This window comes from Dysosmobacter sp. Marseille-Q4140, assembly GCA_018228705.1.
Lineage (GTDB): Bacteria > Bacillota > Clostridia > Oscillospirales > Oscillospiraceae > Oscillibacter.
The window spans coordinates 2,616,166-3,300,038 of sequence record CP073694.1 but is presented as its reverse complement, the minus strand read 5'-3'; the positions used below and the strand labels follow the sequence as shown (position 1 = coordinate 3,300,038).

Here is a 683,873-nt window from a genome sequence, read left to right as displayed (position 1 = left end):
CCGGCGGCCCCGGCCTGCACGGCGGAGAGAGCGGTGGTCAGGTTGATCTGGTCAGTTTCCTGGAGGCTGAAATGCTCCGCCCCCTGGCTGGTCTCCACGTCCATGCCCGCCACGATGGCGGCGTTGCAAGCTGCGGAGAGCTCGTCCTCTTTTGCGGCCCGCAGGCCGTCCATCGGGTCCGGCTGGGCAGCCTTCCAGGCCTCCCAGGCCTCCAGATTGGGCGTCACCTTCCAGGAGATCGCTCCGGATCCGTCGGTCTCTTCTTCAATCACCACAAACCCGCTGTATCGCACCACCATGGCGGCCTGTTCGCCCGTCAGTGGGATCAGATCCGGAGCGGGGGTCGACTGCGGGGCGGGATAGGACCCGTCCGCATGGGCAGTCCTGTTCAGATAGTTCATGCTTCACCTCCGGGGATCGTCAAAGCGGCGTAAAAATACGTTTCGCCGGATGCGTTCAGCTGGTTCAGCGCCTGTCCATTGGCGTACCAGCTGACCTCGTTTCCGTTTACTTCGTAGAAAACGGTGACGTTTCCTGCCGATGTACCTCCAACACTTGCCACGGCTTGTGTGCCTCCGGCCAGGAACGGGGTTAAAAGGCCACTTGGGTGATTGAGACGCACGATAAAAACAAGGGCGATCCGATTTCGGAACACCAGCTTGTTTTTCGCGGTTGAATCGTAGGTCCCGGTGCCCGTGTACGCCCCGGTCTCCAAAACCGCGCCGCCGGGCACGAAGGGCGCCAGTTTTTCCAGCGCCTTCCCCAGGTCCCCACCAAACAGCTGCGGCGCTCTGACCGCTTCCGGAATCGTCATCGGCCAAAGGTTTTTCCCGTCCTTTTCCAGCCGGTCGACGGCGCCGCTGTCCGCAAACGCAGGGGCGGTTTTCGTGTAGTTCCATTCCCTGGTCACCGTCACCACGCCGCTGCCGGGGTTGGTGGAAGCCGTCAGGTGAATGGTCCCGCTGCCGACCGGCAGATCCAGCACCGAAATTTTGTTGGCGGCGCCGTTGACCGCCGTAAAGGTCCGCTCATAAACACCGTTGACGGTCTCCGTCACGGTAATGGCGCCGTCTCCGCTGGAGGAGCAGGTATACGCCACGTCGGCGCTCAGTTCTCCCAGGTCCCCGTCGGTTCCGGAGATCACCAGCGCCGACGCGGAAACCACCGGAACCGATGCGCTAGTGGTGTAGTCCCCGCTCACGCTTCCGGGCAGCACCACCTTCACCCGGTACTGCACCGTGCTCCAGTCCCCAGCGGTATCCGTATATCCGGTCTCCGCGCCGGAGTAGATTTGGGTCCAGCTCCCGCTGTCCGCCCGCCGCTCCAGCACGTAGCTCTGCGCGTCCGTAAAGGCGTTCCAGGAGACCGGAATGTCCCGGCCTTCCATGGCGATGGCCGGAACGCTCAGCCCGGTCACATTGCCCAGAACTCCCGCATACTCATACCAATAGTTTCCTGATACGCCACCGTTCGGATAGCCGGAGCTGGAATTGCTGTATGATACGCCCTGCAAATTGCCCTTAGTGTCAGAGAGGGTGTATTCCGTAAAATCTCCGATCAATAGGTCGCCACTGATGACTGCCCAGTCCAATCCTTGATAAATCTGCCGTACATTCTGGCTTGTTTGAGAGATATATTGGCCCCCAACGCTCACGCGGTCACCATTTGTACTGCCTGCTGTATATGTGCCTGCGTAATATCTGCCGACAATGCTTGGCTTGATCGAGGTATAGAAGAAGTTCCTCCAACCGCTCTTTACCTCGCCGGCTTCCACTTGGGCTGCGCAATGAACACTCCGGGTACTCTCCGTCGTCTTGATGGAATATCTGTTCCACTTGTAAACTGCCATGGCTCAGCCTCCCAGGTTATAGCGCTTGATCTCCGCGGAGGAAACAAGGACTCTCTCCGCATACCGTTTCGTCACGGGCTCCATGGGGGTTTCCGGATCACCCGCCAGGTACAGCGGGCCGGTCATGGTATCTCCGGTCCGTACGACATAATCCGTCCCCACAATGGCCTGCGCCCGGTCAGACCAATACTTGGCGTTGTTGGTGTCCTCCCCCTCCCGTGCGCCCGTCCCACCGGCGGCCCAGCTCTCAGAGAGCCGCGCAGCGCGCTGCGCGGCTTCCGCGTCCCCGGCTGCCGCAGCCGCACTGCCTTCCGCGGCCTTGGCGCTTCCGGACGCCGCAGCTGCGGCTTCAGCCGTCTCCGCCGCACATTCATTGGCGGCGGCCGCGGCCTCTCCGGCTTTTTCTGCGCTGTCGGCTGCATCCTGCGCATAGGTTTTCATTCCGTCCTCCACCCTGCCCATCACGGCAAGGACCTGCTGTGCAAAATCCGGTGTCGGCTCCGCCGGGGAACAAACACTGTCGTTTTCCTCCACCTGGAGGAAATCCCGCACACTGAACGCGGCGGAGGCGGGGGTCTGCGCCGCCTCGTCGGCAGCCTGATAGCCCTCCAGCGTGAAGGAGCACCACCCCGGCAGGGCCAGAGCCTCCGCCGGAACGGGCGTTTCATAGACCAGGGTATCCGCCTGTCCGCCGCCATTGGCATCAAACAGCACCAGAGAAACCGGATTTTGCCCCTTGGCATCCCGCCAGATGATCCGCTTGCCGTATCCGGCCCATGTATTATCCAAAGTGATATGCAGCTGCGTGGCGTTCCCCTCGCCCTGAACGCCGCCGTTTTTGCTGTCCTTCTGGACAAACATCCCGTTGATTTTCACATGGATGGTCCGCAAAGCGTACCACCTCGCTTTCTGTCAGATTGAATACGGCGCAGGCATCCCGGGAAAAAGGACGCCTGCGCCGTGTCGCAAACCGATTGCCGTGCCTCGCGGTTATTCCGTTTCCAGGCCCAGGTCTCGCGTCTCCTGAGCGAACTCTGCCGCCATACGGGCCTGCATCTGTCCGGCCCGCTTGTCCTGCGCCATGGAGTGCTCCAGGACCTCGGCGTATTTCCGCTTGATCTTCACGCTCTTTCCCCGGGGGACTTCAATCTTGATGCCGTTGACGATCACCGGCACGGGGTCTTTGTACTTGTCTCCGTCGTAGAACAGCTCCACTTCCACCAGTTCGTCTCCCCGGCGGACCTTCTCCACCTGCTTCGCGTCCTGGGTCGCAGGGTCCTTCTGCGCAGTGTCCTGGGCGGGAGCCTGCTGGGTGTCCTGGGCGGGAGCCTGTTCCAGGCTCTCGGTGTTCTGGGTTTCGTTCGCGGTAGTCTTAGGCATATACTCCTCCTTGTTCCGGGAGCTGCCCCCAGTCAGGGAGCGGCCCGATCAGTTGGCGATATGGTCGTTGACAGAGCTGGTGGTCTCCACGCGCACCATATACTCCTCCACCAGACGGACAGCGGTTTTCATCAGCTTCCAGCCGGCGGTGGCGCGCTGGTTCAGGGGGTCGGCGGTGCCGGCGCTGCCCAGCTGCTTGACGATGGTCTGGAGACCGCCGCCGGTGACCTCCGTCACGCCGTAGGCATTGGCGCCCAGGATCATGGTGGCATACACGTCCCGGCCGGACGCACCGGCGGAGACGAACTTCTTGGCCTCGGTGGTCTCCACGAAGCGGACGCCGCCCACCTCGCCGATCTCCTCGGCGTAGAGATTGCTGGTGTCCTTGTACTGGTGGGGATACTTCCACTCGGGATCGCTCATCAGATCGAACGACGCATCCGGGTGAACGATGCCCACATAGGAGTTGCCGATCCGCTTGGCGTTCTGGTTCTTCAGGGTGCGGGTAGCCATGCGCACGGCCCGCACGGTGAGGTTCATGTTGTCCGTCTCGTCGGTATAGGCCAGCGCAGCGCGGCTGTCCACCTGGCCCTCGGCGTACTGGACGTTGGTTCCGGCCACCATGACCTCCCGGGTGATGGTGTCGGAGGTGCGGGCCGCCTGCGAGGACAGCAGGGTGATGGCCTCCATGAGGTTGTTGTCGATGGCGGTGAGCAGCAGCTGGTCGCTGAGGGTGATGTATCCGCCGTACTGCTTGACCGTGGCCTCGATGGTGGTCACGGTGAGCTTCTGGCCGTCGGGTGTGACGCCCTCGGTCAGCTCCGTCAGCTGCTTTGCCAGGGGCGTATACTTGCGGAACTCGATGGTCTTGCCGCCGTTTTTGGGGATGGGCCGCTTCTGGGCAAACTGATCGTGGACCAGCTCCGGCTCGGCAAGGCGGATCAGCGCCTTGTCGTAGAAGGTTTTCATCTCCTTGCTGAGGCCGCCGTCGGTGGTGACGTTGGTGTTGGGCTCCGCAAAGAGCTGCAGCATGGCGGGAATGGTCATTAACTTCTGGAACATATGGTTGTCTCCTTTCCTTGCGGCAAAGAGACAGGGAAAAAGCGTCAGAAGGAGATGTGCTCTCCCCTCTGCACCCGTCGGATGATCTCGTCGATATCGTCATTGGTGAGGGAGTCCACGTTGTCCTTCACCACCACACCGGGCTGCTGGGCGGCGCCGTTTTCCTTGGGGCGGCGCCCCTTGGATCGGATGTTGTTGACCACATTGGTCTCCGCCTGCCGGGCGGCCCTGCTGGCCGTGTCCTGCATGATGGCGTCCCGGTTGGCGTACTCGTAGATCATCCGCATGGGCACATGGTGTTTGAGATACTCCATGTTCTGGGGATCCTTGACGAACTCCGCCAGGTTGAAATCCGGGTAGTCCTGCTGGAGCTCCGCAGCCTCCCGCTGCCAGGTCTCCACCTGCTGGCGGGACCGCTGGGCCGCCTGCATACGAAGCAGCTGCCCCTGCATCTGGGCGTTGCTGCGGCGCATCTTGTCCACCATGCGGTACTGGTCCACCGTCATACCGGCTTCCTCGGCGGCGGTCTCCCACATGGCGGTGTCGCTGTCCAGCGCCCGCTGGAGGGCGGCGATATCGCCGGGCGGGGTGTTGTACCGGCTGGAGAGCTGGTCCAGCACCACCCGCTGGTTCTCCAGCTGCTCCTGGAGACCGCGGGTCTCCTTGAACCGCCGGTCGATCATCCGCTGGGTATCCTGCTGGTAGAAGTCCTTGAACTCCCCGTTGATGAGTTCCCGATACCGGGCCTGACGCTCTTTGAGTGTCTCTTTGCCGTCTTTTTCGGCATTGGGGGTATTGTTTGCGTCTCCGGCGTCGAGACCTTCCGTGGAGCCTCCGTCCTGCCTGCCATAGAGGACAGTTGGCTGCTCCCCGCCCGAATCATCCGCCTGGCCGCTGGCGGAAGCGCCAAGGGAACCGGCCACCCCGCCGCCGTCACCGGAACCGCCGCCGTCACCGGCGAACAGCTGCAGCCGCGCAGGGAGAAGCGTGAATTTCTGATAGCCCATAGGGGCCTCCTTTCCGCGGGCGTTGTCCCGTGTCCAGTGGGTCCGGAAACCGGATCGGAATGCCCTCCGCCGCTTTTCAGCCCCGCGGAGGGCATCCATCCATGAAGAAGAGGAACGAAATTGATCTCCGGCCACAGATCCAGCGTAACAACGAGCCGTCCAAAAAGCGTCAAATTTCCGAAAAAAATTTTTCAGTGCAGGACTTCACGGGAAATGCGTACGTATTCCGGGTACTCCGCCGCAATGGAGGAAAGGCCTGCGGAGAGCATCTCATACACCGCCCTGGAGCCGGGCGTCCTGTGAAAGAGGAACCGGGCGCTGCCTCCGCTGTCCCGGCTGGCCCAAAGGCAGATCTCCGGATGTGCGGCCAGCCATCCATGCAGGGACAGCGCCAGGGCGGAAACGGCGGCACACACGATGTCCTGCCCCTCCGGCGCATATCCGGCGTGTCCCTCGATCCGCAAGTTGTAGGCGTCCTCCGTCGGATCCGAACACATGTTAATCGTAATCACTTGACAGATACCCCCGATGTACGGCTCATGTCGGGCCTGGACTGCTCCATGAGAACCTGCCCGTAAGGGGTCGTATCGGCTCCATGAGCGGTCTGGGCTGCCAGGGCCTCCGCTCCGATCCCGCGGCCCGTCCCTCCGCCGGATGACGGCGCCGCAGAACTTCCGGCCTGAGCGGACACGGTTCCGGTCCTCTGACCCAGGACCGCCCGCAGCATATTCAATTCCATGGTGGCCTGGGTCAGCATGTTCAGCAGCGTCTGGCCCTGCTGCACCTGCTGCATCACCTGATCGTGCCCGTCGAAGTCCATCATCTGGAGGGCTGCCATGCTCTCCTGTGCCCGTTCCGGGTTAAAAAATCCCAGGGAGTAGAACTCCTTCGCCATCTCGTTCTGAGCCATCTGGGAGAAGGGAGACCGCTTCTGAGCTCTGATATCGTAATCAAAGACCGGCCTGCGGAACATGGGCACATATCCCTCCATGGTCTCTCCGCCGGGAACCGCCGGCGGCAGCTCCTGATCCCGGATGTCGGCGTTGGAGAACCGTTCAAACCGCTCCCCGCCGTTGGGGCCCACGATCCGGAAGGACCGCTCCACATCGTAAAACTGCCGCATCAGCTCCACCACCATGGAGTCGATCTTGCGATAGGCCCGGTAGCTGCCGGAAATGCTGTCCCGGCTGGTCTTGTTTCCCGCCTCCTGGAGAGCGGCGATGGCGGCGGCCGCGGTCACGCCGGATGTGGTGCCGCCGGCGTTGTAATCCCGGTTGGCGGTGGTCTCCTTCAGTTCGTTGATCTTCAGCTGCAACACATCCAGAACGTTCCCCGGCACCTGCTGGACCTCGATCTGCCGCAGGCGCGTCTCGTCCAGAGAAGATCCCTCCACGTCCACGATATCCTGGTTCCAGTCGCAGAACTGCTCCATGTTGACGCCTGTCTGCGCAGAGCGGAAGAACCGGGGCTTGGAGCACATGAGGGCGTTTTGAAGCACCGCGCCGGAGAGCTTGTCGATGTAGAGCTGGGGGTCCTTTGCCACCGCGATATAGCCGAAGCCCGCCGGGGAATCCTTGTCCGGAAACAGCACGTCGAACACCACCGGGTAAAGCCCGTGGTCGTAGAGGCCCGTCTCCCGGTACTCCGGATCATCCTCCGTGGCCTCCAGCACCGTGTCTCCCACGAACTTGCAGTAATGGAGAATGGTCCTGCCGCTTGGACTTTTGACCTTGTAGTACCAGTCCACCACCAGGGCCTTGCTGGCAGTGTCGATGTTCTCGTCGTGGATGTATTCCGACACGGTGATCACCTGGGAATCCATGCTCCCCTTTGCCCTGGGATATTCCTCCGCGAGCAGGTCCTTGTCCACCAGTGACACGATAAACAGGTTCCGGCTGGCCTGGATATCCCGCTTTCCCGGCTCCCAAAAGATGTTCAGAAGGTCGATGTCCCGGACCACCACGTCCCCCAGTCCGTTTTCCTCGTCGGAATCCCAGAACACGCCGTAGACGGCGGTCCCATGCTTCAATTTCTCCCACCAGTTGTCGTTGTAGACCTGCTCGAAATCCGCCCGCTCCAGGACCACCGGCAAAATGTCGGACAGGAGCTGCGCGCTTTGCCGGTCGCTCTCCTCCCGGGGCAGAACCGCAGGCACCGGGAAGTTGTCCATGGCGTCGGCGTGCTTCTGGGCGATGGAGTCAAACAGCCACGCTGAGGTAGGCTCCGGAGTCCGGGCGTCTTTCTCCTTCTTGCGCCGCAGGTACTCCCAGTGGCGCAGCCTGTACCACTGCTCCTCCTCGATCAGGCGGTTCTCCAGGGCCGTCTTGCCGTCCTTGTACTTGGTGAGGGTCTCCCGGGCCCTGGCAAGCCGCTCCTGCGTCATGGTCCGGGTCCGTCCGCTGCGCAGCAGGGACACCCCGGCGGCAGCTGCGGCGCCCACGGGCCCGGCAGCGGGCCCCGCCTGCGCCCCGGGGCCATCCGGCACCCGGTTGCCCTGATTTCGTCCAAATCCAAATAATCCACTCATCATCCGAGCCTCCTGTAAAATTCGTATGGATCGTAGTCCTCCGTGTCAGTGTCCAGCGGGTCGTAGGGCTTCACCGCCGGCGGCTTGTGTACCGGCATGGCCACCGGGAACTCCATGCAAAGATACCGGCACTCGTCGTAAATATGGTCCTCTCCGTCGGTGTCCACATCCTCCACATCCGTCTCGGAGTACACCAGGGCCGGAATGGTGCGGATGAAGTGCCTGCATGTGGAAAACACATAGAGCATGGGCCGCCCGTTCCGGTCGAAGGCAAGCCGGTTGTGGATCTGCATTTTCCCGTTGAGCCGGTCGTGGTTGCCCGCCTGCCAGTACACGCCGCGGCGCTCCATGCTGGCGGCCACGCTCTGCGTTCCGGCATCGGAGAAGATCGCCGGGTCCGCCACACCGATCACGTTCCTCCCTCTGAGATTGGGGTCCTCGCTCTCGATGCGCCGGATCTCGTCAGCCACCTTATCCGGATACCACTTGACGCCCACATTGGGCTCCCCGGTGCATCCGTACAACTCCCGGATCCGGTAGAGGCGTTTGTCGTGGTCCACGGCGTACCAGCCCACGGAAAAGGGCCTGGAATAGCCCCAGTCCATGCTCCGCCAAACAGCCCAGGTCTCCGGGATCCGGAACGGGTCGATCACATGGGTGCCGCGGCGGTCCTTGTAGTGATCCCGGTCGTTTCGCCATTCCATGAACACCTGACCGGCAAAGCTGTCCCAGTTGCCGTAGAGCAGCGCGTCCCGCTCCGCCGCCGGCAGCGAGCCCAGGCGGAACAGATAATCCGGGTCGTTCCGGAGCAGCGCCTGGTTGTCGAACACCGTGGAGGGCACAAAAATGGAGCTGCGGTACCTGGAGCGGACGCTCCCGTCCGGCTCCTGGATCTCCACCCGCTTCCAAACGGTCTGCATGGGCGGCGCCGCGGTGATAAACAGGTCCTTGACCCAGGCGTGCCCCACGCCGCCGGGGTTGGCGGAGGCCCTGGCATACACCCGGGTGCCCGGTCCATTGGGGCGGTTCCGGGAGTGGACCAGAAAATCGTAGATCTCATAGGGAAACTGGGTCAGCTCGTCAAACCCGATGAAGTCGTAGGGCTTTCCCTGGAAATTGTACTTGTCCTTGACGTGAGGGACACTGCCGAAGATGATGACGGCGCCGCTGGGGAACTTCCACACGTGCTTGCTCTCGTTGAATTTCGCCCCTGGGAACGCCTTGGGATACAGCCGCAGCGTCTTTCCGATCAGGTCCTCCAGCTGGGGATAGGTCCTGCGGACGATCAGACCGCGGTAGTAAGGGATATGCACCTGCCGGGTGGCCTCCATCACCAGGGCGTCAGACTTGCCGCCTCCCGCCGCCCCGCCGTAAAGGGCCTCGTCCTCCGCCCGGGACATGAAAACGGCCTGCTTGGGCTGCGGCCGCCAGATCACATTCGTCCTCACAAACTCCGCTCCATTCCGTCCGCCGCATGGCGGCGAACATCCATTCCGCTCCGTTGCTCGTCCTTTCCCCACCGGACCCGCTGACGCTGGGCTCCGGCGGGGGCCCCGTTATCCATCCGGCCCCCCACCTTCCTCAGACGGCGGCTCCAGGGGCGCCACGGCCGGCAGCTCCACCACGCCGGTCTCCATTCCGCCGTCCCCGCCGCCCTGGGAATCGTCAGGCCGGTATTTCCAGCGGTCCCGCCGGCGGTTGGTCAGCCAGAACATGGCGCTGGTAGGATCCGGCGGGATATCCCTGGTGACTTTCTTCGTCAGGGTATGGACCATCCCGTCCCGGTCCAGCTTCTCCTCCACCGTGGTCTCCTCGCACTGATAGCCGCAGGCTCGCTTGTAAAGGGCCGCCTCCACATGATCGTCGGCCACGGCGCACGCCCCCGCGAAAGCCTCCCAAAGCGCCGCATAGCGCTCGTCCCCCTCGCTGCCCAGATCCAGGTACCTTCGCAGCGTGGAGTAGGCAATGCGCAGCTTCCCGGCGATCTCCTTTGCCGTTGCCCCCGCCGCCGCCCACTTGGAGATCTTCTTGATGTTGGGCAGCACGTGGGTGTCGTATTTACTTTTCGCCACGGCCGCCTCCCCCCTTTCAGATCCAGCGTAGCAGTCCGGCGGTAAAAAAGCGTCAAAGGGAGCCGCAGAAACGGACAGATGCTGCAAAGGGCCATCCGCCGCCCCCGCCCTCACAGGATCGATCCTCCCCTGTCATACGCACAAAAGCATGCCCCCCTCTCCTCCCCTACCCTCCCTCTCTCCCCCGCGGGAAAAAAAGCGGGCGGGAGCAGATTTCCCTACTCCCGCCCAAGCCAGGGCTACCCCCCCTGGAAGCACTCCCGGACCGGACCGCCCGGCGTATGGAACTCCACGGTGTGGAACCGCCTCTTTGGATGGATCCAGACCACAGTCCCCTCCACCGTCGGACGGTGCCCGGGCCCCTTTTCCTCCGAGAGCATGAAAGTCACCGGCTCCCGCCGGACCCTATCTCCAATTTCCATCGTTCATATCTCGCGGACCCGCCATCCGCGTTCCTCCATGAGCTTCTTTTTGATCTTGTAGGCCTCTGTGCGGACCCCCTTGACGTCCTCGACAACGAAATTCCACCTGTCGGCCGGACACTGCTCTTCGTACCCCCTCCAGAATGCCGGCATCTCCCAGTATGTAAAATCCGCCTTGTAGGTGATGGCCCGCACGGCGTCCCCATCGCTGTTGACATAGCCCTCCTGAAGGGTGAAGGTGTGCTGGAGCCGGAGATCCCGGATCATGCCGGCGCGCAGCCGGGCGGTCAGTTCGTCGTACCGGCGGGCCTCCTTCTGGCTGTCAAACCGCCGCAGCTCCCCGTTGGGCATCATCCGTACGGCCTTGCGGCTGCCGTACTTGCTCTCCCGGGCCTTGACCACCAGCATCTTGCTGAGGACCTGCCGCTGGGCCTCCGGTCCCAGACGGCTCACATCAATTCTCATCGGCATACCTCCAGATCACCCCCCGGTAGGGGATCCCCGTCCGGCAAGCGGCGGAAATGCGGGCAGCCTGCCCGCCGGTCCGCTCCGCCGCCAGGGAGACGGATGGGTACCCCGTCTCCGTCCCATCCGGCGGGCGGCGGTCATAGTAGTCGCATACTCTTGGATCTCGGATACACTGTGAACATGGTGTATAACAATCAGGTTCTCCTTGCATAGTACATCCATCACATGTCAGCGGCTCGTTCGGCGGGGTGAGGGCGGCGCTTTCATACGTTTTGGCGAAGATGTCCGGCTTGCAAGGATAAAATTCCCCGTTTACGCCCTTGATGATGTAGTCACCTGGGCTTGCATGGTGGTCGCCCTCGAGGGTGTGAATAACAAGTCCAACTCGAGGGATGATTTCAAATACTTCCGGGTCGATAAACTCACACATTTCTGCGTGGTTTTCTCCTGTCCACTGTGCAGCCTCAACCACAACAGGCTTTTTTCTATACGCCCTTTCCATCTTTCAGCGCCTCCAATCTCTCCAACTGCCCTTCCTGCGCTGCCAGTGTAATGGGACGTCCACAGTTTGGGCAATACTGCATGTTACCAGATACATCAATAGACCCTTCAAAAGGTCCGTAAAACTGAACCTCTCCAATCGCTAAACCTGCGTTTTTACAGGCCTCGCACCCAGGCCACACCTTCTCCACCTTCTCCCGGCTGACGGGGCGGAGGGCGGAGAGGGCAATGTCTATGGCTTGTCTTATCATTCCGTCTTTGCTGATGTACGTTTTGGCGAACTCAATCGTTTTGATTGCTTCTTCCCGCGTCATGGTTGAGCCCCCTTTCCCTCGACAATTTTGGCTTTGCACTCCAAAAACCGTTTCAGCCACATGCCGCACGAACAGCATAACTCGCTTTTATTTTCAAATGCATTTGCGTTTCCATTCTGAACAGTGACAAATACCGCACTTCCAGAAGGATTTATAACTGATCCGCATCTATCACATACATGCTGTATCATTTTACCCCCTCCAGCATCTCCATCTCCTCCGCGCTCAGAATCGGGGCGCGGGTGTTCCAACGCTTAATCCCTATGATCGTGTGGTTTTCTATCGGAACATTTCTAACTGCGCCTTGAATAAGTTCTGCTTTTTTGCTTGAGCTGTACAAAGATAATCCGCATTTGTTACAACGAATAATCGTCCCGCTAAGTCCATATTCAACTTCTTGCACTTTCGTTGTTGGGCCGCATCCGCAGCAAGGGCACGGAAGCAGCTCCCCGCGCTCTGTGATACGATCCGCTGCGGCGCGGTCGCCTAATAGGGCAAGTGTGCAGTCATCCATCATACTGCCACCGACTTTTCAAATTCCGCCATCGTGGTAATGGCCTTTTTGCACCATTCCGGAAAGTTCGCCCTCACCAATGCGGTTGCAAACGGCGGGGGAACCGCGTTCCCGCAGCGGGCCACCTGCTTGCTTTTCCCGTAAACATTTCCCTTGTAATCCCGGTCAATTTTGTAATCGTCCGGGAATCCGTTTGCCCGGTATAGCTCCCGGGGAGTCAGCATACGCAGGCCAATGTCTGCCAGGAAATAGGCCGCGCTGTCGATTTCAAACAGGATCACGTCCTCCGGCCCCAGGTTATACCCGCAGTAGGTGTTCAGCAGGTCCCGGATCTCCGGCCAGTGTTGAAGATCCGCGCCCGGTTCTGCCCGGACCACCGTTGTCTCCACAACACCGTGGTGCGCTCCGCTGGCGGTTACGGTGGAGAGCGGCCGTCCCATGGGTTCTCCAAACTCTGTCCCGTAGAATTTCGCCATATGCGCCAGGGTAAGGCCCTCCCGGTCCCTCGCCATGACCGTGTGAAGCGGGTCCCGGATGTTCTGCCCGTGCCGGGCGCTGCCGTAGTATTTGAGCAGACCGGCTGCTGTCAGACCGTAGCGGTTAGCGGCGTCGATGGTCATGACCGGCCCGGTGACTTCCTGCCCACGCAAATATTCCGACTGCTCCGTGTGATATTGGATCAGAGAGGGTGCTACAAGGCATTCTTCCGCTTTTGACACCTGCGTGTGCGTCGGATCCGTGACCTTTCTTCCCCGTTCTCCGCCGCCGGTCTGTCCAATGGCTGCCAGCGTCGGCGTAATCATCATTTGATTGCCTGCCGTTGTCACGGTATGAACCGGAGCGTCCGCTCCCGCCCCTATGCTGTTTGTGGTGTTTGTTGCAGTCAGCGGCGCCATGACCGGCTCCGCGACACCGTACCCGTGTTTTGCGGTAACGGTGTGCAGTGGTTCTCCCGTCAGCTGCCCGCGGAATGCCCCTGAATGGTTCACCTGAACCATGTATGGCTGGCAACCCCCGTGTTTCCCGGTCCCAACCGCCGTCGGAATGGGTGCGTCTATATCGTGTACGCGCGGGAGCTGCCCCGACGCCTCTCCATACCCCACTGGCACAATGAATGGCCGAGAGGACTTGATCACGAACTTGTCCACCCCCCGGGCCACCCGCCACATGGTGTTGGGCCGAAGAGGCCGCTGCGCGGACAGTCCATACTTCTCCCGGATCTGTTCCCGCGTGTCGAATACAGAGGGGCAAGGGAGACTCCAGTCGATGATCTCTGCCGCACTTTTCCACGGCTTTTTCCGTCCCTCCAACACCTCCCGGCTGTCCGCCGGGGCGTGGGTGGCTTCCGGCCAGACGATGGGACGCCCGTCGCACCTGGCGATCAGGAAAAACCGCTTGCGTGTGGTGGGAGCGCCGTAATCCGCCGCCACCAGTTCCCGCCATTCGACGGCATATCCCAGGGCATCCAGCTGTCCAATGAACCGACGGAACGTCTCCCCGGATCTCGACTTCACAGGCCGCCCCCGGCGAACCGGACCCCAAGTCTGAAATTCCTCCACGTTTTCCAGGATGATGACCCGGGGGCGCACCGTTCCGGCCCAGCGCAGGACGATCCACGCCAGCCCCCGGATCCGCCTGTCCACTGGTTTTCCGCCTTTTGCCTTGGAAAAGTGCTTGCAGTCCGGAGAGGCCCAGAACAATCCTACTTTTCTTCCCCGGCAAACTTCTCTTGGGTCCACGTCCCAAACGCTTGCCTGATAGTGCATGGTGTATGGATGATTGGTCTTGTGCATCAGGATGGCGTCCGGATCGTGGTTTATCGCGGCGTCCACCACCCGCCCCGTTGCCAACTCAATCCCAGTAGAAGTCCCGCCTCCCCCGGCAAAACTGTCCACGATGATCTCCTCATCCAGCCTTGTCTGGCCGATATCCGGCAGTGTCATTACCACCGCTCCCCCTTCCACTGTCCGCCCATCCGCAGCGCCACCATCCGGTCCCGGACCAGCTTGTCCATGACGCGCCCGGGCGGGATCTGCTCCATATCGGCCAACCGCTGGAGATTTCCGGCGGTCTGTGCGGTGACCAGGATAGAGATCCGCCGCAGGTTCTTTCCCTTACGCATCGGCGCCCCCCTCTCCGGGAGAGACCAGGCGGCAGACGATCCCTCCATCATCCAGCGCCTGCAAGCCCAGGGCCCTGTCGGCGTGTTTGTGCGCAAAGGGGTAAATGACGATCTCCTCCCGGCCGTCCATGGCAGCCACCATCAGGGCCTCACACATGGCCGTCACGTCCTCCAGGGCCCGTCTGGACGCCTCCCGGACGTTCCGTACCTCCTGGTGCAGCCGCAGGATCTCCTGGACGGAGGCCCTGTCCTTCTTCCGCAGGAGTTCCAGCTCCTTCCGCTTGCTCTTCTGCTTTGCAACGCACTGTTTGTTCATCGGTATTCCTCCGTTGATGTTGATTTTTCATACTGCTCCGTGCAGAACCGGGCAAGGGTACAGTCCCTCCACCCGGAGACGCTGGAGCAGTACCGCCCCGCGAATTCCGCGAACGCGGCACGATCTGTAAAGCGCAGCTGCGCCGCCTGGCAGACGATGCAGCGCTTCTCCTCCCGCACCCAGTAGGGGCATGTCCATGTCCTAGGCATGGTCCGGAACCTCCGCCGGGTCCGGAGCCACAGGGAGAATGTCCTCCCCGTACACAGCCCGGCACCGCCCGATCCAATCCAGCCACGACACGCCCCGGGCCTCCGCTTCGAACCAGGTTTCCAGGCCCGCCGCGTGCATCTGCCTGCGGCGGGCTTCCGCCAGCTCTCCGTAGAACTTCCGGATGTACGGCAGCATATCCGCGGTGAGCCACATACCTTCAGGCGCGGCGGCATCCTCTCCGGCGGCGGACTTCGTCTCCATCGCCAGGCCGCCCGTGATATCCGCGATGTCCGGAAAAAACTTATTTCTCCGGGCCCAGTTCATGGACGCCTCCACCACATCGTCCATGGCGAACGGTGCCAGCGCCACGCGCCAGACCATCTTGATGTTCTCGCTTTTGAGTTTGGCGGCGGAGGCGGGAAACAGGGTGCGGTAGAGCGTCCAGATCTTTTCAAATTCCTCGGTCTGCATAAGTCCTCCCTTCTATCGGCAGAAGGACAGGTATCGTATACCTCCTCCCCCATGTAGAAGTAAAACTATCAGTATCAATATACTCTTAGGTACGGTTAGGTACGGTTACGAGTGGAATTCCGCGTGACTTCCGGCGGATTTCCGCTGTTTTTCCTCTGGAATTCTCCAGGAAGTCCAAAGGACGTCCAGCGGAATTCCGGCGGAACTCCGACGGATTTCATCAGAATGTCCGGGCTGTCACCGCCTCGCCTCCGCTTTCCTCCGGCGGTCACTCTCCCGCTTGTCCATCAGCTTTCCGGCGTAGTCGTACCAGTCGTGGATGTAATAGGAATTCCCACGGACATCCAGGTACCCGCTCTCCACCAGAGCGGCCACACCGGCCTCTCCCTTTTTCCCGGGCGGCAGATCCAGAGCGGACGCAATGTCCCCGGCCTCCAGCCCCGTCAGCTCCCCGTCCTTCCGGGCGGCGGTGAGCCCCCAGGAAAACAGATCGTGCAGAAGCCCGACGGCGTACCGCCGGTCCACCTTCAAAAGCCGGGCCAGCTTCAGCGTTTTCGGGTGTTTCGCCATGGTGTCATGGGCCTCAAACCACGCCATATCGCTCACCACGATCCCGAGGGCGCCTTACGGCGCCCCCTCCGCTCCGGCGCCGTCCAGAACCTCGCCGGTGGCCCCGTCCACCTCGACGCCCTCCGCCTCGATGACGGTCTCGTCAGGCAGGGCGAACATATCGTCGGAGAGGCCGGTCTTGATGGTCTCGTCGGCCGCCGCCTGCCGGACGAACTCCGTGGACAGCGGCGCGTACTTCAAACACCGCTTGAGCACGGTTTTCTTCGCCATCTCCTCAAAATTGGTCTGCCAGGGGCCGTTGCTGAAGGCCTTGGAATACTTCCGGGCATGGGCGCGCACGTCCTCCATGCTCATGACGGAAAAGCCGTAGCCGCCGTCCTTGGTCTGAAACATGGCCCACACGCTGACGGGGTCTCCCCGGTCTGCGGTGAGCAGCGGCTTGAAGATCAGGCGGTCATCGGTGCCATACTCCACCTCGAACACATCGTTCTGATGGACCACCTCCGCCTGGATGGTCCTGACGCTGCCGGAGCGGTAGGCCAGATCGATCAGACCCTTGTACCCCAGCTGGAACTGGCATTCCAGTACGCCGTGGTTCCGATAGGGAATCAGATAGGCCTGCCCCAGGGGCGTATTTGGCTCCAGACCCAGCTGGGCGGCGGTCATCATGGCCCCCAGAAAACTCTTGGGCGTACACTTCGCCAGCGTCGGATTGGTGGACAGCGCCGAGAGGGTGATCCGGGTAAACCGCTCCGGCGTCAGCACGGAGGGCAGCGCCCTGGCGATCTCCCCCTGCATGACCTTGATGTAGTCCTGAATGGTGGCCGGGCCCTTTTTCCCGGCTGCGGCGGCGGTGGCCGCCTGAATGGCGTTCTCCTTCATTTGCCTGCATCCTCCTTCGTGATCTTGAACGGCCGGCTGACGCTGGCCTTGTAGTACCCGCTGAGATCCATACCCGGGTGATCTCTGGCGAACCGCTTGGCGTCAAAGAGCATCCGGGTCTGGTTTTTCCAGGTGACGGAGAACCCCTCACAGGAACCGGAGGCCGCCTGCCCCAGGTCCTCCATGATGGTCTGCTTGATGGCGTCTATCTCTCTTGCTATGCGGTCTGCGGCATATTTCAGGTCAAAATACTCCCGGAAAAGGCCCTCACGGCCCAAAAGCTGGACCTCCCCGCCGTTATCCTCCGCATAGATGGTTTCCAGAGCCTCCGTCGTGGCCCGCTCGCCATGCACCGGCGGCGGGTCATCCCGCTCCACATAATCGGACCAGAACTGCTCCGCCGCGGCGGTCAGAGCCGCGATCTCCTCCGGTCCCACATAGAGACTGCTCTCGCACCATTCCGGCATATCGTCTCCCGGCACCGTGGTCATCTGGTAGATCTGGAACCCCTTTCCCAGAATCAGGACCGCCAGGTACCACCGCCGGTACCCGGTGACCGCCAGATAGGTCACGCACTGGCAGTAGTAGTTCTCCGGGAAGTCCCCGCCGGCAAACCGCCGGGAGGAAAGGGCGCTGGCCGTTTTGCACTCCAGTCCGGAGTCCTCCCCCACTACGTCGCGGTCGATGTTGGCGTGCAGGTGGGGGTAATCGTCGCTGCGCAGGATGGCGTTCAGCCGCCGGACCTTCTTCCCGCTCTTCTCCGTGAAGCGCCGGGCCACATAGTCCTCCAGGTCCCGCCCCTGACGCATGGCCTCATTGTCCTCCTGATCCGGAATACGGCCGGTCTTGTCCGCCCACACAGCGTAGGGGCTGGAATAGCGGTGCATCCCCAGTACCGCCCCCATATCGGACCCGCCCAGGCTCTTGCGGCGCTCGGCCAGCCATTCCTCACGGGTCATGCTCAGGGTCGATGTCTTATGTATCATGCCGGTTCCTCCTCTTCTTGATTGTAAGGGCATTTGCAGACCGGGCAGAGGACTTGCAAAGAGGTCTCCCAGTGCCCCTCCCCGTCCAGATCCTCCCGCCAGCTGACGATCAGGGGCTCGTCAAAGCGCTCCCCGCAGATCTCACAGCGGTGCATCTTTCCGCCTCCTTCCTCCCGGGCCTTCCGGGCCCGGTCGATCATCCTCCCATACCGGAAGGCCATGTCTTTGAGCATCTGGATCTCCACATCCAGGCTTGTCCGCCCGTTCATTCCGCCGCCTCCCCGCCGGAAGGTCCCAGGGGCTGAAAAAGGATCTCCTTCCCGATACCGATCACCTGTTCCAGACATTCCTCAAACGCCTCAGAGGGCCGGCTGTACCCGCCCAGGTAGGCATAGACGGTATCGGGTGAATAGTGGACGGCCTCCGCCAGCCGAACAGCGGTGGTGCCGCTTTCCCGCATCCAGCGGGTGATCTCAGGGTAGATGCAGCGGGCGAAGGGCCGCCGTCTGTTCAGCACCCGCAGAAGGGAATCGCTGACGTTCTCGCCGGTACACCCCATCCGCTCTCCGATCTCCCGGCAGGTGTATCCGTCCAGGCGCATGGTAAACGCCGTGATCTTCTCCTCCCTGGTCATAGCCCGTGATCCCCCGCGCACCGCACAAGCGGCAGGAAATCGCCGCTGTGCCCACCGGGAGCCTCTGTAACGGCTTCTGCATAAACCGGCGGCCCGGCGGATACCGGCACCATCAGAAGCGCCAGAAGCGTCAAAAACGCCGCCAGGAAGAAACAGATCAGCACCAGCGCAGCCATGCAGCGCCGCATCCGGCGGCGGCGTTCCTCCCGGGTCAGGCGCCGTTTCTTCAGCCGCAGGAACCGAGCCCGGTCCCGCACAGCCGCCTCCTCGGCCAGATATTCCTCAAATGATTTCATTTCCGTTCCTCCAGCTTGTCCACCAGACGGAACAGCCACCCGGCTGCCGTCCCTGCTCCGATCAAAACCAACGCAAACTCAAATCCTGTCACGCTTTTCTCCTTTACACCATCCATCCCCGGCGGATCAGTTCTTCGCACTTGCGCACGATGGCCTCCCGCCGTCTCTGCTGAGCCGCCTCACTGATGCAGGGGTCGTAAACCGTCACGCGGGCAACGCCGTTTTTCGGCCCGAAGTCCACGCTGTAAGAGGTGACCCGGTAGGGCTTCCCGTCCTTCATGATGATATTGTCCTCCAAGTCCCTCACCTCCCCTGCATCCTATGGAGGCCCGGCCTTGTCCGATGCCTCCATCACGCCCCCTTTTCCTCCAGGCCAAGGATCTCGTCGACAGCAGCCCGGATCTTGGGCACGTTCAGCTGACCGGTGCTCAGCTTGTAGAGAAGGCTGCTGTCGCAGTACAGCCCGGTCCGTTCCCGGACCTGCTCAATCAGCCACGTCTGGGGCTTGTCCAGTTCGATCAGCCGGATCTTGATCTGCTTCCCATACGGGGTCAGGTTCACGCCTTTCCCTCCTTTCTCCGTCGTTGACATATACCGTTTTGTGTAATATACTTTTGTTAGTAGGACAGCAGCATATCACGCAAAACGGTATCGCTATATTTTTATACTATTACCTTTCCGTGTGATAGTCAAGGCGAAAATTACCGTTTTGTGTGATTTGTTGGATCACACAAAACGGGAGGTCGTTTTATGTCTGTTTTGTCTGACAGAATCGATTTTTTGTGCAAGGAAAAGGGAATAACCGGGTATAAGCTCTGCAAAGACATTGGAATCAGCCCAAATGTGATGACAGAACTCCGAAAAGGCAGAAGATCCGGCCTCTCCGCAAAGAACGCCGATAAGATCGCCTCCTATTTCGGTGTGAGCGTCGGGTATCTCCTGGGCACCGAGCCGGAGCCATTGCTGACGCTGGATCTTGGAAACGCAGCGTTGTCCATGGCTCCGGAAACAGAAAAGGCGCCCGCCCTCCAGCCGGAGGACGAGCGCGAAGCGGAAATTTTGAGATTGTTCAGGGGGCTTTCCGAGGCGGAACAGGAGCGGGAGCTTGCTTTTCTGCGAGAGCGCGCAGGCGGGAAAGATACCTGATCTGCTCCTGCTCTCCCAGGGTACGGAAGATCCGCAGCGCCTCCATGGCTTTCTCGTCGGCCATATCCCTCTCCCCCCTTCCGTTTAATCGAACTTTTGTTCTATAAGCGTATCATACAAAAAAGCTGTAATCAATGTACACTTTTCACAAGTTTCTTGTATTTGATTTTCTGTTTTGATATAGAGAGAAGGAAGGCTCCATGAATTACTACGATGTCCTAGGCATCCCACAAAGTGCTTCACAGGAGGAGATCCGCGCAGCTTACCTGGCACAGATCAAATACTTCCATCCGGATGTCTTTCCGGGAAATCCGGAGATCGCAAAGCTCAAAACGCTCCAGCTCAATGAAGCCTATGCGGTTTTGTATAATCCGGACCGAAGGGCACAATATGATTGGATTTTGCATCAAGCGAGAAATGCTCCCCCACCCCCGCCGCCGGATACCGAGACATCCGCAGATAAAGCCCCTCCCCACCGTGAGTCCAGCCATGCTGCCCATCAAACTCCACGACAGGCAAGCCGCAGAAAGCACGACGATCTGCTCCGCTTCCTGTTGGGTATGGCATCTGTTGCGGTAATCGTTCTTCTGGTCTCTTTGCTCCCGGAAAGCAACACACCGGAACGCAGCGGGGACAATGATCTTCCCCAGATCTCGCAAACCGAGCCTAAAGAGGCCGCCGGTGTTTCGTCAACAGGAGGAAAGCTGGTCCCCCATTCCGAACCTCTCCCTTTCACCGGGCAGATCCTTTATGAAAACGGATGGGACCGGGTGGCGCCATTCGGTGTTGTCACGCGCGGCCAGGAGAATTTCTTTATAAAGCTGAAAGACAGAACCGGTAAAGATGATATTCTTACGTTTTTTGTCCGGGCCGGAGAAACTGCGGAGGTCGATGTTCCACTTGGGACTTATACGCTTTACTACGCAACAGGCGAATTCTGGTATGGAGAAGAAGAGCTTTTTGGGGAATCGACAGCTCGCTTCAGGGCCGAAGAGCTGTTTGACTTTTACGAGGAAGACGGCTATGTAAACGGGTGGACGGTGGAGCTCTACCTGCAAACCAATGGAAACCTGGACACAGTGCCGATCGACCCGGGCGAATTCTAGTAAGGAGGAGGATGACCTATGACCCGTGAAGAACTGTCCACATACCGCGACGCCGGGCGCCCGGTGATCTCCTCCATGTACCTGCGCAAGTCCAGAGCGGAAGAGCATATGAGCCTGGAGGAGACCCTGGCCAGGCACAAGGCTGCTTTGACGGAATACGCCGCCAAATACGGATACCTGGTGGAGCCGGAGGACATTTACGAAGAAGTGGTCTCTGGCGAGAGCCTGTTCGCCCGGCCGCAGATGCTGCGGCTCATGGAGGCGGTGGCGAGCGGAAAATATGAAGCCGTTCTGTGCATGGATATGCAGCGCCTGGGGCGCGGCGGCATGTATGACCAGGGGTTCATCCTGGACACCTTCAAGGCCAGCGAGACCCTGATCGTCACACCGGAGCGGCTGTACGATCTCACAAAGGAGATGGACGAGCAGGCCGCCGAAATGGAGACCTTCCTCTCCCGCGGGGAGTACCGCATGATTACCAAGCGCCTGCGCCGGGGAACATTGCAGTCGGTCCAGAACGGGGCCTACATGGCAAATCCCCCCTTCGGATACCGGAAGGTCCGCATCGGGCGCCTTTCCAGCCTGGAGATCGTTCCGGAGGAAGCGGAGTGCGTCCGGAAGATCTTCCAGCTCTATGCAGACGGAAACGGATGCACCCGCATCGAGCAGGCGGTCAACGCCATGGGGTACCACGGAAGGCGCGGCAGCCGGTTCAACCGGAACACCATCCGCCTGATCCTGGACAATCCGGTCTATATCGGCAAGATCCGGTGGAACAAAACCAGCACCGTCAAGGTAGGCGTGGGAGCCGAGCGGGTGAAGAAAGTGATCTACAACCAGGAGGACAAGATCCAGATCATCGACGGGCGCCACCCGGCGATCATTTCACAGGAACTCTGGGATACCGTCCAGGCCCGCCGGAAGTCCCGGTACTTCTACGTGGACAACAAGCATGTGGCCTCTCCCCTGGCGGGCCTCGTGCATTGCTCCAAGTGCGGCCGGCTGATGAACATGATGGGTAAAAACAAAGGGGTGGCATACCTCCTGTGCCCCACGAAGGGCTGTACCGCCGGAGCCAAATTTGAGTATGTGGAACAGGCCGTTCTGTACCAACTGGGGCAGATGGCCGCCGGCCTGGAGGTCCAGATAGAGGCCGGAACGGAGCCGGACACCTCCGCCCTGGACGCCATTCATGAGAAGCTGGAGGCGCAGCTTCAGAAGCTGGAGGACCGCCGGAACCGGCTCTATACCCTGCTGGAGGACGGCACCTATTCCAAGGACCTGTTCACGGAGCGCATGCAGATCCTCACCGCTGAAGAAAGGCGCCTGCGGGAAGCCCTGTCTGATGTGAACGAAGATCTCCGCGCCGCCAAGTCGCAAAATCAGAAAAAGCAGCTGGAGCAGCTGAAAACCGTTCTGGCCCACTATCAGGAGTCCAGCATACCGGCCAGAAAAGCGCTATTGCAATCCATCATCGCAGATATCCAGTACACCAAAGAGAAAAAGACGAAGCCCGCAGACTTCGCCCTCTCCATCACGCTCGTCGATTTCATTTAAGCACAATCTTCAAAACCGCTCCATGTTGTTCACGGCAGGAATCGAAGATCTTCCTGGTATGGATGCAAACCGCCTCACGGATGCCGCAGGGTTCCCCCACGGGACCGGGCATGACTTTCTCGGGCATTGCAATACCTCCTAAAATAAGTAGCTGGATGAAAGAGTGAGCTCTTTCAATCCAGTGTATGCGCCGCCCGCCGATGGGTGCAGACGGCGGAGCGCCGGACTGGCGCTCCGCCGGAAGTTTCGCCGGTCTCAGCTGACCGTGAGGGTGCTGTCCCGGGGGTTGATGATGCAGATGTAGCTCCTGCCCCGGCCCAGCGCCAGGGGCGTGCCGTCCTCCAGGGTGTAGACGAAGGGGCTGTACCGGTCCGCCCGGCTCCAGCGGATGGGCACGGACCTTCCGCCGCAGAAGAAGGTGCCCTCCCCCTCCCCGGTGAGCTTGGCGGTCATGCGGCCCGCCGAGTCCCCGGCGTTGACATAGATGGAGGTCTCCAGCACCAGCACGTTGACGGCGCTGACCTGGGCGCCGCCGGTCCCGTCGGTGTAGGGTCCGCCGTACTGGCCCGCCAGATACGTGCCGGAAGCAGCGTCGTAGTCGAAGGTACCGGTCTTGTAATAGGAGAATTTCAGGGAGATGTGCTCCGCCGCCGTGCCGCCGGCGGGGGTGCCGTCCTCCGTGAAGGTCAGCCCCTCTTCATATCCAGCCTCGTGCTGCCTGCGGAAGTGGTCCTCCGCCAGATAGCCGAGGATCTTCTCCCCGGAGGTCACCATGCTGTGCTCATAGCCCATGGTCCTGCGCCGGTCCTGGTCCCGCCAGAAGATATCGGCGTCGGACCCGCCGTTGACCCCGTCCATGTTGTCCACGCCCCAGGCGGAGATGTCCCGGTAGGCCTCCGGACTGCCGCCGGCGTGGACCAGCAGGGCGTCGTGGGCCAGGGCCAGCTCCAGGTAGTAAGGCCGGGTGGACCGGACGCTGCCCAGGGTCTCCACCCCCTCCAGGCTCTGGTACAGGGCCAGCATCCGGGTGATGCCGCCCTCGGCGGGGACCTCATAGATGATATCCGCCTGGGAGATACCCAGCTGGGGCTGGGCGGCCTTCAGGTTGTTGAACATCACCGCCACCGGCCGGTCGGACTCGTAAATCTCCTCCATGGGCTCCCCTGTCAGGGGGTTGGTCCCGGCGGGGACGCAGGGCGCTGGCTCCGGCTGAGGCTGCGGCAGTTCCTCCTCCGCTTCCTCCGGGATCTCCTCCGGCTCCTTCGCCGCCTCCCCGCCGCAGGCCGTCAGGCCCGCCAGCAGCAGCGCCGCCAGCAGCGCGCACAGCATCTGTCTGCCCATGCTCCCGCCCCTTTCTCTGTGATGTGAACCTCATGATACCCTGCCCCGGGCCGCCCCGTCAAGACAGAATTCGACAGGCGCAATTTTCGCTCTGTACGGCAGCGGGATTTTGGGGTATAATGGGTTTGAATCATCATCCATTTGGAAAGGAGGTGCCGCCGTGGCCGGCAGGGGTTTTATCCGCGACAAGCTGGAGATCAAGTTCCTCATCCTCTACATCACCGCCCGGGTCATCGAGCCCATTCCCTTTGACACGGTGCTGGATCTGACGCTGTGCGACGACGCCATCGACTACTTCGACTTCTCCGAGTGTCTGGCGGATCTGGTGAAAACGGAGCACCTGACGCTGTCGGAGGAGGGGCTCTACGCCATCACCGAAAAGGGCCTGCGCAACAGCCGCATCTGCGAGTCCAGCCTGCCCTACTCCGTGCGGCTGCGGTGCGACAAGAACCTGGCCGCCTGCAACCGCAAGCTCCGGCGCAAGAGCCAGGTGAAGGCCTCCGTCACCCAGCGTCCCAACGGCACCTACACCGCCGCCTTCTCCCTGGAGGACGACATGGGCAGCGTCATGGACCTGAAGCTGGCCATCCCCCGGGAGGATATGGCCAAGATGCTGGCGGAGCGGTTCCGCAAGAGCCCGGAGCGGCTGTACAGCGAGATCATGCGGGTGCTGATGTCCTCGGACCCCGAGGAGGACAAGGACCAGTGACGCCCGGAGGGGTCCCGCACATTTAAGAATACGCGGTCTGATCGAAAGGAGCGTACGGTATGTTCCCCACGATCCTCGCAGCCCTCATCGGCGCCCTGGCGGGGGCGTTCCTCCGCTTCGACATCCGGAAGGACCCGCGCGCCTGGCTCCTGACGGCGGCGCTGGCCGCCGCCGGCCTTGCCCTGCTGTTTCTGACGCCCCGGGGCCAGGAGCTCTGCGCCATCTGGGCCTTTTTGTTCGCCGCCGCGGCGGCGGGGGCCCTGCTCTGCGGCGCGGGGCTGCGCCTGCGCAGATAAGGAGGACCTATGGGCATCATTCTCTGGAACTGGGCCTGTCTCCTGGCTTTTCCCCTGCTGGCGGGCATCCTTGTCCGCGCCCTTCTGCGAAAGAAACGGCGGGCCTGGATCTTCACCGCCGGCGCGGCGGTGCTGGCCGTGGCCCTGGTGCTGTGGGCACGGACCAACCCCATCCCCGGAAACGAGGGCCCCGCCCTCCGGGCTCTCCAGGCGGTCTTTGTGACCGTCGGTGCCGGACTGACCGGCCTGATCCTCCGGCTGAACCCCCGCGACTGAGACGGAAAAACGCCCCATGTCCAGTGGACACGGGGCGCTTTTTTGTCGGTTTCCGGCGGTCACTTGACCACCACGTTGTCCGCGCCCAGGGTCTCCCGGGCCTCCTCCACCAGGGCGCGGTGCAGCAGGACGCTGGCGGCGTAGACCTTCCGGGTGTCCGCCATGACCATCCGCACCGGCGTGGTGCCGGGGAACATGTTGAACACCAGCTTCATGTGCCGCACAGCCGGGCTGTCGATACTGGGGAATTTCAGATAGAGGGTCTGCCCCTCCAGCAGCTTCTCCCCCTTCGGCGCGGGAGGCGGCGGCGTGCCGCCCTTCACGGTGGAGAGCGGGTACACGCTGTCCGCCATGACCTGGGGGGCCTTCTCGTCCCGGACGGAGAGGCGCCCCTTCACCACCACCGCCTGGTTCTCCTTCAGGTAGGCACCGCAGGCGTCCAGCACCCGGGCAAAGCAGAGCAGCTCCATGGAGGCGGTGTCGTCCTCCACGGTGACGTAGGCCATGAGGGAGTTGTTCTTCGTGGTCTTGGTCTTGCTGGCGGTGACGACGCCGCAGAGGGTGATCCGCTGGTCGTCGGCAAAGCGGGTGGGTCCCCCCTCCTGGGCGAAGTCCTCCAGAATAGAGGCCATGGTGGGGGCCCGCAGGGCCTTCACCTCCTGGCGATACTGGTCCATGGGGTGGCCGGAGAGGTACAGTCCCGTGGTGGCCTTCTCCATGGTCATGAGCTCCTGGGGGGTGAACTCCGGGATATCCGGCATGGGGATCTCCTTTACAGGCGCTGCGTCCTGCTGTCCCATCGCCATGGAGAAGAAGTCCAGCTGCCCCTCCAGGTTCTGGCGGAGGCTGTCGGCCACGGCGTCCATGATGGACTCGTACACCTGGATCAGCTGGGACCGGCGGGCGCCGGTGGAGTCGAAAGCACCGGAGCGGATCAGGTTCTCCACCGCCCGCTTGTTGATGTCTCCCCCGCCCATGCGCTCGCAGAAGTCCTGGAGGGACCGGAAGGGCGCCTTTTTCCGCTCCTCCATCACCGAGAGGATGAATCCCCGGCCGATGTTCTTGATGGCGACCAATCCGAAGCGGATGCCCCCCTCCTCCACGGTGAAGCGGTCGGCGGAGCGGTTGATGTCCGGCGGCAGCAGGGCGATTCCGCACTCCCGGCACTCGTTGATGTAGCCGGCCACCTTATCGGAGTTGTCCAGAACGGAGGTCAGCAGCGCCGCCATGTACTCCCGGGTGTGGTGGCACTTGAACCAGGCAGTCTGGTAGGCCACCACGGCGTAGGAGACGGCGTGGGCCTTGTTGAAGGCGTAGTTGGCGAAGTCGTAGATGTCCTGGTAGATGGCCTGGGCGGTGGCCTCCGGGATGCCGCCCGCCACGCAGCCGGTGATGTTCCGGTCCGGGTCCCCGTGGAGGAAGGCCTCCCGCTCCCGCTCGATGTCCTTGGCCTTCTTCTTGCTCATGGCCCGGCGCACCATGTCCGCCTGGCCCAGGGAGTAGCCCGCCAGCTGCTGGAAGATCTGGATGACCTGCTCCTGGTAGACGATGCAGCCGTAAGTGACGGAGAGGATCGGCTCCAGGGACGGGTGCAGGTACTTGATCTTGCTGGGGTCCTGAGAGCAGGCGATGAAGCGGGGGATGGAGTCCATGGGTCCCGGGCGGTACAGGGCGATGATGGCGGTGATGTCCTCGATGCTGCGGGGCTTGAGGCCCACGCACACGCCGGTCATGCCGGCGGACTCCACCTGGAACACGCCGCTGGTCTTTCCCGCGGAGAGCATGGCGAAGGTCTCCGCATCATCCTCGGGGATGTCCTCCAGCCGGAAGTCCGGCTGGCGCTCCTGGACCATCTTCACCGCGTCGTCCAGCACCGTCAGGTTCCGCAGGCCCAGAAAGTCCATTTTGAGAAGGCCCAGCTCCTCCAAGGTGGTCATGACGTACTGGCAGACCACGGCGTCGTCGTTTTTCGCCAGGGGCACGTACTCGTACACCGGCCGCCGGGTGATGACCACGCCGGCGGCGTGGGTGGAGGCGTGGCGGGGCATGCCCTCCAGGGCCCTGGCGGTGTCGATGAGCTTTTTCACCCGCTCGTCGGTGTCGTACAGCTCCCGCAGGGGCTTACTGAGGCGCAGGGCGTCCTCCAGGGTGATGTGCAGGGCGCCCGGCACCTGCTTGGCGATCTGGTCCACCTCGGCGTAGGGCATGTTCATGACCCGGCCCACGTCCCGGATGACGCCCCGGGCGGCCATGGTGCCGAAGGTGACGATCTGGGCCACGCGGTCGTCGCCGTACTTACGGCGGACGTAGTCCACCACCTCGCCCCGGCGGGTGTCGCCGAAGTCCATGTCGATATCCGGCATACTGACCCGCTCCGGGTTCAAAAACCGCTCGAAGTAGAGGCTGTATTTCACCGGGTCGATATCGGTGATGTGGAGGCAGTAGCTGACCATGCTGCCCGCGGCGCTGCCGCGGCCGGGGCCCACGGGGATCCCGGCGCCCTTGGCGTAGCGGACGAAGTCGGAGACGATGAGGAAGTAGTCGGTGAACCCCATCTTCTCGATCATGTTCTGTTCATAGGTCAGCTGCTGGCGGTGGCTGTCGTCGTCGCCGTAGCGCTCCCGGTAGCCCTCGTCGCAGAGCTTTTTGAGGTAGGTGAAGCTGTCGTAGCCCGGAGGCAGCTGGAATTCCGGCAGGTGGTACTTGCCGAAGGTAAATTCCAGGTTGCACATCTCCGCGACCTTTACGGTATTGTCCAGCGCCCCTTCAAAGCCGTCGAAGAGGGCCCGCATCTCCTCCTCGCTGCGCAGGTAGAAGTTCCGCGGCTCGTAGCGCATCCGGTTCTCGTCGTCGATGGTCTTGCCGGTCTGGATGCACAGCAGCACGTCGTGGGCCTCGGCGTCCTCTTTTCGCAGGTAGTGAGCGTCGTTGGTGCAGACCATGGGGATGCCGGTCTCCTGGTGGATGCGCAAAATTCCCTGGTTCACCTGCCGCTGCTCCGGGATGCCGTGGTCCTGGAGCTCCAGGTAGAACCGCTCCGGTCCGAACAGCTCCGCCATCTCCAGGGCGTAGTTTTTGGCGCTCGCATACTCGCCGTTGCGCAGCCGCCGGGGGATCTCTCCGGCGAGACACGCGGAAAGGGCGATGAGGCCGCCGCTGTGCTGCCGCAGCAGCCCCTGGTCGATCCGGGGCTTGATGTAAAAGCCCTCGGTCCACCCGGCGGAGACCAGGTAGGAGAGGTTTCGGTAGCCCTCCTCGTTCTCGCACAGCAGCACCAGATGGCGGCTCTCGGCGTCGAACTCGTGGACCTTGTCGAACCGGGACCGGCCCTGGGGCGTCACATAGACCTCGCAGCCGATGATGGGCTTGACCCCCGCCGCCTTGCAGGCCCGGTAGAAGTCGATGGCGCCGTACATGACGCCGTGGTCCGTGATGGCGCAGGCGGTCTGCCCCATGTCTTTGACGACCTGGGGCAGGTCCTTGATGCGGCAGGCGCCGTCCAGAAGGCTGAACTCCGTATGCACATGGAGATGGACAAAGGACATGGGCGGTCTCCTTTCCGATAGTTGCGCTGCGGCAGCAGGTCACTTCACCTCTGACCCGCAGCGGGGACAGAACCTGGGCAGCTGGCCGGGCAGGCGCATGCCCCGGCAGAGATTGGCTCCGCAGACCGGGCAGCGCACCCATAGAGAGGCCAGCGAGGCCAGGAGGATGGCACCCAGGGCGAGGCCCAGCAGGACCATGGCCAACTGCTCCCACCAGCAGGCGGCGGCCCAGGCCGGTACCAGCAGTCCCAGGCCGCTGTAAAACACGATCCGGATGGCCCGCATCCGGCGGTGGTTCATGGAATGTCTGTTCACAGGCACCTCACAGCTTTTCTCCGCAGCCGGGGCAGTGGGGAGGCAGGCTCAGGGGCAGACGGCCTCCCAGCATCAGGGATGCCCCACAGTGGGGACAGCGCACCTTCCAGGCGGCCAGGATCAGCCCGGCGATCAGCAGCACCGCCCCGCCGGCCATCAGCAGAGCCGCCAGCGCCCGGGGCGCCGTGCTCACGCACAGCACCAGACCGCCGGCCATCACCAGCAAAAAGCCGCTGAAAAACAGAATATGGGACATCTTCAGCGCCTGACGGCAGTCCCATTCATCCCCCTTTTTCATGGCAGTCCCCTCCTTTTTCAAAGGTCCGGGGAGCAGGGCCGCTCCCCGCTCCGCCGCCCAGCAGGTCCTCCCCGACCCACCGCAGCAAACGCCGGTCCCGGCCCCAGGCGGTGAACATTCGGGGGACCAGCAGCAAAAAGACGGTCATGGCCGCCGGGACCCACCAGGGGGTCATCCGGCCGGTCCGAAGCGAAGCCACGCACGTCAGCGCCGGCGGCGCCAGCGCATCCAGAGCCAGCGACCACAGGGGCGGCGCAAAGACTCCGGTCACGCGGCAGCCCTCCCCCTCCGGCCGTACCCACAGCCGCAGGGGCAGCTGGCCCCGCCCCCGGAATACCGGCAGCTCCGGACACAGCCACAGCCGGTATCCGCCCCGGACCGCCTTCCAGTGAAGGCGCCAGTCCGGCCCGAAGGACCGGGCCCGGGTCCGGATCCGGGCCTGGAACTGCTCCGGCGCCAGGGCGGTATGCCACACATGGAGCACAGGACCGCCTCCGGTCCGTATCTCACTCCGGTCCTTCACACCTGCGCCTCCCCCTCCGGTACGGCTTGACTCAGCCCTGCTCCTCCGCCAGCATCTGCTCCACGATCTCCACGGCGGTGACGACCATGTTGTCGCAGTGGGCGGTGACGCCCAGCCGCTGCGCGGCGGGGTTCTTGTCCGTGACGCCGGGGCGGGCCTTCAGCAGCTCGCCGCAGCGGGTCAGGCCGAACACCTCCTCGAAGCGGCGGCGGAACTCCTTGGTCAGGGCATAGACGGCCGCCTTCCCCGCCCTGTCGGCCCCGTCGGTGTGGGGGTGCAGCAGGCTCAGCACCAGCACGCCGCCGCTGACGGCGCCGCACACCTCCGCGTGGCTGCCGCCCACGCCGCCGCCGAAGCCGCCGGTGGCGGCCATCAGCTGCTCCGGGGCCAGACCCGCCAGATCCGCGAAGGCGCCCGCCACGGACTGGGCGCAGTTGTATCCCTGCTTGTGGTATTCATAGGCTTTTGCACAGCGGTCCATATAAAAATTCTCCTCTTTCTATCTGTTATGTATTTTTACTTTACAGTCACTCCGCCAGCTGCATGATCTTCCGCAGGCGGTGGCTGAGGCAGGACTTGGTCACCGGCGGGTCAAAGGTCTCCGCCAGCTCGGAGAGGCTCAGCTCCGGGTGGGCCTCCCGCAGGGCCGCCGTGGCCTTCAGCTTCTCCGGCAGGGTCTCCATCTGCCCGGAGGCGCGCAGGCGGCGGATGGCCTCCAGCTGCTCCTGGGCCGCCAGCACCGCCTTGTCCAGGTTGGCGCTGTCGCAGTTGAGCCGGCGGTTGACGCTGTTCCGGAGGTCCTTCTCCATCTTGGCGGTCATGACGTTCATGGCCGCCACCGGCGCCCCGATCAGGGTGAGAAAATCCTCGATCTGGTCGCTCTGCTTGAAATAGGTGACGAAGCTGCCGTTGCGTCTGACGCTCTTGGGCGGGTAGCCGCTCTCCCGCAGCAGCACGTCCAGCTCCCGGCTGGCCTGCTGGTGGGAGGTAGTCAGCTCCAGGTGGTAGCGCTTCATGGGGTCGGTGATGCTGCCCCCGGCGAAAAACACCCCCCGCAGGAAGGAGGCCTTGCAGCACTCCTCCTCCAGCAGGGCGAAGTTGATGTGGAGCACCAGGTTCTGCCGCAGGTCGTAGCCCAGCATGTCGGTGATCCGCTCCAGCTTCCGCCGCTCCGTGATCTGGAACACCATCTTCCCCGGCGCCCCCGGCTCCGGCTGGCGGTCAAAGCGGATGCTGAAGGCCCGGTGAAAGAGCTTTGGCAGGCGGGCGGCGAAGTTGGGGTTCTCGGTGACGATGCGCACCTCCGATGCGCTGAAGGTGTTGCAGTAGAGCAGGATGCCGTAGGCCTCCGCCCTGGCGCAGCAGAGCTTCTGCACCGGCAGGCGGCACAGCTCGTTTTTGGCGTCGAAGGAAAAGGACATGGCGTCGCTCCTTTCGTAGTGTTCAGCGGCGGCTCCGCCCCTCCACGTGGGAGGCGCTGCGGCGGAAGTCGTAGCGGTCCCCGGCGATGCGGACGCTGCGCTCGGCGTGGAGCAAAATCAGCTCCCGGGCCAGGTGGTCCGGATGGTGGCGGACGAAGCCCTGCTCCACGGTGGCGATGGGCCGGTCCACCACCTCCACGCCTAGGGCGGCGCACGCCTCCCGGTCGCCGTACAGGGGCGCGGCACCCTCCTGAGCGTACCGGGCGGCCACGTCTCTGGGGATGGGGGAGGAATTGGTCAGGCACAGGTCAAAAAGGCCCGGCGCCGAGTGGGCGAAGAGGGCCGCGATGTGGTCGGAGACGGTGTACCCCTCCGTCTCCCCCTCCTGGGTCATGACGTTGCAGACGTAGATCTTCAGCGCGTTGGAGGCCTGGATGGCCTCGGGGATGCCGTCCACCAGGAGGTTGGGGATGATGCTGGTGTAGAGGCTCCCGGGCCCCAGGACGATCATGTCCGCCTCCCGGATGGCCGTCAGCGCCTCCGGCAGGGCCTTGGGATGCTCCGGCAGCAGCCGCACCTGGCGGATGCGGCAGTCCTCCTTCTTCTTGCAGTAGAAGATTTTGGACTCCCCCACCACGCTGGCGCCGTTTTCGAACTCCGCCTCCAGCCGCACGTCGGCGGTGGTCACCGGCAGCACCCGGCCGGTGATGGCCAGGACCTCGCTCATGCGGCTGACCGCCGCGTCAAAGGTGGGCGAGATGCCGTTGAGGGCTGCGAGAAAGAGGTTTCCGAAGCTCTGGCCCGCAAGAGACCCCTCGGTGAAGCGGTAGCTGAGCAGCTCCCGCATGACCGGCTCGGTGTTGGCCAGGGCCTCCATGCAGTTGCGGATGTCGCCGGGCGGCGGCATCCCCAGGTCCTGGCGCAGTCTGCCGGAGCCGCCGCCGTCGTCGGCCACCGTCACCACGGCGGCCAGGTTCTCCGTGTACTGCTTCAATCCCCGCAGCATGTTGGCCAGGCCGTGGCCGCCGCCGATGACGGCGATCCGGGGTCCGTGGGACCTGGGCAGGCGGTACGGGGCCGGTTGGTATTCCATGGGCACCTCTCTCTCAGCTGCTGCGGGACATGTCCCGGTGGTTTTCCGTCACAGAATAGCCCTGCTGGCGGATGAAGTCCGTCAGGGCGTGGGTCACCGCCACGGAGCGGTGGTGGCCGCCGGTGCAGCCTACGGCGATGGTCAGGGAGGTCTTGCCCTCCTCGGCGTACAGGGGCAATGTGAAGGAGAGAAGATCCTCCAGCTTCTTCATGAAGTCCCGGGTCTGCTGGAAGCTGAACACATAGTCCGCCACCGCCTTGTCCAGCCCGGTCTTGGGCCGCAGGTCCTGAATGTAGAAGGGGTTTGGCATGAACCGCACATCCAGCACCAGGTCCGCCTCCAGGGGCAGGCCGTACTTGAAGCCGAAGGAGGTGACGTTGACGGTCATGGCGCCCCGCTCCTCCCCCTGGCCGAACAGCCGCAGCAGCTCGCCCCGCAGCTGGGCGGTGGAGGTGCGGGAGGTGTCGATCACATAGTCCGCCCGCTCCTTCACCGGCTGCATCATCTCCCGCTCCCGGCGGACCGCCTCCTCCAGAGAGTCCGTCTCCCCCCGCAGGGGATGGCGGCGGCGGGTCTCCTTGTAGCGCTTGATGATGGTCTCCGGCGCCGCCTCCAGGAACAGCATCCGGCAAAGGCCCATGGATTTGAGCTTATCCAGCACGTCGAACAGCTCCGTGAAGGAGCTGGCGGTGCGCACGTCGTACACCAGGGCCACCCGGTCGTACCGGCCGCTGACCCCGGCGCAGAACTCCGCAAATTTCAAAATCATGGCGGCGGGCATATTGTCCACGATGTAAAAGCCCATATCCTCCAGAAAGGAGGCCGCCTTGCTCTTTCCCCCGCCGGAGAGGCCGGAGATGATGAGGATTTCCACAGTATCCACCTCCTGATGGTTCGCCGGAACGCTCAGTTCCGGATGATCTTCACTTCCGGCTCCAGGGCCACGCCGGTCCGGTCCAGGACCCGTCTCTGGATCTCGGCGATCAGGGCCTCCACGTCGGCGCAGGTGGCGCCGCCCCGGTTGACCACGAAGCCCGCGTGCTTCTCGCTGACCTGGGCGCCGCCCACGGTGAGGCCCTTGAGGCCGCACTGGTCGATCAGCGTCCCGGCGAAATGACCCTGGGGCCGCTTGAAGGTGCTGCCGGCGCTGGGCAGTTCCAGGGGCTGGCTGGCCCGGCGGCGGTCCATCAGCGTCCGCATCTTCTGCCGGATGGCCTCGCCGTCCCCCGGCGTCAGGCGGAACACCGCGTGGAGCACCACCGCCTCGGGATGGTCGGTGAGGAGGCTGCGGCGGTAGCCGAAGGCCATCTCCTCCCCGGAGAGGAATTTGACCCCCTCCTCCGGGAACAGCACCGAAACACCGGAGACCACCTGCTTCATCTCTCCGTCATAGGCCCCGGCGTTCATGCACACGCCGCCGCCCACGCTGCCAGGGATGCCGTGGGCGAATTCCAGGCCCGTCAGGCCCTGCTGGCAGGCGAACTCCCCCAGCCGGGCCAGGGACACGCCGCTCTCGGCCAGGATCGTGTCCGGCTCCTCCCCCAGCTCCAGCCGGGAAAGGCCGGAGGTCTCCACCACCAGCCGGTCCAGGCCCTCGTCCGGGCAGAGGAGGTTGGTGCCCCGGCCGACGACCAGGGGCCTTGACCCGCACTCGGCCGCAAAGCTCATCAGCAGCACCAGCTGGGCCCCCGACGTTGGAAACGCCATCCGCCGGGCGGGCCCGCCGATGCGGAAGGAGGTGTGCCGGCTCATGGGCTCCTCCTCCGCGATCTTCAGGTCCGGCAGATAGTCCGCCATCTTCTTGTCAAATCCAGTCCACCAATCCATAGCGTCTCCCTCCGCGCCTCCGGGCGCTCAACGAATCCCGCCGGCCCGAAGGCCGGCGGCTCGATCTTGTTCTCACAGGACCTTTTCCAAAAACGCCGCGCCGATGATGCCGGCGTCGTTGCCCAGTTCCGCCCGGACCACCCGGGTGACCCGGCCGCCGTGGCGGGCGTAGGCCTCCTGCTCCACGATGCGGCGCAGGGGCTCCAGCAGCAGCTGCTCCGGCGCAGCCGCCACACCGCCGCCGATGGCCACCGCCTCCGGCCGCAGGATGTTGATGAGGCTGGTGGTGCCGCCGGCCAGGTACTCCACATACTGCCGGCACACCGCCAGGGCCGTCTCGTCCCCGGCCAGAGCCGCCTGGAAGGCGGTGCGGCCGTCCACGGCCCCCAGGGCCTCCGCCGCGGCGTGGAGGCCGCTCTCCGGGTGGGCCTCCATGGCGGCCCGGGTCTGGGCGATCAGGGCCGTGGCGGAGGCGTACCGCTCCCAGCAGCCCCGGCGGCCGCAGTTGCACAGCTCGCCTCCCTGCATGATCGCCATGTGGCCCGCCTCGCTGGAGGCGGCGCCGCCCTGAAGGCGGCCGTTCAGGATGATCCCGGCGCCGATGCCGGTGCCCAGGGTCACCACCACAAAGTCCCGGCAGCCCCGGCCCGCGCCGCAGAAGAACTCGCCCACGGCGGCGCAGTCGGCGTCGTTGCCCAGGTACACGGGAATATCCAGATGCTGCCGGAACAGCCGCTCCAGCGGCACGTGCTTCAAAGGGATATTGACGGTGTACACCACCTCGCCGCCGTCCACGGCGCCGGGCAGGCCGATGCCCACGGACTCCAGGTCCTCCGGCGCCGCGCCGCCCTGTCGCACCGCCTGGAGGGCCAGCTCCGCAAGATCCGCGGCGAAGGCCTCCGCACCGGAAAAGTGCAGCGGGCGCCGGGCCGCCGCCAGCAGGCGGCCCTCGCCGTCCACAAGGCCGGCCTTGAGGTTGGTGCCGCCCACGTCAATGCCAACAAACATCTCCTCGTTCCTCCGTTCAGCCCTTGGTCTTGCCCTCGGCCCGCAGGTCCACCCGCTGGGCCAGCTCCTGGGCGGCGTTGTAGCCGTACCGCCGGTGGCGGTTGTTCATGGCCGCCACCTCCACGATGCTGGCCAGGTTCCGGCCCGGCCGCACAGGGATGGTGACACAGGGCACCTGGATATCCAGGATATCGATGTAGTGGTCCTCGATGCCCAGCCGGTCGTAGAACTTCGTGTTGTCCCACTGCTCGAACTGGACCACCAGGTTGATCTGGGACTCAGCGCGGATGGCGCTCATGCCGAAGAGCTGGCGCACGTCGATGACGCCGATGCCCCGCAGCTCGATGTAGTGGCGGATCACCTCCGGCGCGGTGCCGATGAGCTGGTTGGAGATGCGGCGGATCTCCACCGCGTCGTCGGCCACCAGCCGGTGGCCCCGCATAATCAGCTCGATGGCGGACTCGCTCTTGCCGATGCCGGAGTCGCCGGTGATCATGACGCCCTCGCCGGAGATGTCCAGCAGCACGCCGTGGCGGGTGACGCAGGGAGCCAGATACCGGTTCAGAAACTCGATGGTGCGGCTGGTGAACTCCACGGTGGTGTCCTCCGTCCGCAGCAGGGTCCGGCCGTGCTCCCTGGCGCTGTCCAGGCACTCCGGGAAGCAGTCCAGCCCCCGGGAGATCACCAGGGCCGGGATATCATAGAGAAAGAGGTCGTCAAAGCACTTGCGCCGCCGCTGCTCCGTCAGCCCCTTCAGATAGGTGATCTCCGCCTTGCCCACCACCTGGAGGCGGCGGGGGTCAAAATAGTCGTAAAAGTCGTGGAACTGGAGGCCGGGGCGGTTCACATCCGTGATGGTCAACAGCATGGTGTCAAAATCGGTGCCCTTGTTCAGCACCTCCAGATTGAATTGAGCCACAAATTCCGACATCTTCAGTCCGCGTTCCTGCATAGCCTTTTCCATTCCCTTTCCGGCCGCCGCACACTCCGGCGCGCCCACTCTGCCGCCTCTTTTTGAAGCGGCGCTATACTGTGTTTATTATATCTTACTTTGCCCGTTTTCGCAACACCCAGCCCCTTCGGCGGGCCCGGAGGAGCCCCGGAAAAAACCTTTGGATTTTTTGAAATTTTTGCTTGCATTTCAGAAAGTTTTCTGGTATGATATTAGCTGTGCCTAAAAAAGGTATGGAAGTACGCAACAGCAAGGAGGTGCAACGGATGGCTAAGTGCGAGTTCTGCGACAAGGGCGTTACCTTTGGCATCAAGGTCTCCCACTCTCATCGGCGTTCCAACCGTACATGGAAGCCCAACGTCAAGCGTGTGAAGGCGATCGTCAACGGTTCTCCCCGCCATGTGTATGTTTGTACCCGGTGTATGCGTTCCGGCAAAGTCACCAGAGCGATCTGACTTGGACAAACAAAGATCCCGGACTTCGGTCCGGGATCTCTTTTTTCCCACGTTCGTAAAGGAGGCTGTCATGGACCACTTCTGCCCCTGCCGCAACACCGCCTGCCGCTGCCACCCTTCCAACCATGACCAGGGCTGCTCCCTGTGCATCGAGAAGGAGCTGCGCAAGCGCGAGATCCCCACCTGCTTTTTCGACCTGGTACTCCGGCCCGGCGAAACCGTGGAGGACTGCTCCATGGAGGCCTTCGCCCGAAGAGTGCTGGAAGCGCAGCGGGATGCCGGATTGTAAATACTCCCAAGCCGGAGGATACACGGAGGGGGACCCAAATTGGGTCCCCCTCCGTTCGTCCGCTCAGGTGGCCCTTCCATAGTAGATCAGCATGCTCAGCTCCGCGGTCTCCTGCCCCGGGTTGCGGTAGGCGTGGGGCGCGTCGGCCAGGAAGTGGATGGAGTCCCCCTTTTCCAGCGCAAAGCTGCGGCCGTCCACGGTGATCTCCGCCCGGCCCGCAAAGACGGTGACATACTCCTCCGACCCGGCCAGGTGGGGCTGGGCGGACAGGGCGCCGCCGGGCAGGATCACGATGCGGTAGGTCTCGAAGAGCTTCTGCTCATCAAAGGCGAACAGCGGGTAGTTCAGATACCGCCCATCGTCCTCGGCCAGGGGCGCCGTCTCCCCCTGCCGCAGCACGGACACCCCGCTCCTCCGGGACTCCACCAGCGACGTGAAGGAGACCTTGTAGCCGTTGGCCATCTTCCACAGCACGGAGATGGTGGGGTTCACCTCTCCCTTCTCGATCTGGGCCAGCATGCTGCGGGACACGCCGGTGGCCGCCGCCGCCGCGTCCAGCGTCAGCTTCTTCTCCTCCCGGATCCGCCGGGCGTTGCCCGCCACCACGTTCGTAATATCCATAGCATTCCCTCTTGACAATATATCGGATTGCTCATACAATATAAAGGAAATCCAAGATATTGTACGATCATATCAGTATCATATCATTCAGAGGGAGGGCTTGTCAAATATGTTTCCCTGGCTCTCGTTTTTGACCTATGCCGTCATCACCGCCGTGACGCCGGGCCCCAACAACATCATGTCCATGTCCAACGGCAGCCGGAAGGGGTTCCGGGGCGCCATGCCCTTCACCTTCGGCATCTGGGTGGGCTTCACCGCGGTGATGCTGCTGTGCACCGCCTTCTGCGGCGCCCTGTCGGCCCTGATCCCCAAAATCAAGCTGCCCATGCTGATCCTGGGGGCCCTGTACATGCTGTATCTGGCCTGGGAGACCTTCCGCAGCTCCGGCGTGGAGGAGGACCACTCCCGGGACGGCTTCCTGGCGGGACTGCTGCTGCAGTTCGTCAATCCCAAGATCTACATCTACTGCATCATGTCCATGGAGGCCTACATCCTCCCCTACTACCACACGGAGCCTTTGCCCCTGGTGGGCTTCGCCCTGCTGCTGGCCTTCATCGGCTACCTCTTCTGCCTGTGCTGGTGCGCCTTCGGCTCCGTGTTCCGCCGGCTGTTCTCCCAGCACGCAAAGCCCGTCAACACGGTGATGGCGCTGCTGCTGGTGTACTGCGCCGTGTCGCTGTTTCTGGCATGAGCGGTCCGCCCGCAGCGGGCAGGATTTGGAAAGCGAGGAATTTTCCCCTCTTTGGCGAAATGATACAGCAGCGCGGACAAGCGCTCTCGCTTGTCCGCGCTGCATGAATTTAAGGGAAAATGCTGCGGGCAGTGTCACGCCGCACAGTCATTTTTTCATCAGATCCGCCAGCGTGATCTTCCCCAAATACCCGTTGACAAGCTGCCCCAGCTCCGTCCACATGGGAAGTGTGCGGCATTCCGCGGCGCGTTTGCACGCCTCTGCGCCGCATTCCAGACAAGACACCGGCGCAAGGCTGCCTTCCGTCAGCTGCAGGATCTCATTGATGGGATAATCCTGCGGGGCGCGGGTAAGGCGGTAACCGCCCCCTTTTCCCTGCACGCCCTCGATCAGATTGGCGGAAACAAGCAGCCGAAGGATTTTCTCCATATATTTCAGAGAGATCTCCTGCCGTTCCGCGACCGATTTCATAGCCATGTATTTGCCGTCGCCGTGTTCCGCCAGGTCGATCATGACGCGCAGGGCGTAGCGTCCTCTTGTGGATACCAGCATGACAGGTTCCCCCTTTGAATCTCATCATAGCACAACGCTCACAAGGCATCAAGTGCCGCCGGCGCTTTGGATCTCACCGCCGCCCAGGACCGTTTCTCCGTCGTACAGAACCGCGGCCTGGCCGGGGGTGACGGCCCGCTGGGGCCGGTCGAACACGATCCGCACGCCGCCGGCTCCCTGCGGATAGACCGTCACCGGCTGCTCCTGCTGCCGTGAGCGTATGTTGGCAAAGCAGCGAAGGGGGAAATCGGGAGTTTTGCCGCAGATCCAGTGAACGTCTGAGAGGATCACGGTCCTGGAAAACAGCTCCTCCCAGTTTCCAACAACGACGGTATGGTCCTCTGCCTGAATTCCGCAGACATAAAGCGGCCTCCGGGAGGAAATTCCAAGTCCCTTGCGCTGCCCAATGGTATAGCGGATGATTCCGCGGTGCCTCCCCAGCACCTCGCCGCTTGTCGTTTGGAATACCCCCTCTGGGCATCGCTTTCCCGTATCGCTTTCGATCACACGGGCATAGTCGCCGTTCGGGGCAAAGCAAATATCCTGGCTGTCCGGCTTGTCCGCATTGACAAAGCCGGCTTCTTTGGCGATTTTCCGCGTTTCGCTCTTGCGGAGCGCTCCCAGCGGAAAGAGCGTTCGGCTCAGCTGTTCCTGCGTCATCGCGTACAGAAAATAGCTCTGGTCTTTGGACGGATCAAGTGCTTTTTTCAGCACATACTCCTTGCCGTTGAATGCAATCCGGGCATAGTGGCCGGTTACGATCCGGTCGCAGCCAAGTACCCGCGCCCGCTCAAAAAGCCGGTCGAATTTTAAATACCGGTTGCAATCCACGCAGGGGTTTGGCGTTCTGCCGGCCTCATAGCTTCTGATGAATTTTTCAAGGACCCTGCTGCGGAACGCATCTTTAAAATTGAACACGTAATACGGCATTCCCATTCTCAGGGCGATGCTGCGCGCGTCCTCCACATCCTCCAGCACACAGCAGCTCCGCCCCCGCGCAGCGCCGTCATCGGGAGCGTCATACAGCTTCATGGTACAGCCGATGCACGCATAGCCCATGCGCTTGGTCAGCAGAGCGGCGACGCTGCTGTCAACGCCGCCGCTCATGGCGATCAGGGCCTTCACCCGCCGCAGTGAGCGCAATGCCCACAGTCCGGAAACAGGCTGGAATCATAGGCGATGCCGCTTTTGTCGTAATAATCCTGGATCGCCTTTTTGATGGCCTCCTCCGCCAGCACCGAGCAGTGCATCTTATGCGCCGGAAGCCCGTCCAGCGCCTGGGCCACGGCCCTGTTGGTCAGCGCGAGGGCTTCGGACAGGGGCTTGCCCTTGATCAGCTCCGTCGCCATGGAGCTGGAGGCAATGGCGCTTCCGCAGCCGAAGGTTTCAAACTTCACATCGGTAATGATCTGATCCGCTATCTTCAGATAGATCCTCATGATATCTCCGCACACGGGATTACCCACCTCACCAACGCCATCGGCATCCTCGATGACGCCCACATTCCGGGGATTGCGGAAATGATCCATCACTTTATCGCTATACAAAGCCATCATATCACCTCTTATTCAGCAAATACATGGGGCCGTTTTCCGTTGACCAGATCCCGCCAGAAGGGGGACATATTCCGCAGGCGGGTCACCACGTCCGTGACGGCCTGAATGATCTCGTCCACATCTGCCTCCGTCATCTCCTCGCCGAGGCTGAGCCGCAGGGAGCCATGGGCCACCTCGTGGGGCCTGCCGATAGCCAGCAGCACATGACTGGGGTCCAGGGAACCGCTCGTGCAGGCGGAGCCGGAGGAAGCGCAGATGCCCCTCTCGTCCAGCAAAAGCAGCAGCGATTCGCCCTCGATGCCCTCAAAGCAGAAATTCACATTCCCGGGCAGCCGGCGCTCACGGTCGCCGTTCAGCTCTCCGTACGGAATCTGCTCCAGGCCGTGAATCAGGCGCTCACGCAGGCCGGTCAGCCGTGCGCGGTGCTCGTCCATGTTTGCACAGGCCTCTTCCAGCGCCGCTGCCATGCCCATGACGGCCGGGATATTCTCTGTGCCCGCGCGTTTTCCGCGCTCCTGGGCGCCGCCGCTGATGATGGTTTCCAGCGCCACCCCCCGCTTGGCATACAAGACGCCGATCCCCTTCGGCCCGTGGAACTTGTGGGCGGAAAGGGAGAGCAGGTCGATGTTCTGCGCCTTCACATCAATGGGCAGATGGCCTGCCGCCTGTACCGCGTCTGTGTGGAACAGGACGCCCTTTTCCCGGCAAACAGCCCCGATTTCCGCGACAGGCTGAATGGTGCCGACCTCGTTGTTGGCGTACATAATGGTCACAAGGCAGGTGTCCTCCCGGATGGCTTCCGCCACCTGCTCCGGCGTCACAAGGCCCGTGCTGTGCACGTCCAGCAGAGTGACCTCATAGCCCTGCTTCTTCAGCTTTTCCAGGGTATGCAGAACGGCGTGGTGCTCAAAGGCCGTGGAGACGATGTGTCGTTTCCCCCTGCGGGCCCCCAGCGCAGCGGCGGTCATGATCGCCTGGTTGTCCGCCTCGCTGCCGCCGGAGGTAAAGGTGATCTCCCTGGGATCGGCGTGCAGGCAGGCGGCGATCCGGCTCCGGGCGTTTTCCAGCGCCTCCCTGGCCTGCTGGCCGAAGGCGTAGAGGCTGGAGGGGTTTCCGTAATACTGTTCCATATAGGGCAGCATGGCATCGACCGCCGCCCTGCTCATTTTTGTGGTCGCGGCATTATCTGCGTAAATCATAGCATACTCCTTGGTATTTAATCTGCAAACATGGGTGTGGAAAGGTAGCGCTCGCCGGTGTCCGGAAGCAGGACCACAATGGTCTTGCCCCTGTTTTCGGGGCGCTTTGCCAGCTGCGCGGCGGCCCATACAGCGGCGCCGGAGGAAATGCCCACCAGGATGCCCTCCTGCCGTCCCAGACGCCTGCCGTAAGCAAAGGCGTCCTCGTCGGATACCGTCAGGATCTCATCACAGATCCCGGTGTTCAGGTTGTCCGGCACAAAGCCTGCGCCGATCCCCTGGATCCTGTGGGCGCCGGCCACCCCCTGAGAGAGGACCGGGGAGGCCGCCGGCTCCACCGCCACGACCTTCACAGCGGGGTTCCGGCTCTTGAGATACTCTCCCACGCCGGTGATGGTGCCGCCCGTGCCCACTCCGGCGACAAAGATATCCACCTCTCCGCCGGTATCGGCCCAGATCTCCGGGCCCGTGGCGGCGCGATGCGCGGCGGGATTTGCCGGGTTCACAAACTGACCGGGAATGAAGCTGTCCGGGATCTCCTTCGCCAGCTCACTGGCCTTGGCGATGGCCCCCTTCATTCCCTTTGCGCCCTCGGTCAGCACCAGCTCCGCGCCATAGGCTTTCATCAGCTTCCGGCGCTCTTGGCTCATGGTCTCCGGCATGACGAGGATGAGGCGATAGCCCCTCGCCGCCGCAACAGATGCCAGGCCGATCCCCGTGTTGCCCGAGGTGGGTTCAATAATGACTGACCGGGCAGTCAGCAGCCCCTTCGCCTCGGCATCGTCAAGCATCGCCTTTGCAATGCGGTCCTTGACAGATCCGGCGGGATTGAAAAATTCCAGCTTTGCCAGAATTCTGGCCTCCAGGTGCTCGGCTTCTCTGATATGGGTAAGCTCCAGCAAAGGCGTCCTGCCGATAAGCTGGTCAGCAGATGTATAAATGTTCGCCAAGGTCATTCCTCCTTAACACTCTGAAACGGTTGTTCCAGGCCTGCGGTACTTCCGTCGATTTGCTTCGCGCTGACGGAAGGGGTCCGACAAGACATCGCTCTGCCCCGCGGTACTCTGCCGCCGGAACAGACGGCACATCCGCCCAAAGCGGAAGTCCTTCCGCACAAATCCAAACCTCCGGCTGTGGCTGGATGCCTCTTTTGCCTACCAATCTGGTATGTGATTGGATCATACCATCATTTGCCTACCAAGTCAAGGGGTAATTAGACAAATTCATCGGTCAGCCAGTCCGCACGGGAATTCACAAAGCAGACATGGCCCGGCAAGTGAACCGCCGCAGGGCTGAAGCTGCGGTTTCATCTGGAATAGCGTGAAAAAAAGGAGGCTGCGTCAAAACGCAGCCTCCCGCAGGAACGAATATGGAGTTATGCAGAGAAGATTTTCACGGAGCGCCGGGAAAGGCCCGCGCTTCCCGGCAGCGGAACGGGAGCACCGTCACAGCCAGGCGGTCTCCAGCAGCTCGTCCTTCTTGGCTCGGGTCATCAGCTCCCCCACTACGGTGTGGACCTGCTTACCCTTGTAGAGAACCTCATACGCACACCGGCAGATGGGCATTTCCACGCCCTCCCGCTCCGAGAGCTGATGGACGCTCTCGGCGGCGTAGTAGCCCTCCACCACGGCGCCCACCTCCTCCATGGCGGCCTGGACGCTCTTGCCCTGGCCGATGAGGATGCCGGCCCGGTTGTTCCGGGAGTGCATGGAGGTGCAGGTGACGATCAGATCGCCCATGCCGGCGAGGCCGCCGAAGGTCAGGCGGGTACCGCCCAGCTTCTCACCCAGGCGGGTGATCTCCGCCATGGCCCGGGTCATCAGCAGCGCCCGGGTGTTGTCCTGGAAGCCCAGGCCCGCGCAGATGCCGCAGCTGAGGGCGATGACGTTCTTCAGCGCCGCCGCCAGCTCCACGCCGATGATGTCGTAGCTGGTGTAGACGCGGAAATAGTCGTTCATAAAGGCGTCCTGGACAAAGCGGGCCGCGTCCCGGTCCGGGCAGGCGGCCACGCACCCGGTAGGCATCCGGATGCCCACTTCCTCTGCGTGGGAAGGGCCGGAAAGGGCTACCACTTTACAGATATTCCCCGTCTCCTCCTGGAGCACCTGGCTCATGCGGAGGTTGGTGTCCCGCTCGATGCCCTTGGATACGGACACCAGGATGCTGTCCCGCCGCAGGTACGGCGCGATCTTCCGGCCCGTCTCCCGGACGGCGAAGGAGGGCGCCGCGGACACCACCAGGTCCGCCCCCTCCAGGTAGGAAAGATCCCCGGTGACGGTCAGGCCATCCGGCAGGGCCACGCCCCTGAGCAGGGGGTTCTCCCGCTTTTCTGCCATTTCCGCCGCCTTGGCGGGGTTGTGGGACCAGAGCGTCACGTCGTGCCCGTTGTCGCACAGCACGATGCTCAGCGCCGTGCCCCAGCCGCCGCTGCCGACCACTACCGCCTTCATTGGGACCCCTCCTTTTTATGATGGAAGCTGAACTTGTTCTCGTTGCCGCGGATGAGCCGCCCGATGTTGGCCCGGTGCTGCCAGACCACCAGACCGCCCAGCACGAAGGCCAGCGCCACGATCACCGGATCGGGATAGCAGTACCAGGAGATGAAGGGAAAGCTGGCCCCGGCCCAAACAGAGCCCAGAGATACGTACCGGGTCAGGATGGCCAGGAGCAAAAAGCCTCCCCAGACCACCAGCGCGATCCGCCAGTCGATCATGATGGCAATGGTGCCGCCGGAGAGGATGCCCTTGCCGCCCTTGAAGTGGAACATACAGGGGAACATATGGCCCAGCAGGCACCACAGGGCCGCCCAGTACTCCGCGAACAGCCTCCAGTGTTCCTCTGTCTGCGCCGCGGAGATGTAGATGGTGTAGCCCGCGAAGAACAGCTGCTTGGCCACCAGGATGGCCACCACCGCCTTGAGCACGTCGGTGAGGATGACCACGAAGGTCAGAGCCCCGCCGAAGGTGCGGTAGAAATTGGTGAGGCCCGCGTTGCCGCTGCCGTGGTTGCGCACGTCGTCCCGCAGGATATACTTGGACACGATCACCGCCCCGTTGAAGCAGCCGCAGAAGTAGGCGATCACCGCCGTGACGGCGATCAGCAGCGGCAGGGGCACGCCGTTGGGAAACAGTCCCAGCATACGCTCACTCCTCCTTGTCGCCCTTCTGCCGGATGGAGAGGATCACCGGGGTGCCCTCCAGGCCGAAGGTATTTCGGATGCAGTTTTCCAGATACCGCTGGTAAGAGAAATGGAACAGCCGGGCGTCGTTGCAGAACACCACGAAGTGGGGCGGCTTCACGCCCACCTGGGTCATATAGTAGATCTTCAGCCGGCGGCCCTTGTCCGTGGGGGGCTGGACCCGGGTCTGGGCATCCGCCAGGACGTTGTTGAGCATGCCGGTGGTGATGCGGGTGGCAGCCTGGTTGGCCACGTAGTCGATCAGCTCGAACAGCCGGTCCACCCGCTGGCCGGTCTTGGCGGAGATGAAGAGGATGGGGGCGTAGGCCATGAAGGCCAGGTCCTGGCGGACCTTCTCCCGCATCCGGTCCATGGTCTTGTCGTCCTTTTCGATGAGGTCCCACTTGTTCACCACGATGATGCTGGCCTTGCCGGCCTCGTGGGCCAGGCCCGCCACCTTGGTGTCCTGTTCGGTGACGCCCTCGGTGGCGTCGATCATGATGAGACACACGTCGCTGCGCTCGATAGCCATGGTGGCCCGGAGGACGCTGTACTTCTCGATGTCCTCGTCCACCTTGGACCGGCGGCGGATACCGGCGGTGTCGATAAAGACGAAAGCGCCCTTGTCGTTTTCAAACCGGGAGTCGATGGCGTCCCGGGTGGTGCCGGCCACGTCGGAGACGATGACCCGCTGCTCCCCCAGGATCTTGTTGACCAGGGAGGACTTGCCGGCGTTGGGCTTGCCGATGACGGCGACCTTGATGGCGTCGTCCTCCTCTTCCTCCTCGTCCTCCGGCGGGAAATACTGCACGCAGGCGTCCAGCAGGTCGCCGGTACCGTGGCCGTGGACGGCGGAGACGGCGATGGGATCCCCCAGCCCCAGGTTGTAGAACTCGTAGTAGTCCGGGTCCGGGGCGCCGGTGGAGTCCATCTTGTTGACCGCCAGGACGATGGGCTTACCGCTGCGCAGCAGCATGTTTGCCACCTCGTGGTCCGAGGCGGTCAGGCCGGTCTTGATATCCGTCAGGAAGATGATGACGGTGGCGTTTTCAATGGCGATCTGGGCCTGATCCCGCATGAAGGCCAGGATCTGGTCGTCGGTCCGGGGCTCGATGCCGCCGGTGTCGATCAGGGTGAAGGACCGGCCGTTCCAGTCCGTCTCCCCGTAGATCCGGTCCCGGGTGACGCCGGGGGTGTCCTCCACGATGGAGAGCCTCCGTCCGATCAGCTTGTTGAACAGCATGGACTTGCCCACGTTGGGGCGGCCCACGATGGCGACGATCGGTTTCATGGGCGCTCACTTCCTTTCTCTTTCCACTCGATCTATATTATAAGCGAAACCCTTCGCGGTACGCAACGGAAAAAAAGAGGAGGGAAGTGTTCTTCCCTCCTCGCCCGATGGCTTCTTATTTCGCGACGACGGACTTCACGGTCTTGACTTCACGGCCGTTGTAAGTACCGCACTCCTGGCACATTCTGTGAGGCAGGTGCAGCGCACCGCATTTCGGGCATTTGACAAGGCCGGGAACCGCCAGCTTCCAGTGGGAGCTGCGCCGCTTGTCGCGTCTTGCCTTGGATACTTTTCCCTTAGGTACTGCCATTGTGACACCTCCTTGATCTTCAAAGGCCCGGAGTTACCGTCCTTAGTATTCCTTATTTGTTCTCCAAAAGCTTGGCCAGGACCGCCAGCCGGGGATCCGTCTCCTTTTGACAGGGGCAGGGGCCCAGATTGAGATCTGCGCCGCACCGGGGGCAAAGTCCCTTGCAATCTTCCGAACACAAAGTTTTCGTGTCCATTCCGAGGAGGAAGGCCGTCCTGGCCAGATCCTCCGCGTCCGCCTGGCCGTTTTCCAGCAGGACGATCTCGTCGTTGTCCTCGTTTTGAAGCTCCTCCGCCAGAAGGCAGCGGAAGGGGATCTCCTTGTCCTGGGCAAAGGCCTTGCCGCACCGGTCGCACACGGCGTCCAGGGTGCTGCGGGCCGTCAGCTCCAGTTCCAGAACACCGGCGGTGTTGCGCACAGTCCCCACCACCGTCACAGGGCGGGAGATGGGATATCGTCCGGCCAGCTCCACATCCGAAAGGTCCAGTTCAAACCGGAAATCCAGATGCTTTCCAGGCTCGTGCAGAATGGGTCTTACATCCAACAGCATAGTCTACCTCGCAATGACACGAGTAGTATTATAAGGGATTGACCACTCGTTGTCAAACAAATTTTTCATTTTTTTTCGTCTTTCTTCCAAAGGCCCCGCCGGAACCCCATCAGAACTCCTCTTCCTCCCGGGATTCCTGCTCCCTGCGGTTGATAAAGCCGCTGACATCGATGCCCAGAATGGTGTTGCGGAACCCGGAGGCCAGCTTCTCATAGGAGGCGATGCGGTAGCCGTCCTTGGGACGCCGGGCGGACCAGGTGTCCCGCAGGGCCTTGGCAAAGGCCACGCCCAGCGGCGCCTCCAGCTCCACCAGCATGGGAGAGAGATACGCCACCATCATCTGCTTTTCATTGATCTGCACGGAGGTCCGGTTCCAGATCCGCTGGCGGCGCCAGCCGGCCTCCAGCTCGTCCATCAGCGATGCCGCCAGGTCCGCAAGGCCCGCCTCTCCGGCGGCGCGGATGGCCTCGGCGTACAGCGGGCCGAAGCGCTCCCCATACTCCCGGAAGGCCTTGTCGTACTGATGGCGGTCAAACCGCTTGAGATAATCCGTCTCCCGCACGGCGGGGGCCAGCTGCTCCAGGCTCATCTGGGCTCCTCCTTCCCCGCGTCCCCGCCCGGGGCTTCCTCCAGGGCCGGCGCGGCCTGGTCCGCTTCCTCCACGGGCTCGTCGGACCAGCTCTCCGGATCGTCGATATGCTCCTGGCCGTACCGGTAGGCCCGCCACTCCCGCAGCAGCATCAGCGCCGCCGCCACCGCGAACACCACGCCGCCGGCAACGTTCAGCACCGGGTTCTCCGCGTCCCCCTTCCACAGCCCGCTGAAGAGCTGGTAGGAAAGATAGATCAGATATCCTCCCGCCAGGACCCAGATGTAATTGACCCGGCCCGTGGGCTTTCTCCCCTGTTTTCCGCTCATAGCTTCAGTTTCTCCTAACTTCCAGAAAAAATTCTTTGCCCCGCCGCCTTTACATTCGCCCCCCGGACGGGTATGATGGATGCAGAAATCCAACACCGGGAGGCCCACCATGCGGGAGATCACCATTGGAAAAAACGACGCCGGACAGCGGCTGGACCGCTTCGTGTCCAAGTCCCTGCCCCTGCTGCCCCCTGCCCTGCTGCAAAAGTACATCCGCCTCAAGCGGATCAAGGTCAACGGCAAGGGCGCCAAGCGGGACGCACGGCTGGCCGCCGGCGATACGCTACAATTATATATCAACGATGAGTTTTTTGACAAGCCCTCCGAGGAAAACATCTTCCTCACCCTGTTCCGCCCCCAGCTGGACATCGTCTACGAGGATGAGAACCTGCTGGTGGTCAACAAGCGCCCCGGCGTGGTGGTCCACGCCGACGAGACGGAGAAGGTCAACACCCTCATCAACCACATCCAGGCGTACCTCTACCAGAAGAAGGAGTGGAACCCCAGGTGGGAGAACGCCTTTGCCCCGGCGCTGTGCAACCGGATCGACCGCAATACCGGCGGCATGGTCATGGCCGCCAAGAACGCCGAGACGCTGCGCATCCTCAACCAGAAGATCCGGGACCACGAGGTGGAAAAATCCTACCTCTGCGTGACGGTGGGCCGCCCCTCCCCGGCAAAGGGCAAGGTGGAGGGCTTCCTCCTCAAGGACGAGGCGAAAAAGCAGGTCTCCTTCCACACCCGGCCCATCCCCGGCGGCAAAACCGCCGTGACGCTGTATCAGACCCTGGAGACCCGGGGAGAGCTGTCCTTGGTGGAGTGCCGCCTGCTCACCGGCCGGACCCACCAGATCCGCGTGTCCATGGCCCATCTGGGCTGCCCCCTGCTGGGGGACGGCAAATACGGCCGGGGCGACGTGAACCGCCGCTACGGCGAGACCCGCCAGGCCCTGTACTCCTACAAGCTCTCCTTCCCCTTCCCCACCGACGCCGGGCTTTTGGAGTACCTCCGGGGCCGCACCTTCACCGTGGCGGAGGTCCCCTTCCGGGACCGGTATTTCCCCCGTGAAAAAACTTCGTAAAAAGGCGGGGAAATCCGCGCAATCCCTTGACTTTTCCCGCTCTTTCCGATATCATTCTTTAATGCTGAATTTCGACGAGAAAGGTTCCCCCTCAACAGAGAAAAGAGGCTGATATTTCCATATAAAATATGTATGAAGAAATGGGGGAGGATACATGTCCAAAGAGTTGATCCGCCTGCGGGATGTCTGCATGGCCTTCGACGACGAGCTGGTTCTCGACCACTTAAATCTTTATTTCAATGACAAAGAATTCCTCACACTGCTAGGGCCCAGCGGGTGCGGCAAAACCACCACGCTGCGGATCATCGGCGGCTTCGCGACACCTACGTCCGGAGACGTCCTCTTTGACGGTGTGAGGATTAATGACGTTCCGCCCCATAAGCGCCAGATCAACACGGTGTTCCAGAAGTACGCCCTGTTCCCCCATCTGAACGTCTTTGAAAATATCGCCTTCGGCCTGCGGATGCAGCGCCGGCCCGACCCCTCCGATCCCACCGGCAAGCGCAAGGTGAAGATCCCGGAAAAGGAGATCCGGGAGCGGGTCATGGAGATGCTGGAGATCATCAGCCTCAAGGGCTTTGAAAACCGCAAGCCGGACGCCCTCTCCGGCGGCCAGCAGCAGCGGGTGGCCATCGCCCGGGCCCTGGTCAACCGGCCCAAGGTCCTTCTGCTGGACGAGCCCCTGGGCGCATTGGACCTGAAGCTGCGCAAGGACATGCAGATCGAGCTCAAGCGCATCCAGCAGCAGGTGGGCATCACCTTTATCTACGTCACCCACGACCAGGAGGAGGCCCTGACCATGTCCGACACCATCGTGGTCATGGACAAGGGCTGCATCCAGCAGATCGGCACCCCCGAGGACATCTACAACGAGCCCAAGAACGCCTTCGTGGCGGACTTCATCGGCGAGTCCAACATCATTGACGGCATCATGGTCCGGGACAAGGTGGTGAAGATGTACGGCCGGGAGTTTGCCTGCCTGGACGGGGGCTTCGGCGAGAACGAGCCCGTGGACGTGGTCATCCGGCCCGAGGACATCGACATCGTCCCCGTGGACCAGGGCCAGCTGGTGGGCACCGTCACCTCCGTCACCTTCAAGGGGATGCAGTACGACATCATCGTAGACTTCCGGGGCTTCAAGTGGCTGATCCAGACCACGGACCACTCCCCTGTCGGCGCCCGCATCGGCATCAAGATCGACCCCGACGGCATCCACGTCATGAAAAAGAGCCAGTACTCCGGTATGTTCGGCGATTACTCCTCCTTCTCCGAGGAGTACGACGAGCTGGACGACGCCACCCTGGTGTCGGAGGATGAGGAGGGAAGCGAGGATGCGGAATAAGCTCTCCTGGTTCGCCGTACCCTACGTGGTGTGGATGGCGCTGTTCGTGGTGGCCCCCATCATCATGGTGGTCATCTACGCCTTCTCCACCGCCGACGGCGGCTTTACCCTGGCCAACTTCACCCGGATGGGCACCTATACGGTGGTGTTCACCCGCTCGTTCAAGCTGGCGCTGGTAGCCACGCTGGTGTGCCTGCTCATCGGCTACCCCATCTCCTATATCATGAGCCGGGAGGGCCGGCAGTTCCAGCGGGTGGGCATGGTGCTGGTCATGCTGCCCATGTGGATGAACTTCCTGCTGCGGACCTACTCCTGGATGTCCATTCTGGAGAACAACGGCCTTTTGAACCAGTTCTTCCAGAACATCGGGCTCATCGATCTCTACAACCAGATCGCCATGCGCCTGGCCGCAGACCCCGCCGCCTATGAGCCCATCACCCACTTCCAGATGCTCAATACCCAGGGGGCCGTGGTGCTGGGCATGGTGTACAACTACCTGCCCTTCATGATCCTGCCCATCTACTCCGTGATCTTAAAGCTGGACCGCTCCCTGATCGAGGCGGCCCGGGACCTGGGCGCCAACACCTTCCAGGTGTTCCGGCGGGTGATCCTGCCGCTGAGCCTGCCCGGCGTCCTCTCCGGCATCACCATGGTATTCGTTCCCTCCGTGTCCACCTTCGCCATCAGCAAAATGCTGGGCGGCGGCACGGAGCTGCTGCTGGGCGATCTGATCGAGCAGCAGTTCATGGGCAACGCCTATAACCCCCAGCTGGGCGCGGCCATCTCCCTGGTGATGATGGTGATTGTGGTGGTGTGCATGTATGTGATGAATCGCTTCGGTGAGGGCGAGGAACAGGCGGTGATGCTGTGAAAAAGAATCACGTGTTTGTCAACCGCCTGTTCATGGCGCTGGTGTTTCTCTTCCTGTACGCCCCCATCATCCTGCTGATCATCTTTTCCTTCAACGCCGGCAACAGCAACACCGTCTGGAAGGGCTTCTCCCTGGACTGGTATCAAAAGCTGCTCCATGACCGGCTGATCATGCAGAGCGTCTACACCACGCTGCTGGTATCCCTGCTGGCCACCGCCATCGCCACCGTGGCCGGCACCTTCGCCGCCATCGGCTTTTACGCCATGCGCCGGCGGGTGCGGGAGCCGCTGATGACCGTCAACAACATCCCCATGATGAACGCGGACATCGTCACCGGCGTCTCCCTGTGCCTGTTCTTCGTGGCCTTCTTCGGCTTCTGGGGGGACTTTGCGGCCTGGTTCAACGGCATACAGTCCCTGTTCCGGCTGCCCACCCGGCTGACCATGGGCTTCGGCACACTGCTCATCGCCCACGTCAGCTTCAACATCCCCTATGTGATCCTCTCCGTCGGTCCCAAGCTGCGGCAGATGGACAAAAACCTGGTGGACGCAGCCCAGGACCTGGGCTGCACCTGGATGCAGGCCTTCTTCAAGGTCATCCTGCCGGAGATCAAGCCCGGCATCGTCTCCGGCGCCCTGACGGCCTTCACCATGAGCATCGACGACTTCGTCATCAGCTACTTCACCGCCGGCTCCTCCGCCTCCACCCTGGCCATGACCATCTACGGCATGACCAAAAAGCGGGTCAGCCCGGAGATCAATGCCATTTCCACGCTGCTGTTCGTGACGGTGCTGATCCTGCTGGCCATCGTGAACCTGCGGGAGGCCCGGCAGGAGCGGCGGCGGGAGCTGCGGCGGATCTGAATGGTCCCACGGCCTTTTGGCCTTGAGATAGAACACTTTCAAACAAACACTGGAGGAATGATCAATTGAAAAAGACGCTTGCCTTGGCCCTTGCCATGATGATGGTGGCCGCCATGACCCTGACCGGCTGCGGAAGCAGCGAAGAGGAGCGGGTCGTCAACGTGTGCAGCTGGGGTGAATACATTGATGAGAACCTGATCTATCAATTCGAGGAAGAGACCGGCATCAAGGTCAACTACCAGACTGCCGAGAGCAACGAGGCCCTCTATTCCCTGCTCAAAACCGGCGCCGGAGACTACGATGTCATCGTCCCCTCTGACTATATGATCGCCCGGCTGATCGCCGAGGACATGCTGGCGGAGCTGGACTACAGCAGCATCCCCAACTATGAAAAGATCGACGCCCAGTACAAGGGCCTGAGCTTCGACCCGGAGAACAAGTACACCGTTCCCTACACCTGGGGCACCCTGGGCATCATCTACAACACCACCATGGTGGACGAGCCCATCACCAGCTGGGACGCCATGTTCGACGAGAAATATGCCGGCAACGTGCTGATGATCCGCAACTCCCGGGACGCCCTGGCCGCCGCCCTGCTGGACCTGGGCTATGACCTGAACACCACCGACGAATCCCAGATCCGGGAGGCCTATGAGCTGCTGGCCTCCGCCAAGGAGAAGGACGTGTACCAGGCCTTTGTCATGGACGAGGTGTTCCAGAAGATGGAGGGCGGCAACGCCGCCATCGCCATGTACTACGCCGGCGATTATCTGACCATGCTGGAGAATAACCCGGACCTGGCCTATGTGGTGCCCGAGGAGGGCAGCAACTGGTTCGTGGACGCCATGTGCATCCTCAAGGGAGCCCAGAACGTGGAGGAGGCCCATGAGTGGATCAACTTCATCGCCTCCACCGAATCCAACCTGGCCAACATGGACTATATCTGGTATGCCTCTCCCAACGCCGAGGCTCTGGAGGGCTACCCCGCCTACTACGAGGAGACCTACGGCGAGCCTCTGGACATGGAGCTCTATGAGATCATGGCCGCTCCCAGCGACGTGCTGAGCCGCTGCACCCTGTACGAGAATCTGCCCGCCGAGACGCTGACGCTGTACAACGACCTGTGGACGGAGTTGGGCATCTGACCCCATGAAAAAAGAACCACGGCGCTGGCTTCCCGGCGCCGTGTTCCTTTTCACAAACTTCATACATCGGAGGAACCCATATGATCGTCATTGGAACCAAATGCCAGCTGCAGACAACCGTGACCGAGTCCCTGACGGCCTCCGCCGTGGGCTCCGGTGCCCTGCCGGTGTTCGGCACACCTTTCATGTGCGGCCTGATGGAAAACGCGGCAATGACCTGCCTCCAGAGCTTTCTGGAGGAGGGTCAGGGCAGCGTGGGCACCCACCTGGACGTGAGCCACGACGCCCCCACCCCCATCGGCATGACCGTCTGGGCCGAGGCGGAGATCACCGCCGTGTCCGAAAACGGCCGGATGGTGGACTTCGCCGTGAAGGCCTGGGACGAGAAGGGCCCCATCGGGTCCGGCACCCACACCCGGGCCATCATCAAAAACGAGAAGTTCCTAGCCAAGTGCAACGCCAAGCTGGACAAGTGACCCATGCAAAGCAAGAGCCGCGCCCCGATCGGGGCGCGGCTCTCAGCGTATCGAAAAAGTCTTTTCGACACTCTGAGCAAGTTTTCTGAACCTTTAAAAGGTTCAGAAAACTTATGATTGAAAACGAAAGGAACCCTTCCTGGGTTCCTTTCGTAACTCTCTTCCTTCCCGTCGCGCAAGTTTTTCTCCTTTTTGGACAAGCTCAAGAGCCGCGCCCCGATCGGGGCGCGGCTCTTCTCTGTTTTCTTACAGCACCAGGGACGGCGCGGAGTAGACCCGTGCGGCCAGCTCGCTGTTGAGCATGTACAGGCTCTTGGGGTCGGAGCCGAACAGTTCCATCTTGGAGATGAGGTCGTTGGCGTTGGTCTCCTCCTCCCCCTGCTCCTTGACGAACCAGTCCAGAAACTGCATGGTGCGGAAGTCCTTCACCTGGTAGGCGGCGGCGTAGATGTCGTTGATGAGGCCGGTGACGTACAGCTCGTGGGCAAGGCCCGCCTTCAGCGCGCCCATGTCGCTCTCCAAAGCCACGTCGGGCTTGGCGATGGCCTCCAGGGTGACGGCGGCGTTGTTGTTGTGGAGGTACTGGTAGAAGAGCATGGCGTGGTCCCGCTCCTCCTGGGCCTGGATCTTGTACCAGTTGGCAAAGCCGTCCAGCCCTCTGGCCGCGAAGTAGTTTGAGAAGTCCAGATACAGATAGGCGGAGTAAAATTCCTTATTCACCTGCTGGTTCAGCAGGTCGCGCACGGTCTCGTTCAGCATAGGGATACCTCCAAAAATAAAGTGATGTATGGAACGCGGCCTCTGCCGCGGGGTTCAAAACAGCGTCAGCTGGCTGGTCTCCGCCATGCCGGCGAAGGCGCCCAGGGCCTTGAGCTGCTCGATGTGGGTCTTGGAGAGCTTGTTGCAGCACATGGCGAACTCCTCGATGGAGATGAACTCCTTCCCCTTCCGCTTTTCCACCGTGTCGATGGCCGCGGCCTCGCCCAGGCCGTGGACCGTGGTGAAGGGCGGCAGAAGGCCGTCCTTGGTCACCTTGAACTTGGTGGCGTCGGACTCGTAGATGTTGATGGTGTCGAAGTGGAAGCCCCGGAGGTAGAACTCGTAGCACACCTCCAGCGTGGTCAGCAAGTTCTGCTCCACGGCGGTGGCGTCCTTGTTGTTCTCGATCTCCCGGATCTTCCGCTTCACCGCGTCCAGACCCGCGCAGCAGTACTCCGCGTCGAAGGCCTTGGCCCGGACGGAGAAGAAGGTGGCGTAGAAGGCCAGGGGCTCGTGGACCTTGTACCAGGCGATGCGGAAGGCCATCATGACGTAGGCCACGGCGTGGGCCTTCGGGAAGAGATAGCCGATCTTAGCCAGGGACTCGATGTACCACTCGGGCACCTCGTGCTCCCGCATAGCCTCCACCCAGCCCTCGTCGAAGCCGCCCTTTTTCACCTTGCCCTTTCGGACCTTCTCCATGATCTTGAAGCTCATCTTGGGGTCCAGGCCCTTGGAGATGAGGTAGAGCATGATGTCGTCACGGCAGCCCACGGTCTCCAGAACGCTTGCCGTGCCGCTGACGATCAGGTCCCGGGCGTTGCCCAGCCACACGTCGGTGCCGTGGGAGAAGCCGGACAGGCGCACCAGGGTGTTGAAGTCCTTGGGCTGGGTGTCCACCAGCATCTGGCGGGTGAACCGGGTGTTGAACTCCGGGATAGCCACGGCCCCGGTGGGGCCCAGGATCTCGTCGTTTTCGTATCCCAGGACCTTGCTGGAGGTGAAGATGGACATGGTATCCGGGTCGTCCAGAGGGATGTCGTGGGGGTCCACGCCGGTCAGGTCCTGCATCATGCGGACCATGGTGGGGTCATCGTGTCCCAGCATGTCCAGCTTCAGGAGGTTGGCCTCCATGGAGTGGTATTCAAAGTGGGTGGTGATGGTGTCGGAGTCATCGGCGTCCGCCGGGTGCTGGACCGGACAGAAGTCCTCCATGTCCATGTCGTCGGGGACCACCACCAGGCCTCCGGGGTGCTGGCCGGTGGTCCGCCGGACGCCCACGCAGCCTTGGGTCAGGCGGTTCTCCTCCGCCCGGCAGGCGGTGATGCCGTTTTCCTCCAGGTACTTCTTCACGAAGCCGTAGGCGGTCTTTTCCGCCAGGGTGCCGATGGTGCCGGCCCGGAACACCTGGGTCTCGCCGAACATCTCGATGGCGTGGCGGTGAGCCCGGGCCTGATACTCGCCGGAGAAGTTCAGGTCGATATCCGGCACCTTGCCGCCGCCGAAGCCCAGGAAGGTCTCGAAGGGGATGTCGAAGCCGTCCTTGACGTACTTCGTCCCGCAGACGGGACAGACCTTGTCCGGCATGTCGGCGCCGCAGCCGTAGGACCCGTCCAGGATGAATTCGCTGTTCTTGCAGTTGGGGCAGCGGTAGTGGGGCGGCAGGGAGTTGACCTCCGTGATGCCGGACATGTAGGCCACGAGAGACGAGCCCACGGAGCCACGGGAGCCCACCAGGTAGCCGTTCTCCAGGCTGCGCTGGACCAGCTTTTGGGCCGACATGTACACCACGTCGTACTTGCCCAGAATACCGCCCAGCTCCACGTTCAGCCGGTCCACGATCAGCTTCGGCGGGTCCTCGCCGTAGAGCCGGTGGACCTTGTCCCACACCAGGGTGTTGAGCTCCTCCTCGGAGTTTTCAAGGCGCGGCGGGAACAGGTCCTTGGGCAGCAGCTCGAAAGACTCCACCATGTCGGCGATCTTCCGGGGGTTGGTGATGACCACCTCGTAGGCCTTCTCCTCCCCCAGGTAGGAGAACTCCCGGAGCATCTCGTCGGTGGTCTTGAAGTAGATGGGCAGCGGCGCGTTGGCGTCCGGGAACTTCTTGGAGGCCAGCAGGATGTGGCGGTAGACCTCGTCCTCCGGGTCCAGGAAGTGGACGTCGCCGGTGGCGCAGACGGGCTTGCCCAGCTCCTCGCCCAGGCGGACGATGGTGCGGTTGAACTCCCGCAGGTCCTCCTCGGACCGGGCGTCGCCGTTGCGGAGCATGAAGGCGTTGTTGCAAAGGGGCTGGATCTCCAGGTAGTCGTAGTAGGAGGCGATGCGCTTGAGCTCCTCCCAGTCCTTGTGGTCCGCCACGGCCCGGAACAGCTCGCCGGCCTCGCAGGCGGAGCCCACGATGATGCCCTGGCGGTGCTCGTTGAGCAGCGTCTTGGGGATGGTGGGCACCCGCTTGAAGTACTTGAGGTTGGAGGCGGAGATCATCTGGTAGAGGTTCTTGAGGCCCACCTTGTTTTGGGCGATGAGGATGATATGCTTGGGGAAGCGGTTGGTCTTGTTCCCCAGGGGCCGCAGCTTCTCCATTTCCTTGTTCACGGCCTGGAGGGTATCCACCCCCCGCTCGTGGAGCATCTTCCAGAAGGGGATCAGCATATAGCCCACGGTGGCGGCGTCGTCGCTGGCCCGGTGGTGGTTGAAGGTGGGCAGCTCCAGCCGGTCCGCCACGATGTCCAGCTTGTACTTCCCCAGGTCCGGCAGCAGGTTCTGAGCCAGGATCAGGGAGTCGATGTAGGTGGGCGTAAAGGGCAGACCCACCTTCTTGCAGCCCGCCCGGATGAAGCCGATGTCGAACTCGGCGTTGTGGGCCGCCAGGGGCCGCCCGCCCACGAAGTCCAGGAAGGCCGTCAGGGCCTCCTTCAGCTGGGGCGCGCCCCGGAGCATCTCGTCGGTGATGCCGGTGAGGCCGATGATCTCCGGCGTCAGGTGGCGGCCCGGGTCCACGAAGGTCTGGAACCGCTCGCAGACCTCCCCATTGCGCAGCACCACGGCGCCGATCTCGGTGATGGCCTCCCGGTCTACCTTCAGGCCGGTGGTCTCGATGTCAAAGCACACGATCTCCCCGTCCAGGGGGCAGTCCTGGCCGCCGTGGACCACCACCCGGTCGTCCAGGTTGTTGACAAAGTACCCCTCCACGCCGTAGAGCAGCTTGATCTTGTCCCCGGCGGCGTGCCAGGCGTCCGGGAAGGACTGGGCCACGCCGTGGTCCGTAATGGCGATAGCCGGGTGGCCCCAGCGGATGGCGGTCTCCACCGCCGCCTTGGTGTCCGTCAGGGCGTCCATGTTGCTCATGCGGGTGTGCAGGTGCAGCTCCACCCGCTTCTCCGGCGCGGTGTCCTCTCGCTTGGGATGGTCCGTGATGCAGATATGGTAGGGGTTGAGCTGGATGTCCTTGCCGTCCCAGGTGGGCTCCATCTTGCCCTGGACCAGCAGCCACATGCCGGGCTTGATGGCCCCCTCCAGCTGCTGGGCCTCCTTCTCCGTCAGGTTCTTCTGGACGGTGACGGAGTTGGTGTAGTCGGTCATGTCGAAGCTCAGCCGCCACATGCCCGGCCGCCGGGTCTCCCGGCACTCGAAGGCAAAGACCTTGCCCTCCACTGTGGCGGTGCCCATTTTCAGGTCCAGGTCTTTCATGGGACCGGGCCGGGACTTGATGGGCTTGCCCATGAGCACCTTGCCGGGCTTGGGGGCCTCCTTCTTCCCGCCGTTTCCGGCGGAGGCCGCCGGGGCGGCAGGCTCGAAACGGGGCTGCGGGGCCTTGCACACGGCCTCCACCTCCACGGTCCGGAAGCCGTAGACCCCGGAGAGCAGGCGCTTCAGCTCCGCCGCCTCCGCCTCCCCCAGTTCGATCTGGGTGGTCAGGTGCAGCTTCAATGCCATGGCGGCCTGGTCGATGGAGGCGCTGTTGATGACGGCGCCCGCCAGGGCCAGGCGCAGCTCACCGGACAGCTGCAGCTCCGTAAACATTTCAAAAAACGGGATATCTCTTGACATGCTTGCCTCTCTTGTACGCGTTCTCTCAAACGGGCCTCCATGGCCCGGTCACAGCTTCTCGATCTCCTCCATCAGCTTGTCCACAAGCTGCTCCTGGGGGACCTTGTAAAGGATCTCCCCTTTCCGGAAGATCAGGCCCTCGCCCTTGCCGCCGGCGATGCCGATGTCCGCGGCGGCGGCCTCGCCGGGGCCGTTGACGGCGCAGCCCATCACCGCCACGGTGATGTTCTTTTCGCAGTTCATGAGCCGCCGCTCCACCTCCTCGGCCATGGGGATCAGATCGATGCGGGTGCGACCGCAGGTGGGACAGGCGATCAGGTTCACGCCCTCCTTCCGCAGGCCCGCCGCCCTGAGGATCTTCTTGGCGGCATAGATCTCCTCCACCGGGTCGGCGGTCAGCGTCACCCGGATGGTGTCCCCGATGCCCATGCACAGCAGGCCGCCAATGCCCATGGCGGACTTCACCATCCCCATAGAGGGCGTGCCCGCCTCGGTGACGCCCAGGTGCAGGGGATAGTCCGTCCGCTCGGAGAGCAGCCGGTAGGCCGCCATGGTCAGCGGCACGTCGGAGCACTTGACGGAGATGCAGATATCGTCGAAGTCGAACTTGTTGAGAAGGGCCACGTGGCCCATGGCGCTCTCCACCAGCGCCTCGGCGGTGACGCCGCCGTACTTGGCCCGCAGCTCCTTTTCCAAAGACCCGCCGTTGACGCCGATGCGGATGGGGATGCCCTTGCTGCGGCACATGTCCGCCACGGCCTTGACCTTGTCCTCCCCGCCGATGTTGCCGGGGTTGATGCGGATGGCGTCGATGCCCCGCTCGGCGCACGCCAGGGCGTACTTGTAGTTGAAGTGGATGTCGGCGATCAGGGGGATGTGGATGCGCTCCTTGATCTTGTCCACCGCCTCCGCCGCCGCCTGGTCGGGGATGGCCACCCGGATGATCTCGCACCCGGCGGCCTCCAGGGCCAGGGTCTGGGCCACGGTGGCGTCCACATCGTCGGTCTTGGTGTTGCACATGGACTGAATGGAAACGGGGGCGCCGCCGCCCACCGGCACAGCGCCCACCATCAGTCGTTTCGTCATGTCCGTTCCTCCTTCAGCAAGGCGTAGACGCAGGCGTCCGTCACCTGCCCGTTTTTGTACACAGCAGCGCGCCGGGTCCCCTCCAGGGTGAACCCGGCTTTTTCCAGCACCCGGCGGGAGCCGGTATTAGGGGCGAACACCTCCGCCTGGATGCGGAGGATGTCCCAGACGGAGAAGGCCAGGCGGCACATCCGCCCCACCGCCTCCGTCATGATGCCCTGTCCCCACCAGGCCCGGCCCAGCCAGTAGCCCAGCTCCGCGCTCCTCCGGCCCACGTCGGTGCCGAGGGTCACGGTGACGCAGCCCACGGCCTCGCCGCCGAGGGCGATGGCCCGGCACAGCTGGTCCCGGCCCTCCCGATCCATGCAGTCCCGGAGGAACCACGCCGCGTCCGCCGGGGTGTAGGGGCTGGGGAACACGTCCCGGAGGTTGGCAGCCACGGCCGGGTCGTCGGCCCAGCGGACCAGGGAGGCGGCGTCCGCCTCCTCCCAGGGCCGCAGCACAAAGTCCGTCACGGCGTCCGCCTCCTCACCGGATCAGCTTGAACACATCCTGGAAGGTGACCACCGCCATGAAGCCCATCAGCACCACGAAGCCCGCGGTATTGACGGCCATCTCGTACTTCTCCGGGATCTTCTTCCGGAACAGGCGGAAGGCCAGGGTGTCCACGATCAAAAAGAAGATCTTCCCCCCGTCCAGGGCGGGAATGGGCAGCAGGTTCATCACCGCCAGGTTCACGGCGATCATGGCGGCGAAGTACAGGATGTTCTCCACCGCGTCCCGGAGGGTGGGAGACTCCGACCCCACCTGGGTGATGGCGGAGACGATGCCCACCGGGCCGCTGAGGTCCTCCATCCCGGCCTCGCCGGTAAAGAACATCTGCAAGCTCAGCCGCACGATCCGCACAAAGTCGATGGTGTTGAGCCAGCTGGTGCGCAGCTTGGCGCCCAGGGTGGCCTTTTCCACACCGATGGTCCAGCCCAGTCCCTGGTACGGCTCGCCGTTTTCGTCGGAGTAGGTGCCGTAGGCCAGGGGGATCTGGCCCAGGTCCACCACCTCCCCGTCCCGGCGGACCTCCATGTCCACCAGACCGTCGCCGTCCAGGCTCAGCAGCAAGCTCACGTCGCTGTACAAATACACCCGCTCGCCGTTGATGGTCCAGAGCTGGTCCCCGGGCTGGAGACCGCCGTCCCCCTGGGCGGGGAACTCCGGCGCGAAGTCCAGGACCTGGGTGGTGTAAAAGGCGGCGGTGCCGCTGTACAGGATCAGCACGATCAAAAGGCCCGTCAGGAAATTCATGATGGACCCGGCGGCGAAGATCAGCGCCTGCTTCCAGAAGCCCTGACTGGTCAGGGACCGCTCGTCGTCAGAGGTGCTGTCCTCTCCCTCCATGGCGCAGAAGCCCCCGATGGGCAGCGCCCGCAGGGAGTACTCCGTCTCCCCCACCGTGCGGCCCCAGATCTGGGGCCCCATGCCGATGGAGAACTCGTTGACCCGCACGCCGCAGAGCTTGGCGGTGATAAAATGGCCGAACTCATGGACGGCGATCAGCACGCCGAAGATCAAAATGGCCGCCAGGATATACAAAATCATGCGCGTTGCTCCTCAAATTCTTAAAATCGTGCCCGGACCACGTCCCTTGCGGCAGCGTCTGCCGCCAGGATATCCTCCAGGGCCGGGTCCTGCCGCACGTCCACCTGTTCCCGGGCCAGGGCCACCAGGCGGGGAATGTCGTAAAAGCCGATCTTCTCCGCCAGGAACAGCTCCACCGCCGCCTCGTTGGCGGCGTTCAGCACGGCGCAGGCGGTGCCGCCCGCCTCCGCGGCCTCCTCCGCCAGCGAAAGGCAGGGGAACACCTCCCGGTCCGGCTGGGCGAAGGTCAGCGGCGGGCAGGTCAGCAGGTCCAGGGGCTCCGCCGGGCTCTCGCCCCGGTTGGGATACGTCATGGCGTAGCGGATGGGCAGGCGCATATCCGGCGTGCCCAGCTGGGCCAGCACGGCGCCGTCCCGGTACTCCACCAGGGAGTGGACAATGGACTGGCGGTGGATCACCACCGACACCTGGGAGAGGGGCAGGCGGTACAGACGCATGGCCTCGATGACCTCCAGGCCCTTGTTCATCAGCGTGGCGCAGTCCACGGTGATCTTGGGGCCCATGGTCCAGTTGGGGTGGCGCAGGGCGTCCGCCCGGGTCATCCGACCCGCCTCTTCCCTGGTCATGCCGTAGAAAGGCCCGCCGGAGCAGGTCAAAATCAGCCGCCGGATCTCCCGGCGGTCGCGGCAGCCCTGAACGCACTGGAAGATGGCGGAGTGCTCGCTGTCCACCGGCACGATCTCCGCCCCAAAGCGGTCCGCCGCGTCCATGACCAGCTGCCCGGCGCAGACCAGGGTCTCCTTGTTGGCAAGAGCGATGCGCTTTTTCGCCTCAATGGCGGCCAGGGTCGGCTTCAGGCCCACCATGCCCACCACGGCGGTGACCACCGTGTCCGCCTCCGGCAGCACGGCGGCCTCCAGCAATCCCTCCGGACCGCCGATCACCTTCGTACCGGTGTCCGCCAGCCGCACGGCCAGATCCCTGGCGGCGGCCTCATCGGTGAGGACCGCCAGGGACGGACGGAATTTCCGCACCTGCTCCTCCACCCGGTCCACGCTGGACCGGGCGGTGATGGCCGCCAGCCGCAGGCCCATCTGCTCCGCCACGTCCAATGTCTGGCGGCCGATGGAACCGGTGGAGCCCAAAATGGAAATCGTTTTGCTCATAGTCTATTCCTCAATGCTGAAAACAATCCTAAAATCCGCAAAGCGTCCCTCAGAGCAGCTGTAACAGCAGCCACACGAAGGGCGCCGCGAAGGTCACGCTGTCGAACCGGTCCAGGATGCCGCCGTGGCCCGGCAGCAGATGGCCGTAGTCCTTGACGCCGAACTCCCGCTTGATGACGGAGAAGCTCAGGTCCCCGATCTGGCTGACGGCGCTGCCCACCAGGCCGAAAAACAGGATCTCCCGGGGGCCCATGAACGCGTCGGTGATGATATGCGCGCCGATCCAGGTCAGCAGCAGCGTGCCCAGCACGCCGCCGATCAGTCCGCCCACGGCGCCCTCCACGCTTTTCTTGGGGCTGACACGGGGGGACAGCCTGTGTTTACCCAGGGTGCAGCCCACAAAGTAGGCCAGGGTATCGCTGCCAAAGGAGACGCAAAGGGGCAGAAAGACCATGATCCGGCCGACGATCTCTCCGCCCTCGCTGCCGTATGCCATCCGCAGCCGCAGCAGGCAGCTGAGCATCAGCGGGAACACCAGCCCGGCAAACACCGCGGCGGTCAGGACGGCAAAGGGCACGGGCCGCTCCCTGTCGTACCGGAGGATGGCCACTACGAACAGCGCCAGCACCAGCACCGCCCCCAGCAGCCCCGTCAGGGGCAGGACCGGCAGGGCGGTCAGCTTCGCATACCGGATGGTCAGCTCCCCGTACACACACACCGGCACCAGCACCGCCGCCAGCACCGTCAGCGGGAGCAGGGGCTTCCCCGCCTCAGCGGCCACGGCGTGCATCAGCTCCCAGGCGCCGACGGCGCACATCAGGGCCAGCAGCACCATGGTCGCCCAGTCCGGGGCCCAGCCCAGCACCAGCAGCAAAAAGGGGATGCCCACCACGGCCACCAGGACCCGCGCTTTCAGAGAACTCATTTTTTCACGCCTCCAAATCGTCTGTCGCGGCTTTGATAGGCCGCGATGGCCCGGTCCAGCTCCGCCTCGTCAAAGTCCGGCCAGAGGGTGTCGGTGTAGTAGAACTCCGCGTAGGCGCACTGCCAGAGCAGGAAGTTCGAAAGCCGCTGCTCCCCGCTGGGCCGGATGATGAGCTCCGGGTCCGGGATGCCGGCGGAGTCCAGATAGGAGGAGAACAGCGCCTCGTCCAGGTCCTCAGGCCGCTTCTCCCCCGCCGCGCACTCCGCGGCAAAGCGCCGCGCCGCCCGGAGGATCTCGTCCCGGCCGCCGTAGTTGAGGCAGACGTTGGCCTGGAAATCATCCCTGGACAGGTGCTCGGTGATCTCGTCGGTCTCCCGGGCCAGGGCCCGCAGCTCCGGGGCGATGGGGGTCATGTCCCCGAAGAAGTGGAGCCGGATGTGGTCCCGCTCCATGGTGTCCACCGCCTCCAGCAGATACTTCTTCAGCAGCAGCATGATGGCGCCCACCTCGCTCTCGGAGCGTTTCCAGTTCTCCGTGGAGAAAGCGTAGACGGTCAGATACTGCACACCTAGTTCCTTGCAGTAGGTGGCGATGCGGCGGAAGGTCTCCGCCCCGGCCTTGTGGCCGGCGGTGCGGGGCAGGCCCCGGCGGGTAGCCCAGCGGCCGTTGCCGTCCATGATGATGGCGATGTGCCGGGGGACCCCCATCTCCTTGGAACAGGGCAGGCCGGCGGCCTGCCCTGTCTCGTTTTGTCTCATACGTTCTGCCATCAGACCGCCATCAATTCTTTCTCTTTCTTGGTCAGCAGGTCATCCAGCTTCTTGCAGCTGTCGTCGGTGAGCTTCTGCAGGTCCTTTTCCACCTGCTTCATCTCATCCTCGGTGATCTCCGCCTTCTTCTCCTGCTTCTTGAAGTTGTCCATGGCGTCCCGGCGGATGTTGCGGATGGCCACCTTGCCGTTTTCCGCGTACTTGCGGATCTGCTTGACCAGCTCCTTGCGGCGCTCCTCGGTCAGCTGGGGGAAGCTCAGGCGCAGGCTGCGGCCGTCGTTCTGGGGATTGATGCCCAGGTCGGAGTTCTGGATGGCCTTCTCAATGGACTTGACGGCGCTGGTGTCCCAGGGCTGGATCAGCAGCGTCCGGGGGTCCGGGGTGGAGATGGCCGCGATCTGCTGGATGGGGGTGGGGCTGCCGTAGTAGTCCACCATGATCCGGTCCAGCACGGCGGCGTTGGCCCGGCCCGCCCGCACGGAGGCGAAGTCGGCAGCCACAGAGTCGATGCTCTTTTGCATCTTGTCCTCGTACTTCTTGTATTCGTCCTTCAACATCCTGTGTTCCTTCCTTTCATGTCGAAAACTTGGGGCAGCGGCGTCGCCGCGTCATTCCTTCACGATGGTGCCCACGTTCTCTCCGCACAGAGCCCGGATGATGTTCCGGGGGTCCTTCAGGGCGAAGAGCAGCACCGGGATGTGGTTGTCCATGGAGAGGGACGTGGCGGTGGAGTCCATCACCATCAGGTGCTGGGCCAGCACGTCGTCGTAGCTGATGGAGTCGTACTTCACGGCGGTGGGGTCCTTCACCGGGTCGGCGTTGTACACGCCGTCCACGTTCTTGGCCAGCAAAATCACGTCGGCCCCGATCTCCGCCGCCCGCAGCACCGCCGCGGTGTCCGTGGAGAAGAAGGGGTTGCCGGTGCCGGCGCCGAAGATCACCACTCTCCCCTTCTCCAGGTGCCGGATGGCCCGGGAGCGGATGTAGGGCTCGGCGATGGCCCGCATCTCGATGGCGGTCTGGACCCGGACGGGGATGCCCTTCTGCTCGCACACATCCGCCACGGCCAGGCAGTTCATCACCGTGGCCAGCATGCCCATGTGGTCGGCCCGGGTGCGCTCCATCTTGCCGCCGCTGTTCTTGGCGCCCCGCCAGAAGTTGCCGCCGCCGATGACCAGACCCACCTGGACGCCCATGTCCAGGCACTCCTTGAGAATATCGCAGACCTGGCTGATGACCTCAAAATCCAGGCCGGAGTGCTTGTCGCCGGCCAGGGCCTCGCCGCTGACCTTCAGCAGCACCCGCTTGTAAACAGGCTTTGCCATGGTAAAATCCTCCCTCTGCTTGCAGTCCATGATAACGGCTATATTTTACCGTATTTTTCGCCGTTTGCATAGGGGGGAACGAGAAGTTTTTCCCGGAAAAAAGCTGGAGCGCCGGGCCGGCCCCTTGGTCCCGAACCAAGCGCGCCCCCGTGGGGCGGGAGGCGGTTTTCCGGCCCGGGGCCGGATTTTTTCCCTCCGCAACCGATATTCGACACCCGGGTGGTGGCCTTTTCCCCGGAAATCTGCTATCCTGGAACCAGCAAAGGAGGAATGTCCATGACGCTGGGACAGCGGATCAGTGGGTACCGAAAGGCCCTGGGCATCTCCCAGGAGGAGCTGGGGGCCCGGCTGGGCGTGAGCCGCCAGGCGGTGAGCAAGTGGGAGACCGGCGCCGCCGCGCCGGATATGGAGAATTTGCTGGCCCTGGCCCGGGAATTCGGCGTCAGCGTGGCGGAGCTGACCGCCACGCCGGAGCCGCCCGCTCCGGCAGAGGCCGCCGGAGGGCCGGAGCCTCCTCCCCCGCCCCGGCGGCGGGGCTGGTGGATCGGAGTGGCGCTGGTCCTGGTGCTGCTGGTCTTCATGACGGGGACGCTGATCGTCCTGGGCCTCCGCTCCACGGCGGGGCAGGTCAGCGACATCCCGGAGCCGGTGGACTCGGCGTTCTATCTCACCTGGCAGGTCCCCCGGCTGGGACATCAGGAGTGGTATGAATACCTGTCCCTGGGTGAGCAGGAGGACTTCTTCCCCTTCGGCACCTCCCTGGTGCTGACGGAGCCGGAGGAAGTCCTGGATACGGACGACTCCCTCTCCACCCTCCACCGGGCGGACTGCGGCGCCGTCCGGCTGGAATACCTCCACACCGGCTATGCCCCGGAGCTGGACCCGGAAACGCCGGAGCGGGAATTCATCACGAAGATCGCCACCATGGTGCCGGGGTACACCACGCCCCGGGGCATCGGCGTGGGCGATACCAAGGAGGATGTCCTGCGCTCCTACGGCGACGAGCTGGTCTACTGCCTCAAGGAGCAGGGCGGCTACACCCTGGTGAAGCACGACTACTATTACGCCTTCCAGACGCCGGAGACCTTCGGACAGAGCCTGTGCCTCTATATACGGGACGGGCTGGTGGCGGGCATCAAGCTGGAGCATATGTTGGACGCCGGGAATACGGCCTACGCCCCCAACAACGTGACCCGCTTCCCCCTGGTGAACGGCGAGCCGGACTTCTCAGCGCGGCAGGAGCCGGAGCGGGAGGAGATCAGTGACACCCGGAGGGTCTACATCGCCTGGAACCGGCTGGTGACCGACAGCAATCTCTCCGCTGAGGAGCGGTACGCCTGCCGGCGGGACGTATTCAGCCTGCTGCCGGACATGGACTGGGGCGAACTGCGGCAGATGGGCAGCGCAGAAAATCCGGACGACGCCATCTTCGGCCTCATGACCTGGCTGGAGGACCAGGCTCCCTACTCCTCCGCCGAGATCCTGTGGGTACAGATGGGCTGCACCGCCCAGGGGCTGGACGGAGCCTATACGGAGGGCTACTGCCGCATCCTCTCCCGCGCCCTCTTCTCCGACCCGGTGACCTTTTCCAAGTCCCTGGCCGCAGAGGGCGCGGATGAGGCCGCAAAGAGCAGCGCCCTCCACCTCACTGCCTACGACGCGGACCTGTACCCGGCGGATCTGGAAAACGCTTTGGATACGCTGGATGCTGCCCTGGCCGGCGGCGTTTTCACCGACGCGGAGCGGGGCTGGGCGGAGCTGCTGCGGCTGTACCTGACCACGCCCCTGGAATCGCGCGGGGATCTCCCCGCTTCTCCGGCGGAACTGGGCTGACCGGCCGGACAGACGGCGCGGGGGAACGGCATTGCCGTTCCCCCGCGCTGTCTTATTGCTCGCCGGCCGCCGTCAGCAGCCGGATCAGGGTGTCCTTCCCCTCCCCCTTCTCCGCGGAGAAGGGCACCAGGGCGTCGGCCTCCGTCAGCTCCAGGGTCTCCCGGATCAGGGCCAGGGCCGGTTCGATCTGGCTCTTTTTCAGCTTGTCCAGCTTGTTGGCCACAATGATCTCCGGGCAGCCGGACTGGCGGAACCAGTCGTGCATGGTCACGTCGTTGGCCGTGGGCTTGTGGCGGATGTCCACGATCAGCACCCCGGCGGTGATGCGGCCGGTCTCCTCCTGGAAATAGCTCTCCATGAGGCGGCCCCACCGCTCCTTCTCCGCCTGGCTGACCTTGGCGTAGCCGTACCCCGGCAGGTCCACCAGATAGGCCCGGCTGTCCACCAGGAAGTAGTTGATCTGGGTGGTCTTGCCCGGGGACGCGCCCACGTAGGCCAGGTTCTTCCGGCCCACCAGCCGGTTGATGACCGAGGACTTGCCCACGTTGGACCGGCCCGCAAAGGCGAACTGGGGCAGGCCGTCCCGCAGGAAGTGGTCCCGGTGGGAGGCGGAGCGGACGAACTCCACTTTGTTGAAATTCAAAGCCATGTACAGGTGTTCTCCTTTACTGCCGCAGAGCGGCGTCTCCCCCGGTTTCCCGGCCGGGCAGGGGCGCGAAGGCGGCCACCGGCCGCTCCTCGTGGACCGGGGCGGAGACCTCCGGGCACAGCGCGGCGGCGAACACCTGGTCCACCGTCTCCACCGGCACGAAGTGCAGCGCGGCACGGACCGTGGGGTCGATCTCCTCCAGATCCCGGACGTTGTCCTTGGGGATCAGGACCGTGCCGATGCCGTTGCGCAGGGCGGCCATGGTCTTTTCCTTCAGTCCGCCGATGGCCAGCACCCGGCCCCGGAGGGTCACCTCGCCGGTCATGGCGACGCCCGCCCGGATCTTCCGCCCGGTCAGGGCGGAGAGCATGGCCGTGGTCACGGCGATGCCGGCGGAGGGGCCGTCCTTGGGCACCGCGCCCTCCGGGAAGTGGACGTGGATGTCCAGGGTCTTGTGGAAGTCGGCGGGCAGGTTCAGCGCCGCGGCGCGGCTGCGGAGGCAGCTGAGGGCCGCCTGGGCGGACTCCTTCATCACGTCGCCCAGGTTGCCGGTGAGCTCCAGCTTGCCGGAGCCCTCCATGACGTTGACCTCCACCTCCAGAATCTCGCCGCCGGCTTCGGTCCAGGCCAGGCCGTTGACCACGCCCACCTCCTCCCGGTCCGTGTGGAGGGCCGGGGGATAGGGCTGGCAGTCCAGCAGCTTGGGAAGGTCGTTTTCCGTAACGGCGATCCGCTTTACATCGCCTGTCAGCAGGCGCATATCGGCCTTGCGGCACACCGCCGCCAGCCGCCGCTCCAGCAGGCGGACGCCGGACTCCCGGGTGTAGTCCCGGATGATGGCGCGGATCACGTCGTCGCCCATGCGCACCGCGCCCTTCTTCAATCCATGGGCGGCCAGCTGCTTGGGCAGCAGGTGGCGCTTGGCGATCTGGAGCTTTTCCTCGTCGGTGTAGCTGCTCAGGCGGATGACCTCCATCCGGTCCAGCAGGGGCCGGGGGATGGTGTCGGTGGTGTTGGCGGTGGTGATGAACAGGACCTTCGTCAGGTCCACGGGAATCTCCAGGAAGTGGTCCCGGAAGGCGTAGTTCTGCTCGCCGTCCAGCACCTCCAGCAGCGCCGCCGCCGGGTCGCCCCGGTAGTCGCTGCCCAGCTTGTCGATCTCATCCAGCAGCAGCAGCGGGTTCATGGACCCGGCGCGGCTGATGGCCTCGATGATGCGGCCGGGCATGGCGCCTATGTAGGTCTTGCGGTGGCCCCGGATGTCGGCCTCGTCCCGGACGCCGCCCAGGGAGAGGCGGGCCAGCTTGCGGTTGAGGGCCTTGGCCACGGAGATGGCGATGGAGGTCTTGCCCACGCCCGGCGGGCCCACCAGGCAGAGGATCTGCCCCTTGGCGTCGGGGTTCATCTGCCGGACGGCGATGGTCTCCAAAATCCGCTCCTTCACCTTTTCCAGGCCGAAGTGGTCCTTCTCCAGCACCTTCCGGGCGGCCTCCACGCTGAGGCGCTCGCGGGTCTCCACGTTCCAGGGCATCTCCAGGCACACGTCCAGGTAGTTGCGGATGACGGCCCCCTCGGCGCTGCCGAAGGGCTGCTTGGAGAGCTTCGTGACCTCCTTCAAAAGGTGCTTCTCCGTCTCCTCGTCCAGCTTGAGGGCAGTGATCTTCTCCCGGTAGGCGGTCAGCTCATCGGTCTCGGTCTCCTCGCTCTCTCCCAGCTCGTTCTGGAGGACCCGGATCTGGGTGCGCAGGATCTGCTCCCGCTGGGAGCGGACCAGCTGGTCCCGGACCTTGCTCTCCATCTCGTGCTCGAAGCCCAGGACGTTGTTCTCCCGGGCCAGGAAGCCGTTAAGCTTGCGCAGGCGGATGTAGGGGGAGAACTCCTCCAGGATCTCCTGCTTGTCGGTGTACCGCAGGCTGATGTTCTGGGCGATGTAGTCCGCCAGGAAGCCGGGGTCCCGGCTGTCCATGACGGTGGAGAGGACCTCGTCGGCCACGCCGCCGGCCATCTGGGCGTACTCCCCGAAGAGGGTGTACGTCTGGCGCAGCAGGGCCTCGGTCCGGGGGCTGCGCTGGAAGGCCTCGGAGTACGTCTCCTCGGGGATGGCCTCCACGTTGGCCTGGAGGTAGGGTGTGGTCTGCCACAGCCGCTTCAGCCGGGCCCGCTGGCTGCCCTCCACCACGCAGCGGACGGTGCTGCCCATCCGCAGCAGGTGGGAGATGTGGGACACGGTGCCGATCTCATAGAGGTCGGCCTCGCCGGGCTCGGCCGTGCCGATCTCCCGCTGGGTCACCAGGAAGATGTCCTGGTCCGTCTCCATGGCCCGCTCCAGGGCGGCGATGGAGATGGGCCGCTCCACATCGAAGGTCAGGTTCATATGGGGGAAAACCGTCAGGCCCCGGAGGGCCAGGACGGGGATGTTCCAGTTGCTCAGTTCCATGGGCGGTTTCCTTTCTTGGAAAAAAGACAGGGGGAAGGGCACCGCGTCCCTTCCCTCTGCGCTTTAAGAAGCCGACGCGGGGGACGAGGAACCGGAGACCGGTTTGCCCTCTCCCTTGCCGGTGTTCAGTTTCACGGAGTAGTTGATCTTCCGGGGGTCGTGGGTCAGGACGGGCTGCCCCTTCCCCTCCACGCAGTCCCGGGTGATGACCACCTTGGCGATGGTGGGGTCGGAGGGCACGTCGTACATGATCTGGGTCAGCATCCCCTCCATGACGGCCCGCAGGCCCCGGGCGCCGATGTTCCGGGCGATGGCCTGGTCGGCGATGGCCTCCAGGGCCTCCGGCTCGAACTCCAGCTCCACGTCGTCGTACTCCATCAGCTTCTTGTACTGCTTGACCAGGGCGTTCTTGGGCTCCATCAGGATCCGCACCAGATCCTCCCGCCGCAGGGCGTTGAGGGGCGCGATCACCGGCAGGCGGCCCACCAGCTCCGGGATCAGGCCGAACTTCAGGATGTCGTGGGGCTGGACCTCGTGGAGAATCTTGCTGATGTCCTTGTCCTTCTTCCCCTGGACGTTGGCGCCGAAGCCGATGGACTTCTGGTCCAGGCGCTTTTCGATGATCTTCTCCAGACCGTCAAAAGCGCCGCCGCAGATGAAGAGGATGTTCTTGGTGTTGACCTGGATGAACTCCTGGTGGGGGTGCTTGCGGCCGCCCTGGGGCGGCACGTTGGCCACGGTCCCCTCCACGATCTTCAAAAGCGCCTGCTGCACGCCCTCGCCGGACACGTCCCGGGTGATGGAGGTGTTCTCGCTCTTGCGGGCGATCTTGTCGATCTCATCCACGTAGATGATGCCGTGCTCGGCCCGCTCCACGTCGAAGTCCGCCGCCTGCAAAAGGCGCAGCAGGATGTTCTCCACGTCGTCGCCCACGTAGCCGGCCTCGGTGAGGGTGGTGGCGTCGGCGATGGCAAAGGGGACCTTCAGGATCCGGGCCAGGGTCTGGGCAAACAGGGTCTTGCCGGAGCCGGTGGGGCCCAGCATGAGAATGTTGCTCTTCTGGAGCTCCACGTCCTCGTCGCCGCCGAAGAAAATGCGCTTATAGTGGTTGTAGACCGCCACGGACAAGGCCACCTTGGCCTCGTCCTGGCCGATGACGTACTGGTCCAGCACGTCCTTGATCTCCCGGGGCGTGGGGAGCTGATCGGGGATATCCTCCAGCGCGCCGCTGCCGCTGTCCTCGAACCCGTCGTTGAGGATGCTCATGCAAAGCTGCACGCACTCGTCGCAGATGCGCACGCCGGGCCCCTGGATCATCCGGTGGACCTGGCTCTCATGCTTGCCGCAGAAGGAGCACCGCAGGGTCTTTTTGCCGTCGTCGTTCATGGTATTACCTCGTTTTCAGGATTTGCGCTTATTTTTTGTTGCGGATGATCTTGTCCACCAGACCGAAGTCCAGCGCCTCCTGGGCGGTCATCCAGTTGTCCCGCTCAGAGACCTCCTTGATCTGCTCGGCGGTCTTACCGGTATTCTGCGCCAGGATCTCATTCAAATTCTTCTTGATCCGCAGGAAGTGCTCCACGTCGATCTCCATGTCCGTCACCTTGCCCTGGGTGCCGGCGGAGGGCTGGTGGATCATGATCTCCGCGTTGGGCAGGGCGAAGCGCTTGCCCTTGGCGCCGGAGGAGAGCAGGAACGCGCCCATGCTGGCGGCCATGCCGATGCAGATGGTGGACACGTCGCACTTGACATACTGCATGGTGTCGTAGATGGCCATGCCGTCAGTGACGGAGCCGCCGGGGCTGTTGATATAGAACTGGATGTCCTTGTCGGGGTCCTGGGCCTCCAGATACAGCATCTGGGCCACCACCAGGCTGGCGGTGGTGGCGTTGACCTCCTCCCCCAGGAAGATGATGCGGTCGTTCAGCAGGCGGGAGAAGATGTCGTAGGACCGCTCGCCGCGGTTGGTCTGCTCCACCACATAGGGTACTAAGCTCATTGGTATAACCTCCTTGAATCTGCGCCGTGTACCGGGCGCGCTCGGACAGGAATATGGCAAAAGCGCCCCCGCCCCTTTCGGGCCGCCGGCGCCCCTGCCAACGCACGTGCCCCTATCCTACTACAAAGGCCGTGCGGGAATCTGTCAAATTCGCGGGAACGCCCCCGGACCATTGGACAGGATACCCGGAATCACTTGGATTCAGCGCTCTCCTCGTCCTCTTTTTTCTCAGCGGCCTTCTTGGTGGACTTGCGGGCGGGCTTCTTCTCCTCGCCCTCGGTCTCCTCGGCCTTCTTCGCGCTCTTGCGGGCGGGCTTCTTCTCCTCGCCCTCGGCCTCCTCGGCCTTCTTGCTGGACTTCCGGGCGGGCTTCTTCTCCTCGTCCTTCTTCTCCGGCTTGGTGGCCACGGCGCTGTCCACCACCACGGCAACGGCCTTCTGGGTGGTGACCTGGTCCTTGACCTGGTCGGCCTGGAGGTACTTCTTCACCATCTCCAGATCCATGCCGTACTGGTCGGCCATCTTCTTGAACTCGGCCTCCACTTCCTCGTCGGAGACCTCGATGTTCTCGGCCTTGATGATGGCGGCCAGGGCCAGATCCAGGCGCACCTGCCGCAGGGCGGGCTCCTTGGCGTCCTCCAGCAGCTTCTGCTCATCCATGCCGGTCATCTTCATGTACTGGTCATAGGGGATGCCCTGCTGGGCAATCTGCATCTTGAAGTTCTCCAGGAACTGACGGGCCTGGCCCTCCACCATGGCGTCGGGCACGTCGGCGGTAATGTTGGCCGCCACCTGCTCCATCAGGGCGTCCTCAAAGGCGCGGTCGGCGTCCTTCTGGCGCTCCTCGGTGATCTTCTTCTTCAGATCGGCCTTCAGGTCCTTGAGGGTGTCGAACTCGCTGACGTCCTTGGCGAACTCGTCGTCCAGGGCGGGGACCTCCTTCTCCTTGACCTCGTGGACCTTCACCTTGAACACCACGGCCTTGCCGGCCAGCTCGGGGGTGTAGTCCTCGGGGAAGGTGATGTCGATGTCCTTCTCCTCGTCGGCCTTCATGCCGACCACCTGCTCCTCAAAGCCGGGCACGAAGCTGTGGGAGCCCAGCTCCAGGCTGTGGTTGGTGCCCTTGCCGCCGTCAAAGGGCTTGCCGTCCAGGAACCCCTCGAAGTCGATGACGGCGGTGTCGCCCTCCTTGGCCTCCCGGTCCACGGACACCAGACGGGTGTTGCGGTCCTGGAGGATCTTCACCCGCTCGTCCACGTCGGCGGCGGTGACCTTCACCTCATCCTTGGGGGCGGACAGGCCCTTGTACTGGCCCAGGGTCACCTCGGGATAGACGGGCGCGGTGGCCTTGAAGGTGAAGCCCTCCTTGGTGCACTCGCCCACCAGCTCCACGGTGGGATAGCCCACGACCTGCAGCTCCTGCTCCTTCACCGCGGCCTCATAGGCCTCGGGGAAGGCGGCGTTGATCGCTTCCTCATAAAACACCTCGGCGCCGTACATTCCCTCGATGATCTTCCGGGGGGCCTTGCCGGGGCGGAAGCCGGGCACATTGATCTTGCGGCGCATCTTCTGATACGCCTTCTCAACGGCGGCCTCAAACTCTGCCGCGCCCACCTCGATGGTCAGCACGACCTGGCTTTTCTCTACTTTTTCGCAGCTTTTCACACTCATGTCGTTTACTCCTCCGTTCATCACCGGTCGGGCGCCGGTGCGAAATGGTATTTTATCATAGTTAGGCCGAAAAAGCCATACTTTTTTACATTATTCACAAATTTTTTTAGGAACAAATCCCAGATGGTCCGCGGAGATCAGGGAGAACTCCGTCTGCCCCCGCCGCCCCTCCATCCTTCGCTTGATGGTGGGCCCGTGGAGGTGGCCGTAGCAGCACAGCTCCACCGGGTACCGCTCCAGCGCCTCCAGGATCTCCGGGCACTGATAGCCCTGGTACAGGGGCGGATAGTGGAGGAAGCAGAAGATGGGCCGCCCCTCCGCCGCCCGGAGGGAGGCCTCCAGCCGTCCCACCTCCCGGTTCAAGACCTTGGCGTTGTGAGGCTTCTGGTCCTCCTCCAGGAACCACCCCCGGGTGCCGCAGAGGGCGTAGTCTCCATAGAGGGCGCAGTTGTTGTGGAGAAAGTCCAGCGTGGTGATGCCCTTCTCGTTGAAAAAGTTCTTCATCTTGGACACCGTGGACCACCAGTAGTCGTGGTTGCCCTTGATGAGGTACTTCTTGCAGGGGAACTGGTCCAGGAAGCGGAAGTCCGCCTCCGCCTGGGGAAGGTCGATGCCCCAGGAGGTGTCCCCCGCCAGGACCAGCACGTCCTCGGCGGTGAGCTGTCCCAGGGACGCCTCGATGCGGCTGACATAGTTCTCCCAGGCGGGGCCGAACACCTCCATGGACTTGTCGGCCGTCAGGGACAGGTGCAGGTCCCCGATGGCATAGAGGGCCATACGCGCCCCTCCCTTCCGTGCGGATCTCTTATTTCAGGAAGTCCAGCACCACGCCGTCCATGCCGGGCTTCTCACAGGTCAGGTCGAAGCGGCGGGCCTTGCCCTTGAGGGCCGCCAGCCGCCGGGGTACGGCGGTGCCGGTGACATCGTGCAGCTGGTCCAGCAGTTCCACGCCGTCGCCCGCGGGGGTCTGGCCGATGGCGGTGAGGACGCTGTCGCAGAACTTGTAGGGGGACGCCGTGGAGACAAAGACCGTGGGGGTCTTGTCGCCGCTTGCGGCGCGGTACTGCTCCATGACGCTGGCGGCCACGGCGGTGTGGGTGTCGATCAGATAGCCGTAGTCCTTGTAGTATTTCGCGATGGCGGCGGTGGTGCCGGCCTCGTCGCAGAAGCCGCCCCAGTACTGCTCCGCCAGGGCCTTCTTGATGGCATCGGACACCTCATAACGGCCGGTGGCCGCCAGAGCGTCCATGTAGCGGCGGACCTCGGAGTCGTTCTCCCCGGCCAGGTCGAACAGCAGCCGCTCCAGGTTCGAGGAGATCAGGATGTCCATGGAGGGGCTCATGGTGGTGTGGAAGGGGCGGTTGCGGTCGTAGACGCCGGTGCGCAGGAAGTCGGTCAGCACGTCGTTGCAGTTGGAGGCGCAGATCAGCTTGCCCACGGGCAGGCCCATACGCTTTGCGTAGTAGGCGGCCAGGATGTCGCCGAAGTTGCCGGTGGGAACGCAGAAGTTCACCTTGTCCCCCATGACGATCCGGCGGTCCCGGACCAGGTCGCAGTAGGCGGAGATATAGTAGACCACCTGGGGCAGGATGCGGCCCCAGTTGATGGAGTTGGCGGAGGAGAGGAAATAGCCCCGCTGCGCCAGGGTCTCCCGGATGGCGGCGTCGGAGAAAATGCGCTTCACGCCGGCCTGGGCGTCGTCAAAGTTGCCCACCACGGCGCACACGCCTACGTTCTCGCCGTCCTGGGTCACCATCTGGGTCTCCTGGACACGGGACACGCCGTCCTTGGGATAGAACACCATGATCTTGGTCTGGGGCACGTCGGCGAAGCCCTCCATGGCGGCCTTGCCGGTGTCGCCGGAGGTGGCCACCAGGATGCAGACGGTCTTGTTCTCCCCGGTCTTGCGCAGGGCGGCGGAGAGCAGCTGGGGCAGCATCTGGAGCGCCATGTCCTTGAAGGCGCTGGTGGGGCCGTGCCACAGCTCCAGGCAGTGGGTGGTCTCGTCCAGGGTGCGGACGGGGGCCACGGCGCCGGTGTCGAACTTCGACCGGCCGTAGGCGTTCTCAGCAAAGGTCAGCAGCTCCGCCTCGGTGTAGTCGGTCAGGTACAGCGCCATGACCTTGGCGGCCCGCTCCTGATAGCGGACGTGGACCAGGCTGTTCAAAAAGGCCTCGTCGATCTGGGGGATCTCGCAGGGGGTCAGCAGTCCGCCGTCCCGGCTCAGACCCATCTCGATGGCCTCCGCCGCGTCCAGGCGGACGGAGCGGTCCCGTGTGCTCAGATACTTCATAATGGCAAAACCTCCACGATTGATTTTTCTATCTCCTCCGCCGGTCACCGGAACGCGTCCGCAAGATACGTCACGCCGGTGATCCGGTGGTTTTCGTCGGTGTAGACCTCCGCCACGTCGAAGCGGGCGGGGGCGTCGATCTCGTGCTGGCTCAGGTACAGCGCCGCGGCGCTGCGCAGGCGCTGCTGCTTCCGGAGGTCCACCGCCTCCCGGGGCAGAGACATTCCCCCCGTTTGGCGGAGCTTTACCTCCACGAAGCAGACGGTGCCGCTGCGGTCCCGGGCCACCAGGTCCAGCTCCCCGTACCGGCAGCGCCACTGGCTGGCCAGCAGCGTGCAGCCCCGTTTGCGCAGATAGCGGGCCACCTCGGCCTCGCCCCGGTTCCCCAGGTCCTTTCGGCCGGTCATGGCTTCCGCGCCTCCCACTTTTTGAGGAACGTCCGCCGGTGGGCGGGACACGGGCCGTACTGGTCCAGCATGGCGTAGTGCAGCTTCGTGCCGTAGCCCTTGTGCTTTGCAAACTGATACTGGGGGTACTGGGCCTCCAGCTCCGTGGACACATAGCGGTCCCGGCTGACCTTGGCCAGGATGGAGGCCGCCGCGATGGAGGCGCTCTTCCCGTCGCCGCCCACGATGCACCGGTGGGGCGCGGTAATAGCCACGGAACTGCCGTGGTCCCGGTTGCCGTCGATCAGGCACAGGTCCGGCGTCTGGGAAAGGCCCGCGATGGCCCGGTTCATGGCCAGCATCCGGGCGTTGAGGATGTCCATTTCGTCGATCTCCTCCGCCTCGACCCGGGCCACACTGTACGCCACCGCCTGGGCGGTGATGAGGCCGTACAGGGCCTCCCGCTTCTTCTCCGTCAGTTTTTTGGAGTCGTTCAGGCCGGGGATCTCGACTTCCCGGGGCAGGATGACGGCGGCGGCGTACACCGGCCCCGCCAGGGGCCCGGCCCCCGCCTCGTCCACGCCGCAGACGGTCTCATACCCCGCGGCCCACTGTTCACGCTCATAGGTCCACAGCTCCACGCTCAACGCTCCTTCAGTCTCCACGTCCGGGCCAGGATCTGATAGACCCCGCCCTCCGTCTGCTGCTGGTACAGATGGTAGTCCGCCGGGTCGAATCGCTCCAGAGGGTCCATACAGTTGGGCAGATCCGCGGGGTCCTCCGCCTGCCAGTCATAGCCGGTCAGGAGGAAATCCCGGCGCCGTCCGTCAAAGTTCTCCTTCAGCAGCCGCAGCTTTTCCTCCTCACCGGCCAGCTCATACAGGCCGAAGAGCTCCGAGCCGGCGGAACTGCCCAGATAGTTCACGGAAAACCGCACCGCCGCCACATCGGAAAATTCCACGTCCGCGGAAACCAGCCGGTCCTCCCGGTCCCAGTACCGCGTGTGCAGCAGCACCCGGGTCCGTTCGCCGTCCGGCAGCACTTCCAGGCGCGGCATGGTCCCGTCAAAATTCTTCAGAAGGCAGACAGCGCTCATAACCCCTCCGGCAGTATTGGTGTAAAGTGTTCCCGCCCGCCGCGCTCACGGCGCGCTTCCCCGGCGGCTGAGCCGGACATACCACAGCAGGTGCGCAAGGCACCAAAACAGCACCGCGGCGGCCCCCACGGCGGCGGTCAGGCCGCTGTTTTCCCAGGGCCAGCCTCCGTAGTACCTGGAGAAGATCTGCCCGTACGGCAGGATGGCGGCGCTGAGCAGCACCAGCAGAATGTCGCCGCAGCCGCCCAGCCACTGCTCGCCCCAGATCATCCAGGCGCCGGCGCACAGCGTGGCCGCCAGCCAGTAGCCGCTCAGGGAGCGGGCGGCCCGGCGGCTGCAGAGACGCCAGAGGGCCCGGTCCAGCTGCCACAGGCAAAGGGCATAGGCCGCCAGCAGGGCAAGCCGCAGCCACGCCCGCTCTTCCTCCCAGCTCAGGCACGCCCAGAGGGTCAGAGTATGGATGCCCAGCATCCAGAAGGCCAGCTTCGCGGACCGTTCGGACCAGTCCGCACTGCCTGTGCGCTCCATGGTCACTCCCCCTTCGTCCGCTTCAAAAACCGGCCGCCGGTGTTGGCGTAGATCGCGCCGCCCAGGGCCGACGCCAGGAACAGTCCGATGCCAAGCCAGTAAAGCCACATCCCGGCCCAGGCCGCGCCCAGACCCATGACCGCCTGACAGGCGGCCAGCAAAAACATCAGCTTGCCCATGAAGCGGCACAGGGCCTTTTCATCGTACCGGGCCCTCTCCGCCGCAGAGGCGGTGTTGTACCCGGCGATCAGAAAGGCGCCCTTTCCCCGGGAAAAGAGCACGCCCAGCAGCACGAACACGGCCGCCATGGCGGCGTTGGCGATCCACACGGTCCGTTCACCTCCTGTGCTCTTACAGGTCCTCCGGCAGCTCCAGGGTAAAGCGTCCCAGCTTGCCGCCCCGGAACTCGTCCAGCAGGATCCTGGCCATCCGCTCCGTGTCCACTTCCCCGCCGGAGATCAAAAAGCCCCGCTTGCGCCCGGCGGCCTCCAGCAGCCGGTAGCCCCAGGCGATGTCGTTCTCCCCATCCTCCCGCGCGGGAAGGGCGGGCAGCTTGTAGGCGGCGGCCAGGGGCTCCGGATAGCGGGTCCCCAGGTAGGCCATCAGGTGGCAGCCCAGGGTCTCCGTGTCTAAGATATCGTCCTTGACAGCGCCGGTGTAGGCCAGGTTCAGCCCTACGCTCTGGTCCTCGAACTTGGGCCAGAGGATGCCCGGCGTGTCCAGCAGCTCCAGGTTCCGGTCGATGGGCACCCACTGCTTGGAGCGGGTGACGCCGGGCCGGTCCTCGGTCTTGGCGGTCTTGCGGCCGGCGACACGATTGATAAAGGTGGACTTGCCCACGTTGGGGATGCCCAGGATCATCACCCGCAGCACCCGGTTCTGGCCCTTTTCCTCGTAGGCCCGGATCTTCTCCGCCAGCAGCTCCCGGACCGCCCCGGCGAACCGGGCGGTGCCCTGGCCGCTCCTGGCGTCGGACTCCATCACCGCGTAGCCCCTGTTCCGGAAGTAGGCGGCCCAGCGGTCCGTGGAGGACCGGTCCGCCTGGTCCACCCGGTTGAGGACCACCAGCCGGGGCTTGCCCGCCGTCAGCTCATCCACGTCCGGGTTCCGGCTGGAAATGGGGATCCGGGCGTCCAGGATCTCGCACACCGCGTCCACGTTCTTCAGCTGCTCGGCGATCATCCGCCGGGTCTTGGTCATGTGACCGGGATACCACTGAATGTTCATGCTTCCACCCCGCCGATCAGGCCGATGCGGCCGAAGTTCCGCTTCCCCGTCGCCTCGTCGGCGCCGGGGAACAGCAAAAACACCGCCCGGCCGATGACATACCGGGTATCCACAGTGCCCAGCTCCGCGTTGCGGCTGTCGTCGCTGCGGTTACGGTTGTCGCCCATGACGAAGATGGACCCCTCCGGCACCGTCAGGGGGAACTCCGTGCCCTCGTCGGTGTAGGTGGGCTCGTTGATGTAGGGCTCGTCCAGAGCCTCGCCGTCCACATAGACGATGCCGTTTGCAAAGTCGATGTCCACGGTCTGGCCCTCCGTGGCGATGACCCGCTTGACGATGGGGTCGCCGTCGGCAAAGGTGCCCTTCTGGATGATGACGATGTCTCCGTAGCGGTACTCGCCGCTGAGCAGCGACGTGGTCACCAGCAGCCGGTCCCCGTCCTGGAGGGTGGGCACCATGGAGTGGCCGTCCACGCCGATCAGCCGGATGACGAAGGTGAACAGCACCACCACCGCCAGCACGGAGCACACCAGGGCCTGGACCCACTCATAGGCCTCCCGGCCGCTCTTTTCCTCCCTGGCCGGTTCCTCCCCGGCGGTCTCCTCCAGGCGCTTGTCCTGCTCGTTTTCGCTCATGTCGTCTCTCCTCGGTCAACGATCCCCCGGGCCGAAGCCCATGGTGATCCAGAATAATCTTATATAGTATAGCAAAGAACCGCTCAAATCACAAGCCAAATCCCGCGGGACGGCGCGATTTCTCCCGGACAACAAAAAAGAGAGGCTTTCGCCTCTCTCTTTGTCTCTCTTAGAGCTTCTCCTTGACCTTGGCGCCCTTGCCAACGCGGCCGCGCAGGTAGTACAGCTTCGCGCGCCGGACAGCGCCGTTGCGGACCACCTCGATGGTGGCGATGGAGGGAGAGTGGATGGGGAAGACCTTCTCCACGCCCACGCCGTAAGAGATGCGGCGGACGGTGATGGTCTCCTCGATGCCGCCGTGCTTCTTGGCGATGACGGTGCCCTCGAAGATCTGGATACGCTCGCGGGAGCCTTCCTTGACCTTCACGTGCACGCGGACGGTGTCGCCGATCTTGACCTGGGGCACTTCGTTTGCCAGAGTCTCTTTGTTCAGTTCCTTGATGAGATCCATGGATGTTCCTCCTAAAAATATAGGTGTTCATGCCGCTTTTCTCCGGCACATGGGCGCATATCGGCGCGTGCACGGCAGAGGACCACCCTTTGTAGCCCTGATAGGATACCACAACCTGGATGCAAATGCAAGCATTATTTCACAAAAACTTCCCGTTCCCGTTTTCGCACAGCAGCTCCCGGCCGCCGGCCATGGCCAGTCCCACCGCCGCCGGCAGCAGCCACAAGCTCCCTCCGCTGCGGACCATCACCCATGCCAGGACCGTGGCTAAAGACAGCGCGGCGCAGCCTCCGATCCAGCGGCACAGGGCCTCCCCCGCCGCCGGCCCCGCCGCCCAGGCCGCAGCCAGATACAGCGCCCGTCCCCCGTCCAGGGGCCGCACCGGCAGCAGATTGAACGCGCACAGCACCAGGTGGGCGCCGGCCGCCGCCGGATATCCCAGCCGGGCCAGGGCAAGCCCTGCCAGCAGGTTCGTCAGCGGGCCCGCCAGCACCGCCGCCAGCTCCCGGCCATAGGACAGCCGCCCGCCCTCCGCCGCCAGCTCCGCTCCGAACACGCTGATCCGCAGGGCCGTGACCGCCCCGCCCAGCAGCCGCAGCGCCGCCAGGTGCCCCAGCTCGTGGAGGGCCGCGGCGGACAGGACCAGCCCCGTCAGATGCCAGCCGTTCACCACGGCGAACCACCCCACCAGCAGGCAGGCGCCCGCGGACACCCGCACCTCCATCTTACGCAAGGGCCACATAGTAGATGGGGTTCAAGTACCGCTCCCCCTGGTGCAGCTCCAGGTGCAGGTGGGGTCCCGTGGCCACGCCGGTCTGGCCCACCTCCGCGATGGTCTCTCCCTCCTTCACCGCCTGGCCGGAGGCGGCGATGATCCTGCTGCAATGAGCGTACAGGGTGGAAAAGCCCCCCGCGTGCTCCACGATCAGATACTTGCCGTAGCTGCTGCTGTCCCCCACGGCGGTGACGGTGCCGTCGGCAAAGCAGCCGATGGCCGTGCCGGTGTCGGCGGCGATGTCGATGCCGTAGTGGAACCGCTCCTCCCCCTCCACCGGGTGCTCCCGGTAGCCGAAGCCGGAGCTGAGGACCCCCATGACCGGCGTGCAGTAGTCAAAGCCCAGCAGGGCCTGCTCCAGGTTCACGTTTTCCGGCAGGTTATTGTCGGAGTAGAGCACATAGGCCAAAGTGGAGACCTCCGCTCCCGTCTCCCCCGCCGTCTCCTCTCCGGCGGTCTGCGTCCCGGCCGTTGCCTCCGGGTCGGCGGCCTCTGCCGCATCGCTGTCCGCCGCCGCTTTGTCCCCGGCGGCAGGGCGGAACACCGTGAGGCTTTCCAGGGCGGAGGGCGTTTCCAGCGCCAGGGCGGGCCCGGCAGAACTGGCGGTCTCCACGGCCTCGCCAGCCTCCTGGGGCTGGAACACGGCCTGATATACCTCCCGCAGGCTGCCGCCCACGTCCTGTTCCCCGGTCACGGCATCCCCCACGGCGGAAAACACCGCCTGCACGTCCATGTTCTGATGCAGCAGGCCGGACAGCCGGGCGTTCACCGCGTCCATCTTCCCCGGCAGCAGCAGCTTGACCGCCACCAGCAGCACGAAGATGGCGCCGCAGGCCACCAGCTGGCCCAGCCGCCGCCTGTCCTTCGGCCCCAGGGGCGCGCTCTTCTGCTTCCCCGACTGCCGCGCTCCGCCTCGCTTTCTCCGGTCCGCGGGCCTGTGTTCCGCGGCGATGGTCCCAATCCGCCGCCCCGCCTGCCGTGAAGTCATGGCGCTCCCCCCTTGTTCAGTCTCTTCCGCAGTGTATGACCGGCCGGCGGGGAATATGCCGGACAGGCACAATTTGCACGGCAGGGGATTTCCCCTTGACATCGGCAGGAAAATTCCGTATAATAATCAAGCTGCATCCGGGTGTAGCGCAGTTGGTAGCGCGCTTGGTTCGGGACCAAGAGGCCGTGGGTTCAAATCCCGCCACTCGGACCAAAAAAGTTACGGTTTTTGCTTATTTTCTGCAAAAATCGTAACTTTTTTGTTATATTCATTCGGCTGATTTTTCCGTTTCCCCGGTGACCACAGTCTGTACCACAGTTGCTTCTCCCCTGCCGGACCGCCGTTTCCCCATCCGAAAGGCGCCGTTTGTGCAAAACGGAGAAGGTGCGGCGCGTTCCGCTTCCGGGACAGCGCCCGGAAAAACACCTCTTTTTCATAGGAAGCACACACCCGCCGGGGCATCCCCGGCGGGTGTTTTTCATGCGCCCATGGCCGCCTTCGCTGCGGCCATCTCCGCCTGCACTTCCCGGATCATGGCCGCCAGCTTTTCCTCACACTCCGCCAGGGAGTGGGCGTAGATGTTGCGGGGGTGCTTCTTCCCGTCGGGCCACTTGGGGGAATACCGGCCCTCCCAGAGATGGTCATTGATCTGGGTGACGCAGCCGGTCCCCGGCCGCCGCCGGGTGCCGGGCTGGGCCTGGAAGTCAGTCATGGTCCTGGCGCTCTGTTTCTTCCGGCGCCGGGCGGCGGGCTTTCCGCCCATCCGGCGGTCGATCTTCTCCGCCGCCTGGGTCCGCATCTGATCGGTGACGTGGGTGTAGATGTCCAGGGTCGTGGCCGCCGACACGTGGCCGATCACCGCCGAGAGGGTCTTGACGTCCATGCCGTGTTCCAGGGCCTCCGTTGCGAAGGTGTGGCGGAGATCGTGGAACCGGACGCGGCGGCATCCGGCCCGCTCCAGGATGGCCTCCAGCTTTTTCCGGCAGCTGGCCGGGTCCCGGGGCGCGTCCTCGTTCTTGGGCGATGGAAACATCCAGCGGGAGCGGACGGAAGCCCGGTACTCCCGCAGCGCCTCCACCACCGGCATCGGCAGCACCAGCGTCCGGACCGACGCCTTCGTCTTGGGCGTGGAAACCGCCAGGTGCCCGTTTGTCCTTGTCACCTGTCGCTCCACCCGCAGCTCCCCGGTCTCCTCGTTCAGGTCCTCCCACTGGAGGGCCAGCAGCTCGCCCCGCCGCAGGCCCGTGGACAGCTCCAGCAGAAACAGCTCGTAGCAGCCCTCCGCCTTGGCCTGGATCAGCAGCCGCTGCAATTCCTCCCGGTTCAGCACCTGCATCTCCCGGCCCTTCTTGGGCGGCAGGCGGCAGCCGTCGGCGGGGTTGGCGGCGATCAGGCCCTCCGCCATCGCCTTGTCCAGGGCCGCCCGGCAGTTGGCGTGGCAGCTGCGGACCGTGCGGTCCGAGAGGCCCGGCCCGTAGAGCTCCCGCCGGATCAGCCGCCCGGAGGTCTTTAATTGTGTGTAAAACTGCTGGAGGTCCAGCTGAGTCAGCTTCCCCAGGGGGATGTTCCCCAGGGCCGGCAGGATGTGCTTGTAGATCATGGCCTCGTAGGCGCTCTGAGTGTTGGGGCGGAGGCCGGGGCGGCAGTAGTTCCGGTACCAGAAGTCCATCCACTCCCCGAAGGTCATGCCCGGTCCCATGGGGCGCTCCTGTTTCTCCGGCGCCTCGCACGACGCCCGCAGGGCCTTGAGCTTTTCCAGGCACTCCTTCTTGGTCCTGGCCAGACAGTTTTTCGTCTTGGGATAGCCCCGCTGGTCGCGGCCCACCACGATGCGGCCCTCCCAGCGGCCGTCCTTTCTCAGGTGGACGCTGCCGCTGCCCCGCTTGTTCTTTGCCATGGTTTCAGCTCCTTTCCAATGTACAGGGAAAGAAAGAGCACATTTTAAAACCCTCAAAAATATAATTCAGAGTTTCGGCCAAACTGAAGCGGTTTGATTTAGCAATCTTGCTGGCAAGTAGCCGCTGTAATACTCCACGCTCTCAAATCTCCCTCTACTTCTTTAGCCGAGAACATTTACATGTGACATAGTTTTGACATAATTTTCGATGGTGTCCGAGTTGTCTCTCTACTTGTATTGGGAAAAATATATCCCACTGACATACATTTGACAGAAAAAACGGAGCGCCTGCTTTGTCGCAGACGCTCCGTTTTCGGTTGGATGATTTACTTGTGTGCTGGTTTCAGCAGCCGGCATGTACCCTCCGCCTCGTCCCGCTCTTTCAGCAGAGAGGCCAGAGCAGAGAAGAATTTCTTTTGCTGATAGTCCACGCTGCCGCGGTTCAGCTGATGGGCATCCGCGTACCTGCGGATGGACAGGCCGTCCACGAACCGCTCCCGGAAATAATTCTGATATGCAGCCAGCACCGTTTTCAGGGCATTGTCCAGAAACTGCAGGTCCTCTTTCAGTCTGGCGAAGTCACTTTTGGTGATGGCAGCGTATCTCTTTTCCTTTACGCAGAGGCGATATTTGTTCCGGTCGAAGTTGTAGTGCTCGCAGAGATCTTTTGCATATGCGTAGTAGGTAAGAGATTGCTGATAATCTCGGGAGTCATAAGCTTCATCCAGTTGCCAATTTTTTCGTTTACGAACCGGTCCCCGAAAGCCCTCTTCCTCCAGCCGCTCTATGGCTTCCCCGGAGGTCTTCATATTGACCAGCCGTTTGTACTTGGTTTTCCGCTCTCCGTTCACTTCCAAAAAAGCACAGAAGGATTTTTTGCTGGAGGTGTAGTATCTGGGGACAGTCGCAAAGGGGTAGGTAGTCCAGATGACCATCTCTTCGCCAGTGTCGGCGTCGGTGGCCGCAGAAATGACATAGATCACCTTGCCGTCATACCGCCGGTAGTACCCGGCACAGATCCGTCTGCCTGCCATGGCCGCACCTCTTCCTTTTATTGTTTATTCCCACGCAGTATTTGAGGGGTATATTCTATTACGCCTGTGGTTCTACCCAAGAGCCAGATCAAGAATCTCTGGGCCAATAAAATATGACTCCCCGGATTCAGAAGTCTCTTTTTCTGCGGCAAAATCTATGCCACGGCGTTGGCGTTGATCCGGTCGATCACACTCTTGATCCCGCTCCACAGCGTGAGGTCCGTAAACACCTCCACGATGCTGCCGCGGTCCGTGAAGGGCGGTTCCTGGAGGACGGACAGATCTTTCATCATGCCGTTTCGAACGATGTACTCCACGATCTGGTTGACGAAGTAGATCTGGCGGCTGTCCAGATTGGTATCATTCAGGTACTGGGCAAAGGCCTCCTTGGCGGCGTTCATGTCAAGGCCCACGATCTCCCGGACAAACTCACCCAGGGGCTTTTGCTGATAGGCCTCCTCGTACTCCTCCCGGGTCCCTACTTCGCTCCAGAGGATCGTCTCCAGGGATCTCACATCCTCCTCCGTCAGCGGGATGTTGGAGCGAAGCTTGGCGATGGCGATGTTGTCCTGGTGCTGGCGTACATAGAACTCCGCCTTGGCCTTGTAGTTTTTCAGGTCGTCGTTTTCCAGTTCCGACTCCTTCCACTCAACGGACAGGATGTCGTCTGTGAAATTGGTGTGATAGATGGCGCCGTCGTGGGGCAGATACTTCATCAGGTTCCGCAGACACTCCCGGATATACTCAAACTCGTTGATCCCGGCGTTGTCCAGGTAATCGGTATGCAGGATCTTTTCAATCAGCTCTGACTGCGCCCGGATCTCCGGAATGTTGGCCACGCTGGCCACGCCGCTGACTTTCTTCACCAGATCCTTCCGGGCCTTCTTGTAGGTCTTCCCTACCAGATAGGCAAGCTCGATCCCGTACATCAGCGCATCGAAGCGCACAGCGCTGGCCTCATCCATATCCGGCTGGAGCAGCGGCGCCACCTCGTCTTTGAGAGAAAGGGTGTCCTCATAGCTGAGAGCCTGGTAACTCTCCGGGTCCGCAAACTTCTCCACGTACCGCAGGTGCTGCCGCACAGCGAAGTTCTCCCGGTCCAGCTCCTGTACCTTGACAAGCATCTCGCTCACCAGTTTTTCCCGGAAGGGGATCAGCTCCTGCGTCTGATAGGCCAGGTCCTGGAACTTATAGACGATCTGGGCTTTCAGATAAAAGATGGCGCTTTGCAGGGCCATCTGGTTGGCGCTGGCCTTGCCTTTGTTCATGCGGAAGAACTCAAAGTTTCCGCACAGGTCGAAGATGTAGAACTTGTTCTTGTCCTCTCCATCGATCAGCCCAGGACACAGCCGGGTGCCCCTGCCAATCATCTGCCAGAACTTCGCCTTGCTCATGACTTTCTTGAAGAACACCAGATTCAGCACCTCGGGCACATCGATGCCGGTGTCCAGCATGTCCACGGAGATGGCGATCTGGGGCAGCTTCTTGGGGTCGGAGAACTCGTCGATGGCACTCTGGGCGTAGGTCATGTAGTTATCAATGACCTTGGCATAGCCGGGCAGATGGGGGTACTCCTTGCCGAACACCTCCAGGATCTTCTCGGCATGGCGGTGGTTCTTGGCGAAGATGATGGTCTTGCCCAGCTTCTCCCCGTACTCGATCTTCAGCCCATTGGTCATCAGCAGGTTCAATGCCAGACGGATGGTGTCCTCGTTGAACAGCCACTCGTTGAGGGCAGAGGACTCGATCCGCTCCGGCAGTTCCCCGTTCTCATCTGTAAAGGTATTTTCGTATACAGCTTTTTCCTCTTCCGGCAGGTCATCGTAGGAGATGCCCTCCTCCAGGAATTTCAGCTTGCTCTCCACGGTGAGGAAGTCCACCAGGAAGCCGTCCTTCACCGCCTGGGCCAGTTCGTAGCCGTAGGTGGGCACGCCGCTCTCCAGCTCAAAGACCTCGTAAGTATTCTTGTCGATCTCGTCCTTGGGCGTGGCAGTGAGGCCCACCAGGGGCGCGTCGAAGTAGTTGAAGATATCCCGGTACTTGTTGTAGATGGAGCGGTGGGCCTCGTCGCAGATCACCAGATCAAAGTGGCCCACGGTGAACAGCTTCCCCTCCCCGTCCTCCACCGAGTCGATGCAGTTCATCATGGTCTGATAGGTGGAAAAGACGCAGTGGGCGGTGTAATTGTCCTTCTCCTCGCACAGGTTGGTTACTGACAGGTCGGGCAGCAGGTTCACAAAGCTGCGCTTGGCCTGGGTGACCAGAGAGTTGCGGTCCGCCAGGAAGAGGACGTTTTTCACCCAGCCGTGCTGGAGCAGCACGTCTACCAGGGCAATGACCGTCCGGGTCTTTCCGGAGCCGGTGGCCATGACCAGCAGGGCCTTCCGGCGGTTCTGGGCCAAAGCCTGACAAGGGGCTTTAATTGCCCCCTCCTGGTAGTAGCGGCCCGCAATATCCCGATTGACCTGGATGTACTTGAGGCTTGTCCGCATGGCCCGGAGATTGAAGAGTTTCTCCAGGTCCCGCTTGGAGTAGAAGGCGGCCACCCGGCGCTCGGGGTAGGCTCCGTCGTCCAGGCGGGTGTCAAAGCCGTTGGTAAGGAAGATCACCGGGCGGCGTCCGTATTTCTGCTCCAGCAGGTCGGCGTACAGCCTGGCCTGCTGACGGCCCTTGGCCGGGTCCACGCAGGTGCGCTTGGCCTCGATAACGGCCAGGGGACGGTGGGCGTCGTCGTAGAGCACATAGTCGGCATAGCCCACCTCGCTCTTGTTGGGCATACCGGGCAGTTCCACCTCGTTGATCCAGTCTTTTCCCTCCGTCCATCCCGCGTCGGTGAGCATGGCGTCGATGTACAGCTTGCGGGTCTTGTACTCGGAGAGGTCCAGGGGCTTGGGGATGTAGCCGGACTGCTGGGCCTCCCGGCGGGCCGTAAGTTCTGCCCGGAGAGCTTCATTTTCTGCCATGAGAGCGGCCAGGTCCACCTCAGGCACGGGAGCGGGAGCCGGGGCGGCGGTCTGCTGCTCCAGCAACGCCGGGTCAAAGGCACCGGCGGTATAAGTCGTGCCGTAGCAGCAGGCGATGAAGTCCATAAAGTACCAGAGGTTTTCCAGACACAGCCTGGCCTGGGCGGAGGTGATTTTCTTCCCGGTGTGGGCGGCGGCGTTGCCCGTCTGGCGGATGTACTTGAGGCGCTGCCACAGGTCCCGGTCCACGATGGCCCGGAAGTCCTCAGTGTCCATGAGGCTGGCCAACCGGTCGTCGTAGGGCATGACCAACCCACCGTCTACGGAGTACATCCATTTAACGGCAAACTCCATCGCCCGGCGGCAGTTCAGCACACAGGCCGCCGGGTCGATATGATAGATCCGCTCCGCCGCGACAGCCATCTCCCCGAAAGCGGTGAATTGTGGGTCGGAGAGGAGAAAATCAAAGTTGGTCATGATATCACCTCATGATTCTCCAGCTTCCATTGCGTCTATTACCCTCTGCGCATTGGGGGACAGTACCTTCACGGATCTCGCGAGGCTTTTGTAAAAAGCCTTCACGTCGGTATCCTGAAGGATATAGAACACCTGACTGTTGTTAACAGCGATCTCAAACAGTGCTTCCCGTTCGTCAGGATTCCACTGGTCAATGTTTTTTAATTCCGCAATGACAGAATGCGTGGTAGCAAAACTGCGGCTGTTCTCCAGCGCAATCAACAGATCGACTTTTCGCCGCTCTTCCTCGCTGCTCTGCCGATCAGCCTGGATGCACTCACGCCTGCACTTATAATAGATGGATTCCAATGCCTCGTTGGTCACTGTGCGGTCAATGATCGCCTTCACCAGCGTGTCAAGTTCCGTCCCCTCGGAGTAGTCTGCGGGCGCGTAGTACCGCACTCTTCCGTCCCGCATCATCTTGTAAACCTTGGCCTTATCGCCTGTCTCCGCATTGTATACGCCAATGGAGTGCCCTCCATAGGTCGTCACCAACTTCATACACGGAATATCGGTATCGCTGTCCCCAATGTAGATCATGTTGCGGAAGGGCACCCTCATCTCCTCCGGGGAAAAAGACTCATTCACCCCAGGATCATTAATATCAAGAACGCCTTTTTCAATTCGGAACAGGAACTGGGTTTTGTTGGTATAATTGACCACCTGCGCAGGCCATTTTGCCACGCCATAGCCATCGTAGTAAAAGGAACTGGCGTAGATTTTCTTAAACGCGCCGTTCTTTGCCACCGCCGTGCCCTCGATCATCTCTTTGAGCCCGGAGGAGATAATATAATGCTCCACAATGACGCCGTGCTCCTCACCATATCTGCGAATCCGCTCAAACCACCCTTCCACACCGGGAAACAGACTTACCTTGGCCCCGTATTCTGCTAAAGTATCTTTTGTAAAGAGAACGCGGCCCTGGGCTTTTTCGATCATTTTATACATATACGCAAGGTTTTGATCCATGTCATTGCACTCCGCGAGGCCGTTGGACTCCACCCAGAAATCCCCGACATCGTACCCCACAGACTGGATATATCCCTGGGCCTGCATATCGTCGGGCGTCAGGGTCTTGTCAAAATCATAGCAGATGGCAATGACCGGCCGGTCTTCTTTTGGCTCTCTTTGATATTTCTGATTGTTCATGACGCCCTCCTCACGATGGTATGCGGTTCCACCTGCGCACAACTATGCTCTCCAGCCCAGTTCTTTCGCGATCTGTTTGACATGTGCAACAAATGCATCGTCTGGTCGTTTTTCCTTTACCGTCCGGTCATCAGTCGATGCCCAGCGGTAAATCTGCTCGATGCTTCCATATCCTCTTCCGAAGATCTTGGCATACTTGATACAGTTGCTCTTTGTCGGCGCGTCCATCAAAACGACCCGCAGTTCTTCGTCCGTCCAGGAATCGCCTTTGTTCGGCCGGTCTCTTTGTTCATCATGCTTGATCTGAAATTCAATAAAATACCGCTCGATCAGCTTCATTTTATCCTCATAGGACACGTCATCAATCTTAATGTCCCACAATTCAAAAAGCCGGGCTTTAAACTCCGTTTTTTTCATAAGAAGCTCCTTTCGTGTTAAACCGATATCCAGCGCTCAGAGGCGCTCCAAACGATCATAGGGACATCAAGCATTCGCGTTACTCACGTATGGTCTTCTCCGGCGGTTTGAACTTATTTTTTATGACAGCATCCACCGTATAGGCAATCTGGTGAGGCAGATCCGGGAATAATTTTCGTTCATTGACGCCCAATATATCCAGCTGCTCCAGAATCGTACTTTTTGCTGACGCAGGAATAATCAGGGTCTCTGATTCATGCCATATTTTTTCAGAGGTTTCAATGTTGGCTGGATCAAAATTGCAATATACCCGACCCGATGTCCCGGAATTTCTGCTTACTTCCCGATTACGGAGGGACATACCAAAAATGAAAAAGGCTCCATCCTGCGCTTCAATCCGCTCATTTGTCTTCGCGGGCATCACGGGAAACGTAGGGATTGTGAGATAATGCAATAGTAAATTTGCATCCTGAGGCATTGACCGATGCAGCGCACTTGCATACTGCTCTTTTACACGTTTCAGCATTTCATCCAAACAGACGTTTTGGGACGGGTAATCAAACACGAAGTCCATAATCAGCTGGACCAAGGGATCCGTGGACCACAAAACCGGCAAATTTGGAAAAATGTAAACCGCTCCGTCACGATCCTTCTGGGTACTGCTTTCACAGGCAAAGTACAAAGCAACCAGGGGATTGGTTGTAGTATCCAGCAGCCGCGTAGGCATCCCAAAGTGCTGCATTTTCACCAAAGCATCAAATCTATTTTCCGGGATCTCACTGGGACAAAGATGACTTATTTCCGTCAGCAAAAGATTCTCTGATTGAAACAATCCACGTCGATAGAGGCTTGGTGAAAGGCTCCAATCCGCGTTTGCCTGTCCGCGGAAAAAAGTAAAACTGCTGACAGTGTATGTCATATTGCGTATCCGCTGTACATGCTCCAAGCGCGCGAGGAATTCTGACACAGAGCGTACGGCTTCCAAAGTCTTCACCTCACCCATTCTATCGCTGTAACGTAACTCTTTCAGTGTTTCAACTGATTCAGTTCCCACCGCATTGCTGCTTTTGACTCAAAACAGCCAAGCAAATTCTCTTACGGAACAGGAAACATCCTGATCTTCGCATGGGTTTGGCGCTCATAGGCCACAAAGAATCCCTTTTCGACAATCAGCTCATAATCCAGCTCAGGTGGTGGGTTCATTCCTTCCCTGCGGATTAATTTCCTGACTTCATCCTTTCTGGCTGACAGCTCCTGCTGCCATGCAGCCAGCCGATTAAAAATTTTGCCTGCTGTCCTGGCCGCCAAAGCGCTGTCGCCTGATGCAACGACGCCCATATTCGTAGGGAACAGCGAACCCTCTCGGAAAGGTATAAAGGAAACCGCCTCTTTCAGCAATTCGTGGACACCCTCGTCAGGGACAGGGAGCGTTGATCTGATATCAGGCCTATAAATCAGTAAATGGGGCCAGTTATCATAGATGATATCGAACAGCCCGCGGTCAAACCACGCCGCGCCCTTTGGGTGGGGCCGTACATCAATAAAATGCACTACTTGTCCCTGGGGCTGGAAAAACAGCAGATTGGGATTCGTGTACCGTTCCGGGGTCTTTTCCAGGTGCAAATGGTAGATATTCCAGTTCTTCAGAAGGAAATCCGACTTCTTTACAGAAATGGCGTGGATGTCCCGGCTCATATAGGGTGTAATCGGTTGGCACGCCTTCAGACGATTCACAATGTCGCGTATCGCCGCCTGTTCCTCCCTGGCCAGAAGCGGCAACTTCTCCCACAGTTCTCTTGAAAACACCGATATATAGGGCACACTGGAATTGAACCAGCGGTGATGGATCTCCAGATACTTCATGCAAACCTGGTAGTCATTCCATTCCTTTGGAACCCCGATGCCTTCCTTATGTAATTCTTTTTTGGAAATCTCAGCGAGGTCGTGGTGGAAGTTCATAGCTCAGTTTTACTGCAACAATCAAAATCCGTCATGAAGTTTTTTATTTGATTCATAAATCTTCCTCATATCGTCTTCATATTTTTTAATGGTACCTTCCAAAGAATAAAAACGAATTGAACCTCTCTCGTTAAGAAACCTCGTACTAATATTTGAAAGAAACCCAGCTACACTTACCACAAATGCTTCCAACTCTTCAGATGGAATTTCCTTTTCTGCATTATTTAGTAGACTTTCAAGATCATAGTGCGCAATTTGTTTGTTTCGCATATCTCTACTTATAATTTTATCGAAGTTCTCACACAAGCGATCCGCTTCTTGATTTATTATTTCTTTTTCTGCTTCAGAAAAAGAAACGCTTTCCTGAATCAGTTCTTTCAAAAGATCAATACTACAATTTTCATTCCCGCAGGTCCTTGCTCGATCGAAAATTTTTGAAATATCCAACAACAGTTGATCCCAAATTGCTTGAAAAGCCACATCTAGAAAATCTGCTGATTTGGAAGCACAACTATTTTCTGCTGTGATTCTTTTGTAGGCTTTTGTTATAGCAACGTATTTCCAAATTTCGTCAGTTAGGACAAGAATCCCCACCCATACACGAAACACCTTATCTTCCGGTTTCATCTTCAGACTCCTTTCACCGGAAATACTTCTGCATTAAGGCTTTTTTTAATATTTCAAGTTTTTCCAAACTGTGGTCAATATTAGCAGCCAATTTTTTTACTTGATCAACGAACAGCGAAAATTCGCGCTGTAACTGAATTGGCGGAATCAAAATTGTTATGTTTTGCAATTCTTGTGCATTTATATTTGCTTGCCCAACAATGGCCTTACACATATCTGCTAAGGTTTTCTTTCCATACTGTGAATTTAAAACAGCGGACAGGTAATCAGGCAAAACTTTGTCATTCACTCTGACACGAATAATATAGCCAGCGATAACCATGGGCTCATCTAAATCAAAAACACAAGTCTTTCCCACTAACTCTTTGCTGTTTGTACGGTTGAATAGCACATCTCCTCTTTTTACTATGCATTTCTCAATTTCAGATTCTGGAATATTAATATATTTTAAATCACTCAAATCTAGATGTCCATCGAAAGTGATATTTCCCATTCGCAAATACTTGTAAGCACCGCCTTCAACCGCCGGTCTGCTTGTTCCGTACTTTACTTCTCTTACAACATCACGAATTCTTCCCGTTTCCCATCCCTTTGGATTGGTATATTGATCCCCAAACATCTCTACAAACCGGGCTTTGACCAGCAGATCCAGCTTGTCCAGCTGCGCCCGGCGCTTGGCGATCAGGTCGCTGACCTTGTCCAGCTGAGCAGCAATACGGCGCTGTTCCTCCAGCGGAGGGAGTGGGATAGTACATTCCTTTACAATGGCAGAGGTTACTGCCGGATAGCTTGCCCCAGTTGCTTGAGCAACCATCTTTTCAATAAAATCAGGTGATTGGCAAAAGTAAAATACATATTTGTTATTAACATTAGGTAAGCACCGCAATACACAATATCCTGTCGATGCAACTAAGGTATTATCTGAGTTCTCTGTCACCAAAGCAACTGCATTTAAATTTGGACGAACCGTTGAAACAAGAATATCTCCCGGAAATACCAGTTGTTTTGCTCTGCTTGGTGCGTCCACGATTGACATGCTCTGTGTTTGTGTAATTTCTTTGCGTTGATTATCAACGGAAGAAATATCAATATAGTCAATATCCCCTTCGTATGTCGCCTTAATTGTATCTACCCTTTTTTCGCAAACATCCCCCAATCTCGCCATCACGCCATCTCCTCCAGCTCCTTCAGCCCCTTGGTGATCTCCTGCTCCAGCTCGTTGAGGTCGGCCAGGATCTCCTGGGTGGAGGGATACTCCACGGGGACATACTCCACCTGCTTGTACTTGTTGATGGAGAGGTCATAGCCGTTCTGGGCAATCTCCTCCTTCGGCACCAGGAAGGACTGCTCGGTACGCTGGCGCGTCTTCTCCCCCTCCTGGTTATGGAACCGCCTGACGATGTCGGAGATGTCGTTTTCCTTCACCTCGGTGCGCTTGTCGTCCAGGGAGAAGCCGTCGGCCTTCATGTCGTAAAACCACACGTCGTCTGTGCCGCCGTGGCCCGTCTTGGTGAACACCAGCACCGCCGTGGACACCCCGGCGTAGGGCTTGAACACCCCGGAGGGCATGGAGATCACCGCCTCCAGCCGATTTGTCTCCACGATCTCTTTGCGGATGGCCTTGTGAGCCGTGGAGGAGCCGAACAACACCCCGTCGGGCACGATGCAGGCGCACCGGCCACCCACCTTCAGCATCCGCAGGAAGAGGGCCAGAAACAGCAGCTCGGTCTTTTTCGTCTTGCAGATCTTCAGCAGATCCGTGGACACGATGTCCGCGTCCAGGCTCCCCTTGAAGGGGGGATTGGCCAGGATGAGGGAATACTTCTCCCGGTCGGTGTTCTGGTCGGAGAGGCTGTCCCGGTACTCGATATAGGGGTTGTCGATGCCGTGGGTCATCATGTTCATGGCCCCGATGCGCAGCATGGTGCGGTCCATGTCGTAGCCGTGGAACATGTGGATCATATAGTGGTCCTTCTTCACCCGGTCGAAGAAAATCTCCTCCTTGCGGTTCTCCTTCAAATACTCGCCGGCGGACACCAGGAAGCCGCCGGTGCCGCAGGCCGGGTCGCAGATCACATCGTCCGCCCGAGGGTCCATCATGTCCACCATCATGCGGATGATATGCCGGGGGGTGCGGAACTGGCCGTTGACCCCGGCGGTAGCGATCTTGGACAGGAGGTATTCATAGATATCGCCCCGGACATCGGTGTCGTGGAGCTGCTCCGCCTGAGCGTAGATCTCATCCATAGCGGTGACGATCTTGTCCAGCATCAGGGGGGTGGGGATCTTGAAAATGGCGTCTCCCATGTACTTGGCGTAGGCGCTGCCCTTGTCGGCGTGGAGGGTCTTGATGAAGGGGAACACCCACTCCTGCATGACGGAATACATCTGACCGGCGGGGAAATCGTGGAACACCGACCACTTGAGCTGATTGCCCGGAACGGTCCGTTCCCCAACCTGTACTTCACCGGCAAAAATGCTCTTGTGGGGCAGGCCCAGCATGGCGCTCTCCCTGGCCCGCTGGTTGTCGGCGGCGTCCAGGTCGTGGATGAACATGAGGTAGGTCATCTGCTCCACCACATCCAGGGGGTTCGTTATGCCGCCGGTCCAGAAAGTCTCCCAGAGGCGGTCGATCTTGTTTTTCAGTTCGCCAGTCACCATGGTTTTTACTCCTTGTCTTGGTTCCAGATATAGGCGGTATAGCGTCCGCCGCTGAGTTTCAGAATTTCCCCGCTCTTTTGCAGGTCAGCCAGGGTGCGCTGTACCGTGATCTGGCTGATATCCGGGCACTGCTCCAGGATCTCCGCCTTGGTGATCTTTCCCAAGGTGCCCTTGATGATCTCCCGGATACGGTCCGGCTTACTGATCCCGCTGACGGACAGAGCCTGTACCCGGGTGGAAAATTCCCGGTAGGCTGCCGCCACCACGCCCAGGGTGTAGCGCACAAAGGGGCCATAGTCGTTGGCCTCCTCCATCCAGCCAATGGAGCTCTGCTGGAGGGCCTCATAGTAGGTCTCCTTGCTCTCCTCGATGAGCTTTTCAATGCTGATATATTTTCCGACGATATAGCCCGCCCGGTAGAGCAGCAGCAATGTCAGCAGGCGGCTCATGCGGCCATTGCCGTCATTGAAGGGGTGGATGCAGAGAAAATTCAGGATGAACATGGGAATCAGCAGCAGCGGATCCATCTCGCCCTTCCCCACAGCTTCCTCATACGCACGGCACAGGCCTTCCACAGCCTCCAGCGTCTCCCAGGCCGGAAGCGGCTGGAAGCGCACGGTTTTATTCCCTTGTGCGTCTGTCTCCGCGATCACATTATCCGCTGTTTTGTACTTTCCGCCGTAGGACATGCCGCTGAATTTATAGAGATCCCTGTGGAGCTGCAGGATCAGAGTGGATTTCGGGGGGATATAGTCAAAGCTCTCATGGATGGTAGCCAGCACATCCCGGTAACCGGCGATCTCCTGCTCATTCCGGGTCCGCGGCGTGGTCTTGTCCTGCACCAGCTTTTTCAATCGCTCATCCGAGGTGTAAATCCCCTCGATTTTGTTGGAGGCCTCCGTGCTCTGGATCTTGGCGATCTCCACCAACCTGGTCAGGGTATCTGTCTTGGCTTCAATGAACAGAGCCTGTTCTCCCTTGTACTCATGGATCTGGGTCAACAGGGCCACGATATCCGGCGTCAACAGCTTTTCGTAAGCTTTGGCAAAGTCATGGGTGCGCATGGTAATTCCTCAAATCGTTCAATTTTATCATTTTTCTCTCTATGATACGATTACAGCATATCAATTACACACACATGTGTCAAGTTTCATTTGCATCATTTTTTAGAAAATGATGCAAATAAACTGCTCAAACGCAGCAATGCCGCCCTGAGAATATCCCAAGGCGGCATGGTTTTGATTGGACTTCAGTCCCAGGTATTGAAAATAATCTCCCCCACTGTCTGGGGGGCCCAGTAGCGGATCTGCTCCAGTTCCTCTGGACTAAGCTCCCCGCAGAGGCCGCACCAGTCCTGGGTCAGCTCGTTGGGGGTCAAAAAGCGCACCGGGCCTTCCGGCAGCTGGAGCCACTCCGGCCGGCTGGTCCAGGCAAATCCGCCGGAGGGGTCCCTTCGGGCAAAGGCCGCGTAGGGGTAGTGAATATTCTGCAAGAGGAAAATGGAAGCGTTATACCGCCGGATCTCGGCAAAGTAGAAGTTCCTTTCAGCAGTGTCCGTATCAACTTCCGCCACTGTTCCGCCGTCTGCCGGGCCTCCTCACAGGAGGGAAACAAGCCGACGAAAAAGCCCTCATGCCTCTCGTTGAACAAAGACAAGCTGTACAGCATGCCGATCCTCCTTTTGCCCGGGTCATCGCCGAAATTCCGGGTCCCATTTCAAAAATGCAACCGTCGGATACTCCTCCGACAGGATGTCTGCCATCAGGTTGGATCCGCAGAGAAAGAAGTGATGGGCGTCTTCCGAAACCAGGTAGTTTTCTTCCCGAAACTTGGTCAGATGCTCGGAGGTCTCGCTGAGATAGAAGGTCCAGAGGGCCCAGTCCGGCGTTTGCTCGGATACCCACAGTTCCGGGCGGTAGCTCTCGTCGGTGACGGTGTAGGAGATGATCTGATCCCACACCAGCCGGAGGGCCTGATCCGACCGCTTCTCCTTCTGGAAATGGTCGGGGCGCAGGAGGACCACGAAGCCATCCTCCTCAAAGCCGATCTCCTCGATGTCATAGACCTCGTCCACATCTTGATGGGGGACCCATTTTCGGAAATTCTCCCAGAAATGATGCTCCAGCATGGCTCTGCGCTCCTTTCTCTAAGTCTCTTTGGACACATTTAATCTCCGAGGCCGGACAATCCGTATCCATGCTCCATGGCTGCATCACAGACATGACCCAATTCATCCGCAAAACGCCGGATCCTTGGGAAGGACAGGCCATATTGCTGAATTACACGGTTTTCTTCTGTGCCATGTTCCTCAAGCCACTTGACGATGGATTGCGAAAAAATCTTGATTGTCGGAACCAGATCCGCTTCCAGTTGGATTTCCCTATATGGATCGAATTGATAATAGCATGTATAGTTTGTGAGTTCGTTTCTGGTATCGTACAGGAAGTCGCCTATTCCTTCCGGTTCTGATACCACGAGATGTCCTGTCGTTTTTTTGGGGGGCATCGACGCAATCTCAAACGCATGGTTAAGGTCTTTGGCTGCAACGATCTCGAGTGGCAACCTCTCATCGTCCTTTCTTTTCGTTATTTTACAGGGTATCCCTTACTCGTCCTCTTCCGGCCAAACCGGCTTGCCCGGCGTGCCGTCCGCGTTGAGATAGCGGCCGTCGACGATGGTCCGCACACCGCCGCCGAAGCTCCAGTGGTTCGCCTCGATGAACGCCAAAAACAGGTCCAGGAACTGGTCCTCCGAAAGCTCCATGGGCACCTCCACGCACCCCTGGAACTCAAACTCCTTGCGGTGCGCCGGATGCAGGTTGTTCCGAGGCGAGTGCTTTTCCGCCGCCGGCTCCATTTCAGCTTCTCGGTTCAGTCGTTTCATCGTCAGATACCTCCGTTTCTTCAAAGGGCAGATGGATGGAATAGAGGTCCAGCACAAAGTGCTCCTCCTCAACTTCCGGATCGGGATGGCGGCCAGAGTGGCCAAAGGACACGTCTCCGATCCGGTGGGTGAAGTCCTCCGGGCAGGTGCCCAGGACCACATACTGACAGACGCAGTATTCCAGATCTCCCTTCTCGTCCGGCTCCAGCGGAGAGGCCTCAAGGGGCTTTTCGATGTCCACCCCTAGGGAATCCAGATACCGGGCCACCTCCGGATAGGCCGCCCTGACTTTGGCGCAGTAGTTCCGGCAGTAGGCACAGTCACAGATGTCTTCCGGGCCCAGCGCACGGTAATAGGCCCTCGTTTTTTCAATGTCCGGCCGCATCACGGCTTCTCCTCTCCTTTTCTCCCAACAGATTTCAGTATCTCCAGACAGCGGAAAAAGGCTCCCAGCCCCAGAAACAGAAAGCCCGCTCTTCGCAGAAGGCTCCGGTCCCCCGGCAGGAAGGCCGCCAGGAACAGGCATACAGTGACCGACAGGAGCAGCGCAGAGGTGAGAAGCAGGCAGAGGATCCGGCTCCGCTTGGAGAGCCGCTCCGAGACCGCCGCGTCCATCGTCCCATGAAACAGCAGATCCCGCACGATTTTCAGCCACATAGTAAGCCCACCCCCCTCACACCAAAAGCCAGTTCTGGCCATCAGGCATGGTGCGGAGGTTCCCCGGGATCCGCTCCAGCACGTCTCCGGTCTCATAATCCCGCACCAGGATCTCCTCCCGGTAGTCCGGGTCCTCGTACCAGACCGAAGTATACAGCCTGTTTCCTTCCAGAAACTCAAAAACCTCATGGTCCTCCACCGCAAAGTACCGGCGCTCCGGCCAGAGGATCTGGAACTGGTTGTCATGGGCCGACCGGGTCAGCAGAAGGGGCGACGCCTCCAGCATCAGGTTGTAGCAGTCCTCCACCATGGTGAGCGGCAGCACCGCCAGCGGCTCCGTGGTCCCGTCTGTCTCGCGGAAGAGCAGGATGCGGATCTCTGCCTTTGGGAAGTCCACCAGCAGCAGTACCACCTGTCCGTCGCGGTACACCGGCCGGCCCAGATACTGCCCCGGTTCCGTGCGGATGGGCTCATAGACCGTGCTCTCCGGGCGATGGACCAGGATAAGCCGGTTTTTCTGAACGGGATGTCCGCTGTGGAACAGCTCCTCCGCCTCGTACAGATCTCCGCTGGCATAGTCGGCGCCCCAGTACCAGTCACAGCTGCCGATCAGCGGCTCCAGATTGGTGATCCCGTTTGTGACGATGCGCTTCATATCAAACCTCCCTGGTGTTTTCTCTTTTTGGATCAGGTCCTGAGAGTATAGCATGGAGAGCATGGGCAAGGCATGAATATTTTTTGAAGTTTTTGCTCCTGGACACAGGGCCCTACTATTGTTTACTGTGGCGCAGCTTTTCGACCTGTTGACAAAGTAGATCCCCCAGAGCAACGGAAGCAGGCAGTGATAGCAAAAAAGACGCCTCACGGCGTCACACGGTCCATTTGATCATCCGCTTCAGGTTCAATGCGGTCGCTGACAAGAGGCAGTGGTCTTCCGCTGCCTCTCGTCCTCGCCGCAGGAGCCGCCCCAACCTGTGCCCCCACTTCTGTGCTGCAAAAGTCCCCTCGCTCCAGATCTGCCGCTTGCGCAAGGCCCTCTGGTACGTCGGGCTGTCCAACTCCCTCAGATCCTCCCGGATCTCTCTCCAGAAGTAGCTGCGTTCCAGGCGTTTGGCCCGTCCCTTTCCCACGCATTGCTCTTTCAAGGGACAGGCGGCGCAGTCGCTCCTGTCCGCGAAATACACCCAGTGCAGTCCGCCCACGCTGCGGTTGAGGTTCCGCAGCCGCAGCGCCTTTCCGCCGGGACAGGTATAGAGATCGTTCTCCTCATCGTAGAGAAAGGGAGACCCGGGAGCTCCGCCCAGGGCCGCCGCGGAGCGGGGCATGGGCCGGACATAAAAGCGGATGCCGTGGTCCCGCAGCACCCGGTGGAACAGCGGAAGATCGTAGGCCGCATCCGCCACGGCCGCCCGGACGGGGAGGATCTCCCGATGGATATGCTCGATCTGCCTCAGATATGGCACCGCGTCGTTCACTTCCCCGGAGGTCACCGCCACATCCAGGATGATGCCGTGATCGCAGTCCACCGTCTGATGAGACAGATAATGGGGCCCCTTTGGCTTTCCGGGACGGTTCAAGTGCCCCGACTCCGGATCCGTGCGGCTGGCCCATTTCCGGTCGTACCGAAGAGGGCTTTTGACCTGCCTGCTCCGTCCCTTCTGCCTCCGTTTCCTGCCCGTCTTTCCCGCCTGGGTCCTCCGGTCCAGTTCCTCCAGCGCTTCTTCCTCATACGCGTCCAGCCGCTCCCAATACGCCCCCGGCTTCTGCACCGCCTCCACCAGGTGCTCCGAGGCCGGGGACGCGTTTGCCTTCACGTGGGTGGAGTCCGTCGCCACCAGCCGCCCGCTTGCCAGACCTTTGCTCACGCACTGCTCCACCACTTCCTCAAACAGCCGCCGGAACACCTTCCGGAAGGATGGTTTCCGTCTGCGAAGCTGCGAGATGGTGCTGTGATCCGGAACCCGATCCAGCAGATCCAGTCCCAGATACCACCGCAGGGCCACATCGGTCTGGATGCGCTGCTCGATCTGCCGCTCCGACGGGATGCCGTACAGGTATCCCACCAGCAGGTACTTTACCAGCATCACCGGGTCGATGGGTGGCCGGCCGTACCGGCGGCTGTACAGCTTTTCCGTCTCACGATATAGGAAGGAAAGGTCCAGTGCCGCCTCCAATTTTCGAAGGAAGTGTTCCTGGGGCACCAGGTCCTCGATGGTCACCATGTGCAGCTTCAGTTGCATCCACCCCACCTCCGATTCCATTTTACCATGGTTTTCGCCGGTGGGCTACTTTGTCAACAGATCGAGCTTTTGAGGGGGCCGGGGCATTGAACCGGCGGTTACTTTTTCCGTCCGTCTGCTTAACGACCAGGCCATTGCTCCGGCTTCCCGGCTCTGGTATCATGGAAGTACCAGAACCGGAGGTGCCGTATGAAAATTGGAGAGATCATTCGGGAAAAGCGAAGGGATCTGTCCCTGACCCAGGAGCAGCTGGCGGACCTGCTGGGGGTGTCCGCTCCGGCGGTCCACAAGTGGGAGAAAGGGACCACCTACCCCGACATCACCACCCTGCCCGCCCTGGCCCGGGTGCTGCATACCGACCTCAACACCCTGCTGTCCTTCCGGGAGGACCTGACGGCTGAGGAGATCGCCCGTTTTACCAACGACTTGGACAAAATGATCCGTGAGGAGGGGTATGAGACCGCTTTTCAGCGGGGGATGGACGAGATCCACCAGTACCCCAACTGTGAGGCACTGATGTATCCGGTCATCTTCTATCTGGACGGGGCCCGCTTTCTCCACGGCGTTCCAAACCCGGACGACTATACGGATCGGCTGATGCCCTTTTATGAGACCATGTCCCACAGCCAGACGCCGGAGATCCGGGATGCCGCCCTCACCATGTGCATCGCTTATCACCGCAACTGGAAGGACTTTGCCCGGGCGGAGGAGCTCATCAACACGATCCCCTCCACCCGCATCGACAGGGAGGAGCAGCTGGCCACCCTCTACACCCAGCAGGAGAAGTGGGAGGATGCCCAGCGGCTCTGGGAGCACCGGATCTTACAGAGCGCCACGGAGCTCCAGACGGCTCTCATCCACCTGATGGAGATCGCGGAACAAGAGGGCCGCCCGCAGGACGCCCAGTTCTGCGCGGACACCTACCAGCAGGTCTCCAGCCTGTTCCATGTGACGCAGTGGATCCCCTACACCGCCAAATTCCAGCTGGCCTCTCTCCGGCAGGACCGTACCGCCTGTCTCTCCGCCCTCCGCCACATCCTGCCCGTGCTGAAGGAGCCCTGGAACCCCCAGGCGTGCCCCCTTTACCACCACATGGGAGACGGGGATCTGACGGCCCTGGCCCGGTCCCTCTACGACCGGATCACAGAGGATCTGGAACACAGCCAGGAGTTCGCCTTCTTCCAGGGCAGCCCGGAATATGAACAGCTGCGCCCGCTCCTGAAAGAGACAGCCGGCGCAAAGGAATGAGCCCCGCGCCGGCAATCTAATACCGGGAGGACCGCGCCCTATTCAGGCGCAGGCCTCCCGGTTTTTCCATATCCTTTCCTCCGCAGGTCCCGGCTCACCGCCGGACCCACTTGCCGAAGAACGTCTTTTTATAGTGGCTCAATTCCTCTTTGACTTCTACATAATCGCCGGCCCTCTGGAGATATTCCACGCCCTTGGCGATGTCCTCCGGAACACCCAGGCCGTTGCAGTACATCTTCCCCAGGAGATAAAACGCCTGAGGGCAGTCCCAGTCGACCTGAACCAGATAGGTAAAGGCTTTGGCGTAATCCTGCTGAGTCCCCTGGCCGTTGGCGTAGCAGGCGCCCAGGTAGTAAAGCATGGCCGGACCACCGTGGTCCTCCGCCCACTTCAAAAGCTGGAAGGCCTTGGCATAGTCCCGCTCCACGCCCCGGCTGTCATAGTAGCACATGCCCAGCCGGTTGGCGGGATTCACTTTTGCCTGGATGGGGGCCGAGAGGGCCTGCTGATAATATTGGGCAGCCTGAGCGTTGTCCTTGGGCACGCCGTCGCCCAGCTCGTAGGAGTAGCCCGCCCAGAAGAAGGCCCGGGGCTCTCCCAGCTCCGCCGCATTCCGGTAGAGGTCAAAGGCCTCGCCCTTTTTCCCCTGGTCGTAGAGCTCGTTGGCATAGTAGAAGAGGCAGGCCGGATCGCCCTGCTCCGCCCCGTAGCGGTACACCTCTACGGCCCGTTCCGGCCGGGGCGATATGAGCCCCGGCTTCCCCTCCCGGTAGAAATTGGCCAGGTTGACGCCGCCGGAGTTTCCGCTGCGCATGGACTTCCACAGCCAGTCCTCGCACTTGGCGTAATTCTCCCGCAGATAGCTCCGGACGGCATCGTCGCTGTCAAAATCCTCCCGGGTCTTGCCCTGGATCTCCGGGAAATCGCCCCAGTAGTAGGCGTTGCCGACGATCATCTGGCACAGGGGCTCCCCGTGCTCCGCCTTGTCCAGCACGGTGTCAAAGGCCTCCTGGAGCGTCATGGGCATGGCCTGGGCCAGCTGCCGGTCCATCACGCCGCAGCGCAGGGACAGCAGCGCCCCAATGGCGCTGCCCTCCAGCACGGAGCGGCGCATGAGTTCGTCGCCCGCCCGCTCGTCCTGGGGGAAATTGTGGCCGGGCCAGGTGTACTCCGGTCCGTACAGGCACCGGGCCAGGAGGCAGCAGGCGTCGGCATCCCCCTCCTGTACCGCCTGCTGGAGCAGCTGAAAGCCCTCCTGCCCCCGTCCGGCGCGCAGGTCGTAGTAGATGTACTTGAGGGCCCGTTCCACCGGGTCGCTGAAAAACCGTCCCATCCGTATGTCCTCCTTCCGCCCTGTCAGGCGTGATCCGTAGACTGCATGGCCTCCAGATTCTTTTTGGCATCCGGGCTGTTCTGAATGACAGCTCCCACCGTCGGGCAGCGCTCCAGCTCCGGGCAGATGCCGCAAGAGGTCACGCCCTTTTGCAGGGCGCACTGGCGGACGGCGCAAAGGTGTTCGCAGAACACCGTCTTGACCCCGTCTCCCCGGCACCCCAGGCAGTTGATGTGCTCCGGCAGGATGGGCGCCTGGTTTAATTCGGACCACAGTCTGGCCGTCTTTTCCCGCAGGGCCTGGTCGTCATGGACCGTGGCGAGATATGCGTCGCAGGCCGCGCAGTCCAGCCCGCAGTATCCGATCCGCTCTTTCATGGTGAGATCCCTCCCGGTCTTGGCGTTCAAAGCACCGTCTCTTGGAACCCGGAGACATCCAGGCTCCCGTGGTCATAGGCGTCGTAGAAATCATCGATGGCCGCCTGCATATCCGGCACGATCTGCGTCCACAGGCGGGAACCCTCCGGCGCGGTGCAGCCGATCTCCACCGAATAGCTGCCCTGGTCCGGGCCCTGCCGGGCCACGGCGCACTGAATGAACCAGCAGGTCTCCGGGGCCTGGGGGTCCTTCTGCTCCAGGATCAGGTAGCTGTCCGCCGCCTGGTCCAGCTCCCACAGGGCCTTTTCCACGTCGCTCCAGTCGAAATCGGACGTACTGCCGGGGTTCCCGCCCACGGTCAGGAACCAGGGCCAGTCCGGATGAGGCTGGGGCGGAGTGGGGGCAGGACCTCTGCTCCGGCGCTCCAGCACCTGCTGCCAGGTGCTGCCGGAGCGCTCCATCTTCGTCCAGTTCTCCAGAGAGGGGATCTGGCCCCGCAGCCAGCCCTGGAGCACCTCCTCCGCCTCGCCGGAGAGCATATCCCGGGTCCAGGCGTACTGTCCGGGCACGCCGGGCGTGCCGGAGAACTCCTCCATCAGAATGCGGGTGGGCTGCGCCATGCCGCCGGCCAGACCCACCAGACGGCTGAAGGTTTGGCCCTGCCCCTGGAAGGGGATGCCGGGCACCAGCTGGAAGGCCGCGGCCTTTCCCGTCTGGTCGGGCTGGCGCAGCAGCTGACGGATGGTGTCCTCGGTGATGCGGGAGGTCACGGAGCCGTCCGGCAGGGTGAGCACCTGGTTCTGGGCCTGCCGCTCCCGCTCTTCCCGCTGCTGTTCCTCGAACCGGGCCTGCCGCTGGCGGTAGGCCCGCTCCTGGGCGTACTGCTGCTCGTCCTCTTCCGTATAGACCAGGTCCTTGTACTCCTTAGAGTCGTAGACGCCGAACACGGCGGCAGGGGCCCGGCGCCGCAGGCAGTCCATGGCCTCCTCCAGCTCCTTCCGGGAACGCAGCGTGGTGACCTGCCGCTTCCGGCGGTCATCCACGATCCAGATCTCGTAAATGTGGACCGCCTGGTTGCGCTTGCCGGCCCGGCGGATGCGGTGCTCCTCCCGGCTGAACACGCCCCGGATGCGGGGGATGGCGGAGACTTCGTCTCCCAGCACCCACTCCCTGCCAACGCCCAGCCTGCCGCACCACTGGCCGTTGGCCTTCAGGTCCTGGTCCACCATGGCGAAGAGTTCCTTTACCGGCGGCGCCTCGTCGGGATAGGGGAGCTGATCGCGGATGGACTGGGCCAGGGCGCTTTTCTCCGGCGCCAGGGCATCCCGCAGGCTCCGGTAGGCCAGGAACAGGCCCACCAGAATGGCAGCCGCGCCCGCCACGGGGATCAGGTAGTAGCCGAAGCTGATCTCTCCTTTCAACCGCTCCATCTCGTAGGGCATGGTCCGGATCGCCAGGAAGAACCAGATGGCAAGTCCGCCGCCGGCCAGACAGAAGGCCGCCCAGATCAGTCCGGTGAGCCGTCCACGGGTCCGCTGGAGGCAGTAGCCTTCCTCCGGCCCGTCCGGCTGCTGTTTTTTGTTCCACCACATTATGAGGAGGATCACCGGAATGGCAAAAATGCGCAGCACCACCACCAGAATGATGTAAACCAGCACATTCCAGGGCCATTTGAGATAAAACCGCTTCTTGGAAGTTTCCTTTGATTCCATGGTGTCCTCCTTCTGCCGGTGCAGGCGATGCGGAGCGTCCCCGCCGCCTGTATCCGTCCTTTTGCGCTCACGGGGAACGCTGTCTTTCATTATAGTGCGTCCCGGAAATTTCTTCAATCCCGGCTTACGGAGCGTCCCTCTGCCCGACGACAGGAAAAGAGGGACAGCCGCTTCTTCGGCTGTCCCTCTCGCGCTGCATCGGGCTATTTTTCAATCGGCTTCCTGCAAAAGCAGGTCTCCTCGTGGGAGTTGACGACCCCCACCGCTTGCAGGTAGGCGTAGATGATGACGGTCCCCACGAACTTCATGCCCCGGCGGTTCAGGTCCCCCGAGACCGCGTCCGACAGCTCCGAGCTGACCCTGCCCGTCTCAAAGACCGTTTTCCCCTCCGTCCAGTGCCAGAGGTAGCGGTCGAAGCTCCCCCACTCCTGCCGGATGGCCCGGAAGATCCTGGCGTTGTTCACGGCGGCGCGGATCTTCAGCTTGTTGCGGACGATGCCGGGGTCCTGCTTCAGCGCCGCCAGCTTTTCCTCGCCGTATGCGCAGACCTTCTCCAGGTCGAAGCCGTCGAAGGCCCGGCGGAAGGCCTCCCGCTTGTTGAGGATGCACTCCCAGGAAAGCCCCGCCTGGAAGCTCTCCAAAATCAGCATTTCAAACAGCCTCCGGTCATCGTGGACGGGGACGCCCCACTCCTCGTCGTGGTATCGGATATAAAGGGGATTTTTAGGGTTGGCCCAGCTGCACCTCTTTTTCTCCATGGCCTGTACTCCCTCCTGTCTTTTCCCTCATCATAGCACAGCGGCCGCCGGAGGACAATCCGCCTCCGTCGCCTGTATCGCTCCCGCTTTTGCGGCGGACCATCCGCCGATCTGTGCAAAGCGCCGGGCGGGGCGCTCTGCCGTCCCGCCGGTTTGACCACATTTTCCGTCACAGACACCGGCGGAGCGGACGGAGTTCCTGCTTCCGGAACGTTCCGGAAAGCACCCTCTCCGGAGCGGAAAGCAGCGGAAACAGCCAAAAAAGATTACAAAAAATCCCCGGGAGCGCTTCGGGACCAAGAGGCCGCGGGTCCAAATCCCGCCACTCGGACCAGTCAGAGTGTCCAGATTTGGGCACTCTGATTTTTTATTCCTGTTTTGTTGCGGCACTCCAAACCGATCTTCCTCCGTCCGTCTGTTGCCGGTTTTGTTCCTTTCAGCAGACGAATATCCCATAACCGCAAGCCAGCTTTCCGGCACACCTGTTTAAAAGCGCTGCATAACTGCGTTCATACCGAAACTTTTCCAGGAAAACACGCTCGATGAAATATATGGAAAGAAAAGGCCTTAAGGTTTGCTAAGATTTGCCCACAAAGCGGCGGGAATATGCTACAATAGGCCGAATTTTGCGGTCATTGCCGCAACAGGAGGTCATTATGGTCAAAAAAACCCCACCGCTGCACAGTCTGACTTGGCTGTGGTGCAGCCTGCTCACGTACAGCTTGCTGTTCGGGCTCCTGCAAAAAATCCTGTTCTTCATTCCCGGAGTGTCGGAGGGCACCGTACTGCTCCTCAGCAGTGCGGTATCATCGGCGGTCCCCTTGATCTGGTCTGCCTCAACAGGCGACGGAACCCCGCCCTTTCCCGCCTCTAAAGCCTCCCCGGGGCTGCTGGTCTTTCTCATGAGCATATCGCTGAGCGGTAATCTGGCCATCTCGCTTTTTACGCCGGTTTTGGAACAAATATGGAATCTGGTGGGATTCACCGCCCTGCCCGCAGGAGATGCAACCGCCACACCGCTGCTGGTACTGTACATCTGCGTGGTCGCTCCTATTTTAGAGGAGCTGGTCTACCGGGGAGTGGTACTGCGCCGCCTGCTGCCGGGCGGAGAACGGCAGGCAATTTTACTGTCGGCTCTGTGCTTTGCGTTCATGCATCACGATCTCTACCAGAGGCTGGCCGCCTTCTGGGGCGGCCTGATTCTTGGCTACGCCGCTCTGCACCATGGGCTGCGGGTCTCTGTCGGCCTGCATGTCGCAGAGAACTCCATCGCCATGGCGCTGACACAGCTGCAGCAGGCCGGCGCTCCCGGCGACCTGGCTGCTCTGGCCGTGGCAGCCGTACCGGTGGTGATTTCAGCCACAGGAATCTGCCGTCTGATGCTGAAGAGACGGCGCCAAAGCCCCGGAACAGGCCCATCCGGCGGGAACGGCGATATATGGCGCAATCCCGCCCTGTGGGCACTGCTGGCTTTCGACACGATCTATCTGTTCGCTGCCTCCTTCTCCCGCCTTTGATCCAATCGTAGGCACAACTCTGCACCGGATGTTGCGCTGCAAAAGGATTGCCCCGCCTGCCGGCGCAGTCCATGGCTTCGCGCCCTCTTTCGGGCATAAAAACCGGGCGGCTGGTCCACACTAGCTTCATCTCAACGAGGGGGCTGAAGTTTCCATGGTTGAACAAGACACCGTCAAGCTGCTGCGGGAATGCGACGCCGGCGTCAAAATGGGCATCGCGTCCCTGGATGACGTTCTGGAGCAGGCGCACAGCGCCGCTCTCCGGCAGTCTCTCATCCAGTGCAAAAGCGCCCACAGCCAGCTGGAAAACGAGATCGAGTCGCTGCTGGACCGCTATCACGACGACGGCAAGGAGCCGAATCCCATTGCCAAAGGGATGTCCTGGATCAAGACCAACGTGAAAATGGGTATGGACAACTCGGATCAGACCATCGCGGAGCTGATTACGGACGGCTGCAATATGGGCGTCAAATCGCTGAACCAGTACCTCAATCAATACAAAGCGGCGGATGAGGTCTCCAAGGACATCGCCAAACGGCTGATCCAGCTGGAAGAGCGGCTGGCCGTGGACATCCGCAAATTTTTATAATGCGCGGAGAGAGCTCCGTCTCTTCTCTCAAAGCAGAATGACAGCCGCGCGCCCGTCGGAAAAATCTTCCGGCAGGCGCGCGGCTGTTGTCAGCACTGGCAGAATCCGGATGCGGACCCTTACGGCAGGATCATGTCGATCCCCTGCTGCAGCGCCTCGGCGCTGAGGGCGCCCACGCCCCGGGCCACGGCGTAGCCCTCGGCGTCGATGAAGTAGGTGGTGGGCAGCGAATAGGCCCCGTAGGCCAGGGCGGCCTCGCTCTCCGTGTCGTAAAACACCGGGAAGGTGAAGCCCTGCTCTGCCACATAGGCCGAGGCGGTGTCCACGGTCTCCCGGGACCCGTCGGTCATGTTGATCATCAGGAACTGGACGTCCTCCCCCAGCTCCTGATGAGCCGCGTCAAAGTCCGGCATCTCGCTCTTGCAGGGGCCGCACCAGCTGGCCCAGAAGTTCAGCACCACCGGCTTTCCCGCGTAGTCGCTGAGCCGGACGGCGTTGCCCTCGGCGTCGTAGACGGTGAAGTCCGGCGCCAGGGGCTGCTCCTCCGTCTCATCGGCCTGACCGGCCTCCTCCGTCTCCTGTGCCGCCAAAGCCCCGGCATCCACTCCGGCGGACAGCCGGCCGTACAGCGCATAGGCGCCGCCCATGACCAGCACCAGCGCCAGCAAAATCAAAAAGAGCGCTCTTTTTCCTCGCATGTCCATTCCTCCTCAGCTCAGCAGGTTCAGCAGACGGCCCATGGTGCCGGTGGCCATCAGGACACCGATGGCGATCAGCAGTCCGCCGCAGATCTTGTTGATGACGCCGTAGTGGCTCTTGATGAAATTCAGCGCGGATTTCAGCCGGTCGATCAGCAGCGCGCTGAGCAAAAACGGGATCCCCAGGCCCAGGGAGTAGACCAGCAGCATCCCCATGCCCTCCAGCACATGGCCCCGCTGGGAGGCCAGGATCAGCGCCGATCCCAGGAAGGCCCCCACGCAGGGGGTCCAGCCCACGGAGAAGATGACGCCGAACAGCATGGCGGAGAAGAAGCCCAGGTCCCGGGTGTCCACGCTCCGGCTGCTGCCCCGGAACAGGTTCACCTTCACAAGGCCCAGGAAGTGGAGGCCGAAGAAAATCACGATCAGGCCGGAGACGATGTTCACCGCCGTCTGGTGACTTTTGAGGAAGCCGCCCACGGTGCCCGCCAGGGCGCCCATGGCCACAAACACGGCGGTGAAGCCCAGCACGAAGCCCAGGGCGTTGGTCAGGGTCCGCCGGGTGCTCCGCTGCCCTCCCCCGGTGAAGTAGGACACGTACACCGGCAGCATGGGCAGCAGACAGGGCGAAATGAAGGTAATGACGCCCTCCAGAAAGGAGATCAGGTACTGCATCTCACCGCTCCCTTCCCGCAGCGGCAAATAACGCGGAGCAAATCCGCAGGAATGATTCGATCTGGCGCATGATGTGGTCCTCCTGTTTGGAATTCCCCGGCGGCGCCGGGGGAGTGTGTTCAGTATATCCGATGAAGCCGGAATCTTCTGTGATGATATCACCTTTTGACATCCCATGCAAATTCCGCTATACTGGCTCCATGAAAAAAGGAGGCGGCAGAATGGAACTTTCCGGAGGATTTCCCATCTGGGACAAACTGACGGCACAGCAGCGGGAGACCCTCACCGCTGCCGCTGCGGTGCGCTTTGCCAAGCGCGGCACCCTGCTCCACGGGGGCAGCGGTGACTGTCTGGGGCTGCTGGTGGTCCGGGAGGGGCAGCTGCGGGCCTATATCCTCTCGGAGGAGGGGCGGGAGATCACCCTCTACCGCCTGTTCCAGCGGGACATCTGCCTGTTCTCCGCCGCCTGCGCCATGGGCTCTTTGCAGCTGGACATCGCCCTGGAGGCGGAGAAGGACACGGAGTTCTTCCTGATCCCGCCGGAGGTGTACCGCTCCGTCATGGAGGCCTCGGCCCCCCTGGCCAACTACACCAACACACTGATGGCGGAGCGGTTCTCCCAGGTGATGTGGCTGATGGAGCAGGTCATGTGGCACAGCTTTGACCGGCGGCTGGCGGCCTTTTTGCTGGAGGAGAGCGCTCTGGAGGGCTCCGCCCGCCTGGAGCTGACCCACGAGCGGATCGCCGCCCACCTGGGCACCGCCCGGGAGGTGGTGACCCGGATGCTGCGCTACTTCCAGAGCGAGGGGCTGGTGCGCCTGTCCCGGGGCGCGGTGGAGCTCACCGACACCGCCGGCCTGCGCCGTCTGAGCGCCTGATGCGCGTCCCCGCCCGCCTTCCTGGCGGACGGGGACGTTTTTTTCCGCCCGGCCCGCTTGGGGCGCTTTTCCTTGACTTCGCCGCCGCCAGGGCGTATCATCGGGCCGGACGGGAGGGATACGCCCCTCCCCTGCTGATGTTGGGAGGCGGTCTCTTGGAGCTCTTCATTCTGCTCGGCGGCAGCTTTTTGGCGGCCATGATCTCCGGCGCCGCGGGCTTCGGCGGGTCTCTCCTGCTGCTGCCGGTGGCCTCGGCCTGCGTGGGCGCCCGGACGGCGGTTCCGGTGCTGACCATCGCCCAGCTGATGGGCAACATCGCCCGGATGAGCGCCGGCTGGAGTCAGATCCGCTGGCGGGAGGCGGGGCTCTTCTCTCTGACGGCCCTGCCCCTGGCGGCCCTGGGCGCCCTGGGCTTCACCCTGCTGCCGCCGGAGGCGGTCAGCCGCTTTGTGGGCGCGGCGCTGATATTGCTGGTGGTGCTGAAGCTGGCGCTGAAGAAGGAGCTGCCCCGGGGCAGGGGAACGCTTTTGGTGGGCGGCGCCCTGACCGGCGGGCTGTCGGGTCTGTGCGGCAGCGGCGGGCCCATCGGCGCGGCGGTGTTTTTGTCCCTGGACCTGCCGCCGGTGGCTTACATCGCCAGCGAGGCGGCCACCGCCACCGCCATGCACATCCTCAAGATCTTCGTTTACAGCAAGCTCTCCGCCCTGGACGGGCGGGCGCTGCTGATTGGCCTTGCCATGGGCGGGTGCATGGTGCTGGGCACCTACGCCGCCCGCCGCTTCATCCGCGGCATGGACAAGGGCCGCTTTCAGCGGTACGTGGCGGTGCTGCTGTGCGCCGTGGGCGTGTACATGGTACTGACCGGCGGCGGCTGAGCCGTTCCATCAAAAGAGCCCCTGCCGGTCCGGCAGGGGCTCTTTTCTCTTCAGTCCCGGCGGAGGAAGTACCGCACGAACACCACACCCAGCAGGGCCGCGATGCCCATGTACGCGTTCAGCAAAAACAGCTCCGCCGTCCCCTTGCCGCCGCCCCAGTTGTCCTGCACGGAATCGTCCCGGTACTCCTCCGTCACGTCCCGGCCCTCCCGGTCCAGCAGCGCGATCTGTGTATACGCCGCCCGGGCCTCCGTCTCCTCCGGGATGCCCAGGTCTTTTTTCAGCTCCGCTTCCCCCAGGAGCCACAGAAAATCCGGCTCCGTCACCGGATAGGTCTTTTCATAGGGGGACAGGGTCTTGGCACCGTTCAGCGCCATGTACCAGGTGACCCGGATGCCGTAGATCTCCCGGCAGGCGTCTCCCGCCAGCAGATAGATCACCGTCCCGTCGCCTGCCGTCAGCTCCGTCTCCAGCACCCCCGCCGTATAGGGGAAGGGGTCCATGGAGGCGCTCAGAGTCCGGTACTTCCCGTTCCACCCTCTCTCCAGGCGGACCACACCATGGACCCGGTCGGCGTTGTCGGCGGCATAGGCCACGTACAGCTCATTGCCCCGCGTCCGGGCAGCCAGGACCCGCAGGGGCGTATCCGGCTCGATGCGGTGGGAGCTGGTGCTCTCCGCCGGTGAGGGGATGTAGTCCTCCACGGCCGCCAGCCAGCCGGCCTCCGTATCGGGATAGTGGTACTCCCGGTCATAGAGCCACCACAAGCACCACAGCGCCACCAGCGTGGACAGCAGCGCGGCGATCAAGCGGGTGCGCCGGACCCGCCTGAGGAACCGCAGCGCCCGCCGGGGCGCCTGCCGCAGGGGGACAGCCTGCCGCATATGGGCCTCCATCTCCCGGCAGGCGGCGCACTCCGCCAGATGGGACCGCACCTGCTCCGCCGTCTCCGGCTCCGTCAGCTCCTCCACATAGGCGGGCAGCAGATCCCGCACCACGCAGCAGTCCAGTTTATTGCCCTCCATGTCCGTCACCTCCCATTTTCCGCGCCAGGGCCTCCTTGCCCCGGTAAAAGCGCACCCGGGCCCATACCTCGCTGCGGCCCAGCAGGTCCCCGATCTCCCGGAAGGAGAACTCGCCTGCCAGGCGCAGATAAATGACCTCCCGGGTCTCCGGATCCAGCCGCTGCATGGCCCGGTACAGGGCCATCCGTTCCTCCCGGCTCTCCAGCTCTGCCGCAGGATCGTCCGGGGCTTCCAGCCGGCTCAGCGCCTCCTCTTCCGGCGGCGACGCCCGCTGGCGGCGCCGGCACTCTGCAAACCACAGCCGCTTGGCAATGGCACACAGCCACACCAGAGGCGTGCAGTCGCCCCGGAAGGTATCCAATCCCCGCAGCGCCTGACAAAAGGTCTCCTGGGTCAGTTCCTCTGCCGTGTCCGCCTCTCCGCACAGGGAAAACAGATACCGGTACACGCTCTGTGCGTGCTGCTCATAGAGGTCCTCCCCCCGGTGGGCCATGTTCCATCACCTCCGTTCTGTCTGTTAGTTGACGGGGCTGTGCATTCGTTACAGCTTTTTTCGCGTCTTTATCGGGTACTGCCGCACATCCCGCAAAAAGCGGGCCGTTCCGTTTGGAACGGCCCGCTTTCAGGCTTTGTAAAGGGAATTTACTTGGCAGCCTTGGCGGCCTTGATGGCCTCGATCAGCATGGGAGTGACCTTGAACAGGTCGCCGCAGATGCCGTAGTCGGCGATCTCGAAGATGGGAGCGGTGTCGTTCTTGTTCACCGCGATGATGCACTCGGAATCCTGCATGCCGGCCTTGTGCTGGATGGCGCCGGAAATGCCCAAAGCGATGTACACCTTCGGATGCACGGTCTTGCCGGTCTGGCCCACCTGGTGGTCGGCAGACAGCCAGCCGGAGTCGATGGTGGCACGGGAGCCGCCCACGACGCCGCCCAGCACCTCAGCCAGCTCCTCAGCCAGCTTGATGCCGCCCTCGACATCCTTGCTGATGCCGCGGCCAACGGACACGATGTAGTCGGCGCCGATCAGGTCCACCAGCTTCTTGGCGGCCTTGACCACCTCGGTGACCTCGGTGTGGATGTCGGCCTCGGTCAGGGAGAAGGCGGGCTTGACGATCTCGCAGGCGTCGGCCTTGGCCTGATCGAAGGGGTTCTTCTTCATGACGCCCGGACGCACCGTCGCCATGCAGGGACGGAAGCGGGGGCAGATGATGGTGGCCATCAGGTGACCGCCGAAAGCGGGACGGGTCATCTTCAGGTTCCGGTCCTCCATGTCCCACTTGGTGTTGTCCACGTCCAGGGTGGAGGACTCACGCAGGAACTGGATGTAGTTGGCCACATCCACGTCCAGGTGGGTGCAGTCAGCGCACAGGCCGGTGTGCAGACGGGCGGCGCAGCGGGGGCCCAGGTCACGGCCGATATTGGTGGCGCCGATCAGGAAGGCCTCGGGCTTCATCTCCTCGATGACGTCGCAGATGACCTTGGCATAGGCGTCGGTGTTGTACACAGCCAGCAGCGGGCTCTCGCACACGATCACCTTGTCGGCGCCGTAGCCGCCCAGCTCCTTGGCAACGCTCTCGATCCCCTCGCCGCCCAGCAGCAGGCCGCACAGGTTCACGCCCAGCTCGTTGGCCAGGTCGCGGCCCTTGGAGATCAGCTCGAAATCGGTGGGCATCAGCTTGCCCTCGCGCTGCTCACAGAACACCCATACGTCCTTGAAAGCAGCGATATCAGCACTGTTGAAATTAGACATCGTTTCTCTCCCCCTTCTCAGATGATGTGCTTCTTGGCCAGGATCTCAGCCAGCTGCTCGCAGGTGGCCTTGTCCGCACCTTCCAGCATCATGCCGGCACCTTTCTGGGGCGGGGTGAAGCTCTTGAAGATGTTGGTGGGAGAGCCCTTGAGGCCGATGGTGGTGGCGTCGATCAGAGGATCGTCCTTCAGAGCCTCGTAATCGTAGGTGGTCAGGGGCTTGCCATAGGCCTCGAACACGCCGCCGACACTCATGTAACGAGGAGTGTTCAGCTCCTTGATGCAGGTGATCAGGCAGGGGGTCTGGACCTTGATGGTCATGTAGCCGTCCTCCAGCATGCGCTTGACGGTGATGGTGTTGCCGTCCTTGACGATCTCGGCGGCGTAGGTCACCTGAGGCAGATGCAGCTTCTCGGCGATCTGGGGACCGACCTGAGCGGTGTCGCCGTCGATGGCCTGCCGGCCGCACATGACGATATCGTCGGCCTCCACGCCGATCTTGTTGATGGCGGCGGCCAGGATCTGGGAGGTGGCGTAGGTATCGGAGCCGCCGAACTCGCGGGCGGACACCAGGACGGCCTCGTCGGCGCCCATGGCCAGAGCCTCACGCAGCATGCCGGCAGCGGGGGCGGGACCCATGGTGACCACGACGACCTTGCAGCCGGTGGCGTCCTTCAGCTTCAGGGCGGCCTCCAGGGCGTTCATGTCGTCGGGGTTGGTGATGGTCTGCATAGACGCACGGTTCAGCGTACCGTCGGGATTCACCGCCACCTTGCCGGAGGTATCGGGAACCTGCTTGATAGAAACAATGATCTTCATTTTAACCTTTACCTCCTATGTTACTTCACGCCCAGGTGGCTGGCGATGACCATGCGCTGGACCTCGGATGTACCCTCGTAGATCTCGGTGATCTTGGCGTCGCGCATCATGCGCTCCACGGGATACTCACGGGTGTAGCCATAGCCGCCGAAGAGCTGGACGGCGCGGCGGGTAACGTCGGAGGCAGCCTCAGCCGCGAAGAGCTTGGCCATGGAGGCGTCCATGGAATAATCCTCATGGAGCTGCTTCTTCATGGCGGCGGCATAGACCAGATACTGGGCAGCCTGCATACGGCAGTGCATGTCGGCCAGCTGGAACTGGGTGTTCTGGAACTGGCTCAGGCGCTTGCCGAACTGCACGCGCTCCTTGGTGTACTTGACAGCCTCGTTCACGGCGCCCTCGCCCAGGCCCAGGGCCTGCGCGGCGATGCCGATACGGCCGCCGTCCAGGGTCATCATGGCGATCTTGAAGCCCTTGCCCTCTTTGCCCAGCAAGTTCTCCTTGGGGACGATGCAGTCCTCAAAGATCAGGTCGCAGGTGGAGGAGCCGCGGATGCCCATCTTCTTCTCGTGCTTGCCGGTGGAGAAGCCGGGGAAGCTCTTTTCCACGATGAAGGCGGAGATGCCGTGGTTGCCCTTGGACTTGTCGGTCATGGCGAACACCACGAAGGTGTCGGCCACGTTGCCGTTGGTGATGAAGCACTTGGAGCCGTTGAGGACGTAATGGTCGCCCTCCAGCACGGCGGTGGTCTGCTGGCCGGAGGCGTCGGTGCCGGCGTTGGGCTCGGTCAGGCCGAAGGCGCCGATCTTGCGGCCGGAGAGCAGGTCGGGCAGATACTTGCGCTTCTGCTCCTCGGTGCCGTGCTCAAAGATGGGGGCGCAGCACAGAGAGGTGTGGGCAGAGACGATGACGGCGGTGGTGCCGCAGACCTTGGCCAGCTCTTCCACGCACATGGCATAGGACAGAACGTCGCCGCCGGCGCCGCCGTACTCCTTGGGGAAGTAGATGCCCATCATGCCCAGCTTCGCCATCTTCTCCACGGTCTCCATGGGGAAGCGCTCCTCTTCGTCGATCTCCTCGGCCAGGGGCTTGACCTCATTCTCGGCAAACTCCCGGTACATCTTACGGAGCATCAACTGCTCGTTTGTCAGATGAAAATCCATTACCATTTACTCCTTTACTTCTTTGCTGAGGCGGTTTACTTGGAATAATCGTAGAAGCCCTTGCCGGTCTTGCGGCCCAGCAGGCCACCGCGGACCATCTTCCGCAGCAGCAGGGCAGGACGATACTTGGAATCGCCGGTCTCGTTGTACAGGGTCTCCATGATGGCCAGGCACACGTCCAGGCCGATGAAATCGCCCAGAGCCAGGGGGCCCATGGGATGGTTGGCGCCCAGCTGCATGGCCTTGTCGATGTCCTCGACGGAGGCGACGCCGGTCTCCACCAGGCCAACGGCCTCGTTGATCATGGGGATCAGGATCTTGTTGACGACGAAACCGGGAGCCTCGGCGACCTCAACGGGGTCCTTGCCGATCTCCTTGGACAGGTTGTAGATGAAGTCGAAGGTCTCCTGGGTGGTGTTGGCGCCCCGGATGATCTCCACCAGCTTCATGCTGGGCACGGGGTTGAAGAAGTGCATGCCGATGACGGGGTGATTCAGGCCGTTGCCCATCTCGGTGACGGACAGAGAGGAGGTGTTGGTGGCGAAGATGGCCTCGGGCTTGCACATGGCATCCAGCTCGCCCAGCAGCGCCTTCTTGGTGGCCATGTCCTCCTTGACGCACTCGATGATGAGATCGGCGTCAGCGCAGGCGGACTTCTCCTCCACCAGCACGTTGGCAAGCAGAGCGTCCACGGCCTCCTGGGTCATCTTGCCCTTGGCCACGCGCTTGGCAAGAGACGCAGCCAGCTTGTCCTTGTGCTTCTGAGCGGAAGCGACGGAGCTCGCATACATCAGGGCGGTGTGGCCCTTGGCCGCAAAGACCTGCGCGATGCCGCTGCCCATGGTGCCAGCGCCAAAAATAGCAACCTTCATGATAATTCCTCCTGTATTTTGTTTCATTTTAAATGGACTGGTTCATGCCATTGGTTTTCCGGGGTTCTGCAGGGGAAATCGAGAGCAAACGCCGACATTGCTAATTTACTCACAATGTCTATTATAGGTGGCCGTAATCCATTTATCAAGTCTAAATTGCTGCCGGACCCCCTGTTTTTTGCTTTTTTACACTTCCGACAAAATACTCGTTAAATTTTATACAATTTTGTTAAGGTATTAACAGGATGCCTCCCGCAAAGCCCGCCGGCAACAGGGGTGCGGGGCGGAAAAATCCATTTACACCGTCCGGTTCCTGTGGTAGAATAGGCGGGACACCACAAGTTCTTGTGGAATATGACGATCTCACCGCCGGCGGGCCGGGAGGGTTCCCCTCCCCTGCTCCGCCGGCGCGCGGACCTGGGAGGGCCCCTTATGCGGATGCGAAAGAAAAAGAACCTGATCCCCCGGATGGAGCGCTGCGGCGACCGTCTGATCCGGGATCCCTACGACCGGCGGGGGCACTGGCGGGACCTGATGCCCCAGGCAAAGGAAGTCTGGCTGGAGCTGGGCTGCGGCAAGGGCCGCTTCACCGCCGGCACCGCCGCCGCGGCGCCGGACGTGCTGTATCTGGCGGTGGAGATGGTGCCGGACGCCATGGTGGTGGCCATGGAGCGGTGCGTCAGCGCCGGGCTCACCAACACCTTCTTCGTGGACGCCAACGCTGACCAGCTGCCGGCCTTCTTCGCCCCCGGCGAGGTGGACCGCATCTACATCAACTTCTGCGACCCCTGGCCCAGCAACCGCCACGCCAAGCGGCGGCTGACCCACGGCAACTTTCTGCGGCTGTACCGCCAGGTGCTGAAGGAGGGCGGCCAGATCCACTTCAAGACCGACAACCGCCCTCTGTTCGAGTTCTCCGTGGAGGAGCTGCCCCGGTTCGGGTTCGAGCTGTCCGAGGTATCCTGGGACCTCCACGCCAACGGACCCGTGGGCATCATGACCGACTACGAGGCCAAGTTCTACGACCTGGGCCAGCCCATCCACCGGTGCGTGGGCACCATGGTGCCCTGGGTGGAGCCCTTTCCCACGGAGATCAAGACGGTGAAAAACCGCTGGCTGGACACCTTCGCCGCCGGCGTGCCAGAAAAGGACCTGGGCGAGCGGGTGCTGGCGGAGGGGAATTTCCTCTGGCACCTGTTCTCCTGGGAGCTGGTCCCCCACTTGACCGGGGACGCCGCCCAAAAAGCCCTGGCGGAGCATGCCGGAGAGGAACTGTACCTCTTCTATTATGAGTACCCGCCGGAGGGCGCGCCTCTGGTGCGGCGCGTCAGCGGTCCGGCGGACCTGCCGCCGGAGCAGGACAGCCTCATCGGCGCGGACTGGTACGTGGTGGACAAGGACTTCACCTGGACCTACGCCCACACGCACGAGGACAGCTGCGGCCCCTATTTCTGCACGGCGCCCCAGGCATAAAATAACGAACGCGCTCCCCCGCCGGGGGAGCGCGCTTTTCATTGCGCAGAAAATGCCCCGCCCCAATACAGGGACGGGGCATGAAACGCCACGGTATGGACTTACGCCTTCTTGGCGATCTCGGTCAGCTGGGTGAAAGCGGCGGGATCGCTGATGGCCATTTCGGAGAGCATCTTGCGGTTGATCTCGATGCCGGCGGCCTTCAAACCGTGCATGAAGCTGGAGTAGTTCATGCCGTTGAGCTTGCAGGCGGCGGAGATCCGGGTGATCCACAGGGAGCGGAAGTCACGCTTCTTCAGCCGGCGGCCGGTGTAGGCGTAGCTGAGGGACTTCATCACCGCCTGGTTGGCAACGCGGAAATGCTTGGACTTGGAACCCCAGTAGCCCTTGGCCATCTTCAGGGTCTTATTTCTTCTCTTGCGCGTCATCATCGCGCCTTTAACTCTAGCCATTGTAAAAGCCTCCTATTTGAAACGTCTCGTTATCTTACTTGTAGGGGATCATCTTGCGGACGGCGTCCATGTTGGTCACGTCCGCATAACCGCCGGCGCGCAGACGACGAGTGCGCTTGGTGTCCTTCTTGGTGAGGATGTGGCTCTTAAAGGCCTTGGCGCGCTTGACCTTGCCGGTCTTGGTGAGGTTGAATCTCTTCTTTGCACCGCTATGGGTCTTCAGCTTAGGCATCGTAATAGCTCCTTCCGTGTGTTTGAAAATCTCAGGTATTATTTGTTGGGCTTGGGAGAGAGGAAAATGGACATCATCCGGCCCTCCAGCTTGGGACTCTTGTCCAGATTGGCGGTCTCGGCACATTCAGCGGCAAAGCGCTCCAGCAGATCCCGGCCAATGTCGGTGTGCGCCATCTCGCGGCCCCGGAAACGAACGGACACTTTGACCCGGTTGCCGTCGGCGATGAACTTCTGCGCGTTCTTGAGCTTCGTGTTGAAGTCTCCAACGTCGATCCCCGGAGACATCCGGATCTCCTTGATCTCCACCACATGCTGGTTCTTTCTGGCCTCTTTTTCCCGCTTGCTCTGCTCGAACCGGAACTTGCCGTAATTCATCAGCTTGCAGACCGGGGGAACGGCCTGGGGCGAGATCTTCACCAGGTCCAGACCCTGCTCATCGGCGATCTTCAGAGCCTCTGCCGAGGACATGATGCCCAGCTGCTCGCCCTGTTCACCGATCAGACGGATCTCCCTGTCGCGGATGTCCTCGTTCAGTTCATGCACTAACTTAGCTATGGTCGAAGCACCTCCATTCAAAAATCACAAAACGCGGATACCATCCTTGGCATCCGCGCAACAACAAACCACCTGTACGGCGGTCTGATAACGACGTTGTTGACCTCTTTGCCTTGGGCGGGAGGTGAGGCGGATGCGATCAGCCTTCTTTGTTTTGCTGATTTAGTATACCAGGGACAGTGCCGTTTGTCAACCATATTTTTTTCCTGGAAGGTGAATATTTTCCGCCGGTCCGGCCAGAATACATCCGTACTCAAACAGGCGAAAGGAGGTGTCCCCATGCCCAACGAGAACCGGAACAACAACCAGAAGGAAAACCGCACCCAGAACCAGCAGCCCCAGAAGGAGAACCGCAATCAGAAGGAGAACCGCAAGTAACCACTCCCCTTCCCTTTTGTGAACAGCGCCCGGAGGCGATGCCTCCGGGCGCTGTCTGTTCGCACTCACCAGTTGAAGCGGATGTTGGCGTCCACCTTGGTGGTCCTGCCGTCGCCGATGCCGGCGATGGCGCAGCTGCTGGAGAACTGCCAGTAGTCCATCCGGTAGTAGAGGGTCGGGTACAGCTTTTCGGAAGAGGCGCTCTTGTACTCGGGATACCAGCTCAGGTACGGCGCCAGGGCGCCCTGGTCGTACTTGACATAGCTGACGTACTGCCCGGCGTAGACCATGGCCTTGTAGCCGGCCTCCTCGATCCGCCGGCAGAAGGCAATGGCGCAGGCGGTGGCCATCTCCGGCGTGGTGCCGTAGACACGGTAGCTGGAGTCGTGCATCTCCCAGTCGTAGGCCACGGGGCCGTTGATCTGGTGGCCCTCCAGCAGGCTCAGTACGAAGTCCGCCTCCTCGATGGCCTCCTCCACGGTGATGGCCTGGGCGAAGAAGTACACGCCGGTCTGGATCCCCGCCGCCATGGCGCCCTCGATGTTCTGCTTGTAGAAGGCGTCGGCATGGATGGCACCGGTGGAGGTGCCCCGCAGGCCGATGCGGACCATGGCGAACTCCACGCCGTCGTTGCGGACGGCCTGCCAGTCGATGGTGTTGTTCTCACACTCCCGGTTCTGGTAGGCGGACACGTCGATGCCGAAGCTGGTGGAACAGGCTCCGCCCACGTACATCAGCCGGTCGGGATGGACCGGATCCCAGATAAAGTCGTTCTGGGCAAAGCGGTTGGGCTCCACGCCCGCATAGACCGGGTACTGCTTGCCGCTGTATGTGATGTACTCCCCGGTGGTGGGAGAGGGGGTGTAGACCTCACTGGGCTGGATGCCGGCGGACGGCTGCTGGCCGGTGGACCCGCCGGGGGTCTGCTCCGGCTTGGAGGTATCGGCGATAACGGTGAGTTCCACATTGCTGAAGTTTCGAACCGTGCCGCCCACGGTCACATATTCCAGCACCACAGGTCCGGTGACGCCCGGCGCCACGATCAGATCGCCGGAGATGGACATACCTTTTAAATAGGCGCCTTCGCTGGCGTTGATCATCAGCGTCCCCTCCACCGGAGCGGAGTAGACGGCGGAGGTCTGCACCAGCACCGTGACCATGTTGTTGAGGATGTTGACGATCTCCGCCCGGGTGATGGGCTCCGTGGGACGGAAGCGGCCGTCGGCACAGTCGGTGATGTAGCCCCGGGCGGTCATCTCCGCCAGCGGCGCCTGAGCATAGGAGGCGATATCGGCGGCGTCGGTGTAGGGCAGCGCCGTGGAGGTGCCGGTGACGCCGAAGGCCCGGGCGATCATGGTCACCGCCTGCTGGCGGGTGATGGTGTCCCCGGCCAGAGCCTGGCCGTTGTTGCCCAGATACACGCCCGCTGCGTGGAGCTTGAGGATCTGCTGCTCCCAGTAGGTCCCGGCGGTGTCGGAAAAGGTCTCCGCCGGGGAGACGGCCTGGTACTTCAAAAAGCGGTCCAGAATACCGGCGAAGGCGCCCCGGGTGATGGAGGCGTCGGGCCGGAAGGTGCCGTCCTCATAGCCGTTGATGATGCCGTACTGCTCGCTCCACTTGGTAATGGCCCCCTCGGCCCAGTGGCCGGCGGTGTCGGTGAAGGCGGCCTTCGCCGGTACTGCCGTCAGCCCCGCCGACAGGGCCAGGGCGGTCAGCGCTGCCAGAATTCGCTTTTTTCTCATGCTCTTCCGTGTCCTTTCGTCATCATTCGACGCTGCGCGCCTGAAAAAAAGGGCTTCTCCCGGAGGAGAGCCCTCATTGGAACTGGTTTACATATTATCATAGCCGCTTTTCCCTGTCAACCGCAGACGCCTCTCCGGCGGAGATTTCCAGGGAAAAGATGCGAAAACGATGCAAAAAGCCGCCCGCGCAGAAAACGCGGGCGGCTTTTGGGCTTACTCCACGGTGACGGACTTTGCCAGGTTCCGGGGCTTGTCGATGTCGCAGCCCCGCTGCAGCGCGCCCCACAAAAGCGACGCTTTTGCGGGGGCCCCGCACGGAACTCAAATCGGCCGAAGTGAATTCGCCCGATTTCAAGGTTTTGCTTCGCAAAACGCTTGACGCGCCACCCGGCGCGCCGTGGCGCTGCGGCCTTCGGCTTACTCCACGGTGACGGACTTTGCCAGGTTCCGGGGCTTGTCGATGTCGCAGCCCCGCTGCAGCGCGCCCCACAAAAGCGCCGCTTTTGCGGGGACCCCGCATGGAACTCAAATCGGCCGAAGTGAATTCGCCCGATTTCAAGGTTTTGCTCCGCAAAACGCTTGACGCGCCACCCGGCGCGCTGTGGCGCTGCGGCCTTCGGCTTATTCCACCGTGACGGACTTTGCCAGGTTCCGGGGCTTGTCGATGTCGCAGCCCCGCTGCAGCGCGCCCCACAAAAGCGCCGCTTTTGCGGGGACCCCGCATGGAACTCAAATCGGCCGAAGTGAATTCGCCCGATTTCAAGGTTTTGCTTCGCAAAACGCTTGACGCGCCATCCGGCGCGCTGTGGCGCTGCGGCCTTCGGCTTATTCCACCGTGACGGACTTTGCCAGGTTCCGGGGCTTGTCGATGTCGCAGCCCCGCTGCAGCGCCACGTAGTAGGAGAACAGCTGCAGCGGCACCACGCCCAGGGAGGGCTGCAGGACCGGATGCACCTCCGGCACGGCGATGATGGCGTCGGCGTTCTTCTCCATCTTGGACCGGAAGGCCTCGGTGGTCAGCGCCAGTACCTCGGCGCCCCGGGCCTTCACCTCCACCACGTTGCTCATGGCCTTGTCGAACAGCGGCGCGTAGGTGCCCAGGGCCACCACCAGTGTCCCCTCCTCGATCAGGGAGATGGTGCCGTGCTTGAGCTCGCCGGAGGCGTAGGCCTCGGAGTGGATATAGCTGATCTCCTTGAGCTTCAGGGAGCCCTCCAGGCCCATGGCGTAGTCCAGGTTCCGGCCGATGAAGAAGATGGAGTTGTGATTGAAGTACCGGGAGGCAAAATAGGGGATGTCCTCGGTGTGGTCCAGGAACTGCTGCATCAGGTCCGGCAGGGTCTGGACCTGGGAGACGATGGTGTCGTACTCCTTGGGATCCACGGTGCCCAGCTTTTCCGCCAGGTACAGGCCCACCAGATCCATCAGCACCAGCTGGGTGGTGTAGGCCTTGGTGGTGGCCACGGCGATTTCGGGGCCGGCCCAGGTGTAGAGCACGTCGTCGGCGTCCCGGGCGATGGAGGAGCCCACCACGTTGACGATGGCCAGGGTCCGGCCGCCCCGGCGCTTGGCCTCCCGCATGGCGGCCATGGTGTCCAGAGTCTCGCCGGACTGGCTGATGACGATGACCAGGGTCTTTTCATCCACCAGCGGGTCGCAGTAGCGGAACTCGCTGGCCAGCACCACCTCCACCGGGCGGCGCATCAGCTTTTCCCAGTTGTACTTGCTGACCATACCCACGTGATAGCTGGAGCCGCAGGCGATGATGAAGATGCGGGAGATCTCCCGGACGTAGTCCTCGGGCATGTGCAGGTCGTCCAGCACCACCCGGCCGTCCCGGATGCGGGGAGAGATGGTCTTGCGGATGGCCTCGGGCTGCTCCATGATCTCCTTGAGCATGAAGTGGGGGTAGCCGCCCTTCTCGGCGGCGGACACGTCCCAGTCCACCTGGCTGTGCTTCTTCTCCACCGGCACCAGCTCGTCGTCGAACACATCCACGGTGTCGGCGGTCAGGACGGCGATCTCGCCGTCGTCCATATAAGTGACCTCCCGGGTGTACTTCAGCACGGCGGTCACGTCGGAGGCGATATAGTTGCCGCCCTTGCCGTAGCCGATGATGAGGGGACTGTCCTTCCGGGCGGCGATCAGGGCGTTGGGATAGTCGGCACAGATGATGCCCAGGGCGTAGGAGCCCTCGATCCGGCGCAGGCAGCGGCCCACGGCCTCCAGCATATTGCCGCACTCGTTGTAGTGGAACTCCAGCAGCTGGGCCACCACCTCGGAGTCCGTGTCGGAGTGGAAGGTGACGCCCAGCTTCTGCAGGTGCTCCTTCAGCTCCAGATAGTTCTCGATAATGCCGTTGTGGACCAGGGCGATCTGGCCGTTCTCGCTGACATGGGGGTGGGCGTTGGCGTCGTTGGGCTCGCCGTGGGTGGCCCAGCGGGTATGGCCAATGCCCAGAGTGCCCTCCAGATCGGCGCCGCCGTGGATCATGTCGGAGAGCACCTGGAGACGGCCCTTGGCCTTTTTCACCTGGAGGCCGCGGGTCTCAGAGCGCACCGCCACGCCGGCGGAGTCGTAGCCCCGGTACTCCATCCGGGCAAGGCCCTCCAGCAAGATCGGGGCGGCCGGCTCCCGGCCCACAAATCCAATAATTCCGCACATATCAAAGAATTCCTCCTGAATATTCAAAACTTCATTTCGCGGGGGCCGGACGCGCAGCCGTCCCTTCCCCTTCCGCGGTCGCGGTCCCTTTGTTGCGCGGTCACCCGCGTTTTTCCGGACCGTGTCACGCGCCCCGCGGGCGCGGAGGGGCATCCGCCGAGTGGTTCGATACTCCCCTCTCCTCGTCATCCTATAAAGGCTTTATCCATTACAGGACCAGGCGCTGTTGATGGGCAAGCCCATAGTCCTCCTTTCCTTCTGCGCTTGTGGTGAGATATGAAAACGCCCCTGTGGGGCCGTATCCCCGTATGGAAATTTCCCGCCGGCACATACTATCCGGCAGGAGGTGACCGCCTGTGATGACCGCCTTTGCCCGCTCCTGCATCCTGTACTTTCTCATCATGATCGGCCTGCGGCTCATGGGAAAGCGGCAGATCGGCGAGCTGGAGCCCAGCGAGCTGGTCCTGACCATGATGGTCTCGGACCTGGCCACTGTCCCCATGCAGGACTTCGGGATCCCGCTGCTGGCGGGCGTGGTGCCCATTTTGACGCTGCTGTCCCTCTCACTCCTGTTAAGTCAACTCTCTTTACACCATTTGCGGCTCCGGGCCTTAATCTGCGGAACGCCCGCCATTCTCATCGAAAAGGGCCGCATCTGTCAGTCGGCCATGCGGAAAAACCGCTACACCCTGGACGAGCTCCTGGAGGAGCTGCGGGAGCAGGGATACAGCCGGGTGGCGGACGTGAAATACGCGGTGCTGGAAAACTCCGGCCAGCTGTCGGTCTTTCCCTGGACGGCCCAGCAGCCCCCCACCGCTCAGCAGCTGGGGCTGGACCTCAAGGACGACGTAACGCTGCCCACGGTGCTCATCAACGACGGCCGGCTCCTCCGGCAGAACCTCGCTGCCTGCGGCCGGGACGAGCAGTGGCTGAAAAAGCAGCTGTCCCGGGAAAAGGCCGCCTCCCCCCGGGAGGTGTTCCTGATGACCCTGGACGAGGACGGCACTGTATTCTGCGTGAAAAAGGAGCCGACGCCATGAAAGCCTACCTCAAGCCTCTGGCGGTGCTGGCGGCCATCCTGGCCTTCGCCCTCTGGAACGGCGCCGCCATGACCGCCCACACGGACCGCTGGCGCGCCCAGGTGGAGCAGGCCGACGCCCTGGCTCAGGCGGAGGATTGGAGCCGGGCCGTGGAGATCCTGGCGGACAGCTACGCCGACTGGTCCGGCAAGCAGACCTACCTCCACATCGTCACGGAGCACGACGCCGTGGACGACGCCGAGGCCATGTACCGGCGGGCCCTGGCCTTTGCCGCCACCCGGGAACTGACGGAGTTCCGGGCGGAGCTGGCGGACCTGCGGGATCAGCTGCGCCTGCTGGCGGAGATGGAACGGCTCAATGTGAAGAACGTCCTGTGACTGTCAGCGGTTGTCGGCCAGGAGCTTGTTCAGCTCCGCCATGAAGGTGTCGATGTCCTTGAACTGGCGGTAGACGGAGGCAAAGCGCACATAGGCCACCTGGTCCACGGCCCGCAGCCGCTCCATGACCTTCTCGCCGACGATCTCGGTACTGATCTCCCGGTCCATGGAGTTTTGCAGGTCCTGCTCGATCTCCGCGGCAATTTTCTCCAACTCCGCCAAGGGGACCGGCCGCTTCTCACAGGCCCGGATCATGCCGCCCAGGACCTTGCGCCGCTCAAAGCTCTGACGGCTGCCGTCCTTTTTCACCACCACCATGGGCAAACTCTCCACCGTCTCGTAGGTGGTGAAGCGCTTGCCGCAGGACAGGCACTCCCGCCGGCGGCGGATGCTGCTGTTCTCGTCGGCAGGGCGGGAATCGATGACCTTGCTCTCACTGTATCCGCAATAGGGGCATTTCATGGCTGACCTCCCGATGTTCGCCGGCGGGCGCCGGCGGTCTCGCTCCGGGACGATCCGGAGCGGCCCGGACCAAGCGGCCGCTCCGCCGGTGGGGCGGAACGCAACATATGGTGGCCGCTTCTGCGTTATTATACCACACCTTTTTTTAATATGGTATACATAATTTGCGTCCGGCACATCTTTTTCCTGATTTTCACAGCACCGGCCGCTCCCGGCTGTCAAAGGCATACACCCAGTACCGCTCACCCCGAACCCGGCAGGGCCTGGCGAAGCAGAACAGGCCCGTCAGCGGCACCGGCCGCCGGGGGTCATAGGGCACCGCCAGCAGCAGCGTCTGCCCCTCCCGCCGCCACAGAAGGCCGGGGACCTCCCGCAGTCCGCGGCGCAGCCAGGGGGAGCGGAACAGCGCCTCGGCCTCCGCGGGAGCCCAGTCCCCCGCCGCCTCCTCCGGCGGCGAGGCGGGCCGCACCTCTCCCCGCAGCAGCCGCCCCGCCGGGGCGGTCATCCGGTGGGAAAAGCGCCGCCGCAGCACCGCCGCGTCCCCCTGGGGCTCCAGGACCCCCAGCCGCAGCTCTCCCCGGTCCCCTACGGCCCAGGCGCACCAAAGTCCCTCCCCCGGCAGGGCGCAGCGGACGGAAAAGCAGGTGTACAGCGCCTCCCGCTCCGCCGTCAGCTCGCCCACGGACCGCTCCTTCCACAACAGCGGAAACTTGTCCATACCCCCGCTCCCTTCCGCGAAAACGCCCGTCTGCGCAATCCTATGCGCAGACGGGCGCGGGTATGCCCACACGCGGTCAGGCGATGGTATAGCTTCCCCGGACCAGCAGCTTGGTGGTGGCGGCGGTGGCCTTGACGCCCCGTCCCTCCACGGTCATCATATACAGGTGGTTCTGCACCAGAGCGGCCCCGCCGGCCAGGGTGGTGGCGGCGCTCTCGTCGATCAGGCCAGGACTGGAGGGCGCCACGCAGGTGGCGGTGCCCACCCGCAGCATCACCTCGCAGCCGATGTCTCCGGTGAGGACCTGGCCGCTGGAGAGGGTCACCACCGTGAAGGCGGAGGCCGTGGTGGTGCCGCCGGAGGTGGTCTGGCCGCCCAGCTGCTGGACGATCTGACTGTTGCGCTGGGCGATCTTGGCGTCCACCTTCTCCAGGATCTGACCCAGGAAGGTGTCGTTGAGGTAGCTGAGGGTCACCAGGGGATCCTGGGAGGACCCGGCCTCCGCCGCCAGGGACACGGTGCAGCTGAGCACCAGGCTCAGCGCCAGCATGGCCGCCATCCGCAGATACCAACGATTTTTCTTCATATGTACCATCCTTTCCGCCCGACGCCGGGCCTGTCCGCCTTTGCGGCAGAAGGCCGCCGCGCCGGGTAGACGCTTATTCTGACGTTCCCCTGAAAAGGGGCCGCCCTTTTCAGGGGAACCATCTCTCAGACCAGCTGGTCGTGAGGCAGTCCGAAGCTCACTGCGATCGCCAGGTCCACCCGTTCCATCACGCCTTCCTCCACATGGCCCATTTTCTCCCGCAGCCGCTTTTTATCCAGGGTCCGCACCTGCTCCAGCAGGACCACGGAATCCCGGCTCAGGCCGCAGCTCTGTTCCACGGGGAGGTCGATATGTGTGGGCAGCCGGGCCTTCCCGGTCTGGGAAGTGATGGCCGCCGCGATCACGGTGGGGCTGTAACGGTTTCCGGTGTCGTTCTGGATGATCAGGACCGGCCGGACGCCGCCCTGCTCACTGCCGACCACCGGGGAGAGATCGGCATAGTAAATATCGCCGCGCTTGACACTCGTATCCACAAAGTTCACACTCCGCCGAAATGAAGTACCCATCACCGGATGCTCTGTCCGGTGAGGCCACTTTCATTCTCCCACGCAGGATCGGAATTTATTCCGTCAAGTGGGTAAAATTCCGGCGTCCTCGCCCCGCAGTATCCTATGCGGCGGCGGTGCGAAGTGTGACTTTACTGGAGGCGCAGGGCCCGTTCCACCACCTGTCCGTCCCGCAGGTAGACCCGGGGCACCCGCTTGCTGACGGCGCAGAGCAGCTCGTAGGAAATGGTGTCCAGCAGCTGTGCCAGATGGTCCACGCTCTGGCGCCGGCCGAAGATCTCCACCTCGCTGCCCACCTTCACGTCGGGCAGGCCGGTCAGATCCACCATGGTCATGTCCATGCAGATCCGACCCCGGATGGGGGCGGGCCCCTGGTCCGTCACCACGGCAAGACGGTTGGAAAGCCCCCGGAACAGCCCGTCGGCATAGCCGATGGGCAGCACGCCGATGCGGGCCTTGTCCGCCGCGCGGTAGGTGCGGCCGTAGCTGATGTCGGTGCCGGGGTCGAAGATCTTGATGGTGGAGACGCTGGACTTGAGGGTCATCACCGGCCGCAGGCCCAGCCGCTTGGCGTCGTCTCCCACGCCGTACAGGGCGATGCCGGGCCGGACCATATCCAGGTACATCTCCGGATACCGGGCCAGGGCGCCGCTGTTGGCGCAGTGGCGGATGGGGAAGGTCCGCCCCCGCTCCGCCAGGGCGTTCACCACCCGCAGGAACAGGGCGAACTGCTCCCGGGTGTAGGCCTCGCTGTCCGTATCGTCCTCGTCGGAGACGGCGAAGTGGGTGAAGATGCCCTCCGCCTCCAGCCCCGGCAGGGCGCAGGAGGCGGCGATGGCCTCCACGCCGCCGTCAAAGTGTTCGTCCCGCACCAGGAAACCCAGCCGGGACATGCCGGTGTCCACCTTGATGTGGACCTTCAGCCTCCCGCCGCAGGCAGACGCCGCGGCATTGTACTCCTCCGCCTTGGCCCGGGCGGACACCGCCTGGGTGATATGGTAGCGGATCAGCTCCGGCACCATCTCCGGCGGGGTGTGCCCCAGGATCAGGATGGGGGCGTCGATGCCGCCGTGGCGCAGCTCCCGGGCCTCGTCCAGACTGGACACCGCCAGGTAGTCGGCCCCCAGCTCCTCCAGTTGGGCGGCCACCTGGATGGCACCGTGGCCGTAGGCGTCGGCCTTCACCACGCCCAGATACCGCACGCCGGGCCCCGTCAGCTCCCTGGCCCGGCGGTAGTTGTGGGCCAGGGCGTCCAGGTCGATCTCCGCCCAGGTGCGCCGTAAGATCGTATCTTCCATACTTGTTGGGTCACCTTCTGACTGTATGTGCCTCTCAGGCGGCGGGAGAAGCCTCCTGCCCCGCCTGATCGTCGGCGTCCATTGTATCATAAAAGAGGAACTCCGTAAAGTCCGCCGTCAAAATGATTTCGTCCTCCACGGCGATCTCCCCCCGGACCGGGGTGCCGTCCTCCGTGCGGAGCCAGACCGTGGAGAGGATCTTCCCATCCTGGGGACCGCTCTGGTCCACGGTCAGCCGCAGGCAGGGCGTGCCGTTCCAGTCCTCGGTGTTCTCCTCCAGCAGCCACCCGTCCCGCAGGGCGCTCATCAGCCGGGGCAGGCACGCAAGAGGGCTCACCTCCTGGGAGCTGAGCGTCCCGGCCCCCAGGCACAGGTCCTCATATTCCAGGGACAGCTCCTCCCCGGTGATGACCGCCCGGACACCGGCGATGGTCTCCGGAGAGAGCACCTCCACCGTGGTCTCCCCGCCGGGGACGTAGGTGCACAGGACCTCCGCCTGCCACAGCTGCTCCCCCTCGCTCCAGGCGATCTCCGCGGTCATCTCGCAGCCTGCCATGTCGGCGTAGGGCCGACGCAGCGACGCCGCGTCGGGCCCGGCTTCCCCGCCCGCTCCGCCGCAGCCGGCCAGCAGCAGGCACAGGGTCATCATTGGTACGCACATCCACTTGCGCACCCGCAAAACCTCCGTTACTCCAAAATCTCCCGGAATGCCTCCGGCAGGGCGGACACCACGTCCTCCGGGGCGGCGCCGTAGGCGGTGAGCCGCCCCTCCGCCACTTCCCCGGCGCGGCCGTGGAGCCACACGGCCCCCGCCGCCGCCTGGACCGCCGGGGCTCCCTGGGCCAGCAGGGCGGCGATGAGCCCCGTCAGCACGTCGCCGCTGCCGCCCTTGGCCAGGGCGGAGGTGCCGGTGGTGTTCACCAGCACGTTGCCCGCCGGCGACGCCGTCACCGTCCGGTGGCCCTTGAGCACCAGCACGCAGCCGTGGGCGGCGGCGAAGTCCCTGGCGGCGCCCACCCGGTCTCCGCCGGTCAGGTCCCCGCCGATCCGGGCGAACTCCCCGTCGTGGGGCGTCAGCACTGTGATCCGGTCCCGCCGGGCGTCCAGTACATCCATATGCCCGGCCAGGGCGTTTATGCCGTCGGCGTCCAGCACCACCGGGCACTGCGTCTCCGCCAGCAGCGCCCGGGCCAGCTCCGCCGCCTCCTTCTCCCGGCTCAGGCCCGGCCCCAGGGCCAGCACGTCGCACGCCTTCACCCGCTCCCGCAGTTCCTCCAGGGCCTTGCGGGACAGCGCCCCGTGCCTGTCCTCCAGGGGGAAGGGCATGGCGCCGGTGCACTTGGCGGCCTCCACGGCCCAGATGGCCGCCGGCACGCCCAGGTACACCAGCCCGGCGCCGCCCCGGACCGCGGCGGAGGCCGTGAGGTACGGCGCGCCGGTATAGCCCACGGCACCGCCCGCCACCAGCACCTTGCCGAAGGTGCCCTTGTGGCCGTCGGCCCTCCGGGGCGGCAGGGCCGCCCGGACGAAGTCCCGCTCCACGGTCTGGGCCGGGCACCGGAGCCTGCGCACCAGGTCCGCCGGGATGCCGATATCGATGACGTCCACCCTGCCGGAATACAATGCCCCGTCCCCCGCCGCCTGACCGATCTTGGGCAGGGTGAAGGTGACGGTCCGGTCCGCCCGGACGGCGGCGCCCAGGATGCGGCCCGTGTCCGCCTCCACGCCGCTGGCGATGTCGGCGGCCACCACGGCCCCCCGGCTTTCGTTCATCCACCCGATGGCGGCGGCATAGGCGCTGTCGGGGGCGACGGGACGGCTGAGGCCCACGCCGAAGAGGGCGTCCACGCACACGTCCGCCCCCAGCACGAAGCGCCGCTGGTCCGGATCCGCCGGATCGAAGGGCTCCAGTTCCACGCCGCACTCACTGAGGCGCCCCGTCTCCTCCAGGGCGTCGGGAGTCAGCTTTTCATAGCTGCCCGCCAGAAACGCCCGGACCCGGACGCCCTTCAAAAACAGATGCCGCGCCGCGCCGATGCCGTCCCCGCCGTTGTTCCCGGCGCCGCACAGCACCGCCGCCGTGCACCGGCCCGGCCGGTCCGGCAGCAATTCCAGCGCCGCGCCGGCCACCGCCTTCGCCGCCCGCTCCATCAGGCCGATGGAGGGGATGCCCCGGTCCTCGATGGCCTGCCGGTCCAGTTCCCGCATCTGGGCGGATGTGGTCAGTTTCATAGGTGGCACCTCCGTTTTTCATGATCGTCTCTGCACACATTATAAAAAAACGGCACTGTCTTTGCAATCCCTCCCGGCCGCCCGGCAAAAATTGACGACGGGGGGATTTTTCTCTTGCATTTCCCAACTTTCTGTGCTATAAGTGGTAATTGTATCAGCGATGAACGGGAAAATGACCGTGAAACGCCGCCAAGAGAGGGTCGGTCACCGGCTGCGAGCCGACCTGCGGAACGTCCGGCCTGGTTCGCCCGGGAGCCGCCGTGGAGACACGGACGGGTGCCCTCCGTTACCGGGGCGTCAAGTGCGCATGGGGAGCCATGCGAATTTGGGTGGTACCGCGGAAGCTTCGCCTTTCGTCCCAACGGGGACGGAGGGCGTTTTTTTGTTGTCCGCCCTTCCCCTCACATCACGAAATCCTTGAAAAGGAGTTATCAGGAATATGAAAGAACAACTGGAAGCCATTCGCAAACAGGCCCTGGCGGACTTTGCCGCCGCCGGCGACGCCGCCGGGCTGGACGCCCTGCGGGTGAAGTACCTGGGCAAGAAGGGCGAGCTGACGGCTTTGCTCAAGCAGATGGGCAAGCTCTCCGCCGAGGAGCGCCCCGTCATGGGCCAGCTGGCCAACGCCGTCCGGGCCGACCTGGAGTCCGCCCTGGAGGCCCGGGCCGCCCAGCTGGAGGAGGCGGCCCTGGAGCAGCGGCTCCGGGACGAGGCCCTGGACATCACCATCCCCGGCAAGGCTCCCAAGCTGGGCCGCCGCCATCCCATGTACCAGGCTTTGGACGAGCTGAAGGACATCTTCATCTCCATGGGCTTCACCGTGCTGGACGGCCCCGAGGTGGAGCTGGCGGAGTACAACTTCGACCGCCTCAACGCCGAGGAGGGCCACCCCTCCCGGGACTGGTCCGACACCTTCTACTTCGATGCCGACAGCCGGGTGATGCTCCGCTCCCAGACCAGCCCCATGCAGGTCCGGGCCATGGACTCCATGGAGCTGCCCATCCGCATCATCGCCCCCGGCCGCGTCTACCGCAAGGATGAGGTGGACGCCACCCACTCCCCCATGTTCCACCAGGTGGAGGGCATGGTCATCGACAAGGGCGTCACCATGGCGGATCTGAAGGGCACGCTGAACACGCTGGTGGAAAAGCTCTACGGCAAGGGCACCAAGACCCGTTTCCGCCCCCACCACTTCCCCTTCACCGAACCCTCCTGCGAGATGGACGTCCAGTGCCACAAGTGCGGCGGCGTGGGCTGCCCCACCTGCAAGGGCGAGGGCTGGATCGAGCTGCTGGGCGCCGGCATGATCCACCCCAAGGTGCTGAAGATGGCCGGTATCGACCCGGAGGTCTACTCCGGCTGGGCCTTCGGCATCGGTCTGGAGCGCACCGCCATGCGCCGGTTCAAGATCGCCGACCTGCGGCTGATCTTCGAGAACGACGTGCGGTTCCTGGAGCAGTTCTGAGATCCTCGAAGGGGAGCAGGCTCCCCCTCGACCTCCCCCACCACCAGTGACATCGGTCACTGGTGCGCGCGCCCCAAGGGCGCGCAGGTCGGGGTATTTTCGCCACGTACACGCCGCGGCGAAAATGATTTGAATTTCTTCGCGCTCCGCGCGAAGTTCCCGGGGCTTGAAAAAGCCGCCGGTCATCTGAGAATGTCCATCCCAATGGAAGGAGTTTCAATATGTTATTAAGCAGAAAGTGGCTCAGCGAGTTTGTGGACGTTGACGCCAATGATAAGGAATTTGCCGAGGCTATGACCCTGTCCGGATCCAAGGTGGAGGTCACCGAGGACCTGGGGGCCGAGATCTCCAACGTGGTGGTAGGCCGGGTGCTCTCCATGGAGCGCCACCCGGACAGCGACCATATGTGGGTGTGCCAGGTGGACGTGGCCCAAGACCAGCCGGTCCAGATCGTCACCGGCGCCTGGAACGTCCATGTGGGCGATCTGGTGCCCGTGGCTCTGCACAAGTCCACCCTCCCCGGCGGCAAAAAGATCGAGAAGGGCAAGCTGCGGGGCGTGGAGTCCAACGGCATGCTGTGCGGCCTGTACGAGCTGGGCCTGGACGAGCGGGACTTCCCATACGCCGCCATCATCCCCGCCGCCCTGCTGAACGACTACAAGCCTCTGGATCCGGCCAAGCCCTCCATCCCCGCCGATGTCCAGCCGGGCCACAAGATCTACGGCCCCGTGGTGGCGGCCGGCGTCAAGGAGGTCATCCCCCACCAAAACGGCTGGACCGTTACTCTGGACCTGGGCGACGGTCACATCGCTCCGCACGACACCGCACTGCCCAACATTCACGCCGGTGACATGGTCGCGTACAACACCGACAAGGCACTGATCTGCACCCTGGCCGATCTCCACGCCCAGCAGGCGGAGTTCCCCCACTGCATCCCCGACGGCATTTTCATCCTCCGCGAGGACTGCAAGCCCGGCGACGACCTCAAGCCCGTCATCAACGCCGACGACCACGTGGTGGAGTTTGAGATCACCCCCAACCGGCCCGACTGCCTCAGCGTCATCGGCCTGGCCCGAGAGGCGGCGGCCACCTTCGACAAGCCCCTGCGGCTCCACGAGCCCGTGGTCAAGGGCGGCGCCGAGGGCGTGCTGACGGACCTTCTGGACGTGGAGACCCCGGACGCGGACCTGTGCCCCCGGTACACCGCCCGGATGGTCCGCAACGTGAAGATCGCCCCCTCCCCCAAGTGGATGCGGGAGCGGCTGCGGAGCATGGGCGTGCGCCCCATCAACAACATCGTGGACATCACCAACTACGTCATGCTGGAGTACGGCCAGCCCATGCACGCTTTCGACTACCGCTATGTCAAGGGCGGCAAGATCATCGTCCGCCGGGCCGCCGACGGCGAGGAGCTGACCACCCTGGACGGCAACGTCCGCAAGCTGACGGGCAACATGCTGGTCATCGCCGACGAGACCCGGGCCGTGGGCCTGGCGGGCGTCATGGGCGGCGAGAACAGCGAGATCGTGGCGGACACCGCCGACGTGGTGTTCGAGTCCGCCTGCTTCGACGGCACCTGCATCCGCAAGACCGCCCTGGCCCTGGGCATGCGGACCGAGGCCTCCGCCAAGTTTGAAAAGGGCCTGGATCCCCTGAACACCCTGCCCGCCGTCAACCGCGCCTGCGAGTTGGTGGAGCTGTTGGGCGCCGGCGAGGTGGTGGACGGCATCATCGACGTGCTGAACTTCGTGCCCCAGCCCCGGGTGCTGAAGCTGGAGCCGGAGAAGATCAACGGCCTGCTGGGCACCGACGTGGCAAAGGACGAGATGGTCCGCATCCTCCGGAAGCTGGACTTCACCGTGGAGGGCGATCAGGTGACCGTTCCCTCCTGGCGCGGCGACGTGGAGGGCATGGCGGACCTGGCGGAGGAAGTGGCCCGGTTCCACGGCTACAACAACATCCCCGTCACCCTCATGCGGGGCCAGACCACCCTGGGCGGCTTCGGCGCCGAGGAGCTGCTGGAGCGCCGCTGCGGCGCCGTGTGCCGCGCCATGGGCTATGACGAGATCATCACCTACTCCTTCATCTCCCCCACCCAGTACGACAAGATTCTCTGGCCGGCGGACTACGCCCGCCGGGAGTCCTTCAAGATCCTCAACCCCCTGGGTGAGGACACCTCCATCATGCGCACCACCACTCTGCCCTCCATGCTGGAGATCCTGACCCGGAACTACAACTACCGCAACCAGGATGTGAAGCTCTACGAGGTGGGCCGGGTCTACCTGCCCGGCGGCGAGGATGGCCTTGCCGACGAGCGCAAGGTCCTGACCCTGGGCGCCTACGGCGGCGATATGGACTTCTACGCCATGAAGGGTACCATCGAGGCCATTTTGAAGGACCTGCGGGTGGACGAGATCCGTTTCCAGGGCCCCACCGGCGCCCCCAGCGACGCCTCCTACCACCCCGGCCGCTGCGCCACCGTCTGGGCGGGCAGCAGCTGCATCGGCATCTTCGGCCAGATCCACCCGCTGGCGGCCCGGAATTACGGCGTGGACACGGAGTTCTACTGCGCGGAGCTGAGCCTGGACCAGTTGAGCCAGGCCCAGGGTCCCGATCCCGAGTACGTGCCCCTGCCCAAGTTCCCCGCCGTGGAGCGGGACATCGCCGTGGTCTGCGACAAAGCCGTCACCGTGGGCGCGCTGGAGGACTGCATCCGCAAGGGCGCCAAGGGCCTTTTGAAGGACGTGGCCCTGTTCGACATCTACACCGGCGCCGGCATCCCCGAGGGCAAGAAGTCCGTGGCCTTCAGCCTGACCCTCCGGGCCGACGACCGCTCCCTGACCAGCGAAGAGGCGGATGCAGACGTGAAGAGCATCCTGGAGACGCTGGAAAAGGACCTGGGCGCCGTGCTACGCTGAGGCTGCCGCCGCCTCTTCGGGGCCCCCGCACCGCGGGGCGCGCGTCAGCGCGTACAAGCGTCCCGGCCTTGCCGGGACCTTGGCGCCAGGCGGAATTCACTTCCGCCGCGCAAGTGCCGATGGGTCCCCGCAAGCACCCCGCGCTTGCGGGACCGGCGGATGCAGACGTGAAGAGCATCCTGGAGACGCTGGAAAAGGACCTGGGCGCCGTGCTGCGCTGAGCGGCATCCCTCTGCGGAAAATCTTTTGTAAATTTCCCCGGGAAACGCTTTACAGCCTTTCAAAAAGCGAGTATACTAGGTCTTGTATTGGGGCTGGCTTTGCCTCACAAGAAAGGCGGTGTCTGCATGGACGATTTTACCCGGAAATTCAATATTGCGATGGAGAAGGACGCGGAACTCCACCAGATCCTGTCCACCGTCTATCAGGCACTGGAGGAGAAGGGCTACAATCCCATCAACCAGATCGTGGGCTATATCCTCTCCGAGGATCCCACCTATATCACCAACCACAACAACGCCCGGACCCTGATCCGCAAGATCGACCGGGACGAGTTGCTGCAAGTGCTGGTGCGGAAATATCTGGGCCAGTGACCGTGTAAGATCCGAAACCGGGGAGGCAGCAGCCTCCCCGGTTTTTCCTGCGGTCCCCTCCGCCCCGTCTGTTTTCGCCCCATGCCCGCCGGCCTGTGCGCCTCCTTGACAGCGCGGAGGACGGCACGCCCCCTCCCGTACCTTTCTTGACATTACTTCCGCAGTGCGGTAAAATTTTTCCACCATCGACACAACAGAGGAGAGAGAAACACAATGGGTTATATCATTGCCATCGGAGCGTACCTGCTCCTGCTGATGATCTACGGCATGGTCATCGCGCACAAGAAAGTCAAGACCGCCGACGACATGGTCACCGGCGGCCACCGCATCCCCTTCATCGTTCTGGTGGGCACGCTGCTGGCCACCTGGTGCGGCGGCGGCGGCATCACCGGCTCCGCCAGCGTGGTGTACACCGGCGGCCCCTGGGTGGGCCTCATCACCTTCGCGGCGCCCCCCATCGGCATCATCCTGCTGTACTTCATCGCCGGAAAGGTCCGCAAGTCCAATAAGGTCACAGTGCCGGAGATCATGGAGGCCCGCTACGGCAAGGCCGCCAGCATCATCTCCGCCCTGTGCGTCATGCTGGCCTACGTGGGCGTGCTGGCCACCCAGCTGAAGGCAGCGGCGGACATCATCGTGCTGCTGTGCTCTTCCAGCGGTGTGGAGATCTCCCACGGCGTGGCGCTGGCCATCTGCACCATCATCATCGCCGTGATCACCGTGGGCGGCGGCCTGGTGTCCGTGGCCTACTCCGACGCTGTCAGCGCCCTGCTGATGGTGGGCGGCTTCTTTGCCGCCATCCCCATCCTGATGGCGGCAGCCTCCGCCCAGGGCGCTACCCTGCCTCCGGAGAAGATGACCATTACCGGCGGCATGTCCGGCTGGGAGCTGCTGGGCTACTTCCTGCCCTCCCTGGCGCTGATGCTGGGTGACCAAAACATGCTGCAGCGGTTCGCTTCCGCCAAGAACAGCGACGAGGCCAAAAAGTCCAACATCGGCATGTTCATCGGTGAGATCCTGGTCATCATCAGCATCGTGCTGATCGTCACCCAGGCGGCCAAGCTGTATCCCACGCTGGAGACGCCCTCCAACGTCATCTTCCAGGTGGCTGTGGATTATCTGCCCCTGGTATTCGGCGCGCTGGTGATGTGCGCCTGCATGGCCTTCATCGTCACCACGGCGGACAGCTACCTGCTCTCCTCCGCCACCAACCTGACCAACGACATCTATGTCAAGTACATCCGCAAGGACGCCACGGACCGTCAGAAGATGCTGGTCCTGCGGCTGACCATCGTGGTGTTCAGCGTCATCGCCGTGGCCCTGACGCTGTACTTCCCCACCGTCCTGGCGCTCCAGATGACCGCCTACACCATGTACGGCGCCGCCATCACCCCCGCCATCCTGTTTGCCCTGTTCTCCAAGCGGGTCACGCCTGCGGCGGGCCTTGCCGGCATCCTGGTGGGCGGCGCGGCCACCATCATCTGGACGCTGATGGGGACCCCCGGCGGCGTGCAGTGCGCCATCGTGGCGGTGCCCGCCTCCGTGGTGGCCATTTTGATCGTCTCTGCCGTCACCAAGGGCAGCGCCCAGCGCTCCCTGGAGGCCCTCTATCAGGAAAACTGAATTCCAGGGGCTGCCGGTCCCTGACAAAATGCCGGAAGCCGGAATGGTTTTCGGCATTTTGCTTGACCGCAAGTCCCGTATTCTCAAGAGAAAGGAAGTCGTTCCCGCCATGGAAGATCCCCGCATCCGCACCTTTGCCCGCTTTCTCATCCGCAGCGCCGTGGGTCTGGAGGCCGGTGAGAAAATCCTCATCGAGCTCCACGGCAGTGAGACGGGCCTGATGAAGGCCCTGGTCCAGGAGGCCTACGCCGCCGGCGGCAAGCCCTTCATCCACATCTTTGACTACACCGTGGAGGGCGCCCTGGTCCAGGGAGCCGACGACGCCCACATGGAGGAGATCGCCGCCTATGAGCTGGCGCGCATGAAGGACATGGACGCCTACATCGACATCCGCGCCACCCCCAACATCAGCGCCTGGCACAACGTCTCCGACGAGGCCCAGCGCCGCTACCGGCAGTTCTACTGGGGTCCCATCCACCTGGCGGAGCGGTGCAACCACACCAAGTGGTCCGTCCTGCGCTACCCCAACGACGCCATGGCCCAGCTGGCCGGCATGTCCACGGAGGAGTATGAGGACTTCTACTTCCGGGCCTGCCTGGTGGACTACGACAAGATGGGACGGGCCATGGAGCCGCTCCAGAAGTGGATGGCCCGAACCGACAAGGTCCATATCCTGGGCCCCGGCACCGACCTGACCTTCTCCATCAAGGGCATTCCCAGCTTCGGCATGCACGGCAACCGCAACATCCCCGACGGCGAGATCTACACCTCCCCGGTCCGGGAGTCCGTCAACGGCCGCATCACCTACAACTGCCCCTCCCCCTACGACGGCTTCTTGTTCCGGGACGTGTGCCTGGAGTTCCGGGACGGAAAGATCGTGGAGGCCACCAGCAACAACACCCCCTACATGAACGAGATCTTCGACATCGACGAGGGCGCCCGCTACGTGGGCGAGTTCGCCTTCGGCGTCAACCCGGTCATCACCAAGCCCATCGGCGACATCCTCTTTGACGAGAAGATCGCAGGCAGCTTCCACCTGACCCCCGGCAACAGCTACGACAACGCCTCCAACGGCAACCACTCCGCCGTCCACTGGGACCTGATCCAGATCCAGACGCCGGAGTACGGCGGCGGCGAGATCTGGTTCGACGACGTGCTGATCCGCAAGGACGGCCTCTTCGTGCCGGAAGATCTGCAGTGCCTGAACCCGGAAAACCTGCTGTCCGACAAAGAATAAGGAGGGACTTCTCGTGGACAATGTTGTGGACCGCCTGATCCGCTACGCCAAAATTTATACCGAGAGCGACTACCACGCCCCCGCCGACGCCGCCCCCAGCACCCGGCGCCAGTTCGATCTGGCCCATCTGCTGGTGGAGGAGCTGCGGGGCCTGGGCGTGGAAAACGCCCGCTGCGACGAGACCTGCTACGTCTATGCCACCATCCCCGCCACGCCGGGCTGCGAGCACCTGCCCGCCATCGGCCTCATCGCCCACATGGACACCACTCCCGACATGACCGGCAAGGACGTCAAGCCCCAGGTGCTGCACTACGACGGCGGCGACCTGGTGCTCAACCGGGAGCAGAACATCGTCATGGAGGCCGCCAAGTTCCCCGAGCTGCAAAAATTCGAGGGCCAGGATCTGGTCTGCACCGACGGCACCACCCTGCTGGGCGCCGACGACAAGGCCGGCGTGGCCATCATCCTCCAGGCGGTGGAGGAGCTTCTGGCCGAGGGCGCTCCCCACGGCAAGCTCTGCCTGGGCTTCACCCCCGACGAGGAGATCGGCCGGGGCACCGACCACTTCGACGTGGCCGGCTTCGGCGCCGACTTCGCCTACACCCTGGACGGCGGCGACATCACCGACTATGAGTACGAGACCTTCAACGCCGCCAAATCCGTGGTCACCATCAACGGCTTCAGCATCCACCCCGGCACCTCCAAGGACAAGATGAAAAACGCCATCCTCATCGCCCAGGAGTTCAACGGCCTGCTGCCGCCTCTGGAGACCCCGGCCCACACCGAGGGCTATCAGGGCTTCTTCCACCTCCAGGAGATGCACGGCATGGCGGAGAAGGCCGTGATGGAGTACATCGTCCGGGACCACAGCATGGAGCGGTTCCTCCAGCGCAAGGCCGCCCTGGATCAGGCCGCGGAGCAGATCGACCGCCGCTACGGCCCCGGCACCGCCGTGGTGGACACCCAGGACCAGTACTACAACATGTATGAGGTGCTCAAGGACCACATGGAGATCGTGACCCTGGCGGAGGCGGCCATGAAGGCCGCCGGCATCGCCCACCCCACCCACTCCCCCATCCGGGGCGGCACCGACGGGTGCATGCTGACCTACAAGGGCCTGCTGTGCCCCAACCTGCCCAGCGGCGGACACAATGCCCACGGCCGGTTCGAGTTCGCGCCGGTGGAGTCCCTCAAGACCGGCGTGCGGACTGTGAAGGCCCTGGTGTCCCCGGCGCTGGTGGAAACTGTGATCTTGAAGAAAGAGGAGAACTGAACCATGTATGAAAAGCGCATCCAGCGGGTTCTGGAGGCCCTGGAGGCCATGGGCCTGGAGCAGATGATCGTCTCCGACCCGGACAGCATCTGGTATCTCACCGGCTACTATGTATACCCCTTTGAGCGGCTTTTCGCCCTGTACCTGCGGCGGGACGGGAACCACAAGCTGTTTTTGAACCGTCTGTTCCCGGTGCCGGAGGCGCCCTGGGAGCAGGTGTGGTTCTCCGATACCGACGATTACCTCTCCATCCTGGCCCAGCACGTGGACGGCACAAAGCCCATGGGCGTGGACAAGGACTGGCCGGCCCGGTTCCTGCTGCCTTTGATGGCGGCCCATCCGGGGTGCCGGTGCGTGGTGGCCTCCGACTGCGTGGACGACGCCCGGGCCTGCAAGGACGCGGCGGAGCGGGACTTGATGCGCACCGCCTCCGCCATCAACGACACCGTCATGGAGCGGACCATAACCTTCATCCGGGAGGGCATGACGGAGCGGGAGATCGCCGACTACATCGTCGCCCAGTACGCCGCCGAGGGCTGTGACGCCGTGGCCTTCCAGCCCATCGTCTCCTTCGGCGCCCACGCCGCCGACCCCCACCACGAGGCGGACCAGACCCGGCTGAAGGCCGGAGACTGCATCGTCATCGACATGGGCTGCCGGAAGGACCGGTACTGCTCCGACATGACCCGCACCTTCTTCTGCGGCCAGCCGGCGGCCAAGCACGCCGCTATCCACGATCTGGTCCGGGAGGCCAACGAGCGGGCCGAGGCCCTGATCCGGCCCGGCGTGCCCCTGCGGGACCTGGACAAGGCCGCCCGGGACCACATCGCCGCCGCCGGCTATGGGGAGTTCTTCACCCACCGTCTGGGCCACTTCATCGGCCAGACCGAGCATGAGAAGGGCGACGTCAGCTCCGCCACGGACCTGATCGCCAAGCCCGGTATGGTGTTCTCCATCGAGCCCGGCGTATATCTGCCCGGCGAGTTCGGCGTCCGGGTGGAGGATCTGGTGCTGGTGACGGAGGACGGCTGCGAGATCCTCAACCACGTGGACAAGCACTGGCGCAGCGTTGGCTGACCGGCACTATTTCAAAAAAACAGCGGACGGCGAAACTGCCGTCCGCTGTTTTCTTTTTTTCAGGCCTCCGACACCAGCCGGTCCAGATCCGCCTGGGCGGCAGAGAGCTGGTGCTCCGCCTCCGCCAGCTCTCCGTTGATCCGGTCCTGGATGCCCCGGATGCGGCTTTGCAGGCCGTACATCTCGTTCTGGGACCGCTGGATCTGATCCCGGACCATCCAGTCGCTGAAAATGTTGTCGAAAAAGATATCCACCGCCTGCATCATGCCGCCGGGCCGGACGTCGAACTGCTCCAGCCGTTCCACATCCGCCAGTTCCGCCTGATAGCGGCGCAGATCGCCCCGCAGAGCTTCGATCTGATTCTGAGCCTCGTCCAGGCGGCTGTACTTCATCATATCCGCCACCAGGCCGCCGCCCAGGAGATCCCAGGTGCTCCAGCCGCCGGCACTGTCCAGCTTGTCAATGGCCCCGCCCAGCCGCTCCAGGACCCGGTCGCCGGCGGTCAGCGCCTCCCGCAGCTCCCGGCGGCGGGCGATCAGGGCGGCGATGCGGTTCTCCAGACTGCCGATCCGCTCCCGCAGATCCGGGTCCGCGGCTTTCAGCGCCTCCTGACGGCTGCGGAGGAAGGCCTCGTACCGCTCCGGACAATCCGCCGAGGCCCGGATGCGGTCCTGGCAGGCCTCCAGTTCCCGCTGCACCTCCTCCAGCTGCCGCTGGGCGCTCTGGTACTGCAAGCGGGCCGCCAGGGCCTCCGCCTCCTCCTGCTCCAGCCGCTCCTCCTTCCGGCCGGTGAGGCTGGCCAGCAGCGCGGAGAGGCTCGCCCCCTCCAGCCGGTCCACGTCGGCCTGCTCCTTGTCCCAGGCCTGCCGCAGCCGCTCCGCCTCCCGGCGGCACTGCCACTCCTGCTGCCGCAAAGTCTCCAGCAGGGCCTGGTCCCGCCGCAGAGCGGCCAGTTCCTCCCGCAGGCGGGTCAGCTCCTGCCGCGGGTCTGTCAGGTGCTCGGTCATCGTCCTCTCCTCCTTGTCGTCCGCTCATCATTTTTCATCCGATTGATTTGACGCTATTGTAGCACTCCGGCAGCTATTTCGTCGTTACAAATCTGTGACAAGCAGATTTTTCCGGCGAAAAAGCGGAATATTCCCCATGGTTCGAGTCAAACTAGGCTCGCGATACCCAGCAAGAACCCAAACAACAAAACCGATGATTTAGGAAAAGGAGAACATCAACATGTCTGCTAAGAATAACAACAAGATCAACGTCCCCGAGGCCCGTGCCGCTATGAACAAGTTCAAGATGGAGGCCGCCTCTGAGGTGGGCGTCAATCTGAAGGAAGGCTACAACGGTGACCTGACCTCCCGTCAGGCCGGCTCCGTGGGCGGCCAGATGGTCAAGAAGATGATCGAGTCCTACGAGAAGAGCCTGTAAGCTCCCTCTGCTCCCAAAAAGGCGGCCCGGCAAATGCCGGGCCGCCTCAGCGCGGCGAAAAAACTTTTCACCGCGCTGAGCAAGTTTTTTGAACCTTCAAAAAGGTCAAAAAACGGATGATTGAAAACGAAAGACACCCCTCCTGGGTTTCTTTCGTAGCTATCTTCCTTCCCGTTGCGTAAGACTTTCTTTTTCCCCCGGATAGACCAAGGCGGCCCGGCAAATGCCGGGCCGCCTTTTCGCATAACCCATACGGGATTCAGTTGGTGGGAGCGGGGCCGATGATGTTGGCCCACCACTCTTCCTGGCTCCCGCCGGTGCCGTCTCCGCTCTCCGGCGTCTGATTGGCCGGATTGTTGGGGTCGTCGTCGATAAAGGGCGCGTCGGGGTCATTGGGGTCCACCGGGACGTTGGGATCCACCGGAACCACCGCCGCGGTGGTGTGGACAGGGCATCCGCCGCTCTCTTCCGCGGCCTTTTCCAGCGAGGAGATGAGATAGGCGTCGTCGTCGGCCTTAATGCTCTCGCCGTAGTCCTCCCGCACATAGTCCAGATAGCCCTTCTGCACCACAGAGGTCTCCGGGCAGAATTCACCGGCCAGGCAGTTGCCCTCGGTGCAGATGTTCACCAGTTTGTGGAGCGTGCACTCCTCTTTTGGCTCTGTCCCGGTAGCCACCGTCACCTGAACGGCCCGGTCACCCCGGGAATCGGCGTGGCAGGCGTCGGTACAGAGCAGGCCGCTGTCGGCACAGATGGTGACCGTGGTCAGGCCGGTAGAGGGCTTGGCAAAGGACTTATTCTCCAAATCGGCGTGGACCTGCTGCATCACCTGCTTCCACAGCGACGCCGCCGGGTTCACAGAGTAGCTGATGCGCTCGTTCTCCTTGTAGCCGACCCAGACCGCCGCCACATAGTAGGGCGTGTAGCCCACGAAGTAGCGGTCGAAGTTGTCGTTGGTGGTACCGGTCTTGCCGGCGATGCTCATGCCGTTGAAGCGGGCGGCACCGCCGGTGCCGTTGCTGACGGCCTTTTGCAGCATGGTGGTCATGAGGTACGCCGTGGACTCCTTCATAGCCACGTGCTGTTCACCGGTGTTCTCCAGGATCACTGTGGAGTTGTCCTCACCCAGTACCTTGAGATAGGTCTTGGGCTCGTTGTAAATGCCGCTGTTGGCGAAGGAGGCGTAGGCCGCCGCCATCTCCACGGTGGAAAGGCCGTAGGTCAATCCGCCCAGGCCCAGAGGACTCACATCCATATCCTCGGGCGACAGACTCAGCCCCAGCTTCTCCGTGGCAAAGGCGTAGGCGTTGGTGACGCCGCCCTTCTGGAGCGCCTGGACCGCGATGGTGTTGATGGATTTCTGGATACCCATGCTGACGCTGGTCCAGCCGGTGTAAGTGTTGGGCGAGTTCTTGGGCCAGGGAGACCCGTTCATCAGCTGGACAGGATAGTTGTCAAAGGTGGTGCCGGGATTGATGGCACCGGAGTCCAGCGCCGGGGCATAGGCCGTCAGGGGCTTGATGGAAGAGCCGGGCTGCTGGATATCCGTGGCGTAGTTCCACAGGAGGTTGCCCTCCTTTGGACCCATATCGCCCACCATGGCCACGATATTGCCGGCATAGGGGTCGATGATGGTGATGCCGGAGTGGATCAGCTGGCCGGAGGCGGAGGTCAGATTGTTCAGACTCCCCCGATCCTCATAGACCGACTCAGCGATGGACTGGATCTCCGGGTCCAGCGTGGTGTAGATGTGATAGCCGCCGTTGTAGAGGAGCGTCTCCGCCTCCTTGGTGGAAATGCCCTTCTCCTCCACCAGGTCCGCCGTCACGTCCCGGATCACCTGATCCACGAACCAGGAGTTATACATGCTCTCTCCGGTGGCCTCCGCCACCACGTCGTCGGCGGAGGTGGAGCCGTCGGTGAACTGGAGGACCTCATCCTTGGCGGCCTGCGCCTGCTCCTCGGTCAGATAGGTGCTCCAGCTCTCCGGGTCGCTCAGGTCATCCTTCATGGTAGCGGGGCCCTTGACCTCCGCCATCTTGTTGAGAATGTTCTCCTGGCGCTCCTTGTTCAGTTCCCGGGGCGTGGTGGTAGTTCCATCCTCCCGGGTGATGGTGATGTCGTACATGGGGCCGTACATGGAGGGGTTGTTGGTGATGGCAATAAGGCTGGCGCACTCCGCCACGTCCAGCTCGCTGACATCCTTGCCGAAGTAGAACTGCGCGGCGGTCTGGACGCCGTAACAGCCCTGACCCAGGTAGATGAAGTTGAGATAGAGCTCCAAAATATCCCACTTGGTATAATTCTTCTCAAACTCCAGAGCGCGGAAGATCTCCCGGACCTTCCGGTTGACGGTGCCGTCGTTGTCCTTGGTCATGTTTTTGAGCACCTGCTGGGTGATGGTGGAACCGCCGAAGGTATCCTTCGTGTCGGTCACCAGGTTCACCGCGGCACCCAGGGTCCGTTTCCAGTCCACGCCGTTGTGCTCGAAAAAGCGCTGATCCTCAATGGCCACCGCCGCCTGCCACAAAGCGTCCGGCATGTCCTCGATGTCCACCCAGATGCGGTTTTCCGTGCCGTGGATGGTCTGATACTCCACCCACTCCCCGCTCGCCTTATCCTGATAATAGATAAAGGAGCTGTAATTCATGGTGTAATCGTCGGCGTTCACCTGGAGCACCGGAGTCAGCGTAGTCTCCGCGTACTTCATAAAAATCCAGGCCATCATGGCCGACGTGCACACGCCGATCAGCACCAGCGTCATCAGGACGAACAAGAACCGCTTGACGATTCTTCCCGCGCCGCCGCGCCGCTTGGGCTTGGGCTCCCGGCGGGGCGGCGTTTTGGGCGCTTCCTCCCGTCTGCCGTGTTCCATGGCGGGCACCTCCTTCTTTCGTGTGATGTTTGCGAAAAAGCGGTCTGCCGCACCGCCGCTCCGGCGGCCGCATAGGCTCACAACTCGCCATAATACTTACTATTGTACCACTGCGTGTCAACACTGAAAAAGTCGCTTTTTATCGGTAAAAAGTTCCCACTCCCTGCAATTTTTTTCTTTTTGGCCTGGAAAATTCCTGCTGATCCATGCATCTTTTCGTCATTTTCCAAAGTTCCCCCCCTTGCAATCCGGTGCGAACTCGTGTAAAATGACAATACCCAAGAAGAGAAGGAGGACCGACCATGAGCGAAGAGTTCGGCCCCACGTTCATCACCGTTACCGACGAGGATGGGAAAGAGCTGGTGCTGGAGTTTGTGGATACCCTGGAGCACAACGGCCAGACCTACCAGGCCTTTTTCCCCGCCGAGACCGAGGGCGAGAATGAGGACGACCCGGACAACGGCCTGGTGATCCTGAAGGTGATCCACGAAGACGGGGAGGACCTGTTCTCCACACTGGACAGCGACGAGGAGATCGACACGGTCTACGAGCTGTTTATGGAGCAGCTGTTTGCCGACGAGGAGGAGGACCCCTCCTGAGCGGAGGATCGTTTTTTGTTGTATGATACCCTGCGGGGTGCGTGATAGGTCTTTTTTTAACCCACATTTCGTTATAAGGGATGCCAGATCAGTTCGTGGTTCGCAGGCCTCCCGGCTGCCGTCTGCGGCTGGAAGTTGGAAGCGATAAAGCGCGCTGGAGGCAACCCACCTGGCCGTGAAGGTGCAGGTTATAACGAGCCCTACACGGCCGCCGCGGGGTGTCTTTATGCGAAGCAGCAACGCTGCTTCATTTTTTTGTCATTTTTCCTCCGCTCCCCCTGCTTCCGCCCCATATTTCCTCGGCTTTCCGCCGGGAATCCACATTTTCCACTTGCACAATGGCGCCATATCCGGTATAATGTGCAAGTGCGTAATTTCCGGATCCACGCCGCCCTTCGCGGCGGCGCACCGTGCACTTGAAAACTTGAGAGGACTGAACACAAATGAGCGCATCGAGAGAAAAGAAGAACCGTCAGGATCAGGCCGGCTCCGGCTGGGTCGATCCCAAGACCGCCCGGGAGGCCAAGCAGCGCAAGGAAGAAAAGCGCAACAACCTCCTCTACGGCACCATTTTTGTGATCTTCCTGCTGGTGGCCGCGGCCGCTATCGTCTGGAAGTCCAACATCATCCAGCGGACTGCCACCGCCGTCACCATCGACGGAGAGAAGTACACCGCCGCTGAGGTGAACTACTACTACCAGAACCTCTACCAGACCTTCCTCCAGAACAATTACAGCTATCTCAGCTATATCGGCATCGACACCACCACCTCCTTGAAGGACCAGACCGTGTCCTCCATGGGCACCATGTTCACCGGCGCTGAGGAGGGCACCACCTGGCACGACTACTTCCTGGACCAGGCCCTGGACCAGATGGCCGACACCCAGGCTCTGGAGGCTGCCGCCGAGGCCGACGGCTACACCTGGACCGATGAGATGCAGGCCAGCCTGGATGAGTCCATGGAGGCTCTGTCCTCCAATGCCGCCACCTACGGCTATACCGAAAAGCAGTATCTCAGCATGATCTTCGGCAGCACCATGACCAAGAGCGTCTATGAGGAGCAGACCAAGCGCTCCATCCTGGTCAGCAGCTATATCACCGACTATCAGAACTCCCTGACCTATACCGAGGACGAGCTGGAGGAGGCCTATGAGGCCGACCGCAACAGCTACGATCTGGTTTCCGCCCAGTATGTCCGCGTCAGCGGCGCCGCTGCCACCACCGACGACGAGGGCAACGAGATCGAGGTCACTGAGGAGATGTCCGCCGAGGCCATGGCTACCGCCAAGGAGATTGCCGATCAGATCTATGCTGACTGGCAGGCTGGCGGCGACCTGCAGGAGCTGGCGGACGCCAGCGAGGGCAGCGCCACCTATACCGACACTGACAGCGCCACCTATGCCAGCTCCACCCTGAACGACTGGCTCTTTGACGACGCCCGCGAGGCCGGCGACTCCGCCGTGCTGGAGGACGAGTCCGGTTCCGCCTACTATGTGGCGGTGTTTGAGAGCAAGTCCCGTAATGACTACGACACCGTGGATGTGCGCCACATCCTGATCCAGCCCGAGGCCAGCGAGCTCTCCAGCGACGACGAGGGTTACGAGGACGATGTGGCCGCCAAGAAGGCCGAGGCTCTGGAGAAGGCCGAGGCCCTGCTGGAGGAGTGGAAGGCCGGCGAGGCCACCGAGGACTCCTTCGCTGAGCTGGCCAAGACCAACTCCTCCGACGGCTCCGCCTCCGAGGGCGGCCTGTACACCGAGGTCTACAAGGGCCAGATGGTGGCCGAATTTGAGGACTGGTGCTTCGATCCCGCCCGTCAGGCCGGCGACACCGGCGTGGTGGAAACCACCTACGGCGCCCATGTCATGTACTTCGTGGGCTATGACACTCCCTACTGGCAGGTCCAGGTCCGGAACAACCTGCGCACGGACGCCGTGAACCAGTGGTACGAGGAAAAGACCGGTGAGCTGACTGTGGAGCAGGGCTCCGGCATCAGCTACGTGGGCTGAGCCTCCGGTCCACCGGGATCAGACAGATGACGACCCGCGGCCGGCTTTGAAGTGTTTCAAAGCCGGCCGCGCTTTTGCCCTTCTCACAGGGCCGAACTCTGGGAGGTATGACCGTGGAACACCCCTTTCTGCGCAATGAAATGATATGGGGCCAGGAGGCTCAGGCGCGGCTGGCCGCCGCCCACGTGATCCTCTTCGGCCTGGGCGGCGTGGGCAGCTACGCCGCCGAGTGCCTGGCCCGCTCCGGCATCGGGGAGCTGACCATCGTGGACAGCGACACCGTGGCCCTGACCAACCTGAACCGGCAGCTGGAGGCTCTCCATTCCACCCTGGGCCAGTCCAAGGCGGAGGCGGTGGGACGGCGGCTGCTGGACATCAACCCCGCTCTGAAGCTCCACGCGGTCCACGGGCTCTACGATGCGGCCCACCGGGACCGCTTCTTTCCGGAGGGCTGCCGGTACGACTACATCGTGGACGCCATCGACCTGGTCAGCTGTAAGCTGGATCTGGCAGAGACCGCCCGGCGGCTGAGCATCCCCCTCATCATGGCCCTGGGCACCGGCAACAAGCTGGACCCGGCCCAGCTGCGTCTGGCGGACATCGCCGAGACCTACGGCTGCCCCCTGGCCCGGGTCATGCGCAAGGAGCTGCGCCGCCGTGGGATTGAACACCAGCGGGTGGTGTTCAGCCCGGAGGAACCCCTGTCTCCCGTCTCCCAGCCGGAGGCACCTCCGCCGGGGCGGCGCAGCGTTCCCGCCAGCAACCCCTGGGTCCCCGCTGCCGCCGGGCTGCTGCTGGGCAGCGCCGTGGTCCGGGACCTGATCCAACAAGAAAGAGAAGATCGACTATGCTGACTGGTACCATCGTCAACGCCCTGGCCATTCTGTCCGGTTCTGCCGCGGGCCTGCTCATCAAATGGCTGGCGGGCAAATTTTCCGGCTCTCTGATTGGGGCCAACAACCTGGGGCTGCGGCTCCAGGACATCATTATGAAGGGCGTGGCCCTGTGCGTGCTGTACATCGGCATCGACGGGTGTCTGGCCGGGGAAAACACCCTGGCGGCCATCCTCTCCATGGTCCTGGGCGCCGTGATCGGCGAACTGCTGGACCTGGACCGGCGGATGCACACCCTGGGCGACCTCGTGCAGAAAAAGACGGAGAACCTGATCCAGCAGGACGGCGGCGCCTCCGTGTCCGAGGGCTTCGTCACCGCCAGCCTCCTGTTCTGTGTGGGGGCCATGGCCATCGTGGGCTCCCTCCAGGACGGCCTGACCGGGGATCACACCACCCTCTTTGCCAAATCCCTGCTGGACGGCATCAGCGCCGTGGTGTTCGCCTGCTCCCTGGGGATTGGTGTGGCCTTCTCCGCCGCGGCGGTGTTCCTGTACCAGGGCGCCATCGCCCTGATGGCCTCCTTCATCTCCCCCTTCCTGGGGGAGGCGGTGATCGCGGAGATGACCTGTGTGGGCTCATTGCTGATCATCGCCCTGGCGCTGAATATGCTGGGCATCACCAAGATCAAGGTCATGAACCTGGTACCCGCCTGCATCCTGCCCATCTTTTTGTGCATGGTCATGTGAGGCGTACATACAGAGAAAAAAGAGACGGCGCTGCCGTCTCTTTTTTTGCGTGGATCAGATGCCGTTGAGGGCCGTCACCAGCGTCTCCCTGGCCAGCTCCGCCTGCCCCGGCAGGTGGAGGACATTGACGGAGTAGAGCGCCTGCCCTCTGGCGAGAAAACCGCAGACCATGCCGCCGTAGCCCTCCCATTCATGGCAAACGGTCTGCGCTGTCTCTCCGCTGTTCAGGGAAACCGCAGCGTACTTCAACTCGCCTCCCGCTAGGTCACGGAAGAAGTAGCGGTCGCCCCGGTCCTCTGTGCAGTGCTCCGTATAGAGGGAGGCTTGATAGGAGACCGTCAGACCTTCTTCCACGTCAAACCCCGCGGATCTGCCGCCGGCGCTCAGGCTCACTTCCGCCAGCCGGCCGTTCTCCAGGGTCAGCGTCACATCGGTCTGACCGGCCGGGCCGGATACCTCCACGCCCACATAGTCTACAGCCTCTTCCCAGGAGTCAAAGGTGTGATACCGGCGGTAAGGGTCCTTTGCCACAGCAGCGGTATCCTCCAGCAGCTGGTCGGAAAACGCCTCTACCGGCGTGTCCTCCACCTGCCCCGCCACCTGAAAGACCGCGTCCGCTCCTGCCGCCATCTTCCCGCGGGACATCACATAGGTCTCCGGGTCCGCCGCATCCAGCATCCGGATCTCCACCCCGCAGAACACCGCCACCGCCGTGCCCGCCAGCAGCAGCGCCGCGCAGGCGGCGATCACCGCTGGCCGTCTCCAGACCCGCCGCTGCCGGGGTGGCTCCGCGGCGGCTTCCAGCACGGCCGGGTCCACACGGCCCAGCGCCTCGTACAAATCCTGCCCCCTCATTGCCAAAGCCCCTCCTCCTGTAAAAATACCCGCAGCTTTTTGCGGGTCCGGTGCAGCGACATTTTCACCTTGCTCTCGCTGACGCCGCAGGTCTTTGCCACCTCTCGCACGCTCTCGGCATACCAATAGCGCCGCAGGAAGAACCGCCGGTTCTCCTCTCCCAGCCCCGTCAGAAAGCGGCCCAGGGCCTCGCTCAGCGCCCGGCTGTCCGCCTCCCGCTCCCGCTGCCGGTCCGGGATGCACTGCTCCAGCTCCTCCGTCAGGGCCACCACCTCGCCCCGCCGCTTGGCGGCCCTCTCCCGCTCCAGGTATGTCAGGGCCTTGTTCCGGCAGATGGCGGCCAGGTAGGCGAACAGATACACCGGCTCCTCCGGCGGGATGGCATTCCAGGCGGCGAGGTACGTGTCGCTGACGCACTCCTCGGCGTCCTGGGGACAGCCCAGCAGCCGCCCCGCCAGGGTCCGCAGCCGGGCGCCGTAGCGCTCCTCCAGCGCCGGAATGGCCCCCTGGTCCCGCTGGCGAAGCAGCGCCAGGATCTCCCGGTCCTCCATGGCCTCACCTCCCTCTCACCCTTATAGACAGGATTTTACCCCGGACAGTCACTCAATGACGCTCAATTTTTTGCAGATTCCTCGCCCTTATGAAGCCGGGGCGTACATCCCGCGACCGCTCGGCAGTGCTCCGTTGACTTCGCATACCGCGTATGATAAGCCGGAGGCAATTACAGACGAACTTGTGAAGGAGGGCTCTGCCATGGGCTTGAAACCCGCCAGAGCCCTTCTGCTTGCTTTTTGCGGTTTGATGTGCATTTCCCTTCTGCTCTGTTCTGCCACCAAGGAAGTCTGGCTGGGATATCTGGGAATCGGATTTGCTATGATGGGCGCAGCCCTCTGGGTGATTTTTGGCCGCTGTCCCAGCTGCGGGCATTTTCTGGGGCGGGCCTATGTGCGATACTGTTCTCATTGTGGGGCGAAGATTCCGTGATAATCCCGCTGTTCTCTCTGACAAAGAAACCCCTCCTGACTGGAATGGCTTCCGTCAGGAGAGTCCTTTTTTTGCAGATTCTATGCTGTCTGCCTAAGTTCAGTTCAACGGGATCTCCACGTCCCCGAAGCGGAGGGCCGCGACTTTGCTCAGGTCCACCGGCATCCGCCAGTACCAGACGCTGCTCCACTGGGTATACGCCTCATCCCGGAAGCGGCTGTTACCGCTGGACCAATTCACCGTACTGCCATCCTCCAGCACCAGGGCACACTTGGAGGGTGTCCATTCCTGATCCTCCGCAGGCTGGACGTAAGAGATATCCGTGGCGGTGATCACGACCTCCCGCAGGGTGACGCTCTTGATCTCCCGGGTCTCCAGCTTCTGGGCGGGTACGGAAATTTCCTCCAGGGTCAACACGCTCCCAAGCTCCCCGGCCTCCAGGGGGAACGTCAGGGTCCAATGCCCCTCCGCCAAGGTCACATCCTCGTCGCCGCTCTCGGTCATATCATTGCAAACCAGGTCGTCCAGTAGCAGCGTGGCCTGCCGGGACTGCGTCAGCAGGGAGGTCTGCCCCGCAAGGTCAATGGTGTACCGGACCAGCAGGGTCAGCGCACCGTCCTCCGTGACGCCGCCGTAGGGAAATTCAAAGCCATACCCGCCGGGGGTCTCCACTTCGTCCGGGTCCGGGTCCAGCGTCAGGTCGATGCTGTCAAAGTGGTATCGGAGGGCGGAGTCCTCCGCATATTCCCCACTGACCTTCAGCAGCATCCAGACCGTGCTGTTCCCCACGGTGACGGAGTCAACCGTCACCGTGGTCCCATTCTGGGTGTCACTGACACCCACGGGCCGCGTCAATTTGTCGATCAGAGCCAGCTGCTCCGCGTCCATGGCCGTCCCGGTGGTCTCCTGCCACTCCTGGGCGAACCAGCCCCGCAGGGTCCCCGGCAAGCCCACGGCGGCCACCGCCGTGCCCGCCAGCACCACCAGCACCGCCGCGGCCAGCAGCGTCTTTTTGGGAAGGCGCCGCCGGGCGGGCCTTTGTTCCATCTTCGTCATCCGCGTTACCTCCTCACGCAAGCGGCTGGAGGAGCGCACCTCGTCAAACATCTCCCGATACTGTCGTTCCATGGTTCATTCCTCCAATTCCTGTTTCAGCTTCGCCCGGGCCCGGGCCAGCCGGGTCTGGACGGTGGAGGGATTCAGCCCCAACAGCTCCCCCACCTCCGCCACGGCGTAGCCCTCGAAGTAGTAGAGGTACAGGGGCAGCCTGTACTTGGCCGGCAGGGCCATCACCGCCTGATAGAGCTCGGACCGCTCCGGTGTGGAAAACGCCGGTTCCCGGCAGCTCTCCAGGGGCACCGTACGCTTGCGCCAGGGGCTTCGGGAGAAGTCCCGGCACACGTTCAGCGTCACCCGCACCAGAAAGCGGCGCAGGTGCTCCTCCCCCTCAAAGGCCGTGTCGATCCGCCACAGCCGCAGCATGGCCTCCTGGGCGGCGTCCTCCGCGTCCTGGGGGTGGCGGAAATAGTTCAGCGCGATGCGGTACACCATGTCCAGGTACCGCTCCGCGGCGCGGTGGAATTCCTGCTCGGTCAGCATGGGCGTCTCTCCTTGAAAAGCTTTTCACCTGTAATACGGAGGGAACGGGAAAAATATCTCACGGAAGTATGCGCGGAACCAAAAAAATTCCCTGCCCGGGTGGACAGGGAATTTTTTCAGGTTATGGAAGTAACTTACTTCAGCTCGACCTTGGCGCCGGCCTCTTCCAGCTGCTTCTTCAGAGCCTCGGCGTCGTCCTTGGACACGCCCTCCTTCAGGGTCTTGGGAGCGCCCTCGACAGTGGCCTTGGCCTCGGCCAGGCCCTGGCCGGTGATCTCGCGGACGACCTTGATGACCTTGATCTTGGCAGCGGCGTCGAAGCCAGCCAGGACCACGTCGAAGGAGGTCTTCTCCTCAGCGGCGGGAGCGGCAGCGCCGGCGGCGGGAGCAGCCATGGCGGCGGCAGACACGCCGAACTCCTCCTCCAGAGCGTGCACCAGCTCGCTCAGCTCCAGAACGGTCAGGGCCTTGATCTCTTCGATCATAGCAGTAACTTTCTCAGACATGTTAGTTAGCCTCCTGATTGTAAAATTTAAAAATAGATGTTGCCGGCCGGATTACTCGGCGGCGGGAGCGGGGGCAGCCTCCTCGGCGGGAGCGGCCTCCTCGGCAGCGGGCTCGCCGTTCTTCTCGGCGATCTGCTTCAGGACAACAGCCAGGCCGGTGATGGGCGCCAGCATGGTGCCCAGGAACTGAGCCTGCAGCACGGGCAGAGCGGGAATGGAAGCCAGGGACTGGATAGTGGCCAGGTCCACGGGCTTGCCCTCCATGAAGCCGCCCTTGATCTCAAACTTGTCGTTGAGCTTCTTGGCGTAGTTGCTCATGACGCGGGCGGGAGAGACGACATCACTGTCGCACAGGGCCAGAGACGTGGTGCCGTTGAGCAGACCGTCCAGCTCGCTCAGGCCGGTGTTGTTGAACGCGAAGCGCAGCAGCGTGTTCTTCACAACGGCGTAGTCGATGCCGTTCTCGCGGCACTCCCGGCGCAGCGCGGTGTCTTCTTCAACGGTAATACCCTTGTAGTCGACAATCACGCCCGCCTGGGCCTTCTGGATCTTCTCGGTCAGCGCGGCGACGATGGCCTGCTTCTCGGATAAGACCTTTGCGTTGGGCATTCTTGTGTTCACCTCCATAGGAATTGTAGGTGCGTTCTAAAAAGGAAACCGTCCTTATGCCGCAAAGACACAAGGACGGATAGCAAATCATGTTTGCCGCCCTCGGCAGGACTTACGAGGGTCACCCCTCACCTGCTGTCTTTGGAACGCATCTGATATTATATTCAAGGGCATCACAAATGTCAACCCTCAAATATCATTTTTCCCCAAAAAGTTCCCGCAAATCGGGAAAAGGGGCCAGGGGAAAACCTACGGTTTTCACCGGTTGATTTGCCGAAGGCAAATCAAGAAATTCAAATCATTTTCGGCAGGACACCCTCCAGAGGGGGCCTCTCTTGCCCCGTTGGGGCAATTCACCTTCTGCGCCTGCCGAAAATACCCCGGCCCGCGCGCCCGAGGGGCGCTCACACCAGTGACCGACGTCACTGGTGGTGGGGTGGTTCGGAGGGGAGCCTGCTCCCCTCCGAGAGTCCTCAGATCAGCTTCGCAGTGTTCATCTTCACGCCGGGGCCCATGGTGGAGGCGGCGACGCAGCTGCGGATATACTGGCCCTTGGCGGCGGCGGGCTTGGCCTTGACGATAGCGCCCATGAGGGCGTTGTAGTTGTCGGTCAGCTTCTCGGGGCCGAAGGACACCTTGCCGATGGGGCAGTGGATGATGTTGGTCTTGTCCAGGCGGTACTCGATCTTACCGGCCTTGACCTCCTTGACGGCCTTGGCCACGTCGGGGGTGACGGTGCCGGCCTTGGGGGAGGGCATCAGACCCTTGGGGCCCAGGACCTTACCGAGACGGCCCACCACGCCCATCATGTCGGGGCTGGCGACCACCACGTCGAAGTCGAACCAGTTTTCCTTCTGGATCTTCTCCACCATGTCCATATCGCCCACGTAGTCGGCGCCGGCCTCACGGGCGGCGTCAGCCTTGTCGCCCTTGGCGAACACCAGCACGCGGACGCTCTTGCCGGTGCCGTGGGGCAGCACGATGGCGCCGCGGACCTGCTGGTCGGCGTGCCGGGAGTCAACGCCCAGCTTCACATGCAGCTCGACGGTCTCGTCGAACTTGGCGCTGGCGGTCTTGCAGATGAGAGCCATGCCGTCGGCAGCATCGTACAGGGTGTTCTTGTCGATCTGCTTGGCACTTTCCTGATATTTCTTGCCTCTAAACAATGTTACTTCCTCCTCATAGTGGTTCTTCGGAATTGTTTCCTCCCACTGTATGGAGCGGCTGGAACCCGCCGCTCATTGGGTTGATGTCAGATCTCAGTCGCCCACCACGACGCCCATGGAACGGGCGGTGCCGGCGATCATGCTCATGGCAGCCTCCAGGCTGGCGGCGTTCAGGTCCTTCATCTTGATCTCGGCGATCTTCTGAACGGAAGCCTTGGAGATGGTGGCCACCTTGGTCTTGTTGGGGACACCGGAGCCGGACTCGATGTTGCACTCCTTCTTGATCAGGACGGCGGCGGGCGGCGTCTTGGTGATGAAGGAGAAGGAACGGTCGGCGTACACGGTGATGACCACGGGGATGATCATGCCGTTTTCATTCTTGGTGCGCTCGTTGAACTCCTTGGTGAAGGCGGCGATGTTCACGCCGTGCTGGCCCAGAGCGGGACCGACGGGGGGCGCGGGAGTCGCCTTGCCAGCGGGGATCTGCAGCTTCACATAACCAGTAATCTTCTGTGCCACTTCAGTAGCACCTCCTAAATCTATAAATGTGGTGTGGGACAGGATGTCCGTCCTTGGCGGGGCTTGAGGCCCCTCCCACTGTTGCCGGGACCGCCCGGCGGCGGCGCCCCGTAGGGCGCGGGATGCTCAAAATTTGCGTCAGCTCTGGACCTCGACCTGGTCCAGCTCCAGCTCCACCGGGGTCTCCCGGCCGAACATGGAGACCATGACGCTGACCCGGTTCTTCTCGGGCTCGATCTCCTCCACCACGCCGGTAAAGCTGGCGAGGGGGCCGTCCACGATCCGGACGTGGTCGCCCACATTATAGTTGACCACGATCTCGTGCTTCTCCATACCCATGGCAAGCACCTCTTCCTCCGTCAGGGGGATGGGCTTGTTGGCGGAGCCCACGAAACCGGTGACGCCGCGGACGTTGCGCACCAGGTGCCACGTGTCGTCCGTCATGACCATCTTCACCAGCACATAGCCGGGAAAGACCTTCCGCTCCACCTCTTTGGTGGTGCCGGACTCCGTGACCTCGGTGACCGTCTCCAGGGGGATCTCGATCCGCAGGATCATATCCTCCATGCCGCGGCCGTTGACGAATTTTTCAATGCTGGTCTTGACGGCGTTCTCATAGCCGGAATAGGTATGAACGACATACCACTTCGCGCTGTCTGACATACCGTCCGCTCCTTAACCCAGAACGCTGATGATCATCTGGACGGCGGTGACCGCCACGAAATCGAAGATCCAGATGCAGGCGCCGATCAGCAGGGAGCACAGCAGCACCGTGCCGGTGTTGGCCATCACGGTCTTGCGGGTAGGCCACACGACCTTCTTCAGCTCGCTTTTCATCTCGCGGAACCAGAGGCCGCGGTCCTTCTTCTTCTTGACTTCTTCTGCCATTTACGTTACACGCCCTTTCCTTTTTTCGTAAGTGGGATCACTTGGTCTCGCTGTGGAGCGTGTGCTTCTTGCAGAAGGGGCAATACTTGTTCAGTTCCAGCTTGTCCGGCGTGTTCTTCTTGTTCTTCATGGTATTGTAGTTTCTCTGCTTGCACTCGTTGCATCTCAAAGTGACTTTCACGCGCATCTAACGGCACCTCCTTATTATTGGTATCCTTCCCGGCTGGCCGGGGATACCGACTGCCTCCCTGCGTTGGAAAAGGCGCCTCTTGCCGCGGCTGAAAAGCGAAAAAAGCGCACAACAAAAAAGCCCTTTTTCACAGGTAACAAAGATTGTAGCACAGTTCCCGCCGCCGGTCAACTGTTTTTTCCGAAAAATTGTCAGACTTTTCAGGGTCTTTCCAGAGGGCCGGAAAAGTCCGCCAAAACCGCCTCTACCTGCGGACGCGGCAGCGTGTCCAGGGGCACCGGCGGCAGCGGAGACGCCCCCCGGGGCGAGAGCTCCCTTACGTACCACAGCACGTCGTGCCAGTCTCCATTTTTATAGCCTGCCCGGTCCTGCACCGCCAGCAAACGAAAGCCCATGGCAGTGTGGAGGGCCTGGCTGGCGGGGTTGGGAGAGGTCACCAGGGCGTGGGCCGTCAAGACTCCCTGCATGGTCAGAAGTTCCATCAGCGCCCCGTACAGCCGCTGCCCCAGGCCCCGGCGGCGGACCGCACGGTCCAGGTACACCGACAGCTCCGCGTTCCACTGGTAGGCCGCCCGCTCCATGTGGCGGTGGGCGTAGGCGTAGCCCAGGATCTGCCCATCCTCCTCCCACACCAGGTACGGGTATATCTCCAGGATGCCCGTGATCCGGGCGGCGAATTCCGCCTCGGTGGGCAGGGTATATTCAAAGGTAATGGATGTATCGATATACTGGCCGTAGATGGCCAGCAGTGCCGCCGTGTCGGCGGCGGTTGCCATGCGGATGCCCATGGGCGGGTCCTCCCTTTCCACACATGAAAATATACTTCCCCGTTTTACCACAGTCCGGCCGCCAATGCAAGCGTCTTGCACCGGGGCGGGGGGTGTGGTATCATGAAACCGACCTACCCGCGCCCACTGGAAAGGAGGCCCGCCATGAGACGGCACATCCTCCCCCTGCTCCTGGCCGCCGCGCTGCTGGCGGCCGGCGGCTGCGCTTTGCGGGCCCCCGCTCCCCCGGAGCCGGAGGAGCCCGCGGAAATCATACAGGATACGCCGGAAATCCCGCCGGAGCCGGCTGATCCCGCGCCGGATGCGCCAGAACCCGGCGACTTCGTGCGGGTCCGGGACTACCTGCCCCAGGTGGGCGTGGACCTGCGCTACGCCGGGACGGACAACTTCACCGGCCAGGTCATCTACGGGTTCACCGACGCCTGCCTCCGGTACGGCACCGTGGAAAAACTCTCCCGGGCCCAGGAGGCCCTGGAGGAACAGGGGTTCTCCCTGCTGATCTGGGATGCCTTCCGGCCCGTGGAGGCCCAGTTCCGCCTCTGGGAAGTCTGCCCCGACCCGGTGTACGTGGCCGATCCTGAGACCGGCTTCTCCTCCCACAGCCGGGGCAACACCGTGGACGTGACCCTGACGGACCTGGAGGGGAACGATGTGGAGATGCCCAGCGGCTTTGACGACTTCTCCCCTCTGGCGGACCGGGATTACAGCGATGCCTCTCCGGCCGCCGCCGCCAACGCAGCGCTGCTGGAGGACGTGATGGAGGAATGCGGCTTCCGGCCGTACAGCGGCGAGTGGTGGCACTTCACCGATACCGACGACTACCCCGTGGAGGAGGACTTCTCCCCGGGCTGAGAAAGGAACGAGCAACTATGCGCATCATGGCCATCGACTACGGCGACGCCCACACCGGCGTGGCCGTCTCTGACCCCACCGGCTTCCTCACCGGCTTCACCACCGTCATTGACGCCTACCGCCCGGAGGCGGTGGCGGAGCGGATCGCCGCCCTGGCGGCGGAGCACGGGGCGGAGGAACTGGTGCTGGGCCACCCCATCAACATGGACGGCACCCGGGGCCCCCGCTCCGAAAAAGCCCATGCCATGAAGGCGCTGCTGGAGCAGGCCACCGGCCTGCCGGTGGTGCTGTGGGACGAGCGGCGCACCACCATCGACGCCCACCAGATCCTGATGGGCGCCGGCAAAAACGCCAAAAAGCGCAAAAAGGTGGTGGACGCCGTGGCGGCGTCGCTGATCCTGGAGGGATACCTCACCTATAAAAAGAGCCACGGATAAGGAAGAGCGGCGGCCCGCTGGGCCGCCGCTCCGTCTGTTTTTGCCCGTACCGCGAGGCTCTCACATCCGCTTCTCATAGTAGAGGTTGGTGCCCAGCAGGATCAAAAACGCCGCCAGCAGCACCAGACACAGCGTCAAAAGCGCCGCGGCCACCAGCTGGGAGCGCCAGAGCCCGTAGGCCGCCATCAGCGCCACCGCCGCCAGCATGCAGCCATCCACCAGCAGCTGATACGCCCGCCAGGCGCTTTTGCGGCTTACCGCCCGGTCCCGCTCGTCAGGCGCCGCGGCACGGCACATCTGCCGGTCCGCGGAGCGGACGAAGTCCGCCCATCCCAGCGCCAGCATCAGCACCATGCTCACCGCCAGCTTCACCGAGACGCCCCGCAGCGCCATGGTCACGCCGCAGGCAGCCGCCAGGATCACGCATATCAGTCCCCCGACAAAGCTCCTGCGGTCACAGATCTTCTTCATATTCCCGGTCCTCCCGTTCCCTGTTCTCCGCCAGGCAGTACAGATCCTCCACCGTGGTGCCGAACAGCTGCGCCATCCGGTAGGCCAGCAGCAGCGAGGGGTTGTACTGCTCCTTTTCCAGGGAGATGATGGTGCGGGCGGACACATGGACTGCATCCGCCAGCTGCTGCTGGGTCATGCCCGCCGCCGTGCGCAGCTCCCGCACGCGGTTTTTCACGGCGCATCCCTCCCCTTTCCCTGTTTATGAAGTTTCCTTCACGTGAAGTTTGCTTCATATTACACCCATACCGCCTTTCTGTCAAGCCCCGGAGCGACGCGGCCGGACAGAAAAAAAGGCCGCCCGGCGGGCGGTCTTTTTCTCTCATGATCTCAGGCGCTCCGGTCCCGCTGCCACAGCAGCGGTTCGAACATCCGCTCCAGGGCCTTCACCGCCTCGGCGCCGCCCTTGACCAGCACGTCTCCCTGCCCCGGCAGGCTGCTGAGCATGACGCTCTTCTCCACGTGCAGGTCCGCCTTGAGCTGCTCCAGCATGGTCTGCCGGGAGGCGGACTTCTCGTAGACCTTCAGATAGCTGAACCCCGGGTACTCCGGCGCCGCGTCCAGCCGCACCTTCACCTGCTCCGTCAGGCCCGCCGCCGCCAGGGCATCGTACAGGGCCCGGATCCTCTCTGTCCGGTCCACGCCCATGAGGTAGAGGATGGGGCACTCCTGAAAGTACTCCCGGCTGACATAGTTGCGGTAGGGGGACACCCGGCACTTCTCGTACACGTCCCGCTCCGCCTCGTTGCGCAGCTCCCCGTAGTAGATCAGCAGCACGTCGTCCTGGACGCCGTTGAGGAAGCAGTGGACCCCCTGCTCCTCAAAGACCCGGCAGCAGGCCATGGCCAGGTCCTGGGGCAGCAGCAGGGTGTGAAGAAAGGTCTTTTTTTCCAGGTCAAACATGGCGGCGCCGTCCATGACGATCACCGGCAGCCGCAGCCGCAGACCCTGGGCCGCCTCCCGGACGGAGGCGGGGGTCCGGACCGTGGACACGGTGAACAGCAGACCGGCGTCCAGCATCCGGTTCAGCCGCACCCGGCTGGCGGGCGCCAGGGTCTCGCCGCCCACATCCATCAGCACCCCGTCCAGCCCGGAGACAAACAGGGTGTCCCGGCACTTGCGCCGGGGCAGCTGGAAGGCGTTGACGCCGATGCCCACGGCGATGCCCAGCAGGGTCTCCACCACGCGGTTCCACACGAAGATCCATGGGTTGGGGTCGGTGATGTGGGTGACGGTGATGCTCAGCAGCACCACGCAGGAGAGGGACGCCGCGTTGGCCGCCTTCAACGCCACGGACCCCCACAGGGTGGGCAGGATCAGCGCCGCGATCAGCACATAGCCCGCCAGGGTCCCCCGGATGTCCAGCAGGTAGACCTCGATCAAAATGGCCAGAGCGCCGGCGGCGGAGCCGATGAAGGTGCCGGTGATCCGCTGGAGAGCCATGCGCCGGGTGTCCTCCACATAGGGCTGGACGCACAGCAGCGCGGCGATGGAGGAGTAGATCCGCATCTCCTCCCGGTTCACCAGCATGGACACCAGCAGGCAGATCAGTACCGCCGCCGCGGACTTCACCATCCGCAGTCCCACATGGGGCAGAGCGTGGTCGTGCATAGGCCCTCCCTTCTCTCAGTCCTGGTCCCGCTCCACCTTCTCCGGCGGCCGGTCCAGCTGCCAGGGGTCGTGGAGCAGGGCGTGGAGGCAGCGCATGGCGGCGGCGTAGTAGAAGCCGTCCACGATGCGCTCGTCGGTGACGTAATTGCAGTCCACATACTTGCGCAGCACCACGGTGCCGTCCCGCCGGGTCTCGTAGACCTTGCGCTTGCGGCCCATGGAGCAGAACACCGGCACGTTGCCGAAGTCATAGAGATGGTGGTAGATGGGCGGGATGCCCAGCGACGCCATAGAGGTGATGTACAGCGACCCGTGGAAGGGGGACAGGTCCGTCAGGGACCGGGGCAGGCAGCCGAAGTAGTCCGCCGTCTGCAAGATCGCTACCAGGGCCTTCAGCGCCAGTCCCGGCACCAGGTTGAAAATGCCTGCCAGGGCGTCGAAAGAGGTGTCCTGGGGGGCGTTTTTCACCTCCAGTACCTTTTCGTGGAACCGGCGGTAGACGGTCTCCGCCGTGTCGGCGGCGTCAAAGGTCACCTTGATGACCGTATCCGGGGAGTCCGTGGACATCTCCTTCTTCACAGTCATGTTCACCTGGATCTCCCGGTCCCGGGCGTAGATCTTCTGCCCGGCGATGAAGCGGTTGAGGCCCGGATAGGCGGCGCAGGTGCGCACGTAGGCCGCCAGCAGCGCGTGGAGCAGGCCGAAGCCCTCCAGTCCCGCCTGGCGCTTTTCCTGGATGTAGCGCTCCAGATTGGTGACCTCCAGGGTGTCCTCCAGGAAGTTCTGGGAGGTGTTGCGGGTCTTCATGATGTAGGGGGACACGGAAAAGATGGGCGACAGGGTCCGCACCCGGCGGCCGTCGCTGCGGTCCCCGAAGCGGCGGACATACTCCCCCTCCGCCGGGATATGGCGCTGCATCCCCAACGAGGCGCACAGCAGCGACGCCATGCAGCACAGCACGCTGACCTCCGGCAGCCACGCGTGGAGGGGCCAGCCCTGCTTGCCCAGCAGGTCCTCCACGATCAGGTGGTACAGCAGCGGCAGGCCGAAGAGGAACCAAAGGGGGATCTGGGTGGGCACCCGGCCCGTCACCGTGGCGGTGTACAGCACGGCCACCAGGGCATACAGGCACAGGCACAGCACCGTGTGGATGAGGGAGGGGAACGTGAACGCCTTGACGGCGAAAAACACGCACCCCAGCCACACCGCCGCGGCGGTGCGGTAGATCCGGTCCCGTCCGGAACCCAGAAGCGTCAGCACGAACAGCACGTTTGCCGCGATAGGCAGGAGGATTTGGAGCCAGAGCGTCGGGCGGGAGACCGCGACCTCCCCGCAGGCCCAGACGATGCGCACCACTGCCGAACAAACCATCAGCAGCGCCGACAGGACCGCCGGGAAACTCTGCCCCGGCAGCCGGTAAACCACTCGTTTCGACATATTCATAAAAGTATTATATCACAATCTGGGAAATTTGGGAAGAAAGGAGAGGCTCCCTCTGGCTTTTTTGCGCCGGGCGCTGTATAATATCCCACGGCGGCCCGCCCCGCCCCTGATCCAAACACCGGAGGGATGACCCATGGATATTCCGCTGATCCTGTATATCTTCATCTGCATCACGGCCGCCTTCATCATCAAGGGCCTGGTGGGCTTCGGCGATCCCCTGCTGTACACGCCGCTGCTGTCGGTGTTCCTGCCCAACAGCACCATCACCCCGGGCATGCTGCCGGTTTCCCTGGTGCTCAATGCCCGGGTGGTATGGAAAAACCGCGCCCACTTCTCCCCCCGGCTGGTACTGCCCATCGCCGCCTTCGTGATGCTGGGCATCATCCCCGGCACGCTGCTGCTGCGCTACGGCTCCCCCTCCGTGCTGAAGCTGCTGCTGGGTCTGGTGATCATCGCCATGGGCGCGGAGATGCTGACCCGGAAGCCCGGGACCGGAAAGCCCAGCGCCCTGCTGCGCAGCGTCATGTCCTTCCTCTCCGGTGTCACCGCCGGGCTCTTCGGCATCGATCTGCTGTTTCTGGCCTATCTGGAGCGGGTAACCCAGCGGCGGGAGGAGTTCCGGGGCAATGTGTGCTTCGTCTTTATCATCGAGGGCGTGTTCCGCACCGTCCTGTACATCTGGAGCGGGATGTTCAGCCGGGAGAGCCTGCTGCTGAGCCTGATCGCCCTGCCGGCCTCCCTTCTGGGCATGGGGATCGGCGCGCTGCTGGACAGACGGGTCAGCGACCGGCTGTCCCACCGGTTCATCATCTATGTGTTCATTCTGGGCGGCGTCAGCACCTCCGTGTACGCTCTGCTGCAGCTGCTCTGATAAAAAGAAAAGAGGGCCCTGCGGCCCCGGTAAAACAGCGCGCCGTTCCGAAAGGAACGGCGCGCCTCTTTTTATTCCTTCACAGTGCCGTCGGCGTTGAACACCGGCAGCTTCTCCAGGAAGCGGATATCGGAGCGGTCCGCCGCGGCACCCTCGGCCAGCACGGCCACCCGGCCGGTCACGGTGCCGCCGGCCTGCTCTACCAGAGCCTCCATGGCATGGAGGGAGCCGCCGGTGGAGATCACGTCGTCCATCAGCAGGACCCGCTTGCCCCGGATCAGGTCCGCATCGTCCCGGCCCAGGTACAGCGCCTGCTCACCGGCGGTGGTGATGGACTTGTCCACCACCCGCAGGGGATCCGGCATATAGGCCTTGGGGCCCTTCCGGGCGATGAAATACTTTGCCGCTCCGGACTGACGGGCCATCTCATGGATCAGGGGGATGCTCTTGGCCTCCGCCGTCAGCATGTAGTCATAGCTGTCCGCCGGGACCAGCTTCAAAAGTTCCCGGGCACAGGCCACGGTCAGCTCCGCGTCGCCGAAAACAATGAATGCACCGATGTACAGATCATCGGTGACCTTACAGATGGGCAGTTCCCGTTTCAATCCCGCCACCGTCATGGGATAGGTATGCATAGCCGATCCTCCCTCAATGTGTTTCCTAACAGAACATAGGGCGCCCGCAGGCTGCCAGAAATATTATACAATGCCTGCCGGGAAAGTCAAGGATGAGCCGTGGGAATCTCACGCAGCCGATGTCTGTTGTCTGATGCCAGCAGATTGCACAAAACAACAGGTTCTTTTTTTCTGCCAAACGGCATGTAATTGTTTGATTTGCCGAAACCAGCCCTTGTTTCCGGTTAAGATTCGTGCTAAACTATCTAATAGAAGGTTACAGGAAAAACGTGCGCGACCAGCAATCGCCAAATTTGAGGAGGTTATCGCATATGAACGCATATCTGTCCAGTGTGATTGAGAACGTCAAGACCAAGCATGCGGGCGAGCCTGAATTTGTCCAGACCGTGGAGGAGGTCTTTTCCTCCCTGGAGCCTGTGATCGAAAAGCACCCGGAGTATGAGAAGGCCGACCTTCTGAACCGGATGGTGGAGCCGGAGCGGATGTTCACCTTCCGCGTGGTGTGGATGGCCGACGACGGCTCCTGGCATACCAATATCGGCTACCGCTGCCAGTTCAACGGTGCCATCGGCCCCTACAAGGGCGGCCTGCGGTTCCAGAAGAACGTATACCCCGGCATCATCAAGTTCCTGGGCTTTGAGCAGATCTTCAAGAACTCCCTGACCGGCCTGCCCATCGGCGGCGGCAAGGGCGGCTCTGACTTCGACCCCGCCGGCAAGTCCGACGCCGAGGTCATGCGCTTCTGCCAGAGCTACATGCAGGCCCTGTACCGCTACATCGGGCCCGACGTGGACGTGCCCGCCGGCGACATGGGCGTGGGTGCCCGGGAGATCGGATATCTTTACGGCGAGTACCGGCGCCTGAAGGGCAGCTTTGAAAACGGCGTCCTCACTGGTAAGGGGTTCTCCTACGGCGGCAGCCTGATCCGTCCCGAGGCCACCGGCTACGGCGCGGTGTACTATCTGGAGAACGTTCTCAAGCACGAGGGTGAGGACATCAAGGGCAAGACCATCGCCTGCGCGGGCTTCGGCAACGTGACCTGGGGCATCTGCAAGAAGGCCACGGAGCTGGGCGCCAAGGTGGTCACCCTCTCCGGCCCCGACGGCTACATCTACGATCCCGACGGCGTGGCGACGCAGGAGAAGATCGACTATCTGGTGGAGATGCGCGGCAGCGGCCGGAATCTGGTGAAGGACTACGCGGACAAGTTCGGCGTGGAGTTCCACCCGGGCGAGAAGCCCTGGGGCGTGAAGGTGGATATCTGCATGCCCTCCGCCATGCAGAACGACGTCCATATGGAACACGCCCAGAAGATTGCCCAGGCCGGCGTGAAGTATTACATCGAGGTGGCCAACATGCCCACCACCAACGACGCGCTGAAGTTCCTGATGGACCAGCCCGGCGTCATCGTGGCGCCCAGCAAGGCCGTCAACGCCGGCGGTGTGGCGACCTCCGCCCTGGAGATGGCCCAGAACAGCGAGCGGCTGGTGTGGACCGCCGAGGAAGTCGACAAGCAGCTCAAGCAGATCATGAACACCATCTATCAGATGAGCGTGGACGCCGCCGAGAAATACGGCCTGGGCTATAACCTGGTGGCCGGCGCCAACATCGCGGGCTTCCAGAGAGTGGCCGACGCCATGATGGCCCAGGGCATCTTCTAAACGCTTCCCCCAAACCTGTTATGGACCGCAGCCGGGCCGCCCCTTTCGGGGCGGCCCGGCTTTTGTACGCCTCTTGTCCGCCGATCCCCCGGGGCGTCCTGTGACTTTGTCACGGTCCCGGACGGAGGCGGGCGCATATAATGGGACCATCAAGTTTGGGAGGGCGTTTATGGAGACGAGACAGCGGAGACGGCGGAAGGCCTTTGTGGAGGAGCGGGACTGCGTGGCCTGCGGGTGCTGCGTGAAGGTGTGCCCCCTGGGGGCCATCTCCGTGCGGCGGGGCGTGGCCGCCCAGGTGGACGTGGAGAAGTGCGTGGGCTGCGGCAAGTGCGCCCGGGAGTGCCCCGCCTCCGTCATTTCCATTCAGGAGGTGCAGGTATGAGCAGGCACTGGTACGACTACCTCTGGATAGCGTCTCTTACTTACCTGGTTTTGGGCTTTTTCAACATTCTCTTCGCCTGGCTGGGACTGCTGTGCTTCTTCATCCCGCTGCTGATCGCCCTGGTCAAAGGCAGCAAGGGCTACTGCAACCGCTACTGCGGCCGGGGACAGCTGTTCGCCCTGCTGGGCGGGCGGCTGGGCCTGTCCCGGAAGCGGGATATCCCCGGCTGGATGAAGAGCAGATGGTTCCGCTACGGTTTCCTCATCTTCTTTTTCATCATGTTCTTCCAGATGCTCTGGACCACGTATCTGGTCTTTTCCGGCGCGGCGGACCTGCGGCAGGCGGTGACGCTGCTGTGGACCTTCCGTCTGCCCTGGCACTGGGCCTATCACGGCACGCTGCTGCACCCGGGCGTCGCCCAGTTCGCCTTCGGGTTTTACAGCGTGATGCTGACTTCCACGGTGCTGGGTCTGGTGACCATGGTGCTGTTCAAGCCCCGCAGCTGGTGCGTCTACTGCCCCATGGGCACCATGACCCAGCTGATCTGCAAGGCAAAGAGCGGAAAACAGTAACGCTCTATACACAACAAGGAAGCGGGCGGTCCGCCGGGGACCGCCCGCTTCAAAAACGCCCCGGGGCGCCTTTGCGTCCCGGGGCGTTCGGTTTATTCCACCACCACGCCGTGCTCGGCGAAGGCTTTGAGCAGCAATTCCATGTCGGAGGGAATGGAGATGGGTTCCCCGGCGGCCTTGATGGCGTTGGCCACGTCCTTGAGGCCGTTGCCGGTGACCACGGACACCACGGTGTCGTCCTTCCCGATAACGCCCTGCTCGCAGAGCTTCTTCACACCGGCGGTGCCGGTGACGCCGGCAGGCTCGCCGAACACGCCGCAGGTCCGGCCCAGCAGCTGCTGGGCGGCCATGATCTCCTCGTCGGTGACGTTGACGGTGAGACCATTGGACTCCCGGATAGCCATGAGGGCCTTGTCGGCGTTGCGGGGCACACCCACGGCGATGGAGTCGGCCAGGGTGTTCTCCTCCATGGGATGCCAGGGCTCCCCGGTCTCGATGGCGCGGTTCAGGGGGCAGCAGCCCGCCGCCTGGGCGGAGATCAGCCGGGGCAGGCGGTCGATGAAGCCGATGGCGTACAGGTCCTTGAGGCCCTTCCAGAGACCGGCGATGGTGCAGCCGTCGCCCACGGAAATGGCGATGTAGTCCGGCACCTGCCAGTCCAGCTGCTCCATGATCTCCAGGGCCACGGTCTTTTTGCCCTCAGAGAGGTAGGGGTTGATGGCGGCGTTGCGGTTGTACCAGCCCCACTTGTCGATGGCCTGCTTGGACAGTTCAAAAGTCTCCTCGTAGCTGCCCTGGACGGAGATGACGGTGGCGCCGAAGGTCATCAGCTGGGCCACCTTCCCCTTGGGGGCACGGGAGGGCACAAAAATATAGGTCTTGAGACCTGCCGCCGCGGCGTTGCCCGCCAGGGACGAGGCGGCGTTGCCGGTGGAGGAGCAGGCGATCACCTTGGCCCCGGCCTCTCTGGCCTTGGCCACGGCCATGGCGCTGGCCCGGTCCTTGAGGGAGGCGGTGGGGTTCTGGCCGTCGTCCTTGACCCACAGCCGCTTGAGGCCCAGCTGCGCCGCCAGACGGGGCTCCTCATAGAGGGGGCTCCAGCCCACCCGCAACGGCGTGGGCTCGGTGGTCTCCTCGATGGGCAGCAGCTCCCGGTAGCGCCACATGGTCCGCTCCGCCCGGGCCGCCAGCTTCTCCTTGGTCAGCTGAGACTTGATGTAGTCGTAGTCGTAGGTGATATCCAGGATGCCGCCGCACTCGCAGGTGGTGAGGTCCGGCGTGGCCGGATAGGTCTTGCCGCACTTGACGCACTTGCCGTATAAGACGTTTTTCATAAGGTTACTCCTCTTTTATAACTCGCTCATCTTCCGGAAAATTTTTGAGTGGATTCGTATGCTGGAAAGTACCATTTCTTATTCTGTAAGCGCATAAATGCGCACCACGCCAAGGCAGGTACCGTCAAAACCAGCCAGCACAGTGCCCCAATCCGGGCCTTATCCTGCTGTTCCTCCGTCGGTACCGATTCAAATGAGCCGTGAAACAACCAAATCAGGCCAAACAGCACCACAAAGCCAACCAACATGATGGAGACATCCCAGAAGGCCCGCTTCCACGGCATTCTCCTCATACATACTCCTTCCTCCAAAAGAAGCAGAGGGCGGGGCAAAAGCCCCGCCCCTGAGGCGTTCTCTGTGCGCTTTTACAGGTTCTTCAGCAGTCCGGTGGCCTCGTTGAACTCGTTGATGAGGTCATCCAGATCCTTGGCCTGCTTGTGGACGGCGTCCCAGGTGCCCTCGGTGTCGTACCACAGGGCGTTGAGCTCCTTCACGTCCCGGGCCTGCTGCTCCACCCAGGTGTAATACTTGAGGTTGTGGACCCGCTTGCGGTCGGCATAGGTCAGCTCCATCAGGTTGTCGGTCTTGAGGCCCAGCATATGCAGGGCGTGGTCCAGGGCCGCCTCGTGGGCGTTGTAGGCACCGTACTGCTCGTTGAGCTCGTCGATGCGGCTGCGGTACATGACCGCGGAGTCGGTCAGGACCGTGCCCACCACATCGTGCTCGGTCAGCTCGTAGTACTTGGCCATCTTGATGCAGCACAGGACATTGGCAATGCCGGAGATGCCAAGCCACGTGAGCTTCTCGATCAGCGCGGGGTCCAGCTTCAGAACATCCTTCAAATAGGCCTGGCCCTCGGGGGTGTTGAACAGGCGCAGCAGGCGCTGGGAGTCCTCGTCGTCGATGGCGATGGCCATGTCGGTGTTCTTGACGTTGTGGATCCAGGGGATGTGCTTGTCGCCGATGCCCTCGATCCGGTGGCCGCCGAAGCCGTTGTTGAGAATGGTGGGGCACTGGAGCGCCTCGCCCACGGCCAGCTTCAGGTGGGGATACTTCTCCTTGAGCAGGTCGCCGGCGCTCATGGTGCCGGCAGAGCCGGAGGTGAAGGCGGCGGCGGCGAACCGGTCACCGGGGCGCTTGATGGCCTCGAACACGTCCGCCAGGGCGTTGCCGGTGACATTGTAGTGCCACAGGGGGTTGCCCATCTCCTCGAACTGGTTGAAGATCATGTACTGGGGATCCTGACGCAGCTCCCAGGTCTTGTCGAAGATCTCCTTGACGTTGGACTCGCAGCCGGGAGTGGCGATGACCTCGGCGCCGATCTCGTGGAGCCAGTCAAACCGCTCCTGGCTCATCTCCGCGGGCAAAATGGCGACACCCTGAGCGCCCAGCAGCGCGGAGTTGAAGGCGCCGCCGCGGCAGTAGTTGCCGGTGGAGGGCCAGACCGCCTTGTGGATGTTCACGTCAAACTGGCCGGTGACCAGACGGGGGGCCAGGCAGCCGAAGGAGGCGCCAACCTTGTGGCAGCCGGTGGGGAACCACTTGCCCACCATGGCAATGATCCGGCAGGGCACGCCGGTCAGCTCGGAGGGCAGCTCGATGTAGTTGGGCACCGCCTGGAAAAGGCCCCCGCTCTCCTTGGCCTCGTTCTTCCAGGTGATACGGAACAGGTTCAGAGGATTCACGTCCCACAGGCCCACGCTCTTGAGCTTTTCCTGGATCTTCTCGGGGATGGTCTCCGGGTGCTCCATCTGCGCGATGGTAGGAATGATGATGTTGTTCTCCTTCGCCTTGGCAAGGTTGTGCTCCAGGCCCGTCTTGTTGATAGTCAGATCGATCATACTTCACTTGCCCTCCTGTTGTTTCGTGTCGATATAGGAATATAAGGTGTACTTGGAGATGCCGAAATACTTGGCGATCTTGTCGCCGGACTTGGTGATGAGGAATGCCCCGTTTTCATTGAGGAACCGGATGGCCTTCACTTTGTCCTCCTTGTTCATCAGCGCCGCGGGCTTGCCCACCAGCGACACCGACTGCTGGATCAGCTCCTCCAGCAGGTCGTTGACGTTGACGATCCGCTCCGGCTCCGGCTGGGGCTGATCCCCCGTGGAGACCAGATCGTGGAGCGCGTCGTCCACCATCAGCAGGCGGGAGATGTCGTAGTTGATGGCCAGGATGCCGGACACCTTTCCCTTGCTGTTGCGGATATAGATGGTGGAGGATTTGAGGATCTTCCCATCCGGGGTCTTGGTCAAATAGCACAGGTGGTCCCTGGGCTGGGGATCGTTGGTGGCCAGCTGTTCGATCACCACATAGGAGGCCCCGTCGCCAACCTTCCGGCCGGTGACGTGCCCGTTCTCGATGGCCACGATGGTATGGTCCGCATGACGGCTCAGGTCGTGGACCACCACCTCGCAGCTGCTGCCGAACTGCGCCGCGATGCCCGCCGCCACCTGCTTGAGCAGTTCCAGTTTTCCGCTTTCTATGGAGCTCCCCTCCTTTCCGTGTTTTTTCGTAAAATACATCCAATAAACCATTTTCATCATACCACAGTTTTTTCGGAAATCAACCACTTTTTCAAAAAAATTTTTTGGTTTTCAAATTTTTTGTTTGACAAGTGAATTTCTTATGCTATGATAGAGACAGATAGAGGAAGAACCAACCAGGGACAAACCATACATACATTATTTTAATGGAGGGCAGCGTTATGGATTTCGAAGCGATCAAGCGTGCGGCAGAGGGCTACAAGGCGGAGATGTCCCGCTTCCTGCGGGATATGATCTCCCACCCCAGCGAGAGCTGCGAGGAGAAGGACGTCGTCATGTGCATCAAGGCCGAGATGGAGAAGCTGGGCTTTGACAAGGTCGAGATCGACGGCCTGGGCAACGTCATCGGCTGGATGGGCGACGGCGAGAAGATCATCGCCATCGACTCCCACATCGACACCGTGGGCATCGGCAACATCAACAACTGGGAGGCCGACCCCTACAAGGGCTACGAGACCGACGACGTGATCTACGGCCGCGGCGGCTCCGACCAGGAGGGCGGCATGGCCTCCGCCGTGTACGGCGCCAAGATCATGAAGGATCTGGGCCTGATCCCCGCCGGCTACAAGATCATGGTCGTGGGCTCCGTCCAGGAAGAGGACTGCGACGGCATGTGCTGGCAGTACATCGTCAACAAGTACTTCTCCAGCAAGGAGGAGGCTCAGAAGAAGATCGAGTTCGTCATCTCCACCGAGCCCACCGACGGCGGCATCTACCGCGGCCACCGCGGCCGTATGGAGATCCGCGTGGACGTGAAGGGCGTCTCCTGCCACGGCTCCGCTCCCGAGCGCGGCGACAACGCCATCTACAAGATGGCCGACATTCTCCAGGACGTCCGCGCCCTGAACGAGAACGACGACGCCGACGCCACCGAGATCAAGGGCCTCGTCAAGATGCTCAACCCCAAGTACAACCCCGAGCACTACGAGGACGCCCGCTTCCTGGGCCGCGGCACCTGCACCACCAGCCAGATCTTCTACACCTCCCCCAGCCGCTGCGCCGTGGCGGACAGCTGCGCCATCTCCATCGACCGCCGCATGACCGCCGGCGAGACCTGGGACTCCTGCCTGCAGGAGATCCGGGACCTGCCCTCTGTCAAGAAGTACGGCGACGACGTGAAGGTCAGCATGTACATGTACGACCGTCCCGCCTGGACCGGCACCGTCTATGAGACCGAGTGCTTCTTCCCCACCTGGATCAACAAGGAGAGCGCCGCTCACGTCCAGGCTCTGATCGACGCCCACCACGCCCTGTACGGCGACGAGCGCATCGGCCACGCCGACGCCGAGCCCAAGTACGACGCCATGCACCTGCGTCACCGTCCCCTGACCGACAAGTGGACCTTCTCCACCAACTGCGTGTCCATCCAGGGCCGGTACGGCATCCCCTGCGTGGGCTTCGGCCCCGGCGCCGAGTCTCAGGCTCACGCCCCCAACGAGATCACCTGGAAGCAGGATCTGGTCACCTGCGCCGCCGTGTACGTGGCCGCTGTGAACCTCTACAAGGAGGAGAACAAGACCGCCGACGTCACCGAGTTCCGCCAGAGCCTGACGGATAACGTCATCCAGTGAGACGTTCTCGAGGGGGAGCAGGCTCCCCCTCGACCTCCCCCACCACCAGTGACGCCGCGTCACTGGTGTGTGCGCCCAAGGCGCACGGGTCAATGGATTTTTGCCACGTACACGCCGCGGCAAAAATGATTGAACTCCCTTGATTTGCCTGCGGCAAATCAACCGGGAGAACCCTTAGGTTCCCCCTGGCCCCCCTCCGGAGAAAACGGGGCGGAGATCCACATACCGGCCATTTGCTGTAATATTCACTGTAATTACATACTTGATAAGGAGAGCTGACTATGTCTAAGACCATCGAGCTGGCCAAGCATCTGGAAACCCTGCACATCAACAACATGTACAAGTCCGACTTCTACTGGACCTGGGACAAGACCGACGAGGAGCTGGACGCCATCTTCACTGTGGCCGATGCCCTGCGGGACCTGCGTGAGCGCAATAAGTCCACCCGGATCTTCGACTCCGGCCTGGGCATCTCCATCTTCCGCGACAACTCCACCCGCACCCGCTTCTCCTTCGCCTCCGCCTGCAACCTGCTGGGCCTGACCGTCCAGGATCTGGACGAGAAGAAGAGCCAGATCGCCCACGGCGAGACCGTCCGTGAGACCGCCAACATGGTCTCCTTCATGGCCGACGTCATCGGCATCCGGGACGACATGTTCATCGGCGAGGGCCACAAGTATCAGAAGACCTTCATGGACGCCGTGAAGGAGGGCTACCGCGACGGCATCCTGGAGCAGCAGCCCACCCTGGTGAACCTGCAGTGCGACGTGGACCATCCCACCCAGTGCATGGCCGACATGCTGCACATCATCCATGAGTTCGGCGGCGTGGAGAACCTCAAGGGCAAGAAGATCGCCATGACCTGGGCCTACAGCCCCTCCTACGGCAAGCCCCTGTCCGTGCCCCAGGGCGTCATCGGCCTGATGACCCGCTTCGGCATGGACGTGGTCCTGGCCCATCCCGAGGGCTATGACGTCATGCCCGAGGTGGAGGAGATCGCCAAGAAGAACGCCGCCGCTACCGGCGGCAGCTACAAGAAGGTCGCCACGATGGAGGAGGCCTTCGACGGCGCCGACATCGTCTATCCCAAGTCCTGGGCTCCCTTCGCCGCCATGGAGCAGCGCACCAAGCTGTATCAGGCCGGTGACCAGGCTGGCATCGACGCTCTGGAGAAGCAGCTGCTGGCTCAGAACGCCCAGTTCAAGAACTGGAGCTGCACTGAGGAGATGATGAAGCGGACCAAGAACGGCAAGGCCCTGTACATGCACTGCCTGCCCGCCGACATCACCGGCCTGAGCTGCAAGGAGGGCGAGGTGGACAACTCCGTGTTCGACCGCTACATCAACCCCCTGTACAAGGAAGCCAGCTACAAGCCCTATGTCATCGCCGCCATGATCATGATGAGCAAGGTGAAGGACCCCGTGTCCGCCCTGATGGCTCTGGACGGCGCCGACAAGCGCAAGCGCTTCTAAGATTCTGAAATATTTTCGAGACTTTTCGGTTTTGGCGGGAATAGCATGCTTATTCCCGCCAAAACTATCAGATAGTCTGACTATGTAAAGGGGATACACCATTATGGGCAAACGGATCGTCATCGCCCTGGGCGGCAACGCCCTGGGCAACAACCTGCCGGAGCAGATGGCCGCCGTGAAGCACACGGCCAAGGCCATCGCCGACCTGATCGAAGAGGGCCACGAGGTCGTGGTGGCCCACGGCAACGGCCCCCAGGTGGGCATGATCAACATCGCCATGACCACTCTGTCCCGCGAGGACAAGAGCCACCCCATCGCCCCCATGTCCGTGTGCACGGCCATGAGCCAGGGCTATATCGGCTACGACCTGCAGAACTCCCTACGGGAGGAGCTGCTGGACCGGGGCATCCACAAGCCGGTGGCCACCATCCTGACCCAGGTCCAGGTGGACCCCCAGGATCCGGCCTTCCAGAACCCCACCAAGCCCATCGGCACCTTCATGACCGAGGAGGAGGCCGAGGAGATGCGCCGCCGCGGCAACGCCGTGATGGAGGACGCCGGCCGCGGCTGGCGCCGCTGCGTGGCCTCTCCCAAGCCCAAGGCCATCGTGGAGATCGAAACCATCCGGGCCCTGGTGGACGCCGGACATGTGGCCGTGGCCTGCGGCGGCGGCGGCATCCCGGTCTACAACACCGAGGGCAACCACCTCAAGGGCGCGGGCGCTGTCATTGACAAGGACTTCGCCTCTGAGCTGCTGGCGGAGGAGCTGGACGCGGACGCACTCATCATCCTCACCGCCGTTGAAAAGGTGGCTGTCAACTTCGGCAAGCCCGACCAGCAGTGGCTGGACCACCTGACCCCGGCCGAGGCCAAGAAGTACGAGGCGGAGGGCCAGTTCGCCCCCGGCTCCATGCTGCCCAAGGTTCAGGCCGCCGTGAAGTTCGCCGAGTCCAAGCCCGGCCGCACGGCCCTGATCACCCTGCTGGAGAAGGCCAAGGACGGCATTGCCGGAAAGACCGGCACCTCGATCTCCCAGTGATCTGCGCCGCCCTCCGGGCGGAAAGGTCGATCTGTGAGATTTCTACAAGGAGAGCGGATCATCCGCTCTCCTTTTTTGTTTTTTCAATTTGTTTTTTGTCGATTTTTAACAAAGGTTAACCTATCTGAACGGATTTTTTATGGTCCATCCAACGATAAAAACCAAAAATTTAGTTGAATTTTTTTCCGGGAACTTGTATGATGTCAGTAGGCAAAGTCATCCCTGTAAGTCCCTACAAGCTGTTCCAACGATTTTGAAGGAGGAAAACAGAATGAAGAAGTTTCTTGCACTGCTTCTCGCCCTGCTGATGGCGCTCTCCCTGGTAGCCTGCGGCGGCGGGGACGACACCGCGACTGAGGAAGAAACCACTACGGACGACACCGCCACCGAGGAGACCGCCGTCGACGTGAAGATCGGCCTGATCTGCGTTCACGACATCAACTCCGGCTACGACGCCGCCCACATCGAGGGCCTGACCGCCGCCTGCGAGGCCATGGGCATCGACGTGGACAGCCAGGTGATCATGAAGTACAACATCGCCGAGGACCAGAACTGCTACGACGCCGCCGTGGACCTGGCGGAGCAGGGCTGCAACATCATCTTCTCCGACTCCTACGGCCATCAGACCTACATGCTCCAGGCCGCCCGTGAGTACAGCGATATCACCTTCGTCTCCTGTACCGGCGACCAGGCCGGCGTTGCGGGCCTGGACAACTTCAAGAACATCTTCCCCTACACCTATGAGTCCCGCTATGTCTCCGGCGTCGTGGCCGGCATGAAGCTCAAGGAGCTGATGGACGCCGGCACCGTCACCGATCCCTATGTGGGCTACGTGGGCGCCTTCCCCTACGCCGAGGTGGTCTGCGGCTACACCGCCTTCCTGCTGGGCATCCAGTCCATCGTCCCCGAGGCCCACATGGACGTGCAGTACACCAACTCCTGGTATGATCCCGTGGCTGAGGGCGAAGCTGCCAACACCCTGATGGCCCGCGGCTGCGTCATCATCGGCCAGCACGCCGACTCCACCGGCGCTCCCTCTGCCGTCCAGGAGGCTCTGGACAAGGGCACCGTGGCCTACTCCGTGGGCTACAACATCGACATGCTGTCCGTGGCTCCCACCGCCGCCCTGACCTCCGCCCAGAACAACTGGTCCGTCCTGTACCAGGCCACTCTGGAGAAGTTCGTGGCCGGCGAGGAGATCCCCGCCGACTACGCCACCGGCATTGCCGACGGCGCCGTCATGATCTCCGCTCTGGGCGAGAGCTGCGCCGAGGGCACTCAGGAGGCCGTCGACGCCGCTTGGGCCGGCATTACTGACGGCAGCCTGAAGGTGTTTGACACCTCCAAGTTCACCGTGGGCGGCGAGACCGTCACCGAGTATGAGGTCAACTTCTCCATCATCGACTTCGCCACCGGCGACGTGGTGTTCGAGGGTCCCACCGAGAACGTCATCGCCGACGGCGCCTTCCAGGAGTCCGTGTACCGCAGCGCTCCCTACTTCGACCTGCGCATCGACGGCATCACCGAGCTCAACAACAACTAAATTCCGACCGAAAAGGGGGCTGCCCTGGGGCAGCCCCTTTTTCCAAACTCCCTTCGCGGCAGGCAGGCCGCCGGGGTCTTTTCCCTTTTCTTTTCCCTCCGGAGGGCACGCCTGAACTAAAAGAAAGGAAGATTCGCTTGGAACAAACCTACGCCATTCAAATGAAGCACATCACCAAGCGGTTCGGCAAGGTGGTCGCCAATGACCACGTCTCGCTGGACATCAAACGAGGAGAGATCCTGTCTCTGCTGGGCGAAAACGGCAGCGGCAAGACCACCCTCATGAACATGCTGGCCGGCATCTACTTCCCCGACGAGGGCGAGATCCTGGTGAACGGCCAGGCCGTCACCATCGCCTCCCCCAAGGACGCCTTCGACTGCGGCATCGGCATGATCCACCAGCACTTCAAGCTGGTGGACGTGTTCACCGCCGCGGAAAACATCGTCCTGGGCCTGGAGGGCAGGCAGAAGCTGGACCTGAAGGCCGCGGCCGCCAGGATCAACGAGATCTGCGACAAATACGGCTTTGTGATCGACCCCAATAAAAAAGTCTACAATATGTCCGTCTCCGAAAAGCAGACCGTGGAGATCGTGAAGGTTTTGTACCGGGGCGCGGACATTCTGATTTTGGATGAGCCCACCGCCGTGCTGACCCCTCAGGAGACGGACCGGCTCTTCGACGTCATGCGCAACATGAAGGCCGACGGCAAGGCTATGGTCATCATCACCCACAAGCTCAACGAGGTCATGGAGGTCTCCGACCGGGTGGCGGTGCTGCGCAAGGGCCAGTACATCGGCGACGTGGCCACCGCCGACACCAATCCCCAGAAGCTGACCGACATGATGGTGGGACACGCCGTCACGCTGAACATCGACCGGCCCCTGGTGGAAAACCGCCATCTGCGGCTGGAGGTCAAAGACCTGACGGTGCTGAGCGCCGACGGGGTCAAGGCCCTGGACCACGTGTCCTTCGAGGCCTTCGGCGGCGAGATCCTGGGCATCGCGGGCATCGCAGGCAGCGGCCAGAAGGAGCTGCTGGAGGCCATCGCCGGCCTCCGCCCCACCCAGCCCGGCTCCCACGTCATCTACCATCCCCCTGCACCCGACGAACCCATCGCCGGCACCCATGCCCCCGTGGACCGCGCGGGCGAAGATCTGCTGGGCAAGACCGCCCGGCAGATCCACAGCATCGGCGTGTCCATGGCCTTCGTGCCGGAGGACCGGCTGGGCATGGGCCTGGTGGGCTCCATGGGCATGGTGGACAACATGATGCTCAAGACCTACCGCTCCGGCGCCGGCCCCCTCCTCAACCGCAAGCCCCCCCGGGAGCTGGCGGAGAAGGTGAAGACGGAGCTGGACGTGCTGACCCCCAGCCTCAACACCCCTGTCCGCCGCCTCTCCGGCGGCAACGTGCAGAAGGTGCTGGTGGGCCGGGAGATCGCCCAGGAGCCCTCCGTGCTGATGACGGCCTACGCCGTCCGGGGCCTGGACATCAACACCTCCTACACCATCTACAACCTGCTGACGGCGGAAAAGCTCAAGGGCGTGGCCGTAGTCTACGTGGGCGAGGATCTGGACGTGCTGCTGGAGCTGTGTGACCGGATCCTGGTGCTCTGCGGCGGACAGGTCAGCGGCGTCGTGGACGCCCGGACTACTACCAAGGAGGAAGTGGGTCTGCTGATGACCAAGTTCAGAAAGGAGGGCGCGGCGGTATGAGCCAGGTCAAGCAACACAAGGAGCCTCTGCTCCGCATCGCCAAGCGGGACGCCATCGCCACGCCCAAGGCGTGGGGCATCCGCGTGATCGGCGTGATTTTGTCCCTGGTGGTCAGCGGCCTGTTCATCTTCGCGGTCACCAAGCTGAACCCCGTGCAGGTGTATGAGGCCATCTTCGACGGCGCCTTCGGTACGGAGCGCCGGTCCTGGGTCACCATCCGGGACGCCATGATGCTGCTGTGCATTGGCGTGGGCCTGGCCCCCGCCTTCAAGATGAAGTTCTGGAACATCGGCGCCGAGGGTCAGATCCTCATCGGCGGCGTCATCACCGCCGGCATCATGCGGGCCTACGGCAGCGCGCTGCCCACCCCCGCGCTGCTGGTGGTCATGGCGGTGGTGAGCCTGCTGTGCGGGTGCCTCTGGGGCGTGATCCCCGCCGTGTTCAAGGCCGTCTGGAACACCAACGAGACCCTGTTCACCCTGATGATGAACTACGTGGCCATCCAGATCACCAGCTACTGCGTGGCCATGTGGGAAAACCCCATCGGCTCCAACACCGTGGGCGTCATCAACCAGATGACCGGCTACGGCTGGTTCCCGGCGGTGCTGGGCCAGAATTACGGGCTCAACGTGATTTTGGTGCTGGCCCTGACCGTGGGCATGTACATCTACCTCAAGCACTCCAAGCATGGCTATGAAATCTCCGTGGTGGGCGACTCCGAGAACACCGCCCGCTACGCCGGCATCAACGTCCGGAAGGTCACCATCCGCACCATGGCCATCTCTGGCGCCATCTGCGGCCTGGCTGGCTTTATGGAGGTGGCGGGCGTCAGCCACACCATCTCCACCGCCACTGCCGGCGGCCGGGGCTTCACCGCCATCATCGTGGCGTGGCTGGCCAAGTTCAACACCTTCGTCATGATCCTGATCTCCTTCCTGCTGGTCTTTTTGCAGAAGGGCGCCATCCAGATCGCCTCTCAGTTCAACCTCAACGACTATGCCTCCAACATCATCACCGGCATCATCCTGTTCTTCATCCTGGGCAGTGAGTTCTTCATCAACTACCGGGTCATCTTCCGTGGCAGAAAGGAGGCCGAGGAAAAATGAATGAAGTGGTCATCCGTCTGCTGCAATCCTCCATCTGCTTCGGCACCGTCATCATGTACGGCGCCATCGGCGAGATCCTGACGGAGAAATCCGGCAACCTGAACCTGGGCGTCCCGGGCATCATGTACCTGGGCGGCATCTCCGGTCTGGCGGCGGCCTTCTTCTACGAGGGCAGCACCGCCTCTCCCTCCGCCATCCTGTGCGTGCTGATCTCCCTGGTGGCGGCCTTCGCGGCCTCGGCCCTGGGCGGCCTGCTGTACAGCTTCCTGACCATCACCCTCCGGGCCAACCAGAACGTCACCGGCCTGACCCTGACCATCTTCGGCGGGGGCCTTGCCAACTTCTTCGGCGGCAGCCTCAACACCATGGCCGGCGGCGTGGGCCAGATCTCCGTCTCCGCCACCAGCGCCGCCTACCGGGCCACCATCCCCGGCCTGTCCGGCCTCGGGGTCGTGGGAAAGCTGCTGTTCAGCTACGGCTTCATGGTGTATCTGGCCATCATCATCGCCGTCGTCATGCACGTGTTCCTCAACCGCACCCGCCGGGGCCTGAACCTGCGGGCCGTGGGCGAGAACCCGGCCACCGCCGACGCCGCCGGCATTGACGTCACCCGCAACAAGTACCTGGCCACCTGTATCGGCGCCGGTATCTCGGGTCTTGGCGGATTGTACTACACCATGGACTACATCAAGGGCACCTGGGCCAACGACGGCACCATCGAGTCTCTGGGCTGGCTGGCCGTGGCCCTGGTCATCTTCGCCACCTGGCGCTCCGTCAACGCCATCTGGGGCTCCTATCTGTTCGGCTTCTTGTTCTGGGTGTACCTCATCATCCCCGGCCTGGCCCGGAAGGACATCGAGCTGTTCAAGATGCTGCCGTACCTGGTCACCATCGCGGTGCTGATCATCACCTCCCTGCGGAAAAAGCGGGAGAACCAGCCCCCCGCCAGTCTGGGCCTTGCCTACTTCCGTGAGGAACGCTGACCCACGCAAAAGAGAGCCGCCGCAAGCGGCTCTCTTTTTTTGCGCCAAAGGGGTTAAAACCGCCGGGCGCCGGGCATCCTCTCTTCAGGACTGTTCAAAACGTTCACAATTTCTTTGCGGATTGTTCACGGAGCCGCCGGAAATCTGTGCTACCGTAGAGAAAAAAAGGAGGGGACACCATGAAACGGCTGCCGGAACGCAGGCTCGCCTATCTGCGGGAGCTGCGCTATGCCCTGTGGGTACCGGTGTATCTAATCTGCTTCTTCCTGCTGGAGCGGCTCATCACCGACGGATACTGGGCCACTCAGCTGCCTCTGGACCGGCTGATCCCCTTCTGCCCGGTCTTTGTGGTGTTCTACTGCCTGTGGTATCCCCTGCTGGTGGCCGTGGGCCTGTATCTGCTGGCGGCGGACCGGGCCGGGTTCCGGCGGTACATGGCCTTCCTGGCGGCCAGCTTTTTCCTGAGCCTGCTGATCTGGTTCCTGCTCCCCAGCGGCCAGGACCTGCGGCCGGACCTGACGGGCCGGACGGATCTCTTCTCCCGCTGGATCGCCGCGCTGTACACCGTGGACACCAACACCAACGTGTTCCCCTCGGTCCATGTGGTGGGGTCCATCGGCGCCGCCTGGGCCGTGTGGGACTGCCCCTCCCTGCGGCGCCGCCGGTGGCCCGGCGTCGCCGCCACGGCACTGGCCGTGTTGATCTGCCTGTCCACCGTGCTCATCAAGCAGCACTCCCTGCTGGACGCCGCGGGCGGCGCGGCTCTGGCGGCGGCGGTGGGCGCGGCGGTCTACCACCGCCAGCTGGTCCGGATCCGGCGGCGGGTCCGCGCCAACCTGCGTCTGCGGCGGGCGGCGGACGGCGCATGACGTCCTCCCCTGTTCCGATCCCGCATCCTGCGGCGGAACGGAGGCTGTATATAGAAAGAAGCGGCTGACGATCTCGTCAGCCGCTTCTTGTTGCCTGTTCTCCCTCACGCCCCGTGATTGCGGGCGGCGGTGAGGATGTTGGCCATCAGCATGGCCCGGGTCATGGGTCCCACGCCGCCGGGGACCGGGGTGATGTAGGAGGCCTTCTCCGCTACGGCGGCGTAGTCCACATCGCCGCAGAGCTTTCCCTCGGCATTGCGGTTCATGGCCACGTCGATGACCACGGCGCCCGCTTTCACCATATCGGCGGTGACCAGGCCCACCCGTCCCACGGCGGAGACCAGAATGTCCGCCTCAAGGGTGACGGCCGCCAGGTCCGGCGTCCGGGAGTGGCAGACAGTCACGGTGCCGTCCGCCTGGGTCAGCAGCATAGCCATGGGCTTGCCCACGATGTTGCTGCGGCCCAGCACCACGCACCGCTTCCCCGCCGGGGAAATGCCGTACTCTCTCAGCATCTCCATGACGCCGGCAGGGGTGCAGGGCAGAAACACCGGTGCGCCGATGGACAGCCGCCCCACGTTCACCGGGTGGAAGCAGTCCACGTCCTTGTCCGGGGCGATGGCGTTCAGGACCGCCTCCTCATCCAGGTGCTTCGGCAGGGGAAGTTGACATAAAATCCCGTCCACCGCATCGTCCCGGTTGAGCCGGTCCACCAGGGCCAGCAGCTCCTCCTGAGAGGTGCCGGCGTCCAGCTTGTGCTCAAAGCTGAGGAAGCCGCACTGGGCGCAGTCCCGCTCTTTTCCGTTTACATAAACACGAGAGGCCGGGTCGTCTCCCACCAGGATCACCGCCAAGCCGGGCCGGCGCCGCAGGCCCTCCGCCGCGGCCGCTGTCCGCTTTTTGACCTTCTCCGCCAGGGCCTTTCCGTCAATGATGGTCGCCGCCATGGGTGCCCTCCTTCTCCCGCTCGTCCGCAGAGTCGGCGGGGATCTCCTCCGCTTCGCTCTCCGGGGCCTCGGAGATCTCCTCCGCGGGGACCGCCGCCTCGCCGGAGATCACCTCTTCTTTTGCAGAGGACGGCTGATCCGCCTGGGTGGAAGTCACCTCCGTCTCTGCAATCACACCGACGGGGTCGTTCTCACCGGCCTCCATGGCTCCGGCCACCTCAGCCTCCAGGGCGGCTTCCTCCGCCGCACGGGCCACCACGTTCACCAGCAGGTCCTCGGCGCTGCGCTTTTTGATCTTGATGTTGTAGAACAGCATCACCGCCGCCACGACCACCATGACCATGCTCAGGGCCTGGGACACCCGGATGGGAGAGCCCATAAAGGTCCAGTCGAAGAGGTACAGGCTGTCGGTCCGCAATCCCTCGATCCAGGCCCGGCCCAGGCCGTACCACAGGAAGTAGAACCAGGTGTTCTCGCCGTCGAACCGGCGGCCCTTGGAGATGATGAACAAAATCAGCATCAGCCCCACGAAGTTCCACAGGCTCTCATAGAGGAAGGTGGGGTGCACCTCGATGGACTGATAGCTGCTGATCCAGATCTTCATCCGCCAGGGCAGGTCCGTCAGTCCGCCGAAGGCCTCCCGGTTGATGAAGTTGGCCCAGCGGCCGATGCACTGGCCCGTCAGCAGTCCCAGCACCGCCAGGTCCGTCATGGCCCAGAATTTCAGCTTCTTGTGCCGGGTGTAGAAGAAGGCCACCAGCACGCCGGCGATGACCGTGCCGTAGATGGCAAGCCCGCCGTCCCAAATGGCGATCATCTCGCCCCAGTTGAGGCTGCCGTCGGCGTTACGGTACAGGTCCAGGTAGAAGATCACGTAGTACAGCCGGGCGCCGATGATGCAGCAGGGCACCGCCCAGAGCACCATGTCCAGCACATTGTCCTCCGTGAGCCCGTAACGCTTGGCCTGCTTCATGCACAGCAGCAGACCCGCCAGCATGGCGATGGCCAGAATGATGCCGTACCAGTAGATCCCGTGGCCGATGTGGATGGCGATGGGGTCCGGATTGAACTCCCAGTCGCCGAATAGGCCCGGGAAACTGATGGGCATGTCCGTTAAACCTTTCAAGATCAAGTTCCTTCTTTCTCTGTGTCTGCGCCGTCTCTGGGCACGATCTCACTGAGGACCGCGCGGTCCTCGGTGATGTTGCGGGCCAGGAAGTCCGCGATGTCCTCCTTGCCGATGGTGTCGAACACCTGGGGGAAGCGGAGGGGATCGTAGCCGTGGAAATAGCCCTCGGTCAGCGTCACGGCGATGTTCTCAAAGGAGTTCAGGCCCCGCAGGTTCTCGCCGAAGGCGGCCTTGCGCACCCGCTGGTAGAAGTCCTCGTCGATGCCCTCCGCGGTGAGCCGCCGGGCCTCCTTCCGGATCTCCGCCGCCACGGTGCGGGCGTCCTTGCTGTCGCCGCCGGCGTAGAGGTAGGCAACACCCGGCATCATCTCGAAGGCGCCGCCGAAGCTGGTGTTGATGAGGCCCTGGTCATAGAGCCGGTGGTACAGGGGGCTGGAGTCCCCCAGCAGGATGTCGCAGGCCATATCGCCGATGGCGGCCAGGCGCAGATACGCCTCCCCCTCCGGCGCCGGATCGCACTTGAAGCCCGTGAGGAACTGGGGCGCGGCCACCTCCATGGCCATGGCCGTCTCCTTCTCCGCCACGGCGGCGGGCTCCTGGCCGTAGTCCCGGGGGATCACGGGGCCGCCCTCCCGGGGCAGGATCCGCCGGGCCAGGTCCACCACGTGGATGGGATCCACGTTCCCCACCACCGTCAAAATCATGTTGGAGGGGGTGTAGAAGGCCTTGTGGCAGTCGTAGAGGGTCTGGGCGGTGATGTGGGAGATGCTCTCCACCGTGCCGGCGATGGACTCCCGGGCGGCGTGGGCCTGATACAGGGCCTTCATCATCCGGGTGTAGAGCTGCCAGTCGGGGTTGTCCTCGATCATGCGGATCTCCTGGCCGATGATGCCCTGCTCCTTGGCCACGCTCTCGTCGGTGAAGTAGGGGATGGAGACGAAGGAGAGCAGGATCTCCAGGTTCTCCTCGAACTTCTCCGTGGAGTCGAAGTAGTAGCCGGTCATGGCGTTGGAGGTGAAAGCGTTGGGCTCCGCCCCGTTCTGGGCCAGCTGCTGGAGGGCGTTGCCCTCCTTGGTGTCGAACATCTTGTGCTCGAGATAGTGGGCAATGCCGGCGGGGGTATCCAGCCACTTGCCGTCCAGGCAGAAGCGGGTGTCCATGCCGCCGTACCGGGTGGCGAAGAAGGCGTACTTCCGGGCGTGCTCCGGCTTTGGCACCACGCAGATCTGGAGGCCGCTCGGCAGCTTCTCCCGGTAGACGGACTCGCCGATCCGCTCGTAAAAGGTCTGCTTCATTCCGCGGCCTCCTTTCCCTTGAGGAAATACACGGTGTCCAGCCCCACGGTCTCCATGGCCCGGAACACCCGCTCGTCGGTCACGTCCCGCAGCTGGGCCGCCAGGTCCTCCGGGGACTCGGTCTGCCCCGTGGCCGCCTGGCCCAGGTAGAAGTTCTCCAGCTTGCCTTGGGAGTCGCCCATGGAGGCGTAGGCATTGAGGAGGGTGGAGCGGGCGCCGCCCATCTCCCAGTCCTCCAGCCGGCCCTTCTGCACCGCCTCCAGCTGGCGCAGAATCTCGTCATAGGCCCGCTGGTAGTCCGCGAACTCGATGCCGGAGGACACGGTGATGAGCCCCTTCTGCCGGTGATAGGCGGAGGAGGCGTAATAGCACAGGGACAGCTTCTCCCGCACGTTCAAAAACAGCTTCGAGTTGCTGCTGCCGCCGAAGAGGGTGTTGCCCAGCAGCAGCGCGGTGTGGTCGCTGCTGCCGCAGGTGAAGCCCATGCACAGCTTGCCCTGGGTCACGTCCAGCTCCTCGGTGATGGTGCGGACCTCCGCCCGGGCCGGGTGAGGCGCGGCGGCGGCGATGTCCCGGATGCCGTCCCGGGGGAGCGTGGCAAAGGCGTTGGCCAGAGCCCGGCGAACCCGCTCCAGCTGGGCGCTGCCGATATAAAAGAGCTCCAGCCGGGCGGTGGAGATCAGCTCCCCGTACTGGGCGTAGAGCTTTTTCATCTGGAGCTTCTCCGCCGTTTTCTCGTCGCCCAGGCGGCTGACGCCGTAGGGCTCCCCGGCGCACATCTCCTGGAGCAGCCGGGCGGCGGCGTAATCCCGCTTGTCGTTGATCTGGCTGCGGATGGCGTCGATCAGGTTGGTCTTTTCGCTGTCAAAATAGGCGCCCACAAACCGGCCCCGCTCGGTGACCGGGTCGCAGATCAGCTCGCCCACCAGGTCCGCCGCAGGCTCCAGCAGCTTCTCCCCGCCGGGGGCGAAGCTGTCGTCGATGAAGCTGGCCACAAAGCCCACGCACTGGTTCTCGCCCTTTTTGCGGATGGTGTACTCCACGCTGGCGCCGTACAGCCGGTCCAGCTGGGCGGACAGGGTCTCCAGGTCCGGATAGCGGACCGTGCCCCGGCGCAGCACCGCCGGCAGCAGCGCCCAGGCGGAGGCAGTCTCCTGCCGCAGGGGCGTCACGAACTGGGCGGAGAGCAGGCTGGTCTTGAATTTTCGCGCCGGCAGGTACGTCAGATAGACGCCGTCCGCCAGCTGCACTCTCGTTGCTTGCAAGGTCTCAACTCCTTTGGGGAGGGAAGGGCCCTCCCGTTTCAACAGGGATTTCAGAACATATAGACGATATTATAGTATATCTTCCCTGATAATTCAAATTCTATTTTTCCGCGTCCCCCGGGGCTTGACGCCGGGCCGGCTTTCCGCTACAATAGCACCCGGGAATGAAGTTCTCCCGCGGCGGGCCGATGGCCCCCGGAACCGCTTTTGAAAGCTGATGACTTCTGTGATGATTTTCGTCGCAGGAGGCATCGGCTTTTTGCGTCGTAAGGGAGGAAATTTGATATGGTCACATCTCTGGCGCTCATCTTTTTGCTGGGCCTTGCCGCGGCGGCGGTCTGCCGCCGGGCGGGGCTGCCCCGGATCATCGGGATGCTGCTGGCGGGCATCGCCCTGGGCCCCTTTGCCCTGGACGCCCTGGCCCCCAACCTGCTGGCGGTGTCCGCAGACCTGCGGCAGATCGCTCTCATCATCATTCTCCTGAAGGCGGGCCTGTCCCTGGACCTCTCAGAGCTGCGGGCGGTAGGCCGGCCGGCGGCCATGATGTCCTGCGTGCCAGCCTCCTGCGAGATCCTGGCCTTCGTGCTCTTCGCCCCGTCCATCCTGGGCGTGGACCGGGTGGAGGCCGCGGTCATGGGCGCTGTGCTGGGGGCGGTGTCCCCGGCGGTGGTGGTGCCCCGGATGGTGGAGCTGATGGAGGCCCGCCGGGGCACCGGCAAGGGTATCCCCCAGATGATCATGGCGGGGGCCTCCTGCGACGACGTGTTTGTCATCGTGCTGTTCTCCACCTTCCTGGGGATGGCCCAGGGCGGCGCCGCCGACCTGGGTGCTCTGGCAGATATTCCGGTGTCCATCGTTCTGGGCATCATCCTGGGCGCCGGAGCGGGGTGGCTGCTCAGCGCCTTTTTCGAGACCGCCTACGCCCGCCGCAACTATGTCCGCAACAGCATGAAGGTCATCATCGTCCTGGGCGCCGCCTTTTTGCTGATGGCGGTGGAGACCTGGGCAGAGCCCGTCGTCTCCGTCTCCGGACTGCTGGCAGTGGTGGCCATGGCCTGCATGCTGCGAATTCGGTGTCCCCAACCGGTATCCCGGCGGCTGTCGGAAAAGTTCGGCAAGCTGTGGCTGGCGGCGGAGGTGGTGCTGTTCGTGCTGGTGGGCGCCGCCGTGGACGTGCGCTATACCCTCGCCGCCGGTCCCGCCGCCCTGGCCATGATCTTCCTGGCTCTGGCTTTCCGGTCCCTGGGGGTGCTGGCCTGCGTGGCGGGCACGGCGCTGAACCGGCGGGAGCGGCTGTTCTGCGTCATCGCCTACCTGCCCAAGGCCACGGTCCAGGCGGCCATCGGCTCCGTGCCGCTGGCGGCGGGCCTGCCCTGCGGAGCGCTGGTGCTGTCCGTGGCGGTGCTGGCCATTCTGGTGACGGCGCCTTTGGGCGCCCTGGGAATGGACATCGGCGCGCCCCGGCTGCTGACGGTCAGCCCAGAAGCCGCAGGAAGTTCTCCCGGGCGATCAGCGCCCGCTCCCGGGCCGTCAGACCCATCCGCTCCAGACAGTCCAGCAGGTTCCTGACCTGCCCGGCGTCCTCCACCCCCTCCGCCGACTCGTTGCCGGGCCCCATGAAGTGGCAGAAGTCGAAGCCGCAGCCCACGTGCTCCACCCCCATCACCTCGATCATGCGGGCCGCGTGGCGGGCCAGGGTCTCCACGGTCTGTCTCTCCCGGTCGGCGTGGACAAAGCCGTGGTAGCTGTTGAGCCCCACCACGCCGCCCCGGTCCCGGATGGCCCGGAGCTGGTCATCGGTCAGGTTCCGGCGGACATCGCACAGCGCCCGGCAGTTGGAGTGGGAGGCGATCACCGGTCCCTGGGCGGCCTCCAGCAGATCCCAGAAGCTCTTCTCCCCCAGATGGGACACGTCCGGCACCATGCCCAGGCGCTCCATCCGCCCCACCGCCTGCCGTCCCAGGGCCGTGAGGCCCGTGTCCGGCGCCCCGGCCCCTGCGGCCAGGGCGTTGGATTCGTTCCAGGTCAGCATGGCGGTGCGGACGCCCAGGGCGGCCAGGCGGTCCAGGCCGCTCAGGTCCGTGCCCAGGGGCGCCAGGCCCTCCACGCCCAGAAAGACGTAGATCTGCCCGGCGGCGCGGGCCTCTGCCGCCTCCGCCGCGGTGCGGACCAGCCGGACCTCCCCGCACTCCGCCATCTCCTCCCGGGCGCAGGAGAGCATCACCTCCAGCCGCTGGGGCGCCGCCTCCGGCGCGGCCCAGGCGGTGTCCCGCCAGAAGGTCTGGCCCTGACCAATTCCCGTCCAGAGGGACAGCACCAGCCCCTCCACCCCGCCCCGGCGGAGCCGGGCCAGATGATACCGCTCCAGCACGCGGCTCTCCCCCGCAAGGCGCCGGCAGGTCACGTCGTACAAAAGATCCGAATGGGCGTCAAATACCATGGTCTCCCCTCCTGTTCCGCTCCATTCTATGCCGCCTCTGCCCTGCCCGCAAGATTTTTTCAGGCGGGCAGAATTTTTTTGGATTTTTCCCCACTTTCCCCTTGACTTTTCTGCCGGTTTCCTGTAAACTGATTGTCGTTGTAAAGCGGTATAACTTTACAGAAGGAGGCGGTCCCATGAAAAATCAGACCTACCGCATGACCATGCTCTTTGATTTTTACGGGGAACTGCTGACCGAACGGCAGAAGGAGTTCTTCGACCTCTATTACAATGAGGACCTGTCCCTGGCCGAGATCGCGGAAAACGCCGGCATCTCCCGTCAGGGCGTCCGGGACGTGATCGTCCGGGCGGAGGGCATCATGCAGGAGGTGGAGGACAAAACCGGCCTCATCCGCCGGTTTGAGGCCCAGCGGGCCCATCTGGACGCCATCGCCGCCGCGGCGGCGGAGATCCGCACCATCAACTACCGCCAGTACGAGGACCAGCGGCTGTCGGAGCTGACGGATCAGATCCTGGAACAGACCAGTGCGTTGAAGGAGTAACCCATGGCATTTGAGGGACTGACCGAAAAACTGAATGCCACGTTCAAGCGCCTGCGGGGCAAGGGCCGCCTGACGGAAAACGACGTCCGGGAGGCCATGCGGGAGGTCCGCCTGGCCCTGCTGGAGGCCGACGTCAGCTACAAGGTGGTCAAGGAGTTCGTCTCCACCGTCACCGAGCGGGCCGTGGGCTCCGATGTGCTGGACAGCCTGACCCCCGCCCAGCAGGTGGTGAAGATCGTCAACGAGGAGCTGACGAACCTCATGGGCGGCGGCACCGCCCGGCTGGCCTCCGCCAATAACGGTCCCACCGTTGTGATGATGGCGGGCCTCCAGGGCGCCGGCAAGACCACCACCACCGCCAAGCTGGCGGGTTTATTGCGGCGGCAGAACGGCAAGCGGCCCTTGCTGGCCGCCTGCGACGTGTACCGGCCCGCCGCCATCGAGCAGCTCAAGGTCGTGGGCGGACAGCTGGACCTGCCCGTCTTTGAGGAGGGCCAGGGAGACCCGGTACAAATCGCGCAGGACGCCCTGCGCCACGCCCGGGACCACGGCAACGACATCGTCTTTCTGGATACCGCCGGCCGTCTCCACGTGGACGAGGAGCTGATGGACGAGCTCAAGCGGATGAAGGCCGCTGTCCATCCCAATGAGATTTTGCTGGTGGTGGACGCCATGACCGGCCAGGACGCCGTCAACGCGGCCGCCGCCTTCGACGAGGCGCTGGGCATCGACGGCGTGGTCCTCACCAAGCTGGACGGCGACGCCCGGGGCGGCGCGGCCCTCTCCATCCGGGCCTCCACCGGCAAGCCCATCAAATTCGTGGGCACCGGCGAGAAGCTGGACATGATTGAGCCCTTCCACCCCGACCGGATGGCCTCCCGGATCCTGGGCATGGGCGATATGCTCTCCTTCATCGAGAAGGCCCAGCAGAACTACGACGAAAAGCAGGCCGCCAAGCTGGAGGAAAAGCTCCGCAAGAACCGCTTCACCCTTCAGGACTACTACGAGCAGCTCCAGCAGCTGCGGGGCATGGGCGACCTGAGCCAGATCGCCGGGATGCTGCCCGGGGGCCTGGGCAAACAGCTCTCCGGCGCCAGCATCGACGAAAAGCAGATGGCCCACACCGAGGCCATCATCCTCTCCATGACTCCCCTGGAGCGGGAAAATCCCCAGATCCTCAACGCCAGCCGCAAGCGGCGTATCGCCGCCGGCTGCGGGCTCCAGGTGGTGGATGTGAACCGCCTGCTCAAGCAGTTCGAGATGATGCAGCAGCTGACCAAGCAGCTGTCCAAGGGCGGCCGGTTCCCCGGGATGCCGGGGCTTGGCAGCCGGATGCACGGCTTCGGCCGGAAGAAGCGGTTGAAATAACAGCGGTCCCCTTTGATACGGATATAAGTGCTCTCGCATTTATAGATACAAAAACTTTTTTACATTTCGGAGGTAACAATCATGGTTAAGATCAGACTGCGCCGCCTGGGCGCCAAGAAGGCTCCTTTCTATCGTGTCGTCGTCGCCGACTCCCGCTTCCCCCGGGACGGCCGCTTCATCGAGGAGATCGGCACCTACAACCCCTGCGTCTCCCCCGCTGAGATCAAGATCGACACCGAGCGGGCTCAGGCCTGGATCAAGTCCGGCGCTCAGCCCACCGACACCGTCAGAGCTCTGCTGAAAAAAGTAGAGGTCCTCTGATCCGGAGGGCGGATCATGAAAGACTTGCTGCTCTATATCGCCAAAAACCTGGTCGACGATCCCGACGCCGTCTCCGTTACGGAGGTCCAGGGCGCGCAGGAACTGACGTTGGAGCTGCGCGTCGCCCCTGACGACATGGGCAAGGTCATCGGCCGGCAGGGCCGCATCGCCAAGGAGATCCGGACGGTGATCCGGTCTTACGCCCAGCGCACCGGCGTAAAGGTTTCCGTGGATATCGTGGACTGAACCAATCTGTCCGGCCCGTTTTCGTCTCAGCCGGACGCGGAAGGAGGGCGCCCCAGGCACCCTCCTTTTCTCACTTTTCCCTGCCGCAGCCGGACCGCACACGCCTCTCCTCCCCTTCCGGCGCGCCCACCAGTTTCCTCCATTACCTGCGGCGAGAGGATCGTTTTTTGAGATCCCCGCCGGATCGGAGGCCCCATTGTCTACTGAAAGAAAGAAAAAATTCATTGTGGATGTCCTGTATCTGGCGCTGATCCTGGCACTGGGCTACCTTTTGCTGCAGTATGCGCTGCCGCTGCTGACGCCCTTTGCCCTGGCGTTCGTCATCGCCTATCTGCTGCGGCGGCCCATCGTGTTTCTGTCCCGGACGCTCCATGCGCCAAAGGGGCTGACGGCGGTGCTGCTGGTGGTGCTCACCTACGGGATCATCGGCCTGCTGCTGACCCTGGCGGGTATTCGGATCGGCATTGCCGTCACCTCCCTGGTCCAGCAGATCCCCTCTCTGTATACCTCCTACATCCTCCCGGAGCTGACCGATATGTTCACCTGGCTGGAGGACCTCTTTGCCCGGCTGGACCCCTCCCTGCGCTCGGCGCTGGAGGAGCTGCAGGCCCAGCTGATGGATGTGCTGTGGCAGCTGGTCTCCGGCCTTTCGGTGCTGGTGATGGGCGGCGTGTCCGCAGCCACCTCCCTGGCCGCCTCCCTGCCGGGCTTTTTGATCCGGCTGCTGCTGATGGTGATTTCCACCTTCTTCATCGCCGTGGACTATGACAGGATCGTGGGATTCTGCCTGGGCTGCCTTCAAAGCAGCACCCGGCGGGTGGTCCTCCAGATCAAGTCCTATGTGGTGGGCACGCTGTTTGTGTGCATCCGCTCCTACGCCCTCATCATGTGCATCACGTTTTTGGAGCTGTCCGTCGGCCTGAGCCTCATCGGCGTGGAGCGGGCCATGCTGGTGGCTCTGCTGATCGCCATTTTCGACATTCTCCCCGTGCTGGGCACCGGCGGCATCATGATCCCCTGGGTGATCCTCTCGGCGCTGCAGGGGAACTTCTCCCGGGCGCTGGCGCTGCTGGTGGTGTATGTGGTCATCACTGTCATCCGCAACATCATCGAGCCCAGGATCGTGGGCAAGCAGATCGGCCTGCATCCGGTGCTGACGCTGATGAGCATGTTTGTGGGCACCCATCTTTTCGGCGTGACGGGCCTGTTCGGCCTGCCGATCCTTCTGTCCCTGCTCCGCTACCTCAACGACACGGGGACCATCTCTCTGTTCCCCGTTTTCGCCGAGGCGGACGCCGCCGGGGATGAGGCTCCCTAGGAAGCGCGCAGGCGGGGCGGTTCGCCCCGCCTGCCGTTGCCTTCCGGGCGCCGCCGCTCCGGCCTCCACCTTTTGTAAAGGAGTATCCCATGAAACTGGAAATCATCAACGTCGGCCGCATCGTCGGCGCCCACGGTATCCGGGGCGAGGTCCGGGTCCAGCCCCGGGACGGGGACCCGGCCTTTCTCACGCAGTTTTCCACCTTCCTGCTGAAGGGCCAGCCCGTCTCCCCCACCGCCAACCACGTCCACAAGAGCCTGGTGCTGATGAAGTTCCCCGGTGTGGACGACATGAACGCCGCTCTGGACCTGCGGGACCAGGACCTGTATATCCGCCGCGCCGACGCCCACCTGCCTGACGGCGAGTGCTTCGACGACGAGTTGCTGGGCATGACCGTCTGCGACGCCGCCACCGGCGAAGCGCTGGGCGAGCTGGTGCGGGTGGACCCCTACCCCGCCCACAAGGTCTACACGGTCCGTGGGACCCGGGAATACCTGATCCCGGCGGTGAAGGGGGCCTTCATCCAGTCGGTGGATCTGGAGCAAAACCGCATGGAGGTCCATGTGTGGGAGGGGATGGCGTCCGATGAGAATTGATATCCTGACCCTCTTCCCCGACTCCGTGGACGCCATGCTGAACGTCAGCATCCTGGGCCGGGCCCAGGAGCGGGGCCACATCGCCATCCAGTCCCACCAGATCCGTGCGTATACCACCAACAAGCAGATGCAGGTGGACGACTACCCCTACGGCGGCGGTCGGGGCGCCGTCATGCAGGCGGACCCCCTGTACCGCTGCTGGGACCACGTGGTCACCACCTACGGTCCCGGCCGGACCATTTTCATGTCCCCCTGCGGCCGGACCTTCACCCAGGCGGTGGCCCGGGAGCTGAAAGAGCGCTACGACCACCTGATCCTGGTGTGCGGCCACTACGAGGGCGTGGACCAGCGGTTTTTGGACGAGTGCGTGGACGAGGAGATCTCCATGGGCGACTTCGTCCTCACCGGCGGGGAGATCCCCGCCATGGCAGTGTGCGACGCCGTGTGCCGCATGGTGCCCGGCGTCCTGCCGGACGAGGAGTGCTTCCAGGAGGAGTCCCACTGGAACGGCCTGCTGGAGTACCCCCAGTACTCCCGCCCCGCCGTGTGGCACGACCGGGCGGTGCCGGAGATCCTGCTCTCCGGGGACCACGGCAAGGTGGCTGCCTGGCGGAAGAAGGAGAGCTACAAGCGCACCATGGCCCGGCGGCCGGACCTGTTCGCCCGGTTTGACGAGAGCCAGCTGACCACCAAGGCGGAGCGGAATATCCTGGCCGAGGCCAAGGCGGAATTTGCCGCGGAGCAGGAAGCAGCGCCGGAAGAGGTCTGATTCCCCCTCTTCCCATCCAAATATTTAAAGAGGCGGAGCCCAATGCTCCGCCTCTTTTTTGTACTAAAATTATTTACAAATATTTAATCGTTTTCTATTAAATTTTCCATATCTTTTCATAAGTTATTGACAGAGAAGCAAAAGAACGCTATCATCAGGGAAAAAGCGCCCCGCGCCGCGGGGCACTCAAGGGATAAAAGGAGGACTCTCCATGGATCAGCAACTCCATCGGATCGGAATATTGACCAGCGGTGGCGATGCCCCCGGCATGAACGCCGCCGTCCGGGCCGTGGTGCGGACGGCCCTGGACCAGGGCATCAGCTGCGTGGGCATCCGGCGGGGCTGGAACGGCCTGATTGCCAGCGACTTCGTGCCCCTGGACGCTTCCAGCGTCAGTCATATCATCGACAAGGGCGGCACCATGCTCTACACCGCCCGCAGCCAGGAGTTCATGACGGAAGAGGGCCGGGACAAGGCCCTGGCCACCTGCAAGCTGCTGGGGCTGGACGCCATCGTGGCTGTGGGCGGCGACGGCACCTTCCGGGGGGCCCTGGCCCTGAGCCGCCAGGCCGCCGCCAGAGGGTACGGCAGCCTCCGGGTGGCCGGCATCCCCGCCACCATCGACAACGACATCGGCTGCTCCCACTACACCATCGGCTTCGACACCGCCTGCAACACCGCCGTGGAGTGCATCGACAAGCTGCGGGACACCATGCAGTCCCACGAGCGCTGCTCTGTGGTGGAGGTCATGGGCCGCCATGCAGGACATCTGGCGCTGTATGTGGGCATCGCCGTGGGCGCCACCGCCGTGCTGATCCCGGAGCGGCCCGTGGACTTTGACGCGGACATCGTGGAGAAGATCCGCCGGGCCCGGCTGGCCGGCACCACCCATTACATGGTGGTGGTGGCGGAGGGCGCCGGCAGCGCCGCCGAGATCGGCGCGCGCATCCACGAGGAGCTGGGTCTGGACCCCCGGGTGACCGTGCTGGGCCACATCCAGCGGGGCGGCTCCCCCACCGTCCGGGACCGGGAGACCGCCAGCCGCATGGGCTACGAGGCGGTGATGGCCCTGGCAGCCGGCAAGGGCAACTGCGTCATCGCCACCAAGGACGGCCGGATCGTGGATCTGGACATGGAGGAAGCCCTCCAGATGAAAAAGCCCTTCCCCATGGAGCGCTACCAGGTCCTGGAGGCCCTGACCCTCAGCGGCAGCCGCTGACAGCGCCATACATAATAAAAAAGGAAGGCCGCGTATGCGGCCTTCCTTTTTTGCGTTCATCAGACGGTGGGATACTCGCCGTCCCACAGTACCTTGCGGAACTTCATGGGGTCGGTGTTGCCCTCGGTGGAGAACAGCAGCACCTGGCTGAACCGGTCCAGGCCCAGGTGATCCCGCAGGTCCTTGTACTCGTCGGTCTCCATGATGGCAGCCAGCAGACCCATGCCCACGGCGCCGGACTCGCCGGAGATGACGGTGGGATCGCCCTTGACAGGCACGCCCAGCATCCGCATGCCCCGGGCGCTGACCCAGTCGGGGCAGGAGACGAAGGCGGAGACGTGGTTGCGCAGGATGTCCCAGGAGAGGATGTTGGGCTCGCCGCAGGCGAGGCCCGCCATGATGGTCTGCAGATCGCCGTCTACGATGCGGGGCTCGCCGTCGCCGGCCAGAGCGCCCTGGTACAGGCAGTCCGCCGCCCGGGCCTCCACCACCACGAACTTGGGGGGATCATTGGGGAACAGGTTGGTGAAGAAGCCCACCACGGCGCCGGCCAGAGAGCCCACGCCCGCCTGGACGAACACGTGGGTGGGGCGGTTGATGCCCATCTGCCGCAGCTGATCGGCGGCCTCGCCGGCCATGGTGCCGTAGCCCTGCATGATCCAGGAGGGGATCTCCTCGTAGCCCTCCCAGGCGGTGTCCTGCACCACCACGCCGTGCTTAGTCTCGGCGGCCTCGGCGGCAGCCATGCGGACGCAGTCGTCGTAGTTGACCTCCTCGATGGTCACCTGGGCGCCTTCCTTGGCGATGTTGTCATAGCGGGGCTTGCTGCTGCCCTTGGGCATGTGGACTACAGCCTTCTGGCCCAGCCGGTGCGCAGCCCAGGCAACGCCACGGCCGTGGTTGCCGTCGGTGGCGGTGAAGAAGGTGGCGTGGCCGAACTCCCGGCGGAAAGCCTCGCTGGTGAGATAGTCATAGGTCATCTCGCTGACGTCCCGGCCCATCTCCTTGGCGATGTAGCGGGCCATGGCGAAGGAGCCGCCCAGCACCTTGAAGGCATTGAGGCCGAAGCGGAAGGACTCGTCCTTCACGAACAGGCCGCCCAGGCCCAGATACTTGGCCATGCCGTCCAGCCGGGCCAGGGGCGTGATGGAGTACTGGGGGAAGCTGCTGTGGAAGAAGCGGGCCTTGGCCACATTGGCCAGAGACATCAGCTCCAGGTTCTTGTCCTCGCTCTTGGGCATGCGGTTGGCGGTCCATTTGATCTGCTCTTTCATCGTCATCACCTGCATACAAAAATTTTTAGCCAGAAAAACTTTTTGTTTGATTTCTTAAGGCCATCATACCACAGTTCCCTTGGAAGTCAAGGGCTTTCGGGAATTTTTCCCGATGGGAGGAGAAGATTTTTCCCGGGGCTTGACAAATACCCCCCAGGGGTATATACTGCGTCTCAGATAAAATACCCCCCAGGGGTATTCCCTGGAGATTGGAGGTCCCCATGCGGGAAGAGCGCTATGACATCAGCGGCATGCACTGCGCGGCGTGCAGCGCCTCGGTGGAGCGGGTGACCCGGAAGCTGCCCGGCGTGGAGCGCAGCGATGTGAACCTGACCACCGGCGTCATGACCATCTGCTACGATGAAACGCAGGTGACGCCGGAGCAGATCGTGGCCAAGGTGGAGAAGGCCGGCTTCGGCGCCGCCCTGAAGCCGGAGCGGCGGGCGGAGGCGGCGGCCGCGGCCCCTGCCAAAGAAAGCAGCGAGGAGGCGGAGCTGAAGCGGCGGAAAACGGAGCTAATCGTCTCCGCTGTGCTGTCCGCGGCGCTGCTGTACGTGTCCATGGGTCAGATGCTGCCCTTTGGCCTGCCGGCCCTGCCCCTGCCGGACATCGTGTCCATGCACACCCACGGCGTCAACTTCGCCCTGGTGCAGCTGCTGCTGGCAGTGCCGGTGCTCTACTGCGGCCGGCGGTTTTTCACGGGCGGCTTCAAGGCGCTGTTCCACGGCAATCCCAACATGGACTCCCTGGTGGCCATCGGCTCCGCCTGCTCCTTTGTGTACAGCGTGGTGATGACCTTCCTGATCTCCGACAATCCCGGGCAGGTCCACAACCTCTATTACGAGTCCGCCGCCGTGGTGCTGACCCTGGTGTCCCTGGGCAAATTCCTGGAGAGCCGGAACATGCAGAAAACCAAGGGCGCTATCACCGCCCTCATGCGCCTGGCGCCGGACACCGCCATCCTGGCGGACACGGGCCGGGAGGTGCCCACCTCCTCCCTCCAGGTGGGCGACGTGGTGCTGGTGAAGCCCGGCGCCCGGATCCCCGCCGATGGCGCCGTCACCGGCGGCGAGAGCAGCGTCAACGAGGCCATGCTGACCGGCGAGAGCCTGCCGGTGGAAAAGGGAACCGGCAGCGAGGTCATCGGCGGCAGCGTCAACCTCAACGGCGCGCTGTATGTGAAAGTCACCCGCACCGGCGAGGACTCCACCCTTGCCCGGATCATCCGCTTCGTGGAGGACGCCCAGGGCCGTAAGGCCCCCATCTCCAAGGTGGCGGACCGGGTGGCCGGGGTGTTCGTGCCGGTGGTCATGTCCATCGCACTGATCGCCGCCGTGGTCTGGGCCATCGCCGGGCAGGAGCTGCCCTTCGTACTGCGGGTGTTCACCTCCGTGCTGGTGATCGCCTGCCCCTGCGCGTTGGGTCTGGCCACGCCCACCGCCATCATGGTGGGCACGGGACTGGGCGCCAAACACGGCATCCTGATCCGCTCCGGCGAGATCCTGGAGATCACCCACAGCGTGGACACGGTGGTGCTGGACAAGACCGGCACCGTCACCGAGGGTACCCCCGCCGTGACGGAGGTGGTGCCGCTGGGCGGCGCGGAGGCGGAGCTGCTGGAGGTGGCCGCGGCGGTGGAGGCCGTCAGCGCCCACCCGCTGGCCGCCGCCATCACCGCCTACGCCCGGGAGAACGGCTTCGTACCGTCCGTCCGTCCGGAGGACTTTGAGAACCTCTCCGGCCGGGGCCTCCGGGCCCGGCTGGACGGCGCGGAGGTCCTGGCGGGCAACCGCCGCCTCCTGGAGGAGGGCGGCGTGGACGTCTCCGCCCTCGCGGAGCAGGCGGACCGCCTGGCCGCCCAGGGCCAGACCCCCATGTACTTCGCCCGGGACGGACGGCTGCTGGGCCTGATCTCCGTGGCGGACCCGGTGAAGGACACCAGCGCCGCCGCCATTGCCAAGATGAAAGAACTGGGCATCCGCACCGTGCTCCTCACCGGCGACAACCGGGCCGCCGCTGACCACATCGGCGCCCTGGTGGGCGTGGACGAGGTGATTGCCGAGGTGCTGCCGGAGGAGAAGGCCGGAGTGGTGGAGCGGCTCCAGGCCCAGGGCCGCACGGTGATGATGGTGGGCGACGGCATCAACGACGCCCCTGCCCTCACTGCCGCCACCGTGGGCTGCGCCATCGGCAGCGGCAGCGACATCGCCATCGAGTCCGCTGATATCGTGCTGATGCGCTCGGACCTCCAGGACGTGCCCCGGGCCCTGCGGCTGAGCCGTCTGACCCTGCGGGACATCAAGGAGAACCTGTTCTGGGCCTTCTGCTACAACACCGTCGGCATCCCCATCGCGGCGGGGCTGCTGGTCCCCTTCGGCGGCCCCCTGCTCTCCCCCATGTTTGCCGGAGCGGCCATGAGCCTCAGCTCTGTCTGCGTGGTGGGCAACGCCCTGCGGCTGGGCCGGGCCAAGCTGTGACGCCGCACCTTGGAGAAAAAAGGAGGTTCACTATGGAACATGAGATCACCGCCCCGGCGGAGGAGTGCCTCTGCCGCCACAAGCACCGCCAGCAGGCGGAATACGACGCCCTGATCCGGCGCCTGAACCGCATCGAGGGCCAGGTCCGGGGCGTCCGGGGCATGGTGGAGAAGGACGCCTACTGCGTGGACATCCTCACCCAGGTGTCCGCCATCCAGTCCGCCCTCAACGCCTTCTCCCGGGAGCTGCTCAGCAGCCACATCCACACCTGCGTGGTGCAGGACATCCAGTCCGGCAAGCTGGAGGTGGTGGACGAGCTGGTGACCACCATCCAGCGCATGATGCGCTGAGCCGCGTTTCACCGTCATTCATTTATTTGATATAGGAGGAATTTCAAATGACTGTCATTTCCGTCCCCGACATGATGTGCGAGAACTGCGTCAAGCGCATCACCAACGCCCTGACCGCCGCCGGCCTGAAGTTCCAGGTGAGCCTGGAGACCAAGACCGTCACCATCGACGGCTGCGACAACTGCGTCAAGACCGCCCTGAGCGAACTGGAGGACCTGGGCTTCACCCCCACCGTGGCCTGACCCGGTCCCTCCTGCCGCCCCGACAGAGTCGGGGCGGCTTTTTTCGTTTCCAGGTGTTATTTTTTTGTTACACTTTTGTATTTTTGTGGAAATCGTTTTTGAGAAGGAATTGTCGAAAAAGTGTCCGAGGTGGGAGACATAACATCTGTTTCCCGGCAAAAACTTGACAAGAGTGGGAGTTGGGTGTATACTAACCCCAGTTTTCCAAACGGTAACAAAAGTTACAAAATGTTTTTTCTCTGAGAGAGCCTTGTATGGGCTCTCCTCATTTGGGAAAAAATGAGAGAGAGGAAGACCATTCAGGAGGTAACACTTTGAACAGAACAAACCTGCTCAAAAAACTGCATCACCTCAAGCGGCGCTATGGCCTGCCCCTGTTTGTGGCGGCCACGGTGGTGAGCGTCAGCTGGATCACCATGGATCACGCCAACGCTCTGTATATTCTCACCGGCGCCGAGGACTCCGCCATCATTCTCGATGACGCGTCCTCCCAGGTCAGGGAGATCTCCTCCCAGCTGGTCTACTTGTCCAGCGGGCAGGAGGGTTACGATCTGACCCTGACCTCCAAGCAGACGGTGGTGGTCCGCCACAACGGCGAGGTCCTCACCACCCAGGCCCGAAGCGAGACCGTCTCCAAGCTGCTCAGCCGTCTTCACATCACCCCCGGCCCCCTGGAAATGGTGGCCGTGGATGTGTCCGGGGATCAGGTGGAGGTCACCGTGGGCTCCGAACTGACCTACTACGAGGAGGTCACGGAGGATGTGCCCTACGAGACCATCCGGGTGGCCAACCCCTCCATGAAGGAGGGCACGGAACAGGTGGTCCAGGAAGGCGCCAACGGCGTGCGCACCTCCATCTATGAGATCGTCTGGTCCAACGGCCAGGAGCTGTCCCGCCAGTTCGTGGAGGAGCTGGACAGCACTGTGGTCAATGAGATCATAGAGTACGGCACCGCCTCTGAGACTGCTGTCAACGTCAATGAGGGCATCGCCAGCGTGGCAAAAAATGCCGACGGCAGCGGTACCCTGACCCTGACGGACGGCACCGTCCTCTCCTTCTCCGGCGTCAAGTCCATGACCGCCACCGCCTACACCGCCGGACACGGCGGAGCGGACTACACCACCGCTACCGGCACCTTCGTGCGGGTGGGCACCGTGGCCGTGGACAAGAGCGTGATCCCGCTGGGTACCCGGATGTATATCGTCTCCAACGACGGCTCGGTGGTCTACGGCCTGGCCGTGGCCGAGGACACCGGCGTCCGGGGCAACATCGTGGATCTGTACTACGAAACCTATCAGGAGTGCATCAACTTCGGTCGGCGGGGCTGTACCGTCTATATCCTGGAGTGATCCTCCCCGATGCAGTTTTCTCCCCGGCAGCTTTGGCTGCCGGGGAGTTTTTCTGTCCGCGGCGCTATGCAACCGGCTCCGTTTCTGGTATACTGTACTCAAACAGTCAACTTTGCGGAAAGGCGGAACCTCACCATGAACCTCTGTGACCGCGACGAGATCCGGGCCCTGCTGGGCCGCCACGGATTTCATTTCTCCAAATCCATGGGCCAGAACTTCCTCATCGACCCGGCGGTGCCCGCCGCCATCGCGGAGGCCTCCGGCGCGGACGGGAGCTGCGGCGTGCTGGAGATCGGCCCCGGCATCGGACCCCTGACGGCGGAGCTGGCCCAGCGGGCCGGAAAGGTGGTGGCCGTGGAGCTGGACCGGACGCTGCTGCCAGTGCTGGCGGAGACTATGGCCCCCTTCCCCAACGTGGAGATCGTGCCGGGCGACGTGCTGAAACTGGACCTCAATGCCCTGGCGGCGGAGAAGTTCGCCGGCCTGACCCCCATGGTCTGCGCCAATCTGCCCTATAACATCACCACGCCGGTGCTGGAAAAGCTGGCACTGACAGACTGCTTCCGCGCCGTCACCGTCATGATCCAGCGGGAAGTGGCCCAGCGGCTGTGCGCGTCCCAGGGCTCCGGCCAGGGCGGCGCCTTCTCCTTGTTCCTCCAATACCGGATGGAGACGGAGTACCTCTTTGACGTACCGCCGGAGAAATTCCTGCCGCCGCCCAAGGTGACCTCCGCCGTCATGCGCTGTGTCCGCCGGGACCAGCCCGCCGTGACCGTGGCCGACGAGGACTTCTTCTTCCGCTGCGTCCGGGGCGGCTTCCTGCTGCGGCGCAAGACCCTGGCCAACTCTCTCTCCTCCGCCCTGCCCGGCATCAGCCGCCAGCAGGTCCAGCAGGCCCTGGCGGAGTGCGGCCTTCCCGCCGACGTCCGCGGCGAGCGGCTGACTTTGGAGGAATTTGCACGTCTATCGGAGATTTTGTCAAAATTTTTGATATAATCACGAAAGCAATCGTTTTTTTGCTTGCATTTTTAGGAAATCCGCTGTATAGTAAGTTTTAACTATCGAATTTCCAAACCTTAGAAGGAGGAGTTGTTATGTCTACCAAAGCCTATTATCCCAGAACCGAGATCGGCCCCGGCAAGGTGGGGTTCTCCAAGACCCGCTCCATCATCGAGGCCCCCTTCTACGGCAACAACGTCATCAAGGTCAACACCCTGCGTGAGGCCTATGAGCTGGCAAAGAACTCCCCCGGCACCGTGGTCACCGACATGCCCGTCTACCGGGGCGAGGAATTCGGCCTGGAGCCGGACGCCAAGGTCCTGCTGTTCAACGACGGCTCCATCACCGGCCGGTACGCCCCTGCCCGTCGGATCACCGGCAAGGAGGGTGTCATTACCGCCGCGCTGGACAAGATCCTCATGGACGCGGTCTACGACACCCGCTGGAAGACCATGTACCACGCCCAGGTCTACATCGGCCTGGACCCGGAGTTCATGGTGAAAGCCCACCTGCTGATCCCCGAGGGGGAGGAGAACCTGCTGTACAACTGGATGCTGAACTTCCAGTACATGTCCGATCAGTACACCAAGATGTACAAGGCCTCCAAGCCCATCGGCGACGGCAAGGAGCCCGACGTGTACATCTTCTCCGATCCCCAGTGGACCGGCGCCCCGGGCCAGGAGGCCGTGTGCGACCCCAAGTGCCTGTGCTACTTCAACACCGATACCAACTGCGCCGCCATTCTGGGCATGCGCTACTTCGGCGAGCACAAGAAGGGTACGCTAACGCTAGCCTGGGCCATCGCCAACCGCAACGGCTACGCCTCCTGCCACGGCGGCCAGAAGGAGTACACCCTGGACAACGGCAGCAAGTACGTGGCGGCGGTGTTCGGCCTCAGCGGCTCCGGCAAGTCCACCCTGACCCACGCCAAGCACGACGGTAAGTACCCCTCCATCAAGGTCCTCCACGACGACGCCTTCATCATCAACACCGATACCTGCGCCTCCATCGCCCTGGAGCCCACCTATTTCGATAAGACCTCCGACTATCCCGTGGACGCGCCGGACAACAAGTATCTGCTGACGGTGCAGAACTGTTCCGCCACCCTGGATGAGGACGGCAAGGTCGTCTGCGTCACCGAGGACATCCGCAACGGCAACGGCCGGGCCATCAAGTCCAAGCTGTGGTCCCCCAACCGGGTGGATAAGATCGACTCCCCGGTCAATGCCATCTTCTGGATCATGAAGGATCCCACCATCCCCCCCATCGTCAAGCTCAAGGGCGCCTCCCTGGCCTCCGTCATGGGCGCGACGCTGGCCACCAAGCGCTCCAGCGCCGAGCGGCTGAAGGAGGGCGTGGACCCCAACGCCCTGGTGGTGGAGCCCTACGCCAACCCCTTCCGCACCTATCCCCTGGCCAACGACTATGAGAAGTTCAAGAAGCTGGTGGCGGAGAAGAACGTGGCCTGCTACATCATCAACACCGGCGACTTCATGGGCAAGAAGGTCCAGAAGGAGGACACTCTGGGGATCCTGGAGGCCGTGGTGGAAGGCAAGGCCCAGTTCAAACCCTGGGGCCCCTTCGAGGATATCGAGATCCTGGAGTGGGAGGGCTTTGTGCCGGACCTCAGCGACAAGGACTATGTGGCCCAGCTGAAGGCCCGGATGCAGGACCGGCTGAACTATGTCACCGGTCTGGAGAGCGCCGAGGGCGGCTTCAACAAGCTCCCTGCCGACGCCGCCGACGCCATCCGCAAGGTGGTGGACGAGGCCAACAGCCTGTAATTCAAACGCCCGCCCCGAGCGCTGCGCGCTCAGGGCGGGCGTTGTGCATACTTTGGACGAAAGAGGGGATCGCCCATGGAATTTCTGAAACGGCCGATCTGGCGGGTACCGCTGGTGCTGTGCGCCACCGGGCTGCTGTGCCGCCTGATCACCTACCTTTACAGCTTCGTTTCCGTGCGGATTCAGATGGCACAGGGACCGGACCCTGTCACCGGCGCGTACAGCATCTCCTCCGGGCACGCCACGGTGGTCCTCAGCGCAGTTGCCTTCCTCCTCTTCTGGGCCGCCGGGTGGAAATTTGTCCGAGGCCTGACCCGGAAGCAGATCTTTCTCTCCGCCACCATCATGGTGGTATGGCTGGGCGTCCTGCTGGCCTGGGAGCAGCTGAGCCAGGCCGCGGGCGGGTACTCCATGTGGGTCTACCGGCTCTATGCCACCCAGGAAGCCGTGACCTGGGCCGTGCAGCTGCTGGTGCGGATCTTCGGTTCGGTCTCCGTACCCGTGGTGCTCCCCTCCATCCTCACGCCCTACTGCTATCTGCTTCTGGGCCGGAAAGAGCCCGCCTCATGAACGAAAAGAGCCGCTCCGGCTTGCGGAGCGGCTCTTTCTGTTCTTTAGGGCTTCAAGCCCCGGCGGCGGTCCGCCGGGCGTCCAGGGCCTGCTCCATCTCCTGGATCAACCGGGCGTGGAACCAGCAGGCGGTGTAGCACACCGTCAGCACCACGTCGAAATCGAACCAGGCCACCAGGCACTCGGTCCCGGCCTCCAGGGTCTCCTCCGCCGCCACCTTCTCCAGGCGGTCGGTCCGGGCCGCGCCAAAGAAAAAACCCGGGCCGGCGCTCTCGCCGGTGTCCAGTCTCCCCGTGCCCCGGAGGAGGCACCCGATGCGGCCCCGGGTATCCCGGCGCTGCCCCGGAGCCAGGGTCTCAAATTCCAGGTCAAAGCAGCTTTGCAGCACCTGGTCCGCCCGCTGGGGCATCCAGGGAAAGCAGCCGCTTGAGGCAAATACAGACGCTTCTTCCATGGCCGCTCCTCACACCCGGTCGGGGAACTTGGCGCAGAGCCGGTCCAGCTCGTCGATCAGTTCCGACAGCTGCTGCCGGGTGAGGACGCACTCGATCTCGGCGGTGTCCTCCCCGTCCATGGTGTTGGGCAGGAAGAAGCGGACCCAGGTCCGGAAGGCGTCCTCTCCCTCCGCCCGGAGGTCCAGGGAGAAAAAGGGCTCCACGAAGTCGCTCTCATAGGCGGTCTTGATGCCCGCCCGGACCACCTTCAGCCCGGCGGTCATCTCCCGCAGCTCGTAGGTCAGCAGACAGCTGTTGGAGTCCTTGCGGATGTCGCCGTCCTCGGTCCAGGTGCAGCGCAGCACCAGCCAGTTGCGGTCGTCACTGTCGGGGGCGCCGCCGTCGGCGGGCATCTCATAGTTGAATACCTCCAGCTTCAAACTGGAGTCCTGATTTTGAAACAGCATGGGGGCTCCTTTCGCGGGTCAGTCGTTGTGGTGGACGGCGTAGAATTCGTCGTAGTCCTTCAGCATCTTCTGCAGCAGGGCCGGGGTGTCCAGCCCGTAGGGGCAGCGGGACTTGCAGGCGTCGCAGTGGATGCAGTTCTCAATTTGGTGCATCTTGGCGTGCCACTCATCGCTCATGTAGGGCTGATAGGGAGAGCGGCGCAGCAGGGCGCTCATCCGGGCGGCCTGGGGGATGTCGATGCCGGCGGCGCAGGGCAGGCAGTAGCCGCAGGAGCGGCAGAAGTCCCCGGCCAGCTCCTGCCGGTCCTTGTCGATGACTGCCTGGAGCTCCGGCGTCAGGGCCGGGGGATCGGCGGCCAGAGCCAGCCACTGGTCCAGCTCCTCCTCCCTCTGGATACCCCAGATGGGCACCACGGTGGGATACTGCTCCATGAAGGCGAAGCAGGCGGCGGCGTTGTTCAGCAGGCCGCCGGAGAGGCCCTTCATGGCGATGAAGCCCATGTCCGCCGCCTTGCACTGCTCCACCAGCTCCAGATCCTGGGGCGCCGCCAGGTAGCAGAAGGGAAATTGCAGCGTCTCAAAATTGCCGGAGGCGATGGCCTCCCGGGCCACGCCCAAGCGGTGGTTGGTGATGCCGATGTGGCGGATGTAGCCCTTCTGCTTGGCCTCCAGCACCACGGAAAAGACGCCGTCGGGGTCGTTGATGTCCGGCAGAACGGCGGGATTGTGAAACTGGAACAGGTCGATGTAATCCGTGCGGAGGCTCCGCAGGCTCTGCTCAATGTGGGCTCGGACCGTTTTCTTATCTTTTCCGGCACTCTTGGTGGAGATCACCACCTGGTCCCGGATGCCGTTCAGGGCCTCGCCCAGCTTTTCCTCGCTGTCGGTGTACATATTGGCGGTGTCGAAGTAGTTGATGCCGCCATCCACGGCCCGGCGGACCAGCTTCACCGCGTCCGCCTTGGGGATCCGCTGGATGGGCAGGGCGCCGAAGGCTGTCTTGGTGACGTACAGCTCCGTGCGGCCCAGTCTGACTTTTTTCATGGTTCTCTCCTCTCTCCGCCGCCGGGCGGCGGTGTTCCCCTCTGGATGCCGCCCTCTCCGGACGGCTGCTTGACAGTTGTTATTCTATCATATTTTTCGGCCTTTGCAAATTGGCCTCCGTGTGATAAGATAAAAAAAGAGCCCGGTCCGGGCGGAGAAAGGGAGGGTATCCCATGGACAAGGACCTGCATCTGAAGCTGACCATCCGCATGTACACCGACGACAACCAGCGCTGCTTCGGCCCCGGCATCGCCACGCTGCTGGAGCGGGTGCGGGTACACAAGTCCCTGCGGGCGGCGGCGGCCTCCATGGAGATGGCCTACTCCAAGGCCTGGCGCATCATCCGCACGGCGGAGGGCGTGTTCGGCTGCAAGCTGCTCTCCTCTACCATCGGCGGCAGTCACGGCGGCGGCGCCGTGCTGACTCCCCAGGCAGAGCGGCTCCTGGCGGCCTATGCGGACTACCAGGCCCAGGTGGAGGCCTTTGCCCAGGAGAAGTTCCGGGAGTCTTTCGCCTTTTACAAGGAACTGGACAAGGATCTGTGACGGCAGAAACGGCCGGCCCTCTTTTGAGGACCGGCCGTTTTTTGTTTTGGGCTGCGCTCAGCCTTGGGTGGGATCCACCTCAGTGGGGCTGGAGATGGGATGCTCCTTATGGGCCACCATAGCCTGGATCAGCTCCACGGTACGGCCGAGACCCAGATAGCTGCTGTTGATGCAGAAGTCGTAGCTGTCCACGGCGCCCCACTTCTGAGAGGAGTAATACTCGTAGTAGGAGGCGCGGCGCTTGTCGGTCTTGATGATCAGCTGGCGGGCCTTCTCCGGCGTCAGGTTCTGACGCTTAGCCACCCGTTCGATCCGGTCCTCCAGAGGCGCGCAGATGAACAGGCTCAGCAGATTGGGATTGTCCGCCAGGGCATAGTCCGCGCTGCGGCCAATGATGACGCAGGGGCCCTGCTCAGCGATGTGGCGGATGGTGTTGAAGGTGGCCAAATACACCTGCTGCTCCAGAGAGTCCCCGGCGCCGGCGCCCGGCAGGGAGAACATATAGGAGTCCATGGCGATGGAGTACAGCAGGCTCTTGGGCCGCTCGTCAAAATTTTCAAAGATCTTCTCGCACAGACCGCTCTTCTTGGCCGCCTCCTGAAGCAGCTCCTTGTCGTAGAAGGGGATGCCCAGCTCCTTGGCCACGCGGATACCCACTTCCTTGCCGCCGCTGCCGAACTGTCTGCCGATGGTGATGATGGTTTTCATAGAGAACCCTCCTCTCTTCAGTTTTATTATAATCCTTTTGGCGGGAGCCGTCAAACAAAAATGGGGAGGCCCCTTCCGGGGGCCTCCCCTGTTGAACCGTTTCAGCTCTGGGGCAGTTCCTTGCCCAGGCGCTTGTACATGGTCTTTTTCACCGCCCGCAGGATGTTCTCATAGCCCGTGCAGCGGCACAGGTGTCCGGAGAGCAGCTTGCGCAGCTCCGCGTCGGTGTACTCCTTCCCGCTCTCCAGGATCTCCCAGGCGGTCAGGATGAAGCCCGGGGTGCAGAAGCCGCACTGGATGGCCGCCTCCTCCACGAAGGCCTGCTGAATGTCGGAGAGCTCGCCGTTGGGCCCCAGAAGGCCCTCCAGGGTGGTGATGTGCTTGCCCTCGGCCCAGACTGCCAGATAGATGCAGGAGTTGAAGGCCTCCCCGTCGATGATGACGGTGCAGGCGCCGCACTCCCCCACCTCGCAGCCCTTCTTCACAGAGGTCATGCGGTAGTCGTTCCGGAGCATATCCGTCAGGCTGGCCCGGACATCCACCGTCCGCTCCACAGCCTTGCCGTTGAGGGTGAAGTGGACCGTCTGATACTGCATCACATGATTTTCCATTACAGCGCACCTCCCGCCCGTTTCACCGCTTCAATAAAGGCCCGCTTGGCGCTCTCCACGGCGATGTGCATCCGGAAGTCTCTGGCGGCGCGCCAGGAATCCCGGGGATTGATGTCCTCCTTCACGGCCTGGCCGAACCGCTCCGCCAGGTCCTCCGAGACCATCTGGCCGGCGGCCAGGGCCTCTGCCGTGGCCGCCCGCAGGGGCACGGGGCCCGCCACGCCGAAGGCCACTCTGGCCCGCTCCACCGTCTTTTTGTCGGCGGAGAGGCGCACGTTGACGGAGGTCCCCAACGTGGCGATGTCCATGGCGTTGCGCATGGCATACTTGATGTAATAGCCGTGGGTATTCTCGTAGCTCTCCCTGGGGATCAGGATGGCGGTCTGGATCTCCCCCTCCCGGATATCCACCTTGCCGGCCTTGATGTAGAAGTCGTGGATGGGCTGGCGGCGGACGCCGTCAGGCCCGGTCAGCTCCACGATGGCGTCATAGGCGTGGAGGGTGGAGGCGGAGTCGGCGGAGGTGACGCCGTTGCAGGTGTTGCCGCCGATGGTACCGATGTTGCGGATCTGGGGGCCGCCCACCTGGTCCACGGCCTCCCCCAGCACCAGCAGGTACTGCTGGATGAGGGGGTCCCGGGTGATGTGGGAGAAGCTGGTGAGCGAGCCGATGCGGATGGTGCCGTCGGCCTCCATGGTCACGCCCCGGAGCTCGTCAAGGCCGTAGATGGAGATCAGCTCCTTGCCGGCCCGCTTGCCCTCCCGCATCTGGACCAGCACGTCGGACCCGCCGGCGATGATCTGGGCCTCGGGATGGGCCAGGCGGAGGGCCACGGCGTCGGCCACAGACTGGGCCTGATATAGTGCTTTCATGTCATACATACGTGGTTCCCTCCCTTATTCTGCAATGAGTCCGGCTTCCTTGAACTTCCGGTACAGCACATGAGGCGTGATGGGGCAGGCGTCGAAGGCAACGCCCGTGGCGTCCAGGATGGCGTTGCGGATGGCCGGCGCCGGCGAGCAGGCCGGCGGCTCGCCCAGGGCCTTGGTGCCGTAGGGGGACGTGGGCTCCGCATTCTCCACGAAGCCCGCCTGGAGCGTGGGGTGGTCCATGAAGGTGGAGAGCTTGTAGTCCAGCAGGTTGTTGTTCAGCGGCTTGCCGGTCTTTTCGTCGAACTTCAGCTCCTCGCTGAGGCCGTACCCGATGCCCATGGACATGCCGCCGTGGACCTGGGCCTCCGCCAGGGCGGGGTTGATGAGACGGCCGCAGTCGTGGACGTTGACGATGTTCAAAAGCTTCACCTTGCACATGGGGATATCCACCTCCACCTCGGCAAGAGAGCAGCCGAAGGAGTAGGCGTTGGACTTGATCTGGGCCGTGGTCTCGGCGGTGATGTGCTGGCTGTGCTCCGTAGAGTACAGGCTCTCGGTGGCCAGGTCTCCCAGGGACTTGAGCACCCGGCCGTCGCTCTTGCGGACGATCTGGCCGTCCACCAGGTCCAGGTTGCTCACCGGCATCCGGGTCTGCTCGTGGGCGATGTCCAGAATCCGCTCCCGCAGGGCCTTGGCAGTCTGGACGATGGAGAAGCCGCCGATGTAGGTCTGCCGGGAGGCATAGGCGCCGGTGCCGTAGGGCGTGATGTCGGTATCCTGGGAGGAGACCACGTGGACGTCGCTCAGGGGCACGCCCACCGCGTCTGCCACCATCTGGGAATAGGCGGTGTCGCAGCCCTGGCCGATCTCCGTCTCGCCGGTCTGGAACTGGAGGGAGCCGTCCTGGTTGAGCACCATGCGGCAGGAGGAGGACTCCAGAGAGATGGGCCAGACAGCGGTGTTATACCAGAACACCGCCATGCCGATGCCCCGGCGGACGGGGCCGGTCTGGTTTTTATACAGTTCATGCTTACGGTGGTAGTCGATGGCCTCCATGCCCTTGTCCAGGCACTGGTTGAAGGTGTCGCTGTACAGCTCGTTCTTGGAGAAGGCGTCAGTGTAGCCCACGGGCATCAGATTCTTCCGGCGGAAGTCCTCCGGCTCCATGCCGATGGCCTTGCAGATATCGTCGATGTGGCTCTCCCCGGCAAACATGGCCTGGGGGATGCCATAACCCCGCATGGCGCCGGCGGCGGGGCGGTTGGTGAACACGCTCCAGCAGTCGCACTCCACATTGTCGCAGGGGTAGAGCTGGGGGAAGGCGCCCATGCCCTTGGCCACCACGCCGTGGCCGTGGGAGGCATAGGCCCCCTGGTTGGAGAAGGCCTCGAACTTCCGGGCCACCAGGGTACCGTCGGGGCGGACGTAAGAGATGATATGGGTGCGGATGGCGTGGCGGACGCGGTTGGAGACGAAGGTCTCCTCCCGGCTGCACTCCAGCTTCACAAGGCGGCCGCCCACCTGGGTGGAGAGCCACGCGCACAGGGGCTCGTACAGCGCGTCCTGCTTGTTGCCGAAGCCGCCGCCGATGTAGGGCTTGATGATGCGGACCTTGCCCCAGGGGATGCCCAGGGCCTGGCCCACCACCCGGCGGACGATGTGGGGGATCTGGGTGGAGGTCACCACCACCACGCGCCCGGCCTCCATATAGGCAAAGCAGCCGTGGTTTTCGATGTGGCAGTGCTGGACGGTGGGGGTATCGTACCAGCCCTCCACCTTGATGAGGCCCGGCTCCTGGCGGGCGGTCTCATAGTCGCCCTTGCGGATGCCGGTGTGGGCCAGGATGTTGTTGGGGTACTTCTCGTGGAGCTGGGGCGCGCCGTCAGCCATGGCCTTCTGCACGTCCAGCACGAAGGGCAGCTCCTCGTACTCCACCTTCAGCGCCCGGACCGCCTGGGCGGCGGCCACCTCGTCCTCGGCCACCACCGCGGCCACCTCGTCGCCGTAATAGCGGACGTGGCGGTTCAGCAGCAGCCGGTCGGCCACATCCTGATGGGCTGGGTCTGTGGACCAGGGATGGCCCGCCGTGGGGAAGGGGATGTCCGGCACGTCAAAGCAGGTGAGGACTTTGACCACGCCCGGAACGGCCTCCGCCGCGGCGGTGTCGATGGACTTCACATAGCCGTGGGCGATGGTGGAGTGACAGATCTTCACTACCAGGGCCTCCCGGCCGCAGAGGTCGTCCATGTACTTGGCGCGCCCGGTGGCCTTTTCATAGGCGTCCACCCGGACGGCGCTTTTGCCGACACTGTTGCTCATAGGGGTTTCCTCCTTTTTCAATGGGAAGTTTCAGCCTGGCCGTTGACTGGGCCGGGCGAAAGCGGATATACTAACACCAGCGAGGTGAGGTACACGATGGAGCAGAGGCTGAAACTGGGCTGCGTGGTCATGGCCGCCGGCAGCGCCACGCGCTTCGGAGCCAACAAGCTGGCCGCCCAGCTGCGGGGCCGCCAGCTGATCCTGCGGAGCCTGGAGGCCGTGCCGCCGGAGGCCTTCTACAAGACCGTGGTGGTAACCCAGTACCCGGAGATCATGCGCCTGGCGGCAGATTTCCACTTTGCGGCCATCCTCAACGATCAGCCCCAGGAGGGCCTCAGCCACACCATCCACTTAGGGCTCACGGCCCTGCGAGACTGCGACGGCGTGCTGTTCCAGGTGTCGGACCAGCCCCTTCTGCGGCGGGAGAGCATCCTGGCGCTGACGGAACAGTGGCGCCTGCGGCCGGAGGGCATCGCGGCCCTGGGCCACGGCGGCGTGCGGGGCAACCCCTGCATCTTCCCCGCCGCCCTCTTTCCGGAGCTGATGGCGCTCACCGGAGACCGGGGCGGCAGCGCCGTGATCCGCCGCCACGAGGAATTGCTGACGCTGCTGGAGGTCGCCGCGCCGGAGCTGAGCGACGTGGACACCGCGGCGGCGCTGGAGGCGCTGGAGCGCAGATCGGTCGATTAAGGGAGCGGACGGGAGGTTTCCGTCCGCTCCCCAATTTTGCAGCTATTCCAGCAGAAGCGACATATAACCGGGGATGCCGGCAAGCACCATGGGAAGCTCCGCCAGAACTGCGATCATATTCACCGCCGCGATCAGCCAGGGCAGCCGGTCCCGTTTCCGGCACCGCCGTCTCATCCTCCACAGCCAGACCGCGCTCATGACCGTCCCGGCACCCATCAGCGGGAGCACCAGGACCGAGAGGACAAACATGCCCTCGCCGTTGGACGCGGCAGACCCGCACAGGAGAAAAAACAGCACCCATGCCAAGGGGACCACGCAGGCGCTGGCCGCTCCCCAGCACAGAAACCCCTTTTGGCTCATACCGGCAGCATCACTTCCGGCTGTACGGCGTCCCCTCCAGAGGCAGGGAGTTGCGGCGGATGCCGTCGTAGCGGTAGTAGGCGTCCGCAATGGCGGGAGCCGTGGGGATGGAGGTGATCTCGCCGACACCGATGGCGCCCATGGCCACGTTCAGTCCGGCCTTCTCCACCACGATGGGGGTCAGCTCGGGGATCTGATTGGCCTTGAACAGGCCCAGCGTACCAAATTTGGCGGTGGGCTTGCAGTCCGTCAGGGGGTATTTCTCCGTCAGGGCGAAGCCCATGCTCATGACCACGCCGCCCTCGATCTGGCCCTCCACGGACAGGGGGTTCACGGCCTTGCCCACGTCGTGGGCCGCCACGATCTGCTTGATGCGGCCGTCGTCGTCCAGGATGCAGACCTGGGTGGCGTAGCCGTAGGCGATGTGGCTGACGGGGTTGGGCACGTCGGCGCCCAGGGGATCCGTCTTGCCCAGGTACTCGGCGTAGAACTCCCGGCCGTTCAGCCCGTCCAGTCCGCCGCTCTCAGCCAGGGCCGCCTTCAGGTCCTGGCAGGCCCGGCGGCAGGCCTCGCCGGTGAACAGGGTCTGGCGGGAGCCGGAGGTGGTGCCGGAGTCCGGCGCAGCGTAGGTGTTGGACCGCTCGTAGACGATCCGCTCCGCGTCAATGCCGGTCTGGTCGTAGACGATCTGGGTCAGGACCGTACCCAGGCCCTGGCCGATGCAGGAGGCACCGGCAAAGATGTGCACCTTGCCGTCCTCCACCACCAGCCGGACGCGGCCGGTGTCGGGAATGCCCACGCCCACGCCGGCGTTCTTCATGGCGCAGGCCAGGCCTACATATTTGTTGGCGTCCACATAGGGCTTCACGGCCTCCAGGGTCTCCACCAAACCGGTGGACTCGTCCACGATCTGCCCGTTGGGCAGCTCCTGGCCGGGACGGATTGCGTTGCGGTAGCGGATCTCCCAGGGGGAGATGCCCACCAGGTCCGCCATCTGGTTGAGGAGGCTCTCGATGCAGAAGCAGGTCTGGGTCACACCGAAGCCCCGGAAGGCGCCGGCGGGGGGATTGTTGGTGTAGAAGGCCCAGCCGTCGATCTCGAAATTCTGATAGTTATAGGGTCCGGCGGCGTGGGTGCAGGCCCGCTCCAGAACGGGGCCGCCCAGGGAGGCGTACGCGCCGGTATCGGCGATGACCTCTGCCGCCACGCCCTGAATAATGCCGTTTTCATCGCAGCCGATGGAGAACTCCATCTCCATGGGATGGCGCTTGGGGTGGATCAGCAGGCTCTCCGCCCGGGTCAGCTTGACCTTGACGGGCCGCTTGGTCAGATAGGCGATCAGGGCGGCGTGGTGCTGGACCGTCACGTCCTCCTTGCCGCCGAAGCCGCCGCCCACCAGGCAGTTGCGGACCTTCACCAGCTCCGCGGGCAGGCCCAGCATACCCATGATCTCATGCTGGGTGTCGTAGGCGCCCTGGTCCGTGGAGAGGACCATGACCCCCTCCCCGTCCGGATACGCCACGGCGCACTCCGGCTCCAGGAAGGCGTGCTCCGTCCAGGGGGTGGAGAAGCGCTGGGTCAGGATGTGCTTGGACTTGGCGATGGCCTCCGCCGGGTTGCCCCGCTGGATGTGCCGGTGGGCCATCAGGTTCCCGTCCCGGTGGACCAGGGGCGCGTCGGTCATCATGGCTTCCCGGGGACTGCGGACCATGGGCAGCTCCTCATAGTCCACCTTGATCAGCGCCTTGGCCTGGGCCAGGATCTCCTGGCTCTCGGCGGCCACCAGGCAGATGGCGTCGCCCAGGTAGTGGGTGATATCGCCCACGGCGATCATGGTGTCCCAGTCCTTTTTCAGGTGGCCCACCTTGTTCTCGCCGGGGATGTCGGCAGCGGTCAGCACACATACCACGCCGGGCAGCGCCTTGGCCTCCTCCGTGTGGATGGCCAGGACCCGGGCCCGGGGATAGGCGCTGCGGACGGCGCTGCCGTAGATCATGCCGTCCAGATACACGTCGTCGGGATAGACGCCGGTGCCCGTGACCTTCTCCCGCACGTCCACCCGGGGGACCCGGGCGCCGAAGGACCAGTCCGAAGAGGCCTGGGGGATCTCCCCGGCCCGCAGCGCCTCCGCCGCCAGCAAAATGGCGTCGATGATCTTCACATAGCCGGTGCAGCGGCAGATGTTGTTGCGGATGGCATAGGCCGCCTCTTCCCGGGTGGGATTGGGGTTGCTGTCCAGCAGGGCCTTGGCGCACATGACCATGCCGGGGATGCAGAAGCCGCACTGCACCGCGCCGGCGGTGCCGAAGGCGTAGGTATAGAGATCCTTCTCAAAGTCGCTGAGCCCCTCCACGGTGAGGACGGTCTTTCCCTCCAGCTTGTCGGTCTGGGGGATGCAGGCCCGGGTGGGCTTGCCGTCGATCAGCACCGTGCAGGTGCCGCAGGCACCCTCGCTGCAGCCGTCCTTGACGCTGGTCAGGTGCAGCTCGTCCCGCAGGTAGCGGATCAGCTTCTGATTCTTCTCGACCGATACGGTTCGGCCGTTTACGGTAAATGTCGCCATGGCAAAATACCTCCTAAACTGCCCGTGCCCGCCCTCGGTCCCACGGTCCTGCTGTTGGAAAGGTCGACCTTTCCTGTGTCCTTATTATACAATAAAACAGGGGGCGATGCAACAAAACTTTGGGCGGTACGCTATTCTATCTAGGGGATAACGTCTCGGCCGGCGGCAGCTGCCATCCCACTGCCAGAGCCCCCTGCCGGACGGTAATCCGGGCCTTGGGCTCCAGGATGTGGTTGCTGACGCCCAGGGGAAACGCCGCCGTCAGCACGGCGTCCCGCAGGGGATACTGGACCCCCTCCTCGTCCACGCCGGAGGCGTCCGCCCCCAGGCAGAAGGCCGACAGCAGGCCCCACTCCACCGTCCGCTCCACAGTCAGGGTCTCGTTTTCGATCACGGTCCAGAGAAAATCCCGGTCGTACATCCACCCCCGGGCACCCCGGCGCCGCAGATACAGCAGCGACTGGAGGTTGGCCAGGGTGTGGTCAAGCCGGACGCCGCCGGTGCCGCCGTAGAGGAACACCTCCCGGCAGCCCTCCTCCAGGGCAGTCTTGACCGCCAGCATGGTGTCCGTGTCATCCTTCTCCACCGGGGAGCGGACCACATTGGCAAAGTCCGCCGGCTGCTCCATGGAGTCAAAGTCCCCCAGCAGCAGATCCGGCGTGATCCCCGCCGCCCGGCAGGCCCGGTAGCCGGCATCGGCGGCGATGACCAGATCGCCGGGTGCAGGGCGCCGGCGCAGGCCGTAAAAGGTGCCCGCGGCGAAAATAAAGCAGCGTCTCATGGCGTCACATCCTTGCATTCCGTTCTTTTGCAACAGTGTACCACAGTTTGTCCGCCGGAGCAATGAAAACGGGCCCCGCCGCAGCGGGGCCCGTCCGGCGCGGGGCTACTGGATGTGCTCTTCGCAGCAGTCGTCCAGCACCCGAAATCCCATTTTCTCCGGCGGAGCCACCGGGAAGGTGGCCACGGAGGCGTCGTCGAAAATGGGGCAAAGCCGCCTTTCCGGCTCCAGCCGCAGACACGGCATCAGTCCGGGGCGTTTTTCCGGTTTCTTCAAGGCACTCACCCCGAAAACAGTGTGCGCCCTTTTTGTCGATTTATACAAAACAGCGCCGGCGGCACAGGAGCCGTCCTGCGCCGCCGGGCACTTCCGGCTCCGGTCTGTTCTCAGGTGCGCTCCATCAGGCGCAGTCCGGCCTCCTTGTCGCCGGCGATCAGCAGATGGGAGTCCTTCTCGAAACGGTAGGCGGGGTCCAGCAGGGGCACCACCTCGTCTCCGGTCTTGACGCCCAGGATATTGACGTTGAAGCGGCGGCGCACATCCACCTCCACCACGGTGCGGCCCTCCCACTGGCTCGGGGTCTCGATCTCGAACACGGCGTATTTGGGCGTCAGCTCGAAATAGTCGAACACATTGTTGGCGGAGAAGCGGATGGCCACCCGGTGGGCCATGTCCATCTCCGTGTGAATCACGTGATCGGCGCCGATCTTCTTCAAAAACTTGATCTGCTGCTCCCGGTCCGCCCGGGCCACCACATACCGGGCGCCCAGGTCCTTGAGGATGGCGGTAGCCTCCAGAGAACACTGAAAGTCATCCCGGACACAGACAAAGCAGGCGTTGAAATTCCCAATGCCCAAAGACGCCAGCACCTGCTCGTCCTGACAGTCTCCCACGCAGGCGGCCGTTACAGTTTTTGCCAGACGGGCCACCCGCTCCTCGTCCCGGTCCAGCACCATCACCTCATTGCCCAGCTCTTGCAGCCGAATCGCCAGATGGCGGCCGAAGCTGCCCAGGCCGATCACCAAAAAGGACTTCATATCTGCTTCCTCCCTATTTTATCCGATCAGGATCTTCTCCGGTACGTTGCGCACCTTGGCCTGGGGCCGGTCCCGGGTCATGGCCATGGCCACAGACAGGCTGCCCACGCGGCCGGCAAACATCAAAAGCGTGATCGCCACCTTGGAGGCGGTCTTTAAGGTGGGCGTCACACCGTGGGTCAGGCCCACAGTGCCGATGGCCGAGACGGCCTCGAACAGGGCGTCGTCCACACGCACCCCCTCCACACACAGCACCAGGCAGCCCAGCAGGCACGTCAGGCCGAAGATGCTGACTGAAGAGAACGCCTGCTGGATGGTATCCTCATCCAGGCGCCGGCGGAACACGTTGACATCGTCCTTGCGCAGCATCCTGGCCCGGATGCCCAGCAGCAGCACCGCAAAGGTGTTGACCTTGATGCCGCCGCCGGTGGAGCCGGATCCGGCGCCGATGAACATCAGCGCCATGCTGATCAGCACGCCCGCCTGGCTCAGGGCCATCAGATCCGCGGTGTTGAAGCCGGCAGTGCGGCAGGTCACTGACTGGAAGGCCGCCATCAGCAGCCGCTGCCCCGCAGGGACGCCGGCAAAAGCGTGGTCTCCCTCCACGACATAAAACAGCGCCGTGCCCACCACCAGCAGCACAGCGGTGCCGGTCAGCACCAGCTTGCTGTGGAGCCGGTAGCGGCGGAAATCCAAGCGGTGGACCAGCACGTCATCCCACACCAGAAACCCAATGCCCCCAGATATGATCAGTGCCATGATCACCAGATTCAAAAGGGGCTCACCGGCCTCCGTGGTCAGAGAGGCGCCGGTACCCAGCAGGTCAAAGCCCGCGTTGCAGAAGGCCGACACCGCATGGAATACCGACATCCAAAGTCCCCGCCCCACGCCGTACCGGGGACAGAACCAAAGGGCCAGCAGCACCGCGCCGCTGCCCTCGCAGGCGCCGGTCACCGCCAGAGCCCGGCGGGTCAGCCGCACCACGCCGCCCACCTGAAGAGCACCCACGGTGTCCATCAGCACGGAGCGCTGATGCAATCCGATGCGCCGGTGAAGCAGGATCGCCACCAGAATGGAGATCGTCATAAAGCCCAGGCCGCCAATCTGAATCAGCAGCAGAATCACCGCCTGGCCGAACAGGGTGAACTGGGTCCAGGTGTCGTAGAGCACCAGGCCCGTCACGCAGGAGGCGGAGGCGGACGTAAACAGCGCGTTGATAAACGGGATGGACTCCCCGGACCTTGAGGAGATGGGCAGCATCAGCAGCACCGCTCCCGCCAGGATCAAACAGGCGAAGCCGATGGTCAATGTCTGAACAGCATTGAGATGAACGCGGCGGCGAATCATAAGCACCTCCGAAAACGCGCAGAGCGCGTGTGGCCCCGATGCGGGGCGCGGGGACGGCGCGGCTATGCCGTCCCCTCTTTACACTGTGGGTATTATATCCCCCCGCGCATGGTTTTGCAATGATGAGACGCGTAAAAAAAACGCTCTCCCGAAGCGGCATATAAAAAAGAGGGCGGCGGGCAAGTCCCGCCGCCCTCCGCAGCTCACGGATCCAGATATTCCGTTCGGAGCAATTCCGTGGGGATCAGCACAAAGGGCGCCTGGTCCGGATCGTCCTGCCAGTATGGCATGCAGCAGATCCCCGCCTGAACGCCGAAAGCCTCCATCTGCGCCGTCAGGCTCCGCAGCTGATACTGGGAAACGCCCCGCACTTCAAAACGGTCCCTGTCGGGCAGCTTCTCCAGTAGCTTTTCCGCCATGGTCCGGGAATAAAAAAGCGGCACCACCGGCGGCTTTTCTCCCGGCAGAGCATAATAGGTCCCGGTGACCTCGTCCTTCCGTACCTCCATCAGTGTCCAAAAGGGCGCGCCGCGAACGGTTTTGTCCGGGAGAAAACCGTTTTTGATCACGCCCGCCACGATGGATGTGAAGGTGGGCAGATCTTTCTCCTCCAGCAGCTCGATCCCCTTTCCCCGGGCGTACTGCCGGGCGCCCGCCTGATAGCCGGACCGGGACACCATCATGCCGGAGACCCGGTTCAAATCCTCCAGCTTTCCGCAGAAATCCCGCACCTCTCCAACGGTGACCGGGGTGCGCCAGTCCTTGCACTCAATGGCCACGGCGTGCTTGAGATTGAGATGGGTAAATTCATAGTAGACGTCAAACTCATGCCGGGCGCCGGTCTTTCCCACAATGGAGACATTGGTGGACACCAGCGTCCCCTCCTCCATGAACTCCAGCAGTCTCTGATAGACGAACTGCACGTAGCTCTCCAGGGATCGTCCCGCTTTCATGGCCGCTCCTTCCCCGGGTCCCATCCGCCGCACTTCGGACGGGCACTCCGATCAAATTTTCTCATAGGCCTCCAGGTGCTCCCGCAGCCGTTCCACAGCGCCGCACATCCGCATCTGGCTCCATCCCAGACTGCTGCGGGCTTCTTCCAGGGAGTCCCGGTCCAGCAGGCAGCGGGCCAGGTCATGGAGGTCCCTGGGCAGACGAAACAGGAAATCCCGAAAGGCGGTGCCGTTGGTGAAATCCCCCTGCACCGGAAGAAAGTCACGGAGCGTGGCGCCTTGCTCCCCCAATGGGGCATCCATGGAGAGCATCTGGTAAAGATAGAGGCTGCGCACCCGCTTTTCCCGCTGGATGGCCCGGTTCATGCGGGAGACAGCACGAGGCCAGAACAGCGCTCCGTTCCAGGGCTGCCTGTGGCTTTGGTGCAGTTCCTCAAAGGCCTCCCAGGCGGCAGAGCGATACTCCGGATCTCTCGGATCAATGCAGTTTTCCGCGCAGAGATCGCTGACCAGACAGTCCACCCACTGGATCTCCAGCTGTGTCAGGCGGCGCATACGTCTCATCTCACGCCTCCTTCTTCTGCCGCTTGGCGGCGGCCTGCCGGGCAGGGCGAACCGGCGGCGCACTGAGCCCGTCATAGACGCCCAGCCACCCGTGCAGATCCTCCCGCCAGACAAACTGGTAGGAGATCGGCGGTTCCAGCTTCCGCTGCCGCAGCAGGTCCCCGAGAGGGTGGTGCATCCGGACACCGTTGGGCGTAAACGTTAAATTATAGGGCTCCTCCAGTCCCAGAAACAGCTGACGGCCGTCGGGGCTGATGCGCAGGCGGAAGCCCGGGCAGTCCTTGGTCTTTTGCCGGAAGGCCTCGTTCTGCATCAGCTGGTCCTCCTTGGAAATGGACAGCCGGCAGATGTTCTGGCAGGACTGGGGCGGCGGGACCTCTTCAAATGCCGAAAGGTCCGCGGGAATATCAAACAGCATATCGCGCAGCGCCTCCTTTCATCCAGAAGTGTAGCAGAGCGTGCGGCTGCGCGATAGGATGATATCGCATAAACTTTGTCAAAATTCCCGGAAAAAGGTCATGAAAAGAGGAAATGTATTTAAAATTTCAGAATTGATATAACAAAATGTTATGCTTTTCCCCTTACCAGCAATTGTCCACTTCCTGCCGTCGGCATATCTCCGGCAAAAATTCCGGGCTTTGTAGCACCGCAGTCTCCCCGCAGGTTTCCCCGCGGAAAAAAGATAAAACTTTTTAAAAAAAGTCCTTGACAAAAAGCTGCATTTCTGTATAATAATATCTGTTCGACAGGACACAGCGGGTTTGTGTAAAGGTAGCACAGCAGACTCTGACTCTGTATGTGAGGGTTCGAATCCTTCACCCGCTGCCAAGTAAGTTGACCGGCTTCGAAAGAAGCCGGTCAACTTTTTTCTGTCCAAAGTCAGGCAGGGCCGCCGGAGGATCCGATGCCCGCGGAAGATCTGTGCACGAGCGCCAAAAATGCCAGGAAGCAGGGAGCAGGGCGATATACGCCTGCTCCCTGCTTCCATTCTGTATGTACCCACTGAAAAAGCGCCGCGATGCGCAATGAAACCGCTTCACCGGTCTTTGCGGCCGCCGCCCAGGAGCCCCCGCAGGAAGCCGCCCTTTTTGCCGCCGGCGCCGGCCAGGCGGTCCGCCGCCTCCCGGGCGCCCTCGTAGTCCTGCTCCGCCGCGGCCGCGTACAGCTCCCGGGCGCGGACCGGATCCTGGGGCACACCCTTGCCGTGCTCATAGCACCAGGCCAGGTTGTACTGGGCCCGGGCGGAACCGGCCTCCACCGCCTGGGTGTACCACTTCACCGCGTCGGCCCAGCTCTGCGCCACGCCTACGCCGGTCTCATAGAGATACCCCAGGTTGCAGGCGCCCACCGGGTCCCCCTGCTCCGCCGCCTTGCGGTAGAGCCAGGCAGCCTTGGCAGTGTCCTTTGCAACGCCCCGGCCGAACTCGCAGCAGACGCCCAGGTTGCACTGGGCCCGGGAATAGCCCTGGTCCGCCGCCGCCTTATACCAGCGGGCAGCCTCGCCCCAGTTCTGCTCCACACCCCGGCCGGACTCGTACAGATAGCCCAGATTGCACTGACCGGCGGCGTCCTCCCGCTCGGCGGCCATCCGGTAGAGCTCCGCCGCCCGGGTCAGGTCCTCCGCCACGCCCTCGCCGTTTTCATAGCACACGCCCAGGTTGCACATGGCGGGGACGGAACCGGCCTCCACGGCCTTTTCATACCACGCCACCGCCTGGGCGGGGTTCCGCTCCACACCGATGCCGCGCTTGGCACACACGCCCATGCAGAACAGGCCCCGGGCGTCCCCCTGTTCCGCCGCCTCGGCGTACCAGTGGACCGCCCGCTTCTCGTTTTTCTCCACGCCCTTGCCGTGCTCGTAGCACCAGCCCAGGTTGCACTGGGCCCGGGGCATCCCCTGGCGGGCGGCGGCGCCGTACCACTTCACTGCCTCCGTCCAGCTCTGCTCCACGCCCCGGCCGATCTCATAGAGGAAGCCCAGGTTGCACTGGCCGGCGGCGTTCTCCCGGTCCGCGGCCTTCCGGTAGAGCTCCGCCGCCTTCTCCCAGCTCTGCTCCACGCCCTCGCCCCGCTCGTAGCACACGCCCAGGTCGCACATGGCGGCTGCGGAGCCGGCCTGGGCAGCCTTTTCGTACCAGCGGACCGCCTCGGCCGCATCCTGCTCCACACCCAGGCCGTAGTCATAGAACCGGGCCACGCTGAACAGGCCCCGGGCGTCTCCCTGCTCTGCGGCCTTTCGATACCACGCCAGGGCCTGGGCAAAATCCTGCTCCGTGCCCTTGCCGTTTTCCAGGCACCAGGCCAGATTGCCCTGGGCCCGGACGGAGCCGGCCTCGGCGCCGCGGCGATACCAGCTCACCGCCTCCGTCCAGCTCTGCTCCACGCCCTCGCCCACCTCGTACAGGTAGCCCAGGCAGCACATGGCGTCCTCGTCTCCCAGCTCCGCCGCGGCGCGGTAGAGCCGGGCGGCCTCAGTCTTGTCCACCGGGACGCCCCGGCCCCGCTCGCAGCAAAGCCCCAGGCACAGCAGGCCACGGGGATACTCCTGCTCCGCCGCGGCCCGGTACAGCCGGACCGCCGCCTCCAGGTCCTGTTCCACGCCCTCGCCGTGCTCATAGCACCAGGCCAGGTTGCACTGGGCCCGGGGATAGCCCTGCTCCGCCGCGGCCCGATACCAGCGGATGGCCTCGGCCCAACTCTGGTCCACGCCCTGGCCGCTCTCGTACAAAAAGCCCAGGCAGCACTGGCCCGGCGCATGGCCCTGCTCCGCCGCGGCGGTGTACCATTTCACCGCCTGGGAAAGGTTCTTTGCAATGCCGGTGCCGAACTCCAGACACCGCCCCAGCTCCGTCTGGGCCGCGGGATACCCCAGCCAGGCGGCAGACTGATACCACTTGGCAGCCTCCTGGTCGCCCTGGTCCACGCCGTCACCCCGGCGATACATCTCCCCCAGCAGGAACTGGGCCCGGGGAAAGCCCTTCTCCGCGCCCTTGCGGAAGCACTCCAGCGCCTTAGCCGGGTCCCGGTCCACACCGGTGCCGCTGAGATAGCAGTAGCCCAGATTCGTCAGGGCGGGCAGATAGTCCCGGGCGGCGGCCTGGGCGTACAGCAGCACCGCCTGGGTGGGGTCCGCCGGCACGCCGGTGCCGCTCTCCAGGCACCAGGCCAGATTGGTCAGGCCCAGCAGGTCGTCCAGAGCGGCGGCACGCTGGTAGCAGGCCAGGGCCTCGGTGCCCTTGTCCTCGTCCACGGCCCGGTTGCCCAGCTGCACCCAGTCGGCACCGGTCAGCTCCTCCTCCGGCAGGGAGAGAAAAAAGGTGCCCCCGCACCGGGGGCACACGTCCGGCTCCTCCTCCGCCATATAGCCGCAGTCGGGATTTTCACAGCGAAAATAATTCATAGACGTCACTCCTCGTTTCCATCGGCGTCCTCCGCCCCGGTCCCGCCCAGGGGATCACCGGGAAAGTTGTAGTAATCCAGGAAAGAATGGGCCGCGCCCCGGTACTTGAAGCCGGGAAAGGTGTCCAGCTGGACGCCGTGGACGGCCCGGAACATACTCTTTTCAATGTTGGGGTTGCCCTGCTTCAGCTGCCGCAGCAGCACCTTCATCTCCTGGCGCTTGCTGTCCCCCACGCCGTCCTCCGCGGCGTCCCGCCCCTCGGTGAAGCGGCAGGCGCACTGGAGGAAGCGCAGGTGGTTGTAGTTCTTCCAGGCGATGATGGCGTCCTCGTGGACGCAGTACAGCGGGCGGATCAGCTCCATGCCGGGGAAGTTCTTGCTGTGGAGCTTGGGGGGCATGGTCTGGAGCTGCGCCCCGTAAAAAAGGCCCAGCAGCGTGGTCTCCAGTACATCGGACATGTGATGGCCCAGGGCGATCTTGTTGCAGCCCAGCTCCCGGGCCTTGCTGTACAAAAAACCCCGGCGCATTCGGGCGCAGAGATAACAGGGGTTCTTCTCCACCTGGACGGTGACGTCGAAGATGTCGCTGTCAAAGATGGTGATGGGAATGCCCAGCCGGGCTGCGTTTTCCTCGATCAGCGCCCGGTTGGCGGCGTTGTACCCCGGATCCATCACCAGAAAGGTCAGGTCAAAGGGCTGCTCTGTGTGGCGCCGGAGCTCCTGCATCAGCTTGGCCAGAACCATGGAGTCCTTGCCGCCGGAGATGCACACGGCGATCCGGTCACCCGGCTCCACCAGCTCGTACCGCTTCACGGCGGCGATGAAGGGGTTCCAGAGGCTCTTGCGGTAGGTTTTGATGAGACTGCGCTCGGCGATCTCCTGAGGGGTCAGTTCTCGGGCCATGAGGTCCTCCGTTTTTCTCAAATCGTTCCCCAGCCCGCGGGCCCGGGGATATTACAGCCAGATGGCGAACAGCCGCAGCAGCGAGGCGAAGAACCGCCGCAGCCAGGGCCGCTTGTTCCACTCCTCCAGAGTGTACTGCGCGCTCTGGGCCATGACCTGGTCCAGATCCTCCAGCAGCTCCTCCACCACCGGCATGTGGTAGAGCAGCACGCCGCACTCATAGTGGAGCTGGAAGGTGCGGTAGTCCATATTGGTGCTGCCGATCAGGGCCACCTCCCGGTCCACCATGACGCTCTTGGCGTGGAGGAAGCCGGGTGTATACCGATAGATGCGCACACCGTGGCGCAGCAGCTCGCCCCAGTAGGTCTCCGCCACCACATAGGCGTACTTCTTGTCCGGCACCGCCGGTACCAGCAGCCGCACATCCACCCCGGCGTCCGCCGCGATGCACAGGGCCTGCTGCATGGACTCCTCCACGGCGTAGTAGGGCGTGGTGATATACAAAAACCGCTTGGCGGAGGAGATCAGCTGGAGATACGTCTCCTCGATGGGGTTGTCCGGATTGTTGAGAGGGCCGTCGGTGAAGGGCTGGCACCAGCCGGGGCCGCCCTCGGCCACGTGGCGGGGGCGGTAGTAGTCGTCCTCGTTGGGCAGGGTGCGGCCGATCATCTTCCACATCTGGATAAACTGGGAGGCAAAGCCCCAGGCGCCGGCGCCCTCGATGCACACGCCGGTGTCCTTCCAGTGGCCGAAGCGCACCACCAGGTTGGCGTACTCGTCCCCCACGTTGATGCCGCCGGTGTAGGCCCACTGCCCGTCGATGACAGCGATCTTCCGGTGATCCCGGTAATTGAAGTAGATTCGGTTTACATAACGATGCACCGGGTTGAATACCTCTACCTCGATGCCCGCATTCTGCATGGCCTGGAGGGTGTCGTCGGACAGCCGGGTGAGATTGCCGAAGTCGTCGAAGATGATGCGGACCTCCACTCCGGCGGCGGCGCGTTCTTTCAATACGGCGAACATTTCGTCCCAGATCCGGCCCTCGGCCAGGATGTAATACTCCAGGAAGATATAGACCTCCGCCCGCTCCATCCGGGCGATCAGGTCCCGGAAGAACTCCGCACCGTCGGAGAAATACCGGGCCCGGGTGTTGCGGTAGAGCAGAAAGCCCCGGCGCTGGAGATAGGAGGCCAGGCGTCCCCAGGCCGGGGACTGGCGGCTCAGGCGGGCCACATTGTTCCCGCTCTCCATCCACACGCTCTCCCGCTCCGTGGGCGGCGCGACCTTGCGCAGGCTCAGATTCTTTGCCTGGTGAGTTCCGCCCCACAGGCAGAAGAGGATCATGCCCGACACCGGCAGCGCCAGCAGCAGACACATCCAGGCCAGCTTGTAGGAGGGGCTGCCCGGCCTCTGGTATACCCGAATGGCCACCAGGGCACCGGCCAGGCCCAGCACGAAATAGGCATAGTTGGCCTGCTCCCGCAGGAACCGGGTCAGCAGCAGCGTGGTGGCGATCTGAGCGATCACCGTCAGCGCGCACATGGACAGGCTGGTGGCGGCGGAGATTCTCCGTTCGGTCCGCTCCTGGGTATGGGGCAGATTTCTATGCATGACCTTCACCTCCCGGTGTGTGCAGTCTCAGCAGCTTATCGTAGTATTATACCGAAAACGACGCTGCTGTTCAACCATGATTCTCAAACGAATCACCCCCGCGGGCCGCAGCATACGCGGTCCGCGGGGGCTCGGTTTCACCGGCTCTGGCGCAGCAGGGCCTGCTTGATGTCCCAGAGCTTCTGGCTCAGGTCCACATAGTAGGTGTGGGGATTCTCAAAGCGCTTCACCTCGTCCCACAGGGCATCCACCTGCTCCCGGCAATAGGCCTGGATCGCCTGGAGGGAGGGCCGCTCATAGACCAGCTTTCCGCCCTGGAACACCGGCACCTGCAGGGGCCGGACGACAAAGTCCGTATAGGTCTTGCGCTTCCAGGTGGCCCGGGGATCGAACAGCTCCAGAGGCTGCTTGTCGTCCACGGTCTCGTCGTACACGGCGATATAATCCGCCTCCGCCTTGCCGGTGACCCGGTCAAAGATGCGGTAGACTTTCTTGAAGTGGGGCAGGGTGATCTTGTCCACATTCTCGCTGACCTTGATCTTGGGAACGACGGTCCCCTTCTCATCCTCCACCGCCGCCAGCTTGTACACGCCGCCGAACACCGGCTCGCTGCGGGCGGTGATCATCCGCTCGCCCACGCCGAACAGGTCGATCTGCGCTCCCTGGCGCAGCAGGTCCTGGATGATATACTCGTCCAGGGAGTTGGAGGCGGAGATCGCGCAGCCGGTCCAGCCGGCCTCGTCCAGCATCCGCCGGGCCTCCCGGGTCAGATAGGCGATGTCGCCGGAGTCCAGCCGGATGCCGCACTTGGTGATACCCCGGGGCCGCAGGACCTCGTTGAAGGCCCGGATGGCGTTGGGTACGCCGGATTTGAGAACATTGTAAGTGTCCACCAGGAGCGTTGCGTTGGTTGGATAGATCTCACAGTACGTTTTGAAGGCCTCGTATTCCGACGGGAACATCTGGACCCAGGAGTGGGCCATGGTGCCGCCGGCGGGCACACCGAAGAGCTGGTCGGAGATGGTGCAGGCCGTGCCCTTGCAGCCGCCGATGAAGGCCGCCCGGGCGCCGGCAATGGCGCCGTCGGTGCCCTGGGCCCGGCGGGAGCCGAATTCCAGCACTGTCCGCCCCTGGGCCGCCCGGACGATGCGGTTGGCCTTGGTGGCGATGAGGCTCTGGTGGTTGATGGCCAGCAGGGTGAAGGTCTCGATCAGCTGGGCCTGGATGGTCGGGGCCCGGACCGTCACCACCGGCTCCCGGGGGAAGATGGGCGTCCCCTCGGGAATGGCCCAGATGTCGCCTGTGAAGCGGAAGTCCTTCAGATAGCGCAGGAATTCCTCAGAGAACAGTCCCTTGCTCCGCAGGAATTCGATGTCCTCCTCGTCAAAGTGGAGATCCAGAATATAGTCGATCAGCTGGTCCAGACCGGCGCAGACGGCAAAGCCGCCCTTGTCCGGCACGGTCCGGAAGAACACATCAAAATAGGTGATCCGGTCCTGGAGGCCCGCCTGGAAATAGCCGTTGCCCATGGTCAGCTCATAGAAGTCGCACAGCATGGTCAGATTCAGCTTGTCTTTGCTCTGCATGGTACGCACCTCGAATTTCTTCAGTGATGGGGATGCTGTTTTCTCGATTATAAGCGGACGGGGCGGGAATTGCAACGCTTTTCCCAAAAAACTCGTCAAAAATTTATCAATTTCCCGTTGACAAGCCCTCTCCCCTCCCCTATGATGAGAGCAGCAACAGGCGGTACAGCCGCCGGAAGGATGGGAATTTCATCATGGATGTGATTTTAGGCATTGACATCGGCGGCTCCACCACCAAGATCGTGGGGCTGGACACCCGGGGGAACGTGCTGTCCATGCTGCGGGTCCGGGCCGAGGACCAGGTCACCAGTCTGTACGGTGCCCTGGGCAACTACCTCACCAGCAACCGCCTGGCCCTGTCGGATGTCAAGCGGGTAGTGCTGACCGGCGTGGGCGCGTCCTATGTGGAGGGAGACATCTACGGCCTGCCCACCTATAAGGTGGACGAGTTTTCCGCCAGCGGCACCGGCGCCCTGGCCCTGTCGGGCCAGTCCTCGGCGGTGGTGGTCACCATGGGCACCGGCACCGCCTTCCTCCACGCGGGACCGGAGGGCGTGCGCCATCTGTGCGGCAGCGGCATCGGCGGCGGCACTCTGGGCGGGCTGTGCCACAAGCTGGTGGGCATGGAGCGCTTCGGCCAGATCAAGCGCCTGGCGGAGTGCGGCAATCTCAAGCAGGTAGACCTGACCATCGCCGATATCTCCAAATCCGCCGCCGACAGCCTCCACCCCGACATGACCGCCGCCAACTTCGGCAACCTGGCCGAGGACGCCTCCCCGGCGGACCTGGCGGCAGGGGTGGTGAACCTGGTACTCCAGGCCATCGGCACCATGACGGTGCTGGCCTGTCAGAGCAGCGGGGCCGATACGGTGGTCCTCATCGGCTCCATGACCACCCTGCCCCAGGCGGAGACCAACTTTCAGCTCTTTGAAAAGCTCTATGGCTTCCGCTATATCATTCCCGAAAACGCCACCTTTGCCACCGCCATCGGCGCGGGGCTGTGCAGCCTGCGGAAAAAGGCGGTGGAGTGATGGAGGAGCCGGGCCTGTGGCCCATCTACCACCCCCGGATCCCGCCGGTGCTGCGGCACCTGTCGGCCACGCCGCCCATGGCGCGGCTGCGCCAGGTGGGGATGAACTGCGGCTGCGAGTACACGGACTTCCCCCGGTTCCGCCATCTCGCCCCCTACTCCCGGTTCCGCCACAGCGTGGGGGTGGGACTCATCGTCTGGCACTTTACCCATGACGCTGCCCAGGCGGCGGCCGGTCTGCTCCACGATATCTCCACTCCGGTGTTCGCCCATGTGGTGGACTTTCTCCGGGGCGACCACCTGACCCAGACCGCCACGGAGCATGGCACCGCCGCCCTGATCGCCGCCTCTCCGGAGATCTGCCGGGTACTGGCGGCCTACGGTCTCACACTCGAGCAGGTCTGCGACTACCACCGCTACCCCGTCGCCGACAACGACGCCCCCCGCCTCTCGGCGGACCGGCTGGAGTATACCCTGGGCAACGCCGTGAACTACGGCTTTCTCTCCATGAACCGTGCCCGGGCCCTGTACCGGGACCTGACCGTGATCCCCAATGAGGACGGCGCGCCGGAGCTGGCCTTCCGCACCCGGTCGGTCGCCTCCGCTTTCACGGCGGCGGCGCTGAACTGCGCCCGGGTGTATGTGGCCGACGAGGACCGCTTCGCCATGGAGGCACTGGCGCGGCTGCTGCGCCGTGCCCTGGACCGGGGCGTACTGGATCCGGCGGACCTGATGGCCACGGAGCCGCAGGTCATCGCCAAGCTCCTGGCCGACCCGGTCTGCGGGCCGTTGTGGAGCCGGTTCCGGTCCTTTGCCCGGCTGCGCCGGGCGGCGGAGCGGCCGGCTGGAGGCGAGTGGTACCAGGTGGCGGCAAAGCTGCGGTGGATCGACCCCCTGGCCGCCGGCGCGGGCCGGGTCTCCCGGTGGGACACGGACCTGGCGGCGGAGATGAAGGCCTTCCGCCGGACGGATTTCAGTCCGTGGCTCTCCGGCGAACCGCAGAGGTAACCCCACATTTAGCAGTCAGCAAACGCAAAAAAGCGGCGGCGCCGAAAGGCGCCGCCGCTGATGGTTTCCGGATTATTCCTCGTCCTCGGGCTCCTGGGTCTCTTCCTCCATGCCGGTCAGATCGAACTCCAGCTTCTCGCCGCAGTTGGGGCAGATCACCTGGCCGTCCTCCAGCACGGACTCGTCGAAGTAGATGGTCTCCTCGCAGGTGGGGCAGGTGGTGGCGTAGCAGTCCTCGTCCTCATCCAGCTCGTCGTACTCGTAGTCGTCCTCATCCTCGTCGTCCTCATCCTCGTCGTCCTCGTCATCCTCGCCGAAGACCACGTCCTCCACGTCCTCCAGATCGTCGCTGACGGCGTCCAGACCGTCGCCCAGCTCCTCCTGAGCGTCCTTGAGATCCTCGATCTCCAGGGCCATATCGTCCAGCACGTCGATGATGGCGGAGAGCAGCTTGCCGATCTTCTTATCGGTATCCAGCTCCATGCCCTCGGCCAGGCCCTTGATATAAGCGACCTTCTCAGTGATTTCCATAGCGGTAGCTCCTTTCATATTCAAGCTTTGCAGGCACTTCGCCTGCGGTGTGGGAAAGGGGGGACGAAAGTCCCCCCTTTTTTACATTACTCCTTGCTGCGGCCCAGATACTCGCCGGTACGGGTGTCGATCTGGATCTTCTCGCCCTCGTTGATGAAGATGGGCACCTTGATCTCGGCGCCGGTCTCCAGGATGGCAGACTTGGTGACGTTGGTGGCGGTGTCGCCCTTCACGCCGGGCTCGGTCTCGGTGACCACCAGGTCCACGAAGTTGGGCACTTCCACGGTGAACACGCTGCCCTTGTAGCTGAGCAGAGAGCACATGGTGTTCTCCTTGACGAACTGGAAGGCGTCGCCCAGCACGTCCTTGTTCAGGGGGACCATGTCAAAGGTCTCGGGATCCATGAAGTAGTACAGATCGCCGTCATTGTAGCTGTACTCGGCGTTCTTCCGCTCCACAGCCACCTGCTCAAACTTGGCGCTGGGGTTGAAGGACTCCTCACGGATGGTACCGGAGATGACGTTCTTGTACTTGGTGCGCACAAACGCGGCGCCCTTGCCGGGCTTGACGTGCTGGAAATCCACGACCAGCATGGGCTTTCCGTCCATCTCAAAGATCATACCCTTGCGAAAATCGCCGGCAGTAATAGTAGGCATTGATTTTTCCTCCTCACAAATCTACGAGAAAACGACCTGCGGGAGGACATTTTCTCTGTTTTTTGATCGTTCTACAAAATACCGTAGATATTTTATCCTATGTTGTCCGCTATTGCAAGTATTTTTCAGCGGTTCTCCCGATTTTTTCCGCCGCTTTTTTCCATCCGGCGGCGGCAGACGGCCTTGAAGGGAGCCTGGAGGGCGTGAAGCACCTTCTGCCAGGCCGTCACGGCGCCGCCGGCAGGCTCCACCATCAGCGCCAGAACGCCGCAGCGGTTGGCGGCCAGCATATCGGTCAGCAGCTTGTCCCCCAGCATGGCAGTGCGGCGCCGATCTGCCCCGGCCCTGCGCATGGCGGCCTCCAGTCCCTTGGGGCTGGGCTTGCGGGCGTGGCCCTGATAGGGCACCCCCAGCTCGGCGCAGAACTCCGTCACCCGGCGGCCGGAGCGGTTGTTGGAGACGATCATGAAATCGATCCCCTCCGCCTCCAGGGCTGCGATCCAGGTCCGCAGGGCCTTGTCCGGCCGGCGGACGGACTTGGGCGCCAGGGTGAAATCCAGATCGCTGAGCAGCAGGGTGATCCCCTGCCGGGACAGCCAGGCGGGATCGACCTGGTCATAGCGGTCGAACAGATGGTCCGGGATCAGAGAAACGGGCATAGGCGGCTCCTTCATCGCATACTCTGCTTGTAGTATACCAGCTTCGCGGAAAAACCACAAGGGGGGAGATCGTTTGCAGGTGTATCTCGCCGTCACGCCGGGACAGCTCCAGGAGGCCGCCCGCCACTGCCGGAACCTGGCCCATGTGGCCTACCGGGTGGGAGAGGGCTCTGTGCTGCTGCGCCAGAGCGTGCTGCTCCAGGCCAGGGGCGGTCTGCTGGCCGTCACCGACCAGGACGCGCCGCCCATCGACGACCCGGAAAAGCTCTCCGCTGCGGCGGTCCGGGAGTGCGGCCGCCGGGGCTATACCGGCGTGCTGCTGGACTTTCAGTCCCGCTCCCCCGACCGCCTGGCCTTCGCCCGGCAGCTGGCCGCGGTCCTGACCCAGACCCGCCGCACGCTGTATGTGCCGGAGGAGTATGGCCCGGCGGTGCCCGGCGCCGTGACGCTGATCTGCACGGCCCTCTCCGGCGGGGACTTCGCCCAGCGGCTGCGGGAGGCGGCCTCCGCCGCCGGCGGCGCCGGGAAGCTGGCTCTGGACGTACAGCGGCTGCGGATGGACTTCACCCTCCCCGCCCGGACCGGTGAGGGCCGGCCTCTGACGGCGGAGGAATTCCAGGCCCTGACAGAACGGGAGGACCCGGCGGTGTTCTTCTCCCAGGAGCTGTGCGCCCGGTACTTCACCTACACCCACGAGGGGCAGACCCATTTCGTCCTCTTTGACGACGCCGGGACCATCCGGAAGAAATTGCAGACCGGCACCGCTCTGGGCTACGCCGCCGCCTTTTTGATGTTTCCCGAGGTCCGGGACCTGCTGGACGATCTGTTTCCCCTCCGTCCCGGGCGCTGAACGCCCGAAGCCGCGGCTCCTTCGGCGGCTCCTGTCCCGGCAGAATGAAACCCCTCCCCGCACTCTGGCCGGTGCGGGGAGGGGTCATTGCATGTATGGTCTCAGCCGTTCATCAGCATACCGCCGTCACAGTTGAGATTTTCTCCCTGGATGAAGCTGGCCGCGTCGGAGGCCAGGAACAGCACCGCGGAGGCCACCTCCTCCGGAGCCGCCGGCCGGTGGAGGGACATGGCCTCCAGGACTCTCTGCTCCTTTTCCTCCGTCAGGATGCTGACCAGGGGCGTCTTGGTATAGGCCGGGCAGAGGCTGTTGCAGTAGATGTTCTTGCCGGAGCCCGCCTTGGCGATGCTCTTGGTCAGGGAGATCACGCCCGCCTTGGCGGCAGCGTAGGCCGCAGTCCCCAGGTAGCCGCCGCCCACCTTGGCGGCGATGGAGGCCACGTTGACGATCCGTCCGCCGCCGTTTTGCGCCATGTGGCGGAAGAGGATCTGGCTGGCCAGGAACACGGCGGTCAGGTCGATGGCGATGACCCGGTTCCACTCCGCCAGGGTCAGCTGATCGAAGTCCGCCACACTGACGATGCCCGCGTTGTTGATGAGGACGTCCACCCGCTGCTCCTCCACGATCTGTCCGAACACCCGGGTCACCTGCTCGGCATCGCCCAGATCCACCGTGTAATACACCGCGTTTCCCAGCTCCTCGCAGGTCTTTTTTGCCGTCTCGGGATTGATATCCACGATGACCGCCTTTCCGCCCAGGTCCACGAACTGTCTGGCGATCGCCTTTCCGATCCCCTGGGCCCCGCCGGTAATGATCCCGGTCTTTCCGGCAAAGGACACGCCGCAAAGATCCATACTGATGCCTCGCTTTCTTTTTGATTGAATGGTTGAACCATTTGACAAAATAGTAGTCCAACATCGTTTCCCTGTCAATGCGCAGAATCCATGATTTCCGTCGTGTTTTCTGCACAAAATCACGAAGATCCGGTGCGAGCTCCCGGCGTCCGCCCCTTCCGCCGCGCCTTGACGGGGTTTGGAAAACATGGTACATTACAAGAAAAACGACGGAGACAGGGGGTAGCGGATACGGACATGCAGGCATTCTCTCCGGCGCAGACCCAGAAGGCGCCCGACGTGATCTATGACCAGATCTACCAGCGGATCGTCAGCGGAAAGCTGAAGCCGGGAGACCGGCTGCCCTCCGAGCGGGTCCTGGCCGAGCAGTTCCAGCGCAGCCGCCACATCATCCGGGAGGCCCTGCGGATGCTCCAGCAGGACGGGCTCATCACCATTGAGGTGGGCAGCGCCGGCGGCGCCATCATCCAGGGCATCTCCATCGACATGCTCTCCGCCCCTTTGAAAAAGTACCTCTCCAGCGGAGACCTGGACCTGCGGGAGCTGACGGAGTACCGCTATCTCAATGATTTCGGCTGTGCCCGTTTCGCCGCCCTCCACCGTACGGAGGCGGACATCCGGGCCATGGCGGAGGCCCTGGAACGGGTGAAGGCCAGCATCGAAAATGACGACGCCTTTTTGCAGCACGACATCGACTTCCACCATGCCCTGGCGGCGGCCAGCCACAACCGCCTGGCCATTCTGGTCAACGACGCCGTCATCCTCCTGGCCACCGAGCGGGTGGAGCGCTCCGTACGCACGGCCTCCCGTCAGCAGCGGGCGGAGCTGAACCGGAAGATCTACGAGAGCCACAACCGCATCTTCCAGGCCGTGGTGGCCGGCGATGTGGCGGAGGCCGGCCGCTGTGCGGACGCCGTGGTGGACCTGTTCCGCGCCCAGTATCCCTCCCCCGCTCAGGACGCTTGAAAATATGCCGGAGCGGCCAAGAAAGACATGGAAAGAGACACGACTTTCGTCGTGTCTCTTTTTTTCGACCTGTTGACAAAGTAGATCCCCCAGAGCAACGGAAGCAGGCAGTGATAGCAAAAAAGACGCCTCACGGCGTCACACGGTCCATTTGATCATCCGCTTCAGGTTCAATGCGGTCGCTGACAAGAGGCAGTGGTCTTCCGCTGCCTCTCGTCCTCGCCGCAGGAGCCGCCCCAACCTGTGCCCCCACTTCTGTGCTGCAAAAGTCCCCTCGCTCCAGATCTGCCGCTTGCGCAAGGCCCTCTGGTACGTCGGGCTGTCCAACTCCCTCAGATCCTCCCGGATCTCTCTCCAGAAGTAGCTGCGTTCCAGGCGTTTGGCCCGTCCCTTTCCCACGCATTGCTCTTTCAAGGGACAGGCGGCGCAGTCGCTCCTGTCCGCGAAATACACCCAGTGCAGTCCGCCCACGCTGCGGTTGAGGTTCCGCAGCCGCAGCGCCTTTCCGCCGGGACAGGTATAGAGATCGTTCTCCTCATCGTAGAGAAAGGGAGACCCGGGAGCTCCGCCCAGGGCCGCCGCGGAGCGGGGCATGGGCCGGACATAAAAGCGGATGCCGTGGTCCCGCAGCACCCGGTGGAACAGCGGAAGATCGTAGGCCGCATCCGCCACGGCCGCCCGGACGGGGAGGATCTCCCGATGGATATGCTCGATCTGCCTCAGATATGGCACCGCGTCGTTCACTTCCCCGGAGGTCACCGCCACATCCAGGATGATGCCGTGATCGCAGTCCACCGTCTGATGAGACAGATAATGGGGCCCCTTTGGCTTTCCGGGACGGTTCAAGTGCCCCGACTCCGGATCCGTGCGGCTGGCCCATTTCCGGTCGTACCGAAGAGGGCTTTTGACCTGCCTGCTCCGTCCCTTCTGTCTCCGTTTCCTGCCCGTCTTTCCCGCCTGGGTCCTCCGGTCCAGTTCCTCCAGCGCTTCTTCCTCATACGCGTCCAGCCGCTCCCAATACGCCCCCGGCTTCTGCACCGCCTCCACCAGGTGCTCCGAGGCCGGGGACGCGTTTGCCTTCACGTGGGTGGAGTCCGTCGCCACCAGCCGCCCGCTTGCCAGACCTTTGCTCACGCACTGCTCCACCACTTCCTCAAACAGCCGCCGGAACACCTTCCGGAAGGATGGTTTCCGTCTGCGAAGCTGCGAGATGGTGCTGTGATCCGGAACCCGATCCAGCAGATCCAGTCCCAGATACCACCGCAGGGCCACATCGGTCTGGATGCGCTGCTCGATCTGCCGCTCCGACGGGATGCCGTACAGGTATCCCACCAGCAGGTACTTTACCAGCATCACCGGGTCGATGGGTGGCCGGCCGTACCGGCGGCTGTACAGCTTTTCCGTCTCACGATATAGGAAGGAAAGGTCCAGTGCCGCCTCCAATTTTCGAAGGAAGTGTTCCTGGGGCACCAGGTCCTCGATGGTCACCATGTGCAGCTTCAGTTGCATCCACCCCACCTCCGATTCCATTTTACCATGGTTTTCGCCGGTGGGCTACTTTGTCAACAGATCGTTTTTTTGCAGGGCAGCAAATATCCGACATTGTGCAGTGATACCGCCGGCGTCGGAGATCTGGTCTCCCGCCGGGGGCCGAGCCGGCGGCCAAGCGGCCCACGGACCCGCCGCAGCCCTTCCCCGGCACCTGCCGAAATATCTGCGGCTCTCTCAGCTCAGCGGCTGCAAAAGCTGTTCCCACGTTTCCGGGTCCATCCCTGCCGTCAGGCGGAGGGAACAGCCGTAAGCGCCCTTTTGCCAAAGCGCCAAAACATACCGGCCATTTTCCCCCTTGAGCACAACGGATGTCCCGTTGATGCTGAGTGTCCGCTCCTCCTCATACTGCGTGTAGTCGCCGGAGGGATCCTCCATCCCCACAGCCTTCCGCAGCACCGCCGTCTCCGTCTCGCCGCAGTATCTGATCTCCGCCATTTCGCTGCCGAAGGCCGTATAGACGGTATCGGTCACCTCAAAAGGCAGTGTCTCCAGCACCTCCACCTCGAACCCCACGGCCGCTTCCAGCTCCGCCAGAGAGGACACCTCCCGGAAGCCGGGAACCGTCTCCACCTGGCCCGGCCGGGGCACGGTGTGCCGAAAATCCAGATACCGCGGCAGCACCGCCGCCCCCGCCAGCAAGAGCGCCGCGCAGGCCGCCGCTGCCCAATACCGGCGGGCTGCAGGGACCTGCGGGACGCTGGCAGAGGGCGCGAAGTCCGTATCTGCCACCCGGGTCAGGATCCGCTGCCGCATCTGTTCCGTGACCGCCACATGCTCCATGATCTCGTCATACGCTCTCCCCAAAGTCATACGCCTCCTTCAGCACACGCCTCAGCTTCTCCCGCCCCCGCATCAGCCGGGAGCGGACCGTAGACTCCTTCTGCCCCAGGATCCCGGCGATCTCCGCAGTGGAAAAGCCCTCTTAATAAAACAAATGGATCACTTCCCGGTCGGAGGACGGAAGGCGCTTCACCGCCTCCCACACGAAAGAGAGGTCCTCCCTTTGCTCCGCGGCCAGGGTCTCCTCCAGCTGGTCCGCGTGCCGCAGCCGGTTATAGGCGATCCGGTTCTTGCTGAGGTTTCCCGCCACCCGCAGAAGCCATGCCTTCTCATGACGTTCATTTTCCAGGCTGGGCGCGGCCTGCAAAAAACGGATCAGGCTCTCCTGCAGGATCTCCTCCGCATCGTCCATGTTGTGAAGGTAGGAATACGCCAGCCGCAGCACGCTGTTTCCATGCCGCTCCAAAAGGCGCTCCGCCCGGGCGTTGATCTCCTCCCGTTCAGCAGCGGACAGGCGGGCCGTTTCCATGGCCTCTGGCCGGGCAAAAACACTGCGCCACCAGGCTATGAGGGCATGGAAAGGACAAGGACGCAGGACGACGTTCCCCGGAAGCCCATATCCGGCTCGCTCCATTGCTTCTTCACCCTCTTCTTAAAATGAATAGGAATCCGCCTGTGCAGGGCTTCCGCACGGGCCTGCCGGATCCTCATCGCACAGCGGCGGCCAGTGCAGTCATCATCTCCGGCTCCACGCCCGGCTCAGCGCTCACTGCATAAGTATAACCGTCTCGCGTCCAGACCGCAACCGCCGCCTTGCCGCCTGTTCCCCTGACCACAACCCGGCAGCCATCCACCGAGCAGACCTTCTCGCTGTCATAGACATTGTATCTCCGCTGATATCCTGGCTGCCGGTGCCCTTCCGAATCACCAGCTCCCGGTCCTGTCCCTCGAACGTCACCTCGATCATAGCAGAGTCCACGGCACGCATCGTAGTCCGCCGGATCCAGTCGGGAAGCTGACCGGGCAGCTCCAGGGAAAAGCCCGCAATCCGCTCCGCTTCCTCCAGGGTTTCGCAGCTGACAAAGGGATTGGCCAGTTCCACGGGCTTCGTTTGAATGGAGATTTTGTTGCCGTCCAGCGTCACGGTTCCCTCCTGATTGCCCAGCAGCGCATGAATCAGCCCCAGGGGAACATAAGTCACGCCCTCAACCACATACGGCGCCGCGCCCAGGGAAAACGGCGCGCTCATCCCCACCAGGTCCTCCCTGCTGGTGGTGATCACGTATCGATCGACACCAATGGTGACTTTTGTGTGGATGATGCCATTGTCCACCAGGACGCTGCCGTTGTCCCAGGTCACCGTAAATCCCAGGGGCTCCGCCACAGCCCGCAGCGGGATCATCACGCAGGCGGAGGCCGCAAGGGCCTCACCGTTGACTTCGATCGGATAGCGGTGGGTCTGATCATGCAGGGTCTCCGATGCTTCCGCGCGCAAAGGCGAAGTCTCCCCGCCTCCCGGCACATTTTCGTTCCGCTCCGCCGCAAAAACCGATACGGTCATGGCTCCCATCACCGCGGCGCAAAGCAGTACAGACATCAGCTTGGTTTTCATAGGATCGTCCTTCTTTCTTCAGATTTCAGCGGCTCATGGGAGGTACTCTCCCTGAACACTCTCTATACAGCCGACGGCCCCGTGTTGTTGCATGTATCCTAACATTTTTTCTCCCCATGGCCTTCCCGCTGCCCGCCGCCGTCCCTCCGGAAAGCCGGGAAATCGCGCAAGCCCCGGAGGCACTGCGGCGCAGCGCCTCCGGGGCTTGTTGAGCGGCTAAGGAGCATACTGGGCAACGCCCGTCTCACATGGCGGCGTTGATGGCGGCGATGGCACCGTCGGCCACGGCAGTGGCCACCTGGCGCACCTGCTTGACCCGGATGTCTCCGGCGGCGTAGACGCCGGGGATGGCCGTCTCCATCTTCTCGTTGGTGGGGATATATCCGTCCTCCAGGGCCAGCTCCGTGTAGAGGGACGTGTTGGGCGTCACGCCGGCGTAGACGAAGATCCCACAGCCGGGGTCCTCCACGGTCTCGATGGTACCGTCGTGCTCATTGGCGATCTCCAGCCGCTCCACCCGGGTCTCCCCATAGACGGCGCGGAGCCGGGAGGCCAGCCGCAGGGAGATGTTTCCGGCGGCGGCCACTTTCTGGCGGAACTCGGCGATGCAGCCCAGCTGGTCCTCGAAGTGGATGATGGTCAGGTGCTTTGCAAAGGAGGCCAGGTACAGCGCCTCCTTCACGGCGCCGTCGGCGCCGCCCACCACGTAGACGTTTTTGCCGGTATAGGCGGCGCCGTCCCGGGCGGCGTTCATGCCCATGCCCCTGCCGGCCAGCTCCGCCTCGCCGGGGATACCCAGCTTCCGGGGCGTGCCGCCATTGGCCAGGATGATCCGTTTGGCTTCATAGGTGCCCTTGTCGGTGACGACGGTCTTGACCTCCCCCGTCAGCGTCACGCCGGTGACGTCGGCGTAGACGATCTCCACCCCGGCCCGGAGGACCTGCTCCTTCATGCGGGCGGCAAAGGTGGCGCCGGTCTCCTGGGTCTCGATGGCGGTGTAATGGGTGACAGTGGACACCTTGCCGATGATGCCGCCCACCTGGGCCTTCTCCAGAACCAAGGCCCGTTTGCCCCGGCTGACGGCGTAAATGCCCGCGCTGATGCCCGCGGGACCCGCTCCGATGATGAGGATGTCGTACATAGCGATCCGCTTCCTTTCTGTTTTTCAGCGATGTGGAAAAGTTTTACAGGAGCCCCTGGAGATGCTGCATGATGAGGCTGGCGCAGGTGATGCCCGCCCAGCAGCAGGCGCCCATGAAGATGGGCTTGCCGCCGGATTTCACCAGCTTGACGATGTCCGTATTGAGGCCGATGGCCGCCATGGCCAGGATGATGAAGAACTTGGACAGCTCCTTGAAGGGCTTGAACACGCCGGCGTCTACGCCGGACATGGTGGCCACGGTGGTGATAACGGAGGCCAGGACGAAGAAGAGGATGAAGAAGGGGAAGATCTTCTTGATGTCGAAGGAGCCGCTGGAGGCGCCGCCGCCCCGCTTGGCCTGCCAGGTCCTCCAGACAGCCAGCACCAGCGTGATGGGGATGATGGCCAGGGTCCGGGTCAGCTTGACGATGGTAGCGTACTCCAGCACCGAGCCGTTGGTGCCGTGGAGAGTGTCCCAGGTGGAGGCCGCCGCCGTGACGGAGGAGGTGTCGTTGATGGCAGTGCCGGCAAAGAGGCCGAAGCCCTCGTTGCTCATACCCATGGCGCCGCCCAGGGTGGGGAAGGACAGCGCCGCCAGGATGTTGAACAGGAAGATCACGGAGATGGCCTGGGCGATCTCCTCATCGTCGGCTCCGATGACCGGGGCGGTGGCGGCGATGGCGCTGCCGCCGCATATGGAAGAGCCCACACCCACCAGCACGGAGATATTGGCGGGAATCTTCATCCACCTGCGCAGCAAAAACGCGATCACCAGAGATATGGTAATCGTGGTGCAGATAATGGGCAGGGACCGGGCGCCCACCTTGGCAATCTCGGAAAGATTCAGTCCGAAGCCCAGCAGGATCACCGCGTATTGCAGGATCTTTTTGGAAGTGAAGGCGATGCCGGCCTGGTAGCGGGTACGGTCCCGCAGGATCAGGGACACCACCATGCCCAGCAGGATGGCGATGACCGGTCCGCCGATCACCGGGAAAGCGCGCCCCAGCAGCCAGCTGGGGATAGCCAGGACCAGGCATAGCAGCAGTCCGGCTCCCGTTTTTCTCAAAAAGTTCATGTGATTCCTCTCTCTTTCTCAGCGTATTGGGCTTGTCTGTTCTTGATTATAGCCCGGTTTATTGATAAAATAAAATGAAGAATTATTATATATCAATAATTTTACATAATAGGTGATGTGCAATGCTGGATCCGCGCTGGAACACATTTCTCACTCTGTGCGAAACCATGAACTATACCCGCGCAGCGGAGCGGCTGTGCCTGACGCAGCCCGCGGTGACTCACCATATCCACTATCTGGAGGCGCACTATGGCTGCCGCCTCTTTTCCTACGAGGGGAAAGTCCTGCGGCTGACAGAGGCGGGGGTCCGGCTGCGGGAATTCACCCGCTCCATGGCCTATAACAGCCGGAAGATCGAAACCGTCATGGCGGCGGCCGCCCCCATCTCCCTGCGGGTGGGCGCCTCCAAAACCATTGGGGAATACGTCATTGCCCCTCAGGTGGAGCGTTTCCTGCGCTCCCAGCCGGAGGCCTCCTTTTCTCTGTTGGTGGACAATACCCAGGTGCTGCTGCAGGCGCTGGAGGAGGGCCGGCTGGACTTTGCTCTGGTGGAGGGCTACTTTGACCGCAGCCGCTACGATGCCCGGCTCTACCGGCAGGAGGCGTTTTTCGGCGTCTGTGCCCCCGACCACCGGCTGGCAGACCGGGCGGTGGCGCTGGACGAGCTGACCGGTGAGCGGCTGATCCTGCGGGAGCCGGGCTCCGGCACCCGGGCCATCTTCGAGGAGGGCCTCCACCGCCGGAACTGTTCCCTGGACAGCTTCCCCGGCGTGGTGACCATCAGCGATTTTTCCACCATCAAATCCCTGGTGGCAAATGGGCTGGGCATTTCTTTCCTGTACGCACCGGTGGCGGCCAGGGAGCTGACAGCAGGAACTCTGGCCCGGTTCGATCTGGCGGAGATCCCTATGAGCGGGGCATTCCACTTTGTGTGTCTCAAGGACAACCTCTTTGCCGCCAACTGGATCCACTGGATGGAGTAAACGCATCCTTGCCGGACCTCGCAGCAGCTGCTCTGCAATCCAGCCGGCGAAATCCCAGATCTTTTAATTTCAAAAGGTATCCTTTGAGATCTCCGGCAGAAAAAGCCATCGCAAGCAGTTTGCTTGCGATGGCTTTTGTTATGTCTGCACGCTCTATAATACGGTCAGCCAAACCCAGTCTCCGCGTGAAGGAGCGCGCTTTTGCGCCGTACAAGCGTTTTGCCCCGCATCTAAGGTCACACAGGCGCTGTCCGGATATGCACCGTATTGCACGGTCCCCGGCTCCAGTTCATAGTATCCGCTCAAAAACACGCTGCAGGAGTCGGCAAACGTCCGCAGCTGATCCCACTTTTCCTCCACGCTGACAGGCCCCGCCGCCTGCTCTATCCAGCAGCTTACAGAGGTCACCAGGCCGGTGGCATCATCCACTGTCAGCCGAACTGAGGAGCCGGTTTCGTCTGAGAGCGTACAGTTCCACACAATGGCCGACGTTCTGGTAGATGTCATGGAAACAGGATCCTCCAGCGGATCGGACTCGTGGAAATCCGCGTCTGCGGCGGAGCCATTGCGGAAGTACAGCAGCGGGGCGGCTGAAACAGGGGAAAACCCCTGTGGGTCGCCGGCAAAAAGGCCGGCTTGCTCCAAGCCGCTCAAAAACGTCTCAGCTGCCTCGTAAACCTGTTCCATACGCATCCGGGCATAGGACGCGGGCAGAGAAAGGGTCGCCCAATCCTCTCCCAGCAGTTTCAGCGTATCTGTGACCTGCCGGGAGGCATAAAATTTTACCGGCGCTGTTTCGTATGTGTCCACTTGGCCGGATAGCTGCTGGTCTTGCAGAGACAGCGCGATCTGGGGCAGCAGCAATCCGATGGCAACAGCCAATGCGGCCGCACAGGCGCTCAGGCACTGGTGTCTTGCTGCAAGGAGGCGAGACACATGAACGAGACCCTGAGATCACTGTACGACCGATTCTACACCCCTCTGCCCTTGGCGGAGTACGAACAGGAAGTCGAGACCTGCCACCGCCAGCTGATCGAGCGGCTGGAAAAGCCAGAGAGGAAACTGGTGTTGCAGATCATCGACACTCAGAACCACATCATCGAAGAGCGGTCCCTGGACAGCTTTCTCTGCGGATTCCGTCTGGCATGGGAATTGGCCGGCGAATTGAATTATTACCAAGAAAACAGGCATCTGTCATCAGCCGAAGAAGCTGAGACAGATGCCTGTTCCGTTTCGTAAAACTTGCCGACAAAATAAACTACCACACAGCACAGGAAGCCTGTCCCTCTCGGGACAGGCCTCCTGCTTTCTCACAGCTCATTGAGTTTTTTCACATACGCTTCCTTGGTCATCTTCCGGGCCGTGAACGCGTCCTTCAGCTCCTGGGCCTGTGCCACCTGCCGGTTCCACTCGTCTACGGTGATCCGGCCTCGCCGCTTCCGTGCCTTCAGGCGGTTATAGGTCCGGTTGTACTCCCGGGCCGCCGTCTCCGTCTTCTGCTTCTCCTTCTCCCGCTCATGGGCGCCCACCTTCCGGCAGGTCTTTCCGTTGGTGCCCGGCACCACCCGGTTGCAGTAGCGGGTATCATATCCGCCCATCGCCAAGAACCACCGGCGGCAGTGAGCGCAGCGCCGGGGTAGATTTCCGGCGGCCATCCCCTTGTACAGGTCCATGTACAAAAAGCCCGGGAGGCTCTCAAAGGTCATCTGCTCCGCCAGCGTCGGCCGGCGGGTCTTCGGGTCCAGAACGGGAACCAGCGAGATGTTCACGGGAAACGTAAAGGAGATCGTGTCCAGATCCACGGTTCGATCCTCCCACTCCTCTCCCTCATCCTCCACGTCCTGCTTTGCCTGCATCGCGTCCTCGATCACATCCCGGTATCGGGCATAGGCCCGGATATAGTCCTGCCGCCTTCTGGACGGCAGTTCCTGAAAGAACTCGTCCAGCATCCACTGCGTGTTTTTGACAAAGGACTGCAGCTCGTCCTCCAGATGCTCCAGCTTCCCCTTCCACCGGATGTATCCCTCGTTGCGGGGCGTCCCCGGCGTCAGCATCTCGTCCAGCAGGTCCTGGTGCCCGCGCAGATAGGGGATCAGGCCGGGCAGCCGGTGGCCCTCCACCATCAGCTTGTTGTACACCGGCAGCTTCCCCAACACTGCCTTCGGCATCTCTTTGCGGGCCGAAGCCCTGCACCCCCTTTTCAGGAAGCCAAAAAAGGAGGATCAACTTGAGCAAGAAACCCAACCGAACGAAATCCGTTCCTCTGACGTTTTATGTGACCGAGGCGGACTCCCGGCGCATCCACCAAAAGGCGGAAGCGTGCGGCGTGAACCTCACCCAATATCTGACCGATTGCGCCGTTGGCAAGGAGATCGTCCGGATCGACGCGCTGGCGGAGTTCATCAAGGCCCTGAAAGCCCAGGGCAACAACCTCAATCAGCTCACCACCCTGGCCAACATGGGACGCATCACCGCCGTGAATGTCTGGGAGGCCTGTGCCCTCTACGCCGACATCCAGCGATCGCTCAAGGCGCTGCTGGAGAGGACGGTGTGACACATGGCCATTGTCACAGCTGTCAACCGTCCCCGTGGGCAGACCCGCGGTGGCATGAGTGCGGTGCTCCAATACGTGATGAAGGAGGAAAAAACCGCTTATCAGGATCGCCATCTGGTGACCGGTGTGAACTGTCAGGCAGACTCCTGCTGCACCGAGTTCATCAGCACCAAGCTGCAATACGGAAAAGACGGCGGCCGCATGTACTATCACTTCGTTCAGTCTTTCCATCCGGAGGAAGCCGTCACGCCGGAGCTGGCACACCGGATCGCACTGGAGCTGGCGCAACAGTGGAAGGACTACGAGGTCATCGTGGCCACCCATACGGACCGCGAGCACATCCACTCCCACTTCATCGTCAACTCCGTCAGCTTCCAGACCGGCAGGAAGCTCCACTTTGAAAAGGCGGACCTGACGCAGCTCCGTCAAGTCTCAGACACGCTGTGCATCCGAAAACGGGGCAGCAGCTATCTCATCGTGGTCTCCATGGGCTACGACTACAAGGGCGCACGCATCAAGCCCCGGCAGAAAACCGTCCATCCCCCCGAAGGGCTGACGCCAAAACAGAGGGAGAAATGGCTCCGGGAGCAGGCGGTGCTCTTCGAGCGCTCCTGCCGGGATACCCCGGAGGAAACCGCAAAGCCCATCACCCTGGCCGCCTACATCGAGCTGTGGCTGCGGGAGATCGCCCCCGGCAAGCTGGCCAAGTCCACCATCCGCCGGAACCGGCAGGACATCGTCCGCATCCTCCCCGCCCTGGGCCACTACAAGCTCACGGAGCTGCGGCCGGAACACTTCCGGGCCTTCTACGCCCAGCTCCGTGAGACCGTCAGCACCGAAACCAAAAAGCCACTCTCCGAGTACACCGTTGAGGGCGTGCACGCTACGCTGTGCAGCATCCTCTCCGATGCCGTGGAGGGTGGCTTTCTGCGTCATAACCCCGCCTGGCGCACCTACCGCTACGCAGGGCGAAAGACAGAGAAGAAAATCGCTGACGCAGAGACGGTGGGGAAAATCATCTCCGCTCTGGAGAACGAGAGCATCAAGTATGAGACCTACTTCAAGCTGGTGATCGCCACAGGCATGCGACGGGGCGAGTGCTGCGCCCTGCAATGGGGCGACATCGACTGGGAGCAGCGCTCCATCCATATCCGCCGGAATGCGGTGAAGGTGACGGACGAGGAGATTTTCACCAAGGCGCCCAAGACCGTCTCCGGGGACCGGTATGTCTTCTTCTCTCTGGAGATGGAATCCCTGCTGAGAGAATACCGTCAGGAGTGCGCATGGGAGACGGAGACCTATGACGGCAGAGAGCTGGAGGACGGGGACTTCCTGTTCCGCCGCAGGGGCTGCCGCCTTCCCATGACGCCCTCCACCTTCACCTGGCGGTTCAAGCTGATCCTGAAAAAGCACGGTCTACCGGAGTATCTGAACGTCCACTCCCTGCGGCACACCAACGCCAGCCTGCTCATTGCAAACGGCACGGACGTGGCCACGGTGGCGGGCCTCCTGGGCCACAGCCAGCCATCCACTACGCTGGACATCTATACCCATGCCTTCGACCAGAACAACCAGGCGGCCAGCAGGGCGCTCCAGGAGGGGCTGGAGATCTGAACATGTGGTCTGGAATGATTAAGAGGCAGGAACCGAATCGGTTCCTGCCTCTTTTTTTGCTGTAATATGAGATGTTCACAGTTCCTCAGCCTTGAAGGCCGTATAGCCCTCATAGTAGTAGCTGTGGTCAATGCCTTTCATATAGACATCCCGGCTGTCGATCTCGTCCGTAAGCGCGTTTTTCAGGATATGCTTGATCTCCGTATCCCGAATCGGGCTGCGTTCCATGGCCAGCAGATAATCCTCTTTATCCACGCGGCTCCAGTCGACCACCTGATGCAGCTGTGCTTTCAGCAGCAGATTCAGCCAGATGCGGGTGCTGCGCCCGTTGCCCTCCCGGAAGGGGGGGGCGATGTTCATCTCCACATACTTCTCGATGATCTCATCAAACGTGGACTGCGGCATCTTTTCAATATTAGAAAGGGCCGCTTCCAGGTACATCACCGGAGCAAACCGGAAATTGCCCTTGGCGATGTTGACGGTACGGAGCTTGCCGGCAAAGTCGTAGATCTCCCCAAAGAGGTACTTATGGATAAACTGCAGAGAGGAAAAAGTCCCCGCCTCCAGCTGATTCAGCAGGCCCGCCTCAAACAGCGCAACGGCCTTCTTTTTGCTGATCCGCTCCTCCTCGCGGGCAAGGTCGGCAGAGGATGTGAGCCTTAATTTATTCTCGAGAGCCATGGCGAAACCTCCTTTGCCCGGATAAAAAACAAAAGACACTTGCTTTCGCAAGTGTCTTTTGTGGTACGCCCGACTGGATTCGAACCAGCGACCTTCAGAGTCGGAGTCTGACACTCTATCCAACTGAGCTACGGGCGCATATCTAATTTTCAGATGTACTCCAGCACATCTCTTGGTAGTATAGCAAGGTTTCCCCAAATTGTAAAGCCCCTTCTCGAAAAAATTTTCTGTCCAAAAGATTGTTAAAAAATTTGACAAGTTGGCTGTTATGGTCTAAACTAGAGATTAAGAAATTTTTAACGATCCTCATGGTTCGTGATTATAGGAGTGATCACATTGAAAAAGGAGAACATCTCCGACGCCGTGATCCGGCGCCTTCCCCGGTACTACCGCCAACTGACAGACCTGTGTGCCCGCGGTGTGGTACGGATCTCCTCCCATTCCCTGGGGCAGGAAATGAATATCACCGCCTCCCAGATCCGGCAGGATTTCAGCTGCTTCGGTGAGTTCGGCCAGCAGGGCTACGGCTACAACGTGGAAGAGCTGCGATCTGAGATCGGCCATATTCTGGGCGTGGACAATGACCACCACCTCATTATGATCGGCGTAGGCAATCTGGGCCACGCGCTGCTTCAGAACTTCCCCTTCTCTCAGACCGGTTTCACCGTAGACGCCGCTTTCGATATCAACCCTCAGCTCTCCGGCACCGTCATCAACGGCGTGCCCGTCTATCCCATGACCCAGCTGGACGAATTTGTCCGCAGCCACAGCGTGGACGTGGTGGTCCTCACCATCCCCCAGTCCGTGGCCCAGGACACCGCCACCCACCTGATGGATCTGGGCATCCGGGGCTTCTGGAACTTCACCAACATGGAGCTGTCCAGCCCCTCCCCCGACGTGAAATTTGAAAACATTCACTTCGCCGACAGTCTGCTGACCCTCAGCTACCGCATCGCCAACCGCTGACGGGAACAGTCCACGAAAGGATACTTCCATGAAGAAAAAACGCTTCCTGCTGCCCGTCCTCTGTCTGCTGATCCCTCTGGCACTGATGGTCTCGGCCCTGGCTGCCGGCGGAGATCTGTCCGATCCCCTGGCCTCGCTGTCCTACCTGACCGGCATCTTCACCGACACGGTGGACAAGCGGGTGGATGAAAAGCTGAACGCCTCCGACCAGGCCCTGCTCTCCGGGAATCTGGAAGCTGTCTCCGGAAGCTCCACCGCCACCTGGACGGAAACCCGCCTGAAAGAGGGCGACGTTCTGACCGGCTCCACCGGCACCAGCGTGCTGGTGCTGGCCGGCGGTGCCCGGGTCACCTTCTCCGGCGCCGTGGTGGACGTGACCACCGGCACCGCCGTCACCAGCGGCAGCGCTCTGGCGGTGAACCACCGCTATCTCGTGGCTGAAAACACCACTGCCGATTTTACCGTTACCTCCAAGACAGCGGTGGTGGACTACCAGGGTCCCTACGCCTTCCGCTATTCCAACGCCACCGATTACAACGCCATCGCCGCCGCCCTCAAAACGCTGAACCTCTTTAAGGGCAGCTTCACCGGCTATGGCGAGGGTTACGATCTGGAGGTAGCCCCCACACGGCTCCAGGCCCTTATCATGTTCATCCGGGTCCTGGGCGAGGAGGACGCCGCCCTGGCCTACACCGGCCCCATGCCCTTCACCGATGTGGCCGCCGGTTCTCAGAGTGAGAAATACGTGGGCTACGCATACAGCAAGGGCTACACCAACGGGTACAGCGCCACTACCTTCCGGCCCAGTCAGACCGTCACAGCGGGGCAGTACATGGAGTTCATGCTGCGGGCCCTGGGATACAGCTCCGCGGCCAACACGGATCTGTCCGGCACACTGGACAACGCCTACGCCAACGGCGTCATCACCTCCGGGGAACTGACCGCTCTGCAAAGCGGAACCTTCCTGCGGGCGGATCTGGTCTATGTCTCCTATTACGCGCTGGACGCCACTATGACCGGTACCGGCATCACCCTGCGGGACACCCTGATGAACAAGGGCACCTTTACCTCCGCCCAGGTAAGTGCGGCTGCCGCTCTGGTCCCCGGCGCGAGAAAATAAGAGGAACCCCTTTCCCGGGGCCGCATACTATGGATTGAGACCGGTTCGGACGGTCTACGAATTCATAGGAGGTTCCGGTATGTGCAATAACGGTTTTGGCGGTGGCAACTGCTGCTGGATCATCATTCTGCTGATCATCATTTGGTGCTGCTGCGGCAACGGCAGCTGGGGTGGTTCCGGCTGCGGCGGTAACTGCGGCTGCAATCCCCCGTCCTGCTGCTGATTTTTCATAAGAGACCCGGCGCCCCGTGTCCTGTGGGACACGGGGCGCCTCGCTGTCTGTCCGGAAAAAAGTCCGCGCCGGCAAGCCTGCCGGCGCGGACCGCGGGAGGGAGGGATCGTCTGCTGCTCAGTCGTCCTCCTCCGGAGCCAGCTCCGTGGTACGGACCTTGGGCGGACAGAGCAGGGAGAACACCAGGAAGAACACCAGGCCCACCACAAGACCGGGGATAATGGGCTGGCTCAGCTTCACGCCGAAGAGTACACCGCCGGAGATCTTCTCCAGATACACCACCACGATGGACCCGGAGATCAGAGAGGCGATGGTGCCCGCCAGGGAGGCGCCCTTCCAGTAGTGGCCCAGCACATAGGGGAAGAAGGCGCCCGCCGCCCGCAAGGTGAAGCAGAACATCAGCAGCGTCACGATACCAGAGGTGTTGAACAGGGCGATGAACATGGATGCCACACCTACGATGCCCATGACGATCTTGGTGACGTTCATGACCTCCTTGCTGGTGGCATCGGGCTTAAGGACTGCGCGGTAAATGTCGTTGGCGAAGATGGAGCCCGCGCCCAGCAGGTCGGAGTCCGAGGAGGACATGGTGGCGGAGATGATGCCGGCGAAGAGCAGTCCGCAGATGACCGCAGGCATAGCCTCCATAGCCAGCACCGGCAGGGCATAGCGGGCGCCAACAGACTCAAAGTCAGCGGCGGAGAACTTGCCCATGGAGATCAGGGCCAGGACGATGACGCCCAGCACCGCCGGAACGAAGGCATAGACAAAGTTCAAAATAGCGGCCAGGACGGAGCCCTGCCGGGCGGCCTTGCCGTCCCGGGCGGCGTAATAGCGGGAGACGGCCTCCTGGCCCACGGTGAAGGTGGCGACGTACATGACCGTCAGGGACAAGATACCCATGGGAGTGTAGCCGGAGAACATATCGAAGGTCTCCGCGGGCACATTGGCCACTACCGCGTCCCAGCCTCCCGCCAGATTGACGGCGAAGGGCACGGCGATGATCATACCGATGATGATGAGGAACACCTGGACAAAGTCCGTCAGCGTCACGCTCCAGAGGCCGCCCATGACGGAGTAGATGGTGACCACCACCGCCACAATGATGACGGCGGTCTTGTAGCCGATGCCCAGCATGGTGGAGAGGATGACGGAAGAGGCAATGAACTGGCCCGCCGTCAGGCCCACCAGGGGCAGCAGCATGATGATCGCGGTGATAAGGCCGGCGCTTTTGCCGTACCGGCGGCGGAAATACTCCGGCACGGTCTTGACCGTTGCCGCCCGGAACTTGGGCGCCAGGAAGGTCAGGATCACAAAGGCGAAGCCCATGGTGATGATGTACCAGGCGGAGCTGATGCCGTAACCGGACATGCCGTTTTCCACGACGCCCAGAGAGCTGCCGCCGCCGATCTCCGTGGCGGCCAGGGTGCCGGCCATCAGGAAGGGTCCCAGCCGCCGGCCCGCCACCATGAAGTCGGTGTTGGAGGTGATCTTGGTGGAGGAATACCAGCCGATGAACAGCATTGCCAGCAGATAGAGCACGACGATGACGGTGACTGTCAAATTGAATTGCATAGCATTCTCCCTTCTTTCTGCACCCGGCCCCGGCCCATCCGGGGCCCTTTGTCTCATCATACAGGATTTCTCTCCAGGTGTAAAGATTTTGTTAAGTTTTTGGAATGGAAAAAGCGCCGGGCAGTGCCCGGCGCTTTTTCGATACGCTTACAGGATCCCCAGGTGTTCCAGCAGAATCTTGGCTCCCAGCAGAATCAGCACGATGCCGCCGGTCAGCTCCGCCCGCTTCTTGTAGCGGGTACCGAAGAAATTGCCAACCACCACGCCGCCCAGGGAGATGCAGAAGGTGGTCACGCCGATGATGGTGACAGCCGGCAGGATCTTCACCCGGAAAAAGGCGAAGGTCACACCCACGGCCAGGGCGTCGATGCTGGTGGCGACGGCCATCATGAAAAGACGCTTGAAGTCCAACCGGTCCGCAACGGCGCAGGCAGTCTCCTCCTCTTCCTCCGGGGACATCGCCTCCCGGACCATGTTACCGCCGATGAGGGCCAGCAGGCCGAAGGCTACCCAGTGGTCCACATTCTCGATGTACCGGGCGAACTGGGAGCCCAGCACCCAGCCCAAAAAGGGCATCAGCGCCTGGAACCCGCCGAAGAACAGGGCGATCACCGTGCCGTGCCGCAGGTTCAGCTTCGGCATACACAGGCCCTGGCACACCGCCACGGCAAAGGCGTCCATGGACAGGCTGACGCCGATGAGAAACAGCTCCAAAATCCCCACAATACCAGACTCCCACTCACAAGATCACCGGCACCGGCCGGCGGACAGCGATGCTCTCTGGGGTCACCCGGCAGTCATACGCCTGCACATGAACACCCCGAGACACAGCAAACCGCAGCGCTTCCCCAAAGGCTGGATGAGTCTCGTCGTTGGGGGAAACGCTGTGGATATCCTCCATTTGTACCACAAAGAACAGCGTGGCGTCAAGCCCCTCCTCCACAGCCCGAGCCAGCTCCAGGATGTGCTTCACGCCCCGCTCCGTTGGCGCGTCGGGAAAGCGGGCGGCACCACCGTCCTCCAGGGTCACGCCCTTTACCTCCACCAGATGAGGACCGTGAAGCGTCTCCAGACAGAAGTCCAGCCGGGAATCCCCCCAGCGGACCTCCCGCCGCACGTCCGTCACCTCCGGAGAAAAGCCGCCGGCGCGAGCCCACTCCTCAAAGACGCGGTTGGGGGCCTGAGCGTCCATATTAATGAGCCGAGCCCCCTTCTCCACGGCGATCAGGTCAAAGGCCGTCCTCCGCCCCGGTGTGCGCCCCGGCTCCAGATATACGGTGGCGCCTGGCACCAGTAGCTCCCGACAGCGGCCGGTGTTCTTCACATGGCAGACCTGGACCCCCTCTGCTGTCTCCACGTGGGCGATGAAGCGGTTGGGCCGGACCAGGAACCGCCCGGATAAAACGTTCTGATATTGCATAAAGCTCCTTTCCGGAACCCGGGAAACCGCGCATTTTGTGCCCTCTCCCGGGGCTGTATCTCCTTTTATCATTATCTGTGTCCGCTCACATTTTGTCATCCAAGCAGAAACAAACGATTTCTTTTTCTTCCGCTTTGTGTATTTTGACAAATATTTACGCAAATTTTTTCGGTGTACCGCAGCCAAAAGCGGCACAATCCGCATTGTGTTCTTTCAAAAAAATTGATACAATGTACCTAAAAATCGCCCAAGGAGGGAATCTATGGACTACAATCATCTGTTTGTGTGTCTGATGGGCATGGGGACTGTGTTCTTCGGCCTGATCTGCCTGGTGGCGCTGAGCACACTGATGAGCGCGGTGCTGCGCTCCGTCGGAAAGCAGCCGGCGGTCTCCGCTCCGCCTGTCCCGGTGCCGACAGTACCGGCCGCGGGCGCCGCCATCACGCCGGAGCTGATCGCCGCCATCTCCGCCGCTGTAGCTGAGGACCTGGGCACCGATGTCACCGGCATCCGCATCCTGTCCGTCAAACCCTTATAAATCGTCTGTGCGAAAGAATGGGGAGGTTTCCATGAAGAAATACAAAGTGACCGTCAACGGCGTTGCCTATGAAGTAGAACTGGAGGAGCTGACCGGCGCGGCCCCTGCGCCTGCGGCCGCGGCTGCTCCGGCGCCGCCCCCGCCTCCGGCACCTGCCGGCGGCGAGCAGGTGACCGCTCCCATGCCCGGCACCATTCTCTCGGTGAACGTGGCCGTGGGCGACAGCGTCAAGCGGGGCCAGGTGCTGATGATCCTGGAGGCCATGAAAATGGAAAATGAGATCATGTGTCCCCGGGATGGCCGGGTAGCCGCCATCCAGACCGCCAAGGGCGCTGCGGTGGAGTCCGGCACGCCCCTTTGCACCATCCAGTGACGGGGTAACGGCCTATGGACGCTGTTTTGAATTTTATCACAAGCACCGGCTTTTATCAATTCACCCAGGGCGGTAACTGGAAATGCCTCATCATGATCGTCATTGCCTGTGTCCTGCTGTACCTGGGCATTGTAAAAAAGTTTGAGCCGCTGCTGCTGGTACCCATCGCCTTCGGCATGCTGGTGACCAACCTGCCCGGAGCGGAGATGTACCATGAGATCCTCTTTGCCGGGGGCCATATCCACTGGGACCTCTTCGGAGGCGCCCCAATCACGGCGGAGTTTTTGTCGGAAATGAGCGCCGCCGGGGTATCCGAAGCCGTGCTGGCCACGGCAGCGGTAGGCGAGACCATCTCCGTGGGACTGCTGGACGTGCTGTACCTGGGCGTAAAGCTGGGTATCTATCCCTGCCTGATCTTCATGGGCGTGGGCGCCATGACCGACTTCGGCCCCCTGATCGCCAACCCCAAGAGCCTGCTGCTGGGCGCGGCCGCGCAGCTTGGCATCTTCATGACCTATGTGGGCTGCCGCCTGATCGGCTTCACCGGTCCGGAGGCCTCTTCCATCGGCATCATCGGCGGCGCCGACGGTCCCACGGCCATCTTCGTCACCGTCATGCTGGCCCCGGCCCTGCTGGGCCCCATCGCCGTATCGGCCTACTCCTACATGGCCCTGGTGCCGGTGATCCAGCCGCCCATCATGAAGCTGCTGACCACCGAGGAAGAGCGCAAGATCGTCATGAAGCCCCTGCGGGAGGTCTCCAAGAAGGAGAAGATCGTGTTCCCCATCGTGGTGACCGTGTTCGTGGCCCTGCTGGTGCCCTCCGCGGCGCCGCTGATCGCCTGTTTGATGCTGGGGAACCTCTTCCGGGAATGCGGCGTCACCGAGCGGCTCAGCAAGACCGTACAGAACGAGCTCATCAACATCGTCACCATTTTCCTGGGGGTCTCCGTGGGCGCTACCGCCACCGGCACCACCTTCCTCAGCCCCCGCACCCTGGCCATCCTGGCCATGGGCATCGTGGCCTTCAGCTTCGGCACCGCCGGCGGCGTACTGCTGGCCAAGTTCATGAACCTGTTCCTCAAGGAGAAGATCAACCCCCTCATCGGCTCCGCCGGCGTGTCCGCCGTGCCCATGGCCGCCCGGGTGTCCCAGAAGGTGGGCCAGGAGGCCAATCCCGGCAACTTCCTGCTGATGCACGCCATGGGGCCCAATGTGGCCGGCGTCATTGGCTCCGCCATCGCCGCGGGCGTGCTGATCTCCCTGTTCGGCTGATTCTTTTTCTTGAAAGAAAAAGAACCAAAAAGAACGTTATCTCGCTACCGGGTCCGGTGATCTCCACAGCCGCAGCGGCGGCGACCGGCTCTGGTGCGCAAGCGGAGGTTTTTTATGGAATTTCTATCGAACAAACCGCTGTATCTCACCGATACCATCCTCCGGGACGCCCACCAGTCCCAGGCGGCCACCCGGATGCGTCTGGAGGACATGCTGCCCGCCTGCGAGGTGCTGGACTCCATTGGCTATTGGTCGCTGGAGTGCTGGGGCGGCGCCACCTTTGACGCCTGCATGCGCTTTTTGAACGAGGACCCCTGGGAGCGCCTGCGGGCCCTGCGCCGCGCTCTGCCCCACACGAAGCTCCAGATGCTCTTCCGCGGCCAGAACATCCTAGGCTACAAGCATTACGCCGATGACGTGGTGGACGCCTTCTGCGCCAAGAGCATTGAAAACGGCATCGACATCATCCGCATCTTTGACGCCCTCAACGACGTGCGGAACCTGGAACAGGCCATCCGCTCCACCAAGAAGTACGGCGGCATGGTGGAGGCCACCCTCAGCTATACCATCTCCCCCATCCACGACGAGGCGTACTTCGTGAAGCTGGCAAAGGAGCTGGAGCAGATGGGCGCCGACGTCATCTGCATCAAGGACATGGCAAACCTCCTTCTGCCCATGGACGCCTATTCCCTGGTCAAGCGATTGAAGGAGACGGTGTCCGTGCCCATCCATCTGCACACCCACAACACCACCGGCACCGGCGATATGGTGTATCTCATGGCGGCCTACGCCGGGGTGGACATCGTGGACACGGCCCTGAGCCCCCTGGCCAACGGCACCTCCCAGCCCGCCACGGAGTCCCTGGTGGCCACGCTCCAGGGCACCGCCCGGGACACGGGTCTGGATCTGAACAAGATGAGCGAGGCCGCCGTCCATTTCCGCAAGGTGGCCCAGCGGCTCAAGGACGAGGGGGCCCTGGACCCCAAGGTGCTGAACGTGGACACCAATACCCTTTTATACCAGGTGCCCGGCGGTATGCTCAGCAACCTCATCTCCCAGCTCAAGCAGGCCGGGAAAGAGGACCAGTACTACGACGTGCTGGCGGAGATCCCCCGGGTCCGGGAGGACTTCGGCTACCCGCCCCTGGTGACCCCCTCCAGCCAGATCGTGGGCACCCAGGCGGTGATGAACGTCATTATGGGGGAGCGGTACAAGACCTTCCCCAAGGAGTCCAAAGCCATGCTGCGGGGCGAATACGGCGCCCTGCCGGGCAAGGTCAACGAGGATGTCCGGGCCAAGGCCGGCATTGCTCCGGAGGAGGTCATCACCTGCCGCCCGGCAGACCTGCTGGAGCCGGAGCTGCCCAAGTATCGGGAGGAGTTCCGTGGTCTCGCCAAAAGCGACGAGGACGTCCTCTCCCTGGCCCTGTTCCCCCAGGTAGCGCCCAAGTTCCTTTCCTGGCGGGACGGCCCCCGCGAAGCTCCCAAACCGGAGCCGCCGAAGCCCGCGGCGCAGGCCGCGCCTCCCAACCCCGCCGACCCCAGCGCCGTGCGGGAGCTGTATGTGGAGTACAAGTTTTAATGAAAGAAGGACGGTATCGAATGATACCGTCCTTTTCTCTTGCCGCTCACCGGTCCGCGCCGCCGGGAAAGGAGTTCCACAGCTCCTGCTCCCAGGTCCCCAGGACCTGCCCCGCCGCGTCATAAAAGGTCACGGAGAGCTCCGCGGCAAAATCCGTTCCCACGACGCGCCGCCGGATGTTGTTGTAGGAGCGCAGGGCGCTCTCCTCCGCCATGGTCTTTGTCCGCAGGGCAGCTTCATTTTCCTCGTTGGGATATTTCAGTGTGATGGGAAAGCAATAGATACCCTGGGGGCTGGGGACGGACTCCATCACATAGGTCTCATCCCAGTCAAAGTGATCGCTGGCGGAGGTCCCGGCGCTCTCGTCCGTCCAGGATGCCTGGATGTCCGACCGCAGCCGCAGGCGGCACTCCGCCCGGGCCGCCTCCGGCTCGTCCGACCAGAAATACACCGTATCCGCAGGCGTCCCAGTCTGGGCCTGGAACAGCACGGCGCCGCCGTCCTCCGGCTGGGCGAAGCAAAACTCCCCCACGCTGCGGCTCCCCAGCCACCGGTAGCACCGGGAGGAGGCCAGCCGGCCGTCCTCCCACCGCAGCAACAGATCGGCCCGGTCCCTCTCCCATTCGGAGCAATACAGGATCTCCGGCGCCGCCAGGCCGTACTCCTCCGCCCGCCACCGCACCGCCAGCGCCACCGTGGGCGGGGCAAAGTCCCGCAGGGCCCAGGTGAACAGCAGCAGTACCACCACGGTCAGTAGGTTCCGAAAAATGCGCCCCTTTCGGCTCAGGCGGGGCAGGTATTCCCTGCAAATCTTCATGGCGCCGCCTCCTCTCCACCCGGCAGCTGGACTCGGATGGTCCACCCAGCGGCCAGATGAGTGATGTCCACCCACTCCGGGGCGTTTTCGATGCCGTCCAGTTCGATCCAGCCGTATGTTCGGACGGGCCGGTCCCCGGAGACGCTCCCTGTGATCCAGGGATAGCGGTAGCTCCTGTACACGGTGCCGTTGCTGTCCACCGCCTCCAGGCAGTCCATCAGCTCCGGGCCGTCCAGCCAGAATTTCAGCGTGGTGCACCGCAGGTCCAGGTGCAGCTGCCCCCTGCCGGTCTCCTGGTTGTCCACATACCGAACCTGTGTCACTTCCAGGCGGTAGGGGCCCGCCTGCACCGGCGGCGGGCAGGCCAGCTCTACGCCGATCCCCTCCCAGCTGTTGGAGATCTGCGCGCTCCAGTCCGGCCAGCCGCGATACAGCAGCGTCAGCAGTGTCAAGGCACAGGCAACCCACACCAGCGCCCGGCTGAGCTGCCACAGCCGCCCCAGCCAGGGCTTGTGGACCCGGTCCAGGGCCTTCCCGATGGTCTCCGGGTCCCCCATAGCCGTGAGCGCCCGCTGCTCCGCCAGCTCCGGCGGGTAGTCCAGCCGCTCCAGGTCCCGGACATGGTCCTCATAGTGAGCGGTCAGTTCCTGTTCAATGGCCGCCCGGTCCGGTTTGAAGCGCACCTGGGCCGTCACCGTGGACCGCCAGTTCCGAAAGTCCTCTCCCATAGCCGCCTCACGCCGGGGAGGTGCCGCAGACTACGGCGTTGACCTTCTCCGTGAAGGTGGTCCACTCGGCCTTCTTCTCCTCCAGGACCTTCCATCCCTTTTTGGTGATGCGGTAGTACTTGCGCACCCGGCCCGTCTCCGCCTCCTTCTCCCGCACCGTCACCAGCCGGTCCGCCTCCAGGCCGTGGAGGATGGGATACAGCGTCCCCTCCTTCAGCTCGAAGGTGTGGTCGCTGCGGCGGGCAAGTTCTGTGATCATCTGGTAGCCGTACATCTCCTCCCGGCTCAGCAGGGACAATACCAGCAGCGTGGTGCTGCCCGCCATCAAACTCTTGTCGATCTTCATACCGTCTCCTCCAATCCGCTCCGTTTCAGTTGGATTTCCCATAGTGCGTCTCCGTTCTGCCCGTAAGCAGTCAGCGTATAGGACAGCTGACGGGGCCAGCGGTTGCGAAAGGTTCCTGTGGATGCAGGAGCTCCCACGGGCTCTACGGGAAGGGAGAACACGCCCGGAGAGACCGCCTCTCCGGCGGCGGTATATACCCCGTCCACGGTCCCGTCCAGATCGCCGTCCACCCGGATCTCCACCTCCATGCGGACAGCGTCTCCCGTGTCTCCCAAAACCAGCAGCCGGTCCTCGCCTCCAGCGGGCAGGCAGAGGATTCCCTCTGTTGGAACGTACATCTGTGCACTGCCCGCGATCCGCCAGAGCAGTCCCTGGCGGTAGACGGGCGCCTCCAAAAAGCAGGCTCCGCAGCGAAGGTACATCCTGCTGAACGCGCCTTCCCGCTCTATGTAGAGGATCTCCGGGTCGGAGAGCAGATTTTCCCGGGCGATCTGTCGGGCCAGCATAGCCCGGCTCCAGGCCGGAAAGCCCAGCATGACCCAGAGTGCTCCCGCCATCAAACCGGACAGCAGCAGGTTTCGAATGATCCGGACCCTGCGGTTGGTCCGCTTCTTCACCTGTCTCATGAGGGCCCCTCCCATGTGATTCGAAAGGCCCAGTTGTTGTCTCCGTAGGGAAAGGACAGCTCCGTCCATTCTACCGGCTCACAGGCAGTCATGGTCAGGCAGAGATACCATCCGCCCAGATCGCGGCTGTCCTCCAAGCGGTAGCTGTCCGCATCACTGGAGAGGGGAATGGCATTGGAGGACTCGGAAATCAAAAACCAGTTGTCTGTCTCTCCACTGTGAAAGGGGTTGTTTTTTTCATTCTGGAACGGAACCTCCCCGCTACCAAGCAGGCTCAGGTCATCCAGAACGTCGTCCGGCAGCCCGTACCACAGGTGCTCCGGCTCCAGACGCAGCAAACACTCCGCTCTGTAAAATCCGCCGTCATTTTGCCCCACCATTTTCCTTCCAAGAGCGAGAGCGTGTAGCCTGGCAGCTGCGCGGGCTGCGCTTCCAGCGTTCCCATGAAGTGCCAAGGGGTGACGCCCTCCTGTTCATTCAGCAGTTGATAGCTGCCCACGATGGCCTGATATCCCCCCAGATCCTCCGGCGGAAACAGGGTATTTCCCACCATATGAAAAAAGTCGCCGGTCCCGGGAAGGGACAGCAGACATGCAACCGTTGTCAAGACCAGCACAGCCCGGCTGGCCATCCACAGCCACCCCAGCCAGGGCTTGTGGACCCGGTCCAGGGCTTTTCCGACCAGTTCCGGGTCGCCCATGGCGGCCAGAGCCCGCTCCTCCGCCAGCTGCCAGGGGTAATCCAGCCGCTCCAGATCCCGGGTATGATCCTGAAAATGGTCGGTCAGCTCCCTGGCGATAGATTTCCGGTCCGGCCAGAAACGCACCTGTGCCGTCACCTGGTCCCGCCAGTCAGTAAACGCGCTCATTCTCACACCCCCCGGAAGCAAATACCTCGGCCATCTATGTTTATCATACATAGATGGCCGAGGTTTGTCAAGCAGTTTCCGGGTCAGTAGTTTCATCAAGCGATGAAGCCATGTCTCATTCAGCTCCACAGTTGGTTGATCTGCATCCGAGCAGCCGTCTGGCAGGGGCAGCTTCGGTGCGCGGGGTAAAAAGAAAAAAAGAGACACACTCATGGGAGTGTGTCTCAGTGTTGGCGCTACCTATTTTCCCGGGCCGTCGCCAGCCAAGTATTGTCGGCAGGAACGAGCTTAACTACCGTGTTCGGAATGGGAACGGGTGGACCCTCGCCCTAATCAGCACCAACTTCTGTCTTCCGGTCTTGCCGGAGAACATCCTGTATTATATTGTCTTTCGCTCTCTTTGTCAAGAAGAGTTTGGTGACCCGTACCGGATTCGAACCGATGTTAACGGCGTGAGAGGCCGCTGTCTTAACCACTTGACCAACGGGCCATGGTGCACCTTCACGGACTCGAACCGGGGACCCACTGATTAAGAGTCAGTTGCTCTACCAACTGAGCTAAAGGTGCATACTCTTCTTTTCACGAGCGTGCGCTTTTCACTGCACCCTCAAAACCGAACAATGTGACATCCACTTCTTCAGGCCGCCTGCTTTCTTCTTGTAGGTCAAGCCCTCGGGCTATTAGTACCGGTCAGCTGCATGCATTACTGCACTTCCACCTCCGGCCTATCAACCAGGTAGTCCTCCTGGGCCCTTACCCTCTTTCGAGGTGAGAGATCTCATCTTAGGGGGAGTTTCACGCTTAGATGCTTTCAGCGTTTATCTCGTCCGTACTTAGCTACCCAGCTATGCCCTTGGCAGAACAACTGGTGCACCAGAGGTACGTCCATCCCGGTCCTCTCGTACTAAGGACAGCTCCCTTCAAATCTCTTACGCCCGCAACAGATAGGGACCGAACTGTCTCACGACGTTCTGAACCCAGCTCGCGTGCCACTTTAATCGGCGAACAGCCGAACCCTTGGGACCGAATTCAGCCCCAGGATGTGACGAGCCGACATCGAGGTGCCAAACCTCCCCGTCGCTGTGGACGCTTGGGGGAGATCAGCCTGTTATCCCCAGGGTAGCTTTTATCCGTTGAGCGATGGCATTTCCACTCACATACCACCGGATCACTAACTCCAACTTTCGTTACTGCTCGACCCGTCGGTCTCGCAGTTAGGCTGGCTTCTGCGTTTACACTCACTGCACGATTTCCGTCCGTGCTGAGCCAACCTTTGAGCGCCTCCGTTACACTTTAGGAGGCGACCGCCCCAGTCAAACTGCCCGCCTAACAGTGTCCCCCGACCGGATTCACGGCCGCAGGTTAGAAAATCAGCAATCCAAGAGTGGTATCCCACCGGCGACTCCACCCAAGCTGACGCCCGGGCTTCCATGTCTCCCACCTATCCTGTACATGAATTACCGATTTCCAGTATTAAGCTGCAGTAAAGCTCCATGGGGTCTTTCCGTCTAGTTGCGGGTAACCGGCATCTTCACCGGTACTACAATTTCGCCGGGCGGGCTGTTGAGACAGTGCCCAAATCATTACGCCTTTCGTGCGGGTCAGAACTTACCTGACAAGGAATTTCGCTACCTTAGGACCGTTATAGTTACGGCCGCCGTTTACCGGGGCTTCAATTCAATGCTTCACCTTGCGGCTGACATCTCCTCTTAACCTTCCGGCACCGGGCAGGCGTCAGCCCATATACGTCATCTTTCGATTTAGCATAGACCTGTGTTTTTGGTAAACAGTTGCTTGGGCCTTTTCACTGCGGCCTCTTTCGAGGCTCCCCTTATTCCGAAGTTACGGGGTCAACTTGCCGAGTTCCTTAACAACCCTTCTCCCGTTGGCCTTAGGATTCTCTCCTCATCTACCTGTGTCGGTTTGCGGTACGGGCACCTTAGTATACCCCAGAGCTTTTCTCGCCTCCAAGCATCGCCGACTTCGCTACTATATTTCGCTCCCTTTCGCCCGGGTCAACCAACGCCCGGGTTCGGCTATCTCAAAGTGTCCCTCTGGCTTAAAGTTCGGTGGTTACGGAATTTCTACCGTATGTGCATCGACTACGCCGTTCGGCCTCGCCTTAGCTCCCGACTTACCTTGGGCGGACGAACCTTCCCCAAGAAACCTTAGATTTTCGGCCATTATGATTCCCACATAATTCTCGCTACTCATTCCGGCATTCTCACTTCTGTACAGTCCACCGCTGCTCCCGCTGCGACTTCGCCCCGTACAGAACGCTCCCCTACCACTGTCTTGCGACAATCCCAAGCTTCGGTTATACGCTTAGCCCCGTTACATTTTCCGCGCAGAGTCACTCGACCAGTGAGCTATTACGCACTCTTTTAATGAGTGGCTGCTTCTAAGCCAACATCCTGGTTGTTTTCGCAATTCCACATCGTTTTCCACTTAGCGTATATTGGGGACCTTAGCTGTGGGTCTGGGCTGTTTCCCTTTTGACAATGAAACTTATCTCACACTGTCTGACTGCTATGCATCAATTAGCCGGCATTCTTAGTTTGATAGGCGTCGGTAACTTTATCAGCCCCTAAACCATTCAGTGCTTTACCTCCGGTAATCTAACATAACGCTAGCCCTAAAGCTATTTCGGGGAGAACCAGCTATCTCCGAGTTCGATTGGAATTTCACCGCTACCCACAAGTCATCCGCCACCATTGCAACGGGGGTCGGTTCGGTCCTCCATGGGGTTTCACCCCCACTTCAACCTGCTCATGGGTAGGTCACCCGGTTTCGGGTCTATGGCAACGAACTTTACACGCCCTATTCAGACTTGCTCTCGCTTCGCCTCCGGTACTGAATACCTTAAGCTTGCTCGTTACTATAACTCGCCGGACCGTTCTACAAAAAGTACGCCATCACACTTTAACGTGCTTTGACTGCTTGTAAGCACAAGGTTTCAGGTTCTCTTTCACTCCCCTCCCGGGGTCCTTTTCACCTTTCCCTCACGGTACTGCTCCTCTATCGGTCATCAGGTAGTATTTAGGCTTGGATGGTGGTCCACCCGGTTTCCCACGGGGTTTCACGTGTCCCGCGGTACTCTGGATCCGATCGAGTGCACATCGCCTTTCGCCTACGGGGCTCTCACCCTCTGTGGCGGGCCTTCCCAGACCCTTCGGCTAAACTAGTGCACCGTATGATCGTCCGCAACCCCGGAGAATAAATCCTCCGGTTTGGCCTTCTCCGCGTTCGCTCGCCACTACTAGCGGAATCTCGGTTGATGTCTTTTCCTCGCCCTACTTAGATGTTTCAGTTCAGGCGGTTCCCCGCGTACGCCTATTTGATTCAACGCACGCTACACAGGTATTGCCTGTGTGGGTTGCCCCATTCGGAAATCTCCGGATCACAGGATATTTGCTCCTCCCCGAAGCTTATCGCAGCTTATCGCGTCCTTCGTCGGCTCCTGATGCCAAGGCATTCCCCTTGCGCTCTTTCTAGCTTGACCTTTCAGTCAGAGAAATCTTGGTTCTCTTAAGAATTATGCAGGCTTCACAAAGATTGAAATTGTAATCGTTACCCTCATCTTTTCAGATGTGTTCCACAATTAAAATTTGCTTGCCGCGTCTTTTGACGCAGCAACCTCTCTGTTGCCTTACTTCATACATGTCACATTGTTCAGTTTTCAAGGTGCAGCTTTCCAGCCTCGTTTGAAGCCAGATCTCAAAGTCCAATCCCTTGGGCTTTGAGATCCGACAGCAAATGCCGTCTTCTGGTGGGCCCGAGTGGGCTCGAACCACCGACCTTACGATTATCAGTCGTACGCTCTAGCCAGCTGAGCTACGGGCCCGTCTCTCTCAGATCTTCCGATCTGCCGAAAGCGCCTCTTTAAAGTTTTCTTTGCCTACTTTCTTTTTCAAAAGAAAGTATGGTGGAGATAGTCGGGATCGAACCGGCGACCTCCTGCTTGCAAGGCAGGCGCTCTCCCAGCTGAGCTATATCCCCTCGTATCCCCTAGGGCGTGTACCCTCTAAATTAAACAACGTAACTACTTCGTCCCCAGACGTCTGACCAGGATGTTACGACCAGATATCTCACTGATCGAGGTCTCCTTAGAAAGGAGGTGATCCAGCCGCACCTTCCGATACGGCTACCTTGTTACGACTTCACCCCAATTATCGAACCCACCTTCGGCCGCGCCCCCCTTGCGGTTAGGCTACGGACTTCGGGTGTTCCCGACTCTCATGGTGTGACGGGCGGTGTGTACAAGGCCCGGGAACGTATTCACCGCGGCATGCTGATCCGCGATTACTAGCGATTCCGACTTCACGCAGGCGGGTTGCAGCCTGCGATCCGAACTGGGACGGCTTTTAGGGGTTCGCTCTGCCTCGCGGCTTTGCCTCCCTCTGTTGACCGCCATTGTATTACGTGTGTAGCCCAGGACATAAGGGGCATGATGATTTGACGTCGTCCCCACCTTCCTCCGTTTTGTCAACGGCAGTCTCGCTAGAGTGCTCTTGCGTAGCAACTAACAATAGGGGTTGCGCTCGTTGCGGGACTTAACCCAACATCTCACGACACGAGCTGACGACAACCATGCACCACCTGTCTCTGCTTTCCCCGAAGGGCACCTGATGTATCTCTACTTCGTTAGCAGGATGTCAAGCCCTGGTAAGGTTCTTCGCGTTGCTTCGAATTAAACCACATAATCCACCGCTTGTGCGGGCCCCCGTCAATTCCTTTGAGTTTCAACCTTGCGATCGTACTCCCCAGGTGCAATACTTATTGTGTTAACTGCGGCACGCAGGGGGTCAGTCCCCGCACACCTAGTATTGATCGTTTACAGCGTGGACTACCAGGGTATCTAATCCTGTTTGCTCCCCACGCTTTCGCGCCTCACCGTCAGTTGTCGTCCAGTAACCCGCCTTCGCCACTGGTGTTCTTCCTAATATCTACGCATTTCACCGCTACACTAGGAATTCCGGTTACCTCTCCGATACTCAAGACCGACAGTTTCAAATGCAGTTTGGAGGTTGAGCCTCCAGATTTCACATCTGACTTATCAGCCCGGCTACACGCCCTTTACACCCAGTAAATCCGGACAACGCTTGCCACCTACGTATTACCGCGGCTGCTGGCACGTAGTTAGCCGTGGCTTATTCGTCAGGTACCCTCTTCTACTGTTCCCTGACAAAAGAAGTTTACAACCCGAAAGCCTTCTTCCTTCACGCGGCGTTGCTGGGTCAGACTTGCGTCCATTGCCCAATATTCCCCACTGCTGCCTCCCGTAGGAGTCTGGGCCGTATCTCAGTCCCAATGTGGCCGGTCAACCTCTCAGTCCGGCTACTGATCGTCGCCTAGGTGGGCCGTTACCCCGCCTACTAGCTAATCAGACGCGAGGCCATCTTCCAGCGATAAATCTTTGGCATGTCCGGGATGCCCCGGTCATGCGTCATGCGGTATTAGCAGTCGTTTCCAACTGTTGTCCCCCTCTGGAAGGCAGGTTCCTCACGCGTTACTCACCAGTCCGCCACTAAGCATTCCCTTCACTTGGCCGAAACCTCGATCAGGGGTGCTCCGTTCGACTTGCATGTGTTAAGCACGCCGCCAGCGTTCGTCCTGAGCCAGGATCAAACTCTCTATAAAATGGTATCAACACGAGCCGTAGCTCGAGCTAATCTTTCATAGAGCTATTTTCCATAGCTTCATCTTTTGCCTCCGCGACCGGTAATTGACTCAACCCGGTCCTTCGGCTTCTTTGGTTCTTCTTCCGTGATCTCTCACAAAAGAAGCGTCCGTCTGGTGCTTTCTTTTCGTTACGTTGTTTAATTTACAAGGTGCACGCCGCTCCCGGCGGGTGAGAAATACTGTACCACAAAGTTCGTGGCTTGTCAACACTTTTTTCGGATTTTTTTGTTTTCCAGTGTTGCGCTCCGTATCACTCGTGCCGGACAGCTTTGTTAGAATACCAAAGGCCTACGGAAAAGTCAACCCTCTTTTTCCCTGTTTGTGGATATTTTTCGAGGTCCGATCTATTTTTTCCACATTTTGGTTTTCCTCGCTGTCATGCGCTAATGTCTATTATATCTATCATTAGTTTTACTTATTGATTTGCACGGATTTTACACCGGTCTTTCGTCATTTTAACCGGAAGCCCCAAATATGTGGAAAAACCGGCGGCATTTCTCCACAGGAAATGCCGCCGGTACAACTGCGGTTTCAACGGTGCTCCGCCAGGAAGAACAGCGTCACAAGGCCCGGACCAGTGTGGGCGCCGATGATGGGGCCCAGGTCGGCGATCAGCACCTCTCTCGGATGGAAGGCCGCGCGGATCTGGTCCGCCAGGGCCTGGGCCTCCGGCAGGCAGTCCGCGTGGTTGATAAGGACCGTCTCCTGATCCGGCAGGGCGGTCTCCTGCATATGGCGGAACAGGGCCTGGACGGCTGCCTTGCGGCCCCGGACCTTCTCCATGGGGATCAGGTGGCCCTCATTGTCCACATGGAGCACCGGCTTGATGTTGAGCATGGTGCCCACCACGGCCGCTGCGGAGGACACCCGGCCGCCCCGCTTCAGGTACACCAGATCGTCCACGGTGAACCAGTGGCCCACGTGGAGTTTGGTCTCCTCGGCGAAGTCCCGGACCTCCTCGATCGCGGCGCCGGCCTTCCGCTTCCGCCCCGCCAGCAGCACCAGCAGGCCCTGCCCACCGGAGGCGGCCAGGGTATCCACCGTGTAGATCTTCCGGTCCGGATACCGCTCCCGCAGGTCCTCCGCCGCGATGGCGCAGGCGTCCCGGGTGCTGGAGAGGCCGGAGGAAAAGCACAAAAACAGCACGTCCCGGCCCTGGCGCAGATGCTTTTCCATCCCCTCGGTCAGCTCCACCACGTTGGCAGCGGCAGTGACGGCCACAGCCCCCTCCCGCATTCTCTGATAGAAGTCTTTGATCGGATAGGCACGGGCATCGGGATAGTGGGGGTAGTTCTTCCCGTCAATGGTAAAGGACAGGGGCAGCACCTCCACATCCGCTTCGGTCACCAGTTCCGGCGACAGATCACAGGAGGACTCCGTCAGGATCACGTACTCGCTCATGTCGGCTTTGTTCCTTTCCTCAGTCCCCGCCATTTTCCCGGCAGAAACGTTTTTCGTTATGATACCACAAATGGTCCTCTATTTCCATATACAATTCTGACAATCGCAGACGGACGTAAAAAGCGGGAGGGACCTCCCTCCCGCTTCTCTCACCGCAGCAGCACCGGCTGGATCTGCTCGCCCCGGAGGGCGGCATCCACCGTCTCCGGGATCTTGGAAAAGTCCGCCACCAGAGAGCTGGGCTTCGCCTGGGCATTGTCCTGGCCGAAGGGCACGAAGTAGTAGTTCTTGCGCACCAGCAGCTCCCCGATGTTCCGGGCTCCGGCCGCCAGACCGTCGTTGCTGGCCATGGCGATCACCACCGGCCGGCCGTTGCGCAGGTGGGCCTTGGCCGCCATGGTGACGGCGGTGTCGGTGATGCCCGCCGCCAGCTTGGCAATGGTGTTGCCGGTGGCCGGCGCGATCACCAGCACATCCAGCAGCCCCTTGGGGCCGATGGGCTCCACAGCGGGGATGTCGCACAGGACCTCCTGCCCCGTCAGATCCTCCAGGCGCTCCATCAGGGCGTCGGAGGTGCCGAAGCGGGTGTCGGTGAAGGCGGTCAGCTCCGAGGCGATGGGGATCACCGTCTCATAGAGTTCCGTCATCTGCTCCAGGGCCTCCAGGACCTGGGCGTGGGTGCAGAAGGAACCGCACAGCGCAAATCCGACCCGTTCTTTTCTCACACTGAGTCACCTCGTTCTTCCATCATGTAATAGACCGCGTCCCGGATGACCGCCGCCGCGGTGCGGGGCACCAGCCGTCCCGGCAGGGAGCGGGCCCACACCCATGGCAGCCCCAGGGCCGCCGCGGCGGTCTGGTCGATCCCCGGGACCGAGGCCAGATCCACGCACAGGCAGTCCCCGGGCAGCTGACGCAGCAGCGGTCCGTCCAGGACCGGGGAGGGGACCGTGTTGAACACCGCGCCGAAAGCCTCCAGACGGCCATCCAGGTCCCCGGTCTCCAGGGCCCGCCAGCCGTAGGCCCGAATCCAGGCCAGGTCCCCGGGCCTGCGGGCGGTGGCAGTCACATGGGCGCCCAGGCCGTGGAGCCGGTGGCTCAGGAGCTTTCCGATGCGGCCGAACCCCAGCACCAGGCAGTCCAAGCCCAGCAGCGTCCGGTCCAATCGCTCCATGGACACCTGGACGGCGGCCTCTGCCGTGGCGGCGGCGTTGGCCACGGTCAGCTCCTCCCGGAGGAAGTAGTCCTCCAGCCGGAGCCCCCGCTCCTCCGCCTCCCGCCGCTGCTGAGGCTTCACCTGCCCGGCCAGCAGCAGCTGTCCCCGGCGGAACCGCCGGAACAGGTCCGCGGTGGGCATGGGCGCGTCCTCACAGTTGAGGACCCCGTCCCCCCGGCACAGCGGCAGGGGCAGGATCACCGTCTCCGCCGACACGGCCCGGTCCAGGGCCTCCGGCCCCGTGCCGGCGCCGCCGACGCCATAAGTAAAAACGGTATGTCCGTCCGCTTCCAGCAGCCGCACCAGCTCCGCCTGCCGCCGGTCTCCGCCGATCACTCCAAAGGTCTTGTTCATCCGGCATTCCCCCTCGCACCATGTTATGGCGGGAGGGCCGCGGAGGTGATTGCCAGGCGCGGATCATTGTGGTAGGATAAACTTGACAAATCACCCCGAAAGGACACCCAGCCATGAAGTATCCCTACCTGCTCTTCGACGCCGACGACACCTTATTTGATTTTCCCCGGGCCTCCGCCCGGGCCTTCTCCATCATGTGTGCCCGGCACGGCATCCCCGACACGCCGGAGGTCTATCAGATCTATCACGAGATCAACCTGGAGCTGTGGACCGCCTTCGACCGAGGGGAAGTCACCAAGGAGTTCGTGACGCTGGAGCGGTACGTCCGCTTTCTCCGGGCCCTGGGCTCTGCCGAGGACCCGGCCCGGTGCAACGCCGACTATCTCTCCGCCCTGGGGGAGGGCGTCTACCCCCTGCCCCACGCGGAGGAGGTCTGCCGGACCCTGGCCCAGCGGGGCCACCGGCTGTACATCGTCACCAACGCCGTGGCCTCCGTTCAGCGCAGCCGCCTGAAGGGCAGCGTCTTTTCCCGCTATATCACCGACGCCTTCATCTCCGAGGACGCCGGGGCCTCTAAGCCCAGCGCCGCCTACTACGACTATGTCCGCCGGTGCCTGCCGGACCTGACGGCGGAGAACAGCCTGGTGATCGGGGACTCCCTGGCTACGGACATCCGGGGCGCCAACAACGCCGGGCTCCAGTGCTGCTGGTTCAACCCCGGCGGAAAGTCCCGGCCGGAGGATCTGCGGATCGACTACGAGATCTCCGACTTGCGGGAACTGCTGGAGATCGTGTGAGACAACCCACAACTATATAAAACACGGCGCCGGGAGAAATCCCGGCGCCGCGCCCTTTTCAAAATACCTGCCAGCCCGCCTCAGGAGCCTGGGTGTCCGTCTCCGGGGTGTACAGATAGCACTGCCTGTCCCGGAAGGACAGGGCAAAGGCGCTGCCCCAGTCGTCCCGGAACACGCCGTCGGTCCCCAGGCTGCCGGAAAAATAGTTCACGCAGTAGGCGTAAACCGTCTCCCCCTGGAGGCTCAGGACCACGTACTGGTCCGGCGCGCCCGCCTCGTCCGTCAGGGCCAGTACACAGTCGGTGCAGCCGTCGCCGTCCACATCCAGCCAGGTAAGCCGGGAGAGCGTCTGCGGGCTCTCGACCCAGGGGTCCACGCCGCCAGGGGCCAGGTAGTCCCCAAGGGCCATCTCCCCGGTGTCGCCGCCAAAGCCGTCGGCGCTGACGCCCACCAGGGGCCGCTCCCCCGCCAACACCGCCTCGATCGCGGCCCGGGCCGTCTCCGAGGCCGTCTCCGCCGTCCGCTGGCGGCCATAGTCGTCGATGGGCAGCGTCAGGGGCTCCACCGGGACGGTCCCCGTCTCCTCCTGCATCCAAAGTCCCAGGGTGGTACGGGCCTCCCAGAGATACCGGCTGCCGGGGACGATGTCCGTCATGTCCGTATATTCCGCGTCCGGGTCTGTCAGAGTCTCTTCGAACACGGTCTCCTGTTCCAGTGTACCGTCCGCCAAACGCAGCTCCTCCACATAATGTGCGCCCATGTGGCCCCAGTTCCATACCATGGCGTTCTCACCGGGGCTGGTATAGAAGCTGGTGTGGCCGGAGGGCAGGTCCCCCGCCAGCGCCATTTCCCCATCCCGGAAGGTGTAGATCTGCGTATGATCGGCCGCCTCGCAGTTGCCGAAGCGGACCAGCAGCTCCGGAACGCCGTCCTTGTCAATGTCGTAGAGCACATAGCCGCTGCTCAGAGCCCCCACCTCGCCGGGGTAGGCATTGGGGTCGTAGTCCGGCCGGTCTGTATCCCGCACCGCCGCCTCCTGAGTGCACAGCTCCGTGAGGAACGCCTTGTATGCACTCCGCCAGGGCTCCGCTTTTGTCTGCTCCGCCGCCGGGGCGTCTGAAGTCGTCCCCGCAGGGGCGCACCCTGCCAGCAGGCCGCAGACGGCCAGGGCTGCCAGCAGCTGTACGTTCCGCTTTCCGTTCAAAAAAAGCACCGCCCTTTCACCGTTTGACAACAGTGTAAGGGCGGTTCGGCTTTATGTCAACTTCATTTCAGTTACAATTTTTCTCCGCCTGGGACTTTCCCGCAGCGGCGGCGGGCATACTCCAGCTGGGCGGCGCGGTCGTTGGGAAGACGCTCTTCGATCACCGCGTCCAGCAGCGCCTCCAGGGTCTCCCCCACCGCCGGGCCGGAGAGGCCCAGGGCCAGCAGGTCTCCGCCCCGGACCGCCAGCTGATCTAGGGACACGCAGGCTCCCTCGGCCAGCAGATGATCCAGGATGGCTTCCGCCCTTCCGACCTGCTCCTGCATGGCCCGGTAGGCCGGGTCCTGGGCCAGGTTGTCCGCCCGCTTGATGCGCAGCAGCCGCCGCAGGTCCGTCTCCCCCAGCTGCCGCAGGGCCGACGCCACGCCGGGCCGGGTCCGGGGGATATTCCGGTCGTGCCACGCCACCAGCCGGACCACTGTCTCCCGGGTGGCGTTGTCCGTCCGGAGACGGCGGAGCATCTCCTCCGCCAAGGCGGCGGAGCGGGCCGGGTGGCCCTTGAAGTGGCCGCAGCCGGAGGCGTCAATGGTGCAGCAACCGGGCTTTCCGATGTCGTGGAGCAGCATGGTCAGCCGCAGCTCCAGCTCCGGCGGCACCTGTGCCAGGGCGTGGAGCGTGTGCTCCCACACGTCGTAGCAGTGGTGGCGGTTGCGCTGGGGAAAGCCCACCATGTCCAGCACCTCCGGCCAGAACACGCCGATGACCTCCGGGTACGCCCGCAGGGCCTCCGCCGCACCGGGGGCGGTCAAAAGGCCTTTCAGTTCGGCCCAGATCCGCTCCGGGGCGATCAAGGCCAGCAGGGCCCGGTTGGCCCGGAGGCTCCGGTCTGTCTCCTGCTCCACCGCAAAGCCCAGGGCCGCGGCGAACCGCACCCCCCGGAGGATCCGCAGCGCGTCCTCCCGGAACCGCCGGTCCGGCTCCCCCACGCACCGCAGCAGCCCGGCGTCCAGGTCCGCCCGGCCGCCCAGGGGGTCCGCCAGTTCACCCCGGAGGTCCAGAGCCATGGCGTTGACGGTGAAGTCCCGGCGGCACAGGTCCTCCTCCAAAGAGCCGGTGAAGGTCACGGACTGGGGACGCCGGTGGTCCCGGTAGGTCCCGTCCCGGCGGAGGGTAGTTACCTCCACCACTCCGCCGGCGGTCCTGACGGTGACGGTGCCGTGGGCCAGGCCCGTGGGCACAGCCCGGTCCCCGAAGATGGCGAGGACCCGCTCCGGCACCGCGGCGGTGGTCACGTCCCAGTCCTGGGGCGTCCGGCCCAGGAGGCTGTCCCGCACGCAGCCGCCCACGCACCAAGCCCCAAAGCCCGCCCCCTCCAGGGCCGACAGCACCTGCGCCGCGTGTTCCGGGATCTTTACCATGTCCGCACCGCCTCTCTTTCTCTCAGGCTTTGATGGGCGCCGGAGTGCCCGCCGCTCCTCCGCGAAAGCAGGGTCCTCTTCAGAACCAGTTAAAGGGGTTCAATATCTCCGGGAAAAACGCAAAAAACGCATGTTTAAAGTTCTCTTTGCGCTGTTTCCTGTCAGAAAACAGCGCGCGGATAAAAGCAATGGTCAGCGACACGAAAAGGTATACAGCCACCGCCAGCAAAACCGCGACCACAGCCTCCGCCATCTGACCGCCTCCCTATCCGCCAGGCCGGCATCTGCGCCAACCGTACCCAGCCCTTTTTGCGGGTTGCATTTCCGCAGTCTCCGTACTATAATAATGTGTTCGGACCGGACACTGCATTTTTTGCCCCCTCGGCCCGGTTTTCTTCGATTATACAATGATTTTTTCATGTTTGCAACGCGCCCGGCGCGCCGCGGACAGTAAGGAGTTTTTCCATGATGAACAATGCGCATCCCATCCGGGACTACATCGTCCCCGGTAAGCGGGCCCATCTGGTGGGCATCGGCGGCGTCTCCATGTGCCCTCTGGCGGAGGTGCTCAAGGGCATGGGCCTGGAGGTCCAGGGCTCCGACATGACCGAGAGCGACACGGTACAGCACCTGCGGTCCCTGGGCATCCCCGTGTCCATCGGCCACAGCGCCGAGAACCTGGGGGACTGCGACTTCGTGGTCCGCACCGCCGCCGTCCACGACGGCAATCCCGAGATCGCCGGGGCCATCGCCCGGAAGATCCCCGTCTACGAGCGGGCCCAGGCCTGGGGCGCCATCATGCGCCGCTACCCCAACGCGCTGTGCGTGGCGGGCACCCACGGCAAGACCACCACCACCTCCATGTGCACCCACATCTTCATGGCGGCGGAGCAGGACCCCACCGTCATGATCGGCGGCACGCTGCCCCTGCTGGGTTCCGGATACCGGGTGGGCCAGGGGGACACCATCATCCTGGAGTCCTGCGAGTACTGCAACAGCTTTCTGAGCTTCTATCCCACCGTGGCCGTGATCTTGAACGTGGAGGAGGACCACCTGGACTTCTTCAAGGACCTTCAGGACATCCAGCACTCCTTCCGCTCCTTCGCGGAGCTGGTGCCCGCCGCCGGAGCCGTGGTGGTCAACGTTGACAACGCCTCCGCCATGGAGTCCGTGGCGGGCCTGGACCGCCGCCTGCTGACCTTCGGCCTGGACCATCCGGCGGACTGCACCGCCGTGAACCTCCGGGAGGAGGACGGCTTCCCGGCCTTCGACATCGTGATCCGCGGCAAGACTTACGCCCACGCCGCCCTGCGGGTCCACGGGCACCACAACGTCCTCAACGCCCTGGCCGCGGCGGCCTCCGCGTATGTGCTGGGCCTGCCCGGCAGCGCCGTGGAGGCGGGTCTGGCCGCCTTCACCGGCGCCGGACGGCGGTTCGAGTTCAAGGGCACCTGGAACGGCGCCGATATTTACGACGACTACGCCCACCACCCTGACGAGCTCCACGCCCTGCTGTCCACCTGCCGGGAGCTGTCCCAGTACAAGCGGCTGGTGGTGGCCTTCCAGCCCCACACCTACTCCCGCACCGCCAAGCTCTTCGACCGGTTCGTGGAGGAGCTGAAGCTGGCGGACGTAGCCATCGTGGCGGAGATCTTTGCCGCCCGGGAGCAGAACACCCTGGGCATCTCCTCCGCCGACCTGTGCCGGGAAATTCCCGGCTCCGTGTACTGCTCTACCCTGGACAAGACGGCGGCGGAACTGCGGAAAGTGGTCCGGCCCGGGGACCTGGTGCTGACCGTGGGCGCCGGGGACATCTATCGGGCCGGCGAAAAGCTGCTGGAAGGAGACAAATAAAGACATGGAGATCTCACAGCTGTACCACAACACCCGGCCCGAGGGGGAGCTGCTGCCCCAGGAGGCCGCCGCTTTCGACGCCCTGGAGCGCCTTGGCATCGACTACGACCGGGTCTCCAGCGAGCCCGCCGACAACATGGAAAAGTGCGCCGCCGTCAGCGCCGTGCTGGGTATGCCCATCTGCAAGAACCTCTTCCTCTGCAACCGGCAGAAAACCCAATTTTATCTTCTGGCTATGGGTCCCGACAAGCCCTTTCACACCAAGGACCTCAGCCACCAGATCGGCTCCGCCCGGCTCTCCTTCGCCCCGGAGGAGGAGCTGTGGGAGCTGCTGCACTGCACCCCCGGCTCTGCCACGGTGCTGGGCCTCATGAACGACACGGACCACCGGGTGCGCCTCCTGATGGAGCGGGAGGTCTACGAGGCGGAGTGGTTTTCCTGCCACCCCTGCATCTGCACCAGCAGTCTGAAGCTGAAAACGTCCGACGTGCTCCACAAGTTCCTGCCCGCCACCGGCCACGATGTAACGGTGGTGGACCTGTAAGCGCAAAGCGTCCCCCGTCGGAAAGTCCGCCGGGGGACGTCTGTTTATCAGGAAACGGTCGCAAAATCCTCCTGAGAGATCTGCACGGGCAGTTCCTCGGGAAACCGCTCCGCCAGCTCCGGCGGCAGGTGCTCCCGGATCCGCTCCATGGTCTGTTCCTCCTGCTCCAGGTCCGGAATGCCCACGTCCACCCGGTTCTCCGTCACATCCACGCCCACGCTGGCAAAGACGATCTCCGGCGTGTCCACGATGGCGTCCTGGAGGGCCCGCAGATCGTTACAGCCGTAGTCCACTTTCCGGAACCGCAGGATCTCCGGATCGCCCGACAGGGCCAGGTACTTCTCCTGCATCTGCTCCGAGCCGTCCGTCAGGCATACCCAGAGATAATTGTCCTCCAGGTAGGCGTCTCCGAACTCCGCCGGGTACGCCCCGCCGAAGGATGTCACGATCCCCTCATAGGCCGCGATGGCCCGGTCCTGGCCCGCGGGGGACTCCGCAGCTTCCTCCGACACCGTCCGCGCTTCCTCCGGCCCCTGCTCCGCAGGGGCGGCGCAGGCAGCCGTCAGCAACAGCAGCGCGGCCAGCGCCCACAGTCCCCGTCTCACAAAAACGCCTCCCTTTCAAATGGATCGGCGCATTTTCCGTGAAAAGGTTCCCGCTACCTTCCCAGCAGGCGCAGCCCGAAGGCAAATCCCCACCGGTAGGTCCAGCCCAGGGAGAGAAGCAGCAGAACCGTCAGCCCGTAGCCGAAGAGGAGCCCCGTCACCAGCCGCCGGTAATTGCCGCTCTCATAGGGCGTGCACAGCTGGGCAAAGCCGTCCGCCAGCATGGGGATCAGCAGCACAGCGGCCACCGCAGCCGTGGGGTGGCCGAGCCAATAAGTGGCGGCCGCCGTCAAGATACCTCCCAGCTCCCCGGTGCACCGGGCACAGATGGGAAAGGGCGTGCCGTCCCGGAAATGAAAAGAGCGGTCCGGCCGGCAGTGGCAGCCGAAGATGATCGGCAGCCACCGCCACAGCCAGCGCCGCAGCTTAATAAGAGGCATACAACAAGGCCGAGCCGACACCCGCCACAGCCGCCACCACGTACAGCAGTACATAGGCGATCACGCACACCAGGGCGCCAATGCCCGCCGCCTTGGCGGTGCGGGGCTTGGTGTCCTTCCACACCAGGAACAAAATCAGGCCCACAATGGGGATGCAGCAGCCCAGAAGTCCCCACAGAAAGCCGCCGTTGTCCACCACGGGCGGCGTATCCGGGGCACTGTTCTGGGCGGCGCCGCACTCGGGGCAAACCGACGCATAATCGCTGATCTGCGCGCCGCATTTTCTGCAATAAGCCATATTTCTTCTCCTTCCAGCACGAAATGGGATGATTCGATGATACGGCACCCTGCCGCCTCTGTCAAGGCGGAGCGCCCAAATTTTACAGGAATGAAAAGAAAGCAGACGGCTGTACCGTCTGCTTTCTCTGTATAGCTGCTTATTTGCCGCTGAGCTGCTCGTCGATGGCCTTGGCGGCGGTCTTTCCAGCGCCCATGGCCAGGATGACGGTGGCAGCGCCGGTGACGGCGTCGCCGCCGGCGTAGACGCTGTCTCTGGAGGTCAGGCCGTCCTCGTTGACCACGATGCCGCCCTTCTTGTTGATCTCCAGGCCCTTGGTGGTGGACTTAATGAGGGGGTTGGGGCTGGTGCCCAGAGCCATGATCACGCAGTCCACGTCGATGTCGAACTCGCTGCCGGGGACCTCGATGGGACGGCGGCGGCCGGAGGCGTCAGGCTCACCCAGCTCCATCCGGATGCAGCGGATCTTGTTGACGTTGTCGTTCTCGTCGGCGAAGATCTCCACGGGGTTGTTGAGGGTCTTGAAGATGATGCCCTCTTCCTCGGCGTGCTCCACCTCTTCCTTACGGGCGGGGAGCTCCTCCATGCCGCGGCGGTAGACGATGTAGACCTCGGCGCCCAGGCGCTTGGCGCAGCGAGCGGCGTCCATGGCCACGTTGCCGCCGCCCACAACGGCCACCCGCTTGGGGTGGATGATGGGGGTGTCGGAGTCGGGCAGATAGGCCTTCATCAGGTTGATACGGGTCAGGAACTCGTTGGCGGAGTAGACGCCGCGGTAGTTCACACCGGGGATGTTCATGAACATGGGCAGGCCTGCGCCGGAGCCGATGAACACAGCCTCGAAGCCCTGCTCCTCCATCAGCTCGTCGATGGTGATGGTGCGGCCCACCACGGTGTCGGTGGCGATGGTGACGCCCATGGCCTTCAGGCCGTCCACTTCCTTCTGAACGATGGACTTGGGCAGACGGAACTCGGGGATACCGTAGACCAGCACGCCGCCAGCCAGGTGCAGGGCCTCGAACACCGTGACCTCGTAGCCCTTGCGGGCCAGGTCGCCGGCGCAGGTCAGGCCCGCAGGGCCGGAGCCCACCACAGCCACGCGGTGGCCGTTGGAGGCGGGCTTTTCGGGGGCGGCGGTGGCGTGGGCATTGTGCCAGTCGGCCACGAACCGCTCCAGACGGCCGATGGCCACGGGCTCGCCCTTCTTGCCCCGGACGCAGTACTTCTCGCACTGGCTCTCCTGGGGGCAGACGCGGCCGCACACGGCGGGCAGGGCAGAGGTGGCGGAGATGATCTGATAGGCCTCCTCAAAGTTGCCCTTGGCCACCTCGGCGATGAATTCGGGGATATGTACCATGACCGGGCAGCCGGTCATGCAGGGCTTGTTCTTGCAGTGCAGGCAGCGCTGGGCCTCGTCCAGAGCCTGCTCCTCGGTATAACCCAGAGCCACCTCGCTGAAGTTCTTGTTGCGGACCTCGGGGTCCTGAGAGGGCATGGGATTCTTCGTCAAAGACATATTGGCCATGGTTATTCGGCCTCCTTCTTGAACAGGTTGCAGGTCTCCTCGTACTTGTGGGCCTCAAACTCCCGGTACATCTGGTTGCGCTTGACCGCCAGATCCCAGTCCACCTTGTGGCCGTCGAAGTCGGGGCCGTCCACGCAGGCGAACTTCATCTCGCCGCCCACGCTCAGGCGGCAGCCGCCGCACATGCCGGTGCCGTCGATCATGATGGGGCTCATGGAGACGGTGGTGGGGATGCCGTAGGGCTCGGTGGTCTTGGAGACGAACTTCATCATGACCATGGGGCCGATGGCGAACACCTCGTCATACTGGTTGCCGGCGTCGATCAGCTCCTTCAGGGCGTCGGTGACCAGGCCCTTCTGGCCGTAGGAACCGTCGTCGGTGCAGATCTTCAGCACGCTGCTGGCGGCCCGGAACTGATCCTCCAGGATCACCAGGTCCTTGTTCTTGAAGCCGATGACCGCGTGGACCTCGGCGCCGGAGTCGTGGAACTTCTTCAGCACAGGGTACGCGATGGCGCAGCCGACGCCGCCGCCCACCACGCAGACCTTCTTCTTGCCCTCGGTCTCGGTGGCCTTGCCCAGGGGACCCACGAAGTCCTGGAGGAAGTCGCCCTCCTTCATGTGGCTGAGCTTCTCGGTGGTGGCACCCACGGTCTGGACGATGATGGTGACGGTGCCCTTCTCAGGGTCATAGGCGTTGATCGTAATGGGGATACGCTCTCCGTTCTCGTCCACCCGCAGAATGATGAACTGACCGGGCTGGGCCTTCTTGGCCACCAGCGGCGCCTCGATCTCATAGAGGGTGACGGTGGGGCGGAGAGCCTCTTTTCTTACGATGCGATACATATCCTTCCTTCTTTCCCGAATCCTCGAATTTTTCCGCATCTGCCGCCGCTTGTCCAGCGGCACATTGTTTACATTTTAACATATACAGGATACGCAGTCAATGCGTTTTCCAGAGATTTTCCGGGAAATCCCCCGGGCTTTTTGGTACTATTGCAAAGGATCTCTCCGTCATACCAGCAGCGTGAAGCGCCGTCCGTCGGAGCGGAGCAGGCCCTCCTCCCGCAGCCGCTTGAGCTCCCGCATCATGGCGCTGCGGTCCGTGGCGATGTAGTCGGCCAGGGTGCTGAGGGAAAAGGGCAGCGTGAAGGTGTCCCCGCCGGCCTTTTCCGACAGCTGGCGGAAGTAGCACAGCAGCTTTTCCCGGATGGACCGGCGGGAGAGCACGTCCACCCGCTCGCTGAGGCTCTGGGCCTTCTCGGAGATCAGCCGCAGCATGTTCTGCACCAGCATGCTGTGGTGGGCACAGGCGTTCTCGCATCGCTTGAGGATGTGGGGATAGTCGATGTAGGCCACATCGCAGGGCGTCCGTGCCACCACCTCCAGGCTGTCCCGCCGGGAGCCGGAAAACGCCAGGCTCCGGCCAAACACGCCGCCGGGCCCCAGCTCCTCCAGCACGGTGGTGACGCCCTCCTCGTCAATGCGGATCAGCGCGGCCGTGCCCCGCTCCAGAATGCCCACAGAGTTGCTGCGGGGATCGGTGAAATCGTAGAGCACCTCGTCGGGCCGGTAGCTTTTCTGCACCGCCTGGAAACAGGTCAGCATCTGCAGATAGCTCTCATAGGTGATGTCCTGAAACAGCGGGTTCTTCTCCAGCTCCTGCCGGGTCAGCACAGTGACCGCCTCCTTGTTGTTGCATATATCACGCCCTCATGATACCAGTCCCTTCCGCAAATGTAAAGCCTCACTTCCGGCAGATTTCATAGATTATTCACCAATTCCCCGCCGGGTCCTGTATACTATATAATAGAAAGGCCGGAGGGGCCCATTACGGGCGGCGCGCCGCCCCAGAAAGGAAGCAGCGAAGTGAACATTGCCTATTTTCTGCTCCCCAAAAGCACCGTCGCTTACCTGTACGATGACTACACCTTCCGCCAGGGCCTGGAGAAGATGCGCTACCACGGCTATACCGCCATTCCCGTCATCACCCGGGAGGGGCAGTACGCAGGCACCGTCAGCGAGGGGGATTTCCTCTGGCGGCTGCTCTCTCAGGAGGACACCCGCCGCCCCCTCTCCATGAAGGAGCTGGAGGACCTGCGGATCCGGGATATTCTGAACCGTGACGCGTATCCCCCCGTCCGCATCACCGTCACCATGGAGGAGCTGGTCAACAGCGCCATGCAGCAGAACTTCATCCCGGTGGTGGACGATCTGGGCAATTTCACCGGCATCGTGACCCGAAAGGACATCATCCGTTACTTCTCGGAACAGAAGGACGCGGCTCAGCCCCGTCTCCTTCGCAAGATCGTGTAGACCCAAGCGGCAACGGAACAGGCGGCAGGGCGAATGCCCCGCCGCCTGTTATTTCTTTCCGCTCAGGTGATCTCGTCCAGGGTATAGCGCCGCAGGGGTGACGGCGGCCCTCCGCCCCGGGTGGACACTCCCGCCGCATAGCCGGGAAAGGTATCCAGCTCGTAGAACTGCTCCCCCCGCTGGAGAGGCTCCTCCGCCGTCAGCATGGTTCCAACGCCGGCGCCGCTGCGCTTGGAGCGGGCCTCCCGCCGGACCCAGCTCTCGAAAAAGGCCCGCTCGGTCTGGACGTCCGCCAGGCGCCGCATGGTCCGGGGGCTCACCGGCCGGATACGCTCGATATCCACCCCTACGGGCCGGTCCGACAGGGCCACCAGCACCGCTCCGGCGGTGTGGCTGAGGTTGAAGTGGACATCCGGGTGATCCGGAAAATAGGGCTTGCCCAGAGAGGTGGTCCGGATGGGCGGCAGGGTCCGCCAGCGGTACTGCTCCCACAGGGCCCGGCACAGGATCAGGTAGGCGCACAGGGGCTCCCGCCGCTTTTCCGGCTGCCGCAGCCGCTCCAGCCGCTCCCGCCGCTCCGGCGGCAGCAGGGCCAGCATGGCCGCATCCTCCTCTGCCGTCAGGGGCCGCTCCAACCGGGCGGCCCAAAGCTCGATGGGCATAATCCGCGCCTCCTCCCTGCCGGGCCAGTTTCCGCGCCCGGCGTTTTTCCTTCATTTTACGCATGCCCTCCCGGTATGTAAAGGCACACCGAAAAAACTTTTTGAAAAAAATTTGAGAAAAAAAGAGGAAATGCGGCAGCGGCGGGGTATATCTAAATTGTCTCGTTTCGAGCGCGCCGCGTTTCTCCCGGTATGGCCCGGGGGAAAACCGGCAAAACTGAGCGAAAGGAAGGACGGAAGATGGCGTTTCCCCAGGCTTTTCTGGACGAATTGCTCGCCCGCAGCGACATCGTGGACGTGGTGGGCAGCTATGTCCAGCTCCAGCGCAAGGGCGCCAATCTCTTCGGCCTTTGCCCCTTCCACAGTGAAAAGACCGGCTCCTTCTCCGTCTCGCCGGACAAGCAGATCTACTACTGCTTCGGCTGCAAGCGGGGCGGTGGCGTCATCAACTTCATCATGGAGGAGGAGAACCTGTCCTTCCCCGACGCCGTGCGGTTCCTGGCCAAGCGGGCCGGGCTGGAGGTGCCGGAAGAGGAGGGCGACCGAGAGGCCGGACGCCGCCGCCAGCGGCTGCTGGACCTCAACCGGGACGCCGCCCGCTTCTACTACCAGCTGCTCCAGCAGCCGGAGGGCGCGGCGGTGCGGGCGTATCTGGAGCGGCGGCAGATCAAAAAGTCCACCGCCGTGAAGTTCGGCATGGGCGCCTCCCCGGACAGCTGGGACACCCTGCTGACGGAGATGACCCGCCGGGGCTACTCCAAACGGGAACTGCTGGACGCGGGGCTGGTGGTCCAGAACAAGAACGGCCGTCTGTACGACAAGTTCCGAAACCGGCTGATGCTGCCGGTGGTGGACACCCGGGGCGACGTGGTGGCCTTTGGCAGCCGGGTGCTGGACAAGTCCGAGCCCAAGTACATGAACTCGTCGGAGACGCCGGTCTATTCCAAGCGGCGGGTGCTGTACGGGCTGAACCTGGCAAAAAAGACCAAGCGGCCCAATATCATCCTCTGTGAGGGCAACCTGGACATCGTGACGCTGCACCAGGCGGGGTTCGACAACGCCGTGGCCTCCATGGGCACGGCGCTGACCGTGGAGCAGACCCGGCTCCTCTCCCGCTTCACCAAGGAGCTGGTCCTCTGCTACGACAACGACAACGCCGGCAAGATCGCCACGGAGCGGGCGCTCCAGATCCTGAACAACTCCGACTTCTCCGTGAAGGTCCTCCAGCTGCCGAGGCGCCTGGTGGACGGGGAGTATGTCAAGCAAGACGCCGACGACTTCATCAAGTTCCAGGGCCCCGACGCCTTTGAGCGGCTGCTGAGCGGCAGCGAGAACGGCATCGAGTTCCGCATGGCCCAGGTGGCCGCCAAGCACGACCTGACCAACGACGAGGGCCGGGTGTCCTACTGCGAGGAGATCAGCGCCCTGCTGTCCACCCTGGAAAACGCCGTGGAGCGGGAGATCTACACCGGCCGGGCGGCGGAGGCCGCCAAGATCACCCCGGAGGCCATGAAGCTGGAGGTCCAGCGTGCCTTCCGCCAGCGGACCCGGCAGGAAAAGCGGGCGGAGCTGCGGCGGGAACTGAACCCGGCGGCCTCGCTCCAGCCCCGGGAGCGGACCCTGCGCTACGACAACGTCCGCTCCGCCCGGGCCGAGGAGGGCGTGCTGCGGCTTCTGGTCAAGGACGCCACCGTCTTTCCGGACGCGCCGCCCCTGACGGAGGAGCAGTTCTCCTCCCCCCTGCTGGGCAGGGCGTTCACGCAGCTCTGGAACCAGCGCCGGGTGGGACGGGATCCCTCGATTCCCCTGCTGGCGGAGTTCTTCTCTCAGGAGGAAATCAGTCACCTCATCGACGTGACGGAGCGGCCGGAGTCCCTGGCCAACGCCGCGCAGGCACTGGCGGACTACATACGCATCATTCAGTCGGAGTGGCGCAAGCGCTCCGGCGGAGACGACGTGGACCCCCTTCTGGCGGCCACGGAAAAATACAAAGACAAAAAGGGTAATGGAGGAAAGCAGCATGGCTAAGAAACAGGAATTCACCCCCGAGGAGCTGGAGCAGCAGGCGGACGCTCTGCTGGCCGCCGCCGAGGAGGCCGCGGAGAGTTCAAAAGCGGACGGGGGGCCGGCTGCCAAGTCCGGGAAAAAGTCCGCCAAGAAAAAGGCCGCCGAGGAGCCGGAGGCTCCCCGCCTGCTGACGGACGAGGAGGCCAAAAAGGCCGGCATCCTGCGGCTGGACGACAAGCAGGTGGCGGCGCTGCCCGCTGCCGGCTGGCTCATGGGCAACGAAAAGCTGCGGGAGCTGCTGGCCCGGGGCAAGAAGAAGGGTAAGCTGGAGTCCGCCGAGCTCATGGACGCCGTGGACGACCTGAACCTGGAAGGCGAGCAGATGGACCAGCTGTACGACTCCCTGGAGGCGCTGAACATCGACATCAGCGCCGACGAGCCGCTGCTGACGGACCTGCCCGACGACGAGCCCCCCGCCGAGGAGATCGCCGACGTGGAGGAAGAGGAGCTGGTGGACCCCAACACCCTGGTCAACAACTTCTCCATCGACGATCCCGTCCGCATGTACCTCAAGGAGATCGGTAAGGTGCCCCTGCTCTCCCCCGACGAGGAGATCGCCCTGGCCCAGGTCATGGGCGAGGGCAACGAGGCCGAGCGCCGCCTCCACGAGATCCGCCGTCTGAAGGACGCCGGGGAGCCGGTGCCTTACACCGACGAGGAGATCGCCGCCTGGAAGAAGGCGGAGAAGAAGGGCGAGGCCGCCAAGCAGAAGCTGGCCGAGGCCAACCTCCGCCTGGTGGTGTCCATCGCCAAGCGGTACGTGGGCCGGGGCATGCTGTTCCTGGACCTGATCCAGGAGGGCAACTTAGGACTCATCAAGGCCGTGGAGAAGTTCGACTACACCAAGGGCTACAAGTTCTCCACCTACGCCACCTGGTGGATCCGGCAGGCCATCACCCGGGCCATCGCCGACCAGGCCCGGACCATCCGCATCCCCGTCCACATGGTGGAGACCATCAACAAGGTCATCCGGGTCAGCCGCCAGCTGCTCCAGGAGCTGGGCCACGATCCCTCCCCCAACGAGATCAGCGCCGAGATGGGCATGCCGGTGGAGAAGGTCCGGGAGATCCTGAAGATCGCCCAGGAGCCCGTCTCCCTGGAGACCCCCATCGGCGAGGAGGAGGATAGCCACCTGGGCGACTTCATCCCCGACGAGGGCGCCAGCGAGCCCAGCGAGGCCGCCAGCTTCACGCTGCTCAAGGAGCAGCTGATGGACGTGCTGTCCACCCTGACCCCCCGGGAGGAGAAGGTCCTCAAGCTGCGCTTCGGCATCGAGGACGGCCGGACCCGCACATTGGAGGAAGTTGGCAAGGAGTTCAACGTCACCCGGGAGCGCATCCGCCAGATCGAGGCCAAGGCCCTGCGCAAACTGCGCCACCCCAGCCGCTCCAAGAAGCTGAAGGACTTTTTGAACTAAACAGCTTTTCCGGACGCAGCTCCCTTGGGGCGCAGTTTTGGGGTCTCCGCGGGAGCCCAGCTCAGCGGGTCCCGTGGGGAGAGCCGGAGCGACGGAGCGAGAGCGCTTCTGCCGCCGGCAGAAGCGAGGGATGCGGAGTCCGCGACGGCGACGCGCCACCCCAGCCGCTCCAAGAAGCGGAAGGACTTCCTGAACTGAACACATGGCAAAAGCCCCGCTGCGGATTGCAGCGGGGCTTTTTTCGTATTCCCGGGACGCCCGTTCACAGCGCCAGCAGCCAGCTGGCCATCTGGAAGTAGATCAGCAGAGACAGCGCATCCACGATGGTGGTGATCAGGGGGCTGGCCATGACCGCCGGGTCGAAGCCCAGCCGCTTGGCCCCCAGGGGCAGCAGCCCGCCCACCAGGTCGGACAGCACCACCGTGGCGATCAGGGTCAGGCTGACGGTGGCTGCCACGCTGAAATTCACGCCGGAAAGCAGGATCAGGCGGAAGAAGTTCACCGCCGCCAAAGCCGCGGCGCACAGGCCGCTGACCCGGATCTCCCGCCACAGGACCCGGCCCCAGTCGGAAAAGTGGATCTCACCCAGGGACAGTCCCCGGATCACCATGACGGAGGACTGGCAGCCGCAGTTGCCGCCGGTGTCCATCAGCATGGGGATGAAGGCCGTCAGGACCACCTGGGCGGCCAGGGCATCCTCAAAGTGGGAGATGATGCCGCCGGTGACGGTGGCGGAGAGCATCAGCAGCATCAGCCACACCACCCGGCTGCGGAACAGGCGGAAAATGGAGCTTTCAAAATACGGCTCCTCCGAGGGGGTCATGGCGGCCATGACCTCCATGTCCTCCGTGGCCTCCGCCTGGAGCACCGTCATGGCATCCGCGGCGGTGACGACCCCCACCAGATGGTTGCCGGCATCCACCACCGGCAGCTCCGGCAGGTCGTACCGCTCCATCAGCTGGGCGGCCACCTCCCGGTCGTCCTCCGGCTGGAGGGTGGCGAAGGGGTGGGTCATCACCGTCTCCAGCCGCACGCCGCCCCGGGTCAGCAGCAGCGTCCGCAGGCCCACCAGGCCCAGCAGGACGCCCTCCTCCGACACCACAAAGCAGCTGTTGAGCCCGGCATCGGGCAGGCCCACCTGCCGGATCCGCTCAATGGCCTCGTTGACCCGGCACCGGGGAGAGAGCACCGGGGGATCAATCCACATGACGGCGGCCACGGCGTCCTCCGGAGCGTTCAGGTACAGCATATCATTCTTTCTCATCAGCATCGTTCGCACCTCCTGTTTGATCGGGGAGCCGAAGCTCCGTTCGTGACAGGGAGGCCGGACGCGCGCCTAGGCAGGACGGATGCCCGCGAGAGCTCCGTCAGCAGCACAGGGCTGCTTTTTCCAGACGCGTGTGTCTGGCCATCGACTGCCGGCATCCATTCCATTCACCTCTCTTTTTGGAAAGAAATATGCAAAAAACGCGCCCCCGAACGGTGGGGGCGCGCAAAAGAGCCATCGTCACCGTTCAAGCTTCAACTCCGCCGGGCGGTGAAATCGCGTTAGGTCATGCCTTGTTGTTCGACAAGCCCTGTTCAAACCAGCGCGGGATGTCTCCATCCCTTTGCGGCAGCGATCCGTATCCCTGCGGTAGCCTTACCTACCGGACACATATTTGCTTACAGTAACATTTTATCCCGGAACAGGGCCTCTGTCAACCCACAGATGTGCGCTTGGTCCCATCTCCTATCGCGAAAATCCGTTCTTGACATATCTAAAGTAGGTGCTATACTATCACAGTAGCACCTACTTTAGAAACAAACTCACAGGGAGGCGGTTTCCATGCGGCTCTATTCCAACTACACCCCCAACGAATTCAGCGATGTCTGTCAGATGGCCCAGGAACTGGGCTTTACGCCGTCGGCCTTTCAGCACTACTGCGTGATGCTCCAGGCCGGCCGGCAGAGCGGCGCCCCGCCTTTGGCCACGCTGGTCGCCACCATGCTGCAAAATCTGGACCGCAGGCAGCACGGCGAGACCTTCATCGTCTCCTCCCTGCTGCCGGATGAGTGGCCGTGCCTGTCCCGCAGCGAGAAAATGACCCTTGCCAAGCAGCTTGCCCGCCATGTCAAAACGCACCCGGACCGCTTCGCCCCCTACAAGGTGGCAAAGGGGAGCACCACCGTCTATCAGGTGCTGTAAACAGGGGGAGGGAGCGTCTCACGCTCCCTCCGTAAAGGCGGCGATCTCCGCCAGGAAGGCCCGGCCGTAGCGCCGGGCCTTTTCCTCGCCCACGCCGCCCACGTCCAGCAGCTCCTCCATGGAACCGGGGCGGGTCAGGGCCATCTCCCGCAGCGTCTTGTCGGAGAACACCACATAGGCCGGCACGCCCCGGATCCGGGCCGTTTTGGCCCGCAGGGCCCGCAGGCGGGCAAACAGCTCCGCCGCCTCGCCCTCCAGCTCCCCGGAGGAGGCCTGCCGCGCCGGGGCCGAGCGGTCGGAGCGGAAGGTCCGCATCCACAGCTCCCGCTGGTCTCCCAGGGCCTCCAGGCCCCGGTCCGTCAGCTCCAGCACCGGATAGGGGCCGGTGCTGACCGTGAGATATCCCTCGTCCAGCAAAAATTCCATCCGCTCCCGGACCTCTCCCTGGGTCAATCTCCCCAGGGCGCCATAGTCCGGCTCCCGGTCCATGTGATATTTGCGGACCTTCTCCGTGTCCGCGCCGCAGAGGGTCTCAGCGATGACGGCGGCGCCGAAGTGGCCGCCGGTGCGGTGGATGCAGCCCAGGATGATCCTGGCCTCCCGGCCCACCTCGATGTCCTGGTGGGACCGCAGGCAGTTGGCGCAGGTGCCGCACTCCTCCGGAGCCGTCTCCCCGAAATAGGAGAGGATGTACCGCCGCAGGCACCGGCGGGTGGCGCAGTAACCGGTCATGATCCGCAGCCGCTCCAGCTCCCGCCGCCGCAGCTGCACCGCTGTCCCGGCGTCCAGTTCCTCCCGGGCCTCGCTGTTGTCGATCAGATACTCCTGGATCTGCACGTCCCGCCGGGAGAAGAGCAGGATGCAGCTGGCGGGGGCGCCGTCCCGGCCGGCCCGGCCCGCCTCCTGATAGTAGCTCTCCAGGTCCCGGGGCATGTTGTAGTGGATGACATACCGCACGTCGGACTTGTCGATGCCCATGCCGAAGGCGTTGGTGGCCACCATCACCGCCGCCCGGTCGTAGAGGAAGTCCTCCTGGTTCCGGCGGCGCTCCTCCATGTCCAGCCCCGCGTGGTAGCGGGTGGCGGCCACGCCCCGGCTCTGCAGCAGCTCGCAGGTCTCCTCCACCGCCCGGCGGGTGGCGCAGTAGACGATGCCTGCCTTGCCGGGGCGGCTCTTCACCAGCTCCAGGAGGGCCCGGTCCTTCCGCTCCGGCCGCTGGACCTCGAAGAAGAGGTTCTTCCGGTCAAAGCCGGTGACCGTTTCCGCCGGGGTCTGCAGCCGCAGCAGACGGCGGATGTCGTCGCGGACCCGGGGCGTGGCGGTGGCGGTGAAGGCCCCCACCGGCGGCCGGTGGGGCAGAGCGTCCACAAAGTCCGGGATCTTCAGATAGGACGGCCGGAAGTCCTGGCCCCACTGGGAGATGCAGTGGGCCTCGTCCACCGCCACCAGGGAGACCTCCGCCTGGCGGACGAACGCCAGGAACCCCTCGTTTTCCAGCCGCTCCGGCGCCACATAGATGATCTTGTACCGCCCCGCCCGGGCCCGCTCCAGGGACAGCAGATACTGGCGGTAGGTCAGCGTGCTGTTGAGGTACGCCGCCGGGACGCCCATCTGCACCAGAGCCGTCACCTGGTCCGCCATCAGCGACACCAGGGGCGAGATCACCAGGGTGATCCCCGGCAGCAGCAGCGCCGGGATCTGGTAGCACACGGACTTCCCCGCTCCGGTGGGCATGATGGCCAGGGCGTCCCGGCCGGAGAGCAGCGCATCCACAACGTGCTCCTGTCCCTCCCGGAAGGCGTCGTAGCCGTAATAGGTTTTCAGGGCCTCTTCCTTGGTCATGGTCTCGCCCCCATCCGCAAACTCAAAATCGTCCTTTATTCTAACAAATCCATCTCCGCCCAACAAGAGCGAAAGCACGCAAAGTTTTTCTTGCCAAGTTCTCCCGGTTGTGCTATGATTCACACTTGTATGAAAAATATGATTTTCGAAAGGGGTGGTTCCATGCCTGGCGGCAAGCACATGCTGGGGATGGGCAAAAACCGTGTCTTTGGCACCGCCAAGGTGGGCGACCGGGGACAGATCGTCATTCCCCAGGAGGCGCGGCGGTTTTTCGGCATTTCGCCGGGGGACACACTGCTGATCCTGGGCAATGAAAAAAGCGGCCTGGTGGTCACCAAGCCGGAGGTCCTCCACGATCTGGCGGACAAAATTCTGGGAGAGAAGGACGAGACTGATGGAACTTGAAAAGATGTATGAACAGCTGGGCATCAGCCGGGCTGTGTATGAATACGGCGAAGCGGTGCTGCGGGAGCTGCGGCAGCGGTTCGACGGCATCGACGCCGTGGCGGAGTACAACCAGGGCAAGGTCATCGCCGCCATGCAGAAAAACCGGGTCAACGCCACCCATTTCGCCGCCACCACCGGCTACGGCTACAACGACGACGGCCGGGACAATCTGGAGCGGGTCTACGCGGACGTGTTCCACACCGAGGCGGCCCTGGTGCGGCCCCAGATCACCTGCGGCACCCATGCGCTGACCGTGGCTCTTTCCGCCAACCTCCTGCCGGGAGACGAGCTGCTCTCCCCCGTGGGCGCCCCCTACGACACGCTGGAGGAGGTCATCGGCATCCGGGAGAGCAAGTGCTCCCTGAAGGAGTACGGCGTCACCTACGCCCAGGCGGACCTGAAGGCCGACGGCACCTTCGACTACGACGCCATCCACCAAAAGATCAACGAGCGCACCAAGCTCATCACCATCCAGCGCTCCAAGGGCTACGCCACCCGCCCCTCCTTCTCCGTGGCTCAGATCGGGGAACTGATCGCCTTCTGCAAGAGCGTGAAGCCGGGCGTGAAGGTCATGGTGGACAACTGCTACGGCGAGTTCGTGGAGATGAACGAGCCCTCGGACCTGGGAGCCGACATGGTGGTGGGCAGCCTCATCAAGAATCCCGGCGGCGGCCTGGCCCCCATCGGCGGCTACATCTGCGGCACCAAGGAGTGCGTGGAGCGGTGCGCCTACCGGCTCTCCGCCCCGGGCCTTGGGCAGGAGGTGGGCGCCAACCTGGGGCTGATGCCCGCCCTCTACCAGGGATTGTTCCTGGCGCCCACAGTGGTGTCCGGCGCCCTCAAGGGCGCCATCTTCGCCGCCAACATCTATGAAAAGCTGGGCTATCCCTGTGTCCCCAATGCCACGGAGAGCCGCCACGATATCATTCAGGCGGTGACTCTGGGCAGCGCCGAGGCCATGGTGGCCTTCTGCAAGGGCATTCAGGCAGCGGCGCCGGTGGACAGCTACGTGACCCCGGAGCCCTGGGCCATGCCCGGCTATGACTCCGACGTCATCATGGCGGCGGGCGCCTTTGTCCAGGGCAGCTCCATTGAACTCTCCGCCGACGGCCCCATCCGTCCCCCCTACGCCGTGTATTTCCAAGGCGGGCTCACCTGGTATCACGCGAAGCTCGGCATCCTCATGAGCCTGCAGAAGCTGGTGGAAGCGGGACTGACCCGCCTGCCGGAATAAATCAAAAATCTGTTTGTTTTGGGAGAATTTGAATTATGTGGTTTTGGCTTTCTATCATTGCCCTGCTGTGCTGGAGCGGCTCCGACCTGTTTTCCAAGATCGGCTGCCGGGACGCATCTGACAAGTACAGCCATCTGAAAATGGTCATGGCCGTGGGTGTGGTCATGGGCCTGCATGCCGCTTTCGAGATCTTTGTGGGCGGCACGGAGATCAGCCTCTCCATCCTGCTGACCTACCTGCCGGTGTCCCTGCTGTACATCGGCTCCATGACCCTGGGGTATCTGGGCCTGCGGTACATCGAGCTGTCCATCTCCTCCCCCATCTGCAACTCCTCCGGCGCCCTGGTGGCGGTGCTGACGCTGCTGTTCGTGGGCGGCGAGGACTACTCCCCCCTGGCGCTGTTCGCCGTGGCGCTGGTGTGCGTGGGCGCCATCGGCCTGGGCGTTGTGGACGCCTGCGAGGACGAGACCCTGCGGGCCCAGCGGCAGGAAGCCGGCAACTATAAGTACGCCAAGAGCTTTCTGGCCCTGGCCCTGCCGGTGGCCTACTGCCTGCTGGACGCCGCCGGCACCTTTGCCGATAACCGGGTGCTGGAGACCCTCAACGAGGACAGCGCCAACGTGGCCTATGAGCTGACCTTCCTGCTGGCAGGTATTTTGTGCTTCATGTATGTGGTCCTCATCAAGAAGGATAAGTTGATCCCGAAGATGGAGGCCCCCAAGTACACCGGCGCCATCTTCGAAACTGCCGGCCAGTTTGCCTACATCTATGCCATCGCGGACACCGAGCACCTGGCCATGTCCGCCCCCATCATCTCCGCCTACTGCGCCGCCTCCGTGCTGTGGAGCCGGCTGTTCCTGAAGGAGAAGCTGTCCTGGAAGCACTACGCCATGATCCTGCTGGTCGTCATCGGCATCGTGATTATGGGTGTGTTCGACATGTAAGCGGCCACCGTACCCAAAAGACAACACCAAGGCCCCGTCCCTGTTTGGACGGGGCCTTGGTGTTTTGAAGAGAGGATTTCTTTATTTCATTTTACTGCTCAACGGGGAACTCCAGGATCCCGGCTACGCCGGCGGCGATGGAGTACTCCGGGAACACCAGAACGGGGTCGCCGTTTTCGTTGATATAGAAGCTGGTGGTCTCATCCACCATGGTGAAGCCGCCCTGCTCCGCCGGGAAGAAGTAGTCGAAGCCGTCCGCCTCGATCTGAGCGGCCATGCCGGCCTTCACGGCGTCATTGCAGATCTCCACCCAGTTTTCACCCAGCAGGTCCTCCAAAGTGATGTCCCGGTCATTCTCCAGATCCAGGTTGTAGCAGAACCGCTGCTGGTTGGCGGCGACCCAGCCCTCACCGAAGTCCACCACAAAGGACACAGTGGTATCGGTCTGGCTCTTGATCTCGTAGTCGACGATCACGTCCATCTTCCGGTCGCCCCACTGCTCCTCGGTGCCGCCGGTGGCGAAGAACGCCTCCTGATAATCCTCCCAGTCCTGCTGGGCCTTCTCCATGTGGGCATCCACGCGCTCCTGGATCTCGGCGTTGATCCGGTCGGCCACAGCGCTGTCGGCCACAGCGCTGTCGGCCTCCACCTCGGGAACAGAGACATCATAGTCGATGCCGTCCCGGACCGTATCATAGCTGCGGACCGTCAGCACCTGGAACAGTCCGCCCAGCACCGGCACATCGGACGCTGCCGCTGCGAAGGTGGGGGAGATGTTCAGCGCACCCACCAGCACCGCAAGGCATGCGGCGCAGGTACCCAGTGTGCGGACCAGCGGCCGGCGGGATGCGCGGCGATGGGCTTCCCGGCCCTGTCGGATGCCCGCCTGGACGCGATCGTTCAGCTCCTCGGGGATGGGCGTGGACTCATAGTTCTCTCTTGCCTTATCAAACTCTTTCATGCTTCATTTACTCCTTCCATTGATACCCGTAATTTCTTCAGGCCAGTGTACAGCCGTGTCTTGACCGTGCTGAGGTTGCAGCCGGTGACGGCACTGATCTCCTTGAGGGACAGATCCTCGTAAAACCGCAGCTTCACGATGGTGCTCACCTCCGGAGGCAGCGCCTCCACCCGTCTGGCAAGGTCCCCGTCCGCCGGCAGCGGATCTTCATAGCTGCCGGTGTCCAGCGCCTCCGGCGGCACCAGAGTCACCAGTTTCCGCCTTCGCAGAGCATCCATGCACACATTGACCAAAATGCGGTAAAACCAGGTGCGCATGGCGTCTGCTTCCCGAAGGCTTTCCTGTCGTTCCAGTGCCCTGCAGACAGCGGTCTGTACCGCGTCCAGAGCCTCTTCCCTGTCTTGGAGATAGCTGTAAGCCAGACGATAGAACCGCGCCTGATTTTCCACAAGAAAGCCGGTCAGCTGTTGTTCCGATACTCGTGTCACGTTCATGGTCCTTTCTGTTTCGTTCTGCCTTACAGACGCGGCAAAGCGGCGAAAAGTTTGGGGGGAAGGAAAAATTTTTGAAATGAGTGCCGCCCATCCCTTTCGGGACGGGCGGCCGGTCGCTTATTCGTAGCGCAGGGCGTCGATGGGGTTGAGCTTTGCCGCCTTATTGGCGGGCAAGTAGCCGAACAGGATACCGATACCCACGGACACACCGAAGCTGATAGCAATGTCCCCGGCGCTGGGCGCGGCGGCAAAGGTGGCGCCGCCCATACCGGAGGTCATCAATCCGCCCACCAGAGCCGTGGCCACGGCGGCCAGAGCCACTCCAAAGAGAATCCCCAGCACGCCGCCCACGGCGGAGGTGGTGCCGGCCTCGATGACGAACTGGCTGCGGATATCCCTCTGTTTGGCGCCCAGGGACTTGCGGATGCCGATTTCCCGGGTCCGCTCCGTGACGGACACCAGCATGATGTTCATGATACCAATGCCGCCCACCAGCAGGGAAATGGCGGCAATGGCCACCAGCACGATCATCATGGTGTTCATCATGGTGTTCATGGCGTCCATCATCTCCGCGGAAGTCATGACCATATAGTAGTCCGTGGACTGGTAGGTCTTTTGCAGCCGGTTTTCAATGATGCCCTTGGCGGCCGCGGCCGTGTCCCGGCTGGTGCTGGTCATCAGGTACATATCCTGATAGGACCCTCCGCTGAGACGGCTGGCGTTCTCATAGGGGATATAGACCTTGTCGTCGCCGCTGCCCTCGGTGTTGTCGGCATTCTCCGAAAGCACACCCACCACCGTATAGGGGATCCCGCCGATGGACAGGCTCTTTCCCAGGGCGTCGCCCCGGAAGGCCTCCAGCTCCAGATAGGACCCGATCACGCAGACATTCTGATGCCGCTCCACGTCGATGTACCGCAGGAAGCGGCCCTTGGACAGGCTCTCGCCCTGCATGGTCTTTTGGGTATCGCTTTTGAAGAAGGATTCGCTGACGCCGTAGACGCTGGTGCGGTCAAAGCTCTCCGTGCCGCTGCGCACCTTGGCGCTGGCGGAGACATAGGGCGAGACGCCGGTGAGGTACTGGGGGTACTGCTCCACCAGATCGTACAGGTCGTCGGCGTCCACATCCCGGGTGCCGCCCTCGCCCCGGGGCCACACCATCACCTGTACCAGGTTGGCGCCCAGGGTCTCGAACTGCTCGTTCATCATGTTGGTCATGCCGTTGCCCAGGGACAATATCACAATGACCGCGCCCACACCGATGATGATGCCCAGCATGGTGAGGAAGGCCCGCATCTTGCTGGTGCGCAGGGAATTGAGGGCCAGCTTGAAGGACTGTGTGAAATTCATAGGCCCGCCTCCTCTGTCTCCTCGTCGTACTCATGGGGCTGGACCAGAGCCTGGGGGTCACCCGCATCCCCGTCATAGATGATCTTGCCGTCCTGGAGGCGAACGATCCGCCGGGCCTTGACGGCGATGGAGTTGTCGTGGGTGATGAGGACCACCGTGTCCCCCTCCCGGTTGAGCTGCTGCAAAAACCGCAGCACCTCCCGGCCGGTGCGGGAGTCCAGGGCGCCGGTGGGCTCGTCGGCCAGGATGACCGAAGGCTTGCCCGCCAGAGCCCGGGCGATGGACACCCGCTGCTGCTGGCCGCCGGAGAGCTGGCTGGGCAGGTTCTTCCGCTTGTCGGCCAGGCCCACCCGCTCCAGGGACTGCACCGCTCGGCGGTGACGCTCCTCTGCGCTGACGCCGGCATACAGCAGCGGCAGCTCCACGTTCTCCTGGACCGTGAGCTTGGGGATCAGGTTGTACTGCTGGAAGATGAAACCCAGCATCTTGTTGCGGACCTCCGCCTGCTGGTCGTCCTCCATAGTGGACACGTCGATGCCCCCCAGGTGATAGGTGCCGGAGGTGGGCACGTCCAGGCAACCGATGATGTTCATGGCCGTGGACTTGCCGGAGCCGGAGGAGCCCACGATGGCCACGAACTCCCCCGGATCCACCGTCAGGCTGACGCCGTCCAGGGCGTGGACCGTCTCCTCGCCCATCTGGTAGATCTTGTAGACGTCCTTCAGTTCAATGAGGTGCTCCATGGGCTCAGCCTCCCGTCGACATCATCATATCCATCAGACTGGAGGCCTGGTTTTCGATCAGGACGATGTCGCCCTCCTCCAGACCGCTCGTCACCTCGATGTACATATCGTCGTTGCGGCCCAGGGTCACCTCCCGGGTCTCCAGCTTGGTGATGTCCGCCACGGCGGTGTTGTCGGCGTTCATGGCGCCCTCTCCCGGCACCGTGACCACATTCCCCCGGCCCACAGCGTCCACGGGGATACACAGGGCGTTGGGGATCTCGTCGCCGATGATCTTCGCGGAGACGTTCATGCCCGGGCGCAGATCGCCGTAGTCCTCCAGGATGATGGTGACCGGGTAGCTGGTGGCGCCGTTCACCGTGTTGCCGCTGATGCTGATGGTGTCTACCACGCCGGTGAAGGTCTGGCCCTCCAGGGCGTCGGCGGTGATCTCCACCTGCTGGCCCACTTCCACCTTGCCGATGTCCAGTTCGTCCACGGCCACCTCCAGCTTCAGATAGCTCAGGTCGTAGATCACCGCCAGGGTGCCGGAGGCGGCGCCGTCCACCTTGTCCCCGGCCTTGAAGTTTTTCTCAATAACGGTTCCGGCGATGGGGGAGGTGATGTTGTAGTCGTCCACGGTCCCCTGGGCGGTACCGGCGGAGAGCTGGGCGGAGGCCAGATTCAGCCGGGCGTTTTCGATCTGGTTCCGGGTGGTCTCGGACTCCACGGTGCACAGCACGTCGCCCTTGGAGACGGTGTTGCCGGAGAGCATATTGAGATCGTTGATGGTGCCGGAGGCCGTGGCGTAGACCACGGCGGAGGCGGGCATGGCCACCGGCGTCTCCCCGTAGCTGGTGTAGCTGCCGATGACGGCGGAGGCGGTGAAGGCGTCGGAGACGGCGCCGGGGTTATTGAGCCGCACCCGGACGGAGACGGCCTCCTTGCCATTGGCCGTGATGGCGCTGGAGTTGGAGACATAGGTCACCGTGCCCATCTGGGAGCCGTCAAAGCCGTCGATGAACACTGTGGCCTGCTGGCCGATGTAGAAGTCGGCGGGATCGGCAAAGGCGAACAGGAAGTCCATGGTCAGCTCCGTACTGGCCACCACCTTGGCGATCTGAGTACCGGCGGTGACGCTCTGGCCGTTGTGGACATAGACCTCCCCGATGATGCCGCTGAGGGGCGCCGTGGGGTGCAGGGCCTCCTGGGCCTGCTCATAGCTGAGCCGGGCCTGCTCCACGGAGATCTCCGCCCGGGACACGGAATCCTGGGCGTCGCTGCTGTCCATGGCGTAGAGCAGCGTATCCTTGCTGACCAGGTCTCCCACCTCGAAGGGGGAGTCCAGGATCTCGCCGGAGATCAGCGTGGTGACATTGTAGGAGTCCGCGGGCTCCAGCGTGGCGGTGCCGGAGACGCTGACCGTCAGATCCTGCCGGGTGGCAGTGGCCACCAGATACGCCCCCGCCAGTGTACTGTTGACGTTCTTTTTCAGGCTGGACATGCATCCGCCCACAATGGCAGCCACAATCACCAGTGCCACGCCGATCTTCAGCCAGCGCCTGCCCTTTTTGCTCTTGGGCAGATGGGGCTTCCATTTCTGCTTGGTCTCCGGCGTCTGAACCGGCGCCGGGTCCTGAACGGCCTCTTCCTTCATCAGTTCTTCCATAATGCGCTCCTTCTCTCAGTTTTCCGGCGGCGTCTTTCCCATGCCCCGCCGCAGGATCTCCAATACATTTTCCAGCCGCTCCCGGCTGCCGGGAGCGGCGCCGGCCTGCAGGCCGGCATAGACCATGGGCACCGTGGTGCTCAGCAGCACGCCCAGGATATCTCCAAGGTCCCGCTCCCGCCGCAGATCCAGCAGGTCCGGGTTCACCGCGTCCTTCAGCCGTTCCAGGATGGCCCCGGGATCCAGCATCCCCAAAAGGCCTGTTTTCTGCATCCCCTGGTTGCAGTGGAGGATGCGGGCCATAGCCCCCATCTCCCCCAGGTGCTGGGCGCCGCCCTTGGCGGCCAAGTAGTCGTACAGGTCCAGCAGGGCCTGGAAGATGTCCCCCTTCCGGCGCAGCAGCAGCTCCTCGATGACCATGACCATCTGGTCCACATAGCCCCGCAGCAGATACCGGAACAGTTCCTCCTTGTCCTGGAAGTACATATAGAAGCTGCCCCGGGGGATACCGGCCTCCTTGATGATCTGGTTGATGGAGGCCTCGTTGAAGGGCCGGCTGGAGAATTCCCGGGTGGCAGCCTCCAGCAGCTTTTCCTGCTTTTCCGGCGGCAGGTTCATAAACGTGCTGCTCGGCACGGCGCTCCCCTCCTCTCAAACAATACGATATGACGGCGCCGCTTTCTTCATCCCGCGGACATTCTGCGCCTTCCACCAGGGGGAAGGTCAAGAGAAATTTTCCGGCGGAGGAAAAGAAATATGACAACCTGTCGCTTATCATAGCCGACAGGTTGTCATATTGCAAGCCCTTCCGCAAAAATTCACAATTCCTTCACACTTCCCCGGTCTCGTACAGGGGCCTTGTCCGCTGGTAGGACTGGGGCCGGTAGGTGACAGAGGAGATCCGTTTGCCCGAGACGCCGTACTTGGGGTGGGTGCCGAAGAGGTCGATGTACCGGTCCAGATCGTCCCGCTCCGCCTCCATGGCGCCCAGCAGGGCCAGGGCCGCCCGGGCGTCGTCCACGGCCCGGTGGCTGTTGACCGCCGCGTCCTCCAGATGGAAGGCCTCGATGGCGTTGCAGAGCTTGTGGGGGTAGTCCCGCCGGTCCCGGTACACGGTCAGCAGATCCAGGAACCGGGGCGGCCCCAGCACCGCCGCCCGGCCCAGAGGCCGCAGCAGATAGTAGAGAAAGCTCAGGTCGAACTGGGCGTTGTAGGCGGCCAGCAGCGGCCGCTCCGCCCCCTCCAGCAGACGGCAGAACCGCTCCGCGGCGGCGGATTTCTCCACGCCTTCCATCTCCAGCTGCTGCGGCGTGATGCCGGTCAGGTCCGTGATGAAGGGCGGCAGGGCCCGGCCCGGGGACAGGCGGATCAGATCGTCCATGGCGCCGGTCTCCCCCTCCGCCGTCAGGCACACGGCCCCCAGTTCGATGATCTCGTCCTGAACAAAGTCGATGCCGGTGGTCTCGGTGTCGAATACGATGATGCGGTCGAACCGCTCCAGCAGCCGTGTGGTCATGGGGCCCTCCTGTCAGAAATCATTTTTTTCAGGATAGGGCGGCGGGGCGGGTTTGTCAAGGGGCGGCGTTGACTTCCGCCACGCCGCTTTGATAAAATGGGGCCATCTTCAGGAGAGGGGGGAACCTCTGTGAAGCGCGGCCTTGACACGGCCTCCTGAACCGATCCATTTTGATTTCAGGAGGCTTTTATGAATACAAACGCAAACCTGCCCGCACACACCATAGTCGATCTGAGCGTCTGGGATCGCGGTCCGGTGTTCCGGCATTTCATCGATGACCTGCGCTGCGTCATGAGCATGACGGTGGATCTGGACGTATCCCGGCTGCTGAACAGTCTGCATAAACGAGGCCTTTCCTTCTATCCCGCCATGATCTGGATGGTGACCAGGGTCCTCAACGCCCACGACGAATTCCGGTACGGCTGGGATGATCGGAACCGGCTGGTCCTCTGGGAGCGGATCGAGCCCTATTATGCCGATTTCCGCCCGGACAGGCAAACTTTCGTCAAGCTGGTGACACCCTTTGACCCGGATCCGGCGCTCTTTCACCGCCGTTTCCTGAAGGATCGGAAACGGTATGCGGCTCTGGACCACTTCGATCAGATGGATGTGCCGCCCAACACCTTTGACATATCCTGCCTGCCCTGGATCCGGTACCGCAGCTTCGATATGCACATTTTCGACAGCGGCACCTACCTGGGGCCGGTGGTCACTTGGGGAAAGTACGAGCCCGTGGGGGAGCGGGTCCTGATGCCCCTCTCCCTCAACATTCACCATGCGGTGGCGGACGGGTTCCACCTGTCCCGGTTTTTCCTGGAGCTTCAGGAGCTGGCGGACTGTATGTAAGCTGAAACAGGGCGGGAGGCCATAGGCCTCCCGCCCCGTTTTCTGCTCAGTAGTTGAATTTGTCGATGGCGACGCTGGCGCAGTAGTCCGCCTTCAGCGCCTGGAGCTTGGCGAACAGCTCCGTCTGACAGTGGGCCTGCTGAAGCTCCGGCGTCTCCCAGGTCTCCACCAGCAGCAGCGCGTCCGGGTCCTGGGCATCAAAGTAGTAGTCGTACTTGACGTTGCCGGCCTCGCTGAGGGAGTTGGCCCGGACGCCCAGGTCCGTGACCGCCTGATAGAAGGCCTCACGCCGGCCGGGCTTGCAGTGGTAGGTGACGTTCCAAGTTAACATAATATTCCTCCTTATGCGCTCCCGCGCTTAAAAGTTCATTGGGTGGTCGTCCTCCGGCGGCGGGACCAGCCGTGCCATGTCCGGCGGCAGCGGCGCCGTCAGATGCAGGCGCTCCCCGGTGACGGGGTGGGTCAGGGCCAGGGCGAAGGCATGGAGGGCGGGCCGGGGGATCAGGTCCGGGTCCTCGGTGCCGTAGAGCCAGTCCCCGGCCAGGGGACAGCCCAGGTGGGCCATGTGCAGGCGGATCTGGTGGGTCCGCCCGGTCTCCGGCACCACGGCCAGCAGACTCATCCCGTCCGCCCGGGCCAGAGTGCGGTAGGCCGTCCGGGCGGAGGCGCCGTCGGGCCGGATACAGCGCCGGACCGGCGAGGGCTCGTCCCGTCCGATGGGGGCGTCCACGGTCCCCTCCGGCGGCACCGGGCACCCCAGGCATACCGCCCGGTACTCCCGGCGGAAGTGGGGCGTGTGGAGCTGCCGGCGCAGCAGGTCGTGGACATAGCCGCTCTTGGCCACCGCCATAAGGCCGGTGGTGCCCTTGTCCAGCCGGTTCACCGGGTGGAAGATGAAATCGCTCCCCCGCTGCCAGGCCAGGGCCCCGGCCACGGTGGGCGTCTCCGGCACGAAGCTGGAGGCGTGGACCGCCATGCCGGCGGGCTTGTTCACCACCAGCAGGTGGCCGTCCTCCCACACCACCGGCAGCGGCCAGTCCCCGGGCACCGCCACGGCTCTGGGCGGACGGTGGTCCCCGGTCTCCACCGTCAGCACATCGCCGGTCCGCAGGACCTGGGTGGTGCGGGCGTGGAGGCCGTTGACGGTGATGCCGTCCGGCGCATGGGCCAGGCGGGAGACGCCGTGGGAGGAGAAGTGCAGCTGCGCGCGGAGGATGTGGCGGACCGTGGCGCCGTCCTGCTCCGGCGGCAGGGTGTAGGAGATGGTCTCCATCACGCCCGCCTCCTCTCCCGCAGCAGGGCCAGCCCGAAGGCCAGGCAGACGCCGCCCAGCGCCGAGAAGCCGCCCCAGAGACCGTTCCAGTACCAGGCGCCGGTATCGAACATGGCGCTCAGCAGCCGCCGCCAGGCCGGCAGCCCCGCCGCAATGGCAAACAGGTCGAACAGCACATATCCGCCGCCCAGCAGATAGGCCCACCGCCACCAGCGCCGCTGCCGGAAGCAGCGGAAAAACAGCGCAAGCCCCGCCAGGCACAGTCCGCCCAGCGCTGCCATGAGCCCCCAGTAGAGAGGCCCCCGCTCCGTCAGCAGCCCCATCCAGAAGCCCGCGTAGCCGGACCGGTCCAGCAGGCCCCAGATCCGGTGCAGGTGGAACAGGCCGAACAGAATAAAAAACCAGGGCTCGAAGCCCCTGATATCTTTCATGGACGCTCCTCCGTTTCACCGCTATTGTACCCTGCCGCCCCCGGCATTGCAAGGCTTTTCCCACTGGTAAAAGCCCGGCCCCCGTGGTACAATGGAACCAGTTTTGACAGGAGGAATCCCCTATGCTCTTATCCGCGGAACATCTCTCCATCAACTTCGGCAGCCGCCAGCTGCTGGATGATGTGAACCTCTACCTCAACGAGGGGGACAAGATCGGCGTCATCGGCATCAACGGCACCGGCAAGTCCACCTTTCTCAAGGTCCTCTCCGGAGCTCTGGAACCGGACGGCGGCACCATCGCCCGGAACCCCAACGTGCAGATCAGCTTCCTCTCCCAGAACCCGGAGATGGACCCGGAGGCCACGGCCCTGGAGCAGGTGTTCCTCCATTATCCGGCGGAATTTCGCCAGCTGAACGAATATGAGGCCAAGGCCATGCTGGACCGGCTGGGCATCCCGGACTGGAATCAGCCGGTGAGCACCCTCTCCGGCGGCCAGCGCAAGCGGGTGGCCCTGGCGGCGGCCCTGATCCATCCGGCGGACGTGCTGGTGCTGGACGAGCCCACCAACCACCTGGACAGTGAGATGGTGGCTTGGCTGGAGGAGTGGCTGCGCCGCTTCAAGGGCGGGCTCATCATGGTGACCCATGACCGCTATTTTCTCGAGCGGGTGGTCAACCGCATCACGGAGCTGGACCGGGGCAAGCTCTACCACTACGAGGCCAACTACTCCAAGTACCTGGAGCTGAAGGCAGAGCGGCTGGAGATGGCCGAGGCCAGCGAGCGCAAGCGCCAGGCCATCCTGCGGGGGGAGCGGGAGTGGATCATGCGGGGCTGCCGGGCCCGGACCACCAAGTCCAAGGAGCGCATCCAGCGCTACGAGGACCTTCTGAACCGGGATGTCCCGGAGACTGACAGCGCCGTGCAGATGGCGGCGGCCTCCAGCCGTCTGGGCAAAAAGATCATCGAGCTGACCGATGTGACCAAGTCCTTCGGGAACCGGACCGTGGTGTCCGGCTTCTCATACAATCTCCTGCGCCGGGACCGCATCGGCATCGTAGGCCGCAACGGCGCTGGCAAGACCACCCTGCTGCGGCTCCTCACCGGAGAGCTGGCCCCGGACAGCGGCACCGTGGAGATCGGGACCACGGTGAAGATCGGCCATTTCTCCCAGGAGGGCAGGGAGCTGGATCTCGAACAGCGGGTCTACGACTTCATCCACGACATTGCCGACGAGGTGAAAACCGACCAGGGCACCTTCTCCGCCAACCAGATGATGGAGCGGTTTTTGTTCCCCGGCGATCTCCAGTCCGTGCCCATCGGCCGCCTCTCCGGCGGGGAGCGGCGGCGGCTGTACCTGCTCTCCGTGCTGATGGCGGCGCCCAACGTGCTGGTGCTGGATGAGCCCACCAACGACCTGGACGTGACCACACTGTCCATTCTGGAGGACTATCTCCAGGACTTCCCCGGCCCGGTGCTGGCGGTGTCCCACGACCGCTTCTTCCTGGACAAGCTGGCGGAGCAGATCTTTGAGGTCACGGGCAGCGGCGAGGTGCGCCGTCACAGCGGCAACTGGTCCGACTGGGAGCGGGACCGGAGGGCGGAGGAGGCCCCCGCCCGGACAGAGGCGCCGAAGGAGCGCCCCCAGGCCCGCCCCCGGGAGAAAAAGCTGAAATTCAGCTTCAAGGAGCAGCGGGAGTTCGAGACCATCGACGCGGACCTGGCGGACCTGGAGGAGCAGGTGGCCGCCTGCCGGGCGGAGGAGGCTGCCTGCGGCAGCGACTATGTGCGGCTTCAGGAGGTCCAGGAGCGCCTGGCGGCGCTGGAGGCCGCCCTGGAGGAAAAGACGGAGCGGTGGGTCTATCTGAACGAACTGAAGGAGCGAATCGACGGCGGTATCATGTAGGAGTCCATTCGATTTCCCGAATATAGGAAAAACAACGTGACAAATGTGACCCATTTATGCTATAATTTTTATTTGAATTTAAGACGCTTATGCCTTTGAAGGATAAATCTTCCTTTTAGGCCGTGAACCATAGGGCCGCAACCAAAATAAGAGGGTGTTTTTCATGCGCAACAATCTCACCTTCGGCGTTGAAACCATACAAAGTGAATACCGCCGCATCGATGAGAAATGGCTGCGGATCCAATACCGGCTGCTGCTGTGGCTGACCGCCTTTACCCCGGTGGCAGAAGTATTCGTGTTTCTGCTGATGTCCCATCTGGGCAGCACGAACAGTTCGCCCGGCGAGTTCCTGCTGAAGTACGTGCTGGCGCCCTGCCTCTATAACGGAATCGTCGTCCTCATAGCCACCTTCTTTATGCGCGGGTCCCTTTCCGAGCGGAAAAAGATCTACGGCCTGTCGTGCCTGATGGTGGCGATGGCTTTCGGCGTATATACTTTCCACTCCACCTTCCCTGCTCTGTACGTAATCTTTGCCATCCCCATGGTGGTGACCGTCATTTACGGCGACCGCCATCTGACCACCATCGTCAGCGCTCTGTGCCTGGTTGGCAAGGCGGTGTCCGATCTGTTTTTGTTCTGGGACCCCGCGCGGATCAGTGTACTGGCCACTGCCACCACTACTACCAATTTCTGCGTGTCCCTGCTGCTGATCGTGCTGTTTTACGTGATCTGCTGGCTGCTGCTGCGCACAGAGCAGGACAAAAACAACGTCAGCCTGAATCTGGAGCAGGAGCGGCTGCGCTATCAGAAGCGCTCCATGACCGACGCCCTGACCCAGGTGGGCAATCGCCTGGCGCTGCGGTCCGCTTTCCAGTCCATGGAGGAGCAGCAGCATCAGTATACCTTCTACCTGGCCATGATGGATCTGGATGCCTTCAAGCAGCTCAACGACACCTTCGGCCATAATCAGGGCGACCAGTACCTGCGGGCACTGGGTCTTGTTCTGCTGAATCTGTCCAACCAGAATGTTCAGTCTTTCCGCTTCGGCGGAGACGAGTTCTGTATTCTCTTCTCCGGCCTCAACCTGGTGGAGGTCCGGGACGTGTGCCAGAAATTGCAGGACAGCTTTGCCAAATCGGAGATTCACCAGCGCTGTCAGCCCGTTACCGTCAGCATCGGCATTGCGGAGTATCGTCCGGGTGAAAAGCCCTCGCTTCTGCTGGAGCGGGCCGACCGGGCCCTGTACCAGGCCAAGCAGGAGCGGGGCAGCATCGCCTTCTGCGAGTGAGAAAACGGCAAACAGCGGAGCGCCTTTCGGCGTTCCGCTGTTTTTCCTTTTATTCAGGCCAGCAGCCGCAAAACCATGGTCAGGCCGTACAGCACCGGCTGGTGCAGCATATACACCAGCAGCGACCGCCGCCCCAGGGCCTCCAGCGGAGCGCACCGGCCCAGATCCGGCGCCGCCGCCAGGTGCTTCCCGGTCAGGCGGAAGAGGAAATATCCTGTGAGAAACAAAAACAGCCACGGGACCAGGGAGAAGTAATCCGTGGAGCGAAATCCGGGAAAGGGAAAGCCCAGGTAGGCGGTAGCCATGTTCCGGTAGAGCTCACCGGGAAGCGCCGCCAGACGCAGGCCCTCAAAGCCCAGGTATCCCCGGTTCACGCTCCGGGTCAGGACAAACAGCGCCGCGCTCAGCACCAGTCCCGCCCCGGCGGGCACCCGGCCCAGAGGCCGCTCCAGCAGGGCCCCCAGCAGCATGCACGAGCCCAGCAGCGTCAGCACGCCGAACCAGATCTCCTGTCCCGGCATCACCACCAGCGTCACCGCCGTCACCACGGCGCCGCAGCCGAACACCAGCCACCCCCGCCGCCAGTGGCGGCGGCCCAGGGAGAAGCTGAAGCCCGAGAGCAGGATGAAGGTCCAGCAGATGCTCTGCTGCCAGAGATAGGCGCCGCTGCTTTGATACCAGGGCCAGTCGGCCCCCAGGATGTACACCATGTCCCAGCAGCCGTGATAGGCGATCATGCTGAGCAGGGTCAGCCCCCGCAGGGTGTCCGGCAGGGCATACCGGGTCTTGTTGGGCGCGGTATTGGACACGGCCATGGGCATTCCTCCTCCGGCGGAACCTCTCACAGAGTCCGCCCGGGTCCATTATACCCTCCGCGCCCTCTCCGGGTCAAGCAGTGCACGCGCCCAAGGGCGCCCGCTCAGTCTGCGCCCCGGCCGGTCGTTCGGTCCAGCTTGTCCAGAAAGGAGGCCAGCGCGTAGCCCCCGGCACAGCACAGCGCGGAGAGCGCCACCTCCCACCAGCCAAGATAGTCCGTAGGGACGATCACCAGAGTGGAGGCCAGTACGATGCCCAAAATACCATGATAGGCCACGGCGTAGTGGCGGCGGAAGAACCAGCTGACAAGGCGGGCCAGCAACAGCATGGTGATCACCATGCCGGGCAGACATGCCGACAGCACCAGCAGATCCAGCCGGGCCAGCCCCTCCAGCATGGGCTGGTAGAGCCCCAGTGCCATCATCACCGAGGAGGAGGTCAGGCCCGGGATCACCACGCTCATCCCCCACAGCGCCCCGCAGAAGTTATACCACCAGAAGCTGGGCTCCACCGTCACCGACAGCACCCGGCCCACATAGAACAGCCCCGCGAACACCGCCGCGGCGCACACGAAAAGGCTCACCCAGGCGGAGGGGCGGCGCCCCTCCTTTCCTGCCTCCCGGAACAGGGAGGGCACCGTGCCAATAATAAGTCCGATGAACAGCCATGTAGTCACGGCGGCGGACCAGTCCAGACACACCGCGATGCCCTTGGCCACCCCCAGAAAGCCCACGGCCCATCCTAGACCCAGGGCCGGCAGGAACCGCCAATATTGAGGGATGGCAGTCCGCGGACGGGTCAGCATCTCCATCAGCGGGCGGTAGATACCGAACACCACCGCCAGCACGCCGCCGGAGACGCCCGGCAAAATGGCGCCGGCCCCGATCAGCACACCGCAGAGGAAGTCCCGCAGGGCGCGGGTCTTTTCCCCTTTGTTCCACGGCTCCCCCACCGGCCTCGCCTCCGCTCCTTCAAAAATCATACAGGTATGATAGCAGTTTTGCCGGGCAGTTGCAATCCGATGCAAAGTCTGGCTGTGAAATTTCTGCCGAAATCCTTTGTCGGCGCAGTGTTTTTGTGCAAATCATCCTGAACCAGACTGGAGTTTCGGCCTCTTTCTGGGCGAAAATACCAGTTGACAGGACAGACATCGCCGTGTAAACTGAAATGCAACTGAACACCAAACAACGCAAAGACGATGAAGAGAAGAGTAGCCGGGCAGATACGGCACAGAGAGCCTCCGATGGTGGGAACGAGGCGCGGAAGGGCCCGGGGAACATGGTCTTGGAGTCGCGTGGCCGACCGCGCATGCATAGGTCACGACGGGAGCGCCCGTGACAGCGCAGAAGTGTGATGGCACTTCCAAAGGCCGTCTCCGCGAGGAGACGCGCGAATCAAGGTGGTACCACGGCGCGTACGCGCTCGTCCTTGAAGCATCTGCTTCAAGGACTTTTTTGTTTTCCGCCTCAGTTCCCATTTTGGAAAGGAGCTTCGATACCGTGAGCGAATCCATCATCCAGATCCGAAATCTCACCAAGACCTTCGGCCAGGGCGAAGGCGCTGTCCACGCTCTGGAGGACATCAGCCTGGACATCCGCCAGGGGGAGATCTTCGGCATCATCGGCCTCTCCGGCGCCGGCAAGAGTACCCTGGTCCGGTGCATGAACCTGCTGGAACGGCCCACCAGCGGCACCGTCATCGTGGACGGGAAGGACATGACGGCCCTGTCGGAGACCGAGCTGCGTCAGGCCCGCCGGTCCATCACCATGATCTTCCAGAGCTTCAACCTGCTGATGCAGCGGACGGTTTTGCAGAACGTATGCCTGCCCCTGTCCCTCAGCGGTCTGCCCAAGGCGCGGCAGAAATCCCGCGCCTTGGAGCTTCTGGACCTGGTGGGCCTGGCCGACCGGGCCGACGCCTATCCCGCCCAGCTCTCCGGCGGCCAGAAGCAGCGGGTGGCCATCGCCCGGGCCCTGGCCACGGACCCCAAGGTCCTGCTGTGCGACGAGGCCACCTCCGCCCTGGACCCCACCACCACCGCCTCCATCCTGGGCCTTTTGAAGGACCTGAACCAGAAGCTGGGGGTCACCGTGGTGGTCATCACCCACCAGATGAGCGTCATCGAGGAGATCTGCGGCCGGGTGGCCATCATCTCCGAGAGCCGCATCGTGGAGAGCGGCGCCGTCAGCGACGTGTTCCGCCATCCCAAGACCTCCGCCGCCCGCCAGCTCATCATCCCCGGCAGCGAGGCCGCCCGGAACTTCACCGGCACGGGCAAGGTCTACCGCATCACCTTCGACGGCACCACCTCCGACCAGCCGGTGGTGGCCGGCATGGTGCTGGCCTGCGGGGAGCCGGTGAACATCTGGTTCGCCGACACCCGGGACATCGACGGCAAGGCATACGGCCACATGCTGGTCCAGCTGCCGGAGAGCGAAGTGACCGCCGGACGGATGCTGTCCTATCTGGACGAGATCGGCGTCACCTACGAGGAGGAATCACAACATGCTCAGTGCTGAATTTTGGATCATGTTCGCCCAGGGCCTGTGGGAGACCGTTTACGTGACAGTGCTCTCCACCCTGTTCGCCTACATTATCGGACTGCCCCTGGGACTGCTGCTGGCGGTGACCGACGCCGACGGCCTGCGGCCCAACGCCGCCGTCAGCAAGGTGTTCGGCACCGTGGTGAACCTGCTGCGGTCCGTGCCCTTTTTGATCATGGTCTTTCTGCTCAACGGCCTTACCCGCCTCATTATCGGCACCACTGTGGGCAGCCCCGCCATGATTCCGCCCCTGGTCATCGCCGCCTTCCCCTTTGTGGCCCGGCTGGTGGAGGCCTCCGCCCGCGAGGTGGACCGGGGCGTCATCGAGGCTGCGGAGTCCATGGGCGCCTCTCCCCTTCAGATCGTGACCCGGGTGATCCTGCCGGAGGCCACCCCCTCCCTGATCACCGGCGCCACCACCGCCACCGTCACCATCCTGGGCTACTCCGCCATGGCCGGCATCCTGGGCGGCGGCGGCCTGGGCGCCATCGCCATCAACTACGGCTACTACCGCAAGGAATCCGCCATCATGTGGGTGGCCGTGGTGCTCATCGTGGTCCTGGTGCAGATTCTCCAGGGCGCGGGCAACCGCATCGCCGCCCGGTCCGACCGGCGCATCCGCTGACAGTCCGCCGCCCGAGAGCGGCTGATTGATAGATCATCCCCTGACACCATCGTTTTTTGAAAAGGAGTATTGGACATGAAGAAGTTTTTCACCCTGACCCTCAGCGCCCTGCTGGTGCTGTCCCTGCTGGCCGGCTGCGGCGGCTCTGACACCGCGTCTGCCGGTGATGCCGCTGACGGCGGCGACGCTGCCGCGGAGACCACCACGTTGAAGGTGGGCGCCAGCATCACCCCCCACGCCGAGATCCTGGAGCAGTGCAAGCCCATTCTGGCCGAGCAGGGCATCGAGCTGGAGATCGTGGAGTACACCGACTACGTCCAGCCCAACGAGGCTCTGGAAAACGGCGATCTGGACGCCAACTACTTCCAGCACATCAACTACCTCAACTGGTTCAACGGTGACTACGGCACCCACCTGGTCTCCGCCTGCACCGTCCACTATGAGCCCTTCGGCATCTATCCCGGCAAGGCGTCCTCTCTGGAGGAGCTGAAGGACGGCGATGAGGTCATCGTCCCCAATGACGGCTCCAACGAGACCCGGGCCCTGCTGTTGCTGCAGCAGGAGGGCATCATCACCCTGAAGGACGGCATCACCGCCGCCTCCAACGCCACCGTGCGGGACATCGACTCCTACAATGTGGACATCACCATCCGCGAGATGGACGCCGCTCAGCTGACCTCCTCCCTCCAGGATGTGGCCCTGTCCGTCATCAACGGCAACTACGCCCTCCAGGCCGGCCTCAACGCCGGCACCGACGCCCTGGCCGTGGAGGACTCCCAGGGCGACGCCGCCCAGGAGTACGCCAACGTTCTGGCCGTGAAGGAGGGCAGCGAGGACAACGCCGCCATCCAGGCCCTGGTGGAGGCCCTGCACTCCGACACCGTTCGGGAGTACATCGAGAGCACATACAGCGGCGCTGTGGTGCCCCTGTTCTGATCCGGTACGGCTCTGGAAGCAGCCCGGGAAAGGCATTGCCTTTCCCGGGCTGTCTTTTATGGAGGACGCATGAAATTCCCGTAAAGTATTCGTAAAATTTTTCTGTCGGAACCGGTGGTATTTTCTTCATAGCCGTGCTAGAATGAAAAAAACGTCCTCCATTGGAGGACAAATCTGAAATCATAGGAGGTCTCTGGTATGGCAGCCCGCAAGGGAACCCAATATGAGATCGATATGTGCAGCGGTCCCATTCTCTCCAAGATGCTGCTGTTCTCCGTGCCGCTGATGTGCTCAAGTATTTTGCAGCTGCTGTTCAACGCCGCGGACATCGTGGTGGTGGGCCGCTGGGCCGGGGACAACTCCCTGGCGGCGGTGGGCTCCAACACAGCTCTGATCGGCCTGCTGACCAACCTGTTCGTGGGCCTGGCCGTAGGCGCCAACACCCTGGCCGCCAAATACTACGGTGCCCGGGACCGGATGGCCCTGTACAAGACCGTCCACACCTCCATGCTGCTGAGCCTGCTGAGCGGCCTGCTGCTGGCCCTGGTGGGCGCCCTGGGTGCCCGGACCATCCTCATCTGGATGCAGACCCCGGCCAACGTGCTGGATCTGGCCACGCTGTACCTGCGGATCTACTTCCTGGGGATGCCGGCCACCATGGTCTATAACTTCGGCGCCGCCCTGCTGCGGGCGGAGGGCGACACCCGCCGCCCCCTGTATTTCCTGACACTGGCGGGCGTGGTGAACATCATTTTGAACCTGTTCTTCGTCATCGCCATGAAGCTGGACGTGGCCGGTGTGGCCATCGCCACGGTGATCTCCCAGTGCATCTCCGCAGCCCTGGTGGTCCGGTGCATGGTGAAGGACACCGGCCCCCTGCACCTGAACCTGCGGAAGCTGCACATCTACCGGGACAGCCTGGGCCAGATCCTGCGGGTCGGCCTGCCGGCTGGGTTCCAGGGCATTCTCTTCTCCATCTCCAACGTGATGATCCAATCCTCCGTCAATACCTTCGGCGAGGTCATCATGGCCGGAAACTCTGCCGCCGCCAATATCGAGCAGTTCGTCTATGTGGCCATGAACGCCCTGTATCAGGCCAACATCTCCTTTGTCAGCCAGAACCTGGGCGCCGGCAACTACCACCGCATCCGCCGGATCGTCATTCGCGCCCAGCTGTGTGTGCTGGCATTGGGGCTGGTGTTTGGCAACGCCGCCTGGCTTTTCGGCAGCACGCTGCTGGGTATCTATTCCCGCAGCGAGGCCGTGATCCAGGCGGGGCTGATCCGCTTGGGCATCTGCGCCCGGACTTACGCCCTGTGCGGCGTCATGGACGTGATGGTGGGCGGCCTGCGGGGCATCGGCTACTCGGTCATGCCCATGATCGTCTCCCTGGTGGGCGCCTGCGGGCTGCGGCTTTTGTGGATCGCCACCATCTTTCAGATCCCCCGGTTCCACACCATTCAGATGCTCTACTGGTCCTACCCCATCTCCTGGGCCATCACCGCCGCAGTTCATATCCTGTGCTTCCTGTGGGCCATGAAGCGGCTGCGCCGCCATTTCCTGCCGGAGGAGACACTGCCGGACCCCGCTTTGTAACACACGTAAAAAGACCGGCGCCGCATTAGCGGCGCCGGTCCTTTTTCACCTCACAGGCCCAGCCATTCTTTGACAGACAGCACAGCACAGGCGCACAGCATCAGCGTCACCGCCCCCTGGCCCCAGGCCAGGGAATAGCCCACGACGCCCTTCTCCCGTCCGGCCACCAGCACCAGTGACCAGAACACATACAGTGATACCCCGGCAAACACCAGGGCCACCCATCCGGACAGAGCCGGCACCAGGGCAGAGGCTGCCACGAACAGTGCAAAGCCCGCTGCGGAGACGATGGCACCCTTTTGCAGCTGCGGCACGGTGGTCAGGAAAAAGCCTTTTTTCATATATGCGCTCCTTTTGCATCAGTATCCGTTGACAATGACGTTCAGCACTTTTCCGGCCACGGTGCCCGCCACGGAGCTGCCGCCGCCGCCGTTTTCCACCAGCACCACGAAGGCGTAGGGGGCCTCCTCATTCCGCAGGAACCCGGCAAACCACGCGTGAGGCTGCTGGTCCGCGCCCACCTCGGCGGTGCCGGACTTGGCGCAGATATCCATATTGGGAAAGCGGCTGGTGCCGTAAGTGGCCTCCACATTGTGGGCCATCATATCCGCCAGGGTGGCCGCCGTGTCCGCGGAGACCAGCCGTCCGGTGCGGCCGGTGAGATGGGGCAGGGACGGCAGGCCCAGGACGCCGGTGGTCTTGAGGATCAGGTAGGGCTCGGCGGCCTTGCCGCCGTTTGCGATGGCTCCCATGTACACCATCAGCGCCGCCGGGTTCACCAGGTCCTGATGCTGGCCCACGCCGGCCCAGCCCAGCTCCCCGTCGGTGATGCCGTCAAAGGAGAAGGTACCGGAGGCGGTGGGCAGGCCGCTGACGGAGTAGCTGTCCGTCAGGCCCGCCTGCTCCGTGTACTTCTTCAGCGTGGAGCCGCCCAGCTCCTGGGCGATCTGGGCGAAGGCCACGTTGCAGCTGTTGGCGAAGGCGGCGTTGATGTCCTGCTGGCCGTGGGTACCGGAGCAGACGATGGTCTCGTCCCCGATCTGGACGCTGCCCTGGCAGTCCCAGGTCCGGTCGAACAGGTCCGCCATCTCCTCGATGGCCGCCGCCAGGGTCACGGTCTTGAACACAGACCCGGGGGTGAAGGTGGAGGAGAGGAAGCGGTTGAGATACGCGCCCTTGTAGCGGTCGTTGGTCAGGATATCCTCCGGCACATTCAGAGGGTCGTAGCTGGGAGCGGAGACCATGCACAAGATCTCGCCGGTCTTGTAGTTGTACACCGCCACGGTGCCGGCCTTTCCGTTCAGCGCCTCATAGGCCTCGTAGTTGTAGCGGGCATCGATGGTGAGGTACAGCTCCCGTCCCTGCTGGGCGCCAGAGGCGCCGTTGAGCAGGCTGTACCCGGTCAGCTTGTCGGCAAAGGCGTTGAGGGCGCCGGTGCCGATGCTGCCCTGGAGGTCTCCCACCGCGTGGAGGGTGGCCTTGCGGACGGTGGAGCCGTCGTAGTAGGTGCGCTTGCCGTTCTCCACCCAGCTCAGGGCGTCCCCGTCCCGGTCCAGCACCGTGCCGCTGGCAAGCTCGCCGCTGGAGTTATACAGGTGGCGGTTGAAGGCCGAGGAGGCCCAGCTGCCGCCGCTGACAAAATACTTCACCAGAAACACACCCAGCCCCGCCGCCAGCAGCAGCGCCAGGATCAGGCACAGGATGGCCCGGCGTTCAATTTTCTTCATGGCCGTCCTCCTTTTCCGCATCCGCCCCGAAGGGATCCCCCACCGGCTCTGTCCGGCGGCGGGCCTCCTGAGTCAACCGCCGCTGCTGGAAGCGCCGGATGGCGAAGCTGGCGTTCTCCCGGGTGTCAGTGGCCTTCAAAAAGGCCAGCAGGCCCCAAGCCGACAGCATGGCGGAGCCGCCGTTGGAGACGAAGGGGAAGGTGACGCCGGTCAGGGGCAGCAGGTCCACAGAGCCGAACACGTTCAGGCAGGTCTGGAACACCAACAGCGACGCCGCCGCGCAGGCGGCGATGGTATAGAAGCTGGACCGGCCCACCCGGACTGCCCGGGCGGCGAAGAAGGCCAGGGTCACGATGGATCCCACCGCCAGCACGGCGATCAGCAGTCCCCACTCCTCGCACAGCATCCCGAACACCAGGTCCGTGTCCGCCGCGGCCACATTGTGGAGCCAGCCGTTGCCGGCACCCATGCCCAAAAGGCCGCCGGAGGCCGCCGCCGACATGGTGCGGGTCTGCTGGTAGCCGGTGGTGGAGGCCGCCTCCCAGGCGTGGCCCCAGGTGGCGAAGCGGCTGAGGATGTAAGGCTTGAACTTGACGATGATCCCGGCGCCGAACACCGCCGCGCCGCAGATCAGCGACAGCGTGGCAAAGTCCCCGGACCGGAGGTAGGCGATCACCAGGAAGGTGACGAAGAAGATGGCCGCCGTGCCGAAGTCGCTCATCAGACCCAGCAGCCCGATGCAAACACCGGTCAGCACAATGAACAGCGTCAGGTTCCGCCGGCGGAACAGCCGCTCCAGCGTGGCGGAGCCGGCAAAGATATAGCAGATCTTGGCGATCTCCGAGGGCTGGAAGGAAAAACCGCCCAGGGAGATCCAGTTGACGGCGCCGTATTTGCGGCTGCCGATCACCAGCGTGATGCCCAGAAGGCCGATGGCCCCGGCGGCCATGAGCCAGCGGATCTTCTGCACCCGGCTCAGGTCCCGCAGGAACAGCCCCACCACCAAAAACAGCACCAGCCCCAGCAGCACCGCCAAAAACTGCTTGAACAGGCTCCCCGGCGCGCTGGAGGCCGTCACCGACAGCGACAGCGTGGAGAGGAAGAAGGCGATGGTCTCCAGCTCGAACCCCACGCAGCGGGTGGCCCGCAGCGCGGCGAAGTACACCCACATCACCGCCGTCAGCCCCAGAAATGCCAGGGGAATGGCGGCGGAGGCCTCCTGGCCCGCCGCCGCGATCAGCTGCAGGCAGGCCAGGACCTGGAACACCGTCAGCCACAAAAAGGAGGGCCAGATGGCCGCGGGCCGCTCCGCCTTGCGTCGGGCCTCCAGGTTCTCCCGCTCCGCCACGGTCTGGGGCAAAAACACCAGGGGCACACCGCCCAGAGAGATGGTGTCTCCCAGCTTCACCGGGGCGGAGCCCTCCACCCGCTCGCCGTTGACGGCGGTGCCGCCCTTGGAATCCAGGTCGTAGAGGGTCCAGCTCTCGTCCTCCCCCCGGCACAGCGCCGCGTGCTGGCGGGAGACGCTGGGGTAGTTCAGCTGCACGTCCGCCGTCTTGCCCCGGCCCAGGATGTTCTCCCAATGGGTCAGGGGCAGGGCCGTGCCGTTGGGCAGGCTCAGCTGGGCCCAGGTCTCGGGGGTGTGGGGGATCCGCAGCAGCGACTGTACCGCCCGGAACAAAATCAAAATTGCCAGCGCGGGAAACAGGAAGCGGACAAAGGCCATGTACCACTCCCCAATCATCGGGTGCGCAGCCAGCAGGCCCGTCGCCGCATCCAGAGCCGCCTGAAAAGGCGCCGTCAGCGTGGCTTCCATGCTGCATCCGCCTCCTTTCTGTAAGTCATGGTATTATAGCATTTTTCCCGATGGCTGTACAGTCCCTCCTTTCCGGTCGGAATTTCCGGAATTTTGGGAATTTTCCAGGGGGGAATTTCTCTTTTTCTCTTGACCTTCCGAAAAAAATCCATTAAAATAATTAACCGGCCATAATATTTACGGGCATCCGCCCGTTCTATTTTTAAGACCGTACAACCACTTTTAGGAAAGGCCGATGGATCATGACACATCCCTACAAGACGCGGGAAGGCGGCGCCACGGTGACGATCTTCGTCCCCTATGACTGCAAGAACAACTGCCCCTTCTGCATCAATAAAGGCGAGTACGCGGACCTGACCGGCTTCTCTGCGGAGAAGATCTGCCAGAGCATCCGGCGGATGGACGCCATCACTCCGTACTGCGACTTCGTCTTTACCGGAGGGGAGCCCTTCGCGGACCTCAAGTCCCTGCAGACCATGCTGGACTGCATCCCCACCACCCACAAGGTCTATATCAACACCACCCTGCCGGTGTCCGAGCACCAGTCCGAGGCCGACATCCTGGCCTTTGCCGAGCGCAACAAGCACAAGATCACCTGCATCAACGTCTCCCGCCACATGCAGCACTATGTGGTGGAGTCCAACGACGGATTGCTTGCCAAGCTCCCGGTGCCCTTCCGGATCAACTGCGTGCTGTACAAGAATTACCCGGCCAAGAATCTGGTTCCCTACATGGAGCGGTTCCACCAGATCCCCGGCGCCTCCATCCAGTTCCGCTTTGACTACACCGCCACCACGCCGGAGAACCTCTACGACGAGGACGGCGACAAGATCCTCCAGGATCTCAAGCAGGTGGCCCGGTACACGGGGCTGGACGGCTGCCGGATGCGCTGCGGCTTCCATTTCGACTATAAGGGCATGGAGCTGACCTATCACAAGACCCTGCCCTACTCCACCATCGTGGAGACCGACCCTGTCAACGGTGTCACCTACGACATTCTGTACGATATCCTCATCAAGCAAAACGGCGACATCCACTCCGACTGGGACGGCACCCCGCTGGATGTGGACGCCTATGAAAAGGTGGTCTTTGAGCCCTACGACCTGAAGTGGCTGGCCCGGATCGCGTAAACACCAAAAGCGGCGGAACACCCGCCGCTTTTTTCTTCACAAAGGAGGCAATCATATGAAACCCATCCAAACTGTGGGCGTCATCGGCCTGGGCGCTTTGGGCGTGCTGTACGCCGACCAGTTCACCCGCGCCCTGGGAAAGGACCGCGTCCTGGTGCTGGCGGACCATGACCGGACCGAGCGCTACCGCCGGGAGGGCATCTGGTACAACGGCAATCTGTGCGACTTCCAGTACGCCGACGCCGCTCAGGTCACAGAGCCTGTGGATCTGCTGCTCTTCGCCGTGAAGTTCGGCGGACTGGATGCGGCTGTGGAGACCTGCCGCCATCTGGTGGGGCCGGACACCCTCGTGCTGTCGGTCCTCAACGGCATCGCCAGCGAGGAGGTGCTGGGCCGGGCCTACGGCGCGGAGAAGGTGATCTGGTGCGTGGCCCAGAAGATGTCCGCCAAAAAGGAGGGCAACCGGGCCTTCTGCGATCCCACCGGAGAGCTGGCCGTTGGCCTGCCCGCCGGGGCGGACCGGGCGCCGCTGGAGCGGCTCACCGCCTTCTTTGACGCCATCGGTTTCGCCTACTCCCTGCCCGCGGACATCCGCACCCACATGTGGAGCAAGCTCCTGTGCAACACCGGCTGCAACCAGGCGGCCCTGGTGTTCCAGTGCGGCTACGGCGGACTCCAGGTCCCCGGCAGGGCCCGGGACACCATGACCGGCGCCATGGCGGAGGTGGTGGCAGTGGCCGCCGCCGAGGGCGTGGCCCTGTCCCAGGCGGATATCGACAGCTGGGTCGCCATCATCGACAGCTTCCCGCCGGACGGGGAGCCCTCCATGCGCCAGGACGGCAAGGCCCGCTGCCCCAGCGAGGTGGAGCTCTTTGCCGGCACCATCCGCCGTCTGGGGGCCCGGCATGGCGTCCCCACGCCGGTGAACGACTGGCTCTACGAGCAGATCAAGGCCATGGAGGCCGCCTATTAAGCCGCAGTCTGGTCCATACAGCCCATTCTATGCACAGCGCGGAGGGGAAAATGCCCTCCGCGCTGTTTCTTACGCTTCCTCTTCTTCCGGCCGGTGCTTTTTCCGGCCCCAGCGGAACCCCCGCTTCCCCGACTCCTCCTGGATACCCTCCAGGGTCAGCAGCAGGTTGCTGCGGAACAGCAAGCCCATGAACTTCAGCAGGCCGTCCCGGGTCTCCTTGTCCAGGTCCTTCATAGCCCGGACCATGGCGCCCACGGCCTTGAAGCTGTCCGCCTTCAGATCCGTCAGCGTAGCGGCGCCGGAGGCGGAGAGCACCGTGAACATGGCTTCCACGAACTTCCCCCGCTGTTCCGGCGTCATGGTCCGGACCCAGGCGCGAAGCTCCAGGTCGCTGAGGTGGGCCTGCCGGGTCACCTGCCGCAGCGTGAGGAAATGGTCTCCCATCACCTGCCAGGAAAAGCCGTCGTGCTGCAGGAAGCCCAGCTGGTCGCTGTCCACCACGGTATAGTCCTCCTCGTGCTCCAGCAGCATCCCCACCACCGAGGACTTGGGCACGATGGAGACGATCCTGTCCCCCAGCCGCCGGTGCTGGGGCAGGTCCAGGAAATCGTCCCGAAAGCCGGGGCCGTCGTTGGACCAGACGGTGTCGATCCGCCGCTGGACTGCCGCCGGGCAGAACACCCCGGCGTACACCGCCAGGTTGCCGCCCTTGGAGTGGCCGCCCAGGAGCAGACGCCGCCGGGGATACTGCCGGGCCACCTCCGCCGTATACTGGGCGGCCTTTTTCTGGGCGGGCACCTCCGGCAGCCAGGACAGGTCAAAGTCCTCCTTCCAGCCCGCCAGGGTATCGTCGGTACCCCGGAAGGACAGGTACACCCGCCCGTCCCCGGTCTCCACAGCCAGGGCGGCGAACTGCTCTCCCCGCTCCGCGTCCAGCCAATCCACAAAGCAGTTGAGACCCATGTCCCCAAAGCGGCGGGACTCCGCCATCTTCCGCAGCATCTCCGGGATGGCGTCGGGCACCAGGACCCCCATGTCGATTTTTTCGCCCTGGGAAAAGCGGGCGAAGAAGGCCTCTGCCGCCGTCCGCAGCGGTACGCTCTCCCCCATGCCCGGCGGCGGCACGATGCCGCCAAAATCCACAAAGGACACCTCCGCCAAAATGAGATTGTCCACCTCGTTGAAAGGGGCCTGGGCCAGGGTCAGGTCCCCCCGCCAGTCCAGATAATCCAGCAGATTCGCCATGGGCGGTCGTCCTCCCGTGTTTGATGATGGCTGTATTATATCCGCAAATCCGCCTCCGTACAACCCCGGGCCGGGCGGAAAATTTCCGGTCTATCCGGGACGGGCTGTTCATACAATGGACCATCACAAACGAGAGGTGGACCCCATGACAACTGAGACCTGCAATGAAGTCCTGCTGGCGGGCACGGCCCAGGACGCCCCCGCCCTGTCCCACGAAAACCACGGCGCCCGGTTCTATCGCTTTTCCCTGGAGGTGCCCCGCCTCTCCGGCCAGGCGGACGTGCTGCCGGTGCTGCTGCCGGAGGACCGGCTGCTGCCGCTGGGACCGGGGGACCCGGTCCGGATCCAGGGCCAGCTGCGCTCATTCAACAACCGCAGCGGCGTGGGCAGCCGCCTGGTACTGACGGTCTACGCCCAGGAGGCGGAAGCGGGAGACGGCGGGCCCCAGAACCACATCCGGCTCTGCGGCGCCGTCTGCAAGCCGCCGGTGTACCGGCGGACACCTCTGGGCCGCAGCATCTGCGATTTGATGCTGGCGGTGCCCCGGCGGTACGGCCGGGCGGACTATCTGCCCGCCATCGCCTGGGGACAGGTGGCCGCCCGGTGCGCCGGGCTCCAGGTGGGGGACCCGCTGTCCCTGGAGGGCCGGGTCCAAAGCCGCCTCTACCGCAAGGTCACAGAGTCCGGCATCCAGGACCGGGTGGCCTACGAGGTGTCCATCATGCACCTGCTGGAGGAAGAGGACGCGTAAAAGAACGAGGAACGGCTTTTGCCGTTCCTCGTTCTTCATGACCGCAGCGCCCGCAAGAGCGCCGGGCGGGGATCCTCCGCTGTCTCTCCGGTGAGGTAGGCCAGGGCCTGCTCCCAGCTCTTCCGGGAAAACGCCTTCACCGGCACGGTCTCCAGCGTCCATGCCAGCCGCTGCCGGCAGACGTACCGCAGATCAGAGAGGCAGAGACACCCGCAGCGGAATGCCAGGTAGTCCAGCAGGGAGAACCCCAGCAGACTGTCCACCGTGGCCCTCTCAGCCTCCGCCGCCATGGCTCGCCTCCTCCGCCGGTGCAGGGGCGGCCTGTCCCATGAACATTCGTCGCGACCGCATCTTGTCCGCTCCTTTCCTGATGGCTCCACCGGGTCCGCCGGAAGGGAGCCGCGCCCCCCTCCGGCTCTCCGGCAGAAATAATAGACGCAGCGTATGAGTGTTCCCCATACACCACGTCTTGTCAGGTAGACAAAATGCGACCGCAGCAAAATCAAGTGCCTTTTCCCGCTTGTAAAAAGCGGACAAAGCCACTATAATGTACTTGCGGAGCAGCTTTTGCTGCTATGTATGAGTGCGTGCACACTCTACGTATGGCCGTGGGGTGTGCCAGCACGCCACGGCCGCCGCATTTATTATTTCCGTTCCTATCATATGACAAATTTCGACAAAGTGCAAGAGAAAATCAGGGGGCGCCGCGGCAGACGGCACCCCCTGATTTTTATTTGGTGGGGAAGCCGAAGGTCCCCCGCATATCGAACAAAAACCGCAGGAAGCTCTTGGGATAGACGATGAACTCCCCGTCATCCAGCATCCGCTCTACCTCCGGCCAGTCCGCCCAGCGGACCTGGGCCACCTCCTCTTCCTGGAGGCGCAGGGCGGAAAGCTCCACCTCCCGCTCCAGCAGGAAGAAGTCGTCGAAGCCGCCGTCGAAGTTCACCGTCACCGAGGGCCGCAGGCCGCTCAGGTCCAGGTCCAGGCCCAGCTCCTCCCGGACCTCCCGCTCCGCGCCCTGGCGGCTGGTCTCTCCGGCGTCCACACCGCCGCCCACGGTCACGTCCCACTTGCCGGGCCAGATGTGCTTGCTCTGGGTGCGCTGCTGGATCAGCAGCTGCCCCGCCTGATTGAACACGCACACATGCACCACCGTCCGGTATTCCCCCGGGCCTTTTCTGCCGTAGCGCTCCGCAGTCTTACCCAGGGGCACACGGTTTTCATCGTACAGATCCACCAGTTCCATGCTCTTCTCCTTAGCTCACTGCCGCCGGGCAGTTTCGTAGTCGTCCCCGCGCCGATAAAAGGGACAGGCGTCGTTGACGCCCCGGAGGAACCGCTCCATCTCGTCCTCGTCCAGGTCCATGGTACAGCAGTATGCCTCCAGCTCCTCGTCGTAATCGTAATAGACGCACTCGTCGCAGTTGGCCGCCATGAGGCCACCTCCTTCACATCATCACGGAATAGATGCCGTCGATCGGGATGCCCTGCTCCATCACCAGCTCCTCCAGAGCCGTCCGGCTCTCCGGCGGTGCCGCCCAGCAGATGCCGCAGCCGGCGGTGATGGCCCGGGGGACCGGGATCAGCCGCCCCGGCGCGCCCGCCGCGGCGCAGGCGCTCTCCATCTCCATGGCCGCCGTTGTGGTGGGAAAGGTGATGACGCACCGCTCACATCTCTGCCGCATCAGCGGGCCTCCTCCGCCAGGGCGGCCACCGCCGCGACGGCGGCGTCGGTCTCGGCCTCGGTGTTGAACCAGGACCAGGAAAAGCGGACGGCCCCCTGGTCCTCGGTGCCCAGGCACCGGTGGAGCCGGGGCGCACAGTGGGCCCCGGGGCGGGTGGCGATGGAGAACCGCTCCGCCAGCTCGTCGGCGATCTCCGAGGAGTCCTCCTCCCCGATGTTCAGCGACACGATGGCTGCCCGCCGGGGCGCGGCGAAGTCGCCGTATACCTTCACGCCGGGCAGGTCCCGCACGCCCGCGTAAAACCGCCGGGCCAGGGCGTCCTCATGAGCGCGGATGGTCTCCGGTCCGGTGGCATTTAGGAAATCCAGGGCGGCGCCCAGGCCCGCCAGGCCATGGCTGTTGAGGGTACCGGCCTCCAGCCGGGTGGGATACTCCATGGGCTGGGTCTGGGAAAAGCTCTGCACCCCGGTGCCGCCCACGGCGAAGGGCCGGATCTCCACGCCCTCCCCCACGCACAGCCCGCCGGTGCCCTGGGGGCCCATGAGGCCCTTGTGGCCGGTGAAGCACACCGCGCTGATGTGCTGCCTCTCCATGTCGATGGGGAACACTCCCGCCGTCTGGGAGGCGTCCAGAATGAACAGCAGCCCGTGTGCGCGGCAGAAGTTCCCCACAAAGTCAATATCCACCATGTCCCCGGTCAGGTTGGAGGCGTGGGTGCAGACCACGGCCCGGGTCTGGGGCCGCAGCAGCCGTTCGAAGGCGCCGTAGTCCAGGCGGCCGCTGCGGTCCGCGGGCACGAAGTCCACCGCCGCCCCCTGCTCCTCCAGTCGGTACAATGGCCGGAGGACGGAGTTGTGCTCCAGGTCCGTGGAGAGCACGTGGTCCCCGGGCCCCAGCAGGCCGGAGATGGCGATGTTCAGGGCGTGGGTGGAATTCTGGGTGAAGGCCACCCGGTCCGCCCGGGGACAGCCGAACAGGGCCGCTGCCTTCCGGCGGACGGCGTAGACGGTCCGGGCGGCGGAGAGAGCGTCGTCGTGGGCGCCCCGGCCGCAGTTGCCGTAGTCGGCCATGGCCCGGGCCACCGCCTCAGCCACACCCGGCGGCTTTGGACGGGTGGTGGCGGCGTTGTCCAGGTAGATCACGGCTTGACCACCTTCCCGGCCCCGGCCAGCTTCTCCACGATGGTGTACATATTGGTGACGCCGCCCACGGCCAGCTTATCGGTCAGGCCGTAGTGATTGAGGCAGGTGCCGCAGGTCAGGATCTCCACCCCCTGGGCCTCCAGGTTCTTCAGGTCCTCCAGGCAGGCGGAGCCCTCTACGGTCAGGTGGGCACCGCCATTGTAAAACAGCATGGTCTTGGGCAGCACCGGCAGCTGGCTGACGGCAAAGAGGAAGCCCTTCATCAAGGTCTTTCCCAGCTCGTCGCTGCCTCGGCCCATAACATCGGTATCCACCGCCACCAGGAAGTCTCCCCGGGCGTCGGGCGTGCAGCTGAGCTCCGGCTCCTCCAGCACCGCGGCACCGGCAGACGGGTCCGCCACCTCCACGGTGACGGAGAACCGGCCCTCCCCCAGCTTCTCGGCCTTGGCCGTCAGGTGGCGGCCTGAGGCCATCCGCTGGAGGTTCTGCACGGCGATCTCATTGTCCACCAGCACCTCCAGCGTCCCCGGCTCGGTCATCTCATTCAGGGCCCGGGTGGCCTTCACCACGGGGATGGGGCACTGCTGGCCCAGGGCGTCCACGGTGATCTTCTTCACGGTTCATTCCTCCCATGCGTTTTTCTTGACGGTTTTCATTGTAATACGGCCCAACGGTGAAAACAAGGGCTGTTTTTTGGGGAGAATAGCCCTTGTCCCCGGCAGAGCGGCTCCTTGCCGGAAAATTTGCTCCCCTCTCCGCCATTTTTCACCAAATTTCTTGACAGCGGCAGCATCCGCACCGTAAAATAAAAGTCTGTTCGCGGCCGCCGCGGCCGCCACTTCTCATCAAAGATTCGAGGTCGTTCCCATGAAAACACCCTTTGTCACCAAAGATCAGCTGGAGGCCATCGCCGCCCGGTACCCCACTCCCTTTCACATCTACGACGAGCGGGGCATCCGGGAAAACGCCCGGCGGCTGAAGGCCGCCTTCGCCTGGAATCCCGGCTATCGGGAGTACTTCGCCGTGAAGGCCACCCCCACTCCCGCCATTTTGAAGCTCCTGAAGGAGGAGGGCTGCGGCTGCGACTGCTCTTCGGAAGCCGAGCTGCTGATGGCGGAGAGGTGCGGCGTCACCGGGGAGGGCATCATGTTCTCCTCCAACAACACCCCCGCCGGGGAATTCCAGCTGGCCCACCGCCTGGGCGCCGTCATCAACCTAGACGACATCACCCTGGTAGACTATCTGGCCGAGGCCATCGGCACCATCCCCGAGAAGATCTGCTGCCGCTACAACCCCGGCGGCGTGTTCACCCTGGGCGAGACCCGGGAGGGCTTCCAGGTCATGGACAACCCCGGCGACGCCAAGTACGGCATGACCCGCGCCCAGATTGCCGAGGCCTTCACCCGCCTTTCCGAAATGGGCGCCAAAGAGTTCGGCATCCACGCCTTTCTGGCCTCCAACACCCTCTCCAACGACTACTATCCCGCCCTGGCCCGGATCCTGTTCCAGCTGGCGGTGGATCTGAAGAAGGAGACCGGCGTCCACATCACCTTCATCAACCTCTCCGGCGGCATCGGGATCCCCTACCGGCCGGAGCAGCCGGAAAACGACATTGCCGCCATCGGCGAGGGCGTCCGTAAAGCTTACGAAGAGATCCTGGTGCCCGCCGGCATGGACGACGTGGCATTGTACACGGAGCTGGGCCGGTTCATGCTGGCCCCCTACGGCCATCTGGTCACCCGGGCCATCCACGAAAAGCACATCTACAAGGAGTATATCGGCGTGGACGCCTGCGCCTGCAACCTGATGCGGCCCGCCATGTACGGCGCCTACCACCACATCAGCGTCTGCGGCAAGGAGACCGCCCCCTGCGACCACAAGTACGACGTGGCCGGCGGCCTGTGCGAGAACAACGACAAGTTCGCCGTAGACCGGATGCTGCCCAAGATCGACATGGGGGACCTGCTGGTGATCCACGACACCGGCGCCCACGGCCACGCCATGGGCTACAACTACAACGGCAAGCTCCGCTCCGCCGAGCTGCTGCTGAAGGAGGACGGCTCTGTGGAGCTGATCCGCCGGGCGGAGACCATCGAGGACTATTTCGCCACATTGGTGTGGTAAATCCGCTGCATCTGCCCAAAGGGGCGGGGCCTGACGGCCCCGCCCCTTTTTCCACAGTTTGACACCGGTCCGCCTCAGCATAGCGCCAGAAAACCCTCCTGCGGAAGTCGGAAGCGTCTCAGCCTCCCCTCAGCGCGCAGCAGCGCCGCCGCGAAAACCGCGGCGGCGCTGTTCTTGTTTTGATCGTTTTCACACGGAAGCCGCGGCGTTCTCCCGGGCGGTGAAATATACAAAGTAGGAATCCCCCGTATCTCCCTCTTCGGTGCCGTCGTCAAACATTTCAAGATACGCGATGGAGAAATCCGCCTGACCGGCCGGGACCTCATACACCAGCTCACCGGTACGCTCCTCGTCCACAGCCAGCTGATAGGTGCCGGGCAGCTGCGCCTCACCCACCGGCTCCAGCTCCTCATAAGTCTCCGGGTCCGTGGTAATGGGGTAGCAGTAATCCTCCTCCGCGTCTCCCCATCCCAGCTGGAAGTCCGTGTCGTACATCTCGATGCTCTCCCGGTAGGTATTCTTCACCGTCACCTCCGCCACCAGCAGCGCGTTCCCCGGCTCCGGCGTGCGGCCCGCGTATTCGCCGGTCAGACTGGCGCTGTTAATGGTAAAGTCAAAGAAATAGGTCTCCATCGTGTCTCCAATACGGCCTTCGGAAGAGGCCTCCCCTCCGCCGCAGGCGGTCATTCCCAAGACCATTGCCGCGGCCATCATCAGCACGAACCCTCTTTTCATCGTTCTCTCTCCTCTTTATCTGTTATGGGCGCCCACACAAATTTCCCCTGTATCCTTTTTCAATGTAACACATACCGTCTGCCCGCGCAATCCGAAAAACGCGGGAGCGCTGCCGCTCCCGCGTCCTATTTACCGTGTGGGAATGATCTCGATCCAATAGCCGTCCGGATCAGAGATGAAATAGATCCCCATGGCCGGATTCTCAAAGCAGATGCATCCCAGCTGGGCATGGCGGGCATGGGCCGCCTCATAGTCGTCAGCCCGCAGGGCCAGATGGAACTCGCACTCTCCCAGATCGTATTTCTGGGGGTGGTCCCGCAGCCATGTCAGCTCCAGGCGGAAATCGGTCTTGCCATCGCCCAGAAAGACGATGACATAGCTGCCGTCGGCCGCCTCCTTCCGGCGCACCGGCTCCAGATCCAGCGCCTCTTTGTAGAAGGCCAGGGACTTGTCCAGATCGGACACATTAAAATTAAAATGATTGAATGTCAGCATATCGTTCACCTCTTCGCCAGTATACCATGGCGGCGCCGGGTGCTGTCAAGACAAAACCGGAGAGGGCTATGGAAGTTGCACAATTCCTGCCGCCAAGTTTCTCCGCTTTTGTGCCCATTCCCGCTTGTCCCAGGGAGTTAGCAGTGGTAAACTCAAAGTGTTAGAGCAAGCTAACTTTTGGGAGGAATACCATATGACACTGGATATGCTGCCCCTTGGGCAGGAGGCCGTCATCACCGCCGTGGGCGGCGAGAATGCCCTTCGCTGCCATCTGCTGGATATGGGGCTGATTCCCCGGACCGTGGTCCGGGTGGAGAAGGTAGCCCCGCTGGGTGACCCCATCGAGCTGCGGGTCCGGGGCTATTCCCTGTCCCTGCGGAAAGAGGACGCCCGGAACATTACCGTGGAGGTGAGCAAGCCGTGATCTTCGCGCTGGCCGGAAACCAAAACTGCGGCAAGACCACCCTCTTCAACCAGCTCACCGGCTCCAACCAGCACGTGGGCAACTTCCCCGGCGTCACCGTGGACCAGAAGTCCGGCGCCATCCGGGGACAGAAGGACTGCACCGTGGTGGACCTGCCGGGCATCTACTCCATCCGGCCCTACACGCCGGAGGAGATCGTCACCCGGGACTTCATCCTGAACCAGCGGCCCGACGGCATCATCAACATCGTCGACGCCACCAACATCGAGCGGAACCTGTATCTGACCTTGCAGCTGATGGAGATGCGGATCCCCATGGTGCTGGCCCTGAACATGATGGACGAGGTCACCGGCAGCGGCGGCACCATCGACGTCAAGGGCCTCAGCCAGGCCCTGGGCATCCCGGTGGTGCCCGTCTCCGCCGTGAAGAACCAGGGCGTGGACGAGCTGGTCCGCATTGCCGTGTCCACGGCGAAAAACCGCGACTACCCCAAGGTATACGACTTCTGCTCCCCCGGACCGGTCCACCGCTGCATCCACGCGGTGGTCCACCAGATCGAGGACCACGCCGAGGCCTCCGGCATCCCGGTGCGCTTCGCCGCCACCAAGCTGATCGAGGGCGACGAGGACATCCGCGCCCGGCTGGAGCTGGACCAGAACGAGCTGGAGCTGATCGAGCACAGCGTCCAGGAGATGGAGGCGGAGCACGGCATGGACCGCAACGCCGCCCTGGCGGATATGCGGTATAATTTCATCGAGAGTGTCTGCGCCGGCACGGTGGTTAAATGCCATGCCTCCCGGGAGCGGCAGCGCAGCGAAGCCATCGACCGGGTCGTCACCAACCGCTGCCTGGCTCTGCCGCTGTTCTTCGGCATCATGCTGGCCATCTTCTTCCTGACCTTCAACGTCATCGGCGCGGTGCTGTCGGACCTGCTGGCGGCAGGCATCGACGCCCTGACCGCCGCCGTGGACGCAGGGCTCACGGCCTACGGCCTCAACCCGGTGGTCCACAGCCTGGTCATCGACGGCGTGTTCGCCGGAGTGGGCAGTGTATTGAGCTTTTTACCCATTATAGTGGTTCTTTTCTTCTTCCTGTCCATTCTGGAGGACACCGGATACATGGCCCGGGTGGCCTTCGTCATGGACCAGCTGCTGCGGAAGATCGGCCTGTCCGGCCGGAGTATCGTGCCGCTGCTGATCGGCTTCGGCTGCTCCGTGCCCGCCATCATGTCCACCCGGACCCTGGCCTCGGAGCGGGACCGGCGGATGACCATTCTCCTCACGCCCTTCATGAGCTGCTCGGCCAAGATCCCCATTTACGGCGTGTTCACCGCCGCCTTCTTCCCCCAGTACGCCGCTCTGGTGATGATCGGGCTGTACCTGCTGGGCATCCTGGTGGGCATCATCGCCGCCAAGGTCCTGGGCGCCACCGCCTTTAAGGGAAACCCGGTGCCCTTCGTCATGGAACTGCCCAACTACCGCTTCCCCTCCCTCAAGAGCGTGGGGCAGCTGTGCTGGGACAAGGCCAAGGACTTCCTGACCCGGGCCTTCACCATCATCTTTGTGGCCACCATCATCGTCTGGTTCCTCCAGACCTTCGACACCCGGCTGAACCTGGTGGCCGACAGCGCCCAGAGCCTGCTGGCCACGGTGGGTGCCATCCTGGCGCCGGTGTTCGCACCCCTGGGCTTCGGGGACTGGCGGGTATCCACGGCCCTCATCACCGGCTTCATCGCCAAGGAGTCCGTCATCTCCACCCTGGGCATCCTCACCGGCTCCGGCACGGATGTGGGCGCCGCCGCCCTGGGGACGCTGTTCACTCCGGCGGCCGCCGCGGGCTTTTTGGCCTTCACGCTGCTGTACACCCCCTGCGTCGCCGCCATCAGCGCGGTGCGGCGGGAGCTGCGCTCCGGCGTCAAGGCCGCGGGCGTGGCCCTGAGCCAGTGCGTGATCGCCTGGGCGGTGGCCTTCATCGTATACCGGCTGGCGCTGCTGATCCTGTAAGGAGGGAACCCGATGGAACTTCTGATCCTTCTGGCCCTGGGCGTGTGGCTGTTCTTCGCCCTGCGGTCCTGCCGCCGGCATCCCGGCTGCGGCGGGGACTGCGCCCACTGCCGGGGCTGCAAAAAATAGATCGGCGTCAAAACAGGCCGCCCCGTCGGGGCGGCCTGTTTTTCTGTGTGAGGGAACCGGCGGGGACAGTGCTTACCGCACCGCGCTGCGGCTCACCCGATCCAGGGCTTTGCTGACTGCGGGCACCTTCAGCACGATGACCGTGATGATCCCCTCCGCCAGCAGGTAGCTGTAATTGTAGACGATGGGGTACACCGCCTTCAGAGACTGGGGGAAATTCTCCGGCATGTAGTCCATCCAGTAGAGGTATCCGCCCAGGGAGTGGAAAAAGCCCCGGGCCAGCACCGCCGCGATGTAGCCGATCACCAGGCCGTTTTTCTTTCCCCGGAACAGGCCGGAAAGGCCCAGGGCGGCAAAGGCGAACACATAGTCGCAGCAGACCTGGAACAGCGTCAGGAAGTAGGGCTCCTGCAAAAATTGCAGCACACCGTAGGCAAGGCCCACCAGCACGCCGGTGCGGACGCCGTACCAGTAGCCGATCAGCACGATGAACAGCATGCTCAGCAGGGTTACGGACCCGCCGTAGGGCATCTCGAAGGGCTTGATAAAGGACGTGACATAGGCCAGAGCCACCGCCATGGCGCAGTAGGCCAGGTGCCGGGCGCTCATGCCCCGGCTCTCCTTCCCGCCGGACAGAGCCAGACCCGCCAGCAGGAACAGGGCCATCAAAGCCCCGCTGAGGACGTATCCGGCGGTGGTGAGGCCGCCCTCGGCATTGACGAACAGTTGCAGCATGATGAACTTCCTCCTTGTCGATCTGACCGCGGACCGGCGGGCGGCATGAAAAAAGCGCCCTCCCGGGCTGCCGGGAAGGCGCTGGTACGCGGAGATCTCCCCGCGCGTCGGTCATTGACGGCTCCCTACGTTGGCATTACCCACATCAGGTCACGGGTCGGCGCTCTCAGCGCCCTCTCAGCCTGTTGCAACAAGCTCCCCGGTCCACAATCTATGAACTTGATGGGCTCATCCTACCACGTTTCGACCGGCTTTACAAGGCCTCACAGCCACTTTTTCCGCTTGAACCACCACAGCAGCGCCCCCACGATGACCGCGCTCAGGCCGATCACCGCCGGGTAGCCGTAGCGCCACCGCAGCTCCGGCATGGCGGCGAAGTTCATGCCGTACCAGCCGGTCAGAAGGGTCAGGGGCAGGAACACCGCCGTCACCACCGTGAACACCTTCATCAGGTCGTTCTGCCGGATGGACAGCTGGGACTGGTAGGCCTCCCGCAGGTGGGCCACGGACTCCCGCAGGTCCTGGACGGTATTGAGATACCGCTCGGTCCGGTTGCCCAGGTTGGAAAAGCGGCGGGCAGTCTCGGACCCCAGCAGGCTGTTTTCATTGTCCGCCAACTCCCGGAAGATGGAGTCCAGCTGCTCATAGTACCGCCGCAGCCGCAGCAGCTCCCGCCGCCAGGCGGCGATCTGCGCCAGGCTGGACGCGTCGGGCCGGGCCAGAACGGCGTCCTCGCCGTCGGCGATCTCCCCCTCCAGGGCGTCCAGGTGGTCCATGTCCCCCATCAGCAGCCGGACGAAGAAGCGGTGGAGCAGCTGCTCCCGGGAGAGAGGTTCCTCTTCCAAAGCGGCAAAGATCTCCCGGGCCCGTGTCAGGCCCCGCTCCTCCCCGCAGAAGCACAGGAGGCGCTCCTGGTCCAGATACAGCAGGAACCGGGCGTCCTCCGTCCGGTCGCTGCGGACGTCGTACCAGTCGAAGGCGATCAGGTCGAAGCCCTCAAACCCCTCGAAGGCCTCACTCTGTCCCTCGTGGATATGGCGCAGGACCCGCGGGTCCATGTACGCCTGCATCTCCTCCAGCCGCGCCAGAGGCAGCACCGTCTCCATCCCATCGCTTCCTTCCCGTCGTCAGTCCATGGCCGCGCCGCCAGGAGGCGGCAGGGCCTCAAAGAGCTTCCGGCTGCGCCAGAGGGCGGCCAGGAACCAGACGATGCCCACCAGGCCCGCGATCACGCCTATCAGCGCCAGCAGGGAGCCCAGGATCGCCAGGATCCAGGAGGCAACCTGGGCCACGGCCAGCACCGTCCAGCCGGTTTTTAGGGAGGCGCTGTTCAGATCCGCCCCCCGGCGGCCCCCCGTATCCCGGATGGCCTGGACCACCGCCCAGGACACGTACAGCGACACCGCCAGAGCCGCGAGGCCCAGCAGCACCGTCAGCCAGCTGCCCTGACCGGTGACGGCCAGCAGGTCCCCCAGCCACAAAATACCCGTATACACGGCCATGCCCAGGGCGAAAGGCCGGATGGAGGCGAAGAGGCTACTCTCCCCCTCCAGCTCCCGGCAGCCCTTCATCACCAGCAGATATCCCGCAAAAGGCGGCAGCAGGTTCAGCACATGGCCATTCACCGTCAGATTGAAATTCACAAATACCAGGAAAAATCCCCAGAAGATCGAGCTCATTCCTGTCCCTCCTCCCGCTTCACCTTTTCCGCGTACCGCTTTCCGTAGTGAAGCACCAGAACGCCTGCCATAATCTTCAGCACCGCATACACCACCGGGATCAGAAGGATGGTCCCCATCCCCAGCATGCCTCCCATCGGACTCATCTGTACCCCATCCTCCTTTACCAGAATATAAAGTTCAGTACGCCCAGGCCCATCAGCGCCAGGGCCAACAGGTCCAGCGCGCCCCAGGCGATCAGCACCCAGCCCAGAAGATAGCCCTTGGTCTTGACCAGATACCCCAGGCGGCTGATGGTATCCCGCTGAGCCTGGGTGGGGCTGCTGCGGGGCGGATGCTCCTCCGCGGACGGCTGCTCCGCAGCCTGGGGCCGCAGCAGATAGTCGGTGGTGACGCCAAAAATGTCCGCCAGGACCACCACCTTGTCTGTCTCCGGCATGGTCTCGTCCCGCTCCCAGCGGCTCACCGCCTGACGGCTCACATCCAGCCGCTCCGCCAGGGCGTCCTGGCTCATGCCGGCGCTCTGGCGCAGGGCCTGCAACTTTTCTCCGAATGTCATGGGTTCGCTCCCTTCAGTTTGGATGGTTCCATGCTACCAAACGGACCGGTTGCTGTCCAGCAACCGGCTATGGAAGTTCCGCAATCTCAGGTTGCTCCCCCTCAGGATAGCATATCCGCCCTGCCGCCGCAAGCCCCGGTCCGGGCGCAAAACAGCGCCGGGCGCGATCACCGCGCCCGGCGCCTGCCGTGCCGTTCATGTCCGCGTCCCTGTCACAAGCCGCTCCCGAAAGAACTTTGGGACATCCGCCTCCGATCTGCCCCTTTCGCCAGAGCGCGACACGGCGTCACAACGGACAAGCACAGCCGCGCGCTCCCTCCCATCGTTCCCCGGAAAGACGTGTATCCGGAAGGCACCCGGAAAAGCCCCTGGATCCGCCGGGTATTTGACGTTTCGGGCCGAAGCGGCTGCGCCGCCCGGAATTGGCCCGGCAGGGATCGTTCCTCCTGTCACGCTTCTGTTCGACCCGGCGTACAGGAACGGTCATTCCGATTTTACACCTTCCCTGTCAGAATCTATCGTCACCGGCAGATCCGCGATATCCAGTCCACGGCTCATGGCATACTGCACCGTATACTGTGTGCCCCCGGGGGAGCCGTCAAAGGCGGCGATCAGCAGTGAAGCGTGGTCCACCATGTACCGGTCCCGCCGCTGCATGCAGCTGGAGGTGTATTTGGCCGACACCACCGTCTCATAGTCGCAGGCGGCCACCAGCCGGGCGTACCGCTCCCGCTGGTCCGCTGGCCAGGCGTCCGCCTGGGTGGGACAGGGGATGGCAGCCTCCACACTCACGTCGGGATGCCCTTCCCGCAGCGCCAGCACACACTCGCAAAAATACAGATCACACCCCATTGCCATGCCGCAGAGGAAGTGCCGGTAGCCCTCGGCATAGGCGGCCTCCACCGCATCGCGGATACGCCTCTTCAGGGCAACGCAGCGGGGGTCATCCTCATCATGGCGCCAGGGCAGCTTGGCGGGCCGGTGGCCGGTGAAGCAGCAGCTGACGGGCCTTCCCCGCATAGCGCTTCCCTCCTTTCAGCATATTTTCTCCAGTATAGAACATCCGTTCCGGTTTGTAAAGGCCGGGGCGGAATTTTCCCCCGGGGAAAACTTTTGGAAAATGGGGGTTGCATTTTCCCGCGCACTGTCGTATACTGTCCCACAGAGAAAGCAACTGAATACTTTGTCTTCAGGGCGGGGTGCAATTCCCCACTGGCGGTACAGTCCGCGAACGGATGCTTTCGGCGTCCGCCGACCCGGTGAAACTCCGGGACCAACAGTAACAGTCTGGATGGAAGAAGATGAGTGCGGCAAAGCCGCGCGTGTTGTCGCGCGCTCCTTTGTTGCGGGTTCACCTTGGAGAAGTCAAAGGATCCAGGGTGTTTTCCAGCAACAAAAAGGAGTGTGTTTTTTATGTCCGATCCCACTGTCAACGCCATCAAGTCCGGTGCCCGCCCCCGCATGGGCGTCAAGACCATGACCTCTCTGGCTATGCTGACCGCCGTCGCCTATGTGGTAATGATCCTCAGTAAGATGCTGCCCCAGGTGGTGGGCTTTTTGCAGATGGATCTGAAGGATACCGTCATCTGCATCGGCGGCTTCATCTTCGGGCCTCTGGCCGCCGCCGTCATCGCCATCGTGGTGGCCGTGGTGGAGATGTTCACCGTCAGCGACACCGGCATCATCGGCCTCATCATGAACGTGCTGGCTACCGTGGCCTTCTGCTGCACCGCCTCCTTCGTCTATAAGAAGGTCCACAGCAAGAAGGGCGCTGTCATCGGCCTGGCTCTGGGCACCGTATGCCTGACCGTGGTGATGCTGCTGTGGAACTACCTGATCACCCCCATCTACATGGAGATGGACCGGGCTGTGGTGGCCGCCATGCTGCCCACCGTGTTTCTGCCCTTCAACCTGGTCAAGGGCGGCCTCAACATGGCCGTGATCCTGCTGCTGTACAAGCCGGTGGTCACCGCCCTGCGCCGGGCCCGCCTGGTGCCGGAGTCCCAGACCATCGTCCAGCCCGGCGGCAAGGTGAACGCGGGCTTCCTGCTGTTCTCCCTGGCCCTGCTGGCCACCTTCGTGACGCTGACCCTGGTGCTCATGGGTATTCTGTAATCCAAAAATCCATCCATTTTACTCCGGGGAAGGCGGCGTGCCTGAGGCACGCCGCCTTCCCTTTTCCGCCCCTTTTCAAAGGCGAACAAATGTGCTATACTGAGTGCAGAAAGGGGGCAGCGCCATGGAACGGATCATTCTGCACTGCGATCTCAACAGCTTTTACGCCTCCGTGGAATTGCTGAGCCACCCGGACCTGCGGCAGACACCTGTGGCGGTATGCGGCGATCCCACCTCCCGCCACGGCATCATCCTGGCCAAGAATGAGCCAGCCAAGCGCTTCGGCGTCCAGACGGCGGAGACCATCTGGCAGGCCAAGAAAAAGTGCCCGGACCTGGTGCTGCTGCCGCCCCACCACCTCCTGTACCGGGAGTACTCCCGGAAGGTCAACGATATCTACGGCCAGTACACCGACCTGGTGGAGCCCTTCGGCATCGACGAGAGCTGGCTGGACGTGACCGGCACGCTGCACCTCTTCGGCGGCGACGCCCGCGCCCTGGCGGACACCCTCCGCCGCCGGATGCGGCAGGAGCTGGGGCTGACGCTGTCCGTGGGCGTCAGCTTCAACAAGGTCTTTGCCAAGCTGGGCAGCGACTACAAAAAGCCCGACGCCACCACCGTCATCTCCCCGGAAAACTGGCGGGAGATCGTGTGGCCGTTGCCGGTGGGAGATCTATTGTACGTGGGCGGCGCCGCCCGGAAGCTGCTGGGCCAGTACGGCGTGGACACCATCGGCCAGCTGGCCGCCTGCAAGCCGGACATGCTGGAGCAGCTCATGGGTAAGATGGGCCTCCAGCTTCACAGTTACGCCAACGGCCTGGATGCAGACCCGGTCCGCTCCCGGTTCGAGAAGGAGCCGGTGAAATCCGTGGGCAACGGCACCACCTTCCCCCAGAACCTGACTACCCGGGACCAGGTGCGCCAGGGCATCGCCATGCTGGCGGACTCCGTGGCCAGCCGGCTGCGCCACCTGGGCCTCTACGCCGGCGGCCTCCAGGTGACGGTCCGGGACCCCCAGTTCCGGGACCGGTCCCGGCAGACCCGGCTCTCCGCTCCCACCCACCTGATCCGGGAGGTGACGGAGACGGCCATGGACCTGACGGAGCAGATCTGGAAGCCCCCGTCCCCCATCCGGGCCCTGACCGTCACCGCTATCCATCTAATGGAGGCGGAGGATACCTATGAGCAGGTGGACCTGTTCAGCGGCTCCGCCGCCACCCGGCAGCGCAGCGAAAAACTGGAGGCGGCCATGGACCGCATCCGCGGAAAATACGGCAGCGGCGCCATTGCCTACGGCGCCGCCGCGCCGGAGAAAGAGGAGGACCCCCTGCCATGACGAGAAAAGAGGAAAAGCAAGCCCTGCGGGCCACCCTGCGCCGCATGGCGGAGGGCCTGCCCCAGAGCTACCGGGAAAAGGCGGACGCGGCCATCACCGCCCACCTGCTGGCCATGCCAGCCTATCAGGAGGCGGAGACGGTGTTCTGCTTTGTGGGAACCGGCTGGGAGATCGACACCCGGCCCATCCTGACCCGGGCCCTGGCCGACGGGAAACGGCTGTGCGTGCCCCTTTGCACCGGGCCGGGCATCATGGAACTGCGGCAGATCACCTCCCTCAGCCAGCTCTCCCCCGGGGCCTACGGCCTGCCGGAGCCGCCGCCGGATACCCCGCAGGTGGCGGTGGATGCGGTGGACCTGGCGGTGCTGCCCTGCATGGGCTGCAACCACCTGGGGCACCGGCTGGGCCGGGGCGGCGGATACTACGACCGCTTCCTCTCCGTCTACCGCTCCGCCGCCGTGCTGATGTGCCGGGAGCGGCTGATCCGGGAGGAGATCCCCCTGGAGCCCCACGACATGCCCATTCCCTGGGTCCTGACGGAGCGGGGCCTCTACGAGGACGGCACCCCCGCCCGGCTGGGCTGACGGAGGTAGTTCCTCCGCAGATATCGCCGAGGCAGATGGCTGCCAGAAGAAGAAAGTAATACCTATCTCCAGATTTTCCCTTGACATCAGGGAGTAAGTCTGCTAGTGTGAAAAAAAGAGGGGGATATCCCTCTGCAAGTTCATATCTGAATGAACGGTACAGGAGAGTTCGCCCTCCGGGCGGCGCCGAAGGTCCCGCGCGCGGCGGGACCAGGCAGACGGGACTGTACCGGGACAGAACTCTGGAGAGCAGCAATGCACCGAAGGGGCAACCGGGCGTCGTTCGCCGGGAATCTCTCAGGTCACAGAACAGAGGCGTAAGGAATCCCCCAACAGCGGGGCCTCCTTATGCCTCTGTCTTTTTTGTGCCGGAAACCACGGAAATCCCACTATGATACAGGAGGCGCAGATATGGAAAAACGAACTCCCCTCTACGACACCCACGTGGCCCTGGGCGGCAAAATGGTGCCCTTCGGCGGATACCTGATGCCGGTCCAGTACCCCGCCGGCGTCATCGCCGAGCACATGGCGGTGCGGGAAAAGGCGGGACTGTTCGACGTGTCCCACATGGCGGAACTGCTGCTGGAGGGGCCGGACGCCCTTGCCAATCTCCAATGGCTGGTGACCGCCGACCTCAGCAAGATGACCGACGGCCAGGTGAAGTACGCCATGCTCTGCAATGAGCGGGGCGGCATCGTGGACGATCTGGTGGTCTGCCGCCAGGGGCCGGAGAAATATCTGCTGGTGGTCAACGCCGGCAACCACGAGAAGGACGCGGAATGGGTCTCCTCCCGCCTGACCGGCGGCGTGCGCTTTTCCGACATTTCCGACCAGGTGGCCCAGCTGGCCCTTCAGGGCCCTAAGTCCGGGGACATCCTGAAAAAAATCTGCGCCGAGGCGGACATCCCAGAGAAATACTACCGCTTCAACGACCACGTTACCCTCCGCTGCAAGGGCGGCGATGTGGAGGCCCTGGTGTCCCAGACCGGGTACACCGGCGAGTTCGGTTTCGAGCTGTATTGCCCGGCTGACCGGGCCGCGGACCTGTGGAACACGCTGCTGGAGGCGGGCGCGCCTGAAGGGCTCCTGCCCTGCGGCCTGGGCGCCCGGGACACCCTGCGGCTGGAGGCCGCCATGCCCCTCTACGGCCACGAGATGGACGACGACGTCTCCCCCAAGGAGGCGGGATTGCCCTGCAAACTGGACGGCAAGGACTTCCTGGGCCGGGAGCCCATCATCGCCCGGGGCGCCCCCGCCGTCAAGCGGGTGGGGCTGAAGGTCACCGGCCGGGGCATCGTCCGGGAGCACTGCGACCTCTACTACCCCGGCGGAGACAAGGTGGGCCGCACCACCTCCGGCACCCACTGCCCCTTCCTGGGCTATGGCGCGGCCATGGGCTATGTGGACCTGACCGCCGCTGAGCCCGGCACCGCCCTGGAGGCCGATGTCCGGGGCCGCCGGATCCCCGTGGAGGTGGTCCCCCTGCCCTTCTACAAGATCACCCGCTGATGAGACGGCGGTTTCCCCATGCGGACCACATCAACCTGATATATTTTGTAAGGAGGAACGATCCATGAACTTCCCCGCTGAACTGCTGTATGCCAAGACCCACGAGTGGGTCAAGATGCTGGACGACACCACCGCCCTGGTAGGCATCTCCGACTTTGCCCAGGACTCCCTGGGCGACCTGGTGTTCGTGAACCTGCCCATGGCGGGCGACAGTGTCGCCGCCGAGGAGCCCCTGTGCGACGTGGAGTCCGTGAAGGCCGTGTCCGACATCATCTCCCCGGTCAGCGGCGTCATCGCCGAGGTCAACGAGGAGCTGCTGGACGCCCCGGAGAAGCTGAACGAGGATCCCTACGGCGCCTGGATCGCCCGGATCGAGCAGGTCACCGACCAGGCCGATCTCATGGACGCCGCCGCCTACGAGGCCTTCACCCAGACGGAGGGCTGAGCCCATGGGCAGCTACGTACCCAACTCCCCGGCGGTGCGGCAGGAGATGCTGGAGGCCATGGGCGCCTCCGGCATCCGGGACCTGTACGCCAACGTGCCGGAGGAGATGTTCGTCAAGGAACTGGACCTGCCTGCCGGGAAGAGCGAGCTGGAGGTCCGCCGGGCCGTGACCGCCATGGCGGAGAAGAACCATGTGTTCCGCACCTGCCTCCGGGGCGCCGGCGCCTACCGGCACTATATCCCCGCGGTGGTCAAGTCCATCGCCTCCCGGGAGGAGCTGGTCACCGCCTACACCCCCTATCAGGCGGAGATCAGCCAGGGCATCCTCCAGTCCATCTTCGAGTACCAGACCATGATCTGCGAACTGACCGGCATGGACGTGTCCAACGCCTCCGTCTACGACGGGGCCACCGCCGCGGCGGAGGCCATCACCATGTGCGTGGACCGCAGGCGCCGCCGGGCACTGGTGTCCGCCGCCGCCCATCCGGAGGTCATCGAGACCATGCGGACCTACTGCTTCGGCTCCGGCGTGGAGCTGACCGTGGTGCCCGCCCCCGGTGGCCGCACTGACAAGGAGGCCCTCTCCGCCGCCCTGGGCGACGACGCGGCCTGCTTCTACCTGGCCCAGCCCAACTACTTCGGCCTGATCGAGGACGCCGCCGAGATCGGCGAGATCGTCCACGCCGCCGGGGCCAAGTTTGTCATGGGTGTGAACCCCATCGCCTGCGCCCTGCTGGAGACCCCCGCCGCCTGCGGCGCCGACGTGGCCGTGGGCGACGGCCAGCCCCTGGGCCTGGACACCGCCTTCGGCGGGCCGTACCTGGGCTTCATGGCCGCCACCAAAAAGCTCATGCGCCAGCTGCCCGGCCGCATCGTGGGCCGGACCCACGACGTGGACGGCAAGGTGGGCTACGTCCTGACCCTGACTGCCCGGGAGCAGCATATCCGCCGGGAGAAGGCCAGCAGCAACATCTGCTCCAACCAGGCCCTGTGCGCCTTTACTGCCGGGCTGTACCTCAGCGCCATGGGCGCGGCGGGCCTCGCCCAGGCCGCCCGGCAGTCCCTGTCCAAGGCCCATTATCTGGCGGAGCGTCTGGCCCAGGCCGGACTGCCCCTGGCCCACGAGGGCCCCTATTTCCACGAGTTCGTCACCGCCTGCACCCCGGAGACTGGGGAGCAGATCCTCAGCGCCCTGGCCCGGGCGGACATCCTGGGCGGCCTGCCCGTGGAGGGCGGCCTCCTCTGGTGCGCCACGGAGCTGGTGAGCCGGGAAGAGCTGGATAGGGCTGCGGACATCGTGAAGGAGGTGCTGGCGCAGTGAAAACCATCTTTGAAAAGGGCCACCCCGGCCAGGGGCTGAGCCTGCTGCCTCCCTGCGATGTGCCGGAGATCCGCCTGGACCGGGAGCGGACCGATCCGCCCCGGCTGCCCCACGTGGGAGAGAACGAGTTGACCCGCCACTACAAGCAGCTGTGCGACCGGGTCCACGGCGTCAACGACGGGTTCTATCCCTTGGGCTCCTGCACCATGAAGTACAACCCCAAGATCGACGAGGAGCTGGCGGCCCTGCCGGGCTTCACGAAGATCCATCCCCTCCAGCCCGTCTCCACGGTCCAGGGCTGCCTGGAGGCCCTGTGGACGCTGGAGCAGTCCCTGTGCGCCGTCACCGGCATGGACGCCGTGACCCTCCAGCCCGCCGCCGGCGCCCACGGGGAATTCACCGGACTGCTGCTCATCAAGGCCTATCACACCCACCGCGGCGACAGCGCCCGCACCAAGATCATCGTCCCTGACTCCGCCCACGGCACCAACCCTGCCTCCGCCCGGATGGCCGGGTTCGACGTGGTGAACATCCCCTCCGGCACCGACGGCTGCGTGGACCTCGCCGCCCTCTCCGCCGCCGTGGGACCCGACACCGCGGGCCTCATGCTGACCAACCCCAACACCGTGGGCATCTTTGACAAGAACATCCTCTCCATCACCCGCATTGTCCACGAGGCCGGGGGCCTTTGCTACTACGACGGTGCCAACCTCAACGCCGTGGCCGGCGTGGTGCGGCCCGGCGACATGGGCTTCGACGTGTGCCACCTGAACCTCCACAAGACCTTCGCCGCCCCTCACGGCGGCGGCGGGCCCGGCTCCGGCCCCGTGGGCTGCAAGGCGCTGCTGCGGGACTTCCTGCCGGGGCCCCAGGCGGAAAAAACGGAGGACGGCTACGGCTTCTTTACCCCCGCCCACTCCATCGGTCGGGTCAAGGGCTTCTACGGCAACTTCACCGTGACGGTGAAGGCCCTGGCGTACCTGCTGACTTTGGGCCGGGAGGGCGTGCCGGAGGCGTCGGAGAACGCCGTGCTCAACGCCAACTACATGATGTGGAGACTTGCCAAAACCTACGACATGGCGTACAATGGCTGGTGTATGCACGAATTCGTCATGACGCTGGAAAAGCTCCGCAAGGACACCGGCGTCAGCGCCATGGACATCGCCAAGGGCCTGCTGGACCACGGCATCCATCCGCCCACCATGTACTTCCCCCTCATCGTCCACGAGGCGCTGATGGTGGAGCCCACGGAGACGGAGAGCAGGGAGACCATGGACGAGGCCTGCGCCGTGTTCGAGCAGCTCTATCAGGACGCCCTGCGGAACCCCCAGTCCCTCCGCGAGGCGCCCCGGCGCACTCCCGTCCGCCGGTTGGACGAGGTGGGCGCCGCCCGGAACCCGGTGCTGCGGTATGAGTTCCCCGTCGGAGACGGGGAAGCCGCCCATTCTTAAATCGAGACAGAGGAGAGACTTGCCATGATCCAGGAGACAATGAAGTTCATCGCCCAGGCGGACCCGGAGGTGGGCGCCTCCATCCAGGAGGAGTTCGCCCGGGAGCGCCGCAACATCGAGCTGATCGCCTCGGAGAACATCGTCAGCGAGGCCGTCATGCTGGCCATGGGCACGTGCCTGACCAACAAGTACGCCGAAGGCTATCCCGGCAAGCGGTATTACGGCGGCTGCTATGCCGTGGACGTGACCGAGGACATCGCCCGGAACCGGGCCTGCGAGCTCTTCGGCTGCAAGCACGCCAACGTCCAGCCCCACTCCGGCGCCAACGCCAACCTGGCGGCCTTCATGGCCCTGGTGCAGCCCGGCGACACGGTGCTGGGCATGAACCTGGCCCACGGCGGCCACCTCAGCCACGGCAGCCCCGTCAACATCTCCGGCAAGTACTTCCACATCGTGCCCTACGGCCTCAACGACGAGACGGAGATGATCGACTACGACCAGTTGATGGCCGTGGCCAAGGAGTGCAAGCCCAAAATGATCATCGCCGGCGCCAGCGCCTATCCCCGGACCATCGACTTCGCCAAGTTCCGGGAGGTGGCGGACGCCGTGGGCGCCTATCTGATGGTGGACATGGCCCACATCGCCGGTCTCGTGGCCGCCGGGGTCCATCCCTCCCCCATCCCCTACGCCGACGTGGTCACCTCCACCACCCACAAGACCCTGCGGGGTCCCCGGGGCGGTCTGATCCTGTGCAACGACGACGACATCTTCAAGAAGATCAACTCCGCCGTGTTCCCCGGCTCCCAGGGCGGCCCTCTGGAGCACATCATCGCCGCCAAGGCCGTGTGCTTCGGCGAGGCGCTCAAGCCCGAATTCAAGGCCTACGGCCAGCAGGTGGTGAAGAACGCCGCCGTGCTGGCGGAGGAGCTGCAGAAGCAGGGCTTCCGCCTGGTCTCCGGCGGCACCGACAACCACCTGTGCCTGGTGGACGTGCGGAACTTCCACATCACCGGCAAGGAGTTCGAGCACCGGCTGGACGAGGTCCAGATCACCGTCAACAAGAACGCCATCCCCAACGACCCGGAGAAGCCCTTCGTCACCAGCGGCATCCGGGTGGGCACCCCCGCCGCCACCACCCGGGGCTTCAAAGAGCCGGAGATGGTGAAGATCGCGGAGTGGATGGCCATGGTGGCCCGGGACTTCGAGGGCTGCAAGGATCAGGTTCGTTCCGAGGTGGACGCCCTGTGCCGTCAGTTCCCCATCTACAACTGAGCTGCTAAAAAATCCCCCGGCTCTTGTATGAGCCGGGGGATTTTCCATGTTCAAAACAGTTCCAGCATCTGCTCAAGCGCCGCTCTGGCCGCTCCTCCGCTCTCTCTGCCGGGGGAAACTGCGTGCAATGTATACAGACCATTTTCCAGGATGAAAAACGCATCCGCACTGGAAAAATCATGATAGTATTCATTCTCCGGCGTTTCCGTTACCACCAGGGAATAGGGAACCTTGCTGCCGGTTACGCCAGAGGTCAGGGTGAAGTCCGCCTCTCCAATCCATACGGCCCCGGTCCCCGGGTCCAGAAAGCTTCCCTCCGGATAGAGATTTACAGACATCTGAATCCGAATTTCGCCCATAAGATAGCCCGCATCTACCTGAACACTCTGCAATTCTCCGTTGGCAGAGCCGTTTAAAGTGACGGCGCAATGCCGCCTGCTGTTCTCGTCCAGTGTCTGCGCATCTCGGGGGATGGCAGCGTAATTGGCCATCTCCAACAACTCCGCCTCCTCCAGAGGGTTGCGCAGGGGGAATCCCACAAAGTCCTCACATTTTGTCCAGCTATCAAACGTTCCAAACCAGTATCCCGGCATTGTGCTCATCAGGAGAGGATTTTGCCCTGCCGCCCTTTCAGGCACTCTTTCCATAATGGCCCAAATCTCACGAGAGAAGGACTCCAGTGGAACAGCGGGAATGTCTCCGTCCACCCGATAGCTGGACTCCTCCTGCCCCACTGAAATCTCTTCGATCCGCAAGTGCCACAGCTCGGCTGCCAGCACGGACGCTGACAGAACCGCCGCGGCCGCCGTCAGCAGCAATGTCCGGCGGCCCAGTCTCCGGTAGGGACGCCGGTCCTCACCCCTGCGGATCTCCCTCTCCAGACGGTCCAGCAGCGCCTCACAGTCCGTCGGCAGGGGCAGTTCCTCTCCATGGGCCATTGCCCGCAGACGCAGATCCAGTTCATCCATCCCGTTCCACCTCCAGCCATTTCCGCAGCTGCTCTCTTGCCCGGCTCAGCCGCACCCGCACCGTGCCCGGCGCGGCGCCCACGATCCGGGCGATCTCCTCTGTGGGCAGGTCCTCCCAGTAAAACAGCACCACCGCCTCCCGCTGGTCACGGGGCAGGGCCTGGACCGCCTGCCAGAGGCTGTGGTCCTCCGGCTCCCTCTCCGGAGCGGCGGGCTCTGTCCCCAGCTCCTCCAGCGGCACAGTCCGCCCCCGGCGGCGGCGGCAGAGCTGCCGGGCTTCGTTGGCGGCGATCTTCAGAAGCCAAAAGCGGAACTTCTCCCGCTGCCGCAGCTGCCCGAACCGCGCCCAGGCCAGGTACGCCGCCTGGGCCATGACCTCCTGGGCGTCAGCGTCGCTGCCGGTAATGCTGCGGGCGAGCCGGTACAGACTGGTCCAGTTCTCCCGCAGCCGGTCGCAGAACCAGTCCCGGTCCGCCTGGGAAATCGCCATGGGCCTCGCCTCCTCTCTGTACGCATGATGCGGGAAAGCCGGAAATTGTTACAGAACGAAAAAATATTTGCCGGACGCCGGTCTCTCCCGGCGTCCGGCAAATTCAGATCCCGATGTCAAAGCCCAGCCACAGCAGGTTCCGCACCGCGCAGTTGACCAGGAACAGTCCCGCCAGCGCGGCAGGCCAACGGGGGTCGTACCGCAGAACCCAGCCCCGGCGCCCCCTCATGCGCCACACGGTCTGAGAGACCAGGTACACGCCCCCCAGCGCCGCCAGCACCGGCACCGCCGGGTGGTAGTACAAAGCCTTCAGCAGCTGTCCGTGGGCCAGGGCGATCACCGCACGGGTGCCGCCGCAGCCCGGGCAGTAGAGCCCCCAGTGCTCCCACACCCAGCACCGGCTAACCGTGGGGCTGCCCAGGGCGTACCGCCAGATGAGATACGCCAGGGCCAGCATCCCCACCAGGATCCAGGCGGCGGGGTAGACCTCCCGGTCCGTCATTCTGCGTCGTTCGTCCATCGCTCCTCCATGAAAAGAGGCCGCGCCCCGGGCGCAGCCTCCGCTTACTTCAGCAGCTTGATCCTGCCCAGCAGGGGAACTTCCTTCTCCTCGCCGTTGATGGCGGCGATCAATCCCATGAGGGCACAGACGAAGCAGAAAATGCCCCAGATCCAGCCGATGCAGGGGATCACGCCGAACAACCCCGCAATCCAGACCACCAGCGCCTGGTTCAGATGGAACTTGGCCCCCTCCCGGTCGCCGGCTACCAGCGCGATGACCAGACCGATCCAGGTGATGTAGGCCACAATACCTGTGGTCTTAGAATCCATGAAAACACCTCACTTATTTATTTTCCTGCGGTAAATCGCCGCTTTTTACACAGTATACCATTTTTCCTGCCGATTAACAACCCTCCGCTTCCTCCAGCAGAGGGCTGTACATCATGATGGCGTCGTTGGCAAAGAGGAACTGCTCCTCCACCAGCCGCCCGTCGCGGTCCCACAGCCGCCGGTACAGGGCGTTGTGACGGACGTAGCCGCCCCAGGCGGCCTGGTCCATCCGGTGGTCCCGCTCTACGATTTCATACCGGCAGACCGGGGGGCGCAGTGCCCGCCACTGCCCCTCCAGGCAGGTCTCCCCCACCCGCAGGCACAGCTGGAAGGGCTGGTCCGTGTCATTGCGGATCATCAGGTCCCGGTGGGGATAGGCGCAGGTAGCGCCGCTTCCGAAGGGCTGGGTACGATTGGCGTCGGGAAACACGTCGTGAGAGTGGCGGTACCGCTCTACCACCGTCAGGGGCGTGTGGAGCGTCATCCAGAAGATCAGGTTGGAAAGCTGACATAATCCACCGCCGACATCGCTACCCACATGGCCCAAAAACAGCACCATCCCCTCCTTGTAACCCTTGCGGCGGGTGGGCTTTCCGATCAGACGCCAATAACTGAAGGTCTCCCCCGGCGCCAGCACCAGCCCGTTCAGCCGGGCCACAGCCAGCCGCAGATTCACCACCTTGTTCTCCTGGAGAACCATCTCCTCCCCCCGCAGATGGCGGTACAGGGGCGTGGCGTGGGCAAACTGGACCTGAGGCAGCTGCTCTGTCCGCTGCTCCTTGGCCCAGCGGAATTTTGGAGAGCACCACAGCAGATACCGCAGTCCCGCATAGTACGCCTTGCCCAGCCGCAGCCGCAGCTGGCTGCGGCGAATAGGCGGACGGAGCTGCTTATTGTTGGGGTCCACCACGGCCAGTCGCCTCCTTTCGCCTTTTATTTTCCCGAAAAAAGGGGAGATGTGCCACCTCAAACGGCTACAAAGTGGTTACAAAACAAAAACAAAGACACACTCATGAGAGTGTGTCTCAGTGTTGGCGCTACCTATTTTCCCGGGCCGTCGCCAGCCAAGTATTGTCGGCAGGAACGAGCTTAACTACCGTGTTCGGAATGGGAACGGGTGGACCCTCGCCCTAATCAGCACCAACTTCTGTCTTCCGGTCTTGCCGGAGAACATCCTGTATTATATTGTCTTTCGCTCTCTTTGTCAAGAAGAGTTTGGTGACCCGTACCGGATTCGAACCGATGTTAACGGCGTGAGAGGCCGCTGTCTTAACCACTTGACCAACGGGCCATGGTGCACCTTCACGGACTCGAACCGGGGACCCACTGATTAAGAGTCAGTTGCTCTACCAACTGAGCTAAAGGTGCATACTCTTCTTTTCACGAGCGTGCGCTTTTCGCTGCACCCTCAAAACCGAACAATGTGACATCCACTTCTTCAGGCCGCCTGCTTTCTTCTTGTAGGTCAAGCCCTCGGGCTATTAGTACCGGTCAGCTGCATGCATTACTGCACTTCCACCTCCGGCCTATCAACCAGGTAGTCCTCCTGGGCCCTTACCCTCTTTCGAGGTGAGAGATCTCATCTTAGGGGGAGTTTCACGCTTAGATGCTTTCAGCGTTTATCTCGTCCGTACTTAGCTACCCAGCTATGCCCTTGGCAGAACAACTGGTGCACCAGAGGTACGTCCATCCCGGTCCTCTCGTACTAAGGACAGCTCCCTTCAAATCTCTTACGCCCGCAACAGATAGGGACCGAACTGTCTCACGACGTTCTGAACCCAGCTCGCGTGCCACTTTAATCGGCGAACAGCCGAACCCTTGGGACCGAATTCAGCCCCAGGATGTGACGAGCCGACATCGAGGTGCCAAACCTCCCCGTCGCTGTGGACGCTTGGGGGAGATCAGCCTGTTATCCCCAGGGTAGCTTTTATCCGTTGAGCGATGGCATTTCCACTCACATACCACCGGATCACTAACTCCAACTTTCGTTACTGCTCGACCCGTCGGTCTCGCAGTTAGGCTGGCTTCTGCGTTTACACTCACTGCACGATTTCCGTCCGTGCTGAGCCAACCTTTGAGCGCCTCCGTTACACTTTAGGAGGCGACCGCCCCAGTCAAACTGCCCGCCTAACAGTGTCCCCCGACCGGATTCACGGCCGCAGGTTAGAAAATCAGCAATCCAAGAGTGGTATCCCACCGGCGACTCCACCCAAGCTGACGCCCGGGCTTCCATGTCTCCCACCTATCCTGTACATGAATTACCGATTTCCAGTATTAAGCTGCAGTAAAGCTCCATGGGGTCTTTCCGTCTAGTTGCGGGTAACCGGCATCTTCACCGGTACTACAATTTCGCCGGGCGGGCTGTTGAGACAGTGCCCAAATCATTACGCCTTTCGTGCGGGTCAGAACTTACCTGACAAGGAATTTCGCTACCTTAGGACCGTTATAGTTACGGCCGCCGTTTACCGGGGCTTCAATTCAATGCTTCACCTTGCGGCTGACATCTCCTCTTAACCTTCCGGCACCGGGCAGGCGTCAGCCCATATACGTCATCTTTCGATTTAGCATAGACCTGTGTTTTTGGTAAACAGTTGCTTGGGCCTTTTCACTGCGGCCTCTTTCGAGGCTCCCCTTATTCCGAAGTTACGGGGTCAACTTGCCGAGTTCCTTAACAACCCTTCTCCCGTTGGCCTTAGGATTCTCTCCTCATCTACCTGTGTCGGTTTGCGGTACGGGCACCTTAGTATACCCCAGAGCTTTTCTCGCCTCCAAGCATCGCCGACTTCGCTACTATATTTCGCTCCCTTTCGCCCGGGTCAACCAACGCCCGGGTTCGGCTATCTCAAAGTGTCCCTCTGGCTTAAAGTTCGGTGGTTACGGAATTTCTACCGTATGTGCATCGACTACGCCGTTCGGCCTCGCCTTAGCTCCCGACTTACCTTGGGCGGACGAACCTTCCCCAAGAAACCTTAGATTTTCGGCCATTATGATTCCCACATAATTCTCGCTACTCATTCCGGCATTCTCACTTCTGTACAGTCCACCGCTGCTCCCGCTGCGACTTCGCCCCGTACAGAACGCTCCCCTACCACTGTCTTGCGACAATCCCAAGCTTCGGTTATACGCTTAGCCCCGTTACATTTTCCGCGCAGAGTCACTCGACCAGTGAGCTATTACGCACTCTTTTAATGAGTGGCTGCTTCTAAGCCAACATCCTGGTTGTTTTCGCAATTCCACATCGTTTTCCACTTAGCGTATATTGGGGACCTTAGCTGTGGGTCTGGGCTGTTTCCCTTTTGACAATGAAACTTATCTCACACTGTCTGACTGCTATGCATCAATTAGCCGGCATTCTTAGTTTGATAGGCGTCGGTAACTTTATCAGCCCCTAAACCATTCAGTGCTTTACCTCCGGTAATCTAACATAACGCTAGCCCTAAAGCTATTTCGGGGAGAACCAGCTATCTCCGAGTTCGATTGGAATTTCACCGCTACCCACAAGTCATCCGCCACCATTGCAACGGGGGTCGGTTCGGTCCTCCATGGGGTTTCACCCCCACTTCAACCTGCTCATGGGTAGGTCACCCGGTTTCGGGTCTATGGCAACGAACTTTACACGCCCTATTCAGACTTGCTCTCGCTTCGCCTCCGGTACTGAATACCTTAAGCTTGCTCGTTACTATAACTCGCCGGACCGTTCTACAAAAAGTACGCCATCACACTTTAACGTGCTTTGACTGCTTGTAAGCACAAGGTTTCAGGTTCTCTTTCACTCCCCTCCCGGGGTCCTTTTCACCTTTCCCTCACGGTACTGCTCCTCTATCGGTCATCAGGTAGTATTTAGGCTTGGATGGTGGTCCACCCGGTTTCCCACGGGGTTTCACGTGTCCCGCGGTACTCTGGATCCGATCGAGTGCACATCGCCTTTCGCCTACGGGGCTCTCACCCTCTGTGGCGGGCCTTCCCAGACCCTTCGGCTAAACTAGTGCACCGTATGATCGTCCGCAACCCCGGAGAATAAATCCTCCGGTTTGGCCTTCTCCGCGTTCGCTCGCCACTACTAGCGGAATCTCGGTTGATGTCTTTTCCTCGCCCTACTTAGATGTTTCAGTTCAGGCGGTTCCCCGCGTACGCCTATTTGATTCAACGCACGCTACACAGGTATTGCCTGTGTGGGTTGCCCCATTCGGAAATCTCCGGATCACAGGATATTTGCTCCTCCCCGAAGCTTATCGCAGCTTATCGCGTCCTTCGTCGGCTCCTGATGCCAAGGCATTCCCCTTGCGCTCTTTCTAGCTTGACCTTTCAGTCAGAGAAATCTTGGTTCTCTTAAGAATTATGCAGGCTTCACAAAGATTGAAATTGTAATCGTTACCCTCATCTTTTCAGATGTGTTCCACAATTAAAATTTGCTTGCCGCGTCTTTTGACGCAGCAACCTCTCTGTTGCCTTACTTCATACATGTCACATTGTTCAGTTTTCAAGGTGCAGCTTTCCAGCCTCGTTTGAAGCCAGATCTCAAAGTCCAATCCCTTGGGCTTTGAGATCCGACAGCAAATGCCGTCTTCTGGTGGGCCCGAGTGGGCTCGAACCACCGACCTTACGATTATCAGTCGTACGCTCTAGCCAGCTGAGCTACGGGCCCGTCTCTCTCAGATCTTCCGATCTGCCGAAAGCGCCTCTTTAAAGTTTTCTTTGCCTACTTTCTTTTTCAAAAGAAAGTATGGTGGAGATAGTCGGGATCGAACCGGCGACCTCCTGCTTGCAAGGCAGGCGCTCTCCCAGCTGAGCTATATCCCCTCGTATCCCCTAGGGCGTGTACCCTCTAAATTAAACAACGTAACTACTTCGTCCCCAGACGTCTGACCAGGATGTTACGACCAGATATCTCACTGATCGAGGTCTCCTTAGAAAGGAGGTGATCCAGCCGCACCTTCCGATACGGCTACCTTGTTACGACTTCACCCCAATTATCGAACCCACCTTCGGCCGCGCCCCCCTTGCGGTTAGGCTACGGACTTCGGGTGTTCCCGACTCTCATGGTGTGACGGGCGGTGTGTACAAGGCCCGGGAACGTATTCACCGCGGCATGCTGATCCGCGATTACTAGCGATTCCGACTTCACGCAGGCGGGTTGCAGCCTGCGATCCGAACTGGGACGGCTTTTAGGGGTTCGCTCTGCCTCGCGGCTTTGCCTCCCTCTGTTGACCGCCATTGTATTACGTGTGTAGCCCAGGACATAAGGGGCATGATGATTTGACGTCGTCCCCACCTTCCTCCGTTTTGTCAACGGCAGTCTCGCTAGAGTGCTCTTGCGTAGCAACTAACAATAGGGGTTGCGCTCGTTGCGGGACTTAACCCAACATCTCACGACACGAGCTGACGACAACCATGCACCACCTGTCTCTGCTTTCCCCGAAGGGCACCTGATGTATCTCTACTTCGTTAGCAGGATGTCAAGCCCTGGTAAGGTTCTTCGCGTTGCTTCGAATTAAACCACATAATCCACCGCTTGTGCGGGCCCCCGTCAATTCCTTTGAGTTTCAACCTTGCGATCGTACTCCCCAGGTGCAATACTTATTGTGTTAACTGCGGCACGCAGGGGGTCAGTCCCCGCACACCTAGTATTGATCGTTTACAGCGTGGACTACCAGGGTATCTAATCCTGTTTGCTCCCCACGCTTTCGCGCCTCACCGTCAGTTGTCGTCCAGTAACCCGCCTTCGCCACTGGTGTTCTTCCTAATATCTACGCATTTCACCGCTACACTAGGAATTCCGGTTACCTCTCCGATACTCAAGACCGACAGTTTCAAATGCAGTTTGGAGGTTGAGCCTCCAGATTTCACATCTGACTTATCAGCCCGGCTACACGCCCTTTACACCCAGTAAATCCGGACAACGCTTGCCACCTACGTATTACCGCGGCTGCTGGCACGTAGTTAGCCGTGGCTTATTCGTCAGGTACCCTCTTCTACTGTTCCCTGACAAAAGAAGTTTACAACCCGAAAGCCTTCTTCCTTCACGCGGCGTTGCTGGGTCAGACTTGCGTCCATTGCCCAATATTCCCCACTGCTGCCTCCCGTAGGAGTCTGGGCCGTATCTCAGTCCCAATGTGGCCGGTCAACCTCTCAGTCCGGCTACTGATCGTCGCCTAGGTGGGCCGTTACCCCGCCTACTAGCTAATCAGACGCGAGGCCATCTTCCAGCGATAAATCTTTGGCATGTCCGGGATGCCCCGGTCATGCGTCATGCGGTATTAGCAGTCGTTTCCAACTGTTGTCCCCCTCTGGAAGGCAGGTTCCTCACGCGTTACTCACCAGTCCGCCACTAAGCATTCCCTTCACTTGGCCGAAACCTCGATCAGGGGTGCTCCGTTCGACTTGCATGTGTTAAGCACGCCGCCAGCGTTCGTCCTGAGCCAGGATCAAACTCTCTATAAAATGGTATCAACACGAGCCGTAGCTCGAGCTAATCTTTCATAGAGCTATTTTCCATAGCTTCATCTTTTGCCTCCGCGACCGGTAATTGACTCAACCCGGTCCTTCGGCTTCTTTGGTTCTTCTTCCGTGATCTCTCACAAAAGAAGCGTCCGTCTGGTGCTTTCTTTTCGTTACGTTGTTTAATTTACAAGGTGCACGCCGCTCCCGGCGGAACATTGCTATTATATCAGGTCTCTCTTCATTTGTCAACCACTTTTTTCTTCTTTTTTTCGAAGTTTTTGTGGCTCACATCCGGTCGTCCCGAACAGCTTGCTTAGAATACCACTCCTGCCACCACTTGTCAACACCTTTTTTCGATCTTTTTCAAAAAAAGCCGGCCGCGCTCTTCACGCGGCCGGCTTTAGCAAATTTGCTATTTATAATGTGTACCCTTCAGTTGGCCCGGACCTCATCAAAGATCTTCTCAATCTCAGCATCGGGCTTGGCGGTCAGCAGGCTCACCACTACGATGGCAACGGAGGCCACGATGAAGGCAGGCAGCAGCTCATAGATGGCCCAAGCGCCGCCTCTGGGGGCGATCAAGTACTTCCAGATGAACACCATGGCGCCGCCGGCCACCATACCGGCCAGAGCGCCCCATTTGGTAGAGCGCTTCCAGAACAGCGCAAAAAGCACGGTGGGGCCGAAGGCCGCGCCGAAGCCCGCCCAGGCGAAGGACACCACCCGGAACACGGAGCTGTCGGGATCGCGGGCCAGGAAGGCCGCCAGCAGAGACACGCACACCATGGTGGCACGGGCTACAAACACACTCTTCTTCCCGCTGATCTTCAGGTGGAAGAACTCCACTGCCAGGTTCTGGGATACGGAGGAGGAGGCAGCCAGCAGCTGGGAGTCCGCCGTGGACATAGTGGCAGCCAGGATGCCTGCCAGGATCACACCGGCCACCAGGGCCGCAAAGACCCCATGGTTGCCGATGAGGCTGGCGATCCGGACGATGATGGTCTCGGAATCCGCCAGCTGCTCCAGGGCGCCGGCCTTGGTCATACCGCTGCCCACTACGCCGATGATGATGGCGACCCCCATAGAGATGACCACCCAGGTAGTCGCTACCCGGCGGCTGAGGGTCAGCTTCTTCTCCTCTTCAATAGCCATAAAGCGCAGCAGAATATGGGGCATGCCGAAGTAACCCAGACCCCAGGCCAGCAGGGAGCAGATGGTCAGCAGGCTGTAAGGATTGGAGCCGCCGGTGGCGGGGTCGTAGATGTTGCTCAGGGACAGGTAGCCGGCCATGGAGCGGGCGTTGTCCAGCACGGCGTCCATGCCGCCGGCATTGACCACGCCGAAGCCCAGCACCACGACCAGGGCCACCGTCATGATGATGGACTGGATCAGATCGGTAAAGCTGGCCGCCAGGAAGCCGCCCATGACGGTATAGACCACGATGACGGCGGCGGAGATCAGCATGGCGGTGATGTACTCCACGCCGAAGAGGCTGGCAAAGAGCTTTCCGCAGGCGGAGAAGCCGGAGGCCAGATACGGCACGAAGAAAATGATGATCACCACGGCGGCGATGGCGGACAGAAGGTTCCGCTCATCGCCCCAGCGCTTGGAGAAGAACTGGGGCACGGTGATGGCGTCCAGACGGTTGGAATACCGGCGGATACGGCGGGCCACGATCAGCCAGTTGATGTAGGTGCCGATAGCCAGGCCGATGGCGGTCCAGCTGGCCTCAGCCAGGCCGGTCAGGTAGGCCACGCCCGGCAGGCCCATCAGCAGCCAGGAGGACATGTCGCTGGCCTCGGCGCTCATGGCGGTGACGAAGGGGCCCAGCTTCCGGCCGCCCAGGTAGAAGTCGTCCACGGAATTGTTGCTCTTGGCGAACCAGACGCCGACGCCCAGCATGGCGATCAGGTAGATCGCGATGGCCAGGCAGATGCAGATTTGTGCGGTAGTCATACTCTCTCTCCTTTTGACATTCAATGAACAAGATGATACCACACTCGAAACCAGAATGAAATACAGAACAGAGTATAGAATTTAGTCTATACTCTGTTCTCATAAAAAATCGTTTTTCCACTGATACTAAAAGATTTTTTATATAGACGATTTCCAAAATAGAAAACAGTCCAAAATAAAAAATCAGTTTTGGGCCCGATAGCTCTCCAAAAACATGGGGGTCACGCTGTCTGTGTAGGACACCAGGGAGTAGTCCCCGCCGCACAGGCACCAGTCGTACAGCAGCGCCCGCTCCCAAAGGGCATAGGCCTTGACGATGTCGTTGACCGTCCGGTCCCGGCGCAGCTCCCCCGTCTCCTGGCCGGCGGAGACGATCTGCCGCAGCAGCTTGAAATAGTACCGGTTCCGGTCCAGCAGGTGCTTTTCGCCCCGGGCCAGAAGCTGCGTGGACAACAACCGGGCCAGCAGGTCCATGGACACGCCGCCGTCGATCATGGCAAAGAGCTCGTGGTTGAGGTAGATCAGCTTGTCCATGGCGCCCATGGCAGGATCCATGACCTCCATGAGCTGTTCGTACTTCTCATCAAACACATAGGCCAACGTGCCCAGCAGCGCGTCCTTGCCGTCGAAATAGTGGTAGAAGGAGCCCTTGGAGGTCTCCGACTCGAACACGATATCCTCCACGGTGGTGTCCTCGTAGCCCTGCTCGTAGAAGAGCTTCCAGGCGGCGGAGATGATGCGTCCGCGGGTGTTTCTGGCGGATTTTCTGGGCATGAGAGGCCCCCCTTTCCCGGTCTTTTCCCCAGCATACCACACCCGGGGCGCCGGTGCAAATCCTATCTCCGAAGCAGCAACGCAGGTTTTGCATGCTTTTCGGCACATTCTCTGTTGCGCTTTTCCGCTTTATGCTGGTATAATGTGAAAGCAAAGGAGGGATGCTCTTGAAATTCTGGAAGATGAACGGCGCCGGGAACGACTTTCTGGTGCTGAACAATCTGGAGGAGCACCTGCCGGTGGACCGCCTGCCCCAGATCGCGCGGACGCTGTGCGAGCGGCGGCTGTCCATCGGAGCCGACGGTCTGATGGTGGTGGACGCCCCTCAGGCGGGCGGCGACTACCGGATGCTGTTCTACAACTCCGACGGCAGCGTGGGCGAGATGTGCGGCAACGGCACCCGGTGCATCTGCCGGTACGGCTTTGAAAACGGCCTGGCCGGGGAGAAGCAGACTGTGGAGACCACCGCCGGCATCGTCACAGGACAGCGCATCGACCGCCGGCGCTACCGGATCCGCCTCAACGATCCCACCACCATCCAGCTGGACGCGGCAGTGGAGGTGGACGGCGTGCGGTACGCCTGCTCCTATGTGGAGTTGGGCAACCCGGGTCTCCCCCATGCGGTAGTACCCTACCACAATCTGAAAAATGCCGATGAAAACGAGCTGCGGGAGCTGGGCCGGGCCATCCGCTGGCACAAGTCCTTCCCCAAGGGAGCCAATGTCAATTTCTACGAGATGACCGGGGAGGACACCATCTTCGAGCGGACCTTCGAGCGGGGCGTGGAGGACTTCACCTACGCCTGCGGCACCGGCACCGGGTCACTGGTGGCGGTCCTGACCCTCCAGGGCAAGGTCAGCGGCCACGACGTCAAGGTGGATATGACCGGCGGACAGCTGGTGATCGACGCGGAGCGGGAGGGCTCCCGGATCACGGCGCTGTACCTGACCGGGCCCACCAACGTGGTCTGCAAGGGCGAGGTCACCGACGAGGACCTCCAGCTTTAACCGTATGTAAGGCCGTCCGGCCATACAGAACTTCCAAACCATTTGTGAGAAGGAGAGAGAATATGAGTGAGAAACTGACCAAGAAATCCGTGGCCCGCAACTACGCGTTTCTGGCCGTGATGCTGGGGTCTATGATCCTGGGCTCCATTGTGGGTGCCTTCTTCCCCCAGGTGAAGGAGGGCGACGAGGTCGTCAAGGCCGGCGCCACCGTCCTCAAGCCCCTGGGCACGCTGTTCATCAACATGATGTTCTGCATCGTGGTGCCCATGGTGTTCGCCTCTATTGCGGGCTCCATCGCCACCATGCGCAGCCGCAGGCGGGCCGGCAAGATCATGAGCACCACCATTCTGACCTTTATCATCACCGGCGCCATCGCCGCCGCCATCATGATCGTGCTGATGAAGATCATTCCGCCGGTACTGGTTCCCTGGAGCAACCTGGCCGAGGGCGTGGTGGACGATCCCATCTCCATCCCCAACCTGATCGTGAACTTCTTCACCGTGGGAGACTTCTCCTCCCTGCTCAGCCGCAGCGCCATGCTGCCCCTGATCGTGTTCGCCATCCTGTTCGGCTTCGGCGTGAACCTGGGCCCCGGCCCCGACAGCCCGGTGGCCACCCTGCTGGTGAGCCTGTCTGAGGCCATGATGAAGGTGGTCCAGATCGTCACCTACTACGCTCCCATCGCCTTCTTCGGCTTCTTCGCCGACCTGGTGGCTACCTACGGCTCCCAGATCACCCAGGATTACGCCCGGGCTCTGGCAGTCTACTATCCCCTGTGCTTCATCTACATCTTCACCGCCTTCCCCCTGTTCGCCTGGTTCGGCGGCGGCAAGGGCGCGGTGAAGGAGATGTTCCAGCACATCGCCCGTCCCGCCATCACGTCCCTGGGCACCTGCTCCTCTGTGGCCACCATCCCCACCAACATGGAGGAGGCTGAGGCCACCGGCATCTCCAAGGACGTCAGCGAGATCGTGCTGCCTCTGGGCGCCACCATGCACATGGACGGCTCCTGCTTCTCCTGCGTGCTGAAGATCGCGTTCCTCTTCGGCGTGTTCGGCAAGCCCTTCAACTCCATCGGTGACTTCATTCTCATCATCCTGGTGGCGGTGCTGTCCTCCGTGGGCATGAGCGGCGTCCCCGGCGGCGGCTACATCGGCGAGTTCATCATGTGCTCCGTGTTCTTCCCGGACCAGCTGGCCGTGGCCTACCCCATCGCCATCACCATCGGCAACCTGGTGGATCCCCCCGCCACCATGATCAACTCCTCCGGCGACTATGTGGTCTCCTACATCGTCTCCCGGTTCGTGGACGGCAAGGACTGGTATCAGAAGATCCGCGCCTCCCACTGAGAAACCGCTTCCAACAGACAACGGAGCCCCCGCTTTTCAGCGGGGGCTCCGTATTTTACTGGATTTTCATGGGAGCTCCTCACCGGCGCAGGGGCACTCCCGCTTTTGCTCCATGGACTCCTTGACGTTCTTTCCGAAGGGCGTGGCAGCAAGGCCGCCCAGGGCCGTCTCCCGGAACTCCACCGGCAGACGCCGGCCCACCTCGCCCATGCAGTCGATGACCTGGTCCACCGGCACCCGGCTCAAAATGCCTGCCAGGGCCATGTCGGCGCTGGAGACGGCGTTCACCGCTCCGATGACGTTGCGCTTGACACAGGGCACCTCCACCAGGCCCGCCACCGGGTCGCACACCAGGCCCAGCAGGTTCTTCAAAGCCATGGCCACCGCCTGGCCGATCTGGTCCGCCGTGCCGCCCCGCAGGTCCACCAGAGCCCCCGCCGCCATGGCGGAGGCGGTGCCGATCTCCGCCTGGCAGCCGCCGGAGGCGCCGGCGATGCAGGCCCGGTAGCCGATGACGGCGCCGATGCCGGAGGCCACATACAGGGCCCGGACGATGGCGTCCTCATCTACGGCGCCCCGGCGGAACAGGGGCACCAGTACCGCCGGCAGCACACCGCAGGCCCCCGCCGTGGGGGCCGCCACGATCCGCCGCATGCAGGCGTTGGACTCGCCCACGCACAGCGCCGTGGCGATGACCTGCTGCATATACTCGCCGCACAGGCTCTCGTGTTCCGCGCCGTAGTCCCACATCTTCTGGGCGTCGCCGCCCACCAGGCCGCTGACGCTGCGGCTGTCGCTGCGGTAGTTGTCCACCGACTCCAGCATGGCCCGCCAGGCGGACCGCATCTTCTCAAAGGAGGCCTCCGCCGTCACCTGGCGCTCCTCCACGTCGGTGTCCAGCACCACCTTCCAAAAGGGCTTTCGCCCCGCTTCGATCTTGTCGAAGATCTCCTGCATGGAATCCAGGGCCATGGGTCAGTCCTCCTTCTCATAATAGGTGACGGTCAGCACGCCGTAGACCGCCCGCAGCCGCTCCAGGGCGTCGGCGGGGATGCGCTGGTCCGTCTCCACCACCGTCAGGCCGTCGCCGCCCCGCCGGTCCCGGCAAAGGCGCATATTGGCGATGTTGATGCCGCTGACCGACAGCTCATTGAGGATGCGGCTGAGCTCCCCGGCCACGTCCTGATGGCGGATGACCAGGGTGTTGAAGATGCCGGTGAAGTTCACCTCCACCCCGTCCAGCCGGTCCACCCGGATGCGTCCGCCGCCGGTGGAGGCCGCCTGGAGCGTCAGATGCTTCCCGTCGGCGGAGGACACCTCTATCACAGCGGTGTTGGGGTGGGCCTCCCGCAGGGAGACCGTGTGAAAACGGAAAGCCAGCCCCTGGTTGTCCGCAATGGCAAAGCTGTCCGGGATGCCCAGGTCGTCGGGCTTCATGCCCAGCAGGCCCGCCACCAGGGCCCGGTCCGTGCCGTGGCCCTGGCCGGTCTCGGCAAAGGAGCCGTGGAGGCCGATCTCCGCCCGCACCGGCTCCGCCCCCAGCAGCGTCCGGGCCATGCGGCCGATCCGCACCGCCCCGGCCGTATGGGAGCTGGAAGGCCCCACCATCACCGGGCCGAGAATGTCAAAAATATCCAGCATGGATATCAAGCCTCCTTAAGCATCCGAAATCTCTCCCAGCGTATCATACCGCTGTAAATTGTTCAAGAAGTTTTCCCGGGAAAGTTGACCTTCTCCCCCGCATCCCCTATACTGGAGGAAAAGAAAGGAGCGTGACGCCATGGCCTCTCTGCTGCTGCGCAATCTGAACACGGTGGTCACCTGCGACGACGCCGACACCATTTTGGACCATGTGGACCTGTACTGCGAGGACGGGGTCATCCAAGCCATCGGCCCCGATCTGCCTCAGACTGCCGACACGGTGCTGGACGGCACCCACTACTGGTGCTATCCCGGCCTTATCAACACCCATCACCACCTCTATCAGGTATTCTCCCGGAATTTGCCCCAGGTGCAGAACCTGGAGCTGTTCCCCTGGCTCACCGCCCTGTACGAGATCTGGAAGGGCCTGGACCGGGAGGTGGTCCGCTTCAGCTCCCTGACCGGCATGGGAGAACTGATGAAGCACGGCTGCACCACCTGCTTTGACCATCACTACGTGTTCCCCGCCGGGGCCGGGGACCTGCTGGGCGCCCAGTTCGCCGCGGCGGAGGAACTGGGCATCCGGATGGTGTCCTCCCGGGGCAGCATGGACCTCAGCCGCAAGGACGGCGGCCTGCCGCCGGACAGCGTGGTCCAGACGGTGGATGAGATCATGGCCGACTCTCTCAAGGCCATCGAGACGTATCACGATCCCCGGCCCGGATCTATGCGCCAGGTGGTGCTGGCCCCCTGCTCTCCCTTCTCCGTGAGCAGCGAGCTGCTGCGCCAGAGCGCCATCCTGGCCCGCCAGTACGGCGTCCGGCTCCACACCCACCTGTGCGAGACGAAGGACGAGGAGCGCTGGACCTTGGAAGCCCACGGCGTCCGGCCTCTGGAATACATGGCCCGGCTGGGCTGGACCGGCAGCGACGTGTGGTACGCCCATGGCATCCACTTCAATGACGAAGAACTCCGCGAGCTGGCCCGGACCGGGACCGGCGTCGCCCACTGCCCCATCTCCAACATGAAGCTCTCCTCCGGCGTGGCCCGGGTCCCGGAGATGCTGGCTCTGGGCGTCCCGGTGGGCCTGGCGGTGGACGGCTCCGCCTCCAACGACGGGTCCTCCCTGATGGAGGAGCTGCGGGTGTGCTACCTGCTTCACCGGCTGACCTCCAGCGGCAAGGCGCCGTCGGGCTATCAGGTGCTGAAGCTGGCCACCCGGGGCAGCGCGGCGCTGCTGGGCCGGGTGGACATCGGCCAGCTGGCCGCGGGAAAGCGGGCGGACCTGTTCCTGGTGGACGTCCGCCGTCTGGAGCTGGCCGGGGCGGAGTACAGCCCCGCCGACGTACTGGCCACCGTGGGCCTCCGGGGCCCGGTGGACTACACCGTGGTGGAGGGCCGGATCGTGGTGAAGGAGGGCCGTCTCGCCGGCGTGGACGAGGCTGCCGTGGCAGAGCGGGCCAGAGCGGTCTGCAAAGCGTATCTGGACCGGGCGTGATCTCTTCACCACTCGGGAACCCGTCAAAAAGAAAATCTCCGCAAGAAAGGAGGGCCGCCCGGCCCTCCTTTTCACATGCCGGGGGGGCGCAGATCGCCCCGAAAAGGACCCGATATCCTCCCGGACTTCCGGCAGAGGTTTCCGCGTCTCTCAGAGTTTTTTTATCTCCCCTATGGACGCCGGGCCGCAAACCCTCTATAATGGCTTCATATCGCGCCCATTTGGGCCCAAGAAAAACTGACGCAAGGGTGGAGATGACATGATGAGTATTCCCTCTGATATCGAAATCGCGCAGTCCTGCCAGCTGCAGCCCATTGACAAGATCGCTGAGACAGCCGGTGTGGACGCCGATTATCTGGAATCTTACGGCCGCTACAAGGCCAAGGTGGACCACCGCCTTCTGCGGGAATCTACCCGTCCCTACGGCAAGCTGATCCTGGTGACCGCCATCAACCCCACACCCGCCGGCGAGGGCAAGACCACCACCACAGTGGGCCTGGGCGACGCCCTGCGGCGCATGGGCAAAAACGCCGTCATCGCCCTGCGGGAGCCCTCCCTGGGTCCTGTGTTCGGTGTCAAGGGCGGTGCCGCCGGCGGCGGCTATGCCCAGGTGGTCCCCATGGAGGACATCAACCTCCATTTCACCGGCGACCTCCACGCCGTCACCGCCGCCAACAACCTTCTCTCTGCCATGGTGGACAACCACATCTTCCAGGGCAACGCCCTGGGCCTGGACCCCAAGCAGGTAGTGTGGCGCCGGGTGCTGGACATGAACGACCGCCAGCTGCGCTCCATCGTGGGAGGCCTGGGCGGCAAGAACAACGGCGTTCCCCGGGAAGACGGCTTCGACATCACCGCCGCCTCGGAGATCATGGCGGTGCTGTGCCTGTCCAGCTCCATCGCGGACCTCAAGACCCGGCTGGCCCGGATCATCGTGGGCTATACCTTCGACGGCAAGCCCGTCACCGCCGGGGATCTCCAGGCCGCCGGGGCCATGGCCGCCCTGCTGAGGGACGCCCTCAAGCCCAATCTGGTCCAGACGCTGGAGGGTACCCCCACCTTCATCCACGGCGGCCCCTTCGCAAACATCGCCCATGGCTGCAACTCCGTCATGGCTACCCGCATGGCCATGAAGCTGGGCGACTACGCCGTCACGGAGGCCGGCTTCGGCGCCGATCTGGGCGCGGAGAAGTTCCTGGACATCAAGTGCCGCATGGCGGGCCTGCGGCCCGACGCCTGCGTGGTGGTAGCCACGGTCCGGGCGCTGAAGCACCACGGCGGCGCCGCCCGGGCGGACCTGGGCAAGCCGGATACGGCGGCGCTGGAGCGGGGCCTGCCCAACCTGCTGCGCCATGTGGAGAACATGACCCAGGTCTACGGCCTGCCCACAGTGGTGGCCATCAACCGCTTCCCCACAGACTCCGCCGCAGAGCTGGACCTGATCCGGGACCGGTGCCGGAACCTGGGCGTCCGGGTTGCGCTGTCCGAGGTCTACGAAAAGGGCGGGCAGGGCGGCCTTCAGCTGGCGGAAGAGGTGGTGAGCCTCTGCGACAGCGGCGAGGGCCGGTTCACCTTCGCCTACGACAGCGACCAGACCATCCAGGAAAAGCTGGACGCCATCGTCCGCAAAGTCTACCGGGGCAGCCGGGCGGTGCTGACGCCGGAGGCCCAGCGGCAGGCGGCCCACCTGACGGAGCTGGGCTTCGGCGGCTGCCCGGTGTGCATCGCCAAGACCCCCTACTCCTTCTCCGACGACCAGTCCCTGCTGGGAGCTCCCTCCGGCTTCCAGGTGACGGTGCGGAACATCAAGGTCTCCGCGGGCGCCGGGTTCCTGGTGGCGCTGGCCGGAAACGTGCTGACCATGCCGGGGCTTCCCAAGGCCCCCTGCGCCCAGCAGATCGATCTGGACAACAGCGGAACAATCACCGGCCTTTCCTGAAAGACAAACAGCCCGGGAGCGCACTGCGCCCCCGGGCCGTTTTGCTTTATCTCTGTTCTTCCAGCCGCTGCAGCAGCCCCTGGCAGCCGGACAGTACATCCCGCCAGGTGGCTTTGAAATCCCCGGTGTACCAGGGGTCCGCCACATCCTCCCCGCCCCGGCCGGCAAACTCCAGCAGGGCGTGGACCTTGCCCGCCGGGTCGCCGTCCCACATCCGGCGCATGTTGGCGAGATTAGCCCGGTCCATGCCGATCAGATAGTCGTAACGGTCATAGTCCTCCCGGCGGATGCGGCGGGCGGCGTGACCGGCGCATCCGATGCCGTGCCGGGCCAGCTCCTGCCGGGCAGGGGGATAGACGCCGTTTCCAATCTCCTCGGCACTGGTGGCGGCGGAGGCGATTTCGAACCGGTCCGCCGCTCCTGCGGCGGCCACCAGGTCCTTCATCACAAATTCCGCCATAGGGCTGCGGCAGATATTGCCGTGGCAGACAAACAGGATCCTTGTCATCTCTTCAAGTTCCTTTCCCAATCACTTCCGCCGTCAAACTGCGGCGGTCCATACCGGAACAGCAGCCGTTCTCTCACAGGCACCTGGAAATGGCGATCGCCAATCCCGCGGGATTCTCCCACGCCATGGAATGGCCCGCGGACGGCACGGTCTCAACGCGGATACCATGCCTCCGCAGCTCCTCATAATCTGCATCCGGCAGAGACCGCTCTCCGAAAACAAATCCCTTTTGCACCGGCAGTTCATACAGTGCCGTCCGCCACAGCGGGTCTCCGCCGCGGAGCGCGCATCTGGGCAGCCGGTGCACCGCGCAGGGAGCGCAACGGAACAGTGCGGCAGCCCACATGGTGTTTCCGCACGCCCTGCTTTCCGCGATCAGCGCATCCATTCCGGTCCCGGCAAATTCCTCCTCGGGCAGCTGTGCGATCTGATAGCTGCCGCTGCCCCCCGGCTGGGATCCAGATTGGCCTCGCTGAGGACCAGAGTGCGCACGCGGCTCCCGCAGAGCCTCGCCAATTCGATCGCTACCGGGCCGCCCAGACTGTGTCCGAACAGGACAACGTCCCGCACGCCCAGACCGTCAACAAATTCTTTCAGATACGCCGCATGAGCAGGCATGCTGTAATCAAACTCTGGGGGGCTGCCGCTGTACCCCGCCCCCAGCAGATCCACCAGGATCCGCCGGTGCTTTGCAAGCACAGCCTGTGCCGCGACCTCCGGATAGTCAAACGATCCCGCGCAGCCCAGACCATGAATGAGGTCTCCTCCCCCGGAAGGTCAACATAGCGCAGGCAGCAGCCGAACCCGGGAACCCGGCAAGCTGGTATTCTCTCATCGCTTTTTCATTCAGGCAGCCGGAGTCCGTTCGATCCGGGACCAGTCAAAACGTCTGCCGGTGCTGCTCCATGATCTTGGCAAACAGCGCGCCGTTGGTGGGCGGCGTATAGGTCACTGCATTGGCGCCGGCCCGGATGGTGCGCAGGATGCTCTCCTCCGTGGGGCCGCCGGTGGCGATGATGGGCACCTCGGGAAAATCCCGGCGGATCTCCGCCACGATCTCCGGGGTGGCCGCGGCGCCGGAGACGTTCAGGATGTCCGCTCCGGCCTCCAAACGGCTGCGGATGTCGGTGTGGGCGGAGACCACCGTCACTACCACCGGCAGGTCCACCTCGCCCTTGATCTCCCGGATCACCTCGTTGGAGGTGGGGGCATTGAGGACCACGCCGTAGGCGCCCTGGTGCTCCGCCTGGACCGCCAGCCGTACGGACCGCGTCCCCGTTGTGATGCCGCCGCCTACGCCCACGAACACCGGCACATCCGACACGCTGATGATGGCCTGGGCAATGACCGGCTGGGGCGTGAAGGGGTAGACGGCGATGATGGCGTCGGCGTTGATATTCTTGATAATGGCCACGTCGGTGGAAAAGGCCAGGGACTTGATCCGCCGCCCAAAGATCCGAATGCCGCTGCACTCACTGATACATGGCGGCAGCGTCAATGAGTGGCTGCGGAGCGTCCCGGTATAGGAGGGAACCTGTTTTGCCATAAGATCTCCTTTCTTCCCGCTGGGTCTGTCTGCATTTCCGGTCCCATCATACCACATTCGACTTCGGTGCTCAAGATTTTCCCTTGTTTTTCCCGCCGGGGCCGGTATACTGAAAGAAAAGCAAGCCGCTTCCCAGCGGCAGGATGGAGGTATTTTTATGAGACGGTTCGATATCATCGTTGGCGACATCACCCGCTCCGACGCGGAGGCCATCGTCAACGCCGCCAACACCACGCTGCTGGGCGGTTCCGGGGTGGATGGCGCCATCCATACCGCCGCAGGTCCCGAGCTGCTGGCAGAATGCCGGACCCTGGACGGCTGCGAGACGGGCCAGGCCAAGCTGACGAAGGGCTACCGCCTCCCCGCTAAATACGTCCTCCACACCCCCGGCCCCATCTGGCGGGGCGGGGAGCGCGGCGAGGCAGCGGTGCTGGCCTCCTGCTACCGCGCCTGCCTGACCCTGGCCCGGGACCACGGGATTGAGACGGTGGACTTTCCCTCCATCTCCACCGGCGTCTACGGTTACCCCATGGCCCAGGCAGCCACCGTGGCATTGCGGGCCATCATGGACTTTTTGTCGGAAAACGACTTGCCCCGACAGGTACGCATGGTCTGCCACACTCCCCAGGCAGCAGAGGTTTACCGGCAGACCTGGAACCTCTGGTACGCAGAAGAAAAGGACGACCGTCTTTGACTCTCCCCTCAAAAAATGCCGCTCCGACGGAGTGGCATTTTTTGTCATTCTTGTTTCTTTTGTTATTTTTCAGCGGCATTTTGTATCCGTTTTGTCCTGATTTCCCCTATCCCTTTCGGTATGATAAAGTTGAAATCTGACGAAAGCGGGTCTGCGACCATGAAACAACTCCTCTCTCTTTTCCTCGTTCTATCCCTGACCGCCTGTGCCGCAGGCCCTCGGACAGCCCGTGACCGGACCGTCACCGCTACGGAGGAGCACGTCACCGCCCAGTCCGGCGAGGCCGGGATCACCGACCCCGTCCGGGAGGCCGAGCACGATCCCGCGTCCAAGGCCTCCCTGGGCGCGGCGTCCCTGCTCCCAGAAGAGCCGGTGATCCCGGAGGATACCCCCACGGCAGAGGCGCCCTCCGCTCCGGAAGAGCCCTCCGCGCCAGAGGACCCCGCCGCCCCGGAACGGGTTCTGGACCCCAGCCGGCCCATGGTGGCCCTGACCTTCGACGACGGTCCCCACGCCGAGTACACAGATCAGATCCTGGACATTCTAGAGGAAAACCGGACGGTGGCCACCTTCTTTGAAGTGGCCACGAACCTGCACAAGGACCCGGACGCCGTCCGTCGGGCAGTGGACATGGGCTGTGAGATCGGCAGCCACTCCTATCGCCATGCAGACCTGGGCAAGATGAGCCAAGAGGCCATTCAGGCAGATCTGGCGGCAGCGGACGAGCTGTTTACCCAGGTGCTGGGCCAGGCCCCCACGCTGCTGCGTCCACCCTACGGGTCCATCAATCAGGCGCTGAAAACCAGCTCCGGGCGGGCTCTGGTCACCTGGTCCATCGATACCGAGGACTGGCTGAACCGGAACACGGAAAAGATCGTATCCTCCGTACAGAACTTCGGAAATTTGGACGGACAGGTGATTCTGCTCCACAGCATCTACGATACCACCGTGGAGGCCACCCGGATTCTGGTGCCCTGGCTGCTGGAGCAGGGATATCAGCTGGTGACGGTCAGCGAATTGCTGACGCTCCGCTTCCGACAGGAGGTCCAAACCAATCACCTCTACGGATACAGTCTCTTCCGCTGGCAGGTACCGCCGCTGGCGGAGACTCCCGTCACTCCGGAGGCCCCGGAGGTCCTGTCGGCGGAGCCGGTCTCCAAGGCGCCCATAAAGGTAAAGCTGGTTCTGCGGGAAACGGTCCCCGGCGAATCCGTCAGAACGGAATTGCTGGGAAAAGATCTGCTCAGCCTGCAGGCCAGGCGTCTTTGAGCGCACATCAGAAAAAGGGCTCGGACAGCTGCTTGGCTGCCCGGGCCCTTTTTATTGTCACCGAAGGAAGATCCGCCTGCCGCCGCCGTGGGGCAGCACGGTGCCGATCCGCTGGGCGCTGGGGACGCACGCTTTCAGCTCCTGATAGAGGGCGTCGGCGTCCGCCGGGTCCACGGCCATCAGCAACCCGCCGGCAGTCTGGGGGTCGTACAGCAGGTCCTGCTGCCACAGCTCCGTCTCCCCCGGGTCCACCTCCGGCTCCGCGAAGGTCCGGTTGCGGTACATACCGGCAGGGAGAATACCCATCTGTGCCAGGGACGCCGCCTCTGGGATCAGGTCGATGTCCGCCACACGGAGCTCCAGGTCCACGTCGCTGCCCTGGGCCATCTCGCAGGCGTGGCCCAGGAGGCCAAAGCCGGTCACATCGGTACAGGCGTGGACGCGGTACTTCACCATGGCGTCCCGGGCGGACTTGTTGAGGGTGGTCATGAGCCGGTAGGCCAGGACCTCCCCTTCGGGAGAGAGCATCTCCGCCTTCTGGGCGGTGGAGAGCACGCCGATGCCCAGAGGCTTGGTGAACAGCAGCACGTCCCCGGGCTTTGCCCCGGAGTTGGTCAGCACCCGGTCCGGGTGGACGAAGCCGGTAACCGCCAGGCCGTACTTGGGCTCGTCGTCCAGGATACTGTGACCGCCGGTGATGAGGGCCCCGGCCTCATAGACCTTGTCGTAGCCGCCCCGGAGCATTTGGTGGACGGCGTCTTTGGGCATGGACTCCGGCACTGCCATGATGTTCAAGCACAGCTTGGGCTCGCCGCCCATGGCGTACACGTCGCTGAGGGCGTTGGTGGCGGCGATCTGTCCGAAGAGATAGGGGTCGTCGGCGATGGGCGGGAAGAAGTCCACCGTCTGGACCAGGGCCAGATCGTCGCTGACCTTGTAGACGCTGGCGTCGTCGCTCTTGTCAAAGCCCACCAGCAGATTGGGGTCCTGGTGGACCCGGATGCCCTCCAGCAGCTGGGACAGCACCCCCGCTCCCACCTTGGCGCCGCACCCGGCACACTTGGCCAGTTTCGTCAGCTTCACTTCGTTCTCAGCCATCATCGTTCTCCTTTCCAAAGGCGCAGATACGCCGTCTCGATCTCTTCCTCACAGACCGGCCGCTCCGGCCGGTGATGGTACAGGCCGCGCCACAGCAGTCCGGTCAAATTCCGGCGGGCATACGCGTCCATGGCACCGTATCCCCTCTCCCGGACCAGCCGCTCCGTGACGGCCTCCAACGCCAGAAAACGGCGGTTCTGCTCCTCTGCGTCCTCCGTCCAGCAGTCCAGGCCATAGAGAGGCCGGAGGATCTCCGGCTGGGGTGCGATCACGGTGACGGTGCTGCTGTCCTCGGAGTAGATCTCCAAAAACGCCAAAGGATGCTGGGGCAGCAGGTGTTCCCGCAGGCAGCGGCTGCGGCCGTCCGTATCCCAAAAGTCCGGCATGGGATGGGAGAGGATCTCCTCCCGGGTATACCGGGCCGGGATGGCGGAAAAGATCCCCCACACGAATTGCATGTCCCGGGCCTCGATGTCCCGGAGCAGGTCCTCATTGGGGATGAGCGCCGCCTCCTGGTTCCACTTCTCACAGCCCGGCCATCCCGAAGCCTGGTAGCACTCCAGCCCCGTGATGAGCCACTGGCAGTCCCAGGCAGAGGCGCCCAGCAGCCGGAGGATCTCCCGGAGATAGCCGCCCCGTTCGATCAGAATGCCGGCCATGCTCTCACCGTACCTCTTTCAGCGCTCCGGTCAGAGCCAAAACCGCCTCCAGCACGCCGCCGCCCACCGCCAGGGCCTTGTCGCTGGCGCAGTAGCAGTGTTTGATCTCACACCGGGGGTCGATGTCCCCGGCCTTCATGCCCTTGTGGACCGGCGTGCCGTCAGCCAGGATGCCCCGCAGCACCCCGTCCAGGGTGCAGATCATGGGGACGCCCTCCACCGTGGCGGCCACGTCCCCCATCTTCACCTGGGCGCCGATGTCCAGCAGCTGACGGAACACACCGTCCGCCGGGGCGCGCAGCACCCGCTCTCCGGCGAAACCGCCGATGAGACCGGGGATGCCGGTATTGGGAATGGCGCTCCCCTCATGGATCACCCGGCCCAGGTAGTGGCCCCGCATGGTCTCCACCACCGCGTGGCAGTCCTCCCCGGCAGTGAACCCGGGGCCCACACCGATGACCACCGGCGCGTCGGTAATCTTGGTGCCTAAGTTTTTCTTGGCCAGGATAGCGTCCACCACCGCGTCCGGCTTCAGCACCGGGATGCAGGCCCCCGCCGGGTCCGCCAGGACCGGGATGACGCCCGTCTCCAGCAGCGCCAGGGCCTCCTCCGGCCCCTCCGCCCGGCGGGCCGTCACATCCTCCACCGTGGTCTCCCCGTGGACGATGGCCTGGGAAAAGCACACCGTCCGCCGGATGGCGGTGGGGGCGGGGATGTCGGTCATCACCACCCGGATATGGGCCCGCCACAGCCGCAGGGCCACGCCGGTGGCCAGATCTCCGGCGCCCCGAATCACTGTCAGCATGGAAAATACTCCCCTCTCTGTAAGCTGCCCGCCAGGACCGGGCACTCCAGCAGCGCCGCCAGGGCCTTGGCGTCCGCCAGGTCCCACAGCGTCTCCACTTGGTTGACATAAACTCTCGTGTGCAGGGCCTCCGCCCGCAGCACCGCCGCCTCGGTCTCCGGCGTGGCCTCCGCCGTCTCCGCCGCGCCCGCCAGGGCGGCATACCGCTCTGGCCGGTGGGCAGCATCGGCGATGGGCTGGTCGAATCCGGAGGCACCCACCACGCAGATGGTCTGGTTCGCCTCCGCCGGGATCACCGGCTCGTGGGGCGCGTGGGCCTTCAGGGGCCGGTGGGCGGCGCCGTCGGCCTCCACCAGCACATAGCCGAACTGCGCCGCCAGTTCCGCCATGGGCGTCTCCGGTGCGGTCAGCTTGCCCGTATCCGGGAGCAGGGTCCCGGCGCACAGCAGCCGGTGTTCCCGGCGCAGGGCCTCCAGCTCCGCCCCCGTCCGGGCGCAGGGCAGACCGGGAAAGGGCAGGATCTTGGTGGTGGTGCACAGCAGCACCTGCTTTCCGCCCGCCGCCAGCTCCTCCCCCAGGGTCCGCAGCAGCGTGGTCTTGCCACCGCCGCCGATGACGGCGGTGACGCCGGGCCGGATGCCCAGCAGCTTTGCCAAAGCCATGGCAGCGCCTCCCCGTTCTTTTTTTCATAGAATAACACCCCCCGCCCCGCCCCGTCAAGGCGAGGGGCCTTTTTCCGGAGGTGCAACCGGCGGTTGCTAAATTTTCAAGGCCCCTTGGTGGACTTCTGCCCTCACATTCTCTATACTGAGGGGGAACAAAAGGAGGATGGACCATGAGCCTTGGAACCAACATCAGCCGCCTGCGGGCGGAAAAGCACCTGTCCCAGGGGGACCTGGCGGAGCTGCTGGACGTGTCCCGCCAGTCCGTCAGCAAGTGGGAGACGGACGGCAGCGTCCCGGACCTGGACAAGCTCGTCAAGCTGAGCCGGGTCTTTGACGTGACCCTGGACGAGCTGGTGACCGGGGAGGCTCCCCCGCATCCGGGAGACAGCGCCGCTCCGGAAGCCGCCGTGCAGGCGCCAGGCCCCGCCGGACTGCCCAGCCGGAAGATCGCCGGCATCATCCTGTTCTGCATGGCCTTCCTGACGCTCCTGGTATGCACCGCGGCGGGCGGCGTCCTGACGGGGCTCATCCTGTGTGTCCCCTTCCTGCTGTGCGGCGCCATCTGCTTCCTGGCGAAAAAGCGGCCGGGCCTCTGGTGCGCCTGGACGGTGTATCTCCTGGTGGAGCTCTACCTTCGCTGGGGAACGGGCATCACCTGGCAGCTGACGATGCTGACCTTCTCCTTCACGCCGGAGATGAACTACACCGGGCTCCTCGTTTCCTGGGGCCAGCTGATCGTGATGCTGGTGATGTTCGCAGCCACCATCCGCTCGTTCCGCCATGTCCGCTTGGAGCCCTGCCCCCGAAATTTTATTCTTCTGGGGATCGGCTGGGCCGCGATTGTGGGGCTGAACGCCCTGAAAAGCTGGGGATATACGCAGTTATATCAAAGCCCCAGCCTTTCTTTCGGGCAGGGAACATATTTATTGATGCAGGCCGGGGACCTGCTGCTTCTGGCCGGCTTTGCCGCGCTGCTGGCCGCGACCGCCTGCGCCTTCCGCCCCTGGCGGCGTCGCCACAAGGGAACATTCTGAACGCCCCTTTTCCTTGACCTGCCGGACCGGACCCCCTATAATGGAACCAACAGCCGCCGGCAGCGGCGGCTCCCGGCGGAGCGGACCGCCGTTCACAGTACAAAGGAGGAATCCCCATGTTCAAAGCGGCGGTGTTGACCGTCAGCGACCGCAGTTCCCAGGGCCAGCGGCCGGACACGGCGGGCCCGCTGGTGGCGGAGCTTTTGCAGGCGGCCGGGTACGACGTGACCCGAACGCTGATCGTGCCCGACGAGGGCCCCCGGATCGAGGCCATTTTGCGCCAGTGGAGCGACGAGGGGGTAGCGGACCTGATCCTCACCACCGGCGGCACCGGATTCTCTCCCCGGGACGTGACACCGGAGGCCACCATCGCCGTGTGCCAGCGCCTCACGCCGGGTATCCCCGAGGCCATGCGCTATGCCTCTTTGCAGGTGACGCCCCGGGCCATGCTGTCCCGGGCGGCGGCGGGCATCCGCGGAAAGGCCCTGATCGTCAATCTCCCCGGCTCTCCCAAGGCGGCCAGAGAGAACCTGGAGGCAGTGCTGCCCGCCCTGGCCCACGGGCTGGAGATGCTGACCGGCGGCCCGGCCGACTGCGCCTCCCTGCCAGGGTGATTTCAAAAAGACAGCGCCCCGGATGGCATCTGCCATCCGGGGCGCTGCTGATTCTTCAAAGAGCAGCTATCCCATTTTTCTCCCTGGCCGTCCGGACCAGGTCTGCCAGAGTGAAACGGTCCACATATTCGTTGACCACGGCATACAGTCCCGCCCAGAAGTCCCTGGCGGCGCAGATGTTGCACCGGCCGCAGACGTTGTCCGCCTTCTCTTCCAGACAGGCCACCGGCGTCAGTTCCCCCTCCGTCAGCCGCAGGATGCTGCCCACGGTGTACTCCACCGGGTCCCGGGTCAGGCGGTAGCCGCCCTGAGCGCCCCGTCCGCTGCGGAGGAATCCGGCCTTCCCAAGAAGGCCCGCAATCTGCTCCAGATACTTGACCGACAGTTCCTGCCGGGACGCCACGTCTTTCAAGGAGACATACCCCGCTCCTCCGTGCAGCGCCACATCGGTCATCAGCCGCAGGGCGTACCGCCCCCGTGTGGAAATGCGCATATGGATCCCTCCTTTTCTCTATTTTGCCATGGAAGGTCCTGGATTACAAGGTTTTTTTCCAAATACACAGGTATTTTTCCCTCACGCCGCCGGAAAGCAGCTGGTACGAATTGACATCCCCCCGGCTTTTTCGTAAAATGGAGAAAACTCAGCGGCCTTCGCCGCCGGCAATTCTTGAGCAGGAGGAGCAACACGAATGGATTACGCGAAAGAATCTCTGCGTCTGCACTATGAATGGAAGGGCAAACTGGAAATGGTGCCTCGGGCGGAGGTCAACTCCAAGGACGCCCTGTCCCTGGCCTACACCCCCGGCGTGGCCCAGCCCTGTCTGGAAATCCAAAAAGATGTCACCAAAAGCTATGAGCTCACCCGCCGATGGAACACCGTGGCCGTGGTCACCGACGGCTCCGCCGTGCTGGGGCTGGGCGACATCGGGCCCGAAGCCGGTATGCCCGTCATGGAGGGCAAGTGCGTGCTGTTCAAGGCCTTCGGCGGCGTGGACGCCATCCCCCTGTGCGTCCGCAGCCACGACGTGGACGACATCGTCAACACCGTGGCGCTGCTGGCCGGCTCCTTCGGCGGCGTGAACCTGGAGGACATCTCCGCCCCCCGGTGCTTTGAGATCGAGCGCAAGCTGAAGGAGCGCTGCGACATCCCCATCTTCCATGACGACCAGCACGGCACCGCCGTCATCACCCTGGCAGGCCTGACCAATGCCCTGAAGGTGGTAAACAAGAAGCTGGAGGAGGTCCGCATCGTCATCAACGGCGCCGGTGCTGCCGCCGTCTCCATCACCAAGCTGCTGCTCTCCGCCGGGGCCCGGGACGTGACGCTGTGCGACCGCAGGGGCGCCATCTACGCCGGACGGGAGGGCCTCAACTGGATCAAGGAGGAGATGGCCCAGGTCACCAATCCCGCCGGCCGCACCGGCTCCCTGGCGGAGGTGCTGCGGGGCGCGGACGTGTTCATCGGCGTCTCCGCTCCCGGCGTCGTGACCCGGGAGATGGTGCAGACCATGAACCGGGGCGCCGTCATCTTCGCCTGCGCCAACCCCACGCCGGAGATCTTCCCCGATGAGGCCAAGGCCGGCGGTGCCGCGGTGGTGGCCACCGGCCGCAGCGACTTCCCCAACCAGATCAACAACGTCCTGGCCTTCCCGGGCATCTTCCGGGGCGCTCTGGACGCCCGGGCCAGCGACATCAACGACGAGATGAAGATCGCCGCCGCCCACGCCCTGGCAGACCTGATCGGACCGGACAAGCTCTCCGCCGACTATATCATCCCCGCCGCCTTCGATCCCCGGGTCAAGACCGCCGTGGCCGCCGCCGTCAAGCAGGCTGCGCACAGCTCCGGCGTGGCCCGGATCTGAGCCGTTTTCCCTTGCAAAGCAGCCGGGGCTTGTGGTAGAATAGATAAACTCAAATCCAGCCGAAAGGAAGTCGCCGTCGTGAAGATCCAAGAATCCGCTGAAAACTATCTGGAGACCATCCTGATCCTGCGGGAACGCAACGGCTATGTCCGCTCCATCGACATCGCGGCGGAGCTGGAGTTCTCTAAGCCCAGCGTCAGCGTGGCCATGAAAAACCTGCGGGAAAACGGCTGCATCGAGGTAGACGAGCTGGGACACATCACCCTCACCGCCGCCGGAGAGGAGATCGCCCAGCGGATCTACGAGCGGCACACCTTCCTCTCCACCTGGCTGACGGCCCTGGGCGTGGATCCCAAGGTGGCGGCGGAGGACGCCTGCCGCATCGAGCACGTCATCAGCGCCGAGAGCTTTGCCGCCATTCGGGACCACGTAGACCGGATGCAGAGCCGCTGAACGGTCAACTGCCGCGCCGCGGGAGCGTTGCTCCCGCGGCGCTTTTCCGCCCAAATTCCCCGTTGAGGCCCCGGGGCTTTTCTGCTATAATCGGCAGAGAAAAAAGAGCGCCCGCCGGGAGGCGGAGCAGAGGGAGGATCCCCATGAAAAAGAAATTGCTGATCGGCTGCGGCGCGCTGGTGCTGGCCTGTCTGCTGGCCGCCGTGCTGTACATCCAGACCCGGCCGGAGACGGCGGAGGGCGCCAAGACCATCGACGTGGTGGTGGTCCACGGGGACGGCACTGAGACCACCTTCCAGTATCAAACCGACGCGGAGTACCTGGGGGAAGTGCTGGTGGAAAATGAGCTGGCAGAGGGCACGGAGAGCGCCTACGGCCTGTTCATCACCACCGTGGACGGCGAGACGGCGGACGACAGCCTACAGCAGTGGTGGTGCATCACCCGCTCCGGGGAGATGCTCTCCACCGGCGCGGACCAAACCCCCATCGCCGACGGGGAGCAGTACGAGCTGACCCTGACGGAAGGGTACTGAGTGGGCGGCCCGAACGCCCGGCGGCTGGCCCTGCTGGGGATCCTGACGGCGGTGCTGCTGGGGAGCCAAGTGGCCCTGGCGGCCCTGCCCAATGTGGAGCTGGTCAGCCTGCTGGTGATCCTGTACGCGCTGCTGCTGGGGCGGCAGGTGTTTTGGATCCTCTATGCCTTCGTGCTGCTGGAGGGATGCCTGTACGGCTTCGGCCTCTGGTGGGTCAGCTATCTCTATGTGTGGGCCGTTCTGGCGGGCGCCGTCCTGCTTCTGCGGCGGACGGAGGCCCCCGCCCTGTTCTGGGCGATCGTCTCCGGCTTCTTCGGGCTCTCCTTCGGCGCCCTGTGCGCCCTGCCGTACCTGGCTGCTGGCGGCGCCGCGGCGGCGGTGAGCTACTGGCTGGCAGGCCTGGGGTTCGATCTGATCCACTGCGGCGGGAACTTTGTCCTGTGCCTGCTGCTCTTCCGCCCCCTGTACCGGCTGCTGGACCGGCTGCTGCGGCGGTATGGCGCCCAATAGACGCAAAACACCGGACATGCCAGGCATGTCCGGTGTTTTGCGCTTACGCCTCTTCCAGGGCCGCGGCGATCTCCTCGGCGTAGCGGACCGTCTCCATGGCGTCCTTGGCGTATTTGTCGGCGCCGATGCGGTCGGCGTACTCCTGGGTCAGTACGGCGCCGCCCACCACCACTTTGCACCAGGGGGCGTCCCGGCGCAGCAGCCGGATGGTCTCCTCCATGGCGGGCACCGTGGTGGTCATCAGCGCGCTGAGGCCCGCAAGGGGCGCGTGGAGCCGCTGCACCGCCTCCACCACCGTCTCCGGCGGCACGTCCCGGCCCAGGTCCGTGACAGCGAAGCCGTAGTTTTCCAGCAGGAGCTTGACGATGTTCTTACCGATATCGTGGATGTCCCCCCGGACCGTGGCGATGACGAAGGGACACTTGGCCGCCGTCTCCCCCTTCCGGGCGGACAGGGCGGTCTTGATCTCCTCGAAGGCGCCCTTGGCAGCCTCGGCGCTCATGAGCAGCTGGGGAAGGTAAATGGTCTTGTCCTCAAAGCCCTTGCCCACGATGTCCAGGGCCGGGATGATCTCCTGCCGGACGATCTCCAGGGGCTCCACGGTCTCCAGCAGGGACCGGGTGGCGGCCGCCGCCTGGTCCTTCAGGCCCTTCACCACCGCCCGCTGGAGGGCGGAGCGGAACTCGTCCGGCTGCCGGGGCGCGGCGGCGGCAGCCGATGCGGCCATCGGGGCCTCCGGCACGTCCTGCGCGGCAAAGCCGATATAGCCGGCGCAGTTCTCGTCCAGACCCAGCAGGGCCCGGCTGGCGTGGTAGGTCCGCAGCATGGCGGCGGAGAAAGGGTTCATGATGGCCGCCGACAGGCCCCGGCCCAGCGCCAGGGCGAAAAAGGCGGCGTTGACGCCCTCCCGGCCCGGCAGGCCGAAGGACACGTTGGACACGCCCAGGGAGGTCCGGCAGCCCAGATGGTCCCGGATCAGGCCCAGAGACTCCAGAGTCACCTTCGCGGCGTCCGGCGCGGCGCTGACCGCCATGGCCAGGGGGTCGAAGATGATGTCCTCCCGGCCGATGCCGTACTCCGCCGCCCGGGCGAGGATCCGCTCCGCGATGGCCAGGCGGCCCTCCGCCGTCTCCGGGATGCCGCTCTCGTCCAGGGTCAGGGCCACCACCACGCCGCCGTACTTCTTCGCCAGGGGAAATACCGCCGCCATGCTCTCCTCCTTGCCGTTGACGGAGTTCAGCATGGCCTTGCCGTTATAGCGGCGCAGGGCGCGCTCCATGGCGATGGGGTCGGAGGTGTCGATCTGGAGCGGCAGGTCCACCACCGCCTGGAGACGGCACACCGTCTCCTCCAGCACCGCGGGCTCGTCGATCTCCGGCAGACCCACGTTCACGTCCAGCACCTGGACGCCCTTGTCCTGCTGTCGGATGCCCTCGGTGAGGATGTAGTCCATGTCGCCGGCGCGCAGGGCCTCCTTGAACCGCTTCTTGCCGGTGGGGTTGATCCGCTCGCCGATCAGCACCGGATCGTCTCCGAAGTCCACGGCGTGGGTGTAGGAGGACACGCAGGTCAGGTGCTTGGGCTCCACCGGCGGCGGCACCAGGTCTTTCGTCCGCCGCACCAGCGTCTCGATATACGCCGGGGTGGTGCCGCAGCAGCCGCCGGCCAGGCGCACACCCTCCCGCATCAGGGCCGCCGTCTCCGCGGCGAACTCCTCCGGCGGCACGTCGTAGACCGCCCAGCCGTTCTCCTCCCGGGGCAGTCCCGCGTTGGATTTCAGCAGCACCGGCACGGAGGCCCGGCGCAGGTACTCCCGCACCACCGGGGCCAGGGCCCTGGGGCCCAGGGAGCAGTTGACGCCGATGGCGTCGGCCCCCATGCCCTCCAGCATGGCCGTCATGGCCGCCGGGGTGGCGCCGGTCATGAGCTTGCCGTCCTCGCCGTAGGCGTTGGAGACGAACACCGGCAGATCACTGTTCTCCTTGGCGGCCAGCAGTGCCGCCTTGGTCTCGTAGCTGTCGTTCATGGTCTCGATCAAAATGAGGTCCGCGCCGTATTTCACGCCCAGGCGCACCGTCTCGGCAAAAGCCGCCACCGCGTCCTCGAAGTCCAGGTCGCCGTAGGGCTTCAGCAGCCGCCCGGAGGGCCCGATGTCCAATGCCGCGAACTTCTCCTGCGTTCCGGCGGAGCTGTCCCGGGCGGCGCGGACATTGTCCATTGCCGCCGCCACAATCTGCTCCAGCCGGTCCTTTTCAAAACGCAGGGGATTGGCGCCGAAGGTGTTGGCGCAGACCACGTGGCTGCCGGCGTCAAAATAGGCCCGGTGGATGGCAGCGACCTCCTCCGGGTGGGTCAGGTTCCACGTCTCCGGGCTCTCTCCCGGCCGCAGGCCCCGGTCCTGGAGCAGCGTGCCCATGCCGCCGTCCAGATACACGATCCCCCGCTTCAACAGTTCCAAAATGCCCATGGCGTCTTTCTCACTTCCTGTATGCACAGTCTTGCTTTTCGCAGGCGGCGCAGCCCGCCCCGGCGCCGGTCCGCCCCGGCCCGTCCGTGACACCGAAGAGGGCGGTGACGGACTTGGAGGGGCTCATCAGAAGGCTCCCGTTCAGGGTCAGCCCGATTTTCCGGGGGCAGTCCAGCGCCCGGAAGATATCCGTCTGCAGGGCCAGGGGCAGGTCCCCGTAGCCGGGGCTGAACCGCTCCGTGACGCCCCGGCCCTCCCGGCCCAGCTCCTCCGCCATCCAGATGCAGAAGGCGTCGCACAGCGCCTCGATCCGCTCGGCGCCGATGGCCTGGAAGAAGAGGCTTTTGGCCGGGGAGGTTCCGCCGTACCGGGCGATGAGCCGGTCCATCTCCAGCCCCACGGTGGCGGCGAAGAGCACGCACCTCCGGCACCCGCACAGCCGCCGCCCCAGGCCCCGGGAGCCCGTCACGGCAAAGCCCAGGTCCAGGCCGCCCTCCGCCGCGAAAACCGGGAAGGTCTCCCAGCAGACCCGGCCCGTGAGCCGGTCCCCCAGTTCCTCCAGGCAACTGTCCAGCAGCTGCCGCTCCGCCTGGCCGGGGCGGCGGCACCCGGCGTAGCGCAGGATCTCCCCCCGGTCCGCCGGGGGGAGGGAAAACGTCCTGACCTGCACCATGGCCTCAGCCCAGGATGTGGGAGAGGTTGTCCAGGATCTTGGCGGCCACGTCGGGGGTGTTCATGGTGTAGACGTGGACGGTCTTGATGCCGTTGGCGTACAGATCGATGATCTGGTCCGTGGCGTAGGCGATGCCCGCCTGCTTCATGGCGTCGGGGTTGTCGCCGAACTTGTCCACCAGGCTCTTGAACCGCTGGGGCATGAAGGACCCGGACAGCTGGATGGCCCGCTCCACCTGGGTGGCCTTGGTGATGGGCATGATGCCCGGCAGCACCGGCACGGTGATCCCCGCCTCCCGGATCTTATAGAGGAAATTGAAGAACAGGTTGTTGTCGAAGAACATCTGGGTGGTGAGGAACTCGCACCCGGCGTCCACCTTCTCCTTCAGGTGGAGGATGTCCTCCTTCTGGTTGGCGCTCTCCGGATGGACCTCCGGATAGCAGGCGCCGCCGATGCAGAAGTTCGCGCCGCTCTCTTTCAGCTCCCGCACCAGCTCCACGGCGTGGTGGTAGGCCCAGCCGCTGCGGTCCCCCTGGCTGAGCTCCGGCGTCAGGTCGCCCCGCAGGGCCATGACGTTCTCAATACCCGCCGCCTTCATGTCCGCGATCCGCTGGCGCACCAGCTCCCGGGTGGAGGAGACGCAGGTCAGATGGGCGATGGTGGACACGCCGTAGCGCTCCCGGATGTTCCGGGCGATCTCCAGGGTGTATTTGCTGGTGCCGCCGCCGGCGCCGTAGGTGACGCTGACGAAGGCGGGCTCCAGGGCGGCGATGGCCTCCGTGGCGGCCTTGACGCCTGCAAAGGCGCTGGTGGTCTTGGGGGGGAACACCTCAAAGGACAGGGACAGGGCGTCCCGCTGTAAGATCTCGGAAATACGCATGGTCGATCAGCCTCTTTTCCCGTATTTGCTCCGTTGATTCATAATTGGAACTATTTTACTGCTGCTGGCAGGGATAAATCAAGAGCAACCGACTTTTTTTCAAAATACGGGCGCCTCAAAGGCGGAAATCGCCTTTTCCGGAGGCAAATCCTGTCCATCTTTCTCCGGGCTTCGCCCCCGTTTGATGACGCCTTCATGGGCGTCGGGTACCCTGTCCGGGCCGAAGCTGCACAGCCAGGCTGTTTTTCTTGCCAACCGCCCCGGGAACCGGGTATAATGAGGAAAAGATCAAGCCGTTCGTACTGACAGACGGAGAAAGGAGGCAGGCAATGCGGGGATTTTCGAAATCCAGCCGGCGATTCCTGCTGCAAAACCTGGTGCTGTTCCTTTTGATGAGCGCGTTCGGTTTTGCGGGCGTATATGCCTCCGGCCGAAGCGCCTACCGCTCTGCCAACGAATTGGGGGCGATGACCTCCGATTACCTGAACCTGCAGGTAAACGCCTTCATGGGCCAATACCAGCAGATTCTGGAGGACGCGGCCTACATGGTGGACGCCATGCTGGATCAGGGTGCACAGGCGGAAGAGATCCAAACCTGGATCACCTCCTTTTCCCAGCAGTATGACGAGACGATGCAATACGATGAAAGCGGCCTCTACGGCGTGATCCGCGGAGAAGGTGTGTACAGCAACGGCTGGCGCCCTGGAGCGCAGTATAACATTTTTGACCGTCCCTGGTATCTGCAAGCCAAAGCCGCCGGCGGTGCCAGCGCCCGCTCCATGGTATATCTGGATGCCCGAACCGGCACCCGCATGGTAAGTCTATCGAAATTGCTCTCTGACGGGGAAAGCGTGCTGGCCCTGGACATTCGGGTGGGCGATGTCGAGGTGGAGTGGCAGGAGGGCAGCGATGTTTTTCCCGGCACCGCCACGGTGGTGGACCAGGCCGGAAACGTACTGCTTCACCAGCAGATCGGCCAGGTTCACATCCCCTGCGAAATGGATGCGTTTGACAATCAGGACTATGCCGATCTGATGTCCCGCTTTGATAGAACTCGGGGTGCAATTCGCTGGGATGGCATACAGGACAGCTATCAGGTCTATTACATCGTCGGTCAGGACGGCTGGACATGCATCATCACCATTCCCCGCTCCATCATTACCGAGGACGCCACCAACATTTTCTACTCTCAGCTGATTTTGGAGCTGGCTTTCCTGCTGGTAATTCTGTATCTCTTTATGCGGAGCTATCGGGCCGAACGCCGCGGGCGGCTGACGCTCAGCTGCTTTGAAGCCCTGGGACGGACCTATTTCTGTATCGCCCTGGTAAATCCAGCCCTCAATACCTGTGAGATCACCAAGTTTTCCATCCCCGGCATTACACCGGGGCAGGATATCCGCACCTATGAGCAATTCCTGCAGCAGGTGGAGTCGCATATGTACCGCAACTCCGACTGGCCCCCGTTCCTGGAGCAATTCTCTCCGACCCAGCTGCATCCCCATGACGGCGAGCTGGACCGGCGGTACCTGGAATACGAGTCCTGTTTTCCCGGGGGGCCCCGCTGGGTCAGCGCCGAGGCCTTTGCCGTCCCGGGCGATGAACACCGGGAGCAAGTCATTCTGGCCTTCCGGCTGATCCATGACAGCAAGACTCAGGAACTGGCAAAAAGCCAAATGCTGCTGGAATCTCTGGACAGTGCCCGCAGGGCCAATCAAGCCAAGAGCGACTTTCTCTCCCGCATGAGCCACGATATGCGCACCCCGATGAATGCTGTTATCGGCTTTACGGATTTGGCCCGCCGCAGCCTGGACCAACCCGAAAAGGCCGCAGAATGCCTGGATAAGGTCTCCGCCGCCTCCCGCCAGCTGCTGCACCTGATCAACGAGGTGCTGGACACCGCCAAAATCGAGCAGGGCAAAATGGAGCTGCGGATCGCCCCGGTAGATCTGGCCCGTCAGATGGAGGAGACCGCCTCGCTGTTTCAGCTCCAGGCCAGGGCCCAGCGGCAGTCCTTCACGCTGGAACCCCTGGACCTTCCTCACCGGCTGGTCCTCACCGATGGAAGCCGGCTGGATCAGATCCTCAACAACCTCCTGTCCAACGCCGTGAAGTATACCCCGGCTGGCGGCGCTATTTCCCTGCTGGCCGAGCAGCTGCCCGGCAGCCGGCCGGATCAGTGCTTCTGCCGCTTCACCGTAACCGACAACGGAATCGGTATGGCACCGGAGTTCCTGGACAAGCTGTTTCTCCCCTTCGAGCGGGAGGATACCTCCATGACCGGTCAGACCAGCGGCGTGGGCCTGGGCATGGCCATCACGCTGAACATCGTCCAGATGATGGGCGGAAAAATCGATGTAGAGAGCACGCAGGGCAAGGGCTCCCGCTTCGTGGTCACCATTCCCTGCGGTCTGCCGGAGGCGGAGTCAGCCTTTGAAAAAGCTCCCATTCCAACCGCCTTCACTCTGAAAGGCGTCCGTCTCTTACTGGCGGAGGACAACCTTTTGAACCGCGAAATCGCCCTGGAGCTGCTGGGTCTGGAGGGTGCCGTCGTCACCGCCGCCGAAAACGGGCGAGAGGCTGTGGAGCTTTTTTCCAAGAATCCTCCCGGCACCTTTGACGCCATCCTCATGGACATCCAGATGCCCCAGCTGGACGGCTATGGCGCCGCCCGGGAGATCCGTCAGCTGGACCGTCCCGACGCCGGCTCCATTCCCATCCTGGCCATGACCGCCAACGCCTTCGAGGATGACATCGCTGCCGCACGGGCGGCCGGCATGAACGGCCACATCGCAAAACCCATTGACATCAGCCGCATCAAAGCAGCCCTGGCGGCTGTTCTTTCCGATGGCGCGTGAATACCGCTGGGCGCTCCCAGCCCCCGTGCCTCAGCCCAGCCGGCAGTGCAAAAAAGAAAAGCCCTGCGGTCCAGGGCTTTGAGAAAATGAGAGGTCCGCTTTTCGACAAAGGAGCTCGAAAAGCGGACCTCTTCATATGTATCACCGAAATAGTATAGGTACGGGTAGATCTTGGGGCCCACACAGTGGGGCGGCGCTTTTGCGCCGCACAAGCGTTTTCGCCGGAGGCGAAAACCTTGGCGCAGGGGCAATTCATTTGCCCCTAGCATTTTAATCACCGAAAGGTGGAGCCGTCCTTTTGGCGGAGGAACCCAAAAAGAAAGACACGCTGACAAGCGTGTCTTTCTTTTTGGGATGGTAATACAATCTAGATTTCCTATTTTATGCGGGGCAGAGTTTCATTTTGTGCGCGAATTCAATAATGATATTATCGCGTGTCCTTCATCCGCTTCCCTGTCAGCATCTCAACTATGCCCCCTTGTTTTTGCCTTGCAGTGATGCACCGGTATCATGATCTTATGTATACATTGAGGATTGGAGGAACAGTCCTCTGCAAAGTGGGCGGTATCCGTATTTGTACGTGAACGAAATCTATCTGGGCTGAAATTGAGCCGGAGAGTTTGAGAACGTAGCTATTCTGGTAGCTATAGCAGCCAACAAGGATGGCTACCGTGAAGTTCTCGGTGCAACCGATGGCATGAAAGAAGACAAGGCCAGCGGGGTCAGTTTCTTCCAGTGGCTACGCAGCCGCGGACTGTACGGGGTTAAATTGGTGGTTAGTGGCAAGTACCTTGTCATGCTGGAAGCCGTGAGTGAAGTGTTCCTCGAAGCCAAATACTAATAGTGTACAGTCCACTTCTTTCGGAATGTTTTTGCCGTTACACCTCGTTCCAAGACAAAGCTAGTGGTCAAAATGCTCAAGGCGATCCACGCCCAGGAGCACAAAAAAGCTGCCCGTGAGAAAGGCCAAGGCAATAGTGGAAGAATTGCGCTCTACGAAGCCGAAAGAGGCTGTAAAGAGGGCGGCGGATGGCTTTGAAGAAGCTCTGATCTACTGCAACTTTCCCAGCGAACACTGGACTCGCATTCGCACCAACAATGTCATTGAACGGCTGAACCGGGAGATCTGTCTCCATACTCGTGTAGTAGGTAGTTTTTCGGACAGCAATTCCGCTCTCATGCTAGTCTGTGCCAGACTGCGCCAAGTGGCCGGTACTCAGTAGAAAAACAAAAAGCACATGAACATGAAGTACCTGAAGGCAGCCCTTGAGAACATCTCCATTGCTGGCTGATTTCATTCATGCCGGGATTCGCAAACCAAAAGAGCAAAAAACTGTTGACGCCACCTAGAAAAGCGCTCTGAAACCCATCGTTTTCGGGGCGTTTTGTGTGATAATGATACAATCTGGATTAACCGTTTTTTATAAATCTGATATTCTTCCGGCGGTTAAGTTCAAACTCACAGTCTCATCTGCATGTCCGCTCTTCGTTTGATCTGCCCCTTCATTCTCTGCACTTTGTCAAAGGTCTCCTGATCAATGATCGGCTCATGGACATCCTCTACCAAGTACATCTCCTTTTGTCCAGTGTTCTTCACCTGCTTCGCCGTTAGGAAATCCGGCGTATATGTTTTCTGCATCAGCACTTGGCCCACATATTTTTCATTGCTCAGCATCCGGTCAATAATCGAAGCGCTCCACTCCGTCTTTCCGAAGACCGTCTCGATACCATGGGATTCCAAATACTTTTTGATTTTCTGCACACCGTTTCCCTGGATGTAAAGATTAAAAATCTTGCGGACGATCTCGGCCTCCTCCGGTACGATCTCCTATCCATTGGGAAATGCGGTGAAGAGCACACGTTATCAGCGCGGTCTGACCCAGCTTCAGGTAGCAGACATGGCGGATATCGATGTGCGAACCGTGATGAATATTGAGAACTACAAGGCAAATCCCAAGATGGAGGTGCTCTACCCTTTGATCCGTGCCCTCCGTATTGATGCCAGAACCATTTTTAACCCTGAGTTGCAGCGCGAAACTCCCGCTCTACAACAGCTTCGGCTTATGATTGAGGAATGCAGTGAGCAGGAGGCCGAAGCGTTGATCCCGGTGGTGGAATCGGTCATTGCCGTACTCCGGACAAAGGACGCCATTGAGATTGGATGACTATATAAAAAACAGAGCCTGCTTTTCCCCGGCAGGGGGATCAGCAGGCTCTGTGCTTTAAGCATCCGGCTCGTCGCTCAATACCATCTTCAGTTTTACCACATTGACCATGAATTCCTTTTTACATTTTGGACAGTATAGCGGGAATTTTACTAAAACCGTTTCTTCATATACTTTGACTTTCGTTTTGCTGCCGCACTGAGGACAGCAGATCCATTTTGACTCATGCCGCATAGCAATCACTCATTTATTCGTAGTTACAAGTTAGATAATTGCAGTCGGTTTTTCTTCATTGATATCCAATCATTCTATGAAAACGCCGCCAATTTCGCCAGCAGATGTGCGTAGGACGGTTCCTCAGCGGTCAGATCATCATTCCAATCCTTGTGTGCGGGAATGAGCCTTTCCACCGTGTACCTCTCTGCCAGCTGTTCCTTCATGCGCCGGCTGGCCAGATGGCCAGCCTCGTCATTGTCGAGGCAGAGCAGGACCGTATTGATTTGCGGCTGCCGCTCCAGCAGCTTCAGCACCGGCTGAATGGAGGTGCCGCAGCAGGCCACATAGCTGTGGCTCTGCCAGCCCTCCGGATGGAGCGTGATGTAGGAGAGCATATCGATGGGAGCTTCGAACACATAGAGGCTCCCATCTGTGCCGATGTGGTGGAAGCTGTGGCGGGGATCGCAGCCCTCCACATTGAGCCGGAAGGCTTTGCCGAAGCTGTTGGCGCTGCGCTTGTGGGCATGGCGGGGGACGCCGTCTTCATCCGTACCCACGAAAACCGCATTGTGGTAATCGGCGTCTTCATACAGCAGCTTCTCTCTTGCAAAGCGCGCCACAACGCTCCGGTCGATATTCCGGTGCTTGACCAGATAGGCATAGACCCGGCGCATATTGGAATTGGCCGGCGGAAGGACAAAGGGCTTCGGCGGCTCATCTACCCGTTCTTCGGCAGAGGGATAAACCGTTCCCAGCTCGCCTCCCAGAAGCATGGTCACCGCCTCCGGATAGCTGAGGTGATAAAACCGCTGCACGAAGCTGACGGCGTGGCCGCCCCGCTCCTCGGCATGATCGTACCACTCGTTGCCGCGGATGGTGACACTATGGTCACGGGCCAGCCGTTTCTCTCTGCCGGAGGCAAGGAGCTTTTCGCCCCGGCAGCGGAGGAACTCCTCCAGATCAACGGAGGCGGCTCGCTGCTTCTGTTCTTCCGTGAAATGAATGTAAGTCGACATAGGCTCCTCCTGTTACATGGTCTGCTGATAGGATACCTGCTCCTCATGATCATCCGCCTTGTGGCCCATGGCCATCCGCTTTTCCGTCAGCCGCTTGCGCCGTTTGGAATCAATGCGAATCCCTGCCGGATTGCGAGGCGGCATGGAATTGTCCCGGAAGATCCGGCTCATGTGATGGAGCAGCTTGGTTGCCGCCAGCATGACGGACGGATCTCGGAACTGGTCAAAGCGGTCAAGGAAGAATTGAGTATATGTTTCTCCATCCAGATACTCCATCTGCTCGCCGCTGGCGAATGTCACTCGGCCAATCGGTTTGTTCTGATGGGCCATCTGCTGCTGACGCAGGTCGTAGCAGTAGAGATATCCTTGGTAATCGCCGGGGGACGGGGTGCAGCGCAGGCAGTAGCGGTACTCCTTGCTCAAGAATTTGCTGTGCAAAATAGCAGTTATTGGTGTCGATATATGCGCTGTTCTTAACTCTGATAAATTCCCCGAAGGACACGGTAAGAACTGCATACTGTTCTGTTTCCTCCGGGGTTCTGCCCAGCTGATCCAGAACAACTGCGAGGCCGGGCATTTCTTTCCCCATGAAATCGGTGACAGAGTACAATTCAAGCCGAGGCTGTAATGTGACCTCCTCACCAAAAAAGTCTTTAATTTTGAGGGTGGCCATAATTCACATTCCTCCCATCTGCAATCCGTATTCCGCTTCGTGTGCTTCGGTCGGATCTTCCATCATCAATTCCTCCAGACTCAGCGTACCCTGGTAGGCAATGTAGCCGCGGTTGGTGAACATACCGGATTCCTGATCCATGTGCTGCAGGCCGTATCTTTCGTAGTCATAGTACTCGTCCAGATTGGGGTCGTACTCAAAATGGTCGGATTCTTGGATCATGTATTTTCCGTATTCGGCAGGGGTGTGAGCGCCGGGGGCAAACTCAAAGAGAACCAGATTCTCGGCCAGATGACGGATCTGACTGGCACATTCCGGTCGGGCTATGCTCACAGCAGCACCCAGTTTGATGCAGTCATCATGAGAGAGTTTACCCACGGCCTGCGCCAGCTCGTTGAGTTCATAGATGTCTTCACAGCGAAAGTCCAGTGCCACATCCACTTCCTCCGGGAACATGCTGTCACCCATGCGGAAACACATATCCTTGGGATCGACAATGCCGCTGCGCTGTATGGCACGTTCGATTTGTCCTTTGGATGCGGGGAGGTATATCCAGGTGACATTTTTGGTATTCTCCGGTTCCTGCCGGGAAACCAATCCCACCATGATCATATCCGCTTCATAGTGGTAGCCGGGGAGATGCTTTCCATCGTAGAGCTGCGAGAGCTGCATACCGTTGTCATAAACCACGCCGTAGCGCGTGACGGTACCTTCGCTGCCTTCAATCAGAAGAATTGCTGTTTCCTCACCATCCAGATGTTCCAACTCCTCGGTGCTAGCACATCCACCGTGGGTATTCAGATAGTGGCTGCGGCCAATGGCTGCCAGGTCAGAAAAATCCGTAATAACCGTTGCCTGCTGGCAGCAGAAGGTCAGGTTGATCAGATCCTTCATACTGGTGAGATCCAGCTTTTCGGTCATGGCCTGGAATTGTGCGTACTCACCGACATCGAAGCTCTCCAGCCGCTTAGCCAGATAATCCAGCTCGTCCAGATTGACCTGCATCCCCTCCAGACGATAAAATACCGGCCCCCCTTTGCAGATCTCATTGACATGGCAGTCGGAGGCAACAACACTTCCAATTTCAAGTGCATTCACCAGCTCTATGCAGTGGTCGTATTGTTCCCTGGGGATGGGAAGCGGAATAGTCACTTCTCCGAACTCCGGATGGTCCGAATTGCTTAAAACTGCTTCCATCATGCTTTAGGAATCACCCTTTCTTTCTAAATTTGAAATTGCATTACCGTACTTGGCCAGAAGCAGAGCGCAGATAATCAGTTGGAACGCCTCATCTGTGACCAGTTCACGGGATGCGAGATCAGCAATGGTAATGTTTTGGCTGCCGATGGAAATAGCCTTCGCTGCCTGATAAACGCTGTAAAGCTCCAGCTGGATGCCGGCGAGCCGGACGGAGTCAAAATCGAAGCCATTATCTTCGACTTTCCAGATCACCCTGCGCCAAATATCATCGTAGGCTGTCAGGAGAAACAGCGCTGCCTGGTTGCGTTGCGACAATCGGTGGTAGCGTGTTCGCCAGTGCATCCATCGTCTGCGGTGTTCGTCAGTACGAAAGAACTGCAGGGACTGCTGGTACAGAAGCTGTGCCAGTCGCCTCCACAGACTCATCTTCGGCTTACTGTTGAGACAGTCCCGGAGCAATTCCTCAAGGCTGAGAGCCCCGGTTTCAATCCGTTCCCCCAGACAAATACACTGGTCCAGAGGGCAGAGGTTCCTGCGAGAGTAATTCATGCAGTATTCACAGTCCACATCCTTGGCCTGATACCGGAATCCGGAGCGGCGCAGGCCGTGGCCTCTGGGCTTAAAATGAGGCGGGGTCATCATCTGCTCCATCTGGTACAAGGGGGTATCTCTCATAAAGTGGCGCGTCATGGGTAGTGATCTCCTTTCGGTGAAATAAAAAAAGCGTCGGAGTCTTGCTTCTAAAACTCCAGCGCTCGGTGTATTACATTGTCAGTTCCTGGCTTTGAGAATCCGTAGAGTGTTGCTCCTGCTCATTGATGTGATCCAGGATATTGGGCATTCCGCTCAGGATCTGTTCCTGAACGCTTTTGATGCATTGCTCCTGGTTGTAGGTCAAATCGAATCCGGCGTCCAGGGTATCAGCACAGCAGCGGTAAATTTCAGTGAGCTGTGCCTCATTGAATATCTGCTGTTTAGAGATGAGACCGGAACGGGTGGCAAAGTCCTGCTTGGCGCCCAAATAGTTTTCCTGAAAGTAGCGTCCGTAGTTAAGACCTGTACGGTCAAAGTTCCAGTCCCAGGTGATAAAGTGGACACCATATTGGGTCGGATGTCCGGCCAGAACCGTTCCATTGAAATCAGCCAGCACCCTGAAATCTCCCGACAACCCCTGAGCCTTCAGCGGGGGAGCCTGTTCCATCAAGGTCATGTACTCCTGTACCATGCAGGCCAAATTGGTGGCCCGCTCACAGGCCTGGTTCCGTTCCGAAGTGGCCACATCCTCTTGCCAGTAGCGAACCCCGCCACCTTCTGTGATTCGGCAGAGAGGACGGCTGTCCCATTCCACCGGGAGGAGGTCATCCTGCTCCGGCTGTGTGGTGAAACCTTCTCGTCCAAGCACCGTGCAAAGCTCTCGGAAAAATTGTTCTCTATCCATCTTGTGTTACCTCCTGAATCTTAGCGCCCTTTTTGAAAAATACTGCTTCAAAAAGGGCACCACATGGTTTTGATTTTGCCAACCTCTGAGTAGAAGGGGGTTCGAGTCCCACCAGTTAGGGGAAAACAGTGGTTGGCATCTATGGAATCATCGGTGAATTTTCGAGGGGGAAAAGCCCGGAAACAGTTGATGCCGTAGGCTTCTGGCCTACGGCATCTATACTGTTTTGCTTTTATGGTGGAGGTGGGGGGAGTTGAACCCTGGTCCGAAACCAGCAAACCGACTGTCGCAGTAGCACCCACCTCCAAAAAAGTGAAATTAAAGATGAAATTTTTGCATCATACTTCTCAACGCAGCTGCCCCAGCCGATATGCCACCAGCATCAGCTGCTTCCGCGTCACGGGATCATCCAGGTGCATCTCGCCGTCGGAATATCCAGACATGATCCCATTGGCTTTCACCCAAGCCTCCGCCAGCTCCGTCTCCTCGGAGTAGCCCGGCCACCCGCTGACCACGACCTCCTTGCCGCTGCGGCTGTCCCACCGGCTGCGGGTCGATCGGACATCCACATGGCAGAAGGTCTGGTACACACCGATGCCGCCGCAATCCGGCATCAGGAACTCCGCATACCGGGCGATCTCCAGCGGGGCCGCTCCGGAGACGGTGATGTCCGCCGCCGTGCCCAGCAGATGCTGCGATCTGGAGGCGCCCCCGACCTTTGCATTATAGCTGCTCGTCCGGTAGCCGGAGTTGATGACGACCGGCTTGCCGAAGTGGTCCCGGATCTTCTGCAGCAGGTCCACCAGCTCGTCGGAGATCTTCACCGCGTCGGAGCCGTCGTTGCACTTGAATTCGCTGACTTTGAAATTCGCCGACAGATATTTGCTACCGTCGCTTTTGACAGAATAGGTTTTCACACCCATCGCATGATCCTCCTCATCCGTATTCAGCCACAGCAGGATCAGCGTCTGGCTGGGATCCCTCCCCTCCATCAGCACCCCCGCTGCCGCCACGTACACGTTCACCTTTCCGCCGCCGTCCATCATGACAGCGAACCGGCAGCCCAGCCCGGCCATACAGTCCCGCAGCTGCTCCGGCGTGCAGGCCCCTCCGGAGCCGTCTGCGGCGCCGTAGGTGATCCATTCGGTATCCGTCAGGCCCACGGCCACCCGGCCCCTGCGGCCGCCCACGTCGGCGTTGTAGTGCAGCTCCGGCTGGGGCATCCCCTCCCGGACCAGCAGGCAGTTGGCCACGTAGTTGGCCCGGCCGCAGCTGCCCCCGGGCGGCACCAGCGCCTCCGACACGTCGGGGCCGGTATCCCAGGCCAGCGCCCAGTAGTGGTCCCTGGGAGAGCTCCACAGGATCTCTCCGTCCGCCTTTACCGGGCACACCGGCGCCCATTTGGCCGGGCTGTAAAAGGCCGCCGCCAGGGCGATGTCCGGCCGCTGCTCCTCCACGATCTCGCGGAGGGGCTTTTTTTCACTGTTCACATAGACCGCCGCCCGCCGGATGGAGGAGAGCGGCGTCCGCTCGATATGTACCATTGCGTTACCCCCTCTTAAAGAAAGGCCGGAGGCGCTTTTTGCGCATCTCCGGCCCGGGGCCTCAATTCGCGCCCGACTGAATCTCTACCTCCGGCAGACCCGCCACGCTGGTCAGGATGGACAGCACGCCCGCCAGAATGGACGCAGATGCTACCGCGACCCAGTTGACGTCGCCCAGCATGGCGCTGGTGCCGATGGTGGCCACGGCGGTCTGAGCGATCGTCTTGACCGCCCGGACGCCCGCCGCTTTGAGCCACAGCTTTGCCTTGTCGCTCATATGATTTCCTCCCTTACTTGATCAGCTTCAGCGAAGCGGAGCCATCCGCGTCATAGGTCGTCAGATAGGTGCCCTTCTTGGTCCGCTGGATGATCTTCTGACCGGCCCGCTCGCGGTGGATCTTCTCGTCAGGCTCGTCGGGCAGCTTCTCCCGCTCCTGGATGTCGGGAATGCCGGGGCCCTCCACCAGCGTGGTGCAGTCCGGCGCGGTGTGCCACTTCCGGCCCTCATAGATGATGTCGTACATCTCGTCGATCAGAGAGCCGTCGACGATCTTGCCGTCCTCCACGGTGATCGGCTCGTGATTGCTTTCGTCCAGGACCACCCAGGCATTGCCGGTCCGGTCCCGCTCCAGATTGGTGGTATAACCGGCCGCCGCCAGATCGGCGCTGATCTCCGCATTGGTTTTGCCCTGCTCCTGGCCCTCGCGAATGATTTCAGTGTTGCTCTTCATGATATGTACTCCTTTCAAATTGCCGGCTGTGCCGGTATTACACTTTACTGAAATTCCGGGCAGCCTCATCCCGGACAAAGTTGACATACGCCTCTTTGGCATTGTCCGCAGCTGTCATCGCCTCCTCCACATCACCGTTGGTATGTAGCCCTGCCAGTTTTTTTGCCGTTGTGAGAGACAAAGAGCAATTCGCATACATCAGTTCCATTGCAAGCCGGCTCTCCTTCTCCCGACGCTGTGCTCGGACTTCCGTCCTCTTGGTGCTGATTCTCACCCGGCACTCCGCCAGTGCTGCCAACACAGTTGCTGCGCCCGCGATCAAAGCACAGACCACTTCCGTGTTCATTGGTTCCCCCTCCTTTTCATGTCAATTTGTACCTGGGCCTCGGGCCTCTGCCGGACCAAAAGGCCACGAAGTCAAACATCACGATCACCGGCCCGGCCAGGGCCACCCACAGCGCCCAGAACCGGGGGCAGATCTGCCCCAGCAGGTTGAGCGGCAAACCGGAGTAGTCCCAGACGCCCCAGCCCAGCCACAGATTGACCACGCACCCCACCGCGAACTCCGCCGCCGTGATGACGCTGCCCCCGATGACGGCCTGGACCCACAGCGGCGTCCGCCAGGGAATGACGGTGTCGTTGGCGATGTCCAGGGGAATGGAGATCGCCGCCGCCAGAGCCACCATGGTCCAGTGGGTATATCCCCGCCAAAGGATCTCCAGGCCGCCGTACAGGATCCCGCAGCAGCACCAGGCGCAGATCCGCCAAAGGGTGATCTCCACACCCCGGACTGCCCGGCGGCCCGCAGATGCCAATCCTGTCTCACGCATCGGCGCCGCCCCCGGCCGCCGCCAGCACCTGGGCCATATTGGCCGCCAGATCCTCCGGCAGGCCCTCCGCCGTGTAGGCGATGCCCTCCAGCTCCTCCGCCGTCTCCGCTCTCCGCGCCCACGTCAAAAGGTGGTTGCACAGGGTCGTGTGGTACAGTTTGTGCTCGATAGACGCTTGCGCAATGGCCTGGATCTCCGCTGCTGAGAACATGCGGCACAGCTGACCGTCCGCATGATAGGGATATCCGGCGGCCCCGGCCTGCACGGCGGAGAGAGCGGTGGTCAGGTTGATCTGGTCAGTTTCCTGGAGGCTGAAATGCTCCGCCCCCTGGCTGGTCTCCACGTCCATGCCCGCCACGATGGCGGCGTTGCAGGCTGCGGAGAGCGCGTCCTCTTTTGCGGCCCGCAGGCCGTCCATCGGGTCCGGCTGGGCAGCCTTCCAGGCCTCCCAGGCCTCCAGATCGGGCGTTACCGTCACGGTGGAGGTCTCGATCTCCGGGTCCGGCTCCTGAGTGATGGTCACAAAGCCGTTATACTGCACCAGCGTCTCCGCCTGCCCGTCAGTCAGAGAGAGGCAGCCGGGAAAGGGGATACTCCGCGGGGCCGGATAGGCCCCGGAGGTATTGGGCGTTGCTTTTACATACTGCATGATGTTCCTCCTCTCTCAGCCAAATGCCGCATAAAAATACCCGACTCCTTGCGCGTTAAACTGACGATTTGCTCCATACGCATCTCCTTGGAAATAGTACCAGGAGAGGGTATTGTCCTCCCAATTCAAAATTTCGTATTGTTGGGGAGATGAGCTGATCTGCCCTCGCTTCATTCCATACAGCCAAAGGTATGAAGTTTGATTATAGGTCTCACTCGCCTCCATATTTGTCCCAATAACAACGGCCTTTGGTTTGAACGGGAATGTCAATTCATTCGGGGAATCTACGCCGTATACGCCTGTGCCAATATAGCTCCCCATAAAGACCTGGCAGGGGAAGCCCATGACCTCCTCCAGCGTCCGCCCTCCGGGCAGCCGCACGCACTCCGCCAGGGTCTTTGGCCAGACGTTTTTCCCCTCTTTCGTCAGCTGCGCCGGGCTTCCAGCGTTTGGGAAAGTAATGGGCGCCTTGGTATAGGTCCAGGCCCGCACGGCGCACACCGTGCCGCTGTCGGTCTCCACGCTGGCCTCGATCACAATGGTGCCGTCTCCGTTTACCAGATCCAACACCGGGATTCGCTCCGCTGTGCCGCTGGGAACCGTCCCCTCCAGGATCACGGCCCCGTTGACTGTGGTCCTGATCGTGATGGCGTTTCCGGTATCCGTGCTGATGGTGTACGGCACGTCGTTGACTAGAGTACCCAGGTCCCCATCCTGGCCGGAAATCACCAGCGCGGATGCGGAGATCACCGGGACGCTGTTGGAAGTCGCCCAGCCGCCGGGCGTATCATCAAAGACCGCCTGCACCCTGTACTGGATGCTGGTCCATGTTCCTACGGTTTCCGTGTAGCTGGTATCGGCGCCGCTGTATACCTCCACCCAGTCCTCGTCCGCGCTTGACTTTCGCTGGAGGGTGTAGCTGTCCGCTCCTTCAACAGCTGTCCAGTTTGGGGTGATCTGCTGGCCCTGCATGGCGATGGATGGAACAGTCAGTGTTGGTGCAAGCAACACCTGAGACTCCGTTCCAGTCGCATAATTACCCCACTGGCCGTTGTTATCCTTGGCCCGCACACGGAACGTAATAGACATTGTGCCCGCAGGGATGTCAAAAGAATAGCTGGTGTCTGCTGTTGTCCCCGCAACCGTCCAACTGTTGCCCTCGTTGGTGGAATAGCTTACCTCATACTGGCTGACTGCATAGTTAGTATTGCTGATAGCCGCTGTCCACGAAATAAAAACACTGGGCGTGAAAATGGTCGCTGGATAAGTAATTCCGGAAGGAGCAAGTGGAGAGGTCACAGTTGTGCGCTGATCATAGTAATAACCATCAGAAGTCCCGCCGTTCGGATATGCAGAAGGATTTTGCGAATAGACATACTCAATAAATTGACCCATGCCCGCCCTAGCAGTGTTAGAACACAGGCTGGTAGGCTTTGAGCCCGATCTTGTGACCGTTGTTGTATTGGTGGCGGAATTATACGTTAAGGTGAATCCGCTATCACTATTTCCGTAGACTGTATCAGTCTGTGCGGCTCCTCCACAATACCCGTTCGGGCTGGTCATTGCCCCGTATTCCCGCATATCATAAGTGGAAACTGAGACAAATTTCCCGTTTGTTACTGACAGGTCGCTAAACACATAAACAATATATCCAGGAATAGTCGCATTTACGATATTTTCCTGCGAAACAGTCCAAGCGATATTACTCTTTCTCCACTTGTAATACGTCGCCATCAGCTCACCCCCTCGTTATAGGATACCTGGATGGCCGCATCCAGCTTGTTCAGTTCCGGCAGGTACTGCTCCGGCACCACGCCGTTCTCTCCCAGCGGGGCCACACCGCCCGGCGCCCCCTTCTCCGCCATGGGGATGAACACCAGACTCTGGTCGATCAGCGCCGTCACGTTGGCCTCTGCGGAGAACACCAGCTCCGCGCCGAACACGAACTCCCGCAGCTGCTCCGCGGCCGCCTGGATGAGTTCTCCGTCCCCGAAGCCGTTGCCGTAAGCCATGAGGATCTCCCCCGCCTCCGGGTCCTGGGCCAGCAGGCCCAGCTCCTCAAAGGGAAAAGCCTCCGTCACATTCTGGTTGGTGTACTGGCCCAGCACCGTGGCGGTGTCTCCGTCGTTTGTCACCTGGGACACCGGAAGATACGCAATGGGGTCCACCAGGGCCGTCCGGTCCAGGCTGCTGCCGGCAGGCAGCGTCCCCTTGCCGTACTGCCACCGGGTCACCGGCACGGCGTATCCCGCCGGCGTCTTGGCCAGCAGCGCCGCCCCGGCGCCGGTCAGAACGATCTTAGGAATCATTGGTACAATCCACCTTCCATATCACGATGTCCCCCTGCCGGGGCAGCGCCCCCATGTAAACGGGGCTTTTCTGAATCTTGCGGTATTTCACGGCCCACGCCAGGTGGGCCGGCTTGAGTTCGTTTATGATCGCAGCGAGCCCCGCCAGGTCCTCCAGGGGCCCCACGGTATCCGTGTACCAGATGGTGAAGGTATAGCCGGCATAGTCCTCCTGGACCGTCACCGGGCTCTCGGAAAACTGCTCGGCAATGGCCTGGATCTTTTGCACGGTGGTCATCCCGGTGCCCTGGATCTTCGCCAGCACCCGCGCCCGCCGCTCCGCCTCGCTGAGGCCGCTGTCCGGCTTGATGCCGTAAGCCGCCTCCCACAGGGCCAAGCCCCAGCCGCTGGCGGTGCTGGGGATCATCTGCGCCAGGGTGAAATCCAGGTCGGCCCGGGTCCGCTCCGCCAGGGCCGTCAGCACCCGCTGAAGCTCCGCGTCCTGAGGGCTGATCCGATAGTGGCGCGGCAGCTGCTCAATAAAGGGCGTCATGTCACGCTCACCGTCCCCACAACCGGAACGCTGTCCGCCGGGATGGAGATGTCCTCCGTCCCGCCGTTGACGGTCAGCTCCGTAAAATTCTGCACACCGGGGATGGTCAGCAGCAGCGCCAGCACCCGGTTGTAATACAGGGTATAGGCCGTGTCCGATTCGGACACATAGTATACCGTCTGGTATTTCTGCTGGATGAGGGTCCGGCAGTACTCCGCCAGCGCCGTCTCCAACGCCGCCTGGACCTCCCCGGCGGTGGTGCCGGTCACCTCCACCACGGCCGTCACGTTGATGGGCAGATCCTCTGCCGCCGCCACGGTCACATCCGCCCCCACGGGCCGGTACTTCTTCACGTTGGCTGCCACGGCCGCCACGATCTCCTCCGAGGCCCCCTGGAAGTTGCTGTCCACGATCGTCACGCCCACGGTGCCGGGTCCGTCCGCCAGCTCCACCACCTTCACCTCGCCCACGCCGGCCACCTCCAGGCACCACGCCCGGTAGTCCCAGCCGTTTCCGCTGGTGTCCGGCCGCTGCCGGGCCTCCACGATTCGCTCGTACAGGCTCTCGTCCGACTCCTCGTCGGTGCCGCCGTCCGCCTGCTGGTTGCTGTAGGCGGTCAGGCCCGGGATATTGACGTACATCTTCACCAGGGATCCCGGACCGATATTGTAGGCGCTGCCCACCTCCGCGGCCTCCAGCTCCCCCACGGCGCTGCCGTCGGATCCGATGGTCACGGAGGCCAGCAGATCCAGCTCCAGCCCCGTGGCCGTGAGGAACGCCGTCCCGGCACGGAGCACCGTCCCGGGCGTCCCCGTAAAGGTCACTGCGCACCGGGCCCTGGTCCCCGGCCGCCGGCTCAGCTGCAGGTAGTCTCGCCCCACCAGGTCCAGGAAAATACCGCTTGTGGGATCCACGAAGATCATGGAGAGGACCCCCGGCAGGGTTTTGTAAAACTGGCTCACCATCTGGCACAGGGGGCCCACCGTGGCGTCGGCGTAGCTGCCCGCCATGGTGGAGATCCCCGCTGCCGGGCTGATCTCCGCCAGGACCTGCTCTTTGAGTTTTGCCGTGGTCTTATCCTCAAACATGGACCTGCTCCTTTCCGTAGACGGTGGAGATCTCCACCTCCATATGCAGCACGCTGCTCTCAAAACGCACATTCCGGGTCCGGACCTCCCGGATGTAGGGAGATACCAGCAGCGCCTCCCGGACATACCGCTCCGCCTCGCTGCGCTTGGTCTGGGCCTGATAGGGCTGGCCCACCAGCGCCTCCAACTCGCAGCCGTAGCTCCAGGAGAAGCTGGGATACCGGTACCGGGCCGTGTCCACAGCCCGCCAGGCCCAGCCCTTCACGGCCTCCAGGCCGGTCACGAGCACCGGGTTCCCGCTCTCCCACACAGGCCTTCCCGCCTCGTAGTCCATCAGCACATCCCGGTACAGGGGCAGTTCCTGTGCCTGCGCTGCGGGCGCGGTAAACTGCGGAAACAGGATCATCCCAGCGTCACCACCTTACAGATGAGATAATACGTCTGCTGATCCTCCGTCAGCAGCACCACCCGGTCCCCGGCCTTCAGGGCGAACTCTCCCCGGGTCAGCTGGTCCTTTGTCACCGGGGTGCTGGTGGCACCGTCCGGGCAGGTGCCCGGGAGGGGAGCGCGGGCGATCAGCTTGGGGCTGTATCCCGCCAGCAGCGCCTCGTTGATCCAGATATCCGCCGCCGTCAGCAGCGTCCCGCCGCACTGGACCCGCAGGCCCTGCTCCGTCCCGGAAAGGACCTTTCCAACGGCGAAGCTGGCCGGCCGCTGGCCCTTCCGCGCCGATGTTCCGAGGGCTGCCATCAGGTCCCCCACGCTCTCATCCAGCGTTTTGCCCATATTGCTCTCCTCTCTCACTCCATGAGATTGCGGAAATTCAGCGTGAATTTTCCTGTGTGGATCCGGTTTTTCCAGGTGTGGGTGTCCGCGTCCACCCAGAAGAGGCCGCTCACGCCGCTCCCGGTGTCCCGCAGCAGCACGGCCGTCCCGGCGATGAGGTCCAGAGGCGGGTCCTCCACCTGGACCGTCAGGTTCTGGCTGAGCCCATGGTCCTCCAGCCACGCCCGGGCCTCGTCCCCTACGTCCTCTCCGCTGCTCTGCCGGAGCACATGGCAGAGCGTTCCGTTCAGGGCTATGGATGCGGCATCGTCCACGTTCCGCACCAGCGCCCCGTCGTCGGTGTAGATGGCCACCCGGTTCTGCATCTTCTCGATGTTCCAGGTGTTGGCGACGCCCATGGTTCGGACGATCTCCATCGTCGCCGCCGTGGGCTTCTCCCGCACCTCAAAGCGGCCCTCCCCGGTGAACCGCATCACATACCGCTTCCCGCTGCGTTCCCCGGCCATGGTGTACAGGGTCCGGATGATGGAATCCAGCGTTTTTCCCGGGAAGTTCTGGGTCAGAGCCACTCCCGTGGCTGCCAGCGTCCCCACCGGGATGCCGAAGTCGGAACAGATGGTCCGAGCCGCCGCCTCCGGCGTGATATTGGTGAATTTGTAAAATCCCTCGTTGCCCGCCAGGAACCGCCCCCGGTCCAGAGCGGACACATTGACCACGAAGCTCTGGCTGCTGGTGGAGCACTGGATCAGCGGCCCAAAGAAGAGGGTCTGGCCCGCTGCCTGCTGCGTGAGCCACGCCCCTTCCTCCAGTGGAGGGGCCTCTACGCTGCCGTCCCTGGGGATCACCAGCGCCGAGCGCAGCTCTCTGGCTGTCTGCCGGATGTCTCCGGACCAGGTGATGGACTGTGTCAGCGCGGTCACATCCCGCGTCTCACCGCCGCCCGGCGCCGTGACAGACAGGCGGTAGGCGTATGTCTGTTCCATACCGCACCTCCCTCACGCCGTGAAGCGTTCTCCGTCCCAGGAGAGGCTGTCCGCCAGCGCCTGACTGGCGCTCTTCGCACCGGCTGCCGGCAGGTCGCCTGCCGGCGGGATCGTCAGCACCTGTCCGGGATAGATCAGGTTGGGATTTTTGATGGCCGGGTTGGCGGCCGCCAGCTTCGTGTACGCGGCGCCGCTGCCGTAGTATTTCTCCGCGATGGTCCACAGGCAGTCGCCGGAACGCACCGTGTAGGTCTTGGCAGCGGCCGCGCCGCTCTGGCTGTCCCGCTCCGTGGCGGCGCCGCCTCCGGAAACTGCCAGCACCGGCGTCTCAAGCCGCTGCCACTGCCGCAGGGAGATGGAGACATACCGGTCATTGGTCCCGTCGCGCTCATCCTTGGTGAGGTCGGAGATCATCACAGAGAGGTTGATCCCTGTGCCGGACACGATCCACTGCAGTTGGGCGCCGCTGTCCCGCCAGGCCTCCAGCTGGGAGATATATCCCTCCGGATCCACCCGGCCGCCGGGCACGATGAACGGGTAGTCCTGGGCCGGCAGGAGGCAGTCCTCCAACGTCCCGTCCCCCATCTTCGTCCCGCCGAACAGCGTGGCCTCCCCCAGCTGGTCCAGAGAGAGCACCTGCAGGTCCGCCGGACCATGCCAGCTGTACCCCGCCGGCGTCACCGGAAGGACCAGCTCCTGGCTGGTGGCCGGATCCACAAATGAAATGATGCGCAGCATCGTCGCAACCTCCTCAACTCTGAAAGCCGGCCAGCAGCTTCCGCGCCGCCGCATTTGCGATGGCCTCCGCCACCGCCTCCTCATCCATCCCGGCGCCGAAGGTGTTGCCGGTGACGTGGATGACGATACCGGACCCGCTGTTTCCCCGGTCCTCCTCCCGGGCCTGGCTGGCCGTCAGCACCCGCTCATCGCGGTGCAGCAGCGCCGCATACCCGTCATAAGGCACTCTCCGCAGTCCCGCCGCATGAGGCCTCATGTTCTCCACATTCTCCAGGTCCTCCAGCAAACTGCTCTGGGAGGTGGAGTATTCGCTGGTCGGCACCCCTTCCGGCGCCTCCTCCATTCCTGCCGCCCGCCCCTTGGAAAATTCCTGTCCAAGCGTATATCCTGCGTCCCAGTAACTTTCGTTCAGCGCGGCATCCTCCCGTACTCCCTGGATCAGGGACAGCTCCTGGGCCAAAATTTCGTCCTTGCCCTCGTTGGCGTTGTACTCGTCCATGCCATGGATCTTGGCCTGCATGATGATCCGACCCATCTCGGCGGCGTCTCCCTCCGCCTGGGCGGCCTGGTACTCCTCCGAACCCATGGCATCGTTCACGGCATCCCGGATATACTGCTCCTTGGCGTTCTCCATCTCCGCCTTCCAGGCGCCGATGGCCTCATAGGCCTCCCCCAACTGGTCACTCTCCAGCCAGTCCTGCTGGGCCTCGATGCCAGCTTTCCGGGCCTCGTTGTACCCTTCGCCCATGCGGGCGTTCAGATTGGCCTCCGCATCCCCCAGGTTGTCCACCATGGCGTCGTAGGTGGAGGCGAGCTTCTCGCTCAGTCCGCCGAATTCCTCCTGGATATAGTCCAGGATGGCCTGGGCGGCCTCTGTACCGCCGATCTCCCCGCTGGTAGCCATCTCCCGTACCCGGCTCTTATCGATCCCCAGGCCCCGGGCAATGGCCTCGTCCGCATCCAGCCCCCGCTCGGAGAAGTAGTTCATGTACTCCTGGGTCAGCTTCCCTGTGGTCCGCATCCGGGACAGGGCCGCAATAAACATCTCCACGCCGCTGCTGTCCAAGTTGAGGCCCGCCGTGGCGTCGCTCAGCTTCTGCAGAACGGAGAAGGTCTCCTCTGGGTTGTAGGTATTGAGGAGGGACTTGGAGTAGCCGGTGATCTCATCGTAGGTGTAGTTGGTCCCGGTGGCCATCTCCCGCACCTGATCCAGGTAGTCCCGGGCCGCCTGGTCGCTGCCCAGGCGCTGGGTAAAGGCGATCTGGTCCTGCTCCCGCTGGCCCGCTGTCACCGACCCGGAGGAGCGGATGGAATCCATCTCACTGAGCTGCCCCTCCACGGCGTCCTGGACATAGCTCTTGAACGCCTCGTCTCGGGAACCGTATACCTCGCTGGCCCCGCTGGCAAGGCCTACCACGCCGCCCAGGGCCGCGCCAACCGCGGTACCAACGCCGGGAGCGATCATAGACCCAATAGCCGCGCCGCTGCCGGCTCCGCTGAGGATGCCGCCGAACAAAGACCCCCCCTCGCTGCCGAGAGCCGACCCAGCCAGAACGGAGGCCCACTGTCCTGCCGCATCTCCCAGCATGCTGTACAGGCCTGCCCGGCCCAGGGCGGCGAGCATGCTTCCGCCTGAGGAGACGGAGCTTGCCCGGTTGTCCGCCTTGGAGATGGCGTCCGTGGTGTTCAGCAGGTCCTTCTGGGTCTGACGGGCTCTGCGGCTCACCAGATCCAGCTGGTTGGCCACGTTGTTGTAGTTCTGGACGGCCGCGTCGAAATTGGCCTGGGCGGTCTGCCGCTCCGTCTCTGTGGCGGTATCTCCCAGCTCCTCCAGCGCCCGGCGCATCTCATCCACCTGGCTCTTGGCCTGCTTCAGGTCAATGTTTTTCAGTTGGACCTTCGTCCGCTGTAGGATATCCAGCTGCTTTTGCAGCCCCTCCACATCCTGCTCGAACCCGTCCAGGTTGTTCCGCATCCGGGTGACGGACTGGCTCAGGTTATCCGTAACGGAAAATGCAATGCTGGCGTCGGTTTTTCGGTTGGCCATCAGATCTCACCGTCCTTCCGCCGTCTGTTGTCGAGCAAAAGCGCCTGGATCAGCACCCTCTCCCCCGGGGGCCGCCGCAGGTAGTCCCCGGGAAAGATGCCGTGCTCCAGCAAAAGCCGCTGAGCCACGATCAGATCCGGGCGCTCCGTCAGTTTTTTTCCAGGTACTCCACCGCGGCATCCACCGCCGCCTTCTCCCGCTCCAGAGGCACCACGCTGCCGGCGCCGTAGCCGTTGAGCAGATCAATGATCCGGGTCACCTTTGTGACCTCACCCTTACGCAGCAGTTTCTTGAGGGCATCCACTGGGGTGGCGCAGCCCTTTTTGTCGTGATACCACGCCTCCTGCCGCATCTCCGGGTGGTTCACCACGCTGGCCAGGATCAGATGGATATCGGGGTCCTGCTCCCGGCTGATGCTCTTGAGCTTGTCATAGGGCAGCTCCTGCAGCTCCAATACGATCCCCAGCCGGGGCAGCTCCACCGCCGCGGTCTCCGGCTCGAATTCCGGCAGATCCAGAAGGCTGGCCACGATGTTCTTGTCCGCTTTCTTCGCCATTTACTGCACCTCGATCTGGTCCAGAAGCTCATAGCGGGTGAAGGTGAAGGGCTTGGTCACGGTACCCACCGTGGCCGCCTGCCAGTCCGCCAGGGTCAGATCGTCAAAGCTGACGTTGTAGGCGGCCACCCGCTCCGCGCCGTAGCTGTCCGGATCCCGCAGCTTGGAGATGACGGTGAACCGCCGGTCCACGCCGTTCTGGAGCCCGGACTGCTTCTGGGCAAAGCCGCTGTCCACCTTATAGAGGGTCAGGCTGCCGGTACCGGAGCCGGACGTGCCCTTGCTGTCCTCCATGTACTGCCCGCAAAGGCTGACGGTCTGCTTGTTGTTGGCGATCCGCAGCTGGCAGGCGGTGCACTCGGCGATCTTCTCGCCGTCGATCCAGACCTCGCCCCAGGTGCCGTTGATCACCCGTCTTGCAGTATCAATCGTTTTTGCCATGGTCGATTACCTCCTTTCAGGCCGCCAGGGTGACCAGCGTGTTGAAGGTCACCTCAAAGTCCTCCATGGCGTCCACCAGACGTCCGCCGCAGGAGATGAACACCCAGGATCCGGTCTGGGCCTCCCGGATCTCCTGCTCCGTCATATTCGCTACCTCCACGCCCTGGGCCTTCAGCCAGTTGGTCTGGGCGTCCAGGTCGATCTGGCACCAGCTCTCCCCGGGGTTCAGCACACCGGCGCCCTCCAGGTACTGGAGATACTCCAGGATGGCCGCGATCAGCAGACACTTGTTATCGTAAGTGTTCGGGTACCGGCCCAGGTACTCGCCCTGGATGGTGGTCCGGAGGTAGTATGTGATGAGATTCATCCCCTCCACGATCTTGATCTTGCTCCAGTCCTTGCTGCCGTCCACCGGGATGGTGGTGAGGCTGTTGACGCCCCGGGCGATCTTCGCCACCTGGCCATCGTGGATCAGGATCAGGTTTCCGCTGTTGATCGCCGCGATCTGCTCGGCCTCCGAGCGGGCCGTCACCGCCGTCACCTCGGGAAGGCTGGCGTTTGTACTGGACATCCCCATGGGGATCCCCGCCAGGATGCCGGCGAGCCTGCTGGAAAACTGCGCCGCCGTGTAGGTGGTGCTGCCCGCCGCCAACTCGCCGTCCGTCTCCTGATAGGAGATGATGCCCATATCGTCCGGCGGCGTGGCCGGATTGGGCTCCACCAGCTTTTCCGTGAAGTACGCCTTCTGCCGGGCCTTGACCCAGGTCTCCAGCACTACCTTCTCGTCCGCCGTCACATCCGGGGGCGGGGCGATATAGTCCAGGGTCTGGTTTTCGATGAGCTTCAGCCCAGCTTTCAGAGCCGTGGTATCCTCCGTACCCGGAGCGATCACCACCGCCACCACCTTGCTGGGCTCTCCCCGATCGCTGCCGGTGAAAGCCCGCTGGATATAGGCCTGGTTATCCGCCCCCAGTTCAGAGGGGATCAGGGCCGGGCTGGTCAGAGCGTGGACGCCCTGGGCTTTGGCATCCCGGACGAACACCCCCACAAATCCCTTCTTGCTTCGGTTCGCCGTGGCCTGTGCTGCCTTCTGAAAGGCAATGGTCAGACTGGGCAGGCCGATATTCGTTGACATACCGATCACTCCTTTTCTCGTTCCACCGGGGGCGTCGTGCCCACCAGCATCGTATAGTGTTCCATCAGCGGTACACCGCTCTCGCTCTCCGGCGCCGTATCCTCATCCGTGTAGCCCGGCCGGCTGTCCACCCAGGAGGCGGAAAACCGCACATAGGCCTCGCCCGGCCCCGGCGCCTCCGCCGCCACATGGATGATCAGCGACCGATCTCCCACCCGCAAGGCAGGCCCGGCAAACGCATCCAGCACCGCCAGCTGATCCGCCCGCAGCGACTCCGTACTCTCCACGGTGTAGCTGTCCGTGGCAGCGTAGAGCAGCACCTCCGCCTCATAGCTCCACTCCACCAGGCCGATGCCAGCGTCCGCATAGCTGGCATCCGTCACATACAAAAATCCGGAGGGCCGCTGAAAATCCACCGGGCAGAAATCCCGGTACAGCATCCGGTCCGGCCACATTGCGGCGATTTTTGCCGCAATGGCCTCTGTCAGATCCTGATACGTCACAGCCGTCCCTCCAGTCCGTCGATGATGGTGCCCAGCAGCTCGTCCAGTTCCTCCTGCGTCAGGCTGTCTGCCTGCCGGCGCACCGTGTCATAGAACCACAGGCCCGGCACCGCGGAGACGCGCAGCCTCGGCTGATACCGGTATCCGGCTGCCTTCGGCCCCGGCCTGGGGCCTCCGGTCCGGTGGCCGCCTTCAATAGCGTTGGTGATGTAGCCCACGGCGTAGCGCTTGCCGCTCTTGGTGGTCTGGTAGGTCTTGGCTCTGGCCCGCACAGCCACATACCCGCCGCCGCTGCCCAGGTGGACATCCTGCCAGCCGGCCACTTTGCCGGTACCGCCGATCTGACCGCGCACCTGCTGCAAAAGCGCCTGGCCCACCTGGGAAAGGGCCCGCCGCTTTTCTTCCGGAAACCGCTGCAAAAGGGCGTCCCAGCTCCTGCGGATACGGTCCAGGCCCTCCAGCTCCACCGTCTGCGCCATCACACATCTCCCCTTCTTGCGATCTCATACTCGTTTTTGAACTGGTCCAGCACATGGCAGATCGTCACGGCATACACGGCCTTTGCCGGCCCGTCCTGCACAGTCACCAGGTCTCCTGCCTGAAGCGAGATCTCCTTTGGGACCACCAGCACGTAGCTGGTATCGTTCTCCGCATGGGTTTCCTCCCGCTCATACCGGGCATACTTCTCCGTCAGAATGCCGGGAAAACTGATGCGCATGGTCTCCGCCGCGACGGGCCGTCCGGCGGCCCCCACGGTGTCCTCCGTCCGGGTGGCCAGGCACGTCACCACATTCACCAGCGCCGCCTGTACGTTCAGATGCATCCGGTCCAGCTTGGTGATGCCGGTCAAAAACAGATGCTGCCCTCTCCAGCGCAGGGCCTGGCAAAGGGAAAGGGGACGGGTACGCAGCACCAGCTTGGCATTCCGGGCGCCGATGCCCACGGAGGAAAACAGGTTTTTGCCTCCGTCCACCTCCACCTGGGCCCACAGCCGCCCGCGGCTTACCCATTCCCATGTATCGGCCTGGGTCTCCTCCAGCTCCAGCAGCTCCAGGCGCTCACTGAGGTCCCCGGCGTCAATCATGCAGCTCGCCTCCTTCTCCCTTAAATTATACGTGTTTTTACGTGTTTTTTGCTTGACATACGTATAAACACGTGCTATAATAAAACCATGGAAAGGACGTGATCCCATGCCGATGAAACCCAAGGAGATGATCAAGCTCCTGGAAGCAAACGGGTTTGAGCTGGTGGACTCCAACGGATCGCATCATAAATACCGAAACAGGACCACGGGCAAACAGACCATCGTTCCGGTCCATGCCAAGGAACTGAAAAAAGGACTGGAACAGGCGATTCTCAAACAGGCGGGGCTGAAATAAGCCCCGCCCCCAAAAGGAGGCTATCTTATGGAAAAGGTTTTTTACCCCGTTATCTTTCACCCGGAGGATGTGGGCTTTTCCACCTTCGTCCCCGATCTGGACGGCTGCTTCTCCCAGGGTGACACCTTGAGCGAGGCGGTGGCCATGACCCAGGACGCCATCGGCCTGGTGCTGGAGGATTACTTCTCCGCCGCCAAGCCCATCCCCGCGCCCTCTCTCCCCGGTGTGCTTTCCCTGGAAGAGGGAGACTTTGTGGCCATGGTGGAGTTTGACGAACTGGACTACCGCAAACGGCACGAAAACCAGGCCGTCAAAAAGACCCTCACCATTCCCGGCTGGCTCAACCACCTGGCCGAGGAACAGGGCCTGAACTTCTCCCGCGTCCTGCAAAACGCCCTCAAGCGGGAGCTGAACGTTCAATAATCGCTTTTAGAGGCCGTCCCTTCTCATCCGCCCCGGCGTAGAGCCGGGGCGGATTTTTTGTCATGTGTCCGAATCGGACACCGCCGGTTCCGTACGCTTCAGCTGGTTGAGGGAGCGTCGAAAGGCGGGATTTTCCGCCGCTTGACTGACAGGCTCCTTGGTGTCCCGATTGTCCCAGGCATCCAATACCATGGCATTGACGCACAGGTCATACAGAGCTGCCCGATTGGCGTCCGATTCCGACCGGGTCACACCTGCCCCCTCCATATACCCGACTGCCCCCGCATAAAAAATGGGGATCAGCAGCTTTACCTCCGGGTCATCCGCAAGTTCTGTCAGCTTGCAGTAGGCCAGCAGGCTTTCCCTGCGCTCATCCGTCAGAGCCACAGGTTAGTCCCCGGTAGCGGGCAGGGTGGCCACCACGAAACCCTTGTCCACGATCAGGTTGCCGCCCACCATGGCGTCGCCCAGGATGGTCAGCATCCGCTCAACTCCCTTGATGGACTCATCCACCCGCACGGTATAGTCACCGAACAGGCCCAACTCGTAGTTCCTGGGATCTCCGTACACCATGGCCTGGATAGCCGCCGCGCCGGCAGTAGACTCAGAAAGGGCGGTCAGCTGCTTGGAGATGGAATAGGGCACGATGGTACCGCCCTCCCGGATGGTGCCGATGTTAGGGTTGGCGGCATCGGGCACGATGTCATAGAGACGCCGCTTCTCGTTGGTACCTCTGATTTTGCCGATGGCCTGAAGGTCCTTCTTGTTGAGGTACAGCCTGCAGTTGCCGCCCAGTTCCTCATCGCCGCCGTAGGCAAACATCAGCTCGGTCAGAAGATCCTCGTTCACTGCGCTCACATTGAGGGTGGCGAAGATGTTGGCGCCCGCCACGTTTTTGGCGGTTTTGATGCCGAACATGTCGTTGGTGGCCTGGCCGTCGCCGTTGAAGATCATCTTCACCGTGTCCCGGCGCATGGCCTTCATAGCCATGTTGAACACCTTGGCGTAGTAGTTGGCGGGGGTCAGCCGGGCGATATTTCGATCCACGTAGCTGGTGGTGGTCAGTTCATAGGGGCTGATCTTGGCCACGCCGAAGGTAGGGTCCGCAGAGGCGGTGCGAACGGTTCCAGCAGCAGTGCTAACCTTCGCGCCCTGGGCATCGGGCTCGGAGATCACATAGGGCTCCAGGTATGCGGCCATGCCGGTCAGGTCCTGAACATACACCTGGTCAATGATGGCGCCCACGCCGTATCCCAGAGCGTCCCGGATAGTGCTGCCGGCGCCGGTGGGCTGCGCCAGAGTGCCGGTGGCCAGCGTCACGGCCTTCTCCACAGGCTTGGGGGCAAACAGAGCTTTGGCCACTTCCAGGGGAGAGAATTTCACCTCCAGGCCCTTCATCAGCTGGTTGCCCCGCTCCTCCGCCTTGTCCCTCTCCTCGGCCGGGTCAGGAGCTTTCTCCATGAACTTCCGGTCCTGCTCCCGGACCAGGTCCTCCAAGTCCTTGATCTCATCGTTCATGTTGGAGACCTTCGCCATCTCCGCCCGATACTCCTCCCGCTTACCCTCTTTCAGCAGGGCCTCGGCGCCCTCCAGTAAAGTGGAGCGCTGCTGCTTCAGATCGATCAGTTTGCGTCTCATGTCGTCCTCCTTAAAATCTTGTTTTTTCCAGCTCCAGCAGGGCCTCATCCTGCCAGGCCATATCTTCATCGGGCGCACCGCCCGCAGGATCACTGTCCGGTCCCTCCGGCCCGCCGTAGCGCTTGACCACACCGGCCGCCGGCTGCGCAGGCACCGGCAGCATGGACACCTCATAAGCGTCCTCTGCGCCATCCAGCTCGATGTAACACTGCTTGCCGTCATACTCTGTGCCCTTGATGTGCTCGCACCAGGTCGTACGACGGTCTGCTCCGCAAATGGAGCAAATGGCCCGCTTCGTAAGAACACCAACACTGCACTCCCGCAGCAATCCAGACTCAATGGCAGCAATGGTATCACTGTTGCCCTGAAGCCGGGGCATATAGCATCGCAGCACCAGCTGCATCCCGCCATCTACACCTGCCATGGGTTCCACGTCGGCGGCATATACGCGAGCTGTCTGACTGCCAGCGCTCCACTTGTGGTCCATCAGGACCGGCCGACCCACAAAAAGGACCGCAAGCCCCTCCAGAGTTTTTTCGGTGAACCGTTCAATGTCTCGGTCTACCTGATTGTTGCAGGCCGCCAGGCGGAAGGTAAAAACCTCGTCCGCGGTCAACGGCCGCAAGGCCTGGGCATTGATAAGGGACAGCTCGCTTTCGTTCAGAACAGCTTTTAGAAGCCGTGCCTGTTTCAAAATCTGATCCATGTCATTCCTCCTGTGTCTGGGGCAATCCCGCCCGCAGTCTGCTCAGCTCCGGCCAGATGGAGAGTGGCACATAGTTCAGACTGGCCCGGTGTTCGTCTCCTCCTGGGATGTCCGGCAGATCCTCTAGGGCCAGAACGTCGTTGACGCTGAACGGCCCCTCCTGCAGCATGACCTGATACCACTGGCCCCGAGCCGCTGTATCTCCCCGAAGCTCCGCCATCATATTGATGCGGATCTCCAGGCCAGCGTCCACCTGACTCGCGTTCAGCAGCTTCCAGGTCATTTCTTCTTCATACTGGGTGACGATGGGGTGAAGCGTACTGACAACATACTCGATAGCGTTCTGTTCGTTGCTGTTGTAGGATTGCTTGCCCTCCTGCAGCTTGTAGAGGGGAACTCCGAAATACCGGGCGATGTCCCGAATGGAGACTTCCTTGCTCTCGATGAACTGGGCGTCGGAGTTGCTGGAAGCGATGGCGGTATACTTCAGGCCCAGATCCAAAATGGCCAGGCGATGACTGTTGCTGGGCCCGGCGTGAACCTTTTCCCATTCGCTGCGAAGCTGATCCTTCAGCGTCACGCTGGACCCGTCTTCCCGGGTCAGCACTTTCCCGTCCGGCCCCTTGGCATATCCGCCCAGATCGCTGTCTGTCTCCAGCACACCGGAGGGCTGACCGCCGTTCTCGTAAAAGCTCAGTTCATACTGCTGCTGCGCCCGGGCGGAGGCAATGGTCTCGCTTGCTCTCCGGAGCGTACCAACGCCCTTGAGGCCGTCCCTGGTAGCTGTCTTGTAGTGGCAGATGTCCTCATTGGGCAGCACCATGGGCTCTCCAGTCCAAGGGTGGGTCACTGTGTACCACACACGGCCGCCAAGATCCCGCCAAGGCTCCACCAAATGGCCGGGTATCGGAATCAATTCGTCAATGCGGCCTGTCCTTGGGTTTCGCAGGATCCAATCGTAGCCGTTTCCATTCACCTGGCGGCTTGTCTCCAGCACCTTCTTACGGATAAACGGCGTCATGGCCTCGTTGGGCCGCACGTTCAGCAGCTGCAGCTGGGGCAGGTCTAACCGCTCCCGGGTTTTGCTGTCCATAATGAAGCACGGGAGCTTACCCATGGAATCAGACAGGATCTCAATGCAGCGGTCCACGGCGCTGAGCTTTCGAGCAAACGTCTCGCCGGTGTCGGTACCCGTGGGCGAGTACCCTGCAGTGATCAGCGTTTGCGCCGTCACTGCCTTGCGCACCCCGGACGGAGACCGAGCCACCGCCCGCAGTCCCTCCCGGATGCTCATGCCTTACCACCTCCCAGGCAGCTGAGAACGGCGCCCGCCAACAGCATCGCGCCGGCGGTAATGATCCCCGCAGGAAGATAGATTATCCCGGCTCCCACGCTTACCAGCGCCGCGCCAACTCCCATCATCAGCTCTGTGGCGTAGGCCGCCACCCCATCCTTCAATGCCTTCATAGATCTCCTTCCCGTGTCCGAACCTGACACGTTACAAAGTGAATCCCGGCCGGTCCATGGCCGCCGCCAGATCCGGCTTCTGGTTCCGCTTGATCATCCACACCGCCACCACGATGATAGAGGCCACGGTGGGGTCGATCCGGCCCCGGGACTTGTTTTTCAGCGGCTTGCAGTTTCCGTTGCCGTCCACGTAGCAGCGCACATTCCCGAAGGTCCAGCGGAAGCAGGTGTTGTGGACGTGGAGCAGCTGGTGCCGGGTCATCAGGTCGTCCATCTCCTTCATGGCCGGCGACATGTTCTTGAGATCCTGGGGGATCTCAATGATGGGCACGATAGGCTCCAGCCGCTGGGTGATGGTCCGGCTCAAATAGGGGTCAAAGCCCACCGTCTGGAGGTCAAAGACCTCCGCAGCCCACCGGATGGTGGCCTCCACGTCGCCGTAGTTGATGATGTCGCCGTCGCAGAGGGTAAGGAACCCTGCCCGTTCCCAGTCCCGGTAGGGCACATGGTCCCGGCGCTCCGCCTCCTCCACGGTGCCCCCGGGCCGCCAGATGAACGGCAGCAGCACCGCCGTCTCCAGCCCCGGCTGCGGCGGGAACAGCAGCACAAAGGCCGTCAGGTCCTTGCTGGTGGAGAGGTCCACGCCGCCGTAGCAGAGCTTTCCGTACAGATGCTCCTTTACCCAAGGCTCCCGCTCTGCCTTCTTGCTGGGACCAAACTGGGTCTTGTCGTAGAGGTTCAGGGAGATCCAGCTGACGGCTTTCACGGAGATCCACTGGTTGAGCCGCAGCCAGCGGAAGAGCTTCTCTCCCGCCTCGCTGCGCCGGGCCTCCATGGCCTCCAGCCGCAGCGTCCGGATCTTCAGGTGCTTGCCCAGGGACGGATTGCAGAGATACCAGAGTTTTTCGTCCCAGATGTCGATATCCTTCAGATCGTCCGGATCATCGCCGTACATGGCAGTGATGCCGTACAAAATCGGCAGCCAGTTGGGAAGATCCAGGGACAGCAGGTCCTCCTGGGCCTGGGCCATGTCCTCGTCGGACACGTGCCGCAGAGAGAGGACCTGGCGCGGGTCTCCGCCTTCATCCAGGATCCTGCGCAGCCGCCGGGCATCCCGAACGCCTACGGCTTTCTCATGGATCTCCCAACCGATGGAACCGCGGTCCGGGTCGTCGCCGGCGGTGGTCAGCACGATCCACACCGGCTGCTTCCGGCCGGAGCCGGCGCCGAAGGTCATGACGTCCCACAGTTCCCGGTTGGGCTGGGCGTGGAGTTCGTCAAAGATCACGCAGCTGGGCTTGTAGCCGTGTTTGCTGAACGCCTCCGCCGAAACTACGGCCATCACACCCACGGTGATCCACTTGTATCCGCCGTTCCCGGTTCTGACCCGCTGGCGGTATTCCACCCGCTTCCGGGACTCCACGATGTTCAGCTCGCCCCGGGCGATCATCTTGGCTGTCCATGGGGCCGTGGTCAGCATAAAGACCGCTGCGCTGAATATGATGCCGGCGTTCTCCTTATCCGCCGCGCAGATATAGACCTCCGCATTCAGCTCCCCATCGGCGAACAGGTGGTAAATGCCCAGGGCCGCCGCCAGCTCGCTCTTGCCGTTTTTCTTGGGGATCTCCATGTAAAGGTACCAGTACTTCCGCAGATACTCCCCGGTGTCCTCATCCGTCACCTGCCGGCCGTAGAACTCCATGATGGAGCTTCGTTGCCAGTCATACAGTTCAAAGGGGCGGCCGTTGTCCGTGTTGGGCAGCCGGGAGATAAACTCGCAGACAAAGGCCCCGGCCGACTCGTCGTAATACTCGCTGGCGCGTACCGGCATTTACCTGGCCCCCTCCAGCGCCGCCGCCTGCCGCTGCCGGAGCCGCTGGGTGAACTCATCTTCCCCGGCCGAGGCAGGCGCCTTGGCGGCGTTCTGCACAGCCGCGGGCACCACGATCCGGCACCGGGAGGTGACGGACAGGCCCATGGCCTCGGCACAAGTCCGGGCCTGCTTGAAGTAGGTGCCCTGGACACTGGTCCACTCCCTGGCCAGCTTCTCGTCGCCGTCCCGGATGGCAGCCGCGGCCTTTTTGTCTGCCCGGAGCCACCGCTCCCGGGAGAGGAAATATTGACCCAGCACGTCCCGGTCCAGCTCCGCATAGAGCCCGGCGGAGCGCAGGATCTCACCGATCTCCCGATATTCCCCATGGAGCCGCTTGGGCAGCCATTTGGGCGGGACAGCCTCATCCGGGGGCGGCACATGGACCTCCTGATCCCGCCGCGCGTCCTTTTCCGCCTCGGTCAGATGCTTACGGCCATTGGCCTCTACGATTTCCGTGGGCTGTCGCTTTCCGGCCATCGGCCGCACCTCCTTTCAGCCGACCGGGCGGCGCATATGTCGCTGTATCGTGATGGCGCATGTATCCGCACCGCTCCGGTGTGTTCAGGCAGGCCCGCTCACAGCCCTGCAGATCCGGGCAGGCTTTGCAGCATAACGCCGGATGCTGTTTGCAATACTGCCAGGCCCCTCGCAAACCGCACTCTCTGCGGATCATCCAGAACACCTCCTTTGCGTGTCAGAGTCGGACACCTTGCTCGCCCGGGGAACCCTCGGGCTGCCGGTCGCCTCCCGCCGTGGGGAAAAATTTTCGCGTGAAGGACCGCCTGCGGTCTTGCTCACCCCGGCCAAAACTTTCTTGACCGGGGGGAGGGGTGCAGGGAATCCACGCAGGCGCGCACCAGATGCGCATGCACGCCCAAGCGTCCGTCCCATCAGCGCCGGTAGCGACTTCGCAATGCTGCGTTTTTTTCGCGCATTTCCGAGAGTGTCTTGCGGCTGTGGCAGGAATGGCAAAGGCTCTGCAGGTTGCTGCGGTCTGTGAACACGGTCCAGTCCCCACGGTGCGGCTGGATGTGGTCCACCTCGGTCGCCCTGGTCCGTCTGCCGAACTTGGCGCACTCGCGGCAGAAGGGCTCCTGGAGCAGCTGCGTGGGCCGCAGATCATCGATCCACTCCGGCGTGAGGTACATCCAGTGCCAGGACTTGGCCTCGGCGCTGCGCCGATCGCGATCTTTCGGTTTATGGGCCTCGCAGTATCCGCCGGAGACCAGGGCGGTGCATCCGGGATGCCGGCAAGGCCGGAGCGGCTTTTGTGCCATCGGGCTATCACCTCCGGGCAAAACAAAAAGCGCCCAAGCCTTCGACCCCCTCAACGGGCTGTCAAATGGCTCAGGCGCTGGTCTCTGAGGACTCTGGCTCAGGCGCTTCGATATTCACAATGCTGATCTGGCCGCACCGCTTACACGGCCTCGGCAGATTGTGGACGGTGGTGTCCGGGTTGACCTTGAGGATCTTGCCCTTGCCGCAGACTGGGCACATGACCCATCCGTCCTTTGTGACCAGTTTACCACGTTCCATGTTCATTCGCAACAGGTTGTTCCTCCTTTTGCAAGTTATTCAACTATATTTCAAGTAATAAAAAACCTATTCTAAATATAAAGCACTGTTTTTAAGGTTTCTCGATCCACCAGCTGTAATGGTACCGCCCGAAGGCATTGACCACCGTGTTGCACCCGGAGATCCGGACGCTCTCAGGCACCTGGATCACGCCGCTGTCGCTGCGGAAGATCTCCGTCTGCGGCAGCTTGGCGTTGAGGCTTTTGCTGACCACCCAGGTCCTGGCTGAGATCGGGATGACCACGCCGTCGGTGGACTCCTTGTTCCAATACTTTGCCGTCCGCCGGAACGTGTCATACGGTCCCCGCAGCAGCGGCTCGTCGTCTACCAGCCCATACTCCCAGAGATACTGGACGATGGCCGGAGGAAAGTCCTCATCCCGCAGCGCTACATGGACATGATACCGGTGATCTCCATGCTTGCCTTCAATCAGATACGCATAGTCCCGGCTCCATCCCGGGTTCCAGAGGTTCAGCTTCCGGAGGAATGACCGCCACAGCTTACGCACGTCCTGAAACTTCCGGGGAAGCACATCATCCCGGATGGTCAGGGTGTAGACGCTTGCCTTGAAGCCCAGCAGAGCCAAGCGGATCTCCAGCCGGTCCACCCGGGTCCGGCACACACTGCTGTCCTTGGGCGGCCGCAGGATTTTGTTCTTCTCCGTCCGCTCGTAGGGCGTATCGTTGGGGCTCAGCCGCGGCCGGATTGCCCTGCATTCCTTGACCAGCGGACCAGCTCGCTGCCGGGTGCAATACCAAATCGGGTCACTCATATGTATCGCATCATCTCCTCCACGGACCGAAAATGTTGAGTGCTGTAAACAGGGCCTCGGCTCTGCTCCAGCCGGATCAGCATATCGCATCCCCAGGCCGGAGAGCCTTTGCTGGTGCTGGCTGTCACGGTCAGGCCCCGCAGCGACCGGGTCAGGGAGATCTCCCGCCCGGCCGCCAGGGCCTGCCGCAGCTGGTCCAGGTCGTTTGGCGATAACAGATCTATCAGACGGATCCCCCCTCATCGGCATACCGCCATAAGATCCCCCGGTAGGGTGATCCCGTCCTGCACGCTGCACTGATCCGAGCGGCCTGCCCTCCAGTCTGCTCCGCCGCCTGAGTGACGGATGGAAATGCCGTCTGCGTCCCATCCGGAGCCGAGGAGACCACCGCCCGTGCCCTGGTCTTTCTTTTTTTCACGCTCGTTCCTCCCTAAGACGTTTCTCCAGCCGGCATTTCTTCTCCTGTTTATACCGAAAGACCGAATCCTCACAGTCGTGCAACACAATCATCTGCTCCAGCATGATAAGCACGTCCGCAATCTCCTCTGCGATGGATTCCCGGTTCAGCGATCCTCTGGCGTGCTTGCACAATTCCTTCTGCAGCTCCGCCATCTCCTCGAATACCATGACGGTCTGAGCATCCGGTCCGTAGGTGGAGAGGGCCATCCGATACAGGTCTTTATCGCTCATGGCATCACCTCCTCCGGCGGTTCCGGAATCGGCATCCAATGTGTTACAAAGAGGCCCGTACTTTCGTGTTGCCAGTGCGGCTCCGGGTCATGAGAAAAGTATGTCAGCGTACCAACAAATCGTGCTCCCAGGTCATCGTCCTCATGGTAAAAACCGTAATACGCTAAAACCGCCTTTTCATCCTCCGGAGTACGATCTTTTACGCTTACCCATTGATTCCCGACAATGCACAAAGATTGAGATGCGATTTCATTCGCTCTATCGCAGATGCTTTCCAAGGTGGTGTCTTTGATTTTTCCGTGCGGCACTTCCTTCAAATGCTCCAGCGTCAGTGGCTCACCGGTATCAAGATGCTGGGCCTTTAACTGCTCCATTGCCTCCCGGATAATGGCACAGCCATGGACCCCGCAATTATGTTCATAACCGCATCCAAGACATGCAAGGCTCCCGGTCTGCACCTTCAGCTGCTTCAGGGCAGCCAGCAATTTCTGATGTTCCATCAAAACGGCAGCTCCCCCTTCTCGTCCTCCGGCACCTCGGCAAACTCCCCAGCCGGCGCCGGCGTGTCTGAATCGGACACCGGCCGCTTGCTGTCCCCGAAATAGACGTTGTCGGCCACCACCTCGGTGGACCTGCGCTGGGTCCCGTCCTTATCGGTCCAATCCCGCACCTGGAGGCGGCCCTCTACCACAGCCATGCGGCCCTTGGAGAAGTACTTGCTGACGAACTCAGCCGTGGAGCGCCAGGCCACAATGTCGATGAAGTCCGTCTCTCGCTCCCCGGACTGGGACTTGAAGTCCCGGTCCACGGCTAGGGTAAAGGACGCCACCGCCGTTCCGTTTCCGGTGTGGCGCAGCTCCGGATCCCGGGTCAGGCGGCCCATCAGAATGATTTTATTCAGCATTGGCCGCACACTCCCGCAATCCGCCGGAACACCTGATACTTCCCAGAGGGACGGTCCGGATCATCTCCGCTGCCGGCATCCAGCAGCATCTCCTCAAAACCGGCTCCCTCCAGCGCGTCAATCGAGTACAGTTTCCCGTACAAAACCACGCCCTCTTCGCAGCCGCCGGGGTCTCCCTCATACTGGGGCGGATATACGAACCGCACCCGCTCAAAGTGCATCCTGCGCAGCTGCTCCGCCGTCAGCGGCTCACTGGACGGCATGGCCCGCAGCGCAATGGCCCCCATCCGGCAGGCCTCCACGATTGCGGCCTGACGGGCCTCACAGTCCCCGGCATACGCGGCCAAGGCCTCCAGGCTCGTCTCCGGATCCAGGATCCGGGCAGCATCCTCATAGGTCATCGCCTTAGTGCCCATTCCGCCTTCTCCTCTCTATCCGCTCATGCAATCCCTTGCTGTACTCGAAAAGTTGTGCCTGTTGAGATCGCCGGTGCTCCGCTTCCTTCTGGGCGGCCCTGGCCTGGGCGGTGTATTCCGCCCAGGCCTTGCAGATCTCCGGATCGTGGCACCCCACCCGGCGCTGCCGGCAGTCCAGGCAGGGCGGCTGCGGCGTCCCGCTCATACTGCCGCCCCCACGGCCTTGCCGCACAAGGCCAAACAGCAGGCAGCCACCCACAGCACCACGCTCAGCCGGAGCAGCATCCTCTGCCGCCGCTCCCGGCCGGTGTATCGACGGTTATCCACGCAGATCCTCCTTTTGGTTATTGCTAAACCGGACAAATTTGACACCGACACTCGGATCCGGCACATTGTCCTTATCCCAGGTGGGGCTGTCCGGATGCATCGTCAAGATCAGCCTATGCTTGAAAAACTCCGCCATCTCCGGAGACCGAGTCCGCATCAGATTGTAAGAAATATTGATTAGCACTCCCAATTCCGCCGCAATCTCTGTGGCACAGCCCGAAGCAGTGGCTTGGATCTCATGCCCCGCTTCATCGTAAATAAATCGGATCATCTGCCTTCCTCCTTCCGAATGATCCGGGAGACAGGCTTTCCGTCCACCCGGATCTCACAGCCGCCCCGCCGGAGGGAGCGCTGCTCCTCCGGCGTCGGCACGCAGCCGATGTAGCGGCACTTTGGCCGGCCGTCCTGCCAAACAACCACATCCATCATGATATCAAAAACGCCTCCACTCTCCGCACAGATGCTCCGTTGAGCTCCGCCAGGATGGTTTCTACAGATCCCTGGAGATCCATCCCTGTGACCACCACTCGACGAATGGAGCCATTGACGCAGCGAATAATGGCCACCTCCTCTCCGTCATCGTGGAGGTGATACTCCAAGCGCGCCACCCCCGGGCACATCTCCGCAAGGCACCGTGAGAATGTACGGGACAAAAAGTTCTTTTTTACATCAAGCGTCGTCTGATTCATGTGGGTCCTCCTTCACCGGCAACAGCATCCACCAATATCCGACGTCATATTCACCATGAGATGGCTCATCCAGCTCACAGCCCACGTCTGTGTCCTCAAATGGATAAAGGTCATGATAGCCGCCCACACAGCGGGCGGTCACATAGCAAGTCCCTCCAAGTGGATTATCATAAGCAATAACTACCAACTGATCTTTTGCCGGCCAGTGTTCCTCGTCCAATGGCTGCCACTGCGCCGGAACAGGCCTGGGCGAGGGATCGTCGGTCAGGCCGTATAGGTAATCCGTGCTGACGCCCAGGGCCTTTGCCAGCCGGGGAAACGCACCAGACCCCGGGGAATTGCCGTTTTCCCAGGCGCTGTAAGTCGCCTTATACTCTCCAATTTTCTCCGCAAAGGCCGCCCGGTCCAGGCCGGTGGCCTCCCGGGCCGCCCGGAGACGCTGAGAGAACCGCTCCCGCCGCACCTGCCAATCCTCCGCCGACATCTCCACTCGGTTTTCCAGCTTCGGAGGCGGCGCAATCCCACCGTGCGTCTCCGGAAGTGCCTGAGGCTCCGGATCATTGGCCCGCGCATACTGGCAGGCCGCCGGACAGGTATTTCTGCTCAGGCATCCCTGACAGCACCCAGCACCGTGCCACTCGCCGCCGTGGTAGTCGTGTTCTGTGATCTCCTCGGCATGGGGGCAAAACTTACCCGTCTCCGGGCACTCCTTTTTGCAGCCATTCCACATCAACAAGAAGTTTTTGACGCTGCGGATGCTGTAATCGTGATGGCCGTCAATCACCCAGTCCAGCAGCCGGTACTGGGCCTCCGCCGGCAGACGGGCGATCTCCAAGGCAGCGGCCTCCGGGATTTCCTTTTTTGCCCACTTCTCCCGGATCCCTGGAACTTTCAGACCATTCTTGATGACCTTCGCGTTGGCGATCTTCGTTTCCGAGACCTGCAACAGCTGGGCTACCTTCTCCCGGGTCCTCCCGGAAAACGCAAAGCCCTCCTTTTTCAACGCCAGCAGCGCCGCCTCCAGCTCCTCCGCCTGCTGAGCCAGCTCCGCGCTGGACATCGTCCGGTTGTCGCAGTTGCCGCAGATCAGGCGGATCCGCTCCATGGCGGAAGACTCCCCGGTCCGCTCCCGGATGCAGGGCACCTGCGCAAACTGCGCCAGGCCCTCCTCCTTTGCCAGCCGCAACAGCGCCCGGTGGCGCCGGTGGCCGGTCACGATCTCAAAGTGGCTGCCTTCCTTGGGCCGAACCCGCAGGGGCTGCTGGAGTCCCACCAGACGGATGTTCTCCGCCAGTTCCGGGATGCCCGGCAGGTTGTAGAAATTCCGGGGATCCGGATCCAGCAGATCCAGGTCGATGTACTCGATCTGCTCCCGGCCGGTGTCCGATTCGGACACTTTGGCCAGCTGCGCGCCCAGCATGGCGGCAATGTCTGCTTCACGCTTTGCCATGTCCGTCACCATCCTCTCGCAGGATCTCCTCTGTCAGGTCCCGATAATCCTGTGCCGCAGCGCACCAGGGCGAAAACTCCACCAGGGGCATCTTGGCAAACGTCCCGGCGCACACCCGCTTGGAGTATCGGATCACCGTCTCAAAAACCGGCAGCTGACTGGCCCGCAGCACCTCCAGGGCCTGCCGTTCCTCCTCCGTTTTGGTGTACTGGGTCACCAGCACGCCCCGGACCCGCAGCCGCGGGTTGATCCGCCGCATATTGGTGATCTGGAACACCAGATTGCTCATGCCGCCGGTAGAGAAGGCGTCCAGCCGAATGGGAATGATGACCTCGTCGGCGGCGATCAGCGCTGCGGCGCAGGCGGTGGACAGCGCCGGTGGGCAGTCGATCAGCAGATAATCGTAGCCATCGGGATCTCCGGCATCCTCCTCCAGGGCCACCCGCAGCTCCTCGATGGCCTCCCGGTGGGTCTCGCCCCGGACGGTGGCATCCACATCGGCCGCCAGCAGCCGGATGTCGGCGGGGATCACGTCCACATCCTCGATGCAGGTGGGCGTTACAAAGTCCGGATAGTATCCGGCTCCGGAGGTCAGCAGCTCCAAAGTGGTGCAGGTATCGTCCTCAGCGGGCTCCACACCGAAGTACTGGCTCAGGTTCCCTTGGCTGTCGGCGTCGATGGCCAGCACCCGCTTTTTCCGCTTCGCCAGCAAACAGGCAAAGGTGGCCGTGGTCACGGTCTTTCCCACCCCGCCTTTGAAATTCATAATCGCGATCGTTCTCATGTCTCTAGTTCCTTTCGTTCTGATTGCCCCGGGAAAATACCGTCTCCCGGAACTTGAAGCAGTTCGGCGCTGGGCCGGTGATCTCCACCTGGTAAAACCGGCCCTGGGGGTGTATGTAGACCACCGGCGCGGTGACGCTGCGCGGCTCCATACCCTCCACGGCCAGCCGAACCGTCACCATGTCTCCCAGCTTCACGGCAAAGCCTCCTCCGGAAAGATCTCGTCGACGGCGCCACGCTCCTCCGTAATGCGCAGCTGCTGCGCGGCCATGTCCCAGCCGTAGGGCCGCTTTGGGTTACCGGTCCGGTCCTGAAAGAACCGCCGGGACTTCCGGTCAAAATCCAGCCATTGCTGTCCCCGGGCACCAAAATCCCGGTTTTTGAGGATCTGCAGCAGGGGCTTCACATCCGGCTGCCCCTTTGCGTCCGACGCGGCATGGGTGGTCAGGAAAAACACGTTGTCCGCCCGGTTCGTGATATCGCCGCTGCCGCTGACATCGTCGGAGCTGACCTTGCTGTTTTTGTCGCTGGTCGACTTCCGGGGATGGACCACCAAGTGGGTGTGAACCTTCCGGCGCTTGGAAAACGTCACCAGCATCTGCGTGAACTTGGACTGCACCCGGTTGAAATCCCGGTCGGAGTAGCCGTCAAAATCCACGGACATGATGTTGTCCACCAGGAACACGTCGGCGTTGTACCGCATCTTGGCGTACTCGAACTGCTTCAAAATAGTCTCCGGATCGTGGCGGGTGTTCCGCTCCAGGTCAAACAGCCAAAATCGCTCGTCCATCCACTCGGAGATCTGCTTGTCCGCCATGGGGTCCGCCATGGCCAGGAGTTTTCCGGTGGCCTCGTCCTTCTCGTAGGCGATATGCTCCGGTCCGGCCGCCTGCAGGTAGATCCACTCCCGGAACTGCTCCTTCGGCAGCTCCCCGGAGTACGCGCATACGGTGTGCCCCTGATCGATCGCCTCCAGCAGCAGCTGCCCCAGGATGGTACTCTTGCCTACGCCGCGCTTGCCCGTCCAGACGGACAGCTCCCCGGCGAAAAAGCCGCCGATCCCCCGGTCCAGGACCGGGAACCGGGAGAGCACACGGGGCACCGTCCTCAGATCCCGCCGGGGCACCTGCGCCAGATTGAGGATACCGTATGCCGGCAGCTCTTCCGCGCCCTCCAGAATATCCAGCAGGCGGTCAGAGCCGTATGTACGGACGAACTCGTCCAGGGTCTTACAGTTGCGAAAGCCCGCGTCCGTGATAACGTAGATACACATGGCCGGAAGGCGGGGGCGCAGCTGCTTCACCATCTCCTCCCGGGCGATGGCGTTGGGCGTCACGATCACCAGATACAGGAAGCACTCCAGAAACGGCTGCACTTTGACGACATCATCCCAATCGCACCCGCTGCCCAGGCACACCGCGTTGATCTGAATGGCGGAGGCCTCTGCCACCGTGTTGCAGAACCACAGGCCCTGGGGCATTTTCGGATCCATAAAGCGGGGGATGAACGTCAGGTATTCCTCCGCCGCCCGCATCGCTTTTTCAAATTCCATCGATACCCTCCTGATCCTCAGCGGGTTCCGCATCCTGCGCAGGCAGCTCGTCCGGCTTCATGGGGTACACGCTGTTCCAGTTGTTGCTGGTGGCGTAGTCCAGCAGCATCACCTTCATGGATTGATCCGGAGCCAGGCGCCCCAGCTTGGCGGTGAGGGTGTTGAACGACCGCACGGTGAGCATGGGGTTCTTGCGCAGCTCCCGGCAACGGAGAAAGTCCGTCAGCGCCGCCAGCAGCTCCTGATCCTCCCCGGCGTAGGCCCGGGCAGCCGCCCAGATCTCCGGGGCCGTCTCCAGGCCGCCCCGCTTTTTCCTCTTGGCCCTACCGGTGTCCCCCTTGGGGGATATAGGGGGTTTTGTTAGTCTTTCTTTTGTTAAGTCTTTCTTTTGTTGTGTTGGATTTGCCGCAAACGGTAAAACCGTCGACGGTTTTGCCGTATACGGAAAACCCGAACACGGTTCCACCGTGACCGGATTTTCCGAACACGGTGGAGCCTCGTCCTGGAGAACATAAACGCTGCTGCCGAAGCGGCCGCCGTCCCCGTGGACCTGCTCCTGGACCAGATACCCGACCTCTTTTAGCTCCAGCAGCGCGGCCCGAATGATGTCCTTGCCGTACCCGGTATAAGCTGCCAGGCCGCTGATGCTGAACTGCCAGTCGTCCGGCAGACTCATCATGATGGCAAACAGGCCCTTGGCCTTGAGGCTCAGCCGGCGGTCCCGCAGCATGGAGTTGTAGAGGACGGTAAAACTCTGCTTCCTGCCGGAGCGAAACACGCTGTCGCTCACTTACGCACCCCCTCGATCCGATCGATCACCCGGAACAGGCCGCTGGTGCAGCAGCTGATCCCGATGACCGTAAAAAACAGTTCCCACGTCATAGAGTGTTGGCCCCCTCTCCGCCCTCCAAATTGGGCTTGCGAAAAGGCAGGAACTGTGTTACAATACTCTTGCGATCGTTCTCGGCCTTTTCGTAAGTCTGAGGACCCGGCCGCTCGGAGGCTCCACCCTCCGGGCGGTCTTTTTTTGCCCTGGCCCGGATCCGCTGCCGGATGCGGCCGTGATAGCTGTATCTCATATCGTCGCCTCCCGGGTTTCCGCTGTATTTTGATAGATCCGAGAGTAACGCTTCCAGGCATCGTCGCTGTAAGCGTTTTTTTCCTCTTCCGTCACAAGCCCAAGGCCCTGGGCAAAAAACAGCAGTCCGGCAATCTGTGCCTCAACCCTTTGTGCGCTGGACTTGTAGCAATCCTGCACGTATCGATCCAGCATCCCGAAAAGGATATTCAGGTGAAATTCCATAATGGCACGCATGTCATCCCGATCCAGATCAGCCCCGCTCATTTCCGCACCCCCATGATAGCCGCGGCGTCCTCCGGTGAAAACCGCAGGACCTTGTCCAAAGCCAGCAGCTCATCCAGGCCCCAGCCGCCCCTGCGCATCCGGCGGCCCAATGTCTGCCGGGGGATCCCGCTCCGCTCCGCCAGCTCTGTCTGGGTGGCGATGTCCCGGTCCGTCATATGGTGCCGGATGATCCGGCTGATGGAATTGATATGTTCTTGCCGTGGGTCTCGCCCCAGCTTTACCTTCGGCATGTCACTCGCTCCTTTCCGCGTCCGCCGACGCCAGTTGCAGCTCGTAAAAATCCTTGACCAGCCCGCCCAGCTCCCGGACGATCTCGTCGAACATGGGCCGCTCCTCCTCGTCGATGATCCCGTCCTCGGCGATCTCCAGCAGCTGCCGGTCCCGGCGCTTGTCGGCCCAACGGGAGAAGCTGTTGAACAGGCGGATGGTGGCCGCCTGGAGGGTGGTCTGCTCCACCGGGGGCAGGATGGCCGCCGCCAGATGGCTTGCGCTGCGCAGGTGCTGCACGGCCAGGTACTGGCTGTCGTAGAGCATCACCATGGAGTAGGCGATATCGTCCCCGGGGATCAGCTCGCCGGCCTCGAACCGGGCCAGCTGCCGCACGCTGAGGTTCAGCAGCTCCGCGGCCCGCTCCTGGGTGTAGCCCGCCGCCTCCCGGCAGGTCTTGTAAATGGTCTTGTCATTGTCCGGCATGGTCATGCCCTCCGATCTGTGGTATGAGTAAAGTATCAGGTCAGGCGGTAGCTCGTTTCCGCCCCAGGATCTCGTCCACGGAGCAGTTCAGGATATCCGCCAGTTTCAGGAGGTTGGCGGCACTGGGCATCGCCAGACCGGACTCCCAGGCGGAGACCGAGGCCTGCTTGACGCCCATGCGCTCCGCCAGCTCGTACTGCCGCAGTCCGGCAGCTTCCCGAAGTTTTTTAATTTCCATGTTCTTCCTCCTTTCCCTCATACTTGAAACGCCTGTTTGAGTGTGGTAATATAGCTACAAACTAATTAAAAATGCAAATTGCTTTTTCGGGGGAGAGATATTTGTGCGATTTAACGAGATAGATTGCATGGTTCTGGAAGACGCTCTGGTTAATTTTCTGGAACAAATTCAAGAAAACGCACCGCATTTTACAAAAACTCCCGGAGAAACTGTTACCGCAGCAATTTTTTCCATTGCTTCTGCCAAGAAAAAACTGAAAGCAATCCGCGAACAACAATCCCTGGATTTTACTTCACAAGAAGTGCAGATTATGTACTGGGCAGTTTCAGACATGCGGGATCATGTCACAAATTATCTGGACGAAGCCCCTCTCTCTGATTCGGATCGTAACATCGCAATTGAGACGCAAAAGACCTGTAATCGTCTGCTGAGAGAATTTTCAAACCTTCTTCGCAAGGATGGTATTCCATTTTAAAAACAACTTCTGGCCACTGAGTAAGTTTGTTCATTCGCTGCTCTAACTGAATAACAGAGAAAATCGTATGCTCTCCCCCCTTGTTTAGTTTGTTTTTGTTTAGCTTGTGGTTATAACTATAATCATCGTTTCGATGATTGTCAATGTAATTATTAGAAATTCAATGATTTTATAAATTCTTATAATTATTGAATCAATGATTTGTGCATATTGGAGGTGATTCCATTGGACACTGCTGGGCGCATATTTGAACTTCTCAAAGCAACGGGTATGGAGCAAAAAAAATTTGCCAGCCTTGTGGGTGTATCACCTCAAAAAGTAAGCGAGTGGAAATCTGGAAAGGCAAAGTCGTATACAAAACGGATCCCCCAGATCGCCGATGCCCTGGGCACCACCACGGAATACCTCTTAACAGGCAACGGCCCCAAGCATCGGGACAAGCTGGCGGCAGCTGCCGGGGCGGGTTCCGCTTTGGGTGCGGCCGCTATGGTTTTCCCCCCTCTTACAGCCTTAGGCGCGGCCGCCGCTGCTGGGGCAGCCATCTCCGGCGCAATGGGCACCGGCAAGAGCAAAAAGCTGCCAGATACCCTTCAGGCCCTGGACCTGGGCACCTTCCACCGCATCCCCATTCTGGGCCGCATTTCCGCCGGGCAGCCCCTATACGCCGAGCAGCACATCGAAGGCTATACCCTGACAGATCTTAACGGCGGCGCAGAATACTTTGCCCTCAGGGTCTCCGGCGACAGCATGAACGCCGCCCGGATCCAGGACGGCGACATCCTGATCGTCCGCCGGCAGGACGAGGTGGAAAACGGCGAGGTGGCCGTGGTGATGGTGGGAGACGAGGACGCCACCGTCAAGCGGTTCTACGCTACAGAGAGCACCGTCACGCTGATGCCGCAGTCCACCAACCCGGCCCACCAGCCTCAGATCTACGACATCTCCAAGACCAAGATTCAGGTCATCGGCAAGGTGGTCAAAGTGGAAATTACCCTGTGATTCCCGCCGGAAGGCGAAAAAAAACGTGTCCGATTCGGACACAAAGCATAGAGAATTAGGAGTGTGTGTTATGGATTTTATTGACCAGTTGAAGCAGTTCTCGAAACGTGTCGAGTCACTTAAAGGAACGATTCAAACCGAGGAAGCCACAAAGACTGCCCTGATCATGCCTTTTTTCTCCATGCTAGGTTATGACGTATTCAATCCCCAGGAGTTCGTTCCCGAATTTACCGCAGATGTTGGGATCAAGAAGGGCGAGAAGGTGGATTATGCCATCGTTAAAGATGGACAACCCGTCATACTGGTAGAGTGCAAATCCATCAGCGAAAACCTGGACCGGCACGACTCCCAGCTGTTCCGGTATTTTGGAACTACCTCTGCAAAGTTCGCAATTCTGACCAACGGCCAGTACTATCGCTTTTATACGGATCTGGACAATGCCAATAAGATGGATGAAGATCCTTTCCTTACCATCAACATCCTGGACATTCGAGACAACCAGGTCCCCGAGCTGAAGAAGTTCTGCAAATCCGTATTCGATATTGACTCGATCTTCAGCACGGCCTCTGAGCTGAAATATGTCCACGAATTCAAGGACATCTTCACTCAGCAGTTGGCGGATCCTTCAGATGATTTTATTCGTTTCTTCCTCCAGGGGTGCTATTCCGGCCAGAAGACGCAGAACGTTCTGGAGAAGTTCCGCCCTGTGCTGCGCAAAGCTCTGAATGACTACATCAGCGAGACCATGAACGATAAAATCAAGACCGCCCTGGGCGGCTCTGGTGGCAGCGTTTCTGTCCAGGAAGTGAAACCCGCAGAGGTCCAGGCTGAGGATTCCAACCTCAATAATACGTCAGAGAGTGAAAAGCGAGTTCCCAATATCGTCACCACCGAGGAAGAACTTGAGGCTTATTTCATCGTCAAAAACCTGCTGAGTGACGTTACTGATATTCACGACATCACATACAAAGATACTGAGTCCTACATCAATATTCTATATAAGGCCAACACACGTAAATGGATCTGTCGTCTGCGGCTCACTGAAAATGGAAAAGTTTTGATTATCCCAGACGAAAGTAAAAAAGAAACAAAATATCAACTGGAGGACATCTATGATCTCCAGAAGTATAAAGAGCAACTAAGTGAAGTCTTGCAAAGGTATATGTAAGCAAAAAAGCCGCCCCAGGCGGGCGGCTTTTCCTTGACCGTTTAATCGAACAGATGTTTTTAAAGGGGGTGCCTGCATGAGGATCCCGGAACCAAAACAGACCAAAGCCGGAAAATGGTACGTGCAGCTGATGGTGGACGGCGTGCGGTATAACCGCACCTTTGACACCAAAGAGGACGCCCTGTACTGGGCCAGCGGCCTCAAGACCAAGTCCGCCCAGGACGCCAAGGCGCCCCGTCACCTTACCGTGGGGGAGGCTACGGACAAATACATCGAATCAAAGGACAGCGTCCTCTCCCCCTCCACCCTGCTGGGCTACAAAAAGATCCGCAAAAACAGCATGGGGGACATCCAGGGCGTGCAGCTCCAGGATCTGACCCAGGAGCGAGTTCAGCGCTGGGTCAATCGCCTGGCCAAAGAAAAGTCTCCAAAGACCGTCCAAAACGCCCACGGCCTGCTCTCCGCCGTCCTGGACGTCTACCTGCCGGCGCTGAAGCTCAACACCACGCTGCCGCAAAAGGTCCGTCACGAGATCCAGATCCCATCCAAGGAAGATCTCAGGAAGATCCTCCAAAGCTGCCGTGGCACACCTTACGAGCTGCCCATCATGCTGGCCGTCTGGCTGGGCCTCCGGCAGTCGGAGATCCTGGGTCTCAGGTGGGAGGATATCGACGGCGATTACCTGAACGTTCGGCGGGCCATTGTCATGGGAGAAAACGGTCAGGCCGAAAAAACCACAAAGACATACAGCGGCACTCGCCGCATTCATATCCCGGCTCCGTTAAAGGCCCTGCTGGATGCCCAGCCACATACCAAGGAGCACATCGTAAATCTGTCCGGGAAGGCGGTTTACAGCGGTTTTTCCCGCATCTGCGAAAAAGCCGGCGTTCAGCATTACCGGTTTCACGACCTGCGCCATGTCAACGCCTCCGCCATGTTGGCTTCCGGGATCCCCAGCACATACTCCAAGCAGCGTATGGGACACGCCACGGACCATATGCTCAAGACGGTTTACTACCATACGATCAAGGAAGAAGAGGTCGCCTACGACGCCAAGATCGAGCAGTACTTGGAGGACATCATGCCGGAAGATCCGAAAAATACCGGCTCCGAAAAAGTGAAATAAAAAGTGAAATTTTCCGAATTTTGAGCGGTCTGGTTGGTCAATATATCACCAGGCCGCTCAACGCATAATCTTTTTAATCCATTGCAGCAGAACGCAAAAACGGGAGGCCTTGCATTTGCAAGGCCTCCCGCTCTGGTGGAGGTGGGGGGAGTTGAACCCCCGTCCGAAAGCACTTTGACAGGACCTTCTCCGGGCGCAGACGGTTATTGTGGGAGTCTCGCTCTCCCCGTTCCCCTTCCGGTCGGCAAGCCGTCACGCCGGCCGGTCAGGTCAGAGTCATCATTCATGGGCGGGTCAACTCTTTCCCGCCGCACGGACGCCACATCAACGACGCCTTCCCCGGCCTGTGGCCTCTCCGGTTCAGACGGCTGCCTTTAGTTAGGCAGCAACAGCAACAGTGTTGTTGTTATTTAATTTATAAATTGCCCGTTTTATGGCGGTCAGGCGCCGCCGCCCGCTAGTCCGGCCTCCATACCCCCGTCGAAACCGGTACACCCCCAGGTGTGTGAGATCGGGCCTGCTCCGGCGCGCAATCAGCGCCGGAGCAGGAACCGTTTTTAGAATCATACCACAATCCGTCTGCAAAGTGTGTTACAATTCCGTGAAATCCGCCTCATGTGCCGGTGATCTTCACCATCAGCTTCACCGGCACCACCTTGGCCAGCACCCGGTAAAACTTATAGAACAGTCGGGGCGTATAGATGGTCCTTCCCTCCCGGGCCGCCCGCAAAGCGCCGCCGGCCACCCGTACCTGATCGCAGTAGGGCAGCATAGCGAAGGCCCTGGAGTTGCCGGTGATACCGCCCAAGTCCAGAAATTCCGTCCACATGGGGCCGGGACACACCGCGGTGACGGTGATGCCGCGGCGGCGCAGTTCCTCGCTGAGGCCCACGGTGAAGGAGGAGACGTACGCCTTGGTGGCACCATACACCGTCATCCGGGGCGTGGGACAGAAGGAGGCAATGGAGGACACGTTCAGGATGCGCCCGCCGGAACCCATATAGGGCAGCACCAGATCCGTCACCGCCGTCAGCGCCCGCAGGTTCAGGTCAATCATGCGGGTCTGCTGGTCGGTGTGGCCCTGGCCCAGCTCTCCCAAAAATCCGCAGCCAGCACAGTTGACCAGAAGAGACACCTCCGGTTTCTCCGCCTCCAGCCGGGCCTTGAGCACCTCAAAGCTGATGGGGCTGCAAAGGTCGAGATCCAGGCACTCCACCGTCATGTGGGGCAGGGACTGGGCGATCTCCTCCAGCCGCTCCCGGCGGCGGGCGATGAGCCAGCAGCTGCCGATCTCCGGGAACACATCCGCCATCTGGCGGACGATCTCCCGCCCCAGGCCCGAGGAGGCGCCGGTGATAATGGCCGTTTTCATGGCCGCCTCCCGCGCTCAGCGCTTCTGGGGCGCAGGATAGTCCACGCCCTGGGTATCCACCCGGATGGACTGGATCACCACCGGGGTCTTGGGCTTGTCGTTGCGGTCCGTGGGGACCTCGGAGATGCGGATGGCCTCCTCCACACCGCCGGTCACCTGGCCGAAGGCGGCGTACTGGCCGTCCAGATGGGGGGCCGGGGCCACCATGATGAAGAACTGGCTGCCGGCGCTGTCGGGATGCATGGCCCGGGCCATGGACAGCACGCCGGTGGTGTGGCGCAGGTCGTTCTGGGTGAAGCCGTTGCCGGCGAACTCGCCCCGGATATCGTAGCCGGGGCCGCCCATGCCATTGCCGTTGGGACAGCCGCCCTGGATCATGAAGCCGGGGATGACCCGGTGGAAGATCAGCCCGTCATAAAAGCCGCCGTTGGCCAGGGAGATGAAGTTGTTGACGGTGTTGGGCGCCTTCTCCGGGTACAGCTCACCGGTCATGACGGCGCCGCTTTCCATAGTGATGGTGACGATGGGATGTTTCACTTCAGACATATTCATCGGTTCCTTTCTCTCAGGGTACGGTCGATCTCCCGGCGGGCGTCCCGCTGGGCGGCGGCCGCCCGTTTGTCGTAGTTCTTCTTGCCCTTGCAAAGGCCGATCTCCAGCTTCACCCGGGCGTCCTTGAAGTACACCGACAGGGGGACCAGGGTGTATCCCTCCTGCTGGACAAGCGCGTGGAGTTTGCGGATCTCCCGCTTGTGCATCAGCAGCCGCCGGGACCGGACCGGGTCCTTGTTGAAGATGTTGCCCTTTTCGTAGGGGGAGATGTGCATGCCGTGAACGAACAGCTCCCCATCCTTGACCGTACAGTAGGAGTCCTTCAGGTTCAGCGTGCCGGCCCGGATGGACTTGACCTCCGTGCCGAAGAGCTCCACGCCGGCCTCGTAGCGGTCCTCTACAAAATAGTCGTGAAAGGCCTTGCGGTTCTGGGCCGCGATTTTGATGCCCTTTTTCTCCGTGGGGCTCACCTCACTTTCCTGGGAAGTTTTTTCAGTATACCATGATTCTGCCCGTTCTTCAAGAGAAAGAAGCAGTTGGCTTTTCCAGGTGGACATGATATAATAGGATATTACCGAATGTGCATTTCCCCGGTCCGCCCGCTGCGGCGGCCGAATCTCTGATACGAGGTGTTTTTTCATGAACCAGCCCTTGGATCTGACCGAGCGGACGCTCAGCCGGAAGGACCTGTATGACGGGCTCCTGTGCCGCGTCCATGTGGACGAGGTGCTGCTGCCCAACGGCCATACCTCCCAGCGGGAGGTTGTGGACCATGTGGACGGCGTGGCGGTGCTGCCTCTGGACGAGCGCAACAACGTGCTGACCGTGACCCAGTACCGCTATGTGTTCGGCAAGCTGCTGCTGGAGATCCCAGCCGGCAAGCTGGACGAGGGCGAGGACCCGGTCTCCGGCGCCCTGCGGGAGCTGGAGGAGGAGACCGGCGCCGTGCCGGACAGCCTGCTGCCCCTTGGCGTGATCCTGCCCGCCCCCGGCTGCTACGGGGAGAAGCTGCACCTGTTCCTGGCCCGGGGCCTGCGGATGAAGGACCAGCACCTGGACCCGGACGAATTTTTGAACGTGGAGCGGATCCCCTTCTCCGAGATGGTCCACCGCGTCATGGACGGGGAGATCGAGGACGCCAAGACCATCGCCGCCGTGCTGAAAACCAAGATCCTGCTGGATCTGTAATCTTCTGCGGGAGGGTGCTATGAACACTCAGAAAACCGTCCTCATCGTGGAGGACGAGAAAAATATCGTGGATATCCTGCGCTTCAACCTCCAGCGGGAGGGGTATCAGACCTGCGAGGCCTACGACGGGGAGGACGGCCTGGCCAAAGCCCTGTCCGTAAATCCGGACCTGATCCTGCTGGACGTGATGCTGCCCAAGATGAACGGCTTCGACGTGTGCCGCCGCCTGCGGGACAAGGGGGACAACGTGCCGGTCATCATCCTCACCGCCCGGGAGGAGGAGGCCGACAAGGTCCTGGGCCTGGAGATCGGGGCCGATGACTATATCACCAAGCCCTTTTCCATGCGGGAGCTGATCGCCCGGGTGGGGGCCAACATCCGCCGCACCGCCATGGCGGCGCCGGTATCCGCCGCCGCCACAGCCATGCCGGTGGCCGGGGACCTGTCCATCAACACCGACAGCCACCAGGTGTTCCGGGCCGGAGAGGCCATCGATCTGACCACCCGGGAGTACGAGCTGCTGACCTTCCTGGCCAGCCACCCCAACAAGGTCTACTCCCGCATCGATCTGATGGAGCAGGTGTGGAACTACGGCTATGTGGGCGACGACGTGCGCACCGTGGATGTGACCGTCCGCCGCCTGCGGGAGAAGATCGAAGCCGACCCCGCCAACCCCGTCTATATCCTGACCCGCCGGGGCGTGGGATACTACTTCTCCGCCACATAAGGCCCCGCCACTTCCCTCCGAAAGAAGGTGAGTCCGCTTGTTCCGCAGCCTGCACATGAAGCTGATGCTGATCCTGCTGCTGCTCATCACATCGCTGATGGCTGTGGTGGGCGCCTTTTTGACCACCAGCGTCTCCAGCTTCTATATCGATACCTTCTACCAGCAGATGAGCGACGTGTTTGGAGAGGGCAACGGCGACTTCATCGCCACGCTCCGCAGCGACGCTGAAGCGCCGGACGGCGCGGAGCAGATCCGCCTTCTGCTGGACGCCCGGGCCGGCGAGCTGGGCATCGACTACCGCACCCGCAACTACTTCGTGCTGGACGGTGAGACCGGCGCCTTCCTGGCCGGCTCCACCGACGCCTCGGAGCTTCCCCGGGAGCAGACCGCCAACCTGCTCACTGCCCGCAACGCCGTGGCCACCGGGGACGCCTCCCTGGTGGGCGACGAGAGCGACATCACCGCCAGCTATATGGACGTGGCCATCCCTATCTTTGGCGGAGACAACGCCTACATTATTTATGTGCTGGATAACAAGGACACCGTGTCCGGGCTGAACAGCCAGCTGTTCCTCATCATCATGCAGGCGCTGATCATCGGCCTTCTGATCTCCGTGCTGCTGAGCTTTCTGCTGTCCAAGACCATGGTGGGGCCCATCGAAAAGCTGACTGCCAGCGCCGAGAAGGTGGCCGCCGGGGACTTCGACAGCCGCCTGACCGTGGAATCCACCGACGAGATCGGCATTCTCACCGGCACCTTCAACGAGATGGCAGGGGTGCTGCAAGCCACTCTGGCCGCCGTAGAGAACGAGCGCAACAAGCTGGACACGCTCTTCCTCCACATGACCGACGGCGTGGTGGCCTTTGACCACGACGGCGTGCTGATCCACTGCAACCCCGCCGCCACTTCCATGCTGCAGCGGACGGTCCCGGCGGAGAGCACCTACGACCAGCTCTTCGGCTCCGTGTATCCCTTCCGGGAGATGCTGGCCCTCCAGCGGCCCAACTACGCCGAGGGCGAGATGCTGGTGGGCGACCGGACCCTGGAGCTGTATCTGGCGCCCTTCTCCGACCAGGCCAGCGGCGGCGTGCTGATCGTACTCCACGACGTCACGGAGCAGCACCGCAATGAGGAGCGGCGCAAGGAATTCGTGGCCAACGTGTCCCATGAGCTGCGCACCCCCCTCACCAACGTCCGCAGCTATGCTGAGACACTCCGGGACGGCGGCGGCGAGATCCCGCAGGACACCGCCAACAGCTTTCTGGACATCATCATCACTGAGACGGACCGGATGACCCATATCGTTCAGGACCTGCTGACCCTCAGCCGCCTGGACGCCGGCAACGCCGAGCTGGTGCTCTCCCGTTTCCCCTTTGGGGAGGCCATCGAGAGCGTCACCCGGGCAAACGCCCTGGCCGCCAAGCAGCGGCTCCACACCCTGGTCTACCAGCCGCCGGAGAGCCTGCCGCTGATCGTGGGCGACCGCAGCCGGCTGGAGCAGGTGATGATGAACATTATCAGCAATGCCATCAAATACACACCCAACGGCGGACACATCACCATCACCGCCGGCTCTTCCGAGTCGGAGGTATGGATGGAGGTCTGCGACGACGGCATCGGCATCCCGGAAAAGGACCGGGAACGGATCTTCGACCGGTTCTACCGGGTGGACAAGGCCCGCTCCCGGGAATCCGGCGGCACCGGCCTGGGCCTGTCCATCGCCCGGGAGATCGTTCAGCGCCACCACGGCACCATCGAGCTGGCGCCCCACCAGGGGCCCGGCACCACCGTGCGGCTGACGCTGCCCATCGGCGGCCCCCGGCCCCTTCCCAACTGACCCACCCCGCCTGAGAGGAGGTACGCCCCATGGAGGACAACGCCCGGCGCAGCCGCCGCGACCTGATCCAGAATATCGCCATCGTGGCGCTGTCTCTCTCGGCGGTGCTGCTGTTCGCTCAGTCCCAGATCTACAATCTCATCTCCGGACAGGATCCCTTGGGCGACCAGTTCTCCGGTTCAGCTTCCGTAGATGCCACCCTTCAGCAAACACCCCTGACCGCACCGGTCCGGGTAGCCGTCACCGGAGCCTATACCCGCTACGGCGCCTGCCTCACTACGGATGCAGAGTCCTTTTCCGACCTGGGTCTGCTGCTCAAAGAGTCCCTGGGCTCCGCCGGCAGCCTGACTGCCTGCCGGGGACGGGATTTCCTGACAGCGCTGAACAGCACCAGCGTCTATTACGACTTTCTCTCTCCCCTCCCTCTGTCTATTCTGGCGAAGCTGGTGGGTGGAGACAGCGCTGCCGACTCTGTCAGCGCGCGGCACCTGGTCCTCTCTGTCGGGAGCGGTGCCGTGAGCCTTTACACGTGGGACGGCGAAGATGATTTCCGCTTCTGCCAGGTTCCCCCCGTCTCCGCGGACGATATGACGGCAATCGCCTCCAACTGTACGTTCGGCGCAGCGGCCTTTGCCATGGATCAGAAGGACCCGACATACAGCCGGATTGCTCCATGCTCCCTGCTCCTGGAAGAACAGCCAGACCTGCCGGTGCTCTCCGCGGCCAATCCCCTGTCCTCCACGGACCAGGTGCTGACCAGCCTAGGCTTTAACCCCAGCACCAAAAACCGCTACACCGACTCCAACGGGACGGAAATCATTCGGGAGGCGGACCGCTCCCTCCAGATTGAGCCCGACGGAACTGTGATCTATCAAAGCAGCGGCGTCTCTCTGGGAATCAGCGCCGTAGACGACGTCCCCACTCTGTCCGAGGCCGTGGACGGCTGTACCGCCCTGCTGCGGCGGCTCCTGGGCGATCAGTCCGGTGTAGCCGCCTTATATCTGGAGGCGATCAGCCAGACGGGGGAGACCACTGTTCTGCGTTTCGGCTATCATGCAGACGGCGTCCCCATCTACTTTTCCGACGGCGGCGCAGCCGCGGAAGTGACCCTTGCCGGTGTCTCTGTGACAGAGCTATCCCTGCAGTTCCGGCAGTACACCGACTCCGGCGAGACCTCCCTGCTGCTGCCCCTGCGGCAGGCTCTGGCCATCGCCGCTGCCGGCCGGGAAGGCGCAGAGCTGTCCATCGGCTACGCCGACAGCGGCGCCAGCGTCAGCGCCCAGTGGCTGGCGAAGTAAATCTCAAAAAAGGAGGAGGCCATGGAACGCTACCGGCTGAAAAACATCATCATTCTGATCCTGGCCCTCCTGAACGCCTGCCTGCTGGGGATTCTGGCTCTGCGGGCCAACGAGGAGCACGCCTCTCTCCGGCAGGCCCGGGAGCAGCTGGTATCCCTGTTTGCCTCCGCGGGCGTCACCCTGGATGCCGGCCTCATTTCCGACGAGACACCCCCCGCCTCCCTGACGCTGAACCGGGACGAGGCAGAGGAGCAGTCTCTGGCAGCATACCTTTTGGGCGGCACGCCCGTCCGCTCCGATCAGGGCGGCGGTATTTTCATTTACACCGGGGAGACCGGCGCCGCCCAGTTCCGCTCCAACGGCGGCTTCGATGCGGTGTGCAGCCGCACCCTGGAGGACCCGGAGGCCTTTTTCCAGGAATTCTGCAAGACCTTCGGCTATGTGCAGACGTCTGTCCCGCAGGAAGAGGGCACCTTCACTGCCGTCCAGTACTATCTGGATTATCCAGTGGTGGACTGCACCGTCACCTTCACCGTGGAGGACGGCGTGCTGAAGCGGGCCATCGGGACCCATCTGCCCAACAGCTCCGCCACCCCGGCGGCCGGTGAGGAGCCGCTGTCCGCCCTGTCGGCCCTGACGGCCTTCCGCAACACCATCCGCGAAGGCGCTGTGGGCACCGCCGTGACGGACGTCTACCTTTGTTATGAGCTGCAAAGCACCACCACTGCGCTTATGACCCTGGTCCCCGCCTGGTGCGTGGTCACTGATACGGCCGTTTATTATGTAAACTGCATAACCGCAGTTGTCACTCCGGCATAAAGTACCTGTTTCCCCTGATTTTTTTGCTTTTTGTTGAATTTGATCTTTATTTTATGTAAAAACAGGAATGATTTGCATTTCTACTTCAGGTATGGTATAGTGAGAGTGTGTGAGCTTTGGCCGGTATTTTTCTCCTGCCCGTGATTTTACTGCGGGTATGAAGCGCCGCTGGCCGGGTAAACTGTCTGCAAAGACGGTTCGCCGCCGCAAATGATAGCGCCTTTTGAAGAGAGGGTAACGAATTTGACAAAATATATTGTACAGGGTGGTCATCCCCTGTTTGGCGAGGTGGAGATCAGCGGTGCCAAAAACGCCGCCGTCGCCATTCTTCCCGCCGCGCTGCTGGTGGAGGGAAGCTGCCGTATCGAGAACATCCCCCAGATCTCCGACGTGACGCTGTGCCTGCGTATTCTGGAACAGCTGGGCGCCGGCATCCGCATGATCAACCGCCACACGGTGGAGATCGACTGCAGCCGTATCCACTCCACCCGCACCTCCTACGAACTGGCCCGGAAGATCCGCGCATCCACCTACTTTATCGGCGCCCTGCTAGGGCGCTTCGGACAGGCGGAGGTGGCCATGCCCGGCGGGTGCAACTTCGGCGTCCGCCCCATCGACCAGCACGTCAAGGGCTTTACCACCCTGGGCGCCAAGGTGGTGGTGGAGGGCGGCTTCATCCATGCCTCCACGGAGAGCGGATTGCTGCGGGGTGCCAACGTCTATCTGGACGTGGTCTCCGTGGGCGCCACCATGAACATCATGATGGCTGCCGTCCGGGCGGAGGGTACCACCATCATTGAAAACGCCGCCAAGGAACCCCACATCGTGGACCTTGCCAACTTCCTCAACTCCATGGGCGCCAACATCCGGGGCGCTGGTACGGACACCATCAAGATCCGGGGCGTGGACCGCCTGCGTGGCGGCAGCTACGCCATCATTCCGGACCAGATCGAGGCGGGCACCTACATGGCCGCCGTGGCCGCTGCCGGCGGACAGATCCTGGTGAAGAACATCATCCCCAAGCACATGGACTGCATCACCGCCAAGCTGGTGGAGATGGGTGTGGAGGTGGAGGAGCATGAGGACACCCTTCTGGTCCGCCGCACCGGCCCCCTCCAGCGGGCCAACGTCAAGACCCTGCCTTATCCCGGCTTCCCCACGGACATGCAGCCCCAGATCACCGCGGTCCTCTCCCTGGCGGAGGGCACTTCCCTGGTGACGGAGAGCGTGTGGAATAGCCGCTACCGCTATGTGGATGAGCTCAAGCGCATGGGCGCCAACATCCAGGTGGACGACAAGACCGCCGTGGTGGAGGGCGTGGACCATCTCACCGGCGCACCGATCCAGGCCTGCGACCTGCGGGCCGGCGCGGCGCTGGTCATCGCTGCCCTTGCCGCCCATGGCGAGAGCGAAATCAGTTGCGTGCAATACATCGAGCGGGGCTACGAGAACATCGTATCCAAGCTCCAGGGACTGGGCGCGGACATCCGCTCCGTGGAGGAGCCCGGCGAGTCTGAGGAGCTGGAGGCCCACATCGGCTGAGCGCGCTTCTGAAAAGAACTGCACATTTCATCAGCGTCCGCGATGGAGGGCGGCCCTCGTCGGCGGCCCCTGCCGCGGACGCGATCCTTTCTATGCGAGGTCGTTTTTCTTGACAGTCGTACATACTCTGGCCAGCGGCTCCTCCGGAAACGCGCTGGCAGTTCTCTCCGGCGGGACGCGGATCCTGCTGGACGCCGGCATCTCCTGCCGCCGCATTGCCGCTTCCCTGGGGGAGCTGGGCCTGGGCCCGGGGGATCTGGACGCCATTTTGATCACCCACACCCACTCCGACCACATCTCCGGTCTGCGGACCCTGCTCAAGCGCACGGACGCGCCGGTCTGGGCCACAGCCCGGGCGGGCCGGGAGCTGCTGTACCGGCTGCCGGAGCTGGAGGACCGGCTGTGCCAGCTGGAGACCGGCGTCCCTTTCTCCGTCGGCGCCTGTACCGTCACCGCCGCGGAGACCTCCCACGACGCCCCCGGCAGCTGCGGCTACCGGCTGGACACCGCCGACGGCAGCGTCGGCGTCCTGACGGACACCGGCTATGTCACCGACCAGGCGGCGGACCTGCTGAGCGGCGTGGACCTGGCGGTGCTGGAGGCCAACCACGACGTGGAGACCCTGCGCAGCGGTCCCTACCCCTACTATCTGAAAAAGCGCATCCTGGGGCTGGAGGGCCACCTCAGCAACGGCGACGCCGGCGCTTTCGCCGCCCTTCTGGCGGAGCGGGGCGCATCGGAGATCGTGCTGGCCCACCTGAGCCGGGAGAACAATACCCCCGCCATGGCCCGCACCGCCGTGGAGACGGCTCTGGCCGCCGCCGGAGCGGCCCCCGTCCTCTCCGTGGCGCCCCGGGACACCCTGGGCCCCGCCCATGTGCTGGTCAGGAGGGCCGTATGCAGAAGATAACCGTTTTGTGCGTGGGAAAGCTGAAGGAGAAGTTCTACACCGAGGCCGCGGCGGAGTACGCCAAACGCCTGTCCCGGTTCTGCAAGCTGGAGATTTTGGAGCTGCCGGAGGAGCGGCTGCCGGAGGATCCCTCCCCGGCCCAGATCGCCGGAGCCCTGGAAAAGGAGGCCGCAGCGGTCCGGGCCAAGCTGCCCGCCTCCGCCTATATCGTGGCCCTGTGCGTGGAGGGGAAGCTCCGCTCCAGCGAGGAGCTGGCCCGGATGCTCTCCGCCAGCGCCGGTCGGGGCCAGTCCCAGGTGGTATTTCTGATCGGCGGCTCCTTCGGCCTGGATCCCTCCCTCAAGGCCCTGGCGGCGGAGCGGCTGTCCATGTCCCCCATGACCTTCCCCCACCATCTGGCCCGGGTCATGGTGCTGGAGCAGATCTACCGGGCCTATCAGATCAACGCCGGAACCCGCTATCACAAGTGACGTACCCCGGAAAGGAGGCCGTGCCCATGGATCCCCAGGATCTGAGCGGAGCCCTGTCCCACGAGGAGCTGCTGCGCCGCTGGCCGAAGGACGCGTACGGTGATCCGGAGGAGCCGGCCTTCCTAGTCAATCTCCGGGAGGACGGCGGATTGTGGGCGGAGATGACCGCGTCGCGCCTGGAGGCCTGCGGCATCCCAGTGCTGCGGCAATACCCCTGGGGCGGCGCCGCGGTCCGGCTCTATCTGGGCACCGCCCACTCGGGAGTGGACCTGTACGTCCCCGTCTCCCGGCTGGACGAGGCCCGGCAGCTGCTGGAGCCGGCCCCGGAGGAAGATGCGCCCGCCCCCTGACGGCCGGGCTTTGCCCATCTGTCTTGGAAAGCGAGGGAAACGCCATGCAGCCAAACGCCCCCTTCACGCCCCGGCCCAACCTGACGGTCGAGGAAAAGACCCGCCTGGCCCGGCGGTTCCGCCGCAGAGCCAATCTGACGGACGTCATCGGTCTGGCGGCGATCCTGCTGATGGTCATTGCAGCTTTCCTGGGGCGGCAGGATTTTGACCGGGGATACCCGTATCTGACGGCCGGGGGCGCTTTGTTCGTCGCCTTTGGCTTGGTCAGTGCCCTAACCTATCACCGCTGTCCCTGCTGCGGAAACCGCACCATCAGAGGCTCTCTGGGGGAAGACAGGAATCTGGGCCCCTTTGTCTGGCGCATGTATGAGTGCCCCGTCTGCGGCTTCTCCCCAGACTGGAGCCGGTGAACCGCCCCCCGGTTTGATTGAGATTATTCAGTACATTTTTATAGCAGGAGGAAACGTGTATGGATTTCATGAAGGAATATGAGAAGTGGCTTGCCAGCCCCGTCCTGAGTCCCGAGGAGCACGAGGAGCTGGAGGCCATCCGCGGCGACGCGAAGGAGATCGAGTCCCGGTTCTACGACCAGCTGGCCTTCGGCACCGCAGGTCTCCGTGGCACCATGGGCGTGGGCCTCAACCGCATGAACATCCACGTGATCCGCCACGCCACCCAGGCCTTCGCCCAGGTCATCCTGGAGGAGGGCCCCGAGGCGGTGCAGCGGGGCGTGGCCGTGTGCTTCGACTGCCGCAACAACTCCGACCGCTTCGCCCGGGAGGCCGCCTGCGTCATGGCCGCCAACGGCATCCCCGTTCGGCTGTTCGAGGCCCTGCGCCCCACTCCGGAGCTGAGCTTTGCTGTCCGGGAATACGGCTGCATCGCCGGCATCAACGTCACCGCCAGCCACAATCCCAAGGAGTACAACGGCTACAAGGTCTACTGGCAGGACGGCGCCCAGCTGCCCCCCAAGCACGCCGACGAGGTGGCGAAAAAAATGCGGGAGCTGGACGTGTTCGACTGCGTGAAGCTGGTGGACTACGATCTGGCCGTGTCCGAGGGCCTCATCACCCTCATGGGCAAAGAGACCGACGAGAAGTTCCTCTCCAACGTCATGGCCCAGGTCAATGACAAGGCCGTGGTGGAGCAGGTGGCCGACACCTTCAAGATGGTCTACACCCCCTTCCACGGCACTGGCTACCAGCTGATCCCCGAGGCTCTCAAGCGCCTGGGGCTCAAGCACGTGATCTGCGTGCCGGAGCAAATGGTCGTCGACGGCAACTTCCCCACCGTGGTCTCCCCCAACCCGGAGAACCCCGAGGGCTTCTATCTGGCCGTGGAGCTGGCCAAGGCCAACAACGCCGACTTCATCCTGGGCTCCGACCCCGACGCCGACCGGGTGGGCATCATGGTCAAGACCGGCGACGGCGAGTTCAAGGTCATCTCCGGCAACCAGACCGGCGTGCTGCTGCTGGACTATCTGATCGGCGCCAAGCGCCGCACCGGCAAGATGCCGGAAAACCCCGTGGCCCTCAAGACCATCGTCACCACCGAGATGGCCCGGAAGGTGGCCGAGGAAAACGGCCTCCAGTGCTACGACACCTTCACCGGCTTCAAGTTCCTGGCGGAGAAGAAGGACAAGCTGGAGGCCGCCGGCGAGGGCAAGGTCATCTTCGCCTACGAGGAGAGCTACGGCTACATGCTGGGCGACTACGTCCGGGACAAGGACGCCGTCTCCGCCTCCGTGGAGCTCAGCGAGATGGCCGCCTGGTACGCCGCCCAGGGCATGACCCTGTACGACGCCATCCAGGCCCTGTACAAAAAGTACGGCTACTTCGCCGAAAAGACCTACAATCTGGTCATGCCCGGCCTGGACGGTCTCAAAGACATGGCCAACCTGATGAAGTCCCTGCGGGAGAACCCGCCCGCCGAGATCTCCGGTGTGAAGGCCGTGACCTTCAAGGACTACGCCGACGGGTCCGTGGTGGACTGCGCCACCGGCGCAAAGAGCACCATGGAGCTCTCGGGGTCCAACGTGCTGCGCTTTGAGATGGCCGACGGCACCTCCGTCATCGTCCGTCCCTCCGGCACGGAGCCCAAGATCAAGGTCTACATCCTGACCCAGGGCAAGGACGCCGCCGACGCCCAGGCCAATCTGGACAAGTACGGCCAATGGGTGGACGGCCTGCAGAAGTAACAAAACTCCCATTGTGCGCCCCCGGAAGGGGGCGCACATTTTTTGCGGATTATACTTGACATATGTCCAAAACGTTTTATAATGGGCATATGTTCAAAACAAGGAGGGACACCCATGCCCCGCAGCGCCAAATGCCGCCGGGTCTGCCAGATGCCGGTCCACTGCCGATTTGCCCCGGAACAGCCCTCCCGGGAGGAGCCGCTGCTGCTGACCGTGGAGGAATATGAGGCCGTGCGTCTGATGGACCACCTGGGCCTCAATCAGGAGGAGGCCGCCGCCCAGATGGACGTGGCCCGGACCACGGTCCAGCGGATCTATGCCCAGGCCCGCCGAAAGCTGGCGGCGTTTCTGGTGGAGGGACGGCCACTGCAGATCGTGGGCGGCAGCTACGCCATCTGCCCCCGGCACAGCGGCGGATGCAGCCGCGGCGGCTGCGGCCGGTGCCACCCCCAAGACGGAAAGGAAGATCGCACATGAAAATCGCAGTCACCTATGAAAACGGCAGCGTGTTCCAGCACTTCGGCCACACGGCCCAGTTCAAGCTCTATGAGGTAGAAAACGGTGCCGTGGTTTCCGCTCAGGTGGTGGACACCAACGGCAGCGGCCACGGCGCCCTGGCAGGCCTGCTCAGCCAGCTGGGCGTGGACTGCCTGATCTGCGGCGGCATCGGCGGCGGGGCCCAGATGGCTCTGGCGGAGGCCGGCATCCGGCTGTACGCCGGCTGCTCCGGCGACGCCGACCAGCGGGTAGCGGAGCTGCTGAACGGCTCCCTGCAATTCGCCGAGGCCGCCACCTGCGACCACCATCACGGCGAGGACCACGCCTGCGGTGACCACGGCTGCGGCGGCCACGGCGAGGGGCATACCTGCGGCCACCACTGCTGAGCACTTCTTTTTTCACGGCCCCAAAAGCGCCGCCTCTTGGCAGAGGCGGCGCTCAGCATGTGAAAACGGCCGCCGCACACCTCCGCCAGGCATCCCCATCTCCTCCTTGGGATAGGAGCGCCGGATGCGGCGCACACTGAGCCGGGGCGCTGTTCCGGGCCAAAAATCAACGTGCATTTCCCTTTCTTTTTATCGGTTCTGCCGGGGGGAAATCCGTTGACAAGCGGCAGCCCTTTGGATATTATAATATGTTGAACAAACACGCAAAAGGAAGGAGAGACACCATGAGCTTGCTGCTGACCGGCGGTACCGTTTTCCACGGCGGCACTTTTCGCCAGATGGATGTGGCCGTTGACCAGGGCCGCATTGTTTCCGTTTCCCCCTCCCTTCCCAAGGAAGGCTTTTCCGTAATTGAATGTTCCGATTGTATGATCGTTCCAGGTTTCGTCGATGTTCACGTCCATCTTCGAGAGCCTGGATTTTCTTATAAGGAGACGGTCTTCTCCGGCACCTCCGCCGCCGCCGCGGGCGGCTACACGGCGGTGTGTGCCATGCCCAATTTAAAACCCGTACCCGACAGCCGGGAACATCTGGATGCTCAGCTGGACATTATTCGCCGGGATGCCAGGGTCCATGTCTACCCCTACGGCGCCATCACCTGCGGCGAGGCCGGGCAGACGCTGGCGGACATGGCCGCCATGGCCCCGGATGTGGCCGGCTTCTCCGACGACGGCAAAGGCGTCCAATCTGAGAGCATGATGCGCCGGGCCATGGAACTGGCAAAGCAGCTGGACAAGCCCATCGTGGCCCACTGCGAGGACGAAGCCCTGCTCCAAAAGGGCTGGAGCGTCCACGACGGGGCCTTTGCCCGTGCCCACGGTCTGGTGGGCAACGCCTCCGAGAGCGAGTGGCGCCAGGTGGAGCGGGATCTGAACCTGGTCCGCCAGACCGGCTGCCGCTACCACGTCTGCCATATCTCCACCAAGGAGTCCGTGGCTCTGATCCGCAAGGCCAAGGCGGAGGGCCTGCCGGTCACCTGCGAGACCGGCCCCCACTACCTGGTGCTGTGCGACGAGGACCTGCTGGACGAGGGCCGGTTCCGCATGAACCCCCCCATCCGCTCCGCCGCCGACCGGGACGCATTGCTGGAGGGCCTCCTGGACGGCACCGTGGACTGCATCGCCACGGACCACGCCCCCCACAGCGCGGAGGAGAAAGCCCGGGGCCTGGCCGGGAGCCTCAACGGCATCGTGGGTCTGGAGTGCGCCTTCCCGGTGCTGTACACCCAGCTGGTGCGCACCGGCGCGGTGCCCATCGAAACCCTGCTGAACGCCCTGTGCGTCAATCCCCGGCGGATCTTCCGCCTGAGCGGCGGCGACATCGCCCCCGGCGAGGCGGCGGACCTGACCGTGCTGGACCTGAACCGCCCCCACGTCATCAACAGCGCCGACTTCCGCTCCCTGGGCCGGGCCACCCCCTTCGATGGGTGGGGCGTGGCCGCCGCCGTGGCCGCCACCATCTGCGGCGGGGAGCTGGTCTACACCGATTTCAAACGGGAGGAGGAACCCTTCGCATGAAACAGTCCCTCTTTACCATGGAACACGCCCGGCAGCTGACGGAGGACACCTACGAGCTGATCCTCTCCGGCGACACCTCCGCCATCACCGCTCCGGGCCAGTTCATCAACATCTCCCTGCCGGGGAAGTTCCTGCGCCGGCCCATCTCCATCTGCAACTGGGACAAAGATGCCCTGATGCTGCTGGTGAAGGTGGTCGGCGGCGGCACCCACGACCTGGTCCGCTGCGTGCCGGGGGAGGAGCTGGACGTGCTCAGCGGCCTTGGCAACGGGTTTGACACCGCCTTCGGCGGCGAGAACCCGGTGCTGGTGGGCGGCGGCATCGGCATCGCCCCCATGTACGGTCTGGCCCGGCATCTGCTGGCCCAGGGCCGGACCCCCACGGTGGTGCTGGGCTTCCGCTCCGGGAAGGACGCCTTCTATCTGGAGGAGTTCGCCGCCCTGGGCTGCCGCCTGATGATCGCCACGGAGGACGGCAGCATGGGAACGAAGGGCTTCGTCACCGACAGTCTTTCCAAGCTGCCGGACCTCAACTACGTGTTTGCCTGCGGCCCCCTGCCCATGCTCAAGGCCGTCCACTGCCTGCCGGGCCTCACCGGCGGCCAGTACAGCTTCGAGGCCCGGATGGGCTGCGGCTTCGGCGCCTGCATGGGCTGCACCGTGCCCACCAGGGACGGGTACAAGCGGGTGTGCAAGGACGGCCCCATCCTGTATCAGGAGGAGATCGTATGGTAGATTTGACCGTTTCCCTGGCGGGTGTGGAGCTGAAAAACCCTGTGATCCCCGCCTCCGGCACCTTCGGCTATGGCCGGGAGTACGCCGAACTCTATGACCTGAATGTTCTGGGGAGCTTTTCCTGGAAGGGCACCACCGGCTCGGCCCGGCTGGGCAACCCCCAGCCCCGGATTGCCGAGACCGAGGGCGGCATGCTCAACGCCGTGGGCCTCCAAAACCCCGGCATCGACGCAGTGATCGCAAACGAGGTACCCAACATCGCAAAGATCTTCCAGGGGCCCGTCATCGCCAACGTGGGCGGCTTCTCCCTGGAGGAGTACGCGGACAACTGCCGGAAGCTGAACGGCGTGGACCAGGTGAAGATCCTGGAGGTCAACATCTCCTGCCCCAACGTCCATGCCGGCGGGCAGAACTTCGGCTCCGATCCCCAGGGCGCCGCGGCGGTGACGAAAGCCGTCCGGGCCGTGACGGACAAGCCGGTGTTCATGAAGCTCTCCCCCAACGTCACCGACATCGCCGCCATCGCCCGGGCCTGCGAGGCCGAGGGGGCCGACGGCATCTGCCTCATCAACACCCTGCTGGGGATGCGCATTGACCTCAAAACCAAGCGGCCCCTGCTGGCCAACCGCACCGGCGGCCTCTCCGGCCCCGCCGTATTCCCGGTGGCGGTGCGGATGGTGTGGGACGTGTACGAGGCGGTGAAACTGCCCATCATCGGCTGCGGCGGCGTTTCCTCCGCCGAGGACGTGTGCGAGATGATGCTGGCCGGGGCCACCGCCGTGGAGGTGGGCGCCGCCAACCTCCGGGACCCCTACGCCTGCAAGACCATCATCGAAAAATTGCCCGCTGTCAGTGCGCAGCTGGGCGTGACCAACATTTCTGAATTGACAGGAGGCGCCCACCATGGCTAACGACGTGATCATCGCTCTGGACTTCCCCACCAAGGAGGAGACCCTCTCCTTCCTGGACCGCTTCCCCGCCGGGGAAAAACCCTTCGTGAAGATCGGCATGGAGCTGTTCTATGCCGAGGGTCCCCAGGTGGTCCGGGACATCAAGGCCCGGGGCCACAAGATCTTCCTGGACCTGAAGCTCCACGACATCCCCAACACCGTGAAGCGGGCCATGGCGGTCCTCTCCCGGCTGGACGTGGACATGGTGAACCTCCACGCCGCCGGTGCCTCTGAGATGATGAAGGCCGCCCTGGAGGGCCTGACCCGGCCCGACGGCACCCGCCCGATGCTGATTGCCGTGACCCAGCTGACCTCCACCGACGCCGCCGCTTTGAAAAACGAGCTGCTGATCGACGTGCCCATGGCGGACACCGTCATGGCCTACGCCAAGAACGCCGCGGCCTCCGGCCTGGACGGCGTAGTCTGCTCTCCCCTGGAGGCGGCTCTGGTGAAGGAGCACTGCGGTGCGGGCTTCGTCACCGTCACCCCGGGCATCCGCTTTGCCGACTCCGCCGCCGGGGACCAGAAGCGCATCATGACCCCGGAGAAGGCCGGCAAGTCCGGCTGCGACTACATCGTGGTGGGCCGCCCCATCACCCAGGCCGAGGACCCTGTGGCCGCGTACCGCCGGGCCGTGACGGACTTCCTGGGCTGAGCGCCCTGCCTGATCTTCGTATTCTACCAAGGAGGATTTTGACATGAACCTGGAACAGACCATCGCCCATGACCTGCTCTCCATCGGAGCGGTCTTTCTGCGGCCCGACGAGCCCTTCACCTGGGCCAGCGGCATCAAGAGTCCCATTTACTGCGACAACCGCCTGACCCTGACGGCTCCCGCCGTCCGCACCCACGTGGAGGAGGGGCTGGTGGACCTGATCTGCAAACACTATCCCGACGTGGAGGTCCTGATGGGCACCTCCACCGCCGGCATCGCCCACGCCGCCATCGTGGGCCACCTGATGGGCCTGCCCATGGGCTACGTCCGCTCCGGCAACAAGGACCACGGCCGGGGCAACCGCATCGAGGGCAAGCTGGAGCCGGGCCAGAAGGTGGTCGTGGTGGAGGACCTGATCTCCACCGGCGGAAGCTGCATCGAGGTGGTGGAGGCCCTGCGGGAGGCCGGCGCCCAGGTGCTGGGCATCGTGTCCATCTTCACCTACGGGCTCCAGAAGGGCCTGGACCGCCTGGCAGCCGCCAATGTGACCAACTACTCCCTGTCCAATTTTGACGCCGTGTGCGCCGTGGCCGCCGACGAGGGCAAGATCCGCCCCGAGGACATCGACCGGCTGAAGAAATTCCGTGCAAATCCCTCCGACGAAAGTTGGATCGGTTGAGAAAGGAGCTATCATGCCTCGTAATATCCTGGATGTCGTAGACCTGAGCGTGGAAGAGATCGACCAGCTGATCGCCACCGCTGAGGACATTATTGCAAACCCCGCCAAATACCAGAACGCCTGCGCCCACAAGCAGCTGGCCACCCTCTTTTTCGAGCCCTCCACCCGCACCCGCCTGAGCTTTGAGTCCGCCATGCTGGCCCTGGGCGGCAGCACCCTGGGCTTCTCCGAGGCCATGTCCAGCTCCACCGCCAAGGGAGAGACCGTGGGCGACACCATCCACACCGTCAGCTGCTATGCCGACATCATCGCCATGCGCCATCCCAAGGAGGGCGCCCCCTACGCCGCCGCCCAGTTCTCTGAGGTGCCGATCATCAACGCCGGTGACGGCGGCCACAACCACCCCACCCAGACCCTGACGGACCTGCTGACCATCCACCGGGAGAAGGGCCGGCTCAACGGCTTCACCATCGGCTTCTGCGGCGACCTGAAATTCGGCCGCACCGTCCATTCCCTGGTCAATGCCCTGAGCCGCTACACCGATATCAATTACGTGCTGATCTCCCCCCTGGAGCTCAAGCTCCCCCGGTATGTCAAGGAGGAGGCCTTCAAAAAGAAAGGCATCCCCTACACCCAGACCACGGATCTGGAATCCGTCATCCCCCAGCTGGACATCCTGTACATGACCCGGGTCCAGAAGGAGCGGTTCTTCAACGAGGAGGACTACCTGCGGCTGAAGGACAGCTACATTCTCAACCCGGAAAAGCTGGTGAACGCCAAGCCGGACCTGTCTATCCTCCATCCCCTGCCCCGCGTCAACGAGATTGCTGTGGCCGTGGACAAGGACCCCAGGGCCGCCTACTGGAAACAGGTGAAAAACGGCAAGTATATCCGCATGGCGCTGATCATGAAGCTGCTGGGCATTGAGGTTTGAGGAGGTCACATCTATGAATATCGACAGCATCCAAGACGGCGTGGTCCTGGACCACATCCAGGCCGGCAAGAGCATGGACATCTACAAGTACCTGCATCTGGACGAGCTGGACTGCTCTGTGGCCATCATCAAAAACGTCCGCAGCGGCCGCATGGGCAGGAAGGACATCATCAAGATCGACTCCCCCATGGAAGTGGATCTGGACGTACTGGGCTACATCGACGCCAACATCACCGTCAACATCATCCGCAACGGAGTCCGGGTGGAGAAGAAGCACCTGGAACTGCCCAAGAAGCTGGTGAATATCATCCACTGCAAGAACCCCCGCTGCATCACCGTGGCGGAGCCCCAGCTGGACGCCATCTTCCTGCTCAGCGACCCCGAAAAGCACACCTACCGCTGCGCCTACTGCGACACCGCCAAGGACAAACGCTTCTGAAAGGAACGGAATATCAAACGGCCTCCGCCCTTTTGGGCGGAGGTTTTCCGCGAAAAAATACCATGAACGAAACAAAATCCCATCTTCTGCGGGGAAGCCTTTGCACCATGCTGGGCGGCGTGTGCTGGGGCTTCTCCGGCACCTGCGGCCAATACCTCTTCACCCGCTACGGCGTCAGCAGCCTGTGGCTGACCTGCCTGCGGCTGCTCTCCGGCGGCGTCATCATGCTGGCCCTGGCCGCCGTCCGCCACCGGCGGGAGCTGCTGCGCATCTGGCGCTCTCCCGCCGACGCGGCCATGCTGGTGGGCTACGGTGTGTTCGGACTGATGATGTGTCAGTACGCCTACATGACCTCCATCTCCTACTCCAATGCCGGCACCACCACGGTCCTCCAGACCCTGAGCCTGGTAATCATCATGCTGCTGACCTGTCTGCGGCTGCGGCGCCGGCCCAACCGGGTGGAGACCGTCGCCCTGGTCCTGGCCCTGCTGGGTACCTTCCTGCTGGCCACCGGCGGAGATCCGGCCCACATGGTCCTCTCGCCCCAGGGGCTGTTCTGGGGCCTGGCCACCGCAGTGGCCGTGACCGTGTACACCCTGCTGCCCCGGCGGCTTCTCGCCCGCTGGAACCGGGAGGCGATCAACGGCTGGGGCATGCTGATCGGCGGCGCGATCCTGAACCTGGGGGCCCGCAGCTGGACGCTCCACACCGACCTCCCCCTCCAGGGCTGGCTGGCGGTGGCGGCCATCGTGCTCTTCGGCACGGTCCTCTCCTTCACGCTGTTCATGCAGGGCATTCAGGACGTGGGCCCGGTAAAATCCTCTATGCTGGCGGCCACGGAGCCGGTCTCTGCCACCGTTTTCTCCGCTGTGTGGCTGGGCACCGCCTTCTCGGCGGTGGACCTTATGGGCTTCGCCGCCATCATCGCCACCATCTTCCTGCTGGCAAGATCTGAGTGACAGGCCGCTGCCGAAAGCCGAAAAAGGCGGTGACGAACCATTCCCGCCGCCCTGCATCCCGGCCGTCTTTTTCGCCCGGCTTCGCCCGCTTTTTTACCGATTCTGCATTGCAGGAAAGTTTTCCTGCAATGCAGAAGTTTTTTTGCATTTTTTCTTGCATTTCGTCAGAGAACGCGGTATACTGCGGGCCGAACGAAATCGATTTCGGAGGAACGCACATCGCCATGGAACACCCTACTTGGAACACCCTGCGCAGCTACGGCGCGGTGGCGGGCCTGGCCTGCGTCATGGGCCTGAGCTACCAGCTGTTCGTCTTTCCCAATGCCTTTGCCCCGGCCGGCATCAATGGCCTTGCCACCATGCTGCAATACCTTCTGCACGTGAGCATCGGCTATCTCTCTCTGCTGATCAATCTGCCGCTGATTTTGCTGGCGTGGAAGAAGGTGGACCCGGACTTTGCCCGCAAGACACTGACCTTCGTGCTGGCCTTTTCCGCCGTAAACCTGATCCTGGGACGGGTGGATCTGAGCGCCCTGGCCTATCACACCGGCTCCTCCGCCATCCTGGGTCCCGTGGCCGCCGGCGTGGTCAGCGGCGCGGTGTACGGCTGGGTCATCCGGCACAACGGCTCCACCGGCGGCACGGACATCGTGGCGGCCTGGGTGCGGAAAAAGCGGCCGGAGGCCAGCCTAGTGTGGGTGATCTTCACCCTCAACGCCTCGGTGGCGGTGCTGTCCTTCTTCGTCTACGGCTGCCAGTTCGAGCCGGTGATCCTGTGCCTGATCTACTGCTACCTCAGCTCCAGCATCAGCGACACCATCCTCAAGGGCGGCAAGTCCGCCATGAAGTTCGAGGTTATCACCCGCCAGCCGGAGGAGCTGTCCCGGCAGCTTTTGCAGCAGCTCCACCACGGCGTCACAGTGCTCCAGGCGGAGGGAATGTACTCCGAGACGCCCCGGTGCCTGCTGATCTGCGTGGTGAACCGCCACCAGGTGGTGCGGTTCCAGGAGATCCTCGCCCGCTTCCCGGACACCTTCGCCTACGTCTCCAGCGTCAGCGAGACCCTGGGCAATTTCAAGCACGTGGCATGAAAAAACCGGACCGCGAAATAGTCGCGGTCCGGTCTTTTTTTGCTTTTACAGGCCCCGCCACTCCTCGGGGCGCAGGCGGCTGAGGTCGTGCTCGGCCCGGTCGATCTCCGAGAGCATAGCGGCCTTGTCCCGGTTCAGCGTACCCTTGAGCACCAGGTAGTTGCTGGCGTGGTTCATGCGGAACACGCTGCCGGGGCTGTCCAGCTTCTCCACCAGAAGGCGGGTCTCCCGGAGGACCTGGGGCTGGGTCAGCAGGCGGAAGCTGCCGTCCCGCACCCAGTCGTACAGGGGCGTGCCCGGCTCCACCATCAGCGTCAGCATGCCGATATACTCCGGGTTCATGGCGTTGAAGGCCTCCGCCGTCTCCACGGCGTGGCGCTCCAGTAGTTCCGGCCCGCCCAGGCCCGTGATGGCCGTAACGGAGAGGGCCATACCGCTCTGGCGTGCCTTGCAGCCCATCTCCACGATCTCCGCGGACAGGTGGCCCTTGCGCATGAGCTTCAGCACATCGTCGCAGCCGGACTCCAGTCCCATGTAGACCATGGTGAGGCCCTTTTCCCGGAGCGTTTTCAGCTCCTCCATGGTGCGGATGCGCAGGGACGCGGGGGAGGCGTAGCTGGTGACCCGCTCACACTCCGGGAACAGCGCCCGGATGGTATCCAGGATCGTATACAGCTCTGAGGCCTTGCGGACCAGGGCGTCCCCGTCGGCCAGGAACACCCGCTCCACCCGGCGGTAGGTCTGCCGGGCCAGGCGGAAGTCCTCCAGCACCTCCTCCAGGGGCCGGAGGGCAAAGCGCTTTTCCTTGTACATGCTGCAAAACGCGCAGGTGTTGTGGCTGCACCCGTAGGTCACCTGGACGATGAGGCTGTACGCCTCGGAGGGGGGGCGGTAGACGCTGCCCAAGTATCTCATACGCCCAGCTTCTCCAGGGCGGCCATCTTCAGGCACACGCACAGCACCGCGATGGCCTGCTCCAGCTCCTCCACGGGAGGCAGGGAGGGGGCGATGCGGATGTTGCTGTCGGCGGGGTCCTTGCCGTAGGGGAAGGTGGCGCCGGCGCCGGTCATGGTGACGCCCGCCTCCTTGCAAAGGGCCAGGGTCCGCTTGGCGGTGCCGGGCATGGCGTTGAGGGAGACGAAGTAGCCGCCCTTGGGGCGGCGCCAGGAGGCGATCTCCAGAGGGGCGATCTCCCGGTCCAGGGCGTCCACCACGCAGCGGAACTTGGGGCCCATGATGGCGGCGTGCTTGCGCATCAGCTCCAGGGTGTGGGCCTTGTCCTTGAGGTAGAGCACGTGGCGCTGCTGGTTCACCTTGTCGAAGCTGATGACCTGGACGGTGAGGAGCTTCTCCATATAGGCCATGTTGGCCTCGGAGCAGGCGAAGCAGGAGATGCCGGCGCCGGGCAGGGTGACCTTGGAGGTGGAGGCAAACTCAAAGACCATGTCGGCGTTGCCGTACTTGGCGCACTCGGAGAGGATGTCCGGGAAGGGCACGTACTCCCCCTCGAACTCGTGGATGCAGTAGGCGTTGTCCCACATCAGCAGAAAGTCCGGCGCGGCGGGCTTCATGGAGGCGATGCGGCGGATGGTCTCGGCGGAGTAGATGATGCCGTCGGGGTTGGAGTACTTGGGCACGTTCCACATGCCCTTCACCGCAGGATCCGCGATGTATTTCTCCACCACGTCCATGTCGGGGCCCTCGTCGGTCATGGGGACGGTGATGAGCTCAAATCCAAAGGACTCGGTCACCTTGAAGTGGCGGTCGTAGCCGGGGGCGGGGCACAGCCACTTCACCACAGGCTCCTTGCACCAGGGCCGCTCGCTGTGGAGCAGGCCATGGGTATAGGCCTTGGAGACGGTGTCGTACATCAGCTGCAAGCTGGCGTTGCCGCCCACGAACACCTGCTCGCTCTTGCAGTCCAGGATCTCGGCGAACAGCTGCTTGGCGGCGGGCAGGCCGGAGAGCTCGCCGTAGTTGCGCACGTCCACACCGTCGGACACATAGTCCTCGGGCCTCTGCATCAGCTGGAAGATGTCGCTGACCAGGTCCAGCTGGGCCTTGCCGGGCTTGCCCCGGGCCATGTTCAGCTTCAGGCCCCGGGCCTTCAGGTCCTCGTACTCCTTCATCAGGCGGGCGTACTCCTCTTTCCGCTCCGCGGGGCTCATCTGGGGATAAGCGGTCATATGGATCATCCTTTCCGTGTTGTTCTCATTCAAATATCAATTCAGTATACCGGCTTTTCGGGAAAGTTGCAAGCCTATTTTCCCCCGAAAAGGCACGTCCCCCGCCGGAAAACCGGCGGGGGACATCCGTTTTCGTCAGCAGCGGCAATGGCAGCTGCCCGTACCACTGTCAGCGCAGGCGATGGTGACCTCGCCGGTGGCTATGGACACACCGTAGCACACCGGGATGGACACGCACACCTGCTGCGTCAGCGTCACGGTGCAGTAGGTCTTGTCGGAACTGGTGACGCAAGTAACGCTGGGGCTTCCCTGACAAGTGACCGTGGGGCTCCCCAAAGACGCGGTGGGGGCAAGAACCACCGGCGCCGAGACGTCTACACACTGAGTACTGACCTTGCTGCATCCATTGATCGGGCAGGTGGTCTCCTCGGTCTGGCAGGACCGAAGGGCCTCGTGCTCGTATGCTTCATTAATTCGCAAAGCAAACTCCCTCGTTTCCTAGAGATTGGCCTCTCCCGCGGGGCCTCTGAGGCCGCACCGGCGGCCCCGGCCGCTCACCGGGAGATGCAGTCCATTCTATGCGCCTGCGTCTCATCAGGCGCCTGACCCGAAACACTGGAGCAGCGGGCTTTCTCTGGCAGAAAGGCTTTTCCTCTCATAAATATCGTGTTATAATTTCGTTAACGATTGCGTAATTCTGAGAAAGGCGGCGACGGCCCCATGGAGGACAAGCAGGAACAAAAATTTCACCATCTGACAGAGGATCCGGTCAGCTCTCTGATTTGCCGGCTGGCCCTTCCCTGCATCATCAGTATGCTGGTGACCGCCTTCTACAACATGGCGGACACCTTTTTTGTCGGGATGCTGAACAGCAATCCCGCCACCGGCGCCGTGGGCGTGGTATTCTCCCTCATGGCCATCATCCAGGCGGTGGGTTTCTTCTTCGGCCACGGCAGCGGCAACTTCATCTCCCGGGAACTGGGCAAGCAGCACACGGAGACTGCCTCCAACATGGCGGCCACCGGCTTTTTCGCCGCCCTGGCCACGGGCCTTGTCATCTGTGTCCTGGGCCAGATCTTCCTGACGCCCCTGGCCAACTTCCTGGGCTCCACGCCCACCATCCTGCCCTACGCCCGGGACTATATGCGGGTGATCCTCTTCGGCGCCCCCTGGATGACCGCCTCCCTGGTCCTCAACAACCAGCTGCGCTTTCAGGGCAGCGCCGTGTACGGCATGGTGGGCATCGTCAGCGGTGCCGTACTGAACATCGGGCTGGACCCTCTGCTGATCTTCGTGTTCGACATGGGCATCGCCGGGGCCGCCTGGGCCACCATTTTCAGCCAGTTCGTCAGCTTCTGCCTGCTGCTGGTGGGCTGCACCCGGGGCGGCAACCTCCACATCCACATCTCCCGGGTCCAGCTCAAACCCAGCTACTACCTGATGATCCTAAAGGGCGGCCTGCCCTCCCTGGCCCGGCAGGGCCTGGCCAGCGTAGCCACCATCTGCCTCAACTGGGCCGCCCGGCCCTATGGCGACGCCGTCATCGCCGCTATGGGCGTGGTCCAGCGGATCATGAACTTCGGCGCCTCCGCCATGATCGGCTTCGGTCAGGGCTTCCAACCGGTGTGCGGCTTCAACTACGGGGCAAAGCTCTACCACCGGGTGCTGGAGGGGTTCCGCTTCTGCTTCCGCAGCTCCACTGTCTTTCTGATGGCCGTGGGCGCCCTGGGATTTGCTTTCGCGCCCCAGATCGTGGCGGTGTTCCGGGACGACCCGGAGGTCATCGCCTGCGGCGCCGCGGCGCTGCGGTTCCAGTGCGTCACCTTCTGCTTCCAGGGCTGGATCGTCATGAGCAACATGATGCTCCAAACCATCGGCCGCACCGGCCCTGCCACCTTCATCGCCATGGCCCGGCAGGGCATCTTCTTCATCCCCCTGGTGGCCATCCTCTCCCTGACCCTGGGGGTCCTGGGCATCCAGATGACCCAGGCCGTGTCGGACCTGCTGACCCTGCTGTGCGCCGTTCCCCTGCAAAAGAGGGTCCTGCGGGAGCTGGCGGCGGAGATCCCCGCATCAGCCTGACGCATCCCACATCCCGGCCGGAGGTCCACAGGACCTCCGGCTTTTCCAATGTTTTCAAATTGTATCGAATTGTTGCTGCTTTGTGGTTTATCCCGGGGAAATCCCGCTGCTATAATGTTGTTATCATAAAGCGGCACTTTCGCCGGCACACATTTTCCGAAAGGAGCTGTCCGCCATGAGACGATCGTCCCTCCTGCTGAGCATCTGCCTGGTGTTCGCCCTGGCCGCCCCGGCCTCCGCCGCCGGGACCTTCCGCCTGGAGACCGCGGACTTCACCCTGACGGTCCCCGGCCTCTCTGACGACGAGGTCACCGCGGAGACCGGCGCCGGCACCGTATCCTTCTATCACACGGCCTCCCGGGAAAACGGCGGCCTCATCGGCACGCTGGTGACGGTCACGCCACGCTGCGCGGTCTTTTCCCCAGCCTATACCCAGCCGGCGTACCGCATCGTGGCCATGGGGACGGACCGGGCCTTCTTGTGGAGATCCCCCGGCGGCGGGGTAAACTGCGGCCCGGAAACCCTGGAAGACTTCGTCCGGGCGGCGGAGGCCCTGTCGGTGGAGCAGCTGCGCAGGTATCTGCGGCCCGCCAAGCCCGACGACCTGCCGGTGCTGCGCACGGAACGGCACCTGGCCTACCTCACGGCGGAGGACGGCCTGGTGCGGCCGGACGATCCCCTGACCCGGGGAGAGCTGGCGGAGATACTCTATGCCCTGCTGGAGGCGGACAACCAGCGCAGCCGCTACCAGGGCCCCTTCTGCGACATCCCGGACGAGGCCCAGTGCCAGGCGGCCAGCTATCTGGCCAGCTACGGCATGTTCACCGGCTACGCCGACGGCGCCTTTCATCCGGAGGCCCCGGTGACCCGGGCCCAGCTGGCGGTGCTGCTGCACCGCTGCCAGTTCGCCCCGCCGGTGGGCCTCTACGGTGACACGGAGCCCTTTGCCGACGTACCGGCGGACCACTGGGCCGCCGGGTACATCCACAGCGCCACGGTCCTGGGCTGGATGCAGGGCGGGTCCGACGGCCTGTTCCGACCGGAGGCTCCGGTGACCCGGGCCCAGGCGGTGACCGCCGTCAACCGGATGCTGGGCCGGGATGCGGCCCAGAGCCCGGTGGGCCTGGGTATGAGCCCCTGGTCCGATCTGACCGCCGGCCACTGGGCCTACGGGAACCTGCTGGAGGCCGCCGGGGTCCTGACAGACACCCTCGACGCCCCCTTCGCCCCGGAGGCGGACGCCCTGCCGGAGGGGGCCGATGCCAGCTCCTTCTTCAGCGAGACGGGCGGCTGGGCCGTCAGCGGCGCCCGGCTGCTCCGCACCGCCGACGGCGGCAGGACCTGGACGGAGGCGGGCAGCCCGCTCTCCGTCAGCGTCCGGGCACTGTGGGCGTACAGCGCGGAGGGCGCCGTCCTGCTGGGCGGCGGCGGAGACGCGCCCTGGACGCTGCTGCAAACGGAGGACGGCGGCGAAACCTGGCGCGACTGCTGGGCGGACCCGGAGGTCCTGGCGGCCTGCCTGCCGGTGGAGCAGTTCGGCTCGGCCAGGGCGGCCTGGTCGGCCGTCCGCTCCGTGGAACTGCGGCCCGCCGGGGTCAACGGCGCGTATCTGCTGGTTCGGTACACCCCCTACGACAGCGTCTACACCCTGGATCTGACCGCCGTCCGCCAGACGTTCCTGGCCCCCGCCGCGCCCAGCGCCGCGCTGACGGCGGCCGCCGTGTCATAAGCGGAGCCCAAAGGACGGAGCACACCGGGGATGTGCTCCATCCGCCCCTTTTCCGCAAATAACGAAAGCAGCCCGGCTCCCTCTGGGGAGCCGGGCTGTTTATCTGTGCGTCCGGTATCTTGAGCAGACTCAGAAGAATTCTTTCATGTAGGCCTCCACGTCGGCCCGGGTGCCCTGGAAGGGGCCCGGAGTCTCCATCTTCAAAGAGACCAGGGCCGTGGCGGTGCGGAGTGCGGTGGGGATGTCGGCAGTCAGCCGCTCGTTGATGTACCCGGCGAAGGTGGTGTCGCCCCGGCCGGTGCGGCCGGAGAGGTTCCGGGCCTTGATGGGGCAGGTGTAGATCTCCTTGCCGTCGTAGACCAGAACCTCGGTGTTGTGGGTGATGAGGACCTCCTTGGCACCCCAACCGTAGAGGACCTTGGCGGCCTCGGCCCGGTCGGTCAGGCCCGTCAGGATCTCCGCCTCGGCGGCGTCGGTCTTGAGGAAGCGGACGTAGGGAAGCATCTCCTTCTTCTCGGCCCAGTCGTGGTAGACCATGCCGCCGTTTTCCACCCAGCGCAGCATGCACTGGACATCGATGGCCACCATGGCGTGCTGGGCGGCGAAGGGGATCATCTCGTTGGGGATGTCCCCACCCACCAGGCCCGCCAGATGCCAGATGGCGGCGTCGATCTGGGGCACCTCGTCGGTGCGGTAAGGGGTGATGACGCTGTCCACGGTGGAGGTGCGGCGCTCCCGGTCGGCGGTGTGGTAGACGTTCTTGGTGACAAAGGAGGTCTCGCTGACCAGAGGATAGACCGTGGCGTTGGGCGCCTTGGCAAAGGCCTCCTTCAGGTCCACCTCCGGGTCCGCCTTGGGCAGCACGGCGATCTTGTGGCCGATGTTGGCGGCGGCATAGCCGGAGTAGTACACGGCGCCGCCGATGGCCTTGACGGTGGTGCCGTCATAGTCCACGTTGGTGTCCCGGGCCACCTCACCGATGATGAGGGAATCGTACCGGCTCATTTCCCGCTCTCCTCTCTGATCTTCTCATCCGCATCCACGAAGGACTGGAACTCCGGGCTCCACAGGTGGAACCGGCCGCTCTCGATGATGGCCTTGTATGCGTAGGAATCCTTGACGCGCTCCGGCAGGATCACGCCGGCCCGGGCCTCGTCCTTGTCCCGGTGGGTGTCAGACCCGGCCAGACGGTAATACTCCGGATGCCGCAGGCACAATTCCAGAGCCTTGTCGTTGTTGTTTTCGTGGCGGGGGTTGCCGTTGATGATCTCCGCCCCGTGGACGGCGGTCTCCTGAACCGGAGCGCTGCCCTTGCGGAAGGGGTGGGCGTGGATGATGAGCACCTGGTCATGGAACTTGTCGTAGAACTCCTGCGCGCTCATGCAGCACATATAAGGGTTGGAACGCAGCCACTGCTCGTCGATGCCGTAGACCAGGTAGTCGTTATCGTTTTCCGGGAACCGCAGTTCCGCGCCCAGGATCACGTCCAGTCCCACCTCGTCGCCCCGGGCCTTGGAGGCATGGTAGCCGGAGAGGTAGTGATCCATCACATGGTCCCAGTTGTGGTCCGTGTCGATGCGGGACAGGTACTCCGGATGCAGGTGGTCCGTGACCACCAGGCCGGAGAAGCCGTTGCGCACATAGCGGTCCACCACATCGGCCGCGGGCAGGTGCCCGCACTTGCTGGTCTCCGCCGTATGGGTGTGCGGGTCGTACAGGTATCCGTTCATAACATAGCCTCTTTCTATCAGTATTTGCTGGATCGAACCGTCCGGCGCCTCAGCGCAGGCCGGCGCAGGTCTCTCGTTTCACCAGAGCCGGCATGAGGATCTGGTGGGCGTAGCCCTGGGTCCCGTTTTCGATCCGGTCCCGCAGCATCTCCACCGCCTGGACCGCCATGGCCCGCTTGGGCTGCTCAATGGTGGTCAGTTCGATCCGGGGCAGCGCCGTGGAGGGAATGTCGTCAAAGCCGATCAGGCTCAGCCGGTCGGGAATGGCAATATGCAGCTCGTCCGCGGCCTTCAGGATGCCCAGAGCGTTGGAATCCGTGGAGGCAAAAATGGCGGTATAGTCGATGGGTTGAGAGAACAGTTCCTTGGCCATCTGGTATCCGTTTTCAATGGAGGAGCGGGAATACTCGCTGTTGAAAAACCTCTGCCTGAGGCCCAGCTCCTGGCAGGCCCGCATGTACCCCTCCGCCCGCAGCTGGTGGGTGGTGGAATGGCGGCGGCCGAAGTACAGAATGTCCCGGTGGCCCAGTTCCCAGAGGTAGCGAGTACCGATGTAGGTGCCCCAGCTGTTGTCCGCGGCCACATAGCTCTGGGGCTGATCCCGCAGGTTCTCCCCTAAAAACACCGTGGGCACCTGGCTGGTGTAGGCCTGGATGTTTTCGTAGGTCTTGGGGCTCTGGGGCACGATCAGGATACCATCCACCTGGCGGCCCAGCAGCAGCTTCACCACGGTCTTTTCCTGCCGCAGGTCCGGGCCCGAATTGCACAGCATGATATTGTATCCGTGGGCCCGGGCGCTCATCTCCGCGTAATATGCCAGCTGGGACATGAACTCATTGTCAATGGCCGGCACCACCAGGCCGATCAGATCCGTTTTCTTCATCACCATGGACCGGGCCACATAGTTGGTGGTGTAGCCCATCTCGTCGCACAGCTTGATGATCCGCTCCCGGGTGGCACCGCTGATCTGGGGACTGCCGGAGAGGGCCCGGGACACAGTGGCGTAGGACACGCCTGCTGCTTTTGCCACATCCTTCAGCGTTACGTTTTTCATAGGGCATCGTCCTTCTTCCATGAGCCGCAGAGGGCGCCTCGGGAGGTCTCCCATGTCGCAAACGTTTCCGATTGCCTGGAAGCGGCGGCCACAGGGGGCGTCCCCCTGTGGCCGCCTACCCACAGAATATACGATTACATTGTCAATGTCAATATCTTTTTGGTATTTTTGTGCCATTTTCGCAACCAATAGGACAGATCTTTCTTTTTGTTTCAACAGCGTCAGTTTCTCAGAAAAATCCTGATTCTCATAAAAAAATGCCGAAAAAATCGCAAACGTTTCCGCTTTTGGTCAAAGAAGCCTTCCTGCCTGTGGCGCCGGCCCCTTTCTTTCGCCCTCAATCGTCTGGGACCGTTGGGAAAATAGATCGTTAAAAAGTAAATTGTCATTGACGCGGCCCCTCAAGCTGCTGTAGAATACAAGGTAGGACAGGTGCGCCCTTTGGACCGCGCCCGTGCCTTGCCCGGCTCCGTTTCCGCTTTCGCCGCACAAGGGCAGAAAATGCGGTTTTGGATATTGAGAGTGGATAGTTACATCTTTGTGTGAACGTACACGCTTTGCCGGACCTGTTCTTTCCCCAGGCGCCCCCCTCCGCGGGAGGGAGGTCTTTTCCGATGTGAAACTGGCGCCGTGCCGCCTGCGGCGGCCCGGTGCTCAAAAATGAAAAGGAAAGGAAGAAACACCTGATGAACGAGAAAAACTGCAAGGTTCTGGCGGCGCAGATCCGGCTGGAAACGCTGAAGGTCATCCACTCCCGTGGATTCGGCCACGTGGGCGGTTCCATGGACCTGGCCGACCTGATGGCCGTCCTGTACGGAGAGGTCATGAAATTTGATCCCAAGAATCCCCGGTGGGAGGACCGCGACTGGCTGGTGCTCAGCAAGGGCCACGCCGGCCCCGTGGCCTACGCCACCTTCGGCCTCATGGGTTATTACCCGATGGAAGAGGCCTATACCCTGAACCATCCTCACACCAAGTTCCCCAGCCACACCGACCGCAAGCTGACCCCGGGCGTGGATCTGACCACCGGCTCTCTGGGCCAGGGCGCCTCCACCGCCACCGGCGCGGCGCTGGGCAATAAGATTGACGGCCGCAACAACCACGTCTTCTGCGTCATCGGCGACGGTGAGGCGGACGAGGGACAGGTCTGGGAGGCCTTCCACTTCGCCTATGCCCACAAGCTGGACAACATCATCTACTTCATCGATAACAACGGCTATCAGCTGGACGGCCCCACCGACGACATCCTGGCCCACGGCGACATCGCCAAGAAGGCCGCCTCCTTCGGCCTGTTCACCCAGGAGATCGACGGCCATGACGTGACCGCCATCTACGACGCCATCCAGAAGGCCTACGCCACCAAGGGCGTTCCCAGCTGCATCGTGCTGGACACCTGCAAGGGCAAGGGCGCCACCTTCGCCGAGCCCAAGCACGACCACTCCTCTCAGCCCAACGAAGAGCAGTGGGCCGAGGCGCTGGCCGCCGCTGAGAAGGCGTATGAAGACGCCAAGAACGCTTAAGAGGAGGGTGAGATCATGAACGTGAAACTGATTGGTGAGCACAAGAAAGATTCCCGGGCCTGCCGGGACGGTCTCGCTCTGACGCTGAACGAGATGATGGCGGAGGACAAGTCCATCTGCTACGTGGACTGCGACCTGATGGGCTGCATCAACACCAAGATGCTGCGCAAGAACTACCCCGACCGGGCCTTTGAGGCCGGCATCGCCGAGGGCAACGCCGCCGGCGTGGCCGCCGGCCTGGCCGCCACCGGCAAGAAGGTGTTCTTCCACTCCTTCGGCACCTTCTCCTCCCGCCGCTGCTATGACCAGATCTACATGTCCGCCGCCTACGCCGGGCTGAGCGTCCGGGTGCTGGGCTCCGACGCCGGCGTCACCGCCGCCTTCAACGGCGGCACCCATATGCCGCTGGAGGACGCGGCCATGTACCTGTCCATCCCCGAGACCACCGTGCTGGATCCCGCCGACTATGACCAGCTGGCCAGCATCACCCGTCAGCTGGTGAACGTGGAGGGCGTCAGCTACACCCGCTTCGTCCGCAAGGGCATCATCCAGGTGTACGGCGAGGGCTCTGAGTTCGAGATCGGCAAGGGCGTGGTGCTGCACGAGTCCGACAAGGATGTCGCCACCATCATTACCTCCGGCATCATGGTGGACGAGAGCCTGAAGGCCTACGAGGCCCTGGCTGCGGAGGGCATCTCCGTCCGTGTCATCGACATGTTCACCTGGAAGCCGCTGGACGAGGAGCTGGTGGTCAAGGCCGCCAAGGAGACCGGCGCCATCGTCACCGCTGAGAACCACAACGTCACCTGCGGTCTGGGCAGCGTGGTGGCCAACTGCCTGGCCAAGAACGCCCCCACCATCCAGGAGTTCGTGGGCGTCCAGGACCAGTTCGGTCAGGTGGGTCCCCAGGACTTCCTGATGGACGAGTACGGCCTGCGCGCCGCCAACATCGTGGCGGCCGTGAAGAAGGCCGTCGCCCGCAAGTAAATCGGATATCCGGCAGGGTCCCGATCAGGGACCCTGCCTGTATCGCCATTATTTAAAAATTTTGAAAAGGAGAACCAGATATGGATGCTTTTTCCGCTGCCCTGATGGCCGATAAGAGAGAGATCATCTTCGCGCCCACCGTGTACAAGTTCCAGACCTTCGCCGACATGGCCAAGGAGTTCGATCTGAACGAGCGGGACGTGGTGCTGACCAACGAGTTCATCTACACCCCCTTCATGAAGGACCTGGGGCTGAAGTGCAACTACGTGTTCCAGGAGAAGTTCGGCGCCGGCGAGCCCAGCGAGGAAATGATCCAGATCATGTACGACGCCATCCCCTACGACAGCTATGACCGCGTCATCGCCGTGGGCGGCGGCGCCATCATGGACCTGTGCAAGCTGCTGGGCTGCAAGCGCCCCGACACGGTCCACAACCTGTACTTCAAGCGCTTCCCCGTGATCCATGAGAAGGACGTCATCGCCATCCCCACCACCTGCGGCACCGGCAGTGAGTGCACCAACATCTCTGTGGCCATCGTCAAGGACGAGAAGGACGGCGTGCTGACCGGCGGCGAGACCAAGCTGGGCCTGGTCTCCGACGACATCATCCCCAACAAGGTGTGCCTGATCCCCGACCTGCTGCGGACCCTGCCCTACAAGCCCTTCGCCTGCTCCGCCATCGACGCTCTGGTCCACGCCACTGAGTCCTTCCTGAGCCCCCACCGCAAGACCATCACCTCCGAGCTCTTCAGCGAGAAGGCCATGGACATGATCCTCAAGGGGTTCAAGCTGATCGACGAGAAGGGTCCCGACGCCCGGTTCGACTATATGCTGGAGTTCGTGACCGCCTCCTTCTACGCCGGCATCGCCTTCCTGAAGGCCGGCTGCGGCCCTGTCCACGGCATGAGCTTCCCCTTGGGCGGCACCTATCACGTGCCCCACGGCGAGAGCAACTATATGCTCTTCGGCGCCATCATGGACTACTATGACGAGAAGAACCCCACCGGCGAGATCATGAAGTTCAAGGAGCTGGTGGCCAAGATCCTGGGCTGCAAGGCGGAGGATGCCATCCCTGAGATGAATGCCCTGCTCCAGCGCATCCTGCCCCTGCGTCCCCTGCGCGACTGCGGCTTCACCGAGGCCGACTTCAAGGCCTTCCCCCAGTCTGTGGAGGCCAACCAGCAGCGCCTCATGACCAACGCCTACTATCCCTTCGACCTCGAGAGCGAAGAGGCCATCTATCGCAAGTGCTTCTAAGTCGATTTCTCCGAAAAGGACCGCCCGGACGGGCGGTCCTTTTTCTGTCAGAGAAGTCTGCTGTTTTTTTCATACCGCATTTGTGTAAAGATAGTGTTAAGAAGCAGCCTCATTTTTTGTATCTCTTTATTCAATTTGTGCATAACGCATAATATTCCCCAATATATTGTGTCTTTTCTGTGAATTATCCAAGCAAAACGCCCGTTGACTTTACTGCTTTTACCCGGTAAAATGGTACACAACTTCCAGCAGAAAGGAGCCAGCGCCATGATGTACACTTCCATGAGCAAGTCTTTCATGATGATGTCTCTCAGCGCGTCTGCCGATCAGGCAGAGGCTTCTTCCTGCGCGCACTCTGCCTGCGCCAATATCGCTCTGTCTGTGGACGCCATGATGATGGCGTCCATTCTCATTATTTGCGCCCTGGTATGCCTGGTGGTATTGCACATTTCCATTCTGGTACTGGGCCTGGTGATTCTGCTGGTAGTTTTGTTGATTAAAGTGTCCCCTCATACGCCAAGGAAGCGAACACGCGCATATTGCTGAGATACAGCAAAGCGGCTGTGCCTTCCGGGCGCGGCCGCTTTTTTGTATAATTTATTCCCAAAAGGAGCAGATGAGATGAAAAAGAAGTTTTTTGCAATGGTTCTGACCCTGGCCATGGTTCTCAGCCTGGCCGCCTGCGGCGGTAACGACACCGCCTCCGACGACACCGCTTCCACCGATTCCGCTACCGAAGAGGATGCCGGCTCTGCCTCCGGCACCGCCTTCAAGATCGGTACCATCGGCCCCCTCACCGGTGACGCTGCCATCTACGGCCAGGCCGTCGCCAACGGCGCCGCCATCGCCGTGGAGGAAATCAACGCCGCTGGCGGCGACATCCAGTTCGAGCTCAAGAGCGAGGACGATGTCAACGACGGTGAGACCTCCGTCAACGCCTACAACACCCTGATGGACTGGGGCATGCAGCTGCTGGTTGGCCCCACCACCACCGGCCCCTCCGTTTCCGTGGCTGCCAAGTGCTATGAGGACCGGACCTTCATGCTGACGCCCTCCGCCTCCTCCACCGATGTCACCTCCGGTAAGGACAATGTCTTCCAGGTCTGCTTCACCGACCCCAACCAGGGCACCAGCTCCGCAGACTACATGGCCGAAAACATGGCCGACGCCAAGATCTATGTCCTCTATCAGAACGACGACGCTTATTCTCAGGGCATCCGGGACGCTTTTGTCTCTGAGGCCGAGGCCAAGGGCCTGACCATTGTGGATGAGGGCACCTTCACCAAGGACACCGCCACCGACTTCTCCGTGCAGCTGACCGCCGCTCAGGCAGCCGGTGCCGACACGTTGTTCCTGCCCATGTACTATCAGCCCGCTTCCGTCATCCTCAACCAGGCCAACGCCATGGGCTATGCCCCCACCTTCTTCGGCGTGGACGGCATGGACGGCATCCTCACCATGGAGGGCTTTGACGCCTCTCTGGCCGAGGGCGTCATGCTGCTGACCCCCTTCTCCGCCACTCTGGAGGAAAACCAGTCTTTCGTCCAGGCTTATCAGGATCAGTTCGGCGAGACCCCCAACCAGTTCGCTGCTGACGCTTATGACGCCGTGTACATCCTCAAGGAGGCCCTGGAGGCTGCCGGCTGCACCGCCGATATGTCCGCTGCCGACATCTGCGAGGCGCTGGTCCCCACCATGACCACCCTCACCCACGACGGCCTCACCGGCAAGGGTATGACCTGGTCTGCCGACGGCGCCGTGTCCAAGGATCCCACCGCCTTCGTCATCCAGGACGGCGTGTACGTTCTGCCCCAGTAATCCCCTTTCCCATTCAATCCATCACAATGCGGCGGCTGCCGGGAGTCTCTCCCGGCAGTCCCGCCGCGTGATTTCTATGGTGGAAACAGGGGCGGCAGCCACTGCCGTTGCTGTCCGTATTTCTGCCATAGAACAGTCAAGAGAAAAAGAGGTGCTTCCTGATGGAATTTCTCTCCTACCTGATCAGCGGCATCAGTCTGGGCAGTGTGTACGCCATCATCGCCCTGGGCTATACCATGGTTTACGGTATTGCGAAAATGCTGAACTTCGCCCACGGTGATATCATCATGGTGGGCGGCTACATTTCCTTTTGCGCCATGAACTACTTGGGGCTCCCCAGCATCGTATCCGTGCTGCTGGCCATGGTGGTATGCACGGTGCTGGGTGTGGTCATTGAGGGTCTTGCTTACAAGCCCCTGCGTGCCGCTCCCTCCCTGGCCGTGCTGATTACCGCTATCGGCGTGAGCTACTTCCTGCAAAACGCGGCCCAGCTGATCTGGTCCGCCGCTCCCAAGGTCTACTCCCCCGTGGTGGCGGGCTCCCTTTCCCTGATGGGAGGACAGCTCTCCATCCCCTATGTCTCCATTTTGACGGTGGTCACCTGCCTGGTCATCATGGCCGCCCTCACCACCTTCACCAGCAAGAGCAAGATGGGCAAGGCCATGCGGGCCTGCTCCGAGGACCGCAGCGCCGCGCAGTTGATGGGCATCAACGTCAACGCCACCATCTCCATGACCTTTGCCATCGGCTCCGCGCTGGCGGCTATCGCCGGTGTGCTGCTGTGCTCCTCCTACGGCACCCTGATGCCCACCACCGGCTCCATGCCCGGCATCAAGGCCTTTACCGCTGCCGTGTTCGGCGGCATCGGCTCCATCCCCGGCGCCTTCCTGGGCGGATTGCTGCTGGGCGTTATCGAGGCCCTGGCCAAGGCGTATATCTCCATGAACCTGGCCAACTCCATCGTCTTTGCCGTGCTGATCGTGGTGCTGCTGGTGAAGCCGGCGGGTCTTTTGGGCAAATATGTGCCTGAGAAAGTGTGAGGTGGCGGAGATGACAAAACCCATTTTTAAAAAGCGGTCCTATACGGATCTGTTTACTTATCTGGGCGTGATCCTGGCCTTCGCCGTCATGACCATCCTCAGCCGCCAGGGGCTGCTGAGCCGGTCTCTGACAGGCCAGCTGGTGCCCATCTGCTGCTACATGTCCATGGCGGTGTCCCTGAACCTGACTGTGGGCATCCTGGGTGAGCTGAGCCTGGGCCACGCGGGCTTCATGAGCGTGGGCGCCTTTTCCGGCGTCATCGCCGCCATGAGTCTCCAGAGCGCCATCCCCTCCGAGCCGGTCCGCCTGGCCGTGGCCATGGTGATCGGTGCCATCCTGGCGGCGGTGGTTGGCACCCTGGTGGGCATGCCGGTGCTGCGTCTGCGGGGCGACTATCTGGCCATCGTCACCCTGGCCTTCGGTGAGATCATCAAGGAGCTGGTCAACTGCCTGCTGGTTGGCTACGACGAGACCGGCCTTCACATTGCCCTCAACCTCAGCGGTGACAAGTCCGTGGACTCCCTGGGCCTGAGCGAAAACGGCACGGCCATCATCAAGGGCGCCCAGGGCGCCGTGGGCACCGCCACCATCGCCACCTTCACCGCCGGCTTCCTGCTGGTGATGGTGACCCTGGCCGTGGTGCTGAACCTCAAGCACAGCCGGGCCGGCCGGGCCATCATGGCTCTGCGGGACAACAGTATCGCCGCCGAGAGCATCGGATTGAACCTGACCAAGTACAAGATGATGGCCTTCGTCACCTCCGCCGCCCTGGCGGGTGCCGCCGGCGCCCTGTACGGTCTGAACTTCTCCTCCCTTCAGGCCACCAAGTTCAATTTCAACACCTCCATTCTGGTGCTGGTGTTCGTGGTGCTGGGCGGCCTGGGCAATATCTGGGGCTCTTTGATCGCTGCGGCAGCCCTGACCATTCTGCCGGAGGCTCTGCGCAGCTTTTCCGACTACCGGATGCTGGTCTACGCCATCGTGCTGATCCTGGTGATGCTGGCCACCAACAATCCCACCATGCGGTCCATGCTGGGACGGCTGGGGCTGCGCCGCCGCGGAAAGGAGGCTGTCTGATATGTTTTCCAAACTGATTCCCGTCCCCTCCGGCGCCATGGTGCCGGACCGGGATGCCGACAAGTCTCCCATTCTGGAGTGCATCAACCTGGGCATCACCTTCGGCGGCCTCAAGGCCGTGGAGGACTTCAACCTCACCATCGGCCGCACAGAGATCGCCGGCCTCATCGGCCCCAACGGCGCCGGCAAGACCACCGTGTTCAACCTGCTGACCAAGGTGTACCAGCCCACCAAGGGCACCATCCTCCTGGACGGCCGGGACACCCACGGCATGGACACCATCCACGTCAACCGGGCCGGTATCGCCCGGACCTTCCAGAACATCCGGCTGTTCTCCAACCTGTCCGTGGAGGACAACGTGAAGGTTGCCATGGACACCCAGATGCACTACACCATGTGGAGCGGCATCTTCCGGCTGCCCTCCTTCCGCCGGGAGGAGAAGATCGTCCGGGACCGGACCATGGAGCTGCTGTCCCTGTTCGATATGCAGCACCTGGCCTCCGCCCGGGCCGGCAGCCTGCCCTACGGCGCCCAGCGCCGCCTGGAGATCGTCCGGGCCCTGGCCACCAACCCCAGCCTGCTGCTGCTGGATGAGCCCGCCGCCGGCATGAATCCCTCGGAGACGGCGGAGCTGATGGACAATATCCGCAAGATCCGCGATACCTTCCACATCGCCGTGCTGCTGATCGAGCACGACATGAACCTGGTCATGAACATCTGCGAGGGCATCTGCGTGCTGAACTTCGGCCGCGTCATCGCCAAGGGCTCCCCCGCGGATATCCAGTCCAACCCGGCGGTCATCGAGGCGTACCTCGGCAAACAGAAGGAGGCATGAGCATGGAGACGATTTTGAAAGTGGACGACATCAACGTCTACTACGGAAGCATCCACGCCATCAAGGGTGTCTCCTTTGAGGTGGCGCAGGGAGAGATCGTCACTCTGATCGGCGCCAACGGCGCCGGCAAGTCCACCACGCTGAACACCATCTCGGGCCTGCTGCACTCCAAGACCGGCTCCGTCACCTTTTTCGGCGAGAACCTCAACCGGGTGCCGCCCCACAAGATCGTGTCCAAGGGCCTGGCCCTGGTGCCGGAGGGACGGCGGGTGTTTTTGCAGATGACCACCCAGGAGAACCTGGAGATGGGCGCCTACACCCAGCCCGGCGGACATGTGGCCGATGATCTGGACCGGGTGTTCCAGCAGTTCCCCCGGCTGAAGGAACGGCGGCGGCAGATCGCCGGTACCCTCTCCGGCGGTGAGCAGCAGATGCTGGCCATGGGCCGTGCTCTGATGAGCCATCCCAAGCTGCTGATGCTGGATGAGCCCTCCATGGGCCTGGCTCCCATTCTGGTGGAGCAGATCTTTGAGATCATCCGGAACCTGCACCGTGCCGGCACCACCATTTTGCTGGTGGAGCAGAATGCCCAGGCGGCCCTGTCTGTGGCGGACCGCGGCTACGTTATGGAGACCGGCAAGGTAGTCACCACCGGCACCGGCGCGGAGCTGCTGGCTTCCCCGGCCATCAAGAAAGCATATCTGGGCGGTTGAGAGCGCCCTTGTCTTCCCCTCTGAAAAGAGACGGCTATTGGCCGTCTCTTTTCTTTACAGATGGGTGCGGGAAATGGTATACTGCTGTCATGACAGCTTCAAAGGAGGGGACCTTATGCACGCTCAGCAGCGCCGTCAGGCCATTTGGGACATTCTTCGACGGTCCGGCGGGCCGGTCAGCGCCTCCGCGCTGGCAGAGCGGTTTTCTGTCAGCCGCCAGATCATCGTGGGGGATATCGCCCTGCTGCGGGCCGCCGGGGCCGAAATTTCCGCCACGCCCCGGGGCTATGTGATCCTGCCCGCCGCTACGGGCTTGGTACGGCAAGTGGCCTGCCAGCACGACGCCGCCGGCATGGAGGCGGAGCTCAACGCCATGGTGGACAACGGCTGCACCGTGGTGGACGTCATCGTGGAGCATCCGGTCTACGGCCAGCTGACGGGGCCGTTGCAGCTGGCAAACCGCTACGATGTGGCCCAGTTTCTCTCCCGCTGCGCCCAATCCGAGGCCCGGCCCCTCTCCGCCCTGACCGAGGGCATCCATCTCCACACCCTCTCCTGCCCCGATGAGGCCGCCTGGCAGCGGGTAGTGGCGGCCCTGCGGCAGCTGCACGTTTTATTGGAAGCGTAATTTCAGATCCCCAAGGAGGTTGTATGGGATTTCTGGATAGATTTCGCAAGAAGCCGGCGGTCAGCCCCGGCGGTTCCTCCATCTACCGCTACGAAACGCCGGAGGACCAGGGCTGGCGACCGCCCCAGGCCTACGGCGTTTACGCCGAGGCGGTCTGCGCCCACTTTGAAAAGCTCTTTCCCGGGAGGGAGACGTTCGTCTTTCACGAGATCCTCTCCGATCTGGTGCACATCGACGTGAACATCATGCGGCCCAGGGGAGAGGGAGACCACTATGTCCTCTTTACCTCCGGCATGAGCGACCTGCCCATGACCCTGCCGGAGGAGATCGCCGACCACGAGGAACTGCGATACGCCGAACTCTACCTTTTCCTTCCCGGCAGCTGGGATCTGGGAAAGGAACTTACCCTCTCGAATGATATGCCCGCATCCTCCTACTGGCCCATCCAGATGCTGAAATTCCTGGCCCGCTTCCCCCATGAGTACCACACCTGGCTGGGCTGGGGACACACCATCCCCAACGGCCCGGACTACACGCCCCTGTATGAGGAGGTTCCCTTCGGCGGCGTCGTTCTGGACCAGCTGGGACAGGATCTGGAGGCGGTGCCGGTAGAGGACGGGAAGCAGGTGAACCTGCTGCTGGCCATCCCCGCCTACCGGGAGGAGATCGAATACAAGCTGAAATACGGCATGGAAGCCCTGGGCGATCGCTTTTCCAAGGGGGAGCTGCCGCTGGTGCTGGATATCCGCCGTCCCAATCTCTGCGCCGATTTCCGGGAGGTCCTGGACTGCTGAAAAAGCGCCTTGACAGACACACACAATCCGTGTATGATACGGTAGACAGGTGTCAAGACACCTGTCTACCGTATTGTCATATCTTCTCAAACTTACGAAAGAAACAGGTGTCTCCCATGGAACAGTTCAAGGCCTTCCTGAAACGGAAAAACATCGTCATTTCTGCCAAGCGGTACGGCATCGACGCTCTGGGCGCCATGGCCCAGGGCCTCTTTTGCTCCCTGCTGATCGGCACGATCCTCAACACCCTGGGCACCCAGTTCGGCATCCCCTTTCTCACCGCCCAGGTCATCACCATCAATGACGTACCCTATACCATCGGCGGGCTGTGCTCCTTCATGAGCGGCTCTGCCATGGCGGTGGCCATCGGCTACGCCCTCCAGGCGCCGCCCATGGTGCTGTTTTCCCTGGTGACGGTGGGCTATGCCTGCAATGCCCTGGGCGGCGCGGGAGGCCCGCTGGCAGTGCTGTTTGTAGCCATCATCGCCGCGGAGTTCGGAAAGGCCGTCAGCAAGGAGACCAAGGTCGATATTTTGGTGACCCCTATCGTCACCATCCTCGTCGGGATCGGCGCCGCCTGGGTCATCGCCCCGCCCATCGGCGGCGCGGCGGACGCCTTCGGCCAGCTTATCATGAGGACCACCCTGCTCCAGCCCTTCTGGATGGGAATTCTGGTGTCGGTGCTGGTGGGCATCGCTCTGACTCTGCCCATCTCCTCCGCCGCCATCTGCTCCGTGCTGGGCCTGACGGGCCTGGCCGGCGGCGCCGCCGTGGCGGGCTGCTGCGCCAACATGGTGGGCTTCGCCGTTCTGAGTTTCCGGGAAAACCGCTGGGGCGGCCTGGTAAGCCAGGGCATCGGCACCTCCATGCTGCAAATGCCCAACATCGTGAAGAACCCCCGGATCTGGCTGCCCGCCATTCTGACCTCCGCCATCACCGGCCCCATCGCCACTTGTCTGTTCAAGCTGGAGATGAACGGCGCCCCCATCAACTCCGGCATGGGCACCTGCGGGTTCTGCGGTCAGCTGGGCGTGTGGACCGGCTGGGTGGCCCCCAGTGAAAAGGCCCTGGCCAACGGCGCCGCGGCCATTGTCCCGACGGCCTTTGACTGGGCAGGGCTGCTCCTCATCTCCTTTGTCCTGCCCGCCGTGCTGTGCTGGCTGTTCGGGCTGTTCTTCCGGCGGATCGGCTGGATCCGGGAGGGCGACCTGACCCTCTCCTGAGCCCTTGCGCCCCGGCGGCAGATGTGCTATGCTGGTAAAAAATCAGGCGGTGCCGCCGCAAAGGAGAATCAGTACATGGAATACCGCAAATTCGGCGATACTTACGTGGTCCGCATGGACAAGGGCGAGGAAATCCTGGAGCAGGTGAAGGCCCTGGCCCTGGCGGAGCATATCCAGCTGGCCTCGGTCCAGGCCCTGGGCGCGGTGAACGACATCACCGTGGGCGTGTTCGACACGGTGAAGAAGGAGTACCACGCCAACCACTTCCAGGGGGCCTTTGAGATCGTGTCCCTCACCGGCACCATCGACACCATGAACGGCGAGTTTTACACCCACCTGCACATGAGCGCCGGAGACGACCAGGGCCGGGTATTCGGCGGGCATCTGAACCGGGCCGTGATCAGCGCCACCTGCGAGATGATCGTCCGGGAGATCCCCGGCACCGTGGACCGGGCCTTCAGCCCCGAGATCGGGCTGAACCTGCTGAAATTCTGAATACGGGCAGAGGGCCGGGGATGTTTCCCCGGCCATCTGCATGTCGAAAAGGCCTTTTCGACATGCAGAGCAAGTTTTTTGATCCTTTAAAAAGGGTCAAAAAACTTATGATCGAAAACGAAAGACACCCCTCCTGGGTTTCTTTCGTAACTATCTTCCTTCCCGTTGCATGAGACTTCCCACTTTTTGACAGCCTAAGGGCCGGGGAACATTCCCCGGCCCTCTCTTTTCGCGCGCCCATTGACAGTCTGTCCTTTATGTGATATATTTTTATCGTAAAGAGCGAATTAGTTCACACTCGTGGAAAAGGAGGCCTCTATGAAACAGCGGCGCAATCCCCTGTCCCATCTGGGCTGGCTCGGGTTCCTGGGGATCCTCGGCATCCTCTCCGGTGCGGTGACCATGCTGGTCTTTTTCCTGTTCTTCTTTTTCTTCACCTATCGGGCCAAAATCCCCGACGAGCTGTTTTGGGCCAATGTGCACAAGGCCGCGGCCAGGACTCTGGCAGTAAACCTGACCCTGACCTGCGTGACGCTTCTTGGCATTTACGCCCGGGGGATGCACTACCGGCTGGGGATCCCGGTGGAGGAAAACGGCGTCTACCTGGTGCCGGCCGTCCAGTGGAAGCAAGCCCTGCTGTTCGCGGGCTTTGCCAACTGGACCCTTATCATCACCATCTGCACCTTCGTCTTTACGCTGATGTATCTGAATCACCGGGAGCGCCGCTTCGCGGGGCCGGAGGACCACCCATGCTGAGGACGCGGCTGAAGGAGTATCGGGCCCGGTTCGGACTGAAGCAGGAGGATCTGGCCAACCTGGTGGGCGTCCGGCGGGAGACCATCGGCAACCTGGAAAACGGCCGGTACAACCCCTCGCTGAAGCTGGCCATGGACATCGCCAAGGTGTTTCACACCACGGTGGAGGAGCTGTTCTGCTTCGAGGAGGAGTAAGGACAGGACACGGGCGCGCTGCCGGAGGGCCGTGCAGCCCCCTTCCCCAGCGGAAGCCTGAAGAGATGACGGGCGAATATAGACTCCGCCCCTACGGGCGCTCCCTGGAGGCCTTGGAATAGCGGGCGGTCCATATCGCCTGTCATATGGCACGCAAAAAAGCCTTCCCGAACGGGAAGGCTTTTTCATTGGCGCTTATTCCTTTTCCGCCAGGTCCCGCAGGGTCTGCCCGGCGATGCGGTACACCGTCCAGTCGCTCATGGGCTCCGCCCCCAGGGAGCGGTAAAAGGCGATGCTGGGCTCGTTCCAGTCCAGGCACCACCACTCCAGCCGCCCGCAGCCCCGCTCCACGGCCAGGGCCGCCAGACGCTGCAAAATGGCCTTTCCCACGCCCCGGCCCCGGACCTCCGGCAGGACGAACAGGTCCTCCAGATAGAGGCCCGCCCGGCCCTGGAAGGTGGAGAAGTTGTGGAAGAACAGGGCAAAGCCCACCTCTCTCCCCTCCAGCACGGCGAAGAGCACCTCCGCCTTCTGCCGGTCAAAGAGCCACTCCTCCAACGTGGCCTCGTCAGCCACCACCTGGTCCGCCATGTGCTCATAGTCGGCCAGGGCCCGGATGAACTGTAAGATCAGCGGCACGTCCGCCCGCTCCGCGCTGCGGAAGGTCACGGTAGTTTCCATGGAAATTCTCTCCTTTTTTCAAATCAGCGGGCCGGTGGCAAAGGTCCGCAGGGACAGGGTCTGGAAGATCTCCGCCTCGATGGCCTCGTAGGCCGCCGGGCCCCGGGACCGGCGCAGCTTCTTGTCCAGCTTGTCGCCGTTTTCAAAGAGGTGGATCAGGTAGAACCAGACCTCCTTCATCCGCTGGGCAGCCGGCTGGGGCTGGCCGTAAAACTCCCGGTACTGCCGGTACAGCTCCGCCGTGAAGGCCTCCAGCTCCTGCCGGGCGGCAGGGGCGCCGCCCCGGAGCTTTCGGAACAGAGCCGGGTCCGCCACGCCGCCCCGGCCGATCATCACCGCCTCCACCGACGGGTAGTCCCGTTCAAAGGCGGCGCAGTCCTCCACGGTCAGCAGGTCCCCGTTGTAGCACACGGGGCTGCGGCTCCCTTCCGCTGCCAGGCGGAACTGGTCGAAGTGGATGGGGCCCCGGTACTTCTCCTTGCGCACCCGGGGGTGGACGGTGAGGCAGGCGATGGGATAGCGGTTGTAGATCTCCAGCAGACGGGCAAACTCCTCCGGGGTCTCGTAGCCCAGCCGGGTCTTGACGGACACCGGCAGCTTCACAGAGGCGAACACCTGGTCGAAAAACCGGTCCAGGTCCTCGGGGTGGGCCAAGAACCCGGAGCCCTTGCCCTTGGCAGTGACAGTGCCGGAGGGGCATCCCAGGTTCAGATTCACCTCATCATAGCCCAGGTCCTCCGCCACCTCCGCCGCCCAGAGGAAGTCCTCCGCCCGGCGGGTCATCACCTGGGGCACCAGAGGAAGATCGCCGTTGTTGGCCCTCTCCAGCTCCCGCCGGTCCCGCTGGGTCAGGATGTGCTGGTCCGTGGGGGAGAAAAAGGGGATGAAGTACCGGTCCGGCCCGCCGAACATCCGATGGTGGACCCGGCGGAACACCACCTTGGTGATGCCGTCCAGGGGGGCGAAGTCGTAGCGGACGATCACAGCAGCCGCTCCTCCCACTCCTTGGGGCGGAAGCCGGTCAGCACAAAGTCCTCCCCCACCAGCAGCGGCCGCTTGACCAGCATACCGTCGGTGGCCAGCAGGGCGATCTGCTCGTCCTCACTCATGACGGGGAGCTTGTCCTTCAGGCCCAGGGCCTTGTACTGGAGGCCGCTGGTGTTGAAGAACTTCTTCAGGGGCAGACCGCTCAGTTTCCACCAGCGGGTCAGTTCTTCGGCGGTGGGGTTTTCCAGCTTGATGTCCCGGAAATCGTAGGTGATGCCCTTCTCGTCCAGCCAGGTCCGGGCCTTCTGGCAGGTGGAGCACTTGGGATAGCAGATGAACAGCATGGCGGTTCCTCCTTTATTTTAATACGCACTGATATCCAGGGAGGCGTCGTCGGAGCCCTTTTCGATGGCACGGACCTCCACCTGGTATTTCATGGCCGGGCTCACCTCCACGGTGACCCGGTCCCCCACCCGGCGGCCAAGCAGGGCCCTGCCCACAGGGGACTCCTTGCTGATGAGGCCTTTCAGGGCATCCTGGCGCAATGTGGTGACGATGCGCAGGGTCATCTCCCCCTTGGTCATCTCGTTGTAGATGGTGACCTTGTCAAACAGGTTTACGGCATCGTCCTTCGACTCCGGTGCAATGACCTTGGCGGTACGGATCATCCGCTCCAGATAGCGGATGCGGCTGTCGTTGCGGTTTTTGGCCTGCTTAGCGCAGCGGTACTCAAAGTTCTCGCTGAGGTCACCGAAAGCCCGGGCAGTCTGGACCTCCTCGATCAGCTGCGGCCGCAGGACGCGAGTGCGATAGTCGATCTCCTCTTTCATCTTCCGGATATCCACTTCCGTCAATTCGTCGTACATGGGTCCTCCTTTCGCCGCCGGAGCTGCGGCGGTCAGTCATACAAAAAAAGCGCGGCCGCAAAGCGAACTTTGCGGCCGCGTGGTGACCCGGCGGGGATTCGAACCCCGGACCCACTGCTTAAAAGGCAGTTGCTCTGCCGACTGAGCTACCGGGTCAAACATGCTCTCGCCGCCGGGGCGGCAGGAAAAATGGCTGGGACGGCTGGACTCGAACCAGCGGATGAGGGAGTCAAAGTCCCTTGCCTTACCACTTGGCGACGCCCCAATGTGGAAGGAAAACAGGGGACCGGGGCAACCCCGATCCCCTGTTTGTCTGGGGTGGGAGATGGGACTCGAACCCACGACACCCGGAACCACAATCCGGTGCTCTAACCAACTGAGCTACACCCACCACATATTTTGCCGACGGCAGCCCCCGCAGGGGGCTTGGTACGCCAGAAGGGACTCGAACCCCTGGCCCACTGCTTAGAAGGCAGTTGCTCTATCCAGCTGAGCTACTGGCGCGAATTTGATTGGAGCAGGTGACGAGAATCGAACTCGCATCCCCAGCTTGGAAGGCTGGTGCCCTGACCATTGTGCTACACCTGCGTCTGCCCTCCGTGGAAATCGTCAGCTTAGATATGATATCATGAACCTTCCTTCCTGTCAATACCAAAGTACGGTTTTTTTCGTGCTTCTCAGCGGCAGTGTTCCAGGAAGGCCTCCAGCAGCCGCCCGCCGTCGGCTGCGCCCGCAATGGCCATCGGCCCCGTCAGCCGCTCCGGGTGCCACTGGACCGCCCAGACCGGCAGCGTCTCGTGGCAAAAGGCCTCCACGGTGCCGTCCGGCGCCCACTGAACCGCCTGGAGCCCCGTGCCCAGCCGGTCCGCCGCCTGGTGGTGGGCACTGTTAACCACCGGCCGCGTTCCCCAGAGGGAGCCAAAGGTCCTGGGCGCGGCGGCCACGGCGTGGAGCCGGTCCCGGGATACGGCACTGTGTCCCGGGAGGTCCTGTACCAGGGTGCCGCCGAAAAAGACGTTGATGGTCTGGAGCCCCCGGCAGATCCCCAGCACCGGCTTCCCGCACACCGTGAACCGCTCCAGCAGTGCCAGTTCCGCATCGTCCCGCTCCGGCTCCAGGTCCCGGCAAGCAAAATTCTCCTGGCCGTAGCGCCAGGGCTCCAGATCTCCGCCTCCAGGCAGCAGCAATCCGTCGCAGTCCGCCGCCTCCGAGGTCTCCTCGGAAAAGCGCAGCAGCCCTCCGGCTGCCATGATCGCCGCCGTATAGTTCTGATAGCGCGCACGCTGCCCATACGCAAAAAGCACCGGTACACGGCCCATGAAAAGCGCCTCCTTTTCCCTATCATGCTATGCGTCTCCGCTCCTTGTCAACCCACCGTCCCGCGGATTTTCCGCCAGACACTTGCATCGGGACGGAAAATATGGCATAATACGAATCACGGCCCGGACCTATTCTGGAGATGTACCCAAGTGGTTGAAGGGTCCGCACTCGAAATGCGGTAGGCGTGTAACAGCGCGCGAGAGTTCGAATCTCTCCATCTCCGCCACGTCGGAGCAAGCAAAAATGCTTGCTCCGACGCTTTTTTCACAAAACGACACCGGCATCCGCTTTGCAGCAGCTTTTCTGTATATCGGCCTCGTCTGCGCGCATTTACATTCTTTCGAAAATACAGTATACTGTAACATACAGCCGTTCTCTCTGACCGGCTCTCACTTCCGCGACGGAGAAAGAGGGATCCAATGTCCGCTACCAGAAAAATCTATTTTGCCAGGCTGGCAGGCCGCTGTCTGGTCCTTGTCCTGTGCCTCCTGCTGTGGGCATACCGACGGGACGCTTTCACGGTGCTGGACGGGCTGAACTTCTTCAAAACCCTCTCTCCCCTGCATCTTCTGTGGATCATATGGGTGGGGGATATGTTTCTCCAGATCGTCCCCGTCAGAAACAAGGTTCCCATCGGTTCCCAGAAACTCTTTGCCAACCACTTTCGGCCCATTCGGGAAAAAATCAATTACAGAGCTCTGCGCAGCTATATCGTATCCACCACCAAGGCCGCCTACAAGGTATTTCTCCTCTGGTGTGTGCTGATCGCCGCCATTGGGGTCCTGTACAGCCTCGGGGTGATCGATCAGATCGGCCTGTTCATGATCTCCGTGCTGTTTTACGTCTGCGACCTGATCTGCGTGCTGATCTGGTGCCCCTTCCGGCTGATCATGAAAAACCGCTGCTGCACCACCTGCCGGATCTTCAACTGGGATCACCTGATGATGTTCTCCCCTCTGATCTTTATGCGCGGCTTCTACGCCCGCTCGCTGGTTCTCATGGCCGCGGCGGCGTGGCTGGTGTGGGAGCTGTGCGTGATGATGTACCCGGAGCGGTTCTGGGAATATTCCAACGCGGCGCTGCAGTGCTGCGAGTGCACCGACAAGCTCTGCACCCAGTATTGCCGCAAGCTGCGGCGGTAATAAAAGGGCACCCCGGGTCTTGCGGGGCGCATCCTGCAAATAAGCAGCGCCTCCGGGAGCAAGAAGCTCCCGGAGGCGCTTTGTTTCATTCCCTTACAGCTTCCCCGCTGCCAGGGCGGTACGGAGGCTCTCCACTACATCCCGGCATTGGACACCGTAACGGGTCCGCAGAGCCTCCGGCGCATTCTCCATAATGACGGGGCACCCCACCAGATCCAGCATGGATACGTCGTTGAAGTTGTCCCCGAAGGCCATGACCTGTCGGGGCGTGATGCCCAGCTCCCCGCACAGCAGCTCCACTCCGGCTCCCTTGGAGGCGGTCGAAAAGTCGATCCAGTGTTCCCCGGCCACGGTCACGTTGACCCGCTCCGCCCAGCGGGCGGAAAGCGCCGCATAGGGCGCCTGCGTATCCGGCTGGCAGAACGCGGAGATCTGAACGATCTCGTCCTCGATCTGCCCGGCGCTCTCCACGGATATAATCCGGCTGCCAAGATACGGCCGTATTTTCTCCAGAGAGGCCGGATCCCTCAGCAGCAGGTAGCTGGTATTCAAGCCGGAAAACAGGATCTCACACTCCGGCCGGTCCTGAATATCCGCAGCCAGCGCCCTGATCAGCTCCCGGGTGAGGACGATCTTTTTCAGCGGCCGGTCCGGCGCGCCCTTTCCAAACACCAGGGCTCCGTTTTCACAGACGTAATAGATCCGTCCGGCAGAGGGGCCGAACAGCGCATGGAGGTTGGAAAACTGGCGGCCGCTGGCCACACAGAAGGCCACGCCCCGCTCCTCCAGCTGCCGGATCAGGGGATGGATGGCCGGGGGCAGGGTCTCCTGCCCCGCTTGCAGCAGCGTCCCGTCAATATCACAGGCGATCAGTCGAATCATGGCAATCCCCCATCAGCCGCGCCGGAGCGGCGTGCTTACGCCTTGGCCAGCTTGCTCTCCAGCTCCGCCCGGCGGTCCTCGTAGCCCGGCTTACCCAGCAGGGCGAACATATTCTTCTTATAGGCCTCCACACCGGGCTGGTCGAAGGGGTTCACGTCCAGCAGGTAGCCGGAGAGGCCGCAGGCGTACTCAAAGAAATAGATCAGCTGGCCCAGATCCCGGGCGGACTTGCCGGCGGTCTCCACGATCATGTTGGGCACGCCGCCCTCGGTGTGGGCCAGGAGGGTACCGTCCATGGCCCGCTCCCGGATGAAGTCCATGGACTTGCCGGCCAGGAAGTTCAGACCGTCGCCGTTGCTCTCCTCGAAGGGCACCTCCAGCAGGGCGTCGGACGCGCCCAGGCGGACCATGGTCTCAAAGAGGATGCGGCGGCCGTCCTGGATGTACTGGCCCATGGAGTGGAGGTCAGCTGTGAACTCCACGCTGGCGGGGAACAGGCCCTTGTGGTCCTTGCCCTCGCTCTCGCCGTAGAGCTGCTTCCACCACTCGGTCATGAAGCGGAAGGCGGGGTCGTAGCAGCCCAAAATCTCCACCGGATAGCCGGCCTCGTACAGAGCGTAACGGGTGGCGGCGTACAGCCAGGCCGGGCAGTCCAGAGAGTCGGCGCTGTCGCAGGCCTTCATCATGTCGGCGGCGCCGCCCATGAGCTCGTCGATGTCGATGCCGGTGACGGCGATGGGCAGCAGTCCCACGGCGGTCAGGACGCTGTACCGTCCGCCCACATTGTCAGGCACCACGAAGGTCTCCCACCCCTCGGCGTCGGCCAGGGACTTCAGGGCGCCCCGGGCTTTGTCGGTGGTGGCGAAGATCCGCTCCCGGGCGCCCTCGCGGCCGTACTTGTCCTCCAGCAGCTTGCGGAAGAACCGGAAGGCCACGGCGGGCTCCGTGGTGGTGCCGGATTTGGAGATGACGTTGACGGAGAAGTCGTCGTCCCCCAGCAGCTCGATGACCTCCTGCATGGAGTCGGCGCTGAGGCCGTTGCCCAGGAAGTAGATGTTGGGGGTGTCCTTCTTCTTCAGGTTGTAGTTGGGAGAGCGCAGGCACTCCACCACGCCCCGGGCGCCCAGATAGGACCCGCCGATGCCGATGACCACCAGGGCCTTGGAGTTGCTCTGGATCTTGGCGGCAGCGGCCTTAATGCGGGCGAACTCCTCCTTGTCGTAGTCCCGGGGCAAATGGACCCAGCCGATGAAATCATTGCCCTTGCCGGTGCCCTGCTGCAGCTTCTGCTGGGCGTCATTCAGACGGGGCAGCAGTTTCTGGGCATAATCAGCAGGCAGAAAGTTCTCCATTTGAAAGGTTTTTACAGTCAGCATGTACGTTTCCTCCCTAAAATATGGTTCAACCGCCTCCGGTCATGCCGGAGGTCCCGGACCGTTCCATCTTTGTTCCATCATAGCACGCCGGCGGTTTTACCGTCAACACAGGATGAACGGAGCGCAGGAAAAAAGTTCCTGTTTTAAGAAAAACGGCTCTTCCTCTGTCGGAACGACAAAAAAGGCTCCGCCGCGCGGCGGAGCCTTTTTTCTTGATTCGTTGTATCGGACGCCCATATCACGCCTTGGCGGCCACGGCCAGGGCCCGGTACACGTCCAGGATGCGGGTGAAGAGGGGGTGATCCGGCTGGATGCCGGTGTAGGCCGTCAGAGCCGCCTCCACGCCCTCCTCCCGGATCTTCTTCTGCACCTCCACGCTCTGGGCATCGTCGGCGCAGTCATAGCGCAGGGCCGCGGCGGCGCCGAAAATCAGGTGATCCACCGGCAGGCCATAGGAGTAGGCGGTCATCAGGGGCTTGATGAGCCGGTCGGCGGGATCCAGCTTGCGGATGGGCTCCCGGCCCACCCGGATGGTCTCGTCCTCCAGATAGGGGTTCTGATAGCGGCGGAAGATCCGGTCGATATAGGCATGGTGGGCATCGGCGTCGAAGTGGAACTCCCGGATCAATCCCTCGCCGCTCTCCCAGATGGCCTTGTAGACGATGTCGCCGATGGCGGGGTCGTTGATGCTGTCGCGAATGGTGGTGTAGCCCTTGAGGCTGCCGAGGTACGCGCAGATGGCGTGGCCGCTGTTGAGGGTGAAGAGCTTGCGCTCCAGGTAGGCCAGCAGATCGTCCACATAGGTCAGGCCCGGGACATCCGCCAGCTCGCCCTTCCAGGCAGAGCGCTCCACGTCCCACTCGGAGTAGCTCTCCACGGCGGCGTCGATGGGGCTTTCAAAGGAGGGCTTGGGGCAAATGCGGTCCACGGCGCAGTCGGCAAAGCCCACGTACTGTTCGATGAAGTCCAGATCCTCCTGGCCCAGATGGGTGACCACCTCGTTCTTCAGCCGGGTGGTGGTCCGCAGGCCGTTCTCGCAGCAGATGATGTTCATGGGGCTGGTATTGCCGGCAGCTCTACGGGCCTGGAGGCCGGCGGCGATGGTCTTGGCGATGATAGGCAGCACCCGGGGGCCCACGGCGGTGGTGATCAGGTCGCACTGAGCGATGCGGTCCAGAAACTCCGGGCTGTTGGAGAGGACGCCGTCAATGTTCCGAATGACGATCTCCGCGCATTCCCGGTCCTGCACATGGACGGTGTAGCACTTCTTGGTATTGATCTCCGAAATGATGGACTCCACCACGTCGGCGAAGGTCACGTGCCAGCCGGCCTGCTCCAGCAGCGCGCCCATGAAGCCCCGTCCGATGTTGCCCGCGCCGATTTGAATTGCCTGTTTCATCTGAAAGCACTCCATTCTCAAATAAAGTATTTTGATTGTGCCGCGCACAAATGGTTCACCAGGAAAAATCTGCCCGCTCAGAGGAAAAAATCAGGTCTCAATCGTATTTTACTGGCTAGTTTCGTGATTATTCACAAAAACAAGCCACACTTTTTATATGCTTAATTTGATTGAAAATGATTGATTTTGACTGATTTTTATGATACCTTAAAATCCAGAAGATGTCAATGGATTTTCGTCATAAAGGAGGGTAAAATTCATGCTGGCGGAACAGCGGGCCGATATCATTCTGCATGAGCTGTCTGCGCTGCGGACGGTCAGTGTCTCCTACCTGTGTCAACTGACCGGCGCGTCGGAGGCCACCATCCGCCGGGATCTCAACACTCTGGCCAATTTGGGTAAGCTCAGCAAGGTCCGGGGCGGCGCCACTCTGGCCGAGACCGAGGAGGTCTTTGGGAAAATGCCGGAGTCCAGCCGTCTGCATCTGGCGGAAAAGGACCGGATCGCCCGGTACGCCGCCAGTCTCATCACCAACGACGATGTCGTCTATCTGGACGCAGGCAGCACGGTGATGCAGATGGTGGAATACCTTCAAAACTCCAGGGCGCTGTTCATGACCAACAGCATCGAGGCAGCCTGCCGGCTCACCTGGTACAATCTCCAGACCCGGGTCCTGGGCGGCACCTTGAACCCCGGCGCCGTGAACCTGGTGGGAGCCGAGGCCCTGGCCTCCCTGGGGCGCTACAACTTTACCAAGGGCTTTCTGGGTATCGACGGCATCACCGTCAAGCAGGGTTATACCGCCGCCGACCCGGAGGTGGCCGCAGTCAAGACCCTGGCGGCCTCCCGGTCCCAGCAGGTCTATGTGCTGGCGGACTCCAGCAAGTTCGGCCAGGTGGCGGCGGTGGCCGTGGCGCCGCTGAACACCGCCCGCATCGTTACCAACCATCTCAGCGACCCGGCCTTCCGGGACTATACGGCGGTCATTGAGGTCTGACCGCCTCTTTCCCGCGCCTGCGCCGGGGTATCCGCAAACGGATCGTGATCCCAGGCGCGGCATTGCCGCGCCAATCAATAAACATCCAAAAACAAGGAAAAGAGAGGAAGTATCATCATGGTATCTGCAAAGGTGAAGGTCATCAATCCCCAGGGCATGCACATGCGTCCCGCTCAGGTGTTCGTGGCAGAGATGGCCAAGTACAACAGCGACGTGACCATCGTGTTCGGCGGTAAGAACGTCAACGCCAAGAGCATCATGCACCTGATGGCCGCCTGCATCAAGCAGGGCAGCGAGCTGGAGATCCGCTGCGAGGGCGAGCAGGAGGCCGAAGCCCTGAAGGCCGCCGTGGCCCTGGTGGAAGCGGGCCTGGGCGATCTGTAAGCTGTCTTGGCACGGACAATCATTGTAATAAGGAGGGACGCAAGATGATCCTGCGGGGAATCGCCGCCTCGGACGGTATCGGCCTTGGCCGGGCGGTGTGTGTACGGGAAGAAAATCTGGACTACTCGGACGTGGCATACTCCGGCAAGGAATCGGAAAAGGCCCGCCTCCAGGCGGCCATCGAGGAATTTGAGCAGCGCACCTCCGCCATGGCGGAGCATATCCGTCAGCAGGTGGGAGACAAGGAATCCGAGATCCTCACCGGGCAGATCGCCATGCTGGCGGATCCCTTCATGCGTTCCCAGATGCAGGACGCCATTGACGGCGGCTCCTGCGCCGAGGCGGCGGTGGACAACGTGTGCACCATGTACGCCGACATGTTCGCCGCTGTGGAGGACGAGATGATGCGCCAGCGGGCCACGGACGTCAAGGACATCCGCAGCCGCCTGCTGGGCATCCTGCTGGGAGCTGCCAGCGTGGATCTTTCCAACCTGCCCGCCGGCACCGTACTGGTGACCCGGGAGCTGACCCCCTCCATGACCGTGGGGCTTCAGAAGGAGAATGTTGCGGCCATCATCACCGCCACCGGCGGCAAAACCAGCCACTCCGCCATTTTGGCCCGGGCGCTCCAGGTGCCCGCGGTCCTCAGCGTGACCAAGGTGCTGGAGGTGGTCCAGGATGGGGACGGCCTCATTGTGGACGGCGGCGAGGGCATCGCCATCCTCAACCCCGATGAGCGCACCCGCAGCGAATATCTGACCCGGCAGAAGGACTATCAGGCCCGGATCGCCTCTTTGAAGGTCTATCAGAACCGCCCCACTGTGGACGCCGACGGCAAGCGCTACCAGCTCTTTGCCAACATCGGCTCCGCCGCCGAGGCGGAGGTGGCCGCGCAGTCCGGCGCCGAGGGCATCGGCCTGTTCCGGACGGAGTTTTTGTTCATGGACCGCACCAGCCTCCCCGACGAGATGGTGCAGTATGAGGCCTACCGGGCCGTGTCCCAGACCATGGCCGGGAAAGAGGTCATCATCCGCACCCTGGACGTGGGCGGCGACAAGGCCATCGAGTACCTGGGCATGGAAAAAGAGGAGAACCCCTTCCTGGGCCACCGGGCCATCCGCTACTGCCTGGACCGGCCGGACCTGTACAAGGTCCAGCTGCGGGCGCTGCTGCGGGCTGGCGCCGAGGAGCACAACATCAAGATCATGCTGCCTCTGGTCACCTCCGTGGACGAGGTCCGCGCCGCGCGGGAGCTGCTGGAGCAGTGCAAGCAGGAGCTGTCCGAGGCCGGGCTGCCCTATGACAAGGACATCGCCCTGGGCGTCATGATCGAGACCCCAGCCGCCGCCCTGACCGCGGACCTGCTGGCCCGGGAAAGCGATTTCTTCTCCATCGGCACCAACGACCTGACCCAGTACACCATGGCCGTGGACCGGGGCAACGCCCAGGTGGCATCTTTGTACACTCCCTTCCAGCCGGCGGTGCTGCGGTCCATCCGCAGCGTCATCACCGCCGCCAAGGAGGCGGGCATCCCCGTGGGCATGTGCGGCGAGGCCGCCGCGGACCCGGGACTCATCCCCCTGCTGATGGCCTGGGGGCTGGATGAGTTCTCCGTCAGCACCTCCTCCGTGCTGGCCACCCGGGCCAGCATCCACCGCTGGCGGGAGGACGAGGTCAAACGCATCGCCCAGGAGGCCCTGGGCCTGTCCACCGCCTCCGGCGTGGAGGGTTACTTAAAGAAGATCTCCGCTCCGGAGAAATGACCCCGGAGCGCTGTCCTGCGCGAATCCCATTTTATAAAATCTGTGTGTGAAATGAGAAAGGAGACTCCGCCATGAAAGAACGAGTACAAAAGTTTGGGCGGTTCCTCAGCGGCATGGTCATGCCCAACATCGGCGCCTTCATCGCCTGGGGCTTCATCGCCGCTCTGTTTATCGCCGACGGCTGGTTCCCCAACGAGGCCATCGCCACCATGGTCAGCCCCATGCTCAACTACCTGCTGCCTCTGCTGATCGGTTACACCGGCGGTAAGATGGTGGGCGGCCAGCGGGGCGCCGTGGCCGGTGCCATCGCCACCCTGGGCGTCATCGTGGGCGCCGACATCACCATGTTCATCGGCGCCATGATCGCCGGTCCTCTGGGCGGATTGCTGATCAAGTGGTTCGACAAGGCCATGGAAAACCACATCCCCGCCGGCTTTGAAATGCTCATCAACAACTTCTCCGTCGGCATCCTGGGCGGCGCCCTGTCCATCGTGTGCATGTTCCTGATCGGCCCCGCCTGCACCTTCCTGACCAACGCCCTGGGCGCCGGTGTGGAGGCCCTGGTGGACCACGGCCTGCTGCCCCTGACCGCCATCCTGGTGGAGCCCGCCAAGGTCCTGTTCCTGAACAACGCCATCAACCACGGTGTGTTCACCCCCATCGGCACGGAGCAGGCCATGGAGGCCGGCAAGTCCATCCTGTTCATGATCGAGTCCAACCCCGGCCCCGGCCTGGGCCTGCTGCTGGCCTACTGCGTGGCCGGTAAGGGCAACGCCCGCTCCTCCGCCGCCGGCGCCGCCCTGATCCAGTTCGTGGGCGGCATCCACGAGATCTACTTCCCCTACGTCCTCATGAACCCCATCCTGATCATCGCCCCCATGGTGGGCAACATCTGCGGCATCCTGACCCTGTCCGTCCTGGGCGGCGGTCTGAAGGCAGCTGCCTCCCCCGGCAGCATCATCGCCGAGATGCTGATGACGCCCAAGGGCTCCTACTTCGCCAACATCGCCGGCATCACCGTGGCCGCCGTGGTCAGCTTTGTACTGGCGGTGATCCTGCTGAAGATGTTCGGCAAGGACGGCGACCTGGAGGCCGCTCAGCAGCAGGTGGCTGCCAGCAAGGCCGCCTCCAAGGGCCAGGCCATCCCCGCCGCCGGCGGCACCAAGGTCTCCGCCTCCGACGTGCGGAAGATCGTCTTTGCCTGCGACGCCGGCATGGGCTCCTCCGCCATGGGCGCCACCATGCTGCGCAATAAGCTGAAGGATGCCGGCGTCACCGGCATCGAGGTCATCCACTCCCCCGTCTCCGAGATCCCCGGGGACTGCCAGATCGTCGTGACCCACCACGAGCTGGCCGCCCGGGCCGCCTCCAGCAACCCCAGCGCTGAGATCATTCCCATCCAGAACTTCATGGGCGCACCGGAGTATGACACCCTGGTGGCCCGCCTGGCCGCCGGCGCCGAGGCCCCCAAGGCCGCACCCGCCGCGGAGCCCGCCCCCGCCGCAGAGGCCGCCGAGACCGGCAGCGAGCTGCTGGAGCGGAAGAACATCCTGCTGAACTGCAAGCCCGTCACGCCTGAGGAGGCCATCCGCCGCTGCGGCGAGCTGATGGTGGAGAGCGGCTATGTGGAAGAGGCGTACATCCAGGGCATGCTGGACCGGGAGGCCAGCTTCTCCGTGGCCATCGGCAACCACGTGGCCATCCCCCACGGCACCAATGACGTCAAGCCTCTCATCAAGCGCAGCGGCATGGTGGTCATGACCTATCCCGAGGGCATCTCCTGGAACGGCGACACCGTGAAACTGGTGGTGGGCATCGCCTCCAAGGGCGACGAGCACCTGGAGATCCTGGGCCGCATCGTGGCCATCGCCGCCAGTGACGCCGACACCGACGCCCTGGTAGCCGGTGCCGACGCCGAGGACCTGTTCAAGAAGCTCAACGGCCTGGAATAACCTTCCTGACGCGGACAGCCGCTGCCGTCCATCCCCCATACACAGTTTTTTCCCGCCCCCCGATAACCGGGGGGCGGGATCTTTTATTCCTCTTTTTGGAAAGCGCTTTCCTTGCCTTCAGAAAGATCCACCTCTGAAATGCTTCCATCGGATATCACAGAATCTCCCCGCTCGGCCGGGCCAAAGTTGCAAAAAATCGCCAAAGATGTGCTGCCAGCAGACAAAAGTCGTTGACGGGAGGACGTTTTTTGTGGTACGATTTTCTCCGTTAAAGCGCTGCGGTGGCAAAGAATTTGCCGCCGGGCAGAATTGTTTGGAGGGAAGAAGCATGAGTATTCAGAACGCGTATCTGAACGACCTGATGGATCGGGTCATTCAGCGGAATCCGGCCGAGCCTGAGTTCCACCAGGCAGTCCGGGAGGTCCTGACCTCCCTGGTCCCCGTGGTGGAAGCCCGCCCCGAGTATATCAAAGAGGGCGTCATGGACTGCCTGGTGGAGCCTGAGCGCATCATCAAGTTCCGTGTGCCCTGGGAGGATGATCAGGGCAACGTCCACGTCAACCGCGGCTTCCGCGTCCAGTTCAACAGCGCCATCGGCCCTTACAAGGGCGGTCTGCGGTTCCATCCCTCCGTCTACGAGGGCATCATCAAGTTCCTGGGCTTTGAGCAGATCTTCAAGAACTCCCTGACCGGCCTGCCCATCGGCGGCGGCAAGGGCGGCAGTGACTTCGACCCCAAGGGCAAGTCCGACGCCGAGGTCATGCGCTTTTGCCAGAGCTTCATGACGGAGCTGTTCAAGTACATCGGCCCCGACACCGACGTGCCCGCCGGCGACATCGGCGTGGGCGCCCGGGAGATCGGCTACCTCTTCGGCCAGTACAAGCGCCTGCGCAACGAGTTCACCGGCGTCCTCACCGGCAAAGGACTCAGCTACGGCGGGAGCCTGGCCCGCACCGAGGCCACCGGCTACGGCCTGTGCTACTTCACCGACAATATGCTCAAGGCCGCCGGCCGCAGCTTCGACGGCGCCACCGTGGTAATCTCCGGCTCCGGCAACGTGGCCATCTACGCCTGCGAGAAGGCCACGTCCTTCGGCGCCAAGGTGGTGGCCATGTCCGACTCCAACGGCTACATCTACGACAAGAACGGCATCGACCTGCCCCTGATCAAGCAGCTCAAGGAAGTGGAGCGCAAGCGCATCCGGGAGTATGTCAACACCCACCCCGAGGCCGAGTACCACGAGGGCTGCTCCGGCATCTGGCAGATCCCCTGCGACATCGCCCTGCCCTGCGCCACTCAGAACGAGCTGAACCTGGACTCCGCCAAGGCCCTCATCAAGAACGGCTGCTTTGCCGTGGCCGAGGGCGCCAACATGCCCAGCACCCCCGAGGCCGTGGAGGCCATCCAGGCCGCGGGCCTGCTCTTCGCCCCCGCCAAGGCGGCCAACGCCGGCGGCGTGGCCACCTCCGCCCTGGAGATGAGCCAGAACTCCATGCGCTTCTACTGGACCTTCGAGGAGGTGGATGAGCACCTCAAGGAGATCATGACCAACCTCTACCACAACGCCTCCAACGCCGCCGCCCAGTACGGCAGACCCGGCGACCTGGTGGCCGGCGCCAACATCGCCGGTTTCCTGAAGGTGGCCGACTCCATGCTGGCCTACGGCCTGGTGTGAGGAGGGACCGGTATGAGCGACTATGTTTCCAGCGTGTCCGCTGCCCTGCGGCAGCGGTACGCCGATCAGCCGGAGTATCTCCAGTCCGTCCTGACGTGGCTGGAGATGATTACCCCGGCCCTGCAGGACAGCGACGTCTATGAGCGGCTGGACCTGCTGACCCGCATGGTGGAGCCGGACCGGATGCTGTCCTTCACCGTGCCCTGGGTGGACGACAAGGGCTTTGCCCATACCTGCCACGGCTACCGTGTCCAGTTCAACAGCGCCATCGGCCCATACAAGGGCGGTCTGCGGTTCCACCCCTCCGTGAACCCCTCCGTCGTAAAGTTCCTGGGCTTTGAGCAGACCTACAAGAACGCCCTGACCGGCCTGCCCATCGGCGGCGCCGCCGGCGGCGCGGACTTCGATCCCCGGGGCAAGAGCAACCGGGAGATCATGCGCTTCTGCCAGAGCTTCATGACCGCCCTGTACCGCCACATCGGCGCCGACACCGACATCCCCGCCGGCGACATCGGCGTGGGCGCCCGGGAGATCGGCTACCTCTTCGGCGAGTACAAGCGCCTGACCGGCCGGTCCGAGAGCAGCGCCCTGACCGGCAAGGGCCTCACCTACGGCGGCAGCAAGATCCGCCAGGAGGCCGCAGGCTTCGGCACCGTGTACTTCACCGCCCGGATGCTGGAGCACCAGGGCGAGACCATGGAGGGCAAGCGCCTGGCGGTCTCGGGCTTTGGCAATATGTCCTGGGGCGTGTGCCGCAAGAGCGCGGAGCTGGGCGGCAAGGTGGTCACCCTCTCCGGTCCCGACGGCTACGTCTACGATCCCGACGGCGTCACCACTCAGGAGAAGTTCGACTTCATGCTCCAGATGCGCGCCAGCGGCGCGGATAAGGTGGAGGCCTACGCCGACCGCTTCGGCGTGGAGTTCTACGCCGGCAAGAAGCCCTGGGAAGTTCCCGTGGACATCGTGATCCCCTGCGCCACCCAGAACGAGCTGGACGTGGAGGACGCGGTCCGCATCGTGGCCAACAACGTCCGCTACTACGTGGAGGGCTCCAACATGCCCGCCACCTCCGACGCCCTGAACCTGCTGCGCCTCAGCCCCCGGGTCCTGACCGCCGGCTCCAAGGCCTCCGGCACCGGCGGCGTGGTGGTCTCCGCCCTGGAAATGGTCCAGAACAGCCTGCGTTACAGCTGGACCCGCCGGGAGGTGGATGAGCGCCTGAAGAAGATCATGGGCGACATCTACGACGCCTCCGCCGCAGCGGCCGAGGAGTACGGCCTGGGTTATGACCTGATCGCCGGCAATGACATCGCCGCCTTCAAGAAAATCTCTCAGGCCATGATCGCCCAGGGTCTGTGAGTCCTCTTCCTGTCTGTGATCCGAAAGGCGTCCCGAAGGTTACTTCGGGACGCCTTTTTTGCGCGGCCGAACGAGGCTCTATTGAAAGAGATACCGCTTTATGGTAGAATAAGGTCGAAACTGGGGCCGGATACCGGCCCAAATATCATGAGATACGCAGGAGGAACAGCCTATGGATTCCAACAAGCGCCCTGAAACCATGGAGCGGATCACCACCCCCGCTCTGGCGGAAGCCTTTATCGCTGAGCAGGTGAAGGCTCTGCGAACCCAAATCGGAGAGAAAAAGGTACTGCTGGCCCTCAGCGGCGGCGTGGACTCCTCTGTGGTGGCCGCACTGCTCATCAAGGCCGTCGGCAAGCAGCTGGTGTGCGTCCATGTGAACCACGGCCTGCTGCGCAAAGGCGAGCCAGAGCAGGTGGTGAAGGTATTCCGGGATGAGATGGACGCCAACCTCATCTACGTGGACGCCGTGGACCGTTTCCTGGATAAGCTGGCCGGCGTGGAGGAGCCGGAGACCAAGCGCAAGGTCATCGGCGCCGAGTTCATCCGGGTGTTCGAGGAGGAGGCCCGGAAGCTGGAGGGCATCGAGTTCCTGGCTCAGGGCACCATCTATCCCGACATTCTGGAGAGCGGCGGCGTCAAGGCCCACCACAACGTGGGCGGCCTGCCGGAGGATCTGAAGTTCGAGCTGGTGGAGCCCCTGAAGCTCCTGTTCAAGGACGAGGTCCGTGTGGTCGGCAAGGCCCTGGGCCTTCCGGACGGCATGGTGTACCGCCAGCCCTTCCCGGGCCCCGGCCTGGGCGTGCGGTGCCTGGGCGCCATCACCCGGGACCGGCTGGAGGCCGTGCGGGAGTCCGACGCCATTTTGCGGGAGGAGTTCGCCAAGAACGGCCTGGAGGGCAAGGTGTGGCAGTACTTCACCGTGGTGCCCGACTTCAAGTCCACCGGTGTCAAGGACGGCAAGCGTAGCTTTGACTGGCCGGTGATCATCCGCGCGGTCAACACCGTGGACGCCATGACCGCCACGGTGGAGGATGTGCCCTTCGCCCTGCTGCAGCACATCACCGCCCGCATCACGGCGGAGGTTAAGGGCGTCAACCGCGTCCTCTACGACCTGACCCCGAAGCCCACCGGGACCATTGAGTGGGAATAAGCAAAAAGTGGATATGAGGGCCCGCAAACCCGCATAAACACTGGGTTTGTGATTTTCAGATTTCCCATTTGATAGCAGATTGATAGCACTCGTCAAATCCATACTTGCTGATTTTCTGGCAGGTAGCAGGTGGTTTGCAGGTGCAGTTTAAAAACTTATCCAAGAGAAAAGGTCTAACCGATTTTTGCAAGTCGGTTAGACCTTTTTTATTTATCCTTTTTGTCCTTGTTCAGTTCCTCTACCAGCATATCGCTGAGGCCCTGAGAAGGGATAACCTTGTGCCAGTGGCCTGTGGTATCGAACTCCGGATAGCGGTAACGCCAGCGGTCGTAGTCCTCTTTACTGATCTCTCCCGACTTCAATTTGGCCGCCTGCTCTCCCCATGCACAAAGCATCTCATGGAGCCTTGCAGCGTCTTTACCCTGGAACACATCCACCCGAAGATGCATCTCTCCGTCGCACTCGCAAATTTTCAGGCCGTAGCGGTCCTCCAGGGTAAAGAGTGTGTGCATAAGACCCACATAGGAGTCGATGTCCGGCACGGACAGAGCATGAGGGGAGACATTCAATATCTGCGCCAAGGCGGCAGTTAGCTCTGCTTTGGGTGTCCGCGATCCGTTCTCATATTGGGCGAGGCGGACATCGGCGGACTTCTCCGGGAAGCCCAGCGCCATACCGAGATATTTCTGCGTCATGCCCCGCAGGGTGCGGAAAAAGTGAATGCGTTCTCCAATCGCCATAACGGCCAACTCCCATCTGGACTCTTGATAGATTTAGCATAGCAGAAATGTTTAGGATAGTCAAGAGAAATCTAAACAAATTTATTTAATATTTTTCTGTAAGCCACTTGACTTTAACCGTTATGCTTAGTATAATGAAGATGATATAAGCAAATGAGTTTAAGTCATAAAAATTTTACAAATTAAATACCCGCCAAACGGCAAAAAAATGTCCGTTGTAAGGTGAGAGGGGGAATTTCAGACGAAGCAAAACTGAATGACCGTCCGACAGATACTTTCTCCAGGGAAGCAGGCGACGATATGAGCGTGCCAAGGAGAAAAGCAAACGGCACAGCGCCGGGAAGGGTTGCCTGTCAGAGTCTGAAGGGTGAAACGGCAAACGAGAAACAATTACGACAAGGAAAGGAAGGTATTTTTGCGTATGGCAGGACAGATTTTTATGCGTGTGGATGAAGTGGCTGAGGAGCTGGGAGTATCTAAACCCTACGCTTATAAACTCATTAAGCGAATGAATGAGGAACTGGCACAGACTGGCTGTATCACGATTGCTGGCCGGATTGACCGGAAATTCTTTCATGAAAAATTCTACGGTACGAGGACTGAGACGAAAAGGAAGGAGGGCTGAATATGGCCGCATTCAAAAATAAAGACAACGGAACATGGTATGTTCAGTTCCGTTACACGGACTGGAGGGGTGAGCGCCAGCAGAAGCTTAAACGCGGTTTTGCAACCAAAAAAGAGGCGTTGGCCTGGGAACGGGAATTCCTGATGGAGAAACAGGCCGATGTAAATATGACCTTTGAGAGCTTTGTTTCTCTATATGAGAAGGACATCAAACCCAAACTGAAGCTCAATACCTGGCTCACCAAAGAAAGCATCATCAAGAAGAAGATTCTGCCCTACTTTGCCAAGCGGAAGCTGTCGGATATCACGGCTAGGGACATTATTGACTGGCAAAATGAAATTCGCAACCTTACCGATTGTCACGGAAAACCTCTATCCAAAACCTATCTGAAAACGGTTCACAACCAGCTAAGTGCAATCTTCAATCATGCAATCCGCTACTACGGTTTGCAAGTCAATCCGGCACAGAGAGCAGGAAATATGGGAGCAGAAGAACGGCGGGAAATGCTGTTTTGGACGCGGGAAGAGTACACCAGGTTCTCTGAGGCGATGATGGATAAGCCCATTTCTTTTTATGCCTTTGAGATGCTTTACTGGTGCGGAATCCGGGAGGGCGAGTTGTTGGCACTGACACCCGCGGACTTTGACTTCGAGAAGCATACCGTTACCATAAACAAATCTTATCAGCGTCTCAACAAGCAGGATGTCATCACCACACCTAAAACACCCAAGAGCAACCGGGTCATCCAGATGCCCCAATTTTTGTGCGATGAGATACAGGACTACCTCAAGCAGCTCTATGGTGTGGAGCCGGACAGCCGCATTTTCCCCATCAGTAAAAACTATCTCCACCGTGAGATGGATCGGGGCTGCAAAGAAACCGGGGTAAAACGCATTCGCATACACGATTTGCGACACAGCCATATTAGCCTGCTGATTGACATGGGATTTACCGCTTTGGCAATCGCAGAACGGGTAGGGCATGAGAGTATCGACATCACTTACCGTTATGCACATCTTTTCCCCACACGTCAGGTAGAAATGGCTGACAAGTTGGATTCGCTGAAAACTGAGAAAGGAGCTTGAAACAATGTCTATGAAAAATCTTGACCGTCACAACCGCTGGCGGAACAAAACGGTGGCCTTCCGAGTCTCCCCGGAGGAGGACGAGCAGCTGGAAATTTTCGTCAAGCTGTCCGGCCTGACGAAACAGGACTACATTACCCGGCGGCTGCTGGAAAAAGACGTGGTAGTCCAGGGCAATCCCAGGGTCTACAAGGCCTTGCGAGATCAGTTTGCCGCCGTGCTGGACGAGCTGCGGCGTATCGAGGCCGGGCAGGACGTAAACGATGGGCTGCTGGACACGATCCAGATGATTGCAACTATTATGAACGGGATGCAGGAGGAAACTGCCTATGGAGATTGACGTGAAAGAAAAGACTGCCCACAACGCATCTGTTGGCGCAGATGCCGGGCAGTCCATTCAAAAAGATTCTGACAACAGTATACCCGCTTCGGAGGCAAAAGGCAACGGGGAAATGGAAAATTTGGAGGAAATGTACCGTAAGATGCAGCGCATGGCCGACCCGCGATACCTGCACACGCTCACCATGACAGAGCTGTTTCAGACCTCCTACAAAAGCCGCCCGCCCATTATTGAAAATTTGCTCCATTCAGGGGCGTACATTCTTGCAGGTGCGCCCAAGATCGGCAAGTCGTTTCTGGTGGCGCAGATCGCCTACCATGTCAGCACCGGGCAGGATTTGTGGGGCTGCAAAGCCCACCAGGGAACTGTCCTCTACCTTGCGTTGGAGGATGACTTCCAGCGCATCCAGAACCGGATGTTTATGATGTATGGCGTGAACGATACCCCGAATCTCCACTTCGCCACCGCTGCCGGAAAAATCGGGAACGGTCTGGACGAGCAGTTGGAGAATTTCATGAGGGAACACCCGGATACCAAACTCATTATCATTGACACCATGCAGAAAATCCGGGAGGTCGGCGGCGAGGCGTACAGCTACGCCAGCGACTACGAGATCGTTGGTAAGCTCAAGCAGTTTGCAGACAAGCACTGTATCTGTGTGCTGACCGTCCACCACACTCGGAAGCAACCCGCCGGGGATGCCTTCGAGATGATCTCCGGCACCACGGGCCTGCTGGGCTGTGCGGACGGCTCACTGCTGATGCAGAAGAAAAAGCGAACCGCGTTGGAGGCCACCATTGATGTGGTGGGCCGCGACCAGCAGGACCAGATTCTCTATCTGAAAAAGGACCCGGAGACGCAAATCTGGAATTTGGAGCGCATGGAAACGGAGCCGCACAAGGAACCGCCGGACCCTGTGTTGGAAGCGGTGGCAAAGCTGGTCTCCGCTGAGTGTCCGGAGTGGACCGGCTCACCCTCGGAGCTGGCCGCGGCGGTTCAGGCGGGCATGGCGGCAAATGCGCTGACCAAGTATCTGAATGTCAAATCCGGCAGGCTGCTGGAGGAGTATCAAGTGGGCTACGAGAATAGGGCACGGCACTCCGGACGGCAGGTGAAACTCACCTATATGCTGATGGAAGCTCCGGATTTTGAAGTGGTCGAGGATGGACGCGACGGTAGCGACGGTTGCAACGGTGAAAATGCTGCCGCCCAAACAACCGTCGCTATCGTCGCAGCCGTCGCGGAAAGGAACGGAAGCGAATGAAAAATGTTCAGATTCCCTATGACCTGTTCGTGGCGCTGGTGGAGTATCACCTCGGCTATGATGACGAATACGAGGATGAAATCCGGCATGGATTGGAGCAGAAGCTGGACGCCCTGGTGCGGCACGAGTTGTATGCAAAATATAAAACTGCGCCCAGCGCGGAAGAACGGGAACAGGCCCGGCAGGCGTACCTGGACCGGCGCGGCGTGTTCCCGGATTTTCGCTGGTAACAGGTGTTTACTTTCATACTAATCCCGCAAATGAAATTAGCACCGAAGTCAATCTTCTCCCTGCTGGCATGGACAGGAGCGTGCCACGCTCCTGTGACTGGCGGACAAGGTGAATTGGCTGGCAGCACACACTCTGCATTCCCCGTCCCCATCGGGAAATCCGCAGATTTGGAGATGGCTAAGGCCGGGAAAATCCGGTGGATTTTCCCGGCCTGTGGGCGGTGGAATTGGAGCAAACACGGTTGCGAAAAGTACGCCGGTCACACGCATTTTGAGGCTGTGGGTATCACCTGCAAGCCGAAAAAGGCGGCGAGGCTCCCGCAGGAGCCGCATTCCCCCTCGGAGAGCCCACGATACTTTGCAGCTGCAGGATGAAAGTATCATAGTGGGTTATTACACTTCCGCAGAAGTGCATCCCCAAAAGCTACCCGCATCTCAACCGTCCTTGTGGGGCGAGAAAGGAGTTCTATGGCAAGAGGCGACGGTATCCATCGTACCAGCGCAAGAAATATGAGACTGACCACATCCAAACTGAAAAACGCGCAGCAACATAACGAGCGCGAAAAAGAATCGTATGTCAACCAGGATATAGTCCCGGAACACTCCCATCTGAATGTTCACTTCAAGCAACCGGACAGCGGCTATCTGGAACAGTTTGAACAGATGGAGGCAGACGGAATTATCTCCACACGGGGCATCAAAGAGGACGCTTTCCGCTATGGGGAGCTGATCTTCGATGTGAACTCCGCCTACTTTTTCAACCATGGCGGATATGACTTCGCAAAACAATTTTACCACGACGCCTACCAAGCTGCAATCAAAATCGTGGGCGGCGAACAGTACATTCTGTCGGCGGTCATGCACGCCGACGAGCGCAACCGGGCTATGTCCGAGGCGTTGGGGCAGGATGTGTACCACTACCACCTCCATGTAGTCTATGTACCGGTGGTGGAGAAGCAGATCCGCTGGTCCAAACGGTGCAAGGACAAGTCGTTGATTGGCAAGGTAAAAGAAACGGTCATGCAGGTCAGCATGAGCAAGAAGTGGGCCTCCAAGCCGGTGCTGGATGAGGCCACTGGCGAACCATTGAAAACGGCAAAGGGCAAGCCTGTCCTCAAAAAATCGTATAGTGTGTTGCAGGACGATTTCTTCCAGCATATGCGTGAGGCCGGGTACACCGATGTGGAACGCGGTGAACGCGGCAGCTCTGAGGAGCATCTGACGGTGACGCAGTTTAAGGTGGAAAGAGAACAGGCACGGCTGGCGGATTTGCAAACAGAAAAATCGGAGGTTCAGGCGGAGATCGGCAAGCTTCGGACAGATAAGGCCGAAGCCGAGAAGGCGGCCAAAGAAGCGCAGACGGAACTCCGCCTATTAGCGCCTAAACTAAAACACATGGAGAAATTGGCGGCCGAGTATTCTTCCAATCCAGAGGACCTTCTGCCACTCCCTGATAGAATGGAGTCCGCCAAATCCTACCGGGAGAAAAAGTCCAAACCGCTGCTGGAGAAGATCGTCAAGGTGGTGCGTTCCGTTTACCGAGCTTATCTGGATGTCTGCCAGAAATTCGAGCTGTTGCAGCGCAAATATGATACGGAGGTTCCGTATTTGAAGGCGCAGTTGGCCGAGGTCAAGGGTGAAAATGCAGAATTGCAGGAGACCGCCAGAGACTATGACCGGCTGTGCCGGGCCTATGGGCCGGAGAGTGTAGCCGAAACGGTGGCCGCTGTCAGGCAACAGGAACAGGCGGAAAAAGAGCAGAAACGCAGTCAAAAGCGGCGGCATGACCGGGATGCGCGGTAATCCCGTTTAGACCTGAGAAAAAAGGATTTTTACGGATAGAGGCATCCGAACTGAATCATGTATCGTTTGGGTGCTTTCTATCTGAAAATCCGCTTACTTTTGCCGGTGTAGAGCTGGAAAAAACTTATGAAAATACGGAGGTTATATGAGAACAGGTCTTTCCAAGAAGCAAAAGACAACCAGCATCTTTTTTGACGAGGCAAGTCCTATCATTGAGGTGTGTACCTACAACACGTCCCTTAAAAACCGCTTGAATGAGTATGCAGGAAAGTATCCGTCTGAGTGCCGGTTGGTGGACGATGACGAAAATGGATGCCTCACATTTGAGATCAGAAAAGGGCGGTTCAGTTTCAAGCTGAACGCACCATACAGCGCAGAGCGCCGGAAGGCGGCCAGCGAGCTGGCAAAGAAGAATATCCAGAACTTGCAGCAAGGCGAGAAGTGATTGAACGCCGCCCGTGGGGAGAATAGTTCCCTGCGGGCGGTTTTTTCTGTTTTTGATGCTCATGTTTTTGTGAGATTATCTTGAATATTCGTGCCTATCGTGCTATAATAAAAAAGAATTCGACGACGAATGGAGATTTCGTTATGCCGGTTAGCTATGATAAGTTATGGAAAATGCTGATAGATAAGAAAATGAATCGGACCGATCTAAAAGATGCGGCTGGTATCAGCTTTAATGTTTTGGCAAAAATGGGACGAAATGAGTTTGTTTCAATGGAAAGCCTGCATAAAATCTGTCACACCTTATCTTGTGATATAGGCGAAATCATGGAGTTTACTGACAATGATGAACACGAATAATACCAAAGTTTCCTCGTTTTACGGAACTGCCAGGAGAGATCAATTTATGCAGCAACCATTGACTTGCGTTGAAATTTGTGCCGGAGCAGGTGGACAGGCTCTGGGCCTGGCTATGGCGGGCTTTGTCCACGTCGCCCTTGTGGAATATGAAGCTGACTATTGCAAAGTTTTGAAAGAAAACCGCCCGGAATGGAATGTCATTTGTGCCGATGTCCACGATTTTGATGGGCGTCCATATAGGGGTGTAGACTTGCTTGCTGGTGGCGTTCCTTGCCCGCCCTTTTCTGTTGCGGGCAAACAACTCGGGAAAGATGATGAACGCGACTTGTTTCCGGAAGCGATCCGGCTTATTGAGGAAATTAAACCAAGAGCAGTCATGGTGGAAAATGTGCGTGGGTTCTTGGACCCTGGATTTGATGAATACAGGGAGCATATTTTCTCCGAAATCCAGAAACTCGGTTATGTCACTCACATTAAATTGCTTAATGCATCCAATTTTGGAGTTCCGCAGCTGCGGCCAAGGGTTGTAATTGTTGGAATACGGAAAGACCAGCTTGGTGCGTTTGCTTATCCCGAAGAAAAGCCAGACAGTGCACCCCCAGTTGGAAAAGTGCTATATGACTTGATGGCTGAGAACGGATGGGAAAAAGCCAAGGAATGGGCGGCTCATGCTGACCGAATTGCTCCCACCTTAGTTGGCGGATCAAAAAAGCATGGCGGGCCCGATCTCGGCCCCACACGAGCCAGAAACGCATGGGCTGAACTTGGAGTTGATGGACGGGGGATTGCCAACGAAGCACCGGCTGCTGGATTCGAGGGAATGCCTCGGTTGACGAGCCGGATGATGGCCAGAATTCAGGGATTTCCAGATACATGGACGTTTGGCAAACGAAAGACTGTGGCTTGCCGCATGATTGGTAACGCTTTTCCGCCCCCGGTTGCCCAGGCAGTAGGAGAAAAAATTAAGGAGTGTCTTGAGTATGGATGCGCTGATTGCAAACGCGAGGTTCCACTTTCACAAGCAGTTATTTGAAACGAATACGTTGACTTTGACTTCGGCCGGTGTGGCGTCCAATGCTGATACCAGTAGCCGCGGCTCCAAGGCAATAGCCCGCAGGATTGTTGATATTCTGGTAGATGAGCAGCATCATGCGGTTTCAACGGTTGATAAGATTTCCGGTCAGACGCTTGGCAAGCAATTTGAGACTTTGACTATGGATTTCTTACGGGAAACTTTTCCCAATCTCCAAAACCTTCGTCCTGGGCGCTGGACGATACTGCAGCTCGGCAATAATAACAAACTAAAAACCAGCGATTTTGCCCAGTATGAGCATCTGGCATACTTGAATGAGCTTACCACTCAGAACGCTCAGCTGGCCGCTGCATTGGGGAACGATTACTTAGTCGCGCCGGATGTGGTCATTTACCGTGACCTGTATGAGGATAGCGAAATTAACGCTGCCCAGTGCATCGTTGATGGCGATGTCAGCAAAATGGCGGATATTCGTAAAGCGAACGGCGGAAAGCCTTTGCTCCACGCCAGCGTATCTGCCAAGTACACCATGCGGAGTGATCGGGCGCAAAATAGCCGGACCGAGGCTCTGAATTTAATTCGTAACAGGAAGGGACATCTGCCCCATATCGTTGTAGTGACAGCGGAGCCGATGCCTAACCGGCTTGCTTCTCTCGCTTTAGGAACAGGTGATATTGACTGTGTTTATCACTTTGCCCTTTATGAGCTGATTCGTGCTGTGAAAGAAGTAGGGTCCGAAGATGCTGCTGAAACTTTGGAAACACTGGTCCAAGGGAAACGGCTGAAAGATATTTCCGATCTCCCGCTGGATTTAGCTGTATAATGGCTGATACGATTTCTTCTGACCGGAGAAGTAAAATCATGTCCCACATCAAGAGCAAGGATACCAGCATTGAGATGATGGTACGCCGCCGCCTCTTTGCAATGGGATACCGGTACCGGGTCAATTATAAGGCGCTGCCGGGCAAGCCCGATATTGTCTTTACCAAGAGGAAAATAGCCATTTTCATTCACGGATGCTACTGGCACGGGCATGACTGTGGAAGCCGGTACGCCCATACAAGTCAGTCAAATAAAACATATTGGGGACCCAAAATAGAGCGGACAAAGCAGCGAGATCAGGAGCATATTCAAGAGTTGGAAGCCCTTGGGTGGAAGGTTGTTGTGCTTTGGGAATGCCAGATAAAGTTGGACTTTGAAAATACGATCCAAAAATTATTGAAAATACTTTCTTCAAAAGATAGGGGGGAAAAATAAACTTATGGAGCTTAAATCTGTTCCGAGAGAAGAATTTAGTGAACAATACGACTCTACTGTTTTGGAACAGTGGAAAACTTGCGTTGAGATGGCGAATAGCAATACCGAGAAAAGAACGAATTCAAATAATATATTTATTACTATTAATGCTGCGTTACTGGCCGTAATTTCCTTTACATTAGACTATAAAAGCATTGTGCTTTCAATAGCTGGAGTTTTTGTTTGTATAAGTTGGCTGTATTCAATAGAAAGTTATAAGAAGCTAAGTAGTGTCAAATATGATATTGTAAATGAAATAGAAAACCAACTTCCTCTAAGGCCATTTTCTTACGAATGGGAAATGTTAAATCATGAGAGAAAGTACCTTGGCCTGACAAAAATTGAAAAAGTTCTACCGTGGTTATTTATAGTGATGTATGTTATTGCAATTTTATGGCCTTTATTAAAGTGGATGATACCATTAATATGTGCTTGCCAAGGAGAAAATCCATAATGAAAGTATTTATTTCTCATAAAAACACCGATGCTTTGCAAGCTTTAATGTTAAAGACAGCATTTGAGAAAAATCATGTCACATCATATTTGGATGTTCTTGACAGCAGCATTAACGGTGGAGGAAAACAGCTTACGGATCACATTAAAGAAAATTTGAATACCTGTACCGATATAATTGTTGTGATGTCTGAAGCAACAAAGGAATCGTGGTGGGTTCCGTTTGAAATAGGAATGTCAGCTCAAGTGGATATGCCAACAGCTAGTTATCTTAAAAGCGATGTAACATTACCAAGCTATCTTAGCTATTGGCCTCGCTTAAGGAATACGAGCGATGTTGATAAATATGTTGCCATCCGTAAAAGAACGACACAGGCTATAAATGAGCAATATGGTCACTATAATTTTTCAGATCGGCGAGCAATAGAAACAAGGGCTTTTTATGAAGCTCTTAAGAGAGAATTGAGGTGATCGGATATGACATATAATCTTTTTATTAGCCATTCATGGGCGTATAGTGATGCTTATAGCAAATTAACGGAATTGCTTAGCAATGCACCGTATTTTAATTTTAAGAATTATTCTGTTCCTAAAGATGACCCGATCCACAATGCGCCTAACGATTATCAGTTAAGAGCTGCAATTAAAAATCAGATGCAACACGCAAGTTGTGTTTTGATTTTGGCTGGGGTTTATGCTACATACAGTAAATGGATTAACATTGAAATTCAACTTGCTCAAGAAATGGGTAAAAAAATTATTGCTATTCAACCGTGGGCGGCTCAAAGGACATCCCAAGTTGTAAAAAATGCTGCTGATGAAATAGTTGGTTGGAATACATCCTCCATTGTTAACGCAATTCGTGGATATTGATAGCTGTTCACTGATAGATTTTTGATAGCAAAAGTCCGGATAGACCATAGGATAAGGATAATCTGTATCAAAACAAATAACACTGAATCAAATCCTCTATACAAAAAAGTTTAGAGATGGATTTAACTCGGCGAGTGGGAATGACCGTCAAAAGGTTGCAAACCCGCACGAATACAGGTTTTTTGCCCATTGCTGTGGCTCTTGATACTGGATTGATGCGATTCGCGTCTGTCATGTATTTCTGAGAGAATTATCATAAAGAGGCAAGCAAAGCAGCCCTGCTGAACAACAAATTCAGCAGGGCGGTTTTGCCGCTTTTTCTACCGTGAAACTCTTGATTTTGAAATTCTCCAGGTCTTTGGCCGGTTGTTTTTCCGCTCAGAGCCTTTCTCCCCAATAGTCTACTCGATACACCGCCCTGACGGATCAAATTGCAGATGCGTTGCACTCAATTCCCGGGCACTATGACGCAAAGCACAGCGAAATCTTCTGCCGGTGGCGAGAGCCGCCAGGCAGCCCGGTACCCCGTCATTCAGAACAGACAGCACAGCAATCAAATTTTCACGCGGCTATTGACAAATCAGCCGTCTCTTCATATACTATTCATATCAAAAGTTTTTGATATGAGGTGAACCAATGGGATCCCATCAAGAAGATGCCAGGGTGTTCAAAGCGCTGTGTGACCCAAAGCGCCTTGCCATTTTGGAGCAATTACGCAGCGGAGAGAAATGTGCCTGCGTTTTGCTGGAGCCGATGGATCTGACACAATCCGGACTTTCCTACCACATGAAAATCTTGTGTGATTCCGGTATTGTGGCCAGCCGGCAGGAAGGCAAATGGACACATTACCGCTTGAGCGCCGCCGGAGGCGCATGGGCGCTGGATCGACTGCGTGCCATCCTTACACCCAATGCTGAACAAGATGATTCCTGCCCTTCCTGCGGCAGATAAACGCCATCGATACGGGATGGCGTTTATTCCGGCGGAAAACATCAAAAATTTTTGATATGTTCTTTACTTTATACAAAGCGAGGTCACTGTTATGGGTATATGGCAATTTGTTCAGGCACAGGTCTTAGGGATGCAATGGTTGAACGGGCTTATCGGCAAAGCGCTGTCTAAGTTCGGATTGGACACAAGCGGACCGCTAGGCGGCAGTGTTCAGTTCTTTCTCTATGATGTCATCAAAATCACGGTCCTCCTTTGTATCCTGATTTTTGCGATTTCTTATATCCAAAGCTACTTTCCTCCCGAGCGCAGCAGGAAGATTTTAGGCCGGTTCCATGGGATCGGCGCAAACACCATTTCGGCTCTGCTGGGGACGGTGACGCCGTTTTGCTCCTGTTCCTCCATCCCGCTGTTCATCGGCTTCACCAGTGCAGGACTTCCCTTGGGGGTGACGTTCTCATTCTTGATCTCCTCTCCCATGGTGGATTTGGGGAGCCTGGTGCTGCTGATGAGCATTTTCGGAGCAAAGGTCGCAGTGATCTATGTGCTGGTGGGATTGGTGATTGCTGTTGCGGGCGGCACTATTATTGAAAGGCTGCACATGGAGAAGTATGTGGAGCGTTTTATTCTGTCTGCCCGCAGCACAGACATCGATGCGCCTGCCTTGAGCAAGATGGAACGTCTGAAGTACGCGAAGGAGCAGGTCTCCTCCACATTCAAAAAAGTATTCCCCTATATTCTGGTGGGCGTGGGGATCGGTGCGGTGATCCACAACTGGATCCCGGAAAGCTGGATCGAGACAGTCCTCGGCAGCAGCAATCCCTTCGGGGTGGTGCTGGCAGTGCTGGTCGGTGTTCCCATGTATGCCGATATCTTCGGAACGATCCCGGTGGCGGAGGCCCTGCTGGCAAAAGGCGCGCAGCTCGGTACGATCCTGGCCTTCATGATGGCGGTTACAACGCTGAGTCTGCCGTCTATGATCATGCTGCGCAAGGCCGTCAAGCCGAAATTGCTGGCTCTGTTTATCGGTATCTGCATAGTCGGTATCATCTTGGTAGGCTACCTGTTCAATGCATTTCAATTTTTCTTGATTTAATTCAGGAGGTATGTACCATGGGACTTTTCAGCAGAAACAAGAAAGAGAAAACGGCTTCCTGCTGCTGCGGCAGCTGCACACCTGAGGCCATGGCCCGGGCGGAGGCCGGTAAGACCTCTGGCGGAGTCAAAGTGCTGGGCTCCGGCTGCGCCAAATGCAGCGCCCTGGAGCAGGCAGCCCGGGAGGCGCTGGCAGAGCTGGGCATGGAGACTGCGATCGACCATGTGACAGATTTTACACAGATCGCCGCTTACGGGGTGATGACGACTCCCGCACTGGTGGTGGACGGCAAAGTCGTGTCCTACGGCAAGGTTTTGAAAAAAGAAGAGGTCAAGGCGCTGATTCAAAAAGTGCGGGGATAACCCGCGTCTCCCCCCTGACAAAGCAACCCTGTGTGTCCGCAATTTCTGCCGCAGTCAGATGGCAGCCGCTCTCAGCAAGCCGTCTCCCATATACTCTTTCCGCAGGGAGCAAACCGCATCCCACGCTCTTTTACGGCAGAACTTCAAAGCGGCTGACCTCTTTATGGTCAGCCGTTTTTCCTTTTTCGCAGGCGCTCGGTCTTCGGCCGGAAGCCTTGACAACACAAGTCTCCTTTGTTATCATCCTTACATTATTATATGGTCTGCACGCCTGCCGGAAAGCGTACCGGCAGGCGCATACCTTTTTCTGGGAAAGAGGCGAAAACAGCGTGAAACAGCAGGCGAGATCCTATGCAGCGCTGATGCTGGGCGTGATTGCCCTGTCCACATCAGCAATTTTTGTCAAGCTGGCTGACGCTCCATCCGCTGTGACTGCCTTTTACCGGCTGCTGTTCACCGCCTTGGCGCTGGCTCCGTTCTTGGCGCTTGACCGGAAAAAGCGGGAGCAGCTGCATGCTCTGCGGTCCAAACAGGCAGCCCTCATCATATTGTCCGGCCTGCTGCTGGCCATCCATTATGTGATGTGGTTTGAATCCCTGCGCTACACCTCTGTGTCCAGCTCAACGGTGCTGGTGGCCCTTCAGCCCCTGTTTTCCCTGCTCTTCAGTTTTCTCTTTTTCCGTGAGCGGCCTCAAAAAAGCGCAGTGGCCGGATGTTTCATTGCCATCGCCGGCAGCGCTATAATCGGATGGGGCGACTTTCAGATCAGCGCAGGCGCGCTGCTGGGGGATACCCTGGCGTTGGCTGCCGCCGGAGTAATCAGCCTGTACTTTTTGATCGGACAGGTGGTACGAAAAGAGATCGATGCCGTTACTTACTCCGTACCCGGATATTTCAGCAGCGCTGCGTTTCTGCTGGTCTACGCTCTGATAAAAGGCAACCCTCTGGGCGGATATTCCAATGCAACCTGGGGCGCCTTCCTGGGTCTGGCCTTCATCTCCACCATCGGGGGACAGTTTATCTTCAATCTGCTGTTAAAAAATATCTCCGCCACGGCGGTCACCATGGGTATTCTGGGCGAACCGGTGGGAACCTGTATCCTGGCTTACTTCATCCTGGGGAGCGGATTGCTCCGCAGCAGTTCCTGGGAATCGCCGTGATTCTGCTGGGCCTGTCCGTGTTCTTCCTTTGCCCCATCCAGGCGGAACGGCGGAAGGCCCGGGCCAGCTGAGCCGACCTTGGCCGTTATCTTCAATCAAAGGGAGGGGGCCGCCCGTGAACACGCTTGCAAAATTTATCGCCGCCATGCTGATCTTCGGCACCAACGGCCTGCTGGCCCGGCGGATCTCCCTGGGCGGCGCGGAGATCGTGCTGCTGCGGACGCTGTTGGGCTCCTGCTTCCTCATCGGACTGGGCCTGCTGCGCCGGGACCTCCGCCTCGTCGGCCTGCGGGCGGACAAGGTGCCCGCCACCCTGGGCGGCGCGGCCCTGGGGCTCAACTGGGTGTGTCTGTTCATCGCCTACCAGACCGCAGGCGTGAGCCTTTCCACTCTGGTCTACTACTGCGGGCCCATGCTGGTGCTGGCCCTGTCTCCCCTCCTGTTCCGGGAAAAACTCACCTGGAACAAGATCGCCGCCATCGCCGCGGTGGCCCTGGGCATGGTCTTTATCAGCGGGGAGATCGACCGTGGGTCCGATTTGGCCGTGGGGCTGCTATGGGCCGCCGGGGCGGCGGGCTTCTACGCTCTGGTCATCATCGCCAACAAGCGGGTACAGCACCTCTCCGGCATCCACTGCGCCATGTACGAGCTGATCGTCTCCTTCTTCGTGGTGCTGGCCTTCCTGGCCGTCACCGGGGCCCGGCTGCCGGTGATCCCCGCCGGAAGCGAGCTGCCCTGGGTGCTGGTCCTGGGCCTGGTCAACACGGGCCTTGCCTACTATCTCTACTTCTCCGCCATGCAGTGCCTGTCTGGCCAGACGGTGGCACTGCTGTGCTACATCGATCCCCTGACGGCGCTGGTTCTGTCGGCGCTGGTCCTGCACGAGCGCCTGCTGCCCCTCCAGATCGCCGGGGCGGCGCTGATCCTGGGCGGCGCCTGCCTGGGCGAGCTGCGGCTGCGGCGGCGCGGCGCCTGAAACCAAAGGAGGTCCTCTCATGGAAACCGTCTATATGCAGTTCTTCCTGACCGTCAACGAGGGCAAGTGGCTCATCGCCCGGGCAGTGGCGGGGATGGAGCGGGTCCAGCGGGCCCTGCGCTCCGGCAAGGTCATCCTCAAGGGCGGCACCACCGTCTCCTGTATCTCGGAGCTGCTGGTGGGCTATCCTCTCAAGATCTCCGGCCGGATGACCCCGGAGGGGGCCATGCCCAACCGGACCTACACGGAGCAGGCCTACGGCATCCTCATCGAAAACGGGCAGATCCGGGGCATCGACGCCGAGGTGGACACCCTGATGCCCGACATGGGGCCCGGGGACGTGGCGATCGCCGGGGCCAACCTCTTCGACGTCCACGGCGCCGCCGCCATCCTGGCCGGCAGCCCCGGGGGCTTCCGCTGGGGCCGGGCCACCGCCGCCATGATCTCCGAGGGCGCCGACGTCATCATCCCCGTGGGCCTGGAGAAGCTGATTCCGGGTTCCGTGAACGAGGCCATGAAAACCGCCCGGCGCCAGGGCATCCGCTACCATGACGGCATGGCCTGCGGCCTGTTCCCCCTGGTGGGGGACATCGTCACGGAGATCGAAGCGGTTAAGCTCCTGGCGGATGTGGAGCCCTGCGTCATCGGCCGGGGCGGCATCCAGGGGGCCGAGGGCGGCACCCTCTTCCAGGTCTCCGGACCGGAGGCGGAGGTGGAGCGCCTGCGGGAGATCGTCTCCCTTTGCAAAAACCAGAAGATCGGCGGCGATCCCGCCTCCTTGCAGTGATTGGAGGATTCTATGGAACATCCTTACAGCGACGCCCTGGTGCGCTTCATTCAGGACCACCCCAGCGTCTACCATGTGATTGAAGGCCAGCGCTGGCAGCTGCAGGCGGCGGGCTATGAGCAGCTGCTGGAGAGCCGCCCCTGGCGGCTCCGGCCCGGCGGGCGGTACTTCGTCACCCGGAACGGCTCCGCCCTCATCGCCTTCCGCATCCCGGAGGGGGACTTCCGGGGCTTTATGATGATGGCCAGCCACAGCGACTCCCCGGCGCTGAAGATCAAGGAGCAGCCGGAGATCACCGTGGAGGGCGCATACAAGAAGCTGAACGTGGAGGTCTACGGCGGCGCCCTGCTGGCCCCCTGGTTCGACCGGCCGCTGTCCGTGGCGGGCCGCCTCTACCTCCGGGAGGGCGGCGCGGTCCGGATGCAGCTGGTGGACTTCCGGCGGGACCTGGTGCTGATCCCGAGCCTTGCCATCCACATGGAGCCCGCCGCCAACAAGGGCCTGGAATGGAAGGCCCAGCGGGACCTGCTGCCCCTGTACGGCCTGGCCGACGCCCAGGACCTGCTGGCCCTGGCGGCCCGAGAGGCAGGGGCAGAACCGGACGCCGTGGCGGGCCATGACCTCTTCGTCTACAACCGGCAGGCCCCCAGCGTCTGGGGCGAGGGCGGCGTGTTTCTCTCCAGCCCCCGGCTGGACGACCTCCAGTGTGCCTTCGCCTCCCTCCAGGGCTTTCTGGAGAGCGGGGAGAGCGCCAGCATCCCGGTCCACGTGGTCTTTGACAACGAGGAGATCGGCTCCTCCACCCGGCAGGGGGCGGCCTCGCCCTTCCTGCGGGACACCCTGCGGCGGCTGACGGAGAGCCTGGGCCTCTCCGAGAGCGAGTACCTGGCAAAGCTGCCCCAGAGCTTCCTGCTGTCGGCAGACAACGTCCACGCCCTGCACCCCAACCGGCCGGACAAGAGCGACCCGGTGAACCGGCCCCGGCTGGCCGGCGGCGTGGTGGTCAAGTACAGCGGCAGCCAGAAGTACACCACCGACGCCGCCTCCGCCGCCATCGTGTCCGTGCTGGCGGAACGGGCGGGCATCTCCCTCCAGACCTTTGCCAACCACTCCGACATCCCCGGCGGGTCCACCCTGGGCAACCTCTCCGCCCGGCAGGTGGCAGTGAAGGCCGCCGACGTGGGCGTGGCCCAGCTGGCCATGCACTCCCCCTACGAGACCTGCGGCAGTGGCGACACGGAGGATCTGGTGGCCCTGGCCCGGGCGCTGTTCTCCGCCTCTTTGGAGGAGACAGGAAGCGACTGCTGGGCGGTGCGCTGAGCGTTTCGTAGAAAAAGAGCGTCCCGGCACCTTTTGGTGCTGGGACGCTCTTCCATTTTTTCAGGGTCTCAGCAGGGCGCCCAGCAGGGCGTAGTAGCTCTCGCAGGCCTGCTCCAGCTGGCTCAGCTCCACGTACTCGTCCACAGTGTGGGCCAGGTCCTCCCGGGAGGGGCCCAGTCCCACGGTGGGGATGCCCGCCTCTCCGGCGTAGTGGCTGCCGTTGGTGCAGAAGCTGTACTGGGTCACTGCCGGGGTCAGCCCCGCGGCCTCCAGGCCGGCGAGGATGTCCCGGATGAAGGGCTCCTCCCGGTCCCGGAGCCAGCCGGGGAAGAACCGCTGGGCCTGGATGGGATTGCCCGTGTAGCAGCGGGCCTCACCCCGGGCGAAGGATGCCCGGGCCTGGAAGGACGGGTCCTCCGCCGCCAGGCGGTCCAGCTCCGCCTGGATGGGGGCCAGGACGCTCTCCGGCGTCTCCCCCACCAGCAGACGCCGGTCGTAGGTGGCCCGGCAGTAGGCCGGCACCACCGAGGCGCCGGGATAGGGCTCCGAGCGGATGTCCGTCAGCTCCAGGATGCCCCGGCCCAGAACCGGCTGCTCCGGCGGCGGCAGGTGCCGCAAGGCCTCGATCACCTTCCCCATGGCGTACACGGCGTTGACGCCCTTGTCGGGGTTGGCGGAGTGGGCGGGAACGCCGAAGGTCTCCACCACGATCTCCGCCCGGCCCCGCTGGCCGATCTTCAGATCGCACTGGGAGGCCTCGCCGATGACCACGTAGTCCGGCCGGACGGCCCGGCTGACGGCCCGGGCGGCCACGCCCTCGAAGCACTCCTCCTGGACCACGCCGGCCACCCAGATCTCCCCGGGGAAGTCCCCGCCCCGGTCGGCGGCATAAAAGCCCGCGGCGGCGGTGAAGGCCGCCACGGCGCCCTTCATGTCGGAGGCGCCCCGGCCATAGAGCCGTCCGCCGTCGATCTCTCCGCCGAAGGGGTCATGGCTCCAGGCGGAGCGGTCCCCCACCGGAACGGTGTCGATGTGTCCGTCCAGCAGCACCCGCTTTCCCGGGCGGCCGCCCCGCAGACAGCCCAGCACATTCCCGTATTCGTCCGCTGTCACCTGGGTGAAGCCCGCACCCTCCATGTACCGCCGCAGCACACCGGCGGCGCCGTCCTCCTGTCCGGACTCGCTGCTCTGGGCGATCAGGGCCCGCGTCAGCTCCACCACCGTCTCCATCCGCTCCCGGCTCAGCATAGGATCCTCCCCCTTTCGTTTCTGCTCTCATTATAGGCCCGGCGGCAGAGGCCGTCAACCGCCCCGAAGCACAGAGAGACCGGGACTCCGCGGAAACCCGCGAAGCCCCGGTCCGCGCCCTTCGGGCGTTTTCCAATGGCCGTATGGAAGATCGTCAGAGCGTTTCCAGGCACCGCCCCGGCAGCACCGCCGCCAGGGCCTGGGCGGCCTCCTCCGCCTCCCGGGCGGTGAGGTCCAGGCCCAGTGCCGGAAGCCGCAGGGCCAGCAGACGGACGCAGTCCAGCTGCCGGCGGGCCAGGGCGGCGCCCCGATCCGTCAGTGCCAGCTTTCCGTAGCGCTCCTTGGTGACCAGATCCTTTTCCGCCAGGATGCCCAACATCCGGGTGACGGAGGGGCGGGACACGCCCAGCGCGCCCGCCACGGCGGCGGAGCTGATCTCCGGCCGGACCCGCGAGAGCTGATAGATGGTCAGCAGATACCGAAGGTGCGTGCTGGTCAGTTCCATGGTGCCTCCTCCTTCTGCCCGGGCCGCTCACCGGCGGGACGCCGGGTCCTTGTGCCCGCCGCAGCTGCCGCAGTGGGCGCAGTCGCCGCTGCAGTGTCCGCCGGACTTGCGGCTTTTCCAGATGGAGCGGACGGCCAGCCCCACCACCAGCGCCAGAACGGCGCAGACGATCACATACCCCCAGATGTCAGACATCAGCGGCCTCCTTTCCTGTTTCGGGTCACTTCATGGCCGCCGCAGAGACGGAGGTCAGGTGACGGATCTCGCCCTCGGGCTGATAGCCCTTGCGCAGCAGCAAATACACGATCCCCACCAGCGCGGCAGCGGCCACCACAGTGAACACACCGAAAGTTGCCTCGCCAGTGAAGAGGCCGCCCAACTGGTAGACGATCATGGCGAGCACATAGGCAAAGCCGCACATATAGGCGATGGCGCCCACGGCCCACTTGGGATTGTTCATCTCCCGCTTGATGGCACCCATAGCGGCGAAACAGGGGGCGCACAGCAGATTGAAGATCATGAAGGAATAGGCGCTGAGAGCGGTGAAGTCCGCCGCCACCAGGGCCCAGATGGGGCTGGAGTCATCCATCAGATCCGTTTCCCCGGCGTAGTGGTACAGCACGCCGAAGGTGTTGACCACCTCCTCCTTGGCAATCAGGCCGGTAAAGGTAGCCACGGCGGCCTTCCAGGCCGTGCCGCTGTGCCAGCCCAGGGGATAGAAGATCCAGGCGATGGCGTTGCCGATGGCGGCCAGCAGGGAGTCGTTGTTGTCCTCCACAGCCTGGAACACGCCGTCCACGAAGCCGTAGCCCTGAAGGAACCACAGCACGATGGAGCTCAGCAGGATCACCGTGCCGGCCCGCTTGATGAAGCTCCAACCCCGCTCCCAGGTGGCCCGCAGCACGTTGCCGGGGGCGGGCGCGTGGTAGGCGGGCAGCTCCATGACGAAGGGAGCAGGCTCCCCGGCAAAGGCCTTGAATTTCTTGAGCATGATGCCGGAAATCACCACGGCGGCCACACCGATGAAGTAGGCGGAGGTCGCCACCCAGGCGGAGGAGCCGAACACGGCGCCGGCGAAAAGGCCGATGATGGGCATTTTTGCGCCGCAGGGAATGAAACCGGTGGTCATGACGGTCATCTTCCGGTCCCGGTCCTGCTCAATGGTCCGGGAGGCCATGATACCGGGCACGCCGCAGCCGGTAGCCACCAGCATGGGAATAAAACTCTTGCCGGAGAGGCCGAAGCGGCGGAAGATCCGATCCATGATGAAGGCAATGCGGGCCATATAGCCCACGTCCTCCAGGATCGCCAGCAGCACAAACAGCACCAGCATCTGGGGCACAAAGCCCAGCACCGCGCCTACGCCGGCCACGATACCGTCCTGAATCAGCCCGTACAGCCAGCTGCCCTCAGCGATATGCAGCGCCCCCAGAATGCTGCCGAACACTCCCGGCACCCATTCGCCAAAGAGGACGTCATTGGTCCAATCGGTGGCCCGGGTACCGATGGAGACCGGCCAACCGCCCATGGCAATGGCGTACACCAGGAACATGATGCCCGCGAAAATGGGCAGGGCCAGGATGCGGTTGGTAACGATCCGGTCGATCTTGTCGGAGACGGAGAGGCTGCCTCTGACCGCCTTTTTCTTCACAGCCTTCCCCACCACACCGCTGATGAAGGCATAGCGCTGGTTGGTGATGATGCTCTCGGCGTCGTCGTCCAGCTCCCGCTCACAGTCGGCGATGTGCTCTTCCAGATGGGTCCTCAGGGCTTCGTCCAGCGCCAGGGCCTCCAGCACCTTCTCGTCCCGCTCAAAGATCTTGATGGCGTACCAGCGCAGATACTGGCTCTCCACCTTGCCCTGGATGGACTCCTCGATGTGGGCGATGGCGTGCTCTACGCTGCCGGTAAACACGTGGGGCAGCTCTCCGACCTTGTGGGACCGAGCCGCGGCCATGGCCTGCTCGGCGGCCGCCATGCCGCCCTCGCCCTTCAGAGCGCTCATCTCCACCACCTGGCAGCCCAGGGCCTGCCCCAGCTTGGAAAGATCAATCTGATCGCCGTTGCGGCGGACCAGGTCGATCATATTGACCGCCACCACCACCGGCAGCCCCAGCTCGATCAGCTGGGTGGTGAGGTACAGGTTCCGTTCGATGTTGGTGCCGTCCACGATGTTCAAGATGGCGTCCGGCTTTTCATGGACCAGATAATTCCGGGCCACCACTTCCTCCAATGTGTAGGGGGACAGGGAGTAGATGCCGGGCAGGTCCTGAATGACCACATCCCTGTGGCCCTTGAGCCGGCCCTCCTTCTTTTCCACGGTAACGCCGGGCCAGTTGCCTACATACTGATTGGAGCCGGTCAGGGCGTTGAACAGCGTGGTCTTGCCGCAGTTCGGGTTGCCGGCCAGTGCGATCTTGATGTACATTGCGCTCTCCTTCCTAAAATGTTAGCAAAGACTAACTCTTGTTCTGAAAAACAGCGGCTGCCGCCGCTTCCACTGCATGTCTCTCAGTTCACCTCGATCTGCCCGGCGTCGGACTTGCGGACGCTGAGCTCATACCCCCGGACATTCAGTTCCATGGGGTCCCCCAAAGGCGCCACCTTTCGCACGTAGACCTCCACGCCGCGGGTCAATCCCATATCCATGATACGGCGCTTGACGGCGCCCTCGCCGTGGAGTTTCACCACAACAGCGGTCTGTCCGACCTTAACATCTTTCAAGGTCTTCATCGTCTCTCCTCCTTCAAATCATGATCCGGTTCGCCATGGTCTTGTCCAGAGCTACCCGGCAGTCCTTCACCTGAATGATGAGATTTCCGGCCATCTGGCTGACCACTGTTACATCGCTGTCCACCACAAACCCCAATTCCGCCAGATGCTGGCGGATCTCATCCTTTCCGGTGATCTTGCGGATCGTGACCGTCTCGCCGGCCCTTGCCATTGTCAGCGGCATCATCGGATTGTCCTCCTTGCTCTTGGACTCCCATTGAAAACGCGATGGTTAGTAAAAGCTAACCCTTTTCGGTTTCGTAGTTTACCATGACTAACCAGTACTGTCAACCCCTTTTTCCAAAATTTTAACAGGAGTAGGCCCCCGTGCGGAAGGCAGTCCGCACGGGGGCCGGTTGAGGGGAAAAAAGGAGATAAGTATCAAAGAAAAACTTTGATAAACAGAGTAAAATGCCTCAGGCGGCGATCAGTTCCAGGATCGTCGCGCCCTGGCGGAACCGGCGGCTGCACATCTCGGTGCAGCGGCGGTACTGGGCAAAGCGGAGGCGGGCGGCAGCCGGATCGCCGTAGGCCTTCCAATAGCCGCAGAAGGTGTAGTTCCGGCCTCGATTTTCGATAAAGCCCACCACATCCTCCAGCGGATAGCCCAGAAAGAGTCCAATCTCATGGGGATAGTCCTGCTCCAGGCACAGCCGGTCCGACAGCCGCTCCAGCAGCTGCGGCAGATCCACGTCCGCCGGATATCCCTGCTGTTCCAAAAAACGGCGGTTGGAGCGCTCTGCCAGAATCCGGCGGAGCCAGTCCTCCCGATACAGCAGGAGCATACAGGCCCCGGTCACCCGGCAGGTCTTGAGGACCCGCAGCGTCAGACCCCGGGGGGCCAACTGCCGGGCCCAGCACTCCGCCAGACGGCGGGCCTCACCGGGCACCCTTCCCTGGTAGCGAAAAAGGCTGGCCGGCTTCATCCCAGTCAGAGTCGGCGCGCACTGGTTCACCAGCAGCGCTTCAAATGTCCGTTCCATCGCGGTCCCTCCATCGGCTGCGCTCACAGTTAGTTTTCGCTAACCATCGAGTCAAAAGAAGCGGCCGGCCCCGGCCTCTGTTCGATAGTTAGTTTTCACTAACCATGAACAAAATATACCACGTCTCTGCCGGTCTGTCAAGCCCTGTTCCAAAATTTTTTCTCCGGTTGCCAAATTCACCCGGGCAGGGTATACTGTCCCTATGAAATGAGAGGACGTGGATCGATGAAGATATTGGTGCTTTCCGACTCCCACGGAGCCATAGAGCCCATGGAGCACGCCGTGGAGCGCACACAGCCCCGGATGATCTTCCACCTGGGAGACTGCTGGCGGGACGCTGAGCGGCTCCAGGGCCGCTTTCCCCAGATCCCGCTGCAGCAGGTGCCCGGCAACTGCGATTTCCGCTCCCAGGAGCCGGCGGAACGGCTGCTCTGCATCGAGGACTTCCGCATCCTCCTATGCCACGGGCACACCTACGGCGTCAAACAATCCCTGACCGCCGCCGGCTTTGCTGCCGAGGAGAAAAACCTGGATCTGTTTCTCTTCGGCCACACCCACCGTCCCCTGGTGGACCGGCGGGGCAAGACGCTGTTTCTCAATCCCGGCAGCATCGGCGACTGGCGGCGGCCCACCTATGGGGTGGTTACCATCGCCGGCGGTAAGCTGGACGGGAGCATCTGTTTGCTGGAGTGATCTGCGCAGAAAAAGGCCGCCCGTAAGGGCGGCCTTTTCACATCTTGTCAATCCTTCCAGGCGGCGGGGTTCACCAGCGGGCGGCTGGCGGACGAGGTGGTTTCTCCGGCCGCGCCCCCTTCCGCCGGGGCAGCCGCCTTCCCTGCGGTCTGCGCATCGGCAGCACTCTCTGTTTCGGCAGAAGGCAGAGACTGGAGATATTCCTCCAGACACAGGCCGCTCTTGTGAATGGCCTCCGCCGTCTCCCGGCCCACATAGCGGTAATGCCAGGGCTCATAGCCAATGCCGGTGATCTCCGTCTTGTCCTCCGGGAAGCGGAGGATGAAGCCGTACTCCCAGCAGTGCTCCATGAGCCACTTCTGCTCCGCCGTGTCCTCCTGGGCCTCGTCCAGCAGCTGGTAGCCGGCAGACACGATGTCCAGAGCCAGGCCGGTCTGGTGCTCGCTGGTACCGGGCACCGCCACCCAGCGGGCAGCCTCCTGCAAAAGCGTGGCGCTGTCCCACCCAGCGGAACGGAGACGGGCGATCTTGTTGTTGTACAGCCGCACCTGGGTGGCCTCCGTCCGGTAGGCGGAGCAGACGATGGGCCGCAGCCCGTCCTCGCGGCAGGCGGAGAGCATGGCGTTCAGATCCGCATAGATCCGCGCATCCACCTTCATCCCGTTGGAGAGCGTGGCCAGCTTCATCTCATAGTCCTCCGGCAGGGCATTCCAGGGGTTCACCAGCAGCAGCCGCCAGTCCTCCGTCCGCTGGGCGGCGGGCTGTATGTAAGGCTGCGCCGCGGCCTTCCCGCTCTCGGGTGCCGCAGTCTCCGTCGAAATCCCCTCCGCCTCTTCGGCGTGAGGCGCTGTGGATTTACCGCCGACGGCGGCGGATGCCGCGATATCCGCTGCACCAGACGCATCTCCGGCCCCTTGCTCTGCCGCCAAGACCCCAGAGGTCAGCAACAGGGCTGCCGCCAGAGCCGCAGCAGCAAAACGCGTGTACTTCCAGTCGTTTTTCATAGGTTCCTTTCCGGCCGGCAGGCGGCCTGTCCTGTTTTCTTGGTTTGATGGTACGCCTATCCCGCCGCGAAAGCAAGGGAGAAATTGTAAACAAAGAAAAACAAAAAGAAACAGGGCCGCCCAGTAGGGCGGCCCTGCGGCTTGCAGGAACGATCTTACTTGTACAGCTCGGGCTTCTCCATGGTCTCCACCTTCAGGAACTGGGAGGTGCCGCGGGAGGCGTTCAGCGCGTCGCCGGCCACGCAGGCCACGTAGCCGTCCCAGCTGGAGGGACCGGTGAGCTTGCCGGCGTGGACGGACTCCACCCACTTGCAGAACTCGATGTCATAGGCCTCGATGAAGCGCTCCTTCCAGTCGGTCATGATGGGCATGGACTCGGCGGGCTTCACGCTGTCCCAGCCGGCCGGACGGGAGCGGCAGACCACGGCGTAGGGGTCGGGCAGCTTCACGGTGCCGTTCTCGCAGACCACCTCGCACTGGATGTCGTAGCCGTAGCCGTCGGCCACCTGGACCTCCACGTCGATGAAGCAGCCCTTCTTGGTGCGCATCAGCATGACCTGGGGATTGTCGTAGCCCTTGTCGGAGTTGGAGGACTGGCGGACCTTGACGCACTGGACGTCCTCATACTCGTCGTCCAGCAGCCAGCGGCAGATGTCCAGCTCGTGGATGGCCACGTTGGTGACGCCGTTCTCGGTCTTGAAGCCCGGGCCCTGGGAGACGTTGCGGTGGCAGGCCTTGATCAGCAGGGGCTTGCCGATCTCGCCGGAGTCGATGATGCGCTTCATCTCGGCGTAGCCGCGGTCATAGTGGCGCATGAAGCCCACCTGGACCAGGCGCTTGCCGATCTCCAGCTCGCGGTTGATGATCTCCTCGCAGTCCTTGGCGTTCTGGCTCAGGGGCTTCTCGCAGAAGCACCACTTCTCCTCGGCCAGGGTCTTCATAACGTAGTCATGGTGGGTGGGATCGATGGAGGTGATGACCACGGCCTCGACCTCGGGATCCTTGATCATGCCGTCGCAGTCGTTGCCGTAGGAGCGGATACCGTACTTGGCTGCGGTGTCGTCGGCAGCGGCGGCCACATAGTCGCTGACAGCCACGACGGTGGCGCCGGGGACGGTCTCGATGATGCGGCGGCAGTGATCCTTGCCGATGGCGCCGCAGCCGATGATGCCGATTTTCAGAACCTTATCCATAATAATGACCTTCCTTTATTGTAGTATGGTAGGATTTTTAGTAAGCAACGATAATCTTCCTGCACACGGTGCAGCGGAGGGCGGGAGCGGAGAAGCCATGAATCCAGTCGTGTTCTCCAATAATATCAGGGTTCAACAAAGTGGAGAACGCCTTTGGCTTCTCCGTCCAGAAGACGGCTCCGCCACCTGTGCTCTGGAGAAAGCCTGCTTCCATTTCTTGGCCGCAGAAAGGGCATTCCATAATGAACCTCCCAAATTTCACCCCGGCCCCCTTACGCCCGCTTGTTCCAGACAGGCAGCGCCTGCCGGAACTCCGCTGGCCGCAGCCCCTCGCTATGCGGGGAAGGGACATATTGGCCTCGCTATGCTGCCGGTGGTGGTAACGGTGAGTCCATATCCAGACGATGGAATCCCCCCTGGAGGCATTTTTTAATATTTGCGCGCGTCCTTCACGTGAGCCAGGTGGCTCTTGTAGGCCTCCAGGTTCTCCTTGCGCTCGGAGACCTCGGTGTCGCCCACGCGCCACCAGGAGCCGTAGCCATCGGTCATGGTCTTGGGCAGGACCTTGATGTCGAACAGCACGGGGCGGTTCTTCACCTTCTTGGCGTCCTCAAAGGCAGCCACCAGCTCCTCCATGGTGCGAACGTGGTAGGCCTTGCAGCCGTAGGCCTCGGCCACCTTGGCATAGTCGATGTCCATAAAGTCGCCGAAGAGGCCGTCGCGGTTGCGGTAGCGCAGCTCGGTGCAAAGCGTCACGTTGCCGTGGCCCACCTGGAGGTTGTTGATGCAGCCGAAGCTGGCGTTGTCGAACAGGCAGATGTTGATCTTCTTGTGCTCCTGGCAGGCGGTGACCAGCTCGCCATGGAGCATGTTGAAGCTGCCGTCGCCGCAGAAGGCATAGACCTCCCGCTTGTCGCCGATGGCCAGCTTCACGCCCAGGGCGCCGGCCACCTCATAGCCCATGGTGGAGTAGCCGTACTCCATGTTGTAGGTATCCACGGCACGGGGACGCCACATACGCTGCATATCGCCGGGCAGGGAGCCGGCGGCGCCGATGGCCACATCCTCGTCGGCCATCATGGCGTTGATGGCACCCAGAACGGTGGTCTGGCACAGGCCCGCCTTCAGATCGGCGGCAAAGCGCTTGGCGGAGTCGGCGTTGGCGTCGTTGATGATGGGCTTCCAGGACTTCTTGTCCTCGAAGGTGATGCCGTCCAGACGCTCCAGCTCCTTGAGCCACTTGTCCTTGGCGGCCTGGATCTCGGTGGTGTAGCCGCTCTTGTAGCCCTCCAGCAGCTTCTCAAGGCGCGGCAGGGCGTCCTTGGCGTCAGCCACCACGGGGATGGCATCCAGCTTCAGGGCCTGGAACTCGGAGACATTGATGTTGACGAACTTGCAGGTGTCCTTGAACAGCCACTTGGAGGAGGTGGTGAAGTCGGTGTAGCGGGTGCCCACGCCGATGACCAGGTCCGCCTTCTTGGCGATGTCGTTGGCGGCGGAGCAGCCGGTGACGCCCAGGCCGCCCAGGTTCAGGGGATGGGTCCAGACGACGGCGCTCTTGCCGGCCTGGGTCTCGCCGAAGGGGATGTTCAACGCCTCAGCGAAGTGCTTGAACTCCTCGTGGGCCTCGGAGTAGCGGACACCGCCGCCGCACACCAGCATGGGGTGCTTGGCCTTGCGGATGGCCTCCGCCGCGTCGGCGAGAGCCGCCTCGGTGGCAGGGCGGCGCTCCAGGCGCCACACGCGCTTGGCGAAGAAGCTCACGGGGTAGTCATAGGCCTCGCCCTCCACGTCCTGGGGCATGGCCAGGCACACGGCACCGGTGTTGGCCGGGTCGGTCAGAGTCCGGAAGGCGGAGATGCAGGCGCTCATCAGCTGCTCGGGACGGACAATGCGGTCCCAGTAGCGGCACACGGCCTTGAAGGCGTCGTTGGTGGAGATGGAGAGGTTGTGGGTCTGCTCCACCTGCTGCAGCACGGGGTCGGGCTGGCGGCAGGCGTACACGTCGCCGGGCAGAACCAGCACGGGGATGTTGTTGGCGGTGGCGGTGCCGCAGGCGGTAACCATGTTGGCGGCGCCGGGGCCCACGGAGGAGGTGACCGCGAAGATCTGCTTGCGCTTCATCTGCTTGGCAAAGGCCACGGCCGCCTGGGCCATGCCCTGCTCGTTCTTGCCCTGGTAGACCTCCAGGTGCTTGGCCTCCTGGCTCAGCGCCTGGCCAAGGCCCACCACGTTGCCGTGGCCGGGGATGATGAACATGCCGCGGACAAAGCGGGTCTGGACGCCGTCCACCTCGATGAACTGGTTCTCCAGAAAGCGCACCAGGGCCTGGGCCATGGTCAAACGAACGGTTTTCATATGACGGTTACCTCCTGTCAGTGATTGGGATAGATGTGGTCGTTGGCGTCGGCCTTCCACAGCCAGGCGTGCTCGGGATCGTCAATACGGGTCTTGTCCCAGGGATCGCCGTCCAGATGCCGGATGCCCCAGGCATAGCACATGGCGTAGCCCGGCGCGGCGGTCTGGGAGTGGAAGCCGTGGTTGATGACGGCGCAGCCATTGTGGCCGGTCTTGAAGATCTCACCGTTGGCAAAGCCCGCGCCGAAGCCGTCGGGATAGTCGAAGCGGTAGAAGTAGACCTCCGGCTGGGGATGATGGTGGGGCGGATAGGAGGACCACTTGCCTGGCAGGTTCAGCACCTCGCCCAGGACCATGTTGGAGAAGGGGGCGTTGTCCAGGTCGAAAAAGGTCTTGATCTCCCGGGACATGCAGCCCATCAGCTCGCCGGCGAAGCCCTTGTGCTCCACCTGGACCTTGTCGGGGCTGTACATGACGGCCTCGTAGTCCTTTTCATTGATGGTTTTCTGAATATACAGCTCGCTGTGGCCCTGAGCCGTCAGGACGATCTTGGTCTTGCGGGGGGCCAGCAGGCAGTAGGCGTCGTGATGGAAGCAGTCGGGACGGTCGGCCTCCACGGTCTCGCCGTTCCACTGGAAGGTGACCTTGCCGGCGAACAGCAGCACGGCGCTCTCCTTCTCCGGCTCCTCGATGGTGTAGGTGTCACCGGCCTCCATCAGCAGCAGGCCGACGTCCATCTGGGTGCCCATGTCGTCCACGGCGGAGTCGATATAGGCGTTGTAGCCGTTTTTCAGTTCTGCGTTCTTATTAAAATAGGTCATCGGAAACATCTCCTAATTAAATAGTCTGAACGCGTGCATGGGTACGCGGGACCTTACAGGCCGGTGTGCTCCCGGATGTACTTGCGGCCCTTCATGGCATACTCCAGGGGGTTGGCCTTGGCGGGATCCTGCTCGGCCTCCACCAGCAGCCAGCCGGTGTAGCCGGCGTCCGCCAGGACCTTGAACACGGGGTCGAAGTCCACGTCGCCGTCGCCGGGGACGGTGAAGGCGCCGTTGCGGACGGCCTGGAGGAAGGACCAGTTGTTCTTCTTCACTTCTTCCACCACCGGCAGGCGCATATCCTTCAGATGGACGTGGCCCACCCGGTCGGCGTACTTCTTCAGCATGGCCAGGGGATCCTCGCCGGCGAAGGTGAAGTGGCCGGTGTCATAGCACAGGAACACATACCGGGGATCGGTGTTGGCCATCATGCGGTCGGTCTCCTCGCTGGTCTGGACCACGGTGCCCATGTGATGGTGGAAGCACAGCTTGAAGCCACGGTCCGCGGCGATCTTGCCCAGCTTGTTCAGCCCGTCGCAGAAGCGGTCCCACTCGGCGTCGTCCATGACGTGCTTGTGGCCGCCGGTGAGGACGGGGGTGTCCATCTGGCCCTGGATGGAGTAGCTCTGCTCGCTGACGTTGATGCGGTTGGCGCCCACGGCGGCCAGGAAGTCCAGGTTTGCGATGAAGTCCTTTTCCTCCTCTTCAAAGGGACGGGTCAGAATAAAGGAGGAATACCAACGGCTGGCAATGCGCATGCCCCGCAGATCCAGGGCCTTTTTCAGCTCAACGGGGTCCTTGGGATACTTGTTGCCGATCTCGCAGCCGGTGAAGCCCGCCAGGGCCATCTCGCTGACGATCTGCTGGAAGGTGTTTTCCCCGCCCAGCTCCGGCATATCGTCGTTGCACCAGCCGATGGGCGCGATGCCCAGGAACACGCGATTGGGATCAAACATGAAGAACGTCCTCCTTAATAATTAATAGCACTCTACCACATCTCCCCGGCGGCAGCAGAAGCCTCCGCCTCAAAACATTAAAACGTTGCATCTGTGTTCGTTCACAGAACCACATACAACAAGTCTGGGAGCATGTTTTTACTTCTTTAACCTATCATCGTTTGGAAAAAAAATCAACGGTTTTTCCAGGTCTATTTGGATTTTTTCCGATTTAGCCAAAGGGGCCCCCGCATTTTCTGCGGAAGTGACAACGCCCTTTACAGGCGGCAGCGGAGGGGGTGTTTTCCTCCCCGGGAACCGCCCGCGAAGGGCAATGTAAAATCCATGTAAAATCTCTCCCTCTTTTTTTGTCGGCGCCGAAAATTGTTTTCATATTATTCACAAACCAAACTGCATATTTTTTGGGAAAACAACGGTTTTTCTTCCATATTATTGACGGCGGACAGTCTCCGTGCTACACTTTGTTTGCGTTCACCGGGACTTTTGTTAATCGATTTTACCGTTCACAGGTTCCGGAATTTTCAAGTCGGCGAAAGTCGAAACAAACGCGAAAAGGAGAAAAGAAGCATGAAAAAACTCTTTGCACTGTTCCTGGCTCTGATCATGGCTCTGTCCCTGGTGGCCTGCGGCGGCGACACCGCTACCGAGGAGACCACTGATGACACCGCCACTGAAGAGACCACTGACGACGCCGCCGCTGCCAGCGACGTGGAGATTGCCGTCGTCCTGAAGACCCTGTCCTCCGAGTACTGGGGCTATGTGAAGGCCGGCTGCGACGCTGCCGCCGCTGACCTGGGCGTCAAGGTGACCGTTGTCGGCCCCGGCGCTGAGAGCGAGATCGAGCAGCAGGTCGCTATGATCGAGCAGCAGATCGGCGCCGGCTGCGACGCCATCATCGTTGCCCCCAATGACGCCGGCGCCGCTTCCGGTGCTCTGGCCAGCTCCATCGGCGTGATCCCCGTTCTGTCCGTCGACACCAACGTTGGCATCGAGGGTCAGACCTCCTTCGTCGGCACCTCCAACGTGGACGCCGCCAAGCAGGGTGGCCTGTGGGCCGCTGAGCAGGCCGGCGAGGGCGCCAAGGCCGTCATCATCTACGGCCAGGAGGGCGACAACACCTCCAACATGCGCCGCGAGGGCTATGAAGCCGCCTGCGCTGAGGCCGGCATCGAGGTTCTGGAGGCTCTGTCCGGCCAGAACACCACTGACGGCGCCACCAAGACCATGGAGGACCTGCTCAACGCCTATCCCGATCAGATCGACATCGTCCTGTGCCACAACGACGACACCGCTATCGGCGCCATGAACGCCTGCAAGTCCGCCGGCGTTGAGGACATGATCATTGTCGGCTTCGACGGCAACCAGTCCGCCGTGGACCTGATCCTGGCCGGCGAGATGGTCAAGGCCACCGTCGCCCAGCAGCCCTATCAGATGGGCTATCAGGCTGTTGAGGCCGCTCTGAAGGCCATCAACGACGAGACCGTGGACGAGGTCATCAACGCCCCCGTCGAGGTCGTCACCGCCGAGAACGGCCAGGAGTACCTGGACAGCCTGGCCGCCATGAAGGGCTAAGCCTTTCGGCAAATCGGTACATCTGAACAGAACTGTGGAATTTGGCGGCAGCGATGTCTGCCGCCAAATTCCCGTTCCGCGCAAACTCTTTTCTCCTCCCGCGGCGGCGGGAACCGAAGAAATCAGGAAAGGAACGAGGTAATCGCATGAGTGAGTATGTGGTCGAGCTAAAAAACATTACCAAACGTTTTCCTGGTGTCGTCGCATTGAAAAACATGTCCATTGGTATCCGGCCGGGAGAGATCCACGGCCTGATCGGTGAGAACGGCGCCGGCAAGTCCACCCTCATCAAGGTGCTCACCGGCGTCCACACGCCTGAGGAGGGCGAGATCTTCGTGGATGGCCAGAAAAAGGCCTTCCGCAATCCCGTCCAATCCCGCGAAGCCGGTATCGCCTGTGTCTACCAGGAGCTGAACATCGTCAAGCAGCTGTCTGTGACGGATAACGTTTTTATGGGACGCGCCATCAAGAAAAACGGCCTTCTGGACTATCCCAGAATGCACGCGGAGGCAGAGGCCGCCCTGAAGACGCTGGGCCATCCGGAAATCAATGTCAGAATGGAAAGCGGCAAGCTGGGCGTGGGCCAGCAGCAGATGGTGGAGATCGCCAAGGCTGTGTCCCTGGACGCCAAGCTGATCATCATGGACGAACCCACCTCCTCTCTGGGCAAGGAAGAGATCGCCCAGCTGATGGAGACTGTCCGTGGCCTCAAGGCCAAGGGCGTGGCCATTTTGTTCGTCTCTCATAAACTGGAGGAGCTCTTCGAGCTGTGCGACCGTGTCACCGTCATGCGGGACGGCGAGCACATCGTCACCGAGGACATCGGCAATATGACCGAGGACTCCCTGATCAACGCCATGGTGGGCCGGACTCTGGACAACCTCTATCCCAAGGAGTTCGGCGTCAAGGGCGACGTGTGGCTGGAGGGCCGGAATCTCAACGAGGCCGGTGTGCTCCACGACGTCTCCTTCCAGGCCCACGCGGGCCAGATCACCGGCTTTGCCGGCCTGGTGGGCGCCGGGCGGACGGAGACCATGCGGGCCGTGTTCGGCGCCGATAAGCTGGACAGCGGCGAGGTCTACGTCAAGGGCGAGAAGGTACATATCCGCTCTCCCAAAGACGCCATCCAGAAAAAGATTGCGTTCCTCACCGAGGATCGCAAGGGCCAGGGCCTGGTGCTGTCCCTGGACGTGCGCACCAACCTGATCCTGGCCAACATGAAGGGCTTTTCCAACGGCCCCTTCCTGAACAAGAGCAAGATCGAGGCCTCCGGCCGGGAAAACGTGGAGGCTCTGAAGATCAAGACCCCGTCTCTGGACGAGGTGACGGCCCAGCTCTCCGGCGGCAACCAGCAGAAGGTGGTCATCGGCAAGTGGGTCAACACCGACGCGGACATCTTCATCTTCGACGAGCCCACCCGCGGCATCGACGTGGGTGCCAAAATCGAGGTTTACCGCGTCATGAACGACCTGGTCAAGGCCGGCAAATGCGTCATCATGGTCTCCTCCGAGCTTCCGGAGATCCTGGCCATGAGCGACCATGTGGTGGTCATGCGGGGCGGCCGCGTCATGGCCAACATTGACCGTGACACCCCGCACTTCAACTCTGAGGATATCATGAAAGCGGCCTGGGGAGGAGAGTTAGACTGATATGAAAAAGAATTCTGGGAAAGAGCTTCTGCAAAAGCTGGGCACTCTGCTGGCCCTGGTCATTCTGATCATCATCTTCTGTGCCCTGATGCCGGATAAGTTCCCGAAGCTCAGCAACATTATGAACATCCTGAAGCAGGCGTCCATCAACTGCCTGATCGCCGCCGGTATGCTGTGCGCCCTGATCACCGCCGGCATCGACCTGTCCGTGGGCTCCAACTGCGTGCTGTGCACCTGCACCATCGGCGTCATGGTCCAGAACTTCGGCATCACCAACCCCGTGGCTCTGATCGTGGTTGGCCTGGCTGTGAGCACCTTCGCCGGCTTCATGAACGGCACGCTGCTCACCCGTCTGGATCTGCCCCATCCCTTCGTTTCCACTCTGGGTATGAAGAACGTGCTGTGGGGCGTTGCCCTGGTCATCACCGGCTCCAAGTCCATCGCCTTCACCAACACTGGCGTGGACGGCCTGATGTGGATTGGCAGCGGCTCCGTGCTCAAGTTCGGCAGCTTCCCCGGCATCCCCTTCAGCTTCATTCTGGTGCTGGTGGTGTTCGCTATCTTCCACGTGTTCCTGACCCGGTCTGCTCTGGGCCGTCAGATTTACTGCGTGGGCGGCAACCCCGAGGCTGCCCGGCTGTCCGGTATCCCCTCCAAGAACGTGCTGACCTTCGTGTATGCCCTCTCCGGCTTCACTGCGGGTCTTGCCGGTGTGGTGTCCGTGGGCCGTCTGGCCTCCGCCAACGGCAATGCCGGCTCCACCTACGATACCGACGCCATCGCGGCCTGCATCATCGGCGGCGCCTCCTTCACCGGCGGCAAGGGCACCATCTGGGGCACCCTGATCGGCGCTCTGCTGATGGCCGTTATCCGCAACGGCCTGAACCTGATGGGTGCTCAGACCAACGTGCAGTACATCGTCATCGGCGCCGTCATCATCCTGGCGGTCACCATCGACGTGTTCCGCAACAAGGCTGAGGCCAAGGCCCGGAAGATGGCTGCTCAGTAATCCCCTTCCGCACAGATGTTTCTATTGCAGCGGCCCCGCCTTTTGGCGGGGCCGCTTTTTCCATGCTTTTTACCGGACGGTACCTTTCTTCCGGAGGAATCAGGAATGGCCTGTGAGGGATACTTGATTTATTCACACTTTTCCTGTATCATGAATTTCAATTTTTAAAAGAAGAGAAAGGAGCGACTTCATGCCGATCCAATTCAATTTCGGCGGATTCGACTTCGGGAATTTTGGTGCGGGCGCCCAGAACAATCCGGGCGGCTTCACGCCCCCATCCAAAAAGCCCCGCAAACCCCGCAAGGCCGTGGGCAGCCCCGCCGGGCGCATCGCCATCAACCTGCTGGTCACACTGGTATTCGCCCTGGGCTATTTCTATATCGAGCTGCCCGCCCTGAACTTCCACGCCGAGGAGCTGTATGTGTTCCTCTTCCTGGTCTGCGCGGTGTACTGCGTGTGCGCCGTGTTCACCTCCGGTTTCCAGGGAGACGGTGCCAAGGGCTATTTCCACTTTGTGAAAAAGCAGTGCACCATCCCCTTCTTCGCCGTGGCGGCACTGATCGCCGTGATCCTGGTGGGCGCTGCCAGCTCCTGGGTGGTGATCCGGGCCGGCAGCTATGCCAAGCTCCTCACGGTCGAGTCCGGCGATTTCGCCGCCGAGGTGGAGGAGATCTCCTATGACCAGATCCCCATGGTGGACAAGGACTCCGCCGAGCGTCTGGCTACCCGGAAGCTGGGCGAGCTGGCGGACATGGTGTCCCAGTTCGAGGTCCAGGAGGGCTTCACCCAGATCAACTATCAGGGTCGTCCTGTGCGGGTGGCGACGTTGGAATACGCCGACCTTATCAAGTGGTTCACCAACCGCTCCGAGGGTCTGCCGGCCTACCTGATTGTGGACATGGTGACCCAGGACGTGGAGGTGGTGCGCCTGGAGGAGGGCATCCGCTACACCACCGCCGAGCACTTCGGCCGAAATCTCCAGCGGCACCTGCGGTTCCATTACCCCACCTATATGTTCGCCAACCCCGTCTTTGAAATCGACGAGGAGGGCACGCCCTTCTGGGTCTGCCCCCGGATGGTCAAAACCATCGGCCTCTTCGGCGGCACCGACATCCACGGCGCCGTGCTGGTCAACGCCGTCACCGGCGAGAGCCAGTACTATGAGGAGGTCCCCTCCTGGGTGGACCAGGTGTACGTGGCGGACCTCATTATGGAGCAGTACGACTACTACGGCATGTACGCCAACGGCTTTTTGAACTCCATCTTCGGCCAGCGGGACGTGAAGGTCACCACCGACGGCTATAACTATATCGCCATCGGGGACGACGTGTATATGTACACCGGCGTCACCTCCGTCACCTCCGATCAGTCCAATATCGGCTTCCTGCTGAGCAACCAGCGGACCAAGGAGACCAAGTTCTACACGGTGGCCGGTGCCACGGAGTCCTCCGCCCAGGCCAGCGCCCAGAGCCAGGTCCAGCAGATGCGCTATATCGCCACCTTCCCCCTGCTGCTGAACGTGGCGGACCAGCCCACCTACTTCATGGCCCTCAAGGGCGAGGACGGCCTGGTGAAGATGTATGCCATGGTCAACGTCCAGCAGTACTCCATCGTCTCCACCGGCGCCACCGTGGCCGCCTGCGAGACCAGCTACCGCCAAGCCCTGGCGGACAACGGCATTATCAAACAGGAGGAGGCCGGGGTGGATCAGTCCGGTGACAGAGACCTGGGGCCCGCCCAGTTTGAGATCACGGATATCCGCACGGCGGTCATCGGCGGCAGCACCCAGTATTTCCTGGGCGCCGGTGAAAACGCGGAGCATGGCGCGGTCTACTACCAGATCAGCGCGGCGGACGATCCCAGGGTGGCCATGCTGCAGGTGGGAGACGGTGTGCTCATCAGCTTTGACCGGAACCAGACCCCGCAGGAGCTGACCGTTGGGAGCGGCGGAGACAAGGTGGTGCTGTACACCATTTTCCGTGCCGAGAGCCTGGGCGACTACTACGGCTCATCAGCCCAAACAGACACATCCCCCGGCCAGACGGCGGAGAACGCCGCCTGAGAACAGAAAGAAGGAATTTTTATCAACGCACTTCAGGAATTCGTCTCCCTGCTGACCGGCACCTTTGATAACCGGGACCAGCTGGCGGCCTTCCAGGCCCAGGGTGTGGAGGGCTACCCCGCCGCACGCCACGTGAACACCGTCCTCAACGACCGCATTGACGGCCTGCCGGAGAACTTTGACGGCGTCTTTATGCTGGAGGAGAGCGACTACACCGTGAACGGCCGCACCAACCCCATGCCCCACCTGTTCCTCTTCACCCTGGAGCCGGGCGGCCGGGTGAAGCTGACCAGCTACGACATGCCCGCCCCCTACACCAAGGAGACCTTCCGGGCGGAGAGCCTGGGCCGTCTGAACTACGCCGACCTGACCCCCTCCGCCAAGTTCACCCCCGCCCTGTACGAGTACAGGGACGGCGGCTGGGAGGGCGGCAGCGAGAGCATGTTCACCCCCGTGCTGAAATTCAAGCTGTGGGAGCGGTTCACCCCCGAGGTTCTGGTGGTTTCCGAGTCCATGGAAATGAACGGCAAGCGGACCTTCGGCTATGACCAGCCCCTGGAATACCGCCGCTGCCGGTAATGCATCCGCCGAAAAGGCCGCCCTGACGGGCGGCCTTTTTCTGTTCCGCGGAAGAGAAAAATTGTTTTGAAGTCGTTGACATCCCTTTTTCCGGCGCATATACTGGAATTCATTAGAAAAAGGAGCGTGAAACCCATGGACCTGAGACTCAATGACGCGGTCATGAACGTGGAGCTGTCCGGCATCCGCCGGTTCACCTTTCTGGTGCGGGACACCCCCGGCGCCTGCGCCCTGACCATCGGGGAGCCGGATCTGAACACCCCGGACCCCATCAAGGAGGCCGCCAAGGCCGCCCTGGACGCCAACGACACCCACTATCCGCCCGGAAACGGCTTCCCCTACCTGCTGGAGGCCATCTCCAAGTTTGAGGCGGAGCGCCACGGCCTGCACTACGGCCCCGACGAGATCCTGGTGACCGTGGGCGCCACGGAGGCGCTGTCCGCCACCTTCAACACCCTCCTCAACCCCGGCGACGAGGTCATCATCCCCACCCCCGCCTTCGGCCTGTACGAGTCCATCACCCGCCTGTGCCGGGGCGTGCCGGTGTTCCTGCCCACGGAGGACAACGGCTTCCAGATCGACCCCGCAGCCCTGGCGGCGGCCCTGACCCCCCGGACCAAGGCCATCATCCTGACCTCCCCCAACAACCCCACCGGCTGCATGTACAGCAAAGAGACCCTGGACGCCATCCACGAGGTGCTCAAGGACCGGCCCGTGTTCGTGATCTGCGACGACGTGTACCGGACGCTGACCTATGTGGACGGCTACCACAGTTTTGCCGAGTACCAGGACATGCGGGACCGGATCGTGGTTGTCCAGAGCTTCTCCAAGCCCTATGCCATGACCGGCTGGCGCGTGGGCTACCTGCTGGCGGACAAGGCCGTGAAGAGCCGGCTGGAGGTGTTCCACCAATACGCCGTCACCTCCGTCCCCGCCTTCATCCAGCCCGCCTGCGTCAAGGCCCTGGAGAGCGACACCGCCCCCATGGTGGAGATCTTCCGCAAGCGGCGGGATTACATCTACCGGCGCCTGACCGATATGGGCTTCGCCATCCAGGAGCCTCAGGGCGCCTTCTATGTGTTCGTGGACGTGCGCAAGTACGGCATGGACTCCATCACCTTCTGCGAGCGGATGCTCAGAGAGAGCCTGGTGGGCGCCATCCCCGGCATCTATTTCGGGACCGAGGGGTACATCCGGCTGTCCTACTGCTACTCCGACGCGGACCTGAAAGAGGGCCTGGACCGGATCGAGCGGTTCATCAAGAGCCTGTAAGAAAATGAAGCGGCGCCGTGCGTTTGCACGGCGCCGCCTTTTATTCCCGATATTCCAGCAGGTCCTCCACCCGGCAGCCCAGGACGAAGCAGAACCGGGCCAGCACATCCGCGTCGATCTTCTCCACATCGTCCCGGAACCATTTGTCCACCACCTCAAACCGGGTGTTGGCGGCCTTGGCCAGCGCGTTGCGCTTCATCTGCCGCTGTTCCAGAACTTCCCGCAGGCGGACATGGACCCGGCCGTATTCCCGTATCGCCATGACAGACTGGTTCTTCTCCATATCCTCACCTCACACAATAACCCTATCTGGAAAGTTACAGATTGACAATCCGCTTAAATATAGTTACTATATTTATAGTTATTTATGAGGTGATTGGATGGATTTCTACAAAGACCTGTATTTTCAGATGGTACGCGCCAGTGAACAAGCGCTCCGGGCGCTGGAGCGGCAGGATTTCGGAACGGCCCGGAGCATTTTGATCTCCGCGCAGCAGGAGGCGGCGGAGGCACGGTACCTGGAGCAGGAGGAGGCAGAAGCATAAGGCTTGTTCGAGATACAAGCGCTGCCGCCTGCGGGGAATCCGCCCCCATTTTCTTTTGTCTTGACAAAAGAAAATGGGGGGTGCATTCCCCGGGAACCTCCCGGTCCCCGCCGCCCTGCCGCACCGGCAAAAAAGGGCCGCCCCCTGCGGGGCGGCCCTGCGCGTATGAAAGGATCTTCGCCTCAGTTCAAAGACACCGCGGTGCCGCTGACGGTGACCATCAGCATCCCGTTGTCCGCGCCCAGCACCTCGTAGTCCACGTCGATGCCAACCACAGCGTCGGCGCCCAGGATCTGCGCCCGCTGCTCCAGCTCCGCCAGTGCCTGGGTGCGGGCCCTCATCAGCTCGTCCTCATAGGTGTTGGAGCGCCCGCCGAAGAAGTTGGACAAACCAGCGGCAAAGTCCTTGAGGACGTTGACGCCGGAGATCACCTCTCCGAACACGACGCCGTGGTACGCGGTGATGGTGCGGCCCTCCACAGAGGGGGTGGTGGTGAGAATCATGAATCTTCCTCCTTTTGTCGTCCGGTGGTCAGTCCAGCATCAGCAGCTTCTGCAAAAACGCCACGCCCTGGGGCAGCACCGCCTCGTCGTCAAAGGCGAACTCCGGCGCGTGGAGCTGGGGCGTATCCCCCACGCCCAGCAGGAAGAACACACCGGGGGTGTACTGCTGGTAGAAGGAGAAATCCTCCGCCGCCAGCATCGGCGCCTCCAGAAGAAGGGGCGCGTCGGCCCCCAGCTTAGCGGAAACATCGGCGTACAGCTCCTCGTGGTTCCACACCGCCGGATACCCCTCGCTGAGGTGGACGGTAACGGTACAGCCGGTCTCCGCCTCCAGGGCCTTGCCGATGTCCTGGAGCTGGCGGCGGCAGAAGCGGAAGGTCTCCTCCCGGTAGGTCCGCAGGCTCCCCTCCAGCACCGTGCGGCCGCTGATGGCATTGCGGACCGTGCCGGAGACCATCTTGCCGAAGCGCAGCACCCGGGGCTCCGCCGGGGGCAGGGAGTCCATCATGGCATAGGCCCGCTGGAGATAGGCGATGCCCGCGGTCAGGGCGTCCCGGCCCTCGCTGGCCCGGCTCATGTGGACGCTGCGGCCCTCCACGGTGACGGTGACCTCGTTGGACCGGGCCATGAGGGGACCGGGGCGGGAGGCGATCACGCCCTGCTCCAGTCCCGGCCACAGGTGCAGGCCGAAGATGTGCCGGACACGGTAGCGCTCCAGCACGCCGGCCTGGCAGAGCTTGCCGGCGCCGCCGGTGGTCTCCTCCGAGGGCTGGAAGATCAGCAGCACGTTCCGGGGCAGCTCAGAGAGGTGGGCGGCCACATATTCCGCCAGGGCCAGCACCATGGCGGTGTGGCCGTCGTGGCCGCAGGCGTGCATGACGCCGGGGTGGGCCGAGGCATAGGGCAATCCCGTCTGCTCCGGCACCGGCAGGGCGTCCAGATCCGCCCGGAAGGCCACGCTCTCATGGCGTCCGGCGTCGAACCAGGCGCACACGCTGCCGGTGATAGGCGTAAACACCTTGCACCCCAGCGGCTCCAATACAGAGCGGACATAGGCCGTCGTCTCCGGCAGCTGATTGTCCAGCTCCGGGATCCGGTGGAGCTGGCGGCGGTATTCGACCACGGACATGGGCAGGACCTCCTTGCACGCGCATACTCATTGGTACCAATATACCACTTCCCCGCCCCGGGGAACAAGGGGCGGGGGCGAATTTGGCGCTTTCCACAAGAGAGGATCCGGAATCGCTGGGGAATTTTTGAATTTTTCTCTTGCAACCGCCGCCTGATGGTGTTATGATGTCTCAAAATGAGATAGAGGCGCGGATGCGACGATGTCATGGGAGCCGACGGGCAAGGATCATGGCAAAAGCAAGTCCGCCGAACTTTCCGCTCAGGTATGAACGGGAGGTGGGCCCGTGGGGAATACCTGCGGGACTGTCCGCGGGCGTCCCCGCGGGGGCGCTATCCGCTAACAGGTCACTCCGTGCATGGGCGCGGGAGCTGTCGGTAGGGGCGTGTCTCTACCGACTTTTTGTTTTTCTCCCTCAGGGGAGAGCTGGTCCCCGTGACCGAAAAAAAGAAAAGTATGGAGGGCACACAGTATGAAGTTCGAACATTTGCAGGGATCCATCGTCGCTATGGTCACCCCGTTCCACGAGGACGGCAGCGTCAATTTCGAGGTGCTGACCGAGCTGCTGGAGCGCCAGATCGCCGAAGGCACCGACGCCATTTTGACCCTGGGCACCACCGGCGAGTACTCCACCATGACCCATGAGGAGGACGCCGCCGTGGTGGCCCATACCATCAAGGTCGTGAACGGCCGGGTGCCGGTCATCGTTGGCAGCGGCTCCAACTGCACCGCCACCCAGGTGGAAAAGAGCATCGAGTACCAGAACATGGGCGCCGACGCCCTGCTGCTGATCGCGCCCTACTACAACAAGGCCAACCCCGAGGGCATGTACCGCCACTTCGCCGAGACGGCGGACGCGGTCCACATCCCCTGCATCCTCTACAACGTCCCCGGCCGCACCGGCTGCTCCATCCCCGTCTCCGTGGTGGAGAAGCTCAGCAAGCACCCCAACATCGCCGGCATCAAGGAGGCCAGCGGCGATATGTCCTACGCCATGAAGATCGCCCACTGCATCGGGCCGGACTTCGCACTGTACTCCGGCAACGACGACATCACCGTGCCCCTCATGAGCATCGGCGGCAGCGGCGTCATCTCCGTCTACGCCAACGTCATGCCCCGGATGTGCCATGAGATCGTGGCGGACTACCTGGGCGGCAACCAGGCCCGGGCCGTTGAAAATCACCTGAAGTACTTAAAGCTCATGAACGACCTGTTCATGGAGGTGAACCCCATCCCCGTCAAGGCCGCCATGAACCTGATGGGATTGAACGTGGGTCCCATGCGGCTGCCCCTGTGCGAGATGACCCCGGAGCACACCGAGGCTCTGCGCCGCACCCTGGAGGAGGCGGGACTGCTGTGAGATACATCCTCATCGGACGGGGCAAAATGGGCAAACTGATCCGGGAGACGGCCACCGCCGCCGGAGACGAGATCCAGGCCGCCTTCGGCCACGACGATCTGGACCAGCTGGGACAGCTGGGGAAGGTGGCCGACGTGGTCATCGACTTCTCCCGGCCGGAGGCCCTGCCGGAGATCGCCGCCTACGTCCGCCGGACCGGCACGCCCCTGCTCTCCGGCACCACCGGCTACTCCCCCCGGGACCTGGAGCTGCTCCGGTCCCTGGGCACCGCGGCCCCCGTCCTCTGGAGCGCCAACTTCTCCCTGGGCGTGGCGGTGCTGTACCGGGCCTTGCAGACCGTCTCCGGCGTGCTGAAGCCGGACTTTGACATCGAGATCACCGAGACCCACCACAACCAGAAGGCCGACGCCCCCAGCGGCACGGCAAAGCTGCTGGTGGAGGCCCTGGACCCCCAGCACGCCCTGCGGCCGGTGTACGGCCGGGAGGGCAATTGCGGCAAGCGGCCCCGGGAGGAGATCGGCATTCACGCCCTGCGGGGCGGCACCGTGGCCGGGACCCACACGGTCCACTTCTTCGGCCCAGACGAGGAGCTGGAGTTCACCCACCGGGCCGCCAGCCGCCAGATCTTCGTCAACGGCGCGCTGCACATGGCCCGGCTGCTGCCGGGAAAGCCCTGCGGGGTCTATGACCTGCAAAAAATCTTGTTTGGAGAGTGACTATGAACGCCCAGGAGATCATTGATTACATTGCAAATTCCGAGAAAAAGACCCCGGTGAAGGTCTATGTCAATACCACCGGCCCCGTGGACTTCGGCACCGCCAAGGTCTTCGGCGGCGCCAACGCCCAGGGGGTTGGCAGCTACGTGGTGTTCGGCGACTGGAAGGACCTGGCCCCCATCCTGGAGGCCAACGCCAGCAAAATCACCGACACCGTGGTGGAGAACGACCGCCGCAACTCCGGCGTGCCCCTGCTGGACATGAAGGGCATCCCCGCCCGGATCGAGCCCGGCGCCATCATCCGGGAAAAGGTGGAGATCGGCGAGGGCGCCGTCATCATGATGGGCGCCGTCATCAACATCGGCGCCGTCATCGGCAAGGGCACCATGATCGACATGGGCACCATCCTGGGCGGCCGGGCCATGGTGGGCGACCGGTGCCACATCGGCGCGGGCACCGTGCTGGCCGGCGTGGTGGAGCCTGCCTCCGCCACCCCCGTGGTCATTGAGGACGACGTGGTCATCGGCGCCAACGCCGTGGTCATCGAGGGCGTCCGGGTGGGCCGGGGCGCTGTGGTGGCCGCCGGCGCCGTGGTCATTGAGGACGTGCCCGCCGGCGCCGTGGTGGCCGGCAGCCCCGCCCGGATCGTGAAGATGAAGGACGAAAAGACTGAGGGCAAGACCGCCCTGGTGGATGCTCTGCGCAAGCTGTGAGAATTGACAAACCGCCCTGCTGAACAGCAGGGCGGTTTTTTGCAGTTTGACAAAATTCGCAGGATTTTTTTGGCAGAAAGCGTTTGCGGTTTTGATTGCCTCCGCCGGGAAAGTATGCTATCCTTAATACCAACCATTCAACTGAACAAGCGAAGGGGGCCTGGGGATGCTGGCATTGGACTTCATCAACGTAGGCAACGGCGACTCCATTCTGATCCGGGAGCTGGACGCAGGACGGCAGACATTCGCCATGCTGGTGGACTGCGGCCATGACAACCTGGTGCGGGACGACCACCCGCCGCTGGAGAACGACCGCTCCCGCCGCATCTACGCCGGAGACTTCCTGCGCAAAAACGGCGTGACCCGGCTGGATCTGCTGCTGGTGACCCACTTCCACCGGGACCACATCGGCGGCCTGGGCCGGGTCCTGGACGCGGTGGAGGTGGACGAGCTGGTGTGCACCTACCTGCCTCCGCTGGATGCGCCGCCCCTGGAGCCGGACCGGGATATGACCATGCCCCGGGCCGCCCGGAACCTGATGCGCTGCGTGGAGATCTACACCTCCGCCCTGCGGACCCACCCGGGCCGGATCAAGCGCGTGACGGTGCTGCCCGGCGACCGGACGGAGCGCCGCCAGCTGACGGAGGCACTGTCCATGGACATCCTCTGCGGCGAGCCGGCCCTGTATCCCCGCCAGAAGGCGGTCTACGACGCCGCTTTCCAGCGCCGGGAGAACGCCTATGACCTGATCCACTGGGGCAAGTCCATGAACGTGTCCAGCCTGCGCCAGCGGCTGTACTACCACGGGAAGGAGATCGTCCTGGGCGGCGACGCCTACGCCCACGTCTGGGAGACCGCCAGCTCCACCCCCTGCGACATCCTGAAGGTCCCCCACCACGCCTCGCTGTCCTCCACCACCCGGAAGCTGCTGCATATGCTGCGGCCCCAGACGGCGGTGGTCTGCGTGGCCGCCGGCCGCCCCGACGAGCGGCCCCACCCCTACATCGTCTCCCTGCTGAAAGAAGAGGTTCCGGAGGTGTACTTCACCGACGCCGTGGACATCCCCGGCCTGGTGGAGCCCGCCTACCACGAGTCCGTCCATCTGGAAGTGGAGTAAACCTGATCAGGCCGCCCCGCCGGGCGGCCTTTTTCCAAAACTGAGAAAAAACGGGAGGAATACACCATGGATACCCTGCGCATCGGCATCGTGGGCCTGGGCCGCCTGGGCCGGGTCCACGCGGAGAACATCGCCTGCAAGATCCCCGGCGCCCGGCTGACCGCCGCCTGCACCACCCGGCCGGAGACGGTGGAATTTGCCCGGCAGCTGGGAGTCACGGCCCTGTACACGGACTTCGACCGGATGCTGTCAGAGGCGGAGATGGACGCCGTGGCGGTGATCTCCACCTCCTCGGAGCACTGCCGGCAGATCGCCGCCGCCCTGGACGCCGGCAAGCACGTCTTTTCCGAAAAGCCCCTGGGCGTGGACCTGGAGCAGTGTCTTCAGGCCCAGGCAGCGGTGGAGCGGCACCCGGAGCTGACCTTCATGCTGGGCTTCATGCGGCGCTACGACCCCTCTTACGCTTACGCCAAGCAGCAGGTGGATGCAGGCGTCATCGGCACGCCCTATCTGGTCAAGGCCACTGGCCTGGACCCGGAGGCGGTGGTGGAGGACGCCATCCGCTTCTGCAAGAACTCCGGCGGCATCTTCCTGGACGCCGGCATCCACGACATCGACCTGATGCGCTGGTTCCTGGGCAGCGAGGCGGAGGAGGTCTACGCCCTGGGCGCCACCTTCAAGCACCCGGAGTTCCGGCAGGCCGGGGACGACGAGACTGGTCTCGCGGTATTCCGCTTTGCAAACGGCGCCATGGGCTCCATCCACGTGGGCCGCACCTGCCCCTACGGCTACCACGTGGAAACGGAGATCGTAGGCACTGAGGGCACGCTGCGGATCTCCGCCGTGCCGGAGAAGAACCTGGCCCGGGTCTACGGTCCCGGCGGCGTCCGGGCCGAGTGTGTGGCCTCCTTCCCGGAGCGATTCCGGGAGGCGTACCTGCTGGAGATGCAGGAGTTCGTGGACTGCGTCCGCACGGGCCGGAGGCCCGGCACCACCGTCTATGACGGCGTCCGCTCCACCGCCGTGGGCTACGCCACCACCGAAGCCTGGCGCACCGGCCGCCCGGTGAAGATCCATCTGCCGTGACAGAAAAAAAGACCGCCGGAGGGCTTTGCCCTCCGGCGGTCTTTCGCGTGCGCGCCCGTCAGGCGCGGCGGGATATCACTTGGTCACCAGCAGCTTGTCGTCCTCCACGGTGAGGCGGGCGGTGTCGCCGCTGTGGAGCGTGCCGTCCAGCATCTTCTCGGCCACGGCGTCCTCCACCTTGCTCTGAATGGCCCGGCGCAGGGGTCTGGCACCGTACTTGGGGTCGAAGCCCTCCTTGGCCAGCTCCGCCACGGCCTCGTTGCTGGCGTCCAGATGGATGCCCATGGCCTCCATCCGGGCGGAGACGGTCCGCAGCATCCGGCGGGCCACCTCTTCGATGTCCGCCTGGGTCAGGGGGCGGAAGACGATAATGTCGTCGATCCGGTTCAAAAACTCCGGACGGAAGGTCTGGCGCAGCTCCGCCAGGACGGCCTCCCGGGCCTGCTGGAACTTCTTCTCGGCGTCGGGGTCGGTGCCGTGCTCCTCGGCGGAGAAGCCCAGCTTCCCGCCGGCGGCGGTCAGGGTCTTGGCGCCGATGTTGCTGGTCATGACGATGACCGTGTTCTTGAAGTCCACGGTGCGGCCCTGGGAGTCGGTGATGCGGCCGTCGTCCAGGATCTGCAGCAGGATGTTCCACACGTCCTCATGGGCCTTCTCGATCTCGTCGAACAGCACCACGGAGTAGGGCTTGCGGCGGACCTTCTCGGTCAGCTGGCCGCCCTCCTCGTGGCCCACATAGCCCGGGGGAGAGCCGATCAGGCGGGACACCGTGTGCCGCTCCATGTACTCGGACATATCAATGCGGATCATGGCGTTCTCGTCACCGAACATGGCCTCGGCCAAAGACTTGCACAGCTCCGTCTTGCCCACGCCCGTGGGACCCAGGAACAGGAAGGAGCCGATGGGTCGCTTGGGGTCCTTGAGGCCCACACGGCCGCGGCGGATGGCCCGGGCCACGGCCTTGACGGCCTCGTCCTGGCCCACTACCCGCTCGTGGAGGGTCTCCTCCATGTGCAGCAGCCGCTGCCCCTCGTCCTCGGTGAGGCGGGTGACGGGGATGCCGGTCCAGCCGGCCACCACGGCGGCGATGTCATCGGCGGTGACGGGGCGGTGCTGGGCATTGTTTTTGCGGCGCTTGTCCCGCTCGATCTCCACCTGCTCGCGGTAATCCTTCTCGATGTCCCGCAGCTGGGCGGCCTTCTCATAGTCCTGGGCGGCGATGGCGGCATCCTTGTCCTTGACCAGGGCGGCGATCTTCTCCTCCAGGCTCTTGAGCTCGGGAGAGATCTCCTCCGTCTCCATCCGCACCCGGCTGGCGGCCTCGTCCATCAGGTCGATGGCCTTGTCGGGCAGGAAACGGTCGTTGATATACCGGGCGGACAGGGATACGGCGGCCTCCAGGGCCTCGTCGGTGATCTGGAGCTTGTGGTGCTTCTCATAGCGCTCCCGCAGGCCCTTGAGGATCTCCAGACTGGCCTCCTGGCTGGGCTCGCCCACCTGGACCGGCTGGAACCGGCGCTCCAGGGCGGCGTCCTTTTCGATATACTGGCGGTACTCATTGAGCGTGGTGGCGCCGACCACCTGGATCTCGCCCCGGCCCAGGGCCGGCTTGATGATGTTGGCCGCGTCCACAGCGCCCTCGGCGCTGCCGGCGCCCACGATGGTGTGGAGCTCGTCGATGAAGAGGATCACGTTGCCGGACTTCTTGACCTCCTCCAGCACCTTCTTGATCCGCTCCTCAAACTCGCCCCGGTACTTGGTACCGGCCACCATGCCGCTCAGGTCCAGAGACAGCAGGCGCTTATCCAGCAGGTCGTCAGGCACGTCGCCCAGGACGATCTTCCGGGCCAGCCCCTCGGCGATGGCGGTCTTGCCCACGCCGGGCTCGCCGATCAGGCAGGGGTTGTTCTTGGTCCGGCGGGAGAGGATCTGGATGACCCGCTGGATCTCATCGTCACGGCCGATGACCGGGTCCAGCTTGCCGGAGCGGGCGTCCGCGGTCAGGTCCCGGGTGAACTCCCGCAGAGTCTTGGTCTTGGCGGCGTCCTCCTTGGCCGGGGCGCTCTTGGCCTCGGAGGCCCGGCCCCGGGGCGTCTCATTGAGCTTCTGCATCAGGGCGGAGTAGAGGTGCCGGGCGTCCACGCCGGCGGTGCGCAGGATGCGGACGGCCATGTTGTTGCCCTCCCGCAGGATGCCGGCCAGCAGGTGCTCGGTGCCCACGTAGTTGTAGCCGCCCCGCACGGAGTCCTCCATAGCGATCTCCACCACCCGCTTGGCCCGGGGGGTCAGGCCCTGGGCCGGGTTGCCGCCGGGCAGCCCCGCGCCCACGCTCTTTTTCAGGATCTCCACGATCATCTCGTCGGTGAGGCCCGCCTCGGTCAGGACGGTGTGGGCCATGCCCTCGCCCTCCCGGATCAGGCCCAGCAGCAGGTGCTCGGTGCCCACGTACCCGTGGCCCAGATCCCCAGCCGCCTCCTGGGAAAGCCGCAGAGCCTCCTCGGCCCTGGGCGTGAATTTGTTCTCATTCATATGTCTTTACCTTCCTTTCCTTGGGAAAGTCCTTATTCCTTGTTCTCCTTGGACTCCTTGCGCTCGGCCTCCAGGGCCTTGATCTGGTCCCGGATCTCGGCGGCCCGCTCGAAGTTCTCCTGATGGACGGCCTTCTTCATCTCCATCCGCAGCGCGTTCATCTGGCGCATCCGGGAGAAGCGGCTCTGCTCCTCCTTCTCCACCAGATCCTCCTTCTTCTCCTCCTGCTGACTGCTCTGCCGGGCGGGGGCGCCCAGGGCGGGCATGTCGCTGAAGAAGTCGTCGAAGGGATCGTCCAGCAGGTGGTTCATCCGGCTCATCAGGCTGGGCATGGGGGCGAAGAAATCGTCCAGCAGCCCGCCGCCGAAGAAGCCGTTGCCGAAGAAGTTCTGCATCATCCGCTGGTTGTGGGCGGTGATCCGCTGGGTGTAGCCCAGCTTCTCCGCGCAGTCGCTGCAAAGGTGCTTCTCCTCCACCTGGCCGTTGATGTTGCTCCGGTATACAAAGGTAACTTCATTCTTACCGCAATGTTCGCATTTCATAATCGATTCCTCCTATATTCACGGTTGATAGTTTATACAGTTTGATGATGTGCGATCCCTCCGGTCTACACCTGGAGGATCAGGACGTTGCGCAGGATGTCCGCCCGGACGGTGTCCCGGTTCTCCCGGGGCACTGCCGCCAGGGCCTTGTCGCCCACGGCGGCCAGGATGGATCGTCCCACGCTCTCCTCCAGCGCCCCGGCCTGGACCAGGTTGCTGAGGATGGCTCTGGCGGAGGGCAGGTCCATCTGCTCTCCCAGGGAGTTGATGACGTGCATCAGAAGCGTCTGCCGGTCCACCCGGACCCGGGTGATGCGGATATATCCGTTGCCGCCCCGGCGGCTCTCCACAATGTAGCCCCGCTCCGGGGAAAAGCGGGTGGACATGACGTAGTTGATCTGGCTGGGCACGCAGTTGAAGCGCTGGGCCAGGTCATTGCGCTGGACCTCCACCACGCCGTTCTCCGCCTCGTCCAGGCTCTCCTGCAGGAAGCTGGCGATCAGATCTGAAATACCCACCTGCATCACTCCTTTCTGAAAAAGCCTCTGTCTTTTTTGACTTTGACTTTCTTTAACCTTTCGTTCTGCACACAGTATACCACGGTGCCGTGAAATGTCAAGAGTTTATTTTTGACTTTCTTTGACCAATTTGAAAACAATTTGTGAACAGAGTTAGCTTTGACAAACCACAGTTTTTTGTCAATTTCCCAATTTTTTAACAGAAATATTTTGTGACGTTTTTCACAGCCCCCTTGCATTTTTTGATTTGTGTGGTAGAATGGCAATACAAATTCTTATGGAGGTGCTTCCCATGGCTTACAAGATTACTTCTGCCTGCGTGAGCTGCGGTGCCTGCGCGGATGCCTGCCCCGCCGGTGCCATCAGCCAGGGCGATGACCAGTACGTCATCGATGCTGCCGCCTGCCTGGACTGCGGTTCTTGCAGCGACACCTGCCCCAACGGCGCCATCGTCCCCGAGGAATAATCAAAGGGATACATAAACGCACCGCAAGCGCTGCTTGCGGTGCGTTTTGTTTTTCCCGGCCGGTGAGAGCAGCGTGTTTCGCCGCTTGTGCCGGGGGAGATTTTTCGGTATAATGGGGAAAATCAGTTCCGGCGGAGGGAGGCGAGGACCATGGAGCGCTGGGACCGGCTGCGGACCGGCGGATACCGCTTCGTCTACGACGACGCCCTGTTCCCGCCGGGGACGGACAGCTTTCTCCTCTCCGCTTTTCCAAAGCTGCGGCCAGGGCTGCGGATCTGCGACCTGGGCTGCGGTACGGGCCTGCTGGGCCTGCTGCTGCTCCAGCGCCAGCCGGCAATGACGGCGACCGGGGTGGAGCTGCTGCCCCAGGCCGCGGCCCTGGCGGAGCGGACGGCCGCCGCCAACGGCCTAGAGGACCGCCTCACGGTCCGGACCGGCGACCTGCGGCAGATCCGCCAGCTGCTGCCCCCTGCCGCCTTTGACCTGGTGGTGTGCAATCCCCCCTACTACCCCGCCGGCTCCGGGCTTCTGCCGGAGTCCCGCGTCCTGCAAACCGCCCGGACGGAGCTGGGCTGCACCCTGGAGGAGGTCTGCGCCGCGGCGGCGTACCTGCTGCCCTGGGGCGGGCGATTCTGCCTGGTCCACAAGCCGGAGCGGCTGGCGGATCTGTGCTGCGCCCTGCGGGGGGCGGGACTGGAGCTCAAGCGCCTGCGGGCCGTGTGCCCCAGGGCTGGGGACGCCCCTTCCCTGCTGCTGGCGGAGGGCCGCCGGGGCGGGCGGCCCGGCGTGGAGATCCTGCCGCCCCTGATACTCCGGGGGCCGGACGGGGCTCCCACGGCGGAGCTGGATACCATCTATTTTCGCACACAGGAGGAAACGCCATGAGCGGTACCTTATATCTGGTGGCCACCCCCATCGGCAATCTGGGGGACTTCTCCCCCCGGGCGGTGGAGACACTGGAGGCGGTGGACTTCATCGCCGCCGAGGACACCCGGGTGTCCGTGAAGCTGCTGAACCACTTCGAGATCAAAAAGCCCCTGGTCAGCTATCACCAGCACAACCATGTCACCGCCGGGCAGGCGATCCTCAACCGGCTGCTGGGGGGCGAATCCTGCGCCCTGGTCACCGACGCCGGCACCCCTGCCATCTCCGACCCCGGAGAGGAGCTGGTGCGGCTGTGCGCGGACAACGGCGTGGAGGTACTGTCCATCCCCGGCTGCTGTGCGGCGGTGAACGCCCTGGCGGTCAGCGGCCTGCCCACGGGCCGCTTCACCTTCGAGGGCTTCCTCTCTGTCAACAAGAAGACCCGGCGGGAGCACCTGGCCGCGCTGGAAAACGAGGAGCGCACCATGATCTTTCACGAGGCGCCCCACAAGCTGCTCTCCACCCTGGAAGACCTCTCCGCCGCCTTCGGACCGGAGAGGCCGGTGGCATTGTGCCGGGAGCTGACCAAACTCCACGAGGAGACCATCCGCACCACCCTGGGCCAGGCAGCGGACCATTGGCGGGATACCGCCCCCAAGGGGGAGTTCGTGCTGGTGGTGGCAGGCCGCCCGCCCCGGCAGGAGGCCGCCATGACGGTGGAGGAAGCCGTGGATCGGGTGCTGGTTCTCCGGGACGGCGGGATGCGTCTGAAGGACGCCGCCCGGGAGGTGGCCGACGCCACGGGCCTCTCCAAAAATGAGCTGTACGCCGCCGCTCTGGGGCGGTAAAGGCAAAATCGAAGCGCTTCCGCGGCAAAGCCGCGGAAGCGCTTTCATTCTATCTCCATGGATGAGCGGACTCTTACAGGCTCTTCAGCTCTTTCAGGCACTTGGGACAGACGTTCTTTCCCTTAAATACGGTGATATCCTTGGTCCCATCGCAGAAGATGCAGCTGGGCTTGTACTTTTTCAGAATGACGGACGAGCCCTCCACATAGATTTCCAATGCATCCTTTTCAGCGATGTCCAGGGTACGGCGCATCTCAATGGGGAGCACGATCCGACCCAGCTCATCCACTTTTCTCACGATACCAGTTGATTTCACAGCAGCACTCCTTCTCCGACCGTCCGAATCAGCTATTCGGACCGGATTCCAATATTTGATGTCCGATACACATGCACTGACCTTATCATAAATTCTTGCTGTGTGTCAATGACAGATCTGTCATATTCTGTAACATTTCGCCGCAATTCACAATAATTTTACAACTCTCCGCCGCAGGCTTCAGACGGCCGCCGGCGGGCACCTTTCAGGAGGGATCTGCATGGCAATGACTTGGGTCTGGGCCGGGATGGTCATTCTCTCCCTGGCCTTCGGCCTGGCCACCGGGAGTCTGGACGCCGTGGCCGCGGCGGCCATGGACGGCGCAGCCTCAGCGGTGGAGCTGAGTCTGTCCATGGCGGGGGTACTGTGCCTATGGAGCGGCGTCATGGAGGTCATGAAGGTCTGCGGCCTCTCCGACGCCCTGGCCCGGGCCTTTCGTCCGGTGCTGCGGCGGCTGCTGCCCCAGGCCAGCCGGGACAGCGAAACCCTGGCGGCGGTGTCGGCCAATGTCTCGGCCAATCTGCTGGGCCTGGGCAACGCCGCCACGCCCCTGGGCATCCGGGCGGCCCGGCGCATGGCCCGGGGCTGCGGCGGCATAGCCAGCGATGAGCTGTGCCTGCTGGTGGTGCTGAATACCGCCTCCATCCAGCTGCTGCCCGCCACGATTGCCTCCGTCCGCTCCGCCGCCGGGGCGGCGGCCCCCTTCGATATTCTGCCGTCGGTGTGGCTGTCCTCTGCATTGTCGGTGGCGGCGGGCCTCACTGCGGCAAAGCTGCTGGCGCACTGGGGGAGGTGGCGGCGGTGAACCTCAGCTCGCTGGTGATCCCGGTGCTGCTGGCCGGGGTGGCAGCCTGGGGCCTTGGGCGGCGGGTGGATGTCTACGCCGCCCTGACCCACGGGGCTGAGGAGGGCCTGGGGATGCTGCTGCGGATCGTGCCGGCCCTGGTGGGGCTGCTGACAGCGGTGGCCATGTTCCGGGCCAGCGGCGCCATGGACTGCCTCTCCGGTCTGCTGTCCCCGGCGCTGGAGGCCCTGGGCATCCCGGCCGAGACCGCGCCGCTGCTGCTGGTGCGGCCGGTGTCCGGCAGCGGCGCCCTGGCCGTGGGCACGGAGCTGATGACCACCTACGGTCCCGACAGCTACATCGGCCGGGTGGCGGCGGTGATGCTGGGCAGCACGGAGACCACTTTCTACACCGTCGCCGTGTACTTCGGCTCCGCCGGCATCCACCGCACCCGCCACGCGGTTCCGGCGGCGCTGATCGCGGACCTGACGGGTTTTGCTGCCTCCGCCCTGGCGGTACGGCTGTTTTTTGGAGCATAAAGCCGCGCGGACCCGATGGAACCGGGCCCGCGCTGCTTTTGCCTTTCTCAAACGATATAGGGATCCGCGATGGATGCGCCGCCGTACTCCGCGGCAAAGTCGCCATCCACCAGAAAGCGCACCTCCGACACCGTGTCCAAAGAGCACAGCGACAGAGCCAATGCCTGCAGGATCATCGGCATATCCGTCTCTTCCGGCAGAGTTTCCAGCTGGCTGGAGGACAGGTTCACATAGCACACATCCTCTTCCAGCCACACCGACTTCACCTGGAACTCCTCCGGCTGGACCAGGCGCAAAGACCGGTTCTCCGGTCCGAGTTCCAGAGCCCGCGCCACGGCGCTGACCTGGGTGTCACCCTCGTACAGGTCCAGCGTCCGCTCCTCCGGCGTCAGGCGGCCCTCCTCGTCCAGGAAGTACAGCGTCGCCGGCACCGTGCCGATCACATCCTCGTTGCTGCTGAGCAGTACGTCCCGGGCCGTAAAGGTCTGCGTATCCCGGTAGGCCAGATCCTGACCGCGGACCGTGATGCTCACAATGGCGATCTGGGGCAGCTGGGTCAGCGTCAGAGTGATGGCATAGTCCGCCAGGGTCAATGCCACGCCGGAGAGGGAGCGGTAATTGGAGGACAGGTCCACCTTGGCGTAGGCGCCGTTGAGTTCCAGAGACAGCAGGCTGGTCCCGGCGGGAATGGGGTTTTCCAGCGTAGCGTCGGAAGGCCCCTCCAGCAGCCGCTCCACCAGGGCCTCCGCCAAAGCCGTGGTCCCCAGGTCCTCCTCCAGATACACGGTCTCTGCCCGCAGGGCATCGCCGCCGGGGACGGACTCCAGGTCCGCCTCCAGGAAGTACAGGCTGTACGCCGTTCCCTGCTGGCTCTCTCCGCCGCGGGCGCAGCCGCTGAGCAGAGCCGCGGCGCACAGGAGCAGGGACACCAGCTTTCTCACAGGCTCTCCCCCTCCTTTCTCCAGGGCCAGCGAACGGTGAACACCGCGCCGCCGCCGGGCCGGTTGGCAGCCTCCACCGTGCCGCCCCGGCGCCTGACCGTGTCGCTGACGATGGACAGTCCCAGTCCGGTGCCGCCGGCGGCCCGGGACCGGGCCTTGTCCACCCGGTAGAACCGTTCGAAGATCCGAGGCAGGTCCTCCTCCGGAATACCGGCGCCGTTGTCCTCCACCATCAGCTTCACATTCTCCCCCTCCCGGGCCAGCGTCACCAGCACGGCGCTGTGGGGCGGGCTGTATTTGACGGCGTTGTCGGTGAGATTATAGATGATCTGGTGGATCTCGTCCTTGGTAGCCAGCACCGTGCAGCCCTCCGCCGCCCGGTAGGTCAGGTCGATCTCCTTTTCCTGGGCCACCAGGCTCATCATCCGCATGACCTGCTCCAGCACCGGCAGCACATCCACCACCGTTGGCGGCTCCAGGACTCCGCTGTCCAGCCGCGTCAGCCGCAGCAGGTCCTCGGTGATGCGGCTGAGCCGCTCCGCCTCGGCGCCGATATCCGCCACAAATTCCCGGGCAGTGGCCCGGTCGATGTTGTCCGTCTGCAAAATAGAGTCCGTCAGCAGCCGGATGGCCGCCAGAGGCGTTTTCAGCTCGTGGGAGGCGTCCGACACGAAGCGGCGCCGGGCGTTCTCCGTGGTCTGGAGCCGGTCCGTGAGGCTGTTGAACTCCTGGCCGATCTGGGCGATCTCGTCGTGGCCCCGGATCTGGGCCCGGTGGCTGTACGCGCCCTCCCGCACCTGTCGGATGGCGGTGAGCAGCAGGGCGATCTTCCGGGTCAGCGCCCGGGACAGCAGGCCGCTCAGGCACAGCACCGCCGCGCCGATCATGGCCGACAGCCGCAGCAGGTTGGACTGGAGCCCCTCCAGCAGCGCGCCCTGGGAGGGGTCGTACTCATAGGCGTACACCGCGCCGATGATCTGGTTCTGATACAGCACCGGCGAGGAGGCCCGGCTGCGGAACGCGCCGTCGTGGTAGCTGCATGTAAAGGCGTCATTTCCCCGCAGGGCCTGGACGATCTCTGTGTAAAAGCTGTACTCCCCCACGGCGCTGCCGGTCTCCCGGGTGTCGTAGAGGACCCGGCCGGCGTCGTCGGTGACCAGGATGCGGCTCAGCCCCGTCTCCTCCACCACCGCCATGGCCGCGGTCACGTTCTCCTCGTTGAGCTGGTCCAGGCCGGAGAGGGAGTACACCATCACGGACACGCTGCTCTGGAGGGAGGTCTCCTTGGAGTAGAACACCAGGTCCTCCGACACCAGCAGCGGGTAGCTGTTGAGCAGCAGCAGCACCGCAGCGATGATGAGGATGTAGCTGAGGACAAACTTGAACTGCAGGCTGCCGATGATCCCGCGTCTATCCCTTGAAATAGTACCCCACTCCCCACTTGGTCATGATATGGTCCGGCTCCGCCGGGTTCTCCTCCAGCTTCTCCCGCAGGCGCCGGATATGGACGTCCACGGTCCGGTAGTCTCCGGCGTAGGTATAGCCCCACACCACGTTCATCAGGTTCTCCCGGCTGTACACCCGCCGGGGATTGCGCATCAGCAGCTCGACCAGGTCGTACTCCTTGGCGGTGAGATCCACAGTCTCCCCGTTCCGAACGGCCACCCGCTCCTGTGTGTTCAGGGTGATGTTCCCCACCGTCAGCACCGCCCCCTTGTCCTGACGCAGGCCGGCCCGGCGCAGCAGGGCCCGGACCCGGGCCTTGAGCTCCAGGATATTGAAGGGCTTGGTCAGGTAGTCGTCGGCGCCGGACTCAAAGCCCATCAGCTTGTCCGCGTCCTCGCTTTTTGCGGTCAGCATGATGATGGGCACGTTGGAAAACTCCCGGATGCGCATGCAGGCCTCCAGCCCATCTACCTCCGGCATCATCACATCCAGCACGATCAGATCGAACCGGCCGTCCCGGGCCAATTCCACAGCGGCGGCGCCGTCGTAGGCGCACTCCACCTGATAGCCCTCGTTCTCCAGATTGAATTTCATGCCCTTGACCAAGAGCTTCTCATCGTCCACCACTAAGATCTTCGCCATGTGTTACTCCTTCGCTGTCGTTGTTTCTCCGCCATTCTCCGGCGGCTGTTCCACGGTGACCCAGCCCTCCAGCTCCGCCAGCTTGGCCTCGCCGATGCCGCTGACCTCCAGCAGCTCCTCCACGGCCGTGAAGGGGCCGTTTTCCTCCCGATAGGCCACGATCCGCCCCGCCAGCACCTCTCCGATGCCCGGCAGCTGGTCCAGCTCCTCCACGCCGGCGGTGTTGAGGTCGATGGGGCTCAGGTCCGGCGTCAGGGCCTCCTGGGGCACCTGCGTCTGCGCCTGCACCGTCATGCCCGGTCCCGCGGCGGCGCGGTCCTGCCAGAACAGGGCCAGCACCAGGCACAAAAAGACCCCCGTGATCCCCAAGAGGACCCATTCACTTTTGGATGGTTTTCCTGGTCTTGTCACTGTTGAACTCCCGCATTTTTTTTGGTATACTAAACAGTAGGATGTCGAATCCCGGCGAATGGCGTTCCCGCCGGGCGCCGATACAGAAAGATTATATCACAGATCACAGGAGTTGGACATGAAAACGAACCGCTTTTTTTCTGTTTTTTTGCTGATGGTCCTGCTGACCTCTTTGTTGATCACCCCACCGGCCCTGGCAGAGGAAACCGCATCCCAGGCGGCGCCGCAGCTGCACTCCAAGGCTGCGCTGCTGGTGGACGCCAACACCGGCGCCGTGGTATATGCGCTCAATGAGCATCAGGAGCTCTATCCCGCCAGCACCACCAAGATCATGACCGCCCTGCTGGTACTGGAGGCGGTGGACGAGGGGAAGCTGTCCATGGGCGATGAGCTGACCGCCTCCCGGGCCGCCATGACCACGGGCCTGTCCGAGGACGGCAGCACCGCCAACATCAAAGAGGGCGAGATCATGACGGTGGAGGAATACCTCACCTGCATGCTGGTGGTCTCCGCCAACGAGGCGTGCAACGTGCTGGCGGAGGCGGTCTCCGGTTCTGTGGAGGCCTTTGTGGATGCCATGAACGCCAAGGCGGAGGAGCTGGGCTGTGAGAACACCCACTTCGTCAATACCTCCGGCCTCCATGACAGCCAGCACTACACCTCCGCCTGGGACCTGTATCTCATCACCGCCGAGGCCATGAAGTATGACGCCTTCATGCGCATCTGCGACACGGCCACGGCCACCATCCCCGCCACCAACCTCTCCGAAGCCCGGACCCTCCACACCTCCAACTACCTCATCGGCGCCTGGTGGTCCCGGGGGTATCTCTATGACGACGCCCACGGCATCAAGACCGGCTCCACCTCCCAGGCGGGCCACTGTCTGGTCTCCTCCGCCACCCGGGGCAGTCTCAGCTTCATCAGCGTGGTGCTGGGCGCCGACCGGGTGACCCTGGACGACGGCGAGATCCGCACGTACAGCTTCTACGACACCCGGCTCCTGTTCGACTGGGCCTTCGACAACTTCTCTTACCAAACCGTACTGACCTCCGACGAGCTGATCCGTGACGTGGGCGTGGCCCTGTCCAAGACGGACCGGGTCAGCGTCCATCCGGCGGAGGATGTGGAGCTGCTGCTGCCCAACGGCACCGACCCGGCCGATCTGGAGCGGGCACTGGATCTCCAGGACCCGGTAGACGCTCCCATCTCCCAGGGGCAGAGCCTGGGGACCATGTCCCTCTCTCTGGACGGCCGGGAGCTGGCCACCGTGGAGCTGCTGGCCATGGCGGATGTGGAGGCGGATGGTCTGCTGGTGTTCTGGCGGAATGTGAAGGATTTTTTCAGCAAGACCGCCGTGCGGGTGGTCCTCATCGTACTGGGCGTGCTGATCCTGGCGCTGGTGCTCTGGAAGCTGACTTTGGGCCGGCGCCGTTACCGGTACGGCCGCAGCGTTGGCCGACGGAGCCGGGGCGGCGGATACCGGGGCCGCCGCAGATAATCTGCAAAGCTGGAAAAAGCAGCGGGAACACATTTGTTCCCGCTGCTTTTTTGCGCTTACAGATAAGTGACCAGCTCCTCCAGCGGCTTGCGGCTGGCGTGGAGCCGGGAGGGATGGGCTCCCTCCGCCGGATAGCCCAGGGGCAGCAGGGCGATGGGCACCAGACCCTTGAGCTGCTCCGGGAAGGCGGCACAGAGCTTCTCCGGGTCGAACATGCCCACATAGGTGGTGCCCAGGCCCAGGTCCGCGGCCTCCAGCATCATCTGGGTGGCGGCAATGGCGGCGTCGATCTCTCCGTGGTTCTTGCCGTCCTCCTCCCGCTTCCAGGCCTCCTCCGGGTCGTAGGACACCACCAGCATCACCGGGGCGTGGAGGTGGCAGCTGGCGCAGCGGTCCGCCTTCTCCTGGGCCTCGGGGCTGCGCAGCACCAGGATCCGCTGGGGCTGAAGGTTGTGGGCGGTGGGGGCGCTGCGGCCGCTCTCCAGAACGGCCTGGAGCTTCTCCTCCTCCACCGGGCGATCACTGAATTTCCGCAGAGAGTAGCGCTCCGCGGCCAAGGTTGCAAAATCCATGGGACTCTCCCTTTCTTTTGTGTAGATACCCGGATTTTACCACATTGCCCCGCAGCGCGCAACGGTTTTCTCAGGTCATGGGCTCCTGCCAGTTGCTCTGCATAATCTGGTCGCACATCTCTCTGCGCCGCGTGTCATAAAATTCAATGAATTTCAGGGAATAAATGTCCGAGACGATGTAGCGGTCCCGGCCCGCCTGGTAGATGGTCACATAGTCGTTCCCCACGTCGTACAAGATTCCTTCCCAGGAGACCGTGTTCTGGGTCCCCACCAGGAAGGACGCCACCACATAGGTGCCGATGTATTTTGCCAGCATGGCCTTTAAAGAACCCCGGTAGGCCTCTTCCACACTGATGGGAGAATTGATGACCTCACTGGGCAGATGGTTGCGAAAGTCCGTGCGGGTCCCGTCCTCAGGGACGGAACTGCCGGCCGTCGACAATCCGATCATGGGACGGCCGGTGCCCATCATCGCCTGGCGGTTGGGCGCGATCTCCGTGGAGACGGCCGGTCCCTGGGGAGAAGTCCTGCTGATCTCGCCGGACCAGTCTCCGCTCTGTGCGGCGGGTGTGGCCGCGGGTGCGTGATTTGGATAATACTGCATAGTGACACCTCTCAAGTCTTGTAATATGCATCGGTGGGATTGTAAAAGCAGTGGTCGCCGATCCGGGTCTGCCAGTAGCCCACCTCCGAGGGAAAAAAGGGCCGGCAGTTGGGGCCAAAGGGATTGTAGAACCAGATAGATTCCGCCACATCCGGCAGACGGTTCCCGGCGATGGCCCAGTCGGCGATATCGTAGTGGATCTGCTCCGGGTGCATGTTGTAGATGTTCTGGGGGTTGTAGGCGCCATTTTCTGTCTCGCTGGCGCAGACGAACTGATAGGGCTGGAAAATGATGTTGCGGATACTGCCCTGGCCCACCCGGGCATACTCGCCGCCGGTGGCATTGACCCGGTTCATCACCACGCCCGCCACGGCCTTCATGCCGTTTTCTCCCTCTCCGCCCGCCTCGCACTGGATCAGACGCGCCAGCAGCTCCCGGTCGGAATATGCCATGTGTCATCCCCTCACTTTGGTTGCTGTTCCATGGTATGCAGCGGCGCCCTTGCCGGTGAACGGCATAAAAAAGCCCCCGGCAGAAGCCGGGGGCTTTTGGTCACGCTCTTTTTTGTTCCTCGATGGCCTGACGGAACATCTCCTCCGTCTGGAAGATGGAATTGCGCAGGCTGTACTGCCCGGCATGGACGGCGTAGCGCCGCTCCATCTCCGCCCGCTCCTGCGGGTGGTCGATCCAGTAGTCGATCCGCTCCGCCAGGGCATCCACGTCCCCGGCGGGAAACAGGCTCCGTTCATCCAATGCGAACTGGGGCGTGGCAGACCGGGGAGAGTCGGCAATCACCGGCACCAGGCCGCAGGCAAAGGCCTCCATACAGCTCATGGCCTCGATCTCCGCGTCGGAGGTGTGTACGTACAGGTCCGCCATGTGGAGGATCTCCAGCAGGCGGGCAGGCTCATAAAAGCCCATGACGACGGGGTTGGGCAGCTTTTCCGCCAGGCGGCGGTACTTCTTCTCCAGAGGTCCCTTTCCCGCCAGAATCACCTGGATCTGCTGCGCGTGGCGGCACCGGGCCGCCGCCTCGATCAACTCGTCCTGGCGCTTCTCTCCGGCGTACCGACCCACCATCAGCACGTTGAAAAAGCCCTCCATCCACGGCTCCTTTGGCCGCTTGCCGTAGGTGTACTCCGGGCTGATGCCGTTGGAGATCACATGGAGCTGGGCGGTGTAGCCGTGGCTGCGCAGCTGGTCCGCGATCATATTGCTGGGGCAGTGGATGTGGGTGAAGCGGTTGAAAAAGGTGTCCCGGAAGCGGTTATAGACAAAGTCGTTGGCCCGCTTGCTGTTGCCCATGTGGAGCGTGAAGGTGATGTTCTCCGGCTGGCAGTGGAAGGCCGCCGTGTGGGGGATGCCCAGTTTTTCCACATGCCGCAGGCCCATGATCCCCAGGGGGGAGGGCATCATAAAGTGCACCACGTCCGCCCAGGCCGCCGCCTTCTCGAACACGTGGCGGTTGGGGATGGCCAGACGCATCCCCTGGCTGGTGATCAGGTGCTCCACCACCGGAAAAAAGCGCATCTGCCGCACAGCATATTTATAATCCGCAGGCTTGCCGGTGGCAATGACCCGGACCTCGTTGCCGTGGTCCCGGAGGGCCTGGGCAAAGCGGCGGGCGCTGATGGTGGTTCCGTTATTGGCGTCATCAAACTGGTCGATGACCAATACGATCTTCATACGATTCTACCGTCTTTCTTGTGGGTTTGGCCGGGAAGGCGGAGGACCCCGGCGGGTGCCCCATTGTACCACTTTTTTGTGCCGCTGTCCACTGCCGCAGCCGTGAAAAAGCGAAAAGTGCTTTCTTTCGGCAAAAAAAGAGACCGCTTTTCAGCGGTCTCCCCGGCAGTTTTATCAGCCCTTGCGGCTCAGCGCCGCCTCAAGGCCCCGGGCGAACTGATCCGGACAGGAGGTGTCCTTGGGGCCGCAGTGGATCCCTTTCAGCCGGGCGATGGCCTCCTGGGCCGGCATCCCCTTCACCAGGGAGGAAATGCCCTGGAGGTTGCCGCTGCACCCGCCCAGGACCTCCAGCCGCTGGATGATGCCCTGGTCGTCCACCTCCACCCGCATCTCCTGGGAACAAACACCCCGGGGACGGAAGGAATAAGTCATGGTCGTCTCTCCTCTTTTTCTGGTCTCGCCGTTCAGAATAGCACACCGCGCGGCAAATAGCAAGGAAAACCGCGTCCGCACTTGACAATATCGATATTCGACTATATACTGAGGGCAAGGAGAAATAACGATATTCGATATAGCGGAGGTGAGATCGTGGCCAGGGAGAAATTCCAAACCCTGACGGAGCAGATGTTCTATATCCTGCTGTGTCTGCGGCGGGAGTGCTGCGGCGCCGACATCATGACCCAGGTCCAGCAGCGCACCGGAGGCCGGGTCAGCGTGGGCCCTGGAACGCTGTACAACCTGCTGGAACAGTTCCTCTCCGCCGGCATGATCGCCGAGACCAAGGTGGAGGGCCGCAAGCGCAGCTATCTCATCACTGAAGCGGGCAAAACCGCCCTGGCGGAGGAATACCGTCGGCTGCAGCTGCTGGCCGCGGACTATGAGGCCTGCATGAGAGAGGAGGACGCCACATGAAGGACACCAAGCGGGAACTGAACCTGTACCAGCTTTTTGACTACCAGGGCGTGGAACGCCATCTGGAGGCCATGGCTGCCAAGGGCTGGCGTCTGGAGCGCATCGGAAACGCCTTTTGGAGATACCGCCGGTCAGCGCCGGCACAGGTGTCCTACGCCGTCACCTACGTCTCCGACGGCTCCATGTTCAACCCACGGCCCACGGACAGCCAGAACCGTCTGGATGAGCTGTGCGCCGCCGCCGGATGGGAGAAGGTCGGCGACTGGGCCCAAATGCAGATCTTCGTCTCAGAGCAGCCGGACCCGGTGCCGCTGGAGACGGAGGACGCCGTCCGCATCGAGGCCATCCACCGCTCCATGAAGAAAAACTTCCTGCCCAGCAATTATGCTCTGCTGGCGATGCCGCTGCTGTGGCTGTTCATCGCCTTCAGTAATTTCCGGCGGGATCCGCTGGACTTCTTCTCCAGCTCCAACGACTTTTTTCTGATCCTGCTGAGCACCCTGCTGCTGGTTCTCCAGGGGGTGAATCTGTCCGCCTACTACCGCTGGCGGAGGCGGTCGCTGACATCAGTGGCCCACGGGGGAGGCTGCGCCGCCACCGGCGGCTACCGCCGGTTCAATCTGGCGGCTCTGGGAGCGCTGGCAGCCATTACAGCGGCCTATCTGTTGTCCCTGATGCGGTGGCAGCGGTCCTCCATTGCCGCCTTTCTGCTGATCCTGCTGGCCTATGGCGGGATCCTCTTTCTGGTGCTCCGCACCCGGGATGGTCTGAAACGGGCTGGGGCCTCCAGGCGTCTCAACATCGCTCTGACGTTGCTGATGGATGTGGTGCTGGCAGTGGGGCTGGTGAGTCTGCTGACCTTCGGCATACTGCGGCTGGGCTGGTTCACCGGGGAGGGAGACACCTACCTCTGTCAGGGACAGGAATGGCAGACGGACCCGCCGGCCATCCCCCTGACGGCGGAGAAGCTGACCGGCATCTCCTATGCGCACATCCGCCGGTGGGATTTGGGGGACGGCTCCTTTCTCATGAGCCGGCACACGTACTCGGAGACCGCCCGGCAGGACGCCGCATCCGGAGACACCCGTTACCACCTCAGCTACACCATCACCCGCACCGGCATCGCCCGGCTCTATGACCTGGTCCTGGAGGATACCATGGCCAACGACGACCCGGAGTTCTGGGAGATCACCTGGCAGAAAACCGATCCGATGCCCTGGGGCGCGGAGGCTGTCTGGCGGCGGTATCTGGACGGTGCGCCCACGGACACGTGGCTGCTGTGCTGGCCGGGGCAGATCGCGGAGCTGGAGCTGGACGGAGAGCCGGACGAGGCCCAGATGGCCGTCGCCGGAGCGGCCCTGGCACCGGATCGCTGACGGCCTGCAACGTCCATTTGCGCTCCAAAAGAGGACCGGCGGGAATACAGATCGTTATTTATCTTGCATTTTATACCAAAAGGCCGCCCGACCGGGCGGCCTTTTGGCTGGGAGGGGGAAACAGAAAGGGCTATGTCCTCAAGCCTGCTGGGCGCGCTTCTGGGTCTTTTGCTCCAGCACCAGCCGGTCGGCGATCATAGCGATGAATTCACTGTTGGTAGGCTTGCCCTTGGCATTGGAGACCGTGTAGCCGAAGTACTTTTGCAGCGTCTCCAGATCGCCCCGGTCCCAGGCCACCTCGATGGCGTGGCGGATGGCCCGCTCCACCCGGGAGGCGGTGGTGCCGAACCGCTTGGCCACCTCGGGGTACAGGACCTTGGTGACGGCGTTGATCACATCCATGTCGTCCACGGCGATCATGATGGCCTCCCGCAGGTACTGATAGCCCTTGATGTGGGCGGGAACGCCGATCTCGTGGATCACGGCGGTCACCAGGTTCTTCAGCTCCGCCGGGTGCTCCACCGCCGCCGGGGCCGTGCCGAAGGCCGCCCGCATCCGGTCCATGAGGGCCTCCGGATCACAGGGCTTGGGCAGGAAGTAACAGGCACCCAGTTCCCGGGCCTCCGCCACCACCTGGTCGCTGCAAAAGGCGGACAGCAGCACCACCTTGGGGTTGCCCAGCTCCTTGAGCTGCTTCATGACGCTCAGTCCATCCACCACCGGCAGCACCACGTCCATCACTACCAGGTCCGGCCGGCACTGCTCCGCCAGCCGCAGGGCCTCCGCGCCGTCTCCGGCGGAGGCCGCGACGCTGAACTCCCCCGCTTGTTCCATAGCCTCCCGCAGCATGGCGCGGAATTCCTCATTGGCATCTGCCAGTAGTACGGTTCTTCTGATGTCCATGTTCTCCCAGTCCTTTTTTCAGAATTTTTCAGCAATCAAACCTGCTTTTCAGCGGGGCTCCACGCCGTTTTTCCATCCACGGCGCCCCTCGCCCCCTTTGCGACGGATTCGCAGAGCTTGAAATCACGTTTTCTATAAATTACCATAAACTTACAGTCTTTGCAAGCGCGAACTGTAAATAAATCCCAAAAATCATTCGACGGTTTCTGCCACCTCCCGCGCGGCGCTCTTCCCTTTCCCGCCGCTTTGTGCTAAAATCGGGACATCTGAACGAAAAAGGCGGCGGTGAAATGGAGCTATTGGAGCAGATCAGGGCCTTTCAGCCCTGGAACCCCCAGGAGGAGCAGGACCGGGCGGAGCTGCTGCGGCGGCTGGGCAGCGGCGAGGCGCTGTATACCCGGGACAATGCCTCCGCTCACCTGACAGCCTCGGCCTGGGTGGTGAGCCCGGACCGGCGGCAGGTGCTGATGGCGTATCACAATCTGTACGGGTCCTGGGCCTGGCTGGGCGGCCACGCCGACGGGGAGCGGGACCTGCTGGCAGTGGCCCTGCGGGAAGTCCGGGAGGAGAGCGGCCTGACCCGTGTGCGGCCGGTATCGCCGGAGATCTACTCCCTGGAGATCCTGACCGTGGACGGCCACGAGAAGCGGGGCGTGTACGTCTCCTCCCACCTGCACCTCAACGTCACCTATCTGCTGGAGGCAGACCCGGCGGACCCGGTGCGCCGCAAGCCCGATGAGAACAGCGCCGTGGGCTGGTTCGGCCTGGAGGAGGCGGTGGCCGCCTCCACGGAGCCCTGGTTCCGGGAGCGGATCTACAAAAAGCTCAACGCCAAGCTGGCCTTGGTATGAGCCGCGGCTCGTCCGTATCCTTCATCTCATGATATGGAAAATTGTTCTCCTCGTCAAGTACCCGTGACACAGGCCCGCCGGTGATCCGGCGGGCCTGCTGCGTGAGCGGCCGGTCAGGCGGCCTGCCCCGCTTTGAGCATAGTTTCCATCAAAATTCCATATCCTTTGGTTGGGTCATTCAGCAGCACATGGGTCACGGCGCCCACAAATTTTCCGTTCTGCAAAATGGGGCTGCCGCTCATGCCCTGGACGATGCCGCCGGTGGCGGCGATCAGTTCCGGGTCCGTCACGGAGATCACCAGGTCCCGCCCGTCTGCGGAACCCTCTACGATCTGTAAAATTTCCACATCATATTCCGCCACGTGATCGCCCTCCACATTGGAGAGAATCACCGCCGGGCCGGTTCGGACCTCCGAGGCCTTCGCCACCGGCAGCGCACCGGTCAGGCTCTCGGTAAAATCGCTCTCTTCCACTGTGCCGAACACGCCGGAGGCGGTGTTGGCAGACAACGTACCCAGATCCCGGGCCAGGTCAAAATCTCCCCGCAGCTCCCCGGCCGCGCCGGAGGCGCCCTTTTTCACCGCCTTGACGGTGGAGGGCAGGATGGAGCCGGAGGAGAAGGGCATCAGCTGGGCCGTGTCCACGTCGGTGATGCCGTGGCCCAGAGCGCCGAACGCACCGGTGGCCGGGTCATAATAGGTCATGGTGCCGATGCCGGCCATGCTGTCCCGGATCCAGGCACCGATGGCATACTGGCCCTGGTCGTTGGGACGGGGCTCCACCTCCAATGTCATGCTCTCGCCGCCCCGGCGGATCTGGAGGTCCGTGGCGTCGCCGCCGTTCTCCTGGAGCAGGGTCTGGAACTGCTCCGTGGAGGTGACGGACACGCCGCCGCACTTGACGATGACGTCGCCGGTCTGGAGGCCGCAGTCCTTGGCGGGGGTCCCGCCGTCGGAGAGCTTCACCACCAGCACGCCTCTTGCGAACAGCTTGATGCCGATGGTGTGGCCCACGGGCACCAGCATCCGGGCGGAGGATTCACTGCCGGCGGCCGAGGCCGTCACACCGGCGCCGAAGGGCGCCGTGCACAGCAGCAATGCCAGAAGGAGTGCCGCGCCGCCCCGCAGCACACCGTTCGCTTTTTGAAATGGTCCATACAAATGAAATCACCCCTTTCTCAAACGCAGCCGGCAAACGTCGAAATTTGCCGGCACCGTTATCATCTGCCGCAGAGGTGAAATCAGCCCATGCAAAAACCGCCAGCGCCGCCATGGCAGCATTCGGAAACCGGGACGGCGCCAAGATATACAAAGGACCCGCAGGCAAACTCCTGCGGGTCCTTCCAAAAATATTCAATCCCGTTTGTTGAAAATTTTGAAAATATCGTCGAAGGGATCTTCCTCCGGCTCCTGGGGCTTGGGCACATCCTCCTGAAGGGGCACCGGAGCCGGAGCGGCGTTGGAAGCGGGCTGCTGGGACGCGGCCATCTTGGGCAGGTCGCCCGGCGCCTTGTCGAAGCCGGTGGCGATAACGGTGACGCGGATCTCGTCGTCCAGCGTCTCATCGAAGGTGGCGCCGAAGATGGTGAGGGCGTCGGGATGGACGGCGGCCTGGACCAGGCTGGCGGCCTGCTCCACTTCCTCCAGTCCGATGTCCATGGAGCCGGTGACATTGATGAGGACGCCCTTGGCCCCCTCGATGGAGGTCTCCAGCAGGGGGCTGGAAATGGCCATCTTGGCGGCCTCCTCGGCCTTGCCCTTGCCGGCGGCCCGGCCCACGCCCATGTGGGCCATGCCGGCGTTTTTCATGATGGCGGTGACGTCCGCGAAGTCCAGGTTGATGAAGCCGGTGTCCCGAATCAGGTCGGAGATGGACTGCACTGCCTGGCGCAGCACATCGTCGGCGATTTCGAAGGCGTTGGCAAAGGTGATCTTCTGGTCCGTGGCGTGCTTGAGCCGCTCGTTGGGGATGATGACCAGGGAGTCCACCTTCCCCTCCAGCTCGGCGATGCCGGCCTCGGCCTGCTGCATCCGGCGGCGCCCCTCAAAGCCGAAGGGCTTGGTGACCACCGCCACGGTGAGGATATCCATTTCCTTGGCGATCTCCGCCACAATGGGTGCACCGCCGGTGCCGGTGCCGCCGCCCATGCCGGCGGTGATGAACACCATGTCGGTGTCCTCCAGCGCCTTGGCGATCTGGTTGCGGCTCTCCTCGGCGCTCTTGCGGCCCACCTCAGGATCGGAACCGGCGCCCTGGCCGTGGGTCAGCTTTTCGCCGATCTGAATTTTATAGTTGGCGCTGGAGACGTTCAGCGCCTGCTTGTCGGTGTTGACCGCCACGAAGTCCACGCCCTTGGTGCCGCTGCGGACCATGCGGTTGACCACATTGTTGCCGCCGCCGCCCACGCCGATGACCTTGATATTGACAACGGTATCGGGACCGGTCTCCAATCCAAATGCCATAGTGGTGCCTCCTACTATCATTTGTAGAAAAGGGGAAAAACCCCCTCTTGATCTCACAATATCCTGTGGTTTCGATATTTAGTTTATTGTATGACACTTTCCCCTTCCGGTCAAGTGCCTCTCTTCCTTTTCCCCAGGTTTTTTCCCGGCGGATCCGGGAATTTTCCGTCGGATCCCGGCGCCGCCCGCTCAGGAGGGGATGAAATTCACCTTGCCGTCGTCGCCAGTGAGCTGGATGGTGCCGCCCTGGTTGTTCTGAATGGAAGTCTCTTCCAGACTGACCGTCAAAAACCGCAGCTTGTAATCGTAGTCCGCCCCATAGGGCAGCTCCACCACGAAGCGGCCGGCGTAGTCCATCCGCAGCACCGCCAGGTCCTCCAGGTGGATGGCGTCCACCTGGTCCAGCAGGTCCGCCTCCTCCAGCGCCGAGAGCAGGTCCAGCAGGCTCTGCTGTTGGGAGGCGTACTCCGTGGCCAGAGCCAGCGGCGTGCCCACGGAGGGCGCCAGCAGCTCGCAGCCGTCGATGACGGCGTACTGCTCCGCGGCGGAGGGCTCTGCCTGCTCCACGATCTTTCCGGCAGGGCTCACCAGCCAGGCGCTGCCGTCCTGGACCACCGCCAGGGGCGTGCTGCACTCCGTCACCTGGATCACCAGGGTGTCCGGCAGGCTGCGGCTGATCCGCAGCTCCTGGACATAGGGCAGCGCCGCCTTGATGCTCTGGTCCACGCTGTATTTGTTCAGCAGAAAGAGGTTGTCGCCGGTGCTGACGCCGGAGGCGTCGATGATCTCCTGAGCGGAGTAGCGCGCCGTGCCGCTGACCTCGATGGTGTCCACCCGGAAAAACAGCGTCAGAGCCGCCACCACCACGGCGCAGATGGCCAGCGTGGACAAGAGCTTATAGAGGAAGCCGAAGCTTCCCCTTCTCCGCCGGCGATTGGAATTCCTGCGTCTGGCCATAGTCCTGCTCCTAGCGTTCTTCTGTCTCCACGCGGACGATGTCCGCCCCCAGGGCCCGCAGGTCCCGGGCAATGTCCTCATAGCCCCGGTCGATGTGGCAGATCTCGGAGACCTGGGTCTCCCCCTCCGCCCCCAGGGCCGCCACGCACAGCGCCGCCCCGCCCCGCAGGTCCGTGCACCGGACCGGCGCGCCGTGGAGGGTCTCCACGCCGGTGACCACCGCCGTCCGGCCGGACACCCGGATCCGGGCGCCCATGCGGGTCAGCTCATCCACATGGCGGTAGCGGTTTTCAAAGATGTTCTCCTCAAACACCGTGGTCCCCCGGCTGCGCAGCAGCGCCGCCATCAGCACCGCCTGGGCGTCGGTGGGGAATCCCGGATAGGGCGCCGTCCGCACCGCCCGGACAGCCCGGAGCCGCTGGCGGCACACGGCGGTCAGCCCGCCCTCGTCGGAGGCGATGGCGCAGCCCGCCTCCCGCAGCGCAGCGGTGACGGTGGCCAGGTGCCGCTCCCGGGCGCCCAGCAGCCGCACGCTGCCTCCGGCGGAGGCCAGGGCACACAGGTAAGTAGACGCCACGATCCGGTCCGGCATACAGGCGTAGGTGCAGCCGTGGAAGGTCCGCCCGCCCTCCACCGTGACGGAGGAGGAGCCCGCGCCCTGAACCTTCGCGCCGCAGGCGTTGAGGAACATCTGCAAATCCACGATCTCCGGCTCCCGGGCAGCGTTGGAGATCACGGTGGTCCCCTCCGCCCCGCAGGCAGCCAGCATCAGATTCTCCGTGGCGCCCACGGAGGGCATGCTCAAAATCAGCTCCCGCCCCATCAGCCGGGGCGCCCGGCACCGAAGGACGCCGCCCTCCTCCCGGATCTCCGCCCCCAGGTCCCGCAGGCCGCTGAGGTGCAGGTCAATGGGCCGGGGGCCCAGCTCGCATCCGCCGGGGTAGCTCAGGTCCGCCTGGCCGCAGCGGGCCAGGATCGCCCCCAGAAAGATGGCGGAAGAGCGCATTTCCCGCATTAGTATATCAGAAATCTCGCACCGGTTCAACCCGGCGGTGTCCACCACCAGGCTGCTCCCCTCCCACCGGGCGTCGCAGCCCAGGTGCCGCAGGATGCGCACGGAGGCGTCCACGTCCCGCAGCCGGGGACAGCCCAGCAGCTCCACCGGCCCCCGGGCCAGCAGCGTGGCCGCCAGAATGGGCAGCACGCTGTTCTTGGCTCCCTGGACCGTCACCTCGCCCCGCAGAGCGCGGCCCCCTGTGATCGTCAGCTGACTCATACACGTTCCCCTCCGTATCCAGAATGGTTCAACAGTCCATCCTATGGAAGGCGGGGAAAAGAGGTTACTTGCAGATCTCCAGGACCGTCTGATAGATCCGCTCTGCGGCGTCCCGGATGCCAAGCGACGCCATGGCCGCCGCCATAGCGGTCCGGCGGGACTCGTCGTGGAGGATGCCGCAAGCGGCCTGAAACAGGGCCTGGCCGGAGCTGTCCTGCTCCAGCACCACGACCGCGGCGCCGGCGGCCTCCAGCACCCGGGCGTTCTTCTCCTGGTGGTTGTTGGTCACATAGGGGGAGGGCACGATCACCGCCGGGACCCCCAGGGCCGTCAGCTCGCTGATGGTGGAGGCGCCGGCCCGGCACAGCACCAGGTCCGCCGCCCGCAGCACCGGGGCCATATCGTAGATGTACTCCCGCACCTGGAGCGCCGGATGGGCCGCCAGGTCCACGCCCTTCTCCCGCAGCTGTGCCAGGAGCACCGGATAGCCGGCCTTCCCGGCGCCGTGGATGTGGTGGAAGGGCTCCTTGGCCGCCTCCAGGGCCAGAAAATCCGCCATCTCGCGGTTCATGCCGGAGGCCCCCAGGGACCCCCAGAAGGACACGATCAGGGGCCGGCCGTCGTCCACGCCCAGCTGGCGCTTGGCCTCCTCCCTGGTGATGCGGAAGAAGTCCTCCCGCACCGGCGTGCCGGTGACCACCACCTTCTCCGGGTGGCGGTAGTGCTCCCGGCAGGCCTCAAAGCCCACCATGACCCGGTCGGCGTAATTCGCCAGCACCTCTGTGGTCAGGCCCGGCACCATGTTGGACTCGTGGATGGCCGTGGGGATGCCGGCCCTGGCCGCCGCCTGGACCATGGGGTAGCTGGCGTAGCCGCCGGTGCCGATCACCACGTCCGGCCGGAACTGGCGCAGGATGGCCCGGGCCTCCCGGGGCGAGCGCACCAGGTTCACGGCGGAGATGAGATTGTGCCGCAGCTCGGCCGGCCGCAGGGAGCGGTGGAAGCTGGAGATGTGGACCGTCCGGAAGGGATAGCCCGCCTTGGGCACCAGATCCTTCTCCAATCCCCGGTCCGCTCCCACGAACAGCACCTCCCGCGCCGGGTCCCGCTCCTGCATCAGCTGAGCCAGGGCAATGGCCGGGTTCACGTGTCCCGCGGTGCCGCCGCAGGTGAATAGGATGCGTTTGAGCGTATGTTCCATGGTCCGTACCTCTGTTTCTGACGGAGATTGCGGCGCGCGGCGGGAAAACTTTTCCGGCGGCGGGCGCGTCTTTACAGTGTGGAAAAGCGGGGCCGGCAGCGCCTACCCCGCTCTGGTGGGCTTCATCTGCCGGGACACCGACAGCACAATGCCCATCTCCGCCAGCTGGATGGAGAGGGCGGTGCCGCCGTAGCTGAAAAAGGGCAGGGAGATGCCGGTGGTGGGCAGCAGGCCCGTGACCACGCCGATGTTCAAAAAGGTCTGGACGCCCATGAGGGTGATGATACCTACCACCAGGAGACTGCCGAAGCGGTCCCGGGCGTGGAGGGCGATCCAGAAGCCCCGGAGGATCAGCGCCGCGAAAATGGCCATGATGATGACTGCACCGATGAGGCCCAGCTCCTCGCAGACGATGGCAAAGATGAAGTCGTTGTGCTCCTCCGGCAGGTAGTAGAACTTCTGCTGGCTCTTGCCCAGGCCCACGCCCAGCAGCCCGCCGGAGCCGATGGCGATGAGGCTCTGGGTCAGCTGGTAGCCGCTGCCCTGGGGGTCGGCCCAGGGGTCCAGCCAGGAGGTGATACGGGACTTATTGTATTCCACCACGAACAGCACCGTATACAGCAGGCCTCCCGCGGCGGCCAGCGCGCCGCCGACCCAGGCCCAGTTGATGCCGCCCACCAGCATCATGGCGGCACCGGCACCCAGGATCAAAATGGCGCCGGACAGGTGGGGCTCCGGCAGTACCAGGCCCGCCACCACCAGCAGGATCATGGCGTAGGGCAGGATGCCGTAGCGGAAGGAGCGCATCTGGTCCTTCTTTTTGGAGATGCTGTCGGCAAAGTACAGCACCACCGCCGCCTTGGCGATCTCCGAGGGCTGGAACTGGAAGGAGGTGCCGGGGATACCCAGCCAGCGTGTGGCGTTATAGCGGGTGAGGCCCACGCCGGGGACCAGCACCAGCGCCAGCAGGATCACGGACAGGTACAGCAGCGGCTTTCCCAGGGCCCGGAACCGCTGGTAGTTGATCTTGCCGATGAAGATCATGGCGGCCACGCCCATAACGGCGAACACCGCCTGATGGCTGAAATAGTACAGGGGATTTTCCCCGTCGGTCTCCGCGTAGGCGGAGGGAAAGCTGGCGGACAGCAGCATCACCAATCCGATGCCCAGCAGCAGCATCACCAGCACGAAGAAGGGCAGGTCGATGGGGCCCCGGGCCAGCTCCCGGCTCTCCTCCTCCAGCTCCTTCTGCCGCTGGCGCCGCTCCTGACGGGCCAGGGCCTCCTCCCGGCTCATGGGCCGGCGGCGGCGCTGGGGCCGGTCCTGCGGACGGGGTTGGGGCCGGCTGTGGAATTGGGGCCGGGCCTGGGGGCGCGGATATGACATGACCTTCCCTCCTCTCCCTCAAAATATCAAATGGTTCAATAGCGGCCCGCGGCGCCGAAGTACGCCAGCACGCAGCACACCACCGTCACCAGGGAAAATACCGTCACCAGCTTCGCCTCGCTCCAGCCGGACAGCTCCAGATGGTGGTGCAGCGGCGCCATCTTGAAAAAGCGCTTGCCGTGGGTGGCCTTGAAATAGCCCACCTGGATGATGTCGGACAGGGTCTCCAGAATGTAGATGATGCCCACAGGAATCAGGATCAGGGGCATATCCATGGAGAAGGCCAGGGCCGCCACGGCGCCGCCCAGAAAGAGGCTGCCGGTATCGCCCATAAAGACCTTGGCGGGGTGGTGGTTGTAGACAAAGAAGGCCGCCAGGCCTCCGGCCATGGCCGCCGGGAACAGCGCCCCGGCGCCGCCCGCGCTCCAAAGGTACCCGGTCACAGCGAAGAACACCATCACCACAAAGGTGACGCTGCACGCCAGGCCGTCGATGCCGTCCGTCAGGTTCACGGCGTTGACGCAGCCCACGATCACGAAGGCGGCGAACACCAGATACACGATCCAGTTGATCTCCACGCTGACGTTCAGGAAGGGGATGTACAGGTGGTTGCTCAGCAGCCCCTCATAGCGCATCAGGCACAGGAACAAAATCGCCGCCGCCAGCTGCAGCACGAATTTCTGCTTGGCGGTGAGGCCCTCGTTCTGGTGCTGGCGGACCTTGCGGTAGTCGTCCACAAAGCCGATCAGGCCGAAGATCAGGGCGAACAGGTAGACGTACAGGTGCACAAACACCCCGTCCAGCATGTTCCCCCAGCCCAGAATGAATACGATCACCCCGGCGCCCAGAATGAACATGATGCCGCCCATGGTGGGCGTGCCCGCCTTGGACATATGCCAGGTGGGACCGTCGGCGCGGATCTCCTGCCCGGCCTTGAGCTTGCGCAGCTCCGGGATCAGAAAGCGGCCGATCACCAGCGTCAGCACGAAGGCCAACCCTGCCGCGATGATGGATTGTGTCATAGTTCTCTCCCTCTCCTTGCCGGGCACACCCCCGGCGCTTTTGTATGGGCGGACACCCGGCGGTCGCTTTCCCGCCAGGTACTCCGCCGCGATCTCCCGCTCATCCATGTGGTGCTTCACATGGTTGATGCCCCACAAAATCTCCGATTTTGCGGGGCCCCGCATTGGACTCAAATCGGCCGAAGTGAATCCGGCCGATTTCAAGGGTTTGCCTCCGGCAAACCGCTTGACGCCGGACTTCCGGCGCTCAGGCCTTTTGCAGGTACTCCGCCACGATCTCCCGCTCATCCATGTGATGCTTCACATGGTTGATGCCCCACAAAATCTCCGATTTTGCAGGGACCCCGCATTGGACTTAAATCGGCCGAAGTGAATTCGGCCGATTTCAAGGGTTTGCCTCCGGCAAACCGCTTGACGCCGGACTTCCGGCGCTCAGGCCTTTTGCAGGTACTCCGCCACGATCTCCCGCTCATCCATGTGATGCTTCACATGGTTGATGCCCCACAAAATCTCCGGTTTTGCGGGGACCCCGCATGGGGCGCAAATCGCCCGAAGTGAATTCGGCCGATTTCAAGGGTTTGCCTCCGGCAAAACGCTTGACGCCGGACTCCCGGCGCTCAGGCCTTTTGCAGGTACTCCGCCACGATCTCCCGCTCATCCATGTGATGCTTCACATGGTTGATCTCCTGGTAGGTCTCGTGGCCCTTGCCGCACAGGGCGATCACATCGCCGGGCAGAGCGTGGTCCATGATCCAGTGGATGGCCTCGATCCGGTCCTCGATGACCACGTGGGGCGTGTCGCTGCCCTCCAGACCCGGCAGGATGTCGGCGATGATGTCGCCGGGCTTCTCGGTCCGGGGATTGTCGGAGGTCACCACCACGAAGTCGGCGATGTCCGCGGCGATCTTTCCCATCTTGGGCCGCTTGGTCCGATCCCGGTCGCCGCCGCAGCCGAACAGGGCCACGGTGCGGCCCTTGGCGAAGCCCTTCACGGCAGTGAGGACGTTTTCAAGACCGTCGGGGCTGTGGGCGTAGTCGATGAGGATGGTGTAGTCCTTGCCGGGGGTGGGGACCACCTCCACACGCCCCTTCACGTGGGGCACCCGGCTGAGAGCGTCGGCGCTCTTCTCCAGGGGGATCCCCAGAGCCAGGGCCGCTCCCAGCACATCCAGCGTATTATATACCATAAATCCGCCGGGAATGCCAACGGAAATGGGGACGCGCTCCGTTTTCGTCACGGCGTCGAAGGCGATGCCCTCGGCCCCCAGGACGATGTTCTCCGCCCGCAGGTCCGCCGGGGCCTTCTCGGCGTAGGTGACGAGGCGGCAGGTGGCCTCCGCCGTCAGCCGTCCGGTCCAGGGGTCGTCGGCGTTGACCACACCCACGGCGCAGTGCCGGAACAAGATGGCCTTGGCGTCGCAGTAGGCCTCCATGGTCTTGTGGAAATCCAGGTGGTCCTGAGTCAGGTTGGTGAACACACCCACGTCGTAATGCACCCCGTAGACCCGGTCCAGGGCCAGGGCGTGGGAGGAGACCTCCATGACCACGTGGGTGCAGCCGACGTCCCGCATCTGGGCGAAGAGCCGCTGGACCTCGAAGGACTCCGGCGTGGTGCGCTCCGTGGGGATCACCTCCGCGCCGATCATGTTCTGGTTGGTGCCGATCAGCCCCACCTTGGCCCCGGCCTCCTGCTCCAGAATGGCCTTGAGGAGGTAGGTGGTGCTGGTCTTGCCGTTGGTGCCGGTGACGGCTGCCATGGTCATGGACGCGGCCGGGTGACCGAAGAAGTTGGCGCCGATCACCGCCAGGCTCCGGCGGGAGTTCTCCACCTGGACATAGGGGATGGCCCCGTCCGCCGGGGGCTCCTCACAGACCACCGCGGCGGCACCGGCGGCGGCCGCCTTCCCGATGAAGGCGTGGCCGTCCACGGCAAAGCCCCGCATGGCCACAAACAGGTCGCCGGGCTTTGTGGCGCGGGAGTCGTAGCTGACGTTGGGGATCTCCAGATCCAGGTCTGCCGCGGCGGAGAGGACCGGAATGTCCTTCAATAGCTCTCTGAGTTTCATGATGCAGCGCCCCTTCTCTCTCGTTTCGGCGCCCCGCCGGGTGAAGCCGGGGCTGCCGCATCCATTATAGACAGTGTGTTTTGGATTGTATACGGCGGAAAGTGCCAAAAAATATGCAGAAACTGCCCCTCAGTCCAGCACGGAATTGTCGCCGAACTGAACGGTGACCACGGTGCCCGCATCCACCTCCGTGCCGGCGGCGATGTCCTGGGAGATGGCGTGGACATTGCCGGAGCTGGTGGAGGTGGCGCCGGCCACCTTCATGATGAGTCCCGCATTGGCAATGGCCTTGTTGGCCTCGGAGGCGGACTTGCCGATGACATTGGGCACGGTGCAGGGATCGTCCGGCTTCTCCTGGCCCAGATACAAAATGATAGTGGCGTTGTTGGGAACGATGGCGCCGCCGGCCGGGGTCTGATCGGTGACGGTGTCGCCGTCTCCCACAGTGCGGCAGGAAAAGCCTGCCTTCTCCAGCGTCTCCTTGGCAGCGGAGGCCGCCTTGCCAACCACATTGGGCACGGAGGCGTCGGCGCCCACCAGTTCATCGGCGCTATACTCCGGCTCCACGCCCAGGTACGGCAGAATATCGCTCATGATGGAGCTGGCAATGGGGGCCACCATGGTACCGCCGAACACGGCGGTGCCGGTGGTACGGCTGGGGGTGTCCATGGTCAGCAGCATGATGACCTGAGGATCGTTCGCCGGGGCAAAGCACATAAAGGAGACCACCACGTCGTTGGTACCGGTCTTGTCGGCGGTGCCGGTCTTGCCGCCGATACGGTAGCCGGCCACCTGGCCGTTGCGGCCGCCGCCGCTGGCCACCACGTACTCCAGGCACTCCCGCACCGTGGCGGAGGTCTCCTCGCTGATCACCTGGCGGGTGGGCGTGGCCTGATGCTGCTGGATGACGTTGCCGTCCTGGTCCAGGATCTGCTTTACCACGTAGGGCGTGTAGAGATAGCCGCCGTTGATGCAGGCGGACTGGGCCCGGATCAGCTGCAGAGGCGAGATGTTGAAGGTCTGGCCGAAAGAATAGGAGGCCAGGGACACCACGCCGGTGTTGAAGGTCTTTTCACTGGCGAAGAGGCCCGTCTCGATCTCGGCGGGCAGGTCCACGCCGGTGGACTCCATGAAGCCGAAAGACTTGAGGTACTCGTAATAAGTCTTGGTGCCGATCTTCAAACCCATGGAGATGAAGGCCGGGTTGCAGGAGTTTCCGGTGGCCTCCTTCAGGGTCTGGACCCCATGGCCGCTGTGGTTGGAGCAGTAGATGGGCTTATACCAGCCCTCCACACGGGTGGATCCGGTGCAGGTGAAGGTGCTGGACAGGCTCACCAGTCCTTCCTCCAGGGCCGTGGCCAGTGTCACGGGCTTGAAGGTGGAGCCGGGCTCGTAGGTGTCCTGATAGCACTTGTTGCGCCATTGTTTGTACTGGGCGGAAATCTTGGCGTCAGACACAGCCGCCTTGTAGGCATCCTCGTCGGCGTAGGTATCGCGTTTGCTCTCCAGCTCCGCCAGCGTAGCGTCCAGATTCTCCTGAAGGGTCTGGTCATAGATGGTGCTGTAGCTGTTCAGATCGTAGTTGGGATAAGAGGCCATGGCCAATACGGCCCCATCCAGGGGGTCCATGACGATGCCGGTGGCGCCGTTGGCAGGATCGAACTTGGCGATCATGCTCTCCAGGCCCTTTTCCAGATAATACTGGATGTTGCGGTCCAACGTCAGCACCAGGTCGCCGCCGTCCTCGGCGTCGTAATACTGCTCGTACTGGAACAGCAAGGGCTGGTTATAGTTGTCCTTGGCGGTGACCGTCAGGCCGGTGGTGCCCTGGAGGACGCTGTCGTACTTGGCCTCCAGCCCGTAGGCACCCACGTTGTCGGCGTTGATGAAGCCGATGACGTTGGAGGCCAGGGTCCCGTAGGGATAGTACCGTTTGGTGTCCGAGCGCAGGTAGATGCCCCGCAGCTTGGTGGGGCTCTGGGTGGGATTGGAGATGAGGACGGTCTTGCCGTCGTCGTTGACGGTGGTCAGCTGGTTGCCCTCGTCGTCGATCTCGCCGTTGATGAAGCGGCGGACCTCGTCGGCCACGTCCTGCTCCGCCTTCTCGGCCACCACCTTGTACTGGGACTTCACGTCCTCCATCTTCTCCAGCAGCGTGGATTCGTCCACTCCCAGGATCCGGCTGAGTCCCCGGGCGATGTAGGACTGGTCCAGCACCGCCGGCGCCGTGTAGCTCACACCGTCTTCGGCAGCCTTCTCGGCGGCCTCCTTGATGGCATCCTCCTGGGCTGTCACAAAGGCGTCGATGTCCAGGGGCGAGAGAAAGATGGTCTCCGCCGTGGCGGAAACCGCCAGCACGTTGCCGTTGGTGTCGTAAATGGTACCCCGGGAGGCGCTGATGACGGTGCTGTCGGTCTGCTGGTTGATGGCGGTGGCCCGGAGGGTCTCGTGCTGATTGATCTGGATGTCATAGAGCTTGAAAAACAGCACCACAAAGGCCGCCACGCCCAGCAGCACCATGATCAACATGGTACGGCCCCGGATGACCTGATTGGCCCGCCGGGCAGCGTCGCTTTTTCTTCTGGGTGAATGTGCCATAGAAACGGTCTCCTCCCGCTCCGGCGGCTGCTCCGCCGGTCCGCAATACCAAAGCAAGGAGTAAGAAGTCCGCCTTCTTACTCCTCACTGACTGATCCATTATAGTGCGCGGCTCAATCGAAATATTCCACCACGGCATAGATCCCGTGGTTCAGGGACGTCAGCAGGCGGCTGAGGACGCCCGGCTCCTCCTGCTGGTAGACCACCGCGCTGTCCCCGTCGGACAGGTCCACATAGTAGATCTGGCTGTTGCTGGGCTTGCTCATGCCGACGGCCTCCGCCGCCTCCTTCACGGTATCCAGGTCGAACATCTCCTCATGCTGAGCGGTCAGGGAGACATTCTCCGTTTTCAGCTGGCTCAGCTGGCTCTGGAGGGACACCATGTCTGCCGACAGGGCGGTGAGCTGGATGTAGCTCATCAGCACCAGCACCGCCAGCGCCGCCACGGCGCCGAAGCCCACCACGGACAGAAGGGACAGATGCTGCCGCTGACGGACACGGGTCTGAGCAATCCTGCGGACCTGGGGCTTTTCCGCCGCCTGGGCGGCTGTCTGATGCCGCGGCGTCTCGCCGGCATGACGGAGGGCACGCTCCCGGACTTCCAGGTCCAGATTATAGGCCAGATCGCCATAGACGGCATTCCGGCTGTTATAGCGCAATTCACGGGCCGCAGATGCCACGGCAGCTCCTCCTCTCCCAGCTCTTCACACACAGACGGGGCTCGTCCCCGGTCAAAGATCGAATGGGTCGCATTTCTCCGCCACGCGCAGCTTGGCGCTGCGGGCGCGGGGGTTGTCCGCCAGCTCGGCCCCGTCGGCCACAATGGGCTTGCGGGTCACCAGACGGATTTTGGGTTTGTTGCCGCACACGCACACCGGGAACTCCGGCGGACAGGTGCAGCCCTTGGCCAGATCCCGCAGGGTCTGCTTGACGATGCGGTCCTCCAGGGAGTGGAAGGTGATCACCGCCAGCCGTCCGCCGGGATTGAGCCCGTCCACCGCCGATTGGAGCATGGGCGGCAGGGCGTCCAGCTCGCCGTTGACGGCGATGCGGATGGCCTGGAAGCTGCGCTTGGCCGGGTGCTGCTTCTCCCGCAGCGCCGCCGGCGGCATGGCGCTCTTGATGATCTCCACCAGCTCCAGCGTGGTGGCGACGGGCGCGGTCTCCCGGGCCCGGACGATGGCTCTTGCAATGGCGGGGGCGTAGCGCTCCTCGCCATACTCCCACAGGATCCGCCGCAGCTCCTCGCCGCTCCAGGTGTTCACCACCTCATAGGCGGTCAGGGGGGCGGAGGTGTCCATCCGCATATCCAGCGGGGCGTCCTGCATGTAGGAAAAGCCCCGGGCCCCGTCGTCCAGCTGCGGGGAGGAGACGCCCAGATCGAACAGCATTCCGTCGGCGCCGGCGACGCCTGCCTCGCGCAGGACGCCGCCCAGCTCCGAAAAGTTGCTGTGGACCAGCGTCACCCGGTCCAGGTACGGCGCCAGACGCTCCTTGGCCGCGTCAATGGCCGCCATATCCCGGTCGATACAGATGAGGCGGCCGGTGGTAAGCCTTCGGGCGATCTCCATGGAGTGCCCAGCGCGCCCCAGCGTACCGTCCACATAGACCCCGTCGGGTCGGATACGCAGTGCTTCGATACACGGTGCCAGCAGCACCGGCTTGTGGGTGTATTCCATACCGCGTCACCCGCGGCTGCGGCGGCTGCGGACCAGGGCGTCCATGGCGGCGGCCATGTCCTCGCTCTCCAGCATCCGCTGCTCCCGCTCGGTCCAGGCGGCCTCGTCCCAGATCTCCGCGAAGGAGTTGAGGCCCACGATGGTGGCGGTCTTTTTCAGTCCCGCGTGCTTGCGGAGATTGGCGGGGATCAGCACCCGGCCCTGGGCGTCCGGCTCACACTGGACGGCGTTGGCGTACAGCAGCGTCAGGGCCCGGACCTCGCTGTAAGAGAGGTCGTCGGTATCCTCGGACATCTGCTCCCACTTGGCCTGGGGATAAATACTCAGGCAGTGCTCGGCGCCGATGGTGATGAAGAAGGTGTCTCCCAGCGCCTCCCGCATGGAGGCAGGGATGACCAGGCGGCCCTTGGAATCGATGCTGTTGTTGGACTTTCCCAGCAGTCTTGCCACGGCGGCCGCCCCCCTTTTCCCCGTTTTTTGGGCGGGGTCTGCGCCTCTTTGGCACAAGGGCACACTAATTACCCACTTTTCCCCACCACATGGTTTGAGTATAAGCGAAAAAAGCGGGGATTGCAAGCAGTTTTTTCCGACGGAAATCCCAGCAAACCCGTTGTTTTTTCCTATTTTTGGCCTAAAAAGCCTCATTTGAAACAGGTGTTCGACGAGCGTTTGGAAGTTTACGTAAAATTAAAGGCGTCCGCAGGCACAAGATGTTGTGCCTGCGGACGCCTTTTTAGAAGATCGCCGCAAAATCTAGGTTTTAAGAAAAAAGTTTCAAGAAAACCTTCGTCGTTTTTTACAAAATTTTCAGGATTATGGTCGACCTGGCTCAGCCGCCCGTCTCCTCCTGCTCAGGAGCGCGGCCCTCCAGCTTTTCCCGCTGCTCCTGCATTTTGGCGGCGGAGGCGCTGCGGAAGCGGACGCGGGACTGCTGAACCTCCTCCAAAGCGGCCCGGACGGCCTCCTCCGTGCGGGCCAGGGCGTCCTCGGCGTACTCATTGGCCACCTGATAGAGCTGGCGGGAGCGGTCCTCGGCCTTGGCCACGATCTGTCGGGCCTTCTCCTTGGCAGCGTAGAGCACCTCGCTGTCAGAGACCTTGGCCTTGGCGTCCAGCTCGGCCTGGCGCATCATGCGGTCCACGTCCCGCTTGGCCTCCTCCACGAACTTCTCCCGGGCGGTGAGCAGCTCCTGGGCCCGCTTGATCTCCACCGGCAGCTGTGCCCGCAGCTCGTCCAGCAGGTCCAGCAGCTCGTCCCGGTCCACCATGCTCAGGTGGGGCTTCAGGGGCGGCGCCTTGGCATCCTCGATCCGCTCGTAGATCATATCGATCAGGCGATTGACGTCATTGGCCATGTGGCTCATCCTTTCTTATCGATCATTTCCTGCACCAGGGGGATGATGGAGGCGGGCAGATACCGCTCCAGAGGCTGGCGGTAGCGGATCATCTCCCGGGCCATGGAGGAGCTGAAGTGCTGGTAGGCCGGACTGGCCGGCAGCAGCATGGTCTCCAGCTGGGGGTAGAGCCCGCGGTTAATCAGGGCCAGCTGATACTCCACATCAAAATCAGAGGTGTTGCGCACACCCCGCACGATGACGGCGGCGCCCCGGTCCACGGCGTAGTCCGCCAGCAGGCCCGGCCACAGCTCCGCCTCCACATTGGGCAGCTCCGCCACGGCGGCGCGGACCAGCCGCAGCTTTTCCTCGGGGGTGAACATCTGGTTTTTCTTCTCGGCATTGGGGCTGACGCAGACCCAGACCTTGTCAAAGCAGGCGGCGGAGCGCCGGATCAGGTCCAGGTGGCCCAGGGTGATGGGATCAAAGCTGCCGGAGCAGACGGCTGTTCTCATGGGCGTTGTTCCTCGTTCTCTTGGTCTGGCTCCCGGCGGTACAGACTGACGGCGATCTTGCCGTACCGGTACGTACGCCGGAGGCGGTAGGGCGGCGGCAGCGGCGGCAGGCGCCGGTCCGCCGGGTGTTCCGCCACAATTATACCATGTGGGTTGAGAATGTCAAACCTTGTCAGGGTGTCCAGGGCCTGTTCCAGCAGTCCGGACTGATAGGGCGGGTCCAGGAACACCAGATCGAACTTCTCCCGGCCCTCCAGAAAGGCCATGGCCTCCCCGGCCACCACCCGGGCCCGGTCCTGGAGCTCCGTGGTCCGCAGGTTGTCCCGGATCAGCTGCACCGCGTCCGGACGCCGCTCCACGAACACGGCGGAGGCCGCACCGCGGCTGAGACACTCGATGCCCAGCTGACCCGTACCGGCGAACAGATCCAGGACCCGCCGCCCCTCGATGTCGAATTGCAGGGCGCTGAACAATCCCTCCTTCACCCGGTCCGTGGTGGGACGGGTCTCCATCCCCTCCAGCTCCTTGAGCCGGCGGCCCCGGGCGGAGCCGGTGATCACGCGCATGGGACATCCTCCTTCCGATGGCGGCGCCGCTCCAGGGCCCCGGCGGCCAGATACAGCACCAGACCCGTCCAAACGAAGCCGAACAAAATAGCGTGAGTGGCGGTGAACGCCTCCCGGTACAGCAGCACCGACAGCAGCAGCTGCAGCGTGGGGTTGATATACATTAAAATACCGGACAGACTCATAGGTGTGGTCTTCATCCCGGCGGCGTAGAACAGCAGCGGCACAGTGGTCACCGCACCGGATGCCGGCAGCAGCAGCCACTGCCAGCCCTCCAGCACCCCCACGGCGCCGGCGCCCCGGGCGTCCATCCAGAAAATGGCGATCAGCGCCAGGGGTGACACCGTCAGCGTCTCCATGAAGGTGGATACCGCCGCATCGGACTTTACCTTCTTTTTCAGCGCCCCGTAGACCGCGAAGCTGCCGCCCACCACCAGGGCGATCCAGGGCAGCTGGCCCCAGCGGACCACCGCGATCACCAGGCCCGTCAGCGTCACCGCCGCCGCCAGCCATTGCAGGGCCGTCAGCTTCTCCCGGAACACCACCGTTCCCAGCAAAATGGCCAGGATGGGGTTCATATAATAGGCCAGGCTGGCATCCAGCATGTGGCCGTGACCCGCCGCCCAGATGTAGACACCCCAGTTGACGGTGATGGCGCACCCCGCCGCCGCCAGCAGCAGCCACTCCCGCTTTTCCCGCAGCACCGCCCGCACGCCTGCCAGCCGGTCCCTGCGCCAGAGCAGCGCGCCGCCGGTGAGCACCATGGACCACACGATCCGGGTGGCCAGGACGTACAGAGAGTCCACATCCGCCAGCAGCTTCCAAAACGCCGGCATCACGCCCCACAGCACATAGCAGGCCAACACGCACAGCGGCCCTCTCTTTTCCACGGCAGTGCACCTCCTCCCCGCTGAAGCGGGAAATCCTTTGTAGTCAGAAGTCTATTTTACGGCAAACTCTCTCTCATTTCAATAGAAATCCGCCGGAAGGTCCGTCATCTCTTTTTTATACTTGTACTTTGCGGCTGAATCGTATATAATAAAGTTCCAAAAATACGGACGCCCGGCTCCGTTTCGGGGCGGGCCATCCTTCTCCGCCACTTAAGGGGAAAGAAAGGACGTTCTCATGATTCAATTCCATTCTGAACAAGGTGAGATCTCCGTCAGCAGCGCCGTGTTCTCCAACATCACCGGCATGGCGGCTACCAACTGCTACGGCGTCAAGGGCATGGCATACCGCTCCATGACCGACGGTCTGGTCCATCTGCTGCGCCGGGAGGCCATGAGCAAGGGCGTCAGCATCACCTATCACGACGACAACTCCATCTCCATCGAGCTCCACATCATCGTGGAGAACGGCGTCAATCTCCCCGCGGTGTGCCGTTCCATCATGAACGAGGTCCGCTACGTCGTCACCAAGAACACCGGCGTGCCCGTCAAGGCAGTGGACGTGTGCGTCGACTCCATGACCCTGTGAGGGAGGAACGAGAGGAATGAACGAACTGATCACCGGCGCGCTGTTCAAGCAGATGGTGCTCCACGGCGCCGCCGCCATCACCGCGCAAAAGCAGGCCATCAATGACCTGAACGTTTTCCCGGTGCCCGACGGGGACACCGGAACCAATATGTCCATGACCATCGGCGCCGCCGTGACGGAGCTGCGCAAATCCTCCCCCTCCTCGGTGGACCAGGCTGCTTCCATCACTGCCTCCGCCCTGCTGCGGGGTGCCCGGGGCAACTCCGGTGTCATTCTGTCCCTGCTGTTCCGGGGCCTCTCCAAGAGCCTCAAGGGCCGGGAATCCGCCGATGCGGCCAGCTTCGCCGCCGCCATGCAGGAGGGCGTGTCCTCCGCATACAAGGCCGTCATGAAGCCCGCCGAGGGCACCGTCCTCACGGTCTCCCGTCTGGCGGCGAAACGGGCCGTGGATGTGGCGGCGGAGGAAAAGGATGTGGAAAAGGTGCTGGAAGAGGCCATTCGGGAGGGCTATGACGCCCTGGCTCAGACGGTGGAGATGAACCCCGTGCTGAAAAAGGCCGGCGTGGTGGACGCCGGCGGCAAGGGCTACCTGCTGATCCTGGAGGGCATGCTCTCCGAGCTGCGGGGCGAGCCCATGCCGGAGCAGACGGAGGAGAGCGAGGAGACCAAGGAGAAGGCCGACTTCGCCTACATGGCGGCGGAGGAGATCACCTTCGCCTTCGACACCGTGTTCATCGTCCGCAAGGCGTCCCCGGACATCTCTCTGGAGCCCCTGCGGACCTACCTCAACAGCATCGGCGACAGCCTGGTCATCGGCGAGGACGACGAGTCCTTCAAGGTCCACGTCCACACCAACATCCCAGGCAGCGCCCTGACCGAGTCTCAGAAGTACGGCACCCTGGAGCTGGCCAAGATCGAGAACATGCGCACCCAGGCCGAGGCCCTGGCCCAGGGCCGGGAGGCCCAGAGCACCGACGATCTGGAGGCCGTGGAGGCGGAGCTGGAGGCCGGCGAGGGCTGCGCGCCCGCCGCTCCCGCGGAGCCGGAGAAGCCCTATGGCTTCCTGGCGGTGTGCGCCGGCGACGGCCTTGCCGCGGTGTTCCAGGACCTGGGCGCCGACGGCGTGGTCTCCGGCGGTCAGACCATGAACCCCTCCACCGAGAGCATCCTGGAGGGCGTGGAGAAAATCCCTGCCGAGACGGTGTTCATCCTGCCCAACAACTCCAACATCATCATGGCCGCCCAGCAGTGCGCCGCCCTGACGGAGAAGAACGTGGTGGTGATCCCCACCAAGACCGTGCCCCAGGGCATCACCGCCATGATGAACGTGGACTTCGAGGCCCCGGACGCCGAATCCATCACCCAGGCCATGACGGAGGCCCTCGCCACCGTCACCACCGCCCAGATCACCTACGCCGCCCGGAACTCCGACTTCGACGGCTTCGACATCAAGGAGGGCGACTACCTGGCCCTGGAGGAGGGCCGCCTCTTCGGCACCGACAGCGATCTCAACGCCCTGCTGGAGCGGCTGGCGGCGGAGGCTGTGGAAAAGGGCGCCTCCTTCATCTCCCTCTACTTCGGCGAGGACGTGTCTGAGGATGACGCCCAGGCGGCCGGCAAGCTCTTCGAGGAACGCTGCCCCCAGGCCGAGGTGGCCGTGCTCTCCGGCGGTCAGCCCGTGTACTACTATATCATCTCCATGGAGTAAGACCGCGTGCAATGCGTGCTCATCTCCCGGGCCTTCCGGCCCGGGAGATTTTTTTGTTCAAATCCGGCGACAGCTCTTGACAAAATACGGAAGCGATGCGTATGATGAAAAAAGCGTCTGTCGCATAAAGACGGCGTTAAGAATTTTCAACAAACGGGAGGTCGCCCGCCATGTTCTCCTGGTTCCCCTTTCTCACCTACGCCGTGGTCACCACGTCCACCCCAGGCCCCAACACCCTGATGTCCATGTCCAACGGCACCCAGCTGGGCTTCCGCCGGGCCCTGCCCTTCAACTTCGGCATCCTGGCCGGGTTCTCCCTGGTGATGGTCCTGTGCACCCTGCTGTGCAGCACCCTGTCCGCCATGCTGCCGGTGGTGAAGAAGCCCATGCTGGTGATCGGTGCGGCGTATCTGCTGTACCTGGCCTGGCGGACCTGGCGCCGCAGCGGCGTGGCGGATACCGCCGCCGTCCACAGCGGCTTCCTCTCCGGCTTCCTGCTCCAGTTCATCAACCCCAAGATCTACATTTACTGCATCGTGGCCATGGAGGGCTACGTGCTGCCGGTGTACGCCGGACAGCCCGTGGCGCTGCTGCTGTTCGCCCTGCTGCTGGCGGTGATCGGCTTCTCCTTCACCCTGTGCTGGTCCGCCTTCGGCTCGCTGCTGCGGCAGCTGTTCTCCACCCACGCCCGGGTCATCAACACCTGCATGGCCCTGGCCCTGGTGTGGTGCGCGGTGAAGCTGTTCCGCTGAGCCCCTGCAGCAAAAAAGCCGCCCGGCTGTGCCGGGCGGCTTTTTCACAGTTTTTACAGGGCCTTCATGGCGTCGGCGATGGCTTCCTCGCTGGCGCGCATGGCCTGAAGGGTCTTGTCCATCAGCTCCTCCAGGGGCCAGCCCAACCGCTCGGCGCCCTCCCGGATCACGTCCCGGGAGCAGCCGGCGGCGAACTTCTTGTCCTTGAACTTCTTTTTCAGGGAGCTGACCTCCATGTCCTGGCAGCTCTTGCTGGGCCGCATCAGCGCCGCGGCGCCGATGAGCCCCGTCAGCTCGTCGGCGGCGAAGAGGACCTTCTCCATCTCCTCCGTGGGCTCCACATCGGAGCACAGGCCGTAGCCGTGGCTGCACACCGCGTGGACAAAGTCCTCGCCGCAGCCGATCTCCGAGAGCAGCTCCGGGGCCTTCTTGCAGTGCTCCTCCGGCCACTGCTCAAAGTCCACGTCGTGGAGCAGTCCCACCGTGGCCCAGAAGTCCGCCTCGTCCCCGTGGCCCAGGTTCTCGGCGTACCAGCGCATGACGGCCTCCACCGTCAGGGCGTGCTGGATATGGAAATGCTCTTGGTTGTACTTGCGCAGCAGCGCCAGGGCCGCCGCCCGGTCAGGACATGCTCTCATGGTGATCCGCTCCTTTTTCCCAATCATTTTTTGTCAGTATAGCCGCTTTTTCCCGGCTTTGCAACCCCGCCTCACAGCTCCCTGGGGTCCGGGTCCCCCTCCAGGGTAACGAAGTAATCGTAGTAGGGCAGCAAAAACCCATACCCCTCCTTCAGCCGCTCCGCGATGGCCCGGGAGAACAGCTCCTCCGTCAGCTTCTCCTCATGGCAGATGGAAAAGCTCTTCATCCGGTACCAGGGCTCCAGCAACGGCGAGGGCGCCGCGGAGCGGGGGCGCTTGTAGTCCTCCGTCTCCAGTGCGAACTCCGTCTGCCGTGCCAGCTTCCGGGTCAGCGCCTCCATGGTTTTGGGGTCCCGGTCGATCCGGGCGCGGAGCTTGGCCATGGTCAGGGGACGGGGCATATAGTACCCCATGCCGTAGGTCCAGTCCTCCGGCCCCAGCTCGAACCAGAAGGTGGGCCGGGCGGTCCATTGCTCCGAGGGCTGCTCCACGCAGAACCACAGGTGGTCCTTGTAGGGGCCCCGGCCGTGGAGCCGCCGGGCGTCCCGATAGATGCGGGTGGTCTTGGCGATGAGCCCGTACTCCGGGCGCCTGTCCGCCAAAAAGTCCCGCAGCTCCTCCCCCAGGGCCCGCATGGGCTGGTAGAAGCTGCGGAGATACGTCTCCTTGTGGGCCTCGAACCAGGGCTTCTCATTGTTGAAGCGGATGCCCCACATGAAGTCCACGGTCTCGTCGGTAAATCCGGTAAACATGCCGTTCCTCCCGTTGGATCTGAAAATTCGGCATTTAGTATACCACACTTTTCTCCGCAGGAAAAGAGGGTGGAGGCCGCTTTGGACGGTCCCCACCCTCTCTGCCCCTCACAGGCTCTTTTGCAGCAGGCACAGCAGGGCGTCCGCCTGCCGGTAGGACGCCTCCCCCAGCTCCGTCAGCAATCGCTCCAGGCAGGGGGCCGTGGTGCTCTCCGCCGCCCGCAGGTAGTTCATACCGTTGCAGGCTTCGGCGTGATACCGCTCCCGCACCGCCGCACACCAGCGGCCCAGGCAGATCCGGCCGCACTCCACCGCAGGCCGGTAGCACTCCCCGGTGATGAGATAACAGGCCGCCATCAGCTGCCTTGCGGCGCAGCCCGCCTCCTCCGCCAGCTGGCGGACCTGCTGCCGGGCAAAGGCCGGAGCCTGCCGGCTGAGGGCCAGATAGTGCCGCCGGTCCGCCAGCTCCACCTCAATAAAGCCCTCCAGCACCTCCAGCAGCTCCTCCGCGGCGGTGCCCATGCAGCAGGGGTCCGGCTCCGCGCCGGGCAGCTGCCCCTCCGGCACTTCCGGAAGGGGCGTGCTCTCCATGGCGGGCACCGCCGGACCCTGGGCCGTCCGCAGCTCCGCCAGGCGCTTTTCCGTCTCCTTCATATCCGGGTAGGGTTCCAGTCCCGGCGCCACCCGCTGCCACACCCGGTCGTACTGCCGGTAGTCGTAAGACGCAGGGGTATGTAGATTCTGTTCCATAGAGGTCCCTCCTTTTCCCTTTAGCATATGCGCGGGAAAACATTTGGTGACTGTTGCAAATGCAACCCATACAAATTCCCTCCCCGGGTTAAAATAGCCTTGGAAAAAAGCGGCCCCGCGTTGCTTTTTCCAATTCCTTCTGGTAAACTAGAGTAGTTACGACCATATACGCCAGCAAAGGAGGTTCCAAACGATGCTGGAACTGAAACATATCAGCTACACCGTCCGGGAAGGTGAGGAGGAGCTGGGCATCCTCCGGGATATCTCCCTGACTCTGGACGACCACAAACTGGTGGTCTTTACCGGCCCCAACGGCGGCGGTAAGACCACTCTGGCCAAGATCATCATGGGCCTGGTGAAGCCCACCTCCGGCCGGATCCTCTGGAACGGCCAGGACATCACGGACCTGGGCATCACGGAGCGGGCGCGGCTGGGCATCAGCTACGGCTTCCAGCAGCCCCCCCGCTTCAAGGGCATCACCGTCCGCAAGCTGCTCAACGTGGCGGCGGGCAGCCAGAAGCTGACCAAGGACCAGTGCTGCCAGTACCTGACCAAGGTGGGCCTGTGCGCCAACGACTATCTGGACCGGGAGGTGGACGTGTCCCTCTCCGGCGGCGAGGTCAAGCGCATCGAGATCGCCACCATCCTGGCCCGGGGCAGCCAGCTGATGATCTTCGACGAGCCGGAGGCGGGCATCGACCTGTGGTCCTTCGCCCGGCTGACGGAGACCTTTGAGCAGATCCACGCCGCCGGCACCGCCACCATGATCATCATTTCCCACCAGGAGCGAATCATCTCCCTGGCCGACGAGGTCATCGTGGTGGGCGACGGCGAGCTGCGCCACCGGGGCACGCCGGAGGAGATCCTGCCCCAGATCCTGTCGGACACCCTGTCCGGGTGCCCTGTTCTCACGAAAGAAGGTGTTTTGAGATGATGGATACACAGGTGGACCGGGAGCTTCTGGAGAAGATCGCGGACCTGCTGGGCAAGCCCGTGGGCGCGTTCAACATCCGCAAGGACTGCGGCTGCGACGGCCGGGAGTCCACGGAGCACATCAAGATCGACAACCGGACCGACGGAAAGAGCGGCATCGATATCCGCGTGCTGGACGGCACCGTGGGCGAGACGTGCCACATCCCCGTCATCATCACCCAGCCCGGCATCCAGGAGACGGTGTACAACGATTTCTACATCGGGGAGAACTGCGACGTGGAGATCGTGGCCGGCTGCGGCATCCACAACTGCGGCGACCAGGAGTCCCGCCACGACGGCATCCACACCTTCCACGTGGGCAAAAACTCCAGGGTCCATTACAGCGAGAAGCACTACGGCGAGGGCGACGGCAAGGGCGGCAAGGTCTTCAACCCCCAGACCATCGTATATCTGGAGGAGGGCGCCTCCATTCAGATGGACACGGTCCAGATCCGGGGCGTGGACTCCACCAAGCGGGACACCAAGATCGTCTGCGCCGCCGGCAGCGAGGCGGTCATCACCGAGCGGCTGCTGACCCACGGCGACCAGGTGGCCGAGAGCAACATGGAGATCGACCTGGAGGGTGAGGACGCCAAGTGCCGGGTGATCTCCCGGTCCGTGGCCCAGGACCACTCCTCCCAGGTGTTCTACCCCCGGGTGGTGGGCGACGCCAAGTGCTTCGGCCATGTCCAGTGCGACTCCATCATCATGGGCGAGGCCAAGATCCGCTCCATTCCGGAGATCACCGCCAACTGCACCGAGGCCCAGCTGATCCACGAGGCCGCCATCGGCAAGATCGCCGGGGACCAGCTTTTGAAGCTGGAGACCCTGGGCCTGACCGAGGAGGAGGCCGAGGACTGCATCCTCAAGGGCTTCTTGGCATAAAAGAGTACGACGAAGCGGCAAAAAAGGAGACCCGAACGGGTCTCCTTTTTTATGATGCCGGGGCAGTCAGCGCCGTCCTTCCGCGTCCTCTGCCTCGCCGGGTGCCGGAAGAGCGGTCACCGCACTCCCCTCCGGAAGGTCCGGGTCGATCAGGAAAAGGTCGCTGGGCGTACATTCCAAGACCTGACATAGGATCTCCACTGTTTCCAGGCGGACACCTTTCGTCTTATTCTCCAGGAGGCGGACCAGGTTTTGATAGCTCATCCCCGTTTGCTTCCAAAGCCAGTACCGGCTCTTTCCCCTCGCGTCCAGGACTGCTTGAACGTTAAAGTGAATCATATTGTCTCTCCATTATCTAATGTGCTAATTAGATAATATGTAAATTCACTCTTTACATACCTATGCTATAATACATATAATGTATACATTAGATATCGTATAAGGGGAGAGCGCTATGCCTGATTGGAAAGCGATGTATCTATCTTTGATGCGTGACACGGAAAAAGCCATACGGATTTTAGAAGAGGGACAGCAGAAATGTGAAGAAATGTATTTGCGGGATACGGGGCCAACGCTTCATACCCTGCCCCGTTTGACCTCTGACAGAGCAAAAAAAGACGACCAACCCCTCTGACCGCCCCGCCTGTCCCCCGCCCCACTTGCCTTTTTTCCCCATCTGTGCTATGGTCTTTCCATGGAAATCTACGAATTGATCCGCTCAGACCGCCGGACCCTGGCGGTGGAGATCACCCGGGACGGCCGGGTGCTGGTCCGCGCGCCCCGGCGGCTGTCCCAGGCGGCCATCGACGGCTTTTTGTCCCGGCATGAGGCCTGGATCGCCCGGCATCTGGAAAAGCGTCGGTCCGCCCCGCTCCCGCCGGAGCCCACGGCGGAGGAGATCGCGGCCCTGAAGGACAGGGCCCGGGCCGCGCTGCCGGAAAAAGTGGCCCTCTGGGCCCGGCGGATGGGCGTGACGCCCACGGGGTTGAAGATCACCTCCGCCCGGAAGCGGTACGGCAGCTGCAGCGGCAAAAACAGCCTCTGCTTTTCCTGCTTTCTGATGAACTGCCCGGAGAGCACCATTGACCTGGTGGTGGTCCACGAGCTGTGCCACATCAAGGTCAAAAACCACGGCCCGGCCTTCTACGCCCTGCTGGAGCGGTATCTGCCGGATTACCGGGAACGAAAAAAACTTTTGAGATAAGGAGAACCACCCATGGACATCCAGAACCTCTCCCAGCTCCTGAAAGCCAACGCCTACCCCGGCCGGGGCATCCTGCTGGGCCGCAGCGCCGACGGCCGGTACGCCGTGGCGGCCTACTTCATCATGGGCCGCAGTGCCAACTCCCGGAACCGGGTGTTCGTCCCCACGGAGGACGGCATCCGCACCCAGGCCTTCGACCCCTCCAAAATGACGGACCCCAGCCTCATCATCTACCACCCCGTCCGGAAAGTGGGCCGGGGGCTGGTGGTCACCAACGGCGACCAGACCGACACCGTCCGGGACGGGCTGCTGGCGGGCCGGACCTTCGCCTCCGCCCTGCACACCCGGACCTTTGAGCCGGACGCGCCCAACTACACCCCCCGCATCTCCGGCCTGCTGTCCCCCGACGGCAGCTTCAAGCTGTCCATTCTGAAATCCGCCGACGGGGACCCCAGCTGCTGCCAGCGGTTCTTCTACACCTATGACCATCCCCTGGCCGGAGAGGGCCGCTTCATCCACACCTACAAGGGCGACGGCGAGCCCCTGCCCTCCTTCGAGGGGGAGCCGGTGCGGGTGGCCCTGACGGCCCCGGACCCGGAGGCCCTGGCCGACGAGCTGTGGGCGGCTCTGAATGAGGATAACAAGGTGTCCCTCTTCGTCCGCTACATCGACCTCGCAGACGGCACCCACCGGGACGCGATCCGCAACAAGCACCAATAAATCAAAAAACGAGGACGCGCATAACGCGTCCTCGTTTTTGCACTTTTCAGCGGAACAGCACCGCCGCCGCGGCCAGCAGGATCACAAGGCCCGCTGCGTTGGCCAGGGTGAACACCGCCAGGAACCGGCCCGGCCGGGCCTCCCGGGACCGCAGATACAGCTTCAGCGTGATGAGGCTGGCCAGGGAGGCGATGGGCGTGCCCAGGCCGCCGATGTCCACCCCCAGCAGCAGGTCCCGCCAGTTGTCCGTAAACCCGGACAGCAGCACCGCCGCCGGCACGTTGCTGATGATCTGGCTGGTGAGGACGCCGGTCAGCAGCGTGGACCGCTCCAGCAGGGACTGGAGCAGGTCATGGACCGCCGGCAGGCGGCCCAGGTTGCCGGAGACGATGAAAAAGCACACGAAGGTGGCAAGCAGGCCGTAGTCCAGCTTTTTCAGCAGCACCGGCTCCGCCAGGGCCAGGGCCGCCACCACGATCACCGTCAAAATGCCGTAGGGCAGGACGCGGAACACCGTCAGCAGGCACAGCACGAACAGCACACCGTACAGCGCCAGCTTCCGGGGATTGCGCAGGGCCTGGCCGGTGAGCTCCGGCGCGGGCAGCGCTTTGGGCAGCACCGGCGCCGCGGCGGCTGCCAGGCACACCAGGGCAATGCCCGTCAGGGGCAGCACCACCGGGAAAAAGTCCCCCGGCGTCAGCTCATAGGCGGCGTATAAAAACAGATTCTGGGGATTGCCCACCGGCGTGGCCATGCTGCCCAGGTTGGCCGCCACGGTCTGGAGCACCAGCAGCGGCACCGCCGCCCGGCGGCAGCCCAGCTGCTCCAAAAGCAGCAGCGTGAAGGGCACGAAGGTGATCAGCGCCACGTCGTTGGTCACCGCCATGGACACGAAAAAGGGCAGAAGCACCAGGATGATCCCCAGGGCCCTGGGGCCCGGACGCCGCAGCAGCATCTGCTCCGCCAGATACTGGAAGGCCCCGCAGGACTGGACCCCCGCCACCACCGCCATCAGGCACAGCAGCAGGCACAGCACCCGCAGGTCGATGTAGCCGATATACGCCCCGTCCGGCGGCACCAGCGCCATGGTGATCACGGCGCACACCGCCGCCACACACAGTACCGCCTCCCCTTTCAAAAAGGCAGTGATCCGCGTTTTCATCGTTTTCTCCCCCATATTCCGAAAATTTCCACGGACCACCATATCACATCCCGCCGGGGATTACAATTATAAAACGCATAAAAAGCGGCGCCGGACCGGGTCCGGCGCCGTCCTTTTGTTACTTCAGCCGATCCCGCAGCCGGCGGGACAGGGTCAGGGCCAAAGCCATCTTCACAAGGTCCGGGATCACAAAGGGGAGCACGCACATCCCCAGGGCCGCTCCCACGGTGATGGGGCCGCTGGAGCGGGTGTAGAGCACCACGAACCAGGCTGTGCCGAAGGCGTAGCACACCGCCAGGCCCAGCACCATGGCCGCCGCCGACACCGCCAGACGCTCGCCCAGCAGGTCGGTCACCAGCCAGTATACCAGGGGCATGGCCAGAAAACCCAGAATATACCCGCCGGTGGTGCCCAGCAGCGCACCCAGGCCGCCACGGAAACCGGAGAACACCGGAAGGCCCACGGCCCCCAGCAGCAGGTACACTGCCACCGCCCAGGTGCTCCGGCGGCCGCCCAGGACCCCCATGGCCGCGCAGATGGCGAAGGTCTGAAGGGTGAAGGGCACCGGCAGCGGCACACTGATCCAGGCGCACACCGTCATCAGCACGGCGAACAGCGCCGTATAGGCCAGGTCCACCGTTCTCCATTTGCCCTTTACAGCCGTCGTATCTGCCATATTTTCTGCCCCCTGTTCGTCTATTCTGCTGGGCAGTATACCATGGGTGCCGCCTATTGTCAACCATATTTCTTTTTATGGTTTACATTAACTCAAAAACAGCGGGGAGGCGGCGCCTCCCCGTGTGCTTTACGGACCGTCGGGGCCGAACAGCTCCCGGACCTTGGCCTGGATGCTCTTGAGGTCCTCGAAGGTCTCCGGCCGCTTGTTCACATCCCGCAGCAGGGCCGCCGGGTGGTAGATAGCGGTCATCTGGACGCCGCCCCGGGTGAACCACTGGCCGTGCTGGCTGGTGATGCGGAAGTTCTCGTCGATGATGGCCTTGGCGGCGATGCGGCCCAGGCAGATGAGGATCTTGGGCCGCAGCAGGGCCGTCTGCCGCCGGAGAAAGCCGATGCAGGCGTCCTGCTCCACGTTCAGCGGGTCCCGGTTGCCCGGCGGGCGGCACTTGACGATGTTGGCGATATAGACCTTGGTGCGGTCCAGGCCGATGATCTCCAGCATATCGTCCAGCAGCATGCCGGCCTTGCCTACGAAGGGCACGCCCTGCTCGTCCTCGTGCTGGCCGGGGCCCTCTCCCACCAGCAGGATCTTGGCGTCGGTGGCGCCGTCGCCAAAGACCACATTGGTCCGCGTCTGGGCCAGGGCGCAGCCCTGACAGGCCAGGCACTCCTGCCGCAGGCCCTCCCAGGTGTCCGCCATGGGACCGCCTCCCTTCCATCATGCTGATGCGATTATATCACCCCGCGCCCCGCCGCGCAATGGGGGTATGAAGCGCTCCCTTCCGGGAACACTGACGGGGAGAAACGGAGGAATGTGCGTGGGATACTGGCTGTGGGTGTTCTGGACATACAGCTTCCTGGGGTATCTGCTGGAAAAGGGCTATGCCGCCGCCACGGCGTCGCCCCGGCAGACCAGGAAGTGTTTTTTGCTGCTGCCCCTGTGCCCGGTGTACGGCCTGGGAGCCCTGGCCGTGCTGGCGCTGCCGCCGGGCCTCACCGGCACCTTTTGGTCCTTGGCCCTGTGGGGGGCGCTGACCGCCACGGCGGTGGAATATGTGGTCCACCTGCTGTACGACCGGCTGCTGGGAGTCCGGTTCTGGGACTACTCCCAGGTGCGCTGGAACCTCCGTGGGCGGGTATGCCTGCCCTTCACCCTGGCCTGGGGCTTTCTGACCGCGGCGGCCCTGTCGCCGCTCCAGGCCCTGCTGGCGCCGGCGCTGGCGGCCATGCCGCCCTGGCTCACCTATGTCCTGCTGCTGGTGACCACCGCCGACGGCGTGGTCTCCGCCGCGCTGCTGCGGCAGACCGGGGACCCGGAGTGCCTGCGGCTGGGGGCGGCCGCCTAGATCTCCTCCCGGCGGACGCTGTACACCACATGGGGCATCTCCAGGTCGTAATAGTGCTTCACAAGGCCGCCCCGGACCGCCATGCCGTTGCGCTCCGCCACCCGGCGGGAGGGCCCATTGTTATCCCGGATGATGGAGAATACCTCCGCCGCCCCCAGGACCAAGAAGGCGTAATCCCGGCAGGCCCGGGCGGCCTCCGCTGCATAGCCCTGGTGCCAGGCGGCGCGGCGGAAGAGGTATCCCACCTCTAAAACCCGGCGCTCTCCCCACTGCTGCCAGGTGAGGCCGCACTGGCCGATGACGGCGCCGTCGGACTTTCGCACCACGGCCCATAGCCCAAAGCCGTCCCGGCGGTAGCGATCCAGCTGGTTTTGGAGCCAGTCGTCCACTTCCCGGTCGGAGAAGGCGTGAGCGTAGGCGTACATCACCTCCGCATCCTGCAAAATGGCGCACAGGGCCGGGCGGTCCTCCGCCGTCAGCTCCCGCAGCCGCAAGCGCTCCGTCTCCAAAATGATCATATCACGCCTCCGGCAGCTTGCCGCAGAGCCATTGGTACAGGTCCTCACAGACCTGGGGCGCCTCCGCCTCCTGGAGGATCTCGTGGCGCAGCTGGGGGTACAGCTTCACCGTCACATCCCGAACACCGGCACGCCGGAAAGAGGCGGCGGCCCGCTCCACGCCCTTACTACAGTCGCCCACCGGGTCTTCCGCCCCGGAGATAAAAAGGACCGGGGTGTTGAGATTCATCTTTTTCAGGTTGGCCTGCTTGCTGATGAAGGCGATGCCGGAGAGCATCTCCCGGAACAGCCCCACAGTGGGGTCTCCCCCGCACAGGGGGTCCGCCAGGTAGCGGTCCACATTGCCCGGATCCAGACTCAGCCAGTCGAAGCCCGTGCGGTTGGGGGCGAAGCGCTTGTTGTAGGCGCCGAAGGCCAGCTGCATCACCACGGGGCTGGAGTGGTCCTCCCCCACCTTGCGGATCTCCCGGGCGGCAATGGCCCGGCCTGCCGCCACCAGGGCCGGGGGCATCTGGCCCGTGCCCATGAGGATGGCTCCCTGGACCGTGCCGGGATAGCGGATCAGGTACGTCCTGGCCAGGAAGGAGCCCATGGAGTGGCCCATCAGAAACACCGGCACGCCGGGGAACCGCCGCCCCGCCAGCTGCCGCCGCTCATACAGGTCCGCCACCACATCGTTCCAGCTGCCCTTCTTCCCGAAGTACAGCCGGGGACGGCCCTCCGCCACGGAGGTGCCGTGGCCCAGATGGTCGTGGCCCGCCACGGCGAAGCCCCGCTCCGTCAGGTACTCCGCCAGCCCCCTGTACCGCAGGATATACTCTGCCACACCGTGGGACACCACCAGCACCGCCCGGACCGGGCCCTCCGGCACCCACTCCACCGCGTGGATGGCGGTGACACCGTCTGCAGAGGGGAAGGTAAATTCGTATCTCTCCATGGAAAACCGGACCTCCTTGTGATATACTGGGGAAAACGGCCGGGCCGCTCTCCCATTCTGCGCTCTCCTGCCCCTATTTTACCACGCCCCGGCGATTTACACCAGAGGAGGCTGACGCCATGGAGCCCTTTGTCATTGCCCTGGACCAGGGGACCACCAGTTCCCGGGCCATTTTGTTCCGCCGCAGCGGCGAGATCGCCGCCCGGGCCCAGCACCCCTTCCGCCAGATCTACCCCCGGCCCGGCTGGGTGGAGCACGATCCCATGGAGATCTGGACCACCACCGTCCGGGCCCTGACGGAGGCGGTGGACACCGCCCACATCGACCCCAAGGCCATCTCCGCCATCGGCATCACCAATCAGCGGGAGACCACCATCCTCTGGGACCGCCGTACCGGCACCCCGGTATACAATGCCATCGTCTGGCAGTGCCGCCGGACGGCGCCTCTGTGCGACCAGCTAAGCGCCCGGGGCCTGGGGGAGACGGTGCGGGAAAAGACGGGCCTTCTGATCGACGCCTACTTCTCCGGCACCAAGATCCGCTGGATCCTGGACAACGTGCCCGGCGTCCGGGAGCGGGCGGAGCGGGGAGAGCTGTGCGCCGGCACCGTGGACAGCTGGCTGATCTGGAACCTGACCGGCGGCAAGGCCCACGTGACGGACCACTCCAACGCCTCCCGCACCATGCTCTTCAACATCCACACCCTCCAGTGGGACGAGGACCTCTGCCGCGCTCTGGAGATCCCCATGGCGCTGCTGCCCCGTCCCTGCTCCAACAGTGAGATCTACGGCACCGTGGCGCCGGGTCTGCCGGGTCTGGAGGACCTGGCGGGCATCCCCATCTGCGGCAGCGCCGGAGACCAGGCGGCCGCCCTGTTCGGCCAGGGGTGCTTCGCCCCCGGCCAGGCCAAGAACACCTACGGCACCGGCTGCTTCACGCTGATGAACGTGGGGGCGGAGCCGGTGGTCTCCCGGGCGGGACTGGTGACCTCCGCCGCCTGGACCGTGGGAGGAAAGACCACGTACGCCCTGGAGGGCAGCGTGTTCAACGCCGGCAGCGCCATCCAGTGGCTCCGGGACGAGCTGGGGATCATCGCCTCCGCCCCGGAGTGCGACCGGCTGGCAGAGAGCGTGCCGGACGCCGGCGGCGTGGTGCTGGTGCCGGCCTTCACGGGCCTTGGCGCCCCCTACTGGGACATGTACGCCCGGGGCACCATCGTGGGCCTCACCCGGGGCTCCACCCGGGCCCACATCGCCCGGGCGGTGCTGGACGCCATCGCCTTCCAGGTGACGGACCTGGTCCGGGCCATGAACGCCGACGCCCCCTGCCCCATCACCACGCTGCGGGTGGACGGCGGCGCCAGCGTCAGCGACATCATGATGCAGACCCAGGCGGACCTGCTGCGGCTGCCGGTGGACCGGCCGGACCAGGTGGAGACCACCGCCTTCGGTGCGGCGGCGCTGGCGGGCCTGGCCGCCGGGGTGTGGAGCGACCTCAGCCAGCTGGAGGGGCTGCGCCGCAGCCAGCACGTGTTCCTGCCCCGGCGGGACGAGGCCGCCTGCGACGCCGATTACCGCCGCTGGCGCCGGGCAGTGGAGCGGTCCATGCGCTGGGAAGAAAACGAACTGTAAACAAGTTGGGATTTCAGTTGCGCAAAGCGTCAAAGTGGGGTATACTGATGGCAAGCGGCTGATCCCACTATACCGCCGGTCCCCGGCGGAGAGGAAAGGAGTTCTTCCATATGGATTTTGATGATCTGAGCAAAAAGACCATTGACATCGCCGCCGTGGCGGCGGACAAGGCCAAGGACGTGGCATTCCTGGCGGCGGACAAGGCCAAGGACGTGGCCAAGCTGACCAAGATCAGCGTTGCCATCGCCGGCGAACAGCGGGAGATCGACAAGACCTACCGTACCATCGGCGAGTGGTTCGTCAACGAATACGAGGGCGAGATCCCCGATGGCGTGCGGGAACTGGTGGAGGCGGTCAACGCCGCCAAGGCCCGCATCGCCGAGCTGGAGGCCAGCAAACCCGCCAAGAGCGACGAGGCCGGAGAGGCCGAGTTCGTGCAGGCGGAGGAGGGCCAGCGCACCTGCCCCATCTGCGGTGCCGCCTCTGACAGCAAGTTCTGCCCCCACTGCGGCGCCCCCATGGGCGAGTGATCTCCGCAGACCGCGCAGGAAAAGCGCCCGGCCGGATGGCCGGGCGCTTTGTCGTCCTCAGGGGCGCTGTTTCTCCTGTCCGGGAGTCTTGTTCCGTCGCTGTTCCAGGCGGCGATCCACCGCTTTCAGCCCTTTCCAGCAAATGTACCCGGCGGCCGCCAGCAGGGTCAGGCCCCCTGCGGCGCTGCGGCGCCTGCGCGGATCACTCATGTCCCTCTCCCCTTTCAAAAGGTCAGCCGCATGTCGTACCACTCCACGCCGCCGTGGGTGGAGGCGGAGCGGCCCTCGCTGACGTAGCCGAATTTCTCGTAGTAGTGGACCAGGGCGGCCTTGCAGGTGAGAACGCAGCCCTTGCGGCCCTGGGCCCGGGCGTCGGCGATCACCCGCTCCATGAGCGTCCCGGCGCAGCCCTGCCGCCGGCGGTCCGGCCGGGTGTTGACGCCGAAGATCATCTGCCAGGCGCCGCTCTCGTCGTGGAGGGCGGCGTTTTCGTACATTTCATCCCGGAGGGTCGGTTCGTCGGTCACCATACCGTCGATGAAAGAGATCAGCTCCCCGTCCTCCTCCAGCAGCCAGAAATGGTCCGGATAGGCCGAGAGCCTTGCGGCAAAGTCCGCCTCCGTGGCAGCCTCGGCGGCGGGGAAGCAGGCAGCCTCCAGGTCCGTGACGGCCCGGAGATCGGTCATAGTCGCAGTGCGGATGGTCATGGGGCAAGTCTCCTTATTTCAAATAGCGGTATACCAGCAGCAGCCTGGCGCTGGCGCTGGTCTGGTTGGAGAAGCGGTAGGGCCGGTCTGCGGCGAACCGCAGGGCGTCCCGCTCCAGCAGCTGGAAGGTCTGCTCCTCCGCCTCCAGGCCCACAGTGCCGGAGAGCACCGTGGCGTGGCACAGGCACCCGGGCACCGAGGGCTCCGGGGCGTACTGGGCGCTGATGTACAGATCCAGGAAAAAGCTCTCCTGCCGGGTCACATCGTCATAGGGGAAGGAGGGCCGCAGCACCGTCTTGCCGCCGTCCAGGCGGACGGGCTTGGTGTCCAGTTCCCGGGCCAGCAGCAGGGACTGAAAGTCGTCGTTTTCCAGCAGCACGTCGGCGGGCACCTTCAGCGCCGCCGCCAGCTTGCCCAGCAGGGCCACGGAAGGGTTAGCCTCTCCCCGCTCGATCTGACCCAGCATGCTGCGGGAGACGCCGGCCTCCTGGGCCAGCCGCTCCATGCTGAGTTTTTTCGTCTTGCGGATACGCTTGATGTTCTCCGCCACCGCCCGGTTCAATTCCATGGGTTCCTCTCCCTCCGGCACATCCTTACAGTGACGTGCCATTATACTGCGCAATAGTGGTCCTATAATAGGAGAATTGTCGAATTTTGTCAAGGGAAAGCACCGCTTTTCCCCAAAAGCGCGAAAACTTTTTCCATTTGTTTCCCAAGGTCAAAAAAGGGACCGCGGGCAAATGCCCGCGGTCCTTTTTGATCTCGGATGGCAGCCGCTCAGATCCGCTTCCAGCTGGCGCCGCCCTTGGTGTCGATGATCTCGATGCCCTGGGCCTTCAGCTCATCCCGGATGCGGTCTGCCTCGGCGAAGTTCTTGGCCTTCTTGGCCTCGTACCGCTGGAGGACCAGCGCGTCGATGGCCGGGTCGCCCTCGCCGGTGACGGTATAGCCGCCCGAAGCCTGGGTGGTGGTGGCCTTGGCAGCCTCCGCCCGCTTGGCCGCCGCCTTTTCCAGAAGGCTCAGGGACAGCACGGTGTCATAGTCGCCGATCAGAGCCAGACGGGTGGCGTCATTGGTCTTTGCCTTCAATGCGTCGTACACGGCGGTGATACCCATGGAGGTGTTGAGGTCGTTGCCCATCTGCTGGAGGAACTTGGCCTTGTACTCATCGAACACGGCCTGGTCCACGGGGCCGTCCTCGGGCTTGAGAGCGGCGATCCGGGCGATCAGCTTGTCGTAGGCCGCCACGGCGTTGTCCAGGTTCTCCCAGGTGAACACCAGGGCCTTGCGGTAGTGGCTCTGGAGGCAGAAGAACCGATAGGCCAGGGGATCGTAGCCCTTCTCCTCCAGGAGGGAGACGGTCAAAAACTCGCCCTTGGACTTGCTCATCTTGCCGTCGCTGGTATTCAGGTGGTGGACGTGGAACCACTGCTTGCACCAGGGGTGGCCCAGGTAGCTCTCGGACTGGGCGATCTCATTGGTGTGGTGGGGGAAGGCGTTGTCCACGCCGCCGCAGTGGAGGTCCAGATACTCGCCGTTGTACTTCATGGAGATGCCGGAGCACTCGATGTGCCAGCCGGGATAGCCCACGCCCCAGGGAGAGTCCCACTTGAGGGCCTGGTCCTCGAACTTGGACTTGGTGAACCAGAGGACGAAGTCGTTCTTGTTGCGCTTGTTGGTGTCCTCCTCCACACCCTCCCGGACGCCCACGGCCAGATCCTCCTCGTCGTGGTCGTTGAACACGTAGTAATGGTCCAGCTTGGAGGTGTCAAAATACACGTTGCCGCCGGCGAGGTAGGCATAGCCGGTGTCCACCAGCTTGGAGACAATCTTGATATACTCGTCGATGCAGCCGGTGGCGGGCTGGACGGTGTCCGGCGTCTTGATGTTCAGCTTGGCGCAGTCGGAGAAGAAGGCGTCGGTGTAGAACTGGGCGATCTCCATGACGGTCTTGTGCTCCCGCCGGGCGCCCTTGAGCATCTTGTCCTCGCCCTCGTCGGCGTCGGAGGTCAGGTGGCCCACGTCGGTGATGTTCATGACCCGGTTCACGTCGTACCCGGCGTAGCGCAGGTACTTCTCCAGCACGTCTTCCATGATATAGCTGCGAAGGTTCCCGATGTGGGCGAAGTGGTACACCGTGGGGCCGCAGGTGTACATCTCCACATGGCCGGGGGTGTGGGTCTTAAATTCCTCTTTCTTATGGGTGGCTGAATTGTACAGATACATCTCAGGCAGTCCTCTCTTTCGTATTGGTCAGCTTTTGCACTTCCTGTTCCAGTTCCTCGATCCGCCGGGACATGGCCACCAGCTCCTCCAGAACCGGGTCCGCCATGTGGATCTGGTCCACGTCGTCGGCGAAGTATACGGGCTTTCCGGCGCAGCGGACGATCCGGGCGGGCACGCCCACGGCGGTGCAGTTGGGCGGGACTTCCCCCAGCACCACGGCGCCGGCGGCGATGCGGGCGTTGTCGCCCACCATGAAGGGACCCAGCACCTTGGCGCCGGAGCCCACCAGCACGTTGTCGCCCAGGGTGGGGTGGCGCTTGCCCTTATCCTTTCCCGTTCCGCCCAGGGTCACGCCCTGGTAGAGCAGGCAGTCGTCTCCGATCTCGGCGGTCTCGCCGATGATGATGCCCATACCGTGGTCGATGACCAGCCGGTGGCCGATGGTGGCGCCGGGGTGGATCTCGATGCCGGTCCAGAACCGGCTCCACTGGGACACGCACCGGGCCAGGAAGAACCGGCGGTGGACATACAGCCAGTGAGCCAGGCGGTGGTAGAGGATGGCGTGGACGCCGGGGTAGAGCAGGAAGATCTCCAGCTTGCTGCGGGCCGCGGGGTCGCGGCGCTGATAGGCGGCCAGAAGGCCGCCCAGACGGGTAACGCGTTTTGCCATAGTTGCATTTCTCCTTGTGCCGGCCGGGGGGCAAACAAAAGCGCCTCCCGTACCAAAGTACGAGAGGCGACGAATCGCGGTTCCACTCTCTTTTATCACTCAAGGAGGCCCTGTGACGGGGGCCGGTCGGGGGGCTTCCACATCCCCCGCGCTCCCGGGCGCACTTTCACAGCTCCCTCCGCAGGCACGCTTGCAGCCGGTGACGCGCCCTCTCTGTTCTTTGGGTATGCCGATACTCTTCCCGATCATCGCGCTATTCAATTTACCTTAGCATATTATCAGGATTTGTCCGGTGTGTCAAGGGGCCGGGGGATTTTTCCCTGCCGGAGGGCTTGTCAACAGAGGGTTGACAGGATGTTTTTCCCGGTCGCTTGTCAGGAAACGAGCTTTTTGCTATGATGGAATCGAAATGAGAGGGAGGGAATTTCCAATGGAACTGAAGGACCGGATCGCCGCGGTGCGCAAGGCCGCGGGATTGACCCAGGAGCAGCTGGGGGAACTGGTGGGCGTCACCCGACAGGCGGTGAGCAAATGGGAGAGCGGCCAGACCGCGCCGGACGCCGCCACCATCGCGGCGCTGTGTGAGGCGCTGCACGTGTCCGCGGACTACGTGCTGCTGGGCAGAGAGCCCGAAGAGGCCCCGCCGGCAGCCCCGGTCTACACGCCGCCGGATACCTGTCCCTGCTGCGGGCGCAGCGTGGACGGAACCGTCTGCCCGGTCTGCGGCTGTCCCCTTCCCACGGTGCCGCCCCGGGGACGGCGGTACGCTGTGGTGGCCGGCAGCCAGTATTACGCCGACAAGCGGAGCGCGGACCAACTGGTCCGCTTCTGCGGCATGACCCGGGAGCAGGCCCAGATGCTGCTGCAGGTGGGGAGCGCCACCACGGTTCTGCTGCGGCGGAACCTGACGGACAGCGCCGCCCAGTATCTGACCGCCCATCTGGACCGGGACCTGTTCCCCTCCCTGCGCATCGTGGAGGACGGCGGGGACTCCGAGGATGCCCTGCGGGCCAAGCCCTCCGCCATGGAGCTGCCGCCTGCGGACAAAAAGGACGGCATCGGCTTCTGGGGCGTGGTGGGCGCCGTGATCGTGGCGCTGCTGATTTTATCGTTCCTGTGATGGGGCGGCGGTATCTGGTGCCCATGGGGGCCATCGGCATCCTCTACACGCTCAACCGCTTCGCCCTGGCGCCTCTCACCGGCAACCGCCTGCTGGCCTGGCACTTCGCGGACTTTTTGGCCGGGGCGCTGATGCTGTGCTTTTTGAACGGGCTTTTGGAACTGACAGGGCGAAAGCCGATGCGGGGCCTGTTCCCGGTCAGCGCCTTCGCCCTGGGCTGCGGTCTCTTCTGGGAAGTCGTGACGCCGCTGTACCTGCCCCGGTCCGTGGGGGATCCCCGGGACGTACTTGCGGTATGGCTGGGGGCCATGGCCATGCTGGGAAGCCGGCGTTTTGCGGAGCGCCGGTCCCGCTCCCGGACAAAGGGCTGAACGCAGAGCACCCCCCGGCGCGGTAAACCGCGCCGGGGGGTGGCTTTTTGATCGCGGGCCTCAGGCGGAGGCGATCACGTCCTTGTTCTGGACGAAGTACTCCACGCCGGAGTACAGGGTGGTCAGGGTGATGACCCAGACGCAGATGGTGTTCACCACCGCCGGAATGGGCAGGAACATGATGACGATGCACACCATGGTGGAGGCGGTCTTGACCTTGCCGGACCAGCCGGCGGCGATGACCCGGCCCTTGTCGCTGGCGATCATTCGCAGGCCGCTGACGGCGAACTCCCGGACAATGACGATCAGCAGCATCCAGGCCGCCATCTTCCCCGTCTCCACGAACCACAGCATGGCTGCCGTCACCAGCATCTTGTCGGCCAGGGGGTCGGCGAACTTGCCGAAGTCCGTCACCAGGTTGTACTTCCGGGCGATCTTGCCGTCCAGCAGGTCCGTGAAGCTGGCCACGATGAAGATGGCCAGGGCCACATAATTGGCGCCGGGAAAGCCCCAATACAGCACCACCATAAAAACAGGGATCAATACAATACGCAAAAGAGTCAATTTATTCGGCAAATTCATGGTTGTTCTCCTTCCTTCGCCGGCGGGTAGGGCCGGTCCTTCCAGTGCCACCACTTCAGCTTTTCCGCCTCCGGCTCCGGGTGTTCGGCGTAGTAGACCGCCGTCCGCCACACGTACAGGGCGCAGCGGTCCTCCTGAAAGCCCTTGAGCAGGCACTCCTGCCGGTACAGCTCCTCCGGGTCCCGGCCCACGAGATCCGACACCTGCCGGATGCCCAGGGCCTCCATGACGGCGGCAATCCGCTTCCCCACCCCGGGGATCTCCTCCAGGGGCGACCTCATTCCGCCAGCTCGCCGGTGAGCTCGCCGTCCATGGTGCCGGTGAGGCGGACGGTCACGAAGGTGCCGGGCTCCACCTCTTCCCCGGCGGTGAACCAGATGCGGCCGTCGATGTCCGGGCTCTCGGCGTAGCTGCGGCCGTAGCACATCTGGGCCTGGCCGTCGAAGCCCTCGCACAGGACCTCCCGCTCCTCGCCCAGGAGGGACTCGTTGTAGTCGTCGATGATGTCGGACTGGACATCCACCACCAGTTCCGCCCGGCGGCGGGCCTCCTCGGTGTCCACGTGGTCCATCTGGGCGGCCCTGGTGCCTTCCTCCGGGGAGAAGGGGAACACCCCGGCCCGCTCGATGCGGGTCTCACGCAGGAAGTCGCACAGCTCCTCCAGCTCCGCCTCCCCCTCGCCGGGCAGGCCCGTGATGAGGCTGGTCCGCAGCACCAGGCCGGGGATCCGGGCCCGGAGTTTCTCAAACAGCGCCAGGAGTTCCGCTTTCGTGTCCCGGCGGTTCATGGCCTTCAAAATGCCGTCGTTGCAGTGCTGGATGGGGATATCCAGGTATTTGACGATCTTGGGCTCGGCGGCGATAGTGTCGATGAGCTCGTCGGTGATCTCGTCGGGGTAGAGATAGTGGAGCCGGACCCAGTGGAAATCCAGCTTGCACAGCTCTCGCAGCAATGCCGCCAGCTGGTGCTCCCCGTTGAAGTCTGTGCCGTAGCGGGTGATGTCCTGGGCAATGACCAGCAGCTCCCGTACCCCGGCGTCGGCCAGCTCCGCGGCCTCGGCCAGGAGCTCGTCCATGGGGCGGCTGCGGTACTTGCCGCGGAGAGAGGGGATGACGCAGTAGGCGCAGTGGTTGTCGCAGCCCTCGGCGATGCGCAGATAGGCGTACCAGGGGGGCGTGGAGAGGATGCGGGGCCCGCCCTGGGGGCAGGTGTGGATGTTGCCCAGGCGGCAGGGGCGCTCCTCCCCCGTCATGACCTCGTCGATGGCGGCAGCGATGTCGCCGTAGCTGCCGGTGCCCAGGATGCCGTCCACCTCCGGCAGTTCAGAGAGTATGTCTGTCTTGTACCGCTGGGCCATGCAGCCGGTGACCAGGATCTTTTTGATCTGGCCCGCCTGTTTCAGCGCCGCCATCTCCAGGATGTTGTCGATGGCCTCCTCGCAGGCGGACTGGAGGAAGCCGCAGGTATTCACCACCGCCACGTCGGCCCCGGCGGGGTCGGCCTGGACGGTGTGGCCCGCCGCGGTGACGGCGGCCATCATCTGCTCGCAGTTCACCTGGTTCTTGGCGCAGCCCAGGGAGATGAATGCAACACGATACTGCAAAGTCGTTTTCCTTCCCTTCATTCTAGCGGTCCGCCCCGCCAGGCGGGGTCGTCGGTGATGCCCAGGAGATAGTCCGTGGAGACGTGGAAAAACTCTGCCAGCAGCACCAGCTTTTCGATGGTGGTGCCCCGGCTGCCGCTCTCGATGGTGCTGATGGCTTTCTGTGACAAGCCCAGCGCCTCTCCCAACTCCTGCTGATTCAAGTTCATGGATTTTCTGAGGGCACGTACCCGGTCCTTAAAAACAATCATTGTTTTCATATTTACCTCTTGACTTATACCTTTTTGTAGTATACACTCATGTTATCGAAAATACTACAAAAAGGTATATTTAAGGAGGGTTCCACATGAACGATGCGTTCCTTACCCAGCTGTTCTACCTCTCCCTGGACGCGGTCCGGCCCCCGGCCAATCCCTGTATCCAGGCCGCCCGGCGGGAGCTGGAAGATCTGGAGCGCAAGTGGATGCAGACCATGGGCCAGCGCTTCATTGAACGGTATCAGGCCGCGGAGTACCGGGCCAACAGCTGGCAGGAAGAGGCCCTGTTCCTCCAGGGCCTGCGGTGGGGCGTCCACCTGATGCTCTCGGCGCTGCCTTACAGCTCGCCGTCAAACCCCTCCGCGCCGTAGCGGTTCCAGCCCGCCTTCACGTCGCCCCAGTTGTAGCCCCGGCGCAGCAGGGCGTCGGTGAGGCGCTTTTTCTCCCGCGGGTCCGGGGCGCGGCCCTGGAGCTTGGCGGCGAGAAAGCGGTCGATCTGCTCCGCCGACTCCGGCAGGGCGTCCAGGGCGTCCTCCCACAGCTCCCGGGGCACGCCCTTTTCCCGCAGCTTCTCCTGGACGTACCGGGGGCCGTAGCCCATCTGGCCGTAGTGCCGGACCAGAATGGCGGCGTACTCGGCGTCGTTGAGGGCGCCGATGGCCTCCAGCCACTCCCCGGCGTACCGGGCCTCCGCCTCGCTGGCGCCCTTGTCCCGGAGCTTTTTCTCCAGACTGGCGCGGCTCATGGCCCGCTTGCCGATGAGGTCTGCGGCCGTCGCCTTGGTGTCGGAGAGGCCCGCCGCCTCCTTCAGCTTCGTCAGCTGGGGGGCGGAGAGGTCATCCCCGCTGCGCAGGCCGAAGTCCAGCAGCTCCTGCTCCGTGATCTTCAGGCAGGCGCCGTCCTCCAAAAACACCAGCACCCGGCCCTTTTTATGCCTGGACGCTTCGATCCGGTCAATCCGCATCGTTGAAGTCGTCGGCGGACACGTCCACCGCGCGGCCCGCGGCTCTGGCCGCGATCCGGTCCTGGTTGCTCATGAGCTTGTCAAAGTTCTTGCGGATGTCCGCCTCCAGCTGCTCCGCCACCTCGGGATTTTCGATCAGATATTTCTTGGCGGCGTCCCGGCCCTGGCCGATGCGGGTCTCCCCCATGGAGAACCAGGAGCCGGCCTTCTGGACCAGATCCAGCTTCACGCCCAGGTCCAGCAGCTCACCCTCGTGGGCGATGCCCTGGCCGTACATGATGTCAAACTCCGCCTCCCGGAAGGGGGGCGCCACTTTGTTCTTGACCACCTTGGCCCGGGTGCGGCTGCCGATGATCTCACTGCCGTTTTTCAGCGCCTCGATCCGCCGCACGTCGATGCGGACGGAGGAGTAGAACTTCAAGGCCCGGCCGCCGGTGGTGACCTCGGGGTTGCCGTACATGACGCCCACCTTTTCCCGCAGCTGGTTGATGAAGATGACGATGGTGTTGGTCTTGCCGATGGCGCCGGTGAGCTTGCGGAGCGCCTGGCTCATGAGCCGGGCCTGGAGGCCCACATAGCTGTCGCCCATCTCGCCCTCGATCTCCGCCCGGGGCACCAGAGCTGCCACGGAGTCCACCACGACCACGTCGATGGCGCCGGAGCGGACCAGGGCCTCGGTGATCTCCAGAGCCTGCTCGCCGGTGTCCGGCTGGGAGATCAGCATATCCTCCACCTTCACGCCCAGAGCCCGGGCATAGGTGGGGTCCAGGGCGTGCTCGGCGTCCACAAAGGCCACCTCGCCGCCGCGGCGCTGGGCCTCCGCCACCACGTGCAGGGCCAGGGTAGTCTTGCCGGAGGACTCCGGCCCGTAGATCTCCACGATCCGCCCCTTGGGAAGGCCCCCGATGCCCAGGGCCAGGTCCAACGCCAGGGAGCCGGTGGGAATGAAGTCCACGTTCAGCTCCGCCCGGTCGCCGAAGCGCATGATGGAGCCCTTGCCGTACATCTTCTCGATCTGGGCCATGGCGGTATCGATGGCCTTCTTCTTGTCGTCCGCCGGGCCCGCGCTGGGCAGCGGCGCCTTGTCTCTTGCCATATGTCTCTTCCTCCTGCAAACAATCTCGGTCTATGGGAATGGGCGTCCCCGCCCGTCAGATCTCCGTACAAAGGGTGCCGAACACCACCCGGGGCACGTCCCGCAGGTCCTTGACCACCTGGATGTCCCCGAAGCCCTGGGCGCGCATGATACGAAGCACCGCGTCCGCCTGGCCGATTCCCACCTCGAAATAGAGGCGGCCGCCGGGGACCAGGGCGTCCTTCCACTTCTCGGAGATGCTCCGGTAAAAGTCCAGGCCGTCGTCGCCGCCGTCCAGGGCCAGGTGGGGCTCATAGTCCTTCACGGACACGTCCAGCCCGGCGATGTCGCCGCTGGGGATGTAGGGGGGATTGGAGACGATGCACTGAAACTCCCCCAGGGATTTCTCCGGCTTTTCCCGGGCGTCGGCCCCCATGGGCACCACCCGGGCGGAGAGGCTGTTGCGGCGGATGTTCTGACGGCAGATGCGCAGCGCCCCGTCGGACCACTCCCCCAGCACCACCCGGGCCTGGGGCGCCTGGGCTGCTACGGCCAGGCCGATGCAGCCGCTGCCGGCGCACAGGTCCAGCACCCGGCACTCTCCCAGCGTCTTGACGTAGCCGATGGCCTGCTCGGCCAGCACCTCCGTGTCCGGCCGGGGGATCAGCACGTCGGGGGAGATGTCCAGGGGCAGGCCATAGAACTCCCACTCCCCGATCAGGTACGCCACCGGCTCTCCGGCCAGGTGGCGGTCCACCAGGTCCCGCACCCGCTTCTCCAGCTCCGGCGAGGCGTACAGCCCGCCGTCCCGGACCAGCTGCTCCCGGCTCTTGCCGGTGCCGAAGCACACCAGCTCCCGGGCCTCCAGCGTGGCCTCCTCGATGCCGGCGCGCCGCAGCTGCTGGCGGATATCCAAATACAGGTTGTTATAGGTAATGGCCATAATTACGCCTCGTTGTTGTGATTGGTCCGCAAAAGCGGCCGGGCCGTCACCACGCGTCCTTGCCCTTCTCCTCCGGCAGCACCAGCTCCAGGGAGCGGATGGCCACCTCGATCATGGAGTCGTCGGGCTCGTTGGTGGTGAAGTTCTGCATCCAGAGGCCCGGCTTGGTCAGGAACTTGGCCAGGCCGCTGTCCTGCACATGGCGGCCCACCCAGCGGTTGAACTCGTAGGTGATACCCACCACCAGGGGCAGCAGCACGATGTGGGCCGCCGTCCGCAGCCACACGTTGGTGATGGGCCAGATGCCGAACACCACGCTGGACACCAGGATGGACACGAAGATCACCACGAACAGGAAGCTCGTGCCGCAGCGGGGATGGTGCCGGGGCTGGATGCGGACGTTCTCCACCGTCAGCGGCAGGCCCGCCTCGTAGCAGAAGATGGTCTTGTGCTCCGCTCCGTGGTACTGGAACACCCGGTAGATATCCTTCTGTTTGGAGCAGAAGATCAGGTACAGCAAAAAGATCAGGACTTTCAGCACGCCCTCGATCAGGTTCCGGCCCCACATGGGAAAGCCGGGGAAGAAGTGCAGCAGTCCGCCGGTGAGGAAGGTGGGCAGCACCATGAACAAAAACACGGACATGCCCACGCCCAGCACCACCGCCAGGGCCACGATGGCGCTCTCCAGCTTCTTGCTGGTGAGGTGCTTTTCCAGCCACAGCTCGAATTTGGAGGGCTGGGCCGCCTCCTCGTCGGGGTAAAAGTCGGCGGAGTACATCAGAGCCTTGACGCCGTTGACCATGGCGGAGAGGAAGTTGACGGTGCCCCGGATCAGGGGCACGCCCAGGATGGGATAGCGGTCCTTGATGAGCCGCAGCTCCTCCACCTTTTCCACCAGCTGCCCCTCCTGGTCCCGGACCACGATGGCCTGCTTTTCCGGGCCCCGCATGAGGATGCCCTCGATCAGCGCCTGTCCGCCGATGCTGGTGCGGAAGGCGCAGGATTTCTGTTCTGCCATGAAAATTCCTTTCTAATGATTGAAGTATATCACAGACATTCGCAAAAAGCAAACATTTGTTCGATTATTTTCCGTCTTATTCCTGGATGGGCAGGCGGATGGTGACCTCGGCGCCGCCGCCGATGGCATTGCCGATGGTGAAGGTGCCGTTGTGGAGCTTGATGATCTCGTCGCACACGGCCAGGCCGATGCCGCTGCCCCGGGCCTTGGAGGAGCCCTTGTAAAACTTCTGCTTGATGAAGGGCAGCTCCGCCTCGGGGATGCCGGGGCCGTAGTCCCGGACCCGGACCACGGCGTCGTCCACCTCCCGGGTGACGGAGGTGGAGATCCGCTTGCCGGAGCCGCCGTGCTTGGCGGCGTTGTCCAGCACGTTGCAGAACACCTGCTTGAGCCGCTCCGGATCCCCCTGGATCATGGGCAGCTCCACGGTGCCGGTGCGGTACTCCAGCTCGATGCCCTCCTGCCGGAACAGCTCCCGGTAGGTGAAGATGGCATCCTCGAACTCCGCCTGGAGGTCTACCTCCTCGATCCGCAGGGTGAAGTGGCCATCCTCCATCTTGGAGAACTCCAGCAGCTCCTCCACCATGGTGGAAAGGCGCCGGGACTCGTTGAGGATGATGCGGATGCCCCGGCGCAGCTGCTCCGGGTCGCCGGTGGGATCCTCCAGGATCGTCTCGCCCCAGCCGTTGATGGCGGTCAGAGGCGTGCGCAGCTCATGGGACACGGAGGAGATGAACTCCTGCTTCATCTTCTCGTTGCGGCCGATCTTCAGCGACATATCGTTGATGTTGTCCACCAATTCTCCTAGTTCGTCGGGATATTTGTTCTCGATGCGAATACCGTAGCTGCCCGCCGAAATCCGCTTGGCGGCGTCGGTGACCACCGCCACCGGCTCTACCACATTGTTGATGAACAGCAAATTGGAGATGACCACCAGGGCCATGCAAATCACGGCGATGGCCAGAATGGCCATTACCGCCATGATGATCTGACGGTTCACCGCCCGCAGGGAGGTCACCAGCCGCATGACGCCCACCACCTTGCCGTTGAACAGCAGCGGATAGGACACGGAGAGGATGTTCTCCCCGGTCTCCGGATCCCGGCCCTGATAGGGCCGCATCTCCCCGTCCTGGATGGCCTGGCGGATGTCGCTGGTACCGGGGAAGGTGCCGGCCTTGAGGCCGGAGGTGGAGGTCTGGACGCTGCCGCTGCTGTCGATGAACTGCAGCTCAATGCGGTCCTTGTCCTCAAAGCTGTCGGTGGTCTGGACCGCCATCTGGTAATATTCCGTATAGCTGGTCATGAAATAGTCGTTGAAAGCGCCGGCCATGGCCTGGGCCTGTTTCTCCAGGCCGTCCCGGACGCTGCTGTAATAGTAGCTGGAGACGCCCGCGGAGAACAGCGTCACGATCAGCACCAGCAGCACCAGCACGGGCATGATGGTGTTGACGATCCAGCGCTGACGCAGGCCGCGGATCCGCAGGGCCTTCCATTTTTTCGTCTTTTCGTCCTCCGTCACGGCCTGTCCTCCTCTCTGTCGTGATCCAGCTGCGCCTCAGCGGCGGCTCAGAACCCCCACTTGTAGCCGTAGCCCCACACGGTGGTGATGTAGGTGGGGTTCTGCACGTTGTCCTCGATCTTCAGCCGCAGACGGCGGATGTTCACATCCACGATCTTCAGCTCGCCGAAGTAGTCCCGGCCCCAGACCATGTCCAGAATCTCCTCCCGGGACAAGGCCTTGCCGGGGTTTTCCATAAACATCTTCATGATGGAATATTCCACCTGGGTCAGCTTGATCCGCTCGCCGTTTTTCTCCAGGGTCCGGTTCCGGGTGTTCAGCAGGAAGGGATCCTGACGGATCTCACCGGTCTGCACCGGCTCCTCGCCGCCGGCCCGGCGGAACAGGGCGTCCACCCGGGCGGTCAGCTCCGCCGGGGAGAAGGGTTTGGTCACATAGTCGTCGGCGCCGGTCATGAGGCCCGTCACCTTGTCCATCTCCTGGGACCGGGCCGTCAGCATGATAATGCCGATCTTCGTGTTGGTGGCCCGGATGCGGCGGCAGACCTCGAACCCGTCGATGCCGGGCAGCATGATGTCCAGCAGCGCCACCTTCACATCGGGGTTCTCCTTCAGCTGCTCCAGGGCCTCCTCGCCGGTCTCAGCCTCGATCACGTCGTAGCCGCCCCGGCGCAGATTGATGACGATAAAGCTGCGGATACTGGACTCATCCTCCAGAACCAATACTTTTTTCATACGCTCCTGTCCTTTCCGCCGGTCAGTTGTCCCCTGCCAGCCACTCTGTGGTGATCAGGTTGAACGCCTCCCGGACCTCATCCTCGGTCACGCCGTATTCCCAGGTATCGTTGGCATCCAGCAGCTCCGCGGTGAAGATCCGCTCCACCTGCCGCCGCAGGATGATCCGCCCGCCCCGAGTCGCCTTGATCTCCCGGCTGGAACCGGTCAGGGCGGTGATCTTCAAAAACGGCTGGGGCTCCTCCTCCGGGTCCTCTCCCAGGATGGAGAACACCACGGTGATCTCGTCCTGACCGGTGACGCGGCTGACCAGAATCCGGCCCCGCCACTCCTCCGGCATCTGCAGATACCAGCCGTCCTCCGTGTTGTGATAGGTGCTGACCACCTGCTTCTCGGTGCCGGCACTGTCGTAGCTGCGCCAGTTCACCCACTGGTAGGTGCTCCACTCCCAGCCGGTCCAGGCGGAGACACTCAGGGGCTGAGGCAGCTCCGTGACACCGTCTCCATTGATATCCGTGGGATAGAGGCCGCTGTATGCCACGATCTCCCCGGAGACGCCGGTGACATCGGACAGCAGCAGGTTGCTCAGCTCCCCGTCCCGAACCGTAAGGATGTCGGTCACGGACCAGGAGGCATCTTCCACGCCGGTGATGAACAGCGCCGGCGCGCCGCCGGACAGCGTTCCCTTCTGGACCCGCCCCTGCTGGCCGCTGAGCTCGGCCATGGTACTGGAGATCCGGGCATAGGAGCGCAGACTCAGGCTGCTCTCCTCCCAGCAGTAGTAATCCGCCAGGCCGCTGCCCATCTCATCGGGCCGCAGCACCACCAACTCCTTCATCTGGTCCTGGTCCAAGTCGGTAATGGCGTATTTGACGTAATTGGTTCGCATCAGCTCCTCCGGACGGCCGGTCCGCAGAGAGTAGACTGTCAAAGCCTGGGCGTCAGTGCTGACGCGCCAGCCCACGATCAGCTCCTGCCGGCCGTCGTTGTCCAGATCGCTGTACTCGATGCTGTAAATGGCGGTGCCGCTGCCCTCGATGACGGCGGTCTGTTCATAGCGTTCCCCGTCCGCCGTGTAGATGCAGATTTTCAGCGGCTTTTCGTCGGCGGAGTTGCGGAAGAAGGCCACTGCCTCCTGCTGTCCGTCACCGTCCAGATCCTTCATCTGCACCGGCTGGATATTGGTGCCGGAGACCGGAGCGGCATATTCGGCGCCGCTGTCGATCATCTGGCTGATGCTGTTGTTCAGCTCCGTATATTCCGCCGGAAGGGCCGGCAGGCTGTACAGCTCCTCCGGGGAAAAGGCAAAACCGCAGCCGGTAGTCAGCAGCGCCAGCACGCCCGCCATCAGTCCCAGGCCGGCCACGCGAAGCGGATATCTCATGGGGGCGCCTCCCTTCTCTCGCGCCCAAAGGCGCAAATTCGCAGAATTTAACTCATATATCATAGCACGTCTGCACCGGTTTGTGTAGCATTTCTTTGGATTTTCCCGGCATTTTACGCTCTGTTCATTTTTCCAAGCAAACCGGTATCCTCCGGCAAACAGGCGCAAAAAAGGACGGGCGCGTTTCTCACTGCCCGCCTTCCCTGCTTTTCAGATCTCCGCCGTCATAAATCGCATCCACATCCCCAGCCGCATACTGACGATGCAGACGGTTGAACGCCTGGTAAGTGGTCACCACGTCCTGAATGGCGTTGCGCTGTTTCGCCGTCAGGCCGCTGACATCGATCATACACCCGCTGCTCCGCCCCAGCAGGTTATCTGTGGTCACATGGAACAGATCCGCAATCTTCACCAGCACGTCGTAGGAAGGAAGCCGGGAGCCGTTCTCATAAGCCGACACCGTGGACTTCGCCACGTTGATGCGGTTTGCAAAGTCCTCTTGTGTCATGCTTCGGGCCAGCCGTAAAGCGCGAATATGATTTCCAATATGGTTTCCTTCCACGGGAACTCACCTCCCTTTCCTGCATTTTACCCAATATGAACATACTATTGGTAAACTTCTGGCATACAATTAGTATTGGCAAAATTCCCGCAGCCATCCCCCTGCTCGCAGGAAAAGCCGCACAAAATGCAGGCACAGGCGGAAAAAAGCAAGGCGTTTCCCTCTCCGGAGATAGGCCGTGAAAAACAACACTTGAATTCCCGTGCCGCTTCCTGTATAATGAAGGCCACAAGTTTTGCCGGTGTGATGGAATTGGTAGACGTGACGGACTCAAAATCCGTTGGTAGCGATACCGTGTGGGTTCGAGTCCCACCACCGGCACCACGTCGGAGCAAGCTCTGTATCGCTTGCTCCGACTTTTTTTACAAAAGTCAGAGCGCGCTCACGCCGCTGCTCCTCCTTTCCAAATCGAACCCGCTTCGCTAGGCTTCGATTTGGTTTTGGGTGCAAACCTGGAAGTTTCGGCATCCATAGTGTTACGATGTTCCACGTCGGAGCAAGCTCTGTATCGCTTGCTCCGACTTTTTTACAAAAGTCAGAGCGCGCTCACGCCGCTGCTCCTCCTTTCCAAATCGAACCCGCTTCGCTGGGCTTCGATTTGGTTTTGGGTGCAAACCTGGAAGTGTGGCGTCTATAGTGTTGCAATGCTCCACGTGGCCGCAAAGTCCGCTTTGCGACCACGTCTTTTTATGCCCATGGCAAAAAAGACGTCATCCGCCCGCTCCCTTGCTCCTTCTTTCCAAATCGAATCCGCTGCGCGGGACCTTGCCGCAGCCCAGAGCGCGAAGCCATTTGAACCACAAGAAATTGAAAGAATGATAACATCGGCCGATTGGACATTCAGACTGCCCGTTGTTCAGAAACGTTCCCCTCTTTTTATACGCCAAGTTCGCCTCTCCCTCCGGCTCTCCGTTTCCACCGCCTCTCAGATTCTCCCCGGCACCTTTCCAGCCCGGCCACATAGGATGGATGCGAAAGGATGTGATGCAATGGCTCTTATCAACCGGCTGGACAATAGCGCCAGCGTCTCCTTTGAGGGTACCAGCATTCTCAGCAACACCGTCTCCACTCTGCTGTCTCTGCCGCCCACTGTGGTCAAAGCTGTGGATAAGCTCTCCGCCAGCATCGGCGAAACCCTGACCTACACGGTCACCATCACCAATGTGTCTCTTACCGCGCTCTCCGACCTTCCCTTCACCGACACGCTGCCTCAGGGCTGTGCATATCTCACCGACACCTTCAAGGTCAACGATGTCTCCGCTGTTCCCACTGTGGCCGGCAGCACCCTCAGCTATACGATCCCCTCCGTTCCCGCAGCAGGGAGCGCCGTCATCACCTTTCAAGTGCAGGTTACAGGCGGCTCCGTTTAACTGTATCAACCGCTGCGCGCCTTGTGACTGCGGGCACAAACGGGCAATTCCCGCCCGATTCACCCATTTTCTGCACAACCGCGCTCAGGTGCGTTTTCAGGGCCGGCCTCTTTTCAGCAACACAGTTATCGTACGGCTGGAGGACCGGATCTTTCTTCTCTGCCCTCTGTGACAAAACGTCCGCAGCGACCTACGGGTCCTGCGGACATCTCCCGCCCATCTCAGAAAGGAGCGTCTCCATGTTCTTTCCCGCTCCGCCGGTACCGCAGGAGGTGCCCTTATGAGCCCCGCGCCGGGCCGCTGCGGTCTCCGCGGCCTTCTGGACCGGATCCATCCTGTGGATAAGGGGCTGCTGGTATTTATGCTGGTGCTGCTGATCCAGTCCGCATACAGCATTTTCTGTCCGGCCGGCGCCGGACAGGCGACAGAGGATATCGACATCATCGTCCGCACCTCCGCCGCAGCCATTTTCGGTTATTTCCTCAGCGCCAATTTCATCCGCCACACCGCCGGACAGACACCCGCCTCACTGCCGCCGCGTAAGCTGGAGACGGGGAAAGGCTTGCCGGCGGACCCTGCCGCACCCATGGACCGTATCGGTTTTTCCGACGGCGGCCAGGCCGCCGCGCCGGATACCGCCGGGACCGCTGACAGCACCCCGGATTCTTCCGCCGGAGATGACGCCGCCAACTGCCTGCAAGTGGCCGTGGCCACCTGTATCGGGCTGTTCTGTCTGGTGACGCTGCTGGTTCTGCGGAACCTGAGCCAGTGGGATCTGACTGCGGCGGAGTCTGACTCCGTGGCCGCCACAGTGGTCCAGTTCCGGGACTTCGTCTCCGGCTGCGTGGGCTTTCTCATCGGCTGCCCCGCCCATACCGACAAACAATCATGATCTAACAGGAGGATTCTCATGGCCGATATCAAACAGGACCTGCTGAGCTTGCAGTACAGCCAGAATTTTGACATCCAGGGAATGCAGGAGGTCAACGTGGACCTGGAGCTGCCCCCTGCCGCCGCCTCCCTGGCCACGGTATACGGCGTGGTCACCGACGGCGCCGTCCCCGTGGCTGACGCCACTGTCAAGCTGTTCGACAGCGCGGGCCTGCCCTATCAGCACACCATGACCGACGCCTCCGGCGCCTATACCCTCTCCGGCATCCCCGCCGGCACGTACAGCCTGGGAGCCGTAAAGGACGGATACCTGCTCAGCGACGCGGCAGGGGTCACCCTCACCGCCGGCGTCACCACTCAGGTCAACCTGACCTGTACGGCAGACGCCTCATTGTCTCTGGGCACCATCGCCGGCGTGCTGACGGTGGAGGACCCTCTCCAGGGCACCTCCACCCCTCTGTCCGGCGGCAAGATCACCTTGCAGGACGCCCTGGGCACCACTCTGGCCGTCACCTATTCCGCCGCTGACGGCGAGTTCGCCTTCTATGACCTGGCCGGCGGGGTCTACACCCTGCTCTCCAGCGCAGAGGGCTATGTGGCCGCCTCCACCATGACCGCCGTCATCGCAGGCGGCTCTATCGCCAACGTCACCATGTCCATGACCGTGGACAGCCGCACCTACAACGGCACTGTCAGCGGCATGATCCGGGACAACACCGGCGCGGCGGTGGCCGGATGCTTCGTGGGTTTGTACCAGGTGGTGACGGTGGCGGGCGTGTCCCAGGAGCTGCTGATTGCCACCACCAAGACCAACGACGCGGGAAAGTACCTGTTCGGCGGCGTCACCGGCGGGGAATATCTGGTCAAGGCCAAGCTGGAGCAGTAAGACCCGACCGGGGCATCCAGGCAGTCCGCCGCTTCTGCCTCTGCGACGGAGGCGAGGCGGACGTTCCCCTGTGCCTGGAGGGCGGATGCCGCCGGTGCGGCATCCGCCTGCTCCTGAAGGATTTCCGGCCCGGAGACACCGCGGTCCTGCAGCCCGGCAGCGGCTGCAGCTGCTGGGCCCGGTCGCCGCTTTGTCAGGGAGAGATCCTCTTCGGTTTCCTGGCACCGGGGGACTACGTCCTGACGCTGCGTCGGAGCTGCGGCAGCCGCGTGACGCTGCGGGTGGTACTGCCGCCCGGCGGCAACGTGGAGATCTTCTGCCGCCGGGACTGCTGCCGCTGGCGGCGGGACAGCTGGCAGTACCTCTTCAACCGCTGCTGAACCGCCCGGACACCGGAAAAAGGACGCCCGACAGGCGTCCTTTTTCCCTGGGAAGTTTTCGTTGTGTTTTATCTCCGCCGTCACTATAATGAAACCAACAAAGCACACCGGGAGGGACGGCGGATGATCGACCTGCACAACATCCAGCGATACCGGGAAAACAACCGCATCGAAGCCAAGCTATCCACCGGCGGGCTGCCGGAGAGCCTGTGGGAGACCTACTCTGCCTTCGCCAACACTCTGGGCGGCATCCTTCTGCTGGGAGTGGAGGAGCTGCCGGACCACTCCCTGCGGCCGGTGGACCTGCCGGATCCCCAGTGGCTGATCCGGGAGTTCCGGGAGATCCTCAATGACCCCCGCCGGGTCAGCGTCAACATTCTCTCCGAACGCAGCGTCAGCGTGGTGGAGGTGGAGGGCAGGCGCATCGTGGCCATCGAGATCCCCCGGGCCCGGCGATACGACCGGCCGGTATATGTGGGCGGCGACCCCATGACCGGCACCTACCGCCGCCGGGGCGACGGCGACTACCGCTGCTCCCGGGAGGAGGTCCGGCGGATGCTGGAGGCGGCGGCGGTCCGGTCCGCCGACACCCGGCCTCTGGACGGGGCGGATCTGGAGGCCCTGGACGCCGGGACACTGCGGCGCTACCGGCTGCGGCTGGAACGGGAGCGGCCCGACCAGGGCTGGCGGGACCTGGACCGGGCAGCGCTGCTGACCCGCCTGGGCGCCGCGGCCGCCGATGAAAGCGGCGTCCTCCGCCCCACGGCGGCAGGTCTTTTGATGTTTGGCCGGGCGGAGGCCATCACTGCCGTTTTCCCCCGTTACCGGCTGGACTACCGGGACTGCCCCAAAGAGGGAGAAGCCATGGCCCTGGTCTCCTCCGCCGGGGACTGGAGCGGCAATGTTTTTGACTTCTATCTCCGGGTCCGCCGGGCTCTGACCTGGGACGCGGATCCCGCTGTGGCCGATGCCGTGGGGGAAGCGCTGGCCAACTGCCTGGTCAACGCCGACTATCGGGGTACGGGCGGTATCCTGGTCCGCCGGGAACCGCGGAGCATTCGTCTGACCAACCCCGGTGCCTTTTGCATCGACGTGGACGCGGCCCGCAGCGGCGGCGTATCCGATCCCCGGAATCTGGGACTGGTTCGGCTTTTCCAGCTGGTGAGCCTTGGGCGCGGGGACGGCGGCGGTATCCCCGGCATCTATGCCGTCTGGCGCCGTCAGGGCTGGCCGGCGCCCCGGATCCGGGAGGAACTGGACCCGGAACGGACCACGCTGGAACTGGACATGGCACCGCCCACTGGGGCGGAGGCCGCCGCCCGCCGGGACAGCCATCCCGCCGTGCGCCGGCTGCGCAGCGACGCCGTCATCGATCTTCTGACGGAACAGGTATCCGCCTCCGCCGGGGAGATCGCAGACCGCCTGGGCCTGGAGCCCTCCATTGCCGCCGACTGTCTCCGCTCCCTGCTGGCGGAGGACATCGTCACAGCAGAGGACACCGGATCCGGCCGGGTCTACCGTCTGAGATGGTGAATCACAAAATACAGGAAGCCCGCCGCAGATTGCGGCGGGCTTCCCGTGTTCTTGTCTTTTCCTGCGGGGTCAATCGCGCTCAGCGCACCTGGATGATCCGGACCGCGCCGTTGTGGACGTAGAGATCCGAGGAGGCGGCGTAGGCGTGGGCCTGACTCAGCGTCATCCAATCCTGGGTGCGGACATTGTAGCACAGCACATCGGAGGGCACGGTATACGTCCGGCCGCCCACCGTCACCGCGCCGGAGCCGCTCCAGGCGCTGTTGGGAACGTCTTTGAGCGCCGTTAGCCGGACCAGGCTGGCAATGTGCTGGTTGGAGCCGGTGCCGGTCACAGTGATGCCGATGCACTCGCCGGTAGTGACCACATAGCCGGTCTCGATGGGACCGAAGCTCTTGCCGTTGCCCTGGAGGATCGTCAGCTTGCCGGGAGCGTAATAGCTGCCGTCAGCGCCGGAGATCAGGTCTCCCCGCTCATACTTGGCGATACCGTAGATATACGTGCTGCCCACGGCGGAGCCCAGAATGATCAGATCCACGTCGCCTCTCCAGTTGGTGCGGGCATAGCCGATGTCGGACGCCGGGATGGTGCCGATGTTCAGATCGGACAGGCTGACGCTGCGCATGCCCTCGGGGGCGTTTTCAAAGATCATGACGTTGTCCGCCAGATCCTTGCTGCCCAGCTTCCGGGCCGCCACATCCAGTCCGCCGCTGACGCCGCCGGTCAGCTGCGTCAGATTCAGCACGCCCTTGGCGCCGGAGGACACACGGACCATCTGGCCGGACAGACGCTCAGCGTCAGTGCCGGTGAGGCTGGAGGTGCCCTTGACAGTGAGGCCGCACAGGAGATTCACCTCAGCGGAGCCGGAGGAGACGGTCTTGGCGATACCCACGGCGTTGCCCTGGACGTTGCCGCTGCCGGCCTTGACCGCGCCGGCCACCTGATTGTCCTCGGTCAGCAGCACGGTGATCTGGTCACCGGGCTTGAAGTCGGACAGGGTCTCTCTGGCGGTGGGCAGCACCTTCAGCTCCGTATCCTCGAAGATCGTGATGGTGGTGGGCTCCTGAGCGTTGGGATAGCAGCTGCGGTAATAGGCCGTGATCCTGGTATCGCACACCCGGATGGAGTTGGTACTGCTGGAATAGGTGGCCACATCGTAAGGCCGCATATCGCCCGCCGTCACTTCCATGCCGTTTTTGAAGATCTTGTACGTGGTGGTGCCCGCCAGGGAGTCAAAGCCCTTGGTGGAACCCTTTTCATAGACGATGATGGCCGCGCTGGAACTGGTGCCGCCGCCCACAAACACGTATTCCACCTTGCCGGCGGTGTTGAGGTACAGCGTCAGGGAGGTGCCGGGATTCAGCCAGGCGTACACACCGCTCCAGGACTGCTGAGAACCCTGGTAGTAGGCGGACACGTCGCCGCTGACGGGATAGGTGACACCGAAGGTATCGGTGATCTCCGTTGCCTTGGCGGAAGCCAGGGTGATGGTCTTCTGAGAGCCCACGCTGTCAGGCACAAAGGTCATGGCCTGGCCCTGGTCGTTGAGCACCAGGGTGCCCTTGGAGCCGTCCAGCATGCCGTTGGAGGTCTTGCCGCTGGCCATGGGATATACCGTGCCGTTGGCCAGCTGCAGCGCGTTCTCCCGGCCGTCCGCCCCGGTGGCCCGGGAGGAGACCAGCATGGCGTTCTCCACCACCGCGCACTTCATGCCGGCGGTGACATAGGAGCCGCCCTCCCGCATATCTGCCCGGAGCAGGTTCAAAAACAGCCGGGCCGCCTGACCGCGGGTGAGACCGGCATTGGCGTCGGTGCCCACGCCGTCGGTCAGTCCGATGACGGCAGCCTCCGCCATATAGCTGTCGGGCCAGACGCCGCCGATGTTTTCATCCTTGTAGCCCAGCATCCGCAGCAGGATGGTCACCGCATGGCCCACAGTGACGGTGCGGTCCGGGTGGAACTGGCCGTCCACATAGCCGGAGATGATCCCCTTGCCCTTGGCCGCCATGTTGATGTAGGCGGCGGCCCAGTGGGAGGGCTTCACATCCGGGAACACCGTGACGGTGCGGTAGCGCCCCAGCTCCTCAGAGCCGTTCATGGCGTAGACCGCCATTTTGCAGAACTGGGCCCGGGTCAGGATGGTGCCGGGCCGGAAGGTGCCGTCTCCATAGCCGTCCAGCACGCCCAGCAGGCGCAGGGACTCCACCGCCACGGCGGTATTCCGGTCCCCCACATCCGAAAAGGTGACGGTGTCCTTTGCCGCCGCGCCGGCGGACACCGGCAGCAGCGACAGGACCATGCAGATCGCCAGCAAACAAGTCACAAGTCGTTTTTTCATGTTGATCTCCCTCTCATTCCGCCCGCAGGGCTTCCACCGGCTGAAGTTTGGATGCCTTGACGGCCGGATAAATGCCAAACAGAATTCCCAGCGCCAGCGACAGCGTAAACGCGCAGAGCGTGATCCACACTGCCGGGAAAATGGTCATCTTAAACATCAGCCGACCCACCAGCAGACTGCCGCCGGTGCCCACCAGGATACCGAAAACACCGCCGATGCCGCAGAGCATAGCCGCCTCGATCAGGAACTGGGTGATGATGGAGACCCGCTCGGCGCCGATGGCCCGGCGAATGCCGATCTCCCGGGTCCGCTCGGTGACAGTGACCAGCATGATGTTCATGATGCCGATGCCGCCCACCAGCAGGCTGATGGCGGCGATGCCGCCCAGGATCATGGAGATCATGCCCATCTGCTGGTTCTGGTAGTCCTGCCAGGAGTTCTCCTTGTCCACGTTGAAGCCGCCGCTGGCGGGATCCACCAGGCCCTTCAGAAAGCCGCCGATCCGGGTACTGGCCTCGATCAAGGAGGCGCTGTCCCGGGCTTTGACGATGAACTGCTCCGGAGCCGCGCCGCCCAGGACCCGCCGGGCGGTATAGGGCACAAGGATGAAATTGTCCATGTTCTGGCCGTTGGGATTGTCCTTGCCCACACGGCTGCCATAGACGCCGATGACCTCAAAGCTCTGCCCGTTGAACTGCATTTCCTTGCCCACGGGATCCACGCCGTCAAAAAACGCCTTGGCCGCCGTGGCGCCCAGGACACAGACCTGGTTATAGCGCTGGCAATCCAGCATGCTCAGGTCCCGCCCCTTGGTGACCGTCAGATTGTTGCAGATGCTGTACTGATCACTGACATAGTAGATGCTGGGGGGAAAATCGCCTATGGGGTTGCCCTTGTCATCGTAATTGTACTGCATATTGGCAGAGCTCTTGGTGCCGTACACCACCGTGGCTTCGCAGTTTGCCTGGGGCGTCACGCCCACCACATACTCCTTGATGGTACTGCAATAGTCATACAGGGCCGGGAAGTAATCCTTGCCCAGGCTGTTGCCCTTCTCATCATAGAGATAGTTCCAGATATAGACCGTCAGCTTGTTGCTGCCCATGGCGGCATACTGCTCCATGGTCTTGGTGGTGTAGCCGTTGATGGCGGAAACAATGGTCATGACCGCCGCGATGCCGATGATGATGCCCAGCATGGTCAGAAAGGACCGGCCTTTCTTGCCCCAGATGGACTTCCACGCCATTTTCATGGCCTGTCGGATATTCAAAACCAGTCCACCTCCTGCTGCCGGTCCTCCACCACCTTCCCGTCCTGAAGCCGCACGCAGCGGCGGGCGGTGGCGGCAATGCCGTTGTCATGGGTAATGAGGATCACCGTGGTCCCCTCCCGGTTGAGCTGCTGGAGGAATTCCAGCACTTCATGGCCTGTGCGGGAATCCAACGCGCCGGTGGGCTCGTCGGCCATGATGATGGGGGGCTTGGCGGCAATGGCCCGGGCAATGGCCACTCGCTGCTGCTGGCCGCCGGACATCTCCGTGGGCCGGTGCTTCATCCGGCCTGCCAGTCCCACGCGGGCCAGGGCCTCTGTAGCCAGGTCGTACCGGTCGTCCACCCGGATCCCCTGGTAGATCAGCGGCAGCTCCACATTCTCCAGCACCGTCAGATCCTGAATCAGATTATACTGCTGGAAGATGAAGCCGATCTGCTTGTTGCGGATATGGGAGAGCTCCTTGTCCGTCAGTTCCCGGACGTCGGTACCGTCCAGAAGGTAGTCACCCCGGGTGGGGACGTCCAGGCAGCCCAGCACGTTCATCATGGTGGACTTGCCGGAGCCGGACTGGCCCACGATGGCCACGAACTCCCCCCGGTCAATGGTCAGGGAAACGCCGTCCAAAGCGCGGACCTCGCTCTCCAGGCCCTCGCCGTAGATCTTATAGACGTCCCGCAGTTCGATCAGATGTTTCTCCATGGCATCAACCATAGGCCTGGATGGACTGGATCTGGGTAAAGACCTCGGTCCCTTCCTCCACGCCGGACTTGATCTCCACATTGCTGTTGTCGGAGATGCCGATCTCCACCGGCACCGCCCAGAAGCCGCTGGGAATCTCCTCTTCCAGCATAGGCGTCTCGATGGCGTTTTCCGGCCGGCTCCCCTTGACGAACACCACATCCACGGTGGTCCCGTCCTCCTGGGAGATCTTTCGGACACACTGGAGCGGCAGCACCAGGCAGTTGTCGTTCTCGCTGGCTGTGATCTTGAAATTGATGTAGCTGTTGACCTGGATGGTCCCCTCGCTGTTGTCCACAGAGATGGTGATGGGATAGGTAGCCACGCCGTTGTTGACCGTGGAGGACAGGCTGACGGTCTCCACCGTACCGAAGGCCGGGGTGCCCCACTGGTCCAGCTCCACCGGCATGCCGGGCTTGATGTAACTGATGTTCCGCTCATCCACGTTGGCGCTGACCAGGATAGCGGAGGTATCGGAAATGGTGACCACGGCGGTGTTGGCGGCGATCTCGTCGCCGGGCTGCATGGTCAGTCCGATCACCATACCGTCAATGGGGGCGGTGGCCTTGCAGTTGGCCAGGTTCTTCTCTGCCGCCTCCAGATCCGCCTTGGCGGTCTCCAGGTTCTGCTGGATGGTGAACAGCTCACTCTCGCTCTGCTGCGCGTCAATCTGCAGCAGCACCTGACCGGCGGAGACCTGGAGGTAGTTCACCAGGTTGTTGGCCAGCACGGTGCCGCCCACGGTGGTGGTCAGGGTGGTGGAGCGGTAGTACTCCAGCTTGCCCGGCTCATAGGGATACACGGTCTCGCCGCCCACAGTGACGGTGGCGGAGGCCGCCATCTCAGCCGTCAGGGAGCCCTCGTTGTTCACCACGATCTCCGCAGAGAACAGCTTGGAGCCCTCCGGCGTGATGCGGCTGACCATGTGGACCGCCTCCACGGTGCCGGGGATGGAGGTCATCAGCGCCGGGATGGACACATTCACCGACTGACCCACATACAGGTCTCCGGCATAGGCATAGCTGTAATACTGCTCCAGGCGCAGCCTGGTATCGTCGTTGAGCTCCGCCACGGCGGCACCCTTGGCCACCTCATCGCCCACCTGCAGATCCGGGTGCTCATCCTTCAGCATGATCTTTCCGGCAAAGGGGGCGCTGAAATTCAGACCGGCCAGGTCCTTCTGGGCCTGGGCAAGCTGCTTTTCATAGCCCTCCACATTGCTGCGGGCCTTCTGGACAGCAGTCTCCGCCGCCGGGGATTCCACCACGAACAGCGGCGTGCCGGCGGTGACCTTCTCGCCCTCCGCCACCAGCACGTCCATTACCGTACCGGTGGTGGTCAGGGTGATGGTCTCGCTGCTCTTGGCCTTGGTGAGGCCGCTGTTTTCCACCACGGAGGTAATGGAGCCGTACTGGACCACATCGGTCACTACCTGGGCGTCGCCGCCCTTTCCGCCGAACACCTTGAGCAAGATCGCCGCCAGAATGGCCAGCACCAGCAAGATCGCGGTCCACCGGATGATCCGGCGGCGTTTTTTCCGGGGCATCGCCCGCCACCGCTCCTTCAGCGGCACCGCCGGGGTCTGGGGAGCCTCCTGTGCCTGCTCCGGTGCAGTCTCCGGCAGCTGTTCCAGGTCCTTGACTTCAGCCATGACTCGTTCTCCTTTTCGTCGAAACGTGATTTCACATAGTAACTGTATTGCTCATACTAGTACACTAAGCGCTGCAAAGCAACAACAAAACAGTTACAAATGACGGCCGCCTGCAATCCCCGTCTCAGAAGCGCAAAAAACGATCAGATCCGGCCAAAAGCGGCAAAAACAGCTGTCACAAATTATAAAATTACGCAAGTAAAAAGGAGGCCGCCTCCTGTTCGGGAAGCGGCCTCTTTCAGCGGCACAGGGGGAGCAGCCACTCAGGCCGCAGTCAGGCGCCGGGCGGAGAAGCGCTGATACAGCACCACACCCGCCACCAGCAGGAAGCCCACAATATCGCTCCAGGTACCGGGGACCAGCATGCACAGTCCGCCGGCGGCGATGACCACCCGCAGCAGCATGGGGATGTGCCGGTAGAGGAAGCCGCTGAGGGCGGCAGCCACGCCGAAGATACCCAGCAGCGCGCTGATGCAGATCTGGACCACCTGGAAGGCGCTGTCGACATCAATAAAGAGCATCTGGGGACTGAGGGCAAAGATGTAGGGCACGATGAAGGCGGCGATGGCCAGCTTGGTGGCGTTGACGCCGGTCTTCATGGGATCGGCCTTGGCGATGGCGCTGCCGGCATAGGCCGCCAGGGCCACGGGCGGGGTGATGTCCGCCACGATGCCGAAGTAGAACACGAAGAAGTGGGCCGCCATCATGGTCACGCCGATGGAGGGGTCCATCAGGATGGGGGCGCAGGTGGCCGCCATGATGCAGTAGTTGGCGGTGGTGGGCACGCCCATACCCAGCACGATGCAGCACAGCATAGTCAGCACCAGGGCGATCATCATATGGCCGCCGGCCACAGAGACGATGGCGCTGAGCAGCTTGGAGGCCAGGCCCGTCACCGTGATGCAGCCGGAGATGACGCCGGCCATGCCGCAGGCCACGGCCACGGTGATGGAGCCCTTGGCGCCGCCTTCCAGGGCGCCGAATACCATGCGGCCAAGGTCCAGGCCGGAGCGGCGCGCGCCGCCGGCATGGATACCGTCCAAAATGATGTCGGGCAGGCTCACCACGATGGTGGCTACGATGGCCAGGGCGGCAGAGTAAGCCATGGTGTAGGTGTTGGTGGAGACCAGAGCCACCAGCAGCACCAGGGGGAAGAGCAGGTAGATGCGCTTCATCAGGTGCCCAAGCCTGGGCAGCTGATCCCGTGGAATGCCCTGAAGGCCCAGCTTTTTAGCCTCCAGATGGACGGCGATGTAAATGCCGGTAAAGTACAGTACGGCGGGCAGGATGGCCCGGACAGCGATCTGACTGTAAGGCTCACCGGTGAACTCCGCCATCAGGAAGGCGGCGGCGCCCATAATGGGCGGCATGATCTGGCCGCCGGTGGAGGCGGCGGCCTCCACTGCGCCGGCGAACTCACCCTTGTAGCCGGTCTTTTTCATCATGGGAATGGTAACGGAACCGGTGGTGACGGTGTTGCCCACGGAGGAGCCGGACACCATGCCGCACAGGGCGGAGGAGATAACGGCCACCTTGGCGGGGCCGCCGGGGGCGGCGCCGGCCACGGCGTTGGCCAGACTGATGAAGAAGTTGGCGATGCCGGTGCGCTCCAGGAACGCGCCGAAGATGATGAACACCACGATGAACTTGGCGCACACGCTGATGGGTCCGCCGAAGATGCCGTTGGTGGTATAGAACATGGTGCGGATCACCTGGGACAGCGTCAGCGCCAGCTGATCCGCCGTCAGCGCCCGGGTGCCCATGAGGTTGACGAAGGTATACACCAGCAGCACGCCGGCCACGCACAAAATGGGAATGCCCACACAGCGGCGGCACAGCTCAATCAGGGCAATGATGCCGATGAAGCCGATCACCATGTACAGGGGTTCCTTCATGATGCGGCTGGACAGCTGGATGACTGTCATGGCGTTGGCGGCATAGAAGAAGTAGGCGCCGGAACCGCAGACGATCAGCAGCACATCATACCAGGGCAGGTGGTTGACCCGGTCGTCGCCCTTCCGGGCGGGAAAGGTCAAAAAGCCCAGCAGCAGCACCAGTCCCACAAACACCGGCAGACGGATTTCCGTCAGGGTGGTGAGAAAGACCGTGTCGATGATGCAGTACAGAGAGAACGCAGCCATCAGAATGCTGATCGCAACCTTGGGCGCGCCCTCCCACACCCGGGTGTTGGACTCCCGGTCGTATTTTTTCATGACGGCTTCCACGTCGGCGGCGGTGCCGGTGGAATCGTCGTGTACCTCATTTACCGGCAGCACCGGCTCCTGAGTCGCTTTTTTCTTGAATAGGCCCATGGGGGCTCCCCCTCACTTTGGAATATCTTGAACATCTCTTGTCAGGGCCTTAACAGCCCTTTATACCGCGGAAACTACGGCGGAGATCCTCCGCCGTAGTTTCCGGATGGTACAGATTCAGCTGCCCCTTACTTGGTGGGAGCTTCGATGCCCTTCTCGGCGAAGTACTTGGCGGCGCCGGGATGATAGGGCACGGCGGTGACGGAGGAGGCAAACTCCAGATCCAGCTCGCCGGCCTTGTCGTGGGCCAGGGAGTCGGCGTTCTCGAAGATGGCGGAGACGAAGTTGTACACATCGTCCTCAGCCACGTCGTCCCGGGCGATGACCACGGCGCCCACGGCCACAGTGGTGGTCTCGGCCACACCCTCATAGGTCCCCTCGGGGATCACGTACTTCTCATAGTAGGGGCACTCGGCCTTCAGAGCCTCGATGTGCTCATCGTCCAGGCTGACCAGATACACGTCCTTGGCGGTGGCCAGGGAGGTCACGGCCACGGTGGGAGCGCCGGCCACCACAAAGGCGGCGTCGATCTTGCCGTCCTGCAGGGCGTCCACGCTGTTGCCGAAGTCCTGGAAGGTGGGGTTGATGTCCTGCTCAGTCAGGCCATAGGCGGCCAGCACGTCCAGAGCGTTGTAGTACACGCCGGAGCCGGAGGCGCCGATGGATACGTTCTTGCCCTTCAGGTCAGCCACAGACTGGATGGAGGGATCGCAGGTGACGATCTGGACCTGCTCCATATACAGAGCGGCCACGGTGGAGAAGTTCTCCACAGCCATACCCTCGAACAGGCGCTCGCCGTTATAGGCGTAGCTCATGACGTCGGACTGGACGAAGCCCAGCTGGGCGGTGTTCAGGTCCATCTGCTCAATGTTGTCCTGAGAGCCGTTGGAGACCACAGCAGTGACCTTGGAGCCGGTGTTGCTGGTGACATACTGGGCCAGCACGGTGCCGAAGCCATAATAGGTGCCCTGGTCGCCGCCGGTGGTGAACTTCAGCTCCACGCCGGAGCCGGTGGAAGCGGCGGTATCGCCGGTCTCGGCGGAAGCGGTGTCATCAGCAGCGGTATCGTCGCTGGCGGTATCGCCGCCGCAGCCGGCCAGCAGAGAAGCCGTCATGAGGACGGCCAGCAGCAAAGATAAATACTTCTTCATCATGGTTCCTCTTTCCCTTTTCATATTTTGCCGGGTTCTATTGACACTTGCATATCATATCCCACTTGCCGTCATTTTTCAAGTCTTTTTTTATGAATATCCCGCCTTTTTGCAAGTTGATGCCAGTCGGGCTTCACTTTTCCTTTCCAGTCTCTGGAGTATGACAGATATCCTGCAAATCCGCTCCCCTCCGGCAGAAATGCGGAGGGGCCGGCTCCCTCCCAAAGAAGGAACCGGCCCCGGCAGGCTATCCTCAGCGGATGGTCAGCAGCAGCTGGCCGCCCTTGACGGTGTCGCCCTCGTGGATCAAAATACTATCCACCACGCCGCCCATGCGGGCGGTGATGGCGGTCTCCATCTTCATGGCCTCGATGGTGATGAGGGTCTGGTTCTTCTCCACGGTGTCGCCCACCTTGACGCTGATCTTGCTGACCGCGCCGGGGATGGAGGCGCCCACCTGGCTCTTGTCCTCGGGGTCCGCCATGGGGACCTTGACGATGTTCTTCTGGGCCGCCTCGTCGGGCACCTGCACATCCCGCCGGATGCCGTTGAGCTCGAAGCTGACGGTGCGCATGCCCTCCTTGTCCACCTCGCCCAGGCCCAGGTACTTGATGACCAGGGTCTTGCCGTCGGCGATGTTGACCTTGTTGGTCTCACCCACGGCCAGGCCGTGGAAGAACACGTGGCTGCCCAGCCGCATGATATAGCCGTACTCCTTCTGGTTCTTGACGAAGTCCTCCACCACCTTGGGATACAGGCAGTAGCTCAGCACGGCCCGCCAGGTGGGATCGGGGTCGAAGGAGGCCATCTCCCGCTTCTTGGCCTCGAAGTCCACCGGCGGCAGCAGCTCGCCGGGCCGGCAGGTGATGGCCGACTTGCCCTTGAGGACCACCCGCTGGAGATCCTTGGGGAAGCCGCCGGCGGGCTGGCCCATCATGCCGGAGAAGTAGCTGACGGCGCTGTCCGGGAAGGCCAGGCCCTCGCCCTTCTCCACGATGTTCTCCGGCGTCAGATGGTTCTGGGTCATGAAGATGGCCAGGTCGCCCACCATCTTGGAAGAGGGCGTCACCTTCACGATGTCGCCCAGCATCTCGTTGACCTTGCGGTAATTCTCCTTGACCTCCATGAAGCGGCTGCCCAGGCCCAGGGACTCCACCTGGGGCTTGAGGTTGGTGTACTGGCCGCCGGGGATCTCATAGCGGTAGATGTCGGCGTTGTTGCAGGTGAGGCCGCCCTCAAAGGAGTCGTAGCGCTTGCGCACGTCCTCCCAGTAGTCGGTCAGCAGCTGCAGCCGGTCCAGATCCAGGCCCGTGTCCCGCTCGGTGCCCTGGAGGGCCGCCACCACGGCGTTGAGAGAGGGCTGGCTGGTCATGCCGGCCATGGAGGAGATGGCGCAGTCCACCACGTCCACGCCGGCCTCCGCCGCCAGCAGATAGGCGGCCACCTGGTTGCCGGAGGTGTCGTGGGTGTGGAGCTGGATGGGGATGCCGATCTCCTGCTTGAGGGTGGAGACCAGCTTCTTGGCGGCATAGGGCTTGAGCACGCCGGACATATCCTTGATGGCCAGCATGTGGGCGCCCCGCTTCTCCAGCTCCTTGGCCAGATCCACGTAGTATTTCAGGGGGTACTTGTCCCGCTTGGGATCCAGGATGTCGCCGGTGTAGCAGATGGTGGCCTGGCAGATCTTATCCTGCTTGAGGACCTCATCCATGGCCACTTCCATGCCGGGGATCCAGTTCAGGGAGTCGAAGATCCGGAACACGTCGATGCCGGAGCGGGCGGCCTCCTTGATGAACTCCCGGATGACGTTGTCGGGATAGTTGGTGTAGCCCACGGCGTTGGCACCCCGCAGCAGCATCTGCAGCAGCAGGTTGGGGGCCTTCTCCCGGATCATGTCCAGCCGCTCCCAGGGGGACTCGTGGAGGAAGCGGTAGGCCACGTCGAAGGTGGCGCCGCCCCAGCACTCCAGGGAGAAGGCGTCCGCCAGGATCTCGCTGGTGCCCTCCATGCCCTTGAGGATGTCGCGGCTGCGGACCCGGGTGGCCAGCAGGGACTGGTGGGCGTCGCGGCAGGTGGTGTCGCAGATCAGCAGCTTCTTCTGGTCCTTCACCCAGTCGGCCACGGCCTTGGGGCCCTTGGCGTCCAGCATCTGCTTGAGCCCGTCGGGCCGGTTGCCCGTCACCGGCGGGAAGCGGCACTCGTCATAGAGCTTGTGCTCGCCCTGCTCCTTGACCACGATGTTGCCGATATACTTGAGCATCTTGGTGGCGCGGTCCTGGCTCTCGTCCAGCTGGAACAGCTCCGGCGTCTCGTCGATGAACTTGGTATGGCACTGGCCGGCAATGAAGGCCGGGTTCTTGAGAATGTTGGTGATGAAGGCGATGTTGGTCTTGACGCCCCGGACGTGGACCTCGTTGATAGCCCGGGCGGCCTTGCGGCACACGCCCTCGAAGGTGTTGTCCCAGGTGGTGATCTTCACCAGCAGGGAGTCGTAGTAGGGAGAGATCACCGCGCCGGTGTAGGCGTTGCCGCCGTCCAGGCGGATGCCGAAGCCGCCGGCGGAGCGGTAGGCCGTGATGCGGCCGGTGTCGGGGGCGAAGTTGTTGGCCGGGTCCTCGGTGGTCACGCGGCACTGGATGGCGTAGCCGTTGACGTGGAGGTCGCTCTGCTTCTTGATGCCGATGCGGGGATCGCTGAGGGGGCAGCCTTCGGCAATGAGGATCTGGGAACGGACCAGGTCCACGCCGGTGACCATCTCGGTGACGGTGTGCTCCACCTGGATCCGGGGATTCATCTCAATGAAGTAGTGATGGCCCTCCTTGTCCACCAGGAACTCCAGGGTGCCGGCGTTGACATAGCCCACGTGCTTGGCGATCTTCACCGCGTCCTCGTACAGGGCCTGGCGGATCTTCTTGTCCACAGAGAAGGCGGGGGTGAACTCCACCACCTTCTGGTAGCGGCGCTGGAGGGAGCAGTCCCGCTCGAACAGGTGCACCACGTTGCCCTGCTCGTCGCCCAGGACCTGGACCTCGATGTGCTTGGGCTCCACCAGGAACTTCTCCATGAAGATGTCGTCGTTGCCGAAGGCCTTCTTGGCCTCGGCCTTCACCAGGTCGAAGTTGACGCCCACTTCCTCCACGGTGTCGCACCGGCGCATGCCCCGGCCGCCGCCGCCGGCGGCTGCCTTCAAAATCACGGGGAAGCCGAACTCCATAGCCAGCTTCTGAGCGGCCTGGCGGCTCTGGAGGGGCTCGGTGGTGCCCGGGGTGGTGGGCACGCCGCACTCCACGGCGATCTGCTTGGCGGAGAGCTTGTCGCCCATCAGGTCCAGCACGCGGGAAGAGGGACCGATGAACTTGATGCCGGCCTCCTCACAGGCCCGGGCGAAGTCGCCGTTCTCCGACAAAAAGCCGTAGCCGGGGTGGATGGCGTCGGCCCCGTGCTTCTTGGCCAGGGCGATGATCCGGGGAATGTCCAGATAGGCCCCCAGGGGGCTGAGGTTCTTGCCGATCAGATAGGACTCGTCGGCGGCGGTGCGGAACACGCTGTACATGTCCTCGTTGGAGTAGATGGCGATGGTCTGGAGCCCCAGGTCGTGGCAGGCCCGGAAGATCCGCATGGCGATCTCGCCCCGGTTGGCTACCAGAACTTTCTTGAATTCTTGGCTCATGGCCGGTTCCTCCTTTCCCCCGGGCGCCTCCGTCCTTTTGGGACAGGCCCCGGCGGGTATCGTTTCTCTTGTATGAGTATACTCCCCCGCCGCGGCCGTGGCAACGCCTTCGCGGCGGAGGAAATGATTTTCAGAAAAGCATCCAGTTTTCTTGCGTAAACTTACTTCCGCTTTTGTCTATTTCAGCAGGACTAATGTCCGTCGTCAGCGGCCATTCTTCCTCCATACAGAAAAGACCGCCCGTTTAGGCGGTCTTTTCCGATCACGCGCAGGTCAGATCCTGATCACAGGATGGTCTTGTTGTCCACGACCTCTTGAAGCTGGGCCTTGAAGGCGTCCAGGCTCATGGCGCCCTGGTCCTCGCCGGAGCGCAAACGCACGGAGACGGTCTTGTCCTCCATGTCCCGGTCGCCTACCACCAGCATATAGGGGATCTTCTCCAGGGTGGCCTCCCGGATCTTCTTGCCGATCTTCTCATTGCGGCCGTCCACTTCCACCCGGAAGCCGGCGGCATCCAACTGGGCGGCCACTTCCTTGGCGTACGCCTCCGCCCGGTCGGTGACGGGCAGGACCTTCACCTGGACAGGTGCCAGCCAGGCGGGGAAAGCGCCGGCGAAGTGCTCGGTGATGACGCCGATGAACCGCTCGATGGAGCCCAGCACCACACGGTGGATCATGACGGGGCGGTGCTTCTGGCCGTCCTCGCCGGTGTACTCCAGCTCGAAGCGCTCCGGCAGCTGGCTGTCCAGCTGGATGGTGCCGCACTGCCAGGTCCGGCCCAGGGAGTCGGCCAGATGGAAGTCCAGCTTGGGGCCGTAGAAGGCGCCGTCGCCCTCGTTGATGACGAAGGTCTTGCCCATCTCGGTGATGGCGTTTTTCAGGATATCCTGGTTGCGCTCCCACTCCTCCACGGTGCCGATGTGGTCCTCAGGCATGGTGGAGAGCTCGATGCTGTAGCTCAGGCCGAAGGTGGAGTACACCTCGTCGAACAGGCGCACGGTCTCCTGGATCACGTCCTTCATCTGCTCCCGGGTCATGAAAACATGGGCGTCGTCCTGGGTGAAGCAGCGGACGCGGAACAGTCCGTGGAGGGCGCCGGAGAGCTCATGGCGGTGCACCAGGCCCAGCTCGCCCACCCGCAGGGGCAGGTCCCGGTAGGAGTGGGGCTCGCTGGCGTAGACCAGCATGCCGCCGGGGCAGTTCATGGGCTTGATGGCATAGTCCTCGTCGTCGATGACGGTGGTGTACATGTTCTGCTTATAGTGGTCCCAGTGGCCGGAGCGCTCCCACAGCTTGCGGTTGAGGATGATGGGGGTGGAGATCTCCACATAGCCGTACTTCTTGTGGACCTGGCGCCAGTAGTCGATCAGGGTGTTCTTGAGCACCATGCCCTTGGGCAGGAAGAAGGGGAAGCCGGGGCCCTCGTCCCGCAGCATAAACAATCCCAGCTCCTTGCCCAGCTTCCGGTGGTCCCGCTTCTTGGCCTCCTCGATGCGCTGGAGGTAGGCGTCCAGCTCATCCTTCTTGGGGAAGGCGATGCCGTAGATCCGCTGCAGGGTCTGACGGTTGGAGTCGCCCCGCCAATAGGCGGCGTTGCAGGCGGTGAGCTTGATGGCGTTGCCCTTGATGCGGCCGGTGGAGTCCAGGTGGGGACCGGCGCACAGATCGGTGAACTCGCCCTGCTTGTAGAAGGAGATGTGGGCGTCGGCCGGCAGGTCGTTGATGAGCTCCACCTTGTAGGGCTCGCCCTTCTCCTCCATGAACTTGACGGCCTCCTCCCGGGGCAGCTCGAACCGCTCCAGCTTCAGCTTCTCCTTGCAGATCTTGCGCATCTCGGCCTCGATCTGGGCCATGTGCTCCGGCGTGAAGGCGAAGGGGGAGTCCAGGTCGTAGTAGAAGCCCTCGTCGATGGAGGGGCCGATGGCCAGCTTCACCTCCGGCCACAGCCGCTTGACGGCCTGGGCCAGCACGTGGGAGCAGGTGTGCCAGTAGGTTTTCCGGTATTCGGGGTTTTCAAAGGTGTAGATGTTTTCCTCGCTCATGATGTTTCCTCCTTGTCCGAGGGGTGAAAAAAATCCCACCCCTGACGAAAAATCAGGGGTGAGATACGAACAAACGTATTCCACGGTTCCACCCTGCTTGCGCTCCCAAAGGAGCGCCGCTCGTGTCCTCTGTAACGGGAGGTCCCGTCCCAGCCTACATATCGGTGGGCGGCTCCAAGGCGGTGGCTGGGGTCCGGTAATCGGCAAGAGCCGCTTGCAGCCAATGGCGGCTCCTCTCTGCTGTCTTTCCCGGTCAGCGTCCTTTTCGATGCCTTTTTTCAAATTCGAGGACACTATACCACGTCGGTGTGTCCCTGTCAAGGGGACATTCTGCCTGTTTTGGCGGCTTTTTGAAGGGCAGTTGTGGTGGTTTTTTGCCGGGGCCGGCAGGGTCCTGCCAGTGCAGGGGTCGCCCCTGCGGGGATACGCCCCCCATTCTCTTTTGTCTTGCCAAAAGAGAATGCGCCGCGCCCGGTGGAAGAGAAAACCGCCGGCGGCAAAACGCCCCGGGGGGGCGTTTAGCCGAAGTACGGGGGTCGTGCGAATCGGTGCGGCGGGTGTCGGGCGCCCCGTCGGCCTTGCGCCGCGGGCGATCCCGTGAAGAACTGCACCTCCGCATCCGATGGTGCGGAGCGCGGACGGGGTGGTCATCGGATTTGCCTGTACTTCTATCTCCGCGCCTTCCGCTTCGCTGGGCGCTGCCAGAGCGATTGTCAGGAGGGCCGGGTGGCAGGCGGATACAGGATCCGCCCCTACGGACAAAAGAGAAAGCCAACAGCGTCTGCCCGGGCAGCGCCTAGCGAAGCGGAAGGCGCGGGAGCAGAAATACGCCGATCCGGTCCTCCTCCCCGTCCCTCCGCCGCAGTGGTTATGCGGGGTCGCAGCTCTTCACGGAATGGGTTCCGGCGCAGGGACGACGGGGCCCGCGCCGCCGGAAGACCGATTCGCACGACCCCCGCAATTACGAACAGGAGGACCGGATGGTCCTCCTGTTCGTCTCAGCGTCTTTTACTTTGGACCGTGCACGGCCCGTTTCCTTTTCGGCAAGACGAAAAGGAAATGGGGGGTGCATCCACCGGGAAGCTCCCGGCCCCCGGAGGGTCTCCGGCAAGTCTCTCACTCCGCCGGCCAGAGGATGTCTCTCGCCACCGGGGTGTAGAACAGCCGCTCCACCTCCGTCCGGTCCCGGGTCCGGCCCAGGATCCACATGAGCTTGGCCGCCACGGCCTCGCAGGTCATGTCGTAGGCCTCCAGCACTCCCAGCCGCCGCTTGAGGGCGTGGCCCACGTGGTACACCCCCAGGTCGCTGCCCTCGTTTTCCACCTGGGTGGTCCCCACGATGATCCGCCCCCGGTCCATCCAGTCCCGGACGCACTCGTAGAACCCGCCGTGCTCAGGAAGGCCCCCCACGCCGAAGCTCTCGATGATGAGGGCGTGGTTCCGCTCCAGCAAAAAGTCCGCCGCCGCGCGGTCCATGCCCGGCAGCAGCTTCAAAAGGGCCACGGCGGTATCCAGCCGGTCGTAAAACACCGGTGCCCCGGCGCATTCCGGGCGGATATAGCGCAACAGCACCCCGTCCCGCAGGACCCCCAGATAGGGGAAGTTGATGCTGGAGAAGGCCTGGAAGCTCTTGGACCGGGTCTTTTTGGCCCGGGTGCCGGGGATGACCTTGCCGTCAAAGACGATGGCGACGCCCGGCAGGTCCTCCGCCGCGCAGCGCAAGGCGTCGGTCAGGTTCACCTTGGAGTCGGTGGAGTCAAAGCCGATGGGCTTCTGGGCGCCGGTGAGGACGATGGGCTTGGGGCTGCCCTGGATGAGGTAGCTCAGGCCCGCCGCCGTATAGGCCATGGTGTCGGTGCCGTGGGTCAGGACGAAGCCGTCGTAATCGTCGTAGTGGTCCCGGACACACCGGGCCATCTCCAGCCAGTGGGCCGGGGTGATGTTGGTGCTGTCCAGGTTCAGCAGCTGCAAGCACTCCACATCGCAGATGTCCGACACCGCCGGCAGGTGGGCCAGAAGCTGCTCCGTGGTCAGCTCCGGCATCAGGCCGCTGTCCGTGACCTCGGAGGCGATGGTGCCGCCGGTGCCGATCAGCAAGATCCGTTTCATGGCAGTCCTCCGCTCCTTATCCGATCTCCCTGTGGTCCAGGGCCGCCAGGCCGAACCGGGCCGCCTGCTCCGCCGCCCGGCGCTCCTCCTCCGTCTTTGCTCCGTCCCGTCTCAGCCGCAGCTGCCGCAGGAACAACCCCCGCAGGGAGTCCTCCTCCGCCCGGGCCCACAGGTCCTCGGCCATGCGGGTCCGGTCCCGGACCTCCAGGGCGTAGAACCGGTCTGCCAGGGCCTCCTCCAGCGCCGCCGCTCCGGCGCCGCCCTCCCCGGTCTCGCCGGTGAGGACGATGCGGTACAGGTCCCGGGCGGTGTCCGCGCCCAGCGCCGCCTCCACCGCGGCGCGGGGGTCCTTTCCGGTGACGTCCACCTCCAGGATCTCATACCGCCGCCGGGCAAAGGGCACGAAGGTCAGCGCCACCCGGCCGCTCTCGTCCAGGGTGCCCCGGTAGAACCCCTTCTCCCCCAGCTCGTCGAAGCCCCGGCCCTCGATGCAGCCGGGCCAGGCGCAGACCGTGCCGCCGATGCGCACCGGCTCGGTCCGCCGGTGGACGTGGCCCAGGGCCAGGTAGGCAAGGCCGCTGGCGGCGATGTCCGCCTTGCGCAGGGGGCCGTACCGGTCCTCCGGCGCCTCGACCTCCCCGTGGAGCAGTCCGATGTGGACTTTGCCGTCGTCGGGGGCGGTAAAGCCCCGGAGCGCGCTCTCCGCCTGCTCGGGACCCGTGAAGGCCGCCCCGTGGACCACCAGGTTCCACTCCGGCAGCTCCACGGCGGTCAGGGCGTTTTCCGAGAAGATATGCACGTTCTCCGGCCAGTCCACGGTGCGCCAGGGACTGCCGGGGCCGTACCAGTCGTGGTTGCCGGGAGCGATGAACACCTGCGCCTCCATCTGCCCCAGGGCCGCCGAGAGCTGCTCCCCGGTCTCCCGGAAGGCCGCGGCGCTGTCGAACAGGTCCCCGGCCAGCAGCACCAGGTCCACACCCTGGCTGTTCACATAGTTGGAAAGGCGCAGCGCCGTCTCTCGGCTCTCCCGCCGGCGGGCGGCGGAGCGCCGCTGGTCCAGGGCGCCGAAGGCGCTGTCCAGGTGGAAGTCGGCGGCATGGATGAATGTCAGCATGGTCCGCCTCCCGTCAGTTCTGCTCCTCCGGACGCCAGGCCTTGCACACGTCCACCCAGGCCACGAAGTTGGAGGCGTACCGCTCCAGCTCCTCGCAGGTCATCTCCACGGCACTGTTGTCGCTGCCGGCGGCGGGGAACACGGTCTCAAAGCGCTTTAAGGACACGTCCAGGTACACCTGCACGTCCTCCGGCAGGGCGAAGGGGCACACGCCGCCCACGTCGTGGCCGATGAGGGTGTGGGCCTCCTCAAAGGTCAGCATCTTGGCCTTGGTGTGGAACTGGGCCTTGTAGCGGCTGTTGTCCACCTTGGCGTCCCCGGCCACCACGATGATGATGGGGTGGTCGTCCACCTTGAAGCTCAGGCTCTTGGCAATGCGGGCGCCCTCCACGCCCACGGCCACCGCCGCCAGCTCCACCGTGGCGGAGGACACGGTAAACTCCCGGATACGGTCCGCGATGCCCAGGGTCTCAAAATACGCTCTCACTTTCTGGATTGACATACTGCATTTCCTCTTTCTTATGTTGTAATTCTCCCAATTTACCGGACGTCCACCCGCTCCACGGCGGTGCAAAGGCCCGTAGCGGTATCCACGGTGAATACGGCGCCCTGCAGCTTGCAGGGCCCCTCGGGGCTGCGGTAGCGGCCCGGCAGGCCCCCCAAGAAATGCTCCACCGACTGCCAGGGCTCCACCCCCAGCACCGACTCCACCGGCCCGGTCATGCCCAGGTCCGTGATGTAGCCGGTGCCCTTGGGGTACACCCGCTCGTCGGCGGTGGGCACGTGGGTGTGGGTGCCCCACAGGGCGGACACCCGGCCGTCCAGGTAGTAGCCCATGGCCAGCTTCTCGCTGGTGGCCTCAGCGTGGAAGTCCACCAGCGTCACCTCCGCCGTTCCCCGCTTGAGCAGGGCATCGGCGGTGGTGAAGGGGTTCTCTCCCCCCCAGTGGAGGTCGCAGCGGCCGATGAGGTTGACGACCCGGACGGAAAAGCCGTTCCGCTCAAAGATCCCGCAGCCCCGGCCCGGGGCCCGGCCGGTGTAGTTGGCGGGCCGCAGCAGCCAGGGCGTGTCCTCCAGGAAGTCCCGAATCTGCATCTTCCCAAAGGTGTGGTTGCCCAGGGTCACCGCGTCGGCGCCGGCGTCGTAGATCCGGCAGGCCTGGTCCGGCGTCAGCCCCACGCCGGAGGCGTTCTCCCCGTTGACCACGGTGAAGGCGATGTCCTTGAGTTTCTGCAAGGGCCGCAGGTGCCGCTCCAGGTGCCGCAGGCCCGGCTCCCCCACCACGTCGCCTACCGCCAGAATGTGGATCTCCATATACGCGCCTCCCCTGTGATCGTTTGCTGATTTTATAGAGTATACCAAAAATGCCGGCGGTTGCAAAGCCGTCCGGGGGAATTTTTCCCCGGCGGAGGACTTGCCTTTCTGCCGGGGCTTGCTTATAATGGGTCTGCCTATGATAAGCAACACTGATTTTACGAAAACAGGAGGCGGCAGTATGGCGGTGAAGCTGGAACTGTACCGGGTGTTCAAAGAGGTGGCCGAAACCGGCAACATCTCCGTGGCGGCCCGGAACCTGTATATCTCCCAGTCGGCGGTGAGCCAGTCCGTCAAGCAGCTGGAGACGGCCCTCCAGGCCCGGCTGTTCGCCCGCAGTCCCCGGGGCGTGACGCTGACCGGGGAGGGGCAGCTGCTCTATCAGTATGTCCGCAGCGCCCTGGGGCTTATCGCCACCGGCGAGGACAAGCTCTCCCAGGCCCAGCAGCTGCTGCTGGGCTCGCTGGTCATCGGCGCCAGCGACACCGTCACCGGCCAGTTTCTCACGCCGTATCTGGAGGCCTTCCACCGGCTCCACCCCGGCATCCGGCTGAAGATCGTCAGCGGCCGCAGCGCCAAGGTGCTGGCCCTGCTGCGGTCCGGGGCGGTGGACATCGCCTTCGCCTCCTCCCCGGCGGACCCAGGGCTTGTCACATGGCCGTGCTTTGCCACCCACACCGCCTTTGTGGCGGGCCGGGAGTATGAGTGCGACTTCGACCACGTCCACACCCGCCAGGAGATCGCATCGTTCCCCCTGATCCTTCTGGAGCGCAAGGCCAGCAGCCGGGTGTTTCTGGAGCAGGAATTTTTAAAGGCCGGCGTGACGCTGACGCCGGAGATCGAGCTGAGCTCCCGGCAGCTGCTGGTGACCCTGGCCCGGATCGGCCTGGGTGTGGCGGGCGTGACCCTGGAATTCGTGAAAAAGGACCTGGAGGCCGGGGACATCCGGCTTTTGCAGGTAGACTTCGACATTCCCGCCCGCAGCGTGGACATGTGCACCCTGCAGGACGTCTCCCCCACCGCCGCGGCCGCCGCCTTCATGGAGATGGTCCGGGGCGGAGAAGTGTGAGGCGGCGCCGATGGAACTGTTTTTCCTGATCCTGGAGCTGGCGGGGACGCTGGCCTTCGCCGCCTCCGGTGCCATTACGGGGCTGAAACGGGGCATGGACCTCTTCGGCGTGTGCACCCTGGGCCTGACCACCGCCGTGGGCGGCGGCGTCATCCGGGACGTGATCCTGGGCAACACCCCGCCCGCCACCTTTCAGGATCCCATCTATGCCCTGGTGGCCCTGGGCGCCTCGCTGGTTCTGTTTCTGCCGGGCATCCGGCGGGTGCTGATGTGGGACCAGCGGCTGTACGACCTGTCCATGCTGATCCTGGACTCCGCGGGCCTTGGCATCTTCACCGTGGTGGGCATCCGCATCGCCTACGGCAGTACCGGCAGCCCCACGCTGTTTTTGCTGGTGTTCGTGGGCGTGGTCACCGGCGTGGGCGGCGGCGTGCTGCGGGACGTGCTGGCCGGACAGACGCCCTACATCTTCGTCAAGCATGTGTACGCCTCCGCCTCCCTGGCGGGGGCCCTGGTGTGCGTGGGGCTGTGGCGGGTGTGGGGCGAGGTCCCCGCCACCCTGGGCGGCACCGCGGCGGTGCTGCTGATCCGCCTGCTCTCCGCCCACTTCCGCTGGAACCTTCCCCGGACCCGCCCCCAGGAGGACCCGTGAAAAAAAACCGCCTTCCGGCGGTCTTTTTTGTCTCTTACAGGTCGTCAATGTTCATTTTGTCGATCTGGTCCCGCACCCGGAACTTCTCCCGGACCGCCCAGTAGATGGCCAGCAGCACCAGCGTGGGGATGTTCCCCAGCAGGAAGGCAGCCAGGAGCGCCCCCCAGGGGAAGGCGCCGTCGATGGATGTGACGTTCAGCGTCAGCGCCAGGGCGTACAAAAACGTCAGCAGCGGCAGGATCAATCCCAGCCATTTGCTCTTTCTCCGGGACAGAAAGATCTGCAGCGCCACACCGCCCACGATCAGCACCAGAAATACGATCAGCGCCACGGCCAGAAACCTCGATGCAATCGCCATGTCAATGTTCCTCCTTTGTCCTGCGGTATTCGGTGATCAGGAGCTTGGCGGTGTCGAAATCCAGCTTGTCGTCCACCGCCAGCCGCTTCACCAGCGACACATAGGGATCCGCCTCAGCGCTCTCCGTCAGCTGGATCTTCTGGATCAGCCGGTCCAGCCGCAGCCGTACCGTGGGGTAGCTGACGCCGTACAGCGCCGCCACCTCCTTCAGCGATCCGGAGGAGAGGAGAAACTTCTTGATGAAGGTCACATCCTCGTCCTCCAGCTCCGCCATCCACACCGGCATAGTTGCCATCTGCTCACGCCCCTTTCATAAAATTAATATAAATTTTAATTTTATTAAAGTCAAGATTAAATTTTCATTTTCACAAAATTTATTGAACCGCAAAAAAGACCGCCCCAGGGGCGGTCTTTTCTGTTTGCGGCCGGTCAGCCCATGCGCAGGGTATCCCGGACGGCGCTGTCGAAGTAGGCCACCGGGTCCTGGGGCCCCCCGTCCAGGCGGACCTCAAAGTGGAGGTGGGCGCCGGTGGCCATGCCGGTGGCGCCCAGGACGGCGACGGTCTCCCCGGCGGAGACGGCATCGCCCTCCGTCAGTCCCTCCGCGATCTCCCGGCACTGGCCGTAGAGGGTGGTCAGTCCGCCGCCGTGGTCCAGGACGATGTAGTTGCCCCGCTCGCTGTCAAAGCCGATCTCCGCCACAGTGCCGTCCGCCGCCGCCAGGACGGCCGTGCCCGCCGGGGCGGGAATGTCGATGCCGGCGTGGAAGGTGCCGTTCTCCCCTGCCCCGTAGGGGTTGGAGAGGCTGATGGTGCTGGCCCCCGGGACCGGCCAGAGGAAATAGCGCCCCTCGCTCTCAGACTCGGCGTAGACGCCGTAGACGTAGGACTCGTCGTCCCCGGCCAGCTGGGGCAGCAGGGTCCCGCCGGGGCCATCCCCGTCCGGCGCGTACCGGAGCCTGCCGGTGGAGAGGGTGTACGTCTTGCTCTGGGTGCTGCCGTCGGAGAAGGTGACGCAGACCGTCAGCCGGGCGCCGTCCAGGCAGTCGATGCTCTCGTGGGACGCCTCTCTCATGTCCTCCTGCCAGCGCTCCGCGTCCACTCCCGGGACCCAGAAGCCGTAGCTGGTCTCCGGGTCGTAGTCCTCCGTGACGGAGGTCTCCGGGCTGGTGATCTCCGGCATGGACCAGCTGCCGTCCGCTTCCTGGGTGATGGCAGCGGCGGCCAGGGTGCCCTCCTCCATAGCCCGGCGCGCCTGGGCGATCTCCGCCTCCGTCAGGTCCGTGCGCAGCCGGCAGCGGTACAGCCCGCCCCGGTCGATGGAAAGGGAGACGGAGGCGATGTCCTCTCCCGTCACCTGGAACATACAGCCGGTGTAATAGCCACCGCTCTCGGTCCAGCCGCCCTCACCGCCGGTGCGGAAGGCCAGGGCGCCGTTGGCATTGGAGGGAGCATACTCCCCGGTGTCGGCGGCGTAGGCCGTCAGGCCGAAGGAGAAGGCGGGCAGAGCCGCGCCATCCGTTTCACTCTCTGCTCCGGGGGAAAGACGCCAGGTGCCCAGCACCAGCGCCAGGGCACAGGCGGCGCACACGGCCGCCCGGACCCACCGGCGGGCCGAGCGCCGGGTCCGCTGTGGCGCGGCCGCGTCCCGGGCCGCGGCCAGCACCCGCCGGTCAAGTTCCTCCGGCGGACGGATATGGTCTGTCATCTTCTGATATCGGTTCTCCATCGTCACAACCTCCCAGCATGTCCTTCAGTTTTTGCCGCGCCCGGTGGAGCCGGGTGCGGACCGTGGCCGCCGGGACGCCCAGCAGGGCGGCGATCTCCCCGGCGGTGTAGCCTTCGGCGTAATAGAGGTGCACCGGCGTGCGCAGCTTCTCCGGCAGCCGCCCCACCGCCTCCCACAGCTCCGCCGCTCCGTCCTCCGCGGCGGCGGTCTCCGACACTTCCTCCAGCGGCACCACCGGCCGCCGCAGGCGCAGCCGGTGCAGGTCCGCGCAGCGGTTCAGCGCCGTCCGCAGCAGCCAGGCCTTCAGATGCTCCGGCTCCCACGCCGGGCCGTCCCGCTGGTTCAGCAGGCGCAAAAACACGTCCTGATACACGTCCTCCGCGTCCGGCACCGACTGGGTCCGGCACAGGGCCAGCCGGTACACGGCGCCGCCGTGGGCCTCCATGGCCCGCCGGAGGAACCTCTCCTGTTCCGTCATGGGTCCGCTCCTTTCCTGGGGTTTGAAAAGCGCTTTCACTGTAAACACGCCGGAGGGGCGCGGATCGTTCCCTCCGGCAAAAACTTTTTTCTCCGCCGCCCCGGGCGGTGGACGGCGGCACGGCGGCGTGGTATACTGGGAAAAACGCCCGGCGCCCGCCGGGCACGCTGGAAAAAAGGAGGCGGCGAGACGTGGACATCCAATTTCTCGACGGCTGCGCCCACCCGGAGGCGGTGGGCCCGCTGTTCCGGGAGTACACGGACATGCTGCTGGCGGAGAAGCCCGCCTTTGAGTCGTACCTGCAATTACAGAACTATGACCAGGAGCTCAGCCACCTCTCCGACAAATACGGCCCGCCGGACGGGCGGCTGTACCTGCTGGTGACGGAGACTGGAGAAGCCGTGGGCACCGGGGCCATCCGGCCTCTGGAGGGCGGCCTGTGGGAGCTCAAGCGGCTCTACATCCGCCCCGCCTTCCGGGGGCAGGGACTGGCGGAGCGGACGGTCCGCCGCCTGATCGCGGATGCCCGGTCCATGGGCTGCCGGCGGATGGTGCTGGACACCTTCCCCTTCCTGGCGGGGGCCATCCGCCTATATAAGAAGCTGGGCTTCCGGGAGATCGAGTCCTACAACGGCGCACCCATGCCGGACCTCATCTATCTGGGGCTGGACCTGGCGGAGGAAGATTGAAAGAGCGGCGCGGCCAAGTGGCCGCGCCGCTCTCTGCGTATTTATCTCCGGCCGCCGCCCCGGAAGCCGCCGCCCCCGCGGCTGCCGCCGAAACCGCCCCGGAAGGACCCGCCTCCGAAGCCGCCCCGGCTGCCGCCGAAGCCGCCTCCGAAGCTGCCGCCGCCGAAGGACCCGCCCCGGCTCCCGCCGAAGCTGCCTCCCCCGCGGCTGCCGCCTAAGGGTCCGCCGGAGCCAAGGCCCCCGCCGAAGAAGCCTCCGCCGCCAAAGCCGCCGGGGCCGCCGGGGGGCGGAGATCCGGGCGGTCTGGGAGGCCGGGGAGATCTGGGCGGTCTGGGGGGACGAGGCCGCCGGGGCCGTCCCCAGAAGATGGGATAGTACAGCACCGTGGGCCGCCCCATGCCCGGCAGCAGATACCGCCGACGGTAGCGGTTGTAGCGGACGCCGTCCAGGATCACCCACACCACGAACAGCACCACCATCACGCCCAGCAGGTCCACCAGCACGGCCCCGAAGGTGGGGGCGAAGTAGCCGGTGCTCTCGGTGTAGTAGGTGCCGCTGGTGTACGTCTCCGGCACGGCGGGGATGTAGCCCTCCCGGATGTCCACGCCGTAGAAGTCGGCGAACCAGGCGATGAAGGCGTCGAAGGCGGCCAGGACGCCGGCGTCGTAGTCTCCGGCGGCAAAGTCGCTCTCCAGATAGTAGGACTGCATGGCGGTGAAATCGTCCACGTGGCTGCCCAGGCCGTCGCCCACCACCACGCAGTAATCGCCCACCAGGCCGCTCTGGGAGATGTTCTCCAGAGCCAGAACCATCACCACGCCGTTGTTCCGCTCAGCGGAGCCCACGCCGTAGGTGTTGCCCAGGTCCAGGGCGTAGTCCATAATGTCCTGCCCGCCGGTGGTGTCCACCGTCACGGTCAGGATCTGGGCGCCGGTCTGGGCGAAGAGAGAGGCGTTCATGGCGTCCATGTGCTCCATGGTCTCGTCGGTGAGCACCCCGGCGTTGTCGTACGTATACGTATAGGTGCCCACGATGGCAGTGGAGGGCGCGTCGGAGCTGTCGGGCTCGCGCAGCTGTCCCAGCGCCGCGCCTGCCACGATGGCCAGCACCATGACGATGGCGGCCACGCCTCGTTTCTGGAAAAATTTCATAGGCAATGATCCTCTTCTATGGATTCAGTGAAAAAGACTGCGGACCTTCTCGTAGAAGGGGCCAGGGAGAGCCACCGGTTCCCCGCAGCCAGAAAAGGGACCGGGGAAAAGCCCGTGGTTTTTCCCGGTGCTTTCGCCTCCGGCGAAAGCAGCATTTCCAATCATTTTCGCCGGGGCACGAACTGCGTCTCCTCGCGGCACAGCCGCTGCGGTCTCCGCTAAAACTATGCCACCGGCATAGTTTCTTCACGCTGCGACCCGGCGAACATCCCCCGGCCCGCGCATCCGGGGGACGCGCAAACCGGTAACCGGCAACGGGACCCACGCCAAAACCGCGAAGAGGCTTTGGCGGGGAGAGGAAGAACAGGCGGGGCCAAACAAAGCGCAGCTTGTTCTGACGCGGTAGTGGGGAAGGTCGGGAGAGAGCCCGCTCCCCCTCGAAATCCGCCTCTCCCCACCGGACCCGCCGAGCCCCGGCGGGGATCCCCGAAGCCGGGCCGACCGGGCATTCCGGATATCCTTATCCCCGCAGTTCCATCAGCTTCTGCTTCAACTCGCCCTCGATCCGGCCCAGCTCCGCCTCGGCGGCCTTGCGCTTGGCGGCACCCTCCTTCTGGATGTTCAGCACCTCGTCCAGGGTGGAGATCAGCTGCTGGTTGGTGTGCTGGAGGGTCTCGATGTCCACGATGCTGCGCTCGGCCTCCTTGGCGGTGGCCACGGTGCCCATCTTCAGCATGTCGGCGTTCTTTTTCAGCAGTTCGTTGGTCATCTCCGTCACGGCGCTCTGGGCGGCCGTGGCCTGGCGGCTGTGCTCCAGACCCAGGGCCAGCACCATCTGGCTCTTCCACAGGGGAATGGTGTTCACCAGGGAGGACTGGATCTTCTCCACCATCAGCGTGTCGTTGTTCTGGATCAGCCTGGTCTGGGGACCCATCTGGACGGAGATGATCCGCGTCAGCTCCAGGTCGTGGAGCTTCTTTTCAAACCGCTCGCACATCTGGGCAAGGTCATTGTAGGCCTGGGCGTCCTCCTGGGCGCCGGTCTGCTCCGCCTTGGCCTTCAGGGCGGGCAGCTCCTGGGCGCGGACCTGCTCCAGCTTCTTCTTGCCGGCCAGGATATACATGGTCAGCTCCTTGTAGTACTTGAGGTTCAGCTCGTACATCTGGTCCAGCATGGCCACGTCCTTCAACAGCGTCACCTGGTGCTGCTCCAGCTCCCGGGCGATCTTGTCCACATTGGACTCCACCTTGGCGTACTGGGCCTTCATGGCCTCGATTTTGCTGCCGGTCTTTTTGAACAGGCCGAAGAGGCCCTTCTTCTCCTCTTCCTCGCCGAAGCCCTTCAGCTCCACCACCAGCTCGCTGAGGGACTTTCCCACCTCGCCCAGGTCCTTGGTACGGACGGAGTTCAGGGCGTTTTCGGAAAAGCCCGCCACGTTCTTCTGGGCGGCGGCGCCGTACTGCAAAATCATGTTGGAGTCGGTGATGTCGATCTTCTTGGCGAACTCCTCCACCGCCTGCTTCTCCGCGTCGCTGAGCAGCCGGTCGTCCAGCTGCACCGGCTCCGCGGCGGGCTTTTCGGGTTCCGCCTGCGCCTGGGGCGCGGCGGGGGCGCTGGGGTCCAATGTCAGCTGGGGCACCTCTTCCGCCGCGGCGGCCTGGGTGGGCTCCAAGGTCAGCTCCGGGATCAGGTTCTTATCTTCCGTCATGGTCATTTCCTCCGTTCCTTCTGGCGGTCAAATCTTGCGTGCTTACAGTTCCAGCTTGATGTCCGGGTCGTCCCCGGGGCTGCTCTGGGCCTTGAGGGGCTGGTCCGTCAGGCCCTCCCGGGCCATCATGTTCTCCAGGACGGTGATGTCCGTGGAGATGTCCAGGGCCTCGGCGCCGTACAGGCTGTCCAGCTGCTTTTCAAAGGCGGCCACGATGGTCCGCATCATGCCCTCCACCTTTGAAAGCGTGGTGTCGATGTTCTCCCCCGACACGCCGGCGCCGCTCATGCGGTCGTAGGCGTTGAGGAGCTTGAGGGTGGTGGGCAGGTAGTAGTCCATGAACTTACGGATCTGGGGCAGCTTCTTCGGATCCCGCTTCACCTCGTCGAAGATCTTCTGGGACACCTGCTCCAGCCGGACGATGTCGGCGGAGATGCCGGGGTCGGCGATGTTGTCGTCCAGACGCTTCATCTCCGCGATAGCCAGCGATCCGTCTTTGAGCATCTTGTCCAGCTCCGCGTTGCCGGTGGAGGGCTCTGCCTCTTTTTTCGGCTCCGCCTTCCGCTCCGCCTGCTGTCCCACGGCGCCGGCGCGGCACAGGGCGCTGACGATCACGAATACCGCCGCCGACGCCGCTGCCGCCAGGACATAGTGCAGCGGCTCGTACAGCGGCGCCAGCACGCCCCAGGCCAGCCACAGCGCCGCCACGGCGTAAAAGGGCGCCACAGACCTCCGTCTGGTCTCCATAGCAGGACCTCCTCCTGTCAAATGTTAAGAATAAAGAATGAGGCTATTATACCCCCTGAACAGAAAACGGTCAACGTAAAATCCCTATGAACGGCAGAGGCGGGGACCGGACCGGTCCCCGCCTCTGGCCGCTGTTTGATTGTCAGGGGATGCCGTAGCCGCCGGTGACCGGGTCCTGCCACAGGCCCAGCATCGGCGGGCGGAAGGTGAAGTACACGAACAAAAAGGCCAGGCCCCAAAGCACCAGCAGCCCCGCCACCTGCTGCCAGCCGCTGTTCCACCGTCCCCGCCGCAGCAGCCGGAAATCCAGCCCGAAGGCCGCCAGGGCCGACAGGATAAAGATGGTCACGTCCACCCACGCCACATCCCGGCCCAGCACGCCGGTATAGGTATAGAACAGCACCGGGATCAGCGCCAGGCCCACCGCGGTGCTGACGGCCCGGACCGCCAGGAAATTGGGATACTGCCGCCCCAGGGCGATCACCTGGACCACGGAGAACAGGAACATGGGGAAAAACAGCAGCTTCATGTGCTCCCAGGTGGATTCGTTGACGGCGGAGAAGGCCGCCGCCAGAGCGCTGCCGCCGCTCCAGTCGTAGACAAAATGCAGCAGCGATCCCGCCGCCGCGGTAAACAAAAAGCCCGCCAGTTCCCACCAAACCAGTTGTCTGCGCATGGCGCCCCTCCTATCGATTCCAAAAAAAGGACCGCGGCACAAGCCGCGGTCCCAGTTTATGCAACCTCTGGAAGGTTTATGCATCTGTGCGCTCTACGCAAATACCAGCTGCACCAGCAGCATGTACACCGCCGTACCGCCGGCAATGGACACCAGCACATTGCCTCGCCACCAGTGGAGGGCGGCGGTGACGGCCACGGCGATCAGCTCCGGCGCGCCGTGGGGCGCGGCGGTCCAACTGACGCCCTTGAGGCAGTAGACCACCAGCAGTCCCATCATGGCCGGCGGCAGCACCCGGCCCAGGTAGGCCACCACCGGCGGCGGGTCCCGCTTCTCCGGGAACAGCCAGAAGGGCAGCCACCGCGTCAGCTGGGTTCCGGCGGCCACCGCCAGGATGATGCCAAGGGTCTGTATGGGTGTCAGCGTCATGACGCCGCCTCCTCTCCGCGGTCCAGCCTGGACCGCAATACCAGCAGCAACACCAGGATCAATGCCATGGCGGGGATCACCAGGTTGTCCGCCCCGAACACCGCCAACGCGGCCGCGGCGCAGGCCATGCCCAGCAGCCCTGCGGGCCGGTTGGCCCGCTTTTTCCACTGCTCCAGGAACAGCACCACGAACAGCGCCGTCAGGGCAAAGTCCAGGCCTGTGGTGTCGAAGGTGATGAGGTTCCCCACCAGTCCTCCCAGGGCGGTGCCGGCGATCCAGTAGGCGTAGTCCAGCAGGGAGATCCAGAAGTAGAAGTCCTTCCGCTCCACTCCCTCCGGCGGCTCCAGGGTGGACACCAGGGAGAAGGTCTCGTCGCAGAGCACATAGATGAGGAAGGGCCGCACCTTCCCCAACCCCCGATACTTGTCCAGCAAACTCAGCCCGTAGAAGATGTGCCGGGCGTTGACCATGACCGAGAGCAAAAAGGCCTGGAGGGGATCAAAAACAGCGGTCAGCAGCGTGATGGCCACAAACTGCATGCTGCCGCCGAAGGCGATGGCGCTCATGAGCACCGACCACAGGGGCCCGTATCCCTTGGTCTCCATCAGCACGCCGTAGGCGATCCCCAGGCACAAAAACCCCGTCAGCACCGGCACCGTGGCTGGAAAGGCCGCCCGCAGCGCCGCCCGGCGGGCAGAAGCTCTCTGTTCCATATGATCTTCCTCCTGTCTCTCTAAGGAAAAACGGCGGAGATCGGACGTCTCCGCCGTTTTGATCGGGTCTTTCCGCGCCTGGGGCCTCAGCCCTCCAGCAGGTCCGCCTGCTCCGGATGGCGGTCAAACCAGGCCCGGGCATAGGTGCACACCGCCCGGGCTTTTTTGCCCTGGTCCCGGATCTGGTCCGCGGCGGCGCGGACCAGCTGGCCCGCCACCCCCTGGCCCCGCAGGGAGCCGTCCACAAAGGTGTGGTCGATGACCGCCACGCCGTCCTCCTCCGGGAAGGTGATCTCGGCGATCAGCTGTCCGTCCCGTTCCGCGTAGATGCGGCCGGTCTCTTTCTGAAATTCCATGGGCTCGTCCTCCTGTCAGGTCCGAAAGGCCGTCACATCTTCTCCGGCGCGTCCACGCCGATGAGCCGCAGGCCGTTTTTCAGCACGATCCGGGTCTCGTCCGCCAGCTTCAGGCGGGCCGCCATGACCGCCGGGGCCTCTCCCTTGATGCGGCAGGCGGTGTAGAAGCGGTGGAAGCAGCCGGCCAGCTCCTGGAGGTAGCGGTTGATGTGGCTGGGGTCGTAGTCCCGGGCCGCCAGCTTCACCTCCTCGCAGAACTGGGCGATCTGCTTGATGAGGGCCTGCTCCGTCTCGCCGGAGAGCAGGGAGAGGTCCACGTCCGCCTGGGCGGGGACGGAGGCCCCCTCCTCCTTCAGCGTCCGCAGCAGCGAGCAGATCCGGGCGTGGGCGTACTCCACGTAGTAGATGGGGTTCTCGCTGTCCTCCCGGACGGCAAGGCCCAGGTCGAATTCCATCTGGGTGTCGGGCTTGGCGTTGAAGTACCACCGGGCGGCGTCCACGCTGACCTCGTCCAGCAGGTCGTGGAGGGAGATGGCCTTGCCGGTCCGCTTGGACATGCGGACCACCTCGCCGTCCCGCAGGAGCTTGACCAGCTGCATGAGGACGATGTCCAGCCGCTCGGACCCGTTCAGGTCCAGGGCGTCCAGCGCCCCCTTCAGCCGGGCCACGTGGCCGTGGTGGTCGGCGCCCCAGACGTTGATGACCTTGTCGAAGCCCCGGACGGCGAACTTGTTGCGGTGGTAGGCGATGTCGGCGGCGAAGTAGGTGTAGAAGCCGTTGGCCCGGCGCAGCACGTCGTCCTTCAGGTCCAGCTTCTCGATGTCCGCCTCCTTCTTCCCGGCCCTGCGGTAGTGCTCCCGGAGGATGTCGGCGGTCTTGAGCCAGAGGGCCCCGTCCTTTTCATAGGTCCAGCCCTTTTCCGTAAGCAGGTCCACAGTCTCGGCAACATACCCGCTCTCATGGAGGGTGGACTCGTAGAACCAGTTGTCGTAGTGGATCTTGTAGCGCTCCAGATCGGTCTTCATCCGGGGCAGGTTCACGCTCAGGCCGAACTGGGCCAGCTTTTCCTGGCGCTCTTCCGCCGGGACGTTCAGCAGTTCCTCGCCGTGCTGGTCATAGTAGGCCTGGGCCAGCTCCCGGATGTCCACGCCCTGGTAGCCGTCCTCCGGGAAGGGGACCGCGTCCTCACCCTGGATGATCTGGAGGTAGCGGGCCTCGATGGAGTGGGCGAACTTGTCGATCTGGTGGCCGGCGTCGTTGACGTAGAACTCCCGCGTCACGTCGGCGCCGCAGGCGGAGAGGACGCTTGCCAGGGTGTCACCCAGAACGCCGCCCCGGGCGTTGCCCATGTGCATGGGGCCGGTGGGGTTGGCGGAGACGAACTCCACCATATACTTCTTCCCCTTGAGGCCGTCGTTGGTGCCGTAGCTGTCGCCCTCGGCCTCCACGGCGGACAGGACGCCGCCGTACCAGTCGCTGCCCAGGCGGAAGTTCAGAAAGCCGGGGCCGGCGATCTCGGCGGAGGTGAAGTAGCTGCCGCTGAGGTCCATGTGGTCCAGCAGGGCCTGGGCGATGGCCCGGGGGGGCTGGCGCAGGGCCCGGGCGGCGGCCATGGCAAAGGTGGTGGTGAAGTCGCCGTTGGCGGTGTCCTTGGGGATCTCCACCGGGGCGGCGGGGACCGCCGCCTGGGGCAGGGTCCCGTCGGCCGCGGCGGCGCGGTAGGCGGCCATGGCCAGGGCCGCGGCCTGGTCTTTTGCGTTCTGGATCATGTTGATCATGAGTTTGTTCCTCTCCTTACGCGGCGGCCATGCCGCCGTCATTCTTTCGTTGATCGCCCCGAAGGGATCCTCCGCGGCGCATTCTCTATTCTGCCCGCTGCTTCTCACTTCCGCTTTGCCCGGATCTTGAAGCAGTTCCGGCCTGTGACGGTGTGCTTCCCACGGGGCAGGCCCCGCGGGAGCCCTTTTGATTGAAATCCTCAGGCGAAGTAAATTCGCCTTCCGGCAAGATTCCGGCTGCGCCGAAATGCTTGGACGCGCTGCCGCGCGAGCCGCCGGCGCCTCTCTCTTACTTCCGCTTTACCCGGATCTTGAAGCAGTTCCGACCTGTGACGGTGTGCTCCACGGCGATGGAGTACCGGATCTCCATGACGCCGCCCCGCTCCGTCAGGTTGTGGCGCAGGCGGCTGGTCTGGATGTCCACCGACAGCTCTCCGAAGGGCGTCTCGTACAGCGACGTGTGCTGGCGCCCCTCCTCGAAGATCATCTGGGAGTTCACCGCCCCGCTGCGGGTCAGCGTCACCCGGGGGCCACGCAATTCAAAGGTGGTGACGGTGCCCTCCATGCCGGTCAGGGCGCTCTCCTGATAGCGGAGGGTCAGCCCCTCCTCCGACAGCTCCATGGTCCCCTCGGTCATCAGCTCCGTGGCGTCGGGGTCCACGCCGTCGAAATACTGCTCGCCCCGGATGGACAGCAGGACAGGCAGCGAACGGTTCTCAGTACTGGTCAATGTCGATCCTCCGTGCGGCGTGGCGCAGGTCCTGGCGCAGGAACAGCGTAGCCGTCTGTTCAAAGTCCTCCACCCGGTCGCTGACGTAAAACTCCGTCTGGCCCTGGCGGTCCTCCGGTGCCCGGAGGCCCCGCTCTTTCAGCATCCGCTTGAGCTGGAAGGCGGACTCCTCACCGGCGGAAACCAGCTCCACCCCGGGGCCCATGATCTGGGCGATGACCTCCAGCAGTAGCGGATAATGGGTGCAGCCCAGGATCACCGTGTCCACTCCGGCTTGGCGCAGGGGCTCCAGATACTCCGCCGCCACCGTCTCGATGACCACGTCGCCGGGGCGGATGCGGCCGTTTTCCACCAGGGGCACCAGCAGCGGGCAGGCCCGGCAGAACACCTGGATCTCCGGGTCCAGACGGCGCAGCGCCGCCTCGTAGGCCCCGGAGCGGACGGAGGCCGCCGTGGCGATCATCCCCACCCGCTTGTTTTTCGTCACCAGCACCGCCCGCTGACAGGTGGGCTCCACCACGCCCACCATGGGCAGGTCGTTTTCCGCCTGCAAGGTGGTGAGGGAGGTGGTGGTGACCGTACCGCAGGCGATCAAAATGGCCTTGAGATCAAAGGACCGCAGGAACCGCACGTCCTGGCGGGCGTATTTCAAAATCGTCTCCGGGGAGCGGCCGCCGTAGGGCACCCGGGCCGTGTCGCCGAAGTAGATGAGGTCCTCCTCCGGCAGGATGCGCCACAGGGAGCTGACCGCCGTCAGCCCGCCCAGGCCCGAATCGAACACGCCGATGGGTCGCATATCCATAACTGTTTCAAACTCCTTATCCGTCTGCGCCGCCCTTCCGGCCCGGCGGGCACGAAGCGCATCGCATCTGAATTATATATTATACTATGCAACCCCCAGGGCCGCAAGACAGATTTTAGTCTTTTTCCCCGCTTTTTTATATGGCATTTCCCCTGCGGCTTTGCTATAATCATACTGTACCAATGTGCGCCGCCGGGGACGCCGGCGGCAGAGAACTGACAGGGAGGTGTTTTCCCCATGAAGATCGAATTGACGGAGCAGCAGTTCCGGTATCTGCTGGATCTGGTCTACATAGGCAACTGGGTGATGAACTCCACCCGCGAAAACGACCGCATCAAGGAGTACGACGAGGTGGAGAGCCTGGTCTTTTCCCATTGCCTTCAGCACAGGATGAGCAAGCTGGTGGAGCTGTACCGGGGAGAGCTGATCCCCTCCCGAGCCTTTGCCGACGGCGGCATCCACGAGGCCATCGAGCATTACGAGGACATCGTGTTTTATGAGATCCTGGCGGAGGAGCTGGCCCTGCGGGATATGGACGGTGAGCCCCTGACCCGGGAGAATTACAGCCAGCTGATGGACCGCATCGACGCCTACCTCTCGGAATTCGACGAGCACGGCACCGACAATATCACGGTGGACCTGCCCTGAGGGGCGGGGGCAGGCAGGCCCCCTTCGTCCGCCGGACCCCAGGCGTTTTCAAGGGAACAAGGAAAAAAGAGGAGAAGGAGTACCGCATATGGCAGAAAAAGCAAAGGTCTATTTCGCAGATTTCCGCTGCCCCAGTTGGCGTGAGAACCTGCCCCAGAAGCTGGCCCGGCTGATGATGACCGCCGGCTTCGGCGAGATCGACATGGAGGACAAATTCGTCGCCATCAAGATGCACTTCGGCGAGCCGGGGAACCTGGCATACCTGCGGCCCAACTGGGCCAAGGTGGTGGCGGACCTGGTGAAGAGCCAGGGGGGCAAGCCCTTCCTGACCGACTGCAACACCCTGTACGTGGGCGGCCGCAAAAATGCCCTGGACCACATCGAGTCCGCCTACGTCAACGGCTTCACCCCCTACTCCACCGGCTGCCATGTCATCATCGCCGACGGCCTCAAGGGCAACGACGAGGTGGAGGTGCCCGTGGAGGGCGGCGAGTACGTCAAGGCCGCCAAGATCGGCCGGGCCGTCATGGACGCCGACGTGTTCGTCTCCCTGACCCACTTCAAGGGCCACGAGCAGGCCGGCATGGGCGGCACCCTGAAAAACATCGGCATGGGTTGCGGCTCCCGGGCCGGCAAGATGGAGCAGCACAACTCCGGCAAGCCCTTCGTCAAGCAGAAAAAGTGCATCGGCTGCCGGGCCTGCGCCAAGATCTGCGCCCACGGCGCCCCGGAGTTCGGTCCCGACGGCAAGGCCACCATCAACACCGACAAGTGCGTGGGCTGCGCCCGGTGTCTGGCCGTGTGCCCCAAGGACGCCATCCAGTGCCTGTACGACGAGGCCCCGGCCATCCTCAACAAGAAGATCGCCGAGTACACCAAGGCTGTGGTGGACGGCCGCCCCTGCTTCCATGTGTCGCTGGTGGTGGACGTGTCCCCCAACTGCGACTGCCACGGGGAGAACGACGTGCCCATCGTCCCCAACGTGGGCATGTTCGCCTCCTTCGATCCCGTGGCCCTGGACCAGGCCTGCGCCGATGCGGTCCTGGCCCAGACGCCGGTCCGCAACTCCGCCGTCTTTGACCAGGACTGCGACTGCGCCGACAAGGACTTCTTCCACGCCGTCCACCCGGACACCGAGTGGCAGGTGTGCCTGGAGCACGCGGAGAAGCTGGGGCTGGGCACCCGGCAGTATGAACTGGTGAAGATCTGAGCAAAACAGCACACGGGACCCGCCGGCGGGCGGGTCCCGTGTTTCCTTTTCTGATTTCCGGCTGCTCAGGCGAACTGGGCGTTGAAGCTGTCCACCACGCCGTCGGCGTTCTCAAAGACCACCAGCATCACATAGTTGCCGTTGGAGACGATGCGGGCGTTGTTCTGCCACAGCTCCACGGAGGCCGGATACAGCAGGCCGCCGGGGTTCTCCCCGTCGCCCAGCTGATAGTCGATCCGGGACTGGAAGATGCCCTTGACGGTCTCCACATCGGCGCTGGAGGCCACCTCCACCAGGGCGATCTCCACGGCGGAGGCGGAGATCATGGCCATCTGTACCACGCACTGCTTGGGGGACAGGGCGGACAGGCCGGGATAGTAGGTGTCCAGCGCCTCGCCCTCCAGGGCCATCATGCCGGGCCAGTTGGTCTGGGAGGCGGCCAGGTCCGCGGCAAAGGCGGACAGGTCTGCGGAGGCCGCGGGCTTCTGCTCCTCAGCAGGCTTCTGCTCCTCAGCGGGCTTCTGCTCCTGGGCAGGCTTCTGCTCCGTGGAGGGCTTTTCCACCGGCTGGCTCTGGGGCTTCTCGTTGGTGTCGGCGGGACTGCTGCCGGTCTGGGGCTTTTCAGTGGTGTCGGCGGGCTGCTCTCCCAACTGGGGCTCCTGCGCCTGCTCGTCCTCCGCTTCCTCGGTGCCGGTCTCCGTCATATCCTCGCCGGTCTCCGTCTGGGCATCGTCCACCGTCTCCTCCACGCTCTCCTGCGCATCCTCTTCGCCGGAAGGCTGCTCTCCGCCGCAGGCAGTCAGAGCCAGGGTCATCGTCAGGGCCAGCAGAAGGGCCGTCCATCTCTTTTTCATTGGTTTCTCTCCTGTAACAAAAAATTTTCGGGCGGTATTCGCCCTGGTTTTCAACTTTTGGACGGCGGCTAAGCAAAAAAGTTCCCCTTTCCTCAAAAATTTTCTGCTGCCGGCGGATGGCCCCGGGAAAGCGTTTGCCCTTTTGGAAAAAATCGTATATAATAGATTCTGGCAATATCGGGCCGCCCGGCGGCGAATGGGACAAGGAGGTTTTTATGAAGCGTATCTGGAAGGACATTTTTGTAATCGGCTTCGCCCTGTTCTCCATGTTCTTCGGCGCCGGAAACGTGGTCTTTCCCCCCTATCTGGGACTGGAATCAGGACACCAGTGGTTCCTGGGCTTTCTCTGCTACTATCTGGCGGACATCGGCCTGGCGCTGCTGGCTCTGTTCGCCATCCTCCGCCAGGGCGGCAGCGACGGCATCACCCGCCCTCTGAGCCGCGTTCCCGCCACGGTGCTGATGAGCGCCATTGTGCTGTGCATCGGGCCCATGCTTGCCATCCCCCGGACGGCGGCCACCACCTATGAGATGGCCCTGTCGCCTCTGGTGTCCGGGTTCAGTCCGGTGCTGTTCTCCATTTTGTTCTTCGCGGTGATCTTCCTGCTGTGCGTGAAGGAATCCGCCGTGGTGGACATCGTGGGCAAGGTGCTCACCCCGGCGCTGCTGCTGGGACTGCTCATTCTGATCGTCAAGGGCGTTATCGACCCCATCGGCCCCGTGCCTGCCAGGACCCTGGTGGACAACGTCCCCGCCACCGGCATCGAGGCCGGCTACCAGACCATGGACGTACTGGCGGCCATGGTGTTCGGCATCATCGTGCTCAAAAGCGCCGAGGCCAAGGGCCACACCGCTCTGAAGGACAAGTTCACCGTGGTGGCGGGCGCCGGCGCCGTGGCCGGAGCGGCGCTGCTGGTGGTATACCTGGGCCTGACCTACCTGGGCGTCACCACCTCCCGGTTCTTCGATCTGACCGTGAACCGGACGTATCTGGTGGTATCCATCGTACGGAACCTCTTGGGCTTTGCGGGCGTGGTGCTGTTTTCCATCGTGGTGGCCCTGGCCTGTGTCACCACGGCGGTGGCGCTGGTCAGCTCCGCCGCCTCCTACTTTTCCGGCCTCACCGGCGGACGGCTGTCCTACCCGGTGACGGCGGCGGTAATCTGCGTGTTCAGCGCCGTGGTGTCCAACTTCGGCCTGGATCAGATCGTTGCCATCGCCGGACCCATTCTGGACGTGGTCTATCCCCCCACCCTGGCCCTGATCCTGCTGGCTCTGGCGGGCCGGCGGCTGCGGCGGGTGTGGGTATACCGGCTGGCGGCCCTGGGCGCCCTGGCGGTGAGCCTGCTGAAAACCCTCTCCACTTACGGCGGCGTGGAGCTGCCCTTCCTGGATGCGCTGCCCCTGGCCTCCATCGGCTTCGGCTGGCTGCTGCCGGCGGCGGTGTGCGGCGTCATCGGCGCGCTGATTCCCGGGGAGCTGCCGGAGAGCGCACCCCCATCCCACCCGTGAACTACCATGAAGGAGGATCCATATGAATATGAATGAACACTATCAGGGCCTGGGCCACATCGCCGTCCGCACGGCAGACATGGACGCGAGCATCGCCTTTTATGAGCGCATCGGCGGCAGGCTGCTCCAGCGTGCCCCCGCCTGTCCCCCGGCCCAGGCCAACGAGCTGGCACTGGTGGAGCTGGCGGGCTTCACCGTGGAGCTGATCGCCTCGGTCCCCGGCGGTGAGGGCGTTATCCCCCACATCGCCATTTACGTGGACGATGTGGACAAAGCCGCGGCGGACCTGAAGGCCCTGGGTGTGGACACCTTTATGACCGGGGAGAAAAACGTCCTGCCCAGCACCTTCGGCGGGCTGGAGAACTGGTTCTTCACCGGCCCCTCCGGCGAACAGCTGGAGCTGCTGAAAATGCTGTAAAAAGCCGTACATCAAAAGGGAGAGCGGACGGCCGTCCGCTCTCCCTTTTTGTCTTGTATTCATTTGGCGCCCCGGATTACCGCCCGGCGGACCAGCAGCCAGCTGAGGGCAAAGCTCACTGCCGCCACCGTCAGAAACACCAGAGCGGCGTTCCACACAGAGCCTATAAAGAACCGCCCCAGGGCCGCCAGCACCCGGACAATGGCCTCCCCCGCCGGAGTGTCGCCCACAGCGGTCAGCACCGCCGCAGGGCCGAAGATCAGCACCAGGGGAATGGCGATGGAGACGATCACCGTCCAGAACTTGCTCAGGCGCCAGTACAGCACCGACCAGAACTGGCCCACCCCCGCCAGGGAAAAGGCCATGGCGGCGGAGAACACCGCCGTCCGCAGATAGCCGGCGGGGCCCATGTCCGCCCCCTCGTAGAGCAGCTGGTACACATCCGACACCTCCACCCGAGCCATGAGGCCGGGGAGGGCACGATACACCGCCAGCACCGCCGTTGTCCCCAGGGCCACCAGCACCGCCACCACTGCCTGGCTGACAATCTCTGCCAGAAAGGCGGTGCGGCGGGAGACACCGTTCTGGTTTAACATCCGCAGGTTTTCCCGGATGCCCACCAAGCCCAGCACGAATCCGAATACCCCCACCGACAGGGAGTAGCCGTTGAAATTGCTGCCGCTGCCGCCCAGCATCGCCAGCATGACCCACAGGGCCAGGGGGATCAGCAGCATCACCAGCAGCAAAATACCCGCCGCCCGGAGGTAATTGCGGATCCCGTACCGGAGCGCCCGGTTCAACGCCACGCTCATTTCCGATCCTCCTCTTCCATCAAACTGATAAAGTACTCCTGGAGCCCCAGGCGGGTCCGCTCCAGCCCGGCGGGCAGCGGTCCGCCGTCGCCTCCGCGCAGGCACACGGTCTTGAGGCCGCCCAGACTCCGCGCCGTCAGGACATCCTTCCCCGCCGTATAATCGTCCACGGCGGCGGCCGGGCCGGAGATGGTGCAGGCCCCCGCCGTCAGCTGCTCCGTGGGGGCGTCCTGGAGGATACGGCCAGCCCGGATGATGACCGTGTGCTCCACGATCTGCGCCACCTCATCGATGAGGTGGGTGGAGAGCACGATGGTCCGGGGCTGCTCCGCGTAGGTCTCCAGCAGCAGCCGGTAAAAGAGGTCCCGGTGCTGGGCATCCAGCCCCAGCACCGGCTCGTCGAAGAGCACGTAGGGCGTGCCCACGCACAGGCCCAGAATGTTCCGGAAGATGGAGCCGTAGCCGGTGGAGAGGCGGTTGATCTTCTGTTTGACGGACAGGCCGAACTGCTCTGCCAGGTCCTCCGCTTTCGCCCGGTCAAAATTCGGGTAAAACAGCTCCGCTGCGGCGAAGGCACCCTTGACCCGCATATCGTCGGGATAGAGGTTCTGCTCCCCCACCAGGAAGAGCTTCCCCAGGGCCTCGTCGCCGGTGACCGGCGCGCCGTCCACGGTGACGGCGCCGCCATCCGGGCAGATCCGGCCTGTCAGGATATTCAGCAGGGTGGACTTGCCCGCGCCGTTGTTGCCCAGCAGCCCGTAAATTTTATCGCCGCCGAAGGTCACCGACACGTCCTCCAGCGCCGTGACGGCGCCGAAACGCTTGGTGACGTGTTGAAATTCAATCGCCATGTTCCTGTAAACCCCTTTCCAGCAAATCCAGCACTTCCCGGTCCGTCAGCCCCAGGTTCCGGGCCTCCCGCACCGTGCGCTGGATGTGATCGTGATAAAACCGCTCCCGCCGGGCCCCCAGGAGCTTCTCCCGGGCGCCGGGAGAGACGAACATCCCCACGCCCCGCCTCTTGTACAGCAGCCCCGCGTCCACCAGCAGATTGATGCCCTTGAGGGCTGTGGCGGGATTGATCTTGTAGGCCACGGAGTACTCGGTGATGGAGGGCACCTGGCTCTCCTCCGGGTACGACCCGGCCAGAATGGCCTCCTCCAGCTGCTCCGCCAGCTGCTGGAAGATGGGCCGGTCCTCTGTAAACTGCACAGGCCGCCTCCTTTCCTAGTCGGTTAATTAGTTTAGTAACTAACCGTAATGCAAATATAACACGACGGCGGCGCCCTGTCAAGAGGGCGCCGCCTGATTTTCTTCGTATCGGGGGGTCATTCGCTTTTAATCGCCTCCAGAGCGGGGATCTGGACCGCCTTGTTGGCCGGATAGTACCCGGAGCCCAGGCCGATCAGCACGGAGAACACCACCGCGAACAGCAGCAGCCACGGGGGGATCACCGACACCCGGGAGGTCTCGCCGCCGCCCAGGATGGCCGCCGGCAGATTCTCCGGCGACAGCCCCATGGATACCAGGTTGATGATCACCGAGATCACGAAGCTGATGACGCAGCCCACCAGTCCTCCGATGAGGCCGATGGCGCCCGCCTCCGCCAGAAACATCACCCGGATGTCCCGGACATAACAGCCCAGAGCCTTCATAATGCCGATCTCCCGGGTCCGCTCGGAGATGGACATGATCATGGTGTTGGTGATGCCCAGGGCCGCCACGAACAGGGAGATGGCGCCAAGGCCTCCCAGCATCATCTGCTTTTGCCGGGCCTCCTTTTCCATGGGCTCCCGGATGCTCTCCATGGACTCCGTGGAGTAGCCCATGGTCTTGATCTGGCTCTCCACCGGCTTCACCTGAGAGATGTTCTGCACCTTTACCAGGACAGAGTCGTAGGCCGGCATCTTCTTGCCGTTGCCCAGGGCCTTGGTCAGCAGCCCGCGCAGGTCCGAAAGGCTCATGATCACCCCCTCGGAGGTCTCCGCCCCCTTGGAGTAGTCCTCCTTCACCACGCCCACAGGACGCAGCTGGGCGGTGATTTTGCCGTTTGCCGTCTCCGCCTCCAGGGTGATTGGGCCGCTGAGGGGGTCAAAATAGGGTGGCGGCGGATCCTTATCCTTTCCGCTCTCGTCCCACATGCCGCTCCAGCGGTCCACCATGTTGCTGCCGTCAGGGCGCAGGGTGTCCCGGAAGCTGTACGCCAGATACTGTCCCACCAGCACGTCGCCGCTCTTCTGCGCCCGGTCGCCGGAGAGGACCTGATAGCCCATCTTCTCCATCTCGGCGGTGTCCAGACCCACCAGCGCCGACCAGTCGGCCACATAGCGGCCGCCGATCCCGGTCACCAGCCGGATGGACTCCACCTCCAGAGACTGCTTGGGCGTCACGGACTCCACCCCCTCCAGGGTCCGCAGGCGGCGCACCAGGGCGTCGTCCAGCTTCAGCTTGCCCCGGCCGCCCTGGGGGGCGTTGACGGTAACGATGGTCAGATCACCCATCTCCGCCAGCAGCTTTTCCTGGGACTGCTTCATGCCGATGCCCAGAGACACCATGATGACGATGGAGCAGCAGCCGATGAGCACGCCCAGCACCGTGAGGAAGGTGCGGGACTTGCGGCGCATGAGATTTTGCAGGCAAATACGCAGCAGATCATTTTGTTTCAACGCTCACGCCTCCTCACTGCCCGGTGCCTGGTCCCAGTCCTCCCAGCTGCCGTCGGTCACGGCCTCCGCCTTCTTTTTCCGCTTGCGCAGCCACAGCGCCCCACCGCCGGCTCCGGCTCCGGCGATCACCAGGACCACCGCCAGCCAGGGGAAGCCGCCGCTTTGCTCCGGCTCTTCAAAATCCGTCTCCTCCACCATGGGCGGCTCCTCGGCCTTGAGCGTGACGGGGAACTCCCGGGTCACCAGCTGCTGGTCCGCATTTTCATAGGAGATCTTCAGCGTCAGGGGGATCTCCCCCTCCTGGCTGGGCGTCAGGGCAAAGCCGATGTTGCCGCTGCTGCCGGCAATGATGTTGCCCAGGTACTGGGTCCGGGCGGGGGTGTCCACTCCGTCGCCCTCCACCACGGCCTCCACGTTGGAAATGTCGCCCCGGCCCTTGTTCACATAGGCCAGGGTGATGGCCGTCTCCTCACCCACCGTCACCGTCTCCGGCACGGCGGGGGCGTTGATCTGGAAGCGGTCGGGCTGATAGACCGGAACGGAGATCCGGATGTCCGTATTGGCCTGGGTTCGCTTGTCACCGGATATGTACTCATATTTGAAGCCCACCGTGATGCTCTGGGCACCGCTCTTGCCGGTGGGCACCACCCGCATGGGCACCTCCTGGGTCTGGCTGCCCCCGGCGGACAGCGCGGGGTAGTAGAAGGTGTTGGTGCTGTTGTCCATGGTAAAGCTCTCTCCGCCGTCCACGGTGACCACCACATTCTCAATGCCCATCTTGCCGGTGTTGACAAAGGTGAAGTTCAGGGGAAACGCGCTGCCCGTGGCCACGGAGCTCTCGCCGTAGGTGAAGCTGCGGATGACAATATTGGGCGTGGGGGCGTCCGCCTTGGAGGGGACGTCCACGGGGACGTTGATCTTGTCCGACACGGATGCCTGCGCCAGAGCGGTGCCGTTGTCATAGGCGAATTTCAGCTCTGTGCTGACAGATTGGTTGGCGGAGGTCACATCCTTTGCAGCTTGCAGCTTCAGCATCACAGTACCGGCGGCGCCGGGAGCGATATCCTCCATCAGGAAGGTGGAGACGTCGTTCTTCAGCACCAGCGCCTCTGAGGGCGTCACGGAGAGCACCGGCGAGACCAGCCGGGCCTCGCTGGTATTGGCAAAGGACAGGGTGATCTCCCGGATCTCCCCCGGCGCCATGGGCGTGTCCATGGCGGAGCGGGTCGTCACCACCACCGGCTGGGGCACGCTCTCCCGGGCCACGGCGGGAATGGAGATCTTGTCGTTGGCGGTGGCCTGGACCATGGAGACGTTGTTGTGATAGTTGTACTTCAGCTCCACCCCCAGGGACTGATTGGGCGAGGAGATGACACTGGCGGCCCTGACGCGCAGCTTGAGGCTGACGCTCTTTTTGCCGGAGATGTCGTCCAGGGGGAAGGAGGAGGCGCCGCCCACAATGCTCAGCCCCTCCGAGGGGGTAAAGGAGGCCACCGGGGAGCGCAGGCGGGGGCCGCTGAGGTTGCGGAAGTACACCGTCAGTTCCACCTCCTGGCCAGGGCGCAGGGGCTGCTCCAGCTCGCTGCGGGAGATCACCACCATGGGTGCCGGGGAGGGCTCCGGGGCCTCGGCCGGGGGCGGCGCCACCGGCTGGGGCGCCTCGTAGACCACCGCCTCGGTGATGGTGGTCTCCATGGTCTGATAGGTGTCCGGCTGACCGGCGCTGCCCACCTGGAACCGCAGGGCCTGGCCCACGCCCTTGTACTGGACGCCCGTCAGCAGCACCTCATAGACCAGGGGCATGCCGTCCGGGGAGGTTTTGCGGACGGTCACGGTGCCGCCGGTGAAGCTGTCGTCCAGCTTGGCGATGTCCAGGCTCTGGAGATTGCCCTGGCCGCTGCCGTTGCTGATGTCCTTGACGGACACAGCGATGTTCACCGTGGAGCCCTTGGTGATGGCGCCCACCGGCCTGCCGCCGGCATCGGTGACGGTGTAGCCTGTGATGTACAGGCTGCCGCCGGCGGCGGAGGCCATGGGGACCAGGGTGGCCGCCAGGACCACCAGCAGCAACAGCGCGCAGCCGCGGATAAGCAGATTACGTTTCATGGCGGGGATTCTCCTTTTGATTTCGTTGATTGCTGACGATCTCGCCGTCGATGAGGGTGACGATCCGGTCGGCGTAGGACGCCATCTCCGGATCGTGGGTCACCAGGATGATGGTCTGGTGATAGTTGCGGGCAAAGGTGCAGATCATCTCCATGATCTCCACGGTGGTCTTGGAGTCCAGGTTGCCGGTCGGCTCGTCGGCAAAGACCACGTCCGGCCGGGCGATGAAGGCCCGGGCGATGCCCGCCCGCTGCTGCTGGCCGCCGGACATCTGCCGGGGAAAATGGTCCAGCCGGTGACTCAGGCCCACCCGCTTCAAAAGGGCCCGGGCCGCCTCCTCCCGCTCCCGCCGGGGCACGCCCCGGAACAGCAGCGGCATGGCCACGTTCTCCGTGGCGGTGAGGTTGGGCAGCAGGTTGTAAGATTGGAACACGAAGCCCAGGTGCTTCTGGCGGAAGGATGCCAGCTGGTTCTCATCCAGCCGGGAGATAGGTACGCCGCCGATGCGCACCTCGCCCCGGGTGGGCTTCTCCATCCCGGCCAACTGGTTGAGCAGCGTGCTCTTTCCGGAGCCGGAGGTGCCGAAGATACAGCAGATCTCCCCCCGAAAAACCTGGAGATTGATGCGCTTGAGCGCCACCACCGTCTCGTCGCCGATGGGATATTCCTTGCGGACGTCCCGCACCTCGATGATGGGACGGCTCCGCGGATCAGGCTGGTTCATGGGTCAGCCCCCTTTCTGCGGTGTATCATACCGCCCCAGTCTTTACCGCCCCTTTGCGTTTTCTTAAGATTTGCAAAGAAAGCAAAAAATCCCCCGGACCTGTGCGGTCCGGGGGATCCCCATTTCCGATCTCTTATTCGGCTGTCTCTTCTCTCCGGGGCGGCGCCGGGGACGGGTCCAGGGGCAGGCGCAGCAAAAACTCCGTGCTGCGGCCGGGGCCCGGCCGGGGCGAGAGGACGATGGTGCCGCCGTGCTTTTCCACGATCCGCCGGGTGATGGACAGCCCCAGGCCGCTGCCCTTGCCGGAGCGGGCCTCGCTGCCCACCACGAAGGGCTCGAACAGCCGGGCGGCCTGCTCCGGGGGGATACCGGCGCCGTTGTCCGCCACCCGCACCAGGGCCTGGGTCCCCTCCCGCTCCACATCGAAGAACAGCACGGTCCCCAGGCGGTTGTGGCGCAGGGCGTTGGTGAGGAGGTTGTCCAGCACCCGGGTGAACTGGAGCCGGTCCAGCCGGCAAAAGAGGGGCCGCTCCGGGATGGCCACCTCCAGCGAGAAGCCCGCCAGGTCGATCTCGCCGTACTTTTTCGCCAGATACGCCCGCAGGAACTCGCACAGGTCCGTCCGCTCCCGGTGGAGCACGAAAGCCGGGTGCTCCACCTTGCTGTACTCGTGGAAGGCCTCCACCAGCTCCGTCAGGGTCTCCGCCCGGGCCCGGATGGCCCGGAGATACCGCTCCCGCTCCTGAGGCGGCGCCGTGCCGTCGCAGATGGCGTCCACATACCCGGCAATGACGGTGACGGGGGTCTTGATATCGTGGGAGATATCGGCGATGAGCTTCTGGCGGCCCTGGTCCAGGCGGCGCCGCTCCGCCTCGCTTTCGTCCAGGCGGTCGGCAAAGCGGTCGAAGCTCTCGGCGATGCGCCGGATCTCCCTGGTGCCGCCGCACTCGCCCACCCGGACCGACCGTCCCTCCGCCTGGGCCTCCACGGCGTCGTTGAGCCGCCGCAGGGGCCTGCCGATCTTGCGGCTCAGCCACCACAAAAAGGCCCCTGCCCCCAGCAGGTACAGCGGTACACACAAAAGCCAGATCCGCCAGGACTCCCGGTAGTGGCGCAGGTCCTCCTCCGGCGTCAAAAGCCGCTCCCGCAGCAGCAGCGTCTCCTCACCGCGGGCAGAGGAGATCTCCTGGCGCACCAAGCGGGTGCCGGGAAAGCGGGTGCCGGTGAGATACTGGTACTCCCGGCGGGTATAGCCTGTGCGGCCGTCGGAAAAGCCGCCGTAGGTCACTTGGTAGTCCCCATCCAGGGCCATGAGCTCCGCGGGCGCGGTCTCGCTGCCGTCATAGCGCTGGCGGATGAGCAGATAGCCCGACGCGCCGTCGGGGCTCTGCCGGGGGAACACCGTCGTGGACACGTCGTCGCCGTAAAGGGGCACGCAGTCCAGTTCTCCGGCGGTACAGATCGGATCGAAGCCGTCGCCGGAGGCGTAGCGCAGCCGCCCCGCCTGGTCATAGACGGCAAATTCCCCGCCGCCTTTGGCAAGGGACCGGGCCGCCCGGCCGTAGTCTCCGCTCTCCAGAGCCGGGTCCGTCAAAAGCCCGTCCCAGTCCACCGGGCGGTAGAGGTCCGTCAGCCACGCTTCCCACAGGCAGAACACCCCCGCCGCGATGGCCAGCAGCGTCAGCGTAAAGAGCAGATACGTCCGGGCCAGCAGCGCGAAGAGGCTGCCGGAGCGTCGTTTATTTTTCAATCTTATACCCCAATCCTCTCACCGTGATGATGTAGCGAGGATTTTTGGGATCCTCCTCGATCTTCTCCCGCAGCTTGGAGATGTGCACCATCATCGTGTTGTCGTCTCCCTCGAAATAGGGGCCCACCGCCCCTTCGTACAGCTGGACCTTGGTGAAGATCCGCCCCGGGGCCCGCATGAGCAGGGCCAGGACCTTGTACTCCATGGGCGTCAAGGGGATGGGCGTACCGCCCCGGGTCAGCTGGAACGAGGCGGTGTCCAGGGCCAGATCCCCCACCCGCAGCACGTCGCCCCCCGTCCGGGCGGCCCGGCGCAGCTGGGCCCGGACCCGGGCCACGATCTCCACCGGGTTGAAGGGCTTTGCGATGTAGTCGTCGGCGCCCAGGTTCAGACCCAGGATCTTGTCGTTGTCCTGGCTCTTGGCGGAGAGGATCAAAATGGGCACGTCGCTGTAAGCCCGCAGGGCCCGGGTCAGCTCAAAGCCGTTCATCACCGGCATCATCACATCCAAAATGGCCATGTCCGGCGGCTCGGCCCGGGCCAGGTCCAGAGCGGCGGCGCCGTCGGCGGCCTCTGCCACCCGGAAGCCCTCCCCCTCCAGATAGAGCCGAAGCAGGCTGCGGATGTCGGCGTCATCCTCCGCGATCAGGATCAACGGGGCCATGGCGGTATCCTCCTTTATCAGTGGTCCTTTGATTGTATCAGACTTTTTTCCGCCGGTAAACCACCATTGTCCACGGCAGGGAAAAACCGTGCGCCCGCAAGCGGGCGCACGGCAGATCACGGCAGATACCGCTGCAGCAGGCGCAGCAGCTCCCGCATGTCCAGGGGCTTTGCGATATGGGCGTCCATACCGCACTCCAGGCACCGGTGGATGTCCTCGGAGAAGGCGTCGGCGGTCATGGCGATGATGGGAATGGTCTGGGCGTCCGGCCGGTCAAGGGCACGGATGGCCCGGGTGGCGTCGTAGCCGTTCATCACCGGCATCCGCAGGTCCATCAGGATCAGGTCGTAGGTCCCGGCCTCAGCGGATTCGAACAGCTCCACGCACCGCTGACCGTTCTCTGCCCAGTCCAGCCGGAAGCCCTGAGCCGTGAGCAGCTCGCTCGCGATCTCCCAGTTGAGCTCGTTGTCCTCCGCCAGCAGGATGCGGACGCCGGAAAAGTCCCGGCCGGTTTCCTGGGGCTCCTCCGGCCGGGCCGCCTCGTCCCCGGCAAAGCGCAGCAGGCCGTGGTACAGGGTGGACCTGAACAGCGGCTTGGACAAAAAGCCGCTGATGCCGGCCTGACGGGCCTGGTCCTCAATGTCGCTCCAGTCGTAGGCGGAGATCAGCAGGATGGGCACATGGTCCCCGATGGCTGCCCGCAGGCGCCGGGCCGTCTCGATGCCGTCCATGCCCGGGATCTTCCAGTCCAGCAGGATCACCTGGTAATCCCGGCCCTGGCGGTGCCGCTCCCGGGCCATGTCGATGGCCTGCGGTCCGCTGAGCGCCCACTCCGCCCGGACGCCCATGTCCCGGAGGGAGTCGGCGGCGGAGCGGCACAACTGCTCGTCGTCGTCCACCACCAGCATCTCCCAGTCGGGCAGGCGCATGGTTTCGTCGTCCTCGGGAGCGGTCTCCAGATCCAGCGTCACATGGAACTCGCTGCCCTCGCCCCGCCGGCTGGCCACGGCGATGGTGCCCCGCATCTCATCCACAATGTATTTGGTGATAGCCATACCCAGGCCGGTGCCCTCGGTGCGCTGGACGCGGGTGCTGTCCTCCCGGGCAAAGGAGTCGAAGATCTTTTTCTGGAATTCCTCCGACATGCCGATGCCGGTGTCCCGGACGATGAAGTGGGTCCGGACGAAGCCCTCGCCCCGGGGGGAATCCTCCTGAGAGACCGTCACGGTGATGCTGCCCTCCTCGGGGGTGAACTTCATGGCGTTGGACAGCAGGTTCAGCAGCACCTGGTTCAGCCGCACGCTGTCGCAGTACAGGTTCTCCCGCCGGATGTTCTGGATAAACACGTCGAACAGCTGCCGCTTGGCCTTTACCTGGGGCTGGATGATGCTGACGATGCTCTCCATGATCTCCCGCAGGCAGATGACGTCCACGTTCAGCGTCAGCTTGCCGCTTTCGATCTTGGACATATCCAGAACGTCGTTGATCAGGCCCAGCAGGTGCTGGCTGGACAGGGAGATCTTCCGCAGACAGGAGGCCACCCGGTCGGGGTTGTCCATATTGGCCGCGGCGATGGCGGTCATGCCCACGATGGCGTTCATGGGAGTGCGGATGTCGTGGCTCATATTGGAGAGGAACTCGCTCTTGGCCCGGTTGGCCCGCTCGGCCTCCCGCTGGGCCTTTTCCACGGCCGCCAGCTGGCGCCGGGACATGCGCAGATACAGGAAGAACACCACCAGCGTGGCCGCCAGCAGGATCCCGCATCCGGCCAGCATGGTGGCCGCCCGGTCACTGCCCAGATCCGACACCGCCTCGTCCAGCGCGCCGTAGGGCATCACTGTGACCAGATACCACTCGGAGTTGGACAGCGGAGAGCAGTAGACATGCCGATGCCGGCCGTCCAGCGACATGGCCATGCTGAAAAATCCTCCCTGAGCCAGGCTCCCGCGCATCTCGGAGACCACCTGTTCCGGGCTCTTTCCGGCAAATTCTCCCCGCGCCAGCAGCCAGTCGTAATAGTTGTCCGTATCCAACCGGGAATTCTTCACCACAAAGCGGCCGCTTCTCTCAATGATGTGGGAGAACACCAGCGTCTCGTCCTCGTCCAGTGACAGCGCCAGGTTGACCAACTCCACGGGCACACCGGCCAGCAGGGCGGTGCACCGGCTGCCGTCCCGCATGGGATATCCCTCCGATACCGGATAGCCCACCGACACGCTCAGCAGCAGCACACCCTGACCGGCGGCGGTGTCGCCCAGGACGACTTTCGGCTCCGCCTGGTTCAGGGAATCCAGAAAGCGGTCCTCCTCCCGGATCGTCACCGGTTCCCCATACAGGATATCCGCCTGGCCGTCGGTGTTGTACAGGGCCAGGTAGGTAAAACCTCTGGCTCTCCCCTTTTCCGTCAAGGTCTGCACGGTGTCCTCATCCATCGTCCGCACCGTCTCGGGCGGCACAGCCAGGATGAGTCCCTCCACCTGGGACAGCTGCATTTCCACCAGCGAGTCAAAGTGCCGCCGCAGCTGGGTGTTGATCTCCTCCATATAGATATTTGCCACCCGGGTGATGGTCTCGTTGCTCTTTTGCACCATAGTCTGATTAAGCCACGCGAACACCGCCACGCACAGCGCGGCCAGGACCGCCAGACTGACCCACAAAAAGCGGATGGTCTTTCTCTTCATCACGCCATACCCTCCCGACAGGGACCTCCCCCTGATTTCGCTATTTTTTATTATACTCCCTTCCGGCAGGAAATGGTAGCCGTCATTGCTCCGGCAGATGTTAAAAAAACAGCCGCGCCTTTCCGGCACGGCTGTTTCGCGCCCTCCCCTTCACTGAAAGCGGAAGCTGCGTCTTTGCAGGGAGTACAGATAGCCCATAAAAAGGCGTGGTTCCAGAAGCGCCGGGGAAGATACCCCTTCACCGGATGAAAGGACGCGATTCGCGCCTCCTCACTGACCCAGACCACATGGGCCGTCCGCTCCGCTCCGGCGGTTTCCGCGGTATCTGCTGCTTTCCGCTCTCCCGTCGGCCGGTCTCACGGGTCATGGGGAACGGCCCCCGCCGCCTCCATAGCCTGCCGGTCCGTCTCCGCCGCCGACTGGGGATCGCTCAGGTCCGGCATCCCACTGATCTCCTCCGTCCCGGCGGGGATCCAGTAGCTCAGATGGCACTGGTATTCCTCGCTCCAGATGGAGCCATTCGCCCCCGGCAGCGTGGAACAGGTCACATCCTCCGCGGACAGACCGCCGGACAGGAGCCCCTTGCTCAGATACAGCAGCTGCTGAGCGGAGAGGTCCGTAGTCACGCTCTCAGCCGCCAAGGCTGTCAGGTCCGCGATCTGTTCCAGGGAGCATCCGCAGACCGCCTCCGCCAGGGCCCCGATGGCCTGCTGCTGGGTTCGGATCCGGTCCAGGTCCCCCTGGGGATAGCTCTCGCTGAGATCGTTCCCCAGCCGGTAGCGCAGAAGCCCCACGAACTGCTCTCCGTCCAGGTGCCGGGTGCCCTCCGTCAGGTGGATGGACAGCCCCTGGGCCGGGTCGTCGTAGTCCATATCCCGGGGAACGGCGCAGGTCACGCCGCCCACGGCTTCCACCAGGCCGGCCAGGGCCTCCGCGTCGACGATCACTGTGGCGTCCACACGGGTACCGGTCAGCTGGGAGACCAGCTCCGCCGCCGTCTCCAGAGGCGTGTCGGAGGAAAAGGCGCCTCTGCCGGGCGTCTTGGCCGTCCCCTCCGCCTGAGCGAAGTAGGTATCCCGCGGGATACTCAGGACATCCAGGGCAGGCCGGTCATAGTCGCATGTCACCAGCAGCACCGCGTCGCAGCTCAGCTGGGGCGTATTCTGCGCAGTGCCCAGGATCAGGATGTGTTGGATCTCCCGGTCTGTTCCGATGCTCTCCGCCGTGTCCGCGGGGACCTCTGCGCCGCCGAAGCAGCCGGTGAGCACCACCGCGCCGCAGACCGCCAGGCCCGCCAGCGCCGTCCAGACCCGGCCGCTGCGCCTGCCGGGGCGCAGGATGCTCTCCAGCCGGTCCCGCAGGGCCCTGGCGTCATTGGAGATGTACGTGGAGGCTGCCGGTCCCCGGATGGATCCGGCTGCATCCAGCAGCACCGCGCCGTAAGCCCGGCGCTCCGCGGCCCCCGCCGCGGCCACCACCCGCTCGTCGCACAGCCGCTCCAGATCCCGCTCCGCCTCCCGGCGCAGCAGCCACACGGCAGGGTTGAACCAGTGGACGGCATTTGCCGTCAGATACAGCAGCTTGCGCCAGATATCCCGGCTCTTCCGGTGGCACAGCTCATGGCGGAACAGGTAGCCCAGCGTCTCCGCCTCATACGTCCGCTCTGGCAGCAGGAGCCTGGGCCGCAGCGCCCCCGCCAGCACCGGGGTCTCCACGGCGGCGCAGCGCAGCAGCGGCGGATGGGGCACCTCGGGCAGCACCGACCGGTACAGCGCCAGTACCGCCTCGTCCTCCTCCGGAACGTCCCACCGGCGGACCCGGCGGCGGAAAAGGAACTCTCCCCCGGCCTGCCACAGCACAAAGGCGGCGGCCCCCACTCCCCAGATCCACTGGGCGGCTGTTTCCGGCGTCACGGACGGCAGCCGGGCGGAGCTTTCCCCCTCCTCCGGCGCAGCGGCCTGCAGGGCCGGTGCCGCAGCGGTCTGGGGGACGCTCTCCGCCGTCTCTCCCGCCGTCTCTCCCCCCGTCTCTCCCGCAGACTGCGGCGCGGCGGCCTGACCGCGGTAGGCCTCTTCCGCCGGAGCCGAAACGGCGGCGGGCAAGGCGATGCGGTAGGCCTGAGGCGGCCGCAGAAAGGGTCCCGCCAGCAGCAAAATCGACAGCAGCAGCCACAGCCGGTTCCTTCCCCCGGCGGAAAAGCGCCGGTACCACGGCCGGGCCGCGGCGGCCAGCGCACAGGCGGCCGCCCCCACCACCAGGGACGTCCGCAGCAGATCGATGACAAAGGACTCCATCATGTTCCGCCCTCCCATTCCTCCAAAAAGCGCTTGAGCTCCGCCATGTCCGCATCGTCAATGGACTTTCCTGCGTACAGCGACGCCACCAGACCGGTCACGGAGTTGCCGTAGAGCTTTTCCAGCACCGTGCGGCCCTCCTGCTGCTGATAGGTCTCCTCCGCGATCAGCGCCCGGTACAGATTGTTCCGCCCCTGCTTTTCGCACAGGAGAAACCCCTTGTCACAAAGGCGCTTCAGAACCGTCATCAGCGTGGCCAGCGCCCAGTCCCGCCGGCCCCGGAGGGCCGCGCGCACCTCGCTGGCGCTGACCGGTCCCTCCGCCCGCCACACTGCCTGCATGATCTCCAGTTCGGCATCTCCCAGCCGTTTGATCTCCTGCTCCATCAGCCTGCCTCCTTTTTATACACTCGTATAATTCGATTTTATTATACAGCCGTATAATTTCTTTGTCAAGTGTCTTTCCGCGCCGGCAGCAGGCGGTCATGACGGATCCTTTCAACTCTCCGCTGATTTTGAAAGAGCGGAACCCGAACACTTCGGAGCGCAAAAAGACGTTCTCCGCCTCCACCTTGCCGGAGCGGCATGCATGCGTTCGGCGATGGCACTCCCGCCCTGACAGAAAACCATCTCAAAATGGCCAGGCGCCCCCGCAAGCGGAATGGCCCGCATTTTTTCCGCCCAGGACTCCTCCAGTTCAAACTGGCAGATCCGTACGCCCGGCATACTGCCGCTCCAGCGGATCAAACCGTGTCCTCCGTTTGTCAAAAATTTACTCACCATATTGCTCTCCCAATCGTCAATATCAGAACTTACCTGCCTTTATGCTGGATCTGGTGGCATATAGTTAGCTAAAGCCAGCTATATGATGCTACGTTGTCCGGCAAATTGCAGGCCCGGAATCCGAAAAATTGGCCGGCACGGACCCGCACAGGATTTGCGCCGGTCACCCCTTGCATATTGCCGGACAGCGTGCTACAATCCGCATATGGTTAGTTTAAACTAACACCATTGCATACCATCCGCAGCCGCCCCGTGCTCCCGCTGGATGCCGGCCGGGACCCCTGCGGGGAACAGCGGAAGTTCAATCCACACAAACGAGGAGGGTCAAGCGATCATGCACAATTTCTTTGAACACACCCGAAATCCGCAGGGCCTGGGCGGAAAAATCATGGTGTCCATGATGAACCGGGGCCATGCCTCCGTGGCCCGCTGGGGCATGCAGCACCTGGAGTTAAAGGACGGCAGCCTGGTGCTGGATGCAGGCTGCGGAGGCGGCGCCAACATGGCCGCCATGCGGAAGCGTTTTTCCGGCGGGCTGGTCATTGGGCTGGACCACTCCCCTGTAAGCGCAGACAAAGCAGAAAAGGTCAACCGCCGGGCCGTGGCCGCTGGTCTTTGCCGGGTCATGGTGGGAGACGTGGCGTCTCTTCCCTTTCCCGACAGTGCCTTCGATCTGGTCACCGCCTTTGAGACCGTCTATTTCTGGCCGGATCCGGAGCAGAGCTTCCGCCAGATGCTTCGGGTCCTGAAACCGGGCGGCTGCTTTCTGATCTGCAATGAAGCCGACGGCTCCGATCCCGCTCAGGAAAAATGGTGTGCCATCATCAAAGGCATGAAGATTTACACCGCAGCGCAGCTGGAGCACTTTCTGCGATCCGCGGGGTTCTGCCAGGTACGCACAGACCGCGTCTCCCGGCGCAACTGGCTCTGCGTGACCGCGAAAAAGCCTTGGCAGACGCCTGGCTGACACATTCCTGCGCACAGCAGGTCAGGCGGCGCACATCCAACAGCAGCAAAAGGAAACAAGGAAGGCGCGAGAACTCTCGCGCCTTCCTTGTTTCGTATGCAGCGGAAACAGGCCCGGGCCGGCCCCTCCTGTTGCCGGTTCCGGAAGCTCGGCAGCGTTTCTGCCCCAGGAGACACGCTCCCCATGCCCCGGATGCCGCAGTGCCGGGCTTGATCTCCCTATGCGATCACAACCCGCACATTCATCTTCTCCGCCTCTTTTACATAGGATTCCTCAATTTCGTTATCCGTAATAATGCTGTAAATCTCATCCACCGAACAGACCATGAACAGGTCCTTGCTGCCGAACTTGCTGCTGTCCGCCAGCACAAAGGTGCGGTCCGCGCAGGCCAGCATCTCCCGCTTCACTTCCAGCTGCGGGGCGCCTGCCGCTGTAAGTCCCACCTTCAGGTTGATGCCGTTGATGCCGATAAACGCCTTGTTGACATGGTATCTGCGCACTTGGGCCGCCGTGATCCCGTCCAGCATGTTGGGAGACTCGGAGAACACCTTTCCCCCCAGCACAAAGAGCGTCACATGATCGCAGGAGACCAGCATGGCAGCCGCGCAAAGGGAGTTGGTGATGACAGACACCTGCTTTTCCGGACCCTTCTGGATACATTCCGCAAGGTACAGGCAGGTCGTGGAATCGCCCAGCATGATGGTGTCCCTGTCCTCGATATATGTGTATGCCTTCTGGGCGATGGCCCGCTTTTGCGCGGCTCGCTCATAGTAGAGGCCCGGCCGGAAGGAAACGGAGATCCCGGCGGATCTGCGGATGGCTCCGCCGTAAGTCCGCTTCAGCCGTCCCTCCTCATCAAGGCGCTTGATATCCCCCCGGATCGTCACTTCCGAGCACTGCAGCAGCCTGCTCAGATCCGTGACCCGAACTTCCCCCGTATTCTCCAGTTCTCTGAGAATCGTTCTCAATCTTTCTTCCTGTTTCATATCGATCTTTCCTGTTCCTGGTTGATGTCCCGCGCCAATCCCCGCCGGAGGCAGTCCGGCCCCATGCAGCCGCAGAATCACGCTGCCGGCGGCCGGCCTCAAACGCTCAGCTGGGCCTTCCTCACCGGAGCGGAGGCCCCGGTCCCGTTGGACGGGGATCCCGCCATCGCCCCGCACAGCGGCGCACGGAGTGCAGGCGTCTTTTCACCCGATCCTCCTGCCCGCTGCAGGGGCTCGGGCGCCGGACATGCACCTGCCGCAAATACCGGAAGCTGGGTCAATTTTATCAGGTTTCCCCGCTGTTTGCAAATGGTTTTCCCGAGCACGGTCCCTTTCCGGCCCCGCGGACCTCCCCTGCTTTCGGTGACTCAGGCGGCCCCGAATCAGGCGAAAGCCGTTCCCGCTTATACAAGGCGGCCTTTGTTCGAAACGCGCGGCCGGAAACAACGCAGATGGGCCGTTTTCCGCAGGTTCCGCCGCAGGACAAAGCGTACGGAAAGTCTGTTTGCGCAAATGCCGCTCCGAAACAAACACAGCCCATTTGCGCAAACGCACAAAAAACGTTACGAAGTTTTGGTAAATTTTAAGCCGCGGAAATCATTGAAGCTATTCGAATATTGTGCTATAAGTAAAATATCAAACAAAAGAAAAAATAAGTCAAAAGCTTTTGTTTTATATGATTAGTCATAATTTTAACTTACGACATCGAAAGGAGACGGAGTTGTGGGAACGAAACCGATTGTAGGCATATCAATGGGGGATCCCTTCGGGAACGGGCCGGAGATCTCGGTCAGGATCTTCAAGGATCCAAAGCTGTATGACATGTGCAGGCCGGTCATTATCGGCGATGCGAGCGCAATGGAGTACGCGGCAGCCGTCCAGAAAACGCTGTCCGGGTTCGACGTGAAGATCCGTCCGATCCACGCGATCTCCGAGGCCCAGTACGTTCCGGGCGTGATCGACGTGTATGACATGGGGCTGATCAAGCGGGAGGATATCCCGGGAGACCCCAAGGATCCCAAGCCCTTCGGCCTCGGGGCCACGGTGCTGGGCGGAGAGTCCAGCTTTCAGTATGTGGTCAAGCTCATCGACCTTGCCATGAAGGGTGAAGTCGACGCGACCGTCACCAATGCATTTTCCAAGGAGGCCATCAACATGGCCGGGCACCATTTTGTGGGCCACACCGAGGTCTATGCCCATTACACCCACGCGGAGAAGTGGTGCACCATGCTGGGACACAACGACCTGCGCGTCGCCCACGTCAGCACCCATTGCTCCTTGAGAGAGGCCTGCGACCGCGTCAAGAAGGACCGCGTGCTCGACGTGATCCGGCTGGCCAACGACGCCATGAAGAAGATCGGCATTGCCAACCCCAAGATCGGCGTGGCGGGCCTGAACCCCCACAGCGGCGAAAACGGCATGTTCGGCCGGGAGGAGATCGAGGAGATCCAGCCCGCCATCGACCAGGCGCTGGCGGAGGGCATCAACATCCCCGAGAAAAAGCCCACGCCGCCGGATACCATTTTCTCCAAGGCACTGGGCGGCTGGTACGACATCGTAATCGTCATGTATCACGACCAGGGACACATCCCCTGCAAAATCGAAGGCTTTGTCTACAACAAGGAAGCCGGCAAGTGGGATGCGGTCTCCGGCATCAATGTCAACCTGGGCTTTTCCATCATCCGCTCCTCCGTGGACCACGGAACCGGATACGGACACGCCGGCAACGGCGAGGCGAACGAGCTGAGTCTGCTGAACGCCATCGACTTTGCCGTGCAGCTGACAGGAGCGAAGGAGGGAGCGTAATGCTTCAGATCGGGGTAGTAGCGGACGACTTCACCGGCACAGCCAGCGCAGGAATGATGATGGCAAAGGCCCACGTGAAAACCGGGCTGTTTCTCAATGCGGAGACGATGGCCGGAAACGACGAGGCAAAAAAGCTGGAGGCCATTTACGTAAGCACCAGCAGCCGCGCGCTCCCTCCCCAGGCGGCATATGAGGCAGTGAAGAGCACCACACTGGCCCTGAAGGCGGCCGGGGTGCGGTACTTTTCCAAAAAGATCGACACCACCATGCGGGGCGGCATCGGATACGAGGCAGACGCCATGCTGGACGTCTTGGGCGGCGACACGGTCGCAGTCATGGTCACGTCCATGCCGCCGTCCAAACGGATCTGCGTGGGCGGCTACTCTGTCATCGACAGCGTCATTCTGAACGAAACCTCCGTCGCGCAGGATGTGAAAACTCCCGTCACGGAATGCTATGTGCCCGCCATCATCCAAAAGCAGACCAGGCGGAAGGTGGACCTGATCCCCATAACGGTGGTGCAGCAGGGCTGCGAGGCCATCCAGCAGGCGCTGCGGAAAAGCCGTGAAGCCGGAACGGAATTCTTCATCCTGGACGCGGTGAGCATGGCCCATGAGGCGGAGATCGCCAATGCCTGCGTGGAACTGAACTGGAACATCCTGGCGGTAGATCCGGGCGCTTTTACCATGAAGCTCGCAGTCGCGCGGGGGATCGCCAGCGAGGACAAGCCAGCGCAGAAGGACGCTGCGGAGCCGGCAAAGGGAAAGACCGCACTGATCATTGCAGGCTCCGCAAATCCGTACACGAAGAAACAGATGGAGCTTCTTCTCCAGGCGGAGCCGGCGTCTGTGCGCGTCAGCGTATCGCCAAACCGCCTCCTGGGAGACGAGGAGGAACACACGGCGGAGGTCACGCAGACCCTCGTCCAACTTCGCAGCGTTTTGCGCGCGCCCAATCCTCCGAAGGTGCTCCTGGTGGAGACGGCGCTCCACGACTCCCTGGTCAATCTCAGGGAGGAGGACGAACGGCATGGCTATGCGCAGGGTGAGAGCTCCGCACGCATCAACCGCGGCCTGGCGGAGATCACCGACAGCGTTTTGCGTGAATTTGGGCGCGATCGCATCGCGGGACTGCTCCTGACCGGAGGCGACACGATGGAAAGCGTCTGCAAAATGATCGGGACTGCCTATATCCGCGCCGTGGACAACATCGTTCCCCAGATCGATGTAGGTCGGCTGGCAGGCTCTTATGACGGCATGCCGGTGGTCGTCAAAGGCGGCTTCTGCGGCTATGACGAGGTGGGCATCGACATTGTAAACAGGATCTTGCTGGAAGCAAACAGATAACAGAGAAAAGCGAGAGAAAAAAGAAGGGGGAAGTATTTATGATTATGAAGTTCTTGAAAAAGGTTCCTGCCGGAATGATGGTAGTCCCGCTCCTTTTGGGCAGCATCATCACCACGATCTTCCCGAATATCTGGCAGATCGGCGGACTGACGCAGGCGGTGTTCTCCAGCGCAGGCACCAATACCCTGCTGGGCGCGCAGCTGTTCTGCATGGGCACCGCCCTGCAGGTCGGCGACATGGGCAAGGTGCTCAAGCGCGGCGGCGTGCTCCTGATCTCGAAGTTTATCATCGGTGCGGGCCTCGGCATTCTGGTGGGCAAGATCTTCGGCTCCGCCGGCTTCCTGGGCCTGTCCTCCCTGGCGATCATCAGCGCAGTCACCAACAGCAACGGCAGCGTATATCTGACACTGATGGGCAACTACGGCGACCGTGCGGACGCCGGCTGCTTCCCCCTGCTGGCGCTCAATGACGGCCCCTTCTTCACTCTGGTGGCGCTGGGCGCCTCCGGTCTGGCGGACATTCCCTTCCAGTCCCTGATCGCGGCGATCATTCCCGTGGCCGCCGGCATGATCATCGGGAATCTGGACCACGACATGCGGGACCTGTTCTCTCCCATGGGCTCCGCCATCATCCCCATCATCGGCTTTGCTCTGGGCACCGGCATCAATCTGGTCAATGTGGTCAAGGGCGGCATCTCCGGCATCGTCCTGGGCCTCACCACGGTGTTCATCGGCGGCGCGTTCATCTGCCTGTGCGACCGCTTTATCAGCCGCCGTCCCGGGTATGCGGCCTGGGGCGTGGCGACCACGGCCGGCAACGCCGTAGCCGTCCCGGCGGCCATCGCGGTGGTGGATCCCTCTCTGGCGGCTGTTGCCGAGACGGCGACGGTCCAGGTGGCCGCGTCTGTGGTGGTCAGCTGCATCCTGGCTCCCCTGATGACCAGCTGGTGGGCAAAGAAATTCGGCTGCCCGCAGTACCCGCTGGAAGGGCAGAAGTTTGACTGAGCCAGTCATCGGTATTCTCTAGAGAACAAGAGGGTTTCCAATGAAAATTGTAATGGCTTGCGACCCCAATGCCGCCGCATTCAAGCAGGAAATGATGGAATTCGTCAGGGAATTGGGCCATGAGGTGACGGATTTCGGCAGCGACGATCCCATCTATGCCAACGTCGCCATCCGGGCGGCGGAGGCTGTGGCGGCGAAGGAATTTGACCGTGGTATCCTGTTCTGCGGCACCGGCATCGGCGTCATGCTGGCGGCCAACAAGGTCAAGGGCGCCTATGCGGCAAACGTACTGAACGTCTATTCCGCCAAGCGGGCGTGCCTGTCCAACAACTGCAACATCATCACGCTGGGCAGTCAGGTCACGGGCAATATGCTGGCAAAGGAACTGATCGCCGCGTACCTGAGCTGCACGTACGAGTACAACGAGCGCTCCGGCAAAAAGGTGGACGCGATCGTGGATTACGAAAACCGCCACACCTGCTGAATACATCAAAAGAGGGGGGCATCCATACGGATGTCCTCCTCTTTTGCAAGGGGCGATTAAAATCGATATTTTCCATAATTGAGACAGCAGCAGGAGAACTGGCAAACCGGCCTTCTGGCCGGCGGCGCATTTGCGCCGTACGAGCGTTTTGCCGCAGGCAAAACCTCGGCGCAGGGCGAATTCACCGCGCAGCCGTTGGCGGCTTTGCCGCCTTACGGATGCGGTGTGCCCCTTGCGGGTGCTTCGCCCGAGCATTCCAATCACCGGAGGGTGGAGCCGCCCTTTGGGCGGCGGAACCCCAAAAAAGAAAGGCATCTGCTTTCAGCAGATGCCTTTCTTTTTTGGTGCGCCTGAAGGGACTCGAACCCACACGCATCGCTGCACGAGAACCTAAAGGTGATGTCACCTTAGTGATAGATCCTTATTCCGTTGTGATCGTACCGTTCTCCAATAGTTCCAGAAGTTTAAACATCAGCAGATCTCTCTGGATCTTGGGTAAAATTTTCTTATCAAACTGTGCATTGATAGATCTAACGGATGCCTTGTCCCCTGCCGCTTCAACGAGATTGCCTGCTTTTAACATGACTTTTGCTCCCCCTGTGCTAGCCATCTGAATGCCTCGTAGAACTGTCCCGCCGGCTTTTTTCCCAATGGCGATCGGAAGGCGTTTATCCTCCGTATGCATTCCCTTTTGCGCAACTCTCTTGACACTTTGAGCAGCCAAGTCCACCAATGCATTTGCTTTATATGCCAGATATTTCTCTTTTTCTTTTGACTTATGGTCCTCTTCCCATTGCAATATTTCTGGATCAAAGGCGCAGGTACTGTACTTTCCATAAAGCTCCACGATCCCTTCCCGCAGCGCGTCGCTCATATTTTCAGGCAGCGCATAATTCAAGAAGATACTACTGCCTTTGCAATAAATCTCGCAGCCATACTGCCTGTAGAGCGGCCTAACTGAAAAGTCATTTTTAAAGGCATCTCTGATGCTATCCGCATCCGGGCTCGTGGGATAGTACACGCAGAAGTCCACATCTACTGGTGCGTCACACCGGGGGTACCTATTGTTCTGCAGCTGCGCCTTCAGTCTTTTAGCGCTCTTGCTCTCCTCCTCAGTCTGAGGATCTTTCTTTTTTCCCATTTTGGGCATCTCAACATAGATCCGGAGCTTAGGAGCCTTTTCAGCCTCCGCCTCAGCGCTTTTGGCGGCTTTCAGATCCTGGTACTTCGCTGCCAATCCCTCCGGCCCCACGGCACGGAACTGCTCATCGATGCTCTCCTGGATCTCTTCCAGAAAATCAGGGGTCGCAACGGCGGCAAAATATCGGACCACCAGATCCTCGTCCATAAAAGCATAATTTCCATAGGTCAGATAGAGATACTCTGAGAGCACCTGCAGGATGGTTTTCTCTTCAGATTTCCTGTCGATATTTTCGATGGGTTCCTGCAGATCAGAGATCTCTTTCATGCTCTGAGGGCGAGTGATGCCCAGATAGTTTTCTACACCGTGCAGGAACTTCTGCCGCAGGCGGTTCCGTTCCGTGTCCGTGGCCTCGGTATGCCGCGCCACTGTATACAGAATGCAGACCAACAGCTCCTGTTCGCTTTCACCCATATTGGCGGGATCCAGTTTGGTTTGGATCCTATAGATACGCTGTTTTTCCTGATCCCCCAAATCGTCAAGAATTACATCCATCATCGAGCCGTATCGGTTGCGCCACTTTTCCATATCCTTACCGATCTTCCGTATGTCCGATGCTTGTTGGCTGAACTTTGTCTCAAAGGGCTTCGCTCCGGCTGCCATTCCAGCCTCAAAATCTCGTGTGCTCATTCTGTTTCTCCTCCCATCTGATCCATAACGGTTTCATACCAGTGATTTTCCAAAAATTCCTGTTTAATTCTTCGAATAAATATCCGATCTGAAATAAGGCGATGTGTTGTTACAATAAGTCCGCCAATATCTAGGTATTGGAGCCCTTGCTCAGCTAATTTAGAATTTTCTGTATAAAAGGCGACCGCCTCGGCTGCACCAACTCCCAGTAGATTGCTGGCGGAGGCAATCGTGTTGGAATACAGCAATATTTTACGGGTACGCGCCTCAAAAAAGTCGATATCTTGTTCGCTTTCCTCCGATAAAAGTAAGAGTCCGTGCAGCTTTGTGATCACGAAGTTGATAAAAGCTGATAGCCCCGCTTGTTTTGACACCTGAACGACGTTTCCAAAATCGATTCCATATTCCGCGAGCCGGCTTGCCACTTTGGGTGAAAAATGTGAAACGACCGGAAATGGCAAGCTTTTTGTGGAGCCAATATCGGATCGGAGATGTTCAATTTCTTTACACAGTGCAGCGCAGACAGCCTCTTTTCCCCCAATACCCTCATGCAGGGTTCTTTCGGAGGTATGATAAAAGACTTCTGCTGTATCTGCTTCCCCTGCAAAACAATCCCGAGGCCCCATATTTCTTCCAGTTTTTGTAATGAGGTCTCGAGTCTCGATATGATATGACTGGAAATCCCATGTCGTCAGAGTGGCAGTCGTGATATTTGCCGTTCCGACTACCAATCCTATGACAGGATCATGTCCGATCGCAGTAGCCCGGTGCCCAAGTGAACCTCCACCCGCAAGTGCGCCATTACTGCCGATGTTCGCATCGAACGGAACCGGACAAGATATGATCTCCTCTAAAGATGGGTGATATAGTGTCGTCCCACGGTTTGAATGCTCCTCTGTCGTTTTTACTTTTTGAGCGGCGGTCTGATCATCCAAACGCTCTGGAAATTTTGTGAGAAAATATTGCCTGACACATTGGAGGGCAATTGCCAAGAAGAGAACAGCCATGTCACTTTTTTGTAGCTGTGTGGCCTCTTCAAATTCCCGGTCGATGTTGGAAAGGGCCTCTTCCGCATGTCCGGCAATATAGCTCGCCCGAGAGGCCTCGACTTCGATCCGTTTGAGCTCCATGGAAATAGACCGCGCTTCTTCGTCGATTAGACGTTTCTCCCGTCTGAGTTCATCATATCTGCTCAATGCCGCCCCTCCATTTCTTCCTTTCTTCAGGTATTTATTCTGGCAACATACTCTCCCTGACTTCTCAGCCACATCTCGATGCCCTTGCCAAACACCTCTGCCTCCACAGTCCAGCCTTCCTTGTCCTGAGACATGATCTCCGCCGTGGGCAAGCGATCCAGCACCGCCTCGATGGACGGGCCGGTATACTTGAAGCGGATGCGTTCCAGCCTGCCGCCATACATGAACTGTACCCGCTTGCGAAACTCCCCCTCCTGAAAGCGGTCCTTGTAAGGGACCTGGAAGTGCTCACCCAGGATTTTGAAAGACCGGATCCTGTCAATGCGGTAGATGGTGGGGAACAGATCATCTGGGTTGTCAAAATCCGTTTTATCTTCCAGAAAAGCGGTCAAGTAGAAGTAGTACTCCGAAAACATGATCCCAACCGGAAGCACCCTGCGGCGTACCAATTTAGGTTCTTTCATGCGCTCGTACTCGATCTCCATCACCCGGTGCTCCTGTACCGCTTGTCCAATTTCCCACAGTCCAGGGAGAATGTGCTGACCATGGTGCGGCTCAATGTAGTGGTGCTTCTCGTTGGCCAGCAGTTCTGTCACCGCCCGTTTGCTCTGCTCCGGCACACAGCAGGAGATCAGCTTGTCCAGAATCGGCAGCATCTCATCCCGGCGCATGGAGCGGCTCTCCAACAGAATCTTGCATACCGCCAGGATCTCGCTGTTGTTCAGCAATGGCAGAGCAGGCTGTTCCAGTTTGTAGCCACGCTTTCCCTTGTCGTAGACGATATCCTGCCGCAGCCCCTGTTCAGCGAAAAAACAGCGCAGCGACTCCATGTCACGCTGGATGCTCCTCTCCGTGACGTGAAACTGCTGCGCCAGTTCCTTTTTCGGAAGAACATCCCCGCTGACCAGCCGGGAATAGATCTGCAGCAACCGCTCTGATTTCACTGCTGTGCCGTCCATACGACCCTCCATGAATCATCATGTGCTCACAAGCATATATTACTATTTACTAGATATGATAATATATTTGCAAACTCATGTCAATTTTTGTCGCGATTCGCTACCATAGTTGCATATGGAGGAATCGACTATGAAATCCGTCTATGCTGAACAATACCGCCAGATCGGGTTGAAGATCGCTTACTACCGAAAGCTCCGGGGGCTGACCCAGGAAGAGCTGGCAGAGCAGGTCGGTCTGACCCCTGCGTATATCGGTCACCTGGAGGCGCCGAACATTTCCAAGGCACTGTCCCTGGACACTTTGTTTGACATCGCCGCAGCACTGGATGTGGCGCCGCAAAAATTTCTGGCCTTTGAGGACTGATGTACACCCATTATAGCACGTATCGTGGACAACGGCTGTCACTCTTTTCCTTTTTCTGACTTTTTTATCGAAGAATTGACGCCGTTGTTTTGTGCAAGGCGATTCTTTGCTTTCCCCTGGATATTCTGGCGCCTCTGTGATATGGTGTCTTGCTGCAAGGAGGCGAGACACATGAACGACACCATGAAGCTACTGTATGATCGATTCTACACACCTCTGCCCATGGAGGAGGCCGAGCAGGAAATCGAGGCCTGCCACCACCAGCTGATTGAGCGGCTGGAAAAACCAGAGAGAAAATTAGTATTGCGGATCATTGATACCCAAAATCTGATTGCAGAGGAACGCTCCATAGACAGCTTTCTCTGCGGATTCAAATTGGCCTGGGAACTCTCAAATGAACTGAACCACTACGAAAGCGGACATCCGTCTCGGTGCGATAAGACCGAAATGGATGTCCGCTTTGATTGATTGTGCCAAAAATTTTATGTGAGGAGTAAAAACCAGCACAATATGCTACCTGACTATTTCCTTTTCTCACACGCAATTTAGGTTCGCTTTCAATTTCTCCAGGATCAGGTTTTTCTCCTCAAGTGTCTGTGATCTTTCATAGCTTCTCAGCGCCCGGTCTCTCAATCGCTCTGCGTCCCGGGCCCATTTTTCAAACTCCGGCTTGCTCATGGTACCCTTGCGTGTGCGAGCAAAGTACTTCTTATAGGCCCGTTGGTGCAGCTTCCAGATCTCGTTGTTGCGCACCTTATCCTGAAAACTGGCCGTTGCACCAATCTCCCGGCAGGTCTTATCTTCCTGACCGGGGGCCGGTCCATCACAGTAAGCATAGGTAGCTCCTGGATACTGGAGAAACCACCGGCCGCAATTGGCACAGCGCTTGGGGACAAAGCCCTTCTGCATCCCGCGCATCAGTTCCACATAGACGAAGTCCAACAGACGGTCAAAGTACATCTTTTCCACCAGTTCCGGTTGGCGGCCTTCCTGCTCCAGTACAGCGTACTGAATATTCACCTGAGGAGCATCAATCTGATTATCCTCCCCTAAGCTGACGCCGCTGACCAGAGCTTCCAAAAAATGATCTGTTAGCTGCTTGGCCAGAGGAATCTTCTTCTGGCCCTTTTTCTTTTCAAATGGCTGGCCCTCAAACAGGGACTCCAGAAACCAGCCGTAGCGCTCTTGAATATATAAAATGTCGTCTCTGGCCCGGATGTATTTCAACAGAAATGCGTCCGGGTCTTTTAGCATTTCAGCAATCAGATCCGGTGGTTGTCCTGCTTCGATCGATTTCCAAAACCAATCTGACTCTATAGCGTCCGGCTCAAGAATATACAGCCGATAGAGAGGAAGCTCCATAAAGGCACACATCAGTGCCTCCAGCTGTTCCGATAGCAGCTCCGGGTCATGAGCTGCGACGGCCTGCTCCACAGCGGATAGCCTGGCACTGTAATCTGTGATGCTGCAGTTAAGAATCTCAGTAAGGGTTGCTCCATAGGGCAGACAGTCAGTAACCCACTCTACCCAGTAGCCCTTATCTCCAAACTGAATTTTGGTGTGGGTGTGGGGGCGATACAGATCGAATACATCTTTCCCCAGAACAGCCATAGCAGTTCCCTCCGGTAGAGAATCTAGTTGCGGCAATATAGTGTATGTATTAAAACTATACATTACCTATTTTCAAAAGTCAAGAAGTGTGTTAACTTAAGATAGAAAATAAATTATATAAAAACAATATCTAAAGGAGGGGAGAATATGAAAACTCTGAAAACCGTGGATGGTGCCACCCTGATGTCTCAGCCTCTTCAGCCTGTCTGTTTTGTGGTGGACACCCTGCTTGCGCAGGGTCTGCACATCCTGGCAGGTTCCCCGAAGGTGGGCAAATCCTGGCTGGCTCTGTGGCTGGCGGTGACAGTAGCCAAAGGAGAACCGGTCTGGAATATGACCACCAAACAGGGTACCACCCTCTACCTCTGTCTAGAGGACTCCGTTCTCCGTATCCAGAACCGGCTCTTTGAGATCACCGAGGACGCACCGGACAGCGTCCACTTCTGCACAGAGTGCGCGCTCATCGGTCAGGGACTGGAGGAGCAGGTAGAAACATTCCTCACCGCATACCCCGACACCGTGCTGGTCATCATCGATACCCTGCAGATGGTTCGACCAGTCCACGACGCTACCTATGCCAACGACTACCGGGATCTGTCGGTGCTGAAGCACCTGGCGGATCGGCACGGCATCGCCATCCTGCTCATCCACCATCTGCGGAAAGAAGGTGCAGAGGATGTATTTCACCGGATCTCCGGCACCACGGCCATCAGCGGTGCGGTGGATTCCAGCTTCACTCTGGTGGAAGAACGGCGCGGCAGCGGCAAGGCCAGGCTAACCTGTGTCGGTCGTGACATCGAGTACCGGGAGCTGACGCTCCAGCGCAGCAGCGATAATGTGTGGGAGCTGGTCTCGGACAGCAGAGAAGAGCCTGTGCTGCGGGAGGAACGGATTGTCATTCTTCTCTCTGCATTTATGAGTGCCAGAACAACATTTATCGGCACTCCCACGGAGCTCTCTGCGAAAATTGACCCTGACAGAATGGAAGGAATCACACCTAAGAAAATCTCCAGAATGATCCTGCAAAGCACTGAAGCTCTAGGAAAAGTTGGAATTACGGCAGTGATTCGCCGCAGCAACGGAAGACGCGTGATCGAACTGCACCGTGCCGATAGTGTCGATTTGGAGGGTGCCGGAGAAATCGTCCCTATCGACCCTGTCTTCGATAATCGACCCGCTGAAGAGAGCACAGTAAGGGCCGGGGATGCGGATTCCTCCCATTTGGGAGGGCAAGCAGAGCCTTCGTCCGACTTTGTCGGACTGGGCGCCGCCGGAAACCGGCGGATTCCGGGCGGAAGCCCGGACCCACTTTGAGAACGGAGGTGCCGCATGAAACAGAAAAAGGAAGTGCGGATCACGCTTCGGCTCACGCAGGAGCAGTACGACAGCATCGCAGCAAAAGCGGAAACGGCCCAGATGCCGGTGGGTGCCTATGTGCGCGCGGCAGCTCTGCGGCACAGAGTGGTGGTGATCGATGGACTGAAAGAGATCACCCATGAACTCAAGGGCATCGGACGCAGCATCAATCAGCTGGTGGTGCTGTGCAACATGGGCAGGATCAAAGAGGTACATCTGGGGGATGCGTGGCAATCGCTCAGCCAGGTCTATCTGAAATTGCAGGAACTGACTGACCGGGAGGTGCGCTGATGGCAACTGTCACATTTATCAAATACCAGAAGCAATCCGTCGGAGCACTTCGCGGTGTGGCAGGTTATGTGTCCCAAAAGCAGAAAACAGAGCAGGAGGACGGCTGGCAACTGGTCAGCGGACAGAACTGCACACCCCAGCTGGCCGCCCAGGAGTTCCTTGCCACCCGGCAGATGCACCGAAAGAACAGCCCAATCTGGTTCTATCACTATGTTCAGTCCTTCTCCCCGAACGAGAACATCACCGGAGCTTTGGCGCACCAGGTGGCTCGGGAATTTGCGGAGCAGGCGTGGCCGGACAGTGAGGTGCTCATCGCCACTCATATCGATGCGGAACACATCCACTCCCATTTCATTGTGAACGCGGTTTGTTATAAGTCCGGGAAGATGCTCCGCCAGGGACCAAACACCTTGAGCGGTCTGCGCACACTCTCCGATGGACTCTGCCTGAAATACAGACTTTCCGTTTTGCCGAAGCAACAACAGAGAAAAGCAAAAGGTATGAGCGCCAGAGAATACCGCTCCGCTGCCAAGGGTGAGAGCTGGAAGTTCCGGCTGATAAATACCATCGACCAGTGCATGCGGTACGCTTCCACCAGGGAAGAATTCATCTCTCTGATGGAGAGTGAAGGGTATCAGGTGCGGTGGACGGACAGCCGGAAGAACATTACCTACACCACGCCTACAGGAATGAAGTGCCGGGACGACCGGCTCCACGATCGGAGGTACACCAAGGAGGTCATGGAATATGAGTTCCGAATCCGGGCAGCGCTTGCCAATGGAGGAATTGAAGCGGCGGAACGCGATACCAACCCAAACCTGTCCCAGCAAAGAGGAATGGCAGGAGCTGCTCTATCGGCTGGACGAGCTGGAGCGGCACACAGCGGCCCACACAGCCCTTCTGCGGGGGGGTTCCAGCCAGAGGGAGCCGTGCCCCGCCCAGGCGCAGATGGAGGCACTGACGCGAGGTATGGCGGAAGTACAGCGGCTACTGCAACAGGCTGGGAAGAAGAAAGAACTCTCTATCTCTCCGCCCAGTTTGAGAACAGCAATGTCGGTCGTGATATGGCTGGCCCTGATCCTGCTGGGCACCATGGTGGCTATGGTGGTCTTGCAGGTGATCTGGTCCGGCTTGGCCGCTCTTTGGAGTGTGATCAAGCTGCTGATCCCGTAAGGGACGCCACCGCCATGCGCCAGCATACAGACCGCAAGGTACTGCTCCAAGAGCGGGAATTAAAGATCGCCATGGGCCACAGAGAGGACGATCACGAAGACGAACTTACTTGGAAACAAAGCATGTAATCTCTGCATGTCAACACAGCCCGAATTGGGCGGAAAGGAGCCTATGGGAAAGAGAACGACAAAACCCGAACTATCCAGTGTCATGTATTCCTATGTGGGGAACGATACACAATTTGACGCATTTTTGAAAATGCTGATCCACGACTATCTTGTCGTGGACAATCCCTTCACAAAACCGCAGGCGCAGATTGTTGGTTTTGTAGAATCGAATCAGAACTGAGTTCTTTTCATGGCTATTCACAGATGCCTGTGATATGTTCTGCTTGCAAAATCAATTCCATTCGAGAGGAGGTGCCGTGAGTGAAAGTCTGGCTCTACTATCGTCTCTCCAGAGATGAGGACAAGGAACTCAATTCCCTCAGCAACCAGCGGAATATTATCTACCACTACGCCGTTACCAATGGACACGAAGTCGTGGGCGAATCCTTCGATGACAATGTCAGCGGAATGCATTTTAACCGGGCGGGAATCGATCAGATCTGTGAGGCGGTGGAAGCCGGGCGGATCGAGGCCATCGTAGTGAAAGACCTCTCCCGTCTGGGGCGGCACCGCACCCAGACTGCTCTGTTCATCGACTATCTGCGGGAGCACAATGTCCGGGTGCTCTCCGCCACGGAAAATATCGACACCTTCAATGAGGCGGATGATCTCATCATTGGATTCAAGGGACTGGTCAATGACTTCTACGCCCGGGACGGCAGCCGACGAGTCCGCACGGGATATCGTCAGAAGCAAAAAGAGGGCATCGTCATGACCCCGCCCTTTGGATACTTCAAGGATAAGAACACCAAACAGGTTGTCATTGTGGAGGAAGCCGCTGAAACAGTCCGGATGATCTTCACAGCCTACATTGGCGGTCATGGTCTCAAGACGATCGCCAAAATGCTCAATGAGCAAAAGCGGAAAACCCCGGCGCTGACGCAGCTGGGACTTCTGAACAAGCACACGCCCAATACCCAGGACGGCATCTTGAAAAGGTATCTCTGGGATGGGAGGATGGTGGGCCGCATTCTGCAAGATGAGAGTTACATCGGTACGCTGATCTGCCACAAAAGCGAGCGCAACAAGATCAACAAGACTTTCCGCTTCACGGAACCCGAGGAGCAGTTCCGGCACGAGAACTTCTTCCCGCCCATTGTATCCAGAGAGATCTGGGAGCAGGCTCAGGTGCTGCTGGCGGAACGAAAGGAACGAAATGTCCGGGCCGGCGCCAGTCAGAGTATCCTGCGGTATGGAGGCCTCCTGCGCTGTGACGACTGCGGCCGCTCCTTTGTGGGAAAACGGATCCATACGAAAAGCGGAGAGCGGGTGGAGTATCGCTGCGACACCTATCACAGGTACGGGAAGGAATACTGCTCCTCCCACACGGTGGATGAGCGCATCCTGGATGCGCTCATCACCAAGGAACTGATCCGAACCAAGAAAATGTATGAGGAAAATTTCCAGACTATGGAGCAGCTGATTGACCAATGGCAGCCAAAGGCCAGTGCCGCTACCGCTCAGATCAAAAAGCAGCAGGAGCGAATCACCCTGCTGGAGGAAGAAATGGAGGCCATCTTGATGGAACGGATTCGGGACAAAGCCAATGCCGAGCGCTATGACCGGATGATCCAGAAACGGGAAGCCGAGATTGCGGCGGCCCAAAAGCAGATCGAAGAACTGCAAAATATTGAGGAAACTCTGCGCAGCCGGCAGGCCAAGCTGAAGCGGGACATCACTATGATGGATGACATCCTGAAAGAGGGGCATCTGACCGAAGCCCATCTGCGTCTGCTGGTGGATAAAATCTATGTCCACGAGGAAGATGGAAAACTCTCGCTGACCATCTGCCTGAAGGCTCCCTTCCGGGATCATCTGGATATCTACGAAAATGGGGAGCAAACAGACTGTTATCTCTCTCAAAACTACGACTTCGAGCGGCTGGGCCGCATCATTATGAGTGACTTCTGGGAAAACGGGGGAGAAGAATGAGAGTGTGGATTTATTCCAGGTTATCCAATGACGACGACTGCGAGATGAATTCCCTGCTGAATCAGCAGGAGATCTGCCGAGCCTTTGCGGAGCGGCAGGGGCACCAAATCATAGGATTATCCTCTGATGATAATGTTAGCGGTATGAATTTCAGCCGCCGTGGGCTAAATGAGCTCACGGCGGCTGTGGATACTGGCAGGCTGGACGCTGTCCTCGTCAAGGATCTCTCCCGTCTGGGGCGGCACAGGACGCAGACGGCCCTTTTCATCGACTACCTGCGGGAACGCGGTGTTCGGGTGATCTCTGTCACGGAAGGGCTGGACACCACCTCAGATGAGGATGATCTGGTCATCGGCGTCCGTGGCCTGATGAATGACTACTACGCCAAGGATATTGGAAAGAAGATCCGCACTGGTTACCGACAGAAGCAGCGAGCAGGCATTGTGATTACTCCTCCCTTTGGCTACTGGAAAGATCGCAACACCAACATGGTTAATTTCCACCCAGAGGCAGCAGAAACCGTACGGATGATCTATTCTCTGTACTTACATGGCTTTGGACAGAAGGAGATCGCCCGCAGGCTCAATGATTTGGGACGAAAGACCCCGGCGCAGCTACGGGCTGAACAATGCGGACGAGAAGTGCGGGCTGCGTATAAAACCAGAGATAATCGCTATCTCTGGACATATGCCAGTGTAAAAAATGTGCTTACCGAAGAGGCCTATACTGGTGTTCTTATCAACCATCGGTCCGAGACCCATGGTGGCAAGGCGAAGCGATTGGAGCAGGCGGAATGGTACCGCCATGAAAACTTCTTCCCGGTCATCGTGGAGCCGGATATATGGAAACTGGTTCAGCAACAGCTGAAAGGCCGGGCCCGGCCAGCCAACGGAAACCGCTCCAAGCACCGCTATGCCGGGCTGCTCCGGTGCCAGGAGTGCGGCAATGTCTTCGTCCCAATGATTCGGTATTGGAACAGCAAGCGGCGTGTGGAGTATGTCTGTAAGGGCTACCACCGGAGTGGAAAAAGCTATTGCAGCTCCCACCGTATCCACGAGGAAACGCTGGACGACATGGTGTGGGAGTATCTCACGGCGGTTCGGGATAGTCGTATTAAAGAGTGGGAGAAACTTGTAAAACTGCAAAAAATGTGGGCGTTGAGGAAACCGGTCCTCGACGCCCACATTTTGTCATTACAGGAGAAAGTGACGGAACTGGAGCAGGAAATAGATGGGATTGTGATGGAGAAGATGTCTGCTTCTATGCCAGTCCGGCCTATTTCTCCTCGCTTTCCATCAGAGAAATAGACCTCTTGCTGACATAGCCTGTATAACAATTCCCAGAGGACTCATCATGTATCTCAACCTCATAGTAATAGGGAGCGTCTCCTATCACCACAACTCTTTCCTTTAGTTCAATATGATACACTACCTGAGAAGAAGAGTGTGGCTCTTCATATATATTAGCTGAGGATAAAGCTTGCCCTATTGCAGACGAGGCTATATTGGCAATAATACTAATTAAAATTGGGAGAAACACATACACAAGTACCCATACAATAGATGGATGGGTCTGAGAAAGAATCTTCATTCGTTCTGCGAAACGCTGATCCCAATTTTTCCCCGAATGAAGAATTTCTTCTACCTCTCCTGCCACAAGTTCTTGTTCACCTTCGGACAGGATACCAGACTCATCCCTAAAATCTCTGGTATATTCTTCTGCCAGTGACGACAGTCTGGTTAGTTCCGCTATTCTTGCCTCAGTTAAAGGCTCGATTTGACACGGAATAACTTTTGACACAACACGAGACCATTCTTCAAGCCGCATGCTGAGCTGCGTCTGAAAGTCTTTTGGCATAAAAGAGTCGATAGTAGCCTGGTACTGCCTAAGGGCAGCCACCATTCCAGAAGTGTCGATCTTTTCTATAATTTCCTGGGTACGGTATAGAGCTGACATGGACTGACTATCAAACGCCTTACACATTCTATTGATGTTTTGGATTGCAGGTGAATCTAACACGGCAGAGAGATTTCTTGTCAATGCCGCATAATTCTGTTGTATATTCAGTAAAGGCTGGGTCATCGAATCTATCTGCCGCTGAATACGATTCCATGCTTCTAAGTATGGAGGGTCTTCATAAAATGCTGCCATAGTTTTCGACATATCCTAATCGCTCCTTGTAACCTACTACAGTGATAAAGTATATCATAGATACAGCATATTTACAAGCAAAGAATTCAATATATAGTATATATTTTACGAATACATGCTATATATTGTGCGATTGCCCGCTGCACCTTATTGTTACAGGATATGCAAAGTTATAATTTTATTTCTAAAAAGCTTCAGAGCAAGAATTTCCCATAGGAAATCTTGCTCTAAAGTTATGTGTTAGGACGTCAAAATCGGATATCGTTACCCTCATTTTCGCGCTATATTATATATAGACACGCCTGCATCAGCTTTCAACTAATAGTGATACTGATAATTCAACTCACACCAATTGTTACCAATAACTTAAACAACATCAATTCTATAATACCTAATAAATGCCGATTAAAAGCCTTAAAAAGTGGTTATGGAGAAATATAGAGAATAACAGAGATAACAAAAAATGGGGGGTTCGTTCCCCTCTTTTCTTAAGTTTTACAAACTATTTTTTCACTTCCCTCATTCAGGACTCCAATCATATACCTCTGTTAATTGGAGATAGGGGATTCAAATCGCATAAGGTAGTTCACGGTTTGTCGCAGGTGGTAATCAATATGCTATAATGTAGAGGTATGGCAAGCAGAATATTAGACCCAGAAAGTGAACGATTGGAGTTCAAAAGTGCCAATCACGGACAATTGCCAGAGAATGCCTGGATGTCGATTAGCGCTTTTTCAAATACCGATGGCGGAAAGATTCTATTTGGTGTGAAAGATGACGGCGAAGAAACCGGCCTTTCAAGCAAAGAATTGGACTCTCTACAGAAGAATTTTGTTAGCTTGTGTAATACGGGCTTTAATCATAAAATTGTACCGATAATAAGTATTGAAGAGAATCATGTAGCTGTAATTATTGATCCACTTCCAGCCATTATGCGTCCACTTTATTCAAAGAGAAGAGGAGTCAGGGACGGTACCTATATTCGGGTAGGATCCACAAATATCAAGGCGACCGACGAAGATATTATGCGGTTTGCAGTAGCAGCACAAGGCGGAGCAGAAACTTTTACTTATGAAGTGGATTATCATGAGGTTTTGGACGATCGTAAAATCAAAGAATATATCGACTTACTGAATTCAAGAAATAATAACGTTTATCAACGTTTTTCTGAAGAAGAAATTTTACAGAAACAAAAGGTGGTCGTTGACGGAAAAGTTACGCTATTCGGGCTCTTGGCCTTCGGGAATAAATTGGCTCTAAAAGAAGTAGTCGCGCCGACAATGAATATTGCAGTAACTCAATATCCGGATATAGATAAAGTCGTTGGTGATGCCAGTCTCACCTATACAGATAGTCGAGAGTTTGACGGGTGTGTAATAGACCAGTTTGAAAGTGCCTTTTCGTTCATAAAGAGTAAGCTTCCGGTACGTGGAATGATTGGACCAGACGGTAAACGTCAGGATTATTTAGTTATCCCAGAGATCGCAATTCGTGAGGCGCTCGCCAACGCAATTGTCCATAGAGATTATGCTACGAATAGCTCACGCATACAAGTTGACATTTATGCGAATAGAATCGAGATAATCAATCCAGGCAGAAGTCTAATGCCAATAGACGAGCTTGAAAGTACCCAGTCAGTCACACGCAACCCATTAGTGATGAATTTCTTTAAGGAAAATGGATATACGGAGCAAAAGGCTCGCGGGATTAGGACTATCAAACAAACAATTCGCGAAGCTGGCCTTCAGGCTCCCATGTTCGAGAATATTTCTGGGCAATCCTTCAAAGCTACGCTTTTTACGTCTGCCTTTATTTCGGCGGACGACAAAGAGTGGCTCAAACGCTTCTGGGAATATAATCTAAAAGATCGTCAACTCAACTGTTTGGTTTACCTGCGGCATCATAATAAAGATGGCATTAACAATAGCACCTATCGTGAGCTGAACGGAATGAACTCTGTCGGTGATGATAAAATGGCAAATCGCGAATTGGTAGGTATGGTAAGCATGAAGATACTTAAAGCTGACGGCATTGGACGATATCGAAAATACTATCTATATTCCGCTGAATAATAGTTCTATCGGACAAAAATTCGATTCTATCGGACAAGCTTACGCTTACTTCACCCCTGTTAAAAAGTCTTTGACGAACGTTCTATCGGACATCCTATCGAATAGAACATAGCAACATAGAAAAATAATACCGCCCATTGGTGCAACCTCAACGAAACGGGATTATTATAGCAAAACGTTCCACCAGTTCTCGGTAGCGTCACAGTAAAATCGTACTAAAAGTAGGTCCAACCCCCTCCGGATGTACCAAAAAATAACCACACCGAAAGGTGTAGTTATTTTTTGATAATGGGGGAGGGAAAACCGGCTTGATGGGGCTGAATTCTCCCTGGGTTCCGAATTCTGATGTGGATTTATGAGAAGGAAACACCGCCTGGATTGGACAGGACAAAATCAACATCTCCGACGACGCGGAAATTTGGAATGTCCACCGGGAAAAACAGTTCTTTGGCTTGGCTGACTTCCATGGAGCCCCCGTCCCAAATCAGTGTGCCTTTGCCAGACTCTACAATCGCAATTTGGGGATATCCCGTGTGATAAAATGCTGCCTCACCGTGTACGGACAGCCTTGTGACGGAAAAATACTGTGTATGATCCGGCCCGATCAGAATGATTTCTTCACCCCATGGACCCTTGCGGAAACACGTTTTCTTGGAGGCCCATTTTTTCAGGTTGTCAGCATAGCTGCGCCCTTCGTAGATATATGCCCCGAGGAGGCGCCGATCAAACACGTCTTCCGGCACGTCGTCATCGCGAATGGTCTCTGCATAAAATGGCCGGGCCCCCAGGGTTAAATCGGACGGCTCCTGGACTTCGATCAATAGACAGCCTGCTCCGACTGCGTGCGGGCAGCCTCCTCCTACGAAGAAGGCGTCGCCTGGCTTGACATGGATTTTGTGGCAGAGGTTTTCCAGGGCTGCGGTATCATCCTTGCGATAGTATTTTTCCCAGAGTTCGGGAGTGATCCCCTCCTTGAACCCCAGCAAAATGTATGCGGGTTCCCGGGTGTCCTCACGTGTGCTGATGATGTACCAGCTCTCCTCTTTCCCGAAATCACTGTTCCACATCTTCTTGGCCCAAGGCCGGGTGGGGTGGCATTGAAGGCGGTATTGCACCTGCGCATCCAGGAATTTCACCAGAACGCCTAAGCCCGTTCCGTATTGTGCGATATGTTTTTCCCCCAGAACTTCTTGAGGCGCCATGGCGATTGCCTGGAATAAATAGAGGACTTGGCCATCCGGCAAAATCACCTGGCTGCATCCCTTGTATGGCTGATCAGCAGGAGGCGCTTGAACGGTGTTGACGGCCCCGACCCAGCACTCAGATCCATCCGCACAATCTACTGCGGCGGGGTCTCCGCGAAATCTTCCAATTTCGCGGCCTCCTTTTCCACGGACATGGCTGGGAATGAGTTCCCAGGGTTGATGAAACAGATCCATACGGCATGCCTCCTATATAACTTTTTATAACTGCATTATATACCAATATATAACACTTTTCAACTATAATTTAAAAAGATCAGGAGATTATCACGATTGCAAGAGACAGTACAGATATGTACATATTAAAAAGCAAAATTTCAAAATGAAATATTTTTCGCTGATTTTCAAAATTATATATGCAACAAAGCAGCGACCCTGACAGGAGCTCCCTGCGGGGAAAAAGAGTCTCATCTGTTTTCAGCACAACGGGCTTTCTAACAGATGAGACTCAAAAATTTAACATTCAATTGGTGCCGGAACGGGAATACCTCTTTTGCGTAGACAAAAATTCCTCCAGCCAGGCCCTTCGCTCCTGTTCCTCGTAACCATCTTTTGGAAAAAACACCTTTACGTGATGTTTCCCCATCTCTTCCATGACGTTTTGTGGAAGCTCTTCATCCGTAATCAAGACATCGATGTCGTTGGGACGGCCGAAAGTAAACGGCTGGACTTTTCCGATTTTGCCTTTATCCATCAGCATGATCACGCAGGAAGAGGCTTTTTCAATGACGCGTTTTTTCAAATGCGCTTCACTGAGATATCCGCTGGCGAATCCGTTTTCCAGGGAAAAACCAGATGTGGACAGCACCGCTACATCAACATTCATGCTGCCGAGCATGTCCTCTGCCTGAGGCCCTGAACAAGCCAGGGTCGTGCCGATCACCTGGCCGCCCAGTAAATTTACGTTGTATCCATTTCGCTGGGAGAGCTCTACCGCGATATTGGCTCCGCTGGTGATGATGGTAAAATGCCCGTCCGGCAGCCGTTTGGCCAACGAATACGTTGTGCTTCCGCCGTCCAGGTAGAGGGCGTGGTAGGAATTCAGCAATCCCACGGCAATCCTTGAAATCTCTTCTTTTTCGTAGACATTTTTTTTCAGCCGGTAGAAAAAGGACTGCTCCTGTTCTGTAAACTGGTTTCGGATTGCGGAAGCGCCTCCGCGGTAACGGCGGATGTAACCCAGTTCCTCTAATTTGGCCAAGTCACGCCATAGCGTCATGGGCGTATAGTCCGACACAAGCTCCTGCAGCTCCTTGATCTGCACGCTGCCCTTGCTCTCAATGAAATATAAAATTTTAGACTGTCTCTCATTCATACTCGTCTATCCCTTATTGCTTGGCCTTGATTAGAATTTTTAATCCGTTACATAATGAATTTCTGGCGGCTGGTTTTCCCGGATAAATGCCTGCAGCTGCGCGTAGGAACACATGCCCGTGTTGGCGCCCACGGCCTGTATCACCTGCGCTGACGCTGCTGTTGCGGTCAATACGCATTCCTCCGGAGAGCAGTTGCGCACAAGAGCGGTCAGGAACCCCGCGCAGAAGGCGTCTCCCGCGCCGGTGGTTTCTACCACGGGGACGTGATACGTTCCGCAGAAAAACGCCTTGTTCCCCGACTGGTAGAAGCTGCCCTCGGCGCCCAGCTTGATCGCCACGTGTTTAACGCCGCGGTCCAGGAAGAAAGCCGCGATATCCCTGGGGTCCTGGTATCCGCTGATGAGCTTGGCCTGGTCGATGCTGGGGAGGAAGTAGTCCAAATGGGGATAGCACGGGGAAATAATTTCATTCCACCGTCCGGTGAAATCATTTGTAACGTCCATAGACGTCAATACCCCGGCCTTTTGGGCGGCTTGAAACAATTCTGCGGCGCCCGCCCCGTCGAATGCCGGCAAGTGGAACGTGCCGCCCACCTGTAAAATTTTGCACGAGGACAACAGGGCAGGGTCCACATCAGATGCGGAAAATTCCCGGCTGGTTCCTCCGTAATAGAAAAAAGCCCGGTTGCCGTCAGGCTTGATTAAGAGATTCACTTTCGCATGGGGGCAATCGGTGCGCACTACGTGGGAGACATCTACGCCTGCGTTCTGGAGCGCTCCCAGAACAAACTCCCCGCCGGCGTCCAATCCGATTCGGCCAACATAACAAACCTGATTTCCCAGCTTGGCAAGGTCCACGGCGTTGTTTAAGGCATCTCCGCCCGACTGAATTGAAATGCTCTCCACCGGGCTGCAGACATTGGAAAAAAGACACTCGGACACCGGTTTGCAGATAATATCAACGGCTGTTTCTCCAATACATAAAATGTCAAACATACGTTACCCCTCTGCCTTGAGCAAACTCCTGAACATAACAAAAATGTTAACACAAAAGCCGCTCAACCGTCAAATGAAATTTTCACAATTTTGTAAATTTTAGCAGTTGTTTTTCTTGCAATGGTGAGCAAAGCCTCCGGCGTGGACCGGGGGCTTTGCTCTTTGGGCGATGATTACGGTTTGCTGATAAAGTCCTTTATCTTTGCTCCGGGACCCCAGGTGGCCTCCCAACCATTGAGGAAGTCTCTGGTGGTGGTCACGGACGGCTCGTTCTGCATCCACTCAGTGATGTTATCGGCATTGAGATTGATTGCCTGGCAGCCGCAGCCGGCGCAGTCGCTGAACTGCTGGTGGCTGCGGACACCGACGCCCATGAGTTTCCCGTGGCAGCCGCTCTCGCGAATATAGGCGGCAATGTCCTTCAGCGTCTTTGAGGCGTCATAGCCCGCGTTTACCATATAATTGTACAAAACCGCCACGTAATCCGCACCGGCCTGCAGCGCCATCATCGCCTGAATGGTGGTGAAGCAAAGCGTTCCCAAAGTGTGGTAGCCCTGTTCATGCAGGGTTTTCAGCGCTTTGATGCCCACTTCGTTTGCGGGGACCTTGATGTAGGTGTTCCGGCCTGCGATGGAGCAGATGTATTCCGCCTCAAGCAGAATGTCCTCATACGTCTCGGCGGTGACCTGCGTGAACAGCTTCTTGCCGCCCACGACCTTCCGCAGGTTCCGCAGGGTTTCCTCGTAGGGAACTTTTCCCAGGCTTCCGATCATTTTGGGATTGGTGGTGATTCCGTCGATGGGGTAGAGATCCAGGTATTTTGCAATGACGTCTGCCCGTTCTTCATTTAAGTACAGTTCCATAGTGCGCTCCTTTGAGTGAGAGTAGTAGTTTTTATAGCCCCTCTCCAAGGGCTGCATTGCCTGTGAAAGACTGCATACCTTGACGGATGCGGCTCAGAGCGCGGAAAGCGATCCGCCCTCCGCTTGCCGCAAGGCTTCCTTCCCGCGGACGAGACCGGCCGCTGGGCGGTTAGATGCCCAGACGGTTCTCCCGGATCTGCTCCAGTTCCGTGAAGTTGCGGGTGCAGACATGGCCGGGCAGCGGCAGAATCCGCTGGTGGATCGCATCGACAATCCACTCGGGCTGGGGGAAGAACGCCTTTTCCAGTTCGTGGGCCGGCGTAATCCAGTTTTTGGAGCCGACCACCACGGGCGGCGCGTCCAGATCATCAAAGGCCAGTTCCGCGATGTTGGAGGCCAAGTTCCGCATGAAGGAATTCCGCTCGCAGGCGTCTCCCGTAATTACGATTCGGCCGGTCTTATGGATGGAGGCGATGACGGGATCATAGTCAAAGGGAACCAGGGAGCGGGCGTCGATGACCTCGGCGGAGACCCCGTACTGCTCCTGGAGGATTTTGGCGGCGTCCATGGCCCGGTAGAGGGTGGCGCCGATGGAGAGGATCGTGACATCAGAGCCGACCCGCTTCACGTCCGGCTCGCCCAGGGGGATCTCGTACTCCTCCTCAGGCACGCCCTCCGGATGGAACTGCTCCCCAATGTCGTAAATCCGCTGGCTCTCCAGGAAGATGACCGGGTCGGTGCCGTTCAGGGCGGATTGCATCATGCCCTTGGCATCATACGGTGTTGCCGGGAACACCACCTTCAGCCCCGGGATGTGGGCGCACAGCGCGGACCAGTCCTGGGAGTGCTGGGCGCCGTATTTGGACCCCACGCTCATGCGCACGATGACGGGCATTTTCAGTTCTCCCGCGCTCATGCTCTGCCATTTGGAGAGCTGATTGAACAGCTCATCGCCGGCCCGCCCCAGGAAGTCGCAGTACATGATCTCGGCAACGGCCCGGCCGCCGCTCATGGCGTAGCCGATAGCGGCGCCCACAATGCCCGCTTCCGCGATGGCGGTGTTGAAGAAGCGGTGGTAGGGGATGGCCTCCGTGAAGCCGCGGGTCACGGCATAGGAACCGCCCCAGTCCCGCACATCCTCTCCGAAGAGGACCATGGTGGGGTCCTCGTAGAATTTCTTGAGCATGGGCTCGGCAATGGCGTCGCGCATCTGAAAGACCTTGTTCTTGGAGACGGGCTTGCCGTCCGCGTCCAGGCCCTTCCGCTCTTTTTTGGCAAAGGCAATGGCCCGGGGGCCCTCTTCATAGGGGAGGGTGACGTCAGCGGGACGGGTGGTGTCCATGCTGCGGATGTGCTGGTTGGAGAACATCAGATCGCCAATGGCGTTGCGCTCCGTTCCAAATACATCCAGCCTGGGAGAGATGGTCTCGTCGATACCCAGTTTCATATTGCGCAGCATGTCGGCCCGCACCATCTCCCAAATGGCATCCAGGTCTTTCTGCGCGCAGATACCGGCGTCGATCAGCTGCCGGCCGTATTCCTTGATGGAGTCCTCGGCCTCCCAGAGGGCGATTTCCTCTTTGGTGCGGTAGCTGCTGGAGTCGGAGGGGGAGTGGCCGGAGATGCGGTAGGTGACCACCTCCAGGAGGACGGGGCCGTCCTTCTTGGCGACTTCCTTTTTGCGGCGGTACGCGTCGATGACGGCCAGGGGATTGTAGCCGTCCACCCGCTCAGCGTGCATCTGCAGGGGATTGAGCGCCGCGCCGATCCGGGCGGGCATTTGATAGCCCATGGTTTCGCCGTTGGTCTGGCCGCCCATGCCGTAGCTGTTGTTCCAGATGTTGAAGATGATGGGCATGCCGCCGCCGTCCTTGCCCCACAGGGTGCGGTACTGGTCCATGCTGCTGAATACCATGCCCTCCCAGACGGGGCCGCAGGCCGTGGCCGCGTCGCCGATGTTGCAGACCACGATGCCGGGCTTTTTGTTGCTCAGCTTGTACAGGGCCGCGCCCGGGGCAATGGAGCCGGAGCCGCCCACGATGGCGTTGTTGGGGTAGATGCCGAAGGGGGTGAAGAAGGCGTGCATGCTGCCGCCCAGGCCGCTGTTGAAGCCGTTTTTACGGCCGAAGGTCTCACAGATCATGCCGTAGAGCAGGAAGTCCCGGCCCAAAGTGCGCAGGTCCTTCTTTCCGTCATCCACCACGTTGCGGATTCTTCCGCCGGCGAAGGTGGTCATGATTTTGTCCAGTTTGCCCGCGTCCATGGTCTCTACCGCGTGGAGTCCTCTGGCGAGAATTTCGCCGTGGCTGCGGTGAGAGCCGAAGCTGAAGTCATCTTCATTGAGGCAGAAAGCCTGGCCGACGTAGGCGGCTTCCTGACCGATTCCCAGGTGCGCGGGGCCCGGGTGCGTATAGGCGACACCCTGATACTCGCTGGTGGTCTTGATCAGGTTGAGCATGGTTTCGAACTCCCGGATGTAGCACATGTCCCGGTAGATGTTCATAAACTGGCTCTTGGTAAAATTCCCAACTTCGTCCTTTACTTCTTTTTTGTACTGGTTGACTGGAATATCGTCAAAATGAATTGTCCCGGAAGCGCGCAGAACGCGAGGATCAATCAGAATTTGCTTGGACATGGCCGTATTTTCCTTTCCCTTTCTTCAAACTTAATTAAACTGACAAGCGGCTTCTCGGATGATCTCTGCTACAGTGGGATGCGGGAAAACCTGCTTTTTCACCAAGTCTATTGGAACAGCCAACTCAATAAACACGCCGATGATTGCGATGAATTCGGAGGAATAATTGGCGAAAGCCTGCGCGCCTACGATTGTACGCAGTTTCCGGTCAATTACCAGCTTAAAAATGCCGTCTCCCTTTTCGTTCTCCGCCACATAGCGGCCGCTGTATGCCATGGGGATTTTGACAACCGCCACATCCAGGCCCTGCGCCTTTGCTTCTTCTTCGGTCAGACCCACGCTGGAGAGCTCGGGGACTGTGTAGAGAACGCTGGGGATGGCCCGGTAACTCATGGTGTCCTTTTCGCCCAAGATGGTGTGGACGGCGACTTCTGCTTCCCGATAGGCGGTGTGGGCAAGCATATATTTTCCGTTTACATCGCCCACGGCATAGACGCCCGGGAGATTGGTGCGCATTTGGTTGTCCGTCCGCACGGCACCGTGTTCCACAAAGACGCCGATATTTTCCAGCCCGATACCGGAGCTGTTTGGCCGCCGTCCCAGAGCCACCAAAACCAAGTCGGTCTCCAATTCAAAGGTCTCTTCCCCGCGCTGACATACGACTTTTCCATCTTTGATGGCGTTGACGCGGGCATTCAGCTCGAATTTCATGCCGTCCCGGACGTAGTTCTTCTGCAGCAGCTGGACCAGATCCTTGTCGCAGGGACCGGCAATATGATCCAGCATTTCCACCACCGTGACGTCGCTGCCTGTCATCTGGTAGTAGGAGGCCATCTCCAGGCCGATGACGCCTCCGCCTACCACCACCAGCCGCTTCGGCGCTTGCTTGGTCGAGAGCAGTTCCCGGTTCGTAACGGCAAATCCGGACGCCAAAGACTCCTGCAGCCCTTCGATGGGGGGAGATACGCTGACAGAGCCTGTGGCAATGATCAAGTTCTTGGCGGTGAACCGGCTCTGATCGACTTGAACTTCGTACCCTTCCGGAACGGCGCCTGTAATTACGCCGCGACCGGACACCACTTCCACTTTGCAGGCTTTCATCGCGGAGCGCACTCCGCTGACCAGGGTCTGGATCACCCGCTCCTTGCGCTCAATGACGGCGCTGTGGTCCACCTGAACGTGTTCGGCGGAGACGCCGTAACAGGCGCTGCCCACCGCGTGGGCATATAACTTTGCGCTGTGCAGCATGGCCTTGGTGGGAATGCAGCCCTCGTTGAGGCAGGTGCCGCCCATGTGCTGATCCTCGATGCAAAGGGTTTTTAACCCGGCTTGCCCGGCTCTCTCCGCCGCCAAATATCCGCCTGGGCCGCCGCCCAGCACGATTAGATCGTAATACACGTCTATCCTCCCCTTTTATTTTGCCAGCAGCTCTGTGAACTGCTCCAGGACCGTCTTCAGCTCCTTGAGGAAACGAGACGCAGGAGCGCCGTCCAGAGCACGGTGGTCATATGTCAGAGACAATCCCATGGCCGGATACGCGGTAATCTGGCCGTCCACAACCCGGACGCGGTCTGTGATGCAGTCCACGCCCAAAATCCCCGTTTGCGGCGGGTTGATGATCGGCGTGAACATCTCGATATCCAGGGTCCCCAAATTGGACACCGTGAAGCTGGCGCCTGTGAGGAGGTCGGGATTGATG

At 62.3% G+C, this 683,873-nt stretch carries 716 protein-coding genes, 18 tRNA genes, 6 rRNA genes, 2 other RNA genes, 6 pseudogenes, 3 riboswitches and 1 other annotated feature (1 of these 752 running past the window's edge); of the genes and pseudogenes, 271 read left to right on the top strand and 477 right to left on the bottom strand.

Features of this window, described 5'->3' with window-relative positions:
- The 27 genes and pseudogenes from KFE19_16655 to KFE19_16525 all read right to left on the bottom strand — a co-directional run.
- Positions 1–401 (bottom strand): hypothetical protein (locus tag KFE19_16655; GenBank protein QUO37949.1); only part of this gene is annotated, 401 nt, incomplete at its 3' end.
- The gene (locus KFE19_16650) at positions 398–1,849 is read right to left on the bottom strand and encodes a hypothetical protein (GenBank protein ID QUO37948.1); all 1,452 of its coding nucleotides are present in this window, start codon (positions 1,847–1,849) and stop codon (positions 398–400) included. The genes KFE19_16655 and KFE19_16650, both read right to left, overlap by 4 nt.
- Positions 1,850–1,852: 3 nt before the next feature.
- Positions 1,853–2,740 carry a hypothetical protein gene (locus KFE19_16645; GenBank protein ID QUO37947.1) on the bottom strand — a complete coding sequence of 296 codons (888 nt, stop codon included), beginning with the start codon at positions 2,738–2,740 and terminating at the stop codon, positions 1,853–1,855.
- 99 nt (positions 2,741–2,839) lie between these two features.
- Positions 2,840–3,229: a hypothetical protein gene (locus KFE19_16640; GenBank protein QUO37946.1), complete on the bottom strand. Its 390-nt coding sequence runs from the start codon at positions 3,227–3,229 to the stop codon at positions 2,840–2,842.
- A 48-nt stretch (positions 3,230–3,277) separates the two neighbouring features.
- The gene (locus KFE19_16635) at positions 3,278–4,291 is read right to left on the bottom strand and encodes a N4-gp56 family major capsid protein (GenBank protein ID QUO37945.1); all 1,014 of its coding nucleotides are present in this window, start codon (positions 4,289–4,291) and stop codon (positions 3,278–3,280) included.
- 44 nt (positions 4,292–4,335) lie between these two features.
- A complete protein-coding gene (locus KFE19_16630) occupies positions 4,336–5,298 on the bottom strand; it encodes a hypothetical protein (protein QUO37944.1) in 963 nt (320 codons plus the stop codon).
- Positions 5,299–5,489: 191 nt separating this feature from the next.
- Positions 5,490–5,810 (bottom strand): ribosomal-processing cysteine protease Prp, encoded by a 321-nt coding sequence (locus KFE19_16625; GenBank protein ID QUO37943.1) that lies wholly within the window; start codon positions 5,808–5,810, stop codon positions 5,490–5,492.
- Positions 5,807–7,825 (bottom strand): hypothetical protein, encoded by a 2,019-nt coding sequence (locus tag KFE19_16620; GenBank protein ID QUO37942.1) that lies wholly within the window; start codon positions 7,823–7,825, stop codon positions 5,807–5,809. Before KFE19_16620 ends, KFE19_16625 begins: the two co-directional genes overlap by 4 nt.
- Positions 7,825–9,225, bottom strand: coding sequence for a terminase family protein (locus KFE19_16615; GenBank protein ID QUO39670.1), 1,401 nt, complete (start codon positions 9,223–9,225; stop codon positions 7,825–7,827). The genes KFE19_16620 and KFE19_16615 overlap by 1 nt, the downstream gene beginning before the upstream one ends.
- A gap of 156 nt (positions 9,226–9,381) precedes the next feature.
- Positions 9,382–9,897, bottom strand: a complete 516-nt coding sequence (locus KFE19_16610) for a transposase (protein QUO37941.1) — start codon at positions 9,895–9,897, stop codon at positions 9,382–9,384.
- Between the two features lie 425 nt (positions 9,898–10,322).
- Positions 10,323–10,727 (bottom strand): DUF1064 domain-containing protein, encoded by a 405-nt coding sequence (locus KFE19_16605; GenBank protein ID QUO39669.1) that lies wholly within the window; start codon positions 10,725–10,727, stop codon positions 10,323–10,325.
- Between the two features lie 322 nt (positions 10,728–11,049).
- Positions 11,050–11,289 (bottom strand): annotated as a pseudogene (locus KFE19_16600) (hypothetical protein).
- Positions 11,273–11,602: a hypothetical protein gene (locus tag KFE19_16595; GenBank protein QUO37940.1), complete on the bottom strand. Its 330-nt coding sequence runs from the start codon at positions 11,600–11,602 to the stop codon at positions 11,273–11,275. The pseudogene KFE19_16600 and the gene KFE19_16595 overlap by 17 nt, the downstream one beginning before the upstream one ends.
- Positions 11,603–11,789: 187 nt before the next feature.
- Complete coding sequence (locus tag KFE19_16590) at positions 11,790–12,119, bottom strand: hypothetical protein (GenBank protein QUO37939.1); 330 nt, start codon at positions 12,117–12,119, stop codon at positions 11,790–11,792.
- Positions 12,116–14,059 carry a DNA cytosine methyltransferase gene (locus KFE19_16585; protein ID QUO37938.1) on the bottom strand — a complete coding sequence of 648 codons (1,944 nt, stop codon included), beginning with the start codon at positions 14,057–14,059 and terminating at the stop codon, positions 12,116–12,118. The genes KFE19_16590 and KFE19_16585 overlap by 4 nt, the downstream gene beginning before the upstream one ends.
- Complete coding sequence (locus tag KFE19_16580; GenBank protein ID QUO37937.1) at positions 14,059–14,238, bottom strand: hypothetical protein; 180 nt, start codon at positions 14,236–14,238, stop codon at positions 14,059–14,061. Before KFE19_16580 ends, KFE19_16585 begins: the two co-directional genes overlap by 1 nt.
- Positions 14,231–14,554 (bottom strand): hypothetical protein, encoded by a 324-nt coding sequence (locus tag KFE19_16575; GenBank protein ID QUO37936.1) that lies wholly within the window; start codon positions 14,552–14,554, stop codon positions 14,231–14,233. Before KFE19_16575 ends, KFE19_16580 begins: the two co-directional genes overlap by 8 nt.
- A complete protein-coding gene (locus KFE19_16570) occupies positions 14,551–14,763 on the bottom strand; it encodes a hypothetical protein (protein QUO37935.1) in 213 nt (70 codons plus the stop codon). The genes KFE19_16575 and KFE19_16570 overlap by 4 nt, the downstream gene beginning before the upstream one ends.
- Complete coding sequence (locus KFE19_16565) at positions 14,756–15,235, bottom strand: hypothetical protein (protein QUO37934.1); 480 nt, start codon at positions 15,233–15,235, stop codon at positions 14,756–14,758. The genes KFE19_16570 and KFE19_16565 overlap by 8 nt, the downstream gene beginning before the upstream one ends.
- Positions 15,236–15,472: 237 nt before the next feature.
- Positions 15,473–15,832, bottom strand: coding sequence for a hypothetical protein (locus KFE19_16560; protein ID QUO37933.1), 360 nt, complete (start codon positions 15,830–15,832; stop codon positions 15,473–15,475).
- Between the two features lie 27 nt (positions 15,833–15,859).
- Positions 15,860–16,687: a recombinase RecT gene (locus tag KFE19_16555; GenBank protein ID QUO37932.1), complete on the bottom strand. Its 828-nt coding sequence runs from the start codon at positions 16,685–16,687 to the stop codon at positions 15,860–15,862.
- Positions 16,684–17,673, bottom strand: coding sequence for a YqaJ viral recombinase family protein (locus KFE19_16550; protein QUO37931.1), 990 nt, complete (start codon positions 17,671–17,673; stop codon positions 16,684–16,686). Before KFE19_16550 ends, KFE19_16555 begins: the two co-directional genes overlap by 4 nt.
- The gene (locus KFE19_16545; GenBank protein QUO37930.1) at positions 17,670–17,942 is read right to left on the bottom strand and encodes a hypothetical protein; all 273 of its coding nucleotides are present in this window, start codon (positions 17,940–17,942) and stop codon (positions 17,670–17,672) included. The genes KFE19_16550 and KFE19_16545 overlap by 4 nt, the downstream gene beginning before the upstream one ends.
- Positions 17,939–18,307, bottom strand: a complete 369-nt coding sequence (locus KFE19_16540) for a hypothetical protein (GenBank protein QUO37929.1) — start codon at positions 18,305–18,307, stop codon at positions 17,939–17,941. The genes KFE19_16545 and KFE19_16540 overlap by 4 nt, the downstream gene beginning before the upstream one ends.
- A complete protein-coding gene (locus KFE19_16535) occupies positions 18,304–18,603 on the bottom strand; it encodes a hypothetical protein (GenBank protein ID QUO37928.1) in 300 nt (99 codons plus the stop codon). Before KFE19_16535 ends, KFE19_16540 begins: the two co-directional genes overlap by 4 nt.
- A 103-nt stretch (positions 18,604–18,706) precedes the next feature.
- Positions 18,707–18,901 (bottom strand): hypothetical protein, encoded by a 195-nt coding sequence (locus KFE19_16530; protein ID QUO37927.1) that lies wholly within the window; start codon positions 18,899–18,901, stop codon positions 18,707–18,709.
- A 53-nt stretch (positions 18,902–18,954) separates the two neighbouring features.
- Positions 18,955–19,194, bottom strand: a complete 240-nt coding sequence (locus KFE19_16525; GenBank protein ID QUO37926.1) for an XRE family transcriptional regulator — start codon at positions 19,192–19,194, stop codon at positions 18,955–18,957.
- Positions 19,195–19,353: 159 nt separating this feature from the next.
- On the opposite strand from KFE19_16525, the gene KFE19_16520 reads away from it, so the two are divergent.
- The 3 genes from KFE19_16520 (at position 19,354) to KFE19_16510 (ending at position 22,412) form a co-directional block, all read left to right on the top strand.
- Positions 19,354–19,749, top strand: coding sequence for a helix-turn-helix domain-containing protein (locus tag KFE19_16520; GenBank protein QUO37925.1), 396 nt, complete (start codon positions 19,354–19,356; stop codon positions 19,747–19,749).
- Positions 19,750–19,949: 200 nt separating this feature from the next.
- Positions 19,950–20,855: a J domain-containing protein gene (locus KFE19_16515; GenBank protein QUO37924.1), complete on the top strand. Its 906-nt coding sequence runs from the start codon at positions 19,950–19,952 to the stop codon at positions 20,853–20,855.
- Positions 20,856–20,873: 18 nt separating this feature from the next.
- Complete coding sequence (locus tag KFE19_16510) at positions 20,874–22,412, top strand: recombinase family protein (protein ID QUO37923.1); 1,539 nt, start codon at positions 20,874–20,876, stop codon at positions 22,410–22,412.
- Between the two features lie 255 nt (positions 22,413–22,667).
- Here KFE19_16510 and KFE19_16505 read toward each other — a convergent pair whose 3' ends face one another.
- Entirely contained in the window at positions 22,668–23,753 is a 1,086-nt protein-coding gene (locus KFE19_16505; GenBank protein ID QUO37922.1) for a DUF3048 domain-containing protein, read from the bottom strand.
- A 160-nt stretch (positions 23,754–23,913) separates the two neighbouring features.
- Here KFE19_16505 and KFE19_16500 point away from each other — a divergent pair, with 160 nt between their 5' ends.
- From KFE19_16500 to KFE19_16490, 3 genes are read left to right on the top strand one after another with little or no spacing between them, the layout of a single operon-like run.
- Positions 23,914–24,462: a DUF4364 family protein gene (locus KFE19_16500; GenBank protein QUO37921.1), complete on the top strand. Its 549-nt coding sequence runs from the start codon at positions 23,914–23,916 to the stop codon at positions 24,460–24,462.
- A gap of 59 nt (positions 24,463–24,521) precedes the next feature.
- Positions 24,522–24,758 (top strand): hypothetical protein, encoded by a 237-nt coding sequence (locus KFE19_16495; protein QUO37920.1) that lies wholly within the window; start codon positions 24,522–24,524, stop codon positions 24,756–24,758.
- 9 nt (positions 24,759–24,767) lie between these two features.
- Positions 24,768–25,034: a hypothetical protein gene (locus KFE19_16490; protein ID QUO37919.1), complete on the top strand. Its 267-nt coding sequence runs from the start codon at positions 24,768–24,770 to the stop codon at positions 25,032–25,034.
- A 59-nt stretch (positions 25,035–25,093) separates the two neighbouring features.
- On the opposite strand, the gene KFE19_16485 is transcribed toward KFE19_16490, so the two are convergent.
- The 11 genes from KFE19_16485 to hprK all read right to left on the bottom strand — a co-directional run bounded on the left by KFE19_16485 (position 25,094) and on the right by hprK (position 36,016).
- A complete protein-coding gene (locus tag KFE19_16485) occupies positions 25,094–28,579 on the bottom strand; it encodes a DNA polymerase III subunit alpha (GenBank protein ID QUO37918.1) in 3,486 nt (1,161 codons plus the stop codon).
- A 39-nt stretch (positions 28,580–28,618) separates the two neighbouring features.
- Positions 28,619–28,894, bottom strand: coding sequence for a hypothetical protein (locus tag KFE19_16480; protein QUO37917.1), 276 nt, complete (start codon positions 28,892–28,894; stop codon positions 28,619–28,621).
- Positions 28,895–28,901: 7 nt separating this feature from the next.
- Positions 28,902–29,192: a hypothetical protein gene (locus tag KFE19_16475; GenBank protein QUO37916.1), complete on the bottom strand. Its 291-nt coding sequence runs from the start codon at positions 29,190–29,192 to the stop codon at positions 28,902–28,904.
- Positions 29,176–29,715 (bottom strand): hypothetical protein, encoded by a 540-nt coding sequence (locus tag KFE19_16470; protein QUO37915.1) that lies wholly within the window; start codon positions 29,713–29,715, stop codon positions 29,176–29,178. The genes KFE19_16475 and KFE19_16470 overlap by 17 nt, the downstream gene beginning before the upstream one ends.
- Before the next feature lie 31 nt (positions 29,716–29,746).
- Complete coding sequence (locus KFE19_16465) at positions 29,747–30,196, bottom strand: C_GCAxxG_C_C family protein (protein ID QUO37914.1); 450 nt, start codon at positions 30,194–30,196, stop codon at positions 29,747–29,749.
- A 46-nt stretch (positions 30,197–30,242) separates the two neighbouring features.
- On the bottom strand, positions 30,243–31,136 hold the full coding sequence (gene whiA / locus KFE19_16460; GenBank protein QUO37913.1) for a DNA-binding protein WhiA: 894 nt from the start codon (positions 31,134–31,136) through the stop codon (positions 30,243–30,245).
- Positions 31,137–31,158: 22 nt separating this feature from the next.
- Positions 31,159–32,229, bottom strand: a complete 1,071-nt coding sequence (locus KFE19_16455; GenBank protein ID QUO37912.1) for a YvcK family protein — start codon at positions 32,227–32,229, stop codon at positions 31,159–31,161.
- A gap of 13 nt (positions 32,230–32,242) precedes the next feature.
- Positions 32,243–33,103 carry an RNase adapter RapZ gene (gene rapZ, locus KFE19_16450; protein ID QUO37911.1) on the bottom strand — a complete coding sequence of 287 codons (861 nt, stop codon included), beginning with the start codon at positions 33,101–33,103 and terminating at the stop codon, positions 32,243–32,245.
- Positions 33,104–33,135: 32 nt separating this feature from the next.
- Entirely contained in the window at positions 33,136–34,056 is a 921-nt protein-coding gene (murB, locus tag KFE19_16445; protein QUO37910.1) for a UDP-N-acetylmuramate dehydrogenase, read from the bottom strand.
- A 72-nt stretch (positions 34,057–34,128) separates the two neighbouring features.
- On the bottom strand, positions 34,129–35,064 hold the full coding sequence (locus KFE19_16440) for an ROK family protein (GenBank protein ID QUO37909.1): 936 nt from the start codon (positions 35,062–35,064) through the stop codon (positions 34,129–34,131).
- Positions 35,065–35,080: 16 nt separating this feature from the next.
- Positions 35,081–36,016 carry an HPr(Ser) kinase/phosphatase gene (hprK, locus tag KFE19_16435; GenBank protein QUO37908.1) on the bottom strand — a complete coding sequence of 312 codons (936 nt, stop codon included), beginning with the start codon at positions 36,014–36,016 and terminating at the stop codon, positions 35,081–35,083.
- 266 nt (positions 36,017–36,282) lie between these two features.
- Between hprK and rpmB the strand changes: the two genes are divergently transcribed.
- Together rpmB and KFE19_16425 are read left to right on the top strand one after the other, a co-directional pair.
- Positions 36,283–36,471: a 50S ribosomal protein L28 gene (rpmB, locus tag KFE19_16430; protein QUO37907.1), complete on the top strand. Its 189-nt coding sequence runs from the start codon at positions 36,283–36,285 to the stop codon at positions 36,469–36,471.
- A 70-nt stretch (positions 36,472–36,541) separates the two neighbouring features.
- Positions 36,542–36,760 carry a hypothetical protein gene (locus tag KFE19_16425; protein QUO37906.1) on the top strand — a complete coding sequence of 73 codons (219 nt, stop codon included), beginning with the start codon at positions 36,542–36,544 and terminating at the stop codon, positions 36,758–36,760.
- Positions 36,761–36,823: 63 nt separating this feature from the next.
- Here the strand turns inward: KFE19_16425 and KFE19_16420 are convergent, their stop codons facing one another.
- Positions 36,824–37,381, bottom strand: coding sequence for a helix-turn-helix transcriptional regulator (locus KFE19_16420; protein ID QUO37905.1), 558 nt, complete (start codon positions 37,379–37,381; stop codon positions 36,824–36,826).
- A 109-nt stretch (positions 37,382–37,490) separates the two neighbouring features.
- Here KFE19_16420 and KFE19_16415 point away from each other — a divergent pair, with 109 nt between their 5' ends.
- Entirely contained in the window at positions 37,491–38,072 is a 582-nt protein-coding gene (locus tag KFE19_16415) for a LysE family transporter (GenBank protein ID QUO37904.1), read from the top strand.
- 147 nt (positions 38,073–38,219) lie between these two features.
- On the opposite strand, the gene KFE19_16410 is transcribed toward KFE19_16415, so the two are convergent.
- The 12 genes from KFE19_16410 to KFE19_16355 all read right to left on the bottom strand — a co-directional run bounded on the left by KFE19_16410 (position 38,220) and on the right by KFE19_16355 (position 47,626).
- Positions 38,220–38,624, bottom strand: coding sequence for an RrF2 family transcriptional regulator (locus KFE19_16410; protein ID QUO37903.1), 405 nt, complete (start codon positions 38,622–38,624; stop codon positions 38,220–38,222).
- A 48-nt stretch (positions 38,625–38,672) separates the two neighbouring features.
- Positions 38,673–39,731, bottom strand: a complete 1,059-nt coding sequence (mnmA, locus tag KFE19_16405) for a tRNA 2-thiouridine(34) synthase MnmA (GenBank protein QUO39667.1) — start codon at positions 39,729–39,731, stop codon at positions 38,673–38,675.
- Between the two features lie 14 nt (positions 39,732–39,745).
- Positions 39,746–40,177 carry a Fe-S cluster assembly scaffold protein NifU gene (gene nifU / locus KFE19_16400; GenBank protein QUO39668.1) on the bottom strand — a complete coding sequence of 144 codons (432 nt, stop codon included), beginning with the start codon at positions 40,175–40,177 and terminating at the stop codon, positions 39,746–39,748.
- A gap of 11 nt (positions 40,178–40,188) precedes the next feature.
- On the bottom strand, positions 40,189–41,379 hold the full coding sequence (gene nifS, locus KFE19_16395; GenBank protein ID QUO37902.1) for a cysteine desulfurase NifS: 1,191 nt from the start codon (positions 41,377–41,379) through the stop codon (positions 40,189–40,191).
- 17 nt (positions 41,380–41,396) lie between these two features.
- Positions 41,397–42,335, bottom strand: a complete 939-nt coding sequence (gene cysK / locus KFE19_16390) for a cysteine synthase A (GenBank protein QUO37901.1) — start codon at positions 42,333–42,335, stop codon at positions 41,397–41,399.
- A 489-nt stretch (positions 42,336–42,824) separates the two neighbouring features.
- On the bottom strand, positions 42,825–43,829 hold the full coding sequence (locus KFE19_16385; GenBank protein QUO37900.1) for an NAD(P)-dependent glycerol-3-phosphate dehydrogenase: 1,005 nt from the start codon (positions 43,827–43,829) through the stop codon (positions 42,825–42,827).
- Positions 43,826–44,518, bottom strand: coding sequence for a glycerol-3-phosphate 1-O-acyltransferase PlsY (plsY, locus tag KFE19_16380; protein QUO37899.1), 693 nt, complete (start codon positions 44,516–44,518; stop codon positions 43,826–43,828). Before plsY ends, KFE19_16385 begins: the two co-directional genes overlap by 4 nt.
- A 4-nt stretch (positions 44,519–44,522) precedes the next feature.
- The gene (der, locus tag KFE19_16375; protein QUO37898.1) at positions 44,523–45,848 is read right to left on the bottom strand and encodes a ribosome biogenesis GTPase Der; all 1,326 of its coding nucleotides are present in this window, start codon (positions 45,846–45,848) and stop codon (positions 44,523–44,525) included.
- Between the two features lie 115 nt (positions 45,849–45,963).
- Positions 45,964–46,158: a 50S ribosomal protein L32 gene (gene rpmF, locus KFE19_16370; protein ID QUO37897.1), complete on the bottom strand. Its 195-nt coding sequence runs from the start codon at positions 46,156–46,158 to the stop codon at positions 45,964–45,966.
- 52 nt (positions 46,159–46,210) lie between these two features.
- The gene (locus tag KFE19_16365; GenBank protein QUO37896.1) at positions 46,211–46,708 is read right to left on the bottom strand and encodes a DUF177 domain-containing protein; all 498 of its coding nucleotides are present in this window, start codon (positions 46,706–46,708) and stop codon (positions 46,211–46,213) included.
- Between the two features lie 109 nt (positions 46,709–46,817).
- The gene (locus tag KFE19_16360; GenBank protein ID QUO37895.1) at positions 46,818–47,297 is read right to left on the bottom strand and encodes a hypothetical protein; all 480 of its coding nucleotides are present in this window, start codon (positions 47,295–47,297) and stop codon (positions 46,818–46,820) included.
- The gene (locus tag KFE19_16355; GenBank protein QUO37894.1) at positions 47,294–47,626 is read right to left on the bottom strand and encodes a hypothetical protein; all 333 of its coding nucleotides are present in this window, start codon (positions 47,624–47,626) and stop codon (positions 47,294–47,296) included. The genes KFE19_16360 and KFE19_16355 overlap by 4 nt, the downstream gene beginning before the upstream one ends.
- A gap of 109 nt (positions 47,627–47,735) precedes the next feature.
- On the opposite strand from KFE19_16355, the gene KFE19_16350 reads away from it, so the two are divergent.
- The 6 genes from KFE19_16350 to KFE19_16325 all read left to right on the top strand — a co-directional run bounded on the left by KFE19_16350 (position 47,736) and on the right by KFE19_16325 (position 53,404).
- Complete coding sequence (locus KFE19_16350; protein ID QUO39666.1) at positions 47,736–48,707, top strand: RluA family pseudouridine synthase; 972 nt, start codon at positions 47,736–47,738, stop codon at positions 48,705–48,707.
- Between the two features lie 154 nt (positions 48,708–48,861).
- Positions 48,862–50,049 (top strand): ABC transporter ATP-binding protein, encoded by a 1,188-nt coding sequence (locus KFE19_16345; protein QUO37893.1) that lies wholly within the window; start codon positions 48,862–48,864, stop codon positions 50,047–50,049.
- Positions 50,039–50,920, top strand: coding sequence for an ABC transporter permease (locus KFE19_16340; GenBank protein ID QUO37892.1), 882 nt, complete (start codon positions 50,039–50,041; stop codon positions 50,918–50,920). The genes KFE19_16345 and KFE19_16340 overlap by 11 nt, the downstream gene beginning before the upstream one ends.
- Positions 50,921–50,952: 32 nt before the next feature.
- On the top strand, positions 50,953–51,783 hold the full coding sequence (locus KFE19_16335) for an ABC transporter permease (protein ID QUO39665.1): 831 nt from the start codon (positions 50,953–50,955) through the stop codon (positions 51,781–51,783).
- A 65-nt stretch (positions 51,784–51,848) separates the two neighbouring features.
- Entirely contained in the window at positions 51,849–52,928 is a 1,080-nt protein-coding gene (locus KFE19_16330; protein QUO37891.1) for an ABC transporter substrate-binding protein, read from the top strand.
- Positions 52,929–53,008: 80 nt separating this feature from the next.
- Positions 53,009–53,404, top strand: coding sequence for a thioesterase family protein (locus KFE19_16325; GenBank protein QUO37890.1), 396 nt, complete (start codon positions 53,009–53,011; stop codon positions 53,402–53,404).
- Positions 53,405–53,650: 246 nt separating this feature from the next.
- Here KFE19_16325 and KFE19_16320 read toward each other — a convergent pair whose 3' ends face one another.
- From KFE19_16320 to KFE19_16275, 10 genes are all read right to left on the bottom strand, one after another.
- Positions 53,651–54,163, bottom strand: coding sequence for a ferritin (locus tag KFE19_16320; protein QUO37889.1), 513 nt, complete (start codon positions 54,161–54,163; stop codon positions 53,651–53,653).
- 54 nt (positions 54,164–54,217) lie between these two features.
- The gene (locus KFE19_16315; GenBank protein QUO37888.1) at positions 54,218–58,213 is read right to left on the bottom strand and encodes a PolC-type DNA polymerase III; all 3,996 of its coding nucleotides are present in this window, start codon (positions 58,211–58,213) and stop codon (positions 54,218–54,220) included.
- A gap of 48 nt (positions 58,214–58,261) precedes the next feature.
- Complete coding sequence (ispG, locus tag KFE19_16310; protein ID QUO37887.1) at positions 58,262–59,299, bottom strand: flavodoxin-dependent (E)-4-hydroxy-3-methylbut-2-enyl-diphosphate synthase; 1,038 nt, start codon at positions 59,297–59,299, stop codon at positions 58,262–58,264.
- The gene (locus KFE19_16305) at positions 59,296–59,814 is read right to left on the bottom strand and encodes a GNAT family N-acetyltransferase (protein ID QUO37886.1); all 519 of its coding nucleotides are present in this window, start codon (positions 59,812–59,814) and stop codon (positions 59,296–59,298) included. Before KFE19_16305 ends, ispG begins: the two co-directional genes overlap by 4 nt.
- A 13-nt stretch (positions 59,815–59,827) precedes the next feature.
- Positions 59,828–60,892: a site-2 protease family protein gene (locus KFE19_16300; GenBank protein ID QUO37885.1), complete on the bottom strand. Its 1,065-nt coding sequence runs from the start codon at positions 60,890–60,892 to the stop codon at positions 59,828–59,830.
- Positions 60,893–60,912: 20 nt separating this feature from the next.
- Positions 60,913–62,058, bottom strand: coding sequence for a 1-deoxy-D-xylulose-5-phosphate reductoisomerase (locus KFE19_16295; protein QUO37884.1), 1,146 nt, complete (start codon positions 62,056–62,058; stop codon positions 60,913–60,915).
- Between the two features lie 49 nt (positions 62,059–62,107).
- A complete protein-coding gene (locus KFE19_16290; protein ID QUO37883.1) occupies positions 62,108–62,983 on the bottom strand; it encodes a phosphatidate cytidylyltransferase in 876 nt (291 codons plus the stop codon).
- Entirely contained in the window at positions 62,980–63,690 is a 711-nt protein-coding gene (gene uppS / locus KFE19_16285) for a di-trans,poly-cis-decaprenylcistransferase (GenBank protein ID QUO39664.1), read from the bottom strand. The genes KFE19_16290 and uppS overlap by 4 nt, the downstream gene beginning before the upstream one ends.
- 62 nt (positions 63,691–63,752) lie before the next feature.
- Positions 63,753–64,310: a ribosome recycling factor gene (gene frr, locus KFE19_16280; protein QUO37882.1), complete on the bottom strand. Its 558-nt coding sequence runs from the start codon at positions 64,308–64,310 to the stop codon at positions 63,753–63,755.
- A gap of 51 nt (positions 64,311–64,361) precedes the next feature.
- On the bottom strand, positions 64,362–65,078 hold the full coding sequence (locus KFE19_16275; GenBank protein ID QUO37881.1) for a UMP kinase: 717 nt from the start codon (positions 65,076–65,078) through the stop codon (positions 64,362–64,364).
- Positions 65,079–65,354: 276 nt separating this feature from the next.
- On the opposite strand from KFE19_16275, the gene KFE19_16270 reads away from it, so the two are divergent.
- Entirely contained in the window at positions 65,355–66,911 is a 1,557-nt protein-coding gene (locus KFE19_16270; GenBank protein ID QUO37880.1) for a helix-turn-helix transcriptional regulator, read from the top strand.
- A 52-nt stretch (positions 66,912–66,963) separates the two neighbouring features.
- On the opposite strand, the gene KFE19_16265 is transcribed toward KFE19_16270, so the two are convergent.
- The 17 genes from KFE19_16265 to KFE19_16185 form a co-directional block, all read right to left on the bottom strand.
- Positions 66,964–67,560: a YihA family ribosome biogenesis GTP-binding protein gene (locus tag KFE19_16265; GenBank protein ID QUO37879.1), complete on the bottom strand. Its 597-nt coding sequence runs from the start codon at positions 67,558–67,560 to the stop codon at positions 66,964–66,966.
- A 16-nt stretch (positions 67,561–67,576) separates the two neighbouring features.
- On the bottom strand, positions 67,577–69,997 hold the full coding sequence (gene lon, locus KFE19_16260) for an endopeptidase La (protein QUO37878.1): 2,421 nt from the start codon (positions 69,995–69,997) through the stop codon (positions 67,577–67,579).
- A 63-nt stretch (positions 69,998–70,060) separates the two neighbouring features.
- Entirely contained in the window at positions 70,061–71,383 is a 1,323-nt protein-coding gene (gene clpX / locus KFE19_16255) for an ATP-dependent Clp protease ATP-binding subunit ClpX (protein QUO37877.1), read from the bottom strand.
- A 28-nt stretch (positions 71,384–71,411) separates the two neighbouring features.
- On the bottom strand, positions 71,412–71,996 hold the full coding sequence (locus KFE19_16250) for an ATP-dependent Clp protease proteolytic subunit (GenBank protein QUO37876.1): 585 nt from the start codon (positions 71,994–71,996) through the stop codon (positions 71,412–71,414).
- Between the two features lie 191 nt (positions 71,997–72,187).
- Positions 72,188–73,666: a trigger factor gene (tig, locus tag KFE19_16245; protein QUO37875.1), complete on the bottom strand. Its 1,479-nt coding sequence runs from the start codon at positions 73,664–73,666 to the stop codon at positions 72,188–72,190.
- 90 nt (positions 73,667–73,756) lie between these two features.
- On the bottom strand, positions 73,757–74,443 hold the full coding sequence (locus KFE19_16240; protein ID QUO37874.1) for a metallophosphoesterase: 687 nt from the start codon (positions 74,441–74,443) through the stop codon (positions 73,757–73,759).
- A 28-nt stretch (positions 74,444–74,471) separates the two neighbouring features.
- Positions 74,472–75,959 carry a threonine synthase gene (locus KFE19_16235; protein QUO37873.1) on the bottom strand — a complete coding sequence of 496 codons (1,488 nt, stop codon included), beginning with the start codon at positions 75,957–75,959 and terminating at the stop codon, positions 74,472–74,474.
- A gap of 44 nt (positions 75,960–76,003) precedes the next feature.
- On the bottom strand, positions 76,004–76,366 hold the full coding sequence (locus KFE19_16230) for a YraN family protein (GenBank protein QUO37872.1): 363 nt from the start codon (positions 76,364–76,366) through the stop codon (positions 76,004–76,006).
- A complete protein-coding gene (locus tag KFE19_16225) occupies positions 76,363–76,986 on the bottom strand; it encodes a ribonuclease HII (GenBank protein QUO39663.1) in 624 nt (207 codons plus the stop codon). Before KFE19_16225 ends, KFE19_16230 begins: the two co-directional genes overlap by 4 nt.
- A gap of 2 nt (positions 76,987–76,988) precedes the next feature.
- Positions 76,989–77,441 carry a hypothetical protein gene (locus tag KFE19_16220; GenBank protein QUO37871.1) on the bottom strand — a complete coding sequence of 151 codons (453 nt, stop codon included), beginning with the start codon at positions 77,439–77,441 and terminating at the stop codon, positions 76,989–76,991.
- A 45-nt stretch (positions 77,442–77,486) separates the two neighbouring features.
- On the bottom strand, positions 77,487–77,969 hold the full coding sequence (locus KFE19_16215) for a hypothetical protein (GenBank protein ID QUO37870.1): 483 nt from the start codon (positions 77,967–77,969) through the stop codon (positions 77,487–77,489).
- 2 nt (positions 77,970–77,971) lie between these two features.
- Positions 77,972–78,298 carry a DUF3784 domain-containing protein gene (locus tag KFE19_16210; protein QUO37869.1) on the bottom strand — a complete coding sequence of 109 codons (327 nt, stop codon included), beginning with the start codon at positions 78,296–78,298 and terminating at the stop codon, positions 77,972–77,974.
- A 22-nt stretch (positions 78,299–78,320) separates the two neighbouring features.
- A complete protein-coding gene (gene ylqF / locus KFE19_16205) occupies positions 78,321–79,196 on the bottom strand; it encodes a ribosome biogenesis GTPase YlqF (protein ID QUO37868.1) in 876 nt (291 codons plus the stop codon).
- On the bottom strand, positions 79,193–79,831 hold the full coding sequence (gene lepB, locus KFE19_16200) for a signal peptidase I (protein QUO37867.1): 639 nt from the start codon (positions 79,829–79,831) through the stop codon (positions 79,193–79,195). The genes ylqF and lepB overlap by 4 nt, the downstream gene beginning before the upstream one ends.
- A gap of 169 nt (positions 79,832–80,000) precedes the next feature.
- Positions 80,001–80,342, bottom strand: a complete 342-nt coding sequence (gene rplS, locus KFE19_16195) for a 50S ribosomal protein L19 (GenBank protein QUO37866.1) — start codon at positions 80,340–80,342, stop codon at positions 80,001–80,003.
- A 139-nt stretch (positions 80,343–80,481) separates the two neighbouring features.
- Positions 80,482–81,075 carry a hypothetical protein gene (locus tag KFE19_16190; protein QUO37865.1) on the bottom strand — a complete coding sequence of 198 codons (594 nt, stop codon included), beginning with the start codon at positions 81,073–81,075 and terminating at the stop codon, positions 80,482–80,484.
- On the bottom strand, positions 81,068–82,105 hold the full coding sequence (locus KFE19_16185; protein QUO37864.1) for a M23 family metallopeptidase: 1,038 nt from the start codon (positions 82,103–82,105) through the stop codon (positions 81,068–81,070). Before KFE19_16185 ends, KFE19_16190 begins: the two co-directional genes overlap by 8 nt.
- A gap of 137 nt (positions 82,106–82,242) precedes the next feature.
- On the opposite strand from KFE19_16185, the gene KFE19_16180 reads away from it, so the two are divergent.
- Positions 82,243–82,318, top strand: a tRNA-Pro gene (locus KFE19_16180).
- 265 nt (positions 82,319–82,583) lie between these two features.
- On the opposite strand, the gene KFE19_16175 is transcribed toward KFE19_16180, so the two are convergent.
- From KFE19_16175 to KFE19_16085, 19 genes are all read right to left on the bottom strand, one after another.
- The gene (locus KFE19_16175; GenBank protein QUO37863.1) at positions 82,584–84,002 is read right to left on the bottom strand and encodes a site-specific integrase; all 1,419 of its coding nucleotides are present in this window, start codon (positions 84,000–84,002) and stop codon (positions 82,584–82,586) included.
- 326 nt (positions 84,003–84,328) lie between these two features.
- Complete coding sequence (locus KFE19_16170) at positions 84,329–85,036, bottom strand: hypothetical protein (GenBank protein QUO37862.1); 708 nt, start codon at positions 85,034–85,036, stop codon at positions 84,329–84,331.
- Positions 85,037–85,191: 155 nt separating this feature from the next.
- Positions 85,192–88,476, bottom strand: coding sequence for a DEAD/DEAH box helicase family protein (locus KFE19_16165; protein ID QUO37861.1), 3,285 nt, complete (start codon positions 88,474–88,476; stop codon positions 85,192–85,194).
- 9 nt (positions 88,477–88,485) lie between these two features.
- Positions 88,486–89,664 carry a haloacid dehalogenase-like hydrolase gene (locus KFE19_16160; GenBank protein ID QUO37860.1) on the bottom strand — a complete coding sequence of 393 codons (1,179 nt, stop codon included), beginning with the start codon at positions 89,662–89,664 and terminating at the stop codon, positions 88,486–88,488.
- A 42-nt stretch (positions 89,665–89,706) separates the two neighbouring features.
- Entirely contained in the window at positions 89,707–90,081 is a 375-nt protein-coding gene (locus tag KFE19_16155) for a hypothetical protein (GenBank protein QUO37859.1), read from the bottom strand.
- A 79-nt stretch (positions 90,082–90,160) separates the two neighbouring features.
- Positions 90,161–91,084 carry an FRG domain-containing protein gene (locus KFE19_16150; protein QUO37858.1) on the bottom strand — a complete coding sequence of 308 codons (924 nt, stop codon included), beginning with the start codon at positions 91,082–91,084 and terminating at the stop codon, positions 90,161–90,163.
- 92 nt (positions 91,085–91,176) lie between these two features.
- Entirely contained in the window at positions 91,177–92,040 is an 864-nt protein-coding gene (locus KFE19_16145) for a hypothetical protein (protein ID QUO37857.1), read from the bottom strand.
- 21 nt (positions 92,041–92,061) lie between these two features.
- Complete coding sequence (locus KFE19_16140; protein QUO37856.1) at positions 92,062–92,667, bottom strand: hypothetical protein; 606 nt, start codon at positions 92,665–92,667, stop codon at positions 92,062–92,064.
- Positions 92,668–92,680: 13 nt separating this feature from the next.
- Complete coding sequence (locus KFE19_16135) at positions 92,681–93,832, bottom strand: restriction endonuclease subunit S (protein ID QUO37855.1); 1,152 nt, start codon at positions 93,830–93,832, stop codon at positions 92,681–92,683.
- Positions 93,832–95,328 carry an SAM-dependent DNA methyltransferase gene (locus tag KFE19_16130; protein ID QUO37854.1) on the bottom strand — a complete coding sequence of 499 codons (1,497 nt, stop codon included), beginning with the start codon at positions 95,326–95,328 and terminating at the stop codon, positions 93,832–93,834. Before KFE19_16130 ends, KFE19_16135 begins: the two co-directional genes overlap by 1 nt.
- Before the next feature lie 5 nt (positions 95,329–95,333).
- Entirely contained in the window at positions 95,334–96,392 is a 1,059-nt protein-coding gene (locus KFE19_16125) for a Fic family protein (GenBank protein QUO37853.1), read from the bottom strand.
- A 185-nt stretch (positions 96,393–96,577) separates the two neighbouring features.
- Positions 96,578–96,901, bottom strand: coding sequence for a hypothetical protein (locus KFE19_16120; GenBank protein ID QUO37852.1), 324 nt, complete (start codon positions 96,899–96,901; stop codon positions 96,578–96,580).
- A gap of 117 nt (positions 96,902–97,018) precedes the next feature.
- Positions 97,019–97,456 carry a hypothetical protein gene (locus KFE19_16115; protein ID QUO37851.1) on the bottom strand — a complete coding sequence of 146 codons (438 nt, stop codon included), beginning with the start codon at positions 97,454–97,456 and terminating at the stop codon, positions 97,019–97,021.
- A gap of 38 nt (positions 97,457–97,494) precedes the next feature.
- The gene (locus tag KFE19_16110; protein ID QUO37850.1) at positions 97,495–97,890 is read right to left on the bottom strand and encodes a hypothetical protein; all 396 of its coding nucleotides are present in this window, start codon (positions 97,888–97,890) and stop codon (positions 97,495–97,497) included.
- A 42-nt stretch (positions 97,891–97,932) separates the two neighbouring features.
- Positions 97,933–98,184 carry a hypothetical protein gene (locus KFE19_16105; protein QUO39662.1) on the bottom strand — a complete coding sequence of 84 codons (252 nt, stop codon included), beginning with the start codon at positions 98,182–98,184 and terminating at the stop codon, positions 97,933–97,935.
- 1 nt (position 98,185) lies between these two features.
- Positions 98,186–98,596: a hypothetical protein gene (locus tag KFE19_16100; GenBank protein ID QUO37849.1), complete on the bottom strand. Its 411-nt coding sequence runs from the start codon at positions 98,594–98,596 to the stop codon at positions 98,186–98,188.
- Entirely contained in the window at positions 98,596–98,868 is a 273-nt protein-coding gene (locus KFE19_16095; GenBank protein QUO37848.1) for a hypothetical protein, read from the bottom strand. The genes KFE19_16100 and KFE19_16095 overlap by 1 nt, the downstream gene beginning before the upstream one ends.
- A gap of 16 nt (positions 98,869–98,884) precedes the next feature.
- The gene (locus KFE19_16090) at positions 98,885–99,523 is read right to left on the bottom strand and encodes a hypothetical protein (GenBank protein ID QUO37847.1); all 639 of its coding nucleotides are present in this window, start codon (positions 99,521–99,523) and stop codon (positions 98,885–98,887) included.
- A gap of 214 nt (positions 99,524–99,737) precedes the next feature.
- Positions 99,738–101,129, bottom strand: a complete 1,392-nt coding sequence (locus tag KFE19_16085) for an IS1182 family transposase (protein QUO37846.1) — start codon at positions 101,127–101,129, stop codon at positions 99,738–99,740.
- Positions 101,130–101,297: 168 nt separating this feature from the next.
- On the opposite strand from KFE19_16085, the gene KFE19_16080 reads away from it, so the two are divergent.
- Complete coding sequence (locus tag KFE19_16080) at positions 101,298–102,356, top strand: helix-turn-helix transcriptional regulator (GenBank protein ID QUO37845.1); 1,059 nt, start codon at positions 101,298–101,300, stop codon at positions 102,354–102,356.
- Positions 102,357–102,450: 94 nt separating this feature from the next.
- Here the strand turns inward: KFE19_16080 and KFE19_16075 are convergent, their stop codons facing one another.
- The 4 genes from KFE19_16075 to KFE19_16060 all read right to left on the bottom strand — a co-directional run bounded on the left by KFE19_16075 (position 102,451) and on the right by KFE19_16060 (position 106,536).
- The gene (locus tag KFE19_16075) at positions 102,451–103,689 is read right to left on the bottom strand and encodes a sel1 repeat family protein (GenBank protein QUO37844.1); all 1,239 of its coding nucleotides are present in this window, start codon (positions 103,687–103,689) and stop codon (positions 102,451–102,453) included.
- Positions 103,690–103,712: 23 nt separating this feature from the next.
- Positions 103,713–104,066, bottom strand: a complete 354-nt coding sequence (locus KFE19_16070; protein QUO37843.1) for a DUF3795 domain-containing protein — start codon at positions 104,064–104,066, stop codon at positions 103,713–103,715.
- 26 nt (positions 104,067–104,092) lie between these two features.
- The gene (locus KFE19_16065; GenBank protein QUO37842.1) at positions 104,093–105,778 is read right to left on the bottom strand and encodes a hypothetical protein; all 1,686 of its coding nucleotides are present in this window, start codon (positions 105,776–105,778) and stop codon (positions 104,093–104,095) included.
- Positions 105,779–105,981: 203 nt separating this feature from the next.
- Positions 105,982–106,536 carry a DNA-3-methyladenine glycosylase I gene (locus KFE19_16060; protein ID QUO37841.1) on the bottom strand — a complete coding sequence of 185 codons (555 nt, stop codon included), beginning with the start codon at positions 106,534–106,536 and terminating at the stop codon, positions 105,982–105,984.
- A gap of 656 nt (positions 106,537–107,192) precedes the next feature.
- Here KFE19_16060 and KFE19_16055 point away from each other — a divergent pair.
- The gene (locus tag KFE19_16055; GenBank protein ID QUO37840.1) at positions 107,193–108,053 is read left to right on the top strand and encodes a CPBP family intramembrane metalloprotease; all 861 of its coding nucleotides are present in this window, start codon (positions 107,193–107,195) and stop codon (positions 108,051–108,053) included.
- 154 nt (positions 108,054–108,207) lie between these two features.
- Positions 108,208–108,642 (top strand): hypothetical protein, encoded by a 435-nt coding sequence (locus KFE19_16050; protein ID QUO37839.1) that lies wholly within the window; start codon positions 108,208–108,210, stop codon positions 108,640–108,642.
- A 119-nt stretch (positions 108,643–108,761) separates the two neighbouring features.
- Here KFE19_16050 and KFE19_16045 read toward each other — a convergent pair whose 3' ends face one another.
- Both KFE19_16045 and KFE19_16040 read right to left on the bottom strand, forming a co-directional pair.
- On the bottom strand, positions 108,762–109,340 hold the full coding sequence (locus KFE19_16045) for a TlpA family protein disulfide reductase (protein ID QUO37838.1): 579 nt from the start codon (positions 109,338–109,340) through the stop codon (positions 108,762–108,764).
- A gap of 12 nt (positions 109,341–109,352) precedes the next feature.
- Positions 109,353–110,015 carry a cytochrome c biogenesis protein CcdA gene (locus KFE19_16040; GenBank protein ID QUO37837.1) on the bottom strand — a complete coding sequence of 221 codons (663 nt, stop codon included), beginning with the start codon at positions 110,013–110,015 and terminating at the stop codon, positions 109,353–109,355.
- A 221-nt stretch (positions 110,016–110,236) separates the two neighbouring features.
- On the opposite strand from KFE19_16040, the gene KFE19_16035 reads away from it, so the two are divergent.
- Both KFE19_16035 and KFE19_16030 read left to right on the top strand, forming a co-directional pair.
- On the top strand, positions 110,237–110,893 hold the full coding sequence (locus KFE19_16035) for a Crp/Fnr family transcriptional regulator (protein ID QUO37836.1): 657 nt from the start codon (positions 110,237–110,239) through the stop codon (positions 110,891–110,893).
- Between the two features lie 137 nt (positions 110,894–111,030).
- The gene (locus tag KFE19_16030) at positions 111,031–111,768 is read left to right on the top strand and encodes a sulfite exporter TauE/SafE family protein (GenBank protein ID QUO37835.1); all 738 of its coding nucleotides are present in this window, start codon (positions 111,031–111,033) and stop codon (positions 111,766–111,768) included.
- Between the two features lie 50 nt (positions 111,769–111,818).
- Here KFE19_16030 and KFE19_16025 read toward each other — a convergent pair whose 3' ends face one another.
- The 6 genes from KFE19_16025 to KFE19_16000 form a co-directional block, all read right to left on the bottom strand.
- A complete protein-coding gene (locus tag KFE19_16025; protein QUO37834.1) occupies positions 111,819–112,793 on the bottom strand; it encodes a zf-HC2 domain-containing protein in 975 nt (324 codons plus the stop codon).
- Positions 112,780–113,286: a sigma-70 family RNA polymerase sigma factor gene (locus KFE19_16020; protein QUO37833.1), complete on the bottom strand. Its 507-nt coding sequence runs from the start codon at positions 113,284–113,286 to the stop codon at positions 112,780–112,782. Before KFE19_16020 ends, KFE19_16025 begins: the two co-directional genes overlap by 14 nt.
- Positions 113,287–113,435: 149 nt before the next feature.
- The gene (locus tag KFE19_16015; protein ID QUO37832.1) at positions 113,436–114,545 is read right to left on the bottom strand and encodes an electron transfer flavoprotein subunit alpha/FixB family protein; all 1,110 of its coding nucleotides are present in this window, start codon (positions 114,543–114,545) and stop codon (positions 113,436–113,438) included.
- Positions 114,546–114,562: 17 nt separating this feature from the next.
- Positions 114,563–115,363, bottom strand: a complete 801-nt coding sequence (locus KFE19_16010; GenBank protein QUO37831.1) for an electron transfer flavoprotein subunit beta/FixA family protein — start codon at positions 115,361–115,363, stop codon at positions 114,563–114,565.
- Positions 115,364–115,383: 20 nt separating this feature from the next.
- Complete coding sequence (locus tag KFE19_16005; GenBank protein ID QUO37830.1) at positions 115,384–116,526, bottom strand: acyl-CoA dehydrogenase; 1,143 nt, start codon at positions 116,524–116,526, stop codon at positions 115,384–115,386.
- A gap of 35 nt (positions 116,527–116,561) precedes the next feature.
- Positions 116,562–117,398, bottom strand: coding sequence for an NAD(P)-binding domain-containing protein (locus KFE19_16000; GenBank protein QUO37829.1), 837 nt, complete (start codon positions 117,396–117,398; stop codon positions 116,562–116,564).
- Between the two features lie 432 nt (positions 117,399–117,830).
- Here KFE19_16000 and trmB point away from each other — a divergent pair, with 432 nt between their 5' ends.
- Entirely contained in the window at positions 117,831–118,871 is a 1,041-nt protein-coding gene (gene trmB, locus KFE19_15995; protein ID QUO37828.1) for a tRNA (guanosine(46)-N7)-methyltransferase TrmB, read from the top strand.
- Between the two features lie 101 nt (positions 118,872–118,972).
- On the opposite strand, the gene rplT is transcribed toward trmB, so the two are convergent.
- From rplT to glmS, 5 genes are all read right to left on the bottom strand, one after another.
- Complete coding sequence (rplT, locus tag KFE19_15990) at positions 118,973–119,323, bottom strand: 50S ribosomal protein L20 (protein QUO37827.1); 351 nt, start codon at positions 119,321–119,323, stop codon at positions 118,973–118,975.
- Positions 119,324–119,357: 34 nt separating this feature from the next.
- Entirely contained in the window at positions 119,358–119,555 is a 198-nt protein-coding gene (gene rpmI / locus KFE19_15985; GenBank protein QUO37826.1) for a 50S ribosomal protein L35, read from the bottom strand.
- 38 nt (positions 119,556–119,593) lie between these two features.
- Complete coding sequence (infC, locus tag KFE19_15980) at positions 119,594–120,100, bottom strand: translation initiation factor IF-3 (protein QUO37825.1); 507 nt, start codon at positions 120,098–120,100, stop codon at positions 119,594–119,596.
- 455 nt (positions 120,101–120,555) lie between these two features.
- A complete protein-coding gene (locus KFE19_15975; protein QUO37824.1) occupies positions 120,556–122,232 on the bottom strand; it encodes an S-layer homology domain-containing protein in 1,677 nt (558 codons plus the stop codon).
- An 825-nt stretch (positions 122,233–123,057) separates the two neighbouring features.
- Positions 123,058–124,896, bottom strand: coding sequence for a glutamine--fructose-6-phosphate transaminase (isomerizing) (glmS, locus tag KFE19_15970; GenBank protein QUO37823.1), 1,839 nt, complete (start codon positions 124,894–124,896; stop codon positions 123,058–123,060).
- Between the two features lie 356 nt (positions 124,897–125,252).
- Here glmS and KFE19_15965 point away from each other — a divergent pair, with 356 nt between their 5' ends.
- Together KFE19_15965 and KFE19_15960 are read left to right on the top strand one after the other, a co-directional pair.
- The gene (locus tag KFE19_15965) at positions 125,253–125,936 is read left to right on the top strand and encodes a DUF421 domain-containing protein (GenBank protein ID QUO37822.1); all 684 of its coding nucleotides are present in this window, start codon (positions 125,253–125,255) and stop codon (positions 125,934–125,936) included.
- Complete coding sequence (locus tag KFE19_15960) at positions 125,933–126,313, top strand: DUF4363 family protein (protein QUO37821.1); 381 nt, start codon at positions 125,933–125,935, stop codon at positions 126,311–126,313. The genes KFE19_15965 and KFE19_15960 overlap by 4 nt, the downstream gene beginning before the upstream one ends.
- A 3-nt stretch (positions 126,314–126,316) precedes the next feature.
- On the opposite strand, the gene nrdR is transcribed toward KFE19_15960, so the two are convergent.
- The 7 genes from nrdR to KFE19_15925 all read right to left on the bottom strand — a co-directional run bounded on the left by nrdR (position 126,317) and on the right by KFE19_15925 (position 132,136).
- Complete coding sequence (gene nrdR / locus KFE19_15955; protein ID QUO37820.1) at positions 126,317–126,775, bottom strand: transcriptional regulator NrdR; 459 nt, start codon at positions 126,773–126,775, stop codon at positions 126,317–126,319.
- A 193-nt stretch (positions 126,776–126,968) separates the two neighbouring features.
- Positions 126,969–127,493 carry a hypothetical protein gene (locus KFE19_15950; GenBank protein QUO37819.1) on the bottom strand — a complete coding sequence of 175 codons (525 nt, stop codon included), beginning with the start codon at positions 127,491–127,493 and terminating at the stop codon, positions 126,969–126,971.
- A 76-nt stretch (positions 127,494–127,569) separates the two neighbouring features.
- Positions 127,570–128,079, bottom strand: a complete 510-nt coding sequence (locus KFE19_15945) for a hypothetical protein (protein ID QUO37818.1) — start codon at positions 128,077–128,079, stop codon at positions 127,570–127,572.
- 125 nt (positions 128,080–128,204) lie between these two features.
- Positions 128,205–128,606: a type II toxin-antitoxin system PemK/MazF family toxin gene (locus KFE19_15940; GenBank protein QUO37817.1), complete on the bottom strand. Its 402-nt coding sequence runs from the start codon at positions 128,604–128,606 to the stop codon at positions 128,205–128,207.
- Positions 128,607–128,737: 131 nt separating this feature from the next.
- Positions 128,738–129,904: an alanine racemase gene (gene alr / locus KFE19_15935; protein QUO37816.1), complete on the bottom strand. Its 1,167-nt coding sequence runs from the start codon at positions 129,902–129,904 to the stop codon at positions 128,738–128,740.
- A 34-nt stretch (positions 129,905–129,938) separates the two neighbouring features.
- Positions 129,939–130,577, bottom strand: coding sequence for a hypothetical protein (locus KFE19_15930; GenBank protein QUO37815.1), 639 nt, complete (start codon positions 130,575–130,577; stop codon positions 129,939–129,941).
- Between the two features lie 14 nt (positions 130,578–130,591).
- Positions 130,592–132,136, bottom strand: coding sequence for an NAD(P)H-hydrate dehydratase (locus tag KFE19_15925; protein ID QUO37814.1), 1,545 nt, complete (start codon positions 132,134–132,136; stop codon positions 130,592–130,594).
- A 439-nt stretch (positions 132,137–132,575) separates the two neighbouring features.
- Between KFE19_15925 and KFE19_15920 the strand changes: the two genes are divergently transcribed.
- From KFE19_15920 to KFE19_15890, 7 genes are all read left to right on the top strand, one after another.
- Positions 132,576–133,601, top strand: a complete 1,026-nt coding sequence (locus tag KFE19_15920; GenBank protein ID QUO37813.1) for a phenylalanine--tRNA ligase subunit alpha — start codon at positions 132,576–132,578, stop codon at positions 133,599–133,601.
- Positions 133,602–133,822: 221 nt separating this feature from the next.
- A complete protein-coding gene (locus tag KFE19_15915) occupies positions 133,823–136,519 on the top strand; it encodes a phenylalanine--tRNA ligase subunit beta (protein QUO37812.1) in 2,697 nt (898 codons plus the stop codon).
- 347 nt (positions 136,520–136,866) lie between these two features.
- Complete coding sequence (locus KFE19_15910) at positions 136,867–137,112, top strand: IreB family regulatory phosphoprotein (GenBank protein ID QUO37811.1); 246 nt, start codon at positions 136,867–136,869, stop codon at positions 137,110–137,112.
- 213 nt (positions 137,113–137,325) lie between these two features.
- Positions 137,326–138,735 (top strand): sodium:solute symporter family protein, encoded by a 1,410-nt coding sequence (locus tag KFE19_15905; protein QUO37810.1) that lies wholly within the window; start codon positions 137,326–137,328, stop codon positions 138,733–138,735.
- A 109-nt stretch (positions 138,736–138,844) separates the two neighbouring features.
- Positions 138,845–139,972, top strand: coding sequence for an aminopeptidase (locus KFE19_15900; GenBank protein QUO39661.1), 1,128 nt, complete (start codon positions 138,845–138,847; stop codon positions 139,970–139,972).
- A gap of 13 nt (positions 139,973–139,985) precedes the next feature.
- Positions 139,986–141,245, top strand: a complete 1,260-nt coding sequence (gene pepT, locus KFE19_15895; GenBank protein QUO37809.1) for a peptidase T — start codon at positions 139,986–139,988, stop codon at positions 141,243–141,245.
- Positions 141,246–141,248: 3 nt separating this feature from the next.
- Entirely contained in the window at positions 141,249–142,322 is a 1,074-nt protein-coding gene (locus KFE19_15890; GenBank protein ID QUO37808.1) for an aminopeptidase P family protein, read from the top strand.
- A gap of 59 nt (positions 142,323–142,381) precedes the next feature.
- Here KFE19_15890 and KFE19_15885 read toward each other — a convergent pair whose 3' ends face one another.
- Positions 142,382–143,329, bottom strand: a complete 948-nt coding sequence (locus KFE19_15885; GenBank protein ID QUO37807.1) for a hypothetical protein — start codon at positions 143,327–143,329, stop codon at positions 142,382–142,384.
- 220 nt (positions 143,330–143,549) lie between these two features.
- Between KFE19_15885 and KFE19_15880 the strand changes: the two genes are divergently transcribed.
- Positions 143,550–143,747, top strand: coding sequence for an alpha/beta-type small acid-soluble spore protein (locus KFE19_15880; protein QUO37806.1), 198 nt, complete (start codon positions 143,550–143,552; stop codon positions 143,745–143,747).
- A gap of 259 nt (positions 143,748–144,006) precedes the next feature.
- On the opposite strand, the gene KFE19_15875 is transcribed toward KFE19_15880, so the two are convergent.
- Positions 144,007–146,622 carry a transglycosylase domain-containing protein gene (locus KFE19_15875; GenBank protein QUO37805.1) on the bottom strand — a complete coding sequence of 872 codons (2,616 nt, stop codon included), beginning with the start codon at positions 146,620–146,622 and terminating at the stop codon, positions 144,007–144,009.
- Between the two features lie 77 nt (positions 146,623–146,699).
- Positions 146,700–146,852 (bottom strand): hypothetical protein, encoded by a 153-nt coding sequence (locus tag KFE19_15870; protein ID QUO37804.1) that lies wholly within the window; start codon positions 146,850–146,852, stop codon positions 146,700–146,702.
- 72 nt (positions 146,853–146,924) lie between these two features.
- Between KFE19_15870 and KFE19_15865 the strand changes: the two genes are divergently transcribed.
- The 5 genes from KFE19_15865 (at position 146,925) to KFE19_15845 (ending at position 150,809) form a co-directional block, all read left to right on the top strand.
- Entirely contained in the window at positions 146,925–147,221 is a 297-nt protein-coding gene (locus KFE19_15865) for a DUF1292 domain-containing protein (GenBank protein QUO37803.1), read from the top strand.
- A 24-nt stretch (positions 147,222–147,245) separates the two neighbouring features.
- Positions 147,246–147,445: non-coding RNA, 6S RNA (gene ssrS, locus KFE19_15860), on the top strand.
- Positions 147,446–147,664: 219 nt separating this feature from the next.
- On the top strand, positions 147,665–149,230 hold the full coding sequence (locus KFE19_15855) for a peptidylprolyl isomerase (protein QUO37802.1): 1,566 nt from the start codon (positions 147,665–147,667) through the stop codon (positions 149,228–149,230).
- A 113-nt stretch (positions 149,231–149,343) separates the two neighbouring features.
- The gene (locus tag KFE19_15850; GenBank protein QUO37801.1) at positions 149,344–150,084 is read left to right on the top strand and encodes a tRNA threonylcarbamoyladenosine dehydratase; all 741 of its coding nucleotides are present in this window, start codon (positions 149,344–149,346) and stop codon (positions 150,082–150,084) included.
- On the top strand, positions 150,081–150,809 hold the full coding sequence (locus KFE19_15845) for a DUF554 domain-containing protein (GenBank protein QUO39660.1): 729 nt from the start codon (positions 150,081–150,083) through the stop codon (positions 150,807–150,809). Before KFE19_15850 ends, KFE19_15845 begins: the two co-directional genes overlap by 4 nt.
- Before the next feature lie 54 nt (positions 150,810–150,863).
- Here KFE19_15845 and KFE19_15840 read toward each other — a convergent pair whose 3' ends face one another.
- A complete protein-coding gene (locus KFE19_15840) occupies positions 150,864–151,670 on the bottom strand; it encodes a hypothetical protein (protein ID QUO37800.1) in 807 nt (268 codons plus the stop codon).
- On the bottom strand, positions 151,661–152,215 hold the full coding sequence (locus tag KFE19_15835; protein ID QUO37799.1) for an RNA polymerase sigma factor: 555 nt from the start codon (positions 152,213–152,215) through the stop codon (positions 151,661–151,663). Before KFE19_15835 ends, KFE19_15840 begins: the two co-directional genes overlap by 10 nt.
- Positions 152,216–152,270: 55 nt before the next feature.
- On the opposite strand from KFE19_15835, the gene KFE19_15830 reads away from it, so the two are divergent.
- Positions 152,271–152,648 (top strand): hypothetical protein, encoded by a 378-nt coding sequence (locus KFE19_15830; GenBank protein QUO37798.1) that lies wholly within the window; start codon positions 152,271–152,273, stop codon positions 152,646–152,648.
- A 99-nt stretch (positions 152,649–152,747) separates the two neighbouring features.
- Here KFE19_15830 and KFE19_15825 read toward each other — a convergent pair whose 3' ends face one another.
- The 10 genes from KFE19_15825 to KFE19_15780 all read right to left on the bottom strand — a co-directional run bounded on the left by KFE19_15825 (position 152,748) and on the right by KFE19_15780 (position 158,913).
- Positions 152,748–153,776, bottom strand: a complete 1,029-nt coding sequence (locus tag KFE19_15825; protein QUO37797.1) for a DUF4179 domain-containing protein — start codon at positions 153,774–153,776, stop codon at positions 152,748–152,750.
- 3 nt (positions 153,777–153,779) lie between these two features.
- On the bottom strand, positions 153,780–154,244 hold the full coding sequence (locus KFE19_15820) for a sigma-70 family RNA polymerase sigma factor (protein QUO39659.1): 465 nt from the start codon (positions 154,242–154,244) through the stop codon (positions 153,780–153,782).
- A 137-nt stretch (positions 154,245–154,381) separates the two neighbouring features.
- A complete protein-coding gene (gene rplL, locus KFE19_15815) occupies positions 154,382–154,753 on the bottom strand; it encodes a 50S ribosomal protein L7/L12 (GenBank protein QUO37796.1) in 372 nt (123 codons plus the stop codon).
- A 51-nt stretch (positions 154,754–154,804) separates the two neighbouring features.
- Positions 154,805–155,362: a 50S ribosomal protein L10 gene (rplJ, locus tag KFE19_15810; protein ID QUO37795.1), complete on the bottom strand. Its 558-nt coding sequence runs from the start codon at positions 155,360–155,362 to the stop codon at positions 154,805–154,807.
- Between the two features lie 33 nt (positions 155,363–155,395).
- Positions 155,396–155,525: a sequence feature (ribosomal protein L10 leader region), on the bottom strand.
- Positions 155,526–155,835: 310 nt separating this feature from the next.
- On the bottom strand, positions 155,836–156,528 hold the full coding sequence (gene rplA / locus KFE19_15805; GenBank protein ID QUO37794.1) for a 50S ribosomal protein L1: 693 nt from the start codon (positions 156,526–156,528) through the stop codon (positions 155,836–155,838).
- Positions 156,529–156,621: 93 nt separating this feature from the next.
- Complete coding sequence (gene rplK / locus KFE19_15800) at positions 156,622–157,047, bottom strand: 50S ribosomal protein L11 (GenBank protein QUO37793.1); 426 nt, start codon at positions 157,045–157,047, stop codon at positions 156,622–156,624.
- A gap of 138 nt (positions 157,048–157,185) precedes the next feature.
- Positions 157,186–157,710 carry a transcription termination/antitermination protein NusG gene (nusG, locus tag KFE19_15795; GenBank protein ID QUO37792.1) on the bottom strand — a complete coding sequence of 175 codons (525 nt, stop codon included), beginning with the start codon at positions 157,708–157,710 and terminating at the stop codon, positions 157,186–157,188.
- A 12-nt stretch (positions 157,711–157,722) separates the two neighbouring features.
- Positions 157,723–157,935, bottom strand: coding sequence for a preprotein translocase subunit SecE (gene secE, locus KFE19_15790; protein QUO37791.1), 213 nt, complete (start codon positions 157,933–157,935; stop codon positions 157,723–157,725).
- Positions 157,936–157,972: 37 nt separating this feature from the next.
- Positions 157,973–158,122 (bottom strand): 50S ribosomal protein L33, encoded by a 150-nt coding sequence (rpmG, locus tag KFE19_15785; GenBank protein ID QUO37790.1) that lies wholly within the window; start codon positions 158,120–158,122, stop codon positions 157,973–157,975.
- 203 nt (positions 158,123–158,325) lie between these two features.
- Positions 158,326–158,913 carry an N-acetyltransferase gene (locus tag KFE19_15780; protein ID QUO37789.1) on the bottom strand — a complete coding sequence of 196 codons (588 nt, stop codon included), beginning with the start codon at positions 158,911–158,913 and terminating at the stop codon, positions 158,326–158,328.
- 144 nt (positions 158,914–159,057) lie between these two features.
- Between KFE19_15780 and KFE19_15775 the strand changes: the two genes are divergently transcribed.
- Together KFE19_15775 and ruvX are read left to right on the top strand one after the other, a co-directional pair.
- Positions 159,058–159,765 (top strand): M15 family metallopeptidase, encoded by a 708-nt coding sequence (locus KFE19_15775; GenBank protein QUO37788.1) that lies wholly within the window; start codon positions 159,058–159,060, stop codon positions 159,763–159,765.
- Positions 159,766–159,782: 17 nt separating this feature from the next.
- Positions 159,783–160,202, top strand: a complete 420-nt coding sequence (gene ruvX, locus KFE19_15770) for a Holliday junction resolvase RuvX (GenBank protein QUO37787.1) — start codon at positions 159,783–159,785, stop codon at positions 160,200–160,202.
- Between the two features lie 60 nt (positions 160,203–160,262).
- Here ruvX and KFE19_15765 read toward each other — a convergent pair whose 3' ends face one another.
- From KFE19_15765 to KFE19_15750, 4 genes are all read right to left on the bottom strand, one after another.
- The gene (locus KFE19_15765; GenBank protein QUO37786.1) at positions 160,263–160,673 is read right to left on the bottom strand and encodes a hypothetical protein; all 411 of its coding nucleotides are present in this window, start codon (positions 160,671–160,673) and stop codon (positions 160,263–160,265) included.
- Positions 160,657–160,890 carry a helix-turn-helix transcriptional regulator gene (locus KFE19_15760; protein QUO37785.1) on the bottom strand — a complete coding sequence of 78 codons (234 nt, stop codon included), beginning with the start codon at positions 160,888–160,890 and terminating at the stop codon, positions 160,657–160,659. Before KFE19_15760 ends, KFE19_15765 begins: the two co-directional genes overlap by 17 nt.
- A 152-nt stretch (positions 160,891–161,042) precedes the next feature.
- On the bottom strand, positions 161,043–162,323 hold the full coding sequence (locus tag KFE19_15755) for an FUSC family protein (protein ID QUO37784.1): 1,281 nt from the start codon (positions 162,321–162,323) through the stop codon (positions 161,043–161,045).
- 15 nt (positions 162,324–162,338) lie between these two features.
- On the bottom strand, positions 162,339–163,760 hold the full coding sequence (locus KFE19_15750) for a hypothetical protein (GenBank protein ID QUO37783.1): 1,422 nt from the start codon (positions 163,758–163,760) through the stop codon (positions 162,339–162,341).
- A 139-nt stretch (positions 163,761–163,899) separates the two neighbouring features.
- Between KFE19_15750 and KFE19_15745 the strand changes: the two genes are divergently transcribed.
- Positions 163,900–164,637, top strand: a complete 738-nt coding sequence (locus KFE19_15745) for a sulfite exporter TauE/SafE family protein (GenBank protein ID QUO37782.1) — start codon at positions 163,900–163,902, stop codon at positions 164,635–164,637.
- 71 nt (positions 164,638–164,708) lie between these two features.
- Here the strand turns inward: KFE19_15745 and KFE19_15740 are convergent, their stop codons facing one another.
- Positions 164,709–165,272 (bottom strand): adenine phosphoribosyltransferase, encoded by a 564-nt coding sequence (locus tag KFE19_15740; protein ID QUO37781.1) that lies wholly within the window; start codon positions 165,270–165,272, stop codon positions 164,709–164,711.
- 311 nt (positions 165,273–165,583) lie between these two features.
- On the opposite strand from KFE19_15740, the gene gdhA (KFE19_15735) reads away from it, so the two are divergent.
- The 3 genes from gdhA (KFE19_15735) to KFE19_15725 all read left to right on the top strand — a co-directional run bounded on the left by gdhA (KFE19_15735) (position 165,584) and on the right by KFE19_15725 (position 167,887).
- Positions 165,584–166,933 (top strand): NADP-specific glutamate dehydrogenase, encoded by a 1,350-nt coding sequence (gdhA, locus tag KFE19_15735; protein ID QUO37780.1) that lies wholly within the window; start codon positions 165,584–165,586, stop codon positions 166,931–166,933.
- Between the two features lie 169 nt (positions 166,934–167,102).
- Positions 167,103–167,315 (top strand): 4Fe-4S binding protein, encoded by a 213-nt coding sequence (locus KFE19_15730; GenBank protein ID QUO37779.1) that lies wholly within the window; start codon positions 167,103–167,105, stop codon positions 167,313–167,315.
- Positions 167,312–167,887, top strand: a complete 576-nt coding sequence (locus KFE19_15725; GenBank protein QUO37778.1) for a 4Fe-4S binding protein — start codon at positions 167,312–167,314, stop codon at positions 167,885–167,887. Before KFE19_15730 ends, KFE19_15725 begins: the two co-directional genes overlap by 4 nt.
- 92 nt (positions 167,888–167,979) lie before the next feature.
- Here KFE19_15725 and KFE19_15720 read toward each other — a convergent pair whose 3' ends face one another.
- From KFE19_15720 to KFE19_15705, 4 genes are all read right to left on the bottom strand, one after another.
- Positions 167,980–169,221: a threonine synthase gene (locus KFE19_15720; GenBank protein QUO37777.1), complete on the bottom strand. Its 1,242-nt coding sequence runs from the start codon at positions 169,219–169,221 to the stop codon at positions 167,980–167,982.
- Positions 169,222–169,247: 26 nt separating this feature from the next.
- Positions 169,248–169,514 carry a hypothetical protein gene (locus KFE19_15715; GenBank protein QUO37776.1) on the bottom strand — a complete coding sequence of 89 codons (267 nt, stop codon included), beginning with the start codon at positions 169,512–169,514 and terminating at the stop codon, positions 169,248–169,250.
- Positions 169,515–169,586: 72 nt separating this feature from the next.
- The gene (locus KFE19_15710; protein QUO37775.1) at positions 169,587–171,062 is read right to left on the bottom strand and encodes a pyridoxal-5-phosphate-dependent protein subunit beta; all 1,476 of its coding nucleotides are present in this window, start codon (positions 171,060–171,062) and stop codon (positions 169,587–169,589) included.
- Positions 171,063–171,065: 3 nt separating this feature from the next.
- On the bottom strand, positions 171,066–171,746 hold the full coding sequence (locus tag KFE19_15705) for a transcriptional regulator (protein QUO37774.1): 681 nt from the start codon (positions 171,744–171,746) through the stop codon (positions 171,066–171,068).
- 182 nt (positions 171,747–171,928) lie between these two features.
- On the opposite strand from KFE19_15705, the gene KFE19_15700 reads away from it, so the two are divergent.
- From KFE19_15700 to KFE19_15665, 8 genes are all read left to right on the top strand, one after another.
- Positions 171,929–173,338 carry a YgeY family selenium metabolism-linked hydrolase gene (locus KFE19_15700; GenBank protein QUO37773.1) on the top strand — a complete coding sequence of 470 codons (1,410 nt, stop codon included), beginning with the start codon at positions 171,929–171,931 and terminating at the stop codon, positions 173,336–173,338.
- Positions 173,339–173,619: 281 nt separating this feature from the next.
- Positions 173,620–174,810: a knotted carbamoyltransferase YgeW gene (gene ygeW / locus KFE19_15695; GenBank protein ID QUO37772.1), complete on the top strand. Its 1,191-nt coding sequence runs from the start codon at positions 173,620–173,622 to the stop codon at positions 174,808–174,810.
- A gap of 103 nt (positions 174,811–174,913) precedes the next feature.
- Positions 174,914–175,849 (top strand): carbamate kinase, encoded by a 936-nt coding sequence (arcC, locus tag KFE19_15690; protein QUO37771.1) that lies wholly within the window; start codon positions 174,914–174,916, stop codon positions 175,847–175,849.
- A 271-nt stretch (positions 175,850–176,120) separates the two neighbouring features.
- Positions 176,121–177,392: a BMP family ABC transporter substrate-binding protein gene (locus KFE19_15685; protein ID QUO37770.1), complete on the top strand. Its 1,272-nt coding sequence runs from the start codon at positions 176,121–176,123 to the stop codon at positions 177,390–177,392.
- A 137-nt stretch (positions 177,393–177,529) separates the two neighbouring features.
- On the top strand, positions 177,530–179,107 hold the full coding sequence (locus KFE19_15680) for an ABC transporter ATP-binding protein (protein QUO37769.1): 1,578 nt from the start codon (positions 177,530–177,532) through the stop codon (positions 179,105–179,107).
- Positions 179,104–180,213: an ABC transporter permease gene (locus KFE19_15675; protein ID QUO37768.1), complete on the top strand. Its 1,110-nt coding sequence runs from the start codon at positions 179,104–179,106 to the stop codon at positions 180,211–180,213. The genes KFE19_15680 and KFE19_15675 overlap by 4 nt, the downstream gene beginning before the upstream one ends.
- A complete protein-coding gene (locus KFE19_15670; protein QUO37767.1) occupies positions 180,210–181,196 on the top strand; it encodes an ABC transporter permease in 987 nt (328 codons plus the stop codon). The genes KFE19_15675 and KFE19_15670 overlap by 4 nt, the downstream gene beginning before the upstream one ends.
- 179 nt (positions 181,197–181,375) lie before the next feature.
- Positions 181,376–182,065 (top strand): phosphatase PAP2 family protein, encoded by a 690-nt coding sequence (locus tag KFE19_15665; GenBank protein QUO37766.1) that lies wholly within the window; start codon positions 181,376–181,378, stop codon positions 182,063–182,065.
- A gap of 104 nt (positions 182,066–182,169) precedes the next feature.
- Here KFE19_15665 and folD read toward each other — a convergent pair whose 3' ends face one another.
- The 4 genes from folD to KFE19_15645 are packed head-to-tail and all read right to left on the bottom strand — an operon-like array spanning position 182,170 to position 186,701.
- Positions 182,170–183,012: a bifunctional methylenetetrahydrofolate dehydrogenase/methenyltetrahydrofolate cyclohydrolase FolD gene (gene folD / locus KFE19_15660; protein QUO37765.1), complete on the bottom strand. Its 843-nt coding sequence runs from the start codon at positions 183,010–183,012 to the stop codon at positions 182,170–182,172.
- Positions 182,993–184,138 (bottom strand): prolipoprotein diacylglyceryl transferase, encoded by a 1,146-nt coding sequence (gene lgt / locus KFE19_15655; protein ID QUO37764.1) that lies wholly within the window; start codon positions 184,136–184,138, stop codon positions 182,993–182,995. Before lgt ends, folD begins: the two co-directional genes overlap by 20 nt.
- A gap of 2 nt (positions 184,139–184,140) precedes the next feature.
- Positions 184,141–185,436: an insulinase family protein gene (locus tag KFE19_15650; protein ID QUO37763.1), complete on the bottom strand. Its 1,296-nt coding sequence runs from the start codon at positions 185,434–185,436 to the stop codon at positions 184,141–184,143.
- Positions 185,433–186,701, bottom strand: a complete 1,269-nt coding sequence (locus tag KFE19_15645; GenBank protein ID QUO37762.1) for an insulinase family protein — start codon at positions 186,699–186,701, stop codon at positions 185,433–185,435. Before KFE19_15645 ends, KFE19_15650 begins: the two co-directional genes overlap by 4 nt.
- 285 nt (positions 186,702–186,986) lie before the next feature.
- Here KFE19_15645 and KFE19_15640 point away from each other — a divergent pair, with 285 nt between their 5' ends.
- Positions 186,987–188,270: a cation:proton antiporter gene (locus tag KFE19_15640; protein QUO37761.1), complete on the top strand. Its 1,284-nt coding sequence runs from the start codon at positions 186,987–186,989 to the stop codon at positions 188,268–188,270.
- Here KFE19_15640 and KFE19_15635 read toward each other — a convergent pair.
- Positions 188,176–189,141, bottom strand: a complete 966-nt coding sequence (locus tag KFE19_15635) for a membrane dipeptidase (GenBank protein ID QUO37760.1) — start codon at positions 189,139–189,141, stop codon at positions 188,176–188,178. The two genes, KFE19_15640 and KFE19_15635, sit on opposite strands and share 95 nt — an antisense overlap.
- Positions 189,142–189,317: 176 nt before the next feature.
- On the opposite strand from KFE19_15635, the gene KFE19_15630 reads away from it, so the two are divergent.
- From KFE19_15630 to KFE19_15595, 8 genes are all read left to right on the top strand, one after another.
- Positions 189,318–189,683 (top strand): DNA-binding protein, encoded by a 366-nt coding sequence (locus tag KFE19_15630; protein QUO37759.1) that lies wholly within the window; start codon positions 189,318–189,320, stop codon positions 189,681–189,683.
- Between the two features lie 3 nt (positions 189,684–189,686).
- On the top strand, positions 189,687–191,051 hold the full coding sequence (gene ffh / locus KFE19_15625) for a signal recognition particle protein (GenBank protein ID QUO37758.1): 1,365 nt from the start codon (positions 189,687–189,689) through the stop codon (positions 191,049–191,051).
- A 78-nt stretch (positions 191,052–191,129) separates the two neighbouring features.
- Positions 191,130–191,372, top strand: coding sequence for a 30S ribosomal protein S16 (rpsP, locus tag KFE19_15620; protein QUO39658.1), 243 nt, complete (start codon positions 191,130–191,132; stop codon positions 191,370–191,372).
- Positions 191,373–191,387: 15 nt separating this feature from the next.
- Positions 191,388–191,618, top strand: a complete 231-nt coding sequence (locus KFE19_15615) for a KH domain-containing protein (GenBank protein QUO37757.1) — start codon at positions 191,388–191,390, stop codon at positions 191,616–191,618.
- 196 nt (positions 191,619–191,814) lie between these two features.
- On the top strand, positions 191,815–192,936 hold the full coding sequence (gene ytvI, locus KFE19_15610) for a sporulation integral membrane protein YtvI (protein QUO37756.1): 1,122 nt from the start codon (positions 191,815–191,817) through the stop codon (positions 192,934–192,936).
- Positions 192,937–193,025: 89 nt separating this feature from the next.
- Positions 193,026–193,532: a 16S rRNA processing protein RimM gene (gene rimM / locus KFE19_15605; GenBank protein ID QUO37755.1), complete on the top strand. Its 507-nt coding sequence runs from the start codon at positions 193,026–193,028 to the stop codon at positions 193,530–193,532.
- Positions 193,522–194,301, top strand: coding sequence for a tRNA (guanosine(37)-N1)-methyltransferase TrmD (gene trmD / locus KFE19_15600; GenBank protein QUO37754.1), 780 nt, complete (start codon positions 193,522–193,524; stop codon positions 194,299–194,301). Before rimM ends, trmD begins: the two co-directional genes overlap by 11 nt.
- 211 nt (positions 194,302–194,512) lie before the next feature.
- A complete protein-coding gene (locus KFE19_15595) occupies positions 194,513–195,520 on the top strand; it encodes a 6-phosphofructokinase (GenBank protein QUO37753.1) in 1,008 nt (335 codons plus the stop codon).
- Positions 195,521–195,579: 59 nt separating this feature from the next.
- Here the strand turns inward: KFE19_15595 and dpaL are convergent, their stop codons facing one another.
- Positions 195,580–196,794 (bottom strand): diaminopropionate ammonia-lyase, encoded by a 1,215-nt coding sequence (gene dpaL, locus KFE19_15590; GenBank protein ID QUO39657.1) that lies wholly within the window; start codon positions 196,792–196,794, stop codon positions 195,580–195,582.
- Between the two features lie 221 nt (positions 196,795–197,015).
- Between dpaL and KFE19_15585 the strand changes: the two genes are divergently transcribed.
- The 7 genes from KFE19_15585 to KFE19_15555 all read left to right on the top strand — a co-directional run bounded on the left by KFE19_15585 (position 197,016) and on the right by KFE19_15555 (position 204,565).
- Positions 197,016–199,271 (top strand): copper-translocating P-type ATPase, encoded by a 2,256-nt coding sequence (locus KFE19_15585; GenBank protein QUO37752.1) that lies wholly within the window; start codon positions 197,016–197,018, stop codon positions 199,269–199,271.
- A gap of 32 nt (positions 199,272–199,303) precedes the next feature.
- Positions 199,304–199,621: a metal-sensing transcriptional repressor gene (locus KFE19_15580; GenBank protein ID QUO37751.1), complete on the top strand. Its 318-nt coding sequence runs from the start codon at positions 199,304–199,306 to the stop codon at positions 199,619–199,621.
- A gap of 47 nt (positions 199,622–199,668) precedes the next feature.
- Positions 199,669–199,863: a heavy-metal-associated domain-containing protein gene (locus KFE19_15575; protein QUO37750.1), complete on the top strand. Its 195-nt coding sequence runs from the start codon at positions 199,669–199,671 to the stop codon at positions 199,861–199,863.
- A 314-nt stretch (positions 199,864–200,177) separates the two neighbouring features.
- Complete coding sequence (locus KFE19_15570; protein ID QUO37749.1) at positions 200,178–201,212, top strand: G5 domain-containing protein; 1,035 nt, start codon at positions 200,178–200,180, stop codon at positions 201,210–201,212.
- 135 nt (positions 201,213–201,347) lie between these two features.
- Positions 201,348–202,208: a ribosomal RNA small subunit methyltransferase A gene (gene rsmA / locus KFE19_15565; GenBank protein QUO37748.1), complete on the top strand. Its 861-nt coding sequence runs from the start codon at positions 201,348–201,350 to the stop codon at positions 202,206–202,208.
- A gap of 98 nt (positions 202,209–202,306) precedes the next feature.
- Positions 202,307–203,995, top strand: coding sequence for a phosphoenolpyruvate carboxykinase (ATP) (locus tag KFE19_15560; GenBank protein ID QUO37747.1), 1,689 nt, complete (start codon positions 202,307–202,309; stop codon positions 203,993–203,995).
- 75 nt (positions 203,996–204,070) lie between these two features.
- The gene (locus KFE19_15555) at positions 204,071–204,565 is read left to right on the top strand and encodes a hypothetical protein (protein ID QUO37746.1); all 495 of its coding nucleotides are present in this window, start codon (positions 204,071–204,073) and stop codon (positions 204,563–204,565) included.
- A 52-nt stretch (positions 204,566–204,617) separates the two neighbouring features.
- Here the strand turns inward: KFE19_15555 and KFE19_15550 are convergent, their stop codons facing one another.
- The 3 genes from KFE19_15550 to KFE19_15540 are packed head-to-tail and all read right to left on the bottom strand — an operon-like array spanning position 204,618 to position 206,510.
- On the bottom strand, positions 204,618–205,019 hold the full coding sequence (locus tag KFE19_15550) for a hypothetical protein (GenBank protein QUO37745.1): 402 nt from the start codon (positions 205,017–205,019) through the stop codon (positions 204,618–204,620).
- 9 nt (positions 205,020–205,028) lie between these two features.
- On the bottom strand, positions 205,029–205,466 hold the full coding sequence (locus tag KFE19_15545; GenBank protein ID QUO37744.1) for a hypothetical protein: 438 nt from the start codon (positions 205,464–205,466) through the stop codon (positions 205,029–205,031).
- A gap of 18 nt (positions 205,467–205,484) precedes the next feature.
- Positions 205,485–206,510, bottom strand: a complete 1,026-nt coding sequence (locus KFE19_15540) for an aldo/keto reductase (protein ID QUO37743.1) — start codon at positions 206,508–206,510, stop codon at positions 205,485–205,487.
- A gap of 173 nt (positions 206,511–206,683) precedes the next feature.
- Between KFE19_15540 and KFE19_15535 the strand changes: the two genes are divergently transcribed.
- A complete protein-coding gene (locus KFE19_15535) occupies positions 206,684–207,055 on the top strand; it encodes a LysR family transcriptional regulator (GenBank protein ID QUO37742.1) in 372 nt (123 codons plus the stop codon).
- A gap of 57 nt (positions 207,056–207,112) precedes the next feature.
- Here the strand turns inward: KFE19_15535 and KFE19_15530 are convergent, their stop codons facing one another.
- The 4 genes from KFE19_15530 to xdhA all read right to left on the bottom strand — a co-directional run bounded on the left by KFE19_15530 (position 207,113) and on the right by xdhA (position 211,565).
- Entirely contained in the window at positions 207,113–207,763 is a 651-nt protein-coding gene (locus KFE19_15530) for a cytidylate kinase-like family protein (GenBank protein ID QUO37741.1), read from the bottom strand.
- A 101-nt stretch (positions 207,764–207,864) separates the two neighbouring features.
- Positions 207,865–208,374: a (2Fe-2S)-binding protein gene (locus KFE19_15525; GenBank protein QUO37740.1), complete on the bottom strand. Its 510-nt coding sequence runs from the start codon at positions 208,372–208,374 to the stop codon at positions 207,865–207,867.
- Positions 208,374–209,255 (bottom strand): xanthine dehydrogenase FAD-binding subunit XdhB, encoded by an 882-nt coding sequence (xdhB, locus tag KFE19_15520; protein QUO37739.1) that lies wholly within the window; start codon positions 209,253–209,255, stop codon positions 208,374–208,376. The genes KFE19_15525 and xdhB overlap by 1 nt, the downstream gene beginning before the upstream one ends.
- A gap of 15 nt (positions 209,256–209,270) precedes the next feature.
- The gene (xdhA, locus tag KFE19_15515; GenBank protein QUO37738.1) at positions 209,271–211,565 is read right to left on the bottom strand and encodes a xanthine dehydrogenase molybdenum-binding subunit XdhA; all 2,295 of its coding nucleotides are present in this window, start codon (positions 211,563–211,565) and stop codon (positions 209,271–209,273) included.
- Positions 211,566–211,661: 96 nt separating this feature from the next.
- Here xdhA and KFE19_15510 point away from each other — a divergent pair, with 96 nt between their 5' ends.
- Positions 211,662–212,255: a nucleotidyltransferase family protein gene (locus KFE19_15510; GenBank protein ID QUO37737.1), complete on the top strand. Its 594-nt coding sequence runs from the start codon at positions 211,662–211,664 to the stop codon at positions 212,253–212,255.
- Between the two features lie 42 nt (positions 212,256–212,297).
- Here KFE19_15510 and KFE19_15505 read toward each other — a convergent pair whose 3' ends face one another.
- From KFE19_15505 to KFE19_15465, 9 genes are all read right to left on the bottom strand, one after another.
- Entirely contained in the window at positions 212,298–212,615 is a 318-nt protein-coding gene (locus KFE19_15505) for a hypothetical protein (protein QUO37736.1), read from the bottom strand.
- A gap of 10 nt (positions 212,616–212,625) precedes the next feature.
- Positions 212,626–215,178 (bottom strand): selenium-dependent xanthine dehydrogenase, encoded by a 2,553-nt coding sequence (gene xdh / locus KFE19_15500; protein QUO37735.1) that lies wholly within the window; start codon positions 215,176–215,178, stop codon positions 212,626–212,628.
- 136 nt (positions 215,179–215,314) lie between these two features.
- The gene (locus KFE19_15495; GenBank protein ID QUO37734.1) at positions 215,315–215,959 is read right to left on the bottom strand and encodes a thiamine diphosphokinase; all 645 of its coding nucleotides are present in this window, start codon (positions 215,957–215,959) and stop codon (positions 215,315–215,317) included.
- Positions 215,960–216,064: 105 nt separating this feature from the next.
- The gene (locus tag KFE19_15490) at positions 216,065–216,235 is read right to left on the bottom strand and encodes a hypothetical protein (protein QUO39675.1); all 171 of its coding nucleotides are present in this window, start codon (positions 216,233–216,235) and stop codon (positions 216,065–216,067) included.
- 110 nt (positions 216,236–216,345) lie between these two features.
- On the bottom strand, positions 216,346–216,996 hold the full coding sequence (locus KFE19_15485) for a TrkA family potassium uptake protein (GenBank protein ID QUO37733.1): 651 nt from the start codon (positions 216,994–216,996) through the stop codon (positions 216,346–216,348).
- Positions 216,997–217,014: 18 nt separating this feature from the next.
- Complete coding sequence (locus KFE19_15480; protein QUO37732.1) at positions 217,015–218,343, bottom strand: Trk family potassium uptake protein; 1,329 nt, start codon at positions 218,341–218,343, stop codon at positions 217,015–217,017.
- A 203-nt stretch (positions 218,344–218,546) separates the two neighbouring features.
- A complete protein-coding gene (locus KFE19_15475) occupies positions 218,547–219,296 on the bottom strand; it encodes a restriction endonuclease (protein ID QUO37731.1) in 750 nt (249 codons plus the stop codon).
- Between the two features lie 51 nt (positions 219,297–219,347).
- A complete protein-coding gene (locus tag KFE19_15470) occupies positions 219,348–219,860 on the bottom strand; it encodes a hypothetical protein (GenBank protein QUO37730.1) in 513 nt (170 codons plus the stop codon).
- Position 219,861: 1 nt separating this feature from the next.
- A complete protein-coding gene (locus KFE19_15465; protein QUO37729.1) occupies positions 219,862–220,278 on the bottom strand; it encodes a hypothetical protein in 417 nt (138 codons plus the stop codon).
- A 336-nt stretch (positions 220,279–220,614) separates the two neighbouring features.
- Here KFE19_15465 and KFE19_15460 point away from each other — a divergent pair.
- Positions 220,615–220,688 (top strand) — tRNA-Gln (locus KFE19_15460).
- A gap of 208 nt (positions 220,689–220,896) precedes the next feature.
- On the opposite strand, the gene KFE19_15455 is transcribed toward KFE19_15460, so the two are convergent.
- The 4 genes from KFE19_15455 to KFE19_15440 form a co-directional block, all read right to left on the bottom strand.
- On the bottom strand, positions 220,897–223,260 hold the full coding sequence (locus KFE19_15455) for an SEL1-like repeat protein (protein QUO37728.1): 2,364 nt from the start codon (positions 223,258–223,260) through the stop codon (positions 220,897–220,899).
- A 5-nt stretch (positions 223,261–223,265) separates the two neighbouring features.
- Complete coding sequence (locus tag KFE19_15450; protein QUO37727.1) at positions 223,266–224,162, bottom strand: tRNA 2-thiocytidine biosynthesis protein TtcA; 897 nt, start codon at positions 224,160–224,162, stop codon at positions 223,266–223,268.
- A gap of 51 nt (positions 224,163–224,213) precedes the next feature.
- On the bottom strand, positions 224,214–225,776 hold the full coding sequence (gene cls / locus KFE19_15445) for a cardiolipin synthase (GenBank protein ID QUO37726.1): 1,563 nt from the start codon (positions 225,774–225,776) through the stop codon (positions 224,214–224,216).
- A 137-nt stretch (positions 225,777–225,913) separates the two neighbouring features.
- Positions 225,914–227,362, bottom strand: a complete 1,449-nt coding sequence (locus KFE19_15440) for a nicotinate phosphoribosyltransferase (GenBank protein ID QUO37725.1) — start codon at positions 227,360–227,362, stop codon at positions 225,914–225,916.
- 194 nt (positions 227,363–227,556) lie between these two features.
- Between KFE19_15440 and KFE19_15435 the strand changes: the two genes are divergently transcribed.
- Both KFE19_15435 and KFE19_15430 read left to right on the top strand, forming a co-directional pair.
- A complete protein-coding gene (locus tag KFE19_15435; GenBank protein QUO37724.1) occupies positions 227,557–228,393 on the top strand; it encodes a pantothenate kinase in 837 nt (278 codons plus the stop codon).
- Positions 228,393–229,400: a hypothetical protein gene (locus KFE19_15430; GenBank protein ID QUO37723.1), complete on the top strand. Its 1,008-nt coding sequence runs from the start codon at positions 228,393–228,395 to the stop codon at positions 229,398–229,400. Before KFE19_15435 ends, KFE19_15430 begins: the two co-directional genes overlap by 1 nt.
- A gap of 72 nt (positions 229,401–229,472) precedes the next feature.
- Here KFE19_15430 and KFE19_15425 read toward each other — a convergent pair whose 3' ends face one another.
- The 3 genes from KFE19_15425 to KFE19_15415 form a co-directional block, all read right to left on the bottom strand.
- Complete coding sequence (locus KFE19_15425) at positions 229,473–229,931, bottom strand: hypothetical protein (GenBank protein ID QUO37722.1); 459 nt, start codon at positions 229,929–229,931, stop codon at positions 229,473–229,475.
- Between the two features lie 86 nt (positions 229,932–230,017).
- Positions 230,018–230,587: an elongation factor P gene (gene efp, locus KFE19_15420; protein ID QUO37721.1), complete on the bottom strand. Its 570-nt coding sequence runs from the start codon at positions 230,585–230,587 to the stop codon at positions 230,018–230,020.
- A 125-nt stretch (positions 230,588–230,712) separates the two neighbouring features.
- On the bottom strand, positions 230,713–231,246 hold the full coding sequence (locus tag KFE19_15415; GenBank protein ID QUO37720.1) for a YqeG family HAD IIIA-type phosphatase: 534 nt from the start codon (positions 231,244–231,246) through the stop codon (positions 230,713–230,715).
- Positions 231,247–231,319: 73 nt separating this feature from the next.
- Here KFE19_15415 and KFE19_15410 point away from each other — a divergent pair, with 73 nt between their 5' ends.
- Positions 231,320–232,096: a hypothetical protein gene (locus KFE19_15410; protein QUO37719.1), complete on the top strand. Its 777-nt coding sequence runs from the start codon at positions 231,320–231,322 to the stop codon at positions 232,094–232,096.
- A 101-nt stretch (positions 232,097–232,197) separates the two neighbouring features.
- On the opposite strand, the gene KFE19_15405 is transcribed toward KFE19_15410, so the two are convergent.
- Positions 232,198–232,950, bottom strand: a complete 753-nt coding sequence (locus KFE19_15405) for an SDR family oxidoreductase (GenBank protein QUO37718.1) — start codon at positions 232,948–232,950, stop codon at positions 232,198–232,200.
- A 237-nt stretch (positions 232,951–233,187) separates the two neighbouring features.
- Here KFE19_15405 and KFE19_15400 point away from each other — a divergent pair, with 237 nt between their 5' ends.
- Entirely contained in the window at positions 233,188–233,916 is a 729-nt protein-coding gene (locus tag KFE19_15400; GenBank protein QUO37717.1) for a FadR family transcriptional regulator, read from the top strand.
- Positions 233,917–234,054: 138 nt separating this feature from the next.
- Here the strand turns inward: KFE19_15400 and KFE19_15395 are convergent, their stop codons facing one another.
- From KFE19_15395 to KFE19_15370, 6 genes and pseudogenes are all read right to left on the bottom strand, one after another.
- Entirely contained in the window at positions 234,055–235,446 is a 1,392-nt protein-coding gene (locus KFE19_15395; GenBank protein ID QUO37716.1) for an IS1182 family transposase, read from the bottom strand.
- Positions 235,447–235,641: 195 nt separating this feature from the next.
- Positions 235,642–236,271 (bottom strand): hypothetical protein, encoded by a 630-nt coding sequence (locus KFE19_15390; GenBank protein ID QUO37715.1) that lies wholly within the window; start codon positions 236,269–236,271, stop codon positions 235,642–235,644.
- Positions 236,255–236,776, bottom strand: a pseudogene (locus KFE19_15385) (sigma-70 family RNA polymerase sigma factor). Before KFE19_15385 ends, KFE19_15390 begins: the two are co-directional and overlap by 17 nt.
- 237 nt (positions 236,777–237,013) lie before the next feature.
- Positions 237,014–237,859 (bottom strand): copper amine oxidase N-terminal domain-containing protein, encoded by an 846-nt coding sequence (locus KFE19_15380; protein ID QUO37714.1) that lies wholly within the window; start codon positions 237,857–237,859, stop codon positions 237,014–237,016.
- Positions 237,860–238,103: 244 nt separating this feature from the next.
- Positions 238,104–239,000, bottom strand: coding sequence for an FAD-dependent oxidoreductase (locus KFE19_15375; GenBank protein ID QUO37713.1), 897 nt, complete (start codon positions 238,998–239,000; stop codon positions 238,104–238,106).
- A 43-nt stretch (positions 239,001–239,043) separates the two neighbouring features.
- On the bottom strand, positions 239,044–240,075 hold the full coding sequence (locus tag KFE19_15370) for a YeiH family putative sulfate export transporter (GenBank protein ID QUO37712.1): 1,032 nt from the start codon (positions 240,073–240,075) through the stop codon (positions 239,044–239,046).
- 122 nt (positions 240,076–240,197) lie between these two features.
- On the opposite strand from KFE19_15370, the gene KFE19_15365 reads away from it, so the two are divergent.
- Positions 240,198–241,058: a LysR family transcriptional regulator gene (locus KFE19_15365; protein ID QUO37711.1), complete on the top strand. Its 861-nt coding sequence runs from the start codon at positions 240,198–240,200 to the stop codon at positions 241,056–241,058.
- A gap of 153 nt (positions 241,059–241,211) precedes the next feature.
- On the opposite strand, the gene KFE19_15360 is transcribed toward KFE19_15365, so the two are convergent.
- Positions 241,212–241,940 carry a hypothetical protein gene (locus tag KFE19_15360; protein QUO37710.1) on the bottom strand — a complete coding sequence of 243 codons (729 nt, stop codon included), beginning with the start codon at positions 241,938–241,940 and terminating at the stop codon, positions 241,212–241,214.
- 54 nt (positions 241,941–241,994) lie between these two features.
- Between KFE19_15360 and KFE19_15355 the strand changes: the two genes are divergently transcribed.
- Positions 241,995–242,297 carry a hypothetical protein gene (locus KFE19_15355; protein QUO37709.1) on the top strand — a complete coding sequence of 101 codons (303 nt, stop codon included), beginning with the start codon at positions 241,995–241,997 and terminating at the stop codon, positions 242,295–242,297.
- Positions 242,298–242,368: 71 nt separating this feature from the next.
- On the opposite strand, the gene KFE19_15350 is transcribed toward KFE19_15355, so the two are convergent.
- The gene (locus KFE19_15350) at positions 242,369–243,226 is read right to left on the bottom strand and encodes a hypothetical protein (protein ID QUO37708.1); all 858 of its coding nucleotides are present in this window, start codon (positions 243,224–243,226) and stop codon (positions 242,369–242,371) included.
- A gap of 95 nt (positions 243,227–243,321) precedes the next feature.
- On the opposite strand from KFE19_15350, the gene KFE19_15345 reads away from it, so the two are divergent.
- Both KFE19_15345 and KFE19_15340 read left to right on the top strand, forming a co-directional pair.
- On the top strand, positions 243,322–243,612 hold the full coding sequence (locus KFE19_15345) for a plasmid mobilization relaxosome protein MobC (GenBank protein ID QUO39656.1): 291 nt from the start codon (positions 243,322–243,324) through the stop codon (positions 243,610–243,612).
- A 3-nt stretch (positions 243,613–243,615) separates the two neighbouring features.
- Positions 243,616–245,226, top strand: a complete 1,611-nt coding sequence (locus KFE19_15340; protein ID QUO37707.1) for a relaxase/mobilization nuclease domain-containing protein — start codon at positions 243,616–243,618, stop codon at positions 245,224–245,226.
- Between the two features lie 75 nt (positions 245,227–245,301).
- Here KFE19_15340 and KFE19_15335 read toward each other — a convergent pair whose 3' ends face one another.
- Positions 245,302–245,907, bottom strand: coding sequence for a Fic family protein (locus tag KFE19_15335; GenBank protein ID QUO37706.1), 606 nt, complete (start codon positions 245,905–245,907; stop codon positions 245,302–245,304).
- Between the two features lie 61 nt (positions 245,908–245,968).
- Positions 245,969–246,045, bottom strand: a tRNA-Arg gene (locus tag KFE19_15330).
- A 198-nt stretch (positions 246,046–246,243) separates the two neighbouring features.
- Here KFE19_15330 and KFE19_15325 point away from each other — a divergent pair.
- The 3 genes from KFE19_15325 to KFE19_15315 all read left to right on the top strand — a co-directional run bounded on the left by KFE19_15325 (position 246,244) and on the right by KFE19_15315 (position 248,216).
- Complete coding sequence (locus KFE19_15325) at positions 246,244–246,873, top strand: redox-sensing transcriptional repressor Rex (GenBank protein QUO37705.1); 630 nt, start codon at positions 246,244–246,246, stop codon at positions 246,871–246,873.
- A gap of 28 nt (positions 246,874–246,901) precedes the next feature.
- A complete protein-coding gene (locus KFE19_15320) occupies positions 246,902–247,993 on the top strand; it encodes an S-layer homology domain-containing protein (protein ID QUO37704.1) in 1,092 nt (363 codons plus the stop codon).
- Between the two features lie 79 nt (positions 247,994–248,072).
- Positions 248,073–248,216 (top strand): hypothetical protein, encoded by a 144-nt coding sequence (locus KFE19_15315; GenBank protein ID QUO37703.1) that lies wholly within the window; start codon positions 248,073–248,075, stop codon positions 248,214–248,216.
- A gap of 126 nt (positions 248,217–248,342) precedes the next feature.
- On the opposite strand, the gene KFE19_15310 is transcribed toward KFE19_15315, so the two are convergent.
- The 3 genes from KFE19_15310 to sfsA all read right to left on the bottom strand — a co-directional run bounded on the left by KFE19_15310 (position 248,343) and on the right by sfsA (position 251,220).
- Positions 248,343–249,800 carry a sodium:solute symporter family protein gene (locus KFE19_15310; protein ID QUO37702.1) on the bottom strand — a complete coding sequence of 486 codons (1,458 nt, stop codon included), beginning with the start codon at positions 249,798–249,800 and terminating at the stop codon, positions 248,343–248,345.
- A 147-nt stretch (positions 249,801–249,947) separates the two neighbouring features.
- Positions 249,948–250,526: a manganese efflux pump gene (locus tag KFE19_15305; GenBank protein QUO39655.1), complete on the bottom strand. Its 579-nt coding sequence runs from the start codon at positions 250,524–250,526 to the stop codon at positions 249,948–249,950.
- A 13-nt stretch (positions 250,527–250,539) separates the two neighbouring features.
- On the bottom strand, positions 250,540–251,220 hold the full coding sequence (gene sfsA, locus KFE19_15300; protein QUO37701.1) for a DNA/RNA nuclease SfsA: 681 nt from the start codon (positions 251,218–251,220) through the stop codon (positions 250,540–250,542).
- A 262-nt stretch (positions 251,221–251,482) separates the two neighbouring features.
- On the opposite strand from sfsA, the gene KFE19_15295 reads away from it, so the two are divergent.
- The 4 genes from KFE19_15295 (at position 251,483) to KFE19_15280 (ending at position 254,986) form a co-directional block, all read left to right on the top strand.
- The gene (locus KFE19_15295; protein QUO37700.1) at positions 251,483–251,758 is read left to right on the top strand and encodes an OadG family protein; all 276 of its coding nucleotides are present in this window, start codon (positions 251,483–251,485) and stop codon (positions 251,756–251,758) included.
- A gap of 31 nt (positions 251,759–251,789) precedes the next feature.
- Positions 251,790–252,131: a biotin/lipoyl-binding protein gene (locus KFE19_15290; GenBank protein QUO37699.1), complete on the top strand. Its 342-nt coding sequence runs from the start codon at positions 251,790–251,792 to the stop codon at positions 252,129–252,131.
- 14 nt (positions 252,132–252,145) lie between these two features.
- Positions 252,146–253,405: a sodium ion-translocating decarboxylase subunit beta gene (locus tag KFE19_15285; protein QUO37698.1), complete on the top strand. Its 1,260-nt coding sequence runs from the start codon at positions 252,146–252,148 to the stop codon at positions 253,403–253,405.
- A gap of 114 nt (positions 253,406–253,519) precedes the next feature.
- The gene (locus tag KFE19_15280; GenBank protein ID QUO37697.1) at positions 253,520–254,986 is read left to right on the top strand and encodes a pyruvate carboxylase subunit B; all 1,467 of its coding nucleotides are present in this window, start codon (positions 253,520–253,522) and stop codon (positions 254,984–254,986) included.
- Between the two features lie 46 nt (positions 254,987–255,032).
- Here the strand turns inward: KFE19_15280 and KFE19_15275 are convergent, their stop codons facing one another.
- The 16 genes from KFE19_15275 to KFE19_15200 form a co-directional block, all read right to left on the bottom strand.
- Positions 255,033–255,803, bottom strand: a complete 771-nt coding sequence (locus KFE19_15275; protein ID QUO37696.1) for a hypothetical protein — start codon at positions 255,801–255,803, stop codon at positions 255,033–255,035.
- Positions 255,800–256,531 carry a hypothetical protein gene (locus KFE19_15270; GenBank protein QUO37695.1) on the bottom strand — a complete coding sequence of 244 codons (732 nt, stop codon included), beginning with the start codon at positions 256,529–256,531 and terminating at the stop codon, positions 255,800–255,802. Before KFE19_15270 ends, KFE19_15275 begins: the two co-directional genes overlap by 4 nt.
- Before the next feature lie 7 nt (positions 256,532–256,538).
- Positions 256,539–256,877, bottom strand: a complete 339-nt coding sequence (locus KFE19_15265; protein ID QUO37694.1) for a PadR family transcriptional regulator — start codon at positions 256,875–256,877, stop codon at positions 256,539–256,541.
- Entirely contained in the window at positions 256,874–257,503 is a 630-nt protein-coding gene (locus KFE19_15260; GenBank protein ID QUO37693.1) for a hypothetical protein, read from the bottom strand. The genes KFE19_15265 and KFE19_15260 overlap by 4 nt, the downstream gene beginning before the upstream one ends.
- On the bottom strand, positions 257,500–257,841 hold the full coding sequence (locus KFE19_15255) for a hypothetical protein (GenBank protein QUO37692.1): 342 nt from the start codon (positions 257,839–257,841) through the stop codon (positions 257,500–257,502). The genes KFE19_15260 and KFE19_15255 overlap by 4 nt, the downstream gene beginning before the upstream one ends.
- The gene (locus KFE19_15250) at positions 257,778–258,371 is read right to left on the bottom strand and encodes a hypothetical protein (GenBank protein QUO37691.1); all 594 of its coding nucleotides are present in this window, start codon (positions 258,369–258,371) and stop codon (positions 257,778–257,780) included. The genes KFE19_15255 and KFE19_15250 overlap by 64 nt, the downstream gene beginning before the upstream one ends.
- A 228-nt stretch (positions 258,372–258,599) precedes the next feature.
- A 5S ribosomal RNA gene (gene rrf, locus KFE19_15245) occupies positions 258,600–258,715 on the bottom strand.
- 71 nt (positions 258,716–258,786) lie between these two features.
- Positions 258,787–258,861, bottom strand: a tRNA-Glu gene (locus KFE19_15240).
- Position 258,862: 1 nt separating this feature from the next.
- A tRNA-Lys gene (locus tag KFE19_15235) sits at positions 258,863–258,938 on the bottom strand.
- Positions 258,939–259,031: 93 nt separating this feature from the next.
- Positions 259,032–261,873: ribosomal RNA gene (locus KFE19_15230) — 23S ribosomal RNA — on the bottom strand.
- A gap of 265 nt (positions 261,874–262,138) precedes the next feature.
- Positions 262,139–262,215 (bottom strand) — tRNA-Ile (locus KFE19_15225).
- A gap of 79 nt (positions 262,216–262,294) precedes the next feature.
- Positions 262,295–262,370 (bottom strand) — tRNA-Ala (locus KFE19_15220).
- Positions 262,371–262,481: 111 nt separating this feature from the next.
- A 16S ribosomal RNA gene (locus KFE19_15215) occupies positions 262,482–264,011 on the bottom strand.
- Together the 16S, 23S and 5S rRNA genes with 4 tRNA genes alongside form the textbook arrangement of a ribosomal RNA operon.
- A 573-nt stretch (positions 264,012–264,584) precedes the next feature.
- Positions 264,585–265,454 carry a DegV family protein gene (locus tag KFE19_15210; protein QUO37690.1) on the bottom strand — a complete coding sequence of 290 codons (870 nt, stop codon included), beginning with the start codon at positions 265,452–265,454 and terminating at the stop codon, positions 264,585–264,587.
- Positions 265,455–265,603: 149 nt separating this feature from the next.
- Complete coding sequence (locus KFE19_15205; GenBank protein ID QUO37689.1) at positions 265,604–266,179, bottom strand: dipicolinate synthase subunit B; 576 nt, start codon at positions 266,177–266,179, stop codon at positions 265,604–265,606.
- Positions 266,176–267,024 (bottom strand): dipicolinate synthase, encoded by an 849-nt coding sequence (locus KFE19_15200; protein ID QUO37688.1) that lies wholly within the window; start codon positions 267,022–267,024, stop codon positions 266,176–266,178. Before KFE19_15200 ends, KFE19_15205 begins: the two co-directional genes overlap by 4 nt.
- 113 nt (positions 267,025–267,137) lie before the next feature.
- On the opposite strand from KFE19_15200, the gene KFE19_15195 reads away from it, so the two are divergent.
- Positions 267,138–267,821, top strand: coding sequence for a YjjG family noncanonical pyrimidine nucleotidase (locus KFE19_15195; GenBank protein QUO37687.1), 684 nt, complete (start codon positions 267,138–267,140; stop codon positions 267,819–267,821).
- Positions 267,822–267,879: 58 nt separating this feature from the next.
- Here the strand turns inward: KFE19_15195 and KFE19_15190 are convergent, their stop codons facing one another.
- The 3 genes from KFE19_15190 to KFE19_15180 form a co-directional block, all read right to left on the bottom strand.
- Positions 267,880–269,025, bottom strand: coding sequence for a hypothetical protein (locus KFE19_15190; protein ID QUO37686.1), 1,146 nt, complete (start codon positions 269,023–269,025; stop codon positions 267,880–267,882).
- Between the two features lie 71 nt (positions 269,026–269,096).
- Positions 269,097–270,443 (bottom strand): HD domain-containing protein, encoded by a 1,347-nt coding sequence (locus tag KFE19_15185; protein ID QUO37685.1) that lies wholly within the window; start codon positions 270,441–270,443, stop codon positions 269,097–269,099.
- A gap of 79 nt (positions 270,444–270,522) precedes the next feature.
- Positions 270,523–270,696, bottom strand: a complete 174-nt coding sequence (locus KFE19_15180; protein QUO37684.1) for a hypothetical protein — start codon at positions 270,694–270,696, stop codon at positions 270,523–270,525.
- 212 nt (positions 270,697–270,908) lie between these two features.
- Here KFE19_15180 and murC point away from each other — a divergent pair, with 212 nt between their 5' ends.
- Both murC and KFE19_15170 read left to right on the top strand, forming a co-directional pair.
- Positions 270,909–272,297, top strand: a complete 1,389-nt coding sequence (gene murC, locus KFE19_15175) for a UDP-N-acetylmuramate--L-alanine ligase (protein QUO37683.1) — start codon at positions 270,909–270,911, stop codon at positions 272,295–272,297.
- Between the two features lie 4 nt (positions 272,298–272,301).
- On the top strand, positions 272,302–272,841 hold the full coding sequence (locus tag KFE19_15170) for a prolyl-tRNA synthetase associated domain-containing protein (protein ID QUO37682.1): 540 nt from the start codon (positions 272,302–272,304) through the stop codon (positions 272,839–272,841).
- A 47-nt stretch (positions 272,842–272,888) separates the two neighbouring features.
- On the opposite strand, the gene KFE19_15165 is transcribed toward KFE19_15170, so the two are convergent.
- The 6 genes from KFE19_15165 to KFE19_15140 form a co-directional block, all read right to left on the bottom strand.
- Positions 272,889–273,446, bottom strand: coding sequence for a hypothetical protein (locus KFE19_15165; GenBank protein QUO37681.1), 558 nt, complete (start codon positions 273,444–273,446; stop codon positions 272,889–272,891).
- A 53-nt stretch (positions 273,447–273,499) separates the two neighbouring features.
- On the bottom strand, positions 273,500–273,886 hold the full coding sequence (locus tag KFE19_15160) for a DUF2085 domain-containing protein (GenBank protein QUO37680.1): 387 nt from the start codon (positions 273,884–273,886) through the stop codon (positions 273,500–273,502).
- Entirely contained in the window at positions 273,873–274,184 is a 312-nt protein-coding gene (locus tag KFE19_15155) for a zinc ribbon domain-containing protein (GenBank protein ID QUO37679.1), read from the bottom strand. Before KFE19_15155 ends, KFE19_15160 begins: the two co-directional genes overlap by 14 nt.
- Before the next feature lie 139 nt (positions 274,185–274,323).
- On the bottom strand, positions 274,324–275,709 hold the full coding sequence (gltA, locus tag KFE19_15150; GenBank protein ID QUO37678.1) for an NADPH-dependent glutamate synthase: 1,386 nt from the start codon (positions 275,707–275,709) through the stop codon (positions 274,324–274,326).
- 2 nt (positions 275,710–275,711) lie between these two features.
- On the bottom strand, positions 275,712–276,554 hold the full coding sequence (locus tag KFE19_15145; protein ID QUO37677.1) for a sulfide/dihydroorotate dehydrogenase-like FAD/NAD-binding protein: 843 nt from the start codon (positions 276,552–276,554) through the stop codon (positions 275,712–275,714).
- A gap of 168 nt (positions 276,555–276,722) precedes the next feature.
- Positions 276,723–277,385, bottom strand: a complete 663-nt coding sequence (locus KFE19_15140; protein QUO37676.1) for a Crp/Fnr family transcriptional regulator — start codon at positions 277,383–277,385, stop codon at positions 276,723–276,725.
- A 192-nt stretch (positions 277,386–277,577) separates the two neighbouring features.
- Here KFE19_15140 and KFE19_15135 point away from each other — a divergent pair, with 192 nt between their 5' ends.
- Positions 277,578–278,024 carry a CBS domain-containing protein gene (locus KFE19_15135; protein QUO37675.1) on the top strand — a complete coding sequence of 149 codons (447 nt, stop codon included), beginning with the start codon at positions 277,578–277,580 and terminating at the stop codon, positions 278,022–278,024.
- Between the two features lie 62 nt (positions 278,025–278,086).
- Here KFE19_15135 and KFE19_15130 read toward each other — a convergent pair whose 3' ends face one another.
- The gene (locus KFE19_15130; protein ID QUO37674.1) at positions 278,087–278,686 is read right to left on the bottom strand and encodes a 4'-phosphopantetheinyl transferase; all 600 of its coding nucleotides are present in this window, start codon (positions 278,684–278,686) and stop codon (positions 278,087–278,089) included.
- A 240-nt stretch (positions 278,687–278,926) separates the two neighbouring features.
- On the opposite strand from KFE19_15130, the gene dnaG reads away from it, so the two are divergent.
- Positions 278,927–280,714 carry a DNA primase gene (gene dnaG / locus KFE19_15125; protein QUO37673.1) on the top strand — a complete coding sequence of 596 codons (1,788 nt, stop codon included), beginning with the start codon at positions 278,927–278,929 and terminating at the stop codon, positions 280,712–280,714.
- A 250-nt stretch (positions 280,715–280,964) separates the two neighbouring features.
- Positions 280,965–282,170 (top strand): RNA polymerase sigma factor RpoD, encoded by a 1,206-nt coding sequence (rpoD, locus tag KFE19_15120; GenBank protein QUO39654.1) that lies wholly within the window; start codon positions 280,965–280,967, stop codon positions 282,168–282,170.
- Between the two features lie 262 nt (positions 282,171–282,432).
- On the opposite strand, the gene mgtE is transcribed toward rpoD, so the two are convergent.
- Positions 282,433–283,440, bottom strand: a complete 1,008-nt coding sequence (mgtE, locus tag KFE19_15115; protein ID QUO37672.1) for a magnesium transporter — start codon at positions 283,438–283,440, stop codon at positions 282,433–282,435.
- Between the two features lie 558 nt (positions 283,441–283,998).
- Here mgtE and KFE19_15110 point away from each other — a divergent pair.
- Complete coding sequence (locus tag KFE19_15110; GenBank protein QUO37671.1) at positions 283,999–284,358, top strand: hypothetical protein; 360 nt, start codon at positions 283,999–284,001, stop codon at positions 284,356–284,358.
- Between the two features lie 18 nt (positions 284,359–284,376).
- On the opposite strand, the gene recQ is transcribed toward KFE19_15110, so the two are convergent.
- Positions 284,377–286,200: a DNA helicase RecQ gene (recQ, locus tag KFE19_15105; GenBank protein ID QUO37670.1), complete on the bottom strand. Its 1,824-nt coding sequence runs from the start codon at positions 286,198–286,200 to the stop codon at positions 284,377–284,379.
- Positions 286,201–286,329: 129 nt separating this feature from the next.
- Between recQ and KFE19_15100 the strand changes: the two genes are divergently transcribed.
- From KFE19_15100 to KFE19_15090, 3 genes are read left to right on the top strand one after another with little or no spacing between them, the layout of a single operon-like run.
- The gene (locus KFE19_15100; GenBank protein ID QUO37669.1) at positions 286,330–286,605 is read left to right on the top strand and encodes an AbrB/MazE/SpoVT family DNA-binding domain-containing protein; all 276 of its coding nucleotides are present in this window, start codon (positions 286,330–286,332) and stop codon (positions 286,603–286,605) included.
- Entirely contained in the window at positions 286,595–287,881 is a 1,287-nt protein-coding gene (locus KFE19_15095; GenBank protein QUO37668.1) for a methionine gamma-lyase family protein, read from the top strand. Before KFE19_15100 ends, KFE19_15095 begins: the two co-directional genes overlap by 11 nt.
- A 35-nt stretch (positions 287,882–287,916) precedes the next feature.
- The gene (locus tag KFE19_15090) at positions 287,917–288,825 is read left to right on the top strand and encodes an EamA family transporter (protein ID QUO37667.1); all 909 of its coding nucleotides are present in this window, start codon (positions 287,917–287,919) and stop codon (positions 288,823–288,825) included.
- Positions 288,826–288,916: 91 nt separating this feature from the next.
- Here KFE19_15090 and KFE19_15085 read toward each other — a convergent pair whose 3' ends face one another.
- The 7 genes from KFE19_15085 to KFE19_15055 all read right to left on the bottom strand — a co-directional run bounded on the left by KFE19_15085 (position 288,917) and on the right by KFE19_15055 (position 295,537).
- The gene (locus tag KFE19_15085) at positions 288,917–289,786 is read right to left on the bottom strand and encodes a DUF3298 domain-containing protein (protein ID QUO37666.1); all 870 of its coding nucleotides are present in this window, start codon (positions 289,784–289,786) and stop codon (positions 288,917–288,919) included.
- Positions 289,783–290,280, bottom strand: coding sequence for a sigma-70 family RNA polymerase sigma factor (locus KFE19_15080; protein ID QUO37665.1), 498 nt, complete (start codon positions 290,278–290,280; stop codon positions 289,783–289,785). Before KFE19_15080 ends, KFE19_15085 begins: the two co-directional genes overlap by 4 nt.
- A gap of 117 nt (positions 290,281–290,397) precedes the next feature.
- On the bottom strand, positions 290,398–291,630 hold the full coding sequence (locus KFE19_15075) for an ABC transporter permease (protein QUO37664.1): 1,233 nt from the start codon (positions 291,628–291,630) through the stop codon (positions 290,398–290,400).
- Entirely contained in the window at positions 291,627–292,373 is a 747-nt protein-coding gene (locus KFE19_15070) for an ABC transporter ATP-binding protein (protein ID QUO37663.1), read from the bottom strand. Before KFE19_15070 ends, KFE19_15075 begins: the two co-directional genes overlap by 4 nt.
- A 4-nt stretch (positions 292,374–292,377) precedes the next feature.
- Entirely contained in the window at positions 292,378–294,021 is a 1,644-nt protein-coding gene (locus tag KFE19_15065; protein QUO37662.1) for an efflux RND transporter periplasmic adaptor subunit, read from the bottom strand.
- A gap of 15 nt (positions 294,022–294,036) precedes the next feature.
- Positions 294,037–294,657, bottom strand: a complete 621-nt coding sequence (locus KFE19_15060; protein QUO37661.1) for a TetR/AcrR family transcriptional regulator — start codon at positions 294,655–294,657, stop codon at positions 294,037–294,039.
- 193 nt (positions 294,658–294,850) lie between these two features.
- Positions 294,851–295,537 carry a 3'-5' exonuclease gene (locus KFE19_15055; protein ID QUO37660.1) on the bottom strand — a complete coding sequence of 229 codons (687 nt, stop codon included), beginning with the start codon at positions 295,535–295,537 and terminating at the stop codon, positions 294,851–294,853.
- 189 nt (positions 295,538–295,726) lie between these two features.
- On the opposite strand from KFE19_15055, the gene KFE19_15050 reads away from it, so the two are divergent.
- The gene (locus KFE19_15050; GenBank protein ID QUO37659.1) at positions 295,727–296,383 is read left to right on the top strand and encodes a chloramphenicol acetyltransferase; all 657 of its coding nucleotides are present in this window, start codon (positions 295,727–295,729) and stop codon (positions 296,381–296,383) included.
- 46 nt (positions 296,384–296,429) lie between these two features.
- On the opposite strand, the gene KFE19_15045 is transcribed toward KFE19_15050, so the two are convergent.
- Genes KFE19_15045 through KFE19_15035 form a run of 3 tightly spaced genes read right to left on the bottom strand, consistent with a single transcriptional unit; the run spans position 296,430 to position 298,087 of the window.
- On the bottom strand, positions 296,430–296,714 hold the full coding sequence (locus KFE19_15045) for an antibiotic biosynthesis monooxygenase (GenBank protein QUO37658.1): 285 nt from the start codon (positions 296,712–296,714) through the stop codon (positions 296,430–296,432).
- A 27-nt stretch (positions 296,715–296,741) separates the two neighbouring features.
- Positions 296,742–297,656, bottom strand: coding sequence for an RluA family pseudouridine synthase (locus KFE19_15040; GenBank protein QUO37657.1), 915 nt, complete (start codon positions 297,654–297,656; stop codon positions 296,742–296,744).
- Positions 297,656–298,087 (bottom strand): hypothetical protein, encoded by a 432-nt coding sequence (locus tag KFE19_15035; GenBank protein QUO37656.1) that lies wholly within the window; start codon positions 298,085–298,087, stop codon positions 297,656–297,658. Before KFE19_15035 ends, KFE19_15040 begins: the two co-directional genes overlap by 1 nt.
- A gap of 122 nt (positions 298,088–298,209) precedes the next feature.
- Here KFE19_15035 and KFE19_15030 point away from each other — a divergent pair, with 122 nt between their 5' ends.
- Together KFE19_15030 and KFE19_15025 are read left to right on the top strand one after the other, a co-directional pair.
- Positions 298,210–299,991 (top strand): ABC-F family ATP-binding cassette domain-containing protein, encoded by a 1,782-nt coding sequence (locus tag KFE19_15030; GenBank protein ID QUO37655.1) that lies wholly within the window; start codon positions 298,210–298,212, stop codon positions 299,989–299,991.
- Between the two features lie 163 nt (positions 299,992–300,154).
- Positions 300,155–301,279 carry a GGDEF domain-containing protein gene (locus KFE19_15025; protein QUO37654.1) on the top strand — a complete coding sequence of 375 codons (1,125 nt, stop codon included), beginning with the start codon at positions 300,155–300,157 and terminating at the stop codon, positions 301,277–301,279.
- A gap of 53 nt (positions 301,280–301,332) precedes the next feature.
- On the opposite strand, the gene KFE19_15020 is transcribed toward KFE19_15025, so the two are convergent.
- Both KFE19_15020 and KFE19_15015 read right to left on the bottom strand, forming a co-directional pair.
- Positions 301,333–302,094, bottom strand: coding sequence for a DUF1624 domain-containing protein (locus tag KFE19_15020; GenBank protein QUO37653.1), 762 nt, complete (start codon positions 302,092–302,094; stop codon positions 301,333–301,335).
- A 104-nt stretch (positions 302,095–302,198) separates the two neighbouring features.
- Positions 302,199–303,077 (bottom strand): DUF368 domain-containing protein, encoded by an 879-nt coding sequence (locus tag KFE19_15015; protein ID QUO37652.1) that lies wholly within the window; start codon positions 303,075–303,077, stop codon positions 302,199–302,201.
- A 529-nt stretch (positions 303,078–303,606) separates the two neighbouring features.
- Here KFE19_15015 and KFE19_15010 point away from each other — a divergent pair.
- From KFE19_15010 to KFE19_14995, 4 genes are all read left to right on the top strand, one after another.
- Positions 303,607–304,614: an ATP-binding cassette domain-containing protein gene (locus tag KFE19_15010; protein ID QUO39653.1), complete on the top strand. Its 1,008-nt coding sequence runs from the start codon at positions 303,607–303,609 to the stop codon at positions 304,612–304,614.
- Positions 304,601–305,263, top strand: coding sequence for an ABC transporter permease (locus KFE19_15005; protein QUO37651.1), 663 nt, complete (start codon positions 304,601–304,603; stop codon positions 305,261–305,263). Before KFE19_15010 ends, KFE19_15005 begins: the two co-directional genes overlap by 14 nt.
- A 75-nt stretch (positions 305,264–305,338) precedes the next feature.
- Positions 305,339–306,199 carry a MetQ/NlpA family ABC transporter substrate-binding protein gene (locus tag KFE19_15000; GenBank protein QUO37650.1) on the top strand — a complete coding sequence of 287 codons (861 nt, stop codon included), beginning with the start codon at positions 305,339–305,341 and terminating at the stop codon, positions 306,197–306,199.
- A gap of 198 nt (positions 306,200–306,397) precedes the next feature.
- Complete coding sequence (locus tag KFE19_14995; GenBank protein QUO37649.1) at positions 306,398–307,795, top strand: MATE family efflux transporter; 1,398 nt, start codon at positions 306,398–306,400, stop codon at positions 307,793–307,795.
- Positions 307,796–307,845: 50 nt separating this feature from the next.
- Here KFE19_14995 and KFE19_14990 read toward each other — a convergent pair whose 3' ends face one another.
- From KFE19_14990 to KFE19_14980, 3 genes are read right to left on the bottom strand one after another with little or no spacing between them, the layout of a single operon-like run.
- Complete coding sequence (locus tag KFE19_14990; protein QUO37648.1) at positions 307,846–308,136, bottom strand: hypothetical protein; 291 nt, start codon at positions 308,134–308,136, stop codon at positions 307,846–307,848.
- Positions 308,137–308,154: 18 nt separating this feature from the next.
- Positions 308,155–309,522: a penicillin-binding protein gene (locus KFE19_14985; GenBank protein ID QUO37647.1), complete on the bottom strand. Its 1,368-nt coding sequence runs from the start codon at positions 309,520–309,522 to the stop codon at positions 308,155–308,157.
- Positions 309,509–311,338: an FtsW/RodA/SpoVE family cell cycle protein gene (locus KFE19_14980; GenBank protein ID QUO37646.1), complete on the bottom strand. Its 1,830-nt coding sequence runs from the start codon at positions 311,336–311,338 to the stop codon at positions 309,509–309,511. The genes KFE19_14985 and KFE19_14980 overlap by 14 nt, the downstream gene beginning before the upstream one ends.
- Before the next feature lie 242 nt (positions 311,339–311,580).
- On the opposite strand from KFE19_14980, the gene KFE19_14975 reads away from it, so the two are divergent.
- Positions 311,581–312,468, top strand: coding sequence for a hypothetical protein (locus tag KFE19_14975; protein QUO37645.1), 888 nt, complete (start codon positions 311,581–311,583; stop codon positions 312,466–312,468).
- A gap of 55 nt (positions 312,469–312,523) precedes the next feature.
- Positions 312,524–313,441, top strand: coding sequence for a ketopantoate reductase family protein (locus KFE19_14970; GenBank protein QUO37644.1), 918 nt, complete (start codon positions 312,524–312,526; stop codon positions 313,439–313,441).
- A gap of 69 nt (positions 313,442–313,510) precedes the next feature.
- Here KFE19_14970 and KFE19_14965 read toward each other — a convergent pair whose 3' ends face one another.
- Positions 313,511–314,686 (bottom strand): DUF2974 domain-containing protein, encoded by a 1,176-nt coding sequence (locus tag KFE19_14965; protein QUO37643.1) that lies wholly within the window; start codon positions 314,684–314,686, stop codon positions 313,511–313,513.
- Between the two features lie 145 nt (positions 314,687–314,831).
- On the opposite strand from KFE19_14965, the gene KFE19_14960 reads away from it, so the two are divergent.
- A complete protein-coding gene (locus KFE19_14960; GenBank protein QUO37642.1) occupies positions 314,832–315,437 on the top strand; it encodes a single-stranded DNA-binding protein in 606 nt (201 codons plus the stop codon).
- Positions 315,438–315,472: 35 nt separating this feature from the next.
- Here the strand turns inward: KFE19_14960 and KFE19_14955 are convergent, their stop codons facing one another.
- From KFE19_14955 to yedF, 6 genes are all read right to left on the bottom strand, one after another.
- Positions 315,473–315,727 carry a hypothetical protein gene (locus KFE19_14955; GenBank protein QUO37641.1) on the bottom strand — a complete coding sequence of 85 codons (255 nt, stop codon included), beginning with the start codon at positions 315,725–315,727 and terminating at the stop codon, positions 315,473–315,475.
- Positions 315,728–316,167: 440 nt separating this feature from the next.
- Positions 316,168–316,686: an NUDIX domain-containing protein gene (locus tag KFE19_14950; GenBank protein ID QUO37640.1), complete on the bottom strand. Its 519-nt coding sequence runs from the start codon at positions 316,684–316,686 to the stop codon at positions 316,168–316,170.
- A gap of 15 nt (positions 316,687–316,701) precedes the next feature.
- Positions 316,702–316,875 (bottom strand): hypothetical protein, encoded by a 174-nt coding sequence (locus KFE19_14945; GenBank protein QUO37639.1) that lies wholly within the window; start codon positions 316,873–316,875, stop codon positions 316,702–316,704.
- A 13-nt stretch (positions 316,876–316,888) separates the two neighbouring features.
- On the bottom strand, positions 316,889–317,125 hold the full coding sequence (locus KFE19_14940) for a DUF3343 domain-containing protein (protein ID QUO37638.1): 237 nt from the start codon (positions 317,123–317,125) through the stop codon (positions 316,889–316,891).
- Complete coding sequence (locus tag KFE19_14935) at positions 317,125–318,267, bottom strand: aminotransferase class V-fold PLP-dependent enzyme (protein QUO37637.1); 1,143 nt, start codon at positions 318,265–318,267, stop codon at positions 317,125–317,127. The genes KFE19_14940 and KFE19_14935 overlap by 1 nt, the downstream gene beginning before the upstream one ends.
- Complete coding sequence (gene yedF, locus KFE19_14930; GenBank protein QUO37636.1) at positions 318,264–318,884, bottom strand: sulfurtransferase-like selenium metabolism protein YedF; 621 nt, start codon at positions 318,882–318,884, stop codon at positions 318,264–318,266. Before yedF ends, KFE19_14935 begins: the two co-directional genes overlap by 4 nt.
- 250 nt (positions 318,885–319,134) lie before the next feature.
- Between yedF and KFE19_14925 the strand changes: the two genes are divergently transcribed.
- The gene (locus KFE19_14925) at positions 319,135–320,391 is read left to right on the top strand and encodes a diaminopimelate decarboxylase (GenBank protein ID QUO37635.1); all 1,257 of its coding nucleotides are present in this window, start codon (positions 319,135–319,137) and stop codon (positions 320,389–320,391) included.
- A 189-nt stretch (positions 320,392–320,580) separates the two neighbouring features.
- Here KFE19_14925 and KFE19_14920 read toward each other — a convergent pair whose 3' ends face one another.
- The gene (locus KFE19_14920) at positions 320,581–321,126 is read right to left on the bottom strand and encodes a DUF4352 domain-containing protein (GenBank protein QUO37634.1); all 546 of its coding nucleotides are present in this window, start codon (positions 321,124–321,126) and stop codon (positions 320,581–320,583) included.
- A 129-nt stretch (positions 321,127–321,255) separates the two neighbouring features.
- A complete protein-coding gene (locus tag KFE19_14915; GenBank protein ID QUO37633.1) occupies positions 321,256–321,621 on the bottom strand; it encodes a VOC family protein in 366 nt (121 codons plus the stop codon).
- A 193-nt stretch (positions 321,622–321,814) separates the two neighbouring features.
- On the opposite strand from KFE19_14915, the gene KFE19_14910 reads away from it, so the two are divergent.
- Positions 321,815–322,045: a ferrous iron transport protein A gene (locus KFE19_14910; protein ID QUO37632.1), complete on the top strand. Its 231-nt coding sequence runs from the start codon at positions 321,815–321,817 to the stop codon at positions 322,043–322,045.
- A complete protein-coding gene (gene feoB, locus KFE19_14905; protein QUO37631.1) occupies positions 322,042–324,048 on the top strand; it encodes a ferrous iron transport protein B in 2,007 nt (668 codons plus the stop codon). Before KFE19_14910 ends, feoB (KFE19_14905) begins: the two co-directional genes overlap by 4 nt.
- 201 nt (positions 324,049–324,249) lie before the next feature.
- Here the strand turns inward: feoB (KFE19_14905) and KFE19_14900 are convergent, their stop codons facing one another.
- The 6 genes from KFE19_14900 to KFE19_14875 all read right to left on the bottom strand — a co-directional run bounded on the left by KFE19_14900 (position 324,250) and on the right by KFE19_14875 (position 328,170).
- Positions 324,250–324,912, bottom strand: a complete 663-nt coding sequence (locus KFE19_14900) for an energy-coupled thiamine transporter ThiT (GenBank protein QUO37630.1) — start codon at positions 324,910–324,912, stop codon at positions 324,250–324,252.
- Positions 324,913–325,017: 105 nt separating this feature from the next.
- Positions 325,018–325,124, bottom strand: a riboswitch (TPP riboswitch).
- A 51-nt stretch (positions 325,125–325,175) separates the two neighbouring features.
- A complete protein-coding gene (locus KFE19_14895) occupies positions 325,176–326,018 on the bottom strand; it encodes a hypothetical protein (protein QUO37629.1) in 843 nt (280 codons plus the stop codon).
- 21 nt (positions 326,019–326,039) lie between these two features.
- A complete protein-coding gene (locus KFE19_14890; GenBank protein ID QUO37628.1) occupies positions 326,040–326,591 on the bottom strand; it encodes a hypothetical protein in 552 nt (183 codons plus the stop codon).
- The gene (locus tag KFE19_14885; protein QUO37627.1) at positions 326,588–326,737 is read right to left on the bottom strand and encodes a hypothetical protein; all 150 of its coding nucleotides are present in this window, start codon (positions 326,735–326,737) and stop codon (positions 326,588–326,590) included. The genes KFE19_14890 and KFE19_14885 overlap by 4 nt, the downstream gene beginning before the upstream one ends.
- Positions 326,738–326,754: 17 nt before the next feature.
- Positions 326,755–327,150: a helix-turn-helix transcriptional regulator gene (locus KFE19_14880; GenBank protein QUO37626.1), complete on the bottom strand. Its 396-nt coding sequence runs from the start codon at positions 327,148–327,150 to the stop codon at positions 326,755–326,757.
- A gap of 483 nt (positions 327,151–327,633) precedes the next feature.
- Positions 327,634–328,170: a DUF1273 family protein gene (locus KFE19_14875; GenBank protein QUO37625.1), complete on the bottom strand. Its 537-nt coding sequence runs from the start codon at positions 328,168–328,170 to the stop codon at positions 327,634–327,636.
- Between the two features lie 161 nt (positions 328,171–328,331).
- Positions 328,332–328,457, top strand: a riboswitch (FMN riboswitch).
- A 106-nt stretch (positions 328,458–328,563) separates the two neighbouring features.
- Between KFE19_14875 and KFE19_14870 the strand changes: the two genes are divergently transcribed.
- The 8 genes from KFE19_14870 (at position 328,564) to KFE19_14835 (ending at position 337,183) form a co-directional block, all read left to right on the top strand.
- The gene (locus KFE19_14870; protein ID QUO37624.1) at positions 328,564–329,265 is read left to right on the top strand and encodes an ECF transporter S component; all 702 of its coding nucleotides are present in this window, start codon (positions 328,564–328,566) and stop codon (positions 329,263–329,265) included.
- 124 nt (positions 329,266–329,389) lie between these two features.
- The gene (gene dinB / locus KFE19_14865) at positions 329,390–330,601 is read left to right on the top strand and encodes a DNA polymerase IV (GenBank protein ID QUO37623.1); all 1,212 of its coding nucleotides are present in this window, start codon (positions 329,390–329,392) and stop codon (positions 330,599–330,601) included.
- The gene (locus KFE19_14860; protein QUO37622.1) at positions 330,598–331,185 is read left to right on the top strand and encodes a 5-formyltetrahydrofolate cyclo-ligase; all 588 of its coding nucleotides are present in this window, start codon (positions 330,598–330,600) and stop codon (positions 331,183–331,185) included. Before dinB ends, KFE19_14860 begins: the two co-directional genes overlap by 4 nt.
- Positions 331,186–331,417: 232 nt before the next feature.
- Positions 331,418–331,508: riboswitch (glycine riboswitch) on the top strand.
- A gap of 88 nt (positions 331,509–331,596) precedes the next feature.
- Positions 331,597–332,694 (top strand): glycine cleavage system aminomethyltransferase GcvT, encoded by a 1,098-nt coding sequence (gcvT, locus tag KFE19_14855; protein ID QUO37621.1) that lies wholly within the window; start codon positions 331,597–331,599, stop codon positions 332,692–332,694.
- Positions 332,695–332,758: 64 nt separating this feature from the next.
- Positions 332,759–333,139 carry a glycine cleavage system protein GcvH gene (gene gcvH / locus KFE19_14850; GenBank protein QUO37620.1) on the top strand — a complete coding sequence of 127 codons (381 nt, stop codon included), beginning with the start codon at positions 332,759–332,761 and terminating at the stop codon, positions 333,137–333,139.
- Between the two features lie 4 nt (positions 333,140–333,143).
- Complete coding sequence (gene gcvPA / locus KFE19_14845; GenBank protein QUO37619.1) at positions 333,144–334,460, top strand: aminomethyl-transferring glycine dehydrogenase subunit GcvPA; 1,317 nt, start codon at positions 333,144–333,146, stop codon at positions 334,458–334,460.
- Entirely contained in the window at positions 334,457–335,911 is a 1,455-nt protein-coding gene (gcvPB, locus tag KFE19_14840) for an aminomethyl-transferring glycine dehydrogenase subunit GcvPB (GenBank protein ID QUO37618.1), read from the top strand. Before gcvPA ends, gcvPB begins: the two co-directional genes overlap by 4 nt.
- A 39-nt stretch (positions 335,912–335,950) precedes the next feature.
- Entirely contained in the window at positions 335,951–337,183 is a 1,233-nt protein-coding gene (locus KFE19_14835; protein QUO39652.1) for a serine hydroxymethyltransferase, read from the top strand.
- Between the two features lie 50 nt (positions 337,184–337,233).
- Here KFE19_14835 and KFE19_14830 read toward each other — a convergent pair whose 3' ends face one another.
- From KFE19_14830 to KFE19_14765, 14 genes are all read right to left on the bottom strand, one after another.
- Positions 337,234–338,151, bottom strand: coding sequence for a hypothetical protein (locus tag KFE19_14830; protein ID QUO37617.1), 918 nt, complete (start codon positions 338,149–338,151; stop codon positions 337,234–337,236).
- A complete protein-coding gene (locus KFE19_14825) occupies positions 338,144–338,641 on the bottom strand; it encodes an RNA polymerase sigma factor (GenBank protein ID QUO37616.1) in 498 nt (165 codons plus the stop codon). The genes KFE19_14830 and KFE19_14825 overlap by 8 nt, the downstream gene beginning before the upstream one ends.
- A gap of 103 nt (positions 338,642–338,744) precedes the next feature.
- Positions 338,745–339,161 carry a DUF2752 domain-containing protein gene (locus KFE19_14820; GenBank protein ID QUO37615.1) on the bottom strand — a complete coding sequence of 139 codons (417 nt, stop codon included), beginning with the start codon at positions 339,159–339,161 and terminating at the stop codon, positions 338,745–338,747.
- Between the two features lie 44 nt (positions 339,162–339,205).
- On the bottom strand, positions 339,206–339,472 hold the full coding sequence (locus KFE19_14815) for a hypothetical protein (protein QUO37614.1): 267 nt from the start codon (positions 339,470–339,472) through the stop codon (positions 339,206–339,208).
- Between the two features lie 73 nt (positions 339,473–339,545).
- On the bottom strand, positions 339,546–340,379 hold the full coding sequence (locus KFE19_14810) for a VanW family protein (GenBank protein ID QUO39651.1): 834 nt from the start codon (positions 340,377–340,379) through the stop codon (positions 339,546–339,548).
- A 122-nt stretch (positions 340,380–340,501) separates the two neighbouring features.
- Positions 340,502–340,617 (bottom strand): 5S ribosomal RNA (gene rrf / locus KFE19_14805).
- Positions 340,618–340,688: 71 nt separating this feature from the next.
- Positions 340,689–340,763, bottom strand: a tRNA-Glu gene (locus KFE19_14800).
- Between the two features lies 1 nt (position 340,764).
- Positions 340,765–340,840 (bottom strand) — tRNA-Lys (locus KFE19_14795).
- Between the two features lie 93 nt (positions 340,841–340,933).
- Positions 340,934–343,775 (bottom strand): 23S ribosomal RNA (locus KFE19_14790).
- A 265-nt stretch (positions 343,776–344,040) separates the two neighbouring features.
- A tRNA-Ile gene (locus KFE19_14785) sits at positions 344,041–344,117 on the bottom strand.
- A 79-nt stretch (positions 344,118–344,196) separates the two neighbouring features.
- A tRNA-Ala gene (locus KFE19_14780) sits at positions 344,197–344,272 on the bottom strand.
- A gap of 111 nt (positions 344,273–344,383) precedes the next feature.
- Positions 344,384–345,913 (bottom strand): 16S ribosomal RNA (locus KFE19_14775).
- A gap of 432 nt (positions 345,914–346,345) precedes the next feature.
- Positions 346,346–347,869 carry a sodium/proline symporter gene (locus tag KFE19_14770; GenBank protein ID QUO37613.1) on the bottom strand — a complete coding sequence of 508 codons (1,524 nt, stop codon included), beginning with the start codon at positions 347,867–347,869 and terminating at the stop codon, positions 346,346–346,348.
- A 183-nt stretch (positions 347,870–348,052) separates the two neighbouring features.
- Entirely contained in the window at positions 348,053–348,643 is a 591-nt protein-coding gene (locus KFE19_14765; GenBank protein ID QUO37612.1) for a TetR/AcrR family transcriptional regulator, read from the bottom strand.
- 167 nt (positions 348,644–348,810) lie between these two features.
- Between KFE19_14765 and KFE19_14760 the strand changes: the two genes are divergently transcribed.
- Positions 348,811–349,650 (top strand): diaminopimelate epimerase, encoded by an 840-nt coding sequence (locus KFE19_14760; protein ID QUO37611.1) that lies wholly within the window; start codon positions 348,811–348,813, stop codon positions 349,648–349,650.
- Positions 349,651–349,724: 74 nt separating this feature from the next.
- Positions 349,725–350,999 (top strand): dicarboxylate/amino acid:cation symporter, encoded by a 1,275-nt coding sequence (locus KFE19_14755; GenBank protein ID QUO39650.1) that lies wholly within the window; start codon positions 349,725–349,727, stop codon positions 350,997–350,999.
- 66 nt (positions 351,000–351,065) lie between these two features.
- On the opposite strand, the gene sdaAA is transcribed toward KFE19_14755, so the two are convergent.
- Together sdaAA and sdaAB are read right to left on the bottom strand one after the other, a co-directional pair.
- Positions 351,066–351,971, bottom strand: a complete 906-nt coding sequence (sdaAA, locus tag KFE19_14750) for an L-serine ammonia-lyase, iron-sulfur-dependent, subunit alpha (protein ID QUO37610.1) — start codon at positions 351,969–351,971, stop codon at positions 351,066–351,068.
- A 3-nt stretch (positions 351,972–351,974) separates the two neighbouring features.
- Positions 351,975–352,640: an L-serine ammonia-lyase, iron-sulfur-dependent subunit beta gene (sdaAB, locus tag KFE19_14745; GenBank protein QUO37609.1), complete on the bottom strand. Its 666-nt coding sequence runs from the start codon at positions 352,638–352,640 to the stop codon at positions 351,975–351,977.
- 139 nt (positions 352,641–352,779) lie between these two features.
- Between sdaAB and KFE19_14740 the strand changes: the two genes are divergently transcribed.
- The gene (locus KFE19_14740) at positions 352,780–354,138 is read left to right on the top strand and encodes an 8-oxoguanine deaminase (protein ID QUO37608.1); all 1,359 of its coding nucleotides are present in this window, start codon (positions 352,780–352,782) and stop codon (positions 354,136–354,138) included.
- A 262-nt stretch (positions 354,139–354,400) separates the two neighbouring features.
- Entirely contained in the window at positions 354,401–356,077 is a 1,677-nt protein-coding gene (locus KFE19_14735) for a formate--tetrahydrofolate ligase (GenBank protein QUO39649.1), read from the top strand.
- A gap of 46 nt (positions 356,078–356,123) precedes the next feature.
- On the opposite strand, the gene KFE19_14730 is transcribed toward KFE19_14735, so the two are convergent.
- From KFE19_14730 to KFE19_14720, 3 genes and pseudogenes are all read right to left on the bottom strand, one after another.
- On the bottom strand, positions 356,124–356,585 hold the full coding sequence (locus KFE19_14730; GenBank protein QUO37607.1) for a low molecular weight phosphotyrosine protein phosphatase: 462 nt from the start codon (positions 356,583–356,585) through the stop codon (positions 356,124–356,126).
- Between the two features lie 73 nt (positions 356,586–356,658).
- Positions 356,659–357,412: pseudogene (locus tag KFE19_14725) on the bottom strand (alpha/beta hydrolase).
- A gap of 53 nt (positions 357,413–357,465) precedes the next feature.
- On the bottom strand, positions 357,466–358,131 hold the full coding sequence (locus tag KFE19_14720; GenBank protein QUO37606.1) for a hydrolase: 666 nt from the start codon (positions 358,129–358,131) through the stop codon (positions 357,466–357,468).
- 157 nt (positions 358,132–358,288) lie between these two features.
- Here KFE19_14720 and KFE19_14715 point away from each other — a divergent pair, with 157 nt between their 5' ends.
- Positions 358,289–358,825, top strand: coding sequence for an O-acetyl-ADP-ribose deacetylase (locus KFE19_14715; GenBank protein ID QUO37605.1), 537 nt, complete (start codon positions 358,289–358,291; stop codon positions 358,823–358,825).
- Between the two features lie 159 nt (positions 358,826–358,984).
- Positions 358,985–360,094, top strand: a complete 1,110-nt coding sequence (locus KFE19_14710; GenBank protein ID QUO37604.1) for a polysaccharide deacetylase family protein — start codon at positions 358,985–358,987, stop codon at positions 360,092–360,094.
- A gap of 57 nt (positions 360,095–360,151) precedes the next feature.
- On the opposite strand, the gene selD is transcribed toward KFE19_14710, so the two are convergent.
- The 4 genes from selD to yqeC are packed head-to-tail and all read right to left on the bottom strand — an operon-like array spanning position 360,152 to position 363,318.
- The gene (selD, locus tag KFE19_14705) at positions 360,152–361,192 is read right to left on the bottom strand and encodes a selenide, water dikinase SelD (GenBank protein ID QUO37603.1); all 1,041 of its coding nucleotides are present in this window, start codon (positions 361,190–361,192) and stop codon (positions 360,152–360,154) included.
- Positions 361,192–361,851 (bottom strand): hypothetical protein, encoded by a 660-nt coding sequence (locus KFE19_14700; GenBank protein QUO37602.1) that lies wholly within the window; start codon positions 361,849–361,851, stop codon positions 361,192–361,194. Before KFE19_14700 ends, selD begins: the two co-directional genes overlap by 1 nt.
- A gap of 4 nt (positions 361,852–361,855) precedes the next feature.
- Positions 361,856–362,656 carry an EF2563 family selenium-dependent molybdenum hydroxylase system protein gene (locus KFE19_14695; GenBank protein QUO37601.1) on the bottom strand — a complete coding sequence of 267 codons (801 nt, stop codon included), beginning with the start codon at positions 362,654–362,656 and terminating at the stop codon, positions 361,856–361,858.
- Positions 362,650–363,318 carry a putative selenium-dependent hydroxylase accessory protein YqeC gene (yqeC, locus tag KFE19_14690; protein QUO37600.1) on the bottom strand — a complete coding sequence of 223 codons (669 nt, stop codon included), beginning with the start codon at positions 363,316–363,318 and terminating at the stop codon, positions 362,650–362,652. Before yqeC ends, KFE19_14695 begins: the two co-directional genes overlap by 7 nt.
- Positions 363,319–363,491: 173 nt before the next feature.
- Between yqeC and KFE19_14685 the strand changes: the two genes are divergently transcribed.
- Positions 363,492–364,355: a helix-turn-helix transcriptional regulator gene (locus KFE19_14685; GenBank protein QUO37599.1), complete on the top strand. Its 864-nt coding sequence runs from the start codon at positions 363,492–363,494 to the stop codon at positions 364,353–364,355.
- Between the two features lie 116 nt (positions 364,356–364,471).
- Positions 364,472–364,969 carry a MogA/MoaB family molybdenum cofactor biosynthesis protein gene (locus tag KFE19_14680; GenBank protein ID QUO37598.1) on the top strand — a complete coding sequence of 166 codons (498 nt, stop codon included), beginning with the start codon at positions 364,472–364,474 and terminating at the stop codon, positions 364,967–364,969.
- A gap of 55 nt (positions 364,970–365,024) precedes the next feature.
- Here KFE19_14680 and KFE19_14675 read toward each other — a convergent pair whose 3' ends face one another.
- Positions 365,025–365,462 (bottom strand): Rrf2 family transcriptional regulator, encoded by a 438-nt coding sequence (locus tag KFE19_14675; protein QUO37597.1) that lies wholly within the window; start codon positions 365,460–365,462, stop codon positions 365,025–365,027.
- Between the two features lie 196 nt (positions 365,463–365,658).
- On the opposite strand from KFE19_14675, the gene KFE19_14670 reads away from it, so the two are divergent.
- From KFE19_14670 to KFE19_14655, 4 genes are all read left to right on the top strand, one after another.
- A complete protein-coding gene (locus KFE19_14670) occupies positions 365,659–366,831 on the top strand; it encodes an NAD-dependent malic enzyme (GenBank protein ID QUO37596.1) in 1,173 nt (390 codons plus the stop codon).
- A 78-nt stretch (positions 366,832–366,909) separates the two neighbouring features.
- Positions 366,910–367,284, top strand: coding sequence for a metal-dependent transcriptional regulator (locus KFE19_14665; GenBank protein ID QUO37595.1), 375 nt, complete (start codon positions 366,910–366,912; stop codon positions 367,282–367,284).
- A gap of 143 nt (positions 367,285–367,427) precedes the next feature.
- Positions 367,428–367,817 carry a DUF4430 domain-containing protein gene (locus KFE19_14660; protein ID QUO37594.1) on the top strand — a complete coding sequence of 130 codons (390 nt, stop codon included), beginning with the start codon at positions 367,428–367,430 and terminating at the stop codon, positions 367,815–367,817.
- Complete coding sequence (locus KFE19_14655) at positions 367,818–368,327, top strand: hypothetical protein (protein QUO37593.1); 510 nt, start codon at positions 367,818–367,820, stop codon at positions 368,325–368,327.
- 43 nt (positions 368,328–368,370) lie between these two features.
- Here KFE19_14655 and KFE19_14650 read toward each other — a convergent pair whose 3' ends face one another.
- The 3 genes from KFE19_14650 to metF are packed head-to-tail and all read right to left on the bottom strand — an operon-like array spanning position 368,371 to position 372,347.
- Positions 368,371–370,794, bottom strand: a complete 2,424-nt coding sequence (locus KFE19_14650; protein ID QUO37592.1) for a homocysteine S-methyltransferase family protein — start codon at positions 370,792–370,794, stop codon at positions 368,371–368,373.
- A gap of 10 nt (positions 370,795–370,804) precedes the next feature.
- Positions 370,805–371,467, bottom strand: coding sequence for a Vitamin B12 dependent methionine synthase activation subunit (locus tag KFE19_14645; protein QUO37591.1), 663 nt, complete (start codon positions 371,465–371,467; stop codon positions 370,805–370,807).
- Between the two features lie 4 nt (positions 371,468–371,471).
- Positions 371,472–372,347: a methylenetetrahydrofolate reductase [NAD(P)H] gene (gene metF, locus KFE19_14640; GenBank protein QUO37590.1), complete on the bottom strand. Its 876-nt coding sequence runs from the start codon at positions 372,345–372,347 to the stop codon at positions 371,472–371,474.
- 329 nt (positions 372,348–372,676) lie between these two features.
- Here metF and KFE19_14635 point away from each other — a divergent pair, with 329 nt between their 5' ends.
- Positions 372,677–375,202, top strand: a complete 2,526-nt coding sequence (locus KFE19_14635; GenBank protein QUO37589.1) for a response regulator — start codon at positions 372,677–372,679, stop codon at positions 375,200–375,202.
- 514 nt (positions 375,203–375,716) lie between these two features.
- Positions 375,717–376,494 (top strand): annotated as a pseudogene (locus KFE19_14630) (transposase).
- Between the two features lie 167 nt (positions 376,495–376,661).
- Here the strand turns inward: KFE19_14630 and KFE19_14625 are convergent.
- Complete coding sequence (locus tag KFE19_14625) at positions 376,662–377,027, bottom strand: recombinase family protein (protein QUO39648.1); 366 nt, start codon at positions 377,025–377,027, stop codon at positions 376,662–376,664.
- Between KFE19_14625 and KFE19_14620 the strand changes: the two genes are divergently transcribed.
- Positions 377,026–377,367, top strand: a complete 342-nt coding sequence (locus tag KFE19_14620; GenBank protein ID QUO39647.1) for a helix-turn-helix domain-containing protein — start codon at positions 377,026–377,028, stop codon at positions 377,365–377,367. The genes KFE19_14625 and KFE19_14620 overlap by 2 nt on opposite strands.
- Before the next feature lie 57 nt (positions 377,368–377,424).
- On the opposite strand, the gene KFE19_14615 is transcribed toward KFE19_14620, so the two are convergent.
- The 27 genes from KFE19_14615 to KFE19_14485 all read right to left on the bottom strand — a co-directional run bounded on the left by KFE19_14615 (position 377,425) and on the right by KFE19_14485 (position 397,866).
- Positions 377,425–377,601, bottom strand: coding sequence for a conjugal transfer protein (locus tag KFE19_14615; GenBank protein QUO37588.1), 177 nt, complete (start codon positions 377,599–377,601; stop codon positions 377,425–377,427).
- Positions 377,602–377,675: 74 nt separating this feature from the next.
- Positions 377,676–378,599, bottom strand: a complete 924-nt coding sequence (locus KFE19_14610) for a DUF3991 and TOPRIM domain-containing protein (GenBank protein QUO37587.1) — start codon at positions 378,597–378,599, stop codon at positions 377,676–377,678.
- 12 nt (positions 378,600–378,611) lie between these two features.
- Positions 378,612–379,022, bottom strand: a complete 411-nt coding sequence (locus tag KFE19_14605; GenBank protein ID QUO39674.1) for a hypothetical protein — start codon at positions 379,020–379,022, stop codon at positions 378,612–378,614.
- A gap of 253 nt (positions 379,023–379,275) precedes the next feature.
- Positions 379,276–380,472 carry an antirestriction protein ArdA gene (locus tag KFE19_14600; protein QUO37586.1) on the bottom strand — a complete coding sequence of 399 codons (1,197 nt, stop codon included), beginning with the start codon at positions 380,470–380,472 and terminating at the stop codon, positions 379,276–379,278.
- A gap of 3 nt (positions 380,473–380,475) precedes the next feature.
- Positions 380,476–381,162 carry a hypothetical protein gene (locus tag KFE19_14595; protein ID QUO37585.1) on the bottom strand — a complete coding sequence of 229 codons (687 nt, stop codon included), beginning with the start codon at positions 381,160–381,162 and terminating at the stop codon, positions 380,476–380,478.
- Between the two features lie 73 nt (positions 381,163–381,235).
- On the bottom strand, positions 381,236–381,910 hold the full coding sequence (locus tag KFE19_14590) for a hypothetical protein (GenBank protein QUO37584.1): 675 nt from the start codon (positions 381,908–381,910) through the stop codon (positions 381,236–381,238).
- Between the two features lie 347 nt (positions 381,911–382,257).
- Positions 382,258–383,454: a phosphodiester glycosidase family protein gene (locus KFE19_14585; protein ID QUO37583.1), complete on the bottom strand. Its 1,197-nt coding sequence runs from the start codon at positions 383,452–383,454 to the stop codon at positions 382,258–382,260.
- Positions 383,455–383,515: 61 nt separating this feature from the next.
- Positions 383,516–383,731 (bottom strand): hypothetical protein, encoded by a 216-nt coding sequence (locus KFE19_14580; GenBank protein ID QUO37582.1) that lies wholly within the window; start codon positions 383,729–383,731, stop codon positions 383,516–383,518.
- Between the two features lie 13 nt (positions 383,732–383,744).
- Positions 383,745–384,185, bottom strand: a complete 441-nt coding sequence (locus KFE19_14575; protein QUO37581.1) for a hypothetical protein — start codon at positions 384,183–384,185, stop codon at positions 383,745–383,747.
- Positions 384,186–384,222: 37 nt separating this feature from the next.
- Positions 384,223–384,531, bottom strand: a complete 309-nt coding sequence (locus tag KFE19_14570) for a hypothetical protein (protein QUO37580.1) — start codon at positions 384,529–384,531, stop codon at positions 384,223–384,225.
- Between the two features lie 16 nt (positions 384,532–384,547).
- Positions 384,548–385,015 (bottom strand): hypothetical protein, encoded by a 468-nt coding sequence (locus KFE19_14565; protein QUO37579.1) that lies wholly within the window; start codon positions 385,013–385,015, stop codon positions 384,548–384,550.
- Positions 385,008–385,664, bottom strand: a complete 657-nt coding sequence (locus KFE19_14560) for a hypothetical protein (protein ID QUO37578.1) — start codon at positions 385,662–385,664, stop codon at positions 385,008–385,010. The genes KFE19_14565 and KFE19_14560 overlap by 8 nt, the downstream gene beginning before the upstream one ends.
- Before the next feature lie 15 nt (positions 385,665–385,679).
- Positions 385,680–387,398: a fibronectin type III domain-containing protein gene (locus tag KFE19_14555; protein ID QUO37577.1), complete on the bottom strand. Its 1,719-nt coding sequence runs from the start codon at positions 387,396–387,398 to the stop codon at positions 385,680–385,682.
- Positions 387,398–387,973: a hypothetical protein gene (locus KFE19_14550; protein QUO37576.1), complete on the bottom strand. Its 576-nt coding sequence runs from the start codon at positions 387,971–387,973 to the stop codon at positions 387,398–387,400. Before KFE19_14550 ends, KFE19_14555 begins: the two co-directional genes overlap by 1 nt.
- Complete coding sequence (locus KFE19_14545) at positions 387,963–388,505, bottom strand: DUF2313 domain-containing protein (protein ID QUO37575.1); 543 nt, start codon at positions 388,503–388,505, stop codon at positions 387,963–387,965. The genes KFE19_14550 and KFE19_14545 overlap by 11 nt, the downstream gene beginning before the upstream one ends.
- The gene (locus tag KFE19_14540; GenBank protein ID QUO37574.1) at positions 388,502–389,593 is read right to left on the bottom strand and encodes a baseplate J/gp47 family protein; all 1,092 of its coding nucleotides are present in this window, start codon (positions 389,591–389,593) and stop codon (positions 388,502–388,504) included. Before KFE19_14540 ends, KFE19_14545 begins: the two co-directional genes overlap by 4 nt.
- Positions 389,586–389,999: a DUF2634 domain-containing protein gene (locus KFE19_14535; protein ID QUO37573.1), complete on the bottom strand. Its 414-nt coding sequence runs from the start codon at positions 389,997–389,999 to the stop codon at positions 389,586–389,588. The genes KFE19_14540 and KFE19_14535 overlap by 8 nt, the downstream gene beginning before the upstream one ends.
- Positions 389,996–390,379 (bottom strand): hypothetical protein, encoded by a 384-nt coding sequence (locus KFE19_14530; protein QUO37572.1) that lies wholly within the window; start codon positions 390,377–390,379, stop codon positions 389,996–389,998. Before KFE19_14530 ends, KFE19_14535 begins: the two co-directional genes overlap by 4 nt.
- A gap of 14 nt (positions 390,380–390,393) precedes the next feature.
- Entirely contained in the window at positions 390,394–391,362 is a 969-nt protein-coding gene (locus tag KFE19_14525) for a hypothetical protein (protein ID QUO37571.1), read from the bottom strand.
- Positions 391,363–391,374: 12 nt separating this feature from the next.
- On the bottom strand, positions 391,375–392,100 hold the full coding sequence (locus KFE19_14520) for a LysM peptidoglycan-binding domain-containing protein (protein ID QUO37570.1): 726 nt from the start codon (positions 392,098–392,100) through the stop codon (positions 391,375–391,377).
- A 13-nt stretch (positions 392,101–392,113) separates the two neighbouring features.
- Positions 392,114–394,147, bottom strand: coding sequence for a tape measure protein (locus KFE19_14515; GenBank protein ID QUO37569.1), 2,034 nt, complete (start codon positions 394,145–394,147; stop codon positions 392,114–392,116).
- Positions 394,148–394,295: 148 nt separating this feature from the next.
- Positions 394,296–394,703 (bottom strand): hypothetical protein, encoded by a 408-nt coding sequence (locus KFE19_14510; GenBank protein ID QUO37568.1) that lies wholly within the window; start codon positions 394,701–394,703, stop codon positions 394,296–394,298.
- On the bottom strand, positions 394,704–395,144 hold the full coding sequence (locus tag KFE19_14505) for a phage tail tube protein (protein QUO37567.1): 441 nt from the start codon (positions 395,142–395,144) through the stop codon (positions 394,704–394,706).
- 16 nt (positions 395,145–395,160) lie between these two features.
- Positions 395,161–396,279 carry a phage tail sheath protein gene (locus tag KFE19_14500; protein QUO37566.1) on the bottom strand — a complete coding sequence of 373 codons (1,119 nt, stop codon included), beginning with the start codon at positions 396,277–396,279 and terminating at the stop codon, positions 395,161–395,163.
- 5 nt (positions 396,280–396,284) lie between these two features.
- Positions 396,285–396,782, bottom strand: a complete 498-nt coding sequence (locus KFE19_14495) for a hypothetical protein (protein ID QUO37565.1) — start codon at positions 396,780–396,782, stop codon at positions 396,285–396,287.
- Complete coding sequence (locus tag KFE19_14490; protein ID QUO37564.1) at positions 396,779–397,261, bottom strand: hypothetical protein; 483 nt, start codon at positions 397,259–397,261, stop codon at positions 396,779–396,781. The genes KFE19_14495 and KFE19_14490 overlap by 4 nt, the downstream gene beginning before the upstream one ends.
- Entirely contained in the window at positions 397,261–397,866 is a 606-nt protein-coding gene (locus tag KFE19_14485; GenBank protein ID QUO37563.1) for a hypothetical protein, read from the bottom strand. Before KFE19_14485 ends, KFE19_14490 begins: the two co-directional genes overlap by 1 nt.
- Positions 397,867–397,972: 106 nt before the next feature.
- On the opposite strand from KFE19_14485, the gene KFE19_14480 reads away from it, so the two are divergent.
- Both KFE19_14480 and KFE19_14475 read left to right on the top strand, forming a co-directional pair.
- Positions 397,973–398,161: a type II toxin-antitoxin system HicA family toxin gene (locus KFE19_14480; protein ID QUO37562.1), complete on the top strand. Its 189-nt coding sequence runs from the start codon at positions 397,973–397,975 to the stop codon at positions 398,159–398,161.
- A 27-nt stretch (positions 398,162–398,188) separates the two neighbouring features.
- Positions 398,189–398,584 (top strand): type II toxin-antitoxin system HicB family antitoxin, encoded by a 396-nt coding sequence (locus KFE19_14475; protein QUO37561.1) that lies wholly within the window; start codon positions 398,189–398,191, stop codon positions 398,582–398,584.
- 60 nt (positions 398,585–398,644) lie between these two features.
- Here the strand turns inward: KFE19_14475 and KFE19_14470 are convergent, their stop codons facing one another.
- From KFE19_14470 to KFE19_14340, 27 genes are all read right to left on the bottom strand, one after another.
- Complete coding sequence (locus KFE19_14470) at positions 398,645–398,971, bottom strand: phage gp6-like head-tail connector protein (protein QUO37560.1); 327 nt, start codon at positions 398,969–398,971, stop codon at positions 398,645–398,647.
- 3 nt (positions 398,972–398,974) lie between these two features.
- The gene (locus tag KFE19_14465) at positions 398,975–400,222 is read right to left on the bottom strand and encodes a phage major capsid protein (GenBank protein ID QUO37559.1); all 1,248 of its coding nucleotides are present in this window, start codon (positions 400,220–400,222) and stop codon (positions 398,975–398,977) included.
- A gap of 10 nt (positions 400,223–400,232) precedes the next feature.
- Positions 400,233–400,928: a hypothetical protein gene (locus tag KFE19_14460; protein QUO37558.1), complete on the bottom strand. Its 696-nt coding sequence runs from the start codon at positions 400,926–400,928 to the stop codon at positions 400,233–400,235.
- A 1-nt stretch (position 400,929) separates the two neighbouring features.
- On the bottom strand, positions 400,930–402,222 hold the full coding sequence (locus tag KFE19_14455; protein QUO37557.1) for a phage portal protein: 1,293 nt from the start codon (positions 402,220–402,222) through the stop codon (positions 400,930–400,932).
- Complete coding sequence (locus KFE19_14450; GenBank protein ID QUO37556.1) at positions 402,219–402,395, bottom strand: hypothetical protein; 177 nt, start codon at positions 402,393–402,395, stop codon at positions 402,219–402,221. The genes KFE19_14455 and KFE19_14450 overlap by 4 nt, the downstream gene beginning before the upstream one ends.
- A 31-nt stretch (positions 402,396–402,426) precedes the next feature.
- Positions 402,427–404,226, bottom strand: coding sequence for a terminase (locus KFE19_14445; protein ID QUO37555.1), 1,800 nt, complete (start codon positions 404,224–404,226; stop codon positions 402,427–402,429).
- Positions 404,227–404,745 carry a P27 family phage terminase small subunit gene (locus KFE19_14440; GenBank protein QUO37554.1) on the bottom strand — a complete coding sequence of 173 codons (519 nt, stop codon included), beginning with the start codon at positions 404,743–404,745 and terminating at the stop codon, positions 404,227–404,229. It lies immediately after the preceding gene.
- A gap of 413 nt (positions 404,746–405,158) precedes the next feature.
- Positions 405,159–405,545: an HNH endonuclease gene (locus KFE19_14435; protein ID QUO37553.1), complete on the bottom strand. Its 387-nt coding sequence runs from the start codon at positions 405,543–405,545 to the stop codon at positions 405,159–405,161.
- A gap of 70 nt (positions 405,546–405,615) precedes the next feature.
- Positions 405,616–405,810 (bottom strand): hypothetical protein, encoded by a 195-nt coding sequence (locus KFE19_14430; protein ID QUO37552.1) that lies wholly within the window; start codon positions 405,808–405,810, stop codon positions 405,616–405,618.
- A gap of 85 nt (positions 405,811–405,895) precedes the next feature.
- On the bottom strand, positions 405,896–406,615 hold the full coding sequence (locus tag KFE19_14425; protein QUO37551.1) for a hypothetical protein: 720 nt from the start codon (positions 406,613–406,615) through the stop codon (positions 405,896–405,898).
- 414 nt (positions 406,616–407,029) lie between these two features.
- On the bottom strand, positions 407,030–407,305 hold the full coding sequence (locus KFE19_14420) for a hypothetical protein (GenBank protein ID QUO37550.1): 276 nt from the start codon (positions 407,303–407,305) through the stop codon (positions 407,030–407,032).
- A complete protein-coding gene (locus KFE19_14415) occupies positions 407,302–407,805 on the bottom strand; it encodes a DUF551 domain-containing protein (GenBank protein ID QUO37549.1) in 504 nt (167 codons plus the stop codon). Before KFE19_14415 ends, KFE19_14420 begins: the two co-directional genes overlap by 4 nt.
- Complete coding sequence (locus KFE19_14410; GenBank protein QUO37548.1) at positions 407,805–408,209, bottom strand: single-stranded DNA-binding protein; 405 nt, start codon at positions 408,207–408,209, stop codon at positions 407,805–407,807. The genes KFE19_14415 and KFE19_14410 overlap by 1 nt, the downstream gene beginning before the upstream one ends.
- Positions 408,203–408,625 carry a hypothetical protein gene (locus KFE19_14405; GenBank protein QUO37547.1) on the bottom strand — a complete coding sequence of 141 codons (423 nt, stop codon included), beginning with the start codon at positions 408,623–408,625 and terminating at the stop codon, positions 408,203–408,205. The genes KFE19_14410 and KFE19_14405 overlap by 7 nt, the downstream gene beginning before the upstream one ends.
- On the bottom strand, positions 408,615–408,830 hold the full coding sequence (locus KFE19_14400) for a hypothetical protein (protein ID QUO37546.1): 216 nt from the start codon (positions 408,828–408,830) through the stop codon (positions 408,615–408,617). The genes KFE19_14405 and KFE19_14400 overlap by 11 nt, the downstream gene beginning before the upstream one ends.
- Before the next feature lie 114 nt (positions 408,831–408,944).
- Positions 408,945–409,223 (bottom strand): hypothetical protein, encoded by a 279-nt coding sequence (locus KFE19_14395; GenBank protein QUO37545.1) that lies wholly within the window; start codon positions 409,221–409,223, stop codon positions 408,945–408,947.
- Positions 409,220–409,381, bottom strand: a complete 162-nt coding sequence (locus KFE19_14390; protein QUO37544.1) for a hypothetical protein — start codon at positions 409,379–409,381, stop codon at positions 409,220–409,222. The genes KFE19_14395 and KFE19_14390 overlap by 4 nt, the downstream gene beginning before the upstream one ends.
- Positions 409,378–409,641, bottom strand: coding sequence for a hypothetical protein (locus KFE19_14385; protein ID QUO37543.1), 264 nt, complete (start codon positions 409,639–409,641; stop codon positions 409,378–409,380). Before KFE19_14385 ends, KFE19_14390 begins: the two co-directional genes overlap by 4 nt.
- Positions 409,622–411,091, bottom strand: coding sequence for a helix-turn-helix domain-containing protein (locus tag KFE19_14380; GenBank protein QUO37542.1), 1,470 nt, complete (start codon positions 411,089–411,091; stop codon positions 409,622–409,624). Before KFE19_14380 ends, KFE19_14385 begins: the two co-directional genes overlap by 20 nt.
- Complete coding sequence (locus KFE19_14375; protein ID QUO37541.1) at positions 411,078–411,875, bottom strand: ParA family protein; 798 nt, start codon at positions 411,873–411,875, stop codon at positions 411,078–411,080. Before KFE19_14375 ends, KFE19_14380 begins: the two co-directional genes overlap by 14 nt.
- Before the next feature lie 4 nt (positions 411,876–411,879).
- Entirely contained in the window at positions 411,880–412,071 is a 192-nt protein-coding gene (locus tag KFE19_14370; GenBank protein QUO37540.1) for a hypothetical protein, read from the bottom strand.
- A complete protein-coding gene (locus KFE19_14365; GenBank protein ID QUO37539.1) occupies positions 412,068–413,426 on the bottom strand; it encodes an AAA family ATPase in 1,359 nt (452 codons plus the stop codon). Before KFE19_14365 ends, KFE19_14370 begins: the two co-directional genes overlap by 4 nt.
- Positions 413,416–414,216 carry a helix-turn-helix domain-containing protein gene (locus KFE19_14360; protein ID QUO37538.1) on the bottom strand — a complete coding sequence of 267 codons (801 nt, stop codon included), beginning with the start codon at positions 414,214–414,216 and terminating at the stop codon, positions 413,416–413,418. The genes KFE19_14365 and KFE19_14360 overlap by 11 nt, the downstream gene beginning before the upstream one ends.
- A 285-nt stretch (positions 414,217–414,501) precedes the next feature.
- Positions 414,502–414,771, bottom strand: a complete 270-nt coding sequence (locus tag KFE19_14355; protein ID QUO37537.1) for a hypothetical protein — start codon at positions 414,769–414,771, stop codon at positions 414,502–414,504.
- Positions 414,768–415,022, bottom strand: coding sequence for a helix-turn-helix domain-containing protein (locus tag KFE19_14350; GenBank protein QUO37536.1), 255 nt, complete (start codon positions 415,020–415,022; stop codon positions 414,768–414,770). The genes KFE19_14355 and KFE19_14350 overlap by 4 nt, the downstream gene beginning before the upstream one ends.
- Before the next feature lies 1 nt (position 415,023).
- Complete coding sequence (locus KFE19_14345; GenBank protein ID QUO37535.1) at positions 415,024–415,485, bottom strand: helix-turn-helix domain-containing protein; 462 nt, start codon at positions 415,483–415,485, stop codon at positions 415,024–415,026.
- A 40-nt stretch (positions 415,486–415,525) separates the two neighbouring features.
- Positions 415,526–415,723 (bottom strand): helix-turn-helix transcriptional regulator, encoded by a 198-nt coding sequence (locus KFE19_14340; protein QUO37534.1) that lies wholly within the window; start codon positions 415,721–415,723, stop codon positions 415,526–415,528.
- 127 nt (positions 415,724–415,850) lie between these two features.
- Between KFE19_14340 and KFE19_14335 the strand changes: the two genes are divergently transcribed.
- From KFE19_14335 to KFE19_14320, 4 genes are all read left to right on the top strand, one after another.
- The gene (locus KFE19_14335; GenBank protein ID QUO37533.1) at positions 415,851–416,198 is read left to right on the top strand and encodes a hypothetical protein; all 348 of its coding nucleotides are present in this window, start codon (positions 415,851–415,853) and stop codon (positions 416,196–416,198) included.
- Positions 416,199–416,468: 270 nt separating this feature from the next.
- Positions 416,469–417,197, top strand: a complete 729-nt coding sequence (locus KFE19_14330) for a hypothetical protein (GenBank protein ID QUO37532.1) — start codon at positions 416,469–416,471, stop codon at positions 417,195–417,197.
- Positions 417,198–417,267: 70 nt separating this feature from the next.
- The gene (locus KFE19_14325; GenBank protein ID QUO37531.1) at positions 417,268–418,365 is read left to right on the top strand and encodes a type I restriction enzyme HsdR N-terminal domain-containing protein; all 1,098 of its coding nucleotides are present in this window, start codon (positions 417,268–417,270) and stop codon (positions 418,363–418,365) included.
- A 76-nt stretch (positions 418,366–418,441) separates the two neighbouring features.
- The gene (locus KFE19_14320) at positions 418,442–419,491 is read left to right on the top strand and encodes a site-specific integrase (GenBank protein ID QUO37530.1); all 1,050 of its coding nucleotides are present in this window, start codon (positions 418,442–418,444) and stop codon (positions 419,489–419,491) included.
- A 133-nt stretch (positions 419,492–419,624) separates the two neighbouring features.
- On the opposite strand, the gene ssrA is transcribed toward KFE19_14320, so the two are convergent.
- The 4 genes from ssrA to smpB all read right to left on the bottom strand — a co-directional run bounded on the left by ssrA (position 419,625) and on the right by smpB (position 421,972).
- Positions 419,625–419,990: a transfer-messenger RNA gene (gene ssrA / locus KFE19_14315) on the bottom strand.
- A gap of 114 nt (positions 419,991–420,104) precedes the next feature.
- Entirely contained in the window at positions 420,105–420,863 is a 759-nt protein-coding gene (locus tag KFE19_14310; protein ID QUO37529.1) for an SDR family NAD(P)-dependent oxidoreductase, read from the bottom strand.
- Positions 420,864–420,878: 15 nt separating this feature from the next.
- The gene (locus tag KFE19_14305; protein QUO37528.1) at positions 420,879–421,415 is read right to left on the bottom strand and encodes a peptidylprolyl isomerase; all 537 of its coding nucleotides are present in this window, start codon (positions 421,413–421,415) and stop codon (positions 420,879–420,881) included.
- Positions 421,412–421,972, bottom strand: coding sequence for an SsrA-binding protein SmpB (smpB, locus tag KFE19_14300; GenBank protein QUO37527.1), 561 nt, complete (start codon positions 421,970–421,972; stop codon positions 421,412–421,414). Before smpB ends, KFE19_14305 begins: the two co-directional genes overlap by 4 nt.
- Positions 421,973–422,054: 82 nt before the next feature.
- On the opposite strand from smpB, the gene KFE19_14295 reads away from it, so the two are divergent.
- The 21 genes from KFE19_14295 to KFE19_14195 all read left to right on the top strand — a co-directional run bounded on the left by KFE19_14295 (position 422,055) and on the right by KFE19_14195 (position 440,564).
- Positions 422,055–422,603 (top strand): NUDIX hydrolase, encoded by a 549-nt coding sequence (locus KFE19_14295; protein QUO37526.1) that lies wholly within the window; start codon positions 422,055–422,057, stop codon positions 422,601–422,603.
- A 19-nt stretch (positions 422,604–422,622) separates the two neighbouring features.
- On the top strand, positions 422,623–423,330 hold the full coding sequence (locus KFE19_14290) for a response regulator transcription factor (GenBank protein QUO37525.1): 708 nt from the start codon (positions 422,623–422,625) through the stop codon (positions 423,328–423,330).
- Positions 423,331–423,367: 37 nt separating this feature from the next.
- Positions 423,368–425,167: a HAMP domain-containing protein gene (locus KFE19_14285; GenBank protein ID QUO37524.1), complete on the top strand. Its 1,800-nt coding sequence runs from the start codon at positions 423,368–423,370 to the stop codon at positions 425,165–425,167.
- 29 nt (positions 425,168–425,196) lie between these two features.
- On the top strand, positions 425,197–426,465 hold the full coding sequence (locus tag KFE19_14280) for a hypothetical protein (GenBank protein ID QUO37523.1): 1,269 nt from the start codon (positions 425,197–425,199) through the stop codon (positions 426,463–426,465).
- A gap of 21 nt (positions 426,466–426,486) precedes the next feature.
- Complete coding sequence (locus KFE19_14275) at positions 426,487–427,284, top strand: hypothetical protein (GenBank protein ID QUO37522.1); 798 nt, start codon at positions 426,487–426,489, stop codon at positions 427,282–427,284.
- A 243-nt stretch (positions 427,285–427,527) separates the two neighbouring features.
- Positions 427,528–428,826 (top strand): UDP-N-acetylglucosamine 1-carboxyvinyltransferase, encoded by a 1,299-nt coding sequence (locus KFE19_14270; protein QUO37521.1) that lies wholly within the window; start codon positions 427,528–427,530, stop codon positions 428,824–428,826.
- Positions 428,827–428,935: 109 nt separating this feature from the next.
- The gene (locus KFE19_14265; protein ID QUO37520.1) at positions 428,936–429,736 is read left to right on the top strand and encodes an MBL fold metallo-hydrolase; all 801 of its coding nucleotides are present in this window, start codon (positions 428,936–428,938) and stop codon (positions 429,734–429,736) included.
- The gene (gene rlmH / locus KFE19_14260; GenBank protein QUO37519.1) at positions 429,724–430,206 is read left to right on the top strand and encodes a 23S rRNA (pseudouridine(1915)-N(3))-methyltransferase RlmH; all 483 of its coding nucleotides are present in this window, start codon (positions 429,724–429,726) and stop codon (positions 430,204–430,206) included. The genes KFE19_14265 and rlmH overlap by 13 nt, the downstream gene beginning before the upstream one ends.
- A gap of 26 nt (positions 430,207–430,232) precedes the next feature.
- The gene (locus tag KFE19_14255) at positions 430,233–430,556 is read left to right on the top strand and encodes a hypothetical protein (GenBank protein ID QUO37518.1); all 324 of its coding nucleotides are present in this window, start codon (positions 430,233–430,235) and stop codon (positions 430,554–430,556) included.
- Positions 430,557–430,600: 44 nt separating this feature from the next.
- The gene (locus tag KFE19_14250) at positions 430,601–430,966 is read left to right on the top strand and encodes a hypothetical protein (GenBank protein ID QUO37517.1); all 366 of its coding nucleotides are present in this window, start codon (positions 430,601–430,603) and stop codon (positions 430,964–430,966) included.
- Between the two features lie 59 nt (positions 430,967–431,025).
- A complete protein-coding gene (locus KFE19_14245) occupies positions 431,026–432,753 on the top strand; it encodes a phospho-sugar mutase (GenBank protein ID QUO37516.1) in 1,728 nt (575 codons plus the stop codon).
- Positions 432,754–432,867: 114 nt separating this feature from the next.
- Positions 432,868–433,230, top strand: coding sequence for a DUF134 domain-containing protein (locus tag KFE19_14240; protein ID QUO37515.1), 363 nt, complete (start codon positions 432,868–432,870; stop codon positions 433,228–433,230).
- Positions 433,227–433,637 (top strand): NifB/NifX family molybdenum-iron cluster-binding protein, encoded by a 411-nt coding sequence (locus KFE19_14235; GenBank protein QUO37514.1) that lies wholly within the window; start codon positions 433,227–433,229, stop codon positions 433,635–433,637. The genes KFE19_14240 and KFE19_14235 overlap by 4 nt, the downstream gene beginning before the upstream one ends.
- Positions 433,638–433,921: 284 nt before the next feature.
- Positions 433,922–435,214 (top strand): dihydroorotase, encoded by a 1,293-nt coding sequence (locus tag KFE19_14230; GenBank protein ID QUO37513.1) that lies wholly within the window; start codon positions 433,922–433,924, stop codon positions 435,212–435,214.
- Positions 435,211–435,948 carry a dihydroorotate dehydrogenase electron transfer subunit gene (locus KFE19_14225; GenBank protein ID QUO37512.1) on the top strand — a complete coding sequence of 246 codons (738 nt, stop codon included), beginning with the start codon at positions 435,211–435,213 and terminating at the stop codon, positions 435,946–435,948. Before KFE19_14230 ends, KFE19_14225 begins: the two co-directional genes overlap by 4 nt.
- On the top strand, positions 435,942–436,859 hold the full coding sequence (locus KFE19_14220; protein QUO37511.1) for a dihydroorotate dehydrogenase: 918 nt from the start codon (positions 435,942–435,944) through the stop codon (positions 436,857–436,859). The genes KFE19_14225 and KFE19_14220 overlap by 7 nt, the downstream gene beginning before the upstream one ends.
- The gene (gene pyrF, locus KFE19_14215; protein QUO37510.1) at positions 436,852–437,553 is read left to right on the top strand and encodes an orotidine-5'-phosphate decarboxylase; all 702 of its coding nucleotides are present in this window, start codon (positions 436,852–436,854) and stop codon (positions 437,551–437,553) included. Before KFE19_14220 ends, pyrF begins: the two co-directional genes overlap by 8 nt.
- Positions 437,554–437,602: 49 nt before the next feature.
- Positions 437,603–438,232 (top strand): orotate phosphoribosyltransferase, encoded by a 630-nt coding sequence (locus KFE19_14210; GenBank protein ID QUO39646.1) that lies wholly within the window; start codon positions 437,603–437,605, stop codon positions 438,230–438,232.
- A 13-nt stretch (positions 438,233–438,245) separates the two neighbouring features.
- Complete coding sequence (gene pyrB / locus KFE19_14205) at positions 438,246–439,166, top strand: aspartate carbamoyltransferase (protein QUO37509.1); 921 nt, start codon at positions 438,246–438,248, stop codon at positions 439,164–439,166.
- A 13-nt stretch (positions 439,167–439,179) separates the two neighbouring features.
- Complete coding sequence (locus KFE19_14200; protein ID QUO37508.1) at positions 439,180–439,605, top strand: aspartate carbamoyltransferase regulatory subunit; 426 nt, start codon at positions 439,180–439,182, stop codon at positions 439,603–439,605.
- 62 nt (positions 439,606–439,667) lie between these two features.
- Positions 439,668–440,564, top strand: a complete 897-nt coding sequence (locus tag KFE19_14195; GenBank protein QUO37507.1) for an EamA family transporter — start codon at positions 439,668–439,670, stop codon at positions 440,562–440,564.
- On the opposite strand, the gene KFE19_14190 is transcribed toward KFE19_14195, so the two are convergent.
- Positions 440,527–440,790, bottom strand: a complete 264-nt coding sequence (locus tag KFE19_14190) for a hypothetical protein (protein ID QUO37506.1) — start codon at positions 440,788–440,790, stop codon at positions 440,527–440,529. The genes KFE19_14195 and KFE19_14190 overlap by 38 nt on opposite strands.
- On the opposite strand from KFE19_14190, the gene KFE19_14185 reads away from it, so the two are divergent.
- Positions 440,789–441,655 (top strand): YitT family protein, encoded by an 867-nt coding sequence (locus tag KFE19_14185; GenBank protein ID QUO37505.1) that lies wholly within the window; start codon positions 440,789–440,791, stop codon positions 441,653–441,655. The genes KFE19_14190 and KFE19_14185 overlap by 2 nt on opposite strands.
- A 45-nt stretch (positions 441,656–441,700) precedes the next feature.
- Here KFE19_14185 and KFE19_14180 read toward each other — a convergent pair whose 3' ends face one another.
- From KFE19_14180 to KFE19_14170, 3 genes are all read right to left on the bottom strand, one after another.
- Positions 441,701–442,570, bottom strand: a complete 870-nt coding sequence (locus KFE19_14180) for a radical SAM protein (protein ID QUO37504.1) — start codon at positions 442,568–442,570, stop codon at positions 441,701–441,703.
- Entirely contained in the window at positions 442,567–443,841 is a 1,275-nt protein-coding gene (locus tag KFE19_14175) for an aminotransferase class I/II-fold pyridoxal phosphate-dependent enzyme (GenBank protein ID QUO37503.1), read from the bottom strand. Before KFE19_14175 ends, KFE19_14180 begins: the two co-directional genes overlap by 4 nt.
- A 135-nt stretch (positions 443,842–443,976) precedes the next feature.
- Entirely contained in the window at positions 443,977–444,321 is a 345-nt protein-coding gene (locus tag KFE19_14170) for a hypothetical protein (GenBank protein QUO37502.1), read from the bottom strand.
- A gap of 240 nt (positions 444,322–444,561) precedes the next feature.
- Here KFE19_14170 and KFE19_14165 point away from each other — a divergent pair, with 240 nt between their 5' ends.
- Both KFE19_14165 and KFE19_14160 read left to right on the top strand, forming a co-directional pair.
- Positions 444,562–445,923: an MATE family efflux transporter gene (locus KFE19_14165; GenBank protein ID QUO39645.1), complete on the top strand. Its 1,362-nt coding sequence runs from the start codon at positions 444,562–444,564 to the stop codon at positions 445,921–445,923.
- 175 nt (positions 445,924–446,098) lie between these two features.
- The gene (locus KFE19_14160; GenBank protein QUO37501.1) at positions 446,099–447,652 is read left to right on the top strand and encodes an S-layer homology domain-containing protein; all 1,554 of its coding nucleotides are present in this window, start codon (positions 446,099–446,101) and stop codon (positions 447,650–447,652) included.
- A 129-nt stretch (positions 447,653–447,781) separates the two neighbouring features.
- Here KFE19_14160 and KFE19_14155 read toward each other — a convergent pair whose 3' ends face one another.
- The 3 genes from KFE19_14155 to KFE19_14145 are packed head-to-tail and all read right to left on the bottom strand — an operon-like array spanning position 447,782 to position 450,436.
- Entirely contained in the window at positions 447,782–448,657 is an 876-nt protein-coding gene (locus KFE19_14155) for a ribokinase (protein QUO37500.1), read from the bottom strand.
- Positions 448,654–449,382, bottom strand: coding sequence for a PHP domain-containing protein (locus tag KFE19_14150; protein ID QUO37499.1), 729 nt, complete (start codon positions 449,380–449,382; stop codon positions 448,654–448,656). Before KFE19_14150 ends, KFE19_14155 begins: the two co-directional genes overlap by 4 nt.
- A 49-nt stretch (positions 449,383–449,431) precedes the next feature.
- Positions 449,432–450,436, bottom strand: a complete 1,005-nt coding sequence (locus tag KFE19_14145) for a LacI family DNA-binding transcriptional regulator (GenBank protein ID QUO37498.1) — start codon at positions 450,434–450,436, stop codon at positions 449,432–449,434.
- A 686-nt stretch (positions 450,437–451,122) separates the two neighbouring features.
- Between KFE19_14145 and KFE19_14140 the strand changes: the two genes are divergently transcribed.
- The 15 genes from KFE19_14140 (at position 451,123) to KFE19_14070 (ending at position 463,773) form a co-directional block, all read left to right on the top strand.
- Complete coding sequence (locus tag KFE19_14140; GenBank protein QUO37497.1) at positions 451,123–451,956, top strand: transketolase; 834 nt, start codon at positions 451,123–451,125, stop codon at positions 451,954–451,956.
- A 15-nt stretch (positions 451,957–451,971) separates the two neighbouring features.
- Positions 451,972–452,943: a transketolase family protein gene (locus KFE19_14135; GenBank protein QUO37496.1), complete on the top strand. Its 972-nt coding sequence runs from the start codon at positions 451,972–451,974 to the stop codon at positions 452,941–452,943.
- Between the two features lie 80 nt (positions 452,944–453,023).
- Positions 453,024–454,199, top strand: a complete 1,176-nt coding sequence (locus tag KFE19_14130) for a 4-hydroxybutyrate dehydrogenase (protein ID QUO37495.1) — start codon at positions 453,024–453,026, stop codon at positions 454,197–454,199.
- 231 nt (positions 454,200–454,430) lie between these two features.
- On the top strand, positions 454,431–454,745 hold the full coding sequence (locus KFE19_14125) for a hypothetical protein (GenBank protein ID QUO37494.1): 315 nt from the start codon (positions 454,431–454,433) through the stop codon (positions 454,743–454,745).
- A gap of 75 nt (positions 454,746–454,820) precedes the next feature.
- Positions 454,821–456,017 carry an ABC transporter substrate-binding protein gene (locus KFE19_14120; GenBank protein QUO37493.1) on the top strand — a complete coding sequence of 399 codons (1,197 nt, stop codon included), beginning with the start codon at positions 454,821–454,823 and terminating at the stop codon, positions 456,015–456,017.
- 161 nt (positions 456,018–456,178) lie between these two features.
- Positions 456,179–457,057, top strand: coding sequence for a branched-chain amino acid ABC transporter permease (locus KFE19_14115; protein ID QUO37492.1), 879 nt, complete (start codon positions 456,179–456,181; stop codon positions 457,055–457,057).
- Positions 457,058–457,067: 10 nt separating this feature from the next.
- Complete coding sequence (locus tag KFE19_14110) at positions 457,068–458,135, top strand: branched-chain amino acid ABC transporter permease (protein ID QUO37491.1); 1,068 nt, start codon at positions 457,068–457,070, stop codon at positions 458,133–458,135.
- A 1-nt stretch (position 458,136) separates the two neighbouring features.
- Entirely contained in the window at positions 458,137–458,970 is an 834-nt protein-coding gene (locus KFE19_14105) for an ABC transporter ATP-binding protein (GenBank protein QUO37490.1), read from the top strand.
- Positions 458,971–458,972: 2 nt separating this feature from the next.
- Positions 458,973–459,683 carry an ABC transporter ATP-binding protein gene (locus KFE19_14100; protein ID QUO37489.1) on the top strand — a complete coding sequence of 237 codons (711 nt, stop codon included), beginning with the start codon at positions 458,973–458,975 and terminating at the stop codon, positions 459,681–459,683.
- A 115-nt stretch (positions 459,684–459,798) separates the two neighbouring features.
- Positions 459,799–460,311, top strand: a complete 513-nt coding sequence (locus tag KFE19_14095; protein QUO37488.1) for a transcription repressor NadR — start codon at positions 459,799–459,801, stop codon at positions 460,309–460,311.
- Between the two features lie 23 nt (positions 460,312–460,334).
- The gene (locus tag KFE19_14090; protein QUO37487.1) at positions 460,335–461,105 is read left to right on the top strand and encodes a suppressor of fused domain protein; all 771 of its coding nucleotides are present in this window, start codon (positions 460,335–460,337) and stop codon (positions 461,103–461,105) included.
- Positions 461,106–461,221: 116 nt separating this feature from the next.
- Positions 461,222–462,328, top strand: coding sequence for a PTS sugar transporter subunit IIC (locus KFE19_14085; GenBank protein ID QUO37486.1), 1,107 nt, complete (start codon positions 461,222–461,224; stop codon positions 462,326–462,328).
- Positions 462,329–462,403: 75 nt separating this feature from the next.
- Positions 462,404–462,823, top strand: coding sequence for a DNA-binding protein (locus KFE19_14080; GenBank protein QUO37485.1), 420 nt, complete (start codon positions 462,404–462,406; stop codon positions 462,821–462,823).
- Between the two features lie 318 nt (positions 462,824–463,141).
- Positions 463,142–463,579, top strand: coding sequence for a DUF3796 domain-containing protein (locus KFE19_14075; GenBank protein ID QUO37484.1), 438 nt, complete (start codon positions 463,142–463,144; stop codon positions 463,577–463,579).
- Positions 463,573–463,773 carry a helix-turn-helix transcriptional regulator gene (locus KFE19_14070; protein ID QUO37483.1) on the top strand — a complete coding sequence of 67 codons (201 nt, stop codon included), beginning with the start codon at positions 463,573–463,575 and terminating at the stop codon, positions 463,771–463,773. The genes KFE19_14075 and KFE19_14070 overlap by 7 nt, the downstream gene beginning before the upstream one ends.
- A gap of 195 nt (positions 463,774–463,968) precedes the next feature.
- Here KFE19_14070 and KFE19_14065 read toward each other — a convergent pair whose 3' ends face one another.
- The 10 genes from KFE19_14065 to KFE19_14020 form a co-directional block, all read right to left on the bottom strand.
- Positions 463,969–464,454, bottom strand: coding sequence for a GNAT family N-acetyltransferase (locus tag KFE19_14065; protein QUO37482.1), 486 nt, complete (start codon positions 464,452–464,454; stop codon positions 463,969–463,971).
- A gap of 18 nt (positions 464,455–464,472) precedes the next feature.
- Positions 464,473–465,438, bottom strand: coding sequence for a tRNA-dihydrouridine synthase family protein (locus KFE19_14060; GenBank protein ID QUO37481.1), 966 nt, complete (start codon positions 465,436–465,438; stop codon positions 464,473–464,475).
- Positions 465,435–465,785: an arsenate reductase family protein gene (locus tag KFE19_14055; GenBank protein ID QUO37480.1), complete on the bottom strand. Its 351-nt coding sequence runs from the start codon at positions 465,783–465,785 to the stop codon at positions 465,435–465,437. Before KFE19_14055 ends, KFE19_14060 begins: the two co-directional genes overlap by 4 nt.
- Before the next feature lie 18 nt (positions 465,786–465,803).
- Positions 465,804–466,307 carry a GreA/GreB family elongation factor gene (locus KFE19_14050; GenBank protein QUO37479.1) on the bottom strand — a complete coding sequence of 168 codons (504 nt, stop codon included), beginning with the start codon at positions 466,305–466,307 and terminating at the stop codon, positions 465,804–465,806.
- A gap of 80 nt (positions 466,308–466,387) precedes the next feature.
- Positions 466,388–466,463, bottom strand: a tRNA-Lys gene (locus KFE19_14045).
- Between the two features lie 34 nt (positions 466,464–466,497).
- Positions 466,498–466,572, bottom strand: a tRNA-Gln gene (locus KFE19_14040).
- A gap of 49 nt (positions 466,573–466,621) precedes the next feature.
- Positions 466,622–466,698 (bottom strand) — tRNA-His (locus KFE19_14035).
- Positions 466,699–466,734: 36 nt separating this feature from the next.
- Positions 466,735–466,811: transfer RNA gene (locus KFE19_14030), tRNA-Arg, on the bottom strand.
- A gap of 9 nt (positions 466,812–466,820) precedes the next feature.
- Positions 466,821–466,895, bottom strand: a tRNA-Gly gene (locus tag KFE19_14025).
- Between the two features lie 89 nt (positions 466,896–466,984).
- Entirely contained in the window at positions 466,985–467,626 is a 642-nt protein-coding gene (locus KFE19_14020) for a gamma-glutamyl-gamma-aminobutyrate hydrolase family protein (GenBank protein QUO37478.1), read from the bottom strand.
- 136 nt (positions 467,627–467,762) lie between these two features.
- Between KFE19_14020 and KFE19_14015 the strand changes: the two genes are divergently transcribed.
- Together KFE19_14015 and KFE19_14010 are read left to right on the top strand one after the other, a co-directional pair.
- Positions 467,763–467,853: transfer RNA gene (locus KFE19_14015), tRNA-Ser, on the top strand.
- Between the two features lie 193 nt (positions 467,854–468,046).
- Positions 468,047–468,769: a hypothetical protein gene (locus KFE19_14010; GenBank protein QUO37477.1), complete on the top strand. Its 723-nt coding sequence runs from the start codon at positions 468,047–468,049 to the stop codon at positions 468,767–468,769.
- A 93-nt stretch (positions 468,770–468,862) separates the two neighbouring features.
- Here the strand turns inward: KFE19_14010 and KFE19_14005 are convergent, their stop codons facing one another.
- The 3 genes from KFE19_14005 to KFE19_13995 form a co-directional block, all read right to left on the bottom strand.
- The gene (locus tag KFE19_14005) at positions 468,863–469,651 is read right to left on the bottom strand and encodes an HAD family phosphatase (protein QUO37476.1); all 789 of its coding nucleotides are present in this window, start codon (positions 469,649–469,651) and stop codon (positions 468,863–468,865) included.
- A gap of 35 nt (positions 469,652–469,686) precedes the next feature.
- Positions 469,687–471,027: a glucose-6-phosphate isomerase gene (locus KFE19_14000; GenBank protein ID QUO37475.1), complete on the bottom strand. Its 1,341-nt coding sequence runs from the start codon at positions 471,025–471,027 to the stop codon at positions 469,687–469,689.
- A gap of 238 nt (positions 471,028–471,265) precedes the next feature.
- Positions 471,266–472,426, bottom strand: a complete 1,161-nt coding sequence (locus KFE19_13995; protein QUO37474.1) for a mannitol-1-phosphate 5-dehydrogenase — start codon at positions 472,424–472,426, stop codon at positions 471,266–471,268.
- A 259-nt stretch (positions 472,427–472,685) separates the two neighbouring features.
- On the opposite strand from KFE19_13995, the gene KFE19_13990 reads away from it, so the two are divergent.
- The 7 genes from KFE19_13990 (at position 472,686) to guaA (ending at position 481,709) form a co-directional block, all read left to right on the top strand.
- Positions 472,686–473,423, top strand: coding sequence for a DeoR/GlpR transcriptional regulator (locus KFE19_13990; protein QUO37473.1), 738 nt, complete (start codon positions 472,686–472,688; stop codon positions 473,421–473,423).
- Between the two features lie 117 nt (positions 473,424–473,540).
- Entirely contained in the window at positions 473,541–473,807 is a 267-nt protein-coding gene (locus KFE19_13985) for an HPr family phosphocarrier protein (protein ID QUO37472.1), read from the top strand.
- A 44-nt stretch (positions 473,808–473,851) separates the two neighbouring features.
- The gene (gene ptsP / locus KFE19_13980) at positions 473,852–475,570 is read left to right on the top strand and encodes a phosphoenolpyruvate--protein phosphotransferase (GenBank protein ID QUO37471.1); all 1,719 of its coding nucleotides are present in this window, start codon (positions 473,852–473,854) and stop codon (positions 475,568–475,570) included.
- Between the two features lie 71 nt (positions 475,571–475,641).
- The gene (locus KFE19_13975) at positions 475,642–477,522 is read left to right on the top strand and encodes a PTS mannitol transporter subunit IICBA (GenBank protein ID QUO37470.1); all 1,881 of its coding nucleotides are present in this window, start codon (positions 475,642–475,644) and stop codon (positions 477,520–477,522) included.
- Positions 477,523–477,850: 328 nt separating this feature from the next.
- Positions 477,851–479,197 carry an NADP-specific glutamate dehydrogenase gene (gdhA, locus tag KFE19_13970; protein ID QUO37469.1) on the top strand — a complete coding sequence of 449 codons (1,347 nt, stop codon included), beginning with the start codon at positions 477,851–477,853 and terminating at the stop codon, positions 479,195–479,197.
- 12 nt (positions 479,198–479,209) lie between these two features.
- Positions 479,210–480,556 (top strand): NADP-specific glutamate dehydrogenase, encoded by a 1,347-nt coding sequence (gdhA, locus tag KFE19_13965; protein QUO37468.1) that lies wholly within the window; start codon positions 479,210–479,212, stop codon positions 480,554–480,556.
- A gap of 172 nt (positions 480,557–480,728) precedes the next feature.
- Entirely contained in the window at positions 480,729–481,709 is a 981-nt protein-coding gene (gene guaA / locus KFE19_13960) for a glutamine-hydrolyzing GMP synthase (protein ID QUO37467.1), read from the top strand.
- 206 nt (positions 481,710–481,915) lie between these two features.
- Here the strand turns inward: guaA and KFE19_13955 are convergent, their stop codons facing one another.
- Entirely contained in the window at positions 481,916–482,449 is a 534-nt protein-coding gene (locus KFE19_13955) for a helix-turn-helix transcriptional regulator (GenBank protein QUO37466.1), read from the bottom strand.
- Between the two features lie 421 nt (positions 482,450–482,870).
- Here KFE19_13955 and KFE19_13950 point away from each other — a divergent pair, with 421 nt between their 5' ends.
- The 21 genes and pseudogenes from KFE19_13950 (at position 482,871) to KFE19_13850 (ending at position 498,904) form a co-directional block, all read left to right on the top strand.
- Entirely contained in the window at positions 482,871–483,074 is a 204-nt protein-coding gene (locus KFE19_13950; GenBank protein ID QUO37465.1) for a DNA-binding protein, read from the top strand.
- A gap of 2 nt (positions 483,075–483,076) precedes the next feature.
- Positions 483,077–484,159 carry a site-specific integrase gene (locus KFE19_13945; GenBank protein QUO37464.1) on the top strand — a complete coding sequence of 361 codons (1,083 nt, stop codon included), beginning with the start codon at positions 483,077–483,079 and terminating at the stop codon, positions 484,157–484,159.
- A 4-nt stretch (positions 484,160–484,163) separates the two neighbouring features.
- Positions 484,164–484,499 carry a hypothetical protein gene (locus KFE19_13940; GenBank protein ID QUO37463.1) on the top strand — a complete coding sequence of 112 codons (336 nt, stop codon included), beginning with the start codon at positions 484,164–484,166 and terminating at the stop codon, positions 484,497–484,499.
- Entirely contained in the window at positions 484,489–485,763 is a 1,275-nt protein-coding gene (locus KFE19_13935) for an AAA family ATPase (GenBank protein ID QUO37462.1), read from the top strand. The genes KFE19_13940 and KFE19_13935 overlap by 11 nt, the downstream gene beginning before the upstream one ends.
- Positions 485,760–485,993, top strand: a complete 234-nt coding sequence (locus tag KFE19_13930; protein QUO37461.1) for a complexin-2 — start codon at positions 485,760–485,762, stop codon at positions 485,991–485,993. The genes KFE19_13935 and KFE19_13930 overlap by 4 nt, the downstream gene beginning before the upstream one ends.
- Before the next feature lie 468 nt (positions 485,994–486,461).
- Positions 486,462–487,796, top strand: coding sequence for a plasmid recombination protein (locus KFE19_13925; protein ID QUO37460.1), 1,335 nt, complete (start codon positions 486,462–486,464; stop codon positions 487,794–487,796).
- 145 nt (positions 487,797–487,941) lie between these two features.
- Positions 487,942–488,241 carry a hypothetical protein gene (locus tag KFE19_13920; protein QUO37459.1) on the top strand — a complete coding sequence of 100 codons (300 nt, stop codon included), beginning with the start codon at positions 487,942–487,944 and terminating at the stop codon, positions 488,239–488,241.
- Positions 488,242–488,384: 143 nt separating this feature from the next.
- Entirely contained in the window at positions 488,385–488,600 is a 216-nt protein-coding gene (locus KFE19_13915) for a helix-turn-helix transcriptional regulator (protein ID QUO37458.1), read from the top strand.
- Between the two features lie 46 nt (positions 488,601–488,646).
- Positions 488,647–489,633, top strand: coding sequence for a DNA cytosine methyltransferase (locus KFE19_13910; GenBank protein QUO39644.1), 987 nt, complete (start codon positions 488,647–488,649; stop codon positions 489,631–489,633).
- On the top strand, positions 489,581–490,456 hold the full coding sequence (locus KFE19_13905) for an NgoMIV family type II restriction endonuclease (GenBank protein QUO37457.1): 876 nt from the start codon (positions 489,581–489,583) through the stop codon (positions 490,454–490,456). Before KFE19_13910 ends, KFE19_13905 begins: the two co-directional genes overlap by 53 nt.
- Complete coding sequence (gene vsr / locus KFE19_13900; protein QUO37456.1) at positions 490,456–490,890, top strand: DNA mismatch endonuclease Vsr; 435 nt, start codon at positions 490,456–490,458, stop codon at positions 490,888–490,890. The genes KFE19_13905 and vsr overlap by 1 nt, the downstream gene beginning before the upstream one ends.
- Before the next feature lie 4 nt (positions 490,891–490,894).
- Positions 490,895–491,383, top strand: a complete 489-nt coding sequence (locus KFE19_13895; protein QUO37455.1) for a hypothetical protein — start codon at positions 490,895–490,897, stop codon at positions 491,381–491,383.
- The gene (locus KFE19_13890) at positions 491,383–491,853 is read left to right on the top strand and encodes a toll/interleukin-1 receptor domain-containing protein (GenBank protein ID QUO37454.1); all 471 of its coding nucleotides are present in this window, start codon (positions 491,383–491,385) and stop codon (positions 491,851–491,853) included. Before KFE19_13895 ends, KFE19_13890 begins: the two co-directional genes overlap by 1 nt.
- A 6-nt stretch (positions 491,854–491,859) precedes the next feature.
- The gene (locus tag KFE19_13885) at positions 491,860–492,255 is read left to right on the top strand and encodes a TIR domain-containing protein (GenBank protein QUO37453.1); all 396 of its coding nucleotides are present in this window, start codon (positions 491,860–491,862) and stop codon (positions 492,253–492,255) included.
- A gap of 636 nt (positions 492,256–492,891) precedes the next feature.
- Entirely contained in the window at positions 492,892–493,206 is a 315-nt protein-coding gene (locus KFE19_13880; GenBank protein ID QUO37452.1) for a helix-turn-helix transcriptional regulator, read from the top strand.
- A 91-nt stretch (positions 493,207–493,297) separates the two neighbouring features.
- Positions 493,298–494,299, top strand: a complete 1,002-nt coding sequence (locus tag KFE19_13875) for a permease (GenBank protein ID QUO37451.1) — start codon at positions 493,298–493,300, stop codon at positions 494,297–494,299.
- Positions 494,300–494,316: 17 nt separating this feature from the next.
- Positions 494,317–494,661: a TM0996/MTH895 family glutaredoxin-like protein gene (locus tag KFE19_13870; GenBank protein ID QUO37450.1), complete on the top strand. Its 345-nt coding sequence runs from the start codon at positions 494,317–494,319 to the stop codon at positions 494,659–494,661.
- A gap of 362 nt (positions 494,662–495,023) precedes the next feature.
- Positions 495,024–495,892, top strand: a pseudogene (locus KFE19_13865) (EamA family transporter).
- 44 nt (positions 495,893–495,936) lie between these two features.
- The gene (locus tag KFE19_13860) at positions 495,937–496,797 is read left to right on the top strand and encodes a DMT family transporter (GenBank protein QUO37449.1); all 861 of its coding nucleotides are present in this window, start codon (positions 495,937–495,939) and stop codon (positions 496,795–496,797) included.
- A 19-nt stretch (positions 496,798–496,816) separates the two neighbouring features.
- Positions 496,817–497,584 (top strand): hypothetical protein, encoded by a 768-nt coding sequence (locus KFE19_13855; protein QUO37448.1) that lies wholly within the window; start codon positions 496,817–496,819, stop codon positions 497,582–497,584.
- Positions 497,585–497,596: 12 nt separating this feature from the next.
- Positions 497,597–498,904, top strand: a complete 1,308-nt coding sequence (locus tag KFE19_13850) for a M18 family aminopeptidase (protein ID QUO37447.1) — start codon at positions 497,597–497,599, stop codon at positions 498,902–498,904.
- 60 nt (positions 498,905–498,964) lie between these two features.
- On the opposite strand, the gene KFE19_13845 is transcribed toward KFE19_13850, so the two are convergent.
- From KFE19_13845 to KFE19_13815, 7 genes are all read right to left on the bottom strand, one after another.
- Positions 498,965–500,152, bottom strand: a complete 1,188-nt coding sequence (locus tag KFE19_13845; protein QUO37446.1) for a YgeY family selenium metabolism-linked hydrolase — start codon at positions 500,150–500,152, stop codon at positions 498,965–498,967.
- 154 nt (positions 500,153–500,306) lie between these two features.
- Complete coding sequence (locus tag KFE19_13840) at positions 500,307–500,657, bottom strand: metal-dependent transcriptional regulator (GenBank protein QUO37445.1); 351 nt, start codon at positions 500,655–500,657, stop codon at positions 500,307–500,309.
- A gap of 27 nt (positions 500,658–500,684) precedes the next feature.
- Positions 500,685–500,852 carry a FeoB-associated Cys-rich membrane protein gene (locus KFE19_13835; GenBank protein QUO37444.1) on the bottom strand — a complete coding sequence of 56 codons (168 nt, stop codon included), beginning with the start codon at positions 500,850–500,852 and terminating at the stop codon, positions 500,685–500,687.
- A gap of 25 nt (positions 500,853–500,877) precedes the next feature.
- Positions 500,878–503,085, bottom strand: coding sequence for a ferrous iron transport protein B (gene feoB, locus KFE19_13830; protein ID QUO37443.1), 2,208 nt, complete (start codon positions 503,083–503,085; stop codon positions 500,878–500,880).
- An 83-nt stretch (positions 503,086–503,168) separates the two neighbouring features.
- The gene (locus KFE19_13825; protein QUO37442.1) at positions 503,169–503,390 is read right to left on the bottom strand and encodes a ferrous iron transport protein A; all 222 of its coding nucleotides are present in this window, start codon (positions 503,388–503,390) and stop codon (positions 503,169–503,171) included.
- A gap of 13 nt (positions 503,391–503,403) precedes the next feature.
- On the bottom strand, positions 503,404–503,616 hold the full coding sequence (locus KFE19_13820) for a ferrous iron transport protein A (protein QUO37441.1): 213 nt from the start codon (positions 503,614–503,616) through the stop codon (positions 503,404–503,406).
- A 229-nt stretch (positions 503,617–503,845) separates the two neighbouring features.
- Positions 503,846–504,412, bottom strand: a complete 567-nt coding sequence (locus tag KFE19_13815) for a DUF3793 family protein (protein ID QUO37440.1) — start codon at positions 504,410–504,412, stop codon at positions 503,846–503,848.
- Between the two features lie 225 nt (positions 504,413–504,637).
- Between KFE19_13815 and KFE19_13810 the strand changes: the two genes are divergently transcribed.
- Complete coding sequence (locus KFE19_13810) at positions 504,638–505,105, top strand: metallophosphoesterase family protein (GenBank protein ID QUO37439.1); 468 nt, start codon at positions 504,638–504,640, stop codon at positions 505,103–505,105.
- A 47-nt stretch (positions 505,106–505,152) separates the two neighbouring features.
- On the opposite strand, the gene KFE19_13805 is transcribed toward KFE19_13810, so the two are convergent.
- The 6 genes from KFE19_13805 to iolE form a co-directional block, all read right to left on the bottom strand.
- Positions 505,153–505,791, bottom strand: coding sequence for a M15 family metallopeptidase (locus tag KFE19_13805; GenBank protein QUO39643.1), 639 nt, complete (start codon positions 505,789–505,791; stop codon positions 505,153–505,155).
- Between the two features lie 473 nt (positions 505,792–506,264).
- A complete protein-coding gene (locus KFE19_13800) occupies positions 506,265–507,302 on the bottom strand; it encodes a Gfo/Idh/MocA family oxidoreductase (GenBank protein ID QUO37438.1) in 1,038 nt (345 codons plus the stop codon).
- Between the two features lie 37 nt (positions 507,303–507,339).
- Positions 507,340–507,543 carry a hypothetical protein gene (locus KFE19_13795; protein QUO37437.1) on the bottom strand — a complete coding sequence of 68 codons (204 nt, stop codon included), beginning with the start codon at positions 507,541–507,543 and terminating at the stop codon, positions 507,340–507,342.
- Positions 507,544–507,731: 188 nt separating this feature from the next.
- The gene (gene iolD / locus KFE19_13790; GenBank protein ID QUO37436.1) at positions 507,732–509,660 is read right to left on the bottom strand and encodes a 3D-(3,5/4)-trihydroxycyclohexane-1,2-dione acylhydrolase (decyclizing); all 1,929 of its coding nucleotides are present in this window, start codon (positions 509,658–509,660) and stop codon (positions 507,732–507,734) included.
- Between the two features lie 17 nt (positions 509,661–509,677).
- A complete protein-coding gene (locus KFE19_13785) occupies positions 509,678–510,481 on the bottom strand; it encodes a 5-deoxy-glucuronate isomerase (GenBank protein ID QUO37435.1) in 804 nt (267 codons plus the stop codon).
- Positions 510,482–510,534: 53 nt separating this feature from the next.
- Positions 510,535–511,437 carry a myo-inosose-2 dehydratase gene (gene iolE, locus KFE19_13780; protein QUO37434.1) on the bottom strand — a complete coding sequence of 301 codons (903 nt, stop codon included), beginning with the start codon at positions 511,435–511,437 and terminating at the stop codon, positions 510,535–510,537.
- Positions 511,438–512,004: 567 nt separating this feature from the next.
- Here iolE and KFE19_13775 point away from each other — a divergent pair.
- The 6 genes and pseudogenes from KFE19_13775 (at position 512,005) to KFE19_13750 (ending at position 519,580) form a co-directional block, all read left to right on the top strand.
- Complete coding sequence (locus KFE19_13775; protein QUO37433.1) at positions 512,005–513,009, top strand: sugar ABC transporter substrate-binding protein; 1,005 nt, start codon at positions 512,005–512,007, stop codon at positions 513,007–513,009.
- A 146-nt stretch (positions 513,010–513,155) separates the two neighbouring features.
- Positions 513,156–514,658 carry a sugar ABC transporter ATP-binding protein gene (locus tag KFE19_13770; GenBank protein ID QUO37432.1) on the top strand — a complete coding sequence of 501 codons (1,503 nt, stop codon included), beginning with the start codon at positions 513,156–513,158 and terminating at the stop codon, positions 514,656–514,658.
- A gap of 1 nt (position 514,659) precedes the next feature.
- Positions 514,660–515,667, top strand: a complete 1,008-nt coding sequence (locus KFE19_13765; GenBank protein ID QUO37431.1) for an ABC transporter permease — start codon at positions 514,660–514,662, stop codon at positions 515,665–515,667.
- 190 nt (positions 515,668–515,857) lie between these two features.
- Positions 515,858–517,573, top strand: a pseudogene (locus KFE19_13760) (CvpA family protein).
- A 177-nt stretch (positions 517,574–517,750) separates the two neighbouring features.
- Complete coding sequence (locus KFE19_13755; GenBank protein QUO39642.1) at positions 517,751–518,308, top strand: hypothetical protein; 558 nt, start codon at positions 517,751–517,753, stop codon at positions 518,306–518,308.
- Between the two features lie 135 nt (positions 518,309–518,443).
- The gene (locus KFE19_13750) at positions 518,444–519,580 is read left to right on the top strand and encodes a pyridoxal phosphate-dependent aminotransferase (protein ID QUO37430.1); all 1,137 of its coding nucleotides are present in this window, start codon (positions 518,444–518,446) and stop codon (positions 519,578–519,580) included.
- A 40-nt stretch (positions 519,581–519,620) separates the two neighbouring features.
- Here the strand turns inward: KFE19_13750 and KFE19_13745 are convergent, their stop codons facing one another.
- A complete protein-coding gene (locus tag KFE19_13745; protein QUO37429.1) occupies positions 519,621–519,863 on the bottom strand; it encodes a helix-turn-helix transcriptional regulator in 243 nt (80 codons plus the stop codon).
- A 97-nt stretch (positions 519,864–519,960) separates the two neighbouring features.
- On the opposite strand from KFE19_13745, the gene KFE19_13740 reads away from it, so the two are divergent.
- On the top strand, positions 519,961–520,125 hold the full coding sequence (locus KFE19_13740) for a hypothetical protein (protein QUO37428.1): 165 nt from the start codon (positions 519,961–519,963) through the stop codon (positions 520,123–520,125).
- Positions 520,126–520,307: 182 nt separating this feature from the next.
- On the opposite strand, the gene KFE19_13735 is transcribed toward KFE19_13740, so the two are convergent.
- Together KFE19_13735 and KFE19_13730 are read right to left on the bottom strand one after the other, a co-directional pair.
- Positions 520,308–520,628, bottom strand: a complete 321-nt coding sequence (locus tag KFE19_13735) for a putative heavy metal-binding protein (GenBank protein QUO37427.1) — start codon at positions 520,626–520,628, stop codon at positions 520,308–520,310.
- Positions 520,629–520,656: 28 nt separating this feature from the next.
- On the bottom strand, positions 520,657–521,757 hold the full coding sequence (locus KFE19_13730; GenBank protein QUO37426.1) for an amidohydrolase: 1,101 nt from the start codon (positions 521,755–521,757) through the stop codon (positions 520,657–520,659).
- 472 nt (positions 521,758–522,229) lie between these two features.
- Between KFE19_13730 and KFE19_13725 the strand changes: the two genes are divergently transcribed.
- From KFE19_13725 to KFE19_13705, 5 genes are all read left to right on the top strand, one after another.
- Positions 522,230–523,117 carry a 4-hydroxy-tetrahydrodipicolinate synthase gene (locus KFE19_13725; protein QUO37425.1) on the top strand — a complete coding sequence of 296 codons (888 nt, stop codon included), beginning with the start codon at positions 522,230–522,232 and terminating at the stop codon, positions 523,115–523,117.
- Entirely contained in the window at positions 523,114–523,833 is a 720-nt protein-coding gene (gene dapB, locus KFE19_13720) for a 4-hydroxy-tetrahydrodipicolinate reductase (GenBank protein ID QUO37424.1), read from the top strand. Before KFE19_13725 ends, dapB begins: the two co-directional genes overlap by 4 nt.
- A 2-nt stretch (positions 523,834–523,835) precedes the next feature.
- On the top strand, positions 523,836–524,546 hold the full coding sequence (gene dapD / locus KFE19_13715) for a 2,3,4,5-tetrahydropyridine-2,6-dicarboxylate N-acetyltransferase (protein ID QUO37423.1): 711 nt from the start codon (positions 523,836–523,838) through the stop codon (positions 524,544–524,546).
- 166 nt (positions 524,547–524,712) lie between these two features.
- On the top strand, positions 524,713–525,663 hold the full coding sequence (locus tag KFE19_13710) for a hypothetical protein (protein QUO37422.1): 951 nt from the start codon (positions 524,713–524,715) through the stop codon (positions 525,661–525,663).
- Positions 525,664–525,729: 66 nt separating this feature from the next.
- Complete coding sequence (locus tag KFE19_13705; GenBank protein ID QUO37421.1) at positions 525,730–526,749, top strand: Gfo/Idh/MocA family oxidoreductase; 1,020 nt, start codon at positions 525,730–525,732, stop codon at positions 526,747–526,749.
- A gap of 75 nt (positions 526,750–526,824) precedes the next feature.
- On the opposite strand, the gene KFE19_13700 is transcribed toward KFE19_13705, so the two are convergent.
- The 3 genes from KFE19_13700 to KFE19_13690 all read right to left on the bottom strand — a co-directional run bounded on the left by KFE19_13700 (position 526,825) and on the right by KFE19_13690 (position 530,338).
- Positions 526,825–529,278 (bottom strand): ATP-dependent Clp protease ATP-binding subunit, encoded by a 2,454-nt coding sequence (locus KFE19_13700; protein QUO37420.1) that lies wholly within the window; start codon positions 529,276–529,278, stop codon positions 526,825–526,827.
- Positions 529,279–529,310: 32 nt separating this feature from the next.
- Positions 529,311–529,820, bottom strand: coding sequence for a UvrB/UvrC motif-containing protein (locus KFE19_13695; protein ID QUO37419.1), 510 nt, complete (start codon positions 529,818–529,820; stop codon positions 529,311–529,313).
- A gap of 65 nt (positions 529,821–529,885) precedes the next feature.
- On the bottom strand, positions 529,886–530,338 hold the full coding sequence (locus KFE19_13690; GenBank protein ID QUO37418.1) for a CtsR family transcriptional regulator: 453 nt from the start codon (positions 530,336–530,338) through the stop codon (positions 529,886–529,888).
- Positions 530,339–530,630: 292 nt separating this feature from the next.
- Here KFE19_13690 and KFE19_13685 point away from each other — a divergent pair, with 292 nt between their 5' ends.
- The 3 genes from KFE19_13685 to rsmI all read left to right on the top strand — a co-directional run bounded on the left by KFE19_13685 (position 530,631) and on the right by rsmI (position 532,516).
- Positions 530,631–530,804 carry a 4Fe-4S binding protein gene (locus KFE19_13685; protein QUO37417.1) on the top strand — a complete coding sequence of 58 codons (174 nt, stop codon included), beginning with the start codon at positions 530,631–530,633 and terminating at the stop codon, positions 530,802–530,804.
- 150 nt (positions 530,805–530,954) lie between these two features.
- On the top strand, positions 530,955–531,689 hold the full coding sequence (locus KFE19_13680) for a methyltransferase (GenBank protein QUO37416.1): 735 nt from the start codon (positions 530,955–530,957) through the stop codon (positions 531,687–531,689).
- Positions 531,686–532,516, top strand: a complete 831-nt coding sequence (gene rsmI, locus KFE19_13675; protein QUO37415.1) for a 16S rRNA (cytidine(1402)-2'-O)-methyltransferase — start codon at positions 531,686–531,688, stop codon at positions 532,514–532,516. The genes KFE19_13680 and rsmI overlap by 4 nt, the downstream gene beginning before the upstream one ends.
- A 73-nt stretch (positions 532,517–532,589) precedes the next feature.
- On the opposite strand, the gene KFE19_13670 is transcribed toward rsmI, so the two are convergent.
- Complete coding sequence (locus KFE19_13670; GenBank protein QUO37414.1) at positions 532,590–532,832, bottom strand: AbrB/MazE/SpoVT family DNA-binding domain-containing protein; 243 nt, start codon at positions 532,830–532,832, stop codon at positions 532,590–532,592.
- Positions 532,833–533,052: 220 nt separating this feature from the next.
- Between KFE19_13670 and KFE19_13665 the strand changes: the two genes are divergently transcribed.
- The gene (locus tag KFE19_13665; GenBank protein ID QUO37413.1) at positions 533,053–533,637 is read left to right on the top strand and encodes a spore maturation protein A; all 585 of its coding nucleotides are present in this window, start codon (positions 533,053–533,055) and stop codon (positions 533,635–533,637) included.
- Positions 533,634–534,155: a spore maturation protein gene (locus KFE19_13660; GenBank protein QUO37412.1), complete on the top strand. Its 522-nt coding sequence runs from the start codon at positions 533,634–533,636 to the stop codon at positions 534,153–534,155. Before KFE19_13665 ends, KFE19_13660 begins: the two co-directional genes overlap by 4 nt.
- Positions 534,156–534,202: 47 nt before the next feature.
- On the opposite strand, the gene KFE19_13655 is transcribed toward KFE19_13660, so the two are convergent.
- From KFE19_13655 to KFE19_13640, 4 genes are all read right to left on the bottom strand, one after another.
- The gene (locus tag KFE19_13655; protein ID QUO37411.1) at positions 534,203–535,096 is read right to left on the bottom strand and encodes a GerMN domain-containing protein; all 894 of its coding nucleotides are present in this window, start codon (positions 535,094–535,096) and stop codon (positions 534,203–534,205) included.
- A complete protein-coding gene (locus KFE19_13650) occupies positions 535,093–536,442 on the bottom strand; it encodes a HAMP domain-containing histidine kinase (protein ID QUO37410.1) in 1,350 nt (449 codons plus the stop codon). Before KFE19_13650 ends, KFE19_13655 begins: the two co-directional genes overlap by 4 nt.
- A 64-nt stretch (positions 536,443–536,506) precedes the next feature.
- Entirely contained in the window at positions 536,507–537,184 is a 678-nt protein-coding gene (locus KFE19_13645; protein ID QUO37409.1) for a response regulator transcription factor, read from the bottom strand.
- 3 nt (positions 537,185–537,187) lie between these two features.
- On the bottom strand, positions 537,188–537,478 hold the full coding sequence (locus KFE19_13640) for a helix-hairpin-helix domain-containing protein (protein ID QUO39641.1): 291 nt from the start codon (positions 537,476–537,478) through the stop codon (positions 537,188–537,190).
- Between the two features lie 235 nt (positions 537,479–537,713).
- Between KFE19_13640 and KFE19_13635 the strand changes: the two genes are divergently transcribed.
- A complete protein-coding gene (locus tag KFE19_13635; protein ID QUO37408.1) occupies positions 537,714–539,093 on the top strand; it encodes a D-alanyl-D-alanine carboxypeptidase in 1,380 nt (459 codons plus the stop codon).
- A gap of 56 nt (positions 539,094–539,149) precedes the next feature.
- Here the strand turns inward: KFE19_13635 and KFE19_13630 are convergent, their stop codons facing one another.
- The 5 genes from KFE19_13630 to KFE19_13610 all read right to left on the bottom strand — a co-directional run bounded on the left by KFE19_13630 (position 539,150) and on the right by KFE19_13610 (position 542,387).
- Positions 539,150–539,665: a nitroreductase family protein gene (locus tag KFE19_13630; GenBank protein ID QUO37407.1), complete on the bottom strand. Its 516-nt coding sequence runs from the start codon at positions 539,663–539,665 to the stop codon at positions 539,150–539,152.
- Between the two features lie 70 nt (positions 539,666–539,735).
- Positions 539,736–540,269, bottom strand: coding sequence for a hypothetical protein (locus tag KFE19_13625; protein ID QUO37406.1), 534 nt, complete (start codon positions 540,267–540,269; stop codon positions 539,736–539,738).
- An 11-nt stretch (positions 540,270–540,280) separates the two neighbouring features.
- Positions 540,281–540,721, bottom strand: coding sequence for a cell wall hydrolase (locus tag KFE19_13620; GenBank protein ID QUO37405.1), 441 nt, complete (start codon positions 540,719–540,721; stop codon positions 540,281–540,283).
- Between the two features lie 100 nt (positions 540,722–540,821).
- A complete protein-coding gene (locus KFE19_13615) occupies positions 540,822–541,955 on the bottom strand; it encodes a glycosyltransferase (protein ID QUO37404.1) in 1,134 nt (377 codons plus the stop codon).
- Between the two features lie 174 nt (positions 541,956–542,129).
- Positions 542,130–542,387 carry a TIGR03905 family TSCPD domain-containing protein gene (locus tag KFE19_13610; GenBank protein ID QUO37403.1) on the bottom strand — a complete coding sequence of 86 codons (258 nt, stop codon included), beginning with the start codon at positions 542,385–542,387 and terminating at the stop codon, positions 542,130–542,132.
- A 156-nt stretch (positions 542,388–542,543) separates the two neighbouring features.
- Between KFE19_13610 and KFE19_13605 the strand changes: the two genes are divergently transcribed.
- Together KFE19_13605 and KFE19_13600 are read left to right on the top strand one after the other, a co-directional pair.
- The gene (locus KFE19_13605; GenBank protein ID QUO37402.1) at positions 542,544–542,867 is read left to right on the top strand and encodes a PadR family transcriptional regulator; all 324 of its coding nucleotides are present in this window, start codon (positions 542,544–542,546) and stop codon (positions 542,865–542,867) included.
- Positions 542,864–544,243 carry a DUF2812 domain-containing protein gene (locus KFE19_13600; GenBank protein QUO37401.1) on the top strand — a complete coding sequence of 460 codons (1,380 nt, stop codon included), beginning with the start codon at positions 542,864–542,866 and terminating at the stop codon, positions 544,241–544,243. The genes KFE19_13605 and KFE19_13600 overlap by 4 nt, the downstream gene beginning before the upstream one ends.
- Before the next feature lie 138 nt (positions 544,244–544,381).
- Here KFE19_13600 and spo0A read toward each other — a convergent pair whose 3' ends face one another.
- Complete coding sequence (spo0A, locus tag KFE19_13595; protein ID QUO37400.1) at positions 544,382–545,146, bottom strand: sporulation transcription factor Spo0A; 765 nt, start codon at positions 545,144–545,146, stop codon at positions 544,382–544,384.
- Between the two features lie 290 nt (positions 545,147–545,436).
- Here spo0A and KFE19_13590 point away from each other — a divergent pair, with 290 nt between their 5' ends.
- Positions 545,437–545,997 (top strand): NUDIX hydrolase, encoded by a 561-nt coding sequence (locus KFE19_13590; protein ID QUO37399.1) that lies wholly within the window; start codon positions 545,437–545,439, stop codon positions 545,995–545,997.
- 113 nt (positions 545,998–546,110) lie between these two features.
- On the opposite strand, the gene spoIVB is transcribed toward KFE19_13590, so the two are convergent.
- The 16 genes from spoIVB to rarD all read right to left on the bottom strand — a co-directional run bounded on the left by spoIVB (position 546,111) and on the right by rarD (position 563,948).
- Complete coding sequence (gene spoIVB / locus KFE19_13585) at positions 546,111–547,157, bottom strand: SpoIVB peptidase (protein QUO37398.1); 1,047 nt, start codon at positions 547,155–547,157, stop codon at positions 546,111–546,113.
- A 192-nt stretch (positions 547,158–547,349) separates the two neighbouring features.
- Positions 547,350–548,459, bottom strand: coding sequence for a cell division protein FtsZ (gene ftsZ / locus KFE19_13580; GenBank protein QUO37397.1), 1,110 nt, complete (start codon positions 548,457–548,459; stop codon positions 547,350–547,352).
- A gap of 189 nt (positions 548,460–548,648) precedes the next feature.
- A complete protein-coding gene (locus tag KFE19_13575; GenBank protein QUO37396.1) occupies positions 548,649–549,416 on the bottom strand; it encodes an FtsQ-type POTRA domain-containing protein in 768 nt (255 codons plus the stop codon).
- Positions 549,417–549,426: 10 nt separating this feature from the next.
- A complete protein-coding gene (murA, locus tag KFE19_13570) occupies positions 549,427–550,692 on the bottom strand; it encodes a UDP-N-acetylglucosamine 1-carboxyvinyltransferase (protein ID QUO37395.1) in 1,266 nt (421 codons plus the stop codon).
- A 64-nt stretch (positions 550,693–550,756) separates the two neighbouring features.
- A complete protein-coding gene (gene murG, locus KFE19_13565) occupies positions 550,757–551,893 on the bottom strand; it encodes an undecaprenyldiphospho-muramoylpentapeptide beta-N-acetylglucosaminyltransferase (protein ID QUO37394.1) in 1,137 nt (378 codons plus the stop codon).
- A 102-nt stretch (positions 551,894–551,995) separates the two neighbouring features.
- Positions 551,996–553,189: a putative lipid II flippase FtsW gene (gene ftsW, locus KFE19_13560; GenBank protein ID QUO39640.1), complete on the bottom strand. Its 1,194-nt coding sequence runs from the start codon at positions 553,187–553,189 to the stop codon at positions 551,996–551,998.
- A gap of 125 nt (positions 553,190–553,314) precedes the next feature.
- Entirely contained in the window at positions 553,315–554,301 is a 987-nt protein-coding gene (mraY, locus tag KFE19_13555) for a phospho-N-acetylmuramoyl-pentapeptide-transferase (GenBank protein ID QUO39639.1), read from the bottom strand.
- A 617-nt stretch (positions 554,302–554,918) separates the two neighbouring features.
- Positions 554,919–556,367 (bottom strand): UDP-N-acetylmuramoyl-L-alanyl-D-glutamate--2,6-diaminopimelate ligase, encoded by a 1,449-nt coding sequence (locus KFE19_13550; GenBank protein QUO37393.1) that lies wholly within the window; start codon positions 556,365–556,367, stop codon positions 554,919–554,921.
- Between the two features lie 129 nt (positions 556,368–556,496).
- Complete coding sequence (locus tag KFE19_13545) at positions 556,497–558,965, bottom strand: PASTA domain-containing protein (protein QUO37392.1); 2,469 nt, start codon at positions 558,963–558,965, stop codon at positions 556,497–556,499.
- 113 nt (positions 558,966–559,078) lie between these two features.
- Positions 559,079–559,645, bottom strand: coding sequence for a hypothetical protein (locus KFE19_13540; GenBank protein ID QUO37391.1), 567 nt, complete (start codon positions 559,643–559,645; stop codon positions 559,079–559,081).
- 51 nt (positions 559,646–559,696) lie between these two features.
- Positions 559,697–560,644 carry a 16S rRNA (cytosine(1402)-N(4))-methyltransferase RsmH gene (gene rsmH, locus KFE19_13535; GenBank protein QUO37390.1) on the bottom strand — a complete coding sequence of 316 codons (948 nt, stop codon included), beginning with the start codon at positions 560,642–560,644 and terminating at the stop codon, positions 559,697–559,699.
- A 6-nt stretch (positions 560,645–560,650) separates the two neighbouring features.
- Positions 560,651–561,094, bottom strand: coding sequence for a division/cell wall cluster transcriptional repressor MraZ (gene mraZ / locus KFE19_13530; GenBank protein ID QUO37389.1), 444 nt, complete (start codon positions 561,092–561,094; stop codon positions 560,651–560,653).
- Positions 561,095–561,473: 379 nt separating this feature from the next.
- Entirely contained in the window at positions 561,474–561,998 is a 525-nt protein-coding gene (locus tag KFE19_13525; GenBank protein QUO37388.1) for a hypothetical protein, read from the bottom strand.
- A 5-nt stretch (positions 561,999–562,003) separates the two neighbouring features.
- Positions 562,004–562,492, bottom strand: a complete 489-nt coding sequence (gene coaD, locus KFE19_13520; GenBank protein ID QUO37387.1) for a pantetheine-phosphate adenylyltransferase — start codon at positions 562,490–562,492, stop codon at positions 562,004–562,006.
- Positions 562,489–563,058, bottom strand: coding sequence for a 16S rRNA (guanine(966)-N(2))-methyltransferase RsmD (gene rsmD / locus KFE19_13515; GenBank protein ID QUO37386.1), 570 nt, complete (start codon positions 563,056–563,058; stop codon positions 562,489–562,491). The genes coaD and rsmD overlap by 4 nt, the downstream gene beginning before the upstream one ends.
- On the bottom strand, positions 563,049–563,948 hold the full coding sequence (rarD, locus tag KFE19_13510) for an EamA family transporter RarD (GenBank protein QUO37385.1): 900 nt from the start codon (positions 563,946–563,948) through the stop codon (positions 563,049–563,051). The genes rsmD and rarD overlap by 10 nt, the downstream gene beginning before the upstream one ends.
- 235 nt (positions 563,949–564,183) lie before the next feature.
- On the opposite strand from rarD, the gene KFE19_13505 reads away from it, so the two are divergent.
- The 3 genes from KFE19_13505 to KFE19_13495 all read left to right on the top strand — a co-directional run bounded on the left by KFE19_13505 (position 564,184) and on the right by KFE19_13495 (position 566,994).
- A complete protein-coding gene (locus tag KFE19_13505; protein ID QUO37384.1) occupies positions 564,184–564,534 on the top strand; it encodes an Asp23/Gls24 family envelope stress response protein in 351 nt (116 codons plus the stop codon).
- Between the two features lie 16 nt (positions 564,535–564,550).
- Positions 564,551–566,242 (top strand): DAK2 domain-containing protein, encoded by a 1,692-nt coding sequence (locus KFE19_13500; GenBank protein ID QUO37383.1) that lies wholly within the window; start codon positions 564,551–564,553, stop codon positions 566,240–566,242.
- A gap of 170 nt (positions 566,243–566,412) precedes the next feature.
- The gene (locus KFE19_13495; protein QUO37382.1) at positions 566,413–566,994 is read left to right on the top strand and encodes a LysE family transporter; all 582 of its coding nucleotides are present in this window, start codon (positions 566,413–566,415) and stop codon (positions 566,992–566,994) included.
- Positions 566,995–567,047: 53 nt separating this feature from the next.
- Here KFE19_13495 and KFE19_13490 read toward each other — a convergent pair whose 3' ends face one another.
- From KFE19_13490 to KFE19_13480, 3 genes are all read right to left on the bottom strand, one after another.
- Positions 567,048–567,632, bottom strand: a complete 585-nt coding sequence (locus KFE19_13490) for a hydrolase (protein ID QUO39638.1) — start codon at positions 567,630–567,632, stop codon at positions 567,048–567,050.
- A 71-nt stretch (positions 567,633–567,703) separates the two neighbouring features.
- A complete protein-coding gene (locus tag KFE19_13485; protein QUO37381.1) occupies positions 567,704–568,384 on the bottom strand; it encodes a DUF2461 domain-containing protein in 681 nt (226 codons plus the stop codon).
- Positions 568,385–568,492: 108 nt separating this feature from the next.
- Positions 568,493–569,134 carry a ferritin-like domain-containing protein gene (locus tag KFE19_13480; protein ID QUO37380.1) on the bottom strand — a complete coding sequence of 214 codons (642 nt, stop codon included), beginning with the start codon at positions 569,132–569,134 and terminating at the stop codon, positions 568,493–568,495.
- Between the two features lie 193 nt (positions 569,135–569,327).
- Between KFE19_13480 and KFE19_13475 the strand changes: the two genes are divergently transcribed.
- Both KFE19_13475 and KFE19_13470 read left to right on the top strand, forming a co-directional pair.
- Positions 569,328–570,068: an ATP-binding cassette domain-containing protein gene (locus KFE19_13475; GenBank protein QUO37379.1), complete on the top strand. Its 741-nt coding sequence runs from the start codon at positions 569,328–569,330 to the stop codon at positions 570,066–570,068.
- Positions 570,068–570,991, top strand: a complete 924-nt coding sequence (locus tag KFE19_13470; GenBank protein QUO39637.1) for a SufD family Fe-S cluster assembly protein — start codon at positions 570,068–570,070, stop codon at positions 570,989–570,991. The genes KFE19_13475 and KFE19_13470 overlap by 1 nt, the downstream gene beginning before the upstream one ends.
- A 66-nt stretch (positions 570,992–571,057) precedes the next feature.
- Here KFE19_13470 and KFE19_13465 read toward each other — a convergent pair whose 3' ends face one another.
- Positions 571,058–571,330 carry a helix-turn-helix transcriptional regulator gene (locus KFE19_13465; GenBank protein QUO37378.1) on the bottom strand — a complete coding sequence of 91 codons (273 nt, stop codon included), beginning with the start codon at positions 571,328–571,330 and terminating at the stop codon, positions 571,058–571,060.
- Between the two features lie 115 nt (positions 571,331–571,445).
- Here KFE19_13465 and KFE19_13460 point away from each other — a divergent pair, with 115 nt between their 5' ends.
- From KFE19_13460 to KFE19_13450, 3 genes are read left to right on the top strand one after another with little or no spacing between them, the layout of a single operon-like run.
- The gene (locus KFE19_13460; GenBank protein QUO37377.1) at positions 571,446–571,625 is read left to right on the top strand and encodes a hypothetical protein; all 180 of its coding nucleotides are present in this window, start codon (positions 571,446–571,448) and stop codon (positions 571,623–571,625) included.
- A 60-nt stretch (positions 571,626–571,685) separates the two neighbouring features.
- Positions 571,686–572,195, top strand: a complete 510-nt coding sequence (locus KFE19_13455) for a M48 family metallopeptidase (GenBank protein ID QUO37376.1) — start codon at positions 571,686–571,688, stop codon at positions 572,193–572,195.
- A gap of 12 nt (positions 572,196–572,207) precedes the next feature.
- Positions 572,208–572,915, top strand: coding sequence for an IMP cyclohydrolase (locus tag KFE19_13450; protein QUO37375.1), 708 nt, complete (start codon positions 572,208–572,210; stop codon positions 572,913–572,915).
- Between the two features lie 46 nt (positions 572,916–572,961).
- Here KFE19_13450 and KFE19_13445 read toward each other — a convergent pair whose 3' ends face one another.
- From KFE19_13445 to KFE19_13435, 3 genes are all read right to left on the bottom strand, one after another.
- Positions 572,962–574,077 carry an anion permease gene (locus tag KFE19_13445; GenBank protein QUO37374.1) on the bottom strand — a complete coding sequence of 372 codons (1,116 nt, stop codon included), beginning with the start codon at positions 574,075–574,077 and terminating at the stop codon, positions 572,962–572,964.
- Between the two features lie 118 nt (positions 574,078–574,195).
- Positions 574,196–574,753, bottom strand: coding sequence for a biotin transporter BioY (locus tag KFE19_13440; protein QUO37373.1), 558 nt, complete (start codon positions 574,751–574,753; stop codon positions 574,196–574,198).
- 129 nt (positions 574,754–574,882) lie between these two features.
- Positions 574,883–575,455, bottom strand: coding sequence for a uracil-DNA glycosylase (locus KFE19_13435; GenBank protein QUO37372.1), 573 nt, complete (start codon positions 575,453–575,455; stop codon positions 574,883–574,885).
- Between the two features lie 118 nt (positions 575,456–575,573).
- Between KFE19_13435 and KFE19_13430 the strand changes: the two genes are divergently transcribed.
- Positions 575,574–576,101 carry a putative ABC transporter permease gene (locus tag KFE19_13430; GenBank protein ID QUO37371.1) on the top strand — a complete coding sequence of 176 codons (528 nt, stop codon included), beginning with the start codon at positions 575,574–575,576 and terminating at the stop codon, positions 576,099–576,101.
- On the opposite strand, the gene KFE19_13425 is transcribed toward KFE19_13430, so the two are convergent.
- Both KFE19_13425 and KFE19_13420 read right to left on the bottom strand, forming a co-directional pair.
- A complete protein-coding gene (locus KFE19_13425; protein ID QUO37370.1) occupies positions 576,098–576,619 on the bottom strand; it encodes a GNAT family N-acetyltransferase in 522 nt (173 codons plus the stop codon). The two genes, KFE19_13430 and KFE19_13425, sit on opposite strands and share 4 nt — an antisense overlap.
- A 1-nt stretch (position 576,620) precedes the next feature.
- Positions 576,621–577,556 carry a lysophospholipase gene (locus KFE19_13420; GenBank protein ID QUO37369.1) on the bottom strand — a complete coding sequence of 312 codons (936 nt, stop codon included), beginning with the start codon at positions 577,554–577,556 and terminating at the stop codon, positions 576,621–576,623.
- 119 nt (positions 577,557–577,675) lie between these two features.
- Here KFE19_13420 and glpK point away from each other — a divergent pair, with 119 nt between their 5' ends.
- Positions 577,676–579,187: a glycerol kinase GlpK gene (glpK, locus tag KFE19_13415; GenBank protein ID QUO37368.1), complete on the top strand. Its 1,512-nt coding sequence runs from the start codon at positions 577,676–577,678 to the stop codon at positions 579,185–579,187.
- 140 nt (positions 579,188–579,327) lie between these two features.
- Complete coding sequence (locus tag KFE19_13410) at positions 579,328–579,717, top strand: zinc ribbon domain-containing protein (protein QUO39636.1); 390 nt, start codon at positions 579,328–579,330, stop codon at positions 579,715–579,717.
- Between the two features lie 57 nt (positions 579,718–579,774).
- Here KFE19_13410 and KFE19_13405 read toward each other — a convergent pair whose 3' ends face one another.
- The 5 genes from KFE19_13405 to cysE form a co-directional block, all read right to left on the bottom strand.
- Complete coding sequence (locus tag KFE19_13405) at positions 579,775–579,927, bottom strand: hypothetical protein (protein QUO37367.1); 153 nt, start codon at positions 579,925–579,927, stop codon at positions 579,775–579,777.
- Positions 579,928–579,941: 14 nt separating this feature from the next.
- Positions 579,942–580,424, bottom strand: coding sequence for a GNAT family N-acetyltransferase (locus tag KFE19_13400; protein QUO37366.1), 483 nt, complete (start codon positions 580,422–580,424; stop codon positions 579,942–579,944).
- 13 nt (positions 580,425–580,437) lie between these two features.
- On the bottom strand, positions 580,438–581,034 hold the full coding sequence (locus tag KFE19_13395) for a helix-turn-helix domain-containing protein (GenBank protein QUO37365.1): 597 nt from the start codon (positions 581,032–581,034) through the stop codon (positions 580,438–580,440).
- Positions 581,035–581,201: 167 nt separating this feature from the next.
- Positions 581,202–582,650: a cysteine--tRNA ligase gene (gene cysS, locus KFE19_13390; GenBank protein QUO37364.1), complete on the bottom strand. Its 1,449-nt coding sequence runs from the start codon at positions 582,648–582,650 to the stop codon at positions 581,202–581,204.
- Position 582,651: 1 nt separating this feature from the next.
- Positions 582,652–583,320 (bottom strand): serine O-acetyltransferase, encoded by a 669-nt coding sequence (gene cysE, locus KFE19_13385; protein QUO37363.1) that lies wholly within the window; start codon positions 583,318–583,320, stop codon positions 582,652–582,654.
- A gap of 430 nt (positions 583,321–583,750) precedes the next feature.
- Between cysE and KFE19_13380 the strand changes: the two genes are divergently transcribed.
- A complete protein-coding gene (locus KFE19_13380) occupies positions 583,751–584,440 on the top strand; it encodes a helix-turn-helix transcriptional regulator (GenBank protein QUO37362.1) in 690 nt (229 codons plus the stop codon).
- Positions 584,440–584,811, top strand: coding sequence for a hypothetical protein (locus KFE19_13375; protein ID QUO37361.1), 372 nt, complete (start codon positions 584,440–584,442; stop codon positions 584,809–584,811). Before KFE19_13380 ends, KFE19_13375 begins: the two co-directional genes overlap by 1 nt.
- A gap of 60 nt (positions 584,812–584,871) precedes the next feature.
- Here the strand turns inward: KFE19_13375 and pgsA are convergent, their stop codons facing one another.
- From pgsA to KFE19_13355, 4 genes are read right to left on the bottom strand one after another with little or no spacing between them, the layout of a single operon-like run.
- Positions 584,872–585,393 (bottom strand): CDP-diacylglycerol--glycerol-3-phosphate 3-phosphatidyltransferase, encoded by a 522-nt coding sequence (pgsA, locus tag KFE19_13370; protein ID QUO37360.1) that lies wholly within the window; start codon positions 585,391–585,393, stop codon positions 584,872–584,874.
- On the bottom strand, positions 585,390–585,674 hold the full coding sequence (locus KFE19_13365) for a Pathogenicity locus (protein ID QUO37359.1): 285 nt from the start codon (positions 585,672–585,674) through the stop codon (positions 585,390–585,392). The genes pgsA and KFE19_13365 overlap by 4 nt, the downstream gene beginning before the upstream one ends.
- On the bottom strand, positions 585,671–586,996 hold the full coding sequence (rimO, locus tag KFE19_13360) for a 30S ribosomal protein S12 methylthiotransferase RimO (GenBank protein QUO37358.1): 1,326 nt from the start codon (positions 586,994–586,996) through the stop codon (positions 585,671–585,673). Before rimO ends, KFE19_13365 begins: the two co-directional genes overlap by 4 nt.
- A 17-nt stretch (positions 586,997–587,013) precedes the next feature.
- The gene (locus tag KFE19_13355; GenBank protein ID QUO39635.1) at positions 587,014–587,247 is read right to left on the bottom strand and encodes a helix-turn-helix transcriptional regulator; all 234 of its coding nucleotides are present in this window, start codon (positions 587,245–587,247) and stop codon (positions 587,014–587,016) included.
- A gap of 95 nt (positions 587,248–587,342) precedes the next feature.
- On the opposite strand from KFE19_13355, the gene KFE19_13350 reads away from it, so the two are divergent.
- Positions 587,343–587,624 carry a hypothetical protein gene (locus KFE19_13350; protein QUO37357.1) on the top strand — a complete coding sequence of 94 codons (282 nt, stop codon included), beginning with the start codon at positions 587,343–587,345 and terminating at the stop codon, positions 587,622–587,624.
- Here KFE19_13350 and KFE19_13345 read toward each other — a convergent pair.
- The 8 genes from KFE19_13345 to KFE19_13310 all read right to left on the bottom strand — a co-directional run bounded on the left by KFE19_13345 (position 587,591) and on the right by KFE19_13310 (position 595,398).
- Positions 587,591–588,169: a regulatory protein RecX gene (locus tag KFE19_13345; GenBank protein QUO39634.1), complete on the bottom strand. Its 579-nt coding sequence runs from the start codon at positions 588,167–588,169 to the stop codon at positions 587,591–587,593. The genes KFE19_13350 and KFE19_13345 overlap by 34 nt on opposite strands.
- A gap of 37 nt (positions 588,170–588,206) precedes the next feature.
- Positions 588,207–589,313, bottom strand: coding sequence for a recombinase RecA (recA, locus tag KFE19_13340; protein ID QUO37356.1), 1,107 nt, complete (start codon positions 589,311–589,313; stop codon positions 588,207–588,209).
- 55 nt (positions 589,314–589,368) lie between these two features.
- Positions 589,369–590,235 carry a peptide chain release factor N(5)-glutamine methyltransferase gene (prmC, locus tag KFE19_13335; protein ID QUO37355.1) on the bottom strand — a complete coding sequence of 289 codons (867 nt, stop codon included), beginning with the start codon at positions 590,233–590,235 and terminating at the stop codon, positions 589,369–589,371.
- Positions 590,236–590,281: 46 nt separating this feature from the next.
- Positions 590,282–591,253 (bottom strand): DUF1385 domain-containing protein, encoded by a 972-nt coding sequence (locus tag KFE19_13330; protein QUO37354.1) that lies wholly within the window; start codon positions 591,251–591,253, stop codon positions 590,282–590,284.
- 76 nt (positions 591,254–591,329) lie between these two features.
- Positions 591,330–592,691 (bottom strand): HAMP domain-containing histidine kinase, encoded by a 1,362-nt coding sequence (locus tag KFE19_13325; protein QUO39633.1) that lies wholly within the window; start codon positions 592,689–592,691, stop codon positions 591,330–591,332.
- Positions 592,692–592,819: 128 nt separating this feature from the next.
- Positions 592,820–593,506 carry a response regulator transcription factor gene (locus KFE19_13320; GenBank protein QUO37353.1) on the bottom strand — a complete coding sequence of 229 codons (687 nt, stop codon included), beginning with the start codon at positions 593,504–593,506 and terminating at the stop codon, positions 592,820–592,822.
- Between the two features lie 22 nt (positions 593,507–593,528).
- Positions 593,529–594,890, bottom strand: coding sequence for a VCBS repeat-containing protein (locus KFE19_13315; protein ID QUO37352.1), 1,362 nt, complete (start codon positions 594,888–594,890; stop codon positions 593,529–593,531).
- Positions 594,891–595,077: 187 nt separating this feature from the next.
- Positions 595,078–595,398 carry a helix-turn-helix transcriptional regulator gene (locus KFE19_13310; GenBank protein ID QUO37351.1) on the bottom strand — a complete coding sequence of 107 codons (321 nt, stop codon included), beginning with the start codon at positions 595,396–595,398 and terminating at the stop codon, positions 595,078–595,080.
- 291 nt (positions 595,399–595,689) lie between these two features.
- On the opposite strand from KFE19_13310, the gene KFE19_13305 reads away from it, so the two are divergent.
- From KFE19_13305 to KFE19_13285, 5 genes are all read left to right on the top strand, one after another.
- A tRNA-Leu gene (locus KFE19_13305) sits at positions 595,690–595,776 on the top strand.
- A gap of 665 nt (positions 595,777–596,441) precedes the next feature.
- Positions 596,442–596,822: a DUF11 domain-containing protein gene (locus KFE19_13300; protein ID QUO37350.1), complete on the top strand. Its 381-nt coding sequence runs from the start codon at positions 596,442–596,444 to the stop codon at positions 596,820–596,822.
- A 280-nt stretch (positions 596,823–597,102) separates the two neighbouring features.
- Positions 597,103–597,714: a hypothetical protein gene (locus tag KFE19_13295; protein QUO37349.1), complete on the top strand. Its 612-nt coding sequence runs from the start codon at positions 597,103–597,105 to the stop codon at positions 597,712–597,714.
- A gap of 18 nt (positions 597,715–597,732) precedes the next feature.
- The gene (locus KFE19_13290) at positions 597,733–598,599 is read left to right on the top strand and encodes a carboxypeptidase regulatory-like domain-containing protein (GenBank protein ID QUO37348.1); all 867 of its coding nucleotides are present in this window, start codon (positions 597,733–597,735) and stop codon (positions 598,597–598,599) included.
- Between the two features lie 503 nt (positions 598,600–599,102).
- Complete coding sequence (locus KFE19_13285; protein ID QUO37347.1) at positions 599,103–600,512, top strand: putative DNA binding domain-containing protein; 1,410 nt, start codon at positions 599,103–599,105, stop codon at positions 600,510–600,512.
- A gap of 79 nt (positions 600,513–600,591) precedes the next feature.
- Here the strand turns inward: KFE19_13285 and KFE19_13280 are convergent, their stop codons facing one another.
- The 12 genes from KFE19_13280 to KFE19_13225 all read right to left on the bottom strand — a co-directional run bounded on the left by KFE19_13280 (position 600,592) and on the right by KFE19_13225 (position 620,223).
- Positions 600,592–602,850: an S-layer homology domain-containing protein gene (locus KFE19_13280; protein QUO37346.1), complete on the bottom strand. Its 2,259-nt coding sequence runs from the start codon at positions 602,848–602,850 to the stop codon at positions 600,592–600,594.
- Positions 602,851–602,863: 13 nt separating this feature from the next.
- Complete coding sequence (locus KFE19_13275) at positions 602,864–604,120, bottom strand: ABC transporter permease (protein QUO37345.1); 1,257 nt, start codon at positions 604,118–604,120, stop codon at positions 602,864–602,866.
- Entirely contained in the window at positions 604,117–604,809 is a 693-nt protein-coding gene (locus tag KFE19_13270) for an ABC transporter ATP-binding protein (GenBank protein QUO39632.1), read from the bottom strand. The genes KFE19_13275 and KFE19_13270 overlap by 4 nt, the downstream gene beginning before the upstream one ends.
- A gap of 16 nt (positions 604,810–604,825) precedes the next feature.
- Positions 604,826–606,511, bottom strand: a complete 1,686-nt coding sequence (locus KFE19_13265) for an HlyD family efflux transporter periplasmic adaptor subunit (protein ID QUO37344.1) — start codon at positions 606,509–606,511, stop codon at positions 604,826–604,828.
- A 263-nt stretch (positions 606,512–606,774) separates the two neighbouring features.
- Positions 606,775–608,823 (bottom strand): TRAP transporter permease, encoded by a 2,049-nt coding sequence (locus KFE19_13260; protein ID QUO37343.1) that lies wholly within the window; start codon positions 608,821–608,823, stop codon positions 606,775–606,777.
- Between the two features lie 128 nt (positions 608,824–608,951).
- A complete protein-coding gene (locus KFE19_13255) occupies positions 608,952–609,974 on the bottom strand; it encodes a TAXI family TRAP transporter solute-binding subunit (GenBank protein QUO37342.1) in 1,023 nt (340 codons plus the stop codon).
- 253 nt (positions 609,975–610,227) lie between these two features.
- Positions 610,228–613,644 (bottom strand): pyruvate carboxylase, encoded by a 3,417-nt coding sequence (locus KFE19_13250; protein ID QUO37341.1) that lies wholly within the window; start codon positions 613,642–613,644, stop codon positions 610,228–610,230.
- A gap of 284 nt (positions 613,645–613,928) precedes the next feature.
- A complete protein-coding gene (gene thrS / locus KFE19_13245) occupies positions 613,929–615,686 on the bottom strand; it encodes a threonine--tRNA ligase (protein ID QUO37340.1) in 1,758 nt (585 codons plus the stop codon).
- A 1,116-nt stretch (positions 615,687–616,802) separates the two neighbouring features.
- Positions 616,803–617,795 carry an asparaginase gene (locus KFE19_13240; GenBank protein QUO37339.1) on the bottom strand — a complete coding sequence of 331 codons (993 nt, stop codon included), beginning with the start codon at positions 617,793–617,795 and terminating at the stop codon, positions 616,803–616,805.
- A gap of 16 nt (positions 617,796–617,811) precedes the next feature.
- Positions 617,812–618,909, bottom strand: a complete 1,098-nt coding sequence (locus KFE19_13235) for a DNA repair exonuclease (protein ID QUO37338.1) — start codon at positions 618,907–618,909, stop codon at positions 617,812–617,814.
- Positions 618,910–618,922: 13 nt separating this feature from the next.
- On the bottom strand, positions 618,923–619,411 hold the full coding sequence (locus KFE19_13230) for a YbaK/EbsC family protein (GenBank protein QUO37337.1): 489 nt from the start codon (positions 619,409–619,411) through the stop codon (positions 618,923–618,925).
- Between the two features lie 38 nt (positions 619,412–619,449).
- Positions 619,450–620,223, bottom strand: coding sequence for a YmdB family metallophosphoesterase (locus tag KFE19_13225; GenBank protein QUO37336.1), 774 nt, complete (start codon positions 620,221–620,223; stop codon positions 619,450–619,452).
- 181 nt (positions 620,224–620,404) lie between these two features.
- Here KFE19_13225 and KFE19_13220 point away from each other — a divergent pair, with 181 nt between their 5' ends.
- Together KFE19_13220 and KFE19_13215 are read left to right on the top strand one after the other, a co-directional pair.
- Positions 620,405–621,292 (top strand): LysR family transcriptional regulator, encoded by an 888-nt coding sequence (locus KFE19_13220; protein ID QUO37335.1) that lies wholly within the window; start codon positions 620,405–620,407, stop codon positions 621,290–621,292.
- 10 nt (positions 621,293–621,302) lie between these two features.
- Entirely contained in the window at positions 621,303–621,944 is a 642-nt protein-coding gene (locus tag KFE19_13215) for a TRIC cation channel family protein (GenBank protein QUO37334.1), read from the top strand.
- Between the two features lie 34 nt (positions 621,945–621,978).
- On the opposite strand, the gene KFE19_13210 is transcribed toward KFE19_13215, so the two are convergent.
- The 4 genes from KFE19_13210 to KFE19_13195 all read right to left on the bottom strand — a co-directional run bounded on the left by KFE19_13210 (position 621,979) and on the right by KFE19_13195 (position 624,508).
- Positions 621,979–622,302: a hypothetical protein gene (locus KFE19_13210; protein QUO37333.1), complete on the bottom strand. Its 324-nt coding sequence runs from the start codon at positions 622,300–622,302 to the stop codon at positions 621,979–621,981.
- A 1-nt stretch (position 622,303) separates the two neighbouring features.
- Positions 622,304–622,597, bottom strand: coding sequence for a DUF2089 family protein (locus KFE19_13205; protein ID QUO37332.1), 294 nt, complete (start codon positions 622,595–622,597; stop codon positions 622,304–622,306).
- Between the two features lie 134 nt (positions 622,598–622,731).
- Positions 622,732–624,030 carry a M23 family metallopeptidase gene (locus tag KFE19_13200; GenBank protein ID QUO37331.1) on the bottom strand — a complete coding sequence of 433 codons (1,299 nt, stop codon included), beginning with the start codon at positions 624,028–624,030 and terminating at the stop codon, positions 622,732–622,734.
- Entirely contained in the window at positions 623,975–624,508 is a 534-nt protein-coding gene (locus tag KFE19_13195) for an RNA polymerase sigma factor (protein ID QUO37330.1), read from the bottom strand. Before KFE19_13195 ends, KFE19_13200 begins: the two co-directional genes overlap by 56 nt.
- 263 nt (positions 624,509–624,771) lie before the next feature.
- On the opposite strand from KFE19_13195, the gene KFE19_13190 reads away from it, so the two are divergent.
- A complete protein-coding gene (locus KFE19_13190) occupies positions 624,772–625,197 on the top strand; it encodes a GNAT family N-acetyltransferase (protein ID QUO39631.1) in 426 nt (141 codons plus the stop codon).
- 41 nt (positions 625,198–625,238) lie between these two features.
- Here KFE19_13190 and KFE19_13185 read toward each other — a convergent pair whose 3' ends face one another.
- The 10 genes from KFE19_13185 to KFE19_13140 all read right to left on the bottom strand — a co-directional run bounded on the left by KFE19_13185 (position 625,239) and on the right by KFE19_13140 (position 634,287).
- Positions 625,239–626,348, bottom strand: coding sequence for a TPM domain-containing protein (locus KFE19_13185; GenBank protein ID QUO37329.1), 1,110 nt, complete (start codon positions 626,346–626,348; stop codon positions 625,239–625,241).
- A 520-nt stretch (positions 626,349–626,868) separates the two neighbouring features.
- The gene (locus KFE19_13180) at positions 626,869–628,056 is read right to left on the bottom strand and encodes a toxic anion resistance protein (GenBank protein QUO37328.1); all 1,188 of its coding nucleotides are present in this window, start codon (positions 628,054–628,056) and stop codon (positions 626,869–626,871) included.
- A 42-nt stretch (positions 628,057–628,098) separates the two neighbouring features.
- Positions 628,099–628,803 carry a 5-bromo-4-chloroindolyl phosphate hydrolysis family protein gene (locus tag KFE19_13175; protein ID QUO37327.1) on the bottom strand — a complete coding sequence of 235 codons (705 nt, stop codon included), beginning with the start codon at positions 628,801–628,803 and terminating at the stop codon, positions 628,099–628,101.
- 142 nt (positions 628,804–628,945) lie between these two features.
- A complete protein-coding gene (locus tag KFE19_13170; protein QUO37326.1) occupies positions 628,946–629,479 on the bottom strand; it encodes a hypothetical protein in 534 nt (177 codons plus the stop codon).
- A gap of 93 nt (positions 629,480–629,572) precedes the next feature.
- Positions 629,573–629,908: a branched-chain amino acid transporter permease gene (locus KFE19_13165; GenBank protein QUO37325.1), complete on the bottom strand. Its 336-nt coding sequence runs from the start codon at positions 629,906–629,908 to the stop codon at positions 629,573–629,575.
- Entirely contained in the window at positions 629,905–630,621 is a 717-nt protein-coding gene (locus tag KFE19_13160; protein ID QUO37324.1) for an AzlC family ABC transporter permease, read from the bottom strand. Before KFE19_13160 ends, KFE19_13165 begins: the two co-directional genes overlap by 4 nt.
- An 86-nt stretch (positions 630,622–630,707) precedes the next feature.
- Positions 630,708–630,977 (bottom strand): N-acetyltransferase, encoded by a 270-nt coding sequence (locus KFE19_13155; GenBank protein QUO37323.1) that lies wholly within the window; start codon positions 630,975–630,977, stop codon positions 630,708–630,710.
- 32 nt (positions 630,978–631,009) lie between these two features.
- The gene (locus tag KFE19_13150; protein ID QUO37322.1) at positions 631,010–632,755 is read right to left on the bottom strand and encodes an arginine--tRNA ligase; all 1,746 of its coding nucleotides are present in this window, start codon (positions 632,753–632,755) and stop codon (positions 631,010–631,012) included.
- Between the two features lie 289 nt (positions 632,756–633,044).
- Entirely contained in the window at positions 633,045–633,485 is a 441-nt protein-coding gene (locus tag KFE19_13145; GenBank protein QUO37321.1) for a DUF1934 domain-containing protein, read from the bottom strand.
- The gene (locus KFE19_13140; GenBank protein QUO37320.1) at positions 633,472–634,287 is read right to left on the bottom strand and encodes a glutamate racemase; all 816 of its coding nucleotides are present in this window, start codon (positions 634,285–634,287) and stop codon (positions 633,472–633,474) included. The genes KFE19_13145 and KFE19_13140 overlap by 14 nt, the downstream gene beginning before the upstream one ends.
- Before the next feature lie 237 nt (positions 634,288–634,524).
- Here KFE19_13140 and KFE19_13135 point away from each other — a divergent pair, with 237 nt between their 5' ends.
- Together KFE19_13135 and KFE19_13130 are read left to right on the top strand one after the other, a co-directional pair.
- Complete coding sequence (locus KFE19_13135) at positions 634,525–634,935, top strand: hypothetical protein (protein QUO37319.1); 411 nt, start codon at positions 634,525–634,527, stop codon at positions 634,933–634,935.
- An 88-nt stretch (positions 634,936–635,023) separates the two neighbouring features.
- Entirely contained in the window at positions 635,024–636,145 is a 1,122-nt protein-coding gene (locus tag KFE19_13130; protein ID QUO37318.1) for a DUF362 domain-containing protein, read from the top strand.
- Between the two features lie 65 nt (positions 636,146–636,210).
- Here KFE19_13130 and KFE19_13125 read toward each other — a convergent pair whose 3' ends face one another.
- A complete protein-coding gene (locus KFE19_13125; protein QUO37317.1) occupies positions 636,211–636,999 on the bottom strand; it encodes a DUF4358 domain-containing protein in 789 nt (262 codons plus the stop codon).
- Positions 637,000–637,214: 215 nt separating this feature from the next.
- On the opposite strand from KFE19_13125, the gene brnQ reads away from it, so the two are divergent.
- Positions 637,215–638,510: a branched-chain amino acid transport system II carrier protein gene (gene brnQ, locus KFE19_13120; protein QUO37316.1), complete on the top strand. Its 1,296-nt coding sequence runs from the start codon at positions 637,215–637,217 to the stop codon at positions 638,508–638,510.
- Between the two features lie 22 nt (positions 638,511–638,532).
- Positions 638,533–638,928, top strand: coding sequence for a VOC family protein (locus tag KFE19_13115; protein QUO37315.1), 396 nt, complete (start codon positions 638,533–638,535; stop codon positions 638,926–638,928).
- Between the two features lie 59 nt (positions 638,929–638,987).
- Here the strand turns inward: KFE19_13115 and KFE19_13110 are convergent, their stop codons facing one another.
- From KFE19_13110 to KFE19_13060, 11 genes are all read right to left on the bottom strand, one after another.
- Positions 638,988–639,740, bottom strand: coding sequence for a hypothetical protein (locus KFE19_13110; GenBank protein QUO37314.1), 753 nt, complete (start codon positions 639,738–639,740; stop codon positions 638,988–638,990).
- Positions 639,737–640,591, bottom strand: coding sequence for an ABC transporter ATP-binding protein (locus KFE19_13105; protein QUO37313.1), 855 nt, complete (start codon positions 640,589–640,591; stop codon positions 639,737–639,739). The genes KFE19_13110 and KFE19_13105 overlap by 4 nt, the downstream gene beginning before the upstream one ends.
- A complete protein-coding gene (locus KFE19_13100; GenBank protein ID QUO37312.1) occupies positions 640,581–640,952 on the bottom strand; it encodes a GntR family transcriptional regulator in 372 nt (123 codons plus the stop codon). Before KFE19_13100 ends, KFE19_13105 begins: the two co-directional genes overlap by 11 nt.
- 116 nt (positions 640,953–641,068) lie before the next feature.
- Positions 641,069–642,406 (bottom strand): ABC transporter permease, encoded by a 1,338-nt coding sequence (locus KFE19_13095; GenBank protein QUO37311.1) that lies wholly within the window; start codon positions 642,404–642,406, stop codon positions 641,069–641,071.
- 3 nt (positions 642,407–642,409) lie between these two features.
- Positions 642,410–644,512 carry a hypothetical protein gene (locus KFE19_13090; protein ID QUO37310.1) on the bottom strand — a complete coding sequence of 701 codons (2,103 nt, stop codon included), beginning with the start codon at positions 644,510–644,512 and terminating at the stop codon, positions 642,410–642,412.
- Complete coding sequence (locus tag KFE19_13085) at positions 644,502–645,236, bottom strand: ABC transporter ATP-binding protein (protein ID QUO37309.1); 735 nt, start codon at positions 645,234–645,236, stop codon at positions 644,502–644,504. Before KFE19_13085 ends, KFE19_13090 begins: the two co-directional genes overlap by 11 nt.
- 133 nt (positions 645,237–645,369) lie before the next feature.
- The gene (locus KFE19_13080) at positions 645,370–646,986 is read right to left on the bottom strand and encodes a HAMP domain-containing histidine kinase (GenBank protein ID QUO37308.1); all 1,617 of its coding nucleotides are present in this window, start codon (positions 646,984–646,986) and stop codon (positions 645,370–645,372) included.
- Positions 646,976–647,650, bottom strand: coding sequence for a response regulator transcription factor (locus KFE19_13075; protein ID QUO37307.1), 675 nt, complete (start codon positions 647,648–647,650; stop codon positions 646,976–646,978). Before KFE19_13075 ends, KFE19_13080 begins: the two co-directional genes overlap by 11 nt.
- 116 nt (positions 647,651–647,766) lie before the next feature.
- Positions 647,767–650,331 carry a response regulator gene (locus tag KFE19_13070; GenBank protein ID QUO39630.1) on the bottom strand — a complete coding sequence of 855 codons (2,565 nt, stop codon included), beginning with the start codon at positions 650,329–650,331 and terminating at the stop codon, positions 647,767–647,769.
- A 356-nt stretch (positions 650,332–650,687) separates the two neighbouring features.
- Positions 650,688–652,628: an LCP family protein gene (locus KFE19_13065; GenBank protein ID QUO37306.1), complete on the bottom strand. Its 1,941-nt coding sequence runs from the start codon at positions 652,626–652,628 to the stop codon at positions 650,688–650,690.
- Positions 652,625–653,011 (bottom strand): BlaI/MecI/CopY family transcriptional regulator, encoded by a 387-nt coding sequence (locus tag KFE19_13060; GenBank protein QUO37305.1) that lies wholly within the window; start codon positions 653,009–653,011, stop codon positions 652,625–652,627. The genes KFE19_13065 and KFE19_13060 overlap by 4 nt, the downstream gene beginning before the upstream one ends.
- A 730-nt stretch (positions 653,012–653,741) precedes the next feature.
- Here KFE19_13060 and KFE19_13055 point away from each other — a divergent pair.
- Positions 653,742–654,374, top strand: a complete 633-nt coding sequence (locus tag KFE19_13055) for a class I SAM-dependent methyltransferase (protein ID QUO37304.1) — start codon at positions 653,742–653,744, stop codon at positions 654,372–654,374.
- Between the two features lie 218 nt (positions 654,375–654,592).
- Here KFE19_13055 and KFE19_13050 read toward each other — a convergent pair whose 3' ends face one another.
- Entirely contained in the window at positions 654,593–655,360 is a 768-nt protein-coding gene (locus KFE19_13050; protein QUO37303.1) for a DeoR/GlpR transcriptional regulator, read from the bottom strand.
- A 753-nt stretch (positions 655,361–656,113) separates the two neighbouring features.
- Here KFE19_13050 and KFE19_13045 point away from each other — a divergent pair.
- The 5 genes from KFE19_13045 (at position 656,114) to KFE19_13025 (ending at position 660,354) form a co-directional block, all read left to right on the top strand.
- Positions 656,114–657,166: a 4-hydroxythreonine-4-phosphate dehydrogenase PdxA gene (locus KFE19_13045; protein QUO39629.1), complete on the top strand. Its 1,053-nt coding sequence runs from the start codon at positions 656,114–656,116 to the stop codon at positions 657,164–657,166.
- A complete protein-coding gene (locus tag KFE19_13040; protein ID QUO37302.1) occupies positions 657,166–658,512 on the top strand; it encodes a four-carbon acid sugar kinase family protein in 1,347 nt (448 codons plus the stop codon). Before KFE19_13045 ends, KFE19_13040 begins: the two co-directional genes overlap by 1 nt.
- A gap of 38 nt (positions 658,513–658,550) precedes the next feature.
- Positions 658,551–659,516, top strand: a complete 966-nt coding sequence (locus tag KFE19_13035; GenBank protein QUO37301.1) for a 2-keto-3-deoxygluconate permease — start codon at positions 658,551–658,553, stop codon at positions 659,514–659,516.
- A 40-nt stretch (positions 659,517–659,556) separates the two neighbouring features.
- The gene (locus tag KFE19_13030; protein ID QUO37300.1) at positions 659,557–660,000 is read left to right on the top strand and encodes an RpiB/LacA/LacB family sugar-phosphate isomerase; all 444 of its coding nucleotides are present in this window, start codon (positions 659,557–659,559) and stop codon (positions 659,998–660,000) included.
- A gap of 78 nt (positions 660,001–660,078) precedes the next feature.
- A complete protein-coding gene (locus KFE19_13025; protein QUO37299.1) occupies positions 660,079–660,354 on the top strand; it encodes a hypothetical protein in 276 nt (91 codons plus the stop codon).
- 67 nt (positions 660,355–660,421) lie between these two features.
- Here KFE19_13025 and KFE19_13020 read toward each other — a convergent pair whose 3' ends face one another.
- Genes KFE19_13020 through KFE19_13010 form a run of 3 tightly spaced genes read right to left on the bottom strand, consistent with a single transcriptional unit; the run spans position 660,422 to position 663,986 of the window.
- Positions 660,422–661,831 (bottom strand): hypothetical protein, encoded by a 1,410-nt coding sequence (locus tag KFE19_13020; GenBank protein ID QUO37298.1) that lies wholly within the window; start codon positions 661,829–661,831, stop codon positions 660,422–660,424.
- Positions 661,828–663,027: a hypothetical protein gene (locus KFE19_13015; GenBank protein ID QUO37297.1), complete on the bottom strand. Its 1,200-nt coding sequence runs from the start codon at positions 663,025–663,027 to the stop codon at positions 661,828–661,830. Before KFE19_13015 ends, KFE19_13020 begins: the two co-directional genes overlap by 4 nt.
- Positions 663,028–663,053: 26 nt before the next feature.
- Positions 663,054–663,986 carry a WYL domain-containing protein gene (locus KFE19_13010; protein QUO37296.1) on the bottom strand — a complete coding sequence of 311 codons (933 nt, stop codon included), beginning with the start codon at positions 663,984–663,986 and terminating at the stop codon, positions 663,054–663,056.
- Positions 663,987–664,116: 130 nt separating this feature from the next.
- On the opposite strand from KFE19_13010, the gene KFE19_13005 reads away from it, so the two are divergent.
- Together KFE19_13005 and KFE19_13000 are read left to right on the top strand one after the other, a co-directional pair.
- The gene (locus KFE19_13005) at positions 664,117–664,350 is read left to right on the top strand and encodes a helix-turn-helix transcriptional regulator (GenBank protein QUO37295.1); all 234 of its coding nucleotides are present in this window, start codon (positions 664,117–664,119) and stop codon (positions 664,348–664,350) included.
- A 171-nt stretch (positions 664,351–664,521) separates the two neighbouring features.
- Complete coding sequence (locus tag KFE19_13000) at positions 664,522–664,818, top strand: hypothetical protein (protein ID QUO37294.1); 297 nt, start codon at positions 664,522–664,524, stop codon at positions 664,816–664,818.
- Between the two features lie 66 nt (positions 664,819–664,884).
- Here the strand turns inward: KFE19_13000 and KFE19_12995 are convergent, their stop codons facing one another.
- Positions 664,885–665,961: a hypothetical protein gene (locus KFE19_12995; GenBank protein QUO37293.1), complete on the bottom strand. Its 1,077-nt coding sequence runs from the start codon at positions 665,959–665,961 to the stop codon at positions 664,885–664,887.
- Positions 665,962–666,108: 147 nt separating this feature from the next.
- On the opposite strand from KFE19_12995, the gene KFE19_12990 reads away from it, so the two are divergent.
- From KFE19_12990 to KFE19_12965, 6 genes are all read left to right on the top strand, one after another.
- On the top strand, positions 666,109–667,275 hold the full coding sequence (locus tag KFE19_12990) for an AAA family ATPase (protein QUO37292.1): 1,167 nt from the start codon (positions 666,109–666,111) through the stop codon (positions 667,273–667,275).
- 15 nt (positions 667,276–667,290) lie between these two features.
- A complete protein-coding gene (gene mobC, locus KFE19_12985) occupies positions 667,291–667,608 on the top strand; it encodes a plasmid mobilization relaxosome protein MobC (GenBank protein ID QUO37291.1) in 318 nt (105 codons plus the stop codon).
- A complete protein-coding gene (locus KFE19_12980) occupies positions 667,608–668,909 on the top strand; it encodes a relaxase/mobilization nuclease domain-containing protein (GenBank protein ID QUO37290.1) in 1,302 nt (433 codons plus the stop codon). Before mobC ends, KFE19_12980 begins: the two co-directional genes overlap by 1 nt.
- Positions 668,910–668,916: 7 nt before the next feature.
- Positions 668,917–669,129 (top strand): hypothetical protein, encoded by a 213-nt coding sequence (locus tag KFE19_12975; protein ID QUO37289.1) that lies wholly within the window; start codon positions 668,917–668,919, stop codon positions 669,127–669,129.
- An 80-nt stretch (positions 669,130–669,209) separates the two neighbouring features.
- Positions 669,210–670,880, top strand: a complete 1,671-nt coding sequence (locus KFE19_12970) for a recombinase family protein (protein QUO37288.1) — start codon at positions 669,210–669,212, stop codon at positions 670,878–670,880.
- Positions 670,881–670,924: 44 nt separating this feature from the next.
- Positions 670,925–672,187, top strand: coding sequence for a recombinase family protein (locus tag KFE19_12965; protein QUO37287.1), 1,263 nt, complete (start codon positions 670,925–670,927; stop codon positions 672,185–672,187).
- Here KFE19_12965 and KFE19_12960 read toward each other — a convergent pair.
- Entirely contained in the window at positions 672,156–673,043 is an 888-nt protein-coding gene (locus tag KFE19_12960) for an SH3 domain-containing protein (GenBank protein ID QUO37286.1), read from the bottom strand. The genes KFE19_12965 and KFE19_12960 overlap by 32 nt on opposite strands.
- 656 nt (positions 673,044–673,699) lie before the next feature.
- Between KFE19_12960 and KFE19_12955 the strand changes: the two genes are divergently transcribed.
- Positions 673,700–675,103 carry a putative DNA binding domain-containing protein gene (locus KFE19_12955; GenBank protein ID QUO37285.1) on the top strand — a complete coding sequence of 468 codons (1,404 nt, stop codon included), beginning with the start codon at positions 673,700–673,702 and terminating at the stop codon, positions 675,101–675,103.
- Positions 675,104–675,456: 353 nt separating this feature from the next.
- Here the strand turns inward: KFE19_12955 and KFE19_12950 are convergent, their stop codons facing one another.
- The 7 genes from KFE19_12950 to KFE19_12920 all read right to left on the bottom strand — a co-directional run.
- The gene (locus KFE19_12950) at positions 675,457–676,542 is read right to left on the bottom strand and encodes a hypothetical protein (protein ID QUO37284.1); all 1,086 of its coding nucleotides are present in this window, start codon (positions 676,540–676,542) and stop codon (positions 675,457–675,459) included.
- Between the two features lie 286 nt (positions 676,543–676,828).
- Positions 676,829–677,680 carry a DeoR/GlpR transcriptional regulator gene (locus KFE19_12945; GenBank protein ID QUO37283.1) on the bottom strand — a complete coding sequence of 284 codons (852 nt, stop codon included), beginning with the start codon at positions 677,678–677,680 and terminating at the stop codon, positions 676,829–676,831.
- 39 nt (positions 677,681–677,719) lie between these two features.
- Complete coding sequence (locus KFE19_12940) at positions 677,720–678,676, bottom strand: sugar kinase (GenBank protein QUO37282.1); 957 nt, start codon at positions 678,674–678,676, stop codon at positions 677,720–677,722.
- 173 nt (positions 678,677–678,849) lie between these two features.
- Positions 678,850–679,539: a hypothetical protein gene (locus tag KFE19_12935; GenBank protein QUO37281.1), complete on the bottom strand. Its 690-nt coding sequence runs from the start codon at positions 679,537–679,539 to the stop codon at positions 678,850–678,852.
- Positions 679,540–679,708: 169 nt separating this feature from the next.
- On the bottom strand, positions 679,709–682,174 hold the full coding sequence (locus KFE19_12930; GenBank protein QUO37280.1) for a dehydrogenase: 2,466 nt from the start codon (positions 682,172–682,174) through the stop codon (positions 679,709–679,711).
- Between the two features lie 30 nt (positions 682,175–682,204).
- A complete protein-coding gene (gene lpdA / locus KFE19_12925; GenBank protein QUO39628.1) occupies positions 682,205–683,578 on the bottom strand; it encodes a dihydrolipoyl dehydrogenase in 1,374 nt (457 codons plus the stop codon).
- Positions 683,579–683,587: 9 nt separating this feature from the next.
- Positions 683,588–683,873 carry the final stretch of a 2-oxo acid dehydrogenase subunit E2 gene (locus KFE19_12920; GenBank protein QUO37279.1) on the bottom strand. 950 nt of this gene lie beyond the right edge of the window, so only the last 286 of its 1,236 coding nucleotides appear in the window; its start codon lies off the right edge, out of view; it ends in the stop codon at positions 683,588–683,590.

Bases quoted from the DNA above. Each gene is read 5' to 3' on its own strand.
- KFE19_13260 (QUO37343.1), bottom strand. From the start codon at position 608,823: ATGGGCCTATTCAAGAAAAAAGCGACTCAGGAGCCGGTGCTGCCGGTA.
- murA (QUO37395.1), bottom strand. From the start codon at position 550,692: ATGAGTCAGCTGACGATCACAGGGGGCCGCGCTCTGCGGGGCGAGGTG.
- KFE19_15030 (QUO37655.1), top strand. From the start codon at position 298,210: ATGCTCTTATCCGCGGAACATCTCTCCATCAACTTCGGCAGCCGCCAG.
- KFE19_13060 (QUO37305.1), bottom strand. From the start codon at position 653,011: ATGGAGCAGGAGATCAAACGGCTGGGAGATGCCGAACTGGAGATCATG.
- KFE19_14345 (QUO37535.1), bottom strand. From the start codon at position 415,485: ATGCCGGACAATGACAAGACCATTTACAAGACCTGCCGGGAGGCGGCG.
- KFE19_14115 (QUO37492.1), top strand. From the start codon at position 456,179: ATGGAATTTCTCTCCTACCTGATCAGCGGCATCAGTCTGGGCAGTGTG.
- KFE19_14220 (QUO37511.1), top strand. From the start codon at position 435,942: ATGGTAGATTTGACCGTTTCCCTGGCGGGTGTGGAGCTGAAAAACCCT.
- KFE19_14145 (QUO37498.1), bottom strand. From the start codon at position 450,436: ATGAAAAACGTAACGCTGAAGGATGTGGCAAAAGCAGCAGGCGTGTCC.
- KFE19_13150 (QUO37322.1), bottom strand. From the start codon at position 632,755: ATGATCAACATGATCCAGAACGCAAAAGACCAGGCCGCGGCCCTGGCC.
- KFE19_16175 (QUO37863.1), bottom strand. From the start codon at position 84,002: ATGGCAAAGAACAAGCGGGGCAGCGGCAGCGTCCACCTGAGAAAGGAC.
- KFE19_13775 (QUO37433.1), top strand. From the start codon at position 512,005: ATGAAAAAACTCTTTGCACTGTTCCTGGCTCTGATCATGGCTCTGTCC.
- KFE19_12980 (QUO37290.1), top strand. From the start codon at position 667,608: ATGGCAACTGTCACATTTATCAAATACCAGAAGCAATCCGTCGGAGCA.
- KFE19_16440 (QUO37909.1), bottom strand. From the start codon at position 35,064: ATGTTTGTTGGCATTGACGTGGGCGGCACCAACCTCAAGGCCGGCCTT.
- KFE19_16620 (QUO37942.1), bottom strand. From the start codon at position 7,825: ATGAGTGGATTATTTGGATTTGGACGAAATCAGGGCAACCGGGTGCCG.
- KFE19_14520 (QUO37570.1), bottom strand. From the start codon at position 392,100: ATGCTGCGCATCATTTCATTTGTGGATCCGGCCACCAGCCAGGAGCTG.
- KFE19_13030 (QUO37300.1), top strand. From the start codon at position 659,557: ATGAAAATTGTAATGGCTTGCGACCCCAATGCCGCCGCATTCAAGCAG.
- KFE19_15415 (QUO37720.1), bottom strand. From the start codon at position 231,246: ATGCCCGTTTCTCTGATCCCGGACCATCTGTTCGACCGCTATGACCAG.
- KFE19_13110 (QUO37314.1), bottom strand. From the start codon at position 639,740: ATGAGCGTGGCGTTGAACCGGGCGCTCCGGTACGGGATCCGCAATTAC.
- murC (QUO37683.1), top strand. From the start codon at position 270,909: ATGATGAACAATGCGCATCCCATCCGGGACTACATCGTCCCCGGTAAG.
- ruvX (QUO37787.1), top strand. From the start codon at position 159,783: ATGCGCATCATGGCCATCGACTACGGCGACGCCCACACCGGCGTGGCC.
- KFE19_14365 (QUO37539.1), bottom strand. From the start codon at position 413,426: ATGGAATTTGAAAAAGCGATGCGGGCGGCGGAGGAATACCTGACGTTC.
- KFE19_14730 (QUO37607.1), bottom strand. From the start codon at position 356,585: ATGACAAGGATCCTGTTTGTCTGCCACGGCAATATCTGCCGCAGCCCT.
- KFE19_15430 (QUO37723.1), top strand. From the start codon at position 228,393: ATGGAGGAGCCGGGCCTGTGGCCCATCTACCACCCCCGGATCCCGCCG.
- trmB (QUO37828.1), top strand. From the start codon at position 117,831: ATGCGGATGCGAAAGAAAAAGAACCTGATCCCCCGGATGGAGCGCTGC.
- KFE19_14405 (QUO37547.1), bottom strand. From the start codon at position 408,625: ATGGGCACTAAGGCGATGACCTATGAGGATGCTGCCCGGATCCTGGAT.
- KFE19_15710 (QUO37775.1), bottom strand. From the start codon at position 171,062: ATGATCGATCTGACTATCAACAAGACGGGCCTGGAGCACAACCTTGCC.
- KFE19_13005 (QUO37295.1), top strand. From the start codon at position 664,117: ATGAAATCCGTCTATGCTGAACAATACCGCCAGATCGGGTTGAAGATC.
- mraY (QUO39639.1), bottom strand. From the start codon at position 554,301: ATGACACAATCCATCATCGCGGCAGGGTTGGCCTTCGTGCTGACGCTG.
- KFE19_16455 (QUO37912.1), bottom strand. From the start codon at position 32,229: ATGGAATACCAACCGGCCCCGTACCGCCTGCCCAGGTCCCACGGACCC.
- KFE19_15950 (QUO37819.1), bottom strand. From the start codon at position 127,493: ATGGACAAGTTTCCGCTGTTGTGGAAGGAGCGGTCCGTGGGCGAGCTG.
- KFE19_15045 (QUO37658.1), bottom strand. From the start codon at position 296,714: ATGTTAACTTGGAACGTCACCTACCACTGCAAGCCCGGCCGGCGTGAG.
- recQ (QUO37670.1), bottom strand. From the start codon at position 286,200: ATGACCAAGGAAGAGGCCCTGAAAACCTATTACGGCTACGACGCCTTC.
- KFE19_13040 (QUO37302.1), top strand. From the start codon at position 657,166: ATGCTTCAGATCGGGGTAGTAGCGGACGACTTCACCGGCACAGCCAGC.
- KFE19_15865 (QUO37803.1), top strand. From the start codon at position 146,925: ATGAGCGAAGAGTTCGGCCCCACGTTCATCACCGTTACCGACGAGGAT.
- KFE19_14380 (QUO37542.1), bottom strand. From the start codon at position 411,091: ATGGCAAAGCGTGAAGCAGACATTGCCGCCATGCTGGGCGCGCAGCTG.
- KFE19_15280 (QUO37697.1), top strand. From the start codon at position 253,520: ATGGAATTTCTATCGAACAAACCGCTGTATCTCACCGATACCATCCTC.
- KFE19_15560 (QUO37747.1), top strand. From the start codon at position 202,307: ATGTCTACCAAAGCCTATTATCCCAGAACCGAGATCGGCCCCGGCAAG.
- KFE19_14825 (QUO37616.1), bottom strand. From the start codon at position 338,641: ATGGCGATTTCCCAGGCGGACCGGGACTGGTTCTGCGACCGGCTGCGG.
- KFE19_15720 (QUO37777.1), bottom strand. From the start codon at position 169,221: ATGAAAAACGTCTTATACGGCAAGTGCGTCAAGTGCGGCAAGACCTAT.
- KFE19_14340 (QUO37534.1), bottom strand. From the start codon at position 415,723: ATGGAAATTAAAAAACTTCGGGAAGCTGCCGGACTGCGGCAGTACGAG.
- KFE19_16230 (QUO37872.1), bottom strand. From the start codon at position 76,366: ATGACCGGCCGAAAGGACCTGGGGAACCGGGGCGAGGCCGAGGTGGCC.
- KFE19_14130 (QUO37495.1), top strand. From the start codon at position 453,024: ATGGATGCTTTTTCCGCTGCCCTGATGGCCGATAAGAGAGAGATCATC.
- KFE19_13905 (QUO37457.1), top strand. From the start codon at position 489,581: ATGGATGCGCTGATTGCAAACGCGAGGTTCCACTTTCACAAGCAGTTA.
- lon (QUO37878.1), bottom strand. From the start codon at position 69,997: ATGGAACTGAGCAACTGGAACATCCCCGTCCTGGCCCTCCGGGGCCTG.
- KFE19_15715 (QUO37776.1), bottom strand. From the start codon at position 169,514: ATGAGGAGAATGCCGTGGAAGCGGGCCTTCTGGGATGTCTCCATCATG.
- KFE19_14570 (QUO37580.1), bottom strand. From the start codon at position 384,531: ATGAACACGGAAGTGGTCTGTGCTTTGATCGCGGGCGCAGCAACTGTG.
- KFE19_14150 (QUO37499.1), bottom strand. From the start codon at position 449,382: ATGAACGGATACCTGTACGACCCGCACACCCATACGGCGGAGACCAGC.
- KFE19_14860 (QUO37622.1), top strand. From the start codon at position 330,598: ATGACGAGAAAAGAGGAAAAGCAAGCCCTGCGGGCCACCCTGCGCCGC.
- KFE19_14735 (QUO39649.1), top strand. From the start codon at position 354,401: ATGAGTATTCCCTCTGATATCGAAATCGCGCAGTCCTGCCAGCTGCAG.
- KFE19_12935 (QUO37281.1), bottom strand. From the start codon at position 679,539: ATGGAACTGTACTTAAATGAAGAACGGGCAGACGTCATTGCAAAATAC.
- rpmI (QUO37826.1), bottom strand. From the start codon at position 119,555: ATGCCTAAGCTGAAGACCCATAGCGGTGCAAAGAAGAGATTCAACCTC.
- KFE19_13885 (QUO37453.1), top strand. From the start codon at position 491,860: ATGACATATAATCTTTTTATTAGCCATTCATGGGCGTATAGTGATGCT.
- KFE19_16080 (QUO37845.1), top strand. From the start codon at position 101,298: ATGAAAATTGGAGAGATCATTCGGGAAAAGCGAAGGGATCTGTCCCTG.
- KFE19_14600 (QUO37586.1), bottom strand. From the start codon at position 380,472: ATGATGGAAGCAGTTTTAAGCAATTCGGACCATCCGGAGTTCGGAGAA.
- KFE19_13295 (QUO37349.1), top strand. From the start codon at position 597,103: ATGAGCCCCGCGCCGGGCCGCTGCGGTCTCCGCGGCCTTCTGGACCGG.
- nifU (QUO39668.1), bottom strand. From the start codon at position 40,177: ATGGCTTTGTATAGCGATAAAGTGATGGATCATTTCCGCAATCCCCGG.
- KFE19_13200 (QUO37331.1), bottom strand. From the start codon at position 624,030: ATGGAGAACCGATATCAGAAGATGACAGACCATATCCGTCCGCCGGAG.
- KFE19_16265 (QUO37879.1), bottom strand. From the start codon at position 67,560: ATGGCTTTGAATTTCAACAAAGTGGAGTTCGTCCGCTCCGCCTCCCAC.
- KFE19_15475 (QUO37731.1), bottom strand. From the start codon at position 219,296: ATGAAAGCGGGACGATCCCTGGAGAGCTACGTGCAGTTCGTCTATCAG.
- prmC (QUO37355.1), bottom strand. From the start codon at position 590,235: ATGGCCATTACCTATAACAACCTGTATTTGGATATCCGCCAGCAGCTG.
- KFE19_13995 (QUO37474.1), bottom strand. From the start codon at position 472,426: ATGAAACAGGCAATTCAAATCGGCGCGGGCAACATCGGACGGGGCTTC.
- KFE19_16125 (QUO37853.1), bottom strand. From the start codon at position 96,392: ATGCGCACCCATGACTTTGCCAAAGCTTACGAAAAGCTGTTGACGCCG.
- KFE19_16165 (QUO37861.1), bottom strand. From the start codon at position 88,476: ATGACCAACTTTGATTTTCTCCTCTCCGACCCACAATTCACCGCTTTC.
- KFE19_13315 (QUO37352.1), bottom strand. From the start codon at position 594,890: ATGAGATATCCGCTTCGCGTGGCCGGCCTGGGACTGATGGCGGGCGTG.
- rsmH (QUO37390.1), bottom strand. From the start codon at position 560,644: ATGGAATACACCCACAAGCCGGTGCTGCTGGCACCGTGTATCGAAGCA.
- KFE19_13805 (QUO39643.1), bottom strand. From the start codon at position 505,791: ATGAAGCTGGCCACGCTCTCCAACGGGATGAAGGTGGATGCGCGGATC.
- KFE19_16535 (QUO37928.1), bottom strand. From the start codon at position 18,603: ATGAAATCATTTGAGGAATATCTGGCCGAGGAGGCGGCTGTGCGGGAC.
- vsr (QUO37456.1), top strand. From the start codon at position 490,456: ATGGCTGATACGATTTCTTCTGACCGGAGAAGTAAAATCATGTCCCAC.
- KFE19_13525 (QUO37388.1), bottom strand. From the start codon at position 561,998: ATGGCCAATGACGTCAATCGCCTGATCGATATGATCTACGAGCGGATC.
- KFE19_14525 (QUO37571.1), bottom strand. From the start codon at position 391,362: ATGGAACAGACATACGCCTACCGCCTGTCTGTCACGGCGCCGGGCGGC.
- KFE19_13935 (QUO37462.1), top strand. From the start codon at position 484,489: ATGGAGATTGACGTGAAAGAAAAGACTGCCCACAACGCATCTGTTGGC.
- KFE19_13240 (QUO37339.1), bottom strand. From the start codon at position 617,795: ATGAAACGGATCTTGCTGATCGGCACCGGCGGCACCATCGCCTCCGAG.
- KFE19_13740 (QUO37428.1), top strand. From the start codon at position 519,961: ATGGATTTCTACAAAGACCTGTATTTTCAGATGGTACGCGCCAGTGAA.
- KFE19_13770 (QUO37432.1), top strand. From the start codon at position 513,156: ATGAGTGAGTATGTGGTCGAGCTAAAAAACATTACCAAACGTTTTCCT.
- KFE19_15615 (QUO37757.1), top strand. From the start codon at position 191,388: ATGAAAGACTTGCTGCTCTATATCGCCAAAAACCTGGTCGACGATCCC.
- KFE19_13945 (QUO37464.1), top strand. From the start codon at position 483,077: ATGGCCGCATTCAAAAATAAAGACAACGGAACATGGTATGTTCAGTTC.
- KFE19_13180 (QUO37328.1), bottom strand. From the start codon at position 628,056: ATGACGGAAGATAAGAACCTGATCCCGGAGCTGACCTTGGAGCCCACC.
- KFE19_13685 (QUO37417.1), top strand. From the start codon at position 530,631: ATGGCTTACAAGATTACTTCTGCCTGCGTGAGCTGCGGTGCCTGCGCG.
- der (QUO37898.1), bottom strand. From the start codon at position 45,848: ATGAAACCGATCGTCGCCATCGTGGGCCGCCCCAACGTGGGCAAGTCC.
- KFE19_16540 (QUO37929.1), bottom strand. From the start codon at position 18,307: ATGACCAGGGAGGAGAAGATCACGGCGTTTACCATGCGCCTGGACGGA.
- KFE19_15545 (QUO37744.1), bottom strand. From the start codon at position 205,466: ATGCTGTTTCAAAATCAGGACTCCAGTTTGAAGCTGGAGGTATTCAAC.
- KFE19_14940 (QUO37638.1), bottom strand. From the start codon at position 317,125: ATGCGGCAGAGATGTGAGCGGTGCGTCATCACCTTTCCCACCACAACG.
- secE (QUO37791.1), bottom strand. From the start codon at position 157,935: ATGGCAGAAGAAGTCAAGAAGAAGAAGGACCGCGGCCTCTGGTTCCGC.
- rimM (QUO37755.1), top strand. From the start codon at position 193,026: ATGAAACTGGAAATCATCAACGTCGGCCGCATCGTCGGCGCCCACGGT.
- KFE19_14335 (QUO37533.1), top strand. From the start codon at position 415,851: ATGGTTCTGGAAGACGCTCTGGTTAATTTTCTGGAACAAATTCAAGAA.
- KFE19_14010 (QUO37477.1), top strand. From the start codon at position 468,047: ATGTCCGCTACCAGAAAAATCTATTTTGCCAGGCTGGCAGGCCGCTGT.
- KFE19_14770 (QUO37613.1), bottom strand. From the start codon at position 347,869: ATGACTACCGCACAAATCTGCATCTGCCTGGCCATCGCGATCTACCTG.
- gdhA (QUO37469.1), top strand. From the start codon at position 477,851: ATGAGTATTCAGAACGCGTATCTGAACGACCTGATGGATCGGGTCATT.
- cysE (QUO37363.1), bottom strand. From the start codon at position 583,320: ATGGCAAAACGCGTTACCCGTCTGGGCGGCCTTCTGGCCGCCTATCAG.
- KFE19_12940 (QUO37282.1), bottom strand. From the start codon at position 678,676: ATGTTTGACATTTTATGTATTGGAGAAACAGCCGTTGATATTATCTGC.
- KFE19_16270 (QUO37880.1), top strand. From the start codon at position 65,355: ATGACGCTGGGACAGCGGATCAGTGGGTACCGAAAGGCCCTGGGCATC.
- KFE19_13265 (QUO37344.1), bottom strand. From the start codon at position 606,511: ATGGCTGAAGTCAAGGACCTGGAACAGCTGCCGGAGACTGCACCGGAG.
- KFE19_16105 (QUO39662.1), bottom strand. From the start codon at position 98,184: ATGGAGCCGGCGGCGGAAAAGCACTCGCCTCGGAACAACCTGCATCCG.
- KFE19_13395 (QUO37365.1), bottom strand. From the start codon at position 581,034: ATGGCACGTCACTGTAAGGATGTGCCGGAGGGAGAGGAACCCATGGAA.
- KFE19_13835 (QUO37444.1), bottom strand. From the start codon at position 500,852: ATGTCTGACATCTGGGGGTATGTGATCGTCTGCGCCGTTCTGGCGCTG.
- KFE19_13590 (QUO37399.1), top strand. From the start codon at position 545,437: ATGGAGCTATTGGAGCAGATCAGGGCCTTTCAGCCCTGGAACCCCCAG.
- KFE19_13695 (QUO37419.1), bottom strand. From the start codon at position 529,820: ATGAAATGCGAACATTGCGGTAAGAATGAAGTTACCTTTGTATACCGG.
- KFE19_14245 (QUO37516.1), top strand. From the start codon at position 431,026: ATGGATTTCATGAAGGAATATGAGAAGTGGCTTGCCAGCCCCGTCCTG.
- arcC (QUO37771.1), top strand. From the start codon at position 174,914: ATGGGCAAACGGATCGTCATCGCCCTGGGCGGCAACGCCCTGGGCAAC.
- KFE19_13855 (QUO37448.1), top strand. From the start codon at position 496,817: ATGGAAACCGTCTATATGCAGTTCTTCCTGACCGTCAACGAGGGCAAG.
- KFE19_14960 (QUO37642.1), top strand. From the start codon at position 314,832: ATGACAACTGAGACCTGCAATGAAGTCCTGCTGGCGGGCACGGCCCAG.
- KFE19_14740 (QUO37608.1), top strand. From the start codon at position 352,780: ATGGCCTCTCTGCTGCTGCGCAATCTGAACACGGTGGTCACCTGCGAC.
- xdhA (QUO37738.1), bottom strand. From the start codon at position 211,565: ATGAGCAACAGTGTCGGCAAAAGCGCCGTCCGGGTGGACGCCTATGAA.
- KFE19_16615 (QUO39670.1), bottom strand. From the start codon at position 9,225: ATGTCCCGGGCGGAGGACGAGGCCCTTTACGGCGGGGCGGCGGGAGGC.
- KFE19_16515 (QUO37924.1), top strand. From the start codon at position 19,950: ATGAATTACTACGATGTCCTAGGCATCCCACAAAGTGCTTCACAGGAG.
- KFE19_15080 (QUO37665.1), bottom strand. From the start codon at position 290,280: ATGAACGTGACACGAGTATCGGAACAACAGCTGACCGGCTTTCTTGTG.
- KFE19_15480 (QUO37732.1), bottom strand. From the start codon at position 218,343: ATGATTCGCCGCCGCGTTCATCTCAATGCTGTTCAGACATTGACCATC.
- KFE19_13290 (QUO37348.1), top strand. From the start codon at position 597,733: ATGGCCGATATCAAACAGGACCTGCTGAGCTTGCAGTACAGCCAGAAT.
- recA (QUO37356.1), bottom strand. From the start codon at position 589,313: ATGGCAAGAGACAAGGCGCCGCTGCCCAGCGCGGGCCCGGCGGACGAC.
- KFE19_13575 (QUO37396.1), bottom strand. From the start codon at position 549,416: ATGGCCAGACGCAGGAATTCCAATCGCCGGCGGAGAAGGGGAAGCTTC.
- KFE19_15375 (QUO37713.1), bottom strand. From the start codon at position 239,000: ATGTACGACATCCTCATCATCGGAGCGGGTCCCGCGGGCATCAGCGCG.
- KFE19_15670 (QUO37767.1), top strand. From the start codon at position 180,210: ATGAATGAAGTGGTCATCCGTCTGCTGCAATCCTCCATCTGCTTCGGC.
- KFE19_14650 (QUO37592.1), bottom strand. From the start codon at position 370,794: ATGGGCATTTTGGAACTGTTGAAGCGGGGGATCGTGTATCTGGACGGC.
- KFE19_16485 (QUO37918.1), bottom strand. From the start codon at position 28,579: ATGTCCTTTGTCCATCTCCATGTGCATACGGAGTTCAGCCTTCTGGAC.
- KFE19_14310 (QUO37529.1), bottom strand. From the start codon at position 420,863: ATGAAAACGGCCATTATCACCGGCGCCTCCTCGGGCCTGGGGCGGGAG.
- KFE19_13495 (QUO37382.1), top strand. From the start codon at position 566,413: ATGTTCTCCTGGTTCCCCTTTCTCACCTACGCCGTGGTCACCACGTCC.
- KFE19_13815 (QUO37440.1), bottom strand. From the start codon at position 504,412: ATGGAACGGACATTTGAAGCGCTGCTGGTGAACCAGTGCGCGCCGACT.
- KFE19_12975 (QUO37289.1), top strand. From the start codon at position 668,917: ATGTCAACACAGCCCGAATTGGGCGGAAAGGAGCCTATGGGAAAGAGA.
- KFE19_16025 (QUO37834.1), bottom strand. From the start codon at position 112,793: ATGGAGGGCAATAAACTGGACTGCTGCGTGGTGCGGGATCTGCTGCCC.
- KFE19_14000 (QUO37475.1), bottom strand. From the start codon at position 471,027: ATGCTGACTGTAAAAACCTTTCAAATGGAGAACTTTCTGCCTGCTGAT.
- KFE19_14110 (QUO37491.1), top strand. From the start codon at position 457,068: ATGACAAAACCCATTTTTAAAAAGCGGTCCTATACGGATCTGTTTACT.
- KFE19_14545 (QUO37575.1), bottom strand. From the start codon at position 388,505: ATGACGCCCTTTATTGAGCAGCTGCCGCGCCACTATCGGATCAGCCCT.
- iolE (QUO37434.1), bottom strand. From the start codon at position 511,437: ATGTTTGATCCCAATCGCGTGTTCCTGGGCATCGCGCCCATCGGCTGG.
- KFE19_16415 (QUO37904.1), top strand. From the start codon at position 37,491: ATGTTTCCCTGGCTCTCGTTTTTGACCTATGCCGTCATCACCGCCGTG.
- KFE19_15070 (QUO37663.1), bottom strand. From the start codon at position 292,373: ATGGAGCACCTCATTGAACTGAAGGACGTCTACAAGATCTACCAGATG.
- KFE19_15180 (QUO37684.1), bottom strand. From the start codon at position 270,696: ATGGCGGAGGCTGTGGTCGCGGTTTTGCTGGCGGTGGCTGTATACCTT.
- KFE19_16150 (QUO37858.1), bottom strand. From the start codon at position 91,084: ATGGGTGAGGTGAAGACTTTGGAAGCCGTACGCTCTGTGTCAGAATTC.
- KFE19_14165 (QUO39645.1), top strand. From the start codon at position 444,562: ATGGAGGACAAGCAGGAACAAAAATTTCACCATCTGACAGAGGATCCG.
- KFE19_15580 (QUO37751.1), top strand. From the start codon at position 199,304: ATGGAACATGAGATCACCGCCCCGGCGGAGGAGTGCCTCTGCCGCCAC.
- KFE19_13070 (QUO39630.1), bottom strand. From the start codon at position 650,331: ATGAAGAGAAAGACCATCCGCTTTTTGTGGGTCAGTCTGGCGGTCCTG.
- KFE19_15855 (QUO37802.1), top strand. From the start codon at position 147,665: ATGAGCGCATCGAGAGAAAAGAAGAACCGTCAGGATCAGGCCGGCTCC.
- KFE19_16550 (QUO37931.1), bottom strand. From the start codon at position 17,673: ATGATACATAAGACATCGACCCTGAGCATGACCCGTGAGGAATGGCTG.
- rpmB (QUO37907.1), top strand. From the start codon at position 36,283: ATGGCTAAGTGCGAGTTCTGCGACAAGGGCGTTACCTTTGGCATCAAG.
- sfsA (QUO37701.1), bottom strand. From the start codon at position 251,220: ATGCAATATCAGAACGTTTTATCCGGGCGGTTCCTGGTCCGGCCCAAC.
- KFE19_15075 (QUO37664.1), bottom strand. From the start codon at position 291,630: ATGAATTTCACACAGTCCTTCAAGCTGGCCCTCAATTCCCTGCGCACC.
- KFE19_16160 (QUO37860.1), bottom strand. From the start codon at position 89,664: ATGAACAATCAGAAATATCAAAGAGAGCCAAAAGAAGACCGGCCGGTC.
- KFE19_15705 (QUO37774.1), bottom strand. From the start codon at position 171,746: ATGTATTTTACGAAAAAACACGGAAAGGAGGGGAGCTCCATAGAAAGC.
- KFE19_15210 (QUO37690.1), bottom strand. From the start codon at position 265,454: ATGAGCGAGTACGTGATCCTGACGGAGTCCTCCTGTGATCTGTCGCCG.
- KFE19_15465 (QUO37729.1), bottom strand. From the start codon at position 220,278: ATGCTGTTTGATATTCCCGCGGACCTTTCGGCATTTGAAGAGGTCCCG.
- KFE19_14995 (QUO37649.1), top strand. From the start codon at position 306,398: ATGGCAGCCCGCAAGGGAACCCAATATGAGATCGATATGTGCAGCGGT.
- pyrF (QUO37510.1), top strand. From the start codon at position 436,852: ATGGCTAACGACGTGATCATCGCTCTGGACTTCCCCACCAAGGAGGAG.
- KFE19_15340 (QUO37707.1), top strand. From the start codon at position 243,616: ATGGCCATTGTCACAGCTGTCAACCGTCCCCGTGGGCAGACCCGCGGT.
- KFE19_16510 (QUO37923.1), top strand. From the start codon at position 20,874: ATGACCCGTGAAGAACTGTCCACATACCGCGACGCCGGGCGCCCGGTG.
- KFE19_13000 (QUO37294.1), top strand. From the start codon at position 664,522: ATGAACGACACCATGAAGCTACTGTATGATCGATTCTACACACCTCTG.
- KFE19_15035 (QUO37656.1), bottom strand. From the start codon at position 298,087: ATGAAAGATATCAGGGGCTTCGAGCCCTGGTTTTTTATTCTGTTCGGC.
- KFE19_14985 (QUO37647.1), bottom strand. From the start codon at position 309,522: ATGAAGAAAATTGAACGCCGGGCCATCCTGTGCCTGATCCTGGCGCTG.
- KFE19_16555 (QUO37932.1), bottom strand. From the start codon at position 16,687: ATGAAGGAGAACGCCATTCAGGCGGCCACCGCCGCCGCAGCCGGGAAA.
- KFE19_16365 (QUO37896.1), bottom strand. From the start codon at position 46,708: ATGCTGTTGGATGTAAGACCCATTCTGCACGAGCCTGGAAAGCATCTG.
- KFE19_16640 (QUO37946.1), bottom strand. From the start codon at position 3,229: ATGCCTAAGACTACCGCGAACGAAACCCAGAACACCGAGAGCCTGGAA.
- KFE19_13725 (QUO37425.1), top strand. From the start codon at position 522,230: ATGAAGTTCGAACATTTGCAGGGATCCATCGTCGCTATGGTCACCCCG.
- KFE19_14635 (QUO37589.1), top strand. From the start codon at position 372,677: ATGCGGGGATTTTCGAAATCCAGCCGGCGATTCCTGCTGCAAAACCTG.
- KFE19_13735 (QUO37427.1), bottom strand. From the start codon at position 520,628: ATGATTCTCACCACCACCCCCTCTGTGGAGGGCCGCACCATCACCGCG.
- KFE19_15535 (QUO37742.1), top strand. From the start codon at position 206,684: ATGGACAAGGACCTGCATCTGAAGCTGACCATCCGCATGTACACCGAC.
- KFE19_14235 (QUO37514.1), top strand. From the start codon at position 433,227: ATGAAAATCGCAGTCACCTATGAAAACGGCAGCGTGTTCCAGCACTTC.
- KFE19_13920 (QUO37459.1), top strand. From the start codon at position 487,942: ATGAGAACAGGTCTTTCCAAGAAGCAAAAGACAACCAGCATCTTTTTT.
- feoB (QUO37443.1), bottom strand. From the start codon at position 503,085: ATGTACATCAAGATCGCACTGGCCGGCAACCCGAACTGCGGCAAGACC.
- KFE19_14180 (QUO37504.1), bottom strand. From the start codon at position 442,570: ATGAGATACTTGGGCAGCGTCTACCGCCCCCCCTCCGAGGCGTACAGC.
- KFE19_15740 (QUO37781.1), bottom strand. From the start codon at position 165,272: ATGCATACCTATCCCATGACGGTGGCGGGATTGAAACGGGAACTGCCC.
- KFE19_15005 (QUO37651.1), top strand. From the start codon at position 304,601: ATGCTCAGTGCTGAATTTTGGATCATGTTCGCCCAGGGCCTGTGGGAG.
- KFE19_13875 (QUO37451.1), top strand. From the start codon at position 493,298: ATGGGTATATGGCAATTTGTTCAGGCACAGGTCTTAGGGATGCAATGG.
- KFE19_16425 (QUO37906.1), top strand. From the start codon at position 36,542: ATGGACCACTTCTGCCCCTGCCGCAACACCGCCTGCCGCTGCCACCCT.
- KFE19_13645 (QUO37409.1), bottom strand. From the start codon at position 537,184: ATGGCGAAGATCTTAGTGGTGGACGATGAGAAGCTCTTGGTCAAGGGC.
- KFE19_15725 (QUO37778.1), top strand. From the start codon at position 167,312: ATGAGCAGGCACTGGTACGACTACCTCTGGATAGCGTCTCTTACTTAC.
- guaA (QUO37467.1), top strand. From the start codon at position 480,729: ATGGATTCCAACAAGCGCCCTGAAACCATGGAGCGGATCACCACCCCC.
- KFE19_13700 (QUO37420.1), bottom strand. From the start codon at position 529,278: ATGAATGAGAACAAATTCACGCCCAGGGCCGAGGAGGCTCTGCGGCTT.
- KFE19_14350 (QUO37536.1), bottom strand. From the start codon at position 415,022: ATGCCGAAGGTAAAGCTGGGGCGAGACCCACGGCAAGAACATATCAAT.
- KFE19_16605 (QUO39669.1), bottom strand. From the start codon at position 10,727: ATGCTGGTGGTCAAGGCCCGGGAGAGCAAGTACGGCAGCCGCAAGGCC.
- KFE19_15630 (QUO37759.1), top strand. From the start codon at position 189,318: ATGAAAAATCAGACCTACCGCATGACCATGCTCTTTGATTTTTACGGG.
- KFE19_16020 (QUO37833.1), bottom strand. From the start codon at position 113,286: ATGGCCCACCGGGGGGAGGACCTCTATGAGCAGCACGCACAGAGCGTG.
- KFE19_16185 (QUO37864.1), bottom strand. From the start codon at position 82,105: ATGACTTCACGGCAGGCGGGGCGGCGGATTGGGACCATCGCCGCGGAA.
- KFE19_14485 (QUO37563.1), bottom strand. From the start codon at position 397,866: ATGATTGACGCCGGGGACCTCAGTGAGCGCCTGGAGCTGCTGGAGCTG.
- KFE19_13065 (QUO37306.1), bottom strand. From the start codon at position 652,628: ATGATGGAGTCCTTTGTCATCGATCTGCTGCGGACGTCCCTGGTGGTG.
- KFE19_15365 (QUO37711.1), top strand. From the start codon at position 240,198: ATGCTGGATCCGCGCTGGAACACATTTCTCACTCTGTGCGAAACCATG.
- KFE19_13375 (QUO37361.1), top strand. From the start codon at position 584,440: ATGGGGCGGCGGTATCTGGTGCCCATGGGGGCCATCGGCATCCTCTAC.
- KFE19_15260 (QUO37693.1), bottom strand. From the start codon at position 257,503: ATGAGACAGGTGAAGAAGCGGACCAACCGCAGGGTCCGGATCATTCGA.
- cysS (QUO37364.1), bottom strand. From the start codon at position 582,650: ATGTATCTGTACAATTCAGCCACCCATAAGAAAGAGGAATTTAAGACC.
- KFE19_15085 (QUO37666.1), bottom strand. From the start codon at position 289,786: ATGAAAGAGTTTGATAAGGCAAGAGAGAACTATGAGTCCACGCCCATC.
- KFE19_13090 (QUO37310.1), bottom strand. From the start codon at position 644,512: ATGAAACGTAATCTGCTTATCCGCGGCTGCGCGCTGTTGCTGCTGGTG.
- gcvPA (QUO37619.1), top strand. From the start codon at position 333,144: ATGGGCAGCTACGTACCCAACTCCCCGGCGGTGCGGCAGGAGATGCTG.
- KFE19_15505 (QUO37736.1), bottom strand. From the start codon at position 212,615: ATGAGCCAAAAGGGGTTTCTGTGCTGGGGAGCGGCCAGCGCCTGCGTG.
- KFE19_14890 (QUO37628.1), bottom strand. From the start codon at position 326,591: ATGAGCTCGATCTTCTGGGGATTTTTCCTGGTATTTGTGAATTTCAAT.
- KFE19_15745 (QUO37782.1), top strand. From the start codon at position 163,900: ATGGATATTCCGCTGATCCTGTATATCTTCATCTGCATCACGGCCGCC.
- KFE19_13115 (QUO37315.1), top strand. From the start codon at position 638,533: ATGAATATGAATGAACACTATCAGGGCCTGGGCCACATCGCCGTCCGC.
- KFE19_16115 (QUO37851.1), bottom strand. From the start codon at position 97,456: ATGCTGGAGCATCATTTCTGGGAGAATTTCCGAAAATGGGTCCCCCAT.
- KFE19_15380 (QUO37714.1), bottom strand. From the start codon at position 237,859: ATGAAAACCAAGCTGATGTCTGTACTGCTTTGCGCCGCGGTGATGGGA.
- KFE19_15450 (QUO37727.1), bottom strand. From the start codon at position 224,162: ATGGCCCGAGAACTGACCCCTCAGGAGATCGCCGAGCGCAGTCTCATC.
- KFE19_14465 (QUO37559.1), bottom strand. From the start codon at position 400,222: ATGAGACGCAAACTGATCGATCTGAAGCAGCAGCGCTCCACTTTACTG.
- KFE19_15440 (QUO37725.1), bottom strand. From the start codon at position 227,362: ATGCAGAGCAAAGACAAGCTGAATCTGACCATGCTGTGCGACTTCTAT.
- KFE19_13140 (QUO37320.1), bottom strand. From the start codon at position 634,287: ATGGATATGCGACCCATCGGCGTGTTCGATTCGGGCCTGGGCGGGCTG.
- KFE19_15355 (QUO37709.1), top strand. From the start codon at position 241,995: ATGAACGAGACCCTGAGATCACTGTACGACCGATTCTACACCCCTCTG.
- KFE19_14610 (QUO37587.1), bottom strand. From the start codon at position 378,599: ATGTCGACTTACATTCATTTCACGGAAGAACAGAAGCAGCGAGCCGCC.
- pgsA (QUO37360.1), bottom strand. From the start codon at position 585,393: ATGAATTTGCCGAATAAATTGACTCTTTTGCGTATTGTATTGATCCCT.
- KFE19_16320 (QUO37889.1), bottom strand. From the start codon at position 54,163: ATGCTGAACGAGACCGTGCGCGACCTGCTGAACCAGCAGGTGAATAAG.
- KFE19_16565 (QUO37934.1), bottom strand. From the start codon at position 15,235: ATGCAGACCGAGGAATTTGAAAAGATCTGGACGCTCTACCGCACCCTG.
- KFE19_14055 (QUO37480.1), bottom strand. From the start codon at position 465,785: ATGCTGTTCATCTGCTATCCCAAGTGCTCCACCTGCCAGAAGGCCCGG.
- KFE19_15195 (QUO37687.1), top strand. From the start codon at position 267,138: ATGAAGTATCCCTACCTGCTCTTCGACGCCGACGACACCTTATTTGAT.
- KFE19_13955 (QUO37466.1), bottom strand. From the start codon at position 482,449: ATGGCGATTGGAGAACGCATTCACTTTTTCCGCACCCTGCGGGGCATG.
- KFE19_14815 (QUO37614.1), bottom strand. From the start codon at position 339,472: ATGGATTCTAAGACCACAGGTATTGTGGCCTACATCACCTGGATCGGT.
- KFE19_15285 (QUO37698.1), top strand. From the start codon at position 252,146: ATGGACGCTGTTTTGAATTTTATCACAAGCACCGGCTTTTATCAATTC.
- KFE19_14480 (QUO37562.1), top strand. From the start codon at position 397,973: ATGCCGATGAAACCCAAGGAGATGATCAAGCTCCTGGAAGCAAACGGG.
- KFE19_15405 (QUO37718.1), bottom strand. From the start codon at position 232,950: ATGGATCTTTGCGGCGTGTCCTTTGCCGGAAAGACCGGGATCATTACC.
- KFE19_15915 (QUO37812.1), top strand. From the start codon at position 133,823: ATGTTATTAAGCAGAAAGTGGCTCAGCGAGTTTGTGGACGTTGACGCC.
- KFE19_14660 (QUO37594.1), top strand. From the start codon at position 367,428: ATGAAAAAGAAATTGCTGATCGGCTGCGGCGCGCTGGTGCTGGCCTGT.
- KFE19_13895 (QUO37455.1), top strand. From the start codon at position 490,895: ATGGAGCTTAAATCTGTTCCGAGAGAAGAATTTAGTGAACAATACGAC.
- KFE19_13325 (QUO39633.1), bottom strand. From the start codon at position 592,691: ATGCCCGTGCTGGTGCTGCTGGTGCTGATCGTGACGCTGTTCTCCGCG.
- frr (QUO37882.1), bottom strand. From the start codon at position 64,310: ATGTTGAAGGACGAATACAAGAAGTACGAGGACAAGATGCAAAAGAGC.
- KFE19_13380 (QUO37362.1), top strand. From the start codon at position 583,751: ATGGAACTGAAGGACCGGATCGCCGCGGTGCGCAAGGCCGCGGGATTG.
- KFE19_15270 (QUO37695.1), bottom strand. From the start codon at position 256,531: ATGGGAGAGGACTTTCGGAACTGGCGGTCCACGGTGACGGCCCAGGTG.
- KFE19_16030 (QUO37835.1), top strand. From the start codon at position 111,031: ATGTTGGGAGGCGGTCTCTTGGAGCTCTTCATTCTGCTCGGCGGCAGC.
- KFE19_13840 (QUO37445.1), bottom strand. From the start codon at position 500,657: ATGGAACTGACCAGCACGCACCTTCGGTATCTGCTGACCATCTATCAG.
- KFE19_13310 (QUO37351.1), bottom strand. From the start codon at position 595,398: ATGACACAAGAGGACTTTGCAAACCGCATCAACGTGGCGAAGTCCACG.
- KFE19_15160 (QUO37680.1), bottom strand. From the start codon at position 273,886: ATGCCTCTTATTAAGCTGCGGCGCTGGCTGTGGCGGTGGCTGCCGATC.
- KFE19_15555 (QUO37746.1), top strand. From the start codon at position 204,071: ATGGAATTTCTGAAACGGCCGATCTGGCGGGTACCGCTGGTGCTGTGC.
- KFE19_13615 (QUO37404.1), bottom strand. From the start codon at position 541,955: ATGAAGATCGTATTGGTCATCGACCAGTTTGATGACGCCAATAACGGA.
- KFE19_13550 (QUO37393.1), bottom strand. From the start codon at position 556,367: ATGAAACTCAGAGAGCTATTGAAGGACATTCCGGTCCTCTCCGCCGCG.
- KFE19_13485 (QUO37381.1), bottom strand. From the start codon at position 568,384: ATGTTTACCGGATTTACCGACGAGACCGTGGACTTCATGTGGGGCATC.
- KFE19_14160 (QUO37501.1), top strand. From the start codon at position 446,099: ATGAGACGATCGTCCCTCCTGCTGAGCATCTGCCTGGTGTTCGCCCTG.
- KFE19_13130 (QUO37318.1), top strand. From the start codon at position 635,024: ATGGCAGAAAAAGCAAAGGTCTATTTCGCAGATTTCCGCTGCCCCAGT.
- KFE19_13045 (QUO39629.1), top strand. From the start codon at position 656,114: ATGGGGGATCCCTTCGGGAACGGGCCGGAGATCTCGGTCAGGATCTTC.
- KFE19_16585 (QUO37938.1), bottom strand. From the start codon at position 14,059: ATGACACTGCCGGATATCGGCCAGACAAGGCTGGATGAGGAGATCATC.
- KFE19_15130 (QUO37674.1), bottom strand. From the start codon at position 278,686: ATGCCCATCGAGCTTTGGGCCGCCCGGTTGGAGCGGCCCCTGACGGCA.
- KFE19_15875 (QUO37805.1), bottom strand. From the start codon at position 146,622: ATGGAACACGGCAGACGGGAGGAAGCGCCCAAAACGCCGCCCCGCCGG.
- KFE19_13175 (QUO37327.1), bottom strand. From the start codon at position 628,803: ATGGAGACCAGACGGAGGTCTGTGGCGCCCTTTTACGCCGTGGCGGCG.
- KFE19_15020 (QUO37653.1), bottom strand. From the start codon at position 302,094: ATGGCCGTGTCCAATACCGCGCCCAACAAGACCCGGTATGCCCTGCCG.
- KFE19_14020 (QUO37478.1), bottom strand. From the start codon at position 467,626: ATGGGCCGTGTACCGGTGCTTTTTGCGTATGGGCAGCGTGCGCGCTAT.
- KFE19_16040 (QUO37837.1), bottom strand. From the start codon at position 110,015: ATGCAGTACCTGATCTCCTTTCTGGAGGGCGTCATTACCTTCATTTCG.
- KFE19_14095 (QUO37488.1), top strand. From the start codon at position 459,799: ATGCACGCTCAGCAGCGCCGTCAGGCCATTTGGGACATTCTTCGACGG.
- KFE19_14200 (QUO37508.1), top strand. From the start codon at position 439,180: ATGAATATCGACAGCATCCAAGACGGCGTGGTCCTGGACCACATCCAG.
- KFE19_14535 (QUO37573.1), bottom strand. From the start codon at position 389,999: ATGATCCTGTTTCCGCAGTTTACCGCGCCCGCAGCGCAGGCACAGGAA.
- KFE19_15885 (QUO37807.1), bottom strand. From the start codon at position 143,329: ATGACCGAGCACCTGACAGACCCGCGGCAGGAGCTGACCCGCCTGCGG.
- KFE19_15435 (QUO37724.1), top strand. From the start codon at position 227,557: ATGGATGTGATTTTAGGCATTGACATCGGCGGCTCCACCACCAAGATC.
- KFE19_14460 (QUO37558.1), bottom strand. From the start codon at position 400,928: ATGGATCAGATTTTGAAACAGGCACGGCTTCTAAAAGCTGTTCTGAAC.
- KFE19_15585 (QUO37752.1), top strand. From the start codon at position 197,016: ATGCGGGAAGAGCGCTATGACATCAGCGGCATGCACTGCGCGGCGTGC.
- KFE19_12950 (QUO37284.1), bottom strand. From the start codon at position 676,542: ATGGATCTGTTTCATCAACCCTGGGAACTCATTCCCAGCCATGTCCGT.
- KFE19_15295 (QUO37700.1), top strand. From the start codon at position 251,483: ATGGACTACAATCATCTGTTTGTGTGTCTGATGGGCATGGGGACTGTG.
- KFE19_13910 (QUO39644.1), top strand. From the start codon at position 488,647: ATGCAGCAACCATTGACTTGCGTTGAAATTTGTGCCGGAGCAGGTGGA.
- nusG (QUO37792.1), bottom strand. From the start codon at position 157,710: ATGTCAGACAGCGCGAAGTGGTATGTCGTTCATACCTATTCCGGCTAT.
- KFE19_14240 (QUO37515.1), top strand. From the start codon at position 432,868: ATGCCCCGCAGCGCCAAATGCCGCCGGGTCTGCCAGATGCCGGTCCAC.
- KFE19_16560 (QUO37933.1), bottom strand. From the start codon at position 15,832: ATGGCGTGGTTTGAGGCCCATGACACCATGGCGAAACACCCGAAAACG.
- KFE19_14970 (QUO37644.1), top strand. From the start codon at position 312,524: ATGAAACCCATCCAAACTGTGGGCGTCATCGGCCTGGGCGCTTTGGGC.
- rplL (QUO37796.1), bottom strand. From the start codon at position 154,753: ATGTCTGAGAAAGTTACTGCTATGATCGAAGAGATCAAGGCCCTGACC.
- KFE19_15510 (QUO37737.1), top strand. From the start codon at position 211,662: ATGGAGCAGAGGCTGAAACTGGGCTGCGTGGTCATGGCCGCCGGCAGC.
- KFE19_14990 (QUO37648.1), bottom strand. From the start codon at position 308,136: ATGAAAAAAGGCTTTTTCCTGACCACCGTGCCGCAGCTGCAAAAGGGT.
- KFE19_15665 (QUO37766.1), top strand. From the start codon at position 181,376: ATGAAACGGCTGCCGGAACGCAGGCTCGCCTATCTGCGGGAGCTGCGC.
- KFE19_15065 (QUO37662.1), bottom strand. From the start codon at position 294,021: ATGGAAGAACTGATGAAGGAAGAGGCCGTTCAGGACCCGGCGCCGGTT.
- whiA (QUO37913.1), bottom strand. From the start codon at position 31,136: ATGTCCTTTTCCTTCGACGCCAAAAACGAGCTGTGCCGCCTGCCGGTG.
- KFE19_13825 (QUO37442.1), bottom strand. From the start codon at position 503,390: ATGAAGACCTTGAAAGATGTTAAGGTCGGACAGACCGCTGTTGTGGTG.
- KFE19_16295 (QUO37884.1), bottom strand. From the start codon at position 62,058: ATGAGCAAAACGATTTCCATTTTGGGCTCCACCGGTTCCATCGGCCGC.
- KFE19_16060 (QUO37841.1), bottom strand. From the start codon at position 106,536: ATGGAGAAAAAGAGGTGCAGCTGGGCCAACCCTAAAAATCCCCTTTAT.
- KFE19_15050 (QUO37659.1), top strand. From the start codon at position 295,727: ATGAATACAAACGCAAACCTGCCCGCACACACCATAGTCGATCTGAGC.
- KFE19_16075 (QUO37844.1), bottom strand. From the start codon at position 103,689: ATGGGACGGTTTTTCAGCGACCCGGTGGAACGGGCCCTCAAGTACATC.
- KFE19_14720 (QUO37606.1), bottom strand. From the start codon at position 358,131: ATGGCAAAACAGGTTCCCTCCTATACCGGGACGCTCCGCAGCCACTCA.
- KFE19_13235 (QUO37338.1), bottom strand. From the start codon at position 618,909: ATGCTGACATTCATCCATGCCGCCGACTTCCACCTGGACAGCGCCTTC.
- KFE19_14305 (QUO37528.1), bottom strand. From the start codon at position 421,415: ATGAATATGTCTGAAGTGAAACATCCCATCGTCACCATCACTATGGAA.
- KFE19_13255 (QUO37342.1), bottom strand. From the start codon at position 609,974: ATGAAGAAGTATTTATCTTTGCTGCTGGCCGTCCTCATGACGGCTTCT.
- KFE19_12990 (QUO37292.1), top strand. From the start codon at position 666,109: ATGAAAACTCTGAAAACCGTGGATGGTGCCACCCTGATGTCTCAGCCT.
- KFE19_16240 (QUO37874.1), bottom strand. From the start codon at position 74,443: ATGGCCCTCTATGCCATCGGGGACCTGCACCTGTCCCTGACGGCCGAC.
- KFE19_14430 (QUO37552.1), bottom strand. From the start codon at position 405,810: ATGAACATGGAACGTGGTAAACTGGTCACAAAGGACGGATGGGTCATG.
- KFE19_16140 (QUO37856.1), bottom strand. From the start codon at position 92,667: ATGAAACCGGAAGATAAGGTGTTTCGTGTATGGGTGGGGATTCTTGTC.
- rpmG (QUO37790.1), bottom strand. From the start codon at position 158,122: ATGCGCGTGAAAGTCACTTTGAGATGCAACGAGTGCAAGCAGAGAAAC.
- rplJ (QUO37795.1), bottom strand. From the start codon at position 155,362: ATGCCCAACGCAAAGGTCTTATCCGAGAAGCAGGCCATCGTCGCCGCG.
- KFE19_14880 (QUO37626.1), bottom strand. From the start codon at position 327,150: ATGACATTCGGAGAAAAGTTGCAGGCCCTGCGCCAGAGCGCCGGCATG.
- KFE19_13010 (QUO37296.1), bottom strand. From the start codon at position 663,986: ATGGACGGCACAGCAGTGAAATCAGAGCGGTTGCTGCAGATCTATTCC.
- rplT (QUO37827.1), bottom strand. From the start codon at position 119,323: ATGGCTAGAGTTAAAGGCGCGATGATGACGCGCAAGAGAAGAAATAAG.
- KFE19_14375 (QUO37541.1), bottom strand. From the start codon at position 411,875: ATGAGAACGATCGCGATTATGAATTTCAAAGGCGGGGTGGGAAAGACC.
- KFE19_14870 (QUO37624.1), top strand. From the start codon at position 328,564: ATGTCCGATCCCACTGTCAACGCCATCAAGTCCGGTGCCCGCCCCCGC.
- KFE19_15265 (QUO37694.1), bottom strand. From the start codon at position 256,877: ATGAAGATCGACAAGAGTTTGATGGCGGGCAGCACCACGCTGCTGGTA.
- KFE19_14250 (QUO37517.1), top strand. From the start codon at position 430,601: ATGCAGCCAAACGCCCCCTTCACGCCCCGGCCCAACCTGACGGTCGAG.
- smpB (QUO37527.1), bottom strand. From the start codon at position 421,972: ATGTCCACCTGGAAAAGCCAACTGCTTCTTTCTCTTGAAGAACGGGCA.
- KFE19_13950 (QUO37465.1), top strand. From the start codon at position 482,871: ATGGCAGGACAGATTTTTATGCGTGTGGATGAAGTGGCTGAGGAGCTG.
- KFE19_14295 (QUO37526.1), top strand. From the start codon at position 422,055: ATGAACCAGCCCTTGGATCTGACCGAGCGGACGCTCAGCCGGAAGGAC.
- KFE19_14065 (QUO37482.1), bottom strand. From the start codon at position 464,454: ATGGAAACTACCGTGACCTTCCGCAGCGCGGAGCGGGCGGACGTGCCG.
- KFE19_14585 (QUO37583.1), bottom strand. From the start codon at position 383,454: ATGGTACATATCGAGCGGACGCCGCTCTCCTCCATCCGGCGGGCGGCG.
- KFE19_15370 (QUO37712.1), bottom strand. From the start codon at position 240,075: ATGAACTTTTTGAGAAAAACGGGAGCCGGACTGCTGCTATGCCTGGTC.
- KFE19_16420 (QUO37905.1), bottom strand. From the start codon at position 37,381: ATGGATATTACGAACGTGGTGGCGGGCAACGCCCGGCGGATCCGGGAG.
- KFE19_16015 (QUO37832.1), bottom strand. From the start codon at position 114,545: ATGTCTAATTTCAACAGTGCTGATATCGCTGCTTTCAAGGACGTATGG.
- KFE19_16250 (QUO37876.1), bottom strand. From the start codon at position 71,996: ATGAGCTTAGTACCCTATGTGGTGGAGCAGACCAACCGCGGCGAGCGG.
- rsmA (QUO37748.1), top strand. From the start codon at position 201,348: ATGAACCTCTGTGACCGCGACGAGATCCGGGCCCTGCTGGGCCGCCAC.
- KFE19_16385 (QUO37900.1), bottom strand. From the start codon at position 43,829: ATGAAGGCGGTAGTGGTCGGCAGCGGCGGCTGGGGCACGGCGCTGAGC.
- KFE19_16135 (QUO37855.1), bottom strand. From the start codon at position 93,832: ATGGCGAGATTGGGGGATGTTTGCGAAAAAAGGGTAGATACAATTAAG.
- mgtE (QUO37672.1), bottom strand. From the start codon at position 283,440: ATGCTGATGAGAAAGAATGATATGCTGTACCTGAACGCTCCGGAGGAC.
- KFE19_15310 (QUO37702.1), bottom strand. From the start codon at position 249,800: ATGCAATTCAATTTGACAGTCACCGTCATCGTCGTGCTCTATCTGCTG.
- ylqF (QUO37868.1), bottom strand. From the start codon at position 79,196: ATGAACATTCAGTGGTATCCCGGTCACATGACCAAGACCCGGCGGATG.
- KFE19_13925 (QUO37460.1), top strand. From the start codon at position 486,462: ATGGCAAGAGGCGACGGTATCCATCGTACCAGCGCAAGAAATATGAGA.
- KFE19_14090 (QUO37487.1), top strand. From the start codon at position 460,335: ATGGGATTTCTGGATAGATTTCGCAAGAAGCCGGCGGTCAGCCCCGGC.
- KFE19_13820 (QUO37441.1), bottom strand. From the start codon at position 503,616: ATGATGCCGCTGACAATGGCAAGGGCCGGCGAGACGGTCACGATCCGC.
- KFE19_14565 (QUO37579.1), bottom strand. From the start codon at position 385,015: ATGCGTGAGACAGGATTGGCATCTGCGGGCCGCCGGGCAGTCCGGGGT.
- KFE19_13880 (QUO37452.1), top strand. From the start codon at position 492,892: ATGGGATCCCATCAAGAAGATGCCAGGGTGTTCAAAGCGCTGTGTGAC.
- KFE19_13365 (QUO37359.1), bottom strand. From the start codon at position 585,674: ATGAGGTCGCCCCTGGAGGAGATCCCCGGGGTGGGGAAGCGGATTGCC.
- KFE19_16215 (QUO37870.1), bottom strand. From the start codon at position 77,969: ATGGAGCGCACAGGCAGTGCGGACTGGTCCGAACGGTCCGCGAAGCTG.
- xdhB (QUO37739.1), bottom strand. From the start codon at position 209,255: ATGTATGACATGAAAGCACTATATCAGGCCCAGTCTGTGGCCGACGCC.
- ffh (QUO37758.1), top strand. From the start codon at position 189,687: ATGGCATTTGAGGGACTGACCGAAAAACTGAATGCCACGTTCAAGCGC.
- KFE19_13500 (QUO37383.1), top strand. From the start codon at position 564,551: ATGAACGAACTGATCACCGGCGCGCTGTTCAAGCAGATGGTGCTCCAC.
- KFE19_16355 (QUO37894.1), bottom strand. From the start codon at position 47,626: ATGAGCGGAAAACAGGGGAGAAAGCCCACGGGCCGGGTCAATTACATC.
- KFE19_13205 (QUO37332.1), bottom strand. From the start codon at position 622,597: ATGGCAACTATGCCGGTGTGGATGGCGGAGCTGGAGGACGAGGATGTG.
- KFE19_14390 (QUO37544.1), bottom strand. From the start codon at position 409,381: ATGATGGATGTGGTTGTTTGGCAGGACGGCCGGCCAAAGTGCCGCTAC.
- KFE19_16035 (QUO37836.1), top strand. From the start codon at position 110,237: ATGGAACTTTCCGGAGGATTTCCCATCTGGGACAAACTGACGGCACAG.
- KFE19_13465 (QUO37378.1), bottom strand. From the start codon at position 571,330: ATGATTCACTTTAACGTTCAAGCAGTCCTGGACGCGAGGGGAAAGAGC.
- KFE19_14680 (QUO37598.1), top strand. From the start codon at position 364,472: ATGTTCAAAGCGGCGGTGTTGACCGTCAGCGACCGCAGTTCCCAGGGC.
- KFE19_14005 (QUO37476.1), bottom strand. From the start codon at position 469,651: ATGATTCGACTGATCGCCTGTGATATTGACGGGACGCTGCTGCAAGCG.
- KFE19_14875 (QUO37625.1), bottom strand. From the start codon at position 328,170: ATGCGGGGAAGGCCCGTCAGCTGCTGCTTCACCGGCCACCGGCCCGCC.
- KFE19_16520 (QUO37925.1), top strand. From the start codon at position 19,354: ATGTCTGTTTTGTCTGACAGAATCGATTTTTTGTGCAAGGAAAAGGGA.
- KFE19_14615 (QUO37588.1), bottom strand. From the start codon at position 377,601: ATGCGGCATGAGTCAAAATGGATCTGCTGTCCTCAGTGCGGCAGCAAA.
- KFE19_15780 (QUO37789.1), bottom strand. From the start codon at position 158,913: ATGGGCATCCGCATGGCAACCGCCGCCGACACGGCGGCACTGCTGGCC.
- KFE19_14415 (QUO37549.1), bottom strand. From the start codon at position 407,805: ATGGAACATCAGAAATTGCTGGCTGCCCTGAAGCAGCTGAAGGTGCAG.
- KFE19_14560 (QUO37578.1), bottom strand. From the start codon at position 385,664: ATGCAGTATGTAAAAGCAACGCCCAATACCTCCGGGGCCTATCCGGCC.
- iolD (QUO37436.1), bottom strand. From the start codon at position 509,660: ATGAAAACCGTTCGTTTGACCATGGCCCAGGCCCTGGTGCGCTTTCTG.
- KFE19_15830 (QUO37798.1), top strand. From the start codon at position 152,271: ATGACGCTCAATTTTTTGCAGATTCCTCGCCCTTATGAAGCCGGGGCG.
- KFE19_15170 (QUO37682.1), top strand. From the start codon at position 272,302: ATGGAGATCTCACAGCTGTACCACAACACCCGGCCCGAGGGGGAGCTG.
- KFE19_13190 (QUO39631.1), top strand. From the start codon at position 624,772: ATGCTGCTGGCGGAGAAGCCCGCCTTTGAGTCGTACCTGCAATTACAG.
- KFE19_14820 (QUO37615.1), bottom strand. From the start codon at position 339,161: ATGGACGAACGACGCAGAATGACGGACCGGGAGGTCTACCCCGCCGCC.
- KFE19_16000 (QUO37829.1), bottom strand. From the start codon at position 117,398: ATGAAGGTTGCTATTTTTGGCGCTGGCACCATGGGCAGCGGCATCGCG.
- KFE19_13445 (QUO37374.1), bottom strand. From the start codon at position 574,077: ATGAAAACGCGGATCACTGCCTTTTTGAAAGGGGAGGCGGTACTGTGT.
- KFE19_13210 (QUO37333.1), bottom strand. From the start codon at position 622,302: ATGGCGATTGCATCGAGGTTTCTGGCCGTGGCGCTGATCGTATTTCTG.
- KFE19_13635 (QUO37408.1), top strand. From the start codon at position 537,714: ATGAAAACGAACCGCTTTTTTTCTGTTTTTTTGCTGATGGTCCTGCTG.
- gcvH (QUO37620.1), top strand. From the start codon at position 332,759: ATGAACTTCCCCGCTGAACTGCTGTATGCCAAGACCCACGAGTGGGTC.
- KFE19_13155 (QUO37323.1), bottom strand. From the start codon at position 630,977: ATGGAATTTCAGAAAGAGACCGGCCGCATCTACGCGGAACGGGACGGA.
- murB (QUO37910.1), bottom strand. From the start codon at position 34,056: ATGGATTGGTGGACTGGATTTGACAAGAAGATGGCGGACTATCTGCCG.
- KFE19_16315 (QUO37888.1), bottom strand. From the start codon at position 58,213: ATGTCAAGAGATATCCCGTTTTTTGAAATGTTTACGGAGCTGCAGCTG.
- KFE19_13490 (QUO39638.1), bottom strand. From the start codon at position 567,632: ATGAGAGCATGTCCTGACCGGGCGGCGGCCCTGGCGCTGCTGCGCAAG.
- KFE19_14645 (QUO37591.1), bottom strand. From the start codon at position 371,467: ATGGTGCAGGTCAGGACGTTTTCCCTCCCCCCGGCGGACCGGGGGGAG.
- KFE19_13610 (QUO37403.1), bottom strand. From the start codon at position 542,387: ATGACTTATTCCTTCCGTCCCCGGGGTGTTTGTTCCCAGGAGATGCGG.
- selD (QUO37603.1), bottom strand. From the start codon at position 361,192: ATGGCTGAGAACGAAGTGAAGCTGACGAAACTGGCCAAGTGTGCCGGG.
- KFE19_13230 (QUO37337.1), bottom strand. From the start codon at position 619,411: ATGTCAATCCAGAAAGTGAGAGCGTATTTTGAGACCCTGGGCATCGCG.
- KFE19_15025 (QUO37654.1), top strand. From the start codon at position 300,155: ATGCGCAACAATCTCACCTTCGGCGTTGAAACCATACAAAGTGAATAC.
- KFE19_13505 (QUO37384.1), top strand. From the start codon at position 564,184: ATGATTCAATTCCATTCTGAACAAGGTGAGATCTCCGTCAGCAGCGCC.
- KFE19_13300 (QUO37350.1), top strand. From the start codon at position 596,442: ATGGCTCTTATCAACCGGCTGGACAATAGCGCCAGCGTCTCCTTTGAG.
- KFE19_16065 (QUO37842.1), bottom strand. From the start codon at position 105,778: ATGGAATCAAAGGAAACTTCCAAGAAGCGGTTTTATCTCAAATGGCCC.
- KFE19_15905 (QUO37810.1), top strand. From the start codon at position 137,326: ATGGGTTATATCATTGCCATCGGAGCGTACCTGCTCCTGCTGATGATC.
- KFE19_15110 (QUO37671.1), top strand. From the start codon at position 283,999: ATGCGGCTCTATTCCAACTACACCCCCAACGAATTCAGCGATGTCTGT.
- KFE19_13890 (QUO37454.1), top strand. From the start codon at position 491,383: ATGAAAGTATTTATTTCTCATAAAAACACCGATGCTTTGCAAGCTTTA.
- KFE19_15095 (QUO37668.1), top strand. From the start codon at position 286,595: ATGGAACTTGAAAAGATGTATGAACAGCTGGGCATCAGCCGGGCTGTG.
- dapD (QUO37423.1), top strand. From the start codon at position 523,836: ATGAACGCCCAGGAGATCATTGATTACATTGCAAATTCCGAGAAAAAG.
- KFE19_13785 (QUO37435.1), bottom strand. From the start codon at position 510,481: ATGACCTATTTTAATAAGAACGCAGAACTGAAAAACGGCTACAACGCC.
- KFE19_13475 (QUO37379.1), top strand. From the start codon at position 569,328: ATGCTGGAACTGAAACATATCAGCTACACCGTCCGGGAAGGTGAGGAG.
- KFE19_15250 (QUO37691.1), bottom strand. From the start codon at position 258,371: ATGAGCGCGTTTACTGACTGGCGGGACCAGGTGACGGCACAGGTGCGT.
- KFE19_16340 (QUO37892.1), top strand. From the start codon at position 50,039: ATGCGGAATAAGCTCTCCTGGTTCGCCGTACCCTACGTGGTGTGGATG.
- KFE19_15320 (QUO37704.1), top strand. From the start codon at position 246,902: ATGAAGAAAAAACGCTTCCTGCTGCCCGTCCTCTGTCTGCTGATCCCT.
- KFE19_13455 (QUO37376.1), top strand. From the start codon at position 571,686: ATGGAAATCTACGAATTGATCCGCTCAGACCGCCGGACCCTGGCGGTG.
- coaD (QUO37387.1), bottom strand. From the start codon at position 562,492: ATGAGAACAGCCGTCTGCTCCGGCAGCTTTGATCCCATCACCCTGGGC.
- KFE19_13135 (QUO37319.1), top strand. From the start codon at position 634,525: ATGAAGATCGAATTGACGGAGCAGCAGTTCCGGTATCTGCTGGATCTG.
- KFE19_14125 (QUO37494.1), top strand. From the start codon at position 454,431: ATGGTACACAACTTCCAGCAGAAAGGAGCCAGCGCCATGATGTACACT.
- glmS (QUO37823.1), bottom strand. From the start codon at position 124,896: ATGTGCGGAATTATTGGATTTGTGGGCCGGGAGCCGGCCGCCCCGATC.
- KFE19_13330 (QUO37354.1), bottom strand. From the start codon at position 591,253: ATGGCAGAACAGAAATCCTGCGCCTTCCGCACCAGCATCGGCGGACAG.
- KFE19_14685 (QUO37599.1), top strand. From the start codon at position 363,492: ATGAGCCTTGGAACCAACATCAGCCGCCTGCGGGCGGAAAAGCACCTG.
- KFE19_14885 (QUO37627.1), bottom strand. From the start codon at position 326,737: ATGAGTCCGATGGGAGGCATGCTGGGGATGGGGACCATCCTTCTGATC.
- KFE19_14435 (QUO37553.1), bottom strand. From the start codon at position 405,545: ATGGCACAAAAGCCGCTCCGGCCTTGCCGGCATCCCGGATGCACCGCC.
- KFE19_13225 (QUO37336.1), bottom strand. From the start codon at position 620,223: ATGGAGATCCACATTCTGGCGGTAGGCGACGTGGTGGGGGAGCCGGGC.
- KFE19_16325 (QUO37890.1), top strand. From the start codon at position 53,009: ATGATCGTCATTGGAACCAAATGCCAGCTGCAGACAACCGTGACCGAG.
- KFE19_13915 (QUO37458.1), top strand. From the start codon at position 488,385: ATGCCGGTTAGCTATGATAAGTTATGGAAAATGCTGATAGATAAGAAA.
- KFE19_15650 (QUO37763.1), bottom strand. From the start codon at position 185,436: ATGAAGCAGACCTTTTACGAGCGGATCGGCGAGTCCGTCTACCGGGAG.
- KFE19_14140 (QUO37497.1), top strand. From the start codon at position 451,123: ATGAACGAGAAAAACTGCAAGGTTCTGGCGGCGCAGATCCGGCTGGAA.
- KFE19_15495 (QUO37734.1), bottom strand. From the start codon at position 215,959: ATGAGACGCTGCTTTATTTTCGCCGCGGGCACCTTTTACGGCCTGCGC.
- KFE19_13350 (QUO37357.1), top strand. From the start codon at position 587,343: ATGAACGATGCGTTCCTTACCCAGCTGTTCTACCTCTCCCTGGACGCG.
- KFE19_15485 (QUO37733.1), bottom strand. From the start codon at position 216,996: ATGAAGTCCTTTTTGGTGATCGGCCTGGGCAGCTTCGGCCGCCATCTG.
- efp (QUO37721.1), bottom strand. From the start codon at position 230,587: ATGCCTACTATTACTGCCGGCGATTTTCGCAAGGGTATGATCTTTGAG.
- KFE19_14900 (QUO37630.1), bottom strand. From the start codon at position 324,912: ATGCTGCAACTGTTCGTCAATGCCGAGGGCGGCCTCACCACCGCCGGA.
- KFE19_16580 (QUO37937.1), bottom strand. From the start codon at position 14,238: ATGCGTAAGGGAAAGAACCTGCGGCGGATCTCTATCCTGGTCACCGCA.
- KFE19_14425 (QUO37551.1), bottom strand. From the start codon at position 406,615: ATGAGTGACCCGATTTGGTATTGCACCCGGCAGCGAGCTGGTCCGCTG.
- dnaG (QUO37673.1), top strand. From the start codon at position 278,927: ATGGCGTTTCCCCAGGCTTTTCTGGACGAATTGCTCGCCCGCAGCGAC.
- KFE19_13440 (QUO37373.1), bottom strand. From the start codon at position 574,753: ATGGCAGATACGACGGCTGTAAAGGGCAAATGGAGAACGGTGGACCTG.
- trmD (QUO37754.1), top strand. From the start codon at position 193,522: ATGAGAATTGATATCCTGACCCTCTTCCCCGACTCCGTGGACGCCATG.
- KFE19_16045 (QUO37838.1), bottom strand. From the start codon at position 109,340: ATGCGAGGAAAAAGAGCGCTCTTTTTGATTTTGCTGGCGCTGGTGCTG.
- KFE19_13250 (QUO37341.1), bottom strand. From the start codon at position 613,644: ATGAGCCAAGAATTCAAGAAAGTTCTGGTAGCCAACCGGGGCGAGATC.
- KFE19_16595 (QUO37940.1), bottom strand. From the start codon at position 11,602: ATGACGCGGGAAGAAGCAATCAAAACGATTGAGTTCGCCAAAACGTAC.
- mnmA (QUO39667.1), bottom strand. From the start codon at position 39,731: ATGAGCGGCGGCGTTGACAGCAGCGTCGCCGCTCTGCTGACCAAGCGC.
- hprK (QUO37908.1), bottom strand. From the start codon at position 36,016: ATGCAGGAACGCGGACTGAAGATGTCGGAATTTGTGGCTCAATTCAAT.
- murG (QUO37394.1), bottom strand. From the start codon at position 551,893: ATGGAACATACGCTCAAACGCATCCTATTCACCTGCGGCGGCACCGCG.
- KFE19_15425 (QUO37722.1), bottom strand. From the start codon at position 229,931: ATGGAAATCACTGAGAAGGTCGCTTATATCAAGGGCCTGGCCGAGGGC.
- KFE19_14595 (QUO37585.1), bottom strand. From the start codon at position 381,162: ATGACGCGCCACTTTATGAGAGATACCCCCTTGTACCAGATGGAGCAG.
- KFE19_14955 (QUO37641.1), bottom strand. From the start codon at position 315,727: ATGGCGGCGGAGGCTGAGAGGGCCACGGTGGACAGTCTGCTGGGGTTC.
- clpX (QUO37877.1), bottom strand. From the start codon at position 71,383: ATGAACGACGACGGCAAAAAGACCCTGCGGTGCTCCTTCTGCGGCAAG.
- sdaAA (QUO37610.1), bottom strand. From the start codon at position 351,971: ATGGCCCTGGATTCCATGCAGGAGATCTTCGACAAGATCGAAGCGGGG.
- KFE19_13800 (QUO37438.1), bottom strand. From the start codon at position 507,302: ATGGATAAGGTTCTGAAAATCGGCATCATCGGCTGCGGCGCCATCGGC.
- KFE19_15315 (QUO37703.1), top strand. From the start codon at position 248,073: ATGTGCAATAACGGTTTTGGCGGTGGCAACTGCTGCTGGATCATCATT.
- KFE19_13730 (QUO37426.1), bottom strand. From the start codon at position 521,757: ATGTCCGTGGTCGAATACCGCCGCCAGCTCCACCGGATCCCGGAGCTG.
- KFE19_16010 (QUO37831.1), bottom strand. From the start codon at position 115,363: ATGAAGATCATTGTTTCTATCAAGCAGGTTCCCGATACCTCCGGCAAG.
- KFE19_16095 (QUO37848.1), bottom strand. From the start codon at position 98,868: ATGTGGCTGAAAATCGTGCGGGATCTGCTGTTTCATGGGACGATGGAC.
- yqeC (QUO37600.1), bottom strand. From the start codon at position 363,318: ATGGCTTTGGCAAAGCTGCTGGGCATCCGGCCCGGCGTCACCGCCGTC.
- gdhA (QUO37468.1), top strand. From the start codon at position 479,210: ATGAGCGACTATGTTTCCAGCGTGTCCGCTGCCCTGCGGCAGCGGTAC.
- KFE19_14085 (QUO37486.1), top strand. From the start codon at position 461,222: ATGGAACAGTTCAAGGCCTTCCTGAAACGGAAAAACATCGTCATTTCT.
- KFE19_14385 (QUO37543.1), bottom strand. From the start codon at position 409,641: ATGAATCAGACGACGCTTGATGTAAAAAAGAACTTTTTGTCCCGTACA.
- KFE19_14420 (QUO37550.1), bottom strand. From the start codon at position 407,305: ATGAGCGATAAAGACCTGTATCGGATGGCCCTCTCCACCTACGGACCG.
- KFE19_14395 (QUO37545.1), bottom strand. From the start codon at position 409,223: ATGATCCGATTTATTTACGATGAAGCGGGGCATGAGATCCAAGCCACT.
- KFE19_13665 (QUO37413.1), top strand. From the start codon at position 533,053: ATGGCAATGACTTGGGTCTGGGCCGGGATGGTCATTCTCTCCCTGGCC.
- KFE19_16345 (QUO37893.1), top strand. From the start codon at position 48,862: ATGTCCAAAGAGTTGATCCGCCTGCGGGATGTCTGCATGGCCTTCGAC.
- KFE19_15185 (QUO37685.1), bottom strand. From the start codon at position 270,443: ATGGTAAAGATCCCGGAACACGCGGCGCAGGTGCTGTCGGCCCTGGAG.
- KFE19_15525 (QUO37740.1), bottom strand. From the start codon at position 208,374: ATGGAAAATCATGTGATGCAGTATCAGACGGTCCACTTCACCCTCAAC.
- KFE19_14555 (QUO37577.1), bottom strand. From the start codon at position 387,398: ATGGCGACGTATTACAAGTGGAGAAAGAGTAATATCGCTTGGACTGTT.
- rsmI (QUO37415.1), top strand. From the start codon at position 531,686: ATGAGCGGTACCTTATATCTGGTGGCCACCCCCATCGGCAATCTGGGG.
- KFE19_15400 (QUO37717.1), top strand. From the start codon at position 233,188: ATGCAGGCATTCTCTCCGGCGCAGACCCAGAAGGCGCCCGACGTGATC.
- KFE19_16085 (QUO37846.1), bottom strand. From the start codon at position 101,129: ATGGAATCGGAGGTGGGGTGGATGCAACTGAAGCTGCACATGGTGACC.
- KFE19_15090 (QUO37667.1), top strand. From the start codon at position 287,917: ATGTGGTTTTGGCTTTCTATCATTGCCCTGCTGTGCTGGAGCGGCTCC.
- KFE19_16495 (QUO37920.1), top strand. From the start codon at position 24,522: ATGTTCCCCACGATCCTCGCAGCCCTCATCGGCGCCCTGGCGGGGGCG.
- alr (QUO37816.1), bottom strand. From the start codon at position 129,904: ATGGAAGATACGATCTTACGGCGCACCTGGGCGGAGATCGACCTGGAC.
- KFE19_15910 (QUO37811.1), top strand. From the start codon at position 136,867: ATGGACGATTTTACCCGGAAATTCAATATTGCGATGGAGAAGGACGCG.
- KFE19_13680 (QUO37416.1), top strand. From the start codon at position 530,955: ATGGAGCGCTGGGACCGGCTGCGGACCGGCGGATACCGCTTCGTCTAC.
- KFE19_16570 (QUO37935.1), bottom strand. From the start codon at position 14,763: ATGCCTAGGACATGGACATGCCCCTACTGGGTGCGGGAGGAGAAGCGC.
- KFE19_13600 (QUO37401.1), top strand. From the start codon at position 542,864: ATGAAGGACACCAAGCGGGAACTGAACCTGTACCAGCTTTTTGACTAC.
- gdhA (QUO37780.1), top strand. From the start codon at position 165,584: ATGAACGCATATCTGTCCAGTGTGATTGAGAACGTCAAGACCAAGCAT.
- brnQ (QUO37316.1), top strand. From the start codon at position 637,215: ATGAAGCGTATCTGGAAGGACATTTTTGTAATCGGCTTCGCCCTGTTC.
- KFE19_14925 (QUO37635.1), top strand. From the start codon at position 319,135: ATGAAAACACCCTTTGTCACCAAAGATCAGCTGGAGGCCATCGCCGCC.
- KFE19_13405 (QUO37367.1), bottom strand. From the start codon at position 579,927: ATGAGTGATCCGCGCAGGCGCCGCAGCGCCGCAGGGGGCCTGACCCTG.
- KFE19_13055 (QUO37304.1), top strand. From the start codon at position 653,742: ATGCACAATTTCTTTGAACACACCCGAAATCCGCAGGGCCTGGGCGGA.
- KFE19_15015 (QUO37652.1), bottom strand. From the start codon at position 303,077: ATGATTTTTGAAGGAGCGGAGGCGAGGCCGGTGGGGGAGCCGTGGAAC.
- KFE19_13195 (QUO37330.1), bottom strand. From the start codon at position 624,508: ATGACGGAACAGGAGAGGTTCCTCCGGCGGGCCATGGAGGCCCACGGC.
- KFE19_15750 (QUO37783.1), bottom strand. From the start codon at position 163,760: ATGTCGAAACGAGTGGTTTACCGGCTGCCGGGGCAGAGTTTCCCGGCG.
- KFE19_14290 (QUO37525.1), top strand. From the start codon at position 422,623: ATGAACACTCAGAAAACCGTCCTCATCGTGGAGGACGAGAAAAATATC.
- KFE19_14715 (QUO37605.1), top strand. From the start codon at position 358,289: ATGAGACGGTTCGATATCATCGTTGGCGACATCACCCGCTCCGACGCG.
- lepB (QUO37867.1), bottom strand. From the start codon at position 79,831: ATGAGCGAAAACGAGCAGGACAAGCGCCTGGAGGAGACCGCCGGGGAG.
- KFE19_16335 (QUO39665.1), top strand. From the start codon at position 50,953: ATGGCGCTGGTGTTTCTCTTCCTGTACGCCCCCATCATCCTGCTGATC.
- KFE19_13640 (QUO39641.1), bottom strand. From the start codon at position 537,478: ATGACGGTGCAGGCGCAGACGCAGGTGCCCCAGGAGGCCCTGACGCCG.
- rplS (QUO37866.1), bottom strand. From the start codon at position 80,342: ATGGATCTCATCAAGGAACTGAACAAAGAGACTCTGGCAAACGAAGTG.
- ftsW (QUO39640.1), bottom strand. From the start codon at position 553,189: ATGAGCCGGGAGGAGGCCCTGGCCCGTCAGGAGCGGCGCCAGCGGCAG.
- KFE19_16300 (QUO37885.1), bottom strand. From the start codon at position 60,892: ATGATTTTGTATATCCTGGCGGCCATTTTGATCTTCGGCGTGCTGATC.
- KFE19_14830 (QUO37617.1), bottom strand. From the start codon at position 338,151: ATGGATGAACTGGATCTGCGTCTGCGGGCAATGGCCCATGGAGAGGAA.
- KFE19_13765 (QUO37431.1), top strand. From the start codon at position 514,660: ATGAAAAAGAATTCTGGGAAAGAGCTTCTGCAAAAGCTGGGCACTCTG.
- KFE19_13990 (QUO37473.1), top strand. From the start codon at position 472,686: ATGCTGGCGGAACAGCGGGCCGATATCATTCTGCATGAGCTGTCTGCG.
- KFE19_14945 (QUO37639.1), bottom strand. From the start codon at position 316,875: ATGGCGGCCAACTGCGACGAGTGCGTCTATTACGATTACGACGAGGAG.
- metF (QUO37590.1), bottom strand. From the start codon at position 372,347: ATGCGTATTTCCGAGATCTTACAGCGGGACGCCCTGTCCCTGTCCTTT.
- KFE19_12995 (QUO37293.1), bottom strand. From the start codon at position 665,961: ATGGCTGTTCTGGGGAAAGATGTATTCGATCTGTATCGCCCCCACACC.
- KFE19_16475 (QUO37916.1), bottom strand. From the start codon at position 29,192: ATGAAAAAGGGGGATGAATGGGACTGCCGTCAGGCGCTGAAGATGTCC.
- KFE19_15835 (QUO37799.1), bottom strand. From the start codon at position 152,215: ATGGAGGACCGGGAGATCCTGGCGCTGCTTCGCCAGCGGGACCAGGGG.
- KFE19_15350 (QUO37708.1), bottom strand. From the start codon at position 243,226: ATGCCGAAGGCAGTGTTGGGGAAGCTGCCGGTGTACAACAAGCTGATG.
- KFE19_14710 (QUO37604.1), top strand. From the start codon at position 358,985: ATGAAACAACTCCTCTCTCTTTTCCTCGTTCTATCCCTGACCGCCTGT.
- rpoD (QUO39654.1), top strand. From the start codon at position 280,965: ATGGGCAACGAAAAGCTGCGGGAGCTGCTGGCCCGGGGCAAGAAGAAG.
- KFE19_14505 (QUO37567.1), bottom strand. From the start codon at position 395,144: ATGGCAAAAACGATTGATACTGCAAGACGGGTGATCAACGGCACCTGG.
- KFE19_13710 (QUO37422.1), top strand. From the start codon at position 524,713: ATGCTGGCATTGGACTTCATCAACGTAGGCAACGGCGACTCCATTCTG.
- KFE19_14135 (QUO37496.1), top strand. From the start codon at position 451,972: ATGAACGTGAAACTGATTGGTGAGCACAAGAAAGATTCCCGGGCCTGC.
- KFE19_14445 (QUO37555.1), bottom strand. From the start codon at position 404,226: ATGCCGGTACGCGCCAGCGAGTATTACGACGAGTCGGCCGGGGCCTTT.
- KFE19_14195 (QUO37507.1), top strand. From the start codon at position 439,668: ATGAACGAAACAAAATCCCATCTTCTGCGGGGAAGCCTTTGCACCATG.
- KFE19_12945 (QUO37283.1), bottom strand. From the start codon at position 677,680: ATGAATGAGAGACAGTCTAAAATTTTATATTTCATTGAGAGCAAGGGC.
- KFE19_14190 (QUO37506.1), bottom strand. From the start codon at position 440,790: ATGGCGATGTGCGTTCCTCCGAAATCGATTTCGTTCGGCCCGCAGTAT.
- KFE19_15000 (QUO37650.1), top strand. From the start codon at position 305,339: ATGAAGAAGTTTTTCACCCTGACCCTCAGCGCCCTGCTGGTGCTGTCC.
- KFE19_13215 (QUO37334.1), top strand. From the start codon at position 621,303: ATGGAACTGTTTTTCCTGATCCTGGAGCTGGCGGGGACGCTGGCCTTC.
- KFE19_15940 (QUO37817.1), bottom strand. From the start codon at position 128,606: ATGGGTACTTCATTTCGGCGGAGTGTGAACTTTGTGGATACGAGTGTC.
- KFE19_13170 (QUO37326.1), bottom strand. From the start codon at position 629,479: ATGCGCAGACAACTGGTTTGGTGGGAACTGGCGGGCTTTTTGTTTACC.
- KFE19_16635 (QUO37945.1), bottom strand. From the start codon at position 4,291: ATGTTCCAGAAGTTAATGACCATTCCCGCCATGCTGCAGCTCTTTGCG.
- KFE19_15945 (QUO37818.1), bottom strand. From the start codon at position 128,079: ATGAAGAAAAATCGTTGGTATCTGCGGATGGCGGCCATGCTGGCGCTG.
- KFE19_14225 (QUO37512.1), top strand. From the start codon at position 435,211: ATGAAACAGTCCCTCTTTACCATGGAACACGCCCGGCAGCTGACGGAG.
- KFE19_15395 (QUO37716.1), bottom strand. From the start codon at position 235,446: ATGGAATCGGAGGTGGGGTGGATGCAACTGAAGCTGCACATGGTGACC.
- KFE19_16055 (QUO37840.1), top strand. From the start codon at position 107,193: ATGGTCAAAAAAACCCCACCGCTGCACAGTCTGACTTGGCTGTGGTGC.
- KFE19_14105 (QUO37490.1), top strand. From the start codon at position 458,137: ATGTTTTCCAAACTGATTCCCGTCCCCTCCGGCGCCATGGTGCCGGAC.
- KFE19_15470 (QUO37730.1), bottom strand. From the start codon at position 219,860: ATGAGACGTATGCGCCGCCTGACACAGCTGGAGATCCAGTGGGTGGAC.
- KFE19_13845 (QUO37446.1), bottom strand. From the start codon at position 500,152: ATGCTGAGCCGGGAGCGGATGGAGACGGTGGTGGAGCTGACGCGGGCC.
- folD (QUO37765.1), bottom strand. From the start codon at position 183,012: ATGGCGGCGACCATCATTGACGGAAAGGCCCTGGCGGAGAAGGTCAAA.
- KFE19_13630 (QUO37407.1), bottom strand. From the start codon at position 539,665: ATGGATTTTGCAACCTTGGCCGCGGAGCGCTACTCTCTGCGGAAATTC.
- KFE19_15155 (QUO37679.1), bottom strand. From the start codon at position 274,184: ATGGCTTATTGCAGAAAATGCGGCGCGCAGATCAGCGATTATGCGTCG.
- sdaAB (QUO37609.1), bottom strand. From the start codon at position 352,640: ATGCTGGATATTTTTGACATTCTCGGCCCGGTGATGGTGGGGCCTTCC.
- KFE19_15675 (QUO37768.1), top strand. From the start codon at position 179,104: ATGAGCCAGGTCAAGCAACACAAGGAGCCTCTGCTCCGCATCGCCAAG.
- KFE19_13810 (QUO37439.1), top strand. From the start codon at position 504,638: ATGAAGATATTGGTGCTTTCCGACTCCCACGGAGCCATAGAGCCCATG.
- rlmH (QUO37519.1), top strand. From the start codon at position 429,724: ATGCAGAAGATAACCGTTTTGTGCGTGGGAAAGCTGAAGGAGAAGTTC.
- KFE19_14675 (QUO37597.1), bottom strand. From the start codon at position 365,462: ATGCGCATTTCCACACGGGGGCGGTACGCCCTGCGGCTGATGACCGAT.
- plsY (QUO37899.1), bottom strand. From the start codon at position 44,518: ATGCTGGGACTGTTTCCCAACGGCGTGCCCCTGCCGCTGCTGATCGCC.
- KFE19_13745 (QUO37429.1), bottom strand. From the start codon at position 519,863: ATGGAGAAGAACCAGTCTGTCATGGCGATACGGGAATACGGCCGGGTC.
- KFE19_12960 (QUO37286.1), bottom strand. From the start codon at position 673,043: ATGTCGAAAACTATGGCAGCATTTTATGAAGACCCTCCATACTTAGAA.
- KFE19_12930 (QUO37280.1), bottom strand. From the start codon at position 682,174: ATGTCCAAGCAAATTCTGATTGATCCTCGCGTTCTGCGCGCTTCCGGG.
- KFE19_13105 (QUO37313.1), bottom strand. From the start codon at position 640,591: ATGGCGATTGAATTTCAACACGTCACCAAGCGTTTCGGCGCCGTCACG.
- KFE19_14185 (QUO37505.1), top strand. From the start codon at position 440,789: ATGGAACACCCTACTTGGAACACCCTGCGCAGCTACGGCGCGGTGGCG.
- KFE19_14075 (QUO37484.1), top strand. From the start codon at position 463,142: ATGAAACAGCGGCGCAATCCCCTGTCCCATCTGGGCTGGCTCGGGTTC.
- KFE19_13185 (QUO37329.1), bottom strand. From the start codon at position 626,348: ATGAAATTTTTCCAGAAACGAGGCGTGGCCGCCATCGTCATGGTGCTG.
- dinB (QUO37623.1), top strand. From the start codon at position 329,390: ATGGAACGGATCATTCTGCACTGCGATCTCAACAGCTTTTACGCCTCC.
- KFE19_16145 (QUO37857.1), bottom strand. From the start codon at position 92,040: ATGAACTTCCACCACGACCTCGCTGAGATTTCCAAAAAAGAATTACAT.
- KFE19_13450 (QUO37375.1), top strand. From the start codon at position 572,208: ATGGACATCCAGAACCTCTCCCAGCTCCTGAAAGCCAACGCCTACCCC.
- KFE19_13460 (QUO37377.1), top strand. From the start codon at position 571,446: ATGCCTGATTGGAAAGCGATGTATCTATCTTTGATGCGTGACACGGAA.
- KFE19_15455 (QUO37728.1), bottom strand. From the start codon at position 223,260: ATGAATTATTTTCGCTGTGAAAATCCCGACTGCGGCTATATGGCGGAG.
- KFE19_15880 (QUO37806.1), top strand. From the start codon at position 143,550: ATGTCTGCTAAGAATAACAACAAGATCAACGTCCCCGAGGCCCGTGCC.
- KFE19_15640 (QUO37761.1), top strand. From the start codon at position 186,987: ATGGTCACATCTCTGGCGCTCATCTTTTTGCTGGGCCTTGCCGCGGCG.
- KFE19_16005 (QUO37830.1), bottom strand. From the start codon at position 116,526: ATGGATTTTCATCTGACAAACGAGCAGTTGATGCTCCGTAAGATGTAC.
- KFE19_13165 (QUO37325.1), bottom strand. From the start codon at position 629,908: ATGACGCTGACACCCATACAGACCCTTGGCATCATCCTGGCGGTGGCC.
- KFE19_14330 (QUO37532.1), top strand. From the start codon at position 416,469: ATGGAGCAAAAAAAATTTGCCAGCCTTGTGGGTGTATCACCTCAAAAA.
- KFE19_14895 (QUO37629.1), bottom strand. From the start codon at position 326,018: ATGGAGACGGTGCTGCCTCTGGCGCGGCTGGAGGAGATGCAGGCGTAC.
- KFE19_13930 (QUO37461.1), top strand. From the start codon at position 485,760: ATGAAAAATGTTCAGATTCCCTATGACCTGTTCGTGGCGCTGGTGGAG.
- glpK (QUO37368.1), top strand. From the start codon at position 577,676: ATGGAGCCCTTTGTCATTGCCCTGGACCAGGGGACCACCAGTTCCCGG.
- KFE19_15775 (QUO37788.1), top strand. From the start codon at position 159,058: ATGAGACGGCACATCCTCCCCCTGCTCCTGGCCGCCGCGCTGCTGGCG.
- KFE19_16235 (QUO37873.1), bottom strand. From the start codon at position 75,959: ATGAAGTATCTGAGCACACGGGACCGCTCCGTCCGCCTGGACGCGGCG.
- KFE19_16155 (QUO37859.1), bottom strand. From the start codon at position 90,081: ATGAAAAAAACGGAGTTTAAAGCCCGGCTTTTTGAATTGTGGGACATT.
- KFE19_16410 (QUO37903.1), bottom strand. From the start codon at position 38,624: ATGCTGGTATCCACAAGAGGACGCTACGCCCTGCGCGTCATGATCGAC.
- KFE19_14230 (QUO37513.1), top strand. From the start codon at position 433,922: ATGAGCTTGCTGCTGACCGGCGGTACCGTTTTCCACGGCGGCACTTTT.
- KFE19_13985 (QUO37472.1), top strand. From the start codon at position 473,541: ATGGTATCTGCAAAGGTGAAGGTCATCAATCCCCAGGGCATGCACATG.
- KFE19_16290 (QUO37883.1), bottom strand. From the start codon at position 62,983: ATGAGTTCTCTGAAAGCGCGGGTCCTGGTGGCCGTGGTGGGCATCCCC.
- mobC (QUO37291.1), top strand. From the start codon at position 667,291: ATGAAACAGAAAAAGGAAGTGCGGATCACGCTTCGGCTCACGCAGGAG.
- KFE19_14050 (QUO37479.1), bottom strand. From the start codon at position 466,307: ATGTACGACGAATTGACGGAAGTGGATATCCGGAAGATGAAAGAGGAG.
- KFE19_13085 (QUO37309.1), bottom strand. From the start codon at position 645,236: ATGAACCAGCCTGATCCGCGGAGCCGTCCCATCATCGAGGTGCGGGAC.
- KFE19_16525 (QUO37926.1), bottom strand. From the start codon at position 19,194: ATGTCAACGACGGAGAAAGGAGGGAAAGGCGTGAACCTGACCCCGTAT.
- KFE19_14440 (QUO37554.1), bottom strand. From the start codon at position 404,745: ATGGCCGGAAAGCGACAGCCCACGGAAATCGTAGAGGCCAATGGCCGT.
- rsmD (QUO37386.1), bottom strand. From the start codon at position 563,058: ATGCGCGTGATCACCGGCTCCGCCCGGGGCCGCCGGCTCAAGGAGCTG.
- KFE19_16050 (QUO37839.1), top strand. From the start codon at position 108,208: ATGGTTGAACAAGACACCGTCAAGCTGCTGCGGGAATGCGACGCCGGC.
- KFE19_16630 (QUO37944.1), bottom strand. From the start codon at position 5,298: ATGGGCTATCAGAAATTCACGCTTCTCCCTGCGCGGCTGCAGCTGTTC.
- KFE19_15055 (QUO37660.1), bottom strand. From the start codon at position 295,537: ATGACCACACGGCTGCTGGAGCGGTTCGACCGCATCATCGTATTCGAC.
- KFE19_14455 (QUO37557.1), bottom strand. From the start codon at position 402,222: ATGAGCATCCGGGAGGGACTGCGGGCGGTGGCTCGGTCTCCGTCCGGG.
- KFE19_16465 (QUO37914.1), bottom strand. From the start codon at position 30,196: ATGGACCGCTGTGCAAAAGCCTATGAATACCACAAGCAGGGATACAAC.
- KFE19_16220 (QUO37871.1), bottom strand. From the start codon at position 77,441: ATGAGCGCTGTCTGCCTTCTGAAGAATTTTGACGGGACCATGCCGCGC.
- KFE19_15975 (QUO37824.1), bottom strand. From the start codon at position 122,232: ATGAGAAAAAAGCGAATTCTGGCAGCGCTGACCGCCCTGGCCCTGTCG.
- ftsZ (QUO37397.1), bottom strand. From the start codon at position 548,459: ATGGCATTTGGATTGGAGACCGGTCCCGATACCGTTGTCAATATCAAG.
- KFE19_16130 (QUO37854.1), bottom strand. From the start codon at position 95,328: ATGGTGACTGGCGAACTGAAAAACAAGATCGACCGCCTCTGGGAGACT.
- KFE19_14580 (QUO37582.1), bottom strand. From the start codon at position 383,731: ATGAGCGACAAGGCAAAGCTGTGGCTCAAAGCGGCGGGCGTCCGGGCG.
- KFE19_14915 (QUO37633.1), bottom strand. From the start codon at position 321,621: ATGCTGACATTCAATCATTTTAATTTTAATGTGTCCGATCTGGACAAG.
- KFE19_15825 (QUO37797.1), bottom strand. From the start codon at position 153,776: ATGGAACGACAGTATCGGGAGATGTTTGACGAGGTGCGCTCCTCCAGC.
- KFE19_13400 (QUO37366.1), bottom strand. From the start codon at position 580,424: ATGACCATCCGCACTGCGACTATGACCGATCTCCGGGCCGTCACGGAC.
- KFE19_14500 (QUO37566.1), bottom strand. From the start codon at position 396,279: ATGTCAACGAATATCGGCCTGCCCAGTCTGACCATTGCCTTTCAGAAG.
- KFE19_14980 (QUO37646.1), bottom strand. From the start codon at position 311,338: ATGGAAGCCACGCTGACGGCGCCTTTTCAGGCGGCTCTGGATGCGGCG.
- KFE19_13435 (QUO37372.1), bottom strand. From the start codon at position 575,455: ATGGCGGACACCTGGGAGGGCCTGCGGCAGGAGTGCCTGGCCTGTCAG.
- KFE19_13750 (QUO37430.1), top strand. From the start codon at position 518,444: ATGGACCTGAGACTCAATGACGCGGTCATGAACGTGGAGCTGTCCGGC.
- KFE19_13420 (QUO37369.1), bottom strand. From the start codon at position 577,556: ATGGAGAGATACGAATTTACCTTCCCCTCTGCAGACGGTGTCACCGCC.
- KFE19_13545 (QUO37392.1), bottom strand. From the start codon at position 558,965: ATGGCACATTCACCCAGAAGAAAAAGCGACGCTGCCCGGCGGGCCAAT.
- KFE19_15575 (QUO37750.1), top strand. From the start codon at position 199,669: ATGACTGTCATTTCCGTCCCCGACATGATGTGCGAGAACTGCGTCAAG.
- KFE19_14320 (QUO37530.1), top strand. From the start codon at position 418,442: ATGAGGATCCCGGAACCAAAACAGACCAAAGCCGGAAAATGGTACGTG.
- KFE19_16650 (QUO37948.1), bottom strand. From the start codon at position 1,849: ATGGCAGTTTACAAGTGGAACAGATATTCCATCAAGACGACGGAGAGT.
- KFE19_13320 (QUO37353.1), bottom strand. From the start codon at position 593,506: ATGAAAAAAGTATTGGTTCTGGAGGATGAGTCCAGTATCCGCAGCTTT.
- uppS (QUO39664.1), bottom strand. From the start codon at position 63,690: ATGGGGGTCCCCCGGCACATCGCCATCATCATGGACGGCAACGGCCGC.
- KFE19_16490 (QUO37919.1), top strand. From the start codon at position 24,768: ATGGGCATCATTCTCTGGAACTGGGCCTGTCTCCTGGCTTTTCCCCTG.
- KFE19_13940 (QUO37463.1), top strand. From the start codon at position 484,164: ATGTCTATGAAAAATCTTGACCGTCACAACCGCTGGCGGAACAAAACG.
- KFE19_16545 (QUO37930.1), bottom strand. From the start codon at position 17,942: ATGAACGGGCGGACAAGCCTGGATGTGGAGATCCAGATGCTCAAAGAC.
- KFE19_14475 (QUO37561.1), top strand. From the start codon at position 398,189: ATGGAAAAGGTTTTTTACCCCGTTATCTTTCACCCGGAGGATGTGGGC.
- ispG (QUO37887.1), bottom strand. From the start codon at position 59,299: ATGACGAAACGACTGATGGTGGGCGCTGTGCCGGTGGGCGGCGGCGCC.
- KFE19_13285 (QUO37347.1), top strand. From the start codon at position 599,103: ATGATCGACCTGCACAACATCCAGCGATACCGGGAAAACAACCGCATC.
- KFE19_13795 (QUO37437.1), bottom strand. From the start codon at position 507,543: ATGGAATGCCCTTTCTGCGGCCAAGAAATGGAAGCAGGCTTTCTCCAG.
- thrS (QUO37340.1), bottom strand. From the start codon at position 615,686: ATGAGCGAGGAAAACATCTACACCTTTGAAAACCCCGAATACCGGAAA.
- KFE19_15530 (QUO37741.1), bottom strand. From the start codon at position 207,763: ATGAAAACCATCATCACCATCGGCAGACAGTTCGGCAGCGGCGGCAAG.
- KFE19_14510 (QUO37568.1), bottom strand. From the start codon at position 394,703: ATGGCGAAGAAAGCGGACAAGAACATCGTGGCCAGCCTTCTGGATCTG.
- KFE19_15635 (QUO37760.1), bottom strand. From the start codon at position 189,141: ATGGTATTTGACGCCCATTCGGATCTTTTGTACGACGTGACCTGCCGG.
- KFE19_13035 (QUO37301.1), top strand. From the start codon at position 658,551: ATGATTATGAAGTTCTTGAAAAAGGTTCCTGCCGGAATGATGGTAGTC.
- KFE19_13870 (QUO37450.1), top strand. From the start codon at position 494,317: ATGGGACTTTTCAGCAGAAACAAGAAAGAGAAAACGGCTTCCTGCTGC.
- KFE19_13125 (QUO37317.1), bottom strand. From the start codon at position 636,999: ATGAAAAAGAGATGGACGGCCCTTCTGCTGGCCCTGACGATGACCCTG.
- KFE19_14155 (QUO37500.1), bottom strand. From the start codon at position 448,657: ATGAGCCGGTACGATTCCCTCATCATCGGTGAGGTGGCCCGGGACACC.
- KFE19_16275 (QUO37881.1), bottom strand. From the start codon at position 65,078: ATGGCAAAGCCTGTTTACAAGCGGGTGCTGCTGAAGGTCAGCGGCGAG.
- KFE19_16100 (QUO37849.1), bottom strand. From the start codon at position 98,596: ATGCGGCCGGACATTGAAAAAACGAGGGCCTATTACCGTGCGCTGGGC.
- KFE19_15755 (QUO37784.1), bottom strand. From the start codon at position 162,323: ATGCACGACCACGCTCTGCCCCATGTGGGACTGCGGATGGTGAAGTCC.
- nrdR (QUO37820.1), bottom strand. From the start codon at position 126,775: ATGAAATGCCCCTATTGCGGATACAGTGAGAGCAAGGTCATCGATTCC.
- KFE19_13425 (QUO37370.1), bottom strand. From the start codon at position 576,619: ATGATCATTTTGGAGACGGAGCGCTTGCGGCTGCGGGAGCTGACGGCG.
- KFE19_15920 (QUO37813.1), top strand. From the start codon at position 132,576: ATGAAAGAACAACTGGAAGCCATTCGCAAACAGGCCCTGGCGGACTTT.
- KFE19_13050 (QUO37303.1), bottom strand. From the start codon at position 655,360: ATGAAACAGGAAGAAAGATTGAGAACGATTCTCAGAGAACTGGAGAAT.
- KFE19_15040 (QUO37657.1), bottom strand. From the start codon at position 297,656: ATGGAGACCATCTCCTACACCCTGCCGCCGGAGCAGGACGGCGCCACG.
- KFE19_13850 (QUO37447.1), top strand. From the start codon at position 497,597: ATGGAACATCCTTACAGCGACGCCCTGGTGCGCTTCATTCAGGACCAC.
- KFE19_14515 (QUO37569.1), bottom strand. From the start codon at position 394,147: ATGGCCAACCGAAAAACCGACGCCAGCATTGCATTTTCCGTTACGGAT.
- KFE19_14070 (QUO37483.1), top strand. From the start codon at position 463,573: ATGCTGAGGACGCGGCTGAAGGAGTATCGGGCCCGGTTCGGACTGAAG.
- KFE19_15700 (QUO37773.1), top strand. From the start codon at position 171,929: ATGGATTTCGAAGCGATCAAGCGTGCGGCAGAGGGCTACAAGGCGGAG.
- KFE19_14280 (QUO37523.1), top strand. From the start codon at position 425,197: ATGGAGGACAACGCCCGGCGCAGCCGCCGCGACCTGATCCAGAATATC.
- KFE19_14530 (QUO37572.1), bottom strand. From the start codon at position 390,379: ATGGGCAAAACGCTGGATGAGAGCGTGGGGGACCTGATGGCAGCCCTC.
- KFE19_14590 (QUO37584.1), bottom strand. From the start codon at position 381,910: ATGGATAGAGAACAATTTTTCCGAGAGCTTTGCACGGTGCTTGGACGA.
- KFE19_13620 (QUO37405.1), bottom strand. From the start codon at position 540,721: ATGGCATATTCCGACCGGGAGCTGCTGGCGCGTCTGATCCAGTGCGAG.
- KFE19_14540 (QUO37574.1), bottom strand. From the start codon at position 389,593: ATGTTTGAGGATAAGACCACGGCAAAACTCAAAGAGCAGGTCCTGGCG.
- tig (QUO37875.1), bottom strand. From the start codon at position 73,666: ATGAGTGTGAAAAGCTGCGAAAAAGTAGAGAAAAGCCAGGTCGTGCTG.
- cysK (QUO37901.1), bottom strand. From the start codon at position 42,335: ATGACCTTGGCGAACATTTATACATCTGCTGACCAGCTTATCGGCAGG.
- KFE19_13470 (QUO39637.1), top strand. From the start codon at position 570,068: ATGGATACACAGGTGGACCGGGAGCTTCTGGAGAAGATCGCGGACCTG.
- KFE19_14550 (QUO37576.1), bottom strand. From the start codon at position 387,973: ATGATTCCTAAGATCGTTCTGACCGGCGCCGGGGCGGCGCTGCTGGCC.
- KFE19_14450 (QUO37556.1), bottom strand. From the start codon at position 402,395: ATGAAGGCATTGAAGGATGGGGTGGCGGCCTACGCCACAGAGCTGATG.
- KFE19_15685 (QUO37770.1), top strand. From the start codon at position 176,121: ATGAAGAAGTTTCTTGCACTGCTTCTCGCCCTGCTGATGGCGCTCTCC.
- KFE19_13480 (QUO37380.1), bottom strand. From the start codon at position 569,134: ATGGAACAGAATCTACATACCCCTGCGTCTTACGACTACCGGCAGTAC.
- KFE19_15550 (QUO37745.1), bottom strand. From the start codon at position 205,019: ATGGAAGAAGCGTCTGTATTTGCCTCAAGCGGCTGCTTTCCCTGGATG.
- KFE19_15200 (QUO37688.1), bottom strand. From the start codon at position 267,024: ATGAACAAGACCTTTGGAGTGATCGGCGGAGACCGGCGGCAGGCGGAG.
- KFE19_16590 (QUO37939.1), bottom strand. From the start codon at position 12,119: ATGATGGATGACTGCACACTTGCCCTATTAGGCGACCGCGCCGCAGCG.
- KFE19_14490 (QUO37564.1), bottom strand. From the start codon at position 397,261: ATGGCGCAGACGGTGGAGCTGGAGGGCCTGGACCGTATCCGCAGGAGC.
- KFE19_14120 (QUO37493.1), top strand. From the start codon at position 454,821: ATGAAAAAGAAGTTTTTTGCAATGGTTCTGACCCTGGCCATGGTTCTC.
- KFE19_16090 (QUO37847.1), bottom strand. From the start codon at position 99,523: ATGAAGCGCATCGTCACAAACGGGATCACCAATCTGGAGCCGCTGATC.
- KFE19_14700 (QUO37602.1), bottom strand. From the start codon at position 361,851: ATGGCCGGCATTCTGATCGAACGGGGCGGCTATCTCCGGGAGATCCTC.
- KFE19_13280 (QUO37346.1), bottom strand. From the start codon at position 602,850: ATGAAAAAACGACTTGTGACTTGTTTGCTGGCGATCTGCATGGTCCTG.
- KFE19_14765 (QUO37612.1), bottom strand. From the start codon at position 348,643: ATGCCCAGAAAATCCGCCAGAAACACCCGCGGACGCATCATCTCCGCC.
- KFE19_16070 (QUO37843.1), bottom strand. From the start codon at position 104,066: ATGAAAGAGCGGATCGGATACTGCGGGCTGGACTGCGCGGCCTGCGAC.
- KFE19_15100 (QUO37669.1), top strand. From the start codon at position 286,330: ATGAAAAATATGATTTTCGAAAGGGGTGGTTCCATGCCTGGCGGCAAG.
- KFE19_15890 (QUO37808.1), top strand. From the start codon at position 141,249: ATGTATGAAAAGCGCATCCAGCGGGTTCTGGAGGCCCTGGAGGCCATG.
- KFE19_13625 (QUO37406.1), bottom strand. From the start codon at position 540,269: ATGCAGTATTATCCAAATCACGCACCCGCGGCCACACCCGCCGCACAG.
- dpaL (QUO39657.1), bottom strand. From the start codon at position 196,794: ATGAAAGAGCAGATCAAATGGACCGCCAACCGCATGCCCAAGAGCGAG.
- KFE19_14835 (QUO39652.1), top strand. From the start codon at position 335,951: ATGAAGTTCATCGCCCAGGCGGACCCGGAGGTGGGCGCCTCCATCCAG.
- KFE19_13220 (QUO37335.1), top strand. From the start codon at position 620,405: ATGGCGGTGAAGCTGGAACTGTACCGGGTGTTCAAAGAGGTGGCCGAA.
- KFE19_14100 (QUO37489.1), top strand. From the start codon at position 458,973: ATGGAGACGATTTTGAAAGTGGACGACATCAACGTCTACTACGGAAGC.
- KFE19_13705 (QUO37421.1), top strand. From the start codon at position 525,730: ATGGATACCCTGCGCATCGGCATCGTGGGCCTGGGCCGCCTGGGCCGG.
- KFE19_14400 (QUO37546.1), bottom strand. From the start codon at position 408,830: ATGAGCGGGACGCCGCAGCCGCCCTGCCTGGACTGCCGGCAGCGCCGG.
- xdh (QUO37735.1), bottom strand. From the start codon at position 215,178: ATGGCGACATTTACCGTAAACGGCCGAACCGTATCGGTCGAGAAGAAT.
- nifS (QUO37902.1), bottom strand. From the start codon at position 41,379: ATGATTTACGCAGATAATGCCGCGACCACAAAAATGAGCAGGGCGGCG.
- spo0A (QUO37400.1), bottom strand. From the start codon at position 545,146: ATGGACATCAGAAGAACCGTACTACTGGCAGATGCCAATGAGGAATTC.
- rpmF (QUO37897.1), bottom strand. From the start codon at position 46,158: ATGGCAGTACCTAAGGGAAAAGTATCCAAGGCAAGACGCGACAAGCGG.
- KFE19_14575 (QUO37581.1), bottom strand. From the start codon at position 384,185: ATGAAGAGCAACACTGAAATCATTCGCGAGGGCCAGGAGCAGGGCAAA.
- KFE19_14975 (QUO37645.1), top strand. From the start codon at position 311,581: ATGACACATCCCTACAAGACGCGGGAAGGCGGCGCCACGGTGACGATC.
- KFE19_15765 (QUO37786.1), bottom strand. From the start codon at position 160,673: ATGAAGAAGATCTGTGACCGCAGGAGCTTTGTCGGGGGACTGATATGC.
- KFE19_15335 (QUO37706.1), bottom strand. From the start codon at position 245,907: ATGGCTCTCGAGAATAAATTAAGGCTCACATCCTCTGCCGACCTTGCC.
- gltA (QUO37678.1), bottom strand. From the start codon at position 275,709: ATGGCCAATATGTCTTTGACGAAGAATCCCATGCCCTCTCAGGACCCC.
- KFE19_15925 (QUO37814.1), bottom strand. From the start codon at position 132,136: ATGAAACTGACCACATCCGCCCAGATGCGGGAACTGGACCGGCAGGCC.
- KFE19_15900 (QUO39661.1), top strand. From the start codon at position 138,845: ATGGAAGATCCCCGCATCCGCACCTTTGCCCGCTTTCTCATCCGCAGC.
- cls (QUO37726.1), bottom strand. From the start codon at position 225,776: ATGCATAGAAATCTGCCCCATACCCAGGAGCGGACCGAACGGAGAATC.
- ygeW (QUO37772.1), top strand. From the start codon at position 173,620: ATGTCTAAGACCATCGAGCTGGCCAAGCATCTGGAAACCCTGCACATC.
- KFE19_16360 (QUO37895.1), bottom strand. From the start codon at position 47,297: ATGAGCCTGGAGCAGCTGGCCCCCGCCGTGCGGGAGACGGATTATCTC.
- KFE19_14080 (QUO37485.1), top strand. From the start codon at position 462,404: ATGGAATACCGCAAATTCGGCGATACTTACGTGGTCCGCATGGACAAG.
- KFE19_14965 (QUO37643.1), bottom strand. From the start codon at position 314,686: ATGGCGAATCTGCTGGATTATCTGGACTGGCGGGGGGACCTGACCCTG.
- ptsP (QUO37471.1), top strand. From the start codon at position 473,852: ATGATCCTGCGGGGAATCGCCGCCTCGGACGGTATCGGCCTTGGCCGG.
- KFE19_16170 (QUO37862.1), bottom strand. From the start codon at position 85,036: ATGGCAGGCAGACGGATCTGTGCCGGGTACTACCGGCGGTATGACGGC.
- KFE19_15960 (QUO37821.1), top strand. From the start codon at position 125,933: ATGAAAGCCTACCTCAAGCCTCTGGCGGTGCTGGCGGCCATCCTGGCC.
- KFE19_16575 (QUO37936.1), bottom strand. From the start codon at position 14,554: ATGAACAAACAGTGCGTTGCAAAGCAGAAGAGCAAGCGGAAGGAGCTG.
- KFE19_14670 (QUO37596.1), top strand. From the start codon at position 365,659: ATGGATTACGCGAAAGAATCTCTGCGTCTGCACTATGAATGGAAGGGC.
- KFE19_15730 (QUO37779.1), top strand. From the start codon at position 167,103: ATGGAGACGAGACAGCGGAGACGGCGGAAGGCCTTTGTGGAGGAGCGG.
- KFE19_14255 (QUO37518.1), top strand. From the start codon at position 430,233: ATGGATCCCCAGGATCTGAGCGGAGCCCTGTCCCACGAGGAGCTGCTG.
- KFE19_14950 (QUO37640.1), bottom strand. From the start codon at position 316,686: ATGGAACTGGTGGATCTGTACGATGAAAACCGTGTGCCCCTGGGTAAG.
- KFE19_13075 (QUO37307.1), bottom strand. From the start codon at position 647,650: ATGGCCCCGTTGATCCTGATCGCGGAGGATGACGCCGACATCCGCAGC.
- KFE19_12965 (QUO37287.1), top strand. From the start codon at position 670,925: ATGAATTCCCTGCTGAATCAGCAGGAGATCTGCCGAGCCTTTGCGGAG.
- KFE19_14275 (QUO37522.1), top strand. From the start codon at position 426,487: ATGGAACGCTACCGGCTGAAAAACATCATCATTCTGATCCTGGCCCTC.
- KFE19_14695 (QUO37601.1), bottom strand. From the start codon at position 362,656: ATGCTGACAGTGATTCGGGGCGCCGGAGATCTGGCCACCGGCGTGGCC.
- KFE19_15145 (QUO37677.1), bottom strand. From the start codon at position 276,554: ATGTATCGCATCGTAAGAAAAGAGGCTCTCCGCCCCACCGTCACCCTC.
- KFE19_14325 (QUO37531.1), top strand. From the start codon at position 417,268: ATGGATTTTATTGACCAGTTGAAGCAGTTCTCGAAACGTGTCGAGTCA.
- pyrB (QUO37509.1), top strand. From the start codon at position 438,246: ATGCCTCGTAATATCCTGGATGTCGTAGACCTGAGCGTGGAAGAGATC.
- KFE19_15275 (QUO37696.1), bottom strand. From the start codon at position 255,803: ATGAAGATTTGCAGGGAATACCTGCCCCGCCTGAGCCGAAAGGGGCGC.
- KFE19_14410 (QUO37548.1), bottom strand. From the start codon at position 408,209: ATGCTGAATAAAATCATTCTGATGGGCCGCCTGACCCGGGATCCGGAG.
- KFE19_13020 (QUO37298.1), bottom strand. From the start codon at position 661,831: ATGAGCACACGAGATTTTGAGGCTGGAATGGCAGCCGGAGCGAAGCCC.
- KFE19_13355 (QUO39635.1), bottom strand. From the start codon at position 587,247: ATGATTGTTTTTAAGGACCGGGTACGTGCCCTCAGAAAATCCATGAAC.
- KFE19_14910 (QUO37632.1), top strand. From the start codon at position 321,815: ATGACACTGGATATGCTGCCCCTTGGGCAGGAGGCCGTCATCACCGCC.
- KFE19_15290 (QUO37699.1), top strand. From the start codon at position 251,790: ATGAAGAAATACAAAGTGACCGTCAACGGCGTTGCCTATGAAGTAGAA.
- KFE19_13975 (QUO37470.1), top strand. From the start codon at position 475,642: ATGAAAGAACGAGTACAAAAGTTTGGGCGGTTCCTCAGCGGCATGGTC.
- KFE19_16350 (QUO39666.1), top strand. From the start codon at position 47,736: ATGCGGGAGATCACCATTGGAAAAAACGACGCCGGACAGCGGCTGGAC.
- KFE19_14355 (QUO37537.1), bottom strand. From the start codon at position 414,771: ATGAGCGGGGCTGATCTGGATCGGGATGACATGCGTGCCATTATGGAA.
- KFE19_13160 (QUO37324.1), bottom strand. From the start codon at position 630,621: ATGGAACAGAGAGCTTCTGCCCGCCGGGCGGCGCTGCGGGCGGCCTTT.
- KFE19_15595 (QUO37753.1), top strand. From the start codon at position 194,513: ATGGATCAGCAACTCCATCGGATCGGAATATTGACCAGCGGTGGCGAT.
- KFE19_14920 (QUO37634.1), bottom strand. From the start codon at position 321,126: ATGAAAAGAGGGTTCGTGCTGATGATGGCCGCGGCAATGGTCTTGGGA.
- KFE19_14175 (QUO37503.1), bottom strand. From the start codon at position 443,841: ATGACCGCTTATCCCCAGATGAGCCCCGCGGAGCGGAAAGAGGAGTAC.
- gcvT (QUO37621.1), top strand. From the start codon at position 331,597: ATGGAAAAACGAACTCCCCTCTACGACACCCACGTGGCCCTGGGCGGC.
- KFE19_15540 (QUO37743.1), bottom strand. From the start codon at position 206,510: ATGAAAAAAGTCAGACTGGGCCGCACGGAGCTGTACGTCACCAAGACA.
- KFE19_16505 (QUO37922.1), bottom strand. From the start codon at position 23,753: ATGGGCAGACAGATGCTGTGCGCGCTGCTGGCGGCGCTGCTGCTGGCG.